General features: G+C 33.5%; 564 protein-coding genes and 14 tRNA genes (1 of these 578 cut by a window edge). 276 read left to right on the top strand and 302 right to left on the bottom strand.

Annotated features, from left to right (window positions below):
* The first annotated feature begins 1 nt into the window (after window position 1).
* Window positions 2–75 (top strand) — tRNA-Arg (locus QL232_RS12300).
* Between the two features lie 182 nt (window positions 76–257).
* Window positions 258–848 (top strand): outer membrane beta-barrel protein, encoded by a 591-nt coding sequence (locus QL232_RS12295; RefSeq protein ID WP_168883451.1) that lies wholly within the window; start codon window positions 258–260, stop codon window positions 846–848.
* Between the two features lie 64 nt (window positions 849–912).
* Here QL232_RS12295 and QL232_RS12290 read toward each other — a convergent pair whose 3' ends face one another.
* Window positions 913–1,701 carry a DUF3575 domain-containing protein gene (locus QL232_RS12290; protein ID WP_281614340.1) on the bottom strand — a complete coding sequence of 263 codons (789 nt, stop codon included), beginning with the start codon at window positions 1,699–1,701 and terminating at the stop codon, window positions 913–915.
* Between the two features lie 31 nt (window positions 1,702–1,732).
* On the bottom strand, window positions 1,733–5,863 hold the full coding sequence (locus QL232_RS12285; protein WP_281614339.1) for a DUF445 family protein: 4,131 nt from the start codon (window positions 5,861–5,863) through the stop codon (window positions 1,733–1,735).
* 316 nt (window positions 5,864–6,179) lie between these two features.
* Here QL232_RS12285 and QL232_RS12280 point away from each other — a divergent pair, with 316 nt between their 5' ends.
* Entirely contained in the window at window positions 6,180–7,460 is a 1,281-nt protein-coding gene (locus tag QL232_RS12280; RefSeq protein ID WP_281614338.1) for an MFS transporter, read from the top strand.
* A gap of 277 nt (window positions 7,461–7,737) precedes the next feature.
* On the opposite strand, the gene QL232_RS12275 is transcribed toward QL232_RS12280, so the two are convergent.
* From QL232_RS12275 to apaG, 3 genes are all read right to left on the bottom strand, one after another.
* The gene (locus tag QL232_RS12275; RefSeq protein ID WP_281614337.1) at window positions 7,738–8,403 is read right to left on the bottom strand and encodes a response regulator transcription factor; all 666 of its coding nucleotides are present in this window, start codon (window positions 8,401–8,403) and stop codon (window positions 7,738–7,740) included.
* A 14-nt stretch (window positions 8,404–8,417) separates the two neighbouring features.
* Window positions 8,418–9,971, bottom strand: coding sequence for an ATP-binding protein (locus QL232_RS12270; protein ID WP_281614336.1), 1,554 nt, complete (start codon window positions 9,969–9,971; stop codon window positions 8,418–8,420).
* Window positions 9,972–10,061: 90 nt separating this feature from the next.
* Window positions 10,062–10,451 (bottom strand): Co2+/Mg2+ efflux protein ApaG, encoded by a 390-nt coding sequence (gene apaG, locus QL232_RS12265; protein WP_168883445.1) that lies wholly within the window; start codon window positions 10,449–10,451, stop codon window positions 10,062–10,064.
* A 155-nt stretch (window positions 10,452–10,606) separates the two neighbouring features.
* Between apaG and QL232_RS12260 the strand changes: the two genes are divergently transcribed.
* The 13 genes from QL232_RS12260 to QL232_RS12200 all read left to right on the top strand — a co-directional run bounded on the left by QL232_RS12260 (window position 10,607) and on the right by QL232_RS12200 (window position 28,785).
* Window positions 10,607–11,083: a MarR family winged helix-turn-helix transcriptional regulator gene (locus QL232_RS12260; protein WP_168883444.1), complete on the top strand. Its 477-nt coding sequence runs from the start codon at window positions 10,607–10,609 to the stop codon at window positions 11,081–11,083.
* 37 nt (window positions 11,084–11,120) lie between these two features.
* The gene (gene hutH, locus QL232_RS12255; protein ID WP_168883443.1) at window positions 11,121–12,689 is read left to right on the top strand and encodes a histidine ammonia-lyase; all 1,569 of its coding nucleotides are present in this window, start codon (window positions 11,121–11,123) and stop codon (window positions 12,687–12,689) included.
* Window positions 12,690–12,716: 27 nt separating this feature from the next.
* Window positions 12,717–14,414, top strand: coding sequence for a urocanate hydratase (hutU, locus tag QL232_RS12250; protein WP_281614335.1), 1,698 nt, complete (start codon window positions 12,717–12,719; stop codon window positions 14,412–14,414).
* A gap of 73 nt (window positions 14,415–14,487) precedes the next feature.
* Window positions 14,488–15,708 carry an imidazolonepropionase gene (hutI, locus tag QL232_RS12245; RefSeq protein WP_281614334.1) on the top strand — a complete coding sequence of 407 codons (1,221 nt, stop codon included), beginning with the start codon at window positions 14,488–14,490 and terminating at the stop codon, window positions 15,706–15,708.
* 101 nt (window positions 15,709–15,809) lie between these two features.
* The gene (locus tag QL232_RS12240) at window positions 15,810–17,291 is read left to right on the top strand and encodes a cytochrome P450 (RefSeq protein ID WP_281614333.1); all 1,482 of its coding nucleotides are present in this window, start codon (window positions 15,810–15,812) and stop codon (window positions 17,289–17,291) included.
* 215 nt (window positions 17,292–17,506) lie between these two features.
* Window positions 17,507–18,589, top strand: coding sequence for a nucleoid-associated protein (locus QL232_RS12235; protein ID WP_168883439.1), 1,083 nt, complete (start codon window positions 17,507–17,509; stop codon window positions 18,587–18,589).
* Window positions 18,590–18,744: 155 nt separating this feature from the next.
* Window positions 18,745–19,452 (top strand): response regulator transcription factor, encoded by a 708-nt coding sequence (locus QL232_RS12230; protein WP_168883438.1) that lies wholly within the window; start codon window positions 18,745–18,747, stop codon window positions 19,450–19,452.
* A 60-nt stretch (window positions 19,453–19,512) separates the two neighbouring features.
* The gene (locus tag QL232_RS12225; RefSeq protein ID WP_281614332.1) at window positions 19,513–19,986 is read left to right on the top strand and encodes a hypothetical protein; all 474 of its coding nucleotides are present in this window, start codon (window positions 19,513–19,515) and stop codon (window positions 19,984–19,986) included.
* A 49-nt stretch (window positions 19,987–20,035) separates the two neighbouring features.
* Complete coding sequence (nuoK, locus tag QL232_RS12220; protein WP_281614331.1) at window positions 20,036–20,344, top strand: NADH-quinone oxidoreductase subunit NuoK; 309 nt, start codon at window positions 20,036–20,038, stop codon at window positions 20,342–20,344.
* Window positions 20,345–20,378: 34 nt separating this feature from the next.
* A complete protein-coding gene (locus QL232_RS12215) occupies window positions 20,379–22,427 on the top strand; it encodes an NADH-quinone oxidoreductase subunit L (RefSeq protein WP_281614330.1) in 2,049 nt (682 codons plus the stop codon).
* A gap of 34 nt (window positions 22,428–22,461) precedes the next feature.
* Entirely contained in the window at window positions 22,462–24,210 is a 1,749-nt protein-coding gene (locus QL232_RS12210; RefSeq protein ID WP_281614329.1) for an NADH-quinone oxidoreductase subunit M, read from the top strand.
* A gap of 20 nt (window positions 24,211–24,230) precedes the next feature.
* The gene (locus QL232_RS12205) at window positions 24,231–25,673 is read left to right on the top strand and encodes an NADH-quinone oxidoreductase subunit N (protein ID WP_281614328.1); all 1,443 of its coding nucleotides are present in this window, start codon (window positions 24,231–24,233) and stop codon (window positions 25,671–25,673) included.
* A gap of 97 nt (window positions 25,674–25,770) precedes the next feature.
* The gene (locus tag QL232_RS12200; RefSeq protein ID WP_281614327.1) at window positions 25,771–28,785 is read left to right on the top strand and encodes an ATP-binding protein; all 3,015 of its coding nucleotides are present in this window, start codon (window positions 25,771–25,773) and stop codon (window positions 28,783–28,785) included.
* A 1-nt stretch (window position 28,786) separates the two neighbouring features.
* Here QL232_RS12200 and QL232_RS12195 read toward each other — a convergent pair whose 3' ends face one another.
* Together QL232_RS12195 and QL232_RS12190 are read right to left on the bottom strand one after the other, a co-directional pair.
* Window positions 28,787–30,109: an AarF/ABC1/UbiB kinase family protein gene (locus QL232_RS12195; RefSeq protein WP_281614326.1), complete on the bottom strand. Its 1,323-nt coding sequence runs from the start codon at window positions 30,107–30,109 to the stop codon at window positions 28,787–28,789.
* A 6-nt stretch (window positions 30,110–30,115) separates the two neighbouring features.
* The gene (locus QL232_RS12190) at window positions 30,116–30,754 is read right to left on the bottom strand and encodes a hypothetical protein (RefSeq protein WP_168883430.1); all 639 of its coding nucleotides are present in this window, start codon (window positions 30,752–30,754) and stop codon (window positions 30,116–30,118) included.
* Between the two features lie 238 nt (window positions 30,755–30,992).
* Here QL232_RS12190 and hemL point away from each other — a divergent pair, with 238 nt between their 5' ends.
* From hemL to QL232_RS12175, 3 genes are read left to right on the top strand one after another with little or no spacing between them, the layout of a single operon-like run.
* Window positions 30,993–32,285 (top strand): glutamate-1-semialdehyde 2,1-aminomutase, encoded by a 1,293-nt coding sequence (gene hemL / locus QL232_RS12185; protein WP_281614325.1) that lies wholly within the window; start codon window positions 30,993–30,995, stop codon window positions 32,283–32,285.
* A gap of 16 nt (window positions 32,286–32,301) precedes the next feature.
* Window positions 32,302–32,637, top strand: a complete 336-nt coding sequence (locus QL232_RS12180; protein ID WP_281614324.1) for a hypothetical protein — start codon at window positions 32,302–32,304, stop codon at window positions 32,635–32,637.
* Between the two features lie 33 nt (window positions 32,638–32,670).
* Window positions 32,671–34,302: a S8 family peptidase gene (locus QL232_RS12175; protein ID WP_281614323.1), complete on the top strand. Its 1,632-nt coding sequence runs from the start codon at window positions 32,671–32,673 to the stop codon at window positions 34,300–34,302.
* Between the two features lie 99 nt (window positions 34,303–34,401).
* On the opposite strand, the gene panC is transcribed toward QL232_RS12175, so the two are convergent.
* On the bottom strand, window positions 34,402–35,259 hold the full coding sequence (gene panC, locus QL232_RS12170; RefSeq protein WP_281614322.1) for a pantoate--beta-alanine ligase: 858 nt from the start codon (window positions 35,257–35,259) through the stop codon (window positions 34,402–34,404).
* A gap of 130 nt (window positions 35,260–35,389) precedes the next feature.
* On the opposite strand from panC, the gene QL232_RS12165 reads away from it, so the two are divergent.
* The 4 genes from QL232_RS12165 to QL232_RS12150 all read left to right on the top strand — a co-directional run bounded on the left by QL232_RS12165 (window position 35,390) and on the right by QL232_RS12150 (window position 40,429).
* Complete coding sequence (locus QL232_RS12165) at window positions 35,390–36,205, top strand: glycogen/starch synthase (RefSeq protein ID WP_168883425.1); 816 nt, start codon at window positions 35,390–35,392, stop codon at window positions 36,203–36,205.
* A gap of 194 nt (window positions 36,206–36,399) precedes the next feature.
* Window positions 36,400–37,836: a DUF4270 family protein gene (locus tag QL232_RS12160; protein ID WP_281614321.1), complete on the top strand. Its 1,437-nt coding sequence runs from the start codon at window positions 36,400–36,402 to the stop codon at window positions 37,834–37,836.
* A gap of 33 nt (window positions 37,837–37,869) precedes the next feature.
* Window positions 37,870–39,708, top strand: coding sequence for a glutamine--fructose-6-phosphate transaminase (isomerizing) (gene glmS, locus QL232_RS12155; protein ID WP_168883423.1), 1,839 nt, complete (start codon window positions 37,870–37,872; stop codon window positions 39,706–39,708).
* Window positions 39,709–39,772: 64 nt separating this feature from the next.
* Window positions 39,773–40,429, top strand: coding sequence for a DUF4290 domain-containing protein (locus tag QL232_RS12150; protein ID WP_281614320.1), 657 nt, complete (start codon window positions 39,773–39,775; stop codon window positions 40,427–40,429).
* On the opposite strand, the gene QL232_RS12145 is transcribed toward QL232_RS12150, so the two are convergent.
* From QL232_RS12145 to QL232_RS12110, 8 genes are all read right to left on the bottom strand, one after another.
* On the bottom strand, window positions 40,430–41,407 hold the full coding sequence (locus QL232_RS12145) for a hypothetical protein (RefSeq protein ID WP_281614319.1): 978 nt from the start codon (window positions 41,405–41,407) through the stop codon (window positions 40,430–40,432). It lies immediately after the preceding gene.
* A gap of 7 nt (window positions 41,408–41,414) precedes the next feature.
* Complete coding sequence (locus QL232_RS12140) at window positions 41,415–42,206, bottom strand: amidohydrolase (RefSeq protein WP_281614318.1); 792 nt, start codon at window positions 42,204–42,206, stop codon at window positions 41,415–41,417.
* 12 nt (window positions 42,207–42,218) lie between these two features.
* Window positions 42,219–42,704: a hypothetical protein gene (locus QL232_RS12135; protein WP_281614317.1), complete on the bottom strand. Its 486-nt coding sequence runs from the start codon at window positions 42,702–42,704 to the stop codon at window positions 42,219–42,221.
* A 94-nt stretch (window positions 42,705–42,798) separates the two neighbouring features.
* Window positions 42,799–43,359: a peptide deformylase gene (gene def, locus QL232_RS12130; RefSeq protein ID WP_168883418.1), complete on the bottom strand. Its 561-nt coding sequence runs from the start codon at window positions 43,357–43,359 to the stop codon at window positions 42,799–42,801.
* 21 nt (window positions 43,360–43,380) lie between these two features.
* Window positions 43,381–43,797, bottom strand: coding sequence for a Holliday junction resolvase RuvX (ruvX, locus tag QL232_RS12125; RefSeq protein WP_281614316.1), 417 nt, complete (start codon window positions 43,795–43,797; stop codon window positions 43,381–43,383).
* Between the two features lie 6 nt (window positions 43,798–43,803).
* Window positions 43,804–44,154, bottom strand: a complete 351-nt coding sequence (locus QL232_RS12120; protein WP_281614315.1) for an ArsC/Spx/MgsR family protein — start codon at window positions 44,152–44,154, stop codon at window positions 43,804–43,806.
* Window positions 44,155–45,018: a bestrophin family ion channel gene (locus tag QL232_RS12115; protein WP_168883415.1), complete on the bottom strand. Its 864-nt coding sequence runs from the start codon at window positions 45,016–45,018 to the stop codon at window positions 44,155–44,157.
* Between the two features lie 64 nt (window positions 45,019–45,082).
* Window positions 45,083–45,487: a MaoC family dehydratase gene (locus tag QL232_RS12110; RefSeq protein ID WP_168883414.1), complete on the bottom strand. Its 405-nt coding sequence runs from the start codon at window positions 45,485–45,487 to the stop codon at window positions 45,083–45,085.
* A gap of 388 nt (window positions 45,488–45,875) precedes the next feature.
* Between QL232_RS12110 and sufC the strand changes: the two genes are divergently transcribed.
* Complete coding sequence (gene sufC, locus QL232_RS12105) at window positions 45,876–46,634, top strand: Fe-S cluster assembly ATPase SufC (protein ID WP_168883413.1); 759 nt, start codon at window positions 45,876–45,878, stop codon at window positions 46,632–46,634.
* A gap of 24 nt (window positions 46,635–46,658) precedes the next feature.
* The gene (sufD, locus tag QL232_RS12100; RefSeq protein WP_168883412.1) at window positions 46,659–47,957 is read left to right on the top strand and encodes a Fe-S cluster assembly protein SufD; all 1,299 of its coding nucleotides are present in this window, start codon (window positions 46,659–46,661) and stop codon (window positions 47,955–47,957) included.
* A gap of 62 nt (window positions 47,958–48,019) precedes the next feature.
* Here sufD and QL232_RS12095 read toward each other — a convergent pair whose 3' ends face one another.
* The 3 genes from QL232_RS12095 to QL232_RS12085 form a co-directional block, all read right to left on the bottom strand.
* Window positions 48,020–48,742, bottom strand: coding sequence for a response regulator (locus QL232_RS12095; RefSeq protein ID WP_168883411.1), 723 nt, complete (start codon window positions 48,740–48,742; stop codon window positions 48,020–48,022).
* Window positions 48,743–48,811: 69 nt separating this feature from the next.
* Window positions 48,812–51,496: a CHAT domain-containing tetratricopeptide repeat protein gene (locus QL232_RS12090; RefSeq protein WP_281614314.1), complete on the bottom strand. Its 2,685-nt coding sequence runs from the start codon at window positions 51,494–51,496 to the stop codon at window positions 48,812–48,814.
* A gap of 11 nt (window positions 51,497–51,507) precedes the next feature.
* On the bottom strand, window positions 51,508–52,449 hold the full coding sequence (locus QL232_RS12085) for a hypothetical protein (RefSeq protein WP_281614313.1): 942 nt from the start codon (window positions 52,447–52,449) through the stop codon (window positions 51,508–51,510).
* Window positions 52,450–52,540: 91 nt separating this feature from the next.
* Between QL232_RS12085 and QL232_RS12080 the strand changes: the two genes are divergently transcribed.
* The 7 genes from QL232_RS12080 to QL232_RS12050 all read left to right on the top strand — a co-directional run bounded on the left by QL232_RS12080 (window position 52,541) and on the right by QL232_RS12050 (window position 61,468).
* Entirely contained in the window at window positions 52,541–54,304 is a 1,764-nt protein-coding gene (locus tag QL232_RS12080) for a glycoside hydrolase family 3 protein (protein WP_281614312.1), read from the top strand.
* 2 nt (window positions 54,305–54,306) lie between these two features.
* Complete coding sequence (locus QL232_RS12075) at window positions 54,307–55,500, top strand: DUF1343 domain-containing protein (RefSeq protein ID WP_281614311.1); 1,194 nt, start codon at window positions 54,307–54,309, stop codon at window positions 55,498–55,500.
* A gap of 102 nt (window positions 55,501–55,602) precedes the next feature.
* Window positions 55,603–56,823 carry an oxygenase MpaB family protein gene (locus QL232_RS12070; protein WP_281614310.1) on the top strand — a complete coding sequence of 407 codons (1,221 nt, stop codon included), beginning with the start codon at window positions 55,603–55,605 and terminating at the stop codon, window positions 56,821–56,823.
* A 3-nt stretch (window positions 56,824–56,826) separates the two neighbouring features.
* On the top strand, window positions 56,827–57,543 hold the full coding sequence (locus QL232_RS12065; RefSeq protein WP_281614309.1) for a hypothetical protein: 717 nt from the start codon (window positions 56,827–56,829) through the stop codon (window positions 57,541–57,543).
* A 59-nt stretch (window positions 57,544–57,602) separates the two neighbouring features.
* Window positions 57,603–59,618, top strand: coding sequence for a 7TM diverse intracellular signaling domain-containing protein (locus QL232_RS12060; RefSeq protein ID WP_281614308.1), 2,016 nt, complete (start codon window positions 57,603–57,605; stop codon window positions 59,616–59,618).
* Between the two features lie 99 nt (window positions 59,619–59,717).
* Window positions 59,718–60,416 carry a hypothetical protein gene (locus QL232_RS12055; protein ID WP_168883403.1) on the top strand — a complete coding sequence of 233 codons (699 nt, stop codon included), beginning with the start codon at window positions 59,718–59,720 and terminating at the stop codon, window positions 60,414–60,416.
* Between the two features lie 41 nt (window positions 60,417–60,457).
* Window positions 60,458–61,468, top strand: coding sequence for a GGGtGRT protein (locus tag QL232_RS12050; RefSeq protein WP_281614307.1), 1,011 nt, complete (start codon window positions 60,458–60,460; stop codon window positions 61,466–61,468).
* Window positions 61,469–61,528: 60 nt separating this feature from the next.
* Here the strand turns inward: QL232_RS12050 and QL232_RS12045 are convergent, their stop codons facing one another.
* A complete protein-coding gene (locus QL232_RS12045; RefSeq protein ID WP_281614306.1) occupies window positions 61,529–62,230 on the bottom strand; it encodes a hypothetical protein in 702 nt (233 codons plus the stop codon).
* Between the two features lie 126 nt (window positions 62,231–62,356).
* On the opposite strand from QL232_RS12045, the gene QL232_RS12040 reads away from it, so the two are divergent.
* Together QL232_RS12040 and QL232_RS12035 are read left to right on the top strand one after the other, a co-directional pair.
* Window positions 62,357–63,796: a sodium:solute symporter gene (locus QL232_RS12040; protein WP_281614305.1), complete on the top strand. Its 1,440-nt coding sequence runs from the start codon at window positions 62,357–62,359 to the stop codon at window positions 63,794–63,796.
* A 150-nt stretch (window positions 63,797–63,946) separates the two neighbouring features.
* Window positions 63,947–65,050, top strand: coding sequence for a heparan-alpha-glucosaminide N-acetyltransferase domain-containing protein (locus tag QL232_RS12035; RefSeq protein WP_281614304.1), 1,104 nt, complete (start codon window positions 63,947–63,949; stop codon window positions 65,048–65,050).
* 67 nt (window positions 65,051–65,117) lie between these two features.
* Here QL232_RS12035 and QL232_RS12030 read toward each other — a convergent pair whose 3' ends face one another.
* Together QL232_RS12030 and QL232_RS12025 are read right to left on the bottom strand one after the other, a co-directional pair.
* A complete protein-coding gene (locus QL232_RS12030; protein WP_281614303.1) occupies window positions 65,118–66,314 on the bottom strand; it encodes an acetate kinase in 1,197 nt (398 codons plus the stop codon).
* A 153-nt stretch (window positions 66,315–66,467) separates the two neighbouring features.
* The gene (locus QL232_RS12025) at window positions 66,468–68,735 is read right to left on the bottom strand and encodes a 7TM-DISM domain-containing protein (protein WP_281614302.1); all 2,268 of its coding nucleotides are present in this window, start codon (window positions 68,733–68,735) and stop codon (window positions 66,468–66,470) included.
* Between the two features lie 217 nt (window positions 68,736–68,952).
* On the opposite strand from QL232_RS12025, the gene QL232_RS12020 reads away from it, so the two are divergent.
* Together QL232_RS12020 and QL232_RS12015 are read left to right on the top strand one after the other, a co-directional pair.
* Entirely contained in the window at window positions 68,953–70,146 is a 1,194-nt protein-coding gene (locus QL232_RS12020; RefSeq protein WP_281614301.1) for a hypothetical protein, read from the top strand.
* Window positions 70,147–70,449: a hypothetical protein gene (locus tag QL232_RS12015; protein ID WP_168883395.1), complete on the top strand. Its 303-nt coding sequence runs from the start codon at window positions 70,147–70,149 to the stop codon at window positions 70,447–70,449. It abuts the gene before it with no gap.
* Here QL232_RS12015 and QL232_RS12010 read toward each other — a convergent pair.
* The 5 genes from QL232_RS12010 to infC all read right to left on the bottom strand — a co-directional run bounded on the left by QL232_RS12010 (window position 70,446) and on the right by infC (window position 74,761).
* On the bottom strand, window positions 70,446–71,372 hold the full coding sequence (locus tag QL232_RS12010; protein WP_281614300.1) for an alpha/beta fold hydrolase: 927 nt from the start codon (window positions 71,370–71,372) through the stop codon (window positions 70,446–70,448). The genes QL232_RS12015 and QL232_RS12010 overlap by 4 nt on opposite strands.
* Before the next feature lie 7 nt (window positions 71,373–71,379).
* Window positions 71,380–73,329, bottom strand: coding sequence for a ribosomal protection-like ABC-F family protein (abc-f, locus tag QL232_RS12005; protein WP_168883393.1), 1,950 nt, complete (start codon window positions 73,327–73,329; stop codon window positions 71,380–71,382).
* Between the two features lie 100 nt (window positions 73,330–73,429).
* Window positions 73,430–73,777, bottom strand: a complete 348-nt coding sequence (gene rplT, locus QL232_RS12000) for a 50S ribosomal protein L20 (protein ID WP_168883392.1) — start codon at window positions 73,775–73,777, stop codon at window positions 73,430–73,432.
* Window positions 73,778–73,843: 66 nt separating this feature from the next.
* The gene (gene rpmI / locus QL232_RS11995) at window positions 73,844–74,038 is read right to left on the bottom strand and encodes a 50S ribosomal protein L35 (protein WP_044200946.1); all 195 of its coding nucleotides are present in this window, start codon (window positions 74,036–74,038) and stop codon (window positions 73,844–73,846) included.
* Between the two features lie 204 nt (window positions 74,039–74,242).
* Complete coding sequence (gene infC / locus QL232_RS11990) at window positions 74,243–74,761, bottom strand: translation initiation factor IF-3 (protein ID WP_281614299.1); 519 nt, start codon at window positions 74,759–74,761, stop codon at window positions 74,243–74,245.
* Window positions 74,762–74,973: 212 nt separating this feature from the next.
* Here infC and QL232_RS11985 point away from each other — a divergent pair, with 212 nt between their 5' ends.
* Window positions 74,974–76,341 (top strand): S41 family peptidase, encoded by a 1,368-nt coding sequence (locus QL232_RS11985; RefSeq protein ID WP_281614298.1) that lies wholly within the window; start codon window positions 74,974–74,976, stop codon window positions 76,339–76,341.
* A 40-nt stretch (window positions 76,342–76,381) separates the two neighbouring features.
* Here the strand turns inward: QL232_RS11985 and QL232_RS11980 are convergent, their stop codons facing one another.
* Entirely contained in the window at window positions 76,382–76,723 is a 342-nt protein-coding gene (locus QL232_RS11980; RefSeq protein WP_281614297.1) for an MGMT family protein, read from the bottom strand.
* 1 nt (window position 76,724) lies between these two features.
* Entirely contained in the window at window positions 76,725–77,315 is a 591-nt protein-coding gene (locus tag QL232_RS11975) for a hypothetical protein (RefSeq protein WP_281614296.1), read from the bottom strand.
* Between the two features lie 135 nt (window positions 77,316–77,450).
* Here QL232_RS11975 and QL232_RS11970 point away from each other — a divergent pair, with 135 nt between their 5' ends.
* Both QL232_RS11970 and QL232_RS11965 read left to right on the top strand, forming a co-directional pair.
* On the top strand, window positions 77,451–77,735 hold the full coding sequence (locus QL232_RS11970) for a hypothetical protein (protein ID WP_168883387.1): 285 nt from the start codon (window positions 77,451–77,453) through the stop codon (window positions 77,733–77,735).
* An 11-nt stretch (window positions 77,736–77,746) separates the two neighbouring features.
* Complete coding sequence (locus tag QL232_RS11965; RefSeq protein ID WP_281614295.1) at window positions 77,747–78,466, top strand: outer membrane beta-barrel protein; 720 nt, start codon at window positions 77,747–77,749, stop codon at window positions 78,464–78,466.
* Here QL232_RS11965 and QL232_RS11960 read toward each other — a convergent pair whose 3' ends face one another.
* Complete coding sequence (locus QL232_RS11960; protein ID WP_168883385.1) at window positions 78,467–78,862, bottom strand: phosphoribosyl-AMP cyclohydrolase; 396 nt, start codon at window positions 78,860–78,862, stop codon at window positions 78,467–78,469.
* Between the two features lie 2 nt (window positions 78,863–78,864).
* Window positions 78,865–79,638 carry a class I SAM-dependent methyltransferase gene (locus QL232_RS11955; RefSeq protein WP_281614294.1) on the bottom strand — a complete coding sequence of 258 codons (774 nt, stop codon included), beginning with the start codon at window positions 79,636–79,638 and terminating at the stop codon, window positions 78,865–78,867.
* A gap of 120 nt (window positions 79,639–79,758) precedes the next feature.
* Between QL232_RS11955 and ychF the strand changes: the two genes are divergently transcribed.
* The 4 genes from ychF (at window position 79,759) to hemH (ending at window position 84,161) form a co-directional block, all read left to right on the top strand.
* Entirely contained in the window at window positions 79,759–80,859 is a 1,101-nt protein-coding gene (gene ychF, locus QL232_RS11950; RefSeq protein ID WP_281614293.1) for a redox-regulated ATPase YchF, read from the top strand.
* Between the two features lie 64 nt (window positions 80,860–80,923).
* Window positions 80,924–81,685 (top strand): GH25 family lysozyme, encoded by a 762-nt coding sequence (locus tag QL232_RS11945; RefSeq protein ID WP_281614292.1) that lies wholly within the window; start codon window positions 80,924–80,926, stop codon window positions 81,683–81,685.
* Between the two features lie 87 nt (window positions 81,686–81,772).
* The gene (locus QL232_RS11940) at window positions 81,773–82,981 is read left to right on the top strand and encodes a hybrid sensor histidine kinase/response regulator (RefSeq protein WP_281614291.1); all 1,209 of its coding nucleotides are present in this window, start codon (window positions 81,773–81,775) and stop codon (window positions 82,979–82,981) included.
* 130 nt (window positions 82,982–83,111) lie between these two features.
* On the top strand, window positions 83,112–84,161 hold the full coding sequence (gene hemH / locus QL232_RS11935; RefSeq protein WP_281614290.1) for a ferrochelatase: 1,050 nt from the start codon (window positions 83,112–83,114) through the stop codon (window positions 84,159–84,161).
* Here hemH and QL232_RS11930 read toward each other — a convergent pair.
* Complete coding sequence (locus QL232_RS11930; protein WP_168883379.1) at window positions 84,147–84,362, bottom strand: hypothetical protein; 216 nt, start codon at window positions 84,360–84,362, stop codon at window positions 84,147–84,149. The two genes, hemH and QL232_RS11930, sit on opposite strands and share 15 nt — an antisense overlap.
* 133 nt (window positions 84,363–84,495) lie before the next feature.
* Here QL232_RS11930 and QL232_RS11925 point away from each other — a divergent pair, with 133 nt between their 5' ends.
* Together QL232_RS11925 and QL232_RS11920 are read left to right on the top strand one after the other, a co-directional pair.
* The gene (locus QL232_RS11925; protein ID WP_281614289.1) at window positions 84,496–86,304 is read left to right on the top strand and encodes a potassium transporter TrkG; all 1,809 of its coding nucleotides are present in this window, start codon (window positions 84,496–84,498) and stop codon (window positions 86,302–86,304) included.
* 1 nt (window position 86,305) lies between these two features.
* Entirely contained in the window at window positions 86,306–87,031 is a 726-nt protein-coding gene (locus QL232_RS11920) for an NAD-binding protein (protein ID WP_168883377.1), read from the top strand.
* On the opposite strand, the gene QL232_RS11915 is transcribed toward QL232_RS11920, so the two are convergent.
* Together QL232_RS11915 and QL232_RS11910 are read right to left on the bottom strand one after the other, a co-directional pair.
* Complete coding sequence (locus tag QL232_RS11915; protein WP_281614288.1) at window positions 87,028–88,290, bottom strand: glycosyltransferase family 4 protein; 1,263 nt, start codon at window positions 88,288–88,290, stop codon at window positions 87,028–87,030. The two genes, QL232_RS11920 and QL232_RS11915, sit on opposite strands and share 4 nt — an antisense overlap.
* Before the next feature lie 28 nt (window positions 88,291–88,318).
* Complete coding sequence (locus QL232_RS11910) at window positions 88,319–89,539, bottom strand: NADH-quinone oxidoreductase subunit D (protein WP_281614287.1); 1,221 nt, start codon at window positions 89,537–89,539, stop codon at window positions 88,319–88,321.
* 268 nt (window positions 89,540–89,807) lie between these two features.
* Between QL232_RS11910 and QL232_RS11905 the strand changes: the two genes are divergently transcribed.
* Window positions 89,808–91,664: a DUF349 domain-containing protein gene (locus QL232_RS11905; RefSeq protein WP_281614286.1), complete on the top strand. Its 1,857-nt coding sequence runs from the start codon at window positions 89,808–89,810 to the stop codon at window positions 91,662–91,664.
* Window positions 91,665–91,696: 32 nt separating this feature from the next.
* On the opposite strand, the gene QL232_RS11900 is transcribed toward QL232_RS11905, so the two are convergent.
* The 5 genes from QL232_RS11900 to QL232_RS11880 form a co-directional block, all read right to left on the bottom strand.
* Window positions 91,697–92,089 (bottom strand): (deoxy)nucleoside triphosphate pyrophosphohydrolase, encoded by a 393-nt coding sequence (locus QL232_RS11900; RefSeq protein ID WP_281614285.1) that lies wholly within the window; start codon window positions 92,087–92,089, stop codon window positions 91,697–91,699.
* A 160-nt stretch (window positions 92,090–92,249) separates the two neighbouring features.
* Complete coding sequence (locus QL232_RS11895; RefSeq protein ID WP_281614284.1) at window positions 92,250–93,443, bottom strand: thioredoxin family protein; 1,194 nt, start codon at window positions 93,441–93,443, stop codon at window positions 92,250–92,252.
* Between the two features lie 81 nt (window positions 93,444–93,524).
* Window positions 93,525–94,562, bottom strand: a complete 1,038-nt coding sequence (locus QL232_RS11890; RefSeq protein ID WP_281614283.1) for a type I restriction enzyme HsdR N-terminal domain-containing protein — start codon at window positions 94,560–94,562, stop codon at window positions 93,525–93,527.
* 215 nt (window positions 94,563–94,777) lie between these two features.
* Entirely contained in the window at window positions 94,778–95,806 is a 1,029-nt protein-coding gene (gene hemE / locus QL232_RS11885) for a uroporphyrinogen decarboxylase (protein ID WP_281614282.1), read from the bottom strand.
* Window positions 95,807–95,821: 15 nt separating this feature from the next.
* On the bottom strand, window positions 95,822–97,249 hold the full coding sequence (locus QL232_RS11880) for an HD domain-containing protein (RefSeq protein ID WP_281614281.1): 1,428 nt from the start codon (window positions 97,247–97,249) through the stop codon (window positions 95,822–95,824).
* 185 nt (window positions 97,250–97,434) lie between these two features.
* On the opposite strand from QL232_RS11880, the gene QL232_RS11875 reads away from it, so the two are divergent.
* A complete protein-coding gene (locus QL232_RS11875) occupies window positions 97,435–101,052 on the top strand; it encodes an FG-GAP repeat protein (RefSeq protein WP_281614280.1) in 3,618 nt (1,205 codons plus the stop codon).
* Window positions 101,053–101,226: 174 nt separating this feature from the next.
* The gene (gene gldG, locus QL232_RS11870; protein ID WP_281614279.1) at window positions 101,227–102,894 is read left to right on the top strand and encodes a gliding motility-associated ABC transporter substrate-binding protein GldG; all 1,668 of its coding nucleotides are present in this window, start codon (window positions 101,227–101,229) and stop codon (window positions 102,892–102,894) included.
* Here gldG and QL232_RS11865 read toward each other — a convergent pair.
* From QL232_RS11865 to QL232_RS11850, 4 genes are read right to left on the bottom strand one after another with little or no spacing between them, the layout of a single operon-like run.
* Window positions 102,891–103,922 (bottom strand): iron-containing alcohol dehydrogenase, encoded by a 1,032-nt coding sequence (locus QL232_RS11865; protein WP_281614278.1) that lies wholly within the window; start codon window positions 103,920–103,922, stop codon window positions 102,891–102,893. The two genes, gldG and QL232_RS11865, sit on opposite strands and share 4 nt — an antisense overlap.
* Entirely contained in the window at window positions 103,922–104,344 is a 423-nt protein-coding gene (locus QL232_RS11860) for an adenylyltransferase/cytidyltransferase family protein (RefSeq protein ID WP_281614277.1), read from the bottom strand. Before QL232_RS11860 ends, QL232_RS11865 begins: the two co-directional genes overlap by 1 nt.
* 12 nt (window positions 104,345–104,356) lie before the next feature.
* Window positions 104,357–105,163, bottom strand: coding sequence for a LicD family protein (locus QL232_RS11855; RefSeq protein ID WP_168883364.1), 807 nt, complete (start codon window positions 105,161–105,163; stop codon window positions 104,357–104,359).
* A 3-nt stretch (window positions 105,164–105,166) separates the two neighbouring features.
* Window positions 105,167–106,453: an oligosaccharide flippase family protein gene (locus QL232_RS11850; protein WP_281614276.1), complete on the bottom strand. Its 1,287-nt coding sequence runs from the start codon at window positions 106,451–106,453 to the stop codon at window positions 105,167–105,169.
* 172 nt (window positions 106,454–106,625) lie between these two features.
* Between QL232_RS11850 and QL232_RS11845 the strand changes: the two genes are divergently transcribed.
* The 4 genes from QL232_RS11845 to QL232_RS11830 all read left to right on the top strand — a co-directional run bounded on the left by QL232_RS11845 (window position 106,626) and on the right by QL232_RS11830 (window position 114,410).
* The gene (locus QL232_RS11845; RefSeq protein ID WP_281614275.1) at window positions 106,626–107,810 is read left to right on the top strand and encodes a glycosyltransferase; all 1,185 of its coding nucleotides are present in this window, start codon (window positions 106,626–106,628) and stop codon (window positions 107,808–107,810) included.
* A gap of 13 nt (window positions 107,811–107,823) precedes the next feature.
* Window positions 107,824–110,355: a YfhO family protein gene (locus QL232_RS11840; protein ID WP_281614274.1), complete on the top strand. Its 2,532-nt coding sequence runs from the start codon at window positions 107,824–107,826 to the stop codon at window positions 110,353–110,355.
* A 72-nt stretch (window positions 110,356–110,427) separates the two neighbouring features.
* Entirely contained in the window at window positions 110,428–111,636 is a 1,209-nt protein-coding gene (locus QL232_RS11835; protein ID WP_281614273.1) for an NAD(P)/FAD-dependent oxidoreductase, read from the top strand.
* 248 nt (window positions 111,637–111,884) lie between these two features.
* Window positions 111,885–114,410, top strand: a complete 2,526-nt coding sequence (locus QL232_RS11830) for a TonB-dependent receptor (protein ID WP_281614272.1) — start codon at window positions 111,885–111,887, stop codon at window positions 114,408–114,410.
* Window positions 114,411–114,469: 59 nt separating this feature from the next.
* Here the strand turns inward: QL232_RS11830 and QL232_RS11825 are convergent, their stop codons facing one another.
* The gene (locus QL232_RS11825) at window positions 114,470–115,357 is read right to left on the bottom strand and encodes a hypothetical protein (RefSeq protein ID WP_281614271.1); all 888 of its coding nucleotides are present in this window, start codon (window positions 115,355–115,357) and stop codon (window positions 114,470–114,472) included.
* 69 nt (window positions 115,358–115,426) lie between these two features.
* On the opposite strand from QL232_RS11825, the gene QL232_RS11820 reads away from it, so the two are divergent.
* On the top strand, window positions 115,427–116,086 hold the full coding sequence (locus tag QL232_RS11820; protein ID WP_281614270.1) for a hypothetical protein: 660 nt from the start codon (window positions 115,427–115,429) through the stop codon (window positions 116,084–116,086).
* Between the two features lie 402 nt (window positions 116,087–116,488).
* Entirely contained in the window at window positions 116,489–117,577 is a 1,089-nt protein-coding gene (locus QL232_RS11815) for a LuxR C-terminal-related transcriptional regulator (protein ID WP_281614269.1), read from the top strand.
* 52 nt (window positions 117,578–117,629) lie between these two features.
* Here the strand turns inward: QL232_RS11815 and QL232_RS11810 are convergent, their stop codons facing one another.
* Window positions 117,630–118,556: a DMT family transporter gene (locus QL232_RS11810; protein ID WP_281614268.1), complete on the bottom strand. Its 927-nt coding sequence runs from the start codon at window positions 118,554–118,556 to the stop codon at window positions 117,630–117,632.
* Window positions 118,557–118,658: 102 nt separating this feature from the next.
* On the opposite strand from QL232_RS11810, the gene QL232_RS11805 reads away from it, so the two are divergent.
* On the top strand, window positions 118,659–120,164 hold the full coding sequence (locus tag QL232_RS11805) for a caspase family protein (protein WP_281614267.1): 1,506 nt from the start codon (window positions 118,659–118,661) through the stop codon (window positions 120,162–120,164).
* Window positions 120,165–120,248: 84 nt separating this feature from the next.
* A complete protein-coding gene (locus QL232_RS11800) occupies window positions 120,249–121,724 on the top strand; it encodes a LysM peptidoglycan-binding domain-containing protein (protein ID WP_281614266.1) in 1,476 nt (491 codons plus the stop codon).
* A 79-nt stretch (window positions 121,725–121,803) separates the two neighbouring features.
* Here QL232_RS11800 and dapA read toward each other — a convergent pair whose 3' ends face one another.
* On the bottom strand, window positions 121,804–122,727 hold the full coding sequence (gene dapA, locus QL232_RS11795; protein ID WP_168883352.1) for a 4-hydroxy-tetrahydrodipicolinate synthase: 924 nt from the start codon (window positions 122,725–122,727) through the stop codon (window positions 121,804–121,806).
* Window positions 122,728–122,892: 165 nt separating this feature from the next.
* On the opposite strand from dapA, the gene QL232_RS11790 reads away from it, so the two are divergent.
* Both QL232_RS11790 and QL232_RS11785 read left to right on the top strand, forming a co-directional pair.
* The gene (locus QL232_RS11790) at window positions 122,893–123,555 is read left to right on the top strand and encodes an aspartate kinase (RefSeq protein ID WP_168883351.1); all 663 of its coding nucleotides are present in this window, start codon (window positions 122,893–122,895) and stop codon (window positions 123,553–123,555) included.
* Between the two features lie 11 nt (window positions 123,556–123,566).
* Window positions 123,567–124,409 carry a bifunctional methionine sulfoxide reductase B/A protein gene (locus tag QL232_RS11785; RefSeq protein WP_281614265.1) on the top strand — a complete coding sequence of 281 codons (843 nt, stop codon included), beginning with the start codon at window positions 123,567–123,569 and terminating at the stop codon, window positions 124,407–124,409.
* A 50-nt stretch (window positions 124,410–124,459) separates the two neighbouring features.
* Here the strand turns inward: QL232_RS11785 and QL232_RS11780 are convergent, their stop codons facing one another.
* A complete protein-coding gene (locus QL232_RS11780; RefSeq protein ID WP_281614264.1) occupies window positions 124,460–125,875 on the bottom strand; it encodes a voltage-gated chloride channel family protein in 1,416 nt (471 codons plus the stop codon).
* Between the two features lie 111 nt (window positions 125,876–125,986).
* Here QL232_RS11780 and QL232_RS11775 point away from each other — a divergent pair, with 111 nt between their 5' ends.
* Complete coding sequence (locus QL232_RS11775; protein ID WP_281614263.1) at window positions 125,987–128,509, top strand: FtsX-like permease family protein; 2,523 nt, start codon at window positions 125,987–125,989, stop codon at window positions 128,507–128,509.
* Here QL232_RS11775 and QL232_RS11770 read toward each other — a convergent pair.
* Together QL232_RS11770 and QL232_RS11765 are read right to left on the bottom strand one after the other, a co-directional pair.
* A complete protein-coding gene (locus tag QL232_RS11770; protein ID WP_168883347.1) occupies window positions 128,506–128,658 on the bottom strand; it encodes a hypothetical protein in 153 nt (50 codons plus the stop codon). The genes QL232_RS11775 and QL232_RS11770 overlap by 4 nt on opposite strands.
* A 169-nt stretch (window positions 128,659–128,827) precedes the next feature.
* Window positions 128,828–130,009 carry a proline dehydrogenase family protein gene (locus QL232_RS11765; RefSeq protein WP_281614262.1) on the bottom strand — a complete coding sequence of 394 codons (1,182 nt, stop codon included), beginning with the start codon at window positions 130,007–130,009 and terminating at the stop codon, window positions 128,828–128,830.
* Window positions 130,010–130,187: 178 nt separating this feature from the next.
* Here QL232_RS11765 and QL232_RS11760 point away from each other — a divergent pair, with 178 nt between their 5' ends.
* Window positions 130,188–130,766 (top strand): nitroreductase, encoded by a 579-nt coding sequence (locus QL232_RS11760; RefSeq protein WP_281614261.1) that lies wholly within the window; start codon window positions 130,188–130,190, stop codon window positions 130,764–130,766.
* Window positions 130,767–130,868: 102 nt separating this feature from the next.
* The gene (gene trxA, locus QL232_RS11755) at window positions 130,869–131,189 is read left to right on the top strand and encodes a thioredoxin (protein ID WP_168883344.1); all 321 of its coding nucleotides are present in this window, start codon (window positions 130,869–130,871) and stop codon (window positions 131,187–131,189) included.
* Between the two features lie 134 nt (window positions 131,190–131,323).
* Here the strand turns inward: trxA and QL232_RS11750 are convergent, their stop codons facing one another.
* The 3 genes from QL232_RS11750 to QL232_RS11740 all read right to left on the bottom strand — a co-directional run bounded on the left by QL232_RS11750 (window position 131,324) and on the right by QL232_RS11740 (window position 133,716).
* Window positions 131,324–132,049 carry a YebC/PmpR family DNA-binding transcriptional regulator gene (locus QL232_RS11750; RefSeq protein ID WP_281614260.1) on the bottom strand — a complete coding sequence of 242 codons (726 nt, stop codon included), beginning with the start codon at window positions 132,047–132,049 and terminating at the stop codon, window positions 131,324–131,326.
* A 78-nt stretch (window positions 132,050–132,127) separates the two neighbouring features.
* Window positions 132,128–132,685 carry a phosphoribosylglycinamide formyltransferase gene (locus QL232_RS11745; protein ID WP_168883342.1) on the bottom strand — a complete coding sequence of 186 codons (558 nt, stop codon included), beginning with the start codon at window positions 132,683–132,685 and terminating at the stop codon, window positions 132,128–132,130.
* 116 nt (window positions 132,686–132,801) lie between these two features.
* Window positions 132,802–133,716: an ROK family protein gene (locus QL232_RS11740; protein WP_281614259.1), complete on the bottom strand. Its 915-nt coding sequence runs from the start codon at window positions 133,714–133,716 to the stop codon at window positions 132,802–132,804.
* 130 nt (window positions 133,717–133,846) lie between these two features.
* Here QL232_RS11740 and QL232_RS11735 point away from each other — a divergent pair, with 130 nt between their 5' ends.
* Window positions 133,847–136,027 (top strand): SpoIIE family protein phosphatase, encoded by a 2,181-nt coding sequence (locus QL232_RS11735; protein ID WP_211093309.1) that lies wholly within the window; start codon window positions 133,847–133,849, stop codon window positions 136,025–136,027.
* A 35-nt stretch (window positions 136,028–136,062) separates the two neighbouring features.
* Here the strand turns inward: QL232_RS11735 and arsC are convergent, their stop codons facing one another.
* The 3 genes from arsC to QL232_RS11720 all read right to left on the bottom strand — a co-directional run bounded on the left by arsC (window position 136,063) and on the right by QL232_RS11720 (window position 138,140).
* Window positions 136,063–136,401 carry an arsenate reductase (glutaredoxin) gene (arsC, locus tag QL232_RS11730; protein ID WP_281614258.1) on the bottom strand — a complete coding sequence of 113 codons (339 nt, stop codon included), beginning with the start codon at window positions 136,399–136,401 and terminating at the stop codon, window positions 136,063–136,065.
* A 94-nt stretch (window positions 136,402–136,495) separates the two neighbouring features.
* Window positions 136,496–136,912: a hotdog domain-containing protein gene (locus QL232_RS11725; protein ID WP_168883338.1), complete on the bottom strand. Its 417-nt coding sequence runs from the start codon at window positions 136,910–136,912 to the stop codon at window positions 136,496–136,498.
* A gap of 154 nt (window positions 136,913–137,066) precedes the next feature.
* Window positions 137,067–138,140: a LamG domain-containing protein gene (locus QL232_RS11720; protein ID WP_281614257.1), complete on the bottom strand. Its 1,074-nt coding sequence runs from the start codon at window positions 138,138–138,140 to the stop codon at window positions 137,067–137,069.
* A 312-nt stretch (window positions 138,141–138,452) separates the two neighbouring features.
* On the opposite strand from QL232_RS11720, the gene QL232_RS11715 reads away from it, so the two are divergent.
* The 3 genes from QL232_RS11715 to QL232_RS11705 all read left to right on the top strand — a co-directional run bounded on the left by QL232_RS11715 (window position 138,453) and on the right by QL232_RS11705 (window position 142,004).
* A complete protein-coding gene (locus QL232_RS11715) occupies window positions 138,453–139,034 on the top strand; it encodes a hypothetical protein (RefSeq protein WP_281614256.1) in 582 nt (193 codons plus the stop codon).
* Window positions 139,035–139,153: 119 nt separating this feature from the next.
* Window positions 139,154–141,346: a PAS domain-containing protein gene (locus QL232_RS11710; protein WP_281614255.1), complete on the top strand. Its 2,193-nt coding sequence runs from the start codon at window positions 139,154–139,156 to the stop codon at window positions 141,344–141,346.
* Window positions 141,347–141,350: 4 nt separating this feature from the next.
* A complete protein-coding gene (locus QL232_RS11705) occupies window positions 141,351–142,004 on the top strand; it encodes a response regulator transcription factor (protein WP_281614254.1) in 654 nt (217 codons plus the stop codon).
* A 340-nt stretch (window positions 142,005–142,344) separates the two neighbouring features.
* On the opposite strand, the gene meaB is transcribed toward QL232_RS11705, so the two are convergent.
* The gene (gene meaB, locus QL232_RS11700; protein WP_281614253.1) at window positions 142,345–143,364 is read right to left on the bottom strand and encodes a methylmalonyl Co-A mutase-associated GTPase MeaB; all 1,020 of its coding nucleotides are present in this window, start codon (window positions 143,362–143,364) and stop codon (window positions 142,345–142,347) included.
* Between the two features lie 386 nt (window positions 143,365–143,750).
* On the opposite strand from meaB, the gene mce reads away from it, so the two are divergent.
* The 8 genes from mce (at window position 143,751) to scpA (ending at window position 153,839) form a co-directional block, all read left to right on the top strand.
* Entirely contained in the window at window positions 143,751–144,155 is a 405-nt protein-coding gene (mce, locus tag QL232_RS11695; RefSeq protein WP_168883332.1) for a methylmalonyl-CoA epimerase, read from the top strand.
* 335 nt (window positions 144,156–144,490) lie between these two features.
* A complete protein-coding gene (locus QL232_RS11690) occupies window positions 144,491–146,053 on the top strand; it encodes an acyl-CoA carboxylase subunit beta (protein ID WP_168883331.1) in 1,563 nt (520 codons plus the stop codon).
* A gap of 13 nt (window positions 146,054–146,066) precedes the next feature.
* The gene (locus QL232_RS11685) at window positions 146,067–146,435 is read left to right on the top strand and encodes an OadG family protein (protein WP_168883330.1); all 369 of its coding nucleotides are present in this window, start codon (window positions 146,067–146,069) and stop codon (window positions 146,433–146,435) included.
* A gap of 14 nt (window positions 146,436–146,449) precedes the next feature.
* Window positions 146,450–146,869, top strand: a complete 420-nt coding sequence (locus QL232_RS11680) for a biotin/lipoyl-containing protein (RefSeq protein ID WP_168883329.1) — start codon at window positions 146,450–146,452, stop codon at window positions 146,867–146,869.
* Between the two features lie 35 nt (window positions 146,870–146,904).
* Window positions 146,905–148,200, top strand: a complete 1,296-nt coding sequence (locus QL232_RS11675) for a sodium ion-translocating decarboxylase subunit beta (protein WP_168883328.1) — start codon at window positions 146,905–146,907, stop codon at window positions 148,198–148,200.
* Between the two features lie 146 nt (window positions 148,201–148,346).
* Window positions 148,347–149,660, top strand: coding sequence for an acetyl-CoA hydrolase/transferase family protein (locus QL232_RS11670; protein ID WP_168883327.1), 1,314 nt, complete (start codon window positions 148,347–148,349; stop codon window positions 149,658–149,660).
* Window positions 149,661–149,820: 160 nt separating this feature from the next.
* Entirely contained in the window at window positions 149,821–151,659 is a 1,839-nt protein-coding gene (locus QL232_RS11665) for a methylmalonyl-CoA mutase family protein (RefSeq protein ID WP_281614252.1), read from the top strand.
* A gap of 32 nt (window positions 151,660–151,691) precedes the next feature.
* On the top strand, window positions 151,692–153,839 hold the full coding sequence (gene scpA / locus QL232_RS11660) for a methylmalonyl-CoA mutase (RefSeq protein WP_281614251.1): 2,148 nt from the start codon (window positions 151,692–151,694) through the stop codon (window positions 153,837–153,839).
* 43 nt (window positions 153,840–153,882) lie between these two features.
* Here scpA and QL232_RS11655 read toward each other — a convergent pair whose 3' ends face one another.
* The 12 genes from QL232_RS11655 to QL232_RS11600 form a co-directional block, all read right to left on the bottom strand.
* Complete coding sequence (locus QL232_RS11655; protein WP_281614250.1) at window positions 153,883–155,511, bottom strand: mechanosensitive ion channel family protein; 1,629 nt, start codon at window positions 155,509–155,511, stop codon at window positions 153,883–153,885.
* Window positions 155,512–155,588: 77 nt separating this feature from the next.
* The gene (locus tag QL232_RS11650) at window positions 155,589–156,704 is read right to left on the bottom strand and encodes a hypothetical protein (protein WP_281614249.1); all 1,116 of its coding nucleotides are present in this window, start codon (window positions 156,702–156,704) and stop codon (window positions 155,589–155,591) included.
* 17 nt (window positions 156,705–156,721) lie between these two features.
* Entirely contained in the window at window positions 156,722–159,289 is a 2,568-nt protein-coding gene (locus QL232_RS11645) for a TonB-dependent receptor (RefSeq protein WP_168883322.1), read from the bottom strand.
* Between the two features lie 215 nt (window positions 159,290–159,504).
* Entirely contained in the window at window positions 159,505–160,929 is a 1,425-nt protein-coding gene (locus tag QL232_RS11640; RefSeq protein WP_281614248.1) for a hypothetical protein, read from the bottom strand.
* Window positions 160,930–160,949: 20 nt separating this feature from the next.
* Window positions 160,950–163,481, bottom strand: coding sequence for a TonB-dependent receptor (locus QL232_RS11635; protein WP_281614247.1), 2,532 nt, complete (start codon window positions 163,479–163,481; stop codon window positions 160,950–160,952).
* Between the two features lie 463 nt (window positions 163,482–163,944).
* Window positions 163,945–165,717 (bottom strand): 30S ribosomal protein S1, encoded by a 1,773-nt coding sequence (rpsA, locus tag QL232_RS11630; RefSeq protein ID WP_168883319.1) that lies wholly within the window; start codon window positions 165,715–165,717, stop codon window positions 163,945–163,947.
* Between the two features lie 288 nt (window positions 165,718–166,005).
* Window positions 166,006–167,976: a (E)-4-hydroxy-3-methylbut-2-enyl-diphosphate synthase gene (gene ispG, locus QL232_RS11625; protein ID WP_281614246.1), complete on the bottom strand. Its 1,971-nt coding sequence runs from the start codon at window positions 167,974–167,976 to the stop codon at window positions 166,006–166,008.
* A gap of 231 nt (window positions 167,977–168,207) precedes the next feature.
* Window positions 168,208–169,128, bottom strand: coding sequence for an AraC family transcriptional regulator (locus tag QL232_RS11620; protein WP_281614345.1), 921 nt, complete (start codon window positions 169,126–169,128; stop codon window positions 168,208–168,210).
* 343 nt (window positions 169,129–169,471) lie between these two features.
* Window positions 169,472–169,954 (bottom strand): flavin reductase family protein, encoded by a 483-nt coding sequence (locus QL232_RS11615; RefSeq protein WP_281614245.1) that lies wholly within the window; start codon window positions 169,952–169,954, stop codon window positions 169,472–169,474.
* Between the two features lie 26 nt (window positions 169,955–169,980).
* Window positions 169,981–171,867, bottom strand: a complete 1,887-nt coding sequence (locus QL232_RS11610) for a GAF domain-containing protein (RefSeq protein WP_281614244.1) — start codon at window positions 171,865–171,867, stop codon at window positions 169,981–169,983.
* A gap of 40 nt (window positions 171,868–171,907) precedes the next feature.
* Window positions 171,908–172,900: a DUF4249 family protein gene (locus QL232_RS11605; protein WP_281614243.1), complete on the bottom strand. Its 993-nt coding sequence runs from the start codon at window positions 172,898–172,900 to the stop codon at window positions 171,908–171,910.
* 5 nt (window positions 172,901–172,905) lie between these two features.
* The gene (locus QL232_RS11600) at window positions 172,906–175,287 is read right to left on the bottom strand and encodes a TonB-dependent receptor (protein ID WP_281614242.1); all 2,382 of its coding nucleotides are present in this window, start codon (window positions 175,285–175,287) and stop codon (window positions 172,906–172,908) included.
* Window positions 175,288–175,537: 250 nt separating this feature from the next.
* Here QL232_RS11600 and QL232_RS11595 point away from each other — a divergent pair, with 250 nt between their 5' ends.
* Window positions 175,538–177,094: a glycerol-3-phosphate dehydrogenase/oxidase gene (locus QL232_RS11595; protein WP_281614241.1), complete on the top strand. Its 1,557-nt coding sequence runs from the start codon at window positions 175,538–175,540 to the stop codon at window positions 177,092–177,094.
* Window positions 177,095–177,135: 41 nt separating this feature from the next.
* On the opposite strand, the gene pafA is transcribed toward QL232_RS11595, so the two are convergent.
* Window positions 177,136–178,806, bottom strand: coding sequence for an alkaline phosphatase PafA (gene pafA / locus QL232_RS11590; RefSeq protein WP_168883314.1), 1,671 nt, complete (start codon window positions 178,804–178,806; stop codon window positions 177,136–177,138).
* Between the two features lie 110 nt (window positions 178,807–178,916).
* The gene (locus tag QL232_RS11585; RefSeq protein WP_281614240.1) at window positions 178,917–179,897 is read right to left on the bottom strand and encodes a GSCFA domain-containing protein; all 981 of its coding nucleotides are present in this window, start codon (window positions 179,895–179,897) and stop codon (window positions 178,917–178,919) included.
* A 109-nt stretch (window positions 179,898–180,006) separates the two neighbouring features.
* Between QL232_RS11585 and QL232_RS11580 the strand changes: the two genes are divergently transcribed.
* Complete coding sequence (locus QL232_RS11580) at window positions 180,007–180,960, top strand: transketolase C-terminal domain-containing protein (RefSeq protein WP_168883312.1); 954 nt, start codon at window positions 180,007–180,009, stop codon at window positions 180,958–180,960.
* A 96-nt stretch (window positions 180,961–181,056) separates the two neighbouring features.
* A complete protein-coding gene (locus QL232_RS11575; RefSeq protein WP_168883311.1) occupies window positions 181,057–183,078 on the top strand; it encodes a tetratricopeptide repeat protein in 2,022 nt (673 codons plus the stop codon).
* 66 nt (window positions 183,079–183,144) lie between these two features.
* Here QL232_RS11575 and QL232_RS11570 read toward each other — a convergent pair whose 3' ends face one another.
* Together QL232_RS11570 and QL232_RS11565 are read right to left on the bottom strand one after the other, a co-directional pair.
* Window positions 183,145–183,720, bottom strand: a complete 576-nt coding sequence (locus QL232_RS11570) for a Pathogenesis-related transcriptional factor and ERF protein (protein WP_281614239.1) — start codon at window positions 183,718–183,720, stop codon at window positions 183,145–183,147.
* Window positions 183,721–183,790: 70 nt separating this feature from the next.
* Window positions 183,791–184,078: a hypothetical protein gene (locus QL232_RS11565; protein ID WP_281614238.1), complete on the bottom strand. Its 288-nt coding sequence runs from the start codon at window positions 184,076–184,078 to the stop codon at window positions 183,791–183,793.
* Window positions 184,079–184,376: 298 nt separating this feature from the next.
* Between QL232_RS11565 and QL232_RS11560 the strand changes: the two genes are divergently transcribed.
* The 4 genes from QL232_RS11560 to QL232_RS11545 are packed head-to-tail and all read left to right on the top strand — an operon-like array spanning window position 184,377 to window position 189,496.
* Window positions 184,377–184,655: a DUF2061 domain-containing protein gene (locus QL232_RS11560; RefSeq protein ID WP_281614237.1), complete on the top strand. Its 279-nt coding sequence runs from the start codon at window positions 184,377–184,379 to the stop codon at window positions 184,653–184,655.
* A gap of 51 nt (window positions 184,656–184,706) precedes the next feature.
* Window positions 184,707–188,315, top strand: a complete 3,609-nt coding sequence (locus QL232_RS11555) for a caspase family protein (RefSeq protein WP_281614236.1) — start codon at window positions 184,707–184,709, stop codon at window positions 188,313–188,315.
* 2 nt (window positions 188,316–188,317) lie between these two features.
* On the top strand, window positions 188,318–188,893 hold the full coding sequence (locus QL232_RS11550; RefSeq protein WP_281614235.1) for a Maf family nucleotide pyrophosphatase: 576 nt from the start codon (window positions 188,318–188,320) through the stop codon (window positions 188,891–188,893).
* 3 nt (window positions 188,894–188,896) lie between these two features.
* A complete protein-coding gene (locus QL232_RS11545; RefSeq protein WP_281614234.1) occupies window positions 188,897–189,496 on the top strand; it encodes a DUF445 family protein in 600 nt (199 codons plus the stop codon).
* Window positions 189,497–189,555: 59 nt separating this feature from the next.
* On the opposite strand, the gene QL232_RS11540 is transcribed toward QL232_RS11545, so the two are convergent.
* Window positions 189,556–189,801, bottom strand: a complete 246-nt coding sequence (locus QL232_RS11540; RefSeq protein WP_281614233.1) for a hypothetical protein — start codon at window positions 189,799–189,801, stop codon at window positions 189,556–189,558.
* 171 nt (window positions 189,802–189,972) lie between these two features.
* Between QL232_RS11540 and QL232_RS11535 the strand changes: the two genes are divergently transcribed.
* The 5 genes from QL232_RS11535 (at window position 189,973) to QL232_RS11515 (ending at window position 193,482) form a co-directional block, all read left to right on the top strand.
* A complete protein-coding gene (locus tag QL232_RS11535) occupies window positions 189,973–190,662 on the top strand; it encodes a pseudouridine synthase (RefSeq protein WP_281614232.1) in 690 nt (229 codons plus the stop codon).
* A complete protein-coding gene (locus QL232_RS11530) occupies window positions 190,659–191,510 on the top strand; it encodes a S1-like domain-containing RNA-binding protein (RefSeq protein WP_281614231.1) in 852 nt (283 codons plus the stop codon). Before QL232_RS11535 ends, QL232_RS11530 begins: the two co-directional genes overlap by 4 nt.
* Before the next feature lie 130 nt (window positions 191,511–191,640).
* A complete protein-coding gene (locus QL232_RS11525) occupies window positions 191,641–192,198 on the top strand; it encodes a SiaB family protein kinase (protein ID WP_168883301.1) in 558 nt (185 codons plus the stop codon).
* Between the two features lie 11 nt (window positions 192,199–192,209).
* Window positions 192,210–192,599: a DUF1987 domain-containing protein gene (locus QL232_RS11520; protein WP_168883300.1), complete on the top strand. Its 390-nt coding sequence runs from the start codon at window positions 192,210–192,212 to the stop codon at window positions 192,597–192,599.
* Between the two features lie 115 nt (window positions 192,600–192,714).
* A complete protein-coding gene (locus QL232_RS11515) occupies window positions 192,715–193,482 on the top strand; it encodes a hypothetical protein (protein ID WP_281614230.1) in 768 nt (255 codons plus the stop codon).
* A gap of 39 nt (window positions 193,483–193,521) precedes the next feature.
* Here QL232_RS11515 and QL232_RS11510 read toward each other — a convergent pair whose 3' ends face one another.
* The gene (locus tag QL232_RS11510; RefSeq protein ID WP_281614229.1) at window positions 193,522–194,865 is read right to left on the bottom strand and encodes a hypothetical protein; all 1,344 of its coding nucleotides are present in this window, start codon (window positions 194,863–194,865) and stop codon (window positions 193,522–193,524) included.
* A gap of 269 nt (window positions 194,866–195,134) precedes the next feature.
* Here QL232_RS11510 and QL232_RS11505 point away from each other — a divergent pair, with 269 nt between their 5' ends.
* Window positions 195,135–196,160 carry a rod shape-determining protein gene (locus QL232_RS11505; protein WP_168883297.1) on the top strand — a complete coding sequence of 342 codons (1,026 nt, stop codon included), beginning with the start codon at window positions 195,135–195,137 and terminating at the stop codon, window positions 196,158–196,160.
* A gap of 190 nt (window positions 196,161–196,350) precedes the next feature.
* Complete coding sequence (locus QL232_RS11500) at window positions 196,351–196,626, top strand: hypothetical protein (protein ID WP_281614228.1); 276 nt, start codon at window positions 196,351–196,353, stop codon at window positions 196,624–196,626.
* A gap of 61 nt (window positions 196,627–196,687) precedes the next feature.
* Here QL232_RS11500 and QL232_RS11495 read toward each other — a convergent pair whose 3' ends face one another.
* Window positions 196,688–197,719 (bottom strand): guanosine monophosphate reductase, encoded by a 1,032-nt coding sequence (locus QL232_RS11495; protein WP_168883295.1) that lies wholly within the window; start codon window positions 197,717–197,719, stop codon window positions 196,688–196,690.
* Between the two features lie 94 nt (window positions 197,720–197,813).
* Between QL232_RS11495 and QL232_RS11490 the strand changes: the two genes are divergently transcribed.
* The 4 genes from QL232_RS11490 to rplI all read left to right on the top strand — a co-directional run bounded on the left by QL232_RS11490 (window position 197,814) and on the right by rplI (window position 200,008).
* Entirely contained in the window at window positions 197,814–198,770 is a 957-nt protein-coding gene (locus tag QL232_RS11490; RefSeq protein WP_281614227.1) for a GTP-binding protein, read from the top strand.
* A 137-nt stretch (window positions 198,771–198,907) separates the two neighbouring features.
* The gene (rpsF, locus tag QL232_RS11485; RefSeq protein WP_168883293.1) at window positions 198,908–199,276 is read left to right on the top strand and encodes a 30S ribosomal protein S6; all 369 of its coding nucleotides are present in this window, start codon (window positions 198,908–198,910) and stop codon (window positions 199,274–199,276) included.
* Window positions 199,276–199,530: a 30S ribosomal protein S18 gene (rpsR, locus tag QL232_RS11480; protein ID WP_168883292.1), complete on the top strand. Its 255-nt coding sequence runs from the start codon at window positions 199,276–199,278 to the stop codon at window positions 199,528–199,530. The genes rpsF and rpsR overlap by 1 nt, the downstream gene beginning before the upstream one ends.
* Before the next feature lie 34 nt (window positions 199,531–199,564).
* Window positions 199,565–200,008, top strand: coding sequence for a 50S ribosomal protein L9 (gene rplI, locus QL232_RS11475; protein WP_281614226.1), 444 nt, complete (start codon window positions 199,565–199,567; stop codon window positions 200,006–200,008).
* A gap of 110 nt (window positions 200,009–200,118) precedes the next feature.
* Here the strand turns inward: rplI and QL232_RS11470 are convergent, their stop codons facing one another.
* A complete protein-coding gene (locus QL232_RS11470) occupies window positions 200,119–201,756 on the bottom strand; it encodes an acyl-CoA carboxylase subunit beta (protein WP_281614225.1) in 1,638 nt (545 codons plus the stop codon).
* A gap of 310 nt (window positions 201,757–202,066) precedes the next feature.
* Between QL232_RS11470 and QL232_RS11465 the strand changes: the two genes are divergently transcribed.
* The 6 genes from QL232_RS11465 to QL232_RS11440 all read left to right on the top strand — a co-directional run bounded on the left by QL232_RS11465 (window position 202,067) and on the right by QL232_RS11440 (window position 216,317).
* The gene (locus QL232_RS11465; protein ID WP_281614224.1) at window positions 202,067–203,047 is read left to right on the top strand and encodes a N(4)-(beta-N-acetylglucosaminyl)-L-asparaginase; all 981 of its coding nucleotides are present in this window, start codon (window positions 202,067–202,069) and stop codon (window positions 203,045–203,047) included.
* Between the two features lie 43 nt (window positions 203,048–203,090).
* Entirely contained in the window at window positions 203,091–205,304 is a 2,214-nt protein-coding gene (locus QL232_RS11460) for a GH92 family glycosyl hydrolase (RefSeq protein WP_281614223.1), read from the top strand.
* A gap of 56 nt (window positions 205,305–205,360) precedes the next feature.
* The gene (locus QL232_RS11455; RefSeq protein WP_281614222.1) at window positions 205,361–207,553 is read left to right on the top strand and encodes a family 20 glycosylhydrolase; all 2,193 of its coding nucleotides are present in this window, start codon (window positions 205,361–205,363) and stop codon (window positions 207,551–207,553) included.
* Window positions 207,554–207,575: 22 nt separating this feature from the next.
* Window positions 207,576–210,611, top strand: coding sequence for a GH92 family glycosyl hydrolase (locus QL232_RS11450; protein ID WP_281614221.1), 3,036 nt, complete (start codon window positions 207,576–207,578; stop codon window positions 210,609–210,611).
* A 51-nt stretch (window positions 210,612–210,662) separates the two neighbouring features.
* Window positions 210,663–212,903, top strand: coding sequence for a GH92 family glycosyl hydrolase (locus QL232_RS11445; RefSeq protein WP_281614220.1), 2,241 nt, complete (start codon window positions 210,663–210,665; stop codon window positions 212,901–212,903).
* 168 nt (window positions 212,904–213,071) lie between these two features.
* The gene (locus QL232_RS11440) at window positions 213,072–216,317 is read left to right on the top strand and encodes an MFS transporter (RefSeq protein WP_281614219.1); all 3,246 of its coding nucleotides are present in this window, start codon (window positions 213,072–213,074) and stop codon (window positions 216,315–216,317) included.
* 54 nt (window positions 216,318–216,371) lie between these two features.
* Here the strand turns inward: QL232_RS11440 and QL232_RS11435 are convergent, their stop codons facing one another.
* A complete protein-coding gene (locus QL232_RS11435; protein ID WP_168883283.1) occupies window positions 216,372–216,839 on the bottom strand; it encodes an LEA type 2 family protein in 468 nt (155 codons plus the stop codon).
* Window positions 216,840–217,211: 372 nt separating this feature from the next.
* Here QL232_RS11435 and QL232_RS11430 point away from each other — a divergent pair, with 372 nt between their 5' ends.
* A complete protein-coding gene (locus QL232_RS11430) occupies window positions 217,212–218,879 on the top strand; it encodes a hypothetical protein (RefSeq protein ID WP_281614218.1) in 1,668 nt (555 codons plus the stop codon).
* Here QL232_RS11430 and QL232_RS11425 read toward each other — a convergent pair whose 3' ends face one another.
* Window positions 218,880–221,234: a PspC domain-containing protein gene (locus QL232_RS11425; protein WP_281614217.1), complete on the bottom strand. Its 2,355-nt coding sequence runs from the start codon at window positions 221,232–221,234 to the stop codon at window positions 218,880–218,882.
* A gap of 343 nt (window positions 221,235–221,577) precedes the next feature.
* Here QL232_RS11425 and QL232_RS11420 point away from each other — a divergent pair, with 343 nt between their 5' ends.
* Window positions 221,578–222,246: an FKBP-type peptidyl-prolyl cis-trans isomerase gene (locus QL232_RS11420; protein ID WP_281614216.1), complete on the top strand. Its 669-nt coding sequence runs from the start codon at window positions 221,578–221,580 to the stop codon at window positions 222,244–222,246.
* Window positions 222,247–222,352: 106 nt separating this feature from the next.
* Window positions 222,353–222,817 (top strand): hypothetical protein, encoded by a 465-nt coding sequence (locus tag QL232_RS11415; RefSeq protein ID WP_281614215.1) that lies wholly within the window; start codon window positions 222,353–222,355, stop codon window positions 222,815–222,817.
* Between the two features lie 92 nt (window positions 222,818–222,909).
* Here the strand turns inward: QL232_RS11415 and QL232_RS11410 are convergent, their stop codons facing one another.
* The gene (locus QL232_RS11410; protein ID WP_281614214.1) at window positions 222,910–223,314 is read right to left on the bottom strand and encodes a SiaC family regulatory phosphoprotein; all 405 of its coding nucleotides are present in this window, start codon (window positions 223,312–223,314) and stop codon (window positions 222,910–222,912) included.
* A gap of 122 nt (window positions 223,315–223,436) precedes the next feature.
* Window positions 223,437–224,132 (bottom strand): NAD-dependent deacylase, encoded by a 696-nt coding sequence (locus tag QL232_RS11405; RefSeq protein WP_281614213.1) that lies wholly within the window; start codon window positions 224,130–224,132, stop codon window positions 223,437–223,439.
* Window positions 224,133–224,229: 97 nt separating this feature from the next.
* Between QL232_RS11405 and QL232_RS11400 the strand changes: the two genes are divergently transcribed.
* From QL232_RS11400 to QL232_RS11380, 5 genes are read left to right on the top strand one after another with little or no spacing between them, the layout of a single operon-like run.
* Window positions 224,230–225,147 (top strand): 1,4-dihydroxy-2-naphthoate polyprenyltransferase, encoded by a 918-nt coding sequence (locus tag QL232_RS11400; RefSeq protein ID WP_168883276.1) that lies wholly within the window; start codon window positions 224,230–224,232, stop codon window positions 225,145–225,147.
* A 12-nt stretch (window positions 225,148–225,159) separates the two neighbouring features.
* Complete coding sequence (locus QL232_RS11395) at window positions 225,160–225,495, top strand: tetratricopeptide repeat protein (protein ID WP_281614212.1); 336 nt, start codon at window positions 225,160–225,162, stop codon at window positions 225,493–225,495.
* Entirely contained in the window at window positions 225,485–226,855 is a 1,371-nt protein-coding gene (gene xseA / locus QL232_RS11390) for an exodeoxyribonuclease VII large subunit (protein WP_281614211.1), read from the top strand. The genes QL232_RS11395 and xseA overlap by 11 nt, the downstream gene beginning before the upstream one ends.
* A gap of 47 nt (window positions 226,856–226,902) precedes the next feature.
* Window positions 226,903–227,109: an exodeoxyribonuclease VII small subunit gene (gene xseB / locus QL232_RS11385; RefSeq protein WP_168883273.1), complete on the top strand. Its 207-nt coding sequence runs from the start codon at window positions 226,903–226,905 to the stop codon at window positions 227,107–227,109.
* A 16-nt stretch (window positions 227,110–227,125) separates the two neighbouring features.
* Window positions 227,126–228,364: an FtsX-like permease family protein gene (locus QL232_RS11380; protein WP_281614210.1), complete on the top strand. Its 1,239-nt coding sequence runs from the start codon at window positions 227,126–227,128 to the stop codon at window positions 228,362–228,364.
* 223 nt (window positions 228,365–228,587) lie between these two features.
* Here QL232_RS11380 and QL232_RS11375 read toward each other — a convergent pair whose 3' ends face one another.
* The 3 genes from QL232_RS11375 to QL232_RS11365 form a co-directional block, all read right to left on the bottom strand.
* Window positions 228,588–230,999 (bottom strand): thiamine pyrophosphate-dependent enzyme, encoded by a 2,412-nt coding sequence (locus QL232_RS11375; RefSeq protein ID WP_281614209.1) that lies wholly within the window; start codon window positions 230,997–230,999, stop codon window positions 228,588–228,590.
* Window positions 231,000–231,310: 311 nt separating this feature from the next.
* A complete protein-coding gene (locus tag QL232_RS11370; protein WP_281614208.1) occupies window positions 231,311–232,795 on the bottom strand; it encodes a transporter substrate-binding domain-containing protein in 1,485 nt (494 codons plus the stop codon).
* A 79-nt stretch (window positions 232,796–232,874) separates the two neighbouring features.
* Complete coding sequence (locus tag QL232_RS11365; protein WP_281614207.1) at window positions 232,875–234,284, bottom strand: SpoIIE family protein phosphatase; 1,410 nt, start codon at window positions 234,282–234,284, stop codon at window positions 232,875–232,877.
* Between the two features lie 220 nt (window positions 234,285–234,504).
* On the opposite strand from QL232_RS11365, the gene miaA reads away from it, so the two are divergent.
* The 3 genes from miaA to QL232_RS11350 are packed head-to-tail and all read left to right on the top strand — an operon-like array spanning window position 234,505 to window position 237,041.
* Complete coding sequence (gene miaA / locus QL232_RS11360; RefSeq protein WP_281614206.1) at window positions 234,505–235,464, top strand: tRNA (adenosine(37)-N6)-dimethylallyltransferase MiaA; 960 nt, start codon at window positions 234,505–234,507, stop codon at window positions 235,462–235,464.
* A 38-nt stretch (window positions 235,465–235,502) separates the two neighbouring features.
* On the top strand, window positions 235,503–236,255 hold the full coding sequence (locus tag QL232_RS11355) for a DUF4184 family protein (protein ID WP_281614205.1): 753 nt from the start codon (window positions 235,503–235,505) through the stop codon (window positions 236,253–236,255).
* A 24-nt stretch (window positions 236,256–236,279) separates the two neighbouring features.
* Window positions 236,280–237,041, top strand: a complete 762-nt coding sequence (locus tag QL232_RS11350) for a DUF4184 family protein (RefSeq protein WP_281614204.1) — start codon at window positions 236,280–236,282, stop codon at window positions 237,039–237,041.
* 7 nt (window positions 237,042–237,048) lie between these two features.
* Here QL232_RS11350 and QL232_RS11345 read toward each other — a convergent pair whose 3' ends face one another.
* Together QL232_RS11345 and QL232_RS11340 are read right to left on the bottom strand one after the other, a co-directional pair.
* Window positions 237,049–237,690, bottom strand: coding sequence for a YceI family protein (locus QL232_RS11345; protein WP_281614203.1), 642 nt, complete (start codon window positions 237,688–237,690; stop codon window positions 237,049–237,051).
* A gap of 44 nt (window positions 237,691–237,734) precedes the next feature.
* Window positions 237,735–238,241 (bottom strand): HIRAN domain-containing protein, encoded by a 507-nt coding sequence (locus QL232_RS11340; protein ID WP_168883264.1) that lies wholly within the window; start codon window positions 238,239–238,241, stop codon window positions 237,735–237,737.
* A 150-nt stretch (window positions 238,242–238,391) separates the two neighbouring features.
* On the opposite strand from QL232_RS11340, the gene QL232_RS11335 reads away from it, so the two are divergent.
* The gene (locus tag QL232_RS11335; RefSeq protein ID WP_168883263.1) at window positions 238,392–238,967 is read left to right on the top strand and encodes a hypothetical protein; all 576 of its coding nucleotides are present in this window, start codon (window positions 238,392–238,394) and stop codon (window positions 238,965–238,967) included.
* Between the two features lie 42 nt (window positions 238,968–239,009).
* Here QL232_RS11335 and nadE read toward each other — a convergent pair whose 3' ends face one another.
* The 13 genes from nadE to QL232_RS11270 all read right to left on the bottom strand — a co-directional run bounded on the left by nadE (window position 239,010) and on the right by QL232_RS11270 (window position 258,151).
* Window positions 239,010–241,001, bottom strand: coding sequence for an NAD(+) synthase (gene nadE / locus QL232_RS11330; RefSeq protein ID WP_281614202.1), 1,992 nt, complete (start codon window positions 240,999–241,001; stop codon window positions 239,010–239,012).
* A gap of 153 nt (window positions 241,002–241,154) precedes the next feature.
* A complete protein-coding gene (locus tag QL232_RS11325) occupies window positions 241,155–242,591 on the bottom strand; it encodes a nucleoside recognition domain-containing protein (protein WP_281614201.1) in 1,437 nt (478 codons plus the stop codon).
* Window positions 242,581–243,357 carry a FeoB small GTPase domain-containing protein gene (locus QL232_RS11320; protein ID WP_281614200.1) on the bottom strand — a complete coding sequence of 259 codons (777 nt, stop codon included), beginning with the start codon at window positions 243,355–243,357 and terminating at the stop codon, window positions 242,581–242,583. The genes QL232_RS11325 and QL232_RS11320 overlap by 11 nt, the downstream gene beginning before the upstream one ends.
* Window positions 243,344–244,306 (bottom strand): metal-dependent transcriptional regulator, encoded by a 963-nt coding sequence (locus QL232_RS11315; protein ID WP_281614199.1) that lies wholly within the window; start codon window positions 244,304–244,306, stop codon window positions 243,344–243,346. The genes QL232_RS11320 and QL232_RS11315 overlap by 14 nt, the downstream gene beginning before the upstream one ends.
* A gap of 166 nt (window positions 244,307–244,472) precedes the next feature.
* Window positions 244,473–245,072 (bottom strand): OmpW family outer membrane protein, encoded by a 600-nt coding sequence (locus QL232_RS11310; RefSeq protein ID WP_281614198.1) that lies wholly within the window; start codon window positions 245,070–245,072, stop codon window positions 244,473–244,475.
* 9 nt (window positions 245,073–245,081) lie between these two features.
* On the bottom strand, window positions 245,082–245,741 hold the full coding sequence (locus tag QL232_RS11305; protein WP_281614197.1) for a DUF4136 domain-containing protein: 660 nt from the start codon (window positions 245,739–245,741) through the stop codon (window positions 245,082–245,084).
* 259 nt (window positions 245,742–246,000) lie between these two features.
* Window positions 246,001–246,402 (bottom strand): YkvA family protein, encoded by a 402-nt coding sequence (locus QL232_RS11300; RefSeq protein ID WP_281614196.1) that lies wholly within the window; start codon window positions 246,400–246,402, stop codon window positions 246,001–246,003.
* Window positions 246,403–246,473: 71 nt separating this feature from the next.
* Complete coding sequence (locus QL232_RS11295; protein ID WP_281614195.1) at window positions 246,474–248,744, bottom strand: M1 family metallopeptidase; 2,271 nt, start codon at window positions 248,742–248,744, stop codon at window positions 246,474–246,476.
* A 66-nt stretch (window positions 248,745–248,810) separates the two neighbouring features.
* Window positions 248,811–251,153 (bottom strand): M1 family metallopeptidase, encoded by a 2,343-nt coding sequence (locus QL232_RS11290; protein WP_281614194.1) that lies wholly within the window; start codon window positions 251,151–251,153, stop codon window positions 248,811–248,813.
* A 195-nt stretch (window positions 251,154–251,348) separates the two neighbouring features.
* Window positions 251,349–252,476, bottom strand: a complete 1,128-nt coding sequence (locus tag QL232_RS11285; protein WP_281614193.1) for a glycerate kinase — start codon at window positions 252,474–252,476, stop codon at window positions 251,349–251,351.
* Window position 252,477: 1 nt separating this feature from the next.
* Window positions 252,478–253,602: a DNA-processing protein DprA gene (gene dprA, locus QL232_RS11280; RefSeq protein ID WP_281614192.1), complete on the bottom strand. Its 1,125-nt coding sequence runs from the start codon at window positions 253,600–253,602 to the stop codon at window positions 252,478–252,480.
* Window positions 253,603–253,770: 168 nt separating this feature from the next.
* On the bottom strand, window positions 253,771–254,565 hold the full coding sequence (gene rsmA, locus QL232_RS11275) for a 16S rRNA (adenine(1518)-N(6)/adenine(1519)-N(6))-dimethyltransferase RsmA (protein ID WP_168883253.1): 795 nt from the start codon (window positions 254,563–254,565) through the stop codon (window positions 253,771–253,773).
* Window positions 254,566–254,677: 112 nt separating this feature from the next.
* The gene (locus QL232_RS11270; protein WP_281614191.1) at window positions 254,678–258,151 is read right to left on the bottom strand and encodes a T9SS type A sorting domain-containing protein; all 3,474 of its coding nucleotides are present in this window, start codon (window positions 258,149–258,151) and stop codon (window positions 254,678–254,680) included.
* A gap of 420 nt (window positions 258,152–258,571) precedes the next feature.
* On the opposite strand from QL232_RS11270, the gene pdxA reads away from it, so the two are divergent.
* The 4 genes from pdxA to QL232_RS11250 all read left to right on the top strand — a co-directional run bounded on the left by pdxA (window position 258,572) and on the right by QL232_RS11250 (window position 261,356).
* Entirely contained in the window at window positions 258,572–259,927 is a 1,356-nt protein-coding gene (pdxA, locus tag QL232_RS11265) for a 4-hydroxythreonine-4-phosphate dehydrogenase PdxA (protein ID WP_348646737.1), read from the top strand.
* Window positions 259,928–259,948: 21 nt separating this feature from the next.
* Window positions 259,949–260,383 carry a DUF3299 domain-containing protein gene (locus tag QL232_RS11260; protein WP_168883250.1) on the top strand — a complete coding sequence of 145 codons (435 nt, stop codon included), beginning with the start codon at window positions 259,949–259,951 and terminating at the stop codon, window positions 260,381–260,383.
* Between the two features lie 8 nt (window positions 260,384–260,391).
* Window positions 260,392–260,871 (top strand): transcriptional repressor, encoded by a 480-nt coding sequence (locus tag QL232_RS11255; protein WP_168883249.1) that lies wholly within the window; start codon window positions 260,392–260,394, stop codon window positions 260,869–260,871.
* Window positions 260,872–261,011: 140 nt separating this feature from the next.
* Complete coding sequence (locus tag QL232_RS11250; RefSeq protein ID WP_281614190.1) at window positions 261,012–261,356, top strand: Imm51 family immunity protein; 345 nt, start codon at window positions 261,012–261,014, stop codon at window positions 261,354–261,356.
* 73 nt (window positions 261,357–261,429) lie between these two features.
* On the opposite strand, the gene QL232_RS11245 is transcribed toward QL232_RS11250, so the two are convergent.
* The 5 genes from QL232_RS11245 to QL232_RS11225 all read right to left on the bottom strand — a co-directional run bounded on the left by QL232_RS11245 (window position 261,430) and on the right by QL232_RS11225 (window position 266,137).
* Entirely contained in the window at window positions 261,430–261,933 is a 504-nt protein-coding gene (locus QL232_RS11245) for a hypothetical protein (protein WP_281614189.1), read from the bottom strand.
* 190 nt (window positions 261,934–262,123) lie between these two features.
* Window positions 262,124–262,828, bottom strand: a complete 705-nt coding sequence (deoD, locus tag QL232_RS11240; protein WP_168883246.1) for a purine-nucleoside phosphorylase — start codon at window positions 262,826–262,828, stop codon at window positions 262,124–262,126.
* A 21-nt stretch (window positions 262,829–262,849) separates the two neighbouring features.
* Window positions 262,850–263,995: a phosphopentomutase gene (locus QL232_RS11235; protein ID WP_281614188.1), complete on the bottom strand. Its 1,146-nt coding sequence runs from the start codon at window positions 263,993–263,995 to the stop codon at window positions 262,850–262,852.
* A 13-nt stretch (window positions 263,996–264,008) separates the two neighbouring features.
* A complete protein-coding gene (gene deoC / locus QL232_RS11230; RefSeq protein WP_281614187.1) occupies window positions 264,009–264,674 on the bottom strand; it encodes a deoxyribose-phosphate aldolase in 666 nt (221 codons plus the stop codon).
* A gap of 158 nt (window positions 264,675–264,832) precedes the next feature.
* Window positions 264,833–266,137, bottom strand: coding sequence for a thymidine phosphorylase (locus tag QL232_RS11225; protein WP_281614186.1), 1,305 nt, complete (start codon window positions 266,135–266,137; stop codon window positions 264,833–264,835).
* A gap of 65 nt (window positions 266,138–266,202) precedes the next feature.
* Here QL232_RS11225 and QL232_RS11220 point away from each other — a divergent pair, with 65 nt between their 5' ends.
* The 4 genes from QL232_RS11220 (at window position 266,203) to QL232_RS11205 (ending at window position 271,606) form a co-directional block, all read left to right on the top strand.
* Window positions 266,203–268,203 (top strand): peptidylprolyl isomerase, encoded by a 2,001-nt coding sequence (locus QL232_RS11220; RefSeq protein ID WP_281614185.1) that lies wholly within the window; start codon window positions 266,203–266,205, stop codon window positions 268,201–268,203.
* Between the two features lie 94 nt (window positions 268,204–268,297).
* Window positions 268,298–269,698 (top strand): hypothetical protein, encoded by a 1,401-nt coding sequence (locus QL232_RS11215; RefSeq protein ID WP_281614184.1) that lies wholly within the window; start codon window positions 268,298–268,300, stop codon window positions 269,696–269,698.
* Complete coding sequence (locus QL232_RS11210) at window positions 269,698–270,750, top strand: o-succinylbenzoate synthase (protein WP_281614183.1); 1,053 nt, start codon at window positions 269,698–269,700, stop codon at window positions 270,748–270,750. Before QL232_RS11215 ends, QL232_RS11210 begins: the two co-directional genes overlap by 1 nt.
* A gap of 106 nt (window positions 270,751–270,856) precedes the next feature.
* Complete coding sequence (locus tag QL232_RS11205; RefSeq protein WP_281614182.1) at window positions 270,857–271,606, top strand: hypothetical protein; 750 nt, start codon at window positions 270,857–270,859, stop codon at window positions 271,604–271,606.
* A gap of 57 nt (window positions 271,607–271,663) precedes the next feature.
* Here QL232_RS11205 and QL232_RS11200 read toward each other — a convergent pair whose 3' ends face one another.
* Window positions 271,664–273,175 (bottom strand): peptide MFS transporter, encoded by a 1,512-nt coding sequence (locus tag QL232_RS11200; protein WP_281614181.1) that lies wholly within the window; start codon window positions 273,173–273,175, stop codon window positions 271,664–271,666.
* Window positions 273,176–273,396: 221 nt separating this feature from the next.
* Here QL232_RS11200 and floA point away from each other — a divergent pair, with 221 nt between their 5' ends.
* Entirely contained in the window at window positions 273,397–274,401 is a 1,005-nt protein-coding gene (gene floA, locus QL232_RS11195) for a flotillin-like protein FloA (RefSeq protein ID WP_281614180.1), read from the top strand.
* An 83-nt stretch (window positions 274,402–274,484) separates the two neighbouring features.
* On the opposite strand, the gene QL232_RS11190 is transcribed toward floA, so the two are convergent.
* The 3 genes from QL232_RS11190 to QL232_RS11180 all read right to left on the bottom strand — a co-directional run bounded on the left by QL232_RS11190 (window position 274,485) and on the right by QL232_RS11180 (window position 280,262).
* Window positions 274,485–276,362 carry a U32 family peptidase gene (locus QL232_RS11190; protein WP_281614179.1) on the bottom strand — a complete coding sequence of 626 codons (1,878 nt, stop codon included), beginning with the start codon at window positions 276,360–276,362 and terminating at the stop codon, window positions 274,485–274,487.
* Between the two features lie 196 nt (window positions 276,363–276,558).
* The gene (locus QL232_RS11185) at window positions 276,559–277,860 is read right to left on the bottom strand and encodes a dicarboxylate/amino acid:cation symporter (protein ID WP_168883236.1); all 1,302 of its coding nucleotides are present in this window, start codon (window positions 277,858–277,860) and stop codon (window positions 276,559–276,561) included.
* A gap of 257 nt (window positions 277,861–278,117) precedes the next feature.
* On the bottom strand, window positions 278,118–280,262 hold the full coding sequence (locus QL232_RS11180; RefSeq protein ID WP_281614178.1) for a DPP IV N-terminal domain-containing protein: 2,145 nt from the start codon (window positions 280,260–280,262) through the stop codon (window positions 278,118–278,120).
* Between the two features lie 151 nt (window positions 280,263–280,413).
* Between QL232_RS11180 and QL232_RS11175 the strand changes: the two genes are divergently transcribed.
* Both QL232_RS11175 and QL232_RS11170 read left to right on the top strand, forming a co-directional pair.
* Window positions 280,414–280,923, top strand: a complete 510-nt coding sequence (locus QL232_RS11175) for a DUF255 domain-containing protein (protein WP_281614177.1) — start codon at window positions 280,414–280,416, stop codon at window positions 280,921–280,923.
* A gap of 95 nt (window positions 280,924–281,018) precedes the next feature.
* A complete protein-coding gene (locus QL232_RS11170; protein ID WP_281614176.1) occupies window positions 281,019–283,004 on the top strand; it encodes an ATP-binding protein in 1,986 nt (661 codons plus the stop codon).
* Between the two features lie 58 nt (window positions 283,005–283,062).
* On the opposite strand, the gene QL232_RS11165 is transcribed toward QL232_RS11170, so the two are convergent.
* The gene (locus tag QL232_RS11165; RefSeq protein ID WP_281614175.1) at window positions 283,063–284,517 is read right to left on the bottom strand and encodes an aminoacyl-histidine dipeptidase; all 1,455 of its coding nucleotides are present in this window, start codon (window positions 284,515–284,517) and stop codon (window positions 283,063–283,065) included.
* Between the two features lie 53 nt (window positions 284,518–284,570).
* Complete coding sequence (gene aat, locus QL232_RS11160; protein ID WP_168883231.1) at window positions 284,571–285,275, bottom strand: leucyl/phenylalanyl-tRNA--protein transferase; 705 nt, start codon at window positions 285,273–285,275, stop codon at window positions 284,571–284,573.
* 257 nt (window positions 285,276–285,532) lie between these two features.
* On the opposite strand from aat, the gene QL232_RS11155 reads away from it, so the two are divergent.
* From QL232_RS11155 to QL232_RS11140, 4 genes are all read left to right on the top strand, one after another.
* The gene (locus tag QL232_RS11155; RefSeq protein ID WP_281614174.1) at window positions 285,533–286,804 is read left to right on the top strand and encodes a hypothetical protein; all 1,272 of its coding nucleotides are present in this window, start codon (window positions 285,533–285,535) and stop codon (window positions 286,802–286,804) included.
* A 100-nt stretch (window positions 286,805–286,904) separates the two neighbouring features.
* The gene (gene folD, locus QL232_RS11150) at window positions 286,905–287,795 is read left to right on the top strand and encodes a bifunctional methylenetetrahydrofolate dehydrogenase/methenyltetrahydrofolate cyclohydrolase FolD (RefSeq protein WP_281614173.1); all 891 of its coding nucleotides are present in this window, start codon (window positions 286,905–286,907) and stop codon (window positions 287,793–287,795) included.
* A 100-nt stretch (window positions 287,796–287,895) separates the two neighbouring features.
* A complete protein-coding gene (locus QL232_RS11145; protein ID WP_281614172.1) occupies window positions 287,896–288,540 on the top strand; it encodes a 7-carboxy-7-deazaguanine synthase QueE in 645 nt (214 codons plus the stop codon).
* 196 nt (window positions 288,541–288,736) lie between these two features.
* Complete coding sequence (locus QL232_RS11140; protein WP_281614171.1) at window positions 288,737–290,572, top strand: potassium transporter TrkG; 1,836 nt, start codon at window positions 288,737–288,739, stop codon at window positions 290,570–290,572.
* A 3-nt stretch (window positions 290,573–290,575) separates the two neighbouring features.
* On the opposite strand, the gene QL232_RS11135 is transcribed toward QL232_RS11140, so the two are convergent.
* From QL232_RS11135 to QL232_RS11115, 5 genes are all read right to left on the bottom strand, one after another.
* Window positions 290,576–291,700, bottom strand: a complete 1,125-nt coding sequence (locus QL232_RS11135) for an acyltransferase (protein ID WP_281614170.1) — start codon at window positions 291,698–291,700, stop codon at window positions 290,576–290,578.
* A 69-nt stretch (window positions 291,701–291,769) separates the two neighbouring features.
* On the bottom strand, window positions 291,770–292,162 hold the full coding sequence (locus QL232_RS11130; RefSeq protein ID WP_168883225.1) for a methylglyoxal synthase: 393 nt from the start codon (window positions 292,160–292,162) through the stop codon (window positions 291,770–291,772).
* A 113-nt stretch (window positions 292,163–292,275) separates the two neighbouring features.
* Window positions 292,276–293,508, bottom strand: a complete 1,233-nt coding sequence (locus QL232_RS11125) for a hypothetical protein (RefSeq protein ID WP_281614169.1) — start codon at window positions 293,506–293,508, stop codon at window positions 292,276–292,278.
* A gap of 210 nt (window positions 293,509–293,718) precedes the next feature.
* Window positions 293,719–294,555 carry a hypothetical protein gene (locus tag QL232_RS11120; RefSeq protein WP_168883223.1) on the bottom strand — a complete coding sequence of 279 codons (837 nt, stop codon included), beginning with the start codon at window positions 294,553–294,555 and terminating at the stop codon, window positions 293,719–293,721.
* Window positions 294,556–294,692: 137 nt separating this feature from the next.
* On the bottom strand, window positions 294,693–295,157 hold the full coding sequence (locus QL232_RS11115; protein ID WP_168883222.1) for a GreA/GreB family elongation factor: 465 nt from the start codon (window positions 295,155–295,157) through the stop codon (window positions 294,693–294,695).
* 89 nt (window positions 295,158–295,246) lie between these two features.
* On the opposite strand from QL232_RS11115, the gene QL232_RS11110 reads away from it, so the two are divergent.
* The 3 genes from QL232_RS11110 (at window position 295,247) to QL232_RS11100 (ending at window position 299,062) form a co-directional block, all read left to right on the top strand.
* Window positions 295,247–296,458 carry an oligosaccharide flippase family protein gene (locus QL232_RS11110; protein WP_281614168.1) on the top strand — a complete coding sequence of 404 codons (1,212 nt, stop codon included), beginning with the start codon at window positions 295,247–295,249 and terminating at the stop codon, window positions 296,456–296,458.
* The gene (locus QL232_RS11105) at window positions 296,448–297,218 is read left to right on the top strand and encodes a hypothetical protein (RefSeq protein ID WP_281614167.1); all 771 of its coding nucleotides are present in this window, start codon (window positions 296,448–296,450) and stop codon (window positions 297,216–297,218) included. Before QL232_RS11110 ends, QL232_RS11105 begins: the two co-directional genes overlap by 11 nt.
* Before the next feature lie 119 nt (window positions 297,219–297,337).
* Window positions 297,338–299,062 (top strand): ABC transporter ATP-binding protein, encoded by a 1,725-nt coding sequence (locus tag QL232_RS11100; protein WP_281614166.1) that lies wholly within the window; start codon window positions 297,338–297,340, stop codon window positions 299,060–299,062.
* Between the two features lie 62 nt (window positions 299,063–299,124).
* Here QL232_RS11100 and QL232_RS11095 read toward each other — a convergent pair whose 3' ends face one another.
* The gene (locus QL232_RS11095; RefSeq protein ID WP_281614165.1) at window positions 299,125–302,109 is read right to left on the bottom strand and encodes a T9SS type A sorting domain-containing protein; all 2,985 of its coding nucleotides are present in this window, start codon (window positions 302,107–302,109) and stop codon (window positions 299,125–299,127) included.
* 56 nt (window positions 302,110–302,165) lie between these two features.
* Between QL232_RS11095 and QL232_RS11090 the strand changes: the two genes are divergently transcribed.
* The 10 genes from QL232_RS11090 to QL232_RS11045 all read left to right on the top strand — a co-directional run bounded on the left by QL232_RS11090 (window position 302,166) and on the right by QL232_RS11045 (window position 312,593).
* Complete coding sequence (locus tag QL232_RS11090) at window positions 302,166–302,834, top strand: NAD-dependent epimerase/dehydratase family protein (RefSeq protein WP_281614164.1); 669 nt, start codon at window positions 302,166–302,168, stop codon at window positions 302,832–302,834.
* Window positions 302,812–303,657: a sulfotransferase domain-containing protein gene (locus tag QL232_RS11085; RefSeq protein WP_281614163.1), complete on the top strand. Its 846-nt coding sequence runs from the start codon at window positions 302,812–302,814 to the stop codon at window positions 303,655–303,657. Before QL232_RS11090 ends, QL232_RS11085 begins: the two co-directional genes overlap by 23 nt.
* On the top strand, window positions 303,657–304,871 hold the full coding sequence (locus QL232_RS11080; protein WP_281614162.1) for a glycosyltransferase family 4 protein: 1,215 nt from the start codon (window positions 303,657–303,659) through the stop codon (window positions 304,869–304,871). Before QL232_RS11085 ends, QL232_RS11080 begins: the two co-directional genes overlap by 1 nt.
* A 5-nt stretch (window positions 304,872–304,876) precedes the next feature.
* On the top strand, window positions 304,877–305,881 hold the full coding sequence (locus tag QL232_RS11075) for a glycosyltransferase (RefSeq protein ID WP_281614161.1): 1,005 nt from the start codon (window positions 304,877–304,879) through the stop codon (window positions 305,879–305,881).
* 489 nt (window positions 305,882–306,370) lie between these two features.
* Window positions 306,371–307,177, top strand: coding sequence for a putative capsular polysaccharide synthesis family protein (locus QL232_RS11070; protein WP_281614160.1), 807 nt, complete (start codon window positions 306,371–306,373; stop codon window positions 307,175–307,177).
* An 11-nt stretch (window positions 307,178–307,188) separates the two neighbouring features.
* The gene (locus QL232_RS11065) at window positions 307,189–308,199 is read left to right on the top strand and encodes a glycosyltransferase family 2 protein (protein WP_281614159.1); all 1,011 of its coding nucleotides are present in this window, start codon (window positions 307,189–307,191) and stop codon (window positions 308,197–308,199) included.
* Window positions 308,196–309,326: a glycosyltransferase family 4 protein gene (locus QL232_RS11060; protein ID WP_281614158.1), complete on the top strand. Its 1,131-nt coding sequence runs from the start codon at window positions 308,196–308,198 to the stop codon at window positions 309,324–309,326. The genes QL232_RS11065 and QL232_RS11060 overlap by 4 nt, the downstream gene beginning before the upstream one ends.
* Complete coding sequence (locus QL232_RS11055; protein WP_281614157.1) at window positions 309,319–310,218, top strand: glycosyltransferase family 2 protein; 900 nt, start codon at window positions 309,319–309,321, stop codon at window positions 310,216–310,218. The genes QL232_RS11060 and QL232_RS11055 overlap by 8 nt, the downstream gene beginning before the upstream one ends.
* A gap of 81 nt (window positions 310,219–310,299) precedes the next feature.
* On the top strand, window positions 310,300–311,526 hold the full coding sequence (locus QL232_RS11050) for a glycosyltransferase (protein ID WP_281614156.1): 1,227 nt from the start codon (window positions 310,300–310,302) through the stop codon (window positions 311,524–311,526).
* Window positions 311,523–312,593 (top strand): glycosyltransferase family 4 protein, encoded by a 1,071-nt coding sequence (locus QL232_RS11045; protein ID WP_281614155.1) that lies wholly within the window; start codon window positions 311,523–311,525, stop codon window positions 312,591–312,593. The genes QL232_RS11050 and QL232_RS11045 overlap by 4 nt, the downstream gene beginning before the upstream one ends.
* Here the strand turns inward: QL232_RS11045 and QL232_RS11040 are convergent.
* From QL232_RS11040 to QL232_RS11030, 3 genes are read right to left on the bottom strand one after another with little or no spacing between them, the layout of a single operon-like run.
* Window positions 312,576–313,937: a hypothetical protein gene (locus QL232_RS11040; RefSeq protein ID WP_281614154.1), complete on the bottom strand. Its 1,362-nt coding sequence runs from the start codon at window positions 313,935–313,937 to the stop codon at window positions 312,576–312,578. The genes QL232_RS11045 and QL232_RS11040 overlap by 18 nt on opposite strands.
* A 14-nt stretch (window positions 313,938–313,951) precedes the next feature.
* Window positions 313,952–315,163 carry a hypothetical protein gene (locus QL232_RS11035; protein ID WP_281614153.1) on the bottom strand — a complete coding sequence of 404 codons (1,212 nt, stop codon included), beginning with the start codon at window positions 315,161–315,163 and terminating at the stop codon, window positions 313,952–313,954.
* On the bottom strand, window positions 315,160–316,248 hold the full coding sequence (locus QL232_RS11030) for an FAD-dependent oxidoreductase (protein WP_281614152.1): 1,089 nt from the start codon (window positions 316,246–316,248) through the stop codon (window positions 315,160–315,162). The genes QL232_RS11035 and QL232_RS11030 overlap by 4 nt, the downstream gene beginning before the upstream one ends.
* A gap of 104 nt (window positions 316,249–316,352) precedes the next feature.
* On the opposite strand from QL232_RS11030, the gene QL232_RS11025 reads away from it, so the two are divergent.
* Entirely contained in the window at window positions 316,353–316,994 is a 642-nt protein-coding gene (locus QL232_RS11025; RefSeq protein WP_281614151.1) for an MBL fold metallo-hydrolase, read from the top strand.
* 24 nt (window positions 316,995–317,018) lie between these two features.
* The gene (gene pssA, locus QL232_RS11020; RefSeq protein ID WP_281614150.1) at window positions 317,019–317,696 is read left to right on the top strand and encodes a CDP-diacylglycerol--serine O-phosphatidyltransferase; all 678 of its coding nucleotides are present in this window, start codon (window positions 317,019–317,021) and stop codon (window positions 317,694–317,696) included.
* Window positions 317,697–317,766: 70 nt separating this feature from the next.
* Here the strand turns inward: pssA and QL232_RS11015 are convergent, their stop codons facing one another.
* Together QL232_RS11015 and QL232_RS11010 are read right to left on the bottom strand one after the other, a co-directional pair.
* Window positions 317,767–318,945 (bottom strand): AI-2E family transporter, encoded by a 1,179-nt coding sequence (locus QL232_RS11015; protein ID WP_281614149.1) that lies wholly within the window; start codon window positions 318,943–318,945, stop codon window positions 317,767–317,769.
* 127 nt (window positions 318,946–319,072) lie between these two features.
* Entirely contained in the window at window positions 319,073–319,393 is a 321-nt protein-coding gene (locus tag QL232_RS11010) for a DUF3276 family protein (RefSeq protein WP_168883202.1), read from the bottom strand.
* A 156-nt stretch (window positions 319,394–319,549) separates the two neighbouring features.
* Between QL232_RS11010 and QL232_RS11005 the strand changes: the two genes are divergently transcribed.
* From QL232_RS11005 to QL232_RS10985, 5 genes are all read left to right on the top strand, one after another.
* Entirely contained in the window at window positions 319,550–320,332 is a 783-nt protein-coding gene (locus tag QL232_RS11005) for an RlpA-like double-psi beta-barrel domain-containing protein (protein ID WP_281614148.1), read from the top strand.
* 12 nt (window positions 320,333–320,344) lie between these two features.
* Window positions 320,345–321,136 carry a septal ring lytic transglycosylase RlpA family protein gene (locus QL232_RS11000; protein ID WP_281614147.1) on the top strand — a complete coding sequence of 264 codons (792 nt, stop codon included), beginning with the start codon at window positions 320,345–320,347 and terminating at the stop codon, window positions 321,134–321,136.
* A 67-nt stretch (window positions 321,137–321,203) separates the two neighbouring features.
* Window positions 321,204–322,115, top strand: coding sequence for a DUF58 domain-containing protein (locus QL232_RS10995; RefSeq protein ID WP_281614146.1), 912 nt, complete (start codon window positions 321,204–321,206; stop codon window positions 322,113–322,115).
* A 191-nt stretch (window positions 322,116–322,306) separates the two neighbouring features.
* On the top strand, window positions 322,307–323,677 hold the full coding sequence (gene hisS, locus QL232_RS10990; RefSeq protein ID WP_281614145.1) for a histidine--tRNA ligase: 1,371 nt from the start codon (window positions 322,307–322,309) through the stop codon (window positions 323,675–323,677).
* A gap of 85 nt (window positions 323,678–323,762) precedes the next feature.
* Window positions 323,763–324,788, top strand: coding sequence for a DUF481 domain-containing protein (locus tag QL232_RS10985; protein WP_281614144.1), 1,026 nt, complete (start codon window positions 323,763–323,765; stop codon window positions 324,786–324,788).
* Between the two features lie 82 nt (window positions 324,789–324,870).
* On the opposite strand, the gene QL232_RS10980 is transcribed toward QL232_RS10985, so the two are convergent.
* The 6 genes from QL232_RS10980 to QL232_RS10955 form a co-directional block, all read right to left on the bottom strand.
* A complete protein-coding gene (locus tag QL232_RS10980) occupies window positions 324,871–325,935 on the bottom strand; it encodes a M42 family metallopeptidase (RefSeq protein ID WP_281614143.1) in 1,065 nt (354 codons plus the stop codon).
* Between the two features lie 49 nt (window positions 325,936–325,984).
* Complete coding sequence (locus QL232_RS10975; RefSeq protein ID WP_281614142.1) at window positions 325,985–326,638, bottom strand: metal-dependent transcriptional regulator; 654 nt, start codon at window positions 326,636–326,638, stop codon at window positions 325,985–325,987.
* 33 nt (window positions 326,639–326,671) lie between these two features.
* On the bottom strand, window positions 326,672–327,784 hold the full coding sequence (locus tag QL232_RS10970) for a hypothetical protein (RefSeq protein ID WP_281614141.1): 1,113 nt from the start codon (window positions 327,782–327,784) through the stop codon (window positions 326,672–326,674).
* Between the two features lies 1 nt (window position 327,785).
* Complete coding sequence (locus QL232_RS10965) at window positions 327,786–328,808, bottom strand: acyl-CoA reductase (protein WP_281614140.1); 1,023 nt, start codon at window positions 328,806–328,808, stop codon at window positions 327,786–327,788.
* Between the two features lie 67 nt (window positions 328,809–328,875).
* Window positions 328,876–329,550, bottom strand: coding sequence for a DUF4159 domain-containing protein (locus QL232_RS10960; RefSeq protein ID WP_168883192.1), 675 nt, complete (start codon window positions 329,548–329,550; stop codon window positions 328,876–328,878).
* Window positions 329,551–329,657: 107 nt separating this feature from the next.
* On the bottom strand, window positions 329,658–330,359 hold the full coding sequence (locus QL232_RS10955) for a 16S rRNA (uracil(1498)-N(3))-methyltransferase (RefSeq protein WP_281614139.1): 702 nt from the start codon (window positions 330,357–330,359) through the stop codon (window positions 329,658–329,660).
* Between the two features lie 146 nt (window positions 330,360–330,505).
* Here QL232_RS10955 and QL232_RS10950 point away from each other — a divergent pair, with 146 nt between their 5' ends.
* The 7 genes from QL232_RS10950 to QL232_RS10920 all read left to right on the top strand — a co-directional run bounded on the left by QL232_RS10950 (window position 330,506) and on the right by QL232_RS10920 (window position 336,616).
* Complete coding sequence (locus QL232_RS10950; protein ID WP_168883190.1) at window positions 330,506–331,036, top strand: DUF177 domain-containing protein; 531 nt, start codon at window positions 330,506–330,508, stop codon at window positions 331,034–331,036.
* A gap of 19 nt (window positions 331,037–331,055) precedes the next feature.
* Window positions 331,056–331,262 carry a 50S ribosomal protein L32 gene (rpmF, locus tag QL232_RS10945; RefSeq protein WP_168883189.1) on the top strand — a complete coding sequence of 69 codons (207 nt, stop codon included), beginning with the start codon at window positions 331,056–331,058 and terminating at the stop codon, window positions 331,260–331,262.
* A 155-nt stretch (window positions 331,263–331,417) separates the two neighbouring features.
* Window positions 331,418–332,404, top strand: coding sequence for a beta-ketoacyl-ACP synthase III (locus tag QL232_RS10940; protein WP_168883188.1), 987 nt, complete (start codon window positions 331,418–331,420; stop codon window positions 332,402–332,404).
* A gap of 83 nt (window positions 332,405–332,487) precedes the next feature.
* Complete coding sequence (efp, locus tag QL232_RS10935) at window positions 332,488–333,057, top strand: elongation factor P (protein ID WP_168883187.1); 570 nt, start codon at window positions 332,488–332,490, stop codon at window positions 333,055–333,057.
* 83 nt (window positions 333,058–333,140) lie between these two features.
* Window positions 333,141–333,653 carry an acetyl-CoA carboxylase biotin carboxyl carrier protein gene (accB, locus tag QL232_RS10930; protein WP_168883186.1) on the top strand — a complete coding sequence of 171 codons (513 nt, stop codon included), beginning with the start codon at window positions 333,141–333,143 and terminating at the stop codon, window positions 333,651–333,653.
* Window positions 333,654–333,717: 64 nt separating this feature from the next.
* Window positions 333,718–335,061: an acetyl-CoA carboxylase biotin carboxylase subunit gene (accC, locus tag QL232_RS10925; RefSeq protein WP_168883185.1), complete on the top strand. Its 1,344-nt coding sequence runs from the start codon at window positions 333,718–333,720 to the stop codon at window positions 335,059–335,061.
* Window positions 335,062–335,350: 289 nt separating this feature from the next.
* Complete coding sequence (locus tag QL232_RS10920; protein ID WP_281614138.1) at window positions 335,351–336,616, top strand: site-specific integrase; 1,266 nt, start codon at window positions 335,351–335,353, stop codon at window positions 336,614–336,616.
* A 14-nt stretch (window positions 336,617–336,630) separates the two neighbouring features.
* On the opposite strand, the gene QL232_RS10915 is transcribed toward QL232_RS10920, so the two are convergent.
* The 9 genes from QL232_RS10915 to pyk form a co-directional block, all read right to left on the bottom strand.
* The gene (locus tag QL232_RS10915) at window positions 336,631–337,056 is read right to left on the bottom strand and encodes a DUF2147 domain-containing protein (RefSeq protein WP_281614137.1); all 426 of its coding nucleotides are present in this window, start codon (window positions 337,054–337,056) and stop codon (window positions 336,631–336,633) included.
* 21 nt (window positions 337,057–337,077) lie between these two features.
* On the bottom strand, window positions 337,078–338,427 hold the full coding sequence (locus QL232_RS10910) for a TolC family protein (protein WP_168883182.1): 1,350 nt from the start codon (window positions 338,425–338,427) through the stop codon (window positions 337,078–337,080).
* A 74-nt stretch (window positions 338,428–338,501) separates the two neighbouring features.
* A complete protein-coding gene (gene sdaAB, locus QL232_RS10905) occupies window positions 338,502–339,179 on the bottom strand; it encodes an L-serine ammonia-lyase, iron-sulfur-dependent subunit beta (RefSeq protein ID WP_168883181.1) in 678 nt (225 codons plus the stop codon).
* A 139-nt stretch (window positions 339,180–339,318) separates the two neighbouring features.
* Window positions 339,319–340,416: a Nif3-like dinuclear metal center hexameric protein gene (locus QL232_RS10900; protein ID WP_281614136.1), complete on the bottom strand. Its 1,098-nt coding sequence runs from the start codon at window positions 340,414–340,416 to the stop codon at window positions 339,319–339,321.
* 69 nt (window positions 340,417–340,485) lie between these two features.
* Window positions 340,486–341,364, bottom strand: coding sequence for a universal stress protein (locus QL232_RS10895; RefSeq protein ID WP_281614135.1), 879 nt, complete (start codon window positions 341,362–341,364; stop codon window positions 340,486–340,488).
* Window positions 341,365–341,448: 84 nt separating this feature from the next.
* Complete coding sequence (locus QL232_RS10890; RefSeq protein ID WP_281614134.1) at window positions 341,449–342,654, bottom strand: lipase family protein; 1,206 nt, start codon at window positions 342,652–342,654, stop codon at window positions 341,449–341,451.
* Between the two features lie 48 nt (window positions 342,655–342,702).
* Window positions 342,703–343,614 (bottom strand): EamA family transporter, encoded by a 912-nt coding sequence (locus QL232_RS10885; protein ID WP_281614133.1) that lies wholly within the window; start codon window positions 343,612–343,614, stop codon window positions 342,703–342,705.
* A gap of 107 nt (window positions 343,615–343,721) precedes the next feature.
* On the bottom strand, window positions 343,722–344,801 hold the full coding sequence (locus QL232_RS10880) for an LptF/LptG family permease (protein ID WP_168883176.1): 1,080 nt from the start codon (window positions 344,799–344,801) through the stop codon (window positions 343,722–343,724).
* A gap of 295 nt (window positions 344,802–345,096) precedes the next feature.
* Entirely contained in the window at window positions 345,097–346,527 is a 1,431-nt protein-coding gene (gene pyk / locus QL232_RS10875) for a pyruvate kinase (protein ID WP_281614132.1), read from the bottom strand.
* Window positions 346,528–346,688: 161 nt separating this feature from the next.
* Here pyk and QL232_RS10870 point away from each other — a divergent pair, with 161 nt between their 5' ends.
* The gene (locus QL232_RS10870) at window positions 346,689–347,456 is read left to right on the top strand and encodes a geranylgeranylglyceryl/heptaprenylglyceryl phosphate synthase (RefSeq protein ID WP_281614131.1); all 768 of its coding nucleotides are present in this window, start codon (window positions 346,689–346,691) and stop codon (window positions 347,454–347,456) included.
* A gap of 35 nt (window positions 347,457–347,491) precedes the next feature.
* Here QL232_RS10870 and QL232_RS10865 read toward each other — a convergent pair whose 3' ends face one another.
* The 10 genes from QL232_RS10865 to QL232_RS10820 all read right to left on the bottom strand — a co-directional run bounded on the left by QL232_RS10865 (window position 347,492) and on the right by QL232_RS10820 (window position 356,949).
* Window positions 347,492–348,850: a DEAD/DEAH box helicase gene (locus QL232_RS10865; protein WP_281614130.1), complete on the bottom strand. Its 1,359-nt coding sequence runs from the start codon at window positions 348,848–348,850 to the stop codon at window positions 347,492–347,494.
* Window positions 348,851–348,872: 22 nt separating this feature from the next.
* Window positions 348,873–349,682 (bottom strand): N-acetylmuramic acid 6-phosphate etherase, encoded by an 810-nt coding sequence (gene murQ / locus QL232_RS10860; RefSeq protein WP_281614129.1) that lies wholly within the window; start codon window positions 349,680–349,682, stop codon window positions 348,873–348,875.
* Between the two features lie 58 nt (window positions 349,683–349,740).
* Window positions 349,741–350,553, bottom strand: a complete 813-nt coding sequence (locus QL232_RS10855) for a hypothetical protein (protein WP_168883171.1) — start codon at window positions 350,551–350,553, stop codon at window positions 349,741–349,743.
* Between the two features lie 228 nt (window positions 350,554–350,781).
* The gene (locus tag QL232_RS10850) at window positions 350,782–351,531 is read right to left on the bottom strand and encodes an RNA methyltransferase (protein ID WP_281614128.1); all 750 of its coding nucleotides are present in this window, start codon (window positions 351,529–351,531) and stop codon (window positions 350,782–350,784) included.
* Window positions 351,531–352,688, bottom strand: a complete 1,158-nt coding sequence (locus tag QL232_RS10845) for a serine hydrolase domain-containing protein (RefSeq protein ID WP_281614127.1) — start codon at window positions 352,686–352,688, stop codon at window positions 351,531–351,533. The genes QL232_RS10850 and QL232_RS10845 overlap by 1 nt, the downstream gene beginning before the upstream one ends.
* 9 nt (window positions 352,689–352,697) lie before the next feature.
* The gene (locus QL232_RS10840) at window positions 352,698–353,309 is read right to left on the bottom strand and encodes a fumarylacetoacetate hydrolase family protein (protein WP_281614126.1); all 612 of its coding nucleotides are present in this window, start codon (window positions 353,307–353,309) and stop codon (window positions 352,698–352,700) included.
* Between the two features lie 80 nt (window positions 353,310–353,389).
* The gene (locus QL232_RS10835; RefSeq protein ID WP_281614125.1) at window positions 353,390–354,178 is read right to left on the bottom strand and encodes a C4-type zinc ribbon domain-containing protein; all 789 of its coding nucleotides are present in this window, start codon (window positions 354,176–354,178) and stop codon (window positions 353,390–353,392) included.
* A 181-nt stretch (window positions 354,179–354,359) separates the two neighbouring features.
* Window positions 354,360–354,433 (bottom strand) — tRNA-Ile (locus QL232_RS10830).
* A gap of 189 nt (window positions 354,434–354,622) precedes the next feature.
* A complete protein-coding gene (ade, locus tag QL232_RS10825) occupies window positions 354,623–356,233 on the bottom strand; it encodes an adenine deaminase (protein WP_281614124.1) in 1,611 nt (536 codons plus the stop codon).
* 110 nt (window positions 356,234–356,343) lie between these two features.
* Window positions 356,344–356,949, bottom strand: coding sequence for a porin family protein (locus tag QL232_RS10820; protein WP_281614123.1), 606 nt, complete (start codon window positions 356,947–356,949; stop codon window positions 356,344–356,346).
* A 263-nt stretch (window positions 356,950–357,212) separates the two neighbouring features.
* Between QL232_RS10820 and QL232_RS10815 the strand changes: the two genes are divergently transcribed.
* Window positions 357,213–358,844, top strand: a complete 1,632-nt coding sequence (locus QL232_RS10815) for a GMC family oxidoreductase (protein ID WP_281614122.1) — start codon at window positions 357,213–357,215, stop codon at window positions 358,842–358,844.
* Between the two features lie 2 nt (window positions 358,845–358,846).
* On the opposite strand, the gene QL232_RS10810 is transcribed toward QL232_RS10815, so the two are convergent.
* From QL232_RS10810 to QL232_RS10790, 5 genes are read right to left on the bottom strand one after another with little or no spacing between them, the layout of a single operon-like run.
* Window positions 358,847–359,632, bottom strand: a complete 786-nt coding sequence (locus QL232_RS10810; protein ID WP_281614121.1) for a C40 family peptidase — start codon at window positions 359,630–359,632, stop codon at window positions 358,847–358,849.
* Between the two features lie 9 nt (window positions 359,633–359,641).
* The gene (locus tag QL232_RS10805) at window positions 359,642–360,265 is read right to left on the bottom strand and encodes a hypothetical protein (RefSeq protein WP_281614120.1); all 624 of its coding nucleotides are present in this window, start codon (window positions 360,263–360,265) and stop codon (window positions 359,642–359,644) included.
* A 47-nt stretch (window positions 360,266–360,312) separates the two neighbouring features.
* Window positions 360,313–361,326: a potassium channel protein gene (locus tag QL232_RS10800; protein WP_281614119.1), complete on the bottom strand. Its 1,014-nt coding sequence runs from the start codon at window positions 361,324–361,326 to the stop codon at window positions 360,313–360,315.
* Complete coding sequence (gene murB, locus QL232_RS10795) at window positions 361,327–362,337, bottom strand: UDP-N-acetylmuramate dehydrogenase (RefSeq protein ID WP_281614118.1); 1,011 nt, start codon at window positions 362,335–362,337, stop codon at window positions 361,327–361,329.
* 52 nt (window positions 362,338–362,389) lie between these two features.
* A complete protein-coding gene (locus QL232_RS10790; protein WP_168883160.1) occupies window positions 362,390–363,748 on the bottom strand; it encodes a Mur ligase family protein in 1,359 nt (452 codons plus the stop codon).
* 251 nt (window positions 363,749–363,999) lie between these two features.
* Here QL232_RS10790 and dnaB point away from each other — a divergent pair, with 251 nt between their 5' ends.
* Window positions 364,000–365,679, top strand: coding sequence for a replicative DNA helicase (gene dnaB / locus QL232_RS10785; protein ID WP_281614117.1), 1,680 nt, complete (start codon window positions 364,000–364,002; stop codon window positions 365,677–365,679).
* A gap of 38 nt (window positions 365,680–365,717) precedes the next feature.
* Here dnaB and QL232_RS10780 read toward each other — a convergent pair whose 3' ends face one another.
* Window positions 365,718–366,707: a M48 family metallopeptidase gene (locus QL232_RS10780; protein ID WP_168883158.1), complete on the bottom strand. Its 990-nt coding sequence runs from the start codon at window positions 366,705–366,707 to the stop codon at window positions 365,718–365,720.
* A 197-nt stretch (window positions 366,708–366,904) separates the two neighbouring features.
* Here QL232_RS10780 and QL232_RS10775 point away from each other — a divergent pair, with 197 nt between their 5' ends.
* The 3 genes from QL232_RS10775 to rlmD are packed head-to-tail and all read left to right on the top strand — an operon-like array spanning window position 366,905 to window position 371,420.
* The gene (locus tag QL232_RS10775; RefSeq protein WP_281614116.1) at window positions 366,905–369,454 is read left to right on the top strand and encodes a BamA/TamA family outer membrane protein; all 2,550 of its coding nucleotides are present in this window, start codon (window positions 366,905–366,907) and stop codon (window positions 369,452–369,454) included.
* A gap of 31 nt (window positions 369,455–369,485) precedes the next feature.
* A complete protein-coding gene (gene folK, locus QL232_RS10770; protein WP_281614115.1) occupies window positions 369,486–369,995 on the top strand; it encodes a 2-amino-4-hydroxy-6-hydroxymethyldihydropteridine diphosphokinase in 510 nt (169 codons plus the stop codon).
* Between the two features lie 12 nt (window positions 369,996–370,007).
* On the top strand, window positions 370,008–371,420 hold the full coding sequence (gene rlmD / locus QL232_RS10765) for a 23S rRNA (uracil(1939)-C(5))-methyltransferase RlmD (RefSeq protein ID WP_168883155.1): 1,413 nt from the start codon (window positions 370,008–370,010) through the stop codon (window positions 371,418–371,420).
* A 37-nt stretch (window positions 371,421–371,457) separates the two neighbouring features.
* Here the strand turns inward: rlmD and QL232_RS10760 are convergent, their stop codons facing one another.
* The 3 genes from QL232_RS10760 to QL232_RS10750 all read right to left on the bottom strand — a co-directional run bounded on the left by QL232_RS10760 (window position 371,458) and on the right by QL232_RS10750 (window position 373,499).
* Window positions 371,458–371,772 carry a hypothetical protein gene (locus tag QL232_RS10760; protein ID WP_281614114.1) on the bottom strand — a complete coding sequence of 105 codons (315 nt, stop codon included), beginning with the start codon at window positions 371,770–371,772 and terminating at the stop codon, window positions 371,458–371,460.
* Window positions 371,773–371,885: 113 nt separating this feature from the next.
* Window positions 371,886–372,296, bottom strand: coding sequence for a hypothetical protein (locus tag QL232_RS10755; RefSeq protein WP_281614113.1), 411 nt, complete (start codon window positions 372,294–372,296; stop codon window positions 371,886–371,888).
* Between the two features lie 102 nt (window positions 372,297–372,398).
* A complete protein-coding gene (locus QL232_RS10750) occupies window positions 372,399–373,499 on the bottom strand; it encodes a hypothetical protein (RefSeq protein WP_281614112.1) in 1,101 nt (366 codons plus the stop codon).
* A gap of 98 nt (window positions 373,500–373,597) precedes the next feature.
* Between QL232_RS10750 and QL232_RS10745 the strand changes: the two genes are divergently transcribed.
* The 3 genes from QL232_RS10745 (at window position 373,598) to QL232_RS10735 (ending at window position 376,371) form a co-directional block, all read left to right on the top strand.
* Window positions 373,598–374,596: a DUF6588 family protein gene (locus tag QL232_RS10745; protein WP_168883151.1), complete on the top strand. Its 999-nt coding sequence runs from the start codon at window positions 373,598–373,600 to the stop codon at window positions 374,594–374,596.
* 196 nt (window positions 374,597–374,792) lie between these two features.
* Complete coding sequence (locus QL232_RS10740) at window positions 374,793–376,037, top strand: pyridoxal phosphate-dependent aminotransferase family protein (RefSeq protein WP_281614111.1); 1,245 nt, start codon at window positions 374,793–374,795, stop codon at window positions 376,035–376,037.
* A 157-nt stretch (window positions 376,038–376,194) separates the two neighbouring features.
* A complete protein-coding gene (locus QL232_RS10735; protein ID WP_066207506.1) occupies window positions 376,195–376,371 on the top strand; it encodes a histone H1 in 177 nt (58 codons plus the stop codon).
* A 59-nt stretch (window positions 376,372–376,430) separates the two neighbouring features.
* On the opposite strand, the gene QL232_RS10730 is transcribed toward QL232_RS10735, so the two are convergent.
* The 7 genes from QL232_RS10730 to QL232_RS10700 all read right to left on the bottom strand — a co-directional run bounded on the left by QL232_RS10730 (window position 376,431) and on the right by QL232_RS10700 (window position 389,478).
* Entirely contained in the window at window positions 376,431–376,976 is a 546-nt protein-coding gene (locus QL232_RS10730; protein WP_281614110.1) for a hypothetical protein, read from the bottom strand.
* A 1-nt stretch (window position 376,977) separates the two neighbouring features.
* Window positions 376,978–379,002: an NAD-dependent DNA ligase LigA gene (gene ligA, locus QL232_RS10725; RefSeq protein WP_281614109.1), complete on the bottom strand. Its 2,025-nt coding sequence runs from the start codon at window positions 379,000–379,002 to the stop codon at window positions 376,978–376,980.
* Between the two features lie 29 nt (window positions 379,003–379,031).
* Entirely contained in the window at window positions 379,032–379,424 is a 393-nt protein-coding gene (locus QL232_RS10720) for an HIT family protein (RefSeq protein ID WP_168883147.1), read from the bottom strand.
* 9 nt (window positions 379,425–379,433) lie between these two features.
* A complete protein-coding gene (locus tag QL232_RS10715; RefSeq protein WP_168883146.1) occupies window positions 379,434–381,101 on the bottom strand; it encodes an AarF/ABC1/UbiB kinase family protein in 1,668 nt (555 codons plus the stop codon).
* 239 nt (window positions 381,102–381,340) lie between these two features.
* A complete protein-coding gene (locus QL232_RS10710; protein WP_281614108.1) occupies window positions 381,341–383,644 on the bottom strand; it encodes a BamA/TamA family outer membrane protein in 2,304 nt (767 codons plus the stop codon).
* A complete protein-coding gene (locus tag QL232_RS10705; protein WP_281614107.1) occupies window positions 383,634–388,931 on the bottom strand; it encodes a translocation/assembly module TamB domain-containing protein in 5,298 nt (1,765 codons plus the stop codon). Before QL232_RS10705 ends, QL232_RS10710 begins: the two co-directional genes overlap by 11 nt.
* 115 nt (window positions 388,932–389,046) lie before the next feature.
* Window positions 389,047–389,478, bottom strand: a complete 432-nt coding sequence (locus QL232_RS10700) for a hypothetical protein (protein ID WP_168883143.1) — start codon at window positions 389,476–389,478, stop codon at window positions 389,047–389,049.
* Window positions 389,479–389,741: 263 nt separating this feature from the next.
* On the opposite strand from QL232_RS10700, the gene QL232_RS10695 reads away from it, so the two are divergent.
* The 3 genes from QL232_RS10695 to QL232_RS10685 are packed head-to-tail and all read left to right on the top strand — an operon-like array spanning window position 389,742 to window position 393,984.
* Window positions 389,742–392,063 (top strand): TonB-dependent receptor plug domain-containing protein, encoded by a 2,322-nt coding sequence (locus QL232_RS10695; protein ID WP_281614106.1) that lies wholly within the window; start codon window positions 389,742–389,744, stop codon window positions 392,061–392,063.
* Between the two features lie 40 nt (window positions 392,064–392,103).
* A complete protein-coding gene (locus QL232_RS10690; protein WP_281614105.1) occupies window positions 392,104–393,276 on the top strand; it encodes an NTP transferase domain-containing protein in 1,173 nt (390 codons plus the stop codon).
* 51 nt (window positions 393,277–393,327) lie between these two features.
* A complete protein-coding gene (locus QL232_RS10685; RefSeq protein ID WP_168883140.1) occupies window positions 393,328–393,984 on the top strand; it encodes a bifunctional nuclease family protein in 657 nt (218 codons plus the stop codon).
* 42 nt (window positions 393,985–394,026) lie between these two features.
* On the opposite strand, the gene scpB is transcribed toward QL232_RS10685, so the two are convergent.
* Both scpB and QL232_RS10675 read right to left on the bottom strand, forming a co-directional pair.
* Entirely contained in the window at window positions 394,027–394,656 is a 630-nt protein-coding gene (scpB, locus tag QL232_RS10680) for an SMC-Scp complex subunit ScpB (RefSeq protein WP_348646736.1), read from the bottom strand.
* A 64-nt stretch (window positions 394,657–394,720) separates the two neighbouring features.
* Complete coding sequence (locus tag QL232_RS10675; protein ID WP_168883139.1) at window positions 394,721–395,098, bottom strand: TraR/DksA C4-type zinc finger protein; 378 nt, start codon at window positions 395,096–395,098, stop codon at window positions 394,721–394,723.
* A gap of 367 nt (window positions 395,099–395,465) precedes the next feature.
* Between QL232_RS10675 and QL232_RS10670 the strand changes: the two genes are divergently transcribed.
* The 4 genes from QL232_RS10670 (at window position 395,466) to purU (ending at window position 399,709) form a co-directional block, all read left to right on the top strand.
* Complete coding sequence (locus QL232_RS10670; RefSeq protein WP_281614104.1) at window positions 395,466–396,134, top strand: DUF4178 domain-containing protein; 669 nt, start codon at window positions 395,466–395,468, stop codon at window positions 396,132–396,134.
* Between the two features lie 328 nt (window positions 396,135–396,462).
* Window positions 396,463–397,203 carry an LPS export ABC transporter ATP-binding protein gene (lptB, locus tag QL232_RS10665; protein ID WP_168883137.1) on the top strand — a complete coding sequence of 247 codons (741 nt, stop codon included), beginning with the start codon at window positions 396,463–396,465 and terminating at the stop codon, window positions 397,201–397,203.
* Window positions 397,204–397,324: 121 nt separating this feature from the next.
* On the top strand, window positions 397,325–398,836 hold the full coding sequence (locus tag QL232_RS10660) for a GH3 auxin-responsive promoter family protein (protein WP_168883136.1): 1,512 nt from the start codon (window positions 397,325–397,327) through the stop codon (window positions 398,834–398,836).
* A 15-nt stretch (window positions 398,837–398,851) separates the two neighbouring features.
* Window positions 398,852–399,709, top strand: a complete 858-nt coding sequence (purU, locus tag QL232_RS10655) for a formyltetrahydrofolate deformylase (protein WP_281614103.1) — start codon at window positions 398,852–398,854, stop codon at window positions 399,707–399,709.
* A 60-nt stretch (window positions 399,710–399,769) separates the two neighbouring features.
* Here purU and greA read toward each other — a convergent pair whose 3' ends face one another.
* The 3 genes from greA to QL232_RS10640 form a co-directional block, all read right to left on the bottom strand.
* On the bottom strand, window positions 399,770–400,240 hold the full coding sequence (gene greA, locus QL232_RS10650; protein ID WP_168883134.1) for a transcription elongation factor GreA: 471 nt from the start codon (window positions 400,238–400,240) through the stop codon (window positions 399,770–399,772).
* A gap of 111 nt (window positions 400,241–400,351) precedes the next feature.
* Complete coding sequence (locus tag QL232_RS10645; RefSeq protein ID WP_281614102.1) at window positions 400,352–400,858, bottom strand: NADH-quinone oxidoreductase subunit J; 507 nt, start codon at window positions 400,856–400,858, stop codon at window positions 400,352–400,354.
* A complete protein-coding gene (locus QL232_RS10640) occupies window positions 400,858–401,547 on the bottom strand; it encodes a 4Fe-4S dicluster domain-containing protein (RefSeq protein ID WP_168883132.1) in 690 nt (229 codons plus the stop codon). The genes QL232_RS10645 and QL232_RS10640 overlap by 1 nt, the downstream gene beginning before the upstream one ends.
* A gap of 198 nt (window positions 401,548–401,745) precedes the next feature.
* Between QL232_RS10640 and QL232_RS10635 the strand changes: the two genes are divergently transcribed.
* The gene (locus tag QL232_RS10635; protein ID WP_281614101.1) at window positions 401,746–402,426 is read left to right on the top strand and encodes an arginine-tRNA-protein transferase; all 681 of its coding nucleotides are present in this window, start codon (window positions 401,746–401,748) and stop codon (window positions 402,424–402,426) included.
* On the opposite strand, the gene lpxK is transcribed toward QL232_RS10635, so the two are convergent.
* From lpxK to topA, 3 genes are all read right to left on the bottom strand, one after another.
* Window positions 402,394–403,392, bottom strand: coding sequence for a tetraacyldisaccharide 4'-kinase (gene lpxK / locus QL232_RS10630; RefSeq protein WP_281614100.1), 999 nt, complete (start codon window positions 403,390–403,392; stop codon window positions 402,394–402,396). The genes QL232_RS10635 and lpxK overlap by 33 nt on opposite strands.
* 89 nt (window positions 403,393–403,481) lie before the next feature.
* On the bottom strand, window positions 403,482–404,672 hold the full coding sequence (gene sucC, locus QL232_RS10625; RefSeq protein WP_281614099.1) for an ADP-forming succinate--CoA ligase subunit beta: 1,191 nt from the start codon (window positions 404,670–404,672) through the stop codon (window positions 403,482–403,484).
* 336 nt (window positions 404,673–405,008) lie between these two features.
* Window positions 405,009–407,420, bottom strand: coding sequence for a type I DNA topoisomerase (topA, locus tag QL232_RS10620; RefSeq protein WP_281614098.1), 2,412 nt, complete (start codon window positions 407,418–407,420; stop codon window positions 405,009–405,011).
* Window positions 407,421–407,848: 428 nt separating this feature from the next.
* Between topA and QL232_RS10615 the strand changes: the two genes are divergently transcribed.
* Both QL232_RS10615 and QL232_RS10610 read left to right on the top strand, forming a co-directional pair.
* Window positions 407,849–409,129: a citrate synthase gene (locus QL232_RS10615; RefSeq protein ID WP_168883460.1), complete on the top strand. Its 1,281-nt coding sequence runs from the start codon at window positions 407,849–407,851 to the stop codon at window positions 409,127–409,129.
* A 114-nt stretch (window positions 409,130–409,243) separates the two neighbouring features.
* A complete protein-coding gene (locus QL232_RS10610; RefSeq protein ID WP_281614097.1) occupies window positions 409,244–410,629 on the top strand; it encodes a hypothetical protein in 1,386 nt (461 codons plus the stop codon).
* Window positions 410,630–410,680: 51 nt separating this feature from the next.
* Here the strand turns inward: QL232_RS10610 and QL232_RS10605 are convergent, their stop codons facing one another.
* The 6 genes from QL232_RS10605 to mdh form a co-directional block, all read right to left on the bottom strand.
* The gene (locus QL232_RS10605; protein WP_168883126.1) at window positions 410,681–411,052 is read right to left on the bottom strand and encodes a DUF983 domain-containing protein; all 372 of its coding nucleotides are present in this window, start codon (window positions 411,050–411,052) and stop codon (window positions 410,681–410,683) included.
* Window positions 411,053–411,055: 3 nt separating this feature from the next.
* On the bottom strand, window positions 411,056–411,763 hold the full coding sequence (locus QL232_RS10600; protein ID WP_281614096.1) for an ATP-binding cassette domain-containing protein: 708 nt from the start codon (window positions 411,761–411,763) through the stop codon (window positions 411,056–411,058).
* A 6-nt stretch (window positions 411,764–411,769) separates the two neighbouring features.
* Complete coding sequence (locus QL232_RS10595) at window positions 411,770–411,973, bottom strand: fructose-6-phosphate aldolase (protein WP_168883124.1); 204 nt, start codon at window positions 411,971–411,973, stop codon at window positions 411,770–411,772.
* A 95-nt stretch (window positions 411,974–412,068) separates the two neighbouring features.
* The gene (gene fsa, locus QL232_RS10590) at window positions 412,069–412,725 is read right to left on the bottom strand and encodes a fructose-6-phosphate aldolase (RefSeq protein WP_168883123.1); all 657 of its coding nucleotides are present in this window, start codon (window positions 412,723–412,725) and stop codon (window positions 412,069–412,071) included.
* 65 nt (window positions 412,726–412,790) lie between these two features.
* Entirely contained in the window at window positions 412,791–414,128 is a 1,338-nt protein-coding gene (gene hemG, locus QL232_RS10585; RefSeq protein WP_281614095.1) for a protoporphyrinogen oxidase, read from the bottom strand.
* Between the two features lie 164 nt (window positions 414,129–414,292).
* Window positions 414,293–415,225 carry a malate dehydrogenase gene (mdh, locus tag QL232_RS10580; RefSeq protein ID WP_168883121.1) on the bottom strand — a complete coding sequence of 311 codons (933 nt, stop codon included), beginning with the start codon at window positions 415,223–415,225 and terminating at the stop codon, window positions 414,293–414,295.
* Between the two features lie 189 nt (window positions 415,226–415,414).
* On the opposite strand from mdh, the gene murF reads away from it, so the two are divergent.
* Window positions 415,415–416,695, top strand: coding sequence for a UDP-N-acetylmuramoyl-tripeptide--D-alanyl-D-alanine ligase (gene murF, locus QL232_RS10575; protein ID WP_281614094.1), 1,281 nt, complete (start codon window positions 415,415–415,417; stop codon window positions 416,693–416,695).
* A gap of 39 nt (window positions 416,696–416,734) precedes the next feature.
* Here murF and QL232_RS10570 read toward each other — a convergent pair whose 3' ends face one another.
* The 3 genes from QL232_RS10570 to QL232_RS10560 form a co-directional block, all read right to left on the bottom strand.
* Window positions 416,735–418,882 (bottom strand): GH92 family glycosyl hydrolase, encoded by a 2,148-nt coding sequence (locus QL232_RS10570; protein ID WP_281614093.1) that lies wholly within the window; start codon window positions 418,880–418,882, stop codon window positions 416,735–416,737.
* A gap of 80 nt (window positions 418,883–418,962) precedes the next feature.
* On the bottom strand, window positions 418,963–420,336 hold the full coding sequence (gene ffh / locus QL232_RS10565) for a signal recognition particle protein (protein WP_168883118.1): 1,374 nt from the start codon (window positions 420,334–420,336) through the stop codon (window positions 418,963–418,965).
* Window positions 420,337–420,447: 111 nt separating this feature from the next.
* Window positions 420,448–420,948 carry a hypothetical protein gene (locus QL232_RS10560; RefSeq protein WP_281614092.1) on the bottom strand — a complete coding sequence of 167 codons (501 nt, stop codon included), beginning with the start codon at window positions 420,946–420,948 and terminating at the stop codon, window positions 420,448–420,450.
* 103 nt (window positions 420,949–421,051) lie between these two features.
* Between QL232_RS10560 and QL232_RS10555 the strand changes: the two genes are divergently transcribed.
* From QL232_RS10555 to QL232_RS10545, 3 genes are all read left to right on the top strand, one after another.
* Window positions 421,052–421,324 (top strand): hypothetical protein, encoded by a 273-nt coding sequence (locus QL232_RS10555; protein ID WP_281614091.1) that lies wholly within the window; start codon window positions 421,052–421,054, stop codon window positions 421,322–421,324.
* A 100-nt stretch (window positions 421,325–421,424) separates the two neighbouring features.
* Entirely contained in the window at window positions 421,425–422,642 is a 1,218-nt protein-coding gene (locus QL232_RS10550) for a bifunctional 3,4-dihydroxy-2-butanone-4-phosphate synthase/GTP cyclohydrolase II (RefSeq protein ID WP_168883115.1), read from the top strand.
* A gap of 70 nt (window positions 422,643–422,712) precedes the next feature.
* Window positions 422,713–423,138, top strand: a complete 426-nt coding sequence (locus QL232_RS10545; RefSeq protein ID WP_281614090.1) for a redoxin domain-containing protein — start codon at window positions 422,713–422,715, stop codon at window positions 423,136–423,138.
* On the opposite strand, the gene QL232_RS10540 is transcribed toward QL232_RS10545, so the two are convergent.
* The 3 genes from QL232_RS10540 to ftsH form a co-directional block, all read right to left on the bottom strand.
* A complete protein-coding gene (locus QL232_RS10540) occupies window positions 423,124–423,873 on the bottom strand; it encodes a phenylalanine 4-monooxygenase (protein ID WP_281614089.1) in 750 nt (249 codons plus the stop codon). The two genes, QL232_RS10545 and QL232_RS10540, sit on opposite strands and share 15 nt — an antisense overlap.
* Before the next feature lie 100 nt (window positions 423,874–423,973).
* The gene (locus QL232_RS10535) at window positions 423,974–424,198 is read right to left on the bottom strand and encodes a hypothetical protein (RefSeq protein ID WP_168883112.1); all 225 of its coding nucleotides are present in this window, start codon (window positions 424,196–424,198) and stop codon (window positions 423,974–423,976) included.
* A gap of 3 nt (window positions 424,199–424,201) precedes the next feature.
* Window positions 424,202–426,172, bottom strand: coding sequence for an ATP-dependent zinc metalloprotease FtsH (gene ftsH / locus QL232_RS10530; RefSeq protein ID WP_168883111.1), 1,971 nt, complete (start codon window positions 426,170–426,172; stop codon window positions 424,202–424,204).
* A 292-nt stretch (window positions 426,173–426,464) separates the two neighbouring features.
* Here ftsH and QL232_RS10525 point away from each other — a divergent pair, with 292 nt between their 5' ends.
* The gene (locus tag QL232_RS10525) at window positions 426,465–427,403 is read left to right on the top strand and encodes a tetratricopeptide repeat protein (RefSeq protein ID WP_281614088.1); all 939 of its coding nucleotides are present in this window, start codon (window positions 426,465–426,467) and stop codon (window positions 427,401–427,403) included.
* A gap of 13 nt (window positions 427,404–427,416) precedes the next feature.
* On the opposite strand, the gene QL232_RS10520 is transcribed toward QL232_RS10525, so the two are convergent.
* The 8 genes from QL232_RS10520 to QL232_RS10485 form a co-directional block, all read right to left on the bottom strand.
* Window positions 427,417–429,183: a tetratricopeptide repeat protein gene (locus QL232_RS10520; protein WP_281614087.1), complete on the bottom strand. Its 1,767-nt coding sequence runs from the start codon at window positions 429,181–429,183 to the stop codon at window positions 427,417–427,419.
* A 130-nt stretch (window positions 429,184–429,313) separates the two neighbouring features.
* Window positions 429,314–430,318: a sugar phosphate nucleotidyltransferase gene (locus QL232_RS10515; protein WP_281614086.1), complete on the bottom strand. Its 1,005-nt coding sequence runs from the start codon at window positions 430,316–430,318 to the stop codon at window positions 429,314–429,316.
* A 20-nt stretch (window positions 430,319–430,338) separates the two neighbouring features.
* A complete protein-coding gene (dut, locus tag QL232_RS10510) occupies window positions 430,339–430,773 on the bottom strand; it encodes a dUTP diphosphatase (RefSeq protein ID WP_281614085.1) in 435 nt (144 codons plus the stop codon).
* Between the two features lies 1 nt (window position 430,774).
* On the bottom strand, window positions 430,775–432,298 hold the full coding sequence (locus QL232_RS10505; RefSeq protein ID WP_281614084.1) for a polysaccharide biosynthesis C-terminal domain-containing protein: 1,524 nt from the start codon (window positions 432,296–432,298) through the stop codon (window positions 430,775–430,777).
* Window positions 432,299–432,375: 77 nt separating this feature from the next.
* The gene (locus tag QL232_RS10500; RefSeq protein ID WP_281614083.1) at window positions 432,376–433,152 is read right to left on the bottom strand and encodes an enoyl-CoA hydratase-related protein; all 777 of its coding nucleotides are present in this window, start codon (window positions 433,150–433,152) and stop codon (window positions 432,376–432,378) included.
* Window positions 433,153–433,245: 93 nt separating this feature from the next.
* The gene (locus tag QL232_RS10495; RefSeq protein ID WP_281614082.1) at window positions 433,246–434,256 is read right to left on the bottom strand and encodes a tetratricopeptide repeat protein; all 1,011 of its coding nucleotides are present in this window, start codon (window positions 434,254–434,256) and stop codon (window positions 433,246–433,248) included.
* A gap of 46 nt (window positions 434,257–434,302) precedes the next feature.
* Window positions 434,303–435,109, bottom strand: a complete 807-nt coding sequence (locus QL232_RS10490) for an OmpA family protein (RefSeq protein WP_168883103.1) — start codon at window positions 435,107–435,109, stop codon at window positions 434,303–434,305.
* Window positions 435,110–435,237: 128 nt separating this feature from the next.
* A complete protein-coding gene (locus QL232_RS10485; protein WP_168883102.1) occupies window positions 435,238–435,531 on the bottom strand; it encodes a hypothetical protein in 294 nt (97 codons plus the stop codon).
* 145 nt (window positions 435,532–435,676) lie between these two features.
* On the opposite strand from QL232_RS10485, the gene QL232_RS10480 reads away from it, so the two are divergent.
* From QL232_RS10480 to QL232_RS10445, 8 genes are all read left to right on the top strand, one after another.
* On the top strand, window positions 435,677–437,014 hold the full coding sequence (locus tag QL232_RS10480) for a tetratricopeptide repeat protein (protein WP_281614081.1): 1,338 nt from the start codon (window positions 435,677–435,679) through the stop codon (window positions 437,012–437,014).
* A 73-nt stretch (window positions 437,015–437,087) separates the two neighbouring features.
* On the top strand, window positions 437,088–439,028 hold the full coding sequence (gene gyrB, locus QL232_RS10475) for a DNA topoisomerase (ATP-hydrolyzing) subunit B (RefSeq protein WP_168883100.1): 1,941 nt from the start codon (window positions 437,088–437,090) through the stop codon (window positions 439,026–439,028).
* 72 nt (window positions 439,029–439,100) lie between these two features.
* Window positions 439,101–440,045 carry a lysophospholipid acyltransferase family protein gene (locus QL232_RS10470; RefSeq protein ID WP_281614080.1) on the top strand — a complete coding sequence of 315 codons (945 nt, stop codon included), beginning with the start codon at window positions 439,101–439,103 and terminating at the stop codon, window positions 440,043–440,045.
* Window positions 440,046–440,352: 307 nt separating this feature from the next.
* Window positions 440,353–441,417, top strand: coding sequence for a type IX secretion system membrane protein PorP/SprF (locus QL232_RS10465; RefSeq protein WP_168883098.1), 1,065 nt, complete (start codon window positions 440,353–440,355; stop codon window positions 441,415–441,417).
* Window positions 441,418–441,626: 209 nt separating this feature from the next.
* Window positions 441,627–458,279, top strand: coding sequence for a PKD domain-containing protein (locus QL232_RS10460; protein WP_281614079.1), 16,653 nt, complete (start codon window positions 441,627–441,629; stop codon window positions 458,277–458,279).
* A gap of 237 nt (window positions 458,280–458,516) precedes the next feature.
* On the top strand, window positions 458,517–459,791 hold the full coding sequence (locus QL232_RS10455; RefSeq protein WP_281614078.1) for an MFS transporter: 1,275 nt from the start codon (window positions 458,517–458,519) through the stop codon (window positions 459,789–459,791).
* Window positions 459,792–460,170: 379 nt separating this feature from the next.
* Window positions 460,171–461,397, top strand: a complete 1,227-nt coding sequence (locus QL232_RS10450) for a hypothetical protein (protein ID WP_281614077.1) — start codon at window positions 460,171–460,173, stop codon at window positions 461,395–461,397.
* A gap of 129 nt (window positions 461,398–461,526) precedes the next feature.
* A complete protein-coding gene (locus QL232_RS10445; protein WP_281614076.1) occupies window positions 461,527–462,231 on the top strand; it encodes a hypothetical protein in 705 nt (234 codons plus the stop codon).
* Here the strand turns inward: QL232_RS10445 and QL232_RS10440 are convergent.
* Entirely contained in the window at window positions 462,221–463,216 is a 996-nt protein-coding gene (locus tag QL232_RS10440; protein WP_281614075.1) for a zinc-binding dehydrogenase, read from the bottom strand. The genes QL232_RS10445 and QL232_RS10440 overlap by 11 nt on opposite strands.
* Before the next feature lie 1,053 nt (window positions 463,217–464,269).
* Between QL232_RS10440 and QL232_RS10435 the strand changes: the two genes are divergently transcribed.
* Window positions 464,270–467,557 carry an amidohydrolase family protein gene (locus QL232_RS10435; RefSeq protein ID WP_281614074.1) on the top strand — a complete coding sequence of 1,096 codons (3,288 nt, stop codon included), beginning with the start codon at window positions 464,270–464,272 and terminating at the stop codon, window positions 467,555–467,557.
* Window positions 467,558–467,608: 51 nt separating this feature from the next.
* On the opposite strand, the gene QL232_RS10430 is transcribed toward QL232_RS10435, so the two are convergent.
* The 6 genes from QL232_RS10430 to QL232_RS10405 all read right to left on the bottom strand — a co-directional run bounded on the left by QL232_RS10430 (window position 467,609) and on the right by QL232_RS10405 (window position 475,750).
* Window positions 467,609–468,616, bottom strand: coding sequence for a pirin family protein (locus tag QL232_RS10430; protein WP_281614073.1), 1,008 nt, complete (start codon window positions 468,614–468,616; stop codon window positions 467,609–467,611).
* A 116-nt stretch (window positions 468,617–468,732) separates the two neighbouring features.
* On the bottom strand, window positions 468,733–469,038 hold the full coding sequence (locus QL232_RS10425) for a hypothetical protein (protein WP_281614072.1): 306 nt from the start codon (window positions 469,036–469,038) through the stop codon (window positions 468,733–468,735).
* Between the two features lie 384 nt (window positions 469,039–469,422).
* Window positions 469,423–470,025, bottom strand: coding sequence for a DUF1801 domain-containing protein (locus QL232_RS10420; RefSeq protein WP_281614071.1), 603 nt, complete (start codon window positions 470,023–470,025; stop codon window positions 469,423–469,425).
* A gap of 272 nt (window positions 470,026–470,297) precedes the next feature.
* Window positions 470,298–470,825, bottom strand: coding sequence for a hypothetical protein (locus QL232_RS10415; RefSeq protein ID WP_281614070.1), 528 nt, complete (start codon window positions 470,823–470,825; stop codon window positions 470,298–470,300).
* 135 nt (window positions 470,826–470,960) lie between these two features.
* Complete coding sequence (purL, locus tag QL232_RS10410) at window positions 470,961–474,641, bottom strand: phosphoribosylformylglycinamidine synthase (RefSeq protein WP_281614069.1); 3,681 nt, start codon at window positions 474,639–474,641, stop codon at window positions 470,961–470,963.
* 203 nt (window positions 474,642–474,844) lie between these two features.
* Complete coding sequence (locus tag QL232_RS10405; RefSeq protein WP_281614068.1) at window positions 474,845–475,750, bottom strand: hypothetical protein; 906 nt, start codon at window positions 475,748–475,750, stop codon at window positions 474,845–474,847.
* A gap of 212 nt (window positions 475,751–475,962) precedes the next feature.
* Here QL232_RS10405 and QL232_RS10400 point away from each other — a divergent pair, with 212 nt between their 5' ends.
* On the top strand, window positions 475,963–476,598 hold the full coding sequence (locus QL232_RS10400; RefSeq protein ID WP_281614067.1) for a hypothetical protein: 636 nt from the start codon (window positions 475,963–475,965) through the stop codon (window positions 476,596–476,598).
* A gap of 60 nt (window positions 476,599–476,658) precedes the next feature.
* Here the strand turns inward: QL232_RS10400 and sppA are convergent, their stop codons facing one another.
* A complete protein-coding gene (gene sppA, locus QL232_RS10395) occupies window positions 476,659–478,461 on the bottom strand; it encodes a signal peptide peptidase SppA (RefSeq protein ID WP_281614066.1) in 1,803 nt (600 codons plus the stop codon).
* Window positions 478,462–478,644: 183 nt separating this feature from the next.
* Between sppA and QL232_RS10390 the strand changes: the two genes are divergently transcribed.
* From QL232_RS10390 to QL232_RS10375, 4 genes are all read left to right on the top strand, one after another.
* A complete protein-coding gene (locus tag QL232_RS10390; RefSeq protein ID WP_281614065.1) occupies window positions 478,645–479,583 on the top strand; it encodes a S24 family peptidase in 939 nt (312 codons plus the stop codon).
* A 143-nt stretch (window positions 479,584–479,726) separates the two neighbouring features.
* The gene (locus QL232_RS10385) at window positions 479,727–480,560 is read left to right on the top strand and encodes a LexA family transcriptional regulator (protein WP_168883082.1); all 834 of its coding nucleotides are present in this window, start codon (window positions 479,727–479,729) and stop codon (window positions 480,558–480,560) included.
* A 111-nt stretch (window positions 480,561–480,671) separates the two neighbouring features.
* The gene (locus QL232_RS10380; protein WP_168883081.1) at window positions 480,672–481,199 is read left to right on the top strand and encodes a DUF4924 family protein; all 528 of its coding nucleotides are present in this window, start codon (window positions 480,672–480,674) and stop codon (window positions 481,197–481,199) included.
* 86 nt (window positions 481,200–481,285) lie between these two features.
* Entirely contained in the window at window positions 481,286–482,188 is a 903-nt protein-coding gene (locus QL232_RS10375; protein ID WP_281614064.1) for an HNH endonuclease, read from the top strand.
* 43 nt (window positions 482,189–482,231) lie between these two features.
* On the opposite strand, the gene QL232_RS10370 is transcribed toward QL232_RS10375, so the two are convergent.
* Window positions 482,232–483,404 carry a homogentisate 1,2-dioxygenase gene (locus QL232_RS10370; RefSeq protein WP_281614063.1) on the bottom strand — a complete coding sequence of 391 codons (1,173 nt, stop codon included), beginning with the start codon at window positions 483,402–483,404 and terminating at the stop codon, window positions 482,232–482,234.
* A 72-nt stretch (window positions 483,405–483,476) separates the two neighbouring features.
* A complete protein-coding gene (locus tag QL232_RS10365) occupies window positions 483,477–485,708 on the bottom strand; it encodes an amino acid permease (RefSeq protein ID WP_168883078.1) in 2,232 nt (743 codons plus the stop codon).
* Between the two features lie 265 nt (window positions 485,709–485,973).
* On the opposite strand from QL232_RS10365, the gene QL232_RS10360 reads away from it, so the two are divergent.
* The 6 genes from QL232_RS10360 (at window position 485,974) to QL232_RS10335 (ending at window position 496,251) form a co-directional block, all read left to right on the top strand.
* Window positions 485,974–487,515, top strand: coding sequence for an AbgT family transporter (locus tag QL232_RS10360; RefSeq protein ID WP_281614062.1), 1,542 nt, complete (start codon window positions 485,974–485,976; stop codon window positions 487,513–487,515).
* 296 nt (window positions 487,516–487,811) lie between these two features.
* The gene (locus QL232_RS10355) at window positions 487,812–488,726 is read left to right on the top strand and encodes a DUF2911 domain-containing protein (protein ID WP_168883076.1); all 915 of its coding nucleotides are present in this window, start codon (window positions 487,812–487,814) and stop codon (window positions 488,724–488,726) included.
* A gap of 118 nt (window positions 488,727–488,844) precedes the next feature.
* Entirely contained in the window at window positions 488,845–491,346 is a 2,502-nt protein-coding gene (locus tag QL232_RS10350; RefSeq protein WP_281614061.1) for a PIG-L family deacetylase, read from the top strand.
* A gap of 132 nt (window positions 491,347–491,478) precedes the next feature.
* Entirely contained in the window at window positions 491,479–493,173 is a 1,695-nt protein-coding gene (locus QL232_RS10345) for a sodium:solute symporter (protein WP_281614060.1), read from the top strand.
* A 130-nt stretch (window positions 493,174–493,303) separates the two neighbouring features.
* On the top strand, window positions 493,304–493,786 hold the full coding sequence (gene ribH, locus QL232_RS10340) for a 6,7-dimethyl-8-ribityllumazine synthase (protein WP_168883073.1): 483 nt from the start codon (window positions 493,304–493,306) through the stop codon (window positions 493,784–493,786).
* Window positions 493,787–493,839: 53 nt separating this feature from the next.
* The gene (locus tag QL232_RS10335; RefSeq protein WP_281614059.1) at window positions 493,840–496,251 is read left to right on the top strand and encodes an MMPL family transporter; all 2,412 of its coding nucleotides are present in this window, start codon (window positions 493,840–493,842) and stop codon (window positions 496,249–496,251) included.
* Window positions 496,252–496,328: 77 nt separating this feature from the next.
* Here QL232_RS10335 and QL232_RS10330 read toward each other — a convergent pair whose 3' ends face one another.
* The 4 genes from QL232_RS10330 to QL232_RS10315 are packed head-to-tail and all read right to left on the bottom strand — an operon-like array spanning window position 496,329 to window position 499,879.
* Window positions 496,329–497,078, bottom strand: coding sequence for a YebC/PmpR family DNA-binding transcriptional regulator (locus tag QL232_RS10330; RefSeq protein WP_281614058.1), 750 nt, complete (start codon window positions 497,076–497,078; stop codon window positions 496,329–496,331).
* 2 nt (window positions 497,079–497,080) lie between these two features.
* Window positions 497,081–498,112, bottom strand: a complete 1,032-nt coding sequence (gene thiL, locus QL232_RS10325) for a thiamine-phosphate kinase (RefSeq protein ID WP_281614057.1) — start codon at window positions 498,110–498,112, stop codon at window positions 497,081–497,083.
* Window positions 498,113–498,124: 12 nt separating this feature from the next.
* Window positions 498,125–499,471 (bottom strand): magnesium transporter, encoded by a 1,347-nt coding sequence (gene mgtE, locus QL232_RS10320; protein WP_281614056.1) that lies wholly within the window; start codon window positions 499,469–499,471, stop codon window positions 498,125–498,127.
* Between the two features lie 15 nt (window positions 499,472–499,486).
* On the bottom strand, window positions 499,487–499,879 hold the full coding sequence (locus QL232_RS10315; protein ID WP_281614055.1) for an START-like domain-containing protein: 393 nt from the start codon (window positions 499,877–499,879) through the stop codon (window positions 499,487–499,489).
* A 373-nt stretch (window positions 499,880–500,252) separates the two neighbouring features.
* Here QL232_RS10315 and QL232_RS10310 point away from each other — a divergent pair.
* The 6 genes from QL232_RS10310 to QL232_RS10285 all read left to right on the top strand — a co-directional run bounded on the left by QL232_RS10310 (window position 500,253) and on the right by QL232_RS10285 (window position 500,862).
* A tRNA-Met gene (locus QL232_RS10310) sits at window positions 500,253–500,326 on the top strand.
* Between the two features lie 33 nt (window positions 500,327–500,359).
* A tRNA-Met gene (locus tag QL232_RS10305) sits at window positions 500,360–500,433 on the top strand.
* Between the two features lie 34 nt (window positions 500,434–500,467).
* Window positions 500,468–500,541: transfer RNA gene (locus QL232_RS10300), tRNA-Met, on the top strand.
* Between the two features lie 33 nt (window positions 500,542–500,574).
* Window positions 500,575–500,648, top strand: a tRNA-Met gene (locus QL232_RS10295).
* Window positions 500,649–500,681: 33 nt separating this feature from the next.
* Window positions 500,682–500,755 (top strand) — tRNA-Met (locus tag QL232_RS10290).
* A 33-nt stretch (window positions 500,756–500,788) separates the two neighbouring features.
* A tRNA-Met gene (locus tag QL232_RS10285) sits at window positions 500,789–500,862 on the top strand.
* Between the two features lie 117 nt (window positions 500,863–500,979).
* On the opposite strand, the gene QL232_RS10280 is transcribed toward QL232_RS10285, so the two are convergent.
* The gene (locus QL232_RS10280; RefSeq protein WP_281614054.1) at window positions 500,980–503,106 is read right to left on the bottom strand and encodes a carboxy terminal-processing peptidase; all 2,127 of its coding nucleotides are present in this window, start codon (window positions 503,104–503,106) and stop codon (window positions 500,980–500,982) included.
* 66 nt (window positions 503,107–503,172) lie between these two features.
* Entirely contained in the window at window positions 503,173–503,610 is a 438-nt protein-coding gene (locus tag QL232_RS10275) for a thioredoxin family protein (protein WP_281614053.1), read from the bottom strand.
* A gap of 425 nt (window positions 503,611–504,035) precedes the next feature.
* Here QL232_RS10275 and QL232_RS10270 point away from each other — a divergent pair, with 425 nt between their 5' ends.
* Complete coding sequence (locus QL232_RS10270; RefSeq protein WP_281614052.1) at window positions 504,036–504,968, top strand: DUF3078 domain-containing protein; 933 nt, start codon at window positions 504,036–504,038, stop codon at window positions 504,966–504,968.
* 37 nt (window positions 504,969–505,005) lie between these two features.
* Here QL232_RS10270 and QL232_RS10265 read toward each other — a convergent pair whose 3' ends face one another.
* Both QL232_RS10265 and QL232_RS10260 read right to left on the bottom strand, forming a co-directional pair.
* Window positions 505,006–505,176: a hypothetical protein gene (locus QL232_RS10265; RefSeq protein WP_281614051.1), complete on the bottom strand. Its 171-nt coding sequence runs from the start codon at window positions 505,174–505,176 to the stop codon at window positions 505,006–505,008.
* A 70-nt stretch (window positions 505,177–505,246) separates the two neighbouring features.
* Window positions 505,247–506,176, bottom strand: a complete 930-nt coding sequence (locus QL232_RS10260) for a hypothetical protein (RefSeq protein ID WP_168883063.1) — start codon at window positions 506,174–506,176, stop codon at window positions 505,247–505,249.
* A 402-nt stretch (window positions 506,177–506,578) separates the two neighbouring features.
* Here QL232_RS10260 and QL232_RS10255 point away from each other — a divergent pair, with 402 nt between their 5' ends.
* Window positions 506,579–506,926 (top strand): 4Fe-4S dicluster domain-containing protein, encoded by a 348-nt coding sequence (locus QL232_RS10255; protein WP_168883062.1) that lies wholly within the window; start codon window positions 506,579–506,581, stop codon window positions 506,924–506,926.
* 61 nt (window positions 506,927–506,987) lie between these two features.
* Here the strand turns inward: QL232_RS10255 and QL232_RS10250 are convergent, their stop codons facing one another.
* On the bottom strand, window positions 506,988–507,512 hold the full coding sequence (locus tag QL232_RS10250; RefSeq protein WP_281614050.1) for a gamma carbonic anhydrase family protein: 525 nt from the start codon (window positions 507,510–507,512) through the stop codon (window positions 506,988–506,990).
* Between the two features lie 210 nt (window positions 507,513–507,722).
* On the opposite strand from QL232_RS10250, the gene trpS reads away from it, so the two are divergent.
* A complete protein-coding gene (gene trpS, locus QL232_RS10245; protein ID WP_281614049.1) occupies window positions 507,723–508,697 on the top strand; it encodes a tryptophan--tRNA ligase in 975 nt (324 codons plus the stop codon).
* Between the two features lie 12 nt (window positions 508,698–508,709).
* Complete coding sequence (dnaN, locus tag QL232_RS10240; RefSeq protein ID WP_168883059.1) at window positions 508,710–509,840, top strand: DNA polymerase III subunit beta; 1,131 nt, start codon at window positions 508,710–508,712, stop codon at window positions 509,838–509,840.
* Between the two features lie 77 nt (window positions 509,841–509,917).
* On the opposite strand, the gene QL232_RS10235 is transcribed toward dnaN, so the two are convergent.
* The 3 genes from QL232_RS10235 to QL232_RS10225 form a co-directional block, all read right to left on the bottom strand.
* The gene (locus tag QL232_RS10235; RefSeq protein ID WP_281614048.1) at window positions 509,918–512,596 is read right to left on the bottom strand and encodes a SpoIIE family protein phosphatase; all 2,679 of its coding nucleotides are present in this window, start codon (window positions 512,594–512,596) and stop codon (window positions 509,918–509,920) included.
* Between the two features lie 106 nt (window positions 512,597–512,702).
* Entirely contained in the window at window positions 512,703–513,752 is a 1,050-nt protein-coding gene (locus QL232_RS10230; RefSeq protein WP_281614047.1) for an ABC transporter ATP-binding protein, read from the bottom strand.
* Window positions 513,752–514,783, bottom strand: a complete 1,032-nt coding sequence (locus QL232_RS10225) for an iron ABC transporter permease (protein WP_281614046.1) — start codon at window positions 514,781–514,783, stop codon at window positions 513,752–513,754. The genes QL232_RS10230 and QL232_RS10225 overlap by 1 nt, the downstream gene beginning before the upstream one ends.
* A 27-nt stretch (window positions 514,784–514,810) precedes the next feature.
* On the opposite strand from QL232_RS10225, the gene QL232_RS10220 reads away from it, so the two are divergent.
* The 4 genes from QL232_RS10220 to purB all read left to right on the top strand — a co-directional run bounded on the left by QL232_RS10220 (window position 514,811) and on the right by purB (window position 519,825).
* A complete protein-coding gene (locus tag QL232_RS10220; RefSeq protein WP_281614045.1) occupies window positions 514,811–515,464 on the top strand; it encodes an HAD-IA family hydrolase in 654 nt (217 codons plus the stop codon).
* A 33-nt stretch (window positions 515,465–515,497) separates the two neighbouring features.
* Complete coding sequence (locus QL232_RS10215; protein WP_281614044.1) at window positions 515,498–517,936, top strand: penicillin acylase family protein; 2,439 nt, start codon at window positions 515,498–515,500, stop codon at window positions 517,934–517,936.
* The gene (locus QL232_RS10210) at window positions 517,936–518,331 is read left to right on the top strand and encodes a hypothetical protein (protein ID WP_168883053.1); all 396 of its coding nucleotides are present in this window, start codon (window positions 517,936–517,938) and stop codon (window positions 518,329–518,331) included. Before QL232_RS10215 ends, QL232_RS10210 begins: the two co-directional genes overlap by 1 nt.
* 150 nt (window positions 518,332–518,481) lie before the next feature.
* On the top strand, window positions 518,482–519,825 hold the full coding sequence (gene purB / locus QL232_RS10205) for an adenylosuccinate lyase (RefSeq protein ID WP_281614043.1): 1,344 nt from the start codon (window positions 518,482–518,484) through the stop codon (window positions 519,823–519,825).
* Window positions 519,826–519,884: 59 nt separating this feature from the next.
* On the opposite strand, the gene QL232_RS10200 is transcribed toward purB, so the two are convergent.
* From QL232_RS10200 to tilS, 11 genes are all read right to left on the bottom strand, one after another.
* A complete protein-coding gene (locus QL232_RS10200; protein ID WP_168883051.1) occupies window positions 519,885–523,619 on the bottom strand; it encodes an ATP-binding protein in 3,735 nt (1,244 codons plus the stop codon).
* 108 nt (window positions 523,620–523,727) lie between these two features.
* Window positions 523,728–523,967: a hypothetical protein gene (locus QL232_RS10195; RefSeq protein WP_281614042.1), complete on the bottom strand. Its 240-nt coding sequence runs from the start codon at window positions 523,965–523,967 to the stop codon at window positions 523,728–523,730.
* 11 nt (window positions 523,968–523,978) lie between these two features.
* On the bottom strand, window positions 523,979–524,566 hold the full coding sequence (locus tag QL232_RS10190) for a DUF420 domain-containing protein (RefSeq protein WP_168883049.1): 588 nt from the start codon (window positions 524,564–524,566) through the stop codon (window positions 523,979–523,981).
* 25 nt (window positions 524,567–524,591) lie between these two features.
* Window positions 524,592–525,269, bottom strand: a complete 678-nt coding sequence (locus tag QL232_RS10185; RefSeq protein WP_281614041.1) for an SCO family protein — start codon at window positions 525,267–525,269, stop codon at window positions 524,592–524,594.
* A gap of 86 nt (window positions 525,270–525,355) precedes the next feature.
* Entirely contained in the window at window positions 525,356–525,694 is a 339-nt protein-coding gene (locus tag QL232_RS10180) for a cytochrome C oxidase subunit IV family protein (RefSeq protein WP_168883047.1), read from the bottom strand.
* 36 nt (window positions 525,695–525,730) lie between these two features.
* A complete protein-coding gene (locus QL232_RS10175) occupies window positions 525,731–526,486 on the bottom strand; it encodes a cytochrome c oxidase subunit 3 (RefSeq protein ID WP_168883046.1) in 756 nt (251 codons plus the stop codon).
* A 128-nt stretch (window positions 526,487–526,614) separates the two neighbouring features.
* Complete coding sequence (locus tag QL232_RS10170; RefSeq protein WP_168883045.1) at window positions 526,615–527,196, bottom strand: cytochrome c oxidase subunit 3; 582 nt, start codon at window positions 527,194–527,196, stop codon at window positions 526,615–526,617.
* A complete protein-coding gene (gene cyoE / locus QL232_RS10165) occupies window positions 527,196–528,137 on the bottom strand; it encodes a heme o synthase (RefSeq protein WP_281614040.1) in 942 nt (313 codons plus the stop codon). The genes QL232_RS10170 and cyoE overlap by 1 nt, the downstream gene beginning before the upstream one ends.
* Window positions 528,103–529,122 (bottom strand): COX15/CtaA family protein, encoded by a 1,020-nt coding sequence (locus tag QL232_RS10160; RefSeq protein ID WP_281614039.1) that lies wholly within the window; start codon window positions 529,120–529,122, stop codon window positions 528,103–528,105. Before QL232_RS10160 ends, cyoE begins: the two co-directional genes overlap by 35 nt.
* 141 nt (window positions 529,123–529,263) lie before the next feature.
* Complete coding sequence (locus QL232_RS10155) at window positions 529,264–529,785, bottom strand: cyclic nucleotide-binding domain-containing protein (RefSeq protein WP_168883043.1); 522 nt, start codon at window positions 529,783–529,785, stop codon at window positions 529,264–529,266.
* Between the two features lie 8 nt (window positions 529,786–529,793).
* Window positions 529,794–531,137, bottom strand: coding sequence for a tRNA lysidine(34) synthetase TilS (gene tilS / locus QL232_RS10150; RefSeq protein WP_281614038.1), 1,344 nt, complete (start codon window positions 531,135–531,137; stop codon window positions 529,794–529,796).
* A 168-nt stretch (window positions 531,138–531,305) separates the two neighbouring features.
* On the opposite strand from tilS, the gene QL232_RS10145 reads away from it, so the two are divergent.
* The gene (locus tag QL232_RS10145; RefSeq protein ID WP_168883041.1) at window positions 531,306–533,000 is read left to right on the top strand and encodes an OstA-like protein; all 1,695 of its coding nucleotides are present in this window, start codon (window positions 531,306–531,308) and stop codon (window positions 532,998–533,000) included.
* A gap of 77 nt (window positions 533,001–533,077) precedes the next feature.
* On the opposite strand, the gene QL232_RS10140 is transcribed toward QL232_RS10145, so the two are convergent.
* The 4 genes from QL232_RS10140 to QL232_RS10125 form a co-directional block, all read right to left on the bottom strand.
* Window positions 533,078–534,652 (bottom strand): M28 family peptidase, encoded by a 1,575-nt coding sequence (locus QL232_RS10140; RefSeq protein ID WP_281614037.1) that lies wholly within the window; start codon window positions 534,650–534,652, stop codon window positions 533,078–533,080.
* Window positions 534,653–534,761: 109 nt separating this feature from the next.
* Entirely contained in the window at window positions 534,762–535,238 is a 477-nt protein-coding gene (locus QL232_RS10135; RefSeq protein ID WP_168883039.1) for an Lrp/AsnC family transcriptional regulator, read from the bottom strand.
* A gap of 215 nt (window positions 535,239–535,453) precedes the next feature.
* Entirely contained in the window at window positions 535,454–536,779 is a 1,326-nt protein-coding gene (locus QL232_RS10130) for an N-acetylmuramoyl-L-alanine amidase (RefSeq protein ID WP_281614036.1), read from the bottom strand.
* 204 nt (window positions 536,780–536,983) lie between these two features.
* Window positions 536,984–538,309 carry an aspartate kinase gene (locus QL232_RS10125; RefSeq protein ID WP_168883037.1) on the bottom strand — a complete coding sequence of 442 codons (1,326 nt, stop codon included), beginning with the start codon at window positions 538,307–538,309 and terminating at the stop codon, window positions 536,984–536,986.
* 296 nt (window positions 538,310–538,605) lie between these two features.
* Between QL232_RS10125 and QL232_RS10120 the strand changes: the two genes are divergently transcribed.
* From QL232_RS10120 to QL232_RS10095, 6 genes are all read left to right on the top strand, one after another.
* Window positions 538,606–539,394, top strand: coding sequence for a carbonic anhydrase family protein (locus tag QL232_RS10120; protein ID WP_281614035.1), 789 nt, complete (start codon window positions 538,606–538,608; stop codon window positions 539,392–539,394).
* Between the two features lie 132 nt (window positions 539,395–539,526).
* Window positions 539,527–540,834 carry a sigma-54 dependent transcriptional regulator gene (locus tag QL232_RS10115; protein WP_281614034.1) on the top strand — a complete coding sequence of 436 codons (1,308 nt, stop codon included), beginning with the start codon at window positions 539,527–539,529 and terminating at the stop codon, window positions 540,832–540,834.
* A 21-nt stretch (window positions 540,835–540,855) separates the two neighbouring features.
* On the top strand, window positions 540,856–541,218 hold the full coding sequence (locus QL232_RS10110) for a hypothetical protein (RefSeq protein ID WP_168883034.1): 363 nt from the start codon (window positions 540,856–540,858) through the stop codon (window positions 541,216–541,218).
* Window positions 541,219–541,299: 81 nt separating this feature from the next.
* The gene (locus QL232_RS10105; protein WP_168883033.1) at window positions 541,300–541,680 is read left to right on the top strand and encodes a RidA family protein; all 381 of its coding nucleotides are present in this window, start codon (window positions 541,300–541,302) and stop codon (window positions 541,678–541,680) included.
* Window positions 541,681–541,736: 56 nt separating this feature from the next.
* Window positions 541,737–543,830: a phosphate acetyltransferase gene (pta, locus tag QL232_RS10100; protein WP_168883032.1), complete on the top strand. Its 2,094-nt coding sequence runs from the start codon at window positions 541,737–541,739 to the stop codon at window positions 543,828–543,830.
* A gap of 136 nt (window positions 543,831–543,966) precedes the next feature.
* Window positions 543,967–545,175: an acetate kinase gene (locus QL232_RS10095; RefSeq protein ID WP_168883031.1), complete on the top strand. Its 1,209-nt coding sequence runs from the start codon at window positions 543,967–543,969 to the stop codon at window positions 545,173–545,175.
* A 58-nt stretch (window positions 545,176–545,233) separates the two neighbouring features.
* Here the strand turns inward: QL232_RS10095 and QL232_RS10090 are convergent, their stop codons facing one another.
* Window positions 545,234–545,650: a hypothetical protein gene (locus QL232_RS10090; RefSeq protein ID WP_281614033.1), complete on the bottom strand. Its 417-nt coding sequence runs from the start codon at window positions 545,648–545,650 to the stop codon at window positions 545,234–545,236.
* A gap of 216 nt (window positions 545,651–545,866) precedes the next feature.
* Here QL232_RS10090 and QL232_RS10085 point away from each other — a divergent pair, with 216 nt between their 5' ends.
* Genes QL232_RS10085 through QL232_RS10075 form a run of 3 tightly spaced genes read left to right on the top strand, consistent with a single transcriptional unit; the run spans window position 545,867 to window position 549,134 of the window.
* On the top strand, window positions 545,867–546,154 hold the full coding sequence (locus QL232_RS10085; RefSeq protein WP_281614032.1) for a TIGR03643 family protein: 288 nt from the start codon (window positions 545,867–545,869) through the stop codon (window positions 546,152–546,154).
* Window position 546,155: 1 nt separating this feature from the next.
* A complete protein-coding gene (locus QL232_RS10080) occupies window positions 546,156–547,625 on the top strand; it encodes a deoxyribodipyrimidine photo-lyase (RefSeq protein ID WP_281614031.1) in 1,470 nt (489 codons plus the stop codon).
* Complete coding sequence (locus QL232_RS10075) at window positions 547,626–549,134, top strand: cryptochrome/photolyase family protein (protein WP_281614030.1); 1,509 nt, start codon at window positions 547,626–547,628, stop codon at window positions 549,132–549,134.
* A gap of 83 nt (window positions 549,135–549,217) precedes the next feature.
* Here QL232_RS10075 and QL232_RS10070 read toward each other — a convergent pair whose 3' ends face one another.
* Both QL232_RS10070 and QL232_RS10065 read right to left on the bottom strand, forming a co-directional pair.
* Window positions 549,218–551,551: a TonB-dependent receptor gene (locus QL232_RS10070; protein WP_281614029.1), complete on the bottom strand. Its 2,334-nt coding sequence runs from the start codon at window positions 551,549–551,551 to the stop codon at window positions 549,218–549,220.
* 178 nt (window positions 551,552–551,729) lie between these two features.
* Complete coding sequence (locus QL232_RS10065; protein WP_348646734.1) at window positions 551,730–553,793, bottom strand: DEAD/DEAH box helicase; 2,064 nt, start codon at window positions 553,791–553,793, stop codon at window positions 551,730–551,732.
* Between the two features lie 233 nt (window positions 553,794–554,026).
* On the opposite strand from QL232_RS10065, the gene QL232_RS10055 reads away from it, so the two are divergent.
* From QL232_RS10055 to QL232_RS10040, 4 genes are all read left to right on the top strand, one after another.
* The gene (locus QL232_RS10055; protein ID WP_281614028.1) at window positions 554,027–555,988 is read left to right on the top strand and encodes an OmpA family protein; all 1,962 of its coding nucleotides are present in this window, start codon (window positions 554,027–554,029) and stop codon (window positions 555,986–555,988) included.
* A 77-nt stretch (window positions 555,989–556,065) separates the two neighbouring features.
* Window positions 556,066–559,524, top strand: coding sequence for a CHAT domain-containing protein (locus tag QL232_RS10050; protein WP_281614027.1), 3,459 nt, complete (start codon window positions 556,066–556,068; stop codon window positions 559,522–559,524).
* A gap of 124 nt (window positions 559,525–559,648) precedes the next feature.
* Window positions 559,649–560,008: a CidA/LrgA family protein gene (locus tag QL232_RS10045; RefSeq protein ID WP_281614026.1), complete on the top strand. Its 360-nt coding sequence runs from the start codon at window positions 559,649–559,651 to the stop codon at window positions 560,006–560,008.
* Complete coding sequence (locus tag QL232_RS10040) at window positions 559,992–560,696, top strand: LrgB family protein (RefSeq protein WP_211093293.1); 705 nt, start codon at window positions 559,992–559,994, stop codon at window positions 560,694–560,696. Before QL232_RS10045 ends, QL232_RS10040 begins: the two co-directional genes overlap by 17 nt.
* Window positions 560,697–560,762: 66 nt before the next feature.
* On the opposite strand, the gene QL232_RS10035 is transcribed toward QL232_RS10040, so the two are convergent.
* From QL232_RS10035 to QL232_RS10020, 4 genes are all read right to left on the bottom strand, one after another.
* Window positions 560,763–561,968 carry a hypothetical protein gene (locus QL232_RS10035; protein ID WP_281614025.1) on the bottom strand — a complete coding sequence of 402 codons (1,206 nt, stop codon included), beginning with the start codon at window positions 561,966–561,968 and terminating at the stop codon, window positions 560,763–560,765.
* Window positions 561,965–562,744: a GMP synthase gene (locus QL232_RS10030; protein WP_281614024.1), complete on the bottom strand. Its 780-nt coding sequence runs from the start codon at window positions 562,742–562,744 to the stop codon at window positions 561,965–561,967. The genes QL232_RS10035 and QL232_RS10030 overlap by 4 nt, the downstream gene beginning before the upstream one ends.
* A 47-nt stretch (window positions 562,745–562,791) precedes the next feature.
* Window positions 562,792–563,946, bottom strand: coding sequence for a carboxylate-amine ligase (locus QL232_RS10025; RefSeq protein WP_281614023.1), 1,155 nt, complete (start codon window positions 563,944–563,946; stop codon window positions 562,792–562,794).
* 134 nt (window positions 563,947–564,080) lie between these two features.
* The gene (locus tag QL232_RS10020; RefSeq protein ID WP_211093291.1) at window positions 564,081–565,199 is read right to left on the bottom strand and encodes a hypothetical protein; all 1,119 of its coding nucleotides are present in this window, start codon (window positions 565,197–565,199) and stop codon (window positions 564,081–564,083) included.
* Between the two features lie 300 nt (window positions 565,200–565,499).
* On the opposite strand from QL232_RS10020, the gene QL232_RS10015 reads away from it, so the two are divergent.
* The 4 genes from QL232_RS10015 to QL232_RS10000 all read left to right on the top strand — a co-directional run bounded on the left by QL232_RS10015 (window position 565,500) and on the right by QL232_RS10000 (window position 570,738).
* A complete protein-coding gene (locus QL232_RS10015; RefSeq protein ID WP_281614022.1) occupies window positions 565,500–567,161 on the top strand; it encodes an alpha/beta hydrolase-fold protein in 1,662 nt (553 codons plus the stop codon).
* Window positions 567,162–567,195: 34 nt separating this feature from the next.
* Window positions 567,196–568,644 (top strand): leucyl aminopeptidase family protein, encoded by a 1,449-nt coding sequence (locus QL232_RS10010; protein ID WP_281614021.1) that lies wholly within the window; start codon window positions 567,196–567,198, stop codon window positions 568,642–568,644.
* A gap of 76 nt (window positions 568,645–568,720) precedes the next feature.
* Window positions 568,721–569,944, top strand: a complete 1,224-nt coding sequence (locus tag QL232_RS10005) for an ATPase (RefSeq protein WP_281614020.1) — start codon at window positions 568,721–568,723, stop codon at window positions 569,942–569,944.
* Window positions 569,945–570,003: 59 nt separating this feature from the next.
* Window positions 570,004–570,738, top strand: a complete 735-nt coding sequence (locus QL232_RS10000; RefSeq protein WP_281614019.1) for an alpha/beta hydrolase-fold protein — start codon at window positions 570,004–570,006, stop codon at window positions 570,736–570,738.
* A 57-nt stretch (window positions 570,739–570,795) separates the two neighbouring features.
* Here the strand turns inward: QL232_RS10000 and QL232_RS09995 are convergent, their stop codons facing one another.
* The gene (locus QL232_RS09995) at window positions 570,796–573,000 is read right to left on the bottom strand and encodes a caspase family protein (protein WP_281614018.1); all 2,205 of its coding nucleotides are present in this window, start codon (window positions 572,998–573,000) and stop codon (window positions 570,796–570,798) included.
* A gap of 224 nt (window positions 573,001–573,224) precedes the next feature.
* Here QL232_RS09995 and QL232_RS09990 point away from each other — a divergent pair, with 224 nt between their 5' ends.
* Together QL232_RS09990 and QL232_RS09985 are read left to right on the top strand one after the other, a co-directional pair.
* Window positions 573,225–575,405 (top strand): 7TM diverse intracellular signaling domain-containing protein, encoded by a 2,181-nt coding sequence (locus QL232_RS09990; protein WP_281614017.1) that lies wholly within the window; start codon window positions 573,225–573,227, stop codon window positions 575,403–575,405.
* 1 nt (window position 575,406) lies between these two features.
* Complete coding sequence (locus QL232_RS09985) at window positions 575,407–577,026, top strand: alpha/beta hydrolase (protein ID WP_281614016.1); 1,620 nt, start codon at window positions 575,407–575,409, stop codon at window positions 577,024–577,026.
* 67 nt (window positions 577,027–577,093) lie between these two features.
* Here QL232_RS09985 and QL232_RS09980 read toward each other — a convergent pair whose 3' ends face one another.
* The 3 genes from QL232_RS09980 to rpe all read right to left on the bottom strand — a co-directional run bounded on the left by QL232_RS09980 (window position 577,094) and on the right by rpe (window position 579,709).
* Window positions 577,094–577,513 carry a hypothetical protein gene (locus tag QL232_RS09980; RefSeq protein WP_168883014.1) on the bottom strand — a complete coding sequence of 140 codons (420 nt, stop codon included), beginning with the start codon at window positions 577,511–577,513 and terminating at the stop codon, window positions 577,094–577,096.
* A 140-nt stretch (window positions 577,514–577,653) separates the two neighbouring features.
* On the bottom strand, window positions 577,654–578,922 hold the full coding sequence (locus tag QL232_RS09975; protein WP_281614015.1) for an aspartate kinase: 1,269 nt from the start codon (window positions 578,920–578,922) through the stop codon (window positions 577,654–577,656).
* A 136-nt stretch (window positions 578,923–579,058) separates the two neighbouring features.
* Window positions 579,059–579,709, bottom strand: a complete 651-nt coding sequence (rpe, locus tag QL232_RS09970) for a ribulose-phosphate 3-epimerase (protein WP_168883012.1) — start codon at window positions 579,707–579,709, stop codon at window positions 579,059–579,061.
* A 374-nt stretch (window positions 579,710–580,083) separates the two neighbouring features.
* Here rpe and QL232_RS09965 point away from each other — a divergent pair, with 374 nt between their 5' ends.
* The gene (locus QL232_RS09965) at window positions 580,084–582,111 is read left to right on the top strand and encodes an alpha-amylase family glycosyl hydrolase (protein WP_281614014.1); all 2,028 of its coding nucleotides are present in this window, start codon (window positions 580,084–580,086) and stop codon (window positions 582,109–582,111) included.
* A 165-nt stretch (window positions 582,112–582,276) separates the two neighbouring features.
* On the opposite strand, the gene QL232_RS09960 is transcribed toward QL232_RS09965, so the two are convergent.
* The 16 genes from QL232_RS09960 to QL232_RS09885 form a co-directional block, all read right to left on the bottom strand.
* The gene (locus QL232_RS09960; protein ID WP_281614013.1) at window positions 582,277–584,007 is read right to left on the bottom strand and encodes a SusD/RagB family nutrient-binding outer membrane lipoprotein; all 1,731 of its coding nucleotides are present in this window, start codon (window positions 584,005–584,007) and stop codon (window positions 582,277–582,279) included.
* A 70-nt stretch (window positions 584,008–584,077) separates the two neighbouring features.
* Entirely contained in the window at window positions 584,078–587,149 is a 3,072-nt protein-coding gene (locus tag QL232_RS09955) for a SusC/RagA family TonB-linked outer membrane protein (protein ID WP_281614012.1), read from the bottom strand.
* A gap of 608 nt (window positions 587,150–587,757) precedes the next feature.
* Complete coding sequence (locus tag QL232_RS09950; protein ID WP_281614011.1) at window positions 587,758–589,380, bottom strand: SusD/RagB family nutrient-binding outer membrane lipoprotein; 1,623 nt, start codon at window positions 589,378–589,380, stop codon at window positions 587,758–587,760.
* A 72-nt stretch (window positions 589,381–589,452) separates the two neighbouring features.
* Entirely contained in the window at window positions 589,453–592,530 is a 3,078-nt protein-coding gene (locus QL232_RS09945; RefSeq protein WP_168883007.1) for a SusC/RagA family TonB-linked outer membrane protein, read from the bottom strand.
* 469 nt (window positions 592,531–592,999) lie between these two features.
* A complete protein-coding gene (locus QL232_RS09940) occupies window positions 593,000–593,203 on the bottom strand; it encodes a hypothetical protein (protein WP_168883006.1) in 204 nt (67 codons plus the stop codon).
* A 154-nt stretch (window positions 593,204–593,357) separates the two neighbouring features.
* A tRNA-His gene (locus QL232_RS09935) sits at window positions 593,358–593,431 on the bottom strand.
* A gap of 266 nt (window positions 593,432–593,697) precedes the next feature.
* A tRNA-His gene (locus QL232_RS09930) sits at window positions 593,698–593,771 on the bottom strand.
* 78 nt (window positions 593,772–593,849) lie between these two features.
* Window positions 593,850–595,184, bottom strand: a complete 1,335-nt coding sequence (locus tag QL232_RS09925) for a dihydroorotase (protein WP_281614010.1) — start codon at window positions 595,182–595,184, stop codon at window positions 593,850–593,852.
* 421 nt (window positions 595,185–595,605) lie between these two features.
* Window positions 595,606–598,599, bottom strand: coding sequence for an N-acetylmuramoyl-L-alanine amidase (locus QL232_RS09920; protein WP_281614009.1), 2,994 nt, complete (start codon window positions 598,597–598,599; stop codon window positions 595,606–595,608).
* Between the two features lie 322 nt (window positions 598,600–598,921).
* The gene (locus tag QL232_RS09915) at window positions 598,922–599,503 is read right to left on the bottom strand and encodes a TetR/AcrR family transcriptional regulator (protein WP_281614008.1); all 582 of its coding nucleotides are present in this window, start codon (window positions 599,501–599,503) and stop codon (window positions 598,922–598,924) included.
* A 154-nt stretch (window positions 599,504–599,657) separates the two neighbouring features.
* A complete protein-coding gene (locus QL232_RS09910; RefSeq protein ID WP_281614007.1) occupies window positions 599,658–602,057 on the bottom strand; it encodes a TonB-dependent receptor in 2,400 nt (799 codons plus the stop codon).
* Between the two features lie 6 nt (window positions 602,058–602,063).
* Entirely contained in the window at window positions 602,064–603,413 is a 1,350-nt protein-coding gene (locus QL232_RS09905) for an HTTM domain-containing protein (protein WP_281614006.1), read from the bottom strand.
* Window positions 603,403–604,485, bottom strand: a complete 1,083-nt coding sequence (locus QL232_RS09900) for an imelysin family protein (RefSeq protein WP_281614005.1) — start codon at window positions 604,483–604,485, stop codon at window positions 603,403–603,405. The genes QL232_RS09905 and QL232_RS09900 overlap by 11 nt, the downstream gene beginning before the upstream one ends.
* 86 nt (window positions 604,486–604,571) lie before the next feature.
* A complete protein-coding gene (locus QL232_RS09895) occupies window positions 604,572–605,645 on the bottom strand; it encodes a DUF4856 domain-containing protein (protein ID WP_281614004.1) in 1,074 nt (357 codons plus the stop codon).
* Window positions 605,646–605,852: 207 nt separating this feature from the next.
* Window positions 605,853–607,151 (bottom strand): phosphopyruvate hydratase, encoded by a 1,299-nt coding sequence (eno, locus tag QL232_RS09890; RefSeq protein ID WP_168882994.1) that lies wholly within the window; start codon window positions 607,149–607,151, stop codon window positions 605,853–605,855.
* Window positions 607,152–607,467: 316 nt separating this feature from the next.
* A complete protein-coding gene (locus tag QL232_RS09885) occupies window positions 607,468–608,055 on the bottom strand; it encodes a beta-phosphoglucomutase family hydrolase (RefSeq protein WP_281614003.1) in 588 nt (195 codons plus the stop codon).
* A 242-nt stretch (window positions 608,056–608,297) separates the two neighbouring features.
* Here QL232_RS09885 and QL232_RS09880 point away from each other — a divergent pair, with 242 nt between their 5' ends.
* Window positions 608,298–611,222, top strand: coding sequence for a two-component regulator propeller domain-containing protein (locus tag QL232_RS09880; RefSeq protein ID WP_281614002.1), 2,925 nt, complete (start codon window positions 608,298–608,300; stop codon window positions 611,220–611,222).
* Window positions 611,223–611,288: 66 nt separating this feature from the next.
* Here QL232_RS09880 and QL232_RS09875 read toward each other — a convergent pair whose 3' ends face one another.
* From QL232_RS09875 to QL232_RS09850, 6 genes are all read right to left on the bottom strand, one after another.
* Window positions 611,289–612,209 (bottom strand): hypothetical protein, encoded by a 921-nt coding sequence (locus QL232_RS09875; RefSeq protein WP_281614001.1) that lies wholly within the window; start codon window positions 612,207–612,209, stop codon window positions 611,289–611,291.
* A 3-nt stretch (window positions 612,210–612,212) separates the two neighbouring features.
* A complete protein-coding gene (locus QL232_RS09870; protein ID WP_168882990.1) occupies window positions 612,213–612,620 on the bottom strand; it encodes a biopolymer transporter ExbD in 408 nt (135 codons plus the stop codon).
* Between the two features lie 3 nt (window positions 612,621–612,623).
* A complete protein-coding gene (locus QL232_RS09865; RefSeq protein ID WP_281614000.1) occupies window positions 612,624–613,313 on the bottom strand; it encodes a MotA/TolQ/ExbB proton channel family protein in 690 nt (229 codons plus the stop codon).
* Between the two features lie 29 nt (window positions 613,314–613,342).
* A complete protein-coding gene (locus QL232_RS09860) occupies window positions 613,343–614,347 on the bottom strand; it encodes an SPOR domain-containing protein (protein WP_281613999.1) in 1,005 nt (334 codons plus the stop codon).
* Between the two features lie 175 nt (window positions 614,348–614,522).
* The gene (locus QL232_RS09855; RefSeq protein ID WP_281613998.1) at window positions 614,523–616,223 is read right to left on the bottom strand and encodes a hypothetical protein; all 1,701 of its coding nucleotides are present in this window, start codon (window positions 616,221–616,223) and stop codon (window positions 614,523–614,525) included.
* A 6-nt stretch (window positions 616,224–616,229) separates the two neighbouring features.
* Window positions 616,230–619,376 (bottom strand): tetratricopeptide repeat protein, encoded by a 3,147-nt coding sequence (locus QL232_RS09850; protein ID WP_281613997.1) that lies wholly within the window; start codon window positions 619,374–619,376, stop codon window positions 616,230–616,232.
* Between the two features lie 333 nt (window positions 619,377–619,709).
* Between QL232_RS09850 and hisG the strand changes: the two genes are divergently transcribed.
* Both hisG and hisD read left to right on the top strand, forming a co-directional pair.
* Entirely contained in the window at window positions 619,710–620,570 is an 861-nt protein-coding gene (gene hisG, locus QL232_RS09845) for an ATP phosphoribosyltransferase (RefSeq protein ID WP_281614342.1), read from the top strand.
* A gap of 96 nt (window positions 620,571–620,666) precedes the next feature.
* Window positions 620,667–621,953, top strand: a complete 1,287-nt coding sequence (gene hisD, locus QL232_RS09840; RefSeq protein ID WP_168882985.1) for a histidinol dehydrogenase — start codon at window positions 620,667–620,669, stop codon at window positions 621,951–621,953.
* Window positions 621,954–622,034: 81 nt separating this feature from the next.
* On the opposite strand, the gene QL232_RS09835 is transcribed toward hisD, so the two are convergent.
* Both QL232_RS09835 and cysM read right to left on the bottom strand, forming a co-directional pair.
* Window positions 622,035–622,541 carry a DUF3347 domain-containing protein gene (locus QL232_RS09835; protein WP_281613996.1) on the bottom strand — a complete coding sequence of 169 codons (507 nt, stop codon included), beginning with the start codon at window positions 622,539–622,541 and terminating at the stop codon, window positions 622,035–622,037.
* An 11-nt stretch (window positions 622,542–622,552) separates the two neighbouring features.
* Window positions 622,553–623,431: a cysteine synthase CysM gene (gene cysM, locus QL232_RS09830; protein ID WP_281613995.1), complete on the bottom strand. Its 879-nt coding sequence runs from the start codon at window positions 623,429–623,431 to the stop codon at window positions 622,553–622,555.
* Between the two features lie 212 nt (window positions 623,432–623,643).
* Here cysM and gcvT point away from each other — a divergent pair, with 212 nt between their 5' ends.
* Window positions 623,644–624,741 (top strand): glycine cleavage system aminomethyltransferase GcvT, encoded by a 1,098-nt coding sequence (gcvT, locus tag QL232_RS09825; RefSeq protein WP_281613994.1) that lies wholly within the window; start codon window positions 623,644–623,646, stop codon window positions 624,739–624,741.
* Window positions 624,742–624,798: 57 nt separating this feature from the next.
* Here the strand turns inward: gcvT and QL232_RS09820 are convergent, their stop codons facing one another.
* From QL232_RS09820 to QL232_RS09790, 7 genes are all read right to left on the bottom strand, one after another.
* A complete protein-coding gene (locus tag QL232_RS09820) occupies window positions 624,799–625,209 on the bottom strand; it encodes a hypothetical protein (protein ID WP_168882981.1) in 411 nt (136 codons plus the stop codon).
* 224 nt (window positions 625,210–625,433) lie between these two features.
* Window positions 625,434–625,517, bottom strand: a tRNA-Leu gene (locus tag QL232_RS09815).
* Window positions 625,518–625,536: 19 nt separating this feature from the next.
* Window positions 625,537–625,620: transfer RNA gene (locus QL232_RS09810), tRNA-Leu, on the bottom strand.
* Between the two features lie 32 nt (window positions 625,621–625,652).
* Window positions 625,653–625,736: transfer RNA gene (locus QL232_RS09805), tRNA-Leu, on the bottom strand.
* A gap of 24 nt (window positions 625,737–625,760) precedes the next feature.
* A tRNA-Leu gene (locus QL232_RS09800) sits at window positions 625,761–625,844 on the bottom strand.
* A gap of 171 nt (window positions 625,845–626,015) precedes the next feature.
* Window positions 626,016–626,774, bottom strand: a complete 759-nt coding sequence (gene surE, locus QL232_RS09795) for a 5'/3'-nucleotidase SurE (RefSeq protein WP_168882980.1) — start codon at window positions 626,772–626,774, stop codon at window positions 626,016–626,018.
* A 77-nt stretch (window positions 626,775–626,851) separates the two neighbouring features.
* Window positions 626,852–627,502, bottom strand: coding sequence for a hypothetical protein (locus tag QL232_RS09790; protein ID WP_168882979.1), 651 nt, complete (start codon window positions 627,500–627,502; stop codon window positions 626,852–626,854).
* 417 nt (window positions 627,503–627,919) lie between these two features.
* On the opposite strand from QL232_RS09790, the gene aceB reads away from it, so the two are divergent.
* Both aceB and aceA read left to right on the top strand, forming a co-directional pair.
* Window positions 627,920–629,524, top strand: a complete 1,605-nt coding sequence (gene aceB, locus QL232_RS09785) for a malate synthase A (RefSeq protein WP_281613993.1) — start codon at window positions 627,920–627,922, stop codon at window positions 629,522–629,524.
* Between the two features lie 77 nt (window positions 629,525–629,601).
* The gene (gene aceA, locus QL232_RS09780) at window positions 629,602–630,876 is read left to right on the top strand and encodes an isocitrate lyase (RefSeq protein ID WP_281613992.1); all 1,275 of its coding nucleotides are present in this window, start codon (window positions 629,602–629,604) and stop codon (window positions 630,874–630,876) included.
* Window positions 630,877–630,933: 57 nt separating this feature from the next.
* On the opposite strand, the gene QL232_RS09775 is transcribed toward aceA, so the two are convergent.
* The 4 genes from QL232_RS09775 to radA all read right to left on the bottom strand — a co-directional run bounded on the left by QL232_RS09775 (window position 630,934) and on the right by radA (window position 637,328).
* Window positions 630,934–632,085 carry a hypothetical protein gene (locus tag QL232_RS09775; RefSeq protein ID WP_281613991.1) on the bottom strand — a complete coding sequence of 384 codons (1,152 nt, stop codon included), beginning with the start codon at window positions 632,083–632,085 and terminating at the stop codon, window positions 630,934–630,936.
* On the bottom strand, window positions 632,052–633,947 hold the full coding sequence (locus tag QL232_RS09770; RefSeq protein WP_281613990.1) for an ABC-F family ATP-binding cassette domain-containing protein: 1,896 nt from the start codon (window positions 633,945–633,947) through the stop codon (window positions 632,052–632,054). The genes QL232_RS09775 and QL232_RS09770 overlap by 34 nt, the downstream gene beginning before the upstream one ends.
* 62 nt (window positions 633,948–634,009) lie before the next feature.
* Window positions 634,010–635,914, bottom strand: a complete 1,905-nt coding sequence (locus QL232_RS09765; protein WP_281613989.1) for an OmpA family protein — start codon at window positions 635,912–635,914, stop codon at window positions 634,010–634,012.
* 10 nt (window positions 635,915–635,924) lie between these two features.
* Window positions 635,925–637,328: a DNA repair protein RadA gene (radA, locus tag QL232_RS09760; protein ID WP_168882973.1), complete on the bottom strand. Its 1,404-nt coding sequence runs from the start codon at window positions 637,326–637,328 to the stop codon at window positions 635,925–635,927.
* Window positions 637,329–637,500: 172 nt separating this feature from the next.
* On the opposite strand from radA, the gene QL232_RS09755 reads away from it, so the two are divergent.
* Entirely contained in the window at window positions 637,501–639,006 is a 1,506-nt protein-coding gene (locus tag QL232_RS09755) for an MBOAT family O-acyltransferase (RefSeq protein ID WP_281613988.1), read from the top strand.
* A 16-nt stretch (window positions 639,007–639,022) separates the two neighbouring features.
* On the opposite strand, the gene QL232_RS09750 is transcribed toward QL232_RS09755, so the two are convergent.
* The 3 genes from QL232_RS09750 to QL232_RS09740 form a co-directional block, all read right to left on the bottom strand.
* On the bottom strand, window positions 639,023–639,427 hold the full coding sequence (locus tag QL232_RS09750; protein ID WP_281613987.1) for a GNAT family N-acetyltransferase: 405 nt from the start codon (window positions 639,425–639,427) through the stop codon (window positions 639,023–639,025).
* A gap of 71 nt (window positions 639,428–639,498) precedes the next feature.
* Entirely contained in the window at window positions 639,499–640,671 is a 1,173-nt protein-coding gene (locus tag QL232_RS09745) for a hypothetical protein (protein WP_281613986.1), read from the bottom strand.
* A 24-nt stretch (window positions 640,672–640,695) separates the two neighbouring features.
* Window positions 640,696–641,583, bottom strand: coding sequence for an MBL fold metallo-hydrolase (locus QL232_RS09740; protein ID WP_281613985.1), 888 nt, complete (start codon window positions 641,581–641,583; stop codon window positions 640,696–640,698).
* A 286-nt stretch (window positions 641,584–641,869) separates the two neighbouring features.
* Between QL232_RS09740 and QL232_RS09735 the strand changes: the two genes are divergently transcribed.
* The gene (locus tag QL232_RS09735) at window positions 641,870–644,035 is read left to right on the top strand and encodes a hypothetical protein (protein ID WP_168882968.1); all 2,166 of its coding nucleotides are present in this window, start codon (window positions 641,870–641,872) and stop codon (window positions 644,033–644,035) included.
* A 2-nt stretch (window positions 644,036–644,037) separates the two neighbouring features.
* Here QL232_RS09735 and QL232_RS09730 read toward each other — a convergent pair whose 3' ends face one another.
* The gene (locus tag QL232_RS09730; RefSeq protein ID WP_281613984.1) at window positions 644,038–646,902 is read right to left on the bottom strand and encodes a caspase family protein; all 2,865 of its coding nucleotides are present in this window, start codon (window positions 646,900–646,902) and stop codon (window positions 644,038–644,040) included.
* A 178-nt stretch (window positions 646,903–647,080) separates the two neighbouring features.
* Between QL232_RS09730 and QL232_RS09725 the strand changes: the two genes are divergently transcribed.
* From QL232_RS09725 to QL232_RS09700, 6 genes are all read left to right on the top strand, one after another.
* A complete protein-coding gene (locus tag QL232_RS09725) occupies window positions 647,081–648,010 on the top strand; it encodes a YihY/virulence factor BrkB family protein (protein ID WP_317169947.1) in 930 nt (309 codons plus the stop codon).
* Complete coding sequence (locus QL232_RS09720) at window positions 648,000–648,452, top strand: GNAT family N-acetyltransferase (protein ID WP_281613983.1); 453 nt, start codon at window positions 648,000–648,002, stop codon at window positions 648,450–648,452. The genes QL232_RS09725 and QL232_RS09720 overlap by 11 nt, the downstream gene beginning before the upstream one ends.
* Before the next feature lie 117 nt (window positions 648,453–648,569).
* Window positions 648,570–650,600 (top strand): putative porin, encoded by a 2,031-nt coding sequence (locus QL232_RS09715; protein ID WP_281613982.1) that lies wholly within the window; start codon window positions 648,570–648,572, stop codon window positions 650,598–650,600.
* Between the two features lie 16 nt (window positions 650,601–650,616).
* Window positions 650,617–651,105, top strand: coding sequence for a hypothetical protein (locus QL232_RS09710; RefSeq protein WP_168882963.1), 489 nt, complete (start codon window positions 650,617–650,619; stop codon window positions 651,103–651,105).
* A 48-nt stretch (window positions 651,106–651,153) separates the two neighbouring features.
* A complete protein-coding gene (locus QL232_RS09705) occupies window positions 651,154–652,245 on the top strand; it encodes a hypothetical protein (protein ID WP_168882962.1) in 1,092 nt (363 codons plus the stop codon).
* Complete coding sequence (locus QL232_RS09700) at window positions 652,245–652,766, top strand: NUDIX domain-containing protein (RefSeq protein ID WP_281613981.1); 522 nt, start codon at window positions 652,245–652,247, stop codon at window positions 652,764–652,766. The genes QL232_RS09705 and QL232_RS09700 overlap by 1 nt, the downstream gene beginning before the upstream one ends.
* Here the strand turns inward: QL232_RS09700 and pflA are convergent.
* From pflA to QL232_RS09685, 3 genes are all read right to left on the bottom strand, one after another.
* Window positions 652,763–653,542, bottom strand: coding sequence for a pyruvate formate-lyase-activating protein (gene pflA / locus QL232_RS09695; protein ID WP_281613980.1), 780 nt, complete (start codon window positions 653,540–653,542; stop codon window positions 652,763–652,765). The two genes, QL232_RS09700 and pflA, sit on opposite strands and share 4 nt — an antisense overlap.
* Window positions 653,543–653,636: 94 nt before the next feature.
* Window positions 653,637–654,437 (bottom strand): ABC transporter substrate-binding protein, encoded by an 801-nt coding sequence (locus tag QL232_RS09690; RefSeq protein ID WP_281613979.1) that lies wholly within the window; start codon window positions 654,435–654,437, stop codon window positions 653,637–653,639.
* A gap of 5 nt (window positions 654,438–654,442) precedes the next feature.
* A complete protein-coding gene (locus QL232_RS09685) occupies window positions 654,443–655,684 on the bottom strand; it encodes an S-adenosylmethionine:tRNA ribosyltransferase-isomerase (protein WP_281613978.1) in 1,242 nt (413 codons plus the stop codon).
* Between the two features lie 309 nt (window positions 655,685–655,993).
* On the opposite strand from QL232_RS09685, the gene QL232_RS09680 reads away from it, so the two are divergent.
* A complete protein-coding gene (locus QL232_RS09680; protein ID WP_281613977.1) occupies window positions 655,994–657,031 on the top strand; it encodes a quinone-dependent dihydroorotate dehydrogenase in 1,038 nt (345 codons plus the stop codon).
* A 126-nt stretch (window positions 657,032–657,157) separates the two neighbouring features.
* Here the strand turns inward: QL232_RS09680 and QL232_RS09675 are convergent, their stop codons facing one another.
* Window positions 657,158–659,071 carry an ATP-dependent DNA helicase RecQ gene (locus QL232_RS09675; protein ID WP_281613976.1) on the bottom strand — a complete coding sequence of 638 codons (1,914 nt, stop codon included), beginning with the start codon at window positions 659,069–659,071 and terminating at the stop codon, window positions 657,158–657,160.
* 129 nt (window positions 659,072–659,200) lie between these two features.
* Here QL232_RS09675 and pyrE point away from each other — a divergent pair, with 129 nt between their 5' ends.
* The 3 genes from pyrE (at window position 659,201) to QL232_RS09660 (ending at window position 662,089) form a co-directional block, all read left to right on the top strand.
* On the top strand, window positions 659,201–659,836 hold the full coding sequence (gene pyrE, locus QL232_RS09670) for an orotate phosphoribosyltransferase (protein ID WP_211093289.1): 636 nt from the start codon (window positions 659,201–659,203) through the stop codon (window positions 659,834–659,836).
* A gap of 184 nt (window positions 659,837–660,020) precedes the next feature.
* On the top strand, window positions 660,021–661,388 hold the full coding sequence (locus tag QL232_RS09665; protein WP_281613975.1) for a hypothetical protein: 1,368 nt from the start codon (window positions 660,021–660,023) through the stop codon (window positions 661,386–661,388).
* A 116-nt stretch (window positions 661,389–661,504) separates the two neighbouring features.
* Window positions 661,505–662,089, top strand: coding sequence for a hypothetical protein (locus tag QL232_RS09660; protein ID WP_168882954.1), 585 nt, complete (start codon window positions 661,505–661,507; stop codon window positions 662,087–662,089).
* A 36-nt stretch (window positions 662,090–662,125) separates the two neighbouring features.
* Here the strand turns inward: QL232_RS09660 and QL232_RS09655 are convergent, their stop codons facing one another.
* A complete protein-coding gene (locus QL232_RS09655) occupies window positions 662,126–662,821 on the bottom strand; it encodes an SDR family oxidoreductase (RefSeq protein ID WP_281613974.1) in 696 nt (231 codons plus the stop codon).
* A gap of 175 nt (window positions 662,822–662,996) precedes the next feature.
* On the opposite strand from QL232_RS09655, the gene QL232_RS09650 reads away from it, so the two are divergent.
* Together QL232_RS09650 and QL232_RS09645 are read left to right on the top strand one after the other, a co-directional pair.
* The gene (locus QL232_RS09650) at window positions 662,997–663,416 is read left to right on the top strand and encodes a hypothetical protein (protein WP_281613973.1); all 420 of its coding nucleotides are present in this window, start codon (window positions 662,997–662,999) and stop codon (window positions 663,414–663,416) included.
* A 144-nt stretch (window positions 663,417–663,560) separates the two neighbouring features.
* Window positions 663,561–665,888 (top strand): TonB-dependent receptor, encoded by a 2,328-nt coding sequence (locus tag QL232_RS09645; protein ID WP_281613972.1) that lies wholly within the window; start codon window positions 663,561–663,563, stop codon window positions 665,886–665,888.
* A gap of 42 nt (window positions 665,889–665,930) precedes the next feature.
* On the opposite strand, the gene QL232_RS09640 is transcribed toward QL232_RS09645, so the two are convergent.
* Window positions 665,931–666,848 carry a WD40 repeat domain-containing protein gene (locus QL232_RS09640; RefSeq protein ID WP_281613971.1) on the bottom strand — a complete coding sequence of 306 codons (918 nt, stop codon included), beginning with the start codon at window positions 666,846–666,848 and terminating at the stop codon, window positions 665,931–665,933.
* 148 nt (window positions 666,849–666,996) lie between these two features.
* On the opposite strand from QL232_RS09640, the gene QL232_RS09635 reads away from it, so the two are divergent.
* Complete coding sequence (locus tag QL232_RS09635; protein ID WP_281613970.1) at window positions 666,997–667,641, top strand: 4'-phosphopantetheinyl transferase superfamily protein; 645 nt, start codon at window positions 666,997–666,999, stop codon at window positions 667,639–667,641.
* A gap of 5 nt (window positions 667,642–667,646) precedes the next feature.
* Here QL232_RS09635 and QL232_RS09630 read toward each other — a convergent pair whose 3' ends face one another.
* The gene (locus tag QL232_RS09630; RefSeq protein WP_281613969.1) at window positions 667,647–668,669 is read right to left on the bottom strand and encodes a phosphatase domain-containing protein; all 1,023 of its coding nucleotides are present in this window, start codon (window positions 668,667–668,669) and stop codon (window positions 667,647–667,649) included.
* 462 nt (window positions 668,670–669,131) lie between these two features.
* On the opposite strand from QL232_RS09630, the gene QL232_RS09625 reads away from it, so the two are divergent.
* Together QL232_RS09625 and QL232_RS09620 are read left to right on the top strand one after the other, a co-directional pair.
* Entirely contained in the window at window positions 669,132–670,268 is a 1,137-nt protein-coding gene (locus tag QL232_RS09625; protein ID WP_168882947.1) for a DNA polymerase III subunit gamma/tau, read from the top strand.
* Window positions 670,269–670,273: 5 nt separating this feature from the next.
* The gene (locus tag QL232_RS09620; protein ID WP_281613968.1) at window positions 670,274–670,972 is read left to right on the top strand and encodes a hypothetical protein; all 699 of its coding nucleotides are present in this window, start codon (window positions 670,274–670,276) and stop codon (window positions 670,970–670,972) included.
* A 112-nt stretch (window positions 670,973–671,084) separates the two neighbouring features.
* Here QL232_RS09620 and QL232_RS09615 read toward each other — a convergent pair whose 3' ends face one another.
* A complete protein-coding gene (locus QL232_RS09615) occupies window positions 671,085–671,570 on the bottom strand; it encodes a glutathione peroxidase (protein WP_281613967.1) in 486 nt (161 codons plus the stop codon).
* Window positions 671,571–671,887: 317 nt separating this feature from the next.
* On the opposite strand from QL232_RS09615, the gene QL232_RS09610 reads away from it, so the two are divergent.
* From QL232_RS09610 to QL232_RS09585, 6 genes are all read left to right on the top strand, one after another.
* The gene (locus tag QL232_RS09610; RefSeq protein ID WP_281613966.1) at window positions 671,888–672,541 is read left to right on the top strand and encodes a hypothetical protein; all 654 of its coding nucleotides are present in this window, start codon (window positions 671,888–671,890) and stop codon (window positions 672,539–672,541) included.
* A gap of 1 nt (window position 672,542) precedes the next feature.
* The gene (locus tag QL232_RS09605; protein ID WP_281613965.1) at window positions 672,543–672,914 is read left to right on the top strand and encodes a hypothetical protein; all 372 of its coding nucleotides are present in this window, start codon (window positions 672,543–672,545) and stop codon (window positions 672,912–672,914) included.
* Window positions 672,915–673,008: 94 nt separating this feature from the next.
* Window positions 673,009–673,512 carry a hypothetical protein gene (locus tag QL232_RS09600; RefSeq protein WP_168883454.1) on the top strand — a complete coding sequence of 168 codons (504 nt, stop codon included), beginning with the start codon at window positions 673,009–673,011 and terminating at the stop codon, window positions 673,510–673,512.
* Window positions 673,513–673,589: 77 nt separating this feature from the next.
* Window positions 673,590–674,420, top strand: coding sequence for a hypothetical protein (locus QL232_RS09595; protein WP_168882942.1), 831 nt, complete (start codon window positions 673,590–673,592; stop codon window positions 674,418–674,420).
* A 63-nt stretch (window positions 674,421–674,483) separates the two neighbouring features.
* Entirely contained in the window at window positions 674,484–677,069 is a 2,586-nt protein-coding gene (locus QL232_RS09590) for a leucine-rich repeat domain-containing protein (RefSeq protein WP_281613964.1), read from the top strand.
* A gap of 74 nt (window positions 677,070–677,143) precedes the next feature.
* Window positions 677,144–677,656 carry a hypothetical protein gene (locus QL232_RS09585; RefSeq protein ID WP_168882940.1) on the top strand — a complete coding sequence of 171 codons (513 nt, stop codon included), beginning with the start codon at window positions 677,144–677,146 and terminating at the stop codon, window positions 677,654–677,656.
* Window positions 677,657–677,871: 215 nt separating this feature from the next.
* Here the strand turns inward: QL232_RS09585 and QL232_RS09580 are convergent, their stop codons facing one another.
* Together QL232_RS09580 and QL232_RS09575 are read right to left on the bottom strand one after the other, a co-directional pair.
* Window positions 677,872–678,840: an AraC family transcriptional regulator gene (locus QL232_RS09580; RefSeq protein WP_281613963.1), complete on the bottom strand. Its 969-nt coding sequence runs from the start codon at window positions 678,838–678,840 to the stop codon at window positions 677,872–677,874.
* 53 nt (window positions 678,841–678,893) lie between these two features.
* A complete protein-coding gene (locus QL232_RS09575) occupies window positions 678,894–680,465 on the bottom strand; it encodes an arylsulfatase (RefSeq protein WP_168882938.1) in 1,572 nt (523 codons plus the stop codon).
* 201 nt (window positions 680,466–680,666) lie between these two features.
* Here QL232_RS09575 and QL232_RS09570 point away from each other — a divergent pair, with 201 nt between their 5' ends.
* Together QL232_RS09570 and QL232_RS09565 are read left to right on the top strand one after the other, a co-directional pair.
* Window positions 680,667–681,755, top strand: a complete 1,089-nt coding sequence (locus QL232_RS09570; protein WP_168882937.1) for a DUF4421 family protein — start codon at window positions 680,667–680,669, stop codon at window positions 681,753–681,755.
* A 118-nt stretch (window positions 681,756–681,873) separates the two neighbouring features.
* Entirely contained in the window at window positions 681,874–683,133 is a 1,260-nt protein-coding gene (locus tag QL232_RS09565) for a spondin domain-containing protein (RefSeq protein WP_281613962.1), read from the top strand.
* Between the two features lie 138 nt (window positions 683,134–683,271).
* Here QL232_RS09565 and QL232_RS09560 read toward each other — a convergent pair whose 3' ends face one another.
* From QL232_RS09560 to QL232_RS09550, 3 genes are all read right to left on the bottom strand, one after another.
* Window positions 683,272–686,010: a 4-alpha-glucanotransferase gene (locus QL232_RS09560; protein WP_168882935.1), complete on the bottom strand. Its 2,739-nt coding sequence runs from the start codon at window positions 686,008–686,010 to the stop codon at window positions 683,272–683,274.
* 301 nt (window positions 686,011–686,311) lie between these two features.
* Window positions 686,312–687,718 (bottom strand): T9SS type A sorting domain-containing protein, encoded by a 1,407-nt coding sequence (locus tag QL232_RS09555; RefSeq protein WP_281613961.1) that lies wholly within the window; start codon window positions 687,716–687,718, stop codon window positions 686,312–686,314.
* 165 nt (window positions 687,719–687,883) lie between these two features.
* The gene (locus QL232_RS09550; RefSeq protein WP_281613960.1) at window positions 687,884–690,418 is read right to left on the bottom strand and encodes a copper-translocating P-type ATPase; all 2,535 of its coding nucleotides are present in this window, start codon (window positions 690,416–690,418) and stop codon (window positions 687,884–687,886) included.
* Between the two features lie 217 nt (window positions 690,419–690,635).
* On the opposite strand from QL232_RS09550, the gene QL232_RS09545 reads away from it, so the two are divergent.
* On the top strand, window positions 690,636–691,004 hold the full coding sequence (locus QL232_RS09545; RefSeq protein WP_281613959.1) for a hypothetical protein: 369 nt from the start codon (window positions 690,636–690,638) through the stop codon (window positions 691,002–691,004).
* Between the two features lie 62 nt (window positions 691,005–691,066).
* Here QL232_RS09545 and QL232_RS09540 read toward each other — a convergent pair whose 3' ends face one another.
* The 6 genes from QL232_RS09540 to QL232_RS09515 form a co-directional block, all read right to left on the bottom strand.
* Window positions 691,067–692,818 carry an efflux RND transporter periplasmic adaptor subunit gene (locus QL232_RS09540; RefSeq protein ID WP_281613958.1) on the bottom strand — a complete coding sequence of 584 codons (1,752 nt, stop codon included), beginning with the start codon at window positions 692,816–692,818 and terminating at the stop codon, window positions 691,067–691,069.
* Window positions 692,819–692,844: 26 nt separating this feature from the next.
* Window positions 692,845–694,065: a TolC family protein gene (locus QL232_RS09535; protein ID WP_281613957.1), complete on the bottom strand. Its 1,221-nt coding sequence runs from the start codon at window positions 694,063–694,065 to the stop codon at window positions 692,845–692,847.
* 26 nt (window positions 694,066–694,091) lie between these two features.
* Window positions 694,092–697,850: an efflux RND transporter permease subunit gene (locus QL232_RS09530; protein ID WP_281613956.1), complete on the bottom strand. Its 3,759-nt coding sequence runs from the start codon at window positions 697,848–697,850 to the stop codon at window positions 694,092–694,094.
* A 96-nt stretch (window positions 697,851–697,946) separates the two neighbouring features.
* The gene (locus QL232_RS09525) at window positions 697,947–698,363 is read right to left on the bottom strand and encodes a hypothetical protein (protein ID WP_281613955.1); all 417 of its coding nucleotides are present in this window, start codon (window positions 698,361–698,363) and stop codon (window positions 697,947–697,949) included.
* Between the two features lie 84 nt (window positions 698,364–698,447).
* A complete protein-coding gene (locus QL232_RS09520) occupies window positions 698,448–699,023 on the bottom strand; it encodes a hypothetical protein (protein ID WP_281613954.1) in 576 nt (191 codons plus the stop codon).
* A gap of 101 nt (window positions 699,024–699,124) precedes the next feature.
* Window positions 699,125–699,550: a DoxX family protein gene (locus tag QL232_RS09515; RefSeq protein WP_281613953.1), complete on the bottom strand. Its 426-nt coding sequence runs from the start codon at window positions 699,548–699,550 to the stop codon at window positions 699,125–699,127.
* A 103-nt stretch (window positions 699,551–699,653) separates the two neighbouring features.
* Between QL232_RS09515 and QL232_RS09510 the strand changes: the two genes are divergently transcribed.
* Window positions 699,654–700,232, top strand: coding sequence for a Crp/Fnr family transcriptional regulator (locus tag QL232_RS09510; RefSeq protein WP_281613952.1), 579 nt, complete (start codon window positions 699,654–699,656; stop codon window positions 700,230–700,232).
* Between the two features lie 115 nt (window positions 700,233–700,347).
* Complete coding sequence (locus QL232_RS09505) at window positions 700,348–701,442, top strand: alkene reductase (protein ID WP_281613951.1); 1,095 nt, start codon at window positions 700,348–700,350, stop codon at window positions 701,440–701,442.
* A gap of 60 nt (window positions 701,443–701,502) precedes the next feature.
* Here QL232_RS09505 and mtaB read toward each other — a convergent pair whose 3' ends face one another.
* Complete coding sequence (gene mtaB / locus QL232_RS09500; protein WP_281613950.1) at window positions 701,503–702,822, bottom strand: tRNA (N(6)-L-threonylcarbamoyladenosine(37)-C(2))-methylthiotransferase MtaB; 1,320 nt, start codon at window positions 702,820–702,822, stop codon at window positions 701,503–701,505.
* A 168-nt stretch (window positions 702,823–702,990) separates the two neighbouring features.
* Here mtaB and QL232_RS09495 point away from each other — a divergent pair, with 168 nt between their 5' ends.
* Together QL232_RS09495 and QL232_RS09490 are read left to right on the top strand one after the other, a co-directional pair.
* Window positions 702,991–704,841 (top strand): peptidase M61, encoded by a 1,851-nt coding sequence (locus QL232_RS09495; RefSeq protein WP_281613949.1) that lies wholly within the window; start codon window positions 702,991–702,993, stop codon window positions 704,839–704,841.
* Window positions 704,842–704,871: 30 nt separating this feature from the next.
* The gene (locus tag QL232_RS09490; protein WP_281613948.1) at window positions 704,872–705,675 is read left to right on the top strand and encodes a 3'-5' exonuclease; all 804 of its coding nucleotides are present in this window, start codon (window positions 704,872–704,874) and stop codon (window positions 705,673–705,675) included.
* 237 nt (window positions 705,676–705,912) lie between these two features.
* On the opposite strand, the gene QL232_RS09485 is transcribed toward QL232_RS09490, so the two are convergent.
* Window positions 705,913–706,440, bottom strand: coding sequence for a hypothetical protein (locus QL232_RS09485; protein WP_281613947.1), 528 nt, complete (start codon window positions 706,438–706,440; stop codon window positions 705,913–705,915).
* Window positions 706,441–706,783: 343 nt separating this feature from the next.
* Between QL232_RS09485 and QL232_RS09480 the strand changes: the two genes are divergently transcribed.
* On the top strand, window positions 706,784–707,713 hold the full coding sequence (locus QL232_RS09480; RefSeq protein WP_281613946.1) for a DNA/RNA non-specific endonuclease: 930 nt from the start codon (window positions 706,784–706,786) through the stop codon (window positions 707,711–707,713).
* 163 nt (window positions 707,714–707,876) lie between these two features.
* Complete coding sequence (locus tag QL232_RS09475) at window positions 707,877–709,622, top strand: PAS domain S-box protein (protein WP_281613945.1); 1,746 nt, start codon at window positions 707,877–707,879, stop codon at window positions 709,620–709,622.
* A 33-nt stretch (window positions 709,623–709,655) separates the two neighbouring features.
* Here QL232_RS09475 and QL232_RS09470 read toward each other — a convergent pair whose 3' ends face one another.
* Entirely contained in the window at window positions 709,656–710,147 is a 492-nt protein-coding gene (locus tag QL232_RS09470) for a cupin domain-containing protein (RefSeq protein WP_281613944.1), read from the bottom strand.
* Window positions 710,148–710,261: 114 nt separating this feature from the next.
* On the opposite strand from QL232_RS09470, the gene QL232_RS09465 reads away from it, so the two are divergent.
* The 3 genes from QL232_RS09465 to QL232_RS09455 all read left to right on the top strand — a co-directional run bounded on the left by QL232_RS09465 (window position 710,262) and on the right by QL232_RS09455 (window position 711,929).
* Window positions 710,262–710,873, top strand: a complete 612-nt coding sequence (locus tag QL232_RS09465) for a hypothetical protein (RefSeq protein WP_168882917.1) — start codon at window positions 710,262–710,264, stop codon at window positions 710,871–710,873.
* A 62-nt stretch (window positions 710,874–710,935) separates the two neighbouring features.
* Window positions 710,936–711,565 carry a Crp/Fnr family transcriptional regulator gene (locus QL232_RS09460; protein ID WP_281613943.1) on the top strand — a complete coding sequence of 210 codons (630 nt, stop codon included), beginning with the start codon at window positions 710,936–710,938 and terminating at the stop codon, window positions 711,563–711,565.
* A gap of 61 nt (window positions 711,566–711,626) precedes the next feature.
* Window positions 711,627–711,929: a rhodanese-like domain-containing protein gene (locus tag QL232_RS09455; protein WP_281613942.1), complete on the top strand. Its 303-nt coding sequence runs from the start codon at window positions 711,627–711,629 to the stop codon at window positions 711,927–711,929.
* A gap of 97 nt (window positions 711,930–712,026) precedes the next feature.
* On the opposite strand, the gene QL232_RS09450 is transcribed toward QL232_RS09455, so the two are convergent.
* Window positions 712,027–714,432 (bottom strand): outer membrane beta-barrel protein, encoded by a 2,406-nt coding sequence (locus QL232_RS09450; RefSeq protein ID WP_281613941.1) that lies wholly within the window; start codon window positions 714,430–714,432, stop codon window positions 712,027–712,029.
* A gap of 343 nt (window positions 714,433–714,775) precedes the next feature.
* Between QL232_RS09450 and QL232_RS09445 the strand changes: the two genes are divergently transcribed.
* Window positions 714,776–716,689, top strand: coding sequence for an AAA domain-containing protein (locus QL232_RS09445; RefSeq protein ID WP_281613940.1), 1,914 nt, complete (start codon window positions 714,776–714,778; stop codon window positions 716,687–716,689).
* On the opposite strand, the gene QL232_RS09440 is transcribed toward QL232_RS09445, so the two are convergent.
* Both QL232_RS09440 and QL232_RS09435 read right to left on the bottom strand, forming a co-directional pair.
* On the bottom strand, window positions 716,686–717,810 hold the full coding sequence (locus tag QL232_RS09440) for a BamA/TamA family outer membrane protein (protein WP_281613939.1): 1,125 nt from the start codon (window positions 717,808–717,810) through the stop codon (window positions 716,686–716,688). The genes QL232_RS09445 and QL232_RS09440 overlap by 4 nt on opposite strands.
* A gap of 2 nt (window positions 717,811–717,812) precedes the next feature.
* Window positions 717,813–718,487, bottom strand: a complete 675-nt coding sequence (locus QL232_RS09435; RefSeq protein WP_281613938.1) for a DUF3575 domain-containing protein — start codon at window positions 718,485–718,487, stop codon at window positions 717,813–717,815.
* A 145-nt stretch (window positions 718,488–718,632) separates the two neighbouring features.
* Between QL232_RS09435 and QL232_RS09430 the strand changes: the two genes are divergently transcribed.
* Window positions 718,633–720,660 carry a tetratricopeptide repeat protein gene (locus tag QL232_RS09430; RefSeq protein ID WP_281613937.1) on the top strand — a complete coding sequence of 676 codons (2,028 nt, stop codon included), beginning with the start codon at window positions 718,633–718,635 and terminating at the stop codon, window positions 720,658–720,660.
* A 34-nt stretch (window positions 720,661–720,694) separates the two neighbouring features.
* Here the strand turns inward: QL232_RS09430 and QL232_RS09425 are convergent, their stop codons facing one another.
* Complete coding sequence (locus QL232_RS09425; RefSeq protein WP_281613936.1) at window positions 720,695–721,840, bottom strand: serpin family protein; 1,146 nt, start codon at window positions 721,838–721,840, stop codon at window positions 720,695–720,697.
* Window positions 721,841–722,003: 163 nt separating this feature from the next.
* Here QL232_RS09425 and lysA point away from each other — a divergent pair, with 163 nt between their 5' ends.
* The 3 genes from lysA to QL232_RS09410 all read left to right on the top strand — a co-directional run.
* The gene (gene lysA / locus QL232_RS09420) at window positions 722,004–723,281 is read left to right on the top strand and encodes a diaminopimelate decarboxylase (RefSeq protein ID WP_168882908.1); all 1,278 of its coding nucleotides are present in this window, start codon (window positions 722,004–722,006) and stop codon (window positions 723,279–723,281) included.
* A gap of 167 nt (window positions 723,282–723,448) precedes the next feature.
* The gene (locus QL232_RS09415; RefSeq protein WP_281613935.1) at window positions 723,449–724,399 is read left to right on the top strand and encodes a helix-turn-helix domain-containing protein; all 951 of its coding nucleotides are present in this window, start codon (window positions 723,449–723,451) and stop codon (window positions 724,397–724,399) included.
* Between the two features lie 52 nt (window positions 724,400–724,451).
* Window positions 724,452–724,836, top strand: the 5' portion of a protein-coding gene (locus tag QL232_RS09410) for a 3-oxoacyl-ACP synthase (protein WP_281613934.1). The gene runs 68 nt beyond the window's last position; only the first 385 of its 453 coding nucleotides appear in the window; it begins with the start codon at window positions 724,452–724,454; the stop codon falls past the right edge of the window.

The following is a 724,836-nucleotide window of genomic DNA, read 5'->3' as shown; positions in this document are numbered from 1 at the left end:
TGGTCCGATAGCTCAACTGGATAGAGCAACTGCCTTCTAAGCAGTAGGTTCCAGGTTCGAGTCCTGGTCGGATCACATGTGATCTGATAAGCCGATAGCAGCAATGTTATCGGCTTTTTTATTGCCCAAAAATGATGATCAATTGATTGTGAAGAAGAGAAGTATTATGATTTGTTAAAAATACAAAAATAGACTAAAAAATCTTAAAACCGTAAACTACAATAGCTAATAAATTAAACAATCAAAATACTTCAATAATGAAAAAGTTATCAATCATCTTACTTCTATCTTTATTTAGTTTAACTTCTTTCGCACAAGACAAATTATTAAATCTTGGTTTTGGTGGAGGTGTATCATCAGTTTCTGCAAAAGAAGGAGATTTATCTATGAATGGAATTGGAGGTAACTACCACATCAATCTATTTTATAATATCACTCCTAAACTGTCAGTAGGAGCTGAATATGGAGGAACTGTATCGGTGCTTGCACCAAAGGATATGAGTAGTTCTGATTTTGAGGCCACTTCATTTTCTAATATCTCTGGTAAAGTATTATATCACTTTGGAGAAAGTAAAGTAAGACCCTATGTAGGTTTTGGTTTGGGTAGTTACAAAGTAGCTCCAGGTAAATTTGATCCAAAAAATCCACAAGGATTTGACTTTGGTAATCAAGATATAGAAACAACCACAACTATTGGTTATGCACCTGAAATAGGAGTTGACTTTGGTTGGTTCGGTCTTGCAGCAATTTATAGAATAGTACCAGATGTAAAAGTTTATGATACTATGGCTACATATAATAGTTTAGAATTTAGAACAACATTCAACCTTGGTTTTATAGAACGTTAGTTGAATGTAATAGATAAAAAAAAGGTCATCTACTTTGCTTTAAGCGTAGATGACCTTTTCTTTTTTAGAAAGTGTAGCCAATTTGTATAACAAACCGGAGTCCACCTGTCCAAGTGCCATAGGAACCATTCGTACTGACCTCTTTGCCCTCAAGAGCACCATCAAGGATAGGGAACTTTTCTACTAATCCATCTCTAATTTTTGATAGTACCTCGTCTTCTTCGTCAATAGTAACATCACTGTCGAGTTTTAATTTACCACCATAGAAGCCATATCCTGGACCAATCATAATTAGATCAATGGCTAGTCTCTTCTTAATAATAAATTGATAACCCAGTTCTACACCAATATTTAATATGTTGGCTGAACCCTTAAAGTTAGCATAGGAGGCTGTAACTTGAGTTCCTGTGGTATCGGTAATGGTAAGTTTACTACTCAGGTTATATCGATAATAGGTGACGTATGGCCCCCAATACAAACCATCAGGAGCAAAGCCTCTATTTCTTTTCTTAAAATATCTTCTGTAATCTACTGCTACACTAAAACCATTGTTTTTATGATCATTAGCAATAATAGAGTCAGTAATAGCGAGGTTAACAATTTTAGGAAAGGATAGAACCCCACCGTTTAATGAAATGGATTCATGATTAGAAATCCTTCTTTCGTATCCAACAACAATATTTCTTCCTCCCCAAAGAATGTAGGGTGTTAGGTTTAGACGTACAACATTCTTTCTCATCATAGTGATGGAAGAGTCGTAGGATACCATTAATTGTTTAGAGGTAGATTGAGAGTAACTTGGAATACTAAAATATAAGAAAAGGATAGTAAGCCAGATTAAGTATTTTTTCATTTTTAAGAGTTATAGTTTTTGTATAACTAATTTACTCTTTAAAAAGATAATTAACCAACCCAATTAACCCAAAATCTAACGTCGCACCAATAGGTAGACCAAGTATGAATCCGTATACTATTAAACGATTGAAATACACTCCAGCAAAACCGTAGAATAGCTCCTCAATCTTTGCAGGGTCCATTGTATTGATTTCTTTAAGTACGATACCCTTAAAATCGATATTTCTAATAAGACGGCTGGAATGAGGAATTACCGACTTCATCAGACCATCTAAAATACGTTCTAATAAATAGTTTTTAGTTTCAACAGTTAAACATCTATTGAAGTTGTTAAGCAAAATCACAGAAGTGTTTTTAGTGATTTCCCGAATCACTTCCTGGTTTTTATTGTTTTCTAATGACTTGTAGATGCCTTTTTCTAGATCAATAAGTAATTGTTCCTTGTGTATGAACTTATAAATTCCATTTTTTTCAAGATTTATTGCAAGTTCAGAAGCAACACCACCTATTAATTTTTGGAAAGATCTTGTTTGAAGGAACAATTTGAATGTGGTTTCTATCCCATTTTGTAATTCTTCTTTATCTACTTCCTGGAATATTTCTTTTACTTTTTTAGGAAGAAGAATTTTTTTGAAGATATCATGAATAATGTGTGTTAGGTCATTAACGATTAATTCTTTTTTATCTTCTTGATAGAGTTGTGATGCTAAATGTTGACGAATGATATCAATTTCAGGAGCCAAGTTGGAGCTTAAAGTATCATATAATTCGTCTTCAGAAATTTCACCCACATTTAAAATGTTCTCAATTTTAGTGTCAAAAATCTCGTCAACTATGCGATTCATTACATACTGAATACTCGTCAATAATCGATTGTTCTTCATTAAATTTACAACCGCATCATGGAGTACTTCATTGTTGATGCTAACTTCTAGGTCTTTTACTTTAGTTTCTTGTGCAATTATGGAGATCTTATCCTGAATTTTTTGAGTGATTTCAGGTAAACCTCTCATTAAAAGATTCGGGATTTTATTATTTGCTAAATCTTTTGTTGTTCTTTTTATATGGCCTTCGTAGAGAGTTGCTAAACTTCTTTTCTTCACAACGGTCTCATATACTTCCTCAGCAAATCTATCGTCATTGTCTTTTAGGTGTCCAATAACTTGCTGCATTAGTTTATCTACTAGAGAAATACTGTTTTGTTGTAAAAACTGGTAGGGTTTGCCATCAAATAAATCTCGGATTGGAAGTTCATCGTCTGATAGCTTTTCAAATTGTTTTTCGAAGAAGTTTAATAGCTGTTGTTGGAAAGTATCCTTTTCCAATGTGTCCAACATTAAATTCCAAACAGTAGATTTTATTCTTACTTTATTGTTCTCTAGTAATTCTAATTCGTTGATCTTTTTAGAACGATAAAACATCAGTTTATCTCTAAACATCATCTTAAGTTTGTCAAAGAGTGATTCATCTTGAATCCATGTATTTGACTTATCAATTTGTCTAGATAGGATATCACTCACTGCTTCGAACATTTGTTGAACAAACTTATCTGGCAGGGCATCAGAAAGCATTAAATCATTTTCAAGGATCTTAACAACACGTTTTGACAAAAAAGCAGCTAATGTTGTATGGATAACATCCTTATGAGTGAAATTGATAAATGTAGTTTGAAGTGAATTCTCTGAGAAATTATTAAATGATTCAAGCTCTTTGTCAATTATTTGAGCTGCTTTTTCTGCATACTCATAGCGATTGCTAAATAGTTGATGTGAGACCTCCTTACTAATCTTTTTTCCAATACTTTTCTTCTCCGTTTCAAGAAGTTTATCTAGTGTTTTATAATCACTTTCGACGAAGGTATTGAAGATGGTATCTTTCAATGATGAAATCTTCTCTTCGATATCTGATCCAATAGACTCTTCATTTAATAGCTGCTTTCCTACAAAATCACCCATATTCTCTGCAAACTTAGATTGGTTTGATGAGATGACACTAGGAGTGAAGGGAAGTTGGAAACCAAAAAGGTATTTAGGTCTGTAAGGTCTGAAGATCATTTTTATAGCGATCCAGTTCGTAGCCAAACCAGTAATTCCATAAACACCTGCTATGCCTGCAATTAGAGTTGTTGGTGTGTCACCAAAAGGGATATACGCAGTTAAACCTCCTGCAATAGCTCCAAGGAAAGCACCAAAATAGGTAATAGGCTGCATATTGTTACCCATAAAACCTTTCACCATTTCAGGTAATTGCTGATGTTTATTATGCAGGTTTTTTTCAACCACCTTGCTTACTTGTCCCTTCATTAAACGATTGATATTTCTATCAATGTATCCAACAATACCATTTGCTAATTTTAATGGTAGTGATGTAGTTTTTTCAGCTATGCCAACTAAATCATGAATGGGTCTACTTTTGATTTTTTGACTAAATTGTTGAAGGAATTTTTGAGAAATCTGTTTTAATTTTGGGGTCCAACGTTCTACAGAGTTATTTCCGATGACTTTAGAAATACTTTTGTTTTGGATTTCGTTCCAGATGACTTTTTCTGTAGTAGATATCACTCCAATCTTCTCTTCTTCAACTAATTTTAATGAATAGTTTTGTGCTTTTGTTGCAAAGCCTTCAATCGTTTTGTCATTAAAAATAGAATACAAAGGTTGTTCTTTAATTCGATCTAAGCGATCTTGAACAATTTGCTTTGCAGTATCCGTAGACTTTCGTTGGTATAGAAAATCACTGACTAATTTTTCGTCAATTAAATATTTAGTAAGTTTTGATAAATCTTCTTTCTGTTTATTTGAACTCCATAATTGACCAACTTTACGATCCAACAATAATGAGATGGAATCCGCACCTTTACCTAATAACCTATGGTCTAATAAGCCAATGAGCAGTTTGTGGATTGAGTTGACAATAGCCTTTTGATCGAACCTATTGATCAATGAACCAATACTATTCTCTTTTAAATACTTTAAGAATAAATCAGCTCCCTTTTCAGCAAGTTCTTTAGAGCGGTCTTCAGATTTATGTTTATTAGTGATATTGATGATTTCATCTACCACTTTAAATCTTTCCGAGACGCTGTCCACAAATAAATTTATAAGCCACCCTCCAAGGAAAGAAGAGTTTTCTTCAAAAGAGGTATTGACTAACTCATTTATTTCTTCCCTATTTTCTTGGATCCATTCAATAACGGCATCTAGAATAATAGGAATATTTTTACGAATAAATTTTTCAAAATTATTTCCAATCGCAGGAGGGAGGATTTGGAATATAGTGGTTTCTTCCTGACGGATTAGGTCAACGAAAATGCTGATTAATCTTTTTATTGGAGCGTCAGGAGAAGGGTCGTTCAATTCTTTAGAAAGGATTCTGTGAAATTCTTTTGCAATTTTCCCTTCATCACCAGAACCTAAAATATCAGAAATTTTTTTCTTTGAGATGCTATCACTGATCTTACCAATTAAATTCTCAGTATCTAATCGGTAAAGGAGTTTGTCGATAAAGTCATTTAAAGGTAAATCACCCTTCTTAAGTGTTTCATGAAGCTCATCAAAAAAGTTTGATGTGTACCCTGAAACGCTTTCAAAGATGATCGGAGCAATGACCTCTTGTGCTTGATCTCTTTTGATCTCATGCCATACATCATTCACAAAAATCTCTATGAGTCGGTCTTCTTGTAAGGCATGACTAATCAACTGAAAAAGCTCTTCACATACATGTTGTATTTGATGTTTGGAGGTGAAATCAGTAATTAATGTGTGTTTGAAAATTCCGTTAACACCTTTTCGAATAACATCATTTGTGTTGTCATTGATGATATCTAGAAGCTTATCTACTGATTGATCAATGCCTGGGATATCACCAATTTTTTCATCCTCGGAGAATTCAGAACGCAATTGTCTTTCTACAAACTCACTGAGCATAATTTGTAGAGATTCTCTGAATTTATCTTTTTTTACTTCCTCACTAATATTATCATGTCTGATGATTTCAGACTCTACTAGCTGGCTTATATTTTTGATAAAACTATCTTTTGTTTGTTCAACAATACTAGGAATACCAAGTACTTTGTCGAATAACATTCTTAAAGCCAGGTCGTTAGTAGTGTACCCAACGACTGAGCCCGATAGGATTTTAAGAATAAGAGCATTGATCATAATTTAAATTTGCAATAAACTGCTTTGAATGCAAATACTTTATTCACTGTTTCTAAAATTATTATGAAAAACTTTAAAATTTTAGTGATTAATCCTTCATTTTTTAATTATTGCAAAATATTGTTAAAATAAAACTATCGAATGAAACATTTGAATAAAATTGATAAGTGTCATTACTACTATCATTATTGTTTTTATATATTGCAACCGGTTTATGCTAAATGTGGCTATGGAAATTAAAGTTTATCGGCCTACTCAATTTTTTACTAGCATCATATCCAGGGTATTATAAGAACAAGCTTGATTTATTTTAACAATGAGTGAAACTTTAGAACAACAAGTTGTGGAAAATTCGACTAAAAAAAATAACACAGGACCATTCCTGATAATGGTAGGTCTAATGTTTATTGTTGGCTTTTTAACTGTAGTTAACCAACAATTCCAAGCGCCTTTACAAGAGGCACTCCTTTCTGAGGCAGGTAAATTAGAAAACACTCTAGTTACTTTCATTACTTTCGCCTTCTTCATGGGTTATCCTACAATGGGTAACATCGCATCTAACTGGGTAGATAACAAAGGACATAAAACGACTTTAATTAGAGGTCTTTTAATGTTAATTGTTGCCTTAGGTATTGAAGCATTATCAGCTAAATTTGCTGACCTACCTTCAGTAGCAATCGGTGAGGGTCAAGTTCCTCAAGCATTCTTTATCTTTATTGTAGGTTCTTATGCTTTAGGTTGTGCAATGGCTGTATTACAAACTGTAATTAACCCATTCATCGCTGTTTGTGAAGTGCCAGGTACTTCTTCTGTAACTCGTTTAAGTATTGCAGGTGCATTAAACTCTATTGGTACAACAGTAGCTCCTTTCTTCGTAGCTAGTATTGTATTTGGTGGTGTTGCTCCTCAAGTAGCTCAATTGTTATTACCACTTTCTATCCTTATGGTAGTAGTAGGTATTGTAGCAGGTGTTTTAGGTAGAATTGAATTACCTAACCCAATGGCTTCTGATTCTGGTGAGGAAATTGATCCTTCAACTTTAACAAAATCTATCTGGAGTTTCAAACACTTAACTTTAGGTGTTATTGCTATCTTCGTTTATGTAGGTGCTGAGGTTGCAGTAGGATCGAACATCGTTTTACATGCAAAACAAATTGGTGTAGCAAAAGAAACTTACGCTTTAATGGCGACTTTATATTGGGGTTCAATGTTAGTTGGCCGTTTATGTGGTTCATTCTTAGCAAAAATCCCAGGTCAAACTCAATTATTAGTAACTTCAACAGTAGCATTATTACTTACTTTAGGTGGTATGTTTACTCAAGAATTATGGTTATTAGTAGGTATTGGTTTAATGCACTCAATCATGTGGGGAGCTATCTTTGCTTTAGCTATTGATAAATTAGGTCCTTATACTGCAAAAGGTTCTGGTGCATTAATGATTGGTGTTGCTGGTGGTGCTATTCTTCCTTGGTTACAAGGTGTGAGTGCAGATGCATTAGGCGACTGGCAAATGACTTGGACTATTGTAGTAGTTTGTGAAGCTTACTTAATGTACTACGCTTTAGTTGGATATAAATCTGATGATGTAGAAGTTTAATTTTCTATATCTTTCAATATAGATAGCCTTCTCAGTAATGAGAAGGCTTTTTTTGTGCATAAAAAAAAGCCCGTGCTATTAGCATGGACTTTTCCCTCATTCTGTAACTGATGAACTATTGTGCTATCTATCTATTATACTTAACCTTTCTAGTTGATTCTTCATTAGGTGTAACAGGAAAGAAATATGTTTCTTATTTAGTACATTACAAATGTACACAGGTCACCAAAAATCAGCATGAGCATATTACCTAAATGGTATAGGTATTATACCTAATCTACACTTTTAGGTCCGTAAACAGCTTGTTTTTGATAGCATACATCACCAATCCAGCTACATTTCTTTGTCCGGTTTTCTCTAATAAATTCCTCTTATGAGCATCTACAGTTCGGGGAGAAATAAATAATTGTTCAGATATTTCTTTATTAGTAGCTTGGTCTATGATTAAACGCAAAACTTCCTTTTCTCTTGCAGTTAATAAGAAGTGCGGATCATTAGCGGTGGCAACTTTTGATTGTTCATCTTTGTAACTACTTATAATATTTTTTGTAGCAGAAGAACAATAGTAGGAATCTCCTGAGATAACAGCCCTTGCTGCTTTAAGTATTTCTTCCTCCTTGCAATCTTTAAATAAATATCCATCAGCACCTGCATCAATCATATTTTTAATATAACTACTATCCATCATCATGCTCAATGCAATTACTTTAATCTGAGGAAAATGTTCTTTGATTTTTTTAGTGGCACTGATTCCATCCATTCCTTGCATACTGATATCCATAAAAATCAGATCTACATCCATGGCATTAAGAGCTTTAAATGCTCGTTCACCACAATCTGCCTCCGCAATTACTTCAAAATCATCTAAGTTTTTAAAATAAGATCGAATTCCGTGTCGGATTACACTATGATCATCTACAAGTAAAATTTTATGTTTCATCATCTTAATAGTTTCAATTATTTGGTAAAAGTTGGAATTTCAATGACGATACAGGTCCCAAACTTTTCTGATGATTCGAAAAAGATTTTGCCACTAATAGACTCAATACGATCTTTCATATTTTGTAGCCCTAGTCCTTTTTTGTCTTTGGATAACTTTTCATTGATATCAAAGCCGCAGCCATTATCTTCGATCGTTAAAATGATTTGATCTATATCTTGAGTCATAGAAATAGAAACATCTGTTGCACCTCCGTGTTTAAAAGAATTATTTATAGCTTCTTGGGTAACCCTTAGTAACAATAGTTGCTTAGCTAAGGATAATGCATTCGCATCATATTTGTAAAAAAAATGCAAGTTTTTGTCTGAAATATCCTTGTAATAATTTGCGATTTTTTCAACAGAACCACTATAACCCCTTTCTTCAATTGAAGTGGGCATTATGTTATGTGCAATGTTTCTTCCTTCTTTAATAGCCTCTCTTATTTTTTCTCTAATTCCTGAGAGTCTTTCTTTTTCATTTTGGTTTATATTATTTGAGTTTTTTATAAACTCGTCAAGTAGGTATAAGGAGGCAGTTAATGTCTGTCCCATACCATCATGTATCTCTGCAGCAAAGCGTTCTCTTTCTTTATCCTCAGTTTTTAAGACAGCCTTTTGAATATTCTCCGATTGATTTTTAAAGAATGTGATATCAGAATGTTTACCAATAACTCTAGTTACAGTGCCGTTAATATCTTTTTGTACAGCAGCCTTGAGAAGTACCCATATGATGTTATTATCGGCATTATACATCCTAAATATCAATTGGAACCCATCTTTGATTAAAATGTCTCTTTGGAGTGTTTTTAGTGCAGATGGACGATCTTCTGGATGTATTGCATTCAATAAAATAGAGATGTCACCTTCTTTTTCCTTAGTCGAGAAACCCAACATTTGAAAAAATGGCCTTGAGTAGAACACTTTTCTTGTAACATGATTCCAATCCCAAATACCTTCTTTTGAAGCCTCAAAAGATAACCTTTGACGTTCTTCGTTGGCAAAAATAGCCTTGGCACTATTTTCAGAATATTCTATTCCCAATGGAAGATCTGATAATAGAGAGGTGTCTGTATGTTCTAATTGTTCAATAGCTTGAGCTTGCAATAAAGCCTGCAATTTCTTTTCCTTTGAGGTTAATGAGATAATCTGAGCCTTGAGGTTTTGAATCTCTTCTATGTCAACATCAGATTGATCGAAAGAAATAGGTAATGCCAGCCACAAGAATACATCGTTAAGTTTAGATAACTGAACAGCATACCTTTTGTGTGTTACTTTATGAATAAGAATTCCATTCCATACCGAAATCCTTTTTAAAAGTACATTAGGTGTTATACTATCATTCTTACTGAAGTCGTAATAACAATGTATATACCTATCATCAGGTTGTGTTTCAAATTGAGAATTGTGTTCCAATATCTTACCGATACCATCCAAAAGGACTATCTGAATCGCTTTGTTTAATATGAGTTGCTTTAGATTTTTATCGTTAAGTGATAACGCAACATCTTTAGTAGATGATATCTTCGTCATAAGTAGCGTATTTAAGAAATAACGAGTATTAGGTCTTTACTTAAATTTACAACTTATGAGAATAAATTGAAAGCTGATGTACAGTTCAGTTTAGTTTATCGAATATTTCGGTTGTAAGGTGAATTCTGGAATTTGAACGTCAAATGGACTGTTGTCACGTACACGAATCATTTCATAACTTCCTTTCATTTTTCCAATAGGAGACACAAAGTGACATCCAGAAACATATTCAAAAGATTCGCCGGGTTGTATAATTGGACTTTTACCAACTACACCATCACCTCTAACGACTTCTCTTTTATCTCCTGTGATATCTATAATTTCCCAATTTCTCTTTAGTAGTTGTACTGCCGACGCACTTAGGTTGTCAATCCTGATTTTGTAGCCAAATACATAATGTCTTTCGGTAGGTGAGGAATATTCGGGAAGGAAATATTGATCAACGCTCACCTTTATACCTTCTGTGATTGCTATTTCCATAATTTACATTTGTTTACAAGTATAATGAATATACTGCTCTTTTGTAAATAAAACTCAAAAAAAATATATAAGTACTTACATAAATTCTTGTTATTTCTTTGAATTATGTAAGTACTTATATACTTTTGTGCTACTAATTCAATAAGAAATCATCAATGAATTTTTACCAGTCAGCAGGAAGCCTAGTATTAGGCAGTAGATTAAGAAGAATAGGAGAAAAATTCCTATCTGAAGTGGCAAAAGTGTATGAAATGAAAGGTATCGATTTTGATCCTTCTTGGTTCCCAATTTTTTATCTATTAGATAAAAATACATCCATGTCTTTAAGAGAGATTTCCGACGAATTGGGAGTGAGTCATTCAGCTGTAAGCCAATTGACAACAGCTCTCATTAAGAAAGGACATTTATTAATGGAGAAGGATATTAATGATGGCAGAAAAAGAATATTACAGTTGACACCTCAGGGAGAATCGTTGGTAGAGACATCGAAACCAATTTGGTCAGCATTACAAGCTTCGGTGAAAGAATTATCAGCATTGGGAGATAATAGACTTTTGGAAGAATTAACTACACTTGAGAATTCATTATCAGAAAGAAATTTATCTGACAGGGTGTTAGAGAAGTTAAAATAGAAATATCACATACTAAGCATAAAGCATATATACTAACATGAAGAAAGTTTTTAACTATGGTATTGACCGTCTAACGGTAAATATCGCTTTGGATATTGCAAGAGGTAATACCAAAGGAGTTTTAAATGGAAAAGCTAAAGAGAAAGTATTAAAGAGCCAGTCTTATGTTCAAGAAATTGTAGCAAAAGGAGATGTGGTTTATGGAGTTAATACTGGATTTGGTCCACTATGTACAACAATCATTTCAGAGGAAGATACCTCAACTCTTCAACATAAGATTCTACAAAGTCATAGTGTTGGGGTCGGTAATATTATTCCTAAGGAGACATCAAAACTGATGTTGATCACAAAAGCTCATGCTTTGGCGCAAGGTTTTTCTGGAATAGCTCTTACTACATTAGAGAGAATCATATGGCATATTGATAAAGATATAGTGCCTACTGTACCAGAGAAAGGTTCTGTTGGAGCATCAGGAGATTTGGCTCCTTTATCTCATCTATTCCTTCCATTAATAGGATTAGGCGAGGTATATACTGAAGATGGTAGTAGAGCCATTACTTCAGATGTCTTAAGCCGATTAGGAATGAAGTCATTACAATTGGGACCAAAAGAAGGTCTAGCACTTATCAATGGTACTCAATTTATCTTATCACATGCTGTGAAGGTAGTAGAAAGGTTAGCTCAGGCCCTAGATACTGCAGATGTTATTGGAGCAATGTCTTTAGAAGGTTTGATGGGATCAGCAAGACCATTTGAGCCAGAATTACATCAAATTAGAGCATATAAAGGCACACAACTAGTTGCCACTCGTTTAAGAGAAATGCTAAATGGATCTGAAATCTTAGAATCTCATGTTGATTGTGATAGAGTACAAGATCCATACTCTTTAAGATGTATGCCTCAAGTGCATGGAGCATCTAGAAATGCCTGGTTGCACTTAAAAGAATTAGTTGAGGTTGAATTGAATTCGGTAACAGATAATCCGATCATATTGGACGCTGAAAATGCCATCTCAGGGGGTAATTTTCATGGACAACCTTTAGCTCTACCACTAGATTATGCAGGAGTTGCTGCTGCAGAAATTGGTAATATCGCTGATCGTCGTTGCTACATGATGATTGAAGGTAGATTCGGGTTACCGAAATTATTAATGAAAGATGTGGGGTTAAATTCAGGATTTATGATTCCTCAATATACTTCAGCAGCTTTAGTGACTGAAAATAAAACATTATGTTTTCCTGCATCAGCAGATAGTGTACCCACTTCATTAGGTCAAGAAGACCATGTATCTATGGGATCTATTTCTGGCAGAAAGACTTTACAAATTATTGATAATCTTGAACAAATATTAGCAGTAGAGTTATTGTATGCAGCCCAAGCATTAGACTTCAGAAGACCATTGAAATCTTCACCAATTATTGAAGGTACTCATGCTTATGTAAGGGAAAGAGTAGCACATGCCGACGAAGATAGAGTATTAGCTTATGACATTAAGGCAATGCATGATATTGTAAAAAGTGGTGCATTGGTTCATTTAGCAAATGAAATATCAAAGAAAGAAAAGATTGATTTAAATGGAGAATACAAACAGGAGTTCTCTTTTTAATTAGAAAATACTAAACACATACTAATCATGGAAGCATCATCAACATCACAACAAAAATTTGAAGCGTTTTTAGAAAAATACGCAAAACATCCACATTATATCCCACCAACAGGGCCAGAGCTTAATGCGAAGTCTTGGCAGACGGAAGCTCCTTTAAGAATGTTCTTAAACAATCTTACGGATGAAGTAGCTGAAGATCCTGCAAACCTTGTTGTATACGGAGGAACAGGACAAGCAGCAAGAAATAGAGAATCACTAGAAAAAATCATCAAGATTCTTCTTGAGTTGGATAATAACCACTCTCTGCTTGTTCAATCTGGTAAGCCAGTTGGGGTTGTGAGAACACACCCTGAAGCACCTAGAGTATTAATTGCCAATTCAAACCTTGTACCTGCTTGGGCAACCTGGGAGCATTTTCAAGAATTAAAAGAAAGAGGTCTTATGATGTATGGTCAGATGACAGCTGGTTCTTGGATTTACATTGGTACTCAAGGAATTTTACAAGGAACGTATGAGACATTTGCTTCTTGTGCTCGCCAGCATTTCGGAGGAGACCTAAAAGGTCGTCTTTTAGTAACTGGTGGTATAGGCGGCATGGGCGGAGCTCAACCGCTAGCAGCGACAATGTGTGGTGCTGCAATGTTAGGTGTTGATATTGATCCTGCTCGTATCCAGAAGCGTATTGATACAAAGTATATCGATAAGATGACTCACTCTTACGAAGAGGCGATTCAATGGGTAATGGAAGCGAAGGAAAAAGGTGAGGCATTATCTGTTGGCTTAGTAGGTGATATTGGTGATGTTTTGGAAAGACTTATCCAAGATGGAATCACACCTGATGTTTTAACAGATCAAACTTCTGCTCATGACCCAGTATATGGTTATGTTCCAAACGGGATGTCATTAGAGGAAGCGGAGAAATTAAGAGAATCAGATCCTGTTTTATATAAAGAAAAGTCATTGAAATCAATGGCTCGCCACGTACAATACATGTTGGATTTAGAGGAGAAAGGAGCAATCACTTTCGATTATGGGAACAACTTACGTGAGTTTGCAAAACAAGGAGGCTGTGATAATGCATACAATTTCCCTGGTTTTACTCCAGCTTATATCCGTCCATTATTCTGTGAAGGAAAAGGACCTTTCCGTTGGGCTGCTTTATCAGGTGATCCACTGGATATTAAAGTAACAGATGAAGCTTTAAAAGAAGCATTCCCTGAAAATAAGCACTTAATCAAGTGGCTAGAAGAAGCGGATGAAAAGGTAGCTTTCCAAGGTTTGCCATCAAGAATTTGTTGGTTAGGAATGGGTGAAAGAGAAAAAGCAGGAGTGATATTCAATAACCTTGTAAAAGAAGGTAAGTTGAAAGCTCCGATCGTTATTGGTAGAGATCACTTGGATTGTGGATCAGTAGCATCACCAAACAGAGAGACAGAGTCGATGTTAGATGGTTCTGATGCAGTTTCAGACTGGCCATTACTAAACTTAATGTCAAATGCAACTGGTGGAGCCACTTGGATTTCTTTCCATCATGGAGGTGGAGTTGGAATTGGTTACTCACAACATGCTGGTATGGTTGTTTTGGCTGATGGAACAGAAAGAGCTGAAAATTGTATCAGAAGAGTGTTACATAACGACCCTGCAATGGGAATTTTTCGTCATCATGATGCTGGTTACGATATTGCCACAAAAGTGGGTGAAGATCATGATTTAATCATCAAATAAATATTCTTTTCAAAAGCCTGGAAATTTTCTTCTGGGCTTTTGAATTTTTGGTATACAACTATCAATTATTACAATGAATAAATTAATAGGACCATTTACTCAAATTGTAACATTAGCAAACCTTCCAGTGAAGGGGAGTATTGAAGATGAACAGTTAGAGATTATTGATAATGCTGGTGTAAGCGTTGATGAAGATGGAAATGTTTTAGCAATAAAGACCTTTGCTGATTTTGATCAAGATGCTTTCAAAGAAATAGAAACAATTGATCAGGAGGCTGTATTAATTCCTGGTTTTGTTGATTGCCATACTCATATTTGTTGGGGTGGAAATAGAGCAAGAGACTATGCGATGAGAGTGGCAGGGAAACCTTACCTTGAAATTGCAAAAGCAGGTGGTGGTATTCAAGATTCAATGAAGAAGACAAGAGCAGCTTCTGAAAATGAATTAAAAGATGTTACTGTGGAAAGAGCTGATCGTCACTTCTCAAGAGGTGTAACCACGATTGAAGTGAAGAGTGGTTATGCATTGGATATCGACAATGAGCTTAAAATGTTGAGATCAATAAAGTCAGCAGACAAAGAAACAAAGGCTGATCTGATTACCACATGTTTGGCAGCTCATATGAAGCCTAAAGATTTTGAAGGGTCATCACGTGAATATTTAGATAGGGTATTAGATACCTTATTACCGAAAATAAAAAAGGAGAACCTTAGTAATAGAGTTGATATTTTTACAGAGGAAACGGCATTTAATGTAGAAGAATCAAATTACTATTTATCAAAAGCAAAAGACTTAGGATTTGATATTACTGTACATGCAGATCAGTTTTCTACTGGAGGCTCCAAAGTGGCTGTTGATAATGGAGCATTGTCTGCAGAACATTTGGAATCAAGTACAGAGCAAGAGGTTAAAATGCTTGCAGAATCTGAGACAGTTGCAACTGTATTACCCGGTGCATCTTTAGGTTTGGGAATGCAATATCCTCCTTGTAGAAAATTATTGGATGCAGGAGCTTGTCTGGCAATTGCTTCAGATTGGAATCCTGGATCAGCACCTATGGGAGATATGTTGATACAAGGAGCCTTGTTAGGAGCTATGGAAAAGCTTTCCACTGCTGAGGTTTTTGCAGGTATGACATTTAGGTCTGCTAAAGCATTGGGACTATCAGATCGAGGTAAATTAGAGGTAGGTAAGTTGGCTGACATGCAGGCTTATCCATGTAATGATTATAGAGAGATCTTATACAATCAAGGGATGTTACCACCTTTTAAAGTGTGGAAAAAAGGAAATTAACAATAAGCACCTCAACTAGAGGTGCTTTTTTATTTAATATTGTTTACATAATTTAGCTCTCTAATTTTTTATGTATTGCCAAGTAAAAACTATTCATTACAATGACTAATTTAAATTTCTCAAAAACATATAAGGATCTTGACGGTCCAAAAGGTAAGCCAATTGTTGGGCATATCTTCGACCTAGAAAAAGATAGACTTCACTTACAGTATGAAGATTGGGCAAAAGAATATGGAGAACTTTACAATCTGAAATTTCTGAATATAAATGTTACGGTTTCTACAAATCCAGATACAAATGCGTATATCTTTAAAAACCGTCCAAACAAGTTCAGACGATTTAAAAAATTGGCAGATGTAATTAATGAAGTGGGCGTTGATGGTGTCTTTACTGCTGAAGGTGAAAGTTGGAAAAAACAGAGAAAAGTAACCCAAAAAGCGTTAGATAATAAGAATGTTAAGGCTTTCTTTCCTTCTATACTTACTGTAGCGGATCGTTTAAAAAACTATTGGGATACTCAAGTGTCTAAAGGAGATCAATTGGACTACCCTTTGTCAAAAGATTTTATCCGAGCTACTGTAGATGTGACGACAAACTTGGCATTTGGTTATGATATGAATACTGTGGAAAATCAAACCAATGATACTCAGGAACATGTCGAAAAAATATTTCCTCAATTAAATAAGAGAGTAAATAGCCCAATTCCTCTGTATAAGTATTTTAAAACAGCAGAAGTAAAAGACTTTGAGGAGTCTTTAAAATATATAAGAGAGCATCTAGGTAAATTCATTACACAGGCAGAAGAGCGATTAAAGAACGACCCTTCGTTATATGAAAATCCTTCAAATTTCTTGGAAGCAATGTTAGCTTCACAAGATAAAGATGACCCATTTACCTGGGACGAGATTTTTGGTAACTTATATACGATGCTTTTGGCAGGGGAGGATACAACTTCCAATTCTTTAACCTGGACAAGTTACTTCTTAAGTAAGTACCCAGAAGTACAAGAAAAAATCAGAGAAGAGATTAGACAAGTGCTAGGTGAAAATGGTAAAATTGAATCCTTCGAACAAATACAGCAATTCCAATACACTAGTGCTGTATTTAAAGAAGTGACAAGATTAAAACCGGTTACACCTAATTTGTATATGCAATGCCTTGAAGATACAGTTGTCAATGATGTAATGTTTCCAAAAGGGCATTTTATCATCACTCAACTTAGTAGTGCTGCAAGGTCTGAAGAATACTTTGAGAAAGCTACAGAATTTATTCCAGAAAGATGGTTGAAAGAAAAAGATGAACCGGTTGTGGGTTGTCCTTTTCATGGACATAAAAAAGCAGATGCTATGAAGCCATTTGGTGGAGGTCCTAGACTGTGTCCAGGAAAGTTCTTAGCAGAGGTAGAATCTGTTGTTTTCTTAGTGACGTTGATGAAGGATTTTGAAATAGAATTTTATGATAAGGACTTAGAGGTTGAAGAGCTTTTCGCTTTCACTATGCAAGCAAAAAATCTAAAACTGAATTTCAAGAAACGTCACCAAGTTTCTGACAAATTGAAAGGTGAATTGAACTATTCTAATTAACAATTGGATAATGTAAATAATTAGGTAAAACTAGTCTTTTATTTGTTAACGCCTGAAATTAAGGTCAATAAAAAAATCAGTAAGAAATGTTAATACTTTCTTTTGATTTTTTTTGTTTTTTGACTTAAACATTGTACTTTCAATTGTTAATATTGGGAATTGAAAATGATTTCAGAATAAAGGATTATCCCGTTTATCCTTCTGTAAACACATATATGAGTAAGATAAAATCATTCGACTTGTCTAACGTCAAGTTGTCTCAATTAGTAATTCATAAAGTAGGAAATAAAACCCAAGAAGAGCCACTTGAGCTGTCTGAATTCGAAATAGAATTAGAAAATTTCAGTCCATTATATAAATCTGTAATGGATTACTTCTTAAGGTCTTTCAAACCAGGGCCAATGTATCATTTCGATACACCTGAAGGAAAAGAAACAATTGCTGACAATGAAATGTTTGTTGCAGCTAACGCTATTTTCAGTAATCCATTTGAGCAGTTTATGACAAGATCTAGAGAGATGTCAGAATTGCTTTATGAGGCGTCAACTCATCCAAGAATAAAAGGAGGAGAATTTTTCGTTGCAATGCTAAAAGATTGTGTTGTTGATGGAGACGTTGTGGATGCTATCGGATTATTCAAGGCTGAGCACAAAGAGTTATTCCTACAAATTGGAGACAAAACTGATGTAGGTAATTTCGAATTACAACAAAATGAAGGTGTCAGTGTAAAGAAACTAGACAAAGGGTGTCTAATTTTTCAGGCTGAACAAGAAAAAGGTTTTAAAGTGATGCTTAAAGACAGTCCTACAAAGTCTGTTGAAGCATTGTATTGGAAAGAAACCTACCTTCAATTAAAGGCAAGAGAAGATAATTACTTCCATACTAAAAACTACATGGACCTTTGTAAAGGTTTTGTTGAGGAAGTATTTAATGAAGATCATGCTGTAGAAAAGCCTGCTCAAATCGACCTTTTAAATAGAAGTGCAAAGTACTTCAGTGACAAAGAAGAGTTCAATGTTGTTGACTTTGAAAACAACGTCATTGAAGAACCTGAAGTAATTGAAGCTTTTCAAGAGTACAAAGTGGACTTTCAAGAGAAGAAGGAAGTGCCAATGTATGACGAATTTAAGGTCTCGAAAGAAGCAGTTCGTAAGAACAAAAAAGAATTTAAAAGTATTATCAAATTAGATAAGAAGATTAATATCACCGTTTCAGGGAATGAGCAGAATATTGAAAAAGGCTTTGATACTGAGCGAAATATGAATTATTATATGATATACTTCAACGAAGAAGAGTGATGTAAATCACCTGTGAAAAAGTTGAATTATAACATTTTTTAGTCAATTAACATTTGTTTAAACTTGTTATTTAAAACCCTAAAAATGTTATTGCGTATATCAGAAAGTAACGAGTACATCATTATACAATAATATCAAAAACTTAAAATAATACTATGGATGCAGTAAAGATTCTTCTTGTAGAGGATGATAGAATTATAGCCTCACTTGTTAAAAAATATTTAGATATCAGAGGTTATGCTGTAAACCACGCTGAAGATGGAGTAGAAGGCATGAAAGAATTTGATAAAGCAGATTATGATCTGATTATCATGGACGTTATGATGCCACACAAAGATGGCTATACTCTTGCTGAAGAAATCAGAGCAAAAGATCCTTATATTCCAATCTTATTTATGTCTTCAAACAATCTTCCTAAAGATAAAATTAAGGCATTCAGAATTGGAGCAGACGATTATGTTACCAAGCCTGTAAATGTTGAGGAACTTTTACTTCGTATTGAGGTGATCTTAAAGCGTCAAAAATCGGAGCCAAAAGTTGAGATCGGAAGCGATGACGATCCACATGAAATCAAAATTGGTAACTATATCCTAGACTTCCCATACCAGAAGTTACAAATTGGAGATGATACAAGAAAACTGACAACTCGTGAAGCTGAATTGTTAAGATTCTTACATCGTCACCGTAACTCATTAATCAAACGTGAGTATATCTTACAAGAAGTTTGGGGAGATGATGATTATTATAAAGGTAGATCTTTAGACGTATTTATGTCACGTCTTAGAAAGTACCTTAAAGATGATCCTACAATTGAAATTTTGAATGTTCACGGAATTGGATTCAAATTCTTAGTTCAAGATTAATCAATAGAAATATTATATTTGAAGCCTGTTAGTAATAAAGCTAACAGGCTTTTTTTGTATATGAAGTTAGCAGAGTTAATTATAGGAGGGGAACCTTATGAGGTGGTAATTTTTCCGGAAAATGCACCTATTGCAACAGAACGCTTTGAGGCTTTAGTGAAATCCAACATTTTTAATGGTTGGAAAGTAAAGTTTGTTGTTCCAGATAGGCTAATAAAATTTGAGCCTTTTAAAGATACGGTACACTTTACAGAACGCCCCATGACAAGGCCAGATCATTCTGCTCCAAAACTTAGACAAGGTGTATTGGCTTTTGTTGGAGTAAATAAAGAAATGGTGTCAGATAGATTAATGTTTGTGTTGAATGATGAAGATGCAGCAACTTACGATGGGATATGTTCTCCGATTGGTTGTTTGACTGTCGATCATCAAAAAAAAGTGAGTCAGGTAGATGAAGGAATGATAATTAGTAAAATATCAATAAAAGAGGTGGAAAAAGAAGAAATATTGTCACGAATACCATCATTTATTTGAATTCTCATATTATTAGGGTCATATTTGCCTTTAGAAACAATACAAACTTATGATACCATTCTCGTACTACATGTTAGCATCAGCCTTCTTATTTAGTATTGGTTTATCCATTGCGTTAACCAAACGAAGTGCTATTGTTGCCTTGATGGGTGTGGAATTGATGCTAAATGCAGCAAATGTAAATTTAGTTGCTTTTTCTATGAAAGATCCTTCTTTGATGGATGGAAATGCATTTGCAATTTTTGTAATTGTGATTGCAGCAGCAGAAGTGAGTGTTGCCTTAGCATTAATTATTAAATTGTTTCAATTCTTTAGAACTGTTGATTTACATCAAGTCAATCAGTTAAAAGAAGAATAATATTAGTGCAAACTGAACTAACCAAATTTTTGCATTGAGTTTTTATACTTTCATAACTTTAGTTGCTGTAACTTCTCCGTTAATTAGCAGTGTTTTTTTAACTGTATGGAAAAGTAATAAACATGTAGATAAAATTGGAACATCTTTTATGTTCTTAAGTTTCTTGTGTAGTACTCTTTTCTTTTTTACTTCTTGGGGAGGAGAAACAGTAGGATATACACTAGATTGGTTGCGTATAGGTGACCATGATTTTAGTGTAACCTTCTCTATTGATAATTTTTCCGCTTTATTGATCGCAATGGTAAGTGCGATTTCTTTAGCTGTTCATGTATTTTCTTCTGCATACATGCAAGGAGATCCTCAACTTAAGAGATATTATGCTCTGTTAGGAGGGTTTACCTTTTCCATGTTTGGTGTGCTTATAAGTGATCACCTAGTATTCCTTTATTTATTTTGGGAATTAGTAGGTTTCTGCTCATATATGCTGATTGGTTTTTGGAGACATAAGAAAGAAGCAATATCTGCAGCGAAGAAAGCATTTGTAATCAATAGAATTGGAGATGCCGGATTTATGGTTGCAATCTTATGCTTGTATTCTGTTTTTGATACTTTGAGTATTCATGATATTTCAGCTCAATTTAGTTCTGAATATTTTAACGATCCATTAATTTTTATTGCTTCAATAGGTGTAGTATTAGCGGCTATGGGTAAATCTGCCCAAATACCATTTTCAGTATGGTTGCCGGATGCGATGCAAGGGCCAACACCAGTTTCTGCATTAATCCACGCAGCAACAATGGTCGCAGCAGGAATCTATCTATTAATTCGTTGTTTTTTCTTTTTACCTGAAGAGACCTTATTAATCATAGCCTCAATAGGAGGAATTACAGCACTTATTGGTGCCTATGCAGCGGTAACACAATACGATATTAAGAAAGTATTAGCATTCTCTACCATATCTCAATTAGGTTATATGATGTTGGCTATTGGAGTAGGTGATCCCGAAAATGCAGGCTTTCATTTAGTAACACATGCTTTTTTTAAAGCAGGTTTGTTTTTAGGAGCAGGTGCTGTAATTCATAGCATGCATCAAGTTTCATGTGATATATGTAAAGGCTTTGATGCTCAAGATATCCGTTGGATGGGAGAGCTAAGTAAATATATGCCAAAAACATTTCTTGGTTTTGTGATTTGCTTGGCAGGGCTATCTGGAATTCCTTTTACTTCAGGTTTTTTATCTAAAGATGCCATTTTATCATCAGCTTTATTAAGAATGAATGATGGTGGAGCTTGGATTATTGTTGGGGTTTTTGGTTTTGCAGCGGCCATTTTAACAGCATTCTACTGTCTGAGACTTTTATATCATGTATTTATAAAAGATTTAGGTATAGCTAATCATAAAGTATGTCAAGACTGTTTGGTATTACCTAAAGAAGTACCAACTCGCATGAATGTTCCTGTGATCATTTTGGCTTGTTGTTCTTTTTGGTTTGTATATACTCTCAACCCTTTTGATACAGCAAGTTCTTGGTTACAAGAAGGTTTAAGCATTGTAACTTTAGACCATCATTCTGTTCATTTTACTGGATTAATATTGTCATTATTAATGGTGGCAGTTGGTTTACTGTCTGCTTATTTCGTCTATTTTAAAGGTGTTGACTCAAGCTTCAAGAAGAAGATTAAGAGTAAGTTTTTTTACAGGTTATCTTATGAGTTTTTCTATTTGAATAACTTATATAAGGCAGGTGTGAAGTCATTATTGTTTACTTCTAAGAAACTTGAAAGCATCCCACATGCTGATGAGCATTTTGTGAACCTTGCCATTGGTACATCCGAGGTGGTAAGAGGGTTTGATGATAAAGTGATCGACTTTTTTGTTAAAGTCTTTGCTGTTGGAAATGTAGTTGTAGGCCATGTATTAGCATGGTTTGATAAATATATAGTAGATGGTATTGTAAAGCTATTTACACTATTTATGAAGTTATTGGGTGATATATTCAGAAAACCTCAAGGCGAGCGATCCCAAAGTATGATCGCTTGGTCAATTCTGTTTATTGTCCTTGTACTTGTCTTTTTAATTTAGATACAAACGAACGTAAGTTTTTTTAATATATATCATGAGTCAATTTCTGCTCACATTATTAGTATTCGTTCCAATTTTGGGGACATTCCTTGTTCTATTGTTACCAAATCAGTTTAAAGCTCATTTTGGGAAAATCACAATAGCTATCAATGCTTTTCAACTTGTTGTCGCATCATATATTATGATGGGTTACCAAGGTTTATTAGAAAATATGAATGGTGTTTTATCATTAAGTAGTTTTCAATATCTCGAAAAGGCAGAATGGATTTTACTAAATCTAGGTAGTTTCGGTAGGCTCTCAGCTGATTATATATTAGGAGTGGACGGATTAAGTAATTCAATGGTGCTTTTAGCTGCAATTGTTTTACTAATTGGGTCTATTTCTTCGTTAGAAATTCAAAAAAAGAAAAGAGGTTTTTATGCATTGTATCTCTTATTAAGTGGTACGATCATGGGTTGTTTCCTTGCACTTGACTTCTTCTTATTTTACTTATTCTTTGAATTTATGCTTCTTCCTATGTATTTCCTTATCGGTATTTGGGGAGGGAAGAACAGTGAATATGCATCAATTAAATTCTTTATTTATACGTTAGTTGGATCAATCTTTATCTTAGTGATTATGATTGCTCTTGCAGCTTCTGTGATTGATCCTACAGCTACTGCAGTTCAATTAGGACTTGCTACTAACTTAGAAGGTGTGACCCCTCAAATCATTGATAAAGTTCAGACTATGTTGATCTCAGGCGAAATTGGTCAATCTGATTTTGTTAGGACTTTTACATTGGTACATATGATGGATGCAAAGAACTATATTCCAGATTCAATTTTGTCTCTTGATTATGGAGCAACTTTATTTGGTACTAACGTTCGATTTATCGCATTTTTAATGGTATTTATTGGTTTCGCTATTAAGCTTCCAGTAGTTCCATTACATACATGGCTTCCAGATGCCCACGTAGAAGCACCAACTTCAATATCTGTAGTACTTGCAGGTGTTCTTCTTAAAATTGGTGGTTACGGAATGCTTAGAATTGCGTATTCTATTTTCCCTGATGGAGCTCAATATTTCGCTTGGTATATTGCCTTAGGTGGTGTGATCTCAATATTGTATGGTGCATTTGTCGCTTTAGGAACACATAATTTGAAGCGATTGATAGCATACTCTTCAGTATCTCACATGGGATTTGTGATGTTGGGTATCGCTTCTTTAACTGCAGAAGGGGTTACAGGTGCTATCTTTCAAATGTTCTCACATGGTATCATTTCATCCGCATTATTCTTAATAGCAGGTGTATTATACTTAAGAACTGGTAATTTAGAAATTGAAAACTATAGTGGTTTATCATCTAAAATGCCAAGATATACTATGTTGGCAACAATAGGCTTCTTTGCCTCATTAGGTCTACCTGGTTTTTCAGGTTTTATGGCAGAGTTATTTGTTTTCTTAGGAGCATTTAATTCATCTGCAGTGAATAACTTGGTGCCGAGATGGATGACAATCACAGCTACATTAGGATTGGTATTAAGTGCAGCCTATTACTTATGGGCAATGCAAAGAATATTCTTAGGTAAATTTTACTTAAAAGATGCTTCTGTTGAATCTAAATTGAAAGATTTAGACATGAGAGAACTCTTGATGTTAGTTCCATTATCAATAATGACATTGATCTTAGGTATCTATCCAAAACTATTAATTAACCTAATAGAAGGTTCAGTAACTGTATTGGTAGAATTTGCTAATTTCGTTGGAGCAGATCACATTAGAGTAATAATAGGAGGTTAATTTATCAGAGGGAAAGAGAGATGGATTTGTTGTCAAAACTAAATAATATCATTGAAAGCCTTCCTTATTTATTTTCAGAAGGATGGTTGACACTTGCACTTATCGTATTGCTTACTTTGGATCTTTGTTATTCAAATGGTAATAAAAGGATGCTATATGTGCTTGCGATCATTACTGTTATAGTTGATATTATTTATTTAGCGTTTTTTGCAATACCTTCTTTTGATCAGTTGATGATGTTTACCATTGTCAATACCTCTTGGTCAATAAAACTCAAAATATTAGTTGACTTTTGCGCTTTATTGTTGTTCTATCAACTTTGGGCAAGACACCCAAAAAGTCAACATGAAAAAGGTGAAGGAGAATGGATTGTTTTAGCCCTTGGAATGTTGATAGGGGGACATGTGCTAATTATCGCTAATGATTTTGTATTAGCAATTTTAGCCATGGAATTAATTTCACTGCCATCATACTTATTAACTGCTTTTAAAAACAATAAGATTGGTACTGAAGCAGCTATTAAGTATTTTATTTTTGGTGCAATTTCCACAGCAATTACAATATATGGTGCATCACTGATGTATGGTTTAACAGGTGGAGTTGATTTACAAAGTGCAGCCACTTTTGCAGATCAGAATTCTGTATTATTTATGCTGGCAGTGATCTTTATTGTTATAGGCTTTCTTTTCAAGCTTGGTGCATTTCCAATGCATGTTTGGGTACCTGATGTATATCAATCGGCGCCTATTGAAGCTGTGGCGTTTTTCTCTACTATGCCAAAAGTAGCAAGTACTATCTTTTTATATCGATTCTTCTATTTTTCAGAAGTTTGTAATAATCCTTATATATCTTATTTCCTTTTACTAGCAGCTTTATTCTCTATGTTTATAGGTAATCTTTCTGCTTTATATCAAAAAGGTATGAGAAGACTAATGGGTTACAGTTCTATTGCTGGAGCTGGATTTATTTTAATTGGTATTGTGAATATCAATGATATGTCATCTTATGCTCTTTATTACTTCTTATGGGCATATGTGATTGGTAATTTTGCAATCTTCTATTTTATAGGTGAGGTTGAGGATCAAACTGGAGATGATCGTTTGGAATCAATAAAAGGAATTGGTTGGACCAACGCATCACTAATTTGGGGACCTGCAATTGTTGTAAGTGCGATCTCGTTGATCGGATTACCACCAGCAGCTGGTTTCACAGGTAAATTATTAATATTTAGTTCTCTTTGGGATCTATATATGTCTAATAGCGAAATATATTATGCTATAGTGATGGTACTGGGTTTATTAAATACTGCGATCTCAATAGCTTATTATATTAAGATTCCTTTCAATATTTATCATCGAAAAGAAAAAGGAAATATTACATTTAACCCATATATCACACCTTTAATTTTTATTCTTGGGTTATCATTATTTATATTGTTCATTATACCATCAATTATTCTTTAGAAAAAGAGTAAGTAGGTATTGCGTTAATCTAAAGATCTTATTTAAAGATTAACTATCCCCATATTTTTTGAACAAACGACACTAATTTATTTCATTCATGATGACTAACATTTTAATAGTAGTGCTATTGCTATTATTGATAGCAAGTCTTGGGTATAATTATTTTCAACACAAAAGCATAAAAGAAAATGATTTAGCCTCCAATGAGGATCCTAAGAATTATAAGATGCTTAGTCTATTGATGGAGCACTCTCCCGATGTCGTTTTCTCTGTAGATAAGAAATATAATTACCTGGCATTTAATAATGCACATGCCAAAACGATGAAATCAGTTTATGGTTGTGATATAAGTGTTGGTAGCAATATCCTCGAATATATGAAAGTAAGAGGGGATGATGAAGTGGCTAAAGTAGATATTCAGAGGGCCTTAAATGGTGAGAATTTCCAAATAACAAGGACATACGGGGATGAAGATAATTATCAAAGAGCTCATTTTGAGGCAACATATACTCCAATTAAAGCAGAAGAGAAGATTACAGGAGTTGCTGTAGTGGTAAGGAATGTAACGGATCAATATGTATCACAAGAGAATTTAAAGAGATCAGAAAGAAAGTATAAACAACTATTTCATTACAACTATTTGGGTGCTTTAGTCATTAAAGACAATACAATTATTGATGCTAATGATACTGCAGTAATACACCTTGGAAAAGAAACCCATGAATTAGTAGGTATGACACTCGATGAACTTTTTCAGATTGGGTCAAAGAATGTGATCAAGAAAAGTAAAAAGGAGTTTATATCTAAATACCTAAATAAATACAGTAAAGTAAAATACCTCAATGTTCGAGAGGAGGTGATCTTCGATCAGAAAGAAAAGCAGAATATCGCCTTTATCGAAGATATTACGGATAAATATGAAGCTCAAGAAGAACTTATAAAAGTCAATCACCAACGACAAGTATTAATTGAGAGTGCCAAGAGTTATATATTCTCTATTAATAGTGAATATGAACTGGAGACTTATAATACCAAGTTCTCAGAGTTGATTTTTCAATTGAGTCAAGTGAAGATCAAGCCTTCTATCAATTTGAAAAATGAACCCTACAAGACAGCCTTCTCCATGTATTTTGAATATTTTGAACAGGCTTTTAATACAGGGAGAATTGTAGAAAAAGATTTTTTCTTATCCGATGACTTGATCATTCAATGTGCTTTTTCACCACTGATTTCTGAAAGTAATATTGTTTATGGTGTCGCTGTATATAGTATTGATATTACTGATGAAAAGAAACATGAATCGGAGATTAGTCAGCTGAATAGTTCTTTAGAACAAAAGGTAATTGAAAGAACTTTTGAGTTACAGCAACAGAAGGTGAAACTAGATTTAGCTTTAGATGCTGCAAAAATTGGTACATGGTCTTATGTTCCTTCAGAAGGATTTTATTGGGATAATAAGTTTGTCAACATTTTCGGCCTACAGCATTTAGTGAAAGAAGATGATATTAAAGATTATCTCAGTATCGTCTCAGAACATGATCAAGAACAGGTGGTTCAGTTGATTAGAAATGTCAAGAGCGAAACCGCTGATCTTATTAATATTTTACTGACTATTGAACACAAGAAATATGGCAAGCAATATATTCAAGTATATGGTAGGTCTACAAGGAAGTTGAACTCTACTTATGCGATGCATGGTGTTTGTTGGAATCTTACCCGACAGAAAAGTGTAGAAATTGAATTAGAGAAGGCTAAAGTAGCTGCTGAGAGATCGAATAAGGCAAAGAGTTTATTCTTAGCGAATATATCACATGAAATTAGATCACCACTGAATGCGATTATTGGCTTTAGTAATATTTTATTTAGAAAATCTGAACTTCAAAAGCTACCTGCAGAATTCTCTGAACAGCTAAAGTACATCTATTTTAATGGAGAATATCTGTCTGAATTGATCAATAATTTATTAGATCTTTCTAGAATTGATGCGGGTAAGATGAGTATTTATTGGGAAGAAATAGACCTGAGGAGTCTTCTCAAAATGGTGGTAAAAATCCATGAAATGACAGCTAAGGACCGTAATATCAAGATTACATTAAATATTGATACGGATGTCCCAAAAGTCTTTATCACTGACCCAACAAAATTAAGACAGATCCTAACAAACCTTCTGTCAAATGCAATTAAATTCACAAAGAATGATACAGAAATTTTAGTAGATGTGTTCTTTGCTAATCAGCAAATTATATTAAAAGTTTCTGATGAGGGTATAGGCATACCAAAAGATAAATTAAACCTGATTTTTGAATCATTTGAACAAGGTGATAAGTCTGTAACAAGAAAATTTGGTGGCACAGGTTTAGGACTTGCTATTACCAAAAAAATGACGGAGATGCTTAATGGGCATATCAATGTATTAAGTGAAGAAAATAAGGGCTCTACTTTCTTGATCACTTTACCTATTAATAAGGAACAAGAGGTGATTCATAATGAAAAGAAAGGGAATATTGAAGACATCGATTTTGATTATCAATACACTATCCTTGTTGTAGAGGATAATAAGATGAATCAGATCATGATGCAGGCATTATTTAAACAGTTGAAGCTGCATATTGAAATTGCGAATAATGGTCAGGAAGCGATAGATTTTCTAAAAGAAAAATCCTATGACCTTATATTAATGGATTTACATATGCCGGTGATGGGTGGTATATCTGCAGTTCAATATATTAGGTTTGAATTAGAAAATATAACAATTCCGATTGTAGCATTGACAGCAGATGCTTATTGGGATAAAAGGTTTAAAGCATTTGCAGTAGGTATGAATGATTACCTAACGAAGCCAATTAGTAGAAGACAATTGGTAAATATCTTGGATAAGTACTTGGTGCAAATCAAAGATAAAGGGTTTAAATACTTGGATCCGATTAAAAACAAAGACATCATCGATGAACTCAGAGAAATTACTGTTTCAACAATGATGTCTGATATTGATAAATTACAGAGGCTTAAATCGCTTAGAAATCTATTACAAAACTATGATACCGGTTTTGTGAAATATATTGATTACTTATCTGAAGCTATAGCAACAGAGAAAGAGATTGAAGTATTTTAGATCAACTGAAAAATATTGATCTGGTATTTATTTCTGCATTTAATTGATGTAAGATGGAATATAAACCAAAATAGGTTCTATTGAGATAAAGTCCATCTCTTTGACCTCTTGGCTTCTTTGACTTTCTTAATAAAGATTGATTTTCTTGATTATCTGCCAACTCAGTGATTTCAGAGAAATAAGCTTCATTACTAAAATCAAAAGTAGGAGTGTGAAACGGTCTAGAAAGAATCCCAATCATAGATTGAAAAAGTCGATCTAACTTCTCTTTATCTTGAGGTGTGTCATCTTCATATATGAATCTCATATTCCCAAATACTTCCCTTCTCTTAGTATCATTTTGCATGTTCTCGGGGATCATAAGGTTGAAATAATTCTCATAGAAATCTTCAGGTATTTCTTTTACACAACCAAAATCGATAATTCCTAAAGATCCTTCTGAATCAATCAAGAAATTACCCGGATGAGGATCAGCATGTACTTCTTTCATTTGGTGCACTTGATAATCATAGAAGTCCCAAAGTGCCTGTCCAATTTTATTTCTTACTTCTTGAGAGGGGTTGTCTTCTAAAAACTCACTAATATGTTTTCCATCTAGCCAATCCATTGTAAGGATTTTCTTTGATGAATATTCTGGATAGTATTCAGGGAAATGTATATTCTCAATATGAGAACAATCTTTAGTGATCTTTTGAGACCTTTTTAGTTCCAACTCATAATCTGTTTCTGAAAGTAGCATGACCTCAACTTCTTTCATGTAATGGTCAACATCTTTTTCATTGAGTCCCATCATTCTTACTGCAATCGGTTTTACCAATTTAAGGTCTGAACTGACACTTTCGGCAACTCCAGGATATTGAACTTTTACCGCATATTTTTTACCATCTTTTACTGCAAGATGTACTTGTCCAATAGAAGCAGCATTGATAGCTTCTTTAGAGAACTCATTAAAAATTTGATATGGTGCTTTACCGAATGCTTTTTGAAAGGTTTTGTTAACTAGAGGTAGAGATAAAGGAGGAGCGGAATATTGCGACATCTGAAATTTATCAGTGTAGGCTTGTGGAAGCATGTTTTTATCCATACTCATCATCTGAGCCACTTTTAATGCACTACCCTTTAATTCACTAAGAGCATCATAAACATCAGACGCATTATCTTTATGTAATTCTTCTTTCCTGTCGTAATCAGAGTCAATTACTGATTTTGCGTAATGTTTTAAATAATTTGTACTAACCTTTGCTCCAACCTTTACAAACCTAGATACTCTTTGGGCTCTTGTTGATGGGATACTTTTCTGGATCTTTTTATCGATATCGCTCATGTATAATTATTTTTGAAGTAGAAATTTACCAAGGAGAAATGCCGAATCAGTAAAATTAGGTCCAATTAAATCCATGACTAGATTAACGCTCTTTTCTATGGCTTCGTCGGTGTTTTCAGTATCTTCTGATGTATCATTGCTCCAGTATTTTGTGATAATGACTGCTTGAGCAAAAATAAAATCGATATAATAATCTGAAACAAACATTCTAGATTCAATTTCACCGGTTTCAAAACCTTCTTCTAGCATTGGAGTAAAAATAATATCAAATGCTTTCTTTACTTTGATTCTTCGGTCATCTATTGACTTAAACTCAAAAATTGAATGAATGTTTGTAGAATATTTATAGAAATCTTGGTCTTTTTTTAAAACCTCAATCCAATTATAAAAAAAAGATAAGATCCTTTCTCGTATCATATATTCCTTGAAATTAGGATCGCTACTAGCGTTTGAATAAGCATTTTCAAGAGCCGATATCCATATGTCAGTTTCAATTTGTTCAACAGAAGAGAAGCTTTTAATCAGCTCTTCATATTCCAAAGAATCATCGCTCTTTGAAAGAGCTTTTAGACTGTTAGGACGTTGATTATTAGACGATATAAAGTTGATATAAGATATTTTAATTTTTTTTTCAAAATTATCCATTAGACGTTAGGTATTTTGATTAATAGATGTTAATTTCATTATCGAAGTTTGTTTGTTAGTTTAGTTTATTAAAGTGGAAGGAACCTCTGATTTTCGGGGGTTTCTTTTTTTTTATTACAATAAACATTAGTAACAAACAATATATTTATAATATCAACGGAATATTTAAATTTGTAGGTATCATAAATACAATAATTGATATAAAGTTCATCTTTTAGACATATAAATCATAAAGATCGTGAATAACAAACAAAGTAAGTCCTTATTCGACAAAGCACAACACACAATTCCAGGTGGTGTAAATTCACCAGTTAGAGCGTTCAAATCAGTAGGAGGAACTCCTCTTTTTATAAAAAGTGCTCAAGGAGCTTATATAACAGATGAAGATGATAATAGTTTCATCGAATTGATAAATTCATGGGGTCCAATGATTTTAGGTCATGCTCACCCAGTAATTACTTCAGCTGTTCAAGAAGCAGTAAATAACTCTTTATCATTCGGAGCACCAACAGCTAAAGAAATTGATATCGCAGAGTTAATTTGTGAAATGGTACCATCTATTGAAAAAGTAAGGATGGTAAATTCTGGTACTGAGGCAACGATGTCTGCAATTAGAGTAGCAAGAGGATACACAAGCAGAAATAAAATCATTAAAATTGAAGGATGTTATCACGGTCATGGAGATTCATTTTTAATTGCTGCAGGAAGTGGAGCAGTAACTATGGGTGTTCCAAATAGTCCAGGTGTAACTGATGGTACTGCAAAAGATACACTATTAGCTCCTTATAACAATGTTGAAGCGATTCAGACTTTAGTTGCTGAGAATAAAGGGGAGATTGCTGCATTGATAATAGAACCAGTTCCTGGTAATATGGGCTTAGTTCTACCGAAAGATAATTATCTTCAAAAGTTAAGAGAGATATGTGATGCTGAAGGTATCGTATTAATCTTCGATGAGGTAATGACAGGTTTCAGACTTGCTAAAGGTGGAGCACAGGAAGTATTTGGTGTAACTCCAGATATGACCACTTTAGGTAAAATTATTGGTGGTGGTATGCCAGTAGGTGCTTATGGAGGTAAAGCTGAAATCATGAATTTCGTTGCCCCTGCAGGCCCAGTATATCAAGCAGGTACTTTATCGGGTAACCCAGTCGCAATGGCAGCAGGTTTAAACATGCTTACTTACCTAAATGAACATCCTGAAGTTTACACAGAATTAGCAACAAAAGGTGAAAAATTAGCTGAAGGTATTCAAGCCGTTTTAAAAGAATTGAATCTTCCTTATCAAGTAACGCTATTAGGTTCAATGATTTGTATTTTCTTTACAGAAAATGAGGTGGATAATTTCGCTGATGCACAGACTACAAATACTGAAAAATTTGGTAAGTTTTTCCATCAGATGCTTGAGAATGGAGTGTATTTACCTCCATCACAATATGAAAGCTGGTTCATGTCATTAGCATTAACAGACGAAAATATTCAGCAAATTATCGCTGCAGTGAAATCATCATTGATTGCAGTAGAAGGTTAATCTGAAAATATTAAATATGGCTAGAAAGAAGAAGCATCTTCGCCAAAAAAAGGAAGTTGTCACTTGTTCTAAATACAAGTGGCAGCATCTTTTTTTATATGGTTTTAGATTAGAAGACAAAAAATGTCCAATATGTAATAAACAACCTGAATATAATGACAGAGATAGGATGTTTATCGACCTTGGTTTTGGTTTTATTTTCGCATCTCTTTTTGTTACTTTACCATATATTTTTGATGCATTTGGAATCCTATTAGGTAATTTAGGTGCATTTATTATAATTTTAGCGTTAGTTCTTTCAATCAGATATTTTTTTAATAATTCTTGGCCTACTATAAAAAAGAAAAGGTAGGGACAACAAATATATTTACACACATATATAAAAATGACAAAATCACTAAAAAGAATACTATTAGCTGGTGCCCTAGTTGCACATGTTGGAATTGCAGCTCAAGCTCAGGACCCATTAAGAGGAGCACCCGAAAACTGGTATAATTTAGATTATGAACAGGATAGTGTTTATGGCGTTGGAGCCGAAAGAGCTTACAATGAAATCTTGAAAGGTAAGAAATCTAAGAAAGTAGTTGTTGCTGTAATAGATAGTGGTATTGATATTGACCATGAAGACCTTAAGTCAGTAATCTGGCATAACACAAAAGAAGTAGCTGGTAATGGTCAAGATGACGATAAAAATGGTTACATCGATGATGTAGACGGATGGAACTTCATTGGTGGTGCAGATGGCGAAATGGTAAACGAGGAAAACCTTGAAGTTGCTCGTTTATATGGTAAGCTGAGCAAGAAATTTGAAGGTGTAGCTGAAGAAGATGTAGCAAAAGCTGATAAAAAAGAATACGAGCTATGGTTAGTTGTTAAGAAAGATTTTGAATCAGGTCTTACTAAAGCTGAAGAGAACTACGCTCGTTATGACATGATTTTGCACCAGTTCAAAAGAGGTAAGGCATTATTTTTGGCTTATTTTGACCTTGAGTCTGAAGATGAAATTTTAGGAGCATTAGAAACACTTGAAACTCAAGACGAGGTTCTTCTAGGTATGGCTCAAATGGTAGCTGGAATGACAGCGCAAGGAGCAACTGAAGAAAGAATTGCTGAAGGTGTTAAGTATTTCCAAGATCAAATTGAATACAACTACAATCCTGAGTTAAATACTAGAGAAATTGTAGGTGATGATATCACTGATTTGAAGCAAAAGAACTATGGTAACAATAAGGTTATGGGTCCTGATGCTACTCATGGTACACACGTAGCTGGTATTATTGGTGCTGACAGAACAAATGATCTTGGTATTAAAGGTGTTGCCGATAATGTAGAGATTATGGTAGTACGTACTGTACCAAATGGAGACGAAAGAGATAAGGATGTTGCTAACTCTATTATTTATGCTGTTGATAATGGTGCAGATATTATCAATATGAGTTTTGGTAAACCATTCTCACCAAACAAAGATATTGTTGATGCAGCAATCAAATATGCTGATTCAAAAGGTGTTTTATTAGTGCATGCTGCTGGTAATGATAATAAAAACACAGATAAGGAAAGAAACTTCCCTAAAGATAAATTCAACTCTGGGAAAACTGCTAAAAACTGGATCGAGGTAGGAGCGTCTACATGGCATACAGATGAGGAGCTTCCAGCTTATTTCTCAAATTATGCTAAGAAAAATGTAGATCTATTTGCTCCAGGTTTTGATATTTATTCAACTGTACCTGGTTCTGAATACCAAGCATTAAATGGTACAAGTATGGCTTCTCCTGTTGTAGCAGGATGTGCAGCTGTATTGATGTCATATTACCCTAACCTTTCAGCTTACCAAGTGAAGAAAATTTTAATGAAAACGGTAACTTCATTAAAATCGAAAGAAGTTTTAAAGCCTGGTTATAAAGACTTGGAAGAAGGACAGGAGCCAGAAAAAGTGAAGTTTGGATCATTATCAGTTTCTGGTGGTGTAATCAACTTATATGAGGCAGTGAAGTATGCAGAAAAAATCTCTAAGTAATCACAAGAGGTTTTATATAAATAAAAAGATCCGTTTGATTTTATTACAAACGGATCTTTTTTTTGTAGTACTGTTCAGTTCATATGGTTGATATAAATATTATTCTATTAAAAGATTATCAATTAATCTTACTTTACCCAAGTGGGCTGCAATTACTATTGCATAGCTTAATGGCTTTTTGTAGTCTTCAACTTTTGTAAGTGTTGTTGTGTCTACAATTTCCAAATATTCTAAATGAAATTTCGTGTTATTTTGAAATTTAGCAATTCCCCAATCCAATACTTCTTTTGGAGCTTGATTGTGATCAATTTTTTCTTTCATAGTACTAATCACTTCATAAATAAAAGGAGCAACCTTTCTTTCATCTTCTGTAAGTCTAAGATTTCTAGAGGACATGGCTAAACCATCGTTCTCTCTTACCGTAGGAACTCCAATTACATCTATGCCAAATGATAAATCAGCTGTCATTTTTCTGATGATTAGAAATTGTTGTAAATCTTTTAATCCAAAATATGCTTTGTCAGGATTAACCATATGAAATAGTTTGCTAACGACAATGCCTACTCCATTGAAATGCCCAGGTCTAAAAGCACCTTCCAATTGCTTTTCTATGATACCAAAATTAAATCCTGTCATTTGACTTTGTTCTATACCCAAAGGATACATCTCTTCAACTGAAGGAAGGAAAAGTGCTGAACATCCAGCTTCTTCTAGCATCTTTTTATCTTGTTCATGTTGGACAGGATAATGTTTTAAATCGATGGCATTATTGAATTGGGTAGGGTTAACAAAAATACTGCAAATAGTGATGTCATTTTCTTGAATTGATTTTTTAATTAAAGTGATATGTCCATGATGTAATGCACCCATTGTTGGGACAAATCCAACACTTTTTTTTGAAAATCTACAATTATTTACAAAATCTTTTAACGTGCTAACTTTATTAAAAACGTCCATTTTAGGGGTTGATTTTTTAAAATTAAATTATTAAGTAAAAATGTGAATTTAAGTTAGTTTACTTTTAAAAGTTGAATTTAAGCAAGTTCTTCCGTACTTTTGCGAAGAAAAGGTGTAAATACGGTAGAATATGTCAAAATTAAAAATTCTTTACGTTTCAAGTGAGATAAATCCATTTTTGAAAACTTCTGAAGTTGCAGATTATGTTAGGAAGCTTCCTCAACACATGCAAGAAAGAGGTATGGAAATCAGAATTATGGTTCCGAGATTTGGATTGATCAATGAGCGTAAGAACAGATTACATGAAGTGGTAAGACTTTCAGGGATGAACATTGCCGTAGGCGAGGAGGAAAAACCACTAACTATCAAAGTTGCTTCAATCCAAAGTGCAAAATTGCAAGTTTACTTTATAGATAACGAAGATTATTTCCACAGAAAGTCTGTTTTCAGAGACAAGAAAAGCGATGAGTTTTTCTCAGATAATGATGACAGATCAGTTTTCTTCTGTAAGGGAGTAATTGAGACAGTAAAGAAATTAGGATGGGCACCAGATGTAGTTCATTGTAATGATTGGTTTACAAGTTTCATTCCTTTATACTTGAAAACTTCTTACAAGAATGATCCAATGTTCAAAAATGCTAAAACAGTATTTACTGTTTATGATACGAAATTTGATCATAAATTTAATCACGAAGAACTAGCGAAGAAAGTGAAGATGTTAGATATCGATGACTCTATGTTGTCGGATTTGTCTTCAGCTGACTACAATAGTTTTATTAAAATCGGTTCTGAATATGCAGACCGTGTTACTAAAGGTTCTCCTTCAATTAAAGAGGATGTAGTAGAAGTACTTTCAACTTATGGTGAGAAAGTAACGGAAACAGAGCCTGAAGGCGATGAATACGCGGACTCATACTATGATATTTATACTGGATTGGCTCAATAGAACGAGCATTTTGGTATTTTTACAAAAAAAAGGTTATTGAAGTACTTCAATAGCCTTTTTTTATTTGTGTACGTCTAGATAATTTACAATTTTTGTCTCACCGTATTTATACTTTACTTTCAACCATTTTTACAATTCCATTGTCATTCAAGTAAGGAGGGTAGGGTGCCTTTTTTATTTTTGAAAAATTACAAATGAATAATAAATTTTTAATCAGAGCATTAGCTTCATTTTCAGCAATTCTTTCATTCGCTTGTACAAAGACGGATCTACAAACCATTGTTATCGGAGGCGACCTGATCGATGATCAAACAAAAATGTGTTATATCGATACTTTAGAGATCGATATAGAAACACACTACAAAGACTCTTTGTATACAAAAAATAGTGCTTATTTTATGGCAGGTTATGTAGATGAAGGTACTCAAATTGGGCAAACTGAAACATCATCATATACACAATTAAGTATTGGTTCTGAAGAAGCTTTAGATTTTAATGATAGGGTCTTGGATTCTATTTCTTTATCATTAGGTCTTGATCTAACCTCTTTGTATGGTGATACTACAAAGTCGCTAACATTGGAGATTTATGAATTAACAGACGACATCATCGGCGATTCAACAGAGTATTATTCTACTGATACAGTTTCATATGCCACAGAGCTTTTAGGGTCAAGAACTTTTAAACCTCAAGATCTATCAACTGATACAGTAAAAATCAAATTAGATAATGCTTTCGGTAAGAAGATTATTGACAATGCAGAGTATGCAGATCAGGATGATTTTGCTAATAAAATCAAAGGTCTTGCAATAAAAGTGAAGAAAGGACAAGAGAGTGCATGGGCAGGAAAGTTCTCTTTAGAGAACTATGGAACAGTTGTAGAAATGAATATGCATTACTTCGGTGAGTCAAGTGAAGATACCGTAAGAACTACTTACTATTTTGGCTTTAATCAACGTTTTAATAACATTACATATACACCAGGTACTTTAACATCTGGTATTCAAATTGGAGATGTAGTAAAAACTGAAGATTCTAATAATTTAGGATTTGTATTTGAAGGTACTGGTATGGTCTCACGTATCAAATTTCCTAACTTAATGGATCTTTTTGTAAAAGAACCAGGTACTTATACAGGGGATGATAGCTTACGAGAAGTACATTTAAATAGAGCAGATTTAGTAGTCTCTGCTGTAGGTGTAGATGACCCTGAATACAAGATTTTCCCATCATCTAATATGCCACCTCCTTCTGGACTGTTTTTTGGTTTTATGGATGAAGATGGTTCAATTCAGACGATATCAGAAACATCACAGCAATATAGATTTTTACAAGCTCAATATCCGTCATCTGGTGATCAAACAGTGACATACGGATCAAATACACAAACATATAGTTACGGTAAACTGGCAACCTATTTACAGGATCGTGCGTATAGAGAATTCTATAACCTTCCACTCGATGATGATGGATTGGTGTTATTACCAAACCAACAATCATCAAATATTAGAAAGCTGGTTTTCGCTGACGACGAAAGTCCAATATTACACCCGCTTAATGGTCAGACAATGAGATTGCGTCTGATTGTATATTATGCGGTATTTAACGACCCAAGACACGAGTGTAAGTAATTTTTTATTCATCTAAATTTAAATTTTTTAATTATGTGCGGAATTGTCGGTTATGTGGGTGAAAGAAACGCCCTTGACATTCTAATTAAAGGCCTAGAAAGATTAGAATATCGTGGCTATGATAGTGCTGGAGTATCCCTTATAGAAAAATCTGATGTTAAAGTTTTTAAGTGTAAAGGCAAAGTTGCTGACCTTAAAAAACAATTAGAAGGAAAAGATACAAAAGGATCAACAGGTATTGGTCATACACGTTGGGCAACGCACGGTGCACCTAATGATGTTAATGCTCACCCTCATTATTCTTCAGATCAAAAATTAGCAATGGTTCACAATGGAATAATTGAGAACTATGAAGTATTAAAAAGTCAGTTAATTGAAAAAGGACATGTTTTTCAAAGTGAGACTGATACTGAGGTTTTTATTCATTTTATTGAGCAAGTACAAAAAGATAACAATTGTGATTTAGATGAAGCTGTTCGTATTGCTTTGAACGAAGTAGTAGGTGCATATGCTATTGTAATTACAAGTAAAGATAACCCAGGTCAATTAGTTGCAGCAAGAAAAGGTAGTCCATTAGTGATTGGTGTAGGAGAAGGTGAATTCTTCTTAGCTTCTGATGCGACACCAATTGTTGAGTATACTAAAGACGTTGTATATATAAAAGATGAGGAAGTAGTTCTACTGAAGGATGGTGAAATGACTATCACTGATGTGAAAAACCAAGAACAAACTCCTTATATCCAAACATTAGAGCTTGAATTAGAAGCAATTGAAAAGAGTGGATATGATCATTTCATGATGAAAGAAATTATGGAACAACCTCGCTCTGTTGCTGATTGTTTAAGAGGAAGGGTGATTGCAAAAGAAAACCACGTAAAATTAGGTGGTATCTTCAATCACTTTGAAGATTTAGTTAATGCTAACCGCATTATTATTGTAGCTTGTGGTACATCATGGCATGCAGGTTTGGTAGCAGAATACATCTTTGAAGAATTAGCAAGAATCCCAGTAGAAGTTGAATATGCTTCTGAATTCAGATATAGAAACCCAATCATTGGTAAAGGTGATGTTATGATTGCAATTTCTCAATCGGGAGAAACAGCAGATACATTAGCAGCAATGAGTTTGGCAGAATCTAAGGGTGCAACAGTATTAGGCGTTTGTAATGTAGTAGGTTCATCTATTGCTAGAAACTCTCATGAAGGTGCATATACTCACGCAGGGCCAGAAATTGGTGTAGCAAGTACAAAAGCATTTACTGCTCAATTGACTGTACTTACCACGATGGCTTTAATGTTAGCGAAAGAAAAAGGCTCTTTAACTGAGAACCAGTTACATTCATTGTTGAAGGAGTTTGAAAATATCCCTTCAAAAATAGAGGAGGTTCTTAAAACAGATGATTCTATTAAAGAAATGTCTCATTTGTACAAAGATGCTTCTAATTTCTTGTACTTAGGTCGTGGATATAATTTCCCAGTGGCATTAGAAGGTGCATTAAAATTGAAAGAAATTTCTTATATTCATGCAGAGGGTTATCCTGCTGCAGAAATGAAGCACGGTCCAATTGCCCTTATTGATGAAGACATGCCAGTTGTAGTCATTGCAACTAGAGATAGCTCTTACGATAAAGTGGTATCAAACCTTCAAGAAGTAAAAGCAAGAGGCGGTAAAGTAATCGCAGTTGTTACTGAAGGAGATGCATTGATTCCAGGTATGGTTGACCACGTTATTGAAGTTCCGGATACTCATGAGGTATTAATGCCGATGATTTCTTGTATTCCTCTTCAATTACTATCTTATCACATTGCAGTGTTAAGAGGTTGTGACGTCGATCAGCCAAGAAATTTGGCGAAATCAGTTACCGTAGAGTAATAAAATATTTAAAGCTGTCGGTAATTTAAATTTATCGACAGCTTTTTTGAAATTAATGAATTATATGAGCGAAGAATTTAGCTACAATACCGGAAGATCAGATATCATTCTTAAAGAATATGGTAGAAATATTGAGAAATTAGTAAAGTATATTTCTTCATTAGAAGATAAGTCACTTAGAACTCAATACTCATACACTTTGATTGCTTTAATGAAGCAATTACATCCTATCCAAAAACAATTAAGTGATAGTCAGCAAAGAATATGGGATCATATTCAGGTAATGTCTGAATTTAATCTGGATATCGACGCTCCTTATCCTCTTCCTACAGAGAACATGATGCATAAGAAGCCTCGTCAGGTTCCTTATAATCAATCTCATATTAGATTTAAGCACTTTGGTAAAAACCTAGAAATAATGGTTGAAAGTGCATTAGAACAAGAAACTGTGGAAGGGAAAGAAAAAGCTTTTGTCAAAATCATTAAATTGATGAAGTCTTTTTATTCAATGCAGGTTAATGATCAGATTGAAGACGAAGTAGTGATAAATACATTAAACTCTTTAACCAAAGGAAGATTTAATGTGCGACCACTTAAAGAGAAGTTTCCAGATGCTTTTAAAAATGTAAAATTACCTTCAGCTTCTGTGTCAACGCAATCTAATAATAACTCAAAATCATCTTCAAATTCAAAGAAGAGAAGAAGAAAAAAGAGAAAATAGTTACCCTCTTAAGTACGTAGTGAAGTAATAAAGTATTCCAAGTGTAAGTAAAAGAACTGAAGCTACTTTATTTAAACGTAAATATCTACTGGATAAACTTAGGAAGGCACATAACATACATATTAAGACCGAGAAAGAAAGGTCATAGTTAAGGGTGTAATCGTAAGCGATTGGACCCTTAATTGTTAATATAGAAGGAGCAACTAAAAAATTTATAATGTAAGAGCCCATAATATTACCAAAAGCAATATCCTGTCGTTTTCTTTTCATGACAGCTATAGTAGTTGTAATCTCTGGCAATGACGTACATATAGCCATGATACTTACTCCAATGAATCTTGGGCTTAAAACTGTATACTCACTTAATAATAATGCTTCTATGACAGATATATAGGCTCCTGCGGCAATAATTAGGAGCCCAACGATGATATCTCTACTTATGTAATGATGTCTTATTAATCCTTTTGGAATTTTTTTTATTAAGTAGATCTCCTTTTTATTCTTAGAACTCGCAAAAATAATTAGATAGTAAGTAATAAGATACCCAATTAAAATAATCGTATCATAAGGTGTCAGATAGTTGGTCTCCGAATGGAAAAATAACTTCTTATTTAGAAGTAAAAAGAGAAGACAGCCACTTCCTAAAGCAAATACGGTATCCCGCCAAATATTCTTAGATAATACTCTAATATTGATGATCAGTGAAGAAATACCGAGTCCAAAAACGATATTAAAGGTATTACTCCCTATGATTGTACCAAAGGCAAGCTCTTCAGACTCTTTATAAACAGAAATAAATGATACGCAAACTTCAGGTATAGAAGTGCCTAAGGCTACAACTGTTAATCCAATATGTATTCCTGAAAAGTTGGAAGAAGCTGATAATGCTGTAGCACCTTTAGTAAGCATCAAGGCTCCATATCTCATTAATAAAATACCAATGAGACCAATAAAAATATGTATGAAAATACTATCCAATAACTAATTATAATTGAAGAGTGAAGTGATCAGCATCTAGGTGAGTAGGGAAAGACTCCCTGATTTGTTGAACTTCCTTATATGATAAAGTGATAATTTGGATTTCATCTTCTTCAGAAAGTTCATTAACGAGTTGTCCCTTTGGGTTATAAACGGCAGATTGTCCATTATATTCAACTCCATGTGGATCATTGCCAACACGATTAACGCCTACTGTATAGGATAAGTTCTCAATGGCTCTAGCTTTAAGCAAAGCATCCCAAGCTTCAATTCGAGGTTTGGGCCAGTTGGCTAAGCATAAAAGAATATCATAATCGTTGTTAGTGTTTCTACACCATAGTGGGAATCTTAGGTCATAACATATGATTGGGTTAATTCTCCAACCTTTCCACTCTTCTACCACTTGAAATTTCCCATGAGCGAAAGCCATATGTTCAGACGCCATTCTGAATAAATGCCTTTTGTCATAATGGGATACATGACCATTTGGCCTTGCAAATAATGAGCGGTTATATATTAAACGGTCTTGACGTATAGGAAAACTTCCAATAATTGCTGCATTCATTCTTTTAGATTGTTGCATTAACCATTTTGAAGTAGTCAGACCTATTGGTTCAGCTTTTTCTGCAGCCGTAGTATGAAATCCTGTCGTAAATAGTTCTGGTAAAACCACTAAATCGACCTGTTCATCAATTGTCCAAAGTTTTTCTTCGAGGAGAGCTAAGTTTGCCGTAGGATTCATCCATTGCGGATCAAATTGTACTAAAGCAATTTTGAAATTTTCTTGATGCTGTGACATGGAATACGTTAATTAATTATCTAATCGGCCGACGAAAGTTACATAAAAATAATCACCTGTATTGGAATTTTGAAATACGGCACCGCCAAAAGTATTAGAATTGCGATTATCAAGCGTGTTTGAACATGCTTGAGCCATAATTTTCACAACATTTGGAGTAGGATTAAGATCAGAAAAAGAAGCGAAACCCGTACACCCTCTAATGTCACTTGCGTCTGTAATTACTTGTATTCTTTGTTTATAGTAGCCGTTCTCTTCTTCTTCTTTTGAAAGTTGTTCCCTCATTCCTGGATTGTCAGCCAACTTAGCGGCAAATCTCTTTGACTCTTCAAAGAAAGTGACATTAAATGTAAGAGGTTGTAACTGTTGATCTTCTCTATGCTTGTTGATTTCATCCATAAAGTATTGGTCAAGGCTGGTAGGAGTGCTCCAATTGATTTCATCATTTCCACATCCGAATAATAGAAAAGAAATCAAAAATAGAGTAAGTAATCTCATCGTAATATTTAAAAAGTAATCGTATAAAGTGAGTACATGTACTCGCCAAAATATTTAAAAAAAAGCTACTCAATTTTGAGTAGCTTAAAATTAATTATTTTTTCGGAAATCTCATTCTGTAAGCATGAGGAGCTTTTCCTTTTGTGATGTTATTTAATTTACTTTTAATTAACCTCTTTTTAATAGGAGATAGATAATCAGTAAATAAAACACCTTCAATGTGATCATATTCATGTTGGATAACTCTTGCAGTTACACCAGTGAATTTCTCTTCCCTTTCCTTTAAGCTTTCATCAAGGTATTTGATAATCACACCTTCAGGTCTAACCACTTCACCGTTGATGCCAGGAATACTTAAACAACCTTCGTCAAAACCAACATCTTCACCAAACTCTTCAATAATTTCAGCGTTGATAAAAGCACCTTTGTAACCTGTTTCTTCAGATCCTTCTTCTAACATTAAGTTAGAATCAATAACAAAGATACGTTTAGCTTTTCCAATCTGTGGACCTGCAAGTCCAACTCCCTGAGCACCTGACATAGTTTCAAACATGTCGTCTATTAAAGTGCTAACTTCGTTTAATTCATCTTTTGTAAAGTCAATGGCAACTTTTCTTAATACGGGGTCGCCATAAGCTACTACAGGATATATCATTTGACTGTTATTTGTTTGAGATTAAAAACTTTGCTGATCCATGTAGGATTGAAGAATAATAGCGGCACTGATTTTATCTACATTACCTTTTACTCTTCTGTCTTTCTTTTTCATGCCACTTGCCAACATTGATTGTTCAGCCATTTTAGATGTAAATCGCTCATCAATATAGGCTAGTGGAATATTAGGGAAATTTTGTTGCAATTTCTTTGCAAAAGATTTAGTTGGTTTAGTATTGTCGGTTTCTAATCCATCTAGTCCGACAGGTAAGCCAATGACAAACTGATCTACTTCCTCTTTTGCTAGGTAGTCTTTAATAAACTGCATTGCCACATTGGTTTGAACTGTTTCTAATGATGATGCGATAATCTTCATCGGATCAGTAACGGCAAAGCCAGTTCTTTTGGTACCGTAATCTATTGCTAATATTCTTCCCATAATTTTTTAAGAAAGGGCAGCTTTCGCTTTTTCCACTTCTTTTTTACTATTTCCTACAAATATCTGATTATTTGCAATAATAACAGGTCTTTTTAAAAAAGAATATTCTTGAAGTATTAACGATTTATAATCTTCCTCAGATAAGTCCTTTTCATGTAGTCCCATTGGTCTAAATTGTCTAGATCTTCTACTGAATAAAGATTCATATGATCCTGAAAGAGCCTTCATCTCTTCAATTTGTTCCGAAGTGATTTTTTCAGTTTTGATATCCTGAAATACATCAAACTTATCTTTTCCTATTTCCTCAATGATTCTCTTGCATGTTGAACAAGTAGAGAGGTAATAAATTTTGGACATTTATTTGGTAATAATTTCTTGAACGTTGTTGTAAATATTTTGAGCGATCCTATCAACTGGTAAATCGTTTGGATCTTTACCAAATGGATCTTCAATTTCCTCTGAAATAGTAACAATACTCATTGCTATGTAATAGATCATCATAACTGCAGGAATAGTCCACCAGCTAAGATTATCAATTAAACCGAAAGGCATAATGATAGCATATACATAAATGTATGTTTTCAGAAGATAAGAGTGTGATGATGGCATAGGAGTATTGTGAATTCTTTCACATTTACCCATAATGTCAATTAATTCATCTGAGTTTTCAATCAACTTTAAAAACTGAAAATCTGTGATTTCTTTATTATCGTAAGCAATCCTTAACCTTCTTTGAATTAATTGATTGACAGCATTCGGTACATGCTTCCACTCTTTTAATTCTTTGATTAGTTTTTCACCTAAAAAATCAAGTTCTGCATAGACCACTCCATCTCTTAAGTGTTCCTTTAAAACGAATGGAAAAGCTCCAATCAATTTAATGATCTCATTTTTATGTTCACTTTCTGGTAGAAGATTCTCTACTTGTAAAGCATAGTTTCTTGAGGTGTTCACTAATCCACCAAGAACTTTTCTTGCTTCCCACCAACGATCATAGGCGGTATTATTTCTAAATACCAATAGTAAACCTAGAATTGCACCAAGGAGACCTGGTACTGTAAAGTTCATTTTGATATCAACATGATTAAACTCATGAACAGCGCATAGAATAGTAGTGGGGATAACAATCCAAATTAAATCTATGGATAATCGTCTAACTAAATATCCTTTGTACGAAAAGATCATGTACAAAGAAGATTGAGTGAAGTTTCTTTTAGGCATAGAACAAAAAAAGTAATAGTAAAAAATTATCTCACAAATTAACGTAAAAAGTTAATATTAAGTTTTATTCAATAAGTGTTTTGTGCATTATTTTCGCCTCTCCCTTAACAGTTACTTTTTTTTGAGAAGAGGTGATAACTGTTTTTATTATAGCTGTTTTTCTTCTAGAATCAATTTCTGTCACTTCGAAAGTGGCTACATATTCTTCATCAACAAACATTGGTCTTAAGAAATCCATGGATTGAGACAAATAAACAGATCCATTTCCTGGGAATTCAGTTCCTAAAACTCTTGAAAAAATACTTGCAGATAAAAAACCATGCATAATAGGTTTCTTAAAAGGAGTACCTGCAGCAAACTCAGGATCAATGTGAATTGGGTTAGTGTCACCCGTTAGTTTAGCAAATGCATCTACTTGATCTTGAGTAAATGAAAAAGTTGTCTCGTAAGTATTTCCTATTAAAATCATTGTTTTTAAAAATAATGCTTATATAAAAATATAAAATTTTCATAAAAAGGTGATGAAAGTCTCCAAATTAAATCAATTCTGCTTAACTTTGAGGAGGCAAAGCTCAAAGCTTGTATAAAAAAAACAATTATTCAAGCCGAGCTAGCAATTTAATTTAGAGTTATCTTTTTTCATTTTCATATTTACTGGACTAAAGGTATTGTCATTGGCAGTGCCTTTTTTCATGAATAATTGAAATAAATGATGGGATTATTTATAAAATAGTTCCTATTTAAAAAAAATCTAAATAAATTTGCGAGCCGATTGGAATGTGTGTTTACAACTTTTTTATAAGATGTGATATCCAATCTTTAAAGACGAATTTCTAACAACAAAATCATAGATAAAAATGCTGAAGATCAACGATCTAAAAGCTTCGATAGAAGACAAAGAGATTCTTAAAGGGATCAACTTGGAGATTAAAGAGGGTGAAGTGCACGCGATTATGGGACCAAACGGTTCTGGTAAAAGTACTTTAGCTTCAGTTCTTGCTGGTAGAGAAGATTATGAAGTAGAAGGTGGCGATGTTGACTTCGATGGTGAAGATTTGTTAGAGATGTCACCAGAGGAAAGAGCACAAAAAGGTTTATTCCTTGCTTTCCAATATCCAGTTGAAATCCCAGGTGTTAGTAACACTAACTTCTTAAGAACAGCTGTTAATGAGGTACGTAAAGCAAGAGGTGAGGAGCCTTATAACGCTGCGAACTTTATGAAAGAGATGAAAGAAAAGATGAAGATCGTTTCTATTGATAAATCTCTAATGAACCGTTCTTTAAACGAAGGATTCTCAGGTGGTGAAAAGAAAAGAAATGAGATCTTCCATATGGCTATGTTAGATCCAAAATTAGCAATTCTTGATGAGACAGATTCAGGTCTTGATATCGATGCTTTAAGAATTGTAGCTAATGGTGTTAATACTTTAAGAGACGGTAAGCGTTCTTTTGTTGTAGTAACTCACTACCAAAGATTATTAGATTATATCGTTCCTGACTTTGTTCACGTACTTTACAAAGGTAAGATCGTAAAATCTGGTACTAAAGAATTGGCACTTGAATTAGAAGAAAAAGGATACGATTGGATTATCCAAGAAGTAGAAGGTCAAAACTAAACCTAACCCTAATTTTTTCTAATTATGAGTAAAGTAATTGAAAATGCTGCATTAAAAAATAATGCATTAGCATATATAGAAGATACAATTGATGCTGTTCCTGCTTTAACTTCTCTAAAAACTGAAGCAGCGGAACAATTTGCATCAACAGATTTTCCTTCAATCAGAGATGAAGAGTGGAAATATACTAATGTGAAGAAATTAGTTTCTTCTGAGTTTAATTTCACAACTTCATCAAAAGCAGTTACTAAAGAAGATATTGCTGATCATTTGATCGAAGGTGTTGAAGTAATGGTATTTGTTGATGGTCAGTTCAATGCTGAGTTATCAAACTATACTTCAACAGACAAGGTGACTTTCTCACCACTTTCAGAAGCTATTCAAAAAGACGAAGCATTAGTTTTATCTCATTTAGGTAAATATGCTGATGCAGGGTTACCTTTCGTAGGTATTAACACAGCTTCTATCCAAGAAGGAGTATTTGTTTACGCTAAAAGAAATGCTTTAAAAGAAGAAGCAGTTCTTATTCTAAATGTTGTTACTGCTAATCATTTAGTTGTTCAACCTAGAGTTTTAGCGATTGCTGAAGAAGGTGCTCAGTTTACTTTTGCTGAAAGAAATGTAGTATTGGGAGACAATGAAGTGCTTATCAATGCAGTTTCTGAAACAGTAGTAGCAGAAAGAGCTGTTGTAAATCATATTAAATTACAAGATGAGAATGAAAATACTCATTTAGTAACGTTATCTGAGGCACAACAAGCAGACAACTCTGTATACCATAATGTGACTATCACTACTGGTGGTAAATTGGTTAGAAATAACTTAAATATCTCACTTGGTGAGCATTGTGAAGGTCTTATGACAGGTTTATACTTATTAGATGATAAATCTTTTGTAGATAACCATACAATGGTAGATCACAAAATGCCTAACTCATATTCTAATGAGTTATACAAAGGTATTTTAAGTGGTAAATCTAAAGCAGTTTTCAATGGTAAAATCTTTGTTCGTCAGGATGCACAAAAAACAAATGCATTCCAGTCCAACAAAAACATCTTACTTTCTCCAGATGCAGTTGTGAACACAAAACCACAATTAGAGATTTGGGCCGATGATGTAAGTTGTTCACATGGTTGTACAATTGGTGCTTTAGATGAAGATCCAATGTTCTATCTAAGAGCAAGAGGTATCACTGAAGATAAAGCAAGAGCTTTATTGACATATGCTTTTGCAGGTGATGTAATCGAAAAGATCTCTAATGAGCCAATTCGTTCACTTGTAGAAAGAACTGTAGCTGAAAAAATGGGTTATCCTTTGGATTAATCTTAAGCGTATATTTTAAAAAAGGATTACTTTCTCACTTAGGAAGTAATCCTTTTTTATTTCTAGGCTGTTTTTACATTTCTATGGGTAGAAATAGCAAATGTTATTTCTCTTGTGATTTTATCTAAATCTTCTGCACTACTTTTTAAGTGGTTGACAATTTCTTTAGAAAGCATTTCATCAGAAGAATTAAAAAGCTCAATTAACCCCATTATTCTACATAGGGGACCTCTTACCTTGTGAGAATTGAGATAACAATATTTCTCAATAGCTTTATTCTGAGATTGGAGTAAAGCCTTAAGAGTATCTAATTCTCTTTTAGTCTCAGGTATTTCATTATAGTCAATGTTACTATTGCTAAGGTTGTGATGAATACTTTTCATAAACATCATAATCTCGGTTTTGAGGACTTCGATTCTATCAATTCTAGCCCTAATACTCTGGAGTAACTCCTGTTGAGTAAACGGTTTTGTGATATAATCATCCGCCATCAAATTCATTCCTTTTCGTATATCATGACGATCACTTTTTGCCGATAGAAAGATAAAAGGTACTCCAACTGCTAAAGGATTTTTTCTAAGTTCTTTAAGAAAAAGGTATCCATTCATTGCAGGCATCATAACATCACATAAAATGATGTCGGGTATTTGTTGCTTTATGATCTCTAGTGCGTCTGGCCCGCTTTCGGCCGAGAGAACTTTAAAATCATTAATTTCGAGTAAGTCAACTATGCTTTCTAGTAGGTTTTTTTCGTCGTCAATAACCAGCACTACCGTCTCGTTCATGAGAGTCAAATTTTTGGGTAAATGTTTTTCAACACTCTATTAACAGTAGTTAACCTTCGAAAAGTTTCCCTAATGCCCAATATGTGAGAAAGCAGCCCAATAATATGGGGAGGAGTAAAGACTTCCTTTGATAAGTTTAATTTTTGCCTTCTTTAAAGCTTTGGAAATATTTTCACCTTTTACTATTTCTTCGTAGAAATATTGCATTAATAGGGCAGTTGAGATGTCATCTACAGTCCAAAGTGATACGATGGAATTTTCTACTCCAGCATATTTTAAAGATCGGGAAAGTCCAATTAATCCTTCTCCTTTACTTATTTTTCCTAAACCTGTTTCACAGGCAGATAAAGTGACTAGTTTACTGTTCAATTCAAGGTTGTAAATTTCAGACGCATGAAGAAGATTTGGTTCTTCCTCTTCGCCATTTAAAAATATAAAAGATTGATTTGGGCTTTCTTCATCAACAAAACCATGAGTAGCAAAATGCAAATATTTATACCCTTGTTTAGAAGCACTTAATAAATTAGATTTTGTTGCCTTCTTATACATATAAGTGGAGGTTGACCATCCTTGTGTATTGGCAATACTTTCAATTTCTCTTACTTCAGATAATGTACCTGGAAGAGAGGAGTAAATTTCTGAGCCTGTAGAATCAGTAAAGTTTACTGGGGCGAAAAAAGCAATATTATTTCCTGATTCAGATTGTTCATTTCCTGAATCTTCAGAATAGGCTAAAGTTGCCGAAAAATTATATGCGATAGAATATTTAGTTACCATGAAAGGTAATTGATGTGCATTCATCTGGTCAATTTCGCCTAATGATTCATAGAAAAGGACCTCCATTGGAATACTATTAATCTTTCCATCGAGTAGGAAAGTCACTTTTTCAATAGCATCATTTAAGTAAAATGGAAGTAGTCTCGACGATAGATATTTGGAAGACATAAGAATGATTTCATCAAAATTGAACTTCAATCCCGATTCTAGACTTATAATTTCATCCTTAAAATCATCATCAAAAGGTTCTGTATAAATATTTAAACCTTTGTCTGTTACTAAAAATATATACAATAACTCTTCAACATCAGAAATAAAGTAACTAATCAACGCCTCATTCTTAGAGATTTTATTTGTAATGTCTTTCAATGAAATTACTGAAGCGTTGTATTTTAAATTATAATATTTAGGGTAGTCCTGCTCTAAATCACTTATTAATTCTTCAAGTGATTGTTCAGTATTAAAGAGTATGTTTTCTAAAGAATCTCTTTCTGTAATGGATGAACTTTTAATTATACCTTGTTCAATAGCACTAATCTCGTCATGCAAGCTATTTTCTTTTTCGATAAGCTCTTTAGGAATTCCTGCAAAGGTTTTTGCATTTGTGTCTTGAATAGCTTCCAAAAGAGTAGCAGATTTACTCCATTCCATAAATTGAAAGGCTTTTTCATTCCATTTATTAGCATTTACCGAAGCTATTCCTAATTCCATACTAAGTCGAATACCATCTGAATACACTGCGTTGGTAATTTCACTTAGCTTGATTTTATCTTCTTCATTTCTTAAAGTTCCTCTTACTTTATTAATTACATGGTGGGCAGCTTCTAAAGATTCAATACCAGAAGATAAGTCGTTTCTTTTTAGTGTCTTTGTAAAATGAATCTTTTCAAAAGCCTCTGCTTTTTTCTGCAAAGCTACAATATTGATAAATGGATTTAAGTAATCACTTGCCTCAGGGTTGGCTTTGGGATCTTCATTCTTGAATTGAAAACTATTTGAACAAATGGCCTTCTGATAATAATTCAGAGCAGATTTATATTCTTCCTGATCGTAACTAATATCACCTAAGTGAATGTAGATATTAGCTATTTCGGGATGTTTATCTCCAAAAGTAACTTGATATAACTGTAAAGAAAGATCATAAAATTCAAGTGCCAGATCAACTTGATTGCTTTTTAAGTATGCTTCGGCAATATATGTATAAGCAAAGGCAACATTAGGATGGTCATTAGAATATAATTTTGACCAAATACTTGCTGCTTTTTCAAAGGCTTCAATGGCTTTTGGTAGAAAATAGTTTTGTTGAAAGATTACTCCTAAATTAATATAGATAGAGGCTACACTAGGGTGGTCCTCATTTGGAAAGGCTTTTTGATACTCCTTCAATGCCTTTTCGTAATAGACCTGAGCCTTAAATGGTTCGTCACTAGAATTCACTAAGCCTAAGTTGATATTGCAATTAGCTTCTAATATGCTATCATTTAATTTTTTTGATAAAACTAAGGCTTGTTTTAAATATTCATTGGCTTCTTTTTGAGCTCCTGTCTGCCAATAAGCTATTCCTAACAAAGAATAACTTTCAATAAATAGTTTTGTGTACTCACTGTTGTTCTTGTATTCATCAAATTTTCGAATTCCTTGTAAAATGACTTGAATGGCATCATATGAAAATCCTTGATGTTCCAATAAATATCCTTTCGCATTAATAATCGCTAAATATGAAGGTTTTGATGAGACTAATAATGAATCATCACATAGACTTAATGCTTTTGTGTAGTAACTTTTTTGTCCATAGATCTTAGCTTTTAAAGCGTCAACATAATTTACATTCTGTTTATTTACGTTGACCTTATTTAGTATGTTGATTGCAGAGTCCAATTCTCCATATTCATAGAAATTCTGAGCACTTTGTAGTGAAGATTGTGCTAGAGTGATCAATGGGAATAAGTAGATATATATTAAAAAATGATATTTCATCTTAGGTATTACTAGAATTGTTGTTTAATAAAAAAGTTAACGACATAATCTCGTTGTAATCCATCAGGGTTTAGAGGTCTTTGCTGTATGGCATACGCACCTACTGCAGATAGTGTGAGTGAAGTATTTATATTGTATGAAGCTTCTAAAAGACCATTAATAGTTAAACCTTCTGAGCCAATGACTTCATAATTTCCATCTTCAATTGATTCAACATACCCAGGTTGTGGTTTATAAATACCTAGTACACTTGGAGCAATAGACCATTTTGAAGTTTTGATAGCATATTTTAAGCGCATACTAATGTCAGTTTTTCGATCAAGATGTCTTGATGAAGGAAACCAATTTAGTAAGTGTTGGTAGTATTCAGTGTTTCTCCAATAATAAGGATCATATTCATGTTCAGTTAATGCGGTCAATGGTTGTTGTATACCTAGTGAGATATGCCAAGCTTTTGATGTTAAAGCGATACCAAATAATGCATCATAAGTACCTAAAGAAGTATTGTAGATCATTGGAAGAGGTAACCCTTCATATGTCATATTTGCTTTTCCTGTAGGGACCTTACCCCCAATAACTCCTGTAAGGTTCCATTTTCCACCAGAAATTATTTGGTAAGAATAGGATAGAGTGACATCACTCATTCCTTGAGTGTCTGTAATTGGACCTGATTTGAATGAATAAGCTGTTTTAGCTTGAACACTACTTTTAGAGGAGATTTTATAATCTACTGTTAAACCTGCTCCTTGATCATAAAATTGACTTTTATACATCTGCCAATATCCATTATAGGTGATAGCAAACTTATGGTCAACAATATTACTTTTGTCTTTATCATTAGATGGATTAAGTGCTCCAGTTGAGCAAATGCCTGCATCACTACATCCTTGAGCATGTATTTGATGAAGAGATATGATTGATAAAAGAGTGACTAGAATAAAAATTCTTTTCATAGCTAAAAAGATAACTGAATTAGGGTGTATTTGAAGAGGTAGTTAGTATTTTAGTAGTTAACCTAACAAAAATTGAACGAAAATCAGTAATATGTCCAATTATTTATTTCGATTTTTTATTATAAATCTGTTATTCAGTAGTTTAACTGTTTTTTCTCAAGAGCATAAATCACCTAAATTTTTTGATGCTTCTATTGAAGATTTACAGTGGGTAGATTCAGTATGGCAGTCATTATCCAATGAAGAAAAAATTGCACAATTATTTATTGTTCCTCATTATACAAGTAGAAGTTATAAGGAAGTAGAGTTTCTAGTTCGGAAATATAATGTTGGAGGCGTTATCTTTTTTAAGGGGAAAGCGATAGATCAGGTCAATGCTGTCAATAGGTTGAATAATGTAGCAAAAACACCATTGGTATATACTTTAGATGCTGAATGGGGATTAGGGATGAGACTACCTTATGATGGTATTTCTTATCCTTATGCGATGACATTGGGTGCGTTACAAGATGATCAATTGATTTATGAGATGTCTTCACAAATTGCAAATCAATTGAAAAGAGTAGGTGTGACAGTAAGTTATGGACCTGTTGCAGATTTAAATAATAATCCATTAAACCCTGTGATAAGTTACCGTTCGTTTGGAGAGAATAGGGAAAAAGTTACTTCAAAAGCATTAGCATACATGAAGGGTTTGGAGGATCATCAAGTTTTGGCAGTTGCTAAACATTTTCCAGGTCATGGTGATACGAATGTTGATTCTCATAAATCATTACCAGTGATTCCACATTCTAGAAAAAGACTAGATTCTTTAGAATTATACCCTTTCGAGCAATTGATAAGGGAAGGAATTGGAGGCGTAATGACTGCTCATTTAGAAGTTCCTGCTTTAGATGATCAAGCCTCTTCATTGTCAACTAAAGTAATTACTGATTTATTAAGAGATTCTCTAAAGTTTGATGGAGTGATATTTACAGACGGGATCTTGATGGATGCTATCACAAAGCAGTTTCATGATTATGGAAAAGCAGATGCTCAGGCTTTGGTAGCGGGTAATGATGTAGTAGAGTTCACAAACCATATTGATAAAGCCATTAAAGAAGTGTTGTTGGCGATCAATCAGAAGAAAATATCTTGGGAACAGATCAATGAAAAGGGGTGGAGAGTATTATTGATGAAAAGATGGTTGGAGGTAGATAAACAAAAGAGGTTGTCTACAACTTCATTAAAAGCAGATCTACAACCCCAGGAAGCGAAGAAGTTGATTCAAGAAATATCTGATAAAGCGATAACCGTATTAAAGAATAGAATCCAATGTATTTCTCTTGATAGAAAAGAAAAAGTGGCAATTGTAAATATTGGTAAGTCATCAACTTTACTTAAAAAAAGACTTTCAGAGAAACAGTTTGACGTAGAATCATTTTTTTTATCTAAAAACGCTAGTTCAGAACAATTAAAACAATTGATAAGTAAATTATCTAGATTTGATGTGGTGATTACACAAGTCGGGGCATTATATATGAGTCCAGGTGTTAAGGATATTGCTGTAGAATTAGCCAAAGAAGATGAACCAATAAAAAAATCGAAATACCCTTATGGAGTAACCTATACAATGTTGAACTATTTTCATTTGATGAAAGATAAAGACCCTAAACATATTGGTGTATTTTTTGGCAATGCTTATGCAATACGATCTTTTGTGGGTATTGAAAATATAGATGGATTAATAATTGGTTATCAAGATTTACCTGAATTGAGAAAGTCAGTAGGAAAATTACTTTTAGGGGAGATAAATAGCCAAGGAAAATTACCAGTAACCATTGATCAAAGATTTAAAGAAGGATTAGGATTATAGATATGAAAAAATCGATCTACTTAATGTTTATGATGATTTCACTTTTTTCTTGTGAGGTGTCTTCATCAGATAAGAAAGAATTAAAGGAGAAGCCACTAGAAATTATTACAGGGGCTCAGCAGTTGTCAGAATATATCGATCTGTTAAAAGGAAAAAAAGTTGGGCTGCTAGTCAATCAGACCTCTCAAATTGATGGGATTCATTTAGTGGATTCTTTACAAAATTTAGGTGTCCATTTAGAAATGATATTTGCTCCTGAACATGGTTTTAGAGGTAATGCTGATGCTGGAGCACATGTTAAAGATGGTATTGACCAAAAATCAGGTGTGAAAATATTTTCTATCTATGGAAAGAATAAACGCCCAGCTCCTGAATTATTACAACAAGTTGATATTGTATTATTTGATATTCAAGATGTAGGATGCCGTTTCTATACCTACATTAGCTCAATGCATTATATGATGGAGGCTTGTGCTGAAGCTAATGTTCCATTTCTCGTTTTAGATAGACCAAATCCAAATGGAATGTATATAGATGGACCTGTATTAAATGAGAAATATAAATCATTTGTGGGCATGCATAAAATTCCAATCTTACATGGTTTAACTGTAGGTGAATTAGCTAAAATGATCAATGGAGAAAAGTGGTTAAGAGATGAAAGAACATGTGATCTTACTGTTATCAAAGTAAAAAATTATGATCACTCAATGGCTTATAGTTTGCCAGTCAAACCTTCACCAAATTTGCCAAATGATCAATCGATATTATTGTACCCATCGTTATGTTTCTTTGAAGCTACACCTGTAAGTATTGGCAGGGGTACAGATTTTCCTTTTCAGGTCATTGGTTATACAAATGAAAAATTGGGGGAATTCACTTTTACCCCAAGATCTATAAAAGGAGCGGCTACGAATCCTGTATTAAAAGGGGAGGAATGTTTTGGACAAGATCTTAGAACGGTCAAGAAAGGAGGACTAGATCTATCTTATATTGTTGATTGGAATAAGAAGTTCTTATCGATGGAGCAAAAGTCAGTGATCTCGAAAGAAAAATGGATGGATTTACTTTGCGGAACAGATCAAGTAAGGATCATGATTAATGAAGGGAAGTCTATTGAAGAAATAAAGTTGTCATGGATTGAAGAGTTGAATATATATAAAACGTTAAGAGAAAAGTATATTTTATATCATGATTAATACTTCCTTTGTATGACAAAATTTGATATTTGACTGATTTCATTTAACTTACTTCTTAATCAGCTTTTTCAGTTTATACAATTACTAACTCTTTGCTTCACTATGAGCAACACTCTTGTAAACTTAAGAGGGATGACAGACCCTCTTGCAGACAATCTGATCCAAACATACATCCAAAACAATGGCATCAATAAGATTAACGAACTTTTTGAAACCATAACCACTAATAATGAAATTAGTGAAATTAAAGATGATGCTTTAAGAGACTTTTTTGAGAAAAGTTCAGTTGAAATCCTATCTGATAATGTCGATCATGATTTAATTGATCAAGGGCAAAAGTTTTTCGAAAAACATGGGCCTATTCTTTCTTTAATGCTGCTTTGTAAATCGCTACCTGCAACTTATTCATGTGGAAATGGTGCTGAAGTTGTTTACCGTACTGGTCGCTTTATGGAGAGTAAAAGAAAGGGACTAGAACCATTTATCAACCGATTAATGGAAACTGCTCAGTTTGTTATCAATGTAATGTCTCAGGATGGAATGGATTCAGAGGGTAGTGGATTGGTAACAGCTAAAAAAGTAAGATTAATGCATGCTTCGATACGTTATTATTTGAAGCACAGTAATCATGTTTCCTGGGATACTGAAGAGTTAGGTGAACCCATTAATCAAGAAGATATGTTGGGGACTCTTTTGTCATTTTCAGTATTTCCTGTTCAAGGATTAGAGCAATTGGGAATTACTGTATCTGATGAAGAGAAGAAAGCTTACTATTATACATGGAAATTAGTAGGTCTTGTAATGGGTGTAGAACCATCAATTATTCCTGAAACTTTTGATGAAGGAGCTGTTACTGGACAAAAAATCTTAGAAGAACAGCGAAAGCCAACAGAAGGAGGAAAAATACTTACAAAATCATGTGTTGATTTCTTGAAGGCTGCAACACCGGGGACTCATTATGATGATTTCCCAGAAGCATTTATGCACTTTTTATTAGGTGATGAAATTTGTGAAACAGTAGGAATTGAAACACACACTTCATTTACCTCAAAGGTGTTTATTAGAACGCTTTCAAAAGTGTTACAAATCTTCGATCAAGGAAAAGATGAGTCAGCATTACTTTGCGAAATTACCGAAACATTTAATGTTTTTCTACTTCAACACATGTTGGATTTCTACTATAAAGAAAAGGAAGTAGAATTCAATATTCCACCTTCATTAAAGAAAAACTGGATCGCACCAAAAGCTAAAAAAGAATACGAAAATATTTTTTCGACAAAAACTATATTTAACTACAGAATAACCTTACAAAAACTAATTTAAAAAATGGAACAAACAACTGAATGGATTAATCTAACAGATTATACTGTAACGCAGCAAGTCTTATTTTTTCTTGATGCAATTTTTTGGGCTGTTACATATATTCTAGTCATTTATAATGCTAAAAAATATAAATTCTTTGGTATACCTGCAGAAGCAGCTGTAGCGAATATTGCTTGGGAATTTATGTTTAGTTTTGTCTATACTACAGAACTAGGTCAATTATTTGTTTGGGGTATTCGTTTGTGGTGGATCACAGATGTAATCATGATTATATATTTCCATAAGTATGGAGCAAAACAAGTAAGAGTGCCTTTAATAAAGAAATATTTTAATATGACTTCCGTTATTGGATTTGTATTCTGGTGTCTGATCATTTATGGTTGGGTTGAACAATATGGTGACCCAATTGGTGCAGGTACAGGATATGTCCTTAATATTATTATGTCCACACTGTTTATTTTCCTAATCTTAGCTCATCCAGAAGAAAAGGCATTGAATTTATCTATTGCTTTATGGAAAGGCTTTGGAACAGTATTCGTAGGTGTTGGAATTTTTTTAGGAGATACAGCATCTCCATTTGTTGTGATTATTGCCGCTATTACTTTCGCTTTAGACATGTTCTATGCTTGGCTTACTGTAAATAAAGACAAGATTAAAGCATGGAAAAAGAAAGAGTTTTCTACTGAAAAAGATATATGGGAAGAAGAAGCCTTGGTGTAAATTTCATTTTATTTTTTCACCTAATTATTAGCATTTCTCTATCAGCAAAAGATAGAGAAATGCTGCAAATTATACATTCAAATGTTTTAATGACGGCCTCAGATGAAACTGAGCCTTTTGCATTAGAAAATGATTTAGATAGTTTTCTACCTTATGACTACGGGGATGTGACTTCTGAAATAGAAAACTATTGGATTAAATTTGATGTCCAGAATTTAAAAGACAGTGTTTATTCAGGACAGCTTTCATACAGCTACTTTGATCATCTGATTTTATACAAACAGGTAGATCAGCATACTTTTACCAAAGTGGCTGAAGGTGGAATTCTATATCCTAACATCAAAAAGAACTTTTTATACCGAGGGTATACTTTTCTTCCAATCGATTTGAAACCAAAAGAAAAGGCGACATATTATTTAAGATGCTCACAGTTTGATAGACCATTTTTTGAGTTTCAAGCCCTTCCTCAAGACCTTACTATAATAGAGACAAGTGAAGTGAAAAAGCAGATAGACTATCTGAATAGTTTTATCTACTTATTCCTAGGTGCAATGATTTTAATGATCTTGTACAATATGGGGCTCTATTTTATGGTAAAAGATAAAGGTTACATTTATTACTCTATGCATGTTTTAAGTGTTGCTCTATTCAATTTTACCATATCTGGAAAAGTTATTAATTATCTAGAGACTGCAGAGCACTACCAACAATTAAACCATTGGCTAGGTTTTTCTTCAGCGGCTTTGTTTATCCTCTTCTCGCAGACATTACTTAATATAAAAGAGAATTATCCGAGATTATTTCTGGTGTCTAACCTAACTCTGGTTGGGTTGATGATACTTAATATTCTTGTGATTTTCGAATTGTATTTCATTATTACTCCATTAGGGACTATAATGATCAATTTGACTTATCTTCCGATGATTTATATCGCCAATAAGGAAAGGAAAAGAAGCATTACTGCCCGATATTTCTTTTATGGTGTTTTGATCAATTTTATCTTCATCACATTACATACATTAGAAGTATTTGAATTGATTCCTCCGTTATTTGGTATTAGATCTGTTCCTACACTATTAATAGGGGCTTGCATAGAACAGGTGATTTTCTCTCTAAGTTTAGGTGCTAAGATTAATGATACTCAATTAAAACTTCATCAATTAATCATAGAGCAAAATCAGATGCTTGAGAGGGAAGTATCTATTAGAACAAAAGATTTAGAAGAGACAAAAGAAGAATTAGAAATCCAGAATGAAACATTATCTGGAATGAATAAGCAGTTAGCTTCACAGAATGATCAAATTTTGTCATCAATCAATTATGCCAAAAGGATACAAGAAGCATCATTGCCAAATATAGATAAGCTTGAAGAAGAAATTGGGGATACTTGTCTATTGTATATGCCAAGGGATACCGTTTCTGGAGACTTTTACTGGTATAAGAAAGTGGGAGAGCGCATCATTATCATTATTGCAGATTGTACTGGGCATGGTGTTCCTGGAGCATTAATGAGTATTTTAGGTATACAAAAAATTGAATTTATAGTTAATGAATTGTCAGAGACAGATCCACATAAAATATTAGAAAGACTTGATATTGAGGTGAAATATGCTTTAAATCAGCAATCAACTAATTTAACTGATGGGATGGATGCCGCAGTTTGTGTTATTGATAAAAAAGAAGAAAAGATCTTATTCTCTGGTGCGAAAAACCCTATGATCTATTTTAAAAATGATCAATTAAAACGAATTAAAGGGTCAAGAAACTCTATTGGTGGCGAAATGAATTTTATTCATGATCCATTTAGTACATCAGAGGTTTGCTATAAGGATAGTGATGTTCAGATTTATATGTTTTCAGATGGTTACCAAGACCAATTTGGTGTCAATGGAAAAAAGTATATGTCTAAGCATTTTAGAACACTTTTATCAACAATTTTTAACTTACCTCTTAAAAGACAAGAGGAAAGGCTTAAAGAGGAATTTAACACTTGGACAGGTAGAGGTACTGTTAACCAAGTAGATGATGTTCTTGTTTTTGGTGCTCTATTGAAAACAAACGCTAATATGAATTAAAATTATCCTTTGTTAACTTAAAACCATGTCCTGCTAACACCGTGTTGCGTTCATTAAAAGGTAGTTAAAAAAATAAAAAATTATCAACTATCATTTACTATGAATTATACAGCAGAAATACAAGGAATGTGTCCTTTGGCACAGATGGGAGGAAATGCTCATATGAATGCCCCAATACCCGTAGAAGGACGAATGGTTCATGCAAAAGATGTTACTGATATTTCTGGATTATCACATGGTGTTGGTACATGTGCTCCTCAACAAGGAGCATCTAAGCTGACAATTAACGTTAAAGATGGAATTATTGAAGAATGTCTTATTGAGACAGTAGGTTGTTCTGGAATGACTCATTCAGCAGCAATGGCTTCAGAAATATTACCCGGAAAAACAATACTAGAAGCATTAAATACCGATTTAGTTTGTGATGCCATTAATGTGGCGATGAGAGAAATATTTATGCAATTTGTGTATGGTAGAACACAATCTGCATTTTCAGAAGGTGGATTGCCAGTAGGAGCAGGCTTAGAAGATTTAGGAAAAGGTTTAAGATCTCAAGTAGGAACAACTTACGGAACAAAAGCTAAAGGTGTTAGATATTTAGAAGTTGCCGAAGGTTATGTGACAAAGTTAGCAGTAGACGAGAACGACGAAGTAATCGGATATTCTTTTGTCCACTTAGGTAAGATGATGGAAATGATCAAGAAAGGTTTGGATGCCAATGAAGCTATGGAAAAAGCAAAAGGTACCTATGGCCGTTTCGATGAGGCAGAAAAATATATTGACCCTCGCGAAAACTAAATTTCATTTCAAATTATTTCTAACATTAAAAAAATACGATCATGGCTTTATTCGAAGGATACGAAAGAAGAATCAATAATATAAATGAAGTAGTTACACAATACGAGTTGGGATCATTGGAAGATGCTAAAAAATTAGTAGAAGAAAATGGTGTCGATGTTTATAACATTGTAACAGAAACACAACCCATAGCTTTCGAAAATGCAAAGTGGGCATATATTTTAGGTGCAGCTATCGCAATTAAAAAAGGACAAACTAAGGCGAAAGATATTGCAGAAAGTTTAGGAGAAGGCATCCAAGCTTTTTGTATTCCAGGTTCTGTTGCAGATCAAAGAAAAGTAGGGATAGGACATGGTAATTTAGCAGCAAGATTGTTAAATGAAGAAACAGAATGTTTTGCATTCTTGGCCGGTCATGAGTCTTTTGCTGCCGCTGAAGGTGCTATTAAAATTGCACTATCTGCTAATAAAGTAAGAAAACATCCTTTAAGAGTAATGCTTAATGGACTTGGGAAAGATGCCGCTTATCTTATCTCAAGAATCAATGGTTTCACTTATGTGAAAACTCAAATGGATTATACGACTGGACAATTAAATATTTTAGAAGAAAGACGTTTTTCTAAAAGTCCTAGAGGTGAGGTGAAATGTTATGGTGCTGATGATGTACGAGAAGGTGTATCTATCATGCATTTAGAAAATGTTGATGTTTCTATTACCGGTAATTCAACTAACCCAACGCGTTTCCAACACCCTGTGGCAGGAACTTATAAAAAAGAACGTTATGAATTAGGTAAGAAATATTTCTCTGTAGCTTCTGGTGGAGGTACAGGTAGAACACTTCACCCAGATAATGTTGGTGCAGGTCCTGCTTCATATGGTTTAACTGATACTATGGGGCGTATGCACTCTGACGCACAGTTTGCAGGTTCATCTTCTGTACCTGCCCATGTAGAAATGATGGGGCTAATTGGTATGGGTAACAATCCTATGGTAGGTGCTTCTGTAGCAGTTGCCGTTGCTTTACAAGAAGCTTTTACTGCAGCAGCAGTGTAGTAAAACTTGTAGATTAATAAAAAGGGCCGTAGATAATTCTAAATATCTGCGGCCCTTTTTTTACTTTATTGTAGAGTAATGAGCAAAAATTTCTTCTAAGTCTTTTTTGTCTTTAACTTTCAATTTATTTGATTTAGCAAACTTCTGCATTTCTGCTTTCTTATCACCAAATACTGAATAAAAATTTTTTCCTTTTGTTGAAATCTCAGTTAAAGAATTTCCGTTATCATAGTACAACTTTGTGCTAGTCCATTTATACTCATCTTTTATATCTTCACTATAGGAGTTGGAATTCTGTTCATCTTTCTTGTGAAATTTCTTCACTCTATAGCGGTAAACGTTAAATGTTTCTCCTTTGAATATTATTTCAAGATATGTAGGTTTATTATTCAGCAGTTTCTTCTCAAAGGATATAATTTCATTATCGTTATCCGTCCAACCAAAACGATTGATCTGTTTTTTGTCGACAATAATTACATTGTCTTCACTTTTCCTAACCAAGACTTCATCTTTATAAGCATCGTATTTGATTAGAATATCATCATAATGCTCGCCCCCTAAAATAGTGACAAATCCTGTAGACCACTCATCGGTGTAAAAAGGAGATCCTTTAAAATTTGCAGCACTGTTCTGATAAAGAAGGTCTGTGTTGAGGTGGTCAGGGTCTACAAGGTCATACAAGTTAGTGTTTGAAGTTACTTGAGCTTGTACTAGTGTTGAAAAAAGAGTGACCAAAAAGGTGATGGATAGTGTTAGTTTCATTTGATTAATAATTAAGTTAAACCTTAAATTGTTTTAGTTTAATTTATTAAGGTTATTGTAAAATATTTTTCGAATATAATATACATTATTCATTTACAAAGAAACAAACTATCATATTCAGTCCAAATGACATCTACACAGGTATTTTTTGTAATATTTTTTTACTTTTTATTACTCTTACTCATCTCTTATTTAACAGCAGAAAAAGGAGAGAATCAATCAAAAAGCTTTTTTACAGCCAATAGAAGTTCAAAATGGTATTTAGTTGCTTATGGTATGGTAGGCGCTACATTATCTGGGGTGACATTTATATCTGTGCCTGGAACCGTCGGTAAATCAGGTTGGAGTTATCTCCAATTTATGATGGGTAATATGTTCGGCTACGCTATCATTGCTTACGTCCTTATACCTTTGTTTTATAGTAAGAAACTAATTAGTATTTATGAGTATCTGAAAGAACGTTTTGGGATGACTAGTTATAAGACAGGTTCTTTTTTCTTTTTGGTATCTCAAACTATTGGAGCAGCATTTCGCCTCTATTTGGCGGTGATGGTTTTACAATTGGCCTTTTTCAATGATTATAACATGCCTTTTTGGGTATCGGTTTTAAGTACTATTTTATTGATATGGCTATATACTTTTAAAGGAGGTATTAAAACTATTGTTTGGACAGATACTTTACAGACTACTTTTCTTCTTTTAGCAGCAATTTGGACAATTTATACTATTACAAATGAACTTGGAATGACACCAAGCTCTATGGTTAAGACTATCTCAATGAGCCAAATGTCTGATATTTTTGTGTGGGATTGGAAAGCAAGTAACTTCTTTTGGAAACAGTTTTTCGCAGGTATTTTTATCACAATTTCTATGAATGGATTAGATCAAAATATTATGCAGAAAAACCTTACTTGTACTAATGTAAAAGAAGCTCAGAAAAATGTACTTTGGTTTGCTTTAGCCTTTTTTGTCGCTACTGTAATTTTTCTATCAGTAGGAGTATTATTGTATGAGTATGCTTTTGCAAATAATATTCGAATCTCAGAAAGAACGGATGAACTTTACCCTACATTAGCTTTAAACTACTTTGGTATGTTTACAGCTGTAGTTTTCTTATTAGGTATCATTGCGGCGGCTTTTTCTAGTGCGGATTCGGCATTAACAGCATTAACAACATCATTTTGTGTAGATTTCTTAAACATGGGAGACTCACGAAATTCTAATAAGAAAAGGAAGATAGTGCATATCATGTTTAGCTTTATCTTATTTCTAGTGATCGTTGTCTTTAGAGCCATTAATGATGATAGTGTCGTCACGGATGTATTTAAAGCGGCAGGGTATACATATGGTCCTCTACTTGGGCTGTTTGCATTTGGCCTTTTTACAAAGCGAAAAGTAAGAGATTCCAAAGTGATCTTTATTTGTTTATTGTCACCTGTCATATCCTATATCTTAAATATCTATTCTATAGATCTATTAGCTGGGTATAAATTTGGTTTCGAGATCTTACTTGTCAATGCAAGTTTTACTGTGTTGGGGCTGTTGCTTATTTCAGATAAGAAATAGTGCATTTCATATGAATACGTTTGCTGTTTGTCGAAAATAAGTGTTTAAAATACCTGATTACTTATTTTTGTAATCAATACACTTTTTGTATTTCGTTAAGCGATTCATGCGTTTTTCGAATTGAGATAAATGAAATGATATTCCACTAACATGAAAACTTCCGAACGTATTCTTTCTTTGGATATTTATAGAGGGTTAACAGTAATACTAATGATCCTAGTAAATAACCCTGGTACTTGGTCTGCGATCTATCCACCATTTCAACATGCTCATTGGCATGGGTGTACTCCAACTGATCTTGTATTTCCCTTTTTTCTATTTATTGTCGGTGTGTCCATTAGCTTTTCTATGACGAAAGTGAAACAGGATCCTGTGAAGAAAAATTTGGCAATGCGTAAAGGGATTTGGAGAGGGATGAAGTTAATAGGAATTGGTTTATTCCTTGGTTTATTTCCATTCTTCGATTTTGCAGAAATGAGAATTCCGGGAGTATTACAAAGGATAGGGTTAGTTTTTATATTTGCTAGTGCGATGTTTCTGTACTTGAGCAGAAGAAACATTTTCATACTATTCCTTGTGATCATGTTGGGTTACTGGGGTATGATTACATTAATTCCTGTACCCGGCTATGGAGCACCAAATTTGGATGATCCTAACGGAGTGATTTCAGCCTATATTGATAACATCATATTAAATGGTCATATGTGGTCTGGTACAAAGACATGGGACCCAGAAGGTTTAGTGACGACACTTCCAGCAATAGGAACAGCAATTCTAGGATTGTTTGCAGGAGGATTAATTAAGAATAAACCGAAATCCGAAGTTGTCAAATTGTTAGTGGGCTATGGTGTCGTTTTAACTGCCATAGGTTATTTGTGGGGGGTAGTTTTTCCAATAAATAAAAGTCTTTGGACGTCTACTTACGTCCTTTTCACAGGTGGACTTGGTTTTATATCTCTTGGGGTTTCTTACTGGGTATTTGATGTATTAAAGAAAGGGAGAAATTTAGTATTAATCCCTCAAGCATTTGGTTTAAACCCAATGGCTGCTTATGTATTATCTGAATTAACGGCAAGATTAATCGGAGTTATTCCTGTAGGTGAGACCACAGTTAAAGGCTTTTTATTTAGTTTGATAGCTGGAACAGGAATTCCATTAGAAATGGCCTCACTGATCTTCTCAATTTTATATATCTGTTTAATGACTATTCCAATTCTATATTTATATAGAAAGAAGATTGTGATAAAAGTATAATTAAAAAAGGGTTGTTTTCAGAATAAGAAAACAACCCTTTTTTATATATTCTTGGAATAGAATTACCTTATTGATTTACAATATTGAATGTGTCTCTTGCAATCATTACTTCTTCATTAGTAGGAATAACAGCAACTCTTACTTTTGCATCATCATGAGAAATGTCTGCTTCAACACCCATTGTTGCATCGTTTTTATCATGATTGATTTTAATACCTAAACCATCAAGTCCTTTAAGAATTTCTCTTCTTGCTAGAGCTGAATTTTCACCAATACCACCTGTGAAGATGATTGTATCAATTCCACCTAAAGCAGCGATATATGTACCAATGTATTTCTTAACATCATAATGGAACATTTTTAATGCTAATTCAGCATCTTCGTTTCCTTTTTCGGCAGCCAAAGAAACATCTCTATAATCAGAAGAAATACCTGAGATACCTAATAGGCCTGATTTTTTATTGATTAGTGTAGATACGCCATGCATATCTAAATCTTCATGGTCAGCAATAAATGGAATAGCACCCGGATCAATAGAACCACAACGAGTACCCATCATTAAACCATCAGTAGGAGAGAATCCCATAGAAGTTTCGATAGATTCTCCATTTTTAATGGCAGCCAAAGAACCTCCATTTCCAAGGTGACAGGTAATTACATTTTCAGTTCTATCATCACCGTAAATTTCTTTTGCTCTTAAAGAAACGTATTGATGACTTGTACCGTGGAAACCATATTTTCTTAAACCGTATTTTTTATAGAATTCGATTGGTAGTGCATAAATAGCTCTATGCTCAGGAATACTATGATGGAAAGCGGTGTCAAAAACAGCTACTTGAGGAATGCCAGGGATGGCTAATTCCATTGCTTCTACACCTTTAATGTTTGCTGGATTGTGTAATGGAGCTAATTCCACACAAGCTTCAATACCATGCATAACATCATCATTGATCATAACACTTTTTGAGAAAGCTTGGCCGCCATGAACAATTCTATGTCCAACAGCCGAGATTTCGTCTAAACTTGAAATAATGTTTAGTTTTTCGTCGGTAATGATGCTTAGTAAAAATTCTATTCCCTTGGCGTGGTTAGGGATATTTAGTTTAATGACTTCTTTTTTGTCTGCAGCGTTCTTTACAGTAATTGATGCATCTTTCAGTCCTATCTTTTCAATTAAACCTTTACCAATTACATTTTCAGAAGGCATGTCAATTAGTTGGAATTTAATAGAAGAACTTCCAGAGTTAAGTATGAGAATTTTCACAATCGAATTTTTAAAATGATATAATTTTTCGTTGTGAACAATATCCTAAGATATCGGTTATTTTTTGGCAATAAAAGTCACCATTTTAGATATATTATTTTTTCTTATAACTCTAAAATGGTGACTTTTTTCATCTATAAATGCTATACTATGTTATGCTTTTATTTTAACGCCCATAAGTAATACATCATCAATCTGCTTCTCATTGTTTTTGTCTTTCCAACTTTCGAAGAACTTGATAAATGCATCATGTTGGACTTTCATAGGTTTTTGTGACAGCATCAATATTAACTCTTTTAATCTTTTAATAGAGATCTTCTTGTTATGATCGCCACCAAATTGATCTTGGAACCCATCAGAGAAAAGGTAGAAGCTACTTTCCTCAGTTAATGGAATACTATGTTCTTTAATTTGAATCTTTTTATGATTGCTTCCTAAGTTAAATCGATCTCCTTTAATTGAGAATAACTTATTGTTCTGTACAAAAACTAATGGAGTATGTGTACCTGCAAAAGTGACCTTCTTTTCTTTTCTGTCCCAAACAAGAACACCCATGTCCATTCCGTCATTCATTAAAGCATCTTCTTGTGAGGTAAGAGATTGAATGTTTTGATGCATCTCAATAAGAATTCTAGCAGGAGAGGTGATTTTCTTAAGGTTGATGATTTTATCCAAGTAACCTCCGCCCAAAACAGACATTAATGCTCCAGGAACTCCATGTCCTGTACAATCTGCTGCTATTAAGACTACTTTATCTTCTTTTGTGTTTTCTGTTACCCAATAAAAATCACCTGAAATAGTATGTTTTGGACGATACATGATGAAGTGATCTTCAAAAAATGTATCAAAGTCTTTATTCTGAGGAAGAATTGTTTTCTGAATCCTCTGAGCATAATTAATACTATCTTGAAGACTCTTAGTTACCACTTCTAATTTCTTATTTTTAATTTCCATCATATCCCTTTGAGCAGCAATTTCTTCATTGATTTGCTCAAGTTCTGTGTTGGTTTCAAGCATCTGATCATTCATACTTTGAAGCTCTTCTGCTTGGGAAGTGACTTCCTCATTTTTTATTTCTAATTGATTAGCCTGAGTTTCTAATTCTTCGGTTTTTTCTTCTAATTCTGTTGTCGCTTCTTGTAGCTCTAATGTTCTTTCAACAACCTTTGCCTCTAATGTTACTTTAGCTTTCGCTTCCATATCAAGCATTTGCTTAATGGCTTCATTCTTTTGCTCTCTATAAACAGCGTATTTTTTACTTAAAGCAGTAAATAGAAGTGGAGCCATAAATAAATCACCAAATTCTAACGCATGTTGAGTAAAGAATGTATCAGGAAGGTGTCCTGTAGCAAATCCAACAAAAATCATTAAACCGAAAATATACACCGACCAAGCAGAGATATAGTATCTAGCATTTCGTTGTCCTTTATTATAAGCAATGATACCTAGAGTTAAGGCTGAAATACTAAAAGGAATAGCCGTTGCTGTTACTAGTTTAATAGCAGCATAATATGATAAAAATACTGATGTAATGATGGTTGCTATCGATAACGTAAATCCAAAAATATTTAGATAAAAGGCAGCTTTAGATAATTTCCTTGTTTTTAGGAAATATAAATTAAACATCGATTCACCTAGCATCCATAATGCAATGGATAACGGAGTGATCATATTGGCCATTACCGGTGATGTTGGAAATAAATATTGGAAAGTGTGTCCCGTTAGTGAAAACGTAAACATTATTTTCGCCACTAAAGGAAGTGGGAAAATTAAATACGACCAATCTCTAGTTGGAAGGAAAGTAACAATACTTAAAATACAAAGCATGGCTAAGATACCAAGTAGAATGCCATAAGTTACTTCATACTTAGAGTTTACTTCTGCATATTTCCAAGGTTGGTATAGGTTAACCGGTAACTTTACAATACCATTTGTTTTTACTCTAAAATAAATGGTAGCCGATTCCAAGTTTTCTAGTGCAACTGGAAACAGATAATTGTGGTGGTCAATGGGTCTTTCCGAATAGTTTACATGGTCTCCTGTTAAGTGGTGATCCACAAGCTTTTCGTTCTTTACCAGATAAAACTCTAATTCATCCAAAGGGGCATAAGCAACTTCAACGAGCCATTCTCTGTATTGGTCGTCTTTATTTTGGATGTCTACTTTTGCCCAATATGAACCCGTACCATATTCAAATGATAGATTGTCAGTACTGTTCCAAGATGTGAACTTATTGAAAGCAGGGCTTGATATTTGATCAAATTGCAATGAATTGTCTTGATCAATATAAAAGAAAATGTTTTTTGCCGCATTTACGGACGACTTTTTCTCGCTTAATGTTAGAATATCCTCTGCGTAGCCTCCGAATGTCGTGTACGGTATTATGATACCGAGAAAGATGAAAGAAATTAAAATTCTCATGAGCTAGTGAATGATCTTGAAATGAAGTTTAAATCAAGTAGATATGGATTATATTCGTCTTTTATTTAGAAAAATAAGTAAATGTTATTGGTGATAGAGGTATTGAATAAGTAGTTTATCATTAAAAATTAAAACAAAAATCGATTTACAGGAACCAATAAAATTTACAATTAAATCTAGTTTAAATAATATTTTACCATTTTATAACACAATAATAATGCCTAGAATCTTATTATTCAACCCTTACTGTGAATTAGCTATAGTAAAAAGGTCAAGATTTTACACTCCACCTAAATTATACAAGAAATTATCAGTAGAATTGGCAATTTTAATGTCATGGTTGTGTAATGAAGATGATATGCTTCTTTTTGATAATGAATTAGATAAGTCTTTTTTAGATCATCTTAATCTGCTTACAGGAAGACCTATTCAATCTATCTCAAGAAAGCAATTACAAACTCAAAAAGTACCCATTGACCTAATTTTACCATGGGGCGAATCTATTGAGTATTTAGAGGAGTTTAAATCAAATAGGTATAACCTCAAACATAAACAATCTTGGGACCCAGACTTCAGAACTCTTTACTCAAGAAAAACAGGGTATGGTATGTTATCAAAGTTATTAGAGCTTAACTATCAATCGTTTATTGAGACAAATATGATCGGGCGTTTTATCTCAGAAAAAGAACAAGTGATTAGCGAATTAAAAGACGTATTGAGCTCTAATTCTAATGGTGTTGTTTTGAAATTACCTTACAGTGCATCTGGCAGGGGACTAATGAAATTACAGAAGCCTGAAATGAACTCTTCGATAGAATCATGGATTGCTAGTGGATTACAGTCACAAGAATCTATTTTGGTCGAACCTTGGCTGGATAAAATCATGGACTTTTCAATATTATTTGAAATTACTTCTAATAATGTTAAATGGTTAGGTGGTACTGCATTTTCAACACATGGAACTGGTCAATACGATGGAGCCCATTTGGGTGACTTCATTAATAAAATTCCTTCCGGACTTCATGAGAGTGTTGATTTCTTAATCCAGGAATACAAAAAATTACTCTCCAAGAGTGAGTATGCAAGACTTCACACTGGGAAGATAGGAGTAGATTGTATGGTAGTTAAAGATGAAAAAGGTCATCTAAAGATACATCCATGTGTTGAGATTAATCCTAGACATACAATGGGGCATGTGACTTTAGCATTGAAAAATCATGTAGTAGATAGTGAAAATTCTGAATGGAAGATTGTTACCAAACATACAATCAAAGACTTTCATTTATTTGAAGAAGAAATGAAAGAAAAATACCCTATGAAGATTAAGGAAAACAAGTTGGATAAAGGTTTTTTCCCTTTGGTTGATGTAAATTTGTCAACTCAATATTATGCATACCTTATCGCTTATTAGATGAAAAAATACCGATTAAAGTTAACGGAGATAAACTTCAGATTCTTACAAAGTATATTATTAAAGCTTGCAGAGGCATATAAAGCAGAACTTCCAAAAGAAATCGCACATCAATTATTGATAGAGTTGTATGATAATAAATTTAATATATCTGTATTAGATATAGATAAAGAAAAGGTCATCCAATTAAATAGGTCTCAAGTGATGGCACTACATGAGTTTTTAGCGGAAATTCCTTTACAAGGAGATGTTGATGTGCTAAGAAACCATATGTTTAATGAATTAGATCAGTTTTTAGGCTAGGAAGTAGATGTCAATAATTCATTGCCAAAGTTGATAATACTTTCTTTGAAATCAGGATGTTGCAAGGAATGCCCGCAATTGTCGATAATATTAAGTTGACTATTAATGCATAATTCATGAAGCTGTAGAGCAGAGATAGCAGGAGTAACTAGGTCATTTCTACCATGAGTGATATATACGGGGCAGGAAATAGGGTGTTCGGATAGAAATTCCTCTAGACTTTTATTATTGATAACTCTTGGTGATTGTAAGAAGTAATGATTTTCTATTTTTATACAAGCTAATGCTTCTTTGGAGGCTGTCCATTGATACAATTCATCATAATTTGGGTGAGGGTGTTCCGATGCAAACGACTCCCATAGTAACCAATTTATACTTTTCTGATTTCCTTCGTTAATCATATTCTTATAGGCTACCAAAAACTGTTGAAGGGTTTTGTTGGGTATGTTTTTGTGTAAAATGCTGAAAACATCGGCATACATTGTTGGTGCTGCTGTCTGGAAAAACCATTCTAATTCGTTCTGATTACAAAAGAAAATACCCCATAAATTGAGCCCTATTACTCGTTTTGGGTGAATGGCAGTATAGGCTAAGGCTAATGTCGAACCCCAGCTTCCACCATAAATGTAAAATGAGTCAATATGTAATAGTTTACGAATACCTTCAATATCGTCTATTAGATTGTTGATGGTATTGTTTTCCAAACTACCCAATGGCTTGCTTTTACCCGAACCTCTTTGGTCGATACCAATTATTCTTACTAGTTTTTGATTATCAAATAGTGATTCATAATGATCATCCAATCCTGCACCGGGACCACCATGAAGATACAAAACAGGCACTCCTAATGGGTGCCCGCATTGTTCATAATATATTTTGTGACCATCAGATGTAGAGTAAAACCCTTTGTCATAAGCAGCCATATATTTCTTAATTTGGTTTCTGTTCTTCTAATTCTTCAAACTCCATCGTCCAATTTTCCCATTCTTCAGTTGCAGTTTCAAGATCACTCTTAACCTGTTCATAAAGACGATTTGTTTCTGCTAATTTATCAGGATTTCCGAATATATCAGGGTTAGCCAGTGAACCTTCAATTTCTTCTTTCTTTTCTTCAAGTTCCATGACTAATTCCTCAAATTTTTCCATTTCATTTTTGGCTTTTTTGAATTTCTTCTGCCATTCTTTGAGGTCGTAGTTCGTGTATTTTTTCTTTTCTTTTTTAGTGCTTGATGAAGTCTGCTTGTCTTCTTCCTCCAGTTTCTCTAGAAGCTCCTTTTCAGCTTCTTGCCTTGATTTCCATTCTACCCATTCTTGATAAGTACCTGGATACTCTTTCAATTGAGCATCTTCGATATACCAAATCTTATTGGCGACATGTGAAATAAAGTGACGGTCATGGGAAACAATTAAATAGGTGCCTAAATATTGTTGAAGTGCTTGTATCAAGATATTCACCGAAGGAATGTCAAGGTGGTTAGTAGGTTCGTCAAGCATTAAGAAGTTGGCTTCAGAAATAAGGGTCTTGGCTAAGGCAACACGCGATTTTTCTCCACCAGATAGTACTTTGATTTTTTTGAAAATCTCATCTCCACCAAACAGAAAACAACCAAGAATACCTCTTAATTCTTGTTCAGTTTTGTCAGAACCTGCTTGTTTTAATTCATCAAGAATCTCATTCTCAACATTCAGATCTTCTAACTGATGTTGAGCATAAAAAGCTGTAATTACATTGTGTCCACCGCTTCTATCTCCAATATCAAAGTTCTCTTTTCCTGAGATAAGACGTAAAAGAGTCGATTTACCTTTACCGTTCGCACCAATCAAAGCAACTTTGTCACCTCGCATTAATTGTAAATTCGCATTCTTGAAGATGATTTTCTCATCGTATGCCTTGTCAAAGTCATTTAATTCTGAAATCACCTTACCAGGTTGTTGAGAGAATTTGAAATCCATATTGATTTCTGGATTGTCATTTCTGACATCCTCAATCATCTCCATTTTATCAAGCATTTTAATTCTTGATTGTACCTGTTTTGCTTTTGTGGCTTTAGATCTAAAACGCTCAATAAAGCGTTCTGTCTCTTTTATTTTCTGTTGCTGATTTTCATAAGCATTTTTCTGAAGCTCAGCTCTTAATTTTCTGTCTTCTAAGTAGAAAGAATAATTGCCAGAATAGGAAGTTAATCGACCATGTGATACTTCCACAGTTTGATTTATGGCTCTATCCAAGAATTCTCTATCATGAGAAACGATCAATACAGCCCCTTCATAAGAAGAGAGGTAATTTTCAATCCATTGGATCGAGGGTAAATCAAGGTGGTTGGTAGGTTCGTCAAGCATTAAAACATCAGGCTTCATTAAAAGTAATTTACCTAACATTACACGCATTCTCCATCCACCAGAAAAACTTTGTAGAGGTCTTTCTAATTCATGGTTTTTGAAACCAAGGCCTGCGAGAATTGCTTCTGCTTTAGATTTAATAGAATACCCCTCCATTGCATCAAACCTTTCTTGAAGTGTCGCTAATTTTTCAACTAGTTCTTCTTTATAGTTCGTTTCCATCTCATGAAGAATGGTGTCAATTTGTTCCTGAATTTTTAGCACAGGTCCAAAGGCTTCCATGGCTACATTCAGTATTGATTCATCCGTTTGATAGGAGAGTAGGTCTTGGTTTAAGAACCCTATTGTACAACCTTTAGGCATAGTGATCGAACCTTCATCGGGTGTGAGATCACCATTTATTAGTTTAAGTAAAGTGGTTTTACCTGCTCCATTATGGCCGACAATTCCAATTCTATTTTTGGGGTAAACAGTAAGGGAAGCATTTTGATACATGATTCTACTACCAAAATGAAACGACACATTACTTATAGCTAACATACTTAAAAGTTTGAATTCTTAAAAAATGATGGAAACGCAATTTAGAAAAAAAGACCTATAACACGAATGCTATAGGTCTTTTGCTATGTGAGGAGGTTAATTACTTAACTTTCTCGATAACTGCTTTGAATGCTTCAGGGTGGTTCATAGCAAGGTCAGCAAGAACTTTTCTGTTCAATTCTACACCTGCTTTGTGTAAGTTACCCATGAATACAGAGTAAGACATATCACCGTACATACGAGTTGCAGCGTTGATACGTTGGATCCATAAGCTACGGAAGCTTCTCTTCTTATGTTTACGACCAATGTAAGCATATTGCCAGCCTTTTTCAACTGTATTTTTTGCTACTGTCCAAACATTCTTACGAGCACCGTAATAACCTTTTGAGAACTTAAGGATTTTCTTTCTTCTAGCGCGAGACGCGACGTGGTTGACCGATCTAGGCATTTTTTTCTAATTTTAATAAGTTTTGTAATACAATTTGGTTGATTTGATAAATGTGAAAGCTTGGTATTATAACCAAAGCATTTTCTTCACGTTTACTGTATCAGCCTTGTCTACCTCACCCATCAAAGTTAGGTTACGCTTTTGCTTAGTAGTCTTTTTCGTTAAGATGTGAGACTTGTAAGCGTGCTTTCTTCTGATCTTGCCAGTACCTGACAACTTGAAACGTTTTTTCGCTCCAGATTTAGTTTTAACCTTTGGCATTTTACCTTTCAGTTATTAAGAGCCTAAACTCTTAAGGTGAAACATTTATTTAATTAACGTGATTACCTACGGCAGCCAATAGCCTCGGTATGTCACTGTACATCATTTATGAAACATAAAAAATGCACACCTGTGTTAAACAAGCGTGCAAATTTAATCATAAATATTGGTAAGTCAATATTCTAGTTCGAATATTTACTTTTATTATTTCTTTGGAACATTTGGAGAGATAAACATGATCATTCTACGTCCTTCAACACGCATCTGACCTTCAATTTTACCATGTTCTTGAATTTTCTCAGCAAAACGCTTTAAAAGTTCTTTACCTCTATCCTTATAGATAATAGTACGGCCATGGAAGTGAACATAAGCTTTCACTTTGTTACCGTCGTTTAAGAACTTAACAGCGTGTTTTGTTTTGAAATCTAAATCGTGTTGATCAGTGTTTGGACCAAAACGGATTTCTTTAACAACAGTTTTAGATGCTTTAGCCTTTAACTCTTTTTCTCTTTTCTTTTGTTCATACTTGAACTTTGAGTAGTCAATGACCTTACAAACTGGAGGTTTCGCATTTGGAGAAATCTCTACAAGGTCAAGACCTTGATCGTCTGCAAGACGCATTGCTTCGTCTCTTGAAACAATACCATTTTCTACGTTTTCACCAACTAATCGAACTTCTTTGACTCTGATCTGGTGGTTTATTCTATGAGAGTCTTTTGCCATCTAAGATTTAATTACGTTAAAAATTTTTTATAAAATTTGATAAATAGTGTACTGAATCCTTTATTTTTGTAAATATAAAATCAGCAACACATACCTTGCTGCTAAGGTACTAACTTTATTTATTTCATTAAATAATTTTTTACTTAAAAGTTAGAAATACTGATTTTTTATAAATAAACATACAATCATTAACAGTAAATTATTCCAATTCAATGTTTAAAAACCTTATTCAATCTCTATTTGTACTACTAATAATCAGCTCGTGTACAAAGGATGAACCTGACTTTTCTCCTGCATCTACGGTAGATAACCGAGATTACCTCAAAGAATTGATGGAAAGTTGGTATTTATGGAACGATGAACTTCCTGCTAACATTACACCTTCCAACTATAGCAACCAAGATGAAATGTTGCTTTCACTACGTAATGAACAAGACAGATGGAGTAATATCGAAGACAAAGCGGCTTATGAAGCATATTACGAATCTGGCCAAGTAACGGATGAAAACACAGGTGCACATGGTATTTACTTACAATACGATGAGCAAAATGATCTTTATGTTCGTTTCTCTTATCCAGGTTCAGCTGCAAATACAGCTGGATTAAAAAGAGGTACGAAAATTCAAAAAGTAAATGGATTAGATGTAGCTTCCTCAACTTGGGAAGAAATCAGCGAATCTATGGGTGAAAACAACTTGGGGGTGACAAATACCTTTGAGATTGAAATTCCTGAAATCATGAACTTTGTTGATGGACAATCGATCAGTGTCCCTTCAGAGATAAAAGAAATTACTATTTCGAAAGAAGCGGTAATTATTTCTCCGGTATTACACTCAAGTGTCATTACTGTAGATCAAAATGGACAAGATGTGAAAGTGGGACATGTTGTCTTTAAATCTTTTATCGAAACAGCTAGTGTTGCTTTAAACGAGGTATTCGCAGATTTTAAAGCACAGGGTGTTACAGAGGTAGTCTTAGATATGAGATATAATGGTGGTGGTAGAGTAGATATTGCTGCCGAACTTTGTGGATATTTGGCACCTTCTTCAGCGGCAGGTAAAGATATCTTCAGATATCGTCATAACGAACAACAAACTGAAAATAATGAAGATTACTCTTTAGAGTTACAGTCAGAAAACTTAAACTTAGAAAGAGTATTTATGCTAACTACAGCTAACACTGCATCAGCTAGTGAGTTGATGATAAATGCATTGAGACCATTTATGGATGTTCAAGTGGTTGGACAAAACACTCATGGGAAGCCTGTAGGTAGCTATGGTTTCGAAAATAACGACTTTATCTATTCTGTAATATCGCTTAGAATCTTAAATGCAGATGATGAAGGTGATTACTTTGAAGGTCTACCTGTGAATCAATCAGCGATTGATGATCCTTCATACTATTGGTCAGATGTAAGAGAGCCAATGTTGTATCAAGCATTACATCAGATTCAGTATGGACAGTATGATCAATCGTCGTCTTCTGCTAGAAAGATGAAGTTTGAAAACATCAATAACAGAAACTTGAAAATTAAAGAAGGGAGAGAAGCCTCATTCGAGACGATTCTTAAACTTAAATAAAAAATTAAGGCCTGTATTTTTTAGATACAGGCCTTAATTTTTATAACTCTAATTCTATATTTGGATCCCAGTATACCTCTTTCATATTCTGGATCTGATTTTCTTTTACGATTATTCCCTCAGCTTCTAAACGGCTTTGCATTTCATTAAATTCACCGAAATGATGTTTACCTGTTAGCAGTCCTTTTCGATTAACGACTCTATGTGCTGGAACATCATCTGATTTGTGTGAAGCGTTCATTGCCCAACCCACCATTCTGGCACTTCCTTTTGAACCTAAATACTCTGCAATTGCTCCATAAGATGTTACTCTTCCTTTTGGAATGAGTTTGGTAACTTCCCATACATCTTCGAAAAATGAACCGTCTTTATATTTACTCATATTAGTTTCCTTTCTCAACTATAGATGAATACGTTTTTTTGTAAATCTGTTGTCCATAGTTTTTTAACCAAGCTATAATTTCTTCACTGTTTTCAGAATTATATTTTTGATAGGTGATGCCTAATTCTGAAGTTTTGCTTTGTATCATATCCTCAATTATTGGAAGATTAGCTTTCAAGTTTTGCGAAAGCTCTTTTAATTCTGCGATACTAGCATCAGCGGCTTCTTTTGCTTGTTTTTGTAATTCTCTTTCTTGAGCTAATATATCATTTTGCAATAACTTTTCTGCTGTCATCTCAATAGAGTCAGCTTCTGCATCAAAATTATCTGTAAAGCTTTCTTGTTTTTCTTTTTCTATTTGAGTCAGTTGTTCTTTTAATTTTGAGGATAATCTTTCCGATAGTGTTTCACATTGTTCCTTTTCAAAAATGGTCATGGTATTCCATGTTTTTCCCATGTAACTTTCCCATAAGATTGTATCTCCTGGATTTACCATTAATTGAGCAAAGACATCATCTTTAGATTTTAATGATTGACTAAATGTGGTTAAAGAAGTAAGAAATAAAGTAATTATTATATATGTTTTTCTCATAATGGATGGTACTCATTAAATATATAGTACTAGTTCAATTGTTTTCTTCATAAGTAATTGATTACTTTTATAAACAAAAATTTGACCATTAATATTCATTATTATTGAAAAGGTATTCTCAATTGATTCATATTCATGAGTAGATCACAAAAAGAAGGTATTTGTGAATTGTGTGAAAAGGAATCTTACATTACTTTTCATCACTTAATTCCTAAAAGCACTCATAAAAATAAGTGGTTCCGAAAGAACTTTGATATCGAAGATATGAGACATAGGGGCATTAATGTGTGTAGGAAGTGTCATAGCTATATTCATAAACTGTATTCTGAAAAAGAACTGGGGAGAAGATTAAATACCTTGGAATCAATTAAAAATGATGAGCAAATAATGCGATATGTAGAATGGGCCAAAAATCATTAAGACTCAATAAAATGCAATATAGATTTATACTCTTCTTATGTCTGTTTTTCTTCGTTCAAACTATTACAAAAGCACAAGAAGAAATACCAAAACCAACAAAATATCTTGAAATAGGTCCAGCTATCGGTAGTTATAGAGGCGATTTATCTCCCAATTATTCTAAAGTGAATGGGGGTGTAAATGTAGGGTATATCTTTAATAAAGAAAGAAGATGGAATTTTAGATTGGACTTTTCGTATCTATATGTACAAGGTCAGATTTTAAGAGCACCCGATTATATACCACCATTAACTGAACCTTACCCTAACGATTATTTTCAATCGCATACATTTAATACTTCTTTATCGGTAATGTTCAATATTATCAATAAGGATAATTTTAAAGTCTATATAGCTCAAGGTATCGGATTATTCTATTATAACCCAATGGATGAGAATGGAGAAGAGTTGATTGAAAATATCTCAGATCCAAGACAAGGTTATTATAAGACAAGAAATGATGGAGAAGATTATACAAATTTTGCACTTTCACTACCCACTAGATTTGGAGTGAATTACTTCTTTCCAACAAATTTTGGGGTAGGAGTAAGTGCAACTTTTGCGAATATATTTACTGATTATTTAGATAATGTCTCAGAACTTGGTAATGTAAAAGGAAATGACAATCTGATGTCTGTCAATTTCTCATTCTTTATACCACTACAGTATCAAAAACTAAATAGAGTGAAATAATTATTCCTCTAATTTTGCGAGTGAATTCTTGTCAGTAATTTTTCTGTAGAAGCATGATTTTCTTGCTACACCATTTTTATTTTTAGTGTGGCAAGCTCCATTTCCTACAAGCTTTACTTTATATAAAAGGCTATCTTGATCACAATCGGTAAGAATATCTACAATTTCAAGGTAGTCACCAGATGTCTCACCTTTCGTCCATAATTCATTTCTAGATGTGCTCCAGAAGGTAGCCTTACCCTTTTCAATCGTGGTTTTTAAGGCGAGTTCATTACCCCAACCTTGCATTATTATTTCCATGGAATCAATGTCCTGAACAATAATAGGTACAAACCCATCTCTTTTTTCAAACTGAATGTTGATTTCAGTTCCTTCTTCTAATAATTTCTTATCCATGTCTAATATATTAATGTGAAATGTTGTTTCGGTTGTTTCTTTCTAAAGTATACTAAGCCTAAGTGATATAAGTCTATTGATATCCCAATTTCTTTATCTTGAGAGATTTCATTCCAAGCTTTTTTCATGCCCTTCGACCAATAAATATCATCAAAGATAAAAAGGGTATTCTCATGAGCATAATTCTTACATAAGTTGTAATAATTCATCGTAGCATCGTATGTATGATTCGCGTCAAAATACACCAAATCAAGTTGATTTTTTTCTTTAAGTACTTCAGGTAATAGGTTGTTGATATTGCCAACCTTGGAATCAATATTTAGGTGCTTGTGCTTATTGAAAATATCTTGAGCTATGTTGGCAATGTTAGGGCATCCTTCTATCGTTGTAAGTTTTACTTTTTTTGAGGCAGCAGCTAAATACATTGACGATATACCTAATGAGGTGCCTAATTCTAGAATATTTTCATATTTATATCTGTGAACTAATTCAAACAGAAAAGATCCAGTCCTTTTATTTGATAATGAACTTTCTGCAATTGAATTCACTTTCCTATTAATAGTATTGTGTTTTCTTGATCCTGCTCCCAAATCAGTGACTTTTATTTCTTGATCATTTGCTAATAATTGTTGTCTTTCTTTTTCGATCTGATCGAAAAAATAATAATACTTTTGAGGTTCAATTACTTGAGTATAAAGCTCATAAACAAATGGTGAATGTAACCCATGGGCATTCCCTGCATTGTATTTATACTTTAGGAAGTCGAAAACTTGCATATAGTAAGCATTAATTTGTTCATTATTTCGCGTTAGTCCTTATCTTTGCGAGGTTTATTGCGAAATTATTCGCAAATATGTCAAAAGAAATAATCTTCTGAAACAAGAATTGTTATATAAATGGGATTAAAATGTGGTATCGTTGGATTACCAAACGTAGGTAAGTCAACACTCTTTAATGCTTTAACAAGTGCAGAAAATGCTGAATCAGCAAACTTTCCATTCTGTACAATCGATCCAAATGTAGGTGTGGTTACTGTTCCAGATCCTCGTATGAAGGAATTGGAAAGATTAGTTAACCCACAAAAGTCTATTCCAACAGTAATTGAATTTGTAGATATTGCTGGATTGGTAAAAGGAGCAAGTAAAGGCGAAGGTTTAGGAAACCAATTTTTGGCAAACATTCGTGAGGTTGACGCAATCATCCACGTTGTTAGATGTTTTGATGACCAAAATATTGTTCACGTTTCGGGTAAAGTAGACCCAGAAGAAGATAAAGCAGTGATTGATATGGAGCTTCAGTTGAAAGACTTAGAGTCTATCGACAAGAAACTTCAGAAAACAGTGAAAATGGCGAAAACAGGTAATGCTGAAGCTAAGAAAACTGTAGCTGCTTTAGAAAGATTTAAAGCACATTTAGAATCAGGTGAAAATGCTCGTTCTTTTGATGGAACAGAAGATGAGTGGGAAGAGGTAAAAGATTTAATGCTTTTAACTGCTAAGCCTGTAATTTATTTAGCAAACGTAGATGAAGAAGGAATCAATGAAGATAACGAATTCGTTGATCGTATGCGTAAAATTGCTGAAAATGAGAATGCTCAGTTAATTAAAGTTTGTGCTGCCATTGAAGAACAAATTTCTGCTTTAGATGATGAAGAAGAAAAAGAAATGTTCTTAGGTGAGTATGGCTTAACAGAATCAGGGTTAGACCGTTTAATCCGTGCTTCATATTCACTACTTGATCTTATCACTTACTTTACTGCGGGTGAAAAAGAAGTTAGAGCATGGACAATCTGTAAAGGTTGGAAGGCTCCTCAAGCAGCAGGAGTTATTCATACAGATTTTGAAAAAGGATTTATCCGTGCAGAAGTGATCCATTATGCAGATTATGTACACTACAAATCTGAATTGGCTTGTAAAGAAGCAGGTAAACTTTCTGTAGAAGGAAAAGAATATGTAGTTGAGGATGGTGATGTAATGCACTTCAGATTCAACGTATAATTAGAAATTAATTATAAAAACTCCCACTATACATTTTAGTATGTATAGTGGGTTTTATGTGTCTATGCTCAAGAAAATTAGTTATATTTTCTTCTTCTTTCTGATCTTTATTATTGGCATCTTATTTACTGTGACGTGGAGGAAAAAGCCAGGTTATACCGTTCATGGTATAGATGTTTCCTATTATCAGAAACAGGTTAATTTCTCTAAAGTCGTAGATGATGGGTTTTCATTTGTCATTATTAAAGCTACCGAAGGAGATTATCTAAAGGATAGAAACTTTGCTGTCAATTGGAATGCTGCCAAACATGATCAATTAATAAGAGGAACGTATCATTTTTTTCGAGCTGATATTGATCCAATAAAGCAAGCCAATTGGTTTGTGAAACATGTTAAGTTATTACCGGGAGATTTACCTCCTGTACTTGATGTGGAGACTACAGAAAATGTATCAATACCTTTGCTAAGGGAAAGAATGACTATTTGGTTGAATTTAGTTGAGAAAAAATTCGGAATAAAACCAATCATCTATACCAATCTTTCCTTTTATAATGACTACTTGTCAACTAGCAAAGCTTTAACTAAATATCCAATTTGGATAGCAGCATATTCAAAGTTCTTTTCACCCCGTTTGGAAGGGAAGAATAAGTGGATGATGTGGCAATATGATGATAACGGATCTGCTAAGGGAATTGAGGGCCCAGTTGACTTGAATGTATTTCAAGGGACAATTGGTGATTTAAGAAGATACTGTATTCCTGGGAGGTTTGAAGAAACCCCTTTAGAAATACACATTCCTAAAGAATTACCTTCAATTAGCAGATAATGAAAATAATTGAAAATATATTCGATTTACGTCTATTTACTTTGTAATTTAGTAATTCGAAATAGATACAAATTTATTTTTTTATAAATGGATAGTGTTCAAGTAAAGAAAGTTAAGCCCACAGTGCTTTATGTAGATGATGAACAACAAAACCTAGTGTCATTCAGGGCAGGTTTTCGTAAAGTTTATAAAGTACTCATAGCAAACAGTGGAGACGAGGCTTTAGAAATACTTAAAGAAGAACATAATAATATAAGTGTTGTGATCTCCGATCAACGTATGCCTAAAATGACAGGTGTAGAGCTTTTCGAAAAAGTTAGAGAGTTATACCCTGATATTATGCGTATTGTATTGACAGGTTACAGCGATGTACAGGATATTATTAATGCAATCTCTAAAGGTGAGGTATATCGTTATATCACAAAACCTTGGAATAGGGATGAGTTAATGGTAACTATCGACAATGCAATTGAAGCTTATAATCTTAAAGTTGAAAATAGGACTTTATTTACTTCTCTTCAGGAAGCCAATGAGCACTTAGAAGAGAAAGTAAAAAGTAGAACAAAAGCATTGCAACGTCAGAATGAGGAACTGATCGAATTAGATGGTGAGAAAAACCACTTAATTGGTATTGTTGCTCATGATTTGAAATCGCCTTTATCTCAAATTGGTGGCTTGATTGAATTAATGAAGTTCGATATGGAGACTTTTACTTCAGAGCAAAAGGAGTATATCGATATGATTCAAGAATCCATCAATAAGCAAGAGGAGCTGATTACACAGATTTTGGATCTTAATGCATTGGAATCTAAGGCCTCTAACTTAACAATTAAGCCTTATGACCTTTCTAAATTAGTCAAAGAATCTGCTGAGCGTTTTGAACTGACAGCTCAGAAGAAAAATATAACTTTAGAGGTAGGAGTGATTGAAGATAGCTTTGCTGAAGTAGATGAGACTTACTTCGGACAAGTTCTACAAAACCTTATTTCTAATGCTGTAAAGTTTTCACCTGTAGATAAAAAGATTTTCATTTTTGTGAAAGAAAATGGAGGAGACTTGGAAATTCATGTAAAAGATGAAGGACCTGGTTTAAATGAGAATGACAAGAAGAAATTATTCGGTCGTTTTCAAAAATTATCTGCAAGACCAACAGGAGGTGAGCATAGTACTGGGTTAGGACTTTCTATCGTAAAGAAAATGGTAGAAGATATGTCCGGAAAAGTTTGGTGTGATTCTGTTGAAGGTGAGGGTGCAGACTTTGTAGTTTCTTTTGCAAAAGCATCAAAAGAAGCATAAAATAATAGAACAATATCAAAAAGAATCTTTATCAGTTAGAGTAGTTTAGTTGGTAAAGATTCTTTTTTTTGATAGATATTACAACAATCTACATTTCAATGAGTTTATCATTGAAACATTTATAAAGAATATGAAAAAAGGGGTATTAATTGTCAATTTAGGGACACCTGATAGCCAAAAAACTCCAGATGTTAGAAAATATCTGAGAGAATTTTTAATGGACGAAAGAGTTATCGATATACCATTCTATAAAAGATGGCCTCTGGTAAATCTTATTATTGCTCCTTTTAGAGCACCAAAATCTGCTAAAGAGTATGAAAAGGTTTGGACTGAAAATGGTTCTCCTTTGTTATACTATGGTCTTGAAAGTAAAAAACTTTTACAAGAAGCTTTAGGTGATGAATATGTGGTAGCCTTAGGAATGAGGTATCAAAACCCATCAATTCAATCTGCATTACTAGAGTTGAAAAGCAAAGGAGTAAATGAGATTGTCGTAGTCCCATTATTTCCGCAATATGCTTCTGCAACAACTGGTTCAGTAACCCAAAAGGTGATGGAATTGGTAAAAGACTGGCAAGTTGTGCCTGATGTTACCTTCATCCAGCATTATCATAGACACCCATTGTTTATCAAAACATTTGCTGAACTAGGGCAGAAATATCTAAGAGAAACAAATTACGACCATGTGATTTTCAGTTTCCATGGGTTACCCGAAAGACAAATCATAAAAGCTGATATCGATACTTGTTGTAAATTGAGAGGAGAGAGCGGCTGTGTTAAGAAGGCATATCCTAAAAATACGTTCTGTTATCGTTCCGCTTGTTTTGAAACGGCAGATCTAATTGCACAGGAATTAAAACTATCTAAAGAACAATATAGTGTCTGTTTCCAATCAAGGTTAGGAAAAGACCCATGGATTCAACCATATACAGAAGATGTTATCGTTAACTTGGCGAAGGGTGGAAAGAAAAGTGTTCTAGCTTATTCACCTGCCTTTGTAGCTGATTGTTTGGAAACTACTGTTGAGGTTGGGGAAGAATATAAAGAAGTTTTTGAAGAAAACGGTGGTGAACATTGGCAGTTAGTTGAAAGTCTCAATGATCATCCACAGTGGATTGAGTGTTTGACTGATTTAGTAAAAGGAAATCAAAGTAAAGTTTTAGAATTACAGACTAACTGATTTCCAAGCAATAGAAATATTTACGTCCTTTTGTTCCTTTTTGATTTTTTCAAGGTGCTGAAGGACGTTTTCTTTTTCTTCTTTCTCATTTTGATTAACTTCTAGTTCGTCAATGCTCTCAACAAAAGATAAATCTTTAAGTAAATTTTTTACTAACGAGGCATTTTGTTCGTTCTCGATGGAGATTACTAATTTTGTCATGATAATAGGTTATTTAAAGTGTAAGTACATCATATTAAATACGTATTAAGTAGTGTACCGTTTTGTTATGACAATTAATAAATGTAATCAGACAAGAAATTGTAGTTTAAGTTATTAATAATTAATAAGTTGAATGTCAGATAAGACAAAGTTTAAGATCTTGAAATTTCTCTTGAAAATACATCAAGCAGTAATTTTAGATCATAAAGAATGGAGGTATCAATTACAGAAACTGATAGAAAAACGATTGCCAATCTTTGAGTTATTCTTAGGTGTATTGGCAATAATCAGCCTAATATATACCCAAGGATTTCAATTATCAGAAGAAGACCTAGTTCAATCAATACGTTATGATAGATACCTGGCAACTATTTATTCCATTTTAATATTAGTCAAATTGTACTACATGAAATGGAGCGAAATGGATTGGCGTGAATATGTTGTTGATCTATTCTTTCTTGCCATAATATTTTTTATTCTAGCCTACAGGGTATTTTTTCTTCATGAATATGATTTCGATGCGGACAATAAAGGTTGGACAGCCTACATAGTTATTGTTCAAGTGTCAATGATCATAGCATCTTTAGTTTCTTTGTCCAATAACAGGTCCTATTGGATGTTTTTCACTGCTAATAGTACGGTGATGATTTTAGGATCGTTGGTTTCTATTATTTTCATTGGAACTATTTTATTGAAATTACCAGAGGCTTCTACACAGCCAATAACGTGGTTAGATGCCTTTTTTACGACAACGTCAGCAGTCTGTGTAACAGGCTTAGCACCGTTTAATATATCCGAGGTACTTACCTTTAAGGGGCAAGTGATATTGATGATATTATTTCAGATTGGTGGTTTAGGGATTGTTACATTAACGACATTTATTGCTCTAACGATTCAGAAAGGAGTAAAAACAAAAGAGGAAGTAATTATACAAGATATTATGGAAGCCGATAATATTAGTACCTCTTCTAGAATATTAAGGGGGATTATTATTATCACTTTTACAGTAGAAGCTATAGGTGCTTTTTTCCTCTATTTAGCATGGGGCGATTTAGGGCTCTCCACTTTTGAAAGGGTATTTGTTTCTGTATTCCATTCGGTTTCTGCATTCTGCAATGCTGGATTTTCAAATTTTCCAGAAGGTTTACAAGGGGCTGATTTTGCGAAAGATTGGTTCTCAGGTGGTGTAGTGATGCTACTCATTATTATTGGGGGGTTAGGATTTAGAACTTACAGAGAAATTGTAAGCAGAAAGAAACAATACAGACGCCACCTTTCATTACAGTCACGAATTTCTTTACAAGCAACAATTGTTTTGATCATTGTAGGTACAGCAGGAATTTTTGTTACTGATATTGATTATTGGATGTCTAAAGATTCGTGGTCAGAGACTTTATTTCAGACGCTATTTACTAGTGTGACATGTAGAACAGCAGGGTTCTCTGTAGTAGAGATTGGAGATTTGTCTTCAGCGTCTGTAATGATGATGATCTTGCTAATGTATATTGGTGGAGCACCCAATTCTACTGCCGGTGGCATTAAAGTAACTACAGTGACCTTATTGTTTTCCTATTTTTGGGCACAAATAAAAGGTAGAGATCATGTACATATAGGATGGAATACAATTCAAGATGCAAGCTTAAGAAGAGCTGTGATTGTGTTTATGATGTCAATCCTCATGTCATTTGTCTCTATATTTATATTAACAATAACAGAAACACATCTTAAGCCTGAAGATGTAACATTTGAGTTTTTCTCCGCGTTAGGTACAGCAGGGCTTTCCCGTGGCATTACAGCAGATATTTCTGCAGTTGGAAAAATTGTCTTAGCGATAGTGATGTTTAGTGGTAAGATTGGTTTATTTACCTTGATATCATTACTTGGGGAAGACGAGAAAAGCTTTGAATATAGATATCCAGAATCATCAATATTAGTTGGTTAGAATGAAAAAGATAAATAAAAGATATGTATTAATTGGTATGGGGGCATTTGGTATTGAAATCGCCAAAACGCTACGTAATAACAATGAAGATATATTAATCATCCTTCATAATGATTTTGATTCTACATCGAAACTGAAGGATAGCTTAATCACTTTAAAACGCCTAAGAGAAATGGGGTTTGAATATTTGTATGAAACAGATACAACGAATCCAATGGCCCTTAAAAAGCATATTAAACAGACTGATATAGTAATTTTATCTCATGGTAAAAACTTTGAGACTAAATTACTGACAATCGAAGCACTGAAAGAAATTAACGTTCAGGAAATATATGCAAGGGCTACTCGGGATATGCATGCGAAAGTACTGACGAAAATGGGAATAACTCGAGTGATTTTCCCAGAAAAGCAAGAAGGAAAACGCTTTGCTTTAGAATTAATGAACCGTCATGTTATTGCTATGGATGAAGTAGCTCCTGGGGTGTATATTATTGAGGTATCTATACCTAAAAAGTTCCTAGGTAGTAGCGTGAGGAAATTACGTTTTAGGGATACGATGCATGTATCTGTAATCTGCTTAAAAGAGAATTCTTCTAACTGTAATAAAGAAGGGGAAGAGAAGGTATATATTCAAGACTTCAGAGATATCACATTAACTGAGAATCATACTTTAGTAATTGCAGGAGGTAAAGAAAGAGTGAAAAATATCGCTGATATGGTTTCTTAAGACTTTGTAGTAAAATTCTGATAGACAGTTTTCATTAAATCGTTAAACTGTTGATCACGGTCAAAATGTTGGGTACATAATGCACGGGCGTTTTGACCTTTTTTTATCAGAACATTCCTGTTACTTTGTGTGATTTCTTTTAAGTTATAGACTAATCCTTCTGGAGCATTAGGATTTGATACCCAACCGCAGTCATTTTCTTCAACAATCTTAGCACCTTCACCATCACCATGGAAAATGATAGGTAAACCCATACTTAAACTCTCAAATAATTTTGCAGGAAGAGTGCCTCTCACATAGTTAATTTGAGAGATAAATGCTAAATCATATTCCTGTAAGACTTGAGGTACTTGTTGATATGGAATTGGTGCAAAAACTTTGATCGAATTAAGCCCTTTTTCTTTAATTATATGTTTGATTTTTGGGAGATCAATACCATTGCCATAAATATGGAAATCTATTCCTAAACTATCAAAAGGAATTTGAGTGATGAGTTGAGACAGTCCATGTGCTACACCAAGAACACCCATATATACCATTTTATACCTTTTTTCATTTAGGTCTTTATCTGATGGTTTAAAAGTATCGATATCAGCTCCAATACGATAAATTTGAGGTTTTTGAAAACCTAGTTGTTGAATATATTCTTGGGATTCAATAGACTGTGTTACAATATGATCCGCTTTTTTGTAGAAATACTTTTCTACCTTATGAAGTAGTTTATAAGTGAATGAAGACTTTCTTAAATGATTAATATCGACCATGGCTTGAGGCCACAAATCAGAGACATTTAAGATAATAGGTATATTGTATCTTTTTTTTGCAAGAATAGCTAAAAAAGGTAGTGATATTGGTGGTGTCTGACAGATGATTAGATCTATTTTGTTTCTCTTCAAATAAGGCAAAGAGAAAAGCATACTCATTAGCATTGTCATCATGCTGATTAATCTCAATATAGAGTTGTTTTTTTGAGATGGCAATAACCAATGTCTTCTTACAGTAATTCCATTTTCATTCGTTTCTGAAATGAATTTGTATCGATCTTCTTTTTTTAATTTTCCACTAGGATAGTAGGGATGAGAAGTGATTACAGAAACATGATGACCTTCTTTTTGAAAAGACTTGGCCATATGTTCATATTGATGTGGTGCTGCACCAAAATCAGGAGGGTAGCAGTGAGTGATGATGCAAATATTTAGTTTTTGATCATTCTTCGCTTTATCTGTACTCTTTAAAATAGTATCTGAATACAAAGTCATTGATTACCTTTTCCTTCCCTACAAAATATTAACGGTCAACTTCACCCATAATGATATCAATAGATCCCATAATTGCAATCAGATCAGAAAGTAATACCCCTTTTGAAATTTCAGGTAATACGGATAAGTTACAGAAACAACAAGATCTAGCTTTTAATCTTTCTGGAATATCAGATTTTCCATTTGTTCTCATGAAGAAGCCTAATTCTCCTTTTGGACCTTCAGCTCTAGCATAAAAATCCATTGCTTTTGGTCTAATTTTCTTTGGAACTAATGCTTGAGGATCAAATGTTCTATCTCTTTTATGTTCTTTTAGTAAAATATTGGCAGACTGCTCAATGATTTTTAAAGACTCCCAACACTCTTCAACTCTTACATAAGTTCTGTCCCAACAATCGCCCACGCTACCCATGAGACCTTTACCTACGGGAATATCAAAATCTAGTTCTGGGTAGACTGAATAAGCATCAACTCTTCTTAAATCATGTGCTACTCCTGAACCTCTAAGTACCGGTCCTGTACAAGCATAATCAATCGCTGTACTTAACGGAAGGACACCAACATTAGCAGTTCTTTCAACAAAGATTTTATTGTCGATAATCATTTCTCTAAACTCTTGTAGTTTAGGTTTTAAATAATTGACAAACTCAAGACATCTTTCTTCAAAACCAACAGGAACATCATAGTATAATCCTCCCACCCAAATATAATTATAGAGCATTCGAGCACCAGAAGCCCATTCTAACATTCTTAAAATGTGTTCTCTGTCTCTCATTACCCATAAAAATGGAGTAGTGGCACCAATATCAAGAACATAAGTACCAACAGCTATAAAATGCGAAGCGATACGATTTAGTTCAGCAACAAGAACTCTAATGTATTCTACTCTTTTTGGAATTTTATGATCAATTCCCATCATTTTTTCAACACCCATTGCAAAAGCATGCTCTGAATTCATAGAGGCTACGTAATCCATACGGTCTACGTAAGGGATAATTTGTTGAAAGTTTAGGTTTTCTGCATGTTTCTCGAAACAGCGGTGCAGATACCCCAAATGAGGAGTGACATCAACGACATATTCACCATCAGTGAGCACCTCCACTCTAAGTACACCGTGTGTAGCGGGGTGATGAGGACCCAAATTAAGTACCATTTCTTCCGTTCTAAGTTTAGACGGATCGTAAAAATTTTTAGATGAGTTTTTTAAATGTTGCTCATCAAACTGATATTGAACTTGTCTTTTTTCCATTGAAAGCTGTTTGTCTTTACTGCAAAGTTGACCTATTGTTGTCAATAAATCAATAAAGTGACACTCATGTTACAAAGATTAAAAAAATTAATGCAAAAACGGAGTAAAATTGTGTTTTGGTTAGAATAGATAAGAAATTAAGAGTATTTTTGCTTCCGTATTTTGACGGTATATTGGTCTGTAGAAACAAACCTATACCAAAGGTCCATTTCATTTTTTTCGAAATGGTCGGTTGTAATTATTGACGCACTTAAAATCGTTTTAAAAGATGAGTACATCACAGGACGAAACTCAAAACAATGAGTTAAACGAACAAAATGTAACTGAAAACACTGTAGCGCAATTTGATGATGTTGCAGACATGGATGATGTTGCAGATTTTGGAGATGATGAAGTATCAGTAGAAGAGGAGCTTCAAGAAGATCAAGATTTTAGTAATCATTCTAAATCAGAATTACTTGCTGAAATCAGTAAGCTTGTTAACAATAGCGATGTTGTTAAAGCTGAAAGAATCTCTAAAAAGATTAAAGAATACTTTGATCCGATTAGAGAAGAAGAAGAGGCTGCTGCTAAAGCTGAATTCTTAGAGAAGAACGGTGATGTAGAAGGTTTTGAATATCAAGATGCTGATGTCAAAACATTTAATGATGCTTTCTACGCAGTTAAAAATGCTCGTCGTCAACATTTTGAGCAAATGCAAAAAATGCGTGAGGACAACTTAAAGAAGAAGCGTAGCATTATTAACCAAGTAAAAGAATTGATCGAGACAACTGATGATAAAGGTGTCATGAACAAGATCAAGGAATTACAAAAAGAATGGAAAGCAACAGGTGCTGTACCACAACAGTTTGCAGATGAAATCTACAAAACTTACGGTGCTTTACTTGATCGTTTCTATGATCAAATGAGTATCGAGTTCGAATTAAAAGAACTTGATAGACAGCATAACTTAAAAGCGAAAAAAGCTTTAATTGAAAGAGCTGAAAAACTTCTTGAGGTAGAAAATATTAGTGAGGCTGTAGTTTCATTAAATAGCCTTCATGAGGAATTCAGAAATATTGGTCCTGTACCAAAAGAAGAAAAAGACACTATCTGGAATTCTTTCAAAGAGATTTCTGATAAGATATATGATAAAAAACGTAAGCACGCTGAAGAATTCAAGAAAGTTCTTGATGAGAACATGAAATTAAAGCAAGCTTTATGTTTAAAAGTAGAGCCGTTCTCAACATTCAATACAGATCGTATTAAAGAGTGGAATGAAGAAACTAAGCGTTTATTAGCGGTTCAAAAGGAATGGGAAGAAATTGGTCCAGTACCAAGAGAAGTAGCTAACGGAATTAACAAACAATTCTGGGCAAACTTCAAACAGTTCTTCGCAAACAAAAATAAATTCTTCGAAGTACTTGAAGCTCAAAGAGCAGAGAACTTAGAGAAGAAGAAGGTTTTAGTTGCAAAAGCAGAAGAAATTAAAGATTCTTCGGATTGGAATGCAACAGCTGATGCTTTAATCGCTTTACAAAAAGAGTGGAAAAGTATTGGTCCTGTTCCTGAAAAGTTCAGAGATTCAGTATATGCTGAATTTAAGGCAGCTTGTGACACTTTCTTTGAAAGAAAGAGAAACAAAAGAAATGAAGAGAACAAGGAGTATGCTGAAAACCTAAATAAAAAGGAAGAAATTATCTTAGAGTTAACGAAATTAACTGAAGATAAAACAGCCTTCGATCAAGCATTATTAAGTGAAAAAGCAGAAGCGTTCTTTGCGATTGGTTTTGTACCAAGAAAAGAAAAAGATGCTATTGTAGACAAATTTGTTGCAAGTGTAGAAGCATATGTGGAGTCTGCAGCTGATCTTGATGAGAAAGGTAAACTTCAAGTATTGGCAGGTGTATTTAATCAAATTCCTGCAGGAGGTAAGCGTTTTAGAAACCAAGAGCAAAACATTCGTACTAAGATTAAAACTCATGAGGACGATATTGCTTTATGGCAAAATAACCTTGCTTTCTTCTCAAATTCGAAAACTGCTGATAAATTACTAGCAGAATACAATGAGAAGATTGAAGCTTCTAAAGTAGAATTGAAAAAATTAAAAGAACAATTAAAAATTATCCAATCAATGGATAACTAGTATTGATCTTTTGAAAGATATAAAAGGCTACCTTATTTATTTAAGGTAGCCTTTTTTAATGCCTCAATAATCGGAATATCAGCAGGGGCAAGTAAGATATTTTCAAGTTCTTCGATGTTTACCCATTGAACTTCATCATGGTCGAGTAATTGAAATTCCCCTTTTAATTTCTTGCAAATAAAACTGTGTAGGTGTATTGAGATTTGAGGATAGTGATGGATATTATCATGCAATTTTACGAGAACCTCAATTTCTACATTAAATTCTTCCTCAAATTCTCGGATAAGAGAAGCTTCAAGTGTTTCTCCAATTTCATGTTTTCCTCCAGGGAACTCCCAATATCCTTCTAAAACATTTCCTTTCTTTCTTTTGGCTATGAAAACGGTTTTATTTTCAATTATAATACCTGCAACAACTTGTATCATTGATTTTTATTTGGAATATAAAATGTTAGATATGAAACAAAAGTATTTAAATGGGGTATACTTATATAGAAGTTAGATGAATGCGCTTAGTAGATAAGTGAAAAAAATTGAGAGAGTAAACAAAAGACCTCATTGATTATGTCAGTGAGGTCTTTATTTTTTATTTCATTCCATCAAGCTCATCTAGTACTAAGTGAGCAAGAGTAGGATGTACTTTCTCTTTTTTTGCAAGTTCTATTGCCTTTTCAGCATTAATTCTTGCTTCTTTATATTGTTTAAGTTTAAATAGAAGTCCAGCTTTTGTTTCGTAGTTAATGGAATAAGGATGTGATTTTATGGAGATATTAATCCATTCAAGGCCCATATTCAACTTATCTTTATCATCATAATAATGATATATATTCCAGGCCCAATTTCTATATAAATAGGCTCTTACTTCAGGGTCGCGGTCGGAGAGTAGTTGAACCCCTTGTTCCATTTTGCTAAATGCCGTCGAATACTCCTTTATATTGATGTAGAAAGTTGGATTGTAGGCACAATTCAATGTTTTTCCTTGTTTCCCTAATGACTTATCTAGATATGCCATTAAGTCTTCCCAACCTTGGATATCACGCTTTTCGACAAAAGGTTGCATGGATACATTTGCTGCAGCATTGATGGTCTGAATAATATCTTTGATACCATAATCCTTCTCAATTGAAGCAGTATGTTGTACTAATTTTTGTAAAGCATCTGAATGTAATCCAGAATACATTGTTGCTTCTTTTAGAGCCATCCATACCCACTTATTTTTCAGTGAATTTTCATCAACTTTTACCAGGAACTCTTTTAATGTTTTGTCATCTGCATAACCTGCTTTGTAAGAAACATAAATGTACCTAGAGAGAACATTTAAATCTTGTGACTTATTTGTATGTATTTCCTTTTGAAGATTAAAAAGTTGTGTGCTAGTGTTTTCAGCCTCCTTTGTGTCTTTAACAAACTCATCTTTATTCATTACACCTGTAAGAAGGTGAATTGGATTGCCATCGCTATCTAAATATAAGAAACTTGGGTAAACATGTAATTTATATTTCTTAATTAAGACAATACCTTGGGTACTCTCAGCATCAATGTCAATACAGATATAATTTTGATTATAATGATTGCCGATTTTTTTATTTTGAAAAACTTCTTCTTGCATCCAATCGCAATTGGGACACCATTTGGTATGTATATCAATGAATACTTTTTTATTATTGGTTTTAGCTTCATTGATAGCTTTTTCTAGTGAAATTTTCTGAAACTTTATTCCTTGACTAAAAGAATATTGAGCGGATAAAACTAGTAAAAGACAGAAAGTTCTAAATAACATGCTTGGGGAGTATTTATACACAGTTAATAATTAGATATAATTTAATAAAAAACTCCATAGAAATAGTTCCCCAAGCCTTATTTATTTTGCTAATCTTTTATAGTGCCTTGTGTTTTTCTTTGGTTTTGAGAGAGAAAGAATTCCAGCAAATAATAGTATTTGTATTGGTGATATTGCAAGTTGAGGTCCTAGGAATAACCACGGTTGATATTTCATAGTTGTGAAATGTTGCCAGTTCCACCATGATTTAGTAAACTCACTTCCAGCAAACCAAACAGGAATCACTAAAAATAGAGATAAGAATATAGCTTGTTTGAGCTTTATTCTACCTTTTTTATTGGTGTTTAATAATCCTACAATAGAACTGACTATTATAGTAATAAAGACAGAGGTAAAAGAAATGAAGTAATACATCCATGAAAAATCCATATGATGATTTACCCATAAATTTTTGATAAAAGGTATCGCTAAAATCTGATGAATATTCTCCATAATCACCTTACTGAAGATAAACATTAAGCCAAGTATTATAGCATTGTAAATCATAGCATTTTTAATGCATGGCCTTTTGAAAAAGTGACTAAGAACTTTAAAAGGGGCTTTAGCTAATCGATAGATATTCTTTTTGGTTGAATATAAAAAACTATCACTTTTTTTAAATGGAGGAGGAGAAGGTAGTATGTTTTTAGTCCGTTCACCAATCTTAGTGGGTATAACTTCATGGTAAGTATCTTGTTTTCCATCAGTAGTCCAAACAAACTTTGCAAGAACAGCACTGGCATAAGAAAACCCTTGGTCAATAGCTCCTTCAAAAACTGAAGAAGATACCCCTTTTTTCTTACACTCGACGATCATAAAAGGTTCTAAACCTTCCATGTCATTGTAAGTAATAATATCGGCTTCTTTTGTTGAAGACCCCATTTTCACAGGGACACAAACCCTTACATATTCTGCAGGGTAATTGTAATCATAAATTAATTTTAAATAAGTTTCTAATTGTACTTTCTCTTCAGGATTATTTAATGATCTTGTTTTGGTATGAGGTAGATAGGTGACTTCATTCGTTTTTTTATTTATGCTGATAACTCTATCTCTCTTACCTTTAGAGAGGTATTTCATATTTGGTATAATTGTTCTGTACTGAAAAAAATCGTTTGTTAAATATAGTAGAAATTTAAATAATAATGATCAAAAAAAACGCAAAATGATGTTTTTGTGTATTTTTAAGCTTAATATATATGTTTTATAATTAAACAAAAAAATCCTTATGTATTGATTGTTACTCAACTACATAAGGATTTATAATATGAATTACTGAATAAATATTGAGGTATCTATCCTCTCATTTTTTCAGAATATTCTTTTACAGTATTGATAAACACTTTAACCTTTTCAGGGTTGATGTCAGGGTAAACTCCATGACCTAAATTAGCGATATGTTTATCAGGGCCAAACTGATCTAACATGGCTTTTGTTGTTACCTCAATATCTTTATCTGAACCGTATAAAGCACAAGGGTCTAAATTACCTTGTAGTACTTTACCGTTAGCAAGAGCTCTTGATTCGGCTACATCCATGTTCCAATCAAGACCCATTGTATTACAATTTGACTTACCAATTGCTTCACGAGCAAAGTACGCACCTTTAGCAAATACTGTTTTTGGTACTTCAGTGATTGCATCACAGATTTGGTTGATATATGGCATTGCAAATACTTCATATTGTGCAGGAGAAAGAATACCCGCCCAAGAATCGAAGATTTGAATCATATCTGCACCAGCTGCAATTTGAGCCTTTAAATATGCAATAGTAGAATCTGTAATCATCTGTAATAACTTATGAGAGAACTCAGGTTGTGTATAGAACATTTTCTTTGCTTTTGAGAAAGTCTTAGAACCTTGTCCTTCGATCATATAACAGAAGATAGTAAATGGAGCACCCGCAAAACCGATTAATGGAACGCGGTCATTTAATTCTTTCTTTGTTAATTTGATTGCATCTAATACATATCCTAAGTCAGATTCCACATCAGCCACTCTAATTTTATTTAAGTCACTTTCTGTTTGGATTGTAGTAGGGAAGAATGGGCCTCTTTTTTCTACCATTTCATATGGAAGTCCCATTGCTTCTGGAATCACTAAGATATCTGAGAAAATAATAGCAGCGTCAACACCTAATAAATCAACAGGTTGAATTGTTACTTCACATGCTAATTCAGGAGTTTGACATAACTCAACAAATCCAGATACGCTGGCCCTTACAGCTCTATATTCTGGTAAAATTCTACCCGCTTGGCGCATTAACCATACAGGAGTTCTTTCTGTTTTTTCACCTCTTGCGGCGCGAAGAATTAAATCGTTCATATATATAGACTTAGTTTATTCTTTGTTGTCTTTAATGGGAGTAAGCCCTAGTTCAATTCCTGATTGAATCATAAATGGTAGTGCTTCTTCCATAGTATTTTTGATTTTGCCATCAAGGATAGCTTCTCTTACAATTGCTTTTATCTGTCCAACTTCTTTGGAAGGCTTAATTTCGAATGTATTCATGATTAACTCTCCTGTAATAACAGGTTGGAAGTTTCTCACTTTATCACTTTCCTCTACCGCTTCCAATCTTGTTTCAACATAATCAAAATTAGATAAATAGCGTTTTACTTTGTTACCATCTTTAGAGGTAATATCCGCTCGGCAAAGTAACATTAATGCATCAATATCATCGCCAGCTTCAAAAAGTAATCTTCTTACCGCTGAATCTGTTACTTCTTTCTTTACTAATGCAATAGGTCTTAGGTGAAGCTTCACAAGTTTTTGTACAAACTTCATCTTATCATTCAATGGAAGTTTCATTCTTTTGAATATACCAGGAACCATTCTCGCTCCTTTGTCTTCATGTCCATGAAACGTCCAACCTACTTTGCTATTAAATCTTTTGGTAGGAGGTTTTGCAATGTCATGTAATATTGCAGCCCAACGGAGCCACAAATCATCTGATTTTTCAGCTACATTGTCAAGTACCTTCAAAGTATGGTAGAAATTATCCTTATGGCCTTTACCGTCTCTACGCTCAACGCCATAAAGGTTCTGCATTTCAGGGAAAATTAATTTTAATAAACCTGAAGTAAATAGTAGTTTAAAGCCATAAGAAGGAAGTGGAGAAAGGATGATTTTATTAAGTTCATCCATGATACGCTCTTTAGAGACAATTTCGATGCGTTCTTTATTTTCAGTAATCGCATCAAAAGTGTCTGGATCGATATCAAAGGTAAGTTGAGAAGCAAATCTAATGGCTCTCATCATTCTTAATGGATCATCAGAGAATGTGATATTCGGCTCAAGTGGTGTAATTATGTTCTTCTTTTTCAGATCATCTACGCCACCGAAAGGATCTACAAGATCACCGTAATTATCCTCATTTAATGAGATAGCAAGTGCATTGATTGTAAAGTCTCTTCTATTCTGATCGTCCTCAAGTGTACCATCTTCTACGATAGGCTTACGAGATTCTCTTCTATAAGATTCTTTTCTTGCTCCTACAAATTCGACTTCATATTCGTCAAATTTTACCATTGCAGTACCGAAGCTCTTAAAAGTATTACAAGGAAGGTTACCACCTCTTTTTGCAACATCCTCAGCTAAGACTATACCACTGCCTACACAAACTATATCAATATCTTTGGAAGGACGTTCTAAAAGCAAGTCACGCACAAAGCCTCCGACCAAATAAGTATCGAAGCCTACCGCTTTTGCACTTTTAGCAACAATTCCAAAAATTGGATTTTTATCTAAAGTATCTTTAAAATTCACTATTGTAAATTTTTCTGTATTCTATTTGAATTTGCAAAAGTACATTATTTCATAAACAATTGACGTGAATAGAGCTTAATTTATCAAATTCGATGCATAATTATATACTTTGAGAAAGGATTGTATATGAAAAACTATTTAGATATTTTTGGAGAAACTATTGTAATAAAGAACTAAAATTAAAAATGACTTCACTAAAGCTTACCTACTCTTGCTTATCTGCAATATTAATTTCCTGTATACTATGTATTCCTGCATTTGCTCTTGATGTCGGTGAAAAATTAACTGACTATGATGAAGTTAGATATATGGAGTCATCTGGTGATATTGTTATTGTTGGTGCATATGCATCAAGTCAATTAAAAGGAGCCGTATTTGTTCATCGTTTGGAAAATGGAGAACTAGTTCAATTGGCAAAACTTACTACAGAAAGTGATGAAACCGCAAATAATACCCATTTTGGTTTTGCCGTAGATATTTCAGATGATGTTATAGTTGTTGGAGCACCTAAATCGGATGCTGTTTATGTATTCGAAAAACCTGATGGAGGTTGGGTTGATATGACCGAAACACACAAAATAGATACTCCTTTTTTATCAAATGGTTGGTTTGGTTTTTCATTATCACTCAAAGACAATTTACTTTCTGTTGGAGCATATAGGTTAGATAGCTATGAAGGAGCAGTAACAGTATATAAAAAATCATTCGGAGAGAAATGGAGTGATAATAACTACATCTATAAAAATATTTCAGCTCCAGTTGAAGGTGGTAATCAATACTTTGGACATGAGGTAAGACTACATGGCGAAACACTTGTTGTGGGAAATATAGGTAATAATAATTGGACAGGAGCAGTACGAGTTTATGATGAGCTATTTTCTAAATTAGAAAAAGATGAAAAGATACTTCCCACAGCTACTTTGACAACTTCAAATAGCTCTTATCAATTAGGTATGCATGTAGCTATTAATGGTAATACTATTGTTGCTACTGATTATGGACGTAATAATGCAGGGAGAGTAGTTGTATTTAATAAGTCAACTCAAGGATGGGAAGATGCTACTGAGAGCTATTTTATTACTAATGAAGAAATAGTTAATGGTTCTCATTTCGGTTCTGATTTAGATATTACTTCAGATAAATTATTAATTGGAGCATCACAACATTTAGGAAAAGGAAAAGTCTATTTATACGGATTTGATAATGAGAAGAATACTGGCGTTACTTTAATTAACTCTTATCAACTCGAAGATGGAGCATCAAATGATTTCTTTGGCTCAGCGGTAAAAATTTTAGGTGAATATGTTGCTATTAATTCGATGTACAACCCTAGACAAAAAGTCTACCTGTTTAAAGAAAAGGAGTCTAATATTTCGCTATATACCAAATCTCGCCACTTAGATGTAGATGGGGATGTAATGGTTTTAGGAACTTATGAAGGAGAAAGTAATATCCCGGGTAGTGCCTTTGTATATGAATTCCAAAATGGTGAATGGGAAGAAGTCGCACAGTTAAGTTCATCAGATGGTGTTAATGGTGATATGTTTGGTTTTGCTGTAGCGATTTCCGGTGATGAAATAATAGTAGGTTCTCCAGAAACAGATAAGGTTTATATATATGAAAAGCCAGCAGAAGGTTGGTCAGATATGACAGAATCTTATCAAATTACTAATCCTCTTGGGGATGGTTACTTTGGATTCTCAGTAGATATATTAAATGGAAGAGCAGTAGTAGGAGCTTATAGACAGAATCATTATGAAGGAAGAGGGTTTTATATTGAAAGGCTTAAAGAATCTTGGTCGGAAGGCGTGAATATAACAACTCTAAAATCTCCTAGCCCTAAGACAAATGAGTATTTTTCACATCAAATAAGAATTTCTAAAGATGCAATTTTAGTAGGGGCTTTAGGTAAAGATAATTGGAAAGGAACGGCGTATATATACAACCTTCTAGAAGGTGGGTTTATATCTGAAACAGTAGAACCTGATGTGGAATTAACTCACCCTACAGGAAGGGGGCATCAATTTGGGATTCATCTAGATTTATCAACTGATTTAATAGCTATAACTGATTACCAAACATCAAATATTGATGGGGAGGTGATAATTTATAAAAGAGAAAATGGTGCTATATGGACTTCTGACATTACAGGGTTTATAGTTAATAACCCAACAGGTAAATTGAATGAAGGATTTGGTTCAGATGTTCAAGTATCAGATAACAAATTACTGATTGGTGCTTATACGGTAGATGGACATGGTAGCACACATTTATTTACATTAAACCCTTCCTCTTCTTCTTCAAATTATATCAAATCGTATACTCCTGATCCAAGAAATTATAATATGAGATTTGGAACAGGTGTTCGATTCCATGATAGTCATATAGTTGTCTTGGCAGAAAATAACCCCGAGAAATTCTTTTTTACCTTTTTCGATGAAATTTTAGACCATTCAAATTATACCAAATCTCGCTATTTAGACGTAGATGGGGATGTAATGGTTTTAGGAACTTATGAAGGAGAGAATAATATCCCGGGTAGTGCCTTTGTTTATGAATTTAAAAATGGAGATTGGGAAGAAGTTGCACAGTTAAGTTCATCAGATGGTGTAGATGGTGATATGTTTGGTTTTGCTGTAGCGATTTCTGGAGATGAAATAATAGTAGGATCTCCAGAAACAGATAAGGTTTATATATATGAAAAGCCAGCAGAAGGTTGGTCAGATATGACGGAATCTTATCAAATTACTAATCCACTTGGGGAAGGTTACTTTGGCTTCTCAGTAGATATATATAATGGGTCGGCAGTTATTGGAGCTTACCAGCAAAATAATTATGAAGGAAGAGGTTTCTTCATTAAAAAGCGAAATGATTCTTGGACTGGAGGATATGATATTACTACACTTACTTCTCCAAAACCAGTTTCAAATGAATATTTTGGCCATCAAATACGTATTTCTAAGAATGCGATTTTAGTAGGGGCTTTAGGTAAAGATAATTGGAAGGGTACTGCTTATGTTTATAACCTTCCTTCAAATGGTTTTATTGATGCAGTTGAAACTCCAAGTGTAGAATTACAGCATCCTAATAATCGAGGTCATCAGTTTGGTATTCATTTGGATTTAAATGATGACATGATTGCTGTAACTGATTATAAAACAGATAATATAGATGGAGAAGTTGTTATTTATCATCGACCAAAGAAAGAATTATGGAGCTCAGATTTAAAAGGCTACGTTGTATCAAACCCTACAGGAAATAATGGAGAAAGTTTTGGGTCAGATGTTCAAGTAAAAGGTGATACATTACTTGTCGGTGCATTTCGAGCTGATGTTCATGGTTCAACGCACTTATTTTTATTATGTAATGATTCCATGAGTGCTGAATGGAAAGAAACGTTTATTCCAGAAGAGATTGAGAGTGAAATTAGATTTGGTACTGCCGTGCGTTTTCATGAAAGTCACTTCGTAGTTTTAGCAGAAGATAATCCTGATCAGTTTTACTTCCTCTATGGTTACCCGAATTTAATGGTTTTATCAAATGCCGTTAAGAATCTGAACAAAATCGAGATATTAAATACAGACCCGAGATTACGTAATGAAAATACAGTAATGGTTAAAGGACTGTCAGAAGGTGTATTTCAATACCACATCTATAACGGAAAAGGAAGTAAACTTCATAGTGGAGAAATTACTCCTTCAAATAATGACATATCATTAGAAGGTCTTGAAAAGGGGCTTTTATATATCGTTCTTTCGAGTGATGTGTTAGAGGCTGTCCATACTTTCAAAGTATTGAACTAAAATTTGTAGAAGACTTAAAAGCAAGAGTATTTGTTGTTATTATAAATGCCCTTGCTTTTCTATTTAGAGGTATAGTAAAATGTTCTAGATTTAAATGTAAACTTTATTGATTTTTTATCGAAAACACCGCATTTTGCAAGTTCAATTTAAATTCGACAAACATTCCAACAATATATGCGTAAGTGGGAAGATCTCTTGACTTTTTCAGCGATACTTTTTTTGTTTATTTTCTTAAACATACATTCTGATAAAGTTTTTTTTAGATGGGATTTAACAGAAGAAAAACGATTCACAATTAATCCTGCAACAGAACGTTTATTAGAAAATCTTCCTGATCAGGTAAGTATTGATGTGTATTTAGATGGCCCATTGAATGCTGAGTTTGAACATCTGAAATTAGCTATTCTAGAAACTCTAGAGGAATTTAAAGTACAATCAAATGGGCAATTAGATTTCAGGTTCATTGATCCAAATGATTTTGCAGATGCTAGACAAAAGCAGCAATTTCAAAATTCATTAATAAAAAAAGGTATTCCTCAGACTACTTTATTTGATGTAGGACCGAATGGTGAGCAGACACAAAGATTAATTTATCCCGGTGCTTTAATATCCTATAAGGGTAAACAAAAAGGGATTTTACTATTAAAAGGTAATAAAGCAAAATCAGCTCAAGAGCAGATCAATCAATCGATAGAAGGTGTTGAATATGAATTAGCTTCTGTAATTCAAGAATTAGTAGAAGCAAAATCAAAAAGGGTGGGTATTGTACAAGGTCATCAGGAGTTATTCCCAAGTGAGATGAAAGAGTTTACAGAAGCTCTTGAGAATAAATATATTGTCAATTGGGTAACTGATCTTTCAACCATCAAAAACTTTGATGCACTAGTGGTTGCTCAACCAAAAACAAAGTTCTCTAATAAAGAAAAGTATTTTATTGATCAATATTTAGTTGATGGAGGAAATGCTCTTTTCTTATTGGATAAAGTACAAATGAATAAGGATTCTATTCCATTGGGTGGAACTTATGCTTTTGGATATGACCTAAATATTGAAGACTTATTGTTCAGGTTAGGAGTAAGACCTAATATTGATTTAATCCAAGATCAACAAGTCGGTCTTATAGAAATTGTGGCAGGGAATTTTGGTGATAAAGCGAATATTAAGAAACTACCTTGGCCTTATAATATATATCTGAATACATTTTCAGAACATCCAATCGTAAGGAATATGGATGTTGTTTATGGTCGCTTTATTACTTCTTTAGACACAGTTAAATCCATTGGAATCAAGAAAGAACCTTTGATATTTACTTCAAACTATTCTAGGAAGAGGGCAATGCCTAATATCGTATCATTGGATGAGATAAAAGAAGTAAACAAAAAAGAATTATTTAATCAACCGAATATTCCAATCGCCTATTTATTGGAAGGGACATTTAAATCTCTTTATGCGAATAGATTCCCGCCAAAGGGTATTGATAAAAAATCATTGATTAAATCATCCACAAAACCAACAAAAGTAATTATAGTGGGTGATGGTGATATCGCAAAAAATGAAATCAATCCAATTAATAAGCAGCTAGAGTCAATAGAATTTGATAGACATAGAGGGCAATCACTTTCTAATTTAGAATTCTTGATGAATAGTATGAATTACCTTACAGATCAAGATGGATTGATTATGGCAAGAAATAAAAAAGTGACTTTAAGACCTTTAGATAATTTCAAAATTAGAGAGGAGAAGGCTATGTGGCAATGGATAAACGTTGGTATTCCAGTATTGTTAACAGTATTATTTGGAGGTATTTTTATTTATCTGAGGAAACGTAAATATGAAATCTAAAGTTTAAATGATTTCAAGCTTATATTACTAATAGATATATTGTCCAGTACAGTATATCTATTTTTTCTTATTTGACTTGATAGTAGTAGGATATTCTCTAGTTGCTCATCAGAAAAATTGATGTTGGCTTGAAGTATTTCTGTTAAACCAATGTTTTTATAGAACTCTTGTACTTTGGAAGTTGAAGAACCTAAAAATACCTGCTCAATAAGAATTTGCCCAAAAGCTACTTGTAATCCATGTAATGTTGAATCCTCAGGGTATAGCTCATCAATAGCATGACTTATTAAATGTTCTGCACCACTTGCAGGTCTTGAATTACCAGAAATAACCATAGCGAGGCCTGAAATAACTAACCCATTAGCCAACGTAATCAGAAATTCATCACTTTTCAAGTCTTCTTCTGCGTATTCCAGGATTGAATTGGCACTTAATAAAGATAATGAAACAGCAAAATTGTCAATTTTCTCATTTGTTACCTGGTTAGATAACTCCCAATCTTTTAATGCATTTAGATTGGATACTAAGTCACCAACCCCTGATAAGATATTAACTTTAGGACTTTTTTTAATGATATTGATGTCTGCTATTATGCCTAATGGAGGTGTCACACCATAACTTTCTTTTTTACCAGACTTATTAATTAGCCTAGAAATAGGTGAATATAATCCATCATTTGATAAGGTAGAAGGAACACTCAAATAGGCATTATTAGTTTTATGAGAAATTAATTTGACAACGTCAATAACTGATCCTCCTCCAAAACCAATGAACAATTCATCAGCGCTGAAATCATTTTCAAGAATTATTCTTTCAACTTCTAAAATTGATGCTTCATGAACATGGATAGTTTTTGAAGCACCAATTTTTTCTAAAACATCAGCATACCTATTTCCTAGAAAAGAGGATGTAAAAACAACAATCTTTGGGAAGTAAAAGGACTTGTCTTTTAATATTTGTGGAATTTTTTCAACAAGTTGATTCCCAATTTCTAAAATAACTGGAATAGGTATGTGTTTGTAAAACATTATGAATTCTTAATGGTCTTAATTAATTCAGAAGTGCTGATTCCTTGTGTATAAGGTAAGAACGCTAATTCTATTTTATTCTTATCCAAAAATTCTTGATCAACCCTAATTTGCTCCATATAACCTTCAACATCCCAATCATCTCCATGAACAACAACATCAATATCATATTCAACTAAAACATCTTTATTGTCGAACTGATTAATAATAAATGCATGGTCAACACACTCTAAAGATTCAATAATTGCAAGGCGGTCATCTTCACTGACAAAAGGTTTTCTTTTATACTGAGCTGTCATGTCATCGCCATTTAAAGCGACGATCAAATGAGTACCTAATGCTTTAGATTTCTTCAATAATTCTAGGTGTCCACGGTGAAATAAGTCGAAAACACCTACGACGTATATATTTTTCTTTGTCATCTATTTGTTTGATTAGTCGTTAAATTTTACATCAATTGCATGAGTCATTCTTTTGTCTTCCGGAGGTAATTGCATATAGTCACCAAAAACATGACTCAATACATAATCATAATCTGCAGGACCTTCAAATTGAGTGTCTTCAAACTCATATTTTTTTATAGGATAATATTTCTCTTTTGGAAATAGCTCCTTTTTGTAATAATAAGGACTGCTGAAGTTGATAAAATAGTTGTAACCTTTGTTGTTATTGAAGGTCATTATTTTCTTCTGAAGCTTTACTAATCCTTTGATGTTATAGAAGCTAAATACGAAATCAAAGATTTTTTGAAACTTACTTTTGGAAGGGTATACTTTAGTTCCTCGTTTCTTACTGAGAGTATAAGTTAGTTGGTTAACAAGCTTGGCTTGTTGTCGACAAACAAAACTGTCAGGATCTTTTACATCATCAAAAGGGAAAATATCCAAGAAAATACCTTTATGGGTATCTACATTTTTAGTGTCTTCATCTATATATTCAGTACCATCCTTTTTTAATTTCACAAAGGGAAGGTAATACTGAGCGTCATTCTCTGTTGTATGTAAAAATAAACCGTCTATTGGATTTTGAAGGTAGAGCTTGATGAATTTATCATAGTGTTCTCTAGTCATCCCTACATCAATATCATCATCCCAAGGGATAAAACCCTTATGCCTAACAGCACCTAATAATGTGCCTCCAATAATAAAATACTCAAGCTGATGTTGCTTACAGAAAGCATCAAAAGCTAAAGTAATTTCAACTTGTATATTTTGTAATTTTCTTAATTTTCCTTGTTCCATTCGTTAGTTATTACTTTTAACGAGTTTCCAAATCTGAAAAGATTGTAATACCCACTTATTCAAAATACGGGTATCTTCATAGAAGAAATTTAATACATAATATGTTGCGAATTGTGTAACACCTGTCGCAATTGCAGCCCCATAAATTCCAATATTCTTAATAAGAATGAAGTTAAGGATAATATTAATGATCATTCCGATTACATTCTTATAAAGAAGATACTTTGTCTTTTCATATATCGTAAGATATGAAGTCTGTAAATTACAAACCGCCTGAATGAAGATAATGATTAGGAGTAAATTATATACTTCAAGACAGTCATTATACTCACTAACAAAGAATAAATGGAATGTATACTTTAATACAATGACACTGCTAGGAATTAAGATTAAGTAAACTGCAACAGTTTGCCTACTAAATTTTAAATAAGCTCTTTTAAAGTTTTCATGATCCTCCTTGTAATTTAATAGCATTGGAAAAGCTGTATTCCTGATAGGGGTCAGCAACATTTGAGTAACTGTAGAAAGTAGTAACGCTATAGAATATACACCAACACTTGCATCATCAATTAGAGATCCAAGCATCACTTTGTCCATCTGACTGAAGATAACAAAGGCAGTAGTACTGATCCATAGGAATTTACTTTCATGAATAATATCTTTTAAAAGAGGGAATTTAAGATTGAATTGAATAGGAAACTCTTTTACATAAATCACAAGAATAATGAGGAAGGAAAGAATACTACCAACAGCATGCATAAATGGAATGTATACTATAGGAACATCCAATGTGATTAGATAATTAATGACACCATATGCTAATGCTTTTGTGATATTCACAGGTACCACAATTTTTCTAGCCTTCAAACGATTTTCATAGAAACTTTGTATACCAAAGAATAGGTTGATAAAAGTATTATTGATAATCAACCAAAAGAAAATCCATATGGTTTCAGTTTCTGACTTTAAGATCCAACAGTATATAAATGCAGCAATTAAGGCGATACTTGATAAAATAAATCTACCAATGGTAACGCTATTAATAATTGTCTGATGTGATTCGGAATTACTTGAAAAGAATTTTTGGACTATTCTTTCATTGATGATCTCATAAAGTAAGGGAGAAAAGCCAACAATCGAAGCAATATATTGATAATGCCCAAAAGTATCAGCACCATAATGGTTGGCTATTTTTACACCTACTAAAAACTTTAATAAAAGAATGAATGCTTTATCAAAAAATATCCAGAAGATATTACTTAAGACATTCTTCCTTGTGTATCGACTCATTAACTATTGAAAACTCTATTAAATTTATTGTGATCACAAAGGAACAATTAAAGTATTGAATATAAAAAGGAATAAATCGATAAGCTTGAATATTTATATTAATATCATTTTTTGAAGACATCTATTGGTGCATTTTTGGCTAAAACTATCATCTTTGTAGAAATTTTTTGAAATGAAAGTTCTTCATATAAACACATATCCTCATGGAGGAGCTGCGTATGCAGCCATAAGAATGAGCAAAGCCCTTCAAGATCTTGGTGTAGACTCTAAAGTCTTAGTACGAGATGAGTTTAAGCAAGATGGAATAGTAAGCTCAGGCAAGAGTGTGTTTTTTCGAAAAATCACAAAGTTATGGCAAAAGTGGAAGGCATTTCCTTACATAAAAGAAGAGAAGGATATTGAAACGTTCTCTAGTCCATTTTCTTTATACCCAATTCACCATCATCCTGAAGTTGCAAAAGCAGATATCATTGTCTTGCATTGGGTGAGTCTGTTTTTAGATATACCATCCTTTTTTAAAGAAGTAAATAAACCTATTGTTATTTATATGCATGATATGAATTACTTTAAAGGGGGATATCATTATGCAGAAGATGAAGTATATTTTCCACACCTTCATCATTTAGATATGCGGTATAAAGCCGCTAAGAAAAAAGCATATGACGATTCAAAAAGTATGATAACAGTCACTGCTCCATCTCAGTGGTTAGTGGATCTATCCAAGAAGAGTGATTTATTGGGGCAGTTCGAACATCATCATATACGAAATGTTATCGATAGTGATACTTTTGATATTATTTCAAGAGAAGAAGCAAGACGAGAGTTGGGAATTCCAAATGATAAAAAAATCTTACTTTTTGTTAGTGAAAGTATTAAAAATAGAAGGAAAGGAGGACAGATACTCTTGGATGCTATTAAAAATATTAAAAATATTGATGATGTTAATGTAGTTATTATAGGTGAGGTGGATAATGATTTATTCAAGTCAGAAAACTTTTATAAATTGGGACGCATTTATGATCCTCAAAAAATGTGTTTAGCCTATAATAGTGCAGACCTTTATATTATGCCTAGTAGAGAAGATAATTTACCAAATGTTATTCTTGAAAGTCATTCTTGTGGTACTCCGGTTATGGCTTTCTCTATAGGAGGAATTACAGAAATGGTTAATAATGAAAATGGATACTTATTAGGAAGTCCATCAAGTGATACATTACAAAAAGGTATTGAAGATTGGATGAAAGTTCCAATAGAATTTGATAGGATGAAAATTAGATCCAATGTATTGAAAGAATTCAATACTAAAGAAACCGCAAAAAGATTTTTTACATTACTAGAACATAAACTACAGCAGTAGAACTTTATATAATATGCAAAACAGCAATTTCAAAAAATACAGTTGGTTATTAGTTATACCAATTTTCTATCTAGTATCTATCCTTTATTTTTCTCCAGAATTTTTTGATGGAAAGCACTTAAACCAAGGTGATTTAATGCACTTCTCAGGAATGTCACATGCATCGGGAGAAGAGTACAAAAGAACTGGTGAGAGACCATTATGGAATACTGCCATGTTCTCAGGTATGCCTGAATTACTTTTTTCAGCATTAGATGGAGACCCTACAGAAGTATTATATTCCATGTCTTTAGGATTCATGCCTCACTCACATGAAAACCCAATGACATTATTTCTATTGATGTCTAGTTTATGGGTAGCATTATTATGCTTTAGAGTGAATCCATGGGTAAGTGCTATAATAGCAATTACTTTCTCATTTAATACATTTTATATCACCTCTTTAGAAGCAGGGCATATGACAAAGCTATGGGCTATCGGTTATGCAGCAACTGTTTTAGGAGGTATGAAATTATTGTTTGATAAAAGATGGTTATTGGGTGTGGCAGTTTTATCGACTTCTGTCGCTATAGAATTAAGAGCAGCCCATTATCAGATTACCTATTATTTAATTTTCGTTTGTTTAATTTATGGGTTGTCTGAGTTATATAATTCATATAAAAATGGAGAACTTAACATCTTCCTTACGAGAGTGATTCCATTAGGTATTCTTGCTGCTGGTTTAGGAGCGTCTACTCAATTGTGGAAAGTTTGGACAACAAAAGAATATTCAGAATTTTCTATTCGTGGTAAGAAAGAATTACAAGCGTTACCTGGTCAAGAAAATAACCATACTCAAGAAGGTTTAGATAAAGACTATGCTTTTAGTTGGAGTGAAGGTAAAATGGAATCATTGACATTAATTGCACCTAATTTCTATGGAGGTAGTAGTCAAGAAAATGTTTCCAAAGATGGACCTTTAGCGAAACAATTAGAGAAAGTAGCAGGTAAACAACAAGCACAAAATATTGTTAGTAATCCCAACTTTAAATTGCCATTGTACTTTGGTGAACAACCATTTACAGGAGGACCAATTTATCAGGGTGCTGTACTTACATTCTTGTTCATCTTTGCATTATTTATTCTTGATAAAAGAGAACGTAATTGGTTAATTGGTGGTGTACTTATTACTGCCATGTTCTCTTGGGGTAAACATTTGCAATGGTTTAATTACACTTTATTCGATATCCTTCCAGGGATGAACAAATTTAGAACTCCTGCGATGTCATTAGGCGTTACCTGTGTCATTATGGCAATGGGAGCAGCATTAGGTTTGGACAAATTGATTAAAGTTGGATGGGATGAAAAAACACAGAAAACTTTTTATCAGGCAAGTGGAGCTACATTAGGTTTATTGCTACTTATGTATGTAGGAGCTGGCATGATGGATGTTAGTGGAGCTAGAGATGCTCAGATTTTCCAGCAAATGTTTGGCTTAAATGATGCAAACATGGTGAGACAGTTCACAAATGCATTGGATGATGAAAGAGTTGCTTTAATGAGAAAAGATATTGTAAGATCGATATTCTTTGTTATTGGAGTTTTAGCTATACTGTTTGCAAATGCAAAGAAGAAAGTAGGAATGATTCCAACGATATTAGTAGTTGGTTTATTAACTATTGGAGATGTTTGGGGTGTTGCAAAGAGATATATTAATGATGCTTCTTTTAAATCAACAAGTAATAAGGAAACAAATATTGCTACAGGGGCTGATAAGTTTATCTTAAAAGATAAAGATCCAAACTACAGAGTGTTGAATCTAACAGCTAACGTATTTAATGAGGCAAATACATCTTATTTCCATAAATCGATAGGTGGTTATTTTGCCGCTAAACTTAGACGTTATCAAGATCTTATTGAAAGGGAATTGCCAAAGGAAATGCAAGTATTAGCAGGAGCAATTCAAAAAGGTGATACTCTTACTGTAAAAGCTACTCCAGCACTAAACATGCTAAATATGAAGTATGCCATTTTAGGTAATACGGCTAATGATGTTTACCAAAACCCTAATGCTTTAGGTAACGCATGGTTTGTAGATAGAGTAGAAAAAGTAAATTCTCCTGATGATGAAATCGAGGCAGTGGGTCAGATAGATCCAAGTTTCCAAGCAGTAGTTGATGTGAATAAGTTTCCTAATGCTGATCTTGTTACTTCAAAGTCAGCCGGTGACTTTGTGAAACTAGATAAGTTTAGTCAAAGAAGATTATCATACAAATCACATTCAAAAGATGGAGGATTTGCAGTATTTTCAGAAGTTTATTATCCAGCAGGATGGATTGCAAAAATAGACGGAAAGGAAGTTGATATTGTATGTGCGAATTATGTATTAAGAGGTTTGCAAATTCCCGCAGGTGATCATACAATTACATTTGACTTCGATCCAGATTCTTATGTAATGGGCGGAAACATTTCTAAATTAACAGGCTATATTACTTTACTATTATTAGTATTGGCGATAGGAATGACAATCAAGGAAGAAATGGTAACTACTAAAAAAGAAGATTAGTAGCCATAGAAAATATTTCAAACAAACGAGACTTTTAAGTGATTAGAAGTCTCGTTTTTATTATCGATAAAAATGAAAATTGCAGTTATTGGAGGAGGTGCAGCAGGCTTTTTTGCAAGTATTTCTGCAGCTGAACAAGGAAATGAAGTACATCTTTTTGAGAAGACTTCTAAAGTTTTAGGTAAAGTGAAAATATCTGGAGGAGGACGTTGTAACGTTACAAATGAGACATTTAATCCAGTGCAATTATCTAAGAACTATCCTAGAGGGGAACGTTTCTTGAAAAAAGCATTTGGTAAATTTAATGCTACTCATACATTGGAATGGTTCAAAGAAAGAGGAGTTGAAATAAAAGCAGAGGCTGATGGGAGAATGTTTCCAGTAACTAACGAGTCACAAACAATTATTGATTGCCTGATGGAACAGGCGAACATTAATAAGGTGAAAGTACATTACAACTCAGAGGTGAGTAAAATTATTCCTCAAGAAAACAGTATCGAATTAATTATAAATAACGAAGTAATTGTCTTTGATAAAGTAATTGTGACTATAGGAGGTCAACCTAAAAAAGAGAGTTTTTCGTGGTTAGAAAAGTTAGGGCATAAAATTGAATCACCTGTACCGTCCTTATTTACCTTTAAGATCAACCATAAACCATTATCAAAATTAATGGGTTTATCTGTAGACAATGCTAAAGTAAGGGTAGTAGGAGAAAAGAAACTTCAAGAAGAAGGTCCGTTATTAATTACCCATTGGGGACTTAGTGGTCCTGCAATATTGAGAACCTCTGCTTGGGGGGCAAGATTGTTGTCAGATCGAAATTATCAATTTGATATTTTGGTTTCTTGGTATAACAAAATGTCAGATCAAGAATTAAGAGAATTTGTACAGGAAAAGAAAATAGAGCTCAAAAAGAAACAGATTAAGAATAAAAATCCATTTGAGCTTCCTCAACGACTTTGGGATTATCTTCTAGAACGTATTGAGATACCTGAAACTAAACTTTGGCTTGATCTAAGTAAAAAAGAGCTGAATAAGCTTGTTGAAGTATTATTGTCTGATAACTATTCAGTCCATGGCACAACAAAATTTAAAGAAGAATTTGTTACATGTGGAGGAGTTAGTCTAAGTGATATTGATGTAAAAACAATGGAAAGTAAAAAATGTAGTCACTTGCACTTTGCAGGAGAAGTAATGGATATTGATGGTATTACTGGTGGTTTTAACTTTCAGGCTGCATGGACGACAGGATTTATATCTGGAAATTCAATGAAATCTTAGAATAATACAATTATAACTATATTTTAACGTTATATGTAAATAAAAGAGGAGTGTTCATAATTTAACATCAATATTTAGGTGTTAAATTATGAACACTATTTTTTTAATTAATACTCCTGTATTCCATGTTTTTGTGAATGATATTTAATCTTTGTAACTCTTTTTGAAAAGACTTGGAACCCTAAGAACTATTACTACACCTTTAAACTAACAAACTAAGCTACATATTAATAGTACAATTTTTATTGATGAAACATCTTATAACTTTATTAACCATTTTATTCATTCAATCCTCCTTATATGCTCAGAATATTACTGTAAATGGTAATGTCTCTGACCAATCTGGAGAACCATTGCCAGGTGTTGTGATTTATGAAAAAGGAAATCAAGCACATGGTACGACAACAAATTTCGATGGTAACTTTCAATTTGAAGTAGAAAGTACTTCAACTTTAGTGATTCGATTTGTTGGTTATAAAACACAAGAAATATCTGCTACTACAAGTCTAATTAAGATAAACTTAGAAGAAGATGCTACAGAATTAGAGGCAGTAGAAATTGTTGGTTCAAGGTCACAAAATAGAACTGTTACTGAAACTCCAGTTGCCATTGATGTTATTAACCTTGAAGAGGTAACAGCAGCTACTGGCCAATTAGATATGAATCAACTACTGCAATATGTTGCCCCATCTTTTAATGCAAATAGACAATCAGGTGCAGATGGTGCAGACCATGTCGATCCAGCGACATTAAGAGGTTTAGGTCCAGATCAAACATTGGTTTTGATTAATGGAAAGAGAAGACACCAATCTTCACTCATTAACCTTTATGGTACAAGAGGAAGAGGAAATACAGGAACAGATTTGAACGCAATCCCTATGTCATCTATCGAAAGAATCGAAATTCTTAGAGATGGAGCCTCTGCTCAATATGGTTCAGATGCCATTGCTGGTGTAATTAATATCGTATTGAAGAAAAATACAGATGGTGTAAATGTCAACGTTGGTACGGGTGTAACTTCTGAAGGAGATGGAGCGACCGGAAATGTTGATGTCAATTATGGTACAAAATTAGGAGATAACGGAGGTTTCGTAAATGTGACAGGCCAATATCAATATAGAGGAAGAACGAATAGAGTACCAGAAGGTCAAGAGACTTTTAGAAATTATATTGGTGATGCATTAGCTGAAGGTTATGGAGCATTTGTAAATGCAGCCCTTCCTGTTTCTGAAAACACTGAAGTTTATGCTTTTGGTGGATATAATTACAGACATGGAGAATCATATGCTTGGACTAGAGAATCAGATGACGATAGAAATGTTCCAGAAATTTATCCAAATGGATTTGATCCAAATATCATCTCTGATATCACTGACTTTTCGATTAGTACAGGTGTGAAAACAAAATGGAATGATTGGAAAATTGATCTAAACAATACATTCGGACATAATGAATTTAAGTATAATGTAAATAATACTTTGAATGCTTCGATGGGAATTAATTCACCAACAAGTTTTTACGCAGGTAAGCATTATTTATCTCAAAATGTAACCGGAGTAGATGTATCTAAATTTTACGATGGTTTCTTAAATGGATTAAACGTTGCTTTCGGTTCAGAATTTAGAATCGATACTTATGGAATTGGTGCTGGTGAAGAAGCGTCTTATACTAATTATTCAGAAGATGGTTCAATTCCTGGCGGTTCACAAGGTTTTCCAGGTTTTAGACCTGAAAATGTGGTTAATGCACATAGAACAAATGTGGCTCTGTACTTAGATCTTGAGACTGATATTACTGAAAAGTGGATGGTAGCAGTAGCAGGCCGTTACGAAAACTACTCTGATTTTGGAAGCACTTTTAATGGTAAAATTGCGACAAGATATGAAGTGTCTAAAGCTTTAGCTTTTAGGGGATCGTTTAGTACAGGATTTAGAGCTCCATCATTAGCTCAAAAATATTACAGTTCAACATTTACAGACGTAGAAGGTGGGGTAACTATTGATAAGGTAATTGCTCCCAACGATAGTGAATTGGCACAAGCATTAGGAATTCCTGAATTGAAACAAGAAAAAGCGTTGAATGCAAGTTTTGGTTTTACTGCAAATCCATTAGATGGTTTGTCAATTACGGTGGATGGATACTATGTGAAAATTGATGATAGGATTGTACTTACTGGTGCATTCACTTCTGATGACCCTGATATTGGCGATGAATTGGAAGCAATGAATGTAGGGGCTGCTCAGTTCTTTACAAATGCACTTAACACGCAAACTTATGGTGTAGATGTAGTAGTGGCGTATACTCATAATTGGGATTTACATACTATTACAACATCATTAGCAGGTAACTTTAACCATATGGAGTTAGGGGAAATTAATACCAATGAAAAGTTGGAGGGTAAAGAAGATATCTACTTTGGTGAAAGAGAGCAAATGTTCCTTTTAGCTTCAGCTCCTAAAAGTAAATTCAACTTTTCGGTAAATCATAATTACAAAAAATTCTCATCAATGATCAGACTGAATAGATATTCAGAAGTTGAATTAATGGATTGGGATGGAAATATAGATCATTATGCTCCAAGGGTTACAACAGATGTGGCTGTAACATATGCTTTGTCACAAAAGTTAAACTGGACTTTAGGAGGGAATAACATATTTAATGTTTATCCATCAAAACAAGATCCATTATCTACTGAGTCTGGAGGATATTACGATGCCGTTCAAATGGGATTTAACGGTGCATACTTTTACACTAAGCTAGGATTCAAATTTTAAATTAACCTACATCAAATAGTTGAAAACCCATGGATATTCTATGGGTTTTCTTTTTGAAGCTATTGTTCAATTGAGAAGTAAATAATTTGATCTTGGAAGGTAGTATTCGCCGTCTTTGATTCAGTTATCCACTCTTGGAATTTCTCTGGGGAAATTGTTTTGATTCCATTTTGGGTAGTCAATACTGGTTTTTGTATTGGAGTCTTACTGTAAATGATATATAAACGATTAAATAATCGATCTTTTCCCATGGTGGATAACCTTAGTTCATCAACATCTCTGCTTGTCAAGCCATTAAATTCAGAAGCTTTTTTACTGTCAAAGAAAAGGTACTTCTTGTCCGATTGTATTTTAGTGATCAATTCTTCATTACTTGAAGTATTAGAGTAGGGAAATAATCGATAAACCTGATCTTCTTCTCTCATATATATATTTATATAACCTTCTTTTGCAGAATTTACGGTAGTATATAAGCTTTGGTTTTCTTTAAATTGTTTTGTTTCACAATTACTTGGCTGATTACAAGATAAAAGTTCAACCTCAATTGGTACTTTCTGAGTAGTAATTGCTCTTCCTTTACCTTCTACTTCACAACTTAAATAAGGTGTTTGTTCTTGTAGGAACCAAGTGTAATTTACTTGTACTGTTTTAACCCATTCACCTTTTACAAGGGAAGAGTTTAAAGTAATCATATCTGTTCCGCTATTATCAATTTTTAGATCGGACCCACTTGCTATATTGGTACCGAATTCATCAGCTAAAGCTTGTATTTGAGCCTTCAATAGCAAATTCTGTTTGAATTCCGCCACTGTGATATTATTGGTTAAAGGTTCAGTTATTTTAGCTTTTACTTTTTTAATTTTCTGACCAAAAATGGGGTTGGAGAATAGTATTATCAATAATGATAAACTTAATATAGCTTTGATGTTGAATGGTGATAATTTCACTGTATTGAAATGTTTATTTATTTAATTGTTTTACTAATTTAGTGTATATATCAAGAAAATAACTTTTACATGAACAACAAAACAAGATTATTTTTTTTGTTCTGCTTTTTATTGACTGTTTCACTACAGTTGTCAACTTTGGCCCAAACTAAAAAGGAAAAGAAAGCAACTTTAAAAGAATTAAAAGGAAAGGCAATTAAAGAAGCAAAAAGACAGGCTAAGCTATTAAGAAAAGAGGGGTACTCAGAAATACCTGGAGATTTACCAATGGATTTACAACTAGAGAACTCTTACTTCGCTAAACTAGCTACTGATGATATGGGTAATCCTAAATTTTTTGTTTCTCTTCAAGAATCTAAAGCAGAGTCTTTTGCTGCAGCTAAACAAACAGCTTATCAATTGTGCTTAAATGAAATCGCTACTCAAGTAGGATCAGAGGTGATAGGACGAGTTCAAACAAAATTATCAAATGCTGAAGGTATTGAAGATGCAACCTCAGCAACAGAGGTAATTGGTACTTACCAAAATAACGTATCTTCTAGATTAGGGAGAACAACACCTGTTGTTTTAATCAAAAGAAAAGAAGGAAACCTAACATATATCACAATGTCTTTAAAATACCCTGTATCGGAAGCAGAGCGCATTGTTAAAGATGATTTAAGAAAAGAACTACTAAAATCGGGAAGTGTGGAGGAAGGAGAAATCGATGCATTACTAGATATTAGATAATTGGTTCAAAATTCAATTACAATACATTACTAGTCATATTTTGTAATACCATGTTTCTTTTTGATAACATAAGAATTAATGACCTTTGGATTAAGAAGAATATTTTACATGATTAAAAAGTTATTCTTTGTATTGTGAATTATCACTATAGAAAGAATAGAAGAATTTTTTAACTATTAGGGATAATAGTTGATCGAGATTATAATATACGAGTAGTAATGAAAGAAAATGGCTGTCCTTATAGGGTAGCCATTTTTTTGTGACTAGTATTTCTACTAAAATGACGAAAAAACACAATAATGTAATGATTTGAAACATAGTTGTAAGTAGAAAAGTGCGTTTTCAGCCACCTTTGTAAGGTCGTCGAACAATTCTTACAATTAATACACTCATTCTATTACTATGTTACAATCATTGAAATTAACTGATTCTACTTCTAATATTCTTCAAAAAGACTACTCTTCTAAAGAGAACCTAAGTAGACATAACCATCAAATTTTACAGATGTTGGTAGGGCTAAGTTTCGTATTTTTTTATTTTACTAAGGTCGATTACTTAATGGCTTTGCCTGTTTTTTTAATGCTATCTATGCATGTAAACTTGTACTTTATAAAGAAAAGGAAATTTGAGTACTCTAATTTTTTAAACATATCTGTATTGCTAGTAATCACTTCTGTGATAAGTGTTTTTTTGCCGTCTTCTAACATTGAAAGCTTGTTGATATTGACAACAATTGTTCACCTTATAGTACAAAGGAAAGAAGATATCTCAAAATGGTTTTATCCAGTAATTACTATCGCAAGTATAGGTTTAGTAATCGTTCGTTTATATTATCCATCTCAACAAGTTGTACTTCAATCATGGGAGGTGTTATTTATTCAATTATCGATTTTTATCATTATCGCATTTAGCATTTTCTCTTCAATAAGACAATTTGAAAAAAGAATTAAAGTGAAATCTAACGTATCTTTTAATACACAAGGACACTCGGGAAATGATAGTGACAATTTCTCAAATGATGATTTAGTTGTAGAAAATGAAATGTTGAAGTCTAAACTAAGTCAGCTTCATAAAGATTTTGAACAGGTAAATGCCAATGTTCTACTTCAAATGAAGAACAAGAGAAAAATCTTACAATCTCTTCAGGAAATCAAACAAAATTCTGATCAGAAAAAAGAATTAAACAAAGTCATAATAGATATAAAAGCACAGTTAGATACAGATAATAAACTGACACTTTTACAAGAAAATATCTCAGATGTAAGTGCGTCTTTCTACAGTGGACTTTTAAAGAAGTTTCCAAGTCTTACTAATAATGAAAGAGAACTATGTGCTTACATGAAACTTGGTCTTACTTCTAAAGAAATAGGAGAGATCAGAAATACGACTGAAAATGCTATTAATGTAGCGAAGTCGAGATTAAGAAAGAAAATGAATTTAGAAAATAATAGACAAATCAATAATGTCTTATTTCAGATTGAGCAGGTATAATTAAGTAGAAGTGGGCATCAAGTTGAGGATGTGATGCCTTATATAATTATTGTCAAAAAGTACTCACAGATTGTGCAGTACTTTTTTTTCGTTTTATCTTAATACTATTAATTAATAATCCTGTGATAACAAATAAGCCACCAAATATCTGAGCACCAACTATTTCTTCTCCTAAAATAAATGAAGCACTAGTTCCAAAAACAGGGACTAAATTCATAAATAAAGTACTGGTCTCTGCACCCATTTCTTTGATAGAAATAATCCAAAATGCTCCTGCTATTGCTGTAGATAATACTCCCATAAAAAGAATACTCCACAAATACTCTTGAGAAGTTGGGAATGATATAGTCTCGAAAGAAAGTGTATATATCATGAAGCAAATACAGGCAACAATTGTGACTAAATTCGTTAACCACAATGGAGAGATGTTATTTAAGTATTTCTTGATATAAACATTAGCAAATGAGAAACTTATATTAGCAGCAAGGATGTATAAATCTCCTTTTGAGAATGAGAAAGATCTTATAGTATTGATATCACCTTTTGATATAACCAGAAGGATACCTATAAAACCAAATAGTATACTAATCATTTCCTTCCTCTTTAACCTCGTTCCCAACATTGGTATTGATATCAAAGCGGTGTTTAAAGGAGTGAGTCCTATAATCAACACGCCATTAAATGCAGAAGTAGATTTAATTCCTTCAAGAAAAAGAACATTGTATAGAAATGCCCCAATTACACCCAAAAATATAATCGATTTCCAGTTGCTGATTGCTCTTGAGACATCCTCTTTTGATGGTTTTTTGATAAAAGCGAAACCAATCAAACAGATAGCGCCTAAGAAGTATCTATAAGTACCTGTGACCATAGGAGAGGTGTATTTTAAGGCCACCTGACTAATATGGAAGTTAATTCCCCATACAAACGTAGTGAAGATGAGAAAGAAGTAATATTTGCCTTTATTAGTTGAGTTCATATTATTTGTTAATGGAAGTAACGAAATGGATAATTGTAATTTATTGCACGGTTTTCGCAAACATACTTACTATTTACTATTATTTCATAAAAAGACTATTCCATGAGAACAATTATTATTAATGTTCTTTTGTTTTTGCTAGTATCTAATAATATTCTTGCTCAACAATCACAATACCGAGGTATGGTGATAAATAACAAAACAGAAGGTAGAGAAGCGAAAGTAGAATCAAATACTTATGCTCTCGTTATCGGAACAGATATCTATAATGATTACCCGAATCTATACAACCCAATAAAAGATGCAAAAGGTGTTGGAGAAGTTCTAGATAAAGGATATGGATTTAAAGTGACATACTTAGAAAATCCATCTTCCAATCAGGTTTTAAGTACATTAAGGGCTTATCATAATAAATTAAAGAAAGATGATCGTTTCTTGCTATATGTTGCAGGACATGGCGATTATGATTCTGTGTATTTTAATCAAGCTTATTTGATTTTAAGACATAGCAAAAAAACAGATATGAACAGACTTACGCATTTACCGTTTCATACGGTAAGTAAGATGTCTGAAAAGTTACCCGCTCAGCAAGTACTTATTATTGCAGATGTTTGTTATGGAGGTGCATTTAATAACCAGCTGTTAAGAAAGGTGAGTAGTGGTTATAGCACTCATCATGTTTCAGCATCAAAATTCTTAGAAGACCAACTAAAACATAAAAATAGATGTGTTTTAAGTTCTGGAAGATTAACCCCTGTAGCAGATGGTAGACCAGGAGAACATTCACCATTTGCAAAAATGTTGATTCACACATTAGAGAATCACCAAGAGGACAGTATTGTTACAGCATCAGATATTAAAAATGAACTTGCAACACTATCTTCAAAACCAACTTTAGGTTACTTCGGAGATAATTTATCTGTTTCAGAGTTCGTCTTTAAATCAGAGTCAAAAAAAGCTTCTTCAGAAGAACTATTGGCATTAGCTAAAGATGAATATCAAAGTGTTTTGATGAACCTAACAGAGAACCAGTGGAGTACAGGTATAGCACCACAGAAGAAGCTACAACATATTTTATCTTTACTACAAGAATCCAGTCAGTTAGGACATCCTGAAGCTTCTTTTTGGATTGCGTTGATAGAGAAAAAATATCAAGTGAATCATTTGAGTGATAATCAGATTGAATTATATGCAAAACAAGCTGTAGACCTATTTAAAACTGAAATTCAAAATGGGGATAATATTCATGAAGGAATGTTGGCAATACTTCAATCCGAAAATATCTATAGACATTCCTCAGATGAAGACGTAAAGAAATGGTTCAAGTCATCTATGGCCTCTGAAGATCCTTTGAGTTTTTATTATGCAGGTAAGTATTGTTTAAAACACAGGCAACTAAAAAGAGCATATCAATTCTATAAAGAAGGGGCTGGTAATGATGATGCTCTTTGTCAATTCGAATTAGCAAAATTAAAATATACTAGAAAAAATGACCTTTTTGCTTTAGGCTTGGAAACTGACGATTATATCGATTGGTTGAAAAAAGCATCAAATAATGGGTTGAGAATTGCAAATGAGGTTTTAATATCTATTGGACAAATAGAATAGAGCATATTATTATTTTATAATTCTTGATTAATTTCTAACTTAGAATAGTTAATTACTCTTACTAAAATAGATCGATTTCTTAAGATGACGATACAAGAACTTCAAGAAAAATATCAATTTAACAAAGAAACTCCTATTGTGATTGGTGATCGTTGTAAAGTGTATTTTGGAAAACTGAACAACGAAGATGAAGTAATCATTATTTCTGATCTTTCTCCAAGAATTATAAAAGAAGAACCCGTAGATAGTTATGAGGTGGGGGCTACCTTATCTTTTGATGAAGATAAAGTACCTGATAATCCTGATACTTTCGTTTTCGGTTCTGTTCAATATACAATTCGAATGTTGGAGAATTACACTAGTAATGTCATCGATGTCGTTCATAAAATTATTGAAGAAATTGACGAGAATAATCTAAGAGCTTTAGAAATTCAACTTCTTCATGAACTTAGGTTACCCGAGTTGGATCGTACACAAAAACTCTTAGACATTAAGAACCTTTACAAGCAAGGTTTATATGATGAGACCTTTAAAGCGATCGCTTACGACTATGCTGATGATATTCTGTTAGATGGCGATATGTTGTATTTACTCGGTGATATGTGTGAAAAAGGCATGGGTACATTCCAAAATAAGGAACAGGCCCTACAATTTTTTACTCGAGCAGCTGAAGTTGGAGTCACAAATGCAGGAAAAAGAGCTGAAATGATTCAACAAGAATTGGATGATTTAAAAGTAACTGCAGCAAAAAAAGAATCACAACCTGAAGAATCTGCATCAGAAAAGATCAATCCAACCGATACATCAAGATTAAAGAGAAAATCGGGTGGACCGGTTAATAGAAAGAGAGGATTATCAAAAAAGAACAAAATTAGATATTCCATTATCGGTAGCTTTTCATTTATCCTTGGGGCAATTTTTAGCTCTTTTGTGATACTAGCTATCGGAGGTGATAATTCAAGTCAGGAGCCAATAGCGACTGATGATGTAACCAACGAAAATAAGGATGAGGTCACTGTAAATCCAAGTGATGCTATCTTTGAAAGTATTGAGTCTGATGTGCTTAAGAATATGAGAGATCTTCAGAATTTTGGAGTGGCTCAGAAAAAATTAAATGATGCAATTAAGCTGATCGATCAAGGACAGGAAGTAAATACTTTTACACCTGGGCAAACCAAAAGACTAGATCAGTTGAAAGGGTATATCATGGGACAAATTTCTGATATGAAGGATAATGAAAAAGGAAACTTCACTATTAAATATATTCCTAAATCAACAGAATCAGTTGTAGCTATAGCCAACAGATATAAGATTCCAGAAAAGAATGTAATTGATCAAAAAGGGAAGTCAATTCCAATAGATTATACTTTTAAAGATGGTGAGGAAGTGAAGTTAAGAATACCTTCTTATTTCTTTAATCATAAAATTCTACCGGGAGAAAGTATAGGTACAATTGCTAATAAATACGATATCCAAACAGAAGATATTAAGAAGTTAAGTGAATTGTCTTCTGATGTTTTACAACCAGGACAAACACTGAGAGTTTATATTAGACAATAGAATATGTCTAAAACCAAAAAATCCCATTCACAATAAAGTGGATGGGATTTTTTATATCGTAACTAAATTATTTTCTTATTTAGATAGCATGTCTTGCGTCAAAGTTAGAGACAAACATAGATTTTCTACTTGAAATCTTAATTTGCTCATACATAACAGACATTTTTGATTGAAGAAGTTCTGAACCTTCTACTAATGGAAGACGAACATGTTTTTTACAGATTCCTGCTATTTCAAGACCTGTCTTAACACCTACAGGATTACCTTCTTCGAATAATGCATCTGTATAATCAAGTAATTCAGACATCTGAATTGTTGCTTGTTTTGTATTACCAGATAATGCATTATGAACTGTACTTCCAAATTCTTGGGGAAGAACATTTCCTAATACTGTAATTACACCCGAACCACCTACAGAAATAATAGGAACTGTTAAAGCGTCATCACCAGAGATATATAAGAAATCATCTGGAGTAGCAGAAATTACGCGCATAGCTTGAGTTAGATCTCCGCCAGCATCTTTTACTCCAAAAATATTTTTATGCTTAGACAACTCAACAATTGTATCAACAGTCATGTTTACACCAGTTCTACCAGGAACATTATATAATAAGATAGGTAGAGGAGATGCATCTGCAATTGCAGTATAATGTGCAATGATTCCTTGTTGTGAAGGTTTTACATAATAAGGACAGACAGATAATATTGCAGAAACACCACTTAAATCTAATGTTTCTAATTTCTCGATCACATCTGCTGTATTGTTACTACCAATACCAAACATAATTGGCTTGTTAGTAGGATTATTCGCTTTCACAAAGTCAAGAATCTCTCTTTTTTCATCTTTGGTTAACGTCGCACTTTCAGCAGTTGTACCACTGACCACCCAATAATCCACATCCTTCGTATGTTCCAATAACCTTTTTAAAGCTGGAAAATCAACCTTGCCATTTTCTGTGAATGGTGTTACTAAAGCGATGCCTTGTCCAATAAATGATTCCATGACTAAAAGTGATATATGTTTTCTTTGTGTATGTGTCTTAATTAATTAATACGATAGTAAAAATAACTAGTTGCTGTTAATAGCACAAAAATACAATAAAAAGAAAACCTTTTCGTAACAAGTTGTTATATTTATAACTTGAAACAAAATTAACATCCAATTTTTATGATTACAATCGCTGAAGCAGTAGAGGAAATAGTTCGTAAATCACCTTTTTTAGAAGAGGCAATAGTTGACGGAATCGTTAACTACACTGGTCTTGCACGCCAAATTATGCCTGAAGTGGAAGAAAAGCTTATGAAGGATGTGCAAATTGGCGGAGTTGTGATGGCTATCCAAAGACTCCGTCCAAAACTATCAAAATTAGATATTGAGCATGAAGTGTTGGATTATCTAAAGAAGATGGGGGAGATAATCGTAAGATCTGACCTAATTGATTATACTTTTAAAAATTCTCCTACCTTATTAGGAAAACAACAGGAACTTTTAAAAGTTATACAAGGAGAGAAAGATGTTTTTCAGGCATCATCAAAAGGTGTCTATGAAACCAACCTTGTAACAAGTAAGAAGATGTTAGATCAGCTTAATCAAATTTTTACGGGTGAAGAAATTATCAGTAAAAAAGAAAATTTGGCATCTCTTACAATGAGGTTACCACAAGACAATACTTCAGTTCCTGGTATTTACTATTACTTATTAAAGAAAATTGCTTGGGAAGGAATAAATATTGTTGAGGTAATTTCAACAACCAACGAATTCACGCTAATTTTAGATAAGAATGATGTGAATCGTACATTTGGACTACTCCATAACCTAGTTAACGACTAATAATTTCTACTATGAAAGAATTAACTCCTTTTGAGAGATGGGTGATTGAAAATAAAGGAACAGAACGCCCTTATACCGGTAAGTATTATTACCATACTGAAAAAGGAACATATACTTGCAAAAGATGCAATTCGCCACTATATAAATCAGATGATAAATTTGATGCAAACTGTGGGTGGCCTGCATTTGATGATGAGATTGAAGGAGCTATCAAAAAAGTGGAAGATCAAGATGGCGTAAGAACAGAAATTCTTTGTTCAAATTGTGATGCACATCTAGGTCATATTTTTGAAGGGGAAAACTTTACTCCGAAAAACATCAGACATTGTGTGAATTCTATATCTCTTGATTTTGAATTAGAATCTGTCAAAAATAAAAAGATTGCCATTTTTGCTTCGGGATGTTTTTGGGGAACAGAGTACTATTTTTTAAGAACAAAGGGAGTCATTTCTTGTGAAGTAGGATATATTGGAGGCCATGTAGAAGACCCAACATACGAAGAGGTGTGTACAGGTAAAACAGGTCATGCGGAGGCTGTTAGAATTGAATATGATGCGGATAGAATCAGTTATGATTATCTGGCAAAATTATTTTTCGAAACTCATGATCCTTCACAGTTGAATAAACAAGGTCCTGATATTGGAACTCAATACCGATCAGAGATCTTCTATATTGATGAAGAGCAAAAGAAAGCAGCACAAATCTTAATTGCACAATTGAAAGCAACAGGCCTTAAAGTTGTAACTAAGCTAACAGAGGCGACTATCTTCTACAAAGCAGAAGATTACCACCAAGATTATTATGAAAAGACGGCAGGGAAACCCTACTGTCATATATATACGAAAAGGTTTTAATGAAAAAGGCTACGAAATTTAATTCGTAGTCTTTTTTATGTTTTTAATGATTATTCATCATTGCCTTTTTTGTCTTTGTCGTGTTGTTCAATATGTTTTTTCTCTGCAGCTCTAATTACATCAATTTCTGATAAAGTAGACCCTTTCTCGTTGTCTTGTCCAACATGTTTAGGACTACCAACAATTTGTGAATTGTAAATACTTGTATGACCAGAGAACATATATGCAGTAATACATGCCACTGCAATAAAAACAGCAGATGGTGCACCAAATAATTCAATTCCCATCATGGTGCAAGCCATTGGAGTATTTGTAGCACCACTAAAAACACCTACAAATCCCATACCTGCTAACAAGGCAACTGGTAAAGAAATATGAGTGGATAAGAAACTACCTAATGTTGAACCTATATAAAATAATGGTGTTACTTCACCACCTTTAAAACCAGCTCCTAAAGTAAAAGATGTGGTTAGTGTTTTCATTAAGAAGTCATACCAATCCATTTGTGTTGTAAATGAATCTACGATTACAGGAACACCTAAACCGAAATATTTTAAATCATAATTAGCATAATCAAAACCATGATTAAAGTTAAGAATAACAATGAAAATGGCTAATACCAACCCACCAATGACAGGTCTTAAAGGAGGGTATGAAACCTTAGATTTAAATAGATTACCCCAAAAATGATTGGCTTTTGAAAATAACATACCTGTAAGGCCAAAAGCGACACCAGCAAGTACGCATAATAATAGATTTTCTAAAGTCATTTCAGGGATCACCTCTGTTGGAATCAAGTATTCAGTATGTGAAATGCCAAAATAATGACCTACATGATGTGTTGCATAATTGGCTACAATCGCAGTAAAGAAACTAGGGAAAATAGCTTCGTAACGCATGCGTCCAATAATATATACTTCTAAACCAAAGATTGCTCCTGCTAGAGGTGTTCCAAAAACAGATGAAAAACCTGCTGCAATACCTGTAATAATCAGTATTTTTCTATCGTACTTATCGAGTTTGAAGATTTTTGTAAACTGATCTGCTATAGCTCCACCCATTTGAACTGCCGTACCCTCTCGACCTGCTGACCCACCGAAAAGGTGAGTGGCAATAGTGGCAACAGTTACTAAAGGAGCCATTTTTAAAGGTATAATTCGGTTGGGTTTTGTAATTTCATCTAACAATTGGTTATTACCTTTAACCACCGATTGTCCAAGGTAATGATAACATGCCCCGATAAGAAAACCACCAGCAGGTAGTGCAAAAATAATCCATTGATGACCACCTCTCCATTCAGTAGCCCAATGTAATCCCCATAAAAATAATGCTGATCCAATACCGGTCAATCCACCCACAAGAGTACCAATGAGTACCCATTTCAATATATAGAGAACAACAGGGAATTGTTCTACTTTTTTCACCCATTTAGGTAATTGCTCATGAGTATACCCCAAAAAAGCCATAAATGTTAATTAATTTTAGATCATGTGATAATACAATATTATATTAAGTTACTCTTTTATGCGTAATTTTTTTATAAAATAGACTAGTATATATCTTCAATAAAGAAAAAAATGAGATTAACGTTTGTAATCAATAATTCTCTTAGAGATTTAAGGCAAAGTATACATAAAATAGGTCCTTTTATTTTTTCTATTGTGGCAGGCATTGGAAGTTTAGTCGCCATGATGACTTTTTCTGAGAATGTAAATAAAGACCTAGAAAGTCAGACCAAGGAATTATTAGGAGCAGACCTTGAGCTTAGAGCTAATCATATTTTAGAGGATTCACTATTGTCTCCATTTGCTTCTAAATCCGAGCAAATGGTTAAACAATACAATTTTGCCTCTATTGCTTTCAATCCTGAAACTAAATTAAATAGAATGGTTGATCTAAGGGCTCTTGAATTGGGTTTTCCATTTTATGGTAAGTTGGAAGTCTCACCTAAGAAAGCATGGACTGATTGGGAAAAAAGAGAGAAAATTGTTTTAGTAGATAGTATGGTTTTGCTTCAATTGCAAACAAAGGTTGGAGACTCATTACAATTTGGAAAAACTAAATTTAAAGTAGCAGGAATTATTAAAAAAGGAGTTGGGCAAAGTGCAATAATGGCAGCAACTGTACCTATTGTTTATTTCCCATTTCAATATCTTTCACAAACTGGACTGGTTCAAAAAGGGAGTAGGGTAAATTATAGATATTATTTTAAATATGGCGATGATATAGATTTCAATGCTATTGTAGAAACAGAAGATAAATTAATTGAAGAAAATGCAATTCGAATTGCCACAGCAGAAAATAATACCGCAAGGGTTGGCAGGTTCTTTAATGACATTGATAGTTTTTTGAAACTAGTCACTTTTGTCTCATTATTATTGGGTTGTATTGGAGTCTCTAGTGGTATCTATATTTACATCAAAGGGAAACTTCAGTCTGTTGCTATTTTGAGGTGTTTAGGAGCAACCTCTAGAGAAGCTTTTATGATTTATTCCATCCAAATCAGATTACTAGGTTTAATAGGTGGAATTTTAGGGGCGATCATTGGTTCTCTTGCACAATTATATTTTCCTGTTCTTTTTTCAGACTTATTAATGGTCAATGTATCCAATGATTTTTCTTTAGAAGCCTGTTTTTATGGTATTATACTTAGTGTAATTATTTCAATCCTTTTTGGTTGGTATCCTTTACTTCAAGTATTAAATGTTTCTCCAATATATGTACTCAGAAATGTTGAATTGTCTATTCAAAAGAATTCAAGGTGGAAACAAGTATTGCTTGTAGTATCTATCGGACTTTTTGTTTACGGTTTTGCGTATTGGCAAATGCAGGATTACATAAAGGCTCTAGTCTTTTTAATGTCAATATTGGTAGTCTTATTTATTTTATTCTTGATAAATACTGTTTTGATCAGATTATTAAAATCGTATGATCTTAGTGATTTTTCTTTTAGTTTAAAATATGGGATTTCTCAATTATTTCGTCCTAATAATCAAACATATATTTTAGGCATCACCATAGGTTTAGGTGTTTTCTTGATTATTTGTATGGTATCTGTCAGAGCTATTCTAATTGATAAGGTGGAAAATGTCGGAAAAGAAGGGGATGCCAATTTAGTATTTTATGATGTTCAAAAAACACAGGTAGAGCCATTATATGAACTAATTGAAAAAGAAAATATAAAGGTAGATCAAGATGCTCCAGTAGTCACTATGTCTCTAACGACTTTAAATAATGAGGATAAGAAAACAGCGTTAGCAGATTCCACAAAGAAAATAAAAAGGTGGGTATTCGATAGAGAATACAGAGTTACTTATAGATCAGAATTAAAAGATAATGAACAGACTGTCGAAGGTACTTGGGTTGGTTCCTCATCTTTTAACACTGTAGTACCGATATCAATTTCAGAAAATTTTCTAAAATCTTCAGGTATTAACTTTGGAGATACATTGGTATTTGATGTTCAAGGGTTTCCTATTACTACAACTGTTAGCCATGTTCGAGCAGTAGATTTTGCCAAAATGGAAGCCAACTTTGTGGTCTTATTTCCTTCTGGAGTATTGGAAAATGCACCAGCTTTTCATGTTTTGGCAATAGGAGTCAAGGACAAAAAGAAAATTGCTAAAATTCAATCTGACGTTCTTGAAAAATTCCCTAATGTATCAACAATTGATTTAGGCCTTGTCTTTTCTTCTCTCAATGATATATTGGATAGAGTAGCCTTTGTATTTCAATGGTTAGGAGGTATCTGTATACTTACTGGATTTTTGGTATTATGGAGTAGTATGTCTATTGGAAAATATCAAAGAAAAAATGAGGCTGGAATTTTAAGAACCTTTGGAGCAAAAAGAAAACATCTAGTTAGGATTTCCTTTGTAGAGTATTTTGCTATAGGTACAGTCTCGACGTTTACTGGATTACTTCTAGGCTGGATTGGAAGTTGGTTATTAGCATATTTTGTTTTTGATATGCCATTTTTTATAGCCTTGAGTGACAGTATGATAGTTTCCGTTTTGATTATCTCAATGACAGTTGCAATTGGAGTAATCTATATGCGATCTATTTCTAAAGTATCAGCATTACAAGTATTAAAAAATTAATCAATTGTATTGCTTACTTCAGATAATGACTTCGATGTTAGTTTAGCTTCTTGTACTTTTTTAGTGGAGTGATTGGTGCCTGTAATATAATGATGAGCACCCACTAAGAAGAATAAACCAACAATTAAAAAAAGAAGTTTAGCTTTCATTTTAAACGATAATATTATAAAAAATTGTTATTCACCCGATTCGATTCACAATATATTAAAAATCTTAAAAAAGATGTAAATATTTCGCGATTAGGTGTAAAAAAAACTCTTAAATCTATCCGAATAATAGATCTAAGAGTTTTTATTTATTCCTAAAGTAGAGTTTATACTACTTTTGACTTCTTCTCTTTAACTCGCTTTGAACTAATGTAAGCTCTCTACTTGCTTGTCCTGCTACTGAAGTATTTTCTTCAGCTCTTCTGAAAAGGTAAGGGAGTGCTTCTTTTACAGGTCCATATGGAAGATACTTTGCTACATTGTATCCTGCATGAGATAAATTAAAAGAGATATGATCACTCATACCGAACAATTGAGCGAAAAAGAAATTCGGGTGATCAGTGGTAATACCATATCTATTTAATAACTCTACTAAAAGTAGATTTGATTTCTCATTATGTGATCCAGCGCATAAAGCAAAACCTTTATGGTTCTCCATAATATATTCAAGAGCAGCATCGTAATCTTTATCAGTAGCCTCTTTTGAAGGTTGTACAGGATTACGGTAATTCATTTTTTGTGCTCTAGCTGCTTCTTTCTCCATGTATGCTCCACGTACTAATTTCACACCTAGGATAAAACCTTCTGTTTCTGCTCTTTCAAAATCTTCTTTTAACTGAGCCAACTTGCTATGTAAATACATTTGGTATGTATTATATACAATAGCTTTTTCTTTGTTGAATCTACGCATCATTTCTAATGCTAATTCATCAACAGGGCCTTGCATCCAAGTTTCTTCAGCATCAATAAAGATTCTTACATCTTTTTGATAAGCGGTTTCACAAAGTAGCTCAACTCTTTTGACTACTTTTTCCCATTGTTCTTGTTCATCAGTAGATAGAGCTTCTTTTGCGTGAACTTTCTCTAGTAAGCTGATTTTGGCAATACCTGTTAGTTTAAAAACAGAAAAGGGGATGTTTTTGTCCTTAGAAGATTCTTCGATGGTTTTTAAGATTTCTTCAACGGTTTGATCGAAGCTTTTATCAGTTTCAGCTCCTTCAACGGAATAATCTAGTATAGAACCAATGTTGTACTTACCTAGTACGCCAATAGTATTTGCACTATCTTCAATATTTTCACCTCCACAGAACTGTCTGAACAAAGTTTTCTTTACGATACCTTTGATGGGTAATCTCAAAGCGAATGCAAAGTTTAGTGCAGAGGTACCCAATTTAACCAATGCTGGAGAACCCATCATGGCAAAAAGCGCGTAAGTCTTTCTTAATTCGGCATCATTTCTCCACTCAAACGCTGTTTTAGTGTCCTGAAAATTAACTGTTGATGTGTCAACCATAGTTACGAATATTTATATGTTTTGTATGAGTTAGTTGTGTCTAGATAATAAAATGATGAAAGCGTGTTTTTTCGTATGATAACACAAAAGTAATGTAACATGTTATAATTTCTAGTACTTTTTGAATTGAAATCGCATAAATCTGTGTTAATTTTGACAAATAAACATCAATAATACTATGCAGAACAAAATTTCAGAGCTGATAAGAAATAGGAGATCCTTCTTTCCACATGAATTTATTGAGGGTGAGATACCTAAAGAAGATATATTGGAGATACTTGAGAATGCAAACTGGGCTCCAAACCATGGATTAACAGAACCTTGGAGATTCACAGTTTTTTCAGGAGAAGGTTTAAAGACACTTTCTCAAATTCAAGGTGAGGTGTATAAAGACAATACTCCTGAGGAAGAATTTCAACAGGCGAGGTATGAAAAATTGGTGAAATTACCCCTTCAGTCCTCTCATGTGATTGCCATAAAAATGAAGAGAGGTAATAATGCTAAAATTCCAAAAGTAGAAGAAATCGAAGCAGTAGCATGTGCTGTACAAAATATGGCCTTAACTGTTACGGCTATGGGTTATGGTGGATATTGGAGTACAGGTGGAATGGTCAAGTTTAAAGCATCAAGAGAATTCTTTGGTCTCAACACAGATGATGAGTTTTTAGGACTGTTTTACATTGGTAAAGTGGCAACTACAGAAAAAGAAGGGAAGAGAGGTGATTTATCTGAGAAAGTTACTTGGGTAAATGAATAATCTTTTACTACATTTGTGCAACCAAATAAAATCTGTTACGTTATTATAAACGGTTGAACAGATGATAATTTGTTCATATGTAACTTAATCTTATTTAAAAAAATGGGAAAAGCAGTAGAAATCACAGATGCTAACTTCGACGAAGTAGTATTAAATTCAGATAAACCAGTATTAGTAGACTTTTGGGCAACTTGGTGTGGACCTTGTTTAATGATGTCTCCAATTATCGAAGAATTGGCTACAGAAATGACTGACGCTGTAATCGGTAAGTTAGATGTTGATGCTAACCCTCAAGCTGCAGCTAAGTTTGGTATCCGTTCTATCCCAACAATGTTGGTATTCAAAAACGGTGAAGCTGTAGATAAGCACGTTGGTGCTGCTAGCAAAGCTGAAATCGCTGGTAAAATTTCTGCTCAGTTATAATTCAATTATAACTCAGAAATGAAAAGAGGCTGTCTCAAAACTTATTAGAAAGTTGAGACAGCCTCTTTTATTCATAAGTAAGGGCTATTCTTTTAGAAAGAGTAGCCCTTATTTTATTTAAAGAACAAACTAATTTATGCCATTGTGTGATATACATTTTGTACATCATCATCATCTTCAAGCTTTTCTAAAAGTTTATCTACTTCTGCTTGTTGCTCTTCGTTTAGTTCCTTTGTAACAGTAGGAATTCTCTCAAGACCTGACTTGATGATTTCATAACCACCTTCTTCTAAAGCCTTTTGTAATGAACCGAAGTTTGAGAATTCACCATAGATCACAACTTGCTCTTCTTCTCCTTCTCCTTCAACGAAAACTTCTTCAGCACCGAAGTCGATAAGTTCAAGCTCAAGTTCTTCAACATCAAGATCTTCTGCTTTTTTCACATTGAAGTGACATTTATGATCGAACATAAATTCCACTGAGCCTGAAGTACCTAAACTACCATTAACCTTATTAAAATAGCTGCGTACATTGGCTACAGTTCTGTTATTATTATCTGTTGCCGTCTCAACTAATACTGCAATACCATGTGGAGCGTATCCTTCGAATAAACGCTCATCATAATTTGAAGTATCTTTATCTGTTGCTCTCTTTATTGCACGATCAATGTTGTCTTTAGGCATGTTCTCCGCTTTACAGTTTTGTAAAACTGCACGAAGTCTAGAGTTTGTATCTGGATCTGAAGAACCACCTTCTTTAATTGCAATGACAATATCTTTACCCAAACGAGTAAACGTTTTTGCCATATGTGCCCATCTTTTTAATTTTCTTCCTTTTCTAAATTCAAAAGCTCTTCCCATTTCTCTTTTATATTGAATGTGATTTGACAAAAATAATAGATGAAAACTATTACTCTTAAAATTGATCTTTAATTTTCTTTAACCAAGTAATTGTTCAATAACCCTTGGGAAATAAAAGTGTTCTAACTTAAGAACTTTGGATGCAACTTCTTCTGGTGTGTCGTTTTCATCGATGGCTGTAGTCGCTTGCAAAATATATTGCCCTTCATCATATTTAGCATTACAATAGTGGATGGTAATACCAGATACTTTTTCTTTGTTTGCAACAACAGCTTGGTGAACATTTAAACCATACATTCCTTTTCCACCATAATTTGGTAATAAGGCTGGGTGTATGTTGATCACCTTGTTTTCAAATTGGTTTAAAATATTTTCATGAACTAGGAGTAAGAAACCAGCAAGAATTACATATTCTACTTTTTCATCCTTTAGGAAAGTTAGAACAGTATCATCACTAAAAGCAGATTTAGGGAAATAATGCCCTTCTACATCTAATTGCTTTGCTTTATCTAAGACTCCAGCATTTTTGCGGTTTGAAAGCACTACAAAGTTTACATTTGAATTGCCCTTGAAATGCTCTATAATTTTTAAGGCATTAGACCCCGTACCCGAAGCGAAAATTGCGATTTTTGTCATGATATAATTTAGTTTCATGCAAAGATAATCGCTGTGATTAATCTAGCAAGTGGGATTGAGGCATTAAAAAAGAGAATCACTAATTTTTAATGATTCTCTTCTTTAGAAAGGCTGAATTACTTCAACTCAATACCTGAAATCCCTAAAGATGCAGCTCCAAGAATACCAGCATTGTTACCTAATGTAGCTAATTGAATATTTAAATCTTTGGTATAATATTCAGGTAAAAACTCATTGATAACACTATACATGTTTAATTTTAAATAATCGAAAGTTTCTGATACGCCACCACCAATTAGAATAGTTTTTATGTCTAGAACTCTTACTAATGTAACAATAAGTTCTCCGACGTATTTACCCATATCATGGTAAACCTGTAAAGCTAGTTTGTCACCTTCATGAGCTGCGTTCGCAACTGCTTTAGCATCAAATTCACCAGAAAGAGTAGTTGGAATCTGTCCTTCAGCGATATATTTTTTTGCCATTGCAATAATGCCCGCTTTACCTATGTTCTGTTCGATAGTTTTTCCTGTAGACGACATGACATGGCCAACTTCTAATCCGTTGCCATCTCCGCCTTTAAATATTTTACCATTAATGACACAGCCTCCACCAACTCCAGTTCCTAGAGTGATAAAAATGTATGTCTTTGGTAAGGCTTCCAATCCAAATTCTAATTCCCCTAATGCTGCAGCATTTGCATCATTGTCCATTACGATAGGCAAAGTAGGGAAGTCTTTTTCAAGTACTTTTACTAATGCTTGATTGGCCAAAGCCGGAACATTAGGTAAGTCTAATGTAGATTTTCCATCGGCTGAAATAGTACCTGGAATACCTATACCTACAGAAGCAATGTCAGGAAATTTTTTTAGTCTTTTTGCAAGAAGTTTTGAGAAGTTGCCACAGAAGTCTCCACCTTCTGAAACTTCAATAGTGGGATATTTTTTCTTTTTGACAATGTTTCCATCGGCATCTACTACGCCAAATTTCACATTTGTTCCTCCAATATCTACACCTAAGAATTGCTTCATATTTTATGTTATTTCAGGGTTAAATTACTGTTGAACTATAATTTTAATAAATCATTTTGTTTTTTTCATTATGTACATGAAGTTTATTTCAGTTGATTTTATTAATTTACGATGATTTATCAGCTATGAAATGTTAATCAGAAGAATTGATCTGAAATATTTGTCTATTATTCTTTGTATTTTTTTATTTAGTAAATCTGTGCTTGCTGATTCAGAGCTTGATTCAGCCCAATATAAATATCTTGATACTTCGACAAAGAATACCGTTGACTTTTACCTAGAAGCAGGAGAGTTGGATAGTATGAAAATACTAATGGATTCACTGTACCAAAAAATTGGTGAGGAGAAATTCAATACAGATGCGTATTGGCTATTTTCTCGTTATTGCTTTTACTTTGAATATGCAGGAGAATTAGATTCAGCAGAATACTATTGTAAAAAGTCTCTAGAAATAGCTGAAAAGGAATTCGACCTGAAACAGATTTCAATCTCTAATGTAAATCTTGCTACTTTATACATTAATCAGGGGAGGACGGAAACGGCAATGAACCTCTTAAAGTTAGCCTATGAAATAGATTATCAATTGGATGATAAGGTCGATCTTGCTTTTACAATGAATAACATTGGGTATGTTTATTTACAGCATAAAGAATATGTTCAAGCTTTTGAGGTATTTGAGCAAATTTTAGATATCGAACTAGATTCTACTAATGAAGATCTTGATCATATAAAAAATACAGCCCTACTAAATATTGCAGACGTTCATGTGGCTTTTGAAGAATACACAGATTTAAGAAAGGTACTTCAACAGTTAGATAAGAATGGAAATTTTCGAAAAGAAAATAATTTCGAAGGCTTTATTCTACTTTCTCTATTAAAAGGTAAGTTGGCGATGGGTATGAAGGATTACCCTTTAGCAAAAAAGATCTTCTTAATCTCGGTCAGAGAATCTAATAAAAAGCAATTACCAATTCCAAAGTTAAATTCTTACCTAGAATTAGGTAATTATCATTACGAGCTAAAGGAATATAGTAGAGCATACGATGCTTTTGAAAAAGCATACATCATTACAAAACAAAATAGAATGTTGGATAGAGAGTATGAAGTGTCTCTCAAGTTAGCCCAAACATTGCGTTTTGTGAATAAGGACCAAGCCATTTATTTCTACGAAAAAAGTACCGTATTATCTGATAGCCTATTTAATAAACAAAAATTGGCGGCAGTGGCAGATATGCAAGCTTTTCATGAAGTAGAACAACAGAAAACAGAAAATGATGTTTTAAGAGAGATTGAATATATCAATCAGATAAAACTTCAAGAGAATAAGAACTTTTTAAGGCTTACAGTAATTATTGTAATGCTTCTTCTAGTATTTATTTATTATATCTTCTTAAGTCAAAGAAAAACAAAGAAATTAAATACTAAGCTTTCATCTATTAACAGTGAATTGGGAATAGCCAAACTGGAGATGGAAACAATGAATGAAGAGTTAATCGCTAAGAATGATATTTTAAAAGATACCTTAGAGCACTCTAAAGAGCAGGGGACTCAATTAAATTATCAGAACAACAAGATTAATAGCAGTATTAAGAGTGCTTTACTTATCCAATCGTCAATCTTAATCTCCAAAGATGTGATTGACAATGCATTTGAAAAGAACTTTATATTCAATCAACCAAAAGATATTGTTAGTGGTGATTTCTATTGGTTCTTTGAAAAAGATGGTTGGAAAATTTATGCCTGTGTCGATTGTACTGGTCATGGAGTTCCAGGTGCTTTAATGTCTATGATGGGCTCAAGTTTATTATATGAAATCGTTAGAGGTAATAAAATATATTCTCCATCAGAGATTTTAAAAGAGCTTAATAATTTAGTGGTGAGAAATCTCCAACAAGAATATAACGACAATAATGACGGCATGGATATGAGTATCATTGCTGTCAAAGATGATCATTTATATTTCTCTGGAGCTAAAAACCCTTTATATATTGTAAGAAATGGAGAACTAACAAAACTGCCAGGTACCCGTAAATCTATTGGTGGAGAAATGAATCATGTTTATGATGAACATACATGGGAGATCCAGAAAGATGATATGGTGTATATGGCTACTGATGGTTATCAAGATCAGTTTGGTGGAGTTAGAGCGAGAAAGTTTATGGTCGGTAAACTAAGAAGACTCCTGGAAAAAATTGCAAAAGAATCTCCTTCAAAACAACATGATATTCTTCAGTCTACAATTAATAGCTGGATGGCAGAAGCCAACTGGGAACAGATTGATGATATGATGATACTTGGAGTCAAGTTATAAAAAAACACCCTTCATGAATAATGAAGGGTGTTTTTTTAAAGGTCAAGTACTAATGATGGAGGTCTTCCAATTACGGCTTTATTATCTTTGATAACGATAGGCCTTTCTATTAATTTAGGAAAATCTACCATTGCCTGAATATATTCATCATCTGATAAGTCTTTACCTTTAAAATTCTCTTTGAAGATTGCTTCTCCTTTTCTTATCAATTCTAAAGGCTTAATGCCTAATAGATTAATGATTTCTGTGACTTCTTCCTTAGATGGAGTGTCTTTTAAATATTCTCTAATTTCAATGTCATTGTTCCCTTCTTTAAGAAGGTTGAGCGATTCTCTACTTTTAGAACATCTTGGATTATGCCAAATTTTGATCATGGTTTTTATGTCTTTAATTTAAACACGAAGCTAACCATTCTCAGCTAATTTTCATTGACATTATTTGATAAAAAAGGAGAGGATTGGGTTGACATTATATCACTTCCAATTCTAGATCCTTTTCAAATCGGCTATAATCAATTCGCATTGGTTTATTTTTATCATTCAAAGCAACAAAAATAAATACGCTTTCCATCACCTTTTCTCTACTGTCTGAATACATATCCTCAGCGTACATTTCAATAATAACACGAAGTTTGATGGGGTCAGCCTTTTCAACTTTTCCAATTACCTCAACAATACTGTTGGGAGAAATGGACTTTAAAAACTTGATATCTTCTGTTTTTAAAGTAAACATTTTTTGTCTAGTGAAACGAGTTGCTGTTATATAGGCTACTTCATCCATCCATTTCATTGCTTCTCCACCAAATAAGGTGTTGTTAGCATTTAATGTATTAGGAAAAATAGCTTTACATTGTCTAGTGACTGTTTTTCTGATTCTTTCTTCCATACCACATATCAAAATATTGGCATGTAAGTTAAATACATTTTGTTTGATGTTAAATTTATTAGTGAGTATTTATTCACATAATTACGATTTCAAAAAAGTCACTAAAACTAATTTTTTAGAGTTAGTGGCAGATATATTCTTTTTTGTCAAGTAATTACTTTGAGATAAGCTGGTAAATTTCTTGTTGTGACAAGCTTCTACTGTAGATTCTATATTCATCAATAGCTCCTTCAAAATAGGCTACATTTACTCTATTAGGGTTTTGTGGATAGGCATATGTTTTTCCGATCAGTAGTTCGTAGTGATTTCCTAACATTTTACCTTCCTCAACAAAGTGTTCAGAAACTAAGGTGGTATTGATGTAGTTTTTAAAAACCTTTCCATCAAAAGTGGATGTAATTAGAATCCAATCCCCAGATTCATGTTTATATAGATATCTAGCATCTAACCAGGTATTATCCTGGAAAAATAGTGTCCACCCAAAACCACCATTCCGAGGGTGATATTGCGATCTTGTAGTATACAATACTAGGTAATCATTTACTGTAGGGAAGGTGCCTGGAGATTGTCCAAAAATCCCTGTATACTGAACATCAAAAGTGGATGGTTTAATCCAAGCAGATAATGTAAATTCCTTATAATCTCGTACAAGGGCATCTCCACTTAAAAAGGCATCAGAACCGTTTAAGTAAATGGCAGAGGCTTCTTTTCCCTTACGGTCCTGAACATAGTCAATAGAACCATTTTTAGTCAATTCAATGCCATTTTCAGAATAATCAGAAGTGGATCCATCAAAAGGAAGATACAACTGTAACCCTTTGGATAGATAATCTACAATTTCGAAACTGAAGCTAGAATATCCAAAGTCATTAAGCTCCCCTAAAGTAGCTTCGATTACTTCCAGTGTAATTGTGAGAGAATCATTAGTAGATACATTGAATTTTAAAGGGAGAGGTTTTGAGACTAAATGAGAAAAATCAGAACCTTGTTTTGGAGTTAAATAGATAGCTTCATCATTTTCATTCATGACTACAAAGTCTGTAATCGAATATTCTCCAACTTCTAAGGTTAGTTCTTCTGATAAATATGAACCACCAACATTAATAATATCCAGTGATTCTAGATGATAAACACTTTCTTCACCTTGGGAAATTGAGATGGCAAAAGAGGCTGCTTCTCCTTCAAGAGATCTGGCTGAGGAGGAGTTTTCTGAAAATGAAAATTTCACTTTTTGTACAGGTGAGCTTTTCTCTGATTCTGTTGTACATGAAAAAAAAGATACAATAGATATTATTGCAAAAAATAGCTTGCTTAGTTTTACCATTGGTGATAGAATTGTGTCATTGAATAGTTTACTTGATACTAAAATTACTGATTTAGTTTAGTATTTCAAAAATACCTTTTTATTACACCGTTGATATTAAATCTGCTAAGTTTATTCAATTCTTTCATGAAAACTCGTGGTGATTTGTTATACTTGTTCTCTTTTAAATTATTAAACTCTCATCGATTTTTAAATCTATATTCCATAAACTGAACCGTGAAAAATCAACTAGAACAAACTCAAAGTATTCTCTATTTAGGTTACATCTTCCTTGTTATTTTAGGTATTGTAAATGAAACGCTATTCTATGGCCAGTTTGATATTAATATCTTAGAATATGCTGACATATTAGATGTTCTATTAAGTCCAATATCAAGATTGACATCAAATAAAGTCTTAATGATCATTTCTCTCTTAACTGTTCTAGGTGTAATATTTATCCCTCGACAATTAGGTAAACTGAAGAACAAAGCGTGGTTTACAAAACTATTTAATATTAAAAATCCAGAAGAAAACTTAGAGACTAAACTTCTTTCAGTGTTAACAGTATCTTCTGTTATTTTCTTTTTAGGCTTTTTTGTTGGAACAGGATTAGGGAAAGGTGAGCGTTTGCAAAAAAGAATGAACGAAAAGACAATCGAGTATAATGATAAAGTTTTATTTCTTGATGGACAGACTTTAAATGTTGAGATAGTTGGGAAAAATAGTTCGTACATTTTCTATGTATTAGAAGGAGAGGATAATATACAAATCTCACCTATCAATGGAACGGTAAAAACATTGACGATTCAGCCTTAGTACATAATAAATAGCAAAAAATATATTAGAAAGGACTAGATGTAGTTAAAGTTATTCAAACACTTTTTTACTATTAATGATAATACTATTTTCAATTATTGCTCAGTAAAAAATTGATGATGAATAACCTTACAGACGATAAAAAACGACCATTTTTTTGGCTTTTTCTGCTCAATATTATACTTACATTAGGTATCCTTATTTCATTAGTATTTCTATATTTTAATCAAGAAAAATTATTTGAAAGTCAGGTAAATCGTTACACTTCTTATCGTTTGGGTGATGCTTTAAGACAAAGTGATGATTTTTTGACAGAATATTGTAAAAACTTTATTGTTACAAAAGATACTATTTGGGAGAAGAAGTATTGGGAACTAGTCGCTGTTCGAGAAGGAAGGTTGATTCCAGAAGATAGTGGATGGGAACGTTCTATTTTAGATAGCATGTACCATATGGGTTTTTCACAAGAAGAGTTCGAACTACTTAAGGATGCACTGGGTAAATCAAACCAATTGATAAAAAAGGAAGAGCAGGCCTTTAATGCTGCAAAAGGAATTTATTTAGATAGCCTAAATAACTATTCTATCAGAGGAAAACCAGACTTAGAAGCAGCTTTCAATATCTTATATGGTCAAGATTATCTTATGACAAAAACTGAGGTAATGGAACCCATTATTAAGTTTGAAAGTCTAATTGAATCCAGAACTAAAAACACAGTCGATAAATTTAGAGAGAAAGGCGAGTTTTTGTTGTGGACTATTTTTATTTCGATTGCACTTTTAATCTCAGTATTTATTATTAGCTACTATATGATTATCAATAGACTAATTCAGAAAGAGCAATTATCCAATCAATTACAATCAAGGAGTAAAGAGCAGGCTTGTCTTTATAAGATTTCTCAGCTTACAGAAAGTACACAAAAAGATATAGATCATATTTTAGAAACAACAGCTTCAATTATTCCTTATGGATGGCAGTTTACTGAGCAAACTTGTTGTAGAATAACATTTCAAGGGAAAACATTTACATCAGTGCAGTTTTCTGAATCAAAATGGAAACAAGAAGCAAAAATTATTGAGTCGAATAAAGAAATAGGGAAGATTGAGGTGTATTATAACGACCTTACTGGAAGCTTAACAGCAACCCCTTTATTAGAAGAGGAGCAAGAATTAATAGAAGCTATCGCACTGATCTTAGGAAATTTTAATGAAAGGAAATCGTATCTAGAACATCTAAAAAGATCGAATCAGAATTTAAAAGATGAAATTGACCTAAAGGTTAAAACGGAAGTGGCATTAATTGAGAAAGAACAGCAATTACAATATGCATTAGATGCTTCTAATGAAGGAATTTGGGAGATATATCGAGATGATGATCAAATTAATTTCAGTGAGCGCTGTTACAGTATTTTAGGGTATACTTCCGAAGAAAGCGTATTAGACCAAATTGATTTTTGGAAAGGAATTGTGGTTTCGGATCATCAAGAAAAAGCATTAATTAATAATGTAGATGAAATAAAGAAAAATGGCTCTCATGATAGTTTGTACAGGATGAAGACCAAAGATGGAGCTTACAAGTGGATTCACACAAAAGGTAAAGCTGTTGAGTTTACGGCTAAGAATGCTCCAAAACGAATCGTTGGAACCATGTCTGATATCACTGATAGGATGAAACAAGAAGAAAATATTCTAGATGCTATTTTGGAAACAGAAGATAAAGAAAGAAGTAGGATTGCAAGTGAAATTCATGATGGTTTACAACAAACTATGTCTACCTCTTTGATGAGTTTAGAAAAAGTTAGAATGTCAGTTGATTTTAATGAACCTAAGGTTGAAGAGCGTTTTCAAATGGGATATCAATACCTAAAAAAAGCAATAGAAGAAAGTAGAACACTAGCACATAATCTTATGCCTAAAGTGATTAGCGAAAATGGTATAATAGCAGCTATTGAATCTTTAATTTCTGCTATTCAAAATTCATCTTCTACTTCTTTCAATTTTGATCAAAATATTGATAAAAACAGATTGAAACTATCTGTGGAAATGACACTGTATCGTATCACACAAGAAGCGATTAATAATGTTATTAAGTATGCCAATGCAACAAAATGCAACATTCAAATACTTAAACATTCAGATGTTTTATTACTTACTATAGATGATAATGGAGATGGGTTTATAGTAGAAGAAAACTTAAAAACTTTTGGTATCAATAGTATGAGAACTAGGGCTGAGTCTATAGGGGCTTATTTTGAGATTAATAGTAGACCACAAAAAGGAACACAAATTTTAGTAGAACTTCCATCAGAATAATAATATGAGTGAAATCAAAGTAATGTTAGTAGACGATCATAGTATGATCAGATTTGGTTTAAAGTCTTTTTTGGAAGATGAAAAAATTTTGGTTGTGGCAGAAGCAAAAAATGGAAAAGAGGCACTCGAGCAATTAGAAGGGATTGAAGTCGATGTGGTTGTTTCTGATATTATGATGCCTGAATTGGATGGAATAAAGCTGACACAAGAAATCTCCAATATTCATCCATCGATTAAAGTCTTAGCCTTAACGATGATGAATGAATCTCAAAACATAAAACAAATGTTGGGTGCTGGTGCAAAAGGTTATCTACTAAAAGATTGTACGCAGGAAGAGTTAATACAAGCGATTAAAACAGTTGCAAAAGGTGAGGTGTATTATTCTCAAAATGTTACACAGACTATTATGCAGGGGTTTACTTCAAAGCCAAAGCCTAAAAATAGAACGGTAAAAGACATTGCATTAACTGAAAGAGAAATAGAAATTCTACATCTTATCTGCAAAGAGAAATCGAATCCAGAAATTGCTGAAGAATTATTTATTACTTCTAGAACAGTTGAAGCACACAAACGCAATTTATTAGAAAAAACAGGTTGTAAAAATGTAGCCGGATTAGTTTTATATGCAGTAGAAAGAGACTTATTTGATGACCTCTAAAATAAGACAAATAGGTGTTTCACGTAGTTGTTAAGTAAATCACTAAAATTTTTAACTTTAGCGATACAACTAAATATTTTAATCCCCGTATGATGACCTTTGTAAAACCAGAAAAAGTTATTTTTCAACTAAATTACAAAGGTTATGTACACATTTATTTTTGCTTTTGGAGCAGTAGCATTAGTCTGTTTTTTCTTCTATTTGGGATTTAAGAATTAGTCGAAATTATAATTAATAAGTTAAAAGTATTTTAAGGTATATCGATTATATACCAAGATCTAGAGTGGAAATAAAAACCTCAGTTGGTCAATGGAAAATTGATAAACTGAGGTTTTATAGTTTAATCTTCGAAATAGAAGTTCCTTTTTTTATTAAATAATTCAATCAATTTCCTTGCTCCAGCAATAGCAGGGACTTTATTTTGAATGACTCCATTTTCTAGACTAGGTAATTCTTTTGTGATATCTTCATCAGAATAAAAAGCCCTCTTGAGGTAACTTTCTATTGTTTCATGCATCCAATGTAGATTTTGTTCTTGCCTTTTTGATTGGAAATATCCTTTATCTTTCATTTTCTTTTCAAACTCCAAGATATTTTCTAGGATTTGGTCCAACCCACTATTTTCTAAAGACGAACAGGTCATAACTTTAGGCGACCACCCTGTTTCTGAAGGAGGGAAGAGGTGTAATGCATTCTGATATTCAGCCCTAGCAAGTTGGCCTTTTCGGATATTATCACCATCACATTTGGTGATTGCTATTGCATCAGCCATTTCCATTATTCCTCTTTTAATGCCTTGTAATTCATCGCCTGCACCTGCTAACATGAGTAATAAGAAGAAGTCAACCATTCCTTTTACAGTGGTTTCTGATTGACCCACACCTACAGTTTCGATTAAAATAACATCAAAACCTGCGGCTTCACATAGCAACATGGTTTCTCTAGTTTTATGGTTTACACCACCAAGAGCAGAACCTGCAGCAGATGGACGAACATACGCTAAAGGGTCATTAGAAAGTTCTTCCATTCTCGTTTTGTCTCCTAGAATACTTCCTCCTGAAATTTGTGAACTAGGGTCAATGGTTAGAACTGCTAATTTTAATTCTCTAGATGTAATATATTTTCCGAAAGATTCTATGAAAGTACTTTTACCAACACCAGGTACACCTGTGATACCTACGCGTAAACTATTACCAGTATAAGGGAGTATCTTCTCTAATATCTGTTCAGCTAGTAATATGTCTTCATTTAATTTACTTTCTATGATTGTAATGGCTCTGCTGAGTATTATTCTATCACCTTCAATTATGCCGTTAGCATATTCTTCTGCGGATAGCCTTTTTCTTCTTTTATACCCCATGATTTATATGATTTTTATGAATTGTAGCTTGGTTATTTATCGCGGGCTATCTTCTGTAAAAGTAGACAAATTTCATGATTTCCCATTTAAATCAATTCTTTTTTTCAAATTGAAGTGTAAAAAGGGATTTTTTTTAGATATAAATTTATTTACAAAAAAACGAAAAAAATGACTTTTGTCTTATATTTAAAAGTAAGTATATCAGTTAGTTATAAATTTATGTATTGATAAATAAAAGCAAATAAATAGAAATGAGTGATAATAAATTATCAATTTGATGACAAAAGTTATCTTGCATCAAGCATTCATGTGTCAATTTTACAATACAAGATTAAAGCAGGGTATATCGCGGACTATATTGTTCACTAACTAAAAAAAATAAAGAAATGAATATTACACACATCGAGCATATCGGCGTTGCAGTAGAAAATTTAGAAGAGTCAATTAAATACTACGAAGAGGTATTAGGACTAAAATGTTATGCTATTGAAGAAGTAGCAGAACAAAAAGTAAAAACAGCCTTCTTCCAAGTTGGAGATACAAAAATCGAGTTATTAGAATCAACTGCTGAAGATGGTCCTATTGGGAAATTTGTTGCCAAAAAAGGTCCTGGTATGCACCACTTAGCATTTGCAGTAAAAGACATCGAAGGTAATCTTAAAGATGCTGAAGAAAAAGGTGTTCGTTTATTGGATAAGACACCAAGAAAAGGAGCGGAAGGATTAGACATCGCTTTCTTGCATCCTAAATCGACTCACGGGGTTTTGACAGAGCTATGTGAGAAAAAGTAATCTCAGATTACTAAGCAGCCTTAACCTGACTAATAATTACAACTTCCAGCAGCTATCAAAATTATCTATTGAGGTTGTTGTTACGACAACTACCAGCAACCTCAATTTCTTCAAATAACACACTGTAATTAAATAACGACACACTTACATAGAATAACTAAAAGAATAATATGAACTCATTTCTTGAGTCATGTTTTTGAATATCATATAGGAAATAACCCTATCAATATTTGAAAGTTATTTGAAGAGCCAACTGAATTGAATTTTGACATTTAATAATTAATGTTGAGTGGAGAGCCACTTAGTGTTGACAAATGCCCTCAGGGTAAATATTTATGGGTACTAACAAAGACAAGATCAAAGAACTTGTAGAGAAACGCACACAAGCCAGATTAGGTGGTGGTGAAAAGCGTATTGAGAAACAACATGATCAAGGTAAATTAACCGCAAGAGAAAGGATAGATTTATTACTTGATGAAGGTAGTTTTGAGGAGTATGATATGTTCGTTACACACCGTACAAAAAGCTTCGGTTTGGATAAACAACAATACTTATCAGATGGTGTAGTTACTGGTCATGGTACAATCGATGGCCGTGTTGTTTATGTATTTGCTCAAGACTTTACTGTATTTGGAGGTTCACTTTCTGAAACATTTGCTCAGAAGATCTGTAAAGTTATGGATCAGGCAATGAAAGTAGGTGCTCCTGTAATTGGTTTAAATGACTCGGGTGGTGCTCGTATTCAAGAAGGTGTAAGATCATTGGCAGGTTATGCTGAGATTTTCCAACGTAACATTATGGCTTCGGGTGTTGTTCCTCAAATTTCTGCAATCTTAGGTCCTTGTGCTGGTGGTGCCGTTTATTCTCCTGCTTTAACAGACTTTATTTTAATGACAGATCAAACATCGTATATGTTTGTGACTGGTCCTAAGGTAGTTAAGTCTGTAACTGGTGAGGTGATTACAACAGAAGATCTTGGTGGTGCAAATATGCATGCCTCTAAGTCTGGTGTAGCTCATATGATGACTGAAAACGATGAAGAGACTTTAATGTTAATTCGTAAGTTAATCAGTTACCTACCATCAAATAACCTTGAAGATCCTCCAATTATTCCTTGTAAAGATCCTCATGATAGAATTGAAGACGCTCTAAATGAGATCATTCCTGACGATCCAAATAAACCATATGATATGCATGACGTTATCCACCATATTGCGGATAACAATGAGTTCTTAGAAACTCACAGAGCATATGCTAAAAATATAATCACAGGTTTTGCTCGATTTAATGGTCGCCCAGTAGGTATTGTGGCCAATAACCCAAGTTTCTTGGCAGGTGTACTTGATATTGAGGCTTCTAAAAAATCAGCAAGATTTGTTCGCTTCTGTGATGCATTTAATATTCCTATCGTAACATTAGTAGATGTTCCTGGATTCTTACCTGGTTCAGGTCAAGAGTATGGAGGTATCATCTTGCACGGTGCGAAACTATTATTTGCATATGGTGAAGCTACTGTTCCAAAAATCACTATTACATTAAGAAAGTCATACGGTGGTGCTCATGATGTTATGAGTAGCAAGCAATTAAGAGGTGATCTTAACTATGCTTGGCCAACTGCTGAAATTGCAGTAATGGGAGCAAAAGGTGCTGTAGAGGTACTTGAAGGTCGTAAAATTAGAAAGATCGACGACGAGTCTGAAAGAGAGAAGTTTATCCATGAAAAAGAGGATGAATATATCGAGAAATTCGCAAATCCATATCAAGCAGCTAAATACGGTTTTATTGATGATGTAATTGAACCACGTAATACTCGTTTCAGAATCTGTAGAGGTTTAGAAGTATTAGCGACGAAGAAAGAGGTGAATCCAGCGAAGAAACACTCTAATATTCCACTATAATAAAGATAAAACTATGGAATACACACCATTAGAAATCGAATTGTCAGAAGGGTTAGTTGTTTCTTTAGTCGGAGTCGCATTAGTGTTCTTAACATTAGCCGCCCTTTTTATCGTCTTTAGTTACGTATTACCTTTTATTCTGAGGTTAATTGAAGCGAAGCCTAAAGTAAAAGATCCCGAAGAGAAAAGACTCCAAAAGGAGAGGGAAAAAATTGCTACAGGTGAGGTAAATGCTGCTATTGCAGCGGCACTTTATAAGTACCTAGGAGAAGAAGATCATGATGAAGAAAATACGATACTTACTATCCAAAAAGTAAAGAAAGCGTATTCTCCTTGGAGTTCGAAAATTTATGCCGTTCATGGCAGTCAGCTTAATCGATAATTAGTATTACGAAAATGAAAAAATATAAATTTAAAGTGAACGGTAATAACTATGCCGTTCATATTACTAACGTTGAAGGTCAAGCCATTGAATTAGAAGTAAATGGTACACCGTATACTGTTCAAATGGAGAAAGAAGTAAAGTCATCTAAGACTCCTCAATTGGTGAGATCTTCTGCTCCAAGAACAGCTGCACCAAAAGCAATTACCAGATCAGCAAAGAAGTCGAATATCGTTGCCCCATTACCAGGAACTGTTGTGTCTTTGAATGTCAAAGAGGGAGATACTGTAAAACAAGGAGATTTATTGATGACAATGGAAGCCATGAAGATGGAAAACAATGTATTGTCAGAAACAGATGGAACTATCGGTGTAATCAAAGTACAAGAAGGTCAGTCAGTATTGCAGGGTGAAGTTCTTGTAGAAATGGCCTAACGTTTCTAATGATTTAAAATTTAAAAAAAGACATTATGAAACGAGTATTTATAGTATTTGGATCAATTGCAGCAATTCTAGTAGCTTGGGCTACAGCAACAGCTGGAGTTGTATCTACTGAATCGATAGGAGAAATTACCAAAGAAGTGGTATTAAATTCTTCGAATGGGTTTGGTCATATGGCCTTAGAAGGCTTGTCAAACTTTATGTCTATGACAGGTTTTGCCAATGTAACAATCCCTAACCTAATCATGATTTCTGTCGGGTTATTCTTTATTTTCCTGGCAATTAAATTTGATTATGAACCGTTACTGCTTATTCCAATTGGTGTAGGTGTCATCATTGGTAACATTCCATTTGTTGCAGGAAACCAGATTGGTATTTATGAGGAAGGTTCAGTATTAAACTACCTGTATTTTGGTGTTCAAAAAGGTATTTATCCTCCATTAATTTTCTTAGGAATAGGAGCAATGACCGATTTTACATCACTAATTGCCAATCCTAAATTAATGTTGTTAGGTGCTGCTGCTCAAGTAGGTGTGTTCCTTACTTTCATTGGAGCGATCACTTTAGGTTTTGATTTAAACGAGGCAGCTTCTATCGGTATTATCGGTGGTGCTGATGGTCCAACAGCGATCTTCTTATCTTCTAAAGAAGCTCCACATTTATTAGGAGCAATCGCTATTGCAGCATATTCTTACATGGCTTTGGTTCCAGTTATTCAACCTCCTTTAATGAGATTGATGACAACTTCTGCGGAACGTAAAATCCGTATGAAACCACCAAGAACAGTGACAAAAACGGAGAAGATTTTATTCCCAATTATTGGATTGATCTTGACAACATTTATTTCACCAAGTGCATTACCACTTTTAGGAATGTTATTCTTCGGTAACCTATTAAAGGAATCTGGACATACAGAACGCTTGGCAAATACTGCAAGAACATCTATGGTAGATATTGTAACGATCTTATTAGGTGTAACCGTTGGAGCATCGACACAAGCTAGTGAATTTATCACTGTGAATAGTATGAAAATCTTCGTTTTAGGTGCTGTATCTTTTGCAATTGCTACAGTATCAGGTTTGGCTTTTGCCAAAATCATGAACGTTTTCTTGAAAGGAGATAATAAAATCAACCCACTAATTGGTGCAGCAGGTGTATCTGCAGTGCCAGATTCAGCAAGAGTTGTACAACAAGAAGGTTTAAAAGCAGATCCATCAAATCACTTACTCATGCATGCTATGGCACCAAACGTATCTGGTGTTATTGGTTCAGCAGTTGCAGCAGGTATCTTGATGAGCTTCCTTTCTTACTTCTCCAACATGTAATCTGAATTTGTCAATGGTGGATTGTATAGCAAACACAATTCACCATTTCTAACTGAATTATTACGAAATACATTTTTTAAAATATAGAGATGAATGGTGTTGTTATTATTTAAACTTCATCATTCTACCTTAACCACTTATTTACCATGACAAAACAATTTGTATCAGCAGCGGAAGCAGTAAAACTAATTAAATCAGGTGATAGAGTATGCGTTCAAGGTGGAGCTGGAACTCCTCAAGCATTAGTAATGGCCATGACAGCTAGAGCATCCGAACTTCGTGATGTTGAAGTTTGTCATATCCATACTGAAGGTTACGCTGATTATGCTAAAGAAGAATATGCAGAAAGTTTTAAATCGAATAACTTCTTCATTGGAGGTAATGTTCGTAAAGAAATTTGGTCTGGAAATGCTTCTTACGTACCAGTTTTCCTTTCAGATATCCCTAATTTATTTAGAAGAGACATTTTACCATTAGATGTAGTTCTAGTAAATGTTTCTACACCAGATAAACATGGTTATGTTTCTTTAGGTGTATCTGTAGATATTATGGTAGCAGCTGTTGAAAAGGGCAAAACTATTATTGCTCAAGTCAACAAACAAATGCCTCGTTGTATGGGCGATGGTATTCTACATATCGATAGCTTCGATGCTATTGTAGAAGTAGATGAGCCAATTTATGAAATGAAATTTGGTGAGCCAACTGAAATCGAAAGACAGATTGGTGCACACGTAGCTTCACTTGTTGAAGATGGCGCTACACTACAAATGGGTATAGGTGGTATTCCAAATGCAGTACTAACCTACTTACATAATCACAAAAACCTTGGAGTACATACAGAGATGTTCTCTGAGGGTTTAATTGACTTATGTGAAAAAGGTATTGTAAATGGATCAAACAAAAAGATCTTACCTCACAAAATTGTATCAGGTTTTGCAATGGGTACTAAAAAGTTATATGACTTTATGGATGATAACCCAGAGGTTGAAATGATGGATATTGCATTTGTAAATGATACAGCTGTGATTCGTCAAAACCCTAAAGTAACAGCAATTAACTCTGCAATTGAGGTAGATCTAACAGGACAAATCTGTGCGGATTCAATTGGTACTAGAATGTATTCAGGAGTTGGTGGTCAGATGGACTTTATGAGAGGTGCAGCCTTATCTGAAGGAGGTAAGCCAATTACTGCTTTGCCTTCTGTGACAGCAAAAGGGCATTCTAAAATTTCAGCAATCTTACAGCCAGGTGCTGGTGTAGTGACAACAAGAGCTCATGCTCGCTTTGTAGTTACTGAACATGGTATTGCTGATTTATTTGGTAAAAACTTAGCACAAAGAGCAAAAGCATTAATCGCAATTGCTCATCCAGATCATAGAGAAGACCTTGATCGTCAAGCTAGAGAACGTTTTGGTAGAAGTTACCAATCTTTTTCAGCTGTAGTACCGGAATTGGTTTAGTGGTTTAAACCTAATTAAATATCAATTTGTTATATAACCAAGAGAATATAAGTGTAAAAATTACATGATTTTTCTTTCTCTTGGTTATAATCAACTCAATTTGTTCCGGTTTTTGTTTTATTATTGTATCACACACAAAACCACACAAACAACATAAATTATGGCTGATAAGTTATTTTCAGACTTCGAGCCAATCAGTAAAGAAGCTTGGAAAGAAAAAGTAGTTACTGATTTAAAAGGGGCCGACTTCGATAGAAAACTCGTTTGGAACACAGAAAACGGGATGAAAATACAGCCTTACTTCGATCATGAAGACAGGGCTGAAAAATTAGATGTATTAGATCAATTAAAAGATATATTACCTTCTTCAGAGAAAGAGGGACTTGATTGGAAGAGTTTCCAGAAAGTAGTAGGAGACACCAATGAAGAAATCAATAAAAATGCGTTGTTCTTACTAGAAAGAGGAGTTGAAGGACTAATCTTTAATGTAGATCATGTAAAAGATTTTGATATTGAATTAGCTTTAAAAGGTATCAGTATCGAAATGGTAGGAATTGGTTTCGAAAATGTAGCTCACCCAAGAACACTTGTAAGAGATTATGTTGGGTATTTACATATCCATGGTGTTTCACTTGATAAGGTAAGAGGTTTTGTCAATTTTGACCCGATCTCAACTTATTCTACTACTGGTATTTTGGATGAAGACGGTATCGAAAGAATCTCTCGCTTGATTTCTTATACTAGTGAAATGCCTGGCTTTAGAGTTTTAAGTATTAACTCTACCGCTTTTGTTAATTCTGGCGCAAACCATACGCAAGAACTGGCGTTCACATTGAATACAATGGTAGAGTATATTGATCAACTTCAGAAGTTTGATATCTCACCAGAAGAAGTATTACAGAATATCATCTTCCAAGCTGCAGTGGCTGGAGATTATTTCCATGAGATTGCAAAATTCAGAGCCTTTAGATTATTAGTTGTTGAAGTAGCTAAATTGTATAATCCTGATTTTGATGAAAAGTCAATTGAAATACTAGCGAACTCATCACTTTGGTCTAAATCACTTTATGATCCAAACGTAAACATGCTTCGTAATACAACAGAAGCAATGTCTGCTGTTCTTGGTGGTGTGAATGCAATTAATATTGAAGCACACAATGCTTCATATGAAAAGCCAACAACACAATCTCAAAGAGTTGCACTTAACATCTCTCACATCATGAGAGAAGAAGCTTATTTGGGTAAAGTGGCAGATCCTGCATCGGGGTCTTATTATTTAGATTCTCTTACAGAAAAGTTATTGGATGCAGCATTAATGTTATTCCAAACAATTGAGTCTGAAAATGGATTCTTAGCTTGTTTTGAAAATGGAACAATCCAAGGATTAATAAGAGAGACTCGCGATAAGAAAGAGAAATTAATTGCTCAAAGAAGAAGTGTTTATGTAGGTACTAACCGTTATCCAAATCAAGAGGAAATGGTGAATCCAGAAAATGTAAAACTTCAACACGATCATGAGGCAAAAGTAGAATTACTACATGGTCAGAGAGCAACACTTCAATTTGAAAGTCTGCGTTTGAAAACAGAACGTTACGTCAAAGATGGTGGGGAACGTCCTAAAGTATTCAATGCACTATTTGGTAATCTTGCCATGAGAAAAGCAAGATCAACATTCGCAATGGATTTCTTTGGTACTGCAGGTTTTGTTTCTTCAGAACAATTCTATGCTTCAGCTGAAGAAGCTGTAAAAGGAGCAATTGAGAATGATGCAGACATTATAGTGATGTGTTCTTCAGATCCTGAATATGCAGAGCATGTTGAAGGTTTCGCTAAAGCTTTTAAAGCATCAGAAGCAAAAGGGAAAAAACTAATTCTTGCTGGTCACCCTGGTGACAAAGAAGCAGAATTCCTTGCTGCTGGCGTTGATGGTTTTGTTCATGTAAAAACAAATGCCATTCAAAGCTTAGCACAGTTCCAAGCTGATTTAGAAATTAACTAATCAGCAACCACTACCACTTAAATTGACGAAAAATGAAACCAGATTTTTCAAAACTCGATATTAAAAATATTAAACTCACTTCACCTGAAAACTTGGTGAAAGAGAGTGATGCTTGGAAAACCGCAGAAGGTATTCCGGTAAAAAAAGGATTTGAGGAAGCAGATTATAGTTCGGCAGAACATTTAAATTTCGCAGCAGGTCTTCCTCCATTTTTAAGAGGACCATATTCAGCAATGTATGCTTTGCGTCCTTGGACGATCCGTCAGTACGCAGGTTTCTCAACAGCAGAGGAATCAAACGCATTTTATAAGAGAAATTTAGCGGCGGGTCAAAAAGGTTTATCAGTAGCATTTGACTTAGCGACTCACAGAGGGTATGATTCTGATCACCCTAGAGTAGTTGGTGATGTGGGTAAAGCTGGTGTAGCCATTGATTCAGTAGAGGATATGAAAGTTTTATTTAATGATATTCCATTAGATAAAATGTCAGTATCAATGACAATGAATGGTGCAGTAATTCCAGTATTGGCCTTCTATATTGTTGCTGCTGAAGAGTCAGGAGTATCAAAAGAAAAGCTAAGTGGTACAATCCAGAATGATATCCTGAAGGAATTTATGGTGCGTAATACGTATATCTATCCACCAAAACCTTCAATGAGAATTATCTCAGATATTTTCTCATATACTTCTAAGAATATGCCGAAGTATAACTCCATTTCTATCTCAGGTTACCACATGCAAGAAGCAGGGGCAACAGCTGATATTGAGTTGGCTTATACATTAGCAGATGGTTTAGAATACATCAGAGCGGGTATTGCAGCAGGTTTAGATATTGATGATTTTGCTCCACGTTTATCTTTCTTCTGGGCAATTGGTATGAACCATTTCATGGAGATTGCAAAAATGAGAGCAGGTAGAATGTTATGGGCTAAAATTGTAAAACAATTCAAACCTAAAAACCCTAAATCAATGGCCTTGAGAACGCACTCTCAAACTTCAGGTTGGTCATTGTCGGAACAGGATCCTTTTAACAACGTAGCTAGAACAGCCATTGAAGCAATGGGAGCAGCATTAGGTCATACTCAATCATTGCACACGAACGCATTGGATGAGGCCATTGCATTACCAACGGACTTCTCTGCAAGAATTGCTCGTAACACTCAGTTATACATCCAGGATGAAACAAATGTGTGTAAGGTAATTGACCCTTGGGCTGGATCTCATTATGTGGAATATTTAACGCATGAAATTGCACATAAAGCTTGGAAACTTATCGAAGAAGTAGAAGAGCATGGTGGTATTGCAAAAGCCATTGAAAAAGGTATTCCTAAAATGCGTATTGAGGAGGCATCTGCAAGAAAACAAGCTAGAATTGATTCTGGCCAAGATACAATTGTGGGTGTTAACAAATTTATCGCAGACGAAAAGACAGAAATCGACGTTTTAGAAATAGATAACACTGCAGTTAGAGAAGGACAAATTGCTGGATTAAAGTCTCTTAGAGCAAATAGAGACCAAGCAAAATGTGATGCTGCATTGAAAGCTATTGAAGAAGCGGCAGCAACTGGAAAAGGTAACTTACTAGAGTTAGCTGTAGAAGCTGCTAAATGTAGAGCGTCTTTAGGTGAAATTTCTGATGCTATGGAAAAAGATTTCGGAAGATATAAAGCTACAATTCGTAACATTTCAGGGGTATATTCTCATGAAGTAGCAGGTGATAAAGCATTTGCTGAGGCAAAGGCATTAGCCAATGAATTTGAGAAACTTGAGGGTAAACGTCCTAGAGTAATGGTTGCGAAAATGGGACAAGATGGCCATGATAGAGGAGCTAAAGTAATTGCAACATCATTTGCAGATATTGGCTTTGATGTAGATATGGGTCCACTTTTCCAAACTCCAGAAGAGGTAGCAAGACAAGCGGCTGAAAATGATGTAGACTGTGTAGGTGCATCTTCATTAGCGGCTGGTCATAAAACTTTAATTCCACAATTAATTGAAGAGTTAAAACGTCTAGGGCGTGAGGATATTATGGTATTTGCAGGTGGAGTTATCCCTGAGCAAGATTATCAATTCCTTTATGATTCTGGTGTATCTGCGATATTTGGTCCAGGTACAAGAGTTCCTTACTCTGCGAAAAAAGTACTTCAAATCTTGTTAGAAGATGAGCAAGTGGAAAACTAAGGACATATTTTAAAATTTGAATAGATAATAAGGGTATCACTTTTTAAGTGATACCCTTTTCTGTATCATTATTTATTTCATCTTCATTATTAAAATAAACAGTTTGAGTTGGGAACGCAAACTCAACACCTATTTCTTCCGATAAGCGAATGATTTCTAACATAATTTCTTCTCGAGCTTGAAGCTCAATAATCCTCTCATTGGTACAGATGTACATTTGAAAAAGAAGATCTAACGAACTTGGCCCAAACTCATTTAGATGTACATAATAAGCATCAGGTTTACTTAATGGATGATTTTTGATTACCTCTCTAATCTCATTTGTAAACTTAATAATCTTTGCCCTCGGTGTATTATAAGTAATTGAAATCAAGGTTCTAAACCTTCTTGAGTTACGCATTCCTTTATTATCAACTCTATTATCTGATAATAAACTATTCGGGAATACCATTACTGAATCTTCAAAAGTTCTAACTTTGGTAGAACGGAATCCAATTTCCTCAACCACACCACTCAAATTATCGATTTCAATATAATCTCCAACTCTAAACGGCTGATCGGCAAAAAGCATAATGGAGCCAATAAAGTTTTTTACTGTGTCTTGAGCAGCAAAAGCGATGACAATACCACCAAATGAAAGTCCTGCTATAAAGTTGGTGATATCATACCCAAGCATATTAAAGAAAATTCCTATACCAATTAATACTGCGAAAATCCTCATCGAGGTTTTCACAATAGGAGATAGGTTCTCATTAAAGTTTAATCTATTGTATTTTGTCTTGTGATACATCTGATACACAATAATATCAACAGATCTATAGAGTATTAGTAAAATAGCGATGCCTAATAATACTCGGACAACAGTAGAAAGGTAATAAGATAAATCACTATCAATCAAGAATAATGGTAACAGCCAATTAAACATGTATAATAAAATAGCATAGTTTACGGGCTTGATAAAATGATTTATGATCCGATCAAGTATAAAGCTTTTATAATCTGGGTTAGTGATCTTAAGAGTGGCAAACTTTAATAGATAGTTCAATAAATAACCCACTATTACTAACATCAGGATTAATGAAAATAACGATGTGATTTGCCATGTATCTTTCCCTAATAGTTGATTGTTATTTTGTTTGATTTTTAAGACAAACTCAATGATTTTTCTTGAGATGCCTGGATAGATTTCATTAAATATATAAGGAATCCTTTCGGATGTATATCTTGAGAAGTACCAGTTTCCATCTGAATATTTAATAAGATAGATGTCTGGGTATTTATCTGTTATAGTAAACCTTCTTTTGTTTGTCTTTTTATCCACATAGTTCTTAAGTAATGAAACATTAGTGTTGTGTGGATAAATACCTTTGGCACTTAGAATCAGTTTTAAATCTTCTGCTAACTGTTGTCGTTTTTCTATTGAACCAATATTTTTATTAAATACTCTCGCAGCAATTCCAGGATGAAAATTATCTTCATCCAAAAAGTCATACAATGTGTGAAAAGTATGGTATGGACTACTTAATGAATATTCGAAACTATCAATTTTATGATATGAATAAAACTCATGATCCTCAGGGAAACTGATCAGTGAATCAAGAGATTGTGCATTCAATTGAATGGTGAAAAATGAAAGTAATAATAAAAATAGTTTACTGATTGGTTTTACCATAATAGAAAAAATCTTAGACTAAAAAGAGGCACCAAATCAACGATGCCTCTATATATACTGTAAAAAGTCAATTATGTTTACGGTAAACTTGCTTGATAGTTTCCTGTGGTAGGAGCAGTACCTGTTGGGTAAACCGCATAATTAACTTTTATAATATCACCATCTTCAATAACTATCTCACTTTGAGCATTTAGAATGTTTCCAATTTTTCTATCGATATCTTCTTGTGAGTTATATCTGGTATCAAAATTTGGATAACTTTCCCCTTGTGTTTTATAGTCTGCTTCTGTTAAAGTATACTCTTTGTCATGTGTGTCTCCGCCTATGTTTGTAAAAGTATAAACTGGAGCAATCTCCCAAGCTTGTAAATCTACTTTCCATTTAAAAGCATCGGTAGCAGGGTAGGTGTCAGCTGTATAGCTCCAAGCAGAATTGGTAAAGCTAAAGTAAACAACATACTCTTCGTTTCCGTCTCGGTTATATACTTCATATTGTAATACTTGAACATCACCTTCATTAGCATAAGGGTTGAAGAACAAATTCATCCAAGTAGTCATACGCGCTAGACCATCATCTTTAGACCCGAAATTACTATGTGACTGATCCATTGCAGTATAATCATCAGCAGTAAGTACATATACTTGTTCCCAAGCAGGACTTCCTGTGGCAATATATTGGATTAGAGTGTCACTATGAGTTGTACTTCCATCATAGTAATTTGCTGTTAAAGCGACAACATCTGTTCTTGAAGCTGTTTCTCCATAAGTTGCTGTCCATACAGAATCGACAATGATAATGGATTGACTTAGAGACAAAGAACTAAATGTACCAAAGCGATCGTAATCCGCCTGAGTTGCTTGATATTGTAATGAAGTGCCTTTGAATAAAGGATCATATAAGTTGTAAGTCGCGTTTAAGATATCGCCATCAACACCTACAAATTTTTGATCCAGAATTTGTGCTACACCACAGGTGTCATTATCTGGTGGTACATTTGCTGAAAAACTTTCAAAGTTTTGTACATCTTCTGAACAAGATAATCCATAGTCGTCTGATGTAAGAGTATAGGCAATTTCCGTAGGGGAAACTGCTGAACTATTCTCAAGTTCTTTATTTATATCTTTCAGTGGATCGCAGGAATTCAATCCTAATATGCCTATGAGTACGCCTGCAATTTTATATATATTTTTCATTATCAGAGTATTTCAAATTAGAATTGAACTTTTAAAGAAGTCGACCATGTTGTGCCTGCTCCGTAGAATACCTGAGCAGTTTGGTAATCATGAGTAGAACCATCAAATGCATCTGACACATATTTTACATTACCAACATTGTTGACTTTAGCATTTAAACTTGCATCAAATGGTCCCATAGGGAATTTATAACTAGCGAATAAATCGAATAAGTTATAAGTAGGAACTTGCCATGAATCAACACTTTTCTCAGGGCTATCTAATTGAGTAACATTGAAATTAGCGTATAATCTATCTGCTATATTCCAATCTGCACCAACTTTTAAACCACCAAGAACTAAATAACTAACACCGATGGCACCAGTAGTCTGAGCTGCGTCACCTACATGAACGCCTTTAGCATAGATATCAACTTCGCCAACTACTTGTTGAGTGTTATCTAGGATTGGAACACCTAATACATCACTGTTCCATTTCCAATCACCATAAGAGAACATCGCTGTGATATTCAACTTATCAGTAGGACGAATAACAAGGTCTAATTCAACACCCATGTGTAAGGCATCGATACCAGGAATATTTGCCGAGAAAGTTTCTGATGAATTGTCCGGTCTTACGGATGCTCTATAGTACTTATCTTTCCATGTAGTATGATAAAGGTTCACATTACCAGAAACTAATTTACTTCTGTAGCCATATCCTACTTCAAAGCTTAGTGCTTTTTCATTTACTACACCTGTATTTGTGTCGTTTGTGTAAGTAGGCCAAACACTATTAAAGAAGGGTTGTCTTGAAAAATAACCTGCATTGACAAAAACATTGTGATTTTCATTTAGGTTATAGTTAGCTCCACCTTTGATATTATATCCAAAAAAGCTTTGCCAATCAGTGGCTTGGTTTTCAGGTCGATATTGTAAGTAATCGATTCTTTGGAAAGATTGGTTAGATATTGATGCAGAAACAAAAGCAGAAAGTGCATCTTTAGAATACTCAGCTTGTGCAAATAGAGCTTGCCACCATACTAGGCCATCATTGTTGTATTCTACTTTATCACCCACCTTAGAAGGTCTGGCAAATGATCCAGGAGCTCCAGCTTCAGCACCACTTAAGGCAGGGTCCATATAGAATTGACCTCCTAATAAATCTTTTACTTCTCTGTAGTGATTGCCTTCATAGTATCTGATATCAAGACCACCTGTAAAGGTGATATAATCAGAGAATGTTGCTGTAAGAGTAGATAAACCTCCATACCATTGGTGGTTGTTTACACCATTTACAATTATAGATTCTGAACCTTGTCGACCAAGTGCAACATTTTCATCAACAATTCTATCAATATCAATAACACCGTCTCTTCTGTAAGGGGAGCTCCAATTAGGAGAGAATTTATCTACACCTACACCTCGAGATCCACCACCTCGACCAATAGAAGCATAAACTACAGTAGCAAGGTCTAACTTGTCATTGATGTTATAATACCAGTTTAATGACATTTGAGGTTTGTGGTAATAGTTCTCTCTAATATTAAAAACTTCACCATTTCTATACCCCCAATCACCGTTGAATTTTATTCCTCTACCAGATTCTTGATAATCCAATAAGTTCAATTTATTTGATCTTTGACCATGAACTTGAGGTGCTCCAAATACAGTAAATGATAATTGATGTTGAGCGTTAATTTCTTTTGAAACGTTGGCAAAGTAGGAGTAGCCTTCAAATTGTGTTGCATCTACAAATCCATTACCAGTAGTTTTTGCTCCTGAAACAGTGATTGCCCATCCGTTTTCGGTTTTACCAGTAGAAGCCGTAAATGCTATCTTATTATAATTGTTGTTTCCTATTCCGTAATACACACTACCGCCTTTTTTTGCATCGGTAGTTCTCGTTAAGATATTTATCGTACCACCTACAGACGGTACAGCAACTTTAGAGGCTCCTAAACCTCTTTGAACTTGCATTGTTCTCGTAACATCTGAAAGTCCTGCCCAGTTTGACCAATATACGGCACCATTTTCCATGTCGTTTACAGGAACACCGTTAATCATAACCGCAATATTTTCAGAAGAGAAGCCTCGTAAATTAATTCTTGAGTCTCCAAATCCACCACCAGATTTTGTAGCATAAACCCCTGGAGTAGATTTTAATATTTCAGGAAACTCTTGAGTACCAAGTTTTTCTTCTAGTACTTCTGGTTTTACTGTGGAAACTGCAACAGGTGTCTTACGGTCTACTGCAACAGAGGCTACTACTTCAACCTCAGCAAGGCCAATAGCATCTGATTCCATGTAAATTTCACCCATTTCAACAGTAGCACCATTGAAATCCACTTCCGTTTCTATGGATTGTAAACCAACAAATGAAATTACCACCGTAGCAGTTCCAGTTGTATTGGATTTTAATGCAAAGTTTCCATCAAAGTCTGAAGTTGTCCCTGTGGTGGTACCCTTAATAATAATAGATGCACCAATTACAGGTTGATCTATTTCTTTTTCAATTACAGTACCTTTAATGATTGTAGTCGCTTCCTGGGCATACATTAATTGAGAGAGCAATGTACATAGAAGCAGCAAAATTGCCTTTTTCATAAATTCTTTATCGTATAGAATTGTAATAATGAATAGATTGTTTTTGAATTGTGTTTTTGAGTTATGATTTGATAACTATATACAATATAAGTAATAGAGTTTATGTTAAAAGAAATTTCGTATCGCCTTAAATATATTGCCTCTCAGTTTCTTAGAAAAAGAAAAGGCCAACAAGAAATAATCCTGTTGGCCTCTTTTTTTGATTGGAAATCTACTTAGTTTCTTTCAAAAGTTTCAGTAGCTCCAGAGTAAATATAGTTTCTAGAAACTTCATTAGTACCGTTGTCATAGTACATGTAGTTTACGATAACTTCTTGTCCATCCTTCATTAAATCTGGATAGTTTTCAGTTAAGATATGATTGATTTTTGCATCAATGATATTCTCAACAGGAGTACCCTCAGGGTATTCACCTTCAACGTTGTCATAGTAACCGAAGTTACCATATTTGTCGTCTCCAGTTACTGCATAGTCAGCAGTTGTTAAAGTAATTACTTCAGCTAAAGATACTTTCCAAGCAGTTTCTGCATGTAAGTACTTAAACTTGTCAATAGTTACTGTATTTTCTTCGAAAGGTGCTACTTCGTTCCACATACCTGCAGTGAATGTATATTCTGCTAAGTAGTCGTCTGTAGATCCACTTACATAAGCATCATAACTTACTCTAATATTATCGCCTTCTTGAGCGTAAGGGAATTTTAGAGTTAAGAATTGAGGTAAGTAATTTTGGTAAGCAGTAGCTCCTGAGAAGCTATTGTATTCTAAACCAAATGAAGTATAATCCGCATCTTGTAAAGTATCATATTCATGAACAAGAGCATCTGTTGCAATTACAGCCCATTTAGCTTCTTCACTTTTCTGGAAGAAATTAACTTCATTAGAGATATCACCAATTTCACCAACTTTATAAGCTACTTCAATTTGACTTGCAACAGCTTGGTCTTCATTTAATGTATTTAAAATCTCAGTGATTTTAGATTCAACATTATCGGTTGGTAAGAATTGGTAAGTACAACCAGTTAATGTATCCGCAGCATAAGTAATTGTATCTGTACCTGCCTTGTATACTTCGAAAATTACGTCAACAGTTTTTGTTCTGTCGAATGATCTGTGGTTCTCAAGGATGTCACTAATCATTGCGTCTAATCTGCTGTCATAAGTATAACCTTTGTAGTCTCCTTCGTCATAATCTGACTCACTGAAGTTAGGGTATCTGTTTCCAGCAAAAGTGTAATCATCAGAAGTTAAAGTGATTTCTTCTTCAGCGTCTGCTTCAGTTGGTAACCATCCTTCACTTTCTAAGCAATACTCATTACCAGTAATTTGGTAATGCTCGTTTTGAAGATAAATTTTTGGAGCTAAGCTCTGAGTTAATAATGTATACTCAACTTCAATTACTCTCTGATCAGTATAAGAATTGGCATTATATGTCTCCGATAATTGTACTGGGATGTCAGTGTGAGCTTCATTGATCGTAGCGAAAACTCTGTCATCTTCAGAGATAACTAATGATGAAGGAATTGCATCATTTTCTCTTTGAAGCTTTAAATCTTCTTGTGTCTCATTATGTAACTCCTTGTAAGGATCACATGAAAATAGACCTGCGGCTAATGCTGCAATATATATTAATGACTTTTTCATTTTTCTTAATTAAGCTTTGATTAGAAGTTTAGTTTCATACCCATGTTCCAAGTTCTACCTAAACCGTAGTAAACTCTAGTAGCAGATTGTGCAGTGTGGTCAGCACCATCTTGAGCATCTGTGATGTACTCAACATCGAATAAGTTGTCAACGTTGCCATAAAGAGTAGAGTTTAATTTACCGATTTGGAATTTGTAACGGATATTGATATCAACTACGTTGAAATCTTCCATCTTCCATGCTTCACTTCTGTCTTCTGAATCGTTACGACGAGTAGGGTCGAAGTCAGCATAATTGTTTCCGAAGAAGTTATAATCAACACCTAATTTTAAACCTTTTACTAATTCATAATCGAAACCAAGTGCAGCAGTTGTTTGAGCAGAGTTACCTACATGTAGGTCTTTGATAAATACGTTTACTGAATCAACAACTTGATTATTCTGGTCGTAAATAGGTACATTATTTAAATCATTATCCCATCTCCAGTCGCCAACAGAAAGCATACCGTAGAATGATAATTTGTGATTCACTTTGTACTTCGCATCCACCTCAATACCTTGGTGAGTTGCATTTACACCTAATAAGTTTGCAGTGAAATCTTGGTTAACTGTTCTTGTAAATGAACGGTCTTTCCATTGAGTATGGTAGATGTTTACGTTAGCATTGAACTTAGCTGAACGATAACCATAACCTAATTCAAAAGATAAGATTTTTTCATTTTCCGCATCTTTGTTTCCATCGTTAGTGTAATTAGGGAAAACAGAACGGAAGAAAGGAGCTCTAGAAATATAACCTGTATTGAAGAATACATTGTGGTTATCTGTTAAGTTGTAGTTTACACCACCTTTTGCACTGTAACCTAAGAAGTTGTAGTTATCAGACTTTTGATTCTCAGGAGTGTAGTTAAAGAAGTCGTAACGAACGTAAGTCGTTTGAGATACAGCTGCTGATACAAATGCAGAAAGTCTATCTTTAGAGTACTCTAATTGTCCAAAACCACCTAACCAGTATACTTCACCATCATTGTGGTAAGCTACTTTGTCGCCAACAACAGCTTTTTGATTTGGAATGTTTACGTTAGATGTATTTAAGAAGTATTCGCCTCCTAATAAGTCTTCAACTTGTCTGTAGTGCTCTCCATAGTAGTATCTTACATCTAAACCACCCATGAAAGTTAAGTAATCTGTAAGTTTATTATCATAAACAGATAATGCACCTACCCATGTGTGATTGTTATTTGATGATCTTAAGATAGTTTCTGATCCTAAACCTTGCTCAGCTAAAGCTACGTTTTCATCTCTGATTTTCTCAAAGTCGATTTGACCATCAGCTCTTCTGTAAGCTTCAGTATCTTTAGAAGTACCTAAGAAACCAGTACCACCACCTTGACCGATAGAAACATAAGCAGATGTACTTAAGTTAGACTTTTCATTGATTGTCCAATAGTGGTTCAATGAAATTTGCGGCTTATGGTAGAAGTTAGTGAATAAGTTATATTCTTGACCGTCTAAATATCCCCAGTCTGGGTTATATCTGATACCACCATTCTTTTGGTAATCTTCGATACCTTGGTTGTAACCATTTCTTTGACCGTGAGTTTGTGGAGCACCAAATGCAGTGAATGAAAGCATGTGGTTCTTGTTGATCTCTTTTGAAACGTTCAAGAAGTAAGAGTAACCTTCAAACGATGTAGCATCTACAAAACCTTGACCTGTCGTTCTTGAACCAGAGAAAGTTACAGCAAAACCATTATCCATTTTACCTGTTGATAATGTTAAGCCGATCTTTTCCCTACCGTCATTACCAATACCATAGTAGACGTTACCGCCTTTGTCAGCATCAGTTGTTTTAGTTAAGATGTTGATTGTACCACCAATAGAAGGAACAGCTACTTTAGAAGCACCTAAACCTCTTTGTACTTGCATTGATCTAGTCACGTCAGATAAACCAGCCCAGTTCGACCAGTATACTGAACCGTTTTCCATATCGTTTACTGGCACACCGTTGATCATTACAGCGATGTTAGCAGAAGAGAATCCACGAAGGTTAATTCTTGAGTCACCATAACCACCACCTTGTTTAGTAGCGTATACACCAGGAGTCGATTTTAATATTTCAGGAAATTCTTTTGTACCTAATTTAGTTTCGATAGACTCAGGGTTGATTGTAGAAACTGCAACCGGAGTCTTACGGTCGATTGCTACAGAAGCAATCACTTCCACTTCATTCAGACCAATTGCATCAGAAGCTAATTTTAACTCACCGAATGAAACTTCTTCACCAGTAAGGTTTACTTCTTTTTCAATTGATTTGTAGCCAACAAATGAGATGATGACTTTTTTTGGACCTTGTTGTTGAGTTCTGATAGCGAACTCTCCATTGAAGTTTGTAATAGAACCTGTTGTAGTTCCGTCAATAACAACCGTAGCACCGATAACTGGGTCTTTAGTGTCATTGTCAATTACAATACCTTTAATCAAGGTTGACACTTCTTGGGCAAATGTTGAAAATGAAATCAACGTTGTTAGAAGCAGTAAATAAAACTTTTTCATAAAAAGAAAAAAAGTTAAATGTTAGATGGAATAAATTTGAAATTGTTCGCCACAAAAGTATACATACAATCGATATCTTAAAATAGTTAACATTAATCTTAATATTGTTAAATATTTAAAACCTTCAAATTCAGTGTTTTACGGATTGTTAATAATAATAAATGAATAATAATTCATGATAAGTTAACATATAAAACGAATGTTAACTATCTGATAGTTAGCGTATTGCGTAATTTAATTTATTGCATTTTAACATAGTGAAGATTGTTTGTTTTATAAAAATAGGCTGATGTAGAATAATCTTTTGCTGATTGGGTAGTATTGCAATTATTTTTTCTTTAAACAGAATTTAAGTTTTCTCTTTTCTGTTTGGGTAAAAATTTAAAAAATAAAAAAACACCCTATCAACTCAATGATAGGGTGTACCTGTATGCTATAAATTAAAAGCTTTTGTAATCAGAGATTACTTCTTGTCTTTTAATTGTTGTTTCAAGTTAGCTAAAGCATCTAAATCACCTAAAGAAGTCGTAGCTTCTTCATTTGACGCTGCTTGTGCTTTTCCGCCACCTTTCTTAGGAGCTGCTTTTTTGCTTGGAGCTGGATCCGAGTAAGTGTGAACGTGAGAAAGAAGGATTCTCTTATCCTCTTTTGAGAATTCTAATACTTTGAAGTCTAAAGACTCACCAGTTTCTGGTGTAGAACCGTCTTCTTTCTTCAAGTTTTTAGTCATTGCGAAACCTTCGATACCGTATGGTAACTCGATAACTGCACCTTTGTCTGATTTAGAAAGGATAGTACCTTTGTGCTCAGAATCAATAGTAAATACAGTTTCGAAGTGCTCCCATGGGTTTTCTTCTAATTGCTTATGACCTAAAGCTAAACGACGCTCCTCAGGGTTGATCTCAAGAACGATCACGTCTAATTTCTCACCTTGTTTGATGAACTCAGATGGATGCTTGATCTTCTTAGTCCATGATAAGTCAGAAACGTGAACTAAACCGTCGATACCTTCTTCTAATTCTAAGAATAGACCGAAGTTAGTCAAGTTACGAACAACGCCAGTGTGTTTAGTACCAACAGCGTACTTGTCTAATAAGTCTTGCTTAGTCCAAGGATCTTCAGTTAATTGCTTGATACCAAGAGACATCTTACGCTCGTCACGATCGATAGTTAATACTACTGCTTCGATTTCGTCACCAACTTTGATGAAGTCTTGAGGGTTACGTAAGTGTTGTGACCATGACATTTCAGAAACGTGGATCAGACCTTCAACGCCTGGCATGATTTCTAAGAATGCACCGTAATCAGCAACGTTTACGATTTTACCTTTAACTTTAGCTCCAACTTCAACATCTGCACCAAGAGAATCCCAAGGGTGAGAAGTAAGTTGTTTCATACCTAATGAGATACGTTTCTTGTCATCATCAAAGTCAAGTACAACAACGTTAACTTTTTGGTCAAGCTGCAATACTTCCTCTGGATGAGAAATACGACCCCAAGAGATGTCTGTAATGTGAAGAAGACCATCTACACCACCTAAATCGATGAATACACCGAAGTTTGTCATGTTTTTGATCACACCTTCCAAGATTTGACCTCTTTCTAGGTTGTTCAAGATGCGTTGTTTTTGCTCTTCCAAATCCTTCTCGATAAGGATCTTATGAGAAACTACAACGTTATCATTTGCGTGGTTGATTTTAACCACTTTCAATTCCATCTTCTTACCTACGAATACGTCGAAGTCACGGATAGGCTTCACATCAATTTGAGAACCTGGCAAGAACGCCTCGATTCCAAAGATATCAGTGATAAGACCACCTTTAGTTCTACGCTTAACAACACCTTCGATAACAACGTCGTTATCAAGAGCATTTTGGATATTCTCCCAAGCGCGAACGATTTTAGCTTTTCTTCTAGAAAGAACAAGTTGACCGTGATTGTCTTCTTGTTGCTCAACAAATACCTCAACTTCATCACCTACTTTTAGGTCTGGAGTGTCACGGAATTCGTTTGAAGGAACTAAACCATCAGATTTGAAGCCGATGTTTAAAACTACGTCACGATCAGTAATAGAAACTACAGTAGCTTTAACTACTTCCTGCTCGTTAAGTTGGTTTAATGTACCTTCGTACATTTTTAACATTTCTTCTTTTTCGGCAGCTGAATAACCGTCACCGAATGCTGATTGTGAGCTTTCAAACTCGTCCCAGTTGAAGTCTTGTGATTGTTCTGACATAATTGTAATAGCACTTTTTACGCCCTTACGTTAGTGCTGTCACGTAAGAGATTAATTTTAAATATGTTATAAATTTGTTGATCCCAGAGCTAGTACGTGGAAAATCAAACGGTCGAAATACAGAGCTAGTACGTGCATTTCGGCCTGCAAAGATAGTAAATAATTTTCAATATTAAAAAACTGACTTTAGGTGTAATGTTAAGAAGGGTAAATGTGAATCAGAACAGTTTTATAAATTGAAGAGGGTAAAAAGAAAGCCTATTGTTAAGAAAACAATAGGCTTTTATATTATGCTTCGATTTCGCTGGTTTCTGATTCAAACCAATTGCCATCTCCATCAATAATTTTTATCAGTTCATCTACAGCACTTTCAGAAGGGACGCCTCTTTTTACTACATCTTGGCCTCTATATAAGGTAATCTTTCCTTTACCAGAACCAACATATCCATAATCAGCATCTGCCATCTCTCCAGGGCCATTGACAATGCATCCCATAATACCAATTTTCAAACCTTTTAGATGATCCGTTCTTTTTCTAATCATCGCTGTTGTCTCTTGAAGATCAAATAAAGTACGTCCACAAGAAGGACAAGAGATGTATTCGGTCTTAGTCATTCTTGTTCTTGCTGCTTGAAGGATACCAAACGCAAGGCGATTACTTGTAGTTAATTGATCAAGTAATTCTTCTTTATTGTTTGAAGGAAGCGGTTTTAAGAAAACGCCATCACCTAAACCATCTATTAAGACACCACCAATATCCGTTGAGCAATATAATTGTAGTTCATCTGGAGTGACATTCTTATAATCTCTTTCAATGACAACAGGGCAACCAACATTAGCAGCATATAATTTAAATAAGATAGCTCTTAACTCAGGCATTGTATGAGAGTTCTCAGAGAAAATCCATAAGACTACAGTTGTATCTTTTGATAAATCCTCAATAACTTGCTCATTAATATCATTGATATTTCCTCTGACAAAGTTTAAACTATTATGCTTGTTAGCAGAAGAAAAATAGTTCTCAACAGAGAATAGTGGATAGGTATCCATATTAGATTGCCAAATATCAGCATCTACAATATTTTTCATCCCGCTAGGTGACATAAATGGGAGAGGTGCTTTACCTGTATAAATAAAATCAGCACCATGGTCTGACATTCCCCATTTGTCAGTTGCAGGAAGATAATGATGTCCGATACTTTTAAGATCTGACATTTGTATGTTTTCCACTTCACTAAAGTCAGCAATTACTCTTGGAACGTTATGATCACCAAAAGTATCTACCTCTATAGTTTTACGTCTTTCGTATTGGAAAGGGTTTTTGGGAGAAGCGTCAATTGTTGTATTAATTTGATCAGCAGTAGCTGCTCTATCATCATATCTGTTGATAAGGGCTGCTGCAACTGGAGCTTCCGCTTCTGGAGCTTCTGTTAAAGAAACACGAACCGTGTCGCCAAGACCATCTTCAAGTAAAGTACCAATACCAACAGCAGATTTAACTCTACCGTCTTCACCATCACCTGCCTCAGTTACACCTAAATGAAGAGGATAGGGTTTGAGCCCTTCTTCTTGCATTTTCTGTACAAGTAAACGATAGGCCTGAACCATCACTTGCGTATTACTTGCTTTCATTGAAAGAACAATATTGTGATAGTCTAAGTCATCACAAATCCTTAAGAACTCAAGAGCTGATTCTACCATGCCAAGTGGAGTGTCTCCATATCTACTTAGGATACGATCAGATAAAGAACCATGATTGGTACCGATACGCATAGCAGTACCATGTTCCTTACAGATTTCCACAAGTGGAATAAAACGTTCTCTAATTCTTTCTAACTCTGCTTGATATGTTTCATCATCATATTCAATGAAATCAAATTTCTTTTTATCAGCATAGTTACCCGGGTTGATACGTACTTTTTCAACGATCTTTGCTGCGACTTCTGCAGCATTGGGAGTGAAGTGAATATCAGCAACTAATGGGACATCGTACCCTCTTGCCTTTAATCCTTCTTTTATATTTTTAAGGTTCTCAGCCTCTTTAATGCTAGGAGCAGTAATTCTAACGTATTCACAACCAGAATCTACCATTCTTATTACTTCTTCGATAGATCCTTCTGTGTCCATAGTGTCCACCGTTGTCATAGACTGTACTCTAATCGGGTTTGAACCACCCATTGGAATACCTCCAATTGTTACTTCAACAGTTTCCCTTCTCTGGTAAGAGTTAATATCGTCACAATACCAATTTGTGTGCATAACTACAATTCTTCTTTTAAACGTTATTTGTGGCAAAAATAGGGATAAAAATTAATTAAGAATGATGATTTAAAAATAATAAAGAAGTTTAAACCTACATTTTTAATATTTGATTTAAATCAGGAATACAACCCTGTAACTATCAAATAGTTTTAAGAATGAAATAAAAAAAAGAGACTCACAAAAAATGAGTCTCTCACCTGATATCTTTAAGATGTGGATTCTTTCCTACTAGACATTCATTAATGAATCTCTTCTACGCATTTTACCTGCTGGAATACCAAACATCATTTTAAATCTTCTACAGAAGTAAGCTGTATCTTTGTACCCAACCTCTGAACCAATTGCTCGAATACTCTTTCTAGAAGTACGAAGAAGCTCAACAGCTTTCTCCATTCTTTGGTATTCAATGTAATCTTGTGGGTTGATACCTGTCAACATCTTAAAGTATTGCCCAACATAGTCTTCAGATACATTGGCAACATTTGCTAAAATTTTGTTAGACAAATCGCTAGATAAATTGTCTTTGATAAAATTGAAGATATCGATTAGACGAGGATCTTTAAAGTAGTTGCTATTTGTAGCAATTTGCTCAACAAATAATTTCTGCTCTAATACATGTCTAAACACTTCAATGACAGCATACTCAGTTAAGTTCGTAGCAATACGGTCTTTGCCAGGCTTTTCGCCTAAAGATTCTTGATAAATTTTATCAATAGCCTCATTAACTTCTACTTGCTCCGGAATAATAAAAGGGGGGATGTCAAGAGAATTAAAAAAGTTTACTGAATCAAAAGCCTTGGCGTCAAAAGTTACCGAAGTGAAACTAGTTTGTACGGTATGGATAGATACATCGTCAGTGATTTTTCTTAAGTATGAGTCTCTATCGTTAATAAAACTTTCGTTAGTAACTTCAGTAGTATCAGAATCACCAAAAGTGATTTCGACAGATTTACCACCTGGAATAAAAACTAGGTCACCTTTCTTTGCTATTTCATCTTCGGTGATTTGGATAACGCCTGATTTCACCTGGATGACAGTGTTTTGTACGTCGTAGAAGTTAGAAACTTTTACAGAACGTATTACATTCAGACTGTTGGATCTGATAAACTTGATGTTTAATGATTCAATAATTTTGTTGTACTCTTCAATCATAGTCATTGTAAATTAATGAGGAGAAATACTATTAACTACACAGTTATTGGGTTCGTAATCTTAAATGAATTATATAAATTGTACAATTTCTAAATTCGTTTACCTGATTAATTATTGGACAAAAATAGGATAAAAACTATGTAACAATAGTTAAAATTAGTTCCATATCTTAAATAAAGTAATAATGAATCTTAAAATCAAGCATTTTTTATTTTATTTTTTTTGGTGATGGGTCGTTTTTATCTTGAATTAGTCCAAAAAAAGACCCCGAAGGGCCTATTTTTATGTTTTTTGTAATCATCTTATTTACAAATAAATATCTGTAATTGGGATAATTATATTATTTGATACTAGTGTATTTACCGTTTCCGTACAGTAAAGGTTTATCATTTTCATCAGAAAGAGTAATCTCTGTAATCTCCCCAATTAAAATGTTATGTGTAAAACCATTATGAGCTTCTATCAATTTACAGTGGATAGTTGCTAAAGCACCTTCCATTGATTTATACTGTCCTTGATCAGCCCATTCAACAATGGAAAACTTATCGTCACCTTGTCTATCAGTATAACCGGCAAATGTATTTGAAACAGTTTCTTGGTGCTCATTCAAAAGGTGAATCGAAAAGGTTTTATTTCGTAAAATCACATCATGAGCTTTGCTCTGTTTGTTGACACATACTAGAAGACTAGGAGGAGTGTCTGATAGGGAAGTTACGGCTGTTGCTGTTAGTCCTTCTTTTCCTGAAATTCCTTCGGAAGTAACAATTGTTACAGTTGAAGTGATGCGTCTCATTGCCGCTTTAAATAATGCGGAATCAATCATTTTTTGTTGAGTTGTTGTGTCCAAAGTTATTTCTTGTTTCGTAAATCTTGGTGCAATTTACCAATTTCCAGTTCAAGCTCACTAATTCTTTGATGAGCTTTATTCAACCTATCTTTGGTATTTATGTTCATTAGTAGGCTTTCCTTCATCGTTTTCTCTTGTTCAAGAAGCTGTTCGTTCTTTACTTGAGCTCGATCAAGGAGAACCCTTAGTTCTTTCTCTTTTTTGTCTTGTTCAGAAATATCCTGAATATAGGCAATACGTCTTAGTTGTTCGTCTGTAGTAATCTCAGTAATAAAGATTAGTGCAGTGAATACGTCTCCATTTGCTCTTTTGAGTTTCATCGTTCTACGATTATTCACTGCTCTTTCAAAACTTTTACCTAATACATCTTGGATTTTCTGTCCTTCAGCAACGATACCAATTTGGAAAATGTGAGAAGCTGCAGGGTTTAATCTAAGTATATTTCCTTCCTCGTCAAAAGCAATCATAGCATCCATCGCTCTTTCAAAGAAAAGTAAACTTTCTTCCTCTTGTTCCTCTAATTGCTTTTGCTTAATCTCCATCTGACGTTTAGTATCTTGGAGTAGCAACATATTTTCCTTTAAGGTCTCTTCCTTATTTTTTAGGATGTCGTTGGTCTTTTGAGAATCTTCTAGTAACTCATTTGTTCTATTTTGAGAGTTAATAGTTCTTATCGTTAATGCAATAGAAGGTGCGATTTCCGTAAGTAATGCTCTTTCTTGCTCGGAGAATTCACGCAATGAAGCCACTTCAATGACACCGACCACATCCTTATTTACAGAAAGTGGTACGATAAAGATATTTTTTGGTAGAGATTCACCAAGACCAGAGTTGATCGGTGTATAGTCCTCAGGAATATTTGTAATCAAAGTAGGGGTGTTCTTAAGAAATACTTCGCCAACTTGACCTTCACCTACATTGTATTTATCACCTACCTTTTTTCTACGGTGTTCGCTGTAGCAGGCGCTAATTTCCAATTGTTCAGTTTCGGGATCGTACAAATAGAAAGCTCCTAGTCCCGCATGAAGGTATTCAGTGATCTCTCTTAATGTTTTTGTACTTAACTTTTTGATATCCTTTACAGAAAGTAAAAGCTCACTAATAGAACTTAGACCAGAGGCAATCCAACCTTGTTTTTCAACACTTTCTTTCTGTTCACGGACCTGATCTCTCATACTAATTAATAAGTTACCAAGAATATCGTTTTCATTGATATCGTATTTTTCATATAACTTATCATTAGCAATATCTTGTGCAAGCTTTGTATTTTCTTCAATATGCATTTGATCTTCTAAGAAAATAGCATAACGAGCATTTCTGTAGGATTGATCTTTAAGCCTAGCTGCAATAAACAAGCAAATACCAAAATAGAAGAAGGTGATTAAAGGTACTGAGACCAACCCTTCATAAGATCTATTTTCTATACTCTCCTCTAAAAGTCTCGTTAACCACATGTCTGTCCCTAAAAGGGATAAGGAGACATACATTAAGAAGGTCAACATGAAATATATGGTGAGAACTGTCCAGGACTGATACATGGTCAGTAATGTCAATGCTCCAAAAAATGCGAATTGTGCATAGGGAAAGTTGGGGGCAACGATCAAATACTGAACTTGAAATAAGAAAAATGTAAACGCAAGAATATAACGCGGAGAGGTGCTATTTGTACTATTGTAGAGTAAAATGAAGTAGGCAATAGAACAAGCAGAAGCTAACCCTAATGCGATAATCCATTTTCCTGTTTCAAAAGAAAGACCAATAGCAAGTGCAAACATACCTAATAGGGTATATTGCATACTTCTGTCTATCAGTTTGTAACTTTCAGAATAATACCCTTCTACGCGTTCTCTTGATGGGTTGAATTTTTCGACATCCTGTTGAATCGACATATAAAAAAATCTTCTTCTATGATAAATCTTTCCTTATGAATTAACGATCATCATAAGGAGGCTTACTATTAATACGATAGCCAAGCGAAGTTATTGCGGAACCACAGAAAACTCCAACTACCATACCCTCAGTTGCTTCGTTAGAAGCTTTAATATTTGAAGGTACATTTGCTAAAGGAGTAGCAAAAAGCCCTCCATTTGCCATAGATGACTTTGATCTACTCATAAAATCAAAAGCATCTTCAGTCATAGAATGTATTTCACAATAAACGGTATCACCCACTTCATAAAACTTTTCCCCAGCATCTGCTTCTTCATCAGATAACACTGGATTGATTCCTAATCTTACAGGTGGAATAAAAACGGTGGGTTCCGTAAGAATATTACCGTAATCACTTCGACCTGGAGTAATATCAAAGGCTAGTTGCATCTCCGATGATTTATTTAAGAAAGAACCATTTTTCCAAGTCTTGATCCAATAGCAGTCAGCAGGTCCTGCAAAATCTTTAGCCCATAACTCACCATAAATCTCATCATCTTCTACCTTTTGACCTTTATCGGTCATAAATACTAATGAATCAATAACTGGTACTCTTTCAAGAGATGTAAAAGCTTCGAAAGCTAAATCTTTATTGTCAAAATTTACAGATACTTCTAATTTGTAGTAATTATTGTAATTACCATCACTGTCTCGATCAAAGTCTCCAGGACGTTCTCTTACAATTAATGTATCATCAATAGATGATGGTGTCCATGTATAATATCCGTTTTCATCATAAGTGAAATCCATGACTTTATTATTTACAAGGTCATGTAATTTGACGACTGCATTTTCGACAGCGGGAGGAGTGTTATTATCAAAATAGCCTACTGTTGAAATTAAACGGATACGCTGTTCTTCAAATTTATTATTAACCCAACCATCAACTACAATTTGTGCTCTACCTGTTTCAAGATCTACATCAATAACATCTTCACAGGAGAAAAAGATGAAAATTGAAAATAGGAGATATATGTTTGCTAACTTTTTCATTTTGCTTACCATTTAAAATTGTATGAAACCGATGGGATAATAGTACCAATCACAGAAAGGCGAATGGCTTGATTAGGGGCTGGTTGCCCTTCAGGTGGTCTTTGTGCTGAAGGTTGGAAGTAGACAGAATATGGATTTCGTCTTGCATACGTATTGTAGAAACCAAAAACCCAATAATGTTCCCATCTTTTATCTGGTTTCTTTTTACCATTAAGTGTAGCGGAGATATCCAATCGGTGGTAGTACCCAATACGTTGATTGTTTCTAACACCATCAACATTATGAGGGACACCATAATCTTGTACCAAAATTTGATTGGTAGGGAAGGTCGTTGGAGTTCCTGTTACAAAATTGAAATTGGCAGATAAACTCCAGCGTTCATTGATATCATAAAAACTACTTATTGTTAAGTTATGTGCTTGATCGAAACGAGCAGGGTAGTATTCCCCTAAATTAATACCATCAGTTTTTTGTTCTGATCTGGCAAAAGTATAACTCACCCAACCTGTAAGCTTACCTTTATTCTTTTTCATGTATAATTCTAAACCGTAAGCTCGGCCTTCTGACGGTAATAGATCACCTTCTAGATATTCATTTAAAAGAATGTCAGCACCATCAATATAATCAATTAGGTTTTGAAGAGGTTTGTAATAAACTTCTCCAGAGAACTCAAAAGTATTTTCTTTAAAGTTTCTGAAATATCCTAATGCGTATTGATCTCCAATTTGAGGTCGGATGTTATTCGTACTAGGCGACCATACATCTAAAGGTGATGCCGCACTGGTATTAGAAATTAAGTGAATATATTGAGCCATTCTGTTGTAGCTGGCTTTCAACGAACTTTTCTCGTTGAATTGATATTTAACAGCAAATCTAGGCTCTAAATTATAGTAGGTTTCAATAGGTTCCCATGCTTCATATGTTTTTTCAGACTCAAGAATTGGTTCTTTTCTAGTGTTTGGAGGAGCAGGGGCATATTCATAAGTAGTGGCAGGTCCCATATACGAGAAGGTAGAAAATCTTAATCCATATTGTAAGGATACCTTTTTTGATAATTTTTGATCATTACCGATGTATAAGGCATTTTCCCAACCGTATTGTTTTGCTAATGAGAATGGAGGAAGTTCTTGTCCACCACTTTTAGCAGTTGTTGTACCAGGTGAAAAATCATAGACAATAGATTGTCCACCGAATGTGATTGTATTTTTTGTTCCTAAGTACCAAGTCAATTCAGGTTTTACAGAGTAAGTTTTTACTCTAGAATCCCATTCGAATGAATCTTGAGTATCATTTACACCTAAGTGATAGTCGTAATCAGAAATATATCCAGTAACATTCATGAATAACTTTTCAGTGAATAGGTGATTCCAACGAAGGGTTCCGGTAACATTACCCCAATTGGACTCAAAGATATTTGATGACCCAAAGGTATCTCGTCCCCAATATCCTGAAACGAATATTTTGTTGTTCTCATTAATATCATAGTTGATTTTAGCGGTAAGATCCCAAAAATTAAACTTTGAGCCACTTAAATCATCATTTAAGAAAGGAGCAGCAAGAATGTCAATGTAAGAACGTCTACCTCCAATCAGGAAAGACATTTTGTCCTTAATAATTGGTGCTTCGACAGTTAATCGACTGAAAATTGCTCCAATACCACCTTGAACTTTCAATTGCTTACTATTACCTTCTTTCATTCTTACATCAAGAATAGACGAGAGACGGCCACCGTATTGAGCGGGAATACCTCCTTTAATTAATTTCACATCCTTTACTGCATCTGGATTAAATACAGAGAAGAATCCGAAGAGGTGAGAGGAATTGAAAACAGGGGCTTCATCCAAAAGAACTAAGTTTTGACCAACGCCACCACCACGAACATTAAAGCCAGTAGCACCTTCGCCAACAGTACTTACTCCAGGTAAAAGCTGTATGGACTTGATGACATCTACTTCGCCTAATAATGCTGGTATTTTTAAAATGGTTTCTATTTCCATTTTTTGAGTACTCATTTGTACATCTGCAACGTTAGCATCCTCTCTTTCACCTGTAACTACTACTTCAGCAAGTTCAACGTCAGCACTTACTAAGTTAATATTTAACTTTTGATTGGCAGTGAGGCTGATTTCTTTATTGAAAGTCTGAAAACCGACAAATTTGAAAGAAATATTATGAGTGCCTTCAGGCAGGGTAAGTGAGTAAAAACCGTAAGGATTTGTAATTACTCCAGCCTTAGCTTCAGCAGAATAAACAGACGCCCCAATTAGAGTTTCTCCAGAGGAGTTATCTTTTACATATCCACTAATTGTAAACTGCTTTTCTTGAGCAATAATTACCTGACTTATCAGCAAGAATAGCAAGGCAATGGTTAGCTTGATAGTTCGCATAAAATTTGGATAGATTGAATAGTTCAAGTTAATAATAGATTGAAAGAAAGATGATTTCTATAACACAACTACTAAATAAGTACAATTTTGTTTTCAAATTGCAATATTCACTGAATAAATTTAGCAATAATCGGTTTTTAATTGATCTAATTTTCTAAACTCTGTTTTTTGTAAATATTCCTCTAAAAAAGACTGACCTATAAATCTTTATTCTTAAATTAAGATATATAAACACAAAATAAACAAGACCATGATAAACCGAGAGGAAATTCTCAAAAACATAAATGAGACTGACAACTACGACGTAATTATAATTGGAGGTGGAGCAACAGGTTTAGGTGCTGCCCTCGATAGTACTTTAAGAGGATACAAAACCTTATTATTAGAACAACATGACTTTGCTAAAGGGACATCAAGTAGAAGTACCAAACTTGCACATGGCGGTGTTCGGTATTTGAAGCAAGGAGATGTGGGTATGGTAAGAGAAGCGTTGAGAGAACGAGGCCTAATGAAAGAAAATGCACCACATCTAGTTCATGATCAAAAATTTATTGTTCCAGTTTACGATTGGTGGGATGCACCTTTATATACAACAGGTCTAAAGGTATATGATGTCATGGCAGGCGACTTAGGTATTGGTCCGTCAGAAATGATATCAAAAGAAAAGACCTTATCATTAATCCCTAACTTAAATGAAGAAGGTTTAATTGGTGGTGTACTTTATTATGATGGGCAGTTTGATGATGCTAGACTAGCGATCACTTTAATGAAAACAATCCATGATTATAAAGGAGACGTTTTGAACTATGCCAAAGTAGTATCATTAAAAAAAGATGAGAGTGGTAGAGTTTGTGGTGTAACATTTAATGACCAAGAAACAGAAGATACCTATCAAGTTAAGGCTAGCAATGTGATAAATTGTACAGGTGTCTTTGTTGATGAAATTTTAGCATTAGATGATAAAGAACACAAGCCAGTTGTAAAACCAAGTCAAGGGGTTCATATAATTTTAGATAAAGAGTTTTTACAAGGGCAATCTTCTATTATGGTACCAAGGACAGAAGATGGGAGGGTATTGTTTGCAGTGCCATGGTATAATAAAATTGTTGTGGGAACTACAGATACACCATTAGATGAGGTATCAGAAGAACCTAGAGCGTTAGAAGAGGAAATTGAATTTATACTCAAAACAGCAGCAAAATATTTAAACAAAGAACCAAAAAGGTCTGATGTGAAAAGCGTTTTTGCAGGATTACGACCATTGGTGAAAACTGAAGATGAGGAGACAAAAAAAATCTCTCGTTCACATAAAGTAATTGCCAGTAAGTCCAAGATGATAACAGTCGTTGGAGGTAAATGGACAACTTATCGACAAATGGCAGAAGATACAATCAATTTCATGGAGAGAATGAACAATGATGTGGGGGTGCATTGTATTACCAAAGACGTTTTACTTCATGGATATAAAAAAGGAGTTGATCGGTTAGATTTTAGAAGTGTTTATGGTAATGATATCTCTAAAATAGATAAGTTGATTGATGAAATTCCTGATTTACAACATAAAATCCATAAGAACTTACCTTATAGATTTGCTGATATTGTTTGGGGTGTGACTCATGAAATGGGAAGGACTTTAGAAGATATCTTAGCTAGACGAACAAGGTCGTTACTTTTAGATGCTAAGGCAAGTATTGAAGCAGCACCTGAAGTGGCAAAACTTATGGCTAAATATTTAGAAAAAGATGACGATTGGGTCAACGATCAAGTGAAAGATTATACTGAGTTGGCGAATGGTTACCTTTGTTAAAAAAAGAAGCAGTTAGTTTCAACTAACTGCTTCTTTTTTTATTAATCTTCATCCTCTAAAGGAATAATGATTGGATCACTATAACAACCTGATGGATAGTTCATGTTTAAGAATGAACAGATGGTTGGTGCAATTTCAGTAATTGTATGTGGAGCATGTGTATATCCCGATTCAATTTTCCAACCGTAGAACATAATAGGAACATGAGTATCATATCTATATGGAGAGAAGTGAGTTGTACCACCTTTTCCATAATCAACATTATGAGACTTTAATACGCCATATACATCTGGTGAATACCTTGGGTTAAATCCGTTATATATTAAACCTTTATAGCCAAGTGTATATTCATTTCTTTCTAAGTCCTTACCTAAAATTGCAGCTGCATATTGAGGCATCGTCATAAATGCTTCTGCAGTAGCAGCTTGAACTTCCTCTAGATCAAGTTTCTTTTCAGCAATAAGATTTCTATCTAAGTATAATTGACCAGAGTAATTGGAAGCAACATATTTTCCTTCACCAAACTTCTCACTTAAATAAGCATCAATTACTTTAGTATCTTCTTTGCTTTTGATATTTACGGCTTCGAAATTCATGCGGTCTCTCATGAAACCAGCATTTTGGGCTCCGGCATGGTCAGCAGTTAAGAAAATAACATAATTTCCTTCACCTACTTTTTCATCTAAGCTTTTGATAAGAGTAGCAATTTCTCCATCAAGTTTAATGTACATATCTTCTACTTCCATAGATTGTGGTCCATATGCATGCCCTGCATAGTCTGTAGAAGAATAAGAAACACCTAAAAGGTCAGTGAAATTATCTTGACCTAAGCCTTCATTATCTAAAATGTTGATAGCCATTTCAGTGACAACAGTATTTCCGTAAGGTGTACCTTTAATGATGTCATATTTCCTACCTGATTTTGCTCTTACTCTATCAGCTGCTACACCTTTCTTAATATCATATGGGAAAGTAGGTTCCGATTTACCAGGGAAAAGTGATTCATAGGCAGTGCTGTCTTCTGTAGAGGCAGTATATCTATCCGCAGGTAAAGAAAGCTCCCAAGTAGATTTTAAATACTGATCAATGGGTCTTTTCTTAGCATTGTTCATTTTTTCAATCCATTCCGGTAGGTTTTCCATATAGAAAGATGAACTAATCCAGTTACCAGTTTTATCATCTAACCAATAAGCACCATCAGCTCTATGCCCAGCAGGTAAAACTGCAGATCTATCTTTAATTGAAACCGTATACACTTTAGATCTAAAATTACTTGCCCATTTCAATTCATCAGATAAGTTAGTAACTGCTAATCGGTAAGGTGATTTTTTGCCATTTTTAGTATCAGCACCTACCGTAGTGTATCTGTCGTCGTCTACACAATACACAGATTTTCCTTTCTCTCTGTCATAGAAATGGTTGTTGACAATCGAGTGATAGGCAGGACTTGTTCCTGAGTATACCGAAGCATGACCAGGACCGGTAACCGTTGGAGCGTAATTATATTGACCATTTCTTACGAAATAACCTTCATCGACTAATTTTTTGAAACCATCCTCACCAAAGTTATCCCAATAGCGAGAGATGTAATCGTATTTCATCTGATCAACGATAATACCTACAACTAATTTTGGTTTATCTTCTGTAAATTGAGCAAAAGCTGATACAATAGCACTTGCTACAAGTAAAAATGATAGTGTAAACTTTTTCATTTAGTGTATAATTGTAATGTGTTATGATGCAATATTAAGGTAAACAACTGTTTTAATTGATAAAGCTCTGCTTTAATATTTTTAATTAATGGTAATGATTTTAAATGTATTTATTGCTTGATGATCTGTTCATCAATTATTGATATAATATCCTCTGTTTTAAACTTTTTTATTTGTAAAGCTTTAGTCTTTAACTTTCTTAAAAACTTTTGGTGTGCTTCAGTTTTTGGGTTAAATGGCCTGTGATTTACCCCTTGGATAATCTTTTCCCAATCTCTCATAAGAGGGTAACAGTTTTCCTCAATCAAAGAGTTCTTAAATTGCTCCCAAATATATTTGATAGCTAACTTTGAAGGATGTACCATATCCTCAGCATAATATCGATAATCTCTTAAATCATCCATCATGATTTCATAAGATGGAAAGTAGTGTACATTATTATATTCCTCTTCAAAAAGATGACAAGCATATCTTAATAACGATTTACTTAAACTGTTATCCACCAATCCATTTCTAAAGTGACGAATAGGAGAGACTGTAAATATTATCGTGGTAGACTTTGGTAGTAGAGCATATAATTTTTGAAATGATTGCTGTATTTCATCTATGGTCAACAGTCTTTGTCTAAATTCTTTGGCTGGAACCTTATGACAATTGGCTACAATTTCATTATCGGAGCTTCTTTCAAAAACAAAAGAAGTTCCTAGCGTAATAAATAGAAACTGTGTAGTATCTAATATTTTTTTTACTGTTTTATGAGTCGAATTGATTTTTGATTTCAATTCTTCTAAAGAATGAGCTGAAATATCTGAATGAAAATCAAAATGCCTGAACACATTTTCTACCTCAACGATTTTATGATCATCAATAATTTTCCCTTTTATTGAAGTGGAAAGATTATCAAAAATTGAGATAGGGTTATATAAAGTTCCGTAAGGGTTGGTGGTAATTTGGTAGCGGTAATCACTTAACTTATTTCCTATATTTTCGGAAAAACATGACCCAATTGAGAAGATATTTGAGCTATAATCAATTTTTTTATCAAATTCTTCTACTAAAACAGGGGTCCTGAATGTATCATTTTGCATCATTTCGACAATATACAGTTTTGTTACATAAATAATTTTGTGAACAAGAAGACAAACCTTAGATTTGTACCCGAATTTATTTGAAAGAATCAAAATTACTTCAAATACACTAATGAAGAAGTACACATACACAGAGAAAAAAGATACTCGCTCAGGATTTGGTGCGGGCTTACATGAACTAGGTAAGATGAACGAGGACGTGGTCGCATTATGTGCAGACTTAACAGGTTCTCTTAAAATGGACGCTTTCAAAAAAGATTTCCCTGAGAGATTCTTTCAAATGGGTATCGCAGAAGCGAACATGATCAACGTTGCAGCAGGTATGACTGTTGGTGGTAAAATTCCTTTCACAGGTACTTTTGCTAACTTCTCTACTTCTCGCGTTTATGATCAAATCCGTCAGTCAGTAGCTTACTCTGGTAAAAATGTGAAAATTGCAGCTTCACATTCAGGTTTGACTTTAGGTGAAGACGGAGCAACTCACCAAGTATTAGAGGATATCGGAATGATGAAAATGCTTCCGAATATGACTGTAATCAATACTTGTGATTTCAACCAAACTAAAGCGGCTACAATTGCAGCTGCTAAACATGATGGCCCTGTTTACTTACGTTTTGGTCGTCCTGCAATTCCAGTATTCATGCCAGAAGGTGAATTTGAAATTGGTAAAGCAGTGATGTTAAACGAAGGTACAGACGTTACTATCGTTGCGACAGGCCACTTAGTATGGGAAGCAATCCTTGCAGGTGAGAAATTAGCAGAAGAAGGTATTTCTGCTGAAATCATCAACATTCATACAATTAAGCCGTTGGATGAAGAGGCTATCTTGAAGTCTGTAAAGAAAACAGGTTGTATTGTAACTGCTGAAGAGCACCAAATCGCTGGTGGTTTAGGTGAAAGTGTTGCAGGTGTTTTAACAACAAAATTCTTAGCACCTCAAGAATTTGTTGCAGTTAATGATACATTTGGTGAAAGTGGTACTCCAGCTCAATTAATGGAGAAATACGGTCTTACATCAAATGACGTAGTTGCTGCTGCTAAAAAAGCAATCGAAAGAAAAGGATAATTTTTTCTTTATAATGATATATAAAAGAAGCTAGTTCTTATATTTGAACTAGCTTCTTTTTTTTAGCTCAACTAAACTCTACTCTAGACATATTTAATGAAATTTATTCCTTTACTACTGATCTGTATCTTCTTAACTGTAACATCAAACGCTCATATTCATACTTCACAAACAACAACTCCAAAGTTTGATAGCTTACTGACACTTTTTGAGAAGAAGGAAATTTCCGATTCTTTAAGAATTGAGATTGCCTTGGAATTGTCATGGCTAAACAGAAATGTCTCTCCGGATAATGCATTCCTATATGCAAAAATTGCTGAAGATTTCAGTAAAGAGAATCAATTAAAAAAACTAGAGGTAAAGGGAATTGCATTTCAGGGTATTGCACTTAGAAATAAAGGGGAGTATCAAAGAGCAATGAAGAAGTTTATGTTAGGTTTAGACAAATCTAACTCTATTGATGCTGAAGAAGATCAAGCTTATTCCCATATTAATATTGCAAGTGTCAATATCTATCAAGAAAACTATGATGAAGCCACAGTCCACCTAGAAATGGCAGAGGTGTTGGCGAATAAATTAAAAGACTACAGAATACTTGGATATATTTTTACCAACTATGGAAGAGTTTACGGTGGTACTGGTTTATATAATAAAGCCGTTAAGAATTTCAATAAGGCTCTAGAACTTAGAGAAAAGGAAAATGATATATATGGTCAGGTAGTCACCTATTCTGATATTGGTAATGTATATCTTGAGATTGGTGATGTAGATCAAGCATTAAAGTACTTAACGGCATCGTTGGAACTAAATGAAAAAAATGTTCATGATGCCGATAATATGGTAAGTACCTTAACTGATATTGCCGTAATTTATAGAGAAAAAGAAAAGTTTCGAAAAGCGATACATTACGCAAAAAAAGCAGCAGATATCTCTGTTAATTCTGGTTTAAGGCATATGGCATTAAATGCCTTTATGGAACTAAAAACCATTGAAAGGTTAAGAGGGAAATATGATCAGGCATTACGTTACGATGATTTGATTGAGTTATATAGAGATTCTATTTTCAATGAAGATATCCGACTGAAGCTAGCTGAAATGAATGTTCGTTACTTAGTGGAACAGAGAACAAAAGAAAATGAAATTCTAAAAAAGGATAAAGAGATTAATGAAATCATGCTTGAAAGGCAAACGGTGATTTCTTTTTCTGCATTTATCTTAATTTTAATACTATGCTTGTTCGTCTATTTCTTATTTATTGAGAATAAAAATAAGAAAGTAGTAAATAATAAACTCCAACTACAAAAAAATGAATTGGAGATGCAATCCATTGAGATCAAACGTATCAATACATTATTGAAAGCAAAGTCTCAAGATATGATGGATAGCATCAATTATGCAAAAGGAATTCAAAGTGCTATACTTCCAAATTGGTCATATGTAAAGCAATTTATCCCTAATTCATTTGTATTCTTTGAGCCAAGAGATATTGTATCAGGTGATTTCTATTGGTATAAGCAAATAGATGAGCAGAGAGCAATATTAATTGCCGCCGATTGTACAGGACATGGTGTCCCTGGCGGATTTATGAGTATGGTAGGGGAAACAGCTTTGGAATATATTGTTGATTCTCAAGATATCTATGAACCATCAAAAATTTTAGAAGAATTGCATTCTAGATTATCAAGTATTCTTAGACAAAAGAAATCTGGGAATATGGATGGTATGGAAATCGCCATTTGCTTGATAGATCAAGAGGCAGAAACAGTACAATTTGCAGGAGCTGGGATGTCTATGACAATTGTAAATAATAAAGGACATGAAATTATAAAAGGAGCTAACAGAGGAGTTGGAGGAGTAAATTCGTTCTCAACAGCTCCTACATATGTTTTCGACCTAAAACCATCCAATATGTTTTTCTTATATTCTGATGGATATGCAGATCAATTTGGAGGGCCAAAGGGTAAAAAAATGAAGAGTCCTAACTTTAGAAAAATATTAGAAGCTTGTTACCAAATTCCATTTAAAGATCAAAAGCAATTTATTAAAACACAGTTCGATTCTTGGAAAGGAGATGAGGACCAAGTTGACGATGTTATGGTAATTGGTTTTAGCTGTTAAAAAGATAACGGGACCACTATGTGAGTGGTCCCGTTATCTGCAATGTGTATGTTCTTATTGCTTAATTTATTCACCCTGTTCAACTTCTTCTATTTTCTTAATAGAAGATTCTGATACTTTATTTAAGTTTCTAGTTTTACCAAAAAGCTCGATAGATTTCTTATTATAAGCTAAAGCAGCTTCTTCGGCAGTAGTGTAGCTTCCCAAAAAGATTGGTTTTCTGTCTTTGTAAATTACAGCCTTGTAACGGTTTTTCTCTTTTAAAACACCGATATAACCTGTTTTATTAGTAGAAGTACGAGTATTCCTCTTTATTTCGGAGCGATTCGAATATGCTAAGTTCTTAATACGGCAATCTAGCCTGTTTCCATTAATGATTCGAATTAATGTACCTTCATTGTCTTCTTCTTTTTTAAGGAAGTTTTCAGCAACGAATTTGTGTAAATAAATCGTATCAGTTTTGTATTTACCATTGCTTTGTTTCCAAGACTTTTGAAAAACAGCTCTTCCTGAAGAGTGTTCTCTAAGGTTATAAACAAAATCAATGCTTTTTAAATAAGGATTAGAACATAGATACTCATATACAAAATCATCCACAATGACTTGATTGGGAGAGTTCTTTAGTTGAATTTTTATTAGCATAATGATAAAAATGCAATGAGTAAGTTAAAAAAAATTGAAAGTTATGTTGAAGAAAGATTGAGAACAAATATTAGAGACTTAATGCTGGTGCTACTACACGTGACTTTTTCTTTTGTTTAGCTGTCTCATGTTTTTGTTTTCCTGAATGCCAGCATTTGTTTGAGATTTCAATAACATCATTCTTTCTTTTTTGAGAGATGCTGTATTCTCCGCTGATTCCTTTATTGCCAATTTTAGTTTTTACAGAATCTGATGCTCTGATAAAACCAAGTTCTTTAAGCTTTTCCGATATCTTACTAAAGATTAATGCCATTTTAGCATCTTCACTTTCCCGAAGTAGTTGGTTTCTGTAGTTCATCAGACTGCTTAAGATTAGTCCATAGTCCTTGGTGCCCACAACTCGCTCCTCACCAGGATAATTTTTTCTTTTTCTCATCAGTTGTTTGATTATTATAGCAACGTGTTTCGCTAAAAATATTATAGTTTTGTTAATTAAATCAAATACATTGAATTATACAATATTTTCAAAAATTATTTCAATGAAAAGGGGTAATTCAAATAAATAAACAATTTCAATTTTGAGTTTTATTTTCTTATCACTATAATTGCCTACAGATTTAGTAGGGTAATAAGAAATTGGTTACAAATAAACTTTTATGTTAGCAGATAAATTAATAGAACACAAACTTGAACAGTATAAAGCTGAGGAAGAAACTGCTGAAAAAACAGGTGTTAGGACTAAGCCTAAATGGGTTAGCGTTGCTAAATCTGTATCATGGAGAATGGTTGGAACAATAGATACAATGGTTATTTCTTACTTTATTACAGGTGAATTAACAATGGCTATCTCTATTGGTTCTGTAGAGGTTTTTTCTAAAATGGTCCTCTATTATTTCCATGAAAGAATTTGGGAGAAGTTTACATCAAAATTTTAATGATACATACTTAGTGATTTGTATCTTTACTCTAATAAGGGTAAATCAACTATGAATCCAACAAGAAAAACTATTCAAATAGGGAGACTAATGATTTGCATTGGTCTCTTTTTTTATGCTGCCTTATTAAAAGCACAAGAGAATAATATTGCTATTACTTTTTCACAAGGCCACTTAGGTAAAGTAAATGCCTTGGATATTTCCAATGACGGTAACCTTGTAATTTCTTCAGGGGAGGACCGTACAATAAAAATTTGGGATGCTGGTCAAGAACGCTTATTGAGAACAATAAATGCTCATGATATAGCTATTACCGATATTTCCTTATCTAGGAATAACGAATTTATTGTATCGGCAGGTTTAGATCATTCTGTAAAGGTTTGGTCTGCCAAAAATGGGATGTTGCTCGCTTCTTTAAGAAGTTTACCTGAAGCGGTACAAGAAGTGAGATTTCAGAAGAACCTGATCCTGTATATTAATGCACAAGGGCAAGTGTTTTATTGGGATTGGAGTAAATCAAATAAAAATGAGCTGATAGACTGGTCTGATGAATTGAAGAGTGGTATTTCAACTTTTACGACTTTTGGGAAACAAAATCAGACTATTTTTCTCGGTAAATTTAATGGTGATGTCCAGGAATGGAATGTGATGACAAAAAAAATGAAAAGACATCACATTCTTCATAATGATTGGGTTGCAGACATTGTTTTTCTGAAGAAACGAAAATTAGTAGTTAGTGGATCATGGGATGGATCTTTAGTTTCATGGAACTTATCTACCGATTCTACCCATCATAATGGGCATTTACCGGATGGTACGGGAGTGAGAAGTATGAAGTACTCAGAGTCTATCAATCAATTGATTGTGACGTCTTTAGGAGATCATGCTTATATCTATGATATTGTTGGTGATAAATTAGTTTTAAAAGAGAAGTTCGAAGAGAGGAATATTGTTACAACGTCATTTAATAAAGATGGGAATGTAGCTGTTGTGGCATATAAAAGTGGTGAGATCTCTATGTGGGAAATGGAGGGAATGAAGTTGGTGAGTTCTTGGAAACCCATTAAGACAAAGGCCAAAGAATTTTCTGTTTCATTAGAAGTAGGTGCAATTGCCGTTGCTTCTGAAGACGGAAATGTGAGATTGTGGAATGTTGGGAGTAGAGATGATCTAAAAAAAATAGAAGCACATACGAAGGATATTTCGAAATTAGAATTTTTGAAAAGAGGAGATCTATTAACGACAAGTTTGGATTCAACAATTAAGATTTGGGAAGGTATCAATAATTTTCAAAAGAAAATTGAATTTAAACACTATGCTCCAATTGTACATACTCATGTTTTACATAACGACTCATCAATAATTTTCACAGATGATAGAGGAGATATATTTTTATCAAACCCTTATATCAATCCTGATTCTGCACGAAAAATACATAGCTCGTTTGCTAATATTACTGCCATTACTTCCAACCCTAGAAAAAATAATGTGATTATGGCATTTTCTGATCGAAAGATTGGAGTTTTGGATTTGGATTCAAATAAAATTGTAAATTCTTTTTCAAGTAAAGATTGGTATATCCATTCTATGACTTTCAGTTCGGATGGGAAATATTTAGTGGTTGGAGGTAAAAACAAGTTAAGTATTTGGGACTTGGATAGCCGAACTTTACTAAGAAGTATTCCAGTTAAACATAAAATCCTCAGTGTATCATATACTTATGATAATAAATATTTAATTGTATCGGAGGAGAATGGAACTTTAAAGACATATACACCAGACCTATCGCAAGAAATAAACATCTATAACCAAAGTACTGGCAATGTTATTCAAGTGGCAGATTTTCCAGGTAAAGATGTATTCCTTACCTTATCAAGTGATTATAATGTAGGTATTTGGGATTTAGCATCTCCTTATAAATATGGAGGGGTATATACGAATGGTGACTCAGGTTGGTTGGTAGAACATTATTCTGGATTATTTGATGCTTCTGAGTCAAATATGAAAAACTTATACTATGTAGTAGATTCAGAAATTATTGACCTCCACCAGCTACAAGATATGTATTGGGAACCTGGTTTAGGGACAAAGCTATTTACTGGTAATGATTTAAGACCGGTACCTAATCTTCATGAGATATCGTTATTCCCATCGGCATCTCTTTATAAAAGAGAAAATAAACTAATTATAGACGTTGAAGATAGAGGTGGAGGAATTGGTCGAGTGTCAGTTAATGTGAACGGTAAAGAAGTACTTTCAGATATCTCAAAATATAAGAGTACTAAACCCATTAAAAAACTTAATATCATCTATCAGAATACATCAAAACAACGATATGTAGTACCTATGGATAGTATTAAGTACTTATTCCAAGGCGGAGAACTTAATGATATAACAATTAATGTTGAAAACCTCGATGGTACTTTATCAGGAAGAGGATTAACCATAAAGCACAAAGCCTCTAAGGAAGATAAAACCGTTCCTTCTTTCTACGGTATCGTTATTGGAGTTTCCAATTACAGAGGAAATACACTTGATTTGAAATACGCAGCCAAGGATGCAGAACAAATTGCAGCTTCAATAGAAGGTGCTGCAACAGGTTTGTTTGGTGAACATAGGGTAAATATTGAGTTATTTACGACAGATCAAGAAGAGGAGAATTATCAGCCTACAAAAACAAACATAAAAAATGCTTTTGACTCATTAGCAACACGGATGAACCCATCGGATGTTCTCTTTATTTTTATGGCAGGGCATGGCATGTCACAAATGGAAAAAGATGGAGACGAAGATTTCTACTTTTTAACTAAGGATATGATTACTGCGGATATCAAGGATGAGTCTATAAAAAATAATTATTGTATTGCGGGGAAAGAATGGATTGAGTGGATGAGGAATATTCCTGTGACGCGACAAGTATTTATTATGGATGCATGTAATGCAGGGAAATTTGCAGAAACGGTCATTGCCATGAGGAATGTTGATGAAGAGGCGATTCGTTTAAGAGCTTTAGAAAGAGTACGTACTCGTTCTGGAATGTATTTGTTGGCAGGTGCTGCTGCAGATAAAGTCAGTTATGAATCAACAATGTACGGTCAAGGTCTACTTACTTATTCTATTCTGGACTATCTGAAAAGTGGTGATTTAAGACAAGGTGAATTTTTAGATGTTCAAAGAATGTTTGGTAATTCTGTAGATGAAGTACCAAGGTTAGCCGAACGATTTGGGGCCATGCAACAACCTGAAATGAGAATTCCTACTGGTGGAGATAGTTTTGATATTGGAAGAGTGACGGATAATGTAAGAGATAATATCGTTTTATATTCAACATTGTCTAGAATAACAGGTTCACAGTTTGAAGATGGTCAGTCTTGGTTGGACCCATTAGAACTAACAAAAAAAATTGATAAAGCATTATTAGCTCAATCAGAAGGGAAAAACACTGGATACAATTCTTTCACATTTACGCCAAATGCAAATGGTAGTGATGTGTATCAATTAAGAGGAAAATACGTGTCTTCAGGATCTGGAATTAGATTGATGGTTAAGATAATTTCAGATAATGAAGTGAAACATTCTTTCAATGTTGTGGATGCAGATCAAGAAAAATTAATAGATAAAGTTATCTTTGAGGTCATTTCGTATTTTCAAGATATTTAAACATGATTCAATTAAAAGGTTATGAGGTGGTTTTAGCCTCAAAATCACCTAGGAGAGCTGAATTGTTAAAAGGATTGGACATTGATTTCAAAGTTGAAGTAAGGGAAGTTGATGAATCATATCCATCAGATATAGAAACAGAAAAAGTTGCAGAATATATCGCAGGATTAAAGGCTGCCGCTTTTGAAGACTTGTCTTCAAAACAACTTGTTATTTTCTCTGATACTGTTGTAGTGGTAAACAACAAAGTACTAGGTAAACCTAAGAGTAGAGAAGAGGCATTTGAAATGATTCAATTGCTTTCCAATAATGTACATCATGTGTATTCTGCTGTTTATATAAAAACGGAAGATAAAGAAGTAAGCTTTACAGATGTTGCAGAAGTACATTTCAATTCGATTTCTTTAGAAGAAATGGAATACTATGTAGATCATAAAAAACCATTTGATAAAGCAGGAGCATATGGTATTCAAGAATGGATAGGCATGGCTTTTATTAAAAAGATCAATGGTTCATATTTTACTGTAATGGGCTTACCAACAGAGAAATTATATTCAACTTTAAAAGAAATTATTTAAACTATGAGTACTGTGATGTGGATACTCCCTGTGATCTCAGCAGGTATAGGATGGGTAACAAACTATGTGGCTATCAAAATGTTATTTCATCCAAGGAAACCAATTAACTTAGGTTTATTTACACTTCATGGGGTGTTTCCAAGAAGGAAAGAAACATTAGCAAGAAGATTAGGTGTAATTGTTGAGAAAGACCTTTTTACACCAGAGATGATTGTCGATAAGCTTAATACAGAAGACAATAAGGCTAAACTAAAGACTGCAGTGATGAAACGAATTAATGAATTTGTTGACGAGAAGGCGGTGCAATTTGGCCCAATGTTGCAAATGTTTGGTGGCGATGCAATTATCGATCAAATTAGAACTGGAATGGAAAAATCAGTCGATGATATGATTCCAAAATTAATGGAAGATATTGGTTCTAATATCACCTCTATTAGTATTGAACAGGTAGTGTATGAAAAAGTAATGGATTTTTCTGATGAAAAGTTTGAAGATCTTTTAATGGCTGTAATAAAGTCTGAACTTACATTTATTGAAATAATGGGAGCTGTTTTAGGTTTCTTTATTGGTTTAGTTCAGGTGGCTATTTTAATGATGCAATAAATAATCATATATAATTGAAACGGGCCTATGTCTTAGTATTCTGACATAGGCTCGTTTTGTTATTTTTTCTTTTTTGGAACATAAATGGTCATATCCTCATCGACCTGTATTGCTTTTTCAAATTGCTCTGAATATTGAGGTTGTTGATGTCTTGTTTGTTGAGAATGAAAGTTGTTCACTTGCTCTTGTTGCATTTTCATCAATCGCTTTGATAAAACGTTCATCAAAAATCTGATAATAACTTTAGAATAACGTTTAAATAAGAAAGCAAAAGCAAAAGCAACTATTAATATCTTTAATAACATAATTATTAATTGCTGTAAAAATTCGTAATGTTTATATATAAATAATCATTTTCACAAAGAAATGATTTTATACCTTGTATATTTGTTCAAGTGCAAATATAAACAGTTATATGTACGTATACAGGTACATTAGTGTTTATTTTTCAGCAGTTTTTAAGCAAAATTTAATAAATGTTAGACATCTTATACAGAGATGATCATTATGTGGCCATTAATAAACCGACAGGTTTAATGGTTCATCCTTCAGAATTAACCGGAAAAGAAGGTGAATTTGCCATTCATCTATTGAGAGATCAAATCAATCAATATGTTTATCCTTGCCATCGCCTAGATCGAGCGACCTCTGGAGTACTAATTTTTGGACTGTCTTCTGAAGCTTGTCAGAAATTTCAGGAATTAAATAATGAAAATGGTGATGTTGATAAACGATACCTGTCACTGGTAAGAGGTCATCTTTTAGAAGAAAAGCTTTGTACAAAAGATATTAAAAATCGATACGACAAAGTATATAAGAAAGCTAAAACATTCATTAAACCTATTGCAAAGGTAGAACTGAATATTCCTGTAGGTAAATATCAAACCTCTAGGTATACACTTGTCGAGTCTAAACCTTATACGGGTAAAACACATCAAATTAGACTTCATTTAAGAGGTGAAAACCATCCAATTATTGGAGATAGAAGATATGGAGATCATAGACATAACAATATGATGTTGGAGAATTTTCAATTGGATAGGTTGTGGTTGCATGCCTCAAAGTATTCATTTATTCATCCCTACCTTAATACAATGGTGAGTATTCAAGCTGACTTGCCAGAAGATTTTCAACAATTATTAAACAAATTAGAAATTAAGATATGAATAAAATACTTGTAGGCTCGTACAATGACCTCGAAGTATCTAGAATTACTGACTTTGGTTATTTCTTTTCAACTGAAGAAGGTGATGTTTTTATGCCTATACGTTTAGCCAACGAAGAGTTAAAAGTAGGGGAAACAACTACTGTTTTTATATATACTGATAATGAAAGAAGATGGGTAGCAACTCATGAGAAGCCAAAAGGTATCGTAGGGGAGTTTACTACATTGGAATGTAAAGACACTAATAAAAATGGAGCATTCCTAGATTGGGGTATCTCTAAAGACTTATTTGTGCCATTTTCTGAGCAGTCTGCAACTCACCCAATGAGAAAAAAGAGGACTTACACGGTTTATGTCGACTTAGATCGTAAAACGGGTAGGGTTTTTGCTACATCTAAATTACACAAACACCTGAATACAAATACTTCAGATTTTTCGACTAACCAAGAAGTATTTATGTACATAGCTCAAGAAGTTGAATTGGGTTACGAATGTATCGTAAACAGGAAATGGCTGGGTTTGTTATATAAGAATCAAATTTACTCTCCTCTAAAATTAGGTAAGGTTGTAAAAGGATATATCAGTAATATACGACCTGATGGAAAACTTGACTTGACTACTGCAAGACCTGGTTATCATGAAGAAAGTATTGAGAAAACGGCAAAGACATTATTGTTAAAAATGAAAAAGACTGGTGGTTTTATTCCTTTTAACGATAAGAGTCATCCAGCTGAAATCAAGAAAGAATATAAAATGAGCAAAAAGCAGTTTAAGCAAATATTGGGTTATTTGTATAAGATGGGAGTGGTAAAATTCACTGCTGAAGGGACTGAACTTGTAGATTTTTAATATTTTGCAATAAATTTTTTAGAAAACATTTTGAATACTAGATGAAGTTAAGGTAATTGTATACAATTAATTTTTCTCATCTGATATAAAAAATGAGAGCTTGACAAAATTGGATAACACTATAATAAAAGTGCATTCAGAAGTAAATTCTCTATATGAAAAGCTGAGGGGAGCAAATGGTAAAGAACTATTTGCTTTCAGAGGCATGATGAATGATGACATTTTAGGAGAAATACTGAGTAGAGTTGAAGACGCACTATCTGAACAAGAATCACTGATGAAACTTCAGAGAAGAATCAATGTGATTGCTGTAGAGATATTGCAAAATATTTTCCATCATTTTGAAGGAATTGAAGCCAACTCAACAGTTGATCCTAAAACGAATGTTGTTCTATTTCTACTCTCTAAAGATGTAGATGCCTATTATATTGTCGCAGGCAATTATGTGCCTATCGAGACAGCTAACTTTCTTAAGGAAAGGATTGACTCTATTAATGAACTTTCTGTTGATGAGTTGAAAAAACGTTACAGAAAAGTTTTAAGTAATGGAGATTTTTCGGAGCAAGGCGGAGCCGGCCTTGGTATCATTGATATTGCAAGAAAATCTGGTCAAAAACTAGACTATGATTTTACTAGTACTGATGACACACATTCCTTTTTTACTATCAAAGTTAGCGTACCGATTTAACCTGCACAAAAATGAAAGATTTTTTAAAGAAAGATACACCAAAGACTCCTCTAATTCAGATGGAATATGAGAGTGGTCATTTTCTTATATCAGGAAGATCGATTCCTGAAAATTCTATTGAATTTTATAAACCTTTGTTCGAGTGGATGGATGAATACAACACCAAGCCACAAAGCAAAACTATTTTCGACGTTCGTCTTGAATACTTTAATACATCATCATCAAAATGTTTAGTTGAAGTTTTTAGAAAACTTGAATTACTAAAAGCAAGTGGACATGATGTTGAAGTAAATTGGTATTACGAAGAAGACGACGAAGATATGCAAGAGTCTGGAGAGGACTTTAAAGAAGTTATTAAACTTCCAATTCACATGCATATTCTTGAAGAAGAAGACGAATAAAATAATTTTAAATAGGATATCTTAAATACATTTAAGGTATCCTATTTTTTTATTGGAACAAAAGTGGGGGAAATTATGTTCTCGATGTTAAATTAACCAGTTTACTCATTTACCCATGAAGACTACTTATAACCTAATATTAACGTTATTATTCATTTCCTTTATTTCTTGTAATAGTTCTAGTGATATTCAACCTGTTTCTGAAACAGGAACAATAGAAGTATCCCTGAATTCACAACTAGAATATTCTACATCAAATTTAAAGTCCTCAACAATAAAGGTATTACCAACGATGCCATTATTGATCGATTCAGTTCGTTTTATCATTGATGATGGAAATGAGGAAGTTACTCATGTAGTTCCTCCTGCATCTTTGTTGATAGGTAACGAGGAACCTATATTATCCTTATCAGGATCAATGGTAGGTGATTATGATCTAGAAATGGAAACCATTAGATATGGAGATAATCAGATATGGACAGAAAGATTAGATGTTCGTTCTTCTCAATCTTATAATTTTAGCGTTGGTAGAGATAGTATTACCTCATTAAATATACAAGCGACAACCAACCGAAGTTCAATATTGGTTTTTCCTGAAAGTAATATCACGACAATAGATAGTGTTGTAGCCAATAATGCTTATTCATTTTCACAAGTTCCAGAGAGTTCTACTTCCTTTTATGCTTATACTAATGAGGGAGGGAGTAATAATATCAAAATATATTATTCTGAAAACGGACAGCATGGTATGGTTGAGACAAATGTGACGCATGTGGCAGGTCAGGCTTCATTTATAGAATTAAAACCTCGAACGGGAAATACTAATATAGATATAGATTTTAGTCAGCTTTTTTCTAATCAAAATCATGTAGAGTTAGATTAATAAAAAAGGCTACCAATTAATACTTGGTAGCCTTTTTTGTTATATCTGAGGATCATTATCGATTGCTGTTTGTATCAGATTGTCTACAAATACCTTTGCTTTCTTAGGTAATGAGAGGACAATTTTTCCTGATTGGTAGAGTGGTAATTGATCAAATATTTTTTCAATTTTATCAAGTTCATTACGGTTAAGCTTAAACTTGTGTAATTCACTTTCAAATGATTTTTTATTTTTGAAGACAGCATCTAGAAGGTTAAACTGTTCATCTGTAAATATTAATTCACCAATTGATGAACCGATAGATTCTACCTCATTTCTTTCGATTTGATCCATGAGGAAGAAAACTTCAATATCAATTCTTTCTTCATCGTCATTCTCATTTTCTATGAGGAACTGATTTTCGTAAACCAAGAAAATATGAGTAATTAATTCCTGTTGGGATTCAGAAAAGTATTTTTTTATTTCACTCCATTCAATTTCTTCAGTGAAAGCTCTTTTTAAACTATCTAACTGCTTTTTGTTGTATTTAGAATCACCTATTTTGATGAATCCTTTGTCATTAAAAACAGCATCCAATAATTTGAGTTCAGCCTTTGAAAAGTTGTTATCGGCAAAAATTGATGATTCATTATTATTCGAAGTAGATGAAGATTCTATCTCAAATAATTCTTTAATACTGAAGGTGTGGAATTCATCTTCTTCCTCTTCATTTAAGTGAGAACACTTTTCAAGGATGCCAAGAATAAAGTTCTCCTGGTCTAAATTAAGTGGAGTATTTTCAGGGTATTCTAAAGTAGAAATAATTTCTCTCACATAATCCAATTGAGCAAGATTAAAGGTTAACTTTCCAACAGTTACCTCTTTTTTATTCTTTGTTTCATCCTCATGAATAATAGAAAGAAATCTAAACTCATCATCAGTAAGTGTAGTAGAATTAGATAAATCACTGTCCCCAAATTCTCTTTCAATTTCGTTCATCATGAAAAGAACAGAGATATTCTTTAGCGAATCAATTAATTCCCAACGGTTTTCATCTTCAAATTCCCAATCAGTTTCGACTTCATCCAATTTTGTAATAATTGGAGTTAAGAAATCCGTTTGGATAGAATCTAACTTAATTGTTGCTAACTGAGGTAGAAATGACTTACGGTTTTTCTGACCCAAATCAAATGAATCCAGTAAAGACTTTAATTCAGCAAGAACACCTTCAGAGAATTGAGGAAATAATGAGCTATTGATTTGCTCACCAGTATCATACAATAATTTAAGGAATTCGTACTCATTTTTAGAGAAAATGAAATCATCAGAAACAGGAGTGATGTTATGGGCTTCCAAATCTAAGCGATCACTTTTCTCTAATTCATAAAGTTCATTAAGATGCATTCGATTGATTTTTTAATGATTTTCTTAAATACTTCCTCAAGTATACTTAGTTTGTATCGAATTACATAGTAAAAAAACAAAACAGATGTAAAAAAAGTGATGTAATTTTTACACATACTTTCTATTTAGAGTATGTTTTTGTTGATTTGCAAAGTTAAAGTTTAAGCTAAGGCATAAACTGTCTTAAAGGGCAACATTTTGACGGATTTAATAACCTAGCAGACTTGAGTAAATACAATAACTTGAAACTGATAGCAAAAATATAATATATGGGATTATTTGATTTCTTTTCTAGCGATTTAGCAATTGACCTAGGCACAGCAAATACTCTGATTATCCAAAAAGATAAAGTAGTAGTAGACGAGCCTTCAATTATTGCATTGGATCGTCAGAACGGAAAAGTTATCGCGGTGGGTAACAAAGCCATGCAGATGCATGAGAAAACTCACGAAAATATTAGAACAATTAGACCTTTAAGAGATGGTGTAATTGCCGATTTCCATGCTGCTGAACAAATGATACGTGGTATGATCAGAATGATCAACCAAGGAAAAAGATTCTTCACTCCATCTCATAGAATGGTAATTTGTATTCCTTCTGGTATTACAGAAGTTGAAAAGCGTGCCGTTCGTGACTCTGCTGAACATGCGGGAGCTAAAGAAGTATACATGATTCCTGAGCCAATTGCTGCTGCTATTGGTATCGGTATTAATATTGAACAGCCAGTAGGTAGTATGATTGTTGATATTGGAGGTGGTACAACTGAAATTGCAGTAATTGCTCTTTCTGGTATCGTTGGTGATCAATCAATCAGAACAGCAGGTGATGTATTTACAAGAGATATCCTTGATTACATGCGTCGACAACATAACCTTTTAATTGGTGAACGTTCTGCCGAGAAAATTAAAGTAGAAGTAGGTTCTGCTTTAACAGAATTGGAAGAAGAAATCGAGCCATTTGAAGTACGTGGTCGTGACTTGATGACAGGTATTCCTAAAGTAATTACTGTAACATATTCTGAAGTGGCTTATGCAATTGATAAGTCAATCTCTAAGATAGAAGAAGCTGTTTTAAGAGCTTTGGAAACTGCTCCTCCAGAATTATCCGCTGATATCTACGATAGAGGTATTCACTTAACTGGTGGTGGTGCATTATTAAGAGGTCTTGATAAAAGACTTTCAATTAAAACAAAACTTCCAGTCCATGTTGCTGATGACCCGTTAAGAGCGGTAGTTAGAGGTACAGGTCAAGCATTAAAAGATCTAGATGATTATAAAGCAGTATTAATGACTTAATAGCTTTATAGTTTATTATATAAAAACTCTTTAGTAGAAGGTTATCTTTTACTAAAGAGTTTTTTTTTGTTTATGAATCATAAAAAATGACAAGTTCATTGATATATGGTAATTATTTTTTGATTTCTCTCGTATATAACATTGTTTACTATTAAACAATTAATTAACTATTATAATCTATATTACTACAGTGAGAAGAAATTTCAGGTATTTAGTCCCACAAACTACGATGTCATTGATCGAAATAGAAAAGGAGATTACCTCATGGGAAGTTCCATTTATTTTCGAAGGAAAAGAAGTGAAAGCTTTTAATATTGGAAGAATGATCGAGATATGTATCAATTTCAATACCGTAATGAATGGAGGAAAGTTAGTGCAGAAAAATAAGCTTTCTAAAGTGCGGAAGTTACAAATCCATGAATGTTTCGAAAAGAAAATATTATTAGAGTTAGTTCATGATAATTAAAAAAAACACCCTGTTATCAATATAGTTAGCAGGGTGTTTTACATTATGTTAGGTGTATATATTATCTTACACCATGTGCTTTACTTTCGTATAAGCCTGAAGAAGTCATTTCTACAAACTCTACCTGACCTTTCATTTGGTCGATAGCTGTAGCTCCTTGGTAAGTCATACCAGAAGCAAGACCTCCTAAATATTTTTTGATAATAGGTTCAACTGGTCCTTTGTAAGGCACCAAAGTCTTTTCACCTTCGACAGAAATTACTTCTCTCGATTTTTTATTGTCTTTTTTCAATTTACTGATCGCAGCATCAAAAGAGGCCATACCTCTATAAGTTTTGAATTTGCCTTCTGTAGTAGTGATCAATTCACCTGGAGCTTCATCAGTACCAGATACGATTGAACCTACCATTACATTATCAGCACCAGCTCCAATTGCTTTTACAATATCACCTGGAGTTTTGATACCACCATCAGCACAAATTGGAATACGATCACCAACGGCTTGATAAACATCATCAATAGCAGTTAATTGTGGTACTCCTGAACCTGTCATGATACGAGTAGTACACATAGAGCCAGGGCCAATACCAACTTTTAATGCATCTGCACCCCATTCTAAGAAATCTACAGCTGCATCGCGAGTGGCAATGTTACCAACCATTACATCAATTTGAGGATAATTCTTTTTGATGAATAGAAGAGTCTCTTTTGTCATTTCAGAGTGCCCATGAGCAATATCTAAAACAATAATATCGACCTTAGCTTCTGCAAGTGCTGCTAATCTTTCTTCATAATCTTTAATACCTAAAGCAGCTGCACATAATAGCCCCTCTGCCTTAACTTTTTTTACTTCTTCAGCTTGCTCTTCAATCGTTAAAAAACGGTGAAGAACACCTAAACCACCAAGTCTACCAACTGCAATACACATATTGCTTTCGCAAACTGTGTCCATGTTAGCAATTAAAACTGGGATATCAATTGAATGATTTTTAGTTACTTTAGTAGTAAATTTCACATCCCTACGAGATTTGATGGTGTTGTATTTAGGTACAATTAACACGTCATCAAAACTATATGCCTTTCTGATTTTCATACTGAAAGATTATACTGTAATTTTACATTCACAAAACAAACAAATATAATGTTTTCAATGCAATTGCATTGTTAATGAGTTGTGAATAAATATTATGGAAAATAAAATAGGTGTGACCTTGATCACAGGGTTCCTTGGTGCAGGCAAGACCACTTTTCTTAACAATTTAATCGAAAAATATCCGAATACAAAGTTTGCCGTTATCGAAAATGAATTTGGTGAAGTAGGTATTGATGGAGGATTAGTTGTAGATAAACAAGAAGATATATTTGAGCTGTCTAATGGATGTATTTGTTGCAATCTGAATGGTGAATTAAGAGAAATCTTAAGGAAGTTACTTGACAGTGGAAAAAAAATAGACCACCTATTAATTGAGACTACTGGAATTGCTGAGCCTAGTGCTGTCGCCGCTGCTTTTGTAGGTGATCCAGGTATTGCGAGTATTTTTGAAATTAATGCGACTGTAGGTTTAGTAGATGCTAAGAATTTTGTGCAGTCATTAAGTGATCATGAGGTAGCATTAAAACAAGTCGCATTTTCAGATATATTATTTCTTACCAAATGTGATTTAGCGACTGAAGACGAAATCAAATCTGCTGCATTACAGGCAAAACTTATTAATCCTGCAGCTTTTGTTGAAAGAATTTATAATGGTGAAAAAGTAGAGAAAGATATTCTTTCATTGAATTCTTACAATGCTAATAAAGTGGAAGAAAGAACGAGCTTTATTCAACATCACCATGAGCATCAACACGGAGATGTAGTTTCTTATTCATTCACTTTTGAGGGTGGAGTAGATCCTGTGAAGCTGGAAATGTGGCTCTCCGTATTATTACAATTACAATATGAAGTGATCTATCGCTTTAAAGGGATCTTCAATATTAAAGGAGAAACAAATAAAGTAATAGTACAAGGTGTTAGAAATGAATCAAAAATTGTAATAGGCAACCCTTGGAAACCTTCAGAAGATAAATTGAATAGGATAGTAGTAATTGGAAAAGGTATCAAAAAGGAGGCTATAGAGAGAAAAATTAAGTCCATCCTAAGATAGGTGTTTTCTAAATTCTTGTTAATCCATAATTTCATTTCGGATAATTGTTGGGTTTGAAATGAAAAGTTCTTACTTTTGCAAACCCGAAAAGTATTCGGGTAATGAATTTTTGAATTTTTCAAAAAATTTTATTTAAAATGGCAATTAAGCATTATGAAGTAGTCTTCATCGTGACACCTGTGTTGTCCGATTCCGAAACCACGGAGACTATTGCTAAATTTGAAGGTCTTTTGAAAGGTGCAGATGCAGATGTGTACCATTCTGAAGATATGGGACTTAGAAAGTTAGCGTACCCAATCGACAAAAAGTCTACGGGTCACTACCACCTGTTTGAATTCAAAGCAGATCCGTCAATCATCGCTAAATTCGAAATCGAATTAAAGCGTGACGAAAACATCTTACGTTTCTTAACTGTCTCTTTAGACAAGCACGGTGTTGATTTCAACGCTCGTAGAAGAAATGGTGAGTGGGCAAAAAAATCTGAAACTGAAGAAAAATCGGCATAATGAGTCTCCAAAACGAACCTATCAACAGAAGACAAGAGCGTACTAAAAAGTACTGCCGCTTCACAAAGTACGGTGTGAAATACATCGATTATAAGGATCCTGAATTCTTATTAAAATTCTTAAACGAGCAAGGTAAAATTTTACCTCGTCGTATTACAGGTAACTCGCAAAAATTCCAAAAGAAAATTGCTAGATCTGTAAAACGTGCTCGTCAACTTGCTCTTCTACCTTACGTAGCAGACGGTTTAAAGTAATCTTTATTAGATATTTAAAAATTTATCCTTAATCATGGAAGTAATTTTAAAAACAGATATCAAAGGTTTAGGTTACAAGAACGACATTGTTAACGTTAAACCTGGATACGGTAGAAACTATTTGATCCCTCAAAACTTCGCTACATTAGCTACGCCAGCTAACATTAGCATGAGAAACGAAGAGATCAAGCAAGCTGCTCACAAACTTGAAAAAGTTAAGCAAGATGCTGAAGCATTAGCAGCTAAAATTGGCGAAATGACTTTAACACTTACTGCTAAAGCAGGTGAAAGTGGTAAAATATTTGGTGCGGTTACTCCATTGCAAGTAGCTGACGCTTTGAAAGCTCAAGGTTATGATATTGACCGTAAGCGTATTGGTTTCAATGCTGAAATCCGTATGTTAGGTGAGTATACAGCTGTCCTTGATCTTCACAAAGAAGTTCAGCACGAAATTGCATTAGAAGTAGTTTCTGCATAATTAAAGTTTAAGAATTTACTGCCGTTAGGCAGCAATCTTATCACTTTGAGTTTTTTCCTTAAGAGGCTTTCTGGTTTTTATCAGAAAGCCTCTTTCGGTTTTATACAATTCTATGTCTGAATAACACCGACATTATATCTTTTATCTGTTTTGTTCTGGTTGGCAGCTTCTATCCCAAGCGAAATATACTTTCTGGTTTCTTCTGGCTTAATAACTTCATCAACCCATAATCGAGCAGCAGCATAATATGGAGATAGTTGATCATCATATTTAGCTTTAATCTCATCAAAAAGTTCTTTCTCTTCTTCTTTCGAAAGCTCTTTTCCTTGTGACTTTAGGGTAGAAATTTTTATTTGTAGAAGAGTAGTGGCAGCAGATTTTCCAGACATAACAGCTATTTGTGAAGTAGGCCAAGCTAACATTAATCTTGGATCATAGGCTTTGCCACACATGGCATAATTACCTGCACCGTATGAATTACCAATCACTAATGAAAACTTAGGTACAACAGAGTTACTCATGGCATTAACCATTTTTGCTCCATCTTTTATGATACCATTATGTTCTGAGCGGGATCCGACCATAAAACCTGTTACATCATGAATAAATAATAAAGGAATCTTTTTCTGATTACAATTCATGATAAAACGAGCAGATTTGTCAGCGGAGTCAGAATAGATAACTCCACCCATTTGCATTTCTCCCTGCTTTGATTTGACAATTTTTCTTTGATTAGCAACAATCCCTACAGCCCAACCGTCGATTCTTGCATAACCACATAAGATACTTTGTCCATACCCTTCTTTGTATTGATCAAATTCAGAGTTGTCAACCAATCGATGTATTACCTCAAGCATATCATAAGGCTTTGTTCTGTCTATTGGGAAAACATTTTCGATGGTACTGATACTTTCTTTTGGAGATTGTGAAGGTTTTCTATTGAAACCAGCCGTGTCATTCTCTCCAATTTTGTCCACAAGCCTTTTTATTTGCTCAAGACATGCAGTATCATCTTCACATTTATAATCTGTAACACCAGAAATTTCAGAATGTGTACTTGCTCCGCCCAAGGTTTCATTATCGATGCTTTCTCCAATAGCGGATTTCACTAAGTAAGAGCCTGCTAGGAAAACTGATCCTGTGCCATCAACAATTAATGCCTCGTCAGACATAATGGGTAAGTAGGCACCTCCTGCAACACAACTTCCCATGATTGCTGCAATTTGTGGAATACCTTCAGAAGACATGATCGCATTATTTCTGAAGATTCTTCCAAAGTGTTCTTTGTCTGGAAAAATTTCATCTTGCATTGGAAGGTACACTCCAGCACTATCCACGAGATAAATGATGGGAATTTTGTTTTCAATGGCAATTTCCTGTGCTCTGAGATTCTTTTTCCCAGTTATTGGAAACCATGCACCAGCTTTAACTGTAGCATCATTGGCAACGATGACACAAAGTCGATCGGAGACTTTGCCCATAACGACGACGACACCTCCAGATGGGCATCCGCCATGCTCTTTGTACATTTCATCTCCTGTAAAAGTACCGATTTCAATACTTTCATTGGGGAAGTCAAGTAAAAGATTCACTCTTTCTCTAGCAGTAAGTTTTCCTTTAGACTTGTGTTTTGCAATCTTCTTTTCACCACCGCCAAGATGAGTGGTTTTTCTTTTTGCGTCAAGTTCATTGAGGTAAGTAGCTAGTGTTTCTTCTGAGTGTTGATTTTGTTTAGTAGAATAATTCATATGTGTTATATACTGGGTTTGATGTGTGTTTAAATCATCAATTCAAATTACAAGTACATATTGAAGGAACAAATTTTTTATTGAAAAAACATTCTACAGAATATACATTTCATGAATTAATTCTAGTCTGTAGATCGATGAATTCTAAATAAAAACTAAAATATTGTTTCATGTCATACTGTTTCTTGCATGATATTGTTAATATTTATCATTAATCGAAGCTTGTTTGTGCGTTTTTGTGCGTATATCTGCTTGAGTGTGTAAATTTAACACGAATAAAAAATTACCGTCAATACATACAATCACGATTATGCGTACTAGAAGAGATTTTCTCAAATTTTCAGCATTAACATCAGCAGCTTTAGTTACTCCACAATTATCAACATTTGCTTTTTCAGGTAAAAGTAAAGGCACAAAACCAATTATGATCTCAACATGGAACCATGGTTTTGGTGCAAATGAAGCAGGATGGGAAATACTAAACAAAGAAGGTTCAGCAATGGATGCTGTAGAAGCAGGCGTTAGAGTTCCAGAAGCAGATCCTAACGAAAGAAGTGTTGGATATGGAGGTCTACCTGATCGTGATGGTAAGGTAACATTAGATGCTTGTATTATGAATCATAAATATGAGTGTGGTTCAGTTGCGTTTTTAGAAGATATTATGCATCCTATCTCCGTTGCTAGATTGGTGATGGAAAAAACGCCTCATGCAATGTTAGTAGGAGAAGGTGCCAAACAATTTGCACTAGAAGAAGGGTTTAAAGAAGAGAATCTTTTGACACCAAAATCTGAAGCAGATTGGAAAGAATGGCTAAAAAAATCAGAATATAAGCCTGTTATTAATATAGAGAACCATGATACTATTGGAGCACTAGCATTAGATGCACAGGGTAATTTGGCTGGAGCTTGTACTACTTCAGGTGCAGCGTACAAAATGCATGGTAGAGTTGGGGATTCTCCTTTGATTGGTGCAGGACTTTTTGTAGATGGAGAGATTGGAGCAGCTTGTGCAACAGGACTTGGTGAAGCAGTAATTAGAACGGCTGGTTCAGCAATGGTAGTTGAGCAGATGAGAAATGGGAAATCACCAAAAGAGGCTTGTGAGATTGTTGTTAAAAGAATCATCAAAACTCATCAAGATAAAATGGAGAACCTTCAAGTAGGGTTCTTGGCTTTAAATAAAGACGGTGAATATGGAGGCTACAGTATTAGAAGTGGATTTAACTTCGCTGTAGTTGATAATACTAACGGGAATAGAATGGAGGATGCTTCATTCAAAATGAAATGGTAAAAAACTTAGTTAAAATTCTACTTACTTCAACGATTGATAAATAATGAAATCTAGATTACTACTATCCTTGGTAACTATTTTTATAGTTGCGGCCTGTGGCACAAAGGAAAAACAAACAGAAACGAAAGAAAGATATACATCTTATGTTAACCCATTTGTTGGTACTGACGGACCTGGTAATACATATCCAGGAGCAACTGTACCTCATGGTATGGTTCAATTAAGTCCTGATAACGGCATTTCTGGTTGGGATAGAATTGCAGGATATTTTTGGCCAGATTCAACAATAGCAGGGTTTTCACACACCCATTTATCAGGTACAGGTGCAGGTGATTTATATGATATCCTTGTGATGCCATTAAATAGTAAGAGTACTAGAATGGTAGAAGAAGGTGGAAACCTAAGACCTGTTTCTCTTTTCTCTCATGATCAAGAGCATGCGGAACCCGGCTATTATACTGTTGACCTTTTAGATTATGATATTAAAGCAGAGTTAACAGCTACATCTAGAACGGGTTTTCATAAATACACTTTCCCAAAGGATAAAGAGTCTTTTATTCTTTTCAACTTAGGATATTCTCTAAACTGGGATGGGCCCACTGATACCTATATTAAAGTAGTTGATGAAAAAACAATTGAAGGTTATCGTTTTTCTTCTGGTTGGGCACCTGAACAAAGAGAATACTTTATAGCTGAGTTTAGTCAACCTTTTACCAAGTACCAATTAATTAATTCAGTAGATGGTAAAAATCTAAAAGAGATAGAAGGAGAAGAGGTAAAAGCGAAGAAAACGAGAGGTTATTTCTTCTTTGATACTCCAGAGGCAAAAAATGAAATTTTAGTGAAAGTAGGTTTGTCAAATAGTAGTATCGATGGTGCTAGAAAGAATTTGCAAGCCGAAAATACGGGTTGGGATTTTGCAAAAATCAAACAACAAGCCTCTGATACTTGGGAAGAGGAACTGAAGAAAATTGAAACCGTAACCCCAAATAAAGAATATAAACGAGTATTCTATACTGCAATGTATCAAGCTTTATTAGCTCCAACTTTACTTTCTGATATAGATGGTAATTATAAAGGAGCAGACCAGAAAGTGCATAAAGCTGAAGGGTATGATAAGTATGATACTTTCTCACTTTGGGATACTTACAGAGCAACACATCCATTATATACTTTAATTCATACGGATAGAGTACCTGACATGATCAATTCATTCTTATCTCATTACGATGAAACAGGATTACTTCCTGTGTGGTCAATGAAAGGTAATGAAACAAATATGATGATTGGTTACCATGCTGTTCCTGTAATTACCGATGCATACTTTAAAGGAATTAAAGGATTTGATGTAAAAAAGGCTTACGAAGCTTGTAAGGCTTCTGCAATGAATGAGCAAGGAGATGCAATGGCTGATTACATGAAATTTGGTTATGTTCCATTAAACTTCGATCACGAAAACTGGTCTGTTTCAAAAACATTAGAATATGCTTATGATGATTGGTGTATTGCACAGTTTGCAAAAGATTTAGGGAAGATGCAAGATTATGAATACTTCTCAAAAAGAGCTGAAAACTGGAGGAATGTATATGACAAGGAATCTAGCTTTATGCGTCCAAAAGATGATAAAGGAGAGTTTATTAAAGATTTTATAGCAAAAGATTATACAGACCATTTCTGTGAGAGTAATGCTTGGCAATACTTCTGGTATGTTCCTCAAAATGTTGATGGTTTAATTGAGTCAGTTGGAGGAGCAGAAAGGTTCGAACAGAAACTGGATTCAATGTTTTCTTATTACCCAACAGCAGATGATAAATTACCTATTTTCTCAACAGGTATGATCGGTCAGTATGCTCATGGTAATGAACCTTCTCACCACGTAGCTTATCTATATAACTACATCAATAAGCCAAAGAAAGGACAGAAGGTATTAAGAGAAATCATGGATACACAATATAAGTCAACACCTGATGGGGTATGTGGTAATGAAGATTGTGGACAGATGTCATCATGGTTTATCTTAAGTTCTTTAGGTATTTACCCGGTGAATCCAGGTAATGCAGTGTATGATTTAGGAACACCATTATTTCCTAAAGCTACTGTTCATTTAGGAAATGGTAAAACACTAACAGTTATCGGGCACCAAACAAAAACAAACCCTACAGTATCAAAAGTGATGTTTAATGGTAAAGAGTTGAAAGACCTAACTATTACTCATCAGGAGCTTACACAGGGCGGTACCTTAGAATTTTTACAATAAAAAATATACCCACAGTATTTAATTACTGTGGGTTTCCCATAATTATCAATCAAGAAATGAAATTACTACTACTAACGCCAATCATCTTACTAATCCAAATAACCAGTGTTTTTGGACAACAACCTTCACTAGTACCTCAACCCAAAGAAATTCGTTGGGAAAAAGGGAACTTTATATTGACTGAAAATATAAAAATCACAAAGGGAAACTCAGATTTACCTTTGGATTACTTTATTAGTCAGTTAAAGTTTCAGACTGGTATTCAAATCAAAGAATCTTTAGAAGATTATGCAGATATAACATTGAATATTGTAGATGAAATTCCTTTAGGAGAGGAGGCATATATCTTAACTGTAAAAGAAAAGAATATTGATATAACAGCCCATAACCAACAAGGGTTATTACATGGATTATCCACTTTGCTTCAATTGGCAAACCTCGATACTAATGTACCATGTGTTGATATTCACGATGCACCAAAATACCCTTGGAGAGGATTAATGTTAGATGTAAGTCGACATTTCTTTACAGTTGATGTCATTAAAGAATACTTGGATTTAATGGCTTATTATAAGTTGAATAAATTTCATTGGCATTTAACTGAAGACCAAGGTTGGAGAATAGAGATTAAAAAATACCCAAAACTGACAGAGATAGGTGCCTGGAGAACAGAAAGTGATGGTTCAAAATATGGCGGTTTTTATTCTCAAGAACAGATTAAAGAAATTGTAGCTTATGCTGCTAAAAGAGGAATAGAAGTAATTCCCGAAATTGATATGCCTGGCCATATGTTAGGAACGTTAGCAGCTTATCCAGAATTATCATGTACAGGAGGCCCATTCGAAGTATGGACACGTTGGGGTGTAAGTAAGGATGTGTTATGTGCAGGAAATGAAGAGACATATCAGTTTATAGAGGATATCTTAGAAGAAGTGATTCCATTATTTCCTAGTAAATATTTTCATGTTGGAGGAGATGAATGTCCCAAAGACCGATGGAAAGCATGTGATAAGTGTCAGTTGAAAATTAGAACTGAGGACCTAAAAGATGAACATGAATTACAAAGTTATTTTATTCATAGAATTGAAAAGGTAGTCAACGAAAATGGAAAACAGATAATTGGTTGGGATGAAATTCTAGAAGGTGGCTTATCTCCAACCGCGACTGTACAATTATGGAGAGATTGGCATGATCCAGAAGCAGTTGGCAAAATTGCCAAAATGGGAAATGATGTAATTGCTTCTCCAACAAGTGCTTGTTATTTTGATTATGATATTGTAACAACAGATGTAGCTCAAGTATATGCTTATAATCCAACACCTAAAGGTCTTTCAAAAGAAGATCAGAAACATATATTAGGTGGAGAATGTACTGTTTGGACAGAAAGAATTCCGGATAAAAATAGAATAGATTTTCAAGTATTCCCTAGGGGCTTAGCATTTTCAGAAGCACTGTGGCAAGGAACAAAAGAGGATGGATTCCATGCTTTTGAAGAAAGAATGTTAGGCCAATATCCAATTTTGGATAAAAAAGGTGTTGCATTTGGTCCATCATCTCAAGTAATGGAAGTGACAACCGAAGAAAAAAATGAAAAATTGGAAGTTTCTGCGAATCTATTGATTGATAATGTGGATTTGAAATATAAAAGTCCAGATCAAACTACATTTACAGAATATAAGAATCCTATCCAAGTTACATCATCAGGAGAAATTGTTTTTCAAGCATTTATGGGTGATAAAACATATGGAGACCCTGAGAAAGTAAGTTTCGAAATTCATAAAGGCAATCAAGCTGAATTGAGCTTAATAGATTTACCTTCAACTCCTTATCAAGGTGTTGGTGTAAATAGTTTAATAGATGGAAAATTAGGAAACCCTGAGAAGTTTAAAAATTCAAATTGGATTGGCTTTAATGGATCCTCAATTAATGCAACTTTTCAGTGGAAAGAATCGATTAATATAAAAAGCATTGAATTTAATGCTTACGATGAAGTAGCATCATGGATTATGGCACCAAAAGAAATAGAGATTGCCTATTCATTAGATGGTAGCTCATTTAAGAAGTTAAAGACTAAAATCGAAATCACTAAAATCAATCAAAGTAACCATTATCAAGTCAAATTTAAGAAAGAATTGAAAGGTGTGAGAGCCTTAAAATTACTGATTGAAAATGGAGGATTGTTACCTGAAGAGCATCAAGGAGCAGGTAACCCTTCTTGGTTATTTGTCGATGAAATCATTATTAAATAATACAATCTTTTTAAAAATAAATATGCGTCACTATTTCATTTCATTACTCATCTTGCCATTCTTGTCAAGTTGTGTGAAAAATTCAGTTACTAAAGCCAGCAAAGAAAATATACCGGCTTCTTATACAGATTATGTTGATCCATTTATTGGTACGAGTGCACATGGCCATACATTTCCGGGAGCAACTGTACCTTTTGGTATGGTGCAATTAAGCCCTGATACTGGAATAGAAGGTTGGGACTGGTGTTCAGGATATCATGCCTCGGATAATTCAATTATGGGTTTCTCACACACTCACTTGTCTGGTACTGGTGGAGGTGATTACGGAGATATATTATTAATGCCAACAGTTGGCGAAGTAAAAACAGAGCCAGGATCAAAAGAGAATCCGGATGAAGGTTATAGATCAAGATTTGAACAGGTGAAAGAAGAAGCTTCACCAGGTTTTTACAGTGTATTTTTAGAAGATTATAATGTTACTGCTGAATTAACAGCAACAACAAGAGTAGGTGTTCATAGATATCATTTTCCAGAAACGGAGGATGCTCATATAATTGTCGATTTAAAACACGGTATTTCTGATTCTGCAAGAGAAACTTGGTTTCAAGTAACCGGAGAAAATGAGATTGTTGGTTTAAGAAGATCTTCAGGTTGGGCAAGAGATCAGTATGTATATTTTGTAGCTCAATTCTCGAAGCCTTTCAAATCAATTCAAGGGGTATCTGCAGGACAAACTATAGATAATCCACAAAATGTGAAAGGTGATGATGTGAAAGCAGTAGTTAATTTCTCTACAAAGCAGGATGAAGCTATAGTTGTGAAAGTTGCTATTTCTGGGGTGAGTGTTCAAGGTGCTAGAAAAAACTTGGAAGCTGAAGTGCAAGACTTTGATTTTGATAAAGTGAAAAATCAAGCAAAAGCAACTTGGAATGAAAAGCTATCAAAAATTGAAGTAGAAGGCGGTGATCAAGTGAATAAAACTATTTTCTACACAGCACTATATCACTCTATGATCGCTCCAAATGTGTATATGGATGTTGATCTAAATTATAGAGGTATGGATCATAAAATCCATAAGGCAGAAGGATTTACTAATTATACTTTATTCTCATTATGGGATACATTTAGAGCCACACACCCATTATTTACTTTAATTGCACCAAAGGAAAATAACGATTTTATTAAATCGATGATAGCAAAGTACGAGCAGTCTGGTCAGTTACCTATTTGGGAATTATCAGCGAATGAAACCGGTACAATGATTGGTTTCCATTCAGCTCCAGTAATTGCGGATGCTATTTTAAAAGGACAAGGAAACTTTGATCAGGAATTAGCTTATCAGGCATTGATAGCAGCTGCTGAAGATCCAAGAAGAGGCTTAAATTGGTTTAACTCTGAAGGTTTTATTCCTGTGGAAAAAGAAGCAAATGCGGTCTCGAAAGGGGTTGAGTATGCGTATGATATGTGGGTTGTTGCTCAAGTAGCTAAGAAATTAGGTAAAACTGAAGATTACAAAAAATATAGTAATAGATCATTAAACTATAAAAACCTTTATGATTCTGAAACAGGATTTTTGAGAGGTAAAAATATGTATGGTGTATGGGATGAGCCTTTCGACCCAATGGCAATTTCATTATTAGGAGCAGGAAATTATACAGAAGGTAATGCATGGCATTACAACTTCTTTGCACCTCAAGATATCAATGGATTAATTGAACTTCATGGAGGCGATCAGGCGTTTGTAAAGAAAATTGATGATATGTTCTCACAAGAAGCTGTTAACGATAATCATATGGCTCATGATGTGACGGGACTTATAGGGCAATATGCACAAGGTAATGAGCCATCGCATCATGTTATTTATCTATACAATTATGCTGGAGAACCGTGGAAATCGCAGGCTCGTATTCGTCAAGTGATGGACGAAATGTATACTTCAGAACGTGATGGATTATGTGGTAACGAGGATTGTGGACAGATGTCTGCTTGGTATGTTTTCTCTGCAATGGGATTCTATCCAGTAAACCCTGCTGATGGACAATATGCTATCGGTAGCCCTGTTTTTGGAAAAGTGACAATACATTTAGATAATGGAAACGATTTTGTGATTGAGGCTGAAAACAATAATGTAAACAACACTTATATACAATCAGCTAGCTTTAATGGGTCTGAATACGACAAGACTTTCATTACTCATAATCAAATTGAAACAGGAGGTGTGATAAAGTTAACAATGGGAGATACACCTTCAGAATGGGGTAAAGAAAAATCAGCTAGACCTACTTCTTATGCTGTACCTCCTTCAGAGGCATTGTCTATCATTGATACAAAAGAGGAAGTTTTTAGACCTTATATCACTAATAAATCGGTCATTTTTAATTCAACAATTGATGTATCATTAAAGGACGTAACTCCAGAAGTAGATATTTACTATACTATTGATGGAACCACACCTGATATTAACTCAACGAAGTTTGATAAGCCATTTAAATTAGAAAAATCTACTATTGTTAAGGCTATTGCAGTGAACAGTAAAGGAGTTTCTAGTAAAGTATCTGATTTTGAATTTAAGAAAGCTTACTTTAATACAGGTGAAGAATATCCTAAGTTAAGCATCAATTATGAAAAAAATGCTACATATGATGCGGGTAATAATGGTATCTTGGATGGCGTTTATGCATCAGATAATTTAAGAGATGGTAAGTGGGATGGTGTTTCAAAACAAAACCTTGAGGCAATTGTAGATTTAGGTCAACCTGAAGAATTACATCAAGTGTCTATGGGATTCTTAGAAAATACAAGTTCATGGTTATTCTTACCTAAGAAAATTGAATTCTTAGTATCAAATGATGGAGAAAACTATACTAGTATTGGAATTCAAGAAACTAAAATGCCAAACGATCACCCAATTATTAGTGTCACAAGATTTACTGAAAAAATTGCTGGTGAATATCGATATGTGAAGGTAATTGCAACTCCTTTTGAGGCAATTCCAAATTGGCACCCTGGCGCAGGAAATAACCCTTGGTTATTCTCAGACGAAATTGTTATTGAGTAAAAATAAGATGCCCACTATTTATTAATAATAGTGGGCTAAATAGCTAAAACGATGAAAAAAATACTTCTACAACTACTTTTGTGTATATCCTTTATGGGGTATTCACAAGATTATACTACCTACGTTAATCCCTTTATTGGTACTACAAATTATGGAGCAACAAACCCAGGAGCAATAGCACCAAGGGGTATGGTTTCTGTTGTACCTTTTAATACATCAGGAGAAGGAAATACTCATGAGAAAGATCAGAATTGGGTATCTTTTCCTTATGCTTATGAAAACAAGATTTTTACAGGATACAGCCATGTCAATCTAAGTGGTGTTGGTTGCCCTGACTTAGGTGCCGTTATTCTGATGCCTACCACAGGTGAACTAGAAATCGATCCTAAAAAATATGGATCTTTATATTCTGAAGAAAAAGCACAGGCAGGTTTATATTCTAATCATTTAGATAAATATGATGTCGATACAAAAGTAACGGCAACCCAAAGATCAGGTATCAGCAAGTTCTCTTTTCCAGCCGGACAAGCCAATATATTAATGAACCTTGGTCAAGCTTTAACCAACGAAAGTGGGGGTATGATTAAAGTGGTGAATGATCAAGAAATTGAAGGAATGCGTATGGTGGGTTCTTTCTGTTACAATAATCCAAAAACAATATACCCTGTTTATTTTGTGATGAAAGTCAACCAAAAAGCAGGTAATGTTGGTGTTTGGCAACAACATAGAAAGATCGAAGGGATCGAAGCACAATGGATGTCCGCTTACAATGGACAACAAAGAATTATTGAAGATGCCTATTATCCAATCATTGGAGATTCTTTAGGTGCATACTTCTCTTATGATTTTGAACAGCCAACTGAAGTTGAGGTAAAAATAGGTATATCTTATGTTAGTATTGAAAACGCAAGAGAAAATCTTGAAACTGAAGTGGCTAACGTATCATTTGATGAAATTGCTCAGAGATCAAAAAATAACTGGAACGATGTATTGTCAAAAATTGATGTAAAAGGTGGTTCTGATGATGATAAAACAGTTTTCTATACAGCATTATATCATTCAATGATACATCCTAATGTTCTCAGTGATGTAAACGGAGAATACCCAGCAGCTAAAACCAGAAAAACTAAAATTACTGAAGGAGAAAGATATACTGTCTTTTCATTGTGGGATACCTATAGGAATTTACATCAACTGATGACTTTAGTGTATCCTGAGCAACAGTTAAATATGGTAAATACCATGTTGGATATTTACGATGAAACAGGTTGGTTGCCAAAATGGGAATTAAATTCAACAGAGACTTTTACAATGGTTGGTGATCCAGCTGCTATTGTAATTTCAGATACTTACATGAGAGGTTTAGATCAATTCGATCAAAAGAAAGCATTTGAAGCAATAACCAAAAGTGCTTACCCTGTAGATGGAGGAAATCCTGTAAGACCTTGTATTGATGATTATATTAAGTACGGTTACATTCCTGTTGAAGATGAATTGGATAAGAAATTATGGGCTTCAGTATCTACATCTTTAGAGTATAATATTGCAGATTGGAATATTGCTCAATTTGCTAAAAAGTATGGAGATGAAGAGAAATATAAGGAGTTCTTGGCAAGAGCAAATGGTTATAAAAAACTATTTGATAAAGAAACGGACTTCTTAAGACCAAGACATAAAGATGGAACTTGGTATTCACCTTTTGATCCTAACGATGGAGCAAACTTTGAACATAATGTTGGTTACGTGGAAGGGAATGCTTATCAATACAACATGATGGTGCAGTATGATATTCCTGGATTAATCAAACAATTTGGTGGTAATAAATCATTTACAAAACGTCTGGATGAAATATTCTCAACAGGTCAATATGATATGGCCAATGAGCCAGATATCGCTTATCCTTATGCTTATAACTATATCAAAGGGCAAGAGTATAAAACTCAAGAAAAAGTATTAGAACTAAGAGAAAAGTACTTTACAAATAAACCGGATGGTATTGCAGGTAATGACGATACAGGAACAATGTCATCTTGGGTTGTATTTTCTATGATGGGAATTTATCCGGATGCTCCTGGTACTCCTCAATATGCGATGACAACTCCAGCTTTTGATGAAATAAAAATCACTTTAAATGATCAGTTCTGGAATAACAAGGAAGTGATTATCAAGAAAACAGGAGGAGACTCTAATAGAATAGCTTCTATTAAGATTGATGGAAAAACAATCAAAGGGTATTTTATCCAACATAAAGATTTAGTGAAAGCAAAAGAAATTACTTTTGTGATGAAATAGAACAAAACTAATAGAACTAAAAGGCAGTGCTTAGGCATTGCCTTTTTTTATTGGTATGATATTTTTAGGTAAAGGTGAAAATTGTTTCTATTTTCATTATCTTCAATTGAGACAATTTTTTGATGAGTTTTCTAGATTCTCTCTAACATACTTTCTTAAGAATAAACTATGAAAAAACTATTACTCAATATGGTGGGAGGCCTTCCCTCGGAATGGGCTAGAATTGCAGCCTTGCTTACATTAGGCTTCTTTACTGGTATATTCATGGCGAGTTATAGTGTATCTATAAATACCTTATTTATTTCTCAATTTGGGAATGAAAATGATTTCCCATTAGCTTTGGTTACTCAAGGTATATTAGGGATTATCTTTACCATTTTATTTTCAAGACTTCAGAATATTATTGGCTTTAGAAAGCTCGTCTATTATACTTCAATTATCATTTTGCTAATTGTGGGGTCCATAGCAACCTCTTTATTAATACTAGAGAAGAATGATATTGTAGTTTTCTTAGGGTTTGCGACTCTTGGACCCATTGCATCTATTTCGTTATTGATATTTTGGGGTGCTTTTGGACGACTATTTAACTTTACTCAAAGTAAAAGATTATCTGGTGGTATTGATACGGGGCAAGCTGTAGCAACAATTTTAGCCTTTTTCTCAGTTCCTTTAGTTCAACAATTACTACCTTCTTTAGAATACCTGTCTCTTGTAGGCGTCTTATCCTATGTTGGCTGTTTCTTTTCAATCGTTTATATCCTAAGGAAATTTAAAATGCATTCTGCGGAGGCGTTGACATTAGGAGGGAATTCAAATGAAGACAAAACAAAAAGAGTTAAGCTTCGAGATTATAAAAGTTACTTTTTTGTGATAAGTATCTTTGTTATGTGTTCTAGTTTTTCTGCTGCATTTGTAGACTATTCTTTTGTAACTGTCACTCCTCAATATTTCTTGGAAGAACAGGAATTAGCGAATTTCTTGGCCTTTTTTGAAGCATTTGTAATCATCGTATCTTTCTTAGTACAGACGTTTTTAAATGATAGAATATTGGAGGTTTATGGTTTGCAATATTCATTGATGTTACTTCCTGGTATACTAGTTTTCTTCTGTGTTATTGACTTGGTTATCGGATCATTATTTGGACATGATCAATCATCCAATGCTTTCTTAATGTTCTTCTTGATCATTAGTATGTCAAAGCTAGTAACAGATGCATTAAGAGACTCCTTGGAAAACCCGACAGTAAAAATATTCTTCTTTCCGTTGCCATCTGAAATTAGATATGAAGCACAAACTCTTGTTGAAGGTACAGTTGCTCAATTTTCAACGCTAGGTGCGGGTATACTTATGATAGGTATTTCAAAACTCAATAGCTACAATATCCTTTATAATAACTTTGTGATATTTGCAATTGTAGGCGTTTGGGTTTTTGTGACTTTCAAAATGTATAACCAATATAGAATTTCCCTTCAAAACTTATTATCTGCCAATTCAACAGAATTGGATTATCATGATTCCGTTGGGCATAGATTCAAAAATAATAAGATTCAGAATCTATTACAGATGCGTTGGAATAGTGTTCCTCAGAAAGTAGCTCCCTTATTATTTAAGTTAATTGAGCGTTTAGATATTTTTCTTTATAGAAATATTCTCTCTGATGAAGGTAACTTACTTCGTTTCATCAATAAGAGAGAGGCATTAATGAAAATCAAAGAGTATAGTATCTATGAGAGTATTCCTGCCTTAGACAATTTTTCAAATGGTTCTTTTGATGAAGACGATATCTTGCTTGTAGTTGCTAAAAACTTAAGTGAAGAATTGAATGCTGAAATAACACTCGAGATAAATGATGAGAACATTCTGTATTTATCGAAATCATCCACTCCATCTGATAGAATTAGAGCTGCTCGATTGATGTTTAATGAATACAAAGAATCGTATGATGGAATTATTTCAAGGTTAATTCGTGATTATAACTATCAAGTAAGGGTAGAAGCGATGGGATTGGTTGGTCATCATAAAATTTCAACAATGATTCCAGCATTAGTAGAACGTTTATCAATAAAAGGAGATGAACGTATTGCTCTTTCTGCAATTATTGCGGTTGGTGAATCTGGTGCCAAAATCTTAGAAACAGCTTTCCATAAAAACGGTCAAGTACAACAAACCAAACGTCTGATATTACAAGCTTATGCTAAAATAGGTAGTGAAGAGTCAGTGCAATTATTGGCGGATAAAATTACTTCACCAGAACGTAAAATATCTTATGAAGCATTATCATTACTTAGTGAACTTGGATGGAATGCAGAAGATGAATATAGTCAACTTTTCTTGAAGGAAGCATTAAAAAGGGAGGCAAATAACTGTTATTGGAATATCGCTACAACTTTAGAAATAGGTGATTCTAAGGAAACGGCTTTACTTCATAGAGCTATCCAATCAGAGATATTAGATAACTATAATCAGATGTTCCTTATCATGAATATGCTTTATGACAGAGGTTCACTAAATCTGATCAGAAAAAACCATGAGTTAGGTACAGCTGATAGTATCGGTTATGCAGTTGAGCTTTTAGATGTACTGATAGATGAAGATATAAAAGCATATGTATTACCGTTATTTGAAGATATAGGAGTGGAAGATAGGATTAAAAAACTATCTGAACTATTCTATAGAGAACAATATTCTAGTGAATATGTATTGGTTAGATTAATTACTCGAGATCCAAACTGGTTGTCATCATGGGTTAGAGCTTGTGCTTTGTATGCTATTTCGTATAAACCCGCAATTATTAATTCTGAAATTATAGTAGGACTGTTATTTGACAGTGAGTTGCTAATGTCAGAAATGGCAGCATGGATATTAACCGTAAACTTCCCTGAATTACTTGAAGAAGCATATCCTAGGCTATCACAATCAAAAGAAGCAGATATAAGAGATAAAATGAGGTCTATAGAAAACATGAAATGGACCAACGCACCACACTTAGTGTTCTCAAAAGCTCTCTATTATTCTAATTTATCAGAGTTTCATGGTTTAAGCGGTAACGAACTAGTAGAAATAGCTTCTATAAGTTCCATCCGATTTGTAGAAGCGGGTAAAAAATTAGGTACTGCTGAGGAATTAAAAAGAAGTGGATTATTTGTAGTAAAAGAAGGTGAGCTTGGAATAGGAGAAGGAGATGAGCATACAATTCTATATAAAAAACGTAGTTTATTAGGTACTTATATCTCTCCACAGTCAGATGCATGGATAGGAGATTGCTATGCGATTGAAGATACTAGTTTGTATGAAATTGACGAAGAGTCATTCTTCTTATTGATGACTACAGATATGCACATGGTAGAGCTTATTATGAATAACGTCAGAAGGTCCTTTAGGACATCTATCAATCTTCAAAAAGTTGCTCTATAAAAAATGGCATTCACTGATAAGGTGAATGCCATTTTTTGTAATTCAATATTCTAATTACATGTTTAGTCCAATTTTTTCTTTTTGATCGAATGGAACTTTAAATGTAACTCCAATTACTTTAGTTTTGATATATCCAGTATATCGAACTTCAAAATCTTCACCAGTAGCCATGTCAATCAAACCTCCAAGGAAGTTAGAAAATAATGCTTTTGGAGGAAATTGAACTTCTAATGGAAGACTAAACTCGGATTTCTTTTTTGCCTCAGAAGAGACTTTCTGATCAACGTTTCCAATCATATTACCATTGATTAAAACATCGACATGAATCTCTTCAATAGTGATTGACACACCATTTGGATTATATAATACGGCATCTGCTTTCACAACAAAATTCCCATCTTCTAATGAGAACATTTCCATATTTTCTAATGAAACAAATTCTGGAGATTCTGGTCCACAAGATGTGGTAGAGAGTAATACAATAAGTGAAAATAAGTATTGAAAGAATGTTTGAGTTCTCATTATAAAAAAGTGTATAATCTGTTTATAAAAGTATATTACAATTATAGTTCTATTTTAGAGAAAATACCCAAAATAATAGGATCAATCCAAGGATTTAGCGTATTGAAAAAAGATCGAGTTGATAAAGAGGAATAATTAAATGACCTTTATCAATAGAAATAAAGACTATTTCATAAACAAAGTGGTAATAATTGTTAATTGATATAACAAAGAAGAATTATAGAGGTTTTTCGTGTTATTTTTGTTTAAATCTATGGTTTACATTGACTACTCACAAAATATTCTATCTGTCTCTCGTAAATATAGGTTACCATTTTATGACAATTTGCTGTTGACTTTAATAAACGAAATAACCTAGATTTTAGGAACATTATGACAATATCATCAATGATTCAACCCGAAAAGAAAGTACACTTTTTCCAAATTATAGAATTCTCTGTATATCGTTTCTATGTTCTATTAAAAGAAGGAAGAGGCAATATCGGAGATGGCCGTCAATGCTTTAAGTTGAAAGGTAGAGGTGTAAACCTCTATTCGAAAAGAGATTTTTTAGAATATAACGATATCGAAGAAGGCTTTTTTGATGAGCTATGCCATGAGTTATGGATAGTTTCAAATAAGACTCCAAATTGGGATATCGATAGACTGTTTGCTTATAAAAATGAAATAACTGAAAATGTTCATAACATCATGGAGGCAAAGACCATAAATGATTTAGAACTTTATATCAGTGATTCAAAAACGGCAAATTTTATTTTTACTTTTTTGATGCATTTTTCAAATACATCTCTCAATGTTAATCATGGAGAAACTCCTGAACCAACAGAAAAAGAGATAGAAAAAATTGAGCATGAAGCGATTGAACCAGATTCATCCTTTCATGTAGAAATATTAAACCGTTTTCAAGTTCTTGAAAATAGAGTGAAAAGCCTTGAAACGGAAAACAAACGCTTAGAAACTCAAGAAAAAGACTATATCGATAAAATTCATCAGTTAGAGTCTGAATTGAAACGTATTGATAAAATTGATGAGACTCTAGAAATGATTCATATCGCTAGAAAAAAGTCTCTTCAAGAAATATCAGATAATACAGACCAGAAGTTCAGTGATCTTATTGAAAAGATTAATGGATTGAAGGAAAATAGCTTTAATAAAGAGTCTATCCGTGAGTTCTTGGTAAAACTTGAAAACATGGAAACTCAGATTTCTGATATTAAATCAGAATTTGTAAAAGAAGATGCTCTTCAAACGTTTACAATGCAATTAGAGAAATTGAATAAAGAAGTGAATCATATCTCTGATGAACATGGAAACGAGTTAAAGAAAATTGAACTTCGATTTACTAAGATTAAAGGAGAACGTTTGGAGCTTCGTGATAAGATGGAACTTATTGAGGAAGTGACAAAGGAGAACTTTGAAAAGATTGAAAATAAGTTAAGCGATGAGGTAGAACAAATAGGCAAGATTGCTGATGAAATGACTCATCGTCAACAAGAGCTTCAGACTTTATTACAATCACAAATTGTTGAAAATAAAGGGCATGTGGATCAAACATTTGAAAACCTGGCAACAATTATCGATGAAGTAAAAGAAAAACAACATGATGCTTGGATCAAAATCAATGAGCTAATTGGGAAATCTAAGGATTCACAGGGTAGTGGTTCTTCAGATTCTAATACTAAGAGGGCTATTGAACCAACTAAAGTTGAGTCTGATTCAAGTATAAAATATATAGATGTTTTTTATGCTGAACCTGATGGAAATGGCTTCTTAACTAACTTATCAAGTAAGAAACTTTCTTACAAACATGTATACAAAATCAATGTAATTGATGATGCTACAGCAGATTTTGAGTTTGTCAATGATGATGAATCTACAAGGACATTAAATATGAATCTAGCTGTAATGTTTGATGAGTATATGGTGGATAATGGAACAAAAGGACCAAGTATGTCACTTTCGTTATATGGCGAAGCCAAAAAGGTGAGAGGCTTAAATGCTTGGAGAGTCAGCAAAAAAGCAATGATCACTAGACGTTAACTAACGTTGTGTATGATTTTCTAAATGGTTAGGGTTGCCAGATATGGTTACTTTACTCAATGTAGATTGAAAGATTGTGGCATTATTAGAGGCGTGTATGTTAATTTCAGACACGCCTTTTGCTTTTGCCTTAATATCTTTTGTTTTAAAATCTTGACCATTGAATATACTTCCACCATTTGTCATTAACAGAACATCGTCACAATTTCCATTAACATCTAATTCGGCAGCTCCTGAAAGATCGAAAGCTGTAAATTTTGCTGATAAATCATAAATATCAGCCTTTACATTTCCAGCTAATTTAATAGCTAATGAATCGATTTGTACAGGTTCATCAATTCTAAGATCACCAGTTCCTTCAAATTTTAATAACTCTATATTGTTTGTCATGATCACAATATCAGTGAAGTTATTCTTGTTCTCAGAAGGGTAGACTCTTAAACTATTACCGATCTTTTTAATATTTAATGGGTTGTTATTGTCTTTCTTATACTTTACAATTGAACCTTTTACTCGATGATCAACTTTCAAATGCAGGTTGATATTTCCATAGACAATAACGGAGTCGAGTGTATTTTTGAATTTCTTGTATTCAATATATGATTTAGGCCTTGAAGGTGTTGGTGTTGGTCTTGGAGTTTGGAAAGAAAATAAGTTTCCTGTAAAAACATCAATATCATGATGATTAAAAACTAACAATTCATCGGCATTTACAATATGAATACTTTCATGTGATAAATATTGAGATAAGTCTTTGTTTACCTTAAATGGAACACCTTCTGGAATAAAGACCTTTAGTTTTAATTTTTGTTTTCTATATTTTGCCCCTCTTGGAAAACTAAAGTGAGATGAAAGAATCACTTTATTCTCTTTAATCATAGATAAGTAATCGATGGCCTTCGCATTTTTAATAGCATTCTCTCTTGTTTTACCTAAACCTTCTTGTAAGAAAACAAGTTTTAAGTCCTTACCATCGTAAGAATCCAAATCAATGTCCACTTCGTTTAAACCTATTTTCCCAACCTTATCGTATTGTAAGTCGATAAAACCGTTTTTTATTGGAATAAAAACTTCTTCTTTATGTGTTGCTTGATTATCAAAATTATGTACAGACATATTTAATGCTGTAAATAAAAGGATACTTGAAATAACACTAAGGACTAATAAGAAGATGATTGGTGTGGTCTTAACTACTTTCTTAAAAGTCATTAGCCCGACGGACAAAATCAGTGTTAATGACACTACAGAAAGTAACTGGATAAGACTGATAATGGCTGTTGTATTTGGAATACTATACTGTATTGTCATCAAAAGATTTCTATCAATATCAGTAAGAATTTCATTATTTATATCAGATGAGACGTATGTCATTACATCATGTAATGGAATTAATTTCAAGGCTATGCCTAGGGCAGGGAAGCCAATGAAGATCATTGAGATAGAAATAATAAATAAGATAGCTCCAAAAACAAAGCTAACGATCTTCAACAATTCAAATAGAAATGGGCTGACATTAATGTTTCCAATATATTGACCAACTTTATTAAATGCATTCTGGATCGTTTCCTGGTTTATATTATTGTCCTGTAAGGTCTTAGTGAGATAATTCTCAATCTCCTCTAAGTTAAATGCCTTGCCTTTACTTTGAAATTTATCTTTTAGGGTTCTAGAATAAGGGGTAACCACCCAAATCACAATATACAACAGAATAAAGGGTTTGTAGAAATAAGCTAATAGGAGAAAAGTAATGCGAATAGCATGTATGTTTATACCTAAATAATTACTTAACCCAGAACTTATTCCAGCGATCACTTGATTCTCCTTATCTCTAAAGAATAAGCGAGTATTTTGATTTCTTTTAATATTACGTTGTTCTGGTAGCAACATCCAAAGTGTAAGATAACCAAGAAAACAAATGACAAGAGGTACTTTTGAAGTACCTAAAACCATCAATGGGAACAAACATAAAAGTCTAATCCATAATGGATCTGTATTAAGTATATGAGCTATACCTGCTGCGACACCACCTATTTGTTGCCTATCTGTATCTCTATATAGTTTATGGAAGAACTCCTTTATAGTATCAAGAGTGACATTATTTACTAAGGAAAAAGATTTCTTCTGATCGAAATCGGTAGAAAAATTTGTATTCTTTTTGAACTTTGGGAGCTCAAATCCTTCCGGAGTACCTAATATCTCAATACATTCTATAACTTCTAATTCTGATAAGAAATCAAATTCGTCTTTTACGTACGGAATTAATAACTCAGAGAGTTTGTACTCTAATTCTGTGATAATAAGGGAAGCATCTTTAAAATTCTTCAGATGTTGTTGAAGGGCATACTTGTAGTTCACCAAAATGTCCTTTGCATCTTCAGTTATTTTAAAATTCGTGTTTCCAATATGTATACTACTTAGTATCACTCAATAGAAGTTTATTAATAATTAGGTACTATTTACATCTTAATATTAATAGAATGGAATCTAAAATCTTACCAATACATTGTTTTTGTTAATTAATTAAATATAAAACATTGATATACAGTATGTTGACTCTTGTTTTACTATTGGAGATGCTTTTATTAAACTTTTTTAAGAGTGTTCATTTTTGTACAATTTGAACACAAATAATTATTATATATGGACTACTTTCTTATCTTTATAGTATCTAATTTTACAAAACATCATATTATTAAACATGAAATTTTTTATTGGTTTTATCTTTCTTCTGTATGGTTTTACAGCAAACGCACAATGCGAAAAGTGTCCTCCTACAGACGAAAAAGCTAATTATTGTTATACTGATACTAGATTTGAGGGTCTGTGTGCTAAGTTTGTTTCAGATAAGCAATACTTTTATTTTGCTAAAAAGAAAAAAGCTAAACGAATTGATATCAACTTTGATAAAGTAGACGATTTATTGACATATAAGGGTTTAACTCTTGATAAAAAATTAAAGCTAACTGCTAATGATTTATTATTTATTCAATTAGCCATTGAAACTTGGAACGTTGAAAAGAAGAAAATTGGTTATGATTTTCTAAGTTCTGGTTTAGGAATAAAAGTATTGAAAGAAGGTACAGGTGAGACACCTCAAAAAGGCCAAGAAGTGGTAGTACACTATTCAGGTTTTTTAGAGAACGGTGAAAAGTTTGATAGTTCAAGAGATCGAAATAGCCCTTTTACGTTTAGAGTAGGTGTAGGCCAAGTGATTAAAGGTTGGGATGAAGGTGTTTTAAATCTTCCAGTGGGATCCAGAGCCATGTTGATGATCCCTTCAGAGTTAGGTTATGGGTCTAGAAATGTTGGTCCAATTCCAGCAAATTCGACCTTATATTTTGACATAGAAGTCCTTGACGCTAAATAAATTGTTAATGAATTTAATTTTTTAAACTTTTTTGGGTTGTTATAGAATCTTTTTTAGTCTTAAACGCGTTTATAAGTGTAAGACATCCATTTAAAATTCTGCTATTATGAGTATTAAAAACATTCTATTTTCAGCCTTTATTTTTTTCGGTTTTACGTCAAATATTTTTGCCCAAGGTCTTAATAGTTACGATTTCTTAACTGATGAGACTCAGGAAATTATCAACGACATCGAAAAGAAGAATGATATTTTAGAGAATACTCAATCTATTGTAGTAAAAGAAAATAATGGAGAGAAATATGATTTAGAATATTCAAAGTTTTTTGAAAATAAATTCAATAAAGAAGGAGATGATAAATTAAATGTTTTATCAAATTCTGATTCAGCGTTAACTCCAGTCGTTACTATTAACAATGGAGGAAAACCTATTTATAAACCTGTTGCTGAAGCAGTATCAGTTGTACAATCTGATGGAACAAATGTTTACTATGCAAACAGTGATAAAATCATGGGAGCTAGTAATGTTTTACCTGGTGCTAGAATTTTAGTTATCTCTTTAAAGAAAGAATAACGCTTAATATATAAAATGAAGAAAGGCTTTTTGATTTAAATCAAAAAGCCTTTTTTTATTTCTTGCTAAGTGTCACAACTAAAATAAATTTCTTAGCTAGCAATTGAATGTGGTTTATCAGATAATATAGTAGAGATATGTACACTAGCATCTTCTGCTAAGTCATCAATATCTTCGATCAGATCGTCATCACTTTCTGATACATACCATACAATAGATATTGTTTTACCTTTTGATTGCCAATCTTTTAGACACTTAAGAATGTTGTAAATTCCCTTATTTGATGCAGTATCAAAATAGCTAACACAAAAGCTTAAAGAAAAATGTTGGTTTGTCTTAAAATAGTCATCAATCCACATGACAATGTCATTATAAAGTTGATGTGCATTAGGGTGGTAAGATTCGCCGATAATGCTTCCTTTTCTTTGAGCTGATTGAAGGCAAATTTGTGGGATTTGCGCATTTTTGTTCTCCTTGTTAATTATTAAATCATTCATTGGATCAGTTAGTTCGAATTATACAATCGGAATACACAAATGTGTTAATACACAGAGTTTATACTGTAATTATAACGTAATGAGTACACTTATACAATTTGTTCTTTAAAAAATTATACGAATTAACTGATTTTCATGAAATAATCCATTAAAGCAGGGAGTCCAATTGTACCGTTTTCTTTTATACAATGGACCTCTGACTTATTAATATTTTCAGGAATATTTGGATCAACCAAGAATAACTTACAATTTTTTGAAGTGTAATGTAACAAGCTTGCAGCAGGATAAACTTGTAATGATGTTCCTACAATTACGAAGTAATCAGCTTCAGAAGTAAGTTGCATAGCTTTTTCCATCATTGGTACATCTTCTCCAAACCAAACAATATTTGGACGTAATTGACTTCCTTTTTCACAGAGATCACCCATGTCGAGTGAAGTTCCTTCTATTGAGTAAATTAATGATTCATCCGCAGTACTTCTCGATTCAAATAATTTACCATGGAGGTGTAAAACATAAGAAGAACCAGCTTTTTCATGTAGGTGGTCTACATTCTGAGTAATGATCTTTACATCAAAATATTTTTCTAATTCAACTAATGTAAGGTGACCTTTGTTAGGTACTGCATCTATTCCTTGTTCCCGTCTTTTATTATAAAACTCTAGGACTAACTCAGGGTTTTTCTCCCAGCCAATAGGAGAGGCAACATCCATAATATCATGACCTTCCCATAATCCATCACTTCCTCTAAATGTAGCTATACCACTTTCGGCGCTAATACCTGCACCAGTTAATACAACGATTTTCTTTTTTTTCATGAAAAATTCCTTTTAAACGTTGTATAATATATGTGTAAATGTCATTTAAAGAAAGTATTATTGTCAGAAATTAAAACACTTAGAATTTTAAGAATTTATGAAAGCTTGGATTCAGGCATTTAGATTAAGAACTCTACCGCTAGCTTTATCTAGCATTATATTAGGTAACTTTTTAGCTTTTAGATCATTAGAGGATTTTTTTAGTAATAAGATATTAGGCTTTACTATACTAACAACTGTATTATTACAAATACTATCCAACTTAGCAAACGATTATGGTGATTCAATACATGGTGCAGATCATGAAGAAAGAGAAGGACCACAAAGAGCTGTACAAAGTGGACAAATTACTTTAGGTGCAATGAAAGCAGCTGTAATTCTCTTTAGTGCTCTTTCACTATTGAGTGGTCTTTATCTATTATATATAAGTCTTACTAGCTGGGAAGAATTTTTATCATTCCTAGGATTAGGTATTTTATCTATCATAGCAGCGATAACTTATACTGCTGGAAAAAAACCTTACGGTTATGCTGGACTTGGTGATTTAAGCGTAATGATATTTTTTGGTTGGGTAGGTGTTATTGGTAGTTATTATTTACAGGTGAAAACATTTGACCTGTCATTAATATTTCCGGCTACTTCTTGTGGAATGTTGGCAGTTGCAGTATTGAATGTAAATAATATCAGGGATATAGAATCTGATATAAAAGCAGGAAAGAAATCAGTTCCTGTAAGGATAGGACGAAAAGCAGCAGTAATGTATCATTGGGTACTATTATTTGGGGCTATGATTTGTGGTTTAGTTTATGTTTATCTCAATTATTTTTCTCCGTTCCAATGGTTATTTGTACTTACTTTTCCATTGTTGAGAAAAAATGGTTGGGCAGTTACTAAACTGACACAACCTGCAGAGCTTGATCCATATTTAAAACAAATGGCAATGACTTCTCTTTTGTTTTCTTTGACTTTTGGAATTGGACAGGTTTTACCAAACTACATTAGCTTACCATTTTAATTTAGATCAAAAATGAATCAGCAAAGATTAGAACAATTGTTTGACTTCTATAAAGAGGACCCTAACGATCCTTTTATAATATATGGTATTGCCACTGAATATACCTCTGATGAAGATTGGGATAAGGCTTTAGAATATTATAAGATTTTGCTAAAAGATCATGAAGATTATGCTGGTACGTATTACCATGCAGCTAGAGCTTTTGCTGAAAATGGTCAATCAGAAGAGGCAGAAGCTGTATACGTAAAAGGCTTAGAAATCTGTAAGAAAGTAAACGATCAGCATGCCTTGAAAGAACTTCAAACTGCTTATACAAACTTTCAATTAGAAGACGACGATGAGTGGTAAAAAAGTATTTTCTCTGACGAAATTAAATACTAGTATTGGAAAGCACCTTAACAAAGTTTCAGGTGCTTTTTGGATTAAGGCAGAAATTGCACAATTAAATTTCCGTTCGGGGCATGTGTATCTCGAGTTTGTTGAAAAGGAAGGTGATATGATTGTTGCAAAATCTAGAGCAACAATTTGGAAAGGAGAATATCAAGTATTTGAACATCGTTTAGGGGAGTTACTTTTTCAGGTTTTAAAACAAGGAGCTGAAATTATAGCTGAAGTAGAAATATCTTTTCATAACGTATATGGGCTTTCCTTAAATATTTTAGATCTCGATGATAGTTATACTATTGGAGAATTAGAGAGAAAGAGAAAGCTGGCCATTGAAAAACTATACAAGGAGGGTAATGTTGAGCTTCAAGGAAAGTTGAAATTACCTGTTGTGCCTCAAAGATTAGCAATAATTTCTTCTGCTACTGCTGCAGGATATGAAGACTTCATTCATCAATTAAAGAACAACCAGCAAGGATACAAATTTAAGATTGACCTATTTGAAACTGCAGTTCAAGGTGATAAAGCAACTTCTATGCTTATTGAGCAATTGAAGAAAATTCAACTTTTAAAAAGAGATTATGATGCAATAATCATTATAAGAGGCGGTGGTGCAAAGATGGATTTATATGCTTTTGATCAATATGAAATAGGGAAAGAAATATCAGAGGCATCGATTCCAGTGATAACAGGGATAGGGCATGAAAAAGATGAAACAATTGCTGATATAGTTGCATTCCTCAATTTGAAGACGCCAACTGCCGTAGCAGAATTTTTGATTAATAGAGTGTATACCTATGATCAAAATATAGAGATTCTCTTAAAAAATATTAGTGATGATATTAAGGACTTAGTAGAGGATAATAGATACTCTTTCGAATTACGGGTGGCAAAGCTTTTTCCTAAATTTTCTAGTAGGATTATAAATGAATCAAATCATTTAAAGCTCTCTTATTCCAAAATCAAAGAAAAATCATTTTCTCAATTAAATAGGAATCAATACCAATTAAGCCGAAGTAGTGATTATTTAAGAAGTCTTCCTAGTCAGCTAAAATATAGTAGGAAGGAATTGGATAACTATCTATATCGTATTGAGAGGGAAATAAAATCTACAATTTCATCTGAAAAGAAAAATATTGAACTGATTGACCTTAAAATTGAAAGTAAGGATCCTCAACGAATTTTAGAAAAAGGTTATTCAATGACTGTAAAAAATGGTCGATTGATAGATCCAAATTCTATAAAGGAAGGAGATGTACTAGAAACAAGGACAAAAGATCATAGAATTGAGAGTATCGTTAAGAAAATTGATAAATTAATGTAATAATTGTATTCAGAGACTGTAAATTGCATCTCGAATTGATTTTACTTATGTCAGAGCAAAAAGAAAATATAACCTACGAAGCCGCTTTACAGGAACTTCAAGAAATTCAGAATAAATTGGATGGAGATGAAGTACCTATAGATGACCTTTCTAAATTGGCTAAACGAGCAAAAGAGTTGGTAAAAATGTGTAAAGAGAAACTCGGAACCATTGAATCTGAACTGACAGATATTTTTTCAGAAGATAAAGAATAATGTATTCATTATATAAATGAAAGGAACATCAAATCTACCTTATTTTATTTCTAAACGGCTAAGTGCTCACCGAAATAATTCTTTTACAAAATTAATTTCTAAGATTGCTATAGGCAGTGTTGCTTTGGGAGTTGGAGCATTAATTCTTGCTTTTTCTATTTTTTATGGTTTCAAAGAAGGAATTGAAGATAAGTTATTTCTTCATGTTGGTCATATGAATGTAGAAAAATTCACGATGAATAGGAGTAAAGAAGAACCTCCTGTGAACGTAAATAATTCCGATCTATATTTAAAGAAGGACAGCTTACCTAAGGTTAAGAACGTATATAATTACGCACATAAATGGGGGCTTTTAAAATCTAATGACGAGGTCTCAGGTATTCTAATTAAAGGATTATCTAAAGATTATGATATAAGTCGTTGGGAAAATGATATGGTCTCAGGAAAATTTCCTGATTTGGAGAGCCTAAAAAATGGTTCAAAAGATATTGTTATCAGTCAAGTGATGGCAAAGAAAATGAACTTAAATGTAGGAGATGATATTATAGTCTATTTCATACAACAACCTCCAAAAGCAAGGAAAATGAAAGTCTCAGGAATCTATAATACAGGTTTGGAAGATTTTGATGAATTAGTTGCCTATGGTGATATCAATTTAGTTAGAAGACTAAATTCTTGGGGAGATTCATTAGTTGGAGGAATGGAAATTCTTATTGATAACTTCGATGAATTAGATGCAGTTGGAGAGGAGATTGATGAAAACTTTGTGGATGTACATCTGATCATGCGAAGTGTGAAAGATAAATATGCTCACTTTTTTGATTGGTTTCAGATGTTGTATAACAATGTTTGGATTTTCTTAATTGTTATTATCAGCGTTGCCATATTTAATGTGATTTCCATTATGTTGATACTCATCATGGAAAGAACAGCGATGATTGGTACTTTTAAAGCCCTTGGAGCGACTAATGATTTACTCCAAAAGATTTTTATTTATGATGGAATAAGAATGGCTGTGAAGGGGATGGTTATCGGAAACCTAATCAGTTTAGGTTTCGGTGTTTTACAATTGAATTTCAAATTAATTCCACTGGAAGCATCTACTTATTATTTGGATTATGTTCCATTTAGTTTCCATTGGGATACGATTCTATTTGTGAATTTAACTGTGATATTATTAACGTCGGTAGGGCTACTAATACCTACTTCTATCGTTTTAGGTATCTCACCAATAAAATCTATAAAATTTAATTAGGTGAATTTATCTTAAAGATGTAGAATTCAAACAATTTGATCTTTCTATCACTTGTAGAAAAAGATAAAAATTATAAAATTTGCACTGAGATTAACTTGTGAGGAACTCCCTCGAAATGCAGCAAGTTATTTTCTAAGAAACCATCTCAATTGAGGTGGTTTTTTTATAAAAAAAGAGAGTGATTCATAGTGAATCACTCTCTTTTTTAGTTATTGAATATCTATTAATAAATCTCAGGGAATATAACTGGATCTACTTCATTCATAATATTATATGCAGCTTCAAATATATCTTCTGCGTTTGGTTTAGAGAAATAATCTCCGTCTGTTGAGTAAGCAGGTCGATGAGGACGAGCAGCAATACAAACTGGACTAGAATCTAATAAATCAAATGACTGTTGTTCATCAATCACTTTTTGCATCAGATACCCTGTAGTACCACCTGGCATATCTTCATCAGCAAAAATTACACGGTTAGTCTTTCTAATAGACTCTTTAATCATATGATTTACATCAAATGGTAGTAAAGTTTGAACGTCAATTACTTCAACATTAATACCAATTTTTGCCAATTGATCTGCTGCTTCCATCACGATTCTACACATAGAACCGTAAGTAACAATAGTAATATCAGACCCTTCTCTAATGACCTCTGGAACACCTAATGGCGTACAAACATCGTCTAAATTATTTGGCATTTTTTCCTTTAAACGGTAGCCATTTAGACATTCAATGATTAAAGCTGGTTCATCTGATTTCAACATTGTGTTATAGAAACCAGCAGCTCTAGTCATGTTACGAGGTACTAGGAAATTAATACCACGAAGTGAATTTAATAATGCGGCAATAGGAGAACCAGAGTGCCAAACACCTTCTAGTCTATGACCCCTTGTACGAATAATAACAGGAGCCTTCTGTCCACCTTTAGTACGGTATTGTAAACAAGCTAAGTCGTCTGATAAAGTTGACATAGCATAGTAAATATAGTCCAGATACTGAATTTCAATAATTGGTTTTAAACCTCTTAATGCAGCTCCAATACCTTGACCTAAAATTGTAGTTTCTCTAATACCCGTATCAGTTACTCTGATTTCAGAATACTTATCCTGAAGGCCGGCGAAACCTTGGTTTACGTCACCAATTTTACCTACATCTTCACCAATTGCGAAAACTCTAGGGTCTTTTTCAAAAATCTTATCGAAGGCAGCCTGCATAATTTCTCTACCATCCACCATTGGTGAATCTGGAGAATATTCAGGAGCAACAGGAGGTATCTTTAAAGCAGCCTCATCAGATTCACTATATAAATAACTGCTGTATCTATCGTAGTTTTCTTCTTTTACTTTTTTCAACCATGCTTGCATTTCTGCTTTAACAGGAATGTTTTCAAATCGCATTTCTCTAAGTGCTTTTTTTACAATAGAAATAGCATCTTTTCGAATAGGATTGATGGTCTTTTGTAATTCTTTTGAAAGACGAAGAATATCATTGTTTTGAGGAAGAGAACTTGTAGCTCTTTTTAATAGATCTACAGCCACCTCATAATCTACTTTCATTGATGCTTTAAAAGCATCCCATGCAGCTTTTCTTTCTTCTTTTACTTTATTAAGTGCTGATTTTTCAATCGCATCAATTTCATCTTGAGTAGCAAACCCTTCATCAATTGCCCACTCTTTCATTTTTTTGATACAATCAAACTCATCTTCCCACTTTAATCGATCCTCAGACTTATATCTTTCATGAGAACCAGAAGTAGAATGTCCTTGTGGTTGAGTTACCTCAATAACGTGGATAATTGCGGGAGTATGATTCTTTCTAGCTAAATCAACCGCTTTTTTATATGTATCTACTAAAGCAGGGTAGTCCCAAGCCTTAACAGTAAAGATTTCTAATCCGTTTGTGTCTTTTTCTTTTTGGAATCCAGATAGAGCAGCAGAGACATTGTTTTTTGTCATTTGATACTCATTTGGAACGGAAATACCGTAGCCATCATCCCAAATAGATGTGATCATTGGAATATTTAAGACACCTGCTGCATTAATAGCCTCAAAGAACATACCTTCAGCAGAAGAGGCATTACCGATAGTACCAAAAGCCACTTCATTACCATTTACCGAGAAGTTTTTGGCAATTTCAGCACCATTTAAGTCTTTATTTTCTCTGTATAACTTTGATGCATAAGCTAGACCAACTAATCTTGGCATTTGTCCTGCTGTACAAGATATATCAGAGCTTGAGTTTTTTTGTTTAGTAAGATCTTTCCAAGATCCATCAGGGTTTAAGCTTCTTGTTGAAAAGTGAGCATTCATACAACGACCCGCACTAGAGGGATCTGCTTCAACATCTGTATGGGCATATAGTTGAGCATAGAATTCTTGGATAGATAATTCACCAATGGCAAACATAAATGTTTGGTCACGATAATAACCTGACCTGAAATCTCCATTTTGGAAAAATTTTGCCATGGCCAATTGAGGTACTTCTTTGCCATCACCGAAAATACCAAATTTGGCTTTTCCCATGAATACCTCTTTTCTACCAATTAAACTAGCGTGTCTACTTTCGATTGCAATTCTCAGGTCTTCGAGGACTTCCTCTTTTGAGAATTTATAATCTAAATTTTGCTTTGTTGTCATCTTAAATGTTGGACAATTTCAGACTTTGATGTCGAATGTATATGTGTTACTTGTAAGGTCCTTGTGGTTAGTATTTACAAGTACAGATTTAATATTTAACGCAAAATTAAGAATAAATAATCGTCTTTTAAACCTAAAATAACTAAAGTGTAATATATACGCTAAAAAACCTATTCTAGAATTCTTCTAGTAAGATTGTAACCTTCTTAATGCTAATGAGTTAGAGATTACAGTCTTAAAATTGATGATTTTAATTAATCATTCTCCTAACATTGAAAAAGCCTATCAAATTGTATCTGACAGGCTTTTTTCTATTGATTTGCATCGAGAAGTTCTTTATACCTTTCGTATCGATCTAAGATACTTTGTACATAATTGACAGGTTCTTTCCCTCTGGCATATCCAAATTTCACAACCTCATCTCTATAGTATTTTTTATGACTCTTCAGGAGCATATATTTTTCAACATTACCATTCCAAACATTGGGGTCATGGTTAAATTTCTTAGCTAATCTTTGAGCATCAAGAACATGTCCTTGGCCAGCATTGTAAGAAGCTAATACAAATTTAATTCTTTCGTTAGGATCTTCGATGCCATCCCAGAAGCCTTCAAGCCACTTTAAATATTTAGTGCCGGCTCTTACATTTTGTCTTGGATCTCTTGAGTTGTTGGCTCCATATTGTTTTGCAGTTGCAGGCATTAATTGCATTAAACCTACAGCACCAACCCATGATTTTGCTTTAGGATTGAATTTAGATTCTTGATAGACCAAAGATGCTAAAAGCCTCCAATCCCAACCTAAAGGTTTTGCTTGTTCTTTTATAAGGTCATCATACTTAGAAAGTAAACCTCTATGTTCAATAGTACTAAAATACTTACTGTCAAACCTTTTGTGTTGAGCCCTGGTATTTTTAAAGTATTTATTATAGATTACATAAAAATCAGTGGTGTTTTTCATTGAATCCAGCCAGTGACTTACTTTATCTCTTAAGAGAGGGGATTGCTTTCTTGTTGCCCAAGCAATACGTTGAGGAAAACTGATTTCTGTCTCAATATCCAGCTGTGGGTAATAAGTATTATTTACTTTAGCTATATTCTCATCAGCTACAGTATAATTGATTTTACCTTCAGCTACTCTGTGAATTAATTCCTCAGTAGAGATGTTTTTGTTTTCTAATACAATATTGATGTCTTCACCAGTTTCATCTTCTAAGTTTTCTAATCTTAATTGATAGGGAGTTCCTTCTCGAACATGAACTTCTTTATCTCTTAGTTCAATTACATTTCGGATTACTGCTTTATCAATTTTATGTTTTGGAAGATGTCTCCAGTTTTCAGGTTTTCTTTGTACCAGTACCTGTTTGATATTCATTAATGAGCTTGTGAAATCAACAAGTTTTTGTCTTTCTTTTGTGATAGCTAAACCATATGCAATAATATCACCTTCACCTTTTTGTAAAGCAATTCTAAGGCTATCACTATTGGTTTTTACTTTTACATGAAGTTCTAAGTCTAGATCATCAGCAAGTCTTTTTAAAAGCTCATACTCATAACCCATAGTTTCACCTTTATATACAAAGTATGAGGTAGAGCTGTAAGCAGTAAGAGCAATTAACTTTCCTCGTTCTTTTATATCCGATAAATCATGGTTGCTATAAATAATTTCCTCTTTTTCGGGTGTGTCTACAACAACTTCGGTAGCTTCTGATACATCACTTTTTTTTGATGTATTACATGCAGACAGTATGCTAAAAATAAAGAAATAAGAGATAATAGTGTAAAACCGAACTATCATGAATTAGTTGTTAGTAAAAAATTAGTCCTTAGCAAAGATACTATTATAACCGACAATAAATGCCAAAAGTTAATTTTTTTTAATCTATAGAAAACCCAATAACAAGTACGTCGTCTGTTTGTTGTTCGTCTTTTTTCCAATAGTTAAATGTACTATCCAATAGACTGTTTTGAACTTTCATACTCATTGTATGGTGCTTAAATAAAGTTTCTTTAAGTCTTTTGGGCATAAATTTTTTTAATTTTTCACCACCAAATTGGTCTTGGAAACCATCACTATACATGTAAAAGCACATCTTCGAATCGTATGGAAACTCGTGTTTTGTAAAATCCTTGGGAGCTTGGTCTGGATGGAACATACCGATAGGTTGTCGATCTCCCTTTATTACTATGAGCTCATTATCCTTTGTATAGCATAATGGATTTTTTGCACCAGAAAACGAAACTATCTTCGTTTGTGTATTGAAAACGGTTAGAGCTAAATCCATCCCGTCTTTATTGTTTGTAGTTTCTTGCTTAAGCTTTTTTCTGATTAAATAGTCTAATTGGTTAAGAATTTCAGCAGAATCAAAAATCTGACGATTAACAATAATACTGTTTAAAGACTCTGCTCCTAAGAGAGACATAAATGCACCCGGAACACCATGACCTGTACAATCAACTGCTGCAATCACAATAAAATGATCTTGTTTATAAAACCAGTAAAAGTCACCAGAAACAACATCTCTAGGTTTAAAGAGAATAAATCCGTCTTTTACGATTTCATTAAATCGATTGGTTTGGGGTAAAAAGCAACTCTGAATCTGTTTGGCATAATCTATACTTTCAAAGATAGAGTGGCTCATAGCTTCTATTTCTGTGTCTTTAGTTTTTTCAAGTTCAATATAAGCGCCCTCTAGTTTTTTATTCGATTCTTTCAGCATATCATTCATCACAAAGATCTCCTCGGAGTTTTGTCTGACTTCTTCTTCTGCAGCAATTAATTGGGCATTTGTTTCGACCAATTCATCCATTGTCTTTAATTGCTGATCAACAAAAAACTTTGACAAGAAGAATAGCATTGAAGATATCATTGAGAAATTAATCAGTAATAGAATATTAAAGATCTGATAATTTCTTAATTGTTTGGGGGTAATGTATTCAATCTCATGGTCTACTAAGATGACAATGCCGAGTAATATCACAAAGATTCCAAGCCAATACATTAAGGCTTTGCCTTTGTAAAATGCAAGTGTTGCAGTAAGTGCAAATAAGGACCAGATCATTACAACACCAGTCGATTTTGCTCCTCCTAATATTAATTGAAAGATGAAAGGCAAGAGGATGGAAAAGAAAGTTTGTAGTGCCTTATGAATTGCTTTGTCTTCTTTCTTTACCCAAAAATAGATATTGAAAATACTAAAAATAACATAACCTATAGGGATAACGCTAGCTATATCAAGTTCGAAATATAAAGACAATAGCCCCCAAGTGAAACCACCTATGGACATAAAACATGAGAATAGGAAAAAGTTTCTATCAGCTTCTCTCTGAGTGCTTTTTAATATTGATTTTCTTATATTTTGTTTTAGGGCCTTTAACACTGAAAGTTTAGAGTAGAGGTATTCAATTTTAATGACAAACCAAATACTAAAGTTCTGTAATCGATGTATTACATTTGTTATATTATAATATCGTATTCTTTTTTGAAGAACGTCATTGAATATTAGTATGTCACAAGAAAAATCTTTAAATAATACTCCATTAATTGTTATTACAGGGCCAACAGCGAGTGGTAAAACATCTTTAGCAACTCATTTATCCAGTCAAATTGGTGGAGAAGTAATTAGTGCTGATTCGAGACAGGTATTCAAAGGGATGGATATTGGTACTGGTAAAGACTTGTCAGAATACAAAATCAAAGGAAAAGATATTCCGTATCACCTCATTGATATTTGTGAGCCAGGTGAAGATTTTAATCTTTATTTATTTCAAAAACTTTACGCAGAATCTGTTGATACAATATTAAACAATAATCATATTCCTATTCTATGTGGAGGAACAGGTTTATATATTGAAGCTGTTACTTTAGATGGTTATGACGAAGTTTGGGTTCCAAGGAATGAAGCATTGAGGACTGAATGGGAAAACCAATCTCTAGAAGAGATGCAAAAGTTTTATCTTGAATTGGTACCTAATAAAAAAGAACAATTAGAAGGGATTGGACATAGAGCCAGATCATTAATGCGAGCTATAGAAATAGAGTATTTTCTGAAATATAAACCTGAAACACATTATAAGCCCGTAGAATTTAAGAACCTTCCAACATTTAATTTTGCAATTAATATTGATCGAGACACAAGGTGGTCAAAAATAGAGAGAAGGTTAGATGAGAGGTTAGAAGAAGGGATGATTGATGAGGTGAAATCATTACTTGAGAGAATAGAGTCAGGAAAATTAAAGTCTTATGGTTTAGAGTATCGTCATATTACTGAGTATCTTGAAGGAGAGATCACATATGATGAGATGAGAGAGGTTTTATTGAAATCAATACAACAATTTTCAAAACGTCAAATGACGTGGTTTAGGAGAATGGAGAAAAAAACGAAGATAAATTGGATGCCCGTAGAATGGGAATTAGAAAGGAAAATCGAATTTGTCAAAGCAACTATTAATTCCTCCTCTAAATAATTAAATTATACTATCATTATTAATCACTCATTGTTAACATGCCCATTACTTTTGCACACACGGCATATATATTTCCTTTTAAAAAAATAAAGCAACTCTCTTTTATGGGGTTGCTGCTAGGTAGTATTATTCCAGACTTTGAGCATTTATTTATTTTAGATTTTAGCCCAAAATTTGGCCATACTTTATTAGGGGTTTTCTTATTTGATATACCTGTAGCATTAGCTTTCTATTTTATTTGGGAAAAAATATGTTTCCCGGTACTAAAAGAAGTTTTACCATTTGAAATAAATGATACACCAAAAGCTTTATCAATAAAGTGGGTATTAGTCTCAATTATTATTGGAATTGGATCACATCTTATTCTAGATGGAGTAAGTGGAACCAATGGTTTCTTTGTGAAAAGACTTCCTGTACTTTCCACCGATTTATCAAAGTTCGGTTATAATCATATTAAACTTTTTATTTTTAATTGGTATACATTCTCAATTCTAGGTACATTCATTGTTTTTATTCAGATTGTAAAATATATATCTAATTGTACCTTAAAAAAGGTATATGACCATTTGTATTATTTCTTTTTTATCGAAATGCTTACGATAGCTGAAATGATTGTATTTATAAGAATGTACAATATGACTTTGCCAGATAATTATTTAAAAACAGGAGTGATTGTTTGCGGGTCGTTGATGTATAGTTTAATATTTACATCATTTCATTGGAAATATTTGATCAAAAAATTGAAACAAAAAAAGGAGACTAAACTAAAAGAACGGAAAATCATGTTGTAATGAATTATAACCTTAATTAACTATATGCCCATTCCTATTGCTCACCCAATGGCAGTCTTGCCATTATTTAGGTATTCTCATTTTCTATCTGTTTCTGCTTTAATTATAGGAAGTATGATACCAGACTTTGAACATTTCTTGGAATTACAAGTAAGTGATAAAGTAGGGCATACAGTATTTGGAATTTTCTTATTTGATATTCCGGCGGGTTTAATGATTTATTATTTGAATTATTGGATCATTCGTCCGGTGTTGACCAATGTAAGCCCAATACGGTTCCATGTGTATTATGAACAAACTCGACATTATTCATTTTTCCAGATATTATTTTCTTTATCTGTAGGTATTGCTACACATTTTTTATTGGATGCAATAACAGGAGAGGAAGGGTATTTTGTGAAAGATTTACCTTACTTATTTACTGAAGTGCAAGTAACCGATACCGTAACGATGAATATTCATTTGATAATATGGATAGCTGTTTCAATTTTTGGAGCATTAAATTGTTTATGGTTAATTATTATATCATTTGATTGGAAGAAGACTTATGTTAGAGTGAAAACGAGTTTCTGGTCAATTCAATTCTTTATCGAGGTGACTTTTGGTATTTTCTTGATAAGTACATTCAGGTATTATGTTTTAGGAGACCCAATGATATTATGGAATTGGGGAATTGTGATTGGAGGGGCTAGTTTCTTTTCTTTAAATATCGTTTGCTTTAGATGGTGGCTTGCATTACATGGAAAAATAAAAAAGCCGCACTTTTTAAAGAAGTACGGCTTGTGATTTTGTCTTAGTTAGAAGTTAATTTTGATTTAATTACCAGATCAACTTCAGACCATAATTTACTTTTACCATCTGCACCTTTGTGTAAGTCATAACAGATCTTATTTAATGCGTCGATAGCTCCAATACCATCCCAATTAGCTACATCAATTGCACCTTTTACAAGAACAACATTGTCGCTTGCTTTTGCTGTTAATTCAACATCTTTTGTAATGTTATTCATAGTGATACTTACTAATGCTTTTCCATTAGACACGCTTTTTATAACACCAGAGATATTTTCAGTAGAAGCTAAAGTACCAAAGAAATACTTCACAATTTTACCGTTTCTACCTTTATCATTTGTTTCGATTGAGCTTACTGGAATTGAAAACTTTAAGTTATTCAAGATGTCGATAGGGTTGCTTACTGAAGCCTCAGCAGGAGTAGCTTCAAATTGCATAAACTTACCACCAACAGGAACTTTATCAGTAGTTTTAAAAGCTGTAAATGCAACTTGAGTGGCAGCTGCATCATAAGAGTAAGAAGCACTTTCTGTAGCTACTTCCTTTTTATTTGAAGTTTCTTCTTTTGATGAGTTTGAAGGTGATGAACAAGCTACCGCTGAAAGTAATAAGATACCGATAAGGCCTTTTGCTAGATTTTTCATTTAAATGAACTTTTATGTTTAGTTATTAAAAGGATTGTCTAATCCTATTGTTTTTTAATTTTCCTACTATAACGCTGCAATTCAATATCACATTCTAATACACCGCCTTTCTCATATATTTTAGAGACTTTTGCTTCAACAGGAGATCTATTAATTAACCTAGATTTTATTTCTAATGAAGCATCCATATCTAAAAATCCAATTTGCTTGCCATTTAATCGCATGATTTTAATAGCGGCATTGTCATATCGATTCAATTCATCGGGAATAAGCATAAGAAGTTCACCTTCTTTTGTTGCTTTTAGAATTGTCTGACGATTTTCTCCTGTATCATCATTAGCATATCTTGTACCAGCAACTTTTGAAGATGTAGGTTCAAGTTTAGTAAGGCAAGAAGGGTCATCAAACCTTCTCATATACCTGTCATATCTGTCCATCTCTAGCTTTTTTTGTGCTTGGATGGCTTTTTTCTTTTTCTTACTTTTTTGATTAAGAATTAAAAAAAATATTAATAATCCGCCAATAACAATTAATGCTAATACAAGAGTCATATTCAGAGTTTAGTTATAGTATTTTTCTCGAAATTAATAGAAACCTTCAGTTCTTAAAAAAATACATGAAACAATTTTGTAAGAATGATTATATTTATGCTTACAATCATGTAATTAATATTAACTCAGATTTTTTAAAATAAAACCAATATGGATAGTATTCAAGAGATCATTTTTTCAATAATTGGAGTTGGAGTTTATTGGTTTCTCTCAAATTTGGGTAAGAAATCAGAGAAAAAGAAACCTCATCAAAATATTACATCACAGAATATTGTTCCTCCAAAGGAAGAAGAATTTGTAGAAAAGGAAGACTATCCCGAAGAGTTTCAGAAACAACCGTCATCAACTCAGGCTCCTGCATCTTTTAAAGATTTATTAAACATACTAATTGATCCAGGTAAAATCCAGGAGCAACAACGTCAATTAAATCCACTAGATCCAGAAAGAGCGGAAGAGGAATTAAGGGAAGATTTAAGAGATTATAACCCCACAAATGTATCTCCACTAAGAAGAAATAATTCTCCTGTAGATGATGATGATTATAATTGGAAGGATGATTATGTAGTTGATGATATTGAGGAAGAGAGGAAAGAACGAAGAAAGAAGAGAAACGCTAAACCAAAAAAGAAAAAAGCTAAGAAAGATATTTCAGGACTATTTAAAAGTCCTAATAGAATAAGAGATGCTTTTATTATGAATGAAATTCTTCATAAAAAGTATGATTAATAAAAAAGCCTGTCGATTAGTGATTTCGACAGGCTTTTTTTGTTATAGCTCTCCAAGTTCTTGATTGAATCCTCCTGATAAAATTGGGAATCTACACCAAGTTTTAGGATCGAGGTTTTTATCATCTAAATGGAATGAAGGAGCATAGCGTTCTCTTTTCCATTGATTTCGACTCCAAAGCCTAAAGAATTTTGTGATCCATGCATTTATAGTTTCTTGAGAAGCCTCTGGGTGATTTGCAGAGAGGAAAAGCTGACATTCTTTTGGAGATTTTTTATCTCTGATTGCTAGCTTTTCAATTTCTTCTAAAATATCATAAGGCATTAAATCTGCTTCGTCGGTTTGTTTAGAATCTTTTGGACGTAATTCTGCAGTAGGTTGCTGTTCATTCACAAACTTAAGAGCAGGAATATTCCATTTGTTGTCAAGTCCATTTGTTTCCATCCAACGTAACCAACTTCTAAGGTAATTTTTGTCGATACCAGCAATAGGACTTAAACCTCCAGAAGTATCACCATCCATTGTTGCATAACCAACGGCAGCTTCTGATCTATTTGAAGTAGATAATAATAAAGCACCATTAATATTAGCTAACATCCATACGGAAGGGGCGCGTACTCTCGCTTGTATATTTTGTAATGTGATATCATCTGTATCCCAACCTAATGATCTGCCAAGCGCATTTTCTATAGCATTCACATACCCTTTAAACATTGGGTTTACATTGACATTATAGAAAGTGGCCCCAACAGCTTTTGCTAATGATTCAGCAGCATTTAAAGTGACATTACCTGAATTTTCAGTCGGCTGATAAGCAGTTGTTAGAATTAGCTCGCAAAGTGCTTCATCTGTATCAAATTCCTTTAAAGTAGAGAAGTAACTTAGTTTCTTTTTAAATCCATCAATACCAAGGTCTTCAATACCCATTTTAATCATTAAATGAATTAATGTGACAATGGCAGAAGAGTCAGCACCTCCAGAAAGGGATACCACAAATCCTTTAGAGAAACTTTTCCTCATGTAATCAAAAAGTCCTAGAGCAACGGCTCTACCAAATTCTTCCTCTTTGATATTTACAGAGTGCTCCCAACTTTCTTCAACTGGAATATGTTTCTCAGGGACAGTTCTTGGGATTTCGAAAGATGAATTAACGACTGTATGACTTGCCGTACCTGTATTGGAAGTATGACTTTGAATTTGTGCTAAACGAGCTACATCTAAATCAAAAGTGGCAGTTGTTACTTTGTAATTATAAAAGGCAAACCTTTTACTAATAGACAAAAGCTTTCCAGATAGTGCAATCATAACACCTCCATCATAGATTGCCCTGCCAGATTCATTACCTAACAGATTGGCATAAATGTAACCAACGCCATAAGCTCTTGATCCTTCAAGTACAAAACGTTTTCTAACATCTAATTTATCAAAAGCAAAATGACTAGCAGAAGGATTTAGAATGATATCAACACCGTTGGCGTACAAAGATCGACCTGGTCTATTGGCTACCCATGCATCTTCACAAATTTCAAAACCAATTCTTACGCCTTTTACATCAAATAAGAGATCTCCAAAAGGGAATGAATTTGTTCCTAGTACTGAAGTGAAATGATCATCAAAGGTTATAGTACCACTTTCACCGTCTTTCCAAGGGGTGAACCATCTTGGTTCATAATGTATACCGTTCCCCGCAAGATGCTTTTTGGCAACAAACCCAAGGATTTCTTGATCAGCAATTAAAGCAACAGTATTGTATAGTTTATTTTGATGTCTTAAAGGCAACCCCACAGAAACTACTAAATCTTTTGTGTGTGGTAATAATTGACCCAATAGTTTTAATGCTTGTTGCTCTGTATTTGGAGCATAAAAAGCATCTTCACAACCGTAGCCAGTAAGACATAATTCTGGTAAACAAAGGATTGAGACGTTATTCTCCTTAGCGGTATTTATTGCCTCTAATATATTTTGAAAGTTGTTGGTCCAATCCAATGGAGTTTGGTTAAGCTCTGCACCACCAACTTTAATTAAATTCGTCATATTTATCGTTTTGAATGATCTTACAAAAATAATGAATTACACATGATTTTAATGTGATGCATTACTTTTTAAGATGATTTCTAAAATTTCTTAGATCAAAAAAAGGTTCAAGCATCTGATATACTTGAACCTTATCATAAATGAAGTGTTTTTCTAACTTAATAAGTAATAACATTGAGTGACGATGAAGCAAACTAAAAAGCCCATAATTACAGGTAGGATAGATGCTACAGTAGTCCACTTGATACTATTTGTTTCTTTGTAAATAGTGTATATGGTTGTACTACAAGGGTTATGGATTAGACTGAATAGCATGACATTGATGGCTGTCAATAAGGTCCATCCGCCTGCAACCAATACATCATGAGTATTTGACATACTGTCTAATTCAAACATAACGCCATTGCCTTCTCCATATCCTGTAATTGTTGTTGTCATAACAGTCAACATTAAAATGGTAGGCATCACAATTTCATTGGCAGGGATTGCAAGTATATATGCTAGTAGAATCACCCCGTTTAATCCAATTAACCAACCAAAATAATCGAAAGAATGTATTAGCCATTCAGCGATGGAAACTTCACCAACATTAATATTACATACTAACCAAATCACAGCACCTGCTGGAGCGGCAAATAAACATGCCCTCCAAAGAACGATAAGTGTTCGATCAATAAGTGAGGTATAAATTGTCTGAAGGATTCTTGGCTTACGGTAAGGAGGAAGTTCTAATGTAAATGATGAGACTTCTCCCTTTAACATGGTTTTGGATAAAAACATTGACACCAAGAATGTAAGTGTAATTCCTAGTAGTGCTACACCAATTACTGCAGAAGTAGCAATCAACGTTTTATACTGATCAGGTACCATAGCTCCAATAAATATGGTAGCTAATAGTATTTGAGTAGGCCAGCGTCCATTACAAAGTGAAAAGTTATTGGTGATAATGGCAATTAATCGTTCTCTAGGACTATCAATTATTCTTGTAGCAACAACACCTGCTGCATTACACCCAAAACCCATACTCATAGTTAATGCTTGTTTTCCATGAGCCCCAGATTTCCTAAACAACTTATCTAAATTAAAAGCAATTCTAGGTAAGTAACCAAGGTCTTCTAAAATTGTAAACATTGGGAAGAAAATGGCCATTGGAGGAAGCATCACTGATATTACCCAAGCGAGACTTAAGAATACACCATCCACCAAGAAACCAGATAACCACCATGGTAATGTAGAAGAGGTAAATTCTCTAATCCAAACATAGACGTTATCTAATAATATAAATGCTAAAAATTGAGAAGGGTAGTTTGAGCCTACAATTGTTAACCATAATACGATTGAAAGTACTAGAAACATGATAGGGAAACCCCATATTGGACTTGTAACAATTCTATCTACGGCTCTATCGAAATTGAATTTCTCCTTTTCGTTTGTTCTGATTACTGTTTTGTCTGCAATGTTTGCTGCATTTGCATATATACTTTCTGACAGTTGATCATGAAAATCTTGCCCAACTTCCCATCTTGTTTCGGCAGCTTCATTTAAAAGATCATCAATACTTTGAGGTTTGTCCATTATTTTATCTGTCATTTATAAATTCACCATTTTTAATGGCTTTTATAATATCTTGATCTCCATCCAATAATCGAAACGCTATCCATCGGCTATTTGGTAAACCGGGGTAGAGTTGTTCGATTGATTTTTGAATTTTATTGATCTCCTTGTCTATTCTTTTAGGAACATTTTTTATTCTATGTGGTTTACAAATAATTTTACCTTTAGCCACATCGTCTACTGTTCTTAAAAGTTCAGATATACCTACACCTCTAATAGCGGAAGTTTCTACGACTGGAATTCCGAGTTCTTTAGAAAGTGTTCGGGTATCTACTTCAATATTATGTCTTTTTGCTTCATCGATAAGGTTCACACACAATACAGCCTTATCTGTGATTTCTAATATTTGTAAGGTAAGATTTAAATTTCTTTCGAGTCTACCTGCATCAACTACTATGATGGTAACATCTGGTTTTCCGAAAAGGATAAAGTTCCTTGCAATCTCTTCATCTTCTGAAGTAGACATTAAGGAATAAGTACCTGGTAAATCTATAAGTTTATAACTACTGTCATCGTAAACAAATCCACCTTCAGCTCTTCCAACTGTTTTCCCAGGCCAATTACCTGTGTGTTGCTTTAAGCCTGTTAAACTATTAAATACAGTACTTTTTCCTGTATTAGGGTTTCCTGCTAAGGCAATGACATAATCACTATTTTCAATTTCAACACCCAATCTTTTTAATCTTCCATTGGGATTCTGTTTGCATGTATCACAAACAGGACTTGTATTATTTTGTGTCATGATCTAATTTTTTAATTAAAATCATATCTGTTTGTTCTTTTCTTAGTGCAATTAAAGTCTCTCTTATCAAGAAAGCTTTAGGGTCTTGCATTGGGCTAACCATTCCAATGCTAATTTTTGTTCCCTTTACAAAACCTAAATCCAATAATCTTCTCCTATTAATACCTCTACATTCAGAAGATAAGCCAGTGATAATGGCTTTTTCATTAGATTTTAATGCAGTGAGTCTTATAACACCCATAGGAATGTCATCAAGTTGTTCAATAATTACTACCTGAAGATTTTTTGCTTCTTTTTTTGATAGTTTGAGATGTTTCCCTTCGGTATAATAATCGATAGTGCCATTGGATTGTTTTTGAACTTTCATGATTGATCCCATGTGTATCTCCTTTCTTATCAGAGACTTATAGATTTCATGTGGCTCATCTTCCATATGGATAATTTTAACGACGGTGCTTGATGTAACTAAATTTAAAGTTTTACCTTTTAGTTTAGGTAAGACACCATCTTTTGTTGGAATAGGATCTCCATGAGGATCAAACTTAGGGAAGCCTAATTCCTTTTCCATATTATCTACCTGTTCATCCGTTAAAAGATGCTCTTTTTTTTCAGCCTTATGATGCCAATTAGATTTAGAAAAGCCCGTTTTTTCGGCTAGATATTTCTCGTAAATCCTATGTTTTCTTATCAGTTTTATCGCTCTCTTTTTTCCTTTTTCTTCAATCTCAAAGTATTCTTTATCCTCTGATATTTCATTGTAGAATAGGAGAGTTGCTATCGCTTTCTCAATCGAATCTTGGGGATAGTCTAGTTTTTCTAAAATATCCTTTTTACAAATAGTTAACTTGTCCTCATTTATTTTGAAGATGATTTTTAAAATATCTTCTTCAATAAACATTTGAGGAGTAGAGTTCCATTTACCTGTTATCCAATTGATAATACTTCTCATTTAGAACTTTCTTAGAAAATTTACGACAGTGTATTCATGCTTTATTACAAAAATAAATATAATTTTTAGGCTTACCTAAAAATATTTAATGATATACGTCAAATAATACAAAAAAGGCAAGTGATATTATCACTTGCCTTCATATTTACAGGAATTGCAGTTGTTTTTATAAATCAAAAGCTAATCCAATATTAAATCCCCAATAAGATTGAGCATCAAAACCACCAGCTGCTGCTGCGTAATTGTATTTAATATTCGTATGGAAATACGTTGTATTACCAATCGGTACTAATACACCTACTTCAGGAGCAACATTGAAATGCCATTGTTTGCCTATTGAAGCAATTGAACCAATTTGGCTAGTGTATTCATAATGAGCTGCACCAACACCAATGCCTGCATAAGGTCTTACACCACCTTCAAGACCGAAATAATAGTGATAAGTCGCCATTAACGGAAATTGGTCAATATATGAATATTCTTGACCAGAAAGATGACCATCACCATCTGGTAATGGTACCGTCGTATACCCTTTGCTTTGGTAGAATCTTTGATACCCTACAGAGAAGCCTAAACTCATTTGAGGGTTTATAAATTGACGGTATTCAAAAGTACCACCTCGGAAACTGGCATCATTAATAAATGCGTTTGTATTCCCTGAAGGAACTGCCATACTATATGACAGTGAAATGATCTTATCCTGAGCAAATGTAGCACTAGTAGACAATAGTACTATAGATGCTACTAAAGTAAATAATTTTCTCATTGTCTGTTATTAGTTAGATGCTTGAATGTATTCTGATTGTGTAAACATTTGGATGATATTCTTTTCTACTCTTCGAATTTCATCTGCTGTATTTGTTGTGTATCCATTCGTTACACCTTCCCATAGAATAGGGAATTCTACTTCTTCTTCAGCCGGAAGGTTTACAGGTTCATTATCAGCAATCTCAATTAGCACAGTTCCTTTTTGGTATGCGGCAACACCTCTAATTGGATATCCATAACCTGGGTAACCCCAACCTGGGAATCCCCATCCTGGATAACCCCAACCTGGGTAGCCACCCCACCAATCCCACCAAGTGTAGACTGTTGTGGTTGTTACTGAATAACACAACGCAATAATGTCGGGTTTATCATTGCTAGTTTCAGGAATAAAAGTATAGCCTCTGTCTTCTAACTGTTGTCTAGTGGTTTCAAGTACCTTAATGTCAAATTCTGTTGGTTCGTATTCTGTAGTGTCACCTACATGAACTACTTTCCAAGGCATGCCAAAAGTCTTAGCTTCGGCAAATTCATCCACTTTCTCTTTGTCGTAATTAGTGATAACAACGTCATAGTCCGAAACATATTCAGGACCCTGAGGATTACACCCTATCAACAATGCCGTCAGTATAGCCAGCATTGAGATACTTTTTAATCGATAAGTTTTCATTTTGATAGATGGTTTGGTAATCGTTTAATAAAATTAAGTTTCTGATAATGTTTTATACCTTTCAGACATAGAAGGGTTCCAAGGGGACAGTGTTTTTAGTTATAATTAATAGAGATTAAGCTTTTTTGTTTTTTCGGTAAATTGATGTTGTTAAAATTAAATTATTTAAACAGGTTGATAGTATCGTACACAATAAAAAAATCCACTCTACATAACATGGTGTAGAGTGGATTTTTTGAAATATTTTCTTGTATACTTATTAAAAAGCGACTTCACTTTCTGTAATTGCTTCTTTAAAAATCTTTTGTATTTGTATCAATGCTTTTTCTTTATGTTCTGGTTTGATATGCATTGCGACTGTAACAAATGCAGAAGTTAATGCTGCAAGATCATCAGTGAAACCAATCCCTGGAGCTATATCTGGAATTAAATCAACGGGTAGAATAAAATAACCTAAAGCTCCCATGATGACTAACTTTGAAGCATAAGGTGTATCTTCATCTAGCATCGTATAATAAAGTGTGACGGCATAATAGGTGATTTTTAATCCTGCTTTTCTCGCAAATTTCATCACTTTAGACCAAAAACCTTTATCTGTAAATTTTGATGAAAATTTTATCAGTTGTTCTCCAGCGAGTTTAGCAATTTCTGTTTTATTCATTATTCATACATTCTTATGTGTATAATAAAAATAACAAAAAAGCCATCATTCTTCAATGATGGCTTAAAAGATTAATGCTTTTTTGATTTATATAATTTAAACCTATTTACATCTTCATGTCGAGGGTAGTAATTATTGGAGTAATCAATGTCTGCAGTTTCTTTATTAGGATCTAGTGTAAAAGAACTTACTTCTTGATCTAAAATAAATACTTTAGATACTACTTGATCACCGTTCTTCCAAATCTCGGCAGGGATATACCTTTTTTCTTTGCTTCCATCTTGATATGTAAACTCAATAATGATAGGCATAACTAAACCTCCAACATTCTCAAAATCTACTTGATAAATGTGCTTATTTTCTTTAATCCAAGCTTTATCATTTTCGTTTAATGAGGCATCGTATTTTTTATATCTTTCTACATCTTCTGTGGTATAGTCATATTCATCATAACTGTTGTAGAAGTCTTTTAACTCTGGTTTTTTCTCCAAACGAGTAGTTAGTCCTTCTTCTTGATTATGAATAGTAGTGATATCTGGAGTTTTCTGATCTCTTTCAGCTTTCAATCTAGCAGATTCAATCTCTGGGTTTTTTGTATTCAGTTGATCATAAACAACATTTTTAATACTTATATCACAAGGTTCAATAGTATAGAACCATCCTCTCCAGAACCAATCTAGATCAACCCCCGAAGCATCTTCCATTGTTCTAAAGAAATCAGCAGGAGTAGGGTGTTTAAACATCCATCTATTAGCATAAGTCTTAAATGCGTAATCAAATAATTCTCTACCCATAACAGTTTCTCTAAGAATATTTAAAGCCACTGAAGGTTTAGAATACGCATTCCATCCAAACTGATGAATTGACTCAGAGTTAGTCATAATAGGAGATATGTTGTCGGGGTTACCTTTCATATAATCGACAACAGTTCTTGGAAAGCCTTCCATAGAGGGATAATTTTCTTCCCATTCTTGTTCTGCAACGAATTGTAGGAAAGAGTTTAAACCTTCGTCCATCCAAGTCCATTGTCTTTCATCAGAGTTGACAATCATAGGGAAGTAGTTGTGACCTACTTCATGGATAATCACTGAAAGCATTCCGTACTTAGTACGTTTCGTATAATGCCCTTCTTTATCAACTCTACCATAATTAAAACAGATCATTGGGTACTCCATACCGTTGTTTGCTTCAACAGAAATTGCCACTGGATATGGATAATCAAATGTCATTCTGCTGTAAACATCTAAGGTATGTGCGACTGCTTCAGTAGAATACCTGCTATATAATTCATAAGCTTCTTTAGGGTAATAGGACATTGCCATAACAATTTTATCGCCCATTTCTACTCCCATAGCATCCCAAATAAATTTTCTTGAGGAGCCTAATGCAAAGTCTCGAACGTTTTCAGCTTTATAATGCCATGTTGTTGTTCCTTTTACTTTCCCTTTCTTTTTCTCTTTTTTGATGACTTCTTTCTTAGTGACAATTTCGATAGGTTTTTCACTATATTTTGCTTGTTCTAATCTTTCTCTGATTTCTTCAGATAGGATAGAAGAATCTTGTAAAACACCTGTTGCACCAACAATGTGATCAGCAGGAGCTGTGAATTTTACATCGTAATCACCAAAAGTTAAAGCGAACTCACCATTACCCAAAAATTGTTTGTTTTGCCATCCATTTACATCATCATAAACAGCCATTCTTGGAAACCACTGAGTGATGGTATAAAGAGTGTTGCCATCAGCAAAAGTTTCGTAACCTCCACGGCCACCCATCAGTTTTCTATCATTAATATTGTAGTACCATTTGATATTGAAAACGATATTTTCATTTGACTTCAATACTTGAGGTAAATCAATACGCATCATTGTCTGATTGATAGTGTAGGGAAGTGGTTGCCCATTTTGGTCTGTTACTTCTTGTATTTTATGGCCACCATCATAGTCAGGATACCCATCTATTCTTGCAAAATCTTTCGGGCTTGCAGTTTCTTTAATTTTATTTTGAGAGATCTTATAAGTATTAGAATTAGTAGCTCTCATATTCTGATCCAGTTGTACCCAAAGGTACTTTATTGGACTCGGTGAATTATTAAAATAAGTAATGGTCTCTTCACCATGTAACTGATTCTTAGTTTCATCAAGTGATGCTTCAATTACATAATCGGCTTTCTGTTGCCAATATTTATGCCCCGGAGCACCTGATCCTGTTCTGTATGAATTAGGGTTGGGAAGTTCTTCGTCTAATTGTTTAAACTTATTGTTATTATAGCTCTCTTTTTGCCCATAAACTAAAAGAGAACTTAGCGATAAGATTAATATAAGAGGGAGTTGAAATCTCATTGGTTATAAAATAAAAATCGACCTACAAAGTGAAATGTAGGTCGATAGTTTAATATTGAAAAAGAATTACTTTTTGTTCTTCTTTGCTTTTTGCATTGGATTAAGACGTCCGCTGTCATAAGTTCTTGGTTGGTTAGCACCAGACTTATACAATTGGAATCTACTTACTTCAGGCTTACGCGGGAAGTAGTTGTTGTCTGTATCGATATCAGCAGTTTCTCTATTTGGATCTAGTACAAACTGAGTAACCTCTTTTTCACATACAAATACTTTAGAAACCACTTTGTCATCTTTTCTCCAGATTTCAGCAGGAATGTACTTTTTATCTGAAGAACCATCTGCATATTGTAGTTCAATGATAATTGGCATTGGTAAACCACCAACGTTTTCAAAGTCTACTTGATAAACAAAATGTTTCTTCGCTAACCATGCTTTATCCGCTTCGTTAAGACCAGCTTTGTATTTCTTGTAGTTTTCATAATCTTCCAGATCAGCATCTAGAGGATCATAGCTATTGTAGAAATCCTTTAATTCAGGTCTTTCGTCCACACGAGTCACCAATTTAGCTTCTTCGTTGTGGATCGTTGTGATATCCTTCGGTTGAGTATCTCTTTCTGCTTTTCTTTTCGCTACTTCAACTTTAGGGTTTTGAGTATCTAATTCCTCAACAGTAACCTCTTTAATAGAGATATCTACAGGCTCAGTAGTAAAGAACCAACCTCTCCAGAACCAATCTAAGTCTACTGCAGAAGCATCTTCCATTGTTCTGTAGAAATCTGCTGGTTTAGGGTGCTTGAAAGCCCATCTTTGAGCATACTCTTTAAAAGCATAATCAAAAAGTTCTCTACCCATAATTGTTTCTCTTAAGATATTAAGAGCTGTAGCAGGTTTTCCGTAAGCATTATTACCAAATTGTTTTAATGACTCAGAGTTAGTCATAATAGGAACAATATTGTTTTGCTCACCTTTCATGTAGTTAACAATATTTTCAGCTGGTCCTCTTCTAGAAGGGTAACCATCTTCCCATTCTTGTTCAGCTAAATATTGGCAGAAAGTATTTAAACCTTCATCCATCCAAGTCCACTGACGTTCGTCAGAGTTGACAATCATAGGGAAGAAGTTGTGACCTACCTCATGAATAATTACTGAAATCATTCCGTACTTAATACGAGGAGAGTATGTTCCATCTTTTTCTGGACGACCATAGTTGAAACAGATCATAGGATATTCCATACCGTTTGATGCTTCTACAGAAATAGCAACAGGGTAAGGGTAATCGATTGTATACTTAGAATACACTTCTAAAGTATGAGCAACTGCTTCAGTAGAATATTGTCCATACAAAGGATTCGCTTCTTTCGGGTAGTATGACATTGCCATTACTGTTTTGCCATTGATGTCAACACCCATAGCATCCCAAATGAATTTACGTGATGAACCAAAAGCAAAATCTCTTACATTATCAGCTTTATAATGCCAAGTTTTAGTATCCGTTGCTTTAGATTTTTCCTTTTTTGTCGCTTCCTTTTGAGAAACGATAACTACTGGTGTTTCAGAAGTTTTTGCTTTCTCAAATAAATCTATCTGCTCTGAAGTTAAAACATCTTTAGGGTTTTGTAATTCACCAGTTGATGCAACAATATGGTCAGATGGTACTGTGATTTTTACATCATAGTCGCCAAAAGTTAAAGCAAACTCACCATTACCTAAGAATTGTTTGTTTTGCCAACCGTTAAAGTCATCATAAACAGCCATTCTTGGGAACCACTGTGTGATAGTGAAAATTGTATTACCATCTTCCGCAAATGTTTCATAGCCACCACGGCCACCCATTAATAGACGGTCATTGATGTTGTAATACCAATCAATATTAAATGTAAACGTTTCACCCTTCTTTAATTCTTTAGGAAGGTCAATACGCATCATCGTTTTATTGATTGTGTACTTTAGAGCGTTACCGCTAGCATCAGTTACTTTTTGAATCTTATGGCCACCATCATATTCTGGAAAGCCATCGATTGCTGCTAACTGATTGATATTTGTTTTTTCACCAATGTGATTCTGACGAATTTTGTAAGTGTCTGAATCAGTAGCTCTCATATTTTGATCTAATTGGATCCATAAATATGTAAGAACTTCAGGCGAATTGTTGTAATAAGTGACAGTTTCAGAACCAGTTAATCTTTTTTTGTCCTCGTCAATTGTCGCTTCGATAACATAATCTGCTTGCTGCTGCCAGTATTCTGGGCCTGGGGCACCGGCTCCCGTTCTGTAAACATTAGGCGTAGGAAGTTCTTCGTCTAACTGTTTGAATTTGTTGTTGTTATAGAATTCTTTCTGTCCAAAGCTGTAAGATGTACATGCTAATGTTATGAACAGAGAAGCTACCAATTTGATAGTCTTTGTCATAGAGGTGGAAGTTGCTAATTAAATGAACTTTATGTTTAAAAAATCGGATAATGGAGATTGTATTCAACAATACCGATTAATGGTAGTATTAGAAATTTTTCTCTAAATAAGATGAGATGGTTTCCAACGTCTCGCAATTTGATAAAAAATATCCTATTTTTTTAATCTTTTAATAAGAAAAATTAATTATCTGAGTTATTTATCCAATGATAAGATTTTAGTAAACTGTTGTATACATTCACTTAAATTCTTCTCCGTATTTTTTATCGCAGTATCAATAGAAGTAAACTCATTATTTATTGAAAAAATACAATAAAATGGATTCTTCGGGTCGTTGGAATTAATATCACTACTCCCAACAAATGCGATGACAGGTTTATTATATTTTTTTCCTAGCTGAGCGATTTGATATGGTAATTTTCCTTCCAAAGATTGTTGATCAAACTTTCCCTCTGTTGTAATAATTAAATCATTCTTTTCAATAGAGTCATGAATATCTAGAAGTTCCATCACAAACTCACTACCGTTCATAATATGAGCGTTTAGAAAAGAATAAAAACCTGCGGCTGTTCCTCCAGCAGCACCACTGCCTTCTAATTGAATAACCTCTTTATTTAAAATTTTCTCTGTGAGAAGCCCGATATGATGAATATTACTTTCTAAAAGTTCTACTTCAGATTCGGTGGCTCCTTTCTGTGGGGCAAATACATGAGAACAACCATTTTTACCAACTAATGTGTTTTTTACATCCACAGCAAGATAAAAATCTATACCTCCAATTAATTTTTTTAGATCAGTATCATCAAACTTTTCAATAAGATGTAAATTTCCTCCTTTAGGAATAATCTTTTGGTTATCGAATGTATAACACTTCAAACCTAACTGATATAATGCACCTAGACCGAAATCAGTGGATGCACTACCACCTAAACCAATAATTATCTCTTTGCAACCAGATGAAATAGCATGTTTAATCGCCATACCAAGACCTTCGGTATTTGCTTCTAATGCATTAATAGGGCTAGGAGTAATTGTTGCAATACCACATAATGATGCTAAACTCATCACAGCAGTTGCGTTATTTATCCTATAATAGCCAGATTGAAATGGCTTGCCAATCGGATCTACTGATAGAACATTGATCCAATCTGCATTTTTTTCTTTTGCAATGACGTGTTCAAATCCATCACCACCATCTGCTAATGGTTTCATCATTATCTCATCATCAGGTCGATGAATTGACCAATTCTTCTTGATTACTTGGGCAACGTCAAATGCTGAGAGGCTACCTTTGAATGCATTTGGGGCTACTAATATTTTCATTTTATTGTCTTAGAGAATACATATTGCCAGGTTTCATTTTTACCATACCCTTTAATTCAAGCTGTAAAAGAGTACCGGCAATTTTAGGAAGCGGAGTTTCTGATTGAATAGCAATTTCCTCAATATGAAATTCGCTTTTTTGAAGTAATGATACAACAGTTTTTTCTTCATCACTAAGATTTTGAGTGTCGAAGAGTTTAGTTTGGCGAGTAGGAGTACTCGAAGTTAGATCCCAATTCATTTTAGTAATCACATCCTTTATTTCGGAATATAAATGAGCCTTCTGGTATTTGATCAAGTTATTACAGCCTTCTGCTAAAGGATCATTAATTAACCCCGGAACTGCAAAAACATCTTTATGATAGCTATTACCGATATCTGCCGTAATTAAAGCACCTCCTTTCTTTTTTGCTTGTACAACAATGATAACATCAGCAAGACCTGCAATGATTCTATTTCTAGCAGGGAATTTTGGGCCATCAGGATCTGCATCCATCAAGTTTTCTGTAATTAACCCACTTTTTGGATCTTCAATCATTTCTTGAGCAGTTTTTTTATGAATTGCAGGATAGACTTTGCTTAGGCCATTAGCCATAATTCCTACTGTGCCCAATTGATTTTGTAATGCAGCTCTATGTGCATAAATATCTATGCCATACGCTAATCCACTAACAATGCATAAGTCCTTAAATTGAGATAAGTCGGAAATAATTTTCTCCGTTACTAGTTTACCATACTGATTGGCTCCTCTAGAACCTACAATTGCAACGGTTTTCTTAGAGTGTAAACTTTTAGCTTGACCTTTTAAATACAACAAATAAGGTGCATCTTTTTGGAGTTTTAATCTAACAGGAAATTCCTTATCAGTGTATGTAAGTATTTTTACATTGGAAGCCTCAATCTTTTTTACTTCATTTTCAATTTTTACCAACTGAGACCTGTATTTATCAATAACTTGAAGTGTATGAACTCCAATACCATTGATTTTATGGAGTGTATTTTTCTTTGCTTTAAAAACTTCTTCTGCGGAGCCTAAATGACTTATTAATAGTTTGCAAGTTGCTCCTCCAATACCTGGAATATTATTTAGCCAAAGTTCATAGAACTTATCTTGAGTAATTGTCATGTTTTGAGCTTGTGATTCGTTAAGTATATTTATTTTGCTCAATTTAATAAAAATGACTAAAAATCAAGAGCGTATTGATAATAAAATAAACATATAGGTTTATGACAATAAAAAACGCCTAAATACTAATGATAAATATTTAGGCGTTTTTTGAATATAAACAACAAGTTAATCTTGTTGTTTTTTTCTATCTTCTTCTACATTACAAGTTAATTCAATAAAATCTTCTACGGTTAATGCTTCGGCTCTTTTATTGAAAATCTCATTTTTAAGAAGTTCAGGAGATAACCCCATAGGTTTCATTGCGTTTCTTAAAGTCTTTCTACGAGTAGAAAAAGCTTGTTTAACTACTTTGAAAAAGAGTTCTTCTGAACATGGAAGTTGCTTTCTATCGTTTCTTCTTAAAGAAATGACAGCAGAATCTACTTTTGGAGGAGGATTAAAAACGGTCGGAGGTACAGTAAATAAATAATCTACATCATAGAAAGCTTGTACCAGAATTGTTAATATTCCTGCAGTTCTACCACCTGTTTTACATGCAATCCTATCAGCTACTTCTTTTTGGATCATTCCAACACATTCAGTTATTTGATCCTTATGAGCAAGGATCTTAAAATAAATTTGTGTTGAGATATTATAAGGGAAGTTACCAATTAAACCAACGGGATGTGGTGCAATTTTGTCGAAGTCAAGTTTTAAGAAGTCACCTTCAATAACTTGTTCTTGAGGCATTCCCACAACATCTTTAAGGTAATGTACAGATTCAGTATCAATTTCAATGACTGTTGTTTTGTACTCCTCTTTTTTCAATAATCTAGTTGTGAGTACACCAGTACCTGGACCGATCTCATAGATTTCATTATACCCACCATAAGAAGACATTGCGTCTACAATGTCTTGTGCAATTTGCATGTCTTCTAAGAAATGCTGTCCTAAATGTTTTTTAGGTTTGACGTAAGCCATATATTCAAGAACCCTTTTTTATTAGTGAAGGATGATTTTTTTACAAAGGAGTGGGATTTATATCTAGAAAACAAATACTATAACATTCGTTTATATAGGAAAATGAGGATGATTACCTTCTTGCAATTGGTTCTTCTAATTTGTAAACAAATCGATGCGTAGAAATTTTATTGTCAATTTCAAGGTTCAAAATATAAATACCAGGATTGAGTTGAGGTAAGACTAAAGGAAATTTATTCCAACCTTTTCTTAATTGGATATTATCCCTTTCGAGGATAGTATTACCAATAAGGTTAATCACTTTTAGTTTCATCGGTTTCGGATTATTGGCCAAAACTTCAATGTATAATTTATTATTAGTGATTTCTGTAGGATAGATGTGAGATTGCACTTGGAAAATATCTTTGAAATCGACATCAGGAAGATCTCTCTTGTCATCGACTTGTATTTCCAAAGAAGTTACCGCCCATCCCCAGTTTGGTTTTTTATTATCTGAATTGAACTTGAAACGAATAATAATTTCATCATCAGGTTTAAAGAAATTCAATAAATTGATTTCATGTTTTACAGATAGGGTTTGAGCTCCTTTTGCTTCTTTTTGCTCAATAAAATATCTCCAATCTGGATTAAATGTTCCATTATAAGGTTTATTTAATTCTACCCAATGGACTCCATCATTACTACCTTCAAGAACAACATAGTCATCATCTTTAGATAGTAGTGCTACATCTTTATAAGAGATTTTTGAATTCTCTTTAACGACTTTAATGGGGTATTTAAAGTAAGTAAATAATGTAGTATTGTTTCTGTAATAATGATCAGAGTGTAAGTTCGTACCATAAAAACCTACCACATTATCTTTAAGAACTAAAGCATCGCCAGAAAACAACTCTTCTGCTTTATTAAAATCGACCTTTAAGGAAGTTATAGTGCTATCATAGTGAATCGTTTGAATCGGTTTCAGATTTGATCGGTAGGATAATCCATCCTTATAAACTACTAGTTGAGTTTGATCTGATTTTATTTGATTTTTATATTCTGTTTGATGCTGATAATTTCCTTTTGGTAATGCTATGATACTATCACTTAAAATGGTTCCTTCCTGATCGATTAATGCAATTGAGTCAATCGATTGGGTAATACTAAATTCAATAAATTGCCCATCCGGTAAAGTATGTTGAGTGATGATTTTTGGTTGAGGCCCTTCATTCAATGATAAAGACCATATACCTCTTCCTTGTGTAGAAACTAAAACTTCACCTTTTTGATATTTCAATTTCCAAATGCCAATGGTTGGTATGTTACTATTTAGTTTATGCCAAGATTTTCCAGCGTTTGTACTTTCGAAAATGCCAATTTCAGTAGCAGCCCAAATTAAGTGGTTATTAAAAGGGAATACCAATAAATCATTAACACCTACATCAGGGAAGCCATTGGTAGAACTATCTGAATTCACAAAGCCTGTAAGGTCTTCCCAATTTTTTCCAAGGTCTTGTGACTTTAATATTTTAGCAGTTTTCCCAAATGAAAATAAGGCATATGCTGTTTCTTTTTCTATTGGATCCGTAACAATCCCTGAAATTTGACCTAAGTTAAGATTAGTAGGAAGTGAAGTGGGTGTAAATGTTTTTCCTTTATCTGTTGAAACTTGAATTTTGTTCTTTTCAGTATGACCACTTCCAGCCCAAATGATGTTTGGGTCAACAATTGAAACATCGAGGTCCATATAATCTGAGAATTCCCAAGCATTTTTTATTTCAGAGAGCTTCCAAGTACTTCCAAAATTCTTTGAAATCCATATTCCATTTTCTCCTAAAGCATAAACCATATCTGGATTTGCTTTATCATTAATCATCTTTGTGATGAACGGAGAACGACCATCTTCTTTAAAGATATCTAAAGAAGATTTCTTGAAGTTATAACCCCCATCAACAGATCTGTAGATATTGTTATTGTATATACTTACTAGGATTTTTTGTCGGTTGGTTGTATGCCATAAAACATCAAAACCATCACCTCCTAGAACATTTCTGAATGATTCTAGGCTATCACTTTGGCTTACACTAATCCAAGATCCATTTTCAATAGAACCACCTATAATATGTTTTTTATCAGGTGAAATATCAATCCCAAAAAAGTGTGTTGAATTGATTGTTCCACTTCTATAATGCCATTTATTTAGATTGTTTATGTCATCACTAATGTAAATACCGCCATCATTAGCAGATATCATTCTATATATATCACCTTTCTTAATCATCTTTAGTTGATGATGATCAGGGTGTAAACCATTTTTCACAATCTTTCCATTTTCTGAAATATATTGGTTAGGACCATGATGCTCACCATAAGCATCACTTACAATATCAATATCAGCTGTTGCATTCTTAAAGTCTTTGATATTTACTTCCCAAATGTTGATACCTGCAACATAGAATGTAGTTTCTTTTTCTGGATGGAACAGCAATGTATTGTTGTACCAACCTTGTCCACCAAGCAGTCCTGTTTCAATATTTGTTTGAAGTTTCTTCCAATGATAACCACCATCATTCGAAAGGTATAGAACACCATCTTTTTCTTTCTTTCCGCTAAATGAAGTGATAACTACATTGGAATCAAAAGGAGAGACTATTAAAACACTACGTCCAGTTTTAGGTAAGTTAGGGCCAATTTTACCCCAGGTCTCACCAGAGTTTATTGATTTAATGATACCCGAATTCTTTATTGTAGCATAAATGATATTACTATTTTTATGGTCAAGAGTTAACTGTTGAATCAGTTGATTCGAATGGTAAACTTCTTCCCAATTCAAACCTCCGTCAGTAGTTTTTAGAATTAATGAATGGAATTTCTTATTTGTATCTTGATATGCAGTTCCAATTAATATTTTATTCCCATCCTTTGCATCAATCACCATACTATTAATACATTGGAATCGAATATCGTTAATAGTAGAGGGTAAAATATTCCAAGTTTCACCAAAATCAGTTGATTTGAGTAAACCAATACCATTTTTGATATTTAACTTTCCAAAAGTTTCTCCTGTAATTGCAAAGAAGGATGAGTCCTTAGTATTATATTGGATATCTCCAATAATCGCATTAGGTAGATTCTCTGTGACACTTTTCCAGTTTTTACCATTATTGGTAGTTCTCCAAATATCACCACCATATGCTCCAGCTACCCATACTTTATTAATTGAGTCTAGTGGGCAAAAAGCTATAGATCTTATACTTCCTGAAACATTAGATGGTCCTCTTTCAGTAAATTGGTAAAAACGTTGACTACTATCTACTGTACTATTATTGATGGCTTCTGTTATATAGCCTATAGAATATTCGGGAGAAGAATCGCCCGTTTTTGTCTTTAGTTTTTGTAAGATTTTTTGAATCTTATTGGGTCTATCAGCTTTAATCTGAGTATGATAATGATTTTCTAATGCCAACGAATTCTGATCATTAGTAGAAAAATCAGTGTATATAAATTCAGTATCCTCTGAAGAGGGGATATAAAATAGGTTATAAGCTATAGCACTAATAAAAATGCTAATAAAGATAATATATAATAGGTAGTAAAGTCTATTCATAAAACTGCACAAATGCAGATAGATCTAATCAGTTGCTGGTTTGTTTTCTTGTATTCTGCTTATCTGCTTAAAGGCAAAATATTATTTCCCGATTAGAAGTTGTTTCAAATTACTATATACACATTCCGAAGTAAAATTAATTAAAAAAATACAATTTATGATCTCATATTATCATAGTATAAGATCTATTGAGGTACATTAAGATTCAAAGGGTTTTATATAAAATAAAAATGTTTAAACCTTAGATGTATCGATCTAACTTTTGAATAGATTCATTGAAAGGAATTTCAGGCTTAAGAAAATTTTATCACTTTCTTACTAGAATAATACTATTTCATTACAATTATAGTGGCAAAATTGTTACTTTTGATAGATAATACAATCATAAATTAACAAGCAGAATTTGAGCTTGAATTCCTTATGAAAGATAAAACTCAGAAAAATAGAAAATCAAATAAACCGCGTATAGGTATTACTATTGGGGATTATAACGGTATTGGACCGGAGGTTATCGTCAAAGTTTTACAAGATAAGCGAATCACAAATATATGTACACCAATTGTTTATGGTTCTGGTAAGATACTTACTAAGTATAAAAGAATCTTAAGCATTGAGGACTTTACTTATCATCAGTACAACAACAATAGTTATATTCATGATCAGAAGATCAATGTCGTAAACTGTTGGACTGAGGTACAGGAATTAGATCCTGGTAAAGTAACTCAAGAAGCTGGTAAATGTGCTTATTTGTCAATATCAAGAGCCTCTGAAGATTTGAAATCTGAATTGATTGATGCAGTTGTTACAGCACCAATTAATAAGGCAAACATTCAGAGTGAGGACTTTAAACATGCAGGTCATACGGAGTATTACCAAGAAAACTTTGCAAGTGGAAGAGATACTTTAATGACTCTTTGTTCTGGCGATTTAAGAGTTGGTGTAGTTACTGGTCATATTCCAATTAAAGATGTAGCCGCATCTATCACAAAGGAAGCTGTATCTTCTAAATTGAATGTGATGATTGAGTCTCTGAAAAAGGATTTTGGTATCATAAAACCAAAAGTAGCTGTTATGGGATTAAATCCTCATGCTGGTGAAGATGGTTTATTAGGTGATGAAGAAATCAATGTGATTTCACCTGTTATTAAGGAATTCAAGAAAAGAGGAAACTTAGTATTTGGACCTTTCCCTGCTGACGGCTTCTTTGGAACAATGTCATTCAAGAATTATGATGGCGTACTTTGTATGTATCACGATCAAGGACTTATTCCATTTAAATTACATTCTTTTGAAAGTGGTGTAAACTATACTGCAGGTTTAGATATCGTAAGAACTTCTCCTGATCATGGAACGGCATATAATATTGCTGGTAGAGGTATTGCGGATGAAACATCTTTTAGGGAAGCATTAATGCAAGCAGTTGATATTGTTAAGGTACGTTCTGGAGAAATTGAGAATCAAATCAGACCTAACGCAAGACAGTTACTGCAAGACAGAAAAGACCAAATCAAGAATCAGAAAATGGTACTTGATGGTAATGCTGGAGGAGAAGAAGAATTTGACTTAAGTGAGTTAGAAGCTGGCGAAAGAAAAGAAGCTCAAGTAACTCAACAACAGAAAATGTTGGAAAATAAAGCCAAAAATCAAGGTGGAGGTAAGTTCCAACATAAACAGAAAAGAGAGCATTGGAAGCCAAGAAAAAATGGAAATTTTAATAAAGGTGAACATAGGCCTCAAAATGAGCGAGATAAACCTCAGCAAAATAAAAATGATTAGTTAATTTCATATTTTTGTGATATGAAAAGAGTATTGATATTATTTGTCTTATTCTTAACGTTTTCCTCATTTAGTTCTGAAGAGGATGGAATATGGAAAACACTACTAAATGTAGGTTGGGAATATAAGTACAGTGAAGAATTTGAAATGGATATTCCTTTCCCAATTTTCACTGACGAGATAAAGGCAATAGAAAATAAAGAAGTCAAGATTACAGGATTTGTCTTACCTGTTGAAACAGAAGATAATTCTATAATGTTATCTGTATACCCTTTTTCTAGTTGTTTTTTCTGTGGAGGTGCTGGACCAGAATCTGTCATAGCAGTCTTTCTAAAAAACCAAAGAGAAATTGGTGAAGAAGAAATAACCTTGAAAGGTGTTTTGAAGTTAAATGATGATGAAACAGGCTTAATCTATGAATTAAGAGATGCTGTTGAAGTCAACTCAAATTATTAAGTAATTATATGGAAGAGATTAAAGAAATATTCATTAAGTACTTAGAAGATAAAAAGCTTCGTAAAACTCCAGAGCGTTTTGCTATTATGGAGGAGATATATAGCAGAGGAGGTCACTTTGATGTGGAATCTTTATATATTAATATGAAGAATAAAAACTATCGAGTGAGTAGAGCTACAGTGTACAATACCTTAGATTTATTACTTGATTGTGATTTAATTACAAAACATCAGTTTGGAAAAAACTTGGCATTATACGAAAAGGCTCATGGCTTTAAACAACATGATCACCTAATTTGTAAAGAATGTCATTCTATTTTTGAATTCTGTGATCCAAGAATACAAAAAATCCAACAGATGGTAGAAGAGATCTATGGTTGTGAAATTGATAGCCATTCTCTAAACTTTTATGGTATTTGTAAAAGTTGTTTGGATAAGAAAAAAGAAGAAAAGACAGAAGAACCAGTTGAAAAGGGTGAATCTCTTTAATAAATTGAAAACAAAGAGTGCTATGTTGAGAACAACGTAGCACTTTTTTTGTGCATTATTTACAGAACGTATTTATATTACGTTCTTCATCTTTATTATTGTACTATCAAACTATTGTTACATGTAATTTACTTGAAGCCATGGAAAACACTTATCCATTTAAGGTTGATTTTGAAAACCTTACTTTTGTCGCTGAAATTGAAAGTTCAAACTTATTTTCAAATTACTTCCCACTTTTTGCTAAATATCAATATGAAGGAAATGGTTATGCTTGGGAAGGGCTAATTGTTCAGATCATAGAGAAGAAAAATCAGGAATTACTGAATTACATTTCTTTTGATCCTGAAGCAGGTTGTTTCTACGCAAAGTGTAGTAACGCAGAGATACTTAATGAAGTACTACAAATTATTGTCCCAACATTTTCTAATCTAGAAGTTTTGGAAGACTATATTCAAAATGCAGATAGGGAAAGAATCGATGACTAGGTTTTATTCATAATAAAAAAACGCCTCACTATAATGCATTAGTGAGGCGTTTTTATGTATTGAAAGATTTAATTTAATCTTCTTCAATAGCTGTTTTTTTGAATACAACAAAGTATGCACCCATCCAAACAAGGGCTATTACCCATAGAATCATTGGTGAATATTCAACTTTTATTGCATAAGGGTCATGTCCTTGCTCTGCATAAATTACTCCTAATACTGTTAAAAGTAAGAAGTTAAATATAGTGGCCATGCCTTTTGTCCAGCCTTTCATTTTTTCCAAGAAAACTTCTCTGTGTTCCGAATCATTAAGCCAAAAACTTGAGTTAGGTGCTAAAATCATTGGTTTTGGAAAATAAAGAATACCATTACCAATTGTCACAAAGAAAATGTTGACTAGCATTAAACTTCCCATCGATGCATAGAAGAAAGCATTCTTTGTTAGGATTAATGCTTCTGAAGATGCTGTTTGATGTAAAACAGTTACCCCTTCATCAGGTAAGTATATATAAGCGAGTAATGCCAAACCTAAATAAATAAGTAAAGAAAGACCCCACAAATATTTAATATATTTCATTGATTTGAAGTTTGATTGACTACGTTTAATTTATTCGCAAATATAATGTTCAATACCTTAATTTTTCGTTAATAACCAATGTTTTTAAACGAATAATCATGAATCATTTTAGGTAATTAAAGATTGTTGGAATAAAAAAAGCCAACACCTTAAGTTAAAGTGTTGGCTTAGATATATTTATATCACAAACTTATGAAATAGCAGTTTCTAATGCGATTTCCATCATGTCTGTGAAAGTATTTTGACGATCTTCAGAACTTAACTCTTCACCTGTTACTAAGCTATCAGAAACAGTAAGAATCGTTAATGCTTGAGCATTGAACTGAGCAGCAATCGTATACAAAGCAGTTGTTTCCATTTCAACAGCTAATACGCCATATTTTGCCCATTTTTTCCATTCGTCTTGGTCATCACCATAGAACGCATCTGATGATAAGATATTACCATTGAATGGAGTAATACCTTTTTTCTCTGCTTCTTCATTTGCTTTCTTTATTAAAGAAAAACTAGCAGCAGGAGAGTAGTCTTTTCCGCCAAATCTATTTTGGTTGAAAGAAGAATCTGTAGATGCAGACATTGCAAAAACTAAGTCTCTTGGTTTGATATGCGGTTGCATAGAACCACAGCTACCTACACGGATTAATTTGCGAACATTAAATTCAGTGATTAACTCATGAGCATAGATACCAATAGAAGGAATACCCATACCTGAACCTTGAACAGAAATTTTATGTCCTTTGTAAGTTCCTGTATAACCTAACATCCCTCTAACATTATTGTATTGAACTACATCTTCTAAGTAGTTGTCAGCAATAAATTTAGCTCTTAATGGATCACCTGGCATTAAAACAACCTCAGCAATATCTCCTGGTTTTGCACCTATATGTATACTCATTTTTTCTTTTATCTATTTGTGTTAAACAATCATTGAAGCAAAGCTACCTGTAGATGGAGCTTCACCTAATAATAATTCTTCGATGGTAGTTCCGATATCTGCAAAAGTAGACCTAAAACCAATATTTACAGGTTTTACTTTTTTACCGTATACTAAAATCGGAATATGTTCTCTTGTATGGTCAGTACCTTTAAAAATAGGGTCATTACCATGATCTGCAGTAATAATAAGTACGTCATCATCACCCATAGCAGATGTTATTTCTGGTAGACGTTGATCGAAATATTCTAAAGCATCACGGTATCCAATTAGATCTCTTCTGTGACCAAATAGCATATCAAAGTCTACTAGGTTAGTAAAGATCAAACCATTGTTATCTTGTTGTAGATACTCAATTGTTTTATCGATACCTTCTGTATTACTTTTTGTATAAACATGGTCAGTAAAACCTTTTCCAGCATATATGTCGAAAATTTTACCAACGCCAATAGAATCTTTACCCGCTGACTTGATACGAGTCAACATGTTATCTGAAGGCTCAAGAGAGTAATCATGACGATTAGCTGTTCTTGTATAATTACCATCAGCTCCTACAAAAGGCCTTGCGATAACTCTACCTACTTTTAACTGTTTTCTAGCAATTTCACAGTATTTGTAAAGATCTTCTAAAGGAACAATATCTTCATGTGCAGCAATTTGGAATACTGAATCTGCCGAAGTATAAATGATCAATTTGCCTGTAGCGACATGTTCATCACCTAATTCATTAATGATTGCAGTACCCGAAGCTACTTTATTGCCGATAGTACCTTTTCCAGTTGCTTCTTCGAAGGCTTTCATGATATCCTCAGAGAAACCGTTTGGATAGGTAGGAAAGGGCTCTTCAAGGATCTGACCAGCAATTTCCCAATGTCCAGTGGTTGTATCTTTACCTTTAGAAACTTCCTTAGCCATACCATAAGCAGCAGAAGTAGTTCCCAAAGGAGGAATACCATATAATGGAGCAATATTTCCAATGCCCATTCTGTGCATATTAGGGATATCTAAACCTGCACTATCAGCAATATGCCCTAAGGTATTGGCACCTCTGTCACCATATTCATCAGCATCAGCACTAAAGCCAATACCTACACTGTCTAAGACAACTAAAACAACTCTTTTTGCCATAATTAAGTAATGATTAGTAGCTTCCTTCGTCAGCTGTACCTCCTTGAATGATTTTGATTCCGCTTGAAGTACCCAAACGAGTAACACCCATATCAATATATTTTTGAGCTGTTTCGAAATCTCTCACACCACCACTAGCTTTTAAAGCAGCTTTTCCTTCGACAGCATCTTTCATTAATTGAATATCCTCGTAAGTAGCTCCACCAGTACCAAAACCTGTAGAAGTCTTTACGAAATCAGCGTTAGCATTTACTGAAAGTTTAGAAGCAGTAATTTTTTCATCGTCAGTTAAGTAGCAAGTTTCGATAATTACTTTCAATACTTTATCACCAATAGCTTCTTTGATTTGACGAATCTCATTTTCAACATAAGCATTATCACCATCTTTAAGTCTTCCGATGTTGATTACCATGTCAATCTCATCAGCACCGTTTTCAATTGCATTTTTTGCCTCAAATACTTTTGAAGCCGTATCCATCATACCTAATGGGAAACCTACAACTGAGCAAACTGCAACTTCGCTTCCGTTTGTATGTTCTTTTGCTAAAGGAACATAAGCAGAATTTACACAAACAGAGAAGAAATTATATTGTTTTGCCTCTTCACATAGTTGAATGATTTGAGCTGAAGTAGCATTGGCAGCAAGGATAGTATGGTCAATATATTTCGCAATACTCATGATGATTTATTTAATGTTATATATGTATTTAAATGAGTTTATGTTGATGAAATCATCAAACATTTCAGAAAGTTAAATTAAATGTCTGTTTCTACTGTGGAAACTTTACATTTATTAGAGCTTTTTACTTACCAGAATGATGATTATCTATTATAAAATTATTGAATATCTAGGATGATATTTGGTGTTTCAATGGCTGTATCAGAAAATGTATAGGCACTTTCAAGGAGAGCGATAGCATCTTTCAACTTTTGATTTTCTTTATTGTAATGAAGTGTAGCTAATGTATCACCTTTTTGAACTTTATCACCCACTTTTTTATGAAGCATAATACCAACTGCTGGGTCAATAATATCTTCTTTTGTTTCTCTTCCAGCACCCAACATCATTGCAGATGTACCCACTTTTTCGGCTTTTAATGACGATACATAGCCATTTTGTGGAGCCTTAAGATCATAAGTGAATTTTGCAGTGATAAATTTATTAGGGTCAGTAATATAAGAAGCATCACCACCACAATCTTCAACAAAATCATGAAGAGCTTTTACTGCTTCACCTGATTTTAATTTTTCTGTAGCTTTTTCTATTCCTTCTTCAAGTGTTGTTACATCGCCCTTTTGTAATAAAGCAATACCAGTGATGGTTGTAATCAGTTCTTCAAAATCTTTAGGCCCTTGTCCATGTAATGATTGTACAGCTTCAAATACTTCTAATCCATTACCAATAGCATTACCTAATGGGTGTTCCATTCCACTTAATACAATGTGAACTTTTCTACCGAACATTTCACCAATACCTCTCATGATGTTGGCGAGTTGCTGAGCATCTTCCAAGTTTTTCATAAATGCACCATCCCCAACTTTCACATCAAGAATAATCCCATCACTACGGACTGCAAGTTTTTTACTCATAATACTAGATGCAATCAAAGGATAACTATTTACAGTTCCTGTTACATCCCTTAAAGCATATAGTTTCTTATCCAATGGAACGATATTATCCGTTTGTCCCATAATACCAATGCCTGTATGTTCGATGGATTTTACCATTTCTTCTTCTGATGAAGGAAATTTAAAACCTGGGATGGCATCAAACTTATCTAATGTGCCCCCTGTATGACCAAGGCCTTTTCCAGACATTTTTGCGGTACCAATTCCAAAAGTAGAGAGTAGTGGGGCTAAAGCTATACTTGTTTTGTCTCCAACACCACCGGTACTATGTTTATCAATTAAAAATCTACTAACACCTTCTAACCTAATTTGATGGCCAGAATCTCTCATTGTTTCAGTTAATGTTTTTAATTCATGGTCTGTCAATCCATTTAAGAAAACAGCCATCAGAAAAGCAGACATTTGATAATCTGTTACTTCTCCTGAAAGATAACTTTGTAGAAATGCTTTTAACTCTGTGTCGTTTAATTCTTGGTGATCCCTTTTCTTTATGATTATATCTACTGCGCGCATATTTTTTTTGAATTGGGGTTTATATTTGGTTATTTTTAGTTGTTTAAAAACTAATCTTATTAATAATGAGTCAATTCAATACTTCCGTATTCTTTTTCATTTCAATTTTTTGTTTTGCCCTCCAATCTTGTTCAGATGGAACAGATGACCAAACTGAGAAAATTAGCTTTGAGAACAAATTTAATGATTCAAAGATAAGAGCAATATATAACAGTAGGGATAAACGCAATACGAAAGAATTATTAACTTATTTAGACCAAGATTCCATTTATCAAATTGAAGCTTTAATAGCTTTGGGTTCTGTTCAGGATACTTCTGCTTTGCCAGCTTTAAAACAAAAACTAGAAACATCCAATTCATTAGATATAAAGATAGCAACAGCTTTTGCTATAGGTCAAATTGCAGACCCATCAATTAACCCTTTTCTTATAAAATTCATTATTGATCATGAAAAAGAAACAGAATTGCTGGAATATGTTTTCGAGGCATTGGGACATTGTGCTAACGATGGAGCTATTTATCTAATGACACATTTCGTTTTAAGTGACGAGCATGTGATGAAAGGAATTGTAAAAGGTTTATACAGAGCAAAAACATGGCAAGGGTTTGAGTCTTACGATGCTGCAGAACAAGTCATGAGAATCTTTACAAAGTCAAAAGATACAGAAACAAAAGAATGGTGTAGTGCATATTTTGCAAGATTGAGTTCTTCAAATATGGTAGCTACATTTAATTCAAACATTTTCGCGAATGCAAGAAGGAATAATAATGAATTAATCCGATCTAATTTTGCTTTATCGATCGCAGCCTTTTCAAAAGGTGGTGGCAGTTCAACGGCATTAAAGAAAATTCTTCATGAAGAGAAAAGTCCTATGGTCTTAGAAAGTGCATTAATAGCAACTGAGAAAATCAAATATGATGGAATGGTTGAAGAAACAATGGCTTTCCTAAATCATGAAGATCCAATCGTAGCTTCTGTTGCTGCATCGAAACTTTATAAAAAGTTAGGATGGAAAGAGTCTAAGCAAGTCTATCAGATAGCTAAAGAAATGAAACATCCTCATGCTCAAGCTTTAGCTTTAAAAGCGGTGATGTATGAAAGGAATAAGCAGAAAGATATTTATAATTTCACTAAAGGTTTGTACGATCAGGCATCAAGTGTTTATGAAAAATGTTATTATTTAGACGCTTTAAGTAATTCTAAGCTTGGAAAAGATCTAGTGTTTGAAACATGGAAAACAACAACTGAGATTCCACTAAAAACTAAAGCTATCGAATTATTAATGCGAGAATATGCCTCTGAAAAATCTTTGAATAGTAAAGAAGGTGCAGAACTTGGAAGAATCATATCAGATGCTTTAAAAACAAAAGACGTTGCTCAGATCTATACAACATGTTCTTTTATGCAGAATAATAGTGAAAAATTTAAAAAATATTACCCTGCAGTACAGTTAATGGAGGAAGTGAAAACTTCTTTAGAACTCCCTCTTCAAGTAGAAGCTTTCATTGAATTAGAAAAAACAATTGCTCATTTAGAAAGTAAAGAATATAATTATGATGCTCCTAAAGAAAACAAAGGAGTTCAATGGGATTACATTAAAAAGATTAAACAAGATCAGAAAGCAATAATAAGTACGGAAAAAGGAGATATTACAATTGTTCTAAAAGTAAATGAAGCACCAGCAACTGTGAGTATGTTTGTTAGTTTAGCTGATAGTGGATTTTATGATCAACTACATTTTCACCGTTTAGTGCCTAACTTTGTTGCTCAAGGGGGCGACCCAAGAGGTGATGGATTTGGTGGATTAAATTACTCTATTCCATCAGAATTTACGCAATTGGAATTTACAGAAGGTTCATTAGGAATTGCATCAGCAGGAAAGGATACGGAATCTTGTCAGTTCTTTTTTACGCTAGTGCCTACACACCATTTAGATGGTAGATATACAGTCTTTGCTCAAGTAGTTGAAGGTTTAGATATTATGAGAAAGATACAGTATGGTGATAAGATCAATAGTATTAAGATTGTGAGGGAATTAGAGGTGTCAGATCAAAAAGCAATATAAAATATTCGGAATACTAATATTTCATGCTTTTATTGTATTTTTACAGCTATTCAATAATGTTACATTGCATTATTTCACTAACAGTTATCGTAAAATGAAACAAATAAAACTACTAACATATATTTTCTTATTCATTTCACTAGGCTTTACTTCTTGTGCTGTAGAGCAGTTTAGTGAAGAGAAACCATTTTCTATAAAAGTGGCTTCTTTTCGTGAATTTGATGAATTAGAAAATACGATAGATAGACTAGAGGATCTGGGTTTAGAACCTTACGCGATCACTCAAGTTCATGAAGATTATGGCAAATGGCACCATATTCTATTAGCTTCTGAGCTATCATTAGAAGATGTGCTAGCCAAGAAGATGAATATTGAGGATACTTATGGTCTGAATAACCTGGAAGTTCAAAATTATAATAAAGTAGCTTCTGAAATGATTCCTCTTGAGGAAGATCAGGTAGATAACTTTCCGGTAACTTGGACAGCGTTAGATCTATTATCACAATTGCCATATAGTAAGAATTTTGTTCTTAAAAGTGCTAAATCATTACATTACTATGAGGATATAAATGTTAGATCAAATACTATCAGTAGAAATGTGTCATTTGACTTTCCTAGAGGTATTTCTATCAAAGATTTACAAAAGAATGCTGAAGAAATTGTAGAAGGTAAATTCAAAGATCCATTATCAAGAAAAGAGTTGACAGTACATATTGTCAAGCTTAAAGAAAAAAACAAACTTGATAAAGAGCCTGCAAAACAATTCGCAGAAAAGATTTTAGACTCAAGAAGATATAATGTGAAGAAAATGTCTGAGTTTAAAAGTGAGAATAATTGGGGCATGACAGGATATGAAGTAACAGTTAACCCTAAAGGCCTAAAATCATATGTTGTTCAACAATCTGCTTCAGGGTTAATTTTAGCTTTTGTGCAGTGTAATGAAAATGATTTGAATCTAATGAAGCACTTTGTCAACTTAATTGGAGATGAAAAATCAATAGATTCTTACAATAGTATGAAGAGATTATTGGGAGCATTTCCAGATATCATGATGACAACTGAAAGATTGGTTGCTTTTGATTTCTTTACAAAAGAAAGCTTAAGAGGAAGGAACGCAATGATGGAACTAGGAGAGACCGGTCTTCAATGCTATTTTGAAAACTCTGAGAAAGGAACTCTAGTTTATCAGTTGGAAAACTTTAATGACCAGTCAACAATCGATAAATTATTCAAATCTAGATATGAGAGTTATTTAAAAGATAAGACTGTTGACAAGGTATTATTAGGTAATCGAGATGCTTTTATATATAAGGTAAGAAGAAGGGATCCATCCACTCGTAAAATGGGAATGATGGCTGAATCTTTGATTTTCCAAAACGATAAAGAAATTGGTAAGATATCTAATTTTAAAAAGGGAACTTACCAAGAAGAAGAATTAATTCAGATTCTTTCCAACTTTCGCTTAGGTGACGAATACCAATTAAATAGACTATAATGCTGCGTTTCGATTATATCAAAAGGACTTTACAATTTAATTTTCCTGCAAAAACTTCAAGAGGTGCAATAAGTATAAAAGATTGCTTTTTGGTTAAAGTTTGGGATGAGGATACTCCTGAAATTATTGGTTGGGGAGAGTGTAATACTTTAAAAGGGTTAAGCATTGATCATTTTGAAGATTATGAAGTGAGGTTACAAAATTGGCTAGATGAATTGAATAGGATAAATGTTCAATTTGAAGATCTACCTAATTTAATTGATAAAGAGAAGTTACCAAGCTTTTACTTTGCTATTGAAACAGCACTTTTAGATCTAAAAAACGGCGGTAAGAAAATCATATATGATAATTCTTTTTATAAAGGAACACCTATTCCTATTAACGGTTTAGTTTGGATGGGTGATCACAGTTTCATGAAAGAACAAATTGATCAGAAACTAGAGAAAGGGTTTGATTGTATAAAGATTAAGGTAGGAGCTTTAGACTTTGAACAAGAACTATCTCTTCTTAAGTACATTCGAAGTGAATATTCATCGGATAAAATTACTTTGAGGGTGGATGCGAATGGTGCTTTTAAAATTGAAGAAGCATTAGAAAAGTTAAAACGACTATCTGATTTTGAGTTACATTCTATTGAACAGCCGATATGGGCAGGGCAATGGGAGGAAATGGCCAAATTATGTGAAGTCACTCCAATCCCTATTGCTTTAGATGAAGAGTTAATAGGAGTTTCAAGCAATAAAAAAGAAGATTTACTAGACACAATAAAGCCACAGTATATTATTTTAAAACCAGCATTAGTTGGAGGCTTAGAGGCCTCTGCAGAATGGATCAGCTATGCTGAGAAAAGAAATATTCCCTGGTGGATGACTTCTGCGTTAGAATCAAATGTTGGCTTAAATGCAATCGCTCAATTTACTGCCAACTACCTAATTGATAAACCTCATGGATTAGGAACAGGGCAATTATATCACAACAATTTTGAGTCTCCTTTGACTGTTGCTAAGGGTGAGTTATATTACAATTGTGACAAGTCTTTTGTAATTAATTAATCAATAGGTTACAAAAGATTACATTGTACAAAAGCCGGATAATTTGGATTTTTAGTCCAAAAAAAGATAATTACTTTTAACCCGAAAGAATTATCTAAATATAGACATGAAACTTAAATACTACTATTCGTTATTCGGCTATTTATTTCTCGTATTAACTAACATGGTTGAGGCTCAACAGATGACTTCTGTAAACGAGCTGGAGAAATTCTACAAAAAGCATAAACACACTTTACCTAACCCTTCTGAAGGCTGGCAAGAAGTCTGGATAATTATGCCAAAAGAAAAAGACTTTATCAATGAACATCAAACAGAACTTGTCAATGCAAGAGTTTATGTAGAAGATGGAGTAATCTCAAAGGTTTATTATGATAATGATAAATATGTTGAGAATGTATATGGCATTGATAAAGTGAAAAATGGATCAGCATCCTTTCAAAAGGTTTATTTAGACTTGAATTACAATGTAACAGAAGTATTTACTGCTTTTACTCACAAAGTAATTTTCAAAGATCATCAAGCGGATGTTCAATCACCTATTGAGAGGGATTCTTATCATGGGAATGTGGTTTTCTTCTCTAATGAAAAGAAAGTAGACAAACATGGGTTTTATGTATTTGTCAAGGATCTAGATAATGATGACTATGATTTCCTAGGTTACCTTAATAAAAAATGTAAAGATGAAGCAGACTGTGAATCTTTAGAAAGTTTGAGAATACCTTTAAGAAGAGGGAATTATGAAGTATTCACTGTCCAAAATAAAATTCAATTTGACCGAAGGATGCCAATGAAGAAACATGATTTAATCGTTGCAGAAAATCAATGTCAAATGATAAAGTTAGAAGCAAATAACTAAAAGAAAAGGGATATGAAAATTAATTCATATCCCTTTTTTTATATCGGAAAAGATATCCTAGTGAATACCTTTCATTAATCTATTTAAGATTGGTGATACAGCAAAGGCTACTAATGCTGCAATAAATGCATATGCAGTAATAAAGTAGAAGGTATCAAACCCAAAGTCTTCAGAGATTTTAGTCATTGATGCTGCTAAGTAATTACCTAAGGCAATTGAACCCATCCATAGACCCATCATTACTGAAACAATTTTTGGAGGAGATAACTTAGTGATCATTGAAAGACCAATTGGTGACATAAATAATTCACCTACAGTATGGAATAAATAAACCATTACCAACCACATAGGAGAAATTAGTGCTTGAGATTCTTTGTATGAATCATTAGCGATTGCCATGATACCAAAACCTACTCCTAAGAATACTAACGATAAAGCGAACTTTACAGGAGTTCTTGGGTTTAAGTTAGCATCACTTAATCTAGTCCACATAATTGTGAAAACAGGAGCAAGGATAATAATGAATACGGCATTGATAGATTGGAACCATGAAGCTGGAACTTCAAAACCAAAAACATCTCTGTTTGTGTATTCATTGGCAAATGTGTTGAAAGATGTACCTGCTTGTTCGAAACCTGACCAGAATACAATATTGAATACCGCTAAGGCTAAGATTACACCAACGCGACTCCATTCCGTAGAACCAGAAGTGTTTTGGAAAATAGTAAAACCTAAGTAGCTAAAGCCACCAACAGCAATTACTTTAACAATCATATCGATGATGTCACCATCAATGTTTACGATACCCCAGATTACACCATATGTAATTGCAGCTAATCCAATTACGTAAACTAAAATGTTGATCCAATCACCTTTTCCTAATTTAAATTTAGAAGTAGGGTCATCTTTTGGAGGTAAACCTACTGCATGTCCTGTTTCTCCACTCAATACAGATGTTTCTCTAATAAAGAACCAGATTGTAGAAGCAACCATACCGATACCAGCAGCCATAAATCCATATTCCCAACCTACTTTCTCAGCTAATGAACCACCAACAAAGTTAGTGACGAATGCACCCAAGTTGATACCCATATAGAAGATTGTAAAACCACCATCTTTATTTGGGTCATCTGAGCTATATAGACCACCAACCATTGTAGAAATGTTTGGCTTAAAGAAACCGTTACCTATTATCAAAAGACCTAAACCTAGGTACAATGACATTTCTCTTGCAGACACTAATTCTGTTAAACCATATCTAACAGAAGCTGCCATAGTAAACTGACCCAAGGCCATTAGTAAAGCACCAATGTAGATTGATTTTCTTTGACCAATAAGTTTATCAGCCAAGATACCGCCAATGATAGGAGTTACATAAACTAGAGCAGTAAAGATACCATAGATGCTGTATGCTTCAGTTTTCTCTAAACCGAAACCACCATCCATTAAAGTGGCAGTTAAATACAGAACGAAGAAACCACGCATTCCATAGTAGCTAAAACGCTCCCAGAATTCAGTGGCAAAAAGTGTGTAAAGGCCTTTAGGATGACCCGAATGTGTTTTGCTCACAATATTTTTGTTTTGGTTAGTAATAAAAAATAAAATCTTTATTCAATGGAAGTTCGAAAGTGTTCAGTTATTCATTCCACTCTGATAATTGAATTGTGAACTGCAAATATCTAAAATTTTAGCAAAAGAAAAAGTTGATATTAAACATCGTTACAATCATTTTAATATGTTATATTACACTTTTAATAAAAACTAGTATAAAATTAAACTAAAATTAAGAAATGACTTTATCTCTTATCGCTGTAATTTTAGTTCTAGGTATCGCAGGTTTCTTTACATTAATGTATTTCGTTCCTGTTAACCTATGGATTACAGCAATTTTTTCAGGAGTACGTATTAGCTTAATTAGCCTTGTAACTATGCGTATTCGTAAAGTCCCACCTAAAATTATTGTTAACTCATTAATTACCGCAACTAAAGCTGGATTAGAACTAAGTACTACAGACTTAGAAACACACTACCTTGCAGGAGGTCATGTTCCTTCAGTCATTAAAGCTTTAATCTCGGCAGATAAAGCAAACATTCCATTGTCATTTAAGTTGGCAGCAGCGGTTGATTTAGCGGGTAGAGACGTATTTGAAGCTGTTCAAATCTCCGTTAATCCTCAAGTGATCAACACACCATCAGTATCTGCAGTAGCACAAGATGGTATTCAACTTGTAGCAAAAGCAAGAGTAACGGTTAGAGCCAACATCGCTCAGTTAGTAGGTGGTGCTGGTGAGGAAACAATCTTAGCGCGTGTTGGTGAAGGTATTGTAACATCTATCGGTTCTTCTTTATCTCATAAGGAAGTATTAGAAAATCCAGATAAGATTTCTAGACTTGTTTTGGAAAAAGGTTTAGACTCGGGTACGGCATTTGAAATTTTATCTATTGATATCGCTGATATTGATGTGGGAGATAATATTGGAGCCAAACTTCTAACGGACCAAGCAGATGCAGATTTAAAAGTTGCAGAAGCAAAAGCCGAGGAAAGAAGAGCTATGGCGGTTGCAGTTGAGCAAGAAATGAAAGCCAAAGCTCAAGCATCAAGAGCAAAAGTAATTGAAGCTGAAGCAGAGGTCCCATTAGCAATTGCTGAGGCATTTAGAAGTGGTAATCTAGGTATTATGGATTACTATAAACTTAAAAACCTTCAGGCAGATACAACCATGAGAGACTCTATTGCTGAATCAAGCAAGGATGATAATGGTTTCTCTAGATCTGAAGACGAAGATGAAGAATAAATCTAATTAGATTCATCATAAAAAAAGCCATACATTGTATAATAACAATGTATGGCTTTTTACTTATATAATATAAGCTAATTCTAGCTATTTACTTCTTCTTCTTCCGGTGCATCATCAATCATCATGACACAATCTTTACAATTGAATTTAAGTTTATATCGATCTTTTTTCGACTGTAAGAATAAAGGATACTTTACATTTTCCGGTGGTGTCACAAATGTTTCATATTCATCACATAACCCAATTTGGTATCGTAAACAGTGCTTTGTTGTCATCAAGCGAAGCTTACTTTTATCTTCTCTTCCTTCGAACCCTTCTTCAATTTCAGTAACACCATGTTTAGTATAAAATTGGCGAGCAAGCTTATTTAATACATTACCATGGTGATCCCACTTTTGAATTTTAGCAGGGAATGGGTAGCTGTCATCAATTTCCGTGTTTAACCTTGGAGCTTGTTTGTATTCAGCATTTCTTTTAGCCTCAAAAGCATCGATAAGGTCTCTTCGCATTTGATTCAACTTACCACTTGGAATAAAAGGTAATTCACCTTTTGGAAGGGTAACCTCATTGATTAAGAAAATAGTATTACCCGTCTTCTTTAAAGACTTTTGTAAATTTTGTTCAGCTTTCTCTTTATTGGATGCTACTTCAAATGGCTCTTTATAGCTTTGTGACAAAGAATTCCCATATATATCTTTAATCGACAAAGTAATAGTATGGTTTTTCCAAGTCATCGAGATATCACTCTCAATTTTACGAACGGTTTTTTGAGATTTAAGCTCTTTATTGAATGCTTGATCATAATTTCTATAGATTTCTGCACCAACTCGAACTCCCATAACTAACGAAGTTTTAATCCAGCCTTCATTATCAACATGCTCAACCTTCATTCCTTGAAGTTTTTCATATTTATCATAGAAACAAAGACCATCTCCAGGAATAAGTTTTTTGCCATCTTGCATTTCTACAAGATACTGATTGGCTTTGATTTGTTTTACAACACCCACTTTATCGCCTATGGCTTTAGGTGAGTCGAAGTGAACAATCTCAGGGTTTCTTTTTTCGTAAAAATAGGTAGTAAAGCCTCTATTATAGGTCTTTTCCATGGCAGGGTCAAAGTCCAACGTTGTTTTCCCTTGGGAATCAGCAGTGAACTCGTTACCATATTTATCTAATACAAAATCAATACGCTTTCTAAAACTACCAACTTGATTAATGACATAGGACTCATCCTTTAATCTACCTTCAATTTTAAATGATTTGATACCAGCTCTAGCAAGAGGTAAAACATAGTCACTCAAATTAAGGTCTTTAAGTGATAGTAAATGTTTCTGGTTGGCTAGCTTTGTACCATTACTATCAACTAAATCAAACGGTAAACGACAAGGTTGACCACATGCACCTCTGTTAGCTGATCTGTCACCTACGTTATTAGACATATAACATTGGCCACTAAGACTAACACAAAGAGCTCCAGCAACAAAGGCCTCTAATTCTACATTCGTCGCTTTACCAATTTCTTCAATGTCTTTTATTGAGCATTCTCTTGCTAAAACTACTCTATCAAATCCTACTTTTTCTAGGAACTGAACTTTCTCTAAATGTAGGTTGTGAGTTTGAGTACTTGCATGTAAAGGAATAGGAGGTAAGTCCATTTCTAACATTCCCATATCTTGAATGATAAGAGCATCAACACCTGCATCATATAACTGCCATGCTAGTTTATGTGCTTGTTCCAACTCATTATCAAAAAGAAGCGTATTCATTGTAGCAAAAATCTTTGAGTGGAAACGATGTGCATGTTTCGTTAATTTTGCTATATCTGAAACGCTATTGCCTACAGCATCACGAGCGCCAAAATTAGATGGACCAATATATACTGCATCAGCACCATGGTTAATGGCAGCCATACCTATTTCTATATTCTTAGCAGGAGCTAATAATTCAAGAGACCTCATGTAAAGTGTTAAAGTGATGAGAATTGTCTGCAAAGATAAGAAAAAAGGGAATCAAATAGTTTTATGATTCACCTTTTAAATGTAAATGATAGAAACAAAAGAGTTCTGCCATTTACTTTCATAAATATCTCAGATAAAAAAACAGCCAACTTCTTAAATTGAAATTGGCTGTTTCTTCTAAAGACTAAAGAAAAGTTTATTCAGCAGTTTCTTCAATCTTTGGTTTATTGCCTACAGAGCGATCGACTAAAATTGCTACTGAAGCGTCTCCAGTTACATTCACTACTGTTCTAAACATATCAAGAATTCTATCTGGTGCAAGAATTAGTGCAATACCCTCAGAAGGTAATCCAACTTGTTCAAGAACAATAATTAGCATGATAATACCAGCACCAGGAACTGCAGCAGCACCGATTGATGCTAATGTAGCTGTAATTACTATCGAAAGTTGTTCGCCTAAGGTTAAATCAATACCAAATACTTGAGCAATAAAAACTGCAGCAACACCTTGGTATAGACATGTGCCATCCATATTAATAGTTGCACCTAATGGTAAAACAAAACTTGTTGTTTCTTCGGATACACCTAATTCTTCTTCAACTTGCTTCATTGTTACCGGTAATGCTGCGGCAGATGAGCTTGTTGAAAACGCCATCATCTGTGCAGGGAAAATCCCACGGATGAAAGTCGAGAAATTTACCTTTGCAAATACTTTTAGAATAGTAGGATACACTACAGTAATCATTATAGTTAATCCCATTACAACTACTAAAGAGTAGAAACCTAATGCAATTAATAATTGGGACGCCTTAGAAGGATCGTCTCCTGTGAAATCTGTAATTAGGGATGTGATTAATGCGAATACCCCATAAGGAGCAAATAGCATTATAAGATCAACCATTTTTAAAATGACCTTATCAAGACTATTGAACAAGTTTTTAACAGCCTTACCATGTTCAGAAGGAATTGCAACTAAAGCAATACTAAATAATATAGCAAAGAAGATTACTTGTAACATATTACTGTTACTGCTCATCGCATTGAAGATATTACCGGGTACCATATCTAATAATGGCTGTAATGGGCTTCTTTGTTGAACAGCTAAAGCCATCTGCGTTTTGGAAGAGGCAGTATCGGCAAACTTGGTTAAAAAGGTTTCTCTTAACTCGTTGGAAAAGCCTGCACCGGGTTGGAAAAGGTTAACCAGAACTAATCCGATAGATACAGCTATAATCGTTGTTGTTAGATAAATTCCAACAGCTCTACCGCCCATCTTTGATAATTTAGAAAGGTCTGTCATGGATGAAACTCCATTAACCAATGAAATTAATACTAGAGGTACGGCAATTAATTTTAGTAGACGGATGAAGATTGTTCCGAAAGGTTTAATCCAATCACTAGAAAACTGGGCAAGTCCGGCATAACTTAAAGATAGACCTAGAAAAAGGCCTAGGACCATACCAATGATGATTTTCCAGTGTAATGCAAGTTTTTTCATTTCTATAATTTATCTCTTTAAAAAGATGTAAATCTGATTTTAATAGTTGATCTATGTAACACGTTGAGTTTGTGTATTTATTACAAGTAGCATAGAGTTGAACATGATCTAATTTCAACTTATTGATAAAATAAATACACAATAGATTTTCAATTTAGTCTCGAAAATAGAAATAGTTACGGTCTTTTGTAATTATTAAGTAAATAAAAGCATAAAAAATAAAAAGAGCTCCTTGTTGAAGAAGCTCTTTTTATGAATTAATTCATCAACTCTGCGTCAATGTACATTAATACCTTATTCATTAAATGAACTCTATCTTTGCCCCTTACATTGTGAGGGTGTCCAGGGTAGGTAAAGAAGTCGACTTGTACTTCATTACTAACACATTCTTGTAAGAACCTAAATGAATGTTGAGGAACTACAACATCATCAATCAAACCATGGATAATTAAAAGTTTATCTTTCAGAAGGTCTGTTTTATTCAGAAGACTTGCTTTTTCGTATCCTTTAGGATTCTTCTGAGGTGTTGACATGTATCTCTCACCATACATCACTTCATACATTTTCCAATCCATAACAGGACCACCTGCAACACCAACTTTGAAAGTTCCTGCCGTTTTTGTCATAAGTGATGTTGTCATAAAACCACCATAAGACCATCCATGAATCGCCATCTTGTCTTGGTCAACATAAGGTAAAGATTTTAAATATTCTACACCTTTGATTTGGTCTGCAATTTCTTCTTCACCTAAATGTAAATGTGTTACTTGTTCAAACTCTTTACCTCTGTTTTCAGAGCCTCTACTTTCTACAGTGTAAATGATATATCCATTTTGAGCTGCTGTTTGCATCCAGTAAGATGCTCCTGCATTCCAACGATTAGTGATAAGCTGTACTCCAGGACCGCCATATACATAAACTATAACAGGGTACTTCTTATTCTTATCGAAGTTAGATGGTTTTATCATTCTTGTATTCAAAATTGTTTTTCCATCAGCAGATGTGATTGTACCTAATTCAATAGGAGAAACATTGAAATCAGCTAATGGGTTTTCAGCGTCAACAATAGTTTTTATTACTTTACCATTGCCATCAAATACAAATTGTTTGTTTGGTGTTGTTGTATTTGAAAAACTTGCCAAGAATAAATTGGTGGTAACATCGTACTGAACTACACTGTATACACCAGATAAAGATGTGATTTTCTTAACAGTTTTCGATTTAATATTCGCCTTATAAACTTGACGATCTAACCCATTGTTATCCGTTCCTAAAACATAAAGATTTTGGTTCTTTCTGTCAAATCCAATTACATCCATAACAACCCAATCACCTTTTGTGATTTGAGCTAATTCTTTACCATCAGTATTGTATAGATAGACATGTTCGAAACCATCTTTTTCTGTTCTCCAGATAAATTCTGTAGTACTGTTTGGTAAAAATTCCATTGGATGAGTTAACGATAAGTATTTATCATCTTTTTCCTCGAATAGTGTTTTTACAAACGCTCCAGTAGAAGCATCGTACTGGTTTAGTACTAGGTGATTTTGGTCTCTATTTAAAATGCCAATAAAGACAAACTTTTCATCAGGACTCCAAGCAATATTTGTAAGATATTGTTCTTTTGGTCCTTCTGTATTTACTTGGATACTTTTCTGAGCAGCTATATTGTAAATGTGAAGAGTTACTTCTTCAGATTTTTGCCCTGCCATTGGGTATTTAACTGGAGCTTCTTTAGCAGGTACTGATGAAATATCAACTAATGGATAGTCTGTAACCATGGTTTGGTCATTTCTGTAATAAGCTAGAGCTGTTCCTTTCGGTGACCAATAAGTACCTTTATGGATTCCAAATTCATTTCTATGAACTGTTTTACCATATTCTATTGCTTTATTAGTCTCATTTGAGATTTGAATTTCTTTACCATCAACAGAGATGAATAAATTATTCTCTTTTGTGTAAGCAGAATTTTTGAAATCTTTTGTGAAATCAACATTTGCTCCATCAAAAGTGGTAGTCACTTGAGATGTTTTACGGTTAAGATCTGTATGATAAACTTTGTTATTGAATTGGAAGACAAAAGAAGAACCATCAATAAATTCTACTCTAGGCAGTTTTGATAGTTTTTCTAATTCTGAGTTTGATTTTTTCAGTTCTTCTAAGGAGATAAGTGAAGTAGAAGTACCTTTTTTTGCATTTACTTTAAGAAAAGCATCTTTTGTTGATTCAACATAGTAGCCTTTGCTATTAGGTAACCATTGTACTGATTTGTATTCTGGGTAGAGTGACCAATAGCCAACAATACCGTCTTTAATACTTAATTCTTTTTTTTGTGCATTTGCTGAAAATACCATCAACAATAACATCACAAAAAATGAAGTTGAGTATGCAATTCGTTTCATTAAAAAGAAAGGTTTTAAATGTATATGTGTTTAATCAGCAACAAAAGTATAGAATAGATTTTTTAATTAATAAACTTTAAATTTAGATAATGTTAAAGTTGAAGAAAAGTGAATTAAAATCATTTATCTTCATCATTTAAAACGCACAACAATGAGAGCCTTAATTATCCTTTTTATTCTAATTTTTAGTAATACTGCTTTTACTCAATCCAAAGTAGAATGGTTAACATTTGAAGAGGCATTACTTAGGAATAAATTAGAGCAAAAACAGTTTATGATTGATATATATACTGATTGGTGCACTTGGTGTAAAAAAATGGATAAAACTACTTTTTCAGATCCCAAAGTTGCCGAATATATCAATGAAAATTATTATGCCGTTAAGCTGAATGGAGAAAGTCATCATGAGTTCCAATTTCAAGGCTCCTCATTTACTGAAGAAGAGCTTGCTGCATTATTATTAAATGGAAATATGAGTTTTCCATCAACTGTTTTTATATGGGTTAAAGGAGATGAGAATTTACAAGCCAATCCTTTACCTGTGCCGGGTTATCAATCTAAAGATAAAATGCATTTAATATTATCTTTTATGCATGAAGCAGCATACGAGGGTGTATCTTTTGAAGATTATAAGATTGAATATAAGTCACCTTATTTTTAAGAATTCCAATCAAATATTTTCAAGAGAATACTTCCCAACTCTAAATATTTTTCCTACATTATATTTTGCTATTACATTCAACTAACACTACTCCTTTGAAGCTATTATACTTTCTATCTTTTCTTCTACTATCATACCATTTGTTTGCGGTTGATCCTTTAGCATCAAAACGTCAAAAAATAGATAGTCTTAAGCAGGTGAATTTCCAACATGAAATGGATGATCATAACATTGATGCATTGTTTCAGTTGTCGGGATTATACTATCAGTATGCTCCAGATTCTTCGATCTATTATCTCAATCAAGCACTTAAAATCGCTCTTCAAACATCTAATCAAGAACATTTACAAAAAGTGTATCATAGGAGAGGCGTTGCAAATTTTTATAAAGCCGAATATGGTGAAGCCTTAAAAGACTACTTTGAAGCAGCAAAGATTTCAGAAAGTTTAAAGGATACTTCTCATTGGAATAACTCAATTCAAAATATCGGTAAAGTGTATGAAGTTCAAGCTGAGCTTGATAAAGCATTAGAATACTATCAAAAAGGATTCTCATTACTAAATGATAACTCTTCCGATGAATTAAAAGCACTTGCTTTTAGTAATATGGCGAATATTAATACCTACATGGAAAATTATGATGAGTCCATATCATATCATAAACAGGCTTTGGCTATTCGACAAAAGTTATACGAAGAAAAGAAGAAAGGAAGTAGAAACGCATTAGCATATTCTTATAACGATATTGCTATAGTTTATCTTCGACTAAATAAGACAAAACAGGCATTAAAAGCTTATCAGGCATCTTATAAAATACTTAATGAAATCAATGATATTAGAGGTCTAATTCATGTTTGTTCAGGACTTTCAGATACCTATAGGACATTAGGAGATAATCGTAAAGCTTTAGAGTATGCGAAAAAAGGGTATAATCTTGTTCAACAGACCGGAGCAAAATTAGAATTGGTTTCAGTCGCTTATCAGCTAGCTGTATTATATGAAGAGCAAAAAGATTATTACCAAGCGTTAAAGTTCCAGAAACTTTCTCATGATATGTATGATAGTGTCTACAATCAAGAAAAGATGAGAGAGATTGCGGATCTTGAAAATCAAGTTCGATTTAGTCAGCAGGAAGCTGAAAATAGATTATTAACTGAACAACAGAAACTACAAGAATTAAAGATGAAGAAACAATGGTTTTTTCTTTTTTCAATCATTGTAATCTGTTTAATACTTGCGGTTTTCCTAGCCTATATTATCAAACAAAAGAACAAGAAAAAAACACTGGCAGAAAGATTAAGTTTAGCCAATGAACAATTACTAACCCAACAGGAAAAATTAAAAGTCTCCTATCAAGAGATTGAGTGTCAGAATGAACGCTTAAATACATTAAATGAAGAGAAGAATCATTTAATAGGTGTAGTTGCTCATGATTTGAGAAACCCTTTGACATCAGCATTAAGTTTATCACAAATTTTAGAATCAGAGCTTAAAGATGAAGAACAAGAATGTATTTCTGGCGTAACAAGAGCCTTATGGAGAATGCAAGAAATGATAACTAGAATTCTAGATGTTAAAGCGATTGAGGCAGGGCATTTAAATCTTGAAATTGTAGAATTTGAATTAGATGAAGTGGTTGAAACGGTAGTTGAGCAACTGACAAAAAAAGCAGAAAGAAAAGGAATAGAGGTGTATCAACGATTAAAGCCTTGTGTAGTATTAGCTGACCCTAACGGAGTTCGTCAGATTCTCGAAAATCTATTGTCAAATGCAATCAAGTTCTCTCCAAAGAATGAGAGAATCGATGTTGAAATAGAGTTTTGTGATCAAGAAAAGGTAAGGTTATCAGTACGAGATCATGGACCTGGTCTTTCTGTAGAAGATAAGGAAAAGCTATTTGGTAAGTTTCAACGTTTAAGTGCAAAGCCTACTGATGGAGAATCATCTACAGGGCTAGGATTAAGTATCGCAAAGAAATTTACTGAGGCCATGAAAGGAGAGATTCATGTTGAAAGTGAAGAAGGTAAAGGAGCCAAGTTTATAGTTACTTTAGTTCGGAAGGTAAAAATGGAAATGAGATAAATTCTATTATAAAAAAAGCTCATGATTTGTAACCATGAGCTTTTATTATTTATATCAATTATTTCTTGGCTACTCTTTCTAGAGTCATCACTAAGAAATCCCAGAATCTATCAACGGTACCAATCTCACACATCTCATCAGGAGAGTGAGGATTTTTAATTGTAGGTCCAAATGAAATCATGTCGAGATTAGGGTAGTGGCTTCCAATAATTCCACACTCAAGACCTGCATGTACTGCATTGACTATAGCAGGTTTATTGAAATATTCTTGATGAATCAATTTCATTTCTTCAAGAATTTCAGAATTAGCATTTGGAGTCCATCCTGGGTAAGCTCCACCATGTTCAACATCGCCTTTTGTAATTGCAAATGCAGCATCTAATTGTTGAGCTACATCGTATTTTGCTGAATCAACAGAACTACGAGTTAATGATTGAACTAATACTTTTCCGTCTTTAACAAGCACTCTTGCCATAGAAGTCGATGTTTCCACTAGGCCTTCTAACTCATCAGACATACGGATCACACCATTTGGAGCAGCATAAATCGCAGAAACTAATGCGTCTTGAGCAACAACATCCATCACTTTAGCTGGAGTATCAATAGATTCAATATTGATCACTAAGTTGGGTTCTGTTACATGTAATTCCTTTTGAATAGTTTTTTCATACTCTTTTACGTAAGCAACAAACTCATCAGCACTTTCTGGAGCAACAACTACATTGGCAAAAGATTCTCTAGGAATGGCGTTTCTTAATGAGCCACCATCAATTTCTGCAATCTCTAATCCGAATTTCTGACGTGTACCCCAAAGTAAACGGTTCATTAATTTATTCGCGTTGCCTCTTCCTAAATGAATTTCACAACCAGAGTGTCCACCTTTTAATCCTTTTAGTTGGATATGGTAAGCAGAACCTTCAGCTGCAACTTCGTCATAAGAATAATTTACATTAGTATCGATACCACCTGCGCATCCAATACATAGCTCATGCTCGTCCTCAGTATCTAGGTTTAAAAGAATATCACCAGTAAGAATACCTGGCTCTAAGCCAAAAGCACCAGTCATACCTGTTTCTTCATCTATTGTAAAAAGACCTTCAATAGGACCATGTTTTAGATCTTTAGAAGCAAGAACACCCATAATTGTCGCTGCACCAATACCATTGTCTGCACCAAGAGTTGTTCCTTTTGCTTTTACCCAATCTCCATCTATATATGATTGAATACCATCAGTGTCAAAATCAAAATCAGTATCGGCATTTTTTTGATGTACCATATCAATATGTGCCTGAAGTACGATACCTTTTCTGTCTTCCATTCCTGGAGTAGCAGGCTTCTTTATGATAATATTACCTGTTTTGTCGACGATGGTTTCTAACCCTAAGTTTTCTCCAAATTGTTTAGTGAATGCAATAATTCTTTCCTCTTTTTTAGAACCACGAGGAATTTCATTCATTTTTTCAAAGTTCTCCCAAATTTGTACGGGCTTTAAACTTGCTACTTCTTTGTTCATGTTTATATATGATTATTCAAATGTTAGTTGAAATCTGTATTGTTTTTTATCAATTAATAGAAGTCGGTTCGGAATTTTTCATTCCAATCTTCCTTCACAAATTCTCTTTGTTGATTTCTATCGACCGTCAATAAAAATGCTTCCCTAGGAATTTCTTCAGCACCTAAACTTTCTAAGTGATCTGTATGCATCTGACAGTCTATGATATCAAAGTTATGTTCTATTAAATTCTTACACAAAGTAATGAAGCCATATTTAGAGGCATTACTTTTATATGAAAACATAGATTCTCCGAAGAAGGCATTTTTCATGGCACCGCCATATAATCCACCAACTAATTCATCATTGTCCCAGACCTCAACTGAATGCATAAAACCAATGTCATGTAATTCAATATAAGCTTCCTTCATTTCATCAGTTATCCATGTTCCACCTTGATCAGGACGATAGATGTTTTGACAAGCCGTAATGACCTCTCTAAAAGCTTGATCAAAAGTTACACGATATTCATTTCGTCGAAATAACTGACGCATACTTTTAGAGACTTTAATATTCTCAGGGTAAAGTACACATCGAGGGTCGGGAGACCACCACAATAACGGATCTTCTGGATTAAACCATGGGAAGACACCTGAGGCGTATGCTTCAATAATTCGTTTTGGAGATAAATCGCCACCAACAGCTAAAATTCCACTTTCATCGGTAAGTCTAGCTGGAGGAAACATCACATTGTCATCTTCTAACTGAAATATTGGCATATAAACGTTTTATTAATTGATTTATCAAACGGCACTCAATTTACAATTTTACTTATGAAAAATAAATCACTAAATGTTTATTCATTTATTTTTAGAATATATTATTAACTATCGCCTTAAAAATAGCCTAATTTACCTTTGAAGTAGAAATGATGTAGTGCAAATAAATTATTGTAGTGGTTGTTTTTGATAATAACAGGATATACGAGCATAAATTGAAATTGACTTTTTAATCTCTATCAAAAACAAACGCTGACATGAGAACTACTTTATTTCTTTTATTAAAATTAATTCTCATTCTGCTTGTTAATCCAGCAGAAGCCAATATCCATTTTTCTTTTGATCAAACAATTAATACTGAAAGTACTTTTACAGATGCGGCAGGGATATATGTCGACCCAGGAGTAACTTTAACTATAACAGAAAATGTAACTTTCAATGGAAACTTAACGTTGCAAAATGGTGCATCATTAATTGTATCCAATGGTGCATTTGTTAGCATATCTGTTAATTTGAATCTAAATAATTCAACACTTACTATTTCTCAGAATAGTATTGTAGATGTGATTAATGGTCAATTGAACTTGCAAGGTTACGGTGGAAATACTGATAAAGTAGTGATCGATAATGCAGCATTATTTGTAGATGAAATCCATTCACAAAATATCGGTGGACATGAAATTGAATTGAATAATAACAGTTTGTTACTTGTCAACGATTTCATTCAATACAATCAAACACTTACTACTAATACTAAAAATGGAGCAGTCGTAGTAGGAAACAATGTTCAAGGAGCTAATGTCAATTTAGATTTTGGTGATAGTTGTGGGGATTTAGACGGTAGCTTCTCATGTGATACTTTTGAACGAAGTAGTGCAGATATAGCTGACATTTCTAGAATTATTCAATATGGGCGTCAAGAAATTGTTGCGGGTACAGACTTTAACACTGTAGTAGATTACATACAAGGCGGAGGAGATTTTGAAGATGGATATGATTTGCCTGTTGAGCTAGTTCGTTTTGAGGGTTGTATAAAAGACAATACTACGCATATAATTTGGGAAACAGCTACGGAAGAAAATAGTGATTATTTTATACTTTATTACTCAAATGATAAAAAGAATTGGAAAGAGGTAGATAGAGTAAATGCGGCAGGGAATTCGAATGGTTTACTTCAATATCAAATAATTCATGAGATAGAGTCAGAAGTATCAGTACATTACTATAAGTTACATCAAATTGATTTCGATGGTAGAGAAGAAATGTTTGAGGAAATTATGATACGTTCTCAGTACGAGTTTGCCGAACCTTCATTTACTATTAAAAATGCGTCAGTTCATTTAGACTTTCTTGATAATACATCACAGAAACATATTGAGATATATGATGTAATCGGAAATCTTGTTGTTAGTCGTGATGAAACCGAGTCACAAATTTCTATTCAATCGATAAATAAGGGCAAAATATATATTTTAAAGGCCATGTATGGTCGACAGTATTACATCAAAAAGTTTGTGATATTAAATTAAAATGAACAATCATAAAAAAATATTTGTGAATCGTAATGAAAAACTGATCCAAGTCACTATTTTTGTGGGTCTATAAATTTTAAGTGCGAAATCAAATAACATGCAACTAATTGACGGAAAAGCAACTTCAAATGCAATCAAAAAAGAAATTGCTGAGGAAGTAAGAAAACTGACTGCCGAAGGAGGCAAGAAACCACATTTAGCCGCTATTTTAGTTGGTGAGGACGGTGCGAGTAGAACGTATGTTAACCATAAAGTAAAATCTTGTGAGCAAGTAGGGTTTACTTCATCGTTATACAAGTTTGATGCAGACATCACAGAAGAAGATCTTCTAAAAACAATCGATGAGTTAAACAATAATGATGATATCGACGGATTTATTGTTCAACTTCCACTACCTAAACACATCAACGAAACAAAAGTAACGGAAGCAATCGACCCTAATAAAGATGTTGATGGTTTCCACCCAACAAACTTGGGTAAGATGATGTTAGGTCTTCCAACTTTCCTTCCTGCCACTCCATATGGTATTGTTCAATTATTGGATCGTTATGGTATCGAGACTTCAGGAAAGAAATGTGTAATTATTGGTAGATCTCATATTGTAGGTACGCCAATGAGTCTTTTGATGTCTAGAAATGCAAAAGTAGGTAACTGTACAGTAACTCTAACACATAGTAGAACACAAAACTTAAAAGAGGAATGTCAGCAAGCTGATATCCTTATTGTAGCTTTAGGTAGAGCTGAGTTTGTAACTGCTGATATGGTAAAAGAAGGAGCTGTAGTTGTAGACGTTGGAATTACAAGAATTGATGATCCTTCAAAAAAATCAGGTTTCAGCCTTAAAGGTGATGTGAAGTTTGACGAGGTAGCTGAAAAAGCTTCTTGGATTACTCCAGTACCAGGTGGTGTGGGTCCAATGACAGTTGTTTCATTATTAATGAACACTTTGGAAGCTGCAAGAAGAAAATCTGTTAAGGAATCAGTATAGATTAGCATAATCGCAAAATATTTTTATAATTTTGCAAATCGAGTCCTTTAAGGGTTCCCTCACCCCTTAAAGGACTTTTTTATCTCAGAAAAAAGGAAACATGGTTAAGCATTTAGAATATACTACCAAAGAAAAGGTACAGAAAGGACTTTCACTTCCAGTAATGGAGGCGTTTTATACAATTCAGGGAGAAGGAGCATTTTCAGGTCATGCAGCTTATTTTATAAGATTAGCGGGTTGTGATGTTGGATGTGTTTGGTGTGATGTAAAAGAATCATGGGAGCAAGACAAGCATCCTGTTCTTGATATTGAAGAAATTGTTGAAGATGCAAAGAAACATCCTGGTCGCTTAGCTATTATTACAGGAGGAGAGCCATTAATGCATCAATTAGGGCCATTAACTGAGATGTTGAAAAATGAAGGTTTCTCGATCAATATTGAAACTTCAGGAACTCATCAATTTACTGGTCACTTAGATTATGTTTGCCTGTCTCCTAAAAAATTTAAAGCTCCAGTTGATGAAGCTTATGATTTAGCAGATGAATTTAAAGTGGTTGTATACCATAAATCAGATATTAAATGGGCTCTTGGTTTGGCAGAAAAACTTCGATCAGAATGTAAATTATATATTCAACCAGAATGGTCAAAAAGAAGTGAGGTGACTCCAATGTTAGTCGATTTTGTTAAAGAGAACCCAGAATGGCTATTGTCATTACAAACTCATAAATATATTGACATACCTTAATTTTATTTTTAGGGTCCACCGATTATAAGAAGGATTATGTATATAGAAGTACATAATCCTTTTTTTGTGCTTATACTTTCCTTTTCATCACTTAAAATCATAAAACTTAAGTCAGAACTATTAACTCTTAAACCATAAATCCTTAACTTAGTATTTAGTTTTTAATTTAGATTTTTTAGTACACCTTACTTTTCGAATGCGCACAGGTACCAAAGACTTCATCAACCAATGGCTGTTCAAGTATCAAACTACTGTATTTAGATATGAAAGGTTATCTTCAATAGTTACTTCGTTTGTTGCTATCGTATTAGTGATTTTTGAATATGGATTTTATTTAGAGAAAACAGATATGCTGTTTATCAGAAGTATAATCCCATTCTTATTCTTTGTTTATATCACTAATTATTTTCTTAGAATTATTTTCACCAATTACCGTTGGAATTATATAAAATCCACTTGGGTAGAAGGCTCCTTTTTGGCTCTAATTACTTTTATTGGACTATTTCATTTTTTTGTGGGATTTCACTTTGATCCTGAATCTAATGCGAATTATCGCCATTTTCTTTTTGGTGCATTAGTATTTCTAGTACTTGTAGAGTCTACAAAAGCTTCAGTGATACTTTCACAATTTAAAATAAAGCCATCTACAACTTTCATTTTTAGTTTTATCTTTTTGATACTTTTTGGAACCTTTTGTTTGATGCTTCCAAAATCCACCATTGGAGAAACAAGTATGAATTTCTTGGATGCTTTATTTACTTCAGTAAGTGCATCATGTGTAACAGGCTTAGCGGTAGTAGATACTGGCCAATATTTTACTGAAAAAGGACAGCTAGTAATTCTTCTATTAGCTCAATTAGGCGGTATTGGAATCGTGTCATTTGCAACCTTCTTTGCGACTTTTATGTCAAAAGGTGTTTCGTTAAAGCATAAAACGATCATTCAAGATGTATTGAGCTCAGAAGACCTTTCTTCGGCAACTGGTTTATTAAGAAAAGTAATTTTCCTGACACTATTGATTGAGATTTTAGGGGCTATTGCCATTTTCTTTGCATGGGATAGTTCTTTGGAGTTTAACAGTATGACTCAGAAAGTATGTTACTCAATCTTTCATTCAGTCTCCGCTTTTTGTAATGCTGGTTTTAGCTTATTTCCTGATAGTTTAAATACAAGTATTACAGGGGATGATACGACTCGATTTTTCCATCATGGAATCATAGATCTTAGGCATATGTATGGCCTACACATGGTTATCGGCATCATAATTATTTTTGGTAGTTTTGGTTTTACAACGATTGAAGAAATCTTTTCACCCAAAAAGATAAAAGATAGATTAAAGAACCCTTGGAAAAAATACTCTATAGGAACTTCTATCAGTTTATACTCAACTATTATTTTGATAATTGTAGGAATGCTGACGGTATTCTTCTTAGAAATTGATTCTTTAAGGGAAGATAGATCACTTGTAGAATCGCTTATAGCTGCTTTTTTCCAATCAGTAACTACCAGAACTGCAGGTTTTAACTCAATGGATTTTGGAAGTATGCGACCAGCTACAATTCTTGTGATGATTTTCTTAATGTTTATTGGTGCAGCGCCTGGTTCAACAGGTGGAGGTATTAAGAGTAGTACCTTTTACCTGTTATTGCTTAGTTCTATTGGTATAATAAGAGGACAAGAAAGAATAGTGGTGCGAAAAAGAACAATATCAGATGATAACATTAAGCGATCATATTCAATTTTTATGTTCGCCTTAATATATAATATGGTAGCTCTATTTATTCTTAGTATCACTGAGTTAGATAATCCAAATATTGATATTCTACCTTTAATATTTGAACAAATATCAGCTTTTGGAACTGCAGGTTTAAGTATGGGTATTACTGGCGAGTTGTCATCAATTGGTAAGGTAGTGATCATTCTATCCATGTATATTGGTCGAGTAGGGACACTTACTTTAGCCTTAGCATTAAGTTCTACTGTAAATACGAACTCCTTTAAATATCCTGAAGCTCATGTTATGGTGGGATAATTTTTAACGATAAAACCTTTTTAGTTTTAAAAAAAAGAGCTCAAAATATTTATAGCTAAACCAAGAAATAATAAATGTGAGAAATATTATTGTAATGTCAACTGATAACGATTTAGTAAAACTTTGTTTATATAAGGTATTTCGTAGACAAACATCGATAAAGTTCATTATAATTGGGTGAAGTAGATAAATACTATAAGTTATTTTACCCATTTTAATGAGAATACTTGATTCATTTAAACTTAAAAATGATATCTTTTTTGTTAACGCTAGTGAAGCAATTAAAAACGTAAAAAGAATAGATTTTATTAATCTTCCAAAGATAGGATTATATTCTCCGAAAATAAATTCTGTTCCATAGAATAAGACAAACAGTATAAAAGATAGGGTTGTTAAGTGTGACGCAGTATTAGTCTTTTGAAATAAACGATAGACTATATCAAATTCTTTAATTATTAATGCAGCTAACCCTCCAATTATTAAATCAATAAGAACTGAAAAAGTATGAAAATATAATATTGTAGGATTTCCGGAGTTATTGTGTCTAAAATTCAAAGAAAACATTCCTATCAAAAGAATGATGTAAATCCAAGACTTTCTTGGTAAGAAGAAAATTAATGGCCATAATAAATAAAATTGTTCTTCAACCGATACAGACCAAGTAACATTTTGAGACATTGCACTATGTCCAAAAAAATTATCAAAAATATTAATAATATCAAAATTGCTTAAAAAGGAGAAATAATATAAGCTATTTGATTTGAGAGTATTATCTATACCTAAAAAACCTTTTATCGTTGGTTGTAAAATAAATGTAATAATTAGCACAGCATAATATAGTGGCCATATTCTTAATATTCTTCTAATATAAAAATGAATTAAATTTAATTTCCCCTTATAATCAATTTCAGTTATGATAAGAAAAGTAATGAGAAAACCACTTAAGTTAAAAAAAATAGAAACACCAGTACCACCATTGAATAATGTTTTAAGTATAATAAGTAGAGTTGTTTTTTCTTGGTAAAACCTTTCTAAGGTTTGAATTATTGTATGGTTAAATAAAACCATTATCGCTGCAATAAACCTTACAAGGTCAAGATTTTTAAAATAGATGCTTTTATTATTCATATTAATTTTTCATTGCTAAGATATGTTAGTAATACCTTAGCAATGAAATGACTTTTATTGATAGTATTGTTAATTATGGCCCACCAATTGCTTAAGTCCAGACATTACTAATTTCCCTGAAGCTGGATTTGTAGCTAAAGGAATATCATAAAGGTCGCAAACTCTCATCAGCATTTGTACATCTGGTTCGTGTGGATGCTTTCCAAGTGGATCTCTAAAGAAAAATACTGCATCTACATCTCCTTCGGCTACCATCGCAGCAATTTGAGCATCACCACCTTTTGGACCTGAAAGTTTACAATCTACTTCCAATCCTGCCTTCACTAAGTGGCTACCTGTTGTACCTGTAGCAACAATTTGTACACCAGAAAGTAGGTCCATATAATCTTTAAAGAAACCAACCATTTCAGCCTTTTTGCCATCATGGGCAATCATAGCCACCCTTTTTAATTCTTTGTTCATAGTTTATTGTTTTTCGATTTCGTTTCAATTTATGTCTTATTTCTTCATAGAAACATGACTTTTATTAGTTGAATAGATTTTACTCCAATAAGTAAGTGAAATTAAAGTATTTATTATTCAACCTCGTTCGATTCTTCTTTCTTTTCTTTTTCTTGATCTTTTTCTTCAATCCATTCTTTATAGAATAAAAGTCCTTGTTCCACAGCATACATATAAAATGATAAGACAAGTACTGTGATATGGATATTAAACAATGTATAAGAGACTACAGACATTAAACCAAAGAAAACAAGGTAAAATAAAGAGTCTTGTAGTAATTCAACCAAGAAATGATCTGAATCAAAGAATTTACCCATAAAAACAGTGACAGGGTCTTGGAATGTTAATGCTTTATGAGAGATATAAGTAAAACATAAAAAGACAAAGAGGAAGAAGCCAATAGTGATTTTATTATAACCTCTTTCTAATGTTAAAAATGCATTGACAAGAATAAGAGGTCCAGGCATAAAACCATAAATCGTTTTATGAATATCTCGATCCTCGAAATCACCTAACACGATGATTCTATCTTTGGTGTATTCTTCTGTGAGAAATGGAGGTAATGATAAGAACTCTTTCAGTTGAAGATACATATAATCATTCTTTACAAAAATGTCATAAGGTCGAATAGGGTAGTCTAAGATATATCCATTAAGAATGTAGTTCCCTCTAAATTTATTGAATAAAAATCCTTCTTCTATTTTCTCATTATGGATATTCTCAGCCATAATTAGAGGTGTAGACTTTAAAGAGTCACCTTGTATTAAATGGTACTTTAATAAAATAGTCTCCTCATGATTTAATTCCTGAACTTGAAGGTCACTTAAGCCTAATGGGACTTTAACCACAGGGAATTTAGGAACACCTCCGGGACCTTTATGATAGGAAACAATCGTATTCTTCACTTTGGCAAACTCAGCCTCCATTAAACTATCATCTTCAGATTCATCATAAAAGCGAATATCAATCAGAGCATATTCATGATTATCTGGATTTTGATTGAGTGTTTGTAGGAATTTAGTGACTGACTTCCTGTTTGTAATATCAACATTACCAATAACAAAGTCATTAGTATCTTTTTTTGCTGTTAAATCTTTCTCCCAAGAACAATTAATAAATAAAAAACGGTCTTTAGAAGGTTTGTCTTCTGCTTTAAATAAAGTGTTCTTGACCATTGACATGGTCTCAATTAATAGAATTTCATCGGGCATTACATATACTATAGACATGTAGAACATTAACCCAATGATCATTATAATGGCATGAATTGAAGAAATACCCCACATTAATGGTTTATTTCTCTGCATTCTAAAAATTATACGATCTGAAGTTTTTTTCTTCGTATCAGACATGAAAGAGGTTAGGTTTATGAATTAATTCAAAAAATGATAACTGTTTATCAGTAAAAATATTAATTCAATTCTTATGCTAGAAGGTTCTAAGGGATTATTTTTTATAAAATTATAATAGATCAGTTACAAAAAAGGTATTTACTGTTTGAGCAAATACCTTTTTCGTTATATAATTTCCATTTCTTTTGTCCATTGATTGAATATTTCAATATCAACTTTTCCATAGATATCTAGGACATATTGATAAAGTTCTTCTCGAACTGCTTGGTCTTTTTCGTCCTGATACTTTACAAGGAACTTCTTTAACGAAAGTAATTCTTGTTTCAACTTTGTTTCATCAACAAAGACAGGGTGGAAACTTCCAACATGTTTCGGACTAGGTTTTCCATTTTGCATATTGATATAATAAACATCGACCATATCAATACTATCTAAGCTTACTCCATCAAAAAGCTTTGTTGGTTCAATAATAATTTGATTTTCTGTTCCATAATTAGGGACCCAACGGTTGTAAGGTTCATTGTTAGAGGTAAATCTTACCGCCATTTTACGCTCCTCATCTAGTGGATAACGTAATTTGTCTACTTCCAAAATCACAGAGTCACCCATAAAGACATAAGAACCTCCATTAAAGTATTTTGAAATATCATTGGCATTTCCAAAAGTTACTCGACGAGTACTCATTTGTTTATTTACTTGAACAGGAAAAAGTACTTGAGAAACCATACTCATAAATTCCCCATCCGCATTTTTTTGGCTCTTACTGCCATCCAATAACATCTTACCCTTACTTTTCTGAATAACGATTGCTTTTGAACTCGCATCAGCAAAAACTAAAGAAGTACTTTCGTTAATCATATCACCAGTCTGTAATACAGAATTAGTAGCTGGATTAGTAATATTACCTGATACATGAAGAACATACCAATCTTGAGCAAAACTAGATGTAAAGCTTAGCGTAAATAAAACAGAAAAGGCGAGATATATTTTTTTGAAGTTCATTCTATTATTTCAACTACTTGATAAAGATGTCTTTGTTAAGACAATTATGTTATGTGTTTCGACATTAAAGATAAGAACACTGAATAAGTTTTGAAATAAAAAAGTCGATGGTGAAATATTCAGGTCTTACGATGAGGTTAATATTTAACTTTCTGAATTGTAAAAGTTTTTTTGCCGGCAGGAGTAATCACATCTACAGAATCACCAATTGTTTTGTTCAACAGTGCTTTCCCGATTGGTGATGCGATAGAAATTGATTGTTTCTTGATGTCAGCTTCATCAGGTCCAACTAATCTTAAAGTCATCACATTATTTGTTTGATCTTTAAAAGTGACAAATGCACTAAACATTGCTTTATTCTCATCAATTTCTTGATCAAAAACTTTTACATTTCCGATTCGTCTTCTTAGGTAAGTTAATCGACCATCAATTTCTCTCAATTTTTTCTTACCATATATATATTCAGCATTCTCAGAACGATCACCCATAGCTGCCGCTTCAGAAACTGCTTCAGTAACAATTTTTCTCTCTTCCCAAAGAACCTGCACTTCTTGTTGCAAGCCTTCCATTCCTTCTTTTGTTATATATGCTGATTTGCTCATATTTGTTCAATTTTAATAGCAAATATACTTTTTTGAGGATCAATCAGCCAAAAAAACAGTAATTTTGTTTGTCATTCAAAAGAAACAAAGTGGATAATCAGTTAATAAAAAATTTATCTTGGGAAGCCTCATCTAAAATTATCGTTCAATTGATGAGTTTAGGTAGTGCACTTGTGATGACAAAATTATTAACACCAGAAGATTATGGAATATTTGGAGTATTGCTCACAGTATTTATGGTTTTCTCTATTCTTCAAGATTTAAGTTTAAACGAAGCTTACATTCAATTTGGAAAGCCCTCTGAAAAACTATTAAATACTGTGTTTTGGAGTTTAGGGTTTTTAGGAATCGTTTTCTTTGTTCTTTTTAATCTCTTAAGTTTTATTTTCGGGATATTTAATCTTATTGAATATCATGTTCATTATTATATTCTTCTTAGCTTCCTATTAATTTTAGCTGGGTTTGGAAGAGGAGTAAGGATGTATGCCATCGTACAAGGAAATTTTAAAGCTATTGCTATATCAGATGTTTTATCAATTGTAATTTCATTACCTATTGGTATTCTGATGGCCTATAATGGATTAGGTGTATATTCATTGACCATTCAATTTACCTTAAAGTATTCATTACAACATTTTATTCTTTGGTTGAAATTAAAATGGTTACCAAGGTTTATTTTCGATTTTCAAGAAATTCAGAATTTAAGAAAATTTTCTACACAAAGAACCTTACAAAAGGTGTCTGACCATGTATTTGATAATTTTGATGTGATTGTTCTTCAATATATTTATCCGGTTAATACCGTTGGGAGTTACGTTAAAGCTAAATCATTTACTAATCAAGGTTCTAGCACTTTTTCTCAGTTATTTCAACAAGTAATTTTTAGATATTCTTCATCTAAAGGAGTATTTGTAAAAAGAAATATTTACTATTTACTTCTTTTGATATGTATAATGACTCTACCATTAGCTATTTTCTTCAATATCTATGGAGCCCAATTGTTTACATATCTATTTAGTAGTCATTGGAGTTTTTCTGGTGAGTTGTTTTCTTTATTATCCATTCTCATTTTTCTTCAACCTTTGATCTTTAATCTAGAAACCACATTAAATGGATTAAACAGAGTAAAAGAAGTCCTATTGACTAATTTTTTTACAAAGGTTTTGCTTGTACTGGGTATGATAAGTTTATTTTTCATCTCAATAAATAAATTTATACTTATTTATCTAACAAGTAAGTTTATGCAGTTATTGATATTATGTGTGCTATTTTATAATATAGACTTGAATAATGAAAAATAAATTGAAATATGATTTTGTAGTATTAACTCCAGGAAGGGCAGGGTCCAATCATTTAATGTATACTTTAAAAAAGTCTACAGATGCTTTGATTGACTTTGAAATTTTCAATCAAGTTTCATGGGAAGAGGAATCATTTAATGTGTTTATTAATCAAAGCATACAAAACAAAACTTTTGGTTTTCTTTTCAATAGAAATATTATTAGCCGTGTAAAATTTAATATTCCCTTAGAGTATTTAATAAGGAAATTTCTATTTAATCATTCAAATAAGAATCAGATAAGAGGATTTAGGCTGACGTTCGAACAAGCTTACAGGTATCCATATGTATTAAAATACCTAGTGAAAAATAACATCAAGATCATTTTCCTTGATAGGGAGGATTCATTATCAATGATATTTTCATTATTAAAAGCTAGAAAGACATTAAATTATCTAACGGACAAAGTAGACGAAGAACCCCAAAAGACATTTAAATTTTCTCCTTTAACGGTTTTACAACACTTGGTGAATTATAAAAAAGAAAAGAAATATTTAGAGAACCAACTTATTCAATATTCTAGTATATATAAACTAACTTATGAATCTTTATTTTCTGATTATGAAAAGGAATATTCAAATATCTTATCTTTTTTGTCACTTGTTAATAAAGATAACAAAATCCATTATACTGCATTAAAAAAGATAAACGACCAACCACTCAAAAAATGGGTAGAAAATTATGATGAAATCATAACTTATATTAAACATAACCCACATTAACCTTAAAAATTTACCATCTGTAGGGAAATGTATAATTATTTCTATTTTCTCTTTTACACTAGTGATTACTTAAATTTTTCTACCTTTGCTTCATTATCGACGTACAAAGAATTTTTTAAATGAAAATCATTTTTCAAACCCTACAGTTTATTCGATCAATTCTTCCAAAAGATCAAAAATTAAAAGCGGTGGGTGTAAGTATACTTCTTTTTATTAATTCCGGTCTAGAACTTATTGGTCTTAGTGCTATGCTCCCTGTATTTGCTGTATTATTAGAAGATAACATGGTTGAGAAATATGCTTGGGCAAATTGGATTTATACTACTTTTGGTTTGACCGATGATAAGCAACTTATTGTTTTACTAACTACTATTTTATTTATAGTAGTAGCAATAAAGAATGTTGGAGGTATGTTCATTGTAAAGGAACAAAGTAAATTTGCAATGGGTTTATATACTGATTTCACAAAAAGACTACATAAGATTTATTATAGAAAAGGTTTTTTATTTTTTAAAGATAAGAATTCAAATATTTTATTTAGAAATATACATCTAGCGACTCAAAACTTTGCAAATCAACAATTTTTAGGTGTCCTAAATATTATTAATGAATTAGCTATATTATTATTAATCGTTTCTAGTATTGCAATTTATGATATCCAAATCATAGGTTTGTTGGTTATTATAGTTATACCAGTATTTTTTATATTTTTTAAATATGTTCAGAAAAGATCTTTGAAAATTAGTGATGTTAGGAGGGATGTAAACCCAAGACTAAGTCAGAATATCTTTCAAAGTATTTTTGGGTATGTAGATGTGTTGATTTCAGGTACAGAAGATAAATTTCGAGATAGAATTACAAAAGATGTTGACGCACTTGCTAATACAAATATTAAAAGTAATATATATAATCTTGCACCTACAAGAGTTATTGAGACCTCTTTAATGTTAGCAATTTTAGTTATGAATGTTTATGGTGTTTACTATCTTAATTCAAGGTTAGAATTGTTACAATTATTAGGTGTATTCGCTATTGCAGGATTTAGAATTATGCCATCAATTAATAGAATGATGACATATATTAATGGGCTAAATCAAAATAAATGGACATTTGAGGTTCTAGAACCATTAAAGACAGAAACACATTACCAAAAAGAAATTCAGAAGGGAATATCTTTTGAGGTTGAACTAATATTGGATAAAATAGACTTTCATTATCCTGATAACAAAGTTAATATTATTGATAATTTTTCTTTAGTTATTAAAAAAGGAGAAACAATAGGATTGATAGGATCATCTGGTTCTGGTAAAACAACTATTATGAATATTCTTCTAGGATTTTTGAAAGTGACAAAAGGTGAATATAGAATTGACAGTCAAATTTATGGCCCAGAATACGAAGATGCTTTTTTAAAAAAGGTTGGTTATGTTCAACAATCAGTATATATCATTGATGCATCTCTTGCGGAGAATATAGCTTTTGGCACCTCGAAAAAGAATATAGATTATAAAAAAATTGACCAAGTGTTAAAGAAATCAAGCCTTTGGAAAATAGCAAATAATCTCCCAGAAGGAGTGCATACAAGGATTGGAGAGAATGGAACAAAGCTTTCTGGAGGCCAAAGACAAAGAGTAGGAATCGCAAGGGCATTATATTTTGATGCAGAGATATTATTCTTTGATGAAGCAACCTCTGCATTAGATACTGAAACGGAAAAGGAAATTACAGAATCGATTAATAAATTATCACATACCGATGATCTTACAATAATTATTATTGCACATAGACTGTCAACATTAGAGGGATGTGATAGAATTATTGATTTAACACCTGTAAAGGCATAATTTATTTAAGTCAAAAAAACTTCTTGAATAAATTTTGACTTTCTATTTATGGTGTAATTAAACTACTCTTTAATAACTTTTTTTCTTATTGTGCCTTTATTTGTAATAATAGTTGCCATATATAACCCGCTCGTTAAATTTTTAATGTAAAGTTCTCTAACTGTTGTAGATATAGAATTGTAGGGTGTTTCTTGTTTTACACCACTAGTATTATGTAGAATTACATCAACAATCCTAACATCATCTCGAGATTGTACTTTTAGATAATTTGATGTTGGATTTGGGTATATTAAAATTCTGTTATCTAAGTAGGGGACTGTACTCGTTACTTCACCATCAACTGCTATATAATATGAGGTAAGAAGAGTATTGATATATCTTGAATTGGTTATTGTATAATTATAATCACCAGTATTGTTTACTCTAAGGCTATCTCCAATTTCACCATTAATAGCATCGCCATTTCTATACCATTGGTAAAAATCATTCTCAGTGATTATGTCATTTGGTATATATATATAATTGAATCCATTTTCAAGAATAACTGAAGTGTTTTCATCTCCAATATACTTTTGATTGGAATAAACAAAATTACCTCTACCGTTACTAATATTGATAGAAACTTTATCTAATTCAGAAAAGGGAAGGTGATTACTTGAGAAATTTGCATATTCTAAGTTTTGTAAATCACCCATATTATCCGGTAATGTGTATATATTATTATTTGCAATATTTAGTGATTTCAGTTCATCAAGCATAGTGAGTTCGTCAGGGAAATTATCTAAATTTTTGCTCCATACATCTAAAGATATAACTTGACTTGTTTCTCCATCAACAATGACTCCTTCCCATGTACCAACAGGATCTGCAGTATTCCAATTAATTGTATTTTGGCTATTTTGATCAATTAAAGTTATAAGTGCAAGCGAGTCATTTGGATTTACTTCATCAGGTGAAACAAATATATTTGAAGTGATGAGAGTTAAATCTGGTAATTCATTGTTATTAATGAGGACATGAAAAGTACCAAATTGATTATTTACTAAATACTCTTTGTCCGTTGCTCCTATAATTAAATCGTTTTCAAAATACCATTGGTATAAGTTATTAGTTATTGTTGGATCGATAGAGTCATCTACAGAAATTGAAATGATACCAGCCGTTGCAATATACTGCTCCTCGCCTGCAGCTCCTTGTGGTGCATACTCAAATGATGGAGGATTTATTCCATTTTTAATTAACAATAAATCATCAAAAGTTAGAAAGTTATTTGAGGCATTGATGTGGCCTGCCATGGTTAGATTATCTATTTGATCACTTATTGTTGTGATATTATTGTTATTAAATATAAAATCAGTTAAAGCAGTTAATTCATAGATCTCAACGGGTAATTCGGATATATTATTATTTGAAAAATCAAGGTACTTAAGAGTAGTACTTAATTGATTAATACTTATTGGTATTGATGTGATATTATTGTTATTTACCTCTAAACTTTCCATCAATGATAAGTCTCCAATATTTGATGGGAGAATTTCTAGATTTTTACTGTTTAGTTGTAGAGAATGTAATCTCCCACCTCTAAAAGTAACTCCTGTCCATGTAGATAGAGGTTGGTCTAAATCCCATCCCAAAGTGTTATTGGAATTTAATTCAGCAATGCTTCTAACAATAATAGAGTCTTGGTCAAAAAGATTCTGATCAAAGATAAAAATATTGTTTTGATATAATGTGAGTTCACTAAAGTCATTATTTCTTATTTCGCAGTGATATATACCTACGTCTTTTACTTTTATAGTTCTTAAAGTGTCTTCAAAAAGAAGAACTCCATCTTTATACCAATCATATATATTATTTCCTGAATTATTTGTTATTGCTGGATCAACACTTAGCTGGATTGAATCATTAGTAAAACCAATTGATAATTCTTCTCCTAAATTCGCTTGTGGAGAATAAGTAAACAACATAGAAGGAGTTAACCCTTGTGTTGAATATAAATCATCGAAAACAAAATAATTATTTTCTAATATAAGTGAATCTAAGCCTGTTAGATTTTGGATGTCACTAGGTATTGTATGTAAACCTTGATTATTAATATCTACTGCAGTAACTTGGTCACCAAGATAACCTGAGTGGGTTATTCCATTCCAATCTTTTACTCTTAGTGTTGAACTCCAGTTTAAATTATTGGTTGGGTTATTATTTGATAAACTTTCTAGTGCTAATGAATCTGTCCAAAAGGGTCCGGCATTTATTGTTGAATATTTTCCAGAAGTCACATTGTTGAGTTGGCTGAAATCATTATTACTAATTACAACATAAAATTCAGCATTTTCATTAATAATTATTGATCTACTGTTTGAATTAATTATTAATTGTCCATTTTTAAACCATTGATAACTATTATTGACAGCAGAATCAGGTGCAAATAGTTCTGTAGTATTATTATAAAAGAATGTGGTGTCACTTGATATAGTATTTTGTGTTGAATATGTAATTACATTATTGGAGAAAAAATAATTAGGGAGTGTTTCTAGACCACTATAGCCTAAGTTATTATTGTCAATCAAAAAGCTTTGTATATTTTCAAAGTTTGAAAAACTTGATGGTATTGATTTAATGTCATTTGCTGTTAAAGAAATTCTTGTCAAATTAGGGCATTCAACTAATGTACGCGGTATAGTAGTAATTTTATTGTTGTATAGTGTTAATCGTTCTAAATGATGAAGCATGTTAATTTTTGACGGAATGTTTTCTATTTTTGTATTGTTGAATTTAATGTATATTAAACTGTCTATATTACAAATTGATTCACTGAAAATAGGAGTATTTTTATTCACTACACTGATTTCTATTATTCTGTTATTTTTTATAGTTATTCCCTCCCAATTTTTCAGTTCATTAGAGGTATCCCAGTTTAAAGTGTTATTCGGATTTTCAATATAAAACTCTAATAAAGCAATAGAATCGTTTGCTATATTTTGTGAATAACAAAATGTGTTTATTGTTGCTAAAAAAAGGATTATGTATGTGAATTTTATATTCATGATATCAATTATTAAAAAAATAAATATACCAAATTTTAATGATAATAGGTAATGGAATGTTAGCGAGAGCTTTCATTGAATACAATGAAATAGAAGATGTAGTAATCTTTGCTTCTGGTGTATCAAATTCACGAGAAACTAGAGATGAGGAATTTTTACGTGAAAAAAGATTGCTCGAGGATGTAATATCAAAATACCATAATTCCGTAATAGTATATTTTAGTACTTGTAGTATTTACAATAAAGCATTATCAAATAGTAAATATGTACAACATAAAATTTTATTAGAAAATTTAATTACAAGCAGATGTAGTAGTTATAGAATATTTAGACTTCCCAATGTCGTAGGAAAAACAACAAATAAACAAACAATAGTGAATTATTTTGTTGAAAAAATTGAATTAAATAACGAAATATTTGTTTATTCAAACTCCGTGAGATATTTAATTGATGTAGAAGATGTTTTAAGAATTTGTAAACCTCTAATTTTGGCTAGTGAAAGCATAATTAAAAATATACTGTTGAATAATAAAATTAATGTAGTCGAGATCGTTGAATTACTGAGCGGGATATTAGATATAAAGCCTAAGGTGAAAATTATACAAAAATATGACGATTTAACTATCGAAAAAGAAGAGTTATTGAATTGCGATATAAATTATAATTATAATTTATTAAATAAATATTACAATAAGAAAAGTAATGAACTTAAAAACAAAACTTAAATCTTTATATCTAGGTACTAAATTTCCTGATTTTGTTATTATAGGTGCACAAAAGTCAGGGACTACCTCATTGTATCATTATTTAAATTCAATACAAAATTTAAGAGGTTCCTTAAGAAAGGAAAGTCAGTTTCTTATAACAAATGAACCCATTGTAAACTATGTGAATGAATTTAAATTTTCTTTCAATAGAGAAATAAAATATTTTGAAGCATCACCTGAATATTTAGTAAATCAAAACTTTCCTAAAAGAGCCTTTGAAGTAAATGAAAAAATGAAGCTTATTTTATTACTAAGAGATCCTGTTGATAGAGCATATTCTGCTTGGAATATGTTTAAAAATATTTTTGATAATAATGAGCAAAATTTAAAATTTCCCTTCTTTTACAATAGGTTAACTGAAGAATATAAAGAAAAGTGGTTGAGATTTAGCTCAATTTCAGATTTTCATAAGACAATTGAAGCTGAAATTCAACAACTTAACTCCATTGATCTTGAAAATTATATTTATGATATGCCTGGTGTAGTATATCATGGAATTTATCATATACATTTAAAAAGAATATTAAACTACTTTGACCTGTCTCAGGTTCATGTTATAAATTATTCAGATTTTATCAATAACACTAAAGAAGAAATAGAAAAACTTCTTGATTTCATTCAAATTCCTTTTTCTCAATTAGATGAGAACGTGATTAATAATAATTATTTAAAAGGAAATTATACAGCTGAAATTGATGGAAAATCTAAGTTATTATTAGAAGATTATTTTGAAAATCATAATATTAAACTTAATGAATTATTAAATAAGAAGGTTTTTTAATGAATATCTTATTATCAATAACAAATTTACATTTGGGTGGTGCACAAATGTATGCTTTAAGACTTGCGGAATCTTTATCAAAGGAATTGGGTACAAAAGTATATGTTTATGATCATAATCCTGAAGCTGTAAATAAGGGTCTACTTGATACTTATAAGGATAGAGTATCTATTAATACTTTTTCATATAATCCAGTTGTTTTATTTTTTATATGGAAAATTAATGCAATTATTCTGAAATTCGGTTTTAAATTTAGATTCAGGGATTTTATAAATGAGTTTTATTTTAAAAGATTTATAAAGATTAATAATATTAATATTATTAATAGTCACATGTATGCATCTGATAAAATTGTGTCATTTTGTAAGCTTAAAACTGATTTGAATTTTAAGTTTATTATTACCATGCATGGTGAATATGAGTTAAATAAAAATGAGAAAAAAGAAAAGATAAATTTAGAAAAAGAATATAGAACTATCATTAATTCTTCAGATGGGATTATATATACTGCAGACAAAAATTATAATGCTATTAAAAATTATCTCTTAGAGGAGCAATTAATCGAAAAACATTATATAGCAATTCCAGACTTGTTAGATTATAAATTAACTAAAAGGGATGTTCTTTTTCAAGAATTAGGAATAAGTCAAGATACTTTCATCCTTGGGATGGTTTCAAGAGGAATTCCAGAAAAAGGATGGGAATTATTGTTACAGTCATACGAGTTATTGAAAAAAGAAATTGATCGCGAAATTTGTTTGATATTAATCGGTGATGGAGAATACTTATCGAAATTAGTTAAAGAATATTCTCATTTAGAAGGAATTCATTTAATACAATTTGAATCAAATCCTTTGGATTATCTTTATTATGTTCAAGTTTTCGATTTAGCTTTTCTTTTAAGTTATTTTGAAGGAGAAAGTGTACCTAATGTAATCATTGAATATTTATATTTTAATAAACCTATTATTGCTTCAGATATTGGTGAAATTCCAAAAATGATATGTGATGAAGCGAATAATCAGGCTGGAGATATAATTAAAAATTCTACTGATGGAAAAGTTAATATCAAAGAGGTAGCCAATGTAGTAAATAAATATATGAATGATCTTAACTATTATAATGATAAAAAGAGAATTACAGGTGAGGCATTTAAAAAATTTAAAATAAAAGAATGTACTGATAAGTATATTTCATTTTATAAAAAAGCTTAATAATAATGTATAAAAATATTTCATTAATTATTTGTTGTTTTAATAGTGAAAAAACTATTGAAGTTTGTTTAGAAGCAATAAAGAGACAAAAAAATCTTCAAAACATTAAGTTCGAAGTCCTATTGATAGATAATAATAGTACTGACAAAACAGTTGAAAAAGCACTGAAGTTATGGGGGGATTTTAGTATGCCATTAAAAATAATTAAAGAAAATAAACAAGGACTTTTATATGCTAAACTTAAAGGGTGCAAAGAAGCTTCTTATGATTTATTAGGTTATATAGATGATGATAATATTTTGCATGATGACTGGGTTCAAAAATCCATTGATTTTATGAATTTAAACCCAGATTGTGGTGTGTCTGGAGGTGAAAACTTTCCATTCTACAAGATAACACCTCCAAATTGGTTTAGTAAATATGAAAAACATTATGCTGTAGGTAAACAAGGTTCTCATCTAAGTGAAGATGTAACTGAAACAAGAGGTTTTGTATGGGGGGCCGGTATGGTTATTAAGAAAGATATCATAAAAAAAGGATTAGAAAGAGGGTTTTCTTTTGTAAATGTAGGTAGAACATCAACTTCATTAAGTTCAGGTGAGGATGTTGAATTTTGTTGGCTAGTTAGAAAACTTGGAAAAAAAGTTTTTTATAATGGTGATCAAAAGTTAAAACATATGATATCACCAAATAGGATGACTTGGGATTATCTATCTAATCTTCAACTTAAATTTGGGAGAGCGTCGGTATGGTTTGATGTTTATGAGTTCTCATATTCAAAATATAGAATATTTGGTAGTAATATATTAATTATAATTAAATTATTATTCGGTAGTTTTCTTAAATATTTAGGGAATTTAACTAAATACTTAATGTCATCTAAAAATAAAGTAGATAATATATATTTTCTAAAAACACAATTTTTTAAAGGTCGGATTTTAGAGTTGTCAATAAAAAATTATTTAATAAATTCTGAAAAAATTGATAAGATAAATAAATCATTATCATAATGTGTTTAATAAGTTTATTTTTATTCATGTAGATAAAACAAATGTAAGTTCAATTAGAAATGCAATATCAAAATATTGTTATAGTCCTTATAAGAGAAATATTCAGTCTTTATAGAAAAAGTTGACATAAAATTTCACTCTGAAGAATTTCATGAAAATATGAGATTATCAGAATTATCAAACTCTTTGGATGAAAAAGAGTTTGATAATTTCTTTAAATTTGCCTTTGTTAGGAATCCATGAGATTGGATGAAGTTGAATTCTCATTATTATCAATTGGAATAATTCTAAATATAACAGGGGAATAGTGGATTGATTTAATTGGAAAGTTCGAGAATTTAGATACAGACTTTGAGGAAGTGTGTGAATATTTGTCAATAATCTGTTCGTTACTAAAAATTAATAAGATTAGTAATAAAAATTATTATAATATTAAAACAAAAGATTTAATATATAAACATTATAAAACAGATATTTTAAACTTTGGTTATGAATATTAAAAACTTTTTAAGAAAAATCACTATATTTTTTAGGTCCGTTATTCGGTTTGTTTTTTATAATCTAAAAATAAAAAATGAAATTATTTTAGTTTATACAATGGGTAAAGTGGGTTCTTCATCAGTCTTTGACTCAATAGAGAAAAATAACCCATATTCATATGTTTTTCATGTTCATTTTTTATCTAATAACTATTTATATAAGATTTTACCCAAACTAGATAAAGTCTTTTTGATTAATATAATAAAAGGTGAAAAGGTATTAAAAGTAATTAATAATTTTACAGGGTGTAGGTTAAAGATTGTCACTTTAACAAGAGAACCTGTAAGTAGAGCTATATCTGATATGTTCCAAAATTGGAATTATAAATATGATGATATTGAAAATATTTCAATAGACATTATATATAACGATATATTAAATTCAAACTTTGAATATACATCAAATTGGTTTGAATATGAATTTAAAAATTATTTAAACTATGATATCTATAAATACAAATTTGACAAAATGAAAGGATATCAAATTTACAAAAGTGAGAAGTTTGATATTCTATGTATAAAATTAGAATTGTTAGATTCAGTTTATAAAAATGCCTTCAAAGATTTTTTTGGGGAGGATATAATTTTGATGAACACTAATAATTCAAAATCAAAAAAAGGGAATGAAAGTTTTACTTTAATTTATGATAAATTAAAAATCGATACTCATAAATTGAATAAAATATATAATACCAAGTATATGAAGTACTTTTATACTTCAAAGGAAATTAATTCTTTTAAAGAGAAATGGTCATAAATTATATGTAAATGAATACTAAGAAAATTTCTATAATTACACCAAGTTTTAATCAAGGAGAGTTCATTGAAGAAACAATTTTGTCAATAATTAATCAAGGTTATAGTAATTTAGAATTTATAGTAATTGACGGAGGAAGTACTGATAATTCTGTTGATATTATAAAAAAATATGAAAACCATATAGACTATTGGATCAGTGAAAAAGATAATGGGCAGTCAGATGCTATAAATAAAGGTTTTCAAAAAGCAACTGGTGAAATAATTACTTGGATTAATAGTGATGATTTATTAGTAGAAGGAACACTTAATAAGATAAATGATTTTTTTCTTAATAATAAAGATAATGTAGGTGTTATCTATGGGGTAGTTGAAGAAATTGATGATAAGGGAAAACATATTAAATATCAAGAAGGTTATTCAAATCCATCTATAGAAAGATTTTTATCAGGAATGGCATTTTCACAACCATCATCTTTTTTTAAGCGAAAATACTTATTAGATGTAGGATATTTGAATACGAATTATTCATATGGAATGGATTATGACCTTTTTTCTAGATTGTCATTAAATTGTTCCTTTATAAAAGTAGAAGATGTTTTTGCAAAATATAGATTTCATAAATCAAGTAAATCAATTAGCCAAGGTGATTTATTTATTGAAGATTGGAGGGAAATATTTATTCAAAGATGTATTGATATCGGAAGTCAATACATCTTAGATGTTTTACTGAATTTAAATCTTTGTGATTCTAATATAAACTTCTCAAAGTTCAGAGTGAACAAAAACTTATTGAATATTGATGAAAAGAAAACACTCTTTTATTTTTTGTCTTATTATTTAAAATCCAAATACAATGAAGGTGATTTTACTGAAAGTAAACGAATTGCTACTTATATAATTAAAAATTTTAATCATAAATGGATTGAATCTGAAAAAGGGTTAAAGACTATTTTTCAAAGATTAAAATACCCTTCTATTTTTATTAAAATTTTAAGAACTTTAATTAGAAAATCTAAATGAAATTAGCATTTTTTACTTCCCATATAGATAAGTCATTGCAATGGTTATGGTATGCTGAATCTTTGAAAAATAATTCAATAGAACAATATCACATTGTAATAGGACTTAATAAAGAAGAACCTTTTTTTGTTAAAGACTTGAAAGGAATTGGTGTAAATGTGCTTTATTTACATCATAAGGGATCCTACGATTTCTTTAAAAATATTATAAAATCATATAACTTTTTACAAAGTCATAAAGTTGATCTAATACACACTAGTCTGCCTTATGGAAATATTATAGGTCAAATAGTTGCTAAATTATTAAATGTTAAAACTGTAACTACTTGCGAAAATGTTAGTTGGGCGAAAGACTTTAAAAGTAAAAAACAGGAAATTATTGATTTATTCACATTTAAGCTCTCAAAAAATATTATAGCAACTACTGATACTGCTGCTGAATACCTTAAGAATAATTGGCCTATAAAACCTGAAAAAATTCAAAAAATATATCATGGTTTAAAACAGGAAGAATATCAAAATATTTCTGATGATAGAGTTTTTAATCTGAAAAGAAAATATGCAATTAATGACAATGATTTTATAATTGGAATGATTGCAAGAATGGAATTTTGGAAAGGCCATAAATATGCAATAAAAGCTATATCTAGACTCAAGGATAAATATCCAAATATAAAATTGTTAATATTTGGTGCTGGTGGCGAATTTCTACCAAAATTTAATGAATTAATATTAAAGTATGACTTGAAAAATCATGTATTTTACCATGGCTTTTCAGATGATCCAATAGGTCTTTTTAAACTTTTTAATGTGCATTTACATGTTCCTATATCAAAATATGTTGAGACAGGAGGAATTAATATAATTGAAGGAATGATTTCAGCTTGCCCACAAATTTTAACCCTTTCAGGCTATGCTGCACAATCAGCTGAACATTTGAAAAACGCTTATGTAGTAGATTATAAATCAAGTGATTCTATTGAAAAAGCATTAGTATATTCAATAGAAAATTATCAAAAAATGAAAGATTTTTCAATTCAAGCCCGTAAAGACGCATTAAATATTTATAGCAATAAAGTGAAAGTTCAAAAACATTTAGATTTATATAAAATAATAATAAATGAATAATTCCCCTTTTTTTTCAATCATAATTCCTTGCTATAATAGAGCAAATTTTATAAAAAAAACTCTAGAATCGGTATTAATACAGGATTTTAATAATTTTGAAATAATCATTGTAGATGATGGTAGTTTTGATAATACGAAAGAGATTATAGATTCATTTGGTGATAGCAAATTACGATATTACTGGAAGGAAAATGAAGAAAGGGGAGAAGCTAGAAATTTTGGAATAAGAAAAGCAAAAGGGAAGTATATTGTTTTTTTAGATTCTGATGATATAATGCTAAGTAATCATTTAAAAATACTTTACAATAATATTATCAATAATCAAAAATACATTTTTTTTGCAACAAAATATAATATTGTGAACGAAAAAAATATCATTATCGACTCTCCTTTAAAAAAATATGAGTCAGGTGGTTATGATTATAGAGTAGTTCTCAAGGGAAATCCTTTTGCATGTAATTTTTGCGTTAAGAATAGCAAAGAGAAATTTCAACTATTTGAGTCAGATAGAAGGTACTCAATAATGGAAGATTGGATGTTTTTAGTCGAAAACTTGATCAATAATAAAATATTTATTATTGATCAAGTGACTATTCATATGATAAACCATGATAATAGGTCAATGACTGAAAATAACCAAAAAGTAATAATAGCTAGAGAAAATGCTTTATCTAAGCTTTTGAAAAATGATAATTTATCAATTGATAATAAGAAAATATTAATTGGTTATAGTGCGTATTTTTGTGCAATTCATTCATATTTGGATAATAATAGAACTCAGTCAATTAGATATATTTTAAAACAATTAAAATCTAATGGATTAAATATCAATTCTCTAATTTTATTAATTAAATCTCTAATTGGATATGAAGTTATTAAAAAATTAAAGTGATATACAAAATTTGATGTAAATTAATTTACTTGCTCCTTTTTTATATAAAAAGTTAGCTTTCATTTTGCTTTGTAATAATTTATGAATATTCTAGTAACGACATATTGGAGTTATAATGATGCTTTAATACAAACTTACACTCTTCCATATTTAAAAATAATCAACAGAAATTTACCAGAAAGGTCTAAGATTTATCTGTTAACCTTGGAACAAGAACATCAAAAAATTGACTTAAAAGAAAGAAGTGAAATTGATTCTTATTTAAGTCAGTTTAATATTGAGTTATTACCTTTTACTTACTCAAGGTTTGGAATGCATTCGATGATCAAAATGGGTATTACTTTATTAAAGCTCATAGTTTTCTGTTTTAAAAAAAATATTAAAATCATTCATTCATGGTGTACACCAGGAGGTGCAATTGGTTATATTTTATCAAAATTGACAAGGAAAATATTAATATTAGATAGTTATGAACCACATGCAGAACCTATGATAGAAGCAGGAGAATGGAAAAAAAATAGTATAGCTTTCAAGATTTTATGGACTCTTGAAAAACTTCAATCTAAACGTTCTAATATAGCTATTGCTTGTGTTAGCGAGATGAGAAGGTATGCACAAGAAAAATTTAATGCAGATTTTGAATATTTCTATGTAAAGCCTGCCTGTATTGATTTTAATCAGTTCTCTTATGCAAACAGAAAAAGAAAAGAGTTATTAAATAAATATAATCTTGAAGATAAAATTATTGGGGTTTATGCAGGAAAGTTTGGCGGTTCTTACTTGAGTCAAGAAGTCTTTGACTTCTTTTCGGTAGCTGAAGAATATTGGGGAGATCGATTCCGATTGGTGATGTTGAATAATCATTCTGAAGAAGAAATTTTAAGATGGTGTGAAAAGGCAGGCCTAAGTAGAGGTAAAGTACTTAAGTTTTTTGTACCTCATTCAGAGGTCGCTGATTATATAGGTCTAGCTGACTTTGCAATCACACCCTTTATTCCAGTTCCTTCTAAGAGGTATGGGACACCAATTAAAACAGGAGAATACCTAGCTTTGGGTTTACCTGTAGTGATTACGGAAAATATTTCAGATGACTCCGAAGTGATAGAAAAAAATGGAATAGGTTCAATTATGAGAAAATTTGATAAACATTCTTATTTGCAGAATTTATTAGAAATTGAAAATATAATTAACTCAATGAGCAGGGAAGATCTGTATCTAAAAATTAGGGCAATAGCAGAAGAATATAGATCTTTTTCAAAAGCTGATAGAGCTTATAATGAAATTTACGGAAAATTACTTGCAAAGTGAAAAAACTACTAATATTAGCTCCTTATCCTACATCAATAGCTCCATCTCAGCGTTTTCGATTTGAACAGTATTTAGATTTGATTAAAAAAAATGATATAAAATATGAATATCATTCTTTTTTAACCTTAGATGCATGGAAAATTCTTCACCAATCAGGACATTTCTTTCAGAAGGGATTTGCTATATTAAGTGCTTTTTTGAAACGATTTCTATTAATGTTTCAATTAAGTGAATTTGATATGATATTTATCCATCGAGAAGCATCTCATATTGGTCCTCCTATTTTTGAGTTTATCATAACTAAAGTATTAAAGAAGAAAGTTATTTATGATTTTGATGACGCAATTTGGTTACCTAACTATTCTGAACATAACGCAAAGTTTAATAAATTGAAGATGTACGGTAAGGTGAATTGGATTATCAAATGGGCTTCTGTTGTTAGTGTAGGAAACCGATATCTTAAAGAGTATGCAATGGATTATAATCATAATGTGATCATCAATCCTACAACAATTGATACTGAAAATTATCATAATCCATCGTTATTTAAGAAGAAGAAGAATGAAAAACCAATTATTGGTTGGACGGGGACATTAACCACTGCACAATATATTGAATATTTAATCCCTGTATTTCAAAAATTGGAGAAAACTTATGATTTTGAGTTTAGAATAATTTCGAATGAAGATCCTAAATTCCCCATTCAATCACTTGTTTATAAACCTTGGTCAAAAGAGACTGAAATTCAAGATTTAATACAATTTGATATAGGTATTATGCCTCTGAAAAATGATATCTGGGCAAAAGGGAAGTGTGGTTTTAAAGCTCTTCAGTATATGGCATTAGGAATTCCTGCTATAGTATCACCAGTGGGAGTGAATACAGAAATTGTAGATGACGGTATTAATGGTTTTATCTGTTCTTCACAAGAGGAATGGTATCATGCATTGTCAACATTTTTAGAAAATGCATTTGAAAAAAGTATGTCTATTGAAGCTAGAAAAAAAATTGAAGAAAATTATTCTGTTCAATCGAATCAAAATAATTTTCTATCTTTTTTTGAATAATTTTTTTCTTTTTGTTTTAACAATATACTGATAATGTATAACAAGAAATAATGTATAAAAAGGCATCATTGGAGTTTTAAAACGCTGTAATACTCCATAATTAAATGAAATATATCCTGCAATAAACCCAAAAAATAGAGCATAACTCAAAACAAAGCCAAGGTGTGGGTCTGTGAAAGTTTGTTTTACTGTTTTTATTAAACCAACTTTTAAGAGAACATATATTGTTAAAATTAAAAACAAAAGACTTTCTCCTGCTCCCATTAATTGTACAGCCTTTCTTGCTTCCCAAGGGAATGGTCTAAAAAGTGTAAAACTAATGGCCTCTGGCATAGATTTTAACATACCTAAAAGGCTTAAATCTCCAGCTGTACTTAAATGATAGGCAGAAGTATCACCTCCTCCATGACCTCTACCTTTACGCCATGCCCCTCCATGATCACTTTGAAAACCATTGATGGTTTTTTGAGCTTCAACAAATTCATCATTATTCTCAATATATTCTTGAATTTTAGGAATCATAAGAAACAGAACTAATGGTATTGTTGAGATTAGTATAAATGAAAAAATATATTTTACAAGTAAAGGTATCTTGTTAAAATAAAATAAAAATAACCATAAAGCTAAACAAGGTAAAAGAACATAGATTGTAGCTCCTTTTACCACTTTTATTAATGTGAAGAGTAGAATTAGAAATATAAGTGATAAAAAAAAATCTTTTCTTTTAAAAGCAACATTACAGAAATTAAAAACAAAAAAACCAATGGCACCTGTTGTGACCGTTTCTTTCATAATTCCACTACTCCAGAATAAACAAGAGGGAATGAAAAGAATTGAAAAGCATATTAACTTATAATTTTCTTTATAAATGCTACAAAAAAGTTGTGCTAATTTCCAAGAACCAAGGAATGACCATAAACCAAATAAAAGAGAAGTAGCATAAAACGTTTTTAATGAAAAGAATTGTACAATGCTTGAAATTTGTACCATGAGCCAAGTACTATTGTTTTTTTTCATGTACAGCATACCTAAGTATCGAGCATTTTCTCCTTTGATATTGGAACCATTGTACATAAGTGTTTCATATCCAATATTTGGAGAATCTAAAAATGCATCTACTATAATACCACCTTGTTTAAAATACTCAATCGTATCACCTCCACCATAATAAAACTGATATATTACACAAAAGGCTATTGAACCTATCATTTTAGCATGTAACCCCCACCAAAAATACTTACGAGTGTATTTATTAGTCCACTTTTTTGCAAAGTATGGTGCTATTATAAAATAAATCACACATAAATAAATAGGTGTGATTAATAAGTTATATAATGGATCCATTTATTTGAGGATTTTTACTTCAAAACCACAAAACTAACTACAACTCCATCATCAATCTTAACACTGCAAATACTTACTCCGTTTCTAAAGCCAGTATTTGGGTTATACACTTCTATATGTTTTGATAATTGAGGTTGTCCAGTTTGTTTCGTTAAAATCATTGGATGTTGTTCTGAAGGAATTTCAGCATCAGTTCCTTCGATATAAATTTTACGAACATCGAGGAGGTCTTCTTCGGTTTCTGGCTTTATACCTTTACCTAAAATCTCCTTTGCTTTATTATTGACAAATATAGGAATACTATCTTGATCTGTAACCATAATTCCAATAGTTGAATTTTCAAAAGCTTCAGTAATGATATGACTTTGGGTAGGGGAAGCATGTTCAATATCTTTTGATTGATATTTTTCTAGTTGCTGTTTTGCCCACCTTAACTCTTCTAATTGAGCATGATACCTTTGAGTTACTTCCTCTTCAGTCTCTGGTGCTAGAAGAGTATTGTTGTTATTTCTGGAAAGCTCGAGCTCCATAAATATATTTTGCCAATCTTCAGGAACTTCTCTAGAAAGTTCACTACTTATACCTTGAGCTTCAAACTCTAGGTGTTTCATAAGTTTTCCAACGGGTTTATACACCCAATTTTTGTTGGATGAATTTATACTGAAGTAAAAAATACTAAATAAGATAATACTCAGAAGTGCTAATGGAAAAGTGTTGATGCTTTGTTGTAGCCAAAGTTCATATTGGTTAATTACTAATGCAATGGAGCGATCATTACTTTCACTAACATTGACTCTGGAAATGAAATACCCTTTATAGATCTCTTTTTCCTTAAACCTATTCTTTTTAAATCTACCTAATAGGATAGAAGAGACTTTATTTTTTGAATGCTTCTCAAGAATATTACTTTCATCTGCATTTTCTATCCAATAAAGGGGTGTGCCTTTATCATTTAAAAAATATACTGATGAATGAGTGAATTTATATAACTCAAGGCCACTATTTCTTACTTCATCAATTGTCTTTTTTATTTCTTTAGAAGCAATTTTATACTGAAGTAATGCTTGGGAGTTTTTAATTGCTTGATGTAAGAAATCTTTTTCTTGTTGAACATCAATAAAAACTTTGACCATACTACCTGAAAGTATAATAATCAACATCACAATATATAGTACTGTTGACTTAACTTGAAGTTTAGAAAATATAGTATTCAGTTGAGTATTCATACTTTAGTATTCATTTGTATTCTTTGCTGTTTCGATAATCTATTTAATCTTACATCTCTAGGTAATTCTGTTCCCTTCTCAATGTGTTCAATTAATAAATTAGCGAAATATGGGCCTAAAGATACACCTTTTGCACCTAACCCATTAAAAATGTGAATATTTTTATTTTCCTCAGAAGTTCCTATAAAAGGTCGTCTGTCAAAAGTAGCCGGTCTAATACCTGACCAATGATCTAGTATTTCATATTCATCATTTACCAAATTATCTACTTTTTCTAAAAGTTGTCTTTTACCTTTTTCCGATGGGGAGTCCATATCTTCAACTCTTTCGTAGGTTGCACCTAACTTGCAAGTACCATTTTCATCTATAGGTAGTATAAAACCATTCTTATTTAGAATATGGTGGAAACGGGCATTTTTGAATTTTATAAGTAGTAATTCACCTTTTACCGGTCTAAAATCTAACGTTGGAAAGAAAGGATTATTTTCTACTTTATTGCCTTCTGAAAAGATAATATGTTTGGCTTTAATATTTTTATAGACAATTTTATTGTCATTATGGCTTAAGGCTGAGTGATCAAACTCTTCATTTATTAACCTTCCGTCTACTTTTGCTTTTTCTAGAAAAGCATCTAAAAAAATAGGAATGTCAACATAACCTGATCTTGTAATTTCCATTCCACCAAACTTTGGCTCTACGAAATCTTGATATAAACCGTCCTCATGAAATTTAGCGATATAACCATCATATTTTTCATCAGCACTAGCACTAATCCAATCGGTTTGTTTTTCTTGAGAATCGAATGGGAAATATAAATTGATAGGTTTAAATGATGTTGTATTATATTTTTGATCAAATTTTGGATAAAAATCATCAAGTGTTTTCCAAAGGTCATCACAAAGCCATGTTTTCACCATCTTGCGCCCTGTGATAGGATTGTATAAACCCCCAGCTACTCTTGATGAGTTTTTTTTGACTCCATTATCAATTATTCTATACGAAAAACCTTTATTTTCTAAAGTTTCTGCTAAAATTGTCCCTGCAAGTCCTTGCCCTACGATTAAATAATCGATGTGATCTGTCATACTAAATTTCTAATTGTAAATTTGTAGACAAATATAATCATTCATAGGTTCTTATGGACTTAGAGTTAATTATTACTTTTTTATTCTGAGAAAAATATATTCATATGATACAAATACAGACTTTCACATTTAATCCATTTCAAGAGAATACTTATTTAATTTGGGATGATACTAAAGAAGCAGTTATTGTCGATCCCGGTTGTTATGATGCTTCCGAGCAATCTCAATTAAAAGCGTTTATTGAAAACAATGATTTGAAAGTGGTGAAAATTGTAAATACTCATTGCCATTTAGATCATGTATTTGGAAATAAGTATTGTCAAGATACTTTTGGTGTAGAATTATATATTCCAAAAGGGGAAGTAAGTACTTTGGCGTCAGGAAAAGAGTCTTGTATGCGTTATGGTATTCCTGGTTTTGTAGAGTCTACTGCAGATCAATTATTAGAGAATGAAGGTCAAATTACATTTGGTGATTCAGTTTTAGAGATCTTGTATGTTCCTGGACATTCACCTGGTCATTTGGTATTTTACTCTAAGGAAGATGATTTAGCCTTAGGTGGGGATGTTTTATTCAAAGGTTCTATTGGTAGAACGGATCTACCTGGTGGAGATCATCAGACTTTATTGGATAATATAGCAAATGTGATGTATAAACTTCCTGACCAAACAAGAGTATACCCAGGTCATGGTCCTTTCACAACAATTGGTGATGAGAAAAGAAGTAATCCTTTTGTAAGAGGGTAGAACAATTAAAGCTATTAATTTAATATGATAAAAAAACATATACCTAATGCAATTACATGTTGCAACTTATTGAGTGGTTGTCTTGGTATATCCTTCTGCTTTGATGGTAACCTAATTTTAGGAGCATCTATGATTTTAGTAGGAGCAGGCTTTGACTTTTTTGACGGGTTTGCCGCAAGAATGTTGAAAGTGTCTTCTCCTGTTGGTAAAGAATTGGATTCTCTCGCAGATATGGTCACATTTGGTGTATTGCCAGCAGTGATCATGGTTCATTTACTACTGCAAACAGATGTGTTTCATGAATATGTTCCTTACTTAGGGTATATTATAGCAGCATTTTCTGCTGTTAGGTTAGCAAACTTTAATGTAGATGAGAGACAATCGGATGGATTTATTGGTGTTCCTACACCCGCAAATGCCATTTTAATAGGGTCATTGCCTTTAATTATGGATATGTATCCACAGTATTCAGAAGTAATTTTGAATCAATGGTTATTATTAGGGATAACAATTGTGATGTCTTATTTATTGAATGCTGAAATTCCTCTAGTGTCGCTAAAGTTTAAGAATTTTGGTTGGAAGGGGAATGAACCAAGGTATATTATGATCATCACAAGCATTGTCTTGCTAGCAATATTCCAAGTAGCTGCACTTCCTATGGTAGTAGCCACACAAATTATTGTCTCTATCATTTTTAGATGATATTTAGGAGACATCAAAAAAAAGCGTTTTTTCATAAATTGATTTTAATGAATAAACGCTTTTTTATTTTCTAACTATCTTTCTTCAGTAGTTTCAACTTTTTCTTTGTAGAGAATATCTGATATTTCTTATAACCATAAAGGAACTCTTCTAATCCTACTTTTAAAATAGTAAGGGTAGGAATAGCGAAGACCATTCCTAGAACACCCCCTAATGCTGATCCAATGAAGACGGCTAGGAAAATGGCTAGTGGATGAACTTTTACACTACGAGAGAAGATAATAGGCTGTACAGCAACATTATCTACAACTTGTACAACGGCGAATACAGATAATATTTTAGCTCCAAGAAATAAATAATCAGCCATTTCAACTAATGAATCATCTGTCAAAATTCCGACAAACATACCGAAAGTAAAACCTAAAAATGGCCCAAGATAAGGGATTAGGTTGGCTACAGCTGCAAAAACTGCAATAGTAATGGCATACTCCACATTGGCGATTTTTAATCCAATTGTTGCAATAGAGAAGATACTTAACATCTGTAGAAATAAACCGAGTAAATAACTAGAAAGCAATTTCTCAGTTTTTATAATTGCAGATATAGATACTTCAAAATATTTATTTGGAATTAGAGTGATTATCTGTCTTCTGAATAGCCCTGGATCATTTAGAAAGAAGAACGTAATAAATAATACGGCCATTGTACCAACAGCAAAATTACCTGTTAATGATATCAACCCGTTAATGACGTTCTTAATTGAATCACTTTTAATTAATGAATTGATATTTTCTAGTACTTGATTCAATAAGAAACCTTGTTTCGCTTCTGGCATGATATAGTTTCTGATCAAATCCTCCATGATATAAATGGGGCCTTCGACTACATTGACAAGTTCGGATGGATTCTTTTCAGATAATACTCCAATCTGACTTTTGATTAATGGATAGAAGAGGAATACAAATAAGCCGATGATGGCAAATAGTAGTAGAAATGAAAATACTACAGCTAGAGGTCTTGGAAATCGATAACCAAATACATGAAGGTTCGCAAGGTAGTTTGTTGGTGTTTGTAGTATTGATGATATAATTAAAGAAATAATTAGATAGGCTAATACATCTTGAAGTTGTACAGCTAACCAAGAAAAAACCAAAACACCACCAATTGCTAGAATTAAATTGGTAAACGATCTGAAGAACTTGGCTACAGAAGCAATTTCTTTGAATGAAGTATTGTTCTTGTCGGACATTTTTGATGATGGAGTAATAAACAGGGAGTAGGATTTAAGTATTGATTTAAAACTCCCTTATTTAAATATAATAAGGCCCTCGCTTAATTAAAAACGAGAGCCTTGTTAGATTACATCTAGTTGCTCATTAATAAGACAAATCGTTGTCTAGTGGCTCACTTTGGTAATCATTGTCAGTGCTTTCATTGTAGTCGTCGTAGTCAGATAGAAGATCATTCTTCACTTTATCTACGCATTCTCCAAGAGCATCAACAAATTTGTCAAAGTCTTCTTTGTATAAGAAAATTTTATGTTTTTCAAATACAGGCTGATCATCTTTAAAGCGTTTTTTACTTTCCGTGATTGTTAAGTAATAGTCGTTAGAACGAGTGGCCTTAACATCAAAGAAGTAGGTGCGTTTACCGGCACGTACTTTTCTCGAAAAGATTTCTTCTCTTCTCTCTTCCACAATCCTTATCTTTTAGTTCAATTACGTCTTAAATTTTTATATAACATTTAAAAAATGCAAGCTAATTCGGAAAAAAATGCACTTTATTTATACTTTATTTTAAAAATTCAAGATCTGTGAATTTTTTTCGTATCTTAAAAGTTCGTTTAAATTTCGATGAACAAACAAGCCTATCAAAAATTGAAAATATTTGTCCTATTATTATCCCTTTTTTGTATTTCTGAATTCACGAACGCCCAAACTATAAGTACCATAGGTCATACTGAAATAGGTGAAGCATCCTATTATCCAGATGATCGAAATGGTAGAATCACAGAAGGTGGTTATAAATATGATAAGAACGCAATGACAGGAGCACATGCTCACTATCCTTTTGGGAGTATTGTAAGCGTAAGAAATGTAGATAATGGGAAAATAGTTCAATTAAAAATCATAGACAGACCATACACTCAACAACGTATACTTGATGTGACCTATGCTGCAGGACAAAAGCTAGATATGATAGGGAAACAAACGGTTACCGTTGAGGTGATTCTCGTTGATACCCCAGCAACGTTACGCAAAAAGAAAGAAAAAGAAAAGAAAAAACAGTTAGCTGAACAAGAAAGACTAAAAAACTCAGGTTTTAATGTAGATGTATCTCTTTTCAAATCAGATGGTTCTCATCATTTAGATGGATCTATTGCAGATATTACGGGTTATGGTATAGTATATGCTCAATCAGACGATATTGAATTTATAATAGACCAAGCTCACACTTTAAGAGAAGACTATTTATTTTCAAAACTATATATCCAAACAGGTTGGTCAGAAGGTAATCGTGTATATCGATTATTAATTGGTAACTTTGAGGATAAGGAAGATGCTTCACCACTTTTAGAGTTACTTAAAAGTATTGGAACTTCAACAAAAGAATTGCGAAAGCATTTTATTAAATAAACGAATTCATTAATGATGCATTTGAGAAAGAATTTACTGCTTATAACTTTCTTATTGATCTCTATTGTCACATTTGGACAAAAAAAAGTAGGAGATACTAAAACAGGACAATCGTCTTACTACGCAAATAAATTTCATGGAAGGAAAACTGCAAATGGTGAACGATTCAACATGTATGCCTTTACATGTGCACATAGGGAGCTTCCGTTTGATACTTATCTGAAAGTAACCAATCTTAAAAATAAACAATGGGTTGTTGTAAGGGTAAATGATAGAGGACCATTTAAATCACATAGGATTTTAGATTTATCAAAAGCTGCTGCTGTTAAGATAGATATGGTTCAAGATGGGATTGCAAATGTCGAAATTGAAATCCTTTATATCAATGGTGAAGGAACAAAAGTAAAAGAAGGTACAAGTGGTGGGTCATCCGATGCCATTACTTCTAAAGATATTAAGAAAGATAAAAAGCCTAAACCAACTACAGTTACAACAACAAGCACATCAAAAAACTCTAATTATGGAGCTCCTGGTACATATAGTATATGGGGTACATCAAAAAAGATCAAAAATGGTTATGGTATACAAATGGCATCATATAGCGATTTGAAGAAAGCCATTAATGCTGGAAAAACTGCAAATAAAAAGGGATTAACTGAAGTATATATTCAATCGGGCTGGTCCAATAATAAACAAATTTATCGTTTGTTATATGGAGATTTCTCACAAAAAGAAGCAAAGAAAAATGTTTCTAAGGTGAAATCTAAAGGATATAAAGGTGCATTTGTCAAAAAGCATTTGTAACTTCTTTAACCATTATAATATTTAATGGTTCGAGTTGTTCGACATAACTATATCTACCAATCAAAATATGATACAAGAAATTTCTTTTGATACCATCCGCCAATACGGCAATATAGAACTCTTAGCGAAACAAATGGTAGAGGGGTTTATTACAGGATTACATAAATCTCCTTATCATGGTTTTTCAGTTGAATTTGCGGAACATAATTTATATAATCCAGGAGAAAGTACTCGTCATATAGATTGGAAAGTATACGCAAGGACAGATAAGCTTTTTACAAAAAGATATGAAGAGGAGACAAATTTAAGAGCTATGATTATCTTGGATCGTTCTCCTTCGATGTATTATCCAGATAAAACTTACGATAAGATGGCTTTTAGTACTTTAGCAGCGGCTTCTTTAGGCTATATGCTACAAAAGCAAAGAGATGCTGTTGGTTTATGTACATTCTCGGATGATATAGAAGAAATTACACCTGTAAAATCTACCAAAACTCATATACATCAAATTTTTGTAAAGCTTCAGCAGATGTTGGAGAAACCTCCCACTCAAAAAGAGACTCATATTGCTAAGGTGCTTCATCAAGTAGCTGAAACGATTCATAAAAGATCATTAGTGATTATTTTTTCAGATATGATGGGACAGATGGGTAATCGTGATGAAATGTTCGCTGCATTACAACACCTTAAACATAATAATCACGAGGTGTTACTGTTTCATGTTGCTGATCATACTACGGAATTGCAACTAGAATTTCCCGAAAGACCAATGGTTTTTGTAGATGTAGAAACAGGACAGAAAGAAAAATTAAGACCATCTCAAATCCGAGAAAAATATAAAAATACTATCCAAGAACTCTATCACGATCTGAATGTGAAATGTGGTCAATACAAAATTGATTATGTAGAAGTAGATAGTAAAAAAGATATTGATCAGGTTATTTTACCTTATCTCATTAAAAGAACTAGGATGAGGTAGTTTAAGTTAAGAGTTAATACATTGGTGTTAACTCTTAATTTTTTTATTTCCCATTGAAGTCTCATTTTCTTAAAAATAATAGTCTATAACCCAATACTTAACTTGTAACAAATAAATCTTAAGTCATAAGACTTAACTCTTAATAAAAACTTCCTTATTTTTGCACCATCAAAAATTAAAATACACAAAGCATGGGTAAGCAGAAGCCTACTATTCCTAAAGGTACAAGAGATTTTGGACCAGAACAGATGGCCAAAAGAACATATATTTTAGAAACTATTAAGACTGTTTATAAAAAGTATGGATTTCAGAATTTAGAGACTCCAACTATGGAGAATTTATCTGTTTTAACAGGTAAATATGGTGATGAAGGAGACCAACTTTTATTTAAAATTGTCAACTCAGGAGATTACCTTAAAAAGGTAAAAGCTGAGGACTTAGAAAAGGGAGCAAAGTTCATGCTACCTAAGATTTCTGAGAAAGGTCTAAGGTATGATCTTACTGTACCTTTTGCTAGATACGTTGTAATGAATCATGGAAACCTTAGTTTCCCGTTCAAACGATATCAAGTGCAACCTGTGTGGAGAGCGGACAGACCACAAAGAGGTCGTTATAGAGAGTTTTATCAATGTGATGCGGATGTAGTAGGTACTGACTCATTATTATGTGAGGCAGAGATCTTAGCTATGATGGGTGAGGCTTTAACTAACTTAAAGGTTACGGATCACACTATCAAGTTAAATAACCGTAAGGTACTTACAGGTATTGCAGAAGCGATCGGTGAAAACGGTAAGGAATCTGAATTATGTGTAGCCATCGATAAGCTAGACAAAATTGGTGTTGATAAAGTAAACCAAGAACTTGTTGAGCAAAGAGGATTCACAGAAGATGCAGTGAGTAAGCTTTCACCAATTTATGAAATGTCAGGTTCTACAGAAGAGCGTATAGAGAAAATGAAAACTTTCTTAGCATCTTCTGAAATTGGCCTAAAAGGAATTTCAGAATTAGAAGAAGTATTTAATTTTACAAAAGTAATGGGAGTTCCTACTGAAAAGGTAGAATTCGATGTTACATTAGCTAGAGGTTTGTCTTATTATACTGGTGCAATCTTCGAGGTGAAAGTTAATAATGCCAATATGGGCTCTATTTCCGGTGGAGGTAGATATGATAACCTTACTGGAGTATTTGGAGTTGAAGGCCTTTCTGGTGTTGGCTTTTCTTTTGGTGTAGATAGAATCTATGATGTTCTTGAAGAATTAGATTTATATCCTCAGTCAGCAATTGAAACAACCAAAGTGATGATTACTAACTTTGATAATGCTGGTAGAGATTATTGTTTGCCACTACTTCAGAAGTTAAGAACGGCAGGGATCAGTGCGGAGTTGTATCCAGATAACGCCAAAATGAAAAAGCAGATGAATTTTGCGAATAAAAAGGGAATTGGATTTGTTGTTTTGGCTTGGGAAGATGAAATGGCCCAAGGCAAGTTCTCTCTAAAGAATATGGAAACCGGAGAGCAACAATTACTCACAGATGAACAGATTATAGAAGTTTTAAAATAAATAAAGAAAAACACGTCACCCAAAATGACGTGTTTTTTTATATGCTTATTCTACTGATAAGTGTATGATTTATTTTTTGACTTCCATGAAAAGGAAACCTATTTTTTTATTTACATTATTTTTATTCCTGTCCATTGTAAAAATAAATGGACAAACGAATTTGGATACGCTGACATTCAATAATGGAGACGTAATGATCGGTGAAATAAAATCTTTTAATAAAGGTGTTTTTACGATCAAAACAGAATACAGTGACAGTGATTTTCAAGTCAAATGGAAAGGCTTAAAAAGAATTCAATCTAAGACTGATTTTATTATCACACTTGAAAATGGCAATCATTTCATAGGTAACTTAAGAGATGTGGTTGATGACTCTGTGACAATCCAAAGTCAATATATCTCACATAAAGTAGATTTAGAGGATCTTGTTCATTTACAGCAAGTACATTCTAAAATGTATAAGAAATTACAAGGTGGAGTAGACCTTGGTTTCAGTTTTACAAAAGCGAACCATTTATCTCAAATAACAGCTTCAACCAATTTAAATTTCACAAATAATTTTTATCAGATTGGAATTACAATGGACAATCTATCATCAACACAAGATGATGTCGATCCCATTCAACGTAATAACGCAAATGTTGCCTTTGCATATTTTTTGCAACAGGATTACTTTCTAATATTAAACAATGGGATTTTAACGAATACTGAGCAATCAATTGATCTTCGTTATACATTACAAGTGGGTTCAGGAAAGTATTTAGTTCATACAAATAAAGCGAATTGGGGTATGACATTAGGTGTCAACTACCTTACTGAAAGCTTTACCAATGATTCTCCTCCAAATCAATCAATAGAGACATTTTTAGGTACTCAAATTAATATTTTTGATGTTGGTGATATAGATATTTATGTTCAAGCAGTTGGCTATAAAAGTATAACCGAAACGGATCGTTGGCGTTGTGATGGAAATACAAACTTTAAATATAATCTACCATTTGATCTTTATTTGAAATTTAGTTATTCAATGAACTATGATACAAACCCAGCAGAAGTAGGAAAGGAACTAGACTTTGTTTTTACAACTAGTTTTGGATGGAATAATAAATAAAGCAGTAAGTTAATGGCTATAAAAAAGCAAGGTAATATCAAAATATCACCTTGCTTTTAATGTATCGATTTGGATTGAATTTCTAATCATTAATGACGATCCTGTCAATTTCTGTGACAGCCTTAACGCATAAGTCTATCATTGCAACTACATCAGTAGGGTGTGCCATTTCTGTAGTTTGATGTAGATATCTCATAGGAATTGACAAGGCTCCTGCGATAGATCCATTTTTCGGCATTCTTTGGATATTCGCTGTGTCTGTTCCTCCAAAAGGTAAAACCTCAGGCTGATTAGTAATTTCATTTTTTTCAGCTACAGTTTCCAAATATTCTACCATTCGTCTATCACAAATTGTCCCTCCATCAAAATGTTTAATAGAAGTACCTTTACCCATTTGTGTAACGTAATCTTGTGGTGATAAACCAGGGATGTCATTGGCAACAGTAACGTCAAGTGCAATACCGAAATCAGGTGACACACCGTGTCCAGCAACTTGAGCACCTCTTAAACCTACTTCTTCTTGTACTGTGAAAACACCATAAACGTCTACAGGTACGTCTTGATTTTTTAGTGCTTTCATCACTTCGACAAGTGCATAGACACAAACTCTGTCATCTAAAGATTTACCATTAATAAGGTCTCCAATCATTTCAACTTCTTGCCATCTTGTAATAGAGTCTCCAATTTTTACGTGTTTCTCTATTTCTTCTTTAGAAAGGCCACAATCGATAAAATATTCTTCATTTGTAACCACTTTCTGACGTTCAGCAGCTGACATTGAATGGATTGGTTTGCAACCCATGACACCTAAAAGATCTTTTTTTCCATGAACTTTTACTCTTAAAGATGTAAGAGTTTTTGGATCAAAACCTCCTAAAGTTTGAAAACGGATATACCCATTGTCATCAATGTATTTTACCATAAATCCAATCTCATCCATATGAGCAGCAAACATAAACTTCTTTGCATTTGCAGTGTTGGATTTTTTGATAGTGATAAGATTACCCATGTTATCGACATAGTAATCATCAACGATATCTTTTAATTCTTCGATTAATAGTTTTCTGACATTTTTTTCAAAGCCAGGAGCCCCAGAAGTTTCACTGATCTTCTTTAATAAGGGCATATCAATTCTATCTAAACTCATTGGGTTTAAGATTAAGGTGAGGAGAGAGAAATATGAATCAATTAAATCTCTACTCTTGGACTAATATATTTTCTGAAACTAGGGCAGAAATGATTTTTTTATCTCTACCATCAATTTTAATTTCTAATGATTCGTCAAAATCAATTTTATCAGTGACCTGAATTTTAGAGCCGATACCAATACCAACTTTATCTAAATACTGCAGGAGACTGCTATTTTCATCTTTCACTGCAACAACAGATGCTTCATCATTTATTGCGAGTGTAGATAATTTAATAGCTTCAAGATCTCTTAATTCCCCATTTTTATCAGGAATTGGATCACCATGTGGATCGTGTTTGGGAAAACCAAGAAATTGATCCAAACGTTCTATCATACGCTTAGATTTGATATGTTCAAGCTGTTCCGCAACTTCATGAACTTCATCCCAATTAAAATTTAGCTTTTCTAATAGGAACACTTCCCAAAGGCGATGCTTTCTGATTATTAATAAGGCTTCTTTTTCGCCCTCTGGAGTTAATGTAGTGCCTTTGTATTTTTGATAATGGATAACACTCTTGCTATTTAACTTCTTAATCATGTCTGTCACAGAAGCAGGCTTTGTACTTAAAGCTTCAGCAATAGCATTTGTACTTACAGGTTTTTGTTTGGCCGATAAGTGGTAAATCGTTTTTAAATAGTTTTCTTCGGAGTGACTAAACATGTTATATGTGTAAAATTTTAGAAGAGATGCAATTTATAAGGTTTGTATCACATTTAACAACTTTTCTTCTTCAGATTTCCATAAAGCGTTTTTGTCAGGTCCTTTTCTATAGGGTTTGTGTGTTTGGATTTTATCAAAAATTGAAAGAATGTCTGATTTTTTATTAAAATCGATGAAAATACTAGAATTGGTGGGTGTGGTGATCTCTTCCCAAAGACTATTATTTTGTATGATCATAGGGATGCCCAATGCCAAACCTTCATACATTTTTGTAGGGATACAGTTTTTGGTACAAGGGTTTTTGGGATAAGAGAGAAGAAGGTAACTCGCAGTGAGCATTTCCTTAATAATTTTACTGTGTGGAATAAAATTAGTGATGCCAATACATTCTACATTATGAAACTGATTTATCTTCTTAAGTTTTTCGATAATATCACTTTCGTATGCTTTACCGATTACTGTAAATTTTATAGTAGTTGGTTGATTCTTGCAACTATTTAACAGCTCAATAAAATTTATTGCTTCGTTTATTCCAAAAACTCTTGTTAAAGAACCACATATCACAAAGTGTAAATAGTCTGTTGAGGGAATAGTATTGAATAGTTTGCCTGCATACTTATTTTCAAGTACAGTGGTTTTATACAATGGGAGTTGTTTTTCCTTTAGGTATGTAGTTTCTGCACTGAAAATATGATCAAGATATTGGAATGAGAAGACCTCTATTTGATGACTTAAAAATGATAAAACCTTAGATTTCCATGCACTACGATAAATTTGTGATTTGAAATTCAAAGGATAATTCTCTAGCATATCATATATGATCTTCACCTTCGGATTTAGTTTTTTATAGAAAACTAAAGCTGGTAGAAGCTCAATCGTATGGATAATAATAAGATCAATGTTCTTCTGACTCTTTAAAAAAGAAAAGAAGCGTTTATTCCCTTTTATACGGAAAAACGCTTCTTTTTTATGATTTGAGAACAAAGGGACAAATGTAATGTTTGGTAAACACGATGGAGTACCATCATTTTCTGTTCCTAAGATCTGAATATTTGTATTTGGAATTTTAGCAATACTTTGTCCTATTTTCTGATAAACACGACTATCATCAACCGGTTTTAATACAGAAGCGAGGACTACATTCATATTATGCCAAAATTGGTGATAAAAACTCTAAAGTATCTACATTATCTGCATATGTATCTACATTAGGGAACTGAGCTTGTCCAAAATCTTCTGAACCAGCCAACCATTGCCCGTCAGTGACAATACATTGGATCTTTTCTTGATTTTCAGATAATTTTAATTTTAGTTCCTGTCCATTTTCATATTCTTCATAATAAAGTACAGAAATAGGAGAGACCATATCTTCACTTTTTGTAAGAATCAAACCACCATTATCTAAATGCTCTACCTTATTTACTAAGTAGATCGATTTATTATAATCATAGTTGTTTGCATATTTATGGTTGATGATTGTCTCTTTTGCTCTATCTTCCAACGCTTCCATCAATAGTTTATGATCATAACCTGCTGGAGTATAGATTTTAGAGATATTTCTACATCCTAAACCATAATATAAGAAGATATCATCACCCAACTTTGCAAGTGTCTCTTTAGACTCATCTCCACGGATAACCGCAACTGACGATCTATTAGCTCTAATAATATTAGGGAATTTACTAAAGTATTTTACAAAGTATCTAGTACTATTATCAGAACCAGTTGCAATCACTTTGTCAATATTTTTCGCAGGTTCTTCTAAGAAAATAACGCGGTCTTTGAACCTAGGTTCCAATTGAATTAACCAATCAAGAAGTATTTTCATCAAGAAAGTATCTTGAGAACTCAACTTAGCCATCAAAGTATTACCTGAAATAAGCACAGATAAAGCATCATGAAAACCAACAGCAGGAATATTACCAGCCATTACAACCAAAACATTTTTTGGGTTTTCTTCAGTAGATGTATAAGATGATACCCAATTGGAAAGTGTATCTTTTTCCAACATTTTTGTTATCCCCTTAATAGCATTTCCAACAGTTGTCTCATTAAACCAACCATTGTCATCATTTGCTCTTCTGGATAACATTTCAGAAGTTTCTGTGTCTAGTGTTCTCAGTTTATCACCTAATGCTACAAAAGCATCAATTCTTTGTTGCAACTTCATAATTCCTCATTATTTCTAAAAACAGTGCAAATCAAACTGAAAAGAAATGATCAAACAAGAAAATGTACTAAAAATCGGTTAATGCAAAGGAAATAATGTTAGCACCCATTTTTAAAGCCTTTAATCTCACTTCATCTGGATCATTATGTATTGATTGGTCTTCCCAACCATTACCCAAATCTGATTCATAACTGTAATAACAAACTAGACGTCCTTCATAGATTAGTCCAAACCCTTGAGCAGGTTTGCCGTCATGTTCATGTATTTTAGGAATCCCATTAGGGAATTTATAGGCCTGATGATAAATAGGGTGATCAAAGGGTAATTCAACAAAGTCTAATTCTGGAAATACCTTTTTCATTTCAAGTCGAATAAACTTGTCTAATCCATAATTGTCATCTACATGTAAAAAACCTCCATTTGTTAAGTATTGCCTTAAATTATCAGCATCTGAATCTGAGAAAACAATATTTCCATGACCTGTGAGGTAAACATATGAATAGTTAAATAATTCAGGGCTTCCTACTTCTACTATATCATCATCAACATCTATATTAGTACCTAGTTGATCATTACAAAAATCAGCAAGATTAGGTAGAGCAGTCTTATTTGCGTACCAGTCACCACCACCTTCATATTTTATTTTTGCAATTTTCAATGAAAAGGAGTTTCTAGAAACTTGTCCTAAAACTGAGGTTTGAATGATTAATAATGTAAAAGCTAACCCAAAAAATAATTTCATATTCTATTCTTTAATTCAGATTCATTGTTTAAAAGTAAGAGAACAAGCCTCAATATTAATTTAGTGAAATATTACTCTAAATAATATAAAAAAGGATAATATTCATTTTACAAATCAATCATATTCATAATTTGAACTGCAACTATACCCGCTGTTTCAGTTCTTAGTCTTTCTTTACCTAAACTCACCCATTCAAATCCATTTTCTTTGGCCAATTGAGCTTCATCCTCTGAAAAACCACCTTCAGGTCCAACTAAAACTATAGTATCTTCATCATTATTAAGCTTCTTAAAGAGATGTTCTGTTGATACTGTAGGTACGTATGCGATAAATTTTCCTTTATGGTTACATGTAAGTACATCTGAGACAGATTTTACTTCATTCATTTCAGGTAACCAGAATTTTCTAGACTGTTTCATTGCGGATACAGCAATTCGTTCTAATCGCTCTAGCTTTATATTCTTTCTTTCTGAGTGTTTAGAATAGAAAAAAGTAATACTACTTATGCCGATCTCAATAGCCTTTTCAAGAAAGAATTCTATACGGTCCATGTTTTTAGTAGGAGCAATCGCAATATGTACATTAGCACCAGCTTTATGCATTACCTCAACATCTAACACTTTTACTTTACATTTTTTTTGATGAGGGTCTGTAATTTGACAATGATATCTATGTCCTTTACCATCCATTAAATGTAAATCGTCGCCAATATTCATTCTGAGCACTTTAACAATATGTTTTGAGTCTTCAGAAAGTAATGTAACTTCTTGATCATCGGGACGTATATCTTTATGGAAAAATAATCTCATGTTGGTCTTTTATCTTTGAAAATCGTATTTGAACATAAAAATAAATGACTTTTACATTTATTTCTCAAAAATTGCAATGAAAAGATAAGAATTCCTTTTGTTACATGATTTCATTTTGTATTTTTGCAAGCCAAATCAAATAAGAGGTGAATAAGAAAAAACCATATAGTATAGGAATTGCTGGGCTGAAAAATGGTAAGCACCAGTTTGAATTGGAGTTATCGCAACAACTTTTAGATTTATTTGAATCTGAATTGATGGAAAATATTTCTGGAAATGCGATATTGCACCTTGCAAAAAGCGAAACTGCTGTTGAAGTAGAAGTGGAGCTTGATGCAAACGTTACTTTGTTAAGTGATAGAAGCCTTAGAGAATATGAGCAAAAGTTAGATGCTCATCAAAAAGTATTCTTTAAGTTTTCTGATCATTATGAGATGCTTGAGGATGATTTAATTAAAATCCCATTTAATGAGGATTCAATTGATTTTTCTCAAATCATTTATGATTTAATAGCATTATCACTTCCAACAAAAAGACTTCATCCAGACGAAGAGGAGGAAGAAGACTTATTTTACACTACTTTAGAAGAGGGTGAAGAATTGGAAGACGAAGTAGAAGACGAGGAAGAAGAGAAATCTAATGATCCTCGTTGGGATATTTTGAAAAAACTCAAATGATATATATTAAGAATTAAAAATGGCACATCCTAAATCGAGAATTTCGAAAGCTTCGAGAGGTAAGCGTAGAACGCACCTTAAGATGGATAAACCTACAATCTCTTTTTGCCAAACAACTGGTGAAGCACACGTAAGACACCGTGCTTTCTGGGCAGATGGTAAAATGTACTATCGTGGCCAAGTGGTTATCGATAACTCAACAGATGTAGAAGAAGCAGCTGAGTAGTTTTATTCTACTTAGAATCAAGCCAATCCTTAAAAAAGGATTGGCTTTTTTTTATACTTTATATGGATTTTAAAAGAGTTGTTTATCTTTGCCTTTTGAAATTTGATTTTAATTGATGTTGAAATCAAAAAAAGAAAAGAAATACCAATATTACTATGGCATTAAAAGCAGCAATTAAAGGCGTAGGAGGATACGTTCCTGATTATGTTCTTACCAATCAAGAACTAGAGACAATGGTTGATACAAATGATCAATGGATTCTAGAGAGGACAGGTATATCAGAAAGACGTATTCTTAAAGGAGAGAATATGGGTACTTCCTACTTAGGTATTCAAGCTGTAAAACAATTATTAGAAAAAACGAATACAGATCCTTTGGATGTGGATTTGATTTTATGTGCTACAGTTACACCTGATATGTTTTTCCCTGCAACAGCAAACATTATTGCTAAAGGAGTTGGTGCTGATAATTCTTTTAGCTTCGATTTAGGTGCTGCCTGTTCAGGTTTCTTATATGCATTAAGTACTGGATCTCAATTTATAGAAACAGGAAAGTATAAGAAAGTTGTTGTTGTTGGAGCTGATAAAATGTCAAGTATTGTTGACTATACTGACCGTACTACTTGTGTTCTTTTTGGTGACGGTGCTGGAGCAGTGTTATTAGAGCCAACTGAAGAAGAAGAAGGAGTTATGGACTTTATTCTTAAAAGTGACGGTGTTGGTGAAGAATACTTGAATATGAAAGCAGGTGGATCTAGAATGCCAGCTTCTCATGAAACGATTGACAATAAATTACACTATATTTTCCAAGCTGGAATGCATGTATTTAAATATGCAGTAACATCTATGGCAGACGTTGCAGCTGAAATTATGGATAAAAATAAGTTAGAAGGTGATGATGTGGCTTACTTAGTACCTCATCAGGCTAATAAAAGAATTATTGATGCCACTGCCCAAAGAATGAATGTGGGTGACGAAAAGGTAATGATGAACATCAATAAGTACGGAAACACGACTGCTGCAACTATTCCTTTATGTCTTATGGACTATGAAAATAAGTTAAAAAAGGGAGATAATCTTATCTTAGCAGCCTTTGGAGGTGGATTTACTTGGGGTTCTGCTTATATCAAGTGGGCATACTAATATAAAATTTATATTTTTGCTTTTGGTTGAGTTTTTGATTCTAATCAAAAGCAGCATTTTAAAACAGATTAGATTTAATATAGATGGCATCTACAGCTGATTTTAAAAACGGACTTTGTATCGAATTTAACCACGATGTTTTCGCTATCGTGGAATTCCAACACGTAAAACCTGGTAAAGGTCCTGCGTTTGTTAGAACTAAATTAAAAAGTATCCGAACTGGAAAGGTTATTGACAACACTTTCACAGCAGGTCACAAAGTGACTACAGCTCGTATTGAAAGAAGAGAACATCAATATTCTTATCAAGACGATATGGGTTTCCATTTTATGGACACAAACACTTGGGAGGAGGTAACTTTACCAGAAGACCAAGTTCCAAATAATGATTTACTTAAAGATGGTATGAGTGTTGATATCTTATTCCACGTTGAAGCAAATGATGAAGTAGTAGGTTGTGAACTTGCTCAATTTGTTGAAATGGAAGTGACATACACTGAACCAGGTATTAAAGGTGACACAGCAACAAACACATTAAAGCCAGCTACAGTAGAAACTGACGCTCAAATTATGGTACCATTGTTTGTGAACACTGGAGATATTATCAAAGTGAACACACAAGAGCGTTCTTATGTTGAACGCGTGAAAAAATAATAGTATTTAATCTTATACAATAAAAGATATTGGGAACTGTAACAATATGTTTACAGGTTCCAATTCTCACACACTATCACATTATGAAAGCACCAGAGGTAAAAGATCTGATCAGCTTTATTGCAAACTCAGGTTTGCAAGAAGTAAATGTAGAAACTGCAGAAATCAAACTTCACGTTAAGCGCAACCCTGAAGCAGCTGCTGTAGCTGCACCTGTTGCTGCTCCAGTATTAGCATCTGCTCCAGCTGCACCTATCGCAGCACCTGCACCAGTTGAAATTCCTGCTGCTGCACCAGCACCAGCTGTTGAAGCTCCTGCTGCAGCTCCTGAAGCACCAGCTGCTGATACATCAAACTATATCGAAATTAAGTCACCAATGATTGGTACTTTCTATACAGCTCCAAACCCTGATTCTGATATGTTCGTTAATGTTGGCGATACAGTGAAGAAAGGTGATGTTGTTTGTATTATCGAAGCAATGAAATTATTTAACGAGATCGAATCTGAAGTATCAGGTAAAATCGTTAAAATTCTTGTTGACAATATGTCACCAGTTGAATACGATCAACCATTATTCTTGGTAGATCCGGCTTAATCTTTACACCAAAGATTTAAGTCCACAATTATTTTATTTTTTTACTAAATAAATTTGGGGCGTCGTGTTCAAAAAAATATTAATTGCAAATAGAGGTGAAATTGCATTACGTGTGATCCGTACTTGTTCTGAGATGGGGATTAAAACGGTTGCAGTTTACTCAACAGCAGATAAAGAAAGCTTGCATGTCAAATTTGCAGACGAAGCCGTTTGTATTGGACCTGCACCAAGTACAGAGTCGTACTTAAACATTCCAAATATTTTAGCAGCAGCTGAGATTACTAACTGTGATGCTGTGCATCCTGGTTATGGTTTCTTATCTGAAAATGCTAACTTCTCACGTATTTGTGAGGAAAACAACATTAAGTTCATCGGTGCTTCAGCTGATATGATCGAGAAAATGGGTGATAAGGCAACTGCCAAAGCTACTATGAAAGAAGCTGGCGTACCTACAATCCCAGGTTCAGAAGGTCTATTAGATTCTGTTGAACAAGGTTTGAAAATCGCTGAGCAAATTAAGTACCCAGTGATTTTGAAAGCAACTGCCGGTGGTGGTGGACGTGGTATGCGTATCGTTAATGGACCAGATGAATTCCAAAAAGCTTGGGATTCTGCTCGTCAAGAGTCAGCAGCAGCATTTGGTAATGACGGTATGTATTTAGAGAAGTTCGTTGAAGAACCTCGTCACGTTGAAATCCAAATTGTTGGCGATAGTTCAGGAAAAGCATGTCACTTATCAGAAAGAGACTGTTCAATCCAACGTCGTCACCAAAAGTTGACAGAAGAAGTACCTTCTCCAGCTTTATCTCCAGAACTTCGTGAGAGAATGGGTCAAGCAGCTATTAAAGGTGCTGAGAAAATTAACTATGAAGGTGCTGGTACTGTAGAATTCTTAGTAGATAAGCATGGTGATTTCTATTTCATGGAAATGAATACTCGTATCCAAGTAGAGCACCCTGTAACTGAGCAAGTAACTGGTTTTGATCTTATTAAAGAACAAATTAAAGTTGCTGCAGGTGAGAAAATTACTGGCAAGAACTATACGCCAATGGCACATTCTATCGAATGTCGTATCAATGCGGAAGATCCTGCTAATGATTTCAGACCAAGCCCAGGTAAAATTACTACTTTGCATATTCCAGGTGGTCCTGGTGTTCGTGTTGATACTCACGTATACTCAGGTTATTCAATTCCACCTAATTATGACTCAATGATTGCTAAATTAATTGTTACTGCGGAAACAAGAATTGAAGCGATCAAAAGAATGAAACGTGCTTTAAATGAGTTTGTAATCGAAGGTATTAATACAACAATTCCTTTCCATATCAGACTTATGGATAATGAGCAGTTCCAATCTGGTCACTTTACAACTAAATTTATGGAAGAGTATACTTACGATACACTGTAAACTTTTTCCTTAAAATAGATTTAATAGGGGAGTTCTTTTAAAGAGCTCCCTTTTTTTATCTATCAAAGATTGTTTAATGTTAATCTAAAAGCATTGATTTTAGAATTAATATTTCAAATAGAATTTAAGATAAATCTATTCAAGTACAAATACATTGAAATTTAAATAACATAAAATATAGAAGTAAACATATATTTAGATGATATATATTCTTTATAAAATCGTTATTTAGTTTATATTTTCAGTATATTTGATTAACAGGTTTTTAATTAATTGAATATTTAATCAAATGATTAAACTAAAAGCACTTAAAACAACAAATCATATCATTGCTAATCAGGAAAGCTATCTTTTTAAAAAAGATATCATTGATCAATATAAAAGGTATCTGCTAGAAGATGACTGGAATAAAAATGAGCAGCAATTAGTTATGAAATCATTGACATCATTACGTTATTTTTTAGTGTTTTTGATAGAATTTAAACAAGGAAGGTATTACAGAAATGCTTTTAAAGATTATACAGAGTATTTACAAAGTCTAGTAGAAACCAATGAAATAAATACAATTAAGAAAGCACAAAGAAGACAATATGCTCGAAGAATAAACCTGGAGAATAAATTGGGCTATCTCAAATGGTTAGAGGTAACCAAGATTGATGGGGTACAAGAGGATAAAAAACTTTTAAGCAATACTTGGGACGAAAAGTTTCTACTTTGGCTAAAATCGAAATCAAGATTAAGAAGGGATACAAAATATCCAAAGGCAATAGGAAATGTAGTAAAACTCTATATTCAATACTCTTTTGATGAGTATCAAAAATTTGTACTAAATGATCTTACGGTTAATGCCTTTTTAAGAAATAATGCTTCTTTAAAAATCACCACACTAAATTTTTACTTAACTGCCCTTAAACGATTTGTAGATTTTTTGATTGAAGAAAATGTGAGCAATATTTCACAAGATGAAATACTAAAAGTGAAAAACCTTAAAGCACTAGAAACTTCTGATGAGGTAAATAGAATAAGAATTAGTGAGAATGATTTAAAAGAAATATATTCTAAAGGAAATCAATATCAAAAGATCATTATTGTATTAGGATCTGGAATTGGTTTAAGGGGAAGTAGCATGGTTCATCTTAGAAAAAAAGACATCAATTTTAAAACTAAGAAAATCAAAATTTGGGCAAAGGGAAAAAATAACAAAGTCGAGTTACCTATAAATAAAGATGTCTATGATCATTTAATAAATTCTTGTGAAGGACTTGATGATAACGATAAGTTATTACCTCAGAATTCAACCTCTTCTCTTTCGAAATATTTTTCTGATTATCTACATAAAATAGGGAAGAAGGAAATAGAAAAAAATGGAGAAGTTTATAGTTTAAGCCTACATAATTTGAGACATACTTTTGCTTATAACTCCTTAGATAAGCATGGGCTTTTATTGACATCTCGATTACTGTGTCATGCTACTACTGAAGTAACTGAAAAACATTATTTAAAAGATAAAATAAAAGACGAATTAGAACATTTATACGATAATGAATACAAATAAAAAAAGAGTAGATATTATTCTACTCTTTCCCAAGTTTGTGTCTTGTACATAAAACCAAGGTAACCTCGTACTTGAAGTTTTCCATTCTCTACCCAAATTTTACCATTGTAGATCTTGCCGTTTTCAGGTTTTAGAATTTTCCCATCAATCCATTGATCTCCATTCTGTTCCATATCCCAGATGATCTTCATGCCAACGATTTTCTGGTCCTTAAATTCATCTGAACATTTTTCACAGATACTATCTTCGGGATCTGATAATAATTTGATGATTTTCCCAAACATCTTGTCTCCATCTTTGTAAATTTCGACATAAGCTTTTGCTTGGTCTGTCTCATCATCAATTGTTTTCCAAACACCAAATACCGAAGATTCTTGAGCATTAACATGGTTAATGAAGAATGCAAAAATTAGAGAGAATAAAAATAAAGTTCTATTCATTTTAATAAATTATATACACTACTATTCAATTACAATTTCTTTTCCTGAATAAAAATCCAGAATTTTCTTAGAGAAAATAAATTGATATTTTGAACGATTTAATTCTGCTTTAGCTATGTTTAAATTATTTTCAGCAACGACATAATCTGTTGTTGAAGCGGCTCCGGAAGTAAACCTTTTATTTACAGAACGGAACTGTTCTTCTAACGATTCAACTGACTTTTTATTTGATATATATGTTTTTTGTGCAGATAAAGCATTAATATATGCTTGTTCAATATTCTTTCTTAGATCATTAAGTTCTTGTTGTAATTGAACTTCATTTTTCTTGATCGTAATTTTAGATTTATTGACTGCTGTTTTTACATTTCTACGACTATAAATCGGAATATTTAATTGCAATGTTGCCACTTGACTAAAGAAATTCTCGAACTGTGTCCCTAATGAATTATCATTTGGATCAATAGGGTTCGTATAGTTTGATGAATAACTTGTATTAAGGTTCCCATTGAAGTTCAGACTAGGATAATAGTCTGCTTTAGCAATTTTCTTTTGGAATTCAGCAACCTCGATATTTTTCTCAGCTCTTTTAATCTGAGGCATAATCTCCATAGATTCTTGAAATACAACATTTGAAGGCACAAACTTCATTGTTGTATCAGGTTCACTAAGTTCCGGAATTTCAATAGAGAACAGCGTATTAAAATCTAACTGCATTGACTGCTTTAAAGTTAATAAAGCAATATTGTAGGAGTTCTCTGCTTCAGTTAATTGCCTTTCTGTATCAGCAAACTGAGACATAAGATCCAATAATTCTGATAAAGGAGCAGAACCAGCTTCAACAAGCCTTTTTGTTCGGTCAACTTGTTCCTCTAAAGTTCTTACCCTCTTTTTCGAAATCGAAACATTTTCCCATTTAAAAATCACATCTAAGTAATTTTCCGTTACTTGAATGATGATATCATTTTCAATTTTCTCAACACCATATTCAGAGCTTTCAATATTAGCTTTTGTCTGCTTAATAGTGTTTGAAATCTTTCTACCATTAAAAATTGGTACACCTACAGTAGCACCAAAACTACCCGTATTAATACTTTGTTGGGTAAAGACGTTGGTAGTAGGATCGGGGTTTAAACCTCTATTGAAGCTATGTTGATAAAAACCAGATACATTAGGGTATCTTTGGGATCTTGCTTGCTTGTATTCCTCAGTTCTTTCGTCTACATCATAATCCTGTAATTTAACGTATAAGTTATTTTCAATGGCATATTCTACACACTGTTTATAATTCCATAAACTATCAGGAGTTTGTGCTGATAATGACGATGACGATGAAAGTAAAAATATGAAGAGTTTGTGTCTGAATTTCATAATAAATGCATGAGCACTTAATCAAAAAAATATTTATTGCTATAAGTTAAGAAAGAATTATCTCCTTTCTTAACTTAGTCGTCCACATTTGGTAAAAAAGTTACATTCAATACCCATTTAATACTTTTTAGATATTCCATAGTTATATCTCTTGGTGCTGAATCCATTTCTATAAATTGACATGCCGTTTGGTGTTTACCTTTTCTAGAAACAGTCATTTCTGCGATATTGACATCTTCTTGTGCCAATAGATTTGAGATAAATGAAATAGCTCCTTTGCGATCTTCTGCTGTAACCATAAGAGTGGGAGAGTTAGCACTAAAATTTGAAGAATATCCATCTACTTGTCTGATAGAAATAATTCCTCCGCCTTTACTTACACCTACAATTTCTGTTTTAGTTTCTCCCTTGGTTAGGATAAGTTTTATTGTGTTAGGATGGTGTGCCGAAGCATTCCCCACAGGTCTGAATTCATAGTCAAAGTTATTGGATTCAGCAATATCAAAGGCTTGTTTGATATTAGGGTCATCGGTACTCATTCCCATTAATCCAGCAATAATTGCCTTATCGGATCCGTGACCTTCGTAGGTTCTTGCAAAAGAATTATAGAAAACGATTTCTGCTTTCTCTGGGGTTCCTCCTAACATTTTATGTCCAACTCTTCCGATACGAACAACCCCTGCGGTATGTGAACTCGATGGACCAATCATGATGGGTCCAATCATGTCAAAAATACTTGATTTTTCGGCCATTTATTTTGTGTATATGTTTATAGTATGTGTAACTGCAAAATAAGGTATTTAATTCTTTAAATAGAATTATTTGAATACAAAAAAATAGTCACTCTAATGAATAAAGTGACTATTTTTTACAGAAGATCAGTATTAAATTTTAAGTAAAATACTGAATGGGATTTGTATTTATCTCTGTCTTATAAATCTTATGATTCCCTATTTGATCTTTTAGATAATCAATAAGAAGGTCAGAAGTGAACTGTTCACTTTCAAAGTGTCCAATATCAGCAATCATAATTCGATCTTCAGCATCAAAGAATTCGTGGTATTTAAAATCACCTGTGATAAAAATATCTGCATTGACACCAATTGCATTTCTTAAAAGGAAACTGCCTGCACCCCCGCAGACTGCAACCTTTGAAATTGTATCTTTAATTACCTTTGTATGTCTAATTGCACCACACTTAAAAGTCTCTTTTACCTTTGATAAAAAATCATTTACAGTTATTGGTTGAGGTAACGTTCCATACATGCCGGAGCCAATAGAAGTATTTGTTATATCTAAAGGGGCAATATGGTAGGCCACTTCTTCGTAAGGATGACTTTGATGCATTGCACTTAACACTTTTCCTTTTAGGTGTGCATTAAATTGAACTTCAATTTTTACCTCTTCGATCTTTTCTAATGTATTTTTATTACCTAATGTAGGATTCGAACTATCATTACCTTTAAAGGTTCCTGTTCCCAGTGTTCTAAAACTACATGAAGTATAATCACCAATAATCCCCGCTCCAGCATCAGCCAAGGCATTTGCTACTTTATCAACATTTTCAGAAGGAACAAATACTGATAATTTCTGAATATTATTCTTCGTAGGAGATAAGATATTTAAGTTTTCTAATCCTAATAGTGAGGAGATCTTATAATTCACACCATGACTCATATTGTCTAGGTTAGTGTGGATAGCATATATGCTTATATCATTTTTAATGGCTTTAATAATTGTTCTTTCAACATAATTTTTGCCATTAAATCTTTTTAATCCTTTAAAAACGATAGGGTGGTGAGCAACAATTAGATTACAGTCCTTTTTTATAGCTTCATCAACAATTTCTTCAGTGCAATCTAAAGAAACTAAAATACCAGTTACCTCATCATGACCACTACCCGTTATTAGTCCGGCGTTATCATAATTTTCTTGGTATTGAGATGGAGCTAACTGCTCTAGTAAATTGACTATATTTTTAACTTTCATATTCGTAAAATAAATAAAGCTCGAATCTAATGAAACGAGCTTATATTTATATAAATAATTGATATTTTATTAATCGTGGTCTTCCATTTTTTTGTTGAAAGTTAATACCGGACGAATAGCATGATTTGCAACTTCCTCTGCAATACTTCCCAATAAAATATGTTGAATACCTGTTCTGCCATGTGTAGACATAGAAATCATATCAGCATCGATAAATTGAGCAAAACCTCTAATTCCTTCTTCTTCAGAAAAGTCATTAAATGTATGAACTTCATAATTCTCAAACTTATTATCCTCCGCAAATTCCTCTAACTGTTGGATTGAGAATGGGGTTGCTTCGAAATTACCAGGTGTTATTACTTTAACAAAATGAATTGTAGCATCATATAATGATTGGAAAAGTTTCAGTGTAGCGATAGCACCATCACTTACCTTATGAAAGTCAGCTGCATAAACTATCTTCTTAGGAGCAAAGTGACTTGCTTGTTTCTTGATAGTTAATACAGGTACTTTAGATAAGCGTATGATTTTTTCTGTATTGGAACCTATTAGATATTCATCTAGCCCACTAATTCCTTGAGAACCAATAATAATAAGGTCCGTTTTATCTTTAACAACAAAATCGGCTAAGTGTCGTTGAAGCGAATCAAACTCTATATGTTTTTCAATTTTAATATTAGGGTTTTCTTCAATAATTTTATTGATTTTATTATTGACTACTTCTTGTAATTTGGTGGTGTAGTGGCTGTAAATTTCAGGATCATCCATGCCTATATCTCCAGCACCAAATACAGACAAGCTATCATAATGGTTTATTGTTGGGATATCAATTACATGTAATAATGAAATTGAGGCGTTATTTAATTTTGCAATCTGAACAGCTACCTCTAATGCATTTGTAGCTTCTGGTGAGAAGTCTGTTGGGACAAGGATATTATGAATTTTCATTTTCTTAGGTCTTTAAATTATTTATATCAATATACATCTTCTGAAATTAAAATTCACTGATCATTGTCAATAAAAGTGTAAAATTTACAAATCTGATTGAAGTGATTTTATTTCAAGAAATGCATTAATTAAAGCTGGGATTGAAGCATCTGCATGGCTATCTCCTTCGATACTTTCAAATGTGACATTTAAATTTTGAGATTCTAATTCATTAAATAATTTTTGTGATGAAGAGTAGGGTAGAATCTCATCGTTAGGGGAATGGTACAAAAATATTGGGATATTAGTATTTATAGTTCCAATTGAATTGTTTCTCAGATGTTGATACATACTATTATCAGAATTACCATTTTTCATCTCACTTATAAAATTGCTATTAAACAAAAGATGGAGAGAATCTGGCAATATGTCATTTACCTCAGAAGTAGATAAATTACCATTTAATATTGAGGGAATCTGTTCAGCAATATCTTCATGAAAATAACTTTCTAATCCAGAAGTTTCATTGTAGTAAGAATAATAGGAATAGATCACTAATGCCAGGAATGCAGGAGATGCGTGGGTTTCTTCTTTTAGTATCTCTTGCATCACATAGATCAGATCATACCCACCAGCTGCGGCTAAACATGCCTTCACCTCAAAATTATCGGGCAAAGCTGCGATATTCTCTAATTGTGTTAAACTAGAATATCCGCCTTGTGAGTATCCAGAAATAAATACATCATTAGAAGAATCTTTATTAATTTCCTCTAGTAATGTACTAGTTGCTTTTACTAAATCATAAGATGAATTCGCAGTTTTATCATTAATATAATAATATTGAGGAATTGTAGAGGAGCTTCCAAAACCTATGAGATCAGGTGTCATTACGATAAAATCCAAAGCAGCACCAAATTCATAAGTGGGTATTGGACTTACACTAGGAGCAGCTGTATGTTCAATGATTGTCCCCCGGTTAAGTAATATCAAGTCATTCTGAGAGTCCGTACTTGGGACACTAACCACTCCAGAAGCCTCTATAAGATCATTATTTTTATCTTCTGTAAGATATTTTACTGAATAGGTTGTGATACCATTTTGAATATAAGGCTTAGCCAATGATAATCCTCCAAAATCAGCAAGAGTAAGTAATTCATTTTGTGAAAATTCTGATTTTATTTCATAGGATACTAGTTGACCGGCTTCAGGTAGTGTTTCGTTTTCAGGTGAGTTATCATCATTATTACATGAGAAAACTATAGATAATAGGATAACAAGAAAAAGTTTATTCTTAAAAGAGAAAGAGCACATACGTTTTTATTTTTAAGTTATAACGCAATGTGCTCTTTCACAAATTATTTATCCTTTAATCGCTTCATTGTGTAATGCTTTACGATTCGAGGAGCGTCTATTATAGTTTTTCTTTAGAACCGGATAGGACAATACCGAAAGTAGAATAATTCCTGCTCCAACATAAAAACCAGGTGACATCGTCTCTTTTTCTCCAAATAGAATAAGTGCTAAAAGAATACCATAGATAGGTTCTAAGTTTACAGTTAGGTTGACCTGAAAAGCACTTAAACTCTTTTGTATCTCTACACATACAGCATAAGCAATTGTAGTACAAACGATTGACAATACTAACAAGTAAAAGGTGTCCATCATTGAAGGAACCTCCAACCAAGTTTCTCCTTCTGAAAGAAACGGTAATGTAATTAATGCCGTTAATGCTCCTCCTATCATTTCATAGAGAGTGATTTTAGGAGAGGAAATACTCTTAACAAACTTTCCATTAAGCACACTAAATAGTGAACCTACAAATGCAGCCCCAAGTGATAAGATCAGACCTAAGGCATGATCAAATTCAAATTGGAAAATGATATATAAACCAACAATAACGAATAAACCGAGAATTACTTCGTAAGGTTTAATACTCGTTTTATTAAATAGGGGTTCTATTATTGATGTGAAAAGGGCGGTGGTCGCAATTCCTGCTAGACAAACACTGACCTTTGATATTTTTGCAGACGTAAAAAATAAAATCCAATGCAATGCTACTAAACTACCCGTAAGAATAAGTTTAATGGCATCTTTGGAAGATACTTTCATTTCCCAACCTCTTAATTTCATAAATACACCCATTGATAAAGCAGATATCAATGTTCTGTAAAATACTAGTTGGAAAGAATCCATCTCGATGAGAACACCGAGAATAGCCGTGAAGCCCCATATAAAAACTATTATATGAAGTTTAATTTGTTCGTTGATCATTCGGCGGAAGTATAAATATTTACGTTTAAAATTGGATGTGCAAATGTAAAAAAAAGAGTCTAACTTTCATTAAGTCAGACTCTTCTTTTTAATATCTATTGTGATAATTATTTCTGCACTCTCAAGTAGAGGTATATGGTCACAAAGAAGAATATTATATTTGGTAGCCAAGCTGCTAAGAATGGACTTAATGTATCTGCTTCTGCAATTGCTCTACTCATTAACACCATTAATAAGTATACAAAGGCGAGGATAAAACCAACAGCGATAAGGAATCCTGAACCGTGTCTAGATTTAACTGAAGACACACAAACTCCCATAAGAGTAAGTATTATAATCGCAAAAGGATAGGCATACCTTTCATATAATGCGTTTTCATAAACACCAAGATTACCAACTCCTCTAGATTTTTCTTTTTCAATATATTCAGAAAGCTCTGGGTTAGTCAAAGTTTCATGAAGTGCATATTTACTTTCAAAGTACTTTGGTTCCAGATTCAATTTCATTTTCAGTGAATTTCCTTTAGAGTATTTTTGAGAACCATCAGCATTAAAGATGTATTTCTCGTATTTATCAAAAGTCCATTCTTGATTTGTAGAATCCCATTGGATTCTGTTTGCTGAAATCTTTTCTAATAATTTATTTCCATCAAAAGTTTCTAATGTAGGTCTATAACCTCTTTTGATTCTGTTATTATAAGATTCAACATATAAGTATGTAGAGTCACTTACTCTGTAATGAATATCTCTTTCATTGAAATAGTAGGGGCTTTTTAGGTATTTAATTTCAAAAGCCACTCTAGTTTTTGATGAGTTTGGAACAACCCAACCTAATAAACCGAAGATCACTAAACCAACAATCGTTGCACCTACAAAGTAAGGAGCAAGGAAACGTTGATATGAAACCCCATTACTCAGAATTGCTACAATTTCTGTATGAGAAGCTAAGCGAGCTGTCAAGAATACAACAGCGATAAATATAGATAATGGACTAAGTGTATTCACCCAGTGTATAAATAGGTTAACGTAATATTCTGAGAATACGTAACCGAAATCTAATCCATGCTTTAAAAAGTCATCTTGTTTCTCTGTATAATCTACAATACAAACAATGATGTTTAATAAAAGGACTACAAAAATAAATGTCTTAAAAAACTTTTTGAGAATATACTTATCCAGAAGTTTCATATGTCTGTCGTATGAATTTTTATATGACAATTTGCCCGAAGGCTTATCAAATACAAAAAACGAATTCCTTTGGTAATTTTCCAACGTTAAACTCAAATTGATTGTACAAATCAACTTCTTTTAACGTTGTTTCACATCAAAAAAGGAAAACATAATTTGTGTTTTTTACTGTTCAGTATTTATCAGCGTACAGCCTAAAATACATCTTTTCAATTTGGGGCAAATTTGTATAAAAAACAAAGCCTTCCAAGAAAGAAAATCTTGAAAGGCTTCGAATTTATATGAAATAGTTGAATTACTCAACGATATCAATTTTCAAGCTATTTGTTTTACCTTTCTTAGTAAGAGGTAAAGCAGCGATATTTACATATCTGTCACCTTTAGCAAGGAAACCTTTTTGTACTAAGATTGCTTCAACTTCTTTGAAAGTTTCAGTAGAAGATTCTTTTGGTACAAAGTGGAATGCTTTAACACCCCAAACTAGGTTTAATGTAGCAGCTAACTTTTGGTCAGAAGTGAAGATAAAGATTCTTGTATCAGGACGGTGTCTTGAGATACGAGAAGCAGTAAATCCAGTTGAAGTTAAACCAATAATAGCTTTTGCTTCTAAGTCTTTTGAAATTGCAGCAGCAGATTGAGCAATTAAGTTACCTGCATAGCTATCTAATGACTTATCGAAATCATAAGTCTTGTTGTAGATTTGAGAAGCTTGACGCTCAACAGCAGATAAGATTCTTACCATTGCTTGAACAGTTTCTACTGGGTAATCACCAGCAGCTGATTCAGCTGATAACATTACTGCGTCAGCACCGTCATAAACAGCGTTAGCAACGTCATTTACCTCCGCACGAGTAGGACGAGGGTTAGTGATCATTGATTCCATCATTTGTGTTGCAACGATCACTGGCTTACCAGCTTTGTTACACTTAGCGATGATTTCTTTTTGGATGTTTGGAACATCTTCGAATAAGATTTCAACACCAAGGTCACCACGAGCAACCATGATAGCATCAGTTACTTCTAAGATAGCATCAAAGTTTTCGATTGCTTCAGGACGCTCGATTTTAGCGATCACTTTAGCATCTGAACCTTTAGATTTGATGATTTCTTTTACTGATGTAATATCTTCTGGAGTTCTTACGAAAGAAAGTGCTACCCAGTTCACACCTGCTTCTAAACCGAACTCTAAATCTCTTCTATCTTTTGCAGTTAAAGAAGCTTCAGAAATGTTTGTATCAGGTAAGTTCATACCCTTACGAGACTTTAATTTACCACCGTGAACAACTTCAGCGATGATTTCATTTCCTTTTACTTCAACAACTCTTACACACAAGTTACCATCATCAATCATGATATTGTCACCTGCTTTAACATCTTTTACGATATTAGTGTAAGTAGTAGATACTTTTTCTTTTGTACCAACTACAGGAGTGTTAGTGATGATGATTTGCTCACCTTCAACAATTTCTACAGCACCGCCTTCCATCTCGCCGATACGGATTTTAGGACCTTGCAAATCTTGTAAAATCGCCGTATTGTGACCGAACTTAGAGTTGTATTCTGCTACCCAGTTAATAACTTTTTGGTGCTCTTCATGAACATCATGAGAGAAGTTTAAACGGAATACATCAGCTCCTGCGTGGATTAACTCAAGGATCTTTTGTTTATCTCTTGTAGCTGGTCCAATCGTAGCGACGATCTTAGTTTTGTTGATTGCGATACTCATAGTTTTTAATTAACGAATATATATAAAATTGAAATGATCGAGTTAAATTACAGTTTTATAAAAACTGTTCAGTAATTTTGACTCTCTTGTTTGAAACACATGCGAATTTATTAGATTCCAAATAAGGGTGCAAATTATATTTAATCATCTTATATTAACAAATGCAATTATCCATCGAAAAATGGCTTTTAGATAGAAAATTGAGGTCAAAAAAGACGATCGCCATCCTCATCGATCCCGATAAGTGGTCAAAAGAAGTACTTTTTTTTCTAAAAAATGGCAATAAAAATCACCTACCTGATTTTTTTTTAGTCGGAGGCAGTCTACTATCATCGAATGCACTAGAAAGTACAGTTCTTGATTTACAAACATTAGGAAAACCAGTGGTGCTTTTTCCTGGTAATTCTATGCAGGTAACTTCCCATGCAGATGCGATATTATTTATGTCTTTACTTTCTGGGAGAAACCCCGATTTTTTAATTGGACAACAAGTACAAGCAGCATATCAGGTGAGGGAAAGTAATTTGGAAGCAATACCCCTTGGCTATATTTTAATTGAAAGTGGTGTCACTACTTCTGTACAATATATAAGTAATACTGTACCTATTCCATCCAATAAAAATGATATTGCTATCAGTACATCAATAGCTGGAGAGCTTTTAGGAATGAGAGCTTTTTATTTAGAAGCGGGTAGTGGGGCAAAAAATTCTGTTCCCAATACAATGATAAAAGGTGTTAGAGAAAATGTAGATGGGCTATTATTTGTTGGTGGTGGTATAAGGGATATATCAACTGTTGATGATAAATTTAGAGCAGGAGCTGATATAGTTGTCATAGGAACTGCATTTGAAAACAACCCAAACTTTTTAGAAGAGTTGTATCAATACAAAGAGCAATATAATGCAACAAAAAAATCTTCACATTTATAATTATGTGAAGATTTTTGGTATAAGTGTCTTAACCCTTATTGATTATTGTTTTTTGGTTTGTAATACCTTTTTCTTTGCTGTGAGGAATTAGGTGAACCATCATTTGATCTTCGCTGATCATTATTTCCTTGATATCCACCACTTCCTTTCTTTTTGTTATACTGTTTGTTATAACCACCTTTATTCTTATTGAAATTTCTGTTTTTTGAGAAAGGCTTCCTATGTTGCTTTTTTCGTATTACAGGAGAATATAATGGTCCTTGACCAAGAAAAGGAGGGTTTTCACCTTTCTGAACATCAATTCCTATTAATTGTTCAATTTTAGCAAACGATGTTTGTTCTTTGGGGCTTTCATTGATAAATGTTACAGCTAAACCTTCTCTAGATGCTCTAGCTGTTCTACCTATTCTATGAACATAATCTTCTGGATCTTTAGGTACATCGAAATTAATAACCAATTCTACTGTTTCAATATCAATACCTCTAGAAATGATATCTGTACCTACTAAGATCTTTGTTTGCTGTGCTTTAAACCTTAATAAAACTTCTTCTCGTTCTTTTTGATCCAGATCCGAACTTATTCCTTCAGCACTTAATCCTCTCTTTTTCAAGAGGTTTGTCACTTCAGTAACTTTGGATTTTGTACTTGTGAAAATAATAACACTTTCATATTCATCCTGTCCAACAAGAAAGTCAACCATAGGACCTTTTTGATTGTCATACAATAAGAATGCTTTTTGTGTTACATTTTTTGAAGTTTTAGAGATAGCGATATTTATCTCTAATGGATTATGAAGTAATTCTTTTGCTAAAGTCCTGATTTTAGGAGGCATTGTAGCAGAGAAGAATATGTTTTGTCTCTTTTTGGGTAGGTGAGAAGCAATTTGTAAGATGTCATCATGGAATCCCATATCTAACATTCTATCGGCCTCATCTAGTATCAGGTTTTTTACTTTATCTACATTTGCTCCAATATTCAAATGTGATAATAATTTACCTGGAGTAGCAACGATAATATCAACACCTCTTTTTAATGCGTTTCTTTGGTTAGAAAAGCTACTAGAGTCTCCTCCATAAACAGGAATTGAAGTTACAGGAGTGAAATAAGATAACCCTTGAATTTGATGATCAATCTGTAAAGCTAATTCTCTTGTAGGTACAATTATGATTGTATGTGTATCAGTACCATCATAATCAGACATATGAATCTGGTGCATAATTGGAAGTAAAAACGCTGCAGTTTTACCTGTACCAGTCTGAGCACATGCAATAAGATCATTCCCGTCTAAAATAGCAGGTATCGCTTGTTCTTGGATAGGAGTAGGTTCTCTAAAATTCATAGAGTAAATTCCATCCAAAAGATCATCGTTTAAATCAAAATCGTCAAAAGTCACCTTATTTGAGTTATGTGTTATGTTAATTGTTTAATTTATTAAAAGCTTCAATAGCTTTTCTTACTGAAGAGTGTTTTTCTAAGAGATCTTGAGCAAGGTCTTCATTTGCACCGGTTTCATCGATGACCATTTTAAGTGCTCTTTTTTCAAGCTTATGATTGGTTAATTGCATATCAACCATCTTATTGCCTTTCACTTTACCTAACTGAATCATAACGGAAGTAGAAATCATGTTTAATGAAAGCTTTTGTGCGGTGCCCGCCTTCATCCTTGTACTACCTGTTACAAATTCAGGTCCGACAATAACTTCTACAGGATAATTCGCTACTTCAGCCATTTTACTATTGGGATTGCAAACAATACATCCTGTAAGAATGTTGTTTTTATTTGCTTCTTCAAGACCTCCAATTACATAAGGAGTTCTACCGGAAGCAGCAATACCTATTAGTGTATCGTTTTCACCAATATTATACTCTTGGAGGTCTATCCAAGCCTGTTTTGGATCATCTTCAGCATGTTCCACTGCCTTTCTAATCGCTCCATCTCCACCAGCAATAATTCCAATGACAAGATCAAATGGAACCCCAAAGGTAGGAGGGCACTCAGAAGCATCAACTATTCCAAGTCTTCCACTTGTACCTGCCCCGATATAAAACAATCGTCCACCATTTTTCATTCTGGGAACGATCTGCTTTACTAATTCTTCAATTTGTGGAATTGATCTCTCAATTGCTTGAGGAACGGATTTATCTTCTTTGTTCATGGAATGTAAAAGTTCTTTTACATCCATGTTCTCAAGATTATTATAATTAGATGATGATTCTGTGATCATATATTAGTTCATTTTTCTACGAATTTACAAAATAAAGACGTAGAAAAAAGAAATGCGTCTAAATCTGTGACATTATGTATTCAATTTGTTCTTCAGCTGGAGAGATATCTTCCCATATAGTATTCAGAAAACTTTTTGTTCCTTCTGTGCTTAAGTCAACAACACCGAAAATATAATTTGAACAATCAGATTTATTTTCAAGTGAAATACTATGAATTAACTTTTCACCTACCTTCTTAATATTCACCTGATTGTTATTAAAATCTACTTTTGCTTCTAATCGGTAGATTTTCTTTTCTCCACCGATCAATATATTATTCATAAGCTCAAGAGAATAATCAATACTTGTTTCTGCTTTAAGTGGTAAGACAAAACAACTTAATTGTTCATTGATCTTTTCAACATAAACTTTACTGTTATTCGCTTTCTTAATAAGCTTATTGATATTTTTTGATAAAGAAAGTGCGTTAGGGTTTACTTTCTTTGCGAAGTAATAATTACTAGGAAATTCATCATTTAGAATTAATCGATCTGCGAAAGCAATATCATGCCATGATATCTTCTCATTTAAGTGGGCAAGATCTATTAATTCTTTTTGAGTATATGCCACTGTATCTTTCCATATAAACTGACTCATGATTTCATCATCTGTCATGACAAGGTGAGCTGCATACTCTAATGATATTTCACCATCTGTATATAAACAAACATCAGTATTTGAGGAATTTAAAACTCTTTCAACCCAATTAAATTCTTTGTCCATTTTAATCCATTTTGCCAAAGAATTATTCCCTGTAGGAGCGAATAAGATTGTACCACCTTTCGCCGTCGGAAGAAAATTAGTAATTGTGATAAAGTTCTTTAATTTCATAATGTTTGGATAGCAATGTTTCTTGATTCTCATAAACATAAACAAAGATTTCAACACAAAAGATTCATTTTGATTATGAATAAATGTTTATGAACTAAAGAAGCATTTAGTTTGTTTTAGTTGTTATTTATAAAAAATAAGCCTTCGTTAGTATTACCTTAATTTATTAGAGAAAGCTGTAAAAAAATAAACTTCTCTTAGTGAAGAAGTTTATTCTCTTATATAAAGTTACACTCTTTTGATATTATCACAAATAATTGCAGTAGCAATTGCCACATTTAACGATTCTGCTCCTCCATATTTAGGAATCGTGATCTTAGTGGAAAGGATTTTATGGATTTCATCACTAATGCCATGAGATTCACTACCCATTACCATTATACTTTTTCCTTTTGGCTTGAAATCATGAATATTCTCTCCATTCATATCCGCACCAATTATTTGAATTCCTTTTTCTTTATATTCAGATAATTGTTCTACTAGATCGACAGTATGGAATTTAATCCTTGTGAAAGCACCCATACTTGACGCAATCACTTTAGGAGCAAAGGCATCAGTACATTGTTTCGATAAGAATAGATTTTTAATTCCATACCAATCTGCAATACGTAAAATGGTTCCTAAATTCCCTGGATCTCTTACATCGTCTAAAGCAATACTAAACGAGTCAAGATCATCAACTGAAGGAATTGAGAAAGAAGGCATTTTTACAACAGCTAACCCTGTATCATTAGTTTGCAAATGACCATTTTGCTTTAGAAGGGTAGGTGTTGTAGTGTCATCAATAACCTTTGAATTAAATTTATATTGATCTAATAATGGTAGAAGTTTTTCTGTATGAAATAAAGCTTCTATTTCTAAATCAGATCTAAATAATTCTTCAAGGTTTTTATACCCCTCAACAATAAATTGTTGTGTTTCTTTTCTTTTTTTCTTTTGAAGTAATGCTCTTACTTCTTTACTCCAACGTTTATTCACTATTTTCTTCTTTTGAATTCTGGAATTTCTAAAGCATCATATACTGCATCTAAATTTACAAAAGAATGATTGACTCGATTACTTAGTATAATTAAGAATGCTTCTGTTCTAGGAAAATGAACGAACATAGTAGAAAAACCTCTCCACCATCCTCCGTGATATACAACGATGTCTTTGTCTGAAGTTTTAAATAACCTCCAGCCATAACCATAATTGTAGTTTCCTTTTCTTAGAGGGCTTTGAAATGTATAGGCTTCTTCTAAAGTCTCTTGTTTTAATAAAGAGTCTTGTAACAAAGCGACATGCCATTTAAACATATCTTCTACATTAGAATAAACGCTTTTATCACCTAAAACTCCATTTAAAAAGAAATCTTCGTACTGTCTACCTCGACCAGTATGTCCAATAGGGACATTCTCATGGTGAACTTTCTTATCGGTAAAAGTGAAAGTACTATCCATATGTAATGGAGTGAAAATTCGATCATCAAGAAAAGTCTCAAAAGATTGTCCTGATACTTTCTCTACTATACCTGCCAATAACATATAGTTAGAGTTTGAGTATCTAAATCTCTTATCAGGAGAACCATATTTTCCAGGAGCAAATTCAGTAAGATATTCGATACACAATTTATTATAAATAGGAGATTGCTTATCCTTAATCTTTTTGTCCATTAAATAGATATAGTTAGGCAGACCTGATCTATGATCTAACAACATTTTAATGGTAATACCTGGATAAGGTAAATCAGGGAAGAATTTATTTACACTATCACTGTAAGATAACAATGAGTCTTGTGCTAATAACATTATTGCAGCAGCAGTAAACTGCTTAGATACAGAAGCCAATTGAAAAGGATCATCATCTTGTAATTTAATCCTTCTTCTAATATTTCTATATCCGAATGCTTTTTTATAAACAATCTGTTTATTCTTTCCTCCTAAAACTACACCATTGAACCTTCTTTTTTTATGTAACTTATTAAAGGTTGAATCAAAAATATGATAGTAAAAATCTTTTTCTGATTGTGTTAGTGTATCTAGGGTAAAAGTACTTTGAGTAAGAACCTCTTCTTTATTGCTCTTCTGCTCTTCATGTTGTTTGCATGAAGTTATAATGAGACAACTGAAAAGAAATATGAGAATATTTTTAATCACTATTTATTACTATTTCACTTCAAAATCTAAAAGCTTTTTTCCTTCGATAAAACCTTCAATTTTATCTCCAATGGTTACAGGACTAACGCCTTTAGGTGTTCCTGTAAAAATAAGATCACCCTTTCTAAGGGTAATATATTTAGAAACAAAAGCTATAATTTCATTGACATTCCAAAGCATCATAGATGAGTTGCCATTCTGCTTTTCTTCTCCATTAAGTTTTACACTAAAATTGATGTTCTGAATATCTTCAAATTCAGAAATAGGGGTGAACTCAGAAATTGGGGCACTTCCGTTAAAACCTTTTGCAAGGTCCCAAGGTAATCCTTTCTCTTTTAATTTAGTTTGTACATCTCTTGCAGTAAAATCAATACCTAAAGCCACTTCATCATAATATCTTGAAGCAAACTTTTCTTGAATGTATTTACCTTCCTTACAGATTTTCACAACTAATTCTACTTCGTGGTGAATGTCATTTGAAAATGCTGGGTAATAAAAAGGGGCATTGTTACGTAAAACAGCGGTGTCTGGCTTTGAAAATATTACGGGTTGATCTGGTCGTTCGTTATTTAGTTCTTCAATATGATCAACATAATTTCTGCCAATACAAATAATTTTCATGTCAAGAATAATTAATGTGGTAAAAAAAAGCCCGATAAATAAACTCTATCGGGCAATTTTTATGAGATATTCAGTACTATTTATTTTTTAGTAGCTGCTTTTCTACCTCTTGTAGATCTACGTTTTGGAGCTGGTTCCGGCTCTTCGATGATTTCCACATCTGTTAGAACTCTACCACAGTGCTCACAAACGATTAGTTTCTTTTTCTCGCGAATATCTGCTTGTCTTTGTGGTGGAACAGTATTGAAACAACCTCCACAAGCACCTCTTTTTACAGATACTACAGCAAGACCATTTGATGAATTTTCTCTAATCTTATTATAAGATCTTAATAATCTCTCATCAAGATGTTTAGTCGCTTTTTCTCTTTGCTTAAGAAGCTTTTGCTCATCAACTTCAGATTCAGCCATGATTTCATCAAGCTCACTCTTTTTAGTTGAAAGATCTTTTTTACGCTCCTCAAGTCTATCTTTAGTGCTCAATACACGCTCACGCTTAATTTTTTCTTCAGCTTCGTTATCACGAATCTTCTTTTGAGCTACTTGAATATCAAGATCAAGCATTTCCATCTCTTTAGTAATGGCATCAAATTCACGGTTATTTCTAACGTTCATTTGTTGTTCTTCTAAATAGACGATACGCTTTTTGAAGTCTTGAATTTTACCTCTGTATTGATCAATATTTGCCTCAACCTCCGCAAGATCTCTTTTTAAGTTTTCTATGCGTGTTTCGAAACCTACGATCTCATCCTCTAGGTCTTGAACTTCTTCTGGCAAGTCGCCGCGTAATTTGCGGATTGCATCTAGTTCGCTATCGATTTGTTGTACTTTCGAAAGCGCCTCGATTCTTTGGGCGACAGTATTCTCCATAGGGATTGGTAAAACTAATTGTTGACATTAAATTTCTTTTGTGCACTCAAATTAACTAAAAATGCACGAAATGCAATTTTACTAAATAAAATCGTAATAATCTGCATTAATTAGAATTAATAACGATTCAATTTAATATTTGAATACAAAAAAAGGCTAGTAGTAGTTACTAGCCTTTCAGTGCTCCCAACTGGGCTCGAACCAGTGACCCTCTGATTATGAGTCAGATGCTCTAACCAACTGAGCTATGGGAGCTGCTTTTCTTATTGAAAGCGATGCAAATATAGAGGATTATTATTTTACAATGCAAAAGAAAAAATAAAGTTTTTTGTAACTCTTTTTTAATTGATTGTATTACAATAGCTTATTTTTGAAAATCTTTTGAAGAAAATTCTTCTGATATTACAATTTTCATTTAATAAACATTCATTTACTCTTTTTTGCTTAATCTGTCAAAGAGACAAACTCAAATTTTTGGCCATCAAATAGCCCTTTATCACTTAATTTTAATGCAGGAATCACTAAAAGAGCCATAAATGACAGTGTCATATATGGATCATGAAGAGTAGAACCTAAAGATTTAGCAATTTCTAACAATTCATTATATTTTTCTGCAGCTACTTCTCCAGATAAATTAGACATAAGCCCTGCAATTGGTAATGGAAAACTTGTGACTTCATCAATATTTGATACCGCAATGCCTCCTTTCGTTCGGATTACCTCATTTACCGCCTTGATTATTTCCTCATCATTTACACCTACTGCAATGATATTATGACAATCATGGGCTACGGTAGAAGCTATTGCACCTTCTTTTAAACCGAATCCTTTGATATATCCAATTGATGGTGGTGCATCATTATATCGATTAATGACAACCATTTTTAAAGCATCTTGTTGTCTTAGCTGAGAAGTATCTATTATTTCAGAAGAAGTGATCAATTGTCCATCATGAGCTACAATTGTTCTGACTTTTTTATACTTTACACTGACCTGTATTTCTTCAACCATTTTATGAGAACAATTGAAATTATTAATCAATGTAGGAGCTGGGGTAGTAAATAATTCTCGTCCATTTTCAGCAACTTTTTCACCATTAATATAAGTAGCAACAGGCTTAAATCGGGTCATGCTTTCTATTACAACAAAGTCAGCAAAATCACCTTTTCTTAATTGCCCAACATCTAAGTTATAGTGGTTGATAGGATAGATGGATGCAATTTTGATAACTTCAAATAAATCAGCTCCAATATCAAAAGATCTTTTAATAAATCGATCTATATGCCCATTTATTAGTTCATGAGGATGGGAATCATCTGTACAAAACATTAATTGCTCTGTATGAGATTTTAGTAAAGGAGATAATGCTTCATAATTTTTAGCTGCACTACCTTCTCTAATAAGAATTTTCATACCTGCATTTATCTTGTCCAATGCTTCATCAAGCTCAACACATTCATGATCCGTTGATATACCTGCCGAAGCGTATTTTTCAGCATCTTTTCCTTTAAGACCAGGTGCATGACCATCTATTGGTTTATTACTTTCTTTAGCCGCTTGTATTTTTTTATAGACCTCTTCATCATTATTCAAAACACCTGGCCAATTCATCATTTCTGCAAGATATTTGATCTCATTTTTAATCATAAGATTCTTAATATCTTTAGAAGTGATTCTTGCTCCTGAAGTTTCAAAATCGGTAGCAGGAACACATGACGGAGCTCCGTAATTAAATTTGAAAGGCGTTTTTTTTCCTTCCTCTATCATATAATTAACGCCCTCAACACCCAGTACATTAGCAATTTCATGTGGGTCTGATACTGTAGCTACAGTTCCATGTCTCACTGCAATTTTTGCAAATTCAGTAGGAGAGAGCATACTACTTTCTATATGTATATGGGCATCTACAAAACCCGGCATTATGTATTTATCGGAACCTTTAGCTTCCTCATCATATCTAATATCTTTGATGTGCTTTCCAGCTATTGTTAATTTTCCAGGGTAGATGATTCTTCTATGAACATCTACAATATTCCCAAAGATAATCTTCTCCATTTAAGCTATGTATGAGTTAATAAAATCAATATCAAAAAAGCCAAAACACCTCTTCATAAATAGAAAATTGTTTTGGCCAGTATAGTTATATATACAATTTACGGTTTTTCTTAGAAAACCAATGCATAAGATAGTGTTATATCAAAACGACTAACAGACATATCATTTCCTTCTACTCTTGAAATGTCTGAAATACCAGTAATATATCTAAAATCTACCATGATATTATCTACCATGGCTCCACATCCAAAAACAAGTGATACATTACTATCATTCATGTATCGATGAACATTTCTATCATAAGTAGATCCACTTTCTGTATATGAACCATCCATTACATTGGTAGGACCATTTTCTTTAGCTTTTGCTAAGATGCTCACCATTGGACCAACATTAAAGAAAAACCTTGTTGTCTTACCAAAACTGAACTTCGCTAGAATAGGAATATCTACATAATTTAAATCAACAGTGGTCCCGCTACTTTTTGTACTCATCATGGTGTATAAGCACTCTGTTTGAAGGGAAAATAAATCACTTGTGGCTGCTTCTATTACACCACCAAAAGTTAAGTTGGGTTTATATGAGAAATCTTCAGTTCTATTCGAACGGATTTTACTAATGTTCGTACCTACTTTACCTGCAATCATAATTCCTTGGGCTGAAGTGAATCCTACTATACCAAGAAAAAAAATGAAAGAAAGAAATAATTTTTTCATGAAACAAAAAAGTGAATTTGCAGTGCTTATTGTCATTTGACAACAAAAAATCTATATAAAGTTAGAGAATATAAAACTATTTTCCATCACATAAGATTGAAGAAAAGAAAGAAATAACCCTGATTTACAGAAAACATTTTTATTCTCAATAAGATATAAAACAAAGAAATAGAAAAAGGACGCCTTTTATTTTGAAGTGAGTAAAAATTCATTCATTTTAGAAAAACTAACATCCGCACACAAAAAACAACACAATTAGCACTATGATTTACGATTATGTCATTATTGGTTCTGGTTTTGGAGGAAGTGTCTCAGCAATGCGTTTAGCAGAAAAAGGATACAAGGTTCTCGTTATTGAAAAAGGGAAGAGGATTGATGAAAAAAAACTACCAAAATCAGATTGGAACATTCGGAAATTTTTGTGGGCACCAATATTAAAATGTTTTGGTCCCCAAAGTCTAACCTTCTTTAAAGAAGTATTTATACTTGGGGGTGTTGGTGTTGGTGGAGGGAGTAATGTTTATGGCAATACTCATATGTATCCACAAGATCATTTTTTTGAAAATACAGCATGGTCACATCTTGATGAAGATTGGAAAAAAACGCTTTTACCTTTCTACAACAAAGCTAAGTTTATGCTCGGCACTATCCCTTTTATAGACTTACATGAAGAAGACTATATCTTAAGGGATGTTGCAAAAGAAATGGGAAAAGAAGAGTCATTTGGTGGAGTTAATGTTGGAGTTAATTATAATAGTAATGGAGCTAATGAATCAGATCCATATTTCAAAGGTTTAGGGCCTCAAAGGGGAGAATGCCAAAAATGTGCTGGATGTATGCTTGGATGTCGTTATAATGCCAAGAATACATTAGAGAAAAACTACTTGTTTTTTGCTGAAAAGTTTGGCGCTGAGATTTTGCCAGAAACAAAAGCTACAAACATTGAATACAATGAGGATACTTACTCAATCATTGTTGAAAGTAGTACTTCGTTATTATTTAAAAATAAAAGAACAATTAAAGCAAAAGGTCTTATTGTTAGTGCAGGAGTAATAGGGACCATGAAATTACTTCTAAAAGAAAAGTATGAATCAGGTAATCTGAATAAATTATCTAAGCAACTAGGGAAATTTATTAGAACCAATTCTGAAATGCTTTGTGGTGTTACTAATGCAGATAGGAAGCTTAACAACTCTGTAGCAATTAGCTCATACTTCAATCCGGATGAAAATACTCATATTGAAGTTGTAAAATATAATACTGAATCTGGTGCCATGGGTAGGATGGCATCTTTGGCGACTGGTCCTGCCCAAACGGGTATTAGAGGAGTGAAACTTCTTGGAAATATAATTACTCAACCATTTAATTTTCTAAAAAGTACTTTTAAGCTTCATAAATGGGGGGATACATCTATTATCTTATTAGTGATGCAATCTTTAGAAGAGAGTTTAACCCTACAGTGGAAGAAAACTAACTTTGGAGGAAAACTACGATTTGATCCAAAAAATAGTTATGCAGTACCGGCATATATAGATGTTGGTCAAAAAGTATTGAAGAGATATGCTAAAAAGGTAAATGGTGTACCATTAAATGCTCTATCTGAAATTATTATGAATACACCAATGACTGCACACATATTGGGAGGGTGTTCAATGGGTAAAGACGAAAATGAAGGTGTGGTAAATAACAAGTTTGAGGTACATAACTACCCCAATATGTATGTCCTTGACGGTTCAATTATTCCATGTAACTTGGGTGTCAACCCTAGCTTAACCATTACTGCTTTAAGCGAATATGCTATGTCAAATATTCCAGAAAAAGAAGGAAATAGCAATATAAGCTTGGATGAACAACTAGCTAATATCAATTCACAAGAATCATCAATGATAGACTAATTCTATTTTAGAAACTTTGTTGTGAGTCGTTGAATATGACTTAATTGGTGTGTCTGCTTTCCTTCTTGGTTACTGAAAATACCATCCTTTGTAAGAATATCTTCTCGCACATAATGTGAAGCATGAATAATTTTACCCTTGTCAGATATAATTCCAACATGGGTTATTCTTCCTTTATCATTATTGAAAAAGGCTAAATCTCCAGGTTTGGACATTGAGAAAGTTATTTTCTTTCCAATCTCAGCCTGCTGATAAGCATCTCTTGGTAATTGAATACCATGTGCTGCCATTACCGTTTGAGCTAAACCGGAACAATCGATTCCAAAGATAGAACGACCTCCCCATAAATACGGAACTCCTAAGTACTTATTGGCTGTGTCGATAGGATTATCTTCATTATTTGAAGGTAAGACACTATGTAATTGAGCATATTTCAACTGCATGTTATCACACTTCTCATAGTGAAAAGGTAATGTTGAGCCTACAGAAAGATGAATGGTCTTTTGATTGTCAAAAATAGGATATATAGGTCTTGTCACTAAAGGGTGCTCAGTTTTAATGTATCTATCAGCATACTCTGGAGCTATATCACTATGTTGTCCAGTCGTAATATACCCTTCATAACCATCTTTCAACATCTTAATTTTCATCCATTCTTTTGATCTGTTAACAGATAAAACCTGATAAGCTTCACCGTATAACAATTGGGAAATCATCTCTGATGCATGAGCTGCCTTTCCTCGAACAGCGAGAGTACTATATATGCAAAGTCCAAATGTTGGCTTCATGAAAACGTATTATTTTTTAGCTTTACCGTATCTTGTTGCAAAGCTAATATTCGCAGTAATGTTAAAGTTGCTAGAAGTATTAGGTTCTTCATAAATAGCATAATGACTCTTTATGTAGAAATAGTTCAGAGAAATCTCTAAAGAAATTTTCTTTGTCCAAAAATTTCCGATACCAATACCAATACCATAGATATCTCCGTATCCATCGAATTTGGCAATATTTTCTTCTACTGTATAAGTAAGTTGGTTTTTACTTCTTGCATAAGATAATTCAGTAAACAGACCATGAAAGAAATACTTTCTTATTCTTGGTCCGCCACCTAAAAATAGTTCTACGTTTTTGTTACTATAATCAAAAGATACAGTTCTAAGACCTCCATATAAGAAGCCTCCAACCCAAAACGTATTGCAAATATAATAGCCTGCATAGAAGCTACCAAAAACATCAATAAGAACACTACTATTTGTAAAGGCAAGGTCTTGGTTTTGATAAGCAACACCTAATCCATAGCCAAAACCCAATTGTACTTGACCTTTTTGAGTTTGGAATAAGAAATTCTCTACTTCATCATTTAAAATATCAAGTGAGTCCAAGTTTTCTACTTCTTGAGCAATACTTTTTGTAGTACTCAAAAGAAGAATTAGTAGTAGTATTTTATAAAAATGTAAAATTGAATTCATTAAACTATTGATAAGCGCTCATCAATATACGCTTTTTCTTCTTCATTTGTCATGACTAGAAGAACAGAAATAGGAGAAAAAGTCTGTTCCAGAGCAGGTTTGAAATACCATTCATGTCCTTCTCTTATGGCAAGAACTAGAGTAGAGGGCATTTCGTGTATTTTTAATGACTCCAATGTTTTACCGGAATAATTAGATGGAATTTTAATTTCTTCCAATCTAAACATATCCGTTTTATCTCTTCTAACAATATCTAGAAATGTAGTAATGTTAGGACGTATCATTTCCATCGCCATACGACGACCACCAATAGAGTGTGGAGAAACAACCTCATTAGCTCCAACAGACAATAATTTACTTTTGAAAGATGGACTTTTATTTGCTGAGACAATTCTTAATTCCTCATTCAATTGCCTTGCAGATAATGTCGTCACAAGATTTAGATTATCATCGTTAGTACAAATAAAAATACCCGATGCATCTTTAATTCCAGCAGAATTTAAAGTATCATCTAAAGTGCAATCTCCAACTATGCCATATGCATGTTTGTATGATCGTCTATATTTATGATAAATTTCTTCATCACTTTCTATAAAAACAAACTGATGTCCGGCTCGATCCAATTCATCAGCAATTCTGATTCCGACTCTTCCGAGACCACAAATAATGTAGTGTTCTGATAAATTATTAATCATTCTAAGTGTTCTTCTTCTAATGAATTCTTCTTGGATATGTCCTTCTAAAAAGAAAGCTGAAAGTGATGTGGCAATGTAGGTAAATGTACCAATTCCTGAAAAAGCAATAAAAATTGCGAAAACTCTACCAAAAGGATTATTTTCTAGTGGAATAACTTCTCCATAACCAATTGTTGTAATTGTAATTGCGGTCATGAAAAATGCATCCATTGGATCTACAGGTTCATGTGCTGCATACATAAAACCTACAGTTCCGAGAATTAAAATAAAGATAATAACTCCAAAGGCAGGTAGTATTTTTGACAGGAGTGCCCTCATCTAGATAATATTTACTTCAGGTTCTATTGTTACTCCAAATTTAGTAAAGACATCCTGCTTAATAGTTAAAGCAAGATCCCATGCTTCTTCGCCAGTGGCTCCACCATTATTTACAAGTACTAAAGCTTGTTTTGGGTAGGTACCAACATGTCCTTTTGATTTTCCTTTCCAACCCGTTTTTTCTATTAACCAACCGGCAGGAATTTTTGTGTAGTCATCCCCAACTTTATAATGAGGGGCTTCAGGATATTGATCTAGAATCTTTTGTGCCTCCTGATTAGGTAAAACAGGGTTCTTAAAGAAGCTTCCGCAATTACCTATTTCTTTTGGATCAGGTAATTTTGAATTTCTAATATCAATAATTACTTGAGCGAGTGTTTTTGGAGTAATTTCCTGTATATTTTTTTCTGCAATCGTATTTTCAATGATTCCATATGATGTATTGAAAGACCATTGCTCTTTTTTATTCAGAGTGATAGTAATTGAAAGAACTGTAATTTTACCTTTTAACTCATTTTTGAATATACTGTTTCTATAACCAAATAGACATTCTTCATTGGAATATACCATCACTTCTTTTTTCTCATGATGATAAAATTCTACTTCATCAATTACATCTTTTACTTCGGTACCATAAGCACCAATATTCTGGATAGGGGAAGCACCAACCGTACCAGGTATTAAAGCCAAGTTTTCAATCCCTTGCCAATCAAGGTCTGCAGTTCTCAAGACAGTTTCATGCCAATTCTCACCTGCACCAATCTTTATTTGAACAGCAGAATTGTTTTCATGAACGACTTCAAATCCTTTAATTTCATTTTTGATAATTAAACCATCATAATCTTTTGTAAATAACAGGTTACTTCCTCCACCCAGTATCATAAATTTAGATGGGGTAGTATCAAGGATTTCTTTTAAGTCGTCTAATGATTTAATAATAGAAAATTGGGCTGTCTTTACTTTTGCTCCAAAAGTATGGAATGGTAATAAAGACTTGTTAGTTTCAATCATGATAGTTTATATTAAAAACCTCCCACTTTTTAGAGAGGGAGGTTATAAGTTGTTATCCAATTTTTTCAACTAGTTCATCTAGTGGAAGCTGATTAAATCTTCCTGATGACATCAATAACAGATTTCGTTTTGACCAATCTATACTTAGTAGTCGCTCTTCTAATTCTTTTTCATTAGTGAAAACTTCTACATTTTTCTGGTCAAATGCTTTATAAACATCTTCTTTAGTTATGGTTTTCAAGCCTTTGTTTTCAACAACTTTAGGATTGAAATAAACCAATGGAATATCCGCTTCTTTTAGTGTCTTACTGTATTCTGATAAGAATGAATCTGTAAGACTACTAAATGTATGTAACTCTAAGCATGCAACAACCTTTTCTTTGTATTGCTTCGCTAAAGCATGTACAGTTGCTTTTACTTTTGAAGGAGCATGTGCAAAATCTCTGAAGATTTTAGTAGTTCCTGAATCCTTTAAAAGTTGCATTCTTAAAGCGGCACCTTCAAAAGTGGCAATAGCTTCAATAAATTCATCTCTGCTTACATTTAGACGTTTACAAACTTCCATGGCAGCAGACATGTTTTGTAAGTTGTGATCACCAAAAACTATTGTCTCTGTATTTACAGAACCTGCAGTAATGATTGTTTTGCCATCTTTTACTTTAGATTTGATCTTATCGTAAGGGATAACATCAACATCTCCAGAAACAGGTGTTCTTTTAACAAGTTTCTTTAATGGTTTATCATCTGATGAATAGATTAAAGCACCACCTTTTGGAGAGTTTTTAATAAACTCTTCGAATTGCTGCTCATAACCTTCATAAGTAGGATAAACATTTATATGATCCCAAGCGATACCAGTAATAATACCAATATGTTGGTGATAATGTAAAAACTTAGGCTGAGGGTCTAAAGGAGATGATAGGTACTCATCGCCTTCCAAGATGATTACTGGAGCCTTTTCTGTAATTTTCACAGGTCTATCTACACCTTTTAATGATGCACCTACTAAATAATCACAGTCGATATTCCAGTATTTCAAAACATGAATTATCATAGAAGAGACAGTAGTCTTACCGTGGCTACCAGCTACAACAATTCTTTGTTTATTTTTAGTCTGAGAGTATACATATTCAGGGAATGAATAGATATTCAGTCCTAGTTGTTTAGCTTTAACTAATTCAGGGTTATCCTTTTTAGCATGCATACCCAAAATAACAGCATTGATATCTTTTGTAATGATATCAGGATTCCAACCCATTTCCTCAGGTAAAAGGTCAAATTCCTTTAAATTGGATAGTGCAGGTTCATAAATCCCATCGTCTGAACCACTAACATTATAGCCCTTTTGCTTTAGTGAGATAGCAAGATTATGCATGATACTACCTCCAATTGCAATAAAATGAACTCTCATATATGTATTTAGATATCTTTTCTATTCATTAAGTAAGGCAAAAATAAAAGAATAGATGTATTTAACTGAATTATTACTCAATTATTATCAGAAAACGAAAACAATAATCTAAAACTTAAGGACAAAAAAATCCTGTAGTAGAAAAAATTACTCCTTTCAATTTCAAGAATAAACATTTTTTCTCTAATAAATTTGATAACGTTTCTAACCTAGAAAGCAATATTTATTGGAAATCTGCTTAATTTTGTAAAATGGATAATAAACCAAACAGTTCAAGAAGTAGTTTAATTCAATCGGCCTTCGGTAATAACACTCCCGATCCCGTTGGATTAGACCTTATGAATGCCAAGAAAAGACCTTGTGATCATGATTTAGAGCGTGCCACATTAGGTGCTTTAATCTTGGAAAAAGAGGCCTTGAACGAAGTTATTGAAGTTTTAAAGGCGGATTCTTTTGATAGAGAAGCCCATCAATTTATATATAATGCAATTGTAGGTATTTTCAACCGATCAGAACCGGTGGATGCGATGACAATTGTGACAGAATTACGTAAGTCTGGTGAATTAGAAAAAGTAGGAGGAGTATCATATATTGCTCGTCTTACTCAGAATGTAACATCATCAGCCAACGTACTTCATTATGCTAGAATTTTACAGGAATATTCCATTAAAAGGAAATTGATAAATGTTTCTAATGAAATTCAATTAAAAGCATATGATGATACTACAGATGTTTTCGAACTTTTAGATAAAATGGAAAACTCATTATTTGAGGTTTCTGAAGAAAATGTCCGAAAAAATTATGTAGGCATGAACGAGGTTGTTAAAGAAGTTTTCCTAGAACTAGAAGAACTTCGTGACAATACAGATGGTATGACTGGTGTTCCTTCTGGTTTCACTGGATTAGATAGAGTGACATCTGGATGGCAACCTTCCGATTTAATTATTATTGCTGCCCGTCCTGCCATGGGTAAAACGGCATTTATTTTATCTGCTTGTCGTAATGCTTCCATAGGTTTTGGAAAAGGTACTGCAATATTTTCTCTTGAGATGTCAGCGGCACAGTTAGTAAAACGTTTAGTATCTGCTGAAGCTGAATTGGAAAGTGAGAAACTTAAAAAAGGACAATTAACAGATGAAGAATGGAGACGCTTAGTTGACAAAACGGCTAGTCTTTCTTCAGCTCCAATTTATATTGATGACACTCCTGCACTTACCGTACTTGAATTACGAGCAAAGTGTCGTCGTCTGAAAGCACAACATGATATCTCATTAATTGTAATTGATTACCTTCAATTAATGAGTGCTGGAGATAGTAAATCTAAAGGTAACCGTGAACAGGAAATTGCCTTTATTTCACGATCTCTTAAGCAAGTTGCAAAAGAATTAAATGTACCTGTTATCGCACTTTCTCAATTATCTCGTGCCGTTGAAACTAGAGGAGGAGATAAGCGACCACAATTATCCGATCTTCGTGAATCTGGATCGATTGAACAAGATGCTGACATGGTAATGTTCTTATACAGACCAGAATACTATGGTCTTGATGAGGACGAAGAAGGAAACTCTACAAAAGGTATGGGTGAAGTTATTATCTCTAAAAACCGTAGTGGCGGTTTGGAGAATGTTCGCCTTAAATTTATTGGTCAATATACTAAGTTTACCGATTGGGAAGATGGCTCATTTATGGGCGATGACATCATGCCTATGGATATGGGTGGCTTTGCAGGTGCACCTCCAATGCAATCTAATATGCAAAGTGGAGAGGTAACTTTTGATCAGATGAATGCATTACCTCCAGACCTAGATATGGGAGATTCATTCAGAGGCAATAATCAAGATGAAGGTCAACAATTCCAAACGTTACCTTCAAAGATTAATAGGGATGAAAATAATCCTCCGCCACCACCATCAAATGAACCTCCGTTTTAATAAAAAAAGCCTCAGTAAGTGCATTACTGAGGCTTTTTTTATTCTTCTTTATCTTTAAGATTTTGATAAAGGTTTTTGATGTAATCAGAGGCTTGCTTTGCTGTTTCTACAAAAGGTTGAGACATCTGGTTAAAATCATCATAATAGCTTTCTTTCGCTTCTTTTGAATCATAACTAATATCCGTTTCTAGGTTATAATTACCATTCAGTATTAAATCATATTCTCCACTTTGTACCCATTTCATCAATTCATTTATCCTTGAAACAGGGAATGGGTGAGTTTCGAAAATAGTATTGAAGAATTTATGAGTATTATCAAGCATTGTATTACTCTCTTCATACTCTTTTGCCTGTTGGAGAAATTCACCTAAATTCATTTGATCAATGAGGTTGCCACCAGCAGTCTTCATTAATAAATTAATAGATGTCTCAGGGTTTTGCGTAACTAATAAACTTGCTCTATCAGCAGATAATTCACTTTTCCTTTGCCATTCTTTTAATCCCGCTATTATCCCCAATAGGGCTGTATTTCCTAATGGAATACCTAAATCAACGACAGAGACTTTTAAAAGAATACTAAGTAAAGTATGATACAAAACATGACCACTAAGTATATGTCCTAATTCATGTGCTATAACAGCCTGTATCTCATCATCATTAAATGTTTCTAAAATCGATGAGTTAAGAATGATAAATGGATTTTCTACCCCTAAGGCTCCAGCATTTAAAATTGGACTTTGAGATACATAAATCTCAGGAATAACTTCAACGTCTAGTATTTGACAACATTCAACTAATAACTGATATATTTTGGGAAATTGTCTTTCGTTACATCTTACGGATGAAGCTAGTGTCATCATTCGAAGAGATTTTTCAGTTGATTTACTTATCACAAATTTTACAACTGTATCTAACCCTTTAATTTTTTTGAGTGATTTTAAAGCTACTTTATCTACTGGATGTTCCCAAGCAGCGGCCTTTATATTTTTGAAATGTATTTTTCTGATTTTTAAACTTTGATTTGCCATAAGTTAATCGTTGATAGATGAAGTTATAAACAAGATACAACGAAAGAAATTAACTAAGAAATCTATAAGTATCTGAGAAAGACAATCATGTTTAAAAATCATATATCTAATCAGAATAATTGTCTTTGTTATACTTTAGAATAGAGTATATTTGTTTTGATAGATCACTTTTTATTAGTAATAATTTTTCAATAGAGTTGTTTAACTACCGTCAAACGATATTACTTTTCTCACTATTTTTCCTGTCAGCTTGTGTTTCTTACAAAGAGTTGGAACAGGATAAAAGTCTTTTGGTAAAGCAGAGATTAGAAGGGGTTAAATACACTGACAAATCTTCTTTGGAATCGATAATAAGGAAAAAACCTAACCGTACTTTTTTAGGTACTGAAATGAGGATCCCTTTGTATGCTTATCAAAGAGGTTACAAGTATTATGTAAAAAATTATTCTAAAGATAGTATCAAATTAGTAGACGCTACTGAATATTGGGAAACGCTTATTTCTGCAAGGGAAAAAGAGTTGACCAAACAAATAAAGATAAACAGAGATAGCCTAAATTACTTATACACACAAGATCTCTATGATTCCTATGAGGATATTCATGAACTTGAAAAACAAAGTATCAAAGACTCAGTTAAAGGAATTCGTAAACTAAGAAAACTGAAGTCTAAATCTATTTCTAAAACTGATAAACTCACGGAAAGAGTTGAAAAAGGGAACTGGTTGATGAAATCTGCAGGAGAGCCTCCTAGTTATTTTGATCAGGACGAATCAGAAAATAATGCAAGAAGTATTGAGCGAGCACTTGTTCAAAGAGGGTTCTTAAATGCCTCTGTAACCTTGGAATTCGATACCTTAAAAAATAGTACTTATCCCTTTATTAGAGAGACATATACTGTTGATGAAAAAAGGCAATGGGTGATTAATAAAATTGCTTATGATGTAAAAGACAAAGCAGTGTATAATCAGATCCTTACTTTTAATAAAAAAAGTTACTTGAAAGTAAAAGGGAAGTACTCCGAAATAAAACTACAGCAAGAAAGAGCGAGAATAAATAAGCTATTAAGGGATAACGGATATTTCGATTTTAATAGCTCTTATATTAAATATGAGGTCGATACCAATCATCAACATGGTAAACTTGATATTAAAATCATTATTGATTCACCAGCTGATAAAGAAGCACATACAAAGTATTATGTAAAAGACATTTACGTTGAGACTGACCCTAATGATAAATCAGAAGCTGATACTACAAATTATGAGTCTATCACATATGTTGAGCATAAAAAGAAATACAAAGAAAAGATCCTAAACGGGAAATTGGCATTAAAAGAAACCACACCTTTCAATGAATCGCTAACTAATGACACTCGTTTTTTCTTGAGTCAGATGGATGCTTTTAAATTCGTCAATATCGAATATGTAAAACAAGGCAGTGACTCTTTAAATGCATTGATTTATACCAGTTCATTTAATAAGTATCAGTATGCGTTCGAAACAGGACTAAATGTTAGTAGATCTTTACCAGGTCCATTTGCTAGTGTTTCATTAAAAACAAGAAATATTTTTAAGGGTGCGGAGTCTTTAGAATTCAGAGGTCGTTTTTCTTTAGAAGCTCAGGCTAGTGTTGCTGAAACAACAAATGACATTTATAATGGTACTGAATATGGTTTAAGTGCTATTCTTAAGATACCTAGACCACTAATACCTTTTTCATCTAAACTGAATGATTTATACTACTATCGTACTGCAAAAACCAATATAATTGGTGATGTTGCTTATGTAAGTAGACCTGAATATACTAGATTAAATTTGAAAGGTGAGTTTGGTTATGAATGGAGAAATAGAAAAGATGATCTATTTGAATTATCACTAGCAGACTTGAATGTAATCAATACACCATTTTTAAGTAATCCATTCAGAATTAGGTTACAACAACTTGCCGAACAAGGAAACACATTACACTATTCTTTTGACAATTCTTTTGTATCAAGTATGCACTTGGGAGTTTCGAGAATGAGAGGAGAGTACATCACCAGTTCTTCAAAATCATCTTACATAAAAGTTTATGGAGAGATTGGTGGTAATGCACTAGACCTTGTTAATCAATGGACGGGAAGTGAACCAGGATCCATCTATGGTCTACGTTATTATAAGTTTTACAAATTGTATTATGACTTAAGAAGGGTTGTTCCTATTGGTGAGAAAAAGAAACATTTCTTTGCCTCAAGAATACATATGGGTATTGCTAAATCATATGGCGAGGTGGATGCCTTACCTTATGAAAAGTATTTTTTCTCAGGTGGTGGTAATAGTAATAGAGCATGGAGACCAAGACGATTAGGTCCGGGTTCATATACACCTCCACAAAATGAAAATGGAACATTCGATTATAGTTATGAACAACCAGGTGATATTATTATTGAATTAAATGCTGAATGGCGTTACAAAATCACTAGGCTTTTCCAATGGGCATTCTTTATTGATGCAACAAATGTATGGTTGATTGAAGAAGATAAAACTAGACCAGGAGGCAACTTTGAATTTAGTCGATTCTGGAAGGAATTTGGAATTGGTGCAGGCTTCGGTGCCAGAATGGACTTCTCCTTCTTATTAGTAAGATTGGATATCGGTACAAAAATCTATGATCCAGCAAGAAAAGAGGGGGATAGATTTGTTGCAGGATATAATTTTTTCGGAAAAGGCACAACAGAATTTAATATAGGTATAGGGTATCCATTCTAATTCACTATTTTTGCAACCTAATTATAGAAATATGACAAATAGCGTTGTAATATTATTAGGTGCAAACCTTGGAGATAAATTTTCTACTATGGCAAATGCTGTAGAAGAATTGAAAAATAGTGTAGGTGAAATCTCAAAAATCTCTAGTATTTATGAAACAGATGCTTGGGGAAAGGAAGATCAACCATCATATCTAAATCAAGTTGTAGAAGTACAAACAGGTATTTCTGCTGATGATCTAATACATATCACACAAGATATTGAAAATAAATTAGGACGTGTCCGAAAAGAAAAATGGGGTGCTCGTATCATCGATATCGATATACTTTTTTACAATCATGATATCATTGAACTAGAGAACCTAAAAGTTCCACACCCTTGGCTTCAAGAGAGACGTTTTACATTAGAACCATTAACAGAAATTTTACCAAACTATTTACATCCAGTTTTAAATCTGTCAATTAGAGATTTACTTTTGCAGTGCGATGATCCTTTAGAGGTCAAAAAATTGGTAAAGGAAACAAATCATCCTACTTATTAATCTTATTTCAAGATGGGAAGAAGAAAGAAAAAAAACATAGTTTTAGAAAATATAGAAATTATCGATGTTGGAGCTGAAGGAAAAGCTATAGCAAAAACAGAAGATAATATGACTGTCTTTGTAACAGGAGCAGTAACAGGCGACGTATGTGACCTTCAAGTAACAAAGAAGAGAAAGTCATATATGGAGGCTAAACCTATTAAATTCCATAGTCAATCGGATAAGAGAATTGAGCCTTTCTGTGAGCATTTTGGGCTTTGTGGTGGTTGTAAATGGCAAATGTTAGATTACAAATGGCAATTGCATTACAAGCATAAACAAGTGGAAGATCAATTGTCTAGAATCGGTAAAATAGAATTACCAAAGTTCAACCCAATCCTTGGTTCTGAGAAGACAAAGAACTACAGAAATAAGATGGATTTCACATTTACTTCTAGTCGTTGGCTGACAAAAGAAGAAATGGAAACTGGTGGAGAAAATATCGAAAGAAGAGGTGTTGGTCTTCACCTTCCAGGTATGTGGAATAGAGTCCTTCATCTAAACGACTGTTTCTTACAAAATGAACCAGCAGATGAAATCAGAAAAGAAGCTTATAAATATATCTTAGAAAATGATCTTACTACGTTTGATCATTATGAACATACAGGTCTATTAAGAAACTTAATCATCAGAACTGCTTCTACAAAAGATTTGATGGTTATGGTACAGTTCTATGATGACAATCAAGAACAAATAGATGGGTTTATGGAGCATCTTAAAAACACGTTTCCACAAATCACATCCCTGTTATATGTTATCAATCAAAAGAAAAATGACAGCTATCAGGATCTAGATTTCAAAGTATACAATGGCAAAGAGTATATTGAAGAAGAGATGGAAGGTCTTAGATTTAGAGTAGGCCCTAAATCATTTTATCAAACAAACTCTGAACAGGCGTATACTTTATATAAAGTAGCTAGGGACTTTGCCAATTTAACGGGTGAAGAAAGAGTTTACGATTTATATACAGGTACTGGTACTATTGCTCAATTTGTTTCTCGTAAAGCAAAAGAAGTAATTGGTATTGAGTATGTTGAAGATGCTATTAAGGATGCAAAGAAAAACTCTGAGCTAAATAGTATCGACAATTGTAAGTTCTTTGCAGGAGATATGAAAGATATCCTTACAAGAAACTTTATTAAAAAACATGGAGAACCTGATGTAATTATAACAGACCCTCCAAGAGCTGGAATGCATGAAGATGTGATTAAACAAATTCTTGAGGTAACACCAAAAAGAATAGTTTATGTCAGTTGTAATCCTGCTACTCAAGCAAGAGATCTTGCACTTTTAGATGAAAAATATAAAGTCACACAAGTAACGCCGGTTGATATGTTCCCACAAACATATCATGTGGAAAATGTAGTAGCTTTAGAATTAAGATAAAAAAGAAAGGTGATCATTTATTTGATCACCTTTTTTCTTAAATAAAATCAGACTTTAGAATAACGAATTTTTCACCCACCGTTAAAGTTTCATATCCTTTTTGTTCTTCATAAATCGTTTTAAGAAGAAGTACATGATTCCAAGTTACTGAAGTGGGGTCTAAGCCAATTGCAGTAAATAACCTTCTAGTGAGTGTAAAGAAACCATCTCCATATTGAATGGTCATGATAATCTGCTCGACTTTCACAGTATTAGTTTTTATGATTCTCTTTTCGTTGTTAGCATTTGTACTGTGTGAGATCGACAGGAACAAGAGGGTAGAAGTTAGAAATACAAAAAATAGCTTTTTCATTTGAGAGTAATATTTATTAGATAATTAATTGACTAACACAATTATAATGTAACGTTGTTACTTTGTCAAGTAAAATATGCAATTTTTTTAATAAAATTATTAACAGAAATCAACTAGGAGAGAAGCCACTTTTTTGCTTCTTCAATGGATATAAAGTACTGATAATCATAGCCTAAGTAATCACCTGAGTTTTCAATGATATTTTCCACACTTACTTGAGAAAGGAAATCTTGACTTACGATCAATGCATATTTCGTGATGTTACTTTTGACTAATTCCTTTCTTGCGAAATTAGAGGACCATTCTTGGGTAGCGACACTAATCTGGAAGTTGAAGTTTTGAAGATCCGTTATACAATAAGAGGGTTTATATTTTTTGAAGAGATCAATCCATATCATCACTTCATTTTTATATTCTCCATCAGTTAACATAGAAGTATCTATATCAAACCAAGAATTTATTATGATTTGATTTTCTTCGTCCAATTGAATAAGATGAGCTGCTGTTTGATGAATAGTCTGCATTTAGCTATTTTGATTATTAAAAAGAGATAATGTAGTAGAGTATGAAGATATATATATATGTAATAAAATAAAACTCAATTTAACATAACATAATTTATATTATTACCACCCAAGGAGCCTTTCCATACATTTTTGCATAATAATGTATTCATTCTGAATTGTTAAAGGTGTCTTTTTAGCTAATTCAACTATTTTCCATTCATGCTTAGTATCTTCATCAATTTGATCTGAAACACAGATAATACCGATATTTTCATACTTACTAATAAAATTTTGTGCAGCATCAATGTATTCAGTATTTAAAGGAATACCAATATAGAAATAATCACAATAGGCACTTTTCTTGATTATTTTCTGTCTATTTTTCTGAAAATCAGATAACTCCGTAATCACCTCAACACCAACTACTTGTGGTCTTTCTGCTGATTCTTTTTTAGGCCGAACCAATGATAAAATATTAATCTCGGTAAAAGCCGCTAATTGAAACGCAATCAGGTGCTCAAACTTGGAAGTAAAATCAACATTAAATGTTCTTGCTAACCATTGTTCTGATCTTAAAGCATTGATAATATTAGCTCTTGCAACGTTTTCGCTAGATAACTTATACTTTTCCATCTTCTTGAGATCTTCCCAATACTTATCCATTGTATTGGTCTTGACATGTTCATTCTTTTTCGATGATGGCATATCATATGGAACAACAAATTGCTTTTTGTTGGCCTTGTCATCTATAGCTATAGGTTCATCTTTTTTTCGACCTCTTTCGGTCTTCCCCCCTTTTAATGGTCTATAAATATTCCATAACTCCCTTAATTCATGACGCATATTAGCTCCCTCAATCATCTTATTTTTCACCTCTTCGACAATTCTAGACGGTGCGATAGTTCTGACCTTACTAAAAGTTTCAAGTTGCTCAGGAGTAGTTTTAACAATAGACTCATCCATTTCCGTAATATCAGAATAACCTAGAATTTCCATATACAGTTTTGCACCAGATCTTGCTCTCCAGAGGGTGGATATATTAATACCATTTTTCTGTGCCAAGCTTTTAACGTATTCAGTAAATGATCTTGCTCTTAACTTATAAAGTTCAGCAGATTCAATTCTATCTAATAACTTTGCTACTCTTAGCCAGTTTCTCCTATCCTTTTGAATTAATATCTCAAATTCAAGTTCTATTTGTTCTAATTCATTTAATTGCATAGTTGCAAGTTGCAACTTATAATCAATAAATACAATTATATTGTATCAATGTTTAAATAGAATATTTATATTGTATTGAATATTCTAAAATCATTATTTTGAAAAGATATATACTTTCAATATTTCTATTTTTTAATTTATATCACTCATCCTATTCTCAAGACATTTTATCTTTATTCTCAACAGAGGGACAAAATGCTCAAAATACAAGTTTAGAACTTTTCAGAAGGTATACACAACCCCTATCTGAAAGTTATGCTTGGGCAATTAGTTTAGGATGGAACCACACTGCTCGACCGCATAGACCTATTGGTTTCGATCTTAGTATTGGAACGTCTGCTATATTATTAGCACCCGAACAATTATACTATACAGTAGATGATTTAGAAGGAGTTAGAGTGATTTCCGGTACAAATCGTTTACCTACCTTCTTCGGGTCAAATACTAATACTTCTGTAATCGGTGTAAAAAACGATGATGGCACTGAAGCTATTATTCCAGCAACTCAAGGTGTAAATATTGACTTCGCAGTACTACCCACAATTAAGTTTGGTCTTGGTGTATTTAAGAATACTGAATTATTAGGACGATTATTTCCTAAAGTTGAATACAATGGAATTGTTATGAGAATGTGGGGAGCTGGAATCAAACATAATATCATCCAATGGTTCTTTAAAGAGAAATCACCCTTTGATTTAAGTATATTCGGAGGTTATACAGAAGCTTTAGGGAAATATCCGGTAGATCAATCAGGTGTTACACCTGTTGTTAATCCGGGGAATTTAGAATTTGAAACTAGAGGTGGAGATTTTGAGGCGATAATTTCTAAGACTTTTCCCCTACTCACAATTTATGCAAGCACAGGATTCGTATATAGTAAGAACACAACTACTCTTGTAGGTGATTATAGATTAGAGAACAATACAGATCAAACATTAAATATACCCGATGAAGGTGTCATCGATGTTTATGAACTTAAAGCATGGAAATTTACAGGTGGTGTAATGCTGAAATTTGGTCTAGTTTTCATAAATGGAGATTACACTTATGCCGAATCGCATCAGTTTAATGCGGGTTTAGGGTTAACATTAAAATAAAAGCAGGCAAATTTTGTTAAGAATTCTTAAATGCAACGTATAAATGCTTTTTTTAAAGCCTAAATAAACGATTTTTGTAGCTGCGTTTAGAATTATGGCGTTTCTTGCCCCTTTATGTGGTGTGTAAAGACTACCATACTCTAAACATTTTGATTGTAAATAGAATAATGTTTCAAACATTAAAATAGACTATATCGTGGATTTATTTGAAAAACTTCTTCAAGATAGAGGACCGCTAGGGTCTCACTCTAAAATGGCTCATGGTTATTATGCTTTCCCTAAACTTGAAGGAGAAATTGCTCCTCGCATGACCTTCAGAGGTAAAGAAGTATTGACTTGGAGTTTAAACAACTACTTAGGACTAGCAAACCACCCAGAAATTAGAAAAGCTGATGCTGAAGCTTCAGCAGAGTTTGGTTTAGCTTACCCAATGGGTGCACGTATGATGTCAGGTAACTCTAACTTAATCGAAGAATTTGAGTCAGAGTTAAGTTCTTTTGTAGGTAAAGAAGATACAATGGTTTTAAACTTCGGTTACCAAGGTATCATGTCTGTAATCGACGCATTACTTGATAGAAAAGACGTAGTAGTTTATGATTCAGAATGTCACGCATGTATTATTGATGGTTTAAGAATGCATGTAGGTAAACGTTTTGTTTTCCCTCACAATGACATTGAGAACTGTGAAAAGCAATTACAAAGAGCGACAAAATTAGTTGAAGAAACTGGTGGTGCTATCCTATTAATTACTGAAGGTGTATTCGGTATGTTAGGTGACCAAGGTAAACTAAAAGAAATTGCTGCATTAAAAGATAAATACCAATTCCGTATGTTAGTTGATGACGCTCACGGATTCGGTACATTAGGTAAAACTGGTGCTGGTGCTGGTGAAGAACAAGGATGTCAAGACGCTATTGATATCTACTTCTCTACTTTCGCTAAGTCAATGGCTTCAGTTGGTGCATTTATTTCTTCTGACGAGCAAGTGATTGAATATTTAAGATACAATACTCGTTCTCAGATCTTCGCTAAGACTCTTCCAATGCCATTAGTAAAAGGTAACTTGAAGCGTTTAGAGATGCTTCGTACAATGCCTGAACTAAAAGATAAGCTTTGGGAAGTAGCAACTGCATTACAAAATAGCTTGAAAGAAAATGGTTTTGATATCGGTTTAACTGATACTCCTGTAACTCCAGTATTCTTACAAGGTGGTCAGAACGAAGCAGTAAACATGGTAATGGACTTAAGAGAGAACTTTAACATCTTCTGTTCAGTAGTTGTTTACCCAGTAGTACCAAAAGGTGTTATCATGTTGAGATTAATCCCAACTGCAACACATACTATTGCTGACGTAGAGGAAACAATCAGCGCTTTCAATGCTGTGAAACATAAATTAGAATCAGGTGAGTATGCAAATGCTGAACCTCAAATATTCTCGTAAGGAATTAAGATTCAATTTAACTCAGAAAAGGATAAAATTTCGTTTAAAAAAACGGATTTTTATCCTTTTTTTATGTCTAAAAGTTGTTCTATTTGAAAGAAATTTTATAAATTGTGGTACACTTAATTTAATTCATCGATAGAAATTAAATACTAAAATGGACAAATTCACAGAACTTAAAGAGCTTATCCAGCAAACTGAAGAAGACGCTCAAAAATTTTATAACAACAAAGTAGCGGCTGCTGGTACTCGTGTTAGAAAGAACATGCAAGACATCAAAAAACTTGCTCAAGATATCCGTCTTGAAATCCAAGAGATCAAAAACAACGGTTAATTCCAAATTGATCTTTTCACAAAAAAAGGGGTTGAATCTAAATTCAACCCCTTTTTTATTTATTTATGCATCTTTTTCAAAATATCGATACTCTCTCTTATCCTTTCAGTAAATGATAATTGATCGTAACTTAATTTCATTTCATATGCTGAAACATCTTGATGTTCACCTAATGCAATCCGACAAGTTGAGTGAGATTGGTAGGCTAGCTGATCTAAGATCTTGGAAATACCATATGTGAATGTAAAAAGATAATCAAACTTCTTTTTGACAAATAATTGAAGATGACTTTCAACATTTTTCTTATTCCAATTTATCTTTGAAAGTGGAATAATTTTATATTCAAAAGGAACATCAAAATCTATCCTTTTCTCCTCTGTAATGAAGATGATCTCAAGATTCTTTACCGTTTTTGGTAAAATTTTCTCAATAATTCTACTCTCATTTAGAGTTGATTTTAATTGTTCTAGATCTTTAATGTAAAATAAAACTCCTACCGAAGTAGATTCTTCAAATGGTAAATCATTATTATGCTCTATTCCACTCTCCTTTTTGGTGGATGAGATCTTATGTCCGAGTAGTTTGTTTCTAAAAATATCTAACATTTTACTCAGTGATTAATTGTTTGAAATCTTCTTCTGTTAATACTTGAAGTCCTAAATCTTCAGCTTTTTTAAGTTTAGAGCCAGCTTTTTCTCCAGCTACTAAATAATCTACATTTTTTGAGATACTTGTTTTAACCGTTCCTCCATGAAGCTTAATTAGATCATGGATCTCATTCCTTGAAAATTCATAGAACTTACCAGTACAAACAAAAGACTTACCTTCTAAAGTATCTAGTGTATTTTTCTTTTCAAGTTTAAACTGCAAACCAGCTTCTTGTAGTCTAGTGACTAAGGCTTTATTTTCTTCAACAGCAAAGAATGAAACAATCTCTTCGCCTACCGTATTACCAACATCATATAATTCAGAGATTTGCTCAATAGTTGCTTTCTCCAATTCTTCTATTGTTGGGAATGCTTCGCAAAGCTTTTCAGAAATAGTACTACCAACATTCCTAATTCCGAGAGCAAATAATACTCTTTCATATGGAATGCTTTTCGATGCTTCTATTCCATTCAATAAATTATCAATAGACTTCTGTTTAAAACGTTCCATTACTGATAATTTATCACTATCTAATAGGTACAAATCTGCGACATCTTTTATCAACCCTTTCCCAATCAATTGATCAATAGTCTCTCCACCAATTGAATCAATGTTCATAGCCTTCCTACTCACAAAATGTTGGATTCTCCCCTTAACCTGTGGTGGACAAGTTTCCTTATTAGGGCAATAGTGTTGAGCTTCACCTTCTTTCCTTATCAGCTCAGTATCACAAGCAGGGCAATGAGTTATAAATTCAACAGGCTTATTTTTTTCATTTCTTTCTGTTTTATCAACTCCTGTAATTTTAGGAATGATCTCACCACCTTTTTCTACATATACCATATCATGATAATGCAGATCCAGTCTTGCAATCTCATTAGCATTATGAAGCGAAGCTCTTCTTACAGTAGTACCCGCTAGCTGTACTGCAGCCAAGTTAGCTACAGGAGTAATTGCTCCTGTTCTACCTACTTGGTAAGTAACAGACTCTAATTCTGTTTTTGCAGCTTCAGCTTTATATTTATATGCAATAGCCCAACGTGGGCTTTTAGCCGTATTACCTAATTTTTTATGGAACTCTTCTTTATTCACTTTGATAACTACACCATCAGTTTCTAATGGCAAGTCGTGGCGTTTTTTATCCCATCGAGTAATATAATCCCAAACACCTTCAATTGAACTTTCTTTTTCGAAAGTTGGTGATAAGTTAAAGCCCCATTCCTTAAGTTTCACTAAACCATCATAATGTGTATCTATCCCCTCAATTTCTGTCACTATTCCATAGACATACATATCCAGTTTACGTTCTGCCACTTTTTTAGGATCTTGTTGTTTCAAAGCTCCTGCTGCTGCATTTCTTGGATTGGCTAAAAGGGGTTGAGGTTTATTACCTTTACTGATTCTTTCCTCATTTTCAATAGCAATTTTTTCATTATTGATATCAAATGATTTCTTACTCATAAAGACCTCCCCTCTCACTTCAAATTGTGATGGGTAATCTCCGTTGAGTTGTATTGGAATAGATCGAATAGTTTTAGCATTTGCTGTAACATCATCTCCTTTAACGCCATCTCCTCTCGTTACAGCTCTTACGAGTATTCCATCTTCATAAGTCAAACTTAGAGCAACACCATCATATTTCAACTCACAAACATATTCTACATCTTCATTTAGATCTTTTATCGTTCTTTCATTAAAATCTAAAAGATCTTCTTTATCATAAGTATTTGATAAAGACAACATAGGTACATTGTGAGCAACGTTTTCAAAATTCTTAGTTGGCTCACCTCCAACTCTTAATGTTGGAGAGTTTGGTTTGACTAATGAAGGAAATTCTTCTTCGATTCTTTGTAGTTCCTTTAAGAGTTGATCATAATCTTGGTCAGAAACATCTGATACTCCTTCTTGATAATATTTTCTATTTAGCTCATGTAGAGTTATCGATAGCTCCTCTACACGTTTTTCTGCATCGTTAATTTGCATATAACCTAATAAAGTGAATTTAGTTAGTACTATTCAATGTTTGATTTGATATCGTTAGCGATTCCAGCTAACTCTTCCGGTGTTAATTTTAATTTATGTTCAAAATTCATGTCTGACATACCATTAATTGGAATGAGATGCATATGTGCATGGGGAACCTCTAATCCTATCACTGCATGTCCTACACGATTACAAGGGAATACTTTTTTAATGGCTTTAGAAATTTTCTTTGCCACAACATATAGACCCGCCAAAGTTTCATCATCCAGATCAAACATATCATCTACTTCCTTTTTTGGAACTACTAGTGTATGTCCCTTTTGTACTGGGAATATATCTAAGAATGCATAATAATTATCATCTTCATACACTTTGTGTGATGGTATTTCTCCTGCAATGATTTTTGAAAATATGGAAGCCATTTTTATAATTTATTTCTTTTTTGGTTTAAAAAATAGATAGATCATCATGAACAATGACATAGTGTAACCTAAAGTACTTAATAAAGGCATACCTAAAAAGTTTCTTTGCGAATAAGGTATTGGAGCCGTCATTACAATACTGGAACTCACTAAAAATGCAGCAATGATGATGACTATATTAAGATTGGATGCAGATTCACTTTTCTGTTGAATATAACTCTCCAACCCTTTATGCTCAAAGTTGATTGTTAATTTACCCGTTCTTGTCTTCTTTAAAATATACCTCACTTCCATTGGGAGGTTATAAATTAATGATGAAATCTGATAGAACGAGTAATAAAAGTCTGAGCTTAAATTTTTAAATGAAAATTGTTCTTTTGCTAGCCTTTCAGCATAAGGTTCGATTTCTGGAAGTACTTCTAAATCTGGACATAATACATTAACTATACCTTCAAGTATTGCTAGTGCTCTTAATATCAAAAATATACTTCCAGGCACAGCTAAATGATGCTTGTAGATAATCGTTTGCAAGGCAGTAGTTATTTCGGCCATGGTTGCATCTTCATTACCATGGGTATAATATCTATCCACCATTTCACCTAAGTCTTGTTCAAGCATCTTTGAGTCTTCAATATTCGAATCTCTTGCTATTCTTCTTAAGTGAAGTGCCATACCTCTAGCATCTCCTCTTGACATCGATGCTAAAAAGTTTGCTAAACCAAATCGTTGCTCTTTTGACAACCTCCCTATCATCCCAAAATCAATGAGAATAATAGTTCCATCCGGCCTCACTAACACATTACCAGGATGAGGGTCTGCGTGAAAAAAGCCTTGTTCAAAAATTTGATTTAAATATATATCTACACCTTTCTGTGCGATTGTTTTAGGAGTTAAACCCCAAGAAGTAATCGTTCTTATATCTGTGACCTTACAGCCACTCACATATTCCATGACTAAGAGCTTTCTAGTTGTAAACTCTAAATATGCATATGGAATATGAAGGTTTTTATTTTCTTTATTTGCTCTTCTAAATTGAACTAAGTGCTTGGCTTCAATGGTATAGTCTAACTCATTTCTGATACTTTCTTCAAAAGTTTCAATAATTTCATCTGGGTTGAGAATACCATGTCGATTAAAAAATTGATGCGTATGTCTAACAAATTCCCTTAAAAGCCTAAGATCGGTATGAATTTGTTCTCTTGCTCCTGGCCTTTGGATTTTAAGTACGACATCTTTCCCATTTTTTAATCTAGCCCTATGTACCTGGCCAATACTTGCTGCTCCTAATGGTTTGTTATCAAAAAATGAGACAAAATCATTTAGGTTCATCCCTGTTTCTTTTTCTACAATCGCCATCGCTTCATCTTCAGAAAATGGGGCAACATTATCTTGCAGCTTTTGAAATTCCTCTATTAAGTCTTGAGGAAGGATATCTGGTCGGTTACTTAGTGTTTGAGCAAATTTGATAAAAGTAGGTCCTAATTCTTCTATCACCATTCTAATCCTTTCCGATCGACTATACTTAAGTACCGGTTTGTTATTTCTTTTCCAATCATCAATAGGTACAAACCTATTCAATGATGTAGTTGAAACAACATCTTCAAAACCGTATTTCAACAAAATTTTAATGATCTGCTGAAGTCTTTGGAAATTTTTTACTTTGGTTGAAAAAAGCATTTATACGTTTTAAGAACTACTTTATAGTAATTTCTACTCGAAAAAAAATACGAGGATAATTAAAAATTAATAGTGATGAAACACCTTTTATTAAGAATGAATTCTCACTCCATACAATTTACTGTATACTCTTTTAAAATTACTTTATTCTGTCTGAATTTTTAATATAATACTCTGTTAAAATAACAAATAAGGCTATAATTAGAAAAAGGAGCCTTCATTAAAGCTCCTTTTTTGTATTAGAATGGATATCCTATTGCTAAATTAAACACAAGTTGATTCCAACTTGGCTTCTTTATCACCCACTGATCACCATCATCTGGTACATAAGGAACCCTTAATGGCATGGCAAAATCAAATCTTAAAACGAAGAACTGCAGGTCAATTCTAAGTCCGACACCAGCCCCTAAGGCAAGTTCATTTAAAACATTGCCTAATTTGAATTCACCTCCTGGTCTTGTTGGATCTTCAGTAGCTAACCATACGTTACCATAATCAAAGAATGCTGCCAGTTTTAGGTATTGATGCAAATCATACCGGTACTCTAAACTACCTTCAATTTTAATATCACCACCTTGTTGACCAAATGATGATCCATTTTCATCCAAATCGTCTGATGGCTCAAAACTACCAGGTCCTAACGTTCTAGATTTAAAAGCTCTGATCGAGTTAGGTCCACCTACAAAGTACTGTTTCACAAAAGGCAGTGCTGTCGAGTTTCCCCATGGTTTGGAATAACCCACGACAAACCGGGTAGCCATCTCACCTTTTTTAGAGGTTTTAAAATAAAATCTAAAATCGTTGGTTAGCCTAACATATTGTGAGAAAGGATTGCCAAAAATCTCATACTGTCCTGTTTCTGGATTTTTTTCAGCTCCTGTTGCTTGCATCGCCGCATACCAAAGGTTACCTGAAATATCTATATCTCCTTTATAGTAAAAGCTTGAATTCTTTTTTGTTTTATCCCAATGAGGAGCATATTCAAAACTATAATTAGACCCAAGAATAAACTGATTTCTGAATGTTTCTTCTAATGACGGAAAAGCATCACCAAGATCAGTACTATCATTCGATGAGATCGCTTGGAAACTTATAGAAATAGGATTTAAATTATGACGCACAGATTCATTCGTTCTCCAATCAAAACCATATGATGTATTAAAATAGTTCATAGAGTATGAAGGGAAGAAATGATAACGCTTGAACCCTAAACCAAAGTTGGTATATGGAATATAAAAATCTCCACCAGGTCTTACTTTAAATGGAGCAATTACTCTAGGAATCGATAATTTTGTGTCGACACCATACCAGAAGATAACATCAACCCCATTAGATTTTCCACCAAATTGTTTTTGAACACCTGTGAAAAAAGTGACAGAGAATTTTTCAGCTCCACCAAATGTATTTCTATTCTTCCATGTTAAATCTAATTCAGGACCTGTGTAACCCGTCGACCAAGTTGACATTGAAAGTTCTGTAGATAATGAATGCAATGTCACTTGAGACATTTTAGCGTTGACATTCATCTTACCAAAATCAGGATCAGTAGTCGGCTTAGGTTCAAACTCCATGTTTACATAACGGAAAACTCCTAAACCTGAGAACTGCTTTAATGTTGCTTGATGTTTATGTCTTGAATAAATATCACCACTTCTTAGCTGAAGTGTTTCATCTAGAATTTTTGGCTTTAGATTGACAGGGTCACCTTTATAAATCACACCAGTATCCATAAGCACACTCTGATGATTTCTCTTTGAAACATTTAACCCATCTAAATCAAAGTCAGGTTGGATCAAAACTGTATCAATAGAGTAAAGTCTTTTTACCTTATCAGGCATTTCTTTAAAATAGGCCTTAACATTTACTGTCCTGTCTTCATTTGCAGAATCGAGATCAAACATCAAATAATTTGAACTAAAGAAATAATAGCCACTATCTTTTAAAGCATTGTTTATACGAATTCTTTCGTCTCTAAATTTCTGTAATTGATATCTATCCCCTTTTTCCAAAACGGATTCACTTTCAAGAGCTTTAATCTTTTCATTAAAAATATTCTCTTGTTTCAATACCCATTCAATACTATCCAAACGATAAGGGGTATCCTTAACATGAACGATATATTTTACAGTAGTAGATTTCGTATCCTTATGATATTCTTCTTCGAAAGATACTCTATTACCAAAATATCCATTATTATCTAAAGTACTTTCAAGCAATTCTGCTGTTTTCTCTGAAAGAATTTTATCATAATATACCGGCTTTTCACCAAAGGTATTGGCCATTTTCTTCTTTAAACCTTTTGGTCTTTTGGCATTTTCTCCTCTGAAGTAAAACCATGCTCCATTTTTTTTATTTGGAGAGACTGAAAGTTTTTCTGTTAGAGTATATTTGAGATCATCATCCACTTTTACAGTATCCTCTTTATCGTACTCGATTCTGGCACCATTGTAAAAAGTCTGATTTTCTTCTAAGTACTTCGTTATACTACAGCTAAAACAGAGTACAGAAGTAAGGCTTATATATAGAAGTTGTTTAATCTTCATTTTCGGATAAAAGTCTCTTTAGTTCTTTTTCTTTTTGATAAAATAATTGGGAGTTGATATACCCTATCTCTTCACCTTCTTCAATAGGTATACGGCTTTCTGAGTCATCCATTTTTAAAGAATCACTAGGAGTTGTTTTTATGGATGTTGAATCCATTTCCACTTTAATAGAGTCCGCTTTTTGTTGTGTGGAATCACTTTTTGCAGGAGCCATGCCTTGAGATTTTGCAGGTTGCATTCCACCAGAATTTGAAGATGAATCTGAACTTGCTTCCATCATTCCTCCACCAGTATTAGACCTTTTGATCATACCCATCCTCTTACGGATATCCTTTTTCTTATCTAGGTTTCTGATGAACAATTCTCGGCCATGATTATAATCCTTTGTGAAAACAATCGAAACTCCAGTTTTAAATACATCAGGAGTAAAATATTGAGCATCAATGGATCTAAATAATCTATTTTTTAAAGTCCCATCTGTTAAAAGGTTGTATTCTAATAAGAAGTCTGTGTTGAAAGTACTGCTGTTATTATTCGCTTCATTACCATTTACGGCAACTTTTCCACCTACAGATACACTTAATCGATCTTTGAATAGTGATTTTTTTAAGGTAACACCTACATCAGTTCTGTTTGATGAACCACCAGAAGTCTGCTGTTGAGAATAAGAGTCAACATCAAAATCGACATCAACAAAACCATTCGTAAGGTTATTGGTCACATTATTTAATTGCTGACTGATAATTGAACTTACAGAACCCGTTACCATATCTTGAGTATTTGCTCCATCTCCTCCAGCATCATTTAGGAATGTCCCTAAGATTAGAAGTGAGAAAACTTGTTTATTAAGTTGTGATTCATCCTGATTTAAATATTCAATGGCAGATTCAATTTTATCACCACCCTGACTTCCTTCAGGATATTCTAATTCAAATGAAAGTTCAGGTTTGATCACATCACCTCTCATATTCATATAAACAATAAAATTTCTTTTTGCCTTGTATTTATTGGACTCACTTGGCGAAATCTGATTGGCTACTAAAGGATAAGGTGAAGTACTCGTTTGATAGATCGCTGTCATATTCGCTTGAGGATTATACGGATCTCCAGTCCACAATACAGTACTTCCCTTTTTCAAAGAAAGCTTTTTATTCATTAATTGATAGAACGTCATACTGTAATCACCCTCTGTCACCTCATATTGACCTGACATTACTAGATCACCACCAGCATCCATTCTTAGGTGTAAAACTCCACCTCCTACTAATGTTAATGCATCTCCGGCTCTAGGGTCAATCACTACTTTAAAAGATGATTTATCATCAATGTTTATGGTAGTTTTCAACTCATAGTTATGTGTACTTTTAGCAATAGTGATCGTATCGTCTTCTTGAACAAATTCAATGATATCATCACCAGTATCGATCTCTGCAATACCACCGTCCATATATACATAAGTCAAATCAGTACCCCTAGCTATACGAATCTCAGAGTCTATCATCAAGTGATCGATTGGGCCGTTTATTTTAGTAATATTTCCAACAATCAGCTTTCCAAAATATTCTGGATTGTCTTTCGATGTTGAATTAATTACTGTGATATCATCAGCACTGAACTTCAGGTTAAAGTCCATGTCTGTGTAATCTGTTGTATAAATATTACCTGCTAGTAAAGCATATCTTCCATTTTCATCTTTAAAACCAAAATTCTCAAAATGCATTCCCTTATCATCAAAAATCATTTGACCGTCGGTACCTGCCAATTTCAGATTAAACATTTTGACCTTAAAAGTGGGTTCTTGCATTTTAATAGCTCCTTTGATATCCAAAGGTCCTACACCACCACCTTTTACTTTAAGACCTCCAGCAAATCCTCCGTATAGATCCGATAAATATTCACTACTTAAAGCTTCAAAAGGTTGAATTAATAAACTATCGATGGTTAGGGACAAATCCAATGGTGCAATCGTATCAGCAACATTAAATGAAGACTCTGAATGGATATTACCGATTGGTCCAACTATTCTGGCATTGCTTTCATAGATATTAATGTCATCCGTATTCTTTGCATTGGAAGTTAAAGTAGCTAGTATATGGTTTAAGATACCAAAGTCTTCAATTTTGAAATCAGCTGATAACTTTCCTCCTTGTGATATATCTCCAATCTCTATATCTGCATTAACTAATCCATTAACTAATGAGGTATCTGTCGTGACATTATAAGTGATATCATCTAATGAATAATCTATGACTTCAAACTTGTAAACAGTATCTTGTTCGTCAAATTGAGACGAGAAGAAATTAAACTTCTGTCCCTTTTGTTCTAATGTCAATTCATGGATATAGGGTAATCCACCATCTGATAGGATATAGTTATTAGTATTAACGTTCCACTTTTCATCATTGACAATCAATGGATCATCCAATTTAAACCTGTAGGTAGTAGAATCTAATGTTAAGTTTGCACTGGCTAATAACCATTTTTTAGTAAAATCTTCATTCTGACCAACAGTTTTAAAAGTAAGCACATTATCATGCGCCTCGCCTCCAAATTCCCAATTATGGACAGCATAGTCTTCATAACCTAACATTCTCAGTCTTTCGAAACCAAGCTTATAAGCCATTTTTTTACCATCTGCATGAATCGATACAAAAGTGGAATCCACATCAATATCAGAATACGTCACCCTTGGTACTAGAATATCAAAATCAAAAATATTAGTGGCAGCATCAAAGTTGAAGTCAAATTTTGAGATTTGTAATGAGTCCAAACTTTCAATCGCTCCATTGGTCAACAACTCACTATTCGTCAATTTTAATGATCCATACATTTTACCTTTTGATGGCGGTAATTGACCTATCATTTCTCTTGAAGAAATATACTGGGAGAAATATCTTTCCAAGACGACCGCTAATGAATCTAATGGTATATCCGCTTGCATGTCTCCCTCTAAATGTGGAGCAGAAAGTGCACCTGCAATATGTGTACTGTCTAGTTCTGCATGCAGTTTTACGTAATCATATTTATATTTCTTTGTACCATCGAAATAGTACAAATCTTTAATATCGAGAGTTGTATTTAAATTAGTGATATCGAAACCTTTTGTTTCAGAGTCAATACTCATTCCTATTGTTGCAGTATCTTCTAGGAAGTTTAATTGATTAAAATCGATGTGCTCTATATCACCAATCACAGATGCATAAGGAATATCGGAGTTCATATCAACATTTCCATTCAGGCTAAACTTTGCACCTTTGGAGTTTGTTTTAGCATCCCATTTAACAGCCATCCTATCTACATCAAGATTTACTTTCAACCCACCGTAATCATAATTATTGTATTCAGCTTTTTTTAGGTCGAAAGTGGCTAAAGTCTTTAAATCTTTTTCAACATCAAAACCTTTACCAACAGCAGTAAGATAAGTACTTACTTTTCCTATTGTAGTGTCCTTTAATATTTTTCCTACATTAAGATTATAGGTATTTGTTTTCAATTGATATTCATCTTCATTGAAAAGACTAAAATCTAAATCAAAAGCACCAAAGTTTTCTAAACTTAAAGACATCTCACTACTTACATCCTTTAAGCCGCCTTTTACATGTAACTGACCTAAAATATGCTGAGGTAAATTGAAGGCATTTAAAGTTTCTTGATCTACATTTAAATCCAACAGTGTTTTTGTAAAGAAATTCAGGGAATCAATACTCACTTCGTACCTCAGAGAATCTTCACTTAATAAATCTTGAAGATGTAATACTAAATCTGTTTCAATTCCTAAGTCAGAGTTAATTTTTGCATCGGATACTCTCATATCTTCAACAGTCCCTTTTACTTTTAACTTACCGTCAATATTATAATCCAAATATGGAGCTACTGTTGAATCTTGTTTTAGGGAAGGATCAAAAATCAATGCATCCTTAAATGAAATATGTGATCTCTTTAAATTATTATCGATCTGAAGATCCTCAATATAATCTCCTATTAAGTATAAATTACTAAATCTTAAATGAAGATCCGTCAATAAAAAACTGTTATTTATTTCTAAAAGTAATTCTGTTAAGTCTATTTTCTGAGGGCCAACAAATACATAAGATGAAAAGCTTCTAACAAATACACCACTTTTTTCTTTTCCTTCGAAGTGTTCAAGATCTATTGTAATTCCAGTGTCTTGTACTTTTATATCTTTTGATTTTAGCTGAAGCTTACTTAATAAAATATGATTCGGATCAACTCCTTGTTCTAACCTTTCATACAAATCATCATTAAACTCCAATGAGAGTTGATCTACTTGAACATCGTCTATATTAACATCCCAACCTAAATCCAAAGATGAAATTGGTTTTAATAAAGGAGTAATATTCGTTATATCTTCATGCTTTATAGTGGTATCCGAAACTAGATCATATCGAATAGACGTCTCGTCAAGTTTAAATAGGCCAACTGCTACTTTTTGATCAATCAAATTAAAATGGTGATCTTCTACTAGAAAGTGACCAATAGAAAGATGAGCAGATTCTTTGAGTGGCTTATCGTGATAAACTAATTTGGTATTTTCAATACTTAATGATTTAAGTACTAAATCGAATGGCACTTCCTCAGCAATTTCTGTTGTATCAGTTTCTTCAACAATATTACTTGTTGTTTGCCCAAAAACTTCGTAGGAAATATCTGATTTTTTTAAAGCAACTTCTCCAATTTTATATTCAGAAGTATTAAGGTTAATATTAGGGATCGAGGCTGTTAGTTCTCCAAGATTCAGTTTAGCTGTCATCATCTGTACACTATCAGAGTACAATAACTGAATATTTTTTAGGCTTATTTGATTTAAAATAATAGGTGGGATAACAGATGAAGTTGTATCCTCTTCAACCACTACAGTAGAATCATCACTAGAAAAAGAATCTAGGATGTAGTCAAAGTTAAATTTACCGTTTTTATAAACGTATATATTTGTTTCAAGACCATTGACCTCAAAATCGTCGATAACGACCCTATCCATAGATGCAGTTTCTAAATCTACATCTAGTAAAATTTCGTCTAATTTCACAAAGTCATTACCATTGGGATGTTTTAATAAAATTCCATCAATGACTAATGACTTTGGGAAATTTAAAGCGATATAATCAATAGATACCTTGCTATTTGTCTTTGTAGATAAAAATTCTGTGGCTTTGGTAACCACAATATTCTGAACATAAGGAACTCTAAGAATTCCATACACAAAACAGATAAGTAAGACGAATAGAATAAGGATACCTAAAAAAAGTCTTTTGACAGATCCTTTCATTCTCGAAATTAGAGTTAAATATTCGTATGACAGTTTAGGTTATACTAAGAAGTAAATTTAACTATTTTTTATGGTATTACGAGAAGAGAAGAACTTAATTTTTCAGCATTTGTAATTAATACCTTGAGAAACGGGCGTCTAAGATTTTTGACATTTTATCAAAGTCTTCCCAGTTTTCTGAAACATGGAAAATTGTATCTTTATCATTCGCTAGGTTTTCTTTATAATCCTTGATGTAATCTCCTGAACTATAGTAATCTGTTAAGAATCGATGAAGCTTAATATCAAAAAGCTCTTTTTCTATAATGCCATCTAAAGTTTCAGCTAAAATTGTAGGTGTAATCTCTTTTCTTTTAAAGTAAATGATTTGAGCACCAAACTCATCTTCAAATTCTTCAGAGTAAAGATCATTTAAAATCACCCAACCAAAGAAATAACCGATATGAATGTAAGCGTGGTCTAATGAAATATCTTCTGGAAATTCAGGTCCGAAGTAATTTCTAACATTATCAATGATATTATTATCCTGTTCTTGATGTGTAGTCATAACTAGTTTTATCGATGTAAAGTGATTAGATTTGTAATACTTTTTTTCTGATTCAAATGCCTAATAAGTGAATAAGAATGTATACATTTCACTAAATTACACAGATTAGTCATTGTATGGTAATAAATCATACTCATTTTTTAATTCTCTAAGTAATTATGCTTAAAAGTTTCCAAACTCTTTCAATATTACTTCTATATATATCTGTTTTTTTCTCCTTAACCGAAACTAAAGCTCAAGAAGCAGTTTTACGGGGTGTTGTAATGGATTCTATCGGAAACCCTGTGGAATCTGCTATGGTACAAGCAGGAGTTAATCAGAATAATTTTTATCTAACAAATGCGGAAGGTGCCTATATTATCACTATCCCGACAGATACATTGGTCACTGTATTTTTCAATCATCCGTCCTTCTCTCCTAGAGCTTTTGAGGTACAATTATACAAAGACGAGATAAAAAATCTTGACGTCAAATTATTTAAACAGATTTACCAACTTAAAGAAGTTAAAGTTGTCGATAATAAAGAAACCGAAGTGAGACAACAAGCGGGTTCTGTGTTCGTCAAAGGTGAAGATTTAAAAGAAATACCTGTTGGTTATGGCGAATTCACCCAACAACTAGTAGCTAGTGGTGCTTTAGGGATAGCTTCCAACAATGAATTATCTTCTGACTATTCTGTTCGTGGAGGCAGCTTTGATGAAAACCTTATCTACGTAAATAATATTGAAATTTACCGTCCTTTTATTGCTAGATCTGGACAACAAGAAGGTCTAAGCTTTGTGAATAGTAACATGGTAGATAATATTGATTTTTCTTCAGGTGGTTGGGAAGCACAATATGGTGATAAATTATCATCATCATTAAATATTGAATACAAAAAACCACTTAGCTTTGAAGGTACTTTAGAAGCATCTTTACTCAATGGTTCTCTTACCTTAGGAGGTGCATCAAAAAACAAAAAACACACGGCTATTATAGGTGCTCGATATAAATCAACTGAATATTTACTGAACACTTTACAAACTGACGGTGAGTACAGACCAAAGTTTGGTGACGTCCAATCTTACTTAAGTTTTGACTTATCCGGAAAAGGGAAAAAAGGAAAAACGTATTTGGATGCAATAATGTCCTATGCCGCGAATAGGTATAGTGTTTTCCCTTCTACCCGTAGTACAAATTTTCAGACAGGTGAAGGTATCAGTAATTTAACTATCGCCTTTGAAGGAAAAGAACAATTAGATTACGACACTTTTCAGGGAGGATTAAAATTAATCCATAATTTCAATGATAAATTCACTTCCAATCTAATCACATCGGCAATGGTTACTCAGGAACGAGAAAGAAGTAATTTAGAAAGTGCATATAGAATATGTGATGTGGATGATATTGGAAATGGAGTGAATGACTGTGCTACCGAGCAAGGTATTGGTGGTGAATATCAATACTCAAGAAATACGCTGAAAGCCAATGTCTACACAGTAGAAAACAGAAATTCATGGCTTCTTAATGACCTTTTTGATGTTGAATTCGGAGTACAAGTAAAGTTTGAAGAAATAAACGATAACCTTTCAGAGTATCAGTTCCAAGATTCTGCCGATTATGTTATCAGTATTGATGATCAATTAAAGACTGAAAACAACTTGGAATCGCAACGCTATTCTGCTTATGCCCAAAGTAGTTATTACTCTAATAACAATCAACATAAGATGACTTTAGGAGTAAGAGGGACATATTGGAGTGTAAATAATGAAGTTAACGTTTCCCCAAGATTTCAATATTCTTTTAAGCCAGAATGGGAAAAAGATGTTGTATTCAATTTCGCTTCTGGAGTGTATTATCAACCTCCTTTCTACCGAGAAATGAGAAGACCTGATGGCACTCTAAATGAAGACTTAAAGGCTCAAGGTTCACTACATATCATAGGTGGTATCAATTACAACTTTGAACAATGGGGTCGTCCATTCAAATTGATCTCAGAAGTTTATTATAAGCATTTATGGAATGTTGTCCCTTACAATATTGACAACATTAGAATTAGATATTCAGGAGAAAATGAAGGCGTTGCTTATGCTACAGGTATTGACACTCGATTAAGTGGTGAATTTATTCCCGGCACTCAATCATGGATTTCATTGAGCGTTATGAGTACTAAAGAAAAGATTGACAATGATCCAAGAGGCTATATTAGAAGACCTACAGATCAACGAGTTACTTTAGCAATGTTCTTCCAAGATCATTTACCAAATAATCCTACCATGAGAATGAATTTAAGATTTATGTATGGTTCTGGATTACCTTTTGGACCTCCAGACAACCCTGAATTAAGAAATGCATTCAGTGGAGGAAATGATTATATGCGATTAGACCTTGGATTAAATAAATTAATCGCACTTAATAAAAAATCAGACAACCCTAATGAGGAATTCATGAAAAATCTTTCAATTGGTGTCGAAATATTAAATGTTTTGGGTAACAATAACGTTATTTCTTATACATGGGTAAAAACATATGATGGTACACAGTATGCAGTACCAAATACTCTATCCCAGCGTTTTTTCAATGTAAAAATGATTTTGCACCTTTAAAAAAACGTGTATCTTTAAGTTGTCAAAAAAATAGAGAGCTATGCAGGAGAGTGATTTAGTAAGACCTAAAGTAGGACGTTTTTGTAGAACAGAAATCGCCTTTTTAGGAACTTCACCAGGGAAAGTAAAAGAATTAGTATTCAGATTAATTGAAAACTTATCAACTAACTGGAATATAGGATATATTGATTGTGACCACCAAAGTTCGGAAATGGAAAAAGAGTTAGGATTTGATTCTTCAAAGGCCCTATCTCACAAAGCTCGAGTGGAAATAATTGATAAAATCACTTTTTCTAGAGTTGACTTTAGAAAAGCACTTAGTGTTTCTGATAGACATGTTGTATTGAATGATGTTGACGCTGCTTTTATTAATGGAAACCATTTCAAAGCATCTCGACAAGTTCTTATCATTGATAAGGAAAAAACACCTACCCTTCACAGAAAGATTAAAAGGCTTAGTAACATACTTTGCATTATTCTTACAGAAGGAACAACAAAAGAAGACATTCCTAGCATTTTATACGACCGTATAAATAATTTAGAACACAAGCCTATTTTTAGTATTGATAAACTTCATTCAATATCTCAATTTATTGAACTTAGTTTTAAAGAAGACACTGGAAATATTAATGGGCTTATTCTTGCGGGTGGTAAATCCAAAAGAATGGGTGGTAAAGACAAAGCAAAAATTAATTACCACGGTACAGAGCAACGTTTCCACATGAAGGAAATACTCTCTAAGTACACTGTGAAAGCATTTATGTCTTGTAGACCTCAACAGTTAGATGATTTTCAAGATCAACTAAACCTTTTACCTGATACATTTACTGATTTAGGTCCTTTTGGTGCGTTGTTAACTGCATTTAGACATAATCCTAATTCAGCTTGGATGACTGTAGCAATTGATCTTCCTTTTGTAGACGATCAAACGATCATGCATTTGATTTCTAAAAGGGATCCATCAAAGTTAGCTACACTTTATAAAGCTAAAGATACTGGCGCTCCCCAACCATTATTAGGAATTTGGGAACCAAGAGCATATTTAAAACTTCTTCAAGCATTAGCTTTTGGAAAAAATTCACTTCGTGATATTCTAGAAGATGCTAATATTAAGCTTATTGAACCACTATCAGATCATATGCTTAGTGAAGTTGATACCATGGATGAACTAGATATTGCAATAAAACAACTAAGTCAGCAAAATTCCATTTAGATATTTGCTCAGAATGTTTAGTTTTGTAATTGAAAAATTAACAGAAAAGTCTTGAACAAAGTAAGATTAGAAATATTAGGGCTTTCAGCAAGCCATACATCGCATGGTTCTTTTGCTTTAGTACTTGGAGAAAAGCATGGAAACAGACGTTTGCCTATTATTATTGGTATGTTTGAAGCACAAGCTATTGCATTAGAAATTGAGAAGATTTCTTCAAACAGACCCATGACCCACGACTTATTTAAAAGCTTTGCATTAAAATTGGGAGCTTCGATTAATCACATTCAAATTTCCAACTTAAAGGAAGGAGTCTTTTATGCTGATATACATATCATTACAGCAGAAGGTGAAGAAGTGATATTAGATGCTAGACCTTCTGATGCTGTAGCTATTGGTATTCGATTTAATGCTCCTATTTATGCATATGAGAATATTATGGGTGAGGCAGGTATTCAGGTAGAAGAACTTGAACAGGATGAAGTAGAACATGCTGATGACCTGGAAGAAGATGATGAACTTGAGATTGAAGACTTTGAGGGGTTAGATGAAGACGAGGAAGAAGAAGTCGTTGCTCAAGACCAAGAAGATGAAACAGAATATCAAAATCTAAGTATTGATCAGCTCAACGCATTGTTGCAAAAAGCTATTGATAACGAAGATTATATGAAAGCAGCCTCAATTAGGGATGAAATTACTAAAAGAGGATAAATAAAAAGGCTTATAGTTTTAATCCAACTATAAGCCTTTTTTTTATTGAGTAACTTCACTTTCTGTTACTTGTTCTGTTGAAGTATTTTGATCATCAGTTAATGATGGATCTAAGTCTTCTTCTTTAAATTCTTTTGGTGATGGTAAATCTTTCAGAGTATTAATCCCAAAATATTCAAGAAACCTATCTGTAGTTCCGTAAAGCATTGGTCGACCGATGGCGTCTGACTTCCCTTTCATCTTTATTAATTCTCTGGATAAAAGTTTCTTCATTGCATAATCACAACCTACTCCTCTAATCTTTTCAATCTCCCCTTTTGTGATTGGCTGACGGTAAGCAATAATAGACAAAGTTTCCAAAGCAGATTTTGATAGTCTTTTCTTTGACCTATTTTTTAACAAGGCATTGACTATCTTACTGTATTTCTGTTTAGTCATAAAACAATAACCATCTCCACTTTGAACTAATTCATACGAGTGGTTTTTATGACTGTACTTTCTTTTTAATGTATCAATTGCTTTTAATACATCTTCTTTGGATACAATCTCTTCTTCAACTCCTTCTTCTTTTATATCATCAAAAACCTGTATCATTTCATTAATACTAATTGGTTCGTCGGAGATGAAGATCATTGCTTCTATTGCACTTTGAATATTTGTTTGGTCCATCATAAAAAAATTTGACACTCGATATTACCTACCAAGTGTCATAAAAATACTTTTAAAAGAAGTAAAATTAATTTCTTTTCAATTTCGCTTCAATAGAATGTTGTGTATGTGGTACGGCTCTTAATCTATCTTTAGAAATAAGTTTTCCAGTATCTACACAAACCCCGTAAGTGCCATTTTTAATTCTGACTAACGCTTTTTCTAACTGCTGCTTGTATTTCATAGCTCGGGCAGCATAGTGGTTTAACTGTTCTTTCTCAAAAGCATCAGCACCATCTTCTAACGTTTTCCCTCCAGTGTGATTAGAGTCCTGACCACTTGATTCTTTTTTTATTGATTGCTTCAAGTGCTCGAGTTCTCTGTCTGTTTTATCTAGCTTTTGGCGTAATAGGTCTTCAAACTCTACTAACTCCTCAGCTGAATATCGTACTTGTTCAACTGCCATAATTCTAATGCGGTTAAGGTTAGTGATGATACAAAGTTAATAAAATTGAAATAGAAAAAATCATACCAAGCAAAGAAAGAACTAAAAATAAACTCAACAAACTGTTTTTAAGGGATAAAATTGTATAAATTGAATATTATTATTCCTTAATATTTCTATCTAAATGGCAGACGATATAAAAAAAATCATACAAGATAATTTATGGCCAGATATAAAAAAAACGGCTTCGAATGATAAATTTAAATATTACACTCAACATTTAACCCAAAATCAAATACATCAATTTGACTTTGAAGTTAAAAAATTCATAAGTACATACGATATAACAAGGAAGGGAATAATTGCATTTAATATATTTCATTTGTATATGGATTGGCCTTTCTCTACTCTGCTTATTGGAGGATCTATATATATGTTATATCATCAATCTCAAAGACTTAAGAATCTGCCTGATCTAATTTTCTCCAAAATTGGAGGAGTATTGCCTTATAAAAAGAACAATACTTACGAAAAGAATGATGATAACTATACCTATGACCCATCAAGAATTAATATTAATGATATTCAGATTGGTTTTCTTGTTGATTACAACCTCAACACCTACCACGCAGTAGATCACATACAGTACGTTCTTAATAAATCGCATAACGAAGAAAGAATACAATTAAATTCCGGTATTGATGAATTATATCTATTCAAGATTAAGAATACATCCAATCACTCTGTAAAAATTGGACAAAAGATAAATATCTATGCAATTTCTGACAGTCTAGATACTGACATCTTCTTAAACCAAAAACCTAAATCTATTCTGAGGTATAAAGAAAAATCCTATTTCAGAGATAAAGAAACCAGAGGAAGCATCTACTCTTTTAGAACAAATAAAACAGTATCGAAATTTGTGAAATGGGATTATTGGGATGAAGAAAGAACACACTTCTTAAGCATTATACAAAAGGATGTAAAAAACTTCAGTGCTTTTTATGGAAAGATAGTTTCAGATTCCGCTTTCTCTGAAATCTTGCCCAAGAAATAATTTTGGTATTTATATTTAAAATCAAAACAAAGGTCAATACTACTTTGTAGGGCTGATATTTGGGCTCAGAAATATAGTGTAGAACTAATTATTTTAATATCTTAAAATGATGGAGTATTTGATAAACAATCATACGCTATCAATCCAGCATTTATTGAGATTAAAAAGAAGGTGAGATTCTTTGTTTTACTAAAAATGAATGTTAAAAAAAGTTAGCTATCATTAAGTAGCTTCTACCCCCAAAAAAATATATTATTTTTGGGTTACTGTTGTTGAAATTAAACTATTTCATCAACTTTAGGAAAGAAAAAAATTATATAAAAAATATATGGTACTAAAGGCAGATAATTTAATCAAGCAGTACGGTAAACGTACAGTTGTAAATGATGTTTCTATTCAAGTTGAGCAAGGAGAAATTGTTGGTTTATTAGGACCGAACGGAGCAGGTAAAACTACTTGTTTCTATATGATCGTTGGTCTGATTAAGCCTAATAATGGAGAAATTCATCTTGATAGTGAAAATATCACAAGCCTTCCTATGTTTAAAAGAGCAAAAAAAGGTGTTGGATATTTAGCTCAGGAGCCTTCAGTATTTAGAGGATTAACAGTTGAAGAAAATATCATGCTTCCTTTAGAAATGGAAAAAATTTCTAAAGATGAGAAAAAGAAGCGTGTGGATGGATTATTAGAAGAATTCTCATTAACTCATGTTCGTGATAACCTTGGTATGTCATTATCAGGTGGTGAAAGAAGAAGAACTGAGATTGCTAGAACACTTGCTACTAACCCTAGTTTTGTACTATTAGATGAACCTTTCGCAGGTGTTGACCCTATTGCCGTTGAAGAAATCCAACGAATAGTATATAATTTAAAAAAGAAAAATATTGGTATTCTAATCACTGACCACAACGTAACAGAAACACTATCAATTACTGATAGAGTTTATATCTTACAAAGTGGAGTTGTATTCAGAGACGGTACACCAGAGCAATTGATCAATGATCCCGAAGTACGTAAAGCCTACTTTGGTGAATACGCTGAGTATAAAAAGAAAGATTTCTCTGAGTAAGAAATATAGATTAGAAAGGATGCTCAGAGATGAGTATCCTTTTTTTTATCTAGAAATTTTACTTTTCATGACCCAAACTGAATTCCAATTTTTTTAATAATCCTTTTATTGGTTTAGTGGTATGGAATTACTATCATCTGCCTTTAGTTGGTTTTCTAAGAGACGAATGCATCAAATTGAGTATTTCATGTCTCATCCAATTGAAGTGCAAGAAAATTTATTTAAAGATTTAGTATCCAGTGCAAAGAACACTGAGTATGGAAAAAGATATAATTTCTCATCCGTAAATAATATTTCTACTTTCAACAATTACGTTCCAGTTTCTACCTATGAAGATCTTTCCGATGATATCGAAAGAATGATGAAAGGTGAACAGAACATCCTTTGGCCAACGAAAATAAATCAATTTTCTAAATCCTCAGGTACTACAAATGCTAGAAGTAAGTTTATTCCAGTTTCGAAAGAAGCATTAGAAGATTGCCATTACAAAGCTGGTAAGGATCTTATGACACTTTATATCAACAATTACCCAAACACTAAAATGATGTTCGGTAAGAGTTTAGGTATTGGTGGATCCTATCAGAAAAGTAATTACAATGAAAATACAATCAGTGGTGATGTATCGGCAATTATCATGAAGAACCTTCCCTTTTGGGCGGAGTTTATGAGAGCACCGGAAATTGAAGTTGCTTTGATGGATGAGTGGGAAAGTAAGATTGAAAAAATTGCAGAAACTACTATTGATAAGAACATCACAAGTATAGCCGGTGTGCCCACTTGGACCTTAGTTCTTATTGAAAGAATTTTAGAGAAAACAGGCAAGAAAACTCTTCATGAGGTATGGCCTAATCTTGAAGTTTTCTTTCATGGTGCTGTTGCATTTGGCCCATATCGTAAGACATTTAAAAATCTCATTGGCAATCCAGAAATGAATTTTATGGATGTCTACAACGCTTCTGAAGGTTTCTTTGGAATTCAAGACACTACCAATGATGACGAAATGCTTTTACTATTGGATTATGGTGTTTTTTATGAGTTTATCCCAATGGATGAGTTCGGCAAAGAACAACCCAAAGTAGTTCAATTAGCAGATGTAGAAATTGGTAAAAACTATGCGATCGTCATCTCTACCAATGCAGGACTTTGGAGATATTTAATTGGAGATACAGTACGTTTTACTTCTAAGTTCCCTTACAGAATCAAAATCTCAGGTAGGACAAAACACTTTATCAATGCATTTGGAGAAGAAGTAGTTATTGAAAATGCAGAGGAAGCAATAAAGGCTGCTTGTCTTCAGACAGGTGCTGAAGTTCGGAATTTCACTGCAGCTCCCGTTTATTTGGAAAGTGGAAAAAAAGGCGGTCATGAATGGGCAATAGAATTTAAAATTCAACCAAATGATTCATCCGTTTTTATTCAAGTTCTTGATGATACTTTACGAAGTGTCAACTCAGATTATGATGCCAAACGTTATAAAGATATTGCACTAGTGGCTCCAAAAGTCCACTTTTTAGAGCAAAAATCTTTTTATAACTGGATGAAAGGAAGAGGAAAGTTGGGCGGTCAGAATAAAGTTCCTAGATTGGCAAATCATCGGGAGTATATTGATTCATTATTATCTTCCTTGAAATAATATAACAAACTAAACATGGCAAATACTGCAATTTTATTAATGCACTGCCCTGACCAAAAGGGTATCATTTCATATACAACACAATTTATCCATGAAAATCAGGGTAATATTGTTTATTTAGATCAGTACGTAGATAGAGAAGAAAATAGGTTTTATATGAGAATTGAATTCGACTTGGATTCGTTTCTAATTCCTAAAGAAAAAATTAAAGACTACTTTTCAACTCTATTGGCTCAAAAATATAATATGACTTTCAAGTTGTATTTTAGTGATCAAAAACCTAGAATGGCTCTTTTTGTGACTAAAATGTCTCACTGTTTATATGATATTTTATCAAGAGCTGACTCTGGAGAATTACAAGTTGATATCCCATTAATTGTCAGTAATCATGAAACTTTAAAAAAGGTAGCTGATAAATTTAATATCCCGTTTTACCACTTTGAAATGAACAAAGCAAACAAAGCGGAACAAGAGGAAAAGCAAATACAATTAATGGAAGAATTAAATATAGATTTCATAGTATTAGCAAGATACATGCAAATTTTATCTTCAGACTTTATTGAGCATTTCCCTGATAGAATTATCAATATACACCATTCTTTCTTACCTGCCTTTGTTGGAGCTAAACCATACCATGCCGCGCATGAAAGAGGTGTTAAGATCATTGGAGCTACTTCACATTATGTAACGTCAGACCTAGATGCAGGTCCAATTATTGAGCAAGACGTTGCTAAAGTTAGTCATAAAGACACTGTCAAAGAATTGATCAGGAAAGGTAAAGACTTAGAAAAGATTGTGTTATCCAGAGCGTTATACAAACATGTCAATCGTAAACTACTGACATATAAAAATAAGACAATCATTTTTGATTAATAAAAAAGGGAGTAGAACTTATAAATTCTACTCCCTTTTTATGTTATATCTATTATAAAATTATAGTGAGATGTCCATAATTTCAAATTTCATGATTCCTCTTGGTGTTTGAACTTCTGCGATATCCCCTAATTTTTTACCCATTAAACCTTGAGCGATAGGTGAATCTACAGAGATTTTGTTTTGTCTTACATTTGCCTCTTTTGCAGAAACCAAAGTATAAGTCATAGTTGTTCCGTTTGGAGCCTTGATAGTAACCTTTGATAAAATACCTACTTTTGAAGTATCAAGCTTTGACTCATCAATAACTCTAGCGTTTGCTACTAAATTAGTTAACTCAGCAATTTTGGCTTCTAAGTGACCTTGGGCATCTTTAGCTGCATCATATTCTGCGTTCTCACTTAAATCACCTTTATCTGTAGCTTCAGCAATTTGTCTTGCAATATCTGATCTTCCTTTAGTCTTTAATTCATTTAGTTCATCAGTCAATTTTTTTAGGCCTTCACTAGTATAAAATGTTGTCTTAGACATATTTATTAATTCTTTTATAAAATGAAAAACGATCCAATGCTTAAATTAGACCGTTGTCGTTGTCGATTCGAACTACAAATATAATTCGATCTTCTTAATATATGAAATATTTTAATTTTCTTCTAAGTTTTTAGGAGTTTTACCAGCCACAAAAACAGCACCTATCAATACCACCAACAACAAGATAGCTGTTAATTCAAATCCGAAAATATACTTGGTCATAAACTCAACACCTAGAGCTTCTACTACTGACCTATCAGGGATAGTGTAATCTTGATCAATGTTCTCTTGAAGAATTGCAAAGGTTAAAGTGCCAAAAGAGATTAACCCTAAAAACAATCCAGGTATGATCCTTTTCGAACCAATTGAAACACTATTGTCTTTTGTATTTTTTGTATACATCACTCCAAAAAGTAAGAGCACCAATACACCACCTATGTAGATCATTACTTGCGTAATAGCAAGGAAATCTGAAGCTGATAGGACAAATAATCCGGCTACACTTAACAATGACAACAATAGAAATGCTGCATTATGAATCACATTTTTTGAGATAAAAAGTGCTACACTTGTGATAAAAATGACAGCTATAAATAAGTAGAATAAAATTAACTCCATTATTTTTTAATTACTCTTGGTTTAAATTTCGGCTTAGCTGCTTTTTTTGCAGTTGTAGGTTCAGCCTTAGGCTCTTCAACAACTTTTTTAGCTGCTTCCATTTTAGCAGCTTTCTTTCTTTCTTGTTCTTTATTGAAAAGCTCTTTTTTCTCTGTCACTTCTTCCTCAGACATATTTGCGAAACCATAAGTAAGGCTTCTCATGTCTAATTCACTAAAATCATAAGATTTAGTCATAGTTAGACATTCTGTAGGACAAACGTAAGTACATAAACCGCAAAACATACATTTTGCCATATCTATATCAAACTTAGCAGCATAGATACGTCTTGGAGTACCATCAGATGTTTCTCCTATAACATCAGTACTTAGTATTGGATCGATTTCGATACAATCAACAGGGCAAATTTTTGCACATTTATCACATACAATACAATCATCAATTTCAAGATCCAGTTTATATCTTCCATTGTCTGGTACAGGAAGAACTTCTTCAGGATATTTTAAAGTAACGATTGAGTTTTCGTGATTAAAATATTTATCATCAGAAGCAGTAGTATCATCTCTTCTCTGATTTTTTAATGAATCTTTTAAGTGATCCATTGATAGCTTTAATCCATGAAGTGATGTTTTGACTGCTTCAGATATATTTCCAAAGTATGTACTATTTGCTCCTTTTTTTTGGTCCATTCGCAAATCTTAATCTAGTTTGTTACAAAGTTATTAATTCTATAGTTATATATTAGCTATTTTTGATAAAATTGTCTTGAATCTTCAATTTCCTAATAAAACTAATCATTCTTGTTTTTGTTATATAAAGCAGTAATTAATTAATAAGAGAATATATTTTTGATTTGTATATTCATAATCACACTTTTAAGAAATTATATGAGCATCATACTCGAAGAATTTACAAAATCTTGGGTCTCTCCATCACAATATGATTATTTATTAGAAAATGGATGGAGACATTTTGGTGAGAATTTTTTTAGATATAACATAAACATATATAACAATGAAATTTGTAATGTTCTTCCTCTTAGAGTTAGAATTGAAAATTTTCATTTAACGAAATCGCAACGTAAAATATTAAGACGTAATAAAAATTTCAATTACAAAATTCAGAAGGTAACCATAGATGAAGAAGCAGAACAATTGTTTTCTATTCATAAAGAAAAATTCGTAGACAATGTCCCGAATTCAATTTTTGATTTCTTGTCAGAAAAGAACCCTACTAATGTACCTACATCTGTTTATGAGATAAGAATTACTGATCAAGAAAAAACGATTGCAATAAGTTACTTTGCTATTGGTGCTGAGGCAATTTCTTCCATTTATGGAATGTTTCATCCAGATTATGCAAAATATAGCCTAGGTATTCTCACTATGTTATTAGAAATAAAATTCACTAAAAGTAACAACCTATTATTTTATTATCATGGCTATTGTTATGACGTCCCTTCCTTTTATGACTACAAAAAGAAATTTTCTAATCTAGAATATTATCAATGGGATAATAATAAATGGGAACCCTATTTAGTTGAGCAAGGAGTTAATACAATGAAATAATTCATCTTCTTGATCGAATAAAACCTTTGGTAAGATAGGCATCACAATAAATTTCAATTCTGATTTTGTTGTGATGTCTTTTAATTTTACTGCATCTTTTTCTGTGATCACAACTGTTGAACCTTTAGGTAACTCATTCTCGATTCTCTCTATTGTTTTCTCAGTAAATGAATAATGGTCTCTGAATTTATGATGCTTACTAATACTTGAATATTTTTCAACTTCTCTAATAAGTGGGTTTGGATTTGCAATACTCGTCAATAAAATCACTTCATCCGGCAAATTTACTTTCTTCTGATTATGTAGACTGTATGGTTCACCATAATAGATTGAAGTAAAGAAAACATTCCCTTTGGAGTATTTCTTTGATTGAGAAATAAACTCTTCTCTATTAGATTGATCAAAACTCTCCTCATCTACCTTAGTGAAAATGATGATCTGAGCTCTTTCTGCACCTTCTCTTCTTTCCCTTAATCTTCCATAAGGAAGAACATGATCTTGAAAAAATGGCTTACTAGAATCAGAGAGCATAATATTCACATTTCTTCCTATTGCCCTATGTTGGTAGGCATCATCAAGAATAATTAATTCTGTGTTTTCAAAAAAGGGAACACCCATTACTCTTTGTTCAGAAACTACAACTTCAACATCATCGTATTTGGAATGATATTGCATCGGCTCATCTCCAATTTCTTTTGCAGTAGAGCTCTCATGGGCTCTTATGGGTCCTTTCGTTTTACGGCCATAACCACGACTCAGGACTCCTACTTTTTTATTTTCTGAATAATACTGAATTAGAAACTCTACAAAAGGTGTTTTACCAGTACCTCCTACAGATAAATTTCCAACAGAAATAATTGGCAAATCAAAATTGAATGTTTTTGATGCATTATTATCATAAGACTTATTTCTTTGATAAGTTATGGCATCATATATCACAGATAAGGGTTTCAATAAAAAATTCATACTCAAAAATAAAAAAAGCAGCTGAGTAATTATTACTACTCAACTGCTTTAATAAAAATTCACAAGAAGTGAACCTAGTATATTTTAAATTAAGCTAATGCAGTCTTTACTTTTTCAGCAGCCTCAGACAATGTAATTGCAGATACTACTTTAAGACCAGACTCATCGATAATTTTTGCTCCTTCTTCAGCATTAGTACCTTGAAGACGTACAATAATTGGCACATTGATATCACCAATGTTTTTGTAAGCTTCAACAACACCGTTTGCAACTCTATCACAACGTACGATACCACCAAATACATTGATAAGGATAGCTTTTACGTTAGGATCTTTAAGGATGATACGGAAGCCAGCTTCAACTGTAGTAGCGTTTGCTCCACCTCCAACGTCAAGGAAGTTAGCAGGATCACCACCTGAAAGCTTAATCATATCCATAGTTGCCATTGCTAGACCAGCTCCGTTTACCATACAGCCTACGTTACCGTCTAATTTTACATAGTTCAAACCAGATTCACCAGCTTCAACTTCTGTAGGATCTTCCTCAGTTACGTCACGCATTTCTGCAATGTTCTTATGACGGTATAAAGCGTTATCATCGATACCTACTTTAGCGTCAACAGCCATAACTTGATCATCTGAAGTTTTGAAAACAGGGTTGATTTCAAACATTTCAGAATCAGTATCAACGTAAGCATTGTAAAGAGCAGTAACGAATTTCACCATCTCTTTGAATGACTTACCTGAAGTTCCTAAGTTGAAAGCAATTCTTCTTGCTTGGAAACCTTGAATACCTACTGCTGGATCGATTTCTTCTTTGAAGATAAGTTCTGGAGTTTTCTCAGCAACTTCCTCAATGTCCATACCACCCTCAGTAGAGTACATGATCATATTTTTACCTGTAGCTCTGTTTAATAATACAGAGATATAGTATTCTTTAATTTCTGATTCACCTGGGTAGTAAACATCTTGTTGAATCATGATCTTGTTTACTTTCTTACCCTCAGGACCTGTTTGAGGAGTAACTAATTGCATTCCGATGATTTGCTCTGAAAGAGTTTTCACTTCGTCCATGCTCTTAGCAACTTTTACTCCACCGCCTTTACCACGGCCGCCTGCATGAATTTGAGCTTTTACAACCCAAAAGTTTGTTCCTGTTTCTTCAGTAAGTTTTTTTGCAGCTTCAACTGCTTGTTCTGGAGTGTCTGCTACATAACCTGCAGGAACTTTTACTCCGTACTCCTTAAGGATGCTTTTCGCTTGGTATTCGTGAATATTCATGATATTAGACCCGTTGGGCGCACAAGTTTGTTTTGTGTATTGCTACTTGATTATACTTTATGATTTACATCATTAAAGTTTGGTGTTACAATTCTAAATAAAATAAAACAAAAGTCAAATTTGCATACACGAATAAGCGATATTGAAATTTATACTTCAAAAAAAATCTCACGCTTAAAACATTGTAATAATACTGATAATCAACCAGTAAGCACATTTTAATACTAACAAATGTTCGAAATGCAGTTTTTTATGACTTTATTATTTTAACGAAGTTTTTTTTACAAAAAAGGTGATTTGAATACACAAATCACCTTTTTTAATTTTATCATTTGACTACTTTTTAGTTGTAGTCTTCTTCTTTGCTGTTGTTTTCTTAGCAGCAGTCTTTTTAGCTGGAGCTTTTTTAGCAGGTTCTTTCTTAGCTGCTGCTTTACCCTTAGCTTTAGGTGCTGGAGCTTCCTCTATGATTTTCTTAACTTCCTCATAAGTTAACTCTTCCGCTTTTTCTTTTAACTCTTTTGGAATTTTTACGTTTTGCTTACCGTATTTTATGTAAGCACCCCATCTACCATTTAGTAATTGTAGATCTTCCTCTTCCTCAAAAGTTTTAATTAATTTTTTGGCATCCGCTTCTCGTTTTGCCTTAATTAATTCGATAGCTGTTTCTAATTCAACTGTTTCTGGAGCGTATTCTTTCCCTAAAGAAACAAATTTACCATCATGTCTTATATATGGTCCAAAACGACCAATGGCAGCAACAACTACTTTATCTTCGAATTTACCAAGAGTTCTTGGCAGTTTGAATAATTCTAGAGCATCTTCAAGAGTAATCGATTCTAAATATTGCCCTTTTCTTAAAGAAGCAAATTTCTTCTCTTCATCTTCTTGATCTCCTATTTGAACAATAGGACCAAAACGACCTAATCTGGTAATGACTGGCTTACCTGTTTGAGGATCCGTTCCTAATACTCTCTCAGCGTGAGCTTCTGCTCTGTCTGCATTTTCTTCAGTTTCAATTACATTTTCATGGAATGGCTTGTAGAAAGTATTCAACATATTTTGCCACTCTAAATTACCATGTGCAATTTCATCGAATTGTTCTTCAACATTAGCTGTGAAAGAATAATCAACGACTTTAGGGAAATGCTTTACAAGAAAATCATTTACTACCATACCCATGTTTGTTGGGAATAGCTTACCTTTTTCAGAACCATAAGTTTCTGTCAATGATTTTTCTTGAATTTTATTATCAGCTAAAACAAGCTTTGTATAATTTCTTTCTTTACCATCTCTAGCTTCTTTTATCACATACTCTCTTCTCTGAATAGTAGAAATAGTAGGTGCATAAGTAGATGGTCTACCAATACCTTTTTCTTCCAAAGTTTTCACTAAACTAGCTTCGGTATACCTTGCAGGTGGTCTAGAGAATCTTTGTGTAGCATTGATTTCATTTAATGGCATTGCTTGATTCACATTCAAAGGAGGTAACATTCCTTTAGTTTCCTCATCTTCATCATGATCATCATCATTAGACTCAATATATGCTTTCAAGAAACCTTCAAACTTCACTACTTCTCCTCTAGCGACAAACTTTTCAGTGCGTTTAGCTGTAGTGATTTCAGCGGTAGTTCTTTCAAGTTTTGCATCAGCCATTTGAGAAGCAACAGCCCTTTTCCAAATAAGGTCATATAACCTAGCCTCACGGTTATCATCAAGCTTTAGTTTATGATTCTTAAAGTTTGTAGGTCTAATTGCCTCATGGGCTTCCTGAGCCCCTTTATTTGACGTTTTAAAATGACGCTCTTGAACAAAATCATTTCCATACACTCTAGCAATCTCCTCAGTTGCCGAAGCAATAGCCTCATTTGATAAGTTCAATGAGTCAGTACGCATATATGTTATATGACCAGCTTCGTACAATCGCTGAGCTAATGACATTGTTGAAGCAACCGAATACCCTAATTTTCTACTTGCTTCCTGTTGTAAGGTAGAAGTAGTAAATGGAGGCGCAGGAGTTTTCTTTCCTGGCTTTGTTTTTATAACTGAAATTGAAAAATCAGCTCCTACACAATCATTTAAAAATGATTCAGCATCTTCTTTAGAATTGAACTTTGTCGACAATTCTGCTTCAAGTGATTTTCCATTGCCTAAATCAAAACTTGCAACAACTTTAAAAAAGTCTTTTGCTTTAAAGGATTCGATTTCTCTTTCCCTTTCAACGACTAATCTTGCCGCTACACTTTGTACACGACCTGCAGAAAGTCCTCTTTGTATTTTTTTCCATAATACAGGAGATAATTCAAATCCTACCAATCGATCTAAGATACGTCTAGCCTGTTGGGCATTGACTAAATCATAATCAATAGTTCTTGGAGATTTGATTGCAGTTTGTATTGCTGTTTTAGTAATCTCTCTAAAAACAATACGCTTAGTCTCTTTATTTTCCAGCTTTAAGGTTTCTTGTAAGTGCCAAGAAATAGCTTCACCTTCACGGTCATCATCGGTAGCTAACCAAACTGTTTCAGCTTCCTTAGTTAATTTCTTTAGTTCTCTAATGACATCTTTCTTGTCGGGAGACACTTCATACTGTGGTGAGAAGTTATGTTCTACATCAATGGCATCATTACCTTTCTTAAGGTCTCTAACATGTCCGTAACTTGACCTTACTGTATATCCTTCTCCTAAATATTTTTCAATTGTCTTGGCTTTCGCAGGTGACTCGACAATTAATAAATTCTTTGTCATATATATTTAATCTCTATTCTATCGATCCAGAAACGTTTTTACGGGTATTTAAAATTATGGCATTATCTCCCGCGCGAAACAACTTATTACAAACTTCATGAAAGTTCAAAGAAAAAAACAACAAAAAAATAAAATCAGTGCATTTTCTTTCATTTTTATAATCTGCATCATTTTAATGAGTGACTTATATCATTTAAATGTAATTATTTGTTTTTCGTTGATAATTAAAGAATTTGTACCGTTAACACACTGAATTAAGGCCTTTTTTTTGTAAAAAAATTATTATTAAAATATATTTAGGCACTCAAACGAATATAAGGGACAATTTGAGACAATAATTTTACACGTGCGAACAAAATAATTAACATCAAATTATGCAAGAAGTAGAACTTGACCACAACAAACCTCAAACAAATTCAGAGAAAGACATGAGTGAAAAGACAGCGCAATTGACGTATGGCGGTAAATCATATGATTTACCAGTTTTGAAGGGTTCGGAAGATGAACTAGGTATAGATATCAGTAAGCTTAGAGCTCAAAGTGGTTTGATCACTTTAGACGTTGGTTTTAAGAACACAGGTTCTACTACTAGTGACGTTACATTCCTTGACGGAGAGAAGGGTATTTTAAGATATAGAGGCTATTCGATCGAAGATCTTTGTGAGCATTCTACATTCTCAGAAGTTGCATATTTACTTATCAATGGAGAACTACCTACAGCCCAAGAATTTGAAAAATTCAAAACAGACATTTCTCGCCACACATTAGTACACGAAAATGTAAGAAAGATTTTTGATGGTTTCCCTGCAGACGCACATCCTATGGGAGTTCTTTCTTCATTAGTTACATCATTGACAGCTTTCCATCCAGAATCTCTTGATCCAAACAGAGATCCTAAGATGGTTGACTTAACTATCCACAGATTAATCGCTAAATTACCAACATTAGCATCTTGGGTATATAAGAAAAGCATTGGTCATCCATTGATGTACCCAGAGAATAAATTAAGTTATTTAGAGAACTTCATGAAAATGATGTTCGGTTTACCAGTTGAGGACTATGAATTAGATCCAATCTTAGTAGACGCTCTAGATAAATTATTAATCTTACACGCTGACCACGAGCAAAACTGTTCAGCAGCTACGGTAAGAGTTGTAGGTTCTTCTCAAGCTTCATTATATGTTGCAGTTGCTGCAGGTATCAATGCACTTTGGGGACCTTTACATGGCGGTGCCAACCAAGCGGTTATCGAAATGTTAGAAGATATCCATGCTAACGGTGGTGACGTAGATAAGTTCATCGCGAAAGCAAAAGATCCTAACGATCCATTCCGTTTAATGGGCTTTGGTCACAGAGTATACAAAAACTTCGACCCTCGTGCTAAAATCATCAAGAAGCATGCAGATGCAGTACTTGAGAAATTAGGTATTAACGATCCACTATTAGAGATCGCTAAAGGTTTAGAAGAAAAAGCATTAAACGACGAGTACTTCCAAGCTAGAAAATTATACCCTAACGTAGACTTCTACTCAGGTATTATTTACAAAGCAATGGGCTTCCCTACTGAAATGTTTACAGTATTGTTTGCACTTGGTCGTCTTCCAGGTTGGATCGCACAATGGAAAGAATCTAGAGAGTTATCTCAACCAATTTCTCGTCCTCGTCAGATCTATACTGGTGAAACAGCAAGACCTTATCCTAAGAAATAATTTATTTTTTAGAGAAAATATAAAGAGAGCCATCAGAAATGATGGCTTTTTTTATGTATTTTTATTTCATCTATTATCAAGTTCTAGAATTCTATTCATCTTTATTACAATCCTATGAGAGGAATATATTTAGTTATATTCATTTTTCACACATTCCTACTTTATGGACAAGGAAACTATTATTGGCAACAACAACAAGGTGCAAATGGTAATTTACTTGGAGGTTCACTAGCCTCAGGAGCTACCGATAACAGTGCCATCTATTATAACCCTGGTGCATTAGCTTTTACTGAAACTCCAAACGTATCTTTTACTTCAGACTTAATTGGTTACACCATACTTAACATAAAAAATGGTGCAGGTGAAGGTGTTGACATTAAAGGCAATAGTTTGGAAACGAAGCCACAAATGGTAGCTGGTACGGCTTTTAAATACAATAAGCAAAAATTTAAAGTCACTTATGCCTTTATTAATCTTTTGAACTCAAAACATGAATTTGCAGTACAAAATTCTGGGAGTGTCAATGGATCCAATGTATTTTTTGAAGGATACTTTAATTACAAATCATTACTTAGGAATGATCGTTTTGCAATAGGAACAACTTACCGGTTAAGTGAAAAAATTGGTGTCGGGATTACTCATTTTCTTGATATTAAATCAGCACAGATTACTTCCAATGTAGATCAAACTTGGGCCAATGGAAATGGAGTTCAAGATACATTTTCTGATTTCACAAATTTACGTTTTAATCATGCTTCTCTTTTATGGAAAATAGGTATAGCATGGCATGTTAATCAAAACCTCAATCTTGGCTTTAACTTTGACACACCCGATATCCGAATCAAATTCCTTTCAAAATCTACGGCTAGAAAAATAAGAGAGAAAACATTAGATGATGGAAGTATTTCAAAAGAAATAAGCACACAAGACAAAGTATATTCCAACTACAAATTACCTTTTACAGCTGAGTTCAATATTGGATATACGATAAACAAAGTTGATTTATCTGGAAGAGTTGGAATTTTCAGTAAAGTGGACCGTTATGGAATGCTAGAGTTACAACCTGAAAGTTCTACTTTCTCTCCATTAGATCAATCTTTTAGTCAGTATTATAGTGCTAATAAAGTCATTTACAATGCTGCGGTCGGTGTAAAAAGTAGATTGATAAAAAGCATGAATTTCTTATCTGGTTTCAGGACAGATTTCAATATTGTAGATCAAAATCAAGTCAATCCACATGCTGAGAATGTGTTATCTTATGATTACTGGGACTTATACCATATTTCTGCAGGTATAGAATGGTTTGGCCCTCGGTTCAATATAATAGCTGGCTTAGTTACCGATTTAGGTTTTTCAAATGGAGATCCTCAATATGTAAATCTTACTCCTAGAGATTATAGTCAATTGAATGAGTTTCAAAGTAACACTGAATCTTCATTTGTTCAATTTAATTTAGTCTTCGGTATTACTTATCACTTTGTAGATAAAACTCAATTATAATTATGATGATAAACAAAAAGGGAGAGTAAGCTAATTACTCTCCCTTTTTGTTTATTTACTCTTATCGTAATCAATACCTCCAAAAAGATGTAGATAGATTGACCTTGAAAGCCTAAATACAAATGTCATTAAGACTACCATTGGGATTACTGCAGCTGCTATATATACCAAAGGATCACTTGAGTCTAAGAAAAAATATACAGCAAAAATTGTTATAAACATGATTGCCGTATTAATTCCATAGCTAACATACATAGCACCATAATAAAATCCTGTTTCAGGATTTAACGTAGTTCCACAATGTGGACATCTATCATTTATTTGGTGAAATTTAGGTGAGAGTGCCGAGTGTGTAAACATATCTCCTTGTCTACAACTTGGACATTTTTTTTCGATGATTGCAGAAAGTTTAGATTTACTCATATTTTATTTACCGAGTTCCAAACGTTGTTGTACCTGTTGCTTAGAAATATCTTTGATAATTCCTTTTTCACAGATCAGGGCGCGTTCAGGGTTTAACTTTAAAAATGAATGTTGATGTGTTGCCATAATCACACAAGTACCTTCTTCATTTATTTCTTTAAATAACTGAAGTATAGATCTAGATACTTTGGGATCTAAGTTACCTGTTGGTTCATCTGCAAGAATAAGCTTAGGACTATTTACTAATGCCCTAGCGATCGCTACTCTTTGCTGTTCACCTCCTGATAACTGATGAGGCATTTTTTCTTTAGTTAGTTTTGGTAGATGCACCTTTTCAAGTAATTCATCTACTTTATTTCTCATTTTCACTTCATTTTTCCAGCCTGTTGCTTTCATAACAAAGTGTAGGTTTTCTTCGACAGTTCTATCAGTTAGCAATTCAAAATCTTGAAATATAACACCAAGTGATCTTCTCAGAAATGGAACATCTTTATCACTTATTTCATTGACTTGAAATCCATTCACTTTTACTTTTCCAGAAGTAGGTAAAAGGTCAGCGTATAATAACTTCAATAATGATGATTTACCACTTCCTGTTGGGCCTAATAAGTACACAAATTCAGAAGATGCAACATCTATATTTACATCATTAAATATGATTGCTCCTTCAAAAGATATTTTGATATTTCTTAGGCTAACAACTTGATTCATTGAATATTAAATTTCTAATTTTTGAATTTTACCAAATTCTAAACTATCTATAACTTTTTTGAGGTCTTCTTCTTTTCCTTCAAGACCATATTTTTCAAGTTTAGTTAATGGTCGGTCTGCTCTAAAGTAAGCAATGAGAACAAAGTTATCATCGCGAAGTTGGATGTAATTAGGGATTTTTGCTTTCCCTTTTACTTTAATAATATACATAGAAAATTTTAAAATGTAATTCTCTTTATTATACTAAAAAATTGAGACAAGATAACTCACTACCTTGTCTCAACTTTCTAATACAGAATAATATTTTATTCTTCCATTTTCTTAGCATCAGCGATAAACTGTGCTAAACCTTTATCTGTTAAAGGATGGTTCATAAGCATCTTAATCGCTTTCAATGGACAAGTTGCCACATCAGCTCCAAGTTCTGCACATTGCATAATGTGAATAGGATGACGAACAGAAGCAGCTAATACTTGAGTACCAAACCCGTAGTTTTCAAAAATGTTTACGATATCTTCAACTAATTGCATACCATCAGTTGAGACATCATCTAATCTACCAATAAATGGAGAAACATAAGTAGCTCCAGCTTTTGCAGCTAAAAGTGCTTGACCAGCAGAGAAGATTAAAGTACAGTTTGTATCAATACCTTTGCTAGAAAAATATTTGATCGCTTTGATACCGTCTTCAATCATTGGAATCTTAACTACGATTTTAGAATCAATAGCAGCCAATTCCTCACCTTCTTTGATCATTTCTTCATAAGTAGTAGAAAGAACCTCAGCACTTACATCACTATCAACAATGTCACAGATTGCTTTATAATGAGCATGTACAGCTTCTTTTCCTTTTACACCTACTTTGGCCATTAAAGATGGGTTTGTTGTAACGCCATCTAATACACCTAGTGCATGAGCTTCCTTAATCTCATCTAAGTTGGCTGTATCAATAAAAAATTTCATGTCTATATAAGAGTTTAAGATTTGGACAAAAATATAGTTTTAAAAATAGAAATAGTACAATAATTCTATTTTTTTAATTCCTCAAATGATTTTGTAAGCTCTATTGCTTGGTCGATGCAATTCGGCACAGATATACCTCCTTTCCAATTGGCAGAGATAAACAACCCTTCAATTGGGTTATTTTCTAGAGAATCCCACAATTCCAATACTTCTTCAGTGTACTGAGGAATAGCCCTATTCCATTTATAATATTTTTGAAATACAGGCTCTCCGGAAACCTCTATAGTATTAGATAATTCATCATGTACGCTTGCCAAAACTTCTTTTTCAGAAAGTTCTGTTTTCTCTATATTCTGCATACCACCCACAAAAGTAGTAATCAGAATTTCATCACTATTGGTTCTGTTTGGGAAGATACTACTGGTCCATATACTACCAGAAGTAAATACATTTTCAACTTTTGGGTTTAAACCACCAAAACCTTGTGGAGCGTTTTGTGCATCACTCTTTTTATAAATTGAATGAACCACACACATTGGAGGTGCAGGAATATTTTCTAATTTCTGAGCTACATCTGGTAACATTTCTTTTAGGAAATTCGCTGTTCCTATTGCATTGGAAGCAATGACCACTTTATCAAATTGGAAAGTTTCTGTAGAAGTAACCACCTCAAAACCACTTTCAATTTTTGAGATGCTTTTCACTTCTTGAGAAGTTTTCACATCAACTTGTTCTGCAATTTTATTGGTAAAAACAGATAGACCATTTTTGAAACTATATGCTTTCCTACGCTCTGTAGAAGCTCCTTCAGCTTTAGAATTTTTTCGCTGATTTATCATTCCTTTAATGATAGAACCATAATCTTTTTCCGCTTCATAAAGGGCAGGAAACGCTGCTTTAATGACCAATTTTTTTGGATCACCTGCATATATTCCTGAAACAAATGGATCTAATGCGTAATCACAGATTTCTTTATTGAAACGTCTTAAAAAGAAGTCGTATAACGATTCAATTTTTTCGGTAGGTTTATTCCTTCTAAAAAACTCTGTGATAATTTTTAATTTAGCTGAAAAACTAAAGAAATGATTAGTAAAGAAATTATGTGGTCCAGAAGGAAGTATTTGGTATTTCCCTCCTTTTAAAACGAATCTATCCTTATTAGTATCTAATGCTTGGAGTAACTCTTCTCCTAACCCTAGTTCATTAATAAAATTAATATGCTGTGATGTTAGCAATAATGAATTGGGGCCATTCTCAAAAATCCTCCCATCAATTTTTTCAGTAGATATACATCCACCTACTTTTGATTGTTTCTCAAGAACAGTACAATTGTACCCTTTCTTATTCAGAAAATAAGCCGTTGTCAGACCTGATATCCCTCCTCCTATTATTCCTATATTCATCTATTAAAACGATAGATATTCGATGTAAAAAATTTAGATATCAAAGGTAGTTAAAAACTCTTTTTTTGATATACTTTTTACGCTAATCTTTTTAAATAAAAAAAGCCATTTCGTTTCCGAAATGGCTTTTTTATATGTTTTACAAAAGCTTTGTAAGCTATAGATTAAGCTTCAACGTTTAAAAGACCGTTAGTTTTCTTAACGCCTTCTGCTGAAGTATTTAATTTAGCTTGCTCATCTTCTGATAATTCAATCTCAACGATTTTCTCGATACCGTTTTTACCTAAGATTACAGGTACACCGATACAAAGATCATTTAAGCCATACTCTCCTTCTAATAGAGCAGAACATGGGAACATTTTCTTAGAATCTAAAGCGATTGCTTTAACTAATTCAGATACAGCTGCACCTGGAGCATACCAAGCTGAAGTACCTAATAGTTTAGTTAATGTAGCACCACCAACTTTAGTAGCTTCTACGATACCTGATTTTTGCTCTTCGCTTAAGAATTCTGATACAGGAACTGAGTTACGAGTAGCTTTTTCAATCAATGGCACCATACCTACGTCTGAGTGACCACCGATTACCATACCTGAAACATCTGATTGAGGACAACCGATAGCTTCAGCTAAACGATATTTGAAACGAGCACTATCTAAAGCACCACCCATACCGATGATACGGTTTTTAGGAAGACCAGTAGCTTTTGCTGCTAAGTAAGTCATTGTATCCATTGGGTTAGAAACAACAATGATGATTACTTCTGGAGAATGCTTAATTAAGTTTTCAGCTACAGTTTTAACGATATTCGCGTTTGTAGTGATTAGCTCCTCACGAGTCATACCTGGCTTACGTGGGATACCTGAAGTGATTACAGCAACATCTGAACCTGCAGTAGCTGCATAATCATTTGTCACACCTGTGATAGTTGAATCGAATCCATTTAAAGAAGCAGTTTGCATCAAGTCCATTGCTTTACCTTCTGCGAATCCTTCCTTGATGTCAACCAATACGATTTCGTCTGCGAAATCTTTAATAGCGATGTATTCTGCACAGCTCGCGCCTACTGCGCCTGCTCCTACGACTGTTACTTTCATTTGTGTTGTGCTAGTTTGTAAAAAAAGTAATTTATAAAAATTATTACCCTACAAATTTGCATTAATTATTTAACATAATTGAATGATTAGAGGATAACATAAAAATGATTTTTGTCAGTTTTTAATTTCTTGTTTATTGCATTAACAAAATTATCTTATCAGATTGCATTAAAAATTAGACTTTTTATAATGAAAATTGAAGAAATATATAAGATCTTTCTGAGTACCAGTGAAGTATCAACTGACTCAAGAAATATTAATAAAAACTGTCTTTTTTTTGCTTTGAAAGGCGGAAATTTTGATGGTAATAAATATGCTAAAGGTGCAATTGAGAAAGGAGCTGCTTTTGCGATTGTTGATGACAGATCTGTTGCTGAAAATGAGCGATTTATCTTAGTCGATGATGTTTTATCAACATTACAAGAACTAGCAGCATACCATAGAGATCAATTTGACATACCTGTTATTGCGGTGACTGGTTCTAACGGTAAGACGACTACGAAAGAAATCCTGCTTCGCATATGTGAAATGACTTTCAAAACTCATGCAACAAAAGGCAATTTCAATAACCACATTGGCGTCCCTCTAACATTACTGGATATGCCCAAAAATACTGAAGTGGCTTTAATTGAAATGGGTGACAATCATGTTGGCGAAGTTGCTGAACTTTGTAAAATAGCAAAACCAACTCAAGGGTTCGTTACCAATATCGGTAAAGACCATATTGAGGGCTTTGGTAGCTTTGAACAAAATATAAGAGCAAAGAGTGAAATCTTTGACTACCTGATAAAAAACAATGGAATTATATACATCAATTCTAAAGATGAAATTCTAAAAAACATGTCAAAACGTATGAAGAACCCAATACTTTATGGTGATGAATACGATTTTGCATTTTTAGAATTTATTGAAGTTAATCCATTTATTGTATATAAAGACAGGCAAGAAAATATTATCGAAACCAATCTATTTGGTGCTTATAATTTTGAAAATATTCTCACTGCTTTTACTGTTGGAAAAAAATTAGGGATTGAACCAAATGTTATGAATAAAGCAATAGCTTCTTATTCTCCATCCAACAACAGATCTGAGATCGTTAAAACAGAAAACAATACATTAATTCTTGATGCTTACAATGCAAACCCATCATCTATGGAAGTCGCCTTGAAGAATCTATCTTTAATTGATAGTGATAAGCAGAAGTATGTTATGTTGGGTGATATGTTCGAATTAGGAGAAATATCCTCTGAAGAACATTCCAACATCATTAATCTTGCACAAACATCAGGTTTTAAAGAAACTTTCTTTATTGGTGAACGTTTCTCTGAGTTCAATCAGAACAATAACCAATTTTTTCAATCGAAAGAGGAATTTATTGATTATTTAAAATCTCAAAATATAAAAGATTCCATCATTCTAATAAAAGGTTCAAGGTCTATGGGATTAGAAGCTTTAAAGGAAGTGTTGTAAAAAAGAAATGGCGATCTATTCTAGGTGATCGCCATTTCTTTATTTAAACTCTAATACACCACCACTCATTATCTGAGGATAAGTAATTATTCTGTCCTTTATTTCTTTTCCATTATAAGTAATTTTTGTTACGCTCTCTCCTTTTGGTACTGATGATCTTACCTCAAAAACAAGATCATCCCCCAATAAGATTTTTGCATTGGAAACTTGTGGTTTCATAATGACAAATTCAGAGTTCACTGGGTTGACAGGATAAAAACCCAGAGTTGAAAAAATATACCATGCACTCATTTGTCCACAATCATCATTACCAGTGATACCTCTTGGTGTATTATCATAGAATTCATCATAGATTCTCGATACTAATTCTTCTCCTTTTTCAGGTTTATCAGAGTAAGCATATAAATATGCAATATGATGAGATGGTTCATTTCCATGAGCATATTGTCCTATCATTGCTTCTTGTCCTAGATGTTTATTATCGTCATTAGATTCGGTACTAAAAAAGTCATCCAATAACTTTGTGAAGTTGTCTTTTCCTCCTAATAACTCTGTATATCCTACAACATCATACTGCATTGGAGTCCAAGTATATTGCCATGCGTTTGCTTCGGTGTAGTCTCCTGGATTATTCATTGGAGATGTTGGCGTAAGTGGATCAAAGGGTGTTCTGAACTTACCACTTGAATCTTTTCCTCTCATCAAACCAGTACTTTCATCAAATAAGTTTTTATAGAACATCGATCTACGAGTAAAAGACTCATGCAACTTTTCTTTCCCCATCATTTCCGCCATTAAAGAGATACTGTAATCATCGAGTCCACTTTCTAACGTTCTTGAAACAGATTCATTATCAATTAGATCAAAAGGATAGTAACCGTATTTGTTATACATTTCCCAATCTGAGTTCAAATGACGCACAATTGATGATTCTACCATTGCATCTAATGCCTTATTCGCATCAAAATCACTAAATCCTTTTACATAAGCATCTACAATTACAGGAATAGAGTGATTACCAATCATGCAATAGTTTTCTTGTCCCCAAGCAGTCCAAATAGGTAAAAAACCTTGTTGCTGACTATGATCTATCATCGTATTGACAAAAGCATCTACTTTTAATGGTGTAATTAAGGTATATAATGGATGAGCAGCCCTGTAGGTATCCCATAATGATAGTGTAGAATAATATTCTTTATTATACCCTTTATGTATTTCATCATCCGGACCTCTGTATTTACCATCGACATCCGCAATGTTGGAAGGTTGTAAGAACAGATGATATAGACTTGTATAAAAAATCTCTTTATGCCTTTTGGAAGTTTCTTCAATATCAATTTTTGATAAATAGTTATTCCAAATTTCTTGAGAACTTTGTACTACTTTACTAAAATTCCAATGTGGTAGTTCAGTATCCATATTCTTAATAGCTCCTTCTACACTCACTGAAGATAAGGCAACCTTAACCAATAAAGAGTCAGTCTTAAAATTGATAATATACTTATCTGCTTTTTCTTTATTATGTTTTGAGAATTTTTCTATTTCTTGTATTGGGTGATCAAACTTAATATGAAAGAAATATTTTCTTTCTACCCAATTCTTGGTATGTGCATATCCTGAAATTGAATTTTCTTTTGTATTAATTTCAGAGTTTGCTTCAAGAACTAAATTAAGGCTATCAACTGTAAATCTTAATCCATGTTGAAGGTTAATATATATGTTGGCCTTATCGTTTGGAAAAGTATATCTGTGTAATGCTACTCTTTCTGTAGATGTTAATTCTGCCTTAGTTTTATTTTCAAGTTCAACAGAATAATATCCTATTTCAGCTTTTTCATTTAGCTTACGGGTTTTACTGTTGCTTGTTGTAAAAGGTAAAATCAGAATATCTCCAAATTCACTAATCCCTGTACCACTGGCTCTTGTTTGAGAAAATCCTAAAATTGTTGAATCTTTTAGTTGGTAACCTGAGGTATAATCCCAACCTTGACTTGTGTTATCTGGTCCTGGCTGTACCATTGCAAAGGGCCTGCTTGGTCCTGGAAAAGTATGTCCGGTTCCATCAGTACCAATGAAAGGGTTAACATATTGAGTATAATCAGTGGTATTATTTAACTGTGTTCTTTTATTTGTAGGTTGACATCCAATAAATGTTACAGTTAAAAAAAATAGAAGGTATTTATTCATTTCTGGGTTATTTTCATTCAATATAAAAAAAGGTATCAAGTTTATAAAACCTGATACCTTTTATATTTTTTAGAGATCTACTATCTTTTCTTTTTTCCTCCTAAACGATTACGAAGAGAACCTTTTTTCTGTCCTTTACCTTTTTTACCCATACCAGGGATACCAGACATTTTGTTCACTTTCTTCATCATTTTACGCATCTCTTCAAACTGCTTGATCAAGTTATTCACTTGTTGTACTGAAGTACCAGAACCAGCAGCAAGACGTTTCTTACGAGATTGATCCAAAGAATCAGGATTTTGTCTCTCATAAGGAGTCATTGAATTGATGATCGCTTCAACAGGTTTAAACGCGTTAGAATCAATTTCTTGATCTTTAACCATCTTATTTAAACCAGGAACCATTCCAATCAAATCTTTCAAATCACCCATCTTCTTAATGTGCTGAATTTGAGAAAGAAGGTCATTGAAATCAAATTGGTTTTTACGAAGTTTCTTGTTTAGACGTTTTGCCTCTTCTTCGTCAAAAGCTTGTTGTGCTCTTTCAACTAATGAGATAACGTCACCCATACCAAGAATACGTTGAGCCATACGGTCAGGGTGGAACTCATCTAAAGTGTTATCTAACTTCTCACCAGTTGAGATGAATTTAATAGGTTTGTCAACTACTCTTCTAATTGAAAGTGCTGCACCACCACGAGTATCACCATCTAACTTTGTAAGAACTACACCATCGAAGTTCAATCTATCGTTGAAGGCCTTAGCTGTATTTACAGCATCTTGACCTGTCATTGAGTCTACTACGAATAACGTTTCTGAAGGATTAACAGCATTTTTCACTGCTTCGATTTCCTTCATCATTTCTTCATCTACAGCTAAACGACCCGCTGTATCGACTACTACTATTGATTTTCCATTTGTTTTTGCAAATTTAATAGCATTTTCCGCGATAGAAACAGGGTTCTTGTTTTCACGCTCAGTGTAAACATCTACACCTATTTGCTCACCAAGAGTTTCAAGCTGATCGATAGCGGCTGGACGGTAAACGTCTGCAGCTACTAATAATACTTGTTGTCCTTGCTTTTTAAGTCTTGCACCTAGCTTACCAGTAAAAGTTGTTTTACCTGAACCTTGCAGACCAGAAATAAGAACAGTTGCAGGCGATCCTTGTGGAGAGAAAGGTGTCATTGTGCCACCCATTAGCTCCGTTAACTTATCGCTTACAATTTTAGTAAACAATTGACCTGGTTTAACGTCAATAAGGATATTCTGACCTAACGCCTGCTCACGAATTTCATTCGTAATTTCTTTTGCTACTTTAAAGTTTACGTCGGCCTCTAAAAGAGCTCTACGAATTTCTTTAACAGTTGACGCTACGTTGATTTCACTAATTGACCCCTCACCTTTCAGATTCTTGATCGCACGGTCAATTCTATTACTAAGATTATCAAACATATATTTTTATATATCTTTTCTTGTATTATTACTATTTCAGTTTAGCTCGCAAAAATAAAATTTCTGCTTGTCTTTTACAATTAAATATAAGACATCTTCATCAACTAAAACTTATTTTTTCCAATCATTAAAGATAATGTTTGCAATTATCTTGGGTTCGAAATAAGAAAACTGTCCAAATTCACTATCACTTAATTCCTTTAGTAAGTTAGTTATTAATGGATTAGCACCATCAACTTTAAGCTCAAGCAATGCTGTAGGATAATGTATAAAGCCCATTGCCTCTAAAAAATCAATAATTTCAAATTCATCAAAAAAATAGTGATTGGGAATTTTATGGTACTCTTCATTTTCATCATCTACTTTAGCAATAGCAAAAAAATCAGTGTATTTATTCTTAAACAGTAAATACAATTCATTATTAAATTCTATGATTTGATAAGTATAAGAGTATCTGTCTGAAAATTGGATGTTAGCTTTGATTGAGAAAAACGACTTTACCGTTTCTTCCCAAAGAGATAAATCTATTGTTTTATTTTCTGATTCAACAAACCCTGTAATTCCTTTTGGAAGTCTGTAATTGATCAGTTTTTCTTCGTTAAATGGCTCCATTTTAAAATTGTTAAGCTTGAATTTATTGAAATTTTAACGGATTTATTAAAAAGTCTCCTCATTCATTTTACCTTTGCACTCGATAAATCAATAAAACGGTGATATGTTAAAAAGATTTATGGGATTAGGGGCCTTAATTGGTATAGGTTTAGGTGACCTGATTTACAAGTATTATCCGAGTATTCCAAGAGATACTCTTAATCATAAGACAACGATATTTATTAGTTGTGCTATCTGTATTTTTCTTGGTACTCGATTATATGAATTTAGCAAGGATAGAGATGATAAGTGGCTCCAATCTAGTGCATTAATTATTTACATGATGGGTGGACTTATTTTAATTGGCAGTCTTGTATTAACTACATTTATTAAATAGTGAATATTCATTCTTTTATGTATATCGCACTTTTTCTCGTAACTTTGTTATAACACATATAAAATTTATTGGATTAAACATCCTTACTCACATATAAGAAATGGCAGAAAAATTTAAATTAGACTCAATCGAAGATGCTATTGAAGCAATCAAAAATGGAGAGATTGTTATTGTAGTCGACGATGAGGATAGAGAAAATGAAGGTGATTTTATCTGTGCAGCAGAAAAAGTTACGCCTGAAATCATCAACTTTATGTCAAAAGAAGGTCGTGGCTTAATTTGTTGTTCTCTTTTAGAAGACAGATGTGAAGAGCTTGGTCTTGAATTAATGGTGGGTAAAAATACCGCTGCTTTCGAAACGCCTTTTACAGTTTCAGTTGACTTGATTGGTCATGGGTGTACAACTGGTATTTCTGCTAGTGATAGAGCTAAAACTGTATTAGCATTGGCTGACCCTAATGTTGATCCAGCTATCCTAGGTAAGCCAGGACACATTTTCCCACTAAAAGCCAAAAGAGGTGGTGTGTTAAGAAGAACTGGACACACTGAGGCTACAATTGATTTAGCTCGCTTGGCTGGTTTAGAACCTGCAGGTGTACTTGTTGAAATCATGAATGATGATGGCAGCATGGCTCGTCTTCCAGACTTGGTAAAAGTAGCAAAGAAACACAACCTGAAATTAATCTCAATTGAGGATTTAATTCAGTATCGTTTAAAATTAGAAGATTCTCTAGTAGAAGAAGTAATTGGTGTTGATATGCCAACTGAGTTAGGACACTTCGACTTAAGAGCTTTTAAACATACAACTACAGGAGAATTACACTTAGCTTTGATAAAAGGTGATATTTCTGGTGATGAACCTGTAATGGTTAGAGTTCACTCTTCTTGCGTTACTGGTGATATTTTTGGATCGTGTCGTTGTGATTGTGGACCACAACTTCATGGAGCTATGGACATGATCGAAAAAGAAGGTAGAGGTATTATTTTATATATGAACCAAGAAGGTAGAGGAATTGGTTTAGTTAACAAACTAAAAGCTTATAAGCTTCAAGAAGAAGGTATGGATACCGTTGAAGCAAACAAAGCGCTTGGTTTCAAATCTGACCAAAGAGACTACGGTGTTGGTGCTCAAATTCTTAGAAAATTAGGCGTTTCTAAAATGAAATTAATTTCTAATAACCCTAAGAAAAGAGCTGGTTTAATCGGTTATGGCCTTGAAATAGTTGACAATGTAGCTATTGAAATCACTCCGAATAAATTCAACCAAAAGTACTTAGAGACAAAAAGAGACAAAATGGGTCACAATATCCTTAAGTAGTCTTTTTATTAGATATACATAGAAAAGGCTGTTCTTTTATGAACGGCCTTTTTTAATTGGTTTAATCTTAATGAATAATCCACTTTCAAATATAGAATTAAGAGATAAAGACGGTATTCTTTATAAGCTATCTTTACTTAAAGAAGAGTCTTTCTCTTTGATATTACTTAATTCCGTAAGTTCTTTACGCGACATTTCTCATTTAGATCTGCTAGCTAAACATTTTGAAGAGCTCAAATCAAATAAAACCTCTCCTATTGTTATTGTCTCACAACCTGAATCTCATTTAAGTAAGTTTATCAAAAAAAATAAATATTCTTTTCCAATACTTTCTGACCCGTCCAGTAGAATCTCAAAGATTTTAGATTGCCACATCAAAAAATTAAAAACTTCTCAAAGAGCTACGATTATATTTGAAGAAAAATATAAAGAAAGGGATAGATTCATTTTCATGTCTACCCCTCAAAAACATTTGGATTTCTTACTGAATCACTAGTTCATCGTTATTTACTTTCTCTAAAAGTTCATCAAGTTCTGATAGTGAGTTATGTAAATCTTTGTACGATTGTATTACCCAATACTTCTCTTGAAACTTGTCCTTAATATATGGTGTCTTTAATATTTCCAAGACATTAAAGTCTACCCTTTTCGGAATATCACTATGTAAACTATAATCCGATTCTCCTTTGGAGGATAAAATTCCAGCTCCATAAATTCTTAAGCCTTCCTTTGTATTAATCAAACCAAATTCTACAGTATACCAGTAAAGTCTAGAAATCAATTCAATAATATGTTCATTGTCAATATATTTCAGAGCAATGATACTCATATCTTCCAAGAACTTACAAAAATCTTGATTGGCTAATAATGGAACATGACCATATATATCATGAAACATATCTGGTTCCTCCAAATAATCTAATTCACTTAGTTTTCGAAACCATGAAGATGATGGGAATTTTTTTGCTTTTAGAAGCTCAAAAAATTCTTTATTTGGGATTAGTCCTGTTACTGGAGAGATACTCCATCCGGTAACTTTTAGCAAACTTTTATCAAGATCATCAAAGTTTGGAATTTGGTTTTCTGTAAAACCAATTACTTCAATTCCTTTGAAAAATTCCTTTTCTGCTAAGTTGGGCAGCATTTTCATCTGCCTTTTAAAGAGCGTACTCCATACGGTCAGGTCTTCAGAAGTATACTTCTCATACCCTTGGTCTTTTACAAAATACATGTGTTTATCGTTTGAATTGGTGTATGTGATAGTTAGTAAAAAAGGACTGCAGTTTTACTACAGTCCTTACAATATGAAAAAAAATCTTGACAAAAGGGAATTATAAACCTTGAATTTTCACATTCAACAAGTTCAGTCTCTCCCTTGATTTCTCCTTTAAGTACTCTAATTGAGAGTCATCTATCTGATAATCATCGATTAAATTTTCAATGAAAATATCAAATGAAATTAACTCATTATTTATACTACCAGACTTGATAAGTTCCTTAACAGCTTTAGCTTCTCTACGGATAAACTCATCAATTTTACTTTCCTTTCTAATCATTGATTAAACATTTCTTGGTCCAAGAATATCAACAACATCTTTTTCATCTAAGATCTCTTTTTCTAATAGGATCTGTGCTAGTTTCTCAAGATCATCAATTCTTTCTCTTAAGAAATCTTTTGTCTCTTCATAGCATTTCGCAATGATCTCAAGAGATTCCTTATCGATTTGTTTTTCAAGATCTTCTGATCTTCTCATTGATTGACCACCATTACCTAAGAAATTATTCTGACCTTCTTTCTGAAGAGATAAATTCGGGAAGTTATCACTCATACCATATACTGTAAGCATTGAGTTGACAATTCCTGCAACTTTTTCTAGATCATTTGATGCTCCTGTTGAAATAGCTCCAAATTTAATTTCTTCTGCAGCTCTTCCACCTAAAAGGCCTTTAATTTTTCCTAATAGCTCACCTTTACTCATCAAAAACCTATCTTCAGTTGGAGCTTGAAGCACATATCCTAATGCACCCGAACCTCTTGGAACTATTGATACCTTTCTTACAGGATCAGCTCCTTTAGTAAAGTGACCAACTATTGCATGACCGGCCTCATGATAAGCTACAGTTCTTTTCTCATTATCATTGATTACCGCATTTTTCTTTTCTAAACCGGCAACAACTCTTTCGAATGCATCAAAGAAGTTTTGATGATGTACTTCAGATTTACCTTCTCTTGCTGCTAGCAGTGCTGCTTCGTTACATAAGTTTGCTAGATCGGCCCCAACAAAACCTGCTGTTTGAGCGGCTATCTCTTCTAAGTTGACATCACTACCCAATTTAATTTTTCCAGAATGTACTTTAAGGATCATTAATCGACCATTTAAATCCGGTCTATCCACTTGTACCTGTCTATCAAAACGACCTGGACGCAATAACGCTTTATCTAATATTTCAGGTCTGTTAGTTGCTCCCAATACGATTACAGTTTGGTCAGCAGCAAAACCATCCATTTCTACCAATAATTGGTTTAAAGTATTTTCTCTTTCGTCATTGCCTGACATTCCATTAGATGATCGGCTTTTACCAATGGCATCTAATTCATCGATAAATATGATACAAGGAGACTTTTGTTTTGCTTGAGTAAATAGGTCTCTAACCCTTGCTGCACCGACACCAACAAACATTTCTACAAAATCGGAACCTGATAAAGCATAAAATTGCACACCTGCTTCACCAGCAACTGCTTTGGCTAGTAATGTTTTACCTGTACCTGGAGGGCCTACTAATAAAATTCCTTTTGGAATTTTAGCTCCCAAGTCTGTATATTTTTCAGAATTCTTTAAGAAATCTACTACTTCTGTAAGCTCTTGTTTGGCTTCATCACAACCTGCAACATCATTGAAATTGTGCAAGTGTTCTGCATCAGATGCATAAATCTTAGCCTTACTTTTACCAACATTGAGGTAGTTGTTTCCACCTCCTCCCATTCCGCCGCCTTTCGACATTCTACGGAATACGAAACCCCAGATTAAAAACAAAAGGCCGAAAGGAAGTAACCAATTAGAAAAGAAGTTACCTAACCAATCATTTTCTATTACTCCTTTATAATCAATGCCATGTTTTTGTAGATCGTTCACTAGATCTTTATCCTCTAGTTTGATCACATAGAACTGTCTCGCTAGGTCTTCTTTACGTTTTTCGTAATCAATTCTCCATGGAGCTGCTTTCCCTTCAGGGTTTAGGTTCCATAGTTCATTTTTCTTTGTCGCTGTCTTGGATGTATCAGCAACCACTTCCTCTTTTGCAGCTGCTTTTTCTATTGCTAAACTATCTGATGACTTTTTAACCTTACCATATATTTTGTCATCTGATATAACTATATGTTCAATTCTTCCAGCTTCAAGACTATCTCTAAATGAATTATAAGACATTTCTTTTACACTAGGTCCGGAAAAAAAGAGGGTTTCTAAAAATAGCATTCCACCAAGAATACTTAAAAAGTACCAAATAGAAAATTTTGTAGTGCTTTTCATTAAATCAAAATGTTTGAAAAAAGAACAATCAACACGTTTTAGGTCAATCTGTTTGTTTACGTATGTTAAGAATCAAGTTAAGTATAAATCTTTATAAATAAAAAAGCCTGACGCTACAAGCGACAGGTTTTCTACTAGTGTCAAATTAATTATCTTAAAAACGTACGTGTACGTTATATATTTCAATATTAAATTTTTTATCTTTCGTAATGCAAAAATATTAAAACTTTGGCTGAAACCAATACTTTTTGGAACAGTTATATTGTTTTATTTAAAGATATAAATTTTTTCTATGTTTGAAATTACTCCTTTTGTTTTCTCTTTCAAAACATATAATGAAAAGAAAAAAAGTAATTTTTTAATTCCAAAACTTGGAAATGTCAACGAACAGGGAATAACCTTAAGCAATGAGTTAATTTCCTTTCATGATATTCTACGTACAACTTACTATAGAGGTTATCTTGTTATCACTTTTGATAATTATCCATTACTAGGTAAACAAACTTCAGAATGGTACATTCAGAAGAATAACTGTATTATCATTAAATCATCAATGATTAAAGATATTAAGCTAGCGTTTAATGTTTTTAAATCTAGATTTGCTCAAAAAACTAGAACTTGTGGTCATTGTGAGAACGAGATTAATTGGGACAAACATCTTGAAAGTCAATATCATTACTGCGATGAGTGTCATTCAATCAGTGATAAACACGGCCTTCTCATGAGTAATGGTGAAGAGTTTGACATTTGTCCTGAGACTGGTTATTGGGACCGTTTAGGAATTCGTAGACAATATCAATATTTTTATTTTGACAAGAAGTTATACTGGAACTATAATAAATATTATGGTGGCGATAATCTAGGTATTGAATTCTTCCATAATAATATCTTGAAAAATCTTATGTTTTTAATTGGAGTACCCGGTACTCTAATAGAATTCTATAAAGCAAATCAAGGCCACCACCCTGATTTTACAGAATTAGCTGAAGCAAATTTTGCTAGCCGATGTGGAGAAATAAAAGAAGCTGCAGATTTATATACAAAGATGCAAATGAGATTTCCCTATTTTCCGGCTTTACATTATAATCTTGCTATTGCATATTTGCAAGTGAATAATATTGAATTAGCAAAACGATATTTCCAAAAGTCATTAGAAGGATGTTCTAACTATACTCCGACTTTAAAGGTATTAAAGTATTTATCTGAGAAAGAAAAAAAAGGAAGCGTTTAGGCTTCCTATTTCTTTATTCAATATATTTTTTTTGGTTGATTTTCTGATTTAATTGATCTGAAACTTCTCCACCTAATTTCTTAGCCTTTTCCCATTGTTCTAATGCCTCCTCGGTTTTACCAAGCTTAATCAGTACATCTCCATAATGTTCAATTACAGTTGATGCTTGTGATATATCAGCAGCCTTTTTGAGATACTCTTCAGCCTTTTTGTAATCACCTTTTACAAATAAAACCCATCCATAAGTGTCTAGATAAGTATCATTTTCGGGTTCTGCAACAATCGTCTGATAAGACATTTCCTCCGCCTTCTCTAAATTCTCTTTCCTCAAGGATAAGTAATAAGCATAATTATTTAAGACATAAATATTTAAAGGGTCAACTTTTAATACTTCATCATATTTAGTGAAAGCTTTAGCATAATCATCCATTTGATAGTAAGTATCACCTAACTGAGAATTAAAATCAATTTTCATTGAAGGGTCAACTACTAACTGTAAGCCTTGAGTAAATATCACTTCTGCCTCATCATAATCTTTCTTCTGCAATTTTGCAGATCCTGAATAAAGATATAATAATGCTTGGTTTGGAAAATATTCTATAGCCATATCTGCATGTTTATCAACAGAATCCACTTGTTGTAACTCCCAATCTATAGATATTACTTGCTTCCACAGCTTGAAATTATTAGCATTTTTCTCTAAAGATTTTAAGTAATAAGTTCTTGCTAAATCATATTTCTTCTGACTAATTAAAAAATCAGCATTTAAAGCCATTAATCTGTCATCATTAGGGTGAGCCCCCATGGCAATATTGATTAATTCTTCTGCCTCAAACCTTTTCTTTTCATTGTATGAGAACTGTAAATACCCTGCTAGGATATTAAAACTTTCGTCGGTAAGTTGATCACTACAACCAAATGCTTTTTTCAACTCTTCGTAATAGTTTTCTGACTCGCCTTGGTTTCTATATATATTAGCCATTAAAAAATGACCTTCTCCTTCATTGGGATTATTCTTTAGAATAGGCTCTAACATTTCTAATGCTTCGTCTGTACGATTATTTCCTAAAAGTAGTCGCACCTGAGAATATTTAAATGTCAATTCATCTGGATAAGCATTGATTAATTTTTGTCCTTCCTTTAAAGCAGCTTCCAAGTCTCCTAATCGAATATAAATTCTTTGTTTTTGACGAACAATAACATCATTAATACCATACTTTTCTTCACCTATATCAAAATATTCGATAGCGTTGCGTGGTGCCCCCATTTGTAGGTAAAGCATGGCAATTTGGAAATAAGCCTCTTCATCGTCCCCAGTCACCTCAATCTGTTTCTCTAAAACCATTAAAGCATCTTTTAACAGGTTTAGAACTTCATAGTTCTGAGCTACTAATTTGTAATAGTATTTGTTTTCAGGATCTAGTTCTAAAGCTCTTTTAGAAAATTGTAATGAACGTTGGTAATTTTCAATTTTAGAATAAGCTAAAGCTGTTTGGTATTTAATACCATCATCTTTGGGATTTAAATCATTACATTTCAAGAGTAATTCTAATGCTTGATCATATTCTTCTAAAAGATATTCATTAACAGCATATATAAACAACTCTTCTGCTTTTCTTAGATCTTTTTTAGAGGGTTCTTCAATAGATACTACTGGGGTTTCTTTCTTTTTCTTAGACTTTTTCTTCTTTTTACGTTGTGCAAAAGCAGTGTCCGTAGCCGCAAAACCTATAAAAAGGGCTAATAATATGGTATATATTCTAAAAGAGTTTTTGTTCATAAGTATGTTTTACCCTCACAAAGTCAATCTATGTATTTTACTATATATAAATCTACAAAAAACATAAATGAAAAAAACAGCGAAATATAAATATTTCGCTGTTTTCATCTATAAATAAAGATTTTTTTAGTTATTCCCTAACTGAAGTAAAGTCACCAATACTTAAATCTTTCGATCTACCTGTATATACAACATGGTTACCTACTACTGAGTTTTCAATATTTACTTTTCTGATGTCGGTATCTTCTTGAACAATTGAATTTTGAACAACAGAATTTTCAATATTAGTATTTTTACCTACAGACACATATGGTCCAACTACAGCATTTTTAATCACTGTATTTTCACCAACGTATACTGGGCTAATCAAAACAACATTATCTAAAACAGCAGACTCATGTACTAATTCTTGATCTTGAATGTACGTTAAATATCTTTGGTTAGTATTAACGATGGCATCTTTATTACCACAGTCTAACCATTCATCTACAGTACCGGGCTTCAATCTTGCTCCTTTTGCTTTAAGATTTTCTAAAGCTCCAGTTAATTGATATTCACCATCATTCATAATATTATTATCTACTAAGTATTGAAGCTCGTCTCTTAACTTCTCACCTTCTTTGAAGTAATAAATACCAATGATTGCTTGATCAGATACAAATTCTGAAGGCTTCTCAACAAAATCAGTAATGATTCCGTCATTATCAAGTTTCACTACACCAAATGCTGAAGGATCTTCAACTTTCTGTGTATAGATAATACCATCTTCAAATTTATCAATCGCAAAATCTGCTTTAAATAAAGTATCAGCAAAAGCTACAATAATATTACCATCCATACTATCACCCGCACATAAGATGGCGTGAGCAGTTCCTAATGGCTCATCTTGGTAATAAATTGTCCCTTTAGCACCTAATGACTCAGCAATTTCAACTAACTCTTTTTCAACAACTTCACCGAAATCACCAATAACAAAAGCAATTTCTTCTAACTTTTCATCAGACATTGCAGCTAAATCCTCAACTAAACGATGAACGATTGGCTTACCTGCAATTTTTACTAATGGTTTTGGGGTAGTTAAAGTATGTGGTCTTAAACGGGAACCACGACCAGCCATTGGGACAATAATTTTCATATTATATTTTATTTAAAAAGTTATTTTTTTCCAGTACTTCCATATCCTCCTGCACCACGCTCAGTATCAGAAAGTGTTTCTACAGGTTCCCACTCAACAGTTTCATGTTTTGCGATAACAAGTTGAGCAACTCTTTCACCGTCTTTCACCTCAAATGGCTCATTTGAAAGATTAACCAATAAAACACCAATTTCTCCTCTGTAATCTGCATCTATAGTACCAGGAGCATTTAGCACACTTAAACCATGTTTAAAAGCCAGACCACTTCTTGGACGGACTTGTGCTTCATACCCTTGAGGAAGTTCAATATAAAGACCCGTTGGTACTAAGACTCTTTCTAATGGAGCTAATACCTTAGATTCTGATAATACTGCTCTTAAATCAAGACCTGCTGACAGCTCAGTTTGATACTCAGGTAAAGCATGATGGCCTTTATTAATTACTTTTATCTTCATTTTATTTTTTTAGTATTTTCTTCTGCACAATTTGTAAGGTAGACACTATGAACTGTCTTTCCATAAAAAATACAATCAGCAAGAATAATGCAAAGATAGCATTATGAATAAATATAGACTCCCAAAATCCATTTATAGAAAGTTGGGAAAGCAAAACTAAAAAGCATCCTCCCATAATCAAATAAAATGATATCATTTTTACATTATATGGAATAGGATAATATTTTTGACCAAGCACGTATGCTAATATCATCATACTCAAATAGCAGACAAAGGTTGCAATAGCACTACCATAAAAACCGAAATATGGAACTAAAAGAACATTTAATGAAATTGTGAAAAGTGCTCCAATAGCGCTTATCAATGCACCATATTTTGTGTTATCAGTTACTTTAAACCAAACTGACAAGTTATAATACATACCAAGGAATAAGTTTGCCATTAGTAAAATGGGAACAACAGGTAATCCTACTAAATATTCCTCGCGACGAATTAGAATGGGGGCAATAACTTCCAAATTTGCAGAAACTGCAACTACCATTACCATAAGTACTATAACGAAATAATACATGATTCTTGCAAAAACTTTTGGAGAGTCTTTCGAACCCGCTTGATTAAAGAAAAAAGGTTCTGCAGAATATTTATACGCCGTAACTGTAAACGTTACAAAAATTGATAGTTTATAACAAGCAGCATATACACCGACAGCATAATCCGCATCACCGAAACTATAAAACCCTTCAGGTAATAGTAATGGAATTAATAGTCTATCAGAAACTTCATTAATGGCAAAAGCAACTCCTGCAAAAACTAAAGGAAAACCATAAGAATAAAATGGTTTCATTGATTTCCAAGACCATGAAAACTTGAGTTTAATAAACTTATCCATGAATAAGATCATGATAATTGCTTTAGAGATCAAATTTGCAAGGAATGCATAACCCAATCCTAATGAAGGATCATAAATTTTTGACACAAACTCAGTAATAAAACTATCTGAATTAGTTTCAACGATACTTACACAGGTAACTAAGAAGAAATAATTTAAACCAACGGTTAATACTACTTCTATAATTTTTAATACAGCAAATCTTTTCGCTTGACCATCGATTCTAAGACTTGCAAAAGGAACTACTAATAGAGTATCAATCGCATATAGTAAGGCAAAAAACTTCACATATATATCACTGTTTTCAAAGCCTAAAAGTGTTGAAATTTGACCTGAAAACAACCAAAGAATACTGGAGAACACTACTGATGTAATGATCAATGAAGAAAGTATTTTAGAAAAAACTTCTTCTTTATCACTACCTTCTTTTGATGCAAACCAGAAGTACGTTGTCTCCATACCATATGTGTATATCACATTGAAGAAAACCGCAAAAGAATAAAAAATAGAAACGATTCCAAACGCATCAGGATCAAAAACCTTAGTATGAAGAGGTACTAATAAATAATTTATTAACCTCATTAACACTGTAGTTAATCCGTAGATAACAGTATCTGATAATAATTTTTTTAACATGAGTAGTTTTAAAAATAAAAACCTCTTTGTTCAATTTCATACTGAACAAAGAGGTTTTATATATAATTATATTTCAATTACTTACCTGTAAAATTAGGCTTTCTTTTTTCTAAAAATGCAGATGTACCTTCAGTGAAATCATCTGTTTTTATTGCACTTGAAAAAGCATTCGCTTCAGTTTGGTATCCAGATGCATTTGTATGAGCTGCATTGATACAATCAATGGCATGTGACACTGCAATCGGAGCTTTCGCTAAGATCTTTGCTGCGATCTCCTTTGTTTTATTCATTAACTCATCTTGTGAGACTACATGATTTACCAAACCGATTTCATGACCTCTTTTAGCAGAAATCATATCTCCAGTAAGAATCATTTCGTTAGCAATTCCTTTACCTACTAGGATTGGCAATCTTTGTGTCCCACCATATCCAGGTATTATACCTAATGATACTTCAGGTAAACCAAACTTTGCATTATCAGATGCAACACGAATGTGACATGCCATAGCCAATTCACAACCTCCACCTAAAGCAAAACCATTAACAGCTGCAATGACAGGTTTAGGACAATTCTCAATACCATTAAAAATCTCCTGGCCTTCTTCCGAGAATTTTCTAGCATTTAGTTCATTCAGGTCTTTAAATTCTGAGATATCAGCTCCTGCAACAAAAGCTTTCTCTCCTTTTCCTGTAATGATCACAGCTCGAATTTCTTCTTCATCATAAGCCATGTCGAATGCACTCTTCAGTTCTTGTAATGTTTTTCCGTTAAGTGCGTTTAGTTTACTCTCTCTATTAATAGTGATTGTAAGTAAACCATCGTTCTTTTCTAAAAGAAGATTTTGATAATCCATGTGGTATTAATTTCCTTTTTTTGTTAGCGTTTGACTGTGATTAAAGTAATTTATTAGCTGATCAAACTCTATTCTACACTAATGTATAAAACCTTATTTACATTTCAGATAAATTTCTTTATCTATTTCCATGTTTTTTGATTTTAGATAGCTGATATATTCACAAATAGAAGATTTTTCTTCTAAACTGATCATTTGAGTAATTATTTCCTCCAATTTTTGAGCCTGTCTTCCTTCAGGAATATTCTCAGTTAATAGCTTAGTTGCTTCTTGGTATTTTTTATTAAGAATCAATGAAGAATAAACAGAAGTCTCCTTTGATGCTAACTCTTCATTATAATAAACAGCCATATTAAATGCATCTACCGATTCTTTGAAGTTTTTATCATTTAAATAACTTCGACCTAAATTTATACGATAAACCGAATTTGTGGGAATGATTTCGATAGCTTTCTCAAAAAACTTAGATGCTTCACCATAATTCTTTTTTTGCATTTCTACCATCCCTAAATTATTGAAAGCTTCATGTCTCTTATGATTAATTTCAATTGCCATTAGTGAATAATGAAATGCAGAGTCTAAAATCCCGATATGATAAAATACAAAACCTAAATTGGTGTATAGAACATCACTAATTCCTGATATTTGCTTCAACTGTTTAAGGTCAGCAAGTGCCGCTTGAAAATCCCCTTTCTCTTCTAATAAGGTTGCTCTATTAAGTAATAATGATGTGTTTTCTGGATTACATGTAAGCCCTTTACTTACTGTATTTATCGCTTTATCTAAATCTTTTAATTTATAATATACGTTGGCTTTATTCTGGTACGCATCTTCTAAACAATTATCCTGTTTTAAGGCTATGTTATATGCATTTAAAGCCTCATAAGTTTTACCTTGTCCATCATAGGCAATTCCTAGATTATTCCATGCTTCTGTAAAAAGAGAATCCTCTTCTAAAGCTAATTTTAATTGGATTTCAGCTTTTTCAAATTCTTTCATTTGTAAAGCATCTCTACCTTTTATAAAAGATTGATTTCTTTTGGCATTTTCAACACAACTAAAAAATGCAAGCGTTAGTAATATTAAGGTGAAGTATTGTTTCATATAAATAAAAAAAACCGATCCATTATTGAATCGGTTACAAATATATCTAGTTGATTGCTTTTATCGAAACTCTACGGTTTTTCATTCTACCTTTTTCATCATCATTTGATGAAATCGGCCTTTCAGAACCCCATCCAACAGTTTCCAATCGATTTGGATCAATCCCTTTCCTAACTAATTGCTTTTTTACTGCAATTGCTCTATTAAGTGATAGTTTCTTATTGGCTGATACACTACCTACATTATCGGTATGCCCTTCTATACTTAGTTTAAGTTTTGGAGCATAGCGTTTTAACAACATTGAAAGTTCATCTACCGTCTGTTGAGAGGCTTTTGATAATGTTGCACTACCTGTTGCAAATTGGAAATATAAATCTACTGAACCTTGTGATTTCAACAATTCCAACATTTCTTGTGCAGTCTCGGCCTCTTGAATTCTATCTTGACCAATAATGGTTACCGTATATGAATCTCCATTTTCATGAGTTTCAATCACGCACCAAAATTTCTTATTGTTCGATTTTACTTGAAAAGATCCATAATTATCTCCTTTGAAAAGGGGCTTACCTCTTAAAGATCTCACCTTATCAAAATAAGTTTGCAAAATCTGTTGTCCATCTGGGTGACGCTCTCCTGTAGCCTTAAAAGTTGCAAAAGTTTTATTACCACTTAATGGAATAATATCCACATCACTCATTGGGAACTCTATTTCATCAAATTTCACTTCGCTATAAAGTAAATCATACCCTCCTAGCTTTAAAACCAAAGGGTTAGATGTTACATCTTCTTCTTGAGCATTAGCATTAAAAGAAAAGAAAATGAGTAAAATATATAATGAAAAAAATCTTTGCATTATGATTTATATATAATTTGATAATTGGAATAATAGTTTTGTAAGCAAATTACGTGCAAAGTATTACACATTAAAAAGAAAAGCCACCCTAAATGGATGGCTTCTATAATTATACTTTTGTAAATTTCTTAATTTAACGAGAAGGTTGGCACTGCTGGTGAGGCCATTTCAGATATACTCAACTCCATGATATTCATCTCCACAAAGTCATAAAGTTTAAATGCAGTGAGTATATTGTCTACTTCGTCAACTGAAGTCGCATCTAAAGTCAACCAAGCCTTTTGTGCGTCGTCAGATAACATAAAAGATGATATAATTCCCTGATTCATCATTTCTCCGATCTCAGTATATTGAGATGGAAGTAAGTCAATAAGATTTTGATCTAGAACTTCAGGTAAAATTATTTCAACAATAAATTTCATATGATTTTTCAGAATTATTAGACGACAAGATTATCTAAAATATTTAACGATTCCAATTTTTTATCGTTGCTTTCACTTAATGTTATTAAAATTTGATGGCCTTTTAACATCAAATTGATAGATTTGAATTTTACTTAATGAGTTCATGAGAGATTTTTTCATCAAAATACTTTTCATATTAGCAATATTTGTGATAACACCTGAAGTGTATAGTTCTACACATCAAAGTGTTACTTACGATGAAAACTATCTTTACCCATATCTTAAGGTGTTATTATCACCTAATGAAAATTATCCACTCCCTAAAGTAATTTCTGAATCGGAATATTCTGAAAATGAGCTCATCATAAGAGGCTTATGTGAGATGAAAAATGCCCAATATTGGAGTGCATTTTGGGATTTAAAAAAGGCCTATCACAATTCACTGAAATCTTTAGAAGAGAATGAATTGGACACCTTAAAAAGATTAAATGTTGGAATGATATCTGTTGCTTTAGAAGTTGTTCCAAATGAATATCACTGGCTTAGAAATTTTCTTGGCTTCTCTCCTATAGACCCCAAATTATCAAGGGATCTTATTTCTGATGCAAAAAAATCAAAGGATAGAATCACAAAATTTCAGGCTTATACCTCAGAGTTACTAATCAATACTTACTTTTTAAAAAACTATGAATTAGCTAACTCATTGCTAATTGATTATGAAAATAACTTTAAAGATTCAGCTATCGCCCAATGTGCCATTGCTTGGGTGAATTATAAACTAAGGAAACCAAAAAAAACCATTTCTTATCTCAATAAAATAGACATCAAAAAAAACCAATGGTTTGGATACTATAATTACCTAAAAGGTAGCAGTTACTATTACCTTACTAACTTTGATTCAGCTAATGTCTACTTCAATAAATATTTATCTAAAACAGAAAAAGATTATACTAAAGATATTTATTATAAAAAACTGATCTCCTATTGGTTAGAAAATAATACTACAGATAGTATTCAATATTTCAAAGAGATGGTGATCAATAAAGGTACAGCCCTTATCAGTGTTGACAAATATGCAATTTCATTCGTCAAAAAAGATGAATTACCTAACGCTGATATTATGTTCTCTAGAATACTATTTGATGGAGGTAATTACAATGAATCTATTAAGAAGTTAAAAGGAATAAATATCGATAGTTTAAATCATTTAAATCAATTGGAATTTTATTATAGATTTGGGCGAGCAAAACAAGAGTTAAATGATACTACTTTTGCAATAAATGCTTATCTTAAAGTTTTGGAATTGGGAGGATCTAAACCAAAAGAATATTATCCTGCGAATGCTTCTCTAAACTTAGGGCACCTCTATGAAGGCCTTAACGAAGATGAACAAGCTCGATTTTTTTATAAAAAGGCTATATCATATCCCAAACATCCTTATAAAAATAGTATTGATTCAGAATCCAAAAGAAGATTAAAAGCCTTGACTGCAAGTAACTAAGTTTTTAGACCCTATTAGGGGTTGTAATTAATGACAAAAAAGGGTAGCTTCGCAGATATTTTTTAGTAAAGATATGGAAGAAAAAAAAGACAATTATTCAGCCGGTAATATCCAGATCCTTGAAGGATTGGAAGCTGTTCGTAAAAGACCAGCCATGTATATTGGGGACATTGGTATTAAAGGTCTTCATCATTTAATTTGGGAGGTTGTAGACAACTCAATTGATGAAGCAATGGCTGGCTATTGTACAGATATATATGTAACTGTAAACGAAGATAATTCAATTACAGTTTCTGATAATGGCCGTGGTATTCCTACAGACATGCACCCGAAAGAGAAAAAATCAGCTCTTGAGGTAGTAATGACTGTACTACATGCCGGTGGTAAATTTGATAAAGACACTTACAAAGTATCAGGTGGTCTTCACGGTGTTGGTGTCTCTTGTGTGAACGCATTATCTACAGACTTAAAGGTAACAGTTCATAGAGGCGGTAAAATATTCCAACAAGAATATAAGACTGGTATTCCTCAGTACGATGTTAAACAGATTGGAGAAACTGACATCACAGGAACAACAGTTCAATTCTGGCCTGACTTAAGTATTTTCACTCATGGCGTTTATAACTATGATACTATTGCATCTCGATTAAGAGAGCTTTCATACTTAAATGCTGGTATTACAATTCACTTAAAAGACCTTCGTCAAAAAGATGAGGATGGTGAGTTTGTAGGTGAAGTATTCCATTCTGAAGGTGGTCTTAGCGAATATGTTGCATATTTAGATAATACAAGACAATCACTTCTAGCTACTCCTATTTTTATGGAGGGTGAAAAAGCGAATATTCAAGTTCAAGTGGCAATGACTTATAATACGTCATTCTCGGAGCATGTATTCTCTTATGTAAACAACATTAATACTTACGAAGGTGGTACTCACGTAGCAGGTTTTAGACGTTCATTAACAAGAACTTTAAAATCTTATGCAGATTCTACAGGTTTATTAGATAAAGTAAAAGTAGATATCTCTGGTGATGACTTTAGAGAAGGTTTAACTGCAATTATTTCAGTTAAAGTTCCTGAACCACAATTCGAAGGTCAAACTAAAACAAAATTAGGTAACTCTGAGGTTTCTGGAGCGGTAGATTCAGCTGTAACTGAGACATTAAAAACGTTCTTAGAAGAAAATCCAAAAGAGGCTAAAAATATTGTACAAAAAGTAATTACTGCTGCTCAAGCTAGACATGCTGCTCGTAAAGCAAGAGAGATGGTACAACGTAAGAACGTTCTTACTGGTACTGGTCTTCCTGGTAAATTATCTGATTGTACTGAAAAAGATCCTGCAGTTTCAGAATTATACCTAGTGGAGGGTGACTCGGCAGGTGGTTCTGCTAAGCAAGGTCGTGATCGTATGTTCCAAGCTATTCTTCCATTAAAAGGTAAAATCCTTAATGTTGAGAAAGCTCAAGAACACAAAATCTACGATAACGAAGAGATTAAAAATATCATTACTGCATTAGGTGTTCGTTTTGGTACTGAAAACGATGAAAAAGAACTTAACTTAGAAAAGTTACGTTACCATAAAATCATTATTATGACCGATGCCGATGTCGATGGTTCACACATTAGAACATTGATTTTAACTTTGTTCTTCCGTTATATGAAACCATTGATCGAACAAGGATACTTATATATTGCTCAACCTCCTCTTTACTTAGTGAAGAAAGGCAAGCAAGAAAAGTATTGCTGGTCTGAGGATGATCGTATGAGAGCTATCCAAGAATTTGGCGGCGATGAAGGAAAAGTGAACATCCAACGTTATAAGGGTCTTGGTGAAATGAACCCAGAACAACTTTGGCACACAACTATGGATCCTGAATTCCGTAGTATGAGTAGAGTGGATATCGAATCTGCCGCCGAAGCTGATCATTTATTCTCTATGTTGATGGGTGACGAAGTTGCTCCTCGTAGAGATTTCATTGAAAGAAATGCTCGTTATGCAAAAGTTGATGTATAACCAATAGCTATCAATAAATATTCAGGCAACGGACGGAGGTTCGTTGCCTTTTTACATTTAAGATATATATTAATGAGTCAACATAAGGGTTGGAAAAAAGTTAAATACGAACTTTTATATCAATTAATCAAAGGGTTAATTAAACTCGCTAATTGGGCACCAAGAAATATGTTAATGTGGTCTTTTGGAAAACTTGGAGGTTTAGTGTACTACATTATGCCTAAAACAAGAGACCTAACCTTAAAGCATCTCAAATATGCTTATGAAAATGAGCTTAGTGATGCTGAAATACAAAAAATAGCAAAGAAGGTTTTTTCAAATTTAGGTAAAAACTTTACTGATATTGTACGTTACCCTTCTATTAGAACAAGAGAAGAATTGACGGCTGTAATGGAAGTTGAGGGTGAACAACATCTAATTGATGCTTACAATAAAGGCAAAGGAGTAATTTTATTGACCTGTCATAGAGGTGCCTTCGATATGGTAGGTTTTTATCTTAGTATGAGTGATTATCCTTGTATCGCAATTGGAGCTAAGTTACATGATGAAAAATTAAATGATCTTGTAGTAAAGACGAGAAGGCATAATAAAAATGACCAAGCTGACTTTGTTGAAAGATCTGATCCTAGAGGAAGTATTAAAATGTTCAAAAAGTTGAAAGATGGCGGTCTAGCTTTCTTGCTTATTGATCAAGATACTGATAAAGTTCAAAATACTTTTGTGGACTTCTTTGGAAAACCTGCTGCTACTCCTATTGGCGCTGCTACATTAGCGTTAAAAGCGGATTCAGCAATTATTCCTGCTTCGATAAAATTACAAAGTAATGGTAAGCATTTACTAGAGTTTAGACCTGAAGTTCCTCTTGAGAAAACTGGAAACTTAAAAGAAGATATTAAGACCAATACTCAAAATATGTCATTGGCACTTGAAAAATTTATACGCGAAGCTCCTGACCAATGGGTTTGGTTTCATGAAAGATGGAAGACCAAACAAGAAGAAGAAGTAAGCAATTCCTAAAAAATGAATTTTATTCTAGATTTGAAGAACTGATTTCAAGAAATTGAGATCAGTTTTTTTTTACACAAATGTTTGATATCAATACAAAAAGGAAATTATCACTTTCAAAAAGTACTATTTCTACAATTAACAATATTACATATCAAAATATCACTAGTAAGAAGAGACTCAAAATAATACAAAAATAATGAAACTTTTTTTTACAACTGAATTTCGAAAAAAACTCTGCAGACGTAAGTTGTAATACAATTTAGAAGAAACGATTTTTTTTCAGAATACGTTTTGTAAGTAAATCACCTAATTACTTATGAGACCTAATTTTAAAAACTATTTCTGCTTTATCTTTCTCACAACCAGCATACTCACAAGCAGTTATTTATTCGGACAAGACACTCAGTTTTCACAATACTATGCTACACCATTATACCTTAATCCTGCCCTAACAGGATCAAGTCAGGAAACACGAGCCATCATCAATTATAGAAACCAATGGGTAGGACTACCTGCCGGAATACAGTCTTTTATGGCTTCTTTTGATCACAATTTTAAGTATAAAAGATTTTCACTCGGAGGATATATAAAAAATGATAGCTATGGTGTAAATGAAGGAACTCCATTACAGCATTCTACTTTTACTGTGTCTGGCTCTTATACTATTCCTATTTCAAAATATGTTGGCCTTAATGTTGGCTTACAGGTTGGTTACGGACAAAATAAACTTGATTTATCATCATTAGTTTTCAACGATCAGCTAGATTCCTTTGGTTTTACGGGCGGAGGAACAAACGAACCATTTGTTCATACCCAAGTAGGTTATGCAGATGTAAATACTGGAGCCATGTTGTATGGAGAAAAATATTGGGTTGGTTTGGGACTATATCATGTAAATACTCCTAATATTTCATTCATTGGAGAGCAAGCCTACTTACCTGTAAGAGTATCAATAGAAGCTGGGTATATGATACCATTAGAATTTAAAGGGCATCATACACATATTCCAGATTACCATCGAAAATCATTTACATTCGCAATGCATTATCAATCTCAAGGTAAAAATGATCAACTGAGTTTAGGTATGTATTTCCATTACCAACCCCTATTAGTTGGTGTATGGTACAGAGGTTTACCATTAATAAAAGGAGCTGAAAAAGACAATGCAGTAAACCATGATGCTGTTGTTATTTTGACAGGTATAAAAGTCGGAAACCTTAACTTTGGTTATAGTTATGATGTAACACTATCTGACTTACCTCAACAACATGCTAATTCTCACGAAATTAGTCTTCAATATACTTTTAATCTATACAAGGACTATAAAAAGAAACCAAAAAGAAAACCGATGGATTTACCTTGTCCATCTCCTTTATTATAAGAATAGTACAATTTTTTTATTCTCTTTCAAGATATTACTTACATCACTACAATGATCCTATTTGATTTTCATTAAATTAAATATGGATCATTATTGTATGAATACGTATAATTAAAATACACCCAAAGCGAATTATCTATAACCCAAGTTGCTTATAAGGAAAGACCTAACTTTCTTTTGATTACTGCTACTAGAACTACTTAACCCATATGACGAAAGCGTTATTACGATCATTACTGCTGATTCTAACTTTGACACTAACTCTTTTAGCCAATGCTCTTTTAGGGCAAACAATACATAGAGTCTATCAAGGTTCTACTGAGACAGATCCTAATACTGTTATCAGTGGATGTGGAGGTGTTGCTTTGCAATTTATTATTTCTCCTCAGCTCAATCATACATATTCGAATTATAATTGGGAGATTTATGATGGTGTTACTTACACTCCATTTTCAAATCTTGCTGAACCCTATCATCAATTCAATAGTACAGGTATTTATGGGGTTCGAGTCACATATGATGATACTTTTGGAGGGGCTACGAGTTCTGTAACAGCCACAATTCCTAATAATGCTATTGAGGTTTACAGTAGGCCGGACGGACAATTTTATGCAGATAAACGAAATATTTGTGTAGGCGAAGAAATCACTTTAGTCAATATTACTCCAGGAACCTTTTCATCATTAAATTTTTTAGTAGATAATCAATTATACCCTGTTGTAAATGATTCCGCAAAAGTTACAATCAATAATTCCGGTTCTTTTGATGTTGCACTAAGTGGTACAACTACTGATGGTTGTCAATTTATCGCAAATGAAGCAGGTTATATAACCGTTCAAGCTCCTTTTACATCTACTTTTACAACTTCTCAAACAATTAGCTGTGCTTCTACACAAACTATTACATTTACTGCTTCATCAATAGACACTGATGGTTTAACTGTGACTCCTACCTATTTTTGGGATTGGGGTGATGGGACGTTTGATACTACGAATGTTGCTGCCATTCAACATACATTTGATAGCTCTGATGGGACTGATTTTACAGTTTCATTGAGTAGTGAAGCCAATAATTGTCCAGGTACTTCCACACAAACCGAAAATATCTACTTTAGAGATATCTCATCATTATATGGTACAGCATCTATTTCAGGTACCTGTAATACTCATGTAGTTAGTTACACTCCTGGAACAATAGATCCATTATTTTCTGGTCTTCAAGTATTATGGGACTGGGGAGATGGGAACACAGAGACCATTGTTATTGGAGATGTAGCAACGCATACTTACAGTAACCCAAACCCTAACCCAATTAATGTCAATATTTCGGCAACTATTCAGGGATTAACCGACAATAGTTGTCAATTTACAGATGTTCAAACCGTACCTATTTTACCACAAGCAGGGATCAGTATTGCTGCCAATAACACTGATTACTGTAGTGAAAATTTCAATGTAATCGTTAATGCCATCAATCTACAGAATGTAGCAAATTACTATTGGGTTATTGATGGCACCACAATTACAGGGTTTAATCAATCTACTGATACACTTGCTGTTGCGGGTTATGGATCTCACACCATTGAACTGTATTTTGACGCACAAACAGGAGACATCAATGATAATTGTGCTTTGAACAGTATTGATGTTTATTCTGCTCCATTAGATGTAAGAGTATCAGGAGCAAATTTTGCCTGCGAACCTTCAAGTGACTCGTTTGCCTCTTCGGTTACATGGGAAGATCGAAATACAAATACAGTAACGAACCCATTTAGTGTTGATACTGAAGAATGGATGGTGATTAATAAAACCTATGATGATACTACATATTACACTGTGAATCCACTCACTTTTACCAATTTATCTCATGGTGATTATGACATTTACCATAACATTACATTAGATCCAATTGGGGATAATAGTGCCTGTACTTTTTCTTCACCGGCTTTTAATTACTTAGTGGGTGAAGTTTTTGATAATCCTACATTAAATTTTAGCCCATCTACAATTTGTATTGGTACAACTGTCAATTTTTCAACAACAACCCATGCAGATACTCTAGGATTGGGGCTGTCTGGAGAATTCCCTATTGTCTACCAATATCGTTATGCTAGTAATTTAAATTGGGTAACTGTTGGTAACACTGGTCTAGGCCAATTCTATTATGGAGATATTGTGGATAGTGCAAGAACAGCACTACCGGGCACTTTTACAGTAGAAATTAGAGCAGTGATCAATGGCTGTGCAGGTGATCCTACTGTAGAAACTATTACGATAAACCCTTCTGAAGCTGAACATGAAATCACTTTGGATGATTGTGCACCTACAACTTTGTCGTTCATCAATAACTCATTAGGAACAACAGATACAGACTATCAATGGACATTAACGATTGATCCACCAGGTAACGGAAATAGTGATGAAGTTACATGGACCTCTCAATCTACGAAAGATGAGAATTATAACTTCTTATCAGAAGCCACCTTCCCTACTTTTACTGGTTACCCTCAGGGTGAAATACCTGAAAGCTCTGTTGTAGATATTAGAATTACAGCAACAGAACCTGGTGTAGGTTGTTCAGATTTTGAAGACACTACCATTGTTATGCCGGGTCCATTACCCGTTTTATCACCTTCCCCATCTACCTCTTCAGGCACCTGTGTAAATAGCATTTTACAATTTGATGCCGGAGACGGGAATCTTGGCCAAGTGTACAATTGGACTTTCACAAATACAGCTGACAATAGTATTCAATTTAGCTTTAGCTCAAATAATAGTATCGTAAATACTACCTTCCCAACACCTGGTTCTTATAGCGGTGTTGTTACTGTAACTACAGCAGGAGGTTGTACATTTAGTGAGAACTTAGGGCCAATACAAATTACCGGTGGTTCGGTAAATGTAACAGGACTTGCCGCTGCCTGTGTTGGGGACAACCTCACTTTTCAAGGGCAAAATTTAATGTACAGTCCCACTCAACCAGATTATGAATGGTTCGTAGATGGTGTCTCTCAAACATCAGGTACTGTACCTATTTCTGGAAACGTTCCTGATTTAACTGGTATCGTATTTTCGACTCCAAATAGTCCTCAAAATTTAGCACACACCATAACATTAGAATTATCAATTAATGGATGTTCTGCTTCATATACTCATGATATCACAGTAACTAAACCAGATTTCACATTCCCTCTTCCTCATGACAACTTTGTTGCTTTCGATTATGTTTGTGATGAAGTAATTACTGAGTTAACACTTGATCTTGATGATAATGAAGTCTATAATTTGAGCACAAGTACCATCAACTTATTTACAGGTGGTGTTGGTGTCGGTGCCGTAACTCCCAATTCAATTAATAATGACACTGTTAGGGTTTCTTTGCCTGCAGGTCCTTATAATTTAACCATTCAAGTGGTGGATGAAAATGGTTGTTCCGATGACCAAGTTCTGTCATTTACGGTTCCTACTATGAGGGATTTAGCGGCAGACTTCACTCCTAACACATATAATTTGGTATGTCCTGGTTTTGTGAGTTTTACAGATTTAGCGGACGAAACTGCAGGAAATACTTCTAGAAGAGATGATTTAGATTTATCAGATAATCTCTATGATGTTGATATAGCTTTATGGGAATGGGACTTCGATAATGATGGTACCATAGATGCAACTACCAACTCTGGTAGTGTAACTCATTATTATAGTTCTCCGGGTTCTTATGATGCTGTACTAACTGTTACTGATAATCATGGTTGTCAAGATGTTTCAAACACTGTAACTATTGTTGTGGGTGGTACTTCTGGTACATATGAAATATTAAAGAAAATTGGTTTTGAACCTGCTTCAACAACAATGGTAGCCTTTCCTGTGGATGATCCTAACACAGATATCACCAATACCATATATAACTGGGCTTCTGGTGATGGACAACTAGGAACAGACAGTTCTCAAGTGTTTGTATATCCTTCAACAATTAGTAATGCTAATATGAGTACAATTACTCCTAGTCTTACTTTTGTAGATGAAAATGGGTGTTCCTATCCAGCTGATTATTCCGGTGATATGACCATTTTAAATTGTCCTGATATTTCTTCACCTGATGTAACTTTATGTACAGATGCTGGGGCATATACTTTAAATGTTGAAGACCTTTCTTGGAACGGATCTTTTAATGCTTCTGATACTATTGAAACATCAGAGTATATGTATTATTGGGAACTTCAGTATCGATGGTTTGTGGATGGTAATCCTATTACCCAAGCTAATGGAGGTCATGATTCTGAAGTCATTTTTAATCATGGTCCTATAGATACTGCTCCATTTACTATTGATCCTGATGATAGTGATGGAAAACTATATACCATTCAAGCTACTATAATTGCTAATTACATTGATAAAAATGATGCTTCTAACAATCAGCTGAATGTTAGTGAATGTGTGATGACCGATGACATCAGAGTCATTTATAATGCCACTCCTGTTGCAGCTTTTGTTAATGATGAAGTTTGTAATGGGTCAGCAACTACTTTGGATGCTAGAAATACTGATTTTGGCATATACAATGATGAGCAAATTGCCCAGTTTGAATGGGATATTGATAATGATGGAACATACGATATCACTACAACTGATAGTGTGACTACTTATACTTTTCCAAATCAAGGAGTTTATCCTGTTGCATTGAGAGTGACTTCAAATGATGGTTGCTTTAGTACAACATCTAAAGACTCAGTGATAGTTAATGCAAACCCAACAGCCAACTTTACATACCAAAATAACTGTTTAAGTTATGGTGTATCTTTTGATGATTTATCCACTATCACCCCTGTTACTGATGATGAAATAGTACGCTGGGATTGGGATTTTAATTCTAATGGTACCATTGACTTTGGCGGTACTGATACTTTGTTACATAGATTCCCAACAATTGATTTTACAACACAGTTGGATGGAAATGGCTCGCTGATTGGTTTTGATCAAGTCTTGACCACCACACTAACGGTTACTACAAACAAAGGGTGTACTCACACCTTCACTCCTACCGCAGATAGTACATTAGTGTATATATTCCAGGAACCTGATGCAGGCTTGTCTGCCCAACGATTAAATAACCCTGTCGCTAACGAGGTTTGTCTTGGTCAGACTATGCAGTTTACAGATCAGTCCACGATTGATAATTCCAACTTAAATCCATTTATCACTGCAGGAGATTTACCTGCCAACGTCAATGATATTACGACTTGGCTTTGGGAGTTTGGTGATGGAAATATTTCAACGGTAGCAGATCCTCAACATGATTATGCTTCAACGGGAACATATACTGTCAAGTTAAGGGTAACTTCTGCAAGAGGTTGTACAGACATAGACAGCATCACAGTTTATGTTAGAGAAAATCCTGACCCTGAAATTGGACAAGATAGTATTATCGTAAATGATACAACTACAGTTCAACTGAGACCATTGGCAAATGATAGTACTAATTTTGCATATCTATGGACCAAATTATCTGGGCCTACTAATGGTAATATCACAGAATCAGCATTAAACATTCATAATGCAACGGTAGATGTTGATGAACCTGATTTTAATACTGGAGAATCAATTATTGATGTACGTTATCAACTGCAAGTTACAGATAACAACCACCCTACTGCATGTTCAACATTAGATACTGTAGATGTTCAAATACATAGAATGCCAGTGATTAACTTGGATACAACATTAGTAGATTGTGGGGTTACTGCAAGCTATCTTGCTAAACCTTTTGGTTCAGAAACTATTGCTGGGTTCACTTATACATGGAGCAATGCTTTTACAAATGGTGGTACCATAAATATTACAAACACATCATTACAAGACTTTACTGTTACACCAAATACCTTTGATAACGGAAGTTCAAGAATCCATACAAAGTTTTATATTGATGTTGTAAATACTATTGGTGGCGCTGATAGAGACAGTATTGAATTTTATTTCTACAGATCTCCAGATTTTTCTAGTTTAAGTTATAATTATCAAGAATGTAATACTCCTGCAAGAAATCTTTACGAGGTTAACTTCTCACCTTTTGGAAGCGAAGTTCTCCCACATAATGAAGATTATGATTACACTTGGAGTATGTCTAACAATGCCATTGACCACAATATTGATCCAGCATTTTTAACGGCTCTAGTGAACCAAGTGAATGCAAGTGATACTTCCCAAAACTTATCATTAGATATATTTGAAGATTACTTTGTTGATGATTCAGTCAATTTATGGTTTGATATTAATTTACATGTAGAGAACACACACAGTAATACATGTTTAAACGATACTACTTTTAGAGTTGAGATTGAAAGAAGACCAAGAGATTTTACATTAGTAGACACTAGGTTAGATTCATGTGATTTATCGGTAACATTAAATCACCATACAGAGACACTTAACTTTAATTACAGATGGCAGTTAAGAAACCCTAGCCCGGGTTTTGGAGGTACGTTACCAGCAGATACTAATGCTCAAATCAGAACAATCACTTTTACTGATGCTGACTTCGCTACGGGTGCACATGTATTTGAGGTAACCGCCAATAATCGAGTAAGAAAAATGGCTCCTGGTGGCGCTGATGCTATTCCTCATTGTGGGATCAATAGAAATTTACTTTTACGTTTTTATAGAACTCCAGATATTGTATTTACCGAAACAAAAGCTGGTGGTAATCCTTGTGCAAAAGATGCCGAGATTTCTTCAGGAAGTGAAATTATTCCTGGTTTTGATTACTCATGGACCCAAACTTCAATAACTGGTGGAGTTTTAAATGAAGATGCATTAACTAATAAAGATATTAATGTTTCCGTTTCTTCATGGGATTTAAATTCTACTGTAATCACAGCAACTTATGAATTAAGGGTTGAAAATTCTGCGTCACCTACATGTTTTGACGTTGAATCTTATACCATTAATTTCTTTAGAACACCTGAAATCACATATAACCCAACGCCTCTAGCTTGTGCATTAAATGATACGATTACTGCTAACAGTGAAGCATTAAATGGAGCTACTTTTTATTGGAACGTCAACTCACTTACAGGAGGTAGTATAGATACTGTCAATAATGGAAATCAATACTTAATTGAAGTAGATACCTTCGCAACAGGATCACATCGATTAGACGCTCAATATCAACTTATCATAGACAATACCACATTAAGTTCATGTGATGATGATACTACATTTAATATCGCTTTCTTCCGTACGCCAGAGATTACCTTCTCACAAACTCGTACTGACTCATGTGCAAGTACCAATACACTAAAACCATTTGGTAATGAAACTATATCCGGTTACAATTATCAATGGAGAGAACTATATGTTAATGGAGGTACTATCAATGCCAGTTCACTTACTGGCCAAGATTTAACAGTAGATGTCACATCATTTAATCAAGATACAGCTTATGTTGTAGTAGCTTATGAACTTACTGTTCAAAATACTGATGCTACAGGTTGTTCGGACATTGATACAGTAGAATTCCAATTCTACAGAACTCCAAGCTTGAGTAATTATAGTCAATTGATGCCATTAAATTCTTGTGGATTAATGGGTGAAGTGTATCCGTTAGGAACTACAGAAGTGATAAATCATGGAGATGGTTTTGATTATTCTTGGACCTTTGATAGTGTTACTGGTGCAGGTGCAGATGGAGCTACTCTATCTAATGCTACATTAGATTCTATCTTAAGTAAGGCCAATGAGCAGAATTTCATACTAAATATGCCGATTACAGAGTTTGCTTCTGGAAGTAACGAAATACAACTATCACTTGATTTACATATCGAACACTCTGATGCCGATGTTACTTGTCAAACAGATACGACAATTGTAATTTCTTACAAACGTCCTCCTGTAATTGCAATGCAGACCATTAAGTCTGATAGCTGTGCATATACCACAACATTACAGCCATTTGGTTTAGAGACGATAAATGGTTTTGATTACCAATGGTCAATTGCTAGTATTAGTGGGTATGATGGTAACGATGGCGATGTTTCAAACGATTTATCTGTTGGAAATTTATCTACAAACCAAGACCTAACCATTACAATAACAGATGATGACTTTATTGATAATGAGTCTAAAATTGTAATTGCTCTCGAACTCGATGTAGCTAATAACTTAGACCCTTCTAATACATCTTGCCAAGATATGGCGGTGGATACTTTGGTATTTTATAGAACTCCGATTATTGATGCTGGGTTTAGTTTTATTAAAGCTGCAAATTGTGATCATATTGGTACGTCTGAACCATTTGCTACAAATATTAATGGCTTCTCTTATGTTTGGATGCCTGTAACTGTAACAGGAGGTAACGTTAACCATACATCATTATCAGATCGTCAGATTACAATTGATGTCGACTCTTTCAGTACTAATAGTTTACAGATCGATGGCCTTTACAGACTAAGAGTCTTTAATACTGAAGTGCCAAGCTGCTATGATGAAGAAGATATCAATTTTGAATTTTATCGAACACCAGAAATCACTTTCTCACAGCAAGTAGTGAATTGTGCCAGTATAGATTCTTCAATCACATTCTCTACCATGAATGAAGCATTTATAAATGCTGGTGAGTCATTCTCATGGCACCTTGATAACATAACAGGTGGTACCATTGACTCCACCAATAACAATAGTTCATTTATCGTTGATGTGAAAACATTCGATACAGATGCTGCTCAAATAGGCCTTCAATATTCTGTATCAATTAGTAATTCTTCATCGCATACATGTGATGATGATACCACTTTCAATGTCACTTTCTATAGAGCTCCAGAAATTGAATTTTTATCTGCTAGAACAGATTCATGTTCACATACAGAAATTATGGAAGCTTTCAATGGTGAAGCCATTCCATTATTTGATAGAACATGGAGACAAATTTCAGTATCAGGTGGTACTGTTATACAAAACAGTGCAAATAATGACGATATATTAAATGTCTCAGTTGATGCATTTGATCTTAATGCTGCAACGATAACTGTTCAGTACGAATTAACAGCTACGAATAGCTTGTCTCCAACATGTTCTGATATAGATACTGTAGAATTTAACTTGTATCGTTCACCTAATTTCACAGCATATACCCAAACAGATCCATTAGGTCTATGCGGTGGAACATTCCATTCCTTCCCTTTGGGTAATACTGAAATTATTAATCATGGTGATGGTTTTGATTACACTTGGACACTTGATGCTTCATCTGTTTCCGGTGCCATAGGAGGAACACTCATCTCATCTGTTTTGGACAGTATTATAGCACAAGAAAATATTCAAAACTTCGAGTTGACAATTCCTGATTCTGCTTATGCATTAGGTTCTAATATGATCTCATTTAATATGGATCTCAATGTACAGCATAGTAATTCAAACCTTATTTGTTCTTCAACAGATACAACTATATTATTCCAATTTTATAGATACCCAGATATTAGTATTGTAGAAGACAAATTAGATTCATGTGCTCTAACTTCAACACTCCAACCCTTTGGCAGTGAGAGTATTGCTGGATTTAATTATGCTTGGAACATCACCTCTATTAATGGATATGACGGCAGCGATTATAGTGTAGGTGATACCTATAATACACAGAACACTACTTTTACGGTTACAGATGATGATTTTGTGGATAATGAATCACACATAGAAATCACATTGCAGTTAACCGCTGTAAATACTTTGGCTACAGCAGATCCTACCTGTTCGAATACAGTAAATTATAGCTTGAATTTCTATAGAACGCCAGATATTGACACACCATTCTTAAGTTCAAAATTAAATAATTGTGATTATAACGGAACAGCTTCTCCATTCCCGAATGATGTAAATGGCTATGTATATATTTGGACTTTAGATTCTATTAGAAATGGTGCTTTAAATGATAATGCATCTAGTATGCAAAGAGAACTGACCGTTTCTGTGGATAGTTTCAATACCTTAGAATCCATCATTCATGCATATTATAAACTAAGAGTGGTAAATACTTTATCGAATCAGTGTTTTGATGAAGATACTATCAGTTTTAAATTCTATAGAACACCTGAAATGATGCTTACTAATATGACTGGAGCTTGTCAAAGTTCGATATTAGTAGAATCGCATAATGCAATGTTGAATGATGTTGACTTTGATTGGACTCAACTCTCACTAACAGGTGGTACAATTACTTCCACTCCAGCGGTCTTGGATGGAAATAGGTCCGTTACATTTAATGTCAATAGTTTTAACTCCGGCCAATCTCAAATTGATGCTTCTTACAACATTACAATGCTCAATTCTGGTGAGTCGATGTGTGATGATGATACAACATTTATGTTCTCATTATTTAGAGAACCAGAAATCAACATCACCTACTCTAGAGCGAGTTCAGATAGTTGTGATGCTGCATTAACGTTATATCCATTTGCTAATGAAAATATTACTGGTTTCGCTAATACTTGGTCGCAAGTATCAATTAATGGTGGTAATGTAAACCATTCTTCATTAACAGATGAAAACCTAACAGTGACCGTTGATACTTTTGCACTACATTCGACACGCATAGATACAAGGTATTTAATTGAAACATTTAACGTTAACTCCCCAGCATGTGAAGACTCTATGAGTTTAGCCACTACACTTTACCGTCAGGCTAATTTCACTGCTTTTGTTGAAGAAAGAACTGAAGATTGTGGATTAACTGTTGACTTCTATCCTTTAGGAAAACAAGAAAATATCCAACACAATAATGGTTTTGATTATACTTGGACATTAAATACCAGTGGCATTTCAGGTGCTGGTTCAGATGGCAATACTTTACCTCAGGCAGTATTAGATAGTATTACAGCTCAAATAAATAGTCAAAATCTATCTATTACATTACCTATGGATGCATTTGCTCCAGGTAGTAATACCATTGAAATTCCATTTAATATTGAGATAAGCAATACGTACCAAAATTCATGTGTCAGTGATTTGGATACTACGATGATTTTCTATCGTCCTGCAACTATAAATATCGCTCAAAGCTTAGCGGGTTGTGGAATCGAAAATATAATTACTTCATATGGAAATGAAAATGTTGCTTCTTCATTTGATTTCACATGGACTATTTACCCCGTTGGTGGTACTATTTCCAATTCCTCATTAAACGGACAAGACTTAACATTAAATAATCCGGTATTTAACTCTGGAAGTGATACAATATTAGTTGATGTTACATTACAGGTAGAAAACAATGCACTGTCGTTTACTCCTGGGGTGACATCTTGTGAAGCAGATACTGCATTCCGATTCTATTTCTATAGACAACCTGTATTAAATCTAGCTCAAACAATTACGTCATGTGATACCCTTAATCTTCTTACTACATTTGGTAGTGAAGTAATCGCAGGTTACAACTACAATTGGGATAGTGTAAACGTTTTAGGCGGACAACTAAATATTGGTAGTGGATATTCTAAAACAACGCAGAACATCGAATTACTAAAATCATTATATGATTCGGGTAGTCACAGAATTGATGTTAGCTACACTGTTTCTGCATCAAATAGTGATACATTGGGTAATACGTTATGTACTGATACTGAAAATGTCTCTTTCTCTATTTTTAGAGTTCCTGATATTAATGTTGTTCAATCTCTTACTGCAGGCGACTGTGGTAATCAAAATGACATATCACTATTCGGAAATGAATTAATTTCAGGATATAATGTTACTTGGAGTGAAGTTTCTGTAAATGGAGGTAGTATTAATTTATCTTCAAATAGTAATCAGAATGTAACATTTGATACTCCACAATTTGACCCTACCTCAAACCAAATTGATGTTACTTATACTGTTTCAGTAACAAACTCTGATTCCCCTACTTGTACAGATTCTGAGACCGTATCCTTTACGTTCTACAGAACCCCTGATCCTACAATCAGTACTATATCATCTGTATGTTCATCAAATAGTATTACTTTACAGACGGTAGAGAACTATGTTCCTCAATTTAATTATACATGGAACTTATTAAATATCACACCAGATCATAATCCAAATGCTGAGGGATTATCTGCTCCTATGGTAAGTCAAGTAAATAATACTTATGTATTAAATACCCCTATTGATCAGGAAGGATTTTTCCCAACTGGGGCTGCTATGATGACTTATCAATATGAAGTAATGGTAGAAAACTCGATTTCAACTTTATGCCAAGAAAGAGATACTATTGATGCCGTATTCTATAGAAACCCAATTATCAGTGCTACTCAATCATTAGATAGTACTTTATGTCAACAAGTAAACGTTATCCGACCATTCAACACTGAAATAATTCCAAATTTTGATTACACTTGGAACCAAGTAAGTGTAAGTGGTGGTACAATTGATACTACTCATATCAACAATGGACAAGACGTTTCTTTCTCTGTTGTATCATTTGATTCATTAAGTCATAGAATCGATGTTTCATATAGTGTTGATGTAAGTAATACGCTTAGTGGATGTTCGGATTCTGAAATATTTACGTTCACATTCTTTAGAACTCCATTAACTGATTTATCAATGCTTAACCTCTCTCCTGTTTGTAGAGGAACTTCCGTTTCTTTATTCCCTATGGAAGCAGAGAATACAGGTTACAATTATACTTGGAATAGAATTAGCATTTTATCAGATGATGGAACAGATTTATTATCTGCAGGTATTTATCCTTTAGAAAGTGGCTTAAATACCCATACTATCACTTTAGACCATAACCCATCTTTCCCGAACTCTACAGTGAGGGTTACAGCAATATATGAGCTTCAAGTGATGAATATGGATAATGGCTGTACAACAACAGACCAAGTAACGGTTGTATTTGATAGAGAAGCAATGTTATCATTAACAGCTAATAAATTCAATGTCTGTGATGACATCAATTTGACACTACAAACAGTTGAGCCAAGAACAGATAATTATGATTACAATTGGTCTATTGATACCATATTCACAGATAATAATGCTTCAATCACAACATTAAATAATATAGATACCTCAACTGCGGGTGCACTAACAATAGATGCTGATCCTTCAGATTTCCCTGATGGTGCTTCTTTAATTACTGCTACATTTAATGTTCAAACAGATAATCATTTAAATACAAATTGTACAGCTGACACTGCATACACATTAGAGTTTGCTCGTAAACCAATGATATCTTTTACAGATAATCATGCGGAATGTGCATTAGATACTGTGACTGTAAAACCTTTTGGTAATGAAGTCATCAATGGCTACGATTATACTTGGAGTATTAGTTCTATAGATGGATTCAATGGCTCAAATGCTGATATTATCAATGGTCAAACCAGTAATCAGAATTTCTCTTTACATTTTGAAGATGATGATTTTACAGTTGGGCGTTCTCAAATTGAAATCACACTTGATCTAAATGTCAATAATCCAAATGGTTCATCATGTGGAGATAATGCACAACATACATTGGTTTTCTTTAGAGTTCCACATATCAACTTTACTGCAACAAAAGCTAGTAATGATAGTTGTGCTAATCAGATTACGATCTCCCCATTCTCAGAAACGATTTCAGATTATACATATCAATGGACGAAGATTTCTGAAACGAATGGTACTGTTGCTGAGGTTAACAGTACTGTAAGAGATCTTGTAGTCAATACACCAAACTTTAATCAAGGTGAAACTCAAATTGATGTATTGTATGAACTACAAGTCATTAATACCAACCCGAATGCAAGTTCACCTTGTATTACCACTGAACAAGTGGATATTAGTTTCTTTAAAACACCTGTGGTTCCTACTCATTTATTAACATCTGCAATCGGTTGTGGAAAAAACGGAAGTCTGAAAGCTCTCACTTTCCCTATTACAGATAGTCAAGTCAATAATTATGTATTTGATTGGACGATAAATAGTACTTCGGGTGGTACCATAGATACATTATCAACGTATGATAGCTTACATATTGATCGTTTAACTTTCGATAATGGATCTGGTACTGTTTCAGTTGATGTAGATGTTATGGCAAGAAATGCCTATCAACCTTCAAGCTGTTTTACTACGAGAAATGAAACTTTAGAATTCTATAGAACTCCTGAAATCACTCTCAACCCTGATCAAGCTGATCAATGTGAAACAGGTAATATTGTCATCACAACCGGAGAAGAATTAGTAGGCGATTTTGATTACAATTGGAGTTATTCGATTTCTGATGATTTAAGTTTAAACACTGGAACTGTTGATACAACTTCTAGTGGAAGTGGTGGGCATGTGTTGACATTTAGTAATCCTACCTTCCCTACAGGGGCTTCATACATTGAAATTAGTGCAACTCTAAATACCTCACATAGAGTTGGTAGTTGTTCAGATACAGAAACTGTAACTATTCGTTTCCATAAACAGCCTACAGTTTCACTTATATCATCTCCAATTGTTTCTTGTGAGACCGGTTTTATTACTATTAACCCAACTCAAGCAGAAGTGAATAACTTTACTTATACATGGGAAAGAACACTTATTACAAGTGATGTAAGTGATAATACTGGGGCAAGTATTGTAGAAACTCCAAGTGGTTCAGGCTATCAAATGAGATTAACTGACCCTGAGTTCCCTAATGGTGCAGCACAAGTTACAGCGAGATATAAATTAACTATATCTAACCCAAGTAATCCATATTGTTTAACAGTTAGAGATTCAATTGATGTTACTTTCTTCAGAAGTCCTGATACTTCTTTAGGAGATGATGTTCAAGCTTCTTGTAATGCATCTCAAATTACAGTTAGTCCTACAAATGAAGAAAGTATAGACAACTTTAATTACACATGGAGAATTGACCAAGTAGATACAGATATTCAGACCTATGACTCTAGAGCAAATGTTAGTCTATCATCTATGTCTATCTATAATCCACAATTAATAGTTAATACTATACCTGCTGATGCATCATATGTTAGAGCATTTATAACGCTGGAAACAGAAAATTCATTTAATAACTGTGGTACTTCAACAGATCAAATGGGTGTTACTTTCCTAAGAACACCTACGGTAACTTTACCTCAAACAGGGCTACAAGGATGTGATACTCATGTGTACTCATTAGCTCCAAGTGAAGTACAATGGAGTGGTATGGATTATTCATGGTCGCTGATAAATATTTCAGGAGGTAGTATTGCTACACAAAGTAATTTGGATACATACAATGCCACTTTTGCCAATCCTACTTTTAATTCTGGTAGTTATATGGTCACTGCTGATGTAGTTTTAACGGTCAATAATAAATTAGATGCTAGTTGTCTAAGTAGTGATACAACTACCATTCAGTTCTATAGAACACCTGTGGCCAATATTAATGTTCAAAACGGTTTTGGTTGTGAAGGTGAAACAGTTTATTTCTTAACAGATAATTCTATTGCACTTGAACCCGGAAGTATTTTTGAATGGGACTTTGACAATAATGGTAGTTATGAAATCCAGTCTTACGGAGACACAACACATATCTTTGGAAGTATAGGAACCCATACTGTTAATTTAAGAATTACTTCTCCTAGTGGTTGTGTTTCAAATATCGACTCACAAAATGTTGAGGTCTACGAAGTACCTACACCTTCATTTACAACAAGTGACATCTGTATTGGAGATATAGCAGCATTTAATAATACAACTCCTCAATTATCATCATCAGGAGATAACCGTATTACTTCAATCAAATGGGATTTTGATTATGATGAAAATAGTGTACCTAATTTCACCAATTCATCAACACATCCAACCTACCAATACCCGACCTCAGGAACATTTGCGGTATTAGTAGAAGTAACAAATGCAGGTGGTTGTTCTGCAACATTTATGGATAGTATCACAGTACATGCACTTCCTGTTATTACCATGGATGACGACATCTGGATTTGTCAAGATGCAGCTGCGACAATTACTCCACAAGTAGATGTACCTGTTACGTACAATTGGAGTACGGGACAAACAACTCAATCGATTGACATTGCTCCTTCTGAAGAAACAACATATACCTTAACTGTCACAAATGAATATGGTTGTGTTAATTCAAAAGCTGTGACTGTCCACATCGTACCTGATGTTGTTCAAGATTTTGTTCAAGAATCTTGTGAGACTGATCCTATTACATTTGATGGTCGAATTCCTGCATACCCAGGTGTAGTACAAACCTTCGAATGGAGTACGGGAGAAACTAGTGCAACAATTGATGTACTTGAAACAGGAACGTATTCTCTAAGAACAATTGTAGAACATGAATCTGGTACAATCTGTGAATTTAATCATGAATATCAGGCAACATTCCACCCTAACCCAGGAAAAGTATTGGAAGATACTACCTTCTGTTTTGAGTTTGGTGATGTTCTCGATGTTGCTGCAATTGAAGGTGATAACTTCTCATATGAATGGAATACAGGTGAAACTTCAAGGGTTATCACAAAAGATAGATCTGGAGTCTTTACTGTACTAGTTATTGATGAAACACATGCTACAAGATGTTCTACAATGGATACGATTCATGTCAACCAAATTTGTCCAGCTCGTATGAATGCACCTAACGCATTTACACCAAATGGAGATGGAAACAATGATGAATTTTTATTGGAGCCTGCTTATGCTGTAGATATTGATCTTCATATCTATAATAACTGGGGTGAATCTATTTTCCATAAAGAATATACGAATTCATTCGAAGCTGGTACTAGAGGTAATGGATGGAATGGTACGTATAAAGGCGCTCAAATGATGTCTGGTTCGTATACTTATACTATTCGATATGTATCACAAAAAGATGGATCCGTCAACGAGAAGACAGGTCAAATCCTATTGATACGATAATTAAAAATACTTATGAAATAAGAGAAAGAGTCCCTTAAAACGGACTCTTTTTCTTTTCAAGTCATTTCCTACTTTATAAAAAATAAACCTATGTAGTTATTCAATTATTTTATGGGTTTACCTCAAACTAATAATTAGTTAATATCCATCTATAAATGGTTAAACAAGTATTACAATACAGATAATGAATTAATCATATTTGATTATCACATTTTTTTTATTTGGCCATTTACAATTATGACAACACTTACTCAAACAGAAACGAAAAGTTCAATTCGAGCAATTCTATCTGTATTTTCTGCAGGAGCTTTCTTTTTCTACAGCTTCATTCAAATGACATTATTCAGTACAGAAGCAATGAAAGCCTATTTTATAGATAAGCTTTCTTTGGCATCAATTGCTGAATTCGGAAGTTTTGCAGGTGTATTTTTATATGGAACAGTACTCATGCTTATACCCATTGGGATCTTATTAGATAAAGTCTCCGTAAAGAAAGTAATTATGAGTATGGCATTATTAGCAGTGGCTTGTGTTATTGGTACTAGCTTATCTAATAATCAGACCTTATCCATGATTTTTCGTTTTCTATTAGGTGTTGCACATTGTGCCGCATTTATGGCCCCATTCCGATTAGCCCCAAGATGGTTTCCATCATCTAAACTGGCCCTAGTTTCTGGATTACTAGTTACGTTTGCTGTTTTTGGTGGTTGGGTATCTGGCTCACCTGTTTTAATGATGTTAGAATATTACGGTGGAGACACTACTATGTATATTAATAGTGCCTTAGGCGTATTAGTATTACTATGTATTATATTTTTTGTACAAGACAGCCCTTCTGAGGAATCAAAAGATGTAAATACAGAAGACAGCTTATCTCTAATGAAAAGCCTTAAACTTGCTGCATCTAATTCTCAAAACTGGTTAGCTGGATTATATATTGGATTACTAAACTTATCAGTTTTACTCCTTGGTGCTGTTTGGGGAACTACCTATCTTAAATTTGTTAACCCTGAATTTTCAGAAGAAACTTACACAGGTATCATCGGGATGATATTTATAGGTACGATGGTAGGATCTCCATTGTGTGGTTGGATTTCTGATCAATTAAAATCAAGAAAAATTGCTATGATTGGAGGAGCTTTTCTATCTCTATTGATCATGCTTTTAATAATGTTCCCTTTATCAAATGCTGCTGGATATTTCTATTTTACCTTCTTAGCTTTAGGAATCATAACTTCAGCACAGACCATTGGATACCCTGTTATAGGTGAATCTAATGATGATGAAGTATTAGGAACTGCGAATGGTTTATCTGCAGTCGTATTAATGGGTATTGGAGCAATTGGACAACCATTATTTGGCAGTTTAGTTGGGTATTTTGGAGGAAATGAAAATGCAAGTATGGATCAACTACAGACAGCATTCCAATCTGCAATTTGGGTGATGCCAATTGCATTCATTGGTGCAATTATATGTGGGGCCCTAATAAAAGAGACTTTCAGAAAAGTATAAGTTATAGATTTTTATTCATCTAAAAGCATAAGCCTTTGTTGGTTTATGCTTTTTTTTTATGGTTTCTATTTCTGCAGTTCTACTACACTTTATCGATTTTATCTTAAAGTCGATATATATAACCAGATAACCGGATTATAAAAAGATGACGATCATCACCAGAGTATACTATAGTGTAGTTCGATAAATAGTGATTAAAAATAACCCAAAAACGATTTTTTAATGTCGATAATTTTTTGCCCATATCGATAATGCTTTGTTGAGATGATGATAGTTTAAAGATGTAAAGATTTAGAAACAGCCCCAGCACATGCTAGGGCTGTTTTTTTGGTTTTCATGTTTCAATAGTCATCTTCATAAAAATCATTATTTTTGTTTCATGAACTTTGATGTAACATTCAACGACATACTTCTTTATTTATCAATACCATTTATCAGTGGATTTGTGGGGTGGTTTACTAATGCAGCAGCCATCAAAATGATGTTTTATCCTATTGCATTTTGGGGGTTAAAACCTTTTGGTTGGCAGGGAATAATTCCTGCAAAATCAGAGTCCATTGCAAGTAGAGCTGTCGACCTGATCACTGAAAAATTATTAAAGATTGAAGAACAATTTGCTTTGTTAGACCCAGATGTAGTCAATGAAGAAATGAAGGAGTCTATTACCAATGTATCAAGAAATACAGTTGATTTGGTTATGAGATCAGAAATCCCTTCAATATGGGAAAATGTTCCTCAAACATTAAAAGTAACTATCTACGAAAGTATTGAAGAAAGAATCCCTGTAGTTACCGATAGAGTATTACATGATATAGGCCAGAATATCAGAGAAATGTTAGATTTAAAGAAACTAACAATTGATACTGTAAAACAACACCCCGATCTTTTAAATATCATCTTTATGAAATGTGGTAAAGATGAATTCAAGTTTATTGAAAGGTCCGGTTTATATTTCGGTTTTCTATTTGGTATGGTTCAAATGGTCATCGCTTACTTTTTTAACCCATGGTGGCTATTGCCTCTTTTTGGTATTCTTACAGGTTATTTAACAAATTGGTTAGCTTTAAAATTAATATTCGAACCCAAAGAACCTATATATTTTCTTGGTATGAAGTTTCAAGGCTTATTCCTTCAAAGACAAAAGACAGTTGCTGAAGAATATGCCTCCCTGATTACTAGTAGAATACTTACCATAGAACGAATTTTTAGATATACCCTCCAAAATACTGGTAAAGCAAAGCTTTCAGAAATTTTCAAATATAGAATCTCTGAATTAGTAGATGAGACCTATTCTGAAATCAACGATATCATTGGAAAAATAGTCGATGATAAAATCACTCAAAAGCACCTTAACATTATAAAGAATATTGCTCATTTTACATTTATGGCTGAATTTCATATTTGCATTAGAGATGCCTTCCCTTATGCTGAAAAAGTATTTAACCTAAAAAATAATATTCAGCAAAAAATTGAGGAATTGCCTTATGAAGATTTCGAAGGTTTACTTCGTCCTGCATTTCAAGAAGATGAATGGATACTAATTGTAGTTGGTGCAATACTAGGTGGCTGTGCTGGAATGTTTCAATTTATCATACTATTCCAATAACACCATTAAACTCTGATAATGAATTAGTTGCAATTACAGAATAAATTCATATTATTTATTAAATAAATGCTAACAGAGTTAACTATTTCTGTCTTCTTATTGTATTTATGTTGAAGACAATCCAACAATATGAAATTAATATACACAACTTTCTTATTTCTAATCGTTTCACTTTCATTTAGCCAGGTACAATGTGTTTCTGGAGATTGTGAAAACGGGAAAGGCAAAATGGTTTATAAAAACAAAGATTTTTATGATGGAGAATGGGCCAATGGTTACCCAAATGGCCAAGGGATTTTTGTCTATGGAGAAAACGGTTCAAATAGCTATGAAGGCAATTTTTTAAACGGAAATTTCAACGGAAAAGGAAAACTCATCTGGGCCGATGGCTCTACATATTTAGGTCAGTTCAAGAACAATACTTTTAATGGTGAAGGCATTCTGTTATGGAAGAATGGTAACCGATATGAAGGTAATTTTGTAGATGACCAGATATACGGTAATGGTACACTCACTTATGCAAATGGTGATGAATATAGAGGTGAGTTTAAAGATGGCAAGCCCAACGGAAAAGGTACTTATTATTATAAAGACGGAAGAAAATATTCTGGAGAATTCAAAAAAGGAAAACAGAAAGGAATTGGTTCAATCAGTTACCCCAATGGTGATACCTTTAAAGGAGAATTTAAAAAAGGACTTAAAAATGGTAAAGGTGAGCTCATCACTCATAATAAAACCATTTATGGTTATTGGCTGAATGATGAGCTAAATAAAATATTTATTGAAAAGGCAGAAGGACACTCAAATGAGAATAAGGAAGTAATTATGCGTTAATCTTCAAAATTACTTTACCAACCACTTTCTTTTCTAATATCGCATTGAGCGTTTTCACCGCACCTTCAAAATTGACAATTTGAAGGTGCGGTGTTTTTATTTGTCCATTTAGAATGGCTTTTGTTAGACCATTTGCTGCATCTATTATTGATTGCTCACCAATTTTTCCAAATTCATGACCAGCACCTAAGGCTAATTGATGGAAAGTAAGGTTTTTCATAAATACATTATCATAGTTGATAGGTTTCACTGTATCCACAAGTTCTAACATCTGACCATTAAATCTTAAAGAATTGGCGGCTAAAATATCATTCCCAGCTCCAATGGTATCAAAAGCTTTTGATGCACCAATATCATTAGTGAGTTCTTGGACTCTACGTAAAACATCTTCTGTTTTATAATCAATCACTTCGTCTGCTCCTAGACTTAATACATAATCATGATTTGCTTTAGATGCCACAGCAATCACTTTCTTTACATTAAATACATTTTTTGCAATCTGAATCGCATAAGATCCTACTCCTCCAGAACCGCCAATGATCAGTAATTCATCACGCTCGTTAACTTGTAATTTTTCTACCAATGCCCTCCAAGCAGTCCAACCTGCGCATGGGGACGCTGCAGCATCTTCAATCGATAAACTCGTTGGCCTTTTGAATAAAGTAGAAGGCGTATGAACAGCATATTCAGCTAAACCACCATGTGGTTTTATCATATTTCCATGATAAAATACTTCATCTCCAATATCAAAACCCATTACTTCACTCCCAACTTCATGTACTTTTCCTACCACATCAAGTCCAACGACCCATTCATCGTTCATTTGTTTACCTACCATACCTTTCCAAAATTGGACCTTAGCATCAACAGGATTGATTCCACAAGCTTCCACTTTAATTAAAATTTCATGTGACTGAATGGTTGGAATATTAATCTCATTTATGGAGAATTGATTATTATCTGGATTGAACGTAACAGCTTTCATTAATAAAATAGGTTATGAATTAATTAACTAAAGACAATTTATATAAAGGTTTTAGAGAATAAAATGATACAGATTATTTTATAACACTATAAGTTTAATGAAAAAAACAGCCTTAATCTACTGACTAAGGCTGTTTCAATACTGTTTACATCTTTTAAACTATCATCATCTTAACAAAGCATTTTCGATACGGGCAAAAAATTATCGAAATAAAAAAAGTGTTTTTGGGTTATGTATAATCACTATTAAATTGAACTACACTATAGTATACTCAAGTGATCACCGTCATCTTTTTATGATCCGACTGTCTCATTTCATCAATCGATTTTACTATAAAAATGCGATCGTTTTTTTATCAAAAAAGAGTATTCTTAATCAAAGTACTGAATAAAGTATGTATAAAAAAACAGCCTTAATCTACTGACTAAGGCTGTTTCAATACTGTTTACATCTTTAAACTATCATCATCTTAACAAAGCATTTTCGATACGGGCAAAAAATTATCGAAATAAAAAAAGTGTTTTTGGGTTATGTATAATCACTATTAAATTGAACTACACTATAGTATACTCAAGTGATCACCGTCATCTTTTTATGATCCGACTGTCTCATTTCATCAATCGATTTTACTATAAAAATGCGATCGTTTTTTTATCAAAAAAGAGTATTCTTAATCAAAGTACTGAATAAAGTATGTATAAAAAAACAGCCTTAATCTACTGACTAAGGCTGTTTCAATACTGTTTACATCTTTAAACTATCATCATCTTAACAAAGCATTTTCGATACGGGCAAAAAATTATCGAAATAAAAAAAGTGTTTTTGGGTTATGTATAATCACTATTAATTGAACTACACTATTATATACTCTGATGACGGTCGTCATCTTTTTATGATTCGATCACAAACTTTCATATTTCGTTTATTGAATGAATATTCATCTTTTTGTTATTATTTGATAATTATTTGAACCCTCTATTCTATTTTTTTTGAATCATATAGTAAAGTCAAGAAATTGCTTAATAACACATTCAATCATATAACTTCCAACAAATGATAAATAAACGGACCCTATTAACTGGAGTGTTTTTCCTATCGTCATTTTTAATTTCTTTCGGTCAAGAGGAAAAAGAAAATGATCAATGGGATGTAAACAAACCACCAAGAACAACATCGAAAGTTAATTTCAAGACAGATGAAGGCACATGGATGAACTTAGATGTTAGCCCTGATGGCCAAACTATTGTATTTGATTTACTAGGCGATATCTACACTATGCCTATTTCAGGTGGAAAAGCTCAAATTATAAGAAAAGGTTTAGCTTGGGAAGTGCAACCAAAATTTAGTCCTGATGGAAAGAAAATCGCCTTCACTTCAGATGCTGGTGGTGGTGACAATATTTGGGTGATGAATGTAGATGGATCAGAAGCAAAGCAAATTACAAAAGAGTCTTTCCGATTATTAAATAACCCTACTTGGACAGAAGACAGCCAATATTTAGTTGCAAGAAAGCACTATACATTTACGCGTTCATTAGGTGCTGGTGCTTTGTATATGTATCATATTTCTGGCGGTGCAGGTATTGAATTAGTTGCAAGAAAAAACGAACAACAAGATATTAACTCCCCTGAAATCTCTCCTGATGGTAAGAAACTTTACTATGTAGAGGATGTTTATCCTGGTGGTTTCTTCCAATACAATAAGGATCCAAACAATCAGATTTATATCATTAAATCATATGATAGAGTAACCGGAGAAACAGAAACTGTTGTAAGTGGTCCAGGTGGCTCGATTGGCCCTAAGGTATCTCACGACGGAAAGAAGATGTCGTTTATTCGTAGAGTTAGAACTAAATCAGTTCTTTATATCCATGATTTTGAAACTAAAGCTCAAAAGCCCCTATTCGATCAATTAGAGAAAGATCAGCAAGAAGCATGGGCAATCTTTGGCCCTTCTACAAAATATACATGGACTCCAGATGATAAATATATTGTTATATGGGGTAAAGGCGGTAAAATCTGGAAAGTGGATACTACGACTGGAGAAGGAGAAGTAATTCCTTTTGAAGTAGATGTAGAACAAGAAATAACTCCTTCACTAAGATTTAAGCATGAAGTAGCTCCCGAAGAATTTACAGCAAAAGCATTACGTAATGTAACCACTTCTACTGATGGTAAGACCATTTATTTCCATGCTGCCGGATATCTTTACTCTAAGAAGATGCCTAATGGTAAGCCAAAGCGTTTTACATCACAAGAAACTGCTTTTGAGTACGAGCCTAATATTTCTAAGGACGGATCTAAAATGGTATACGTTACTTGGAATGATGAGGAAAAAGGCAAAATCCATGTTTACGATTTCAAATCAAAAGCAACAAATACTTTAGCCCTGCCAAAAGGTATTTATAGAAGACCTCAATTCTCTCCTGATGGTTCTATGATCACTTTTGTAAAAGAGAGTGGTAACAACCAGCAAGGATATGTTTATACCAATGAAGCGGGTGTGTATGTAGTTGCAATCAACGACCTTACTACGGTTAAAAGAGTAGCTGAAAGTGGCGATTTCCCTCAGTTCAATGCTAAAGGTGATCGTATATTCTACCAAACAGGTGGCTTCTTCTTCGGTGCTTTGAAAAAGGCATTCAAGAGTGTTGATCTAAACGGTCAAGATACGCGTACGCATTTCACTACAAAATATACGAACCAATTTGTGCCGTCTCCTGATAACAAATGGATTGCGTTTACGGAATTGTTTAAAGTATATATCGCTCCTATGCCACTAGCAGGTAAGCCTATTGATTTGTCTTCATCGACTAAGGCTGTTCCTGTTGCACAGGTAGCCAAAGATGCAGGTTATAATATTCATTGGTCAGGTGATTCTAAAACTTTACACTGGTCATTAGGTAATGAGTACTTCTCTACTTCCCTACAAGAGTCTTTTACTTTTGTGGATGGTGCTAAGAAAGAGTTGTCTGAACCAAAAAGTGAAGGTATTAAAGTGGATTTGAAATTAGAATCTGATAAGCCTAATACTACTATTGCTTTAACGAATGCAAGAATCATTACTGTTGATGCCGATAATAAGGTCATCGAAAAAGGTACTGTTGTGATTAAAGAGAACAGAATCGTTGCAATTGGAGAAAACGTTACTGTTCCAAAAGAAGCAAAAGTGATTGATTGTAATGGTAAAACGATTATGCCTGGTATTGTTGATGCACATGCCCATCTTGGTGCGTTCCGTTTAGGAATGTCTGCACAACAAAACTGGCCTTACTATGCAAACCTTGCTTATGGTGTTACTACCACTCATGACCCTTCTGCAAACTCTGAGATGGTGTTTAACCAATCGGAAATGGTTAGAACAGGAACCATGGTTGGTCCTCGTATTTATTCTACAGGTGTAATCCTTTATGGTGCCGATGGTGATTTCAAAGCCAATATCAATTCATTGGATGATGCACGCTCTGCAATTAGAAGAACGAAAGCATGGGGTGCTATCTCTGTGAAATCATATAACCAACCAAGAAGAGAGCAACGTCAGCAAGTGATTAAAGCTGCTGAAGAAGAAGAAATCATGGTGGTTCCAGAAGGAGGCTCAACTTTCTATCATAACATGTCTATGATTTTAGATGGTCATACAGGTATCGAACATAACATTCCTGTCACTCCTGTATTTAATGATGTTCAGCAGTTATGGGCAGGAACGGAAGTTGGCTATACTCCTACGTTAATTGTAAACTATGGTGGTGTAAATGGTGAGTTCTACTGGTATCAGAATACAAAAGTTTGGGAGAAAGAACCTTTATTGACTTTCACTCCAAGAAGTATTATCGATAGCCGTTCTCGTCATAGAACAATGATTCCACAAGAAGAATATGAAATTGGATATATCGCAACTTCTAAGTCTGCTAAGTCTTTATCTGATAAAGGTGTAAAAGTAAACTTAGGTGCACATGGTCAAATTCAAGGTATCGGAGCTCATTGGGAATTATGGATGTTAGAGCAAGGTGGTATGTCTCCTATTGAAGCCATTAGATCTGCAACTTATAACGGTGCACATTATTTAGGACTAGATGGTGATGTAGGTTCATTAGAAGAAGGCAAGTTAGCCGACCTCATCATTCTTGATAAAAACCCATTGGAAAATATTAGAAACACAGAATCTATTGAGCATGTAATGATCAATGGTGTGTTATATGATTCTAAAACAATGAACGAAGTAATTGAAGGAAAGGAACGTAAAAAATTCTATTGGGAAATGGAAGGTTACAATCCTCAATTCGAGTGGCATGAACAAACACAGAACTTTACAGTTCCAAAATGTGGTTGTAGCTTGCATTAAAATACATTGTAAAAGAAAAAGCCTACTGTGTTTTGCAGTAGGCTTTTTTTTCTATTTCTCTTCTAAAGTACCATTGGCATGTAAAGCAAATCGTCCTTTATCTTTATCATGAACCATTTCTTGCTTATCCCAAGGCCATCCTCCAAACTGAGTCTGCTGGTAATCATCAAATGCCTGTTGTAATTCTTCTCTTGTATTCATTACAAAAGGCCCATGTTGAGCAACAGGTTCTCCAATTGGTTTTCCTTGGAGTAACAATACATAGGTTTCTGAATTCCCTGCCTTAATAGTTATACTTTCTGTCTCATCTACTTGAAAACAGGTATTTTCATGAACTAATTTATCCTCTATTTGAACGCTATCACCATTATAGAAATATAATACCCTATTTGTTCCTTTCTCCGTTGGAGCTAAATTATATAGAGCATTAGGGGAAAGCTTTATTCTCCAAACTGCAACATTATTATTTAAATCTGCTGCCCAAGAATCAGGAGTTGGTGATAAAGGAGCGACAGATTTATATTGACCTGCTACAACTTTTATTTCTACAGCATTACCATCATTATCTTTTTCATTGATGATAGGTATCTCCTCATTCCAAAGCATTTTATAATGGGGATCCACCATTTTACTCTTTTTAGGGAGATTCAACCATATTTGAAATAACTCAAGCGGGTTGTCTTTATTAGTATTCAATAAAGGGAACATTTCAGAATGTTGAACTCCTTTACCTGCTGTCATCCATTGAACATCTCCATCACCAAATCTACCTGCTGAACCTAATGAATCTGAATGATCAGCCATTCCTTCATCAACAATGGTTATTGTTTCAAACCCTCTATGTGGATGATAAGGAAACCCAGGTATCTTCCTACCATGGTACATACTCCATCCATCTTTTCCAGAAAAGTCAGATCCAATATTTCTTCCATTTAATGGTACAGAAATACTCATATCATCATTCCCACTAGGAAAGTAGTCTTTATGGTGTGCCGTAAATAAGAAAGGGTCTAAAGTTGGCCATTGTGGTCCTAAAGGTGCTGTTGATAATATTTTCATGATTTTTTTTCTCCTTTTTTATTTGTTTAAACAAATGTAGTGAAAATATTTGTTTAAACAAACATTGTAGTAAAAAAAGAGACAGCAAAAGTACTGTCTCAGTTATATTATTTTATTTATGGAGAGCTCTCGACACTGTAAATAGTCATATAGATTGCTTTTCCTTTTTCTTCACGAAGTAATTTGTGATCTAAAGTCTCTACTTTAGGACTTTCAATCTTTTCTATAGTTCCGCTTTTCTTTGCTCTTTTTGTATTGGATCTTTTTTGATCTTTAAATAGAATAAATGGTAATAGAACAAATAAAATTGTACCTCCCATATATAAAAATGAGATAAATAAGTCTCTAAGAAGTTCTCCTAAGATAATATAACTCCCTACCCCAATAAAGACAATGATGTATAAAAATCTTCTTGTTTTCATGATGTGCTAAGTAAAAATTGTTGTTTGATTTTCTGTTCTTTCACATGGTTTAGAAATAAACTCCAAGTGTGCTTAAAGCCGATTTTCATGGCTTGTTTTTCTACATTAATCATAAGATTAAAATTTATAGTGAAACATTAATTGAATAAAAAAAGTCCAACACTGATATATAGTATTGGACTTTCGAAAGTTGTATATAATGAAATTGTCATCCCCTACATATATCAGAAACCTGTCTCCTTGTCGGAAGAGACATGCATCTTGTTGTTGCGATATATTTAACTTGGAATAACATCTTGAATACTTTTATAATTTTGATTTATGCAAATCTATTTAACATATTTTTAAGAATGAATCTAAATTACTTTAAATGTGGAACTTATTTTATTTTTTGTATTTATCATTAAGCCCAATACCATTCTTTATCATAGGAATTATCTTTTCTATTCTTGATAGTTTTGTTGCCTCGCGTTTAGCAGTACTAATATATTCCCCATATTCTCTCTTTTTGGATAAGGTTAGAGATTTAAATGCTGTTTCCAACTCCTTATCATTTACAAAAGCATCCACAAGTTCATTGGGTAGAATTAGAGGTTTAGGTGTCCTATCGATCTTAACTTCTAAACCGTTTTGTTGATTACTAATTGCTTCATCAACATATTCTTTAATTAAGTTTAATTGGGTTATAAGCTCCTGCTTACTTTCAAAACGCCATTGTCTTAAGGCTTTTGTTTTATCTTCTTGAGCATTAATGAGAACTTTCTCTTTATTCGCTAATAATGCCCCTTGGTGAAACCACAAACCTACATAATTCTTAAAAGATGCTATACCGACCACATTCTTTTTATTAATCATATAAATAGGTGCTCCCCACTTTACACCTTCTTCTAATACTGTATTTAAAAGTAATTCTCTTAAAATGTTAAGTTCTTCCTTCCATTTATCAGTATGTTGAATATAGTCATCAACCGTTTCAAATTTTTTCATAATACTAATTGTTTGCGTTTGCTTATTGAATTGTATTCATAATCAATCTTAATATAAACGATCAATCATAAAATATAATGTTTATAATTAAACTAAAAGAGTGTAGATCCGTTTATTGATTAAAAGAAATAAGTAAATGGGAGAAATTGTAATTCTATTCCTCATGTGGTATTTTCTAGTCTTCAAGCACGAGGAAAAAGAAAAAAAGCGAAATAAAAAAGGTTAGCAGATTATATTAATCCAATAACCTTTTTTATTATAAATATATTTTATCAGAATCTAAACCTGGCCATAAAAGCATAATCGCCACTGCTAAAGTTAGATCCATGTGTTAACCACCATGTTGGTCTCCAATCAAACCCTATAGATAAAGGAATATCGAATGCGTACTGTATACCTAGATTTGCACCGATACCAAAATCGGTTGGATCACCAAATGATATCTTACCACCCGCACCTACGTATAATGCCAAACCATTAGTGTTTTCGATATTAAAGATCCAATCATAATAAACAGATAGATTAAATCTGTTCCCAAAGGTACCTGTAAAATGAACTCTGTTCTTAGCAAGATTAAGACAGAAGTCAATCCCTATATCATCCCAGAAACGAATACCAATCTCGAATTTTTGTCCACGCCCTTTGCTTGCTGATACTGTTTTACCATTTTGTAAAATTGAAGAGTTTTCACTGAAAAGATAAGATTTATCTTTTGGATCTTCGAGTTTATCCCAAGAATATGAATATCCATCTAAGATAAAAAAGAAAGAGAATAGTAGTGTAGCTAAGAATTTTCTCATAAATGAAATAGTTATAATTCAAATTTTTAATTGGGTTATATTTCTTTTTTCAAGAAACTACATTATTAAATTAATGATATAAAAAAAATCTCCCTGATTTCTCAAGGAGATTTTATATAGATAATTAGAAAATTATTATTTCTTATTTTCTGCTACCCAATTTTTAGCATTAACAAACGCCTCTATCCAAGGTGAAACTTCGTCGTTTCTTTCTGGGTAGTGAGCCCAATTCCAAGGGAAGATTGCTCTTTCTAAGTGAGGCATCATTACTAAATGACGTCCATCTTCTGAAGCCAATGCTGCAGTATTGAATGACGATCCATTCGGATTAGCAGGATACGTCTCATAACCATACTTACCTACAATGTTGTATTGGTCCTCTGCATAAGGTAAGTCGAATTTACCTTCACCGTGAGCAATCCATACACCTAAACGAGTATTGGCTAAAGACTGTAACATTACAGAGTTATTCTCAGGAATAGTCATGTTCACAAAACCTGACTCAAACTTATGAGATTCATTATGTAACATCTTCGGAGTCTTATCATGACCTTTGGTTACTAGACCTAATTCGATCATCAACTGACATCCATTACATACACCTAATGATAATGTATCTTCTCTTGCGTAGAAGTTATCAAGTGCTTGCTTTGCTTTCTCATTGTACAAGAATGCACCAGCCCACCCCTTAGCAGAACCTAATACATCAGAGTTTGAGAATCCACCAACAAATACGATGAAGTTCACATCAGATAAATCTTCTCTTCCTGAGATTAAATCTGTCATATGTACATCTTTTACATCGAAACCTGCTAAGTGCATTGAGTAAGCCATTTCTCTATCGCCATTTACACCTTTCTCTCTGATGATAGCAGCCTTGATTCCTGTTCTCTCTTTTCTATCAGCATCAATACCGTAATCAGAAAGCTTACCAGTGAAGTTCTCTGGGTAAGTGTAATGTAAAGGAGAAATTTTATATGAAGCAAAACGCTCATCAGCACATGTCTTACCAGATTGTTGTCTATCCAATAAGTGTGATGTTTTCATCCAAACATCTCTTAACTCTGCAGTATTGAAAGACAATTCAGCATCTTGATATTTAACAGTAGTGCTTTCACCTTCTACAGCTTCACCGATAACTGTGAAATTAACTCCGCTACCTTCTAATTCAGATAATGCAGCTTCGTCTTCAACTTGGAAGATCACAGAAGGAGTTTCTGAGAATAGAATGTTAGTTAAGCTCTCTTCAGAGACTGAAGAAATATCAACATTATAAGCAACATTCTGAGAAGGGAATGTCATCTCTAATAAAGCAGTGATTAGACCACCAGCTGAAACATCATGTCCTGAAACAATCTTACCTTCTTTAATTAAAGATTGGATTGCACCGAAACCTTTTGCAAAGTATTCAGGGTTTTGAACTGAAGATACTCTCTTACCTACTTTATTTAAAACTTGAGCAAGTGACGATCCACCTAATGCATAACCATCTTTTGCTAAATCTACGTAGACTAATTTCTTACCTACTTTAGCAACTGGCTCAACAACTTGTTTTAAATCTGAAACCTCACCAACCGTTGAGATAATTACTGTACCTGGAGAATATACTTTTTCATCACCATACTTTTGAGTCATTGATAATGAATCTTTACCCGTAGGGATATTTACTCCTAAAGCAACAGCAAAATCAGAACAAGCTTCTACCGCTTTGTATAAACGAGCATCTTCACCTTCATTTTTACAAGGCCACATCCAGTTAGCAGAAAGCGATACTGATGTTAAACCTCCTTCTAATGGAGCCCAAACCATGTTAGTTAATGACTCAGCAATTGCGTTCACTGAACCTGCAGCAGGATCAATCATTGCAGTCACAGGAGCATGTCCAATAGAAGTTGCAATACCTGATTTACCTCTGTAATCACAAGCCATCACTGAAACGTTGTTCAATGGTAACTGTAATTCACCAGCTGTTTGTTGTTTTGCTACTCTACCAGTTACAGAACGGTCTACTTTGTTTGTTAACCAATCCTTTGATGCAACTGCTTCAAGTTGTAAAACATCATTCAAATATTCATGAACTTTTGTTGCCTCAACTTGTACTTCAGAGAAGTTAGGAGCAACAGTTGTATCACGCATAATTGTTTTAGGTGCTTTTCCAAACATATAATCCAAAGGCATATCGATTGGAGCCTCACCTGTTTTTGTATCTTTAAAAGTAAACTGCATGTCACCTGTTGTTTCTCCTACAACGTATAATGGAGAACGCTCACGTTCAGCAATTTTCTTTAAAGTATCAATATGTTTTTCGTTGATTACTAAGCCCATTCTTTCTTGAGACTCGTTACCAACGATTTCTTTCGCAGATAATGTAGGATCACCTACAGGTAATTTTTCTAAATCAATTTGTGCACCTGTTTCTTCCACTAATTCTGATAAACAGTTTAAGTGTCCACCTGCACCATGATCGTGAATTAAGACGATTGGATTCTCTTCACCTTCTGACATCGCTCGAACCGCGTTGTAAACACGCTTTTGCATTTCAGGGTTAGAACGTTGAATAGCGTTCAACTCAATTGAGTTAGAAAATTCACCAGTTGCTACAGATGATACGGCTCCACCGCCCATACCGATACGGTAGTTATCACCACCCATAACAACAACTTTATCACCTTTCTCTGGAGTATCTTTTAAGGCGTCACGCTTTTTCGCATAACCAATACCCCCTGCCATCATTATTACTTTATCAAAACCATGCTTCTTATTGTCTTCTTCATGTTCGAAAGTCAATACTGAACCACAGATTAATGGCATACCGAATTTGTTACCAAAGTCTGAAGCACCATTTGATGCTTTGATAAGAATTTCCATAGGTGTTTGGTACAACCATGGTCTTTCTTCCATCCCTTTCTCCCAGTTTCTGTTATCTTCAAGGCGAGAATAAGATGTCATATATACAGCAGTACCTGCTAAAGGCATTGAACCTTTACCACCTGCAACACGGTCACGAATCTCTCCACCTGATCCAGTTGCAGCACCATTAAATGGCTCTACAGTAGTTGGGAAGTTATGTGTTTCCGCTTTTAATGAAATTACTGATTCAAAATCTTTTGTTTCAAAGAAATCTGGTTTATCCTGAGTAACAGGAGCAAATTGTTCAGATACAGGTCCTTTAATAAAAGCAACATTATCTGAATATGCTGATACCAAATTATTTGGAGCTTCTTTAGAAGTCCTTTTGATCAATTTGAATAATGAAGTAGGTTTTTCTTCTCCATCGATTTCAAATATTCCATTAAAGATTTTGTGACGACAGTGCTCTGAGTTGACTTGAGCAAAACCATAAACCTCAGAATCAGTTAACTTACGATTTAGTTTCTCACTTACCTCGTTTAAGTAACTTACTTCATCATCACTAAGTGCCAATCCTTCTGCTTGGTTGTAAGCAGAGATATCTTCGATATGTTGGATTGGTTCTGGTTCTACATCGATAGTGTAGATAGAACTATCAAGACCTTCGTACAAAGCTTGTAACATTGGGTCGAAATCAGCAGATTTCTCAGATTCAACTTGAAGGAATTCTTCAATACGAATTAAACCTTCAATGCCCATGTTCTGAGTAATTTCCACGGCGTTTGTACTCCAAGGAGTCAACATTTCCTTACGTGGACCAATAAACCATCCTTCAATAGAAGTTTGATCTATTTGTTGTGCATTGCCGAATAACCAAGAAAGTTTATTAACATTTTCTTGTGAAAGCGCCTGACTGGCGTGAACTGCAAATACGTTGTCTGTATTGCCTCGAAAAAAGAGTACCATTTTGCGTAATTGATTTCAACAGCTTGATTATGCCCCCAAAAGTAAGGTTAATTTTACTATTTCTACATATTATTGTAAAAAACTACGTTAAAAATTAAGTTAATGTCACTAACTAAGATATTATGCACAAAAAAATGCATCCATTTTTCACTTAAATGAATGCATTTTTAATTCTTTAATCTGATTAACGCCAAAATCATACTCTAGTCCAAAACTATGTCCACTTTAGCTATAGCAATAGCTTTTTCAGACTCAAGAAATCTTATCAATTTAAAATGATCACTTTGAGGATCTTTTATATCTTCTAGGTACTGTAAAGTAAAATGCTCTGCATGAATAATATTACCTTCTACGTCTTTCCACTTTACAAATACTCCGTTATTATCTGGTACTTCTTCCTTTATCTGTCCTTGTAAAACCAATGCTGATTTCTGTTCAAAGATCTTGATTACATTATCTGTTAACTGAAAAAAGCTCTCATCATGATTACGATCAGAATAATAGCGAACATCTGGTTTAATTTCATTTTGAGTATTCTTCACCACCTCCGTAGAATATGGTATTGTTGTCACAACCATATCTGATAAAGAAAGATAAGCTAATGCAGAAAAAATTATGGCTCCAAATGAACATGCAACAATAAGCGTCTTTAACGATTCCCTCTCTATGATCTTTCTTTGTCTTGCTTCCTTCTTTAAAGAACTTAATAACTGAAGAGCCTTATCGTCCAATGGGTTTACCTCTAAACACTTGTTCGCATATAATATAGCTGTATCTCTATCTGATTTCTTTTCATCCTCATAATACTTATTGGCATAACTTGATGATAAAAGAAAAAGTGCCTTCGCATCAAACGGATTGATTGTTAACGCCTGATCTATTTCGAATATAGCATCATCCCAATTTTTATATTTATGATAACCTATTGCTCGAGCAAGGTGTGCTGAAAATAAGTCTTGCATTCTCACCCACTCTAAATCAGACAGGCCCATTTCCAAGGCTGTCTTTTTTAGGTCAGCTTGAGTAACAACATTATTGTGACTTTCTTTTATTTCGTATATTTTCTCGATGAATCTAGATAGATGATCTGTATGTGGCGTAGGTTTCATAGGAAGGTAGTAATTGGATCATAAAGTTCTTATTCCAATATAAGTATTGTAGTACTCTATTTAAACATATAACAAGAAACTTGCCTTTTCGTTTAAGGATATTCTTAGAAAAGTGAAATTTTTAAAAAGAATTCTCTTCTGTAACATTTTATCACCAATAATTAATTCATTTAGATTTACTTTTGTCAACATAAAATCAAAAAAATACAATAATGGATATCAGTCCTCTACAGGAGCTCCCCAAAAAAGCAGAAAAAATATTTAAGATTTGGAAAGAGAATGCAGCCTTCTATTTCCCTAAGCATGAGGTATTTCAAAACGATTTAAAAGACGAGATATTAACCGCCTTACAAAACAGTCTAAATGACTTAAATAGAAAAGGTTACAAGAAACATAGAGAGAATAAGACTTGGATAGTGGGTGTGTTTATGGAGATCTTCGCTACTCAGCTGAACAAGTATTGGTATAATATATATATCGTTTCTGATAATAAAGATTTCACCTCAATGCTATGGCTAAAAGCAATGATGCTTCATTTAAGTAAGCATCAAGATTCCATTATTGAGGTAAATAGAATTTATAAGCAACTATTAGACAATCATTATCCTTTTGATTCTGATGAAGCATTCTTGCTTTCTGAAAATAGTGAAAATGATTTCATCTCAGATTTAAATTATTCTTCCAATTGGGAAAAAGCCGAAAGTTATTTAGATCAACTTACACAACAAAAACTTTCAGACTCTATTCACAATCGAGGACCAAGAATGATTACAACAGAGAAATTATATAAAATCTTTACGATTGAAGAAATTCATCAATTTATTGAACTCAACTTATATATTTTATAACAAAAAAACGCCCACAACTTCAATGTTATGAGCGTTTTTTTTATTGAAATAAATTTATGATTAAGGCATTTCAAAACCTTCAATTACTTCGTAATATGGTTGTCTCGCTTGAACTCCTTTTAAAGATTCCAACCATGACATTGTCCCATCAACATATGAAGAATATTCTCCTAAAACCATTTCTTTAATCTTAGCTTCAGAACCAGTTTCAAGACTGCTTAGTAACTCTTGTAACATATCTTTCTCACCTGGTAAGTATTTGATTTTATAATTATCTTCTTCTAAACCTGCCAATTCAGCTGCTACTTCAATCGCTTTTTGATAGCCACCAAGTTCATCAACAAGTTTTACTTCATAGGCTTGAGAACCTGTCCATACTCTACCTTGAGCAACCTTTAATAAGGCATCAAGACTCATATTACGACCTTCAGCGGCTTTTGAAGTAAATACTTCATATCCTTCATTCACATTTTGTTGAATAATAGCTCTATCTTCTTTAGAGAAATCATCCAATAAAGATTGATAATTAGAGAATTTACCTGTGCTTACTGTATATGTCTTCAGTCCCAATTTCTTCGTCATTAGGTCAGATGGGTTAAATGCTAAACCGAAGATACCGATAGAACCTGTGATAGTATTTGGATACGCGACAATTTTATCACAACCCATAGAAATATAATACCCACCAGAAGCAGCATATGTTGACATAGATGCAACAACAGGTTTTTTCTTTTTTAGATTCTGAACAGCTCTCCAAATCAAGTCTGAAGATAATGCACTACCACCTGGAGAGTTTACTCGTAATACCACAGCCGAAACATCTTCATCCTCAGCTAACTTATTTAATTCAGGAACTAAATCTTTGTTAGTAATTACATTCTCACTACCATCAGCCTTTCCATATTTGATTTCTCCCTCTGCAGAAAGTACCACAACTTTACCTTCACCTTTTCTTCTAGATCTAGGGTCTAATGCGTCCTTATATTTTGAATAATTAATGAATGAAAGGTCAGAAGATTCTTCGATTTCTAACATCTTGGCAAGATCTTCCTTCACTTCATCAACATAAGCTAATTGATCTACTAGCTTAAACTTGACAGCATCTTCTGCATTTCTAACTTTCATTTCTGCAGAAATACTTCTTAATGTTTCAAGGTCGATGCCTCTTGAAGCTGATACTCCTACTAAGTAATAATCATACAAACCATTTAAATAAGATGAAATTTGCTCTCTGTTAGCATCACTCATTTTGTCTGTAATAAATGGCTCTACAGCACTTTTATATTTACCTACTCTAAATACTTCAGGCTTGATACCTATCTTTTCAAAGAAGTCTTTAAAATACATGATCTCAGATGAGAATCCATTAAGTTCTAGATTACCAATTGGGTTTAAGTATACTCTACTAGCCTCAGAAATTACATAATAACCTGTTTCTGAAATACCATCTGCATACGAATAAACAAATTTATCTGATGCCTTAAACTTTGATAAGGCTTCTCTGATTTCTACTGCCATTGGTAGAGATCCACCAAATGATCCACCTTTTAAGTAAATACCTGCAATGTTTTCATCATTAGTTGCTTTATCGATTATATCTAGAACATCATGCAAACCTCTAGCACCATTTGACGGGAAAAAGCTAGAGTTTAATGATTCAAATGGGTCTGTTTCCCCTATTTCTCTAATTGGTTTTGTGATATCCAATACTAAAATGGATTGAGCATCAATTTGGGCTGGCTCACTGCTATTTGAAGAAGAGACTATCGCACCTACAATAAAAGCTCCAAGCATTGATAATAGAAACGATGATAAAAAAATACCGACGATAACAGCAAAGGTCGTCTTAATAAATCCTTTCATATTTTATTTAGAAGTTATAATATTTAGTTAAGAATAAAGATACATGATTATAAGTTGTATCACGAAAAAAACTGACAAAATATACACTTATTTTTTAAACATTTATTGTTTACTATTTTGTCATTATTAAAATAATTGACTACTATTGCGTACATATTTATCATTTAAATCATTTTATAGAAGATGACATATAATAACAATAACCTTAAGTTACTGAGAGAGCATTTTAATCTAACACAGAATGAACTTGCAGAAGAGTTTAATAAAAAAGGGATGAAATGTAATCGCAGTAAAATCTTAAACTGGGAAGGCAAATCCTCTCCAAACTTTTCAGATTTAAAAATTATTGTCGACTTCTTTAAAATTTCTTTAGATGATTTCTTATATATCAATTTAGAAGAGAAAAACTTAGAAAACAGATTGAGAAAAGAAGCTCCTAAACCTCAGTTTGATGTCCATATGGCAACTGTTGATCAAGAAGGGAATGATATAGTTACATTAGTTCCTCAAAAAGCTTCTGCTGGATATGCAACCAACTTCACAGATCCAGAGTTCTATAAATCACTACGAAAAATAGACATACCAGGATTTTCAGATTCCAAAAGCCATAGAGCTTTTGAAATTAAAGGAGACTCAATGCCTCCGATGAAAAGCAAAGACATTGTGATAGGTGAAAAATGCTTTGACAAAGAATCTATAAAATTAGGAGAGAAATACATTGTAACTACTAAGGCTGATGGATATGTTTTTAAAAATGTATACCGAGATGGTGATTATTTTATCTTAGAATCTGAAAACTCATCTTATGAACCCTATGAAGTGCATAAAGATGAAGTATTAGAATTTTGGAAATATAAAACATGTATTTTTTCTGATTTCCCCGAAATGGAAATTGGTAACACCCTCTTTTCAAGAAATCTTAAGTATTTGAGAGGCATCAAATACAAACTATCTTTAAAAGAGTTTTCAGAAAGATTAAATCAAGATGGAAAAGGCATAATAAGCGTTGAAGACCTTCGATCTTTTGAAATGGGTGTAGAACCGAAACAAAGTATCCTAATCAAGATCAGCGACTTCTTTAAAGTTAGTATTGATCAATTATTAACACAAAATGTAAGATAGAAACACTTATTTTTTGCTAAAAAGCTTGACAATTATTGAAATACGAAAGAAAAATAATGATTTAAGACAAAATATTTGGCAATAAATGTTTAATATCATAAATTGACAAAAAAATTAGTATTCCTCGTATAAAATAATACCAAATGTCGAAAAACACCTCATTATTTGGCACCAACCTTAGATATTTAAGACAGAAGAAAAATGGAAAGTTAAGCCAAACAGAGCTTGGTGACAAGCTAAGTACGGAAGACGATTCAGTATCAAGAAGTGCAATTTCTTCCTATGAAGATGGTAGAGCTGAACCCAATTACAAACGTCTTGAGAAAATTTGTGAATTCTTTGAAGTAAGTATCGATAAGATATTAAAAGAAGATCTTACTAAAATCGATCCTCAAGAAATTGATGCTCACCAAAATATTAAAGAGCATGTCTCAGGCGATAACTTAAGAATTCTAACTATTACTACTGATGCCGAGGGTGAGGAAAATATTGAAATGGTTCCAGAAAGAGCAAGAGCAGGTTATGCAACTGGCTATTCTGACCTAAACTTCATTAAAAAATTAGATAAATATACATTACCGTTCTTACCAAAAGGAAAGACCTATAGAGCCTTTGAAATTAGTGGAGATTCTATGCCTCCTTTAGATGAAGGCACTATTATCATTGGTGAATTTATCGATGATTGGAATGCTATTAGAGATGGACAGGTATGCATTGTTACTACTCGTTCAGAAGGCTTTGTTTTAAAGAAGGTTTACAACAATGTAAGCTCAAACAATAGCTTTATTCTTAAATCTACTAACTTAAAATATTCTCCATACGAGGTAGAGATTCAAGATGTTAGAGAGATTTGGCGCTTAGTAGCACATATTTCTAAAGAATTCCCTGAGCAAGAGGCAGGGAATAGTTTCCAAGAAATGCAAGATGCTATTTGGAGATTGGATCAAGAAGTACTGAATTTAAAGCGTAAAAAATAAACGTTACTAAAAGATAATAAATGAGGGAATTGTTGTGTAATACAACTATTCCCTTTTATTTTGCTTAATAAATACGATATAATCATATCCTGTAAAATCAAACAAACCGTTATGCTAATAGCAGATCAAAAGAAAAAGCAAAATATATGTGAGTATATCATCTATATATATCAATCAGAAGAATTATTAAGAGCTTTCGATTTCAATTTTGAGGATATTAAAGAATATGTTATCAAGCATATCACTAAACTAGATGAACAACAACAGGAAGAAGTGATCAAATGGCATAAAGACTTATTAGATGTAATGACTAAAGAGGAAGTGCTTAAGGAAGGACATTGTTCTTGGGCACAAGATGAAGTTGATAATATCACTACACTTCATGAACAACTTTTAGCCAATGATAAGGAATATGCTAAAACTTATAAAAATGCTGAACCACATATAAACGAGAACCTTAAAATAGCTGATGGATTGATTACTAATCCTATACAAATTTGTATTAATGGAATATTTGGTTTATTATTACTAAGAACTAGAGGAAGAAAAGTTGATGATGCCACAAAACAGATTCTAGATACCTTTGGTGATGTATTATCATATTTAGCATACAAATACAAAGCTGTTTCAGAAGTCTAACAATCCTAATTATAATTCTACTCTAGTAGACTATATCTAATTTAATTACTACAGAAGAACACTAACCACTTTTAGAAATATCAATTATGAAAGAAACTTCGCCCGAAACAACGACAATCGAAGAAACATGGTTGGAACTGCCCTACACAGACAAAAAATACGAAATTAGTAATACTGGAAAAGTAAAATCATACGCTCGATCTCAAAAAGGTGAACTAATTAAGGGCAGAGACATTGGTGGAGGATATTTATCAATCGATTGCAAAGTTGATGGAAAGAAAAAATCTTTTTATGTACACAGATTGGTTGCTGAATTATTTTTAGAACAACCTAAAGAAGAAGGTCAAATTGTTATCCATAAGGATGGAAATAAATCAAATAACAATGTTGATAACTTAGAATGGTGTACGCTAAAAACTAGATTTGCCACTAAAAGAAAATACATTCCTGATTATTCAGAGAAATTTGTAAAAAGCTGTAAAGCTTCCAAAAAAACCAAAGAGAAGCCACAAGATGGTCACGACTATTTCCAGTACAAAGGTAAATACCATAGAATCTCAGATAATGGATCTTGCTTATTCATTAGAGTAAATGAAGATGGTAAATGGAAATCACTTGCTATAGCTGAAATCATTTTAAGAGACTTAGGAAAATTAAAACCTTCCAATGCTCATAAGTTAGCTTACCGAGATTGGGACTATAAGAACTTGAATGATATTAACCTGTTCTGGGAAACTCAGGCAGACAAATCAACAAGACTTTTAGAACAAAGACCTTTACAATTAGATCGTATTCGAAAAATGGGTAAATCTCACAGAAAAGAGATTGCTCAGCGTAAAAAAGATCTAATCAAAAAATATCTTGAAGAAGGAAAAAGTATTGCCAAAATCAGTCGCTTGTTAGATATCGGATATACTCGATTGTATAACTATATTAATGAGAATGATTTATCAGCAATCACTCAATATTCTAAAAAAGAAGAAGTTTAAAACAAAAGGAGATGCTCAACTTAATGAACATCTCCTTTTTTTATTATGACTGCCATGAATATGGATATTCTTTATCGATATATGGTAGACAGTTCTCAGTCAAAAATAATGGAGCAAAAGTATCTATCATTACCGCATATTCTTTTGTCTCCTTCTTCCCTATACTTTTTTCTATAGTACCAGGGTGTGGTCCATGAGGTATACCCCCGGGATGTAGTGTGAAAGCCCCTTGTGCAATCCCTTTTCTACTCATAAATTCTCCTTCGGTATAGAATAATACTTCATCGGAATCGATATTCGAATGGTTATAAGGTGCAGGTATACTCAACGGATGATAATCAAATAATCTAGGCACAAAAGAACATATTACAAATGCTCCTCTTGCCTGGAAAGTTTGATGTACCGGTGGTGGCTGATGAATTCGTCCTGTTATTGGCTCAAAATCATAAATAGAAAAAGTATAAGGATATAAAAAGCCATCCCAACCAATTACATCTAATGGATGATTTCCATAAACGTAGTGATGCAACTGATTTCCTTTCTTAATCATCATTGAATAATCCCCATTCGATTTTTCTTTTAAATCTAATAAGTGGGTTGGCGGATGTAAATCTCTTTCACAGTAGGGAGAATGTTCTAATAATTGCCCTACTTCATTCCTATACCTCCCAACAGTTTCTATAGGTGCTTTTGACTCAACAATAAGAAATTTTTGTTCTTTGGAAGTATCGAAATCAAATTGATAAATAGTTGTTCTAGGAATTACGATATAGTCTCCTTTCTTGTAAGGCAAAACGCCAAACTGTGAATGCAACTCACCTTCCCCTTCATAAACATAGATAGCCTCATCACCATCTGCATTTTTGAAGAAATAATCCATCGTTAATTCTGTTGGATTACATAATGAAATGACACACTGACTATTGACCATTAAAGGTAATCTTGCATCGAGATAATCAGAACCTGTCTTGCCAATTTCTGCAGTTTTCAAATGAGTCATTTTCAACCCATAATCCTCTAAAACTTTATATCCATATGGCTTAGATTCTTTTACTTCTTTGACATTAGTTGGAGATTCTTTATGATAGATATTTGAGTAAATACCAGAAAATCCTAAAGAACTAACCAACTCTTCATGGTATAGTTCACCGTTGTCGTTTCGGAATTGGGTGTGACGTTTAGGAGGTATTTTACCTAGTTTGTAATAGTAAGTCATGATAGTGTTTATAAGTATGTGTGTTTATTAAAATTCACCCAACAAGCACATGGCCTATTGGGTGAGAACAATTTAAGAAATATCTTTTCTTTTTGCAGTATGTATGAATAAAACATCACCAATATCGTCGTATCCGTAGAATACTTGCTCATTGATTTTCTTCGCAGCCTCTAATCTTAATCCAATAATTGTAAGGTCTGCATCTTGTGATGTTTGATTAATGACAGTTTTAATATCAACGTTATCTGCCCTAGTTAAGAGCTTCACATTGTTCTTTGAAATTGGTAAACGTCCTGTTTTAATTAAATCAAGAATCTGTTCTCTTCTATCTTCAATTTCAGGTTCTGGGAAACATGCTAATAAAGTGATTTTTGCATTTGACCATTCTGGGTGCCCAATAATGATAAATGCTAATAAAATCATCAGATTGGCATTTTCTAAATCTTTAGGTGTCAACCAAATATGAATCTCAGTCTTATACCCAAAATTTCTATCATCTGAACCGAGAACACAAATATCATTACCGGTTACTGACATTAACTTAAAGTTATCTATCAATTGTTGAAGTCCATCAGGATCCTTTTTAGAGAATTCAAACATCAACATGTTATTATCTTTACCTGCTACTGATGGCAATTGGATTACTTGTGCAATTACTGAAGTCATCGATGGACTAATCATCGTATCCAAGTAAACTTTAGAATTACTTGCGTCTGAAATCTTAATCAGCCTATGCAAATCTTTTTCAGCTAGGCTATTTGTTTCTTTGGACAAATAACCATCTATAAGGTGAATATAAGTAGCAAAGCCATATTTATGTGCAATCCATTTGACTAGATTAAAAGCGGCGAAACGCTTAAAAGTGTTTCTACTAACACAAACCACTGCAGGTCTCCAGTGATCCTCGACATCATCCTTCTCTGTCTTTTGAAGGAAAACTTGGAACTGTCTACTTAATTGGAATATTACACCTTGGAAAATAGCTTTTAACCCTTCTTTATTTGGAGTAAACCTTCTAACCATTTGATATAGAAGTGCCATAAAAATCAAAGCCATAAAAGTATATGAAGCCGATATCTTAAACATCAAATACAAGCACATTAATGCTCCTACTAATGAGATAATAGGTTTTGATTTAAATACTGGTCTATATGCTGGATCTGAAGCGAAGTGTTCTAAGAAACTAATCAAACAAATAGCACCATAAGTCACCATAAAGAACATAGTGATAATCTGTGCCACTACATCAATATCACCTATTAATACAAATATCAATGTAATAACAGAGGTAATCATAGATGAGTTTATTGGCTCGTTTGATTCTTTATTAACCTGACCCAACCATTTATTTACGCCGTGATTAGGCAACACTTTATCTTCAGCAATTGCTTGCAAAGTTCTAGGTGCAACTAATATAGAGCCTATCGCAGAGGAAAGTGCTGCTGCTGCTAAACCTATTGGTATCATTGGCCCCCATAAAGAGATATCTGTCATTATTAATGGATCCGCATCTAAGTCTTCTAAAGAAGCCGAAACGGATAGTTTATAAGCCACTAATAAATATACAATCATTCCGAAAATACCAGCGAACATTGTTCCGATAGGAATTGACTTCTCCGGCGATTTCAAATCTCCCGATAACCCTACCCCTGCAGCAATACCCGTAAAGGCAGGGAAACATATGGCTAATACTTTAAAAAAGCTATCACTCTCTTCTATATGCCCGTACCAATTTATCTTTTCTAAATTTTCCGCAAATTCTGTCGTTCCAATAAAGAAAGATAATAAGGATAGAAAAAGAATAGCAACAACTATATATAAGGTCTTCATGCCTAAATCAGCCCCTTTGTACATCACTAAGGCAATCAAAGCAAAAGTACTTGGTATAGTAATCCATCTTAAATTTGGGTCTACAATACCATATTGTTCCAACAATGGGAATAATGGACGGAACGCCTCAGCAAATGCAATGATATAAAAGGCAGTACTAATTGCTTGAGATAAATACAGAGAAATACCAATAGACCCTCCAATGGTAATACCAAACGATCGAGAAATAATATAGTAGACTCCTCCTCCTTGTACTTTTTGATTGGTTGCAATCTCGGAAATTGCCATAGCTGTTGGTATAGTTACCAAGTGACCAACCAAGACCATTGAGAAAGTGGATAGTAAACCTAAGTTTGCGACAGCATACCCAAATCTTAGGAATAAAATTGCTCCTAGAATTGTACTTATTGATGTAAAAAATACTGGAGCTGTTCCAAATCCTTGTTGTTGTCTTTTATCTAAAGATGAAGCCATATAATGCTTTTTAGTTCAATTTGTTATCTCAAATTAATAAAGTGATCCATAATTAATACAATTAATAGATACTTTTTTTAATCAACATCATCTAACACAATGATATAATAGATACAACTATTAGAAAATGAAATGGTTAATAAAGATCCTATTTCCCTTTTCTTTTTTATTGATAAAGTTCAATTGCAAGAATAAAACCATTAATTAAATTGCAACTTGAAAAGAGTTATACTCATCACATACTAAATCACAACTATCTTATTTAATGGAAAATTCAGAACAAACACAGAATTCCAACTGGGTAAATAAATTCTTGAGTTATGTGGAAAGAATTGGTAATGCTTTACCTCACCCTGCCACATTATTTGCAGGTTTTGCCTTTGGTGTAGTTATCCTATCTTGGATATTTGGTCAGACAGGACTAAGTGTACAACATCCAGGTACAGGTGAAACAATCACTGTAGTTAACCTTATTTCCCAGGAAGGAATCTATTTAATGTTGACTAAGCTTGTAAAAAACTTTACCAACTTCGCACCTCTTGGCGTTGTACTTGTTGCAATGTTAGGTATTGGCATTGCTGAGGGAAGTGGCTTAATTGGCACTTTAATTAGAATATTAGTTTTAAAATCACCCAAAAAGATTATCACATTTGTTGTTGTCTTTGCTGGTGTTTTATCAAATACTGCAAGTGAAGTTGGGTATGTTTTATTGGTACCACTTTCCGCAGTAATATTTTTAGCTTTTGGTAAACATCCTATTGCAGGACTTGCCGCCGCATTTGCTGGAGTGTCTGGTGGATATTCTGCCAACTTATTATTAGGTACGATTGACCCTCTACTACAGGGTATTTCACAGGAAGCAGCACAAATTATCGATACGTCTTATTCTATTAATGCTGCATGTAATTATTATTTCATGTTTGTATCTACCTTCTTTATTGGTATTGCTGGTACAATAGTTACTGAAAAAATTGTAATTCCAAGGTTAGGCGAGTACAAAGGAGATGAAGTTGCTGAGGAAATGCATGACCTCACCAAAGAAGAAAGAAAAGGACTTATCTATGCAGGTATTGCTGCTTTTATATTATTTGCAGTCATTTTAATTGGCATTATTCCTACTGAAGGATTTTTAAGAAGCATTGATGAACCTGAGAACATATTCAAGTCTGCGTTAATGAAAGGGATTGTTTCATGGATCTTTATTATTGCTGCTATTTGTGGTATTGCCTATGGTAAAGGTGCGGGGACTTTTAAAAATGATGCCGATGTAATGAAAGGCATGGGCGAGTCGATGAAAACGATGTCTTCTTATGTTGTATTAGTATTCTTTGCTGCTCAGTTTGTAGCCTATTTCAAATGGACAAACTTAGGTTTGATTTGCGCTGTTAAAGGTGCTGAATTTTTAGAGACAATTGGCTTAGATAAAATACCATTATTAATCTGTTTTATCTTTTTAGCAGCAATGATTAACCTAGTAATGGGTAGTGCTTCTGCAAAATGGACATTAATGGCTCCTGTGTTTATACCTATGTTTATGTTAGTGGGTATTTCTCCAGAATTAACACAAGTAGCTTACAGAATTGGTGATAGTGTCACTAACATTATCTCTCCAATGATGTCTTACTTTGCCTTAATTGTTGCATTTATTCAAAGATATGATAAGAATGCAGGAATCGGTACAGTGATCGCAACTATGCTTCCCTACTCCATTGCATTCTTAATTGTATGGGTGATTTTAATGGCTATTTGGTTGATCGTTGGTTTACCAATTGGGCCAGATTCACCACTTCATTACCTTCCGAATTAATTAATTTTTGTTAATATCACCCTAAAATGCTATTATTTATAAATATATTATTATGTTTGTAAAGCAATCACACGATTGCAATGAGAAATAGTTAGTTTTTGGGTTAGCAAAAAGGCTCCGATTTTCGGGGCCTTTTTGTATTTATAAGGTTTTTATCATTTCCCATAGCCATATCTGAAAAAACATTAATTGTTTAAACAATATTATATTAAAACTTGCCTTTATTGATTCATTTTTGTTAGATTCAAGCACTTTTTTGAGCATTCACTCAAATTTCAATTTAAATACTAATCATTATGTTGAAAAGATCAACACTATCCATTTTAACAGTGTTATTCTTCGCTGTTCAAAGCGTATTCGCACAACAACTTCCAGCTCCTTCCCCAGCAGCTTCAGTAAAACAAACAGTAGGTGTTACTGAAATTTCAATCGATTACTCTTCACCAGCAGTTAAAGGCCGTAAAGTATTTGGTGAGTTAGAACCATTTGGTAAAACTTGGAGAGCAGGTGCTAACGGACCAACTGCAATTACTTTCAGCTCTGACGTTAAGGTTAACGGAAAAGACGTTAAAGCAGGAACTTACAACATCTTCTTAACATTAGAAGAAAATGCAGAATGGACTTTCCACTTCAATGGTAAAGGGAAAAGCATTTTTGCATACAACAAAGATGGTAAGCAAGATCAAGCTGCAATTGATGCAGATGACGTAGCAACTTTTAAAAGTAAGCCACAAGCTGCTCCTATGAAAGAGCGTTTAGCTTATTTAATTGAGTCTGTAACTGATACAGAAGGTAAAGTTACTTTATGGTGGGACAAAACAATGGTAAGCTTTACTGTTGAAGTACCAACTCAATCATTATCTGAAGCAAACATTGAAAAAGCTGTGAAGGAAGCACAAGGTGCATGGAGAACTTACCAAAACGCATCAAACTTCTATGCTTCTTCCAATCCAGAAAAAGCTTTAGAGTTAATTGATGAGTCGATTAAGGTTCGTCCAGATTACTTCTGGAACCTTTGGACAAAGTCTCAACTTCTTGCTAAACAAGAGAAGTATGATGAAGCATTAACTGTTATCATCAGTGCAAGAGCAGCAGGTGAAGCGAAACCTGATGGAGCTTACAACTACTTCAAAGGAAGTATTCAAAAAAATATCGACGCATGGTTACCAAATGCATCTAAAAAATGGAAAAAAGCAAACAAGGATATTTAATCTTTATTGCTAAAAACCAACTTTTATTACCCTTATATCCTAACTTTTTGGATATAAGGGTAATCTATTAATTAACGTATTCGGAACACAAATCTTGAACTTTCAACAACTTTAATAAATGAAATCCCTTCTCCTATCCTTTTTTATTTTCCTGCAATTACTCTCCTTGGGTCAAACACCAAAAGATCATCAAGAAAATGTATCATCTATTATACAAGACATCAATCATTTAGATCAATTAGGTAGTGTAATGTACTTTGCTGCTCATCCAGACGATGAGAATCAAAGGGTCATTGCTTACTTTGCAAGATCTAGAGGTTATGAAACAGCGTATACTGCTTTAACTAGAGGAGATGGTGGACAAAATCTTATTGGTACAGAAATAAGAGAAGAATTAGGTATGCTTCGTTCACAAGAATTGATAGAAGCCAGAAAAGTAGATGGAGGAAATCAACTATTCAGTAGAGCAAACGACTTTGGATATTCTAAAAATCCTGAAGAAACTTTATCTGTTTGGGACAAAGACCAAGTTCTTGCTGATGCCGTTTGGAATATTAGAAAATTCCGACCAGATATTATCATCACTAGGTTCTCCCCAAACAGAGGAGGAAGAACTCATGGTCACCATACCACATCAGCTATCATTGCTGCAGAGGCATTTAAAATAGCAGGAGACTCCACAGTTTATCCAGAACAATTAAAATATGTTGACCCTTGGCAACCTAAAAGAATTATGTGGAATACAAATTCATGGTTTTTTAGAGGAAAAGGAGAATCATTTGATGCATCAAAATTTGTCAGCTTGGAAACAGGAACATATATCCCAGTTCTTGGAAAGTCTGTAGGAGAAATAGCTATGGCTGCCCGTTCAAAACATAGATGCCAAGGATTTGGTGCTGCACTTCAAAGAGGTGAAAATCTTGAATATTTCGAATTATTAGATGGAACTTCGATGTCTGAAGACCCAATGGAAGATATTGACACTTCATGGGCAAGAGTTGAGAATAGTTCTAAGGTCGCTGAATTAATCAAAAAGCTACAATCAACTTTTAATGCTTCGAAAGCTGCAGATGCAATTCCTCAATTAATTGCTATCAAAAAAGAATTATCAAAACTAAATCAGAAAGATTATTGGGTCATCAAAAAATCTAATATTATTGATGATTTAATATTAAGATGTTCAGGACTTTTCCTTGAAGTACTTTCAGATGATGCCTTAATTGCACAAGGTGATTCATTAAAAGTCACTTTGAATTCTATATACAGAGCTGGACAAAATATTTCTTTAGCAAACATCCAAGTAGGTAACCTTGTTGAAAAGGAAATGTCTACAAAACTGGAAATTAACAAAATAAACAAACAATCCCTTACCGTTAAGGTCCCTAATGATTTTCCGATCTCACAACCTTATTGGTTAGTAGAAAAACCAACAAAAGGGATGTATATCGTCAATGATCAAAAGTTAAGAGGAACTCCAGAAAATTCTCCATCATTACCTGTAATCGTTTCCTTAAACATTAATGGTGTTAATATTTCGAAGACACTTAATATCTGGCAAAAAAAGGTTAACCCAGCAAGAGGTGAAGTATATATTCCTTTAGCAATTGTCCCACCTGTTTCTATCGAAATAGATCAAAGTGTTATGATTTTCAGTGATAATACATCTAAAAAAGTAAATGCTGTAATTACTTCGAACACAAAAAACATAAAAGGAACATTAAGTTTCACTACTCCTAAAGGCTGGAATGTACAGCCAGCATCAAGTGATTTCAATTTACAAAATAAAGGAGACAAGTTAGAGGTTTTAGTTTCTATTACACCTAGTAAAAAAGATAGTGAAGGCACTTTCAAAGCTATTGCTAATATTGATAACAACACTTACGATCTAGGTTTAAACACTATAGATTATGAGCATATTTTCAGACAATACATTTTTAAGCCTGCAGAAGCAAAGGTAATTAAACTTGATATTCAAAGAGGTGATGTAGATGTAGTGGGTTATCTAATGGGGGCTGGTGATGTTGTCCCTCAGTCTTTGGAGGCAGCAGGATACACTGTTGAAATAATTAATCCAGAGAATGTAAAATTAGAGGAAATCAAAAAATTTGATGCGATTGTAATTGGCATCAGAGCCTATAATGTTTTAGAGAACATGCGATACATTCAACCTGTATTGATGGACTATGTTCAGCAAGGTGGAAATGTTATCGTACAATACAATACATCATTTAGACTAAAAGTTGATCAAGTGGGTCCTTACGAAGGTTTTAAACTTTCGAGAGATCGAATTACAGTAGAAGAAAGTCCTGTAGAAATCCTTGCAAAGGGTAACCCAATTATGAGCTATCCTAATAAAATAACTAAAAAGGACTTTGATGGATGGGTACAAGAAAGAGGTTTGTATTATCCTAATGAATGGGGCACACAATATACACCAATTTTAAGAATGAAGGACCCCAATCAAGATCCAGTAGACGGAGCTCTTTTGGTAGCAGATTACGGGCAAGGAGCATTCATTTACTCTGGTATTTCTTGGTTTAGAGAACTACCTGCAGGTGTTTCTGGTGCCTTTAGAATTTTTGCAAACATGTTAAACTACAAACCTGAAAATAAACAATAATTATGGATCAATCTGATAAAAAACCACCTATTGGCAAGTCCTGGAAACAGCTATATACAATTGTATTAGGCGAATTGGCAGGGTTAATTCTACTTTTTTATTGGTTTTCAAACGCTTTTAACTAGAAATTAAGTGAGTATTTTAGATTGGATCGTATTATCAGGTACGTTGGCGTTTATCGTAATCTACGGTATTTGGAAAACTCGTCAACAAAATGATATGAATAGTTACCTTCTTGGTAACAAAGAAGCCAAATGGTTTACAGTGGCCCTATCAATTATGGCTACTCAAGCTTCGGCTATTACATTTCTCTCAGCTCCTGGTCAGGCCTTTGTTGATGGAATGCGCTTTGTGCAATTCTATTTTGGCTTACCCTTAGCAATGGTTGTTCTATCCATCACAGTAGTTCCTATATATCATAAGATGAATGTGTATACCGCTTATGAATATTTGGAGAAACGCTTTGATTTAAAAACAAGAACCTTAACAGCAATATTATTTCTTACGCAAAGAGGTTTAGCTGCTGGTTTTACCATATTTGCCCCCTCATTAATTCTTTCTTCTTTATTGGGTTGGGATATTAATCTTACCAATATTGGAATTGGCATTGTAGTAACTGCTTATACTGTAATTGGAGGCACAAAAGCGGTGAATCAGACACAAAAGCTACAAATGGCTGTTATATTCGTTGGAATGTTAATCGCCGGTATTTTAGTTGTGCAAATGTTACCTGAAGAAGTATCCTTCTCAAATGCGTTACATATTGCTGGAGCTACAGGTAGATTGAATGCTATTGATTTTCAATTCGACCCTACTAGTAAATACAACGTTTGGTCTGGTTTAATTGGTGGGTTCTTTTTAGCAATGTCTTACTTTGGAACTGACCAGTCACAAGTGCAACGTTATTTATCTGGAGCATCAATTGGACAAAGTCGCGTTGCGTTACTGTTTAATGGTATGATTAAAGTACCAATGCAGTTCTTAATCCTGTTTATTGGTGCGATGGTATATGTCTTCTATTTCTTTAATCCATCTCCTATTCTATTTAATAAAGTCGCTTTAGAAGATGCTAAAGCAAACGTGAGTAATTTTCAAAATCTTGAGAACAGCTATAACCAATCTGTTGATACAAGACAAGCTAAAGCTATAGAATATGCACAGGCTTTGAATGGAAATGGCACAAATATAGAAACTGCAAAATCAGCTTTAATTTCAGCCAATGATAACCTTGAAAGTAACAAAGAGCAAATCATTAAACAAATAGAGGCTGAAGCTCCAAATATTGATACAAATGACACCAACTATATCTTTTTAGGTTTTGTGATAAACTATCTCCCTACCGGATTGATTGGTCTACTTATCGCAGTGATCTTATCTGCAAGTATGTCTTCAACATCATCAGAAATCAATGCATTGGCATCGACTTCCATTATTGATATTTATAAAAGAATCTTGAAGCCGGATGCTAGTGATCAACATTACTTAACCGTTTCAAAGTTAATTAGTATAGGTTGGGGACTTTATGCCATATTGTTTGCCACTTTTGCTAATAAATTAGGGTCTCTTATAGAAGCCGTAAATATATTAGGCTCGTTAGTATATGGAGTTATTTTGGGAGTATTTATGATCGCATTCTTTTTCAAGAAAATTACTGCTAGACCAACATTTATAGCAGCAGTAATTTCGGAGGGAATTATCATCTATTTATTCTTTTTTACAGAAGTACCTTTCCTTTGGTATAATGTAATTGGCTGTCTATCTGTTATTTCCTTTGGGTTATTATTTAATACGTTTTTGAAAAATAATAGTGTTGTAAAAACAGATTAAATACGTAACTTAATTAAAACTATACATTAATAGTTATTCAGAATATAAAAGATCATTTTTCGTTATTTTAAGCCCGAAAAATTAATAACTTTGTAAGCTTGTAAACAAAAAATTATAATTCATATTACAAATGGCAACGGCGTTAAAAAGTTTAAGTGAATACACTAAGAAGAAAAATATTGACATCTCAGAGAAGAAATTTGCAATAGTTGTTTCTGAGTACAATCCTAAAATCACTGAGTCATTACATGGCGCCGTAGTGGAAACACTATTAAAAGAAGGGGCAAAAGAAGAAAATATCTACAGAGAAGATGTACCAGGTGCTTTCGAATTAACTTTTGGAGCTCAGTTAATGGCACAAATTGATGAAGTAGATGCAGTTATTTGCCTAGGTTGTGTAATTCAGGGAGAAACAAAGCACTTTGATTTTATCTGTGATGCTGTAGCACATGGTGTGACGAATGTTTCTCTTAAGTATAATAAGCCTGTCGTATTTGGTTTATTAACACCAAATACTGAACAACAAGCTTACGATAGAGCTGGAGGAAAACATGGTAACAAAGGTGTAGAAGCTGCTGTTGCTGCTATTAAAATGCTTGGTTTTAATCAATAAGAAATAAATATCAAAAGTGAGATAGTATTATCTCACTTTTATGCTTTAAGAGTATGTGGAAAAAGATTGCTGATTTTATCCTTGGGAATAGAATACCTATTCTCATTTTTATTGGGATCACTACTGTTTTTATGGGCTATCAAGCCAAAGATGTTAAGTGGTCTTATCAATACATTAGAATTATCCCGGATGATGATCCGGACATGATTGCTTTTAATGAATTCCAATCGCGTTTTGGTGAAGATGCCTCTTCTTTTGTACTAGGTATCAAAGATCCAAAGCTTTATCAGTTGGAAAACTTTAATAAGTTCATGCAATTGGGTAAAGACATTAAAGATTTACATGGAATCACTAATGTTCTTTCTATGGCCAATGTCCCTAATTTAATTGCCAATAGAAAAGAACAAAAATTTGAGATTCATCCGTTCTTTAGTCACCCTCCATCAACTCAAGCAGAACTAGACAGTATCATAGGAAAAGAGAAAGAAGTAAAAGCTTTCGAACACCGCCTTATTAGTAAAGAAGGTGCTACAGCAATGGTCATCAATATGGATCCTGTTATTTTGAATTCAAAAAACAGAACTGCTGTAATGCTTAAACTAGAAGCAAGAGCACAAGAGTTTTCTGATGAAACAGGCATAAAACTATATTACGCAGGAATGCCTTATGTTAGGTCTATCATGGCTAACAATGTAAAAAAGGAAACAATGGTTTTCCTAGGTATTTCTATTGGTGTAGTAGCATTAGTTCTATTCTTATTCTTTAGATCATTCTCTCCAGTATTTTATCCATTAGTAGTCATTGGGGTAGTGATTGTTTGGATTATGGGTACACTAGCCCTCTTCAATTATGAGATCACTATCTTGACAGGACTTTTACCTCCTGTACTTGTCGTTATTGGTATTCCAAACTGTATTTACTTACTTAACAAATACCATCAGGAAATCGCCAATGGTCTAGACAAAAGAGATGCCTTAGCTGTAATTATAAAAAAGATTGGTGTAGTAACACTTATCACAAATACTACAACAGCTATTGGTTTCATGGTATTGATTACAACGGGAATTAAAGCAATGCAAGAGTTTGGTATCGTTGCAGGTATCAACATTGCCATTACTTTTATACTAAGTATCACTTTTATTCCAATTGTGTTCTCTTACCTTCCAGCACCACAAGTAAGACATTTAAAACACTTAGAATTCAAGCCTACAAATTGGTTAATCCACCAATTAGAAGTTTTAGTTACACATTACAGATCTGGTGTATATGTATTTACCAGTTTAATGGTAGCTGTTTCTATTTATGGATCTTACCAAGTAACAGCTGAATCTTATATGGTAGACGACCTTCCAGAAGATTACCATGTAAAACAAGACTTACGCTTTTTTGAAAATGAATTCAGTGGTGTAATGCCATTAGAAATTGAAATCGATACAAAAAAGAAAAGAGGATATATGAAAAAAGGATACTTAGGTAAAGTTGAAGAAATTGAAGACTTTATCGGTTCTTTACATGAAGTATCTCCTCCTATTTCAATTAATACATTCTTAAAAGCTGCGAACCAATCATTCCATGGTGGTGATTCATCTTTCTACAAACTTCCTTCTAGAAGTGAGATGTCGTACATTATGAAATATGCTCGTAATAGTGCGGACGATCAAACATCATCTTTAAGTGACGCAATGATTGATTCCACAGGTAGATTTATTCGAATCACAACTTCTATGGCTGACATCGGTTCCATTAAAATGGAAAACTTAGTAGACGATGTTATCCGACCTAAGTTAGCTGAAATCACGCAAGGAACTGGTCTTGAAGCTGTCGTAACAGGTTCTACGCTAATATTCATAAAAGGAAATGATTTCCTTATTAAGAACTTGAAGCAAAGTATGCTTATTGCTTTCTTTTTGATTGCAGTAATCATGGGTACATTATTCGGTAATATTCGTATCATCATTATTTCATTGATACCAAATATTATCCCTCTACTATTCACTTTAGGGCTAATGGGCTTTTTAGGAATTCCATTAAAACCTAGTACAGCGATTGTATTCAGTATTGCTTTTGGTATTTCTGTAGATGACTCGATTCACTTTTTGGCAAAGTATAGACAAGAGATTGTCTTGCATAATTACAACATGAAGAAAGCTGTAATTATGGCCTTAAGAGAAACTGGAGCAAGTATGCTTTATACTTCAATTGTTCTATTCTGTGGATTTGCCATATTTATGGGATCAACTTTTGGGGCAACTCAAGCATTAGGTTTACTTACTTCTGTAACACTTATCGTAGCCATGTCTACAAACCTTACTTTACTACCATGCTTATTGTATACTTTTGATGTAAACAAACAAGCAATGCATCCTATCATTGACGGAATGGACACATTCTATTTTGAAGATGAAGATGAAGAAATTGATATCGACAGAATCAATGTAGGGAGTGAAAGTGAAGAAGAAGAGTAAACATTAGAAATAGGTTAATAAAAAAGCAGTTGAAATCAATTTCAACTGCTTTTTTATTTTATTATAGAATTAAAACTCTAACCTAACATTTTCTCGGCTTGGGCATCTGTCAACTCAAGGTCATGGAATACTTGTTGAACATCATCATCATCTTCCAATCGATCTATAAGCTTCATCACCACCTCTAAAACCTCATCATCTACCTCTTTCGTAGTATGCGGAATACGTTGTAAGTTAGCGCTCGTTACTTCTATGTTTAACTCTTCTAACTTCTTATTTACTGCTCCAAAGTCTTCCATCACAGAAGTTACTTGAACATGCTGCTCATGAACTTCAATATCATCTGCTCCAGCATCAATTAACTCAAGCTCTAATTCTTCTTCGTCCATTCCTTCAGGAAGTTCAAAGTTGAAAACTCCTTTCCTATCAAAAAGAAACTCCAAAGAACCATTTTTAGCCAATGAGCCTTCAAGTTTAGCAAAGTAGCTTTTTACATTTTGAACGGTTCTTCTTGTATTATCAGTACTGCATTCAACATAGATTGCAATCCCTCCTTTCGAGTAGCCTTCATAAGTTAACTCCTCGAAAATGATATCATCACTCCCTTGGGTTTTCTTAATCGCTCTTTCTATAGTATCCTTAGGCATATTTGAACCTTTAGCATTTTGAATAGCTAAACGTAACCTAGGGTTCATTTCAGGATCAGGCCCTCCCTCTTTTGCTGCAACCGTAATCTCTCTACCTAACTTTGTGAAAAGTTTATTTCGTTTTGCATCTTGGGCGCCTTTTCTATGTTTAATATTGGCCCATTTACTATGTCCTGCCATTATTAAAAATGTTTGAATCCTTGAGCTGAAAGTGGAACAATTTGTTCTCCTACTGTAACCATTCTTGCACTATTTGGTTCTTCATCTACATAACCAATAAAATAGATATTTGGATTCTTCTCTACTTTCTTAAAGTCATCTTGAGAAATGGTAAACAGTAGCTCATAATCTTCCCCTCCATTTAAACCTGGAGTTACTGAAGGTATATTAAATTCATGAGCGGTATCAAAAGTTCTTTGATCAACAGGAATTTTCTGTTCATAAATAACTGCTCCAACATTTGATGCTTTACATAAATGAAGAATCTCTGAAGCAACACCATCTGAGACATCGATCATAGAAGTAGGTACAATTCCTAATTCTCTAAAATCATGAATAAAATCAGTCCTTGCTTCAGGTCTTAGCTGTCTTCCTACGATATACTCGTAGTCATCCAACTTAGGCTGCATATTAGGATCTGCTTCAAATACTTTCTTTTCTCTTAATAATACTTGTAACCCCATGTAAGCAGCACCTACATCTCCTGACATACAAATGATATCATCTTTTTTCGCACCACTTCTATATGCAATTTTGTCTTTTGCTACGCGTCCTGTTGCTGTAACAGAAATCACCAATCCAGATCGTGATGAAGTAGTATCTCCTCCGACAAGATCAACATTATAGTTTTTACAAGCTGCGTTGATACCTTGATAAATCATATCAATAGCTTCAACAGAAAATCGGTTAGTAACGGCAATACTTACTGTTACTTGCTCTGGTAACGCATTCATTGCTGCTATATCAGAAACATTTACTGCGATCGCTTTATACCCTAAATGCTGCAAAGGCATAAAACTAAGATCGAAGTGAATACCTTCTAAAAGCATATCAGTAGAAACAACCATATAATCATCTCCACAATCTATAACTGCTGCATCATCTCCAATACCCTTTACAGTATTTGAGTGATGAATTTTTACATCTCTAGTAATATGATCAATAAGGCCAAATTCACCCATTTGATCAATCTCTGTTCTATTTTTATCTGACATTTTACAAAGGTATTAATGAAGCATCAATTTTGCTACCATAAAGTACACTCCAAGCCCAATCAAATCATTACAAGTGGTAATGAAGGGGCCTGAAGCTAAAGCGGGATTAATGCCAAACTTATTTAAAATGATTGGGGTAATTGTACCCATAAAGGAGGCAATCATGATAACACTAAATAAAGCAACAGACACAACTATTGCTAATTCATGGTTATCGGAGAATACCATATTAAAACCGTACACTAAGGAAGCTAATGTTAAACCATTCAATATTGCAACAATAAATACCCTTAAATAACGGTTCCATACAGAGCCTTGAAATCCTCCACTTGCCAATGTTTGTACTACAATTGTTGAAGACTGAATACCTACATTTCCTCCTGTAGCAGTGATTAATGGTATAAAGAATGCCATAGCAGGGATACGACTTAATTCTGCTTCAAAACCTCCTAAGAAGTTAGCTCCCAATAATCCACCGGACATTCCTACTATAAGCCAAGGTAGACGGGCTTTTGCCATTTGCCAAAAACTATCTGTTTCTTCTACATCTTCTGATAGACCCGACATAGCTTGTTGATCTTTTTCAGCTTGTTCGGTGATAACATCAACAACATCATCAATGGTAATCCTACCAATTAATCGACCTTGTACATTAATAACAGGTATTACTTCTAAATCATAGTGTTGCATAATATCTGCAACTTCCTCTTCATCTTGATAAGAGTATACTTTTGCAATCTGAGGTTCGTATAAGTCTGATACTTTTATATCATCAGTAGCCATAAGAAGCTTCTTCATGGATATTCTACCCAACAAAACATCGTAATCATCTACTACATAAACAGTATACAATTTATCGACATCTCTCCCTTGTCTTCTTACCTCGTCTATACATTGTTTAACATTCCAATTGATATTGGCCTTCACCAATTCTTTGGCCATTAAACCACCTGCACAGTCCTCTTCATAATGAAGAAGATCAATGATGTATTGAACCTTCTCATGATTGTTCATACTCGCCAGGACTTCCTCTTTGCTTTTCACAGGGAATTCATTTAGAATATCTGCTGCATCATCAGAATCAGTCTGGTCCATATATTTAGCCAACTCTTGAGGAGTGAATAACTCTAGAAAATTCTTTCGAGTATCTTCATCAATCTCACTGATTACATTGGCTCCCACCTCAGGGTTTAACAGTTCCAGTATGTATTTACATTCTTCAGCATTTAACCCTTCCATTACAGATGAGATATCCGCCGAGTGCATACCATCAAATTCGTTGATTAAGTATGTATCCTCTTGCTGTTCGACAGCGCGAGATAGTTGTTTTATATATTTTGCTGAATATTCGAATGACATACTTTTTATTTTATACTAGCCGCCAATTATTTCATGTAAACGGCTAAAAAATTCGTCCCACAATTCCTTTAACTCATCGATATCGTCCATATCTGAATAGTCAGTAACGGTTACGAAAGAAGATTGAGCTAATTCACTGAAATCAAATCTGAAGTCTAAATAAGCAGACTTCTCTTCATTTAATTCCTTATCAAAAACATATTTCACATGTTGGTTCTGACGTTTTACAGAAACATTTCCTGTTTTCACATCATTGCCCCATGCAAATGTAATTTTTTTATGTTCAACATCCTCTTTTACTGTATCAGCAAACCAATCTTTTAATAAATTGGGCATGATAAAATAAGGATATAGCTTTTGTAATGGTACCCTAAACTCGTATTCTGCTTCAAATTTAAATCTACTCATGACATTTGTATTATTAGTGCTTATATATTTTCATATTCTGTGGTACACAATAATCCGAAATTACTCCATAAGTGACAATAAAATAAATTTAAATAATCATTATTTTTTTTGTTTGATCTGCTTATACACCCATAAAAACCTATGTTTAAGTACCCTAATCATAACTTTTAACAAAAAAATAAATTGTGTAAGATGATCTAAAAAACAACCCACAAAGTCATCTACTGGTATCTGTAAGAAATTTTGTAATGCATGAGTAATTTTATTTCATTCAATTTAAATGACTTATAATTGGCTTCACATTAATTTAAAAATATATAAGTTTAAAATATTGGATTTTTAGATATTACCCCCCATATTTGCACACCGAAATGGCGAGGTAGCTCAGTTGGTTAGAGCGTCGGATTCATAACCCGGAGGTCACGAGTTCAACTCTCGTTCTCGCTACAAAGACTTATCAGTGCATTTGTCCGCACACATGGCGAGGTAGCTCAGTTGGTTAGAGCGTCGGATTCATAACCCGGAGGTCACGAGTTCAACTCTCGTTCTCGCTACAATGACTTATTCAGTGCATTTGTCCGCACACATGGCGAGGTAGCTCAGTTGGTTAGAGCGTCGGATTCATAACCCGGAGGTCACGAGTTCAACTCTCGTTCTCGCTACAATGACTTATCAGTGCATTTGTCCGCACACATGGCGAGGTAGCTCAGTTGGTTAGAGCGTCGGATTCATAACCCGGAGGTCACGAGTTCAACTCTCGTTCTCGCTACAATGACTTATCAGTGCATTTGTCCGCACACATGGCGAGGTAGCTCAGTTGGTTAGAGCGTCGGATTCATAACCCGGAGGTCACGAGTTCAACTCTCGTTCTCGCTACAACGACTTATCAGTGCATTTGTCCGCACACATGGCGAGGTAGCTCAGTTGGTTAGAGCGTCGGATTCATAACCCGGAGGTCACGAGTTCAACTCTCGTTCTCGCTACAAACAAGACCATTACTCTATTGGGTAATGGTCTTTTTATTTATATTGAAAAAATAATTCAAAAAAAGCACTACAAAACTAAATTTGTAGTGCTTTTTTATGATGAAGGAAAGCTAATTATTGAACCATCATATCTGAGATAATCATAGTCGCCTCCTTAATATATTCGTCTTTCTTGATCGCTTCTGACCACTTCTCAGCTGATTTCTCTATTACTGAATCAGGTTTCGAAGTAGGATAGTGATCTTTCATTACTGTAATATCGAATTCGTCATGAGTTTTTTCAGCTTCGCGTAATTTCTTAGACTCTTCATCTAATTTTTTCTGCTCTGCTCTAAATTCATCTAAGTTTAAAGTATAATACTTCTTATCCTCCTGTTTTTTCAAACGTAAAGCATTATCCTCTACGATATTGAAGACTTGGTTTGTTGCAACTCTATTTTCAGATTTTGCTTTTAAGTCTGCGATTGGCAATTGCTCATGCCACATAGCATATTTTGCAGGTTGGATCTTATCATAAGGCAATACGAAAGGAAGATCTTCTTCACCTACTTCTAAGTAAGCATAAGTATCAGGAAGTTTAATATCTGGTGTAACACCCTCAACTTGTGTAGCTCCACCATTAATTCTGTAGAATTTCTGAATAGTCAACTTCAATGAACCTAATGGCTTAAACTCATTACTTCTAGACATTCTATCAAGATCAATAAATCTTTGAACTGTACCTTTACCAAATGACTTAGAACCCAAGATAATAGCACGACCATGATCTTGTAATGCTGCCGATACAATCTCTGATGCTGATGCACTCATTCTGTTGATCATTACTACTAAAGGACCATCATATTGTCTATTGTTGGTTTCTGGTTTTAAAGTCTTAGAACCAGCACCTTTACTTTTCACCTGAACTACTGGGCTTCTACCAACAAAATGACCCACGATTTCTACAGCATCCCCAAGTGATCCACCGCCATTGTTTCTTAAGTCAAGAACAATACCGTCTACCCCTTGACCTTTAAGTTTAATGATTTCTTGCTTAATGTCATCACCACAACTTCTACCATTTCTGTCTTGGAAATCTACGTAGAAACTTGGCAAATCAATCAAACCAATCTTCTTTCCAGAATTTTTATCTTCAATAACAGCTGATTTTGCATATGATTCTTCAATCACTACAACATCTCTGATAATAGGAATAACAACGATTCTACCATCAGGCTTTCTTACTGTTAATCGAACTTCAGTACCTTTTGGCCCTTTGATCAATTTGATAGCATTTTTTAATGACATACCACCAATATCAACTGGATCTTCTTCAGCTTGAGCTACTTTTAAAATAATATCATTTGCTTCTAAGTCACCTTGCTTCCATGAAGCAGAACCTGTAATAATGCTTACTACTTTTACTTCTCCACCTGTTTGTTGTAGACGAGCACCGATACCTTCAAAATGACCTGAAATTTCTGTATCAAATTGTTCTTTTTTCTCTGGTGGGAAATACTCAGTATGCGGACCATAAATTGAGATCAATGAATTTAAGTACAAAGCATAGTGATCTTCTTCATCTTGCTTCTTGATGAAATCAAAAACGTCTTTGTAGTTAGTTTGAACTTTTTCTCTAACATCTGCCTCCATCTCTTCGTACGAAGTGGGTTCGAAAGGCTCTCCCTTTTCTTCAGCTGCTTTCTTCTTATTTTCTTGGTCTTTTAGCTTAGTGTTCATTCTAAGCAATGCCGCATATTTAAGTGTCTTTCTCCAACGGTCGTAACGATCTTTCTCATTTTTAGGAAATTTCATTTCATCACGATCGAATAGAATTGTCTCTTTCTTAGTAAAGTCAAAAGGTTTAGAAAGAATTTCCTCAGTAATTGCTTCTACTTCACCTCTTCTTTGCTCAAAAATCTTCACAGACAATTCATACAAATCAGTACTTACAGTATTCTTTACTTCATCATCTAATTTATCTTCAGACTTATTGAATTTACTGATATCTGATTTTAAAAAATATCTTTTATTTGGGTCTAAATTTTTAAGGTATTGATGATATGCATTTTCACTAAATTCATCATCAATTTCTACTGTATTATAATGTATTTGTTTTAGAGCAGTAAAGATTAAACTTCTCTTGATAATATTTTTATTGCTATTCTCTGGGGCCTCAATTTTTGCTAAAATTGAAAATCCGAATAACCCTAACCCCACTAACAACACCGGTAAAAAAAGTGCTTTTTTTCTTTTAGACATATTCTAATATTGTGATTTTGAGCTTAATACTATTTTTGTACTTATTTGATCTTTCTAAAATACAAATTAATTAACTTGACGCTTGTATTTTTTTAAAATTTCAAGGAAACTTTTAGTGTCTTTATACCCCATAAAAACTTTCTCTTTCCCATTAGGATGTAATACGATAATTGCGGGATAACTGTTTATTTCATGTTGATCCGTATACGATTCATTCGTAAATGTCTTTCCTTTAAAAGTAAAACTTCCATCTTTCTCTGGGTTCAATTTCACTGCATGATAATTCTCTTTTACATATTGAACAACTTCATCATCTTGGAATGTTTTCTTATCTAATATTTTACACCATCCACACCAATCGGTATAAACATCTACAAAAATTGGTTTATCATCTGATGTAGAAGCTTCGATGGCACTTTCCATAGACTTCCATTCTATTTCTCCTTTACCAGAAAAGTTATATGAAGTAGATAATAATAGTAAAAGTAAGAGAATGCTTTTCATTGTATTTCAGAAAAAGGTGAATGCATATCACACATAAACAACATACAGGCTTATTGATATATTAGGTAGATAATTTTTTCTTTACAAACAGTAGAAATCTGATCTATCTATTTACAAAATGGACTATATAAAATGATTAAAAGTTCTGAGTGATAAACTTTAACGTGTTATCAAAAATAGTAAAATAACCATACAGTTTACATTAGAAAACTCTAATTCTTATAGTTTTTAGCATCTTTTTTATAAAAATCTCAGATTATAGACATGACTTTTATATAAATACTAACAATGCACTGTTTTTTATTCATCTTATTCCGATTCACTTCGAAATAATAGTAAAATTAAGTTTAAACAAAATTTAATATTTGAAACTAATTTTACATTTTTGTAGCTACAATTTTTAATTTTTTTAATCCTAAGCTAAAATGAAATTCTATAAGAATTTAACCTTCTGTCTGCTGTTTGCTGTTTTCACTCCTCTATTTACAGCTAATGCTCAAACAACGACCGCCGACTCTACAAAAAATTGGAGTTCTGAAGGTCAAGTTGGTCTTAATTTTTCAAACGTTGGTCTTGTCAATTGGTCAGGTGGTGGTACCAGTTCATATTCTTTTGGTGCAGTATTAAATTATAAAGCCAAAAGAGAAACTGAAAAAGCAATCACAAGGTTATACACTGAGATGGCTTACGGGATGATCTACCAAGATGGCACTGCTTTCCCTTTAAAGAAAACAGATGACCAATTAGTAATTGGAGGTGATTATAGTTATAAAATTAGTCCTAAATTTTTAGCAACAATATCAGGAGACTTCAGGTCACAATTTGATGACGGTTATGAATACACTGTAGATGATGCAACGAAAATTGAGACAAAAAATCAAATCTCTGCTTTCTTTGCTCCAGCCTACTTAAATGTAAATGCCGGTCTTACTTACACTCCTTTTGATTGGATGTATGGAACATTATCTCCTGTAGGTAATCGTATGACTTTCGTAACTGACACAGTTTTTTCTGAAAAATATGGTCTTGAACCTGGTGAAACTTTTAGAAATCAAAATGGTGTTAATTTCAAATTGGGAATCAAAAAAGAAATCGTAAAAAATGTCACTTTACAAAGTACTTACAATATGTTTGCTGAATACTCAAGACTTGGCGAATGGGTTGTAAACTGGGACTTTTTATTAGATATGAAAGTAAACGAATGGTTAAGCTGTAACTTTGCTACACAATTAATTTATGATCCTGATGTAGCTGTAGAAAAATCAGATGGAACAGTTGGTCAAGCTATTCAGTTTAAACACGCATTAAATATAGGTATTGTCTATCGCCTTCATCAAAAGAAAGATAAAAGCGAATAAAAAGACGAACTTCTAAAGCATAAAAAAACGATTGCAATTATCCTGCAATCGTTTTTTTTATTTCAAATTGTTGCTCTTTATCAACGTCTTTTTTCTCCACTTTAAGCACTTCTTTTTGAGGCTTTGGACCAGACATCATAAATGCTAACAATCCCATAGCAAATAAAATTGGCATTGTTATTAACACAATACCGATGAGTAATTCCATAAAAGCGTATAGTTTAAGTGTATTTGTAAATATAACACTTAAACTATACGTTTACAAGCATTAACTATAACTACTGACAATTCGTGTATCCGAACGTCTCACTGATCGCTACTGAAGTACCTTCACTGATATTGTAATTATAAACACCACTTGTTGGGTAATTATTTTCATTTTTATCATAATCCATGTCTTCGCTATAATCACCTTCAATGTAAGATGATCTTTCGTAAGCTTCAGAGTTGATATTATAGATACTTACTCTATAGAATTTAGTAATACTTGAGCTAAATCTTGATGCATCACCAAAGAAAAATCCATCATTTTGGAAAGAAGTTTCGAAAATAGAAATAATATAAAAAACCAGGCCTTGCATTGGGTTTCTCATTGTATTTTCATATTGGTAGTCGTTAATTAAAACGGCTAATCCATCTTCGATATAGCTAAATTCTAATACATCACTATCACCATTGTAAGAGAATTCATAGTGATCTACTTCTTCAATGTCAGAATTTTCGTCTTCTCTGTTATAGATGTATTTGATTCTATTTTGTTCATCATAACCAAATACAAATTCAAGAACACTACCATCAACTGCTTCAGCTGAAAGCATATGAGGCTTACCATCAAGATAAGTAACAGACAAAATTTCGTCACTACCAATAAGTACTCTAGTTAATTCATTACCAGAATACTCAAACGAATACTCAACTTCTTGCTCAATACTTTGTGTGTTACCTGTTGTATCAAGGAAACTGTAGTTAATTTGGTCAGAGTAAGAGACAAGTTGCTCTTCTTGGTAAGTATAAGTTTTACGATTTACAAAATCCTGAAAGTTTACATCAGAACTATCTACAGAAGCCGAATAAACATAAGATGAAAGTTTACAATCTGCAGCTACTGGCGAAGTGTTGTAATTTGGTCCCGAATCTTCATCGTCAGAACAAGAGAACACAAATACTGCGATGAATAGAATAAATAAGGTGTTTTTCAGTTTAAGCATACAACAAAGGTTTGAATAGGTTTTTTGAATAGTTCAACTAATTAATATTAGTTAATAATTTTAACTTTTCATAAATAAGTTTTAATAAAAAGTTCCCAAATGAGCATATTTCACAAATTGATCCCTAAAAAGTACTAACGCAAATTGTATTTCGCCAAGATGAACAGTTATAACTAAAAGTTATGAATCTATAATAAATGATAATATAATGGTTCTAAACTGCACTTTTTTACCCCTTAAATTTAGTAGACTATTGCATTTGAAAATTTGAGTTAGCAACTTTGTGTTACAGTAAGCTAAACAATTGGCTTATTTTTAAGTTGTGTATCAAACAAGACGTCAACAAGAAATGTTAGCGAACCACTAACCGAACTGACGCTTTTTAAACATAGAATATAGGATATGGCGATTATTATCACCGACGAATGTATCAACTGTGGGGCATGTGAACCAGAATGCCCAAACACTGCAATCTATGAAGGCGGTGTTGAATGGACTTGGGGTGGAGGAACTGAATTACAATCAGTTGAATTAGAGGATGGATCTTCTATTCCAGGCGATGAAGAGCAAGAACCTGTTTCTGATGAGTTCTACTATATCGTCCCTGATAAATGTACAGAATGTATTGGTTTCCATGAAGAGCCACAATGTGCAGCTGTATGCCCAGTTGATTGTTGTGTAGACGATCCGGATTACAGAGAAACTGAAGAAGAACTTACTGCCAAGAAAGAATGGCTACATGACGAATAAGAAATTATTCTCAGATATATTAAAACGGTAAGTAGTTTCCCCTACTTACCGTTTTTTTATATTATTTAGCTTCTTCTTCATCAAACCAGCTACTATACATCACATAATTGTTGGCAGTTCTTTCAAATACAGCTTTCAATTTATCATCTAGTGGTTTAATTTTTTTTGCTGGAATACCTGCATATAAATAACCAGATTCTAACCTAGCGTTTTGTAAAACAACTGCTCCTGCTGCTATTAACACATTTTCTTCAACAACAGCATCATCCATTACAATCGCTCCCATTCCAACTAATACATTGTCATGTATTGTACAACCATGTACCAAGGCATTATGTCCAATAGAAACATTATTACCTAAAACAGTGGCAGAGGTCTGATAGGTACAATGAATTACTGCACCATCTTGAATATTACATTTATCTCCAATTGTAATTTTATTTACATCACCTCTGACAACCGCACTAAACCAAACGCTACAATCTTTACCCATTGTTACGTCCCCTACTACAGTTGCATTATCAGCTAAAAAACAATTCTCTCCAATTATTGGTGAAACACCCTTTACTGGTTTTATAAGTGCCATAATATTAATGTCTTATGTTTTGATATATTTCCCCTTTATTTTCTAGTCCGAATTTAGCTGAATTCTACATTGTTGAACAATGCTTAATATCACCATTTTTTTGTATTTCTTGCATTTTAATATCACCAAATAAGTGTCTTTAGATACAATTTTTTACTATTTTTGAAGCTTGATTATTAATCTTAAAAGATACGTCACTAATATTAGAGAATGGCAAGAATTTTAACAGGAGTACAAAGCTCAGGAAGACAACATTTAGGAAATGTTTTGGGTGCAATCCAACCTGCTATTGAAATGGGTAATGCTGACGAAAAAGAATCTTTCTTATTTATAGCAGACCTACATTCAATGACTACAATCAAGGATGGAGATGAAAGAAGAAATAATGTGTATGCTACTGCTGCTGTATGGCTTTCCCTAGGTCTAGACACAGATAAAAATATCTTCTACAGACAGTCAAGAATTCCAGAAGTTTGTGAGTTAACTTGGTACTTAAGCTGTTTAACTCCATATCCAATGTTGGCGAATGCTCACTCTTTTAAGGACAAAGCAGACAAATTGAGTGATGTCAATGCTGGTTTATTTACTTACCCTGTACTTATGGCCTGTGATATCATTTTATATGATGCAGAAAAGGTACCTGTAGGAAAAGACCAAAAACAGCATTTGGAAATCACAAGAGATATTTGTGCAGCATTTAACAGACAATATGGCGATACATTTGTAATGCCTGAAGCTGTTATTAACGAACAATTGATGACAATTCCTGGTACAGACGGATCAAAAATGAGTAAGTCATACGGTAATGTCATCGATATTTTCTTACCAAAAAAGCAATTAAAGAAACAAGTAATGGGAATTCAGACAGACTCTACTCCACTTGAAGAGCCTAAAAACCCTGATACTTGTAACGTATTTGCTCTTTACAAGCTATTAGCTACGGAAGAACAAATTGCTGAGATGAGAGGAAATTATGAAGGTGGAAATTATGGTTATGGCCATGCAAAAACTGCCTTATTAAACTTAATCTTAGAAAAATATGCTACTGCAAGAGAAAAGTTTGATTTCTACATGGAAAACACTGACGAAATCGAAAAAGAACTTGTAAAAGGTGAAGAAAAAGTAAAAGAATTGGCCAAAGCAAAAATGGCAATTGTTAGACAAAAATTAGGATTCTCTAAATAAAGAAATAAAAGAATGAAATTCACTGCATCAACGTCAACTATTCTGAAACAGATTCAGATGTTAAATGGCGTAATTCCAAATAATCCAACAATGCCAATCTTGGAGAATTTCTTATTTGAAATCCAAGGTGGCCTTTTAAGAATCACAGCTTCAGATATGCATACAACCATTATATCTGAAGTAAATGTTGAAGCTGATTCCGATGGAAACGTAGCAATCCCAGCAAAAATGCTAACGGATACGCTTAAAAACTTACCAGAACAACCTGTTACTTTTTCAATTGATTTTGATACATATACAATTGAAATTGCATCAGATAATGGTAGATATAAATTAGCGGGTGAAAATGCAGAAGACTACCCTGCAAACCCTAACTTAAATATGTCAAATGCCTTAACAATGAGTAGTGATGCTCTAGTTGATGCAATCGGGTATACTCTATTCGCTACTAGTAATGATGACATGAAGCCAAACATGAATGGTGTTTTCTTCAACCTTACTGAAGACCATTCTGACTTTGTCGCTACAGACTCACACAGACTTGTACGTTATAGAAGAAACGATATTCAAGTTGAGGGTATGATGGAACCAATCATCATGGGTAAGAAAGCACTTACTCAGTTGAAGAACATCCTTCCTTCTGACGAAAAAACGGTGTCATTAGAGTTTAACGACCAATATGCTGTATTCACATTTGAATCTATGCGTTTGATCTCTCGTTTAATTGATGAACGTTTCCCAGATTATGAGAACGTAATTCCATTAAACAACTCTAATCTTGTTACTCTTGACAGACAAGCTTTATTAGGTTGCTTGAAGCGTATCGTTATCTATGCTAACAAAACAACTAACCAAGTTCGTTTCAAGATTCAAGACAATGAATTGTTTGTTTCTGCTGAGGATTTAGACTTCTCAAACGAAGCAAAAGAACGTTTATTCTGTGAGCATGATGGTGAAGATTTAGAGATTGGATTCAATGCTAAGTTTCTAATTGAGATCTTAAATAACATCTCATCAGACAGAATCACTTTACGTCTTTCTGAGCCAGGCATGGCAGGTCTGATAGTTCCAGAAGATCAACCAGAAAACGAGGATGTTTTGATGCTAGTAATGCCAATTATGTTGCATAACTTCTCTTACTAAATACTAAACCAAGTCTGTAAGAGACTATATATAATATAAAAAAAGGCCTTTCCATTTATTTGGAAAGGCCTTTTTATTTATACTTTAATACCCATTATGGTAATATCATCTCTTTGTTCAATACCTCCTTTTCTGTGATCTTTCAAGAAGTTTAATAGATATTCTTTCTGCTCTGTCATTGCCATAGTAGCATTTTGCTCTAGAATCTCTTTTAGTTTAATTGAACCAATCTTTCTTCTCGATAAGTTATTTTGATCAACGTAACCATCTGAAGTCAGATAAATAATATCATTCTTATTTAATGAAATCTGATGGTTAGAGAAGTTCTTTTCTTTTCTAGTAGAATAACCTATAGACTTAGAATCACCATTAACTACATTAAGTTTTTTCTCTAGGTGATCAAAGATCATAATTGGTCTTTTTGCACCAGTAAATTGAATATTTACTTTATCTCCTGTTTCAGATTCGATACAGATTAAAGCGATATCCATACCATCATCATTTAATGATTCTTCTTGACGTAATGATTCTTTCACACCTTCATTTAGCATGTTCAAGATTTCATCAGTTTGTGTAACGGTTTTGGTAGATACAATATCATTTAACAATGCACTACCAATCATTGACATGAATGCACCCGGAACACCATGACCAGTACAGTCAACAACTGCAATATATTTTCTTAATTTACCGTCAATCATTTTTTCTTTATACCAATAGAAATCACCTGATACGATCTCTTTAGATCTATAAAGCAAGAAATAATCTTTAAATGATTCTGATAATAATTTTCTTGATGGTAAGATCGCACTCTGAATAGTCTTCGCATAACGCATACTATCAGTGATACTCTTATTCTTTTCTTTCAACTCCTTGTATGCAGTATAATTTGAAACCGCAATTGAAGCATAAGAAGCTAATGATTTTAATATCGAAATATTTAATTCTTGATATTGATTTACCTCTGGAGCTTGAATAGTGATAACACCAACAACACTCATATCAATCATTAACGGCATATAGATTAATGATTTATTTGGAGATACTACATTCGACTTCTTTTGAGGAATATATAATGTATTTTCTTTATCGTAGTCGTTTATGATCAACTCGATCTCATTGTTAAAACACCATGCCGCTAAGCTGTATGCATTATCAATTGATTCTGTATAATAAGGATCTGTACCATTATCAGAAATTTGATTTCTGAATTCCAATCTTCTTTGAAGTTTATTAAAGACACCAATACCAAAGGTAGGTGCAGGAACTAGTTCATTGACACTTTCTTGAAGTTCAATCATGTGGTTTTCAAAATCCAATGTAGATGTAAACTTCTGACCAATATCTTTTACAGAAAGCATCTCCTCATGAGATTTAACTACTTCATCATTAGCTTTTGCTAAACGCTCTGAAATCTCTTTTAAATCATCTCTTTGCTCCTTCATCTTTTGAAGGTTCTTATAGAAAATGAAAATTAAGATTAATGAAATTGCTGCAATGATGAAATATAACATACGTTCTGTTTCCACCTCTTCCTTCTCTCCTTCGATTTGCTCGATTGTAGAAGTTTGTTGGCTGATCTGAGAACGCATTCTCTCCATCATTTGATTTGTCTTATATTGAGCATCTTCATAGGCCAATTCGTTTTCAATTAATGAATTCTGAAGTCTCATTAAATAAGACTCTAACGCCTTTTGGCTCTTTACATCATGATCTTTCTCTAATTTTGCAGCAATTTTTTGAATTTCTTTTCTTAAAGAGACACCCGTTTCTTGAAGTATTTGTTTCTCTGCTTCAAGCGTATTGAAAACAGTTTGAAAGTTCTCAGAATATTCAATATTTGTTTCTCCTTGGCTTTCTAAACCTTCATCACTTGATATATAAACAAACATGTAATTATCCTCATAATCATATTTTGTTTTTACGATATCATAATCGTTAATCAATAAACTATTCTCATTCAAAGAATCGGCGTAGACTTCAAATTCACCATTCTGATCTGTAAGAAATTCTTGTTCATTGATATTGACCAATAAACTATCTGCAGGAGAAATATCTTCATCATATACCACTACAACCAAGATTGGAGAAATCTCTATATCTTCTACAACAACTGTAGAATTAGGATCCGTAGTAGGCTCCTCCTTTTGAACATTTGTCTTTTCATTCTTAGCTAATGCTGGCTTTTCCTTAATCTTACCAGGAAGATTAATTGTTATAATATTTAATTGCTTAGAATAATGGTATTGATTTGACTTTACAGGATCTCCATCAACTAAGAATACTGTTGATGTTTTCACCTTAAAGTCTTTGTTTACTCTTAGTTGGAACTTACCACTTTTGTTCGTCTTAACGGCTGGAAATGGTTGTCCACCAATCTTAATTAATTTCTCTCCAACTGGAATGCCACCTTGTTTTACTGTACCATTAATAAAAACAGGAGCATTAGAAAGTAATACTTGAATTTTACCCGGACCATTTGTTGCCCAAGTTTGCATCTTGTATCCTCTCTTAATCACATTAAGAGTATTGATTTTTTTATTTTTATCTATGGCAAAAGAAAATTGCCCTTTAGCATTTGTAGTGGCTACTTTTTCACCATCAACATAAACAACAGCAGCGGAAACGAAAGTATGTTCTTCATTAAGAACAACCCCTTGAATTTCTACATTCTGTGCAAATATTAAAGGTTGTACTATTAAAAGTAGTAGTACACAAATCAATGAAATCTGTTGAAGTCTTTTTAGAATCCCCATTATGAGATCTTGGTTATAATTAAAAAAATTGATGTTTAACCCAAGTAGTTAAGCAAATATAAGTATATAGAAGAGAAATATTAAAAAAAATTCAAAATATCCTTAGTTAAATTATAAAATTGGAAACTACTTCTTTGTAAAGGTCTGTTTTATTATGGTCGTGAATCTTTATTACTTTACCAAACCCTTCAATTTCCCACTCTAATATGTCGTTTTTATAACTGAGTGATATCTTTATCTCTGGAGTTTCATTGGTTAGAAAACAACCTTCTGATTGGAACTTTCTTTTTAACCATAAAACTCTATTTTCTATATGAAGATCACCGTTGTAATCATTAATACTTGGCTCTAATTCTATGCCAAAAGAGAAACTTTTGTGAGTAGCACAAAAATTAAAAACTCCATTTTGAGTATCAAATCCAACGGTCTCTGTATTGAAAACATTCCCAATATCATTTTTGGAAATGATCATATCTGGCGTCCCCACTATGCATTTATTTTCTGACAAAATCCATAATTTATCAGCGACTTGAAGCGACATTTCAACTTCATGCGTAGATAGTAATATTGCTTTATTTCTAGTTCTAGCAATCTTTTTCAATAATTGGAATATTTCTATTCTGTTGATTAAGTCAAGATGTGCCGTTGATTCATCTAAAAGAATTAATGATGTATCTTGAGCTATTGCTCTAGCAATCATCACTTTTTGTCGTTCTCCATCTGATAAAGTATTTACATCTCTATCAATAAAATCTATCGCTCCTACATCTTCCAACGCTTGTAAAACAAAATCATTATCAGATTTAGAGAGCTTCCCCCACCAATTCACATAAGGGTACCTTCCTAGAGTCACCACATCTTTAACGGACAACTTTCCAGTAAAATTTACCTGAGATAAAACAAAACTAATTTGCTTGGACTTATCTAAAGAGGATAATTCATCTACCTTTTTATTCAAAATCTTCACTTCACCTTCTAATGGTGATATATCACCTGATAGCGTTTTTAGTAATGTTGATTTACCTACCCCGTTTTTTCCAATTAACGCTACAAAATCTCCTTTCTCTAACTGTAATGAAGGATATTGTCCAATAACTTTATCTCCATTTTTAGAAGAATAACCAGTAGTTAAATCTTGAACCTCTACGATATTCATTATTTACGTCCTTTAATCATGGCAATTATTACAATAGGAGCTCCAATCAATGATGTGATTGAATTAATAGGTAGTACTACTCCAGATTGACTAATGTGAGAGAAAACATCACAGATCAACATTCCTCCTGCTCCAATAAAAGCACTTATGGGTAAGAGTTTAAAATGATCAGAAGATTTGATAAAAACTCGGGCAAGGTGTGGTGCAGCTATACCAATAAAACCTATGGGCCCGCAAAAACCTGTAACACTTCCTGCTAAAAGGCTTGCTGCTACTATACTTAGAATTCTATATTTCTGAATAGACAACCCCATACTTACTGCATAGGTCTCCCCCAACAACATCAAATTCATTGATTTACAAAGGTATAAACTAACCAAAACACCCAACAACACTATAATCGAAAGAACAAAAATTTGTTCATAAACAATCCCCCCTAAACTTCCAAAAGTCCAAAGTAAGTACTCTTGCAATTGATCCGGATGACTAAAATACTGAGCCACTCCAACTAAGGCGGAGGCTAATGCTCCAACCATAATTCCAACAATCAAAAGGGCTACATTATCTTTCACTTTATGAGCAATAACTAATATAACCAACATTACAAATGACGCTCCTAATGATGAAGCAAAAATTGTCATCCAAGCACCAAACCCACTCATATATTTTACAGTATCGATACCGACACCCATTCCAGATGCTAAAGAAATAAATGCAACACCCAAAGATGCACCAGAATTAATTCCTAATACAGAAGGTCCTGCCATTGGGTTTCTAAACAAAGCTTGCATCAATAATCCAGCAATGCTTAAAGCAACTCCTGATAAAATTGCTACAATTGCCTTCGGAATTCTAATTAAAGAAAGTATGTTCTCTATACCCTTAGATGTTTCATTTCCTATTAAATAATTAATGATATGATGTAATGAAATATCGGATGAACCTACACTTATATTGATAAAAAAAAGAGGAATCAAAAACGCCCCAAGCAACCCAATCTTAATATGAATTGGCAAATTTATTTTGATCATATTGCGAACTTAAATTATTTTATCAACATGAGGAATAAAATTACAATAGTTTTTGATTTTGATGGAACAATCGCAGATTCGTTGACTTTAGTTACTAAAATTGTCACTCAATTATCATCAAAATATCGACTAAAAAATGATCATTTAGAACTTAGTGATTTTCAAAACCTACCTGCTAAAGAAATCATCAAACTACTTGGATTAAAATGGTGGAACCTTCCCTTATTTATTTTTGAGGTAAAACAAAAAATGAATAAAGATTTAAATGAAGTAAAACTATTTGATCAAATAGAAGAAACTATACAAACTCTAAACAATATTGATGTAGAATTAAATATTATGAGTTCAAACTCTAAGAAAAATATTAATTCTTTTCTTAAACAGAAAAACCTCTCTCATTACTTTTCAAAGATTTATACTTCTTCTAAGCTATTCAAAAAAGATAAATCAATCTTAAAAATAAAAAATGCGTACCCTAACAGTACACTTATATATGTGGGTGATGAGATCAGAGACATAGAAGCTTGTCAAAAAATAAACATTCCAATCATAGCAGTTAGCTGGGGATATAATTCATATCAAGCCTTAAAGAAATCAACTCCTAATTATTTAGTAAAAAAACCTTCTGAAATAATAGACATTGTCAAGAATCATATTGATTACGACCCTAAGGTTAACTAATTTGCAGTACTTTTTAATATTCAATATAAATATATGAGGTCATCAATTGCTGGAATAATCTGTGCTTTTACTTTCTTTTGTATTGTAGCTTTAGATTCCAACATAAATAACTTTCCCCCTTTAGGACGATTTCTTGATCCATTTCAAGGTTTTTGGCAAAATGAGGTAAAGAATACTAATATACCCGAAGTTATCCAGCTAACAGGAATGACTGCTGAAGGGAAAATATATTATGATTCTATGCTGATTCCTCATATTTATGCCACTAATGAACATGACTTATACTTACTTCAAGGATATATTACTGCAAGACATCGCTTGTGGCAAATGGACTTTCAGTCTTTAGCTGCTTCAGGTCGATTATCTGAAATATTTGGAGAAATCACTGTCAAATATGATAAAAACATGAGACGACAGGGTTTACAATTTGGTGCCGAAAAGTTTGTCAAAGAACTTAAGCATGATAAAAAAGTCTTTGGGTTAATCGAAGCCTATACTGAAGGTGTCAATGCATATATTCAACAACTAGAATTTAAAGAATTACCCGTAGAATATAAGTTCTTCAATTATAAACCTGAAAATTGGACTCCACTTAAAACCGCACTGTTGTTTAAATTTATCCAATACTCGTTAAGTGGCCCTGATTATGATTTTGAAAACTCTAATGCACTTCAACTGTTAGGAAAAAAGAATTTTGATTTACTCTTCCCTGATTATCTTGATATACAAAAACCTATTGCAGATCATGATAGTATTTGGAAAGACTTTGATTACACACTACCCAAAAGACCAAAAAATTACCATGCACTTTCTGGTTTAAGAAAGCATGCAGTTGAAAAAGAAGACCCAGATAATGGAAGTAATAACTGGGCTGTCTCTGGTAAAATGACAAAAAGTGGTAATCCTATTTTATGTAATGATCCACACTTAAACCTTACTCTTCCGTCTATTTGGTTCTCTTGTCAGCTTACAACCCCTCAGATGAATGTTATGGGTATGTCTATCCCAGGTATTCCAACAATTGTTTCAGGTTTCAATGAAAATATTGCTTGGGGTGTAACTAGTGCTAGAAGAGATGACCGAGATTGGTATAAGATTTTATTTCAAGATAAATCTCAAACGCATTATCTAATAGATAACTATTGGGATAAAGCCGATTTAAGAATTGAGGAAATCAAGGTAAGAGATAAAGAAACAATTATCGATACTGTTCGATATACAATCTGGGGACCTGTAGTTTATGATAAGACCTTTGGAAAATCCTCTGAAAAAGCTGGTTATGCATTAAGATGGACTGCTCATGACCCTTCAAAAGAACTAAAGACTTTATATCAAATCAATAAAGCTTCCAATTACACTGAATTTAAAGATGCTTTAAAATACTTCGATGGGCCAGCATTGAATTTTGCCTTCATCTCAAAAGATGATGACATTGCTATGAATATTCAAGGTAAATTTCCAAAACGTTGGGAGGAACAAGGAAAATTTGTGATGGACGGAACAAGATCTGACACAAGATGGACGGGATATATCCCACAGGAACATAACATCAGAATTGTCAACCCAAAAAGAGGTTATGTAAGCTCAGCAAATGAACATCCTGTAAATCCTAATTATCCTTATTATACTTATGGCCAATATTATGAGTATTACAGGAATAGAAGAATCCATACTTTATTAGACTCAGCAAAAGATCTAACAATAAAAGACATGGAGAAAATGTTAAATGACAATTACAGTCTTTTTGCAGAAGAAAACCTTCACTTTTTATTGTCGCATTTAAATCAGATTAACCTTACTTCTGAAGAAAAAGAGATCTATTTATTACTAAAAGACTGGAACTTTGAATATAACGCTACAGAGACTGCATCAATTTACTTAGAAGAATGGGTAGAAGCATTAATGAATGACATATGGGATGAAATCAACGTTCATCCAAATAAAGCTTATAGAATGCCGACGAGAGCCAATACATTCTATTTACTAAAGCATAAGCCTGATTTTATTTTTGCTGACGAATTGGAAACAAAGAAGCTTGAAAATATTGATGATGTCATCAATCAAGCTTTCCATGAAGCCATTGCGAAAGTAAAGAAATGGCAGACAGAGCATCCAGAAGAATCTCTTTCTTGGACCAATTTCAAGAAAACTAAAATTATGCATATGGGTAGGTTACCAGGCTTTCATGTGGATCATTTAAAAAATGGTGGCCATAAAGGCATCCTTAATGCCACAAAAAAGCAACATGGACCTAGCTATAGAATGATAGTCGAAATGACTCAAGATGGACCAATTGCCTATCAAGTAATCCCAGGCGGACAATCAGGAAACCCGGGCAGTCCATATTATGATAATATGGTTCCCTATTTTGAAGCCGGTGATTTGATACCAACTCACTTCTTTAAAAAGAATGATTTTGTAAAAAGTGACGCTCCAGAACATCTATTAAAAATTGAAACCATCTCTAAGTAATGAATAAAAACGATTTTATATATTCTTTTACCATCATTATTACGAGTAGTCTTTTACAGGTACTTTTTCCATGGTGGATCATCTTTTTACCTTGTTTTGTCTATGGTATTTTTGCCGGTAAAAACAACTTCCTAAAAAGCTTCCTAATTGGGTTTATTTGTATTGCTTTCCTTTGGGGAAGTTATGCCGCGATAATTCAATTGTATACCCATTCAGAACTAAGTAGTCGTATTGCTACCATGTTCACTGTTCCTACCAATGATTTTATTGGTATGATAACGGCAATTGTAGGTGGTGTTGTGGGAGGACTTTCTTCGCTTTGTGGTGATCTAGTCAAATGGGCTAGTGTTGATCTCAAACCTGTAAAAAGGCACAGTGATGACGATGATGACTAATAATTGATATTGAAGAAGATGCTAGTTTAAGATTTAGCATCTTTTTTTATTCTTTTTTTTGAAGGTATAGATCAAATAATTTTTGATATGGAATGTCGGACAGTATATTTGCGACTTGATTAGTTTTTAAACACAAATTCCTATTACAAAATGGAGCTAAACCAACTGACTGCAGTATCTCCTATCGATGGCCGCTATAGAAACAAGGCGGAATCTCTGTCAAACTACTTTTCAGAATTTGCATTAATCAGATTTAGAGTATGGGTTGAGATTGAGTATTTCATTGCTTTATGTGAGAAACCTCTACCTCAATTAGAAGATTTTGATACTTCGTTATTTCCAGCAATGCGTAAAATCTATGAAGATTTTACAATGGAAGATGCTTTAAAAGTGAAGGAATTTGAAAGTGTTACCAATCACGACGTTAAGTCTGTAGAATATTTCATTAAAGAAAAATTCGAAGCTTTAGGTATCAAAGACCAAAAAGAATTTGTTCACTTTGGACTTACTTCTCAAGATGTAAATAACACATCAATTCCTTTATCATTAAAGAAGGCTAATGAAGAAGTGATGTTCCCAATGATCGAGGAAGTAATCAGTTTAATTGATACGTTAGCTGACGAATGGGAAAAACAACCTATTCTTGCTTTAACTCACGGACAACCTGCTTCACCTTCGCGTTTAGGTAAAGAATTTAGAGTATTTACTTACCGTTTGAAAAAACAACTTCAAACATTAAAGTCAGTTCCATATTCAGCAAAATTTGGTGGTGCTACAGGTAACTTCAATGCACACCATGTTGCATACCCTGATCACAATTGGGTAGAATTTGGTAACGATTTCGTAAATAATGCTTTAGGTCTTGATAGATCTCAATTCACAACTCAAATTGAGAATTACGACAACCTTGCAGCATTATTCGATGCTTACAAGCGAGTAAATACGATTTTAATTGATATGGCGAGAGACATATGGCAATATGTTTCAATGCGTTACTTCAAACAAAAAATCAATAAAAATGAAGTAGGTTCTTCAGCAATGCCACATAAAGTGAATCCTATTGACTTTGAAAATGCTGAAGGTAACTTAGGTATTGCAAGTGCTGTGTTAGAACACTTATCTGTAAAACTTCCTATTTCAAGATTACAACGTGACTTAACGGACTCAACAGTATTAAGAAATATTGGTGTACCTTTAGGACATATCGTGATTGCATTACAATCATTGAAAAAAGGATTAAACAAACTTGAGTTGAACTCAGCTCAATTAGATGCTGATCTTGAAGATAACTGGGCTGTAGTTGCTGAAGCAATTCAGACTGTTTTAAGAAGAGAAGGTATTCCTAATCCTTATGAGATGTTGAAAGATTTAACTCGTAAGAACGAAAAAATCACAGAAACTTCTATCAAAGTATTTATTGAAGGTCTAGAGGTATCTGATGCAATAAAAGAGGAATTAAAAGTAATCACACCTTATAACTATACTGGTGTATAATTTCTAATTCTTTAATAAAAAAGCCGTTTATCATTTCATTTGATAAACGGCTTTTTTATTTATGCTTCTGCCATAATAAATTCGACAAAGAAAGATGTCCCTTCACTTTCTTTAGTTTCAAACCAAATGCTTCCTCCCATTTGCTCTACTCCTCTTTTAGCTACAGCCAAACCAATACCTGATCCTGTTGCCTTTGTTGTAAAGTTTGGTACGAACACTTTATTCTGAACATCTTCCGGAATTCCTTTTCCATTATCAATGACGGTCACAATGGCTTTTTCTCCATTCTCATAAAGATCTATGATAATGGTTGATGGAGCTCCTTCTTCAACTGCCTGTATACCATTAAGTACTAAATTAGCTAATATTCTGGATGTCAACTTCTCATCACCATCTACCATCACATCATGACCGATTTGTGTGTTTGAGAATTGTATATCTGCCTTACTAGAATGTAGCATAATCACATCCTTTATCACTTTTGATAAATTGAAAACTTCTTTTTTAGGCACTGGCATTTGAGCAAATGCAGAGAATGATGTTACAATACCACTTAAAGTATCTACTTGATTGATAAGCATCTTAGTTGCTCTCAATAATTTAGGGTTTTCATCTGAAGTCGCCACTCTTTCCAACTGTTGCAAATAAAGCTTCATCGGTGTTAGTGGATTCTTAATTTCATGAGCTACTTGTTTTGCAACATCCTTCCAAGCACTTTCTCTCTGACTTCTTTCCAGTTCTTTCTTACTCTCTTCCAGCTTTGAAATCATCTTATTATACTCTCCTACCAATCGCCCAAATTCATCGTTAGAGTTATATAAAATAGGTTCATTCTTCTTACTTAATGTAATCCTATTCAGTTCTGGAATAATTAATTTAATTGGATTTAGAAGAGATAATGCAGCATAGTGGACAATAGGAAGTAAAGTCATGAATAGTATCGTGAAGATCATCATAATGGTAGTAATTACTTCTACTGACCTATCATCAAATCTATTCAATGATTTAAAGAACGGTATACTTACCACACCCATTACATCACCTGTATTAAAAGCTTTTACACCAATATAAGATGTATTATATTCTAAGTTTCCTATTTTCTCCTTGACAACCATTCTTGTCTTTTTCTCCTCCATAATCCCAACAAATGCTTTTGGGTTTAATTGGGAACTCAAAAGACCAGATTCAAATATTTCACTATCAGAGGCTGACTTCAGCTGACCATTACGATCATAGAATCGAATATCAGCTTGCATTACATTGGATAATTCTTGAATTAGATTATCTAATCGAATCTCCTCTTTCGATGAATATTCTTTCGACAACTCGTTATTTTGGAATAAGTTGGTCGCTACTGTCTGTGCTTTTTCCAAATACTGTCTCTGCACTTCATTTCTTGATGAGTTGACCATCACTGAACCCATCACGATAGCCAAACAAAATATAGGGAAGAAAATGGCTGCATTAAGGTATATCTGTACTTTCGACGAGAAAGAACGATTGTATTCTTTAGGATTTGATAAGTAGTTGTATGAACTATAAACGGTAAAAATAAAGAAGACAATTATTGTAAAATAAGTAGAGAACGACCTAAAGAAATCTAACAAGGTAAACTCTTTAGATGAAATCACTACAATTCTATTGTTAGCATTGGGTAATAATAAGTGTTCATAACCACCATAATCAAAATTAGAGGCTAAAGAAGAGTTTTCTTCAATATTGAAGTCCTTTAAAAAAGAGTTGCTGTAGTTATAATCACCCGAACTAAAGATCAATTCTTTTTTGAAGAAAATAGCATAAGAGTAATCCTCTTGCTTATAATGAACATTATAATTTTCATCCAAAATTGACGATTGTAAATACTTACCATCTAATGATTTTGTATTTAATTCAATCAAACAATATCCAATTGTATCTGTACTTTCAAAACGGTCGACTATCGGAATATTACATAAATAACTGTAAGTACCCTTTTGGGGGTCCATTTTGCTATTCAAACCAAAAGTTTTCGAATAATTGATATCTTTTCTTTCAAAGAAATTTTCCATCAACTGCTCGTAGGTATATTCATTATTTACGTTTTCTCCATTATCAAATGAAATGTTCACCTTAATGTCGTAACGATGACCAAACCAATCTACAATATCATTCTTAATACCTTTCGCTGCTTCAATAGCTCTTGGCTTATTTAGGTAAGCCATTGCATCTATGACAAGATCACTTTCTTTTACATCTGAGATCGTTTCTTCTAAAAATGCCTTTAAAGTAGCATCATTTGTAATTAATTTGTAGGCAAACTTCTGCTTAAATTCTTCATCTTTTCTGGTCTCATTTTTTTCAACAATCACTGCCGCCAAAATAGAAAAGAAAATGATCATAGACATTAAGTACATAATGGCTTTAAACTTTCCTACAGACAGATATTTTGGCGTATCAAACATTAATGAAACCCCTGTAAAGATGGCTAATACGTTAATGATGACAATATCTGAGGTTCCGGAGAAAAAGTGAAAAGAGAAAATTAAGATGATACTTAATAACATAGCCACAGACTTACCATAAAAGTCTAACCACCACCCAATAATTCTATAAACTAGATGCAAGTATAAACTTGATAAAAGGAATCCAAACAGTATGTTGGTCTGACCTAATAAATAAGGCATACTAATATCAAATACCGAAAATTGAATCGTTAGCTCAGAAGCTGATTCTATGATCTCCAAATAGACTTTCTCCAGTGTATTAATCACTAAAAATATCGCAATGATCATCAATGTACTTATACCAATACGTACTTTGTAATTGAGTATATACATTGAATGAATGGAGAAAAGGTCTTTAAAGTTTTTGGTGATCCATCTAAAAATCAATAGTAAGAACACCATATCAATAAAAATCACCCCAAGTGAGTCCCACTGAGATAAAACAGGGTTATCGATGGTCGTTAAAACATTATACTCATTCTTTATTATAGGATTATTTACAATACTCAATACAATTTCATGTAAACTGATCACACCTATCATAAAGACAGACAGATTGATAAATATATTACCTCCCTTCCTAACCGATTCAGTGATATATGTACTTAGTGCTGATAGAAGAAAGAATGTTGCTATTAGAACCGTAAAAATGAATATATGCCATGGTATTAACTCTACAGATACTTTCTTGGAGATATCTATAGAGAAAAGGTATTTATTAAGCTTTGTGTAAATCGATTTATAATTATCGTTTACTTTAAACTTTTCTATTGTAGGGATTTCCTTAGAACCAAAGACGAATTCATTTACATTATGGGATAAAATATTGGTAGGGTTCTCACGAATTTCTACTAAGGGAATGATCACAAAAATCTCATAATCTTGGTTATATACCATGATATTTGATTTTCTGACATAATAATAGGAAGAACCTTTCTTGATGACATCTTCTACGAAATAACTAAATAGTTTATCATCAATATATTTCAACTGTAATTTGTCATTGGACCAGAATTTCAACTCCCCTTTTTTATAAATATAAACCGGGTAATTAGTCACACTCAGTAATGTCTGAAAATTGAGTGTATTTTCTGTTTCTCCTTTGATATTGGATTTAATATCATAAATGATATCGTCAGCATTTTTTGATAATTGCTGAATTCTGTTTTGAACAAAAACATCATATTCTTCAACACTATAATATTCAACGTTGATTAAAAATATGACGATAGATAATACCGAAAATACAAGGCCCACAATGGCCTTATTATTACTATTTATTAGTTGTTTAAAAAACAGTCTTGCTTGCATAAAGCAGTATTGATAAAAAAATCGAGTAATTTCAGACTTTTACAAATTACAAAAAAACTCCAATAAGAAGTACTTATTGGAGCTTAAGATATGGGATGGTATTTATTTCTATGAAAATCCTTGAATTTTCTTTTCTCTTGTTTTCTTCACCCATAAATATACGATTGAAGAAATTAAGATGTAAGGCATAACCATAAGGTAAATAATACCTGTATTTAAACCTGCTCCCACTGCACTTTCACCTGAGCTGATATTGTTTTCAACAGTTGCTCTACACATGGCACATTGCCCAAATGTCACTGCAAAGCTCACAAAAGTGAATAGTGTTGTTAAAAGTAATTTTTTCATATTTATCTAGCTTATGCGTAAAAAGGACTAATCATTAGATAAACCAACACACCACTTACAGCAACATATTGCCAGATTGGGTAGGTCCATTTTACAATTTTCTTATGTCTTGTTACTTGCTTTGTAATTGCGAAGTAGATCGCTATTAATACCAATGGCACAACCACTGCTGAAAGCAAAATATGTGAAAGTAACAAAACTATATATACTGTTCTAGAAGTAGCTACTGCTGCAGCTTCTTCAGCAGATAATACTCCATCATGATTAACATCTCCAAAAATAGTATGACCACCTTGGAAATGGTAAATTACATATGAAACAAGGAATATAGAACCTAAAGCAAATGCGATATACATCATTAGTCTATGTAACTCTACATTACCTCTTTTAACAAAGATAAAACCTAATAATAATGCAAAAGCACTTGCTGCATTAATTACTGCATTTAAATGAGGTAGGAAGGAAACATCCAAATCACCTAGTTTACCAGTTTGAGGTATAAACAGTAATAGTGCAACAACAATTGGAATAAGAACAGATACAACCCCAATAATAATTAAAGGCAGTTTATCTTCTCTCTTTTGTTCTAATGTGTTCATTTTATATTGAATTCAATAGTAGATTTTATTCTTCTTTTAACAGTAAAGATATTTCAGTAAGTAACCTCTTTACATCATCTTGGTCTGTTCCACTGTAGAAACCTCTAATTCTACTGTGTTTATCCACCAAAATTAATTTATCGCTATGTGATAATGAAGGTTGACCTCCTAATGCTACTTCTTTTGCCGTGATATAGTAACCACATTGACCTAAATCCATGATGGTTTTCTTATCTCCAGTAAGTAGTGTCCACATATCAGTATTAATATTATTCTTTTCCGCGTACTCTGATAACACTTTTGGGGTATCATATGTTGGATCAATAGAAAAAGAAACTAGTTTTAATTGATCTTCATCTTTGAATCTTTCTTGCACTCTAAGAAGGCTTGATGTCATCGCCTTACAAATATCAGGGCAAGTTGTAAAGAAGAAGTCTGCCACATAGATGTGACCTTCTAAATTTTTATTGGTAAAAGTTTGATCGTCTTGATTGGTAAATGAGAAATCTGGAATTCTATGAACACCATCCACTTCATTGGGAGTGCAGTTCACTGATTTCAGGTTATAAACTTCTAAAGTTTCTTCTGAATTCTGTAAACTATATTCATTCGTTCCAAAGTTTTTAAGGAAGAAGAAAATAACTAAAGGTATTCCAATTAAGGTGAACAAGAATACCCACTTCTTAATATTAGGTTTGTTCATTATATGATATTATAAAAAATGGTTTGATCTCTACAAAGTTGAAGAAATCAAACCATTATATTTCAATAATTCTCAAAAATTTGAGATTACCAATTTAGAAATGCATCTAAGATGGCTTGACCTTCTACGAAAAGTGCTACACAAAGCCACACTAGGAAAAGCATTGGGAATAAAATCACAAACTTTAATAAGCTTGTTTCATGTCCTAAGTGCATAAATTCCATAATGATGTAACCCGCCTTTACGATAGTAAGGGCAACAAATAATATGTTTAATATAAATCTTGACGAACCGTCAGGCCATGCAAATGCCAAAGCAAATTCTACAAGAGTTACAGCTGCAAGAATGATAGTTACTTTTAAAACCGTCTTCATTTTTGCTGCCTTGATTTCTTCTGGTGTCATTGAAGCATCAAAATGTGCCATAATAGTAATGTTTTGAAGTTATGGAATGAAAAAATACTAAACTAAGTAGAAGAATGTAAATACGAATACCCACACTAAATCTACAAAGTGCCAGTATAATCCACCTTTCTCAATCATTTCATACGTACCTCTTTTTTCGTAAGTACCCATTACAACGTTATAGAAAATAACGATGTTTAGAATTACACCTGAAGTTACGTGAAGACCGTGGAAACCTGTAATAAAGAAGAAGAAATCAGCAAATAACTGAGGTCCATATTGATTCTCATGCAAGTTAGCACCAAAAATACGAACACCGTCACGTAAAACTCCTTCGTCAGTACCGTGAATAAAGTGAGACCATTCCCAAGCTTGACAACCTAAGAAAGTAACACCACCAACGATAGTCCAAAGCATCCATTTCTCTACTTCTTTCTGAGACTTTCTTTCTCCTGCTTCAACGGCTAATACCATTGTTACTGAAGATAAGATAAGAATGAAGGTCATTAAACCAACAAAACCTAGTGGCACATCTACTCCATGTAAACCAGGGAAAGCATTAAATACTTTTTCTGGAATTGGCCAATAGAAATTTTCCGAACTTGTTGCGAAAGTGAATTCAGAGTAAGCTCCTTCGTAAGCTGGGTGCATGTAACGAACCACGCCGTATGCAATCAATAGTGATGCAAATGTAAATGCATCCGAAACTAAGAAAAACCACATCATCAGCTTTCCATAGCTTGCCTTCATTGGTCTCTCAGCGCCGTCCCAAATACTTCTTTTGGGTGTTGTCAATGTTGTAGATGACGACATAAAGATTGGATGTTATAAAAATTATAGTGTCTGTTTGAACTTTATTTTACACAAATTAATAGTCGATTATTAACAAAAACAACTATTTGGTGACTTTTGTGCTATTTTTTTATGACGAATATCACTATTTATCTATTAAGTAACATAAAGACAAATAGATAGATCCATAGTGCATCTAAGAAGTGCCAGTAGTTTGCTACCATCTCCATTCTAACAATAGTCCCAGAATGAATCTTACCTCTTAGAGAAGCTCCAAGAATAATAAATACATATATAACCGCACTGACAATGTGAACCCCATGTAGTCCAGTTAATACATATACAAATGAACCAGATGGATTACCCACAAAATAGACATTCATTTCTACAAGGTGTTCCCATCCTACGAATTGAAGTACTAAGAAGATAAAACCTAGAACTGATGTTATGATCATTCCTTTCTTTAGTTGTCCCATATCATCTTTCTTGGCACCTAAATAAGCCCAATGCATTGTACCACTACTCAACAGGATAACAACTGTACTTACATATAAAATATTAGGCAAAGCAAACTGAGTCCAGTTACCTTCTGCTTGTCTTACGATATATGCACTTGTTAATGCAGCGAAAATCATCACAACACTAACAATAAACAACCACATCGCAAATTTCTTTGGATGCATACTTGTTGGTTTCTTTGGAGCATTGCTCACTGACATATTCGTTCTCATTATATTTTATCGAATAAATAAACTAATTGTACAATGGGTAGATAAATAAAAGAAGTAAACATAATCTTCAATGCTGATTTATCTGTTTTATCTTTCATCAAACCAAATGTTTGAAATAAGAATGCTGCACCTGCTAATGCGGCTATTAAACCAGACCACATCCCTGTCATGCCATACTGAGTAGGTAAAAAGCCAATAGGGATTAAAAACATTGTATAAATTGAAATCTGAACAGCAGTGTTCACATCTTTTTTTCCGTTAAAAGGCAACATTTTGAAGCCTGCTTTTTTGTAGTCTGTATCTGCCACCCATGCAATTGCCCAGAAGTGAGGGAATTGCCACATAAATTGTAAGGCAAATAGCACCAAACCTTCAATACCGATTTCACCAGTAGCGGCCACCCATCCAATTAACGGAGGAAAACCACCTGGGAATGCTCCAACTAATACAGATAACGGAGTAATTCTTTTTAAAGGTGTATAAACAAAAGCATATAGTACTAGCGATAGCACTGATAAAAGTGCTGCATAGACATTCACATAATATACCAAGAATGCAGCACCAACAACAGCTAAAAGTAAAGCATATAAACCCGCTTCTTTTCTGGAGATTATACCCAATGGAAGTGGCCTACCTTTAGTTCTTTTCATCATCTTATCGTGTTCCTTCTCGATAATTTGATTGATTGTATTAGCTGCACCTGTAATCATAAAACTACCTATAGCTAATGCTAAAATAGCAGTGATAGATATCTCATCAGTACCTAATAAATAACCAAAAATTCCAGAGAACACCACCACAGCTGTAAGTCTAACTTTTAGTAAATCATAAAAGTCTTTAGCTCGTGATTTTTTCTTTGAAGCTTGTAAAGATGACGTTGCTGAGTTCGAATCTGCTACTATCATATTATGCGGTTGCTTTTTGAAGTTTCGAAATGTCATTTTCTGAGTTTCCTAATACCCTTGAGTGATTGACTAATAAAGCAATGTAGAATTGACAACCTACTATTAGGGATCCTAACAATAAATGTACAGGCTGTAGAAATGCTGGAATACCAAAGTGTCCCATCACTGCACCTGAAACAACTACCGTAAATAATAATCCAAATAATACTTTAGACCATAATCTAGCAGGATGCTTCGCTTCTGTACCTTTAAATACATTTTGTATAAAAATGATGTTTAAGATTCCTACAACAATTGAGAAAGATCTATGGAAATAGAAAGTAAATCCTAATTGATCAATCCAGATGCCTCTATTCTCTTCTCCTAGTTCTCTAGCTACAAGATCAATACTTTCTCGTACTTGAGTACCCATTATGATTTGAATAAAAGACAACCCTAAAATTACATACAACCACTTGTTGATGGCCTTTAGGTTCGTAGGTTCTTTATATGTAAGAGTTTGTTTTCTAGACCTAGCTACAGCATAAATTAATATCCCGACAATTACCAAAGCAATAAGCATATGTACAGTAATTAGGACTGGGTGTAAATCTGTAGAGACTACTTTAGATCCTAACCAGCCTTCGAAGCCAACTAGAATAAAAGCTAAAAATGAAAATAAGGTAACTTGTGGGTCGTCTTTTCTATAAGGAAGTGAAAAGACAACAGTAAGAAAAATAAAGAATCCTATGAGTACACCAACTAATCTATTGACATACTCTGTCCAAGTTTTAAATACAGAAAAGTCTGCAATTTCTTTTCCTTGAACTGCAAAAATCGTTTTATAATCGTCTGGCAGTTGGCTAACATCTGTTGGAGGAACCCAAGTTCCAAAGCATTTTGGCCAGTCTGGACATCCCATTCCTGAACCTGTACTTCTTACAATCCCTCCTACCAAAATCAGGAAAAACACTGCAAAAACAGTGATGACACCAAATTTTCTATAGATGCTTCCCTTGTTTGTTGTATTGTTGCTATTCATAAGTATTATCGCGTTACCTAGTTAAAAATTCCTTTTGTTTAGTAGGATATAAATATCAACTAGGACTCTACAAAGGCAAAAATACAAAAAACATCTAATTTACATGACATTCGTCATGTTTTATTTATGATATTATTACAATTAAAATGGCATAAAGGCTCTTCCAAGGTCAAAAAAGCCAAATGATTCCTTGTATGCTCTAAATAAATGGCTCGTAAATCGATCATATATCTCTGCCATACTCACCATCATTTTTGCTTGAATTTTAATATTTTCTTCAAAAATATCATGTATCACAGCACTTGGAATAACGTAAACGTCAGCATGTTCCGAAAAGCAAACTGCGTTATAAGGTCTATTCGTACCTTCGAGAATTGCATTATCTCCAAAGGTTTCCGTCGCCTTCAGGTGTACTAAATCCTCAAACTTATCTTCAATATCAATGTTAAGAGTAATAATTCCACTATTTACTAAATATAAAGCCTGACTTGGATCATCTCTAAAGAAAATTACCTCACCTTTAGTATAATGACGCAAATGAAGATGAGGAGCAAATTTAGCAAGTTCTTCATCAGATAGTTTTGAAAAAAGAATACCCTTTCTCATAAAATCAAAAAGTGTTCTTTCTTCAGTAGTATATGTTTTCTTAAAAATATTTAGCATAACCAAATCTACGATTTTAAAGTGATCTCAAATAGTTTTGCAGGAAATTTTTTAATTCTCAACTTTTCTGAATTTCTATATCCAACTACTGATAATACTTCACCTGAATTAGCTTGTATTACAAAAACGTTATCTCTTAAATAAGCTGGTACTCCCTCATCTTGAAGTAAATCTTTCACCGTTTTTGATTTCCCTTTCATCCCAAAGGGTTTAATTCTATCTCCATCTTCTACATTTCTCAGAATTAGTGGAAAGAACTCTTCTTGGATATATATTGAATTCTCTGATAGACCCGATAAAGCTACAACTTCTACAACTTTAACATCAATAGAGGTAGAAGCAATGGTATAACTCCCTTCATTATTAATCTCTAATTTATCTGAATAATGATTTTTAGTGACCTTTTTTAATATCAATTGGTCAGTAGTTGTCATCAAAACATATGAATTATCATTATTGTAAAAAGTCAGCCCTGCCTTGGTATGTTTCTCATAGATATTCACTACCGTCACCCAATCAAAATGATATTCTTTTAATTGGTAGAATAGAATAATTAAGGCATCATCTTTATTAAAATATTGACGATAGTTGATATATATTTCATCTTGAGTAACCTCCCAATTGTATTTCTTGATTCCTTTTACCTTCTTAAGAAACACATTTTCTATTTGACTTAATTTATGTGATGTATTCGCTATTGCCTTTTCTACCTGTGGATTAATTTCTGACATCAAAGGAATAATCTTATTACGAATTAAATTCCTGGCGTATTTATTAATACTATTTGAGCTATCTTCTCTCCAACCTTCCTTTGAAAATTGTACAAATTCTTTCAATTCAGTCTTTGACGCAAATAGTAAAGGTCTGATCACATCTCTATTCTGAAATTTAATCCCATGTAATCCTTCAATGCCTGTTCCTTTTATTAAATTAAATAATACCGTTTCAACACTATCAGATTTATGATGTGCCGTAGCTATGTAATCAAAGCCCTCTTCCTTTTTTAATTCATCAAACCAAGTATATCGAATATCTCTAGCAATCATTTGTGTTGACTGATTACTTTCTTGAACTAGCTTTGAGGTATTAACATTCTTTATGTGAATATTTACTTTCTTCTTTTTCGCAAAATCACGCACAAACTCCTCATCTTCATTACTTTCTTCCCCTCTAAGGTTAAAGTTCATATGAGCCAGCGTAACATTATAACCATGTTTCACGAATAAAAGACATAGTGCAACAGAATCAACGCCACCACTAAATGCAAGAAGAATTCTATCTGATTTTCTCAACCCTTTATTTTTAATAAAAGTTAAAAATTGGACAGATAAATTATTTTGATTGTCATACATGTGTGTCAAGTTTAAATATTCATGAAAGTTTAACCTTGAAAATCATATGAATTCATAAATATTTCAATGGTAATTCATAATATTCATGGAAAATTGGTTTAACAAGGATAAATTTGCAAGCTAGCAAAATTAAAAAAATTGCTCGATCTCTTAAGTAGTTAAAAGATAATGAAGAAAAAATTTTTTTTAGGTCTAATTGTATTTCTCACGATGGTAATGTCCATCAATGTCAATGCTCAAAATCAAGATAAAGTTAGAATTAGTGCTGCTAGATCTAAAGGTATATCTGGATGGAGAGTATTCTACAGTTCACCTACAAAGAGGGTAAAATTAGATCAGAAGACCACCACAATTTATTGTGACGAGGCAAGACAAGAAATCAAAACTGAAAGAGTAATCGCTACTGGTAATGTTATCGTCATCGATAAAAAGACAAAAATTACTGGTGACAAAATGGATTACGACAAACGCAACGGTCAAGTAATCATCACAGGTAAAATCGTTAAATTAATTGACGAAGATGTAGTATTAGTTACTGACAAACTTTATTACAATACAACTACTAAAGATGCTAAATACCTTACAGGTGGTACTGTTACTCAAGAAACAATGGTACTTACTTCTATTGAAGGTTACTTGAAAAAGAAAGAATTAATTTTCGTAAAGGATGTTGTAATGGATGATACTGTCAAAGTACAACACCTAGTTACGGAGAAATTGATTTACGATAGAGATACTAAAATTGCCATTTTCAATACTAGAACAAGAATTGAAAGTAAAGATGGTGATGTAGAGGCGAATGCAGGTACATATAACACTGAAAGTGGTAAGGTACATTTCGAAGGATCTGCTGTTGTTGAAAATGAAAAATACATTTTAATTGGCGACAAAGTTGATACAGATAAAAATTCTGGTAATTCAACGGCTATTGGCAATGTAATTTTCTACAGTAAGCTCGATACAGCCATGATTTACGCCGACTATGTTGTAAGAGAAGATAGCTCTACTTTTGCCTATGGAAACGCGTTAATGAGTAAACCTATCAATGGCAATTGGATGGATATGTATTACCTAGCGGCTGATACTCTCCACTCTATTAATGATACGACTACCAAAGAAAATACTCTTTATGCGTATCATAATGTAGCTATGTGGAACAAGGACATGAAATCAAGGTGTGATTCATTAGTCTACTACTATAACGACTCAATGATTTATTTCTATGATGATCCTCGTATCTGGGCTCAGAAGTCTCAAATGACAGGCGAAACCATCAGAACAGATATCACTTCTAAAGGTGTTGAAAGATTATACTTGAATCGTAACGGTTTTATTATTTCTGAAGATACTATCCAAAACTTTAACCAAGTGAAGGGTAAAAAAATCATTGCACACTTTGAAGAGAATCAGCTAAACAAAGTAGATGTAAAGGGTAATGGTATGACTCGATTCTTCCAACTAACAGACGATAAGAAGAATATTTATGCCTTGAATAAATCTTCATGCCCAAGTATGACGATCTATTTTGAAGTTGGTAATGAGGTGGAAAATATTGAGTACAATGCTAAAGCAAACTCAACAGTATTACCTCCAAGTAAAATTCAAGGTCCTGATAAGTATCTACCTGGTTTTAAAAATAGATTTGATGAGATTCCTCCAAAATCTGAATTGCTAACTAGAGTTCGTACTAGAAGAGACTTACCTGATAATATGCCAAGAGACCCTGTTATTGGACAAAGTGAGATTAAAATCCTTTGGGATGGATCACAAGTTCTAAACAAGAATTACAAGGGAGAACCTCTTTTTAAAGATCGTCCAAAAAGACCATCGTCAGGACAAGCGGAAGCAAAAAATGAAGATTAACCTTCTTCCATAGATATATAAAAGAAAGGCTTACATTCAATCATGAATGTAGGCCTTTCTTTTATTGGAAATTTATATTATTTACTTCCATTGTCTTCTTTATCAACAACAGGAGCTTTATCTCTATGCGCTAATTCCCATGCTGTGGCAAAAATCAATTGAGCTCTATTTTGCATTGGCCCAAAAGCGATTTTGTCTACTGTATCTGTCGGCTGATGATAATCTTCATGAGTACCATTAAAATAGAAGATTACAGGAACACCATGCTTAGCAAAGTTATAATGATCAGATCTATAGTAATATCTATTTGGATCGTTCTTCTCATTATAAGTATAATCTAAAGCTAAATCCGATTTATAAGTTTGAGATACTTGTGTATGAATGCTATGTAAATCCGATGACAACATATCAGAACCAATCACATAAACGAAATTAGGCTGATCTTTATGAGCATCATCTCCTCTACCAATCATATCTACGTTTAAATCTGCAATTGTTTTTTCCATTGGGAAAATTGGGTGCTCCGAATAGTATTCTGAACCTAACAAACCTTTCTCTTCGCCTGTTACAGTCATAAATAGAATAGATCTACGAGGACCTTTACCATCTTTCTTGGCTTGAGCAAAAGCATCTACAATTTCTAAAACACCTGTTGTACCAGAACCATCATCATCGGCGCCATTATGAATTTTTCCATCAATAATACCAACATGATCATAGTGTGAAGTAACAACTAATACCTCATCCTTAAGATCAGTACCTTCCATAAAACCTAAAACATTTTCAGTTGGAACCCTCATTGTAGAAAATTCCGCATCGATAGATACTTTAAATGTAGTATGCTTCGGAGACTCCTGCTTCTTAAGAGATTTTGCAATAGCTTTATTAAATTTAGACTCATCAAGTCCTAATACTTCCATAAATGTAGAAGGCTTACCTAATACTAAACCAAAGCTATTTTGCTCATTAGATTTTTGAGGTTTATTAAAAGTTAATCTACCTTTCTTTAAGTAACTAGCATAACGGCTAGTTTGTGTATTAAATTTCTCATCCGATTCAGGAAGAATAATTGCAAAGGCTGCACCTTTCTCAGCTGCATATTTTGCTTTTCTTCTTAATCCGTTCACTTTTGCTTCTGGACCATATTCATCTGGTGAATCTTGGAAGAAGATTACCCCCTTTCCTTTTACATCTACTCCTGCATAATCATCAAATGTTTTTGTTGAATCTCCAAATCCAACAAAAATTAATTCAACGTCCTCTTTAATTGTAAAATTACCATATGGGAATATATCATCGAATAATTTTGCTGATTTACCATTTGCTGAAATAGTAAAGTTGGTATACTTCTGATTATATAAATCAAACTGCTGAAAATAAGGATTTGGATTGTCTTTTACAGGACCAACCAATCCTTTATTCATAAAATGTTTTGCAATGTAATCTGCAGCCATTTTCTGACCTCGCTCACCAGTTTCTCTACCTTCGTACTCGTCTGAAGCAAGAATTGATAAATGTCCTTTCAATTCTTCTTGGGTAATGGTGTTCATGTACTTCTGTACATCCTCGGCATTTGATTCAAGCTTGATATCCTGTGCATTCATAGAAGTAAACGCAAAGGTTAAAGCTGCTAATAGATTTGTTTTTTTCATTAAATAAAATCGATGAAATGAACTTAGTTTGAATGTAAGTATTGAATTGGAAAATAATACAGTGCTATTATTTATTCATAGATAGCACTGTATTATTAATTGTTGTTCTCTAAGGAACTGGAATAGTATGAGCATCTTTTGGAGAAGATAAAACAATCATAGATTGTAAATCATCTACTTCTTTGATCTCACTTAACTTATTCAACAGTACTCTTTGATATTCTTCAATATCAGTTGTAATCACTTTTAAAAGATAGTGACTATTCCCTGTTACGTGATGGCACTCAATCACTTCTGGAATTTGATCCACTTGTCTTAAAAACGATGTATGATTTTCTTGATTATGTTTTTCAATTTTCACATTTACAAACGTCGTTACTCCCAAGCCTAAAGCCTTAGTATTCAATTTAGCATGATAGCTTTCAATGATACCGGAATTCTCGAGTTTCTTTACTCTTTCTAATGTTGGAGCAGGTGAAAGGTCGATTTCTTTAGACAATTGAGCGTTAGTGATTTTTGCTTGTTTCTGAAGAATATCCAGTATTCTTCTATCGGTATGGTCCAACCTTAATGCAGCCTTTTTCATTTTATGCTATAATGTGGTGTTTTAAAAAAATATGGAATTGGTATTTATGTATGCTGGTCGATTATTTAGCATAGACAGCATCCACTATTTAATTTGTGGGCAATTTATAATAATATTTTGTGATATACCAATACAACCAACTAAAATTCTGCTACGTGTAATATAGTTTAACTTCTTTGGAATTTTATAGCTTTAAATAGCCTCTATTGGTACATTTAAGGGGTATGTTGGCTTTTTATATAATTGACATAATTCAAGATTCCATAAAAATAACTATTAGCTACTTCTATTACTCTTGGTGAAATGTTTCCATTTTTTTTATCATTATCATTTAGTGCTCTTAGCTCCTTTTCGTTGTCTTGTAATAACGGTTCACCATAACACATTGGCGAATTTAAAAGTCTACACAATCTTAAATTTCTTGCGTAGATTCCATTCCCTAATGGCAATGCTACATTCTTAAGGTATCTAGGTTCAGTAGTTGGGTCTACCGCAGGAACATCTAAGTAATCTTCAAACTGTTCCATCACAAACTTACTTAGGTAATAAGAGTTTTTAGTATAGTCGCTTATCAAGATACGTAGGAAATCATATCGGTCTCTTTTTGTTGCCAACTCTTTAGAAAGAAAGGAACCCGGAATAAAGCTCATACTAAAGTTCCTTTTTGATGGTTTATTCCAACCGACATTTAATTCATCAGCATTATAATGTAATACTACTGTTACATCAGGTTTGAAGTAATTTATTTTTTGTGCTCTTACTTCTAAATCATCTTGTAAGTAATACTGTCTATAAATTCTAGATTCTGGGGTATGATACAAGATGTGCATCATCTCTTTTTTAGTAAGCTTGTGCTGGTGTAGCTTCCCTTGTAGGTGTCTCTTTTTCCATAAATTATATGATTCCTTTGAGGCTCCTGAATTTCCAGCTGTTTCTCTAGTTAAAAAGACTTTTGCCCCATACTTTTCAAGACTATCTTTTAGGATATAGGCTGTAGTTAATGTTAAGTCTCCTTCTTTTAATTGAATGTGAGTACCATCTTTCAATTTCATATCGACAAACCTTCCTTCAACTTTAGCCATTTTCATGTCCTCCGCAATATGTCCAGGGTCAATGGCAACACGAATTCCTGATAATGGTTTCATGATAGACGAAGGAGTAAAAGTCGTCATGCTTTTCAATATTTGAACGGATTGAATCACATCAGGAGTAAAGGGCTTCACTCCTTTATTACAATACACTTGATATTGGTAACTTCTATCGGAATATTCAAAAACGTCTTTTAATGTGGATAATTCATCCCATCGAACATAGAACTCCGCTCTATTTTGTTTTCTATGAGCAGGTGAAGCATAAACTATAATTCCCCTTTGATCAATAGAGAAATATTCATAAAGTTTAGGGCTTTTGACCAAATACTTCTTCGCTCTCCTTTTGTAGTAATGGGCTAATTGCTGATTTATTTGAGCATATATGTCCCCACTACTACATAAAGTACATAGTATTATGGCTACACATTTATATATGCTGCTAATCTTCATTTAGGAATACATTACAGTTATTTATTTACGACTTTAAAGGAAATGAAAGATTTTATATTACGAGTAACAATGAATCATCACATCATAGGATGAACAAAGTTGAGAATATCTGATGTAATTACATAAAAAATAGCAAAAAAAATGCTCTAACCGCAATAGTTAGAGCACTTTAAATTGAAATATAAATAATCCTTCTAGTTATTCTTAAACCAAAGAAGTAGTATATAATTCTGAATGAAGTAGGTTTAATGCCTCATTTTTATTTTCCGAAGGAATTAAAATAGAGATATTATTTGCACTACCGCCGTATGAAATCATACGAACTTTTAATGAATTTAATGCTGTTGTCACTCTAGAAACAATTGTTGAATCTTCAATTAAACCTTGACCAACAACACAAACGATTGACTGATCTTCGTCTACCTCAACTTGACCTAATTCTCTTAAGTCAGCTAAGATTGATTGAAGATTGTCTGTTTTATCAATAGTTAATGATACGGCAACCTCTGAAGTAGTAATCATATCAATTGGTGTTTGATAATCTTCAAAGATTTGGAATACATTTTTCAAGAAACCGTAGGCCATTAACATTCTAGAAGATCTAATCTTAATAGCAACAATACCATTCTTAGCTGCAATAGATTTTACAGGTAAGCTTGTATCGCAATTTGGTCCAATTACAGTACCTAATGCTTCAGGTTGCATTGTATTTTTTAAACGAACAGGAATATTTTTCTTCTTCGCTGGTAATACTGTAAGTGGGTGTAGAATTTTTGCACCAAAGTAAGCTAACTCGGCTGCTTCATCGTATGTTAAACACTCAACAGCTTTGGTTCCTTCAACAAAACGAGGGTCGTTGTTGTGCATACCATCGATATCCGTCCAGATTTGAACCTCTTTAGCATTAGCACAAGCTCCAATAATTGATGCTGTGTAATCACTACCTCCTCTCTTAAGGTTATCTACTTGCTCAAATTCGTTTGTACAGATATATCCTTGTGTGATAAATAAATCTACACCTTTATGTTGAGCTAAAACTTCTGCTAATCTTTTCTCAATCTCATCGTACAATGGCTCTCCATTTTCTGTACGCATAAAGTCTAATGCTGGGATTAAAGCAGAATTTACTCCTTGCTCTTCTAAATACAACTGCATTAACTTTGTTGAGATCAACTCTCCCTGTGCATGAATTTGTCTTTCTTCTATTTCTGAGAATCCTTCAACGCTAAATGACTTTAGTAAAGCATATTTTTCTTCCATTAAATCATTTGCTTGATCTCTTGAAGATTGTTCTTGAAGTAATTCAAAAATATGTTTATCGTATTTCGGACGGAAATCTTCAACTAATTTTTCAGCTAATTGCTTATCACCTGCAAAATATGCATCACAAATACCTACTAAAGAGTTTGTTGTACCTGAAACTGCTGATAAAACAACGATTTTAGACTCGCCTCCTACGATTAGGTTGCTTACCTGTATCATATTTTCTGCTGAACCAACTGAAGTACCACCGAACTTATAAACTAACATCGCACTAGAAATTTTTTGTGTTTAATTTTTGATAGTACAAATATGAATGTCTCAAGATCGATCAAGAAAAAAAAAGACAATAAATACCCAAATAACACATGGTGTTATAAATAAAACAACGCTAGTTATGAGAAATAACAAAGTCTATGTTTTTTTAATAAAATATCTTAATTTTGGAAGGTGACAATAATTACTTATTCTATCTATTCTTCATCATCTATAACAACTAATTATTTTTTGACCTTGCGTTCTCATTATTTCATTTCAAAGCAAGTCAATATTATTCTCTCATAGTTATGAAACAAATTTTACTACAACTAAGTATTTTCTGTGCATTACTTATATCTTGTGAAAATACAAAACAGTCCGTAAAAGAACATGATGACCATGTGGCTATATCAGAAACTCCTTATGCAGTACCTAATGGGGAATTTGGTGACATTCAATCTCCAATTAATATTTTAACAGGGAAAGTTGACGATGTGATCCATTCAAAATTAAATATTGAAGCACATTGTAATGCCGTTGAAAATAAAGGACATACTGTACAATTAGATTTTGATAGTACATCTCAATTATATTTTGATGATGTAAAATACAATTTCAAACAATTACACTTCCATACTCCTTCAGAACATCAAATTGATGGTATCACTTATCCAATGGAATTACATATGGTAAATGTGTTGGATCATGATCAATCAGAAAAGCCTCATTATTTAGTAATTGGTGTACTTTTCAAAATGGGTAAAGAAAATCCATTTATCAATGAGTTCATCAACAAGATTCCTAAAGATGAGAATGGTATTGCTAATGTTACTGATCAGGAAGTGAGATTGGAAGACTTATTTGGTAAATATGGATGTGAGGAAATGAAGCATTATTATCATTACAATGGTTCATTAACAACACCTCCATATACAGAGACCGTTTCTTGGCATATCAACCAAGTTATTTTTGAAGCTAGTGCTGATCAAATTCAGTTCCTAAATAAATTGGAAGGCAATAATGCCAGACATATCCAAGATCTAAAAGGTAGACATGTTGAAAAAGAAGACCTTTTAGTGACTACAAAACATATTTAATCACAACATTATATTGTCATTAAGAAAAGTCACCTATTATATAAGGTGGCTTTTTTTATTAGCTACTTTTTTCAAGAAGTTATTATTTTTGTTCTTTGTATTACTATACTCCAACCCTAATTCAAAGATTGAATGAATATCTGTATCATAACAAAAAACGACAATATTTTACTTCCTTTTTATGAGCCTGAAATTTTACAGAACCATACAATCATTCATTTAAATCAAGAAGACAGAATTCATACTATTGAAAAAAATATTGATCTGTTATTCTGGGATGAAAACATTAGTGATAGTAGTATCAAACAAATAGGCAAATATCTTAAAGCATTTCATCAGATACATCAGTTTATACTTATCTCTACCTCTAACAACATCTATAATTATAAACTAGCTATAGAAAACAAGTTTCAAGATTTTCTTCTTTTTGATGAAAATTTCGAGAAAAGTGTGGTCTCAACTATACAAAAGGCACAAGTAGAAAACTTTGACAATTTAGAAGATCCAGATTACTCTTATTTAATTAAAGGTGAATCGAAAGCCATAGAAAAGGTTTTCGAAGTGATGAAAAAAGCCTCAGGTACCAATATCAATGTCAATATCACTGGAGAAACGGGAACCGGTAAAGAATTAATTGCACAAGGCATCCATGATCAGTCGTTAAGAAAACAATTTCCATTTGTTGCAGTAAATGTTGGTGCTATTCCAAAAGACCTTATTGAGAGTGAACTTTTCGGACATGAAGTGGGAGCATTTACCGGAGCGACAAAAAAGAGAATAGGAAAGTTTGAAGAAGCCGAAAAAGGTACATTGTTTCTCGATGAGATAGGAGAATTACCCTTAGAACTACAAACGAAACTATTAAGAGTATTACAAGAAAGAGAAATAACAAGAATTGGTGGGAATGATGTCATACCTGTTGATGTACGGTTAATTACTGCCACACATAGAAACCTTCGAAATGAAGTGGCTGAAAATAAATTTAGAGAGGATTTATACTACAGATTATTGGGTTTACCCCTACAACTACCACCATTAAGGGAAAGAATGGAAGATATTCATGTACTCTCGTCTCACTTTTTACAAGAAGCATCTCTTGAATTTGGGCAAACTCAAGCAAAATATTTATCCAAAGGTGCTTTCAATAAAATCAATGCATATAGCTTCCCAGGAAATGTCCGACAATTAAAAGCAATTATTGACTTAGCAGTAGTTTTATCTGATGATAATGAGATAAAATCGAAAGATATTCACTTAGAAAAAGAGGAAACTTCTACAGATTTACTCAAAAAAGAACGAACAATGGAAGAATATAACATCGAAATTATCGAGTTCTTTTTGAAAAAATACAAAGGAAAGGTAAATTATGTAGCTGATAAACTTGATATCAGTAAATCTAAAATCTACCAATTGATTAAAGATGGTAAGATAACCAAGTAATAACACCAAATTATTAACCACATGAGTACAACCCAAAACATGAGAATGTTCGATACTACCCAGCTAGAAGCATTATCAAGAGGTGATAATTCTTTTGTTATTAAAATGATAGAATCCTTTAAAACCAACCTTGTAGAGGGTATTGATGAAATAAATGATGCAAAAAGCTATAACGATTGGCTAACTATAGGTAAAGTTGCCCACCGTTTAAAACCTTCGTTTCAAATACTAAATGTCACTTCGATGGCTGACATTGTATTGAGTTTGGAGAAGGATTTCAAAAAAACTGATTTCAGTGAAGAGGAACATGAACAACTTATTGCTAAGTTTTTAGCCGATAGCAAAATATTATTGGGTCAAATTCAAACTTTTTTGCATAATTAATGTAAAAACTGACATGTGTCACTATGAGCGCAATTCTATCTGTCTATTTTTGTGAATTATTATGAAAATTATCACACTCTCATGAAAACAATAATTTACAGCGAATTAGCTCCTAGTCCACTAGGCCCTTACTCTCAAGCAGTTTTATCCAACGACACTTTGTATGTATCTGGACAAATTGCTATCGACCAATCTACAGGAAATTTCGTTTCTGACGGAATTGAAAATGAGACTCATCAAGTAATGAAAAACATCGGTTATGTTCTGGAAGCAGCAGGCATGACGTACGAGAACGTAGTAAAATGTAGCATCTTCGTGAGAGACATGAATGATTTTGCTAATATTAATGGAGTATATGCTACTTACTTCAATGAAGAAACAGCACCTGCAAGAGAAACTGTACAGGTAGCTCGCCTTCCAAAAGACGTAGGAATAGAAATTTCGTGTGTTGCAGTAAAATAAATTATTTGCAGTAACCCATAGATCAAAATACAGACAACAATCACTTATTAAATTAAATGACTAATTCGATTTACATCAGCACAGCTGAACCGAATAGCGGAAAAGCCTTAGTTGCTTTAGGGATCCTTGAAAGTTCTTTACGTAAAAGTTCTAAGGTTGGATTCTTTAAACCAGTTATTGGCGATTTCCAATCTGCCAAAGACGATGAGCATATTTCTTTAGTTATCGACCATTTTAATCTTGATCTTAACTATGAAGAGGCTTATGGTTTAACATTAAAAAGAGCTAACGAATTAATTTCTCAGGGCAAAAAAGATGAAATGTTAGAAATCGTGATCAGCAAGTACAAGAGACTTGAAGACCGTTTCGATTTTATCTTAATTGAAAGTAGTGATTACAAAAATAGTATCACTCTTGAGCATAGCTTAAATATTGAATTTGCTAAAAACTTAGCTGCTCCGGTATTAGTACTTACTAATGCAAACAACAAGTCTACAGATGACTGTGTAGATGCATTAAGAGTAGCTATCGATGATTTCGAATCAAGTGATTGTGAGGTAATTGGTGCTATTGTAAACCGAACTAACAGTGATATCATTAACGACTTAAACGTTAAACTTGCTGATCAGTTTAAGAATAAAAAAATGCTTTTATCGACAATTCCTGCCGATGAAAGAATTTCTTCCCCTACAGTAAGAGATATCGCAGAGCACTTGGATGCAAAAGTATTATATGGTGTTAGAAACATGGATGTATTAGTAGATAACATCACTATTGCAGCCATGCAAATGCAAAACTTCTTACCAAAAATTAAAGAAAACTCTTTAGTTATTACTCCTGGTGATAGAGGCGATATCGTGTTAGGTACTCTATCTGCACATAGAGCACAATCTTATCCAAATATCTCTGGTATGTTATTAACAACTGGATTGGAGCCTGATGAGTCTATTAAGAAGGTAATTGAAGGTATGAAGGACATGTTCCCTATTCTTTCTGTTCCTGCAAACACATATCTAACAGCCAACTTCGCTAATGAAGTTTCTGCATCGATGCGTCCGAATGATTTATCTAGAATTGCTTACGCAAAAGAATTATTCGACAAGCATGTAGATTCTAAAATGTTGTCTGAATTGCTTGCCACTGTTAAGGTGAAAGGTATGACACCTAAGATGTTCCAATACCAATTAACTGAAAGAGCAAGACAGAAGAAAGCTAGAATCGTTCTTCCAGAAGGTAACGATCCTCGTATTTTGGAAGCATCTGCAATTCTTTCTTCACAAGATATTGTAGATATTATCTTATTGGGTAATAAAGAAGAAATCGTTGATGTTGCTCGTAAGAACGCTATCAATATCGATTTTGATCTATTAGAAATTATCAACCCAGTAGAGTACCATAAATTCAGTGAGTATGTAAATACTTTATATGAATTAAGAAAACATAAAGGTATGAACTTGGATATGGCTACCGATGCAATGTCTGATGTTTCTTACTTTGGTACTATGATGGTACAAATGGGTGATGCTAACGGTATGGTATCTGGTGCAGTTCATACTACAGCAGCAACAATTCGTCCGGCATTACAGGTCATTAAAACAAAGCCAGGTACTTCTGTAGTTTCTTCTGTATTCTTTATGAGTTTACCAGATAGAGTTTTAGTTTATGGTGACTGTGCTGTAAACCCTAACCCTAATTCTGAGCAGTTAGCAGAAATTGCATTATCGTCTGCAGAAACAGCTATTGCTTTTGGTATCGAGCCTAAAATTGCAATGCTATCTTACTCTTCTGGTTCATCAGGATCTGGTGAACAAGTTGAAAAAGTGCGTAAAGCAACAGAAATTGCTCAAGAAAAGCGTCCTGACTTAAAAATTGAAGGTCCTATCCAATACGATGCGGCCGTAGACCCTAAAGTTGGTGCTCAAAAAATGCCAGGTTCAGAAGTTGCAGGTCAAGCTAATGTATTGATTTTCCCTGACTTGAACACTGGTAACAATACTTATAAGGCAGTACAAAGAGAAACAGGTGCTATCGCTATTGGTCCTGTTCTTCAAGGTTTAAATAAACCAGTGAATGACCTTTCTAGAGGTTGTTTAGTAGAAGACATCTTGAACACAGTGATTATCACTGCTATCCAAGGTAACCAAGCATAATTTGATCTATAATACTTATCATTAAATAAGTATCACTTAAAATATATTAAGATTACCCCTTACATTGTATGGGGTAATCTTTCTAGTTTTGCATTTCGAAAAAATTTATATCAACTCAACTCCATAATTATCAAAAATGAAAATTCTTGTAATTAACGCAGGTAGTTCATCATTGAAGTATCAACTATTTGAGATGGACGGTACTCAAGTGTTATGTTCAGGTATCGTTGAACGTATCGGATTAGAATCGGGTATCATCACTCATAAAACATTTGATGCTGAAGGCAACGAAACTAAAACCAAGAAGGAATTACCGATTCCAAATCACAACGTTGGTTTAACAGAAGTAGTAGCTTTATTGACTGATGCTGAAAATGGAGTAATCCAAAATACAGATGACATCCAAGCTGTAGGCCACAGAGTTGTACATGGTGGTGAATTCTTTAATGAGACTACTGTTATCACTGCAGAAGTTGAAGAAAAAATTAGAGAGTGTTTCCAATTGGCTCCACTTCACAATCCAGCAAACCTTCAAGGTATTCTAGATTGTACTAAGATATTCCAAAAAGCTACACAAGTAGCTGTATTCGATACTGCTTTCCACCAAACAATGCCTGGTAAAGCTTATCGTTATGCGATTCCTACAGAATTGTACAAAGAACATGGTGTTCGTGTTTATGGTATGCATGGTACATCACACAAATATGTATCTAAAGCTGCTATCGATCACTTAGGTTTAGAAGGTAAAGATTCTAAAATCATTACAGTTCACTTAGGTAATGGTTGTTCAATGGCTGCTGTTAGAAACGGTCAGTGTATTGATACATCAATGGGCTTCTCTCCTCTTGACGGTTTAATGATGGGTACAAGATCTGGTGATATTGATCCAGCTGTTGTATTCTTCCTAATGGATAAATTAAACATGAAATCTGAGGAAGTTTATGACTTATTGAACAAAAAATCAGGTATGTTAGGTGTAACTGGTGATTCAGATATGCGTGACATTGAAGCTCGTTACAATGAAGGTGATGAAGTAGCTATCCTTGCCACTCATATGTATACTTACCGTATTAAGAAATATATCGGAGCATATATGGCTGCAATGAACGGAGCTGATGCTATTGTATTTACTGCAGGTGTTGGTGAAAACGATCACGGTATCCGTAAATATGCTGCTAATGAATTAGAAGGATTAGGGGTTTATCTTGATGAAGCGAAAAACAACAAGTTAAGAGCTTCTGATATTGAAACAATTTCTACTTCTGATTCTAATGTAAAAGTACTTATTGTACCTACAAATGAAGAATTAGAAATCGCTCAACAAACTTTAGCTGTTTTAGGATAGTTATTGTTAGAGATAAATACAAAAGGCAGATCAGTTAATGATCTGCCTTTTTTTTAGATTAAAATCTTTCTTCCCCAATAGAATTGATCTTGTGGGAATAAGCAAATGTTCTTAGTTCTGAAAATTCTTCTGAAATTGAGTTTTCAATCATGTCTGTTTCATTTAGCTTTTCAAACCCAATCGCTTCTGCTTGCTTAATAAAGCTTGAGTAGAAATCATTCAACTTCTTATAGTTATTCTCAATACTATCTAGTACAGGAATCTGCTTTTCAATTGTTTTTTCTTCTTTTTCATTAAAGATCTTTTCATGAAACTTTACTTTAGCATAGTATCCCTGTACTGTGCTTAAATAGTTCATTAGTTCGATGAAAGAAGGATCAGAAGTATCCGTTTTCAGGGTAGAAATAATCAAATTTGATACTTCTTGTAGCTCATTTAGTATGCTTATTTCAGCATCTTGTTTAAATACTCTCATAGTTATAAGTCTGCTTTATATGATTGATGTGGATAATTACTTGTCACAAGTATATGATTTTTTTTTTGGAAACCATATACACATGTGCGTTATGTTATGAGATTAAAAGAATGCATCTTCTCCTTTTACATTTTTTAGGATCAAGCACAATATCATTTAGTTAAATAAATTCAGAAGCACTTCTAAACAAAATTCTATGAATGATGTTTTCCATATATGTATAATCAACTGAGTGATGAAGAATTGGACAGAGTGATTGAGATGGCTTGGGAGGATAGAACCCCATTCTCGGCAATTGAAGTTCAATTTGGATTGAATGAAAGTAATGTAATCAAGATAATGAGATTACATCTTAAAGTAAATAGCTTCAAAAGGTGGAGAAAAAGAGTCCATTCTGGAGCAAGTAGTAAACATCTAAAGAAAAGATCAGATGCTATCACAAGATTCAAATGTAACCGTCAAAGGTTGATTACTGGAAATAAAATTAGTAAGAAGATGTACTAACATGTCTACTCAAGAAATAAATATTGTTTGGCTTAAAAGGGATTTAAGGACACAGGATCATTTACCACTTTTCCATGCGAATAAGAGTAACCTACCCTACCTTATCATTTACATTTTTGAACCAAGGATGATCTCATATGATGATACATCACAAAGGCATTTACAATTTATTTATCATTCAATCTTACAAATGAACCAACAGTTAAAAAGTTCACATCATAGGGTTGAATTATTTTACGGGGAATCTTTCAATGTCTTTCAATATTTATCTCAGTTATTTACGATAAGAAATGTATTTAGCTATCAGGAATCTGGAATACAAATCACTTACGAAAGAGATATTGAAGTTCATCAATTACTAAAAAGAAATAATTCAAAATGGTCAGAATATCAGAGAGACGGTATTATTAGAGGGATTAAAAATCGGAATGGTTGGGACAAGGCTTGGAAACAGGAGATGACCATGCCTACAATTCAAAATAATTATACGAATTGTCAATCTATTGAAGTGAAGCATTCTTTTTCCCTTCCTACTTCATTAATAAAAGTACTAAAAGATTACAATACTTTATATCAACCTGCAGGAGAACTATATGCATGGAAATACCTATCTTCTTTCACCGAGGAAAGAGGAAAAAGCTACCATAGATACATATCCAAGCCTTTAGAAAGTAGAAAGAGTTGTGGAAGAATATCACCTTATCTTGCTTGGGGTAATTTATCAATACGACAAGCTTATCAACATATCTTACACCACCCAAGTTTCGATAAAAATAAAAGAGCTTTCAACGGAATTATTACCAGATTAAAATGGCATTGTCATTTTATACAAAAGTTTGAAGCTGAATGTACTTATGAGACCAATTGTGTCAACCCTGCATTTGAAAATCTTACACATAAAAATAATCGCATTCTCCTATCAGCTTGGAAGGAGGGTAAGACAGGCTACCCAATGATTGATGCCTGTATGCGTTGTATAAAAGCTACAGGTTGGATTAATTTTAGGATGAGAGCCATGCTGGTTAGTTTTTTATGCCATCACTTGGATCAGGATTGGAGAAACGGAGTTTACCACCTTGCACAATTATTTTTAGACTACGAACCCGGCATTCATTATACTCAATTTCAAATGCAAGCAGGAACGACAGGAATCAATACAATACGTATTTACAATCCAGTTAAACAGTCTGAAGATCATGATCCTGAAGGTAAATTTATAAAACAATGGGTTCCCGAATTGAAAGATGTCCCCATTCGATATATTCATGAACCATGGACCATGACAAGGTTAGATTTGGCATTCAATGGTCTCAGTGATTACGAATATCCCGATCCTATTGTTGATTTGAAATCTAGTGCTAAAAAAGCTAGAGATAAAATCTATTCTTTTAAAAAGTCGGACATTGTAAAACGGGAAGTCGAACGCATTTTAGTTTTACATACCCGAAATCAACCCTCAAAAGCTATATAAATGATTGCAATAGTCTTTCCTCACCAATTATTTGAAAAATCACCTTTATTTGAAACACACTGTGAAACCTACCTCTTAATAGAGGAATATTTATTTTTTCACCAATATAAATTTCATAAACAAAAGATTTTATTCCATAAGTTAACTATGGAATATTATGCTGAATATCTTAAGAGTAAAGGTTATAAAGTGATTCATTGGAAAGGAAAATCTAAAGAGGAATCAGATATACGACATGTAATAGACTCCTATGTTTCTTTAGATCACAAAGAAATTTTCATGATCGACCCAACGGATAATTGGCTCGAACAAAGGATAGAATCAAGTGTCAAGAAAAATAAATTAATACTTCACAAATTGAAATCACCTCTTTTTTTAAACTCAAAAGAAGATAATCTCATTTTTTTCAAGAAGGACAAAAAGAAGTTTTTTCATGCTACATTTTATAAGGAGCAAAGACTTAAATATCAGATTCTCATTAACGAGAAAAATGAGCCTGTCGGCGATAAATGGTCTTTTGATGATGCAAACAGGAAGAAATATCCAAAAGGAAAAATACCTCCTGCTACAAGTTTCCATACAATAAATAGTGATCATCAAACGGTAATAGAAGTAGAAAATCAATTCTCAGATCATTACGGAGTTATTGACCTTACATCGGTTTATCCAACGACTTTTCATGAAGCAAAAACGTGGTTAGATTGTTTTTTAAAAGAACGTTTTAAAGATTTTGGAGAATTTGAAGATGCCATCATTCAAACTGAATTGGTACTAAACCATAGTTTACTTTCTCCATTGTTAAACATTGGATTACTTACCCCAGACTATGTGATTACACAAATCTTATCGTTTTCAAATCAGAATCAATCGATTCCTATTAATTCTACTGAGGGACTGATCCGACAGATAATCGGTTGGAGAGAATTTATTAGAGGTATTTATGAGGTAAAAGGAGGTGAAGAACGTACAAAAAACTTCTTTGGGTTTCATAAAAAAATACCACCTTCATTTTATGATGGAACAACGGGTATTCCACCGGTAGATAGTACCATTAAGAAAGTATTAAAAACTGGCTACTGTCATCATATTGAACGGCTAATGATAATGGGTAACTTTATGCTTTTATGTGAATTTGATCCTGATGAAGTCTATAAGTGGTTTATGGAATTATTTATAGATGCTTATGATTGGGTGATGGTTACCAATGTATATGGTATGAGTCAGTTTGCTGATGGTGGGCTTATGGCAACAAAACCCTATATAAGTAGTAGCAACTATATTATTAAGATGAGTAATTTCAAAAAAGGTGATTGGCAAAAAACATGGGATGGATTATTTTGGAAATTCATGGATAAACATAGAAATATCATCAATAAAAATCCAAGGCTCAGAATGCTCATTAGTAGTTTTGATAAAATGTCAGAAGATAAAAAAAATGATCATTTCGCTTATGCAGAACATTTTTGTATCCATCATCAACTACCTACTAGACAAGAAACTTTATTTTAGTAGTACTACGAAATTATAAAAGAAAAGCCTATGAATATCAACTTCATAGGCTTTTCTTTTATAGAACTATATATGTTTTGTTGCTAGAACCAAGACGAAATACTAATAGAGAAGTTCCTCCCTGGCTCTGCCAAGTTCAGTATTCTGTAACGAGATAAATGACGCATATATTCATTGTTGGTCAGGTTATCTACTCTAAAAATTAAGTTGCCATAAAACTTATTTAGGCTAAAACCTGTACCTAATTTTAATCCCATCACATAATAACCATCTGTTGGTAACTCGTTAATATCAACTCTATTTTGAGCTTGTACTAATTCAACATTAGCACTTATAAATGGTTTTGTAAAGAATTTACTTATTACTGTATGGGTATATGTTAATTCATTATGTGTAGCTAATGGAGGAATAAAAGAAAAAGATCTTCCTCTTTCAGTATTTTCAGAATATACATATTCAATAGAGTTATTAAACTTTAACCCTCTTGTGATATTCCAATTGAAAGAAAACTCATATCCCCAGAAAAAGCCTTCTGCCTCTATGTATTTATAAATCTGCCCTGCATCTGGTAAAGGCGATGGTTGTCCACTGGCAGTAAGATAGATATAGTTGGTATAATAGTTAAAATAGGGATTTAGACTAACGGATACTTTTTTGGAACCATACCCTAGATTGACATCCCATTGGTACCCTTGTTCTGGAGATAAATCTGGATTACCTTCTTCATGTCTAAATGTACCGTGATGTACTCCATTTGAAGCCAATTCGTTGGCCTTTGGAGCTCTGAATGTCTTTGCTATGTTAGTATTAGCATCGATGACTTTAAACATCTTCCACTGATAACCTAATGACGCTGAAAAAGCTCCATAGTCATTATTAATATCATCTACTCTTTGCCATGGATTTCCAGAATTTGGTGGATCTTGGAAGAATGGGTCTGTATAAGCTTCAGATGTAAAGAAGATATGATCATATCTAACACCTCCTATGATACTTGATTTTTCTGATAAAGGAATACCAAACATACCGTAGGCACCCATACTGTTTTGCTGATAATTTGGAATCAAGAAATCAAAGCCACTTCTTTCGTTCTTTTGGAATTCATACGAAATACCCGTTTCCCAATTTATCCAGTCGCTCTCTTTATCAAAATGTATATTAGAAGTAATCGTATTTAATACTAGACCATTCGCAACAAATCCATCTTCACCAAATGGTCTACCATGTCGAACGGGATCTGACAATTCTTTTCTATTGTTATTTTGATATCCGATATCAAACCAAATATTCCCGCCCCAGATATCCACATGAGAATTATACGTCAGCATTTGATGTAGAATATCTTGCTTTGGTACTTCTGGTCTACGTTTATCATTAAAAGAATCTAACCATCCACTTGTAGGAATACCTGTCGCACCAGGAAAAAGACCTACTACCTCATCAAACATACTGTAAGAAATACTGTGCACCCAGCGAGTTCCTTCCCAACCAAAGGCTGTTTTAAAAGAACCAATTGTTCCTCCTGTATTGACTAAAATTCCATCGTTAAGAGGAAAGACATATCCTAAATACGCAAAATTATCTGAAGGGACTCTATAGTTACCAAAATCTTCATATCCTCCAGAAAATTGAAAGAAGAAGTTATCTTTTTGACCATTTACCTTAAAATCTCCACTGATATATTGATTGTTGTTTTTATAGTTTACACCAACTTTACCTTCGACACCATCTACACCAAGAGGTTCTGGTGATTTCATTTTTATCACCCCTCCTAAACCATCTGAACCATACTTAAGAGTGGCTGCACCTTTGGCAATTTCTACTTCATCAACATTAGACTGCCCTACTGATAATCCATGATCCATGCCCCATTGTTGGTCTTCCAGTTTTATACCATCTACACTTACAATAACTCTCGACCCTGCCATACCTCTCACTGTAGGTTTAGAAATACCCACACCAGTTGATATATATGACACTCCAGGAGTTTTAGCTAAGGTTTCTGCTATTGTTGTCCCTTTTTCAGCTTCTAATGTATATGCATTTATAGATGAAATATTAAGCCCTGATAGGGAAAGTTCATCATGACCATGTTCATGGATTTCTACCTCATCTAACTCTTCCCAAATTTCTGTGAGAAATACTTTTTTATTTCTTCCTTCTTTTAGATTGATAACTAGATCTTGAAATCCTAAAAAGTGTACATGAATAGAGACCACTTCTTCATTATATGTAAAAGAAAACCTACCAGATTTATCTGTAAGTACTACTTTTTCCTTGACTTGAATTTGTACGCCTTCTAAAGGTTGTTCTGATGATTCATCAAGTACTACACCTCTAAAATTATAATCTTGGGCGTAAAGTGTATTGAGAGATAAAATAAAAAATACACTAATAAAAAAAGACTTCTGCAACATACTTGCAAAATAAAGAATTATGCAGGATGTTTTCTATTTATTGATCAATAAATTAGTTCCTATGAGTCAATTTCTGAAGTATTATTTCACAAACATCTGATGAGTAATACTATAAAAAAAGGGCTAAACTCTATTTCAAGTTTAACCCTCCTTATGTTCATTCTATAATAAGAATAAATTACTTTTTTTTCTTTCTTCCTGAGCCCATATAAGCAGAAATTTTACCACTTGCTCTTTGCTTTTCCATCGATGACTTATTCTTCAAACGACGGTTTTTATCTACTTTATCCTTGTTCTTCTTTTTCTCATGGAAAGCCCCTTGATAGTTAGGATCTTCAATCTTCTTCTGGCGGTCGATTTCTCTGGCCATATCTTGATGTTCGTCCTTTGGAGTTTCCTCAAATTCAAGATCTAAAGGATGGTCTAATACAGGAATATCCTTATTGATCAATTTTTCAATTTTTCTCAAATGATATTTCTCAGCATCGTTACAGAAAGTATATGCCGTACCAGTATTATTTGCTCTACCTGTTCTACCCACTCTGTGTACGTAGTCTTCATACATCACAGGAACATCAAAGTTGATCACATGTGAAACCATACTTACATCCAATCCTCTAGCAGCAACATCAGTAGCTACTAAAACACGAATATTTCCTTCTTTAAAAGCTTGAATACTATTAATCCTAGCATTTTGTCCTTTGTTAGCATGGATTACCTTAACATCACCTTCAATTTTTCTTTCCAGGTAGCGGAAAATACCATTAGCATGATCTTTCTTTTTACAAAAAACAATAATTCTTGTTAGTTCACTATCCTCTTCATTGAGCATGTATTCTAACATTTTGAGTTTTGTCATAAAGTTAGGGAGATAATATACATATTGATCTACCATCTCCGCGGTGGTTGATTGAGGAGTAATTTCAACACGCTGAGGGAATTCCAGAAACTCTTCACTTAATCTTACAACAATATCAGGCATTGTTGCTGAGAAAAGTAAATTTTGACGTTTTCTTGGAATGATCTCCAACATTTGTCTGATCTGAGGCATGAATCCCATATCCATAATTCTATCGGCCTCATCCAATACCATGTATTTGATAGATTTCATCTTTAGTTTACCTCTTGAGTAAATATCCATTACTCTACCAGGTGTTCCTACTAAGATATCAATCCCTTTTTCTATTTCTTCAATTTGTGTTTTAGGGCCAATTCCACCATAAACTACTGCATGTCTTAACCCTGTATACTTGGCTAATTTTTCAATTTCTTTACCTACCTGTATTGACAATTCCCTTGTTGGTACTAAAATTAATACTCTAGGATCATTGCCTTGAGCATATTTCGCTTTAAATAGCAACGGTAGTAAATATGCAGCTGTTTTTCCTGTTCCTGTTTGGGCAATACCAAATAGATCATGTCCTGCCAAAACAAGTGGAATAGCTTTTTCCTGGATGGGTGTTGGCTCAGAATAGCCCATCTCATCACAAACAGTATATAATTGCTTGTTTAATTTAAATCTTCTGAAACCCTCTTCTTCATTTTCATTCAGGGATGGAGATTCAGGAACCTCCACACCAGGCTTAGTTGGCAAAAATGTAAGTGCAGGATCATCACCTAAGTGATCGATATTATTAAATTCAATTAGTTTAAATTCACCAGTAAATTCATTGTATTCGATAGTTGTAACACCTGTATTCCTAGGAGCGAAGTTTTTCATTTCATCGAAGTCCATGTCCAAAAGCAAGCAAAGAAAGACGCGGATCGAGCGAGAGTGCATACAAATCATTACATTTCTCTCCTCTTCATTCTTCATGATTTTTTCTAAGCCTTCTGCCTCTCTCTGAAGAACTTCAATTAATTGTTCTCCCCCTTTTGGAAAAACCTCAAAGTTACCTTTCTCCCATTCATCAGAAATGTCTTGAACAGTTTTTCCATCAATCACACAATCATCGATAGAGTTACCTTCATAATCTCCGTAATTCATTTCATCAAACTCAGGCATAATTTCATAGGATAACCCATTATCAATAAAGCCCTTTGCTGTTTGATGTGTTCTCTTTAATGAAGTAACATATAATTTATCTAAAGGAAAGTTTTTGTAAGCATCATATAGTAACTCTGCTTGCTTCTGACCATTTTCGTTAAGATCAGCATCAATCTTTCTTCCTTGTACTATCCTTTTTGTGTTATATGCCGTTTGTCCGTGACGAACAATATAAAGTCTTTTCGAATTACTCATAAATGAATTTAATGTTTGATGCAAAGTTAAGGGCTTCTCTTAGATTTTAAATCAGATTTAAAGATTAAATGAAAATGTTAACGATTAGATAATCATATTCTTTCTATCAGAGAGATTGATTCTCAATAAATTCAAGAAAAGTAATAAATTATGTATTATTGTAATGAGGTCAACATTTGTTGAATTGTTTCCATCAACATAATTTTTTTCTATTGATACGGTTAATTTTTACTTTGATACTGGCTCTTACAACGCCCTACTTATATGCACAAACTATTTACTGGGCAGATCATGTAATCGGTTATTCGTCTCAATACGATCATTTTCAGAATAGTGCCGAGCAAGCATTAGGAAGTCCAAATGTATCCTATAACCAGCAAAGTAGTCCTTTAGCCTGGATGTCGAATGAAGATAGTCTGGCTACTATTACTATTGGTTTTGCCGTACCTATTGAAGGTGTAAATCAAATATTGATCTCAGAAGCGTTTTATCATAATACAATTGCTCAAGTGAGCATTTTTGATGGTAATGGAAACGAAAAAGTGATTTACACTCAAAAACCTTCCTACATTAAAAGTGGAGGTGAATTATCTAGTTTTTTTATCAATAAAAAATGGGGTCCTGTACAGCAGATTAAAGTTATACAGCATGGTTTAACATCAACTAGGATGTCGGGTATTGATGCTATTGGAATGTCAACATCTTCATCAACTATAAGTATTCAACCTAAAGTAAGCAATCATCTTTCTCCTGGGATTGTTACCAATAAAATAAGTTCTCCTCTTAATACTTCAGCAGACGAATTATCACCAACACTGGATATCAGAGGAGATAAACTACTTTTTACCCGAGTAGATGGAGGGATACCTCTTCTCTATGAGGCTCAAAAAGATAGTCTCGGACAATGGGTTGCTAGTAAAGTTGAAATTGACTCCGCTTCAAACCTTTTAAATAAATATATTACCGCATTATCTCCTGACGGTATTACTGCCTTATCAGTAATTGATCAGGATGCTGAATCCTTCCATCTTTCCACCTTAGAGCTAAAAGATTCTATTTGGATTGAACAAGAGCAGATTATCATACCTAACATTCAACTTTTGAAACAGAAGTCTGATTTTTTTCTTTCGAACAGTAGAAAAATAATGCTAATGTCCCTCACGGATAACAGAACAGAATATACTTCGAATCTGTATGTTAGTTTTAAAGAAAAAGATGGACATTGGACCACTCCAAAGTCGTTAGGTAAAAAGATTAATACTTTAGGTAAGGAAACTTCTCCTTTTCTTTCTGTGGATGGTAAAACACTCTATTTTGCATCAACAGGTCATCAAAGCTTTGGAGGAAGTGATCTCTTTGCTGCTAGAAGGTTGGATGACACTTGGCTAAATTGGAGTACTCCCGAAAATCTAGGTTCTACAGTTAATACGAAAGAAGATGAAACGGATCTTTGTATTCCGATTAGTGGTGATATAGGGTATTTTAGTAGAAGGAATGCTGAAGGGAATATGGATATCTACAGTATCAAACTTCCTATTTTACTTCCACCTGAACCTATCGCTTTAGTATCAGGTATTGCTTTGAATAAAACGAGTCAACAACCTATTCATGCAAGAATTATCTATACAGACCTTGAAACACAAGAAGAAATAGGCACTGTATTTTCTAATGCTACTACCGGTAAGTACTTTATCACACTACCACTAGGAAAAAAATATAGTTATCTCGCTCAAGCAACGGGGTATCTTTCTCAATCCGAAAATATTGATCTAAGTACTCAAAAGAAAGATGTAAAGGCACAGCAAAACCTTTTCCTATTACCTATTGAAGAAACTTCTACTTTAACTCTTAAGAATATCTTCTACGCAACCAACAGTAGCTATCTAGAAAAGTCCTCTTATGATGAATTAGACAGAGTGGTTGCTCTTCTTAAGAATGAACCTAGTATTTTAGAAGTAGAAATTGCTGGTTTTACAGATTCTCAAGGAAAAGAAAGCTATAACCAATGGTTAAGTGAAAAAAGAGCCAAGTCGGTGAAAGAATACTTAATAAAAAAAGGTATTGAGGAACATAAACTTGTGGCAGTAGGTAGAGGTGAAACCTTCCCTATAGCTCCCAATGAAACAGTAGACGGCAGAAAACTTAACCGAAGAGTTGAATTTAAAATATTAAAATTAGAACAGATTAATAAATAAGAATACGTCTTATAAATATATATCCTTAAAGAAATCTCAATATTAATTCCTTTTCTGACGATCATTTAACCCACCCTATGAAAGTGAGATTCATTTTTCTTTTTATATCGTTTTTCATCGTAAAGCAACATACCTTCGCTGATGGTCCATGGCTGTTTTCGAATTTACATACCAACGATAATTCGGCAGAGATATCAGATTCAATTTATCAATTGGTTCATCAGGGTAAAATACTTAAAGCACAAAATGAGTGTCTTCAATGGATTGAAGAATCTAAAAAGAAATTTGGAGATGATAATATACAGTTAGTCATTCCATATACCGTAACTTCCGAAATATTTATATCCGCTAGATATTACAATCACGCCTTGGACTTTCTTGATGAAGCTTTACGTATCATAGAAATTTCATCCGGTTGGATGTACCCAGATTATGGAATCGTTTTAAATTATAAAGTCTTCGCCTTAATACAGTTAGGAGAATATGAAAAAGCTGAAAGCCTTCTTAATGAAGTAGAGATTATCTATACAAAAACATTGGGAGAAAATCATCCGGATTATAATGCCACTAACATCAATTGGGCTTTATTGTATCAAGGTTTAATGAGATATGATGTCAGTTTATCTTATTTCAAAAGAGCCATGACTTTTAATAAAGATATGGCATTTGATAAGAGGAATCATATGGCAGTCAATAATCAATGGATCAATGTGTTGTTGGCCAAGCTTTATCTAGACAGACATGAATATGAAAATGCTCAAAAACTACTAAAAGATACTGAAGCGTTTTTTGATAAAAATAATCGTACTACAGGTGTTTTGTATGCAGAACTTATGTATCGATTAGGTGACCTTCATTTTTATAATAATGAACTATCTATTGCATTACACTACTACAATAAGTATCAAAAGGTATCTCAAAAGATGTTGGGAGATCATAATATCTTAACCAACAATGCCAACTTTAAACTCGCTACAGTTTATAAAAGGCAAAACTATTTTAATAATGCTATTCCTTTATTTGAAACGGTCATCAAAAAATATAATAAACATGATGATGATGTAAATAAATACGCTCAAGCTATTTTAAGCTTAGCGGATATTTATATATGCCAAGGACATTACAATAAAGCAAAATCATTATTGGATTTAACTGATGATATTGAGTACAATAAAGCACAGGTTCAATATTATCATTTACGATTAAAAGGAAGTTTAGCGATGTATAAAGGAGACTTTATTAATGCTGAAAAATTTCTCCTAGAAATGATGGCCTTTGTAGAATTAAAAGCCAAACATTATTCCCCGCAATATACAGAAGCGGTGATTTCATTAGTTGAATTAAGTATAATTCTAGGAAGGGTAAATACCGTCACCGATGTTGTTCGAAAAGAGTTGAACTATCTCGAAAAAGAAAATTTGACACATACAATATATTATCAGAAACTTCAATTGGCACATATAAGAGTACAATTATCCTTGGGTAAATATGAAAAGCAGTACGGAGAATTAGATACCATATATGATAATACGAGAAAAATCACTGGTAATAATCACTATAGCAACATTAAAAATTTCTTCCTTAAAGGAATCATTGCAGAGAAGAACAAGCAGTTCGATTTAGCCATCAACTTTTATGATTCGGCAGATCACATCTCTGAACAATTAGAAATAATACCTAAAGAGTATCATCGGTTACATATAATTAATGCCAGAGCATTGATCTATCTGAATGAAAACAATTATCTAAATGCATTAAAAGAATATCAACGATTAGAAAATGTTTTCTCAAAAAACTCTGTGTATTATCCTTCTATCCAAGCAAGGTTGGCTTATGTTCACTCATTAAATGGGAATAATAAGTTGGCAGAAGATATCATCATTAAAGCGACCCAAAACAGACTCAATCAATTTGATCAAAAATTAAAGTTCACTTCTGAAGATGAAAAGATCAATTTCATCCATAATAACAAAGATGTTTTTATCTTTTTCAATAGCATTATGATGCATAATGAGGGAGTGCAATCGCAGAAAATGATCAATCAATGTTATAATATTCAGTTAAACTATCGGAAGTTTTTCCTTACTGAAGAAATTAAACGAAAAAATAGAATTCGATCTTTTGGTAACTACAGAACACAACTCCATTTTACGGACTATGCCTATGATCTTGCTATAAAACGTTCTCAATTATCTGCGGCCAATTTTTTCACAAAACAGGAAAGAGATTCTTTACATTTTGATCCTTTTGAACAGGTACAACAGATCAATAATCTTGAAAAATCTATTGTATACGCAAGTGCAGATATCAAAGACTCCGTACGATATACTAATGCAATCAAATGGGAATCAATAAAAAACAACCTTTCCGAAGGTGAGGTTGCAATTGAAATTATTAAACTAAAAAACATTGATTCAACTAAAGATTACTACGGTGCTCTTCTGTTATCATCAGAAGCTAAAAACCCTAAGTTTGTTGTTCTAAACAATGCCGATTTATTAGAAAATGAAGGACTCAACTCCTTTTCTAATTCTATTTATGAAAATAGTCGATCGTTTAAATTGAAGATAAAAAATGCATCTTCGCCACCATATGAACACTTTTGGCTACCAATTAAAAATAAACTTAAGGAACTCAATTGGACAGTAGAGAAAATATACTTAAGTAATGATGGTATATTTAATTCAATAAACATAAATGTCTTAAAGAACCCAGAAACAGAAAAGTATGTAATTGAAGAGGATAACATAAGTATTGTCACTAGTACAGCCTCCATTAAAAAGACAAATATTGTCCATTTTAATCAAAAGAAAATTGTTTTGATGGGCAACCCAATTTTTAGTGATTTAAAAAGAGAACAATTATTAAATCAAAGAGGAAGCCATAATACCATTGATGAGGTAGGATATGACTTTCATTTACCTCAATTACCAGGCACCGAAAAAGAGGTGATTGGCTCATCAAAAATCTTCAAAAAAGAAGGTTGGGACGTAACGTTACTCACACAAGAAACTGCTTCAGAAAAACAATTAAAAAACTTAGGCTTCTCTCCTACTATACTACATATTGCCACTCATGGTTTTTATCTTGAAAAGCTAAGAAATCCTGTCTCGAATAATTCATTATTAAAATCTGGATTATTTTTTTCAGAGATATCCAAAAGAAAAAAGACGCCAATACAGCTCATCTTTGATCAAGGAAATGATGGTATCTTAACCGCATATGAAGTAAAAAACCTAGATCTTCATAATACAGAACTATTAGTGCTTTCGGCTTGTCAAACAGGGCTTTCAGATCTCTCTGAAGGAGATGGCATTTCGGGGTTACAATATGCTTTTAGTATCGCCGGGGTAAAATCTATAATCATGAGTTTATGGAGTGTAGACGATGAGGCCACCCAACAATTGATGAAGTCTTTTTATGAAGAATGGTTTAAAACAAAAGATAAGACCAAAGCTTTCCAAAATGCCCAGATTCTATTGAAAAAGAAATTTCCTGAACCCTACTACTGGGGAGCGTTTGTGATAGTAAATTAAACAGTATTACATAGTTAAAAGTGTAAATAATCCCTTTTTTAATAATTCCAATAGATGATTTTCATTACAGTTTTCAAAAGATTTGGTCTATTATCTTTGTCATAAGATCAAAACAAAAACTACAATGATAAGAGGATTTATGTTGATCCTAGTGATGCTTTCTTTGGGTACACTAATCAATGAAATAACAGACTTACCCATTCCAGGCAATGTGATTGGAATGATAATACTTTTTATTTGTCTATATACTAAAATTATACCTTATGATTGGGTAAAAGATGCGGCACATTCATTAACTAAACGAATGTCTCTATTCTTTATTCCGGCTGGTGTGGGTATGATGAATTACCTGGATCTTCTCTCTGAAAATTGGTTAATGATTTCCGTTGTTATTGTTGTAAGTATGTTTGCAGTTATGTTCTCCGCAGGTTGGACAGGACAATTATTAGGAAAAAAAGACGAAGACTATGACGGAGCTAATTAATCATTTATTTGAAAGTGAGACCTTTGCGTTGGCTGCTACATTAGGTCTATTTATATTATTTGAAGCCATCTATCAGAAATTAAAGACCCCACTATTAAACCCTGTGTTATTGACTATCTTATGTTTAATAGTGGTGTTAAAATATTCAGATGTTCCTTATGAGACTTACCAGAAAAACACCCATATGATTCATTTTATGTTGGGGCCTTCTGTTGTTGCATTGGGAGTCTTATTATATGAACAGTTACACACTATTGGCAAGAACGCCATTGCAATTCTTTCTGCAACATTTATTGGCAGTGTAATGGGAGTTGTAAGTGTAATCATCGTTGCAAAACTATTTGGTGCCGATTATGATCTTATTGTTTCAATGGCACCAAAATCTGTCACTACTCCAATTGCGATGGGAGTTTCATTACAAAATGGCGGTATCCCTTCCATGACGGCTGTTTTTGTTATCATTGTTGGAATTCTAGGAGCTACCGTTGGTCCGATTGTCATTGAAAAAGTTGGTATCAAGAAACCCATCGCAAAGGGTTTATCTATGGGTACTTGTGCACATGGAATTGGAACTGCAGCAGCTATTCAAATGGGTGTATTAGAAGGAGCTATCAGTGGATTGTCCATTGGTTTAATGGGAATATTTACCGCATTGGTCACTCCTGCTTTATTAGAACTTTTCTTCTAATAAAATAAGGGCTTATCACATTTACTATGGATAAGCCCTTTTTTCATTTTCATATCTATGGACGTATTACTCTGCTTCCATAAAACCGATGCTAGCACCAACAAATGTTTTGTTTTTGTTGTACTTCACCCCGATCATTTCACCTCTACTTAAACGGCAAAGGTTAATAATAAGTTCAGGTTTTTCTTGATTATCAGCCCAAGTAAACATCATTCGAACCTCTAACTTGACATCTCCTTCATCTGCAGCTTTGACAATTGGAGCATAATTGATTTTTTTCTGTAAAATATAATTATGCTTTTCCTCTTGTGCGATAGCCTCTAAATGATGTGATTCTACATTAAAAACTACCCCTGCTCCAGCAAATGAGTAAAGTGGTTTTAATACATAATTTTCTAAATCAGATGGGTATTTATCATACGATGAAAGGAACCTCGTTTCAGGTACGTATTCACTTTCTAGATAAGGCATCAAACTTTTAGAGATTCTAAAAAACCAATTGGGATGCCCTGCCCATTCCACATCAACATCGGAATCGGTTAACCTGAATTGAAGGTCTAATGGTTCCCATCTATCAATTTCATCAAAAATTAATCGATTATAGATCCTTTTTATGTGAACCTTCTCTCCTTTATCATTTCGATAAAAAAGATGTTTTCCTTCTTTAATTACTTTGGTGATACAAACTGTCTCAATTCCAAATACTTCTTTGGTAGCAGCAAAATCAACTTTTGTATGTTGTTTTTCAGGAAAGATCTCTAGCAGAATAACATTTTCCTTATCATGTCCTCCTAAAATTACATTTGACAATTTTTGAATATAATCGTCTTGTGACTTTGTGAAGTAAGGTGATAAGTTTTCTTCTAAACCAAATACCTCTTTATACCCTTGCTGCTTAAATATATTAAAAGCAAAAATTGAAGGAAATCCTTGCAACTCGATCATCTGAGGTATTAACTCGTCTTGATCGTTTTTACAAACGGCAAAATCAACGGCTAAAAAATTAGTATGCTCATCTTCATTAGGTACATAACAATTTTTTGGAATAGCTTCTTCTGTGATAGATTTAAAATCTGGTCTTTTTAAAACACTAACAACATCATCACATGCTTGTTTTAATCTACCTACAAATGCCTTTGGAAAGAAAATTGGTGTTTCACACATTCTAAACCCTACTTCATCTCCAAACTTATCTGTGAAATATGAATTCAATTTTTCATAGTTCTCAGAAGAGTATTTATCATTAAATTTTTCTCTTAATTCAGTGATCATATTGTACTTACTTCTTGAAGTTTTTCGATGGCTATATTTAAAAATGTAGAAATAATAGGTCGATCCGCCAGATTAATCCTATCAGGATCTTCTAATACATCAATTAAATTGTTGTATTTTTCTTCTCCGTATTTCTCCGTTATTGTTTTTCTTTGCTCCTCTTTACCAAAGAATTTTAATAGGCTTGCAGCTTCAGCTTCTGGGTGAAATTGAGTGCCAAAAAATTCTTCTGAATACCTAATGGCCATTACAGCCCTTTGGTAAGTAGTATGAGGTCTTTTTTTCTCCAGACAAACAATTTGAGCACCAATTCTATTTAACTGCTCTTCGGTAATATCAAGTAATTGATAATCTCTAGAATCAATAACATAAAAGATATTTTCTAGCGCTGATAATACAGGATCCGTTTTACCTTCCTTTGTTTTATGGACACTCATCGCTCCAAAAGCAGTAGAATTTCTTGGTGATAATGCTCCCAATTTGAAGAACCTACTCGCCATTTGGAAAGAATGACAGATAAAGAACACATACTTTTTTCTTTCATTAGTTAGGTTATGGTTCCATAACTTTTCTAATAAATCAAAGTACTGATCTTCCCACCCTTCATTTTCTGATGGATCTCCAGGTCCACCCGAAGATATATATATATCGTAAGAATCGTCTGGTAACTGACCTTCTGCTCTAAGGTCATAAATTTTGTAAGAAAGATTCTCTTTTTTCTCTTCAACAATTTCTTTGATACAACGCATACCCTCATTTGGGAATTTGTTATACATATCGATAATTGCTAACCTCAAACGGTTCATATAAATCAATTACTTATTTAAGCGACGATTAATTCTTTTTGCTTTTCTTCAACTAACCAAGGTAACTGAACATCAAGACCTTTATTTGTTTCTTCAACAATGTATCTTGCTACTGCCTTTAAATCGTTAGTTTGTTCGAATATTTCTAACTGACGTTTTGATCCAGTACCTTTTTCCAATAGAGCAGGAATACCTTCAATCACTTCACGGCTTCCTAATCCATCGATTACATCATCAACAAAATCGATAATTTCTAACATTAGTTGTTTCGAAAAAACTTCTTTTTTCTTACCGAAATCAATCAGTTTATCCTCCATACCATAACGAGCTGCTCTCCATTTATTTTCATTAATCAGTGAACGGCTATAATTTCTAAATGAAAGATTCTGACGCATTAGTTTATCTAATTTCGCGACAATTGCTTGCACTAAGGCTGCTATGGCTACAGTTTCTTCGGTCGTCATCTGAACATCACAAATTCTAAACTCAATCGTGTTATAGAATGGATGCATACGGATATCCCACCAAATTTTCTTAGCATTATCAATGCAATTGGTGATTTTTAGCATTTCCACATACTCATCGTATTTTGCTGCAGATTCAAAATATTCTGGAATACCTGTACGAGGAAACTTGTCAAATACTTTTGTTCTGTAAGAATTGTAACCTGTGTTACGTCCTTCCCAGAAAGGTGAATTGGTTGAAAAAGCAAATATGTGAGGCAAGAAGTACCTTGCCTGATTCATTAAATGAAGTGCTTGATTACGATCCTCTATCCCAACATGAATATGCATCCCAAATATTAGATTGGATCTTGCTGCATCTTGTAGTTCATTTACAATTTGATTGTAACGAGGGTCATCAGTCATCAGCTGCTCTGTCCATGATGAAAATGGATGAGTACCTGCTGCTGCAATATATTGATTTTGATCTGCAGCCATTTGAGCTGCCATATTTCGTAGTCGAATCACATCTTGTCTCGCCTCATCTATATTTTCACAAATATGAGTACCCACTTCTAGTACTGCTTTGTGCATTTCGGGCTTAACATGTTCTGCAAAGTAAGCTTTGTCTTGATCAAGGATTTCATACAGGTGTGCTTTTAATGAAAGATCGTCCATGCATACCGTTTGGAATTCCTCCTCGATACCTAATGTAAATTTCTTACTCATGATTGGGTTTAATAAAAAAGATGCAGAATAAATTAAAAGGTTTACTCGGTGTTAGGTGTAATCTATTAGTAGAAAGAAAAGTATTACTCCTTCCGAAAAAGAAGTAATACTTTAGCAAAATCTATCAAGATTGATTAAGCCAATACAGGCTCTTTCTTAGCTCTTGTTGTTTTTTTGGCAGTTGCCTTTTTTGTCGTTGTCTTAGCAGCTGTAGCTTTTTTAGCTGTAGCTGTTCTTTTTGTAGTAGTTTTCTTTGCAGGTGCTTTTTTGGCAGCTGTTTTCTTTACTACTGGTGCATTTGATAAAGATTCTTTAATGCTATCTTGAACATAAGTACCCCAAGTTAAGTTGTTTTCTCCTGGTACTTGAGCCTCAGCTCTTTCAATAGCATACTTCGCAGCGTTCTCTACAATCCACTTAAAGTTTTCTGGTCCTACTGATTCTAAACCAGCATCTGGAGCCGGGTTACAGAAATCAATAGCATATGGAATACCATCTCTGATCGCAAATTCAACAGTATTGAAATCATAACCTAAAGCTTGATTAAGTTTGATTACATACTCTTCAATTGTTTTTAACAATTTTGGATCAGTTGGTTGTTCTTGATCTACAACATAACGTAAATGATGTGGATTTTCAGGTGCATATGGCATGATGTGTACATGCTTACCACCTAAACAATAACAACGGAAGTATTCTGTAAATTTGATCTCTTCTTGTAATAACATTACCAAACGACCTGTTTTAGCATGTTTTTCAAAAAGATCTTGAGGACTTGTCACTTTGTACACGTCTCTCCAACCTCCACCATCAAATGGTTTCATGTAAGCTGGGAAGCCGATATATTCAAAAATATTTTCCCAATCCATTGGGAATGCCAAGTTTGTAAAAGAGTCTTGATTTGTGTCTTCAGGCCATTGATTAGATGGCAAAAGAACAGTGTTAGGAACAGGTACACCTACTTTCTTCGCTAATGCGTTGTTGAAGAATTTTTCATCAGCACTCCACCAGAATGGATTGTTAATTACTGCAGTACCTGCACTTGCAGCATTCTTTAAGAAAGCACGATAGAAAGGAACATCTTGAGAAATTCTGTCGATGATTACAGCATAGTCACTTGCTTCACCTTGAACTACTTTATCAATAGAAACAGCTTCAGCCATAATACCTTTAGGAGCGATCTCATTTACTTTGTCAATAAAAGCCTGAGGAAAGCTACGCTCTTTCCCAAAGAGGATACCAATTTTTTTCATGGTGTAAATTTGTTTGATAAGGTTAATTTGTTTCAAATACTTGGGTACGAGTTCACACTCACAATCAATACGAATTAGGTTATTACTTGGTGTTATAAGTTTGTCCAAATCGTCTTAACGGCTGCAAACATAATAAAAGATTTTATTAATCAACGTAAGTAAATGTAAATTTCTAGTTAAAAACTTATTTCAATTAACAATTTTATACTATCATTGCAGCCGATTTAGATATTTATCACATAACACGTCATACTTTTTAGGCGTCACCACACTTTATCACCCATAAGTAATTATCAATTAATGAGTTACGACACTTATAACAAGATTACAACGGATCAATACTATAAAGAGGTAGAACAGTATTACTATTCTCATTTCTTACAAAGAGAGGTAAAACTGAGTATTTTTCTCCCAAAAATAGATAGAGAAAAGCCTTTTAAGGCACTATTTGTTAACGATGGACAAGATATGGAAGCTGTAGGAATGTTATCTACACTTAACTATTTGTACGACCTCAAAATGATTGGGCCAATGGTAGTCATTGGTATTCACTGTAGTCCTAGCAGAATTGATGAATATGGGTGTATTGATGCTGCCGATTATATGAACCGTGGTGACAAGGCAGAGCCCTACTCAAGATTTGTTGTTGAGGAATTGATTCCGTTTATCAGAAAAGAGCATAACATAACGAAGAATCCGCAAGGAATTTCATTTGCAGGTTTTTCTTTAGGTGGATTATCTGCTTTAGATATAGCGTGGCACTATCCAAATCACTTCTCTAAAGTGGGTGTATTTTCGGGATCTTTCTGGTGGAGAGACAAACCTGCAGAAGGAGAATATAATGATGATATTGACCGTATTATGCACAGAACAATTCAGAATTCTTCAAAAAGAGAAGGAATGAAATTCTGGTTGCAAACGGGTACTCATGACGAAACATCAGATAGAAATAACAATGGAATTATCGATTCTATTGATGACACTTTGGATATCATTAGAGATCTTAAGAGTATCGGATACAATGAAGACAGTGATATTACCTATGTCGAAATAAATGAGGGTGAACATAACTTCTATACCTGGTCGGCAGTTCTTCCTAGCTTTCTAACTTGGTTATTTGACAAAAGCCATAAAGTAGAAATTTCTTCACAACAGAAATTAGCTCGTCGGAGGCATACTTCATGGTTTCAGCTCAATGCTTTGGCAGAGGCTCCTGAAGTGGATATCATCAAAATAAGTGATCGATTTGATATTCCTCAATTAGGAAAAAAGAGAGCTGTTTGGGCATTGCTACCCAAAGGTTGGGAATCTTATAAAGAGCGATACCCTGTAATGTATCTACATGATGCTCAAAACCTTTTTGATAAAAATGCTCCTTATGGAATGTGGGGTATTCATCAAAGTTTATCAGAAATGATAAAAAATGGTCAAAAAATGATGGTTATTGCCATCGATCATGGTGAAGAAGAAAGAATAAAAGAGTTCTCCCCTTTTGAACTTGATAAAAAGCAAAGTGGAGGAGCAAAAAAATATATCAATTTCATTATCGATACATTAGTACCTTATATCAATAGAAACTTCCCTTCTAAACAAGGAAGAGAGTTTAGTGGTATAGGTGGAAGCTCTATGGGAGGCCTTGTTTCCTTATTTTCAGGATTATATAGACCTGAATCATTCAAGAAATACATGATTTTCTCTCCATCGTTGTGGTATTCCAAGAACATTTATAGTTTTGCACAAAGAGTTACCCCTTCTTATCCTTCTGATATCTATTTTTATTCGGGTGGACAAGAAAGTGAAAACTTAATTGATGAAATTAACCTATTAAGAGAGATTCTTGTCGAAAGAGGTTTCTCTGAAAATAACCTGCCTTTTTCTATTTGCCAAGAAGCAGATCATTCTGAAGCTGCCTGGGGCAAAGAGTTCCCAAAGGCGATGCAAAAACTGTTTTTTGAATCGTAAAAAGATAAATTTATATCCAAACTTTATTACTGTTATGTCAACAAACATTTTAATTGATTCTGTTGTTTCTTGGGAGATGCCAAGACTCCAACTCTATACCAAGCAAGATTGGGAAGAAAATGTTGATGAAATCGCCAAAGAATGGAAAATTACCAAAGCCATTCTGACCAACGATTTCAAAGCAGAACTTGGTGAATCAATCGTATTAAGAAGAAAAGATCAAAAAGTTACTCTTCTTGGATTAGGTGATACAAAATCATTTAAAAAAATTGAAGATGCAGTAAGAAGTCATGTCTTCAAAAGCAAAGACAAAATGGGTAAGGCCTATATCATAGACTTACATTGCTTAACACATAAGCTCCATAAAATTATCGACCCTATTATTTCGGGAATTTTATTGGGCCATTATATGCTAAAAGGTATCGCCCCTCAGGTGGATATACATTTAGATATTCCTAAGAAAAATAAAGGGAAAATTATTCTAGCAATTGAGGATGCTAAGAAAGTTGCAGAAGCGAAAATGTGGACCATGTATTTGGTAGACACTCCATCAAATATAATTGACCCTCAGGGTTTTGCTGATGAAATTGAAGCTAAATCTAATGACTTTGGCTTTGATGCCACCACTTTTAGATCTAGAGAAGGGCTGAAAACTTTAGGGCTTCATGCTGTATTAGCTGTTAATGCTGGAAGTAGTAATTTACCTTCTTTTTCTATCCTTGAATATACACCTAAAAAACCAATCACAAATATTGCGTTTGTAGGGAAAGGTGTCACTTTCGATACTGGTGGAGTATCTATTAAGGGGTCACAAAATATGCATTGGATGAAATGTGATATGGGTGGAGCTGCTGCAGTTGCAGGTGCTATCGCTGCTATCGCCTCGTTAAAACTTCCGATTGCAGTTACCGGATTTATTCCTGCTACTGATAATATGGTAGATGGCTCCTCAGTAAAGCCTGGAGATATTATTCAATCTCATTCTGGGAAAACTATTGAAATCATCGATACGGACGCAGAAGGTAGACTTTGTTTAGCTGACGGAGTTTCATTTGCCTCAAAAATGAAAAACTTTGAGCATATAGTTGATATAGCCACTCTCACAGGATCTTCAGTAATGACCCTTGGTTATGAAGCTGGAGCATTATTTAGTAATAATGATGAGACTGCTGAGCTAATTACGAAATCAAGTGATGTTTCCGATGAAAAAGTATGGCAACTTCCACTTTGGGATGAATATGCGAAAGGTATTCAATCTGATATTGCAGATGTAAAAAACTATCCTGGTAACCCTGCCGCTGGAGCTATTACTGCTGCAAAATTTATCCAAGCATTTGTTCCTGAAAAAACAAAATGGGCACATTTGGATATTGCAGGTGTAGCTTTTGGAGCAAATGGTTACGGAAAAGATAGAAATGCCACTGGTTATGGAGTCCATTTATTAATGGAGTTCGCCAAACAAGTCATAAAAAACAATCAATAATAATTAATGATAGGAGGTCTTACCTACCTCCTATCATTTTCTCATATAAACCTAAACTTAACGACAAACCCATACAATGAAAAATTCGAACAGACCATTGTCGATTTTATGTGTATCGTGCTACTTTAAAGGAGAAGACTTTCTAAGAGGTGCAAAAGACACAGGTGCAAAAGTCACTTTGCTTACGGTAAAAGATCTAGAGCATCAACCTTGGCCACATGAAGCTATTGATGAAATGATCTATTGTGGTCAATCTCCTGCTGACTGGAACTATGAACATGTAATCAAAAGTTTAGCCTATAAATTTAGAGAAGAACCTTTCGATGTAATAGTTGCACTAGATGATTTTGATGTTGAGAAAGCTGCTTATTTAAGAGAGCATTTCAGAATTGGTGGAATGGGTCAAACAACCGTTCGTCACTTTAGAGATAAACTAGGAATGCGTTTAAAAGCACAAGATGCTAATATTGACATCCCTAAGTTTACTGCTCTTTTTAGTAATGAAGAGATTAATCAATACTTAGATGAAGTAGAAGGACCTTGGCTAATTAAACCAAGATCAGAAGCATCTGCATCAGGTATCAAAAAGGTGAATACTAGAGATGAATTCTGGAGTCATGTGCATAGCTTGGGTGATGAAAGAGACGAGTTTCTAGCAGAAGCTTTTAGACCTGGAGATGTATATCATGTAGATAGTTTATCATTAAATGGTGAAGTAATCTTTACAAGAGCACATCGATATATGAATACTCCTATGGAAGTTGCACACGATGGAGGAGTTTTCAGAACTCACACATTATCACATAGAGCAAAAGAAACAAAAGAGTTACTACAACTAAACAAAGAACTTTTATCTACTTTTGGTTTGAAACATGGGGCATCTCATTCTGAGTTTATTAAAGACTATGCTACCGGTAAATTTATATTTTTGGAAACAGCATCTAGAGTTGGTGGAGCTAATATTGCAGAAATGCTAGAAGCCTCTTCAAATATCAATTTATGGAAAGAATGGGCTAAGATTGAATATGCTGTTGCTACAGATACAGAATACAAATTACCTAAAGTAAAAAATGAATATTCTGGAATTATCGTTTCTCTAGCAAAACAAGAATGGCCAGACCTTCATTCATACAATGAAAATGAAGTGGTGTGGAGAATGAATAAGAAGCATCATGCAGGTGTTGTGGTTAACCATAAAAAACAAGATCGAGTAATTGAATTACTAGAGCAATATGCTTCTCGTTTTTATCAAGACTTTTTCGCAACCATGCCTTCAACAAGAGATAGGCCTGCCATCTAAATTTATAATCACCCACCTTTCAATTATGAAAGGCTATTCATATATAAACAAATTTCACGATGAGACGTCACATTGCAGGTTGGCATAGCCCAAGACTGAATAAATGGATGGATATTGTAACCTATGGTCATTATGGACCTGCGTTATTACTTTTCCCAACTGCAGCTGCAGATTATTTAGAATATGAAAGATTCCAATTGATCGAATCTTTAAGACCTTTTATTGATGCCGGTAAATTAAAAGTTTACTCCATCAACAGTATTAATACTGAATCTTGGATGAATAATCAGATGCATCCAAGACATAAAGTCGAACGTCAGGAAACATTTAATCATTACATATATGATGAGGTGGTTCCTTACATTTTTAACGATTGTGGTGGTCATACTCCTATTATTCTATCTGGAGCGTCATTTGGAGCTCTTCATTCGGCAAATATTTTCTTTAAACGTCCTGATTTATTTTGGGGATTGATCGCAATGTCTGGAGATTATCAATTGCATTCTTATACTAAAGGGTATTCTGATGATCTTACTTTCTTTAATTCACCGTTAAGTTATCTTCCGGGATGGCATGATCATAATATCATCAATCAATTAAAGAATAAACAAATCGTACTTGCCACTGGGCAAGGTAACTTTGAGAAGCCTTCAGCAGCTATTGAGTTATCACATGTACTCAATGCAAAGGAAGTACACAATAATTTAGAGGTTTGGGGACATGATATCCATCATGACTGGCCAACTTGGAGACAGATGTTACCACATTTTATTGGTAACTATTTTGTTCATTAATAAAAAAGCCAGCTTTAAGATTTTAAAGCTGGCTTTTTTATTTTTTTATATAAAGTCTTATTTAATGCCTTCACCAAAGTAAGTGTGTCTTTCTAAATACCAATTGGCAGCGTCTTTTTTCTTTCCTCTCCCTGTTTCATTAAGGATATCATCTAATGCTGCTTGTTCACCTCTTTCCGAAACTCCTTTTTGTTCAAAAATTGAAGTATCTGTGATAATAGCTTTTGAACTTAACATCAAAATATTATCTGTAGTGAAAGGTGGTTCAATTGAAATAAGGTCACTATCACTTAAAGCAATTTTATCTTTATAATTTCCTTTTTTATCCTGACAAATTTGTTCTGTGAAGTTTTCAACTGCAACACCATTTGCTGGAAATAAAAGAGTCATTTCACCATTACTTTCTAGAAGGAAGATATATAAATAGCGATCATTACCATTCCATTTTTCAAATAAGTTAGGATCCTTATAAATCACCATTCCATACTTTTCTCCTTCTATTAAAGCTCCCTCTTTTACTAAAGTTTGATCCGATTCTTTCTGTAAACCAAACTTGTATGGGAAATTTGCTTCATTAGCAGGAACGTTTGTCACTAACCAACCTTTCATATTTCCCAAACGTTTAGCAAAATCAGAAATTACATAAACTTTATCTTCTGATTTCCACATTGTTTCATCTGGAAATGGATTGTGGTTCGTGTTATTATGTGCATGGGCTCTCAACCATGCATATTCTAGTTGGTTATTTTCATTATATCTACCTATCAATCGATAATCATAGACATCAGATTCTTTCACTAGTTCTACTTTTGGTTGAGCACTGAGATCACCTTGAATAGATTGAAAAACTTTTGTTGTTGGAGGAATTTCTAAATAGATTAACTCTCCGGCTTCCAAGTCTTTCTTTTTTAGTGATTCGATTTTTGAAATTGAAGGAACTTTACTACCTAAAGAAACCGGATTTCTTCCGTTGAATATAGCTTCATAATTTTTTCCATTTTTATGAATAATCATTCCTACTTTAGCATCCAAAGGTGAGTACGCCATTATTCCCCCATCATTAAGGTAAACAGCCAATTCCTTCAAACCTTGTTCTTCTATCGTAGTAATTCCAATATCGGTCATCGTAACTTTTAAACGATTTGGACTAAATGGAGCCCACTTCGTCACCTTCAATAAATAACCTTCTTCTAATTTATTTTCACCTTTTATGATTTCTCCATAACAACCGTTCACTCCGAACAAGCGAGTAACTTTGACTACAATCTCATCTTCACCATAAGTTAACTCCGCTCCAGGAACAAGACCGATAGCAGCACCACCATCTAGCGTAATTTTAAATTTAGCTTCAGCATCTATAACAGCAACATGTACTCCTTGTTTTGCATCAGCAACCTTCCCAAATAATGGACGACTTAACCTCTCTTCAGTTGCTTCCACTACAGGGTCTTGCCTAGGTACTGAATTATATAAAATAATAGAATTAACCCTTTTAAAGATATCGTCGGCAGATTCATGTACACTACTCATCTGTAATGCTTTCATTAAAGAGTAAGTAAAAACACCATGAGACTGTCCTCTACTGTCTTTGTATTCTTTTGCTAATTGATAATCCTGAGCTGCAGACACTACCAACGCTCCTTCATCAACAATTGATTTACTTAATGGAAACTCTTGATTTACATCTATATCATCAACAGGAACATATCTTGATTTTAACTCTTCAATATCAATTTTTCCTCTTGTTCCAGATCCTGAGAAGCAATTATCGAAGACAACAACTAATTCTCCTCCTTTCTGAGTTACTTGATACAAGTAATTATTTATTTCAACATCCAGTAAATACTCTCCTGTTCTTAAAACATCTGAAGGAACAATCGCCTCGTGTTTTTTATCCGCTTCATAGAATTTAGAATTAGAGATCTGAGCTCCATGTCCTGCATAATAAACAAATACTTGGTCTCCTTTTGCTACCTTTTTGATTAGAGCATCAAAATTCTTTTGTATGGACTTTTTTGTCGTTGACTTTTCTGAAGTCAAAAGCTTCATGTTCTTTGATGAGAACCCATACTTAGCTTTCAAAATATTATAGATTGAAGTAGCATCATTTACAGCTCCATCAAGATTTTGCCACTCAGCAAACCTTGCTTTATTAGAGTCCATATAGCTATCAATACCAATAATTAGGGCATGTTTTTCTACAGCAAATAAGCTAGAAGTGAATAAAGAACAAAAGAGGAAAAAGGGTACTAAAAATTTCATTTTCAAGAGTTAAAACCCAACAAAACAGGAATATTAATCTAGTTTGATTATTATGTAATGTAAGATACGATCTACGCGATGGAATGTTTCTAATGTAGAATAAATATGTTATAATTATATAGAAATATACATTGGGAACGTTATTTACATACTAATTGTATAGATAATATCTATATATAAAGATACAACCTTTTCGTATACTAACACAACTATTACTTTTTTTCATGAAAATACTTATAACCTATACAACTATTTTCTTGCTTATTTCTTCTATGATTCATGCCCAAAATCAAAGACTACTTTTGGATGAACTAACTGAAGAAATAGAACCCAATTCTTCTGGAAAATATTTCCAAACAGATTCTATCTACACAATTAATGATATCAGAAGAAAGCACAATCTTTTTAGCAACTATAATGAGACTTTAAATTTAGGTTTTACAGATAAACAGGTTTGGATTAATATCCCTATTGATCATGATATTAACCATGCACAATCATGGTACTTTGAAATTGATAATCCTAGTTTGGATTACCTAAAAATATACCTGATCGAAGAAGGGAAAAATAACTTTATTTCTTGGGAGATGGGTGATCTATTTCCTTTTAATTCAAGAATTATTGAACACAGGAATTTTATTATCCCATTAGACTTAAAACCGAAAACCAAATACCAACTATATATCAATGCCAAGTCATTAAATGCAATGTATTTACCTCTAAAGTTTCATACTTCTGATTCATTCTTGGAGAGTAGTATGTTATCCGAGATGCTATTTGGTTTATACTTTGGGATTATTCTGATTATGATTATCTATAACTTAATGATATTCTTTTCATTAAAGGACATCAATTATTTGTTATACATCTTTCCTATTTTCGGCAATCTATTTTTCTTCAGTAGTGAAACAGGTCATAGTTTTCAATACTTACATCCATGGAGTATTTTCATGCAAAAAGTGAATATCCCTATTGCAATCAGTTTTTGGATTACCACATCAACGGTATTTACACTATCCTTTCTAAAAGCAAAAATATATTCGAAACCTATGTATTATGCTCTTTTAGTAATGATGTCATTCGGTATTCTATTAGGAATATTCTCTTTATTTGGCACCTATGAAACGGTAATGGGTACCATGAATAAAGTATCTACCTTAAATGCCATAGTTCTGATCACATCCGGAATCGTAATTTATAATAAAGGAAATAAGTTTGCTCGATTTTTTATCATGGCATGGGCAGTATTCTCATTAGGAATATTTACTCACAATTTAGCTCTTATGGGCATTTTACCTCTAAATTTCATTACGGACAATGCTTTGAGCATTGGAGTGATTTTAGAGATCACTTTACTTTCTCTTGCCTTAAGTGATAAATTTAAAATTATACAGAGGGAAACAGAAATCGTTCAAGCAAATTTATTTAAGCAACAAGAAAATGATAGAAAGACATTAGAAAGAAGAGTTAAAGAAAGAACTCGTCAAATGGAAAAAATGTCTTCAGAAGCAGATCGTTATACGCGTAAAATTGAATCTGCTTACGGTGAGATTCAAAGCATGAACCAAACATTAGTATCACAAAACTCTGAGATTGAATTACAGAAAAAACAACTTTCAACAAAAAATGAGAAAATAACTGCAAGTATCAATTATGCTCAAAGAATTCAGCAAGCTATTTTACCCTCAGATAAAAGCATAAAACATTCATTCGAAAACTCATTTGTCCTTTTTAGACCAAAAGATATTGTATCTGGTGATTTTTATTGGCATCATGAAACAGATAAGCATATATTTATAGCCGCAATAGATTGTACAGGTCATGGTGTTCCAGGTGCATTCATGTCTATGATTGGAGAGCGTCTTCTTAAAAAGATTGTAGTTACTGATAAGGTATGGATGCCCAACAAAATACTTGACCGTTTAAATAAAGCAATTATCGGCGAACTTCATGAAAAAGATGAAGGAACAAGAAAGTTAAAGGACGGAATGGACTTGGCCATTTGTGTCTACGAAAAAAGAAATTCTATTCTTAACTTTGCTGGTGCTAAAAACCCTTTAATTTATATCGCTAATGATCGATTATTACAGGTTAAAGGAGACAAAATGAGTATTGGAGCAGCAGATATTGAGAAATTCAAATACAAACTTCAACGAGTAGTAATTACTGCTCCCACTTCATTTTATATTGCGTCTGATGGTTATCAAGATCAGTTTGGTGGACCTCAGAATAGAAAAATCGGCAGAAAAAAGTTCAGAGAGCTTTTATTTATGTTATCTAAACTTCCTTTCGACAAACAGTTACTTTCACTTAACCAATTCTTAAACCGATGGATGGAAGGTGAAGGAAAAAAAGAAAATCAAATCGATGACATTTTAGTAATCGGTTTCCAAATTAATCCTTAGTATGCGTAATTTTTTTGTATTTCTAATCATTTCATTTTTTTCACTACAAAACGCAAATGCACAATGGTTAAATGAAAACCTAGAAGGAAAATGGATTGGTACAGTAGATTTTGAACTATATCCTGACTTGGTTTTTGTAAATATCGACTCAGTGATTAAAGTAAAACTATTCTATCATCAAGAAGAAACAGAGAAAGTTGAAAACTATAAAGAAACCTCCGATTCTCTTACTTTTCAGATCGATACACCTTCAATGGCTGCCACTTACAAAGGTGAAATCCTAAATGATAGTACCATCATGGGTAAGCTTGAAGTAGGTTTCAAAACTATCAATTGTAACTTAATTCGAGTAGCTTCTATCGACATCAATGACATGGGTAGTCTTCTAGGATTCTTTAGTTTCGAAGATGGCCGTATCATACAAATAGAACCTTTTTATATTGATGGCACTACACACCCACTAAGAGTATTAGATTTCTATAACGGTAAGCAACGTATTTTATATCCAATTTATAAGGATAAGAATAGAGTAACATTTGCCGCTGGGCCTAAGATGGCTACTTCATATCCAACAGATTTTCATATTACTTTATTTAGAAATGATGCTGGAGAAGCACTACGTTTACAATACGATTCATTTACTGAAGGAACATCCTTGAAAGAAGGTAAACGACTGCAAGAATTAGCCAATATTAAAGAGATTACTGTAAAGAATAAAGATATTGATATCGAAGGAACACTGACGTATCCTAATATAGATCACAACAAAATTCCTTTGGTCATTTTTGTTCCAGGAGCAGGTCCTCAATTTAGAGGAAATATGTTTGATGAATATGTGAGAACTCTACCATATTACGGCATTGCTACATTCGTTTATGATAAAAGAGGATGTGGTCTTTCCACTGGAGATATTAAATCTGCTGACTTTAATGATTTAGCTTCTGACTTAACTCAGATTATCAATAAGTTGAAGAAAGCGAAACATATTGATGCTGACCGAATTGGTTTGGTTGGTTTTGATCAAGCAGGATATGTGATGCCAATTGCAGCTTCTGAAAGAGATGACCTTAAATTTATTGTCAATATTTCAGGTTCTGTATCCTCTTTTGCTGATCAAGAAAAACAAGCTTTAGAGCAGCGATTAAGAGCAGATCAGTTTACTCAATTTGATATTGACCTCACCCTGAAATATCAAAACCTATTGATGAAATATTTAGAGGATGGTCAGAAAACACCAGAACTTACTGAAGCTGAAAAAGCGATCCTCGTAACGCCAATGACTGAATATGTCACTACCTTAGATGAAGAAGATTATATTCAATGGTGGAAACGCTACTATAAGTTTGATGCGAAACCGTATTGGGAAAAATTAAATATCCCTGTACTAACATATTACGGTGAATTTGACAACATTCTTAATCCAACACTAAATGAGGAAAGAATAAAGACTTTCTCAAATACTCAAAATTTTGAGACTAAGATTATGAAAAAGTCTAATCACTTTATTATTCAAGGAGGAAAAAGAGGTGATGTCCAACTTACCGAAATCGAAGGTTATCACCCTTTCTTATTCAAGGACCTTAATGAATGGATAGGAATGCAGATGGGACTGATCAAGTAGTCCCAGCAAGAAAAAAAGCCTTCATATAATATTATATGAAGGCTTTTTTATTCTTAATGATGAGAAATTATTCGTTAGACCAAGCTACTTTTCTATTTCTAGCATCAACATTTAAGATAATTCTTAATGGGTTTGGAATAAGTACCAATTTAGTAGGCTTACTTTCCAACTCATCAACTTCTACTGGAACACCTTGAGAATGGTTACAGTCATATTGATTTCCTGTTTCATTCTCTCCTGTTTTAACATATTCTTGAGCAATATAACTTAATGGAGAAAGCACCTCAGTATCTACTGAAAAGTCCTCATGGACGTCACCAATAATATCTTCTAAAGCTTCACCATGTTCATCGATGAAATCATCTTCAAGGTCATGCAATTCATCTTCAATATCATCATATGATTCGTCTTCATATGATAAAGCATTTAATTGTTGGCGTTTTTCAATAATAGCAATAAGTGCCTTGTCGATTGCTGTTGTATCCATATTCTAATTATCTAAGCAGTAATAGCTACTACTGCTTGGGTTAATCATTTTTTAAAGTTGTGAATATCTCATTTCCATTTTTAGGATGCAAGAATATTCTCCTTTCTAATATAAATAATGAAATCAATTAATAAAAAGATTTAATCACCTTCTACCTTAACGGCAACTTGTAATGTATCTCTTGAAAATTGTCTCATATAAACATCAGAAAGATCTATTTTAAGCTCATTTAGAGTGGTTTCCTTGTAATTTTTAAAGGTAATCAACTCCAACCCAGTAGTCACTTGAACTACGAATTTGTCACTAAAAAGATCCTTCAGTTTATCAATTTTACTTGTTTCGTTATTAGTACATATTGACAAAGAAAGTGCTGAGTTTTTAATCATATTGATCTTAATGTTCAAACGAGCACATTCACTAAAAACTACTCCTAAGTCTCCTTTCGAAACATTTAAGTAATCTTGTTCTTCAAACCTGATAATCGCTTGGTTAGGTTTGAATATCACTGAAGTGGTTGTTGGGTAATCAGAAAAGTCTCCAATCACTGTTCCCTCTTTATCCGGTTCTAAAAACGAATTGACATATAACGGAATGTTTTTTAATGCCAACGGTCTTATTGTTTTTGGATGAATAACGGTTGCCCCATAATAAGTGAGTTCCGCCGCATACTTATAGGGCAATTGTTTAAACAGCGTTACCTCATCAATTCTTCGAGGATCACTACTCATTATGCCCGGAACATCTTTCCAAATACACACCTTTTCTGCATCTAAACAATACGCGAAAATTGCTGCAGAGAAATCTGATCCTTCCCGACCTAAGGTTGTCGTTTTATTATTAATTGTACCACCAATAAAACCTTGAGTCACCACAATACTGTCTTGAATCATTGGTTTCACATCATTTTGTATCATTTTGGTGGTCCAAGCCCAATCTATATCTCCCTCTCTCCAGTTATTATCTGTCTGAATATAAATTCTTGCATCTAAGAACTGAGTATCCACTCCTTCTTGGTTTAAATAAGCCGATACGATATGAGTAGATAAAAGCTCACCAAAACAGACTACTTGATCATACAATTCATCATCAGAAAAGTATCTTAATTTTAAGTAAGATTCTAGATCACAAATTAGTTTTTCGATCTGCTGAAAAATACTCGCTGATGGGTTGTTAAAAAGCCCCTTTGCAATATCAAAATGAAAAGTTCTTAATTGGTCAATATGTTCCTGATAATCAACACCTCTAAGATAGTCTACTACAATCCTCTCTATAAGGTTTGTGGTTTTACCCATTGCAGAGATAACTACCACTAGGTTTTTCTGCTCAGAACAATTTTTAATAATGTCTTTTACATTGCTAACTGCTTCAGCACTTTTTACTGAGGCACCTCCGAATTTAAAAACTTGCATATCTTCTGAGTTATTGGTTAAAAAAATGAATAGTTAAGTAGAAGAGGTATTACAAAAATAAACTTTTATTTCAATGATACCACTTTAACCTAACTATTCATCAAAAGTATATGCATCCTAAGAGATGCTTTCTTATTTAATCGATTTTAATCTTTTCGATAGCTGCTTTAGGGTCTTCAGCTCCAAAAACATAACTACCTGCAACCAATACCGTTGCACCTGCCTCAGCTAATTTATCATAGTTTGAAGCATCTACACCTCCATCAATTTGAATCAACACATCAGCACCTGCTGCATCAATCATTGATTTAAGCTTTCTTACTTTGTCATAAGTAGAAGGAATAAACTTTTGCCCGCCAAATCCTGGGTTTACAGACATGATACAAACGTAATCGATGTCGTTTAATAAGAACTCCAAACAATCTAAAGAAGTATGTGGGTTTAAAGCCACACCAGCTTTTAAACCTAACTCTTTAATGTTTTGAATAGTTCTATGAAGATGAGGACAAGCTTCAGCATGTACAGAAATCATATCTGCTCCTGCTTTTTTGAAAGCTTCCAAATAACGATCTGGTTGTTCGATCATTAAATGAACATCCATAGGTTTCTTAGCATGCTTCTTAATTGCTGCACATACTGGTAAACCAAATGAGATGTTAGGTACAAACATACCGTCCATAATATCAATATGGAACCAATCTGCTTTACTGTCATTGATTAGTTCAACATCTCTTTGAAGGTTGGCAAAATCAGCCGCTAGAACCGAGGGTGCTATTATTGTTTTCATTCCTTTGTAAGTAAATCTTTAACACCAAAACTATGGTGTTGAAATTAACTAATTCTTATTCGGGGGCAAATGTAATTGTTTTTTATGGAATGGCTAATAGATGACCAATATTATCTATTACAAAGCCTTGAAAATTGATGACTTACCCAACTATTAAACCTCATTAACAGTTAGAAATACACTTTATATAACACTATTTAGATTTTTAACTATTTATAATTGATATAAATGTGTTATTGAAATCGGTTTAAATAAGAATATTTAATGTTTTACATATATTTTTTCACTGTGTAAAGCATACACTTAAATTGTAAATAGGAAAAGATTCCTTAGTTTGCATATCATACAGAAAACTATACTTTTTGAAAAATAAGATGAGTAAAAAATTACCACAAATAGTAAAAGATGACCCGTGGTTAGAACCACAAACAGAGCAAATTGAGGCACGTATCAATTCTTATAATCAATTAAAAAATGATTTAACGAATAAGTATGGTAGTCTATACAATTTTGCTGGTGCTCATACTTTCTTAGGAATTAACTATGATGCTACTAACAACGGTTGGTGGTACAGAGAGTGGGCCCCTGCTGCACATGCTTTGTTTTTAACGGGCGACTTTAACAATTGGAATAGAGATTCTCATCCTTTAAAACGAATAGAAGGTTCTAATGAATGGAATGGTGTCTGGGAGATCTTCTTACCTAAAGAAGAATATAAAGATACATTTGTTCATGGTAGTTTTATTAAAGTAAGAGTTTTATCACAATTAGGTGATCAAGATAGAATTCCTGCTTATATCGAAAGAGTAGTTCAAGAACCTAACTCTCCTAATTTCAAGGGACAGGTTTGGTTCTCTGATCAAACAAATTTTGATTGGTCAGGTGATGATTTTAAAACAAGTTCAATCCATGCTCCTATTATCTATGAGGCCCACGTTGGTATGTCTCAAGAAGAGGAGAAAATGGGTACATATAAAGAGTTTACTGATAATGTATTACCAAAAGTCCGTGATTTAGGTTACAACTGTATTCAGCTAATGGCTGTACAGGAACACCCCTACTATGGATCATTCGGTTATCATGTAAGTAACTTCTATGCTGCCACTTCTAAATTTGGTACTCCTGAGGAATTAAAGCAATTAATTAAGACTGCCCACAGTATGGGAATTGCTGTTATCATGGATATTGTCCATTCACATGCAGTAAAAAACCATAATGAGGGTATTAATGAATTTGATGGTACTGTCTATCAATATTTCCATGCTGGAGAGAAAGGTGATCACCCAGATTGGGATTCAAAACTTTTCGATTACAGTAAATGGGAGGTTATTCAGTTCTTAGCTTCAAATGTTAGATATTGGTTAGAGGAATATCATTTCGATGGATTCCGTTTTGATGGTGTTACTTCAATGATGTACCATCACCATGGTCACGCTGGATTTGGTAGTTATGACGATTACTTTAATATGGGTGTTGACGTTGATGCTGTAAGGTATTTACAATTAGCCAACGAAATTGCACATGATATTAAGCCAGACGTTATCAGTATTGCTGAAGATGTTTCTGGTATGCCTGGTCTTAGTAGAGCAACTCAAGATGGTGGTGTTGGTTTCGATTACAGATTATCAATGGGTATTCCTGATTTCTGGATTAAAATCTTAGAAGAACAACAGGACGAAGATTGGAATATCTGGGATTTCTGGTCGGTAATGCTAAACAGAAGAGCTAACGAAAAGGCCATTGCATATAGTGAATCTCATGACCAAGCATTAGTTGGTGATAAGACTATTGCAATGTGGTTAATGGATGCTGAAATGTATACTGGGATGGATAATGAATCTGGTAGCATAGTAGTAGACAGAGGAGTTGCACTTCATAAAATGATTCGTTTCCTTACTTGTGTTTTAGGTGGTGAAGGTTACTTAAACTTTATGGGTAATGAATTCGGTCATCCGGAATGGATTGATTTCCCAAGAGAAGGTAATGGATGGAGCTACCAGTACGCAAGAAGACAATGGTCTTTAGCAGAAAATGGCTTCTTAAGATATCAGAAATTAAATAATTTTGATGCAGCAATGATCCATTTGGTAAGAGATCATCACACATTGGAACCTGATACTCCAGTAAACCTTTTAAATATGGATACAGATAACAAAACGATCTGTTTCCAAAAAGGTGACTTAGTATTTGTATTTAATTTCCATGCAAATCACTCATTACCAAACTACAAATTCTTCGCAGGAGAATCAGGTTCTTATGAGATCCTTTTCTCATCTGACGAGAAGAGATTTGGTGGTCATGATAGAATTAATACAGAAGATCGTTTCTTTACTGATGAAGATAAGTGTATCTCTATTTATAATACCAATAGAACAGCTACAGTCTTTAAAAAAGTAGATTAATACGTCCTTCAATAGCAAAAGCCTGAGCAAAATGAATTGCTCAGGCTTTTTTATTATTACATTTTAATAACCCATCTTCCTAGTAATTTGAAAATGAAAAAAGTCAGTAAGCAAAACTATGCCTACTGACTTTTTATGATTTAGGAAGAACTCCTAATATTACCCTTATTCAATAACTCTATAGTTATCAAACTCAGCTGTGTTCCACCATACTGTTTTACCATACATAGTGTTAGTAATACCAGTTGCTGCTTCTGACCAGTTAGCTGCGTTTGCAGTTTGCTCAGAGATCGCATATGGGAAACGGAATGGTAAACCTAAACCTTTATATTGTGTACCACCTCTTACAAAAGTTAACTGAGGGAAGTTTGTTCTTCTTACTTCAGTAAATACCTCAGGACCGTTTGTAAATAATGAGATAAACTTTTGTTCAGCGATTAGTTGTGCTGCATTACCTGCATCCCAAGCTACGTTTGGTTGTGCAATAGTTCTGTTGTAGTGCTCATCAACATTAGAGTAAGCAATCTCTACTTCATAACCATCTTCTTCGATCACTTTTGACTCAGCAAAAGAAATTGAACCGTTTTGCTCACCAAATGACGCTGTTTTGATACCATAATTATCAGCTAATAAGTATTGTCTTTCAAAAGAAGCTCTAATACCATTGTTATAAGCTGTTTGAGGATCACCTGCTGCACCAATTCCTAAAACGGCTGCAGCCTCAGCTTTGATAAATTCTAATTCAGAATATGACATTACATGAGAAACACCATTTGGAGTTACTCTGTAAAGAACACCGATACGAGATCTTTCTGCTAATTTGAAATCTTCGCTCTTCGGCACACCGTTTTCTTGACCTACATATTGAATATCTGCTGCGTTACCAGTAGAATCAAATACTGTGATCGAAGCTGGAGTTGGTGTAGCGTAGATATACATACGAGTATCTTTTCTAGCTTTCAACATGTCGATCATTGTCTTAGAAGAAGAGTGATCGTCACGCGCATCACGAACATAGTTCTCGAAGAATGGGTGCTCGTATGGTTGTGAACCAGAGTAAGTTAACATTGCATCATCCTCTACCGAAGTAAATACAGGATATTTACCAGCATTAGAAAAGATTTTCGTTAACCCTTCTTGTGCTTTACCTTGATCTACTTTTGAAATATGGATATAAAGACGAGCAGCTAAAGAGTTCGCAAACTTTTGCCATTTTTTAGCATCACCACCATAGATCATATCTGCTTGTGATTCAACATTACCACCACCTGCTAATAACTCGTTAGCTTTTTCTAACTGTACAAAAAGATCATCATAAATATCTTTCTGAGCGTCATATTTAGGTTGAGTGATTGTCTTCTCATACCCTAATGCAACCGTTTTGAATGCTTCAGAATAAGGAATATCACCCCAAACGTCTGTCATTACCGAGAAGAAGTAAGAACGCATCACTAAGATTGCACCTTCCATTGCTTCTAAATCAGCAACATCATACGCTGGATCACTTGCTAAAAGCTCCTCCTTAGTGTTTCTTACACTATGTAAAGCTAATTCTAAATCATACATTGAAGCAGATCCATTTGTACTTGAACCTGATAACATGTACTTCCAGTATCCATCAATAGCACCAGATCTGTACTCATACCAGTCTTCGTCGATGTATTGAATTTTAGCAAAGTGTTGTGCCCATAAACCTGAAGCTGTCATGTTGAAGTCCTCAGCTTGAACACCGTAAATACCACCAATTCTTGAGAAAGTTGCGTTGGCAAATAAGTTACCTGGATTAACCTCCGAAGGGTAGTTTGGATTTACTTGCATATCATCAAAGTCTTTGAAACAAGAAGTTGTTCCTAAAGAAATCATTAATGACGCTGCATATATTAATAATTTTTTCATTCTTATTGAAGTATTAAGTCAGGAGGTTTTACCCTCCCTAATATCTAAATTAACTTACTAAGCTGGTAGATTAGAATTTCATTTTGATATCAAAACCATAGCTTCTTGGCGATGGTAATTGACCGAATTCAAATCCTTGACCGTCTAAACCAGTACCGAAACCAGCTTGAGGATCAATGTTAGGAGCATTAGAGTGAATCATCCATAAGTTGTTACCAACAAATGCAACACTCATTCCCTTGATACCATACTTTTTAGTTAAAGATGAAGGAATATTATATGCGATAGACAACTCTGCTAACTTAACATAAGATGCATCATATAAATACTCTTCGTGGATACCATATAATGATTGGTAGTAATCTTGAGCAGGTACAACAATTGTGTTAGGGTTACCGTCAACACCTACACCTTGAGTTACTCTACCATCTTCACGGTTTACAGCAGTTACGTCTAGTACACCTGCATATTCACCAAACATGTTTGATACAGAGAAGATATTACCACCCATAGAGATATCAATCAATGCTGATAAAGTGAAGTTCTTGTAAGAGATTGAGTTACGGATACCACCTCTCCAATCTGGGTTGATTGATCCTAACTTTTCTTTCTCTTCAGATTTCATTGGGAAACCATTTTCATCTACTAATACGTTACCAGCATCATCTCTTTGGTAAGCATAACCGTAGAATGTACCTAACTCCTCACCCGGACGAGCTTCAGTAGTTAATCCCCAATATTCACCTAATACAAATGAATCAATACCTTCTGCTAATTCAACAACTTCGTTTTTGTTTTTAGAGAAGTTGAATGAAACATCCCAAGTTAAATCTTCAGTTTGAACTGGAGTAGCATATACCATTAGTTCGAAACCTTTGTTATCGATTTGACCTGCGTTGATATATGAATATCTATAACCTGATGCTGCTGAAACGTCTGCTGGTACGATTTGGTCGTAAGTTGACTTCTCGTAGTAAGCTGCTTCAAATCCAATACGGTTATTTAAGAATGCCATGTCTAAACCAACTTCCCATGATTGAGTAGATTCTGGTCTTAAGTCAGGGTTAGCTTCAGTAGTCTCATACTTGAACATTGGGTAGCCATTGTAAGGAAGACCTGAAACATATACGTTAGAAGTTGAGTAAGGAGTTGCTCCGTTACCTACTTCTGCCCAACCACCTCTAATTTTACCATTTGAGATCCAGTTTGGTAATTCCATGTGCTCAGAGAATACATATGATAAGTTCACTGAAGGATACATGAAAGAGTTGTTTGCTTTTGGTAAAGTCGAAGACCAGTCGTTACGAACTGAGATATCTGCAAATAAGAAATCTTTGTAACCTACTGAAGCTGTACCATATAATGAGTTAATGATTTGCTCTTCGAAATATGTTTGAGAATCTACTTGACCTGTTGCGTTAGCAGGAGTATAAACACCCGGTGATGCTAAACCAAATGCAGTCATAGAGTTTGATTTGTAAACTCTGTACATGTTGTTACCACCAAAGTTAGCATTCACATTCCAGTCAGTACCGAAGTCTTTTGAAAACGAGAATAAGAAATCAAAGTTTGTTTCATTGACAAAGTAGTTAGACTCTGTGAAACCACCATCAGGGTCGTTGATTGAGTACATCGCTGACTTAGATAAACGGTTTTCAGTATACAAGTCTGTACCACCTTTCACTTTGAAGTTTAAGTAATCAGTGATGTTCCATTTCAATGAAGCAAAACCATTAATACGATCTCTTAACTGCGAGTTTGTATTCTCATGTAAGATCCAGTATGGGTTGTCATGGTAGTTGTAGTTCCAGTTATATGGAGTACCATCTACTTTTTTGTAGTCTTTCAATAAGTTGTAATCTACTTGACGACCACCCCATACGAATTGTTGCATGACGTTATTTTCACCATAACCTTGTTGAGGAAGGTTATCTGATTGTCTTCTTGAGTAAGTTACTTTTGAATCTAATTGTAACTTATCAGTGATCTTATGACCGAAATTCAATGATGCTGAATAGTTTTCTAATCCAGTGTTAGGTACCATACCTTTTTGGTCAGAATACATCATTGAGAAACGTACATTTGATTTATCCGTAGCGTTTTGAATCGAAAGGTTTGTTGTAGAAACATGACCTGTCTCGAAGAAGTCTTCCACATTGTTAGGAGAAGATACCCATGGCACTGCCTCACCATTAGAGTGGAATTGAGGAATCATTAAACCTGCATCTAATTTAGGACCCCAAGATTCGTCCACACCATCATAAACACCACCATTTTTACCATCAACAAAAGAAAATTGACCATTTAAACCTTGACCATATTCATTTTGGTAGTTAGGTAAAATTAATGGGTTTTGGAAAGTAGTTGTGTTTGATAATGAAACACCTAAACCTTCTGAACCTTTACCTGATTTTGTAGTAATTACAATTGCACCATTTTGTGCTCTTGAACCATACAAAGCGGCTGCGTTTGGTCCTTTTAGAACCGACATTGACTCAATATCATCTGGGTTGATGTCGTTAATTGGAGAACCGAAGTCAGTACCACCACTAGATGTGTTACCAGAGTTGTAAGTGTTATCCACTGGAACACCATCAATTACGAATAAAGGTTGGTTGTTACCTGTTAATGATGAGTTACCACGGATAGTGATACGAGATGAAGCACCTGGTGCACCTGATGAAGTGTTTACCATCACACCAGCAACTTTACCATTTAGGTTGTTTAATACTCCGTTGTCTGATCCTTTTAGGTCATCTCCTTTTACTTCAGAAACTGAATAACCTAAAGATTTTTTGTCTTTTTCGATACCTAATGCTGTAACAACTACTTCTTCTAATTGCTCAACATCCTCTTCCATTGCAAACTCAAATTTAGATTGAGTGCCGATTGCAACAGTTTGGGTTTTGTAACCGATAAGTCTTACGACTAATTTTTCGGCAGTTTCAGGGGCATCGATACTGAAAGTACCATCAAAAGATGTTACTGCACCAATAGTTGTCCCCTCTACCATTACTGTAGCGCCAGGAAGCGTCTCGCCAGAAGCGTCCATAACAACGCCTTCAATTTTTCGCTCTTGAGCTATAGCCGCAGCTGTTAACCCCAAGAACAAAAAGAGAAATTGAAGTACTCTTTTTTTCATGTTGATAGATAATAATTGATTGATTGGATAATAAAATTAGTCCTATTGAAAAGGTTAAAACTCCTTCAAAAGGGTCTAACAATACTTTTTAATGTTTCAAAAAGTTTGAAAGTTATTTATTGTATTAATGCAAGCTTAGCCCAACGTAGTTCTTAATGGATTAATAGTTTAGGAACTGAAGTTTAGCGTTGGATTTTTTTATCGTTTGCAATACAAGTTTAACACTGTATAAACATAAATCACAAATCGTTTAACATATAGAAAGAGTTGAACAATTCTTCACTTACACACTATGTTGCTGATTATCTGTGCATTATAAACATCTAAATAATCTTAAATTCATAGTACATTATGTTAACAACAAAGTAACAATGAAACTTTTCAATTCAATCAAAAATCACATAACAATCTACAAATCAATTATTTAATTGGAAACAATGTAACAAAAGTGAAATTTACACTTCGTTAATTTTTTAAATCACTGAATAGTCAAAAATATAAGGTTTCAAAGATTTTGATTATTTCCAATTTTTTAACTAAAAACAAAAAAACCATCCCTTTACAGAGATGGTTTCTTAGTTTATTCAACTACCTGATTTCAATCAATATTATTCATTGATTAGATAGTCAATTTCAGGTGATTTTTCAGCAAACCACACTTTCTTACCGTAAACTGTTTGTTCGATTCCTTGAGCAGCTTTCGAGAAGTTCTCGAAGTTTGTTGTTTGCTCAGAGAAAGGATAAGGGAATCTGTTAGGAAGACCTCTTTCATACTGTCTAGCACCTCTTACCCAATGAATTCTTGGTAAAGCTGTTCTTCTTAACTCAGCATATGCTTCTGCACCATTTGAGAATAAAGCTAGGTACTTTTGTTCCATGATCTGTGTCATAGGATCTTTTCCACTTGCTTTTAGCTCATCAATTACAATTTGAGCATCTGAACCAGGTTGACCAACTTCCACACCTACTTCAGGATAAATTGGTGCATTGTATTCAGCTACTTCAGAATACTGTTTTTCAAATGATGCTCTGATACCTGCTTCTAAGAATGTTTGGTAATCACCAACTGGAACATTTAATCTATAAGCAGCTTCAGCTTTAATAAACTGAATTTCAGCATATGACATCCAGAATGATTTACCCGCAGCTTGCTCTCTGAAAAGGTTACCAATTCTCGAAATTGTATTCAAACTTGGAGACTCTTCTCTAGGAACACCATTCTCTTGACCAACATAAACTGGTACTCCAGGCTTAGAATCAGGAGATGGTTGAGCAAAGATATACAACCTATTGTCATTGTTCTCTTTCAACATATCCACAACAGTTTTTGAAACTGCGAAGTCATCTCTGTTGTCGATGTATCTGTTGTAATAAATTGGCTGCATGTATGGTTGAGAACCTAAGTATTGTAACTCAGCATCATCTGCATTTGATTCAAACATTGGTCTCTCACCATTTGCAAACAATGCAGTTAAACCTTCAGTAGCAAAAGATGGATCTGTTGTACTCATTCTGATATAGATACGAGCCGCTAACGAGTTCGCTAATTTTTGCCATTTTGTAGAGGAACCTCTATAGATAAGGTCAGTACCACCATCAATAGAACCACCAATTGCCAACAATGCATTTGCTTCTTCTAACTCTTCTAATAAAGCTTTGTAGATGAACTCTTGGTCATCATATTTAGGTTGGAAATTTGTTGTTTCATAACCTAACTCAATCGTTTGGAAAGCTTCAGTGTAAGGAATATCACCAAATGCATCCGTCATTGAGATAAAGAAATAAGCTTTTGCAGTTTTTAAAGCACCGATTAATGCCTCATCATTTCTTACAGCAACCTCATTTCCAGCTTCTTCATTATTCGCTTTTCTTTCATATGCAGCTTTAATTGCTAACTCTAAGTCATACAAACCTGCTAAGTTTGTTTCTCCAGAGATACCCGCATACATTCTTTTCCAGATCTCATCCATTACTGAAGGACGGTATTCATACCAATCTTCATCGATGTATTGGATTTTTGAGAAATGTTGAGACCAAATACCTGCAGCTGTTAAGTTGAAGTATTGACCTTGTACACCATAGAAAGAACCTGTAGATGTATACAATACATTGGCAAATAAACTTTCTGGATCTACTTTCGATGGGTAGTTTGGATTTTCTCTTAATTGATCAAAATCCTTAAAACATGAGGTTAAACTAATCGACAAAACAATCGCCGATATTAGTTTCATATATTTAGTCATAATTGTAAACTTTAGGATTGGAGTGCTTTTTAACACACTCCTTTTGAATCATTAATTGGATTAGAATTGAAGCTTGATATCAAAACCGAAACTTCTAGCTGTTGGTAACTGACCAAATTCAAAACCTTGACCAGCCATACCTGCACCAAATCCTGCTTGAGGGTCGATGTTTGGAGCGTTTTTATACATCATCCATAAATCATTACCTACTGCAGAAACTGTCATTCCTTTAATACCTGAGTTACCCAACCAAGCTTGTGGTAAACGGTATCCAATTGATAATTGTGCTAACTTCACATAAGTCGCATCATACACGTATTCTTCATGAATACCATATAAAGACTGGTAGTAAGTCATTGCATCAGCAGATACTTCGTTTTTCTTGTATCCACCATTTCCGTCAGGTACAACACCTACAGTTCTACCATTCTCTCTGTCAATAGCAGTTTTTTCAAGAACACCTGCGTACTCACCAAACATGTTTGTTACTGAGAAGATGCTACCACCAATTGACATATCGATTAATGCTGAAACTACAATACCTTTGTAAGTGAATGTGTTTCTGATACCACCTCTCCAGTCTGGGTTGATGTCACCTAAAGCTTCTTTTTCATCTTTTCTTAAAGGAATACCTTGCTCATTTACAATGATGTCACCATCAGGAGAACGTTGGTATTTGATACCATATAAAGTACCCATTGCCTCACCTGGACGAGCTTCAGTTGTTAGACCCCAATAGTCACCTAAGATAAATGAATCTACGCCATCAGCTAATGATTTTACTGTGTTTACGTTTCTAGTGAAGTTGAATGAAACATCCCACTGGAAATCATTTGTTTGAACTGGTGTACCATAAAGTAAGAATTCAAAACCTTTGTTTTCAATTTCACCGGCGTTAATTGTAGAATATCTATATCCTGAAGATGAAGATACGTCAGCATTTACGATTTGATCGTAAGTATTTTTCTTATAATAAACAGCCTCGAAACCTAATCTGTTATTTAAGAAACTCATCTCTAAACCTGTTTCCCAAGAGTTAGTAGTCTCTGGTCTTAAGTTAGGGTTAGCTTGTGTATGCTCATACTTAAACATCGGGTTACCATCCCATGGAAGTGGAGAACGGTAAGTGTTCATCAACATGTATGGGTTGGCAGCAGCACCTACTTGTGCCCAACCACCTCTTACTTTAGCGTTAGAGATAAAGTTTGGTAAATCTAAATGCTCAGAGAATACATATGATAGGTTCATCGCAGGATATAAGAAGCTATCATTGGCAGCTGGTAAAGTAGAAGACCAGTCATTTCTTACTGAAACATCAAAGAATAAATAATCTCTGAAGCCTACTGAACCTGTTGCATATAATGAGTTAATCACTTGCTCCTCGAAGTATGTAGTTGCACCTACTTGCCCTACTGCGTTCGCTGGAGTATAAATACCTGCTGTAGCTAAACCAGTAACTTCCATTGCATCTCTCTTGTAATTTCTATACATGTTGTTACCACCTGCATTTGCTGAGATGTTCCAATCAGGACCAAAATCTTTCGAGAATGATAATAAGAAATCAAAGTTTGATTCACTTACAAAATAGTTCTCCTCAACGAATCCACCAGTTGGGTTGTTGATTGAATACTTTGCAGTTCTTGCCATACGGTTTTCAGAATAGAAGTCCGTACCACCTTTAACTTGTAAGCTTAAGTAATCTGTGAAGTTATACTTTAATGAAGCAAAACCATTCACACGATCTCTTCTTTGTGAGTTAGTATTCTCATGAACAATCCAATATGGGTTATCATGGTAGTTGTAGTTCCAGTTATAAGGAGTACCGTCTGCTTTTTTATAATCTCTAAGCTGATTAGTATCTACCTGACGACCGAACCATACAAATTGCTGCATTACGTTGTTCGCACCGTAACCTTGTGCTGGAAGGTTATCCGCTTGTCTATTTGAATATGTTACTTTCGAATCGAATCTTAACTTGTCACTAATCTTATGACCAATTGCCATTGAAGTACTGATGTTATTTAAACCAGTATTAGGTACCATACCTTTCTGATCTGAATACATCAATGAGAATCTCAAGTTTGTATTATCTGTACCATGAGCAATGGCTAAGTTTGTTGTAGAAACATGACCTGTTTCGAAGAAATCTCTTACGTTATTAGGGCTAGATTTCATTTCTACTAACTCACCGTTAGAGAAGAACTGTGGTGCCATGTAACCTGCATCTAAACGAGGACCCCATGATTCGTCAAAACCATCATGAGTACCACCACCACGGCCATCTACGAATGCGAACTCACCGTTCATACCTTGACCATAAGTGTTTTGGTAATCTGGTAAGATTAATGGCGTTTGGAAAGTTGTAGTGTTTGATAAAGTTACACCTAAACCTTTCGTTCCTTTACCTTTTTTAGTTGTAATGATGATTGCACCATTTACCGCTCTTGATCCATAAAGGGCTGCTGCGTTTGGTCCTTTTAAGACCGTCATTGATTCAATATCGTCAGGGTTAATATCTGAGATTGGAGATCCGAAATCGGCAGTACCTGAAGATGTGTTACCTGAGTTATAAGTGTTATCCACTGGAACACCATCAACAATATAAAGTGGTTGGTTATCGCCAGTTAAAGATGAGTTACCTCTAATTACAACTCTAGATGAAGCACCAACTGCTCCAGAAGAAGCCGTTACTTGAACACCTGCAACCTGACCGTTTAATGAGCTCAATAAGTCATTGTCCGCAGATTTAAGGTCATCACCTTTTACTTCAGTTACAGAATAACCTAAAGACTTTTTGTCTTTTTCCATACCTAAAGCTGTTACTACTACTTCTTCTAATTCTTGAGCATCCTCTTGAAGAGTAAAATTGATCACAGCTTGTGTACCAATATTTACAGTTTGAGTAGTATAACCGATAAGTCTTACTTGAAGTTGTTCTCCCGATTCAGGGACTGAGATTGAAAATTCGCCATCAAAATTGGTTACTGCTCCAACTGTAGTTCCTACAACCATTACGGTTGCACCAGGCAAAGTTTCGCCGTTGGCGTCAGACACAACGCCTTCTACTCTTCTATCTTGGGCAAATAATGAAGTTACAATACCCAACATAAAAGAGAACAAGAATAAAGTTCTCTTCATGATAATTTAAAGTGGAATAATAAAATTGGTTGTTTTTAATGTTTTGAAGCTTTCACTTCTAAACAGACAAGGCAGTACTACCCTATTTTCAAAAATGTATGTAGTGAAATGTTATGAGATACACATCTTTGAAAAGGTATAAGAAATAAGTACTGATATATGATAGGTACCTGTAAACAGGATTTTTTGGTTTTATTTTTAGTTCAAATAATAAATAGAATTAGTTTAGACTCTTGTGATGTCTCCATCACATGTGATTTTAGTTTTTAGTAATTACTGATAGTACAAGAATAACAGATTGTTAAGTTTAGAGTTACATAATTTAACGATTTTTGAATATAACAAACATCACAATCATGTATTTTAAATACTATAACAATCAGATAGTCAATAACAATACATACACAACGAAAGAAGGTTCATTTCAACACTTTTTGATGAAATGAACCTTCTTTTTACTTAGTATGTCTTATTTATGTTTTAAACCATTATGAGACTTACCATAATATTTATTTAAGAAACGTCTCTTTTGTTTCTTCTGCTTTTTCTTTCTTCTTAAAGAAGCTTTCACCTCTTTTCTGATACTCTTATTGATGTTTCCAGCTTCAACAGCTTCTACAGCAGAAATATTTAGACCAATAACCAATGAGATTAGAAGTAATGTATTTTTCATAATAAAGATAAAAAAATGGTTTTTAGAATAGATTCATTTTCATAAACGCCTACTCCCATTTTTAAACCTTCGAAAAACGACTATCTACTTTCAGAATATGGTTATTCTCAAAAAAAGCACAAAAAAAAAGCTTACCATTTCTGATAAGCTTTTGGGCGAACGATGGGATTCGAACCCACGGCCCCCGGAACCACAAACCGGTGCTCTAACCAACTGAGCTACGATCGCCGTTTTATTTTTTGCTGTGCAAAGGTAAGAATAATACAATGTCTAATCCTAATATTTTTTTCAAAACAAAATGAAATGGAATTCAAACCATTATTAATCAATTGAATAAATTTACAAAATCACTCAAAAAAGTAATTTATTGAGGCTTTTCACCTACTCAATTAGACTTCTTCTCTTATTACCTTCCTATTTTAATAGTATTATTTCTAAGCAGTACTAAAAAATAAAGACAAAAAAAAGACTTACCATTTCTGATAAGTCTCTTGGGCGAACGATGGGATTCGAACCCACGGCCCCCGGAACCACAAACCGGTGCTCTAACCAACTGAGCTACGATCGCCATATGATTGCGATGCAAATATGGAATTAATAGTATTATTTTCCAAACTTTACATCGCAAACAAAATTAAATGCAAAATTATCTACTGAAAGTCAGTCTCTTTCCTTTTACACTTTCATGGAAAGTACCATTTTCATAGGCTAAATGCCCTGATACAATAGTGTGTGTAATGCTTGATGAGAAGGTATGACCTTCAAATGGAGACCATCCACACTTATAATTAAGATTTGATTTATCTACTTTTTGAGGAGCATTAAGATCTACCAATACTAAATCTGCCCAATACCCTTCTCTAATGTATCCACGTTTTTCAACGTCGAACAAGATTGCAGGGTTATGACATGCTTTCTCAACAATTTTTTCTAAAGAGATTTTACCTTGTTTATGGAAATCCATTAGTACTTGAAGAGAGTGTTGTACCAATGGTCCTCCAGAAGGTGCTGAAAGGTATTTATTTGACTTTTCGGCTAAAGTATGCGGCGCATGATCTGTAGCGATTACATCAATTTTGTCATTAAGAACACCTTGAAGTATACCTGCTCCATCTTCTTTAGTCTTTACAGCAGGGTTCCACTTAATAAATGCTCCTTTTTCTTTATAATCTTCATCAGAGAACCACATATGGTGTACACATGCCTCTGCTGTGATTTTCTTATCTTTTAATGGAATATCATTTCTGAATAGTTCCAATTCTTTCGCTGTAGAAATATGAAGAATATGTAATCTAGCACCATGCTTTTCTGCTAATGCAATTGCTTTTGATGAAGATGAATAACATGCCTCAGCACTTCTGATTTCTGGGTGACATTCCATTGGAATATCTTCTCCGTACTTTTCTTTATATTTCTCTAAGTTCTCAGCAATCATTGGATCATCCTCACAGTGTGATGCAATAATCATCTGAGCATTCTTAAATAGGTTTCCTAGAGTTTCCTCATTATCTACCAACATGTTTCCTGTTGATGACCCCATAAACACCTTAATACCACAAACATTCTTAGGGTCAGCTTTTAATACTTCCTCTAAATTATCGTTTGAAGCACCGATGTAAAACGAGTAGTTCGCTAATGAAGTTCTCTCAGCAATGCTGTATTTTTCTTCTAACTTTTCTATTGTTACAGTAGGTGGCTTTGTGTTAGGCATCTCCATAAATGAAGTGACACCTCCTGAAACAGCAGCTCTTGATTCTGTCTCGATGTTAGCCTTCTCAGTTAGACCTGGCTCTCTGAAGTGAACTTGATCATCGATTAAGCCCGGTAATAAGTGCTTACCTTCTGCTTCAATTACTTGTTCGTCTTCTGCTTGAATAGAAGTTGCAATTTTATCAATTACACCATCAACTACTCTTACATCACCTTTAAACGTTTTGCCCTCATTTACGATCTGGGCATTTTTGATCAGAATCTTAGTCATAATAAAAAATTTCTCTCTTTGGATTTGACATGGCGAAGATACTGCGAGAAAAGTTATAATAAAACAAAAAACAGGTGATTCACTGACACAAGGTATATCTGAATTTCTCATAGAATACAAAGTGAATATTGGACCCTTACTTTTATGATTAGTATTCTGTTAGATGGAATGAATAGAAACAGAAAAAGCACCCTTTAGAGGTGCTTTTCATAGTTAGGCATTATGCCTTGAAGCTTGTTTAGTTTGTCTATCAAGTGAAAAGAACCATTGTTTCGTTCTCTTGATTTTTCATAACACGATTTATTTTTTCAATCTCTTATAAAGACGTATTGTAGTAAGTTATGGTCTATTAAATTTATCAACCTTAACGTTTTTAATACAATTTAAGAAATAAATGAATGAATATTCAATGAACTTTACATTATTTAAAATATTCAATGATTTCCCTCATCAATTCAATACGTTTTTGTTCCTGATTAATCGTCTCAAATGGAATTCCTAAAGCAACTACTGCATTTTTGTCTCCTTTGTAAGCTATACCCACAGATTTATTACTACTTACATACCTTGCAATTACTTTTGTAGATTTATCTGCTGCATCTAATGCATCTGGGGCTTCTACAGGATATAGAGAAGTAGAATAGCTTTTAGCATAGGTCAGGTCTTTAAAACTTGGAAATTCTTTCATTGTAGCATAAATATTTCCAGAACGGTCTGCATGATTGCTCCTTCCTATAAAATGAAAATAGTTCTTACCAAATATTGCATCTGGATGTTTACGGCCTTTATTTACCCCATCTTCTGAATAGAATAGATCAGTACCAATGTATGCTCCTGATAAGAATAGTTGACTCCCTTTCTTATCCAAGAATGACTTAATGCGGTCTTTAAATACATCATCAAAACATTCATATTCAATGCTATCTTTTTGAGAATTCATAGTGGATTTTTGTTCTCCAAATAAGAGATCAACAAACTGATAATCCGTTAAACGCACAGTGTTTTCTACTACAGATTGTTTACTTACTGACACAAAAGATTGCTGTAGATAGTAAAATGCTTCACCATGAATTTTAGTGAAATCATGAGAATTCCCATTGACAACTGTAGTTTCTAAGTCTGCATAGCTTGCTCCATGACCTGGAGCATCGTCATCAATCCATTCAGAAGCAGGGTTAAAATCATATTGATGTCCTGTGAAACTTACATCATAATTATCTGCAACACCATCATCTAAGTTTGTAAAACCACTAAAATTCTCTGACACAACTATTGATGGCCCCGAAACTCTTTCGAATGCATTGACAATCAAGTAGGGTTTGTTTCCAAAATCAGCCAAGGCCAGTTCTTCTGATGGAAAACTCTGTCCACCTTCATTAAAAGCTATTACTTTAAATCGGTACATGTCCCCTTTACTCACCTTAACCTTGTAATATGCCTCTTTTACTACTTCTCCTTTACTCCAGCCTTTATTATTTATATTAGTATATACTTTATAATAAGTAGGAACAGCCGTTTTTTCTAATGGATCAAGTTGTGGCTTCCACTGTAATATAGCTTCTCCATTACTTAACGATGTTGAAAATGCCACCGGTTTTAACGGTTGAACAATATATGGTTGGTTATATTGATATGCTAAATATTTAAGTACCCCTTTATATATAGCCCTGCTTACATCAAATTTGAACTTAGGGTTCATTGCAAACCTCATGTCTTTAAAATTTTGATGAGAAAGTAGCTCTATTAAAATTGTAGGAACGTTAGGGTAAACAGCTTCGCTATATCGACGGTCCCATAACTCTCTTCTATTCCATATAGAATCATATAATACTCTGATATCATCAACAATTTGGGTTTGTACAATATCAGCAAGATCTCTATTGGTATATCTTGATTGTTGATCTGGAAAAATTAAATTCTTCTCCATGTCAGTTGTACTGTAAATCAACAATGTTCCTTCTGTCGTATCTGATTCTGAGATACCAGAATTGGTATGCAATGCTAATGATAAATCTATCGGAATATTTAATCCTTTATTTTCTATTTCAGGGTTTAACGCGTAGGTATCTCCTACCATCCAATTCACCCATTCCCCTCTAGATTGGTAATCATCTTTGTAATCATTTTCGTTTTCGTTGGGTGTATATACATTGAGAGGAGCTCCTGCATATTGTAAATTATATCTTGCACCTTCTAAAAACCTTGCTCTTCGACTTGTCGATCCTCCTCTCTGAATATTACCAACTCCTCCACCAAATCGAACAGCATCTGCAGTAATCATCTTATCGTTATGCTTGGAATAAGAAGATAACTTCACTCCCTCTCCTTCAGACCCATCAAAATAGAAATGGCCTAAATAAACCCAAGTACCACCTCCCATCTTCTGGTTGACTTTAAATATTGATTGCTGACCTTGATGTTGTACAGTATACGTAGCATCGTCAACACTCATTGGTAATGAAGCATAAGAAATATATACAGCAAAATTCCCTTTCACCTGACCTAATGTTGACCAGTGAATCACATTCTCTTTTTTCTTATTGGCTCTGAACTTTCTATAGGTACCCAAGGAGAAAGGTTGCTCATTATCATTATATACCTCTTTATGAAGGAAACCATTCCCTCCTGCATAAATTGTCCCTTTCTCTGAATATCCATTTCGATCCCCATCATTATCGACCACTAGAGATTGAATTTGAATATCTCTTTCCCGAGGCATATAAACATTCGCTCCTGCATTTTCTAACATTGGTGATAAATATGGCAACACAAATGAAGTAGGAAGAAGATCTTCGACCGTCTGAAACAACCTCGCTCTCTGCCATTCCCATCTGTCTTGAGATTTTTCATAATACCAACCATGAGAATTCCATAATGCTATATGTTTTCCGTAAAGCCCTTTGGTATACTTATCTTGATCTACTCGAATTACATGAGGAAGGTGTTTATGAGGAATCTTTGTTAAATTTCTTGATTTATCAACTGTGTGTTTATACCTGTTAATATTGGGAATCAAATCTTTAAATTCACATTTTGGAGCAATTGGCCACTTATTTTTCTTAGCTAATTTTTTCGCTTCATATTTATCTGATTTACCAACAAACAATGTGATATCATATTGTTTATAAGTATCTCCAAGATGCAATCTAATTTTTTGATAGACATCTTCGACATCTTCATTTCTTACAGGTCTGTATTCAAATTGTTTACCTAAAAATAAAATAAGTTTTTTCTTTTTACTGTTGAGATAGACAGTATCAAGTCTTGCTGTTGAATCTGGTTGGTAATGATATTCTCCATTCTTGGCTTCTAATAGATATTCATTAAACTTAGTAATAACATCATTTTTAGATTGTGCAGTGGATAATGTCGTTAAAGCAAAAAAGTACAATAGGGAAAAAAAATGCTTGTACATCCGGAATGTCAGTATTTATATATGAAATAATCAAAAAAATAAATGTACAAAAAAAGACGGATAATTTACCCGTCTGTTTTAACCTTCAGTAATATAAATTGTAAAAGGCTACTACTCCTTTTACACGACATTTTCAAGATTGTGCACTTTACTTAATAGAAATTAAGCAAAGAGTGTTTTTCTGTGTAAACAATTACGTACAGAAAAATGTTCTATAAAGTTATTCAAAGTCATAAGAAAGTCAAAAAATTATTTCAACAACCTTAAAATAGTTAAACTTTACATCGGTTTCAACTATATTTTTCTTTGAATAATAGAATGATTATGCTAACGCATTTATGCATAAACGGGCAACAATTTTAGCATCCTCCTCAGTAAGTTTCTCCTTACTAAATACTTCAGTTGCTCTTGCCGATGCATATTGGATAGGAATTGCTGGGAATACTGCGTTGAACATTTCAACGTTTATTTCTTTTGAAACCTCTCCCGTTTTATGACCTCTTTCCACCATCCTCTTTGAAGATTCTGGAATTTTTAATACCATTTCTTTTGACATCAAGAATGTATAATCGTTCATCAACATATTGATAAATTTTGCTCTTGATGGGTTTTCATTTGCGAGGGTAAAAATCTCGTAACAAAAATGTGTAATCACTTCTTCTAATTTCTCATGTTCTTCCATGTACTTAAAAATTAAGTTTCGGAAGTATTCAATATTAGAAGAATATAATGCTTGTACTAATGCTGCTTTACTAGGGTAATGTCTGTATAAATAGCCATCCGCTACTTGAGCTTTCTTAGCAATAGACGAAACAGAAGCCCCTCCATATCCTTTTGATACAACCATTTCGATTGTTGCTTCTTTAATACGTTGCAGTTTAGTTTCGTCGATACTCTTTGCCATGCTAAATTATTATGAGTGGATGAATTCAAGTTAAATGAATGAACAAAGTTTCATCTTTGTCAAATTACAAATTTATCATAAACATTAAGGCATACAAGAAAACGCAGATAATAATAGCTGCAAGCATACTAAACCAACAAGAATAAGCCGTTTTCTATATTTTGAACTGTAAAGTCACATAATAATTACGTCCATCAGAAGGTATAATACCCGGCCCAGGATACCCTGTCGCTCTTCTAGTAAAATACATATTATTCGTCAGGTTGTTTATTCCTGTCTCAACACCAAACCACTTATACCCATATTTCATCGACAAATCCATTACATAATATGCTGGAATTGGACCATAAATACCGTCAGGTAATGGCTTTTCAGAGTTAGCGGCATCAGTGTATTGCTTTTCAACATAAGTATATTGAAGAGACAAGTTGAAGGATTTATATCCTGTATTAATACCACTCTTGATATTAAAAGGAGGAACTAATTCAACATCATTTCCATCATAAACTCGATCGTCTGAAATGTATTTTCCTTGAATAAAAGCTACATTGCCAAACACGTTAAATCTATAATCCGATAAAGGAGATAAAATCTCTAACAGTTTGAATTCGGCATAAGACTCGACACCTAGTGTATAGGCATCTGCAATATTAGTACGTATTGGGTTCGCTGGATTCGCTAAACCAATTTTATCATTGTATCTCAAATAGAAACCACTCACATCATAAGATAACCAAGGCAAACTACCTCTTACCCCCAAATCCGCTGAGTATCCACTTTCATCTTTCATATCAGGGTCAATTCTGATATTCGAGTTTAGCGATCTCAAATCAGAATAAGTAATTGCTCTATAGTTTTGAGATACATTAGCATAAACTTCCAAATCATAATTTGGTTTATAACTTAGTCCAATACCTCCAATAAAAATAGTTCTGTCATTGATAATATTATCTTGTTCAGGCCTAGTAATTTCTTCAATTAAGCCATCATCCCCTGTTTCAAAAAATGTTTTTTGATAATATCCTTTACCTGTAGTTTTAATGATCTCAAAACGAACACCGGGAGTTACAGAGAATTTATCTGTAATCTGAAAAATGTTCTCAGCAAAAAATGCATAGTTCTGTATCTGGAAGTTGTGATCTGACAATAAACTATCAGGATGTGAAAAAGTAAAATCTGCATCATTACCATCACTAGCATCACCTTGTTTTTTATCATCATTACCATGATATAACCTAGTTCCTAATACAAACACATTTGATTTTCCATTAATATCATAATGCTGCATATATCTGATTTCAGAACCCACATTTCTAAACTGGTCTGAGACTAATAACCTCGGTTCACTGTATGGATTCTCTTTATTCAAATTAATACCTAAGGCATCTCTAGAAGCATACAAACCAAAATTTCTCATCTCAATCTTAGCTTTAGGTGTAAATTGATATTGCAAATTCACAGACGCAATGTTCCAATTTACTTTAAACCAATTCTGATCAGTATATGATGCTCTTGGATCTTTATAAAACTCTTCATCCGTTAATCCACCTGGTTGTTGAGCTAAATAGTCCATATGAGTAAACTCTACTCCTATTTTGAATTTGTCATTTACCTCGTATTCAACACCTGTAAAAACAGTATTAACATTAAACCCAGAATTAGGTCTCCATCCATCTCCTCTTTTGTATTGGTACATTGCATAATAATTGACATCACCTTTCTGTCCGCCAATACTATTAAATGAGTTAAATAACCCGAAAGAACCAACCGTTTGTCTTGTCTGAAATTCAAATGGCTTTTCTGGATTTCCCTTTTTCATTTTGAAGTTCAAAAGTCCTCCAAACTGAGTACCATATTGTAAAGATGCTGCTCCTCTTACGATCTGTACTTCTTGAACAGCTTCTAAAGGTGGTGTATAATAACTTTCAGGATATCCCAATGCATCTGCTGCTATATCATAACCATTTTGTCTAGTATTAAAGTTTGAAGTACGGTTAGGGCTTAATCCTCTACCGCCAATACCCAACTGAATACCAGCTCCGTCACTTTCCCAAATATTTAAACCTGGTACTCGATTGTATACTTGTCTTGAATTGTTTGTTGCTAAGTTGGCCGTTAAGTTATCTATATTAATTACCTCACTTTTCTTTCCTTCATAAATTGAAGTTCCTTCAACAGCTTCTAACCTTGTGATTTCAGCCTCAGAATTTTGATCAATTACAGCCACTTCATCTAAAACTTTCTCTAATGGTCTTAATGTAAAATTGATCTGAATATTTTTCTTATCCACCTTAATCACCTTTTCAACCGGGGAAAACCCGTATTTAAAGGCTCCAATGGTATAGGTTTCACCAAGTTTTAAACCTTTAATTTGGTAGTATCCTTTCTTATTAGTGACTACTTTACTGTAAGTACCTTTAACAAAAACATCAACATCCGCCTCTGACTTTTGAGTAGTGGAAAGTGTTACGACACCACTCAAAGTAACTTGAGAATAAGCGATGTTTGAAAGAAAAATGAATAGCGAGATTATGAATAGATATCTTTTTGTCATAGTTAATTATCCTTTGAAAGGAAGTATCCAACTTTTATGTTGGAATGAATCTTCTATTGTCGTTAAATCTACTGAAGGATCAATATATTGTTTACTAGCTCTCCCATTTAGAGTAACATAAGCATTTACAAATACTTTGGGGGAGTCAATTCCTTTATTTTTATATTCGTTTTCTAGAAAGTGAGCAAATTGCAGAATTAAATCTGGTTGTGTTGCCATCATTTTTTCTTGCAATGGTGTTAAGTAATTACTGTTGACCACTTCTATTTTTCTATTCGTCTTTCCGTCTTCAATATAGAAAGTGGCCATTCCTGATTTTTCTATCAGCATAACCCTCCATGAAAATCTAAAACCTTGTTCTGTCCAGAATAAATTATCAGGATATAAGATATACCTAAATGGAAAGACCAATTGAATAGCAAAAAAGACAACAAAAGCTCCTTTGATTAGCTTCTGTGGAATAGAGTTGATCTGCCCTCTTTTTACTTCGAAATCCAAATTTTCAGAACTAAAAAATCTTGATAAGAAGATGATGATCTTCTCATGAAATTCATCTGAAAAGAAGATCAGAGTACTTAATATCATTATGTATGGGAACATACCAATAGGAAACAATGCAGAAGTGACAATATGAAATCCTATTACTGCTATGTATGCTACCCACCTTGTCCTTTTATAAGAAAGCATAAATGGGATGATCAGATCGTATATACAACCTGCCCATGAAAACATATAGGCGACCCACTTATATTTCAATAATGGCCCTATAATAAAAAGGTCTGCTCTAGAAGCTAACCATAACCTTAATGGTTGTGCTTTAATCAACCAATCATAGTTGATTTTAGCAATGCCTGCATAGAAATATACAATTCCTAATTGTAATCGAACTACATCAATTGTCCATTTCGAAACTGAAGAACGATAAGTTTCTGGATTTCTATATACATCAATAGAGAATCTACGATGTGCAGGTAAAAAAATCATTATAAAAGCCATTAAACTCACAAAGTAGTAATGGTTTAAATAATTTGTGATATCGATTAATTCTACATAAGTAAATGATAAAAAGTACAAAACTGTAGAAAAACGATAATATGCCCCCAAGGATATTCCGATGGCGGATAGGATCATAATTGCAAAAACAACATGCATCCCCAATGCATCTAACGGTTCTATCCAAGAGAATCCATAATAATGAAAAAAGAACGAAGGTTGAATAAACTGTGTGTCTATCCAACCGTTCGCCCAAAATCTTATGGCACTCCCTGCCATCATTAATCCGAATAGAATTCGAAAAACGACAAGTGGTGCTATTGAAGTTTGTTTGTTGATATATTCGTTTAGCTTAGTCTCCATCGCTATCTTGATAAGTAATTTTCACTGATAATGCTGAAGGCATTTCAGATTTGATCATCACTACCAATTTTGTCATTTCATCATATAATGATTCCACTACTTGGTCTTGAGCTTCAATATGATTTGAGAAAGGATCTGTACAATCTTCTAACTTTGATTCAATCATATCAAATTGATCATTAATTTTTCCAGCAAGATCTTCTTCAATTGAACCAGCTTGGTAGTAAGCATCTAAATAATCTGCTAACCCTTTGCCATCTTTACCATTGAAAATCTCTTGTAAAGACACCACATTTGATTTTAACAACGACAATGATTCTTCACTGTAGTATGCCTCTACTGATTTTGGTGAAGCCACACCTGATAAAGAGTTTTTACCTAGAGCATATCCTACTCTTTGGTTTTTACAACGCTCAAAAGCTTTGTTGTATTCATTGACGATATATGATAAAGAACTACTTGGATCATTACCTTTATTTACGGAGAAAGTATCTGCATACCCACCTTCCCAATCAGAAAGAACTGTCTGAGCATGATTATCCAAGATATCTACTACTTGAGTCAAGTAATCTTTTCTATTTTGCTCGTCAGTAAATGAAGCAATCAAATCTGCTGAATTCGTATTAAATAACAAATACTCAACTGCTGGTAGACCTTTTACATTTGTAGATGAGATCGCATCTAAATTAAACTCACCCGACGTAATTCTATCCTCAATTGAAGAAAATTTTGTTGGGAAAGTATTTGTATTTGAAAGTAAACTCACCTCAACAGCTTTACCATATTGGTAAGCATTCACTTTACTCCATGCTGTATATGTAGAAATTGCTGCATCTTGTACAGATAGCAATGTTTCTTCAGTTGGGTTTGTTGTAAAAGCTTCTACTTTGGATTTCAAGTCAGTTGTTGCACTTGCATAATTTTCAAATGCAGGAACGATCAAATTATCCGCATAATTAGAAAGCATATCTGTTTGCGAAAAATCGACACTAACATTATCTGTTGTCTCATCACATGAAGAAAGTAACGAGCAGAAAAGTAGAGAAGCTAAAAATAGGTTAAGCTGTTTCATCAAAAAAATAGGATATATATGAGTCAATCTCAATGCCTACAAATGTAAACATTGAGATTGAGAATTAATATTTATTTAATACTTAATTAAAGCGCTGACATTACTTCATCAGAAAAACCATAAGTTGATTTGATGACAGCTTTAGCAGCCTCCATTTTAGCATTTAATGCTGTTTTATCTTCGTTCTTGATATCTTCAGAGTATAATGAAGCTAAAACTAAAGCGATATCTTCGTTAGAAATTTTCTTAGACGAATTGTATTGTAAAGCTGTAGCAAATGCAACTGCTTCTGACCAGTGGTGTAAGATGTCTCCAAGTTCTGTATCAGAAATTACTGAGTTTGCATAGTGAACAACGTTAATTGCTACTAACTCTTCCCACTTCTCTTGAATAATTGCTGCTTGAAGATCTCTTTCTTCATAATCTTTGTCGATGATTGCTTGACGACCAGCAATAAAAGCGTTAAAGATATCAGCTCTTACGTCATAAACATCTGATCTACTAACTGCATATTTTGCCCAGTAGTAATTAGTTGCCTCTTCGTTTGATAAGAAGTCTTGAGATGCACCGAAGTAACCAAAACCTTCATCCCAGTAGTGTTCCATATCTGTTCCTTTACCTTCAGTAACAGTTTCGTTATCACCAGCATTTAATTTTTCTGGAGTTAAGTAGTAAGAAACTGATTGGTAGTATAAAACTGCACCCATTAAACCTTTACCTACCATTTGAGCAGGCTCGTGTCCGTTTGCATCAAATAATCTACCACCAATAATATTCTCTTCGTTACCTGATGCAGCTTCTGCTGAAGCGAAGTAAGCAGGAACTTGATCATATACGTTAGCTAAAAGAGTAGGATCATTTGCAGTTTTGCTTTCTAAATCTTTAGATGAACCGAATAAATCACCTGACTCGTTAGTATAAATTGCATTCATATCATCAGCAGAAAGTGCAGTAACACCATCATTACCTGATTTGATATAAGATTCTAAAGAGTCTAACATCATGATTCTTGCAGTTTGGCCTGAATAATCTACGTTATCAAAATCATAGTCAGTTCTTGAGATTGGATCTGACTCATTATCATCAGTACAAGAAAAAAGAGATGTAGAAAGGATAGCTGTTGCTAAAAAAGCTTTTCTTAGTGTAAATGTTAAGTTCATTATAAACAGATTGTCGTTGTTTAATTAATATGAAGCAAAGCTATCTCTTATTAAGATTAAATCCAAATAAAGATTAATGTTATTTAAAATTAGTTTAAATAAACTGTAAGGTATTTTCTAACTGTTAAAAACAAAAAAGAGGCTACCCGAAATGGGTAGCCTCCACCATAAACTGAATATCAGTTATTTATCTTTCCTTCTAACTAATTAGAAGTTGAAATCTTGCTTGAATGCAGCTAATCCTAAGTATTTAGCAGTAGAACCTAATTTTTCTTCGATACGAAGTAATTGGTTGTACTTAGCCATACGGTCAGAACGTGAAGCTGAACCAGTTTTGATTTGACCACAGTTTAATGCTACTGCTAAGTCAGCAATAGTATTGTCTTCTGTTTCACCTGAACGGTGAGACATTACTGAAGTATAACCAGCTCTGTGTGCCATCTCAACAGCAGCGATAGTCTCAGTTAATGAACCGATTTGGTTAACTTTGATCAAGATAGAGTTAGCGATACCTTCGTTGATACCTCTTTCTAATTTCTCAACGTTAGTTACGAATAAATCGTCACCTACTAATTGTACGTTTTCACCTACAAGGTCAGTTAAGATTTTGAATCCTTCCCAATCGTTTTCGTCCATACCATCCTCGATTGAAGTGATAGGGTACTTTCTTGTTAACTCAGCTAAGTATTCAGCTTGCTCTTGAGAAGATTTAACGCCACCTTTCATGTCGTTGAATTTCTCATAGTTGTACTTACCATCTACGAAGAATTCAGAAGCAGCACAGTCTAAAGCGATTGTGATGTCCTTACCCCAAACGTAACCAGCGTTTTCAACTGCTAATTTTACTGAATCTAAAGCATCCTCAGTTGATTCGAAAGCTGGAGCGAAACCACCTTCGTCACCTACTGCAGTAGAAAGACCACGGTCGTGAATTACTTTCTTTAATGCGTGGAATACTTCACAACCAATACGGATAGCTGTAGTGAAATCTGGAGCTGATACTGGTTGGATCATGAACTCTTGGAATGCGATAGGAGCATCTGAGTGAGAACCACCGTTGATGATGTTCATCATTGGTACAGGCATTGTGTTTGCAGAAACACCACCTACATATCTATATAAAGGAAGACCTAATTCAGCTGCTGCTGCTTGAGCTACTGCTAATGACACACCTAAAATAGCGTTAGCACCTAACTTAGCTTTATTTGGAGTACCATCTAAAGCGATCATCGCTTGGTCAATAGCATTTTGTTCGAATACAGAAGCACCGATTAATTCTTCAGCAATAATTTCATTAACGTTTTCAACCGCTTTCAAAACACCTTTACCAAGGTACTCTGAACCACCGTCACGTAATTCTACAGCTTCGTACTCACCTGTTGAAGCTCCTGATGGAACTGCAGCACGACCTACTGTACCTGTTTCAGTTGTTACATCTACCTCAACTGTTGGGTTACCTCTTGAGTCAAGGATTTGTCTTGCGTGAACGTCTACGATTAAACTCATGTCTTCGTATTTTTTTAATTGTTGATTTTTAATAACGTCCCAATATTAGAAATTAGAAACGGTTTAAAACATGACTATTGTCAGTCTATAACAAAGACCTTAATTTAATTTCATTTAATAGTGAAATAATCCTTTGTAATTGACCTATTTACATCTTCAATATTGTCATTTTCACACATCATAAATTTAACTTTATTAACACTTATTTAAAGTTAAAAAGAATATAAGTGTATTTTCAACACAGTAATAATCAAGTATTTATAAATGAAAAAAGCTTTAACCTCTTCTTAAGATTAAAGCTTTTCTCTGTATTTTTCTAGATATATTTTCTTACATCAATCACCTTCATACCTGCTGCTCTTGCAGCTTCTATTCCAGGGTCTCCATCTTCGAAAACCAAACAGTATCTTGGCTCCACTCTCATCATGATTGCACATTGTAAAAATGTCTCTGGATCAGGCTTACCATTTTCAACTTGATCAGCTCCTACCTTTACATCAAACATATGATAGGCTCCTATTCCTGTTAGGGTATGTTCAATCACCTCATCGTTATTACCTGTACCAATTGCCATTGGCATCTTACCATAATATTCTTTAGCAATATTAAAGATAGGTTCAACTGGCTTTACATTATCACCAATTCTTTTTAGATATTCCTCATCTTTTAATTTCACTAAAGCAGGAATATCCATTTCGATATTATTTTCTTTACTAATTTTCTTTAAAATTCCTTCTGATGTCACTCCCGCCAATTCGTAGAACTCTTTTTCTGAAAAGTCGTAACCCACAGTATCTAATGTAGCTCTCCATGCTTTATAATGTATAGGCATAGTATCTGCTACGGTACCGTCCATATCAAAAATTAATGCTTGAATATTCTGAGGAATTTGAATTTTGCTCATCGTAATATTATTTGATTTATTGTGATTACAAATGTACTATTTCTATTGTCTAAGTGGTAAGTATTTAAAAATACTTAGTATAAAATTAATGGTTTCAAATTAGGATATACCAAAATATCAACACTAATAATTCAAAAACTTCAAAGTAATTGGAAAACAATTTGAATTTAAATTAGGAATAGTGATATTTAAACGTATTATCGACATTTAACTTACTATAGCATCTACTACACTTACACTCAATGAAAAAACTACTACATCTTTTTTATTGCCTTATTTATAATAAGGTGTACATTTTATTTATTCTTTTTTCGCTACAATGCTACGGTCAAAACACTTCTTTACAACCGGTAAAATTAAACGAATACAATGCAAAAAACGGACTCTCTCAAAATAATGTAAATGTCATTATGTTTGACCAAAAGGGCTTCCTTTGGATTGGAACAGATGATGGTTTAAACCGTTTTGATGGTCATTCTTTTCAACATTTCAATAGTTATACACAGAATCAACTACAGTTTAATTCAATACGCAGTTTAGCATTATCCCCTATTGATGAAAAAATATGGATTGGAACTAATGGCAGTTTGGAAGTTTTTGATCCTGTCAGTAAAGTATTCCATCGCGAGGTTATCACAAAAGAAGAAAATATTGAGGACGTAAGAAAGGTTATCTGGGATAAAGAGAACAATCAGTTTATCGCTATTAATAATCAAGGTGTTTTCTACAAGCATTCCACATCGAAAACCTATCAACCACTTCCTATCGATATCGTCAACATTAATAATATTAGCCTTTTTGATGGTCAACTATATATAGGAAATAAAAAAGGGCTAAGAAAAGTCAGCTATAATAAAGACGTCTTTAATGTTTCAATAATAAAACAGATTAAAAACGCCACATGCTTTCTCCCTAGAGATAATAGTATCATCATAGGCACTAAGGATGGGTATTTATTTGAAGTGTCTCGTAATGATGAGATCAAAGTATTATATAAAAGTAAGCACTCTATCAAGACTATCACTTATGATACAAATGATAACATTTGGTTGGGTACTGAAGGGAATGGAGTGATCCTCATTACATCAGATCATAAAACAGTAAAACTACTTCATCAAAAGGTATCGAAACATACCATCAATTATTTATACAGAGGAGATAATGATGAAATATGGTTAGGTACTTTTGGCAACGGCTTTTTACATTACAATGATAAAGACCCATTTTTCGTTATGTCAAATGCAAGTACCTACGGAATTGGCTTATCCAATAATAGTGTCACTTCTATTGCAGCTAAAAACAACAATGAGCTCTGGGTGGGTACAGATGGTGGAGGTCTAGACTTGATCAATATAAAAACTGGTGAGGTAAATAATAAAATCAAGGATAAGAATATTATATCATTGGAAAGTGATGGCAATTGTTTATGGGTCGGCACATATAAAGAAGGTTTATTTCTTCAAAAGAAAGGGTCGTTAAGACATATCAATCTTAAGGATCAAAATAATGAATCCATAGACAACGATAATATTTGGGATATCCATGTTGATGAAGACCAAACAGTCTGGCTTGCTACTTCAAATGGTATTATTCATTATGATCCTAAAAAGAGAAATGCCTATAGATATATTGAAAATAAAAAAGACTATCACTCCCTTTCTAACAACGATTGTAGAAAAATATACAAAGATGTAAAAGGTGACTTATGGATAGGCACCTTTAATGGATTAAACCGATACGATAAGTCAACAGATTCATTTAGACGTTTCCATTTAAATAAAAATCAAGAAACAGGCATCAACTTAAATAATAGTATACTCAGTTTATCAGAAGATGAAAACCTAACACTTTGGGTAGGAACATTTGGTAATGGCTTGTGGAAATTTGATAGAAAGAAAGATGCATTTATACCTTCAAAAATAAATCACCTTCTACCAAATAAAGTGATCTACTCTATTGAGATTGACAAGTCAAATCATTTATGGCTTTCTACAAATAAGGGACTGACGATGTACGACATTAAAAATGGTCATCTAAAATCACTTTCTATTGAAGACGGATTACAGGGAATGCAATTTAATGTTGGTGCATCAAGTGCTGTCTTGGATTCATTATTGGCTTTTGGTGGCACTGATGGCTTGACCATCTTTTCTCCCAAAAAAGCACAACTGATCAATAACAATTCAATTAGCCCTACTATAACATCACTTATCTTAACAGAACCACATCAGGAGTCATCCAATATTGATATTTCTCAAGAAAAAGAGATAACGTTGGATGCTCATCAGAGAAACTTCGCGATACAATATGTTGGCTTAGATTACAACTATCAACACAACTTAGAGTACCAAACGAGAATTATTGGTTTTGATGAAAATTGGACAACAACTAAAGAGCATCAGACCATGATGTATTCTAATTTTCCTCCTGGCAAATATGTATTTCAGGTAAGATGTAGATATAGAAATGGTAAATGGGGTGAAACATCTGAAATCACACTATTACTAAAGGCATATTATTGGGAAACTTTTGGCTTTAAGCTTTTAGTCCTTACTTTTTTATGTTTGGGAGTCTATGCCATTTATGTGGCATATATCAAAAACTTAAAAAAGCAGAGAGTAATTTTAGATCAATTGGTAAAGGATCGCTCACAGGCGTTATTGGCTAAAGAAATGGATATTCTTGAGGTCAAACAACAAAAGGCTGACCTTATTAAAGACACTCTTGAAGTCCGAGAAAAAGAACTAACAACACATGCTTTGCGTATCGTTCATTTAAATACTTTAATTGAACAGCTAGATGAGAAATTATCAGAACTACAAAAGAATCCTCATGACTTCTCACCTTCAAAAATTAATAGCATCAGAAGAGAGATTAAAAGAGCCGAAAATGTAGAGAAGGACTGGGAATACCTCAATGGACTATTTGCTGAAGTACATCGTCCATTTATAGATATGCTACATAAAAAACACCCTTCGTTAACAGAGGGGAATATTAGACTATGCTCTCTAATTAAATTAAATATGTCGAGTAAGGACATCGCTGCTATTATGGGTATTTCTCAAAATAGTGTAAAAGTAGCCCGAAAAAGGTTAAGAAAGCGCCTTGAACTATCTTCAGAGGAAAATTTGGAAGTTTATCTTTTAAATCTGGGGAGAGAAAATTAGTCTCTTAAACATAAAAAAGCCTATGACAAATAAGATGTCATAGGCTTTTCTGTTTATGATAAATATTTACCTACGCTTCAATACAAAGGTAATTTGACCAGTGGTTATACTTGCTACCTCACTATCAACTCTTGTAGGTGAAAATGAGAGATTTTTCACAGCTGCTTCGTATTTCATTACTACTTCTCGAGGTACCGATCTGTATATAGTCCTCAACGCAATCACCTCTCCGAAATCATCTACTTGAATTTCAAATTTAATGATACCTGTTGCAGTAGATTTATCATCAACAATTGGAGGGTCTACCCAATTCCAACCCGGCATATTAAGTGAAGAACCTCCACTACCTCCAGCTGAATGCATTAAGGTATTCGAATTGATAGTTCCTTGCCTATCTCCTTGATCACCTACAGCTCCATCAACATTACCATTGTTACTCGTTTTTGCATCTGATGAAGCACCTGAACTCTTGGGAGGTCCCATGGTAGCAGCCGGTTCTTGAGGTTTCACTTCTGGCTTAATCACTTCCGGTTCCTCTTTTTTCGTTTCAACTTTAGGCTCCGGAGCTGTTTGCACAGATTCTTCCACAGGAGCATCTGTTACAGCTTCAGGCTCTGAAGCTGCTTCTTCTGCTACTGCTTCTGTAGGCTCAGGAATTTCTTCTTGTACCACTTCTTCAACGCTTTCTACAACTTCTTCTACTACTTCCTCTGTCGCTTCCTCGACTGGAGCAGGTGCTGGTTCATCTAAAGATTCACTTTCTTCTACCACAGGAGTTTCTTGTTGTTCTTGTCCCGACCCTGCATTATCAATACCAAAGTTCACTTCAATACCATACTGAGGCACTGGAGGATCAGGCGGTGACCAAACAACAGTAAACCAAGCAAAAACAAACAGTAAAACGACCACCAAGATTGTCACTATGATGGAAAGAATACTATTCTTACGTGATTCTTTTTTTTCTTCTTTAGATTTCTTTAATCCCATAATCTATTTCCCAACAGATGAGGTAGGTTTAGTAGCTATTGATACTTTCGCCTTTAAGTTCGTGGCAATACCTGCTACATTAACAAGGTGTTGTACCGGAACATCTTTATCTACTGTAAGAACAACTACTCCTTCTTCTTTGACCGGAAGTACTGCTTTCAATTCGTCTTCTAAAAAACTTAAAGGTACTTCTACTTCATTTACATAGTAATGCAAATCTTTCGTTATACTCACATAAACCTTCGGCATCACTTTTTTGGATGCTTTACTACTTGGAACTGCAATTGGAAGTCCAGATGGAGTAACAAAGTTGGAAGTCAACATAAAAAACACCAACAACAGGAATATCATATCCGTCATTGACGACATATTAAATGTTGGATCAATTTTATTTTCTTGTTTGAATCCCATTCTCTAGTTTGATTGTAGTAATTCAATAAACTCGATAGAAACTACCTCCATCTTATGTACGACATCTGCCATTGCTCTTACAAGATAGTTGTATGCGATATAGGCAAAAATACCCACCGCCAATCCCCCAGCAGTTGTAATCATTGCTTCGTAAATACCAGACGATAACAACTTGGGGCTTACTGAACCCTCTTCTTGAGATATGGCAATAAAAGCGTTAATCATACCGATTACTGTTCCAAAAAAACCAATCATCGGAGCAGCACCTGAAATCATACCTACTAGAGCTACATTTTTTTCCAGTTTATATAATTCCAACTTCCCCACATTTTCTACACTTTTTTCGATCATGTCTAAATTAGAGGTAGCACCAATATAACCTAATCCAGTTTTAAGCATTTTACCCATTGGAGTAGCGTCTCTATCGCAATGTTTTTTAGCAGTATTGATATCTCCCTTTTTTACAGCACCCTTAACTTTTTCTAATAAGGTAGTTGGATCCTTTTTGGCTTTCCTAATCACTAAAAGCTTATTCACAAGGAGATAAAAAGCAATTACAAAAAGGAAACCCAAGACGGCCATGGTGATTCCTCCTTTTTCAATCAATTCAAATAAAGAGACCGACTCTTCCAATGAACCTTGCATACCTGTTTCAGGCATTGTTGTATCTTGTAATACAGCCAATAAATTCATGATTATTTGCTAGTAATGTTTTTATTAAATTATATTCTTATAATCCAAGCTCCTTTGAATGATTCTTGAGCTTTTGGAAGTTCTTCTTTTGCGTCTTGGTGTGATACGAAACCTTTTATTGCAACTCTAAATTTACCTTTAGATTCAATAACACCCACATAATCAAATCCCTTAGACTCTGCTTTTTGCACTGCTTTTTGAGCATTTTTTCTATCTCCAAAAGAAGCAATCACAATGTGATAATGTCCGTTTCTAGTTGCAGGTTCTGACTCTTCCACAACCACCTCTTCTTTTTCAACAGTTGTTTCTTCTACAGGTGTGTTTTCTTCTTGTTCTGAATCTATATCTGCAGCATCATCAACGTCTTCAGCAGCAACACTTTCGTCTATTTCTGAATCTTCAACCTGTTGTTCTATCACCTCTTCTTCTACAATTTCACTTTGTGTAGTGTTAGAAGGTTTCATCACAAAATATCCTACAACTGTAAGTAAAATGATGATTGGAATTGACACCAATAACCATACTGGTCTTTTCGATGATTCTAACTCCTCTTCACCAGAGAAAGCTTCCTCTTCTTGATAAATAGGTACATCTTCCTCTATATCATCATTTAACAATGGTGTCGCTGTGATCTTTGGAAGACCAAAACTTTCAGGAATAATGTTATTTTCACTCTTCTGCCTAAAGGTTAATGTACCATCATCATCTTGTACAAAATAACCCATGTTTCCAACTGTAGCAGTTTCTCCATCTTCAAGTCGCTGTTGAATATTAGCAACAAACATACTTACTTGAATGGCTACTTCATCAGGATCCAAGTCTTCACTTTTCGCTATAAACTGAATTAAAGAATAAACCTCTAAGTCTTTCTCTTCAATATTTTCTGAAAAAGAAATATTTACATGCGGAGGTTTTATAATATTCCCTGACGGGGATACCTCGGCACCACTTTCTTCTGACCAAAATGTCCCTAAATCGGGAATCACTACGACACACCAATCGAGTAGTGCATCTTTTATCGCATCAGCAATCATGCAAATAATTTTAATAGAGTAATTGCAAAAAATGAGCTTTTCTAAACTAAATCAATAGTCGAAAAAGTTACAGTATTCTCTAAATTAAAGAATATGATAAGAATTTGAAAGCCTTTATATACTATTCTATAGAAATAAGGCCACAATCTGTATTACAGAGAAGATTTACTTTAAACTAGAATCGATAACTAACACCCGCTAATAACTGGAATCCTTTTACATTATATCGGTAATAGTTCTCGTACTTTTGTGAGAATAAATTATTTACTAATGCAAAAGCTCCAAAGTTATCGTTGATTTTATATTGAGCAGTTAAATTCATATCAAAAATTACAGGAAGGCTCACATCTGACCTAACTCCTGTTGTTGGATCTATTTCTAAAGCTGTAATCCCAATCTTATTATAAATAACCGCTCCAAATGTCCAATTTGATAAATATTTATAGCTTACTGTTACTGAATTCTCAGAAACAGGTCTATGATAAGCTTTTTGAACAGTAGAATCACTAACGCTGTATGCATTTACTTTTGCTTCTGCTTTTACAGTCCATTCTCTTTTAGTCCAAGTACCAGCAATATCCATTTTAAAGACTCCTGTATTACCATCAGTAGCATATAACATTAAAAATTTTGACACATCATTAGGGTCATTCACTAAGAATCCCATATTCTGAGAGATGGAATAACCTAATGTACCTCTAATACCAATTGATTCTAATAAAATAGCATCAACACCTGCTTCAATATCAACGATGTTGTTCTCATGAAGTAAATTTACATCATTACTCAACCAAGGGTTCAATTCAGAAAGAGTTTTATATTGTACCATATTTAACCCTCCTTTCACCTGCAAGAATGCTGCTAATTCATCTTCAGTAATAGTGTATTCCACCATTACGTCTGGGTAAAAATAGAAACCTTTATCATTCGAATTTGAATCGGCACTGTATGCCATTTGAACACCAGCTTTAATATACCATTCGTCAATTCTTGTTTGATAATTACCTCCAAACCTTGCCCAACTTCTATTTTCACTGACCTCTACTGCAGTTGTTGTTGTATTTCTATATTGATTATATGCACCTTCTACAAATCCAGAAATTTTTGATTCTTCATCTAAATGATAGTCTCCTGAGATATCTATACCTACTTGAAATTCGGATGCATCGAAATAATCAAATGTATAATCAAATAACAGCCCTCCTTTTAATGAGTAAGAATTACCAGTTAAATAGGCAGGCATTTCATGACTTGCGTTAAAGCTTATATTTTGTATTATTTGTTTGATACTATCTTGAGTCACTAGGGTTTCATCACCTTCAAAACCATAAAAATGTGTCCCAATCCTATTATAATTCAACCCTACTTTAGACTGACCATAATCTGAGTAATAAGTACCAAAAGCATCAAAAGAGTTATGTGATTCAGCAGAAAGCTTCTTATAAACGGATCCTTCTTGAGATGATTTATGATATAGCTTCAATCCATAATCAAAATCAGGATTTCTATTATTGTTAATACCTGCCTCAAGGTAAGGTGTTAGATAATTTCCAAAGCCTGCTCTTACATATTTATCATAGAACTTCTTCTCTTCTCTATTATCTAATACTGCTGGTAATTGCTTTGGCAAAGAGTCTTCAACATCTAAAGTGATTAACTCTAATTCATACTCTTGAGGTATTCTTTGATTTTTTCTTTTAATCTTTTCGATCTTCCCATATTCACGACTCATTACAGGAAGTTCGAAACTTGATTCTTTCTCGATTACAACTTCTGCATTCTCTAAATTAGAACTCTGAGAAGATTGGTTGCTTTGTCCCTGAGTCATTGACATCCCCAAAAACATTAAACTGATAGTATATAGTAATTTTTTCATCTTGATCTAGTTTGAAGGGGCTACAACAGCACTTTTTTGAAGTTTAATTTCTTGTAATTCCACCAATCTCTGAATCGCCAATTGCTTATCTCCAGGAACCGTTGTATAATCTCTCACCGACTCTAATGTCGCTTTAGCATTGAACAAATCATCAATAGAAATATAATTCTCTGCTATGAGAAGGTAAGCTTTACTTGTCCAGTCTGCATAACTTGCAAAGTTCTTTTGTACAAGTAATAGAGCTTGTGTACTTTCTTCAAACTCCTTCTTAAGGTTTTCTTTTTCTGCCACTGTAGAGTTTTCATTAATGCCTTGTTGATTCTGCAAAGCAATTTGCCTCAATACATCTCCCTCTAAATATTGAGCTTCTGCTCCAATTGAACTACTAGCTTTGGCTGCAATACCATTAAAAGATGTAAGTGCTGAACTGAAATTTTTATTTCCTAAATCTACTTTCGCCAAATATAAATAGGCTTTAAGCTCGTACCTCTTAATTTTTTGATCAATAATTTTATTGGCATACGCTTTTGATGCTTCGTAATCTTTTTCGGCAAAGTGTGCTTCCATCAGTCCATTATACACAGCCCATAACATGGCTTTCCTTGTCGCAATCTTTTCTAGGTTATTATAAGTATTAATTGCCTCGTTGTATTTCTTCTCTTGAATTTCTAAGTCACCCACATACAACAACGCCTTTTCCTTTGATGGCATATGCTGTACATTATGAAATGCTTCTATAGATTGGGCAAATTGGCCTTGAAATTTATAAGAAACACCTAAGGCAAAATAGATATCATCAGAGTATTTCGATGAAGGAATATTAGTTATGAAGTTTGTTAAAGAATAAATGGCATTCGGGTAATCTTTTTCTAAATACGGCTTCATTGCTTTATTGTAATCATCTACTAAAGTGGCATTACTTTCAGGGTTTGCCTCTTTAAATTTCTGTTTATACTGTTCCAATCCTGTCACTGCATAAGCACCATTGTTTAAATCTTGAAGAGCCCTAATAGCATTATCAGCATATTCTGATGTTGGATCATCATCGATTAGGTATTTATAATCTTCTTCTGCAGCACTAAGGTTCCCTAATGTCGCATAACATAATGCTCTATTTTTTACGCTTGGCAGGAATACAGCAGATTGTTTGTTTTTATCAATCACTAAAGAATATTCTTTTACTGCTTCTTCAAACTTATACTCTTCTTGTAAAAGTCCAGCAGCATGATAAAGTGACAACGGAGCAAATGGAGAATTCACATCTGCCGAAGCAACAGACTTATATGACCTATAGGCATCTGTCTTCATACCTTTTGCTCTTAGAATTTGAGCTTTTTGGTAATTGATATAAACTTTTTCTTTCGCTCCATAGCTAATCGCCATATCATAAGAACGATTAGCAACTTCATACTTTGTCAAACCAAAATAACAATCTGCTCTTCTTACGATAGCCTCAATAACTTTTGGTCTTGGCTCTGTAGTTCTTCCGTTATTAATATAGTTTGTAAGATTATTGATTGCTGCCTCATACTCTTCGTCAGCATATTGAACATAACCAATACCATATAAAGTTGACAAGTACATTTCTGAGTTTTCAGGAACTCTCTTATAATATAGAGCTGCAGTATCGTAAACCCCTAATGCTGAATAAGCTTCCCCTAACCAAAAGTTTGAAGCACTTAATAAGTCTTGATTTATTGGATAGCGTTGAGACTTCCTCAACATTACGACTGCCTCGCTTTCATTGTTATCGTTAGCAAGTTCTACTGCCTTATTATAGGCTGCTTCTTGATATGCTTTTTGTTCCGCTTCCGTTAAAGAAGACTTCCTTTCTAGGATCTTAATAGCTTTTGAATAGTCACCTGAATTTACATAAGAAACATTCATCAGGTTATTAATTTCATCAATCATTTCAGAGTTAGGGAAATACGCTAAGAAATAATCACAAGCTCTTGGTACTTGAGCATACAATTCTAAATCAAATAAGATTTTACAGAAATTATATGAAGAAAGCTCTTTGATTTTCATATCAAAATCCATTAAATGAGCTTGTTCAAATCCAATCATCGCTTTGTCTTTATCACCTGTTGATAAAGCTACAACTCCCAAATCATAGGCTGCGACCTGTGCCAATTCATCTTTTTCTGTATAATCGGCGGCATTAGAAAGAAATGGAAGGGCATCTCTTTTGTCTCCAATGTTGTACTTAGTATTACCTATTTGATATGAAGTAATTCGATCTACAGCCAACAAAGGAACCTCTTTTAGGTATTCACTAAAGTAAATATCTGCCTGTGGGTAGTTCTTTTTACCATAATGTACTTTTCCTGCAAAAAGTAATGCATCTGCTGGTAGATGAATATTGTTAGCTTTTGCCTCGGCAACCATCTGTAACATCTTATCTACCTTACCTAATTTATAATATACTAATGGTAAAAGATTATAAGCTGCATCTCTAGTGTCAGGGTCATTCGCTGCTTTTTCTAAATCAACTTCTGCTGTTTCGTAATCTCCTTCCTCGTACTCAATAAACCCAGAATAATAGCTCGATTTTGTAGCATAAGGATGAGTACCTTTTTTTAGTACTTGAAATAACTTATTTGCTTCTTTATAATTTCCTTGATCAAAGTTGGAATAGGCAGCTTGGTAAGCAATTTTTATATCTTGATCATCATAAAAATCAAAGTAGGGATCTTTGTTGAATGCATCTAATGCTTTTTGATAATCACCTTTCTCAAAATAGTGACTTCCCAAAACCTTGTATGCTTTAATTGCATACGGATGAACGGGATACTTTTGAGTAAAATCTGTAATTAACAGTTCTGCTTGAGGATGGTCTAATTCCATATGGCAAACTGCCACATAATATTCTGCTTCGATACATTTTTCATTATCCCCACAATTGGTATTCATAAATTGTTGGAATGAACGTCGAGCAGCTGAAAAATTATTCTCATTAAATAAAACAATTCCTTTATTAAACTGTTTCTCTGTATCTGAGAAGTATAATGTTTCTTGAGCGAAGGAATATGAAAAAAGTCCGTTAAGTAACAGTATTATATATATAAAATTGAAACGAATATTCATGTCTAAAAAATCAAAAATAAAGGGGAGAGGTAGCCTCAATACTCTAAAATCGAAAAAGTATTTCAAAATTGATATTTTTAGATAGGAAAAAACAAAGATTATGAAATAAAAAATCTTCTTGACTAAAAAAACATCATTCTTCGGTTTAAAAGTAAGCTAACAGACAAGATAAAAAGTGTAAGCACTTACATTTCTTTATTGTCAATCTTTAGATTAATTAATTATAAATTTATCTCTAATAGCCTATTTTTGATGAAATATTCTAAAAATATAAGTAGATTTGATGTAAATATTGATTTCATATCATATTCATTCATCAGTTTATTAACAAACAACGTAGACTGAACTATTTTTAAAACTGTCTAGTGCTACACGTAAAAGTGTAAGACACAATTATTTATTATGACAAAACTTAAGATTGCAATCCAAAAGTCAGGTCGTTTAAGTGAAGGTTCACTTAACTTGATCCGTCAATGTGGAATTAAGATTCCTAGAATGAAGGGAGCTTTAAAAGCAGAAGCAAGCAACTTCCCTCTAGAATTTTTATTCCTTCGTGATGATGACATTCCGGGTTACGTTCAAGACGGCGTAGCCGATCTCGGAATTGTAGGTGCCAACGAGGCTGTTGAAAAAGACAAGCATGTTGATACTATACATCATCTTGGGTTTTCTAAGTGTCGTTTGTCTATTGCTATTCCAAAAGAAAAAGAATATAAAGGTATCCAAGACCTTGATGGAAAAAGCATTGCTACGTCCTACCCTAAAATCCTCGGAGATTATTTACAAAAGGAAGGAGTAAATGCTGAAATTCATGAAATTTCTGGATCTGTAGAAATCGCTCCTAATATTGGTTTAGCAGATGCAATCTGTGACCTTGTTAGTACTGGTAGTACATTAATGCAAAACAACTTAAAAGAAGTTGAAAGTATTTTCACTTCAGAAGCATTAATGATCTCAACTCCAGGTCTTTCTAGCGAAAAACAAGAAATTATTAATCAGTTATTGTTTAGAATCAACGCTTTACAAACTGCTGAGAATAATAAATACATTCTTTTAAATGCTCCTAAAGACAATTTAGATACCATTCTAGAATTATTACCTGGAATGAGAAGCCCTTCTATCCTACCGTTAGCTGATGAAGGATTCGTTTCTATCCATACAGTAATCGCTGAAGACGACTTCTGGTCTAAAATTGAAGAATTAAAGGCAGCAGGTGCTGAAGGAATTCTTGTAGTTCCTATTGAAAAGATGATCATATAAGTTTTCATCACAATTTCACTCACCATTTTATCTCAGTTTGATACCAAAAATGTCAAACTGAGATAATTTCATTTATAATGATAAAGCATTTAAAGTATGAAATTATTCAAAAACCCTGATAGAAAAGAATGGAACGCTTTATTAGAGCGTCCTGCTATGAGAATGGAAGAAATTGAAAAACAAGTTTCTCCTATTCTAAAAGCTGTGCAAAAAGATGGGGATGCAGCTTTACGTGCCTTTTCTTTACAATTTGATGGTGCTGAAGTAGATTCGTTACTTGTTTCAGATTCTGAATTTAAAGAAGCTGACCAACTTGTATCATCAGAGTTAAAAGAGTCGATCTCTATTGCTATTGATAATATTACAAAGTTTCATGCTGCTCAAAAAAGCGAAACTTTGAAAGTTGAAACAATGCCTGGTATTAATTGCTGGAGAAAAAGTGTTCCTATTCAAAAAGTAGGTTTATATATCCCTGGAGGTTCTGCCCCATTGTTTTCTACTGTTATTATGATCGGTGCTCCAGCTATTATCGCTGGTTGTGAAGAAGTTTGTCTTTGTACACCACCGAATCAAGAAGGTAAAATTCATCCAGCAATATTATATGCTGCACAAAAAGTAGGTATCAGAAAAGTATTTAAGGTAGGTGGCGCACAAGCTATCGCTGCCATGACATTTGGTACTGAAACTATCCCTGCCGTTTCAAAGATATTTGGACCAGGAAATCAGTATGTAACTGCTGCAAAACAATTAGCTACTAAAGAAGGTGTTGCTATCGATATGCCAGCAGGTCCCTCAGAGGTTCTTGTTTGGGCTGACGACACTGCCAATGCTTCTTTTATTGCTGCTGACTTGTTATCACAAGCCGAACACGGACCAGATAGCCAAGTAATTCTTGTTTCTACATCTGAAAAGATCATCGAAGAGACACAAAAAGAAGTTGCAAAACAATTGGCCGTATTACCTAGAAAAGAGATTGCCCAAAAAGCACTTTCTCATTCTAGAAGCTTCTTAATTGACGATGAAAAAACAGCACTTCAATTAGTGAACGAATATGCCGCAGAACACCTAATTCTTGCTTTAGATGATGCCGTTTCTGTATCAGAAAAAATTGTCAATGCAGGATCTGTTTTTGTTGGACACCTTACTCCTGAATCTGCAGGAGACTATGCTTCTGGTACTAACCATACTCTACCAACTTATGGTTACGCAAAAAATTATTCAGGCGTATCTTTAGATAGTTATTATAGAAAGATCACTTTCCAACAAATCGACAAGAAAGGACTTCTAGATTTAGGACCTCATGTCGAAAGGATGGCTGCTGCTGAAGAATTAGATGCTCATAAAAATGCTGTAACAGTACGTCTTCAATCATTAATTGACTAAGAACTACTCTACAACATTGCAAATAAAAAGGCTTAAATGACACGTATCATTTAAGCCTTTTTTTCAAATAAGGTGATGTTTTTATTTGCCTTTGATCGTTTCCATTACTCGACCACAGTGCAACATTTCATCTCCAAAATATGGATTAACTACCTCATCAGTCGCACTCAACCAATCTGCTCCTGTATTATTAAAAGCCATTGGACAATGTACTTTATATACATCCATACCTGCTTCTCCTGACTTAGCAATTTTATAATAATATGCTGTAACTACCTCAAATTGCTTTCTTTGTTCTGCAAGATCCGTAGAAGCTACTATCGCTTCAACTGCTTGCTTTACTTCAGTAGCATCTTCAGGTAAAGTGGCTAATACTTTCTTAGCATAAGTTTGTGCTGCTGTTGGATTAGATGCTATCAAACATTCTGAAAGTTTAAAATACGCCTTTGGCCCTTTGGCTTTTTCTGCATTATAAACGACAGGTTTTAGTTCTACCTTTTCTTCTTGTTGAACTTGTTGTTTTTCGGCATTACCACCACAACTCATCATCATAAACCCTAGAACACCCAGAGCAATAATCTTTTTCATAATATGGATTTTTAAAATAATTCAGTTGATAAGTATTTATCTCCGCGATCACAGACAATAAATACAATTGTACCTTTCTCGATTTTTTTCGCTGTTTCTAAAGCAACAAAACAAGAACCTCCACTACTCATCCCAGCAAAAATCCCTTCTTCTTTTGCTAATCTTCTAGCTGTATCTGTTGCTTGTTCTTTAGATACATCAACAGTTTGGTCAACTCTGTCACTGTTAAATATTTTTGGAAGGTAAGCTTTTGGCCATCTTCTAATACCAGGTATTTTCGCTCCTTCTGCAGGCTGTGCACCCACGATTGTAATGGCTTCACTTTGTTCCTTTAAAAACTTTGAAGTACCCATAATAGTACCTGTTGTTCCCATTGCTGAAACAAAATGTGTCACCTCTTGATTTGTGTCTCTCCAGATTTCTGGACCAGTAGTTTTGTAATGGGCTAAATAGTTATCAGGATTATCAAATTGATTAAGCATAAAATAACCACCTTCTTCAACTTTTGATAAAGCATAATCTCTAGCTCCTTCCATAGAAATGGCAGCAGGAGTCAAGGTTACTTTCGCTCCATACGCCCTCATTGATTTCACCCTTTCTATTGTTGCACTATCTGGCATCACTAATTCGATTTCAATATCCATCAAACTAGCAATCATCGCTAATGCAATTCCAGTATTTCCACTAGTGGCTTCTATTAACTTCGTCCCTTTCTTTAAATCTCCTCTTTTAACAGCTTCGTTAATCATATTATAAGCTGCTCGGTCTTTCACACTACCGCCTGGGTTCTGACCTTCTAACTTTGCAAATATCTTTACATTAGGATTTGGACTCATATTTTTCAACTCCACAAGAGGAGTATTCCCTACTAAGGATAACACAGATGCCATAATAATCTAGTTTGAATGTATCGTTTGTGTAATTGTACCGCTAATTTCTAGAAATTTTATCAAGAGAACAATTTTGTAAAAACTTATGATAGGAATAAAATTAAAAGAGTATGAAAATTTAGAACAATCTACTACTTTTGGCCTTTGAAAATCGTCCACAGATTTACACCAAATTTAATCTAACCATTTGGTAACACATATTCTTAAAGAAAATGACAGAACAAACATTAAAGAAAATCGCCTTAAACGATGTACATGAAGCACTTGGAGCTAAGATGGTTCCTTTTGCGGGTTACAACATGCCTGTTCGTTACTCTTCAGACATTGAAGAACACAAAACTGTAAGAAATGGCGTTGGCGTATTTGACGTTTCACATATGGGCGAATTCATGCTTAAAGGCCCAAAAGCATTGGATCTAATCCAAAGAGTATCATCTAACGATGCTTCAAAACTTTTTGACGGCAAGGCACAATACTCTTGCCTTCCTAATGAAGATGGTGGTATTGTCGACGACTTAATCATCTACAAAATCAAAGATGAGGAATACATGTTGGTTGTTAATGCTTCTAATATCGAGAAGGATTGGAATTGGATCGCAGAAAGAAATACTGAAGGTGTTGAAATGACAAACGTTTCAGATGACACATCTTTATTTGCTGTTCAAGGTCCAAAAGCAGCTGAAGCAATGCAATCATTGACAGATGTTGACTTATCAAATATGGAATTCTATACATTCACAATCGGTCAGTTTGCTGGCGTGGATAATGTTGTAATTTCAGCTACTGGATACACTGGTTCAGGAGGGTTCGAATTATATGTACCGAACAAAGATGCAAAAGCAGTATGGGAAAAAATCTTTGAAGCTGGTGCAGACTTTGACATTAAACCGATTGGTTTAGGTGCTAGAGATACCTTACGTCTAGAAATGGGGTACTGTCTATATGGAAATGATATTGACGACACTACTTCTCCTTTAGAAGCCGGTTTAGGTTGGGTAACAAAATTCACTAAAGAGTTTACTAACTCTGAGAACTTGTTAAAACAAAAAGAAGAAGGTGTAACTAGACGTCTTGTAGGTATCGAATTATTGGACAGAGGTGTTCCAAGAGGTGGATATAACGTCTTAAATAACGATGGTGAAGTGATTGGGAAATTAACTTCTGGTACTATGTCACCAATGTTAGGAAAAGGTGTTGCTTTAGGTTATGTCAATAGACCACTAACAAAAGCAGGCTCTGAAATCCTTATTGAAGTTAGAAATAGAAAATTAAAAGCAGTAGTCACTAAACTACCTTTTTATAAAGCGTAATTTTAAAAAATAACGTAAAATAAAAAACCTTATCATTTTTAAAGTGATAAGGTTTTTTTAATTATTGATAAGTCCTTTGACTTGAGGCCTTACTTTTTCGAAGAGTATAATCAATTCTGATTTATCTTGTAAGTAATTATCTATTCTACTGTGGACTAATCTATTTCTAGTGTCTATATCTAAAGAATCTAAATCTTCATCATCCCCGATTACTTGCTCGCCATCAACGTATTCTTCATATAACAGCACTCCATCGTACCTGGTTATTGTGAAATGTACAATCGACGAATTCAAGTCATCTCCTTGAAGAGAAGCCTTAAAGGTATCCAATTTCAAGGGTTTACTGTAAGTCAATTCATATTTTTTAGAATACAGCTCTCCATCCAAGTTATCATCGATAACTTCGTTCTCACAACTAGAAAAAATTAGTAGTGAAAGAATGCCGTATATTAAAAATTTCTTGATCAACTGTCGGTTATGTTATATTAATGTGCTACAAATATACAGCATTTTAAGTATTTAATATAATTTTCACAGATTTTATGTTAAAATAAAACGTAAACTTCACAAATATTAAAAATACTAAAATCATCTGTCTGCAGTTTTATAAAATCCGGTTATCGAAATCACCAAAAAACAATAAATCGGATGATTAACCACAAAAAAAGGCATTGAAAAATTCAATGCCTTAGTACCTGGGGTGGGGCTCGAACCCACACGAGGTTACCCTCACAAGATTTTGAGTCTAGCGCGTCTACCAATTCCGCCACCCAGGCGCATATAGAACAAAAGTAGTACTCGGGGTGGGGCTCGAACCCACACGAGGTTACCCTCACAAGATTTTGAGTCTAGCGCGTCTACCAATTCCGCCACCCGAGCAATCTGTTCTATATGATTATGTTTTTAAGTAGTACCTGGAGTGGGACTCGAACCCACACGTGGTTACCCACACAAGATTTTGAGTCTAGCGCGTCTACCAATTCCGCCATCCAGGCTTAAAACAACAATAATTGAAATAGTACTTGAGGTGGGACTCGAACCCACACGTGGTTACCCACACAAGATTTTGAGTCTAGCGCGTCTACCAATTCCGCCACTCAAGCAATCAATTACTGATATTTTCTACTGCTCTCCGTATGAAAGCGATGCAAATATGCATGGTTAAAATTAGAAAACAAACAAGTTCTTCTGACTTTTTTCTAATCAAATATTAACATGCTGATAAATAGGATGAAATTTTGAGAACTCCTTCCATCCTATTTACTGTAGCGGTTCTATTTCAATAAATCTTGCAAATATTCATGATTTGTAAGGTCAATTTTCACAGGAACGATACTTCCATAATTGTTATTTAAAGCCCACTCATCAGTATCTTCACCTTTATCGAACAAAACATATTTCCCTGTTAACCATAAATATTTTCTTCCAGACGGATCTGTTCTTTCGTCAAATTCTTCTTGCCATTTACCATCTGCCTGGCGACAATACTTTAATCCTTTAATTGGTTCATCTGATACTTTTGGAAAGTTGACATTTAAAGCCGTTCCTTTTGGCATCCCTTTTTCTAAAACCTTTTTTGCAATTTCTTCGACAAAATCTCTTGTATGATTAAACTCTGCATCATACCCATAATCACAAACACTATATCCAATAGCCGGTAAACCTTCAATAGCAGCTTCTAATGCCGCCGACATCGTACCAGAATAAAGTACACTTACTGAAGAATTACTACCATGATTCACCCCACTAACTACCAAGTCTGGCATACGCCCTAATAAATGGTTTTTGGCTAACTTCACACAATCCGCTGGTGTCCCAGAACACTGATAAGCTTTCACCCCATCTTTGACAAAAAGATCAGACTCATGGTATTTTAATGGATCATGTATAGTAATTGCATGCCCCATACCAGATTGAGGACTATCTGGTGCAACGACAACAACTTCACCTAAATTTTTCATTACATCTACTAGAAAACTTATCCCTTTAGATGTAATACCATCATCGTTTGTAATTAAAATAAGAGGTTTCATTTTTTTGATAATTTTATTCATAAAAAAACGGGCTATATGTTATGCCCGTGTAAATATAAGTATCTATTTCTCTTTCACTAGTTGGTTACTTCCCTTGCCCCTACTAATGAATCATAATATCTAACAATTTGAAGGAAGTCTTCTCGATCCTTATAATCTAATTTATTGATCTTGATAAATGCAGCCACTTCATCTTTATACTTCCCAAAATACACCAACATTGTTTCCAGCTTTCTTGTATCCACTTGACGTATTTCTGCATACATATCCATTAAATAGAAATCATACACCAAGATCCTTCTTCTTGTATTAAAGTTATTTCCCCAATAAGGATCATAAGAAGTTTCAGATACTTCTGCTATACGTTCTCTGATAAATAAAACATAAGGCTCTCCATCTTCCAACAACTCGAAGAAATGATTTTTTACATATCCTTTAGATTGCTTAAACGGCAAAGAATAAAAGAATCGTTCTCTTTTTGTTGTTGCATCAAGAATTTGAAAAGAACGAACATTCATTGCACCAAAAGACTTAATCACTCCATTTACAAGAATTTGAATTGACTCTACACCTTCTTCTAATGAGTATTTAAGCTTTCCTTTTAATGTTGTACCGTTATTCAAGTCGACTTCTCCCATATGCCAATACTCAGAAGGGAAATCTTGTGCTTGAACTGAAAAAGATAAGATAGAAACTAAGAATGTTATTATTATATGTTTCTTGACCATAAGTATGGAATTAATATCGTCAGATAAATTAGTGTTGATGAAAAATCATTTCCTATTATTAATATACTAAATAATCTTATAGGAATTACATTCACAATAAAATCACAGTAAATTTTACCCTATTTTTTCACACAAAGAAAAAGAGCATTTCTTTCGCTCATTTCTATAAAAACTAAATCAAACTTAGTTCAAAACACAAAAAATGTATTTTTTTGCGAATTTTCGCAATTTTATAAATATACATATAATACAACATAATACACCTTTTTAATATATTTTATTGGTTATCAATATTTATATTTTAATATTTTATATATTTGAATGAATATTCACTAGCGAATTTTCGCTTTTTTTATTCATTTCGCTTTTTATATATTTGTAACAGACACAATCACCAAGACACTAACTTTAAATATCATGAGAGGACAACACATTACTCAAAATGAGAAACTAGAAATCAGAAATTTGATTTCTAATGAGTACGAGACCATTCTAACTCCTGAAGCTTTAGAGTTTGTGGTCAAATTGCACAACAAGTTCAACAAACGTAGACTAGCGTTGCTTGAAGCCAGAACTAGACGTCAAGAAAGAATTGACGAAGGCAAGAAACCAAGTTTCTTAGCTGAAACTGCCTACATTCGAAATAGTGAATGGACAGTGGCAGAAGTAAAGGAGGACCTTCAAGACCGTAGAGTTGAAATTACTGGACCAGTAGATCGTAAAATGATCATAAATGCATTAAACTCTGGTGCAAATGTATTTATGGCCGATTTCGAAGACGCTAACTCTCCTACTTGGCAGAACAACATGGAAGGTCAAATTAACCTTCGAGATGCTGTAAGAAGAGAAATTGAATTCACTCATCCCATCACTGGTAAGGAGTATACTTTAAATGAAAAAGTAGCCACTCTTTTGGTTAGACCTAGAGGTTGGCATCTTGAAGAGAAAAATATACTGATAGAAGGAACTCCTATTTCTGGTGGATTATTGGACTTTGGTCTTTACTTCTTTCATAATGCACATGAATTAATTAGAAGAAGCAGTGCTCCTTACTTCTACTTACCTAAAATAGAGAGCCATCTAGAGGCAAGACTATGGAATGATATTTTTGTGTTTGCTCAAGATGAGCTAGGTATTCCTCAAGGAACTATCAAAGCTACAGTACTTATTGAAACGATATTGGCAGCTTTTGAAATGGATGAGATTTTATACGCTCTAAAAGACCATTCAGCAGGATTGAATTGCGGTAGATGGGATTATATTTTCTCATTTATAAAAAAATTCAGAAACGATCCTGAATTCGTTCTTCCTGATAGAGCTTTAGTAACCATGAAAGTACATTTCATGAAGTCATATTATGAACTTCTTATACAAACTTGTCACAAACGTAGAGCTTTTGCAATGGGTGGAATGGCAGCTCAAATTCCAATTAAAGACGACCAAAAAGCCAATCAAAAAGCAATTGATAAGGTAGCAAAAGATAAAACTAGAGAAGCATTAGCAGGTCATGATGGGACCTGGGTAGCTCATCCAGGTTTAGTTGCCACTGCTAAAGAAGTTTTTGATAGATACATGGGCGGTCCAAACAATTTAAATAAAACCATTACTCATAAAAAAATCACTGCAGAAGATTTACTGACAGTACCTCAAGGAGATATCACTCTTAAGGGTCTAAAGATGAATATCGATGTTGGCATTCAATATATCGCCAAATGGCTAGACGGACAGGGTGCTGTACCAATCCATCATTTGATGGAAGACGCCGCAACAGCAGAAATCTCTAGAACTCAGGTATGGCAATGGATAAAGCATCAGGCTAAAACAGATGAAGGAGTAACGATCACTCAAGAACTGTATCACAGCCTTATTCCAGAAGTGATGGACACCATAAAAGAATATGTTGGCACTGAACAATTTGAAACAGGAAAGTACAATGAAGCTCTTGATATTTTTAATCAACTAGTAACACAAGATGAATTCATAGAATTCTTAACGTTACCTGCTTATCAAAAATTAGATTAAAAAAATTAGGGCAATCCTACCGCCATAGTTTTGCCCTATTATGAATAATAATTACTCACGATTAAAATTAACCAAAAATGACAAAGCAAGAAAGAATTGACGCATTAAATAAGGAATGGAATACAAACCCAAGATGGGCAAACATTGAAAGACCTTTTACTGCAGAAGAAGTAGTAAAACTTCAAGGCAACGTCATCATTGAACACTCACTAGCAAAACAAGGTGCTGAAAAATTCTGGAAAGGCTTACATTCTGAACATTATATGGCAGGTTTAGGCGCTTTAACTGGCAACCAAGCAATCCAAGAAGTTGAAGCTGGGTTAAAAGCTATCTATTTAAGTGGATGGCAAGTGGCTGCAGATGCCAACTTGGCGGGACAAATGTACCCAGACCAATCACTATACCCAGCCGACTCAGTACCTAAAGTTGTACAAAGAATAAACAATGCATTAAGAAGAGCAGACCAGATTCAGTCTGTTGCTGACAGAGATGATACCGATTATATGGTACCCATCATTGCCGATGCTGAAGCAGGTTTTGGCGGCAACTTAAACGCATTTGAATTAATGAAAATGATGATTGAATCAGGTGCATCTGGTGTACATTTCGAAGATCAGTTATCATCTGCTAAGAAATGTGGACACTTGGGTGGTAAGGTATTAGTCCCTACACAAGAAGCAATCAACAAGTTAATTGCTGCGCGTTTAGCTGCAGATGTATGTGGTACTAATACAATTATTATTGCAAGAACAGATGCTGATGCCGCTAATTTAATTACGAGTGATATTGACCCAAGAGATCAAGAATTTATTTACGGAGAAAGAACTTCTGAAGGATTCTACCAGGTAAATAATGGAATCGACCAAGCCATTTCAAGAGGCTTATCGTATGCACCTTATGCCGATTTAATCTGGTGTGAAACCTCACACCCAGACCTTGAAGAAGCAAAACAATTTGCAGATGCTATTCATGCTCAATTCCCAGACAAGATGTTAGCTTACAATTGTTCTCCTTCATTTAACTGGGCTTCAAAATTATCTGTGGAGGAAATGGAAACGTTCCGAGAAAACTTAGCAGATATGGGTTATAAATTCCAATTCATTACGTTAGCAGGTTTCCATGCCTTGAATACGAGTATGTTTGAATTAGCAAAAGCATACAAAGAAAGAGGCATGGCAGGATACTCACAACTACAAGAAAAAGAATTTGCTTTACAAACAGACGGCTTCAGAGCGGTGAAACACCAAGCTTTTGTTGGCACCACATACTTTGATGCAGTTCAAAACACCGTAACTAATGGTACTGCATCTACCACTGCCATGGAAGGAAGTACAGAAACCGCTCAATTTTAATTAGCTTATATATGGTTACCTAACTAAAAACTCTTCTACTTTTTGTGGAAGAGTTTTTTATTGATCATTTAATTGTAATGACCTAGTACTTTTTATCTCATCTATAGTTGAAAACGACTGCTTGTTTACATAGATATTACCGCCAGTAACCAAAGCCAACTTTTTATAGTCACTGACTATATATGGAATCCCATTCTTATCCTCATCAGCATAGTTTAAGATAATCTCTACTGGTCTTTTCAATTGATCAACTAAACTTATATCTCTGACTTTAGATTGGTTATCTCCTATCAAAACAAATGTATTAGCATCTGGAAACTCTTCTTGGGCATAAATTAAGGCTTCAATATCGTTTTCAGGCAAATCACCTCCATCACCTTTGTTCTTGACGGAGGCCATAAGGTTCATCACAGGCATAACTTTAGAAGATCGTATATGATAGACACCATAAGTCTCACCAATCACCTTTTGGTTACTCAACTTTGTATCTCCATCATTAAAAAACACAAAACCTATCACTTGATCCTGCGCTCTTTCTTGTATCAACCAAGAAAGCAGATCTAAAGTATAAGGATACATAGACCCAGTCCAATCACTGACTACAACTATTTTATTCCATTTATCTCTATGTTCTGAGAAAATTTCAGCTGTATTTGAGTTGACTTGATCTTCAACATGAAGTTTTTTCTTCACCAAGTGATCAAACCTATGTTCAATTTGTTTTTTCCTTTTGTTTTCTTCTTCTGGGGTAGATTCTTTTCTCGGATGTTTCCTATAATAAACAACGATACCATGAAACATCTTTTCAAAGTCTCTCTTAGAAACTCCTTGTGTTTGTTTAATAATTCTCCAACGAATTACCGGATCATCAATTGATCCATCAAACCATTTAGAGAAGGCCTCTATCCTATTGATATTAAGGCTGGAAAAATCAAAATCTTTGGGGTGATCAGTATACACCAATAGTACACTATCTATTTGTAGCCTTGAAATCGTTTCCGCTTCGGGTAAAGTTAGAATTTCATCCTCCCCATAAGACATAGGCAAGGTAAAGAACTGTTTAGTAGAATCAATTTTTAATTCACCAACACTTCTATACCCTGCCCTAAAATATAATTGTTCAGGTGACTGTGCATAAATACCAAATGACAAAAACAGTAGTATAACTGTTTGAATTATCCATTGGCTATTTCGTCTAGTTCCATCCATCGCATCATTTTCTCATCGGCATCATCCATGATAACACCTAATCTTTCTGAAATCTCTCTAATTTCATCTGCATCACTTACACTACCATCAGACAACTTTCCTTCCAATTCTTCTTTTTCAGTTTCTAAAACTTCGATTTCTTTTTCCAAAGTTTCATATTCCTTTTGTTCCTTGTAAGATAATTTCTTAGAAGCTGTTTTAGGTTGTATCTTCTTTTCTGTAGCTTTTTTCTCCTCTTTTAAGGCTTGTTTTTTCTGACGTTCCAGCTCATCTAAATATGCTCTATATTCAGAATACTTTCCATTAAAATCCTTAATAATACCGTCACCTTCAAAGACAAACAAGTGATCTACCAACTTATCCATAAAATAACGGTCGTGAGTAACTACGATGACACACCCTTGAAATTCCTCCAAGAAATCTTCCAACACACTCAAAGTATCTAAATCTAGATCATTGGTTGGCTCGTCAAGAATTAAAAAGTTAGGATTCTGAAGTAATACAGTACATAAATATAGTCTTTTTCTCTCCCCTCCACTTAGTGTAGAAATAAATGAATGTTGTTTTTCAGGAGTAAAAAGGAATCGATTCAACAATTGCAATGGAGTAAGACTTGTACCATCACCCATGGTGTGATTTTCAGTAATATCTCTTACAACATCAATTACTTTAATATCTTCATCAAAACTTAACCCTTTCTGAGTATAGTATCCATATACAATCGTTTCTCCTTTTGTAATAATACCTGCATCTATAGATTCAGTTCCCGTCAACATATTAAGAAATGTAGATTTACCGACACCGTTATTACCAACGATACCAACTCTCTCTTTACGTTTAAACACATAAGAGAAATCATCAACAATCTTTTTATCTCCAAATGATTTATATACATTCTCAAATTCAAGAATTTTCTTCCCCAAACGGGACATATTGACCTGAATTTGTACTTTTTCTTCTTTCTTTCCACTTTTTGCTTTTTTCTTCAAATCATGGAAAGCATCCATTCTAAACTTTTGCTTTGTCCCCCTTGCTTTTGGCATTCTTCTTACCCAATCGAGTTCTTTTCTCATTAGGTTTTTTGCCTTTTCAACCGTTACAGCATGATTTGCTTCTCTTTCGGCTTTCTTTTCTATATAGTATGAATAATTACCTTTATGGGTATAGATCGTACCATCCACTAATTCAATAATTTCGTTACAAACACGATCTAAGAAATAACGGTCGTGAGTAACTAATAAAAGAGACAATTTAGATCTAGTTAGGTATTCCTCTAACCATTCAATCATATCTAGATCTAAGTGGTTGGTAGGCTCATCCAAGATGACCAAGTTGGGTTCTTCAATAAGGATCTTACTAAGTGCAACTCTTTTATGTTGTCCACCTGAAAGTGATTCCATTGAAACCGATAAATCGTTAATTTTAAATGCTGTTAGAATTTGTTTTACTCTAGCCTCAGCATCCCAAGCCTTAAACTCTTCCATTTTAGCAGTTGCAAGATCCAATTGCTTCAATACTGCATCTGAATAATCAGTTGATGATAAAGCTACGGCTTCTTCATAGTTACGAACAGCTCTTAGGATTTCTGAATCACTCGACAATACGTAATCCAATACCGACTGACCTTCTTCAAAAGTAGGTTCTTGTTCTAGCAAACCAATTTTAATTTCTTTATTGATTGCTATTGTACCTCCATCTAAAGACTCTTTTCCTGCAATTGAATTCAATAAGGTAGACTTACCTGTACCATTTTTTGCTACTAAAGCTACTTTCTGACCTTGTTGAATCCCAAAGCTAATATTTTCATAAAGAGGTTTCTCTCCCCAGTATTTTGTTGCGTTATCGACTGATAATAAATTCATCCTATTTTTATTTTAGATCACAAAAATAGAATAAAACCTCAAATAATTATCTATTGCTAATACTATAAGATGATAAACTCTATACGTCTATTTTCTTGTCTTCCCTCCTCTGTCTTATTTGAACTGATAGGTTGCGACTCACCATATCCAATAGCTTTAAGTCGAGATGCGTTGATATCGTTACTAATCAGATAATTGACAACAGCTTGGGCTCTTTTTTGGGAAAGATCTTTATTGTACTCGATAGTTCCAATATTATCTGTGTGTCCTGCGATTTCTACAGCCACATCAGGATTTCTCTTCATAAATTCAAGAATTTGCTCCAACTCTGCTGCTGATTTATTTTTTAGCTGATATTTATTTGATTCAAAGAAGATATTATTTAAAGTAATATTGGTTCCTTTCTCTATTCTTTCTAGGAAAATATCTAGTGTTTTTCCATCCACTCCAGCATTATGCATATCAAAAGTGAGACTTTGATACAAATATCCGGGACGAGAAATGAACAAAGCATATTCTTCATCTTGGTTTAAGACTATTAAATATTTTCCAGATTCTGAATCGGACATTACTCTCGATTCTGTCTCATCACTTTCTAATCTTTTAAGCTCCAACTCTGCTTTTAAAGGTGCTTTTGTGACTGCATCATAAACAACACCTTCAAGATAACTACTCAACGCATCAGGTTGTACTTCTTCAGGAACATCAAAAGTTACAATTTTACTACTTCTCTTTCCATCAGGTGCTAAAATCTCTTTTGAAAAATAACCTTTAGAACCATCAGCAGAAACAATTAACGATACTTGGTCACGATGGTCATTTAAAGGATAACCTATGTTTACTGGTTTTGTCCAAAGCGCTGGACTTTTTTGATCTGTTTTAAAAATATCCAATCCTCCAAAGCCTAAATGACCTTCAGATGAAAAGTAAAGTGTTTTACCATTAGAGTGGATGTAAGGAGAAATATCGTCTTCCATAGTATTTACAACATCTCCTAAATTCTTAGCAGTTGTCCATGCCCCATCTACAAGATGAGAAACCCATATATCTTTTTTCCCAATCCCTCCTTTTCTATCAGAAACAAAGTATAAAGTTCTACCATCAGCTGATAGTGAAGGTTGCGACTCCCAATCTCTAGAATTAATATGTGGGCCAAGATTTTTTGGTTTTAGCCAATGGTCGCCTACTTTTTTGGCCATAAATAAATCACAACTTCCGTATCCAGGTAATTCTCTGGTAGATTCACAAGAAGTAAAAATCATAAATGATCCATCAGCAGAGATGGTACATGTTCCTTCATTAAATTTTGTACTTAGTTCTCTAACAATTTCTGGAGAGGCCCATTCTCCATCAATTTTCTCTGATCGATAGATGTTCTCGTCTGATTTATATGTTCTAGCAGTGAAATATAATTCATTACCAGTAGCCGTTATAGCAGGAAAATATTGTTGATCTAATTTATTGACTGAATCGCCTAACGATACAGGACTATAAGGCAACTCATGTTGCATATTCGCCATCGCATAATCACAAGATGCTATAATCTTATTCGCAATTCTTTTTTCCTTGTACTCTTTACTAGAAGGCCTAAAGTCTAAATACGATAAGCAAAACTGTTTCGCTTTAGCATAATTTCCCTCTGACCATTCGTATTGTGCTAAGGAAAGGTGTGCTAAAGCGAATTTAGGTTCTTTATTACAGCAAAGCATTAATCTTTTATATAATGCTCTTGATTTCTGATAATCCCTTTCTAATATATTTAGATAAGCTAATAAGTAAAAACTATCTCCAAATGTGGTATCTGCAGCAATTGACTTTTCAAGAAAGATTTTTGCTTCTCCTATTTGTCGTTGTTGAATTGCCTCTTCGGCCTTCATATAGTTTTTTTGTGCTTTACCTCTATTTTGTCCGAAAGACATTGACATTCCTAAGACAAAACATAAATATATCAGAATCGATTTTCTCATAAATTTCTTTCTATGTGAATAATTTTTCAGCTAGCTCCGCTATTGTTCCAACAGGTATTACTTTCATCTTAATTTTTGAAAGATCTAACCCTTTAGTATTATATTTTGAAATAAACATTTCTTTGAAGCCTAATTTTTCTGCTTCAGAAATCCTATTTTCAATTCTAGATACGGCTCTTATTTCTCCTCCAAGTCCTACTTCTGCTGCAAAACAAGTAGTTGATTCAATAGCAATATCTTCAAATGAAGATACCAAAGAAACAGCTACTGCTAAATCAATAGCGGGATCTTCTACCCTAAGTCCTCCCGTTACATTTAAAAATACATCAGAAAAGTTTAATTTATATCCTGATCTTTTTTCTAATACAGCAAGGAGCATATTTAACCTTTTGGCGTCAAAACCTGTAGACGACCTTTGAGGGTTACCATATACAGAAGGAGAAACTAAAGATTGTATCTCTACTAATAACGGTCTATTCCCTTCCATTACTGTACCAATAGCGACGCCACTTAATCCATCATCACGTTGTGAAAGTAAAATTTCAGAAGGATTACTTACTTGACGCAACCCTGTAGTGACCATTTCATATATACCAAGCTCTGAAGTGGATCCAAATCTATTTTTTGCAGTACGTAATATTCGATAACTCATATGACGGTCACCTTCAAATTGAAGTACAGTATCTACCATATGTTCTAAAACTTTTGGTCCTGCTAAACTTCCTTCCTTGGTTATATGTCCAATCATTAGTACCGGCGTACCTGTATCTTTTGCGAATTTGATTAATTCTGCTGCACATTCTTTCACTTGTGATACACTTCCAGCTGCTTGCTCTAAAAACGGAGATACCAACGTTTGAATAGAATCGATCACCAAAACATCGGGAGTCATCTTTTCAATATGAGCAAAGATTTTTGAGGTATCAGTTTCTGTCAAAACATAAGTTTCTTCAGATGAGTACGGTATTCTTTCTGCTCTTTGTCTGATTTGTTGTCCGCTCTCCTCTCCAGATACATAAAGCACCTGCTTATCTTTTAGAGATAAGGCAATCTGAAGCATTAATGTAGATTTACCAATACCAGGTTCTCCACCAATCATTACGACTGAACCTTGTACAATTCCACCTCCAAGAACTCTATTTAACTCTTCATCGAGAGTCACAATTCTAGGTTCTTTTTCGAATGTTACCTCATTTATTTTAATTGGTTTTGATGTTTCCGCTTTTGCATTCACATACCCACCTTTATTCTCAGATTTACTCATTCTCCAATCACCTTTTTTAGGTGCTTCATCTTGAAGAACTTCTTCTACGAATGTATTCCACTCGTTACATGTAGGACACTTGCCCTGCCATTTCGGGGATTCATGCCCACAATTTTGACAAAAATAAGCTGTCTTTACCTTTTTAGCCATATAGTATTTACCTCCAAAAAATATTATTGAAGATAAACGAAGAAGGTTGATAATTCAAACAAATCATCGAATGATGAAAAATTCTTTAGTTAAAATCAATACTAATAAAAGAAAAGCATGTAAATTCGTTAGGAGATTTTTTAAGCCATTATTTTTTGAGAGGGTTAATTAGATGTTAGAATTAGTTACATATCATGAAAATAGTCCACTATTATTTACCCAAGTAATCTTTTGGGTGCTTTTTGGTACTATTATCATCGTTTATCAATTCATATATAAAAATATCACTGCAAGAAACTTCTTATTGTTGCTAGCAAGTTTGTATTTCTATTATATGTCTAGTGGATTCTACTTCGTCCTTCTTTTATTTTCCACCGTTGTAGATTATTACATAGGGAGTGCCATTTTCCATTCCAATAATAAAGCAAACAGGAAAAGGCTTGTATTTCTAAGTGCCTTCATTAACCTTAGTCTCCTTGCCTATTTTAAGTATACTTTCTTCTTCGCGGAAGGAATTAATACGCTTTTCCATATTGAGTTGGAACCAGAAAACTATTTAGCAGCCATGATCAATGGAATATTTGGTACTGCTATGGATACCTCCAATATTTTTCTACCTATTGGTATCTCATTTTATACTTTCCAAACTATTAGTTACTCTGTAGATATCTATAGAGGTGACATTAAACCTGTAGATAATATCTGGGACTTTGCACTATTCGTTAGTTTCTTCCCACAATTAGTAGCAGGTCCAATTGTGAGAGCATCGGAATTTATTCCTCAGATACACAACAATTATAGAGTTACTGAAAGTGAGTTTGGACATGCTTTATTCTTAATAGCTGGCGGTTTAACAAAGAAAATCTTAATCTCTGATTATATTTCCATCAATTTTGTCGATAGAATTTTCGAATCCCCTTGGTCTTATTCTGGATTTGAAAACCTTATGGCTGCCTATGGTTATGCTATTCAGATCTATTGTGATTTCTCTGGGTATACGGATATTGCGATTGGTGTAGCCGTTTTATTAGGATTTAAGCTACCTCTAAACTTCAACTCCCCATACAAAGCCACTGATATTACAGACTTTTGGAGAAGATGGCACATCTCACTTTCTTCCTTCCTTCGAGATTATCTTTATATCCCTTTAGGTGGTAATAGAAAAGGGAAAGTAAGAACCTACATCAATCTCATAATAACTATGCTATTAGGTGGTTTATGGCATGGAGCACATTTCCGTTTTATCGTTTGGGGCATGCTTCATGGTTGTGGATTGGCTCTGCATAAACTATGGCTAGAAATTGCTGGCAAGAGGTTTACTAACAACAAGATTTTCAATGTTATAAGCACAATTTTCACTTTCCATTTTGTTTGTTATGCATGGATTTACTTTAGAGCAGAAGACATGCAACATGCCGAAAGTATGATAAATCAGATATTCACGAACTTGGATTTATCTCTTGCTTGGGAAGTAATTTCAGCCTATAAACTGGTCTTTTTAGTCATGGCGTTTGGGTATTTCATCCATTGGATACCACAAAAGTGGAAGGATACATTGGCGATTGAATTTATCACAATGCCTGATTTTGCAAAGGCTGCATTTCTATTCTTTATTGGATTTATATTATTTCAAAGTAGATCAGCAGATATACAACCTTTTATTTATTTCCAATTCTAGAATAGTATAGTATCATTTAATGCTCTAACCCGTCATAAATCCACATTGGAACAGTATCTCCAGCTTTTCTAAAGCCCATTTTCTGATAAAATTCTACTGCTTCTGTATCTGATGTCAACATTTGCATATGGAAACCTTCATATTTACTCATGAGTTTTTCCATTAATAACTTCCCCACTCCTTTGCCTTGAAAACTTGGATGAACAAGAAGGTGTGGAAAGTAAACAACCAAATAACCATCAGAAATTGCATTCCCTAAGCCAATTAATTGTTCATCTTCCCAAGCTGTAACCAAAGCGTGTGAGTTTTGTAGTGCCTTGAATAAATGCTCAGGTTTATCGGCAGCACTCCATCCATTTAATTTATATAATGAAGTTATCTGTTCAATTGACGGTAATTTAGCTTCCTCTATTGTGATCATATCAAGTATTGAAAATAAAAAAGCACCACCTGAATTGAATCGGGTGGTGCTTTAGTTTATAATAATTTCTATTATGCTTTATGGAATGGATTCAAGCCTACTAAGAAGTTATTGATATCAATAAACACCTCTTGGAAAGGTTGCATCCATGATGCGTTGTATGTGTAAGCTAAAGTATATCCGATAAATACTACATACATCAGTATCAGTAGGTATCCACTTTTAGCTCCTAATTTCTTTCTCTTTGCTCCAACGTAGAAGATCATCATGGCTGCAAAAGTTAAGAACAATAAGATGATTCTAAACTGACCAATAAAATCCATTTCAGAAGCCTCTCCTGACATTTTAATAGATTCCCCTGTCATTAATGTGTACACCGTTAATGGCATACCTAAGGCGAAACAAATATCAAAAATATTACTTCCTAATGCATTTGAAATGGCATCGTTATAAGCACCATTATTCGCACTCTTTACAGAGATAATAGTATCAGGCACTGATGTAGCTGCTGCAGCAAAAATTAATGCAACAATGTACATATCCCAACCCATGCCTTGACCTAACAACTCACACCCTGTTACTAGAAAATGACATGCACCTCCTACTATAGATGTTGAAAGAATAAGTAATACCCAAGCTCTAGATGAGTTCATGGCATTGTTACCCATAATTGCATGTGATAGATCCAATTTCAAAAGTGCGCTCAATCGACCACCTTCACCTTCTTCGTATTCATATTCTTCATGTTCATCCCCTTCATTATCAATTTTGATAAATACTAATGAAAGAACATAAACAACATATAAAGACATAAGAAATGCACCATGTTTCCATGTTAATTCCTTTTCAGATACGAAAATAATCAAACAAAGAATTGCCAACATTAGAGCTATACCATCTCTAAGAATAACTTTTGGGTTAACAGTAATATATTTTACCTTTCTATTCAGGACGATAACACTAATTATTACAGCAGCAGGAATAATCATGATATTAAATACAGCACTACCAGATGTAGTACCAATACCACTAGCAAAACCTGTAGCATCTCCTGCAATCACCAAGAAGAAAAATGTTGTAAACAACTCAGGCATAGAACTACCAATTGCATCTATTGTTGCCCCTTTAACTCCTCCTTTCATGTTTCTGCCTAAATACCCGGACGCATCTTCGAAACCGTCACAAGCTTTCCAAATGACAATACACGCAATAAAAATGATGAGTAGACCTAAAAAAATTTCCATTCTTTGTTTAATCTATTAGAATTACTAGTTTTTCTTATCCCAATATCGCAATAACCCCGCCACACTCATGAAGGGTGGGTTTGCAGCGTCATATTGGTTTAACGCAATCTGATCCAAACCTAGTACAATTAATTCATTTTTTACAAAATTTGTAAAAAGTTCTTCCATTTTTTGTTGAGAATAATTCAATTTTCGGTATTCATTAACAATTTCAGCAACTTTGTACAAGTCTTCTTCAAGCGCAATAAGATGATTACTTACATCAGTAACGACACCGAAATGAGTTAAGTATAATTTACTCGGAGAAATTTCTCGAATTAAATCTATTGACGTTTGCCACTTCTCTAAATTGATGTCTGGAGGAGGGCATGGAGCCACCACTGGGCCATTACCAATTTTCACTCCTGCAACATCTCCTGTAAATAAACCGTCTCCTACTTGCCAAGCAATATGATGATTGGCATGTCCTGGAGTGTACCATGCAGTAAAATCTGTATTTCCTATTACAATTTTCTCTCCATGTTCGGGAGAAATCAATTGTTTTTCGGGAATTTCATTCATTTCTCCCCATAATCGATCCATATCGTCTTTATAAATCATTTTTGCAGAAGCCATAAGTTTCGCAGGATTTGCCATATGACGTACTCCAAAGGGGTGTAAATATATATTAGCTCCATGTTCGGCAAACTTCCATGCAGCTCCAGCATGATCCAAATGGATATGAGTTATAAATACATGTTTGATGTCAGTTACCTTAATATCAATTTTATTTAAGGCCTTTTCAAGTACAGGAAATGTACTATATGGACCGGTCTCAATTAATGCTGGTCCTTCTGAGGTTTGAATAACGTAAGAGGCAATGGCTTCTTCGTTACCAAGAAAATTTAAATCGATTGGTTTAATTTCATTCATTTCGAAGTTTAATTTAGTGATGGATTAATTACTTTAAAATTGTATAAAAAAGTAAATCTTTCTTGTAATTCAAATATGTTTCTTATTCATATTCTAAAAAATGATTAGTATTACTTTAACTTTGTATCATTGAAAATTAGTCAAACTTTTTTTTCATTTCATATTAACGTTTAATAAATTGAAGAGGTAAAAAAAGGCATGATTTTTCAATCGAATAGTGATAGTCTAGCTTTTTTAGAACACATTAAATAGAGCCCTTTAACTTTAATAAGTTAAAGTCTAACACATGAATTTGAATTTACGTCTAGTATTTTTTTCTGCTGTACTTATTTTTTTCTCAACATTGGAAGCTAAGGCACAGAAAGCTTTAAATTTTATAAGAGATATTGAGATTCATGGAGACACTTCCATTAATTACCTCTCTACTCACGGTATCATTCAAAACAGAAGACACCGAAATGAAAAGACGTTACCTTTTCATTTTGAAAGTATTGATCAAGCTTTTGAGTTTCGTTTGTATTTGAAAAACTCTGATCAAATTACTGATGTAAAGTTAATTCACACTAATGAAATTAATGTATTGGAAGAGCCTCTAGCGGTTTCTGATGACACCTATAAGTTTAGTTTACAATTTACCCGTTCAAGCAAGAACCTACGCCCTTCTATTATTATTGTCTTTTGGACTATCGATGGTAAAGAGCTTCGATATGAACAACAACTACTCCCCTATACTAATACTGTCGTCGAATTATCAGATAAGAAAAGTACGGAGGTCAGAGAACTTTATATTGGTGAAGAAAAGGAATATGAAGTACTTAGTAATCACATCCAAAATATTAGGGTAGATAACATTTGGCATGAACAAAAAGACCTTTCTTGGAGATTGTACCGTAAAGAAAACCGGTTATTTCTAAGCATTCTCCCAAAATTTGTCAATTCTTTTAGTACTGAAATATCTTTTGAAACACATGCTCCAAATTTCCTTTATGGGAAAGCCCAATATGAAACATTCCCTTTAAATCTAAGATTTATCGTAAAAGAACCTCGACTCACTTTCTTATCTACAGATAGAAATGAAGTCGTTTTCGAAGATACACAAGACAACCCAGAGGGTATTGAAATACAAATTCAACAAAACAGAAAGCTTGAATTACAGAAGACATATCGTATTGAAAACCAAGAAGAAAAAGGCGGTCATTTAATTGCTGAATTATTCACAAGGAACAACCTGAGTAACAACCGTACACTGTGTTGGTTAAGAGTTTATGATTACCATAGTTTACAAGATGGCTATCTATACATTAAGGACGGTGATGACCCTAAATTTATCACTAACTTTAATATTATTTCAAAAACTATTATTGAAAGTATTCAAATTCTTAGACCCGGTAGAAACTGGACTTCTAATTTATTTGTATACCCTGGTGAAACAGTTGCAGTTAAGTTTCAAGGAAAACAAATGCAACATGCTCGATACCTATTTGAAGGTTTAAGAAACCGAAACATTGACTCAGTAACTACAAACATGGAGATGCAAACCATGCAAATCAGCATTCCTATTAATATCAATCAAAAAGAATTGAAGATTTATAATGGGAATGAAGATACTGGTTACGCTATTAAAATAAGGGAAAAACAGGCACCAAGAAACTTTGATTTTGTTACCATTGATTGTGGTGACGGACCTAAAGTAGTTAGTCAAATAGAGAAGCCTATATTTTACCCAAAGGCCATTACTGATGTGATCTTAAGGTTTCATCCTGATTTAATAGACGATCAGCAACTCTATGGTAAACAGTATATCACCTTAGATGTCAGAGTAATCGGTCCACAAGGACAATTAATAGAATTGGCCAAAGATGAGAATATAGTCATCTGTCCTGGCGTCTCCTCTCCTCGATATCACAATTATGAAAAAAATAATTGTACAGACCCTTTAGTTACACTTAATAAATACTTGGGAATAAAAACACACCGTTTTGAGGATTGGACCAAATTAGAAATTTACATTTCACATCAGAAAGAAAAATACTCAGACCAAGTATATAAAAAGAAAATTGAGATTTACGCTTCTAGAAAATCTCAATTTGATATTGATTTATCTTTCCCTGCGGGTCTACTGGTAAAAAAGGCCAATGAAGATGATATTTCATCAGGTATCAGTGGTATCTCTATTTCAGCAATTGCACAGTTTAAATTCTTTAAGCCTGGTACTATTGGTAGAGTAAGGCCCTATAGATTTGGTGTAGGCTCGATTGCTTTGAACGCCTTCAACCTTAGTGATAATGAAGATATTGACAGAGATTTAGGGATTGTTGCCTTAGGTTCTGTCCACCCTCTTCAACGACCTGGTAGAAAACTATCTCTACCTCTTTACATTGGGTTTGGATATTTTCTAAAAGCAGAGACATGGTTCTGGATGATTGGACCTGGTATTAGTGTCAGCTTCTAACCTTATTTAGTAATAAACTCCCCAACATTCATAGTACTGATCGTACTTGGTTTTTGAGTCGTAGGGTGTTGTTTATTCTCCGTTAATTCCTTGACTTTCATAGCAACAAACAGGTCTAACTCCCTTAATGTAATAATCTGATCACCAGAGTAATCCGCTTTTCCTTGACCTAAACCCTCTAAAATTGCTGCAGTGAAGGCTCCATGCCCCCATTGCTCACTTTCTAAGGAAGTTTCCGAACCTGTTGATCCAGACATAATAACTACGCCATTTTCATCAGAAGATAATTTTCTAATATCTTCTGTATTATTTGTTGAGCTGAAATTACTTCCTAATTGTCCACTATTACAGGCATCCACATAAAGTAGCACCTGTGATGGCAATTCAGATAAAACATCCGCAAATTCATCCCATTTCAAAGCAGTCTCTTGGATTTGATTCATAGAAAAATCATGAGGGATAATATAGAAGTCTCCTTTATAATTTACTCCATGTGCCGCAATAAAGACGATAGCTAAATCATTTTCACCCACTCCTTGTTTTAACCAATCAAACCCGCCAATAATAGAATTCTTATTCGCTTCTTCATTGATAATCTTTTTAATTTTCACTTCATTAAACACTTTACTTCGGTTCTGAGAAGCATATAGATCGGCAATTGATGTAGCATCTTTATCAGCGTATCCTAAATCAATAGAACTCATTTGATAGTTGGATATTCCAATAGACAATAAATAAATGTTAGATTTATCTAATGTTAAAGAGCGCTCTGTAAGCTCTTTTAAGTCAAAACCAATATCCATATTCTGATCTGAAAGCTTACTTATTTTTCGAGGAGAAGAAATGATATTTACTTCTTCATTTTCAACAAATAACTGAAGCGATGTTTGATGTTTTTTGACTTCAATGCTCTCATTTATTTCGTAAACATAGCCACTATCTTGAGATACTTCCACTAGTCCTTTCCCTATTTCCAATGGTCTGCCATCCACTAATAATTTAAAAGTTTTGACAGGAAGTTGAGAAACCACTTTGGCTTGAATATTTACGGTGTTATTGTCAGCTACTGTAAACATTTCTGGGGAAACCCAATGAATTTGAGGTCTATTCTCTGCTAGATCTTTGATATCAACTGATGATAAATTAAAGGCATTCTCAACTTCTTGAAAGTTACCTTTTTTAAATATCTGATGGATAATATCTTTTCTGTGAAATTCTTTTGATGCAAAGTTTACTTTATGGAATTCTCCTAATTCCCCTAAACCAGAATTAATTAACCAACCAATGTATTGCTCTCCACCAGCAGAAGCATGATAGTATCCTTTAGGTGACCAAACCACCCATTCGTTAGATTTAGATATGAATAGAGTAAGCAGTAATTCCCCTGATTCAATGTTCCATATTTTTATAGTCTGATCATCACTAGAAGAGACAAGGTAACGTTCATTTTTTAATGAAGTTAATTCCTTAATACTCCCAGAATGCCCTTCTAAAGTATGAGAAAGTTGTCCATCTAGTTGATATACTTTTAATGAAGCACCACTACCAACCACTATCTTATCACCTAAAAAGCCAAAAGCTCTTATGTCTTTATCTCTATTTCTATCATTTTTGATGACTACCCCATTATAATCAAGTTGAAAGCTACCCGTTTTATTAAGCATTTGTCCATCCTTTGAAATAGATAAACCTTTAACTTCATTTTGGGCTTGAGGATATTTAAGATCAACGTCTGAAAAATTAAAATTTAACTCTTCATCTTTTAAGGAAGCAAAAGCAATACTTTCATCACTTATTTTACTAAGCTGATTCACGGTTACACCTTGTCCTTCAAAGGATCTAATGATTTTCTGATTAGGTATATCCCAGATTTCAATATTACCATTAGATCCGTTCGAGGCTACACAGTAATTTTTATTTCCCTTGGCAAAATCTGCATAAAAGAAAACTCCCTTATCAGAAGACAACTGTTCGTCTTTTAGCCAAGCCTCAGTATCATAAAAAAATAAATTCCCTTTGGCATCGGTAAGTAGTAACTTTTCAGAATCATCAGAAAAATTTAGACTGGTAATAAACCCTTCTGGGTCAATTAGTGTAGCTACTTCAGTGCCGTTTGTATTCCAAACAAAAACCTTCCCTTTTGAATTACCTGCTACAACATATTTATTGTCTAATGAGATGTCAACATTGGTAAAACGATCATCAGTTTCCCAAACTTTCATAATGGTAGCACTCTTCATGCCCACAGACAAAGAGTACATTCTCACAGTACCATCGAAAGAACAAGTCACTAAACGAGTTCCATCCTCTGAAAAATCTAAATTGTATACCGTATTAGTATGTTCTTGTAATCTAAAGTTTTCGAATGGCTCTTCTTCAAAGACATCATTATCTAAAAAAGGGATATACCAGATTCTCACCGTCTTATCAGCACTTGATGATGCCAAATATTCTCCATCAGAAGAAAACTCTAGATCAGAGATAATGTTCTCATGACCTAAAAGTGAAGCGATTTGTTTCCCTGTACTTAGATTAATAATTCGAATTTCATTCTGAGGCAAATAGCCACCTACCGCTAATAATTTATTATCAGGTGATATTGCCAAAGCATTATATCTTCCTTCTTTTCCATTATTATGGTCTCCCCAAAAAGTTGCTTCAAGTGTTCCGGTAGCCACATCCCACACACGTAGAGTCTTATCTTCAGATACTGAATACACCTTATGATTATCACTAGAGAAAACAGCCCTTCTAACAACAGATGAGTGCCCCTGAGGATCGATCACTAAGTGTAAAGAATCATCTTGTGCATATATTAACGAATTAGATAGTATCAAAAGTAAAACCGATACCAAAAATTTTCTCATTTTAGTCTCAATTGAAAGCTTAAAAAAGTATTCAAATGTTTATGCAAAATAGGATATATATCTGTCAATTTTAATTAAAATTGTATTTTTGCATTTACAATAATAATGTTTTTCCCATCAATGGCTCAAAACCTTATTATTATTCGAAGTTTTCTATCACTTTTTAAACTATAAAAAAATTAAAGCACTACAAAAAAAGATTCGAAGGTATTACTTAGGAAGAGTCATACTTAGGGCTTTAAAAATAATTGGTATTGCTTGGAAAGAATTCAATTATGACCATGCGTACATTTATGGTGCGTCTTTGGCCTATTATACCATTATCTCCTTACCCGCTGGTTTAAACCTCATTTATACTTGGATGAGTACTTTCTTTGATGAAGAGCAAATCAAAGAAGATATGATAGAAGAAATTGCTTTAGTCTCTGGTGATGTTGTTGCAAAACAATTAGAATCAATGATTAATAGCTTAGACAAATTAGAGATTGATAGCACAGTTTCCACTGCGATCAGTATAGGTACCTTGATTTTCACCTCGACATTATCATTCCACACATTAAAAGTGGCTTTGAATAAATTCTGGAAAGTACCACACGAAAGACAACAATTGAAACATATAATTTTAGATCGAATTATTTCATTTGTGATGCTTTTGGTTGTTGGTGCAGTATTCTTATTCTTGGTCCTATTGGATTCATCACTAAGTTTATTATCTGAAGTAATTCGAGATTGGTTACCCATTGCCACTCTGGACTTAATTCAGGTGACCAGACAATTATCTACTCTAATTATGTCATTTATACTATTTGCAGGAATCTACAAATATATACCTGATGTAAATATTAAATGGGAGGATGCTTTTGTAGGAGCTTTAGTAACCACCATTCTATTCCAAGGTGGTCAATATGCCATTAGGTATTACTTGTCAAATTCAAGTGCTGCTGTTTCTTGGGGAGCAGGTTCCCCTCTGATTATAGTGATGGCTTGGACCTTTTACTCTGTACAAATTACTTTCTTTGGTGCAGAAGTTACTTATGTCTATTCTGAAGAATACGGAAGGGGCATTCAACAAAAAATGGAAAAAAACGAAGAAGACGATGAATTATAACATTATAATAGCAGACGAAAAACATATTGAAACAATAGCCGATTTTCAAGTAAAAATGGCTTTGGAAACGGAAGATTATAAACTTGACTTTGAAACTGTAAAAAAAGGTGTTCAACATGTCATTGACAACCAAAGTGTCGGAAGATATGTCTTAGTTATGGACGGTGACAAGTGCATCGCTTCAATGCTTAATCTTTATGAATGGTCTGATTGGAGATGTGGAAATGTTTTATGGATTCACTCTCTATTTGTTATTGAGGAATATAGAAGGAAAGGCATCTTCAGAATGATGTACGACTATGTTAAAAATGAGGTCGATGCTTCTGAAGAATTAAGAGGTTTAAGACTATATGTTGAGAAAAACAACGATAGGGCTCAAACCACTTACAAAGCTATGGGAATGACAAAAGAGCATTACGACATGTACGAATGGCTCAAGTAGTATTTTTTTTACATCATTCTTCTTTTTTCAAAGAAACATGCCGATTAATAATCAATTAAGCATAACTTTGATTAAAATATAGTAATTATACCATTTTATCTACGACCTATAGCAATCTTGAAAAAAGTTGTATTCATATTATTGTCCTTGCTTTCCATCTCTCAATTTTCCTATGCTCAAAATGAGGAGGAGAAAGATGAGGATGCTGTAGAAGGACAAGAACCTAACAAAGAAGGTGTTACTTTAGAACAAGACAGTTCATGGCTTAAAGGACCTCAAACTACTTGGTATCTAACCAAGCCAGATGTATATAAAATCCATTTTGAAGAACACATGATGGATTCTAGTTATACACATTTACATAGATATGACATCAATGGTCAGAATGGATATAGAAATCAAACTTTAGGAAATAATGCCAGCCCATTAAAAAGCTACTGGGTACAACCTGTTGGTCACCTTCGCCAAACGATGGGCATTACAGGGTATGATTTATATGCACAAAATCTTGACACATGGGAGTATTACAACGCCTATATTCCAGTCACGGACTTTAATGGAGTTGTAGGACAAGACAACCGTGGTAAGATTGGCGGTAAAATAGCAAGAAATATTGACCCTTATTGGGCTGTAGGTCTACTTTTTCAAAGGTATTCTGAACCTTATATTCTTGGTAGAGACAAGATCTCCAACTCTTATAATGCTCAGCAACACACTGGTTTTGGTTTGAATACTCGATATGAATCAAAGAACAACAAGTATAAACTACTTGCTAGTTTCTATCAGTATTTTCATGAAGGGCCAGAATCTGGAGGTCTAGCTATTCCAAGTTTAGTAAATGACGATACTTCATTGGAAGATTTATTTAAGTTTGGTCGAGGACAGCTTACCAATTATTTTTCCGATGGTGTAAGTTCATTTAAATGGTATTACAACACCCAACTGTATCATCAATATGCTTTGGTAGACTCAGCCAAACTACAAGTTTTTCATGAGTTGAACAGGAATCATTATCGCTATCAATATAGTAATTCAACAGAGACTATATCTACTAATAGACTTTATTACGATAAATTTAATGACCACACTTACCAACAGGTAAACAGTTTACCAAATGGTGAAGGTTATGCACCTGGATATCAACCAACAGTTGACACCAACTACGATTATGGTTCTTATCCTTATGTAAGTGTACAACAAGAATACTTAGACAACAAGCTAGGGATCAAAAGCCGATTAGGCCCGACATTTTGGTCGGGGTACGTACAACATCGATTCTATAGGTATCAACAAAGAAATGCCGATGACTATACACCTATCCCACTCGATCACCAACTTTTTGTTGGAGGAGATGTAGAATTCCAGCTTCCTAAAAACTGGGGATTTGTAGATGGACATGGTGAAGTTGATGTTCTAAAAGGAAACATCTATAATATCAACGCAAAACTTCAAAGTAGATTCCTTAATGCAAGCTTTACATTAGAAAATACTTTAGCTCCTATGTTTACACAACAATTTTCAAGTGTATTTATGTCATGGAGTGAAGAGAAAAAACCTATTGGTATGCAACAGTTTATGGTTGCTCCACAACTCCCTTTAGGAGAAAAAGGTAATATATCGGTGTTTGGTGAGATCAATAATATCAATGATTATATTTATTACGATAAATATGCTCGCCCAGTACAGCATAATGAGAACATTGCCTATTCTCGCTATGGCTCAAGATTTAAAGTAAAACTAGGTCATATCCAACAGATTGCTGAAGTAGTATATACACAAAACAACAATCAGGATGTGATGCCTACTCCAGATATTTTTGCAACCTATGAAATTTCATATGTAAGAGAATTCAGAGATGGTATGATCAGTGTTTATTCTGGTTTTGACACCAAGTATGTTTCTTCTTTCTATGGATATGCATTTAACCCAGTAACACAACAGTACCATCTACAAAACGATTACGAAACTGAAGGTTACTTTACACTAGACTTCTTCTTAAACTTTAAAATGAGAAGATGTATGGCCTTTGTTAGAGTGAGTGACATCCTCAATGCTGTTAACACAACTTCTGGCTATTGGGCATCTGCTGGGTATATGGGCCCTGGTTTTGGTGTATCGTATGGTGTGCGATGGTTAATGTTTGAATAATTTACTAATAAATAAAATGAAACGGTTTATATTTTTTTTATTACTTTTTGGGACCTGTTCTCCACTTTTTGCTCAAAAGTTTTTAGCGGTAGATAACTATGGAAGAAACCGTAAAAAGATCTATGAAGGAGACCAGATTATCTTTAAAATGAAAGGTGAAAAAGCAGTTTACAGAGATGAACTATATGCTTTAAAAGACTCTTCTTTTATCCTTTATAAATCTGGTACAGAAATTCCTTTAAGTGAAGTTGAAGTCATCAAGTTCCCAAGAGTTTTCCCTAGAGTTCTTTTTGGTGGTTTTGGTTTTATTGGTACTGGATTCCTAGTTTCAGGAGCTGTACAAAGAGACAGTGAAAATTCTCACTCAAAAGATATTCAATTAATTCAAGGAGCAGTATTTTGGGCAGCAGCAGCAGCTACAAGACCTTTCTGGTGGAAAAACTACAAACTAGGTAGAAATAGTCAGGCACAAGTTTTGGACATTACTATCCGAAAATTACCTTGATCGTTTATTAAACTATTTGTAAGTTAGATAAAACTTACCATCCCCCTTATGCATAAATTAACGCTTACAATTTCAATATTACTTTTTTCTATTTTATCCATAAGTGTAAAAGCTGAAAAAGATATTAAGATCAATTTCATGACTGAAGCTCAAGGTTTCAGGCTTTTAGAAATTGCTGAGGACTCTTCTATTTTAAAGAAATTAAAAGAAGTAAATGCTGAAATATATGTAGGCATCACTGATTTCTCTACAGAAAGAGTAAAAGCATTAAAAATCTTTGCCAAACATAATATCCAATGTCATGCTTGGCTTCTTTTATCTAAGGGTGAAGGTTATTTTCCAAATGCCCATAATGGAGAATCCTACTTACAAAGATTTGAAAGTTTTAATAACTGGTCTAGAAAGAATGGATTACAATGGAATTCATTAACGGTATCTCAGGCACCTTATAAAACAGATCAACGTATTATTCAAAACGGATCGTTATCAATAATGAAAGTGATCTTAAAACGTTTGATTAGTGGATCTGTCCAACAACAAGGAGATATCAATTACGCAAGATTACGATCAGTTTCACAAAAAGAAGGCTTTGTAACCAACTCTGTGATTACACCATATCAAATTGATGGCAGAGAGGTTAATGTAGATACCTGGAAACAAATTTCTGGTACATTTAATATGCTAAACGATGAGGAATATTTAAGTGTTTTCAATCACTATGAAGAAAATACTGTAAAAACTCTAGCCCAGATCAAAGCTTATCAAAGTGGATTTAAGAATATCATAGTAGGCTCTGCGAATCCTACCAAACCTCTAAGTAATGAAGAGAACCCTAGGCCTTTACAATGGAAAGAGCTGACTCAATATGTCACCTTGGTTCGGCAGTACGACAAAAACCTTGTTATTTATGGTCTTGATGGGGCCATTAAAAATGACATTCTTAAAAATCTATCATTACATCTAACAGATGATAAACTTCCTAATTTAAAAGCTGCCGAAGAAATTATCCGTAAAGAAAGAGAAAATACACAAGCGTTATTCACAATTTTGGCTCATCCGGGTTGGATCGTTTCCTTTTTCCTTGTATTAGCCATCACATTAATGATCGCCTCACTTAGAACACTAAAACTCATTTTTTAATGCATTTAAAAGAGCATATTTCCTATTGTCCAAAGTGTGGTGCTAAGACATTTTCCTTTGATAAAAAACGTTTTGTTTGTTCAAGTTGTCAATTTGACTTATACATTAATGCTTCGGCAGCAGTTGCCGCATTAATTTTAAATGACAATGGAGAGTTACTCTTAGCTAGAAGAAAGTTTGATCCAATGAAAGGAACTTTGGATTTACCAGGCGGCTTTGTTGATGTTCATGAGACTGCTGAAAATGCTATCAAGAGGGAAATAAAGGAAGAATTAAATCTCACAATTACTTCATTAGAATATTTCTGTTCCTTCCCAAACACTTATACATTTAGAGAGAATGATTACTACACTCTAGACCTTACTTTTATTTGTAAGGTAGAATCATTGGATGACCTTAGAGTAAACGATGATGTAAGTGCAGTAGAATTTATTGAAGTAAAAAAAATAGATACAACAGAAATTGGACTTTCATCCATAAAAACTATTGTATCTACTTTTCAGAAAAGCTATAAAAACTAGTTCACATGTACTTCTTTAAAATACTGTGAGAAAATAGCTGTTGCCTTTTCGATATCTTCTTTAGTCGGAGCCTCCACCCCTTCTAAACCGTATTCCATACCCATTGCTTCCCATTTATGGACACCTAGCTTATGGTAAGGTTGTATTTCAATTTTTTCAATCGTGGTAAAATCTTTAAAATGCTGTCCCAATTCATGGAGGTACTCTTCTTGATCAGACCACCCCGGAACTAATACATATCTAATCCACATTGGCTTCCCTTGTTTCTCTCTCATCTCAGCTAATTTAAGTGTCGCTGAATTTGAAACGGTTGTAAGTTTATGGTGCCAATCATCATTGATGTGCTTAACATCTAACATTAATAGATCAGTATATTCTAGTAACTCCTCAACTTCTTTATTTACTAACCTCCCATTAGAGTCAAGACAGGTATGAATCCCCTGTTCTTTTAGTCGCTTAAATAAAGTTAGAATCTTCTTTCTATGAAGTAATGGTTCACCTCCAGAAATGGTAATACCACCATCTTTACCAAAATATGGGCGTTGTCTTAATACCCTTTTTTCAATTTCTTGTAGGGTAATAAACTTACCTCCCTTTACATCAAAAGTATCTGGATTATGACAATACAGACATCTAAACTGACAACCTTGAACAAATACAATAAAACGGATACCTGGTCCATCATGGGTACCAAAAGTCTCTATTGAATGGATACGTAATTGTTCAGGATCTTTATCGTTTAATGCTGTAGCATCTTGTTGAGGAAACATACTCATAATTGATATCTAATTTTTCATTTTCTTAGTATAAAGATATCATTAATCCTCTAAAAAAATCAGAAAATGCCGTTAATAACTCTAGATAACTTTCTTAATTATCTGTGTACTTTTCGATAATTTTTTCAAGGTATGGCAAACCTTCTAAAATAGCAGCAGGCCCAGGTTGGAGCATAAACAATGGATCTATTTCATGAATTTGCTTAGATTGAACAAAAGGGATTTGATCAATATTGGGTCTACCTAATAACTCTTCTTGATCGAACTTACGCCCACACCAACAAAATAAACCTATTTCAGGTGCTTTTGTTACCACTTCTTGGAAGTCATTAATCACTCTATCCTTTGCTGATTGATGCTCACTTAGTTCATCAAAAACATCTTCCCCACCTGCCAAATGAATAAGTTGAGAAACCCATTTTATTCCAGAAATCAATGGAGAATTCCATTCTTCAAAATACACTTTAGGACGACTCTTGAGACGGGCTGTTTTTAATTCTGCAGCCTTCAACATCCTTCTCATCTTATCAAGGTAAATATTGGCTTTATGCTCTACACCAATTACTCTTGCTATTAATGCCAATGTATCAATAATTTCCTCAACGGAACGTTGATTTGTAATCAATGTTGGAATACCTTCTTTTATTAATCTTGCTGCAATATCTGCCTGAAGATCAGAAAAGCCTATCACAAGGTCAGGCTTTGTAGCTAGAATCTTTTGATAATTCGCACCTGTAAACCCACAAACCATTGGTTTTTCCATTTTGGCTTGCTTAGGGCGCTCAGCAAAAGCAGATATTCCTACAATTCGTTCTTGTTCTCCTAACATATAAAGCCATTCGGTCACTTCATCTGTTAAGCAAACTATTCGTTGAGGAAATTTTGATGTGTTCATATTTCTTAATGATTATCTTTATTTCTGAAAAGTAATGAAGAATCTCCATAACTAAGGAAACGATAATCATTGTCTAATGCTGCGTTATATACTTTTCTCCAATCCTCACCAATAAAAGCGGCAATTAGAAGTACTAAAGTGGTTGATGGCAAATGGAAATTGGTTACTAATGCATCAATCACTCTAAACTGATAAGAAGGCATGATAAAAATTGATGTTTCTCCATGGATATTCTCCAATCCCTTCTTTTCCATCAGATTTAATACCGCTTGAAATGCTTCTTTTCTTGTCGGCAAATTATCTGAGGCAGCCATTTTTTCATAAGGCTCTAATTTCTTGATATCAAAAGAAACATCATCTCCTTCTTCAATCAACCTCACCCCATACCAATAAGTACTCTCTAAAGTTCTCATCGAAGTAGTACCAACACATGCAACCTTTTCAGCATTTACTAAAGCTTCAACATTCTCCTTAGTAACAATAATCTGCTCGTTGTGCATATCATGATCTGTCACTTTATCAGAAGTAATTGGCTTAAATGTACCTGCACTAACATGCAATGTCACCTCTTCTTCCTTAATACCTTTATCTGCTAATTGTTGCAACACTTCTTTAGTAAAGTGTAAACCAGCAGTTGGTGCAGCTACAGCTCCTTCATTCTTAGAATATACCGTTTGGTAAGTATCCTTATCTTCTTCAGTAGCTGCTCTTTTTATATATGGAGGCAATGGTGTATTGCCCGCTGCAGATATAATATCTACAAACTTTAATTCTGGTTGATCCCATTCAAAGCGTACATACCTCTTCTCACGATCTTCATGAGAAACTGACAATTTCACTACACCTTTATCGGTTTGTACTGCAGCATCTAATGTTTGCCCTTTCCAACGTTTGAAATTACCAATTGCACATTCCCATACAGTACCGCTTTCTGCTAACATTGCCGCAGAAATATCAGTTGTTGGTGCAACCGGATTCAAAAGGAAGACTTCTATTTGTGCTCCTGTTTCCTTCTTAAAATATAATCTTGCTGGTAATACCTTTGTATTATTAAAAAACAAAGTATACTGATTATCTAACTCTCCAACGATTTCTTTAAAGACCTTGTGTTCGATCTCTCCTTGTTTATAAACCATCAGTTTAGATTCATCTCTAGGAGATTGAGGATGTTTTGCTATACGTTCTGTAGGCAAATCATATTGATAATCATCTAAATCTATATCTGGTAAATTTAAGGTATTACTCATGCTAATTATTCAATGTTATAAATAAGATTGCAAAGGTCGTAAATAGTTTCTTTCGATCAAAAATCAACGAAAAGAACACCCAATTATTAAAACTTGATAACGATATGAATTTCCATATAAAGCTTGTGTAAAGTCTCTATTCAAAAAGACCCACTTCAATAAATTATTTAAAAAGCTCATTTTTAGATAGATACATCACTTTTTTGGAATTACAATTTGAATACTTTTTATCTGATATTTTTTACTTTACCTTTGTGCAGTTTAAATACACCATACGAGGTGTAGTGTGCAATAATTTAATTCGTCAACATGAGTTTCTACAAATCGGTAGTAAGACCGTTCTTGTTTAAGGTTGATCCTGAAAAGATCCACCACTTCACAGTAAATTATTTAAAAACCATGTTCTCACTTCCTATGGCAAAGTCTATTGCGAAAGGAATGTACAAAGTGAGTGATCCAAAATTGGAAAGAGAAGTATTTGGTATCAAATTTCCTTCTCCTGTTGGATTGGCAGCTGGTTTCGACAAGGATGCAAAAATGATTGACGAGTTTGAGTGTTTTGGTTTTGGTTTCATTGAAATTGGAACACTAACACCTGTATCTCAACCGGGTAATGACAAGCCTAGAATTTTCAGACTTCCTCCAGATCAAGGACTTATCAATAGAATGGGTTTCAACAACGAAGGTGTTGAAGCTGCAGTTGAGCGTCTGAAAAACAGAAAATCAAAAGTAATTGTTGGTGGTAACATTGGTAAAAATAAAGTTACCCCAAATGAAGAAGCTGTTTCTGATTATGAAAAAGGATTCCATGCTCTTTTTGATCATGTAGACTATTTTACAGTAAATATCTCTTCTCCAAATACTCCAAATCTAAGAGCTTTACAAGATAAAGAACCATTAAAAGCTTTATTAGGAAGATTAAAGGAATTGAATTCTCAGAAGTCAAACCCTAAACCTATCCTATTAAAAATTGCTCCAGATTTAACAAATGAGCAATTGGATGATATCCTTGAGGTAGTTCAAGAAACTAAAATTGATGGTGTTATTGCCACAAATACAACAATTAGTAGAGATGGTTTATCAACTCCAAAATCTACTGTTGAAAACATCGGTATGGGAGGATTATCTGGTAAACCTGTAAAAGACAGATCTACAGAAGTGATCAAATATTTATTTGAAAAATCGGGTAATACCCTTGATATCATCGGTGTTGGTGGTATACATTCTGCAGAAGATGCTTTAGAAAAAATTGAAGCTGGTGCAAAATTAGTCCAAGTCTATACAGGCTTTATTTATGAAGGACCTGCACTAGTAAAAAGTATAAACAAGGCACTCATTAACAAATAATTTTTAAAAAACTTCAATCTTTTTGTAACCATATTAACAGTCATTCGTTATTATAATTAGAAAGATTGTTGTAGTTAATGAAATTGTCGAGGAGAGAGCACCTAAATATTTGGGTGCTTTCTTTTTTTATAAACAACTGATTTTCTTTTCGTTATTCCATTTCAACTTTCCTCTTTCAAACAATTCGCTCAATGTATTTGTAAAACCAGACAAGTCTACAGGCATTAAAACATTTTCCAATTCATGTAATGATAAAGGCTCTTCTTTAATTACATCAAGAATAGACTTTTCCATATTTTCTACTTTCTCCTCCCACACTTGTGCTTTCTTCTTTGCTAAGCAGTTATCACAAATTCCACAGTTTTCCCCTTCATAATCTCCAAAGTATTCTCTTATACTAATACTCCTACATTTCTTCTTATTATCGATAAAATGAATCATGGCTTTTGCCCTTGAAAAATCCTGTTGTTTTCGCTGAGACAGTAATTTTCTATCTATTGGTAACCTTTCTGGTAAATGTCTAGGTAAGACAAAAGTGATTTGTGGTTTATCTTTTTTAGGTTGATAGTTTATTAAATCAAGTTTATGTAATTCTTGAAGGTAAAAGGTGACTTTATCTAATGGAATACCATTCGTCATTGCAATATCCTTCTCATCAATTTTCACAAAAGAGTTATATAATTCTCCACCATACATTCGCAATACTCCTTTCATCAGTAACTCGTGATGAGGATGGCGAATTAAGTAAGCGTAGAAGTCTTCTGCTGAAACTTTAATCATGATCGTCGGATCATGAAAAACACTTTCATTGAATAGGATAATACCTTGTTCTTCAAGCCTTTTTAATGCATAGTAAGTTTCTTGTGGTGGCAGTTCATATTTCTGAATAAAAGGCTTCAAATAGAAATCAAAAGAAGACATTTCTCCACTTCCTACTGCTAATCGATAGAGGTTTCCTAAATGTTGATATACTTTTCTTAAAAATTTATCATTTGGGTGTCTTTGTTCTACCCATTCTAAAATTCTTCTTTTTTGGTCATTTCGAACTAAAAGTACTGCATAAGCTTTTTCACCGTCTCTTCCCGCTCTTCCGGCTTCTTGATAATATGCTTCCAAGTTCTCCGGAGAGCCCATATTCACTACCAAACGGACATCTGATTTATCGATACCCATACCAAATGCATTAGTCGCTACAATTACTCTTGTATGCCCATTAATCCAAGAATTCTGTTTCACTTCTCTTTGTTCAGTGAGCAAGCCACCATGGTAAAAGTCAGCATTAATGTTATTACTTAACAGCAATTGCGTCACTTCTTTTGCCATTTTCCTAGTTCTGACATAAACAATAGCACTCCCTTCAACCCCTCTTAAAACTTTGAGAAGTTTTACTTGCATATCTTCTTCATGAAAAACAGAAAAAGATAAATTTGGGCGATTAAAGCTTCCTCTAAAAAAGTTATATTTCTCACTGAACTGAAGGTGTTCTATGATATCTTTTTGTGCTTTTTCTGTAGCAGTTGCCGTGAGTGCCATACAAGACACATCTTTTAATTGCTCTCTTAACTCTCCAATTTTTAAATATTGAGGTCTAAAATCATGTCCCCATTGTGAAATACAATGAGCTTCATCCACAACAAGAAGACCTATTTTCATTCGAGGAATTCTATCTAAAAATATCTTCGTTCTTAACCTTTCTGGAGAGACATAAAGAAACTTAACACTCCCTTGTACAACATTCTCAAGAAGAATATCAATTTCTCTTTTATTTAAACCTGAATAAAGAGCCTTCGCAGGGATTCCTCTTTTATTTAATTGTTCAACTTGATCTTTCATCAAGGCAATTAGAGGAGTAATCACAATACATACTCCTTTCCTTGCAATTCCAGGAACTTGAAAACAAATCGACTTTCCTCCTCCTGTTGGTAGAAGTGCCAAAGTGTCTTTTCCTAAGTATGCACTACTGATTATTTCTTCTTGTAAAGGTCTAAATTCATTATACCCCCAAAATTTATTTAATATCTGTAAGAAGCCCTCTCTCATGAAATGTTGACAATTATTTTATCAGAAATCAAATATCAAAATTTATTTTATCAAATGATATCTTATTTTTGCAAAGATTTAATGGGATATCGTTCCTACACTTCTAAATTTTCACTTTAGTACAAGAGAATGGAAAACACAATTGCAAAAAAAGTAGCATCACTTTTATTGGAAATCAACGCGATCAAAATCCGTCCAAATGATCCTTTCACATGGGCATCAGGTTGGAAATCGCCAATTTATTGTGACAATAGACTGTCTTTGTCATATCCACAAGCAAGAACTTATATCAAACATGCTCTTTGTGCTAAAATCCAAGAGCAGTTCTCTGATGCTGAAGCTATTGTTGGTGTAGCAACAGCGGGTATCCCTCAAGGTGCATTGATTGCTGATGCATTAGGTCTTCCTTTCGCTTATGTACGTTCTAAGCCTAAAGGACATGGGATGACAAATATGATTGAAGGTGAATTAAAAGAAGGTGCCAAGGTTGTGGTTATTGAAGATTTGATTTCTACAGGTGGATCTTCATTAAAAGCAGCAGCAGCATTACAAGAAGCTGGTATTGAAGTTTTAGGTATGGCTGCCATCTTTACTTATGGTTTTGATTTATCTGTCAACAACTTTAAGGAAGCAGGTATTCCTTTAGTTACTCTTTCTAATTACGATGCAATGTTGGAATTAGCTTTAGAGCAAGACTACATTCAATCTGAAGATATTGATTCATTAAAATCATGGAGAGTTTCTCCTTCAGAGTGGGGAAAATAATTCTCTTTTGATTAAGAAGATAAAATAAAGGAGAGTCAATTGTACTCTCCTTTTTTTGGATCTTATGAAAAACTTTTTTTCTTAGTAACAGCAGCTTCCTTACAAACGACAAACCTTACACCAACTCTTGTCTGGAAGAAATTGCAGGGAACAATTAAAGTGTTTTCTAAGTTAATTTCTTACAATGTATTATGATATAACATTTGGTATTGTTTCTCCTAATGATGATGAACTAACGCCAGTTGAAATAGATAGACTTTTAGCTCAAGGTTATTTTAGACATAACCTGAATATGGCTTCTTACGAAATGATGTACTTTGATGATAAAATGCAAGGAGTACTTCCTCTTCGTTGTGAGGTTCAATCAGATATGTTCTCAAAATCACAGAGAAAAAAGATCAATCAATCTCTAAGAAAGTTTCAGGTAGAGATTACTCCTCTAAATATTACAGAGGAGCATGAAACCCTATATTCAGAATACAGAAAAGAACGTTTTGATGAAGAGAACAAATCCCTTCTACAATACTTTGGGGTGGATGATGAGGAAGATTTAGGTCTACTTCCTTTTGAAACTATGCAAATAAGCTTCTATCAAGATAATAAATTGATAGCTGCTAGTTATTTTGATGTAGGTGAACAGTCTATTGCCAGTTTAATGGCCATGTATGACCATAACTTTAAACAAGAAGGTTTAGGGTTTATTTCTATGCTTTTAGAAATGAAATGGGCATTAGAAAGTAAAAAAGATTGGTACTATCCAGGATATACATTAGACCAACCTTCTTGCTTTGATTACAAGCTAAGACTCCCTAATGTTCAGGCTTTTAACTGGAAAAAAGAATGGGAAGATTGGAAAAATATTGATCTTAAATTAACTAAAAGATACAAAACCTTACACGCTCTTGAGGATATTGTTGAAGACATTAATAAAACCTGCTTAGTAAAAGGACATGTCGCTGAAGAACAGAATTTCTTTACTAGCATGTGGCATGATATGTTTGACTTTACTCAAGCTGTCGAAGCACCAATATATGGCTCTTTCCCAATTGGCCAATATCATCAAATGGTTGTGATTTATGACCCAGTGCAAGACCAATTTGTAGTGAAGCCTCATATTTTTAAAATGGAATCTGGTCTTACCAAAGAAATTACTACCAGAGACCCAGAAGAAATAAGTACTTTAATAAATGCGTACTTCACATATCTACAGATTATTGATGTGCGAATTACTCAAGCAATCGATGACTTCCAAGAAGTTTTGAATAACTCGAATCTAGAGTTTGATACTGTTGAAGTAATGGGTAACGCGTCTAGACATCCAAATTATAAGTGGTTATCCCTTAAAAACGGTAATATCCATTGGATGATCATGACTTTCTGGGATAATGACAGAAGACAATTCTTCTACCACCCACTTACCTTCAAATACCACCAAAAAAGATGGGTTTCTCCATTTGGATTATGTACAGCAGAAGTTGCTCTTTTAAAGATCAGCAGTTACATAGAAACGAAAGAAGAAGATTGGGAGGATTTATTATCTGAAACAGAATAGATCATTTTCGACTTTTATCCTATTTCAAAAGGAAAATTGTCGTTCAAAAAAGAAATAAAGTAACTGTGCTTTATATTTGTTTATTAAAAAAAACTAAGTATTCCAATCCCGCTTATATGAGTGTTCAAGATAATTACCAATTTTTAGAACATGTCGCTGATACTACACAGACAAACAATTTTACCTTTGATAATTGGCAGCAATTAAATTCGCATACAATTATATCAATGGCTAGAAAGTTTTTGGTCAATAATTCTATTGCAGTTCGAAAGATTCCACTAAAAACGATTTATGCCTTTATTACAGATAGTGGCTTGGAAAGTATACCAAAGCAACAACAACGTTGGGCCATACTATTCGCCAATGCAGTCACTTTCGACAATCCCTGTAACCAACACCTTACTTTAGTTAAAATTTTAAGAGACGCTTCATTAGAAGAAGTTGAAATTCTCCATTATTTAAAGAAGGTTTCATTTATAGAGTATGAAACCTCAAGGATTTGGATCAAAACTAAAGGTATTGAACAATGGGCTCACAAAGCATTAAACTGCTCAGGAATTGATATAGAAATAATTTTGGAGAATTTATTGATGAAACGTCTAGTAGAAACTTCAAAAAGCGGTGAAGAAATAAGAATAGCTCCTTTGGGAATGCATTTCATATTAGAATGTGAAACCCCATATGGATTAAAGCATAGTTAAAAAAGGATGACTGTCGTTTGCAGTCATCCTTTTTTATTAGATATCTCCTAATTGTGGTCGGACAATTAAGTCTTCTACACAAGCACTATCAGATAATTTATAAGCTGAGAAAACCAAGTCTGCAATATCTTTCGATTTCATAAACCTATCTTCTGGAAGGTCTACCCCTGCCCAACTTGCTGTATAGGTTGCACCTGGCATCACAGAAGTAACTTTAATATTGTGAGGTTTCATTTCCTCTCTTAAACATTTAGAAAAACCTAGCATCGCATGTTTAGAGATAGCGTAAGAACCTCCGTTTGTATACGCCATAAAAGAAGCGACGGAAGCAATATTAAAGATATAACCATGTTTCTTCTCGATCATATCACCAATTAATCCTCTTGTGATATAATAAGTCGAATACATATTGGTTTGCATCATCACCTCAAATGCTCCTTCCTCTTCGTCATGAATAGAACCTGGTACAAACACTCCTGCATTATTGACAAGAACCTCTACAGTTTCATCAATATCTTTAACAAACTTGATAAAAGAAGTGCACTCCTCTTTTTTGGAAACGTCAGCTGAGAAAGTATATACTTTTACTCCGTATTTCTCTTCAACTTCAGACTTCACCTGTGCTAAAGCATCAAGATTACGAGCACAAACAACAATATTTTTTTTATCCTCGGCGAATTTATCAATTATAGCTCTACCTATACCTTTAGAGCCACCAGTGACTACGATCATATTTTATTATGGTATTAAATGATTTCTGCTAATATATTATTTTTTCTCTCCAAGAACTATGAAAACAAAGCCTAATTAAATTAAATAAGTTAGAAGTCAAGGTATTATGTAAACGCATTTTTGTACCTTTGTGTATCAAAACTGAAACAACGTAACAAAAAATATTACCTAATCTATGAAACATCTATTTTCAATCCTTGCACTCCTTTTTGTGTGGTGCACTGCATTGGGTCAGGATAATGATCAGAATGCAAACCTTTCTGAAAGTTTAAGTACTTTTAGAGTAAAAACAGCAGTTATCCTAGAAGATGCATTTAAAACAAATGCTACTGAGCAAAGCTACAAAATGATGAATCAGTTACAATTCGATGAAGGTGTACTGTTCAGCAATATCAGTAGAGCAAATTTCAAGGATATAGTGAGTGACATTCAAGATCTTTTTGAAAATAGACAAGGAGTAAATTTCAAAAATCTGCAAATCAATAGTATTCAAACTAATAGTGATGGATCAACAATCACTACAGAAACCATTAAAGAGAAAGTTTTCTTATTGGATAATATCATTGATATCTATATCAATAAATTCCATAAGTAATTCGGAATGAAAGTCCTCTAATCTTCATCGGTTAGAGGACTTTTTTTATTAATCTAAATCTCCTTCTCCATTGACTTTCGTTACCTTTTATTTACAATTACTTTGATTTACTTTGTGCTAAACAAAATCTAATTTTTTAGCAATATGGTATTTTTCAAACGTTGGTCAAGAAAAAGCTATGGAGCCTTTAAAACACTAAGTAAGGAGGTTAAAATATGTATTCTTGATATCGACTTTCAAAGAAAAGCTCCTATTGTAGACAATACATCAATTCATTATCATAGAACTTATGATGATTCGCTTGACGATGATCCGCTACTATTGGAGTTAATTGAAGATATCGATGAAGAAGAATCAGGTAATCGGTTTTTTAAAAGATTACGATCACCCATTCATTCATTATTGACTCTTCCATTGTATACTATTCCCAGTTTGTTCATTTCACAGGGAAAACACTATTCTAATCGCTTACAAACTTATATTCCTATTCTATTTAAGATGAAAATCTCTACTACTTTAATGACAACACTTTTCTGTCTGTTGTCGTCTTTTCTGTATGCACAAAACTCGGTAAAGGACTCTACCGAAATGTCTGAATATTATTTAGAAGAAGTTACGGTAAACTCTGGCCGTGTTCCTCAAGTATATTCAGATCAAGCAAGAATAATCACTTTTATTGATGCCGAAAGTATCCAAGAAATGCCAGTTCAAAGCTTTGACCAGGTCTTAGGTTACGTCGCAGGTGTGGACATGAGATCTAGAGGTCCTCTGGGTGTCCAAGGTGATGTCAATATTAGAGGTGGTTCTTTTGATCAATCACTGATTTTATTAAATGGCCTAAATATGAACAACCCTCAAACAGGACATTTGAATTTATTCTTACCTGTTGATTTGGAAGCTGCTTATGCTGTAGAAGTATTGGAAGGCCCCGCATCGAGAGTCTTTGGTGCAAATGCATTTACTGGTGCTGTTAATGTACAGACAAAACCGTTAGATAAAAATAACCTATATGCCCATATGATGTTTGGGGATTATGGTTTACAAAAATATACTGGTCGCGTTAACCTTTCTACCGAAAAAACAAGACATCTAGTTACTGGATCATACAAAAAGAGTGATGGTTATATTGACAATACAGACTTTGAAGATGTAACATTTTTCTACCATGGCAGCTATGATGTAAAAGGTGGTACATTCGATCTTACTGCAGGTATGTCAGATAAAGGATTCGGAGCCAATTCATTTTATACTCCTGCCTATCCCAATCAATACGAAAGAAACAAATTGTATCACGGTTCATTGAAATTCACCAATAATGGTGATATCAAGATTAGTCCAACTATTTATTGGAACAGAACTTATGATAGATACGAACTATTTAGAGATAACCCTGCAGAGTGGTACACACACCATAATTACCATCAAATGGATGCTGCTGGAGTTAATGTCAACTCTATCATTCCTTCAAAATTTGGTAAGACTTCAATTGGTTTTGATGCAAGATATGAGGGAATCAAAAGTAATGTATTAGGTGAAGAACTGAATAACCCTATTCCAATTAATGGAGTAGACAATACGGCGTATACTCATGGAAAAGAACGATTTAATTATTCATTATTCCTTGAGCATAATATCGTTTTAGGAAAATTCACTGCTTCTGCTGGCCTAATGTTTAATTACAATACACAACTTGCAGAATCTAGCGATGGATTTGATGTTTTCCCAGGTGCAGACATCTCTTACCAGTTGTCTAACTCAGTTCGTCTATTCGGTACTGTAAATACAGCTATGAGAATCCCAACGTATACAGATTTATATTATGCAGGACCTACCAATATTGGTAATGACTCACTTAAAGAAGAAAGAGCTGTTACTTATGAAATTGGTTCAAAAATCGACAAAAAAGGATTTAGTGGTAGTGTCTCGGCTTTCAGAAGATATGGTTCTAATATCATTGATTGGGTAAGAACAGATCCAAACGAGCCTTGGCAAGCACAAAACTTAACAAGTTTAACTACTACGGGTATTACTGCGAATGCTGCATTGGACTTCAGAACTCTATTGCATGAAGAAGCCTTCTTAAAGAACATTAGAATGTCTTATATCTGGATGACTGCAGACCAGAGTGCTCCTGACAGCTTGGCTTCAAATTATGTTTTAGATCAACTGAATCATAAACTTACTTTTGGATTACAACATGGATTATTTATCAAGAACCTAAAAGCTGATTGGCAACTTGTTTACCAAGATAGAAATGGTTCTTATACTGTTTATGATCCAAATGGTGACGGCTATGAACAAGCATATGATCCATTTACAACCGTAGACCTTCGTATTAGCTATGATTATAAAATGATGTATTTCTACGCAGAAGCATCTAACATATTCGATGTTCAGTACCATGACATTGGAAACATCCCACAACCAGGAAGATGGTTTAGAGCGGGTGTACGAATGAACTTAGATCTATAAAATAAAAAAGAGCGTTAAAGATAATTTTAACGCTCTTTCTTTTTATAAACCATCGATTGTCCAAGCAGAGGCGGAATGATCATCTGAAACGGAAATGACTGTATTTTCTCCAATCCAGGCCAATCTATTTACCGAAGTACCATGGCCAGCATGTCTTGCTTTATCAATTACTTTTAAAAGTCGGAAATCTTCCGTTCGCCAAACTTTTATAGATTTATCCTTACTACATGTCACAAAATATCTACCATCCTTTCTAAAAACGATATCATTAATTGTGTACATATGAGCGACGATATCATGTTGAGTTTCTATGAAACCATCTAAGTTCCATACTCTCAGGTGAGCATCTCTACTACCACTTAATAAAAACTGATGATCTGGAGATACTGTAAGGCTAAACACTGAGTTTTCGTGACCAATAAGCTCTCTTACTTCATCACAATTTTCAATATTATATCCTCGTATTGTTGCATCGCTTGATCCTGCCCAAAAAATTCTTCTAGAAGGGTCTATGGCTAATGACCGAACAGACTCTTCAGACACTTTTACTTTGGCTCTTACATTCCAAGAGTGTAAAGAAACGATATAAACCCAACCATCACCTGTTCCTACAAAGACATCATCTTCTAATCTCTTGATAGCAAAAACAGCTTTATCTGTTAGTTTTAAAGAGCGTATTTCCTTTCCGCTTTTTAAATCAATATGATGAATACCATCTGTATTTTGACCAATGATTAACTGGTTCTCCTCTATTAGAGGACACATTGAATATACGGTGTTGGGTACCTTAGCAATCATTTTCCCTTGATCAGGGTTTTTGATATCCCATTCTACCACAAATCCATCAGCACCTGCAGTATAAAATATACCATTATCATTAAAATGTACTACACTGTACAGTCCATCTTTATGACCACCAAATTGAGCTAGTTTATTTACTTCTAATACTTGTCTTTGCATCTCCTAAAAATTTGTTACAACAAAGATGAGAATAAAAATGAAATTGTAATCAATGCTCCCCTTAAAAAAACATTCTCTATTATGATCCATTCATTCAATCCTCTTTGGAATTTTATGTAGGAAAAATAATCTCAAGTATATTTGCAGTATGGGTTGTATCAGATTTGAAAAAGTTAGTGACCATATATTTTGGGTACTTTGGGAGATCAAAGAAACCGAAACGGAACTCTTAGATTTAGCGAAAGAGGAGGCTAGCACTTTTGCACATATTAAAAATGACAAAGTCAGAAGACAAAGTATTTCTGGAAGAGCAGCCCTTACCCATTTGCTTGGTCAACTGGACCTTGAGTTCCATGGAATTCATAAAAATGAAAATGGAAAACCATTTCTAGTCAATTCCGAATATTCCATTTCTATCTCGCATTCTCGACATTTTGCATGTGCCATGATATCCTTAATTCCTAAAGATTTTATAGGTATCGATATCGAAATGGTCACTCCAAAGGTGCTAAGATTGATTTCAAGATTTGCCAACCCTGATGAGCTGAAGTTTGCTCAATCAACCATTGATGGAAATCCACAGAATGCGACAGTTATATGGACATTAAAGGAAGCTGCCTATAAAGCTTTTGGACAACTAAACATTGAATTTAAATCCCAGATCAAAAGTCTATTTGGATTAAATAATGAAATTGAAGGTATTGAAATCAATACTGTACAAGGTAAAGCACATCAATACTCAAGTAAAATTTATTTACATGAAGACTTTGTTGTCTCAATCACTTATCAATAATTTCTTTATAATCGAGTGAGTTGTTTTACTACTCTTCTATTGTACCATCTCTTTTCTATTCTTATTGCTTCTTTAGGGTCATGAAAGATATGGAAAGGTATATTCATCCTTTTCAATTGTTCTTTAATTTGAAGCATCTCAGCATCCCTTTTTCCTTTTGAAACATCTCTAATCATTACACCGGATATATTCTGAGGATAAAGTTTAGCAACTTCTTCGTAAGTATAAGGGTCTTTTTGTCCACTATCTCCTATTAATAAAAACTTATGAGACGGGAATTTTTCTATTAAATATGATATCCTATTGATCTTATGAATATTTTTCTTTTGTTCCGTACCTTCCGTCCTATTGCTTAATAAAAAGTCTCTCCAATTTTTATGATACCTCAGGTAAATAGGCCCCAATGGAAACTTCCTGGTTTCAAGAAATAACTTTATGATCCAATATAGATTCATTTCACTATTAGATACATAAAAAAAGCCTGCTCCTTGGTTTTTCATTTCCCTATAAAACTTACTCATCTCTGAAACCTCTTTCCTTTTGAAAGCATGCCTTACCAAAGTTTGAGGGATTCTTTTCAAGAAAGAAGTGGCATGGGTGATCAATACTGTATCATCTACATCTGAAATCACCATGTACTTTGTATTGGAAATATTGTGAACAGATTCTTTAGTGATACTTGGTACTTTTATCTCTTCTTTATAAGATTTATCGAAATAAAACTTTAAGTATTTATCTAATTCCTGGTCTGTGTAATCGTTTATTAGGTCATACTCTACCCTAAAAAAACCATTCTCATCTAAATTTACGTCAAAAGATTCTTCTCTTATCCTTCCGTAAATTTTTTGTTCTTGGTTATGATTATGTCTGTATAATTTCCATAACCTTGAAACATGTCGTCTGAAGCTCTCTGGCTTTTTAGAGAGATCCAATAATCCTGTTCGGAAGTTTAGCAACTGACCTTCAATAGATAAGTGTTTCTGAACTTTAAATCCAACTAAAGGCAATAAGATTTTTGTTTTGCTCAAGGTATTCTGATTGTAATGTAGACCGGAATTTATCTTGAAAATAGTGTATAAAAAAAAAGATCGCAACATTTTTAGAATGTGCGATCTGTTTAGTTGAAAGTTTGTCTTATATATTCAGTATAGTAAAATGTTTGTTATTTTGTTATTAGTTGGAAGGTTGTAAGATAACTCAGTTTACTATTCGTATTTTCGATATCAGATTGTCAATTTACTTGTTCAGTTCATTCTAGTGAAAAGAACCGATCGTTATGATACAAATTTACAAATATTTTTTATCATTTCTAAATTCATCATATAAGTTATAAGAAAAGTACTATTAAATAAGGATTTAAAGTATTGTCACATAACAAATTCATCAAATTGTTATACTTGATTTGCAAATAAATATTGGTTCAACTGTTTCAAACGATCTCATTTTTTTTAACTTTGCTATGGATTTTATTGAAACGATAAGTAGAGTACATGGATAATTTTGTTGTTTCGGCACGTAAGTACCGTCCGAATACATTCCAAACCGTTGTTGGTCAAGAGCATATCACAAACACATTAAAAAATGCTGTGATGAGTAATCATCTTGCACAAGCATTTCTTTTTTGTGGACCTCGAGGTGTAGGTAAAACAACAAATGCAAGAATCTTAGCAAAAACCATTAACTGTGATAACTTAACAGAATCTGGTGATCCTTGTAACGAATGTGCTTCATGTACAAGTTTTAATCAAAACTCTTCTTTAAATATTGTTGAGCTGGATGCTGCATCTAATAACTCTGTGGAGGATATTAGGAACTTAATCGAGCAAGTACGCTATGCCCCTCAACCTGGCAAAAAGAAGGTGTATATTATTGATGAGGTACACATGTTATCCACTGCAGCCTTCAATGCTTTCCTTAAAACATTAGAAGAGCCGCCTAGCTACGCCATTTTTATTTTGGCAACGACTGAAAAACATAAAATCCTCCCTACAATTTTATCAAGATGTCAGATTTTCGATTTCAATAGAATTGGCATCAAAGATATTGTTAAGCAATTACAGAATATTGCTGATCAAGAAGGTATCAAAACAGACGAAGACGCTCTTCACCTGATCGCTCAAAAGGCAGATGGTGGTATGAGAGATGCACTTTCTATGTTTGATATGATCGGTACATTCTCCAATAATAAACATGTAGATTATCAAACCACTGTTGAAAATTTACATATCCTTGATTATGACTATTATTTCAAGTTAACTGATTACCTAAATAAAGGAGAAGCTTCTCAGGCACTACTTTTATTTGATGAAATTCTAAGAAAAGGATTTGATGGTCATAACTTTATCAATGGTCTTTGTGAGCACTTTAGAAACATTCTTGTTTGTAAAGATGAAGTAACAATTGAGCTTTTAGATGTTTCCGATAATGTAAAACAACGCTACAGCCTACAAGCAAAAGAGGTTCCTCAGTCTTTTATCATGACTGCTCTTAATCTTGGAAGTGAATGTGATGTTAAATACAAGGAAAGTAAAAACCAAAGACTACATGTTGAATTAGCACTTATGAAGATGTCTCACATCAACAGAGCTATTCAACTTGCTCAAATTGAAATAAAAAAAAAAGACTAGCTGAGTTGCGGGCTAAGCAAGCTAAACTTGCTAAAAAAACTCCCGAAAAAGCCACTACTTCAACTCAGCCTAAATCTATGGTGGCCCATCTCGAACAAGAGAAAAATAAAATACAGGTTCAGCAAACAACTCAAATATCTGGCAATTTAGAACAGCTTAAAAGTGTCCTATCTAAACAAGCTAAAGATATTAAGGCTGCAGAACAACCTGCTGTTGCTATGCCTACTGCTTCTGCAACTCAAGGGGCAATGCCACCACCTCCTCCTGCTTATGGAAGAGCGACCTCAAACAAAAAGCAAGAGTCTACTTTAAAAACAGGTAAAACCTTTACGTTAGAACAAGCTCAAAAGGTTTGGAAATCTTTTGCTGATCGTTACAGAACAAACGGTAAAAGTAAATTTGCTTCAATTCTGTTGGATGAATCTGAAATCTCTTTAGATAGTCAGATGAATGTTTTAGTGCACATTACAAATAGCTTGCAAAGTGAACATCTAAATATTGTTCGTTCAGAATTGCTTAGACAATTAAGAACGGATCTTCAAAATGATAATATTGAGATTTCTACTAAACTAGTTCAAGTTCAAGAAAGTGTGGACGGAGAACCTAAAAAGCTTTATAACAGTCAAGATAAATTGGCATATCTACAGAATAAATTCCCTTCTCTAAAAACATTACAACAAAAGCTTGGGCTTGAATTGGATTAGTTGACTAATTCCTTCTCACCTTCTTAATATCTATCTGAATATTCTATCTATAAACAGAAAACCCAGCATAAATAAATTACACTGGGTCTTCATAAAATAGGAATAGATTTTTCTAAGCAGTTAATGCTTTTTCAATATCCTTTTTAATACTTTCTGGTTTGGTCGTTGGAGAATACCTCTTCAATGGTTTACCATCTTTACCAATTAAGAATTTAGTGAAATTCCATTTAATAGCATTCACCAATGTACCCGGCAATACATCTTTTAGGTATTTATAAATAGGGTGAGCATCTCCACCATTAACATCAATCTTTTTGAACAATGGGAAAGTTACTCCATGGTTTAAACGACAAGCTGATACCATCTCATCATTCGATAAGGGCTCCTGACCAGCAAATTGATTGCATGGAAAACCTAAAACAATAAACTCTTTGTCTTTAAATTCTTGATATAGATTTTCTAAACCATCAAACTGTGGAGTTAGTCCGCATTGAGTTGCAGTGTTGACAATCAACACAACTTTTCCTTCAAAATCAGACATGGAGATTTCTTCTCCTTGTGGGTTTTCAGCTGTATAATTATAAAATTGAGCGCTCATTATATTTTGATTATTTATAAGTGAATAAATATTCACATCAAATGTAAGTATTGAAGTTTCAAAAGAAAAACATAATACACACAAAATTGTTTGAGAAATTTTATTATTAGGTTATATGAATTTAAAATCCGTCTTTTTAAGTCTTAATTTTTGTAAATCATGATTATTTATATTCCGTTATTAGCTAATATGCTTAAATTGAAAAAAATTTATATTTAATATAATCAACGTTTATCTTGATCTATTTCTAACTTCAACTTCTTACAATATATCTAGATGATGTGGTTGGCGATGGTGAACAAAAAACAATTTCTAAAATGAACAAAACATCAATTATCACTGCCCTATTGATGGCTGTAGTTATGTCTGTTTCTTTTACTGGCTGTAAAAGTCAAAAGAAAATTGCTGCAGAAAAGGCGCAACAAGAATTATTAGCAAAAACACAAAAAGCAGTAGCTGATATGGAAGCTATGGCTAGCAAAGAGTATACTTCATTGGACGAATTGGCTGCTGACGAAGCTCGTTTGAATGAAATTAAATCATATAATTTAGAAGATGCTACAGCAAAAGATTTAATTGCTAAAACTGAAGCTCATTTAGCTTCATCGCGTAAAGCATTAGAAGAAAAATTAGCTGCTGAACAAAAAGCCAAAGAAGAAGCGGCACAAGCTAAGGCTCAAGAAGCTCAAAAAAGAGATATTTACTACTTGATGGACAATATTACTGGAGCTGGTAATACACAAGAAGCTAACTTGATGATTACTGAGGCTATGGCTTTATTTGCGTCTCCTGATGTACCTGTACTTATCGAAATTTATAACGACGGTGATATCGTTGATTACGACAGACCGACTACAGCTCAGAAATATCTTGACAAATTAAAAGATGTTCAAGGTAAACCAAACAAAATCAAAGAATTCAAGAAAGACGCCAACGGCAAAATCACTGAATTAATCTTGACTAAACAATAAGATGTCTTTTAATAAGCTTTGTATAACACTCCTGTTCGTTTTTACTTGTTCTTTCTCATTTGCTCAGAATACTGCCAAAGAAGTAACAGCAAACAAGTTAAATGAGATTATTCAAGATCTTACCGACCGTAAAACACCTAGTGCTGAAATTGGAAGGTTGATTGATTATGCTTCATCCCTTTTTTCACCTAAAGCAAAAATCGAAATCGATTATATAGGTAATAGAGGTGATGACAGGGAGTATTCTCCTCGTAAGTACTTTTACAGATTAAGTAAAATGGGAGATAATGCGATAGTGATCAAAGCAAAAGACATTTATGGATTTGACACCAAAGGTCGAATCATTGGTTTAACCATTACAGAAACTTATTGATATTATGAAAAGCATTAAAAATTTAAGCATATTATTTTTCTGTCTTATTGGGCTTCAGGTATTTGCTCAAGACGCTCCAAAGGAAGAACCACCAATGCCTCCTGCTCGTAAGGCTGCAATTGACTCATTGGCTTTAGAGAAAGTACATGATTTAAGTAAATATATTAGCAAAATTGGTGATAAAGAGACTTCATTCTCTGAAGCAAACAGAGTAATTGAGCGTGCTTTAGAACTATTTGTTGAAGATGCTCAAATGGGTGTTTCCACTTTAGGAAAAAAACAAATTAGATATTTTGACATCAAGAAATATTTAGAGCGTTTAAATAAATTAAACTATAAGTCTGTAAATATTGAGTGGTTTGATATTCAATATATCTCAGATTTAGAAAAACAACCTGATGGTAGATATGTCGGTGTAATTACTATTTACCAAAAATTTACGGGTGTAACTGAAGACGGTATGGTTTACAAAGACATCACAAAGAAAGACATTACTGTGTATGTTGAGCGTAAAACTACTCAAATCGGTGGTAGAGAAATCGGATTCTGGGATGTATTGTTAGGAGACATCAGAGTATCTGAAACAAAGAAAGGTTAATCAAAATCTTATTAAATGGCTTAATTGGTACGATATTATCAACAAATACTCGTATCAATTGAGCTTATTTTTTATTAATGAGGAAGTTAATATACATTATTATCGCTTTGGTCTATGTTGGCAATTTTGATGCTAACGGACAGACCATTGGAAATTACAAAGGAGATGAATCTAAGTTATATGCTGAAACAAAGCAATTCACTCAGTTCATCAAAAGATTCAATAATGAGGAGGATGTAAACGGGCAACCTTACCCTACCGGATCTTATAAGTTTAGAGAGCCCACGCAACGAAAGAAATATCTTGAAATTTTGTTCGATGGTCAGAACCAAAGCATCACTAGAAAGATGAAAAATGATTTCATTGATGATGTGACGAACAAAAAATCACCCAAGTTTATTGAAAAACACCAAGGAGGCTATTTTGCTGAAGTGGAATCACGTTTTTTATACAAAGGTAAAAACACAAATATCACATTGTACTTAAAGCTTCAACCTGACAGCTTAGGTTATAAGTGGGCCTTATTTGATTGCTACTCTAACCAAATCCAAGGCTTATTTGCCAACAATTCTGATAAAAAGAACTTCTTACATCCTATGTCTCATGAAATCGATTTCATGAATTTACATCGAGCATTTAGAGACACTGATGAGCTAGAAGATTATGCTACAAACGAACATGAGGTAGATTACTTGTCTATCCTGTTCTTCTTAATAAAGTCTGGAGACCTTACTTTTGTGACGGTTTCTAATGTAAAATTCCATGTCTTACAAATAGAAGGTTGGTACTTCTCTGTAGAACAATTCGAAAGAGATTCTTATAACTCAGGCTGGATGATTTCCAATCTGATGCCTTTAAAACCTGAAGACAAGGAAGTTTGGTATAACTACATTTTACACAAACAATAATACTTTGTGTTTGTAGTTATAGAAAAGTAAATAGAAAATAATTGAACAAACTATAAATCTGTGATGAAAAGAGTATATCACATATACCTGCTTTTAAGTATACTATTCTCTACCTCTGCTATGGCTCAAGAAAACGAGATCCCAGCAGAAAAATTAGAAGAGTATAAATCCCAAGCTAAAGATCTTGTTATGTATTTCCAGGGGATGCTAAATGATATCGCTGGAGATGATTATACTAACCAAGAAAAAGGGATTATCATAAACGAAACTTACCTTAAAGTTTTTGAATCTGATAAAACCCAAATAGAAGACGATTTAGATCCAAACCGTCAGGTGGTATCTAATAAAGATGTTCAAGCCTATTTAAAAGATATTGATTTCTTTTTTAAGCAGGCGGAGTTTGAGTTTATCATTGAAAATATCTCTCACAGTGTCACTACAGAAGGTGAACTATATTTTACAGTTGAACTTACTAGAAAACTGAAAGCTATCACTGTAATGAATGATACTCTTGATAATTCGATGGAGCGTTTTGTTGAAATCAACTTAAACCCTGATGAACAAGAGTTGAAAATTGCATCGATCTACACCACTAAATTAAGCCAGAAAGAAGACATGGCTTTATGGTGGAATAAATTGGATGACACTTGGAGAGACATTGCTGCTCATGAGGTAACTTTAAGCAATGGTTTACCTCTTAATGAGGTGCTTTCGATCATCGATTCTGTGATGATTACAAAGAACGACAGTACACTTCCATTAGATGAGAGTATCTATAAACATATCGAAGGCTTCTTACAAAAGAAAGAGTTAGATGTTTCTCTAAACCCTGAGATTATGACTTTAGCTCCTCTTGGTAAACTAAGAAACCTTGAAGATTTAAATATTTCTGGTACAGGTGTTAATGATCTATCACCAATTAGAACATTGACAAATCTGAAAACTTTACGTTCAGAAATGACCGGTATCAACTCATTACATCCACTTATTTATTGTACAAATATTGAGGTATTAATGATTAATGATACACAAGTTGAAGACATTAGCGTTGTTGAAAATTTCGAACACCTTAGTGAACTTTACATTTTCAATACTAATATTAGTGATATCAGTGCACTTTACGGACTGGAACAACTAAAAGTATTATGGGCAAACGATACTCAAGTAGAAGATATTTCGACGTTAAACACAACTAAGCAACTTAGATCATTAGATTTATCAAATACTAAAATTACTAGTATCGATGCTTTAATGGGCTTAACGGCTTTAGAGCAGTTGACAATTGATGACACCCAAGTAGCTGAATTAACGGCTTTATCCACAACATCAGCACTAAAAACATTATCTGCTGACAATACTGGTATTAGTGATTTATCTCCATTAAGTAAATTAGAGAATATTGAAAGAGTGTATTGTGATGGTACTCAAATCAATACTTCAATAGCTCAAAATTTTATGAGGTCACATCCTTCAACTCTTGTAATCTATGGATCAGGACAGTTGAAAACATGGTGGGAAGGATTACCTGTAGTATGGCAAAAAACGTTACTTGCTACAGCTGGATTATCAGGAACGCCTGAGAAAGAGCAATTACAACAAATTGCCAATATCAAAGAATTGGACTTGCACCTAACTGAAGGTATTCAGACTTTAGAACCATTAAGTTTCTTAGTCAACTTAGAAAAGTTAGATGCATCGAATACAGGTATCACATCTATTGAAGTATTGAAAAGCTGCCCTAACCTTTCAGAATTAAATCTAAAAGGAACAAAGGTAACTGACATCTCAGTTTTAGAAAACAATAAACTTCTTAGAAAATTAAATCTGAGAGGTACTAACGTATCTGATTTATCAGCTCTAGAAAATGCGAATAAGCTATCAAAGATTGATATTTCAAATACTTCAGTAAGCTCAGTTACACCACTTAAAAAGCTTTCTTCTTTAAAATTAATTGAAGCAGACAATACGCAATGTGGTGAAAATGCATTTATCGCTTTCTCTAAAGAATCATCTGCTTTGGTGATTTTTAGAACAGCAAAACTTCAAATGTGGTGGGATGGTCTAAATGCTGACTGGAAAAAAGTATTCGGTGATCAAGCAAAGATCAAGAGTGATCAGCCTACAAAAATTGAGTTACATAAAATCAACCTTATTCAAGAAATTGATCTAAGTAACCATAAAAGCATTAGAAACCTTTCTCCTTTAACAATGCTATTCAACTTAAAGGAATTGAATATTGCATTTACAAGAATTAATGATTTATCACCTATTTCAGGAATTAAATCTTTAGAGGAGTTATCAATTGATAATACACCTGTTTCGGATATTACTCCTATTACAGGTTTAACCAATCTTACTGCATTAAATATCTCAAATACTTTGGTGGAGAAATTTACAGCTTTGGGAGGTTTAAATAAGATGCAAAAATTAAAAGTTTCTGGTATTGTGAAGGTGAAAAACATCTCATATGTAACGAATATGAAAGGTTTAACATCATTTGAATGTTACAATACTAGCGTAAACAACTTGAAGTATTTAGTAGGGCTACCAAAACTAAAGTCCTTGAAATGCTACAAAACGAAATTGAATCAGAAAAAAGTAGATCAATTTAAATCACAGATGCCTAACGTAACTGTTGATTTTTATTAATCACTATTTTCTAGTAATTAATAGCACTCTTGATGTACATTTGTATCTCAAGAGTGCTTTTTTATTATTATAAGATGGAAGAAATACAAAAATTCAAACCTGAGGAAATCAAAACACTTCAATCTTTAGTAGGTGTCAGTATCAATGATGTCATCTACCATATTTGGAGTAATATGTCTAATGAGTCTGAAGAATTCCAATGTTTAGATTGGTTGGAACTTAGGTTTGATGATAAAACTCGTCTAACATTTACAGCTGGCGAAGAAAGTGATGGTATTAAAATAGTCAGCTTTGATCCCGTTACAGAGCGTACAAAACTGTTAGAGCAATTCAATGGAAAAATTGACATTAAGAGCTTTAGAGTCATAAAAATGGATGTTTGGGCGGATGTACTCAATCAAAAAATTGTCAATGTAAAACTGACAAAAATTAAAGACGACTTCTATCCTAATGATGAAATGATCCTTGTTTTCGAAAATGAAAACCAAGTAAAAATTTCATTATCTCATGAAGATGGATTAGCTGTTGATGTACATGAAGATGAACCGCCAGTGATCACTTCTTTAGATGATTTTCCTGAAGAATAAAAAAGTTCCGTATAAAATAGCTTTTTCTTTAAAAGCCTTACATGCGTATTTTTTTCAAATGTTCTGAACTTTTATTGGAGGTATGAGGTTTATTATAGTGAACATTATGCTGAACACCACCACCAAAGATTCATTGATAAAATGAATTACCCTTACAGCAGAACCAAAAGTAGCTAGTCGAACAGACTAGCTTTTTTTATGTTGTGATTTATTGATTACCTCACCTGCTTAGGTGATACTTTGTATTTACTTTTAAATGCATAAGAAAACTTTGATAAAGAAATATAGCCTACTGTTCGACCAACTTCCGTAATAGTTTTACTTCCCTCTTTTAATAATTCATATGCCTTTTCCAATCTATAATCCAAATGAAATTGATATACAGAAGTACCATATACTTTTCTAAAATCACGGGTAAATTTAGACCTAGAATAACCGTATTTTTCAGAAAGGTCATCAATGCTAGGGATCTGTTCTAGGCTACTAAAAATATCATCTTTAATCATTAGAAGTTTTTCCAGGTCATCTTCATGTAGATTATAACTTTTAAAGTGACTTTTTTCCAACAATCTTTCATAGAAAACACCCATACATTCAATAATTCTAGAAAATAGAATCCTCTTTTTATAAATATTACTTTTACCCTCAGGTATTGCATATAAATCTTTGAGTAGACTTTTCACTTCATAAGGCATAAACTCATAGATAATCCAACTTTGATCAGGTTTTGATACTAGATCGAAAAGCTTCATTAATGCAGGATAATTTTCTTCAATCAGTTCTAAAGAAATTCGTAATGAAACCCATTGATACGTTTCGTCTAAATCATTATTAAGAGAGAAGGAATAACTTCCATCTTGCAGTATCATACTACCATGTAAATTAGTTTGATCCGTATTGATTTGTTGGAATAAGTTTCCTTTGAAGTCAAAAATCATTACTAAAGATTGATGAAGTTTCGATCCTTCATATTTGAAATGGCACTGTTCAGTGAAACGCACATTATTCTGATAAACATCAAAGTCTCGAACAAGTCTAGCATGAAAGATATCTGCTTTAAATTTTTCATTTCTAATTTTGAGACACCCTTCCTCATTTTGGGCTTTAAAATTTCTTTCCCATTCTTTAATAATGCTTGACGCAGAGCCACTAAAAATAAATGTATTTGAAGTATTTTTTTCCATAGAGAAAAAATTGATAGAGGTTACAATAGTTCACCTCTATCAATTTCAGTATTTTATTTCATCTTTTCTATATCTTCTAACAACTTATTCATTTGTTGGTTAGCTTTCTGTTTTCTGAAAAGGTTATAATCAATTTCACTAGCAGATAATGAGCTACCAGTTTGAAATGGATATTCAGGTACCGTTTTCAAAAACTCTCCAATAATATTTTGCAGTGGTACAAATAACCACATTTGCTCTCCAGCAAATTTCATATAAGCACCCGATTCCATTGCTCTTTCATATGGATCAGCCCTGAGGTTAAAGATCAAAGGTATTTGAGCCTTTGTCGTGTATGGTCCGTCGAAGATATCACTTTCGCCATTCCATATATTGAAATGTGCTTTAAAGTCTCCATATCTAATCGCGTTCAACTGTCCGTCCATACCAAAGTATAAATATTCATTTCTTGGTCCCTTTTCTACTTCCCCTTTAAAATAAGGCAAGAAGTTATAACCATCTAAATGTACTCTCCATTCTTTTCCATTTGCTTTATAACCCACTTTCATCTTTTCTACCAACTGATCTTCACCAGTTGCAGCTACAAGAGTTGGCATTAAATCATTACCCGCAATAATATCATTATAAACTGTTCCAGGTTGAATAGTTCCTGGCCATTTCATCAACATTGGTGCTCTGTGACCTCCTTCCCAGTTTGTCCCTTTGGCTCCATGAAAAGGAGTACATCCACCATCAGGCCAAGTCCAAGTTTCTGCCCCATTATCTGTAGAATACATAACAATTGTATTGTCCTCAATCCCCAATTCTTCTAATTTGTCTAGTAATTTACCGACATGATCATCATGCTCTACCATTCCATCAGCGTAGACACCAACACCTGTTCTCCCTTCTGTTTCCTCTTTCAGATGTGTCCAAACATGCATTCTTGTAGCATTATGCCAAATAAAGAATGGTTTTCCAGACTTATGTGCCTTTTCCATAAATTGTAGAGATACATCTAAAACTTCATCATCAATTGTTTCCATTCTCTTTTTTGTCAATGGTCCCGTGTCTGATACTCTACCATCTGCATACGAATGAATTACTCCTCTTGGACCATACTTTTTCTTGAATTCGGGGTCTTTAGGGTAATAATATCCTTCAGGTTCTTCTTCCGCATTTAAGTGATATAAGTTGCCATAGAATTCATCAAAGCCATGGTTCGTAGGTAAATGTTGATCTCTATCTCCTAAATGATTCTTACCAAACTGACCAGATGTATATCCTTTGTCTTTCAAAACATCAGCAATCGTTGGGGCCCATTCAGGAATACCATGCTCAGAACCAGGCATACCAATGGTAAGTAACCCAGTACGAAAAGGATGCTGACCTGTAATAAAAGCCGCCCTACCTGCTGTACATGTTTGCTCTGCATAATAATCTGTAAACAAGGCTCCTCCTTCGGCAATTCTATCGATGTTGGGAGTCTGATAACCCATCATACCATGGTTATAAGCACTTATATTGTGAACCCCTATATCATCACCCCAAATCACCAATATGTTTGGTTGTTTCTGATTTTTCTTTTGACCGAAAGTAATCAAAGAGAGTAGTGATAATAACTGTAATAAGACAATCTTCTTCATAAAATCGTGATTTAATTAACTTGAATTACAGTTATAAAAACGAGCAAAACAGATGAGTAGAATTTACCTTCTAGGGCGAATATTTTACTTATTGGGTACACTTCCATTTTTAATCTCTGATTTATAATAAAGGGCTTTCAAATTCCTCACTTTTTTATTGTATTTTAGCTTAATCAATCAAGTGTTCATCTATTTTTTATTTTGAAAGGATTCATAACATTATTATTCCTTGTACTCTTTTGTAGTCCAATTACTACTTATGCCCAAGAAGAAGAAGAAATCAAATTGGATCATGATACGACGTATTACAAGTCATTTAATGACATGCTTCATTTACGTCTTTATACTGTCTATAAATTCAATGAGCTTGTAGTAAATTCAGGTAAAAGAATATCTAGTCATGATAACTTGGTATATGCTCCAAATGGCAACTTAAACCTAGGTTTTGGGTTCAACTACAAAGGTTTAGGTATTAACTTTGGTTTCAATTTCCCTGCTATAAATAATGATGATGATGTGTATGGAGAAACCAATAAGTTAGACATGAGATCCTATTTGTATGCAAGAAAATTTGCCGTCGATCTTGGTTTACAATTTTATAAGGGTTTTTACATATCCGAAGTAAACGAAAATGATCCTATTAGAGACCCCCAACCTCCAACTCAACTAAGAGGTGATATGGTGATCAATACTTTTGGTTTATCCTCATTTTGGATCCACAATTATGAAAAATTCTCTTTCAGAGCAGCTTTTGCACAAACAGAAGTTCAAAAAAAGACGTCTGGAAGTTTGCTATATGGCCCTTATCTCAATTTTGTAAGAATAAAAGCAGACTCCTCTTTGGTTCCAGAAAACCTAAGAGAAGAATACCTACTCTCTTCTAATATCATTAGTGGATGGTATGGTAGTATGGGTTTATCAGCTGGTTATGCTCAATCCGTAATTTTATTTAAACGATTTTTTATCACAGGCTCATTGGCTCTTGGGTATGGTATCACCTTTGGGCATTATTTTTTCGAAACGGATTATGGTAATGAGAAAGATACAATTTGGAAAGGTGGCCTAAAGTATAATGCCCGTTTAGCATTTGGGTATAATACCGACCGGATGTATGTCGGTTCCTCCTTGGTTTTGGAATCCTATAATATCACTACCGCTTCAGATAATGTCACCTTGTATTGGATGGGGCAATTCAGGGTTAATCTCGTACATAGATTCAACTGGAAAGTTGGAATTTTAGATTGGGCATTAGATAAAGAGAAAAAAATTCTAAGTAAAAAGGATAAATAAAAGGCAAATGTGAAGTAGCTCACAGTTCATAGAAAAATAGTTAAGTAAAATTGTATAACAAGATCGCGATCAGTTATCAATCACTTATGTAATTTAAAAACATAAACTACTCTATTCTATGAAATTCACTAATTTGTTACTTAGCCTTTCAGCTATTCCATTATTTATTGCCTGTTCTGATAATGACAACAACAACGACGACCCTGTCAATCTCCCTGCAACTGAATTTACTGTAACTATTGAAAATAGTATGACACCATTTGATTATTATGCTTTTGGTGGCACAGATCTAATTACACCCGGTAATGAGCAAGTCATTACATTTAATGCAGGCCAAGGACATTATCTTAACTTAGCTACTATGTTTGTACAATCTAATGACTTGTTCTATGCGCCTGCAGATGACGGCATTGCCTTGTATAACGATGAAGGCGAAGCATTAACAGGAGACATCACCAATCAGTTTTACCTTTGGGATGCGGGAACTGAAGTTAACGAAATGCCTGGCACAGGTGAAAATCAAGCACCTAGACAATCAGGTCCTAATACCGGAACAGAAGAAAATGGCATTGTTCGTTTAATCTCAGACGTCAATGATGGTTACACTTATCCTGCTTTAAATGATGTCATTGAAGTCATGTTAAGCCATGATGGAGGTACTCAATTTACCCTCACATTACGAAATATATCAGATAACAGTTCTCTTCCTACCCCTCTTGCACCCGGAAATTGGGTAGTACACTATGATGGTCAATATCCATTATTTCAAGAAGGTGTAGCAGCTTCATCTTCATTAGAACCTATCGCTGAAGATGGAGATATAACTAGCATGAATGAGGTACTTGAAGCGACAACCGGATTAGTCTCACCTTTCGCTCCCGGAGCATTTTCAATTGGAGAGTCAAATAATTTATTTAGTATTGGAAGTATGGCATCTCAAGCCTTCGAAATGTTAGCAGAAGATGGAGATGTTTCTGGCTTTGAAAATGTCTTCAACACACCTGCAAGTACTGATGCTCCAGCTCCTATCTTCCCTGGTCAATCGTATACATTTACTTTTACTGCTAGTGAGAATGATCGTTTATCGTTTGCTACAATGTTAGTACAAAGTAATGATTGGGTATTAGCTATTGATCAGTTACCCCTATTTGATGGTAATACACCTTTATCTGGCAACTTATCCGATTATATACAATTATTAGATGCTGGAACAGAATCTGATCAATATGCTGGTGCAGGTATGTATCAGGCTCCTAGGCAATCAGGGGCTGATCAAGGTCCATCAGAAGAGGGCATTATCAATGTTGAAGAGTCACTTTCTTCTAATGTTCCTGAAATAAGTTCTATGTTAAATATCAGTATTCAGGTAACTGAATAGTTTATAAAAATATTATTTCGTTATTCTCATTATTATCCGTAAAATGAGTTTGTCGTTAAATCATTCCAAGAGAATAACAAAATAAAAAAGGCCCTGTTTTTAAGTAAACAGGGCCTATCATATTTATAGAATTCTATATTAGAATTTAGTATTTCTACCTGATGCTGTAATCAAACCTTTCAATTTGTTATTGAAATTCTTTTGTTCGATTAACTCCTTGCAAGAAAGGTGCATTCTATATCTCCAATAGTGATGCTTGATCGCAGGAACGTTGATACGCTCATCTTCTGGATCCTCTCTTCTGATCTCGGCATCAATCGCTAACATATCTTGTAGTGGGAAAATACACCACATTGAGTCAGCGTATAAATGCTGTTGAAGAACTTGCTCAGCAATCCATGGCTCACACTCCATTGGTGCTTCACCCCAGTTACCCAAGATCTCATTATAGAAACGTTGCGTATCACCTCTATCTTCAGTCCACCATCCTCTTACAGTAGACATATCATGTGATGAAGGAGAAGCTACTGATTCGTAAGGATAATTACCTGGGTGACCAAATGCAATCGTTGGATCTTTAGGCATACGTTGGATTTCTAAACTTAAAATTTCAAGCTCAGTCATTACTCCTGGTACACAATCTGGAACCATACCTAAATCCTCACCACAGATCAACATGTTCGTTGCTTCCTTGATGGCAGGAAGTTTCTCCATTGCTTGAGCTGCCCAAAGTGTTTCTTGACGTTTGAAGAAATAATCAATATACAACTCATGGAAGTGATGCTTCTGTGCTGGTGATAATTCTGCAAAAGTTCTAGACTTATCCATTGTTACACGCGGTGCATAGTGCATGCCGTCTGTGTACCCTAAAGCAGGAATTAATAACACCTCATTATGCAAGCTATAAAGACCATCTCTGATCGCTTCTAATCTTGCTTTATCTTCATCATCCTTAGGCTTAATTCCGTTGAAATATTCTTGGATTTTAACCTGAGAATCAAACTTCGCTTTAAAGTTATAAGCACCATCCCATTTCTGCTCAAGGAATTCATTTTTCACCCAATCAGTATCATAACCGAAGTATTCACCTAGGAAATGCTCTCTGATGTATGGTGTACAGAATCTATCAAAATCAAATTGAACACCTCTGTTCTCAAACTCCGATAAGTGCAATGGAATAGCAGGTCTAAACTGACCTAATAAACCTTGTACTGAATCGATTGGAATCTCCCAAATACGGAAGAAACCAAGAATATGGTCGATACGGAATGTTTGGAAATACTGAGAAAGGTGAGTCATACGGCTTGTCCACCAAGCGTAATTATCCTCTTTCATTGTATCCCAATCGTAGGTTGGGAATCCCCAGTTCTGACCATTTACAGCAAAGTCATCTGGTGGTGCACCCGCTTGACCGTTCATATTGTATAAATGAGGAGCTGTCCAAGCATCTGCAGAGAATCTGTAAATACCAATTGGAATATCACCTTTTAATACAACACCTTTTGATTGTGCATATTCTGATGCTTCTAATAATTGTGCATGTAAATGGTATTGCACAAATACGTAGAAGTTTACATCATCTTTAATTTTTGATTTAGTATCAAAAAGTTTTGCTACTTTTTTGGCATCATAAACTGCAAAGTCTTCAAACTTAGTAAAGTCAGGAGTCTTGTATTTATCTCTGAAGTAACAGAAAGCAGCATATGGTAATAACCACTCTCCTTGCTCTTTGATAAATGCTTTCACTTTTGCACTTTTCAAGAACGATGCTTTTTTCTCAGACCAAATCTCTCTTAAGTAGTCCATTTTTGCATTCATTACTGCTTCGTAATCAACAGTATCTAATGCATTTAATGTTTTCTTAAGTTTTTTCAGCTTTGTCATCTTCTTCTTATCCTTCAGCTCACCAATAGCTTCAAGATTAATATAAAGAGGATGAAGTGCATATACTGAAACAGATGCATAAGGATATGAATCTACCCAAGTATATGTAGCCATTGTATCATTTACAGGAAGAATTTGCACTAAACGCATTCCTGTTTCTGTAGACCAATCTACTAATTCTTTGATATCTAAGAATTCACCTACACCTAAACCATTATCAGTTCTTAATGAGAATACAGGTAATGCAACCCCCATTCCTTTCCAATTGTGTCTATCGTAAGCAAATCTATGATCAGAAAACTTTACAAATGTTTTTGGGTCGTTTTCAATGATATCATAAACATGATCAAAACCACCTTCTAATTCTGGAGCAGCTTTCTTATCAGCAGTATTTACTAATACATACTTGTACTTCAGTTTATGGTGACTTTTTTGAATAGGTGTTGTTACAGTCCATACATTACGATCTGAGTCGTAAGCCATTGGTAACGCTTTTTCGATATCCCAATTACCTAACTCATCCGTAGATCCTACTACTTTTGCTACATAGTCTGAGTTGATTCTAGGAACATTTACCTCAAAGCAATATGTTGCATTTTTCGTTGAGCCTTTAGGTGCTTTTACTTTAGGAGCATTGGTATTGAAGATAACATCAAATGCAGCAGTGTCGTATGCATTTGAAACTTCATGGTAAGGATTCCAAGCATCCTGTAAGATGATATTTTTGAATTTCTTATTTAATTCAACAACTCTAGGAGTACCAGCTTCTTTGTATTTGATACCATTAGATTTATCGAATAAAATGTAATTGTATGAGAATGATTTTGCTCTAGTTTTTGATAAATCGACTTCAGCAATCCATGTGCCTCCGCCTAGATAATTCATTTCAAGGGCCTCTTCATCTACACCTTTACCTAAGGCAGCAATTGAACCGACTACAGCTAATTGTTGACCGAATTGGGTTTCGTAATGTATTTTAAAAGTCGCTTTCATTCAGACTGTTTTTATATGTCTTTAGACAATGTATTTTTTACTTAATATTGATTTTGAGAAGTAACAACACAAACTTCACATAGCTAAAATAGTATTTTGTTTTAGGTTATAAAATAGGTGAAGCCAACTTATTTATTTATTTCTTTTTGCAACGGTTTGCGTAACGGGGTGCATGATTAAAATCATTAAAACAAAAATTAAAATTGTGCAGAAATCGCAAATTTTTGGGGTTACAAAAGAAAAATGTGATGCCATTTTTTGATGACATCACATTCAAATTATTCTTATTTGTCAGTATCGATTATCTAATAATGAGTTTACTCGTGGTAGTAGTTGCCCCTACCTGAAATCTAAGTAAGTAGAAGCCAGCCTCTACTCCCTCAATATCCTGTAATGGGTAAACTCCACTGCCCTCTTCAATTGAAATTACCTTTTCAAAAATAAATTGACCATTTATTTTCATCAAAGTAATATTTACATTTTGGTTTGAGAATTCTCCATCAAAAAATAAAGAAACGTCATTACCTGAATCAAGAATATTAGGATATACAAAAACTTTATTCTCAACTTCACTATCAAATAACAAAGGGCCAAAAACTTCAAATCTACCATCAAAATCATATTGAACAAGACGGTAATATTTTTCTCCATTATTTTGAGCTGTAAAATTGTACTCAATTGTTGTTGAAGAATTTCCTGCAGCGAGAACACTACCTTCGACAACCCAATTTCTGTTGTCAAAAGAACTTTGGATATCAAACCTTTCAGCATTCAATTCAGTAGCTGTCACCCATTCAAGTTCAACACTATTGTCTAATTTCTGACCTGTAAATGACACTAATGTAACTGGTAAGTCGACTTCATAATCTCCATTATTTATCCTACCACACAAGTCGTTATTTGCGGAAGAATTACAAATAGAGTTCATATCACAGCTTCCATCTACATTCAGTCCACCATCACTTCCTACAGAAAATGAAAGGCTCACCCAACATTGCATATCAATATCTCCTCCAACACTTAAAATACCATTAAGAGACCAAGTAGGGCTACCGGATGTATTAGGGATAACTAAATCTACGGTTACCTCAAGTTCACCTCCGTCTGCGATAGAAATATCTCCAGCTTGAGATGTAAATGTACCCGTAACCTTTGCAAATCCAGTATCATGAACATCGATCGTTTGTTTTCCTCCACCAGAGAAAGTAAGACCATTGTTTGCGTAAAATTCACCTTTCACAACAATTTCACTATCTGTCTGGCTTAAAGTTAGAAGATCAGTTACTGTAAGACTTCCTCCTTCTTCAACAGTAATTCTTACCTTTTTACTGTTATCATCAATATCTTTTGCGACAACAGTACCATCTCCAGTTACTGTTATTAAACTGTATGGACCATCCTCTTCATTTGAAAAAGTTAGAGTAGATGAAACTGTAGTCAAATCAAATCCTATTGAGATAGGTTCATAATTCCCATTACCCCCATTACCAAATTGTACTTCATCAGTACCTTGTGGATAATTATTAGGATAAGCGACAACATCTCCAGAAACATAAATCCAACTGTTTGGATCTTTCCATGTACTTTCTATAAATGTACTAGAGATTGCTGGTTTGTAGACTGTTTGAGATTGTGCAACGAACGATATAAGAAGAAAAGAGTATACACACAATCTTCCTATTAGATTAATAGTAAAAGATTTTTTCATTTAAGTCAAATAATTTTTTGAGAGCTATTTAATTGTTAATTTCTATACAAGTACCTAAAGTAATCTATGTAGTTATATTGTAAAATACGGCGAAATTATTGTAACAAACAAATAAAAAAGCACTAAACTTGCCAGAATAGTGCTTTTCGGGGTTACAAAAAGTTACTAAAGGGTTATTCTTCTCAACCTCAATGCATTAGTGATAACAGAAACAGAACTAAAACTCATTGCTAAAGTGGCTAACATCGGTGATAATAGTATCCCAAAGAATGGGAATAATACCCCTGCCGCGACTGGAACGCCCAGTACATTATAGAAGAATGCGAACAGTAAGTTCTCTTTAATATTCCTCATCACTTTCCTTCCTAATTTAAAGGTTTTGACCAAGTTCGAAATATCACCTTTGAGCAATGTTATTTCCGCACTTTGTATGGCGATATCTGTTCCATCGCCCATTGCTATACCTATATCTGCAAGAGTTAAAGAGGGGGCATCATTAATACCATCACCCGCCATGGCTACCTTTAATCCCTTTTCTTGATATTCTTTTACTGCATTTAATTTATCTTCTGGCAAACAATCAGATTTAAAATGTTGAATCCCCACTTCTTTGGCAACGTATGCAGCAGTTTTCTGATTATCTCCTGTCAACATCATCACTTCGATACCATGGGCTTCTAAATCCGAAATGGCTTTTCTAGCGTTCGGTTTAATTTTATCTTCAAGTGTTATAATACCTTGAAGATAATTATCATAAACTACATAGATAACAGTGGCCCCTTTTTGTTGTTCAGACGAAATAAGACTTTTATTTTCTTCAGAAAGATCATCTTCATTAATACTGGTTTGATTTCCAATACGCACTTTCTTTCCATCAGATATGGCCTCAGCACCTTTACCAATGATATATTTGTAATCTGATACTTGAGGTAAGTCAAGATTTTTACTTTTTGCATAGGCAACAGTAGCTTTTGCTAAAGGGTGATCACTGTTTTGATCTAAAGCGGCTGCATATGCTAACACTTGTTCATCCGACCAAGTTGAAAACGAGGTGACTTCCTGAACTTCAGGTTTGCCTTGTGTTAGGGTCCCTGTTTTATCGATCATCAAAACATTAATATCACTTAAACCTTGTAATGCTTCTGCATTTTTCACCAAGATTCCATGTTCTGCTCCTTTCCCTGTACCTACCATTATAGACATAGGTGTAGCCAACCCTAAGGCACATGGACAAGCGATGAGAAGAACTGCTACTGAATTTACTAAAGCATAAACTGCGGCATTCTCACCTGTATATAAAAAGAACCATAATAAGTAGGTAATAATTGATACACTGACTACAATTGGTACAAAATACTTTGCAATCTGGTCAGCAACCTTTTGAATAGGAGCTCTTGATCGCCCGGCATCATTGACCATCTCAATCACTTTAGACAGAAGAGTTTCCTTACCTACTTTTTCTGCTTTCATGATAAAGTTACCGTTCGTATTAATCATACCACTGCTTACTTTATCGTTGGCTTTTACATCAAAAGGAATAGGTTCGCCTGTGATCATGGATGCATCCATAGTGCCATATCCTTCGATAACAACACCATCAACAGCTACCTTTTCACCGGGTTTTACCTTTAGTTGATCTCCTTTGACAATATGTTCAACAGCAACAAGCATATCCTTATTATTTCTAATCACTGTAGCTGTTTGTGGAGCCCACTTTAATAATGCTTTTAATGCTGAATTAGTTCTTTGATGTGCGTTTAGCTCCATCAATTGACCTAACATAACTAATAACAGAATAATACAAGTTGCCTCGAAATATACATCTACGGCTCCATGATTTTTAAATTCATCGGGGAAATAATCAGGTATAAACAGTGCTATGGTACTAAAAAGGAAAGCGACAGACGTACCTATTCCGATTAAAGTCCACATATTAAAATTCTTAGTAACAATCGATGACCAAGCCCTTCTCATAAAAATCCAGCCTGTGTAGAATACCATAGGTATTGTAAGGACGAACTGTATTGCATTCCAAGATGTTTGAGACATAATTGCTAACATCTTATGATGTAAGGATGGAAAAATATGTCCCAACATTGCGATCAATGCTACAGGTATTGTGAAAAGTAAACTCAACTTGAACCTTTTCATCATATCATCATACGCTTCATGACCTTCTGAACTCTCATCTTGGGATGGGATAACTGGCTCTAAGGACATGCCGCAAATCGGACAATCTCCAGGTTCGTCATATTCTTCCTCTGGATGCATTGGGCAAGCATATTTCACAGGAGCTTTGGGTTCTGGAATTTTTTCCAAAGGCATTCCACATACTGGGCAGTCTCCCATTTCATCATATAACTTATCACCCTCACATTGCATTGGACAATAATACTTCCCAGCATTTTCAGCGGTAGCCTTAGGAACATCATATTCTATTATTGGTAAATCGTGAGGTATTTTATCAGCATAATCATCAGGATTTACATCTTTTGATGATAATTGTTCCTTGACCTCATACCCTGCTTCACCAATAATTTTATTTATACATTTTTGACAAGCGCCTTCTGTAACGACTCTTAATATATGTCCATCTTTAACTTCCCAATCTATTACTCGCGGATCGGCTTCTAAAAGAGGATGCACTTTAGCTTCACACTTTTTACAGCCTAATGTTGTATCTAATATTAATTCTTTCATTGTTGTTCTCTTTAGTCAATACAAAAGTCGTATTTCTTCATGAGAAATTTGTACGGAATTTTAGTAATGAAGTATAAAATTTAGTATTGCAACCCTTTAATAAAATCCATCTACCTTTTGGATAAATAAGTTTATATCATACTACAATCACTTCTTTATACATTGATTATTTTTTGTAGCGTATTAAAATAGATATCACAAAAAAGAATTAAACGTTATGAAAAAATTAAACCTAATCATCACACTCATTGGCTTAACGACAACCATGATGCTAGCCAATGTAACAAATAATGAAAAACCAACAGCTGAGGATAGAGCAACTTTCCTGACTAATCAGATGAAAGACGTTCTCAAACTAAAAGAAGATCAAATAGACAAAGTGCAAGAAATCAATTTAAAAAGTGCACAGGAAATTGATAAAATAGCTGTTCAAGAAAGTAGTAATCTAGCAAAATTAAATGCTGTTAGAGCTGTGGAAGATCAAAAGGCTAAAGATTTAAAAGCCGTTTTATCTAAAAAGCAATACAAAAAATACACACAGATAAGACAGAAGCTAAAAGAGAAAGTGAGGAATCAATTGATGTAATAATACATTAAAGAATTAAGCCTGTAGCACCATTTATAAATAATGCTACAGGTTCTTATTATTTATTGAATCTTTTGCTGAACTTCACCACATTTCAGCATCATATCTCCGTAATAAGGATTCAGTACTTCTTTAGTATTTGACAGCCAAGAAGCTCCTTTATCATGATTTGCCATTGGGCAGTACAATAAGAATACCTGTTCGCTTTCCGGTAAACCAAATCGACTGACCATATTAGATAATTCTTTGGATACATCCACAAAATAGCGTCTTCGGGTATCGATATTATCTGCTTTAATCATCTCTTGGACATTCGATTTCAATTCCTTAGAAGCCATCATCCAATACATATGTGCATCTCCTTTTACTCCTTTCATCGACACTTCAGCTACTGCATTATTAAAATCAGTGATCAATTCTTTTGCCTTATCATCATCGCTAGACACAAAAGCATCTTTTACTAATAAATAACTTCGATACGCTTTTTGAAGCTGTTGCTTAAAGTTTTCTGATACACCATCTTTAAATTTTTGATGATGTAACATTCCTGCTGACATAGCCTGAGTCTGTTCATTTCCTTTATGTGGGGCAATCATACTTGGTTTACCTTTTAATTGTGCTGCAGCATCAACAGTATAGGTACCTTGAGTGACAACGGACTCACCTATATTCACCCCTTCATTAATTACATATGCATTTGCCAAAGACGTACCTAAAGTCACCTCTCTCATCTCAAAAGTAGGTTTCGCCTCTCCTTCTACTTTTACATAAACAATTGATCTAGGACCTGTCCATAAAACAGCAGATTTTGGTACAACAATCACATCATCATTTACAGGAAGTTTTGCGTTTACATTTCCAGAAACAAACATCTCTGGTTTCAGCTTATTTTTGGCATTGATTACATTACCTCTTACTGAAGCCACTCTGGTTTTTGGATCAATAAACGGATCAATAAATGATACCTTTGTAGTAAACTTTTGTCCTGGATAAGATGATACTGAAAACTCAATTTCGTCTCCTATGTTCAACCAAGCTAAATCACTTTCATAGGCATCAAATTTCACCCATAAACGAGACAGATCCGCTAAATCATACATAATCTGTCCTTCCATTACATGATCCCCTTCAACCACATTGAGTTTAGTTATGACACCGGAAATATCTGCTCTGATATCAAATTCGGTCATTACTTTTCCTGATTGATCAATTTTCTTGATTTGATCTTCAGATAATTTCCAGAGACGGAGTTTCTCTTTAGCAGCTCTTAATAACTGAGGGTTTGAGTCTTTAACTTTTTTTGCTTCAAAATATTCTCGCTGAGCTGTAACCAACTGTGGAGAATAAATAGTGGCTAACTTTTGTCCCTTACGAACACGTTCTCCTAAATAATTGACATAACTTTTCTCTATTCTTCCAGAGATATGTGATGCTTGAGAATAGGTTCTTCTTTCATCCACAGCAATTTTCCCTTGCATCAATAATTCCTTTTCAGCCTCAGACTTCACTACCTTTGTCGTCTGAATATTCGCCAGTGCAACTGCTGATTTTGATAAAGAAATATGTGCTAAATCTTGACCTTCATTTCCTGATGAAGCCGGAATTAATTCCATACCACAAATTGGGCAATCTCCAGGTTCATTTTGTCTAATTTGAGGGTGCATTGAACATGTCCAAACTTCTTCTTTTGTAGCATGTTGATGGTTTTCATGTCCTTCAGATGATGTTTCGCCTCCAAAGAAAAGCCATCCACAAAATAGTCCTGTTACAAACATGACTACTAATGAACTATATGATTTTATATATTGATTCATAATAATGTCATTTTAAACTTTAGGTTTTAAACCCCTTGAATAAAGTTGATTTTTGCTAAAGCGTCATTCAAACTACTTTCTGCTTTATGCTCTTTAAATAGGAAATCTAAACGTTGCATTTGTAAACGTAGTAATTCAATAAATGCTCCCCCTTGTGAGTTTCCTACAGTATATACTTCTCTTTGTACTTTAATGGCCTGCTCTATTTTTAGCATCTGAGAATGAATCAACTCAATATCTTTATGAGCATCCTCTCTTTGATTCATTGCTTTTAATAGTTCGGCCTGAAGTACATTTTCTAATTCTTGCTTCTCTAAGTCAATCGTTTGATGACTTAAAGTAAGTTGTTCCTTTTGACCAGAATATTTCTTGGCATTGAAAACAGGAATGGATAAACCTAACATCGGCATTACTGTGTTTCTACCAGGATTTTCAGCTGACATTTGTGTATCTCCTAAAATGCCATATTCTAATCCCAATTTAATCTGAGGAGCCGCCGATTTAGAAACTGAATTCACTTCAGCTCTAATCATATTTTGAGAAGCTTCCATACCCTGTAATAAAGGGTTGTTTTCAAGGTTTGAATCGCTTGACGCAACAAAATTGATTTTATCTGTGATGTTCACATCTGAAACTGAAGAATTTAATACCAATTCAAATTGTTGGTGTAAAAGTGTACTATCTTCTATCAACTTATTGATATTATTATCAGCATCTTCAATTTGCATTTGCACTCTTAATACATCAACTAATGAACCCTTAGCATTTTCATATTGTGTTAGTGCTATAGACTCAAAAGTCTTCAGGATCAAAATATTGTCTCGAGAGGAAGTAAGATCTTTTTGGTTCTGGATCATCTGAAAATATAGAGACCGAACAGAATACTTTATACTATTTTCAGTTTGAATTTTATCTTTCTCCGCTTTGATAATTTTTTGATCCACTACTTCATATTGTGTAGCCCTTGAACCAAACCAGGGCAACATAATTCCTGCTGAAATTTTATGATTTAAAGGACCATTTCTAGTCTCGATTGGAGAAGCACCATAACCATACATTAAGTCAAGATTTGAGGCCCCTTTCCCTTTAATCATTTCTTTTTCAGAAGCAATCACCTGGATGGATTGTGATTTAGCTTGGACTCCATAATTATTTTCAAGGGCTTGTTCTATATATTGGTCCAAATAAGGATTCTGTGCGAAGCCAACGACTGGAAATAATAAAAGGATATATAGTATATTTTTCATAATTGTATTTCGTTTTGAAGGCTCATTTATCTTTTACTTTTCAATAAACTCGCTTCTTCTACTGCACAGTATAATGTAGGAACAACAAATAGAGTCAATAACGCAACTGTCATTCCTCCAAACCCTGGAATAGCCATTGGTTTCATGATATCTGCTCCTCGTCCTGTTGAAGTAAGAATTGGAATAAAGGCAAGAAGAGTCGTTGCCGTTGTCATTAAACTTGGTCGAATTCTTCTCATTCCTCCTTCTAAAACAGCTTTTCTTATTCCTGCTATTGTTTTAGGTTGATGTCTAGAAAAAGATTGATCTAAATAAGTAGCGATCAAAACCCCATCATCGGTAGCTATACCAAATAGTGCTATAAAACCAACCCAAACCGCAACACTTAAATTTACTGATCCCACATTAAATAAGTCTTGCATATTTGTTCCTAATAGGGTGGCATCCAAGAAGCCCGGTTTACTATAAAGCCAAAGCATCAAGAAACCCCCACTAAAAGCTACAGCGATACCAGAAAACACCATAAATGTGGTTCGAACGGATTTAAACTGAAGATAGAGAATAAAGAAAATCAACATCAAACAAATAGGCATCACAAAAGACAATCGTTTGGATGCCCTTAGTTGGTTTTCATAGTTCCCTGAAAACTTAAAACTCACTCCTTTTGGCACTACCAAATTCCCTGTATTAATTTTTGACTGAATGTATTCCATCGACTGATCGACGACTTGCACTTCAGAAAAGCCTTCTTTTTTATCTAATAGCACATAGCCTGTAAGAAAAGTATCCTCGCTCTTAATACTCTGAGGTCCTGCCACATAATTGATATCAGCTATTTCTTCCAAAGGGACTTGAATCCCTAGAGGAACATTCACCAAAAACTTTTTAAGTACATCTGGATTGTCTCGATACTCTCGAGCATATCTCATTCTTACAGGAAAACGCTCTCTGCCTTCAACAGTATAAGTTAAAGGCATCCCTCCTATGACCATCTCCAACAACAGCTGCATATCTTTGATATTCATACCATATCGAGCTATTTTTTGACGATCAATCTCAATTTCTAAATAAGGTTTGCCTACGATTCGATCGGCAAAAACTGCTTCCTTTTTAACTGAAGGCACCTCTTTGAGTAACTGTTCTAATTGCAATCCAAATGATTCTATCGTAGCCAAATCAGGCCCATATACTTTTATGCCCATCGGTGCTCTCATGCCTGTTTGGGTCATAATTAACCTTGTCTCAATAGGCTGTAATTTTGGAGCAGATGTTAGACCAGGTAGAGACGAAACCTTAACAATTTCATTCCAAATATCATCTGCAGATTGAATATGATCTCTCCACTGTCGGAAATATTGTCCATCAGGATCTTCGATTAGTTTTCCTTTTTCATCTCTTACATACTCCCCTTCACTATCTATTTTAAATCTTAGACGGGTCCCATTTTCATCAACTTTGTATTCATTCTTATAGTTGATTATATTCTCGTACATCGATAACGGCGCAGGGTCTAAAGGTGATTGTGTTCTTCCTGCTTTACCCACAACAGATGAAATCTCTGGGATACTTTTTACAGCCATATCCATTAACTGAAGGTTTTTCTTGACTTCAGAAATCCCTGCATTCGGCATTGTTGTAGGCATTAATAGGAAACTTCCTTCGGATAATGAAGGCATAAATTCAGATCCAATACCAGGAAATAAGCCACTCATATTTTTATATGCTGAAGTTTGAGTAATGTCTACTCCCAACTTCTTACCTATATCTGTAAATGGAGAGAATAACTTTGGAAAACCCAACCATGCTGAAATGCCTGAAAAAACAACAATAAAAATTAGCGTTAAAAAGGATACTTTATTCTCTAGACATTTAGCTAATAACTTCGGATATAAATAGATAAATAACTGGAAGCCACCAAGAATTAAAGTAATTAACCCTCCAACGAATAATACATTTTTAAACGTACTTTCTTGAGCACCTAATGGCAACCAATCTATGGCTAAAAGATAAGTAATTACTAATGCGACAAGTATGCTTCTTATTTTATCATATGACCCTTGAGGTAAGAGATCTTTAATATACTCGCCAAAGATATTGTAAGATGTAATTAAGATCACCCCAATTCCGAGGCTTACTTTAGAATAAAATAATAGCCAGATTCCATATATGAAAAAGCAAATTTGGAGTATTAAACGACCTTTACTCTTCTCATTTGATCTAAAAAAATAATAAGCAAACATGGGTAGAAAAACCAAGGCTACGACAACAGATGCACACAATGCAAAGGTCTTTGTAAAAGCCAAAGGTGTAAATAACTTCCCTTCTGAAGCTTGCAGCGTAAATACAGGTATAAAACTAACTACTGTTGTGGCCACCGCCGTCACAATAGCACCTGATACCTCTGCTGTTGAATCATAAATTAAATCGACTAGCTTCCTGTCCTCTCGGTATTCTAAATGTTTGATCAGATTTTCAGACATAACAATACCTATATCCACCATCGTACCTATGGCAATAGCTATACCACTTAAAGACACAATATTAGCAACGATCCCCATGTATTTCATGATGATAAATACCATCAGCACAGCTATAGGTAACAAGCTTGAAATCAACATAGAAGCGCGTAAGTTCCAAACCATAATTAGAACTACTATCACAGTAATTAGTATTTCCTGTGTTAAAGCCTCATTTAGTGTTCCTAAAGTTTCTTTGATTAAAACCGAACGGTCATAGAATGGTACGATAGTCATTTTACTTACCGTTCCATCTTCTAGTACTTTCTGTGGTAAACCATTTTGAATATCTTTTATTTTATCCTTCACATGGTCTACAACAAGCATTGGATTAGCACCAAAACGAGCAGTGACAACTCCCCCAACAGCTTCGGCTCCCTCTTTGTCTAAGATTCCCCTACGTACTGCTGGCCCTTCCAATACTTTAGCAACATCTTTAATTCTAATAGGAATATTTGCATTTACCTTAACAACTGATTCCTCTAAATCACCTAGATTTTTGATGTAGCCAATACCTCTTACAAAATACTCTGTATTATTGACTTCAATGGTTCTTGCTCCAACATCTAAATTAGAATTACGAACGGCATTCATGACTTGCTGTAAGGTTACACCATAAGCCTTTAATGCATTCGGGTCCACATCAATCTGATACTCCTTTACATACCCTCCAACAGAAGCAACTTCAGCAACACCATCAGCTGACATTAATGCATATTTAACCAGAAAGTCTTGTGTGGTTCTCAATTCTTCTAGATCCCAACCACCTGTTGGGTTTCCTTCCTCATCTCTACCTTCAAGGGTATACCAAAAAACCTGACCTACAGCGGTGGCATCAGGACCCAATGTAGGTTGTACTCCCTCTGGCAAAGTTCCTGGGGATAAACTATTTATTTTTTCAAGGATTCTTGTTCTACCAAAGTAAAATTCAATGTCATCTTTAAAAATGATATTGATTGTAGAGAACCCAAACATAGAATTACTACGGATACTCTTTACCCCCGGAATACCTAACAAACTCGTCGTTAATGGATAGGTAATTTGATCTTCAATATCTTGAGGAGATCTTCCAGACCAATTGGTAAAAACTATTTGTTGATTGTCTCCAATATCAGGAATCGCATCAACTGATACTGGATCATATGGAATATAGTTGTTGATTTTAGTTTTAAATGGGCTATGCATTAATCCCCAAAAAACGACCAACAACAACATCACTATCGTTACTATTCTATTGTATAGAAAGAAACGAACAATTTTATTAATCATTAATATAGTGTTTAGAGAGCCGCTTATATAAACGCCTCTGAAATTACAAAAAAATAGACTATTGTACTCTTTTAAGTAGCAAAAGAATATTCCTCTCTAAACGATAAATGTCTGATTCGTAATATTAATGGGAGTTTGCCTGAATATGGGAGGTGTTTTCTCGATAAAGAGATCAATCATTTGTGTAGTACATATATGATTGTGATTTTCAGGCAAAATAGTGGGATAAGCAGAAGCCCAAAGGTCCTTGATAAGTTCTTTATAAGTAAAAGAAGGAACCTCAACCAAATCTATTAAATGATCAAAATGGCTTTCAACTTTAAGGTGTTGAGCATTATTTTCACAGCAATCAGATTTTTCTTTCATATCCATAGACATCTCACAGCAATAGTGTGATGCTTGCATGTTGACAGCTTTCAGCATTCCTTGGCAAATATGTGCGTTAGCAATAATACCGATGGTGCCCACTATCAAAACAATAGATAGAAAAATATTTTTGATGGCTTTACTCATACATCAAATATCAAAAAGTATTAGGAATAAAGTCAAGAGTAGAATGTTAGAATTAATAAAAATTCACAAATCTTTTCGTTTGATTTATTCCCAAATAATAGCTTCTACAATAGCATTATACTGTTCAAGATCTTCCATGGTATACTCATCTTTATCAGGTGCGTTGTAATTTTGTAATTGCATCTCGTACTTAACATGAGATGTATGTTCCACTAAATAAATATGGTAGTGTATTGTTTTTAATTCAAGATCAGTTCTTCTACTTAAAACATCATTGAAATTATCTCCAACATGAACACCATATTCATCCGTATAATCCTCATTAGTGATATATACTTTATTGATGATATTTGTTTCGGCATTTTCTGTAGAAAAGGTCAGTCCATCTCCTACTTTGAATAAGGTAAAATTAGGTCCATCTTGGTGACCTACACTTTCCGTAACGGGGTGTCCTTTGAACAATTTTTGAAGATTTTTTTCAGACAGGATGGTAGAATTCTTCTTAAGAATTAATTGGCCAAAATTAGCTTCATTTAAAATAATAGTAGTTGATACCTCGGGTTTGTTTTCTTTATTCTGAGTACTCTCTGAAGGATTATTACTGCATGCACAGAAAAACAAAAAAGGAAATATCATAGATGCAAAAAATATCCTTTTCATGTTGATATAAAATAAAATGGTGTCTGACTAATTTAATAACTCTGAAATATCTCGAAAGTTATATTTGTCATTTATAAGAATTCATCAGACTTTACTAATTTCTACTTTTTCTTCATAAAGTAATAATCGAAAGAAAATGGTCCACTACCCTTTAACAGTATAAATAGACTGCCACACCACATCGCCCAATCAGTTCTACTTGCATGAAGTGCACTCCATATCCCATTTTCTGATACTTGAGGAATCTTAGTAGTAATGATAGCTACACACATAATAATAAAGGTATTTAAAGCGGCAATTCTTGAAACAATACCTAGTATCAAAAGTACACCTGCTAATATTTCTACTGCCCCTACAAAATCACCTAAGAACTCCGGATTAGGTAATCCAATTTTTAGAAACCTACCTGCCCCTCTAGTTGTTGGATACAAGAATTTCTGAATTCCTTCTGAAAGAAAAACAAAGCCTACCATCCATCGAATAATAACAATACTCTTATCTGTTGACGTTTTTAAAATTAGGTTCATCTTATTAATTTTTCTAGAGTTGCAAGTTATTAAACTTGTGAAGTGAAAAGGTAGTACATTTGAAAAAATCAGATCCTATTAATTGAACATTACAATTTTAAATATGGAACTCAATCATGCCCTACAAAAATTAAAAGAACATATCCTAAAAACGATAAATATTACCGAAGATGAATGGTCTTTCATTAAATCACATTTCCGATTAAAGCACCTCAAAAAGCATCAATTCCTTATTCAAGAAGGCGACCTAGTCCCAAATGAATTCTGGATCATTAAAGGTTTAGTTAAGTCTTATTTTACTGAAGAAAGTGGCAAAGAACACATTTTACAGTTTGCAATGGAAGAATATTGGGTAAGTGATTTCCAAGCATATCAAAATAAAGAAAGAGCTACTTTAAGTATTGACTGCCTTGAGGAAGCATATTTCTTAGTTATGTCATTAGAAGACCGAGAAATGATGTGTAATAAGATTCCTGCATTAGCAAATTTCTTTAGAATTAAATCAACAAAGGGATATATTTCTCTACAACAAAGAGTTATGGGATTAATGAGAGATTCTACAGAAGAACGATACAACAATTTGATAATCAAACTACCTGACCTCATTCAAAGAGTTCCAAAAAAATATATAGCATCCTATTTAGGAGTAAGTAGAGAAACACTAAGTCGTTTTACGAAGTAAAGTCATGTGTGATCTATATCACATTAATTCTGTGCGTTACTTCCTCGAATCTTATCAAGATTGTTCAGACATTTGTCATAAATTATTCCTCAAAACATTATTTAATCAGAAAATCATGAATACTTCAATATTCTCACCTATTGAGATTGGAAATATCACATTAACAAATAGAATCGTTATGGCTCCAATGACTCGTTCAAGATCAGTTGGAGAAGATATTATTACTCCTTTGGCTGTTGAATATTATGGCCAAAGAGCATCTGCAGGTTTAATTATTACTGAAGGCAGCCCAATATCAAAAATTGGCAGAGGTTACTCATTTACTCCAGGAATTTATGCAAAAGAGCAAATTAAAGGATGGAAAGCTGTTACTGAAGAAGTTCACAGAAAAGGCGGGAAAATTTTTATTCAGCTATGGCATGTAGGTAGAAGGTCACATCACTCTATTGCAGGTGAACAACCCATTGGCCCTTCAGGAATTAAGGAAGCTGACAAAGTTTGGGGACCACTTGGTAATGGTGAATATGGAATGATAGAAACTGATGTACCAAGAGAAATGACAATCGAGGATATCAAAAACACTCAAAAAGACTTTGTACAAGCTGCAAAAAATGCCATTGAAGCTGGTTTTGATGGTGTGGAGCTTCATGGAGCTCATGGCTACCTTTTGGACTCATTTTTAAGATCTTATTCAAATACAAGAATAGATGAATATGGAGGATCTACTGAAAATAGGATGAGAATGGTTTTAGAAACAGTAAAAGCTGTAGCAAAAGCAATTGGATCAGATAAAACAGCCATTAGACTTTCTCCTTTTGTCGCTGAAGGTGCCGCTGAACATGATCAAGAATTGATTCCATTAAGCCTGAAGCTTGTTGAAAAATTAAATGACTTAGGACTTGCATACTTACATTTTTCTGAAAACATCTCAAATTTCAAAGAAGTAACGGATGAATACCGAAAGAAAGTACGTTCAATTTATCAATATCCAATTATGGTAGCAGGTAAATTAACTCAAATCAAAGCTCAAGAACTCTTAGATACTGACCTTGTCGATTTGGTTGCATTTGGACAACCATTTATTACAAATCCTGACTTGGTTGAGAGATTTAAAAATAATTGGGAATTAACCCCTGTAGATTACGCTAACCATGCAACATTCTACGGTGGAGGTAAAGAAGGATATACAGATTACAAAAAATACCAATAAAAAATAAGGCACCTTTCACATCGATACGAAAGGTGCCTATTTTATGGACAAATTTTGAAATTAGTGCTTTTCGTAAACAATTTCAGGCTCTTTAATTTCTACAATATTTTGATCGTTCACTTTTACCAAGTCAATTTGTTTTAACTCATTGACTAAAGCTGGATCATACTTCGCTTCTACTCGAACATAATTCTCTGTAAAACCAAACATTTTACCTTCCTCAATATCATGTTCGAATAAAACTGTTCTTGTCGTACCTAATTGAGACTCATAAAATGCTCTTTTCTTTTTATCCGAAAGAATTCTCAACATTTTAGAACGTTTTGTTCTTTCTGCTTTTGGTACAACACCACCCATATGAACGGCATCAGTATTTGGACGTTCAGAGTAAGTAAAGACATGAAGATAGGCTACATCTAATTCATTTAAGAAGTTGTAGGTATCTAAGAAGTCTTCTTCTGTTTCACCAGGGAAACCAATGATCACATCAACACCAATACATGCGTCTGGCATCTGTGATTTAATTTCGGTGATACGAGATTTATATAAATCTGTTCTATAACGTCTTCGCATTAATTCCAACATCTTGTCAGAACCCGATTGCAACGGAATATGGAAATGAGGAACAAACTTGTCAGATTCAGAACAGAATCCAATAATTTCTTCATCCAATAAGTTAGGCTCAATAGAAGAAATACGGAAACGTTCAATACCTTCTACTTTATCCAACTCCTTTAACAAGTCGATTAGTCTTTCTTGACGTCTTCCATCAATAATACCAAAGTCTCCGATATTTACTCCCGTCAGTACTACTTCTTTAGTATCTGTTGCCGCAATTTCTTTAGCATTTTGGATAATATCAGCAATAGTAGCACTTCTAGACTTTCCTCTTGCTAAAGGTATAGTACAGAACGAACATTTATAATTACATCCATCTTGTACTTTTAAGAATGTTCTTGTTCGGTCATTCATTGAATAACCAGAAACAAATTCTTTAGTCTCTTTAATTTCAGTAGCTAATACTTGTGGTTCTTCAGTTTTTACAAAACCGTCTAACAATTCTAATAAACGGAATTTCTCTGCCGCACCCAATACCGCGTCGACTCCCTCTAGTTCTGAAATCTCTTTCGGTTTCAACTGAGCATAGCAACCAATAATGGCTACATAAGAGTTAGGAGCAATTTTCTTTGCTTCTCTTACAATCTTCTGACACTTTTTATCTGCATTGTCTGTTACAGAACAAGTGTTGATTATATATATATCTGGAGTATCTGAAAACTCTACTTTTTTATATCCTTTTTCTTCAAACTGACGTCCGATAGTCGACGTTTCAGAGAAGTTTAGCTTGCAACCAAGCGTATAGAAGGCAACTTTTCTCATTACTGATTGAATATTAACTACTTGCTAAATCCACAAGGGCTACAAAAGTACGGAGAATGTTATTGAATTGAAAATATCTGCCCCAACGTATGTTAACTAATCATTTCGTTCTTATAAATTCTTAGGATTTTGTACTTTTGAAAAATTGATCTAAAATTAAAATTATTCATGAAAGTGACACGCTTCCTTTGTTTATGGGCCTCTTTAATATTTTTTGCAAACACTTTTGTTCAAGGACAAAACAATGAGAAGTTTTACTATGATTATAGTATCAACCTAAATCTTGTAAATAATGATCAGATTAGTGTTTCTCTTTTGATTGATTCATTAGATAAAGAAGAAATAATATTTCAATTCCCTGCCATTGTACCGGGAACATATAAAGTATATGATTTTGGGCGTTTTATTAGCCAATTCAAAGCTTTTGATCAAAATAACAACCTTTTACCTGTAGAACAGCTCAATGTAAATCAATGGAAAATATCTTCAGCCCGCCAACTTCGTAAGATCACTTACATGGTAGACGACACTTGGGATACACTTTTACCTCATAAGGTTTTTGAACCTGCAGGCACCAATATTGAAAAAGACAAAGTATTTGTTTTAAACAACCATGGCTTTTTTGGGTATTTCGATGGACTTATTAATACTCCATTTAAAATAAACATCAACCGGTCGCAGAAATATTACGGGTCCACCTCATTAAAAAGAGATGTTTCTAATTCTGTCCAAGATGTTTTTTGGGTAGAAAACTACCATCGATTAGTAGATAATCCCATTATGTATGCTGAAGCGGATACCGCTACAATTCAGGTGGCAGATACTCAAGTTTCAATCGGTCTCTATTCACCAAATAAAAAACTTAATGCAAAACAGGTAGCAGAAAGTTTAAAAGAAGTACTAAAAGCTCAAGAGCATTTTCTTAAAGGAAAGCTACCCACAGATCATTATGCTTTTATTATCTACTTAACAGACAAACCGTCTAATTCGGGAGCATTGGGTGCTTTGGAACATTGGAACAGCTCATTCTATTTCTTACCTGAGGAAAGTGCAAAGCTGCTTCTCCCAATTATTCAAGAAATTGCTTCCCACGAGTTTTTCCATATACTTACTCCTCTGAGTATTCATTCAGAAGAGATTGCCAATTTTGACTATAACCAACCCGAAATGTCTAAACATTTGTGGTTATACGAAGGGGTTACCGAATATTTTGCAGGTTTAGCATTAGTAAAAGAAGGGGTTATTTCACAGGAAAATTACCTTAACTCTATATTGGAAAAAATCGTCACTTCCTCTCATTTATATAATAGAGAATTGGCATTTACGGAACTAAGTAAAAAGTGCTTAGGAGAACACAGTGCACAGTATGCCAATGTTTACGAAAAGGGAGCTCTACTTGCAATGGGATTAGATTTTATTCTAATGTCGCATACTAATGGGCAATATGACCTTAGAGATTTAATGTTAGACCTTTCCGAAAAATATGGTTCTACAAAACCCTTTAAAGACGATGAACTTTTTGATATCATAGGAGAAATAAGTGGAATTCCAGAAGCTGTTGAATATTTAGAGAAATATGTCGATGCTCCTAACCCTCTTCCACTTACAAAGATGTTTGAGCAGGTAGGAATTTTATACGAAGATGAAGTGATTATAGAAACAGCCACATTTGGGAATATAGGATTATCAGTCAATGATAACGATGAAATATTTATTGAGGACATTACTGATATGGATGAGTTTGGATCTAACATCGGTTATCAAAAAGGTGATGTCTTACTTCAATTCAATACTACTGATATCACTCTAGAAAATATTAGTGATATTATGGATGATTTTATTAATCATCCTGAAAAATTTCCAAAAGTGAAAATTACTGTTCGTAGAAACGGGAAAATTGTTAAATTGAAAGCTAGAACTGTGATTATTCAGAATATCGAAGAAAATATATTTGAAAAGAACCCTGATTGTACACCTGAACAAAAACAACTAAGGAAAGTATGGTTAGGAAACTCTTAAATTATAAAAACATTTAGAAATCCACCTAATATGAATTTAAAATTACGTAACCCATTGGTTGTGTTTGATTTAGAGACAACAGGAACAAATGTCACTAAAGATAGAATTATTGAAATCTCAATGGTTAAAGCAGACGTCAGTGGTGAACGAACTATAAAAACATACCGTGTTAACCCAGAAATGCACATTCCAAGTGCTTCTAGTAAAGTGCATGGTATCTATGATGAAGATATAAAAGACAAGCCTACTTTTAAACAAATTGCCAAGGAAGTAGCTGCTTTTATGAAAGGTTGTGATATCGGTGGATACAATGTATTGCGTTTTGATTTACCCGTAATCACTGAAGAGTTCTTAAGAGCAGGTATAGATTTTGACTTCAGCCAACGTAAAATTGTAGATGCTCAAAAAATCTTCTTTATGATGGAGCCTAGAACACTAAGTGCAGCATTAAAATTCTACTGTGGTAGAGAATTAGAAGATGCACACTCAGCAGAAGCAGATACCATCGCTACATTAGACGTAATTGATGCACAGGTAAAACACTACGAAGGTGTAACCATTAAAGATAAGAATGGTGCCGAGTACGAACCTGTAAAAAATGATATGAACGCACTTCATGACCTTACTGCCAAAAACCTTGTTGATTTTGCAGGTAGAATGGTATTAAATAATGAAGGAGATGCCATTTTCAACTTTGGTAAATACAAGGGAAAATCGGTTGTAGATACATTAAAGAAAGACCCTCATTATTACGATTGGATCATAAATAATGATTTTGCATTGGACACAAAAAATAAGTTGACACAACTTCGATTAAAGAGTCAGTTTGCTTAATCAAAAACAAGAAGTGATTTACTATAAAGTGAATCACTTTTTTATAAAAAAAGAAACCGTAATCTCTATTTAATAGAAATTACGGCATAAAATTAGGTTAACAGGAATCGCTGAATGATTTTTCATCTTTGTTCATCCTCGTAACTAATTACGGTATTTTTTTATTGAATCTTTGAATATTTACATTCATTCTAAAATATTTAAGATTCAATAACTTAAATAGTGTTTTGTTAACAATTAACCCGAAATATATCTTTGATGAATTGAATTATCTTGATTTAAACGCTCATTTTTTCTTTGAAATAAGTCCATATGAGGGTTTAAATTAATTAGGTGTTTTTCAGGGACTTTGCTAATTGCCATTTTATGATTGCTCATTCGACCAATTACTCCAATCTGTGAAAGATCTTCATCCTCCAACAAATCAAATAAGTGATTACTTCTAGAAAGATCAATCACCAAATATAACTCATGGCACAGGGACAATGCCTCTAATATTTCTTCTTTTTTAGATTTAAAATGTCTATCAGTAATCACTAAAAACCCAATGATATGATGACTATTCGGTTTTGTCGAATAAACTACAAAATCAAACTTAGTATTACTAGATAATGGAATATAGTCTTCTTCAATGGCTAAATATTCTTGTGTCAAGTGAGCTTTTTCAATAACTCTTTTTCCTATATCATTATTTAGTAGATTGCTTTTTAAATCTGTTTTTAACTCTTCTTTTACAATAGAGGATGGGTTGAAATTTGATGTCATATATTAAATAGTACTTCGTAATAAAAGGTAGTCAAATGTGCAGTTGTCATAGTAAAATTAGACTTATCTATCTTTTTTCAATTTCACAATTCTGATACACCAAACATGACTCTTTTTTGGATAATTAAAATATATTTGGAAACGTAAGTGAATAAAAAGTAGTTTAATATCAAAATATTTTATCATATTTTTTCAATACACACTTATTAACATTTTCATTTTAAGATATTATTGCACTTTTTAAAGATAAAAATCCATATTTACTTTCGCTTATCCTCTATATTTAATAAGCATCTTTATCCAAATAGAAAGCATTTTCACAATAAGAATAATCTAAACTAATATGATTTCAAAAGTTATTTTTCTAACCCCTCAACTCATTATATTATTTATTTTCTACGCAAGTGGTCAAAATAAAGATAACTTCCCTGAACACTGGCTTCCCCAGAATATAAATGATAACACAATCGAGATAATAGAACATACTTTTTACACTATTGGATATAACGAATTACATGAACAGTCAGCCTGGGTAGCTTATGAACTGACAAAAGAAGAATTATATAAAGTTGCAGATCGAAAAAATAATTTCAGAGCAGATAACACTGTGTCTACTAAATCTGCTGAACTAGTTGATTATAAAGGTACGGGATATGACAGAGGGCACCTCGCTCCTGCTGCTGATATGTCATTTAGCGAACAGGCCATGAGCGAGAGCTTTTACCTGTCTAACATGAGCCCTCAGGAAGCAGAGTTTAATAGAGGCATATGGAAAAACTTAGAGGAACAAATCCGTTATTGGACATACGATAAACAAAATCTATATATAATTACAGGACCCGTTTTGGAAGATAATTTAAAAACTATTGGTCCTAATGAGATTAGTGTCCCCAACTATTATTATAAAATCGCATTATATGCTGACACTTTAAATAATACCTATTCAGCAATAGCATTTCTATTACCCAATAAAAAAGGAGAATATCCTTTATCACATTATATCGTTTCAGTAGATTCAATAGAAAATCTGACTCAAATGAATTTCTTTTCTGGTATCTCCTTATCAATACAGGAAAGCTTTGAAAGTAATGTGAACTTATCCGATTGGGAATTCTATGCTAAGAAACAGCAAGTTAAGTCTAATAAAAAACAAGCTTTAGATGTAAATGATCATGTATGTCGAGGAAACACTAAATCAGGAAATAGATGTAAAAGAAAAACTAACGACCCCTCAGGGTATTGTTGGCAACACATCAGCCAAAAAAATGATTAAAAGATGAAGGAATTTATTATTTATGTAATAAAATCATAGAAATGTTACCTTTTGGATCATTAAATTGTTAACAATCAGTGAATCAATTGAGTATTTTAACATTTATATGTATATTTATGTAAATCTAACTGTTTGAAACGATAAAATAGAACCCAGCATTTGCATGCAAGCTTTCTTACAAAATAGGCATTTATCTAACTCTCACTCTCAAAATTCTCCTGAACATTACTTAGTCATCAGTGAAAAAGGTAACGTGAAGTTTATTTCGAAAGATTTCTTGAAAGGTTTACACACTTTTGAAGAAGGGAGGTCTATTGCCGTTGGTTTATCACCAAAGAACCAAATTGTATTCAAACAGAAAATTCAAGAAAGTATAGAACATCAAGATATCACAGAATTTGAATTTACGATCTCACAAAATTCAAGAGCAAATATCTATGAAGTAAAACTTATTCCTTTCTTTTTAGATCAAGTATATGTGAATGCCATTTTCGTTCTAAAGAATATCAAAAACGAATTAGAAGCGAAACGATTTAGGGATACTTATTTCCACTCTGTAGACGGCATTGTTTGGGTAGACCCTTTCGACAAAAAAGTCATTTATTCAAACCCTGCATTTTCAAAAATTACAGGTTATACTGAAAATGAAAATAACACATTTACTTTCCACAAGTTTATTCCTTATCATTTACAAGGACATGCTAGTGAAATTTTCTCCCAATTAAGAAGAGAAAAACACCTTATTATAGAAACAGTGATGCAAACAAAGTCAGGAAATCTACTTCCTGTTCAAATTACGGCATCTATTGTGTCATCTGAGGATGACACTCCATATATTGTTTGTTTTGTAAAAGATTTAACCACGCTTACACAGGTTCAAGAAAAACTAAAGAACAATGAGCAACGTTATGGTGCTATCTTAGATAATTCAAGAATTAAACTTTGTCAATTTGATGTAAACTTCAAGCTTACTTGGATTGGATCTGGAAGTAGTAAGCAACCTTCTAAGTTTCTTGCTCCCTCTCATGTTGGGAAATCAATCCACAACATCATCAAAACGGAAGCAGGCAAAGAAATCACTAAGTTTTTACAAGATACTTTAAATAAACAGCAAACCTCACACACCTCTTTTCAAATCCAATATGATTCTGAATGGAAAGCAGTTGAGTTGTTCCTCTCTCCTATTATTGAGGATAACAAAGTAATTGGGTTGAATGCTGTATTCTTAAATATTTCTGACCAAAAGAAAATTGAAGAAAAACTAGATCACTTTATTTATAGAGCTGCACATGATTTAAGAGGTCCATTGACCACAATCCAAGGTATTATTCAGTTGATGAAAGCTGACATCAAAGACCACAAGAATATGCTTCGATTGATGGAAGATACTGTATGGACTCAGGATATGCACTTGCAGAAAATCTTAGCCTATTATTATAATCAACAAAGTGATTTAAATATAGAAGTAGTCGATTTTGATACTATCATTAATGGGTTGTATAATTTCGTAGAAAACTCCGGCTACAATATTAATGTAACCGTAGCCAATGGATTAAAAAAAGAAGTTTATCAATCTGATAAGAATAGAATTGACTTATTATTTAAAAATATCTGTACAACAATTCTTCAATTAGTTTCAAGAGATATAGAGATAAAGCTTCTTATTGAGATCAAGAAGACCGATAATGGAGTATACCTCGCATTTATTGATAATGTTTCTCCTCGTAATCCTACCGCTAGTAATAATGGGTTTGACAAATCTCATTCTCTCAATTTTGCTCATGATGATTATTCTAGAGGTATTTTTATTACATCAGAAATTGTAGAAAAGCTAAAAGGAAAGTATCAGGTAAACGTTCTAAAGAATAATAAACAAAGGCTTGAAATCACTCTTCCTCATTTAAAATAAAAAATCCCAACCTTAAAAGATTGGGATTTTTTATTATTTCTTAAACTCCATAATGATCTCCTTATGGTCAGGATAATCTTCTGCCAGTTTATTTACATCTGCAATTTCGAAATCTTCAAATTCAAAACCTGGTGCGACAGTACAACCTACTAATACATAATCAGAACCCTCTGATTCAATTGTTCTCGCTGCAAACCAATTCCCACCTGTAATAACATGTTGAGGTGTTTCACCTTTTAAGAAGTCTTTTCCAACAATTGATCTTTTCAATTCTCCTGTCGGAGTAATTTCAACGATTTCAACTGGATTTCCATCGTAATGGTGCCAAATCTCAGTAAATTTCAATTTATGAAAAGTAGAAAAATCGTTATCGCCCATTAAGAAGTAAATCGCAGTAGAAGCGTTTCTCTCTATATTATTTTTATTTATCATTCCGATCTTATGTGATCGGTAAGTCTCAACATAATAACCTCCTTCAGGGTGAGGCATCATATTTAAGTGATTTATTAGTTCGTCCTTTGTCATTATAAACAGGTTTTTAAATACAGCCGAAAAGATACGGAATAACCCGCTTAAATCAGCAACAAATTTTGTAACTTCATCAAAATATAAACTGTACTCTCATTAATAAACTAAAACATGAAAGAAGAGATTTTATTAGAATTTGAAGAACTAGAAATTCTTCGTTCAAAGAAAAGATGGAAATTATACTTCGTAGTGATGGCTGAACATCCTACGGAAAAAGATAAATGGATCATGACTACTATTCCCAATGAGAACCATGGTCTAATTGAACTTAAACCAAATGCTGAAAACAAAGTATATTTTGAACCTCAAAACGCTATTGGAGCCAATGGTCTTTTCGTTTTGGATAGAGATATGCCTAGAAATAGAAGGCTTAAGGTGAGAGTATTCTTAAGACACTCAAGAGATAATATTAGAAATGCCGGTAAGCTTTTAACCGATGTAGAAAATGCACTTGGTGATGAAGCATATGGACAAGTCACAAACTTATTGGGAAGATCTAATCCTTGGTTGGTTATTGGTCAAGAAGCAGTTCAAAAAGTAGGTGCTATCCTATCTAATATTAAAGATAGAGATTTTGGAATGATCACCATGGACGAAGAGTTCGGACCTGAATTTGAAAATCAATCAGAGCTGGATAGAGAAAATAAGTTTTCTACTGGTGATGCTCGCTTAGTATGGAGTTGGGCCACAAGAAAACATGTTAAAGAAGATTTATATACTTAAACTATTAGAAATAGTTCTTCTATATTTGTCATATGAAATAATCATCATATGTTTACTAAGTTATGAATCCTATCCTAAAGCAATTTATACAAGTTAGCTTCCCTAATACTACTCCAGATCATCCAATACAAAAAGAATTTCTTGAAACTGGTGAATTGGTTGAAATAAAAGAAGGTGAATTTCTTATCGATTTAAATGAAGAAATGAACTTTGTTCCTATTGTCACCAAAGGAGTTCTTAAAGTAACAAGAGAGGACGAGGAAGGAAATGAAATATTCCTCTATTATTTGGAGTATGGTGAAACTTGTACCATTTCTATGATGTATCAAGAGAGTGCTGTTAGAGTTTCTGCAGAAGAAGATGCCTTGGTATATAAGGTTCCTCTTAAGAAAATTGATGATTGGATGTTACGCTTTCCCGAATGGAGAGATTTTGTGATGCATGCTTATAAAGTTCGTTTCGATGGTTTACTCAAAGCCATTGATGAACTTGCTTTTAAAAAAATGGATGAAAGGTTATTGAACTACCTTCAAAAATTACAAGGCATTAAGAATACTGAAGTTTTACATATCTCACATTCAGAAATAGCATTGAACTTAAATACTTCCAGAGAGGTTATTTCAAGACTTCTAAAACAATTAGAAAAAATTGGGAAAGTGAAGCTTGGCAGAAATAAAGTGACACTAACGTAACATTTGTCACATAGCATTGTCTCACTGATTAGTAATTTTACTTAAAATAAAACATAGACACATGGAATTTTTAAGAAAATTATTTGGCTTAGGACCAAAGGTAAATTATAAGGAATTAGTAGCAAATGGTGCCAAAATACTTGATGTTAGATCAGAAGGTGAGTTTGCTAGTGGGCACATTTCGGGATCTGTAAACATCCCGGTTGATCAAATTCCTAAAAGAATGCCTGAAGTATTAAAGCTACAAGAACCATTAATTGTATGCTGTAAATCAGGAATGAGAGCATCAATGGCAATGGCTCAAATAAAAAAAGCAGGTGTAAAGGAAATCTACAATGCTGGTGGATGGACTAAGTTGAAATAAAAAAAGGGATTGATTACGTAAATAATCAATCCCTTTTACATTAGAAATGGAATAGCAGAAAATCCACTACCCCATTTTCTATTCAGTCTATGAAATCTTATAGTCCACCACCACTAGACTGTAATTTTCTGTTTTGACGACCTTGGAATTGACCACCAAAAGCATATGAAAACGACACTCTATATACTGGACTTTCTTGTCTGAAGTCGGCTAACTCAACAAAGCCATCTCCATAAACATTTCTTTGTTCTCCACTGTACAATAAGTTATTGATCTTAAAGTTGACTGAACCTTTATTGTTTAATATTGATTTCTTGATCGCCAAATCCATTGAATATGTTGGATCTGTAATTCTTTGAGCATCATATCTTTTTGCTGTATATCTACCCATCAATTGAATTGTTAGCGATTGTAATGGCGTCACCTTAGTACTTAATTTTGCTGACCAGTTTATAGGTGTTCCATCTGTAGGAATAGTCAATTCTTCATTATCATCTTTGATATCTAAGTAATAAAAATCAACTGAACCGTTCCATTCCCACCATTCTAACATATTATAGTTTGATGAAAGCGACATACCACCTGTCATTGATTCTCCAATATTTTGGAAAGTCATAATCGTTACATCTCTATCTGCATCATAATTAACCACTTCTCTAATGATATCAGTACTGTGTCTCATGTATAGTGCAGAGTTAAAGCTTAAAGCTCCTTTACCCATTAAACCATAAGACAACTCCATTGAGTTCGTGTATGACGGTTGAAGACCAGGGTTACCAACCATTACGTTTTTAGGGTTGGATGACATTTCTGCAGGTAATAATTGCATCACATCAGGTCGCTTAATTCTTCTTGAGTAGCTCAAACCAAAAGTACTATTTTCACCTACTTTCTGTTGGATATGTACAGATGGGAAAAGGCTTTGGTAATCAATCAAGAAAGAAGTATCCGAAGAAACCAAACCATTTACTTGACCTTCCGTTCTAGCAATCTCACCTCTTAAACCTGCTTTAATTCTTGTATTCCCTAATTTGATAGAATATGATCCATAAACAGCATGAATCTGCTCATTGTAAGGGTATTTGTACGACAATGTATCATCAGAAACAAAGTTTACATTTTCTACGTCCATTCCTGCATCTGTCAATTGACCTTTATAACCTAATTCCATAGATGACTTATCTCCTAATGGACGATCATAATCTGCTTGTAATGATGTATAAATCCAATCTGCAGTATTTGAATTAGAATTAAGCTGTTGCCACTCACCATTTCCAATTTTTTGAGCATTCTTTGGGGAGAAATCTGCATCTCCAAGATTGGCGAATAAATCTAATTCTAAGTGCCCTTTCTTAAAGTCTTTTCTGTGATTATAGTTTAAGTTATAACCTTTAGCTAAGTTGTAATTAATACCTTGCTGATACTCTGTGCTTTGTAAATTACCAGTAGCATCATAATATTGGTTGGTAAAGTCTGATCTAGTATCACCTTCCCATCTCCATCTTTCAAATGAAATGGTAGATGTATTTGTTGAATCCCAGAATACGTCAAAACCAGCCTTAAACATTCTAAAACCATTATCATCACTGATTTTTTCTGATTGAATTAGATCGTTTACAGACTCATCTGTATATGATCTTTCTAGATCGCGAGTGTTATCCCATTGATTACTACTCATATAAGTTTGGGCAAAAAAGTTAAACTTTGATACTCTATAATTAAGTCCTAAAAAGCCAGAGTACTTATTGTTAGATCCTGCGTTTAAGTTCATGTTTCCATTAAAACCTTTTAGAGCATCTTTTTTTGTAATCACATTTATAATTCCTGATAGACCATCAGGATCATACTTTGATGATGGGTTTGTAATTACTTCAATTTTCTCAACGGCATCAGCAGGTAATGACTGTAAGATCTGATTGATATCCATCTGAGACGGTTTACCATCTAATAAAACTCGAACATTAGAATCACCTCTTAATGAGATCGTTCCATCAGCCCCAACATTTACTTCTGGTAAAGTATTTAAAATCTCTGAAGTAGAATTACCTTCGGCAATCATTGCTTCACTTACATTAATCACTTTTTTATCAATATGATTTTCAATAAGTTGCTTCTGGCCTCTTACCTCAACTTCTTCTAGTTGTTCCACTGAGCTTTTAAGGTATAGTTCTCCTACATTAATCTTGTTATTTTTTTGAGTAATTTCCACTTCTTTACCGTAAGTTTCATATCCTATAAACTGTACGACAAGTGTAAATTTACCCATTGGTATTTTTTCTAATTGAAAACTTCCGTCTTCTCCTGTCAGTGCACCAGTGACACTTTTTTTGTTTGGATCAAGCAATGCTACAGAAGCGTAACTTACCGCTTGATTAGTCTCTTGATCAATAACTTTTCCGATAATAGAACCTTTGGCCATTGGTTCCGAATTATTTTCCGCGAAGGAAAATGAAGACATTAGTAATAACAATAATGCTCCTAATAGAGTAGTTGAAGTTCTCATAGATGAATAGAATTTGACACTAATAATTAAATTGAAAGGTATATTTAGTTCACCACTTATTTGATGGCTTATAATTAATTTGACACTAGCTTCACCTAGTTATATTTTGATTTACATTCCAATTATAGGTTTCCATTTTAAATTTCACAAATATTCACTCGAAATCGAATGATTTTTTTAAAATTTCAAAAATTATGTATCGGCACCGAACGTTAGTGTTCATTTTCGTACTGCACTTTTTTAAAATTGAAATTCTAAACTAAAGACAGTACTTTGAGGAATTGGTTGCACCCTACTCTTAAAAAAAGTGTATTTTTATTAAAATTTCATTAAACCAATCAAAATGGATATCAAAGAACATTTCAAACTTCTTATAGAACTACTTGATATAGAGCGTAAAGAAGACCTACATCAATACAAACTTCTTATGAGTGACACCTCACTGGAGGAAAGAAAGAAAAAAGGAATATGTTGGTATCCGGTACAATTAGACAGACTTACCTACGATAATAGTGATCGAATTATCATTAAACTTTCAAGAGAACAACAGCAGAATCAATCACACAGTTTTTCTACCGGCAAAAGTGTGAGTTTATTTTCTGAAGCAGGTTCCAATGAAGAAGCTAAGACCAATACTAAAGCGGTTGTCAATTATGTACGTGATGGTGAAATGACCATCACACTCAATGATGATGACGAACCAGAATGGATTCATGATGGGAAGCTAGGAGTACAATTATTATTTGATGAATCGTCCTACAAAGAAATGGATAGAGCGTTAAATATATGCCTGACTTCGGAAGACCCTCAACTAAATAAAATGAAAGAGATTCTGTTGGGTGAAAAACAAGCAAATTTTAAAAAGATACATGAATTTGAGGTACCAAGATTAAACAGTAGTCAGAATGAAGCCTTAATGAAGGTCATTTCCTCAGAAGAAGTTGCGATTATCCATGGCCCTCCCGGCACCGGTAAAACTACGACTCTAGTTGAATGTGTAAAACAAAACCTTAAGACTACTTCTCAAATATTAGTTTGTGCACCTAGTAATGCTGCGGTGGATTTACTAACAGAAAAGATGGCCGAAGAGGGAATCAATGTTTTACGTTTAGGTCACCCTGCCAGAGTTGATGAAAGTATCGTTCACCAGACGATTGATTTCAAGGCTACAAAACATATGAGATATAAAGAACTGAAAGCGATCAAACAACAAGAAGTGATGTTGAGAGATGCAGCTAAAAAGTTCAAAAGGAACTTTGGACCTGACCAAAAAAGGGAAAGGAAAAAGTTGTATGTTGAAGCCAATCAGTTAAGAAAAGAAATAAGAGGTTTGTCAGAATATATTTCAAAGGACATCCTTGAAAAAGCTCAAGTGATCACTTGTACTTTAGTAGGATCAACAACTCAATTATTAAGAGGTAGAAGATTTGAAACAGTATATATAGATGAAGCTGCTCAAGCGCTAGAAGCTGCTACATGGATCCCTATTTTAAAAGCGGATCGAGTGATTCTTGCAGGAGACCACCAACAACTTCCACCAACGATAAAATCTATGGATGCAGCTCGTAAAGGTATGGACATTACCCTTTTCGAACATATCATTCAAAATAAAGATGTTGATGTGATGTTAAAAGAGCAATATAGGATGAATGAACTCATTATGAATTTCTCCTCACAACACTTTTATAATGATGAACTTATTGCCAACGATGTAGTCAAAGAATGGAAAATTTTCAATGATGATTTCCCTGTGGAATTTATCGATACAGCAGGAACTGGCTATCAAGAAGAGGTCGAAAAGGAATCTTTGAGTACCTACAATAAGGAAGAAGCAGCTTTACTTTTAAAGCATTTTGAACATTATCTTGTTGAACTTGGTAATGAAATCAACCAAGTATCATCTATTGGTATTATTGCCCCATATTCAGCACAGGTTAAACGACTGAAATGGCTGTTCAAATCTTCATCTATTCCAAAAGAAGTCATGGAGAAAATATCCATTAATACCGTAGATTCTTTTCAAGGCCAAGAAAGAGATATCATTTATATCAGTTTAGTTCGCTCTAATGATGCTGGAGAAATCGGCTTTCTATCTAATACTAGAAGAATGAACGTTGCCATGACAAGAGCTAAAAAGAAATTAGTAATGATTGGTGATTCTGGGACTATCACAAGAAATAAGTTCTTCTCTAAAATGTTTGATTATGTCAATGAAATTGGAGCATACAGAAGTGCATTCGAATATCTTTATGATTAAAACGCTTCGTTAACACCAAAATAAACTCCAGTCCCTCCTTCTCTATTAATACCAAGATCTAGGCGAAGGAGGGTATCATTACTTTTTAGAAATTTATACCTTAAACCTGCACCACCCGATACTTTTAATCCTTTGAATAAATCTATAAAAGACGGACCTACTTCCCCTATTGCACCAAAAACATTAACTCTCCACCTTGGATGAAATTTATAACGCATTTCCCCTTGTACCGTATACAGTTGACTATCCATATACCTACCTCTAAAATACCCTCTCATTCTATCTCCACCGCCTAGCCATGCCATATGTTGGAAAGGAACTTCACCATAAGTATTCTCCACATAAACTCTACCTGCAATGGTCATTTTTGATGATAAAAAGAAGTACTTTCTTAAATCAATAATGTATTTATTGAAAGAAGTATTACTTCCTAAAACAAGACTTGCAAACCATGTATTTACTTGAAAGTAGCTGCCTTTATCAGGAGAAAAAATATTGTCTCTGTCATCATAATTAAAGACAAAACCTAAACCACTAATCAGTGCACCATCACTACCTGGAATAGTGTCTGCGTCCATCATCCCTCCTTCTTCTTTCTCCAAAAAAGTATCTTTCTGGAATCGGTATTGTACACCAAAATTAAAATTGGAAGAAGGCAATCTTTTCAATATGTCAGCCCGTAAACTCACCGTCTTCATATTATATTTTTCAAGGTTATCTTCTGATGCATCAGGACCAACGCCCCAAAAAGAGTTGGGGAAAATTTTATATTTAAAAGCAGCATCAAAATAATAATTCCCTTCCTTGAAGAATAGCTTTGGATTCACATCAATGATCAACTGTTGCTTAGCTGTATAAATGGCATCTACCATCATAGAACTTTGTCTTAGGTTAAACTTATTGATCTTATTCAAATAAAAGAACTGAACACCTCCACCTGCCCCAAAGCTAGTTTCTGGTGTATAAAAAATGATAGGTAAACCGATAATTTGAGTTGATTTTGTCAAGTTCAAAGTATCTGTTTCTATTAAAAACTTTTCTTCTTTATTTTCCTGTGCTTTTACTTCGAAAAAAGTCATACAAAAACACAAGCCTATTACATAAATAATAAATCTACTCATGATTATTCTATTGTGTTTTTATGAAGTAAAATAACAAAGCCAACTCGGAACGACACATTGATTTCTGTAAATGCATCTTTTGTTGTTGTATCGATGACATGATCTACAGTTTCTCCAAAAACCCTGTAAAAACTATAAGACAAACCCACATCTATTCCAAAATGCTGTTTTACTAAGTATGTAAAACCAACACCAATACCTCCACCAAGTAAATTCCCTTGGAAACTTTGATTAATCGGTGAAGGTGGTTGTAAAAATTGTGTATTGAATATATTTCTGCCATAGGTGACAGTTACTTCTGGATATAACCCACCATTGGAGACTTTTGAAAAATATCTTCTAAAAACCATACTTACTTTGAAGGTCTCTTCTTCATTGGAAACATAGTTTTGGGTTTCTCCTCTTGTCAATTCTAGTCGACCGCCAAGGCTAAAATTATCCCTTAGAAAAAAATGTGCATCCGTTTTTAAATCAAACCCTGTCTGCCCTCCAATTGCTTTAGAATTGATTGAGTTATCATAATAGTTGATCGCATCTGTAGAAGATGATAATGACAAAAGCACCCTCCCTTTTTTCATCGCTGTACCAAGAGAATCTTGTGCAAAAACATCTGGTTTAGGCATAAGAAAACAAACGGCAGCTAAAAATATCACAACCCTGAATATGGTTTTAGTCATGTACAATTTCTTATTAATCTGTAATTCTTTTTAAAATAAGAGATTTTTCTAAAAAAAAACGCATGTGTATACAAGAAAAACCATAGTCCAATAGTTATAGTTGTAAGGAATAATAAGCCCATCTCTAACAAAGAGATCAAATCGAATGAGAATTAGGAATATATATATTTACGTATCGGTAATCACCCTGCTAGTTTTTGGAACAACAAACGTTTTAGGTCAAAGCATAGATCAGTTAAAAAAACAAGCAAAATATAATAATGATGCTGAAAGCTGGTATCAGTTAGGGCAAGCTTATCAAAAAGGAGAAATTGAAAAAGTAAACCTAAAAAAGGCGGCTTCATATTATGAAAAAGCAGCTCAATTAGGTCATTTTGAAGCTTCATTAGCATTAGCGGATATCAAAATGTCTAAAAATGAATATGGTGATGCAATCAAACTTTTAAAAATAGCTTCAAAAGGTGGAGCCGCAGAAGCCAGCTATCAATTAGGTACTATTTATGAAGATGGCAAGAATGTAACTAAAGACGAAAATGAAGCTATCTACTTTTACCTTCGAGCTTTAGATGGAGGAATAGAAAAATCAGAACTAGCATTAAAAAAATTACCAGTAGCCGATTATCCCGACAAGTCAGATATTTATTATCAAAAATACTTAGGAGAAAACGGATCTGCTGAATCAGACTACCAATTAGGTTTAGCTTATAAAAATGGTAAAGAAGTAGACAAGGACCTTAAAAAGAGCTTTGACTATTTTAATAGAGCTTCTAAAAAAGACTTCCCCGAAGCAGATTATGAATTGGCGTTATTTTATAAAAATGGTCTTTTAGGAATTAAAGACTCAAGAAAAGCAATACATTATCTTATAAATGCTTCCAATCACGGTGTAAAGCCTGCAACAGATATGTTAGAAACAATGGATATCAAAACTTTTGTTTCTGAAGACGATATTAATTATCTGAAGTATCAGGCGATTACTTTAAATAATGCCGAGGCACAATATACTTTATATTTACTATTAAGTAAAAACGAAGAAGAAAAGTCTAAAGCTTTAGAAATGTGTCAACGCTCAGCATTACAAGATTACCAGCCTGCAATGCTTACTTTAGCCAACTTATATTTAAGCGGAACACCTCCATTAAAGAAAAGTACAACAGCTGCATTTAAATGGAGAAGACAAGCGGCTTATGTAGGCTCCGATTCCGCAGAATACTTGCTAGGTACAATGTATGAAGGTGGTGTTGGTGTTCAGAAAAGTGAAGAAAGAGCAGTCCGTTGGTATATCAAAGCGGCGAACCATGGTGTTGAAGCAGCATCTGCCCGACTAAAAACATTAAATATCGATCAATATATCGATGCTACTGACCTTGAGTATGCCACTTATAAGGCGAATCAAGGAGATTTGAACGCTCAATTGATGCTTGGAAAGTATTACTATAAAAATGATCAAGCAGCAGCCATCAACTGGCTACAAAAAGCGGGTAATCAAAATAGTGCAGAAGCTGAACTCTATTTAGGTGATATTTTTAAAGATGGAAAATGTCAGATGGTCGGTGATATCAACAAAGCAGAGGAACACTATAAGAAAGCACTAGCTTTGGGCAGTCAAGAAGCCAATTTAAGAATGGCTCAGTTATATTCTGAAAATGCAAGCTTGAATACAAAATCACTTACATCTAGAGGTATCAGTAAAGAAGATGATGCCATGCAGTATGCCAATGCTTATATGGTTTCGGCTACTCATATCAACAGTGATAATACAAATCCAGATCCTCAGGCCTATTTATTAATGGGTAATATCCATCAACAAAATGGAAAAACTGTAGAGGCAATCAAACAATACGATTTATATATTAAGACTTTCGATGAAGCGGAAGGTAATCATAAAGAATTTATAGAAGTCATCAACAAACAAGCGAATGCTTATGCTGAATTAGGAGAAATCAACAGTGCATTATTACAAATTGATATCGCATTGGCAAAAGCTGATGATTTCAGTCAGATTAAAGATTTTAAAGAGAGCTACTCAACTATCAAAGGTGAGTTGTTCTATACACAAGCAATTTTGCTTTTTAAGAAAGGAGATAAATACAAAGCTTGTAATGTCTTTCAAAAAGCAAAAGCAATAGGAATTCCAATCGAAGAGAAATACGAAAACCTTTGTTTGAATTAAAAAAAGAGCTATCGAATTAACGATAGCTCTTTTTTTATGGTGTTTCCACAGTACCCATAAAAAGAACTTCTTTTGTTTTTACTTCTTGAATCAGAAATATAAAAGGTTGATTAAAATAGAATTCTTTCTTCTTTGGGTTTAATGCGCTTCGAGAGACACTTATTGCTGTCGCTGCTGCTGCTTTGGTCCCCGATTCTGAAAAGGTAACTACCGTCTTGTGCATTACTTGTGATACGTATAAGTCTTTGGCAGCACTTTTTGAGAAGTTACCAAACTGGGCCTGACCTGAAAAAAATGCTCTTTCGATACCGCTGCTCTTTAAGTTGGCGATAAGATCTTTTTCAAAGGTTATTTCTGTTTTGGGCATTTTAAAGAAAACTTCAGAGGGTTTCATTCTTGATTGATAGTCTAATACCTTTTGCTCATTCAAACCATCCAGAAATTCTTCTAGTTTTCCTTGAGTTGGCATTAATAAAACCAATTCAAATTCCGCTTCTTTATATATCAAGGATAATACTTTAATATTATCGTCACTATAATTCTTAGTAAATCTTGCATTATCAGTTAGGAAATCAATTTGTTTTACTTCTCCATTCGTTAACTTAAAATCTCCTTTTCTTGTTGCCTTTTCATCAAAATTCTGAGACCATTCTGCGTCGAAGAAAACCGTATTCACTAAAATCATATGGTCATCTTTTGTTACTTCCGAAATGATTTGATCAATTTCCCCTTCTGTTTTTTTATCCACCCAATCATTTATCTGTGTTTTTACTTTTTCAGATTGATAAAAGTTCACACCTTTTATTTCGGCACCAAACGTAGAAATCAAATCTTTTTTGGTGGTAGGAATTAATTTATACTGCTTATCGTACCAAATTCCATTTGCAATACTAAGGTCAACATTTTGCTTTGTAGTGAAGAGTTGATGCTTTGCTTCTACTTTTTTCTTGAGTTGTTTCTCATCTTTCACTTCCAAGTAATTCAATATTTCTTGCTGTGTTTCATCACTAGTAACCATTGAAAGCATACCTAAAGCTGAATTTACACTATATGGAGAAATGACAACATTCTCATTTTTATGGATTTGTTTTAGCATCATCCAATTGTCTTGAGCAATCACATGAATAGTATTTAGCACTAATAAAAGACTGGTAAATAATGGGAGTAATTTAGATTTCATATTCTTATTAATTATCATGAGATTTACTAGATAAATAACAGTATGTTTCATTTAAAACAGTTGTTGTTATTTTTGTCAATTAAATCAAATTATATGGTGTAGTACAAAAATCTCTCTACTTTTGTTTCATCAAGAAGTTATCAAAAAATAATTCTTCCCGAAAATGGAATTAAATAATTCAGAATATACAATTCAAGGTTTACCTGTTGAAGATATAGCAAATCAATTTCAAACACCGTTATATGTTTATGACGCTGATAAAATTGTTTCGCAAATTAATACACTAAGAAATTCATTTAGTGGTGTAAATCTTCGCATTAAATATGCGATGAAATCCCTTTCAAATCTTAGTATCTTGAAATTGATGAAAGCACATAAAGTTGACCTTGACTGTGTTTCAATTCAAGAAGTATTATTAGGTCTTAAGGCAGGATTCCCTAAGGAAAGAATTCTATTCACTCCTAACTCAGTTTCTTTTGATGAAATTCAAGAGGCTGTTTCTTTAGGTGTTGTTATCAATATAGACAATATTGCTGTTTTAGAGCATTTTGGTGATGTTTATGAAGGTACAGTACCTTGTGCTATTCGTATTAATCCGCATATTACAGCTGGTGGAAATGCTAAAATTCAAGTAGGACATATCGGTTCAAAATTTGGTATTTCTATTTTCCAGATGTCGCATGTTAAGAAAGTAGTAGAAAGCCACAATATTAATGTGGTGGGATTACATATGCACTCGGGTTCGGATATCTTAGATTCAGAAGTATTCCTTATGGCTGCCAACGTTATGTTTGATTGCGCTAAGGATTTCCCTAATCTTCAATTTATTGATTTAGGATCTGGATTTAAAGTAGCTTACAAAGAGGAGGATATTGTTACAAACATTCCTGAACTTGGTAAAAAGATGTCTGCTGCTTTCAAAGAATTTTGTAAGAGTTATGGTAGAGACTTGGAACTTTGGTTTGAGCCAGGTAAATATCTAGTTTCAGAATCTGGTCATTTACTGACGAAAGTGAATGTATTAAAGCACTCACCTGCTGCTGTATTTGCTGGAGTTAATTCAGGTCTAAATCACTTAATCAGACCAATGATGTATGATGCGTACCATCACATCATTAATGTATCTAATCCTCAAGGACCAAACAGAGTCTACGATGTTGTAGGTTACATCTGTGAAACAGATACATTTGGATACGACAGAAAGATCAATGAGATCCGCGTTGGTGATATTTTATCTATCCAAAATGCTGGTGCTTACTCTTACAGCATGGCTTCTAATTATAACTCTCGTTTTAGACCTGCAGAAGTATTGGTCTACAATGGTGAAGCTCATTTAATTAGAGAAAGAGAAACTCTAGAGGACCTAACAAGAGGTCAAGTAGATATTTTTTCCAATATCAACATTGAATCTTCAGAAGAAATAGTATCTACTGAAGAATAGTTATAAACAACTCACATAAATCGAAGAGGCGTACGAGAGTACGCCTTTTTTTGTTATCAAAAACTATAATTTCTTAGTATATTATATAAGTAAAATTCACCTTTTATCATAAACACTACATTATTTTATTGCACTATATATTCGATATTGATTTGGAATAGATAATTATGAGTAGATTTTCATTTAACAATAAACCCAAAGACAAACCCTATATAGAATTCTTTGCTGAAAACATCGGTGCTAAAATCAAAGATGGTTATCTAGTAGAAGCTGATAATGATTACTTCAATGGTGTTTCAGTTATATTAGATCATTTCAAAAATATTAGAATCATTGCTCATAAACACTTCAACAAAAAAGACTATACAGTAACCTTGAGTAATGATAAAGAATTTGATTTCACCATTATTTGTTTTGAGAACAACGTCTTATATGATAATGGAAAAGTAAAATTCGAATTTGGTATTCCTAATGGTTTTGTATTACTCAAAGGAACTGAAAGTGTTCGACTCTCATATAAAGAAAATACGCTTAAAAACTCTGTTGTCTGTCACTTTAATCGTAAGCGATTAGGAGATGACATCTTAGAAATTGTAGACAGAACCAATTCATTTTTCTATCATACAGGTAATGAAAATATGATCAATTGGAAATTATCACTTTCTGATAGTGCCAGAAAATTGATTCATGACAAGTATAAAAAACAATGGATTTTTGGGAAAATTAATGAGCTTGCGATTATTATTAAAAGCATTTTTTACTCCGCTGAAGATTCATTTGTCAATTCCATTTTTCAGGACAACGAAATTGAAAGTGCTTATTTGATTAAAGATAATATTGAGAAAAACCTTAAGGAGAAACCTAAATTAGAAGAGTTAGCCAAAAAATATGGTATCAATAAAAATCGACTGACTACTATCTTTAAGGACCTTTTTAATATTACCATCTATAAGTACTACAAAGAACAAAGAATACTTAAAGCCAAAGAAGAAATTCTACATACAAATAAGACATTAGGACAGATCGCTAATGAATATGGTTTCAGTGACATAGGACATTTATCAAAAAGTATTCTTGAAAAATTTGGGATCACTGCAACAGAATTGAGGAAGAAATGATTATTATCGTAAACTATTATTCATTCTCCAGTACTTATCATCAAAACATAAAATGAACAAAGATTTCAAAACAAGATTAAAAAACCATTGTAAGGAAATTGTAGTACAGAAAATTAAATCTGCCGAAGAAGCAATGAATTCTGCTCAGAATTCTGCGAATGCAGAAACAAGAAGTACAGCTGGAGACAAACATGATACTGCTAGAGCGATGGCCCATTTAGAAAAAGAAAAAATGGGTGAGCAACTATCGCAAAATCTACAACTATTACGCGTCATTGAAGAATTAAAAGAGAATGATGAAACGACCATTGGACCAGGCAGTTTAGTGGTGACTAATGTAGGAATGTATTACCTTTCGATAAGTTTAGGGCAAGTTACATTCGATAACCAATTGGTATTTGTCATCTCTACTCAATCCCCTATTGGAAAATTATTTG

It is taken from the genome of Flammeovirga sp. SubArs3, from assembly GCF_947387565.1.
GTDB classification, from domain to species: Bacteria; Bacteroidota; Bacteroidia; order Cytophagales; family Flammeovirgaceae; genus Flammeovirga; species Flammeovirga agarivorans.
This window is presented reverse-complemented; position numbering and strand designations above follow the sequence as displayed.

Bases quoted from the DNA above. Each gene is read 5' to 3' on its own strand.
- QL232_RS12295 (WP_168883451.1), top strand. From the start codon at position 258: ATGAAAAAGTTATCAATCATCTTACTTCTATCTTTATTTAGTTTAACT.
- QL232_RS12290 (WP_281614340.1), bottom strand. From the start codon at position 1,701: ATGAAAAAATACTTAATCTGGCTTACTATCCTTTTCTTATATTTTAGT.
- QL232_RS12285 (WP_281614339.1), bottom strand. From the start codon at position 5,863: ATGATCAATGCTCTTATTCTTAAAATCCTATCGGGCTCAGTCGTTGGG.
- QL232_RS12280 (WP_281614338.1), top strand. From the start codon at position 6,180: ATGAGTGAAACTTTAGAACAACAAGTTGTGGAAAATTCGACTAAAAAA.
- QL232_RS12275 (WP_281614337.1), bottom strand. From the start codon at position 8,403: ATGATGAAACATAAAATTTTACTTGTAGATGATCATAGTGTAATCCGA.
- QL232_RS12270 (WP_281614336.1), bottom strand. From the start codon at position 9,971: ATGACGAAGATATCATCTACTAAAGATGTTGCGTTATCACTTAACGAT.
- apaG (WP_168883445.1), bottom strand. From the start codon at position 10,451: ATGGAAATAGCAATCACAGAAGGTATAAAGGTGAGCGTTGATCAATAT.
- QL232_RS12260 (WP_168883444.1), top strand. From the start codon at position 10,607: ATGAATTTTTACCAGTCAGCAGGAAGCCTAGTATTAGGCAGTAGATTA.
- hutH (WP_168883443.1), top strand. From the start codon at position 11,121: ATGAAGAAAGTTTTTAACTATGGTATTGACCGTCTAACGGTAAATATC.
- hutU (WP_281614335.1), top strand. From the start codon at position 12,717: ATGGAAGCATCATCAACATCACAACAAAAATTTGAAGCGTTTTTAGAA.
- hutI (WP_281614334.1), top strand. From the start codon at position 14,488: ATGAATAAATTAATAGGACCATTTACTCAAATTGTAACATTAGCAAAC.
- QL232_RS12240 (WP_281614333.1), top strand. From the start codon at position 15,810: ATGACTAATTTAAATTTCTCAAAAACATATAAGGATCTTGACGGTCCA.
- QL232_RS12235 (WP_168883439.1), top strand. From the start codon at position 17,507: ATGAGTAAGATAAAATCATTCGACTTGTCTAACGTCAAGTTGTCTCAA.
- QL232_RS12230 (WP_168883438.1), top strand. From the start codon at position 18,745: ATGGATGCAGTAAAGATTCTTCTTGTAGAGGATGATAGAATTATAGCC.
- QL232_RS12225 (WP_281614332.1), top strand. From the start codon at position 19,513: ATGAAGTTAGCAGAGTTAATTATAGGAGGGGAACCTTATGAGGTGGTA.
- nuoK (WP_281614331.1), top strand. From the start codon at position 20,036: ATGATACCATTCTCGTACTACATGTTAGCATCAGCCTTCTTATTTAGT.
- QL232_RS12210 (WP_281614329.1), top strand. From the start codon at position 22,462: ATGAGTCAATTTCTGCTCACATTATTAGTATTCGTTCCAATTTTGGGG.
- QL232_RS12205 (WP_281614328.1), top strand. From the start codon at position 24,231: ATGGATTTGTTGTCAAAACTAAATAATATCATTGAAAGCCTTCCTTAT.
- QL232_RS12200 (WP_281614327.1), top strand. From the start codon at position 25,771: ATGATGACTAACATTTTAATAGTAGTGCTATTGCTATTATTGATAGCA.
- QL232_RS12195 (WP_281614326.1), bottom strand. From the start codon at position 30,109: ATGAGCGATATCGATAAAAAGATCCAGAAAAGTATCCCATCAACAAGA.
- QL232_RS12190 (WP_168883430.1), bottom strand. From the start codon at position 30,754: ATGGATAATTTTGAAAAAAAAATTAAAATATCTTATATCAACTTTATA.
- QL232_RS12180 (WP_281614324.1), top strand. From the start codon at position 32,302: ATGGCTAGAAAGAAGAAGCATCTTCGCCAAAAAAAGGAAGTTGTCACT.
- QL232_RS12175 (WP_281614323.1), top strand. From the start codon at position 32,671: ATGACAAAATCACTAAAAAGAATACTATTAGCTGGTGCCCTAGTTGCA.
- panC (WP_281614322.1), bottom strand. From the start codon at position 35,259: ATGGACGTTTTTAATAAAGTTAGCACGTTAAAAGATTTTGTAAATAAT.
- QL232_RS12165 (WP_168883425.1), top strand. From the start codon at position 35,390: ATGTCAAAATTAAAAATTCTTTACGTTTCAAGTGAGATAAATCCATTT.
- QL232_RS12160 (WP_281614321.1), top strand. From the start codon at position 36,400: ATGAATAATAAATTTTTAATCAGAGCATTAGCTTCATTTTCAGCAATT.
- glmS (WP_168883423.1), top strand. From the start codon at position 37,870: ATGTGCGGAATTGTCGGTTATGTGGGTGAAAGAAACGCCCTTGACATT.
- QL232_RS12150 (WP_281614320.1), top strand. From the start codon at position 39,773: ATGAGCGAAGAATTTAGCTACAATACCGGAAGATCAGATATCATTCTT.
- QL232_RS12140 (WP_281614318.1), bottom strand. From the start codon at position 42,206: ATGTCACAGCATCAAGAAAATTTCAAAATTGCTTTAGTACAATTTGAT.
- QL232_RS12135 (WP_281614317.1), bottom strand. From the start codon at position 42,704: ATGAGATTACTTACTCTATTTTTGATTTCTTTTCTATTATTCGGATGT.
- def (WP_168883418.1), bottom strand. From the start codon at position 43,359: ATGATATATCCTGTAGTAGCTTATGGCGACCCCGTATTAAGAAAAGTT.
- ruvX (WP_281614316.1), bottom strand. From the start codon at position 43,797: ATGGGAAGAATATTAGCAATAGATTACGGTACCAAAAGAACTGGCTTT.
- QL232_RS12120 (WP_281614315.1), bottom strand. From the start codon at position 44,154: ATGTCCAAAATTTATTACCTCTCTACTTGTTCAACATGCAAGAGAATC.
- QL232_RS12115 (WP_168883415.1), bottom strand. From the start codon at position 45,018: ATGCCTAAAAGAAACTTCACTCAATCTTCTTTGTACATGATCTTTTCG.
- QL232_RS12110 (WP_168883414.1), bottom strand. From the start codon at position 45,487: ATGATTTTAATAGGAAATACTTACGAGACAACTTTTTCATTTACTCAA.
- sufC (WP_168883413.1), top strand. From the start codon at position 45,876: ATGCTGAAGATCAACGATCTAAAAGCTTCGATAGAAGACAAAGAGATT.
- sufD (WP_168883412.1), top strand. From the start codon at position 46,659: ATGAGTAAAGTAATTGAAAATGCTGCATTAAAAAATAATGCATTAGCA.
- QL232_RS12095 (WP_168883411.1), bottom strand. From the start codon at position 48,742: ATGAACGAGACGGTAGTGCTGGTTATTGACGACGAAAAAAACCTACTA.
- QL232_RS12090 (WP_281614314.1), bottom strand. From the start codon at position 51,496: ATGAAATATCATTTTTTAATATATATCTACTTATTCCCATTGATCACT.
- QL232_RS12085 (WP_281614313.1), bottom strand. From the start codon at position 52,449: ATGAAAAGAATTTTTATTCTAGTCACTCTTTTATCAATCATATCTCTT.
- QL232_RS12080 (WP_281614312.1), top strand. From the start codon at position 52,541: ATGTCCAATTATTTATTTCGATTTTTTATTATAAATCTGTTATTCAGT.
- QL232_RS12075 (WP_281614311.1), top strand. From the start codon at position 54,307: ATGAAAAAATCGATCTACTTAATGTTTATGATGATTTCACTTTTTTCT.
- QL232_RS12070 (WP_281614310.1), top strand. From the start codon at position 55,603: ATGAGCAACACTCTTGTAAACTTAAGAGGGATGACAGACCCTCTTGCA.
- QL232_RS12065 (WP_281614309.1), top strand. From the start codon at position 56,827: ATGGAACAAACAACTGAATGGATTAATCTAACAGATTATACTGTAACG.
- QL232_RS12060 (WP_281614308.1), top strand. From the start codon at position 57,603: ATGCTGCAAATTATACATTCAAATGTTTTAATGACGGCCTCAGATGAA.
- QL232_RS12055 (WP_168883403.1), top strand. From the start codon at position 59,718: ATGAATTATACAGCAGAAATACAAGGAATGTGTCCTTTGGCACAGATG.
- QL232_RS12050 (WP_281614307.1), top strand. From the start codon at position 60,458: ATGGCTTTATTCGAAGGATACGAAAGAAGAATCAATAATATAAATGAA.
- QL232_RS12045 (WP_281614306.1), bottom strand. From the start codon at position 62,230: ATGAAACTAACACTATCCATCACCTTTTTGGTCACTCTTTTTTCAACA.
- QL232_RS12040 (WP_281614305.1), top strand. From the start codon at position 62,357: ATGACATCTACACAGGTATTTTTTGTAATATTTTTTTACTTTTTATTA.
- QL232_RS12035 (WP_281614304.1), top strand. From the start codon at position 63,947: ATGAAAACTTCCGAACGTATTCTTTCTTTGGATATTTATAGAGGGTTA.
- QL232_RS12025 (WP_281614302.1), bottom strand. From the start codon at position 68,735: ATGAGAATTTTAATTTCTTTCATCTTTCTCGGTATCATAATACCGTAC.
- QL232_RS12020 (WP_281614301.1), top strand. From the start codon at position 68,953: ATGCCTAGAATCTTATTATTCAACCCTTACTGTGAATTAGCTATAGTA.
- QL232_RS12015 (WP_168883395.1), top strand. From the start codon at position 70,147: ATGAAAAAATACCGATTAAAGTTAACGGAGATAAACTTCAGATTCTTA.
- QL232_RS12010 (WP_281614300.1), bottom strand. From the start codon at position 71,372: ATGGCTGCTTATGACAAAGGGTTTTACTCTACATCTGATGGTCACAAA.
- abc-f (WP_168883393.1), bottom strand. From the start codon at position 73,329: ATGTTAGCTATAAGTAATGTGTCGTTTCATTTTGGTAGTAGAATCATG.
- rplT (WP_168883392.1), bottom strand. From the start codon at position 73,777: ATGCCTAGATCGGTCAACCACGTCGCGTCTCGCGCTAGAAGAAAGAAA.
- rpmI (WP_044200946.1), bottom strand. From the start codon at position 74,038: ATGCCAAAGGTTAAAACTAAATCTGGAGCGAAAAAACGTTTCAAGTTG.
- infC (WP_281614299.1), bottom strand. From the start codon at position 74,761: ATGGCAAAAGACTCTCATAGAATAAACCACCAGATCAGAGTCAAAGAA.
- QL232_RS11985 (WP_281614298.1), top strand. From the start codon at position 74,974: ATGTTTAAAAACCTTATTCAATCTCTATTTGTACTACTAATAATCAGC.
- QL232_RS11980 (WP_281614297.1), bottom strand. From the start codon at position 76,723: ATGAGTAAATATAAAGACGGTTCATTTTTCGAAGATGTATGGGAAGTT.
- QL232_RS11975 (WP_281614296.1), bottom strand. From the start codon at position 77,315: ATGAGAAAAACATATATAATAATTACTTTATTTCTTACTTCTTTAACC.
- QL232_RS11970 (WP_168883387.1), top strand. From the start codon at position 77,451: ATGAGTAGATCACAAAAAGAAGGTATTTGTGAATTGTGTGAAAAGGAA.
- QL232_RS11965 (WP_281614295.1), top strand. From the start codon at position 77,747: ATGCAATATAGATTTATACTCTTCTTATGTCTGTTTTTCTTCGTTCAA.
- QL232_RS11960 (WP_168883385.1), bottom strand. From the start codon at position 78,862: ATGGATAAGAAATTATTAGAAGAAGGAACTGAAATCAACATTCAGTTT.
- QL232_RS11955 (WP_281614294.1), bottom strand. From the start codon at position 79,638: ATGCAAGTTTTCGACTTCCTAAAGTATAAATACAATGCAGGGAATGCC.
- ychF (WP_281614293.1), top strand. From the start codon at position 79,759: ATGGGATTAAAATGTGGTATCGTTGGATTACCAAACGTAGGTAAGTCA.
- QL232_RS11945 (WP_281614292.1), top strand. From the start codon at position 80,924: ATGCTCAAGAAAATTAGTTATATTTTCTTCTTCTTTCTGATCTTTATT.
- QL232_RS11940 (WP_281614291.1), top strand. From the start codon at position 81,773: ATGGATAGTGTTCAAGTAAAGAAAGTTAAGCCCACAGTGCTTTATGTA.
- hemH (WP_281614290.1), top strand. From the start codon at position 83,112: ATGAAAAAAGGGGTATTAATTGTCAATTTAGGGACACCTGATAGCCAA.
- QL232_RS11930 (WP_168883379.1), bottom strand. From the start codon at position 84,362: ATGACAAAATTAGTAATCTCCATCGAGAACGAACAAAATGCCTCGTTA.
- QL232_RS11925 (WP_281614289.1), top strand. From the start codon at position 84,496: ATGTCAGATAAGACAAAGTTTAAGATCTTGAAATTTCTCTTGAAAATA.
- QL232_RS11920 (WP_168883377.1), top strand. From the start codon at position 86,306: ATGAAAAAGATAAATAAAAGATATGTATTAATTGGTATGGGGGCATTT.
- QL232_RS11915 (WP_281614288.1), bottom strand. From the start codon at position 88,290: ATGACTTTGTATTCAGATACTATTTTAAAGAGTACAGATAAAGCGAAG.
- QL232_RS11910 (WP_281614287.1), bottom strand. From the start codon at position 89,539: ATGGAAAAAAGACAAGTTCAATATCAGTTTGATGAGCAACATTTAAAA.
- QL232_RS11905 (WP_281614286.1), top strand. From the start codon at position 89,808: ATGAGTACATCACAGGACGAAACTCAAAACAATGAGTTAAACGAACAA.
- QL232_RS11900 (WP_281614285.1), bottom strand. From the start codon at position 92,089: ATGATACAAGTTGTTGCAGGTATTATAATTGAAAATAAAACCGTTTTC.
- QL232_RS11895 (WP_281614284.1), bottom strand. From the start codon at position 93,443: ATGTTATTTAGAACTTTCTGTCTTTTACTAGTTTTATCCGCTCAATAT.
- QL232_RS11890 (WP_281614283.1), bottom strand. From the start codon at position 94,562: ATGAAATACCTCTCTAAAGGTAAGAGAGATAGAGTTATCAGCATAAAT.
- hemE (WP_281614282.1), bottom strand. From the start codon at position 95,806: ATGAACGATTTAATTCTTCGCGCCGCAAGAGGTGAAAAAACAGAAAGA.
- QL232_RS11875 (WP_281614280.1), top strand. From the start codon at position 97,435: ATGACTTCACTAAAGCTTACCTACTCTTGCTTATCTGCAATATTAATT.
- gldG (WP_281614279.1), top strand. From the start codon at position 101,227: ATGCGTAAGTGGGAAGATCTCTTGACTTTTTCAGCGATACTTTTTTTG.
- QL232_RS11865 (WP_281614278.1), bottom strand. From the start codon at position 103,922: ATGTTTTACAAACACATACCTATTCCAGTTATTTTAGAAATTGGGAAT.
- QL232_RS11860 (WP_281614277.1), bottom strand. From the start codon at position 104,344: ATGACAAAGAAAAATATATACGTCGTAGGTGTTTTCGACTTATTTCAC.
- QL232_RS11855 (WP_168883364.1), bottom strand. From the start codon at position 105,163: ATGGAACAAGGAAAATTAAGAAAATTACAAAATATACAAGTTGAAATT.
- QL232_RS11850 (WP_281614276.1), bottom strand. From the start codon at position 106,453: ATGAGTCGATACACAAGGAAGAATGTCTTAAGTAATATCTTCTGGATA.
- QL232_RS11845 (WP_281614275.1), top strand. From the start codon at position 106,626: ATGAAAGTTCTTCATATAAACACATATCCTCATGGAGGAGCTGCGTAT.
- QL232_RS11840 (WP_281614274.1), top strand. From the start codon at position 107,824: ATGCAAAACAGCAATTTCAAAAAATACAGTTGGTTATTAGTTATACCA.
- QL232_RS11835 (WP_281614273.1), top strand. From the start codon at position 110,428: ATGAAAATTGCAGTTATTGGAGGAGGTGCAGCAGGCTTTTTTGCAAGT.
- QL232_RS11830 (WP_281614272.1), top strand. From the start codon at position 111,885: ATGAAACATCTTATAACTTTATTAACCATTTTATTCATTCAATCCTCC.
- QL232_RS11820 (WP_281614270.1), top strand. From the start codon at position 115,427: ATGAACAACAAAACAAGATTATTTTTTTTGTTCTGCTTTTTATTGACT.
- QL232_RS11815 (WP_281614269.1), top strand. From the start codon at position 116,489: ATGTTACAATCATTGAAATTAACTGATTCTACTTCTAATATTCTTCAA.
- QL232_RS11810 (WP_281614268.1), bottom strand. From the start codon at position 118,556: ATGAACTCAACTAATAAAGGCAAATATTACTTCTTTCTCATCTTCACT.
- QL232_RS11805 (WP_281614267.1), top strand. From the start codon at position 118,659: ATGAGAACAATTATTATTAATGTTCTTTTGTTTTTGCTAGTATCTAAT.
- QL232_RS11800 (WP_281614266.1), top strand. From the start codon at position 120,249: ATGACGATACAAGAACTTCAAGAAAAATATCAATTTAACAAAGAAACT.
- dapA (WP_168883352.1), bottom strand. From the start codon at position 122,727: ATGGAATCATTTATTGGACAAGGCATCGCTTTAGTAACACCATTCACA.
- QL232_RS11790 (WP_168883351.1), top strand. From the start codon at position 122,893: ATGATTACAATCGCTGAAGCAGTAGAGGAAATAGTTCGTAAATCACCT.
- QL232_RS11785 (WP_281614265.1), top strand. From the start codon at position 123,567: ATGAAAGAATTAACTCCTTTTGAGAGATGGGTGATTGAAAATAAAGGA.
- QL232_RS11780 (WP_281614264.1), bottom strand. From the start codon at position 125,875: ATGGCTTTTTTGGGGTATACTCATGAGCAATTACCTAAATGGGTGAAA.
- QL232_RS11775 (WP_281614263.1), top strand. From the start codon at position 125,987: ATGAGATTAACGTTTGTAATCAATAATTCTCTTAGAGATTTAAGGCAA.
- QL232_RS11770 (WP_168883347.1), bottom strand. From the start codon at position 128,658: ATGAAAGCTAAACTTCTTTTTTTAATTGTTGGTTTATTCTTCTTAGTG.
- QL232_RS11765 (WP_281614262.1), bottom strand. From the start codon at position 130,009: ATGGTTGACACATCAACAGTTAATTTTCAGGACACTAAAACAGCGTTT.
- QL232_RS11760 (WP_281614261.1), top strand. From the start codon at position 130,188: ATGCAGAACAAAATTTCAGAGCTGATAAGAAATAGGAGATCCTTCTTT.
- trxA (WP_168883344.1), top strand. From the start codon at position 130,869: ATGGGAAAAGCAGTAGAAATCACAGATGCTAACTTCGACGAAGTAGTA.
- QL232_RS11750 (WP_281614260.1), bottom strand. From the start codon at position 132,049: ATGGGAAGAGCTTTTGAATTTAGAAAAGGAAGAAAATTAAAAAGATGG.
- QL232_RS11745 (WP_168883342.1), bottom strand. From the start codon at position 132,685: ATGACAAAAATCGCAATTTTCGCTTCGGGTACGGGGTCTAATGCCTTA.
- QL232_RS11740 (WP_281614259.1), bottom strand. From the start codon at position 133,716: ATGAAGCAATTCTTAGGTGTAGATATTGGAGGAACAAATGTGAAATTT.
- QL232_RS11735 (WP_211093309.1), top strand. From the start codon at position 133,847: ATGTTAATCAGAAGAATTGATCTGAAATATTTGTCTATTATTCTTTGT.
- arsC (WP_281614258.1), bottom strand. From the start codon at position 136,401: ATGATCAAAATTTGGCATAATCCAAGATGTTCTAAAAGTAGAGAATCG.
- QL232_RS11725 (WP_168883338.1), bottom strand. From the start codon at position 136,912: ATGGAAGAAAGAATCAGAAAAACAGTCACTAGACAATGTAAAGCTATT.
- QL232_RS11710 (WP_281614255.1), top strand. From the start codon at position 139,154: ATGAATAACCTTACAGACGATAAAAAACGACCATTTTTTTGGCTTTTT.
- QL232_RS11705 (WP_281614254.1), top strand. From the start codon at position 141,351: ATGAGTGAAATCAAAGTAATGTTAGTAGACGATCATAGTATGATCAGA.
- meaB (WP_281614253.1), bottom strand. From the start codon at position 143,364: ATGGGGTATAAAAGAAGAAAAAGGCTATCCGCAGAAGAATATGCTAAC.
- mce (WP_168883332.1), top strand. From the start codon at position 143,751: ATGAATATTACACACATCGAGCATATCGGCGTTGCAGTAGAAAATTTA.
- QL232_RS11690 (WP_168883331.1), top strand. From the start codon at position 144,491: ATGGGTACTAACAAAGACAAGATCAAAGAACTTGTAGAGAAACGCACA.
- QL232_RS11685 (WP_168883330.1), top strand. From the start codon at position 146,067: ATGGAATACACACCATTAGAAATCGAATTGTCAGAAGGGTTAGTTGTT.
- QL232_RS11680 (WP_168883329.1), top strand. From the start codon at position 146,450: ATGAAAAAATATAAATTTAAAGTGAACGGTAATAACTATGCCGTTCAT.
- QL232_RS11675 (WP_168883328.1), top strand. From the start codon at position 146,905: ATGAAACGAGTATTTATAGTATTTGGATCAATTGCAGCAATTCTAGTA.
- QL232_RS11670 (WP_168883327.1), top strand. From the start codon at position 148,347: ATGACAAAACAATTTGTATCAGCAGCGGAAGCAGTAAAACTAATTAAA.
- QL232_RS11665 (WP_281614252.1), top strand. From the start codon at position 149,821: ATGGCTGATAAGTTATTTTCAGACTTCGAGCCAATCAGTAAAGAAGCT.
- scpA (WP_281614251.1), top strand. From the start codon at position 151,692: ATGAAACCAGATTTTTCAAAACTCGATATTAAAAATATTAAACTCACT.
- QL232_RS11655 (WP_281614250.1), bottom strand. From the start codon at position 155,511: ATGGTAAAACCAATCAGTAAACTATTTTTATTATTACTTTCATTTTTC.
- QL232_RS11650 (WP_281614249.1), bottom strand. From the start codon at position 156,704: ATGAAAAATATATATAAAATTGCAGGCGTACTCATAGGCATATTAGGA.
- QL232_RS11645 (WP_168883322.1), bottom strand. From the start codon at position 159,289: ATGAAAAAGGCAATTTTGCTGCTTCTATGTACATTGCTCTCTCAATTA.
- QL232_RS11640 (WP_281614248.1), bottom strand. From the start codon at position 160,929: ATGAAAAAGTCATTAATATATATTGCAGCATTAGCCGCAGGTCTATTT.
- QL232_RS11635 (WP_281614247.1), bottom strand. From the start codon at position 163,481: ATGAAAAAGTTTTATTTACTGCTTCTAACAACGTTGATTTCATTTTCA.
- rpsA (WP_168883319.1), bottom strand. From the start codon at position 165,717: ATGTCAGAACAATCACAAGACTTCAACTGGGACGAGTTTGAAAGCTCA.
- ispG (WP_281614246.1), bottom strand. From the start codon at position 167,976: ATGCACACAAATTGGTATTGTGACGATATTAACTCTTACCAGAGAAGG.
- QL232_RS11615 (WP_281614245.1), bottom strand. From the start codon at position 169,954: ATGATTGATTCCGCATTATTTAAAGCGGCAATGAGACGCATCACTTCA.
- QL232_RS11610 (WP_281614244.1), bottom strand. From the start codon at position 171,867: ATGTCGATTCAACAGGATGTCGAAAAATTCAACCCATCAAGAGAACGC.
- QL232_RS11605 (WP_281614243.1), bottom strand. From the start codon at position 172,900: ATGAAAAAGTTAGCAAACATATATCTCCTATTTTCAATTTTCATCTTT.
- QL232_RS11600 (WP_281614242.1), bottom strand. From the start codon at position 175,287: ATGCGAACTATCAAGCTAACCATTGCCTTGCTATTCTTGCTGATAAGT.
- QL232_RS11595 (WP_281614241.1), top strand. From the start codon at position 175,538: ATGATAAACCGAGAGGAAATTCTCAAAAACATAAATGAGACTGACAAC.
- pafA (WP_168883314.1), bottom strand. From the start codon at position 178,806: ATGAAAAAGTTTACACTATCATTTTTACTTGTAGCAAGTGCTATTGTA.
- QL232_RS11585 (WP_281614240.1), bottom strand. From the start codon at position 179,897: ATGATGCAAAATGATACATTCAGGACCCCTGTTTTAGTAGAAGAATTT.
- QL232_RS11580 (WP_168883312.1), top strand. From the start codon at position 180,007: ATGAAGAAGTACACATACACAGAGAAAAAAGATACTCGCTCAGGATTT.
- QL232_RS11575 (WP_168883311.1), top strand. From the start codon at position 181,057: ATGAAATTTATTCCTTTACTACTGATCTGTATCTTCTTAACTGTAACA.
- QL232_RS11570 (WP_281614239.1), bottom strand. From the start codon at position 183,720: ATGCTAATAAAAATTCAACTAAAGAACTCTCCCAATCAAGTCATTGTG.
- QL232_RS11565 (WP_281614238.1), bottom strand. From the start codon at position 184,078: ATGAACTACAGAAACCAACTACTTCGGGAAAGTGAAGATGCTAAAATG.
- QL232_RS11560 (WP_281614237.1), top strand. From the start codon at position 184,377: ATGTTAGCAGATAAATTAATAGAACACAAACTTGAACAGTATAAAGCT.
- QL232_RS11555 (WP_281614236.1), top strand. From the start codon at position 184,707: ATGAATCCAACAAGAAAAACTATTCAAATAGGGAGACTAATGATTTGC.
- QL232_RS11550 (WP_281614235.1), top strand. From the start codon at position 188,318: ATGATTCAATTAAAAGGTTATGAGGTGGTTTTAGCCTCAAAATCACCT.
- QL232_RS11545 (WP_281614234.1), top strand. From the start codon at position 188,897: ATGAGTACTGTGATGTGGATACTCCCTGTGATCTCAGCAGGTATAGGA.
- QL232_RS11540 (WP_281614233.1), bottom strand. From the start codon at position 189,801: ATGTTATTAAAGATATTAATAGTTGCTTTTGCTTTTGCTTTCTTATTT.
- QL232_RS11535 (WP_281614232.1), top strand. From the start codon at position 189,973: ATGTTAGACATCTTATACAGAGATGATCATTATGTGGCCATTAATAAA.
- QL232_RS11530 (WP_281614231.1), top strand. From the start codon at position 190,659: ATGAATAAAATACTTGTAGGCTCGTACAATGACCTCGAAGTATCTAGA.
- QL232_RS11520 (WP_168883300.1), top strand. From the start codon at position 192,210: ATGAAAGATTTTTTAAAGAAAGATACACCAAAGACTCCTCTAATTCAG.
- QL232_RS11515 (WP_281614230.1), top strand. From the start codon at position 192,715: ATGAAGACTACTTATAACCTAATATTAACGTTATTATTCATTTCCTTT.
- QL232_RS11510 (WP_281614229.1), bottom strand. From the start codon at position 194,865: ATGCATCTTAATGAACTTTATGAATTAGAGAAAAGTGATCGCTTAGAT.
- QL232_RS11505 (WP_168883297.1), top strand. From the start codon at position 195,135: ATGGGATTATTTGATTTCTTTTCTAGCGATTTAGCAATTGACCTAGGC.
- QL232_RS11495 (WP_168883295.1), bottom strand. From the start codon at position 197,719: ATGAAAATCAGAAAGGCATATAGTTTTGATGACGTGTTAATTGTACCT.
- QL232_RS11490 (WP_281614227.1), top strand. From the start codon at position 197,814: ATGGAAAATAAAATAGGTGTGACCTTGATCACAGGGTTCCTTGGTGCA.
- rpsF (WP_168883293.1), top strand. From the start codon at position 198,908: ATGGCAATTAAGCATTATGAAGTAGTCTTCATCGTGACACCTGTGTTG.
- rpsR (WP_168883292.1), top strand. From the start codon at position 199,276: ATGAGTCTCCAAAACGAACCTATCAACAGAAGACAAGAGCGTACTAAA.
- rplI (WP_281614226.1), top strand. From the start codon at position 199,565: ATGGAAGTAATTTTAAAAACAGATATCAAAGGTTTAGGTTACAAGAAC.
- QL232_RS11470 (WP_281614225.1), bottom strand. From the start codon at position 201,756: ATGAATTATTCTACTAAACAAAATCAACACTCAGAAGAAACACTAGCT.
- QL232_RS11465 (WP_281614224.1), top strand. From the start codon at position 202,067: ATGCGTACTAGAAGAGATTTTCTCAAATTTTCAGCATTAACATCAGCA.
- QL232_RS11460 (WP_281614223.1), top strand. From the start codon at position 203,091: ATGAAATCTAGATTACTACTATCCTTGGTAACTATTTTTATAGTTGCG.
- QL232_RS11455 (WP_281614222.1), top strand. From the start codon at position 205,361: ATGAAATTACTACTACTAACGCCAATCATCTTACTAATCCAAATAACC.
- QL232_RS11450 (WP_281614221.1), top strand. From the start codon at position 207,576: ATGCGTCACTATTTCATTTCATTACTCATCTTGCCATTCTTGTCAAGT.
- QL232_RS11445 (WP_281614220.1), top strand. From the start codon at position 210,663: ATGAAAAAAATACTTCTACAACTACTTTTGTGTATATCCTTTATGGGG.
- QL232_RS11440 (WP_281614219.1), top strand. From the start codon at position 213,072: ATGAAAAAACTATTACTCAATATGGTGGGAGGCCTTCCCTCGGAATGG.
- QL232_RS11435 (WP_168883283.1), bottom strand. From the start codon at position 216,839: ATGAGAACTCAAACATTCTTTCAATACTTATTTTCACTTATTGTATTA.
- QL232_RS11430 (WP_281614218.1), top strand. From the start codon at position 217,212: ATGACAATATCATCAATGATTCAACCCGAAAAGAAAGTACACTTTTTC.
- QL232_RS11420 (WP_281614216.1), top strand. From the start codon at position 221,578: ATGAAATTTTTTATTGGTTTTATCTTTCTTCTGTATGGTTTTACAGCA.
- QL232_RS11415 (WP_281614215.1), top strand. From the start codon at position 222,353: ATGAGTATTAAAAACATTCTATTTTCAGCCTTTATTTTTTTCGGTTTT.
- QL232_RS11410 (WP_281614214.1), bottom strand. From the start codon at position 223,314: ATGAATGATTTAATAATTAACAAGGAGAACAAAAATGCGCAAATCCCA.
- QL232_RS11405 (WP_281614213.1), bottom strand. From the start codon at position 224,132: ATGAAAAAAAAGAAAATCGTTGTATTAACTGGTGCAGGTATTAGCGCC.
- QL232_RS11400 (WP_168883276.1), top strand. From the start codon at position 224,230: ATGAAAGCTTGGATTCAGGCATTTAGATTAAGAACTCTACCGCTAGCT.
- QL232_RS11395 (WP_281614212.1), top strand. From the start codon at position 225,160: ATGAATCAGCAAAGATTAGAACAATTGTTTGACTTCTATAAAGAGGAC.
- xseA (WP_281614211.1), top strand. From the start codon at position 225,485: ATGAGTGGTAAAAAAGTATTTTCTCTGACGAAATTAAATACTAGTATT.
- xseB (WP_168883273.1), top strand. From the start codon at position 226,903: ATGTCAGAGCAAAAAGAAAATATAACCTACGAAGCCGCTTTACAGGAA.
- QL232_RS11380 (WP_281614210.1), top strand. From the start codon at position 227,126: ATGAAAGGAACATCAAATCTACCTTATTTTATTTCTAAACGGCTAAGT.
- QL232_RS11375 (WP_281614209.1), bottom strand. From the start codon at position 230,999: ATGACAACAAAGCAAAATTTAGATTATAAATTCTCAAAAGAGGAAGTC.
- QL232_RS11370 (WP_281614208.1), bottom strand. From the start codon at position 232,795: ATGATAGTTCGGTTTTACACTATTATCTCTTATTTCTTTATTTTTAGC.
- QL232_RS11365 (WP_281614207.1), bottom strand. From the start codon at position 234,284: ATGTCCATAGGTGGTTTCACTTGGGGGCTATTGTCTTTATATTTCGAA.
- miaA (WP_281614206.1), top strand. From the start codon at position 234,505: ATGTCACAAGAAAAATCTTTAAATAATACTCCATTAATTGTTATTACA.
- QL232_RS11355 (WP_281614205.1), top strand. From the start codon at position 235,503: ATGCCCATTACTTTTGCACACACGGCATATATATTTCCTTTTAAAAAA.
- QL232_RS11350 (WP_281614204.1), top strand. From the start codon at position 236,280: ATGCCCATTCCTATTGCTCACCCAATGGCAGTCTTGCCATTATTTAGG.
- QL232_RS11345 (WP_281614203.1), bottom strand. From the start codon at position 237,690: ATGAAAAATCTAGCAAAAGGCCTTATCGGTATCTTATTACTTTCAGCG.
- QL232_RS11340 (WP_168883264.1), bottom strand. From the start codon at position 238,241: ATGACTCTTGTATTAGCATTAATTGTTATTGGCGGATTATTAATATTT.
- QL232_RS11335 (WP_168883263.1), top strand. From the start codon at position 238,392: ATGGATAGTATTCAAGAGATCATTTTTTCAATAATTGGAGTTGGAGTT.
- nadE (WP_281614202.1), bottom strand. From the start codon at position 241,001: ATGACGAATTTAATTAAAGTTGGTGGTGCAGAGCTTAACCAAACTCCA.
- QL232_RS11325 (WP_281614201.1), bottom strand. From the start codon at position 242,591: ATGACAGATAAAATAATGGACAAACCTCAAAGTATTGATGATCTTTTA.
- QL232_RS11320 (WP_281614200.1), bottom strand. From the start codon at position 243,357: ATGACACAAAATAATACAAGTCCTGTTTGTGATACATGCAAACAGAAT.
- QL232_RS11315 (WP_281614199.1), bottom strand. From the start codon at position 244,306: ATGAGAAGTATTATCAATTGGATAACAGGTAAATGGAACTCTACTCCT.
- QL232_RS11310 (WP_281614198.1), bottom strand. From the start codon at position 245,072: ATGAGAAAATTATTTACTTTAGTAGCATCTATAGTACTATTGTCTACT.
- QL232_RS11305 (WP_281614197.1), bottom strand. From the start codon at position 245,741: ATGAAAACTTATCGATTAAAAAGTATCTCAATGCTGGCTATACTGACG.
- QL232_RS11300 (WP_281614196.1), bottom strand. From the start codon at position 246,402: ATGAATAAAACAGAAATTGCTAAACTCGCTGGAGAACAACTGATAAAA.
- QL232_RS11295 (WP_281614195.1), bottom strand. From the start codon at position 248,744: ATGAGATTTCAACTCCCTCTTATATTAATCTTATCGCTAAGTTCTCTT.
- QL232_RS11290 (WP_281614194.1), bottom strand. From the start codon at position 251,153: ATGACAAAGACTATCAAATTGGTAGCTTCTCTGTTCATAACATTAGCA.
- QL232_RS11285 (WP_281614193.1), bottom strand. From the start codon at position 252,476: ATGAAAATATTAGTAGCCCCAAATGCATTCAAAGGTAGCCTCTCAGCA.
- dprA (WP_281614192.1), bottom strand. From the start codon at position 253,602: ATGACAATTACTCAAGATAAGTTCTATGAACTTTGGCTAAATAATATT.
- rsmA (WP_168883253.1), bottom strand. From the start codon at position 254,565: ATGGCTTACGTCAAACCTAAAAAACATTTAGGACAGCATTTCTTAGAA.
- QL232_RS11270 (WP_281614191.1), bottom strand. From the start codon at position 258,151: ATGAATAGACTTTACTACCTATTATATATTATCTTTATTAGCATTTTT.
- pdxA (WP_348646737.1), top strand. From the start codon at position 258,572: ATGAAAGATAAAACTCAGAAAAATAGAAAATCAAATAAACCGCGTATA.
- QL232_RS11260 (WP_168883250.1), top strand. From the start codon at position 259,949: ATGAAAAGAGTATTGATATTATTTGTCTTATTCTTAACGTTTTCCTCA.
- QL232_RS11255 (WP_168883249.1), top strand. From the start codon at position 260,392: ATGGAAGAGATTAAAGAAATATTCATTAAGTACTTAGAAGATAAAAAG.
- QL232_RS11250 (WP_281614190.1), top strand. From the start codon at position 261,012: ATGGAAAACACTTATCCATTTAAGGTTGATTTTGAAAACCTTACTTTT.
- QL232_RS11245 (WP_281614189.1), bottom strand. From the start codon at position 261,933: ATGAAATATATTAAATATTTGTGGGGTCTTTCTTTACTTATTTATTTA.
- deoD (WP_168883246.1), bottom strand. From the start codon at position 262,828: ATGAGTATACATATAGGTGCAAAACCAGGAGATATTGCTGAGGTTGTT.
- QL232_RS11235 (WP_281614188.1), bottom strand. From the start codon at position 263,995: ATGGCAAAAAGAGTTGTTTTAGTTGTCTTAGACAGTGTAGGTATTGGC.
- deoC (WP_281614187.1), bottom strand. From the start codon at position 264,674: ATGAGTATTGCGAAATATATTGACCATACTATCCTTGCTGCCAATGCT.
- QL232_RS11225 (WP_281614186.1), bottom strand. From the start codon at position 266,137: ATGCGCGCAGTAGATATAATCATAAAGAAAAGGGATCACCAAGAATTA.
- QL232_RS11220 (WP_281614185.1), top strand. From the start codon at position 266,203: ATGAGTCAATTCAATACTTCCGTATTCTTTTTCATTTCAATTTTTTGT.
- QL232_RS11215 (WP_281614184.1), top strand. From the start codon at position 268,298: ATGAAACAAATAAAACTACTAACATATATTTTCTTATTCATTTCACTA.
- QL232_RS11210 (WP_281614183.1), top strand. From the start codon at position 269,698: ATGCTGCGTTTCGATTATATCAAAAGGACTTTACAATTTAATTTTCCT.
- QL232_RS11205 (WP_281614182.1), top strand. From the start codon at position 270,857: ATGAAACTTAAATACTACTATTCGTTATTCGGCTATTTATTTCTCGTA.
- floA (WP_281614180.1), top strand. From the start codon at position 273,397: ATGACTTTATCTCTTATCGCTGTAATTTTAGTTCTAGGTATCGCAGGT.
- QL232_RS11190 (WP_281614179.1), bottom strand. From the start codon at position 276,362: ATGAGGTCTCTTGAATTATTAGCTCCTGCTAAGAATATAGAAATAGGT.
- QL232_RS11185 (WP_168883236.1), bottom strand. From the start codon at position 277,860: ATGAAAAAACTTGCATTACACTGGAAAATCATCATTGGTATGGTCCTA.
- QL232_RS11180 (WP_281614178.1), bottom strand. From the start codon at position 280,262: ATGAAACGAATTGCATACTCAACTTCATTTTTTGTGATGTTATTGTTG.
- QL232_RS11175 (WP_281614177.1), top strand. From the start codon at position 280,414: ATGAGAGCCTTAATTATCCTTTTTATTCTAATTTTTAGTAATACTGCT.
- QL232_RS11165 (WP_281614175.1), bottom strand. From the start codon at position 284,517: ATGAACAAAGAAGTAGCAAGTTTAAAGCCCGTACAAATTTGGGAGAAC.
- aat (WP_168883231.1), bottom strand. From the start codon at position 285,275: ATGCCAATATTTCAGTTAGAAGATGACAATGTGATGTTTCCTCCAGCT.
- QL232_RS11155 (WP_281614174.1), top strand. From the start codon at position 285,533: ATGAGAACTACTTTATTTCTTTTATTAAAATTAATTCTCATTCTGCTT.
- folD (WP_281614173.1), top strand. From the start codon at position 286,905: ATGCAACTAATTGACGGAAAAGCAACTTCAAATGCAATCAAAAAAGAA.
- QL232_RS11145 (WP_281614172.1), top strand. From the start codon at position 287,896: ATGGTTAAGCATTTAGAATATACTACCAAAGAAAAGGTACAGAAAGGA.
- QL232_RS11140 (WP_281614171.1), top strand. From the start codon at position 288,737: ATGCGCACAGGTACCAAAGACTTCATCAACCAATGGCTGTTCAAGTAT.
- QL232_RS11135 (WP_281614170.1), bottom strand. From the start codon at position 291,700: ATGAATAATAAAAGCATCTATTTTAAAAATCTTGACCTTGTAAGGTTT.
- QL232_RS11130 (WP_168883225.1), bottom strand. From the start codon at position 292,162: ATGAACAAAGAATTAAAAAGGGTGGCTATGATTGCCCATGATGGCAAA.
- QL232_RS11125 (WP_281614169.1), bottom strand. From the start codon at position 293,508: ATGCAGAGAAATAAACCATTAATGTGGGGTATTTCTTCAATTCATGCC.
- QL232_RS11120 (WP_168883223.1), bottom strand. From the start codon at position 294,555: ATGAACTTCAAAAAAATATATCTCGCCTTTTCTGTTTTATTTACGCTA.
- QL232_RS11115 (WP_168883222.1), bottom strand. From the start codon at position 295,157: ATGAGCAAATCAGCATATATAACAAAAGAAGGAATGGAAGGCTTGCAA.
- QL232_RS11105 (WP_281614167.1), top strand. From the start codon at position 296,448: ATGAAAAATAAATTGAAATATGATTTTGTAGTATTAACTCCAGGAAGG.
- QL232_RS11100 (WP_281614166.1), top strand. From the start codon at position 297,338: ATGAAAATCATTTTTCAAACCCTACAGTTTATTCGATCAATTCTTCCA.
- QL232_RS11095 (WP_281614165.1), bottom strand. From the start codon at position 302,109: ATGAATATAAAATTCACATACATAATCCTTTTTTTAGCAACAATAAAC.
- QL232_RS11090 (WP_281614164.1), top strand. From the start codon at position 302,166: ATGTTAGCGAGAGCTTTCATTGAATACAATGAAATAGAAGATGTAGTA.
- QL232_RS11085 (WP_281614163.1), top strand. From the start codon at position 302,812: ATGAACTTAAAAACAAAACTTAAATCTTTATATCTAGGTACTAAATTT.
- QL232_RS11080 (WP_281614162.1), top strand. From the start codon at position 303,657: ATGAATATCTTATTATCAATAACAAATTTACATTTGGGTGGTGCACAA.
- QL232_RS11075 (WP_281614161.1), top strand. From the start codon at position 304,877: ATGTATAAAAATATTTCATTAATTATTTGTTGTTTTAATAGTGAAAAA.
- QL232_RS11070 (WP_281614160.1), top strand. From the start codon at position 306,371: ATGAATATTAAAAACTTTTTAAGAAAAATCACTATATTTTTTAGGTCC.
- QL232_RS11065 (WP_281614159.1), top strand. From the start codon at position 307,189: ATGAATACTAAGAAAATTTCTATAATTACACCAAGTTTTAATCAAGGA.
- QL232_RS11060 (WP_281614158.1), top strand. From the start codon at position 308,196: ATGAAATTAGCATTTTTTACTTCCCATATAGATAAGTCATTGCAATGG.
- QL232_RS11055 (WP_281614157.1), top strand. From the start codon at position 309,319: ATGAATAATTCCCCTTTTTTTTCAATCATAATTCCTTGCTATAATAGA.
- QL232_RS11050 (WP_281614156.1), top strand. From the start codon at position 310,300: ATGAATATTCTAGTAACGACATATTGGAGTTATAATGATGCTTTAATA.
- QL232_RS11040 (WP_281614154.1), bottom strand. From the start codon at position 313,937: ATGGATCCATTATATAACTTATTAATCACACCTATTTATTTATGTGTG.
- QL232_RS11035 (WP_281614153.1), bottom strand. From the start codon at position 315,163: ATGAATACTCAACTGAATACTATATTTTCTAAACTTCAAGTTAAGTCA.
- QL232_RS11030 (WP_281614152.1), bottom strand. From the start codon at position 316,248: ATGACAGATCACATCGATTATTTAATCGTAGGGCAAGGACTTGCAGGG.
- QL232_RS11025 (WP_281614151.1), top strand. From the start codon at position 316,353: ATGATACAAATACAGACTTTCACATTTAATCCATTTCAAGAGAATACT.
- pssA (WP_281614150.1), top strand. From the start codon at position 317,019: ATGATAAAAAAACATATACCTAATGCAATTACATGTTGCAACTTATTG.
- QL232_RS11015 (WP_281614149.1), bottom strand. From the start codon at position 318,945: ATGTCCGACAAGAACAATACTTCATTCAAAGAAATTGCTTCTGTAGCC.
- QL232_RS11005 (WP_281614148.1), top strand. From the start codon at position 319,550: ATGAACAAACAAGCCTATCAAAAATTGAAAATATTTGTCCTATTATTA.
- QL232_RS11000 (WP_281614147.1), top strand. From the start codon at position 320,345: ATGATGCATTTGAGAAAGAATTTACTGCTTATAACTTTCTTATTGATC.
- QL232_RS10995 (WP_281614146.1), top strand. From the start codon at position 321,204: ATGATACAAGAAATTTCTTTTGATACCATCCGCCAATACGGCAATATA.
- hisS (WP_281614145.1), top strand. From the start codon at position 322,307: ATGGGTAAGCAGAAGCCTACTATTCCTAAAGGTACAAGAGATTTTGGA.
- QL232_RS10985 (WP_281614144.1), top strand. From the start codon at position 323,763: ATGAAAAGGAAACCTATTTTTTTATTTACATTATTTTTATTCCTGTCC.
- QL232_RS10980 (WP_281614143.1), bottom strand. From the start codon at position 325,935: ATGAGTTTAGATAGAATTGATATGCCCTTATTAAAGAAGATCAGTGAA.
- QL232_RS10975 (WP_281614142.1), bottom strand. From the start codon at position 326,638: ATGTTTAGTCACTCCGAAGAAAACTATTTAAAAACGATTTACCACTTA.
- QL232_RS10970 (WP_281614141.1), bottom strand. From the start codon at position 327,784: ATGAATGTAGTCCTCGCTTCTGTATTAAAACCGGTTGATGATAGTCGT.
- QL232_RS10965 (WP_281614140.1), bottom strand. From the start codon at position 328,808: ATGAAGTTGCAACAAAGAATTGATGCTTTTGTAGCATTAGGTGATAAA.
- QL232_RS10960 (WP_168883192.1), bottom strand. From the start codon at position 329,550: ATGAAATTATTTTTTGGGTTAGCTTTTACATTATTAATCATTCAAACC.
- QL232_RS10955 (WP_281614139.1), bottom strand. From the start codon at position 330,359: ATGAGATTATTTTTCCATAAAGATATACGTCCCGATGATCAAGAAGTT.
- rpmF (WP_168883189.1), top strand. From the start codon at position 331,056: ATGGCACATCCTAAATCGAGAATTTCGAAAGCTTCGAGAGGTAAGCGT.
- QL232_RS10940 (WP_168883188.1), top strand. From the start codon at position 331,418: ATGGCATTAAAAGCAGCAATTAAAGGCGTAGGAGGATACGTTCCTGAT.
- efp (WP_168883187.1), top strand. From the start codon at position 332,488: ATGGCATCTACAGCTGATTTTAAAAACGGACTTTGTATCGAATTTAAC.
- accB (WP_168883186.1), top strand. From the start codon at position 333,141: ATGAAAGCACCAGAGGTAAAAGATCTGATCAGCTTTATTGCAAACTCA.
- QL232_RS10920 (WP_281614138.1), top strand. From the start codon at position 335,351: ATGATTAAACTAAAAGCACTTAAAACAACAAATCATATCATTGCTAAT.
- QL232_RS10915 (WP_281614137.1), bottom strand. From the start codon at position 337,056: ATGAATAGAACTTTATTTTTATTCTCTCTAATTTTTGCATTCTTCATT.
- QL232_RS10910 (WP_168883182.1), bottom strand. From the start codon at position 338,427: ATGAAATTCAGACACAAACTCTTCATATTTTTACTTTCATCGTCATCG.
- sdaAB (WP_168883181.1), bottom strand. From the start codon at position 339,179: ATGGCCGAAAAATCAAGTATTTTTGACATGATTGGACCCATCATGATT.
- QL232_RS10900 (WP_281614136.1), bottom strand. From the start codon at position 340,416: ATGAAAGTTAAAAATATAGTCAATTTACTAGAGCAGTTAGCTCCATCT.
- QL232_RS10895 (WP_281614135.1), bottom strand. From the start codon at position 341,364: ATGAAAATTCATAATATCCTTGTCCCAACAGACTTCTCACCAGAAGCT.
- QL232_RS10890 (WP_281614134.1), bottom strand. From the start codon at position 342,654: ATGTGCTCTTTCTCTTTTAAGAATAAACTTTTTCTTGTTATCCTATTA.
- QL232_RS10885 (WP_281614133.1), bottom strand. From the start codon at position 343,614: ATGATCAACGAACAAATTAAACTTCATATAATAGTTTTTATATGGGGC.
- QL232_RS10880 (WP_168883176.1), bottom strand. From the start codon at position 344,801: ATGAAACTTCTGGATAAGTATATTCTCAAAAAGTTTTTTAAGACATTT.
- pyk (WP_281614132.1), bottom strand. From the start codon at position 346,527: ATGAGTATCGCAATCAACAAAACTAAGATCGTCGCTACGATTGGACCA.
- QL232_RS10870 (WP_281614131.1), top strand. From the start codon at position 346,689: ATGCAATTATCCATCGAAAAATGGCTTTTAGATAGAAAATTGAGGTCA.
- murQ (WP_281614129.1), bottom strand. From the start codon at position 349,682: ATGATCACAGAATCATCATCTAATTATAATAATCTTGAGAACATGGAT.
- QL232_RS10855 (WP_168883171.1), bottom strand. From the start codon at position 350,553: ATGAAATTAAAGAACTTTATCACAATTACTAATTTTCTTCCGACGGCG.
- QL232_RS10840 (WP_281614126.1), bottom strand. From the start codon at position 353,309: ATGAAAATTATTTGTATTGGCAGAAATTATGTTGATCATATTGAAGAA.
- QL232_RS10835 (WP_281614125.1), bottom strand. From the start codon at position 354,178: ATGGAGAATACTGTCGCCCAAAGAATCGAGGCGCTTTCGAAAGTACAA.
- ade (WP_281614124.1), bottom strand. From the start codon at position 356,233: ATGGAGAAGATTATCTTTGGGAATATTGTAGATGTTCATAGAAGAATC.
- QL232_RS10820 (WP_281614123.1), bottom strand. From the start codon at position 356,949: ATGAAAAAATTATTTCTTTCTTTCATTTTTTTTCTTGGTATAGTAGGA.
- QL232_RS10815 (WP_281614122.1), top strand. From the start codon at position 357,213: ATGATTTACGATTATGTCATTATTGGTTCTGGTTTTGGAGGAAGTGTC.
- QL232_RS10810 (WP_281614121.1), bottom strand. From the start codon at position 359,632: ATGAAGCCAACATTTGGACTTTGCATATATAGTACTCTCGCTGTTCGA.
- QL232_RS10800 (WP_281614119.1), bottom strand. From the start codon at position 361,326: ATGAGGGCACTCCTGTCAAAAATACTACCTGCCTTTGGAGTTATTATC.
- murB (WP_281614118.1), bottom strand. From the start codon at position 362,337: ATGATTGAAACTAACAAGTCTTTATTACCATTCCATACTTTTGGAGCA.
- QL232_RS10790 (WP_168883160.1), bottom strand. From the start codon at position 363,748: ATGAGAGTTCATTTTATTGCAATTGGAGGTAGTATCATGCATAATCTT.
- dnaB (WP_281614117.1), top strand. From the start codon at position 364,000: ATGGATAATAAACCAAACAGTTCAAGAAGTAGTTTAATTCAATCGGCC.
- QL232_RS10780 (WP_168883158.1), bottom strand. From the start codon at position 366,707: ATGGCAAATCAAAGTTTAAAAATCAGAAAAATACATTTCAAAAATATA.
- folK (WP_281614115.1), top strand. From the start codon at position 369,486: ATGACAAATAGCGTTGTAATATTATTAGGTGCAAACCTTGGAGATAAA.
- rlmD (WP_168883155.1), top strand. From the start codon at position 370,008: ATGGGAAGAAGAAAGAAAAAAAACATAGTTTTAGAAAATATAGAAATT.
- QL232_RS10760 (WP_281614114.1), bottom strand. From the start codon at position 371,772: ATGAAAAAGCTATTTTTTGTATTTCTAACTTCTACCCTCTTGTTCCTG.
- QL232_RS10755 (WP_281614113.1), bottom strand. From the start codon at position 372,296: ATGCAGACTATTCATCAAACAGCAGCTCATCTTATTCAATTGGACGAA.
- QL232_RS10750 (WP_281614112.1), bottom strand. From the start codon at position 373,499: ATGCAATTAAATGAATTAGAACAAATAGAACTTGAATTTGAGATATTA.
- QL232_RS10735 (WP_066207506.1), top strand. From the start codon at position 376,195: ATGGACAAATTCACAGAACTTAAAGAGCTTATCCAGCAAACTGAAGAA.
- QL232_RS10730 (WP_281614110.1), bottom strand. From the start codon at position 376,976: ATGTTAGATATTTTTAGAAACAAACTACTCGGACATAAGATCTCATCC.
- ligA (WP_281614109.1), bottom strand. From the start codon at position 379,002: ATGCAAATTAACGATGCAGAAAAACGTGTAGAGGAGCTATCGATAACT.
- QL232_RS10720 (WP_168883147.1), bottom strand. From the start codon at position 379,424: ATGGCTTCCATATTTTCAAAAATCATTGCAGGAGAAATACCATCACAC.
- QL232_RS10715 (WP_168883146.1), bottom strand. From the start codon at position 381,101: ATGCTTTTTTCAACCAAAGTAAAAAATTTCCAAAGACTTCAGCAGATC.
- QL232_RS10710 (WP_281614108.1), bottom strand. From the start codon at position 383,644: ATGAAGATTAAACAACTTCTATATATAAGCCTTACTTCTGTACTCTGT.
- QL232_RS10705 (WP_281614107.1), bottom strand. From the start codon at position 388,931: ATGAAAGGATCTGTCAAAAGACTTTTTTTAGGTATCCTTATTCTATTC.
- QL232_RS10700 (WP_168883143.1), bottom strand. From the start codon at position 389,478: ATGACTACACATCAAGAACAGGATAATAATATCATTGATAATGTTAGA.
- QL232_RS10695 (WP_281614106.1), top strand. From the start codon at position 389,742: ATGGATTCTATCGGAAACCCTGTGGAATCTGCTATGGTACAAGCAGGA.
- QL232_RS10690 (WP_281614105.1), top strand. From the start codon at position 392,104: ATGCAGGAGAGTGATTTAGTAAGACCTAAAGTAGGACGTTTTTGTAGA.
- scpB (WP_348646736.1), bottom strand. From the start codon at position 394,656: ATGATGGACCAAACAAATATTCAAAGTGCAATAGAAGCAATGATCTTC.
- QL232_RS10675 (WP_168883139.1), bottom strand. From the start codon at position 395,098: ATGGCAGTTGAACAAGTACGATATTCAGCTGAGGAGTTAGTAGAGTTT.
- QL232_RS10670 (WP_281614104.1), top strand. From the start codon at position 395,466: ATGGATTGGCCTTTCTCTACTCTGCTTATTGGAGGATCTATATATATG.
- lptB (WP_168883137.1), top strand. From the start codon at position 396,463: ATGGTACTAAAGGCAGATAATTTAATCAAGCAGTACGGTAAACGTACA.
- QL232_RS10660 (WP_168883136.1), top strand. From the start codon at position 397,325: ATGGAATTACTATCATCTGCCTTTAGTTGGTTTTCTAAGAGACGAATG.
- purU (WP_281614103.1), top strand. From the start codon at position 398,852: ATGGCAAATACTGCAATTTTATTAATGCACTGCCCTGACCAAAAGGGT.
- greA (WP_168883134.1), bottom strand. From the start codon at position 400,240: ATGTCTAAGACAACATTTTATACTAGTGAAGGCCTAAAAAAATTGACT.
- QL232_RS10645 (WP_281614102.1), bottom strand. From the start codon at position 400,858: ATGGAGTTAATTTTATTCTACTTATTTATAGCTGTCATTTTTATCACA.
- QL232_RS10640 (WP_168883132.1), bottom strand. From the start codon at position 401,547: ATGGACCAAAAAAAAGGAGCAAATAGTACATACTTTGGAAATATATCT.
- QL232_RS10635 (WP_281614101.1), top strand. From the start codon at position 401,746: ATGAGCATCATACTCGAAGAATTTACAAAATCTTGGGTCTCTCCATCA.
- lpxK (WP_281614100.1), bottom strand. From the start codon at position 403,392: ATGAATTTTTTATTGAAACCCTTATCTGTGATATATGATGCCATAACT.
- sucC (WP_281614099.1), bottom strand. From the start codon at position 404,672: ATGAATATTCACGAATACCAAGCGAAAAGCATCCTTAAGGAGTACGGA.
- topA (WP_281614098.1), bottom strand. From the start codon at position 407,420: ATGACAAAGAATTTATTAATTGTCGAGTCACCTGCGAAAGCCAAGACA.
- QL232_RS10615 (WP_168883460.1), top strand. From the start codon at position 407,849: ATGAGTGAAAAGACAGCGCAATTGACGTATGGCGGTAAATCATATGAT.
- QL232_RS10610 (WP_281614097.1), top strand. From the start codon at position 409,244: ATGAGAGGAATATATTTAGTTATATTCATTTTTCACACATTCCTACTT.
- QL232_RS10605 (WP_168883126.1), bottom strand. From the start codon at position 411,052: ATGAGTAAATCTAAACTTTCTGCAATCATCGAAAAAAAATGTCCAAGT.
- QL232_RS10600 (WP_281614096.1), bottom strand. From the start codon at position 411,763: ATGAATCAAGTTGTTAGCCTAAGAAATATCAAAATATCTTTTGAAGGA.
- QL232_RS10595 (WP_168883124.1), bottom strand. From the start codon at position 411,973: ATGTATATTATTAAAGTAAAAGGGAAAGCAAAAATCCCTAATTACATC.
- fsa (WP_168883123.1), bottom strand. From the start codon at position 412,725: ATGAAATTTTTTATTGATACAGCCAACTTAGATGAGATTAAGGAAGCT.
- hemG (WP_281614095.1), bottom strand. From the start codon at position 414,128: ATGAATATAGGAATAATAGGAGGAGGGATATCAGGTCTGACAACGGCT.
- mdh (WP_168883121.1), bottom strand. From the start codon at position 415,225: ATGAAAGTAACAGTCGTAGGAGCAGGCGCAGTAGGCGCGAGCTGTGCA.
- murF (WP_281614094.1), top strand. From the start codon at position 415,415: ATGAAAATTGAAGAAATATATAAGATCTTTCTGAGTACCAGTGAAGTA.
- QL232_RS10570 (WP_281614093.1), bottom strand. From the start codon at position 418,882: ATGAATAAATACCTTCTATTTTTTTTAACTGTAACATTTATTGGATGT.
- ffh (WP_168883118.1), bottom strand. From the start codon at position 420,336: ATGTTTGATAATCTTAGTAATAGAATTGACCGTGCGATCAAGAATCTG.
- QL232_RS10560 (WP_281614092.1), bottom strand. From the start codon at position 420,948: ATGGAGCCATTTAACGAAGAAAAACTGATCAATTACAGACTTCCAAAA.
- QL232_RS10555 (WP_281614091.1), top strand. From the start codon at position 421,052: ATGTTAAAAAGATTTATGGGATTAGGGGCCTTAATTGGTATAGGTTTA.
- QL232_RS10550 (WP_168883115.1), top strand. From the start codon at position 421,425: ATGGCAGAAAAATTTAAATTAGACTCAATCGAAGATGCTATTGAAGCA.
- QL232_RS10545 (WP_281614090.1), top strand. From the start codon at position 422,713: ATGAATAATCCACTTTCAAATATAGAATTAAGAGATAAAGACGGTATT.
- QL232_RS10540 (WP_281614089.1), bottom strand. From the start codon at position 423,873: ATGTATTTTGTAAAAGACCAAGGGTATGAGAAGTATACTTCTGAAGAC.
- QL232_RS10535 (WP_168883112.1), bottom strand. From the start codon at position 424,198: ATGATTAGAAAGGAAAGTAAAATTGATGAGTTTATCCGTAGAGAAGCT.
- ftsH (WP_168883111.1), bottom strand. From the start codon at position 426,172: ATGAAAAGCACTACAAAATTTTCTATTTGGTACTTTTTAAGTATTCTT.
- QL232_RS10525 (WP_281614088.1), top strand. From the start codon at position 426,465: ATGTTTGAAATTACTCCTTTTGTTTTCTCTTTCAAAACATATAATGAA.
- QL232_RS10520 (WP_281614087.1), bottom strand. From the start codon at position 429,183: ATGAACAAAAACTCTTTTAGAATATATACCATATTATTAGCCCTTTTT.
- QL232_RS10515 (WP_281614086.1), bottom strand. From the start codon at position 430,318: ATGAAAATTATTGTCCCAATGGCTGGTCGTGGTTCCCGTTTAAGACCA.
- dut (WP_281614085.1), bottom strand. From the start codon at position 430,773: ATGAAGATAAAAGTAATTAATAAAGGCCATCATGCTTTACCTGAGTAT.
- QL232_RS10505 (WP_281614084.1), bottom strand. From the start codon at position 432,298: ATGTTAAAAAAATTATTATCAGATACTGTTATCTACGGATTAACTACA.
- QL232_RS10500 (WP_281614083.1), bottom strand. From the start codon at position 433,152: ATGGATTATCAAAATCTTCTTTTAGAAAAGAACGATGGTTTACTTACA.
- QL232_RS10495 (WP_281614082.1), bottom strand. From the start codon at position 434,256: ATGAAACAATACTTCACCTTAATATTACTAACGCTTGCATTTTTTAGT.
- QL232_RS10490 (WP_168883103.1), bottom strand. From the start codon at position 435,109: ATGCAAAGATTTTTTTCATTATATATTTTACTCATTTTCTTTTCTTTT.
- QL232_RS10485 (WP_168883102.1), bottom strand. From the start codon at position 435,531: ATGAAATTTATTGTTGAAATAATTTTACCTGAAGTTCTAGATCAAAAT.
- QL232_RS10480 (WP_281614081.1), top strand. From the start codon at position 435,677: ATGAGAGATTTTTTCATCAAAATACTTTTCATATTAGCAATATTTGTG.
- gyrB (WP_168883100.1), top strand. From the start codon at position 437,088: ATGGAAGAAAAAAAAGACAATTATTCAGCCGGTAATATCCAGATCCTT.
- QL232_RS10470 (WP_281614080.1), top strand. From the start codon at position 439,101: ATGAGTCAACATAAGGGTTGGAAAAAAGTTAAATACGAACTTTTATAT.
- QL232_RS10465 (WP_168883098.1), top strand. From the start codon at position 440,353: ATGAGACCTAATTTTAAAAACTATTTCTGCTTTATCTTTCTCACAACC.
- QL232_RS10460 (WP_281614079.1), top strand. From the start codon at position 441,627: ATGACGAAAGCGTTATTACGATCATTACTGCTGATTCTAACTTTGACA.
- QL232_RS10455 (WP_281614078.1), top strand. From the start codon at position 458,517: ATGACAACACTTACTCAAACAGAAACGAAAAGTTCAATTCGAGCAATT.
- QL232_RS10450 (WP_281614077.1), top strand. From the start codon at position 460,171: ATGAACTTTGATGTAACATTCAACGACATACTTCTTTATTTATCAATA.
- QL232_RS10445 (WP_281614076.1), top strand. From the start codon at position 461,527: ATGAAATTAATATACACAACTTTCTTATTTCTAATCGTTTCACTTTCA.
- QL232_RS10440 (WP_281614075.1), bottom strand. From the start codon at position 463,216: ATGAAAGCTGTTACGTTCAATCCAGATAATAATCAATTCTCCATAAAT.
- QL232_RS10435 (WP_281614074.1), top strand. From the start codon at position 464,270: ATGATAAATAAACGGACCCTATTAACTGGAGTGTTTTTCCTATCGTCA.
- QL232_RS10430 (WP_281614073.1), bottom strand. From the start codon at position 468,616: ATGAAAATATTATCAACAGCACCTTTAGGACCACAATGGCCAACTTTA.
- QL232_RS10425 (WP_281614072.1), bottom strand. From the start codon at position 469,038: ATGAAAACAAGAAGATTTTTATACATCATTGTCTTTATTGGGGTAGGG.
- QL232_RS10420 (WP_281614071.1), bottom strand. From the start codon at position 470,025: ATGAAAAAATTTGAAACGGTTGATGACTATATTCAACATACTGATAAA.
- QL232_RS10415 (WP_281614070.1), bottom strand. From the start codon at position 470,825: ATGAGAAAATTCTTAGCTACACTACTATTCTCTTTCTTTTTTATCTTA.
- purL (WP_281614069.1), bottom strand. From the start codon at position 474,641: ATGGTACTCTTTTTTCGAGGCAATACAGACAACGTATTTGCAGTTCAC.
- QL232_RS10405 (WP_281614068.1), bottom strand. From the start codon at position 475,750: ATGAAACCTACGCCACATACAGATCATCTATCTAGATTCATCGAGAAA.
- QL232_RS10400 (WP_281614067.1), top strand. From the start codon at position 475,963: ATGGATATCAGTCCTCTACAGGAGCTCCCCAAAAAAGCAGAAAAAATA.
- sppA (WP_281614066.1), bottom strand. From the start codon at position 478,461: ATGAAAGGATTTATTAAGACGACCTTTGCTGTTATCGTCGGTATTTTT.
- QL232_RS10390 (WP_281614065.1), top strand. From the start codon at position 478,645: ATGACATATAATAACAATAACCTTAAGTTACTGAGAGAGCATTTTAAT.
- QL232_RS10385 (WP_168883082.1), top strand. From the start codon at position 479,727: ATGTCGAAAAACACCTCATTATTTGGCACCAACCTTAGATATTTAAGA.
- QL232_RS10380 (WP_168883081.1), top strand. From the start codon at position 480,672: ATGCTAATAGCAGATCAAAAGAAAAAGCAAAATATATGTGAGTATATC.
- QL232_RS10375 (WP_281614064.1), top strand. From the start codon at position 481,286: ATGAAAGAAACTTCGCCCGAAACAACGACAATCGAAGAAACATGGTTG.
- QL232_RS10370 (WP_281614063.1), bottom strand. From the start codon at position 483,404: ATGACTTACTATTACAAACTAGGTAAAATACCTCCTAAACGTCACACC.
- QL232_RS10365 (WP_168883078.1), bottom strand. From the start codon at position 485,708: ATGGCTTCATCTTTAGATAAAAGACAACAACAAGGATTTGGAACAGCT.
- QL232_RS10360 (WP_281614062.1), top strand. From the start codon at position 485,974: ATGGAAAATTCAGAACAAACACAGAATTCCAACTGGGTAAATAAATTC.
- QL232_RS10355 (WP_168883076.1), top strand. From the start codon at position 487,812: ATGTTGAAAAGATCAACACTATCCATTTTAACAGTGTTATTCTTCGCT.
- QL232_RS10350 (WP_281614061.1), top strand. From the start codon at position 488,845: ATGAAATCCCTTCTCCTATCCTTTTTTATTTTCCTGCAATTACTCTCC.
- ribH (WP_168883073.1), top strand. From the start codon at position 493,304: ATGGCAACGGCGTTAAAAAGTTTAAGTGAATACACTAAGAAGAAAAAT.
- QL232_RS10335 (WP_281614059.1), top strand. From the start codon at position 493,840: ATGTGGAAAAAGATTGCTGATTTTATCCTTGGGAATAGAATACCTATT.
- QL232_RS10330 (WP_281614058.1), bottom strand. From the start codon at position 497,078: ATGGCAGGACATAGTAAATGGGCCAATATTAAACATAGAAAAGGCGCC.
- thiL (WP_281614057.1), bottom strand. From the start codon at position 498,112: ATGTCAGATAAAAATAGAACAGAGATTGATCAAATGGGTGAATTTGGC.
- mgtE (WP_281614056.1), bottom strand. From the start codon at position 499,471: ATGTCATTCGAATATTCAGCAAAATATATAAAACAACTATCTCGCGCT.
- QL232_RS10315 (WP_281614055.1), bottom strand. From the start codon at position 499,879: ATGAGTAGATTTAAATTTGAAGCAGAATACGAGTTTAGGGTACCATTA.
- QL232_RS10280 (WP_281614054.1), bottom strand. From the start codon at position 503,106: ATGTCTAAAAGAAAAAAAGCACTTTTTTTACCGGTGTTGTTAGTGGGG.
- QL232_RS10275 (WP_281614053.1), bottom strand. From the start codon at position 503,610: ATGAAAAGCATTCTCTTACTTTTACTATTATTATCTACTTCATATAAC.
- QL232_RS10270 (WP_281614052.1), top strand. From the start codon at position 504,036: ATGAAATTCTATAAGAATTTAACCTTCTGTCTGCTGTTTGCTGTTTTC.
- QL232_RS10265 (WP_281614051.1), bottom strand. From the start codon at position 505,176: ATGGAATTACTCATCGGTATTGTGTTAATAACAATGCCAATTTTATTT.
- QL232_RS10260 (WP_168883063.1), bottom strand. From the start codon at position 506,176: ATGCTTAAACTGAAAAACACCTTATTTATTCTATTCATCGCAGTATTT.
- QL232_RS10255 (WP_168883062.1), top strand. From the start codon at position 506,579: ATGGCGATTATTATCACCGACGAATGTATCAACTGTGGGGCATGTGAA.
- QL232_RS10250 (WP_281614050.1), bottom strand. From the start codon at position 507,512: ATGGCACTTATAAAACCAGTAAAGGGTGTTTCACCAATAATTGGAGAG.
- trpS (WP_281614049.1), top strand. From the start codon at position 507,723: ATGGCAAGAATTTTAACAGGAGTACAAAGCTCAGGAAGACAACATTTA.
- dnaN (WP_168883059.1), top strand. From the start codon at position 508,710: ATGAAATTCACTGCATCAACGTCAACTATTCTGAAACAGATTCAGATG.
- QL232_RS10235 (WP_281614048.1), bottom strand. From the start codon at position 512,596: ATGGGGATTCTAAAAAGACTTCAACAGATTTCATTGATTTGTGTACTA.
- QL232_RS10230 (WP_281614047.1), bottom strand. From the start codon at position 513,752: ATGAATATCGTAGAGGTTCAAGATTTAACTACTGGTTATTCTTCTAAA.
- QL232_RS10225 (WP_281614046.1), bottom strand. From the start codon at position 514,783: ATGATCAAAATAAATTTGCCAATTCATATTAAGATTGGGTTGCTTGGG.
- QL232_RS10220 (WP_281614045.1), top strand. From the start codon at position 514,811: ATGAGGAATAAAATTACAATAGTTTTTGATTTTGATGGAACAATCGCA.
- QL232_RS10215 (WP_281614044.1), top strand. From the start codon at position 515,498: ATGAGGTCATCAATTGCTGGAATAATCTGTGCTTTTACTTTCTTTTGT.
- QL232_RS10210 (WP_168883053.1), top strand. From the start codon at position 517,936: ATGAATAAAAACGATTTTATATATTCTTTTACCATCATTATTACGAGT.
- purB (WP_281614043.1), top strand. From the start codon at position 518,482: ATGGAGCTAAACCAACTGACTGCAGTATCTCCTATCGATGGCCGCTAT.
- QL232_RS10200 (WP_168883051.1), bottom strand. From the start codon at position 523,619: ATGCAAGCAAGACTGTTTTTTAAACAACTAATAAATAGTAATAATAAG.
- QL232_RS10195 (WP_281614042.1), bottom strand. From the start codon at position 523,967: ATGAAAAAATTACTTTTAACAACACTATTCACTTTTGTGAGCTTTGCA.
- QL232_RS10190 (WP_168883049.1), bottom strand. From the start codon at position 524,566: ATGAACACATTAGAACAAAAGAGAGAAGATAAACTGCCTTTAATTATT.
- QL232_RS10185 (WP_281614041.1), bottom strand. From the start codon at position 525,269: ATGAACAAACCTAATATTAAGAAGTGGGTATTCTTGTTCACCTTAATT.
- QL232_RS10180 (WP_168883047.1), bottom strand. From the start codon at position 525,694: ATGGCACATTTTGATGCTTCAATGACACCAGAAGAAATCAAGGCAGCA.
- QL232_RS10175 (WP_168883046.1), bottom strand. From the start codon at position 526,486: ATGTCGTCATCTACAACATTGACAACACCCAAAAGAAGTATTTGGGAC.
- QL232_RS10170 (WP_168883045.1), bottom strand. From the start codon at position 527,196: ATGAGAACGAATATGTCAGTGAGCAATGCTCCAAAGAAACCAACAAGT.
- cyoE (WP_281614040.1), bottom strand. From the start codon at position 528,137: ATGACATTTCGAAACTTCAAAAAGCAACCGCATAATATGATAGTAGCA.
- QL232_RS10160 (WP_281614039.1), bottom strand. From the start codon at position 529,122: ATGAATAGCAACAATACAACAAACAAGGGAAGCATCTATAGAAAATTT.
- QL232_RS10155 (WP_168883043.1), bottom strand. From the start codon at position 529,785: ATGCTAAATATTTTTAAGAAAACATATACTACTGAAGAAAGAACACTT.
- tilS (WP_281614038.1), bottom strand. From the start codon at position 531,137: ATGTATGACAATCAAAATAATTTATCTGTCCAATTTTTAACTTTTATT.
- QL232_RS10145 (WP_168883041.1), top strand. From the start codon at position 531,306: ATGAAGAAAAAATTTTTTTTAGGTCTAATTGTATTTCTCACGATGGTA.
- QL232_RS10140 (WP_281614037.1), bottom strand. From the start codon at position 534,652: ATGAAAAAAACAAATCTATTAGCAGCTTTAACCTTTGCGTTTACTTCT.
- QL232_RS10135 (WP_168883039.1), bottom strand. From the start codon at position 535,238: ATGAAAAAGGCTGCATTAAGGTTGGACCATACCGATAGAAGAATACTG.
- QL232_RS10130 (WP_281614036.1), bottom strand. From the start codon at position 536,779: ATGAAGATTAGCAGCATATATAAATGTGTAGCCATAATACTATGTACT.
- QL232_RS10125 (WP_168883037.1), bottom strand. From the start codon at position 538,309: ATGTTAGTTTATAAGTTCGGTGGTACTTCAGTTGGTTCAGCAGAAAAT.
- QL232_RS10120 (WP_281614035.1), top strand. From the start codon at position 538,606: ATGAAACAAATTTTACTACAACTAAGTATTTTCTGTGCATTACTTATA.
- QL232_RS10115 (WP_281614034.1), top strand. From the start codon at position 539,527: ATGAATATCTGTATCATAACAAAAAACGACAATATTTTACTTCCTTTT.
- QL232_RS10110 (WP_168883034.1), top strand. From the start codon at position 540,856: ATGAGTACAACCCAAAACATGAGAATGTTCGATACTACCCAGCTAGAA.
- QL232_RS10105 (WP_168883033.1), top strand. From the start codon at position 541,300: ATGAAAACAATAATTTACAGCGAATTAGCTCCTAGTCCACTAGGCCCT.
- pta (WP_168883032.1), top strand. From the start codon at position 541,737: ATGACTAATTCGATTTACATCAGCACAGCTGAACCGAATAGCGGAAAA.
- QL232_RS10095 (WP_168883031.1), top strand. From the start codon at position 543,967: ATGAAAATTCTTGTAATTAACGCAGGTAGTTCATCATTGAAGTATCAA.
- QL232_RS10090 (WP_281614033.1), bottom strand. From the start codon at position 545,650: ATGAGAGTATTTAAACAAGATGCTGAAATAAGCATACTAAATGAGCTA.
- QL232_RS10085 (WP_281614032.1), top strand. From the start codon at position 545,867: ATGTATAATCAACTGAGTGATGAAGAATTGGACAGAGTGATTGAGATG.
- QL232_RS10080 (WP_281614031.1), top strand. From the start codon at position 546,156: ATGTCTACTCAAGAAATAAATATTGTTTGGCTTAAAAGGGATTTAAGG.
- QL232_RS10075 (WP_281614030.1), top strand. From the start codon at position 547,626: ATGATTGCAATAGTCTTTCCTCACCAATTATTTGAAAAATCACCTTTA.
- QL232_RS10070 (WP_281614029.1), bottom strand. From the start codon at position 551,551: ATGTTGCAGAAGTCTTTTTTTATTAGTGTATTTTTTATTTTATCTCTC.
- QL232_RS10065 (WP_348646734.1), bottom strand. From the start codon at position 553,793: ATGAGTAATTCGAAAAGACTTTATATTGTTCGTCACGGACAAACGGCA.
- QL232_RS10050 (WP_281614027.1), top strand. From the start codon at position 556,066: ATGAAAGTGAGATTCATTTTTCTTTTTATATCGTTTTTCATCGTAAAG.
- QL232_RS10045 (WP_281614026.1), top strand. From the start codon at position 559,649: ATGATAAGAGGATTTATGTTGATCCTAGTGATGCTTTCTTTGGGTACA.
- QL232_RS10040 (WP_211093293.1), top strand. From the start codon at position 559,992: ATGACGGAGCTAATTAATCATTTATTTGAAAGTGAGACCTTTGCGTTG.
- QL232_RS10035 (WP_281614025.1), bottom strand. From the start codon at position 561,968: ATGATCACTGAATTAAGAGAAAAATTTAATGATAAATACTCTTCTGAG.
- QL232_RS10030 (WP_281614024.1), bottom strand. From the start codon at position 562,744: ATGTATAACAAATTCCCAAATGAGGGTATGCGTTGTATCAAAGAAATT.
- QL232_RS10025 (WP_281614023.1), bottom strand. From the start codon at position 563,946: ATGAGTAAGAAATTTACATTAGGTATCGAGGAGGAATTCCAAACGGTA.
- QL232_RS10020 (WP_211093291.1), bottom strand. From the start codon at position 565,199: ATGAAAAAAATTGGTATCCTCTTTGGGAAAGAGCGTAGCTTTCCTCAG.
- QL232_RS10015 (WP_281614022.1), top strand. From the start codon at position 565,500: ATGAGTTACGACACTTATAACAAGATTACAACGGATCAATACTATAAA.
- QL232_RS10010 (WP_281614021.1), top strand. From the start codon at position 567,196: ATGTCAACAAACATTTTAATTGATTCTGTTGTTTCTTGGGAGATGCCA.
- QL232_RS10005 (WP_281614020.1), top strand. From the start codon at position 568,721: ATGAAAAATTCGAACAGACCATTGTCGATTTTATGTGTATCGTGCTAC.
- QL232_RS10000 (WP_281614019.1), top strand. From the start codon at position 570,004: ATGAGACGTCACATTGCAGGTTGGCATAGCCCAAGACTGAATAAATGG.
- QL232_RS09995 (WP_281614018.1), bottom strand. From the start codon at position 573,000: ATGAAATTTTTAGTACCCTTTTTCCTCTTTTGTTCTTTATTCACTTCT.
- QL232_RS09990 (WP_281614017.1), top strand. From the start codon at position 573,225: ATGAAAATACTTATAACCTATACAACTATTTTCTTGCTTATTTCTTCT.
- QL232_RS09985 (WP_281614016.1), top strand. From the start codon at position 575,407: ATGCGTAATTTTTTTGTATTTCTAATCATTTCATTTTTTTCACTACAA.
- QL232_RS09980 (WP_168883014.1), bottom strand. From the start codon at position 577,513: ATGGATACAACAGCAATCGACAAGGCACTTATTGCTATTATTGAAAAA.
- QL232_RS09975 (WP_281614015.1), bottom strand. From the start codon at position 578,922: ATGCAAGTTTTTAAATTCGGAGGTGCCTCAGTAAAAAGTGCTGAAGCA.
- rpe (WP_168883012.1), bottom strand. From the start codon at position 579,709: ATGAAAACAATAATAGCACCCTCGGTTCTAGCGGCTGATTTTGCCAAC.
- QL232_RS09965 (WP_281614014.1), top strand. From the start codon at position 580,084: ATGAGTAAAAAATTACCACAAATAGTAAAAGATGACCCGTGGTTAGAA.
- QL232_RS09960 (WP_281614013.1), bottom strand. From the start codon at position 584,007: ATGAAAAAATTATTAATATATGCAGCGTCATTAATGATTTCTTTAGGA.
- QL232_RS09955 (WP_281614012.1), bottom strand. From the start codon at position 587,149: ATGAAAAAAAGAGTACTTCAATTTCTCTTTTTGTTCTTGGGGTTAACA.
- QL232_RS09950 (WP_281614011.1), bottom strand. From the start codon at position 589,380: ATGAAACTAATATCGGCGATTGTTTTGTCGATTAGTTTAACCTCATGT.
- QL232_RS09945 (WP_168883007.1), bottom strand. From the start codon at position 592,530: ATGAAGAGAACTTTATTCTTGTTCTCTTTTATGTTGGGTATTGTAACT.
- QL232_RS09940 (WP_168883006.1), bottom strand. From the start codon at position 593,203: ATGAAAAATACATTACTTCTAATCTCATTGGTTATTGGTCTAAATATT.
- QL232_RS09925 (WP_281614010.1), bottom strand. From the start codon at position 595,184: ATGACTAAGATTCTGATCAAAAATGCCCAGATCGTAAATGAGGGCAAA.
- QL232_RS09920 (WP_281614009.1), bottom strand. From the start codon at position 598,599: ATGTACAAGCATTTTTTTTCCCTATTGTACTTTTTTGCTTTAACGACA.
- QL232_RS09915 (WP_281614008.1), bottom strand. From the start codon at position 599,503: ATGGCAAAGAGTATCGACGAAACTAAACTGCAACGTATTAAAGAAGCA.
- QL232_RS09910 (WP_281614007.1), bottom strand. From the start codon at position 602,057: ATGACAAAAAGATATCTATTCATAATCTCGCTATTCATTTTTCTTTCA.
- QL232_RS09905 (WP_281614006.1), bottom strand. From the start codon at position 603,413: ATGGAGACTAAGCTAAACGAATATATCAACAAACAAACTTCAATAGCA.
- QL232_RS09900 (WP_281614005.1), bottom strand. From the start codon at position 604,485: ATGAAACAGCTTAACCTATTTTTAGCTTCTCTACTTTTCTGCTCGTTA.
- QL232_RS09895 (WP_281614004.1), bottom strand. From the start codon at position 605,645: ATGAACTTAACATTTACACTAAGAAAAGCTTTTTTAGCAACAGCTATC.
- eno (WP_168882994.1), bottom strand. From the start codon at position 607,151: ATGAGTTTAATCGTAGACGTTCACGCAAGACAAATCCTTGACTCAAGA.
- QL232_RS09885 (WP_281614003.1), bottom strand. From the start codon at position 608,055: ATGAGCAAAATTCAAATTCCTCAGAATATTCAAGCATTAATTTTTGAT.
- QL232_RS09880 (WP_281614002.1), top strand. From the start codon at position 608,298: ATGAAAAAACTACTACATCTTTTTTATTGCCTTATTTATAATAAGGTG.
- QL232_RS09875 (WP_281614001.1), bottom strand. From the start codon at position 612,209: ATGGGATTAAAGAAATCTAAAGAAGAAAAAAAAGAATCACGTAAGAAT.
- QL232_RS09870 (WP_168882990.1), bottom strand. From the start codon at position 612,620: ATGGGATTCAAACAAGAAAATAAAATTGATCCAACATTTAATATGTCG.
- QL232_RS09865 (WP_281614000.1), bottom strand. From the start codon at position 613,313: ATGAATTTATTGGCTGTATTACAAGATACAACAATGCCTGAAACAGGT.
- QL232_RS09860 (WP_281613999.1), bottom strand. From the start codon at position 614,347: ATGATTGCTGATGCGATAAAAGATGCACTACTCGATTGGTGTGTCGTA.
- QL232_RS09855 (WP_281613998.1), bottom strand. From the start codon at position 616,223: ATGAAAAAATTACTATATACTATCAGTTTAATGTTTTTGGGGATGTCA.
- hisD (WP_168882985.1), top strand. From the start codon at position 620,667: ATGAAATTATTCAAAAACCCTGATAGAAAAGAATGGAACGCTTTATTA.
- QL232_RS09835 (WP_281613996.1), bottom strand. From the start codon at position 622,541: ATGAAAAAGATTATTGCTCTGGGTGTTCTAGGGTTTATGATGATGAGT.
- cysM (WP_281613995.1), bottom strand. From the start codon at position 623,431: ATGGCATCTGTGTTATCCTTAGTAGGGAATACTCCTCTTGTGGAGTTG.
- gcvT (WP_281613994.1), top strand. From the start codon at position 623,644: ATGACAGAACAAACATTAAAGAAAATCGCCTTAAACGATGTACATGAA.
- surE (WP_168882980.1), bottom strand. From the start codon at position 626,774: ATGAAACCTCTTATTTTAATTACAAACGATGATGGTATTACATCTAAA.
- QL232_RS09790 (WP_168882979.1), bottom strand. From the start codon at position 627,502: ATGGTCAAGAAACATATAATAATAACATTCTTAGTTTCTATCTTATCT.
- aceB (WP_281613993.1), top strand. From the start codon at position 627,920: ATGAGAGGACAACACATTACTCAAAATGAGAAACTAGAAATCAGAAAT.
- aceA (WP_281613992.1), top strand. From the start codon at position 629,602: ATGACAAAGCAAGAAAGAATTGACGCATTAAATAAGGAATGGAATACA.
- QL232_RS09775 (WP_281613991.1), bottom strand. From the start codon at position 632,085: ATGGATGGAACTAGACGAAATAGCCAATGGATAATTCAAACAGTTATA.
- QL232_RS09770 (WP_281613990.1), bottom strand. From the start codon at position 633,947: ATGAATTTATTATCAGTCGATAACGCAACAAAATACTGGGGAGAGAAA.
- QL232_RS09765 (WP_281613989.1), bottom strand. From the start codon at position 635,914: ATGAGAAAATCGATTCTGATATATTTATGTTTTGTCTTAGGAATGTCA.
- radA (WP_168882973.1), bottom strand. From the start codon at position 637,328: ATGGCTAAAAAGGTAAAGACAGCTTATTTTTGTCAAAATTGTGGGCAT.
- QL232_RS09755 (WP_281613988.1), top strand. From the start codon at position 637,501: ATGTTAGAATTAGTTACATATCATGAAAATAGTCCACTATTATTTACC.
- QL232_RS09750 (WP_281613987.1), bottom strand. From the start codon at position 639,427: ATGATCACAATAGAGGAAGCTAAATTACCGTCAATTGAACAGATAACT.
- QL232_RS09745 (WP_281613986.1), bottom strand. From the start codon at position 640,671: ATGGAAATTTTTTTAGGTCTACTCATCATTTTTATTGCGTGTATTGTC.
- QL232_RS09740 (WP_281613985.1), bottom strand. From the start codon at position 641,583: ATGAATGAAATTAAACCAATCGATTTAAATTTTCTTGGTAACGAAGAA.
- QL232_RS09735 (WP_168882968.1), top strand. From the start codon at position 641,870: ATGAATTTGAATTTACGTCTAGTATTTTTTTCTGCTGTACTTATTTTT.
- QL232_RS09730 (WP_281613984.1), bottom strand. From the start codon at position 646,902: ATGAGAAAATTTTTGGTATCGGTTTTACTTTTGATACTATCTAATTCG.
- QL232_RS09720 (WP_281613983.1), top strand. From the start codon at position 648,000: ATGAATTATAACATTATAATAGCAGACGAAAAACATATTGAAACAATA.
- QL232_RS09710 (WP_168882963.1), top strand. From the start codon at position 650,617: ATGAAACGGTTTATATTTTTTTTATTACTTTTTGGGACCTGTTCTCCA.
- QL232_RS09705 (WP_168882962.1), top strand. From the start codon at position 651,154: ATGCATAAATTAACGCTTACAATTTCAATATTACTTTTTTCTATTTTA.
- QL232_RS09700 (WP_281613981.1), top strand. From the start codon at position 652,245: ATGCATTTAAAAGAGCATATTTCCTATTGTCCAAAGTGTGGTGCTAAG.
- pflA (WP_281613980.1), bottom strand. From the start codon at position 653,542: ATGAGTATGTTTCCTCAACAAGATGCTACAGCATTAAACGATAAAGAT.
- QL232_RS09690 (WP_281613979.1), bottom strand. From the start codon at position 654,437: ATGAACACATCAAAATTTCCTCAACGAATAGTTTGCTTAACAGATGAA.
- QL232_RS09685 (WP_281613978.1), bottom strand. From the start codon at position 655,684: ATGAGTAATACCTTAAATTTACCAGATATAGATTTAGATGATTATCAA.
- QL232_RS09680 (WP_281613977.1), top strand. From the start codon at position 655,994: ATGAGTTTCTACAAATCGGTAGTAAGACCGTTCTTGTTTAAGGTTGAT.
- QL232_RS09675 (WP_281613976.1), bottom strand. From the start codon at position 659,071: ATGAGAGAGGGCTTCTTACAGATATTAAATAAATTTTGGGGGTATAAT.
- pyrE (WP_211093289.1), top strand. From the start codon at position 659,201: ATGGAAAACACAATTGCAAAAAAAGTAGCATCACTTTTATTGGAAATC.
- QL232_RS09665 (WP_281613975.1), top strand. From the start codon at position 660,021: ATGTATTATGATATAACATTTGGTATTGTTTCTCCTAATGATGATGAA.
- QL232_RS09660 (WP_168882954.1), top strand. From the start codon at position 661,505: ATGAGTGTTCAAGATAATTACCAATTTTTAGAACATGTCGCTGATACT.
- QL232_RS09655 (WP_281613974.1), bottom strand. From the start codon at position 662,821: ATGATCGTAGTCACTGGTGGCTCTAAAGGTATAGGTAGAGCTATAATT.
- QL232_RS09650 (WP_281613973.1), top strand. From the start codon at position 662,997: ATGAAACATCTATTTTCAATCCTTGCACTCCTTTTTGTGTGGTGCACT.
- QL232_RS09645 (WP_281613972.1), top strand. From the start codon at position 663,561: ATGGTATTTTTCAAACGTTGGTCAAGAAAAAGCTATGGAGCCTTTAAA.
- QL232_RS09640 (WP_281613971.1), bottom strand. From the start codon at position 666,848: ATGCAAAGACAAGTATTAGAAGTAAATAAACTAGCTCAATTTGGTGGT.
- QL232_RS09635 (WP_281613970.1), top strand. From the start codon at position 666,997: ATGGGTTGTATCAGATTTGAAAAAGTTAGTGACCATATATTTTGGGTA.
- QL232_RS09625 (WP_168882947.1), top strand. From the start codon at position 669,132: ATGGATAATTTTGTTGTTTCGGCACGTAAGTACCGTCCGAATACATTC.
- QL232_RS09615 (WP_281613967.1), bottom strand. From the start codon at position 671,570: ATGAGCGCTCAATTTTATAATTATACAGCTGAAAACCCACAAGGAGAA.
- QL232_RS09610 (WP_281613966.1), top strand. From the start codon at position 671,888: ATGAACAAAACATCAATTATCACTGCCCTATTGATGGCTGTAGTTATG.
- QL232_RS09605 (WP_281613965.1), top strand. From the start codon at position 672,543: ATGTCTTTTAATAAGCTTTGTATAACACTCCTGTTCGTTTTTACTTGT.
- QL232_RS09600 (WP_168883454.1), top strand. From the start codon at position 673,009: ATGCCTCCTGCTCGTAAGGCTGCAATTGACTCATTGGCTTTAGAGAAA.
- QL232_RS09595 (WP_168882942.1), top strand. From the start codon at position 673,590: ATGAGGAAGTTAATATACATTATTATCGCTTTGGTCTATGTTGGCAAT.
- QL232_RS09590 (WP_281613964.1), top strand. From the start codon at position 674,484: ATGAAAAGAGTATATCACATATACCTGCTTTTAAGTATACTATTCTCT.
- QL232_RS09585 (WP_168882940.1), top strand. From the start codon at position 677,144: ATGGAAGAAATACAAAAATTCAAACCTGAGGAAATCAAAACACTTCAA.
- QL232_RS09580 (WP_281613963.1), bottom strand. From the start codon at position 678,840: ATGGAAAAAAATACTTCAAATACATTTATTTTTAGTGGCTCTGCGTCA.
- QL232_RS09575 (WP_168882938.1), bottom strand. From the start codon at position 680,465: ATGAAGAAGATTGTCTTATTACAGTTATTATCACTACTCTCTTTGATT.
- QL232_RS09565 (WP_281613962.1), top strand. From the start codon at position 681,874: ATGAAATTCACTAATTTGTTACTTAGCCTTTCAGCTATTCCATTATTT.
- QL232_RS09560 (WP_168882935.1), bottom strand. From the start codon at position 686,010: ATGAAAGCGACTTTTAAAATACATTACGAAACCCAATTCGGTCAACAA.
- QL232_RS09555 (WP_281613961.1), bottom strand. From the start codon at position 687,718: ATGAAAAAATCTTTTACTATTAATCTAATAGGAAGATTGTGTGTATAC.
- QL232_RS09550 (WP_281613960.1), bottom strand. From the start codon at position 690,418: ATGAAAGAATTAATATTAGATACAACATTAGGCTGTAAAAAGTGTGAA.
- QL232_RS09545 (WP_281613959.1), top strand. From the start codon at position 690,636: ATGAAAAAATTAAACCTAATCATCACACTCATTGGCTTAACGACAACC.
- QL232_RS09540 (WP_281613958.1), bottom strand. From the start codon at position 692,818: ATGAATCAATATATAAAATCATATAGTTCATTAGTAGTCATGTTTGTA.
- QL232_RS09535 (WP_281613957.1), bottom strand. From the start codon at position 694,065: ATGAAAAATATACTATATATCCTTTTATTATTTCCAGTCGTTGGCTTC.
- QL232_RS09530 (WP_281613956.1), bottom strand. From the start codon at position 697,850: ATGATTAATAAAATTGTTCGTTTCTTTCTATACAATAGAATAGTAACG.
- QL232_RS09525 (WP_281613955.1), bottom strand. From the start codon at position 698,363: ATGAGTAAAGCCATCAAAAATATTTTTCTATCTATTGTTTTGATAGTG.
- QL232_RS09520 (WP_281613954.1), bottom strand. From the start codon at position 699,023: ATGAAAAGGATATTTTTTGCATCTATGATATTTCCTTTTTTGTTTTTC.
- QL232_RS09515 (WP_281613953.1), bottom strand. From the start codon at position 699,550: ATGAACCTAATTTTAAAAACGTCAACAGATAAGAGTATTGTTATTATT.
- QL232_RS09510 (WP_281613952.1), top strand. From the start codon at position 699,654: ATGGAACTCAATCATGCCCTACAAAAATTAAAAGAACATATCCTAAAA.
- QL232_RS09505 (WP_281613951.1), top strand. From the start codon at position 700,348: ATGAATACTTCAATATTCTCACCTATTGAGATTGGAAATATCACATTA.
- mtaB (WP_281613950.1), bottom strand. From the start codon at position 702,822: ATGAGAAAAGTTGCCTTCTATACGCTTGGTTGCAAGCTAAACTTCTCT.
- QL232_RS09495 (WP_281613949.1), top strand. From the start codon at position 702,991: ATGAAAGTGACACGCTTCCTTTGTTTATGGGCCTCTTTAATATTTTTT.
- QL232_RS09490 (WP_281613948.1), top strand. From the start codon at position 704,872: ATGAATTTAAAATTACGTAACCCATTGGTTGTGTTTGATTTAGAGACA.
- QL232_RS09485 (WP_281613947.1), bottom strand. From the start codon at position 706,440: ATGACATCAAATTTCAACCCATCCTCTATTGTAAAAGAAGAGTTAAAA.
- QL232_RS09480 (WP_281613946.1), top strand. From the start codon at position 706,784: ATGATTTCAAAAGTTATTTTTCTAACCCCTCAACTCATTATATTATTT.
- QL232_RS09475 (WP_281613945.1), top strand. From the start codon at position 707,877: ATGCAAGCTTTCTTACAAAATAGGCATTTATCTAACTCTCACTCTCAA.
- QL232_RS09470 (WP_281613944.1), bottom strand. From the start codon at position 710,147: ATGACAAAGGACGAACTAATAAATCACTTAAATATGATGCCTCACCCT.
- QL232_RS09465 (WP_168882917.1), top strand. From the start codon at position 710,262: ATGAAAGAAGAGATTTTATTAGAATTTGAAGAACTAGAAATTCTTCGT.
- QL232_RS09460 (WP_281613943.1), top strand. From the start codon at position 710,936: ATGAATCCTATCCTAAAGCAATTTATACAAGTTAGCTTCCCTAATACT.
- QL232_RS09455 (WP_281613942.1), top strand. From the start codon at position 711,627: ATGGAATTTTTAAGAAAATTATTTGGCTTAGGACCAAAGGTAAATTAT.
- QL232_RS09450 (WP_281613941.1), bottom strand. From the start codon at position 714,432: ATGAGAACTTCAACTACTCTATTAGGAGCATTATTGTTATTACTAATG.
- QL232_RS09445 (WP_281613940.1), top strand. From the start codon at position 714,776: ATGGATATCAAAGAACATTTCAAACTTCTTATAGAACTACTTGATATA.
- QL232_RS09440 (WP_281613939.1), bottom strand. From the start codon at position 717,810: ATGAGTAGATTTATTATTTATGTAATAGGCTTGTGTTTTTGTATGACT.
- QL232_RS09435 (WP_281613938.1), bottom strand. From the start codon at position 718,487: ATGACTAAAACCATATTCAGGGTTGTGATATTTTTAGCTGCCGTTTGT.
- QL232_RS09430 (WP_281613937.1), top strand. From the start codon at position 718,633: ATGAGAATTAGGAATATATATATTTACGTATCGGTAATCACCCTGCTA.
- QL232_RS09425 (WP_281613936.1), bottom strand. From the start codon at position 721,840: ATGAAATCTAAATTACTCCCATTATTTACCAGTCTTTTATTAGTGCTA.
- lysA (WP_168882908.1), top strand. From the start codon at position 722,004: ATGGAATTAAATAATTCAGAATATACAATTCAAGGTTTACCTGTTGAA.
- QL232_RS09415 (WP_281613935.1), top strand. From the start codon at position 723,449: ATGAGTAGATTTTCATTTAACAATAAACCCAAAGACAAACCCTATATA.